Genomic DNA, 922,746 nt, shown 5'->3' on the forward strand with positions numbered 1-922,746 from the left:
CCGGCGATGTCCTACTCTCACATGGGGAGACCCCACACTACCATCGGCGCTGCTGCGTTTCACTTCTGAGTTCGGCATGGATTCAGGTGGGACCACAGCGCTAAGGTCGCCAAGCAAATTCGTTTATTTCAAGCAGCGCTTGAAATAGCAATCTGGGAAAGTTAACTGGTTCTCAAACTTACATTCAAGTGTTTGTGGAGTCCGATAAAACCCCTTGGGTGTTGTATGGTTAAGCCTCACGGGCAATTAGTACAGGTTAGCTCAACGCCTCACAGCGCTTACACACCCTGCCTATCTACGTCGTAGTCTCCAACAACCCTTTAGGATACTTAAAGTATCAGGGATGACTCATCTTGAGGCTCGCTTCCCGCTTAGATGCTTTCAGCGGTTATCGATTCCGAACTTAGCTACCGGGCAATGCGTCTGGCGACACAACCCGAACACCAGAGGTTCGTCCACTCCGGTCCTCTCGTACTAGGAGCAGCCCCTCTCAATCATCCAACGCCCACGGCAGATAGGGACCGAACTGTCTCACGACGTTCTAAACCCAGCTCGCGTACCACTTTAAATGGCGAACAGCCATACCCTTGGGACCGACTTCAGCCCCAGGATGTGATGAGCCGACATCGAGGTGCCAAACACCGCCGTCGATATGAACTCTTGGGCGGTATCAGCCTGTTATCCCCGGAGTACCTTTTATCCGTTGAGCGATGGCCCTTCCATACAGAACCACCGGATCACTATGACCTGCTTTCGCACCTGCTCGAACCGTCATTCTCGCAGTTAAGCGGGCTTATGCCATTGCACTAACCTCACGATGTCCGACCGTGATTAGCCCACCTTCGTGCTCCTCCGTTACTCTTTGGGAGGAGACCGCCCCAGTCAAACTACCCACCAGGCACTGTCCTCACCCCAGATGATGGGGCCAAGTTAGAACATCAACACTACAAGGGTGGTATTTCAAGGACGACTCCACGCAAACTGGCGTCTGCGTTTCAAAGTCTCCCACCTATCCTACACATGTAGGGTCAATGTTCAGTGCCAAGCTGTAGTAAAGGTTCACGGGGTCTTTCCGTCTAGCCGCGGGTACGCTGCATCTTCACAGCGATTTCAATTTCACTGAGTCTCGGGTGGAGACAGCGTGGCCATCATTACGCCATTCGTGCAGGTCGGAACTTACCCGACAAGGAATTTCGCTACCTTAGGACCGTTATAGTTACGGCCGCCGTTTACCGGGGCTTCGATCAAGAGCTTCGACTTACGTCTAACCCCATCAATTAACCTTCCGGCACCGGGCAGGCGTCACACCGTATACGTCATCTTTCGATTTTGCACAGTGCTGTGTTTTTAATAAACAGTTGCAGCCACCTGGTATCTGCGACTCTCGACAGCTCCATCCGCGAGGGACTTCACCGTTAAGAGCGTACCTTCTCCCGAAGTTACGGTACCATTTTGCCTAGTTCCTTCACCCGAGTTCTCTCAAGCGCCTTGGTATTCTCTACCCGACCACCTGTGTCGGTTTGGGGTACGATTTCTTACTATCTGAAGCTTAGAGGCTTTTCCCGGAAGCATGGCATCAATGACTTCGCTACCGTAGTAGCTCGACATCGTATCTCAGTGTTAATGATGAACCGGATTTGCCTAATTCATCCACCTACGTACTTGGACCTGGACAACCGTCGCCAGGCTCACCTAGCCTTCTCCGTCCCCCCATCGCAATAGTAAGAAGTACGGGAATATTAACCCGTTTCCCATCGACTACGCCTTTCGGCCTCGCCTTAGGGGTCGACTCACCCTGCCCCGATTAACGTTGGACAGGAACCCTTGGTCTTCCGGCGAGGGAGTTTTTCACTCCCTTTGTCGTTACTCATGTCAGCATTCGCACTTCTGATACCTCCAGCATGCTTTACAACACACCTTCAACGGCTTACAGAACGCTCCCCTACCCAATGTGCAAAGCACATTGCCGCAGCTTCGGTGTATAGCTTAGCCCCGTTAAATCTTCCGCGCAGGCCGACTCGACCAGTGAGCTATTACGCTTTCTTTAAATGATGGCTGCTTCTAAGCCAACATCCTGGCTGTCTGAGCCTTCCCACATCGTTTCCCACTTAGCTATAACTTTGGGACCTTAGCTGGCGGTCTGGGTTGTTTCCCTCTTCACGACGGACGTTAGCACCCGCCGTGTGTCTCCCGGATAGTACTTACTGGTATTCGGAGTTTGCAAAGGGTTGGTAAGTCGGGATGACCCCCTAGCCTTAACAGTGCTCTACCCCCAGTAGTATTCGTCCGAGGCGCTACCTAAATAGCTTTCGGGGAGAACCAGCTATCTCCGAGTTTGATTGGCCTTTCACCCCTAGCCACAAGTCATCCGCTAATTTTTCAACATTAGTCGGTTCGGTCCTCCAATTGATGTTACTCAATCTTCAACCTGCCCATGGCTAGATCACTCGGTTTCGGGTCTAATCCTAGCAACTATGACGCCCAGTTAAGACTCGGTTTCCCTACGGCTCCCCTAGATGGTTAACCTTGCTACTAAAATTAAGTCGCTGACCCATTATACAAAAGGTACGCAGTCACAGGACAAGCCTGCTCCTACTGCTTGTACGTACACGGTTTCAGGTTCTATTTCACTCCCCTCACAGGGGTACTTTTCGCCTTTCCCTCACGGTACTGGTTCACTATCGGTCAGTCAGGAGTATTTAGCCTTGGAGGATGGTCCCCCCATATTCAGACAGGATAACACGTGTCCCGTCCTACTCGATTTCACTGATAAAGCGCTGTTGGTTACGGGGCTATCACCCTTTATTGCCATGCTTTCCAACATGTTCACCTAACGCAAGATTAGCTTAAGGGCTAATCCGGTTTCGCTCGCCGCTACTGCCGGAATCTCGGTTGATTTCTCTTCCTCGGGGTACTTAGATGTTTCAGTTCCCCCGGTTCGCCTCACAATGCTATGAATTCACATTGAGATAACTGCTTATGCAGCTGGGTTTCCCCATTCGGAAATCGTAGACTCAAGTGGCTCTTACTGCCTCATCTACGCTTATCGCAAGTTAGTACGTCCTTCATCGCCTCTGACTGCCCAGGCATCCACCGTGTACGCTTAGTCACTTAACCATACAACCCCAAGAGGTTTCGTATGGCTCAACAACCAAGGTTTTTATGTTTTCGCCGGACTCTTACACAAGACACTTGAATGTGTTTGTTTTGAGAACTCGTTTTTATCTTTCGATAAAAACTTAAAATAAATCAATCATTCGATTGAATTTACTAGTCAGCTTTCCAGATTGTTAAAGAGCATTGTGTTTCTTTCGAACCACTTCTTAAAAACACTAATTAGTGTGCTTAAGAAGTGGTGGAGCTATGCGGGATCGAACCGCAGACCTCCTGCGTGCAAGGCAGGCGCTCTCCCAGCTGAGCTATAACCCCAAAGTGGCGTCCCGTAGGGGAGTCGAACCCCTGTTACCGCCGTGAAAGGGCGGTGTCCTAGGCCTCTAGACGAACGGGACACTATGTCTTTTACTATTAACCAAGCAATCTGTGTGGACACTACGCAAAGCGCAGTCTTTTTTGTAAGGAGGTGATCCAGCCCCAGGTTCCCCTAGGGCTACCTTGTTACGACTTCACCCCAGTCATGAACCACACCGTGGTAAACGCCCTCCCGAAGGTTAAGCTATCTACTTCTGGTGCAGCCCACTCCCATGGTGTGACGGGCGGTGTGTACAAGGCCCGGGAACGTATTCACCGTGGCATTCTGATCCACGATTACTAGCGATTCCGACTTCACGGAGTCGAGTTGCAGACTCCGATCCGGACTACGACATACTTTCTGGGATTCGCTCCACCTCGCGGTCTTGCTGCCCTCTGTATATGCCATTGTAGCACGTGTGTAGCCCTACTCGTAAGGGCCATGATGACTTGACGTCGTCCCCACCTTCCTCCGGTTTATCACCGGCAGTCTCCCTGGAGTTCCCACCCGAAGTGCTGGCAAACAAGGATAAGGGTTGCGCTCGTTGCGGGACTTAACCCAACATTTCACAACACGAGCTGACGACAGCCATGCAGCACCTGTCTCAGAGTTCCCGAAGGCACACTCGAATCTCTTCAAGTTTCTCTGGATGTCAAGAGTAGGTAAGGTTCTTCGCGTTGCATCGAATTAAACCACATGCTCCACCGCTTGTGCGGGCCCCCGTCAATTCATTTGAGTTTTAATCTTGCGACCGTACTCCCCAGGCGGTCTACTTAACGCGTTAGCTCCGAAAGCCACGGCTCAAGGCCACAACCTCCAAGTAGACATCGTTTACGGCGTGGACTACCAGGGTATCTAATCCTGTTTGCTCCCCACGCTTTCGCATCTGAGCGTCAGTCTTTGTCCAGGGGGCCGCCTTCGCCACTGGTATTCCTTCAGATCTCTACGCATTTCACCGCTACACCTGAAATTCTACCCCCCTCTACAAGACTCTAGCCTGCCAGTTTCAAATGCAATTCCGAGGTTAAGCCCCGGGCTTTCACATCTGACTTAACAGGCCGCCTGCATGCGCTTTACGCCCAGTAATTCCGATTAACGCTCGCACCCTCCGTATTACCGCGGCTGCTGGCACGGAGTTAGCCGGTGCTTCTTCTGTAGGTAACGTCAAATAATGCAGGTGTTAACTGCACTACCTTCCTCCCTACTGAAAGTGCTTTACAACCCGAAGGCCTTCTTCACACACGCGGCATGGCTGCATCAGGGTTTCCCCCATTGTGCAATATTCCCCACTGCTGCCTCCCGTAGGAGTCTGGACCGTGTCTCAGTTCCAGTGTGGCTGATCATCCTCTCAGACCAGCTAGGGATCGTTGCCTTGGTGAGCCATTACCTCACCAACAAGCTAATCCCACCTGGGCTAATCCTGACGCGAGAGGCCCGAAGGTCCCCCTCTTTGCTCCGAAGAGATTATGCGGTATTAGCTATCGTTTCCAATAGTTATCCCCCACATCAGGGCATATTCCCAGGCATTACTCACCCGTCCGCCGCTCGCCGCCCTTAACGTTCCCCGAAGGTTCAGTTAAGTCGCTGCCGCTCGACTTGCATGTGTTAGGCCTGCCGCCAGCGTTCAATCTGAGCCATGATCAAACTCTTCAATTAAAGTTTTGTTGTATCTAACGATACGGCTCAATGAATACTGTTAATTCATCATAAATGATGAATGAATTGACTGTGCTGATACCGAAGTATCAATTTGGTCACTCAGTTTCATTGATTAAATCTTTTAGACTAAATCATTTCACGAGTGCCCACACAGATTGCATGGTCAAATTGTTAAAGAACGTTGACTATTCAATGCCTTAGCGTTTTATGCTTCAGCAAGTCAGGTGGCGTATAATACGCTTTTCTGATATTCAGTCAAGATAAAATTTTCAACTTTTTCACCAAGTGATTAAAAAGTAAAAACCTTATATTGACGTCGCTCACATTCCAATCAGTGGGAGCGAAATAAAAGCCCGCTCAGCAAAGCGGGCTTTCAAAATGGGCGCTTGGCGATGTCCTACTCTCACATGGGGAGACCCCACACTACCATCGGCGCTGCTGCGTTTCACTTCTGAGTTCGGCATGGATTCAGGTGGGACCACAGCGCTAAGGTCGCCAAGCAAATTCTTTTTCGTTACGAGTGTCGAGATTTCTCGATACGAGACTCCTAACGTTACAATCTTAAAAACTGACTATCGCGATACTCGATCACTCGATTCTCGCGTCTCAAACTTACATTCAAGTGTTTGTGGAGTCCGATAAAACCCCTTGGGTGTTGTATGGTTAAGCCTCACGGGCAATTAGTACAGGTTAGCTCAACGCCTCACAGCGCTTACACACCCTGCCTATCTACGTCGTAGTCTCCAACAACCCTTTAGGATACTTAAAGTATCAGGGATGACTCATCTTGAGGCTCGCTTCCCGCTTAGATGCTTTCAGCGGTTATCGATTCCGAACTTAGCTACCGGGCAATGCGTCTGGCGACACAACCCGAACACCAGAGGTTCGTCCACTCCGGTCCTCTCGTACTAGGAGCAGCCCCTCTCAATCATCCAACGCCCACGGCAGATAGGGACCGAACTGTCTCACGACGTTCTAAACCCAGCTCGCGTACCACTTTAAATGGCGAACAGCCATACCCTTGGGACCGACTTCAGCCCCAGGATGTGATGAGCCGACATCGAGGTGCCAAACACCGCCGTCGATATGAACTCTTGGGCGGTATCAGCCTGTTATCCCCGGAGTACCTTTTATCCGTTGAGCGATGGCCCTTCCATACAGAACCACCGGATCACTATGACCTGCTTTCGCACCTGCTCGAACCGTCATTCTCGCAGTTAAGCGGGCTTATGCCATTGCACTAACCTCACGATGTCCGACCGTGATTAGCCCACCTTCGTGCTCCTCCGTTACTCTTTGGGAGGAGACCGCCCCAGTCAAACTACCCACCAGGCACTGTCCTCACCCCAGATGATGGGGCCAAGTTAGAACATCAACACTACAAGGGTGGTATTTCAAGGACGACTCCACGCAAACTGGCGTCTGCGTTTCAAAGTCTCCCACCTATCCTACACATGTAGGGTCAATGTTCAGTGCCAAGCTGTAGTAAAGGTTCACGGGGTCTTTCCGTCTAGCCGCGGGTACGCTGCATCTTCACAGCGATTTCAATTTCACTGAGTCTCGGGTGGAGACAGCGTGGCCATCATTACGCCATTCGTGCAGGTCGGAACTTACCCGACAAGGAATTTCGCTACCTTAGGACCGTTATAGTTACGGCCGCCGTTTACCGGGGCTTCGATCAAGAGCTTCGACTTACGTCTAACCCCATCAATTAACCTTCCGGCACCGGGCAGGCGTCACACCGTATACGTCATCTTTCGATTTTGCACAGTGCTGTGTTTTTAATAAACAGTTGCAGCCACCTGGTATCTGCGACTCTCGACAGCTCCATCCGCGAGGGACTTCACCGTTAAGAGCGTACCTTCTCCCGAAGTTACGGTACCATTTTGCCTAGTTCCTTCACCCGAGTTCTCTCAAGCGCCTTGGTATTCTCTACCCGACCACCTGTGTCGGTTTGGGGTACGATTTCTTACTATCTGAAGCTTAGAGGCTTTTCCCGGAAGCATGGCATCAATGACTTCGCTACCGTAGTAGCTCGACATCGTATCTCAGTGTTAATGATGAACCGGATTTGCCTAATTCATCCACCTACGTACTTGGACCTGGACAACCGTCGCCAGGCTCACCTAGCCTTCTCCGTCCCCCCATCGCAATAGTAAGAAGTACGGGAATATTAACCCGTTTCCCATCGACTACGCCTTTCGGCCTCGCCTTAGGGGTCGACTCACCCTGCCCCGATTAACGTTGGACAGGAACCCTTGGTCTTCCGGCGAGGGAGTTTTTCACTCCCTTTGTCGTTACTCATGTCAGCATTCGCACTTCTGATACCTCCAGCACACTTTACAATGCACCTTCAACGGCTTACAGAACGCTCCCCTACCCAATGTGCATAAGCACATTGCCGCAGCTTCGGTGTATAGCTTAGCCCCGTTAAATCTTCCGCGCAGGCCGACTCGACCAGTGAGCTATTACGCTTTCTTTAAATGATGGCTGCTTCTAAGCCAACATCCTGGCTGTCTGAGCCTTCCCACATCGTTTCCCACTTAGCTATAACTTTGGGACCTTAGCTGGCGGTCTGGGTTGTTTCCCTCTTCACGACGGACGTTAGCACCCGCCGTGTGTCTCCCGGATAGTACTTACTGGTATTCGGAGTTTGCAAAGGGTTGGTAAGTCGGGATGACCCCCTAGCCTTAACAGTGCTCTACCCCCAGTAGTATTCGTCCGAGGCGCTACCTAAATAGCTTTCGGGGAGAACCAGCTATCTCCGAGTTTGATTGGCCTTTCACCCCTAGCCACAAGTCATCCGCTAATTTTTCAACATTAGTCGGTTCGGTCCTCCAATTGATGTTACTCAATCTTCAACCTGCCCATGGCTAGATCACTCGGTTTCGGGTCTAATCCTAGCAACTATGACGCCCAGTTAAGACTCGGTTTCCCTACGGCTCCCCTAGATGGTTAACCTTGCTACTAAAATTAAGTCGCTGACCCATTATACAAAAGGTACGCAGTCACAGGACTAAGCCTGCTCCTACTGCTTGTACGTACACGGTTTCAGGTTCTATTTCACTCCCCTCACAGGGGTACTTTTCGCCTTTCCCTCACGGTACTGGTTCACTATCGGTCAGTCAGGAGTATTTAGCCTTGGAGGATGGTCCCCCCATATTCAGACAGGATAACACGTGTCCCGTCCTACTCGATTTCACTGATAATGCGCTGTTGGTTACGGGGCTATCACCCTTTATTGCCATGCTTTCCAGCATGTTCACCTAACGCAAGATTAGCTTAAGGGCTAATCCGGTTTCGCTCGCCGCTACTGCCGGAATCTCGGTTGATTTCTCTTCCTCGGGGTACTTAGATGTTTCAGTTCCCCCGGTTCGCCTCACAATGCTATGAATTCACATTGAGATAACTGCTTATGCAGCTGGGTTTCCCCATTCGGAAATCGTAGACTCAAGTGGCTCTTACTGCCTCATCTACGCTTATCGCAAGTTAGTACGTCCTTCATCGCCTCTGACTGCCCAGGCATCCACCGTGTACGCTTAGTCACTTAACCATACAACCCCAAGAGGTTTCGTATGGCTCAACAACCAAGGTTTTTATGTTTTCGCCGGACTCTTACACAAGACACTTGAATGTGTTTGTTTTGAGAACTCGTTTTTATCTTTCGATAAAAACTTAAAATAAATCAATCATTCGATTGAATTTACTAGTCAGCTTTCCAGATTGTTAAAGAGCATAACGCAAAAGCGTTAATCAATAACTTATGTTATTCATTAGCACTTTTGCTATTTCTAAAACCATTTCACCAAGCAATCTGTGTGGACACTACGCAAAGCGCAGTCTTTTTTGTAAGGAGGTGATCCAGCCCCAGGTTCCCCTAGGGCTACCTTGTTACGACTTCACCCCAGTCATGAACCACACCGTGGTAAACGCCCTCCCGAAGGTTAAGCTATCTACTTCTGGTGCAGCCCACTCCCATGGTGTGACGGGCGGTGTGTACAAGGCCCGGGAACGTATTCACCGTGGCATTCTGATCCACGATTACTAGCGATTCCGACTTCACGGAGTCGAGTTGCAGACTCCGATCCGGACTACGACATACTTTCTGGGATTCGCTCCACCTCGCGGTCTTGCTGCCCTCTGTATATGCCATTGTAGCACGTGTGTAGCCCTACTCGTAAGGGCCATGATGACTTGACGTCGTCCCCACCTTCCTCCGGTTTATCACCGGCAGTCTCCCTGGAGTTCCCACCCGAAGTGCTGGCAAACAAGGATAAGGGTTGCGCTCGTTGCGGGACTTAACCCAACATTTCACAACACGAGCTGACGACAGCCATGCAGCACCTGTCTCAGAGTTCCCGAAGGCACACTCGAATCTCTTCAAGCTTCTCTGGATGTCAAGAGTAGGTAAGGTTCTTCGCGTTGCATCGAATTAAACCACATGCTCCACCGCTTGTGCGGGCCCCCGTCAATTCATTTGAGTTTTAATCTTGCGACCGTACTCCCCAGGCGGTCTACTTAACGCGTTAGCTCCGAAAGCCACGGCTCAAGGCCACAACCTCCAAGTAGACATCGTTTACGGCGTGGACTACCAGGGTATCTAATCCTGTTTGCTCCCCACGCTTTCGCATCTGAGCGTCAGTCTTTGTCCAGGGGGCCGCCTTCGCCACTGGTATTCCTTCAGATCTCTACGCATTTCACCGCTACACCTGAAATTCTACCCCCCTCTACAAGACTCTAGCCTGCCAGTTTCAAATGCAATTCCGAGGTTAAGCCCCGGGCTTTCACATCTGACTTAACAGGCCGCCTGCATGCGCTTTACGCCCAGTAATTCCGATTAACGCTCGCACCCTCCGTATTACCGCGGCTGCTGGCACGGAGTTAGCCGGTGCTTCTTCTGTAGGTAACGTCAAATAATGCAGGTGTTAACTACACTACCTTCCTCCCTACTGAAAGTGCTTTACAACCCGAAGGCCTTCTTCACACACGCGGCATGGCTGCATCAGGGTTTCCCCCATTGTGCAATATTCCCCACTGCTGCCTCCCGTAGGAGTCTGGACCGTGTCTCAGTTCCAGTGTGGCTGATCATCCTCTCAGACCAGCTAGGGATCGTTGCCTTGGTGAGCCATTACCTCACCAACAAGCTAATCCCACCTGGGCTAATCCTGACGCGAGAGGCCCGAAGGTCCCCCTCTTTGCTCCGAAGAGATTATGCGGTATTAGCTATCGTTTCCAATAGTTATCCCCCACATCAGGGCATATTCCCAGGCATTACTCACCCGTCCGCCGCTCGCCGCCCTTAACGTTCCCCGAAGGTTCAGTTAAGTCGCTGCCGCTCGACTTGCATGTGTTAGGCCTGCCGCCAGCGTTCAATCTGAGCCATGATCAAACTCTTCAATTAAAGTTTTGTTGTATCTAATGATACGGCTCAATGAATACTGTTAATTCATCATAAATGATGAATGAATTGACTGTGCTGATACCGAAATATCACTTGGTCACTCAGTTTCATTGATTAAATCTTTTAGACTAAATCATTTCACGAGTGCCCACACAGATTGCATGGTCAAATTGTTAAAGAACAATATCTTCAATAACTTAGCACTAAACTCGATTACTAAAGAGGCTGCCAATTCTACGCAAATTAAATTAAGTGTCAACACTTATTTCAATTAACTTTTTGAACTAGCTCCAACGTTTCATTGCCACATCTTTCTAATGCCGGCTCCCCGTTGGTGAGGCGGCATTATAGAGAAATCGATCGTCAAAGCAAGCTTAAAAATTGATTTTTTCATGAAAAACAAAACGTTCGCTCAAGTTTCCATCCAAACGATGTTTTTATCCTTTTTTTGCAGCAATTTCACTCGCAAATTCACTGACTTTTTGCCAATTGGTGTATTCCACTTCTTTCGTCGTATCGGTTTCTCCTCCTGTAATCTTCATAATCAATTGAATCATTAGCCGATCAAACCAGCGATAACGAGGATAACGAAGAGCTCCAGCAAAAACCGCAATCTGTTCAGGCTGCCATGGTGACTTTTGCAGAAACTTACGAACATAAGCACTGCCTTGTGGTGTATCTTTGCCTTCTTTACGTGCGGTAAGATTCACACAGATAAAACTGGCGCCCGCTCTTTTTAATTCAACTTGGTTACGTTCAATAAATTGATACAGGAGTTTATTAAAGTGACCATAGCGAATGGAAGCACCGATAATGATCTGATCATACTCAGACCAATTAACATTAGGTTGAGCATGAAGATCTCGAACTTCGCACTGAAATCCATCCCCCAACTCTTTCTCTATATAATGAAGGATTTTTAACGTCTGACCTTCACGACTAGAATAAAGCATTAATAGCTTCTTCTTCATGATAACTCCTTAATTACGCCAGAATGTCGGGGTAAACAAAACCAACAGCGTAAAGACTTCCAAACGACCAAATAGCATCGCAACAACCAAAATCCATTTAGCAGGATCATTAATCTCGCCAAAATGAACTGCAACCTCTCCAAGCCCTGGTCCCAAATTATTTAATGTGGCGGCAACGGCTGAAAATGATGTCAGCTCATCAAGCCCAGTTGCGATTAATGCCAGCATACAGACGACAAAGACTAAAGCATAGGCAGAGAAGAATCCCCACACTGCATCAACGACCCGCTGCGGCAATGCTTTTTTACCTAATTTAATGGTGTATACCGCTCTTGGGTGAATCAAACGTTTTAGCTCTCGCACACCTTGCAAGGAAAGTAACAGCATTCGAATCACTTTCATTCCACCGCCAGTCGAACCGGCACAGCCGCCAATAAAAGAAGAGAACAGAAGCAGCACAGGTAAAAATAGAGGCCAATCAGCAAATCCAGTCGTCGTAAAGCCAGCCGTGGTCGAAATAGATACCGTTTGAAATAACGCCTGATCCATTGCCTGATAATAAGAGTCATACGAATGGTGATTAACTAAGATGGCAAAACAAATCACAAAGAGCATCAATTGAATAAATAGAAACGCTCTAAATTCAGGATCGCGCCAATACGTTCGTAATCTAATCCCGCCATTAGCAAAGGCTGCAAAGTGAAGCGAGAAATTACAGGCTGATATCAATAGAAAAACCACGGTAATCATATTAATTGTTGGGCTATTAAAGTAACCCATACTGGCATCGTGAGTAGAAAAACCGCCGATAGCTATGGTCGAAAAACTATGAGCAATTGCATCAAATGGGGTCATACCTGCGACCCAAAAGGCTAAGGCGCAACTCACGGTTAAAGCTAAATAAATAAACCAGAGTGTTTTCGCCGTTTCTGCTATTCGCGGCGTCATCTTGCTGTCTTTTACAGGCCCTGGAATTTCCGCTCGATATAACTGCATACCACCGATCCCTAGAACAGGAAGAACGGCAACAGCAAGAACGATGATTCCCATTCCACCAAACCATTGTAAAAACTGACGATAAAATAAAATCGCTTTAGGTAAAGTATCTAATCCAACGATGACCGTTGCCCCTGTTGTTGTTAGGGCAGAAAAGGATTCAAAAAAGGAGTCGGTAACCGAAAGATCGGGAGTATGAGAAAGAATAAAAGGCACCGCGCCGGCACTGCCAATAACCACCCAAAAAAGCACAACAATTAAAAAACCTTCACGCGCTTTTAATTCATGGCGATGACGTCGGTTAGGAAACCATAACGCCGCTCCACCAGCAAATAGTAAAAAGAAGGTCACGATAAAAGGAACACCAGCACCATCGCGATAAATTAAGGCGACTAACGCAGGAGCTAACATGGTGACACTAAAAAATGCGAGCAATAGCCCTACAATACGGATAATTGAACGAAATTGCATAGCCTAAAGGCTCTCATCCTAAGCAATAAGTAATAGATTAATCGGCGGTGACGGGTTGAATACGTCCACCACTGCGATTAACCAATTTAGCGCAAAAAGCTGAAACTTCTCGTTGATCAAGCTCTAAGGTCATAGAAACTTGGGTTTGATAATCAGCAGTTAACTGTACACCACCGTGCTCATTAAGTAGGGATTCGACCAAAGAAACTTGATTATAATCACAGCATAAGGTGACGATGGCCGTCATGACTTTCTCTTGCGTTATCAGTTGAGCAAGTGCTTGCTGAACACCACCACCATAAGCTTTGACTAGACCACCAGTACCTAATCGAATACCGCCATAATAACGAGTCACAACAGCTGTAATTTCACCGACATTAGAACCGGTAAGCTGAGCCAAGATAGGTTTCCCTGCTGTTCCCGATGGTTCTCCATCATCACTAAAGCCCCACTTCATCGAATCGGTTGGCCGGCCAGCAACAAAAGCCCAACAGTTATGACGAGCATCATGGTGCTTCTCTTTTATATGGTTAACAAAAGCTTTGGCAGCTTCAATATTTGGCGTATGGGCAAGATAGGTAATAAAGCGACTTTTTTTTATTTCTTCTTCAAATACAACCGCATCAGCTGGAACCCAATAAGGCTCAGAATTCATAACGTTGCTCACTAACTAAAACAAACTCTGGCTAGAGTACCATATTTTTAAACAACTCTTATCACCTCAATGAACCAGAAAAGTTAAACAAATGTTTAAAAATAGTATTGAAATAGTTTTATTTTGGGTCCAGACTAATTTTTAACCTAGGACAGGTCAAACCAGTTAATAAGATTCGATAAAAATCGAGCTTCATGGAGATAGAACATGATTTATCAAGGTGAAACCCTCTATGTGGACTACATTGAACCCGGTATTGCTGAACTGTGTTTACATGCTTCAGGCTCTATCAATAAATTCGATCTCGCCACATTAGAAAGCTTAAACCAAGCCCTCAACGCCCTATATCAACAACCCGATCTCAAAGGTCTTTTACTTACCTCAAGCAAAGACAGCTTTATTGTTGGGGCTGATATCACAGAATTTCTCGGCCTCTTTGCACAATCAGAACCAGAGCTGTTGCAATGGTTGAATTACGCTAACAGTATTTTTAATAAGCTTGAAGATATCCCTGTGCCTACTGTGTCTGCCATCTCCGGTTATGCATTAGGTGGTGGGTGTGAATGTGTTTTGGCTTGTGATTTTCGTATCGGCACCCCAACAACAAAAATCGGTCTACCTGAAACCAAATTGGGGATCATGCCAGGGTTTGGGGGAACCGTGCGTTTACCTCGCTTAATTGGTGCTGATAGCGCAATGGAAATCATCACCACAGGAAAAGAGCAAACAGCATCTCAAGCGCTAAAAATGGGCCTCCTTGATGCTATTGTGGATACAGAAAATCTCCATCAATCGGCGCTCAATTTACTGCACAATGCCATTGATACTACGATTAACTGGCAACCTCGCCGTAGTCAAAAACAGCAACCACTCGCGTTAAACCATACCGAAGCACTGATGAGCTTTACCACAGCAAAAGCCATGGTTGCCAAGCTAGCAGGCCCCCACTATCCCGCACCTATGATGGCAGTAAAAACCATTGAAAATGCGGCGCAACTCAGCCGAGCAGAAGCACTGCAGATTGAGAGCACAAACTTTGTAAAACTAGCGAAATCCAGTGAAGCTCAAGCATTAATTGGGCTCTTTTTAGGAGATCAAAAACTTAAAGCAGCAGCCAAAAAAGCCACTAAAGAAAGTAGCTTAATTGAACATAGCATGGTGCTAGGTGCAGGTATTATGGGAGGAGGTATTGCCTATCAGTCTGCGGTGAAGGGCATCCAAGTTACCATGAAAGATATTGCGCCAGCATCGCTAGATTTAGGGATGACAGAAGCCGCAAAATTACTCAATAAGCGCCTAGAGCGAGGCCGCATTGATGGGCTGAAGATGGCACAAATTCTAGGTCGTATTAACCCAACCTTATCTTATCCACAACAGGCACCTCAGATCATAGTTGAAGCGGTTGTTGAAAATCCCAAAATTAAAATGGCAGTATTACAGGAAGTTGAAGCAGCTACTCCCGCCACAACCGTACTGACATCTAATACTTCAACCATACCGATTGATCTGTTAGCGCAAGGATTAACTCGTCCAGAACAATTTTGTGGCATGCATTTCTTCAATCCAGTACATAAGATGCCTCTAGTTGAAATTATTCGTGGAAAGGTCACTTCAGAACAGACCATTCAGCAAGTGGTTAGCTATGCCAAACAGATGGGGAAAACGCCTGTTGTCGTCAATGATTGCCCTGGATTTTTCGTTAACCGCGTCCTGTTTCCTTACTTTGCCGCTTTTAGCCAATTGGTTAATGACGGCATTGATTTTCAGCGTATTGATAAAATTATGGAGCGCCAATTTGGTTGGCCTATGGGTCCGGCTTACTTATTAGATGTTGTCGGTATTGATACTGCCCATCATGCCCAAGCGGTAATGGCCGAAGGGTATCCAGATCGAATGGCTAAAGCACACAAAGATGCTATTGATGTGCTGTTTGAAAATAAACGTTTTGGACAAAAAAATGGTTCTGGATTCTATAACTATCAATTAGATAAAAAAGGAAAACCGAAGAAAATACCAGCACCCGAAGTCACTCATTTACTCAACTCTCTTTGCCAACAACCACTCGATCTTAGCGATCAGCAGATCATGGAACGTATGATGATCCCAATGATCAATGAAGTCGTTCTGTGTCTAGAGCAGCACATTATTGCCGATCCAGCCGATGGGGATATGGCGCTCATTTATGGTTTAGGATTTCCTCCATTTATTGGAGGGGTTTTCCGCTACCTCGATAACTTAGGCTTAGATAATTACTGGCACCTCACCAAGCAATATCAGCAACTGGGGGCTCTTTACTCAGTACCTAGCAGTTTGCAAGAGATGGCGAAAAAACAACAAACCTACTATCCAAAACCAAGCAGCACACTGAATTTACACACTCAAGGATGAGGGATTTATGATGAATAATGTCGTTATTGTCGATTGCATTCGAACTCCAATGGGTCGCTCGAAACAAGGCGCTTTTCGTCATGTCCGTGCCGAAGATCTCTCAGCCCATTTAATGTCTGGGTTATTAGAGCGTAATCCGCAACTGCAACCAGAACAGATCGAAGATATCTATTGGGGTTGCGTGCAACAGACGCTAGAACAAGGATTTAATATTGCCCGAAATGCAGCTCTACTCGCAGACCTCCCCCATACGGTTGGTGCAACCACAGTTAATCGCCTTTGTGGCTCTTCAATGCAAGCCTTACATGATGCTACTCGCTCGATTATGGTTGGTGATGGTGATATCTGTTTGGTTGGCGGCGTTGAACATATGGGTCATGTTCCAATGAATCATGGGGTCGATTTTCATCCTGGATTAAGTAAAACCGTAGCAAAAGCAGCTGGTATGATGGGATTAACAGCGGAAATGCTCGGTCGAATGTATGGAATAAGCCGGGAAATGCAAGACGCCTTTGCTGCGCGATCTCACCAAAGAGCTCATGCCGCCACGATTGAAGGTCGATTCTGTCATGAGATCTTGCCCACGTTAGGCCACGATAGCCAAGGTAATTTAATTAAACTAACTCAAGATGAGGTCATCCGCCCTGAAACCACAATCGAATCACTTTCAGCACTACGTCCTGTTTTTGATCCCGTTAATGGAACGGTAACGGCAGGCAGCTCATCGGCCCTATCCGATGGTGCCAGTGCGATGCTGATTATGAGCGAAGAAAAAGCAAACCAACTCGGCTTGTCGATTCGCGCTCGTATCAAATCGATGGCTATTGCAGGATGCGATCCTTCCATCATGGGATTTGGCCCTGTTCCAGCCAGTCAGAAAGCATTGCAACGAGCAGGATTAACCATGAAAGATATTGATATTGTTGAACTTAATGAAGCCTTCGCCGCTCAGTCTCTCCCTTGTGTTAAAGAGCTTGGTTTGCTGGATATGATGGACGAAAAGGTCAACCTAAATGGAGGAGCAATTGCTCTGGGTCATCCATTAGGGTGTTCAGGTACACGAATCTCAACAACGCTTATCAACTTAATGGAACAACAAGGCGCTCAATTTGGCTTAGCGACTATGTGTATCGGTCTTGGCCAAGGTATCGCAACAGTATTCGAACGAGTCTAAGCTCACAGGAAAACAAACGGTAATAACCATCTGCAAATAACCATGAGCCCATTAATCTTAAAATGGGCTCCCTCTTCTATACTACGCTTAATTTATGCACAAGAATCATAGAATAAATGAGTAAGTTTCATTTTCTTCATAGATTATTTGCGTCTACACTAGAGTCAATAACAGCCCCTTAACTGATTATGTGGAGCAAGTATGTTTAAGGCATTAGTACTCAATCAAGAAGACAAAAAAACCCTAGTTAGCATTGAACAACTCGATGAATCACAACTTCCTGAAGGTGATGTGCTGATCGACGTTGATTACTCATCCTTAAACTACAAAGATGGTTTAGCGATCACAGGCAAAGGCCGTATTGTTCGTCAATTCCCAATGGTTCCAGGCATCGATTTAGTCGGCACGGTTTCGCAATCAAATGACAACCGCTACCAAGCTGGTGATAAAGTGGTATTGACTGGTTGGGGTGTCGGTGAAGGTCACTGGGGCGGAATGGCAGAAAAGGCTCGTTTAAAAGCAGATTGGCTGGTTCCTATGCCACAAGCCTTTGATGGCAAGCAAGCGATGATGATCGGCACAGCAGGTGTCACTGCTATGTTGTGTGTACAAGCACTAGTCGATGCTGGTGTAAAACCACAAGATGGTGAAGTTCTCGTAACTGGCGCAAGTGGTGGCGTAGGCTCTGTTGCCGTTACTCTACTTTCTCAGTTAGGTTATCAAGTAGTGGCAGTAACAGGTCGTGTAGCTGAAAACGGCGAACTATTAAAACAACTTGGTGCAAGCCGCGTTATTGAACGCAGTGAATTCGCAGAGCCAGTACGTCCACTCGATAAACAACTATGGGCTGGTGCGATTGATACCGTTGGCAGCACTATGTTGGCTAAAGTATTATCACAAGTAAACTATGACGGCGCAGTAGCCATTTGTGGCCTAGCTGGCGGTTTCGATCTACCTACAACAGTGATGCCATTTATTCTACGTAACGTAAAACTTCTTGGCGTAGACTCTGTAATGTGTCCATTTGAGAAGCGTCAACAAGCGTGGCAACGTTTAGGTGAATTACTACCTGCAAGTTACTTTGAACAAGCTTGTCGAGAAGTAACCTTAGAACAAGTACCTGAATGTGCTGAAGCTATTACTAACGGACAAATCACAGGTCGAGTTGTTATTAAGCTCTAAGTAATCAAGCTATAACACCAATAACTGAGTGACTATCAAAAGCCAGTGGGAAATACTATTCTGCTGGCTTTTGTCTTTTCTATTTACTCCATTAACCCCATATCGTGAATGCGGGTATCAATCAGGCGACTGCACTCTTCTTTAATGAGATTACGCAGCCATAATTGTGAAGCTGAATGCTCGCAACGCGGATGCCAAATCAGTGAATAATCAAACGGCTTAAAATCAAAAGGGAGAGGTTTAATCACCAAGTTGTGCTTTTCCGCCACCAAATAAGCTAAATCTGCCGGAACGGTAATAATTAATGGCATACTTTCAACTATCGCTAACGCCGCTTCTAAATGATACGCCCGCAATACCATTTTACGCTCGGGATGTCCGCGTAATGCATCGTCTACCAGCGCTTTTACCCCATCACTAATCGCGATCATAGCATGGGGGAAAGTTAAGTAATCTGATAGCGTCAATGGTTTATCAGCTAACGGATGATGACGGCTAAGCAAACAGAAAACACTCACTAAGCCTAAGTGTTCTGAACTCAGAGGTTCAACGGAGCCAATTGGGCGACAAATAGCCATATCACAACCATCTGTTGTTAGCTGTTCTAATAGATGGTCATGTTGCAAAGGGGCAAACTCTAAAGAAATATTAGGCGCTTCTTGATAGATACGTGGTAAAGCAAAAGGCAAAATGGTCTGCATCGCATAATCTGTTGTAGCAATGGTAAAACGCTGATCGCACAATTCAGGTTGAAAGTCGTTTGGCGTTAATAAAATGCGTAAAGATTCTAAAGGGTCGTGCAATTGTTCATTAAGTTCAAGCGCCCGTTGGGTGGGAATTAGGTGCTGTCCTTGACGAGTAAAAAGAGGATCATTGAGTAAGTGGCGCAATCGACCCAATACTCGGCTCATTGCTGATTGACTTAGATTCAAGCGTACCGCCGCTTTGCTGACACTTGATTCTTCTAATAAGACTTTTAATGCCACCAATAGGTTTAAATCGCGGCGATATACTTCTTCTAATTCCATAGCAACGGCTCATAGGGTCGTGGTCTGAGCCTCTATTATGCGGAAATAATAAGAAAAACACGATATATTGATTATTGTATTACCACTCCTCTTCTTCCTCCTCAATATCGGAGTCTGCCAGTTCAAACCACAAACCAATAGCAGCAGCAATTAACCCGCCAAGCGCAAAAATATTAAGATCTTGTGGGCTACGAAGAACGATAGTACAAAAGGTGATCAGCCCTAACAGGCAATAAATGGTTAATCTATCTCGTTGAGTCAGCATCCTTGACCTCCTAGTCCGTTAGAAGAAAGGTTAACAACTTGTTAATTACGTTACGTGATTTTTCTCACTTTGCCAAGTGATATTGATTAATTCTTATCCATCAGTATTATTGATGCCCTTAGCTACAGAGGCACAAAATATTATGACTGCAACTTTTGATAACCCAAATCATTGCCTAGAAGCACAAGGATTACGCTGTCCGGAACCTGTGATGATGGTTCGTAAAACAGTAAGAAAAATGGCTGATGGCGAAACCCTATTAGTCTTAGCTGATGACCCATCAACCACTCGAGATATTCCGAGCTTTTGTCGTTTTATGGATCACACCTTAGTTGCGGCTGATACAGAAAATCTACCGTATCGCTACCTTATTCAAAAAGGGGTTAGCGCATAATAGCAAAAGGCAGCCTTAAGCTGCCTTTTTGTTATTCATCATAATGCTGCTGTTCAACTTTCCGTAATCGTTCAAGCTCATGGCGCAACTCACGCATCTCTTTTTTCATTGGAAGCACATACCGTACCCGCACCAAAGCATCAATGGATAAATAGGTTGTGACAATGGCTCCCACTACCATAGGTAGCCACATATCAGTCAGCACCATACCGAGGATATTTAACGCTAATGCGAAGTGAAACAACCAAAACTGACTCTGTGGAGATATTGCAAGAAAGCGGGTCATAAGGCCCTCCTAAGATTGCTTTACCAATGTCATCTTCACCATAGCATGCATGTTTTGATTGCTCCATTAACTGGTTCACATTTTATACTAAGGGATGCGGTTCCACGTGAAACAGCTACATCCCCAATGCAGCAGCGACCGCTAAAACAACAAAGAGGGCAGCAGTTACTTTACGAATCAATCCAAGTGGCATTTTATCCGCCGACAGCTTACCGATTAATACTACAGGTACATTAGCCAATAACATGCCAAGCGTTGTACCCAAAACCACCCACATCAAGGCATCATGATACTTTGCACCAAGCATGGTTGTTGCGACTTGAGTTTTATCGCCAATCTCAGCCACAAAAAAAGCAATAAAACTGGCAATAAATGGTCCTCGATTAGACAGAGTCTCTTCATCATCAAGTTTATCAGGCACCAAAATCCAGAGCGCCATAGCGATAAAACTTATCACTAGCACCCATTTTAAAATTTGAGGCGTTAAGTAATCGGCAACGACAACACCAAACCAGGCAGCTAAAGCATGATTTGCTACGGTTGCTGCAAAAATCGCTAAAATGATGGGAATAGGTTTGCGATAACGGCTAGCTAGCATTAAAGAGAGTAATTGGGTTTTATCACCAATTTCAGCTAAGGCAACCGTTGTTATAGATATTGCTAGTACACTCACGACAGGCTCTTTGGGGTGAGAATTATTATTAGAACCAATAGCAAAACTCGCACTCCCCACCCCGGTTTATGCGGTCTTACCTATGGTCTTGCCAAACCCAAAACAGTCACATTCACCATGAAGATTTTGCTTCAATTATGTTGATGAATGTCTACTCTAGTCTTATTGCAACACTAGATTAGAGGCTACTCCCCAAAGGAGCGTGCATGATATCAAAGCCAATAGTTGACTGTAAAGGTCATGTTTATGGCAAAAAAAAACCGCAGTCTTAACAACTGCGGTTTTTCTCACAATAAACTCGTCAATTAGCCAAGAGGACTCATTACGATCTGTACTCGACGGTTTTCCGCACGACCAGCAGCGGTGCTGTTTGTTGCGATAGGGCTTGCTTCGCCCATACCTTGAGAAACCACACGGTTTGCTGCAACACCTTGACGAATTAAGTAATTACCTACTTCTGCCGCACGTACTTGAGATAGACGTTGGTTGTAAGATGCAGCGCCTGTGCTATCGGTGAAACCGTATACGTTTAGCTGAGTCTTGTTATACTCTTTTGCAACAAGTGCAACATTGTGTAGCGCATTCATTGCACGCTGATTTAGTGTTGTTTGATCCACACCGAATGTAATTTCGTTTGGCATGTTTAACACAATGTTATTGCCATTACGTGTAACAGTAATACCTGAAGATGCTAATTGCTTGCGAAGTTTTGCCGCTTGCACATCCATGTAATAACCGATACCACCACCTAGAGCAGCACCTGATGCAGCACCAATCAATGCACCTTTACCACGATCGTGTTTGCTTGAAGAAGCGACACCAATTGCTGCACCTGCAAGAGCACCAATAATTGAGCCACTGGTTGCGTCAGCCGTTTGTGATTCACCCGTATATGGGTTTACTGTTGAACAACCAGTCATAGTCATCGCAGCAATAACTGAGATCACTGCAGCGCGCACCCACTTGTTCGATGCGTTAGATACATTGTTAGCCATGATTAATAGATTCCGTGTTTTCGACCCTCTCACTTTCGTGAGAAAACTGAGGTTAATAGCATAAACGCTACAATAAAACAGCGGGCAGTTTAATCAACAATCCATCAAATCACATCAAAATTTTGTCAAATATTCACCATTTCAATATCTATCAAAATAAATTGGTCAATATTTTTGTCAAAAGCGAGCTGGGATGAATAAAAAACATCCACGAACTCTACTCGCTGGTCGCCATGCAAGGTATACTGGATAGTTATTACTTTAATCCACTAATCTCGCGAAGCTGACAATGCATAAATACGACATTAAAACCTTTCAGGGCATGATCCTCGCGCTGCAGGATTACTGGGGCCAACAAGGTTGTACCATCGTACAACCATTAGATATGGAAGTCGGTGCAGGTACCTCTCACCCAATGACATGTCTACGAGCTCTAGGTCCAGAGCCTATTGCAACAGCGTACGTTCAACCATCTCGTCGTCCAACTGACGGCCGTTATGGTGAAAACCCAAACCGTCTTCAGCACTACTACCAATTTCAGGTAATGCTAAAGCCTTCTCCAGATAATATTCAAGAGCTATACCTTGGCTCTCTAGAAGCACTTGGTATCGATACTCAAATTCACGATATCCGCTTTGTTGAAGATAACTGGGAAAACCCAACACTTGGTGCTTGGGGTCTTGGCTGGGAAGTATGGCTAAACGGTATGGAAGTAACTCAGTTTACTTACTTCCAGCAGGTTGGTGGCCTAGAGTGTAAACCAGTAACTGGTGAGATCACTTACGGTATCGAACGTCTTGCAATGTACATTCAAGGTGTTGACTCAGTATACGACCTAGTATGGACAGATGGCCCACTAGGTAAAGTAACTTACGGTGATATCTTCCACCAAAACGAAGTTGAGCAATCGACTTACAACTTCGAACATGCCGATGTTGATTTCCTATTTACTTTCTTCGATCAAAACGAGAAAGAGTGTCAACAACTGCTTGAGTTGGAAACGCCACTACCACTTCCTGCTTACGAGCGCATCCTAAAAGCCGCTCACGCATTTAACCTATTAGATGCACGTAAAGCAATTTCGGTAACTGAGCGTCAACGCTACATTCTGCGTATCCGTAACCTAACTAAACAGGTTGCAGAAGCTTATTACGCATCACGTGAAGCTCTTGGCTTCCCTATGTGCAAAAAAGATAAGTAAGGGATAGTCATGACAGAACGTAATTTCCTAATTGAGCTAGGTACAGAAGAGCTACCACCAAAAGCACTTCGTACTCTGGCTGAAGCTTTTGCTGCTAACTTTGAGGCAGAACTAAAAGCTGCAGATCTAGCGCACAATGGCATTGAGTGGTTTGCGGCTCCTCGCCGTTTAGCACTTAAAGTTAATGCGCTGGCTGAAAACCAACCAGACAAAATTGTAGAAAAGCGTGGTCCGGCTATCGCTTCTGCTTTTGATGCTGACGGTAACCCAACAAAAGCAGCACAAGGCTGGGCTCGTGGTAATGGTATTACTGTAGAGCAAGCTGAACGTCTGGTAACAGACAAAGGCGAATGGCTACTGTTCAAGCAAGAAGTTAAAGGCCAAGAAGCAAAAGCGCTACTTCCTGAACTTGCTGCAAATGCACTAGCTAAGCTACCAATTCCAAAACCAATGCGTTGGGGCGATAAAGAAACACAATTTATTCGTCCAGTGAAAACTCTAACCATGCTGCTTGGTGATGAGCTTGTTGAAGGCACTATTCTTGGTGTGGATTCAGCTCGCACTATTCGTGGTCACCGTTTTATGGGTGAAAGCGAGTTCACTATCGATAATGCTGATCAGTACCCTGCAATTCTAGAAGAGCGCGGTAAAGTGATGGCTGATTACGAAGCTCGTAAAGCTATCATTGTTGCCGATGCACAAAAAGCGGCTCAAGAAGTAGGCGGTATCGCAGACCTTGATGATGAACTAGTAGAAGAAGTAACCTCTCTTGTTGAATGGCCTGTGGTTCTAACCGCTTCTTTTGAAGAGAAGTTCCTAGCTGTTCCTGCTGAAGCTCTGGTTTACACCATGAAAGGTGACCAGAAGTACTTCCCTGTTTATGATGCTGAAGGCAACCTGGTTCCTAAGTTTATCTTTGTATCAAACTTAATCTCGAAAGATCCAAGCCAAATCATCGCAGGTAACGAGAAAGTGGTTCGCCCACGTCTTGCTGATGCTGAGTTCTTCTTTAATACTGACCGCAAGCGTCCACTGATTGATCGTCTACCTCAACTAGAGACAGCAATCTTCCAGCAAAAGCTAGGTACTATTAAAGATAAAACAGATCGCATCACCGAACTTGCTGGCTTTATTGCAGCAAAAATCGACGCTGATGTTGATAACGCAAAACGTGCCGGTCTGCTATCTAAATGTGACCTAATGACATCAATGGTATTTGAATTTACCGATACTCAAGGTGTTATGGGTATGCACTATGCTCGCCACGATGGTGAAGCAGAAGAAGTGGCATTAGCTCTTAATGAACAATACATGCCTCGCTTTGCCGGTGATGAGTTACCAAGTACAGGTGTGTCTGCTGCAGTAGCAATGGCAGATAAGCTAGATACATTAGTAGGTATCTTCGGTATTGGTCAGGCACCAAAAGGCAGTGACCCATTTGCACTACGTCGTGCAGCACTAGGTGTATTGCGTATTATCGTTGAAAAAGGCTATAACCTAGATCTTGTTGAGCTTGTTGCAAAAGCACATGAGCTATACGGTGATAAGCTAAGCAACGATAATGTTGAGTTGGATGTTATCGAGTTTATGCTTGGTCGTTTCCGCGCTTGGTATCAAGATGAAGGCTTCAGCGTTGATGTTATTCAAGCAGTATTGGCTCTACATCCAACCAAGCCTGCTGACTTTGACCAACGAGTGAAAGCGGTATCTCACTTCCGTGAATTGGATGCAGCTGAATCACTAGCAGCAGCCAACAAGCGTGTAGGTAATATCTTAGCGAAATTTGACGGTGAGCTTCCTGCACAATGGGATAATGCTCTACTGGTTGAAGATGCAGAGAAAACACTTGCCGCTGATATTGCAGCAATGCAAGCAACTCTAGAGCCAGCTTTCGCTGCGGGTAACTACCAGCAAGCACTGACTGAACTAGCAAGCCTACGTGAACCTGTTGATGCGTTCTTTGATAACGTAATGGTTATGGCAGATGACGAGAAACTAAAAGTAAATCGTCTAACTATGCTTAATGCCCTTCGCAATATGTTCCTACAAGTTGCAGATATTTCTCTACTACAGAAATAATCTCAATTGATATAACAAAGCCCGCCACTGTGCGGGCTTTTTTTATCATCAAAATACTCTAATCTTTGATCATCACTGTTTCACGTGAAACAATGTTATTGATGTTTTTCTGCTCTCTTTTCACACTCGCCGCAATAAGGTATGTTGAGCAAACACAACATCATAAATCCCCCAGCACTAGATTGGATGGGTTATAAAACATTGAGGTTTGCAAAGACACATGGAGTTCTCAACCTTTGGCGACAAGTTCGCTCGCTATTCCAGTATTGCTCAGTTAATGGATGACTTAAATGATGGCCTACAAGACCCCAATGCCATCATGTTAGGCGGTGGTAACCCAGCTCAAATACCAACAATAAATACCTATTTCACTCAATTACTCAGTGAAATGGCCGCATCGGGTGAGTTAACACAAGCGATGAGCAATTACGATGGGCCGCAAGGAAAAAATCGATTTTTGATCGCACTGGCAGCTATGCTCAAGCAGCAGTATGGTTGGGAGATCAGTGAACGTAATATTGTACTAACTAATGGCAGTCAGAGTGCTTTTTTCAGCTTATTTAATTTATTAGCAGGAAAGTATCAAGATGGTAGCCATAAGAAGATTCTATTACCCCTATCTCCTGAATACATAGGCTATAGTGATGCGGGTGTTCATGATGATATGTTTATCTCTTATCGTCCTGAGATCACTTTGTTAGATAATGGGCTATTTAAGTATCATATCGACTTTTCAACCTTAACAATAACCCCCAATATCGGTGCTATTTGTGTCTCAAGGCCAACTAACCCAACAGGTAATGTGTTAACCGATGAAGAGATCGCAAAACTTGATACTCTTGCTCAACAACACCACATTCCCTTAATTATTGATAACGCTTACGGCATGCCCTTCCCTGACATCATTTTTGCTGATGTGACCCCCTTTTGGAACCCTAATACCATTTTGTGTATGAGCCTATCAAAATTAGGCTTGCCAGGCGTACGTTGTGGCATTGTGATAGCAAATGAAACTATCGTTCAAGCACTCGCGAATATGAATGGCGTACTCAACTTAGCCCCTGGCAGCGTGGGGCCTGCGGTGGCACACAAATTAATTGAACGCAATGAACTGCTATCGCTAAGTCATCAGGTCATAAAGCCTTTCTATCAACGTAAAGCAACGCAAGCCGTCAGTTGGTTACAGCAAGCCATTCCAGATCCCAGATTTCGAATCCATAAGCCTGAAGGTGCGATTTTCTTATGGTTATGGTTTGATGAGCTACCGATTACCACAACAGAACTGTATCGTCGTTTAAAACAAAGAGGCGTACTTATTGTTCCTGGAGAGTATTTTTTTATTGGTTTAGAAGACTCTTGGCAACACCAGCATCAGTGTCTGCGGATGAACTATGTCCAAGATGATGAAGTGATGAAAAAAGGTATTGATATCATTGCGCAGGAAGTTAAAAAAGCCTATTTAGAACAATAAAAAAACGCTGCCTTTTGGCAGCGTTTTTTATGATAAAAGCAAAAACTTATACGTCTAGATTTGCATTTAGAGCATTCGCTTCGATGAAGTTACGACGCGGTTCAACCTGATCGCCCATCAAAGTGGTAAACAACTCATCGGCAGCAACAGCATCGTTGATGGTCACGCGCATCATACGACGAGATTCAGGATCCATTGTTGTTTCCCACAGTTGATCTGGGTTCATCTCACCTAGACCTTTGTAGCGCTGTAGCGATAGACCACGACGAGACTCTTTATTTAACCACTCTAGAACTTCTTTAAAGCTTGCTACTGGTTGCTTGCGCTCGCCACGTTGAACGTAAGCCGAATCATCAAGTAGACCATTTAGCTCCTCAGAAAGATCAGCCAACTTGCTGTACTCTTTAGAGCAAATTAGCTCAAAGCTTAATGGATACTCATGATCAACACCGTGAGTACGTACCACAACCTTAGGTAAGAAGTGATTGTTCTCGCTATCAACAACAATATCAAATGTGTAGTGGCTTTCACCTGATTGTTTTGCGTTAAGCGCTTCAATCACTGGCGTAACCCAAGCTTCAACTTGTGCACGATCAGATAGCATCTCAGCCGTTAGACGAGGTTGATGGACAAGCTCATTAAGAAGTAGCGTTGGGTAACGACGACTCATTCGCTCAATCAACTTCATTGTGCTGTTGTACTGACCAACCAAATTCTCAAGAGCAAGGCCGGCCATTGCAGGTGCACCTTCAGTAGTGAACAGCGCAGCATTTTCTAACGCAAGCGAAGTCTGGAACTGCTGCATATCTTCATCATCTTTGATGTACTGCTCTTGTTTGCCTTTCTTCACTTTGTAAAGCGGTGGCTGAGCAATATAGATATGACCACGTTCAATCAATTCTGGCATTTGACGATAGAAGAAGGTCAACAGTAGCGTACGAATGTGCGAACCATCGACGTCGGCATCGGTCATGATAATGATGCTGTGATAACGTAATTTATCTGGGTTGTATTCATCGCGGCCGATACCACAACCCATCGCAGTGATCAGGGTTGCCACTTCTTGTGAAGATAGCATCTTATCAAAGCGTGCTTTTTCAACGTTTAGGATCTTACCTTTAAGTGGCAAGATAGCTTGGTTTTTACGGTTACGACCCTGCTTAGCACTACCGCCTGCAGAGTCACCCTCCACAATGTAAAGTTCAGACAAGGCAGGATCTTTTTCCTGACAGTCCGCAAGTTTACCAGGAAGACCCGCAAGATCTAATGCGCCTTTACGACGAGTCATCTCACGCGCTTTACGTGCAGCTTCACGAGCACGAGAAGCATCGATGATCTTCGTACAAACTGTTTTCGCATCACCTGGGTTTTCTAATAGGAATTCACCCAGCTTTTCGCCCATAGTCGATTCTACAGCCGACTTAACTTCACTTGAAACAAGCTTATCTTTGGTCTGGCTTGAGAATTTAGGGTCAGGCACTTTTACTGAAATAACAGCAGTTAGACCTTCACGCGCATCATCACCAGAAGTCGCCGCTTTCGCTTTCTTCGAATAACCTTCTTTTTCCATGTAGTTATTCAAAGTACGAGTCAGCGCACCACGGAAGCCGGCTAAGTGTGTACCACCATCGCGTTGAGGAATGTTGTTGGTGAAACAGTAGATGTTCTCTTGGAAGCCATCATTCCACTGCATTGCCACTTCAACCGTAATGCCATCTTCACGTTCAACATTGAAGTGGAATACTTTCTGGTGAATTGGTGTTTTATTGCGATTTAAGTGCTCAACGAACGCTTGAATACCACCTTCATACATAAAGTGGTCTTGTTTGCCTTCTTCACGCTCATCGTTAAGCTTGATAGAAACGCCTGAGTTTAGGAACGACAGTTCACGAAGACGTTTAGCTAAAATTTCGTATTGGAACGTCGTATTAGTAAAGGTTTCAGAGCTTGGCCAGAAACGAATGGTTGTACCTGTACGATCAGTATCACCAATCACTTCTAATGGTGCTTGAGGTACACCGTGGCGATAGATTTGACGGTGAATATGACCATGACGATAAATGGTCAATTCCACTTTTTCAGACAGTGCGTTCACAACGGACACACCTACACCGTGTAGACCACCCGAAACTTTATATGAGTTATCATCGAACTTACCACCAGCGTGCAGTACTGTCATAATAACTTCTGCAGCTGATACCCCTTCTTCTGGGTGAAGTTCGGTTGGAATACCACGGCCGTCATCGCTTACAGATACCGAACCATCTTCACAAATGGTAACAACGATATCTTCACAGTGACCAGCAAGAGCTTCATCGATTGAGTTATCGACAACCTCAAAAACCATGTGGTGCAAGCCAGTACCGTCATCAGTATCACCGATGTACATCCCTGGGCGCTTACGTACCGCATCGAGGCCTTTAAGCACCTTAATGCTTGATGAATCGTAATTGTTGGACATTGAGTTACTCTCGCTTAAATTATCCTGCGGTTATTTTACCGTGTTCTACTAAGAACATCTTACCTTTTTCATCCTGCATATCAGTTATTTGATCAGCACTGATCGCACTAATGAAAACTTGGGCGTGGGTCTCCTTTAATCGCTGCGCAAGCAACGCACGCCTGTGGCTATCCAGCTCGGAAGCAAAATCATCAATTAAATAAATACACTGTTTACCGGTCACTTCCGTCAAATGAAGCCCTTGCGCTAAACGAAGCGCACAAACCATTAACTTTAATTGCCCGCGAGACAACACATCTTCGACAGGCGTACCAGCAACTTTAATTCGTAAATCGGCTTTATGAGGACCACTTGCGGTATAACCGAGCTGACAATCGCGCTCAAAGTTACGACGCAATAACTCCCCATAAGGCGTCTCTTTTTCCCATCCCCGGTAGTATCCGAGTTGAATGTCAAATTCTGGCAAAAAGCCTAAACAAATTTCATTGGCTTTTTGTTTTACTGCGGCTAAGTAATCACTGCGCCACAGATCAATCTGCTCAGCCAATTGAGCCAATTCTTGATCCCAATATGAGAGTTCTCGATAACTGGTTGCGGTCTTAAGTAACGCATTACGTTGTTTGGTTAATCGTTTTAGTCGACTCCAAGCTTGAAAGAACTTAGGCTCAACATAAAACACGCCCCAATCAATAAATGCACGACGAAACTTAGGCCCACCAATGAGTAGATCGAAACCTTCAGGGGTAATTAGCTGTAAAGGAAGAATTTGGGCTAATTGAGCTAGCTTCTGATTCCCTTCGCCAGCAATTTTTACTTCCGTTGTACCATCTCGCTTTTTATTAATGCCAACCGGTTGAGGTAATTGCGTCCCTTCTCCTTGAACCCGACCATGAACAAAGAGTTCACTTTGCTCATGACGAATCACTCGACCCGTTAAATGGCTGCGAAAAGAGCGGCCATGACCTAAATAATGAACCGCTTCAAGCACACTAGTTTTGCCGCTGCCATTGGCCCCAATTAAGAAATTAAAACTGGGAGATAGTTCCAAATCGCAGTCAGCAATATTACGAAAATCTTTAACAATTAAACGTGTTAGTGCCATGAATTATAGTCTAATCGGCATGACCACATACATAGCGTCATCAACTGCATTATCTTCGAGCAACGCACTAGCATTCGCATCAGTTAAAGACATCTTGACCTGTTCACATTTCAACGTGTTAAGAACGTCTAGCACATAGCTAACGTTAAACCCAATTTCAATTGGCTCACCTTGATAGTCAACATCCAAAAATTCTTCAGCTTCTTCTTGCTCTGGGTTATTAGCGGTAATGCGCATTTCACCTGCAGCTAAATTCACTCGAACGCCACGGAATTTTTCATTAGATAAAATCGCCGCACGAGAAAACGCTTTGCGCAGTTCATCACAACTAGCCGTAACAAATTTGTTGCTATTTTGCGGTAAAACTCGGCGATAATCAGGGAAACGGCCATCAACAAGCTTAGAAGTAAAGACAAAGTTATTTACCGTTGCTCGCAGATTAGAACCGCCAATTTGAATCTGAACTGGTGCTTCTGGGTTATCAAGCAGACGCACCAACTCAAGCACCCCTTTACGAGGTAAAATAATCTGTTTTGATGGCACATCATACGCGGTATCGATGGCACACACAGCCATACGGTGACCATCGGTTGCCACTGTACGTAATAGTTTGCCATCGGTCTCAAACAACATACCGTTTAGGTAATAACGTACATCTTGATGAGCCATTGAAAACTGTGTGCTATCAATCAACTGGCGTAAACGGCTCTGTTCCAGCTCAAATTCAACTTCACTTTGCCAATCATCGATATTTGGAAAGTCACTTGCAGGCAGTGTTGCTAATGAGTAACGACTACGACCAGAGCGGATCAGTGCGCGATCGCCTTCTACGGATACAGAAATGGTTGCACTATCAGGCAGTCCTCGGCAAATATCTAAGAACTTACGCGATGGGACAGTAATAGCACCGGCTTCAAACTCCCCTTCAAGGGCAATTTTGGCAACCAGTTCTACTTCTAAATCGGTACCAGTTAAAGAGAGCAATCCCTCTTCAACTTGCAGCAAAATATTACCCAAAATCGGCAAGGATGGACGACCTAACGCACCAGATACTTGTTGTAAGGGCTTTAATAGTTGTTCACGGGCAAGAGTAAATTTCATATTAAGATGACAGTGTTCGAATTAGGTTAGAATAATCTTCTTTGATATCGTGGCTTTCTTCACGAAGCTGCTCAATCTTACGACAAGCATGCAATACCGTAGTATGGTCGCGACCACCAAAAGCATCACCAATCTCAGGTAAACTGTGGTTAGTTAACTCTTTGGCCAGAGCCATCGCCATTTGACGAGGGCGTGCCACGCTACGAGAGCGACGCTTAGATAACATATCGGCCATTTTGATCTTGTAGTATTCAGCAACCGTTTTTTGAATATTATCTATGGTAACGAGTTTCTCTTGTAATGCGAGCAAATCGCGTAAAGCTTCACGAACAAAATCAATGGTAATGGCACGTCCGGTGAAGTTTGCATTTGCAATCACTCGGTTTAACGCCCCTTCTAGTTCGCGAACATTAGAACGTAAGCGCTTAGCAATAAAAAACGCCACTTCATCAGCCAAACGAATATTATGATCTTCAGCTTTCTTCATTAAGATAGCAACACGCGTTTCAAGTTCTGGCGGCTCAATTGCCACCGTGAGTCCCCAACCAAAGCGTGATTTTAGACGATCCTCTACCCCGTTGATCTCTCGTGGGTAGCGATCCGAGGTCAAAATGATCTGCTGATTGCCTTCAAGTAGCGCATTAAACGTATGGAAAAACTCTTCTTGTGAACGCTCTTTATTGGCAAAAAATTGAATATCATCGATAAGCAACGCATCAACACTGCGATAGTAACGCTTAAATTCTTCGATTGCGTTATTTTGCAGAGCTTTCACCATATCTTGCACAAAACGTTCAGAGTGCATGTAAACCACTTTGGCATTGGGCTTACGATCAGCAATAGCATTACCCACAGCATGTAGTAAGTGCGTTTTACCTAAACCAGTACCACCATATAAAAATAATGGGTTATAAGCTGCGCCTGGATTATCTGCCACCTGACGACAAGCCGCTAAACCTAACTGGTTAGATTTACCTTCCACGAAATTATTAAAGTTGTGTTTTGGGTTTACATTCGAGCGACAGCCACCCGCTTGCTGTGCCGCTGGATGAGCAACAGCAGGTAGAATATCGGCCGGCATTACCGCAGCTTCAATCGGAGCTGGGGCCGGTGTCACGACAGGGGTCGGCGTAGGAGTCAGAATGGGAGCTGGCGCAGGCGTAATGCTTGGAGCTGAAATAGGCTTACTACCTACCTCAAAACGCAAGATCGGCACGTCCTGTCCACAAAACTCATTCAGTAGACGATTGATATTATTTAGGTACTTATCCCTAACCCAATCGAGAACAAAACGATTTGGCGCAAACAATGTCAGCGTATTATCGTTAAGTTCGGCTTGTAAGGGGCGAACCCACATGCTGAATTCTGTCGCAGGGAGTTCTTCCTGTAAGCGTTGAAGGCACTGCAACCAAAGCGAAGATGACAAGTTCGACTCCACACATTAAATAAACAAAACACAAAAAGGGATGTAATTTTATACCCCTTAGCCTCGGATCGCCAGTAAGAAGATCGCAGATCCAGTGAATAAGATCGGACTTATTCACATAGATCTCACATCTTTTTGTCCGATCCGGCCATTTTTACGCAACTTTACCCACACAGCTATACACATTTTCAAGATCCAAGCAAAAATATTATATAGCAATAAGATAACGATCTTATCCACTTACTATTTACCCCACCTTTGGATATTCCATCCACAACATAAAAATCACTTGTGAGTAAGTCACTGTTTTATCGTTTTAAGCTCAATAAGTATGAGTAATCGGTTATTTCAAATAACTTAAAGTTATTTAAAAAACCTTTATATAACCAAGTACGATGACAGCCATAGCACAACACAATAAAAATACAGGAAGTCAGTTTATGAAAATTAGCCAATCTCTGCGTTTTGCCGCGATAACTTTTGCCTTAATCGGATCGAGCAGCATTTTTGCCGCTACAGAGGTCAAAGTTGGTATGTCTGGACGCTATTTCCCATTCACTTTTGTTAAGCAAGACCAATTACAGGGCTTTGAAGTCGATTTATGGCAAGAAATAGGTAAACGTAACGATTATAAAGTCGACTTTGTTACTGCTAACTTTTCCGGTTTGTTTGGTTTATTAGAAACAGGGCGGATCGATACGATTTCAAATCAGATCACCATCACCCCCGAGCGCCAAAACAAATTTTTATTCTCACAACCTTATGTCATTGATGGTGCTCAACTCGTCGTGCGTAAAGGAAACAATGCCATTACCTCAACGTCCGATCTCAACGGCAAAACCGTAGGTGTAAATTTAGGCTCTAACTATGAGCAACTGCTACGCCAATTACCTAATGCCGACCAGATCAATATCAAAACTTACGACACTGGTATTGAGCACGACGTAGCTTTAGGCCGCACCGATGCTTTTGTGATGGATCGATTATCGTCATTAGAAGTCATTAAAAAGGTCAACCTTCCGCTACAACTGGCAGGACAACCTTTTGAACAAATAGAAAATGCTTGGCCATTTAGTCGAACCGAGAAAGGGAAAAAACTCCAACAAGAGGTTAACCAAGCTCTCGCCAACATGCGTAAAGACGGCACGTTACGTCAATTATCTGAAAAATGGTTTGCTAGTGACATCACTCAGTAAGTAGCCACTAACTTAATTAATCAAAGGAGATGGCGATGGGGTTTGATGTAAGTTATATGGTGTCGTTGTTGCCCATATTAGCCAAATACTTAACAACGACACTCTCAATGGCACTGTGGGGGATGATTTTTGCCTTATTCTTGGCCCTAGTGATTGCGTTGATTCGTATTAAACGTATATGGGGGCTCAACAGCTTAAGTCTACTCTATATTAGCTTCTTTCGTGGAACACCTTTGTTAGTACAACTGTTTTTGTTCTATTACGGCCTACCACAAGTTATTCCCGCTTTTGTAGGCCTTGATGGCTATAGCGCAGCGGTCATTGGTTTAAGTCTTCACTTTGCCGCTTATATGGCTGAAACCATTCGTGGGGCAATTTTAGGTATCGATAACAGTCAGTACGAAGCTAGCCTAGCAATAGGAATGAGTGAACAGCAAGCGATGCGACGCATAATTTTGCCGCAAGCCATGCGTATCGCCTTACCTTCTTTGATGAACTACTTTATCGATATGATTAAATCGACCTCATTGGCGTTTGCATTAGGGGTTCCAGAAATCATGGCAAAAGCACAAATGGAGGCTTCATCAAGCTTTAGATTCTTTGAGGCATTCCTTGCCGTCGCCTTAATATACTGGTTAATAGTGATAGTGCTTACTCGCTTACAAACTTTGGCTGAAACTCGTTTAAATAAGGCGTATACCCGATGATAACGATAAAAAATCTGACCAAACGCTTTGGTGAACAGACTCTATTTTCCGATCTGAATCTAACGATAAAACCTGGTGAAATTGTGGCGATTATCGGTCCATCTGGAACAGGAAAATCAACATTATTACGCACCATAAACAGCTTAGAACAAGCCGATGCGGGTTCGATTACCATTAATGATGTCTCTCTGCACTACCCTAAAACGAATGCACAACAGCGGCTAGCTTTGCGGCAACAAACTGGATTTGTGTTTCAAAATTACGCCCTTTTTCAGCATTTGACTGCCAAAGAGAACATTGCCGAAAGTTTAATTACTGTAAAAAAATGGTCAAAACAGCGCGCTTATAAAATTGCATTAAATATTTTGCAAGAAATTGGCTTAGCAGATAAAGCCGATTTTTACCCCATAGCACTCTCTGGAGGACAACAACAACGCATTGGGATCGGACGGGCTATGGCTCAACAAGCAGAGCTGCTTTTATTTGATGAACCGACCTCAGCACTGGATCCTCAATGGGTTGGAGAGGTATTACTACTTATAAAAAAAATAGCTAAAAAACAACAAACTATGATTATCGTCACCCATGAAATGCAATTTGCCCGTGAAGTTGCTGACCGAGTGATCTTTATGGCTGATGGTCAATTTGTTGAACAAGGAACACCGGATCAGATCTTTACTCAACCACACGATCTGCGATTAAAAAAATTCTTAAATCAAGTTGGGATCTAAAAAGGATCCTTGCACAAAAACAAACAAGACGTATAATTCAGCGCCCATACTCATATGGGTATAATGATTGACTCTTTGTTGGTCAGTGATTACAATTCCGCCTCTTTGTTAGAGGCTAATGGTTAAACTGACCAATAAAGCCGTAACAACTTAAAAACTGATCAGTTAATTTTAAGGTAACAAAATGAGCAAACGCACTTTTCAACCTTCAGTTCTAAAGCGTAAGCGTACTCACGGTTTCCGTGCACGTATGGCGACTAAGAACGGTCGTGCAGTTATCAACGCACGTCGCGCTAAAGGCCGTAAGCGTCTATCTAAGTAATCTTTGATTATTTTGGATAAGTTCGCATTCTCTCGGGAGTTACGTCTGTTAACTCCCGAACATTATCAAGCAGTCTTCCAGCAAGCTCATCGTGCTGGCTCTCCTCACTTAACTATTCTTGCCCGTAATAACTCTCTAGGTTATCCCCGTCTTGGTCTTGCCGTTCCTAAAAAGCAGATCAAAACAGCTGTAGCTCGTAATCGATTTAAACGTGTCGTTCGTGATAGCTTCCGTTTAAAGCAACATCAGCTACCTGCCAAAGATTTCGTTGTTATCGCAAGAAAGAGTGCTCAGGATTTAAGCAACGACGAGCTCAATAAGTTGTTAGATAAATTATGGCATCGCCTGTCTCGCCCTTCGCGTGGCTAGTCATTGGACTAGTCCGCTTTTACCAACTTGCGATCAGTCCATTGATTGGACCACGCTGTCGTTTTACCCCTACATGTTCACAATATGCGATAGAAGCCATAAAAACGCATGGAGCGATAAAAGGTTGTTGGTTAGCGGCGAAACGTCTATTAAGATGTCACCCTTTGAACTGCGGGGGTTATGACCCCGTTCCGCCAACCAAGCATAACGACAGAGATAAATAACGATGGACTCCCAACGCAATATTCTGTTAATTGCCCTACTGTTTGTTTCTTTTCTACTGTTTCAACAGTGGAACAGCGACAAAAACCCTCAGCCTCAAAGCCAGGGTGTAGCGCAACAAGTTAACAACAGCGGTGATGTGCCTTCACATTCTGCTGATGGTCAGCTAGTCACTGATCAAAGTAGCTCGCAAAACTTAATCACCATTAAAACCGATGTACTGGCGCTTACTGTCGATACGCTTGGTGGTGATGTAGTAGATGCAAAACTACTTAAATACAACAACACTCTAGGCTCAAAAGACCCATTTGTGCTATTAGAGAACAATCCTGAACACAGCTATGTGGCACAATCTGGCCTTATTGGTCAAAACGGTATTGATACTAATGCTGGCCGCGCTCAATTTACCGTTTCTGGTAAAGATTTCACTCTAGCTCCTGATCAAAAAGAACTTCGCGTTCCTATGACTTATGAGAAAGATGGAATTAAATACACTAAAACATTTGTTCTTAAGCCTAACAGCTACGCTGTAAATGTTGATTACACTATCGATAACCAAAGTGCAGCTCCAACATCAGTTCAAATGTACGCTCAGCTTCGCCACTCTCTAGTTGCAAGCAAAAGCAGCCTAACTATGCCAACATACCAAGGTGGTGCATACTCATCAGTTGATACTAACTACAAGAAGTACAGCTTTGATGATATGAAAGATAAGAACCTAAATGTTACTACACCAGATGGTTGGGTAGCGGTTCTTCAACACTACTTTGTATCAGCTTGGATCCCTCGTGACGGTAATGAAGCACTAAATAACCTGTACTCTCGTTCAAGCGACGGTAATGGTTATATCGGTGTTCGTATGCCAGCTGTGACCGTTGCACCAGGTGCGACTGACACATTAAAAGCAACATTATGGGTAGGTCCTAAGCTACAAAATGAAATGGCAGCAACTGCGAAAAACTTAAACCTAACTGTTGACTACGGTTGGTTATGGTTCATTGCAAGCCCACTTCATAAGCTTCTTTCATTTATCCACAGCATCGTGGGTAACTGGGGTGTAGCTATCATAGTATTGACCTTCATTGTTCGTGGTGCCATGTACCCACTAACAAAAGCACAATACACTTCTATGGCAAAAATGCGCATGCTACAGCCTAAGCTGCAAGCAATGCGTGAGCGTTTTGGTGATGACCGTCAACGCCTAAGCCAAGAGATGATGGAGCTATACCGTAAGGAAAAAGTAAACCCACTTGGTGGCTGTTTACCTATCCTGATTCAAATGCCAATTTTCATCGCGCTATACTGGGCTCTGATGGAATCGGTAGAACTACGTCATGCGCCATTCTTCGGCTGGATTCATGACCTATCAGCGCAAGACCCTTACTACATCTTGCCAATTCTGATGGGTATCACTATGTTCATGATTCAGAAGATGAGCCCATCGACTATTACGGACCCAATGCAGCAGAAGATCATGACATTTATGCCTGTTATGTTTACTTTCTTCTTCCTATGGTTCCCATCTGGTCTAGTTCTATACTGGCTAGTATCAAACATCGTAACGCTAATTCAGCAAACTCTGATTTATCGTTCACTAGAGAAGAAAGGCTTACACTCTAAGTCGTAACCTCAATTCTTATTAAAAAGGCGACCTTAAGGTCGCCTTTTTTATTGGTTAAAAAAGATTGATGGTGGATTATTAGGTGTTATCCGCTACTCTAGTTTACAATCACCGCCTTATTTTTAAGCTAAGTCACAAGTTATGAATCAACATACAGATACCATTGTCGCTCAAGCTACACCGCCAGGCCGTGGTGGCGTAGGTATTATTCGTGTCTCAGGCCCAAAAGCTAAAGAAGTGGCTTTAGCTGTTGCGGGTCGAGAACTCCGTCCTCGTTATGCCGAATATCTGCCTTTCAAGAATGAAGATGGCACCGCTCTTGATCAGGGCATCGCTTTATTCTTTAAAGGTCCAAATTCATTTACAGGCGAAGATGTTCTAGAACTGCAAGGCCATGGCGGCCCAGTTTTAATGGATATGTTGATTCGCCGTATTCTAACGCTTGATGGTATTCGTCCTGCTCGCCCAGGTGAATTCTCAGAACGCGCTTTTATGAATGACAAACTGGATCTTGCTCAAGCAGAAGCGATTGCCGACCTGATTGATGCCAGCTCTGAAGAAGCGGCTAAAAGTGCCTTCCAGTCGCTACAAGGCGCATTCTCAACTCGTGTTAATGAACTGGTTGAGTCTCTTATTTATCTACGTATGTACGTTGAAGCTGCCATTGATTTTCCTGAAGAAGAAATTGATTTTCTCTCTGACGGTAAAGTATCAGGCGATCTTAACCGCATCATTGACCGCCTAGAAGCCGTACGCAAAGAAGCCAACCAAGGCTCTATTATGCGTGAAGGCATGAAGGTTGTGATTGCTGGCCGTCCTAATGCCGGTAAATCAAGCCTACTGAATGCCCTCTCAGGAAAAGACAGCGCAATTGTTACCGATATTGCAGGTACAACTCGTGATGTACTGCGTGAACATATCCATATTGATGGTATGCCGCTACACATTATCGATACCGCAGGCCTACGCGAAGCATCCGATGAAGTAGAAAGAATTGGTATTGAACGAGCTTGGGATGAAATTTTACAAGCCGATCGCGTATTATTTATGGTCGATGGCACCACAACTGATGCGACAGATCCAAAAGAAATTTGGCCTGATTTTATTGAACGCCTACCCGAAAATATGGGCCTAACGGTGATCCGCAATAAGATCGAGCTTACTGGTGAACAAGCTGGGATCTGCCATGTTAATAACCCAACCTTGATCCGTTTATCTGCTTTAACCGGAGAAGGCGTTGATAGCTTACGTCAGCACCTAAAAGAGTGTATGGGCTTCTCTGGTACAACCGAAGGTGGTTTTATGGCTCGTCGTCGCCATTTAGACGCCTTAGAACGCGCAGCAGAACACCTAGAAATCGGTAAATCTCAGCTAGAAGGCTATATGGCTGGTGAAATTCTAGCGGAAGAACTTCGTCTTGCTCAGCAACATCTTAGTGAGATTACAGGGGAATTTACCTCAGACGATCTTCTTGGCCGGATCTTTACTTCATTCTGTATTGGTAAGTAAAGCGATCCCATTTTTGATTAAGATCCACACCTTAACGCAATAAGTTGTGGATCTTTTCTTCTCTCTTCTCCCCCAACCACCTCGGTTATCCCCTACTTTTTCTCTCTGTTTTATTTTCTATAAGCTTGTACAATCACTGCAACGTCATGAACGTATCATTGAGGATTGTATGACAGATATCACTTTTATCACCGGCAGTACTTTAGGCGGTGCAGAATATGTTGCAGAGCATCTGGCTGATTTATTAACAGAAGATGGTCACAACACAGAAATTGAAAATCAGGCCGATTTAAACACTCTAGCCACCAGCGGGTTGTGGATTATTGTGTGTTCAACTCATGGAGCAGGTGATTTTCCTGATAATTTTCAAAGTTTTGCATCTCAAATTATTGAACAAAAGCCCGATTGTTCAGAGCTCAAACTGGCTGTAGTTGGTTTAGGTGATAGTAGTTATGACACCTTCTGTGCGGCAGGAAAGAAAATAGAACAAATGCTGGTGGATCTAGGGGCAAAACTTATCGCTCCACGCCTTGATATTGATGTTTCAGCTCATCCAGTACCTGAAGAACCAGCAGAAATCTGGCTTGAGCAATGGAAAAATACGTTATAACGGTTAATAATTCATCAATTATTACTCAATTTTAAGCCGGATCTAAAACTTTTTTCTGTGGATAACTATAGATCTAAACAGTGATCAACCCTTAGTTATCCATTGTATAAATTTTAGATCCCCCATGCCCTGTGTATAAGTGCCTATTTAGATCCCAGCTAATCCCAAATAAGATCCAAGCTCCTCCACAGCAAATGATCCTCGATAAACTCATGATCATTAGGATCATTTATCACTTATCCACACGATCATGCGATCTTAATAGTAGATCTAACAAAAGATCTTCTTAAAAGATCTTTATATATATTTAAAGAAGACAAAACTCATGATCAAATGATCTTGATGAAAGATTCTCTCTTTTTAAGAAAAAGGATAGAATAACGTCCCTTTGCTCGTAGTTAACTCATTGGCTATTTAAAATACCTAAGGCAGTTCCATGTTTTACCAGGATAATTTTGATGTCATCGTTGTGGGTGGTGGTCACGCAGGTACTGAAGCTGCGCTCGCTGCTGCTCGAATGGGACAAAAAACCTTACTTTTGACGCATAATATTGACACATTGGGTCAAATGTCTTGTAACCCAGCTATCGGCGGGATCGGGAAAGGACACCTGGTTAAAGAAGTCGATGCACTTGGCGGCCTAATGGCGCGTGCCATCGATAAAGGCGGGATCCAATTTCGTACACTTAACTCTTCTAAAGGCCCTGCTGTTCGCGCAACTCGTGCTCAAGCTGACCGTGCACTTTACAAAGCGGCGGTTCGTGAAGCATTAGAGAATCAACCTAACTTGATGCTATTCCAACAAGCCGTTACTGATCTTATCGTTGAGCAAGATCGTGTTGTTGGTGCAGTAACTGAAATGGGTTTGAAATTCCGCGCTAAAGCTGTGGTATTGACCGTAGGTACTTTCCTTGGCGGCCGAATCCATATTGGCTTAGAGAACTACAATGGCGGTCGTGCAGGCGATCCACCATCCATAGCACTAGCTCATCGCTTACGTGAACTTCCATTTCGTGTAAGCCGCTTAAAAACGGGTACACCACCTCGAATTGATGCGCGTACTGTTGATTTTAGCGTGCTAGAAAAACAGTTTGGTGATAACCCAACTCCTGTATTTTCATTTATGGGTAAGCAATCGGATCATCCGCGTCAGATCCCTTGTTTTATCACTCATACCAATGAACGTACTCATGATGTAATTCGCAACAACCTAGATCGTAGCCCAATGTATGCGGGTGTAATCGAAGGTGTTGGTCCTCGATACTGTCCATCGATCGAAGACAAAGTAATGCGTTTTGCAGATAAAAACAGCCATCAAATCTTTATTGAGCCAGAAGGCTTAACAACACATGAACTGTATCCAAATGGTATCTCAACCAGTTTGCCATTTGATGTTCAGATGCAGATCGTGCGCTCAATGAAAGGTTTTGAAAACGCAGATATCGTTCGACCTGGCTATGCTATCGAGTACGATTTCTTTGATCCTCGCGATCTAAAACAAACTTTTGAAACCAAATTTATGGCAGGCTTGTTCTTTGCGGGTCAGATTAACGGTACAACTGGCTACGAAGAAGCAGCGGCACAAGGCCTATTAGCGGGTATGAACGCTGCGTTGTGCGCTCAAGGCAAAGATGGTTGGAGCCCTCGTCGTGATCAGGCATATATGGGTGTATTGATTGATGACCTATCAACAATTGGTACGAAAGAACCATACCGTATGTTTACCTCTCGCGCGGAATACCGTCTGCTACTTCGTGAAGATAATGCCGATTTACGTCTAACCGAAATGGGTCGTCAATTTGGTTTGGTTGATGATGAGCGTTGGGCTCGTTTCAATCAGAAGATCGAAAATATGGAACAAGAACGTCAACGTTTGAAAGATATTTGGATCAATCCAAATTCAGCACAAGTTGATGAACTTAATAAGATCCTAAAAACGCCTATCGTACGTGAAGCAAGTGGTGAGGATCTACTTCGTCGTCCAGAAGTGACTTATGACATGCTAACAGCGATTGAGACTTTTGGTCCGGCTCTTGAAGATACGCAAGCGAGTGAGCAAGTCGAAATCCAGGTTAAATACCAAGGTTATATCGATCGCCAAAAAGATGAAGTAGAAAAATCACTTCGCCATGAAAAAACCAAACTACCATTTGATTTAGACTATAGCGTTGTTAAAGGTCTATCAAACGAAGTGATTGCGAAGCTAAACGATGCAAAACCGGAAACGGTAGGTATGGCATCTCGTATTTCAGGTGTTACTCCTGCGGCTATCTCATTGCTGCTTGTGTACTTGAAAAAGCAAGGCTTGCTGAAAAAAGGCGAATAGGAGTTTGTTGTGAAACAACGTTTAGCCCAATTAATTTCTCAAACTGACCTACAGGTCACAGAACAGCAATTAGACCAGCTAGTAGGCTATGTTGAACTGCTGAACAAATGGAATAAAGCGTATAATCTGACTTCTGTGCGTGATCCAAATGAGATGTTAGTGAAACATATCATGGATAGTATTGTCGTAAGTGAATACCTAAAAGGTGACCACTATATTGATGTGGGTACCGGACCTGGTCTACCGGGCATTCCTCTGGCAATTATGTGTCCAGAGAAATCTTTTACTTTGCTCGATAGCTTAGGTAAACGAATTCGCTTTATTCGTCAGGTCATTTTTGAATTAAAAATTACCAATGTGACACCAGTACAGAGTCGTGTTGAAGAGTTCCAACCAGAAGAAGGGTTTGATGGTGTCTTGAGTCGAGCATTTGCATCGATGACGGATATGGTCACTTGGTGTCACCACCTACCTAAGGCGAATGGTAACTTTTTAGCACTTAAAGGACAGTTTAGTGAACAAGAAGTGGCAGAACTTCCTGACTGGTGCACGGTAAATGAGGTTAACTCTCTGCGTGTACCTGAATTGGAAGGTGAGCGTCACCTTGTGGTGCTAAGCGCAAAGGAATGATAATTGAGGTTTGTTCGTGGGAAGAATCATAGCAGTTGCCAACCAAAAAGGTGGCGTAGGTAAAACAACAACATGTGTGAATTTAGCAGCATCTCTTGCTGCCACTCAACGTAAAGTCTTGGTGATTGATCTTGATCCTCAAGGTAATGCAACGATGGCCAGTGGTGTTGATAAGTACCAAGTTGAAGCTACTGCGTATGATCTTCTGGTCGAACAGACCCCATTTGAACAAGTTGCGATCACTGAAACGACAGGCGGTTATCATTTGATAGCGGCCAATGGTGATGTGACCGCAGCTGAAATCAAATTGATGGAAGTTTTTGCGCGAGAAGTTCGTTTACGTAATGCGTTAGCGACAGTTCGCGATAACTATGATTTCATCTTTATTGATTGTCCGCCTGCACTAAACCTACTTACAATCAATGCGATGACAGCGGCAGATTCTGTTTTGGTCCCAATGCAGTGTGAGTATTTTGCACTGGAAGGATTAACAGCTCTGATGGATACAATTAGTAAGCTTACCGCAGTAGTCAATGCGGATCTAAAAATTGAAGGCTTACTTCGAACCATGTTCGACCCGCGTAATCGCCTTGCCAATGAAGTGTCTGATCAGTTGAAGAAGCACTTCGGTGATAAAGTTTATCGAACGGTCATTCCTCGCAATGTACGTTTAGCAGAGGCCCCAAGTCATGGCCGACCTGCAATGTATTACGATAAATATTCTAGTGGCGCTAAAGCTTATCTTGCCCTTGCTGGTGAGATGATCCGTCGAGAAGAGCAACAGTTATCTCAAGCTGAAACTGTCAACGCATAAAAATAGGAAATAAAACATGAGTAAGAGAGGCCTAGGAAAAGGTCTTGATGCGTTATTCGCAACGAGCTCTGTCGCGTTGGCTAAACAACAAGCTGCCAACCAAGCACAAACCCTTTCAAATGATGGCGCGCTACGAGAGCTCGCTGTCTCACAATTGCAGTCAGGCAAATATCAGCCGCGTAAAGATATGGCGGATGAGGCATTGGCTGAACTGACCGAATCTATTCGCACTCAAGGCATTATTCAGCCGATTATTGTTCGTGAACTGACAAACTCTCACTTTGAGATCATTGCTGGTGAGCGTCGTTGGCGCGCAGCTCGTCAAGCTGGGCTTAAGCAAGTGCCTTGTATAGTGAAATCAGTTGATGATCGCGCTACTATGGCTATTGCTCTTATTGAGAATATCCAACGTGAAGATCTCAATGTTATGGAAGAAGCTCAAGCATTAGAACGTTTACAAAGTGAGTTCTCACTGACTCACCAACAATTAGCGCAAGCTGTTGGTAAATCTCGTACTGCGGTATCCAATTTATTGCGTTTAAATCAATTGGCAACAGAGGTTAAACACCTTGTTGAAACCAAGCAGATTGAAATGGGTCATGCTCGAGCATTATTGGCTTTACCGACAGAGCAACAGTTAGCGATAGCGCAAATTGTTGTAAGTAAAGCGTTAACAGTTCGTGAAACAGAAGCTCTGGTTAAAAAGCAATTAGAGCCTCAAATTGAAGCTAAAAAAGTTACGAAAAATCCAGCCGTTGAGGCGATAGAAAATCGTCTATCAGAGCAGTTTGGAACACCTGTTGCCATCTCTAAACAAAAAAATGGCAAAGGAAAAATTGTAATTAGCTTTGATCAAGATCATGAACTTCAGCAGATTTTGGACAAGATTGGTCAATAATTTGAGTTTAAAGTGTGTAATTTTTGTTAAATGCATTAAATAACACGTGATCAAGTTATTGTGTTGTAAATTCTGCCGACTTTTTTTGCTGTGATGAGATTGCATTCACTCTTATCACTTGCGTATAATTTTCGCTGTTTTCCCCTCACAATCGTGTAGTGGAATGGACTCGAGGAACGAATACATGGTATCGGCGCTAGTTAGACCGGGACGCCAATTGGCAAAACGGTTGCTGTTACTACAATCTGGCGTCGTTTTGGCAACGGCAATACTGGCAGCATTTGCTGTTAATATTGACTGGGGAATCTCCGCATTTATCGGTGGTGGCATCTTTATTGTTGCCCAAGCTGTCTTTGCTTGTTGTGCTTTCATGTTCAGTGGTGCTCGCAAGGCACGTCTGGTCATGGCGTCATTCTATGGCGGTGAAGTACTCAAAATTCTCATCACAGTTATCCTCTTTGCTGTTGTTTACCTGTATACCGAGGTGGATTTACTTCCCCTCAAACTAACCTATTTGCTGGCTCTTGGTATTAATATCTTTGGGCCGGTTTTATTCATTAACAACAACAAATAGGATGAGTTATGGCTGCGCCAGGTGAAGCGCTAACGCCGTCAGGATACATTACCCACCACTTAACCAATTTAGCAGTGGGCAATGGTGGATTCTGGACGGTTCATTTAGATAGCTTGTTCTTCTCTGTGTTAACCGGTTTGGCTTTTTTATGGCTATTCCGCAAAGCAGCGAAGCAAGCAACATCAGGTGTGCCAAGTAAGCTACAGTGTTTTGTTGAGATTATGGTTGAGTTCGTTGATTCTAATGTCAAAGAGACTTTCCATGGTCGCAACCCACTAATAGCTCCTTTGGCGCTTACTATTTTCTGCTGGATTCTACTGATGAACATCATGGACTTAGTGCCAATCGATTTTCTTCCGTATGCAGCAAGTAGTCTTGGTATCCCTTATCTGAAGGTGGTTCCAAGTGCTGATGTCAACATCACCATGGCTATGGCGTTGGGTGTTTTTGCGTTAATGATCTACTACAGCATTAAGGTAAAAGGACTTGGCGGCTTTGCTAAAGAACTGGCTCTTCACCCGTTCAATCACCCGGTGATGATTCCGTTCAACCTACTTCTAGAAGTGGTATCGCTATTGGCTAAACCGCTTTCTCTTGGTATGCGTTTGTTCGGTAATATGTTTGCCGGTGAGGTGGTGTTTATTCTTATCGCGGCATTGATGCCGTGGTGGGCACAATGGCTAGGCTCGCTACCGTGGGCAATTTTCCACATCCTAGTCATTACAATTCAAGCGTTCGTGTTTATGATGTTGACTATTGTGTACCTATCTCAGGCGCATGAAGACAATCATTAACGATTGATATTTTTTTCTTTTTTTGTTTTTTTGGCACATTAGCCAACAACTCTAAACTGGAGATAGTGATGGAAACTTTATTAAGCTTTTCTGCAATTGCCGTGGGCATCATTGTAGGTCTTGCTGCACTTGGTACAGCAATCGGCTTCGCACTTCTTGGTGGTAAATTCCTTGAAGGTGCTGCACGTCAACCAGAAATGGCACCAATGCTTCAAGTTAAGATGTTCATCATCGCAGGTCTACTTGATGCGGTTCCAATGATCGGTATCGTAATCGCTCTACTATTCACATTCGCAAACCCATTTGTTGGTCAGCTAGCTGGCTAATAACGCATAGCAATAACTGTACTCGGTTATTGCTGTTAACGAATGGACCCGCAACCCTTTTTGAAGGAGATGCATTGTGAATATGAATGCAACTTTGCTGGGCCAGGCGATCGCTTTCTTCTTATTTGTGGTGTTCTGCATGAAATATGTATGGCCACCAATTATGCAAGCGATTGAAGAACGTCAGAAGAAAATTGCTGACGGTTTGGCAGCTGCTGATCGCGCTACCAAAGACCTAGACCTAGCTAAAGCAAATGCTTCTGATCAGCTAAAAGAAGCAAAACGCGCAGCGTCTGAAATCATCGAGCAAGCGAACAAACGCAAGTCTCAGATTCTAGATGAAGCGAAAGCTGAAGCTCTAACCGAGCGTGAGAAGATCATCGCGCAAGGTATGGCAGAAATCGAAGCGGAGCGTAATCGCGCTCGTGACGAGCTGAGAAAACAAGTTGCAACTCTAGCTGTGATTGGCGCTGAGAAGATCATTGAGCATTCTATCGATAAAGATGCTCAAGCAGAGATTCTAAGCAAAGTCACTGCAGAACTGTAATAGAAGGGGCAAGCTATGTCGGAATTAGCCACAATCGCACGCCCCTACGCAAAAGCCGCTTTTGATTTTGCTGTTGAGAAGAACACCCTAGCACCATGGGCAGAAATGCTACTGTTTGCTAGTGAGGTTGCTGAAAATGACACTATGCAAGATATCTTGGATAGTGGTTACGCAGCTGACAAACTGTCCGAAATTTTCGTGGCAGTTTGTGGTGAACAACTCGACGAACACGGCCAAAACCTATTAAAGGTAATGGCTGAGAATGGACGCTTAAAAGCGCTTCCTGATGTGTATCACGAATTCATGCTGTTGAAGAACGAGCTTGAAAAAACTGTTGAAGCCGTTGTGGTTTCAGCTATTGAGCTAAATGATGCTCAACGTGATGCCATTGAAGCGAAACTGAGTACGCGTCTAGAGCGTAAAGTTAAGCTGAGCTGCAGCGTAGATGAGACCCTAATTGCTGGGGTTGTAATTAGAGCTGGAGACCTGGTTATCGATAATTCAGTGCGTGGCAAACTTGCTCGCCTGAGCGATACATTGCTGTCTTGATTTGGGGAATTGGAGCATGCAACTTAATTCCACGGAAATTAGCGATCTGATCAAACAACGTATTGAATCTTTCAACGTAGTTAGTGAAGCGCGTAACGAAGGTACTATCGTCTCGGTAAGCGACGGTATCATTCGTATCCATGGCCTTGCAGACGTTATGCAAGGTGAAATGATTGAATTACCAAATGGCCGTTTTGCCCTTGCTCTTAACCTTGAGCGTGACTCAGTAGGTGCGGTAGTAATGGGTCCTTACCTTGACCTGCAAGAAGGTATGAAGGTAACGGGTACAGGTCGTATTCTTGAAGTACCTGTAGGTCCTGAACTGTTAGGTCGTGTGGTAAACACTCTAGGTGAGCCAATCGATGGTAAAGGTCCTATTAATGCAAAAACTTTCTCTCCGGTAGAAGTGATTGCACCAGGTGTTATCGATCGTAAATCTGTTGATCAGCCAGTACAGACTGGTTACAAGGCAGTGGACTCGATGATTCCAATCGGTCGTGGCCAGCGTGAGCTTATCATCGGTGACCGTCAGACTGGTAAAACGGCGATGGCTATTGATGCCATCATCAACCAGAAGAACTCTGGTATTTATTCGGTATATGTTGCTATCGGCCAGAAAGCATCCACTATTGCCAACGTAGTACGTAAGCTAGAAGAGCACGGCGCTCTTGATAATACGATTATTGTTGTTGCATCAGCATCAGAAGCTGCGGCACTTCAATATCTAGCTCCATACTCAGGTTGTGCGATGGGTGAATACTTCCGCGACCGTGGCGAAGACGCACTGATTGTTTATGATGATCTATCTAAGCAAGCGGTAGCTTACCGTCAAATCTCTCTACTACTTCGCCGTCCACCGGGCCGTGAAGCATTCCCTGGTGATGTTTTCTACCTTCACTCACGTCTTCTAGAGCGTGCTGCACGTGTAAACGAGCACTACGTTGAGAAATTCACTAATGGTGAAGTGACAGGTAAAACAGGTTCGTTAACTGCGCTTCCTATTATCGAAACGCAAGCGGGTGACGTATCAGCGTTCGTACCGACTAACGTAATCTCTATCACCGACGGTCAGATCTTCCTACAAACTGAGCTATTCAATGCTGGTATTCGTCCTGCGGTCGATCCTGGTATCTCTGTATCTCGTGTAGGTGGTGCTGCTCAAACTAAAGTTATCAAGAAGCTATCTGGTGGTATCCGTACTGCTCTGGCTCAGTATCGTGAACTTGCAGCGTTTGCTCAGTTCTCATCTGACCTAGATGATGCGACTAAGAAACAGCTAGACCACGGTCAGAAAGTAACTGAGTTAATGAAGCAGAAACAATACGCGCCAATGTCTGTATTTGAGCAAGCGATTGTTATCTTCTCTGCTGAAAAAGGCTATCTAAATGATGTTGAGCTAACCAAGCTTGCTGATTTTGAAGCTGCGTTACTTTCATACGCTAAAGGTCAATTTGCTGAGCTAGTAGCACAGATTGATGAAACGGGTGCTTGGAACGACGAAATCGAAGCGCAGTTCACGAAACTGCTGGAAGATTTCAAAGCGACCCAGACTTGGTAATTGGTAGGTGGTCGTACGCGATCACCTTCTAACGGAGAGTAACGATGGCCGGCGCAAAAGAGATTCGTAATAAGATCGGTAGTGTGAAAAACACACAGAAGATCACCAAAGCGATGGAGATGGTTGCTGCATCTAAAATGCGTAAAACGCAAGATGCAATGGAATCATCACGTCCATACGCCCAAACTATGCGCAAAGTGATCGGTCATATCGCCCTTGGTAGTCTTGAATATCAGCATCCTTATTTAGAGGAGCGTGAAGCCAAGCGCGTAGGTTACATCATTGTTTCAACAGACCGCGGTTTATGTGGTGGCTTGAACATTAACTTGTTCAAAAAAGCAATCACAGATATCCAGCAATGGAATCAGCAAGGTGCCGAAGTAGAGCTTGCTCTTATCGGTGCGAAAGCGACTGCGTTCTTTAACAGCTACGGCGGTAATGTATCAGCTCAAGTTTCTGGCTTGGGTGATGCGCCAACAGTGGATGAACTGATTGGTACCGTTGGCGTTATGCTGAAGAAATATGATGAAGGCCAATTGGATCGTCTGTATCTGGTTTACAACAAGTTTGTCAACACCATGGTGCAAGATCCAGTGATCGATCAATTGTTGCCTTTGCCTAAGTCACAAGATGAAGACATGCAACGCAACCATTCTTGGGACTACATTTATGAGCCAGAGCCTAAGCTACTGCTCGATACTCTATTGGTTCGCTATGCTGAATCACAAGTGTATCAAGGTGTAGTGGAAAACCTAGCTTGTGAGCAGGCAGCTCGAATGGTAGCAATGAAAGCGGCAACAGATAATGCAGGCAACTTAATTGATGACTTGCAGCTTGTGTATAACAAAGCTCGTCAAACAGCGATTACACAAGAGCTATCAGAAATTGTATCTGGTGCAGCAGCAGTTTAAGGCAAAGAATTAATAAGTTTAGAGGATTAACGATGGCTACAGGTAAGATCGTACAGATCATCGGTGCGGTAGTCGACGTAGAGTTTCCACAGGACTCTGTACCACAGGTATACGATGCCCTTCACGTTGATGCTAAAGAGCAAGGTACACTAGTACTTGAAGTTCAACAGCAGCTTGGTGGCGGCGTAGTTCGTGGTATCGCAATGGGTACTTCTGATGGTTTACGTCGTGGTTTGTCTGTTGAAAACACAGGCCGCCCAATTGAAGTGCCAGTAGGTACTGCAACCCTAGGTCGTATTATGAACGTTCTAGGTGATGCAATTGATGAGCGCGGTGATATCGGTGAAGAAGAGCGTTATGCAATTCACCGTGCAGCACCTAGCTATGAAGAGCAATCTAACACCACTGAAATGCTAGAAACTGGCGTTAAAGTTATCGACCTTATCTGTCCTTTCGCAAAAGGCGGTAAGATCGGTCTATTCGGTGGTGCGGGTGTTGGTAAGACCGTTAACATGATGGAACTTATCAACAACATCGCAATCCAGCACTCAGGTCTATCTGTATTTGCTGGTGTTGGTGAGCGTACTCGTGAAGGTAACGATTTCTACTTTGAAATGCAGGAAGCGGGCGTTGTTAACGTTGAAAATCCAGCTGAATCTAAAGTAGCAATGGTTTACGGCCAGATGAACGAGCCACCGGGCAACCGTCTACGTGTAGCACTAACTGGTCTAACGATGGCTGAGAAGTTCCGTGACGAAGGTCGTGACGTTCTACTGTTCATCGATAACATCTACCGTTATACCCTAGCAGGTACTGAGGTATCAGCACTTCTAGGTCGTATGCCTTCTGCGGTAGGTTACCAGCCAACTCTTGCAGAAGAGATGGGTGTACTTCAGGAGCGTATCACGTCAACGAAGAGTGGTTCTATCACATCAGTTCAGGCGGTATACGTACCAGCCGATGACTTGACTGACCCATCTCCAGCAACGACGTTTGCTCACTTAGATGCAACAGTTGTACTTTCTCGTCAAATTGCATCGCTAGGTCTATACCCTGCGATCGACCCACTAGATTCTACTTCTCGTATGCTAGACCCTCTAGTTGTAGGTCAAGAGCACTATGATATTGCTCGTGGCGTTCAGAGTATCCTACAGCGCTACAAAGAGCTGAAAGATATCATCGCAATCCTAGGTATGGATGAGCTATCTGAAGACGATAAACTGTCTGTATCTCGTGCGCGTAAGATTGAACGTTTCCTAACTCAGCCTTATCACGTAGCAGAAGTATTTACTGGTCAACCTGGTATCTACGTTCCTCTTAAAGATACGCTACGTAGCTTTAAGGGTCTTCTAGCTGGTGAATACGACGATATCCCAGAGCAGGCATTTATGTACTGTGGTGCGATTGAAGAAGTATTAGAAAAAGCGAAGACGCTATAAGCTAATTAGGAGGCGATATGGCAGCGATAACCTTTCATCTGGATGTAGTAAGCGCGGAGAAACGTCTGTTTTCTGGTCGTGTTGAAAATATTCAGGTGACCGGTAGCGAAGGTGAGCTTGGTATTCATGCCGGTCACACCCCGCTGCTGACCGCTCTTATCCCTGGTATGATCCGCATTATGAAACAACATGGCGAAGAAGAGGTAATTTACCTATCTGGCGGCATGTTAGAAGTACAACCAAGTACAGTAACTGTATTGGCTGATACGGCAATTCGTGGTGTTGATCTGGATGCGGCTAAAGCGGAAGAAGCGAAACGCCAAGCGATGGAGCATATCCATAATCCGCATGGTGATATCGACTATGCTCAAGCGGCGAGCGATTTAGCAAAAGCAATTGCTCAGCTTCGTGTCATTGAGTTGACTAAGCGCGCTCGCTAATTCAGCATCAAAGCAAAAAAGCGACCCTAGGGTCGCTTTTTTATTATCTGTGTACTATTCATAAACAAAATGTTTGTACTTTGTATGTTAAAAGACGGAAAAATTTCGGTTCGAAAGCTTAATTCCGATCTCCTTTCCCGTTACAATGCAGACTTAAATAAAATCTATGCATCAAGAGGGATACCCCATCATGAGCTTTAGCGCTGTGATTCTCGCTGCGGGAAAAGGCACCCGTATGTATTCCAATTTGCCAAAAGTACTGCATACTTTGGCTGGAAAACCTATGGTTAAGCATGTAATCGATACATGTAATGATACCGGAGCCGATAATATTCATTTGGTTTATGGCCACGGTGGCGATCAAATGAAACAAGTACTGAGCCAAGAGCAAGTAGAGTGGGTTCTACAAGCTGAACAACTTGGTACTGGTCATGCTGTTAACCAAGCGACACCTAATCTAGCTGACGATGAACAAGTTCTGATTTTGTACGGAGACGTTCCACTTATCAGTCAAACCACGCTAGAAAACCTTCTTGATGCTCAACCAGCTGGTGGTATCGCGCTACTGACCGTTGTTCTAGATGATCCAACTGGCTACGGTCGTATTGTGCGTCGTAATGGCCCTGTTGTTGCAATCGTTGAACAAAAAGATGCAACAGAAGAGCAAAAGCTAATTAAAGAAATCAACACGGGTGTGATGGTTGTTAGCGGTGGCGATCTGAAGCGTTGGTTATCAGCATTGAAAAACGATAACGCGCAAGGTGAGTACTACTTAACCGATATTATTGCAGCTGCACACGAAGAAGGTCGTGCTGTTGAAGCTGTACACCCTGAAAAAGCAATTGAAGTTGAAGGCGTAAACAACCGTATTCAATTGGCTCGTTTAGAGCGTGCTTTCCAGGCTATGCAAGCAGAGCGCCTATTAGAACAAGGCGTGATGTTGCGAGATCCTGCTCGTTTCGATCTGCGTGGTGACCTACAGTGCGGTACTGATGTTGAAATTGATGTTAATGTGATTATCGAAGGCTCTGTTTCTTTGGGTAATAACGTTGTTATTGGTGCTGGCTGTGTATTAAAAGACTGTGAGATTGACGATAACACCGAGATCCGTCCATACAGTGTTATTGAAGGCGCAACAGTAGGTGAAGATTGTTCTGTTGGCCCATTTACCCGTCTGCGCCCTGGTGCTGAACTGATGCGTGATGCCCACGTAGGTAACTTTGTTGAAATGAAACAAGCGCGTCTTGGTGAAGGTTCAAAAGCGGGTCACTTAACCTATTTAGGCGATGCAGAGATTGGTGCAAATGTTAACATCGGTGCAGGTACTATCACTTGTAACTACGATGGCGCTAATAAATTTAAGACTGAGATCGCAGATGATGTTTTTGTCGGCTCTGATACTCAGCTGATTGCTCCTGTGAAAGTTGGTAAAGGCGCAACGATTGGTGCTGGCTCTACCATTAATAAAGACGTTAATGATGGTGAGTTGGTGATCACCCGCGCTCCAATGCGAAATATTCAAGGCTGGAAGCGTCCAGTTAAGAAGTAATAAGTTTTTAACTGAAACTTTTATAAAAGGCAGGTATATCACCTGCCTTTTTTATTGATTACACTTAGACTAACAAGATAACGGCTTCTATCTTATGAGAATCTTATCTTTTTTTCGCAGATCTCTGGCTCTTAACATTGATCTATAAGTTTTACTCCTGCTAAAATAAGTTTCGAATCGAAACTTAAAGTTATCGAATCAGAATTATGTCAAAACGAAACACTCAGCAACGTCGTCACGCTATTGTGACTTTAGTGAATGAACAAGGCGAAGTCAGTGTCGACAAACTAGCCGAACAGTTTGCGACTTCTGAAGTCACTATTCGTAAAGATCTTGCGGCATTAGAAAATAATGGCTTATTGCTTCGTCGTTATGGTGGGGCCATTGCAATGCCCTCTGAGATTATGACTGATGATTCAGAAGATAAAGTTTCGGTTCAAAAGGTAGCTATCGCTCAAGAAGCAGAAAAACGCATTCGTGATCATAATCGTATTATCGTTGACAGTGGCAGTACAACCGCAGCCTTAATCAGTTTGCTGGGTCGAAAGCAAGGGTTGATCGTGATGACAAACTCATTACAGGTTGCCAATGCATTAAATGAGTTAGAAAACGAGCCTACGTTACTGATGACTGGTGGAACATGGGATCCGCATTCAGAGTCCTTTCAAGGCCAAGTGGCTGAGTCGGTACTGCGTTCTTACGATTTTGATCAGCTATTTATTGGTGCCGACGGTATTGATATTGCACGAGGAACGACAACCTTTAACGAGTTAATTGGGCTAAGCCGAGTTATGGCTGAAGTCTCTCGCGAGGTTGTGGTTATGGTGGAATCGAGCAAGATTGGACGAAAGATTCCGAATCTAGAGATTCCATGGAGCAACATCAATACGGTTATTACCGATAGTGGATTGAGTGATACGGCAAAACAACAAATTGAACAACATGGGGTGCAAGTGATTCGCGCCCCTGAATAGTAGTAACAGGAGTCGATATGTGTGGGATTGTTGGTGCAGTAGCACAGCGTGATGTGGCAGAAATCTTGGTAGAAGGTCTGCGTCGTTTAGAATACCGAGGTTATGATTCTGCTGGTATCGCTGTGATCGACAGTGAGCACCAGCTACATCGCGTTCGTCGACTAGGTAAAGTCCAAATGTTGGCAGATGCCTTAGAGCAACAGCCTCTTGCAGGCGGTACGGGTATTGCTCATACTCGTTGGGCAACCCATGGTGAGCCGTCAGAAGCAAATGCTCATCCCCACACTTCGGGCGATATCGCTCTTGTTCACAACGGCATTATAGAAAACCACGAAGCGTTGCGTAGTCTACTTCAGCAGCGTGGCTATGAATTTCAATCTCAAACGGATACTGAAGTTATTGCGCACCTTGTTCATTGGGAGCTTGCACAAAGTGACTCTATATTGGAAGCGGTACAGAAAACAGTAGCTCAACTTGAAGGCGCATACGGTACTGTGGTTATGGATCGCCGTGATAATGAGCGTGTGGTTGTCGCTCGTTCTGGTAGTCCATTGGTCATTGGTCTAGGTGTTGGTGAAAACTTTATTGCCTCTGATCAACTCGCCCTACTTAACGTTACTCGTCGGTTCATTTTCTTAGAAGAAGGTGATGTAGCCGAAATTACTCGTCGAGATATCGCTATTTTTGATGAGGCTGGCCAAGCGGTACAACGTGAAATCCATGAGTCCACTGTCGAGCATGATGCTGCAGATAAAGGTCAGTATCGCCATTACATGCAAAAAGAGATCTATGAACAGCCAAGTGCATTAATTAATACGATGGAAGGTCGTATTCGTAACAATAGCGTTGTGGTTGAAAGTATTGGCACTGGTGCTAAAGAGATTTTAAATAAAGTTGAGCATATCCAAATTGTGGCTTGTGGTACTTCTTACAATGCAGGCATGGTTGCTCGTTATTGGTTTGAAGCGATGACAGGCGTAAGCTGCGATGTTGAGATTGCTTCTGAGTTTCGTTACCGCAAATTTGTTACCCGCCCAAATAGTTTATTAATCACCTTATCTCAGTCAGGTGAAACTGCCGATACCCTAGCCGCCCTTCGTTTAGCCAAAGAGAAAGGCTATATGGCAGCAATGACTATTTGTAATGTGGCGGGTTCCTCGTTAGTTCGTGAATCCGATTTAGCCTTTATGACTCGAGCTGGGGCGGAAATTGGTGTTGCATCAACAAAAGCGTTCACCACACAGCTTATTGCCCTACTGATGCTGGTAACGGCATTGGGTAAAGAAAAAGGTGCGATTGATTCAGAGCTAGAAGCTAAAATTGTTCATGCGATGCAGCAACTACCAAGCTATATTGAAAAAGCACTCGCATTTGATAAGCCAATTGAAGCCTTAGCAGAAGATTTTGCCGATAAGCATCACGCACTATTTTTAGGCCGTGGTGAATTCTACCCAATTGCAGTAGAAGCCTCTTTAAAGCTGAAAGAGATCTCTTACATTCATGCAGAAGCGTATGCTGCAGGTGAACTAAAGCATGGCCCATTAGCGTTAATTGATGCTGATATGCCAGTCATTGTGGTTGCACCTACCAACGATTTACTTGAGAAACTTAAATCTAATATCGAGGAAGTTCGCGCACGCGGTGGTCTATTGTATGTTTTTGCTGACAACGAAGCAGGCTTTGAAGCGAGTGAAGGAATGAAGATCATCACCATGCCAAAAGTTGATGAGATTATCGCTCCTATTTTCTACACGATCCCAATGCAATTACTGTCGTATCATGTTGCTCTTATTAAGGGGACAGACGTTGATCAGCCTCGTAATTTAGCGAAAGCCGTTACGGTAGAGTAATTCCCAATTCGCTTATATTGAGATATTTATCATTATGGCAGATACTGTTTTTTTCAGTATCTGCCTTTTTTATGTCTAGATTTTTTTGCTCGCATTTTGCGGTGCAATTTTTAAATTACGACAGAATTCACAGTTATTTACGTCATATTTTTAGCTAACTAATTGAATGCGCTATTCTCATTGATTGGAACAATGTATGCATTGGTTGTCATGAAGAGATTATCTTAGGGAGTAGATGCTTCATGACTGATAACAAAGTAACGATAGCTTCAAGAATTAAGGAAGCTCGAGAGTGGAAAGGATTGACTCAAGTGTACATGGCGCAACGACTTGAAGTCGCAAGGCAAACCTACCTCGATTTAGAAACCGGAAAGACTGAGCCAAAGGTGCGTTTATTAGCAGAAATATCACACATTACTGAACGTCCATTGACATGGTTTGTGTATGGTGATGAAGGCACAGAAATGCTGGAAAGTGAATACCGTGAAGAACTGGATCGTTTATTACAGTATTTTAGTCGTTTGCCTCACTCTGCCCGTCATTTGATATTACAACAAAGTCTTCAATTAGCAGGGTTTATGGCAGAGTATACTCGAGCCTTAACTCATAAAAAATAAGAAAAAAAGTATGAGTCTTGATGCTGTGTAATTGATAGTTTTGCTTGTATATCTATGTAGGCATATTTTTTTTGTGTTTGCCTATGTTGGGTTACATGGAAAGCGGCATATCACATTTTAAGTTCGAATTCCGTGATCTTATTCTTATTAGCGTCATAATTTGTTTTTACGGCAACATCTTTGTCATAGTGACTCTCAACTATTACACCTTGTTTGCTGCCAATAACGATAAATGTTGATGGTAATTAGATGGATAATTCAAAATCACGTATAGCAGCTAAAATTCGCGAAGCCCGAGAGTGGAAAGAGATCACTCAAGTGGGTATGGCGAAAACCTTAGGTATTGCCCGTCAAACTTATTTAGATTTAGAGTCAGGAAAGACTGAACCACGTATTTCTACCTTAGTTGAAATTGCACAGCTAACAGGTCGACCTTTAACTTGGTTTGTGTTTGATGATGAAGAAAAGGTAATGGGTGATGAGCATAGCGAAATCCAAGAGTTATTAAATCTCTTTGGCCAAGTACCAAGTCAAGTTCGCTCTCAACTCATCAAGCATAACAAAGAGTTTATCTCTTGCTGGTTAGACTATATTACGGCTTTAAAGCGCCGTTAATGATGAATACATAAAAACAGCGACCATTGCGTCGCTGTTTTTTTATCGGTTGGATAATGACTCTGGGTTGTGAGATTAACGCTGAGCTAAGAAGAAACGGTAAGCAGGGTTGTCTGTTTCATCTTTCCAGTGATAACCTAATTCGCGTAAGTAACTGGTAAAAGAGAGTAAGTCTTTATCATCAAGCTCAAAACCACACAGCACTCGACCATAATCAGCACCGTGGTTGCGGTAGTTAAATAAGCTGATATTCCAGTGGGTGCCCAAGGTGTTAAGAAACTTAATCAGTGCGCCTGGATATTCTGGAAACTCAAAACTGTACAGACGCTCTTTTAATGCATTAGCGGGTTTGCCTCCAATCATATAACGAATATGAACTTTGGCCATTTCATCATCTGAGAGATCCACCACAGGATAACCGCCTTTACGCAGCTCTGTAATGATTGCATCCAACTCTTCCTGCCCTTGGAGCAAGCGAACCCCAACAAAAATATTTGCCAGTTGGTTATGGTTATAACGGTAGTTAAATTCAGTAACTGCCCGACCGCCTAATAGACGACAGAAATCAAGAAATGCTCCTGGTCGCTCAGGAATGGTTACCGCCAATAGCCCTTCTCGCTTTTCTCCTAATTCACAACGTTCGGATACATAGCGTAAACCATGGAAGTTAAGGTTTGCCCCTGACAGTACCGCGGCCAGTTGTTGTTGGGTTAATTGATATTGCTCAGCATATTTTTTTAAACCCGCTAACGATAACGCTCCCGAAGGCTCAGCAATAGCTCGGGTATCTTCAAAGATATCTTTAACCGCAGCACAGATTTCATCGCTACTGACGGTAATAACGCCATCAAGAAACTGCTGGCACAGTCTAAATGTTTCATCGCCAATGCGTTTAACAGCCACGCCATCAGCAAACATTCCGACTTGATCTAAAGTGACGGGCTCACCAGCATCTAGCGCCGCATTAAGACAGGCGGAATCTTCAGCTTCGACACCAATCACTTTGATTTCAGGCATCAGTTGCTTAACTAATACGGCAACGCCTGCTGCTAATCCGCCACCACCGACAGGCACAAAGATATAATCTAGGTGACCATTTTGCTGAATTAACTCTAATCCTATGGTGCCTTGTCCTGCAATGATTTGAGGGTGATCAAATGGAGGAATAAAGGTGTAACCGTGCTGTTGCGATAATTGTTGAGCGTGAGCTTTGGCTTCATCGAAATTGCTGCCATGCAATATGACATCCCCGCCAAAACCTCGTACCGCACTGACCTTGATATCGGGTGTGGTTAATGGCATTACGATGATGGCAGGAACACCCAGCTTTTGGGCCGATAGAGCCAAGCCTTGTGCATGGTTACCTGCCGATGCTGCGATCACTCCAGCTTGTTTTTGTTCATGGCTAAGTTGTGCCATCATATTGTAAGCGCCACGCAGTTTAAATGAGTGCACGGGTTGGCGGTCTTCGCGCTTAAGTCCAATATGATTACCCAGTCTGGTACTGAGTCGATCCATGGTTTGCAATGGGGTGACTTGAGCAACTTCATAAACGGGCGCTTTTAGGATCTGACGTAAATAGTCTGATCCTTGTAGTGGTGATGGGTTGGTCTCAATAACATCTGCTTGGCTCATGCTACTCTCCCAATTTTGATTTATCTCGCACTGCGCCTTTATCGGCACTGGTCGCTAGATTGGCGTAAGCTTTAAGAGCAAATGAGACTTGGCGTTGACGATCGATAGGTTTCCAACCGCGCTGTTCGGCTTGCTCGCGACGTTGAGCTAATTGCAAGGGATCAACATTTAACTCAATGGTGCGGTTGGGGATATCTATATTGATGTTATCGCCATTTTCAATGAGACCGATAGTGCCGCCATTTGCTGCTTCTGGGGAAACATGACCAATAGATAAACCGCTAGTACCACCGGAGAAACGCCCATCGGTGATCAGCGCACAAGATTTACCAAGGCCCATAGATTTTAAATAAGTGGTTGGGTAAAGCATCTCTTGCATACCCGGACCGCCTTTTGGGCCTTCATAGCGAATAACAACCACATCCCCTGCTTTGACTTCGCCTCCTAAAATGCCTTCCACCGCACTTTCTTGGCTTTCAAAGACGATGGCAGGTCCACTGAATGTTAAGCAAGACTCATCTACCCCCGCAGTTTTAACAATGCAGCCATCTAGAGCCATATTGCCAAACAGTACAGCTAGGCCGCCATCTTGACTGTAAGCATCTTGTTGGCGACGAATACAACCAAATTGACGGTCATCATCGACCTTATCCCAACGACAAGATTGTGAGAAAGCCTCTGTAGTGCGGATCCCTGCAGGACCTGCACGATAAAAGTCAATGATTGCCGGATCTTGAGTCTGTGTGATATCAAATTGGCGTAAGCTATCTGCTACGGTTTGGCCAAGCACATTAACGCATTGATTATTGAGCAACCCTGCTCTATCTAATTCCCCTAAAATGCCATAGACGCCACCTGCACGATGGACATCTTCCATATGGTATTGCTGGGTTGAGGGGGCGACTTTACAGAGATGAGGCACCTGACGGCTCATGCGGTCAATATCATTCATTGTAAAATCGACTTCACCTTCTTGCGCAGCTGCTAACAAATGTAACACTGTGTTGGTTGAGCCGCCCATGGCGATATCTAAGGCCATGGCATTTTCAAATGCGGCTTTATTGGCAATATTACGAGGAAGTGCTTGGGGATCATCTTGTTCGTAGTAGCGTTTTGTTAGTTCAACAATACGACGACCAGCGTTAAGAAAGAGTTGTTTGCGATCGCTGTGTGTTGCAAGGAGAGAGCCATTGCCTGGTTGGCTTAGTCCGAGAGCTTCTGTTAAGCAGTTCATGGAGTTAGCGGTAAACATACCAGAACATGATCCGCAGGTTGGGCAGGCGGATCGTTCGATCTGCTCACTTTGGGCATCAGATACATTAGGATCTGCACCTTGGATCATCGCATCAACCAGATCCAACTTGATAATTTGATCGGACAGTTGGGTTTTTCCAGCTTCCATCGGTCCACCAGAGACAAAAATAACGGGAATATTAAGGCGCAGCGAAGCCATAAGCATTCCCGGGGTGATTTTGTCACAGTTAGAGATACAAACCATGGCATCGGCACAGTGAGCATTAACCATATATTCAACAGAATCGGCAATTAGCTCTCTTGATGGCAAAGAATACAGCATACCACCATGACCCATTGCTATACCGTCATCAACTGCTATGGTATTGAACTCTTTTGCAATGCCTCCAGCTTGCTCAATCTCTTTTGCAACCAATTGGCCCAAATCTTTAAGGTGTACATGACCGGGTACAAACTGGGTAAATGAGTTCACAACGGCAATAATCGGCTTACCAAAATCTTCATCCTTCACCCCGGTTGCACGCCAAAGTGCACGGGCTCCAGCCATATTTCGGCCATGGGTTGTGGTGGCTGAGCGATATGTCGGCATAGGTTTCCATCCTTGTTACAACTGTCCTAAAGCTGAGGGGGATTGCCCTCAGCACATTAATTTCTAGCTTATGGGTGATAGCTCATAAGTTATAGCGTATTGGGTCTCTTACTGCTCGTTGACATAATCAAGCCAGCCCCACTTATCTTCTGTGGTGCCATTAAATAAGCCAAAAAACGCCTCTTGCATGACTTTAGTGACTGGTCCTCGTTTGCCAACGCCGACGGTGATTTGATCAACGCTGCGCACAGGCACAATTTCTGCCGCGGTTCCTGTCATAAAGACTTCATCAGCTAAATACAGCGCTTCACGAGCAATGTTTTCTTCCCTAACCTCATAGCCTAACTCTTTGGCTAAGGTCATGATGGTGTCGCGGGTAATACCGGGCAGAATTGAACCTGTTGCTGGTGGGGTTGAGATGATGCCATTGCGCACCACAAAGAGGTTTTCTCCCGCACCTTCAGAAATATAGCCTTCTACATTGAGCGCAATACCTTCAGCATAACCGTGACGACGAGCCTCACCACCCACCAATAATGATGAAAGATAGTTTCCTCCAGCCTTAGCTGCGGTTGGAATAGTGTTAGGTGCTGCACGGTGCCAACTGGAAATCATTGCATCGACGCCATTTTCTAGCGCTTCATCTCCAAGGTAAGCACCCCAAGGGAAGGCGGCAATGATCAGTTCCATCTCCGTATTTGGTGGAGGACAAACGCCAAGACCGACATTACCCACATAGGCGAGAGGACGTATGTAGGCCGATTCTAGCTTATTAGTGCGTAGGGTTGCTCGACAGTGTTCCATCAGCTCATCAACACTGTAGTTAATGGGAAAACGGTAGATTTTTGCTGAATTTTTCAGACGCTCCATGTGCTCTCTATGACGAAATACCGCCGGACCTTGCGGCGTGTTATAACAGCGGATCCCTTCAAAAACCGACGTACCGTAATGCATTGCATGGGTGAGGACGTGAACATTCGCATCTGCCCAAGCCACCATTTCACCATTAAACCAAATATAATCTGCGGTATTGGCCATCTGTATTTTCCTTCCTTAAAAATATAAGCATCCTGCAGTTTAGAGAGCAGGTTCATTTGTGGTGATTAGCGCACTTTCAACGTGGCGAATGTCCCATAATTTTTCAACTTGATGAATTAGCGTCGTAATCGGTCGAATACTGTCGACAATGATTTCAATGCTGGCGACCTTACTGGTTTGATTTTGAGTCGCCGTGACTTTTTTGATAATAAAACCGCGGTGACGAATTACTCTTAAAACACGCTCTAGTAATACGGGTTTATCGTCGGCAGTAATGGTTAATACATATCTATCCATGGTTAAGTATTCTCCAGCATATCTTGGTTAGCAGCGCCTGGTGGAACCAAGGGCCAAACATTGTCTTGTTCTGAGATGACTACTTCCAGCAAATAAGGTCCCTTGCTTTGTAGTAGAGTCTCTAATGCGCCCTCTATGTCTTCTTTACGGCTAATGGTTTGTCCATCAATGGCAAAGGCTTTCGCTAATGCGACGAAGTCAGGGTTATCATCTAAAATCGTTTCACTATAGCGGCCATCAAAGAACAGAGATTGCCACTGTCTAACCATGCCCAGACGTTGGTTATTTAATAGAATTATTTTTACTGGCAATTGCTTGCGTTTAATGGTGCCAAGCTCTTGTACGTTCATCATAAAAGAGCCATCACCTGTAATGAGAACCACATCATCATGCGGTCTTGCAACTTGGGCTCCAATGGCAGCAGGAAGTCCAAATCCCATGGTGCCAAGGCCTGCTGATGATAAAAAGTTTTCTGGTGATCTTGGTTGAATGTGTTGTGCTGCCCACATTTGGTGTTGGCCCACATCGGTTGCAATAACAGTATTCTCGGCCATCTTATCGGATAAGTTCTTAAGCAGAGCTGGGGCATAAATACGCTCACCAGGATGGTCATATCGCCATTTAAATTTAGTCCGTAATTGCTGGCAGTGCTCAAGCCATTCGGTAATATCTGAGCCCAGCTCTAATTGAGGGAGAACCGCTTGGATTTCACCTCGTAATGCAACATTAGCTTGGCGCAGTTTATTAATTTCTGCTGCATCAATATCAAGATGAATAACTTTGGCGTGAGGGGCAAATGTATCGAGCTTTCCTGTGACGCGATCATCGAAACGAGCCCCTACCACCAACAATAGGTCGCATTCTTGCACCACTAAGTTTGCAGCGCGTGTGCCGTGCATCCCAAGCATGCCTAAATAGTACGGATGATGACGCTCAATGGTGCCGAGTCCTTTTAAAGTACTCACAGCAGGCATTGGGTTATGCTGATGAAACTGACGAACCACTTGAGTGGCATGAGCTATTTGGACACCACCACCCACATAAAGAACGGGTCTTTGTGCCTGAGATAATAACTGCTGTGCTGCCACAATTTGTTCATTGGTCGCAATCGGTGGTGCTGGTGGCTGAAAATGATAGGTAGTGGGATCGGGCACTTCGGCCAGTTGTACATCTTTAGCGATATCAACCAATACTGGGCCCGGACGACCTGATGTTGCCACCACAAAGGCTTCAGCAAGAGTACTGGCAAGCTCATCAATATCAGTAACAAGATAGCTGTGTTTGCAGCAAGCTAAAGACATGCCGATCACATCCATTTCTTGAAAAGCATCAGTACCGATATGGGAGCTGGCAACTTGTCCGGTAATGGCAACCAGAGGTACGGAATCTAGAAAGGCATCTGCAAGACCTGTGACTAAGTTGGTCGCTCCCGGTCCTGAGGTTGCCATGCACACTGTGACATGTTGAGTTGATCTGGCCATGCCAATTGCAGCCATGGCAGCCCCTTGTTCATGGCGACACAGAATGTGCTCAACACCGCCATCATAGAGAGCATCATAGATTGGCATGATCGCCCCACCTGGATAGCCAAAAACGGTGGTGATTCCCTGTTGTTGTAGTGCCTTTACGACTAACTCGGCCCCTGTCATCGCTGCTCCTTATCCGTGAATATGCGACGTCACTCTGTCCATAGTGTTGAAAAAAAAGCCCCCGTAAGAGATCTTGCGGGGGCTTTGCGTTGTTGTGTTTGTTGCTATTTTACGCCTAGCATTCCCCGTCGCGGTGAAATAATCACCTCGATGACGACGTTAATGAGAATGAGTAGGTTTGATGTAAATAGCATTGACTGTCTGTCCAGTTTTTATTGTTTATTTGTTGTACTAACTAAGTGATATCACATCAATAAGCCGCCCGACAAGGAAAAAGTGTGATTTTTTTCATCTTTTTTCTCGTTATTTAAGAAAATTGCTAACAACTTACATAACTAATCTTAACGAGTGCGATTTTATTCTCTAACTTCTCAATAGGTTAGAAACTGAATTTGGAATTGAGTTAACAATGAATAGTTAATCGGCTCGAAGGTTTTCGTTATTTTTGTTAACTAATATGCAACTTTTAACGAAAAAAATGCAGAGCCTTGGCTTCATCCGCTGTAGTAGCGGTTTTGAGTCATAAAAGAGAACTGTGTATGTCATTGGCCATTGTGCATAGTCGGGCTTGCGTTGGGGTACAAGCTCCAGCAGTCACTGTTGAAGTTCATTTAAGTAATGGAATGCCCAGTTTTACTCTGGTGGGTTTACCTGAGACAACGGTAAAAGAGGCCAAAGATCGGGTTCGAAGTGCCATTTTTAATGCCAATTTTGAGTTTCCCTCTCGGCGAATTACCGTCAATTTAGCGCCCGCTGATTTGCCTAAAGAAGGGGGCCGATTTGACTTACCCATCGCGCTTGGAATTTTAGCGGCTTCAGGACAAATACCCGCAGAATCGCTGCATAAATATGAATTTTTAGGGGAGTTGGCCTTATCGGGGCAATTGCGTCCGGTAAAGGGGGCATTGCCTGCTGCTCTTGCTGCATTAAAGGCGAAAAGGTGCTTGATTGTTCCTGATCGTAATGGCGATCAAGTGGCATTAGTAGGCGAAAAACAACATAAGTCAGCGCCTGATTTGATCCAAGTTTGCGCTCACCTATTAGGACAGCAAAGTTTATCTTTACGCTTTCAAACAAAACCCGATGATGATTCGTTAGATCTGACTCAGGGGCGAGATATGCAAGATATTATTGGTCAGCAGCAAGGTAAGCGGGCATTGGAAATTGCAGCTGCTGGTGGCCATAATCTTCTATTTCTTGGGCCGCCAGGAACGGGAAAAACCATGTTAGCCTCTCGGTTATGTGATTTATTACCTCCCATGAGCCATGATGAGGCGTTAGAAACTGCAGCTGTTGCCTCGCTGACTCAGCAGAGCATTCATCAAGGCAATTGGTTACAACGACCGCTACGAGCACCTCATCATTCAAGTTCTATGGCTGCCTTAGTTGGAGGGGGTTCAATTCCAAGGCCTGGAGAGATCTCTTTGGCGCATAACGGCATTCTTTTTTTAGATGAAATGCCCGAATTTGAGCGTAAGGTTTTGGACTCATTACGAGAACCTTTAGAGTCGGGAGAGATTGTGATTTCTCGGGCAACCAGTAAAGCAACCTTTCCAGCAAATTTTCAATTGATTGGAGCGCTAAATCCGAGTCCAACAGGATTTTATGAAGGCGCACAAACTCGAACTAATCCTCAAGTTATTTTGCGCTATCTCAGTAAACTCTCTGGCCCGCTGCTTGATAGGTTTGATATGTCGATTGAGATCCCTGCTCTGCCGAAAGGTACTTTAGCTCAAGGTGGCGAGCGCGGTGAGAGCACTCCTGTGATTAAAGCGCGAGTTAATCAGGCGCGAACCTTAATGGATCTGCGAGCAGGAAAAGTGAATGCTCGACTCTCTACTCGGGAGTTAGATAAACATTGCGCTCTGGCTCGAGAAGATGCGGAGTTTCTTGAAAATGCACTGCATCAGTTGGGGCTATCGATTCGTGCGTACCACCGCATTATTAAGGTGGCACGAACCATTGCCGATTTAAGTAATTGTGAGCAGATAGAGCGAGCGCATTTAGCTGAAGCGTTAGGATATCGAGCAATGGATCGATTATTGAAGCAATTAACGGCTCAAGCGATATGATTTAGTTAGATAGCAAAAGGCCGCGAGAGAGTCGCGGCCTTGAACATTAGAGATGGGTATTACTTCTTCAGTAGGAAGTTCACCAAGTCAAAGTACTCTTGTGCTGAGGTGATTTTGCCCGCCTCAACCAGATACTTGTTGTTGACGATAACTGCAGGAACACCTGTTAAGCCGCTATCCTCAAAATCTTTATCAAAACGGCTAACCATAGAATTTACCGCAAAGCTGTTATAAGCACCGTCAAAGTCTGCTGGTTTTACCCCTTCATCAATGAAAATTTGGCGTACTTCAGCTTCATTACGAGGAGGCTTACGCATTTCATGAATACGATTAAATAGCACTGGAGTCAGTTTATCTTGTACATCCAATACTACTGCCGTTGCGTAGGCTTTACTCAATACTTTACCCATTGGACCGCCCATGAAAGAGACGTGCTCTTTTTGGAAGGTTGCGTTTTCAGGTAAAGTTTTTTTCAGCGCCTGCATCATAGGTTCAAAGCTATTACAGTGTGGGCAGTAAAATGAGAAGAACTCTGTCACCATAGGCGTTGTTGACTCTGGGCGATCCAATACCTTGTAGTAGTCGCCTTCAGTAAATTTTGCCGCATGAACAGACAGTGATAGCAGTGCCGCACTGGCTAATGTGAGTAGTTTTTTGATCATTGTAGCTCCCTGATAATCTTGTGTGCTAACTCAATAGCTGGTTTGGTATAGCACAACACTACACCTATGATTTTTTGTTTATCGCATTACCATTGTGGCATTAATTGTAGTGGTGCTTCATGTAATGCGGCAATTTGCTCTTTAAAGGCTAGGATTTGTCCTTCCCAATATTTTGCCTCAGCAAACCATGGGAATGCACGTGGAAACGCAGGATCTTGCCAACGTTTTGCTAACCAGGCCATATAATGTACCATTCTAAGACCGCGTAAAGGCTCGATAAGTTGCAACTGACATTGATCAAAGTCGGCAAATTCGCTGTAGGCTTCTAGCAAAGTATCGAGCTGAGCGATTTGATCTTGGCGTTCGCCATTTAATAGCATCCACAAATCTTGTACCGCCGGGCCATTACGAGCATCATCAAGATCGACAAACATTGGCCCATCTCGCCATAAAATATTGCCCGGGTGACAATCGCCATGTAGACGAATAGCTTGCCAATCAGTATGCCAAAATTGGCGAAGTTGAATGATTAATTGCTCAAGATCGGCAAAAAATACCGACTTTAAATAATCTGGAATAAAGTCACTTTGTTCTAATATGGCTTTTGGTTGCTCAACATATTCTGCAAAACTGAGGGTTGGTCGGGCCGAAAAGGTTTGTTGTTGACCGATCTGATGAATACGACCAAGAAAACGTCCTACCCACTCTAATTGATCAAAATTATCCACTTCAAACTGGCGACCGCCAACACTTGGAAATAACGCAAAACGGTACTGTTGCCACTGATGAAGGGTTGAGCCGTTGATATTGGTGGGCGCAACAACGGGAATTTCATGATCCGCTAACTGTTGGGTAAATTGGTGCTCTTCGAGAATTTGCTCTTGGCTCCAACGTTCTGGGCGGTAAAATTTGGCAACATAACGTGCACCATCTTCAGCTTTAAACTGGTACACCCGGTTTTCATAACTGTTTAGAGCCAATAAGCCAGATTCGGCATATACGCCAATGCTTTCTAATGCAGAGAGCAAATGATCGGGAGTGAGTTGAGCAAAACTAAAACGGTTTTCTGCTGACATTTTTTGATTCCTACCACCTATGTGGCTCAAGTGTAACGTAAGTTAGTTGAGTTTGGCGATAAATCGGCTTTCTACTGTGCTGGTTTGTTGATTTTCTGTCGCTATTTTAAAAGTAATAGGCCACAGCGACTGGGTTATCTGTTTGGGCTCAACGGTGAGAGTGATTGGAATATTGGCAATTTCTTGCGGTTGTAAAATGACAGTGCGCTTTCCCTGCCAAGCCAGCGGTGTTTGGCTATCGACCGTTAATTGATATTGGGCAATGTGCTGACTTTTGTTACTCACTTTTAAGGTATAGGTATTGGCAATTTGGCCGAGATTCGTTTCTCGAAAAAGCTGATTTCGGTCACGTAACACATCAAATTCCATTGGTTTAATGGTATTGAGCGAGAAAAGAAAAGCGACAGTCATAGCACAGAGAACACCACCATAAGCGAGCAGTTTTGGCCGCAAGATGTTGGATTTTTTCCCGGTAAGTTGATGTTCTGTGGTGTAGCTAATTAAGCGTTTGGGGTAACCCATTTTAGCCATGGTGTTATCACAAGCATCAATGCAGGCTCCGCAGTTTATACACTCGTATTGCAGGCCATCTCGGATATCAATGCCAGTTGGACAGACTTGAACGCAGAGGTTGCAATCAATGCAGTCCCCTAGTCCTAACTGTTTTGGATCTTGTTTGCGCGAACGAGGCCCGCGGGGTTCGGCTCTGTCATTGTGGTATGCAACGATATAGGTGTCTTTATCAAACATGGCCGATTGAAAACGAGCATAAGGACACATGTGAAGGCAGACTGTTGCACGTAACCAACCTGCGTTTAAGTAAGTACAAAGGGTAAAAAAAACGATCCAAAAAAGTGGCCCATTAGAAAGATTAAAGGTGATGCTTTGGCTAATAAGTTGGCGGACCGGGACAAAATAACCAACAAAGCTGACCGCAGTAAAAAACGCGATCAGTAACCAAATGCAGTGTTTAACCGTTTTTTTAAGCCAAAGGGATGAACTATAACGTTTGTTATCTTGAGCGCGGCGTTTATTTGCCGGACCTTCTAGTTTTTCTTCCCACCATTGAAATAGGGCGCTCCATACTGTCTGTGGGCAGAGGTAGCCACACCATACTCGACCCAGAAACGTGGTAATAAAAAACAGAGCAAAGGCCGCAATAATAAAAATAAGGGCCAAGATGGTGAAATCTTGCGGCCATAATGTGGTGCTAAAAAGGTGAAATTGTTGGTGCTCAATATCAAATAAAATGGCTTGTCGCTGCTGATAGTTAAGCCAAGGTAGGGCAATAAATAATAGCATCAGTACCCATGTGATTTTTTGCCTTAACTTTTGGTAGTAGCCTGTTATTGCGCGAACATAAATTTTGCTTGAGGCCATAACCTAAAATCCTTTTCTGGTAGACCAAATACACCAAATATCTGTAATCAAAATGTTACTGAATGATTATATTTTAGTTGGTGGCGAAAAGGGGGAGAAAAACGTGATTTTGTGAGAGTTGTGGGGATTTACTGAGAGGAAAAGAGAGCAGGCAATAGTGAGCGTTATCACCTGCTACCGATAGGATTTTACTTAATGATGCCGCGTGCGCGTAAGATTGCGGTTTTGAAATCGTCTTCACAATCTTTAGCAAGACCTGGGATCATGGCATCTTTTTCGCTGTTACGCATTTTTAGATGATAAATCAGTACATCATCAGTCAGATCTTCTAGCTTGCCCGTATACTGAGCTTCTTGAGCCAGTTTCAGTAAGAATTCAACCAGATTTAGATCAGGATCTTTTTGCCATTCAGGGTGTAATAGCTCAATCAATTCGTTTACGCGGTGAGTTTTCATGATGGACTCCACAATTTAGGCTGATGAATCGCGATAGGATTCTATTGTCATAGTTTTAGTGTGGGTAACTTATACTAAAGCGAGGAGAGAGACAAACAGCATTATGCAGAAATCAGAAAAAATTGAGCAGAGGTAAAACTGCTCAATTCTATGAATATGGGGTCAAGCGATTGATTTAAGCCGCTTTAGGATCTTCAGTTGTAGTATGTGTTTCTACTGTAGTCTCTTGGTTTGGCAAAGTATGAACTTGTGCTGTTTTTGTTTTCGCTTGGAATCGTGGTGCGTGGGATGTCGTACGAAAACGAGATGGACTACGAGGGGCAAAGCGAGCAAATGAAGCTGGGCGCATGGTAATTTACCTTTCATCACGCGCGTCCGTGCAAAAACAAGAGATCAGAATACACAAGGGACGATTCCATTTTGGTTCTATCCCTAACCAAAGAGTGGATTCTGATGTGGTTAACTTTTCGCCGCTAAGGATAACAACGGTTATACTAAAAGTCGAGCAAAAATTAACCGCTGTTTTATTGCTTGCGGAGAATGAACGAACAAATGGCGAAAAAGCCATGCGATTACCATGAATTTTAAGCTTTGGTGACAATTCATTGCTTGCTTTGTGGTGTAATATCACAACGATGTGAATTCAGCCCATAGCCATTGGAGACTCGTTATTCCGTATAATGGGCTTACTTAGAACTACAATTATAACTGTGCCTTGGGAGAGGAGCTATGGATCAACAACAGCGTATTATTGCGAATCGCAACTTATCTTATAAGCTGGCAGAAGCGATTGGTCGCCGAATTTTAGAAGGCGAAACCGCTCCGGGTGATATTTTACCTGGCGAAGTGGAGCTGGGTGAGATGTATGGTGTAAGCCGTACTGCGGTACGTGAAGCGATTAAAATGTTGGCGGCAAAAGGCTTAGTATTACCTCGCCCTCGTATCGGCACTCGTGTGATGCCAAAGAAAAACTGGAACTACCTGGATCAGGATTTGTTGGCGTGGCTAAGTTTCGATAAGCACTCTGAAATTATTGCTGAATTCCAAAAAGTGCGTCAAACGTTAGAACCACAAGCAGCGGCACTTGCCGCGATTAATGCCAGTGATGATGAGCGCCAAGAGTTACATCAATTGATGCTGGAGATGCACGCATTAGGCGATGATTTTAATCAAGAGCGTTGGATTGAAGTGGATACTCGTTTTCATCAGCTGATTTATTTTGCTTCTGGGAACCATTTTATCAGCCCGTTTGGTAACTTATTTAAAGCGGTATTTGAGAAGTATTTCCGAGTAGTGACTCGCGAGCAAATCTTAAAGTTAGAACTGCACCAACAAATTGTTGATGGCATCTTAGAGAAAGATTCAGACAAGGCTTATCAGGCATCCTTAGCATTAGTTAAATAAATTAAAACAAGCTGGTTCATTGAAAAAGCGGATAGTAACCTGTTGGTTATTATCCGCTTTTTTGTTTGTTACAAAAAATACGGAATTTCAGCTTACACGTGTAAGCTAACTTATGCCATACTGATGCCATCAGCGATATAACGTTATTTGTAGAAGGTTGCTAACATGGACAAAAAGCCCCAACTTGCGGCTGGATATTCGGTAAAAGAAGAAATTGCCAATAGTGTGAGTCATGGTTTAGGCATGATTTTTGGCATTGTTGGGTTAGTGTTGCTATTAGTGCAAGCCGTGAATGCAAAAGCAGATGCTCTTAGTATTGTCAGTTTGAGTATCTACGGTGGCAGTATGATTCTGCTTTATCTTGCTTCAACACTTTACCATGCCATTCCTTTTGAACGGGCTAAGCGAGCACTTAAGACTTTCGATCACTGCGCGATTTTTCTTTTGATTGCAGGAACCTATACCCCATTTTTATTGATTTCCCTACGTACACCATTAGCGATCACGTTAATGGTCATTATCTGGTTATTAGCTTTGATGGGGATAGCGGCCAAGATTGTATTTGTCTATCGCTTTAAAAAACTCTCCCTTATTACTTATCTGACAATGGGGTGGTTATCGTTAATTGCGATTTATCAGTTAGCTATGGCATTGTCGACGGGGGGATTAGTTCTACTGGCATTAGGGGGATTGATCTACTCAATTGGGGTGGTGTTTTATGTTAATAAACGAATTCCCTATAACCACGCAATTTGGCATCTATTTGTATTAGGCGGTTCAATTTGCCATTTTTGTGCCATCTATTTTTATGTTAAGCCCATATAATTAATAACAAAAAGGACGGTATCACCGTCCTTTTTGTTGTCTAAATCATTATTGATTTTTAACCGTTGCGATACGGCTACATACTGGGATGTTAGTTGCATCTAAACCAGGTGTAGTGTTATGGAAATCAAATTCCAACTCAACTTCTGGACGGAAGATTAGACAGTGAGTTGAACCACCAAAGTGGAACATACCTAACTCATCCCCTTTATTAATGTGCTGGCCTTCTAGTACGGTAATATCACAAGAAGAAACTTCTGCCATACCCACAGCAATAAAACACATTAAACCAATCTTTGGATTGTCTGATTCAATAAAGATTACGGCACGAGTGGCAACTGCAGTTAAAAAAGGCTGAGAGTTATTTGGTGCGCTGTCATCAGCACCTTCTGGATTACAGAAGCCTTGATAACGGTTACCTAAATAATAAGAGCCGTTTAGCATATAAGCTTTTTTCACCGTACCACTGACTGGACTATTCCAGCGGTGATAACTAAGAGCACTTAAAAAGGCTTGATAAATCGTACCGCCAACAAATTGCTCTGCAAGAGGATCAAAGCCCATCATATTCTCTAGAGAATAAGGTTGACCTTTTAGCCAAAACTGAGCGGACTTATCAACATTTTTGACAACTTGTAATGGTGCTGACTCACAGGCATTAGCAATAACATCATCCCCTTGCGCTACTGGACGAACACCCGGCTTGAAAGTACGAGTAAAGAAATCATCCCAAGAAGCAAAACCATAATAGGTATCGCTAGGATCGCAATTAAAGAAGTCTGCAAACTCTTGATTACGTTTTTCTGAATCTAGAGGGTCAGCTTGACATGCAACCTCGATAATCTTTCTTTTTGCATCTGCACTTAACCAACCCGCAACTTGAGGAACACGATCTGGGTAATCGTTGATCAATACAGAACGAGACTCAGGACTAGAAAGATACTGACTCCAGTAGCTAAGAATTTTCTTCAATTGTTGGTTAACTAATTCATTTGCAAAAAAGATATTACCGGCATCAGTTGCCATTGGCCAATCGAGCAAAGCGTTGATAGGAAAGCCAATTAAGCCATAAGGTTCTAGAGCCCCTTCTTTTGGATCAAAGTACTCAGTGTACTCTGGTGCTTGCGTCATAATTTGATTAAGCAAAACCAAAAACTCATTAAAGTCACTCACAGCCATACCATTTAGCGGTGTAAGATCTTTATGACTTTTTGCTTCGGTAAACATTTCTTGAGCAAGTGATGCTAAAACTGGGTTGGTTGCCACGAGTTGTTTAAATTCCGCAATCGGAGCAACAAGTTCAGCATTGAAATCGGTACGAGATTTAAGACTTTGGATCCAAGCCTGAGTATGAGCTCGGTTTTGTGGTAGCCAAGTATTAGTTCGATTGGCACTTGTCATGATCATAATCCTTCATTTATTAATTAAAACTGATACTAATTGAATCGTGTTTTATATCGTTGTAATTAGTAATAACACGCTTTATTCACACTGCCTACTCACGAAAAAAGTAAGCTGAATATGCAAATATCAACAATAGGCTAATAATAGTGGTGGGATTTATGGTGTAATTTTTGATGTGAATTGTGGTTTTTATTTTTAATAACAAGTAATTAAGTGGTTTTGCGTTTGTCGCTGGTTATAGTGTTAGTCTATTTTTAGGTTCTGTTATTCGTCAACTTTGTATCAATTTTTGCTAAGTTAATGATTGGTAAATATGCAGTTCAATTTTAATGAATTGCTATTGGTTAAATTTAATTTTCTTGTAAAAACATAACATTAGTTATTTTATCTACTACATGGTTTATATCGAGATTATGCTTATTTTAAACAAGTAATTAGGATTTTGTGCCTTTTTATCGATAAAAAAAGAGAGCTTAATCGCTCTCTTTGGATGGTTACTATTACTGTCTGTTTAGTCACGCCAAAAGGCTGGGGAGAACACCACTAATACGGTGAGGATCTCAAGACGGCCCATTAACATACCAAAGCTCAATACCCATTTGGCAGCATCCGGTAGGCCTGCAAAGTTACCTGTAGGGCCAATCACGGTACCCATACCAGGACCAACGTTAGCAACAGCGGTAACGGCACCGGTAATACTGGTGATCGGATCAAGACCCATTAAACCTAATACTGCGGCAACAAATACTATGGTTAAGATATAAGTAAGGGCAAATGCCACCACTGAGCTGACGACGCTTTCGGTAACAGGGCGTTGATTGTAGCGCTGAACAAAAACCCCTGATGGGTGGATTAACTGCATCATCTGTTTTTTCAGCAACGCAAAGGCGATTTGAAAACGGAAGATTTTCATACCCCCTGACGTTGATCCTGAACAAGCCCCGGCTAGCATAATAAAGCCGAAGATGATGCTTGGCAGTGGGCCCCAAGCGGTGAAATCATCCAAACCAAAACCTGTGGTCGTGACAACCGAAACAATATTAAAGGTTGAAACTCGAATCGCATCCAGTACCTGATAGTTCATTTTAACCACTAACCAAGCAGCAACAATGGCGCTTGATACTAGAACCAAAACGGTATAACCCTTAACCTGCGCATCACCAAACAGTAAACGAGCTTTCTTTTTCTTTAACGCTTGGACAAACAGTAAGAAAGGCAAGCCGCCGGCGAACATAAAGACGGTTGCAACCCAGTGGGCACTGTGAGAAAAGGCGTTCATTGATTTATCGGTTGTAGAATATCCACCAGTCGATAAAGTTGTGAAGGCGTGGTTAATAGCATCAAAGGTATTCATCCCTGCTAGGATAAAACCAATAATGCACAGCGCTGTTAGGGTCAAATAGACATTCACAATGTTTTTGGCCACGCTTTTGGTTCGAGGGGCACTTTTATCTGACCAATCAGATGATTCTGTTTGGAACAGACGCATACCACCTACGTTTAGCATTGGCAAAATGGCTACTGCCATAACGATAAAGCCAACACCACCAAGCCACTGCAGGGTTGAACGCCATAACAAAATGCTTGGCGCCATTCCATCAAGACCGCTTAATACGGTTGAACCTGTCGTTGTGATCCCCGACATGGTTTCAAAGTACGCATCGGTAAAGCTGATGTGATTTATAAAGACAAAAGGTAAAGCGGCAAAGGCGCTAGCGACTGTCCACACCAAGGTGGTAAGCAGAAACATATCGCGCACACTGAGCTTAAATTCTTTTGTTCGACCAAAGGTTAGACATAAAAATGCAACGGTGTGGGTAATAATCACCGCCGTGGCAAAATCGATAAACCCTTCGGTACCAGTAAAAAATGCCACTAATGTGGGCACGTACATAAATAGGGCTAGCTTAGATAAAACTAACCCCAGTACGAATAATATGGGACGAAAATTGACCATAATAAATTACAAGAAGAATGGACTTGGTTGGAATAGACGCTCAACGTCAGGGATGTATTTCTTATCAACTAAGAACATAACCACGTGATCATCTTGTTCGATAACCGTTCTGTCGTGGGCGATGAGCACTTCTTCGCCTCGAACAATGGCACCAATGGTGGTACCTGGCGGCAATTTAATATCACCTACCGCTCGACCAACAACTTTAGAGGTACTCGCATCACCATGGGCAATAGCCTCAATAGCTTCTGCAGCACCGCGACGAAGAGAAGAGACATTAACAATATCAGCCTTACGAACATGGGTTAGTAGTGCAGAGATGGTTGCTTGTTGTGGTGAGATTGCAATATCTATGGTGCCACCTTGTACTAAATCAACATAGGCTCCACGCTGGATAAGCACCATAACTTTCTTGGCACCCATACGTTTTGCAAGCATGGCTGACATGATATTGGCTTCATCATCGTTAGTAACGGCAATAAACACATCAATTTGTTCGATATGTTCTTCACTAAGCAGTTCTTGATCCGAGGCATCACCACAAAAGACGATGGTTTTTTGCAGTATTTCCGATAAATTTTCGGCGCGATCGGGATTACGCTCAATCAGTTTTACACTGTAGCTTTGCTCTAGACGACGAGCAAGGCCGGCACCAATATTACCACCACCAACAATCATAATGCGTTTGTATGGTTTCTCTAGTCGCTGCAATTCACTCATAACAGAACGAATGTGATTACTTGCTGCAACAAAAAAGACTTCATCATCGGCTTCGATAATGGTGGTACCTTGCGGGCGAATAGGGCGACCCTGACGGAAAATGGCAGCAACACGAGTATCAACATGAGGCATGTGTTCGCGTAGTGCAGAGAGGGCGTTACCAACTAATGGACCACCATAATAGGCTTTCACTGCAACTAGACCGACTTTATCTTCGGCAAAACCGACCACTTGTAATGCACCTGGGTATTCAATCAGGCGTTCAATATAGCCTGTGACTAACTCTTCTGGGGCGATCAGATGGTCAACAGGAACCGCGTCTGATTGGAACAGTTGCTCTTTTTCTTTGATGTATTCAGGAGAACGAATACGAGCAACTCGATTTGGGGTATTAAACAGGGAGAAAGCGATCTGACAGGCAATCATATTGGTTTCGTCTGAATTGGTGACGGCAACTAACATGTCGGCATCTTGTGCCCCTGCTTCGCGTAATGTTCTAGGATGACTTGCAAAGCCCTGCACTACACGTAAATCGAATTTATCTTGCAATTCACGCAGACGCTCTGGGTCTTTATCGACGATAGTTATGTCGTTGTTCTCACCGACAAGGTTTTCAGCGAGAGTCCCGCCAACCTGTCCAGCTCCGAGAATAATGATTTTCATAGCTTATGCCTGATTAATAGAGTCTCGATAGATTACTATGCTTAACATTAATAATCACCGTTTGCTGCTCGGTTTTTATACAGAGTGCCAGTTTTTCACAATCCTATTCTTGAGAGTGATATTAAGCAAACAGTAACGAAAAAGCGGAACTTGATAGGTAAGTTCCGCTTATATTAAGAGATAATTGGTTAGGCTTTCTGTAGTACCGCGTAATAGAAGCCATCCATATTTTCTTCACCAGGTAGGATCTGACGACCCGGATTGGTCGCTTCTGAACCAACAAGAGTGGCATCTGCTGTACGCGCTAAGAATGCAGAAACTTGATCACGGTTTTCTTGCGGTGTGATAGAGCAGGTTGCATACACCAAAGTACCACCGGATTTTAGTTGCAACCACATCGCATCAAAAATTTCAGCCTGAAGTTGAGCTAGTGCTGCAATGTCTTCGCCGCGACGAAGCCACTTAATATCTGGGTGGCGGCGGATTACGCCGGTTGCAGAACATGGAGCATCGAGAAGAATACGATCGAACTTATCACCATCCCACCATTTGTCTGGATAACGCGCATCGGCACACAGCACTTTTGCTTGTAAATTTAGACGTTGTAAGTTGTCATGAACTCGGGCTAGACGATGTTCATCACAATCGATAGCAACCACTTGAGCTGAAGGAACATGCTCTAAAATGTGAGCCGTTTTACCACCGGGTGCGGCACAACAATCTAAGATCAATTCGCCAGCTTGTGGTTGTAAGTACTCAATGGCTAATTGTGCTGCTGCATCTTGTACTGATACCCAACCTTGCTCAAATCCTGGCAGCTTATACACATCACAAGGGCTTAATAGGCGTAGCGCATCTCCCGCTTGTGGGTGCAGTTCCGTTGCGATACCTTCAGCATCAAGTAACTTACGATATTCATCGCGGTTATGGTGTTGGCGGTTTACTCGTAGCCACATCGGTGCTTTGGTATTGTTAGCCGCGCAGATGGCATCTACATCATTTGGGTAAGCTTGTTTTAGTAGTTTCAATAGCCAGCTTGGATGGCCATATTTGCCTGCATCGTGGCTTACCGCTTGGGCATCAAGCTCTTGCTGCTGACGCTGATAGTTACGCAAAATAGCGTTAACCAGCCCACGTAACTGAGGTTTTTTCAGGTTTTTGGTGGCATTTACCGTTTCGGCAACGGCTGCATGGGCTGGAATACGCATATAACCCAATTGATATAAACCGACCAAAATAAGGTGATGGAATACGCGTTGTTTGCCTTTTAGTGGCTTATCCATCAGTTTTTGGGTGATGGATTCTAAACGGGGTAACCAACGTAGGACGCCGTAGCAGATCTCTTGCAGTAACGCTTGATCGCGCTCTTTGATCTGTTGCTGGGCAGCCGGAAGTGCTGTAGAGAGTGATTGACCTTGATCGACCACTTGGTAAATGACTTGGGCTGCTGCCGCTCTTACATTCATACCTATACCTGTTATTGGTGCACCATCTCTGATGCGCTTTTTCTGTGATAAAGAAAAATAAAGTTAAAGCCCAACCAATGATGTTGGGCCTATTAATGTTTGCACTTATATCATAGTAACAAGAACAAACTTAAGCGGTTACAGTACGCTACCAACTTCAAACCACTCACGACGAGAGTTCAATAAGTCTTGTACTTGCATCGCTTTCTTACCTGGAGGTTGTAACTCTAGTAGGCGTAAGGCGCCATGGCCTGTTGCAACAACGATACCGTGCTTATCCGCACTTAAAATGGTGCCCGGCTGTTTACCGTGCTCTTCTGCAACCACTTCACTGCGCCATACTTTGATATTTTGTTCGCTTACTTCAAAGTAGCTCATTGGCCAAGGATTGAATGCTCGAACACAACGTTCAATGGCGACAGCATCCATAGTCCAATCAATTTTCGCTTCTTCTTTGCTTAGCTTTTTCGCGTAGTTTGCTTGTTCATCATCTTGTTTGGTGGCAACCGCTTTACCTGTCGCAATATCTGCTAGGCAGTCAACTAATGCTACAGGACCCAGTTCTGCCAGTTTTTCATACATGGTCGCACTAGTGTCGTTAGCTTCAATTGGTAACGTCGCAATTTGCAGCATATCACCGGTATCTAAACCTTCGTCCATCTGCATAATCGTTACGCCAGTCTCGCTATCGCCAGCCCAAATCGAACGTTGAATTGGTGCAGCACCACGCCAACGAGGCAGAATGGAGCCATGAACGTTAATACAACCCAGTTTCGGTGTATCTAACACTTCTTTTGGTAGTAATAGACCATAAGCAACCACAACCATCAGATCAGCATTTAAAGCTGCAAGCTCTTGTTGCGCTTCTTCATTGCGTAGAGACGCTGGCTGATAAACCGGAATATCGTGCTCAAGAGCAATGTGTTTTACTGGGCTTGCGGTCAATTTTTTACCACGGCCAGCTGGGCGATCGGGCTGAGTGTATACTGCAATAACTTCGTGTTCTGAAGATAACAACGCCGCCAAATGACGGGCGGCGAAGTCAGGAGTACCAGCAAATACAATACGTAATGGCTTGCTCAAGGTAACCTCTAATTAATGTTGTTTTTGGTTAGAACGTTGGAGCTTTTCTAACTTTTGTTTAATACGTTGACGTTTTAACGGCGATAGATAATCAACAAAAAGCTTACCATTTAGATGATCCAGTTCATGTTGGACACAAATAGCCAGTAATCCATCGGCTTCAAAACGGTAGCTTTGGCCGTCTCTATCCAGCGCTGTAACCGATACCTCGGCAGCTCGTGGAATATAAGCACGAGAGCCAGGGACCGATAAACATCCTTCTTCAATACCATCATCACCACTTGTGGCAGTAATTTCAGGATTGATTAAGACCATAGGTTGATCTCGGGTCGATGAGGTATCGATCACCACAATACGTCGGTGAATATTCACTTGAGTCGCAGCTAATCCCACGCCTTCTTCGTGATACATGGTCTCTAACATATCATCAACGATCTGTTGGATTTCAGCATCAACCTTGTCTACTGGTTGCGCGATTGTTCGCAAGCGATCGTCAGGAAACGTTAATACGGGTAATAAAGACATAGCGACTCAACTTATCAACTGGGTGATATCAGTAAATTCGATTGTCCTAATTCTAGTCATTTTAGGGTTTAAATAACAGTCTAGATAAAAAGGGTATCTTGAGGCCCAGTATTTTAGGGTGCGGTATTCATCGCTAACTTGATGCTGTTTTTTTGCAATAACCAAAATAAACAGTGATGTTTGCCGAAAAGGTTATGGATGTTATAGCGTGAGTAATAGACAGATCTTAATGTCAATGCGACCCTTTCTCTTTGGGGAAATCTTACGCGTAAACAAGGAAGTAATGGCATGAAGCGGTGGTTAGGGTTAGTGGGTTTAGCATTATGGGTACCGTTGGTTTGGGCTGACTACTTACCTATAGTGAGAAAAGATGCGCCACAAACTTATATCGTTAAAAAAGGTGATACGTTGTGGGATATTTCATCGTATTTTCTTGATAATCCTTGGTTATGGCCAAAGTTATGGCACGCCAATAGCTATATTAAAAATCCGCATTTAATTTATCCAGGTGACCGATTACGCTTACGTTGGGTGAAAGGCCAGCCCCAATTAGTTTTGGATAGGGGTAAAGCTCAAGTGAAATTGACGCCTAAAATGCGCATTGCAAGTTCACCCATTACCACCTTACATGACAGTTTAATGTTTCCTTATTTAGCTGAAGACAAGTTACTTTCTGCCCAAAGCTTAGAAAATGTAGCCCGAGTGATAGGGTCAAGTGATGGCCGCAGTTATATGGCTCCTGGTGATACGATTTGGGTTGATAGCATTCTTGATGGTGGCAGTGAATGGTGGATTTATCGCATTAATGAAACATTCTCTCGTGAAGGAGAAGGGACTAAACATCAAGTGATGGCTCTTCAAGAGGTAGCCAAAGCCCGTGTTAAAGCCATTGATAAAGAACGCAGTTTGCTAAGACTGACGCAATTACGACAAGAGATTCATCAAAATGATTTAGTGCTTCCTGCTCCAATTGATACTCGTAGTTTAAATATGTCTTTTGCTCCAACCGTGGCCCCAAGTCAGCTTCAAGCTCAGGTAGTTGGTTCTATTTCGGGTCAGCAATATATGGCGTCAAAACAAGTGATAATACTCGATCGTGGTCATCTAGATAACTTTGAGCCGGGGCAGGTGTTTAAATTGTATCGTGATGGGGCTGATATTTCTGGTCCAAAAGGGGAATACGCTTATCACGACAGTCGATTCTCCGGTGCTGAACAACAGTTGAAGCACATTGAGGTGGGTGAGGTTATGGTCTTACGTCCCTATGAGTATTTTAGTTTAGCTGTAGTAACAAAGAGTTTTGAACCATTTAAAGCAGGAGTTGTGGCATTACCGCCAACATATTAATAATGGACGATATCCATGCTTGGCTGAAATTGGTGGCTGTTCCTGGACTCGGTGGCCACCGTATCAGTCGTTTATTACAACACGCAATGCCAGAGCAAATTATGGCAATGGATGAGTCTGAACTGCGAAGTATCGGGTTGACGCTAAAGCAGGTTGCCGCCATTAAGCATCCCGACAATAAGAAAATAGATTTGGCGCTAAATTGGCAGCAGCGTCCCCATTGTCACATTATTCCTTTAGTTTCGCCCTTGTATCCACCTTTATTAAAGGAGATCAGCTCAGCACCTCCTTTGTTATTTGTTAAAGGTGATCCTTCTTTCTTAGCCCAGCCTCAAATTGCCATTATTGGTAGTCGCTCAGCCAGTATTGATGGTCGAGAAATTGCCGCTGACTTTGCTGCAAATATTGTGGCGCAAAATTATGTGGTAACCAGTGGCTTAGCCTTGGGCATCGATAGTCAAGCTCATCAAGGAGCCCTACGTCATGGCGGGGCAACCATTGCCGTTTTAGGTTCCGGGCTGGAGCAGATTTATCCCGCATGTCACAAATCGTTAGCTGCAAGTATTGTTGAGCAGGGCGCTCTTGTCTCTGAGTTTTGGCCGCAAGAAAAACCACGAGCCCAATTTTTTCCACGTAGAAATCGGATTATTAGCGGTTTATCTGTTGGAGTATTGGTTGTGGAAGCGGCTCAAAAAAGTGGATCATTAATTACGGCTAATTATGCTTTAGAGCAAGGCCGAGAGGTCTTTGCTATACCGGGTTCTATTTATAATCCCGCCAGCCGAGGTTGTAATGCATTGATAAAATCGGGTGCTAAACTTGTAGAAAGTGCTCAAGATATTTTCGAGGAGGTAGGCGCCCTAACAGAATGCGCAATTAATCACCAATTAAGCCAAGCTCTACCCGAGACAGAAAATGAACAATTGCCATTTCCTGAACTGTTGGCTACCGTAGGCAGCGAAGTGATACCAGTCGATGTCTTAGCTGAGCGCAGCCAAATGCCAGTTCATGATGTCATGACGCAATTATTAGAATTAGAATTGCTCGGATTGGTCACCGCATTACCCGGTGGTTATATCAGAACGAGGAGGGGCTAGCCATGATGGATATACTGATGTACTTGTTTGAAACCTACATTCAAAGCGATGCTGAACTCATGTTGGATCAAGATGAGTTATCGGAAGAGTTGGTGCGCGCAGGGTTTCATCAAGATGATATCTATAAGGCACTAAATTGGTTGGAAAACCTCGCAGCACTGCAAGAAGATAGCGATACACCATATGCCAATATGAGTGCGATCACTTCGATGCGTATTTATACGCCACAAGAGATGCAACGTCTTGATATCGCATGTCGTGGCTTTTTGACGTACCTTGAACAACTGAACGTGCTTAGTACTGAGACACGAGAAATGGTTGTTGATCGAGTAATGGAACTCGATACCAATGAGTTCACACTCGATGATCTGAAATGGATTATTTTAATGGTACTGTTCAACGCGCCAGATAATGAAAATGCATATACTCAGATGGAAGAGTTGCTATATGGCACTCAAGAAGGGTATCTCCATTAAGATAGCCAATAAAAGTGAACAGATCGGGTAATATCGGCCCGATTTTTCATTTTTTATTCTACCGCGATTTGCTACTGTAGCTTTATTGATCACTGCTGGTATTTCCTTCTATGTCGCACTCATCGTTATTTTCTAATCATGAACATGCCTTAACGCAAACTTGCCCTCAATGTGGTGAGCCATTGCAAATGCGCTTTGGTAAACATGGACCTTTTCTTGGTTGTAGCCATTATCCAGAGTGTGATTATATTCAACCGCTAAAGCAAAATGATGGCCACATAGTGAAATTACTGGGCGTTCCTTGTCCTAAGTGCCAACAAGAATTAGTGTTGCGCCAAGGTCGATTTGGAATGTTCATTGGCTGTTCCAGCTATCCTCAATGCGATTATATCTCTTCACCAGAAAAGCCAGCGGAAGAGACACATATCGCTTGCCCTGAATGTAAAACAGGTCATTTAGTCGAGCGTAAGTCCCGTTATGGCAAACTGTTTTACGCCTGCGATCAATATCCACGCTGTCGTTTTGCTGTGAACAATAAGCCTGTGATTGGAGAGTGCCAATCGTGCCATTATCCCTTATTAATAGAGAAAAAACTGGCCGCAGGTGTGAAGTTGCAGTGTGCTAACCGTCATTGCCAAGCCTATCAAGATAGTACCGATACTAAATAAACCTAAGGCGCTGATTGTGAGCGCCTTAGATGGATTGGTATTGTTTGATTCGAGAGTTAATAGGATATCAGTGCTCTCTCGGTAGGGCTGGAAATTGGGTCTCTGGTAGAATCGACCCTAAGTGCTGTAACGCCAGCTGCAGTTGTTCTGTGGTGGCTGCAGTCACATTAATATGCCCCATTTTTCGCCCAACTCTCGCTTCTTTACCATACCAATGTACGCTGCAATATGGCAGTTGGTAAATTTCGGTTGGCAAAGAATCAATGCCTAAAATGTTGATCATTGCGGTGGCGCATCGTGCAGCAGTATCACCACAAGGCAGGCCGCAAACTGCCCGGATATGATTTGCAAATTGGCAACATAAGGTACCTTGTTGGGTCCAATGGCCTGAGTTATGAACTCTAGGTGCAATCTCATTGACCAGCAGTTGATCATTGACATCAAACAGTTCAATCGCCAACACACCAACATAATCTAATTGTTCTGCAACTTGACTAAAAATACAGTTAGCCTGTTGTTGCAGCTTGTTATCTTCTATTAACGCCGTGGAAAGACTCAAAACGCCATTAGTGTGGATATTCTCGGTTAATGGGTAGGTGGTGATATTACCTTGCTTATCACGAACCCCGATTATGGAAACTTCGCGCTGAAATGGGATCCAAGCTTCTGCAATAATGGCTTGATTTGGTGTGGCTGCAATACACGCTGCCAGCTGAGGCCAAAGCGAGGCGACATCGTGTTGATCATGCAGACGCCACTGACCTTTTCCATCGTACCCTCCCAATGTACTTTTTAGTACCAAAGGTAGACCTATTGCAGTGATTGCTGAGATCAAATCGTCTTGATTATGGATGATGTGATAGGGTGCACTAGCTACTTGGGCATTATCGAGCAATGCTTTTTCTTTTGCGCGATCACCACCAATTTTTATGGTTTCTGGCGCGGGAAAGAGTTTGCCGCTTTGTTGGCATAAATCCAAAATATCGTGGGCAATATGTTCAAACTCTGCCGTGATTACATCGCTCTGTGCAATGGCTTGCTCAAGGCTATATGGATAAGTTTGCCCACTAATTGGATGGACTATGGTATTGGTCGTCACATCGAATGCCAGAACATTAATATTTAGTGGCGTTGCAGCGAGAGACATCATTCGAGCCAACTGGCCTGCACCTAAGATCAATACTTGCATAGTTACTCCAGACTAGGATCGGGTTGACTAAGAACAGTATCGGTTTGTTGTTGACGAAACGCTTCGATAGCAAGGCGAACTTCTTCATTAGATGTTGCAATGATCTGAGCGGCTAATAGTCCTGCATTTGCAGCTCCCGCTTCGCCAATAGCAAGAGTGCCAACAGCAATACCTTTTGGCATTTGAACAATAGAAAGAAGTGAATCAAGCCCCTTTAAGGCGCGAGATTGAACCGGAACACCCAGTACTGGCAATGAAGTATATGCAGCTGTCATCCCTGGCAAATGAGCGGCTCCGCCAGCACCAGCAATGATAACGGTGATACCTCTTTGCTGCGCGTTTTGAGCGTATTCAGCCAATAAGTGTGGAGTTCGATGAGCAGACACAACCTTGGTCTCGTATTCGACATTAAACCGCTCTAACATTTCAGCAGCATGTTGCATTGTTGGCCAGTCTGACTGTGAGCCCATGATGATCCCAACTTTCATTGTGTTCTCCTTGAAATAGGTATAAAGCGACCGATATCGGCATTATACGGTGCTTTTTCGCTAAGGAAAACGTTTGCGTCAGGGTTTTGCATCGAATTTAATTCCTGCATAGCTATGACAATAGGGACTGGGTAAGATAAGCACTTCAAACTGAAACTAAACAGATAACAGTAAAAAAGAGAAGAGGCCGTTGTGGATAATTTTGCTCAAGTCGTAGCCGCTCTCCAACAAGGAGAAGTGATTGGCTATCCAACAGAAGCGGTATTTGGGGTTGGTTGCGATCCTGATAGCGAACAAGCCGTACACAAACTTTTAGCATTAAAGCAGCGCCCAATAGAGAAGGGCTTAATTTTAATTGCTGCGGATTATGATCAGTTATTAGCTTATGTTGATGAAAGTCAGTTGACGACCAACCAACTTGAGCAGATAAAAAATAGCTGGCCAGGGCCTGTAACCTGGGTGATGCCAACGAAACCGTCGGTCCCTAAATTTTTAACTGGCCAATTTGAGACTATTGCCGTAAGGGTCAGTGATCACCCTTTAGTTCAACAACTGTGTCGTCAGTTTGGTAAACCAATAACTTCAACGAGCGCTAATTTAACAGGACAAGAACCTGGGCGTACCTATCAAGACGTTGAAGCGCAGTTGGGGCAGTATTTAGCGGCTATCTTACAAGGCGAAGTGGGTGGTCGTGATAATCCATCTGAAATCCGCGATGCACAAACGGGTAAAGTATTTCGACAAGGGTAATATATGGCCTTTATAGATAAAGAAGCGGTGAAAATCTTTTTGCTGCAGTTACAAGATCAAATTTGTCGCGCTCTTGAACAACAAGATGGTGTTGCACAGTTTGAGCAAGATGATTGGCAACGAGAACAAGGTGGTGGCGGTCGTACGCGAGTATTACGTCATGGTCAGGTATTTGAACAAGCCGGAGTGAATTTCTCTCATGTATTTGGCGTTGAAATGCCTGCATCGGCAACGGCTCATCGACCTGAATTAGCAGGGCGACGATTTGAAGCTATGGGGGTATCGTTAGTGATTCATCCTCATAATCCTTATGTACCAACGTCCCATGCTAATGTCCGTTTCTTTATCGCTGAAAAAGAGGGGGAAGCACCTGTTTGGTGGTTTGGTGGCGGCTTTGATTTAACGCCGTTTTACCCTTTTGCTGAAGATTGTCTTCATTGGCACCAAATAGCCCATCAGCTTTGCCAACCATTCGGTGACGCTGTGTATTCCCAACATAAGGCTTGGTGTGATCGTTACTTTTTCTTACCCCACCGCAACGAAACCCGTGGTATTGGTGGATTGTTCTTTGATGATTTAAATCAATGGGAGTTTGATAAGTGCTTTGCTTATATCCAAGCGGTAGGGCAAGGTTATTTAGATGCTTATCTACCGATTGTCGAAAAGCGAAAATCTCATTGCTTTGGCGAGCGTGAGCGTCAATTTCAACTGTATCGTCGCGGTCGCTATGTGGAATTTAATTTAGTATATGATCGCGGAACGCTCTTTGGTTTACAAAGTGGAGGCCGTACGGAGTCGATTCTTATGTCGATGCCACCATTAGCTCGGTGGGAATACGATTATCAGGTTGAACCCAATAGTGCAGAAGCTGAGCTTTATCAATATTATCTCAAACCTCGGAATTGGATTGAATAGGATTTCTTATGGATAAGTACGCAGTTTTTGGTCATCCCATTGCACAGAGTAAATCCCCTTATATTCATACTTTATTTGCCCGCCAAACAGGTCAGAAAATGAGTTATGAAGCGATATTAGCGCCCTTAGACGGATTTCAAACAGCATTAGACGATTTTCTGGCTGCCGGAGGTCGAGGCTGTAACATCACTGTTCCTTTTAAAGAGCAAGCTTATCGCGTCGCAACCCAACTGACAGAACGTGCACGTTTAGCAGGAGCGGTGAATACACTTAAATTATTAGATGATGGTGTATTACTGGGAGATAACACTGATGGTGAGGGGTTGGTACAGGACTTATTGGCTCATCAAGTAACGCTTGAAAATCAGCGAATTCTATTAATTGGGGCTGGAGGCGCTGCTCGCGGGGTTATTTTGCCGCTATTGGCACAAAATCCCCAACAATTGGTCATCGCCAATCGTACTTATGATAAAGCTCAAGCCTTAGCGGATACATTTGCCACTTTTGGTAATATTGCGGCAATGGACAATGAAACGTTAGCATTGCAAGATGGGTTTGACGTTGTGATAAATTCTACATCAGCCAGTTTGTCGGGCTCTGTGCCTGATGTGCCAACTTCTGTTATTACTCATCATTCGTGTTGTTACGATATGGTTTATGGTGCTCAACCAACAGCTTTTAATAACTGGACAAGTACGCTGGGTGCAAGCAAAAACCTAGATGGACTTGGTATGTTAGTTGGTCAAGCCGCTGAGAGCTTTATGCTGTGGCGTGGGTTACGACCTGGGGCGAAGCAAGTTCAACGAGAATTACGCCGCTCATTACAAGGTAAATAGTAGAAAATGAATCAAGATATTTTATTTGCAGATATTCAGCTATGGGACAGTGTGCGCCAAGCCGTTAATTTCCCAGCTCAGCAGGCCGGTGCTTTAATTACGTGCTGGGTATCTTTAGCTTGGCTACAACAACATTCTCCTAATCTAGAGTTAGCCAATAAAGAGATAATATTGGCTCGTTTTGCTGAACTGCGCTTTGATCTTGAAGAAATCGCAGAAGAGATGATTGAAGATGAACGTTTTGATGAGTGCGGCGATATCATTATTGGTTAAGTTGATATTCATCTTTTAAACGAACATAGTTGTTTGCCGAGAGAGTCAATGAGGATTTCTCGGCATCACTTAATTGTCTAACTTGTCTGATAGGATTGCCTAAGTAAAGATAACCCGACAGTAAATGTTTATTGGGCGGTATAACACTGCCTGCTCCAATAATGATCTCATCTTCAATGATTGCACCGTCTAAAATAATGGTGCCCATGCCGATTAATACTCGATTTCCTATTGTGCATCCATGCAACATGGCTTTGTGTCCAACCGTTACTTGTTCTCCTATTAATAGAGGAAAACCATTTGGGTATTGCGGTGATGGTCGACTGACATGTAAAACCGCCCCATCTTGAATATTGCTCTCTCGCCCTATCTTTATATAGTTCACATCTCCGCGAATAACGACTTGAGGCCAAATGCTACAATGTGGCGCCAGTTCAACTTGGCCAATAACGGTAGCTGATGGGTCGATATAGGTATTTTTACTGATCTTTGGCTGATAATTTTGGTATTGGCGAATGTCTGCTTGAGTTGTAAATGTCATTTTTGTTCCTAAATGAAATGGAAGTTATTAATTTTACGCTGTTCTTTACAACCAAACTGATCTTTTTGTGGTTTATTTGTTCGCTTGGCAAGAAAAGCTAAGTTTTTTGCAAAAATACCCTTGCCAATGTGATCGAAGTCTCTATAATGCGACCTCACTGACACGGACAACAGCGCAAGCGGTTACCGAAAGTCAGTATTGTTCTTTAACAATTTGACCATGCAATCTGTGTGGGCACTCGTGAAATGATTTAGTCTAAAAGATTTAATCAATGAAACTGAGTGACCAAGTGATACGTAAGTATCAGCACAGTCAATTCATTCATCATTTATGATGAATTAACAGTATTCATTGAGCCGTATCGTTAGATACAACAAAACTTTAATTGAAGAGTTTGATCATGGCTCAGATTGAACGCTGGCGGCAGGCCTAACACATGCAAGTCGAGCGGCAGCGACTTAACTGAACCTTCGGGGAACGTTAAGGGCGGCGAGCGGCGGACGGGTGAGTAATGCCTGGGAATATGCCCTGATGTGGGGGATAACTATTGGAAACGATAGCTAATACCGCATAATCTCTTCGGAGCAAAGAGGGGGACCTTCGGGCCTCTCGCGTCAGGATTAGCCCAGGTGGGATTAGCTTGTTGGTGAGGTAATGGCTCACCAAGGCTACGATCCCTAGCTGGTCTGAGAGGATGATCAGCCACACTGGAACTGAGACACGGTCCAGACTCCTACGGGAGGCAGCAGTGGGGAATATTGCACAATGGGGGAAACCCTGATGCAGCCATGCCGCGTGTGTGAAGAAGGCCTTCGGGTTGTAAAGCACTTTCAGTAGGGAGGAAGGTAGTGTAGTTAACACCTGCATTATTTGACGTTACCTACAGAAGAAGCACCGGCTAACTCCGTGCCAGCAGCCGCGGTAATACGGAGGGTGCGAGCGTTAATCGGAATTACTGGGCGTAAAGCGCATGCAGGCGGCCTGTTAAGTCAGATGTGAAAGCCCGGGGCTTAACCTCGGAATTGCATTTGAAACTGGCAGGCTAGAGTCTTGTAGAGGGGGGTAGAATTTCAGGTGTAGCGGTGAAATGCGTAGAGATCTGAAGGAATACCAGTGGCGAAGGCGGCCCCCTGGACAAAGACTGACGCTCAGATGCGAAAGCGTGGGGAGCAAACAGGATTAGATACCCTGGTAGTCCACGCCGTAAACGATGTCTACTTGGAGGTTGTGGCCTTGAGCCGTGGCTTTCGGAGCTAACGCGTTAAGTAGACCGCCTGGGGAGTACGGTCGCAAGATTAAAACTCAAATGAATTGACGGGGGCCCGCACAAGCGGTGGAGCATGTGGTTTAATTCGATGCAACGCGAAGAACCTTACCTACTCTTGACATCCAGAGAAACTTGAAGAGATTCGAGTGTGCCTTCGGGAACTCTGAGACAGGTGCTGCATGGCTGTCGTCAGCTCGTGTTGTGAAATGTTGGGTTAAGTCCCGCAACGAGCGCAACCCTTATCCTTGTTTGCCAGCACTTCGGGTGGGAACTCCAGGGAGACTGCCGGTGATAAACCGGAGGAAGGTGGGGACGACGTCAAGTCATCATGGCCCTTACGAGTAGGGCTACACACGTGCTACAATGGCATATACAGAGGGCAGCAAGACCGCGAGGTGGAGCGAATCCCAGAAAGTATGTCGTAGTCCGGATCGGAGTCTGCAACTCGACTCCGTGAAGTCGGAATCGCTAGTAATCGTGGATCAGAATGCCACGGTGAATACGTTCCCGGGCCTTGTACACACCGCCCGTCACACCATGGGAGTGGGCTGCACCAGAAGTAGATAGCTTAACCTTCGGGAGGGCGTTTACCACGGTGTGGTTCATGACTGGGGTGAAGTCGTAACAAGGTAGCCCTAGGGGAACCTGGGGCTGGATCACCTCCTTACAAAAAAGACTGCGCTTTACGCAGTGTCCACACAGATTGCTTGGTGAAATGGTTTTAGAAATAGCAAAAGTGCTAATGAATAACATAAGTTATTGATTAACGCTTTTGCGTTATGCTCTTTAACAATCTGGAAAGCTGACTAGTAAATTCAATCGAATGATTGATTTATTTTAAGTTTTTATCGAAAGATAAAAACGAGTTCTCAAAACAAACACATTCAAGTGTCTTGTGTAAGAGTCCGGCGAAAACATAAAAACCTTGGTTGTTGAGCCATACGAAACCTCTTGGGGTTGTATGGTTAAGTGACTAAGCGTACACGGTGGATGCCTGGGCAGTCAGAGGCGATGAAGGACGTACTAACTTGCGATAAGCGTAGATGAGGCAGTAAGAGCCACTTGAGTCTACGATTTCCGAATGGGGAAACCCAGCTGCATAAGCAGTTATCTCAATGTGAATTCATAGCATTGTGAGGCGAACCGGGGGAACTGAAACATCTAAGTACCCCGAGGAAGAGAAATCAACCGAGATTCCGGCAGTAGCGGCGAGCGAAACCGGATTAGCCCTTAAGCTAATCTTGCGTTAGGTGAACATGCTGGAAAGCATGGCAATAAAGGGTGATAGCCCCGTAACCAACAGCGCATTATCAGTGAAATCGAGTAGGACGGGACACGTGTTATCCTGTCTGAATATGGGGGGACCATCCTCCAAGGCTAAATACTCCTGACTGACCGATAGTGAACCAGTACCGTGAGGGAAAGGCGAAAAGTACCCCTGTGAGGGGAGTGAAATAGAACCTGAAACCGTGTACGTACAAGCAGTAGGAGCAGGCTTGTCCTGTGACTGCGTACCTTTTGTATAATGGGTCAGCGACTTAATTTTAGTAGCAAGGTTAACCATCTAGGGGAGCCGTAGGGAAACCGAGTCTTAACTGGGCGTCATAGTTGCTAGGATTAGACCCGAAACCGAGTGATCTAGCCATGGGCAGGTTGAAGATTGAGTAACATCAATTGGAGGACCGAACCGACTAATGTTGAAAAATTAGCGGATGACTTGTGGCTAGGGGTGAAAGGCCAATCAAACTCGGAGATAGCTGGTTCTCCCCGAAAGCTATTTAGGTAGCGCCTCGGACGAATACTACTGGGGGTAGAGCACTGTTAAGGCTAGGGGGTCATCCCGACTTACCAACCCTTTGCAAACTCCGAATACCAGTAAGTACTATCCGGGAGACACACGGCGGGTGCTAACGTCCGTCGTGAAGAGGGAAACAACCCAGACCGCCAGCTAAGGTCCCAAAGTTATAGCTAAGTGGGAAACGATGTGGGAAGGCTCAGACAGCCAGGATGTTGGCTTAGAAGCAGCCATCATTTAAAGAAAGCGTAATAGCTCACTGGTCGAGTCGGCCTGCGCGGAAGATTTAACGGGGCTAAGCTATACACCGAAGCTGCGGCAATGTGCTTATGCACATTGGGTAGGGGAGCGTTCTGTAAGCCGTTGAAGGTGCATTGTAAAGTGTGCTGGAGGTATCAGAAGTGCGAATGCTGACATGAGTAACGACAAAGGGAGTGAAAAACTCCCTCGCCGGAAGACCAAGGGTTCCTGTCCAACGTTAATCGGGGCAGGGTGAGTCGACCCCTAAGGCGAGGCCGAAAGGCGTAGTCGATGGGAAACGGGTTAATATTCCCGTACTTCTTACTATTGCGATGGGGGGACGGAGAAGGCTAGGTGAGCCTGGCGACGGTTGTCCAGGTCCAAGTACGTAGGTGGATGAATTAGGCAAATCCGGTTCATCATTAACACTGAGATACGATGTCGAGCTACTACGGTAGCGAAGTCATTGATGCCATGCTTCCGGGAAAAGCCTCTAAGCTTCAGATAGTAAGAAATCGTACCCCAAACCGACACAGGTGGTCGGGTAGAGAATACCAAGGCGCTTGAGAGAACTCGGGTGAAGGAACTAGGCAAAATGGTACCGTAACTTCGGGAGAAGGTACGCTCTTAACGGTGAAGTCCCTCGCGGATGGAGCTGTCGAGAGTCGCAGATACCAGGTGGCTGCAACTGTTTATTAAAAACACAGCACTGTGCAAAATCGAAAGATGACGTATACGGTGTGACGCCTGCCCGGTGCCGGAAGGTTAATTGATGGGGTTAGACGTAAGTCGAAGCTCTTGATCGAAGCCCCGGTAAACGGCGGCCGTAACTATAACGGTCCTAAGGTAGCGAAATTCCTTGTCGGGTAAGTTCCGACCTGCACGAATGGCGTAATGATGGCCACGCTGTCTCCACCCGAGACTCAGTGAAATTGAAATCGCTGTGAAGATGCAGCGTACCCGCGGCTAGACGGAAAGACCCCGTGAACCTTTACTACAGCTTGGCACTGAACATTGACCCTACATGTGTAGGATAGGTGGGAGACTTTGAAACGCAGACGCCAGTTTGCGTGGAGTCGTCCTTGAAATACCACCCTTGTAGTGTTGATGTTCTAACTTGGCCCCATCATCTGGGGTGAGGACAGTGCCTGGTGGGTAGTTTGACTGGGGCGGTCTCCTCCCAAAGAGTAACGGAGGAGCACGAAGGTGGGCTAATCACGGTCGGACATCGTGAGGTTAGTGCAATGGCATAAGCCCGCTTAACTGCGAGAATGACGGTTCGAGCAGGTGCGAAAGCAGGTCATAGTGATCCGGTGGTTCTGTATGGAAGGGCCATCGCTCAACGGATAAAAGGTACTCCGGGGATAACAGGCTGATACCGCCCAAGAGTTCATATCGACGGCGGTGTTTGGCACCTCGATGTCGGCTCATCACATCCTGGGGCTGAAGTCGGTCCCAAGGGTATGGCTGTTCGCCATTTAAAGTGGTACGCGAGCTGGGTTTAGAACGTCGTGAGACAGTTCGGTCCCTATCTGCCGTGGGCGTTGGATGATTGAGAGGGGCTGCTCCTAGTACGAGAGGACCGGAGTGGACGAACCTCTGGTGTTCGGGTTGTGTCGCCAGACGCATTGCCCGGTAGCTAAGTTCGGAATCGATAACCGCTGAAAGCATCTAAGCGGGAAGCGAGCCTCAAGATGAGTCATCCCTGATACTTTAAGTATCCTAAAGGGTTGTTGGAGACTACGACGTAGATAGGCAGGGTGTGTAAGCGCTGTGAGGCGTTGAGCTAACCTGTACTAATTGCCCGTGAGGCTTAACCATACAACACCCAAGGGGTTTTATCGGACTCCACAAACACTTGAATGTAAGTTTGAGACCGCGAGAATCGAGTTATCGAGTATCGCGATAGTCAGTTTTTAAGATTGTAACGTTAGGAGTCTCGTATCGAGAAATCTCGACACTCGTAACGAAAAAGAATTTGCTTGGCGACCTTAGCGATGTGGTCCCACCTGAATCCATGCCGAACTCAGAAGTGAAACGCAGCAGCGCCGATGGTAGTGTGGGGTCTCCCCATGTGAGAGTAGGACATCGCCAAGCGCCCATTTTGAAAGCCCGCTTTGCTGAGCGGGCTTTTATTTCGCTCCCACTGATTGGAATGTGAGCGACGTCAATATAAGGTTTTTACTTTTTAATCACTTGGTGAAAAAGTTGAAAATTTTATCTTGACTGAATATCAGAAAAGCGTATTATACGCCACCTGACTTGCTGAAGCATAAAACGCTAAGGCATTGAATAGTCAACGTTCTTTAACAATTTGACCATGCAATCTGTGTGGGCACTCGTGAAATGATTTAGTCTAAAAGATTTAATCAATGAAACTGAGTGACCAAATTGATACTTCGGTATCAGCACAGTCAATTCATTCATCATTTATGATGAATTAACAGTATTCATTGAGCCGTATCGTTAGATACAACAAAACTTTAATTGAAGAGTTTGATCATGGCTCAGATTGAACGCTGGCGGCAGGCCTAACACATGCAAGTCGAGCGGCAGCGACTTAACTGAACCTTCGGGGAACGTTAAGGGCGGCGAGCGGCGGACGGGTGAGTAATGCCTGGGAATATGCCCTGATGTGGGGGATAACTATTGGAAACGATAGCTAATACCGCATAATCTCTTCGGAGCAAAGAGGGGGACCTTCGGGCCTCTCGCGTCAGGATTAGCCCAGGTGGGATTAGCTTGTTGGTGAGGTAATGGCTCACCAAGGCAACGATCCCTAGCTGGTCTGAGAGGATGATCAGCCACACTGGAACTGAGACACGGTCCAGACTCCTACGGGAGGCAGCAGTGGGGAATATTGCACAATGGGGGAAACCCTGATGCAGCCATGCCGCGTGTGTGAAGAAGGCCTTCGGGTTGTAAAGCACTTTCAGTAGGGAGGAAGGTAGTGTAGTTAACACCTGCATTATTTGACGTTACCTACAGAAGAAGCACCGGCTAACTCCGTGCCAGCAGCCGCGGTAATACGGAGGGTGCGAGCGTTAATCGGAATTACTGGGCGTAAAGCGCATGCAGGCGGCCTGTTAAGTCAGATGTGAAAGCCCGGGGCTTAACCTCGGAATTGCATTTGAAACTGGCAGGCTAGAGTCTTGTAGAGGGGGGTAGAATTTCAGGTGTAGCGGTGAAATGCGTAGAGATCTGAAGGAATACCAGTGGCGAAGGCGGCCCCCTGGACAAAGACTGACGCTCAGATGCGAAAGCGTGGGGAGCAAACAGGATTAGATACCCTGGTAGTCCACGCCGTAAACGATGTCTACTTGGAGGTTGTGGCCTTGAGCCGTGGCTTTCGGAGCTAACGCGTTAAGTAGACCGCCTGGGGAGTACGGTCGCAAGATTAAAACTCAAATGAATTGACGGGGGCCCGCACAAGCGGTGGAGCATGTGGTTTAATTCGATGCAACGCGAAGAACCTTACCTACTCTTGACATCCAGAGAAGCTTGAAGAGATTCGAGTGTGCCTTCGGGAACTCTGAGACAGGTGCTGCATGGCTGTCGTCAGCTCGTGTTGTGAAATGTTGGGTTAAGTCCCGCAACGAGCGCAACCCTTATCCTTGTTTGCCAGCACTTCGGGTGGGAACTCCAGGGAGACTGCCGGTGATAAACCGGAGGAAGGTGGGGACGACGTCAAGTCATCATGGCCCTTACGAGTAGGGCTACACACGTGCTACAATGGCATATACAGAGGGCAGCAAGACCGCGAGGTGGAGCGAATCCCAGAAAGTATGTCGTAGTCCGGATCGGAGTCTGCAACTCGACTCCGTGAAGTCGGAATCGCTAGTAATCGTGGATCAGAATGCCACGGTGAATACGTTCCCGGGCCTTGTACACACCGCCCGTCACACCATGGGAGTGGGCTGCACCAGAAGTAGATAGCTTAACCTTCGGGAGGGCGTTTACCACGGTGTGGTTCATGACTGGGGTGAAGTCGTAACAAGGTAGCCCTAGGGGAACCTGGGGCTGGATCACCTCCTTACAAAAAAGACTGCGCTTTACGCAGTGTCCACACAGATTGCTTGGTTAATAGTAAAGAACGCAAAAAGACTTGGGTCTGTAGCTCAGGTGGTTAGAGCGCACCCCTGATAAGGGTGAGGTCGGTGGTTCGAGTCCACTCAGACCCACCACTTTCTCTCCCAGAGAAAGTGATGGTTAAGTCTTTTGTTTCGATGGGGTTATAGCTCAGCTGGGAGAGCGCCTGCCTTGCACGCAGGAGGTCTGCGGTTCGATCCCGCATAGCTCCACCACTTCTTAAACACACTACCGAGTGTCTTTAAGAAGTGGTTCGAAAGAAACACAATGCTCTTTAACAATCTGGAAAGCTGACTAGTAAATTCAATCGAATGATTGATTTATTTTAAGTTTTTATCGAAAGATAAAAACGAGTTCTCAAAACAAACACATTCAAGTGTCTTGTGTAAGAGTCCGGCGAAAACATAAAAACCTTGGTTGTTGAGCCATACGAAACCTCTTGGGGTTGTATGGTTAAGTGACTAAGCGTACACGGTGGATGCCTGGGCAGTCAGAGGCGATGAAGGACGTACTAACTTGCGATAAGCGTAGATGAGGCAGTAAGAGCCACTTGAGTCTACGATTTCCGAATGGGGAAACCCAACTGCATAAGCAGTTATCTCAATGTGAATTCATAGCATTGTGAGGCGAACCGGGGGAACTGAAACATCTAAGTACCCCGAGGAAGAGAAATCAACCGAGATTCCGGCAGTAGCGGCGAGCGAAACCGGATTAGCCCTTAAGCTAATCTTGCGTTAGGTGAACATGCTGGAAAGCATGGCAATAAAGGGTGATAGCCCCGTAACCAACAGCGCATTATCAGTGAAATCGAGTAGGACGGGACACGTGTTATCCTGTCTGAATATGGGGGGACCATCCTCCAAGGCTAAATACTCCTGACTGACCGATAGTGAACCAGTACCGTGAGGGAAAGGCGAAAAGTACCCCTGTGAGGGGAGTGAAATAGAACCTGAAACCGTGTACGTACAAGCAGTAGGAGCAGGCCTAGTCCTGTGACTGCGTACCTTTTGTATAATGGGTCAGCGACTTAATTTTAGTAGCAAGGTTAACCATCTAGGGGAGCCGTAGGGAAACCGAGTCTTAACTGGGCGTCATAGTTGCTAGGATTAGACCCGAAACCGAGTGATCTAGCCATGGGCAGGTTGAAGATTGAGTAACATCAATTGGAGGACCGAACCGACTAATGTTGAAAAATTAGCGGATGACTTGTGGCTAGGGGTGAAAGGCCAATCAAACTCGGAGATAGCTGGTTCTCCCCGAAAGCTATTTAGGTAGCGCCTCGGACGAATACTACTGGGGGTAGAGCACTGTTAAGGCTAGGGGGTCATCCCGACTTACCAACCCTTTGCAAACTCCGAATACCAGTAAGTACTATCCGGGAGACACACGGCGGGTGCTAACGTCCGTCGTGAAGAGGGAAACAACCCAGACCGCCAGCTAAGGTCCCAAAGTTATAGCTAAGTGGGAAACGATGTGGGAAGGCTCAGACAGCCAGGATGTTGGCTTAGAAGCAGCCATCATTTAAAGAAAGCGTAATAGCTCACTGGTCGAGTCGGCCTGCGCGGAAGATTTAACGGGGCTAAGCTATACACCGAAGCTGCGGCAATGTGCTTATGCACATTGGGTAGGGGAGCGTTCTGTAAGCCGTTGAAGGTGCATTGTAAAGTGTGCTGGAGGTATCAGAAGTGCGAATGCTGACATGAGTAACGACAAAGGGAGTGAAAAACTCCCTCGCCGGAAGACCAAGGGTTCCTGTCCAACGTTAATCGGGGCAGGGTGAGTCGACCCCTAAGGCGAGGCCGAAAGGCGTAGTCGATGGGAAACGGGTTAATATTCCCGTACTTCTTACTATTGCGATGGGGGGACGGAGAAGGCTAGGTGAGCCTGGCGACGGTTGTCCAGGTCCAAGTACGTAGGTGGATGAATTAGGCAAATCCGGTTCATCATTAACACTGAGATACGATGTCGAGCTACTACGGTAGCGAAGTCATTGATGCCATGCTTCCGGGAAAAGCCTCTAAGCTTCAGATAGTAAGAAATCGTACCCCAAACCGACACAGGTGGTCGGGTAGAGAATACCAAGGCGCTTGAGAGAACTCGGGTGAAGGAACTAGGCAAAATGGTACCGTAACTTCGGGAGAAGGTACGCTCTTAACGGTGAAGTCCCTCGCGGATGGAGCTGTCGAGAGTCGCAGATACCAGGTGGCTGCAACTGTTTATTAAAAACACAGCACTGTGCAAAATCGAAAGATGACGTATACGGTGTGACGCCTGCCCGGTGCCGGAAGGTTAATTGATGGGGTTAGACGTAAGTCGAAGCTCTTGATCGAAGCCCCGGTAAACGGCGGCCGTAACTATAACGGTCCTAAGGTAGCGAAATTCCTTGTCGGGTAAGTTCCGACCTGCACGAATGGCGTAATGATGGCCACGCTGTCTCCACCCGAGACTCAGTGAAATTGAAATCGCTGTGAAGATGCAGCGTACCCGCGGCTAGACGGAAAGACCCCGTGAACCTTTACTACAGCTTGGCACTGAACATTGACCCTACATGTGTAGGATAGGTGGGAGACTTTGAAACGCAGACGCCAGTTTGCGTGGAGTCGTCCTTGAAATACCACCCTTGTAGTGTTGATGTTCTAACTTGGCCCCATCATCTGGGGTGAGGACAGTGCCTGGTGGGTAGTTTGACTGGGGCGGTCTCCTCCCAAAGAGTAACGGAGGAGCACGAAGGTGGGCTAATCACGGTCGGACATCGTGAGGTTAGTGCAATGGCATAAGCCCGCTTAACTGCGAGAATGACGGTTCGAGCAGGTGCGAAAGCAGGTCATAGTGATCCGGTGGTTCTGTATGGAAGGGCCATCGCTCAACGGATAAAAGGTACTCCGGGGATAACAGGCTGATACCGCCCAAGAGTTCATATCGACGGCGGTGTTTGGCACCTCGATGTCGGCTCATCACATCCTGGGGCTGAAGTCGGTCCCAAGGGTATGGCTGTTCGCCATTTAAAGTGGTACGCGAGCTGGGTTTAGAACGTCGTGAGACAGTTCGGTCCCTATCTGCCGTGGGCGTTGGATGATTGAGAGGGGCTGCTCCTAGTACGAGAGGACCGGAGTGGACGAACCTCTGGTGTTCGGGTTGTGTCGCCAGACGCATTGCCCGGTAGCTAAGTTCGGAATCGATAACCGCTGAAAGCATCTAAGCGGGAAGCGAGCCTCAAGATGAGTCATCCCTGATACTTTAAGTATCCTAAAGGGTTGTTGGAGACTACGACGTAGATAGGCAGGGTGTGTAAGCGCTGTGAGGCGTTGAGCTAACCTGTACTAATTGCCCGTGAGGCTTAACCATACAACACCCAAGGGGTTTTATCGGACTCCACAAACACTTGAATGTAAGTTTGAGACGCGAGAATCGAGTTATCGAGTATCGCGATAGTCAGTTTTTAAGATTGTAACGTTAGGAGTCTCGTATCGAGAAATCTCGACACTCGTAACGAAAAAGAATTTGCTTGGCGACCTTAGCGCTGTGGTCCCACCTGAATCCATGCCGAACTCAGAAGTGAAACGCAGCAGCGCCGATGGTAGTGTGGGGTCTCCCCATGTGAGAGTAGGACATCGCCAAGCGCCCATTTTGAAAGCCCGCTTTGCTGAGCGGGCTTTTATTTCGCTCCAACTGATTGGAATGTGAGCGACGTCAATATAAGGTTTTTACTTTTTAACCACTTAGTGAAAAAGTTGAAAATTTTATCTTGACTGAATATCAGAAAAGCGTATTATACGCCACCTGACTTGCTGAAGCGCAAAACGCTAAGGCATTGAATAGTCAACGTTCTTTAACAATTTGACCATGCAATCTGTGTGGGCACTCGTGAAATGATTTAGTCTAAAAGATTTAATCAATGAAACTGAGTGACCAAGTGATACGTAAGTATCAGCACAGTCAATTCATTCATCATTTATGATGAATTAACAGTATTCATTGAGCCGTATCGTTAGATACAACAAAACTTTAATTGAAGAGTTTGATCATGGCTCAGATTGAACGCTGGCGGCAGGCCTAACACATGCAAGTCGAGCGGCAGCGACTTAACTGAACCTTCGGGGAACGTTAAGGGCGGCGAGCGGCGGACGGGTGAGTAATGCCTGGGAATATGCCCTGATGTGGGGGATAACTATTGGAAACGATAGCTAATACCGCATAATCTCTTCGGAGCAAAGAGGGGGACCTTCGGGCCTCTCGCGTCAGGATTAGCCCAGGTGGGATTAGCTTGTTGGTGAGGTAATGGCTCACCAAGGCTACGATCCCTAGCTGGTCTGAGAGGATGATCAGCCACACTGGAACTGAGACACGGTCCAGACTCCTACGGGAGGCAGCAGTGGGGAATATTGCACAATGGGGGAAACCCTGATGCAGCCATGCCGCGTGTGTGAAGAAGGCCTTCGGGTTGTAAAGCACTTTCAGTAGGGAGGAAGGTAGTGTAGTTAACACCTGCACTATTTGACGTTACCTACAGAAGAAGCACCGGCTAACTCCGTGCCAGCAGCCGCGGTAATACGGAGGGTGCGAGCGTTAATCGGAATTACTGGGCGTAAAGCGCATGCAGGCGGCCTGTTAAGTCAGATGTGAAAGCCCGGGGCTTAACCTCGGAATTGCATTTGAAACTGGCAGGCTAGAGTCTTGTAGAGGGGGGTAGAATTTCAGGTGTAGCGGTGAAATGCGTAGAGATCTGAAGGAATACCAGTGGCGAAGGCGGCCCCCTGGACAAAGACTGACGCTCAGATGCGAAAGCGTGGGGAGCAAACAGGATTAGATACCCTGGTAGTCCACGCCGTAAACGATGTCTACTTGGAGGTTGTGGCCTTGAGCCGTGGCTTTCGGAGCTAACGCGTTAAGTAGACCGCCTGGGGAGTACGGTCGCAAGATTAAAACTCAAATGAATTGACGGGGGCCCGCACAAGCGGTGGAGCATGTGGTTTAATTCGATGCAACGCGAAGAACCTTACCTACTCTTGACATCCAGAGAAGCTTGAAGAGATTCGAGTGTGCCTTCGGGAACTCTGAGACAGGTGCTGCATGGCTGTCGTCAGCTCGTGTTGTGAAATGTTGGGTTAAGTCCCGCAACGAGCGCAACCCTTATCCTTGTTTGCCAGCACTTCGGGTGGGAACTCCAGGGAGACTGCCGGTGATAAACCGGAGGAAGGTGGGGACGACGTCAAGTCATCATGGCCCTTACGAGTAGGGCTACACACGTGCTACAATGGCATATACAGAGGGCAGCAAGACCGCGAGGTGGAGCGAATCCCAGAAAGTATGTCGTAGTCCGGATCGGAGTCTGCAACTCGACTCCGTGAAGTCGGAATCGCTAGTAATCGTGGATCAGAATGCCACGGTGAATACGTTCCCGGGCCTTGTACACACCGCCCGTCACACCATGGGAGTGGGCTGCACCAGAAGTAGATAGCTTAACCTTCGGGAGGGCGTTTACCACGGTGTGGTTCATGACTGGGGTGAAGTCGTAACAAGGTAGCCCTAGGGGAACCTGGGGCTGGATCACCTCCTTACAAAAAAGACTGCGCTTTGCGTAGTGTCCACACAGATTGCTTGGTTGAAATGTAAAAGAGCCACTTAGTGTTGCCCAACAACATTAAGTACGAACAGTGTCCCGTTCGTCTAGAGGCCTAGGACACCGCCCTTTCACGGCGGTAACAGGGGTTCGACTCCCCTACGGGACGCCACGGGTCGTTAGCTCAGTTGGTAGAGCAGTTGACTTTTAATCAATTGGTCGCAGGTTCGAATCCTGCACGACCCACCATCTTCTCCTCGAAGATGTAAAACTTCGGAGGGCGATTAGCTCAGTTGGGAGAGCACCTCCCTTACAAGGAGGGGGTCACTGGTTCGAGCCCGGTATCGCCCACCACTCTTTAAGCACTCTTTTGAGAGTTTTTAAAAAGTGGTTCGAAAGAAACACAATGCTCTTTAACAATCTGGAAAGCTGACTAGTAAATTCAATCGAATGATTGATTTATTTTAAGTTTTTATCGAAAGATAAAAACGAGTTCTCAAAACAAACACATTCAAGTGTCTTGTGTAAGAGTCCGGCGAAACAACGTCTATCACAACTCAGATAGACAACCTTGGTTGTTTGAACATACGAAACCTCTTGGGGTTGTATGGTTAAGTGACTAAGCGTACACGGTGGATGCCTGGGCAGTCAGAGGCGATGAAGGACGTACTAACTTGCGATAAGCGTAGATGAGGCAGTAAGAGCCACTTGAGTCTACGATTTCCGAATGGGGAAACCCAGCTGCATAAGCAGTTATCTCAATGTGAATTCATAGCATTGTGAGGCGAACCGGGGGAACTGAAACATCTAAGTACCCCGAGGAAGAGAAATCAACCGAGATTCCGGCAGTAGCGGCGAGCGAAACCGGATTAGCCCTTAAGCTAATCTTGCGTTAGGTGAACATGCTGGAAAGCATGGCAATAAAGGGTGATAGCCCCGTAACCAACAGCGCTTTATCAGTGAAATCGAGTAGGACGGGACACGTGTTATCCTGTCTGAATATGGGGGGACCATCCTCCAAGGCTAAATACTCCTGACTGACCGATAGTGAACCAGTACCGTGAGGGAAAGGCGAAAAGTACCCCTGTGAGGGGAGTGAAATAGAACCTGAAACCGTGTACGTACAAGCAGTAGGAGCAGGCCTAGTCCTGTGACTGCGTACCTTTTGTATAATGGGTCAGCGACTTAATTTTAGTAGCAAGGTTAACCATCTAGGGGAGCCGTAGGGAAACCGAGTCTTAACTGGGCGTCATAGTTGCTAGGATTAGACCCGAAACCGAGTGATCTAGCCATGGGCAGGTTGAAGATTGAGTAACATCAATTGGAGGACCGAACCGACTAATGTTGAAAAATTAGCGGATGACTTGTGGCTAGGGGTGAAAGGCCAATCAAACTCGGAGATAGCTGGTTCTCCCCGAAAGCTATTTAGGTAGCGCCTCGGACGAATACTACTGGGGGTAGAGCACTGTTAAGGCTAGGGGGTCATCCCGACTTACCAACCCTTTGCAAACTCCGAATACCAGTAAGTACTATCCGGGAGACACACGGCGGGTGCTAACGTCCGTCGTGAAGAGGGAAACAACCCAGACCGCCAGCTAAGGTCCCAAAGTTATAGCTAAGTGGGAAACGATGTGGGAAGGCTCAGACAGCCAGGATGTTGGCTTAGAAGCAGCCATCATTTAAAGAAAGCGTAATAGCTCACTGGTCGAGTCGGCCTGCGCGGAAGATTTAACGGGGCTAAGCTATACACCGAAGCTGCGGCAATGTGCTTTGCACATTGGGTAGGGGAGCGTTCTGTAAGCCGTTGAAGGTGCATTGTAAAGTGTGCTGGAGGTATCAGAAGTGCGAATGCTGACATGAGTAACGACAAAGGGAGTGAAAAACTCCCTCGCCGGAAGACCAAGGGTTCCTGTCCAACGTTAATCGGGGCAGGGTGAGTCGACCCCTAAGGCGAGGCCGAAAGGCGTAGTCGATGGGAAACGGGTTAATATTCCCGTACTTCTTACTATTGCGATGGGGGGACGGAGAAGGCTAGGTGAGCCTGGCGACGGTTGTCCAGGTCCAAGTACGTAGGTGGATGAATTAGGCAAATCCGGTTCATCATTAACACTGAGATACGATGTCGAGCTACTACGGTAGCGAAGTCATTGATGCCATGCTTCCGGGAAAAGCCTCTAAGCTTCAGATAGTAAGAAATCGTACCCCAAACCGACACAGGTGGTCGGGTAGAGAATACCAAGGCGCTTGAGAGAACTCGGGTGAAGGAACTAGGCAAAATGGTACCGTAACTTCGGGAGAAGGTACGCTCTTAATGGTGAAGTCCCTCGCGGATGGAGCTGTCGAGAGTCGCAGATACCAGGTGGCTGCAACTGTTTATTAAAAACACAGCACTGTGCAAAATCGAAAGATGACGTATACGGTGTGACGCCTGCCCGGTGCCGGAAGGTTAATTGATGGGGTTAGACGTAAGTCGAAGCTCTTGATCGAAGCCCCGGTAAACGGCGGCCGTAACTATAACGGTCCTAAGGTAGCGAAATTCCTTGTCGGGTAAGTTCCGACCTGCACGAATGGCGTAATGATGGCCACGCTGTCTCCACCCGAGACTCAGTGAAATTGAAATCGCTGTGAAGATGCAGCGTACCCGCGGCTAGACGGAAAGACCCCGTGAACCTTTACTACAGCTTGGCACTGAACATTGACCCTACATGTGTAGGATAGGTGGGAGACTTTGAAACGCAGACGCCAGTTTGCGTGGAGTCGTCCTTGAAATACCACCCTTGTAGTGTTGATGTTCTAACTTGGCCCCATCATCTGGGGTGAGGACAGTGCCTGGTGGGTAGTTTGACTGGGGCGGTCTCCTCCCAAAGAGTAACGGAGGAGCACGAAGGTGGGCTAATCACGGTCGGACATCGTGAGGTTAGTGCAATGGCATAAGCCCGCTTAACTGCGAGAATGACGGTTCGAGCAGGTGCGAAAGCAGGTCATAGTGATCCGGTGGTTCTGTATGGAAGGGCCATCGCTCAACGGATAAAAGGTACTCCGGGGATAACAGGCTGATACCGCCCAAGAGTTCATATCGACGGCGGTGTTTGGCACCTCGATGTCGGCTCATCACATCCTGGGGCTGAAGTCGGTCCCAAGGGTATGGCTGTTCGCCATTTAAAGTGGTACGCGAGCTGGGTTTAGAACGTCGTGAGACAGTTCGGTCCCTATCTGCCGTGGGCGTTGGATGATTGAGAGGGGCTGCTCCTAGTACGAGAGGACCGGAGTGGACGAACCTCTGGTGTTCGGGTTGTGTCGCCAGACGCATTGCCCGGTAGCTAAGTTCGGAATCGATAACCGCTGAAAGCATCTAAGCGGGAAGCGAGCCTCAAGATGAGTCATCCCTGATACTTTAAGTATCCTAAAGGGTTGTTGGAGACTACGACGTAGATAGGCAGGGTGTGTAAGCGCTGTGAGGCGTTGAGCTAACCTGTACTAATTGCCCGTGAGGCTTAACCATACAACACCCAAGGGGTTTTATCGGACTCCACAAACACTTGAATGTAAGTTTGAGAACCAGTTAACTTTCCCAGATTGCTATTTCAAGCACTGCTTGAAATAAACGAATTTGCTTGGCGACCTTAGCGCTGTGGTCCCACCTGAATCCATGCCGAACTCAGAAGTGAAACGCAGTAGCGCCGATGGTAGTGTGGGGTCTCCCCATGTGAGAGTAGGACATCGCCAAGCGCCCATTTTGAAAGCCCGCTTTGCTGAGCGGGCTTTTATTTCGCTCCCACTGATTGGAATGTGAGCGACGTCAATATAAGGTTTTTACTTTTTAACCACTTAGTGAAAAAGTTGAAAATTTTATCTTGACTGAATATCAGAAAAGCGTATTATACGCCACCTGACTTGCTGAAGCACAAAACGCTAAGGCATTGAATAGTCAACGTTCTTTAACAATTTGACCATGCAATCTGTGTGGGCACTCGTGAAATGATTTAGTCTAAAAGATTTAATCAATGAAACTGAGTGACCAAGTGATACTTCGGTATCAGCACAGTCAATTCATTCATCATTTTATGATGAATTAACAGTATTCATTGAGCCGTATCGGTAGATACAACAAAACTTTAATTGAAGAGTTTGATCATGGCTCAGATTGAACGCTGGCGGCAGGCCTAACACATGCAAGTCGAGCGGCAGCGACTTAACTGAACCTTCGGGGAACGTTAAGGGCGGCGAGCGGCGGACGGGTGAGTAATGCCTGGGAATATGCCCTGATGTGGGGGATAACTATTGGAAACGATAGCTAATACCGCATAATCTCTTCGGAGCAAAGAGGGGGACCTTCGGGCCTCTCGCGTCAGGATTAGCCCAGGTGGGATTAGCTTGTTGGTGAGGTAATGGCTCACCAAGGCAACGATCCCTAGCTGGTCTGAGAGGATGATCAGCCACACTGGAACTGAGACACGGTCCAGACTCCTACGGGAGGCAGCAGTGGGGAATATTGCACAATGGGGGAAACCCTGATGCAGCCATGCCGCGTGTGTGAAGAAGGCCTTCGGGTTGTAAAGCACTTTCAGTAGGGAGGAAGGTAGTGTAGTTAACACCTGCACTATTTGACGTTACCTACAGAAGAAGCACCGGCTAACTCCGTGCCAGCAGCCGCGGTAATACGGAGGGTGCGAGCGTTAATCGGAATTACTGGGCGTAAAGCGCATGCAGGCGGCCTGTTAAGTCAGATGTGAAAGCCCGGGGCTTAACCTCGGAATTGCATTTGAAACTGGCAGGCTAGAGTCTTGTAGAGGGGGGTAGAATTTCAGGTGTAGCGGTGAAATGCGTAGAGATCTGAAGGAATACCAGTGGCGAAGGCGGCCCCCTGGACAAAGACTGACGCTCAGATGCGAAAGCGTGGGGAGCAAACAGGATTAGATACCCTGGTAGTCCACGCCGTAAACGATGTCTACTTGGAGGTTGTGGCCTTGAGCCGTGGCTTTCGGAGCTAACGCGTTAAGTAGACCGCCTGGGGAGTACGGTCGCAAGATTAAAACTCAAATGAATTGACGGGGGCCCGCACAAGCGGTGGAGCATGTGGTTTAATTCGATGCAACGCGAAGAACCTGACCTACTCTTGACATCCAGAGAAGCTTGAAGAGATTCGAGTGTGCCTTCGGGAACTCTGAGACAGGTGCTGCATGGCTGTCGTCAGCTCGTGTTGTGAAATGTTGGGTTAAGTCCCGCAACGAGCGCAACCCTTATCCTTGTTTGCCAGCACTTCGGGTGGGAACTCCAGGGAGACTGCCGGTGATAAACCGGAGGAAGGTGGGGACGACGTCAAGTCATCATGGCCCTTACGAGTAGGGCTACACACGTGCTACAATGGCATATACAGAGGGCAGCAAGACCGCGAGGTGGAGCGAATCCCAGAAAGTATGTCGTAGTCCGGATCGGAGTCTGCAACTCGACTCCGTGAAGTCGGAATCGCTAGTAATCGTGGATCAGAATGCCACGGTGAATACGTTCCCGGGCCTTGTACACACCGCCCGTCACACCATGGGAGTGGGCTGCACCAGAAGTAGATAGCTTAACCTTCGGGAGGGCGTTTACCACGGTGTGGTTCATGACTGGGGTGAAGTCGTAACAAGGTAGCCCTAGGGGAACCTGGGGCTGGATCACCTCCTTACAAAAAAGACTGCGTTTTACGCAGTGTCCACACAGATTGCTTGGTTGAAATGTAAAAGAGCCACTTAATGTTGCCCAACAACATTAAGTACGAACAGTGTCCCGTTCGTCTAGAGGCCTAGGACACCGCCCTTTCACGGCGGTAACAGGGGTTCGACTCCCCTACGGGACGCCACGGGTCGTTAGCTCAGTTGGTAGAGCAGTTGACTTTTAATCAATTGGTCGCAGGTTCGAATCCTGCACGACCCACCATCTTCTCCTCGAAGATGTAAAACTTCGGAGGGCGATTAGCTCAGTTGGGAGAGCACCTCCCTTACAAGGAGGGGGTCACTGGTTCGAGCCCGGTATCGCCCACCACTCTTTAAGCACTCTTTTGAGAGTTTTTAAAAAGTGGTTCGAAAGAAACACAATGCTCTTTAACAATCTGGAAAGCTGACTAGTAAATTCAATCGAATGATTGATTTATTTTAAGTTTTTATCGAAAGATAAAAACGAGTTCTCAAAACAAACACATTCAAGTGTCTTGTGTAAGAGTCCGGCGAAAACATAAAAACCTTGGTTGTTGAGCCATACGAAACCTCTTGGGGTTGTATGGTTAAGTGACTAAGCGTACACGGTGGATGCCTGGGCAGTCAGAGGCGATGAAGGACGTACTAACTTGCGATAAGCGTAGATGAGGCAGTAAGAGCCACTTGAGTCTACGATTTCCGAATGGGGAAACCCAGCTGCATAAGCAGTTATCTCAATGTGAATTCATAGCATTGTGAGGCGAACCGGGGGAACTGAAACATCTAAGTACCCCGAGGAAGAGAAATCAACCGAGATTCCGGCAGTAGCGGCGAGCGAAACCGGATTAGCCCTTAAGCTAATCTTGCGTTAGGTGAACATGCTGGAAAGCATGGCAATAAAGGGTGATAGCCCCGTAACCAACAGCGCATTATCAGTGAAATCGAGTAGGACGGGACACGTGTTATCCTGTCTGAATATGGGGGGACCATCCTCCAAGGCTAAATACTCCTGACTGACCGATAGTGAACCAGTACCGTGAGGGAAAGGCGAAAAGTACCCCTGTGAGGGGAGTGAAATAGAACCTGAAACCGTGTACGTACAAGCAGTAGGAGCAGGCCTAGTCCTGTGACTGCGTACCTTTTGTATAATGGGTCAGCGACTTAATTTTAGTAGCAAGGTTAACCATCTAGGGGAGCCGTAGGGAAACCGAGTCTTAACTGGGCGTCATAGTTGCTAGGATTAGACCCGAAACCGAGTGATCTAGCCATGGGCAGGTTGAAGATTGAGTAACATCAATTGGAGGACCGAACCGACTAATGTTGAAAAATTAGCGGATGACTTGTGGCTAGGGGTGAAAGGCCAATCAAACTCGGAGATAGCTGGTTCTCCCCGAAAGCTATTTAGGTAGCGCCTCGGACGAATACTACTGGGGGTAGAGCACTGTTAAGGCTAGGGGGTCATCCCGACTTACCAACCCTTTGCAAACTCCGAATACCAGTAAGTACTATCCGGGAGACACACGGCGGGTGCTAACGTCCGTCGTGAAGAGGGAAACAACCCAGACCGCCAGCTAAGGTCCCAAAGTTATAGCTAAGTGGGAAACGATGTGGGAAGGCTCAGACAGCCAGGATGTTGGCTTAGAAGCAGCCATCATTTAAAGAAAGCGTAATAGCTCACTGGTCGAGTCGGCCTGCGCGGAAGATTTAACGGGGCTAAGCTATACACCGAAGCTGCGGCAATGTGCTTTGCACATTGGGTAGGGGAGCGTTCTGTAAGCCGTTGAAGGTGCATTGTAAAGTGTGCTGGAGGTATCAGAAGTGCGAATGCTGACATGAGTAACGACAAAGGGAGTGAAAAACTCCCTCGCCGGAAGACCAAGGGTTCCTGTCCAACGTTAATCGGGGCAGGGTGAGTCGACCCCTAAGGCGAGGCCGAAAGGCGTAGTCGATGGGAAACGGGTTAATATTCCCGTACTTCTTACTATTGCGATGGGGGGACGGAGAAGGCTAGGTGAGCCTGGCGACGGTTGTCCAGGTCCAAGTACGTAGGTGGATGAATTAGGCAAATCCGGTTCATCATTAACACTGAGATACGATGTCGAGCTACTACGGTAGCGAAGTCATTGATGCCATGCTTCCGGGAAAAGCCTCTAAGCTTCAGATAGTAAGAAATCGTACCCCAAACCGACACAGGTGGTCGGGTAGAGAATACCAAGGCGCTTGAGAGAACTCGGGTGAAGGAACTAGGCAAAATGGTACCGTAACTTCGGGAGAAGGTACGCTCTTAATGGTGAAGTCCCTCGCGGATGGAGCTATCGAGAGTCGCAGATACCAGGTGGCTGCAACTGTTTATTAAAAACACAGCACTGTGCAAAATCGAAAGATGACGTATACGGTGTGACGCCTGCCCGGTGCCGGAAGGTTAATTGATGGGGTTAGACGTAAGTCGAAGCTCTTGATCGAAGCCCCGGTAAACGGCGGCCGTAACTATAACGGTCCTAAGGTAGCGAAATTCCTTGTCGGGTAAGTTCCGACCTGCACGAATGGCGTAATGATGGCCACGCTGTCTCCACCCGAGACTCAGTGAAATTGAAATCGCTGTGAAGATGCAGCGTACCCGCGGCTAGACGGAAAGACCCCGTGAACCTTTACTACAGCTTGGCACTGAACATTGACCCTACATGTGTAGGATAGGTGGGAGACTTTGAAACGCAGACGCCAGTTTGCGTGGAGTCGTCCTTGAAATACCACCCTTGTAGTGTTGATGTTCTAACTTGGCCCCATCATCTGGGGTGAGGACAGTGCCTGGTGGGTAGTTTGACTGGGGCGGTCTCCTCCCAAAGAGTAACGGAGGAGCACGAAGGTGGGCTAATCACGGTCGGACATCGTGAGGTTAGTGCAATGGCATAAGCCCGCTTAACTGCGAGAATGACGGTTCGAGCAGGTGCGAAAGCAGGTCATAGTGATCCGGTGGTTCTGTATGGAAGGGCCATCGCTCAACGGATAAAAGGTACTCCGGGGATAACAGGCTGATACCGCCCAAGAGTTCATATCGACGGCGGTGTTTGGCACCTCGATGTCGGCTCATCACATCCTGGGGCTGAAGTCGGTCCCAAGGGTATGGCTGTTCGCCATTTAAAGTGGTACGCGAGCTGGGTTTAGAACGTCGTGAGACAGTTCGGTCCCTATCTGCCGTGGGCGTTGGATGATTGAGAGGGGCTGCTCCTAGTACGAGAGGACCGGAGTGGACGAACCTCTGGTGTTCGGGTTGTGTCGCCAGACGCATTGCCCGGTAGCTAAGTTCGGAATCGATAACCGCTGAAAGCATCTAAGCGGGAAGCGAGCCTCAAGATGAGTCATCCCTGATACTTTAAGTATCCTAAAGGGTTGTTGGAGACTACGACGTAGATAGGCAGGGTGTGTAAGCGCTGTGAGGCGTTGAGCTAACCTGTACTAATTGCCCGTGAGGCTTAACCATACAACACCCAAGGGGTTTTATCGGACTCCACAAACACTTGAATGTAAGTTTGAGAACCAGTTAACTTTCCCAGATTGCTATTTCAAGCGCTGCTTGAAATAAACGAATTTGCTTGGCGACCTTAGCGCTGTGGTCCCACCTGAATCCATGCCGAACTCAGAAGTGAAACGCAGCAGCGCCGATGGTAGTGTGGGGTCTCCCCATGTGAGAGTAGGACATCGCCAAGCACCCAATTTAAACTATCGTACTGAACATACGGTAGTTTGAGTGGAGCGGTAGTTCAGTTGGTTAGAATACCGGCCTGTCACGCCGGGGGTCGCGGGTTCGAGTCCCGTCCGCTCCGCCACTTATTTAGAGAAAGCCTGATTCGAAAGAGTCAGGCTTTTTTTCGTTACATGCTTTATAAATAAAAGATAGATGGAAGTTGAGCGGTAGTTCAGTTGGTTTGCTTTTTGTTTAAGAACTGGGGCCAGCCTGTCACGCCGGGGGCGCGCTGATGTTCGGCATAGCAGTCCCGTCCGCTTCGTCACTTATTTAGAAAAGCCTGATTCAAAAGAGTCAGGCTTTTTTCGTTTACGGGGCTAAAAATACTAAGCGTCATTTTATGAGCTGTAATGCTGGATTATCTACTTCTGTCAGCCTTGTCTCATACTGAAAGCCTCAGTGGAAAGAACAAGATCTTGTGCCAAATTCAGCTTCCAAGTGCTAGATCTCTGCATAACGCTATACTTGCTTTACCCGTAATTTAAGTCATCTAGATTTCTATTAGAAGCTAGCCTATCGTATAAGGCTGATATTAAAAGTAGATAATTTGATATTTTATAGCCCACCTCTCCTAATATTATTCTGCTTATATTCTTCTTTATTAGCAAAACCTCTTAATTCTATCCACCTTGTCTGTTATTTAAGCTGTATTTGACTAACAATATAGTAAGATGTTTTAAATTTGTTAAAGTTTGATTTTTCTCATAGTGCAAGAATATGCAGGATCAAAAAAGTAGATTGTTGATAGAAATCACGGTATTTATAGTTAGATAAACTAAAAGTAAAATCTTTATCGCATTATTAGTTGTTTATTTATTCGGTGATAAATCATGCAAGTGAATAAAATTTGATTAAATATTCAATCTATATCTTGTTGTTTAAAGTTGTTAGTATTGATTTGTTGTAGTTTTGTAAAATATTGGCTTAATGATTAAGCGTATTCTGATTTAGAGCATTGTTCTAAATCTCATGGATGAAATATCACAGACATGGAATGGAACTGTTAGACAGTTGGAGTCTGAAATGGCGTTATTGGAAGTAAATAATCTACGGATAGAATATCCTTCTCGACATGGTGTGTTTGCTGCAGTGAAATCACTGTCATTTAGTATTGAACGTGGCGAAATTGTAGGTGTTGTTGGTGAGTCTGGTGCTGGTAAATCCACCGTGGGTAATGGTGTTATTGATCTGCTCAGTCCTCCTGGACATATTGCCAGTGGCGAAGTACTGCTAGATGGAGAAGTGATTTCTGGTTTGACTCCAGATCAGATGAGGAAGATCAGAGGAAATAAAGTGGGATTTATATTCCAAGATCCAATGACCTCGCTGAATCCGCTCTTCACGATTGAGCAGCAACTTACAGAAACTATCGTGACAAACTTAAAGCTTTCTAGTTCTCAAGCGTATCAACGAGCATTAGAACTATTACAGCAAGTAGGCATTAACGAGCCTGAAATTCGTATTAAGCAGTACCCACATCAATTTTCCGGTGGTATGCGTCAACGTGTGGTCATTGCCATTGCACTTGCTGGTGAGCCTGATCTGATTATTGCTGATGAACCAACCACTGCATTAGATGTATCTATTCAAGATCAAATCCTTAATCTTATCCGTAAGCTCTGCCTTGAAAAAAATGTTGGTTGCATGTTGGTGACTCATGATATGGGAGTCGTTGCCAATGTGACAGACAAGGTAGCGGTAATGTATCAAGGTGATTTGGTGGAGTTTGGCACGACAGATCAAGTTCTTCATCATCCAAATCATGCTTATACACGCAGTTTAATCTCAGCTGTACCTCGTTCCGATATCAAGTTAAAGCGTTTTCCTTTGGTGAGCTACATTGAGCAGGCAAAAGAGATGAAGCCGCTTGATATCAAAACACATTGGTTGGGCCAACGAGAGCCGCAGCGAGATTATCAAGGTGCGCTATTACAAGTGAATCAAGTTAATCTGCGTTTTATTACTAAGGATTCATTCTTTGCCAGTCGTCGTGAATATGTTCAAGCTTCAAATAATGTGAGTTTTGGTATTTATGAAGGCGAAACATTTGGCTTAGTAGGTGAATCTGGTTCTGGAAAATCGACGATAGCCAGAGTGATAGCAGGTCTCTATCCACCTAACTCTGGTCAAGTGGTCTTCGAAGGTATTGATCTCACCGCTTTGACATCGGAACGTCAACGCCAGCCTTTTCGTCGACAGATGCAAATGGTATTTCAAAACCCTTATACATCTATGAATCCTCGGATGAGAATCTTCGATATTATTGCTGAGCCTATTCGATTCCACCGACTGACAGAAAATGAAACGCAAACCCGAGCAGTTGTGAATGATTTACTTGATCATGTAGGTCTTGGCCGAGCTGCTGGGGTGAAATATCCTCATGAGTTTTCAGGGGGCCAGCGTCAACGTATTTCTATTGCTCGTGCTTTAGCAACCCGCCCTCGGCTTTTGATTTGTGATGAGCCAACTTCTGCATTGGATGTTTCCGTTCAAGCTCAAATCCTCAATCTGCTTAAAGATCTTCAAGATGAACTAGGTTTGACTATGTTGTTTATTAGTCATGATTTACCGGTTATTCGACAGATGTGCGATCGGGTAGGAGTCATGCAATATGGTCAGTTGCTTGAAGTTGCGGCGACTGAGAAATTGTTTACGGCTCCTGAGCATAGTTATAGTAAAAAGTTAATTTCTTTAATGCCTGAGTTTACTGGATTAAAAGAATCGCCACAGCCAGTAGTGGCTTTGGGATAATAGATAAAAGCACACAACATCAGGGATATGATCCCCATTTCGCGTAAAGGAGTTATGCAATGAAAACCTTAAAGAGTAAATTGGTTGTCGCATTGATGGCAGCTGGATTGAGTATGAGTGCGTTAGCCGCTGAAGTGAAAGTGGGATACGCCTCCGATCCTGTTTCTTTGGATCCTCATGAGCAATTATCAGGGGGAACGCTGCAGTTTTCCCACATGGCTTTTGATCCTTTAGTGCGTTTTACTCAGAAAATGGAATTTGAACCGCGCTTAGCTCAAAGTTGGCAGCGTATCGATGACCATACTTTCCGTTTTACCCTGCGCCAAGGCGTAAAATTCCATTCGGGTAATACTATGACGGCCGATGATGTGATTTGGACGTTCAATCGCCTGCAAGATTCTCCTGATTTTAAAGCTATCTTTGAACCATACTCAGAGATGAAGAAAGTGGATGATTATACGGTGGATTTGATTTCAAAAGACACCTATCCATTGGTGCTACAGACTGCTACTTATATCTTCCCGATGGATAGTAAATTCTACAGTGGTAAAACTGAAGATGGTAAGGACAAGGCAGAAGTGGTCAAGCATGGTAACTCGTTTGCCTCTACTCATGTTTCAGGTACCGGCCCATTTACCGTGACAGGGCGTGAGCAAGGGGTAAAACTGGAGTTTGCTCGTTTTGCTGACTACTGGGATAAAGACTCTAAAGGCAATGTTGAGAAAATTACAATTTTGCCAATCAAAGAAGATGCTACCCGAGTTGCGGCGTTATTATCGGGTGGTGTTGATATGATCCATCCTGTTGCTCCTAATGATCATAAGCGAATTAAAGAAGCCAGTGATATTGATTTAGTCACTTTGCCTGGCACTCGCATTATTTCTTTCCAAATGAATCAAAACAGTAATGAAGCATTAAAAGATCCTCGCGTTCGTCAGGCGATTGTACATGCCATTAATAACGAAGGTATTGTTAAGAAGATCATGAAAGGTTTTGCGACGGCTGCAAACCAACAAGGACCTGAAGGATATCAAGGTTATACCCCTGAGCTTGTTGGTCGTTATGATCTCAAAAAAGCCAAAGCATTAATGAAAGAAGCAGGGTACGAGAAAGGCTTTAACCTATCAATGATTGCGCCAAATAATCGTTATGTTAATGATGCCAAAGTTGCACAAGCTACAGCCGCGATGCTCTCAAAAATAGGGATTAAAGTTGATTTAAAAACTATGCCTAAAGCTCAGTATTGGCCTGAATTTGATAAGTGTGCTGCTGATATGCTGATGATTGGCTGGCACTCTGATACGGAAGATTCAGCTAACTTAACTGAGTTTCTTACTATGACTCGTAACACCGAAACCGGTAAGGGCCAGTATAACTGTGGTTTCTATTCCAACCCTGAAGTTGATCAGTTAGTGGAAGCCGCTAATAAAGAAACAGATATGGCAAAGCGAAAAGAGATGCTGCAGAAAGTGGAAACCTTACTGTATAAAGATGCCGCCTTTGTCCCTCTTCACTGGCAAAGCGAGGCTTGGGGCGCTCGCTCTAATGTCCATGCCGCTGAAATCGTTAACCCGATGGTAATGCCATATTTTGGTGATTTGGTGGTTGATAAGCAGTAATTAGCAGTAAACAGAGCCGATAGGAGTGTCGGCTCTGAGCTTATGAGGAACAAGGAATGTTTACTTTTTTGGTTAAACGCCTATTTCAGGCGCTGATAGTGATGTTTGTGATCAGCTTGGTGGCGTTTGCTATTCAAGATAATCTCGGTGATCCATTACGTGAATTGGTTGGACAGTCGGTATCTGAAGCTGAGCGGCAAGAGTTACGTAATGAATTGGGGTTAAATGATCCTTTTGTTACTAAATACGGTCGTTTTCTCACTAATGCAGTACAGGGCGATTTAGGAACTTCGTATACCTTTAAACGACCAGCAGCTGAAGTGATATTAGATAAGTTAGTGGCAACTCTTGAGCTTGTCTTTGGAGCAACGGTATTGATCGTTGTGATATCCATTCCGCTTGGAGTCTATTCGGCGATTCACCCTCATAGCACCGCAACGAAAGCCATAATGGCCTTTAGCAGTATTGGTATTTCCATCCCAGTATTTTTAACTGCAATCATGCTGATGTATGTTTTTTCCATAGAACTTGGTTGGCTGCCGTCCTTTGGTCGTGGCGAAACTACAAATGTTTTTGGGTGGGAATCGGGATATTTTACTTTAGATGGTTTAAAGCATTTAGTCTTACCTTGTGTTGCGCTAGCTTCCATTATGTTGCCACTTTTTATTCGTTTGGTTCGTTCCGAAATGCTCGAAGTTTTAAGCTCTGAGTATGTGAAGTTTGCCAAAGCAAAGGGGTTACCATTACAAGCGATTTACTATCAGCACGCATTAAAAAATACTATGTTACCAGTGCTTACTGTCGGTGGTGTTCAGATCGGTACCATGATTGCCTATACCATACTAACCGAGAGTGTCTTTCAGTGGCCGGGAACAGGGTTGCTGTTTTTGGATGCGATTAATCGAGTGGATACTCCTTTAATAACCGCTTATGTCATTTTTGTTGGTCTGATCTTTGTTGTAACCAATACTGTGGTTGATTTGCTCTATGGCTTAGTTAATCCAACAGTGAATTTAACGGGTAAAGGAGCATAATCATGAGTGAGCAAGTTATTACAACACCAAGTCGTTGGCAGCGTTTTAAACAATCCGATTTTTTATATTTCTTCCGTAAAGATAAAGTCGCAATGGTCAGTTTTGCGATCTTTATGGCTTTTGCCACTATGGCTGTCTTTGCTCCTTTTATTGCACCGACAAATCCTTATGACTTGTCATCAATCGATATTATGGATGCTGAATTGCCTCCGTCATGGATGGATGAGGGGGATGAGCGTTTTACTTTAGGTACTGATGATCAGGGACGTGATATTTTTTCTACCATCTTATATGGTTCTCGGTTATCACTCACTATTGGTTTGTTAGCTGTTGGATTGCAGTTAATTCTTGGGGTTATTATCGGTTTAAGTGCGGGATATTTCGGTGGTCGTATTGATAATTTTTTAATGCGCATCGCCGATGTTCAACTGTCATTTTCAACAATGATGGTGGCAATCATTATCTCTGCTATTTTTCGAACCGCATTAGGGTCTGAGTTGTATGCTCAATATGCTGTGGTGATGTTGGTTGTCATTATAGGTATTGCCGAATGGCCACAGTATGCCCGTACTATCCGAGCTTCCGTACTGGCGGAGAAGAAAAAAGAATATGTTGAAGCGGCAAAAGTTATGGGCTTTAGAGCTCCTCGTATTATGTTTCGTCATATTCTTCCTAACTGTTTATCGCCAATTTTAGTGATATCTACAGTACAGGTTGCTAATGCGATTATGTCAGAAGCCGCATTGTCTTTCTTGGGCTTAGGTTTACCTGTAGATCAACCGTCGCTAGGCTCTCTAATTAGCATTGGTTTTAACTATATTTTCTCGGGTGCTTGGTGGATCACCGCATTCCCTGGACTGGTATTGGTGGTGCTGGTATTGGTTATTAACTTATTAGGTGATTGGTTGCGAGATGTATTCAACCCTAAGATCTACAAGGGTTGATGAAGCCTGTGGAGACATAAAAAGAAAAGGCGATCTGATGATCGCCTTTTTGTTCACTCATTATTGTTGAGCGTTAACCCATTTTTTGATGATGGTTTCTGCTTGTTCTTTACTATCAACAAATAGATTAAATAGTTCAGTCTGACGAGCCAAATCTGAAACTAACATCAAACCATTCCCCTTAGTGACTGGCATTACTTTCATATCGCTATCACCTTCAGGGAAGTCTAAGAATAGGACATTGTGTTGACCAAATTCATTAAATTCTTTCAACTGCCAAGTGATCTCAAATGATTCACCATTTTCTGTAATGGTCACAGTTCCCACACCATTTTCGGCCAATGGAGAGAACTTCATTTCAGCCATCATTGGCTCTGGAGTATGAGATGTTGAATCATCACCTACGAAGAACCACGTTTTATTCTCAAACTGGTTTTTAGTTAGCAGCTCAGGTGTAAAGGTGTCGTCCAGCGTTTTAGGCGTCCAGAACAGTAAGTCATTACCATCACCTGATGCAACAGTTAAAGCTAGGTTTGGCGATGTGAAAATAAATTCATCGCCTTTTGAACCATCGGCTTCGATAAAGTGGTTACCATCTACTTTAAATGATTCTTTGCCTGATGAAGTTCCATCTTGCTCAAACCATTCGGAAGTACCGTCTTCTTTGTAGATTGCTTTTTGAATACCTTCATCATTCATATAGCCTTGGTTCATGCTGCCTAGGAACCAAGCATCTTTTGATGTTAAGTATGAATGTAAGTTATTAACTAATTCTTGCTCTTCAACGTTTCCAGCTTCGTCAATTACAACACGAACATCGTCTAATTCACTCAGCGTACCGTTGTTTTCATGCTTCTCTATTGTCTTTTGAGTCGCTGTCACCACTTTAGTAATTTGATCTTTATTTAGCTGAGTAAGGTTTTCTGGTAAAGCCGATGTGACTGAACGTGCGATAAGGTGGGCTTTGGTTGCTTCTTTATTTGTCGCTTTATCTGCAACGTAATCACCGCTGATAGTTTTGCTATCTAGGTTTAGTTGGCTGGCTAGTTCATCTAAAGAGATATTGTCATTGTGTGCCATTGTAGTAAATGGAGTAATAACATTTAGCTCTTTTGATGCTCCCATGGTGTAACTGTTAGCGACATAACCAATGCTATCACTGTCTTTAGTCTTTCCTGCAATAACCTTAGCAATAAGAGGGTAAGAAGCTAGCTCTTTTGATACGGTTAGTTGGCCTTTTTCATTAGTTAGGCCAATGCTTTCACCATTATCACACAGCTTATTGTTATTTTTATCTGCGCATACTTCTGCTTCTGTTAAATAACCATCAATAACAGTGATTGTTTTGGTTTTTGAATCTGTTGGTGGTGTTGATGTATCAGAATTGTTTGAATCACTACCACAACCAGAAAGAGTCAATGCAGCAAGAAGAGAGGTGGCGATAAGAGTTTTATTAAACTTCATGAGATCCCTATGAAATTAATGAGTTATGCAATATTTATAAGTTTTTTATGAATTTCATTATTTTTCGCAGAGCGAAAGTGTGCTCATATGCAATAAATACAATTTTGAAGCAAGATCACACTTTGTTTTTTATGAAGTTGATCGCATTATGCATTATTGTGTGTAGGTTTTTTTACTTATATTTCAATGGGTTGGCTAGTATTCTGGATGGTGTCGTAACTGCTTTAATATGCGGTATTAATGTATTTTTATTTAATAGATAAAAAAAAGCCGACCCATGATAGGTCGGCTGTAGATATTTGGAAGATTATCTAAGTCAAAGTTAGAAAATTAGATGTGCTACACCAGCAATAACAGGTAGGGTGACCAGTGTTCTTAGAATAAAGATCACAAACAGCTCCCAGATTTTTACTGGAACCTTACTACCAACTAATAGAGCACCAATTTCAGACATATAGATAAGCTGAGTGACTGACATTGCCGCAATGATAAAACGGGTCATCTCGCTCTCAATACCAGATGCTAAAATCGATGGTAGGAACATATCTGCAAAGCCAACCACGATAGTTTCTGAGGCAGCTGCAGCTTCTGGTACATGCAATAGCTCAAGAAACGGAATGAATGGTTGTCCTAATAGCTCAAAGACTGGCGTGTTTTCTGCGACCACAAGAGCAATTGTACCGATAGCCATAACAATTGGCAGCACACCAAATACCATATCTACCGCATTTTTTACGCCATCTAAAGCAACAGCACGTAAGCTTTTGACTTCCGCAGCTTTATTTAGAGCTTGTTCAAGACCGTAACTTACAACGTTGTGGCCTGCTGGAACGGCTTCAAAATCTTCTTTTTCTGTTGTGCCATCAATGTAGACATCTTTTTTCCATGACAATGGAGGCAAACGAGGAACAACAACGGCAGCGACAAAGCCAGCCAAACATACTGTTAAGTAGAAAGGAGCAAACATGTTTGCAAGGCCTACTTGAGTAATTACAACCAAGCTAAAAGTAATAGATACCGCTGAGAATGTTGTACCAATGATGGCTGCTTCTCGTTGAGTGTACATGCCTTTTTCATATTGTTTACTTGTTAGTAGTACGCCAACACTGCCGTCGCCTAGCCATGATGCAATACAGTTAACAGATGAGCGACCCGGTAAGCCGAAAACCGGACGCATGATGCGAGTAAACAAAGTGCCAAAGAACTCTAGCAGACCAAAATTAAGTAATAGTGGTAATAGTAAGCCAGCAAAAATAAAGACCGAAAATAGTACGGGAAGTAGATCGTTCAGTACGAGACCGCCCGTTGCTCCATCGCTGATCATCGCAGGACCAAAACCGAAGTAGGTCATAAGGACGAATGCACCACCTAAGAGCTGTACGATGAACCAAGCCATCGATGGATTAAATAAACCATTAAGGAAAGCGTTTCGAGTAATAAAAGAAGGCTTAATGGTTTTAGTTATGATCGACATAACCGCAGTAAAGCTGATCACAAAGGTGACAATATCAACCAGTGAGCCTTCAAACAGCTGTTGCACGGTTTTTGCTAGTACTGCAATTGGGATTGTGATGTTGCCGTCATAGCTGATTGGAGCCATGAATAAAAATACTCCAATTAACGATGGTAATAAAAACATCATCCAGTTGGATTTGGACTTGGCGGGTGGTTTAGCGACATGTTCTTGCATAATGAAACCTTTCTGATAGTAATTTTAATGTAAACAACGGCTTGCTATCTATTTTTGTTCTCTTAAATAGCTATTTACTGATCATCCCTAACCAGAAAAAATCAGATTACAATTTTTATATTGAGATTGGAATAGTCTGTAGTGAAAAAATAAATAATTATTCGATTATTGTTATTAATTATTCTTAAGTGGGTTTATGCAGAGCGTCACATCTTTGGCTATCTGATGGGCTAGAAAAGGATAGATAAGAATCAGCTGGGTAATGTTTATTATTGCGTTCTAGTAATAGTGTTTTCTTTTTTTGTGGGATTGTTGTGATATCGGAAAGGTTTATGATGTTTCTCGTCGAAGCAAACAACATAAATAAAGCAGACAGCCATAGTGCTGAATCGACAAATCCAATAACCGATTTCAAGGTCTTATTGCATTAATTACGGTGCGATAAGAACAACAAAAATTACATATAAATTAAGTGGAGCACGACTATGAGCAATGTATTTTACATGCCTCCTGTAACATTAATGGGCCCAAATGCAATTCAATCCCTAGGTGCTGAATTGGCTTCAAAAGAGCTTAAGAAAGCTTTGATTGTCACCGATAAAGTGCTAGTGGAAGTGGGCTTAGTAAACAAGTTAACTGAAGAGCTTGCTTCTCATCAGCTAGACTATGTTATTTATGATGGTGTTCAGCCAAACCCAACAGAAAAAAATATTGAAGATGGCTTAGAGTTGCTAGCTACAAGCCAATGTGATTTTGTAATTTCTTTTGGTGGTGGTTCTTCACACGATACGGCAAAAGGTATTGCATTAGTGGCGGCAAATGGTGGTCATATTCGAGACTACTCAAAAGGTGTTCATCTTTCTAAAAAGCCACAACTTCCATTAGTAACAGTAAATACAACCGCAGGTACTGCATCTGAAATGACGGTTTTTGCTATTATTACTAACCAAGAAGATGAAACTAAGTATCCTGTAGTTGATAAGCACTTTACCCCAATTATTGCGGTTAACGATTCTGAACTTATGGTTGCAATGCCTAAATTCTTGACCGCAGCAACGGGTATGGATGCATTAACGCACGCGATTGAAGCTTACGTTTCTACTGCTGCGACACCGATTACTGATGCCTCAGCAATTAAAGCAATTGAATTGATTGTTAATAATTTAGAAACGGCAGTTAATGATGGCCAGAACCGCACGGCTCGTGATGCAATGCAGTACGGCGAATATTTAGCGGGAATGGCGTTCTCAAATGCATCATTGGGTTATGTTCACTCAATGGCTCACCAACTTGGCGGTGTTTACGATCTTGCTCACGGCCTATGTAATGCGATTCTTCTTGCTGAAGTATCTCGTTTCAATGCGCAACAAGTTCCTGAACGTTTTGTTGATATTGCAAAAGCGATGGGGGTTGATGTTTCGGCAATGACTCAAGAACAAGCGGTTAATGCTGCTCTAGAAGCGATTGACGCGCTGTCTGAGAAGGTAGGAACTAAACAACGTTTAGGTGATTTGGGTGTTACTGAAGATAAGCTAGCATTTATGGCGCAAAACGCACTGAATGATGCTTGTTCTTTGACTAACCCTCGTAAAGCAAGCCTTGAAGAAATCATTGCGATCTTTAAAGCTCGTATGTAATTTGAGTTAAACAAGTAAAGCGACGGCTAATGTGGCTTCGCGACTTGGATATAAAATTCTCCCAATATTTAGTTTCTAAATATTGGGAGTTATATTAGGTAGCTTTATTTGATTTTGACTGCTTTACCCATCATTTCATCAGTAGCATTTTCAAGAAGCACTACATTTAAATTTTCAATATCTTGACCATTTTTTGCTTCAAGAGTCCACATTCCTCCTGTTGCTGGATCTACAATTAACCAGCCAACAAAACCACCAAGTACAATATTTCCTGCTATATACCATCCACTTGCTGATGAGACTAAAGGTATTACTTGTGTGTTGTATCCAGCAGCATCAATTTTAAGATTATAATCTGCACCATTAAAGAAACCATCAGATCGTTTTAGATTATAAAATAGAGAGCCTTTGGATTTAGCAATTAGAGTTCCATTCGATGATAAAAGACTTATAGTTGCATTTTCAGGTGTTGTTTTAACAGACATGTTCTGTGTTGAACCATTGATGATTGAACCACACCCACTCAATAATAGGCTAGAAACTGTAGCTAATACGATTGCTGTTTTTTTCATTGAAAATATATACGCAGTTAAATGATATTTGTGGCATATAATATTGGTGTTTTGTTATTTGTACAGTAGTTGAGTATGTGTCTTTGTTTTTTGGCGTTGAATGTTTTCGATATGGTTGCAAATTGTTCAAAATGTTATGTGTATTCAACTTGAACTGAATGGCTTTACTGTAAAAAAGGCCACCGAAGTGACCTTTTAAAATTAAAGAGCTAATGCTTTAGCGCATAGTAACAAATTCTTCAGAACCTGTTGGATGAATCGCAACAACACTATCAAAGTCTGCTTTTGTTGCGCCCATCTTCATCGCAACACCAAAGCCTTGGATCATTTCATCAACACCAAAACCGATGCCATGTAGACCCACAACTTTCTCATCTTCACCAGCACAAACTAGCTTCATACGACAAGGCTGACGATGCTGAGTAACGGCAGTGTACATTGCCGTAAAGCCGGACTTATACACTTTCACGTTCTCTGCACCATACTGAGCAATGGCTTCTGGCTCAGTTAGACCGATTGTACCAATTGGTGGATGACTAAATACCACGGTTGGTACTAGTGCATAATCCATTTTTGCATTTGGTTTGTTGTTAAATAGGCGCTCAGATAACTGGCGACCAGCTTTAACGGCAACAGGAGTTAGCTCAATACCACCTTCCATGATATCGCCTACACAGTAGATACCTTCGACGTTGGTTTGTTGGAATTCATCAACTTTGATAAAGCCACGATTGTTTGTTTCAACGCCCGCTGCTGCTAGATTGATAGCATCTGTAGTTGGCTCACGACCAATCGCCCAAATTAGGATATCAGTGTTGTGTGATTCACCGTTTTCAAAGTAAAGCGTTACCGTACCGTCTTCTTCTTTTACCACTTCTTTTGGTACAGAATGAGTGTGCAGTGTTGGACCTTCTGCTGCCATTACTTCTGTTAGTGTTTCAATGATCATTGGATCAAAGCTACGAAGTGGTGACTCTTTACGGACAAGTAGGTGAGTATCTGTGCCTAAGCCATTTAGTACACCTGCAATCTCAACGGCGATATAACCTGCACCTACAACTGCAGCACGTTTTGGTTGCTCTTTGAGTTCAAAGAAACCGTTAGAATCGATACCGTGAACAGCTCCAGGAATAGCCGGGATTGATGGACGACCACCAACGGCAATGAGAATATGATCGGCGGTGTAGTGTTCACCGTCAACTTCTACTGTTTTTGCATCAACAAACTGAGCAAAGCCGTTGATCACTTCGATTTTATTGTTGCCAAGTACCGTCTCATAAGAGGTGTGGATTCGGCTGATGTAAGCTTCGCGACTTTCAACTAGTTTGCCCCAGTTTAGGCCTTTCATCTCAACATCGAAGCCATAATCTTTTGCGTAAAGGTGCATTGCTTCAGCAATTTGAGCGCCATGCCACATCACTTTCTTTGGCACACAACCTACGTTTACACAGGTGCCACCTAATGCTTTTGCTTCAATTAACGCGACTTTTGCACCATACATTGCTGCTCGGTTCGCTGAAGCAATACCACCACTACCGCCACCGATACAGATGTAATCAAAATGCTTTGCCATGACCTTACTCCATCTCTCATGTCTTTTAATAGATTCTGTGACCTAGTGTAATAAAGAAACAGAGCGTTGACGAGCGGGATAAATCGATAAATTCGATGGAAATAATCGTAAATAAACACAAAAGGCGAGCATCAAGCCCGCCTTTTGTTCAAAACTATGTGGGGTATTGGGGTTATTCTGGAACGATCCACTCAACCAAATGGTGACCTGTTTCAGGCGCAATTGCTTGTTGTAACCAAGGTAGGATTGCTTGCATTTGGCTCTCTAATTTCCATGGTGGGTTGATCACAATCATCCCAGAAGCGGTCATACCTCGTTCATCACTATCAGGTGCTACACCTAATTCTATTTGCAAAATCTTACGGATGCCCAGCTTTTCTAAACCTTTGATCATTTTGGTGATGTTTTCACGATAAACCACAGGATACCAAATAGCATAAGTACCTGTTGCCCAACGTTGATAGCTGTCTTTGATTGCGTTAACCACATCCATGTATTCATGTTTTAGTTCGTAAGGTGGATCAATCAGCACCACACCACGACGCTCTTTGGGTGGCAAACTGGCTTTTAGACGAGCAAAACCATCTTCTTTGAACATTTTTACCTGACGGTCACCGCGAAATTCTTGCAGTAGCAAAGGAAAATCATTGGGATGCAATTCGGTTAATACCATGCGGTCTTGTTCACGAATTTGTGCGCGTGCCACTCGTGGTGAACCTGGGTAATAACGCAGTACATCGCCTTTGTTTAGTGCAGTAATAGCATCTAGATAACTTTGGATCTCAGTAGGTAGATCCTGTTGCTGCCAGATTTTAGCAATACCATCTTTGTATTCGCCCGTTTTTTCACTGCGCTCATCTTGTAGATCATAACGACCAACACCTGAGTGAGTATCGTGGTAGACGAACGGTTTATCTTTTTGTTTAAGCGCATCTAAGATCAGACTTTGTACGATGTGCTTGACGACGTCTGCGTGGTTGCCGGCGTGAAAACTGTGACGATAACTCAGCATGGGATTCGATACTCGTAGGTTGGTTAGCAATATTGCGAGGGCGGTATTATGGCGAATTATGGCTAAATATCCAGCACAGCACACAATCTTTTCCTGTTCATCTGATTATGGACGATTAAAATTGATGGTAGCTAAGGATTGAATTTTGTCTGATCAAGACTCATCTAATAAAGAATAGAATAAAAAAGGATACGCACATGTCTAACCCATTACTCTCTATGACGGATCTGCCTCCGTTTGCTCACATCTTGCCAGAACACGTAAAACCTGCAGTAGAACAAGCGATTGCTGATTGCCGCGCTCAGGTAGAACAAGTCTTAGCAAATCCTCAAGCGCCGAGCTGGGAGACAATTTGTGCCCCTTTAGCGGAAACTGATGATCGCCTTAGCCGTATTTGGTCGCCAATTGGTCATCTTAATGGGGTGAAAAACAGCCCTGAACTGCGTGAAGCTTACGAAAGCTGTTTGCCGCTATTATCCGATTACGGTACTTGGGTCGGTCAGCATAAAGGGCTTTATGAAGCGTATAAAGCCATCAAAGGTAGTGAAGAATTTGCCGAACTATCGCAAGCACAGCAAAAAACGATTACTGATGCACTAAAAGATTTTGAGCTATCGGGTATTGGTTTACCTGCGGCAGAGCAGAAGCGTTATGGTGAGATCAGCAAGCGTCTGTCTGAGCTATCTTCTAACTTTAGTAACAATGTGCTAGATGCCACTATGGGCTGGACTAAGCATATTGTGGATGTTAATGAACTGGCTGGTTTACCTGAATCTGCATTGCAAGCGGCACAAGCAGCAGCTCAAGCCAAAGAGTTAGATGGCTACCTACTTACCTTGGAAATGCCATCATATTTGCCAATGATGACTTACTGTGAAAATCGTACATTGCGCCAAGAAATGTACGAAGCATTTGTTACTCGTGCGTCTGATCGTGGTCCAAATGCAGGCAAATGGGATAACAGTGAAATCATTGCGGAGAAACTGAAATTAAGCCATGAGTTGGCGCGTCTCCTTGGTTTTAATAGCTACAGTGAAAAGTCGCTAGCGACAAAAATGGCGCAAACTCCCGAACAAGTTTTAAGCTTTTTAAATAATCTGGCTGAGCGAGCTAAACCACAAGGTGAGCGCGAAGTGGCTGAGTTACGTGAATACGCCATGACGGAATTTGGTGCTGCCGATTTAGAACCATGGGATTTCGCGTTTTATTCTGAGAAGTTAAAGCAACATCGCTACAGCATTTCAGATGAAGAGTTACGCCCATATTTCCCTGAACAAAAAGTGGTAGCTGGTCTGTTTGAAGTGCTAAATCGTCTATTTGGCATGGAAATCAAACCACGAGCAGGTGTTGAGGTGTGGGATGAGTCGGTAACGTTCTACGATATCTTTGATCTCAGTGGTACGCTACGCGGTAGTTTCTATCTTGATCTGTATGCCCGTGAGCATAAGCGTGGTGGTGCATGGATGGATGAGTGCATGGTACGCCGTACTCGTTTAGATGGTTCGCTACAAACGCCAGTGGCTTATCTCACCTGTAACTTTAATAAGCCAGTAGGTGATAAGCCGGCGCTCTTTACCCATGATGAGGTGGTAACACTATTCCACGAAACGGGCCACGGTATTCATCATATGCTAACTCAAATTGATGTTCCTGCTGTGTCGGGCATCAATGGTGTGCCATGGGATGCGGTTGAGCTACCAAGTCAGTTTTTAGAGAACTGGTGTTGGGAAGAAGAAGCGCTGGCATTTATCTCTGGTCATTATCAGACTGGCGAACCTCTACCAAAAGCAATGCTAGAGAAAATGTTGGCTGCGAAGAATTTCCAATCTGCGATGTTTATTTTGCGCCAGTTGGAGTTCGGCATGTTCGACTTCACGCTATACACTAACTACGATCCAGAGGTGGGCGCTAAGGTGCTTGATACGCTATTTGAAGTTAAAGAGCGTGTATCTGTAGTGCCAAGTCCTGAGTGGGGCCGTTTCCCTCATAGTTTCAGCCATATCTTTGCTGGTGGTTATAGCGCTGGTTACTACAGCTATTTATGGGCCGAATTGCTATCAGCAGATGCATTCTCTCGTTTTGAAGAGGAAGGGATCTTTAATACGCAAACGGGTAAAGATTTCTTAAACTGCATCTTAGAAAAAGGTGGCAGTGATGAGCCGATGACGTTGTTTAAACAGTTCCGTGGTCGTGAGCCACAAATTGATGCGTTACTTCGTCATAGTGGTATTACTGGCTAAAGAGTCTTTGTCTTTAAAGTGATACTAAAAACGGTCTCGATATGAGGCCGTTTTTTTATGGTTGGGTTTAGCTCTTATTTGGCTTGATGGGCGCGTAATGAGTGGCGCATATCTAAATGGGGAATATCATCTTCAAGATAGACCTCAGAGAACGGAGAAAAGCCATGCTGCTGATAGAAATCTTGCAGGTAATGTTGAGCTCCAATCTCAATCGAGTGTTGAGGCCACAGACGATAACAATGCTCAATAGCCTGCTGTATGAGTTGGTGTCCAAGTCCTTGCCCTCGAGCCGATTGAGCTAAAGCGACACGGCCAATACTGCTTCCTGAAAATGAGATGGTCGGTGCCAATAGACGGGCACAAGCAACCAGCTTTTGTTCTTGATAGCCTAATAAGTGATAGACATCCTCTAATGTATCTTTGCCATCTAGTTCTGGATAAGGGCAGGTTTGTTCAACGACAAAGACATCAACGCGGAGACGCAACAGCTCATACAGTTGGTGGGTAGTCAGTTGAGAAAACGGGAGAAGTTGCCATTGAGTCATTGCTATGCTTCCATCTGATTGAAAAAAACTACTCTATTCGGATTTATGGGGTACTGCATTAACTTATGTTAAGTCGGATCTGCTAAGAGGATTTCTTTAATCTGGCTTTGATGCGACTAAGACTTATCGGAGTGATGCCAAGGTAAGCGGCAATATGTTGATCCGTGAGTCGCGGTAGCAGATCGGGAAATTGTTGGCAAAACAGAAGATAGCGTTGCTCTGGGCTATAGAGCAGCATGAATCGTTCTTTATGCTCTTTGTGAATCAGTTGGTTTTCGAGCAGTTTTAGATAAATGGGGTGTCCTTGTTTGCGCCATATTTGTACAGCAGCAAGAGGGATTTCTACTACGATAATAGGTGTTAAGCTCTCAACCAAATAGGGTGAAGGATGCTGCAAAATGACACTTTCAAAGCCGATGATCCAATCGTGCTCCCAATAAAATTCTTTGCTAAATTCTTTTCCATCTGCAGTGAGATAACTGGCTCGGCATAATCCTTCTAAAAGAAAGTAGACCGACTGATTGTGCTCACCTTGATGAGTCAGAATATGGCGAGTTGGTAATTCGAGCAGTGAGGCACTGGCCAGTAAGTTATCGATTTCCGTACGAGTAAACTGGTGCTCGATTAAGTATTGACGAAATTTTGTATCCATAATTTTTATAAAAAAACGGCTCTATTGAAATAGAGCCGTTGTTATTTTATTGGTTCTCAACCGTTTCAATAGTCAATGGCCACCCCATATCTGTTTGACGAGTGGCTTCTTGTTGCAACTCCGCTTCAGTTAATGGATTTTGGGTAAGCCATGCTTTGGTTAAGGTCAATGTTAGTTTGTTATCTGTTGCGTTTATCTGAACATCGGCTTGGCAGCGTTGGTCGCGACGATGACATAAAATCACCGCGAGGCGCAGTAATCTCAATAGGCGCGTAGCACTTTGAGCAGATAAAGCATGCTGCTCTGGTAGGCTTGATAGCTGTTCACGGAAACGTCGCAGTAGCTCAGCAATTAAATGCTTTTGCGCTCGCGTAAAGCCCGGTAAATCCAGATGATTGATTAAGTATGCAGCATGTTCGCCACTTTTCTTAAATTCAATACTAATCCCGATTTCATGTAATTGGGCTGCGGCAAATAGCAGTGACTGGGCTTGTGGCTCAAACTGCCATTCTGCATCGCAATCTTGCAATAACGTCATTGCGGTTTTTGCGACTTCTTCTGCGTGTAAAGTATCAAGCTGAAAGCGTTCTTGAACACTGTGTAACGTGCGAGTACGGACATCATGATGGCGCATTTGGCTCATCATCTCATACACCATACCTTCGCGCAGTGCACCACCTGCTAAGGTCATTGAATCAATGTTGAGTGATTCAAATAGAGCGATCAAGATTGATAATCCGCTTGGAAAGACCAGAGCTCGCTCTAAAGTGAGGCCTTCAATATCGAGATCTTCTAGTCGTTCATACTGCATTGCTTGACGTTGTAGACGTTTCAATTTGGCTAAGGTGATAATTTCATCCATGCCTTGCGCTAACATGATTTCTTGTAGCGCTTGAACTGTTCCACTTGCACCCACACAGGTTTCCCAGCCCAATTGACGGTACTGTTCAACAATAGGGGCAATGGCCATTTTTGCCGCACTGATAGCTGCATTGAAGTTTTCAGCATTTAAGTGACGGTCTTTAAAATAGCTTTCAAGCCAAGTAACACAACCAATTTTGAGGCTGGTTAATGCGTTTGCCTCAAAACCTGTTCCGATAACAACTTCAGTACTCGCACCACCAATATCCACGACAAGACGTTTGTCGCTCCCCCCAGAAGTATGAGCAACTCCTTGGTAGATGATACGAGCTTCCTCTTTACCTGGGATCACCGCAATAGCGTATCCTAGGATATCTTTTGCTTTGGCAAGAAACTCATCGGCATTGACCGCTGTACGTAGCGCTGCTGTCCCTACAATGCGAACGTGTTCACTCGGAATATCCTGGAGACGTTCAGCAAAGAGGCTTAAGCAATCCCAGCCGCGTTGCATCGCTTCTAAGCTGAGTTCGTTGTTGCTGTTAAGACCCGCAGCGAGGCGAACCTTACGCTTAATTTTGGCCAAGGTTTGAACATGACCATCGACTTCACGAACTACCCACATGTGGAAGCTATTGGAGCCTAAATCAATGGCGGCGTATAACGGTGATGTTGAGCTTCTTTCCATAGACATAATTCTTTACTACTGTTGCTGCTGTTTTTTCTGAGCAGGACGGCGGCGATTACGCTGACGTGATTGACCTTGGCCCTGTTGATTACTACGACGACCGCCTTGTCGTGGAGTGCGAGTAATACGAATAGGTTCTGGCAGATCTTCAAGCAAAGCAGAAGCATCATACTTTGATAATGGAATTGCATGCTCAATATAGGTTTCGATACCAGGTAAATTGATTGCATACTCTTCACAAGCAAAGCTGATAGAGTGACCGCTTGCACCTGCACGACCAGTACGGCCAATACGGTGAACATAATCTTCACAGTCGTCAGGAAGATCATAGTTAAATACGTGCGTTACTTGAGGAATATGGAGGCCTCGAGCTGCGACGTCGGTTGCGACTAGGATATCAATATCACCTTGAGTGAATTGTTCCAAGATGCGAACACGTTTTTTCTGTGGTACATCACCAGTTAATAGACCAACACGGTGCCCATCTGCGGCTAAATGGCCCCAAACGTCTTCACAGCGGTGCTTTGTATTAGCAAAAATAATTGCGCGATCTGGCCATTCTTCTTCGATCAGCGTTTGCAATAAGCGCATCTTATCGTTGTTAGATGGGTAGAACAGCTCTTCTTTGATGCGGTGTCCGGTCTTTTGTTCAGGTTCAACCACAACGCTTTCTGGCGTGTTCATATGCTCAAATGCAAGCTCTTTTACGCGATAAGACAGCGTGGCAGAAAACAACATATTGCGACGTTGATCCGGTGCAGGCATACGACGGAATAAGAAGCGAATGTCTTTGATAAAACCTAAATCGAACATACGGTCAGCTTCATCAAGTACAACAGCTTGAATCGAACGTAAGTCGATCACTCGCTGCTTGTAGAAATCGATGATACGACCACAAGTACCGATAAGAATATCAACACCGTCTACCAGTTTCTTTTGCTGTTTCTCGTACGGTTCGCCACCGTAAGCAAGACCTGCCGTTAGGCCCGTACTTGCAATAAGAGGTGCGGCATCGTTATAAATCTGGATCGCCAATTCACGCGTTGGAGCAAGAATGATTGCTCGTGGCTGGTTTGGCTTTCGCTCTTCTGATGCTGGAGTCTCCAGTAAATGGTTAAAAGTCGCGGTCAAAAAGGCTAAAGTTTTGCCTGTACCCGTTTGGGCCTGTCCCGCAATATCATGGCCGGAGAGCACTACCGGCAATGCCAAAGCCTGAATCGGGGTACAATTATGGAACCCTTTTTCTTCTAGGCCTTTCAAAACCAAAGGATTTAACCCTAGGTCGGCAAATTTCTGCTCTGTGATATGAGTCGTCTTCATACATATAGAATATCAGCTTAGGGTTGCAATACGAAACGGATTCAATTCAAATAGGAGATCGATTTGCCGGTAAAATGAAATCGGCTGTGAAAATCAACCATTGGAGTGGAAGATGAGCGACAAGATTGTGCAGCTTACAGATGCAAGTTTCGACAGCGATGTAGTTAACGCTGCTGGCCCTGTATTAGTTGATTTCTGGGCAGAGTGGTGTGGTCCTTGTAAAATGATCGCGCCAATTCTTGATGAAATCGCTGAAGAGTATGAAGGCAAACTGACGATTGGTAAGTTAAATATCGATCAGAATGCTGGAACACCACCAAAATTTGGTATCCGTGGTATTCCAACACTACTGCTGTTTAAAGACGGCAGTGTTGCAGCAACAAAAGTGGGTGCGCTATCTAAGACCCAGCTTAAAGAGTTCCTAGACGCGAACCTATAAGCCGCTTTTTTTGCAATCTGCGCACAAATTCCCAGTTGTGCGCAGAGCATCTTCGGTCTATGCTAGACGGAGATGAGATTTAGTGCTAACTTATTGCACGTTATTTATACATACGAACACTTCTTGACCAGCTCCATTGGTCAACCGAATTCTCAGTTTTTTCAACTTAACTTACAGAACCCCTATTTTGACAGACAAGAAACCCACCACTATGAATCTTACAGAATTGAAGAAGCAACCTATTTCTAATTTGGTTGCACTTGGTGAAAGCTTAGGATTAGAAAACCTAGCGCGTTTGAGAAAACAAGACATCATCTTCTCTATCCTCAAACAGCATGCAAAAAGTGGTGAGGACATTTTTGGTGATGGTGTTCTAGAAATTCTTCAAGATGGCTTCGGCTTCCTCCGCTCTGCAGACAGTTCTTACCTTGCCGGTCCAGACGATATCTACGTCTCTCCAAGTCAAATCCGCCGCTTCAACCTTCGCACTGGTGACACAATTTCAGGCAAAATTCGCCCACCTAAAGATGGCGAACGTTACTTTGCACTACTGAAAGTCAACGAAGTTAACTACGATAAGCCGGATAACGCTCGCAACAAGATCTTGTTTGAGAACTTAACTCCACTACACGCAAATGAACGTATGCGTATGGAGCGCGGTAATGGCTCAACAGAAGACATCACAGCTCGTGTTCTTGATTTGGCTTCGCCAATCGGTAAAGGTCAGCGTGGCCTGATCGTTGCGCCACCGAAAGCCGGTAAGACCATGTTGCTACAGAACATCGCTCAAAGCATCGCACACAACCACCCAGAGTGTGAGTTGATGGTATTGCTTATCGACGAACGTCCAGAAGAAGTAACCGAAATGCAGCGTCTAGTAAAAGGCGAAGTAGTTGCTTCAACGTTTGATGAACCAGCATCTCGTCACGTACAAGTGGCAGAAATGGTTATTGAGAAAGCAAAACGTCTAGTAGAACACAAGAAAGATGTGGTTATCCTACTTGACTCCATCACTCGTCTTGCGCGTGCCTATAACACCGTAGTTCCATCATCAGGTAAAGTATTAACTGGTGGTGTGGACGCTAATGCCCTTCACCGTCCAAAGCGCTTCTTTGGTGCAGCTCGTAACGTAGAAGAAGGCGGTAGCTTAACAATCATCGCAACAGCACTGGTTGATACTGGTTCTAAGATGGATGAAGTAATTTACGAAGAATTTAAAGGTACAGGTAACATGGAACTGCACCTATCTCGTAAGATTGCTGAAAAACGTGTATTCCCAGCGATTGATTTCAACCGCTCTGGTACTCGTCGTGAAGAGCTACTGGCGAAAGCTGATGAGCTACAAAAGATGTGGATTCTGCGTAAGATCGTTCACCCAATGGGCGAGATCGACAGCATGGAATTCCTAATCGGTAAACTGGCTATGACCAAGACAAACGATGAATTCTTCGATGCAATGCGTCGTCAGTAATCGTTTATTTTAGCTGTTTACAGTGAAAAGCTCGGCCTTAAACGGTCGGGCTTTTTTATTGGCTAAAATCTGTCAAAATGCTGCTATCCCTTGATTTTATGCGGTTATTTATCGTGAAATAGCTGTGATTTAAAGGTGAGTATTACTCAACATCTCGCTATACTGAGCGCAACATATTGATCACTTGGTAAGCGACATGAAGTTTCAAGATTTACGTGATTTTATCGATTATCTCGAAGCACAAGGACAGTTAAAGCGCATCAGTCATCCGGTTGACCCTGATCAGGAGATAACGGAAATTTGCGACCGTACTTTACGAGCAAAAGGGCCAGCATTACTGTTTGAAAACCCGATTGGCTATGACATTCCTGTTCTGGCTAACTTATTTGGTACTCCTGAACGAGTGGCGATGGGAATGGGGCGAACCGATGTAAAAGAGTTGCGTCAAGTGGGAGAGTGGCTAGCTTATCTTAAAGAGCCTGAACCACCACAGGGCTTGCGTGATGCCTTTAATAAGTTGCCTGTGTTTAAGCAAGTGCTCAATATGCCGGTTAAGCGTCTACGTAAAGCGCCATGTCAGGAAGTGGTGTGGCAAGGGGATGAGGTTGATTTAGATAAAATCCCTGTTATGAGTTGCTGGCCTGATGATGTCGCCCCTTTGCTTACTTGGGGGCTTACTATTACGAAAGGACCGAATAAGAAACGTCAGAATCTAGGAATTTATCGCCAGCAAAAAATTGCGAAGAATAAAGTCATCATGCGTTGGCTCGCTCATCGCGGTGGTGCGCTAGATCTGCGTGATTGGATGGAAACCCACCCAGGCCAACCTTTCCCTATAACAGTGGCGTTTGGTGCTGATCCTGCTACGATTTTAGGTGCTGTAACACCAGTTCCAGATACTTTATCTGAGTACGCCTTTGCTGGATTACTACGTGGTCGCCGTACAGAAGTGGTGAAAAGTCTAAGTAATGATCTTGATATTCCAGCCAGTGCCGAAATTGTCATGGAAGGATATATCGATCCCAATGAGTTTGCTTTAGAGGGCCCTTATGGGGATCACACTGGTTACTACAATGAGACAGAGCAGCATCATGTCTTTACGATTACCCACCTTTCTATGAAACAAAAGCCTATTTATCATAGCACTTATACGGGACGTCCACCGGATGAGCCTGCGGTATTGGGTGTGGCATTAAATGAAGTGTTTGTGCCTATTTTGCAAAAGCAATTTCCTGAGATTGAAGATTTCTATTTACCGCCAGAAGGGTGTTCCTATCGTATGGCGGTGGTGACCATTAAAAAGCAATATCCCGGTCATGCGAAACGGATCATGATGGGGGTGTGGTCGTTCCTACGTCAGTTTATGTACACCAAGTACGTAGTAATTTGTGATCATGATGTCGATGCGCGAAGCTGGGATAGCGTCATACCTGCCATTACCGCAAATATGGATCCAGTTACGGATTCTTTATTTATTGATCATACTCCTATTGATTCATTAGATTTTGCCTCTCCTGTTGTTGGGCTTGGCTCTAAAATGGGTTTAGATGCGACACGTAAATGGCCAGCAGAATTAATTGGTAGAGCTCCCGATTATTCGGTAACTGAGGTTATCGATTTGGCTGCTAAAGAGGCTCAGCTGCGTGAGGCATATCCACAAATCATTGACTGTTATTTCCCGCCACAAGCAAAAGATTATAGTATGGCTTTAGTGAGTATTGATAAGCAGGCGGTGGGCGATGGTAAAGCGATGATTGAAGCGCTTTGGCATCAAATGAGCCAATTTACGACGCCTAAATTTGTCATCATTTGTGATGGTGATGTAAATGTCCGTGATTGGAATGATGTGATTTGGGCTATTACCACTCGCATGGATCCAACCCGTGATACGATTTCAGTTCCTACGGGGGATACATCTAGCAAAATGGGTCTTGATGCGACCAATAAATTGCCGGGTGAAACAGAACGAGAGTGGGGTACCCCCATAGTCAAAGATCGGAAAATCGTTGCCAAAATCGATGCGATATGGGAACAATTAGCCATTATTAAATAATAGGGTTGGAGTTTCTCTGGTTTGTCAAATAAGAGAGATTTCCAGCTAGAATCTATCTATGTATCAAGTTCACCTGTTGCCGTTAAATATAAAATTTGTGGTTGATGATAAGCAAACCCTATTGGAGGCAGCGCTCAACGCAGGTGTGGCTTTTCCTCATCGTTGTCAGGTTGGCGTATGTGCGATGTGTTTATGTCGTATGGTTGAAGGCGAAGTATTCTATCAGCTGGAGCCGATGTTAACTGAAGATGAGATCGAACAAGGTTGGATTGCGCCCTGTTCTGCCTATGCAAAAAGCGACTTGGTACTGGATTTACGAGGATAATAAATACATGAAATGCGAAGTAACGTCAGTTGAACCGGTGGCATGCCATACCTATAAAATTTTATTAAAACCTGAGCTTCCGGTTGAGTTTAAAGCTGGCCAGTATCTGCTTGCCGTGATGGGAGAAAAAGATAAGCGCCCATTTTCGATTGCCAGCAGTCCATGTCGCGATGGTGAATTAGAATTACATATTGGTGCTGCTGAACATAACGCTTACGCCTTAGAAGTGGTCGATGCGATGAAAGCGGCATTAGAGCAAGGGGAGGCTATTTCGATTGAAGCACCCCATGGTGAAGCGTGGTTACGTGCCGATAGCGATAAACCTTTACTGCTGGTTGCTGGTGGTACTGGATTTTCTTATGTACGCAGTATCTTAGATAACTGCCTAAGTCGTGGTTTTACTCAACCTATTTTTATCTACTGGGGCGGTCGTGACATTTGTCAGTTGTATGCTAATGATGAGTTACAAGCGCTTGCAAAACAGTATCCAAATGTCACCTATGTACCTGTGGTTGAAACGGCACCAAGCGATTGGCAAGGGAAGGTTGGTAATGTTTTAGATGCGGTAGAGCAAGATTTTGTTAGCCTTAGCGATTACGATATCTATATCTGTGGTCGTTTTGAAATGGCAGGTGCTGCTCGAGAGCGTTTCACCAATGGAAAAGGTGCGATCCGTGAGCGCATTTTTGCTGACGCCTTTTCGTTTATCTAGACGCTTTTTCTAACTATCTCACCTAAATTTTACCGCTTAACGATCATCGCCACCGATTAATGGTGGCGATGTGCTTTTCTCATTATGGTGTCAGGTTATAACTTCTCTGCGCCTTTAATCAGCTGATTGAGCGCTACTTTGCGTTTTACCCAAGTCTCGTTTAACCATAGCGACGCCATAATAATGATACCGCCCACGATTAAACGGGGGTAATCAACATCTCGATTCCAAATAACAATATTCACAATCAGACCTGCAGGGACCAAGGCGTTATTCATTATTGCCAGTGCCCCTGTATTTACCATGGTCGCGCCTTTGTTCCAAATAAAGTATCCCAATCCAGAAGCAACAGTACCTAGGTACACGAGGATCCCCCATTGTAAGTGAGATGTTGGCAACTTTGAGCTATCACCAAAGAGCAAATACATTGGTAGCGCCACGGCAATTGCGCCTAAATAGAACCAGCCAAATACTGTGTGTTGGGGTAAGTCTTGTGGCTCTTTTTCAATGATTTTTTTGTATCCCACTTGGCCTATTGCAAAGCAGAGATTCGCCCCTTGGACAATACAAAAGCCCAAGATAAAGTTTTGGTTGATGCCTTCAAATTTAATAATGGCAGCACCTAATACTGCAATGGCTGCGGTAAGAAGATACCAAGGTGAAAACTGGCGATTTAGAGCATCGTAGATCAGAGTGACATAGATTGGGGTAAAGATAGTAAACAGTAGAACTTCAGGCACCGATAAATAGAGAAATGACTGATAGTAAAAGCAATACATTAAACCGAGTTGGAAGGCACCAACGGCCATCAGTTTAAGTGCGAGAGAAGGATGAAGGTGCTTTGAGCGTAAAAAGGGAGCAAAGACCAAGGCTGCTAAAACGACTCGGGTTAAAACCGAAAACCAAGCATCGACTTGTCCTGCTAAATAAACGCCAATTAGGCTAAATGAAAAAGCCCACAACAGAGTAACTGCAGATAAATATCCCATAATGAGAATGATCTTTATTGGTTAGAAAAACTGCAGTGTAGCGAATATTAATGGAGAAACAAAAACGACCAGTACAAAGACTGATCGTTTAGCACTCATATCATGATGATGTTACTTAAGTGGAACCATTAATAGGTCGACCGGAGTGCGATTAAGCAGCTGCTTGGTTGAAGATAGGATCTTGCTCCAGAAGTCTTGGTGGTGACCGCAAACAACCAATTCAACATGCAGGTCTTTAATTGCGTTGCAAATTTCATCACTCAGATCACCACTGCCAACTAAAGTATGAGCAACAGGATATTCTGCTTTTTCAGCTAATACTTGTAGTTGTTGCTGAGCATCGTTTGCAGCACGATCTTGGGTATCACTAAGGTTAATATCAATCAAGCCAGTGTAAAGCTCAGCATAATTGACATCAATATGAATCAAAGACAGTTGAGCATCGAGTGCCTTGGCGAGATCTGCGGCTTTTTTCAATAAAACAAAGCTCTCTTCAGACAAATCCACTGCCACGAGAATGTGTTTGTAAGCCATAACCTGCGCTCCTTAATGGTGGTTTTTCTCTATCCTAGCACTAGACTTAAAGAAAAAATATGGAGCAGATCCCAACTTGTTCGCCTTTTGTGTGATTTATTATTTTACTAAATTGAAATTGATTTTTTATTGAGATTTTCGTTAGTTAGCTAAAATAATTAAAGAGATTGTCAAGATATCTAATGGAGAGTTGCAATCTCAAGTATGCACAGTAACAATGTCTTTATTACACTAAAATAGAAAGGAGTAATACGATGTTAGCTCAAGCAATGGTTGAGAAACTGAACGAACAAATTAACTTAGAGTTTTTCTCTTCCAACCTGTACCTACAAATGAGTGCTTGGTGTGAAGATAAAGGCTTTGAAGGTGCCGCAGCATTTTTACGCTCACACGCTGTAGAAGAGATGGAGCACATGCAACGTTTGTTCACTTATGTGAGTGAAACAGGTGCGTTACCTATTCTTGGCACAATTGCTGCACCAAAACATGAGTTTGCTTCTCTAGGTGATGTATTCCGTGAAACTTATGAACATGAGCAGTTAATCACTGAAAAGATTAATAAATTGGCGCATGTTGCTTTTACAACACAAGATTACTCCACCTTTAACTTCTTACAGTGGTATGTGGCAGAACAACACGAAGAAGAGAAACTGTTTAAAGGTATTTTAGATAAAATTGAGTTGGTTGGTGAAGATGGTAAGGCGCTATTTTTCATCGATAAAGATCTTGCTGAAATGGCAAAGTCTGGCTCAACTTCAGTAATGGACACTCAAGCGGGTTAAGGCTTATTTAGTATGGGCGTAGTCAGTTTCGCTACGCTCGATAGCTTTTCCCCGCTGGTGAAGGAATATTAGGGGGACCCTCTATGATAAGTGGTGATGCATTTTTGCTTGCTCTGTTTTTGGTTGCTGCTGTGAATACGGCTCGTTATGTCAGTACATTACGAACTTTATTAATGGTGATGCGCGAGTGTGACCCTCTTTTGTATCAACAGGTTGATGGTAGTGGCTTTTTTAAGTCACAAGGAAATGTAAGTAAGCAGATTCGACTGTTTCATTACATTCGTAGTCACCAGTATGAGAAGCACCACGATCCCGTATTTATGGCTAAATGCATTAAGGTTCGTCGCCTCTTTATCCTTGCCAGTTCCTTTATGTTACTGTTTTTTATCTCCATTTTTGTTGTCGCTTATCTGGGGATTTAATGACGTTCGACGAATAGTTATCTCAAGCTTTTCTACGGTTGGTATTTGGGCTTGAGATAGGTAAAATACTGCCTAAAGATGAAAGGATGCTAGTTTGTTAGCATCCTTTTTTATTGTCGATAGTCAATTAGAGCAAACAACAATGGCAAAAAAGTTTGATGTAGTGGTCATAGGTGCAGGTGCGGCAGGCTTAATGTGTGCGGCTGAAGCGGGTAAACGTGGTCGCTCAGTGCTGGTGGTTGATCATGGCAAGAAACCCGGTCGTAAGATTTTGATTTCGGGTGGTGGTCGCTGTAACTTCACTAACTATGATGTCAACGCTAACAACTATGTTTGCCGTAATCCTCACTTTGTTAAATCAGCTCTGTCGCAGTATACCAACTGGGACTTTATTGCCATGGTTGCCAAATACGATATTGCTTATGAAGAGCGAGATCATGGTCAGCTATTTTGTCTGGATTCAGCAAAAGATATCGTCAATATGTTGCTGGCTGAATGCGATCAACCAACAGTTTCACAACGTTACCAAGTTGATGTTCATAATATCGAACAGACAGATTCGGGTTTTCGTTTAATGCTAAATACCGAGTCAGTTGAGTGTGAATCTTTAGTGGTCGCAACCGGTGGTTTGTCGATGCCTAAACTGGGTGCAACGCCATTTGGTTATCAGATTGCTGAGCAGTTTGGTCTGAAAATGGTGCCAACGACCGCAGGTTTAGTGCCATTTACTCTGCATGTTGAAGACAAAGAGGCGTTTGCTGATCTCTCTGGTATTGCTATTCCTGCCGTGGTTGAAACGGAAAATGGGGTGAGTTTTAAAGAGAATTTACTGTTTACCCATCGTGGTTTATCTGGCCCTGTTATTCTCCAAGCCTCTTCTTACTGGTTACCAGGGCAAGCAGTGACTATCGATCTATTACCTGATGTTAGCTTAGATGAAACACTTAATGCGATGCGAGAAAAGCATCCGAATCAAAGCTTGAAAAACTCATTGGCTCGTTTGCTTCCTAAACGTTTGATTGAGGTTCTGATTGAACGAGGCGATCTAGTCGATAAGCCACTAAAACAGTTTAATCCAAAAGATATTAGCCAAATGCACCAGTATTTCCATCACTGGACGATTGCGCCTAATGGCACCGAAGGCTATCGAACTGCAGAGGTCACTCTTGGTGGCGTGGATACGGATGAGCTGTCATCAAAAACGTTAGAAGCGAAGAAGGTAAAAGGTCTGTTCTTTGCTGGTGAAGTGATGGATGTGAGCGGTTGGCTTGGTGGTTATAACTTCCAATGGGCTTGGAGTTCAGGTTTTGTGGTAGGGCAGAACGCATAATTTTGCTGTGAATGATGAAATTGCTCAAAGATATAACTTGAGTAATTTCATCTTATTAACATTTACTTTTACCATTTTGATTAATAAACCTTTACAGCAACACAAATTCCCTGAATAATGACCGTGCTCTGTTGTTCAGAGTTATTAATGAAACATCAAGTCAAAGTAAACCCTCAGTATATCTTCATTTTTGTTGCCATTCTTAGTGTTCCTTCGGTTTATCGTCACATTCAATAATTCAAGCTCAGTGCAAGTACGTCGTAAATTTTTTACGATAACATTATGAATTATATTTAAATAAGGGACAGATTATGTCTAAAGCAACTGGTATCGTTAAGTGGTTCAATGAAGAGAAAGGTTTTGGTTTTATTTCTCAAGACAATGGCGGCGCTGACGTATTCGTTCACTTCCGTGCAATCGCTTCTGAAGGCTTCAAAACTCTAGCTGAAGGTCAAAAAGTATCTTTTGACGTTGAGCAAGGCCAAAAAGGTCCTCAAGCTGCAAACGTTGTAGCTCTATAAGATTTTATTGGCGTAGATAATTCCTATCTACGCCGATTTCCCCTTTCTGTAATACTCGCACTATTTCTCATTAAAATCGCTACAAGTTCCTCGTAATTTCTATTCTTCCAACATCTGCTTTTTGTATTTGTCGTTATGTCCTAGTTTACTTTTTTCTTCTTATCGATTTTATAAAATGAGAAGTGATACTAGTAAGGAATGAAATGTCTCGTTCTGTAGGTCGTAAGCGCTTTTGGTTTCAGCAATGTCGTCAAACAAATAAAATATTAAGTAGCAAATAGGAATGATAAATAATGATTATAAATTTTGATTTATTAAAAGAAAAATGCAGTTGGCAGTCGGAAATTCATCAGTTAAATAGTGATATTTTACGTCGACATATATTACTAAATGGTAAGGTCGACGATTTAGATATGACATTCACTTTTTGTGAGCAAAGCGGAAGTGGTGAGGTTTTGAATAAAAAGAATGAGTTTATTGGTTCATTTTCGATTAAATCCGCCTAATTAATCTAGAATATTTAGTTTAGCTTAACCTTTCACTTCTACCTTTCAATAAATATATTCCACAAAAGCATATAAACCTCTTTTGTTCTCTCGTTTTTTATAAAATTACCGCTTAAGATATTATTATCATTCAAAGTGAGTTAACGATGTTATGAAACGACGATACGGTTTTACACTTATCGAGTTAGTTGTCGTTATTGTCATTGTTGGGATTTTAGCTGTCGTAGCGGCCCCAAAATTTTTGCAATTGAGTCACGATGCGAGAGATGCAGACCTTGAAGGTTTAGCTGCAAGCCTTCGCACCTCAACTGAAACTGTGTATGGCAAAGCTGCTATTGTTGGAAAAGAAACATTACCGAATGCAACCGTTGATGGAGTGGCAATCGCGAATGGATATCCAACAGCCAAAGGGATAACGACAACCTTACAAAATACCCATGATTGGCATATGGTGACCGTCACTCCCAGTGATTTGGGTAATTGGCTCGAATCTTCTATGCTGCGAAAAATTAAAACAGGCTTAACTTTTTTTACCTTAAAAGCGTATGGGGAAAAAGGACAGAGCCTTAAGCAGCAAGTAAAGGCTATTGATGCCGGACAGTGCTATGTTGTGTATATCGATGTTGCCCATAGTGATTCCTCAAAGACCGGCAATAAAACTAACAATCCAGGTTGGTTTTGGGGATTTGTATGCGGCAAGATATTAGCGCCATTTGGAATCGATAAATACGTGCCTTGGTGTCCGACCCATCAAAAAAGCGATGCGAATTCACACTTAAACAGTAATCCAACCCAACCCGCTATTGTTGTGGTTGATAGTGGTTGCTAAGTATAGATATGATGCGGTGGGCTGAGGTTCACCGCTCATTTTTTGCTGCTATTTGTTGCTAAGGTTTTACATTTCGGCTGATTGGATTTTGTAGTGAGATCAGCGTTTCAGTTGATTGAACTTCATCAATCGCTTGCAGTTTATTGATCAACACATGCTGTAACTCTTCAATTGAGCGGCACATAAGTTTTACAAAAATATTGTAAGCTCCGGTGGTGTAATAAGCCTCAACAACCTCATCTAATTGGTTTAATTTCTCCAGTGCTGAGTGATAATCTCGAGCCGCATACAGGTTAATACCAATAAAACAGCAGACGTCATAACCGAGTAATTTGGGATTTACTACCACCTCAGTGCCAGTAATGATACTGGCTGCTCGCATCTTTTCTACCCGAACGTGGACCGTTGCTGGGCTAACATTAAATCGCTTCGCCATTTCAGCATAAGGGGTTCTTGCATCACTCATTAACGCAGCAAGAATATCGCGATCCAGTTCATCAAGGCGGGGAGTTGGCGTCATGTTAAGTCCTTTTTATTTGGTTTATATCAACCATTATTCTGTCAATAATCCATTATATTTCGCTGTTAACAGTAGTAAACCAACGGTTAATAAAATTACAATACGGTTTCATTGGCGATGAAAGCCAGATTTAGCTTAGATTGGATGAATAAGGCGGGTAAGTGGTACTACGTTGGTTTTCTATTGCGCTTTTTTTGATCTCAACATCCGTGTTTGCCGATAGTGTAAAGACGCAAAATGTTTTGGTTATTCACTCGTATCATCAAGGTTTAGGTTGGACCGATGCGGTGCAATCCGGGCTTGAGGATATCACTGCAAATAAAAATATCGCACTTAATGTCAGTTATATGGACAGTAAGCGTTACCAGTCTAAAGCCTATTTACATGAATTGGTGGCTATCTATCGCATTAAGCTTCGTAGTGAAAAATACAGTGCCATTATTGTTACTGATGATCGGGCGCTATGGCTTATTGACCAATTGGGTAGTGAAATTGGTAATACACCCGTTATTATTGGCGGCATTAATAATTACTCGGCCAATAAACACCAATCGATTGCTAAAATCGCTGGATTTATCGAATTGCAAGATGCTGGCGATAATATTCAATTAGCACTTAATGTGAAGCCCAATCTTAAGCAAGTTTTCCTTATTGCCGATGATACCTTAACGGGTAAATCAATGTGGCAGTCTGCTCTTAATTATTTACGTCAGCATCCTAACCCAGATATTACTTTTACTCGTATGGGGCAGTACTCATTTAAAGAGATGTTCGATCAAGCCAAATGGCTTCCCCAAGATTCTGCTGTGATCTTTCTCAGTTACTTCATTGATGGCTTAGGAAACTACATGCCAAGTGATGAGTTTTTATCGCAGTTTACTGCAAATGCATCGGCTCCTGTGTTTGTTCCATACAGTTATATGCTCAATTATGGCGCTTTAGGTGGTGTGGTAACCAGTGGCTATAAATTAGGGCTAGGACTTGGCGAGTTATTAGAACAAGTATTGCAAGGAAAGGTCACCCATTACCCTTATATCCGTCCCAATAAAAACGAAGTGATGTTTAACTATCAAGCTTTGAGTCGTTGGGGGATCAGTATTGGTAATGAACAAGCTTTAGTCGTAAATCGTCCACTATCTTGGTTTGAACGTCACCATAAAGAGCTTAAAACATTGGGATTTGTGGTATTGGTGATGGGATCGGTGATTATTTTATTGAGCCTGATGATTCGTCATTTACGCCGCAGTGAACAACAATTACAGCGCAGCCAAGCTCTATTTGAAACGGTATTTGACCAGAGTTTTCAGTATATAGGGATATTGGACTTACATGGCCATTTAGTTTCAGCGAACTTAGCTTTGCAAGAGATGCTTGGTGATGATGGCGTGAAGTTTGATCGACCAATTTGGCGATGGTTGTGTTGGAACAGTGATACCGCAAGTCAACTCAATCAGGCTTTTTTAGCTGCAGATACTGAATTTTTACTGCGTTTTGAAGCAAAAGCACAGAGTCAAAACGACGGTATTCGGATTCTTGATATATCGCTGAAAGCCATGCCATACCAGGCGACAACAGAGCCTCAAATTCTGTTTGAAGCTCGGGATATGACCAGCCGTCGGCAGATGGAGCAGAAACTACGCGAACGTGAAGTGAGTTATCACTTACTGTATGAGCAGCAGCCTGTTATTTTGCTAACGATAGATAATAGCGCAAGAATTCAATCGGTTAATCAGTTTGCTGCAGATCTGCTTGGTTACCATAAACGAGATCTATTAGGGCATAAGATCACTGAATTTTATCTTGAAGGCATTTTACCTCCGCACCAAATTATTTCTCATTCAGGGATAGAGTCGCGCGAAGTATGGCGTCGTCAGGTGCAATATCGTCGAGCTGATGGTGAAACGGTGTGGGTGCGTGAAACGGTTCGTCAGGCTCAGGCTAAACATCAATTGTTGATTGTGGGGGAAGACATCACATCAACTCGCGAATTGGAACAGCGCTTAGCTTATCAAGCCAATCATGATTACTTAACTGGGTTGTACAACCGCAGCTATTTCGAATCGCAGTTGGAATTAGCACTTGATGAAGCTCAACAGCAAGATGTGCAACATGCGATGCTGTATATCGATCTGGATCAGTTTAAGGTTATTAATGATACCGCAGGCCATGAAGCTGGAGATGAGGCGCTTAAGCAGGTTGCATTAGGCCTACAAAACTTAGCAACGGAAAATACGATTCTGGCTCGTTTAGGTGGCGATGAATTTGCCGTTATTCTACGTCATTGTGATGAAGAGCAAGCGCTTGCTTTAGGACGGAAAATTCTACACTTACTCGATGATGCTGAGTTTCTATGGCAAAACACCCGTTTCAATTTTAGCTGCTCATTGGGTATTCGTTTAATTGATAAAACCGCAGGTTCTCCGCAGCAAATACATGCTCAGGCAGATACAGCGTGTTATGTGGCAAAAGATGAAGGGCGTAATCGTCTCCATCTCTATCGTCCCGATGATGAAGAGCTTAAGCGCCGCGAACATGAGATGCATTATGTGAATCGAATTCGTCGTGCACTTGCTGAGTGTCGCTTTGAATTGTATGCCCAGCAGATTGCGCCTATTGGCCGTAGCAGTAAACATCATCATTATGAAATCTTACTTAGAATGCGAGAGCAAGATGGTTCCATTGCCTCTCCTGGAGTCTTTATTCCTGCTGCTGAGCGTTACAATCTAGCTCATCTATTGGATCGTTATGTCATTCAACAGGTATTAAGTTGGTATCAACAACATCCTGAAGCGATAGAAAAATTGGGGCATTGTTCGATTAATTTATCTGGGCAATCAATTGGTAATCAAGAGTTTGTACAGTTCCTGTTACATAAAATTCGGCATAGTACGGTTCCTGCCAATAAAATTTGTTTAGAAATTACGGAAACCGCGGCCATTGGTAATATGACTCAAGCAATCTCTCTATTTACACAGTTAAAAGAGCTAGGATGTTTGATCTCTTTAGATGATTTTGGCTCGGGGTTATCGTCTTTTGGTTATTTAAAACGTATGCCTGTCGATGTGCTAAAAATTGATGGCATGTTTGTTCGAGATATAGATAAAGACGATATGGATTTCGCTATGGTTAAAGCGATCAATGAACTGGCTAAGAAAATGGGTAAACAGACAGTTGCAGAGTTTGTCGAAAACAAAGCCATTTTAGATAAGCTCGAAAGCTTAGGTGTTGATTATGCCCAGGGGTATTACTTTGGTCAGCCTAAGCCGTTAGCGGAGTTGGTCGACGATTTAAGCCAAGAACAATAACCAGTGATATAATCACTTTGAAATAATCATAATCACCGGAGAATACCGTGCACATCGCTTTAATATGTGAAGCACCAGAGCGACAATCAGAGCTCGATACCTTGGCACAACGTTGGGGTTTACACCATGATGACAGCAGTGAGTTTGCGTTAGTACTAACGGCAGAACAGCTGGAACTTCGTAAATTAGATGAGCCTAAATTGGGTGCGGTATTTGTCGATTTAGCTGGTGGTGCGGTAGCTCATCGTCGTAAGTTTGGTGGTGGTCGAGGCCAAGCAATTGCTAAAGCTGTTGGTTTGAAAAGTGGGGTTAACCCTATCGTATTAGACGGCACTGCAGGCTTGGGACGTGATGCGTTTGTGCTCGCATCGCTTGGTTGTACCGTATATATGGTTGAGCGTCATCCTGTGGTTGCGGCGCTGTTAGATGACGGTTTACAACGGGCGCAGAATGATAGCGAGATTGGCACTTGGGTTGGAGATCGAATGCACCTACTGCACGCCTCAAGTCACGACGCCTTATATCAATTGGCAGAGCAAGATGGCTTTGTTGCTCCTGATGTTGTTTATCTTGATCCTATGTTTCCTCATAAAAAGAAATCCGCATTGGTTAAAAAAGAGATGCGAGTTTTCCAAACATTAGTTGGTGCTGATTTAGATGCCGATGCTTTGTTTGCACCTGCAATGGCATTGGCAACAAAACGTGTTGTCGTTAAACGCCCTGATTACGCAGAATTCTTAGCTGGAGAGCAGCCATCAATGGCCATTGAAACTAAGAAAAATCGTTTCGATGTGTATGTTAAAGCAGGGATGAAAGCGTAATTAAATCGAGCAATAAATTTTCTGGTATTACGAATCATTATCGTTTAATGTGAGGGGAATATTTCCGTTGTCATTGAAGGAGTGCTATCAATGACTAAATCACTGTGTAAGTATCGTCGTGCTGAAATATCAGATCAGTTTGCATTGATCTCGCAGATTGTGAGTGAGCCTAATTATATTTGTAGTAGCTGTACACGCGTTGCCAGTGATAAAGCGTATTTGTGTAAGCCTAGTGCGCTTAATCAGCATAAAGTATTGCTCAATCCTGCACCTTTAGCTATTACGGGGCTAGCAACAGCAGAAGCTTTGATTGTTGATAATAATATTGAAGCTTTACCTCAACCCTCAGCAGTAGGGCAAGCTCGACTGGAAACACTGGCTGCAGCACAAGCGGAGCCGGAAATTGAGGTTCAGGAACAAGAATGTGTTGTAACAAAAGCGAAGAAATTGAAAAAGCTGGCGAAGAAGAAAGCAAAACTGCTGAAGAAAACCGCTAAGGCCGTTAAAAAATACGAGAAAGCTCTCGCTAAAGCGAAGTTAAGTATGGGTATTTAACTGTCCCGAATAAACAAAAAGGCCTCCCAGTGATGTGGAGGCCTTTTTATTAGTTTGATTCTTTGATCAGAACCGCGGTCATCAAGCAAGTAATTACAGAAATTACAATGCCCGATACGATTAACCAAGGAAGCATATCCATAGCCAATTATCCGTCTTGTGAGCAATGAGAAACCGTATTGAACAGGTTTTACAATTTGTTAGCAATGGGACAGATATAAGTTGAAATGGCTGTTAACAGTTAGAAACATCTTTGGTTATTTATTGCGATAATCATCTGAATTTGAGATAAAAAAAGCGCCCATCAGGGCGCTTTTAACTCATTTAAATCTTGGTGGTAAATGTTAAATTTTGGCTGGAAGTGCCAAATTTAATGCTTGGCGAGATGCCTGTGCTGCAGCTTGGCTATCATCAAGATTTTCTAATGCTTGTACTAGGTGTGCGTAATCAGAAACATCTGGACGCAACGCCACGGCTTGAGTGAAGTGCTCTTTTGCTTCTTGCCACTTACCATCAGCAGCGAACATTTGGCCTAATGCACTGTGAGTTGCTGCATTACGGCTATCATGGCGAAGTAAATCTTGCAGGCGAACAATTGCAGGATGGTTATCTGATAGCTTTAACTTAGGTACTAAGTTAATCAAAGTGTCATCAGATGTCTTCTTCAAGTATTCGCGAAGCACAGTGTAAGCATCGTTATCTGCATTGCAGTTAATCATTTGCTCAACAAAAGCGGCGACTAAAACGGATTGCTGTTTTAGCTTACGATTTAGGCCATTCCAGTGGCTCATCAAGCCATCGCTTCCAGACTGTTTTGCAATCTGTGCCATTAGGCCGCGCTGAGCATCAAGTTCAAGCTGGTTTTTGGTCTCTGTGGTGATAACGCCATCTTTTTCAAGTTGAGGCAGAATCTCAAGTAGCGCTTTCCAATCTTCTAGTTGGATATAGCACTCTTTAAGTAGGTTCAGCACAATCAGATTTCGACCATTATCACGCTTAATTTCTTGAAGAGTCGCTAGAGCTTGCTCATATTGTTGCTGGCGAATTTGCAGTTTCGCTCGAACTAAACCCACCGCTAGGTTTTGACCGTCACACTCAGCAGCGCGCTTTAGGTACTCATCACGTTGATCGGTATTACCCAGCTCTTGTGACGCTTCTGCTGCAGCTAAGTAGTTCAAAACAGGCGCATCACTGTTTTTTGCCGCTTTTGTTACTAATTTCTCTGCTTGCTTCCAATCACCTTCGATAACTTTTACTAAGCCATCTGCAGTAAGAGTTCGTGCTTTACGTGCTTTACGCTGGCTGAACCAACCACGAGTTGAGCTACCCATGGAAAATAGACCACGAAGGATAAATTCAACAACAAAGAATAGGGCAAGCAGAGCAACAATTAAGATAACCAGAGTGGTTAGGCTCATCTCAATGGTTTGCTCGGCAAATGAGATCAGTACATAACCTTGGCTACCTGCCAGGTCTGGGCCGACAACAATACCTGCAATTAAGGCTGCAATTAGGAGGAGCAGTTTTATCATGCTTGATTCTCCTGTGATACTACTTGAGGTGCACTCTGTGTTTCTGTTGCTTCAGTTTTAACTTCAGTCTCTACTTTAGCTTCAGTTTTTGGTGCTGCTTTTACTTCAGAAACTGCTGGTTTTACCGCTTCTGCTTTGCTCTCTTCAGTCGCTAGGCTCTTCACTTGGCTACGTAAGCGCTCACTAATGATGTTAGTTAAGATCGCTTGTGCTTTAAGCTGCTTAGGATATACCGCTTCAATATTTTGGTTCTCTAGCTGCTCAAGTGTTTTGACAAAGCTTTGTACCGCAGGTGATGACATGTCGTAGTACTGTTCAGCCCATTTTTGCGCTGTAATCAGTGACTGTTTGTACACTTCACCTTGTTCGCGGTAAACCGCACGAATGGCAGTTTCTAGCTTGTTCTTAATGTTCTCTTGTAGGTAGAAATCTTGTTGTGGCGATAGTAGTGGAACAACATTACCGTCACGCTTACGATAGGTAATGAAGTGATCGCTGAAGTTTTCTAGCGAAGTCATTAAGTTCGCTTTCCAGTCATTGACTGACTGAGAAACGGTTTGTGCTTTTTGCTCAAGTGCTTTTGGCATTAAAGCGTTAGCAAGAGGCAGGGAATCAACGTGTTGCTCAAGACTCGTTAAGCGTAATACCAAACCATCACGATCAACACGGGCTACTGCTTTAAGTGAGGTGATATCGTTGTTTAGTGCTAAACGTAGATCTTTAAGGCTCGGATCGTTTAGCTCTGCAATACGGTGATCTGCCGCTTCTAGTAGCACAGTTGCACTATTAACATCGTGCTCTAGCCACAATTTACGACCTGCCATTTTGGTTAGGTAATCGGCTTCAGCCAATAGCCAGTCGTTTGGACTGCGACCTTTCATTTCAGCCAGAGCCATCTGTAGGCTAGAAATGGATTTCTCTTGTTGGTTTAGCGCAACTTCAGTGCTTGTTAGAGTCGTATTTACTTTACTCAGAACACTTTGTTCGTTACTTGCTAGTGAATTTTTCAAGCCACTTAACTGATTTTGTAGCGCAGTAATTTGAGCTTCTTGAGCGAGGCTTTGCTGGTGGCCGTGATAATACAGGCCGCCACCTAGAGCAATGACAAGCGCGATAGCAATCAGACCGGTTTTGCTGCCACCACTTTTTTGTTGTGGTGCCGGTTTAGGTGCTTTTGGTGCAGTGTCCTTTGCAGCTTTCGTCGGTTGAGCTTTTGCACCGGATGGTGCTTGTTGCTTCTCTGCAGCGCTGTCATTGGTTATTTTTTTTTCAGTCATCCGATTATCCCATCGTGCTCATATTGCTTAGGAACGTGAAGAGTGCTTGATTTGAGGCACTACCCACGGTGGAAATATGTGTAAAACCAAGTTGTGAAGCTTGGTCGGCGATACGTTGGCTTGGTACGAAAAGATGGCAATTGAGAAACCAAGCGTGATTATGTTGCGGTACGAGTTGGTGGAGAAAAGCAAGTTGTTCACCGCTGGTAACCACCAATTTATCGACCTGTTGTTGCAGCCAAGAGTCTGCCAATGTTGTGCCATCTAATGGCAGCCAGCAACGCTGATAGGTTTCACAATAGTGAACTTCAGCATGGCGAGCGATTAGCTCTTGACGAATCAGCTCTCGACCGCCATTGCCGCGTAGAATCAGTACTCGACGATGGTGAATCTGTTGCAACTCTGGGAGTGCTAAGAGCCCTTCACTATCACAACGGTGTTGCGGCATTAAAACGCTTTGACCGGTAACTTTTGCTAAAGTTGCGGCGGTTTTATGACCAACGGCCATATAATGCACGTTTTTTGGCCAGCTCGCACCTTGTGACTGTAAATAATTGTGCGCTAATTTGACTGCATGATCACTGACTGCAATCAGAAAATCATCAGATTTTAGCCAATTTAGTTGAGAAATGAGTAGATCTACTTCATCTCCTGACGTAATAGCCAGTAATGGTTGATGAATTGCGGTTAAGCCCACCGCACAAAGCTGGTGAGCTAACTGTTCGCCATCAGGGCTAGGCCGAGTTACTAAAATGGTCATTAGTGTTCTTGATATAGGCGCTCAAGAATAGGTTTTGCGCCATCGGCTAGCAATTGTTCTGCTAGTTGAGTACCTAAAGCTTCTGCATCGTTGGCAGAACCGCTAATTTCACCACGGACAATTTGGCTACCATCAGGTTCACCAACAAGTGCTCGTAGCCAAATTTGATCGCCTTGCAACTCAGCATAGCTACCAATTGGCACCTGGCAGCCACCTTGAAGGCGGTTATTCATAGCACGCTCACATAACACTCGAGTCGCGGTTTCTTGGTGGTTTAGAGCCGCAAGTAGATCTCGAACGCGAGTATCATCTAAACGACACTCAATGCCGACTGCACCTTGGCCCACAGCGGGTAAGCTAGTTTCAGGTGCAATTGCTGCACGAATGCGGTCGTCCATTTTAAGACGCTTTAAACCCGCACACGCCAAAATAATTGCATCGTATTCGCCATCATCGAGTTTGCGGAGGCGAGTATTTACGTTACCACGCAGATCTTTAACAATCAGATCTGGACGTTGTGAGCGTAGTTGACATTGACGGCGAAGGCTTGAAGTACCAACAATTGATCCTTGAGGTAGCTCTTCTAGTGAGTTGTAGCGGTTGGAAACAAAGGCATCGCGAGGGTCTTCACGTTCACAAATAGTGACAAGCCCAAGACCTTGTGGAAACTCAACGGGAACATCTTTCATTGAGTGAACGGCGATATCGGCGCGGCCTTCTAGCATAGCCACTTCGAGTTCTTTTACAAACAGCCCTTTACCACCTACTTTTGCCAATGGCGTATCTAAAATAACATCACCTTTGGTGACCATAGGAACTAGCTCTACGACCAAGCCAGGATGCGCTTTTTCCAGTTCTGCTTTGACAAATTCTGCTTGCCACATTGCTAGTGGACTCTTACGAGTGGCAATGCGAATAGGGGTATGGGACATAGTAAAAGGACCTATTAACTGACAGTACTTAAATGAATGTAGACTAATCCTACCACTCATTGCCTATCTGGGTCATGAACTTGTTGTTGTCCTGTTATTTCCCTGATGTTCGTCGTATTATTATTGAGATTTTTGTGAATAACATCACAGTTGCTGCGAGCGATCAACGGCTTAGAGAATGGCTACTGTTGAGTTATCAGATTCATACTTATTTAATAGGGAAATTTTCAAAATCTGAAGATGGCTCATGAGTGCTGAAAAGCTGAGTCATATAGCGTCATTAACTTTACGGGTAATACAAAAACTGTTAAATTGATCACGTTTTTGCTCACGGGTAGCACACAGGCTGCCATATTAATGACAAGATTTGGGCCGCTTAACGCTGGCAGCTCTTGGAAGAGTAATTTGCATAATTATATCAAGACGTTAAAGAGTAGATTAGAGTCGTTTAATCAACTGCGTATTGAACGTGCACGCATTGCGATGGATGCGCAATCAGTACAGGTTTTTGACCTTCTACCAGTCTTACTTCATATCAATCATCCGGCTTTACCTGGATACCTCGACGATGAGGTACCGCAGGGGATTGCTGGTTTCTCACTTTCTCATACTCAACAGCAGTTTGTTGATGACTGTGGTTTGACTGCAGACAAAGCCGTCGCACCTCTTAACATTGCTGATGATCTTTGTCCGATTACTGGCTTATATGCGATGGGCAGTACTGCATCGATCGGTCAAAGCCTTACCAGCGATTTAGATATTTGGGTCTGCATTCGTGCCGATCTGTCATCTGAGTTGCGCCAAATCTTAGACAGTAAATGTTCCTTGGTTTCAGAGTGGGCAATGAGCCAAGGGGTTGAAGCGAACTTTTTCTTAATTGATGAAAATCGCTTCCGTCACAATTTCTCAGAAGAGATGACCGGAGAAAACTGTGGTTCTAGCCAGCACTTGTTGTTGTTGGATGAGTTCTACCGTTCAGCCGTTTGTTTGGCCGGTTTACCGTTGCTTTGGTTTATGGTGCCGCCTGAGATGGAAGAGTGTTACGACCAATATGTCGATTACCTTGAACAGCAAGGTCATATTTGTCGTAGTGAGTGGGTCGATTTTGGCGGGGTCAGTCGTATTCCTGCTGAAGAGTATTTTGGCTCAAGTCTGTGGCAACTTTATAAGAGTATCGATTCTCCTTATAAGTCGGTGTTAAAAGCGATTTTATTGGAAGCGTATTCTTGGGAGTATCCACACACTCAATTATTGAGCTTAGATGGTAAGCGTCGTTTCTTTGCCGAAGATCGTACTGAATACTGTATGGACGCGTACTATTTAATGCTAGAAAAAGTGACGCGTTATCTCGTGCGAATTGATGATCATCGTCGCTTGGATTTGGTTCGTCGCTGTTTTTATCTCAAAACACACGAGAAGCTAACTCGAACACCAGCATTGGGGTCAGTGGCTTGGCGTCGTCGTGTGCTGGAGCAACTAACCGAGCAGTGGCAGTGGACTCCAGCCGATCTGTGGGCGCTCGATAATCGCCGTAACTGGAAAGTAAATCAGGTTAAACAAGCTCATAACGAACTGCTTGATGCGTTAATGTTGAGCTACCGTAACCTGATTCGATTTGCGCGCCGCAATAATATTACATCGGCGATAAGCCCCGAAGATATCAGTATCTTAGCGCGTAAACTTTATGCGGCATTCGAGGTGCTACCGGGCAAAGTGACTCTGCTTAACCCTCAGATATCCCCCGATTTGCATGAGCAAGATCTGACATTAATTCAGGTACCTGCGGGCCGGACAAATACCGCAGGTTGGTATCTGTATAAGCAGCCATTAGAGCCGTATGCTATCTTGGGTCAGCCGGCTCTTGAGCATAACCGTTATCTCTCTAAGTTGGTGGCGTGGGCTTATTTTAATGGCTTATTAACTGAGTCGACATGTCTACATACTGTGGTTCGTGACAGTGATATGGACATTGATAAGCTGTATCAGTTGGTGAGTGATATTCGCAATACGTTCACCATACGTCGACCACAACCAAGCTTGCAGGCGCTATCGAGTCCGTGTGAAATTCGCCAGTTGGGTATCTTTATTAACTTAGAACAAGACCCAACCACTGAATTAAAAAATCGCTCATCGGTTCGTTTTGACTTTAAAAATACCGACATCTTTAGCTATGGCCCAGAGCAACACTGCTTAGTGGGGAGTGTGGATCTGGTCTATCGTAACTCATGGAATGAAGTTCGTACTTTGAACTTTAAAGGTGAGAGTGCGATGTTGGATGCACTGAAAACCATTTTGGGTAAGATGCACCAAGATGCCATACCGCCAGAGTTGGTTGATGTTTTTTGTTACAGCAAGCATATGCGTGGTTTGATTCGAAACTTAGTGTACCAGTTGGTGGCTGAGTGTATTGAAATGCGCTTAAAACCTGTAGAACAAGAGAAACGTCGCCGTTTTAAAGCCATTCGTATTGGCAACCAGATGTATGGTCTGTTTTTTGAACGTCGTGGCGTTTCGGTTCAGAAGCTGGAAAATTCCATCGACTTTTATCGCAGTATTTCTGCAAACAAGCTGATTGGTTCAGCAAATACTGTGGTGGAAATGGGAGAAGAGCCTCATCCACCTGAAATTGTTGATGCTTATGCCAGTGAAGGTCTAATTCAGTTCTTCTTTGAAGATTGTGATGATGGTTTCAATATCTATATTTTAGATGAAACCAACCGCATTGAAGTCTATCGTCAGTGTGGTGGTGACAAAGATGAATTGGTACATGGGGTAAACCGTTTTTATACTTCAGCACAAGACCGCTTTAGTTACAGCGCGAATTTCATCAACTTTAATTTGCCGCAGTTCTACGACATCGTCCATAACGAGAAAGGGGTACAAGTGTTACCTTATAAAAGTGGTCAGCAAATGCAGCGTCGCCCGCAAACGGGTAATAACAATACGCTGCCAAATATTGCTAATTATTCGCCTCGTTAATTTTGTAGCATAGATAAAAAAGCCTTCAATTTGTGAAGGCTTTTTTGATCGTGAGGCAAAAAGAGATTGGGATTTACCAATCAACCGATTCGCCAGCATGTAGTGAACATTCACGTTTGACTACATCGAAGAACTCATCACCACTGCGAGTGCAGCGCCATTGACCATCTTGGTATTGGAAGTGATAACCCCCTGATTTTGAAGCTAGCCACAGTTCGTGCAGCGGTTCTTGGCGGTTAATAACAATCTGACTGCGATTTTCAAACTCAAGAGTTAATACGTTACCTGTGATTTCAGGTTCAATATCTACCCCTGATTCTTCAACGCCTTCTTCAATTGCCATAAAGGCTTGTTCAGCCAATTGATGGTATTCTGTATCGTTCATCCCACGCTATCCTATTGCTTTTCCTGCTCTGAGTGAGATTATAAAGGGCATTGACAGGATAATCACGGCTTTATAAAAAATGCGTAAAGGTTTAGTAGCAATTTTCATCTTCACAATCTTGGCACTTACTGGGTGTGGTCAAAGTGGCGCGCTGTATATGCCAAAAGATCAACCGGACCAGTCTCAAGCTCAATAACGGTATTGAATAGGCTTATATTAACAGGGAAGAAACACATTGGATTATTTTAATTATCAGCAAGATGGCCAATTGTGGGCCGAGCAAGTTTCGGCACAATCATTGGCTGCGCAGTACGGTACCCCGCTTTATGTTTACTCTCGCGCAACGTTAGAGCGTCATTGGCAGGCGTTCGATCGTGCCGTTGCTTCTCACCCTCATTTAATCTGCTATGCGGTAAAAGCCAATTCAAATTTGGCGGTCTTAAATGTGTTGGCAAAACTGGGCTCGGGCTTTGATATCGTTTCGTTAGGGGAGCTTGAGCGTGTAATTGCCGCAGGTGGTGACCCAAGTAAAGTGGTGTTTTCTGGTGTGGGTAAAACGGTGGCAGAGATGACGCGCGCTTTATCTCTTGGGATAAAATGTTTCAATGTGGAATCTGAGCCAGAACTTGAACGATTAAATCAGGTGGCGGCAGAGTTAGGTGTGATTGCGCCTATTTCACTACGTATTAATCCAGATGTGGATGCGAAAACTCACCCTTATATTTCAACCGGCCTACGTGATAATAAATTTGGTATCACTTTTGAGCGAGCATTAGATGTATATCGCTTAGCCCACCGTTTGCCAAACCTTAATGTGGTGGGGATGGATTGTCATATTGGTTCGCAACTTACCGAAATTACCCCATTTATTGATGCTGTTGATCGCCTGCTAAGCTTAATAGATACGTTAGCCGACGAAGGTATTACTATCGCTCATCTTGATGTTGGTGGCGGACTTGGGGTGACTTATGATCAAGAACAACCTCCTGAGCCATCAGATTATGCTATCGCGTTATTGGAACGTTTAAACCAGTATCCAGAATTGGAGCTGATTTTTGAGCCTGGTCGTGCCATTGCCGCTAATGCCGGTATTTTGCTAACTCGGGTTGAGTATCTAAAACATACGGAATATAAAAACTTTGCCATTGTTGATGCTGCGATGAATGATCTGATTCGTCCGACACTTTATTCAGCTTGGCAGGCCATCATTCCTGTCTCTCCTCGTCAAGGTGAGATGCAGACTTACGATATTGTTGGACCAATTTGTGAGACGGGTGACTTTATCGGTCGAGATCGTCAACTTGCGCTAGAGCCCAATGATCTTTTAGCGGTGCGCTCAGCTGGAGCTTATGGCTTTGTTATGGCCTCAAACTACAATACTCGCGCCCGTGCCGCAGAAGTCATGGTCGATGGTGAGCAGAGCTATTTAGTCCGTCAACGTGAAACACTACAACAGTTGTGGCAGGGTGAAAGCCTGCTACCAGAATAAGGAATGTCATGCAGATTAATTTCTCCAAAATGCATGGACTAGGTAATGACTTTATGGTGGTCGATGCCGTCACCCAGAATGTGTTTTTTTCTCCTGATATGGTGCGGCGTTTAGCTGATCGCCATCGTGGCATCGGCTTTGACCAACTTTTGATTGTTGAGCCACCTTACGATCCGGAAACCGATTTTCATTATCGTATTTTTAACGCCGATGGCAGTGAAGTTGAGCAGTGTGGCAATGGTGCTCGCTGTTTTGCTCGTTTTGTTTCAATGAAAGGGTTAACCAATAAGTACCATATTTCAGTCAGTACTAAGGCTGGAAAGATGTTACTGAAATTGGAAAATGACGATCAGGTTACGGTCAATATGGGTGTGCCAATTTTTGATCCGGCTAAGATTCCATTTCGTGCTAACCAAGCCGAAAAAACTTATATTTTACGCGCTGGCGATCAAACCGTATTTTGTGGTGCTGCCAGTATGGGCAACCCTCATTGTGTGACTGTTGTCGATGATGTTCTTACCGCTGATGTCGAAACATTAGGTCCGCTGCTTGAGTCTCATGAGCGTTTTCCTGAACGGGTAAATGTGGGATTTATGCAGGTAATTTCTCGCAGTGAAGTAAAGTTGCGCGTCTATGAGCGTGGTGCTGGTGAAACCCAAGCGTGTGGCAGTGGTGCCTGTGCGGCAGTGGCAATCGGTCGTCAACAGGGCTTGCTTGATGAAGAAGTGACGGTTTCGCTACCAGGTGGTGATTTGCGTATTCGCTGGAACGGTAATGGCTCAAATCTCTTTATGACAGGACCTGTGGCTCATGTATTTGATGGGCAGGTGCTGCTATGAATGCTTCGTCATCACTGGCAGAGCAAGCAAGTTGTGATGAATTAAGTGCCGAGCAAGTCGCTTCTTATCTGCGTAAAGAGCCAGATTTCTTTGCTCGACACCCAGAGCTATTGTCCCAGATCCGAGTCCACCATGATGAGCGTGGCGCCATATCGTTGGTGGATATTCAGCTAGAAAAATTACGCGGCCAAGTGACACAACTGCAAGAGCAATTAGAGCAATTAACCGATCAAGCAAAACGAAATGATCAATTGTTTCAGCAGTTTTCTTCACTACAAGCCAAGTTGATGCAAGCTCGTTGTCTGCAGCAAGTGATGCCTTTAATGGAGCAATTTGCTCAGCAGTATCAATTGAATATCAGTATTCGGTTATTGGCGGAACCTGAAGCAGCAAAACCGCTACTGAAAGAGATTAATAGTGATGTAGCTTGGCTTTCGCGAGAGTCTTTTACTCAGTTTCAACGCTCATTTATGCCGCAGCAAAATATCTATCTTGGGCGACTTCGTCATGGGCAAGCCGCACTCTTTTTCAGTCAACCGCCAGATTTAGGCTCTTTTGCATTATTGCCATTAAAGCAGCATCAGACGCTTGGAGTTCTGGGTTTTTCCAGTACCGAAGGCGGCCATTTTCACCCTGCGATGGATACGCTCTTTTTACAACAATTAGCCATCGTGATGAGTTCGCAACTTGCATTATGGTTGGATGAGGCAGCACTGTGACGAACCCTGTTATACCAACATCATTAAGTCGACCTTTAGAACGCTTTTATGAATATTTGCGCAGTGAGCGTGAATTGAGTTTACACACTCAACAAAACTACAAACGTCAGCTTTCGACCATTGCTGAACAGTTGGTTGAGATGCAAGTGACTTCGTGGCAGCAATTGGATGCGGGTTGGGTGCGTCAGATCGCCAGTAAAGGCATGCGAAGTGGGTTAAAAGCCAGTAGCTTAGGCATGCGTCTTTCGGCTCTGCGTAGTTTTCTTGATTTCCTGGTGTTTCAAGGCGATTTAAAAGCTAACCCAGCGAAAGGGGTTTCAGCACCAAAGAAAGCTCGCCCATTACCGAAAAACCTCGATGTGGATGAGATGGATCAGCTGCTCAGTGTTGAGGGCGATGATCCTCTATCCATCCGAGATCGTGCGATGATGGAACTGATGTACGGTGCCGGCTTACGTTTATCTGAATTGGTCGGGTTGAATCTAAAAGATATCCAATTGACCAAAGGTGATTTACGGGTGATTGGTAAAGGGGATAAAGAGCGGATAGTTCCGTTTTCGGGCTTGGCAAAAGAGTGGGTTGGCAATTGGTTAAAGGTTCGAGCAACTTTAGCCCATAGTGATGAGCCGGCGTTATTTGTTTCCAAGCGTGGTATGCGAATTTCTAATCGTAATGTACAAAAACGAATGGAAGAGTGGGGACAAAAACAGGCCGTTTCAAGTCATATTAATCCCCATAAATTGCGTCACAGTTTTGCCACTCACATGTTGGAATCAAGTGGTGATCTACGTGCAGTACAAGAGTTACTTGGTCACGCTAATCTATCAACTACTCAGATCTATACTCACTTGGATTTCCAACATTTGGCCAAGGTTTATGATGAGGCTCATCCTCGCGCCAAACGTGGTCGCCGATAAAAATCGTGTTAATAAAATAGGAATAGCATGCAACAACTGCGATTAGATAATTCACTGAACGGGATTAAAGCGCTCAGCTTCGACTTAGACGATACACTTTATGATAATCGAGAAGTTATCGTTCGAGCAGAGCAAGCTATGCATCAATGGTTGGCTGAGTTTGATGAGCGTTTTCTGTTATTCCGTGATGGTTTCTGGCCTCAGTTAAAGCAACGTTTGGCTCTAGCCGATCCTTGGTTAAAGCACGATGTTACCTTATGGCGCTATCAGTCGATTAAAGTGGCATTAATGCAGTTAGGTTATCGAGAAGTGGCTGCGGCGTTGGCAGCTGATCGTGCAGTTGAACATGTCCTTGCCGTGCGCAACCAAGTTGATGTCCCACCTCTTACCCATCAAGTTCTCACTCAATTGAGCGCACACTTTCCGCTGGTAGCAATCACCAATGGTAATGTGGATATCGATAAAATTGGTTTAGGCGCGTATTTTCAGTACCGATTTTGTGCCGGTCCCGATGGGCTCGCAAAACCAGATTCCAACTTATTTGATAAAGCGGTACATGCGCTGCAAGTGGCACCAGAGCAAATTCTTCATGTTGGCGATCATCCAATCAGCGATGTTCAGGGCGCTCAACAAGCTGGATTTCAAACCTGTTGGTTTAATGACAAAGGACGTGATTTTAGGGCATTAAGCTCTGACATGAAGCCAGATATTGAGATCCACCAATTGGATGAGCTATTGCCTTTAGTGACGATGAGTTCGGTTATTGAAAGCATTAAGTGAGAAAGAGCCTGCGCCAAAAAAGAGGTTTGTTTAACGTTTATTATTGATTGTTTTATCACTTGCTGCTGATGTTTTTTAACTTATGTCTAGCCAAACCTAGAACATGAGTCGTAGTTTGCATTGTGATAAGCGGATAAAAAGATAACGGAGCATTCTTTTTTTCAGCTGTTATAATTGCAATCCTTGTATAAATAACCAGTAACTCACTATGGATATCTCCCTCCTGTTAGATGGGCTCAATGACAAACAAAGAGAAGCGGTAGCAGCACCGTTAGGTAATTACCTCGTTCTGGCAGGAGCCGGTAGTGGTAAAACACGCGTGCTTGTTCACCGTATCGCTTGGTTGATTGCCATTGAGCAAGCGTCGCCGTACTCAATTATGTCGGTGACATTTACCAATAAAGCGGCTGCTGAAATGCGTGGTCGTATTAATGAATTGATGGAAGGCTCAACTTCTGGAATGTGGAATGGCACGTTCCACGGTTTGTGCCACCGAATTCTTCGTGCCCATTATCTGGATGCTCGCTTACCTGAAGATTTCAATATCTTAGACTCTGACGATCAGCTTCGTCTGCTGCGCCGTTTGATCAAAGCGCAAAACCTAGATGAGAAGCAGTGGCCACCTCGTCAGGGTGCTTGGTATATCAATGGCAAAAAAGATGAAGGGTTGCGTCCTCATCAAATCGAAACCTTTAACGATCCGGTAGAGCAGACTTGGCAACGCATTTATGCCGCTTATCAAGAAGCGTGTGACCGTGCCGGCTTAGTCGATTTTGCTGAGTTGTTGCTGCGTGCGTTTGAATTGGTTCGAGATAATAAATTCATTCGAGAGCACTATCAGGCTCGCTTTAAGCATATTTTGGTCGATGAGTTCCAAGATACCAACAGCATTCAATTTGCGTGGCTACGTTTAATGGCAGGGCCAGATTGCCACGTGATGATTGTGGGCGATGATGACCAGTCTATCTATGGTTGGCGTGGTGCCAAAGTGGAGAATATCTCTCGTTTCTTACGTGAGTTTCATGACGCTAAGTCTATCTTCCTTGAGCAAAACTACCGTTCAACTGGCAATATTCTAAAAGCGGCTAACGAACTGATTGCCAATAACAATGAGCGCATGGGTAAAAACCTATGGACTGACGGTGCTGATGGCGATCGCATCTCCCTTTATTCTGCATTTAATGAACTGGATGAAGCGCGCTTTGCTGTTGGTAAGATCAAAGAGTGGCGCGATCAAGGTGGCACTCTTAATGAAGTGGCTTTCCTTTATCGTAGTAACGCCCAGTCGCGTGTGTTGGAAGAAGCGTTGATTCAAGCGGGTATGCCGTATCGAATCTACGGTGGCATGCGATTCTTTGAGCGTCAGGAAATTAAAGATGCATTGTCTTATCTGCGTCTGATCAGCAACCGTAATGACGATACGGCTTTTGAACGTGTAGTGAATACCCCAACGCGTGGTATTGGTGATCGCACGTTGGAAACCATTCGTTTAGCTGCTCGTGATCGCGGTATGACCATGTGGCAAGCGAGTATTGCTCTGTTAGATGATCAGGTATTGGCAGGTCGTGCAGCTAATGCTTTGCGCCGTTTTATCGAATTGGTAGATGCGTTAGAAGATGACACCGCCGAGCTTGCTTTGTATCAGCAAACCGATGATGTGATCCGTAATTCAGGACTTCGGGCGATGTACGAGCAAGAAAAGGGTGAGAAAGCCCAAGCGCGTATTGAAAACTTAGAAGAATTGGTCACCGCAACTCGTCAGTTTGAGATCCCAGAAGAAGCGCAAGAGATGACTCATCTGGCAGCGTTTTTATCTCATGCCGCTTTAGAGGCTGGTGAAGGTCAGGCTGACGATTTTGAAGATGCGGTGCAACTGATGACCATGCACAGCGCCAAAGGTCTGGAGTTTCCTCTGGTCTTTATGGTGGGCATGGAAGAGGGGATGTTCCCAAGTTCACGTACGACAGAAGAAGTGGGACGATTAGAAGAAGAGCGACGTTTGTGTTACGTGGGTATGACCCGTGCGATGCAAAAGCTCTACTTAACTCATGCAGAAATGCGTCGCTTGTATGGTAAAGATAATTTCCATAAGCCATCTCGTTTCCTAAAAGAGATCCCAGAACACTTTATTGATGAAGTTCGGATGAAGGCGCAAGTATCTCGCCCTGTGAGTACTGGCCGCTTTAGTCAAACCACAGTTAATGAAAACTTTAATCAAACGGGTTTTAGTTTAGGTCAGCGTGTGGAGCATCCAACCTTTGGTGAAGGCACTATTATCAATTACGAAGGTAGTGGTCCTCAAAGTCGAGTTCAAGTCGCCTTTAATGGTCAAGGGATTAAATGGTTGGTCACTCAATACGCTAAGCTAACCGCAATCTAATGTGACAGAAAAAGTAAAACGCCATCGATGAAAGATGGCGTTTTTTATTATTGTCCAATCACTTTACCTTCTCGGCGAGGGTCTGCGGCGCCAATAAGCTGAATTGAACCATCGGATTGGGGCTTAAGCGCAATCGCCTGAACGCCTGAATTCAGATCTTTTACTTGCACCTGATAGCCTAACTTTTTAAGTGGCTCTGCCCATTGTTCTGCCCCTGTGTTTTGTTCTAATTCATAAGGACCAAAACGGTTATTCATATTGGGTAAATCAATGGCTTGTTGCAGTGATAAATTCCAACTTAAATACCCCAATAGGGTTTTGCTGACATAACCAATGATCTGGCTACCACCTGGGGATCCTATTGCTAAATATGGTTGGCCTTGTTTTAGCACTATCGTGGGTGCCATGGAGGATCGTGGGCGTTTACCAGGCTCAACACGATTGGCAATTGGCACGCCGTCCACTTGGCTGCGAAAAGAGAAGTCAGTCAGTTCATTATTGAGTAAAAAGCCACGAACCATTAAGCGAGAACCAAAGCCATTTTCGATAGTGGATGTCATTGAGACCACATTCTTTTGTTTATCGACAATAACAAAGTGGGTGGTTGAGGGGAGTTCAATAGCTTGGTCATCGGCTTGCTTGAGAGCTTGAGGCCAACTTGGCAGTCCGGGCTCGACATGGGCTAAGGCTTTTTCACCCTTAAGCAGTTGCGCTCTTTTTTCTATATATTGCGGTGCTAATAAACCCTGTTTCGGCATAGGTACATAGTCGCTGTCTGCCATATAACGGCCTCTATCGGCGAAAGCCAAACGAGAAGCATCGGCCAATAACCGCCAGCTGGAGATATTATTAGGACCTAATTCTGCCATTGGGTAGTGGCTAAGCATCGCCATGATTTGCCCGACGGTTAAGGCTCCTGAGCTAGGTGGACCCATGCCGCAAATCTGATATTGATGATAAGGCGCGCAAATAGGCTGGCGTTGTTTGATCTGATAAGCCGCTAAATCCAACACACTGAGCACACCTGGATTGGTTGGAGCTTGACGCACGGTTGCCACAATATCTTTTGCTATGGCTCCTTGATAGAAGGCTTTAGCGCCATGTTCGGCAATTTGTTTGAGGGTGGCTGCGTAATCTGGATTAGTAAGGCGTTCCCCACTTTGGCGCGCTGTGCCATCAGGGTGGAAGAAATAGGCGCGGGTTGGGGCAAATTTGTTTAAGCTCTCTTGGCTTTGGGCTATCGCATTTGCCAGTCGAGGCGAAACAATAAAACCTTGTTGTGCCAGTTTTATCGCCGGTTGCACTACACTTTTCCACGGTAATTTGCCCAATTGTTGATGGGTTTGCCATAGCAGTTTTACCGTACCAGGCGTTGCAACAGAGCGACCTCCCACCACGGCATCAAAAAACGTCAGTGGTTGGCCTTTATCATCGAGAAAAAGTTGGGGGGTTGCAGCAAAAGGGGCGGTTTCTCGACCATCAAAGCTGGTGAGTTTTTGCTGTTCTTGATCCCAATATAGCAAAAAAGCACCACCACCAATGCCTGATGATTGAGGTTCTACTAAGCCTAAGACCAGCTGGATAGTAACCATGGCATCAATGGCATTCCCACCTTGCTGCAATATTTCAGCCCCAGCTTTACTGGCATAGCTATTGGCTGTGGCAACCATCCATTTTTGCGCGGTAATTTGCTGTTGTTGGGTTCGAACATCACCAAGTTCTGGGGCAATATGATCGCTGGTCTGACTGACTGTTGCGATTGTAGTATGACTCAGTAGCAGTCCAGAGAGAGCCAATAATAGTTTTTGCGCAAGTTTTGCCATCACTTCATCCTTGTTTAGATAGCTTTGTTGTGAGCAAGAATAGCAAGAACTTTCTCTTTGAGCTTGATTATTCATCAAATATTGGGATGGGGGTACGTATTTCCTACTCGATAGTTTTATGCCCTGTTTCATTAAGGGCTTGGTGGCTGAACCTAGCATCTTGAGGTGAGTTGGGTATAGAATGACGCCTTTGTCTTTTTCGTTATTGTCGTGCTGTTATGACCCAAACTTCTCTCTGCGATCATCCTACACTTGCTCAAGCACAAACTCTGCTTGAGGATGTATTTGGCTACCAGCAGTTTCGAGATGGGCAACAAGACATCATTACTACGGCCCTTAATCACAGTGATAGCTTGGTCATTATGCCAACTGGGGGCGGAAAATCGCTCTGCTATCAAATTCCTGCATTATTGCTCGATGGTCTTACTTTAGTTATTTCCCCTCTGATTTCTTTGATGAAAGATCAGGTTGATCAGCTGGTGGCGAACGGAATTCCAGCCGCTTGTATCCATTCAGCACTGACGCGAGATGAAATCGAAACAGTATTTTCGCAGCTGGAGAGTGGTGAGCTAAAACTGCTTTATGTCTCTCCTGAGCGCGTATTGATGCGTGATTTTATTGCTCGATTGCAGCAGGTAAAGTTGGCGCTATTAGCGGTGGATGAGGCACATTGTATTTCTCAGTGGGGGCACGATTTTCGCCCTGAATACGCAGAATTAGGTCAACTTAAACAGATGTTTGCTCCGTTGCCAGTCATGGCATTGACAGCAACGGCAGATGAAACGACTCGACAAGACATTATCTCTCGTTTGGCTCTTGAGCAGCCTTATATTCATTTAGGCAGTTTTGATCGCCCAAATATTCGCTATACCTTACTCGAAAAATACAAACCGCTATCGCAACTGTTGAGTTATCTCGCCAGTGTTCGCGGTCAATGCGGCATTATTTACTGTAATAGCCGTAAGCGGGTGGAACAGATCTGCGAAAAACTGTGTGAGAATGGCCTAAGAGCGGCGGCTTATCATGCGGGTATGAGCGTAAATGATCGCGCCTATGTGCAAGAAGCTTTTCAGCGAGATGACATTCATATTGTGGTGGCCACCGTGGCGTTTGGTATGGGGATCAACAAACCCAATGTCCGTTTTGTTATTCATCATGATATTCCCCGTAATATAGAATCATACTATCAAGAGACAGGGCGGGCGGGGCGAGATGGCCTGCCTGCTGAGGCGGTATTGCTCTATGATCCTGCAGATATGGCTTGGCTCAGGCGCTGTCTTGATGAAAAGCCTGATGGTGCAACGCGTGAGGTCGAAGAGCATAAACTCAATGCCATGCGGGATTTTGCCGAAGCTCAAACCTGTCGACGCCAAGTGTTGTTGCATTATTTTGGTCAACACAGTGAGAAACCTTGTGGTAACTGCGATATCTGTTTAGATCCTCCAAAACAATTTAACGCAACGGAAGTGGCTCAAAAAGCATTGTCGTGCGTGTATCGAGTGCAACAAAGTTTTGGGGTGAACCACATTATCGAAGTGCTACGAGGAATGCAAAACCACCGTATCCGCGACCACGGTCATGAGTTACTCTCCACTTACGGTATTGGTCGTGATTTTAGCCATGAGTATTGGCTCAGTGTGCTACGTCAATTAATCCATCGCGGTCTATTGGTGCAAAATATTCAACGTAACTCGACATTGCAGCTAACCGAGCAGTCACGCAGTGTTTTACGAGGAGAAGTTGAATTGATGTTAGCCGTGCCTCGATTAGATACCGCGGCACGAACAGCAAAACACGATAAGCTCGCTCAACGTCATTATGATAAGAAGTTGTTCGCCAAACTACGTAAATTGCGTAAAGCCATCGCTGATGATGAAAACCTTCCTCCTTATGTGGTCTTTAATGATGTTAGTTTGATGGAAATGGCTGAGCGGTTGCCGACATCTCACGGTGAGTTTTTAGCAATCAATGGCGTGGGGCAGCGTAAGTTAGAAAAGTACGGTCAAGTCTTCTTAGAATTGATTGAAGATCATCTTACGGCGGTAGAAGGGTTATTCTAACGTTCGATGGATAAAAAAAAGGCCGAACTTATCCAAGTCCGGCCAAAAATGCGTTAAAAAACATAAACAGGTTATGTTCTATTCGCTACAAAACAGCTTGCGTATTTGGTGAGAGTTTTCATCATCACCCACTGCTTCATCTAAACGTGACGGGACTCGACGCCTAGACATTGAAGCAGTGAGCGTATAAGACCACGTTTTTTAAAAGGTGACCATAGTCTACTTATGGTTTGAAACGCTAAGAAACACTTGGTTACAAGTCTTGTGCTATTGAGTCGATGAAAGGAGAAAACATGCTTAATTTTCGCCAAATCACAACCCTTAGTTATTCGCAAAAGTTACAGTTTATTATTCCCAATTTTGATTTTGATCGGTTTGCTGTATATGGCGAACAGATCGCTGCTTTGTTGGATTGCCGTATTCTTGAACGGGAAATCAATGCCGATTTGCAGATCTGGTTACTTGATTTTGAAGGGTGCCATTTATTGCTAAAAGGGGAGTATTACAGCCAAAGCATATGGTTAGAAGCGCTAGATGATTTGGGTGAAGAAAACTTAGTCTTTATCGCTCGTTTATTTCGTAGCAAGATTGATTAAAGAGCCAGCGAATAAGATCTAGCATCTTAAAGTCACTTGAGTATAATCCTTCCCTTCGTCGCTGCGCGGGGGTGAGATCCCGAGATAGGCAGTGAATTTAGTTTGGGTTCCCTCTCCCCCAATGACAAAAAGGTGTAGCATGACAGATCGCTATTCAACCGCCACATCCATTCCGAGCAACATTCAATCTTCTTTTTCTGCAGCACAAAAACAGAAGGCCTTAGGCTACTTGGTCCTGTTTCACCTATTGGTGATTGCATCGAGTAACTACTTAGTTCAATTGCCTTTTACTGTATTTGGTTTTCACACCACTTGGGGCGCTTTTACTTTTCCTTTTATCTTTTTAGCGACCGACTTAACGGTACGTATTTTAGGTGCACCTATGGCGCGTAAAACCGTATTGATGGTGATGATGCCCGCGTTGGTCATTTCCTATATTTTATCAGTGCTGTTTTTCCAAGGGGAGTACCAAGGCTTAGCGCATCTTGGTGAGTTTAATTTATTTGTTGCTCGTATCGCGATTGCGAGCTTTATGGCTTATCTTCTTGGCCAAATTCTGGATGTTTCGGTATTTAACCGTCTGCGTCAATTAAAGCAGTGGTGGATTGCACCAACCTGCTCAACTATTTTTGGTAATGCGATTGATACGCTAGCGTTTTTCTCTATCGCGTTTTATCAAAGTCCTGATGCGTTTATGGCTGCGAACTGGACCGAAATTGCTTTGGTCGATTACAGCTTTAAATTGATTATTAGCTTGGGTCTGTTTGTGCCAATGTATGGTGTGCTACTTAACTACTTAGTCCGTAAGTTAACAACCTTGCCAAGTTACAATAACTCACCGCAATCTCAATACAGTTAATTGATTGAATAAAGCCGACACACAATGTCGGCTTTATTTTTATTCGTTGTAAAAGGGCATTCATTACTTGTATCTATAGAGTTGAAGCATTATTTTGCTTTGTTCTCTTTAATCGTACAACTAAGTTCCAACACCACACTCAATTAAATGAAAATAATTCTCAACAAATGCTTGCATTGTAAATGAGAATTGTTATTATTAACCCGCACTCAGGGAGAAGGCGCTAAGTAAGGCTTTTTTCTTTGAAGGCACGACATTGCTCACATTGCTTCCAGTGTACTTCAGCGCGGTTTGTTATTGGTGTAGGGCTGATAACAAAGAACCAATTTTGCTGAGCGGCGTTTCCCAAAGTAACGCCGCTTTTTCTTTTCTAACTATCCGCAATTTTTTACTTTTCTCTTTACCTGACTCCAGCTTGATCTTTTACCTCACGATCACTTAATCCCCTTATTCCATAATTCTAAGATGCTGATTGAGATCTTCGCTACTGAGTAAAATTCAAATAAAACAATGCAGCGCAATAGCACGCTTTTAATCCGTTTAATTTAAGATCATCAAGGTGATTTTGTTGTGATAGATCCTGTTTGTCGATCACGCTGCAGTGGATAACTTTTGATAGCGCATCGTTAATTCACGCTAAATAATCACATTAAAGGCATTATTACTCTGTATTACGAGTGAGGTGATTGAAATAGCAGCAATTCATTTGGTTTTGGTTGTCTTTAACAACAAATTAGAGGGTTTTTGTGCAGGAAAATAAAGAGTTTTAATTATTTTTCCACAAGACTTGATCTTTTTTGGATCGAGGATCTCTAAATTTAACTATGGTTAAGTTATTGAAATATAATAGAGTGGTTAGAAAACATTGTTCGAAAGTGAAAAACGATCAAACGGTTAAAATTAAATACTAACAAAGTTATCCACAGATTTAAGGGTGATTTATAGAGGTGTCGGTGGGAAAACAGGTTATCCACTGCGGATGTGATATTTTCTATCGATTCGTGTTAAGGTGATCAACAAGCTTTTACAATGACGTCTATCTTTGAATTAATGTTAACGTTTTTCGGCTCAAAGTCGGTTAATATTGATGATAACAAGCTCTTAATCTGTTTCTCGATAATATAAGCATAATCCTATGGCGACGATTCCTGAAAATCCATTGATCCTTATCGATGGATCCTCTTATCTATACCGTGCGTACCATGCCGCACCTAATTTCACTAACTCAGAAGGTCAACCTACTGGCGCTGTATATGGTGTGATCAATATGCTTCGTAGCATGTTACGCCAGTTTTCAACCGAACATATTGCCGTTATCTTTGATGCCAAAGGTAAGACATTCCGCGATGAGATGTTTGCGGACTATAAAGCGAATCGTCCACCAATGCCTGACGATCTTCGTGGTCAGATCGAACCGTTACATGCAGTGATCAAAGCGATGGGCTTACCATTGATCTCTATCTCCGGTGTTGAAGCCGATGATGTGATTGGTACGTTAGCAACTCAAGCCTCTAAAGCAGGTATGCCGGTTCTGATCAGTACTGGCGATAAAGATATGGCGCAGTTGGTGGATGAAAATATCACTCTGATCAATACCATGACAGATGTTGTGATGGATCCTGCTGGAGTTGTTGAAAAGTTTGGTATTGGCCCTGAGCTTATTATCGATTACCTAGCCTTGATGGGTGATAAGGTCGATAACATTCCTGGTGTTCCGGGAGTTGGTGAAAAAACGGCAAAAGCACTGTTAACTGGTATTGGTGGTCTGGATGCTTTGTACGATCGTTTGGATGAGATCCCAGCTCTTGGTTTCCGCGGCTCAAAAACCATGCCAAAGAAACTGTTGGATAATAAAGAGGGGGCTTACCTTTCTTACCAATTAGCAACCATTAAACTGGATGTTGAACTTGATATTACTCCGCAAGAGCTAGTTAAAGCAGAACCTGATGTTGATGAGTTAACTCGTCTATTTGGTCAATTGCAGTTCCGTCGCTGGTTAGAAGAGATGCTAAGTGGTAGCGATGGTAAAATTGTTGCTGATGAGAAAGCTGCTCAAGCGGTTGCTTCTGAAAAAGTCGTTGCGCCTGTGATTGATCGCAGCGGTTATGAAGTGATTCTAGATCAGAGCCGTTTTGATGCATGGTTAGAGCAATTAAAATCAGCTGAAGCTTTTGCCTTTGATACTGAGACAGACAGCCTAGATTATATGGTTGCTAACTTGGTCGGTGTTTCATTTGCAGTGGAGGAGGGCAAAGCTGCTTATGTTCCAGTTGCTCATGATTATTTAGATGCGCCAGAGCAGTTAGATCGTGACTGGGTGTTGGCACAGCTTAAGCCATTACTGGAAGATCCTAATCAGGCGAAAATTGGCCAAAATCTAAAATACGATGCGAGTGTTATTGCTCGTTATGGTATTGAGATGCAAGGTATTAAATACGATACCATGTTGGAATCTTATGTGTATAACAGTGTGGTTGGTCGTCATGATATGGACAGCTTGGCACTGCGTTATTTAGAGCATAAGAATATCAGCTTTGAAGAAATTGCAGGTAAAGGCAAAGGACAGTTAACCTTCAATCAGATCGATCTTGAACAAGCCGGTCCTTATGCGGCAGAAGATGCTGATATTACGTTGCGTCTGCATAATGCGCTTTATCCAAAAGTTTCGGCGGATGAGAAATTACTGCATGTATTTAGCGATATTGAAATGCCGCTAGTACCAGTTTTATCACGTATGGAGCGCACTGGTGTTTTGATTGATAGCATGAAGTTAAGTGCTCAATCACAAGAGATTGCTCAGCGTTTGGATGAATTGGAAAAACGCGCTTTTGAAATTGCCGATCAAGAGTTTAATTTAAGCTCTCCTAAGCAGTTACAAGCGATTCTATTTGAAAAGATGGGTTTACCTGTTCTTAAAAAGACACCATCAGGCACACCATCAACTAATGAAGAAGTGCTGCAAGAGCTTGCTCTAGATTACCCACTACCAAAGCTTATTTTAGAGTACCGTGGTTTAGCTAAACTGAAATCGACTTACACCGATAAGTTACCAAAAATGGTTAACCCTGCAACAGGTCGAGTGCATACCTCTTACCACCAAGCGGTTACTGCGACAGGACGTTTATCTTCAAGCGATCCTAACTTGCAAAATATCCCTGTTCGTAATGACGAAGGACGTCGTATTCGCCAAGCCTTTATTGCGCCACAAGGTTATAAAGTATTAGCAATCGACTACTCTCAGATTGAACTGCGTATTATGGCCCACCTATCAGGTGATAAAGCCCTGTTGGATGCGTTCTGTCATGGTAAAGATATCCACGCGGCAACAGCTGCTGAGATTTTAGGCCTACCTTTAGAGCAAGTATCTAGTGAACAGCGCCGCCGAGCAAAAGCGATCAACTTTGGTTTGATCTATGGTATGAGTGCTTTCGGCTTAGCTAAACAGCTTGATATGGGTCGTGGTGAAGCGCAAGAGTATATGAATACTTACTTTGAGCGTTATCCAGGTGTGCTTGAATATATGGAAACTACTCGCACCGTTGCCAGTGAACAAGGTTATGTTGAAACCTTGTTTGGTCGCCGTCTATACCTACCTGATATTAAATCTCGTAACGGTTTGCGTCGTAAAGCTGCAGAACGTGCTGCGATCAATGCCCCAATGCAAGGTACTGCTGCCGATATTATCAAACGCGCAATGGTGCTTGTTGATGAGTGGATTGGTCAGCAAGAATCGGGTCGTGTTCGTCTATTAATGCAAGTGCATGACGAATTGGTATTTGAAGTACAAGAGTCAGAAATTGAATCTGTTGCCCAAGAGATTAAAACTCTTATGGAATCGGCCGCTCAATTGGATGTACCTTTGATTGCTGATATCGGCTATGGCGAGAACTGGGACCAAGCCCACTAAGCATTACCACTTCTAATCGTATAAAAAATAATAGCTAGCTGAATCAGTTAGCTATTTTTTTGTTAAAAATAACCGCTTACAAAATTACCATTTGTAAAATTTACTTACGAGAAAGTGAAAAAAAACTACAAATAGGGGTTCCAATATCTGAGCAATTGATATACAGTTAATGACGTAGGGTACAGAGGTAAGATGTTCTATCTTTCAGACCTTTTGTTTCACGTTATTGGATTTGGCTGATTCAGCCGCCCCAGTCTGGTTTTAGACTGGGGCGTTTTTTATTGGGCCTAATTCTACATTTCTCGTTATATTCCATACCCAATCTACTCTTCTGTCATAGTCGCAATTTCTTGCTATTTTTGCTTTTAATCGTTGAAATATTAGCCATTAATCGCTATTTATTATTGTTAATATTCATATTCTTTCGGTTCTTGTGTGATTTAGATCTGTTTTTGCTCGTTGTTTAGAGTAAATACTTTAAATTCTGAGCTGAGCCGTTATAATGAAACCAGCTTCTTGTTCATATTTGTTTTTGGTAGACGGTTTTTATTGCCGGCTAGCCAGCAAATCCATGAAATAGCCACTCTTAATTGTTGAGAGTGGCTTTTTTTTATCCATTCTCAATGCCTTTCTAAAAAGCCTTTACTCTTCCTTGTGTTAACAAAATGTTGTGTTGCTTTGTTACAGAAATAATATATTTAGCTAAATAAAGGTCGGTAGTTAATTAACCTAGAAAAAGAAGGGGATTAGGATGAGTGTACTGAAAAATAAGTATGAAAAGTGACCGAAGTGAGGGTAAATTGCTTGCTTTGATGGGGGAAATCATCGATCCTTTTTGGATAATAAGAAAACCTCCTATTTCTCTCCCCTTGCCCCACCTGCTGGTGGGGAATTTTTATTGGCTCCATCCATAGAGCCTCAGAATAAGATGCAGACTTAATTACTCTCCTGCATCATACTCTTCGCCAGCTTCCATTGCCGCTAGCATTCTTTGGCGCTCAAGCTCTGGGCCAAACCAAGCATCAAGCTTATGACGCACTTGATCAACTCCGATGCCTTTAAGTGAAGAGAAAGCTTCAACTTGTACATCGCCAGCCACGTCTGCTAGATCTTTACGAACTTTTAGTACTTGCGCCTTACGAGCACCGCTTTTTAATTTATCTGCTTTAGTTAATAGCACTAAAACAGGTAAGCCACTTTCAACACCCCAATAGATCATCTGTTGGTCGAGATCTTTTAGTGGGTGACGAATATCCATCAGTACAACTAAACCTGCAAGGCACTCACGCTTTTGAAGGTATTCACCTAGAGATTTCTGCCATTTGATTTTCATCTCTAGTGGTACTTGAGCAAAACCGTATCCAGGTAAGTCGATAAGGTTACAACCTGATTCCACTTCGAACATGTTGATTAGCTGAGTACGACCAGGTGTTTTTGAGGTACGAGCTAAGCTTTTTTGTTCTGTGATGCGGTTTAGTGCACTCGACTTGCCAGCGTTAGAACGACCAGCAAATGCGATTTCAACACCAGAGTCCTGTGGCAGGTGACGAATGTCTGGGGCACTAGTGATAAAATGAGTTTTGCGATAGTTGAGGGGTTGATTCACTGTTAACTCCGTCAAGTCTTTAAGTAGTCGACTGATTACTTTTTGTAAAAAGTGTGTAAAATATATGATAAATATGCTTAATCGCTGCTGGTATTGTATACCAAGTTGCTGAGCATTACTTGTGGTACGGAAGCCTCAATACACAAACGATCTTAAGCGCTGAGTTTTTAAGCTTCATTTATTAGTGTAATTCAAGACTTAAGTCGTTTGAGTAATAACAATAAATGGAATGTCATGAATAAATTAATAGTGATTTTAGGATTACTCGCCAGTCTCCCTACCTGGGCTCAAGGCGATGTCGCAGCCGGCAAAGCCAAGTCAGTCACCTGTGCCGCTTGTCATGGTGCTGATGGTAATGGCATATTGCCGCAATACCCTAAGCTTTCAGGTCAACACTCCCCTTACTTAGAAAAACAGCTTCACGATTTCAAACTAGCTATGAGCAGTGGTGGAGAACAAGGCCGAGTAGATGCTGTGATGGGAGGAATGGTTATGCCCCTCTCCGAGCAGGATATGGCTGATCTTGCCGCTTATTATGCTTCTCTCCCTATCTCTGATAATACCTCTGCCAAAGCATCCATTCCTATTGGTCAGCAGTTATATCGCTTTGGTGATTCTGAGCGTGGTATTCCCGCCTGTTCTGCTTGCCATGGTCCTCGTGGTGATGGCACTAGCTTATCGGGATTTCCTAAGATATCGGGTCAAAATGCAGAATACATCCAACTTCAGTTAGAAAAATTCCGTGATGGTCAGCGCGCAAATGATATGAATGCCATGATGCGCTCGGTTGCCAGTAAGCTTAATGACCAAGAAATTACGGCATTATCGCAGTATGTTGGTGGCTTGCATTAAGCATAATAAAAATTGCGGGTATAAAAAAGCAGCGTTTTTTACCGCATTTTTACACTTATTCTTGTCGGGAATATCAAATGGCTGATCAGCTTGTAAGAGATCTGCCATACATGCTGTGAATTTTAACTGAAAAAACACTGTTCAAAAGATAATTTATCTTTATAAAACAATTGCTTGTGTATTTAACATGGCATGGCAAGAAAAAATTTGTGACGTCTGTCAATGGAATAAGAATCCATTTCAAGTAAATTATGTTTTGTCGACAGGGAGTACGGCAACGGAATGGATAAAGCCAATGATTGGCTAAGCAGGAATGCTGAAGGAATTTGGAATTGCGCCATAGATGGCAGAGTATTGATGCTCGAAGGATACACAGGACGTCAACTAGGATGGTTGGTTAGTTCGCAAGAAGCGTAGGATTGTTAGGATAACGCTTAAGGACAAGTTAAATCACGAGTGAGTGGTTTATGTCGGTTACTTCTAGGATGAAGTGAACATAAGGATGGTGGAGTTAGCTATTAGGACGATAGCATAGCTTAAAGGAAAGCCAACTTAGGATGAGTTGTTTTGCTATGGAAAGTAGCATGGATTGTTAAAAATCATCAGGATGATGACGAACGAAAGCTTTTGGCATGGAAAGCCGCAATAATAAAGGGATATTTGTCAGACCGGGACGTTGTTATCTGGTTAGGATAGACTGGACTGAATATAGCCATATGGCACCGACATCAAGCGATAGGTAGAAATACCTGTCGCTTTTTCTTTATCTGGCGTTTTTAATTGCTAAATATACATCATTATTTATAGCTATTTGTTTGATTCAAAAAATAAAAATGTGGCTAACTGATCGCTTTGTCGCACTTTTTATTACTATCAGATCATTGATTAGATGGGTATAAAACTACATTCTATTTTGATTTGGGTATAGAATACTCCGCTCGATTTTAAACCAGTCCTGATACACCATGACGTTGGACTGCATTGGAGCTTACATTTATGCCTTCATGTCCGTTATGCCATTGTGCATCAAGCCATGACTTTTTCACTGACAAGTTACGTCAATATTTTCAATGTAATTCTTGTTCATTGGTTTTTGCCGATCCAGATGCTCACTTAGCACCTGAAGATGAAAAAGCTGTTTATGATCAGCATGAAAATAATCCTCAAGATATGGGATATCGCCGTTTTTTAGCTCGCTTAGCCGATCCTTTGGTTGAGCGAATTGGGGCTGCACCTTTGTCTGGATTGGATTTTGGTAGTGGACCAGGTCCCACCTTATCGGTGATGTTGACAGAGTTGGGTTATAATGTGGCGATATATGACCCATATTTTGCGCCCAATCGTGAAGCCCTTGAGCAACAATATGACTTTGTGACCTGTACTGAGGCCATAGAGCATTTTTATCAGCCTGCGAAGGAGTGGGGGCTATTACTTAGTCTAGTCAAACCAGGAGGATGGCTTGGCTTTATGACTAAGTTAGCAAGAGATGTTGATGCCTTTGCGCATTGGCACTATAAGAACGATCCAACCCACGTGAGCTTCTTTAGCCGTGAGACATTTAGCTTTTTAGCTGAACGTGACGGTTTAGAGGTGGAGTTTGTTGGGAATGATGTGATTTTGCTGAGGAAAACCCAGTAATGACTCGTAAGAAAAAAGGCCGTAAGCCGGGTTCTGAAGGACCTGCGGTATACCGTGAAAAAAGCGTTTCTCAACTAGAAAAAGAAGCAGTTGAGCGTAAAAAAGATCGCAAGCGTAAAGGCTTAAAAGCTGGTAGTCGCCACTCTTCAACAGTAGTGACAAAACAGAAATCTGGTAACAAGCCAAAAGATCCACGTCTTGGTAGCAAAAAGCCGATTCCATTGATTGTGGAAGCGCAAAAGCCAATGACGAAGAAAGAGCGTCGTCTATCTGCACAGCAAGAGCTAGAGATGCTAGAAAATGATCCACAATTGATCACTTTACTTGATCGTCTTGATGCCGGTGAGAAACTGGGTTCAGGCCTACAAAAACAAGTGGATCAAAAACTGGATCGTATCGAACAGCTGATGAAGCAACTGGGTCTACTTGATGAACCAGAAGAAGAGATGATGGACGATGAGTTACCAATGACTCGCGCTCATTCTGATGATGATCTGCTTGATCAGTTCGAAAAAATGGATTTTGACTCATTTGGTAAGGAGTAACCGTTGCAGAATACGATGCTTTGGTTTGGACTAGGTAGTGCGGTTGTTGCTGTATTAGCAGCGTATGCCGGTTACTTATTGTATAAGCTTTATCGTCAACATCAGCGCCATCAGGCGTTTTTAGAACGAACAAAAGCGTTACAAGCTGAAAAAATTGCCCAACGCAATGCAACTATTTTAGACAGTGTCTATATTATTGCAGAAGCTGGAGTCAATGATCAGTGTGATATGTCTGAGATTTCTATTCGCTTATTTAAGTTGATGGAAGCACTGCAGCACGATAAAGCGGTAGACTTTGCCGCTCAATATCCTGCTCTGCATGAGTTATATCAAGTAGTAAAAGATATGCCTCGCAGTGAAGTGCGCCGTAATATTGAAAAGCGTCAGCGTATGCGTCTCGACTTAGATCGAATGAAAGCAGAAGCTCGTTTGGTTGATGATATCAAGCAAGAGCTCAATTCTATTCTGGCGATGAAATCTTAAAGCCATAATGAAGGCATAAGCTTTTGCGCTTGTGTCGGTACGGTAAGTGTTATCCATCATGATACACTTACCGTCTCCTCGCCCTACAAAGTTGGAAGTTCAGTCATGCCAAACACGCAAATTATCTGGGATCAGGCCTTAATCGAAAAATATAACTACTCTGGCCCACGTTATACTTCATACCCAACCGCGTTAGAGTTTCACCAAGAATTTAGTGAAGCCGAATTTGAAACCGCGTGTCACCAGTATCCAGAACGTAAACTGTCGCTTTATGTTCATATCCCATTTTGCCATAAGCTCTGTTATTACTGCGGTTGTAATAAAGTTATCACTCGTCATCAAGAGAAAGCCGATGTTTACCTTGATGCATTAGCGCTTGAAATTGCTCAACGAGCAGCGTTATGTGGCCCTCGCCAAGTGAGTCAGTTGCACTGGGGCGGTGGTACGCCAACATTTTTAACCAAAGAACAAATTACCCGTTTGATGAATTTATTGCGTGAGCATTTTGATTTTGATGCTGACGCAGAAATTTCGATTGAGATAGACCCTCGTCGTATTGAACTGGATATGCTTGATCACTTACGTCAAGAAGGCTTCAACCGCATCAGTATTGGCGTGCAAGACTTTAATAAAGAAGTGCAGAAGGTGATCAACCGCGAACAGGATGAGAAGTTTATCTTTGATTTGGTTCAGCGAGCTAAAGAGCTAGGTTTCCGCTCAACTAACCTTGATCTTATCTATGGTCTACCACTGCAAAATCAACAAGCATTCAGTGATACATTGCATGAAGTGTTAAAGATGAAGCCTGGTCGTTTATCAGTATTTAACTATGCTCACATGCCACAGTTGTTTGCCGCCCAACGTAAGATTAAAGACGAATGGCTACCAGGACCAAAAGAGAAACTGGCTATGTTGCAGCAAAGCATTGCGACATTAACGGGGGCTGGTTATCAGTTTATTGGTATGGACCACTTTGCCTTGCCTGATGATGAACTTGCCGTGGCGCAACGTAATGGTATTTTGCACCGTAATTTCCAAGGTTATACCACTCAAGGTGATTGTGACTTACTGGGGCTTGGTGTGTCTGCGATCTCTATGATTGGTGACTGTTATGCGCAGAACCAAAAAGAGCTCAAAGCCTACTATGCAGATATTGAGCAACAACAGCACGCATTATGGAAAGGGGTACAATTGGACCAAGATGATTTGATCCGTCGTGAAGTGATCAAAGCATTAATTTGTAATTTCCAATTGAAAAAGCACGATATTGAAGCGATGTTCGATCTTAAATTTGATCAATATTTTGCTGAAGACCTACAACTACTTCAAACCTTTATCAATGACGATTTAGTTCGCGTTGATGATAAGATGATTTATGTTGAACCAAAAGGCCGCCTGCTTATTCGTAATATCTGTATGTGCTTTGATAAATATTTACGAGAGCGTGCACGCCAACAGCAGTTCTCTCGCGTTATTTAAGCCAATTAGCTAATGTGCCTGTTTTTTTACCAAAGCAGGCAACTTGCAGCACGAGTAATAATTCTGCCGTTGCAATCGCATCAATAACAGCGCCATGGGCCGGATACGCCGGTAAGCCATGGCGTTGTCGTATCTGGGCTAAACGGTAGTCATTAGCCTTAAGTTGTTGCCGATGAATCGACAGCGATTTTTCAATGGTTAAGGTATCTAACCAGATAATGGGTAATGGCGGCAGTTGGTATCGAGTTGCCAGATAGTGGTTGAGAAAGCGCTGTTCAATCATAGCGCCATGGGCCACCATGATTTTACCTTTCATCGCATTAAAGAGAGATGCCATGGCACAATCTAATTCGACACCATGAGCCAACTTCTCGGTGGTGATATGGTTGATAATAGCCGTTTCTGGCTTCACTTTTTGTTGGCTATCTTTAATCAGTAACTCAGTAGCTGTACTCAAATCGATTCGCTGTTGGCTGATAGTGACAAAACCAACAGATAAAATGTCGTCTTGTTCTGGGTCAAACCCTGTGGTCTCAAAGTCTAATACCAAATACTCCAACTGTGATAATAGGCTATCACTTTGAGGTAATGGGGTGCTTAACCAAGATGACAATGAGTTGGGTAGTGCTTGCTGAACATAACTGTCTCGTTGCTGTTGCAGCTTTTCTAACGGCGACCATCGTTTAAACAGTTGGCTGATGCTCATCGGCGTATGAACCGCATTTTGCAGATCTCTTGTAAGTTGGCCACGATACGAAATGCGTCTTTTAAGTGCTTACGTTCAAAACTGCCAAACTGATTGGGATCGATGTAGTTATCTGGAGTATTACCTTGTTTGAGTGCTTGCCACTGATGATGTTGGCGCAGCTGGAGCATAAAACGATAAGCGCCCAATAAATCATCTAAGGTATTTTTATTGATAATTGCGTGCTGGTGGGCATCGATAAAACGTTGTTCGGTGGTCATGGCATCACTTTGAGCGGCCAGTGCGTAAACTCGGGCTAAATCCACCATAATATTAATGGCGTATTTTTTAATATTCAGACTCTTACTGTTGCTACCGTTATGCTCAAGCACTAGGTTATTAAAGATCCCCAGTGGTGGTTTAACCGTTAGTGCATTTCGTACCAAAGATGAAAGAAATTGTGGATGTTCATCAATGTGGTTGTACAGTTCTTGGCGCAGTTGTTGAGCAAAATCGTCTTCGCCATAAACGGTACGAATTTCAAAAAATACACTGACATTAAGCAATTTATCGTACTCAGGGCTGGCAACCCATTTACGATAATATTCACGCCAAATTCGCATTGGTTGGCACCATTGTGGTTTGGCTGCCATAAAGCGCCCAGTACAAAGAGGATAACCACAAGCGGCCAGTCCATTACAGACGAACATGGCTAAATAGTTAAAGTAGGTTTTATCTTGAGGTTGGCTGTGATCAGAAAAAATAATGGCGCTGTCTTGATCTGAGAGTATATGTACTTCATTGCGCGCATGAGAACCAGCGACAACCCAGGCATAAGGACATGGCGGAGGGCCTAATTTCTGTTCAGCAAAGGTAATTAAGCGGCGGTTGATGGCATCCATAATCATCGCCATCACTTGACCAATCACTGCTGGTTGCACATGACCTTCCACCAAAGCTTCATAGATAGCCTGACGCTCGGCTGTTAACTGAGCCAGCGCTTCCACCGTTTGAGCGTGGTTGATTTTTTCGATTAAAAAGATGGCTTGAACCCGATGTTTACGCACCAGATCCGAGGTTGTTAATAGGCCAACGACTTGTTGATTATCAACCACGGGCAAACTGCGAATATTGTGCTCCATCATCAAGCCAACAGCTTTGAGCACCAAGTCCTGACTGCCAATAGTATAAGGGTGACGGGTCATGACTTGAGTAATTGGGGAATCAGTACTTACCCCATCAGCGATCACCCGTTTTGTCATATCGCGATCGGTGATAATACCGATAATTTGCTGGTTTTCGATGATGACAGCACAAGAGCTATGGTGTTGATAACGCATGATGCGAGCCACTTCTTTAATGCTCATCTTACTATCAACAATGGCGGGATGACGCTGGGCAACATCTGCCACGGTTTCCACAAATAGCCCTTTCTCAGCATCGGACCAGACAACATTCAAAGCCGATTCCAGACGAGTTTGGGCCGCGGTTGCAAAATGTTGAGCCTGCTCTGGATATTGCGTCAAGATCGAGTTGAGTTTGCTCACTGGGATGAGATACAGCAGGCAGGCGGTCAGTGTAATAGCTTGATAAGGTTCATGCTCTGCACTATCGGCTAAATGGGTAAAACCAAACAGATCTTCTTGCTCTAGTCGTGCTCGTAATGTGCCATTTAGGTGGCGTTGCTCAACCGTTCCTGAGCGGATTAGATAGAGATATTGTTCCTGATCTTTTTGATCAAATTGGATCTCGCTTTTGGCTGCAAGATAGCTAATTTGAATTGACTGGGCTACCTCAACTAAGGCGACTTTTGGCAATTTATCAAAAGGGTCGATATGAGAAATAAAATCAACAATATTCGGAACTAACGTCTCATCCATAGCTAAGATCTCAAGCACGAAAAGAGTCGATTATAACTTGGATAGAATTAAGATTTGGTGAAGTAGGGCGAGTATTGAATGAAAAGCAACACACTCTCGTTGACATAGGAGAGCGTGTTGGAACCGATCATAACGCGAATGGTTATTGACCTGTGAAGTTAACTGCTGCGATCAGAGCCAAAATACCTGCTGCAAATTGACCAGAGCCATTAGCGGCTAGTTCACTGACTGCGGGCATTGCGACACTGAAAGATAAAATCGTATCTAACATAACGAGGGCCACCAAAGTATTTGTGATGATAAAGAGTCGTTATCATCAAAAGGGAGCGAGCTTAGTTGGTAAGCTCAGCCAAAAAGTGGCGCTATTGTACTCAATAATACGCAGAAGAAAATTGCTCTTGATTAAAAAAACAACACAAACTGCGTATTGATTGAGATTGAGTTATGGTTAATTAGCTACGTTGTGCCGCTAATGTTTTAAGGGCTTGTTTTTCACTATCTGATAGGAAAGCAAGCTCTAGACCATTGATTTGGGCCTGACGAATTTGTGTTTCGGTTAAGCCCACTTTTGGTGCTGCAACTTCATATTCGTATGGTAGTTCAATGCCTTCAACCGCAGGGTCATCGGTGTTCAAACAGGCAAGAATACCGTGCTCAAGGAAAGCTTTAACTGGGTGTGTCTGGTAGCTAGCAACTGTACTGGTTTGAATATTTGAGGTTAAGCAAGATTCAATACCAATTTTGTTCTGTGCTAAGTAATCCATTAATTTAGGATCGTGGATTGCTTTAACTCCGTGACCGATACGAGTTGCGCCTAGCTCAGTAATTGCCTGCCACATGCTCTCAGGGCCTGCCGCTTCACCTGCGTGGATAGTAATGTTAAGACCTGCATTTCGCACTTGTTTAAAGTGTTCGATAAATTGAACCCCCGGTTGGCCTAGCTCATCGCCAGCAAGGTCGATAGCAACTAGCTTGTCTTTATGAGCCAGTAAGCCATCCAATTCTTGCTGACAAGCTTCAGTGCCAAAGGTACGACTCATAATACCGATCAGGTTGGCTTTTATACCAAAATCGCGACAACCGGCAGCAACGCCATCAGCAACCGCTTCTACTACGCCTGCAATGGGTAACTGATGTTTCATTGCCATGTAATAAGGAGAAAAACGCAACTCGGCATAATCAATTTGTGCACGTAGCGCATCTTCTACGTTTTCATAAGCAACACGACGGCACGCATCCAAATCACCTAATACGGCAACGCCCCAATCTAACTTAGCAAGAAAAGCCACTAGACTTGGCTCTGCTTCAACAATTTGTACATGTGGGCGTAGTGATTCCACGCTGTTTGCTGGTAGCTCAAGACCAAATTTTTGGCCTAGGTCTAAAATGGTTTCTACACGGATATTACCATCAAGATGACGGTGTAAATCAGTTAAAGGGAGGTGCTTAGTAATCATGGTTATTTTCATCCCAAGTTAAATCGGTATCCCCAGTATAGAAAATCTTGCCTTAAGAGACAGGTCCATATTGGGGATTAAATACATTAATTGCTCGGTATTGCTTCAGTGTTTACCTTAGCTGTTGCCGATTAACTATACATAATAGTGTATTGTCGATGTAACACGGGAATTAATTATGTGAGCTATGTTTTAATCTTTTATATTGAGTTCCTTAATTTTTCGCGTCAGGGTATTGCGGCCCCAACCGAGTAATTTCGCTGCATCTTGTTTATGACCACGGGTAAATTCTAATGCCGTTTCCAATAGTACTCGCTCAAAAATAGGTTGTGCTTCACTGAGTAAATTCTCTTGGCCGTGGCGTAAGGCGTCTTGTGCCCAAAGCTGTAGCCCTCGATGCCACTCATGTTGCTCATTCAGTGCGGCAGATGGTTTATCAATGTCTAATAGCTCTGGTGGTAAATCGGCTGGTAACACTTCATTACCACTGGCCATCACCGTTATCCAGCGACAGGTATTTTCTAATTGACGAACATTACCCGGCCAAGGCATTTGGGTCAGTAAATCTAGGGTATCTGGGTGCAGTGTTTTTAGCTCTACGCCAAGCTCTTTAGCTGCTCGTTGCAAGAAGTGACGAGTCAGTTGAGCGATATCTTGCCGACGATCTTTGAGCGCAGGGAGATGAATGCGAATAACATTGAGACGGTGGAAAAGGTCATCACGGAAATCACCATCTCTTACTAACACTTCTAAGTCTTGATGGGTTGCGGCAATGATGCGTACATCTACTTTAATTGGAGCGTGGCCACCAACACGATAAAATTGCCCGTCAGCTAACACGCGCAATAAACGAGTCTGGATATCCAGTGGCATATCCCCAATTTCATCTAAAAATAGAGTACCGCCATTGGCTTGTTCAAAGCGCCCCTGACGAACGCTGTTGGCTCCGGTAAACGCTCCTTTTTCATGACCAAACAGTTCTGACTCAATTAAGTCTTTTGGTATTGCGGCCATATTAAGGGCAACAAAGGGCTGTTCATTGCGAGGGCTGTGGCGATGTAGGGCGTGAGCAACCAGCTCTTTACCTGTGCCCGATTCGCCATTGATTAATACCGAAATGGATGAACGTGATAGGCGACCTATGGCTCGAAACACTTCCTGCATGGCTGGCGCTTCACCAATAATCTCAGGGGCGGTGTGTTCTTGTGTTTGTGGTTGTTTGGCTCGACGTTGTTCTTGGCTATGGGTTACTGCGCGATCAACCAAAGTGATGGCTTCATCAATATCAAAGGGTTTTGGTAGATATTCAAAAGCCCCTTCTTGGTAAGCATTAACGGCCGAATCGAGATCTGAATGGGCTGTCATAATGATAACAGGGAGGTCGGGGTAGTGTTGCTGCAACGATTTAAGTAGGGCAAAGCCGTCAATTCCCGGCATACGGATATCTGAGACTAATACATCGGGTAAGCTTCGCTCTAATGCCTGTAATACACTATCGCCATCAGCAAATGTCTCGCATGCCAGATCGGCCGCATTTAGGGTGCGTTCTAGTACCCAGCGAATGGAGCTGTCATCATCGACAACCCAAACCATTCCTTTACTCATAGTGGTGTCCTCGATGGTTATTTAATAGGTAAATACACAGTAAAAGCGGTGTGGCCAGGCCAACTGACCACCTCTATTTTTCCTTGGTGCTGATCGACCAGATTGCGGGCAATAGAAAGACCCAGTCCAGTACCGTCAGAGCGTCCGCTGACCATAGGGTAAAACAGAGTATCTTGGAGTTGATCAGGAATACCCGGTCCATTATCAATGAGATCGATTCGGGCTACTGTACGATGGTGTTGCCCTTTGATATTGACTTGATGCTCGGTGCGGGTTTTTAGCACAATTTTTGGCGCAGGGTTTTGGGATTGGGATGCCAGCGCTTGTAGGGCATTGCGCACGATATTAAGGAGAGCTTGTTCCAGCTGCTCACTGTCCATCTCAAAGTCGGGTAAGCTGGGATCATAATCCCGCTCAATGACGACTGATTCTCCCGCTTCGTACTGCAATAGCTGTCGTACTCGTTCTAGTACTGCATGGATATTTTGGCTATGACGTAGCCCAGGTTTTTGCGGCCCCAACAAACGATCGACTAAGTTACGTAGCCGGTCTGCTTGCTCGATAATCATCTGGGTATATTCTTGGTATTGATCCGATGGTAAGACTTTTTCTAGTAGTTGTGCCGCACCTCGCAAGCCCCCAAGTGGGTTTTTGATTTCGTGGGCTAATCCTCTAACCAGTTCTTTGGCCGCCTGCTGCTGAGCATATTGGCTAACTTCATGGCTGATACGACGTTGTTGATCGACGGCTCGTAGCTCTAATAAAACATAACGAGTACCGTTAGCCATAATAGGACTAGCATCAAGATCTAATGTCAGCGCCTTACCATCACAGAGCCCCCAAATAACTTCACTATCAGAAAAACTTTGCCCGTGTTCTAGTGCTTGAATTAAATGCTCACTATCTAACGAACAGTGTTGGCCCAATTCATTCAGTTTACTGCCAACCAGTTTTCGTTGGCTTAGAGAAAAGAGTTGCTCACTGGCAGGATTTACTTCACAGATAGTTAGGGTTTCATCAAGCAGTAATACGGCTGTCACTAAATTATCAATGATGGTTGTGGAATCAGGGGCTGTCACGGTTATCGTCCTTGTATGGGAAGCAAGCCAAGCTCATGCACCAAAATAGTGCAATTAAGTGTAGCCTGTTTATCGAAAATCGTGCAGTAAAATCTAATGATTACTCAGTTTTTGGCTTTACGGGTGGAAACTTGGGTTGTAAGGCCGATGCGCGGTGAAGATAAACAGTAATGTTCTCTGATGAAGCAATAACCTTGCCGTTTTTAATTAATTGAATTTGAATCTGATGAGTACCGCGATTGATATTTTCTAATTGCCAAGTCAGTGTTTGCTGCGGCGTTAAGTACGCTTTGCCATCTAGCAGCAATTGCGCTTGAGTTTGCGCTGTTAATGGGTGGTTTGCGACGGCTGTAACGCGAATATTACCTTCGTTGTTGCGTATGGTCTGATCATGAATGGGGCTGATAATTGAAACCGTTGCTGGTGGTAATAAAGGTTTACTTGACTGAGCCTCTGCTGATGCTTGAGTGGTGGTTTGCTTAACCTCTTGACTGGTTTTAACTTGAATAACATCCAGTTGATATTCTTGAGCGTTGGGATTAGTTGGGCGATCAGAAAAATGCACTACTCCGTGTTCATCTTCCCACGAGTAAATGGTGGCATTGACCGTATTGGTTACCATCAATAGTAATAATGTTGTGGTCCATGCCGTGCAGAGCTTTAGCATAATATCCCTTTATTTTTATTTGCTTATTTCGGGTATTTTTTCAGCTCTGGGTAAGACAACAAGATCAAAAAGACCTGCTTGTGAGGCAGGTCTAAATCTTTATGCGTAATGTAAGTCGGCTTAATTACACTGAGTAGTAAAGTTCAAACTCAAGTGGGTGAGTTGTCATATTCACTTTCTCTACATCTTGTGCTTTTAGCTTGATGTAAGAGTCGATAAAGTCATTAGAGAATACGCCGCCTGCCGTTAAGAACTCGCGGTCATCATCAAGATACTGGAGAGCATCTTTTAGTGATTCGGCAACAGTTGGGATTTCTGCTGCTTCTTCTGCTGGTAGGTCGTATAGATCTTTATCCATCGCTTCGCCAGGGTGGATCTTATTGATGATACCATCAAGACCTGCCATCAACATTGCTGCAAACGCAAGATATGGGTTTGCTGCAGGGTCTGGGAAGCGCACTTCGATACGACGTGCTTTTGGACTTGGTACGACTGGAATACGAATTGATGCACTACGGTTACGTGCCGAGTATGCCAACATTACTGGTGCTTCAAAACCAGGAACTAAACGCTTGTATGAGTTAGTTGCTGGGTTTGCGAATGCGTTGATAGCACGAGCATGTTTAATGATACCGCCGATGTAGTAAAGTGCCATTTCAGATAGGCCGCCGTACTTATCACCTGCAAATAGGTTAACGCCATCTTTTGCGAGAGACTGGTGTACGTGCATACCACTACCGTTATCGCCTACCAGAGGTTTTGGCATAAAGGTTGCGGTTTTACCAAAGGCGTGTGCAACGTTATGAACGACATACTTGTAGATCTGAATCTCATCGGCTTTTGTCGTTAGAGTGTTAAAGCGAGTTGCAATCTCGTTTTGACCTGCTGTTGCCACTTCATGGTGGTGAGCTTCGACAACAAGGCCCATCTCTTCCATGATAAGACACATTGCGCTACGAATATCTTGTGATGAGTCAACCGGTGCTACTGGGAAGTAACCGCCTTTAACACCTGGACGGTGACCTTTGTTACCGCCTTCGACATCGCTACCCGTATTCCAAGCGGCTTCAATGTCATCAATCTTAAAGAATGAACCTGACATGTCAGTGTGGAATTTCACGTCGTCAAATAGGAAGAATTCTGGTTCTGGGCCTACAAGGACTGTGTCTGCAATGCCAGTTGAACGCATGAAATCTTCTGCGCGCTTAGCAATTGAGCGAGGATCTCGGTCGTAACCTTGCATGGTTGCAGGCTCAAGAATGTCACAGCGGATATTTAATGTTGATTCTTCAGTAAATGGGTCTAATACTGCACTTGAAGCATCTGGCATCATCACCATGTCTGATTCATTGATACCTTTCCAACCTGCAACCGATGAGCCATCAAACATTTTGCCTTCTTCAAAGAAGTCAGCGTCAATTTGGTGTGCTGGAATACTGATGTGCTGCTCTTTACCTTTAGTATCGGTAAAGCGTAGGTCTACAAATTTAACTTCGTTCTCTTGGATCAGTGCTAATACGTTTTCTACTGACATTCTAACTAACCTCCGGTGTTAAAGACTGGGCATCGGCCTAACTAGGGCATGGAGCAATTCTGTTACTTTTTACATAGCGAGAACCGTGCCAATATTTTTAATCATTAAAAATCAAATTGTTATATAATTTTCTCTGATTAGGTCATCCTTTGTTGCACAAATTTGGGGATTTGATGCACTAATATGGTGCAACTATCGTCGTTGTCCCATTTGCTGAACCAAATTTGTGCTTCTACTATTCAATGATGGTCACTTATTGTCAATCTCTTGCTGGCTGAGCAAAGATTTTTCTCAAATTGACTAGAAAAAAAATAATTTAGGCAATTAACCATACTGCTCTGTGTTTTTGTTTTTATGTTTATGGTTTTAAAGGTTTTTATTTTTATTTTTGATGGTTTTTTTGATGGGAAAAGTAGTAAAAAACAGCAAAAATGTACGGTTGATAAGAAAATATCGAAAAAACCTGGTGATATAAATCACATATTTCGTGGGTTTTGGAGTAAAATCTGTTAGATTATGAGCCGTTTTTTTAACCAAGTAGCGCCATTAGGGTCGCTGCATGTTCTGAGTGAATGTGAAACCCATGTCTAATCCACAGATCGATAAATTAAGAAATATCGCAATTATTGCGCACGTTGACCACGGTAAAACAACGCTGGTTGACAAACTGCTTCAGCAGTCTGGCACGTTAGAGTCTCGCGGCGAAGCCGAAGAGCGCGTAATGGATTCTAACGACATCGAAAAAGAGCGTGGTATCACCATCCTTGCTAAGAACACAGCGATTAACTGGAATGATTACCGCATCAACATCGTAGATACCCCAGGACACGCCGATTTCGGTGGTGAAGTTGAGCGTATCATGTCAATGGTTGACTCTGTACTTCTTATCGTTGACGCAGTTGATGGTCCTATGCCTCAGACTCGTTTCGTAACGCAAAAAGCGTTTGCTCACGGTCTTAAGCCAATCCTTGTAATCAACAAGATTGACCGTCCAGGTGCACGTCCTGAGTGGGTAATGGATCAAGTATTTGACCTATTCGACAACCTAGGTGCAACTGACGAGCAGTTAGACTTCCAAGTTGTTTACGCTTCAGCTCTAAACGGTTGGGCAACAATGGAAGAAGGCGAAACTGGCGAGAACATGGAACCTCTATTCCAAGCTATCGTTGAGAACGTAGCAGCTCCTGACGTTGACGTTGACGGCGCACTGCAGATGCAGATCTCTCAGCTAGACTACAGCTCTTACGTAGGTGTTATCGGTGTTGGCCGTGTAACTCGTGGTTCTGTTGTTCCTAACCAGCAAGTATGTGTGGTTGGTGCAGACGGTACTAAGCGTAACGGTAAAGTAGGTACAGTACTAGGTTACCTAGGTCTTGAGCGTCACGACGTAGAAAAAGCAACTGCAGGTGACATCATCGCAATCACAGGTCTTGGTGAACTTAAGATCTCTGACACAATTTGTGATGTAAACACTCCAGAAGCACTTCCTGCTCTTTCTGTTGACGAACCAACAGTTACTATGACTTTCCAGGTAAACAATTCTCCGTTTGCTGGTAAAGAAGGTAAGTACGTAACTTCACGTAACATCCTTGAGCGTCTACAAAAAGAACTTGTACACAACGTTGCACTACGTGTAGAAGAAACTGAAGACCCAGATAAATTCCGTGTATCTGGTCGTGGTGAACTTCACCTATCTATCTTGATTGAAAACATGCGTCGTGAAGGCTACGAGCTAGCTGTATCTCGTCCAGAAGTTATCATCAAGCGTGATGAGAATGGTGATCTACAAGAACCGTTTGAAACTGTGACTATCGACGTGATGGAAGAGCATCAGGGCGGTATCATGGAAAACATCGGTCTACGTAAAGGTGAGCTAACTGATATGGCTCCAGATGGCAAAGGCCGTGTTCGCATGGACTTCATGATGCCTTCTCGTGGTCTGATCGGTTTCCAAACTGAGTTCATGACTCTAACTTCAGGTTCTGGTCTTCTTTACCATACATTTGACCACTACGGCCCACACAAAGGCGGTAACATCGGTCAGCGTAACAACGGTGTGTTAATCTCTAACGCAACAGGTAAAGCGCTAACTTACGCTCTATTTAACCTACAAGAGCGTGGTCGTCTATTTACAGAGCACGCAGACGAAGTTTACGAAGGTCAGATCATCGGTATTCACAACCGTTCTAACGACCTAACTGTTAACTGTCTAAAAGGTAAGCAGCTAACTAACGTTCGTGCATCTGGTACTGACGAAGCTCAGGTTCTTTCTCCAGCTATCAAGTACACTCTAGAGCAAGCTCTTGAGTTTATCGATGATGACGAGCTAGTAGAAATCACTCCTGAAAGCATCCGTATCCGTAAGAAACTTCTTACTGAAAACGATCGTAAGCGTGCAGGCCGTACTAAGTAATTATTACTATTTAACGCTTTAAAAAAGCCCCTGTAGCCAAAAGGTTACAGGGGCTTTTTGTTTGTATTGAGATGATTAATACTAAAGCCGGTTCTTTGAAATAACTCAATGTGAAGAGACTAGAATCAAAGTTTGATAATTATGGTAATAAAGTGGCGAAAAAATGGGAAAGATAGGGAAATGATATGACAGGCTGTGTGATCCTAACGGGAGGACCTGGATCGGGAAAAACGTCGGTTATTAATTGGCTTGCTCAACAAGGTTGGCTGACGTTTGAAGAGGCTTCGCGCCATTTAATTATTGAGCAAAGTCAGCATGATAACGGTATTTTACCTTGGACGGATTTGCCTCGTTTTGCTGATCTCTGCTTTGCTATGATGAGCGAGCAAAAGAGAGCGGCAACACAGCAACCCTGGGCATTTTGTGATCGAGCAATGGGGGATATCTGTGCGTATTTAGCTCTTGGTAACCAAGCGATCTCTGTAGAACTGAAACGTGCTTGCTCTGGATATTACCCTCAAGTTTTTATGTTTACGCCAAAGCAGGAAATTTATCAGCAAGACAGTGAACGTCCTCATACCTTTGCTGAAGCGATGGTTATTCATCAACAATTGGTGGCAACCTATCAGCAATTAGGCTATCAGGTGGTTGAGGTTCCTTGGGGAGAGATAAAAAAACGGGCCGAGTGGATACTGGCCCGTTTAGGATTGGAATCACTTAAGTGACTTACGCTTTTTTCAGATGAGAGATAAAGCGGTTAGATTCGGCAATTGCTGCGTTCATATCACGGATTGCCTGTTGAATCTCACGTTGTAGTGAATTGAATTCACCTTGTAGAGAACCAATAGCTGCAGCGTTGAGGTTATGTTTTAGGTATAGCGTATTGTCACGTAAGGTATCTAAAACTGGCTCCATTTTTTTCTCTGCTCGGTGCATAGAGGCAATCATTTTTTTGTATTGCGCTTTTGTTGCACTTAATTTTCGCTCACTGTCTCGGCGTAAAGTGGCACTTTTATAGAGTGATAATTCATCTTGCCATTCAGCAAACAGAGCTTCAGCAACATTCTCAATAGCATCGATACGGTCATTGACATTTTCTACCGCATCTTCGCTCGCTTGGTACTGATCATTGATGTTGTTATAAGCTGCTTCAAGCTCACCACCATCAAATTTGTGCAGTGCTTTTAATGCATCTAGCGCGCTGGTGAACTGCTTTTGTGCATCTTGCTGAGCTTCATTGGCGCTTTCTACTCGATCAACCATGATGTCACGTTTATGCACGCCGACTTGTTCCATCGCTGAATAATAAGCACTTTGACAACCGGTTGTGGCAAGGGTGCTGAAGGTTAAAAAGAGTGCGAGCAAATAACGCATTGATAACTCCTAACAAGACTGACTGATAAACTCTGTACTGTTATTCTTTTGCTGAATAATCACGACAGAGCAGTAAATATTTTTTATTACACTTATTATACTCAACTTATCTTGGTTTGCGTGCATCAAAGCGCAGTGTGACCATGATAATGCCAAGTTTTGACAAACAATTAAGAAAAAGTTTTCCGTTTATGGCTGACAACAAATCCAGTAACAAGTTGCATTTCACAACTCGAATATCCATGACTTTTGCCTATTTTCGCTACCTATTTCAGCGAATTAACCATGATCGCTTAACCGTAACCGCAGGTTCAATGGCTTATGTCACTCTCTTATCTTTAGTTCCCCTTATTACGGTTGTGCTATCGGCATTATCGAGTTTTCCCGTTTTTCAAGGCTTAGGAGAGGTGCTACAAAATTTTGTCATTGAGAATTTTGTTCCGGCAGCAGGAGAGGTGGTAAAGACCTATCTGAATCAGTTTGTTGCTAATGCCGGCAAAATGACCGCGGTAGGTATCGGAGCGCTGTTTGTGGTGGCAATGATGTTGATCTCATCAATTGATACCGCCTTGAACTATATTTGGCGAGTTAGCGAAAAACGTCGTCCTGTGATCTCGTTTTCTATCTATTGGATGGTGTTAACCTTAGGCCCGATATTAGTTGGCTCAAGTCTTGCTGTAAGCTCCTACTTGGGTTCTTTGAATATTATGGGCAGTGATGCCGTAAATGGCTTGTTGCAACAATCGCTGCGTTGGTTGCCAGTGATGATGTCGACCATGGCTTTTCTTGGCCTGTATCTCTTAGTTCCCAATACCAAAGTACGCTTTCATCATGCGGTGATTGGCGCTGGATGTGCCAGTTTACTGTTTGAATTAAGTAAGAAAGGGTTTGCGCTATACATCACTAATTTTCCGTCTTATCAGGTTATTTATGGCGCCTTGGCTGTGATTCCGATTTTATTTGTTTGGGTGTATCTATGCTGGTGTATTGTGTTACTAGGAGCGGAGATTACAGCCAGTCTTGGTGAGCGAAAGCATTGGGATTTTACGCAAGTTGAGGCACAATCAGAGCCTGACTCCATTATCGAAACGACCACAAAGGATAAATTATGATAGCGCTTATTCAACGAGTTACAGAAGCCAGTGTGACTGTCGATGGCCAAGTAACAGGCGCCATAGGTAAAGGGCTATTAGTCCTACTTGGGGTCGAAAAAGGGGACGATGAAGCCAAAGCTCAACGTTTACGAGATAAAGTTTTAGGCTACCGTGTCTTTGAGGACGAGCAAGGAAAAATGAACCTTAATGTGCAGCAAGCTGGTGGTAGTGTGTTGGTTGTGTCGCAGTTTACGTTAGCCGCAGACACCAAAAGTGGTATGCGCCCAAGCTTCTCATCTGGTGCAGCACCTGTTGATGCGGAACGTATGTATGAGTATTTTGTCCAATGTTGTAAGGATAAAGAAATTCAAACAGAAACAGGGATCTTTGCTGCAGATATGAAAGTGGCACTGGTTAACGATGGGCCGGTAACTTTCTGGTTGCAAGTCTAGTTCACATTTACTGCTAAAGGACGACGAGAGAGGGATTTCATGTTTCGTTTAGTCACGCCACAATCAGAGCAAGAACTTAAGCTATATTTTCATTTTCGTTGGCAAATGCTGCGCGAACCTTGGCAACTTCCTATCGGCTCAGAGCGCGATGCTTATGACGATTTAAGTTGTCACCGAATGATTTTAACTGATGCCGGAGAGGTTATTGCGATCGGTCGTTTGTATATGACCGCTGATAATGATGGCCAAATTCGCTATATGGCAGTCCGTCCTGATTTTCGCCATCGCGGTATGGGAGCTGTAATATTAATGGCTCTTGAGGGGTTAGCACGCCAAGAAGGAGCGAAACGATTGGTGTGTAATGCCCGTGAAGATGCCATTCCATTTTATGTTCGTAATGGTTTTGTTAGTCAAGGTGAGCTTAGTGATGAGCGTGGGCCTGTGCGCCACCAACAAATGCTTAAACAACTAGAAGCCTTGTCTGATGTCGTCCGTCATCCTGATTGGTGTCAAGAGCTCCAGCAATTGTGGCTTAACCAGATCCCCATAAGCGATAAAATGGGGATTCGCATTCATCAATATACTGGCTATCGATTTGAAGTTGGTGCCCTGTTTCATGCTAATTTAAACCCTAATGAATTTATGTTTGCAGGCAGTATTTTTACGATGGCGACATTGGCTGGATGGGGCTTCCTTTGGATGTTATTAAAGGAGCACAAATTTGCTGCCAACATTGTGTTAGTTGATAGTCATATCCGTTATCACAACCCGATTGCTGAACGTCCTCGAGCCATAACCTCGGTTGAGCAAGTTGAAGGTAATTTTGATCGCTTAGCTAAAGGACGTAAGACTAAAATTACCGTTGAGGTTACTGTATATGGGGGCGACACATTAGCTTCGACGTTTACTGGAACCTACTTATTGCTTCCAGTACAAGATGATGCTGTTGTTACTTGAGATTTATCCTGTCGCCAGTGACGATTCAGTTGCTGGCAATCTTGAATAAGGTTGAGCTGTAAGTCGGTTTCTCTTTGGGTGAAATCCCACTGTCCAGTAAGAGTCCCACTTAGGGATGGGTTTTGCCAGTGCCATGGAGAGACAGAGGCAATACCGCGATTTAATTGTAGCTGTAAAGGCGCAATATCAATGGCGTGCGGTTTTGTATCTTTGGTGATCTTAGCCATTGCTTTTGGCTGCCATTGAGCTTGTTGCCAGTCTTGAAAATATTGCTGAGCACCAGCGATAAACTGATTATCACGCCATTGGGTATAGATATGACCACTGAGACTGTAATCTAAGGCCGCTTTATCTGAGCTTAAACCGTGTAGTTGAATTTGATTATCCATTACTCCAGTTATAGGTAATGGTAGTTTCAGCCAAGCATGAAGTAAGCGGGTTGGTACAGAATCACCATTTATCGACAGCTGCCATGGCCGACCTGATTGGCTAAGTTCTATTTTTCCTGTGGCGCGTAATAAACCATCTTTAAACGGTAAAACTACCCGCTTAAGTTGCCAGTTCCCCTGATCACTGCTCATTTCCATAATAGGATCGTTGAGTATGATTTGATTTATACTGCTAAAACTGCTGCTAACTGCTAGCTCGCCCTGCCATAGTTGCCAAAAATCCTTATGGTGCCAAGTTAGTTTATCTCCGGTGATATCCAGCCCAGCCATTTGTATTAACCAATCAGGATCGGTACTCGTGAGTAGCAGGTTAGAGGTATCCAGATGTTGAATTTCGATCTGTTGCCATGGCAGGTTAAATTGTTGAAATTGAGTTAGCCAGCCATTCGGTAATATCCATTTTATACCATTGATAATGACTTTTTTAAGCGATAAGGTCGTTGGTGTGATAGTGCCATTTAAATTGATATAGCCAGATAAAAGCTGACTTGATAAGCCAGAGATAATGAGCTGATTGGGTTGCAACTGCATATCGAGGATTGGATTATCAAAGGTGATGTGTTGCCATTGAATATTGTTGGCGCTAAGGGATATTTGCCCCTGCTGTTGCCAGAGATTTTTGGGCCAAGTGATATTTTCCAACGAGAGGTTGACGCCATTTGCGGTCAGTTGTTTTAGTTCTACACTGCTCTCTAATAGGTCAAAACGCTCAATGTCTAATGTGTTGATATATGGCTTGAGGGTGTCATTGAGAGAGTGTAAGACCGAGTCTTGTTGTAGTTGTAACCCTTGTACCGTGAATTGAGCTAAGGTAAGGCGTTTTTCTTGTGGATGATAAATGGCCTGGCCACTGACTTGTGCATGTTGCCAAGTGAAAGAGAGACCATCAAAAAGCCATTTATCGGTCGTACTATGACGGCCATTTATAAGTAGCTGATTCAACTCTTGGTGGTGGTAATCAATGCGATCTGCACTGACAATAAATTCGCCCTGAAAGCTTTGCCACCACGGATATTGAGCAGATGAGTGCCAGTTATTGAGCTCAATCTTGCCATTTTCCATCACAAAGTTGGGGGTGAGCAGTGAAACGTCAGTTAAAGCTAGGCGCTTGGTGGCAAATGCAGGCAAAGTGAATTGACTTGGCTCTCTGTAGTGAATACCTGCGACTAGCACCGAATCAAACTGACGAGGGTGGGTAAGATTGGCCGACCACCATAGTTCAACGCGCTGAGCTATGGGTCTTGTTTGCTCTGAGCCTGACCATGAAGGGCCAATAAAGGTCATGTGCCAAGGCTGCTTAAGTGAGTAGCTGACTTGTTGAAATTGGATTGGATACGGTGAGTATGTGGCCAATCGATTGATAATCGGAGTCGCAAACTGGCTTTGCAGCAGAGCGAGAGTTACGGTAATAAGCAATAGTAACAAGATTATCAATGTGACAACCCATTTCGCTAATATACGCATAAACACTTCCTTATTGCTGCTGCTTTATCTGATTGTATTACACCTACTTTGATTATTCTCTCAACATTTAAGTAATGGATGAACAGAACACATAAATAGTTGAGCTGTTAGTCGTTTTAGACAATAAAAAAGCCTTCGCCACAAGACGAAGGCTTAATAGACTAGAGTGAACAATTAGTCGAGCTGAGGACCTGCTGCAACTAGATTTGCACCTTCAGTTGTATCTGTGTACTTATCAAAGTTATTAACAAAGCGCTCAGCTAAGTCTTTTGCTTTGCTTTCCCACTGTAGAGGGTCTGTATAAGTATCACGAGGGTCAAGAATGTTGCTATCAACACCTGGAAGCGCTGTTGGAACTTCTAGGTTGAAGATAGGGATATGCTTGGTTTGCGCTTTATCGATAGAGCCATCAAGGATTGCATCAATAATGCCGCGAGTATCTTGAATCGAAATACGTTTGCCCGTGCCATTCCAGCCCGTATTAACTAGATACGCTTCTGCACCTGCAGCTTCCATACGCTTAACTAAGACTTCTGCATACTTGGTTGGATGCAGAGTTAGGAACGCATTACCAAAACAAGCAGAGAATGTTGGCGTTGGTTCGGTAATACCACGTTCAGTACCTGCCAGTTTCGCGGTAAAGCCAGATAGGAAGTGATACTTGGTTTGTTCTGGAGTCAGTTTTGATACTGGAGGTAGAACACCGAATGCGTCAGCAGATAGGAAGATCACTTTATTAGCATGACCGCCTTTAGATACTGGCTTAACGATATTATCGATGTGGTAAATCGGGTAAGAAACACGAGTATTTTCTGTTTTCGAGCCGTCATTAAAGTCGATAGAGCCATCGCCACGTACGGTTACGTTTTCAAGTAGAGCGTCACGACGGATGGCATTGTAGATATCTGGCTCAGCTTCTTTTGATAGGTTAATTGTTTTAGCGTAACAACCGCCTTCAAAGTTGAACACGCCGTGGTCGTCCCAACCGTGTTCGTCATCACCGATTAGTGCTCGTTTTGGATCGGTTGAAAGTGTTGTTTTACCTGTGCCTGATAGGCCGAAGAAGACAGCCACATCGCCATTTTCGCCCATATTGGCAGAGCAGTGCATAGAAGCAATATCTCGTAGCGGTAGGAAGTAGTTCATCATGGCGAACATACCTTTCTTCATTTCACCGCCGTACCAAGTACCACCAATTAACTGCATCTTTTCGCTAAGATTAAACACGGTGAAGTTTTCAGAGTTCATACCGTGCTCTTCCCATTTAGGGTTGGTGCACTTAGAGCCGTTCATGATAACAAAATCTGGCTCAAAATCTTCAAGCTCAGCTTCGGTTGGACGGATGAACATGTTCTTCACAAAGTGAGCTTGCCATGCAACTTCAGTAATAACTCGAATGCATAAACGAGTATCTGGGTTTGCACCACAATAACCGTCAACTACAAATAGACGCTTACCAGATAACTGATCAGTAACAAGAGCTTTTAGATCATTCCAAGCTTCTTGGCCTAATGCTTTGTTATCGTTCGTACCTTGATCAGCCCACCACATCGTGTCGCGAGTGGTGTCATCTTTTACGATAAACTTATCTTTTGGCGAACGACCAGTAAAGATACCAGTATCTACTGCAACTGCCCCTAGCTCAGTTACGACACCTTTTTCATATCCTTCCAGACCTGGTTTGGTTTCTTCTTCGAACAACATTTCGTAAGAAGGGTTACGAACCACCTCTGTAACATTTTTGATACCGTATTGAGATAAATCCATATTTATTGCAACCTTTTTTTCGACGTCCATAGTAGTCATAGGTGCTCCTTGGGTAAGATGTTGTTTAACTGTTGACCATGCTAACAACCCTAACGAGGTAAATCAGGGAGCTTTATCAAAAAATAACCATTCAAATGTTAAGGTTAAGTAAAAGTCTTAATATTTGTTGGGGTGGTTAGTTTACACATATGTAAAACGATTGCGCTAGATCCAAAAATTAATATTTTGGTTAAAAGAAGTGCAGTGTTGGCAGCAATTTTGCGTCTAAATGGGGAGTTTTCGGGCTAGAAATAAAAAAATAGCCAGAACGAATCTGGCTATTTAAGCAATACATTAGGGTGCTTTTATCGTGAGACGAATTAATTAATGCACTTGTTCGTTATTGGTGTTTTGACCATTTTCAAATAGGTTCGCCACATCAATACTGTCAAAATCGTAGCTAGTACCACAGTAATCACAGTGTAGAGATACTTTACCTTCTTGAGCCACAATCGCATCTACTTCTGCACGATCAATAGAACGAATAGCTGATGCACTACGCTCACGAGAACAACCACAGAAGAAGCTTACTGGTTGTGGTTCAAACAATTTCACTTCTTCTTGGTGGTATAAACGGTATAGAACATCTTGTGCATCTAAACCGAACAGTTCTTCATCTTTAACTGTTTCGGTTAGCGCTTCTAGATGTTCAAAATCACCTTCATTACCTTGTTCATCCGGTAGGATCTGTAGCAACATACCAGCCGCTTTGGCTTGACCTTCAAATTCACCAGTACGTAACAGGATTCGAGTCTTTAACTGCTCTGAATTTTTAAAGTAGCTTTCTAAACATTCTGCAAGTGTATCGCCTTCAAGACCAACCACACCTTGGTAACGCTCACCCTTAGTTGGAGTGATAGTGATAACTAAATAGCCTTTACCCATTAGCTCATGGATATTGTTAGTTGCAGGAATTTCACCTTCAAAACGAGCAACACCACGTAATTTTTGATCGTGATCGCCGTTAATTACCGCAAGACTAACAGGACCATCACCTTGTAGCTGGACTGTGATAGAACCTTCAAACTTTAAGGTTGCAGTGAGTAGGCTAGTGGCAACCAATAGTTCACCTAATAGGTTTTGAATCGGTGCTGGATACTCTTTGCTAGCAATGATTTGTTGGTAAGTGTCGCCTAATTGAACCAGTTCTCCACGAACGGACACACCATCAAATAGGTAGCGGTAAAGATTATCAGTTGTCATTGTTTTTTCTCCGGCAAGGGATCTTAGTAACAGCGCTGTGCTCGATTATGTATTGTAGAGCAAATGGATGATAACACCTGCTTTTGCCGCTGAACTTTATAATCGATATCAACTCTAATAGCGCTAGTTATTAACGTTCTTAAATTTAATTATATCGCGACGTTGTTTTTTATCTGGTCGCTTTTCAGGACTTGGGCTTCCGAGAGCATTTAGTTTACGTAACTGAGCATTACGTTCTCGTTGCTCAATACTGCTGTCGGTTTCCTGATATAAAGTTTGTGCTTCAGGAGCGCCACGACGCGCCGCTGAAATTTTTTCTATGGTAACGGTTTTTTCATCGTTACCTTGGCGTAATTTAATTTCAGCTCCAACTTCAACGATCTTACTTGGCTTAGAGCGCTGACCATTGTATTGCACTTTACCGCCTTCAATCATTGAACGTGCGATAGAGCGTGTTTTATAGAAACGAGCCGCCCATAGCCATTTATCAAGACGGACGGCGTCCTCTACTGAGGGAGTTTGTCGACTCATAAGAATCCTTAATAACTCTATGGGATTATTGTCGTGTATGTATCAGTTTAAGCTTAATGCTTTCTGTCTCTCTACTAAATGGTGATCTTGCCCCTAAATTTCAATCGTAGATACGAGAAAAAGTTGGTTTTTATCATTTCATCGTAGAACAATGGACGAATTTAGCTTTTTTTCTAGACTTTTCTCGCTCAACCTAAATTATATGAGTTGTTATGCACCTTTCTGTTCATAACTCTAGGTGAATTAATGGTGATAAGCGTACAATAGCGTTTCATCGCAAAAATGGATCAAATCATGGTTGTTTTCAAACAGTTAAATCAATTTAAAATGCACTCTCCTATGCCTATAGCTAAAGTGGCACAAATAGTTACTTTGCTGTTGGTGATTTGGTTTGGTTGGATTTTGGGTCGATTACTCTGGACTGTTATCCAACCTACAGAAACTGTCACCTCTTGGCAGCCTAGTCAGACACAATCTGTTGGCCAACAGCAGAAATTCCCAGTTGCTGACCTAATTGCTATGAACTTATTTGGTCTTTACCAGCAATCAGCTCAACCTGTGGCAACACCAGTTAAGCAAGATGCACCTGAAACACGATTGAATTTAACCCTCAACGGTGTCGTTGCCAGTTCTAACCCAGAGAAAGCGTTAGCCATTATTACCAATCAAGGTAAGCAAAATACCTATGGCTTAAATGAAGCGATTAAAGGGACTCGGGCAACATTACAAGCTGTGTACTCTGATCGCGTTATTATTCGCAATAGCGGCAGCGATGAAACATTAATGCTTGATGGTGTTAAGTTCTCAAAAACATCAACAGCAACACAACCTACGGCTCCTGTAACTACTCAGTCATCAAGTTCATCTGGTGAGCTTGAAAAAATTAAAGCCGAAATAATGAAAAACCCACAGAACTTGTTCAGTTATATCCGCCTGTCACAGGTTAAAAATGATGGCAAGTTGATGGGATACCGAGTGAATCCAGGTAAGAATAAGATTCTGTTTGATGAGGTTGGTTTGGAGCCAAATGATCTTGCTGTCACTCTAAATGGCAATGATCTAACTGATCCTACGGTCATGACCAAGTTATGGTCGGAATTATCACAGGCATCAAGCTTTACACTAGGTGTTGAGCGTGATGGCCAACTACACGATATCTATATTGAGTTGCAATGATTGTAGCTTATGAGACATGCGAATACGCAGGAGTTTTTTGTGAGAAAGTTAGTGAGTAAGAGCGCAGTGTGGTTAGCCAGTAGCCTGCTCTGCAGCTCTGCACTGGCGAGTGAATATAGCGCTAGTTTTAAGAGTACCGATATTCAAGAATTTATTAATGTGGTTGGACGTAATTTACAAAAAACCATCATTGTTGATCCATCGGTACGTGGGCAAGTTAATGTCCGCAGTTACGATCTATTAAACGATAAACAGTATTACAGCTTTTTCCTTAATGTGCTGGAAGTGTACGGTTATGCTGTCGTAACAATGCCTGATGGTGTGCTTAAGGTCATTCGTAGTAAAGATGCGAAAACGTCAGCGATTCCAGTGGTTGGCTCAGACAGTAAAACCTACGGCGATGAAGTCGTTACTCGGGTTATTGCGGTAAAAAATGTCTCTGTACGTGAGCTTTCTCCGTTGCTACGTCAGCTCAATGATAATGCAGGTGCCGGTAACGTGGTTCACTATGATCCGGCTAATATCATTATGATTACGGGCCGAGCTGCGGTGGTAAATCGCTTAGCTGAAATCATTGAGCGTGTTGACCGTGCTGGTAATAAAGATGTCACTATTGTTTCTCTGAACAACGCCTCAGCCTCTGAAATGGTACGTATTGTTGAATCGTTAAATAAGAGTGCTGATAAGTCAGTACCTGAATTTTTGGTTCCTAAAGTGGTTGCTGATGATCGCACCAATTCAGTTTTAATTTCAGGTGATCCTAAAGTTCGAGCTCGCCTTAAGACCCTTATTCATCAGCTTGACCGTGAAATGGCCACTCGAGATGATAACCAAGTTATTTATCTTAAGTACGCTAAAGCCGAAGATCTGTTAGAAACCCTAACTGGCATTTCTGAGAATTTGCAGGCTAAAGAAGGTGGTCAGGCCAAGTCTGCTTCTAGCAGTAAAAATGAGGTGAGTATTAATGCTGATAAAGGCACGAACTCACTGGTTATCTCTGCGCCGCCAGATCTAATGCGTAAGTTAAAAGATATTATTAGTCAGCTCGATATTCGTCGTGCTCAGGTTCATATTGAAGCCATGATTGTGGAAGTTCAAGAAGGTGATGGCCTGAACTTTGGTGTGCAATGGGGCTCCGAAGATGGCGGTATTATTCAGTATGGTAACTCGCCTGTGGGTATCGGTAGCTACATGGTGGCGAAAAAAGAAGCCGAAGATCAGACCAAAGTTGAAACTCGCTATGACTCTGATGGTAAGCCATACACTTACGAAACTAAGGAATCAGGTGATTACTCATCGTTAGCAAAACTGCTTGGTGGGGTGAACGGTACTGCTGTTGCTATTGCCATGGGAGACTGGACTGCACTAGTAAATGCGGTGCGCACAAATCGTAATGCAAATGTACTTTCAACGCCGAGTATTACGGTACTTGATAACCAAGAAGCAGAGCTTTCTGTTGGTCAAGAGGTTCCTGTTCAAACGGGTTCAACGTCAAGTTCTAACAACGACAACCCATTTACAACGGTTGAGCGTAAAGATGTTGGTATTCAATTAACGGTAACGCCACAGATTAACGAAGGCGATTCTGTAAAACTGGATATTAAGCAGGTTGTTTCTCAAGTTGCAGATGCTCAAGGTGCAGTTGATATTCGTTTTGATAAGCGAGAGCTAAATACAGCAGTATTAGTAAAAGACGGCAGCATGATTGCGCTTGGAGGCATGATGCAGGAGAAGGCGTTAGAGTCTGAATCTAAAGTGCCAATTCTAGGTGATATTCCTGTTTTAGGTTCGCTATTCCGTTCAACCAACAATGAAACGGTTAAGACCAATCTACTTATCTTTATTAAGCCAACCATTATCCGTGATGGCATGACAGCTGACGGTATTACGCAACGTAAATACAACTACATTCGTGCCCAACAGTTATACGAAGCAGAGAAAGGCATGCGTCTACTGGATAAAGATAAGCCTGTATTACCAAGATATGGTGATGATATGGATCTGCCAGCAGAAGTTCGCGCCTTTGTTTCTCAATTGGAGCATAAATAATGGATTTGACACCTTCTGTCGATCATCCATTGCCGAGCCTAACCCGGTTACCTTTCTCGTTTGCTAAGCGTCATAAAGTGGTGCTTGAGTATAACGAGCAAGGGTTACACCTATTCTATAGCAGCCCATTATCGGCTGCTGTACTGGCTGAAATTCGTCGAGTCACAGAATCAAGTTTTATGGCGGTTGAACTCACCGCTGAAGACTTTGAGCAGAAGCTGACCGAAAGTTATCAGCGAGACTCATCAGAAGCTCGTCAGTTAATGGAAGATCTGGGTTCAGATTCCGATGACTTTTTCTCTCTGGCTGAAGAATTACCTGAAACAGAAGACTTGTTAGAGTCGGAAGATGATGCACCTATCATTAAACTGATTAATGCCATGTTAGCTGAAGCGATCAAAGAGTCGGCTTCGGATATCCACATTGAAACCTTTGAAAAAGTGCTGTCTATTCGTTTCCGCGTCGATGGTGTGTTACGTGAAGTGCTCCAGCCAAGCCGTAAATTAGCGCCGCTGTTAGTCTCTCGTATTAAGGTTATGGCAAAACTGGATATTGCTGAAAAACGTGTACCACAAGATGGTCGTATCTCCTTACGTATCGGTGGCCGTGCAGTGGATGTGCGTGTATCGACTATGCCATCTTCTCATGGCGAGCGCGTTGTACTGCGTTTGCTTGATAAAAATGCTACGCGATTGGATCTTCACAGTTTAGGTATGACTCCAAGTATTCATACCAATTTTAGTAAGATCATCCAACGACCTCACGGCATTATTCTGGTGACGGGCCCTACAGGTTCCGGTAAATCCACCACTTTGTATGCTGGTTTGCAGGAGCTTAATAGCCCAGATCGTAATATTTTGACCGTTGAAGATCCGATTGAATTTGATATTGATGGTATCGGTCAAACTCAAGTTAATAGCAAAGTGGATATGACCTTTGCTCGTGGCTTGCGTGCGATTCTTCGTCAAGACCCTGATGTGGTAATGATTGGTGAGATCCGTGATTTAGAAACGGCTGCGATTGCGGTTCAAGCTTCATTGACAGGTCACATGGTATTGTCAACGCTGCACACCAATACTGCAGTGGGTGCTATCACTCGTTTACGCGATATGGGTATTGAACCATTTTTGATTTCATCATCACTTTTAGGGGTATTGGCACAACGTCTGATTCGAACCTTATGTCAGCAGTGTCGAGAGCCTTATCTAGCCGATAATGAACAGAAAAAACTGTTTGGTCTCTCTGAGCAAGAAGAGTTAACACTGTATCGTCCGTGTGGTTGTGAGCACTGTAATGGCAAGGGATACCGTGGTCGTACTGGTATCCACGAGCTGTTATTGGTAGATGATAAAGTGCAAGAGTTGATTCATGCGGAAGCGGGTGAGCAAGCAATTGAACAATATATCCGCCATACCACACCAAGCATTCGAGCTGATGGTTTGAGTAAAGTGCGCGCTGGTATCACAACGTTAGAAGAAGTGATGCGAGTAACAAAGGAAGGGTAAATGGCGGCGTTTGAATATAAAGCACTCGACAGCAAAGGACGACAGAAGAAAGGGGTAATGGAAGGCGATACCGCTCGCCAAGTACGTCAATTATTGCGTGAAAAGGGGATGGTGCCGCTGGAAGTGACCCAAACCCAAGCGCAAAGTAAAAAGAGTTCGGGGCTCAGCTTTCATTTTCGTCGCGGTATCAGCACCAATGAATTGGCATTGATCACCCGTCAGATTGCAACGTTAGTACAAGCATCCATGCCACTTGAAGAGTGTTTAAAAGCCGTTGCCGAACAAAATGAAAAGCCAAGGCTAAAAAATATTTTGTTAGCGGTACGCTCTCGTGTGGTTGAAGGCTACACCTTAGCTGACAGCATGGCCGAATTCCCTCATATTTTTGACCAGCTGTTTCGCGCTATGGTGGCGGCTGGCGAAAAATCAGGCCATCTTGATGCGGTGTTAAATCGTTTGGCCGATTATGCGGAAAATCGCCAGCAAATGCGCAGTAAGTTACAGCAAGCGATGATTTATCCAACCATGCTGACGTTGATTGCCATTTCGGTCGTGTCATTTTTGCTTGCGACCGTGGTACCTAAAATTGTTGATCAATTTGTGCGTACTGGTCAGCCACTGCCAACGATTACTGAAGTTTTGTTAGCAGCCAGTAATTTTGTTCAGCATTGGGGACTTCTAGTACTGGTGGTGATTGCAGTTGTGGTCTTTGGGGTGAAGTATGCGCTAAAGAAGCCGAGCTTTCGCCTAAAGTGGGATCGTACTGTGTTGCACCTGCCTGTGATCGGTAAAGTGGCTCGCGGTTTAAGTACTTCCCGTTTTGCTCGAACGCTATCAATTTGTACTTCAAGTGCAATTCCACTGTTAGATGGTATGAAAGTAGCGTCTGATGTTATGACCAATACTTATGTTCATCAAAAAATTCTTGAGGCTTCCGACAAAGTTCGCGAAGGGGTAAGTTTACGTTTGTCTCTAGAGCAGAGTAAGCTTTTCCCGCCAATGATGCTGCATATGATCGCCAGTGGTGAACGCAGTGGCGAATTGGAGCAGATGTTAACTCGTGCTGCCGATAACCAAGACCGAGATTTTGAATCTTTGGTAAACATGGCGCTGGGTGTCTTTGAACCGCTATTGATTGTGGCAATGGCGGGTATCGTTATGTTTATTGTGATCGCAACCTTAATGCCAATCATTGAATTAAATAACATGGTTGGAATGTAACTGTATTTATGGAGAAAGCAGAAATGCAACAGAAACAACGTGGTTTTACCTTACTTGAAGTCATGGTCGTTATCGTGATTTTGGGTGTTCTAGCAAGCTTAGTTGTCCCTAACTTGCTTGGTAACAAAGAGAAAGCCGATCAGCAAAAAGTAGTAACAGATATTAGTGCGCTTGAGCAATCTCTGGATATGTATAAGTTGGATAACAGTGTCTACCCAACGACCGATCAGGGTTTAGAAGCTCTAGTATCAAAACCATCTTCTTCTCCTGAGCCTCGTAACTACCGAGAAGGTGGCTACATTAAGCGTTTACCGCAAGACCCTTGGGGTAATGACTACCAATACGTTGCCCCAGGTGAGCACGGTGCTGTTGATATCTTTAGCCTAGGTGCTGATGGTCAAGAAGGCGGTGAAGGTATCAATACTGATATCGGTAACTGGAACATGCTGGATTATAAAAAGTAAATTGTTATGAGTTTGAAGCGTGCAGCAGGCTTTACCCTGATTGAGATTATGCTGGTGATGGTGTTACTGGCATTAAGTTCGGTCGCCGTCATTATGACTATGCCTAAAAATCAGAATGATGAAGCTAAAAACGAGGCTGTACGCTTCTATCAACTCAGCCAATTACTGAGTGAAGATGCGATGTTGACTGGACGTGATTATGGCATTGATGTTTCAGCACATCGTTATCATTTTGTTGAGCTAACCCAAGATGGTTGGCAAGAAATAAAAGAAAAAACAAAATATTACAATCAAGTAGAAACGCCGAAAGCCATCACCTTAGTGTATGAAAAAGGGGGCGAATGGCAGAAAAAAGATCGGTTGTTTAAGCAAGATAAACTGTTTTCTCAAGAGGATCTATTTGAAAAAGATCCTGATGAGAAAAAGCGCAAGCCACCGCAAATAGTGGTGATGGCCAGTGGTGAAATCACCCCATTTACGGTGAGTTTTGAGACCAGTGGCGAGCATCAATATTGGCGTGTTGTCGCAACGGAAATTGGCGATGTGAAATTGCTAGAGCCAGGGCAAGAGCTAGAGATAAAAAAATGAGTCAGCAACGGGGATTTACGTTATTAGAAGTGCTGGTGGCATTGGCAATCTTTGCGGTTGCGGCTCTAAGTATTATGAAAGCGGTCAGTCAGCATTTAAATACGGTGAGCTATCTAGAAGAAAAGACGTTTGCATCAATGGTTGCTGATAATCAACTGGCGCAGTTGCAGTTAAGCGGTGAGATCCCAAGCAGTACTAAGCGAGGAAAATCCGAATTAGCCGGACGAGAGTGGTATTGGACCATTAAATCGACCAAAACTGCCGATGGTTATTTAAAAGCAGTGGATGTCTCCGTTGCAACCGACAAACAACAAAAATATTCCGTATTAACAGTTAGAACTTATGTCGCGAATAAATAACCTACATTCAGCTCGAAACAAGGGCTTTACCTTACTCGAAGTGTTAGTTGCCATTGGTGTTTTTGCCATGTTGAGTTTATCTGCGTATCAGGTGCTAAATGGCGTACAACGCAGCAATGTGCAATCACAAGAGCATAATCAGCGTATTAGTGAGATTCAGCGAGCGATGATTATTATGGGGAATGATTTTAGCCAAATTGTTGCCCGACAAACCCGTTCTAACGATGAAGAACCGAGTAAAAAATTGGTGGAATCGGGGGAGTATCTTCTTGATTCATCAAGCCAAGGTATTCTGTTTGTTCGCGATGGTTGGCAAAATCCAGAAGCGATGTTCCCTCGCGGCGATGTAACGAAAGTTGGTTATCGTATTGTGGATGATAACTTGGAGCGTGTTTGGTTTCGTTATCCAGATAATACCGCTGGCACTGAACCTCTAGTGAAAGTGATTTTACCCAATGTCACTGAGATGAAGTTGGAATTTTATACCGATAAACGTTGGATAAAAAATTGGGACAGTGAAGGTAAATTACCCGAAGGGATTAAAGTTACGTTAAAACTGAAAGACTTTGGTGATATAGACCGAGTGTTTGTGTTACCAAAAGCAGAGCTTGAGAATGAGCAGAATAAGGCGGAGTCCTAATGAAAAAGCAGCAAGGTGTTGCGCTCATTGTGGTACTGCTTCTTGTTGCCTTAATGAGTTTAATTGCTAGTCAAATGACCGAGCGGTTACAAAAGAATTTTTATCGAGTTGAAAGCCAAATTCTACATCAGCAAACCTATTGGTATGGTTTCGGTATTGAAGCATTGGCCAAAGTGGCAATTGAACAGAGTTTAAAAGACAGTGATACCGCAACGCTGAACCAGCCATGGGCAACCAAAGATCGGACTTATCCATTAGATAATGGCGATGTTACCGGCACCATTATCGATCGCCAAGCTTGCTTTAATTTAAATGCCTTAGCAAAAGTGAAATCTACGACCGACGGTAAGAAACCTTATTTGGTTGGAGTGCTACAAACCTTATTAGAAGACTCTGGGGTAGAGAGCTATGCGGCTGAAACTATTGCTGATTCGAGTTGGGAGTTTGTTGATAGTGATGATGCCGTTCAATCGGCTACTGGTGCTGAAGACAGCACTTATGCTGGGTTAAGCCCTGCTTATTTACCGCCCGACAGTTTGCTTGCTAATGTGACTGAGTTTCGTGCTGTAAATGGTGTGACAGCGAAGATTTATAATGAAGTTTCACCGCTTTTATGTGCGCTTCCCACCACTGAATTTAAACTTAACGTGAATACGCTAGATAAACGCGATGCACCTCTTCTTGCCGCGATGTTTGCACCAAATTTATCGGTGAGCGATGCTGAAAAACTTATTGCAGATCGCCCCTATAATGGTTGGGATAAAGTGGAAGATTTCCTTGCTGAATCGGTAATTAAATCGGTTAGCCAAGATACAGTTAAAAAGGCCAAAGCGCATTTAGATGTGACCAGCCATTATTTTCAGCTAGATGCTGAAATCAACGTTGATCGCATGCGTATGCGTTTGGTCAGCTTATTAAAACGAGATGATAAAAATAAGGTGACGGTTGTTCGTCGCCAATATGGAGGAATCCGTGAGCGAATTTCTGACGATAAGGCTGAGTAGCCAAAGTACCAGTCCGGTGCAATGGCTGGTCTGGTCGCCAACAGAACGGGAAGTGATCGCATCGGGTCAATTGCCAGACAGTTCACATTTAGGTGATCTCACGGAATATGCAGCACAACGCCCCGTGTATGTAGTTGTGCCGACCAGTGAAATGTTGCTTACTCAAGTAACAATTCCTGCGGGTAGTAGTCGTCAATTAAGTGCTGTTTTACCGTATTTACTTGAAGAAGAGTTGGCACAAGATGTTGAATCTTTACATGTTCAACTGTTAAAGCGCGATAACGATATTGCCAGTGTTGCTGTCGTCGAACATAGCAAAATGGCTTATTGGTTAGAGCAACTCAAACAACACCATATTGAAGTACGTAAGTTATTACCTGATAGTTTATGTTTGCCTCTATTTAATGATGGTTATAGTGCTGCACAGCTAGAACAACAGTGGTTAATTCGCCAATCAGAGACGTTGGGAATTAATGTTGAGATCAGCTGGTTAGATGCATGGCTAAGTGCACAAAAAGCGCCAATTGTTTTAACGAAAGATGAGCAAGATGAATCAACAGAAGAGAGTGCTGCTGAAGGTGAAGTTATTGCTACCACTGAAGCAATAGCAGCACAGGATGAAGATTTATCTCAGGTCATCATTCACCATTATACGCCAGCTCCTGAGGTACAGTTGGGTCGTTGGCGAGCTGAAACACCAGAGCTGGTGATGCAGTTGCTGGCTCAAGGTGCTGAGAGCTCAAAGCTTAATTTATTATCTGGCGCGTATAAGCCACAAGCAGCTTGGCGTAAGCACTTACTACCATGGCGAAAAGTGGCTATTGCAGCAGGTTTAGTCTTGACCGCATTGGTAGCTGAACATGTGATTGCGGTGAATCAGATGGAAAATCAAGCTCAAGCCTATCGTACTGAGAGTGAGCGCATTTTCCGTCAGGTGTTACCGCAATTTAAACGTATTCCATCGCAAAGTTATCTACGTAATCAGATGAAGCGTGCCGTTGCGAGTATGGGAGGCGAACAACGGCAAGGTTTGTTGACTTGGCTTCTTGAACTGCAACCTATGTTAAAACAAGTGCCACAGATGCAGTTCACCAATTTCAAATACGATCAAAAACGCGGTGAGCTGCGTATTCAGGCAAATTCAACCGATTTCCAACATTTTGAAAAATTGCGTACGTTATTAGCAAAAGATTTTACGGTTGAGCAAGGCCAATTAAGTAAAGAAGATGGCCGAGTAAATGGTGCCTTTGTACTAAGGAGACACGGATGAAAGCATGGTGGAAATCCTTAAGCCAACGTGAGCAGCGATTAGTGATGGGTGCCGGAGGTGCTTGTCTACTTGCTGTCTTATATTGGGGGATCTGGCAACCAATGACTCAGCGTGCCGAGATGGCTGAGCGAAACCTAAATTCTCAGCGTCAGCTATTGTCTTGGGTGCAAACAAAAGCCAATCAGATTGCAGCATATAAGCAAGCAGGTGGCGCGGTTGCCGTTAGTGACAAAGGTTTAAGCCAAGTTGTGAACGAAACGACATCACGCTATAAAATTGAGCTGATCCGTATGCAGCCTCGTGATAATGATAGTGCGCTACAAGTGTGGGTTAAACCATTACCGTTTAATGCTTTAGTAAACTGGCTTACTGTACTGCAAGAGCAATATGGTATTGATGTGCAGTTTATTGATGTTACGAAAGGTGAGCGAGATGGAACCGTTGAAGTGAACCGATTGCAATTAGGACGAAGTTAACGTGAAATTTAAATTAGCCCTAGGCGTATCATTTGGTGCTGTTTTTATTGCCAGTGCGATTGCTCATATTCCGGCAAGTTGGGTCTGGCAGCAAGCGCCTGCGGTACCAGGATTAACGGTAACGGGGATTTCAGGGACTGTATGGCAAGGCCGTGCCGATAAAGTCAGTTGGCAGCAGCAATCTTTTGGTCAGGTGTATTGGGACGTAAATGTACTCGATCTTTTAACTGCCAAAGTCAGTGCCGATGTTCGTTTCGGTCAAGGTAGTGATATGGCGCTGCGAGGCCGAGGTGAAGTGGGATATACGCTATCTGGTGGTCCTTATGCTAAACAGTTAATGGTCTCATTACCTGCACAACAAGCCTTAAATTACGCTAAGTTGCCTATTCCTTTAACCGCAACTGGGCATTTAGAGCTAGCATTACAAGAGTATCAATTTGCGGTACCTTACTGTAAAAGTTTAACTGGGACGCTGACTTGGAGTCAGCCTAAAGTCGGAACTCCAATGGGAGATCTGGCGTTAGGACAAGCTAAAGCGGATCTGCGTTGCGTTAAAGGTAATCTTCAAGCCAGCGTTAAACAGAGTTCTGCCGATGTAAGTAGTGAGTGGAGTGCCACTTTGGATCAACGCCAGAACTATCAAGTATCAGGTTGGTTTAAACCGGGAGCTAACTTCCCAACCGCATTAGGTTCTCAGCTGAAATGGCTTGGCAATCCCGATAGCAAAGGGCAGTATAGAATTAATCAGCAAGGTCGCTTATAACTAAGCTCTTTTGCTCGCAGTACATGAACACAGTAGAGAATGAGTATGGCAAAAAATACGAAACCAGAAATTCTATCAAGCCAAGTGGTAGCAAAATCTCGATTGTTTACCGTTGAGTCGCTGGATCTTAAATTCAGTAATGGTGAAGAGCGAACGTATGAGCGTATGCAGCCAAGTGGGCGCGAAGCTGTACTCATTGTTCCTGTGACAGCTCAAGGTGATCTACTGTTAATTCGTGAATATTCAGCGGGTACTGAGCGCTATGAATTAGGCTTTCCCAAAGGGTTGGTTGATTTAGAGGAAAGTGCTTTATCAGCGGCAAATCGTGAATTAAAAGAAGAGATCGGTTTTGGTGCTCATGTACTAACACCCTTAAAACAAGTTGTTCTAGCTCCTTCTTATTTTTCTAGCAAAATGACATTATTTGTTGCCGAAGATCTCTACCCTGAGCAATTGGTCGGAGATGAGCCTGAGCCATTGGAGATTGTTCGCTGGCCACTATCGCAAGCTGAAGAGTTAGTTCATCACGTTGATTTTGCTGAAGCTCGCAGCATTACCGCACTCTTTTTGGCTCTTCAATATTTAGCCGCAAAGGAGGAACAGTAATGATGACGACTTTATTACCACAAGTGATTGATATTGCTAAAGCGTCCGGTCAACTGATTGCTGATATTTATCAACAAGGTCAGTTTGAGCAGATGATAAAGCAGGATGATACACCCGTCACCAGTGCTGATTTAGCGGCCCATCAATTAGTGGTTGAACGCCTGCAAGCATTAACACCAGACATTCCGGTATTATCTGAAGAAGATACTAAAGTTCCTCTGAGTGTTCGTAGTCAATGGTCTCGCTATTGGCTAATAGACCCGCTTGATGGTACTCAAGAATTTATCGCAGGAAGTGGTGATTTTGCGACTATCATTGCATTGATTGAAAACCATCAACCCGTAATGGGAGTCGTATATGCTCCAATGTCACAAGTGACGTATTACGCTTCTCGTGGTCAAGGGGCATTTAAGCTATTACCGAGTGGTGAGCTTCAGCAAATACAGACTCGCAAATTGTCAGTAGATACTCATTCACTCTCTGTTGCGATCAGCCGTCGTCAGAAACAAGAAACGATTGTTGAACGATTAGGTGCTCGTTATCAATTGGAGTTATTGCCATTAGGGTCTGCATCATTAAAAGCATGTCTTGTTGCTGAAGGTAAGGCCGACTGTTATTTACGCTTAGGTCCTACTGGGGAATGGGATACGGCTGCGACACAATGTATTGTTGAAGAGGCGGGAGGATGTATAGTGAATACTCACATTGAACCGTTAACCTATAATTTGCGAGAGACACTAGAAAACCCCAACTTTATTACGCTTGGCGACACGCATTTGCCATGGTCTCAGATTCTTGTTCCTGATGATCGTATGCCTCAGTAACAAAAGCAGTAAACAATGAAGCCGATTAGCCTAAACCTAATCGGCTTTGTTTTTATTCTGTTTTGGCAATGATGAGGGCGATTATTAATGAACACCGCTAGAACAGACGATTTAAACCATTTAGCGCTGCTACGCGATATGCTTCTGCCATTGTTGGATAGTTAAATGTAGTATTGGCAAAATATTCAATCGTATTGCCTGCCCCTTTTTGTTCCATGATCGCTTGTCCGATATGAATGATCTCTGCTGCTCGTTCACCAAAGCAATGGATCCCGAGGATCGCTTTGGTTTCACGATGAAATAGGATCTTAAGACTTCCCACCTCAGTTCCGGCTATTTGAGCACGCGCTAAATGTTTAAATTGAGAACGACCCACTTCATATGGAATTTTCTCTGCGGTTAACTCTTGCTCTGTTTTTCCAACTGAGCTGATTTCTGGAATGGTATAAATTCCCGTTGGGATATCAGTGATCAGTTGGTTTTGAGCTTCACCTTTAGCAATAATTTGGGCCACAAAACGACCTTGATCATAAGCGGCACTGGCAAGGCTTGGATAACCAATCACATCGCCGACTGCGTAAATGTGGTCGGCTTCGGTTTGGTAGGTCTTATCGACATTCAATTGACCACGCGAATTGGCCTTGAGCCCTATTGCTTCAAGGTTAAGAGTATCGGTGTTCCCCGTTCGTCCATTAGCATAAAGGATACAGTCGGCTTGCATTTTCTTACCCGATTGCAAATGAACAATTACCCCATCGTTGTGCCCATCTATCGTTTCAAATACCTCCCCATTGCGGATCATCGCACCGTGATTGGTTAAGTGGTAGGAGAGCGAGTCGGAGACTTCATTGTCGAGAAATTCCAACAGACGATCACGAGTATTTATCAGATCGACTTTTACGCCAAGCCCTCGGAAGATTGAAGCATATTCACATCCGATAACTCCTGCGCCATAAATAATAATATGGCGAGGATCATGTTGGAGCTGCAAAATGGAATCACTGTCATAGATTCGAGGATGGCTAAAATCGACATGTTCTGGATGATAAGGACGAGAACCTGTTGCGATAACAAACTTTTGTGCTTGATAGCGTTCTATACGACCATCAGCTTGTGTCACCTGAACGGTATGACTATCGATAAATTGGGCTTGTCCGTAAATAAGATGACAATGGTTACGGTCATAGAATCCTTGGCGCATGCGAGTTTGTTTGCTGACCACTTCTGCGGCATGACCGAGTATTTGGCTAAAAGTACTGTGAAGAGTCATGTTGTTTTTACAATATAGCGGGTTATGGTTGAACTCGATAATACGACTGACCGCATGACGCAGCGATTTAGAAGGAATGGTTCCCCAGTGTGTACAGCCACCGCCAACACTGGATTCACGTTCAATGATGGCTACATTCAGTCCCGCTTTCGTTAAGCCCATAGCGGCACCTTCACCTCCAGGACCACTACCAATAACAATGACATCAAATTGATGATTAGGAGTTACTGCATTATCTATCATCGAACCATCCTTGGGTTTCTGTAGCATTATTGTTGCTGTAGTGTAACGTTTTATTTAGACTTAGCCTATTCTGCTTACTTGATAGTCAGCTTGAGATCACGTTGGCAGTAATAACAGAGTGAAATTGTTAAAATTCAATTATCTTCACAGTGTCTGACTTTGTGGATTGTTGATTCAATGTCATAATTTCATCCTTTGATTCAGTCTTTATCAGGATTACTATGATTCACTGTTAATGACTAGATTTTTAACTAGTGAATTAACACCATAGGTAATATTGGTACAGATCACAGAGATACAGAACATTCATGGGAATTAGGGCTCAACAAAAAGAAAAAACACGACGTGCATTGATCGATGCCGCTTTTGGTCAACTCAGTGCCGATCGTAGTTTCTCCAGTCTAAGTCTACGCGAAGTGGCTCGAGAGGCCGGTATTGCGCCTACCTCTTTTTATCGTCATTTTAAAGATATGGATGAGCTTGGCCTTACCATGGTTGATGAAGGTGGCTTAATTCTCCGTCAGTTAATGCGTCAAGCTCGTCAGCGAATTGCAACGGAAGGCAGTGTTATTCGAACCTCGGTAGAGACCTTTATGGAATTTATTGAGAGTAGTCCAAACGTCTTTCGCTTATTACTGCGAGAGCGCTCGGGTACATCTACCGCATTCCGTGCAGCGGTGGCGCGAGAGATCCAACATTTTGTTGCAGAACTGACGGAATACTTAGAGGCCAAAACCGGAGTAACTCACGAAGAGGCGTTTACTCAGGCTGAGGCATCAGTCACTTTGGTGTTTAGCTCAGGAGCTGAAGCACTGGATCTTGACAGTCACGCGCGTGCTGAGCATGCGGAGCGACTGATTATGCAATTACGTATGATTGCAAAGGGTGCCTATTGGTACCGCAAAGAGCGTGAGCGTCGTGAGCTCAGGCAGAAACTCTAACCCTCTAGTTGGTGATGATGGATATGGATAAGCAACAAATTAAAGCAGAGCGCAAAACACTGATTTTATCTTTGTTAGCGGGCTTATGTGGTAATGCGACATTGGCTGTTTTCTTTTCAAGCCATGTAGCTTTTTCGATTTTCCCAGTGATCGCATTTGGTATGGCAGTGTACTGTCTATACCAAGAGTATTTACGTAAGCCTATGGTAGAAGGCACACCCGCAGTTGCAACGGCGTGTTTCTTTATTGGTGCTTTTGGTTACTCAGGTTTCCAACGCGCAATGACGCCAGAGATGGGCTCTAACTTTATTTCACTAATGATTGCATTGGTATTGCTGTTCTGGGTGACCTACAAGCTAGGCATTATGGAAGGTAAAAAGGAAGAGATCCAAGAGCAAAAGTAATGATTTGTTCTTAACTAAAAAAGGCGCTCACTGAGCGCCTTTTTTGATCAATCTATTTCAGCTAACGTTTATTTACGCTCAAGAAATACGCCCGCTTCCATATGATGGGTATACGGGAACTGATCAAACAGTGCAAAGCGAGTAATACGGTGAGTTTCGCTTAAAATATCTAGGTTCTCTTTTAGTGTTTCTGGGTTACATGAGATGTACATAATACGCTCGTAACCTTGAACCATACGACAAGTCCCTTCATCCATACCAGATCGAGGTGGATCAACAAAGATCGTATTGCAGTTATAGCTCTGTAGATCGATGTTATTATCTTTTAAGCGGCGGAATTCGCGACGACCTTCCATCGCTTCAGTAAATTCTTCTGCTGACATACGGATGATCTGAACATTATTGATGTTATTCACCGCAATATTATATTGAGCAGATTCGACCGAAGGTTTTGCTAATTCTGTTGCTAATACGCGTTCAAAATTTTGTGCTAAGGCCAAAGAGAAGTTACCGTTACCACAGTAAAGCTCTAATAAGTCACCTTGGCTGTCACGAGTACAATCTACTGCCCACTCCAACATCTTTTGGGCTACAGTTCCATTTGGTTGAGTAAAGCTATTTTCAACCTGCTTATAGGTTAATGTGCGATCAAACACATTTAGCTTTTCAATCACAAACTCTTGGTCTAGTACTTTCTTTTGCTTACGAGCACGACCAATAATATTTAACTTGAAGCCTTCATCGTTTAGTTGCTGTTTAAGCGCTTTAGCTAGAGTTTCCCACTCTTCATCAAGCTGGCGGTGATACAGCATTGATACTAAGATTTCACCACTTAGGGTAGAAAGAAAATCCACTTGGAATAGCTTGTGGCGTAGTGAACGATGAGGTTTTACCGCTTCAATCAATAGAGGCATTAAGTCATTGATTAAACGACTTGCTGCAGGGAATTGGTCTACACGATATTTTTCGCGAGTCTGCTGATTAAACATGATGTAATACAGATCTTCGCCTTCATGCCAAACTCGAAACTCTGCACGCATACGGTAATGCTCAGCAGGGGAGGCATATACCTCTAGCTCTGGGGTGTCGAAATCCGCAAAGATGTTTTGAATACGTTGTGCTTTTTCGTCCAACTGGTGCTGGTAATCCGCAGTATTAAAAACGCTGGATGCCATAGTAAGTGCCTCTACTGCTCAAAATAAGAGCGCAAGATTTTATTGGATTGAACACTGATGTCCAGTGCTGTGGATGATAAAAGTGTAGTTTACCTCGATTATTTCTATGCAATAACAAACAAGACTAGACAGATTTTGCTTCACTCTCTAGGATGCCTGTTGCGCTGGTTAGCCTAATAGTTAGGTGAGGGAATATGGTGTAAATCCATAACTGACGCGCAGCGGTGATAGAGAACGAACGCAACAGGGACGCTGTTCCAGACACTGTTTTGCTCTAATTTATATTAGAAACAAGATGGGAAGTCGTTGCCTAGGTGGTGAATACCTTGCTCTTAAGTCCGAATACCAACCAGTGAATCACCCAACGCGACTTAAGGTAAACATAAATGAAAAAATCTTTTTTAGCAGTGTCAGTAGCGACGCTGTGCTCTTCCTTTGCACCGTTAGCTTTTGCTGCTGATGATGTCGATTCTAATGATGTTATGGTAGTAACGGCCAACCGCTTTGCTCAACCTTTAAAAACCGTTATTGCTCCTATCTCAGTTGTAACAAAAGAAGAAATTGATGCGATTCAGGCAAAATCAATGGCAGAAGTCCTGCGCTTGTTGCCTGGGGTTCAAGTGGTTTCTGGTGGCTTGGGGCAAAATACCGAAGTGTATGTTCGCGGTACTTCTAGTAAACACTTATTGGTGATGATCAATGGGGTTCGTATTGGTAGTGCAACATTAGGTAGTGCTGACTTTAGCCAGATCCCTCTTACCGGTATTGAACGTATTGAACTAATTCGTGGTTCTCGTGCAGCGCTATATGGTTCAGATGCGATTGGAGGAGTCTTAAATATCATTACCGCTTACCAACCAGGTGAGCAACAAGTACAGGCGACCGTGAGTGGCGGCAGTGAAGGTTATTATCAGGTTGGTGCTTCTGCTGCAGGACAAATCGGTACTGAAGGTTGGGGTAAGTTAGCTATTCGAACAGAAGGTAATGATGGCTTCTCTGCGCGTCAACTGCCTTATGAGCAAGATAAAGATGGCTTTACGAGTAAAAATGCTGTTGCTGAGCTAGGGCGTCATCTGGGTGATAATTGGAAAGTGAGCCTACAAGGCTATTTCCATAAAGGTAAAAACGAATACGATGATGCAGACTTTTTTGGCAATAACAAACCAAATCCGAGAGCGGAGAATGAGCTTTATAACATTGCAGGTAAAGCCAACTATTCGACAGAGCGTTACACGAGTGAACTAACCCTTGCTCAAAACCAAGATAAAGCGAAAAACTACAATGACATTGAAGTTGGAAGTGAGATTAAAACTACCCGTCTTCTAGCAAACTGGCAAAACCACTATCAAGTGAATGAGAATTGGCAAATTGGTGGTGGAACAGAATGGCACCGCGATAAAGTTTCGAACAGTACTCAGCAATACAGCAAAGATCAACGCGACAATACAGCTTTCTATTTAACGTCTATCTATAAATTACAAGATTGGCAGTTTGAAGGCAGTGCTCGTACTGATGATAACCAAAGCTATGGTCGGCATAATACTTGGCAGTTAGGGTCATCTTATCAAATCACACCAGAAGTAAAGTCTTACGCAAGTGTGGGTACCGCTTTTAAAGCACCGACATTTAATGATCTGTATTGGCCTGTTAGTGGTAACCCAGACCTGCAACCGGAAGAGTCTACTAATTATGAGTTAGGGTTAAGTGGTCATCATCAATTGTTAGATTGGAGTGTTACAGCTTACCGCAATGATATTGACCAATTGATAGCTTGGGCCCCTAATGCAACGGGTATGTGGATTCCACAAAATGTGGCCAAAGCTAAAATCAAAGGGGTTGAGCTTACAACTGGGTTTGCAACAGGCCCTATCTATCACGATATCAGTTATGATTATCTAGAGCCGGAAGACGCGGCAACAGGAAATCAATTAATCCGTCGCTCTAAACATAATGCTAAGTGGCGTATGAGCTATCTGCTTGATGATTGGCAGTTTGATGTGAATACTATTTATCATGGTAGCAGTTATGAAGATGCGACCAATAAGCAAAAAATGGATGCTTATACGCTGGTGGATCTAGCAGCAAGTTACTATATGACAGAGCACCTTACACTGCGTGGCCGTATTGGTAATCTGTTTGATGCAGATTATCAGACTCGTACGAGCTATAACACTCCAGAGCGTACTTATTACGCAACAGCAACGTATCAATTCTAATTACTTACCAGAGCCAGCCTTAACCACTGGCTCTGATCATTTTTATTATGATGAAAAAAATCAAAGTTATTATTAGTTGGTCTTCTGGGAAAGATTCTACCTTGATGCTATGTCGTTTATTAGAAGATCCTCGGTATGAAGTCGTTGGTCTCTATACGACTTATGTTGGTGAAGAAGTCCCGTTCCAAGCCACACCATTATCTGTAGTGGAAAAACAAGCTCAATTGTTGAATTTGCCTTTAGTCTTAATTGCCTTGCCTGAAATTTTCCCACCCAATGAAATTTACCAACAAAGTGTAGTGGATGGATTAAAACAGAGTCAGATTGATTTTGATGCGGTGGCGTTTGGCGATATGTTTTGTAATGGTATTGCAGATTATCGACGTAGTTACATTGAACCTGTTGGTTGGCTATGTGTTTTTCCTCTGTTGGGTGAAAGCAGTAGTAAATTGGCAGCAGAGATTGTATCAAGAGGGATAAAGACCCGATTGATTACTGTCGATACTAGCCAATTAGACAGCCAGTACTGTGGTCAGTGGTATAACGATGAGCTAGTTAAGTCACTTCCTGATAGTACCGATCCTTGTGGCGAGGATGGCGAATTTCATACCTTAGTGGTGGATGCGCCTTGTTTTGCTGAGCCACTACAACTTCATTGGCTCAATGTTGAACGACAACCTCGTTTTCATTATTTGCGCTACCAGTTGGTTAATAATCGGTAAAGCTTTACAAAGAGAGATTCGATTTTTTCTCTGCACGCAGTATGATGTGCACTCTTGATGTTTGTTGATATATGGTGTCGCGTGAAAAAGGTCGTAATTTTTGACTCTGGGGTTGGTGGGTTATCTGTCTATCAAGAGATCCGAGCGCGACTGCCTCAAGCGCAATATATCTATGCATTCGATAATGCGGCTTTTCCTTATGGAGAGCTACCACAACAAGTATTGATTGAGCGGGCTTGCCACATCATTACTAACTTGGTGGCCCGTCATCAAGCCGATCTGGTTGTTGTCGCTTGCAATACAGCAAGTACCATTGTCCTTCCTGCATTACGTCAGCAACTGACCATTCCTGTTGTTGGAGTAGTTCCAGCCATTAAACCTGCAGCTCAAGCTTCATTAAGTAAATCGATTGGTCTTTTAGCAACGCCTGCGACCGTAGAGCGACCTTATACTCATGATTTGGTCAAACAATTTGCTCAGGATTGCCAAGTTCTGATGTTAGGAACCACACGTCTGGTGGAGATGGCAGAAGAAAAATTGCAAGGTGAGGTGGTTTCGCTTAATGAATTGGCCCAAATTTTAGCACCATGGTTAGGTAAAGTAGATACCATAGTACTGGGCTGTACTCACTTTCCTCTTATGCGAGCTGAAATCCAGCAGGTATGTGGTGCAGGGGTAACAATTATTGATTCAGGCAAAGCGATAGCCAATCGAGTGGTATCGCTATTGCCTGAGAGTGCTACACAAGATGCAGCATTAGAAGAGATGGATAACTTGACTTACTGCAGTGCCAAACCGACTCGGTTAGATGCGCTGAATAAAAGTTTACAAGAAATGAAATTGGGTGCTATTCAGTGTCTGAATTATCCATATTTTTAGGTTCATTAGCTTCACGAACTTTCAAAGTACGTTGACCGTATTCCTTATTATTGAGTTTATCGACGGCAAGTTCAGCTTCTTGGCTTGCCATAACAACAAAACCGAACCCTCTACGTTTACCCGTTCTTTTATCCTTCATTAAACGAACCGCAAAGACTTCGCCGTATTCAGAGAAAAGCTCCTTAACATCACTTTCATTGGCTCGATAGGGTAGGTTACCGACATAAAGTGTTTTGCTCGCATTATTCAACGACGGTGCTGGTTGTACTTTACCCTCAAGCATAAAGAGAACCGTCAGACCTGAGATTATTGTCCCGATAGCAAACGCTAATGCTGCTGGTATGGCGATAGCATTAAAAATTAATGCGCCAACAACAGCAATAGCGATGATCGTTATGAGTATTTGATTTTTTAACTTCATAGAAAACTACATCGTCATATATTTATTAGAAAAGAATGCACTATTGGTTATTTTAACAACAGGGTCACAAGAATCTTACTTTTATTAAGATGTAATTGCTAGAAAAGGAGTGTGACCATACTCTAATGTTGTAAAAACACCCTTTATTCACACATTAGTTTAAATTATCAACAGACGGTAATTTTTTTCAAAAAAAGGCTTGTCAGATAAAACTTTCTCCCTATAATGCGACCTCACTGACACGGACAACGGCGCAAGCGGTTACCGAAAGTCAGTATTGTTCTTTAACAATTTGACCATGCAATCTGTGTGGGCACTCGTGAAATGATTTAGTCTAAAAGATTTAATCAATGAAACTGAGTGACCAAGTGATACGTAAGTATCAGCACAGTCAATTCATTCATCATTTATGATGAATTAACAGTATTCATTGAGCCGTATCGTTAGATACAACAAAACTTTAATTGAAGAGTTTGATCATGGCTCAGATTGAACGCTGGCGGCAGGCCTAACACATGCAAGTCGAGCGGCAGCGACTTAACTGAACCTTCGGGGAACGTTAAGGGCGGCGAGCGGCGGACGGGTGAGTAATGCCTGGGAATATGCCCTGATGTGGGGGATAACTATTGGAAACGATAGCTAATACCGCATAATCTCTTCGGAGCAAAGAGGGGGACCTTCGGGCCTCTCGCGTCAGGATTAGCCCAGGTGGGATTAGCTTGTTGGTGAGGTAATGGCTCACCAAGGCTACGATCCCTAGCTGGTCTGAGAGGATGATCAGCCACACTGGAACTGAGACACGGTCCAGACTCCTACGGGAGGCAGCAGTGGGGAATATTGCACAATGGGGAAACCCTGATGCAGCCATGCCGCGTGTGTGAAGAAGGCCTTCGGGTTGTAAAGCACTTTCAGTAGGGAGGAAGGTAGTGTAGTTAACACCTGCATTATTTGACGTTACCTACAGAAGAAGCACCGGCTAACTCCGTGCCAGCAGCCGCGGTAATACGGAGGGTGCGAGCGTTAATCGGAATTACTGGGCGTAAAGCGCATGCAGGCGGCCTGTTAAGTCAGATGTGAAAGCCCGGGGCTTAACCTCGGAATTGCATTTGAAACTGGCAGGCTAGAGTCTTGTAGAGGGGGGTAGAATTTCAGGTGTAGCGGTGAAATGCGTAGAGATCTGAAGGAATACCAGTGGCGAAGGCGGCCCCCTGGACAAAGACTGACGCTCAGATGCGAAAGCGTGGGGAGCAAACAGGATTAGATACCCTGGTAGTCCACGCCGTAAACGATGTCTACTTGGAGGTTGTGGCCTTGAGCCGTGGCTTTCGGAGCTAACGCGTTAAGTAGACCGCCTGGGGAGTACGGTCGCAAGATTAAAACTCAAATGAATTGACGGGGGCCCGCACAAGCGGTGGAGCATGTGGTTTAATTCGATGCAACGCGAAGAACCTTACCTACTCTTGACATCCAGAGAAACTTGAAGAGATTCGAGTGTGCCTTCGGGAGCTCTGAGACAGGTGCTGCATGGCTGTCGTCAGCTCGTGTTGTGAAATGTTGGGTTAAGTCCCGCAACGAGCGCAACCCTTATCCTTGTTTGCCAGCACTTCGGGTGGGAACTCCAGGGAGACTGCCGGTGATAAACCGGAGGAAGGTGGGGACGACGTCAAGTCATCATGGCCCTTACGAGTAGGGCTACACACGTGCTACAATGGCATATACAGAGGGCAGCAAGACCGCGAGGTGGAGCGAATCCCAGAAAGTATGTCGTAGTCCGGATCGGAGTCTGCAACTCGACTCCGTGAAGTCGGAATCGCTAGTAATCGTGGATCAGAATGCCACGGTGAATACGTTCCCGGGCCTTGTACACACCGCCCGTCACACCATGGGAGTGGGCTGCACCAGAAGTAGATAGCTTAACCTTCGGGAGGGCGTTTACCACGGTGTGGTTCATGACTGGGGTGAAGTCGTAACAAGGTAGCCCTAGGGGAACCTGGGGCTGGATCACCTCCTTACAAAAAAGACTGCGCTTTACGCAGTGTCCACACAGATTGCTTGGTTAATAGTAAAGAACGCAAAAAGACTTGGGTCTGTAGCTCAGGTGGTTAGAGCGCACCCCTGATAAGGGTGAGGTCGGTGGTTCGAGTCCACTCAGACCCACCACTTTCTCTCCCAGAGAAAGTGATGGTTAAGTCTTTTGTTTCGATGGGGTTATAGCTCAGCTGGGAGAGCGCCTGCCTTGCACGCAGGAGGTCTGCGGTTCGATCCCGCATAGCTCCACCACTTCTTAAACACACTACCGAGTGTCTTTAAGAAGTGGTTCGAAAGAAACACAATGCTCTTTAACAATCTGGAAAGCTGACTAGTAAATTCAATCGAATGATTGATTTATTTTAAGTTTTTATCGAAAGATAAAAACGAGTTCTCAAAACAAACACATTCAAGTGTCTTGTGTAAGAGTCCGGCGAAAACATAAAAACCTTGGTTGTTGAGCCATACGAAACCTCTTGGGGTTGTATGGTTAAGTGACTAAGCGTACACGGTGGATGCCTGGGCAGTCAGAGGCGATGAAGGACGTACTAACTTGCGATAAGCGTAGATGAGGCAGTAAGAGCCACTTGAGTCTACGATTTCCGAATGGGGAAACCCAACTGCATAAGCAGTTATCTCAATGTGAATTCATAGCATTGTGAGGCGAACCGGGGGAACTGAAACATCTAAGTACCCCGAGGAAGAGAAATCAACCGAGATTCCGGCAGTAGCGGCGAGCGAAACCGGATTAGCCCTTAAGCTAATCTTGCGTTAGGTGAACATGCTGGAAAGCATGGCAATAAAGGGTGATAGCCCCGTAACCAACAGCGCATTATCAGTGAAATCGAGTAGGACGGGACACGTGTTATCCTGTCTGAATATGGGGGGACCATCCTCCAAGGCTAAATACTCCTGACTGACCGATAGTGAACCAGTACCGTGAGGGAAAGGCGAAAAGTACCCCTGTGAGGGGAGTGAAATAGAACCTGAAACCGTGTACGTACAAGCAGTAGGAGCAGGCCTAGTCCTGTGACTGCGTACCTTTTGTATAATGGGTCAGCGACTTAATTTTAGTAGCAAGGTTAACCATCTAGGGGAGCCGTAGGGAAACCGAGTCTTAACTGGGCGTCATAGTTGCTAGGATTAGACCCGAAACCGAGTGATCTAGCCATGGGCAGGTTGAAGATTGAGTAACATCAATTGGAGGACCGAACCGACTAATGTTGAAAAATTAGCGGATGACTTGTGGCTAGGGGTGAAAGGCCAATCAAACTCGGAGATAGCTGGTTCTCCCCGAAAGCTATTTAGGTAGCGCCTCGGACGAATACTACTGGGGGTAGAGCACTGTTAAGGCTAGGGGGTCATCCCGACTTACCAACCCTTTGCAAACTCCGAATACCAGTAAGTACTATCCGGGAGACACACGGCGGGTGCTAACGTCCGTCGTGAAGAGGGAAACAACCCAGACCGCCAGCTAAGGTCCCAAAGTTATAGCTAAGTGGGAAACGATGTGGGAAGGCTCAGACAGCCAGGATGTTGGCTTAGAAGCAGCCATCATTTAAAGAAAGCGTAATAGCTCACTGGTCGAGTCGGCCTGCGCGGAAGATTTAACGGGGCTAAGCTATACACCGAAGCTGCGGCAATGTGCTTATGCACATTGGGTAGGGGAGCGTTCTGTAAGCCGTCGAAGGTGCATTGTAAAGTGTGCTGGAGGTATCAGAAGTGCGAATGCTGACATGAGTAACGACAAAGGGAGTGAAAAACTCCCTCGCCGGAAGACCAAGGGTTCCTGTCCAACGTTAATCGGGGCAGGGTGAGTCGACCCCTAAGGCGAGGCCGAAAGGCGTAGTCGATGGGAAACGGGTTAATATTCCCGTACTTCTTACTATTGCGATGGGGGGACGGAGAAGGCTAGGTGAGCCTGGCGACGGTTGTCCAGGTCCAAGTACGTAGGTGGATGAATTAGGCAAATCCGGTTCATCATTAACACTGAGATACGATGTCGAGCTACTACGGTAGCGAAGTCATTGATGCCATGCTTCCGGGAAAAGCCTCTAAGCTTCAGATAGTAAGAAATCGTACCCCAAACCGACACAGGTGGTCGGGTAGAGAATACCAAGGCGCTTGAGAGAACTCGGGTGAAGGAACTAGGCAAAATGGTACCGTAACTTCGGGAGAAGGTACGCTCTTAATGGTGAAGTCCCTCGCGGATGGAGCTATCGAGAGTCGCAGATACCAGGTGGCTGCAACTGTTTATTAAAAACACAGCACTGTGCAAAATCGAAAGATGACGTATACGGTGTGACGCCTGCCCGGTGCCGGAAGGTTAATTGATGGGGTTAGACGTAAGTCGAAGCTCTTGATCGAAGCCCCGGTAAACGGCGGCCGTAACTATAACGGTCCTAAGGTAGCGAAATTCCTTGTCGGGTAAGTTCCGACCTGCACGAATGGCGTAATGATGGCCACGCTGTCTCCACCCGAGACTCAGTGAAATTGAAATCGCTGTGAAGATGCAGCGTACCCGCGGCTAGACGGAAAGACCCCGTGAACCTTTACTACAGCTTGGCACTGAACATTGACCCTACATGTGTAGGATAGGTGGGAGACTTTGAAACGCAGACGCCAGTTTGCGTGGAGTCGTCCTTGAAATACCACCCTTGTAGTGTTGATGTTCTAACTTGGCCCCATCATCTGGGGTGAGGACAGTGCCTGGTGGGTAGTTGGACTGGGGCGGTCTCCTCCCAAAGAGTAACGGAGGAGCACGAAGGTGGGCTAATCACGGTCGGACATCGTGAGGTTAGTGCAATGGCATAAGCCCGCTTAACTGCGAGAATGACGGTTCGAGCAGGTGCGAAAGCAGGTCATAGTGATCCGGTGGTTCTGTATGGAAGGGCCATCGCTCAACGGATAAAAGGTACTCCGGGGATAACAGGCTGATACCGCCCAAGAGTTCATATCGACGGCGGTGTTTGGCACCTCGATGTCGGCTCATCACATCCTGGGGCTGAAGTCGGTCCCAAGGGTATGGCTGTTCGCCATTTAAAGTGGTACGCGAGCTGGGTTTAGAACGTCGTGAGACAGTTCGGTCCCTATCTGCCGTGGGCGTTGGATGATTGAGAGGGGCTGCTCCTAGTACGAGAGGACCGGAGTGGACGAACCTCTGGTGTTCGGGTTGTGTCGCCAGACGCATTGCCCGGTAGCTAAGTTCGGAATCGATAACCGCTGAAAGCATCTAAGCGGGAAGCGAGCCTCAAGATGAGTCATCCCTGATACTATAAGTATCCTAAAGGGTTGTTGGAGACTACGACGTAGATAGGCAGGGTGTGTAAGCGCTGTGAGGCGTTGAGCTAACCTGTACTAATTGCCCGTGAGGCTTAACCATACAACACCCAAGGGGTTTTATCGGACTCCACAAACACTTGAATGTAAGTTTGAGACCGCGAGAATCGAGTTATCGAGTATCGCGATAGTCAGTTTTTAAGATTGTAACGTTAGGAGTCTCGTATCGAGAAATCTCGACACTCGTAACGAAAAAGAATTTGCTTGGCGACCTTAGCGCTGTGGTCCCACCTGAATCCATGCCGAACTCAGAAGTGAAACGCAGCAGCGCCGATGGTAGTGTGGGGTCTCCCCATGTGAGAGTAGGACATCGCCAAGCGCCCATTTTGAAAGCCCGCTTTGCTGAGCGGGCTTTTATTTCGCTCCCACTGATTGGAATGTGAGCGACGTCAATATAAGGTTTTTATTTTTTAACCACTTGGTGAAAAAGTTGAAAATTTTATCTTGACTGAATATCAGAAAAGCGTATTATACGCCACCTGACTTGCTGAAGCACAAAACGCTAAGGCATTGAATAGTCAACGTTCTTTAACAATTTGACCATGCAATCTGTGTGGGCACTCGTGAAATGATTTAGTCTAAAAGATTTAATCAATGAAACTGAGTGACCAAGTGATACTTCGGTATCAGCACAGTCAATTCATTCATCATTTATGATGAATTAACAGTATTCATTGAGCCGTATCATTAGATACAACAAAACTTTAATTGAAGAGTTTGATCATGGCTCAGATTGAACGCTGGCGGCAGGCCTAACACATGCAAGTCGAGCGGCAGCGACTTAACTGAACCTTCGGGGAACGTTAAGGGCGGCGAGCGGCGGACGGGTGAGTAATGCCTGGGAATATGCCCTGATGTGGGGGATAACTATTGGAAACGATAGCTAATACCGCATAATCTCTTCGGAGCAAAGAGGGGGACCTTCGGGCCTCTCGCGTCAGGATTAGCCCAGGTGGGATTAGCTTGTTGGTGAGGTAATGGCTCACCAAGGCAACGATCCCTAGCTGGTCTGAGAGGATGATCAGCCACACTGGAACTGAGACACGGTCCAGACTCCTACGGGAGGCAGCAGTGGGGAATATTGCACAATGGGGGAAACCCTGATGCAGCCATGCCGCGTGTGTGAAGAAGGCCTTCGGGTTGTAAAGCACTTTCAGTAGGGAGGAAGGTAGTGTAGTTAACACCTGCACTATTTGACGTTACCTACAGAAGAAGCACCGGCTAACTCCGTGCCAGCAGCCGCGGTAATACGGAGGGTGCGAGCGTTAATCGGAATTACTGGGCGTAAAGCGCATGCAGGCGGCCTGTTAAGTCAGATGTGAAAGCCCGGGGCTTAACCTCGGAATTGCATTTGAAACTGGCAGGCTAGAGTCTTGTAGAGGGGGGTAGAATTTCAGGTGTAGCGGTGAAATGCGTAGAGATCTGAAGGAATACCAGTGGCGAAGGCGGCCCCCTGGACAAAGACTGACGCTCAGATGCGAAAGCGTGGGGAGCAAACAGGATTAGATACCCTGGTAGTCCACGCCGTAAACGATGTCTACTTGGAGGTTGTGGCCTTGAGCCGTGGCTTTCGGAGCTAACGCGTTAAGTAGACCGCCTGGGGAGTACGGTCGCAAGATTAAAACTCAAATGAATTGACGGGGGCCCGCACAAGCGGTGGAGCATGTGGTTTAATTCGATGCAACGCGAAGAACCTTACCTACTCTTGACATCCAGAGAAGCTTGAAGAGATTCGAGTGTGCCTTCGGGAACTCTGAGACAGGTGCTGCATGGCTGTCGTCAGCTCGTGTTGTGAAATGTTGGGTTAAGTCCCGCAACGAGCGCAACCCTTATCCTTGTTTGCCAGCACTTCGGGTGGGAACTCCAGGGAGACTGCCGGTGATAAACCGGAGGAAGGTGGGGACGACGTCAAGTCATCATGGCCCTTACGAGTAGGGCTACACACGTGCTACAATGGCATATACAGAGGGCAGCAAGACCGCGAGGTGGAGCGAATCCCAGAAAGTATGTCGTAGTCCGGATCGGAGTCTGCAACTCGACTCCGTGAAGTCGGAATCGCTAGTAATCGTGGATCAGAATGCCACGGTGAATACGTTCCCGGGCCTTGTACACACCGCCCGTCACACCATGGGAGTGGGCTGCACCAGAAGTAGATAGCTTAACCTTCGGGAGGGCGTTTACCACGGTGTGGTTCATGACTGGGGTGAAGTCGTAACAAGGTAGCCCTAGGGGAACCTGGGGCTGGATCACCTCCTTACAAAAAAGACTGCGCTTTGCGTAGTGTCCACACAGATTGCTTGGTTGAAATGTAAAAGAGCCACTTAATGTTGCCCAACAACATTAAGTACGAACAGTGTCCCGTTCGTCTAGAGGCCTAGGACACCGCCCTTTCACGGCGGTAACAGGGGTTCGACTCCCCTACGGGACGCCACGGGTCGTTAGCTCAGTTGGTAGAGCAGTTGACTTTTAATCAATTGGTCGCAGGTTCGAATCCTGCACGACCCACCATCTTCTCCTCGAAGATGTAAAACTTCGGAGGGCGATTAGCTCAGTTGGGAGAGCACCTCCCTTACAAGGAGGGGGTCACTGGTTCGAGCCCGGTATCGCCCACCACTCTTTAAGCACTCTTGCGAGAGTTTTTAAAAAGTGGTTCGAAAGAAACACAATGCTCTTTAACAATCTGGAAAGCTGACTAGTAAATTCAATCGAATGATTGATTTATTTTAAGTTTTTATCGAAAGATAAAAACGAGTTCTCAAAACAAACACATTCAAGTGTCTTGTGTAAGAGTCCGGCGAAACAACGTCTATCACAACTCAGATAGACAACCTTGGTTGTTTGAACATACGAAACCTCTTGGGGTTGTATGGTTAAGTGACTAAGCGTACACGGTGGATGCCTGGGCAGTCAGAGGCGATGAAGGACGTACTAACTTGCGATAAGCGTAGATGAGGCAGTAAGAGCCACTTGAGTCTACGATTTCCGAATGGGGAAACCCAGCTGCATAAGCAGTTATCTCAATGTGAATTCATAGCATTGTGAGGCGAACCGGGGGAACTGAAACATCTAAGTACCCCGAGGAAGAGAAATCAACCGAGATTCCGGCAGTAGCGGCGAGCGAAACCGGATTAGCCCTTAAGCTAATCTTGCGTTAGGTGGAACATGCTGGAAAGCATGGCAATAAAGGGTGATAGCCCCGTAACCAACAGCGCTTTATCAGTGAAATCGAGTAGGACGGGACACGTGTTATCCTGTCTGAATATGGGGGGACCATCCTCCAAGGCTAAATACTCCTGACTGACCGATAGTGAACCAGTACCGTGAGGGAAAGGCGAAAAGTACCCCTGTGAGGGGAGTGAAATAGAACCTGAAACCGTGTACGTACAAGCAGTAGGAGCAGGCTTGTCCTGTGACTGCGTACCTTTTGTATAATGGGTCAGCGACTTAATTTTAGTAGCAAGGTTAACCATCTAGGGGAGCCGTAGGGAAACCGAGTCTTAACTGGGCGTCATAGTTGCTAGGATTAGACCCGAAACCGAGTGATCTAGCCATGGGCAGGTTGAAGATTGAGTAACATCAATTGGAGGACCGAACCGACTAATGTTGAAAAATTAGCGGATGACTTGTGGCTAGGGGTGAAAGGCCAATCAAACTCGGAGATAGCTGGTTCTCCCCGAAAGCTATTTAGGTAGCGCCTCGGACGAATACTACTGGGGGTAGAGCACTGTTAAGGCTAGGGGGTCATCCCGACTTACCAACCCTTTGCAAACTCCGAATACCAGTAAGTACTATCCGGGAGACACACGGCGGGTGCTAACGTCCGTCGTGAAGAGGGAAACAACCCAGACCGCCAGCTAAGGTCCCAAAGTTATAGCTAAGTGGGAAACGATGTGGGAAGGCTCAGACAGCCAGGATGTTGGCTTAGAAGCAGCCATCATTTAAAGAAAGCGTAATAGCTCACTGGTCGAGTCGGCCTGCGCGGAAGATTTAACGGGGCTAAGCTATACACCGAAGCTGCGGCAATGTGCTTTGCACATTGGGTAGGGGAGCGTTCTGTAAGCCGTCGAAGGTGCATTGTAAAGTGTGCTGGAGGTATCAGAAGTGCGAATGCTGACATGAGTAACGACAAAGGGAGTGAAAAACTCCCTCGCCGGAAGACCAAGGGTTCCTGTCCAACGTTAATCGGGGCAGGGTGAGTCGACCCCTAAGGCGAGGCCGAAAGGCGTAGTCGATGGGAAACGGGTTAATATTCCCGTACTTCTTACTATTGCGATGGGGGGACGGAGAAGGCTAGGTGAGCCTGGCGACGGTTGTCCAGGTCCAAGTACGTAGGTGGATGAATTAGGCAAATCCGGTTCATCATTAACACTGAGATACGATGTCGAGCTACTACGGTAGCGAAGTCATTGATGCCATGCTTCCGGGAAAAGCCTCTAAGCTTCAGATAGTAAGAAATCGTACCCCAAACCGACACAGGTGGTCGGGTAGAGAATACCAAGGCGCTTGAGAGAACTCGGGTGAAGGAACTAGGCAAAATGGTACCGTAACTTCGGGAGAAGGTACGCTCTTAACGGTGAAGTCCCTCGCGGATGGAGCTGTCGAGAGTCGCAGATACCAGGTGGCTGCAACTGTTTATTAAAAACACAGCACTGTGCAAAATCGAAAGATGACGTATACGGTGTGACGCCTGCCCGGTGCCGGAAGGTTAATTGATGGGGTTAGACGTAAGTCGAAGCTCTTGATCGAAGCCCCGGTAAACGGCGGCCGTAACTATAACGGTCCTAAGGTAGCGAAATTCCTTGTCGGGTAAGTTCCGACCTGCACGAATGGCGTAATGATGGCCACGCTGTCTCCACCCGAGACTCAGTGAAATTGAAATCGCTGTGAAGATGCAGCGTACCCGCGGCTAGACGGAAAGACCCCGTGAACCTTTACTACAGCTTGGCACTGAACATTGACCCTACATGTGTAGGATAGGTGGGAGACTTTGAAACGCAGACGCCAGTTTGCGTGGAGTCGTCCTTGAAATACCACCCTTGTAGTGTTGATGTTCTAACTTGGCCCCATCATCTGGGGTGAGGACAGTGCCTGGTGGGTAGTTTGACTGGGGCGGTCTCCTCCCAAAGAGTAACGGAGGAGCACGAAGGTGGGCTAATCACGGTCGGACATCGTGAGGTTAGTGCAATGGCATAAGCCCGCTTAACTGCGAGAATGACGGTTCGAGCAGGTGCGAAAGCAGGTCATAGTGATCCGGTGGTTCTGTATGGAAGGGCCATCGCTCAACGGATAAAAGGTACTCCGGGGATAACAGGCTGATACCGCCCAAGAGTTCATATCGACGGCGGTGTTTGGCACCTCGATGTCGGCTCATCACATCCTGGGGCTGAAGTCGGTCCCAAGGGTATGGCTGTTCGCCATTTAAAGTGGTACGCGAGCTGGGTTTAGAACGTCGTGAGACAGTTCGGTCCCTATCTGCCGTGGGCGTTGGATGATTGAGAGGGGCTGCTCCTAGTACGAGAGGACCGGAGTGGACGAACCTCTGGTGTTCGGGTTGTGTCGCCAGACGCATTGCCCGGTAGCTAAGTTCGGAATCGATAACCGCTGAAAGCATCTAAGCGGGAAGCGAGCCTCAAGATGAGTCATCCCTGATACTTTAAGTATCCTAAAGGGTTGTTGGAGACTACGACGTAGATAGGCAGGGTGTGTAAGCGCTGTGAGGCGTTGAGCTAACCTGTACTAATTGCCCGTGAGGCTTAACCATACAACACCCAAGGGGTTTTATCGGACTCCACAAACACTTGAATGTAAGTTTGAGACCGCGAGAATCGAGTTATCGAGTATCGCGATAGTCAGTTTTTAAGATTGTAACGTTAGGAGTCTCGTATCGAGAAATCTCGACACTCGTAACGAAAAAGAATTTGCTTGGCGACCTTAGCGCTGTGGTCCCACCTGAATCCATGCCGAACTCAGAAGTGAAACGCAGCAGCGCCGATGGTAGTGTGGGGTCTCCCCATGTGAGAGTAGGACATCGCCAAGCGGCCATTTTGAAAGCCCGCTTTGCTGAGCGGGCTTTTATTTCGCTCCCGCTGATTGGAATGTGAGCGACGTCAATATAAGGTTTTTACTTTTTAACCACTTGGTGAAAAAGTTGAAAATTTTATCTTGACTGAATATCAGAAAAGCGTATTATACGCCACCTGACTTGCTGAAGCACAAAAGGCTAAGGCATTGAATAGTCAACGTTCTTTAACAATTTGACCATGCAATCTGTGTGGGCACTCGTAAAATGATTTAGTCTAAAAGATTTAATCAATGAAACTGAGTGACCAAGTGATACGTAAGTATCAGCACAGTCAATTCATTCATCATTTTATGATGAATTAACAGTATTCATTGAGCCGTATCGTTAGATACAACAAAACTTTAATTGAAGAGTTTGATCATGGCTCAGATTGAACGCTGGCGGCAGGCCTAACACATGCAAGTCGAGCGGCAGCGACTTAACTGAACCTTCGGGGAACGTTAAGGGCGGCGAGCGGCGGACGGGTGAGTAATGCCTGGGAATATGCCCTGATGTGGGGGATAACTATTGGAAACGATAGCTAATACCGCATAATCTCTTCGGAGCAAAGAGGGGGACCTTCGGGCCTCTCGCGTCAGGATTAGCCCAGGTGGGATTAGCTTGTTGGTGAGGTAATGGCTCACCAAGGCAACGATCCCTAGCTGGTCTGAGAGGATGATCAGCCACACTGGAACTGAGACACGGTCCAGACTCCTACGGGAGGCAGCAGTGGGGAATATTGCACAATGGGGGAAACCCTGATGCAGCCATGCCGCGTGTGTGAAGAAGGCCTTCGGGTTGTAAAGCACTTTCAGTAGGGAGGAAGGTAGTGTAGTTAACACCTGCACTATTTGACGTTACCTACAGAAGAAGCACCGGCTAACTCCGTGCCAGCAGCCGCGGTAATACGGAGGGTGCGAGCGTTAATCGGAATTACTGGGCGTAAAGCGCATGCAGGCGGCCTGTTAAGTCAGATGTGAAAGCCCGGGGCTTAACCTCGGAATTGCATTTGAAACTGGCAGGCTAGAGTCTTGTAGAGGGGGGTAGAATTTCAGGTGTAGCGGTGAAATGCGTAGAGATCTGAAGGAATACCAGTGGCGAAGGCGGCCCCCTGGACAAAGACTGACGCTCAGATGCGAAAGCGTGGGGAGCAAACAGGATTAGATACCCTGGTAGTCCACGCCGTAAACGATGTCTACTTGGAGGTTGTGGCCTTGAGCCGTGGCTTTCGGAGCTAACGCGTTAAGTAGACCGCCTGGGGAGTACGGTCGCAAGATTAAAACTCAAATGAATTGACGGGGGCCCGCACAAGCGGTGGAGCATGTGGTTTAATTCGATGCAACGCGAAGAACCTTACCTACTCTTGACATCCAGAGAAGCTTGAAGAGATTCGAGTGTGCCTTCGGGAACTCTGAGACAGGTGCTGCATGGCTGTCGTCAGCTCGTGTTGTGAAATGTTGGGTTAAGTCCCGCAACGAGCGCAACCCTTATCCTTGTTTGCCAGCACTTCGGGTGGGAACTCCAGGGAGACTGCCGGTGATAAACCGGAGGAAGGTGGGGACGACGTCAAGTCATCATGGCCCTTACGAGTAGGGCTACACACGTGCTACAATGGCATATACAGAGGGCAGCAAGACCGCGAGGTGGAGCGAATCCCAGAAAGTATGTCGTAGTCCGGATCGGAGTCTGCAACTCGACTCCGTGAAGTCGGAATCGCTAGTAATCGTGGATCAGAATGCCACGGTGAATACGTTCCCGGGCCTTGTACACACCGCCCGTCACACCATGGGAGTGGGCTGCACCAGAAGTAGATAGCTTAACCTTCGGGAGGGCGTTTACCACGGTGTGGTTCATGACTGGGGTGAAGTCGTAACAAGGTAGCCCTAGGGGAACCTGGGGCTGGATCACCTCCTTACAAAAAAGACTGCGCTTTGCGTAGTGTCCACACAGATTGCTTGGTTAATAGTAAAGAACGCAAAAAGACTTGGGTCTGTAGCTCAGGTGGTTAGAGCGCACCCCTGATAAGGGTGAGGTCGGTGGTTCGAGTCCACTCAGACCCACCACTTTCTCTCCCAGAGAAAGTGATGGTTAAGTCTTTTGTTTCGATGGGGTTATAGCTCAGCTGGGAGAGCGCCTGCCTTGCACGCAGGAGGTCTGCGGTTCGATCCCGCATAGCTCCACCACTTCTTAAACACACTACCGAGTGTCTTTAAGAAGTGGTTCGAAAGAAACACAATGCTCTTTAACAATCTGGAAAGCTGACTAGTAAATTCAATCGAATGATTGATTTATTTTAAGTTTTTATCGAAAGATAAAAACGAGTTCTCAAAACAAACACATTCAAGTGTCTTGTGTAAGAGTCCGGCGAAACAACGTCTATCACAACTCAGATAGACAACCTTGGTTGTTTGAACATACGAAACCTCTTGGGGTTGTATGGTTAAGTGACTAAGCGTACACGGTGGATGCCTGGGCAGTCAGAGGCGATGAAGGACGTACTAACTTGCGATAAGCGTAGATGAGGCAGTAAGAGCCACTTGAGTCTACGATTTCCGAATGGGGAAACCCAACTGCATAAGCAGTTATCTCAATGTGAATTCATAGCATTGTGAGGCGAACCGGGGGAACTGAAACATCTAAGTACCCCGAGGAAGAGAAATCAACCGAGATTCCGGCAGTAGCGGCGAGCGAAACCGGATTAGCCCTTAAGCTAATCTTGCGTTAGGTGAACATGCTGGAAAGCATGGCAATAAAGGGTGATAGCCCCGTAACCAACAGCGCTTTATCAGTGAAATCGAGTAGGACGGGACACGTGTTATCCTGTCTGAATATGGGGGGACCATCCTCCAAGGCTAAATACTCCTGACTGACCGATAGTGAACCAGTACCGTGAGGGAAAGGCGAAAAGTACCCCTGTGAGGGGAGTGAAATAGAACCTGAAACCGTGTACGTACAAGCAGTAGGAGCAGGCTTGTCCTGTGACTGCGTACCTTTTGTATAATGGGTCAGCGACTTAATTTTAGTAGCAAGGTTAACCATCTAGGGGAGCCGTAGGGAAACCGAGTCTTAACTGGGCGTCATAGTTGCTAGGATTAGACCCGAAACCGAGTGATCTAGCCATGGGCAGGTTGAAGATTGAGTAACATCAATTGGAGGACCGAACCGACTAATGTTGAAAAATTAGCGGATGACTTGTGGCTAGGGGTGAAAGGCCAATCAAACTCGGAGATAGCTGGTTCTCCCCGAAAGCTATTTAGGGTAGCGCCTCGGACGAATACTACTGGGGGTAGAGCACTGTTAAGGCTAGGGGGTCATCCCGACTTACCAACCCTTTGCAAACTCCGAATACCAGTAAGTACTATCCGGGAGACACACGGCGGGTGCTAACGTCCGTCGTGAAGAGGGAAACAACCCAGACCGCCAGCTAAGGTCCCAAAGTTATAGCTAAGTGGGAAACGATGTGGGAAGGCTCAGACAGCCAGGATGTTGGCTTAGAAGCAGCCATCATTTAAAGAAAGCGTAATAGCTCACTGGTCGAGTCGGCCTGCGCGGAAGATTTAACGGGGCTAAGCTATACACCGAAGCTGCGGCAATGTGCTTATGCACATTGGGTAGGGGAGCGTTCTGTAAGCCGTCGAAGGTGCATTGTAAAGTGTGCTGGAGGTATCAGAAGTGCGAATGCTGACATGAGTAACGACAAAGGGAGTGAAAAACTCCCTCGCCGGAAGACCAAGGGTTCCTGTCCAACGTTAATCGGGGCAGGGTGAGTCGACCCCTAAGGCGAGGCCGAAAGGCGTAGTCGATGGGAAACGGGTTAATATTCCCGTACTTCTTACTATTGCGATGGGGGGACGGAGAAGGCTAGGTGAGCCTGGCGACGGTTGTCCAGGTCCAAGTACGTAGGTGGATGAATTAGGCAAATCCGGTTCATCATTAACACTGAGATACGATGTCGAGCTACTACGGTAGCGAAGTCATTGATGCCATGCTTCCGGGAAAAGCCTCTAAGCTTCAGATAGTAAGAAATCGTACCCCAAACCGACACAGGTGGTCGGGTAGAGAATACCAAGGCGCTTGAGAGAACTCGGGTGAAGGAACTAGGCAAAATGGTACCGTAACTTCGGGAGAAGGTACGCTCTTAACGGTGAAGTCCCTCGCGGATGGAGCTGTCGAGAGTCGCAGATACCAGGTGGCTGCAACTGTTTATTAAAAACACAGCACTGTGCAAAATCGAAAGATGACGTATACGGTGTGACGCCTGCCCGGTGCCGGAAGGTTAATTGATGGGGTTAGACGTAAGTCGAAGCTCTTGATCGAAGCCCCGGTAAACGGCGGCCGTAACTATAACGGTCCTAAGGTAGCGAAATTCCTTGTCGGGTAAGTTCCGACCTGCACGAATGGCGTAATGATGGCCACGCTGTCTCCACCCGAGACTCAGTGAAATTGAAATCGCTGTGAAGATGCAGCGTACCCGCGGCTAGACGGAAAGACCCCGTGAACCTTTACTACAGCTTGGCACTGAACATTGACCCTACATGTGTAGGATAGGTGGGAGACTTTGAAACGCAGACGCCAGTTTGCGTGGAGTCGTCCTTGAAATACCACCCTTGTAGTGTTGATGTTCTAACTTGGCCCCATCATCTGGGGTGAGGACAGTGCCTGGTGGGTAGTTTGACTGGGGCGGTCTCCTCCCAAAGAGTAACGGAGGAGCACGAAGGTGGGCTAATCACGGTCGGACATCGTGAGGTTAGTGCAATGGCATAAGCCCGCTTAACTGCGAGAATGACGGTTCGAGCAGGTGCGAAAGCAGGTCATAGTGATCCGGTGGTTCTGTATGGAAGGGCCATCGCTCAACGGATAAAAGGTACTCCGGGGATAACAGGCTGATACCGCCCAAGAGTTCATATCGACGGCGGTGTTTGGCACCTCGATGTCGGCTCATCACATCCTGGGGCTGAAGTCGGTCCCAAGGGTATGGCTGTTCGCCATTTAAAGTGGTACGCGAGCTGGGTTTAGAACGTCGTGAGACAGTTCGGTCCCTATCTGCCGTGGGCGTTGGATGATTGAGAGGGGCTGCTCCTAGTACGAGAGGACCGGAGTGGACGAACCTCTGGTGTTCGGGTTGTGTCGCCAGACGCATTGCCCGGTAGCTAAGTTCGGAATCGATAACCGCTGAAAGCATCTAAGCGGGAAGCGAGCCTCAAGATGAGTCATCCCTGATACTTTAAGTATCCTAAAGGGTTGTTGGAGACTACGACGTAGATAGGCAGGGTGTGTAAGCGCTGTGAGGCGTTGAGCTAACCTGTACTAATTGCCCGTGAGGCTTAACCATACAACACCCAAGGGGTTTTATCGGACTCCACAAACACTTGAATGTAAGTTTGAGAACCAGTTAACTTTCCCAGATTGCTATTTCAAGCACTGCTTGAAATAAACGAATTTGCTTGGCGACCTTAGCGCTGTGGTCCCACCTGAATCCATGCCGAACTCAGAAGTGAAACGCAGCAGCGCCGATGGTAGTGTGGGGTCTCCCCATGTGAGAGTAGGACATCGCCAAGCGCCCAATTTAAACTATCGTACTGAACATACGGTAGTTTGAGTGGAGCGGTAGTTCAGTTGGTTAGAATACCGGCCTGTCACGCCGGGGGTCGCGGGTTCGAGTCCCGTCCGCTCCGCCACTTATTTAGAAAAGCCTGATTCAAAAGAGTCAGGCTTTTTTTCGTTATATGCTTTATAAATAAAATATAGATGGAAGTTGAGCGGTAGTTCAGTTGGTTTGCTTTTTGTTTAAGAGCAAGCCGGCCTGTCACGCCGGGGGGCGCGCTGATGTTCGGTATAGCAGTCCCGTCCGCTCCGCCACTTATTTAGAAAAAGCCTGACTCGAAAGAGTCAGGCTTTTTTTCGTTACATGCTTTATAAATAAAATATAGATGGAAGTTGAGCGGTAGTTCAGTTGGTTTGCTTTTTGTTTAAGAGCAAGCCGGCCTGTCACGCCGGGGGCGCGCTGATGTTCGGTATAGCAGTCCCGTCCGCTCTGCCACTTATTTAGAGAAAGCCTGATTCGAAAGAGTCAGGTTTTTTTCGTTTAGCTAAAACTAGTTATATTTATCTATCAATCCTTAATCTTGTTCCATTAAGTAACTGCTCTAACTTAAGCTTTTGTTTAAGAACAAAAAAAGCCCCTATAAAGGAGCTTTAGTAAGAATATCTATTAATCGCCTACTTATTTGTTAACAATGCTGAAAGCTCATCGATACTATGAACGCACTCTATACCAGCTTGTTGCATTTCTTTTATTGCAGAGTCTATTGTTTCTGCTGCAATGCCTCGGCAAGCACTTAAATTAACGATAACCCGAAAAGAATTGGTCTGTTGCAATTGAATGGCTGTGGTTTTAACACAATAATCGGTAGCTAAACCGCCAATTAGCAATGTATCCACCTTATGCTGCAGCAACCATTCAATTAGCCCTGTACTGAGTTCTTCAGCTAGATCATGATAACAAGCGCCATAAGGATGAAGGTCTGGCTCAATACCTTTCCAGATAACATGGTCATAATCAGTTACTTTAGGCAGACCTGGAATGACTTCAAAGCCTTGAGTTCCAGGTACGGCATGCGCAACCCAGGTTAAGTCTGCATTAGGGTGTGATAGAGGGTGCAACATCTCTTCATGTGTGTCGACAACCCAGAGCGCATTCTTAGGATGAGCATCTTTGGTTAAGACTCGATATTGAGCAAAGCTGGCCTGTAGGTTCAGAGTATCGGCAATAGTATCGCCTTCGTGTACTGGTAGCTCATTGGGACACAATGGGGTAAAAGTCTGTTGAGGGTCGACATCTATTGCCGCAATAATCATCACTATTTCCTTATAGGATCTGATTTAAAATGTGGTCAGCTTTCACTCTACGAATTCGTTTGATGAGCTTTTGAACTTGAAGTGGATAGCTATCAATCTTATCGATGCACTTATAACTGCCAATCAATTGAGTATGATTTAAGATGCAAGCAAGCTCTTGTTCTTTTTGTTCAAGTAATAGCTGATTTTTATCATGGATTAAGATGGCATTTTCTAGATCCAATTTCCATGCTCGAGGATTTAAATTATTTCCGGTAACCAGCATGTAGGTTTTATCTACCCAGATACCTTTTAGATGGAAGCTATTGTCAGCATGTTTCCAAAGGTGGATTGCCAGTTGACGACGAGCTATTGCCGCTTCATTCTGCTTGGCAAAATGGCGAAGGTTTACCTCATAAAGATAAGGTAGGCCTGCAATCGTTTTAAAAGGCTCTGATGGCGGAATATAAAAGTCATTTGCCGTCTTATCACCAACAACGATTGTTACCTTTACTCCACGGCGTAGAGCTCGTTTTACTTCTTTATTAATGCTTCGAGGGAAGTTGAAGTAAGGTGTACAAATAGTGAGTTCAGTTTTTGCGCTCGCAATTAATGTACAGATTTGTTGATTGAGGCGATTTTTCTTTTTGCCTAAACCAACAAGAGGAGTTAAGCCAACCTCATCATCTTGTATTCTGTCGCCATCGAATTGATAAGCTGCGCGCTGAAGGTTGATACGGAAATCGCGGATTGCACCTTTCAGTGATTTAGTATCTGGTCGATGTTCTTGGCTTAGACAGTTAACGGCATCACTATTTACTAAATTATCTAAGACAAAACTTGCCATTGTATCTGCTAACTTAGCATTGTGGATTACATGATAGCGGTCATAACGGTAACGCTCATGTTCTGCAAGATAGACATCATTAAGACTCGCACCGCTATAGATAACCTTGTCATCAATAATAAAGCCTTTAAGGTGTAGTACACCAAATACTTCACGGTTACGAACTGGTACACCCAGAATTTCAATGTTATGAGTGTACTTTTCTGAGAATTCTCGATAAAGAGCGGCATTACCATCAGACTTGGCCGCACCAATTAATCCTCGTTGTGCACGATGCCAATCAACCAGAACTTTAATATCAAGATCTGGATTTTGTTGTTTTGCTTCAAATAGAGCCGTCAGAATTTTTCGACCTGCATCATCATCTTGAAGATAAAGAGCAACTAAATAGATGCGATGTTTTGCCTGTGATATTTCTTGTAGCAGGCGCTCTCTAAAAGACGATGCATCAAATAGGGTTTCTAAATTTTCTGGCTTATGTGCAATACATGGCAAATGCTCAATGCGTTGCGTATTAGCAATAGCTGAATCCATTTATCGCCTCTTTGTTCGCGATCTAATCATTAGTAATTCAAAGTTAAGGGAGCAAGTATACCAGAAAAATAGCTCAGTCAATCTTTCTGGTGAGCTCAGCATGCTAGATCTGGGATTTAACTACCATTCTTATACAGCATAGGAACCAATTTTTTACCACTACTGTAACGCTCAAATCGTTGTTGCAAAGGATGAGGTAATTCACTGCTATCAATTGTGATAAACCCATTGCGTTGATAGAAACCTTCAAGTTCATAGAGAGCAAAGCAATAACAAGGATACAACTCTAACTGTTCAGAAAGATGGTATAAGAATTGGCTAGCAATATTTTTTCTTCGATGCTGGCTATGTACAACCATTCCGGTTAAGAGTTGTGATTCTTCGATCACTTTAAAACGAACCGCTGCGATTAAGGTGCCATTTTGTTCACCAACCCAGATAATTTCATCTCGTTTAGCTTTACCTGCGGGATAATGATCTTTGTATAATTTGTTCACAAGAGGAAAGCGTAATGTCTCTAGTTTGTGAAATTCTGGTGTATTCATAGGAAAAGCACTGCGTCATGACGTTGATTCGGTTAAAATATGCCGATTAGTATAAAGGTACGGTCTAAAAATCGCATGAATCAATTACACGATACTGGGCTAGCGCCTTATCACACTTTTGGAATTGACGCGCAAGCTTCTATGATTATCGAAGCAACTAGTGCTGAAGATTTTATTACATTGTGGCAAGACCCTGCATACAGTCAATCTCCTAAGCTTGTTGTCGGCCAAGGTAGTAACTTACTATTTTGTGAAGATTACCAAGGAATTGTGGTCTTAAATCGTCTTAAGGGCATTAATGTATCAGAGGATGCACAAGCTTATCATCTGCATGTTGCCGGTGGTGAAGACTGGCACCAATTAGTGAAGTGGACCGTAGAGAACAACATGCCAGGATTGGAGAATTTGGCATTGATCCCAGGTTGTGTCGGTTCATCGCCAATTCAAAATATCGGTGCTTACGGTAAAGAGTTAAAAGATCTGTGTGAGTATGTCGATGTTTTAAATGTACTGACAGGGAAGATTTCGCGTCTGAGCGCTGCTGAATGTTTATTTGGTTATCGTGATTCTATTTTTAAACATCAATTAAAAGATGATCACATCATTATCGCAGTTGGTTTAACGCTAAGCAAAGATTGGCAACCACAGATTGGTTACGGTCCATTAGCGCAGTTTGATCTTAAAACCGTAACGGCAAAAGAGATCTTTGACACCGTTTGTAATGTGCGTCTTGCTAAGCTGCCTAATCCTAAAGAACTGGGAAATGCGGGGAGCTTTTTCAAAAATCCTGTTATATCCAAACAGCAAGCTCAGCAGTTATTAGCAGAGCATTCTGATATGCCAAGTTATCCTGCTGGTGATGAAATCAAGTTAGCGGCAGGGTGGCTGATTGACCAATGTGGGCTGAAAGGTTTTACGATTGGTGGTGCTAAGGTTCATGAACAGCAAGCATTGGTACTCGTTAATACTGGTTCTGCTTCGGCGCAAGATGTCATGGCGTTGGCTCAACATGTTGTGAGTTGTGTTTATAAGCAGTTTGGTGTCGAGCTTGAGCATGAAGTTCGCTTTATGGCTAAATCTAGTGAAACCTGTTTAGCAAAGGCTCTGCAATGAAAGAGCATGCATCAAAGTTAAAGTTAATCAGTTTGCTGGCAGATGGTCAGTTCCATTCCGGTGAAGCTTTAGGGGAAGCTTTGGGCATTTCACGTGCCGCGATTAGCAAGCAGATTAAAGTGTTGCAAAGCTGGGGATTGGATATTTATCGGATTCAAGGGCGAGGTTATTGTTTAGCAAAATCGATAACACTATTAGATAAGGGGGATATTTTATCTCACTGTATCTGCTCTAACTTAGATGTGATTCCTGTCATTGATTCGACCAACCAATATTTATTAGACCGAGTAGGGCAATTACCATCGGGAGCCGTTTGTCTTGCTGAATACCAACAAGCAGGTAGGGGACGGCGTGGTCGTCAATGGCTATCTCCTTTTGGTAGCAATCTGTATATGTCGATGTATTGGCGTCTAGATGCTGGTGTGGCTGCTGCTATGGGACTTAGCTTAGTTGTTGGGGTTGCCATTGCAGAGACATTACAGTCGATGGGGGCTGAGCGCATTAAAGTTAAATGGCCAAATGATATTTACTGTGATGATAAAAAGGTTGCTGGCATCTTAGTTGAAATGGTTGGTCAAGCCGGTGATGCAGCCCACCTTATTATTGGTATGGGACTGAACATATCGATGCCAGAGCAGCAGCACATTGATCAAGCGTGGACAAACTTGACCGATTGCTGTGAGCAGACTATCGAGAGAAACCAACTTGCAGCGCGATTAATCACTCAATTAACAAAAACTTTGCAAGATTATGAACATTATGGCCTTGCTGGTTTTGTCGAACGTTGGAATAAGGTCGATAACTTTATCGATCGTCCAGTTAAACTGCTGTTAGGCGAGCAAGTTATTGAAGGTATTGCACGAGGAATTAATGATACTGGTGCTCTACTATTAGAAACTGAAGCTGGGATTACGCCTTATATTGGTGGTGAAATCAGCCTTAGAGGTTGTTAATGCAATTACTTATTGAAGCGGGCAATACTTATGTCAAAGTTGCCCAATTATTTAAAAATGGTCAGTTAGAATTATTAGGCAAATACTCTAGCCGTAAATTAGAAATGGTTTTAGAGCCTTTGCTTGATAAAAAAGAAATTCATCGCATCGTTTTTGCGAGTGTTGGGCCAGTTGAAATAGATAACTCTATTCAGCGAATTTCTCAACTTTCTAATATTCCAGTAATACAAGTAAAAACTCCAAGCCATGATTTTGGGGTGAAAAATGCCTATAGTGAGTATCAATATTTAGGTATCGATCGTTGGCTAACTTTGGTTGCAATTCATCAAAGCTATCAACAGCCAACTGTGATTGTTGATATCGGTACCGCACTGACGTTTGATGTATTAGCAGAAGACGGAACGCATTTGGGGGGATGGATCGCCCCAGGTTATCAACTAATGATGAAATCGGTATTAGAAAATACAACCAAGGTTTTTTCTGATCGTGACCATGTCGATTCCTTAGAGCTTGCAACTAATACTGCTGATGGTCTTAAGAATGGTTGCCGGGCCGCTTTACTTGGGCTTATTGAGTATGGCTTGAAACAGGCCCATGAGAATTTAGGGGTAGAGCCTCATGTTATTTTGTGTGGTGGCGGTGTGATTCATTTACCTAAAAAGTGGGCGCAACAGTACACACATCGTTCTGATTTGGTGTTAGAAGGCTTAGCCTTGTATGCAAAACATCGTTAGTGGCGAAAAAAGCAACATTTGAAGCTAAAATCAAAAAAAAAAGGTGCTGAGCTATTGCCAGAGATTTCAACCTTATCTAAAATGCGCAGCACTTAAGCCGACTTAGCTCAGTAGGTAGAGCAACTGACTTGTAATCAGTAGGTCACCAGTTCGATTCCGGTAGTCGGCACCAGTTTCAAAAAATTTTGGTGGGGTTCCCGAGTGGCCAAAGGGAGCAGACTGTAAATCTGCCGGCACTGCCTTCGAAGGTTCGAATCCTTCCCCCACCACCATTTTCAAGTGATTGATAGCTCTACGAGTGACGAATTTGCGGGCATCGTATAATGGCTATTACCTCAGCCTTCCAAGCTGATGATGCGGGTTCGATTCCCGCTGCCCGCTCCACACTTCGTGTGCTGATATAGCTCAGTCGGTAGAGCGCACCCTTGGTAAGGGTGAGGTCGGCAGTTCAAATCTGCCTATCAGCACCACTCCTCGACGCTTTCTCCCATTTGTTTATATAAAACTCTACAAACCCATGATCGGTTGTGGTCGTAATGCCACTAACTACCGTGCATTTGAGGGACTATCATGTCTAAAGAAAAATTTGAACGTACGAAACCGCACGTTAACGTTGGTACAATCGGCCACGTTGACCACGGTAAAACAACTCTAACTGCTGCAATCTGTACTGTACTTTCTAAAGTATACGGCGGTGCTGCTCGTGACTTCGCATCAATCGATAACGCTCCAGAAGAGCGTGAGCGCGGTATCACAATCTCTACTTCTCACGTAGAGTACGATACTCCAACTCGTCACTACGCACACGTTGACTGTCCTGGACACGCCGATTATGTTAAAAACATGATCACTGGTGCTGCTCAGATGGACGGTGGTATCCTAGTTGTTGCTGCAACTGATGGCCCTATGCCACAGACTCGTGAGCACATCCTACTTGGTCGTCAGGTTGGTATCCCTTACATCATCGTATTCATGAACAAGTGTGACATGGTTGATGATGAAGAACTACTTGAGCTAGTAGAAATGGAAGTTCGTGAACTTCTATCTGAGTACGACTTCCCAGGTGATGATTGCCCAGTAATCATGGGTTCTGCACTTGGCGCACTAAACGGCGAAGAGCAGTGGGAAGCAAAAGTTGTTGAACTAGCAGAAGCTCTAGACAACTACATCCCAGAGCCAGAGCGTGCTATCGATAAGCCGTTCATTCTTCCAATCGAAGACGTATTCTCAATCCAAGGCCGTGGTACTGTTGTAACTGGTCGTGTTGAGCAAGGTATCATCACTGTTGGTGACGAAGTAGAAATCGTTGGTATCAAACCAACTACTAAGACTACTTGTACTGGCGTTGAGATGTTCCGTAAGCTTCTAGACGAAGGCCGTGCTGGTGAGAACGTTGGTGTTCTTCTACGTGGTACTAAGCGTGACGAAGTTGAGCGTGGTCAAGTTCTAGCTAAGCCTGGTTCAATCACTCCACACACTACTTTCACTTCAGAAATCTATGTTCTTTCTAAAGATGAAGGCGGTCGTCACACTCCATTCTTCAAAGGTTACCGTCCACAGTTCTACTTCCGTACAACTGACGTAACTGGTACTATCGAGCTACCAGAAGGCGTTGAAATGGTAATGCCTGGTGATAACATCTCTATGACTGTTACTCTAATCGCTCCTATCGCGATGGATGAAGGTCTACGCTTCGCAATCCGTGAAGGTGGCCGTACAGTTGGTGCTGGTGTTGTTGCTACAATCATCGCTTAATTTGCGGTTTCCGAGCACAGTTCGTCGAATTAACGTTTGACGAGCATGCACAAAAAAGGGCATCATCTGATGCCCTTTTTCTGCGTTTCTGTTTTGAATAGTGTAAATAATGTTCAAAATAGCGTAGAGTTAACGATAGAGTGATGAAGTTTCAAGGATTTTGCGTCCCTTCGTCTTAGACCTCGCATCAGCGGGGTAATTTTCGTCTATATTAAGACTAGTTACAGGTTGGTTGTATGAACGCGAATGCCGAGAACGAAAACCAAGAAAGCCAAAGCAAAATGGATGGCCTTAAGTGGCTCGTCGTTTTTGCTTTGCTAGCCGCCGCAGTGGTTGGTAATTACCTGTACAGTGATGTTTCTGTTGTGCTTCGTGTATCTGGTATAGTTGCATTAGTTGCAATTGCTGGTATTACTGCTGCATTTACAGCAAAAGGTAAAGCCGCGATTACGTTTGCTCGTGAAGCGCGCATGGAAGTCCGCAAAGTGGTATGGCCTACTCGTCAGGAAGCTACGCAGACAACCTTTATCGTACTAGCAGTCACTGTAGTTATGGCGTTAGCCCTTTGGGGGATTGACGGCATTATGGTCCGTTTAGTGCGCCTAGTTACTGGCGTATGAGGTAAGTATTCATGAGCGAAGCTCCAAAAAAACGATGGTATGTAGTGCAGGCCTTTTCTGGTTTTGAAGGTCGAGTAGCACAATCACTACGTGAGCACATCAAAATGCATGGCATGGAAGAGTACTTTGAAGAAGTGCTTGTGCCTACAGAAGAAGTTGTGGAAGTTCGTGCTGGTCAGCGCCGCAAGAGCGAGCGTAAATTCTTCCCAGGTTACGTGCTTGTACAAATGGTGATGAATGATGAAACATGGCACCTAGTACGTAGTATCCCTCGTGTAATGGGGTTCATCGGCGGTACTTCAGATCGTCCAGCTCCGATTTCTGATAAAGAAGCGGATGCGATTCTGAACCGTCTACAGAAAGCTAGTGAATCACCAGTACATAAAACAGTATTTGAGCCAGGCGAAGTTGTTCGTGTTACTGATGGCCCATTTGCTGACTTCAACGGTGTGGTTGAGGAAGTGGATTACGATAAGAGCCGTGTTAAGGTTTCTGTCTCTATCTTCGGCCGTGCAACACCAGTTGAGCTTGAGTTTGGTCAAGTAGAAAAGAACTGATCAATAAATAAGCACACAGTCTTGTCAAGGGCGTAGAATTGATCTACAATTCTGCGCCCTTTCGTTAGACGGGGAGTCTATTTGTTTCTAAATAGACGCTTGAACCCAAAAATAGGTATATAGCAATGGCTAAAAAAGTAGAAGCTTACATCAAGCTGCAAGTTGCAGCTGGTATGGCAAACCCAAGTCCACCAGTTGGTCCAGCTCTTGGTCAACACGGTGTGAACATCATGGAATTCTGTAAAGCGTTCAACGCTAAGACTGACTCTCTAGAGAAAGGTCTTCCAACTCCAGTAGTTATTACAGTATACAGTGACCGTTCTTTCACTTTCATCACTAAGACTCCACCTGCTGCTGTTCTTCTTAAGAAAGCTGCTGGCGTTAAGTCTGGCTCTGGCCGTCCTAACACTGAGAAAGTTGGTACTGTAACTGAAGCTCAGATCCAAGAGATCGCTGAGACTAAAGCTGCAGACATGACTGGTGCTGACATTGAAGCTATGAAGCGTTCAATTGCTGGTACTGCTCGCTCAATGGGCCTAGTGGTAGAGGGTTAATAGAATGGCTAAACTGACTAAGCGCATGCGCGTGATCCGTGAGAAAGTTGATGTAACTCGTGAATACGATATCAACGAAGCTGTTGCTCTTCTAAAAGAACTAGCTACTGCTAAGTTCGTAGAAAGTGTTGACGTAGCTGTTAACCTTGGCATTGATGCACGTAAATCAGACCAAAACGTACGTGGTGCAACTGTACTACCAAACGGTACTGGTCGTGACATCCGTGTTGCTGTATTTACTCAAGGCGCTAACGCAGAAGCTGCGAAAGAAGCTGGCGCTGAGCTAGTAGGTATGGAAGATCTTGCTGAGCAAGTTAAGAAAGGCGAAATGAACTTCGACGTAGTTATCGCATCTCCAGATGCAATGCGCGTTGTAGGTCAGCTTGGTACTATTCTTGGTCCTCGCGGTCTTATGCCAAACCCTAAAGTTGGTACTGTAACTCCTAACGTTGCTGAAGCTGTTAAGAACGCTAAAGCAGGTCAGGTTCGTTACCGTAACGACAAGAACGGTATCATTCACACTACTATCGGTAAAGTGAGCTTTGATGCTGCTCAACTTAAAGAGAACCTAGAAGCACTTCTAGTTGCTCTTAAGCGTGCAAAACCATCTTCAGCTAAAGGTACTTTCATCAAGAAAGTAAGCATCTCTACTACTATGGGTGCTGGTGTAGCTGTTGATCAAAACACGCTAGAAACTAACGCAAACTAATTGCGGAAGCGTCAGATTACTGTATAATCTGGCGTTTCAGAATTCGTGGCTGAGGTCGTCTTTTCGACCTCCGTCAAAGACCGTAGGCGTTCATTAGAACTTAATATTACCTACGTAGACGGTGCCAGAACATGATTGATTTATATCTTTCAAGGATCTGCGCCGTACAAGCTCTTCTTATCTTATATAAGAAGTGGTGTAAATAAAACCAGGAGCAAATCCAATGGCATTAAATCTTCAAGACAAAAAAGCAATTGTTGCTGAAGTCAACGAAGCTGCCAATGGTGCCCTGTCTGCAGTTGTAGCTGACTCTCGCGGTGTTGCTGTAGGTGCGATGACTACTTTACGTAAACAAGCTCGTGAAAACGGCGTTTACCTAAAAGTTGTTCGTAACACCCTAGCACGTCGTGCTGTTGAAGGTACTGATTTCGAATGTCTACAAGACGTTTTCGTTGGTCCTTCACTAATCGGTTTCTCTAATGAGCACCCAGGTGCTGCAGCGCGTCTTTTCAAAGACTTCGCTAAAGAGAATAAAGATTTCGAGATCAAAGCTGCTGCATTCGAAGGCGCTATTGCTAACGTTGAAGTACTAGCAACTCTACCAACATACGACGAAGCTATCGCACGCCTAATGATGTGCATGAAAGAAGCGTCTGCTGGTAAACTTGTACGTACTATCGCTGCAGTACGTGATCAGAAAGAAGAAGCTGCTGCTTAATTGCAGAGTTTTATCTGATTACTATTTAAACTATTTGTTGACTTTTAAAGAGAATTGTTATGTCTATCACTAACGAGCAAATCCTAGACGCAGTTGCAGAAATGTCTGTAATGCAAGTTGTTGAACTAATCGAAGCTATGGAAGAGAAGTTCGGTGTTACTGCTGCAGCTGCAGTTGTAGCAGGCGGCGCAGCAGCAGAAGCTGCTGAAGAGCAAACTGAATTCGACGTAATCCTAACTGCTGCTGGCGCTAACAAAGTTGCTGTAATCAAAGCAGTACGTGGCGCAACTGGCCTAGGTCTTAAAGAAGCTAAAGCTGTAGTAGACGGCGCTCCAGCACCTCTAAAAGAAGGCGTTGAGAAAGCTGAAGCTGAAGCTCTTAAAGCTCAACTAGAAGAAGCTGGTGCTTCTGTTGAAATCAAATAATAACTATTTGATTTCATAGCCTTTTAAGGCTATTGGCTGGTGGCAAAAATGCCACCGGCCTTTTTGCGCTATAGGGTTGTGGTATTTTTCACCTTGTTTTGTACCCACAATCTACGCAAAAAATAGTTTGATACCTCAAGCTATTTCCTACCATAAACAATGATTAGTCACTGCCCAAAAGTTATAGTGGGTAGTTGGATCACTTATCAGCGATCTGAGGAACCTATGGTTTACTCTTATACCGAGAAAAAGCGTATCCGTAAGGATTTTGGTAAGCGTCCACAAGTTTTGGATGCACCATACTTGCTGTCGATCCAGCTTGATTCTTTCCAAAAATTCATCGAGCAGGATCCAGAAGGGCATTACGGTCTAGAAGCTGCTTTTCGCTCTGTTTTCCCTATCCAGAGCTACAATGGCAATTCCGAGCTGCAATACGTTAGCTATCGTCTCGGCGAGCCGGTCTTCGATGTGAAAGAATGTCAGATTCGTGGCGTTACTTACTCAGCTCCACTTCGTGTGAAGCTTCGTCTTGTTATGTATGATAAAGACGCGCCGGCTGGAACCGTAAAAGACATTAAAGAACAAGAAGTGTACATGGGTGAAATTCCACTCATGACTGATAACGGTACGTTCGTTATTAACGGAACCGAGAGGGTTATCGTATCCCAGTTGCACCGTAGCCCGGGTGTCTTCTTCGACAGCGATAAGGGTAAGACCCACTCCTCAGGTAAAGTGCTATATAACGCGCGCGTAATCCCATACCGTGGTTCATGGTTGGATTTCGAATTCGATCCTAAGGATAGTGTTTTTGTCCGTATCGACCGTCGTCGTAAGCTTCCTGCATCAATTATTCTACGTGCACTAGGTTACACTACAGATCAAATCCTTGACATGTTCTTCGAGAAAGTGAAGTTCGAAGTTCAAGGTAAATCTCTAGTGATGGAACTTGTTCCTGATCGCCTACGTGGTGAAACTGCAAGCTTTGATATCGAAGCTAACGGCACTGTATACGTAGAAAAAGGTCGTCGTATTACTGCTCGTCATATTCGTCAACTAGCGAAAGACGGCGTAGATCATATCGAAGTACCTGTTGAATACATCGTTGGCAAAGTTGCTGCTAAAGACTACGTTAACGAAGCAACTGGCGAACTGATTGCTGCTGCAAACCAAGAGCTAAGCCTAGAATCTCTAGCGCTATTGTCTCAGGCTGGCCACAAGTCTATTGAAGTTCTATTTACGAACGATCTAGACCACGGTCCATACATGTCTGATACGCTACGTATTGATAGCACAACAGACCGTCTAAGTGCGTTAGTAGAAATCTACCGCATGATGCGTCCTGGCGAGCCACCAACACGTGAAGCAGCAGAACAACTGTTTGAAAGCTTATTCTTCTCAGAAGAGCGTTACGATCTATCTGCTGTAGGTCGTATGAAGTTCAACAGTTCTCTACTTCGTGATGAGACTACAGGCCCAGGCACTCTAGACAACCAAGACATCATCGATGTGATGCGTAAGCTGATCGATATTCGTAACGGTAAAGGTGAAGTTGATGATATCGACCACCTTGGTAACCGTCGTATCCGTTCAGTTGGCGAAATGGCTGAGAACCAATTCCGCGTTGGTCTAGTTCGTGTTGAGCGTGCAGTTAAAGAGCGTCTAAGCCTTGGTGACCTTGATGCAATCATGCCTCAGGATCTTATCAACGCTAAGCCTATTTCTGCGGCAGTTAAAGAGTTCTTTGGCTCTTCTCAGCTGTCTCAGTTTATGGACCAGAACAACCCACTGTCAGAAGTTACTCACAAACGTCGTATCTCGGCGCTTGGTCCAGGTGGTCTGACTCGTGAGCGTGCTGGTTTCGAAGTTCGAGACGTTCACGCAACGCACTACGGTCGTCTATGTCCGATCGAAACGCCTGAAGGTCCAAACATCGGTTTGATCAACTCGCTATCTGTATTTGCGCGTTGTAACCCATACGGCTTCTTAGAAACTCCATACCGCAAAGTGGTAGATGGTAAAGTTTCTGAAGAGATCGAATACCTATCAGCAATTGAAGAAGGTCAATACGTTATTGCACAGGCAAACGCCGCGCTTAACGAAGATGGCTCTTTTGCTGATGAACTGATCACTGCTCGTCAGAAAGGTGATTCAGGTCTGCACCCACGTGACCATGTTCAGTACATGGACGTTGCAACTAACCAGGTTGTATCTGTGGCGGCATCTCTGATCCCATTCCTAGAACACAACGATGCTAACCGTGCCCTAATGGGTGCGAACATGCAACGTCAGGCAGTTCCAACTATCCGTGCTGATAAGCCGCTAGTAGGTACTGGTATTGAACGTCAAATCGGTGTTGATTCAGGTGTTACTGCCGTAGCTAAACGTGGTGGTCAAGTTCAGTTTGTAGATGCATCTCGTATCGTTATCAAAGTTAACGATGATGAGTTGATCCCTGGTGAAGCAGGTATCGATATCTACAACCTAACTAAATACACTCGTTCTAACCAGAACACATGTATTAACCAGCGTCCATGTGTAATGGTTGGTGAACCAGTTGCTCGTGGCGATGTGCTAGCTGATGGTCCATCAACAGACCTTGGTGAACTAGCGCTTGGTCAAAACATGCGTATCGCGTTCATGCCTTGGAACGGTTACAACTTCGAGGACTCCATCCTTGTTTCAGAGCGTGTTGTTCAGGAAGATCGCCTAACAACAATCCACATCCAAGAGCTTTCTTGTGTGGCGCGTGATACTAAGCTAGGTGCTGAAGAAATTACTGCCGATATCCCTAACGTGGGTGAAGCAGCACTTTCTAAGCTGGACGAATCAGGTATCGTTTACATTGGTGCTGAAGTTAAGGGTGGCGACATCCTAGTTGGTAAAGTGACACCTAAGGGTGAAACTCAGCTAACTCCTGAAGAGAAGCTACTACGTGCTATCTTCGGTGAAAAAGCGTCTGATGTTAAAGATTCATCTCTACGCGTTCCTGGTAGTGTGACTGGTACTGTTATCGACGTACAAGTATTCACTCGTGATGGCGTAGAAAAAGACAAGCGTGCTCTTGAAATCGAAGAGATGCAGCTAAAAGAAGCGAAGAAAGATCTTACAGAAGAATTCCAGATCCTTGAGGGTGGTCTTCTTGCTCGTGTTCGTACTCTTCTGCTTGCTTCTGGTTACAGTGAAGACAAAATTGCTTCAATGGACCGTGAGAAGCTATTTGCTCAGACTCTTGATGATGAAGCACTACAGAACCAGTTGGAACAGCTTGCAGAACAATATGATGAACTGAAAGCTGAGTTCGATAAGAAGTTTGAGACTAAGCGTCGTAAGATCACTCAAGGTGATGACCTAGCACCAGGCGTACTTAAGATTGTTAAAGTATACCTAGCTGTTAAGCGTCGTATTCAACCTGGTGATAAGATGGCGGGTCGTCACGGTAACAAGGGTGTTATCTCTAAGATCAACCCTGTTGAAGACATGCCGTACGATGAGAAAGGTCAAACTGTTGATATCGTACTGAACCCACTGGGCGTACCATCTCGTATGAACATCGGTCAGATCCTAGAGACTCACTTAGGTCTTGCGGCGAAAGGTATCGGTGACAAGATCAACGAGATGATGAAGCAGCAGCAGGAACTTCACAAGATTCGTGAATTCCTACAGCGTGTATACGATCTAGGCGATACTCGTCAGAAAGTAGACATTGCTCTGCTATCAGACGAAGAAGTGCTGACTCTTGCTCAGAACCTTCGTAAAGGTCTACCAATTGCAACACCTGTATTTGATGGTGCTCCAGAAGCGTCAATCAAAGAGTTGCTACAACTTGGTGATCTTCCATCGTCTGGTCAGCTTCAGTTGTTCGATGGCCGTACTGGTAATCCGTTTGAGCGTCCTGTAACTGTTGGTTACATGTACATGCTGAAACTGAACCACTTGGTTGACGATAAGATGCACGCCCGTTCTACCGGTTCTTACAGCCTTGTTACTCAGCAACCACTTGGTGGTAAAGCTCAGTTCGGTGGTCAGCGTTTCGGTGAGATGGAAGTGTGGGCGCTTGAAGCATATGGCGCAGCATATACTCTACAAGAGATGTTAACTGTTAAGTCGGATGACGTTAACGGCCGTACTAAGATGTATAAGAACATCGTTGACGGCGATCATCGTATGGAACCAGGTATGCCGGAATCATTCAACGTATTGTTGAAAGAAATCCGCTCGTTGGGTATTAACATCGAGCTGGAAGACGAATAAGTTAGACTAGTCATCTATACTTACTAGTTACTCCGGTATAAATATGAAGGCGCCAGATGACTGGCGCCTTTATGGGTCAACTCCTCACAGGAGCCGAATGTGAAAGACTTACTTAAGTTTCTGAAAGCACAACATAAGACCGAAGAATTTGATGCGATCAAAATCGGTCTAGCTTCACCTGACATGATCCGTTCATGGTCTTTTGGTGAAGTTAAAAAGCCAGAAACCATTAACTACCGTACCTTTAAGCCTGAGCGTGACGGTCTTTTCTGTGCACGTATCTTTGGCCCGGTTAAAGATTACGAGTGTCTTTGTGGCAAATACAAGCGCCTAAAGCACCGTGGTGTTATCTGTGAAAAATGTGGTGTTGAAGTTACTCAGACCAAAGTACGTCGTGAGCGTATGGGTCACATTGAGCTTGCTTCACCTGTTGCCCACATCTGGTTCCTAAAATCGCTACCATCTCGTATCGGTTTGCTAATGGACATGCCACTACGTGATATCGAGCGTGTACTTTACTTCGAATCTTACGTAGTAATCGAACCAGGTATGACCAACCTTGAGCGTAGCCAGCTGCTTTCTGAAGAGCAGTACCTAGATGCGCTTGAAGAGTGGGGCGACGAATTTGACGCTAAGATGGGTGCAGAAGCGGTTAAAGCACTATTGGCCAATATGGACCTTAATGCTGAAATCGAACTTATGCGCGAAGAGTTAGAAGAAACTAACTCTGAAACTAAGCGTAAGAAGCTAACTAAGCGTTTGAAGCTAGTTGAAGCATTTGTACAGTCAGGCAACAACCCTGAGTGGATGATCCTATCTGTACTGCCAGTTCTTCCACCGGATCTTCGTCCGTTGGTACCGCTAGATGGTGGCCGTTTCGCGACTTCAGATCTTAACGATCTATACCGTCGTGTAATCAACCGTAACAACCGTCTAAAGCGTCTGCTTGACTTAGCTGCTCCTGATATCATCGTACGTAACGAAAAGCGTATGCTGCAGGAGTCTGTAGATGCATTGCTTGATAACGGTCGTCGTGGTCGCGCAATCACAGGTTCTAACAAGCGTCCTCTGAAATCTTTGGCTGATATGATCAAAGGTAAGCAGGGTCGTTTCCGTCAGAACTTGCTTGGTAAGCGTGTAGACTACTCAGGTCGTTCTGTTATCACAGTAGGTCCATACCTGCGTCTGCATCAGTGTGGTCTTCCTAAGAAGATGGCACTTGAGCTATTTAAACCATTTATCTACGGTAAGCTAGAGACTCGTGGTCTTGCGACTACAATCAAAGCTGCTAAGAAGATGGTTGAGCGTGAAGAAGCAGTTGTTTGGGATATCCTAGACGAAGTAATTCGCGAACACCCAGTAATGCTAAACCGTGCGCCGACACTGCACCGTCTTGGTATTCAGGCATTTGAACCGATCCTAATCGAAGGTAAAGCGATTCAGCTTCACCCACTAGTGTGTGCGGCATACAACGCCGACTTCGATGGTGACCAGATGGCGGTTCACTTACCATTGACTCTAGAAGCACAGCTAGAAGCACGTGCTCTTATGATGTCGACTAACAACATCCTATCGCCTGCGTCAGGTGATCCGATCATCGTACCTTCTCAGGACGTTGTATTGGGTCTTTACTACATGACGCGTGACATGATCAACGCGAAGGGTGAAGGCATGTACCTAGCTGGTTCTGCTGAAGCTGAAAAAGCTTACCGTACTGGTTCTGCAGCTCTACACGCACGTGTAAAAGTTCGCATTACTGAGTACAAGAAGGACGAGCAAGGTAACCTAACTCCAGAAACTAAGCTAGTTGATACGACTGTTGGTCGTGCAATGCTATGGACTATCGTACCGAAAGGTCTGCCATACAGCCTAGTGAACACTGAAGCTTTAGGTAAGAAGCAAATTTCTAAACTGCTTAACACTTGTTACCGTGAATTGGGTATGAAAGAGACTGTAGTCTTTGCTGACCAAATCATGTACACAGGTTTTGCATATGCGGCACTTTCTGGTGTTTCTGTTGGTATCGACGATATGGTTGTACCAGAAGCGAAATACACTAAGATCGCAGAAGCAGAAGCAGAAGTTGCAGAGATCCAAGAGCAGTTCCAGTCTGGTCTTGTTACTGCTGGCGAACGTTACAACAAAGTTATCGATATCTGGGCAACAGCGAACGAACAAGTTGCTAAAGCTATGATGGATAACCTGTCTTTCGAAACTGTTATTAACCGTGACGGTGAAGAAGAACAGCAGAAGTCGTTCAACAGCGTATACATGATGGCCGACTCAGGTGCTCGTGGTTCTGCCGCTCAGATTCGTCAGCTTGCTGGTATGCGTGGTCTGATGGCTAAGCCGGATGGCTCAATCATCGAAACGCCGATCACTGCGAACTTCCGTGAAGGTCTAAACGTACTTCAGTACTTTATCTCTACTCACGGTGCTCGTAAGGGTCTTGCGGATACCGCACTTAAGACTGCGAACTCAGGTTACCTAACTCGTCGTCTAGTAGACGTAGCACAAGACGTTGTAATTACAGCGGATGACTGTGGTACTCACGGTGGTATCTCTATGATGCCTCTGATCGAAGGTGGTGATGTTAAAGAAGCACTACGTGACCGTGTTCTAGGTCGTGTGGTTGTTGAAGACGTTCTAAAACCAGGTACAGAAGAAGTTCTTATCCCTCGTAACACCCTAATCGATGAGAAGTGGTGTGACATTATCGATGCGAACTCTGTTGACCTAGTTAAAGTACGTTCTGTGGTTACCTGTGAGAACGACTTCGGTTGTTGTAAGCTATGTTACGGTCGTGACCTAGCTCGTGGTCACCTAGTGAACACTGGTGAAGCCGTTGGTGTTGTTGCAGCACAGTCAATCGGTGAACCGGGTACACAGCTTACCATGCGTACGTTCCACATCGGTGGTGCGGCATCGGCAGCTGCTGCTGAAAACAGCATCCAGGTTAAGAACAACGGTTCTGTGAAACTACAGAATGCTAAGTTCGTAATCAATGGTGAAGGTAAACTAGTTATTACTTCTCGTGCGTCTGAAATGACCATCATTGATGAGTTTGGTCGTACGAAAGAAAACTACAAACTACCATACGGTTCTCACCTAACTAAGAACGACGGTGATGAGGTTAAAGCTGGCGAAGTTATCGCTAACTGGGACCCACACACAATGCCAATCATCACTGAAGTGGCAGGTCGTATCCAGTTTGTTGACCTAATCGATGGTGTGACTGTATCTCGTCAAACTGATGAGCTAACTGGTCTATCTATGATTACCGTACTTGACGCTGCAGAGCGTACAGGTGCAGGTAAAGATATGCGTCCAACTGTTAAACTAGTTGATGAAAACGGTAACGATGTAATGATCTCTGGTACTGAAATTCCAGCTCAATACTTCCTACCTGGTAAAGCAATCATCCAACTAGATGACGGTGCTCTTGTGGGCATTGGTGATACGCTAGCTCGTATCCCTCAGGCATCTGGCGGTACTAAAGATATCACCGGTGGTCTACCACGAGTTGCTGACCTATTCGAAGCTCGTAAGCCTAAAGAACCAGCAATCCTTGCGGAAATTACTGGTACTGTTTCTTTCGGTAAAGAAACTAAAGGTAAGCGTCGTCTAATCCTGACTCCTGCAGAGGGTCAGCCATACGAAGAGATGATTCCTAAGTGGCGTCAGCTTAACGTATTCGAAGGCGATAAAGTTGAGAAAGGTGACGTAATCGCTGATGGTCCAGAGTCTCCACACGATATCCTACGACTACGTGGCGTGTTCGCAGTAGCAGAATACATCGTGAACGAGGTTCAGGAAGTTTACCGTCTTCAGGGCGTTAAGATTAACGATAAGCACATCGAAACGATCATTCGTCAGATGCTGCGTAAGGTAACAATCACAGCTCCTGGTGATTCTGAGTTCCTAGAAGGTGAGCAGGTAGAATACTCTCGTGTAACTATCGCGAACCGTCAGCTAGAAGCTGAAGGCAAAACTCCTGCAGCATATGCTCGTGACCTACTAGGTATCACTAAAGCATCGCTAGCAACAGAATCATTCATCTCTGCTGCGTCGTTCCAGGAAACGACTCGCGTACTAACAGAAGCTGCAGTTTCTGGTAAGCGTGATGATCTACGTGGTCTGAAAGAGAACGTTATTGTTGGTCGTCTGATCCCAGCTGGTACTGGTTTCGCACACCACCAACAACGTCAACGTAGCCGTGATGCTGAGTTCGAGCCAGTAGCACCTCAGATCGATGCTGAACAAGCATCACAAGATCTAGCTGCACTGCTTAACGCAGGTCTTAGCGACGAAGATTAATCTTGCCGCGACAAGATAAAATAAAAGGCACCCTCGGGTGCCTTTTTTATTGTCTATTTTTTATATTATCCATTTCGCAACGTTTAATGATGTTGCTAGACATATCTAAACCATCGAGCATTTAAGCTGGTGGCTAGGCGCCTGGTGGGTAAGATAGGCTGTCACTAATCAGTTCTATTAACCTATCTTCTAAGGCAAAGCGTACTTCTAATAACTCACCTAGATCGGAAATATGCTGATTGAAATTAGCCAGATTATCATCATCATTGATACCGACATAAGCCTCTGCAAAATTCAGCAATGGCTCTGTCGTCAGAGAAATTTTCTGATAGTGAGCTGAGATCTCTTCAGTAGGCGAATAGCCAGTTTGATGCCAGCGTTCCATCACCATATCGTATATTTTGAAGTGACCAGCGGAGATGTAGTCGATGAGCTGTTCACAAAAGAAGGTGAGTTGTTCTGGTGTAGGAAGATGATTTCGTGCAGATTGATTGGGTGGTAAACCTGCCAATTTGCAGTAATCAATTAGCAGTTGTTGGCGCATCATTAGCCATTGGTCGATGACATCATTATGACCGCCCCATTCTTTTTTGACCTGTTCGAATTTACTTAGCATGAGCGTTCCCTCATGATCTCATGTAAGGTAACCTAGTTACACATTACGACAACGATCGTTTCTCTAATCGAATATAGAGAGCCTTAAGGAATCATTTCCTTATATAAGGTTAGATTGCCAGTAAACGTATTTTCCTGCAAGGACGGATGTGACATTCATGTTAAAAAAGAGAGATACCGCATATTGGTGCCTAGTTGATGATCAGGGCATTTTATTGATAAATCATGATCTTCCTTGTCTAAGTGCCGAAGCGTTAGGGATAGATCCTAAAATTGCGCATCATATTGGTGAGTTTAATCATATCCCTGTTTATGCCATTTATGCCCCGCCTCAGCTTGAACTTGGTGAGTATCGATCCTTGCGTGACTTACTTTTTCTTCCTTCCCCTTTGTTCAATCTAGCTTCAAGAGCAATGGAGTTGGGATATATGCAAAAGAGTCAGCGTTTTTGTGCTCAATGTGGAGGGGCGTTAACATTTACTCCTGATGAAAATGCTATGCGGTGTCAACAGTGCGATATGGTTCATTATCCACGTTTATCGCCTTGTATTATTGTGGCAGTACGTAAAGACGAATCTATTCTATTGGCCCAGCACCCTCGTCATAAAAATGGAATGTACACGGTGATCGCCGGGTTTGTTGAAGCGGGTGAAACACTGGAGCAATGTGTGGCTCGGGAAGTATTTGAAGAGACCGGAATTGTTGTTGATAACATCCAGTATATAGGTAGTCAACCTTGGGCTTTTCCATCGAACTTAATGATGGCTTTTGTGGCGGATTATCAAAGTGGCGAGTTAAAGCCCGATTATGCCGAGCTAACAGATGCGATTTGGGCCCATTATCAACAACTCCCACCTGTTGCACCGAAAGGAACGATTGCCCGAGAACTGATTGAGCAGACATTATTGCAGATCAAACAGGGAAAAGATCAGCAGAATTGACGCTTTTTTGCTATAGTTTGCCCATTTCTTACCGAGTGATTATCCCTATTAGTCCATCGTTTTGCTAAATGGTGCTAATCGGTATAACGCGTTCGACAGGCAAGTTATTTTATGGTCTATTGTGGCCCCTTAGTGACCTTTTAGGCTAATCAGAATCGTTGGAGTCTCTAATGAGCGAATTAAAGAATGACCGCTATCTACGTGCGTTGTTAAAACAGCCGGTAGACTGCACACCCGTATGGATGATGCGTCAAGCAGGCCGTTACCTACCTGAATACCGAGCAACCCGTAGTGTTGCAGGTGACTTTATGTCGCTATGTAAAAATGCAGAGTTAGCCAGTGAGGTGACTTTGCAACCGTTGCGTCGTTTTGAGTTAGATGCAGCGATTTTGTTCTCTGATATTCTGACAATCCCTGATGCGATGGGTTTAGGCCTATACTTTGAAGCAGGTGAAGGTCCAAAATTTGAGCGTCCTATTACTTGTAAAGCCGACGTAGACAAGATTGGTCTTCCTGATCCTGAAGGCGAACTACAATACGTTATGAATGCTGTTCGTCAGATCCGTAAAGATTTGCAAGGCCAAGTGCCATTGATCGGCTTCTCGGGTAGTCCGTGGACATTGGCAACTTACATGGTTGAAGGTGGTAGCTCAAAGGCTTTCACTAAGATCAAAAAGATGATGTATGCCGAGCCTCAAACTCTACACCTATTGTTAGATAAACTAGCAGACAGTGTCATTGAATACTTAAATGCTCAGATTAAAGCTGGCGCACAAGCTGTTATGGTATTTGATACATGGGGTGGTGTATTGACGCCTCGCGACTATAACGAGTTTTCTTTACGCTACATGCATAAAATTGTGGATGGCCTAATTCGCGAAAACGAAGGTCGCCGTGTACCTGTGACGCTATTTACGAAAAATGGTGGCATGTGGCTTGAGCAGATCGCAGCAACCGGTTGTGATGGTGTTGGTTTAGACTGGACTATTGATATTGCAGAAGCAAAACGTCGCATTGGTGATAAAGTTGCTCTGCAAGGTAACATGGATCCATCAATGCTGTACGCTCAACCTGAACGTATTCGTCAAGAAGTGGCGACTATCCTAGAAGGATTTGGTGAAGGTGGTACAGGTCATGTGTTTAACCTTGGCCATGGTATTCACTTAGATGTTCCACCTGAAAATGCTGAAGTTTTTGTTAATGCGGTTCATGAGCTTTCTAAGCCATACCATAAATAAGCATTAACCAACCTAAATTATAGAGCCCATACCATATTGCCGTGGTGTGGGCTTTTTTTTATCTATTATTAATCAAAGACAAAAAGAAAAGAGCACCAAAGATCCTTATTTAGATCCTGTTTGTTATTAAAAATAGCGTAATTTAACAAGTCAGTATCCTTTGCTGAAGTCAATTTGATAATTGAGTGTCTGATTATTTAGCCATCTAATATAGTTTATTTTAAATATTTCAATAACTTGCTCAGGAAAGCTCTCGGCTGCAATGTGAGGGGTAATAGATATCTGAGGATGACCCCATAGTTTGGAGTTTTGCTCCAGCGGTTCGGTTTTAAATACATCTAAATAAGCATGGCGGATCTGATTGCGATCCAATGCTTGATAAAGATCGGCAATATTAACCGCATTACCACGTCCAACATTAAACAGTAGGGCTTGATGGCAGTGGCTAAACGTTTGGTGATTAAAAAGATCGGTGGTATCGCTGGTGGCAGGAACAACAGACACTATCACATCTGCTTGTTCTAACGCTTGCGAGAGTTGGGCGGTGGCATAAATACGATCAAACAGCTCACAGGGAGAGTTACCGTGACGATTAACCCCGATAACCTGACAGTGAAAAGCTTTTGCAACTTGGGCGAGGTGCTGGCCAATACTGCCTGTACCTATGATAACCAGCGTCTTACCTGCAATGGATTGATAAGGGAGGGGGCGCCATTGGTGTTGTTGCTGCTGTTTGCTATATAGAGGAAAGTGTCGACTATGACTAAGCCATTGACCAAAAACATATTCTGCAATTAGAGGGCCAAAACATCCTCGCACATTTGTTAGGTGATAATCTTGTCGTAATTGTGGTTTGGTTAAGGCATCAATGCCGGCAAATGTTGATTGTAACCATTTTAATTGCGGATAATCATCGAGATAAGCTGCGATCTCTGGTGGATCTGCTAGAATGATCGTCGCTTGCTTGGGATCATTGGTGATTTCAAGTAAGGGTAGAGGTGTCGCAGCTAAAAGACGTTCATAGGCTTGTTGTTGCCGTGAGACGATCGCTAGTTTGTGCATATGTATTCCCTTTATGATTTTATAAGCAGAGTCCTTGCTGATAACTATCGCAGATTATCCTATGTTAAAAAACCCAATCCAGCTTCGTCTTGAAAAACTTGAACCTTGGCAACATCTAACGTTTATGGCTTCTTTATGTGAGCGTATGTACCCAAACTACGCTTTCTTCTGTGCAGAAACTGATTTTGCTGATGCTCGTCAATATCGCTCAATCTTAGACAGCATTTGGGAGTTGTTAACGGTTAAGAGTGCCAAAATCAACTTTGAAAACCAGTTAGAGAAACTGGAAGAGCTAGTCCCTGTTGCTGATGATTTCGATCTATATGCGGTCAATCCTGCTATTGATGCGTGTATGGCACTTGCTGATCTACTGCACGCTTTACTTGATCGTGATCTGATGCTCGAAACGGTATTAAAAATTAGCTCGTTATCAGTAGATACTGTGGTTGATTTAGAACAAGCACGAGAAGGTATTGAAATTACCAATGACAACCAAAAACAGTGTGAAGCCGTTTGTGTTGAATGGGATATGCAGTGGGCGATTTTCCGTGCATTGAAAGAAGCTGAGAAGCGCGATATTGAATTGATCAAAGGTCTTCGTCGCGAACTTCGTGAAGACGCTGTCAGCAATATTGGCATTGCTTTATAACAGCTATTAATAGATCGCGCAGTGATTATATAGAAGAGGAGATAATGTTCTCCTCTTTTTTTGTCTCTTTTTTAAGCAGAAAATAGCTTTCATAAAGTAAGCTAGTGTGAAATATGAGCAATTGTTTTATTTGTGTTTGTTATTTGGTGAATTTGTTAAGTTTTAAATTCTGAATTTTAACTTGAAAACCAGTGAATCCAACTGGTTTTTAGCTTAATTGTAACCCATCTTACTTATTTTATTTTGTCGCTTGTGTTTGTATTTTGTCCCCTTTATAACTAAAAGGGTCGACAGGGAGTAATGAGCTTCTTGTCATTGTTTGTCAGCTAACGCAGTAGGAATCGCCATGAACTGTTTTTCAGTACACAGCTTAGATGCGCCGCATAGCCGTATGGTTATGGCTCAATCTCTCCTTCTGCTCTCTCTGAACCTTATTTAGAGCTGGCAGGCTATACCCTAATTTCTGTCAGCTTGAGAAGAAGCTGGCAGTGACCTAACACTCTCTTATTTCACTTAACGTTTCTTCCAAGCTGAAAGGCAAACTAAGAACAAAGGAAGACTATGTTAAGTGCTCGCAACATTGCCGCTTTAGGCTTTATGACTTTCGCCATGTATCTAGGTGCAGGCAATCTAATTTTCCCTCCTTTTTTAGGCTATCAAGCTGGTGATAATTTCATGAGCGGTATGATGGGATTCTTACTAACGGGTGTAGGCCTTCCTGCTTTAGCTCTTGTGATGGTAGCTCTAGTCAAAGGCTCCGATAATTTAACCGCGGCTCTACCTAAGCCATTAGCAACGGCTTTTTGGGTTATGGTGTTTATTGTTATTGGTCCTGCATTTGTGATTCCCCGTGCCATTACTGTGGCGTATCAGTTTAGCTTTGCTCCATTTTTAGGGGATAACAGTGCTCTGGTTCCATTCTCTATTGCGTTTTGTTTGATTGTCGTGCTGTTCTCTCTATTTCCTGGCAAGTTAGTGGATACCGTGGGTAAATGGTTAACTCCTGCACTACTGGCTATTTTGGCTGTGATGGCTGTCTTTGCGTTTCTATTTCCGATGGGCAAAGTAGAAATGGCTACCGGTCCTTATGTTAATGGCGCATTTGCAGAAGGGTTAACTCAGGGATATATGACCATGGATGCCTTAGGCTCGATTGGCTTTGGTTGGGTGATTTTCCGTGCCATTAAAAGTATGGGAGTTGATTGCCCACGAGCAACGGCTAAATACACCTTAATGGCTGCCGCTATGTACGCAGCAGCCATGGCCGCGGTTTATTTATCATTGGCTTATATTGGAACAAATAGCGCTAATTTAGGTGCTGAGTTTACCAATGGTGGCGAGATCTTAACGGCGTTTACCAATCTACACTTTGGCGCATTTGGCACCATGTTATTGGGTGTTGTGATGGTGCTAGCTTGTTTGACAACGGCCATTGGTGTGACGACAGCAGGTAGTGAGTTTTACAGTCGTACCTTTAGCAAAGTGACGTACAGTAAGAGTGTATGGGTTACTATGATTCTAGCGGGTATGATTGCAAATGTGGGATTAGAGCAGTTGTTAGCCATTACCTTGCCAGCCGTTGTTGCCCTACATCCGATTGCGATTGCATTACTATTAATTGCGCCTTTGCGTAAGCAGTTATCTTCAACTATGGTGCTGGTGGCCGTAGCAACTGCAGCCGGATTTGGTATTGTAGATGCTACTCATATTTTGGGAGCTATGCCTGAAGCTGTAACGGCTTGGTGTGAACACTATTTACCGCTTTATCATTATTATGCGAGTTGGGTGGTTCCAACGGTTGTAATAATTGGCTTAGGCTGGGGGATATCAGCCGTAAATGCCTCTCGTACTACGCCAGAGCAAGTGGTTTGTGATAATTCATAATGATGATTATTTACAGCTCTGGTATGAAAAATACAAGATGAGATGAAAAACAAAAAGGGCCGCGTTTATTGCGGCCCTTTTGCTTTAATGCAGATTTTTAATTAAGCATTATTCGCTGTCTTTATTTTCAATCACGCCATGAGTGCGTTTCCATTTTTCCCAACGTTGGAACGCGAGCTGTTGCATGTCGGTATTTTTATCAGCTTCATCGACAATCTCTTCGCCTACTAAGCTTTCAAAGATATCTTCTAAGGTCACTAAACCTTGTACGGTACCGTATTCATCTACGACAAGAGTTAATTGTGAGCGTTCTTTCATTAGGCGTTCAAACGCTTGTGGTACGCTAAAAGTATTCATCACAATAGGTAATGGACGCATCAAGGTGCCCAGCTCTTTTTGGCCACGGCCCGCTTGGCTTTCTGCAAACAACTCTAAACGGTGGACAAAACCGACGATGTTATCATTTTGCTCGCTATAAACTAATGGACGAGAAAATGGACTCTCTTTGTGCATTGAGAGAAATTCATTAATCGATTGTTCTGCATTTACACGAAAGAGGACCGGACGAGGGGTCATAATTTTCGTTACGCTTACATCTCTAAATTGGAGCAAGTTAGTCAAAATTTTTGATTCGCCTTCAGCCAATTCGCCATTTTCATGAGCCAATAGCGCCATAGCTGAAATTTCATCACGCAGTTTAGGCTGTTCATGACCGCGAGATAGGCGGCGAGTAATTTGCTCAGACATCCATACCAATGGGATCAGCATGATCACCATCCAGCGTAATAGTGTGGCACTCATTGGTGCTAATTGACGCCAGTAAGTTGCACCGATGGTTTTTGGCACAATCTCAGACAGCAATAAAATGGCGATAGTTAATACGCCCGAGAATACACCAAGCCACTCACTACCAAATACGATGGTAGCTTGAGCACCTGCCGTTGCCGCACCTATGGTATGAGCAATCGTATTTAGGGTTAAGATAGAGGCGAGGGGCCTATCAATATTGTCCTTTAACGCAGTCAATTTTTCTGCGGCAGGGTGGTTTTGCTGTCTCAGTGTTGCGATGTAACTGGGTGAAATACTCAGTAGAACGGCTTCTAAAACCGAACATACAAATGAAACACCAATGGCGGTAGTGATGTAAACAGTAAGCAGTATCATGGGGATCCAAGGGTCAATGACTATAGATATTCGGCTATATTAATCGGGCTTAGAGCAGATAAATACAACTATTTACTACTTATATTTAGTAACATTTTGTGAAGCTGCGCTCACTTTGTGGTTAAAGAGTCTACAGATGAGCTAAACAATGCTGACAAACCTTTGCCACATGGGCGTAATTTGAATTAGAGTTGTCCCGTCTTACGAAAAACCTTAGAAGGGAAACCTAATGAACAAGACCCAACTGATTGACCTGATTGCAGAGAAAGCTGACCTATCTAAAGCTCAAGCAAAAGCTGCACTAGAAGCAACTCTTGATGGCATCACTGATGCACTTAAAGAAGGTGACCAGGTTCAACTAATTGGCTTTGGTACTTTTAAAGTGAACCACCGTGCAGCGCGTACTGGCCGTAACCCACAAACTGGTGCGGAAATCCAAATCGCAGCAGCTAATGTTCCTGCATTCGTAGCTGGTAAAGCACTGAAAGATTCTGTGAAGTAATCTATAATCCGCCGGGTAATATTTTTTATTTCGGCGGTTTTTTATGACTAAGCGTATTGTTAGTTTTCTTCTTCCACTGCTGCTATCTGCATGTGCTGCAGGTGACAACGCCTCAAACCCAACCTTATCCCCCATTGCCCACCTAACGGGCGGCATTACTCAAAACCAAACCACAGCCTTGTATTGGTTGGATACCCAGCAAAATGCACCGCTAAAATTATTCGAACAAGTTAATACTCTACAAAATGGACATTATCAGTCTGAGTACCAGTGGCAAAATGGCGTCCTGCGTCAGATGAGCCGTACTGGGGTTCAGAGTTATGAAGAGCATATGGTGCCATTTAGCTTAACGGTTCGTTTTGATAGCAAAGGTAATGCCATTTACCAACGTTATCTAGTAAACGAAGTGACATTGCCGCTAGCAGAGCCTGAATTAGCCCAAATTAGCCGTTATGCTAATGAAGCGGTATCTGTTGTTAAAAAACAGCGTAAAGAGGGTGAGCGTTTGATTCAGGGCCATTGGCAAGGTCAGTCATTTATCTCATGTCAAACTGGTACCGCATTACCATTTCATTACCAAGGTAACAGTAAGGTCCAATTTACTGCACCTAAACAAGGTTATATGGCGCTACTGGGTAGTCAGTCAAAGCAAGGTGTGAAAGCCAAGCAGATTCTGTGGTCGGCGTCGATGAATCAAGATTGTGTGATGCCGCAGAATATGATCAGTAAAAGCTAGATAAACAGAATTTAGCTTCTGTTTTCTTGATCTTCAGAAGGTAAAAGAGACATAAAAAACGCGCGTTAGTAAAACCTAACACGCGTTTTTTCATTGATGTCTAAAAGCTAAAATAAAACGTTTTAAGCTTGCTCTCGATTGATAGCACGATAACCAATATCTTCGCGGTAAAACATGCCGTCCCAATCGATCTGTTGAGCCAATTGGTAAGCGCGCTGCTGAGCTTGTTGTACAGTATCACCCATAGCGGTTGCACATAGCACTCGTCCTCCATTGGTAACAACCTGTCCATCTAGCTCACATGTTCCCGCATGGAAGACTTTTTCCCCTGCGATTTCTTGCTGCGGTAAACCACAGATAACATCACCTTTGTGATAATGGCCAGGATAACCGCCAGCGGCAAGTACAATACCGATTGCTGCACGAGGATCCCACTGTGATTGGCAGTGATTTAATTTACCATCAATCGCAGCTTGGCACAGTTCGACTAAATCTGACTGCAAGCGCAACATAATTGGTTGAGTCTCAGGATCACCAAAGCGGCAGTTATATTCGATCACTTTTGGAGTGCCATCGCTCATGATCATAAGACCTGCGTATAAGAAGCCCGTATAAGGATTTCCTTCGGCAGCCATGCCTCGCACCGTTGGGTAGATCACTTCATCCATAACACGCTGGTGGATCTCATCGGTAACCACAGGGGCTGGGGAGTAAGCGCCCATTCCTCCGGTATTTGGACCTGTATCGCCGTTACCCACTCGTTTATGATCTTGACTGGTTGCCATTGGGAGAACGTGTTCACCATCAACCATCACGATAAAACTGGCTTCTTCACCATCAAGAAACTCTTCAATTACTACGCGATGACCCGCTTCACCAAAGGCGTTGCCTGCGAGCATATCACGTACTGCATCTTCAGCTTCTTGTAGCGTCATGGCAACAATCACCCCTTTACCTGCGGCTAAGCCATCAGCTTTCACGACAATTGGAGCACCTTGTTGGCGTAAATACGCTAATGCTGGCTCTATTTCAGTAAAGTTTTGGTATTGCGCAGTTGGGATCTGATGACGCGCTAAGAAGTCTTTGGTAAATGCTTTCGATCCTTCGAGTTGAGACGCTGCTTGGCTTGGGCCAAAAATAGCTAATCCAGCCGCCTGGAAGGCATCGACAACACCCAGCACTAAAGGCGCTTCTGGTCCGACAATAGTCAGCTCAATTTGCTGCTCTTGGGCAAAAGCGACTAACGCTGCGATATCTTCAACCGCAATAGCCACATTAGTTACCTTAGGTTCTAAAGCCGTACCAGCATTACCTGGTGCAACAAAGATCTGTGATACTTCTGGGTTTTGTGCCACTTTCCATGCTAAGGCGTGCTCACGGCCACCGTTACCAATGATCAATACTTGCATTGTTTTATCCTTCTAATCGGTTGTCGTTGCAGAGCGCTTAGTGGCGGAAATGACGCATTTTAGTGAAGATCATTGCCATGCCGTGTTCGTTGGCTGCATCAATAACTTCTTGGTCACGCATCGAACCGCCCGGTTGAATGACACACTTAATTCCCGCTTGTGCTGCGGCATCAATGCCATCTCTAAATGGGAAGAAAGCATCAGAAGCCATAACGCTCCCTGCCACTTCTAAGTTCTCATCAGCGGCTTTGATCCCTGCAATTTTTGCAGAGTACACACGGCTCATTTGTCCAGCACCAACCCCGATAGTCATATTTCCTTTGGCGTAAACAATGGCGTTAGATTTCACATATTTCGCTACTTTCCAGCAAAATAGGGCATCACGTAGTTCGTCTTCTGTTGGTTGACGTTCACTGACCACTGCCAAATCTTGTAAGCTCACCATGCCTTGGTCGCGCTCTTGCACCAGTAGGCCACCATTAACGCGTTTGCTGTCCCATTGGGTGGTTTTGTGCTCTTGTTGCCATAGACCTGATTCTAATAGGCGTACATTTTGTTTGGTTGCGACAATTTCAGCAGCTTGAGCCGAAACAGATGGCGCAATGATCACTTCAACAAATTGACGCTCAACAATTGCTTGGGCTGTGGCGGCATCAAGCTCACGGTTGAAGGCGATGATGCCACCAAATGCTGAGGTTGGATCAGTTTGATAAGCGCGGTTATAAGCATCAAGCAGATTGTCACCCAGAGCAACCCCACATGGATTGGCGTGTTTTACAATCACACAAGCGGGTTCAATAAACTCTTTTACACACTCAAGTGCGGCATCTGTATCAGCAATATTGTTGTAAGAAAGTGCCTTACCTTGTAGCTGATGCGCAGTTGCAACAGAAGTTTCTTGTGGTTGAGCTTCAACATAAAATGCTGCTGCTTGATGGCTGTTTTCGCCATAACGCATATCTTGTTTTTTTATAAACTGCTGATTGAAAGTGCGTGGGAAGATAGAGTCGGCTTGGTTCTCTTCGCTATCGCCATAAGCGGGTACTTGAGTACCGAAATAGTTGGCAATCATACCGTCGTAGGCTGCCGTGTGTTCAAATGCTGCAATCGCCAGATCAAAGCGGGTTGCTAAAGTCAGAGAACCTTGGTTTGCCGCCATTTCCGTTAATACGCGGTCATAGTCGCAAGCATTCACAATGATGGTAACATCGCGGTGATTTTTAGCGGCAGAGCGAACCATAGTCGGGCCGCCAATATCAATATTTTCAATCGCTTCAGCTAGGGTGCAATCTGGGTTAGCAACCGTTGCCGCAAAAGGATAAAGGTTAACGACGACCATATCTATTGGCGCAATATTATGCTCTGCCATGATGCTATCGTCTTGCTCGCGGCGACCTAAAATACCACCGTGAATTTTTGGGTGTAAGGTTTTAACACGACCATCCATCATTTCAGGAAAGCCTGTGTGATCGGAAACTTCGGTGACAGGGATCTGGTTATCGGCTAGCAGGCGAGCAGTGCCTCCCGTTGATAGAATATCAACACCTTGGCTAACTAAAGCTTGGGCGAATTCAACAATTCCTGTTTTATCTGATACGCTAATTAGTGCGCGGCGAATAGGTCGAGCGTTTTCCATTGCTACCATCTCTTTGATACACGGTGAATAGGATATTTCCCAACGCCAACTCAAGAGTTGTGGGTAAGCGTTGGGAAATAGCCCCGACAACCATTTTGTCGAGCCAAGAAAATAACGACCTGTTTGACGTGGCGTTATTTTACATGAATTCTCACGTTGCGCAAACGTTTGCTTTTTGATGTTGCTCACTGTATTTTGGCGAGCACTATGAGGATAGGTCGTGATGTATTTAATTGGTCAGTTGGCAAAACTGTGTAATGTCAGCAGTGATACTTTACGTTTTTATGAAAAGAATCATCTGATTGTGCCTGCAGGTCGCAGTGAAAGTGGCTATCGTCTTTATAGCGAAGATAATTTATCTCGAGTCCGCTTTATTTTACGAGCAAAAGCGATTGGACTGAGCTTAGATGAGATCCGTGAACTGCTTGATATTCGTCTGGAAGCATCGCAACACAGTTGTGCGGAAGTGAAAGCCATTACTCAAGCAAAACTGGCTGAGGTCGATGGCAAAATTGCTGAACTGCAACGTATCCGTGGAGCACTAAAAAAAATCAATGACGCCTGTTGTGGTCATATTGATGATGATGCCAGCCACTGCTCTATTCTTGAAGCGTTGACCGATGAACACGGAACACCTGAGGAAGTGGTCAAAGAAGAGAGTCGCTGTTGTGGTCGTCATCCTGAGAGTTGCGATAAATTAAAATCGTAAAGTGCGAACCTTGCTAAAGTTTTTGCGCAACAGGCAAAATATTACATTTACATTGTTTATCCTTGTGATAGCTTGAAGTCATCTCTTAATGATGCAGTAATTTGATAAGGACCATCATGATCAAGTTAAATGAATATTTTGAAGGCCAAGTGGTATCACTAGGTTTTGAATCGGCAGGGGATCACGCCAGTGTTGGTGTGATGCAGCCAGGTACTTATACGTTCGGAACCGCAGCGCCTGAGCGTATGACTGTGGTTAAAGGGGCTCTTACGGTAAAACTGCCGGGTCATGTTGATTGGGAAACCTATTACGCAGGTGATGACTTTGAAGTTCCGGGCGATTCATCGTTTGAGGTTCAGGTATCACAAGTCACTGCGTATCTGTGTGATTACCTATAAGTGTGACTTTGCGTTACGCACTGCAAGCTAATACTATATACGTTTAAAAGCAGTTTTTTATAACACGGCTTCTTATAATAACGGCCCCTTATAATAAAAGCTTCGTAATGAGATATAACGAAGCTTTTTTGTTATGTGTTGTTTTATCCCTAAGCCGATTCTCGAATGATCAATTGTGGCGGTAAAATCAGACGCTGGATTGGTGATTCAGGCTCCTTCATGCGAGCTAATAGCCGTTTTCCTGCTTGATGACCTATTTCTTTGGCTGAGGTCGCAATAAAGCTAAGAGCGGGTTCGGTAAGCTCTGCCTCTGGAACATCATCAAACCCTAATATTGCAACCTGCTGACCAATATATTGATCTCGACCGATATTTTTTCCAGCCCGTTTAATACCATAAATTGCACCAATGGCTGTGGCCGGACGATGACACAATAAGGCGGTAATTTTAGGATGCTGAGTTAATAGTCGTTCGATATTTTCCGCTGCCTGTTTTTGGCTTGAATTGCATTCAATGATCCATTCTGGTTTAAAAGGAAGACCATATTGCATCAGGGTAGAACAGTAGCCGCCAATTCGTTCTGCACGCGTTAATGAATCACTTTTTCCACCCACATATGCGATATGACGATGACCTTGCTCTATCAGATGTTTGGTGGCAAGTACTGCCGCAAAGTTATTATCGGGCCCAATATAATCGACCTCACTACTGACCGATGCTTTAGCAATACAAACCGTTGGCACACCCGCTTGTTTGGTCATAGTTAAGAGCTCAGAAGTAACCCCGCGTACTGGGCTAAATAAGATCCCAGCGACCCCTTGTTGCACCATAGATTGTACGCACTGCTTGAGTTTTTCCGGATCGTTATTACTTTGGGCTAAAAACAGCATCAAGCCGTGCTGTTCCAACTCTTGACTGATCCCAGCGGTTACCTCGGTATAAAATGGGTCGGTAATATCGCGCAAAATAAGGCCAATAAGGTTGGATTGATGCGATCGCAAGTTCGCTGCGGCTTTATTACAGACATAACCTAACTCATCAATGGCTTGGTGAACTTTGGCAATCGTCGCTTCTGATATGCGACCTTTATTTCCTAGCACCAAAGATACAGTTGAGACAGAGACTCCTGCATGGTGGGCGACATCGGTAATTTTGACTTTCTTAATGGTCATCTCTTCGTTCTTATTTTCGGTCATCGCAAGCTAATTGCACTATAACCCGTTCTTTTTTCTATTACTGCTAGCCAGACGCAATTCTTAGTAAAACGTTATACCCAAAATTGATTGTTTTAGCCGGATCACAATTTTATAAATCGGCAAATTGTTAGGATATTTCCGTGATCAGGACAGCGTTTACGGTTGATAAAACGTTTTATCATTCGGGCCATCAAGTATAGCACGCCAGCAGCATAATAATTTCAATTCACTCTGTTGGCGTTTTTTAAACTTAATTAGGTAAAACGTTTTATCTAATTTGAACCCTACCCAATATACGGTCCGGTTAGAGGTAACCATTATGTCTCAGACAGCAAAGAAAACGACAATCTGGGAGTTCTTCCAAAGCCTTGGTAAGACCTTCATGTTGCCTGTCGCTCTGCTCGCGTTTTCAGGTATTTTGCTTGGTATCGGTAGCTCGTTATCAAGTGGCGCAGTAAAAGAGAGTCTGCCATTTCTAGATAATACTATTTTGCAGCTGATCTTTATGTGGATGACCAAGATTGGTCTGGTTGCCTTTATCTATTTACCGGTCATGTTTGCCGTGGCTATTCCTCTTGGCTTAGCTCGTGAAGAAAAAGGAGTTGCAGCGTTTGCCGGTTTTGTGGGTTATGCAGCATTAAATCTGTCGGTGAACTTCTACCTAACTGTTGCTGGTGTGATTGGTAATAAAGAGCAAGAAGCGGCATACGGTGTGAAATCAGTACTGGGTATTGAGTCTATTGATACGGGTATTTTAGGTGCGGTGATTGTCGGTATTATTGTGGCAAAACTGCATGCTCGTTTTTATACCTTTAAAATGCCTGACGCATTGGCTTTCTTTGGTGGCGCTCGTTTTGTTCCAATTATTTCAGCGCTATCTTTAGGTCTTGTTGGTCTAGTTGTTCCTCTAATTTGGCCTTACTTTGCCGCTGGTATTGATGGTGTCGGTAGCCTAATTTCTCACGCAGGTCCATTCGGTCCATTCCTATTTGGTACGGGTGAGCGTCTATTATTGCCATTTGGTCTACACCATATTCTGGTTGCTCTAATTCGCTTTACAGAAGCCGGTGGTACTTTGGATGTGTGTGGTAACTCAGTAAGTGGCGCACTGAATATTTTCTATGCTGAGCTATCTTGTGGCACAACTAATGGTTTCTCTGGCTCTGCGACGGCTTTCCTATCACAAGGTAAGATGCCTGTTTTCTTAGGTGGTCTACCTGGTGCGGCTTTAGCAATGTACCACTGTGCGCGTAAAGAAAATCGCTCTAAAGTAAAAGCGTTATTGTTATCTGGTGTCGTGGCATGTGTTATCGGTGGTATCACAGAGCCTCTAGAGTTCCTATTCCTATTTGTTGCTCCTGCTCTGTATGTGGTGCACGCATTCCTAACTGGTCTTGGCTTTATGCTTATGGGTCTATTAGGTGTGACGATTGGTAATACCGATGGCAACATCATCGACTTCTTAATCTTTGGTGTGCTGCAAGGTACGGCGACGAAATGGTATTTAGTTCCAATGGTGGCGGCGGTATGGTTTGTGGTTTACTACAGTGTGTTCCGCTTTGCGATTACGCGCTTTAACCTAAAAACACCAGGTCGTGAGGCTGAAGTGAAAGATGAATTAACGTTTGCTGTTACTGGTGAGAAAAACTCAGGTTATAAAGGTGCAGCAATCTTAGCGGCTCTAGGTGGTGCTGAGAACATTCAATCTTTAGATAACTGTATTACCCGTCTGCGTTTGTCGGTGGCAGACATGTCTCTGGTTAATGATGCTGTGTTAAAAGCCAATGGTGCGATTGGGGTCGTGAAGCTTGATGAACATAATCTACAAGTGGTGATTGGTCCGCAAGTTCACATGGTTAAAAATGAAATTCAAAGCTTGATGCCAGCACAAGCGTAACAACTTAGCGGAGCCTTTGAGCTCCGCTTTCTTGTCTTTTAACGAGGTTTTTATGTTCGATTTCTCAACACCTGTTAATCGCTACGGCACGTATTGTACCCAATGGGATTACGTTCAAGATCGCTTTGGTCAGGCTGACTTATTGCCATTTACTATTTCTGATATGGACTTTGAGACAGCCCCTTGCATTCAGCAGGCATTAACTGAGCGCCTAGAGCATGGCGTGCTAGGGTACAGTCGTTGGAACCACGATGATTATAAACAGGCGGTGTGTGGTTGGTTTAAGCGACGTTATCAAGCTGAACTGCAGGCTGAGGATTTGGTGTATGGGCCTTCGGTGATCTATATCGTCTCTCAGCTCATCGCATTGTGGAGTGAGAAGGACGAAGGCATTTTAGTATTAACGCCTACTTATGATGCGTTTGGCAATATGATTGCTGCAAATCAGCGTCAGATGCTTACTTGTCCTTTACTTAAAACGGCACAAAGTTATGAAATTGACTGGGATGTGTTCCAGCAGCAGGCGCAGCGCTCAGAGTGTAAAGTTTTACTACTGTGCAGTCCGCATAACCCAACGGGGCGAGTCTGGCGTCGTGATGAACTAGAACGTATGGCTGAGATTTGTGCCCAGCACAAGGTGAAGGTGATCTCTGATGATATTCATATGGATATGGCGTTTGCATCTTATATTCCATGGTCGGAAGTCGCACAAGATAATCAATGGGCGATAGTTAGCTCTGGTTCGAAGTCATTTAATATTCCAGCCTTAACGGGTGCCTACGCGTTTATTGCTGATGCATCGACTCAGCAACGCTATCTAACCATCTTAAAAGCGGCACATGGATTATCATCACCAGCTATCTTAAGCGTTATCGCTCATATTAGTGCCTATAATCACGGAGGAGCGTGGCTTGATGAGTTAACAGCGTACTTGCAGGATAATTTACATTATGTCGCAAGTGAGCTTAACCGCGCGTTTCCGGCGATAAACTATCGTGTACCGGAAGGGACCTATCTGGCCTGGATCGATCTAAATCCATTACAGATTGATATGGATAGGCTTCAGCTGTGCCTTATCGAGAAACATAAAGTCGCGATCATGCGTGGCGATACTTATGGTGAGGAAGGCATCGGGTATTTACGCCTGAATGTCGGTTGTCCGCGCAGTAAGGTCGAAGCTGGGGTTAAGGCGTTAATTGCCGCGCTGCAAGAGCTTGTAGAGTAGTAGAAAGCGTATTGCTGATGGGTGATTCCTAATAATGAAAAAGGGCGCTAACTTAAGAAATTAGCGCCCTTTTTCTGTCTGAATTCATCGCAAAGCGATTAGTTCATACCGTATTTTTTTAGCTTCTTACGTAGCGTACCACGGTTGATACCCATCATAGTTGCTGCGCGAGTTTGGTTACCGCGAGTGTACTGCATGATAGTGTCTAGTAGTGGTTGCTCAACTTCTGCCAGCACTAGCTCGTACAGATCGTTGACTTCCTGACCGTTTAATTGAGCTAGGTAGTTTTTAAGAGACGCCTTTACAGAGTCACGTAGTGGCTTCTGTGTGATTTGGTCTTGTGAAGTTACAGTTGTTACTGTTAATGCTTCGGAAGTCAGATTTTGTTCGAACATATTCTGTAAGCTCTTCTAGTATTTATGCAACGTTTTCGAAGTAGCCTTGCAGCGCATCGATCTGCTCATTGGCATCTTCGATAGCGTTGAAGGTCTGGCGGAAATTTCCTGCTGGTGCATGCTCTTTTAAGTACCAAGACACGTGTTTACGTGCAATGCGCAACCCTAAGTACTCACCGTAAAAACGGTGGAGTTCACGAACATGTCCCAACATGATCTCGCTGACTTCATCAAATGATGGAGGAGCAAGATGCTCGCCAGTTGTTAAATAATGGTGGATTTCACGAAAAATCCATGGCTTTCCTTGTGCAGGTCGGCCAATCATCAGAGCATCGGCACCCGTATAATCGAGTACAAAGCGCGCTTTCTCAGGGCTATCGATATCACCGTTTGCGATAACCGGGATAGTGACGGCTTGTTTCACCGCTCTAATGTAGTCATATTCCGCTTCGCCTTTGTACATGCAAGCCTTAGTTCGACCATGAAGGGCGAGGGCTTGTATGCCGCATTGCTCGGCGAGTTTTGCTATATCGACACAGTTTCGATTCTCTGTATCCCAACCCGTACGTGTTTTCAACGTAACAGGCACATCAACCGCTCCAACCACCTCTTTTAGAATTTCTTCAATCAAGTGCGGGTATTGCAGCAGAGCAGAACCGGCTAATCGTTTGTTTACTTTCTTAGCTGGGCAACCCATGTTGATATCGATGATTTGCGCACCGTTCTCAACACTAAATTGTGCAGCTTCGGCCATCAACTTAGGATCAGAGCCTGCAATCTGAACCGAACGTATGCCGGATTCACCTTCGTGAACCATTCGATTCATTGATTTTGATGTTTTCCACAGATCCGGATTAGACGACATCATCTCGCTAACTGCCATGCCTGCACCATAGCGAAGGCATAACTCACGAAATGGCCGATCGGTCACGCCTGCCATAGGAGCAACTATCAGCTGGTTTTTTAGTTGATAAGGACCGATTTGCAAAATGTTCGTACCTAACTGTGTCAGTAAGGGCGCGCATTTTACGCATTTTTTCCCGTTCTGAAAAGGCCAATAATTGAGCATTCAGTTTTTCTTTTTTAAAACTGTATGATATTCAACCGATTGGCCGATTCTTATAACGAAAAAAAGTCAGGTAAAACAGACCCTAGAACGTCGAATTACGCTTTACGACCTGAAATGCGGCACCACTCTTCGCGTGCAACAACAGGTTCAAGAGTCAATTCGTCGCTGTAGTAAGTCGCAACATCTTCTGCTTGTGACTCTAAAACACCAGAGATCGCAAGCTCACCGCCATCTTTCACAAGGCTCTTAATTACCGGTGAAAGTTCACGTAAAGGACCGGCAAGAATGTTCGCCACAACTACATCTGCTTGGATGCCTTCTGGCTGATCTTGCGGTAGGTATAACTCTAGGTTATCAGCAACGCCATTGCGCTCTGCGTTGTCGCGAGAAGCTAAAATTGCTTGTGGATCGATGTCGATACCGATCACTTTTGCTGCGCCTAATTTTAGTGCTGCAATAGCAAGAATGCCTGAACCACAACCGAAGTCGATAACAGTTTTACCTGTTAAATCTTGGCCATCTAACCACTCAAGACACAGTGATGTTGTTGGGTGAGTACCAGTACCAAAAGCCAGACCTGGATCAAGCAGTACGTTTACCGCTTCAGGTTCTGGGGCTTCACGCCAGCTTGGGCAGATCCATAGACGGCGACCGAAACGCATTGGGTGGAAGTTATCCATCCATTCACGTTCCCAATCTTTATCTTCAAGTTGCTCGATTTTATAAGCAAAATCATCAGCCAATAGTGGGCTGTTTTTTAGCATGCTTTGCACGAAATCCATGTCGGCTTCAGCATCGTACAAACCGATCACATCGGTATCACCCCAAAGGCGGGTTTCACCTGGCAACGGCTCAAACACTGGCGTGTCTTGTGCATCAAGGAAAGTGACAGAAAGTGCGCCTGTCTCTTCCATTAACATATCGCCAATTGCTTCTGCATTTTCTGCAGTTGCGTTCAGTTTTAATTGAATCCAAGGCATGGTTAATTCGCTTATAGTTTCTGATCAACACAATAGGGGGCGGAGTCTAGCATATTTTTTCGCCAATCCCCATGGGAAATCCGGGTTGATCGAGGATGTTATGGACAAAAAAAAGATAGTACAAAGTGATGTACTATCTTTCGATTGCGCTAATTGTAGCGTATTTTGCCGCCGTTAGGCACTCACTTTAGACACTTTGTTGTGGCTGAGTGTGAGCAACGGGTTTTAATAGGCTGCCAGCAACAAAAGCGATAAAACCAAGTGCTAATGTTGGAACGATGGCATGAATGCCGCCCATATCGGGTTTGATAAACGACAGACTGATATAGGTCGTTAAACCAACAATCATTGAGGCGTAAGCACCGGTTGCTGAGGCTTTCTTCCAATAGAGACCTAAGACTAGAGGCCATAAGAAAACCGCTTGTAAACAGCCAAAAGCTAACAAGTTTAGCCAGATGATCATATCAGGTGGATTCATTGCTGCCACAAAGACTAAGCCAGAGAAAATGCCAGTAACCCATAATGACAGTTTCGGCAGTTTGGTTTGTGCTTCTTCCCCTTCAGCAATACTTGGGTTGATGTAGTTGATGTACAGATCTTTTAGTAAGGTTGCTGAAGCTTGGATCAACTGAGAGTCGATGGTCGACATAATGGCCGCCATTGGACCCGCTAAGAAAATACCAGCAACTAGCGGTGGAAGAACTGAGATCATCAAGGTTGGCATGATCTGATCTGGGCTAGCAACATCAGGGACAATGGCACGTCCCAATGCGCCCGCCAAGTGCATACCTAGCATTAAGAACGCAACCATGGCCGTACTGATCACCATACCTTTATGCAGCGATTTACTGTCTTTGTATGACATGCAACGAACAGCAGCATGGGGTAAACCTATTACACCAAAACAGACTAAGACCCAAAAACTTAACATGAAAGGTTCGGTTAAGAAGTGGTTTGGACCATAAGGGGTAATGAGTGCTGGATCGATATGATGCAGTTTAGTCATCAGCTCACCCATGCTACCACCGGCATGAACAATACCGATCAAGAGGGCGATGGTACCGATGATCATCATGATCCCTTGAATGGTATCGGTCATGACCACCGCACGAAATCCGCCAATGGTGGTGTAAAGTCCGACGGTAACGGCAAAGATCATCAAGCCTTCATTGTAAGAGAGGCCTGTAACCGTTTGTAGTAGACGCGCTCCCCCTACAAACTGCACCACCATAGTACCGAAGAACGCGAGCAATAGAGCGATCGAGGCCAGAATAACGACACCACGATTTTTATAGCGGGCATAAAGAATATCGTTAAGAGTCAGTGCGTTGTGTAGACGGGCTTCAATAGCGAACTTTTTGCCTAAAACCCCAAGAGTTAACCAAGCGGCAGGAAGCTGGATCATCGCAAGTAACACCCAACCTAGACCCATTTTATAAGCCGCACCAGGACCACCAATAAACGAGCTGGCACTGGCGTAGGTTGCCGCAAGCGTCATGGCAAGGACAAAACCTCCCATGCTGCGTCCACCGACGAGATACTCATTAAGAAAGCCACCTTTTCCGCGATGACGACGAGTCATAAAGGCAACGCCAAAAACCGCCGCTAAATACAGCACAAGTGGGATCAGAATTTGGCTATTCATGCTCTTGGCCCTTGGTTTGATTAGGATCGTTTGGTTGTGACTCAAGAGGTTCAATATCGAGACTGATATCTTGATAAATGAACTTCACCATTAAGCCACATAAGATGGTAAAAACAATTGGGCCGATAATACAGGCCAATAGGAACCAAAGCGGAAAGCCCCAGTATAGTTCAGGCATAGCTTTAGGTAGCGCTGTCGGTGCAAAGGCATAGGCCGAGACATACCACCAGATGAAATAAGCTAACGCTAGACCTATCGCCCATTTGGCTTCTCGATGAGCCTGACGATAGCGTGCTGAAAGCGTCTTCATGCTGCGTCTCCAGTATATTTACAAAGAACTAAGCGGCGACTATAGCAACTGAGCTATAGAGCCCCTCGGTGAAAAAGGTGGGCTATTGTGGCAAAACTTACTCTTGAGTGCCACTGAGGAAAATCAAGCATCCTGCAATCTTATGATTTACAGGCAACAAAAAAGGCCGCGTAATGCGACCTTTTATCAGCGCAAGCTTAAATTATGATAAGCCTAGCTTCTTCTCTAGATAGTGGATGTTTGCACCACCATGCTGGAAGTTTTCATCATTCATGATATCAAGCAATAACGGTACGTTAACGTGAATACCTTCAATGATCATCTCACTTAGTGCGTTCTTCATACGAGAGATAGCCACATCGCGGTTTTCTCCGTAAGTGATCAGTTTACCGATCATTGAATCGTAGTGAGGGGGTACAGTGTAGCCGGTGTAAATATGAGATTCCCAACGAACACCCATACCGCCTGGTGAATGGAAACGCTCGATCTTACCTGGTGATGGTAGGAAACGAACAGGATCTTCGGCGTTAATACGACATTCGATTGAATGGCCACGCAGTTTGATATCGTCTTGAGTGTATGACAGAGGTTGGCCTGCGGCGATGCGAAGCTGCTCTTTTACTAAGTCGATACCTGTCACCATTTCAGTGATAGTGTGCTCCACCTGAATACGGGTGTTCATCTCAATAAAGTAGAACTCGCCATTTTCATATAGGAACTCAAATGTACCCGCACCACGGTAACCAATTTCGATACATGCACGAGTACAACGCTCACCGATGTACTTACGCATTTCTTCAGTAATACCTGGAGCTGGCGCTTCTTCAACAACTTTCTGGTGGCGACGCTGCATTGAACAGTCACGCTCACCTAGGTGAATAGCATTACCTTGACCATCAGCAAGCACTTGAACTTCAATATGACGAGGGTTTTCTAGGTATTTCTCCATATAAACCATGTCATTGTTGAAACACGCTTTTGCTTCTGCACGAGTCATTGCAATTGCTTCAACGATCTCTTTTTCGTTGCGAACCACACGCATACCACGACCACCGCCGCCACCAGAGGCTTTGATGATCACAGGATAACCGATGCGTTTTGCAATCGCTTTGTTCTTGTCTTCGTCGTTACCCAGTGGGCCATCAGAACCTGGAACACAAGGAACACCGGCTTTTTTCATTGCGTTGATTGCGGAAACTTTGTCGCCCATAAGACGAATGGTTTCTGCTTTAGGACCAACAAAAATGAAACCTGAACGCTCTACTTGCTCGGCAAAATCGGCATTTTCAGAAAGGAAGCCATATCCAGGGTGAATCGCAACGGCACCAGTGATTTCAGCAGCACTGATAATACGAGGAATATTTAAGTAACTTTCTGTACCACGAGCAGGGCCGATACAAACAGATTCATCAGCTAGCAATACGTGCTTAAGATCACGGTCAGCAGTTGAGTGAACTGCTACGGTTTTGATACCAAGCTCTTTACAAGCTCGCAAAATACGAAGAGCAATCTCTCCTCGGTTTGCGATAACTACTTTATCTAACATAATCGACCTCTATTACTCGATAACAAATAGAGGCTGATCGAATTCAACTGCATCGCCGTCTTTCGCTAGAATTGCAACGATAGTACCTGCTTTATCCGATTGGATCTGGTTCATCATCTTCATTGCTTCAACGATACATAGAGTGTCACCTACGTTTACAGATTGGCCGATTTCAGCGAACTGAGCAGCTTCTGGGCTAGGTGAACGGTAGAAAGTACCTACCATAGGAGAAAGAACTTTGTGGCCTGTAACTTCAGGTGCTGCTGCAACAGGAGCTTCAGCAGGAGCGGCTTGTACTGGCGCTGCAACAGGAGCTGCAACAGGAGCTGCAGGTTGTGCTGGTGCGTAGTATTGCTGTGCAGGAACTACAGGAGCTGTGCTACGGCTGATGCGTACTGACTCTTCACCTTCTGAAATTTCAAGTTCTGCAATACCTGATTCTTCAACCAATTCAATTAGCTTCTTAATTTTACGAATGTCCATTATCTTTCTCTTTGTAATATTTTGTTCAGTTAGCTGTCTGATTGCAGGCGACGAACCGCAGCAGTCAGGGCGAATTCATAACCGTCTTTCCCCAATCCACAAATTACTCCAACCGCTTTATCGGAAAGGTAAGAGTGGTGACGAAATGGCTCCCGAGCGTGAACGTTAGACAGATGCACTTCAATAAATGGAATCGCCACACCAAGTAGGGCATCACGAATAGCAACGCTGGTATGGGTAAATGCGGCTGGATTGATGATGATAAAGTCTACCTTGCCGTAGGCTTGATGGATGGCATCAATAATCTCGTGCTCAGCATTGGATTGAATGTGCTCTAAAGTCACACCGAGTTCGGTTGATTTGGCAGTTAGAGCGGACACGATACTGTCTAAGCTATCATTACCATAGTGTCCTGGCTCTCGCAGACCCAATAGATTTAGATTTGGGCCATTGATCAATAAAATTCGTTTAACGGTCGACATCTTGACGTAATTTCACTCTTTTTAGGCGATTTAGTTAAGTAAGTTGCAAATCTCTGCAACTGGGCTTCCTTGTGTCCGTTTTATACGCTGCCAAATTAAGTTTGTTTAGCGATTATAGAGATTTCACCGCAAATCGCAGCAAAATACTGGTCTAATCACCACTTTTTTCTGCTAACACGTGTACGCTGTATTAGTTTGGAGGTGTTGAGTTAGACGCCGTTTAACATAACAAGTTCATTTCGATAAGCCTAGGAAATCCCAATGTTTTTCATTTTTTGTGATGCTTTGTCATACAAGGATCAAAAATACTGAAAAAGCATGAAATAAAAATGAGAAATCAGCAGCAGAAAATGTACTGAATCCATAATAAAGCAGTGAAAAATTCACCAACTGAAAGCAATTTCTTGCCTGAGCGCAGTGATACCGACCTAGAATTGAATGAAAAAAGAGCCCAATAGAGAAGTTGGGCTCAACTGGATAGGTGGAGAGTATTGCGGTGGTAATGGCTATAAGACCTGCTGTTTTTCTGCGATCAGTTTTTCAACCACACTAGGGTCGGCGAGGGTTGAGGTATCACCTAAGTTACTGGTATCTCCGGTGGCAATTTTACGAAGAATACGACGCATAATTTTGCCCGAGCGCGTTTTGGGTAAGGCATCTGTCCAGTGAAGAAAGTCTGGTGTTGCGATAGGCCCAATCTCTTTTCGTACCCAATCTTTGACTTCTTTATGCAGCTGAGCGCTAGGTATTTCGCCGTCATTTAGCGTGATGTAGGCATAAATAGCTTGGCCTTTTATTTCATGTGGAACCCCAACAACGGCAGCTTCTGCAATTTTATTAAAGGCAACCAGAGCCGATTCAATTTCAGCGGTTCCCATCCGATGACCTGAAATATTCAATACATCATCTACTCGACCTGTTATCCAATAGTAATCATCTTCATCACGACGAGCGCCGTCGCCAGTAAAATACATGCCAGCAAAGGTAGAGAAATAGGTTTGTTCAAAGCGCTCGTGGTCACCCCAGAGAGTCCGCATTTGCCCTGGCCATGAATCGAGCATAACTAAGTTACCCTCGGTTGCTCCTGGCAAAATATTACCAAGATTATCGACTAAGGCTGGTTGTACGCCAAAGAAAGGTCGTGTTGCCGAGCCCGGTTTTAGATCGGTTGCTCCCGGTAGTGGGGTAATTAAGATGCCGCCCGTTTCGGTTTGCCACCAAGTATCAACAATAGGGCAACGGCTGTCTCCGATTGTGCGGTGATACCATTCCCATGCTTCTGGATTAATCGGTTCACCAACTGAGCCCATAATACGCAGTGAGTGGCGTGAAGTATCAACGATGGCTTCATCCCCTTTTGCCATTAAGGCTCGAATTGCAGTTGGTGCGGTATAGAGGATATTTACTTGATGTTTGTCGACGACTTGGCTCATTCGATTTGTGGCTGGATAATTAGGGACACCTTCAAATAATAAGGTTGTTGCTCCGTTGGCAAGAGGGCCATAAACTAGATAACTGTGCCCGGTTATCCAACCCACATCAGCAGTACACCAATAGATGTCGCCTTCTTGATAGTCAAAGACATACTTAAAGGTAAGTGCGGCATAAACCAAATAACCTCCCGTAGTATGAAGCACTCCTTTCGGTTTTCCGGTTGAGCCTGAAGTATAGAGAATAAACAGTGGGTCTTCGGCATTCATCGCTTCTGGTTCACAGTGGGTTGAAGCAACTGCAGTGATGTCATCCCACCATACATCACGCTCACTAAACCACTCAACAGGGCTGCCGGTGCGTTTTAATACCACAACTTTTTCCACTGAAGTGACCTCAGGATGCAGTAAAGCTTGATCGACATTCTGTTTAAGAGGTACAGCACGCCCTCCTCGGACGCCCTCATCTGCGGTGATCACAACTTTTGCATTGGAGTCGATTATTCGTCCCGCAAGAGCTTCAGGAGAGAAGCCACCAAATACAATGGTGTGGACAGCACCTATGCGAGTACAGGCCAACATCGCGACTGCGGCTTCTGCGACCATCGGCATGTATAAGCACACAACATCCCCTTTGCGTACGCCTTGGCTTTTTAGGGCATTGGCAAATTGACAGACTTGCTGGTGGAGTTCGTTGTAGGTGATATGAGCGTGATCGTTGGGATCATCACCTTCCCAAATGATTGCAACCTGATCCCCTTTGGTTGGTAGGTGGCGGTCAATACAGTTTGCAGAGACATTAAGTTCTCCATCTTCAAACCATTTAATGCTGACATGGCCCGGATCGTAAGAGGTATTTTTCACTTTGCTATAAGGGGTTATCCAATCCAGTATTTTGCCTTGTTCGCGCCAAAAGCCTTCAGGGTTGATGATCGATTGTTGGTACAGCTCGCGGTATTGCTCATCGTTAATGTGGGCTTGATTAGCTAGTTGAGCATTAACGGGGAAAATATGTGCTTCACTCATTCGGTTCTCCTTGAGTTGACTCGCGATGTCCATTTACAGAATTAGTCGATTAGAGATCTCACTTGTTAATAATTTGTGATAGAAGAAGGTGTTTTACAATTAGACTTTAGGCGCATAGGGTAAGATTGGGTGCTACCTAATCGCATTGCAGAGGTATTACATTAACTTTTGTGCTCTAGATAAGTGATTTTGATGTGGCATTTAGTATGAATAGGAATGCTATTTTTGCGTTTGATAGCACAAAAGAGAGGGCGTGATTTAGGCATAATATGTGCTCTTTATCACGTTCTTTAATTTTCAGGATGATTCATGTTTCGTAGCAGCCCATTTAGTTGGACTTCTCAATATTTGGTTGGTTTTTTCTTCTCCTACGGGGTCTATTTACCTTTTTGGGCATTATGGTTTGCTCACATTGGGGTTGATGCCGCAGATATCGGTGTTTTATTAGGTTTAGGTTTTGCGGTTCGTTGTGCTGCCAACCTTGTCTTGACGCCTCGCATTCATAAAGTGAGCCACCTAATTCCAGCATTACGCGGCTTTAGCTTATTGGGGCTTATCTCCTGCATTGTTTATATTTACTGCGGTGGAAGTTTGTGGGCACTTACATTGGTTACTACCTTCTTTAACCTTGCCGCTGGCCCTGTTGTTCCTATCTCCGATGCTCTTGCCAATCACTATGCTAAAGATGGTCATCTTGACTATGGACGTACACGTTTATGGGGCTCGATTGCTTTTATTGCGGGCTCTACTGTCGTGGGTTTAATGGCTGACCGTTATGGTGCTGATGTAATTCCTTGGGTCGCAGCCGCTGGTTTGGCATTTGCTTTACTTCGTACCATGCATCTACCTGCCATTGTCCCTGTTGATGATCAAGAACAAGATCAGGTACGCCCGGCTGTTTTGAGTTTATTAAAAGATCCAACGGTACTGCGCTTTTTGCTGATCAATGCCCTAATTCAAGGTAGCCATGCTGCTTATTACGGCTTTAGCTCTATTTATTGGAAGGAAGTGGCGGGCTTTAATGAAGCGACCATTGGTTACCTTTGGAGTTTCAGTGTGGTCGCAGAAGTCGCTATCTTTGCCGTTAGTAAGCACTTATTTTCTGGTTGGACAATTACCAACATGTTCCGTCTCGCTGCTGTTGGTGTACTGATTCGCTGGGGGGTAACCGCATCGAGTACCGACCTTTGGGTAATGTTTGCGGTGCAGTCGTTACACGCCATTACGTTTGCTACCGCGCATTTGGCTGCAATTCGCTATATTCAACATGCACCAAGCAATCAGATGGTGGCATTACAGGCGTTGTATAATGCAATTCCATTAGGGGCTGTTATGGCAGTTCTGACCACATTGAGTGGATGGATTTATGGTATTTGGAGCGCAGATGTTTTCTGGGTAATGGCGGTAATGGCGCTGCCTGTCTTCTTTATGAAAATGGAACCTAAGCGTCACACTAATTATGCCGAGCAAGCAAAAGCTTCTGCCTAATTGAATGTAACAAACGAATAAAAATAAATAGCGGCTCACGAAAGCCGCTATTTTTTCATCTGTACGATTGAGACTTAACTGGTTTCTCCGTAGGCTTTAACAAAAAAGCAACACGCTTAGTTTGTTAAAGGAAGGAAGCATGAGCCAAGGATGGGTCGTCACTTTAATTTCGTTGGGTTATTTGATCGTCTTATTTGGTATTGCTTGGTATGGCGATAAAAAACGGCTGTGGTTAGCACGCTGGCGACCTTGGATTTATAGCCTCTCTATTGCGGTTTATTGTACCTCGTGGACTTTCTACGGCACGGTTGGGCAAGCCAGTGATGATACCTGGTCTTTTGTTCCAATATATCTTGCACCGATTCTGGTTTTTGTCTTTGCATGGCGAGTACTAGCGCGGATTATCTTAATTGCTAAGCGCGAGCATATTACTTCCATTGCCGACTTTATTGCCGCTCGTTATGGTAAATCTCAAGCCTTAGCGGTCGCAGTAACCTTAATTGCACTGTTGGGCATTTTGCCTTATATCGCGCTGCAATTGCGAGGTATAGCCCTTGGGGTTGAACAAATTGCTCCTCAGTTATCTCAGACGTTAGTTCAAGAGTGGGGGCGTGTTGATTTTATGTTCATGCTTACCTTGCTGCTTGCTCTGTTTACGATTGTTTTTGGCTCGCGACATATCGATACAACAGAGCATCACCGTGGTTTAATGTTAGCGGTAGCCTTTGAGTCACTATTAAAGTTAGTGGCCTTTTTGTTGCTAGCTGGGTTTGCTGTGTTCTGGCTGATTCAACCGCCAGTCAGTTCAACCATATTTTCAATATCATCATTTAGTTGGCAGACTCCTAATTGGCCAACCTTCGCCATTCATACTCTGTTGGCGATGACGGCAATTATCTGTTTGCCGCGTCAGTTTCATACCATAGTGGTGGAAAATCAGCAGCCTAAAGATCTGCATTTAGCACGTAAGGTATTTCCTCTTTATCTACTATTAATGGGATTGGGTGTTTTACCTATAGCCATTTTAGGTCAGCAACTCTTACCTACGGTTTCAGCCGATACTTTAGTCATTAATTTACCGCTTTATTTGCAACATAACTGGTTGGCTATTTTAACTTTTTTAGGGGGGACATCTGCCGCTGCTGGAATGGTGATTGTTTCAACCATTGCCCTTGCCATTATGTTATCGAACGACTTGGTTTTGCCATTATTGCTGCGTCGTTTACCGATCCCGCAACGCAGTTTTAAAGCCTTTTCTCAAGTGCTGTTAAAAATTCGTCGGCTATTAATTGGCTTGGTTCTATTGGCAGCATGGGGCGTTGCTCTAGCTTTAGAATCTATCTCTTCGTTGGCAACCATTGGTCTATTAGCTTTTGCGGCGACGGCACAATTTGCTCCTGCATTAATTGGCGGTATTTATTGGCGTAAAGGCAATCGTAACGGGGTGTTTTGTGGTTTAGCCGTGGGGATTACGCTCTGGTTATTAACCTTAATGCAGCAAGCTGATCTACTGGCGGGCAGTGGTGAAACAAATGTGGTGTTATGGCTTTTAACCCCTCCGCCAACTCTACTGGCGGCTGAGGTGTCGATAACCGATTGGGGGATGTTTCTCAGTTTGTTAGCCAATTTGCTGTGTTATGTTGTGGTGTCATTACTATCGCGAGCCAGCTTAACAGAACGATTGCAGGCCGCCTCCTTTGTTGGAGTTCCAGTACCAGAGCAAGATAGTGGTCGTTTATATCAAACTCGCGTTACTGTCGCTGAATTAGAAATGCTGGTGGCCCGTTTTGTTGGTCGAAAACGGACTCGCCAGGCTTTTGCGCAATACAGTCAACAACATCAGCCCTTAGTCTCTTCCCAGCTGGCTTCAGCCAATTTAATTCGTCATACCGAACGGATGCTAGCTGGAGTGTTTGGAACCTCGACGGCACGTTTAGTATTAAGCTCGGCTCTAGAGGGGCGAAATATGCAGTTAGAAGAGGTGGCAACCATTGTTGATGAGGCTTCTGAACTGTTTGATTTTAGTCGTGGCTTATTACAAGGTGCGATTGAACATATTAGCCAAGGCATTGCTGTTGTTGATAAAAAACTGTATTTGGTTGCGTGGAATCAGCGTTATTTGGAGTTGTTTCACTTCCCCGCAGGTTTAATTCAAGTTGGGCGACCGATAGAAGATGTTATTCGGCATAATGCGCAAATGGGTTTGTGTGGTCCGGGAGATCCTGAATGGCATGTGGCAAAACGAGTGGAACATTTAAAACGAGGTACCGCCCATACCTCATCTCGCATTCGTCCTGATGGGCAAGTAATCGAGGTTCAAGGAAATCCGATGCCAGGTGGTGGCTTTGTGATGAGTTTTACCGATATTACGGCTTTTCGCCAAGCGGAAGCAGCATTACAAGAAGCGAATGAAAATCTTGAAGCGCGTGTTCAACAACGGACCCAGCAGTTAGAACAATTAAATCGTCGCCTAGTGGTTGCGACTCAGCAAGCAGAGCGACAAGCACATTCAAAAAGCCGTTTTTTGGCCGCAGTGAGTCATGATCTTATGCAGCCCTTAAATGCAGCTAAATTATTTTCATCTTCTCTGGCTGAGGTGGCTCAAGAGCCTGAAAGTCAGCAACTGGCGCGCCATATTGAAAGCTCATTAGAAGCGGCTGAGGATCTTATTTCAGATCTGTTGGATATTTCACGATTAGAAGCGGGTAAGCTCAATACTCAAGTACATGCTTTTGCATTAAGTGATGTGTTAAATACATTAAATGCCGAGTTTAGCGCTTTAGCTCAGCAGCAAGGAACTCAGTTTTCATTGATCAATACGCAAGCTGTGATCTATTCCGATCCTAAGTTATTACGTCGTGCATTACAGAATTTCTTAACAAATGCATTGCGTTATAACCCAGGAGGAAAAGTGTTGCTTGGCGTTCGCCGTAAAATGGATGATTTATTGATTGAAGTTTGGGATAACGGGCCAGGTATTGAAGCGAGTAAACAAGCACAAATATTTGATGAGTTTACCCGTTTTGATCAAGATATTAAGGGACAAGGACTGGGGCTAGGATTAGCAATAGCAAAAGGTATTGCTCGGGTGCTAAATCATCCACTCGATCTGCGTTCTTGGCCCGGCAAAGGAACGGTTTTCTCATTACAGGTATCGCGAGCTACCGTAGCGCAAGCTAAACCTATCGCTTGCACTATCTCTCAAGAAATGAGCCACTCTTTACAAGGGGTGCGAGTATTATGTGTTGATAATGAAGCCCCTATTTTAGAGGCGATGAAAGGCGTGTTGAGTCGTTGGCAGTGTGATGTTCGATTAGCTCCCGATTTATTTTCGGCACTGCAGCATATTACGCCACAGTGGCAGCCTCAGGTGATCCTGACTGACTTTCATTTAGATCGAGGGCAAACGGGACTGGAAGTATTGCAGCAGTGTCGTTTACGTCTGGGACAAGAGTTTGCTGGAGTAGTGATCAGCGCAGATCGGACAACGGCAATCCAAGAACGGGTTAAGACCCAAGGGTTTGCCTATTTATCCAAACCAGTTAAGCCATTAAAATTGCGTGCATTATTGAACCAAATTACTCAGCAGCAAAAGAAACCGAGGCTATCAGAGCCCGTCTAATTTAATGGCGCTAAGCTAATTACCTTAGCGCCACATTGCGGTATGGGTATTTTAACCCATTACTCGTTAATGATCGTGGGCTTCTCCGGCCCCTTGAGGATAGCGAATAGACTCCACCATTTCTTGAACATCATTAGGTACTTCTGCCGTAAATTTATTGACCACAATTGCAACTACAAAGTTTAAACACATACCCAGGGTACCAATGCCTTCTGGGCTGATCCCAAACCACCAATTTTCAGGGGTATTTGCTGCTGGATTGATGAATTTAAAATAGATGATGTAAGCCGTCGTAAAGGCGATACCAGCAATCATGCCTGAGATTGCTCCTTCTTTATTCATACGCTTATAAAAGATCCCTAAGATAATGGCAGGGAAGAACGAACTGGCGGCTAAGCCAAATGAAAAGGCAACAACTTGCGCCACAAAGCCTGGCGGGTTAATACCCAGATAACCGGCACCAACTATTGCGACAATGGCCCCAAGCCGAGCCGCTAGGAGTTCTTGTTTGTCGGTCATATTAGGCTTGAAGCCTTTTTTCAGTAGGTCGTGGGAGATAGAGGTTGAAATAACTAACAGAAGTCCTGCTGCTGTTGATAGTGCGGCTGCTAACCCGCCCGCTGCCAGCAGTGCAACGACCCAATTGGGTAATTTGGCCAGCTCTGGACTTGCGAGCACAATAATATCGCGGTTGATGGTCATCTCATTACGATCATCGCCAGAGTAGAACATCTTGCCATCACCGTTTTTATCTTGCCATGAGACCAGCCCTGTCTTTTCCCAATTAGTGACCCAACTTGGCGCTTGTTCAGCACTGATTCCTTTCATCTCTGGACCGTTAATGGTGTCGATCAAATTGATTCTGGCAAAAGCGGCAACAGCAGGCGCTGTGGTGTATAAAATAGCAATAAAAATTAGAGCCCATCCGGCAGATATTCGAGCATCTTTAACTTTAGGGACGGTAAAAAAGCGAATAATAACGTGAGGTAGTCCCGCTGTTCCCACCATTAAGGCGGCACAAATAAAGAAGACATCAACCATACTTTTGGAGCCATCGGTATAGGCGGTAAACCCAAGCTCTTGAGTGATGCCATCGAGTTTTTCTAAGAGATAAGTTTCACTGCCATTAATCGTTGAACCAAAACCAATCTGTGGGATAGGAGAGCCTGTGATCATCAAAGAGGTAAAGATCGCAGGAACCATAAAAGCAAAAATTAAAACACAATATTGAGCTACCTGAGTATAAGTGATCCCTTTCATGCCCCCCATAACGGCATAGAAAAAGACGATCCCCATTCCGATCATGATGCCCATATTAATATCAACTTCGAGGAAGCGTGCAAAGACGACGCCAACCCCTCGCATCTGTCCTGCAACATAAGTAAAAGAGACAAAGATAGCGCAAAAGACAGCAACCATACGGGCTGTTTTTGAGTAATAACGATCTCCGATAAAATCGGGGACTGTAAACTTACCAAATTTACGTAGATAGGGGGCAAGGCACAGGGCTAATAAGACATATCCTCCCGTCCACCCCATAAGATACACACCGCCATCATAACCAACAAAAGAGATAATTCCGGCCATGGAGATAAAGGATGCGGCAGACATCCAATCTGCAGCGGTTGCCATCCCATTTGCTACAGGGTGAACGCCACCACCTGCCACGTAAAATTCACTGGTAGATCCTGCTCGTGACCAAATCGCAATACCGATATAGACAGCAAATGTAATTCCAACAATGATAAATGTCCAAGTTTGAATATCCATGTTCTCACCTTAGTCTTCTTGTACTTTGTATTTACGATCAAGGGCGTTCATGCGAAGCACGTAGACGAAAATTAAAATGACAAAAGCATAGATAGCACCTTGTTGAGCAAACCAAAACCCCAGTTTAAATCCGCCAATCTGAATGGTATTTAGTGCATCAACAAATAAAATTCCGGCGCCATAAGAGACTAAAAACCAGATAGCGAGTAAGCTGCACATAGTGGTGAGGTTTTCCTTCCAGTAGGCCTCGGCATGATGTTTAGATTCAAATGCCATGGTTATCTCCTTGTCTGTTCTTATTGGTTTGTTAATGAAATGTTTCAATAAACCATAACAGTGGAATCAACAATGCGCCGTGCAACTTTAGTCGAGCAAAAGATAAAAAATAGCGATAAAAATGCCAGCGATCTCCGTGATTCGCTGGCATAAAAAAGAGGAATATTAGCCAAAAGTCTAACCGGCTAGATAAAAGTCTCGGATCCCGATTAATAAGTTATTTAGGGCAACAGCGGCCAAAATAAGTCCCATCACTCGGCTGATAATTGCAGCCCCCACATCCCCGATATAGCGTTGGATTTTACTCGCTCCTAGTAGCAGGATAAGAGTGATGACTAACACACTTAACATAACGGAGGTTGTGATAACTTGGTCGATAAATGAATAGCGGTTGTTATCGGTTAGCATCACAACTGCCATCATGGCCCCAGGGGATGCAATAGAAGGTACAGCAAGTGGGTAAACCGCTAATGCACCAAGTTCTGAATGTTGTAATTCTTGTTCGCTAAGTTTGCACTCTTGCTCAACTTTGCTCTCACCAAAGATCATTGTTAGAGCAAATAAGAGTAGTACTAATCCGCCAGCCGCTTGAAAAGCAGGAAGTGGGATCTGCATAGCCTCTAATAATATTTGGCCAACAATAACAAAAAAGAGCAATATTCCGGTAGCAATAAGTATGGCTTTGATAGCGACCAAACGACGTTGATGTGGGGATAGGTGGTGGGTTTGGGATAGATAAACTGGGATCGAACCAATAGGATCAATCACAGCCCATATTAAAACAAACTGAGTAAGCAAAACGCTGAGCATAGTATATCCCCTATATTGTTTAGGCCAGATATCATTGTAGCGAATAACTGCTTAATTATTATCCTAAATTTTAATGTTTCTGTAAGGTTTTTTTACAAAACAATATTTTGAAGCAAGATAACCGCTTGAGTTCGGTTAGTGACACTTAATTTGCGAAATATGGCGGTCATATGGGCCTTGATTGTGGCTTCAGAGACATCAAGCTCATAGGCAATTTGCTTATTGAGCAATCCATCTGCCAGCATTTTTAGTACCTTGAGCTGCTGTGGTGTTAATGTCGCTATTTTTTCTACTAGTTCATCGGTTTCATCAAGAGTATCTACATCGGTTGGGAAGTAATTGTCGCCTGCTAATACTTGGTTGAGTGCTCCATGTAAGGCTTTCATATCACTGGATTTAGGAATAAAACCAAAGGCGCCGTGACGATAGACTTGTTTTATGATTGCAGGCTCTTCACTGGCTGAGACCACAACGATAGGCAGATCTGGATAACTCTGTCTTAGTTCTATCAGTCCTGACATCCCATTTGCGCCAGGCATTTTAAGATCAAGTAAGAGTAAATCGACATCAAGATGGTGTTTTTCAAGTAGGCTTTGCAGTGAGGATAAAGAGTCAGCTTCTAATAAAGTGACTCCGCCAATAGCAAGATGGACCGATTGAAACAGAGCGCTGCGAAACAGTGGGTGATCATCGGCAATGATTATTGTGTATTGAGCATCCATACTCGTTCACCTTCATCCATGAGTTTGATTTTACACGCCAGTTTGTATCTGTCGGCGATATGAGTACTACGCTAGCATTGGCATTTACTGCAAATCAATTTCTATTGCGCTAACTAAGAGCTGGATCATTGTTCCGTTAGCCCTTTACGCATGAAATCAATAAAACAACTGACATGGGCTGGCGTATATTCTAATCGTTGATACAACATATAGATCGGTCTAGACGGTGAGTACCAATCGGTCATTAACGTCTTGAGTGCTCCTCGTTGTAATGCATCTGCCACGACATAATTGGGTAGACATGCAATTCCCAATCCTGCAATCGCGGCTTGTTTAACGCTATTAAGATCGGCAATAGCTAAGCGTACAGGAGAGTTCACCCACAATGTGTCAGGATGTCGCTGAATATCATCATGACGCAAGGCCCACTCAAATTCAGGAACAGTTGCTAAACGCTCATGTTGATAAAGATCGTTAGGGTGCAGTGGCGTATCATGTTTGGCTAAATAGCAGGGTGAGGCCACTAAAATTCGTTGCGACTGACCAATTGTTGCGGCAGCGAAACTGGAATCGGGTTGATGGCCAACACGAAAAACCACATCGTATTGTTCTGGGCTGTAATCGTGGTGTTGATTAGAGAGATGGTTTAATGAGAGTGTGACTTCAGGATACAAACTGAGAAACTCATTAAATAGCGGCATCAGTTTGTAAGTGAGTAAACCAACAGGTGCTGAAATTCGTAGTGCTCCACGAGGTTCTGAATGTGAAATATCATCTAACTCTAAGGTAGCAATTTCGAGTTCTTTAATTAAGGGCTCGCATCGTTCAACGTAATTTTGACCAAGAGGCGTAAGGGCAACATTACGACTATCTCGCAATACTAATTGACTGCCAAGTGTATCTTCTAAGCGTTGTAAACGACGGCTTAAGGTTGTTGGTGGGATATCTAACGCCTGAGCTGCACTGCGAAAACTACCGTGTTTTGCAATGGCAATTAAGGTTCTTAGATCATCAAGCTTCATCCCATTTTTGCATCGCTGCATAACGATTTTACCTCTATAACCTAAGTAGTTATGGGACTACTATAGAGCTACAGGCTTTCCTGTCTTAAGCCTAATTTGTAGCAAAAACTGAGACATACTCGGATGGTTGTTTTGGGAATAACCGCCATTCGAACCAAGAACAATAACGTATGGGAATCCGTTATTGTTCGATGTCTTTGCCCACGGATGGGTAAAGATGTATTCTTTTCTTTTATATCATTTCTTGTCACATTTCTGTGAGAAATTCATTTTAATCTCTTGTGTTAAGCGCATTTTAAAGCATTCTGCTCGAACCTCGAACCTCGAACCTCGAACCTCGAACCTCGAACCTCGAACCTCGAACCTCGAACCTCGAACCTCGAACCTCGAACCTCGAACCTCGAACCTCGAACCTCGAACCTCGAACCTCGAACCTCAGATATAAAAAAGGCCACCCGAAGGCAGCCTTTTCCAATCAACTGAATGATTACAGTAGCATACCGCCAACAACAAAGCCTAGTGCAACAGACGTTGTAATTGTTACCACACCAGGAACAAAGAATGGGTGGTTAAATACTAGGTTACCGATACGAGTTGAGCCAGTGTCATCCATTTCAACCGCAGCTAGTAGCGTTGGGTAAGTAGGAAGAACGAATAGCGCACTTACTGCTGCAAATGATGCAATTGCAGTTACTGGAGATACGCCAATCGCTAGCGCCGCAGGCATAAGAGCCGTTGTTGTTGCACCTTGAGAGTAAAGCAGCATAGATGCAAAGAACAGTACAAGAGCTAGCATCCATGGGTAGTCGCTTAGTAGTGCGCCTGCTACTTCTTTGATGCCATCAACGTGTGCGTTAACGAAAGTAGAACCTAACCATGCCACACCAAGTACACAGATACATGCTGTCATACCAGAACGGAACGTTGGTGCTTGAGCGATAAGAGATGCGTCAATCTTAGTTGTAAGAACAATCGCAGCAGCAGCGGTTAGCATTACTGTCATGATTGCTTCGTTACGACCTAGAGTTGGGTTTTCAATTAGACCTACAGAGTGAGAGATTGCCGCTGCATAACAAACAACAAAAACAATCGCGGCAATAAAGATGTAAGTTGCGCGTTTTGCTTCTGGTTTGATTTCACGACGAGTCTTGTTCTCTAGGCTAATTAGGCCTTTTGCTAGACGCTCTTGATAAACAGGATCGTCTTTTAGGTCACAACCCATGAAGTTTGCTACAAATGCACCAACCATACATGCAACAAAAGTTGTTGGAATACAGATAGCAAGTAGCGTGATGTAACTAACACCTAGTGGCTCAAGGATACCAGAGAAGAACACAACTGCCGCTGAAATTGGAGATGCTGTGATTGCGATTTGAGAAGCAACAACGGCGATAGATAGTGGGCGAGAAGGACGGATACCTTGACCTTTAGCAACTTCTGCAATTACTGGAAGAGTAGAGAATGCAGTGTGGCCAGTACCAGCCATTAGTGTCATTAGGTAAGTTACGATCGGTGCGTAGAAAGTAATACGCTTTGGATTCTTACGCAGAAAATCTTCTGCAAGTTGAACTAGCCAGTCCATACCACCGGCAACTTGCATTGCGGCAATCGCGGTAATTACTGACATGATAATAAGGATAACGTCTACTGGAATGAAAGATTGGCTGGTTGGAACACCGAGGATAAGGGAAAGTACGATTACACCTGCACCACCGGCAAAGCCGATACCAATACCGCCGATTCGAGCGCCTAAGAAGATAAACGCGAGAACGACAAACAGTTCTACACCGATCATAATTAAATGGTCCTGTCTTAAAAGTAAAAAAACGAGTTTTATGGGAATTTGTAGCTAAAAAAAGCGGATTCTCATCCTGAAAATCCGCCTTATTATATCTTTAAACTCAATTAGTTGTAACGTTTAGCTTTGTACTCTGGGTGCATTAGGTTTTGCACAGAGAAGATATCGTCTAGTTGTTCTTCAGTTAGAAGACCACGCTCTAGAACTACTTCACGTACGCTCTTACCTGTTTCTGCACAGATCTTACCAACGATATCGCCTTCATGGTGACCAATGAATGGGTTTAGGTAAGTTACGATACCGATTGAGTTGAATACGAATGCTTCACAAGTTTCTTTGTTCACTGTGATGCCGTCGATACACTTGTCACGTAGGTTGATACAAGCGTTCTTCAATAGGCTGATAGATTCAAATACAGCTTGACCGATAACAGGTTCCATTACGTTTAGCTGAAGCTGACCTGCTTCTGCTGCAAATGTTACTGTAGTGTCGTTACCGATAACCTTAAAGCAAACTTGGTTAACCACTTCTGGGATTACTGGGTTAACTTTTGCTGGCATGATAGATGAACCAGCTTGCATTTCAGGTAGGTTGATTTCGTTAAGACCAGCACGAGGACCTGAAGATAGTAGACGAAGGTCGTTACAGATCTTAGATAGTTTCACAGCAGTACGCTTAAGTGCACCGTGAACCATTACGTAAGCACCACAGTCAGAAGTTGCTTCGATTAGGTCTTCTGCAGGAGTACATGGTAGACCTGTGATTTCAGCAAGACGCTTAACTGCAAGCTCTTGGTAACCTGTTGCTGCGTTTAGACCAGTACCGATAGCTGTTGCACCTAGGTTAACTTCAAGAAGAAGCTCTGCAGTGTGCTTAAGGTTTTTGATCTCTTCTTTTAGTAGAACACCAAATGCGTGGAATTCTTGACCTACAGTCATAGGTACTGCGTCTTGAAGCTGAGTACGACCCATCTTAAGAACGTTAGCAAACTCAACACCTTTTGCATCAAATGCATCTTTTAGGTAGCTGATTGCTTCAACCATGTCGATGATGCTGTTGTATACAGCAACACGGAAACCAGTTGGGTATGCACAGTTAGTAGACTGAGACTTGTTTACGTGATCGTTAGGGTTAACGATGCTGTATTCGCCTTTTTCTTTGCCCATTAATTCTAGAGCAAGGTTAGCAACAACTTCGTTAGTGTTCATGTTTACAGATGTACCAGCACCACCTTGGAATACGTCAGATGGGAACTGATCCATGCACTTACCAGTTTCTAGGATTAGGTCACATGCTTTGATGATGTAATCACCAACTTCTGAAGGGATAGCGCCTAGTTCTTTGTTTGCCATTGCAGCAGCTTTCTTAGTGAAAACCATACCACGAACAAATTCAGGAACATCTGAGATAGTGGTGCTAGAAATGTTGAAGTTTTCAACAGCACGAAGGGTGTGGATACCCCAGTATGCGTCGGCAGGAACGTGACGTTCGCCAAGTAGATCTTCTTCGATACGAGTTGCAACGTTCATTGTTGCTTCATTTTTTTCAAGATCAATCATCTGAGACATATGTTTAGCCTTTTGGGAATCTGCTAATAAATAAAATTCAATTAAGAGCCACTTTTAGAGCGCGAATCCATTCCGCAAAATTGGCTAGATGATCGTACCTGACATCTTTACTTGGCCCTGATAATACTCTCCTTTAGTGGTAAAAACATAACCCAGATCACTTTTTTGACCGACATGAAAATCTTTGCATTAAAATGAGATCATGCTCACAAATCCTGTTAACATCGAATATGTATTTGGGTTGAAAAATGACAAGAAGTGACAAAATGTGAAAAAGTTGTTTTCGTCCTCTTTTGACAAATCAAAATGCGAAAGAATGGGTGAGGCTTGAAGTATTTGCTAACCAATAAATCGAGTTGTCACACAGACACCGGCTAGGAGTAATGCCATAATAGAGAGTGTGGATTACTTACTGTTATTGGTAGTGTAGACGTGTGGCTGCCAGTAAATGATTGAGGTTATTTGTGTTTCCAATTCTATTGTTACTGTTTATTTTTGTGCCCATTATTGAAATTGCCCTCTTTATTCAAGTAGGGGGATTTCTTGGGTTATGGCCAACCATTGCTTTAGTATTAATCACCGCTATTGTTGGTGCATCGTTAGTGAGAAGCCAAGGACTAGCAACATTAACATCGGTACAAAATCGCTTACAGCAAGGGGAGTTACCAGCACAACAGATAGTGGAAGGAGTCATGCTAGCTGTTGCTGGGGTATTGCTGTTAACCCCTGGTTTTATGACAGATTGCATGGGAATGACCATTTTGTTACCAGCACCTCGGGCATGGTTAGCAAAGCAGTTAATGCAACGAGTCAAAGTACAAGGTATGGGCCAGTCGTCAGGGTTTAGCGGGAGCTTTGGTAGTGGTTTTCAGCAAGGACCTTTTGATTCAGATTTTGGTTCGCACGCTGATCAAGGTGATACCTTCGATGGCGAATATGAACGTAAAGATGATAATAAGTCATCAGACAATAATCACAGATTACGATGACTGAATCCGCATAGTAAAAATGCAAATCGATGAATATAAAAAAGGCAGCTTAGGCTGCCTTTTTTGTTAATGCTGTTAATATTTTATTTGGTCTAAAAATGCTTATAAATTGACTGTTTTAGTGAATTCTATGCATCATTTACTAAGGTGGTTTGTCGTAATCGCTGAGCATAAACAAAAGCCAAAATACCGCAAATAATATTGGCGATTGTGATACCAATAAACAGGCCTTCAGTCCCATCAAAGTAACAACCTAACCAAGCTAAAGGCAATAAAAAGCCAAACAAGCGCAGTAGATTCCAGATAAGAGCATGAGTGGTTTTATGTAAGGCATTTAGCGCACTGATCAAAAGCATACATACTGCTTGTAATCCATAGCTCACCGGCACAACCAACAGATAATGCCACAGCTGATCGCGTACGGCGTTGTCTTGGCTAAACAGCGATGACAGTGGCCAACTTAAAGGCACCATGGCAATAAAGACAAGCATTTGAAATACGATGGCAAACTTCATCGCTGTAAATAGGGCTGCAAAGGCTCGTTTGGGGTTATCTGCTCCTAAGTTTTGCGCCATAAATGGCATTAGCACAGAACCTAGGGACATCATGACAATAACCAGTAAGGATTCAATACGCATTGCTGCACCATAAGCTGCGACAGAAATAGTACCTTGTGTTGCAAGAAGAGCCATCAATAGTGCACCAGAGATTGGATTTAACGCATTTGATAGGGCTGCGGGGGTCCCGACATGCAAAATTTGTTTCCAATCGGCACTAAGCCATTTGCGATCTGGGCGCGTGAGCAGTTTTTCTCTCTTATTTAGCAGATACAGTGAAAGAGCTAAAGCCACAGCCCAACTGATCCCGCTAGAGATTGCCGCACCTTTTACACCTAGCTCAGGAAATGGGCCGTAACCAAAAATTAACAAAGGATCTAAGATCCCGTTGATCAAGCCAGCGAGCATCATGATCTTAGCTGGACTTTTTGCATCTCCTGTTGCGCGTATCGCACTGTTTCCTGCCATAGGAATGACAAGTAGGGGAATAGCCAGATACCACACACTCATATATTGATGAATAATGGGTAATAAAGAAGGTTCTGCACCAAGCAAAGTAAAGAGCGGATCGATCGTAAAGAAACCGATCATGGCGGCAATACTCATTAATACCAAAGCAAGCAGTAAACCGTGAGTGGTAAAACGGGCTGCACTTTGACTGTCACCTCGGCCTAATAATCGCCCTAAGCTGGTAGAGATACCAACGCTAACACCCATCGTGATGCTATTAAGCGCAAAAGTGATAGGAAAGGTAAAGCTCACTGCGGCCAAAGCTTGAGTGCCTAGCAGTGAAACAAAGAAAGTATCGACGAGATTAAATAGTAAAATTGCGACCATTCCAAAGATCATTGGAATAGTTAGTCGTCGTAAAACATCGGGAATAGGCTCAGATAATAAACCGTGTTTATCTAAGCGGGGTTCTGTTGCCATAGTCGTCTCATGTATGAAATGCCTGTCCACCCTAAAGCAAAGAGTGTGATCGAGCAAAAGTTCTGGCACAAATAGCGAAAAAAATCTTGGGCTAGGACTTGGGATCTAAAAAAACGACCCAACATGTCTAAATAACAGAAAAATCAGCACCAGTAATACGTTATTGGGACTGATACTTTCATTTTTATGGATATTACCAAAATCAGGAGAGACGACCGATGAATATTCGTCCTTTACATGACCGAGTTATCGTTGAACGCAAAGAAGTTGAATCGAAGTCAGCTGGTGGCATCGTTTTAACTGGTTCGGCTGCAGAAAAATCTACCCGAGGCACTGTGCTTGCGGTAGGTAATGGCCGTATTTTAGAAAATGGCTCAGTTCAACCACTGGACGTTAAAGTTGGCGATACTGTTATCTTTGCAGAAGGTTACAACACTAAGACTGAAAAGATTGACGGTAAAGAAGTTCTCATCATGTCTGAAAACGACATTATGGCAATTGTTGAATAATCCGATCACTTCAAATTAATAATTAAGAAAGGAAGACGAACATGGCAGCTAAAGACGTAAAATTTGGTAACGATGCACGTATCAAAATGCTAGAAGGTGTAAACGTTCTAGCAGACGCTGTAAAAGTAACATTAGGCCCTAAAGGTCGTAACGTTGTATTGGATAAATCATTTGGTGCACCAACTATCACTAAAGATGGTGTATCTGTTGCGCGTGAAATTGAATTGGAAGACAAATTCCAAAACATGGGCGCACAAATGGTTAAAGAAGTCGCATCTCAAGCAAACGATGCTGCAGGTGACGGTACTACAACGGCTACAGTACTTGCTCAAGCAATTATCACTGAAGGTCTAAAAGCGGTTGCTGCGGGTATGAACCCAATGGATCTTAAGCGTGGTATCGACAAAGCAGTAGTTGCTGCTGTTGAAGAGCTAAAAGCACTATCTGTTCCTTGTGCTGACACTAAAGCGATTGCTCAGGTAGGTACTATCTCTGCAAACTCTGATGCAACTGTGGGTAACCTAATTGCAGAAGCTATGGATAAAGTTGGTCGTGATGGTGTTATCACGGTTGAAGAAGGCCAAGCGCTACAGGATGAGTTAGATGTAGTTGAAGGTATGCAGTTCGATCGCGGTTACCTATCTCCATACTTCATCAACAACCAAGAAGCAGGTGCGGTGGAGCTAGAAAGCCCATTTATCCTTCTTGTTGATAAGAAAATCTCTAACATCCGTGAACTATTACCAGCACTAGAAGGCGTTGCAAAAGCATCTCGTCCTCTACTGATCATCGCTGAAGATGTTGAAGGTGAAGCGCTAGCGACACTTGTTGTGAACAACATGCGCGGCATTGTTAAAGTTGCTGCTGTTAAAGCACCTGGTTTTGGTGATCGTCGTAAAGCAATGCTACAAGATATCGCGGTTCTAACTGCAGGTACTGTGATTTCTGAAGAAGTAGGCCTAGAGCTTGAGAAGGTTCAACTAGAAGATCTTGGTCAAGCTAAGCGTGTAACTATTACTAAAGAAAACACTACAATCATCGACGGCTTCGGCGAAGAAGAGATGATTGCAGGTCGTGTTGCTCAAATTCGTCAACAAATCGAAGATGCAACATCAGACTACGACAAAGAAAAACTTCAAGAGCGTGTTGCTAAACTTGCGGGCGGTGTTGCCGTGATTAAAGTTGGTGCCGCAACTGAAGTTGAAATGAAAGAGAAGAAAGACCGCGTTGAAGATGCTCTTCATGCAACTCGTGCTGCAGTTGAAGAAGGTGTTGTTGCCGGTGGTGGTGTTGCTCTTATCCGTGCTGCATCTAAACTAACTGAGCTTACTGGTGATAACGAAGAACAAAACGTAGGTATTCGTGTTGCTCTTCGCGCAATGGAAGCTCCAATCCGTCAAATCACTAAGAATGCGGGCGACGAAGAATCTGTTGTTGCTAACAATGTGAAAGGCGGCGAAGGTAACTACGGTTACAACGCGGCAACGGGTGAATACGGCGATATGATTGACATGGGTATCCTAGACCCAACAAAAGTAACGCGTAGCGCACTTCAGTTCGCAGCTTCTGTAGCAGGTCTTATGATCACAACAGAAGCTATGGTTACAGACCTACCACAGAAAGATGCTGGTGTACCTGATATGGGTGGCATGGGCGGAATGGGTGGTATGGGCGGCATGATGTAATCATTCCTCCTTAACCTATTCTCTAAGCCGAAGTGGGGCAACCTGCTTCGGCTTTTTTGTGTACTGATTTTTTTGTTTCCTCTTCTTATCGTTTTTTCCCCTCATTTTCTTTTGCTCGCAATCCTAAATCCTTAATTATTGGTATGTAAGGCTCACTCGGATAAAACCTCAAAAAGCTGCACACATTTAAGTCGTTGTTTATAAATGATTTATTTTGAGATTTTCATATGAATGGCTTATTCGAAATTATGTTCAGCTTAATTGTGATCTTTTGTGTAAAAGCTGCACATATTGAGATGTAGTTTACTTGGATAAAAGCTCAAAAAGCTGTACATAAATAAGTGTAAATAAAACAATGACTTATATTGTCGTGATGGGTGTGTGATGTGAAGCTTGGTTTTGTACAGCTTAAAGGTGTGTTTTTCTTATCTATCTGTACATTGTTGTGTTAAAGCTTGTCATGAGAAAGGCTAGAAAAGCTGTACATAATAAAGTTATTATATATCAATGACTTAAGCTACTGTTTGTTCTACTTATTAAAAACCTCGGATATGTACACCAATAAGCTGTATTTTTGAAGATGTGCTGATCGCACGAGGGGGTGGGTTAATTCTATGGTTTTATCTCTTTATTAAATCGGATCTGAGTTAAAGCTAACTTATTTAATTAATTCGAATGATCACCAAATTATAATGAAATCATAAAAATGGTGTCTTTCAATATAATAAATAAAAGTTCATGTAAATTTAAAATAATAGCTAATATATGTCATTAATTATAAATACTTATATTTAGTGTGATTGCTTAAATTTATTCTTTTATATTACTGTTCTGGTTTTTTGTTTAAATATCAATTTTAGCTGTACGTGATGATTGTCGATGATTGCTGAGATTATTCCAATTGCAATTGAATCGTATCGCTGTAATTGATTCTCTGGGCTAGGAAGATTTGTGACACGTGCCTGAACAAGTGTTTGTCATCGATACCAGACTATTTAGATGGGGTTGAGGTGGGTGAGAGATCGCAATTGAGGGGAAATCCAATCCATTATATAGAAGCTGGCTGAGGAAAAAGCTCGAAAAGCTGCACATCGATAAAATTATATATTTTTCAATTACTTATGATTAGATACAAGTAGGTGGAGTTATCCAATTGATTCTGTACAGCTTATTGGTGTACAAATGCTGTTTATGTGTATTAGTAGCATTAAGCTTGGTTGATAAAAACCTTGATAAGCTGTACGAATTATATCTTTTAAATATCAATAACTTATATTGTTGTTTTTTTGTTTTGTATTAACCTTAAATTATGTACAGCTAACAGCTGTTTTTCTTTTCATTAGCTGAACATGTAAGTGATTAGTTTATCTGGTAAATAGCCTAAAAAGCTGAACATAAATTAATTGTTTAAAATCAATTGGTTAGCTCCATTGTTTTCTGTTTTGATTATAATCTTTATTTTGTACACCTTTTTGGTGTTTTTCTGTTTAAGTGGTGTTCGTTTTTGATAGGGATAAAAAAAGCAGCTATTACTAGCTGCTTTGATTTGGCTAAAGACAATGATTGCCTTTGTTAAGAGAAACTTTTATTGATGCTGAAGATGGCGACGGCTCTTGCCTACATTTTTCTCAATGTATTCAATGATCATTCCAGCAATATCTTTACCTGTCGCACCTTCGATGCCTTCAAGGCCTGGTGATGAGTTAACTTCCATAACCAATGGGCCTCGGTTTGAGCGTAGTAAGTCGACACCTGCAACGCTTAATCCCATTGCTTTAGCTGCTGCTACAGCAGTTTTACGCTCTTCTGGGGTAATGCGAATTAAAGAGGCGCTACCACCACGGTGCAGGTTTGAACGGAATTCACCTTCGGCACCTTGACGTTTCATTGAGGCAATGACTTTATCACCAATAACAAAGCAACGGATATCTGCACCGCCTGCTTCTTCAATATACTCTTGCACCATGATATTGGCTTTTAAACCCATAAAAGCTTCAATTACGCTTTCTGCCGCTTTTTGTGTTTCAGCTAATACCACACCAATGCCTTGAGTACCTTCTAGCAACTTAATAACTAGAGGTGCGCCACCCACCATTTTGATGAGGTCTGGTACATCACTTGGTTTACTCGCAAAGCCTGTTACTGGCATACCGACGCCTTTACGACTTAGTAGTTGTAAAGAACGTAACTTATCGCGAGATCGGGTAATGGCGATGGATTGGTTTACCGAAAATACATCCATCATTTCAAATTGTCGTAATACCGAGCAACCATAGAAGGTGATATCGGCACCAATGCGTGGGATCACAGCATCAAAACCTGTTAAATCATTACCTTCAAAATGAATCGATGGTTTAACAGAGTTGATATTCATATAACAACGTAGCGCGTTAATGATCACCGCTTCGTGGCCTCGTTGTTCACAAGCTTCACGTAAACGGCGAGTTGAATATAGGTCTTGGTTTTGGGACAAAATGCCAATTTTCATTACGTTACTCGCAGTAAGTAGTGGAATAAAAGTAGTGATAAAGAAGTTTGGCGTACTTCTTTCATCGCGAATTAGATACGACTAAATGGATGGCGACTATGCGCTTTAATGAGCAAAAAATCGAGAGCTTAAGCCATGATCTTTTTTTATCGTAACCAGTAAATTTTATTATAATTCCTATAGTGTTACTTTTGCGTAGGGTTTGCTGTGTTACTTTTAATTGTAGTTTAACAGTAAAAAAGCTTAATAAGCTGTACGCTTTAATTTTTTCATTTTAATTCAATGTGTTAGGTTTTATTTTAAATGGGTTGTCATGTCACAATTGGTTTGTGTGCAGTAAAAAGGTGTGATTTGTCTATTTTGGTGTGCGGTTGATATAAAAAAGCCATGTAATCCTATAAATTACATGGCCTTAGTTAATTAATGCTTTGGTGTGTCTTACTCTAAATGCAGATCTAGGGGCGTTTTGCTACTGCGTCCACCGATTTCTCGGGTTAATTGAGGAACCAGATATCCTGAGACATTTTCCATCAGTCCAGCCATCAAAGTTTTGGCTTGAATATCATCGACAAAGAAATGTGCCGCGCCTTGCACTTTATCCAACACATGAAGGTAGTAAGGTAAGATTCCAGCATCAAACAGGCGGTTACTTAAGTTGATAAGCGCTTGAACGGAATCATTAACCCCTTTTAGTAATACACCTTGGTTTAGCAGGGTAACATTCGCATGTTTTAGGTCCTGCATTGCTAGAGTTAATTCAGCATTGATTTCGTTACTGTGGTTGATATGAGTAACTAAAATCACTTGTAAGCGGCTACTGGCAAAACGCTGGCACAAATCGGGGGTTACACGACTAGGCAGCACAACAGGCAGTCTAGAGTGGATTCTAAGGCGCTTTATATGGGGAATCTGTTCAATACCGTCCATAAGCCAAGCTAACTCATGATCTTTCGCCATCAGAGGATCTCCGCCTGACAAAATCACCTCATCCAGTTCAGGGTGGTTAGCAATATAATCGAGGCTTTGTTGCCAAACACTTTTACTGCCTTTGTTATCTTGATAGGGGAAGTGGCGTCGGAAGCAGTAACGACAGTTTATGGCACAACCACCTTTGACTATCATTAATACTCGGTTTTTATACTTATGCAGTAGGCCGGGAATATCGTTATCTTGTTCTTCTAAAGGATCGGTAGAATAACCCGCATGGACTTCAAACTCTTGCTCTAGAGGGAGTACTTGGCGCAACAATGGATCGTATGGGTTGCCAACTTCCATTCTTTCGACAAAACTCATAGGAACACGAAGGGCGAAAAGCTTACGCGCAGCCAATCCTTTTTCCCATGGAGTTGGGTCTATTTTAAGCAAATTAAGCAGTTTTAGCGGATCCGATATCGCATTACCTAAATCATTAAGCCAGTTTTGCTCAACAGATGGCGCGTTTCGGGTTATTATATGTGACATTTACTACAACTCGAAGATGTTAAGAGGACTAAAATGGCGTCTTTCAGCACCAATGAATTCCGCGGCGGAATGAAAATTATGCTTGATAATGAACCATGTGTCATTATCGAAAACGAATTTGTTAAACCTGGTAAAGGTCAAGCATTCAACCGTGTGAAAATCCGTAAACTACTTTCTGGTAAAGTTTTAGAGAAGACTTTCAAATCTGGTGAGTCAGTTGAAGCTGCGGACGTAGTAGACGTAGAGCTAGATTACCTATACACAGATGGTGAATTCTACCACTTCATGAACAATGAAACATTTGAGCAAATTGCAGCAGACGTTAAAGCTGTTGGTGATAACGCTAAATGGTTGGTAGAGAACAACACTTGTACTCTAACTCTTTGGAACGGTAACCCAATTGCAGTGACTCCTCAGAACTTTGTTGAGCTAGAAGTAACTGAAACAGATCCAGGTCTGAAGGGTGATACTCAGGGTACTGGTGGTAAGCCTGCTACTCTAAGCACTGGCGCTGTGGTTCGTGTACCACTATTTATTCAGATTGGCGAAGTAATCAAAGTTGATACTCGTAGCGCTGAATACGTGAGCCGTGTGAAGTAATTTACCGTATCGCATAAAAAAGGTCGCTTAGCGGCCTTTTTTTATGTCTGTTATTTGGGGTTGAAGCAAAGAAAAGACATAAAAAAAGCACCCAATTGGGTGCTTTTTCTTATCTTCATCTTGGATGATTAGATCATAAAGACAAAGATGATAGACAGTGCAGTTACCAAGAATGCTGTCGCATAACAAGCAACTTTACCTACCGTACCTGTATGGAACTTAAGGTCGTGCATACCGTGGTGTAGACGGTGCATTGCATGCCACATTGGTAGTGATAGGGTAGCAATAACAAATAGTGCACCGATAAAGCTTGTTGCAAAGCTGCTTACTCGCTCGTAGCTCATTGCTTCTGGGTCAATCATGCCTAGTGGAACCATGATACCAAGAACAAGAACTGTGACTGGAGTAATCATTGCAAACCAAGTACCGCCAGCACCAAACAGACTCCACCATACTGGCTCATCAGAACGTTTTGGATGTAGATTTACCACGATACTCTCCTTAAACTAGCGCTAGAACAACGACTGAAATCACTGCAACTACAGCCCATTGAGCCAAGATGATGATTTTCTTATCCACTTTCTTGCCCTTAATTTGGATAGGCATTACTTGTGGCATCATGTTGAAGTAAGTGAACGCATGGAACAAGCTACCAGCAAGCGCTAGGATGTTCAAAAGGATCACAATTGGGTTTGCCATGAAGTCTAGCCAGCTCTGCCATGCTTCCGGACCTTTCACTAAGCTACCTAAACCAAAAGTTAGACAGATAGTGAAGAAAATTAGGGGTAGTATTGTTGCTTCACGAATCATGTAGAAGCGGTAAAAAGAACTGTCTTTCCACCAAGTGCGCTTCATTTCGCGAACGTAAGGTTTACGATTGCTCATCCTTATGCCTCCTGAGGTTTTAGCATGGCAATAACGAAATCTTTAGAAGATTCAACTTTGCCTTGGTTTACCGCTGCTGCTGGATCTACGTGTTTTGGACATACTTCTGAACAGTAACCAACAAAAGTACAGCCCCAAGCGCCGTTTTCACCATTAATCAGTTCCATACGCTCTTGTGAACCATTGTCACGGCTATCTAGGTTGTAGCGGTGAGCAAGAGTTAGCGCAGCTGGACCAATAAACTCAGGGTTTAAACCAAACTGAGGACATGCCGCGTAGCAAAGACCACAGTTGATACAACCTGCAAATTGCTTATATTTTGCCATTTGCTCAGGAGTCTGTAGGTTTGGACCATCTTCAGGAGTACGACCGTTACCAATGATGTATGGCTTAATTGCTTCTAGACGCTCAATAAATGGAGTCATATCAACGATTAAGTCTTTCTCAATAGCAAAGTTCGCTAATGGTTCAATCTTAAGACCTTCAGGGTATTCACGTAAGAATGTCTTACATGCAAGCTTAGGTACATTGTTTACCATCATGCCGCAAGAACCACAGATCGCCATACGGCAAGACCAGCGGTAAGCTAGATCTTTGTCTAGGTTATCTTTGATGTAACCTAGTGCATCTAGCACAGACATAGTTTCGTTAAACGGTACTTCGAATGTTTCTAAATACGGTTCTGCATCGTGCTCTGGGTCATAACGCAGAATGTCTACTTTTTGAATGCGATTGTCTGCCATTATGCCTGCTCCTTCTCTTGCTGCTCTGCTGCTTCTTTGGCTGCTGCTTCTTCAGCTGCTGCACCGTATAGACGTGCTTTTGGCTGAGATTTAGTGATTGTCACATCGCTGTATTCAATGCGAGGTGCTTCATCACCATTGTAATAAGCTAGAGTATGCTTTAAGAAGTTCTGATCATCACGCTCAGTACAACCTTCGTCTAGACGTTGGTGCGCACCACGAGACTCACGACGTAGAATCGCTGAGTGAACCATAGCTTGTGCTACTTCTAGACCGTAACCAACCTCGATTGCGTAAAGTAGGTCAGTGTTAAATACTTTACCTTTGTCTTTGATGCTAATGTGCTTATAACGCTCACGTAGCTCAGCTAGCTTATCGATAGTCGCTTGCATTAGATCTTCTTGACGGTAGATACCACAACCAGCTTCCATGGTGTGACCCATTTCAGTACGGATATCTGCCCAGTTCTCGTTACCTTCTTGGTTCATTAGAACATCAATACGGTCTTGAACTGCTTGAATTTGTTCTGCGATTGCCGCGTCGTTCCAGCCTTTGAACTCAGAAGCACGCTCTGCAGCACCTTCACCAGCTAGGCGACCGAATACTACAAGCTCTGCTAGTGAGTTTGAACCTAGACGGTTAGCACCGTGAAGACCAACAGATGAACATTCACCAACAGCGAACAGACCCTTAATACGAGTTTCGTTATGGTTGTTTGTTTCGATACCACCCATGGTGTAGTGCACGGTTGGACGAATTGGAATTGGCTCTTTTGCTGGATCTACGTTTACGTATGCTTTTGCTAGCTCACAGATAAATGGTAGACGCTCGTGCAAGTACTCTTCACCTAGGTGACGAAGATCTAGGTGTACTACATCACCAAGAGGGTGCTTGATAGTGTTACCTTTTTGCTGCTCATGCCAGAATGCTTGTGAAACTTTGTCACGAGGACCTAGTTCCATGTACTTGTTCTTTGGCTCGCCAACTGGTGTTTCAGGACCCATGCCGTAATCTTGTAGGTAACGGTAACCATTTTTGTTTACGATGATACCGCCTTCACCACGACAACCTTCAGTCATCAGGATACCTGTACCTGGAAGACCTGTTGGGTGGTATTGAACGAATTCCATATCACGTAGTGGTACACCGTGACGGTAAGCCATAGCCATACCATCGCCAGTAACGATACCGCCGTTAGTGTTACAGTTGTACACTCGGCCAGCGCCACCCGTTGCAAGAATAACGGATTTAGCTTTAATACAGATCAGTTCGCCTTCAGACATGTGGATTGCCACAAGACCTTGAACTTGACCTTCATCTACAAGTAGATCAACAACAAAGTACTCATCAAAACGATTGATTTGAGTGTACTTGATTGAAGTTTGGAATAGAGTGTGAAGCATGTGGAAGCCAGTCTTATCGGCTGCAAACCAAGTACGCTCTACTTTCATACCACCGAAACGACGAACGTTCACTTCACCGTTTTCTTTACGGCTCCATGGACAACCCCATTGCTCTAGCTGGGTCATTTCGCGAGTGGCATTTTCAACGAAGTATTCAACAACGTCTTGCTCACATAGCCAGTCACCACCGCCAACGGTATCGTTGAAGTGGTTGTCTAAGCTGTCTTCATCTTTAATTACTGCAGCTGAACCACCTTCTGCCGCTACAGTGTGAGAACGCATTGGATACACTTTTGAGATCAGTGCGATTTCTAGATCTGGGTTTGCTTCTGCAGCAGCGATCGCAGCACGTAGGCCTGCACCACCTGCGCCGATTACAGCGATATCTGTGGTAATAGTCTTCACAGCTATCCTCCGAAGGTAAGACGATAAAAATTGTTAACAAAAGTGCATCAAGAGCACTTTCCTTGAAATCCTGACGATATTTTATGAAACAAACGAGCAAGAAAATTTGATTTAGACGCAGCTTTCTAACTTAAATAATCCAAAAGTGTAAGTTGATTACAAAAAATGTGATTATAGTCACAACTTGTAATGTTTTATTAATGTTGGGTAATGTTTTAAAAGTGTGATTTTTGTATGTAATACGTTTTTTGTGTGTTTTGTTTTGATTTATTTTTTTTATTTATTTTCAATATTTATGAAAGCGTTTGCCGAGAACAGTCAAGTTAAAAGTTAAAAATGTAAAATTAATGATCTTTTTTGTTTGTCTGTTCGTTTTTTAAAGGTTTTTTAGTTGTATGGTCTGACCTCGGCAATCTATTCTTTTATTTTAATAACCATTCACATTTATGATGAGTTATGGCTGTAATTGGAAAATTACCCGGCTTTTAACTGAGTTTTTACTGTGGGTTTGCTAAAATTTCGCCCTTAATTGATATGAATGTGAGTATTTGACTATGCAGATGACTTGGCAACCGACCGCTGATGTTGCGATGCTAAAACAACGAGCGAAATTAATTGCAGCAATTCGCCAGTTTTTCTACCAACGAGATGTGCTCGAAGTGGATACGCCTGCGATGAGTCAGGCTACCGTGACAGATATTCATCTTCATACCTTTAAAACGGAATTTGTTGGGCCAGGATTTGCGGATGGACAAATTCTGTATTTAATGACAAGCCCAGAATTTCATATGAAGCGATTGCTCTCGGCGGGAAGTGGGGCGATTTACCAGATCTGTAAGTCATTTCGAAATGAAGAATCGGGTCGCTATCATAACCCTGAATTTACCATGCTAGAGTGGTATCGCCCTGGTTTTGATCATCATCAGTTGATGGATGAAATGGATGAGTTGCTGCAATTAATTCTAGGGTGTCAGCAAGCTGAACGGATGAGTTATCAGCAAGCATTTCTTAATGTGCTTGGTGTCTGCCCATTAGAAGGTTCTATGCTTGAGTTAAAACAAGCTGCTGCGAAATTAGGTTTGTCTGATATCGCAGAGCCTGAAGAGGATCGTGATACTTTATTACAACTGTTATTTAGTATTGGGATTGAGGGAAAAATTGGTCAGGAGGTTCCTGCATTTGTCTATGATTTTCCGGCATCACAAGCAGCTTTAGCTCAGATCAATCCAACCGATAATCGTGTTGCAGAGCGATTTGAGGTCTATTTTAAAGGCATCGAACTTGCGAATGGTTTCCATGAACTGGCTAATGGTGATGAGCAGTTGATTCGTTTTGAAGCTGATAATCACAAACGTATCGAGATGGGACTTGAGCCGCAACCTATCGATATGAATTTGGTCAATGCGCTTCGTGCAGGCTTCCCTGATTGTGCTGGTGTCGCGTTGGGTATCGACCGCTTGATCATGCTTGCTCTTGGCCTTAAACATATTGATCAAGTAACAGCATTTCCCGTTGATATTGCTTAATTTTTTATAATGAGCAAGAAAAGGCGCAGTAAACAGAGGTCTACTGCGCTTTTTTAGTCTCTTCTATTTGAAGAATGCACCCAATTTAGGGGGAAGGTGCTGTAATCAGAGAGCAAATAGTAAGCTTTAGTTAGGATTCCAAGATTGACTATTTTTACCACCATCAGAGTTATTGCTGACAGTTTCTTGCTGTCTGATGAGAATACGATGCTTACGAGTTAAATGCAAACGATTCTCAATTAATAAAATAAAATGGTGAGAATTTTGTCACGCTTTAGATTTTTACTCATCTAATATTACACGGGCATTGAGTGGTTGGGTTGGGCGGTTGTTATTACCCATAACGGCATGCAGCATCTCTGTTTGTTCTTTCGAACTGGTTTGATGTTCTTGCATAACATACCAACGGACGCCTTCAGTACATGGTGGTGTCGTTAGTGAACCATTAAATTGATAATACTCTCGATCGCGTGGTAGTAATGCTCCTGGTGTTAGGTCTTGTTTGATCTCTATGGTTTGCCCCTTTTCTGGAATCTCATTGAGCAGTGCGTCCAGATCGCTATTGGCTCGAGGACCAATTTCAAACATCACAGAGATAACAGCAAGCTTTCCTTTATCATCAGCATTTACAAAATGCGCTTCGAGTGGGTACTGTTTTCCATCAATGAGGTTTTCAGATGGGGTATGAAAGTGAAACTGCTTTAAGTGGTAAGTATCACCATTGATGATCACATCATTTTTACCGCTAACCAAGGCTTCGATAGTGTGGCCATTGTTCACTAATTGAGTCACTTTTCCTTGGTAGTCTATACGCAATGGCAGCAAGTTAGCTTGAGTTGCCTTGGTGATATTGATTGGCGACTGGTTTACCCCAGTTGCACATAGTGGCGCAACCTCTCCCCAATGTTCTGGACCGTTAGCTTCACCATAACCCCAACCTTCGGCTTGTACTTGGCCTGCAAATAAAAGAGCTAAAGATAAACAAGTTGCGGATGCTGTTATTTTTTTCATGTTTTTTCCTTAATATACCTAGCGTATCTAGTGTAGCGCATAACTGAAAATCAAACAGATGAGACCAGTGAATCTTGAGTGTTTTTAATTAACTCTAGTGATATTGCTTCTATCTTGAAACAAAAAGCCAGACTCAATAGTCTGGCTTTTGGATTAAGAGTACTAATAACAGTATTAGACTTTAAAACGAGAGACGTCAGTGCGCATTGCTGCCGCCGCTTCACTCATATTGTTGGCGCTTTCTGTTGCTTCCTCTGTCTGCACTGCTAAATGCTCTGCAACGTCACGAATTGCCTGTGTATTACGGCTAATATCTTCACTGACCGCTCGTTGTTCTTCCGCAGCGCTGGCAATATGGGTCGCCATATCCGAAATTTCAGTAATAGCAATGGTAATTTGATTAAGACTTTCACTGGCCGCTTCTGCAAATCCAACACTTTGATCGGCAAGACCTGTACTTGCTTCCATGGTCTCAACAGCTTGGCGTGTGTTTTGTTGCAAGGTATCGATCATCGTACGGATCTCTTCAGTGGAATCGTGAGTACGTTGACTTAGAACTCGCACCTCATCGGCCACAACAGCAAAGCCGCGACCTTGTTCTCCTGCTCGTGCTGCTTCAATTGCCGCATTTAAAGCCAGTAGATTGGTTTGTTCAGCAATGCCTTGAATCGTTGATAGGATCTGATTGATATTTTGGGCGTTACTTTCCAGCTCATGAATCACTGCCGCTGCATCTTGCACTTGATTGGCTAAAGAGGTAATGGCTTGACGGTTTTCACCAATAACTTGCTGACCTTCTTCACAGGCGGTGGTTGATGCTTGAGCTGCTGATGCGGTCATCTCGGCATGACTTGCAACTTCCGCTGAGGTTGCTGACATCTCATGGATCGCTGTTGCTATCTGGTTTACATCATTTTGCTGGCTAGCTACTTTTTGGTTGGCTTGTTGCGTTTGTTGAGCTGAAAGATCGGCATTTTCTTTCAAGCTTAAAGAATGCTTGGCGATGCCTTGGATCATATCTTGAAGCTGGGCAAGAAACTGATTCATGTAGGTTGCCAGTTCACCAATTTCATCCATACGCTGAACATCAATACGTTGGGTAAGATCGCCATTACCTTGTGACAGTTGTTGTACCGAAACGGATAAATCTTTTAGAGGACGCAGTAGGTTATTAATCACTAAGGTCGCAATAACTGCAATGATAATGTAGAGGATAATCGAGGCGATAATCACAAAGGTCGCTTGTTCACCAATGGATGCGTACGCTAATGTTTTATCTTCGACGACGACCAGTTTCCAATCGGTTCCAGCAATCGGGCTAACAGCGATCAGTTTTTCTTGACCGTTAGTTAAGGTAATCGTACCGATGCTTTGCTGTTGTTCGAGACTATTAAGCAGTTGAGGTGTTAACTCGTCATCTAACTGAGTCGCTGGTTTCTGGCTTAGTGCTTCATCTTTGTAGGCGACAATTTTGTTATTACCATCAAGTAATAAAGCATAGCCATCATTATCGAGCTTGAGGTTAAGAACCTGCTGAATAATATGTGTGACGGTAAGATCGGCGGCTAAGACCCCTTGTTTTTTCCCCTTAAACGACTTAGCTAAGCTCACCACTAGGCTGCCATCAAAGTCTTGATAGGGTTCAGTGATCGTAAGCTGATTGGTCTTCATTGCGTTTTGATACCATGGGCGGGTTCTTGGGTCATATCCAGCTGGCCAATCTTCGGTTTTGTCACCATAGGCTATGGTGCCGTCACTAAATCCACCATAAACCGATAAAAAATGTCCCGCATGTTTGGTGAGGAGTAACTCTCTATCAACATTATCTTGATTTGCAATCAGAGGCTCATTCGCTAGCATCATATCACTGCGAGTTTTTAACCAATCGCCGATATAGTTACTGGTCGCATGGCCAATTGCCGTCATTTGGTTCGTGACTTCTTGCGTGGTTTCATTGCGAAGCTGAGTGATGGAAAGCGTGGCTTGCACTGCACTTACAGTTGCGATGATGACACCAATCGCAATCTGGATTTTTAGTTTTATGGTGTATCTCATAGGTTTCTCGATATTAAGCCAAGTGGAATTCTTTTATAAAAATAAATCTTATAAGGAATAAACAATCTGTTGATGTTTTCGGCTTAAATGGAAAATACCTAAGGAAATAATGACTGAACGAGTTTATTCATTTGATGAAGTGTGATCTAAATCGGCTTAGGCATATTGGGGATGGTTAGACCTAAGCCGAATATTATCAATTCAAAATAAGAAGGGCGAGATAGACAATGGTTAAACCTACAAGTCCGACAATAATGCCTGCTTTTGCCATATCCTTAGTTTCAATTAATCCAGTCGAATAAGCTAAAGAGTTAGGAGGCGTTGAAACAGGAAGAATCATGCCAAGTGAAGCTGAGAAAGCAACAACAATCAAGACACCTTGTAATCCCCCCATGCTAGATAGGCTTTCCATCGAGGTTGTCACCGCTGCGGCAATAGGCATTAATAAGTTGGCTGTTGCGGTATTCGACATAAAGTTTGCCATCAGCCAGCAGATCAGCGATAAGCTTAAGACCACCGCAAATGGAGTTAGGGTGTTGTAATCAATGGCATGGGCAAGTTCTTTAGCGAGCCCTGTTTTATCAAGGCCTAAACCGATAGCAATACCTCCGGCAACCAACCACAACACATCCCAGTTAATCAGTTTGAGCTCTTCTTTGCCCATGATGCCTGTTAAGGTAAAAATAGCTAAAGGAATAATTGCCACAACATACGAATTCATGCCGTGTAGAGCGGTGGTCATCCAAAGTAGTATGGTTAAGGCAAAAGTGGCATAAACAACAATTGCTTGCCAGCTAGTTTGAAATTGGCCATTAAGTTGCAATGTCATGGTTGGTTGGGATGATGGAAACAGCTTTTGCAGTAACCACCAAGCAAAAGCAAGTTGGACTATGACAAAAGGCAGGCCCATCATCATCCAATCAAGGAAGCTTATAGTATTTTCTCCGGTTAAGTACTGCAAAGCGATGGCATTAGGTGGTGTACCTATTGGTGTTGCAATACCCCCTGTATTGGCTGCAATTGGGATACACAAAACTAATGCTTTGATACCAATATCGCCTTTAGGGACAGATGCAATAATAGGGGCAAGTAGAGCAAGCATCATCACGGTTGTCGCTGTGTTAGACATAAACATAGAAAAAACAGCTGTGATTAGCATCAGGCCTAACATAATAAAACGAGGTTGCTGGCCAAACGGTTTGAGTAAAACACGAGCCAGATTATTATCGAGTTCATATTTTGAAGCAGCAATCGCTAGCGCAAATCCCCCCATAAAAAGAATAATAATGGGTGAAGAGAAAGCGCCGAAAATATCGGTGTAAGCAAGCATATCCCCCATCTCATGCCCTGTTGGAGGTTGGCGAAACCAATGTAACCCTTTATCTGAAATCATGATAAGTTCCAGAGCAATGATCAAAATGGATGTCGCGAATACAGGAACGGGTTCTAATACCCAAAGTAATGCTGCTAATAGAAATATAGCAAGAAGACGGTGCTGAATTAAGGTAAGGTTTTCAAGTGGAATGTTATCGATCGGCATCATAAGTACCAGCAATGGGATACCAAAAGCGATCAGTAATTTGATCAGTCGTGCAACGGGGAATCTTTTCATAGAACTGGCCTGATTAATAGAATAACTATGACCAGAATACTCATTTTTTGATTGTTTTTTCGCCGAGTTATATCAATTTTTCTAAATAAAAAAGGAGCTCAAATGGCTCCTTTTGTTAGAAAATGTTATCTCTGTCGCGGCTTATTGCTCTGACTCAGATTGTTGGTTGATTTCTGCATAAGGTTGACCCATACGAGTTACAGTGCCTGATTGAAGGCTTTCAACAAAATGCACGGCATCCTTACTGAATAAATTGATAACCGTTGAACCTAATTTGAATCGACCCATTTCTTGGCCTTTTTTCAAAACAACAGAAGTTTCACCTGTTGGCGCATAATCCCAACGTCGAATACTTGGTCCTGTTGGTGGGGTTACCGTTCCAGCCCATACTGTTTCGATACTGCCTACGATAGTTGCACCAACAAGAATTTGTACCATAGGACCAAAGTCGGTATCAAAAACACAAACTACGCGCTCGTTGCGAGCAAATAAGTTCGGGACATTTTCAGCTGTTAGTGGATTAACCGAAAACAAATCACCTGGAATATAGATCATTTGGCGTAAAGTACCGTCACATGGCATGTGTACTCGGTGATAATCACTTGGTGATAAATAGAGTGTTGCGAAACTGCCATCGGTAAAGCGTTCTGCTAATTCGTTATCACCACCAACCAGTTCACGAGTATCAAAGTAGTGACCTTTCGCCTGAAATAGACGACCTTCTTTGATTGGACCTAGTTGGCTGACACATGCATCGGCAGGGAAACAGATAATGTTGGCATCATCATTTATTGGACGAACACCGTCTTTAAGTTCACGCACAAAGAAATCATTGAATGTAGCATAAGCCGCTGGATCAGGGTTACGCGCTTCAGCCATCTCAATTTTGTATTGCTTAATAAACCAACGGATTACAGCGGTTGTTAGTTTGCCACCTTTCCAGCTTGCTAATTTGCCAGCAAGGCGAGTTAAAGCATGTTTCGGCGCACAGTATTGTAGGCCAATTTTAATGTTATCAAGCACGGTATGAATTCCAGAAATTCTTAATATATCAATGTGATAGTTATTCTTTCGTTACATTTGTGAATAACTATAACCGTTTATGATACCTAAATATGGCATTAATACCAATCAATCATACAGCGGGGTAGGTGGAGTGTGAGGGAATTAGGTAAACTCTGAGTGACTATACTCAGAGTTTACAGGTAATATTTGACTTACTCAGCACTCTTATTACGAGAGAACTGACGATTAGCCACGTTTTCAGACATGCTCTCGATAATACGATGGTAGCTATCAAAACGTTCTTGGTTAATATGACCATCTTCTACTGCTTCTCGAAGAATGCAGCCTGGATCATCTTTGTGCTTACAATCTCGGAACTTACAGCCGCCTAGGTAGTTACGAAATTCCACAAAGGCTTTGGTTACTTGTTCTGGCTCAAGATGCCACAAACCAAATTCACGTACCCCTGGTGAGTCGATCAGATCACCGCCATCTTCAAAGTGGTAAAGGCGAGCTGCTGTGGTGGTATGTTGGCCTAATCCTGAGTTTTCAGAAACATCGCCCACTTCCGCATCAACTTCTGGCATTAAGGTATTAACCATGCTGGATTTACCTACACCTGATTGGCCTGCAAAAATGGTCGTATGATTTTTTAAATCTTGCTTTAATTCATCCATGCCTTCACCTGTTTCGGTGCTGACATAACGAATGTTATAGCCAATATCTTGGTATAACGACAGAGTCTCTTCGACCTGTTGACGCTGTTCTTTATCGAGCAGGTCGATTTTGTTGAGCACAATGAGTGGTTCAATTTCAACGGTTTCTGCTGCAATTAGGTAACGGTCGATAATATTTAGAGAGAGCTCTGGCAAGATAGCCGAGACAATTACGATAAGATCCACATTTGCGGCAACCGCTTTTACGCCATCATAGTAATCAGGACGGGTTAATACGGATTGACGCTCATGCACCGCTTCAACAACACCTGCGATACCCTGTAATGCTTCAACGCCTGGACGCCAGACTACGCGATCTCCAGAGACGAGGCTGCGAATGCTACGACGAAGGTTACAACGGTGCACTTTGTGGGTCTCTAGATCTTCGATATCAGCATGTTGGCCGAAACGAGTGATCACCAGACCTTCACGAGGACTTTCGAGTAAGGCTTCATCCCATTGGACGGTATCACGCTCTTTGTTCAAGCGCTTATTTTGGTTCGAGCGTACACGACGGCTCTGACTTTGGGTTAATTTTTTCTTTTTTGCCACAAGAATATCGTTCAGTTTGGGTTGGCTTTCGGTATTATCATACATGGTTTAGTCACAAAATAGGCAATATCTCATGACAATCAATGAGCAGAATCTAATTTGGATCGATTTAGAAATGACTGGATTGGATCCAGAAACCCATAAAATCATAGAAATAGCGACCATTGTGACAGATGCACAATTAAATATTTTAGCTGAAGGTCCTGTGCTAGCAATCCATCAGCCAGAAGAAGAATTGGCGAAGATGGATGACTGGTGCACAACAACACACACTAATAGTGGTTTAGTTGAGCGAATTCGTCAAAGTAAGATTACAGAGCAAGAAGCTGTTCGACAAACGATCGAATTTCTGGAAAAGTGGGTACCTAAAGGCGCATCGCCAATTTGCGGAAATAGCATAGGACAAGATCGTCGTTTTCTGTATAAGCATATGCCAGAGCTTGAAGCCTACTTCCATTATCGCTATTTGGATGTGAGCACAATTAAAGAATTGGCTCGACGTTGGCAGCCTGAAGTATTAAATGGCTTTAGTAAGAAAGGTAGCCATTTAGCATTAGATGATATTCGCGATTCTATTGCTGAATTAAAGTACTATCGAGAGAATATTTTTACAATATGATGATTTAATGGGCGTTTGTTTGTATTTGTCATATTTTTTTCTTGAAAGTATATTGCATCCTGAAAATTTAGTCGTATAATGCGCAGCCTCGAAAGGGGATAACGAGTTTATTTCCTTTCGGTGAAAATCGGACGCGGGGTGGAGCAGCTTGGTAGCTCGTCGGGCTCATAACCCGAAGGTCGTTGGTTCAAATCCGGCCCCCGCAACCAATGCGACACTAGCTCAGTTGGTAGAGCGCAACCTTGCCAAGGTTGAGGTCACGAGTTCGAACCTCGTGTGTCGCTCCACTTCTCTTTTGAAGTGCGATAAAGTTCTCACGGTACTTAACGGTGACTTAGTATGGACGCGGGATGGAGCAGCTTGGTAGCTCGTCGGGCTCATAACCCGAAGGTCGTTGGTTCAAATCCGGCTCCCGCAACCAATGCGACACTAGCTCAGTTGGTAGAGCGCAACCTTGCCAAGGTTGAGGTCACGAGTTCGAACCTCGTGTGTCGCTCCAAATTTAAGTTGTCATCGAACTTTATCGGTGAAAAAATCGGACGCGGGGTGGAGCAGCTTGGTAGCTCGTCGGGCTCATAACCCGAAGGTCGTTGGTTCAAATCCGGCCCCCGCAACCACTTGCGACACTAGCTCAGTTGGTAGAGCGCAACCTTGCCAAGGTTGAGGTCACGAGTTCGAACCTCGTGTGTCGCTCCAATTTAAGTTGTCATCGAACTTTATCGGTGAAAAAATCGGACGCGGGGTGGAGCAGCTTGGTAGCTCGTCGGGCTCATAACCCGAAGGTCGTTGGTTCAAATCCGGCCCCCGCAACCACTTGCGACACTAGCTCAGTTGGTAGAGCGCAACCTTGCCAAGGTTGAGGTCACGAGTTCGAACCTCGTGTGTCGCTCCAAATTTAAGTTGTCATCGAACTTTATCGGTGAAAAAATCGGACGCGGGGTGGAGCAGCTTGGTAGCTCGTCGGGCTCATAACCCGAAGGTCGTTGGTTCAAATCCGGCCCCCGCAACCACTTGCGACACTAGCTCAGTTGGTAGAGCGCAACCTTGCCAAGGTTGAGGTCACGAGTTCGAACCTCGTGTGTCGCTCCAATTTAAGTTGTCATCGAACTTTATCGGTGAAAAAATCGGACGCGGGGTGGAGCAGCTTGGTAGCTCGTCGGGCTCATAACCCGAAGGTCGTTGGTTCAAATCCGGCCCCCGCAACCACTTGCGACACTAGCTCAGTTGGTAGAGCGCAACCTTGCCAAGGTTGAGGTCACGAGTTCGAACCTCGTGTGTCGCTCCAAATTAAAGGTTCTCATTGTACCTAACAGTGAAATTGCGACACTAGCTCAGTTGGTAGAGCGCAACCTTGCCAAGGTTGAGGTCACGAGTTCGAACCTCGTGTGTCGCTCCAAATTAAAGGTTCTCATTGTACCTAACAGTGAAATTGCGACACTAGCTCAGTTGGTAGAGCGCAACCTTGCCAAGGTTGAGGTCACGAGTTCGAACCTCGTGTGTCGCTCCAAATTAAAAGGTTCTCATTGTACCTAACAGTGAAATTGCGACACTAGCTCAGTTGGTAGAGCGCAACCTTGCCAAGGTTGAGGTCACGAGTTCGAACCTCGTGTGTCGCTCCAAATTAAAAGGTTCTCATTGTACCTAACAGTGAAATTGCGACACTAGCTCAGTTGGTAGAGCGCAACCTTGCCAAGGTTGAGGTCACGAGTTCGAACCTCGTGTGTCGCTCCAAATTAAAAGGTTCTCATTGTACCTAACAGTGAAATTGCGACACTAGCTCAGTTGGTAGAGCGCAACCTTGCCAAGGTTGAGGTCACGAGTTCGAACCTCGTGTGTCGCTCCAAATTAAAGGTTCTCATTGTACCTAACAGTGAAATTGCGACACTAGCTCAGTTGGTAGAGCGCAACCTTGCCAAGGTTGAGGTCACGAGTTCGAACCTCGTGTGTCGCTCCAAATTTAAGTTATCATCGAACTTATCGGTGAACGTATACTGTGAAGTATTCGTCTCATGTAGTATTCCTAAGGTTCTCGTATGACCGGTTCGCTTAGTGTATTACCTCAAGTGCGCTTGCAATAAGCAAGGCCCATATTAGAAGCCAATCGCTTCAGCTATCCTTAATAACTTGATCAAGCAGCCTTTATCGGTTGTTTTTTGCGTCTTGTTTTTTAGGTATTGATACTAGGACAGGCTGTTAAGTATTGAGTGGATTGGCTATCCATACGCTCTTTTCCCAATGTAGTCATAGTTATTTAGCCCTTAATAAAGGTTGCTAAATGGATTTAACTATTTCTTTATTTTAGACCAGGAAAACCTGTTAATAAGTTAGGTATAACATTGCCTTATTAGCAGAAGATAAAAAAAATCATAGATGGTTTAACAGCTTTATCCACATTAGTAATATTGTGGGTAACTCAGTTGATTAGATGTGGCGCCTAGGTGTGCATAAATTTTTTTAGTCCGAAGTCTGAATGTTTTTCCTTATTTTATCCAAAGAATTATTCACAGGATAAGTGTATGTAAAATATGGTAAATATTGTAGTTTGCTATAAGTTATATACAGCTTGATCAATATATTTTGCTTTGGGATAACCCTCTGTATCTTTTTATTCACACCCTGTGTTTAAAGTTTTGATCCTTCCCTCAAAATTCCTGCTATAAGAACTTTTTCCACACTATTAACTGCATTATTTGTCCCCATTTACTTATCCACATATCAAGTCATCAACAGCATTCTTCTACTGGTGCTTAGTCTCTGTGGCGGCTGTTCTCTGATTTTGGTTTAACCCCTCAATGCTATATAGAGCAATAGAGGCTTAATTAATCTTGGCAAAGTGGATTAGTCTCTCTTCCCCTCCTTTCTTGATGTGATCATTACTGTTGAGTAATAGTGTTTTAAAACTTGGCTAGATTGTTTATTAGAAAGAAGTGGTTAAACTTATCGGTAAAGTCGAAATGCGTTTACTAGGAGATCATGATGACAAATCATCACCACAATCATTGCTGCGGTCACCATGGCCACGATAACCACGACCATAACTGCTCAGTGTCCTTGCAGTTAGGGCAAGTTGTGGAGCAACATCCATTCCAGTTTGGTGATGGTGCTATGATAGAACTATGTCGTCGTGATTTAGGTAATGAGATTTTTATTGGCCTTGGGGGATTAACCCGTGCTGAGATTGAAACTCTAACTACCGCACCGGTTGAACTAGGCTTATTGGCAACAGAAGCTGGCGGATGCCTTATTGTGGTTAAAATTGGTGATATTGCATTAGATGTTCAGTTTAATGCTGCTGCTATTCCTGATGAGCACTATCAAGCAGAGATCAACTCACAAGTAACCTTGTTGGCTCTTGATACTCGCACTAAGGAGCTTAAGGTAAAACGTGATATTGAGTTAACCAATGAGTTAGTGGCTCAATTAACTCGTCTTACCGCTCGTCAACGAACTGAAGAGGCCAATCAGATTAATGCAGAAAATGCCCACTTACTTAATACGCTGACACCAGAGCAATTAGCAGAAAAGATAACTTTGGTTGAGTTAGCTAACCACAAATAAATATATATTCTACTTCTAAAGGCTTACGCATCCCGTGGTAAGCCTTTTTCTATAATCCGAACTAAACGCTGCGCTTTATTGGAAATCACCGTTATTGAGTTTTCATCCCTTCTCTTTTTTTGTTGCTCAATGGCCCAATTAAGATGAATGTCCAAGCTCTCATCAAGGCCAAGGCATTCTTCTAAGGCAATTAATATGGCTTCTTGATAAGGGGCATTACCCATTGCAATACTAATATTACGTAGCCATTGGATATGACCAATACGACGAATTGCTGAACCTTCTGTGTTTTTTAGGAAGGTTTTTTCATCCCAGCTAAATAAGGTGAGTAAATCTTGCTGAGCTAAAGTTGGTCGACAGTGATAGTCAGTTTCTTCTGTGATTTCACCATGACGACTGTGAGGGCAAACCAGTTGACAATCATCACAGCCGTATATGCGATTACCTATTAAAGGACGAAACTCTTCAGGGATCACGCCACTGTATTCAATCGTTAAGTACGAAATACAGCGGCGGGCATCGATTACCCCTTCGTCAACAATGGCTCCGGTAGGGCAGCTGGTTATGCAGGCTACGCATTTACCACATTGATTTTCTATAGCCTCATCCACAGGTAGTGGTAAATCGATAAGAAGCTCTCCAAGGAAGAACCAAGAGCCAGCATCTTGATTTAAGATTAGTGAGTGCTTTCCTGTCCAGCCTAATCCAGCCTTTTGCGCGAGAGGGCGCTCCAAGATCGGTGCTGAATCTACAAAAGGACGATAGCCAAATGGACCGACAACAGCCTCAATTTTTTGTCCGAGTTGCTTTAATCGATTTCTGACTAATTTATGGTAATCACGACCAAGGGCATAACGGCTAATATAACCTTTTTCAGGTGCTTTTAATGTTTGAGCAAATCCTGCTTCTGGCGGTAAATAATTCATGCGAACACTGATGACTCGCACTGTTCCTGGATGGAGTTCATCAGGTCTTGCTCGCATCATGCCATGTCGTGCCATCCAGTCCATATCGCCGTGATAACCCGCATCAAGCCACCGCTGTAATTGTGCTTCATGTTGAGATAGATCCACATCGCAAATACCGACTTGTTGGAATCCTAATTCTTTACCCCATTGTTTGATATCGAGGCTGAGTTGGTTGAGATCTATAGTCATAACAGAATCACAGGTTACAGAGAAAGGGGCGAAGTTTATCACAAAATAGATAGAGTCTGGATATGACAGATTGAACCAAAAAATTTAGTCAGAGTGCTTTATTAAGCTATTTTCCCTTGTTTTTATTATTGATTTCTTCTGGCAACTTAAGTCGTAATTTATCTAAAATATGAAATAGTGAACTGACAAAGTTTTGTCATTAATGGTACAAACCTCTGGAATAATAGGGGTAATTTCTGCCAATTTAGGTGGTAATTCTAATTTGGAATCTATCGGTGTTTTCGTATTTTGTGGTGGTATTGTTTGACGGATTTTGTATAAACATTCACCTCATTAAAAAAATCATCGTATAATCAACAATTGCTGTTCAATTTGATGGTTTGACAGCTGAAATATGATGAATGAGTGATTTTAATTAACTCAAGTACAATACGAATAGAATAGTACGGTAACCATGAAAACATTTGAACGAATTCTTGCAGATGAACAATCGACTGTTGAGTTAGGTCTGCAACTAGCAACTGCCTGCTCACAGCAAACTACCATTTATCTTCATGGTGATCTTGGCGCCGGTAAAACCACTTTTAGTCGAGGCTTTATTCGTTCTCTCGGACATCAAGGTAATGTAAAAAGTCCAACATATACCTTGGTTGAACCGTATGATCTTGCGCCTTGGCAGGTATACCATTTTGATCTATACCGTCTTGCCGATCCTGAAGAATTAGAATTTATGGGTATTCGTGATTATTTTTCTAATGATGCGATCTGTTTGGTTGAATGGCCTGAAAAAGGTACGGGTTTATTACCACAACCTGATCTGGAATTAGAAATGTTGTATCACGGTGAGCAACGTAAAGTGATCATAACCGCTCAGTCTGAATATGGTGAGCAGTTACTATCACGCTTGGAGAAGTGTTAACTAGGATGGCGTTACGGAGTTATTTAAACCTACTGATCGTTGGGGCGAGTTTAGTCAGTTCGAGTGTTTGGGCAAACGAGCTCAAAGGAGTGCGTGTATGGCCTGCTCCAGATGAAACTCGAGTTGTATTAGATATGCAAGATAAGCCTGTCTATTCAACATTTACTCTAACTAAACCTGATCGTCTGGTCGTCGATTTAAAGAAGACGAGTAAAGATACTAAACTTCCTGTGGTGGTAAAAAACAGTGAGATTTTAAGCCAGATCCGCAGTAGTAATGCGCCTAAAAAAGGCGATTTTCGTTTGGTATTTGAAATTAAAGACGATGTTAAGCCAAATATTTTTGCGCTAGCTCCGACCCCTGGTGGTCGTTATGGGCATCGCTTAGTGCTTGATCTGCCACACCCTGGTGGTGAATCAAATTTGGTAGTGGATAAGTCAAAATCAACACCAGCAACTTCTCAAGCTACGGCTCATATGCCAAAAAGTATGGGAAAAATCGTGATTGCCATTGATGCCGGTCACGGTGGTGAAGATCCAGGTTCGATTGGTCCACATCGTAAGTATGAAAAAAATGTCACCCTTGCGATTGCTAAAAAGCTGGCTACTAAGCTGAATTCAACATCTGGTATGGAAGCGGTAATGACTCGCCGTGGAGATTATTATGTTGGGTTAAGTAAGCGCTCTGAAATTGCACGTAAGAATAAAGCACTATTGTTAGTGTCTATTCACGCCGATGCATTTACAAATCCAAGACCGCGTGGAGCATCGGTTTGGGTTCTTAACAACCGTCGAGCAAACACTGAAATTGGTCGTTGGTTGGAGCAGAGTGAAAAGCAATCTGAGCTGTTAGGTGGCGGTGATGTTTTATCGGGTAACTCTCAAGATAAATACTTAAGCCGTGCGGTATTAGACCTACAATTTAGCCACTCGCAAAAAGAGGGGTATGACGTTGCAGAGAGCGTATTACATCAATTGCGTCGAGTCACTCGTTTACATAAGAGCCAACCTCAGCATGCGAGCCTTGCAGTATTGAAATCTCCTGATATTCCATCACTGTTGGTGGAAACTGGATTTATTTCAAATCCAACTGAAGAGCGCTTGCTAACTTCACCTGCACACCAAGCCAAAATTGCTGATGCGGTTTATCGCGGTATTGTTGATTACTTTAAAGCTAACCCACCACAAGGAACAATGTTCGCTTCTCGTGGCTCAACGGTTAAGCATAAAGTAACGTCAGGACAAACATTAAGTGGTATTGCGAACCGTTATGGTGTGTCGATGGCAACGATTCGCTCAGCTAATAATCTGAAATCAAATTCAGTCAATATTGGTCAAGTGTTAGTGATTCCAAGGGGAGGAAACGTTGTAAGTACTTCCTCTCAAAAATCAGTAGCGACTAAAACTGCTGCCATTTCATCGTCATCGACATCAACGAAAGTGATTTATCATACGGTAAAACGCGGTGAATACTTAGGTCAGTTAGCAGAAAAATACGGCACAACGATGAGCCGTATTCGTTCGCTCAATAAACTTAAGTCCGATAATGTTATGTTGGGGCAAAAACTGAAAATTGAGGTTAAAGCACCGAAACAGATCACTCATAAAGTGCAACGTGGTGAATTTTTAAGTAAAATTGCTTCTAAGTACGGGGTCAGTATTGCTAGTATCCGTAATGCGAACAAATTACGATCTGATAAACTAGCTGTAGGTCAGACACTCATTATACCAAGAAGTTAATTATGCCCATTCAAATTTTACCTGCGCGTCTTGCTAACCAAATTGCTGCAGGTGAAGTGGTAGAACGACCAGCTTCTGTTGTTAAGGAGCTGGTTGAGAACAGTCTTGATGCCGGCGCTACCCGAATTGATATTGATATTGATAAAGGTGGCAGCCGGACTATTCGTATTCGCGATAATGGCAAAGGTATTCCTAAAGATGAATTAGGGCTTGCTCTTAGTCGTCATGCAACGTCCAAAATTTCCTCTCTTGATGATCTCGAAGCCATTATGAGCTTAGGCTTTCGTGGTGAGGCTCTAGCCAGTATCAGCTCTGTGGCTCGTCTAACTTTAACCTCCCGTACTGCTGAACAAGAAGAGGCCTGGTCTGCTTATGCTGAAGGGCGAGATATGGCGGTACAACTTAAACCAGCAGCTCATCCTGTTGGTACTACGGTTGAAGTGCTAGATCTATTTTTTAATACTCCTGCTCGCCGAAAGTTTCTTCGAGCAGAAAAAACTGAATTTGCCCATATTGATGAGCTCATTAAACGAATCGCTCTAAGCCGATTCGATGTGAATATTACTTTGCGTCATAACGGTAAGGTTATTCGTCAATATCGAGCAGCACAAACTCAAGCGCAAAAGGAACGTCGGCTAGCAACCGCTTGTGGCCAAGGTTTTTTACAACATGCTTTAGTAGTTGAACTCACCCATGGCGATTTGAAATTATCTGGTTGGATTTGTAGCTCATCAGGTGCGCGCAGCCAAAACGATATTCAATATTGCTATGTAAACGGCCGAATGATGAAAGATAAACTTATCAATCATGCGATTCGCCAAGCTTATGAGAGCAGTTTAGCGCCAGAGCAGTATGCAGCTTATGTTTTATTTATCGATCTCAATCCTCACGATGTTGATGTAAACGTTCATCCAGCAAAACATGAAGTGCGTTTTCATCAAGCTCGTCTTGTTCATGACTTTATCTATCAGGGTATTCAAAGTGCCTTGCAGCAAAGTGATGATTTTATCGAGATACAGTCACCTCAGCGTCTAAGTGCAAAAGCTAATATTGATAGTGAATACTCACATCATGCTGTGCCAGAAGCAACCTATCAAGCGATAGAGCAAACGCCTGATTATCCAAATAAACAACCGGCTAAACAGTGGCGAGAGCAGACGCATTACGAGACAGGTTCAACTAAAACAGCTCGTGAAATATCTAATCACTCCCAGCCATCAAGTGACTATCGCTCAGAGAAGCAAGGTGCCATCACAAATACACCTTCGCGCCAATACGGAACGACAAACTATCGAGCTGAAGGTGGTCCGAGTCCTGCTGAAGTGGCGGCATATCAACGTTTAATTCAAACACCAGACGCGGTTGAAGAGCGAGCATTAGATACGACATTTAATGACGCTCATGTGAATTCACCAACAGTAACAGAATCGAATGTGTGGCAAGAGTATACCCCAAGTATGCCCGAGCCAATTCGTCGGCATTCAAGTGTAAATTCTGAGGTTGAAGGGCTAGGTAAGGCATTGGTTATTGTCGAAAAACAGTATCTAGTTGTCAGCCGAAATCAAAATCTTGCTCTATTATCATTAGAGGTGGCTCAAAATTTAAGAATCCAAGGACAACTGAAGTTAGCGCAGAGCGAAGGGTTGAAACCGCAGCCACTATTAATACCGCACTCAATCCCTGTTAGCCCTGAGTTGTTAGAATCGGCTCAGCAGCATCAAGCGTTATTACAGAAGTTAGGAATTCAATTAAAAGCAAAAGGAAAGCAATCTCTTATTATCATGTCAGTTTGTATGCCTTTGCGGCAGCAAAACTTACAACAATTGATCCCAAATTTGTTAACCTACTTAGGATCCATTGCTGAAGATCCAACTCAGCAGGGATGGGATAAGTTATTAGATTGGTTTGCGCAACAATGTGTGGTTGCTCAAGAGCAATATTCACTGTCGCAAGCTATTCAATTAGTGACTGAACTAGAGCAGCTTTGGGGAGCCCAATTAACCGACCATTATGATCGATTATTGCGTTCCGTTGATCTGCATACAGCCATAGAAGCATTTAAGTAGAATATGAGTAAGCCATTACCACAGGCCATTTTTTTAATGGGGCCAACAGCATCAGGCAAAACAGATTTAGCAATCCGTTTGCGCCAAGAGTTACCTGTAGAGTTGATTAGTGTCGACTCTGCCCTTATCTATAAGGGAATGGATATCGGAACGGCAAAGCCCGATGCTCATGAGCTGGCCCTTGCGCCTCATCGACTTATTGATATTCGTGATCCAGCGCAAAGTTATTCAGCTGCAGACTTTCGTGCTGATGCACTTAAAGAAATGGCTGATATAGTTGCAGCAGGGCGCATACCTTTATTGGTGGGCGGAACCATGCTGTATTACAAAGCCTTGTTAGAAGGTCTTTCTCCGTTGCCGGCGGCAGATCCTGAGATCCGTGCTGGTATTGAACAAGAAGCAAAAGAGAAAGGCTGGCAAGCTTTGCATGAGGAATTAGTGCGAATCGACCCAGTATCAGGGGCTAGGATTCATCCTAATGATCCACAACGATTGTCTCGTGCATTGGAAGTTTTCCGTATTTCCGGCAAAACTTTAACTGAGTTAACGAAAACTCAAGGTGATGCTTTACCATATAAAGTTCACCAATTTGCAATCGCTCCCAAGGATAGGACTGTTCTGCATCAACGAATTGAGCTGCGTTTTGAGAAAATGATGGCAGCTGGCTTTGAACAAGAGGTTAAAGCGCTTTATGAGCGTGGTGATCTTCATCCTGATCTGCCATCAATCCGTTGTGTAGGTTATCGTCAGATGTGGGATTATTTGGACGGTCATTGCGATCAAGATGAAGCGGTCTTCCGTGGTATCTGCGCGACCCGTCAATTAGCGAAGCGTCAAATCACCTGGCTAAGAAGTTGGAAAGATTTGACGTGGTTGGATAGCGGGGATGTGGATACATCGTTACAAACCGTCACAAACTCAGTAAGATATGATGGTTAATAAAGGTGTATACTCAGAACTGTTTTGCGTATTTTAGTTTTTGTTCGTTGCTAACTACAACTACAAACCAATAAGGAAAAGAAATAATGGCTAAGGGGCAATCTCTGCAAGACCCGTTTTTAAATGCGCTGCGTCGTGAAAGAATTCCGGTGTCTATTTATCTGGTTAACGGTATCAAACTACAAGGCCAAATCGAATCGTTTGATCAGTTTGTGATCCTACTTAAAAACACTGTAAACCAGATGGTTTATAAACACGCAATTTCAACAGTTGTACCTGCTCGTCCGGTGAATCATCACCACGCAGCAACAGGCACAGCTGAGCGTCCTCAAGAAAAAATTGAAGAGTAATATTCTTCAATTAAGGAGTTGATAGCTTGTTTGACCGTTATGAAGCCGGTGAGCAGGCCGTACTTGTTCATGTCAACTTCACGCAAGAAGGGGAATGGGAAGACTTACGTGAATTTGAAATGTTGGTCTCTTCGGCGGGAGTCAATTCGCTACGTGTAGTAACAGGTAGTCGAAAAACTCCCCACCCTAAATATTATGTGGGGGAAGGTAAGGCTTTAGAAATTGCAGATGCAGTTCGCGCTGTTGATGCTGATATTGTGATTTTTAATCACGCCTTATCTCCTGCACAAGAACGTAACCTTGAGCAATTGTGCCAATGTCGAGTGGTTGACCGTACCGGGTTGATTCTTGATATTTTTGCCCAGCGAGCACGTACCCATGAAGGTAAGTTGCAAGTTGAATTAGCTCAGTTACGTCATCTGTCTACTCGATTAATTCGTGGCTGGACTCACCTTGAGCGTCAAAAAGGTGGTATCGGTCTGCGAGGTCCAGGTGAAACCCAGCTGGAAACCGATAGACGTTTATTGCGTGAGCGTATTAAAGCCATCTTACGTCGTTTAGACAAAGTGGCAAAACAGCGAGAGCAGGGCCGACGTGCGAGAAATCGAGCTGAAATCCCAACAATCTCATTAGTTGGTTACACCAACGCGGGTAAGTCTACGTTGTTTAACCGTATTACTGATGCTGGCGTTTACGCTGCCGATCAGTTATTCGCAACTCTAGATCCTACCTTGCGTAAAGTTGAAGTCGCAGATGTCGGTACGGCAATATTAGCTGACACTGTAGGTTTTATTCGTCATTTACCCCATGATTTGGTCGCGGCTTTTAAAGCAACACTAAAAGAGACTCAAGAAGCAGATTTATTGCTTCATGTTGTAGATGCTAGTGATGATCGCTTCCGTGAAAATATTGATGCTGTTGAAAGTGTCTTAGAAGAAATTGAAGCTCACGAAGTCCCATCATTATTGGTGATGAATAAAATCGATAATCTAGAAGGTGCCAAACCGCGTATTGAGCGTGATGACGATGGCGTTCCACGTCGAGTTTGGGTTTCTGCTATGGAAGGTATCGGGTTAGACCTGTTGTTCCAGGCATTAACTGAGCGTCTTTCTGGGACCATGGTAAAACATACACTACGTTTACCACCTGAGTTGATCGGGCGTTATCGTAGTAAGTTTTATCAATTAGGTTGTATCTTGCGAGAAGAATATGAGTCGGACGGCTGTTTGACCATAGATATCCGCATACAGTTGGCCGATTGGTCACGGTTACAAAAAAGAGAAAGTACTTCGTTAGATGACTTTATCGTTGCTTAATGGATTGCTAAAGTAATAAAACTGTCGTCATATCATACTGATGGAGTTCTATAATGGCGTGGAATGAGCCTGGCAATAACGGCGACCGCGACAATGATCCTTGGGGAAATAACAATAAAAATCGTGGTGGTCGCGATCAAGGACCACCAGATTTAGATGAAGTTTTCTCAAAGCTCAGTCGTAAGGTTGGCGGAATTTTAGGGAATAACAAAGGGTCTTCTTCTGGCGGCGGAGCCGTTGGTTTAGGGGCCGTTGCAGTATTAGCTGCTGCAGTTTGGGGTTTCTCCGGTTTTTATACCATCGGGGAAGCGGAACAAGGTGTGGTATTACGATTTGGTAAGTTTGACCAAATTGTAAAACCAGGTTTGAACTGGAAACCAACTTTTATTGATGAAGTGATTCCAGTAAACGTACAAGCGATTCGTTCGCTACGTGCATCAGGCCTAATGCTCACTAAAGACGAAAACGTACTGAAAGTTGAAATGGATGTTCAGTATCGTGTCGATGATGCTGAAAAGTATTTATTTAGTGTAACTAATGCCGATGATAGCTTACGTCAAGCAACTGATTCTGCACTACGTGCTGTTATTGGTGACTCAACAATGGATGAGGCACTAACAACTGGCCGTCAGGCAATTCGTGCTGATACCCAAGAGGCGATTGATAAGATCATTGCTAAATATAATATGGGTATCCGTGTTGTTGATGTGAACTTCCAGTCTGCTCGTCCACCGGAAGCGGTAAAAGATGCATTTGATGATGCGATTGCTGCCCGTGAGGATGAGGAGCGTTATGTACGTGAAGCCGAAGCTTACAGCAATGATATCTTGCCAAAAGCAATTGGTCGTGCAGAGCGTATTAAGAACGAAGCCGAAGGTTATTCTGAGCGTGTTGTTAATGGTGCGCTAGGTGACGTAGCTCAGTTTGATAAGCTATTACCTGAATACCTAAAAGCGAAAGAAGTGACACGTGAGCGTTTGTATCTCGATACAATGGAACGTGTGTACAGCAATACAAGTAAAGTGTTAATTGACACTAAATCAAATGGTAACTTGCTGTATTTACCACTTGATAAAATGATCAATCAAGCACCTAAAGCGAAGGCTCCTGAAACTGACAGTCAAAGTTTCAGTGGCATCGAGTTAGAGAAAGTTGAACCACAAACTCCAGTGACTCCTGTACCTCGTACAGAAACTGGTCGTCAGGGGAGATATTAATTATGCGTAAGTTAATGATCCCAGTTGTGGTGATTTTTATTGCTCTATTGCTGATGTCAGTCTTCGTTGTTAAGGAAGGCGAGCGTGGTATCGTGGTTCGTTTCGGTCGAATTATCAAAGATAACAATACTGAAGTGGCTCAGGTCTACGCGCCAGGTTTGCATTTTAAAGTGCCTGTGTTTGATCGTGTTCATATGTTAGATGCACGTATTCAAACCATGGACGATCAAGCAGACCGTTTCCTTACTGCAGAGAAAAAAGACGTTATTATTGATACTTATGTTAAGTGGCGTATCCAAAACTTTGGTCAGTACTACTTAGCAACGGGTGGCGGTAATATTTCAACGGCTGAAGCGCTACTAAAGCGTAAAGTGGTTGATAGTCTTCGCGCAGAAATCGGTGCTAAAGAGATCAAGCAAATTGTCTCTGGTAAAGACAGTGCGCAGCCAAAAGCTGCGAAAACTGATGATGCTAACGATCAACAGACTCAAATTGCTGAAGAGATTGTTAAAGGTCTACTGCCTGAAAATGATGTTAAAGAAGTAGAAGGTCAGCGTGATCAAATCATGGCCGATGTACTAAGTGAAACTCGTGATAGTGCGAAAGATCTTGGTATTGAAGTGGTGGATTTCCGTATTAAGAAAATCAACCTACCAGATGAAATCAGCGAATCTATCTACCGTCGTATGCGAGCAGAACGTGAGTCGGTTGCGCGTAGTTACCGTTCTCAAGGTCGTCAGCGTGCAGAAGAGCTACGTGCTCGTGCTGAACTAAAAGTAGCGACTATCTTAGCTGAAGCAAACCGTAAAGCTCAGGTTTTACGCGGTGATGCAGATGCTCAAGCAGCCGATACTTATGCTGAAGCGTATACGAAGAACCCTGAATTCTTTAGTTTCTGGCGTTCATTAAAGGCTTATGAGAAGAGCTTCAATTCGAAGAATGACGTACTGGTTATCGACCCTGATACCGAGTTCTTCCGTTACATGAACCAAGCAAATCCAAAAGCGAATTAAGTAAAGGCTTGGCTCTGATAACGAGCACTTTATAATAGGAAGACAAGGTCTTGTGGCCTTGTCTTTTTTTTATCTGAGTAAAAAATTATGGCAAATTCAATTTGGTTGGCTATCGGGCTAGTCTTAGTCTTTGAAGGTTTGGGGCCACTGCTTGCTCCTCGTGGCTGGCGTGACATGGTTGGCCAATTAAGTCAGCAAAGTGATAACACATTACGCCGTATTGGTGGCTGTTTGGTGGTTGCTGGTGTAGTGATAGCCTATATGATGTATTCCTCACTCTAGTATTTTGTAATTTGCGCATTGGATTTGGCCGTTTTGGTCTAAATGGTCAAAAAATGACTGCAAGGCGTGAATTAAGGTGCTAGAATTCTTTTTTAACTACTGATAGACGAAGAAAGATGGCAAACAATGTAGTCGTTTTAGGCACCCAATGGGGTGACGAGGGTAAAGGTAAGATCGTAGATCTACTAACAGAAGATGCAAAGTATGTGGTTCGCTACCAAGGCGGTCACAACGCAGGTCATACTCTAGTGATCGACGGTGAGAAAACTGTTCTTCACCTAATCCCATCAGGTATCCTACGTGACAACGTTAAATGCATCATCGGTAACGGTGTTGTACTTTCTCCAGATGCACTAATGAAAGAAATGGGCCCGCTAGAAGAGCGTGGTATTCCAGTTCGTGAGCGTCTATTCCTGTCAGAAGCTTGTCCACTAATTCTTCCTTACCACATTGCGCTAGACCAAGCTCGTGAAATTGCTCGCGGTAAAAAAGCTATCGGTACAACTGGCCGTGGTATCGGTCCTGCTTACGAAGATAAAGTTGCACGTCGCGGTCTTCGTGTTGGCGATCTATTCAATAAAGAAGCATTTGCTGAGAAGCTAAAAGAAGTTATGGCTTACCACAACTTCCAGCTTGAGCATTACTACAATGCTGAGCCTGTAAGCTACGAAGAAGTGCTAGAAGGTGTGATGGCACAAGCTGACATCCTAACTTCAATGGTTATTGACGTAACTAAAGAGCTTGATGACGCTCGTCTACGTGGCGACAAGATCATGTTCGAAGGTGCGCAAGGTACTCTACTTGATATCGACCACGGTACTTACCCGTACGTAACTTCTTCTAACACTACAGCTGGTGGTGTTGCTGCAGGTTCTGGTTTCGGTCCTCGTCACCTTGGTTATATCCTAGGTATTGCGAAAGCTTACTGTACTCGCGTTGGTGCAGGTCCTTTCCCAACTGAACTATACGATGGTCTAGAAAAGCAAGATCCTATCGGTAAACACCTAGGTACTGTTGGCCATGAGTTTGGTGCAACAACAGGTCGTCTACGTCGTACAGGTTGGTTCGATGCTGTGGCTATGCGTCGTGCAGTACAAATCAACTCTATCTCTGGTTTCTGTCTAACTAAGCTAGACGTACTAGATGGTCTAGAAGAACTTAAGATCTGTACTGGTTACAAGACTAAGACTGGTGAGATCCTAGAAGTATCTCCAATGGCTGCAGACGAGTACGAAGATCTAGAGCTAATCTACGAAACAATGCCTGGTTGGAGCGAGAAGACTTTCGGTGTTAAATCACTAGAAGAGCTTCCTCAAACAGCACTAGATTACATTGCACGTATCGAAGAGCTAACAGGCGTTCCTGTAGATATCATCTCAACAGGTCCTGACCGTAACGAAACTATCATCAAAGTTCACCCATACGGCGAATAATTGATCTAGTTCGTAGCTGAAACATGCTTAAATCGAAAGCCAGCCTTAGTGCTGGCTTTTTGTTATCTAAAATATATAAACCGTTGCAATTTAAGATGTGATCTTGAGGCAGAAAATTGACAGAACCAAGGTCTAAAGTTCGGCGGTTATTGGTCGATACTTAATTATCGCAATAATAATGAGAGCTAATAATGAAGCCTGCCGTAAAGTTATGGCTGTTAAGTGCCGCTATCATACCTATTTGGGGCTGGTCTCAAGGGGTAGGCGATGCTGTGCCTGTTTATTCAGACTCTCAATTGATCCATCTTTTTGATACCAATCGTCATTTAGCACAGGTAAAAGCTGATGATTGTCAATTAGTCCAAGATATTATAGCTAGAGCAAGACGTGTTCAGTCTCCCGCTTACCAGTTTCTTTACGGTGATATGTTAGCTTGGGGAGTCTGTGTGCCCAAAGATGCGGAAACTGGGCTCTACTATATGAAGAAAGCGGCAAATCAGGGCTTACCCGCAGCACTTGAGCAATTAGGTCGTTATTACGCAGCAGGTACTTTGGTTCAACAAGACAGAGATCGAGCGATCTTGTATCTTCGTGAAGCGGCTGCAATGGGAAATATTGCAGCAAGAATTCAGCTAGCCGAACTGTTGCTTAAAGATTATGGCAGCCCATTGGATTATGAAGACGCATATCGGTGGCTCTATTTCAGCGTGACCGACAACCGAAATCAACATCAGCGTATTACTCAGCTACGCCGTCGACTAGAGCATCAAATGCCCGCTAATATTATCGCCAGAGCCAAGCGAGAAGAGCTGCTTTGGTAGATCAAAAAAACCTCCGTAAATGGAGGTTTTCTCTTTTAGGCTATTGGCAACAATGCAAGGTGATTAAATCACTTTATGAGGACCAAAGCATTCATAATGTAGACGGTCTTGCTCGACACCCATCGCCATAAGTTGTTTGGCAACGTGTTGCATGAATCCAACTGGGCCACAGAAATAAAACTGCATATCTTTATCTTTAGTCAATTCTGCTGCTAATAGAGTCAGATCCATCAAGCCCGCATAATCGTAATCTTCACTTAATACATCATCGGCTTGTGGCTCTTGATACCAAGTAGTTGGCTTAATTTGAGCATTTTTTAGTGCCAATTGCTTGATGTGATCTTTAAAGGCGTGATGACGACCATTGTGCGCAGCGTGGAGCCAATAAACGGAGTGATCGTGTTGCTGTAGGGTTTCTAGCATTGCAAGTGTTGGCGTTAAACCGACACCGGCAGAAATAAGAGTCACAGGAGTGGTTGGGTTCTCTTCCAAGAAAAAGTCACCCGCAGGTGCAGCCAATAGCACTTTATCTCCTTCAACTAAGCTATCATGAAGATAACTTGATACTAAACCACCATCTTCACGCTTAACCGAGATTCGGTATGTATTTGGCTGGGGGGCGCTTGATAAGCTGTATTGACGAATTTCTTGGAACTCGAACTGCTCAGGCTTTAAGTAAACACCTAAATATTGACCTGGTTTAAATGCTGCAACCGGCTGGCCATCCGTTGGTTTAAATGTGAAGCTCGTAATGACATCACTTTCTTGGCGCTTTTCAACGAGTTCAAATTCGCGAGTACCGCGCCAGCCACCTTGCTTTGCTTCATTTTCTTGGTAAATATCTTCTTCACGAGTAATAAAAATATTAGCTAATACGCCATAAGCTTCAGCCCAAGCGTCTAAAACTTCCTGCCCAGGGGATAGCAATTCATCAATAGTAGCCAATAAATGATGACCAACAATTTGATATTGCTCTGCTGTTATCATAAAACTGGTGTGTTTATGAGCAATTTTTTCAACTGCAGGTAATAGAGCTTCAAGATTTTCAATGTTAGTCGCATAGGCACAAATTGCATTAAATAATGCTTCTCGTTGTGCACCATTTCGTTGGTGACTTAAATTGAAAATATCTTTAAGTTCAGGGTTATGCTGAAACATACGCTGATAAAAATGGGCAGTTAAGGCAGGACCTGTCTCTGCAATTACCGGCGTTGTTGCTTTAACAATATCGATAGTTTGTTGGCTAATCATTACTTCTTTCTCTAACTTGTATTTATAATGTATGTTATATGTTGTATCTGATAGGTATCTTTTAGTCAAGAACAAGATTAAAATATTGCAAAGGAGGAGTTATTTGTGCAGTTAACAAGTTTTACCGATTATGGCCTAAGAGCCTTGATATATCTGGCAACTTTACCTCAAGGTGAGTTGACCAGTATTACTAAAGTAACCGAAACCTATAATGTTTCACGAAATCATATGGTCAAAATTATTAATAAACTTGGCCAATTAGGATACGTTGAAACTGTTCGAGGTAAAAATGGCGGAATTCGCTTAGGTATGGCTGCTGAAAGCATTGTACTGGGTGATGTTGTTCGTGCCATTGAACCGCTGCAAATTGTTAATTGTAGCGATGAGTTTTGTCATATTACGCCAGCATGTCGTTTGAAGAATGTGCTAGCGGACGCGCGCGCAGTATTTTTGGCTGAGTTGGATAAACATACGTTGGCCTCATTAGTTGATGATAATCCACCACTGCGCATTTTATTGAATCATATTGACTAACAGTCTGTTTTTACTGAACTTATAACTTCTCAGTAAATAATATTTAGTGGAGCTTGTCACGATAGTGAACTGGCTCCCATCTTTCACCTATCGGCGCAATATACTTAAGGTATGTTAGGGCCAACAGGATCAACATATGTCTACAGGTACAACCGATTTACCGGTCGACCCATTTCGCGATCGCGAAGCAACTAACTATGAAAATCCGATTCCAAGTCGCGAGATGCTACTTGAAGTGATTCGAGGCTTTGATACGCCAATCAGTCGTGATCAGTTGTTTGCGGAATTGAAATTGGAAGGGGATGACCAATACGAAGGATTACGCCGTCGCTTACGTGCGATGGAGCGTGATGGTCAATTAATTTTTACTCGTCGTCAGTGTTATGCACTGCCTGAACGTCTGGATCTGATCAAAGGTTACGTCATGGGTCACCGTGATGGTTTTGGCTTTGTTCGTCCAGAAGGCAACATGTCAAAAGACGACGATTTACTACTGCCTGTTCATCAGATGCGCGGTGTGATCCACGGTGATTACATTTTAGCTCAAGTGGCAGGTGTCGATAAACGTGGTCGCAAAGAAGGTCGCGTAGTTCGAGTATTAAAACCAACAACGGCTCAAATTGTTGGTCGCTTCTTTATTGAAGATGGCATGGGTTATGTGGTGCCAGATGATTCACGTATTGCGCAAGATATCGTGATTCCACAAGCCGATCGCTTAGGTGCCCGTATGGGTAATGTGGTGGTGGTTGAAATCACCCAACGAGCGACTCGTCAGTACAACGCTGTGGGTAAAGTGGTGGAAGTCCTTGGTGAAAATATGGCACCAGGTATGGAAATTGAAATCGCATTACGCACCCATGATATTCCTCATGAATGGCCAGCTGATGTTGAAAAACAGATCAAAGACTTAACCGAAGAAGTGCCAGAAGAGGCGAAGCAAGGTCGAGTTGATTTGCGTCAGTTGCCATTGGTTACCATTGATGGTGAAGATGCGCGCGACTTTGACGATGCTGTCTTTTGTGAGAAGAAAAAATCAGGCGGCTGGCGTCTTTGGGTTGCCATTGCAGATGTGAGCTACTACGTTCGCCACGATTCTGCTTTAGATAAAGAAGCGGTTAAACGTGGTAACTCGGTTTACTTCCCATCGCAAGTTATTCCGATGCTACCTGAAGTGCTATCAAATGGTCTGTGTTCACTTAACCCACAAGTGGATCGCTTGTGTATGGTGTGCGAGATGACCATTTCCGATACGGGTAAATTGTCCGGTTATAAGCACTACGAAGCGGTAATGAATTCGCATGCCCGTTTAACGTACACCAAAGTAAGCAAAATGCTTGAAGGTGATGAAGAGTTGCGTGAGCGTTATGCGCCACTAGTTCCTCATCTTGAAGAGCTTTATAGCATGTATAAAGTGCTAAAAGAGGCTCGTGAAGCACGTGGCGCAATTGAATTTGAAACGGTAGAAACGCAGTTCATTTTCAATGCGGATCGTAAAATTGATCGTATTGTGCCTGCAGTGCGTAATGATGCGCATAAGATCATCGAAGAATGTATGATCTTAGCCAATATAGCATCGGCTCGTTTTGTTGAAAAAGCCAAAGAGCCTGCTCTGTATCGTGTGCACGATGTTCCAGGTGAAGAGCGCTTAACAGGATTTCGAGACTTTTTAGGTGAGCTAGGTCTTCAGCTTGATGGTGGTTTTGAGCCAGCACCTGCTGATTACGCGAAATTGGCACACCAAATCGAAGGCCGTGAAGATAAAGAATTGATTCAAACCATGCTGCTACGCTCAATGAAGCAAGCGGTTTATCAAGCCGATAATATTGGTCACTTTGGTTTGGCTCTTAAGCAGTATGCTCACTTTACTTCACCAATCCGTCGTTATCCCGATTTAACCTTGCACCGTGCAATTAAATATCTAATCGCTAAGCAGGAAGGTCGTAATCAAGATCGTTGGACACCAACAGGCGGCTATCACTACTCATTTGATGATATCGATGTGTTAGGTGAGCAGTGCTCTATGACTGAGCGCCGCGCTGATGATGCGACCCGCGATGTTGCCGATTGGTTGAAATGTGAATACATGCAAGACCACCTAGGCGATGAGTTCGATGGTGTGATTGCCAACGTGACAGGCTTTGGTTTCTTTGTTCGTCTTAACGAGCTAAATATTGATGGTTTGGTGCATGTTAGTAATTTAGCGAATGATTACTATCAATATGACCCGATTGGCCAACGCTTAATTGGTGAAAGTTCAGGTCAAATCTACCGCTTAGGTGACTCTGTCAAAGTAAAAGTGGCTGCAATTAATCTAAATGATCGTCAAATTGACTTTGATTTGGTTGGCAGTAAACGTAAAGTACGCGGCGAAGGCAAAACGGCGAAAAACCGTGATAAGAAACAGCGCATGCGTAAAGCTGAAGGCCTAAAACGTCAAAGTTTGAAGGTTTATCGTGTTGAGGATGGGGCGGCAGTCGTAGATCCTGCTAAGCAAGAACAACAGCAAGCAGAGAAAAAGAAAGATCGCAGTTCAACTCGCCAGAAGCTAAAACAAGGTGCTATTCCAAAATTTGAGGATGATAAAGCACCAAAAGGTCGCGGCAAAGGCGGCAAGAAGAAAGCATCAACCGATACCAAGGCTAAAGCAAAGCCATCGACGGCAGCACGTAAAAAGAAAAAGCAGCGTGCTGGTAAAGCGGAACGAGCAGCAAAGAAGAAATAATCCATGAGTAATGAAATGATTTTCGGCATTCACGCCGTTAAAGCAGTATTAGCATCAGATCCTTCCCGTTTTATCGAAGTATTTGTGCTAAAAGGTCGTCAAGATGAGCGTCTACTGCCAATTCTAAACGAACTTCAAATGCTGGGTGTAACTATGCAGCAAGCGGGTCGTAAGGCATTGGATGACAAAGTTCGTGGGGCAAACCATCAAGGTATTGTCGCTCGCGTTCGTCCTGGTAAGCAGTTCAATGAAAACGACTTAGATGCAATTTTAGCGGGTAAAGAAAATCCATTATTGCTGATTCTTGATGGTGTAACCGATCCTCATAACTTAGGTGCTTGTCTACGAAATGCAGATGCAGCCGGTGCGGTAGCGATTATTGTGCCAAAAGACCGCTCTGCTCAGTTAACAGCTACAGCCAGTAAAGTTGCTTGTGGTGCCGCAGAAGTGGTGCCTTTGGTTCGAGTGACAAACCTTGCTCGTACTATGCGTTATCTGCAAGAAGAGAAAAATATCTGGATTGTGGGCACCGCAGGTGAAGCGACTCACGATATTTACCAGACTAAGTTAACCGGCCCGCTTGCGATTGTAATGGGAGCAGAAGGTGAAGGTATGCGTCGTCTAACTCGTGAAACGTGCGATGATCTTATTAAGATCCCAATGGCCGGTTCTGTATCGAGTTTGAACGTATCTGTTGCTAGCGGTATCTGTCTGTTTGAGGCAGTACGTCAGCGTATCGAGCGCTAATCTTAGAAACATTCTTTGTTTAACTCTACGATAGAAAAGCCTAAGGAGGTAATGCTCTTTAGGCTTTTTGTTTTTGTCTCGCCAACAAGAAAATTTGCTTGCTAAGATTGTCCAATCTCTGTACTATCCTGCCTCTAAATTCTCGGTTCTTTTTTTCGTTCCTTGCTTCCCCAGGATAACCGAGCCGACAAGGGAAGCTGAATAATCCGTAAGGAGCAACCAATGCGTCATTACGAAATCGTATTCATGGTGCACCCTGATCAAAGCGAGCAAGTTGCTGGCATGATCGAGCGTTACACTGCTGCTATCAAAGATTCTGGTGGTCAGATTCACCGTCTAGAAGATTGGGGTCGTCGTCAAATGGCTTACCCAATCAACAAACTGCACAAAGCACACTACGTTCTAATGAACGTTGAAGCTGAGCAGGCTGTTATTGACGAGCTTGAGTCAAACTTCCGCTTCAACGACGCAGTGATCCGTAACATGATCATGCGTACTAAAGGCGCTATCACTGAGCCATCTCCAATGATGAAGGCTAAAGAAGAGCGTTTCACTAAGCGTGAAGAGCGTGCAGAAGCACAATCTGAAGGCGAAGCAGCTGCTGAGTAATTTGTAAATGACCAATCGTCTGGAGTTAGTTGGTACTATTGCCAAACAACCCAAGCGAAGCCAATCTCCTGCGGGAATACCTCATTGTCACTTTGTGCTTGAGCATCGCTCGATACAACAGGAAGCCGGCTTACCACGCCAAGTATATTGTTATATTAACGTGGTAGTCAGCGGCAAAGGTCAACAAGTACTCACTCAAGATTTAGCTATCGGTAGTCATATTAAGGTAGGAGGTTTTATCTCTTATCAAACCGGCCGTAATGGCATTGGTAAATTAGTATTACATGCCGATCACATTGACATAATTTAGATCAGGAGATAGCCCATGGCTCGTTTCTTCCGTCGTCGTAAATTCTGCCGTTTCACTGCAGAAGGCGTACAAGAGATTGACTACAAAGACGTAGCAACTCTAAAAAACTACATCACTGAAGCTGGTAAAATCGTTCCTAGCCGTATCACTGGTACTCGCGCTAAATACCAGCGTCAGCTAGCTCGCGCTATCAAGCGTTCTCGTTACCTAGCACTTCTACCATACACTGACAAGCATCAGTAATCGGTAGTAGTTTTTAGACTTTTATAGAGGACAAGATAATGCAAGTTATTCTACTTGATAAAATCGCTAACCTAGGTGGCCTTGGCGACCAAGTTAACGTAAAAGCTGGCTACGCTCGTAACTTCCTTATCCCACAAGCTAAGGCAGTAATGGCAACTAAAGCTAACGTTGAAATGTTTGAAGCACGTCGTGCAGAGCTAGAAGCTAAAGTTGCTGAGCAACAAGCTGCTGCTCAAGCTCGCGCTGAAGCACTAAACGCACTAGAAGCTGTAGTTATCGCTTCTAAAGCTGGTGACGAAGGTAAACTATTCGGTTCTATCGGTACTCGTGACATCGCTGACGCTGTAACTGCAGCTGGCGTTGCACTAGTTAAGAGCGAAGTACGTCTACCTGAAGGTGCACTACGCACTACTGGCGAATTCGAAGTTAGCATCCAGCTAAACTCTGATGTATTCGCAACTGTTAAACTAAACGTTGTTGCTGCAGAGTAATCGCTTTTAGCTTTAATAGAAAAACCAGCCTCCGGGCTGGTTTTTTTGTTTGGGCGTATTATTTCTCGACCTCTCGATTTCTCGATCTTACATCTTAAACAACATATTAATCATAGTTGTTGAGTCACGCTTCTCTAGCCCATCGGGCACCCAGCTATACAGTTTCTGCGTATTGGAAATCTTAATCGCAATGCGCTCGGTCACTGAGCTGGTCATATTCAGTTCACTCTCTATCGTACTGTTACTGTTACCTGCCACACCCGTTAAGCTTGCTGAGAACTCAACTGTTTTCGATGGTTTCCAAGTCATGGTGGTATAGCCACGTAAAATAGGCTCATCGACCAAGTTTCGCTTGATGATATCACCCGAGCCAATCTCATCTAAATTAGGCTCTTGGTGGCGATAACCGGGACCTGCTTCTGCCCGCATCTGAAAATCTTGTAAACGAAATAAACGGTAACCTAAACCACTTGAGAAGGTAAAGTCGGCATAATAAGGGCCATAACGGTCATCGATGTAATTGGCGTTACCAAAAACATAGGTTCGGTCATCGATGATCATGTTTGACTGAACTTCAATCGAACCTTTACGTTTATCTTCTTCACCGTCTTTTTCTGCCAATAAGAATTTAAATTCAGCCGTATTATAAAAGCGCTGTTTGGTGTAGATAAATTTAAGGCGGGTATTCATCGATTGTGAATCTGAGTTACCAGAGAGCGATTGATAACCCAGTTCCAACTCCGTGGTGAGAGGTGATGGCACTGACTCTTCATTCGTTTCATCGGGTGTTTGGGTTGTTTCAGCGTAGGCAGCGGTATTTGCCAATAACAGTAACATCAGTAAATAGCGGGCCAAAACAACCTCTCAACAGTATAGGGTGAATATTTTTAGGAAGGAGGAGTATACCTGAGCTCTTTCCTACCTTCGAATGATACTCGATTATAACGTTCACTTATGCAGCAAAGAATGTGCAGTGTATCGGGATTTTGTCAGCATTTAGTTAGGAATCACTATTTCTTCCTCCATTGCCTCACAAAAGGAGTCATAATTAAAATGCTAACGAAGAAAACTAATGGTCTCGGATTGGATAGGGTATACTAACCAGCTTCACTTTCGGTAACGCACAGCAATTCTTATGGCAGAAACTAGTAAATCGTACAAAGTAAAAGATAAACAGATGGATGCAATCAAAATGCCTCCACACTCCCTAGAAGCTGAGCAATCAGTACTAGGTGGCTTAATGTTGGATAACGAGAAGTGGGACACCGTTGCTGAAAAAGTAGTGGCGAAAGATTTCTACAGTCGTCCCCATCGCCTTATCTTTGAATCTGCCGCCGCGATACTTGATGGTGGTCAGCCACTGGATTTAATTACGCTTTCTGAACAGTTAGAACAGAATGATAAATTAGAAGATGTGGGTGGTTTTGCCTATCTGGCTGAGCTTGCTAAAAACACCCCATCAGCGGCGAACATTTCAGCGTATGCCGATATTGTTCGTGAGCGTGCCATTATTCGAGACATGATTGGTGTGGCAAATGAAATTGCTGATGCCGGTTACGATCCTCAAGGTCGCACTACCGACGACCTATTGGATATGGCTGAGAGTAAAGTATTTGCCATTGGTGAACAGCGAACTAACGATAAAGAAGGGCCGCAGAATGTCGACTCTATCTTGGAAAAAACGTTAGAAAGAATCGAACTGCTGTACCAATCACCACAAGACGGTGTGACTGGGGTATCGACTGGATTTAGCGATCTAAATAAGAAAACCGCAGGTATGCAGCCGTCTGACTTGATTATCGTTGCTGCCCGTCCATCTATGGGTAAAACCACGTTTGCGATGAACTTATGTGAGAACGCAGCAATGGATCAAGATAAGCCCGTTCTTATCTTCTCGCTTGAGATGCCATCAGAACAGATCATGATGCGTATGTTAGCGTCGTTATCTCGAGTTGACCAAACCAAGATCCGTACGGGTCAGTTAGATGATGAAGATTGGGCTCGAATTTCATCGACCATGGGCTTATTGATGCAAAAGAAAAATATTTTCATCGATGATAGCTCAGGCTTAACACCGACCGAAGTGCGTTCACGTGCTCGTCGAATTGCCCGTGACCACGGCGGTATCAGCCTTATCATGGTCGACTACTTACAGTTAATGCGCGTACCGGGAATGCAAGATAACCGTACCTTAGAGATTGCGGAGATTTCGCGCTCGTTAAAAGCATTAGCGAAAGAATTGAACGTGCCTGTTGTGGCGCTGTCTCAGCTTAACCGTTCCTTGGAACAACGAGCGGATAAACGACCAGTAAACTCAGATTTGCGTGAATCCGGTGCGATCGAGCAGGATGCCGACTTGATCATGTTTATCTATCGAGATGAAGTTTATCACGAAGACAGTGCGCTAAAAGGCATTGCTGAAATCATCATTGGTAAGCAACGTAACGGTCCTATCGGTACGGTTCGTCTGACTTTCCAAGGCCAGTTCTCGCGCTTTGATAATTACGCGGGTCCGGCATTTGATGAAGAATAAAATAATTCCACAAACTAGGATTTTGAATGAAAGCTGCGACCGCTCATATTGATACAGAAGCATTGACGCACAATTTGCGCCAGCTGAGAACTCAAGCACCCAACAGTAAGATTTTGGCCGTTGTAAAAGCCAACGCTTATGGCCATGGTTTATTGCATGTGGCAAAGAGCTTGCCAACGGTTGATGCATACGGTGCTGCACGTATTGAAGAAGCATTGACGCTGCGTGCTGGTGGAATTGTTAAACCGATTTTATTACTAGAAGGCTTCTATTCTCCTTCTGATTTACCTGTCTTAGTAACCAATAATATTCATACAGTCGTGCACTCTATCGAGCAATTAGAGGCTCTAGAGCAGGCAGAACTTGATGGCCCGGTTGTTGTTTGGCTAAAAATTGATACTGGTATGCACCGTCTTGGTGTTCGCCCTGAGCAGATTGATGAGTTTATTACTCGTCTTCATGCGTGCCATAACGTAGCGAAACCACTGCGCTACATCAGCCATTTTGGTTGTGCAGACGATCTACAAAGCGATGTGACCAATCAGCAACTTGAGACTTTCTTAGCATTAACGGAAGGTTGTACTGGGGAGCGCTCTTTGGCCGCTTCTGCCGGCGTGTTAGCATGGCCAGACAGTCACTTAGAGTGGATTCGTCCTGGTATTGTTATGTACGGAATTTCTCCGTTTGCTGAACCTGAAATGTCGGCATCGGCTTATAACTTAAAGCCTGTGATGACCCTGACATCAAGCTTGATTGCCGTACGCGATGTGAAAAAAGGCGAGCAAGTGGGCTATGGTGGTAACTGGACCAGCGAACGTGACACAAAAGTTGGCGTTATTGCGATTGGTTACGGTGATGGCTATCCTCGTTCTGCGCCCAATGGCACTCCGGTATTAGTGAATGGCCGCATTGTGCCAATGGCCGGTCGTGTCTCAATGGATATGCTTACTGTCGATCTTGGCCCTGATGCTCAAGATAAAGTTGGCGATGAAGCCATTTTATGGGGTAACGGATTACCAGCTGAAGTGGTTGCTGAGCACATAGGTACGATTGCTTATGAGTTAGTAACTAAATTGACTTCGCGCGTTGCCATGACCTACACCTAACAACAGATAATCTGGATGAGGTTGATGACATCACATATATCTAAGGCCGTGGCAGTTGCTACGGCTTTCTTTTGCTTTCCAACTGTGGGGGCCGCAAGCGGTGACGACAATCAGGAAGATAAGAACTCTTCTTGGTATCACGATGCCGCTGCCGTCCCTTTTGCTTTTTCAACCGACAGTATGGGCCTTTCTATTGGCTTGGCGGGGGTTGTAAAAGGGGCGGGTCAACCACAGGCTTCATTGCTTGGTGCCGGGCTTGTAACCAACAAAGGCACATGGATGACCTATTTGGGGGCCTATAATTTTGCGCCATCTGAGCAAGGACGTTGGCTATTGGGAACTGAGCTTTATAGCGCAAACTATCAAGATTTTGATTACTTTCTTGGTGCGGGTGCTGGAAATGATTCCAGTGCTGATGATGCCGTTATCGCCGATGCCAATGAAGCTTGGTATCAATTGAGTGCTCGTTATATTTTGCCATGGGGCAGTGCTAAGCAAGAGCCGATCAAGTCAGCACTTATTCCTGCTCGTAAAATTACAGGTCATGCGCCTTGGAACAGTGGTGTTTCATCCATTGAATTTCGTCCTTTTTATCAATCACGTCAGTTTGAGCATTCTCCATCGCTGCCAACAACTCAGTTTTCAACCGCAGATAGTGTGTGGGGACTAGAAACTCGTTTAGATTGGGATAATCAAAACAATACTCGAAACCCAACCGAAGGCAGCCATACCCAAGTTAAGTTAACCTATGATCCAGGGGCATCGGAGCGACCAAGTTGGTGGAAATGGGAAATCAATCAAAGTTGGTTTTGGAATTTGGGCCAATGGGGGGATTTATTTGATCAACAAGTGATTGCTTTTAACGTCTATACCGCAGATACCCCAAGTTGGAATAATCGCGAGAGCGTTTCTGGTCAAGAGCAATATCAGCGCCCCCCTGAGTTTGCTGCAGTACGTTTAGGTGGTTTATATCGTTTACGCAGTTATCAAGGTGGACGATTTGCTGGGCGTTCAGCGCTAAGTTATAGCTTGGAGTACCGAGTAATGCCAGAGTGGCAGCCTTTAGGTGGTTGGCCTGTTTTTGATTGGTATGATGTACCGTGGTGGCAGTGGGTTGCTTTTGTTGATGCAGGACGCGTTGCCGACAGTTATTCGCTTTCTACTTTACACCAAGACATGAAATGGAGCGCAGGTGGCGCAATGCGATTCCAAGTTGAAGGGGTTGTTGTTCGTGCTGAAATGGCATGGGGCCAAGAAGAGAGCACGTTCCGAGTGATGGTGAATCAGCCGTTTTAATATCTGATTATCATGACCAGAACAGCATAACGAAATAAAAATCAGACGGATGCCATCAGTTCTTGGCATCCGTTTTTATTTGGATAGTTATGAATGGTTACTCACCTTGTAAAGTCACCATTAAATGGCGGCGGCCACCATAATCACGGTGCTCTCCTAAGTAAATACCTTGCCATGTTCCTAATGCTAATCGGCCATTTTTAATCGGGATCATCACACTACTACCTAATAATGACGCTTTGATATGAGCGGGCATATCATCATCACCTTCATAGGTATGGCGATAGTAAGGCGCACGTTCAGGAACCAGTTTATTGATATGAGCTTCAAGATCGCTACGAACGGTAGGATCGGCATTCTCATTAATGGTTAAGCTGGCTGAAGTATGCAAAATAAAGATATGGCATAACCCTACTGTATATTGTGCCAGTTCAGGCAGTTGTTGTTCTATTTCGTCGCTGATCAGATGAAATCCCCGTAATTTCGCTGTCAGTTCAATCTGTTTCTGTTGCCACATCTGTATATCCTCAGGGGATCTATCCCTATTCCAAATGACTATTTATCGGTATTATCAATCTTGTTTTTCATGATTTTACGCAATGACTAGGCTTATCATATCTCGTCATACTCAGTCATTAGATGTAAAATTAGCGCATAAACCTAAATTTGGGTGCAAGAATTCCAATCGGGGGTTCGTTTAGCAATAGGATTGCTCAGCGAATGAAACACAAGAAAACTAGGAACGTCACCATGTTAAAGAACATCAATCCAACGCAAACTCAAGCGTGGAAAGAGTTAACAGCACATTTTGAAGAAGTTCAAGATCAACAACTGACTGATCTTTTTGCCCAAGATAGCGAGCGCTTTGCTAAGTTCTCTGCAACATTCGGTTCTGAGATTCTTCTTGATTACTCAAAAAACCTAATCACTCAAGAGACACTAGATAAGTTATTTGCTCTAGCAAAAGAGACCGATCTAGCTTCTGCGATTACTGCTATGTTTAGCGGTGAGAAGATTAACCAAACTGAAGATCGCGCAGTACTGCACGTAGCACTTCGTAACCGTAGCAATACACCTATCATCCTAGATGGTGAAGATGTAATGCCTGCTGTTAACGCTGTTCTAGAAAAAATGAAGAGCTTCACTAACCGTATTGTAAGCGGTGAGTGGAAAGGCTACACAGGTAAAGAGATCACAGATATCGTAAATATCGGTATTGGTGGCTCAGACCTAGGTCCATACATGGTGACTGAAGCACTTAAGCCATACAAAACTCGTTTGAACATGCACTTTGTATCAAACGTTGATGGTACGCATGTTGCTGAAACGCTAAAAGGTTTAAACCCTGAAACCACGCTATTTTTGATTGCGTCTAAAACTTTCACGACGCAAGAAACCATGACTAACGCACTAACTGCGCGTGATTGGTTCCTAGCAACAGCTCAAGATTTTGCGCACGTAGCAAAACACTTCGCAGCGCTATCAACTAACGCTCCTGCAGTTTCTGAGTTCGGTATCGATACAGACAACATGTTCGAGTTCTGGGACTGGGTTGGCGGTCGTTACTCTCTATGGTCTGCAATCGGTCTATCTATCTCTCTATCTATTGGCTTTGACAACTTTGTTGCATTGCTTGAAGGTGGCCATGAGATGGATAAGCACTTTGCATCAACGCCACTTGAGCAAAACCTACCTGTTATTCTTGCGCTAATCGGTATTTGGTACAACAACTTCCACGGTGCAGAAACCGAAGCTATCTTGCCATACGATCAGTACATGCACCGTTTCCCTGCTTACTTCCAGCAAGGCAACATGGAATCAAACGGTAAGTATGTTGACCGTGGCGGTAACCCAGTAGATTACCAAACAGGTCCTATCATTTGGGGTGAGCCAGGAACAAACGGTCAGCACGCGTTCTACCAGCTTATTCACCAAGGTACTAAGCTAATTCCATGTGACTTCATTGCACCAGCAATTAGCCACAATCCAATTGGCGATCACCATCCTAAGCTAATGGCTAACTTCTTCGCTCAAACAGAAGCGCTTGCATTTGGTAAAACTAAAGAGCAAGTAGAAGCTGAATTTGTTGCAGCAGGTAAGAGCCTGGATGAAGTGAAAGATCTTGTACCATTTAAGGTATTTGAAGGTAACCGTCCAACAAACTCTATCTTAGTTAAAGAGATCACACCTAAGACTTTAGGTTCTTTGATTGCCCTATACGAGCACAAGATCTTCACTCAAGGTGTTATCTGGAATATCCTAAGCTTTGACCAGTGGGGTGTAGAGCTAGGTAAACAACTAGCAAACAAGATCCTTCCAGAGCTAAACAGTGCAGATGCAGTAGCTTCTCACGATAGCTCAACTAACGGTCTTATCAATGCGTTTAAACAATGGCGCAGCTAAGCGTTATTGCATAAATAGCAGATAGCTTAAACAAAAAACGCCGCACTCGATGCGGCGTTTTCGTATAACAATGGAGCGGTTACCTGTTTTACAGTGCAACAACTTCACTTGCTTGTGGACCTTTCTGGCCATCAGTGACGATGAATTCCACGCTTTGACCTTCACGCAGGGTACGACGGCCTTGAGATTGGATCGCACTGTAATGTACGAACACATCTTTGCCATCAACACCAGAGATAAAACCAAATCCTTTTTCATCGTTGAACCACTTAACGGTTCCAGTCAGTTTACTCATTTACGATATTTCCTTTGAATGAGATTGCTTGTAACGTGCTGTTGCCAGCCTCTTGCTGTTTTTGAGTATCGGCTAATTAGGTAACCAGATGCTTATCAAACATAATAAAGTCTAGCCGCTATTTTTTAAGCTGAATAGTTTTTTGTGATGATTTTATGAGCTTGGTAGAGGTTGGGAATGCAATTGGTGGAGAGAGTCACAAAGGTAAGATTCACAAGGAAAAAAGAGAAAATGCTGGCTTATTTCGACCGATAAGCCAGACATGATAATTAATCAAAACAGATCTCAATAAATGCGCGTCCATAGTCAGACTCAAACGGCATAATGATCACCGCACCTTCGCATTTGTGAGTAATGGTATGGCCGCGACCCGATACAACAGCTGGTGTTGCCATATCAAAATCGTAACCTTTGTCGGCTAAAATACGCTTGGCACCACCGGTAACCATATTGGTAATTTCGCCTACCATATCTGTGATTTCTTCATTAATTCCCACCGGACGTTCGCCGACCATGCGGTGCATAATTTCTAGCGCGAGTTTCTCATCGAAGGTGATCGACATCGACCCTTTAGTTTGGGGGCCAATCATTCCGATAAGACCAGACACATCACCACGGGCAATTTCGTCTTTCTTTAATCGCGGTTTTTGCGGGCTAAGCTCCATAGTGGTCATAGTCTGTACCACGTTGAGTAAGGAGGCGAGAAATGGGTTTACAAATTCTGCTTTCATAAAGATGTTCTTTCCTTAATGTCACTAAGGCTATTGTTTTGAGCTCAAGCAGTCGCGACAAACGCCATGGCTTTCTACCACATGGTGGTCAACCTTGAAGCCGTATTTTTCTGTTTTTTGGCGCAATAGTTTGGCTAAATCATCGTCATGGCACTCTTCCACATAACCGCATTCATCGCAAATCAGCAATTGTGAGCAGTGATCGGCATGACCTAGCACGCAACAGGCAATGTAACTGTTGGTGGATTCGACTTTGTGAATAAACCCTTGAGCCATCAAAAAATCCAGTGCGCGATACACTGTTGGTGGCTTAGCCTGAGGTTCACTCACTTTTAGCAGATCCAGCAGTTCATAGGCAGTAATTGAGCTATGGTGCTCAATAATCAAAGCCAATACCTTTAGGCGTTGCGGTGTTAAACGCACACCTCGTTGATCACATAGCTGTTGTGCTTTTTCCAGCAGCTGTGTTTGATTTGCCATAAGACCTCAAAAAATAACGATAAGCAACTTAGTGTACCATAGCCGAGGCTTAAAGGTATTCGTTTGCGAGGAGATATAAACTGAGCAAGAGCAAATTTGAAGCATAGAGTTTCGATCTGTATAATCCCGCTCCCTATTCTTGTAACCTTGCAAGCTTTTGAGTCTGAGTTAAGACCAACGACCTCTCGATTACAAAGAAACACCATTTATCTAGCTTCGCCATAGTGGGTTATATAGCTAAGGCGCTGAAATTTAGTGAGATTTTAACTATGTATCCATCAGCTCGATTCTCTGTCGCTCCCATGCTTGATTGGATCCACACTCCAGTAATTATCTAGGCTGAGAGTGCGATCCGTACTGAGATACGTACCTTAGCCGTTACATTCTTTGTCCCGACCAAACTACTTCTCCAATGATTTCGAAATCGAATGAGCTGATTTCTCCTCGACTCAATGACCAAGGTTCGTATGCGTCATTGTCGCTAATTACTTTTAGTCCCTCCTTTGAAAATTGCAGTCTCTTAACCATCAATTGACCGTCATATCTAAAGACATAAATTCCATCACCACCAATTTGATCAACGCTATGAACCATGACAAGAGCACCATTTTTTAGCGTTGGGTACATGCTGTCACCTTTGACTGGCATTAGAAAAATATTCTTTGGATTAACTCCAATTTCATTATGAATAAATGATTCTCTGAATATGAGGTCTGTTGATTTCTCTTCATTTACTACTAATGCGCCATAGCCTGCACTTACTTCAACTTCGTAGTAATCAATATTGATATAGCCCTTTGGCGTAGGTAATGCGCCAGTTTCGTATATATTTTGAGCTTTTAAGAAAATATCGTCAGGAATTTTTTTTCGTAATCGCCATGTCTGAATTGTTGATGGTGAAACACTTAGAATTTTTGCTAACTCTGTGTTTTTTGTAGTTTTAGTTAACTTCTTTAATTCGACAATTTGGCTGTCGACATCCATATTTTCATATTTCATATGTGTCTCACCGTGTTGCAATGCTATTGCAAAGATTGTTTTGTTGCTCTAATATGTTTCAAAAGTAATTTGAATACATTTGAATAACTATAAGTTGCTCAGAATCGCACAGGTGAAATATGAATACAACGTTTGCATTACTTGCCCGTTTTGAAAGTCCTACTGTTGAATTAAAGCAAGTAAGCCAAGAATTTTTTGGTATCACTCCTCGAACCGCTGAAATGCGAGCAAAGGTTAATGATTTCCCTGTTCCTACTTTCAAGCTCCGTGACTCAGAACGTAGTCCTACTTTAATGATGATTAAGGATCTCGCTGCTTACATTGATAAGCGCTATCAAAGTGCAAGAGCGGATTGGGAGCATATCCATGAATAAGTTTGAAGGTATAGCCATGTTAAAGCAGCAATTTAAACAGCTAAAGATTACTACTCCACCATTGAAAAAGGTGAAGAGATATAAGCTAAAAGGCTGTGAAGATTATCGCTATAGCAGAGGTTATCAAGTGGCAGCAAAGAGAGCCTTGGCAAGCCGAGTGGACTTACTTAAATGAGTCGAAATAAAGAATATGAAGTTCGACAAAAAGCTAAGGGTTTAAAGAAAGTAACGGTTTGGATACCGCAAGAGCGTGAGTCCGAATTTAAATTGTTAGCCGAAAAATGTTGTTCACATCGTCATTTATCTTTCAATTCGTTGCGTGATGTAGTCAGCGGAAAGTATGTAAGTTTAGAGCGTTTATAAGGTGCGTCACTGGTGACAAATAATGATTTGCTTTATGTAGCTGCAGCCGTTCAGCCACATTTTAAAACCATAAAAAATGACCTTGATTATGCCAGTCCTAAGACTGGTTTTTTTGCATCCAATAAAAATGATGCTGACTTTGCTAAACGCTCAAACTGGAAAATTGAAAAGTTAACTCAAGCACGACTTGAACAAGAACGCCAAATCCGCGCGGAACGCGCCCGTGAAACGGCAACGCAAGGCGTTGAGACAATAGGCTTGTCAAAGGCTGCAAAAGTCGGACACAGAAATAAAAGGGATTCAATTAGCCACAAGGCGCGACTTCTGCAACGTTCTACAAGCCGCAATGGTGAACAACTAAGTAGCGAGTCGTATTTCAACCATAACGGCTTATATGAGCTTACAGAAAAGCAAAAAGAGACCAATAAAACACGTATTCGATTAATGCACCGTGAGTGGGCAGGCCAATATCGTATTTTGCAAACAACCCAAGGGGCTTTGGGGAAAAATGAATTAGATGTGAATTCTGGTGACCGCTTTAGTGAGAAATTAACAAAAAGAGCTGTGACCAAAATTTTTGAATCTGGTGCATATGTTGCCACTTGTCACGGTGGTTTTACTACGTTCGTGACGCTCACATTCACCAAAAAGCAGAGAAATGCTCTATTTGGTTCGATGGTAGAAAGTGATGATGTACCAGCACATACACCAATTAGCATTGAACGCAATATGTCAAAGGTCATTGTTTCTGATATTGCAGGGGCTTATTGCCCTATTGATACAACAGCCGATGACCCACATAAGACCATTCCACTTATTGAGCTGGGTGGTGAATGGCAAATTGATGTCCACAATAAAAATGGCGAAATAGCAGGGGCTTATTGCCCTATTTGGTCAAAGCCTGAAAAGGAATTTACTATCACCAAAGATGCTGAAACAAGTATCGGTAATGAGGTTTCTCGCTTTGTTAATGGTGCGAAAAAGATGTTTGTTCGTGGCTGGAAAGGGATAGATAAAAACGAGCAACCTTTTGAAGTAGCGCCAAACGATGATGATTTCTTTTATATGTGGGTGGCTGAATGTCCACCTAATGACGAGGGTGAACCAAATCCGCATGTGCATTTACTCATGAAATGGAAAGTAGAGCCCGATTATTTTCAAGCCTGGGCAAAACGTCTTGAGGGTATCTGGGGTAATGGCCTTGCTCATATTGAAAGAATCAAACAACCAAAGGCAGCCAGTTCTTATTTGTTAAAGGCGGTTGGTTATGCGGCTAAAGGTGAAAACGGTGACCAAGGGCTAATTAAGGGCAATCGCTATGGTATTGCTAAATGTGCTCGCGCTCCTGCATGGGAATGTATCGCTTCATTTGAAGCTGGGAACATGGCAGGGATTATCAAAGAGTGTGCCTATAAGTTGGAGCAGTGGAAAAAACCATTACAACGCTACCAGCGCAAGCTAAACAAAGAGAGAGATAGTTTAGTTAAGGCTAAAAGACTAGCTAAAGATGGTCACATTAAAAGTGATATAACAAAAATCACCAATAAACTAAACCGTATTGAAAATGCTATTCGTAGGAATACAGAGCAAATGCGCTCGCGTGGTGTTCATGCCTCTACAAAAAACCAATTCTGCTTATCTTTTGACGGTGAAAACGCCCATGAAAAAGCATGGGATTTTCTTTTGTGGTCAGCGGGTGCGCGTGGCTGGTCGATGATACCCGTAGATGGCGAAACCGACTACACACACAATATTAATTTTGAAAGTGTTTATTACAGTGCTGTTGAACATTATCAAAGTTCACATCATCGTTTTTTAGACCGTCAATGTTACTGGCGGTCAGTTCTTAGCGATAGCGTTACTCATAAGCAATCTATCAGTGATGAGGTGGAGCAATACATTACTGAAAAGGCCGTTTGTGATTACTACGATTATCGTACTTTGGAGAGAAATAACCATGCAATCAACTAAAGAGCAATTGGAAAATATGTCACGTAGACGAGCATTGCTTTGTGAATCTCTATCTAAGAGACGTATCGAGCTGTCAAAAAGCTTTATGACTCGCGGCATAGCAGAGGAACTTGAGCCAGTTGAAAAACTAATGCTGCAATTCTCAAAAGAATTAGATTTGTTAGGGGAAATTATAGGGGGTAACAATGCCAATTAAGCGCGGTTATATGGTGTGTCGTTGCTGTGGTGAAGTGGCAACAGTTTATGAGGCCGAGGGCAAACGAACTGGTGAGCTATATGTAGTTTGTCCAGAATGCGGGACTGACCAATCAAATAAGCCAACTAGACAGAAATTTATTCGTGAGCATATGGCAGAAACAAGAGAAGAGTTAGAACAAAAATCAATGATCTCTGATGTTGTGGAACCTGTATCAAATATGCCATCGGATACAGTATCAAATAATGATGATGGTGAAGAAAATAGCGGTTTCGGTTGGGGAAAGTTGCTAGGTGTGGTCGGTGTTGTAGGTCTTTGTTTCTTAGGGGTTAAACGATGAGTGATACAGTATTAAATGATGAACAATTAGCAGTTAGTAAGATGCTTGAAGCGTCTGACCGTTTAGAAGAGTCAGAAACGTTTAACGCTGATGCAGTATTAGATGATGTTTCTGATACGGTATCCAGTGAAAAACAAGAGCAGTACGAAAAGATAGAGCAACAGGCTATAGCTCAAATGTCAGGGTATGGTCTGTTAATGGTGCAGCAGTTAGTTAGATGGAAAACCAAAAACCCTAATATAGCAATTCGCCCCGAACTACAGGAACAATTTGCAACGGTGCTACCAGATGCCCTTGCTGAGTGGGGTATTAAAGCGCCTGATTTCTTAGATAAATATGCCGCGACAATGGCTCTTGGTATGACGGTTATTCAGATTACAACCGATATGGGGGCGCAACATATGCAGTATAAACAGAGCTTAATAGGATGTGATGATGGCGAAGAAACCGCAGCTTAGATTTCCCAATCCAAGAAACCCAAATAATGCGCTATCAAATAAGCATTGTTTTTATGTTGCAACCAGTGAGGGCGGGAAAACATCGGCAGTGAAAAAGATGCCTAAGGACCCAAGGTTAAAGGCTAATGAGCAATATGTGTTTTTTGACCCGTATGGTGATTATCAAGGGGTATTTAAGGGCAAGGCAGTACAGCACTACAGTAATGCGTCTGAATTTTATCTGGCTTTATGCAAGGCTAGAAATAGTAAAAAGGCGTTTCGAATAGCGTATCAGCCTATGTTTACCACCGCATACGAGATGGATAGATTTTGCGGTATCGTTTGGTCATTAGGGGATGGCAGTCAACCGATGCACGTAATCATTGAAGAGGTTGCACAATTCGTTAATTCCAGCGGTTCGGCTACAGGGTATCTTAATAACTTGATTAGCGTGGGGCGTAAATTTGGCCTTATGTTGAGCTTTCTCTTTCAGCGTGGGCAAGCGGTTCCAAAAACTCTTATCGGTAACTGTGCTTATAAATGGATAGGAATGCAGGAACGGCAGAAAGATGCATATTACTTGTCAGAGGAAACAGGTATACCAGTTGAAGAGATACTATCGCTCACAAAACTACACTATGTTTTTAAGTCTCCAGGTTCGCGGGATAACTACGAAAAAGGCGTTATTCGATACAAAAAAATGTGATAACCGTCCAAAAATTGAGCGTTTGATACCTTAAGGTATCAGGCGCTTTTTTTTATTGACTCGATACAGTATCACTTGGGTATGTTGTCAGCCTCGAAACAACATACTAAGAGGTATCAAAATGCCAACTAAGGCTAATGGTAAAGTAATTTTTTGGTCTGTAGCTGCTACGTTACTGACAATGTGGGCAATTCATAAAGTGGATATGTTCGAAGGCGTTCGTTCTGAAATTGGCCTAGACGACTAAGGGAGTTATATCAATGAATCGTAATTCTCGTGTTGAAAAAATGAGCTCATTTTCTGGTGTGGGTTGGAATCAAACCGCTACTTTGGTTATCCCTACAGGCCGCGTGTATGAGTCAATTATCTTAAAGACCAATCTAACCGCTGAGCAGTTGAAAGTTGCGCGTTTAACACTAAATAGCGAACAAATTTACGTGCCAACAGGTAAAGACCTTGTGGCCATGCAAAAGATTCTAGGTCAAAAAACAAAAGAAGGTTTTTTCCTGATTCCATTTGCTGATACGACAATGCGTGAGCAGGGTGGCATTACATGCACATCATTAGTCACTGAGCCAAACGATGCTATTACGCTGGAATTAGATTTAGGTGCTAAGGGTTCTCATGAAGTACCAACTATCGAAGTGTGGGCGGTAGTTTCTGATGTTGTATCACCTCGCGTGATTGTTCCTCGCTGGCAGTATCAATCAATGCAGGCGGGTGCTATTGGCACTAATACATTTGATAATCTAACTTGGGCTCCGTTGCGATTTGTTCGCCGCATGCTCTTTAAATCAGATGCAATTACAGAATTAAAAATTAAACGTGATTACGTGGAAGTGTTTAAGTCTGATTTAGAAGTGAATAACTTCATGCTTGAACAGAACAATATGGATCTTTTCCCGCCTACAGATAGTTTTCTATTTGACCCGTTAGCGCGTGGCATTGTGAAAGATTACGTGTTCCCTACAGCACATCAAAATCAACTCAAGTTTGATGTTGAGTGTAAAAAACAAGTGGCCAGTATTCCGATTCTCGTTCAAACGTTTGAAATTGTACGCCCTGAGTATTTTAAAAAAGCTAAATAACTAAGGTGGTGTTATGTCATGGTTTGGTGATGCGTGGGATTCGGTCACCGATACCGTTGGTGATATTGTCGGAGGGGTAACCGATACTATTACAAGTATTGTTGATAGTGGTAAAGAGATTGCCGATTCTATTGGTGGTGCTGCTGACTCTACAGCTAATGCGGGTGAGTCGGTACAGCATGCCGCTGATAAGTGGGGAAATGCTCAAACATCTATCAACAAAGCTAAGGGGGGCGGTTCTTCTGCTGTCTTGTTCGGTGTTGGTGGTGTGCTGGCTATATTGTTGTTAGTTGCATGTACTACTTCAAGTGCGGGTAAAAAATAGATGCCTTATTTGATTGTTGGTGGTTTAGCAATGCTTTTGTATGGCTCTAAAAAAGTTGTCGATAGTGTTGGTGATACAGCTAAAAAAAGTGAGGGCGCACTAGATAGATTATTGGCAATTACAGTAGTTGGTGGCGTTGCCTATGTAGCATATAAGGGGATGAAATAATGGGTAATCCTTTTAGTGTTACGACTGGCGGTAGTTTTTCGGATGGGTTCGCGTCGGCTGTTGGTGATGAATATAGTTCGCCAACTAGTAGCGGATTTGATTTTGATTTGGGGCTTGGTGATATGTTTCCAAAGATACCGGGCGTATCAACCGGAGGCGGTTCGCTTGATTTGGGTGGCGGTGGTCCGTCATCCAACCATAGTACGACCAATAACCAAAATGGTTTTAGTGGTGGTACGTTAAATATGGGTTCGTCTTTTGGGATTCCTACTTGGGCGATTCTTGTAGCTGGCTGCGTAGCCGCTTATTTGGTGTTAAAGAAATGACAATATCAAGCCACTTTACTCGTGAAAAATGGCCAAGAGTAGCGCATTTACTTAAGCCTGTTTTAGGTAATTACTTTGAACAAGCAAAGGTTAATGTTGAGACAGGAAAAGAGCATTTATTTTCTATAGATAATTATTCCGTATGTCTTTTACGAGCAGAGGGGCTTGAGCTTGTTGTTGTTGGTTTTGTGGGTGTTCATCAATTGTCGAAGTGTGCGCCAGTGATAGCTGAACTTGCGCGGGAAATGGGAGCGAAGTCAATACGCTTGCACACAAAGAGAAAGGGGGAGTGCCTATTTTTAAGGCGAGTGGGGTTGCCGTTCTTTGTTGATGAAAAACGGCAAGATGAATACGTCTTGAGGATGTTTATAGATGGGTGGCGATAGCAGTAGCAGCAGTAGTTCTACTAACGTCACCACTAATACTAGCGGTCAAAATGGTATTAGTGGCGATAATACTGGGGCTGCAATAAGTGGGGTTAATAATTCCACGATTTCTGTTTCAACTACTGACCACGGCTCAATAGAAATGGCGGGGGATGTGCTCAATCAAGCGCTTGAAGAAATAGGAAAGGTTTCAGATAGTGCAATAGATGGGGTGAATGATGCCAATGAGCGGTCAGTTGAAGCAATAAAGGATGTTAATGATAAATCATTAAGTTTTGCATCGGATACACTTGATAGAACGTTAGACACGGTTAATAGTTCAATTTCAGTTACTAAAGACCTTGCCATGCAAACGTCATCTAACTCACGTTATCAAATGCAATACGCTAAAGACATGCTAAGTGATTTTATATCAAGTAGTGAAAACTTAATGACTAATGGACAATCACAGCAAACTAATTCAAATACAAAAATAATCCAAATGCTACTTTTAGTTTCAGGTGTGGTAATGGGAATTTATTTTTATCGGAAGCGTTAACAATGAGACGAACAATTGTCATCGAGTCGGGTGGTGATTATTACTTTAATATTAGCTCTACAAATGAATTTCTAATTATTCGTGAGAGTGATGGCAATGTAATATTTTCCTGCGATGGATTTACACCGCTTGAGTTATCTCGCGGTGATAATGTCGATGTAAAAAAATATAGCCTTGCTCGAACTCGTTTACATAACCCAAATGAGTTTGATATTGCAGTAGAGTATCAACTATCTGATACATATATTGTTGTGCCACCAAAAATCATTGGTATTGATGGTAGTGTAAATATAAGTTCAATTAGTGATGCCATATCAATTCAAAAAATAATTGAACAAGTAACGGTAAAGACAATTGAAAATATTGTAACGGTTAAAGGTGATGTTAACGTAAGTAATAAACTTAACGTTGATGTTAATAATACTGTTTCTGTGTCTGGTACTGTTGATATTGGTAGTGTGGTTGATGTTGACATTAAGAATAAACAAATTGAAGCTCAAATCATTAATACTAATCCGCTAATGGTTGAAAACAATGTAAGTGGTAATGTTAGTTCTACTAAGTTGTTAGAAAGTCATACTTTTAATAATGAAAAAGTAACTTATATGAAATTAATTGCCAATACTGGAAATAAAAACCCAATTAATTTCTTAGGTGTTGATATTCTGGCGGGGACTGAGTTTGTATTAGATGCTTCTTTTGTTTGCTCGGAAACTATTACTATTGTTAGTGGGGATTCAGCAATATTGATTAAGGTGGGTTAATTTGAATATTAATAATGTCACTCTTAATGGTATTCCGTTAGATGAAAAAAAAGATGTAGTTATAACGGGACAAGAAACATTACTAGATAAAGACTCACAAAAAACAATTGCTCAAGCAATAAAAGAGCTATCGGATGAAATTCAAGTCATTATTAATGGTGGCGGTTCTGGTGGTTCTGGTGGTTCTGGCGGTAACTCTGAAACAATTAAACTTGAGTTAGTATCTAGCAATATACAGTTATTTGATTATGACACAGGAAAACAACTATCAAGTAGCAATAGTAAATGGTTTGCCCTTGGTGGCTGCTGTGTTGAAAGATACGGTAACTTATGCTGTTTATCGCTTGCCGTTGGGTTTAAAGGCTCTGAAGCTGATTTAGTAAAAGAGCAATGGGGTATCTTTGATAAGCTAGTTATTAGAGCTAACGATATACCTGACCCATTAATGCTAATTACTGGATATGGTCAAAGTGCTTTCGCTCCATTATGGGTAGATTTAGTTAATGGTAACGGAAAAATACAGGCTGGAACGGCGGCGCTAGTTCGAGTTAATGAGTTTGGGGGAATGCCTAATGATTATTCTCTTGAGCTAAGGTTTGATGTGTCTCCAGTTGTAAATGCTCCTGATACGTCTGGTATTTTAAATAATTTATTTATGCAGTTCTGGTATTTCTCTGATGAGAAAACAAAGAGTAAGAGTCATGAATAAAATATTAGTCATTACGGGCTCTGTGGTTTTTCTTGTTGCGGGTGTGGGGGTAACTTACATGTCAACATCATCAAAGGCGCGGGGTATTAGAAATAATAATCCGCTTAATATCGAATACAATAAAAATAATGATTGGGTGGGGCAAACTGGCAGTGATGGCCGCTTTGCTAGATTTAATAAGCCTGTTTATGGTATTCGTGCTGCTGCGAAATTAATTGCTAATTATTACAATAAGTATGGGTTGCGTTCTGTGTATTCTATTGTTAATCGTTGGGCTCCTAGCCATGAAAACGATACAAATAATTACGCAAATTTTGTGGCTAAAAAAATAGGTGTTGGAGTTAATGAAACAATAACACTAAACAAATTGCCTCAACTTATAGCGGCAATGATAAAAATGGAAAACGGGGTGCAACCGTATTCTATGTCTTTAATTAATAAAGCTGTTTCACTGGCTGGAGTTTAAAAAATGAAAGGTAATACAAGTTCTTATATCGCAATGTTCGTGGTTGGTACTCTGTCAACTGTGGCGGGTGCATGGGTTATGTCTAAAATGAGTCAAAACACAAATAAAACCGCTTAATGAATGCGTGAATTATTTAATGCTGTAGCCTTATATTTTGCGAGCATATTCGAATCTAAACAAAAATTAAATGAGATAAAAATAAAGGAACTATCAAAGCAAGATGACTTAAGTTTTTTAAATCGTGGACTAAAAGACGATTTATTAGTAATTGCTTTTTACTTTCCAGTTCTAATGTTATTTATACCTCAATTTCACAATCAAGCTGTGGAGGGGTTTAAATCACTACAGGTAATACCACAATATTATTATTATGGTTTAGTGTTGATTTTGGTTGATACGTTTGGATTTAGGGTGATGCTGCGGAAATATGTAGAAAGGAAATTTAAATAGTGTCACCAACTGAGTTAGGTATTATCAAGTATGCTTTGGAGTTAGGTCTAACACCTGAGTTTGCTTTGATGTCATTTCTAGCATTTCAAATGTATAAGCTAAACAAAAAACAAGTCGAATCTCTTCAGATGATGCGTGAACATTTTGCCAGAATGATTGCTGAGCATGATAAGCGTATTGCTGTAATTGAGGCTAAAAATTAAGGGGGAATAATGGCTAAAGTTGGGTTGAAGTCTAATGGCCGATTGAAGAAAGGCTATAAATTCGCGAAAGGTGGTCGAGTCGTAAAAGTGTCTACTACAAAACGCAGAAAACGCAAATAACCATTAGAAGAACTAATTAAAAAGCCCTCAGAAATGAGAGCTTTTTGTATATAAGTTTTTGTAAAATAATGGTGTTTTTGTATGGTGGCATTGGTTTTGAAGAAATGAAATATTAAATGGCCTCAAAGTTAACGGACGGTTGAGGAAAGGTTATAAATTTAAAAAAGGGGGGAAAGTCGTTCGAGTCAAAAAATGATATTTGTAAAAAAATGCTCATAGATTAATAATTATAACATAGCGTAATCATATCTATATGGTTCAAGTAATGAGCGACTCAGATTCTAAAAGAAATCACGATATTGGTAATATAATTATGGTTGGGGTAACTATAGCTATAATTTGCGGAATATCACTATATACAATAAATTTTATTTATGGATTATCTATATTTGATCTGTTATTGCTGACATTAAAAATTCCTATTTGGGGAGTTTTGCTTTTTATTTCCTCTGTTATCTTATTGATTATGATTACTTTTTTTTGCAATAAGGATAAGGGGCATAATATCACAGGTATCGGGAGAGGATATTATTTTGGAGTTAATTGGGAATGGAGTTATTTGTATTATGAGAATCGATATATTCCATATATGTTTAAGCCAATTTGTCCGAAATGTCAGTGTGAAATGTCTAAGGTCACTTCATTAGGTGGTGGAGATTTGCAATTTAAATGCAGTTCTTGTGATGGTATAAATTCTAATGTTATACATTTAAATCGTAATGACCTTGATGATTTTATGGGAACAATAGTTAGTCCATCAGATAAAAAAGAAGCTCGCTAACATATTAGCGAGCTTCTTCATTATGATTTATTATGTAGATTATAGGGGTAAAGCTGAGTATACACTTGCCATAACACATTCAAACTTCTATGGCCTGTTACCTGTGCAACTTCCTCTATAGAGTACCCTTTCTCAAATAATCGGCTTGCTCCTTCACGACGAAGATCGTGATAGCGTAAGTCGGTTATTCCTAAACTGTTCCTTACTCTTTGAAATCCAGCACTCACACTACGCGAGTTATAAGGGAAAATGAGAGAGCTTTCTTTTGGTTGCCTCATAACAATATCAAAAGATTCACCAAGTAAAGGAACTACCATGTGATTACCTGTTTTCTTTCTGGGATCTTTACGGTCACGAACTAGAACAGTTTTATGCTCGATGTTGAGATCATCCCATTGTAGTTTGCAAACTTCTCCAATACGCATACAGGTGAGAATACTAAAGTCTAGAATATCGAGAAAAGGTATTCGGATTTGTCCATTAGGCCGATAGTTTTGCCTTTCTTTTAGGCCCTCTTTTAGTTTCTCTAGTTCGTCATTTGTCGGTCTGCGAGTTCTTTTTTGGCTCTTACCTATTAACTTCATATCAATCAAGACTGGTATCGTCTCTTCAAAAATCTCTGTGTTAGCAGTGATATTGAAAACAGGTTTTGCTTTTTTCATTACAGAACGTAGATAAGCAACATCATGGTAAATAGTGACAGGTTGTGTGCCTGTAGCTTTACGATTTCTACAATGTTGAATGATGTCACTTGATTTCAGGTGATTGCAGTCAATCAAAGAAATGTCGCAGTCTCTTAGCATACGAATGACATATTGCTTAGTTCTTCCAGTGTTATCCCATAAGTCTCTATCATTCATATACATATCAAGAAGTTTATATATAGGAACTGACTTCACAGGAGCTTTGGGGTTTTCTAGTTCATTTACACGTTTTAATGCAAAGGTTCGTGCAAACTCTTTTTTTCTGAATGTTTTTGACTCTCTGTGTATAATTCCAGAATTGTTTTTAACGATAATGTCGACAGTAAAGCGAAGTTCTCCGCTTTTTAGTTGGCGTTTTCTAATGCTGAATGATGCCATTTGTCCTACCCAAAAATACGTACTTGATGCGTACGGACAAGAGAATTGAGGCGTAATTCTACATAAGTACTGTATAAATATACAGTATCGAGATTTTAAGTAAGTTATGAATAATACTGATAAAATTCAAAAATATGCCGCTAATCGCTTTTCCGTAGCACCTATGCTTGATTGGACCGACCGTCATTGCCGTTACTTTCACCGTTTAATGAGTGAGCATGCTCTGTTGTACACTGAGATGGTGACAACTGGCGCGATTATTCACGGTAAAGGCGATTTCTTAGCGTATAACGAAGAAGAGCATCCATTAGCGCTACAGTTAGGTGGTTCAAACCCAGCTGATCTTGCTCGTTGTGCGAAGTTAGCGCAAGAGCGTGGTTATGATGAGATTAACTTAAATGTAGGTTGTCCTTCAGATCGTGTTCAAAACGGTATGTTTGGCGCATGTTTGATGGGCGAAGCTGAGTTGGTGGCACACTGTGTTGCCGCTATGCGTGAAGTGGTGGATATTCCTGTAACCGTCAAAACGCGTATTGGTATTGATGAGCAAGATTCTTATGAGTTTTTGACTGATTTTATCGGAACCGTAGCGGAAAAAGGCGGCTGTGATAACTTTACTATTCACGCTCGTAAAGCTTGGCTAAAAGGTCTAAGTCCAAAAGAGAACCGTGAAATTCCACCTCTAGACTATCCTCGTGTGTACCAGTTAAAACGAGATTTTCCAGAACTGACCATGGGCATTAATGGTGGCATTAAAACCTTTGAAGAGATGGAAGAGCACCTGCAACATATGGATGGTGTGATGGTAGGCCGTGAAGCGTACCAAAGCCCATACCTTATGGCAGAAGTTGATCAGCGTTTATTTGGCAGCACAAAACCTGTGATGAAACGTCGTGAAGTAGTTGAAGCGATGTACCCATACATTGAACAGCAATTGGCACAAGGTTCTTACTTAGGTCATATCACTCGTCATATGCTAGGTCTGTTCCAAAATATGCCTGGTGCACGTCAATGGCGTCGTCATATTAGTGAAAATGCTCATAAACCAGGTTCTGGCATTGAAGTACTACAACAAGCTCTGGCTAAAATTCCTGCTCATTTAGATGTGTAGCTCGTCAAAAAAGCCAATAGTTAGCTAATTAGACCAGTATTTGAGATAAGGCTGCTTACAGTAATGTGAGTGGCCTTTTTATTTACCTGAAATATAAGAGAATTTTAAATTCTTTAACTTGGCTCGGTTTGTGCAATATCGAACAATAACAAAGTCTTTAAAGCCGCTGTCTTTGTCTGATAGCTTGCGATAAAGTGAATAAATAACAACAAGAAAAAGAGCGATTAACGCTGACGATTTAGAGGATAAGGTTATGTTTGAACTGTTATTTTTATTAGCATTTACTGCGGTGTTAGTATTCACAGGTATTAGTGTGATCGGTATTTTGGTGGCGGTAGCGGCAGGTTTTGCTCTGATGATGGTAGCGGGAATGCTGGGGTTAGTGATTAAGTTGCTACCTTGGATTATTGTGATTGCCATTGGTGTCTATTTCTACCGAGAGCACAAAGAAAAGCAGGCTCGTCGTGATAACGATTACCGCCGCCGTTACTAGTTGTAGGTCAGAAAGGTGTCATAGTTGGGTATAATTATGTAAATCTGACAAGAGAATTGAGCGCTATTTTTTTGCATCTGGTATATTCTTGCGGTGTCGAAAACAAATAAACCAAGAGCGGAGACTCTAATAATGAAAAAATTAGCGCTATCAGCTGCAGTGCTAGCCGCAACGTTTGCAGCGATTCCTGCACAAGCAGATACTCTTCTAGGTGTTAAAGTTGGTGCTGATGCATGGTTCGCTGACTCTAAAGTTGCTGGTCACACGGACGATTCTACATCAGGTTCTTACTACGTTTCTCTTGAGCACTTTATTCCCCTAGTGCCAAATGTTGAGATCCGTTACAACAACATTGATGCTAACAACGCAAAATTTGATCAAACTGATTTCACTGCTTACTACGAGATCCTAGATAACGATCTAGTAGCATTGGATCTTGGTCTAACTATGACTAAGTTCAGCTCTGCACAAGTACTGGGTGGTCGTAACTTTGATGAGTGGCAACCAAGCCTATACGGTAATGCAGAAATCGGTATTCCAATGACTCCTCTTGCTGCATTTACTAAGCTAAACTACGGTAGCTACGATGGTACTCAAACATTTGATGGCCAAGCTGGTGTGAAATTCACACTACCTCTAGTCGTTGCCGATCTTAACCTTCGTGGCGGTTATCGCATGATGGATTACGATTTTGATAAAGCGAACCACGACGTGAAACTAGACGGTTGGTTCCTAGGCGCTGAAGTTGATTTCTAAGCCATAGAAATTATTGAATAATAAAAAAGCCACGATCTTTTCGTGGCTTTTTTGTTGCCTATTTTCTGCATTCTGTACCATTTTTATAAAAAGTAACTTGGTATAGTTCTCTGTAGTCGCGCCAGCGTCGCCTATACAGATAATGATATCAATACCACGTATTTGCCTATGGTGGTCATATGCGTGGAATGGACAGGGAGATAGGCTTATGACATTAACTGAATTACAGCGTTTATATGCACAACGCGATTTGGTTGAAGCGGTCATTGAACCTTCGATTCACGATGGTTGGATTGTGGAGTTTCGCCATCGCCGTGGAGGCTTAGTTCCGCTTACCGACAGTGGTGGTAGTGAGCAATGCTACAGTGATATTGATAGCGCTACAGAGCAGGCTTTTGAGGTAGGGTTTCATCAAGTTCGTATTGCTGATGAGTTCTAACTAATCACTTTATATATTATCCATTTTTTACTGCGCTAGAGCGATTAGGTGTCGTATCTGGCGTGGTTTATTTCTGAGCATAACCTTACAAACGGTTATAAAACATTCTTATCTATTCTTTCTTGTTATTTATAGAAGTGGCTAATCTAACCCTAAGCAATGTAGAGGGATCGAGTAGTCATGATATCAAAGGAAGCTGCAAATCCATTGACGGCATTAAGTCCGCTCAATGATCAACAACTAGCAACGTTGGCCCAAACCGCCGCCGAATTATCGCCCCAGCAACTGGCTTGGATCAGCGGTTATTTTTGGGGCTTAAGTCAAACACCCACAGCTGCTGCCGTAGCGCAAGCCACTGGGGATGTTTCGCTTAATGCCCATAGTAACCCCGCCCCTAAAGTAACCCTAATTTATGCCTCTCAAACGGGTAATGCTAAAGGCGTTGCGCAGGAAGTAGCGACATTCTTAAATCAAAATAACATTGAAAACCAGGTGGTTGCGGCAGGAGATTACAAAGGGAAAAATCTTGCTAAAGAAACTTATGTTGTGCTGGTGGCGTCGACGCATGGGGAAGGTGAAGCACCAGATGATGCGGTCGAACTGTATGAGTTTATGCAATCGAAAAAAGCTCCCAAACTGGAACAGCTCAATTATGCGGTGATTGGGTTGGGTGATTCGAGTTACGAATTTTTCTGTCAGACGGGTAAAGATTTTGATGCTTTCTTTAAGCGATTAGGGGCGAAGGCGTTTGTGCCAAGAATTGATTGTGATGTCGATTACAGTGCAGATATCAGTACTTGGCAAGGACAAGCGTTAGAGCAGATTCAACAAGCTCTAACGACATCAGCTCAAGTGGTTCCGTTACCTATTAGTCATAGCAGTACTCAGGCTATTAACTACAGCAAACAAAATCCGTTCACAGCTTCTTTAAGCGTGCAGCAAAAGATTACGGGGCGCAACTCCAGTAAAGATGTCCGCCATATTGAAATTGATCTTGAAGGGTCTGGATTACGTTATGAGCCAGGGGATAGTTTGGGTATCTGGTATCAAAATGATCCTGAGTTGGTCTCGCAACTATTGAGCACGTTAGGTTTAGATGGGGAAACGTTAGTCGACGTTGATGGCGAGACATTATCGCTTGCGACAGCTTTGCAGCATCATTATGAGATCACCGCAGCTAATCCTTTATTTGTCACAAAATACGCTGAGTTATCTCAAAGTAAACGGCTACTTAAATTAATCACCAATAAAGATAAATTGCGCCAATACGCGGCAGAAACTCAGATTGTTGATGTGATAGCAGGAAAAAAAGCTCAATTGACCGCCACTGAATTATTAAGTCTCTTACGTCGTTTAACCCCAAGGCTTTATTCCATTGCATCCAGTATGAGTGAAGTTGGTGAAGAAGTGCATCTCACTGTAGGGGTTGTGCAATACCAGCAGAAAGATCAAATCCGTTTGGGCGGTGCATCGGGCTTTTTAGCACAACGTTTAGCGGAAGATGATGCGGTAAAGGTTTTTGTTGAAACCAATAACCATTTCAAATTACCAGAAAATGACAGTACCCCCATTATTATGGTTGGGCCGGGAACGGGAATCGCACCATTTCGCAGCTTTCTACAAGAACGTGATAATCGTGAAGCCTCGGGTAAAAACTGGCTACTATTTGGCGATCGCAGTTTTACGGAAGATTTTCTCTACCAGGTGGAATGGCAAAAGTATTTGAAATCGGGCCTGTTGACTCAACTTGATGTGGCGTTTAGTCGAGATCAAGTCGAGAAAGTGTATGTCCAACATCGGCTATTAGAGCATGGCAAACAGGTGTGGCAATGGTTAGAAGACGGCGCTTATTTTTATGTCTGTGGTGATGCAAGTCAAATGGCAAAAGATGTTCATCAAGCTCTGCTGACTCTCGTACAGCAACACGGTAATAAAAATGCAGAACAAGCCGAACAGTACTTGGCAGAACTAAGAAAAGCAAAGCGTTATCAAAAGGATGTGTACTAATGAGTGAGCAAAAACTATCAGACAATGAGCGTCTAAAACGAGAAAGTAATCATCTACGTGGCACCATAGAGCAAGACCTAAACGATGCTATTACTGGGGGATTTACCAGTGATAACTTTCAGCTCATTCGTTTTCATGGCATGTATCAACAAGATGATCGAGATATCCGTTCTGAACGAGCAAAACAGAAACTCGAACCGCTCCACAATGTGATGTTACGAGCCAGAATGCCAGGTGGTGTGATAACTCCTAAGCAGTGGCTGGCTATTGATAAGTTTGCAACCGAGCACAGTTTATATGGCAGTATTCGCCTGACAACACGACAGACTTTTCAGTTTCATGGTGTCCTTAAACCCAATATCAAATTGATGCATCAGACGTTAAATCAGATCGGGATTGATTCGATTGCTACCGCAGGAGATGTAAACCGTAATGTGTTGTGTACCAGTAACCCGATTGAGTCTAAGTTGCATCAACAAGCTTATGAATGGGCAGCAAAAATTAGTGAGCATTTATTACCGAAAACTCGCGCCTATGCTGAGATTTGGCTCGATGGTGAAAAGCTAGAAACCACAGACAAAGAGCCGATTTTAGGTAGCACCTATTTGCCTCGTAAGTTTAAGACGACTGTGGTGATCCCGCCGCAAAATGATGTTGATGTGCATGCCAACGATCTCAATTTTGTTGCCATTGCTCAAGAAGGGGAGTTGGTTGGTTTTAATGTTCTGGTCGGTGGTGGGCTAGCAATGACTCATGGTGATAAGAGTACCTATCCACGCCGTGCCGATGATTTTGGTTTTATTGCTCTAGAGCACACCCTTGCAGTTGCTGAGGCTGTAGTGACGACTCAGCGCGATTGGGGAAATCGTTCTAACCGTAAAAATGCCAAAACCAAATACACCTTAGATCGGGTAGGTGTTGATGTCTTTAAGGCTGAGGTAGAAAAACGTGCAGGTGTGAGCTTTGCTCCAAGTCGCCCTTATGAATTTACCGAGCGAGGCGATCGCATTGGTTGGGTACAAGGTATTGATGGTTATGAGCATCTAACTTTGTTTATTGAAAATGGACGACTATTGGATTTCCCGGATAAACCGCTTAAAACCGGGGTCGCTGAAATTGCCAAGATCCACCAAGGTGATTTTCGTATGACAGCAAACCAAAACTTAATCGTGGCAAAAGTCCCTTTAAGCGAGAAAGTTCGGATCGAAAAGATCGCTCGTGATCACGGCCTGATCAGTGGTGGAGTGAGTGAACAACGCAAAAATTCGATGGCCTGTGTCTCGTTACCTACTTGTCCTCTAGCCATGGCAGAAGCAGAGCGTTTTCTTCCCTCTTTTGTCACTGATGTTGAGCAAATTCTACAGCGTCATGGTTTACCTACCGATGACAACATTATTCTTCGAGTTACGGGCTGTCCAAATGGTTGTGGTCGAGCGATGTTGGCAGAGATTGGGTTAGTCGGCAAAGCGCCTGGACGTTACAACTTACATCTTGGTGGAAATCGCAGTGGAACCCGAGTGCCTAAAATGTACCGAGAAAACATTACTGTTGCTGAGATCTTAACGGAGATTGATCAACTGGTTAGCCGTTGGGCTAAAGAACGTGAAGCTCAAGAAGGGTTTGGGGATTTTACGATTCGAGCTGGAATTATCGCTCCTGTTGAAGTGTCAAAGAGGGACTTTTATGCCTAAACACCATTATGATCTTTTAGCATTACTGGCTCAACCTAAGGTCAGTCAAATCTTAGCTCTGGCGGAAATTAATGCTGAGCTTGAAACCTTTACTGCGCAGCAGAGGGTTGAATGGGCATTAGAGCATTTGACAGGAGAGTTTGCTTTAGCTTCAAGTTTTGGCATTCAATCTGCTGTTATGTTGCATTTGGTCACGCAAATCAAACCAGATATTCCGGTTATCTTGACCGATACTGGGTATTTATTTCCTGAAACCTACCAGTTTATTGATAAGCTAACTCAGCAACTTAATTTAAACTTACAGGTTTATCGCGCTCCATTAAGTCCGGCGTGGCAAGAAGCTAAATATGGTCAACTTTGGCTGCAAGGTATTGATGGCATTAAACGTTATAACCAGCTCAATAAAGTCGAGCCGATGCGCCGAGCTTTAGATGAGCTGAAAGTGGGGACTTGGTTTTCTGGATTACGTCGTCAACAATCGAGTACTCGCGCCTCTTTACCCGTATTAGCTATTCAAAATGGAGTCTTTAAATTTTTACCTGTGATTGATTGGAGTGATGAGGATATCGCCCATTATATTGAAGCTCATCAACTCTCTTATCATCCTTTAAAAGAACAGGGATATCGCTCCATTGGTGATGTTCATACCAGTGAAAAGTGGCAACCTGGTATGAAAGAAGAAGAAACGCGTTTTTTTGGTTTAAAGCGCGAGTGTGGCTTACATGAAGATCAAGAAGCAGATGGTTCTGGTATTTAACCATTATAACTGAGTGATTTTTGGTATTTTCATCGAGTTTTTCTCTTCAATTAGAAAACCCAATTGACAATTTATAAAACACTGCTCAATAATGCTTTTCAGATATTTTTTGTTGGTGATTTAAGGGGATAGCTTTATGTCAAATGGACAAAATAATGCCAAGATCATTTATATCCTATATTTGGTAGGTCTTGTGATCGGGGTGACCGGTATTGTTGGTGTGATTATGGCGTATGTAAATAAAGGCGATGCACCGCAATGGCTTCAAGATCACTTCCGCTTCCAAATTCGTACTTTCTGGATCGGTCTGTTATTGCTGTTTGTTGGCGGTATTTTAAGTTCGGTCTTTGTTGGTTTCTTTATCGTTATTTTTGCTTATGTTTGGTACATCGTTCGCTGTGTCAAAGGCATGAAGTCACTATCGCAAGGTCAAGCCCCTGCCAATGTTGAAACTTGGTTATTCTAAGCTGTAATTTGGCTTGCTTATCATACAAAAAAGGACTCTAGCGAGTCCTTTTTTCGTTTGGGCTTTTAGCTAAAGCCCTTCGTTCTTAATCTGTTTTGTATCTACTAATACAAGGTGAAGCTATGATTAGTAGGAACTCAATGATTAATGGGAACTAAATCAGTTCGTTGGTGCCCATACATTGGCAAGGGTCGTTAGCAAGTTTTGATTTGCGCCTTGCTGTTTTAAAAATTGCATAATAACAGGAGCAAACTCATCAGCAGTTTTGCTATCAATACCTAAGATACTAAATACTTTATTGAGTGTGCTAGGATCGTCAAGTAGACCACTTAATCCAGCAGGGATCGCATCAGCAAGAGCTTTACTACCTGGAATTAGGTTTTGCAGTTCTTTGGCTTGATCGCCTTGCAGTTCACTTGAAGCAAACGCTAATAGTGCACTCGCACCGCCAGCCGCTTGTTGTGGTGATACACCAAGTTTGCTTGTTAATAGCTGAGTTAGTGGATTGTTTGCAATTGCAGAGGTTGTTTGTTGCACATCCGAGCCGCCGAAGATATCTGATAGGCTAAATGCATAGCTCATAGTGCTGGTGGTTAGCATACCGATTACAGCTAACGCAGTTAAAGTATGGCGCTTGTTCATGACAATTTCTCCTTATTAGTATGGTGTACATCCTAGAGCAGAAATCGAAATTGGGCACTACTTTATATGCTAAAAGGGTATTTTTGAAATTATTTGTTATTTTTTGAACAAAAAACGGCGCAAGAAGCGCCGTTTTATGACAATGTGACAGTATTGAGTTGGGATTAACTTATAGGATGTCTAGAAGTTCAACTTCAAATACTAGTGCCGCGTATGGAGGGATAGCAGCACCCGCACCACGCTCACCGTATGCTAGGTTTTGTGGGATGTATAGTTTCCACTTAGAACCTACAGGCATTAGCTGAAGAGCTTCAACCCAACCAGCGATAACGCCAGTTACAGGGAATTCAGCTGGTTGACCACGAGATACAGAGCTGTCGAATACAGTACCGTCAGTTAGAGTACCATGGTAGTGAACACGTACAGTCTTGTCTGAAGTTGGGATTTCGCCGTTACCTTCAACAAGTACTTCGTACTGAAGACCTGAATCAGTTACAGTTACTTCTTCACGTAGCGCGTTATCAGCAAGGAATGCTTCGCCTTCAGCCGCAGCAGCTTTTGCTTGAGCTTGACGAATTTCTTCAGCACGCATGTGAAGTTCACGAAGTGCATCATTGATTTCGTCAACTTCGATTTCTGGCATTTCGCCAGTTAGAGATGCAGCAATACCTTTTGCGATAGCTGCAACGTTTAGGCCTTCAAGACCGCTGTGTGCAAGTTGTTGGCCCATTTGTAGACCGATACCGTAACTTGCTTTTGTTTCAACTGTATCCAGTTTTACATCGAACATGATGATCATCTCTTTGGTCGAGTGAATTAAGGGTGCAGGATAACAGGTTATTCCTATTGCGGTAAACTGTTGTCAGTCTGATTCGGCTATTGCGTGATCGGAATTGCTATGGAGTGGATATTATGGGACAGGCTAATCGCCGTTTAAGTAGAAAAAATAGAACCAAACGAGATACCAAAGATATGAACGCGCTAAAACAACGCCTATTAGATGGCATTGCTCCCTTAACTGTCGGATGGCAAAAATTACCAACATTTCATCGTCGAGCCGTAACGGTAGTTGGGGTATTAATGATAGGTGCTTTTTTCTTACCAACCAGTAATGACCTCCAATCAGATCTTAATGATGGCAGTAGTGACGGTCGCCGTGAGATCAGTTTAGATTTAGGCGGTGTGGTTACCCAGCCTGAAACATCAACAACCTCTTCAACCTCTGATGGTGATAAGCAAGGTACGATTAAACTGGATATTTCTGCGACCACCAACCGTGCTCAAGATGACAAAACTCCAGATGATAAAGCTTCGGGTGCAGCTAAAGCGGTCAAAGATCCTAATCAACCACATCCAACCGGCGGTATGGTTGATAATGGTCCTCGCCCAGAGTTAAAACCTTATCCATCGAAAATCTATCCATTGGATGGCTCTGCACCTTATATGGAAAAAGTGAAAAATGCCGCAGCTCAAGAAGCTAAAATTCAAGCGTCTGCTGGGCCTTGGCGTTCGTATACTGTGCAGTCTGGTGAAACGCTGGCGAATATTTTCCGTAAGCTATCACTCAATGATCGTGATGCTTTCTTAATGGCTAAAGTCGAGGGTAGTGATAAACCTATTAGTCGTATTCATCGTGGACAGGTTCTGCGTTTTCGTACCAATAGCAGTGGTGAAGTTACAGATCTGCAAATTACCGATGATGGTCGTACAGTTAGCTTTGCTCTACAACCAACGGGCAGTTATCGCCGTCAGTAATCGTATTTCTAATACATATAAAAATGCCGCAACGTTATTTGTTGCGGCATTTTTTATTTTTTGTCGTTAATTGCGAGTAATAAAAGAGATTTATTTCTTCGCTGATAGATCTAGATTATAAACGGCAAAGCCCACTTTATCGGTACCAACTTGTTTCATTGGGTACTGACCTTTTTCTTTAATAAACTCAGCCGCTTTTTCTGTTGGTGAGGTTTCAAAAGTAATGGTAACTGGTTTCTCGCTCTTAATTGGCGTGAAGTGCCAGTTATTGTCAGCACTTGGTACAACTTGACCTTTCTCTTTGCTCACACGGCTGATGTACTCGGCAAGTACGGTGCGGTTTTCATCAGGAGCGGCAAAAGCAATATGCTTCTCACCTGTACCGGCAAACTTACCGCTGTATGCGCGATAGTTGTTGGTCGCAATAATAAAGGCTTGTTTTGGATCAACCGCTTTACCATTGAACTCAAGATCTTTGATACGGTGCGAGTCTGGATTGATCAACTTACATTCACCGTCGTAACGAGCTGGCTGGGTTAGATCAATGTTGTAAGTTACGCCATCAATTACGTCAAAGTTATAAGTACGGAAACCTTCCCAGTTGATCAGACCTTGAGGCTCTGTTTTATTTGGATCGATTTGATTGAACTGACCTGCTGAGCACTCTAACCACTCTTTCACATCTTGGCCACTCACTTTAAGAGCAACGAGAGTGTTAGGGTATAAGTATAAGTCTGCCGCGTTACGGAAAGTCAGCTCACCTTGTTCTACTTCGGTAAAGTTTGTTGGATCGTTACCACGGCCGCCTGCTTTAAATGGTGCTGCTGCAGAAAGAACTGGGATATCCGCTAGATCTGGGTCACCTTGAATAAAGCGTTCAACATAATCTTTTTGTGCTAGGTTAACGATCTGTACAGTAGGATCGTCTTGAACTAACGCAAGGAAGCTGTACATCTCATCGCTTGCTTTACCGAGTGGCTGATTTACAAAATCACGAGTGGCATTGTGATCGACTTTAACTGCGGCAACCAGTTTCGGATCGGCATCGACAATAGGCTTGTTCTTGGCCATATCAAAAATTGGACGAGCTTCAGTTTGAGCATCAATAACTTTCCAGCTATCACCTTGTTTATCTAATACTAGATCCATTACACCTACGTGATCGCCCCAGCGACCTGGCATAACGGCAGGAATACCGTTGATTGTTCCTTTCTTAATATCAGCACCAGGCAGTTTGGCAAAATCTTTACCTGGGAAAACTGCGTGAGAGTGACCAAATGCAATGGCATTAATGCCTTTTACTTGAGTTAAGTAATACACTGAGTTTTCAGCCATAACCTTGTAAGGATCGGCAGATACACCTGAGTGTGGAATTGCAATAATGATATCGGCACCTTCCGCCTTCATTTGCGGAATAAATTTCTCCGCAGTTTGCTTGATATCTTTAGCTTCTACCTTACCTTCTAAGTTCTTTTTATCCCAAACCATGATTTGAGGTGGAACAAAGCCGATATAACCCACTTTAATTTGGTGTGCTTTACCATCGGTATCGGTGAACGTATGTGTTTTGATAAGGTATGGAGTAAATAGGTTCTTACCAGTTTTTAAGTCGTATACATTGGCGTTAACGTATGGGAAGGTTGCCCCTTCAAGACTGGTTTTTAGAAAATCGAGACCATAGTTAAATTCGTGGTTACCAATATTACCCACTTCGTAATCCAGTTGGTTCATCACCTTATATACGGGATGAACTTCGCCTTTCTTAATGCCTTTTGCTGCCATGTAGTCACCCATTGGACTACCTTGTAGCAAGTCACCATTATCTACCAAGATAGCATTTGGCACTTCATCTCGCGCCTTTTCTACCAAAGTTGCAGTACGAACCAAACCGGTTTTTTCCGTTGGTTTATCTTTGTAGTAGTCGTAATCCATTACGTTGGTATGGATATCTGTCGTTTCCAGAATACGTAGTTTAATCGTTTCTGCAGTAGCCGGACCTGCAATCGCAAGTAGGCCACCAAGTACCGCAATAGAAAGTGGCTTGGCAGATAGTTTCATTGTTTGCTCCAAAAACATAGACATAGAAAAGCGTGGCAAAAGTAGCAAATTTTTGCCGCAAGAAATGTGAACTGATCGTTTAATTGTGCTTAAGCTCTCGAAATTATCGCTATCTGTGACTTAAGTAGGTTTAAAAAGCAGCAAAGGAGAGCCAAACGATTGCCATATTCATTTCGCTTCTTAATAAGAATTGGCTATAAGTTAATCTTTTTTCATTAGATAAACAGGAAATTATTGGCTTCCTTCCTGTATTTTTCTCTCAGAGTTACAAATTCGTTCCTTTTCTTCTGATGTTTTATTCCAGCCAAACTTTTTGGAATAAAAAAGATAATTTTAGAATTTCCGGCAATAACTATCCCTTCTTATAGTGGTTAACAGTTCAGGAAGATAGGAAACGGTTATGGAATACCTCCCCATTTTTGCCGATATCAATCGACGTCCATGCTTAGTTGTAGGTGGTGGTGAGGTTGCTTGGCGTAAGACACAAATGTTACTGAAGGCTGGTGCGAATGTGCATCTAGTAGCAAAGAGTGTTAGTCCCGAAATACAAGCCGCAATTACCAATCAACAAGTGGTACTACTGGCTGATTCATTTGCCCCTGAGTTGTTGAATGGCATGTTTTTAGCGATTGCAGCAACAGATTCTAAAGCGATAAATGCGTTGGTTTATCAAGCGGCTAATCAACGTCAGATTTTGGTTAATGTGGTTGATGATACACAACGTTGCAGCTTTATTGTTCCTTCTATTATTGATCGCTCGCCTATTGTGATTGCTATCTCATCGGCAGGAAAGGCGCCAGTATTGGCTCGATTGGTACGAGAAAAATTAGAAGCGTTATTGCCGCAGCATCTTGGCAAAATGGCTCAGGTAGCAGGGGAGTTTCGCGCTCAACTAAAGCAAGTATTACCTTCTTTTTCTGCGCGTCGACATTTTTGGGAGCAAGCCTTTCGTGGTCGTTTTGCTCAACTGATTGCCAGTAATAATATCGAGCAAGCTAAGGCAGAGCTCATCACGCTTTCTCATCAATCAAATCCAGTAGGTCATGTTTCTCTGGTTGGGGCCGGTCCTGGCGATCCCGAACTTTTGACCCTAAAGGCACTACAACAGATGCAACAAGCGGATGTGGTGCTCTATGACCAACTTGTTTCGTCTCAAATTTTAGAATTAGTTCGCCGTGATGCTCAGCTTGTCTCTGTCGGCAAAAAAGCGGGGTGTCATAGTGTTCCTCAAGAACAAACCAACCAATTGTTAGTGGAGTTTGCATTACAGGGTAAAAAAGTAGTGCGTTTAAAAGGAGGCGATCCCTTTATTTTTGGCCGCGGAGGAGAAGAGCTGGAAGTCTTGGTGGAACATGGAATTGAGTTTGATGTGGTTCCGGGTATTACTGCGGCAGCTGGGGCAACCAGTTATGCCGGTATTCCGTTGACTCATCGTGATTATGCTCAAAGTGCAATGTTTATTACCGGCCATTTAAAACAAGAACAAGATGATCTGGATTGGAGCACGCTTGCTCGAGGACGACAAACGTTAGTGATTTATATGGGACTACTTAAGTCATCTTATATTCAACAACAGCTCTTAGCTTATGGGCGACCTAGTCATACCCCTATCGCGATTATTGAACGAGGAACCCAAGCTGAACAAAAAGTGCTGGTAGGGCAATTATCGCAGTTATCAGAATTGGCAAAGCAGGCTCAGTCGCCATCTTTGATTGTGATTGGTGAAGTTGTTGCTCTTCAGTCGAAATTGCAATGGTTTAATCAAACACAATCACAGCCATCACCTGCAGCTGTTGTGAACTTGGTATAAATGGAGACAGTCATGGATTTAGCACGTTTAACCCACCTCAAACAGTTAGAAGCAGAAAGTATTCACATTATTCGTGAAGTCGCCGCTGAGTTTGATAATCCGGTAATGATGTACTCAATTGGTAAAGATTCATCGGTCATGCTGCATTTGGCTCGCAAAGCCTTTTATCCAGGAAAGATCCCATTTCCACTGCTTCATGTCGATACTGATTGGAAGTTTCGCGAGATGATCGAATTTCGAGATCGTACGGCAAAGAAATACGGTTTTGAGTTATTAGTACATAAAAATCCAGAAGGGTTAGCGATGGGGGTGGGGCCGTTTACACATGGTTCATCTAAACATACTGACATTATGAAAACCCAAGCACTAAAGCAGGCATTAAATCAGTATGGTTTTGATGCTGCATTTGGTGGTGCTCGTCGTGATGAAGAGAAATCTCGGGCTAAAGAGCGGGTTTATTCTTTCCGTGATGAAAATCATACCTGGGATCCCAAAAATCAGCGCCCTGAGTTATGGCGCACTTATAACGGTCAAATTAATAAAGGTGAGAGCATTCGAGTATTCCCCCTTTCCAATTGGACTGAGCTGGATATTTGGCAATATATCTATCTTGAAAATATTGAAATTGTTCCATTGTATTTGGCCGATAAGCGCCCTGTGGTTGAGCGAGATGGCATGTTAATTATGGTCGATGATGAGCGAATGCCACTTACTGATAGCGATAAAGTGGAGCAGAAGAGTGTCCGTTTTAGAACGCTTGGCTGTTATCCCTTAACTGGAGCCATTGAATCAACGGCAACCACATTACCTGAAATAATTGAAGAGATGCTGGTGGCGACATCCAGTGAGCGCCAAGGTCGAGCCATTGATCATGACCAATCGGGCTCAATGGAGCTAAAAAAACGTCAGGGATATTTCTAAGGAGAGAGCAGATGAACCACGCAATTCAACAACAGGTTGCCGAGCTTGGCATTGAAGCTTATCTCGACCAACATCAAAATAAATCATTATTACGCTTTTTAACTTGTGGCTCGGTTGATGATGGTAAAAGTACTCTGATTGGGCGTTTACTGCATGATTCCCAGCAAATCTATGAAGATCAATTAGCGGCGATTCATGCTGACAGCCAAAAAGTTGGAACAACTGGAGAAAAACCTGATTTGGCTTTGTTGGTAGATGGACTGCAAGCTGAGCGTGAGCAAGGGATCACTATCGACGTTGCTTACCGCTATTTTTCTACTCAAAAGCGTAAATTTATTATTGCCGATACACCAGGACATGAGCAGTATACGCGAAATATGGCGACAGGCGCGTCAACTTGTGATGTTGCGGTTATTTTGATTGATGCTCGTAAAGGAATTCTCGATCAGACCCGTCGTCACTCTTATATCGCATCTTTGCTTGGGATCCGTCATTTTATTGTAGCGATCAATAAAATGGATTTGATCGACTTTGATCCCACGGTGTTTGCTCAGATCTCACAACAGTATTTAGAGTTTGCCCAACAATTGGATCCCAATATTGAGATAACGTTTATTCCATTATCTGCTCTTGAGGGGGATAACGTTGTTGAATTAAGTGCAAAGACACCTTGGTATCAAGGGAACTCATTATTGGCAGTTTTAGAGCAAGTTGAAGTTAACCACTCATTAGCACAACAAGTGATGCGCTTTCCTGTGCAGTATGTTAATCGTCCTCATCTTGATTTTCGTGGTTTTGCGGGCACATTGGCCTCAGGTACGTTAACTGTAGGAGATAAGGTTAAGGTACTTCCGTCAGAAAAAGAATCTTATATCGAACGTATCGTGACGTTTGATGGCGATCTACCGCAAGCCGTAGCAGGGCAAGCGATTACAGTGACTTTAACCGATGAAATTGATATCAGTCGAGGTGATACGCTCGTTGCAGCCTCAGAGTCTGTAACCTTAGCAAATCAAGTATTGGCTGATATTGTCTGGATGGCTGAGTCGCCGTTAACCGTTGGCCGTGAATATGATATTAAAATTGCAGGTAATAAAACCCAAGGCCAAGTCATTGGATTTGAACATCAGATTGATATTAATAAGTTAACTCAATTTAGCACGGAGCAACTTCCCCTCAATGGTATTGCACTCGCAAAAGTGAAATTCAATAAAACCTTAGCTATTGACAGTTACCAAGCGTGTAAAGATACCGGTGGCTTTATTATTATCGATCGCTTAACCAATGTTACTGTTGGCGCTGGCATGGTTCGTCAGCCGTTAGAAAATAATCAAACCCAAGCTAATTTCTCTCAATTTGAATTGGAGTTAAACGCGCTTATTCGTAAGCATTTTCCGCACTGGAACAGCTCTGATATCAGTAAATTGTTAGGGTAGCGGCTGATGAGTTGGGAGCAAGGAGCGGTATTATCCATGTTGTTAGTTTTGGTCATTGCTTTAGTGGTGACCAAGATTAAGCCTACGTGGTTATTTGCGGGCATTGCATTTATCGCTTACCAAAGTAATTTACTGTTATTGCCTGAGCTTGCCGGTAATTTTACTAATAGCTCTCTGCTGACCTTAGTTTTATTGATTCTAATTTCAATTGCGCTAGAGAAAACGCGCTTGATCAGTTGGGTTGGATTACAAATTTCTCAAGGATCCCATTCTAAAGTTGTTACTAAACTTGGCCTTTCAACTGCGATCTTATCGTCTTTAACCAATAATACAGCAGTGGTGGTTTCTCTAATCGGTGCGGTTAAACGAAACCAACGTCATGCTCCCTCCAAGCTCTTATTGCCATTGTCGTATGCGGCTATTTTAGGCGGGACTTTAACGCTAATCGGCACATCAACAAATCTGATTGTAAATAGTTTTGTAGAAAATGCAGGATTGCCCAGTTTAGACTTTTTCGCCCCATCTGGAATTGGCTTAGCAGTGCTGGTGGTCGGGTTGTTTGTTTTGATCCCCCTAAGTTATAGCCTGCCTACTTACGATGATGATCATGATGATTCATTACCTTATTTTCTTGAAGCAACAGTAGCGTCACACTCGCAGTTGATTGGTAAAAGTGTCACAGATAATGGTTTGCGTGCATTGCGTCGATTGTTTCTTGCCGAGATCATTCGAGAGGGGAGAACCATTGCTCCTGTGTGTCCTGATACTGAATTGGTTGCCAATGATCGTTTACTTTTTTGTGGTGATATTGACAGTGTTACTACCTTACAAGAGATCCATGGTTTAGAGCTTTTTGGACAGCATCATCTTAATGGGCAATCAATGTTAGAGATGGTGGTGAGTCATTCTGGCCATTTATGTGGTAAGACGTTAAAACAGACTGATTTTCGAGAGCGTTTTGATGGTGTTGTTGTTGCAATTCGTCGTGGTCATGAACGCTTAGCTGGCGGGCTTGGCAATATTCGCCTGGAAGCTGGGGATACGCTTGTGATTGTGCCGGGGAAGACCTTCTTTACTAATAGAGCCCAACTTTCACGTGAGTTTGTTCTGTTTAATGGTCTTGATTCCAGTGCCCGTTTTGATCAAAGAAAGAGTGCGCTAGTTCTGGTTAGCTTTATATCGGTGATTGCACTAGCACTTTTAAATTGGGTTCCTCTGCTAAAAGGATTGGCTATCCTTTTAGTAGGATTACTCGCTTTTGGCATGATCTCACTGGCTGAAATCCGCCGTCGTTTTCCTATCGATATTATTGTTATTATCGGTTCAGCCTTATCTCTTGCTCAGTTAATGTTAAGTACGGGTCTTTCGCAACGGCTGGGTGATGCTTTAATAACGGCATTTAACGGTTTTGGCGTCTATGGTGGATTGATCGCAGTCTATCTATTGACTTTAGTTCTTACTGAGCTGATTACCAATAATGCGGCAGCTGCTCTCGCTTTTCCCATCGGTTATAGTCTGGCCTTAGGATATGGTGTGGATCCTATGCCTTTTATTATGGCCGTTCTTTTTGGCGCTAGTGCCAGTTTCATTTCACCCTATGGTTATCAAACTAATTTATTGGTCTATAGCGTCGGAAATTATCAGCTACGCGATTTTATTAAATTGGGATTGCCGCTCTCTTTAGTTTATTCCAGCACTGTACTTGTGCTTATTCCTCTATTTTTTCCATTTTCTGCCTCTTAATAAGGAGTGTTGCAATGACTTCAGTTTTAGTCAAAGACAATGTGATTTGGCATCAGCATTCAGTCAATAAACAGATACGAGGAGAGCTGAAACAACAGCGCCCCTGCATTCTCTGGTTTACCGGTTTAAGTGGTGCGGGTAAATCGACGATAGCTGGTGCATTAGAAAAGGAATTGGTTCAGCGTGGCTACCATACTTATCTGCTTGATGGTGATAATGTTCGTCATGGGTTATGCCGGGATTTGGGCTTTTCTATTGAAGACAGAAGGGAAAATATTCGTCGTATAGGAGAGGTTGCAGCATTAATGGCTGATGCTGGACTGATTGTACTCAGTGCATTTATTTCGCCAGAACGGAGAGAACGTCAGTTAGTTCGTGATCTAGTGGCAGATGGTGAGTTTATTGAAGTGTTTGTCGATACCTCATTAGTTGAATGTGAGCGGCGTGATCCTAAGGGGCTATATAAAAAAGCCAGAGCAGGTGAAATTAAGCAATTTACGGGCATTGACTCTATTTATGAGAAACCGCTTGAGCCTGAGATCCATTTGGTTTCTGGTAGCGATAACCACATAGAAGATTTAGTATCGAAGTGTGTTGATGAGCTGTACGCTCGCCATATTATTAGCAAATAGTTCACAGGAGGTTTCTATTGGCTATTTCACTCGATACGCTTCTTGCCATTGCAACTGATGCCGGCAATATCATCTTGCAACATTATCATGGCCAACTTTCGGTAGAGACAAAAGCTGACAATAGTCCTGTCACATCTGCTGATTTAGCTGCTAATGAAATAATTGTTAGTCGATTACGTCAACTTACCCCCAATATTCCTATCCTATCTGAAGAGTTAATTCACCAAGATTGGTCTGTTCGTCAACAGTGGCAGCAATTTTGGCTAGTTGATCCACTTGATGGTACGAAAGAGTTTATTCGTAAGAATGGCGAGTTCACCGTTAATATTGCATTAGTTGAGCAAGGTAAACCTATTCTTAGTGTTGTTCATGCCCCGGCATTGCAAAAAAGTTGGATTGCAGATGGATCGCAGGCATGGCTTATTACATCAGCAACAAAAGAAGTATTAAAGGTTCGTCCAGCAACGGTACCAACGGTTGTAGGAAGTCGTTCTCATCCATCTTCTGAATTGCAAGCGTATCTTACCCAGTTAGGTGAGCATAAGTTTATTGAAGTCGGTTCTTCATTAAAGTTCTGCTTAATTGCTGAAGGACGAGCTCATGTTTATCCTCGTCTAGGACCGACAATGATGTGGGATACCGCTGCAGGACAGTGCGTTCTTACAAGTGCTGGTGGTTCGGTTCAACTATTAGATGGTCAAACGTTGTCATATCATCGGCCAGAGTTATTGAATCCCTATTTTATTGCTCGAAATTAAGTAATTTATATGATTAAAGGTCAAAAGTTTATATTTTGGCCTTTTTATTTAAACAGGATGCTAACAGGGTGTTTTTATTGTTTTTTTGATGTTTTACTAGTTGGTGCTGCAGTTTAAGTGGTTAAAAATCAATATTTTAATTCTGTTTTTCAGTTCTGTGGATAACTTGTGCTTAAGTGGTGTGTAAGATGTTTGTTGGTCGTTTAGGGGGTAAAGTACGATCTTTTTTTGATCATTTCATAATTTTTTCTTCTTCTATATAGATAAAGCAATAAAGTAAAAGTTAACTTATAAGGAACCAGACAAATAAAGGGCTGGCAGAAATTAATTTTAAAAAATGTGTTGACTTGAAAATTTATCACTGTATTATGCACCACATCGAGACGGGACAGCGGTTCCAAATCGATATTGTTCTTTAACAATTTGACCATGCAATCTGTGTGGGCACTCGTAAAATGATTTAGTCTAAAAGATTTAATCAATGAAACTGAGTGACCAAGTGATTCGCTTCTTCATATAAAGAAGAGTATCAGCACAGTCAATTCATTCATCATTTATGATGAATTAACAGTATTCATTGAGCCGTATCATTAGATACAACAAAACTTTAATTGAAGAGTTTGATCATGGCTCAGATTGAACGCTGGCGGCAGGCCTAACACATGCAAGTCGAGCGGCAGCGACTTAACTGAACCTTCGGGGAACGTTAAGGGCGGCGAGCGGCGGACGGGTGAGTAATGCCTGGGAATATGCCCTGATGTGGGGGATAACTATTGGAAACGATAGCTAATACCGCATAATCTCTTCGGAGCAAAGAGGGGGACCTTCGGGCCTCTCGCGTCAGGATTAGCCCAGGTGGGATTAGCTTGTTGGTGAGGTAATGGCTCACCAAGGCGACGATCCCTAGCTGGTCTGAGAGGATGATCAGCCACACTGGAACTGAGACACGGTCCAGACTCCTACGGGAGGCAGCAGTGGGGAATATTGCACAATGGGGGAAACCCTGATGCAGCCATGCCGCGTGTGTGAAGAAGGCCTTCGGGTTGTAAAGCACTTTCAGTAGGGAGGAAGGTAGTGTAGTTAACACCTGCATTATTTGACGTTACCTACAGAAGAAGCACCGGCTAACTCCGTGCCAGCAGCCGCGGTAATACGGAGGGTGCGAGCGTTAATCGGAATTACTGGGCGTAAAGCGCATGCAGGCGGCCTGTTAAGTCAGATGTGAAAGCCCGGGGCTTAACCTCGGAATTGCATTTGAAACTGGCAGGCTAGAGTCTTGTAGAGGGGGGTAGAATTTCAGGTGTAGCGGTGAAATGCGTAGAGATCTGAAGGAATACCAGTGGCGAAGGCGGCCCCCTGGACAAAGACTGACGCTCAGATGCGAAAGCGTGGGGAGCAAACAGGATTAGATACCCTGGTAGTCCACGCCGTAAACGATGTCTACTTGGAGGTTGTGGCCTTGAGCCGTGGCTTTCGGAGCTAACGCGTTAAGTAGACCGCCTGGGGAGTACGGTCGCAAGATTAAAACTCAAATGAATTGACGGGGGCCCGCACAAGCGGTGGAGCATGTGGTTTAATTCGATGCAACGCGAAGAACCTTACCTACTCTTGACATCCAGAGAAGCTTGAAGAGATTCGAGTGTGCCTTCGGGAACTCTGAGACAGGTGCTGCATGGCTGTCGTCAGCTCGTGTTGTGAAATGTTGGGTTAAGTCCCGCAACGAGCGCAACCCTTATCCTTGTTTGCCAGCACTTCGGGTGGGAACTCCAGGGAGACTGCCGGTGATAAACCGGAGGAAGGTGGGGACGACGTCAAGTCATCATGGCCCTTACGAGTAGGGCTACACACGTGCTACAATGGCATATACAGAGGGCAGCAAGACCGCGAGGTGGAGCGAATCCCAGAAAGTATGTCGTAGTCCGGATCGGAGTCTGCAACTCGACTCCGTGAAGTCGGAATCGCTAGTAATCGTGGATCAGAATGCCACGGTGAATACGTTCCCGGGCCTTGTACACACCGCCCGTCACACCATGGGAGTGGGCTGCACCAGAAGTAGATAGCTTAACCTTCGGGAGGGCGTTTACCACGGTGTGGTTCATGACTGGGGTGAAGTCGTAACAAGGTAGCCCTAGGGGAACCTGGGGCTGGATCACCTCCTTACAAAAAAGACTGCGCTTTACGCAGTGTCCACACAGATTGCTTGGTGAAATGGTTTTAGAAATAGCAAAAGTGCTAATGAATAACATAAGTTATTGATTAACGCTTTTGCGTTATGCTCTTTAACAATCTGGAAAGCTGACTAGTAAATTCAATCGAATGATTGATTTATTGTAAGTTTTTATCGAAAGATAAAAACGAGTTCTCAAAACAAACACATTCAAGTGTCTTGTGTAAGAGTCCGGCGAAAACATAAAAACCTTGGTTGTTGAGCCATACGAAACCTCTTGGGGTTGTATGGTTAAGTGACTAAGCGTACACGGTGGATGCCTGGGCAGTCAGAGGCGATGAAGGACGTACTAACTTGCGATAAGCGTAGATGAGGCAGTAAGAGCCACTTGAGTCTACGATTTCCGAATGGGGAAACCCAGCTGCATAAGCAGTTATCTCAATGTGAATTCATAGCATTGTGAGGCGAACCGGGGGAACTGAAACATCTAAGTACCCCGAGGAAGAGAAATCAACCGAGATTCCGGCAGTAGCGGCGAGCGAAACCGGATTAGCCCTTAAGCTAATCTTGCGTTAGGTGAACATGCTGGAAAGCATGGCAATAAAGGGTGATAGCCCCGTAACCAACAGCGCATTTTCAGTGAAATCGAGTAGGACGGGACACGTGTTATCCTGTCTGAATATGGGGGGACCATCCTCCAAGGCTAAATACTCCTGACTGACCGATAGTGAACCAGTACCGTGAGGGAAAGGCGAAAAGTACCCCTGTGAGGGGAGTGAAATAGAACCTGAAACCGTGTACGTACAAGCAGTAGGAGCAGGCTTGTCCTGTGACTGCGTACCTTTTGTATAATGGGTCAGCGACTTAATTTTAGTAGCAAGGTTAACCATCTAGGGGAGCCGTAGGGAAACCGAGTCTTAACTGGGCGTCATAGTTGCTAGGATTAGACCCGAAACCGAGTGATCTAGCCATGGGCAGGTTGAAGATTGAGTAACATCAATTGGAGGACCGAACCGACTAATGTTGAAAAATTAGCGGATGACTTGTGGCTAGGGGTGAAAGGCCAATCAAACTCGGAGATAGCTGGTTCTCCCCGAAAGCTATTTAGGTAGCGCCTCGGACGAATACTACTGGGGGTAGAGCACTGTTAAGGCTAGGGGGTCATCCCGACTTACCAACCCTTTGCAAACTCCGAATACCAGTAAGTACTATCCGGGAGACACACGGCGGGTGCTAACGTCCGTCGTGAAGAGGGAAACAACCCAGACCGCCAGCTAAGGTCCCAAAGTTATAGCTAAGTGGGAAACGATGTGGGAAGGCTCAGACAGCCAGGATGTTGGCTTAGAAGCAGCCATCATTTAAAGAAAGCGTAATAGCTCACTGGTCGAGTCGGCCTGCGCGGAAGATTTAACGGGGCTAAGCTATACACCGAAGCTGCGGCAATGTGCTTATGCACATTGGGTAGGGGAGCGTTCTGTAAGCCGTTGAAGGTGCATTGTAAAGTGTGCTGGAGGTATCAGAAGTGCGAATGCTGACATGAGTAACGACAAAGGGAGTGAAAAACTCCCTCGCCGGAAGACCAAGGGTTCCTGTCCAACGTTAATCGGGGCAGGGTGAGTCGACCCCTAAGGCGAGGCCGAAAGGCGTAGTCGATGGGAAACGGGTTAATATTCCCGTACTTCTTACTATTGCGATGGGGGGACGGAGAAGGCTAGGTGAGCCTGGCGACGGTTGTCCAGGTCCAAGTACGTAGGTGGATGAATTAGGCAAATCCGGTTCATCATTAACACTGAGGTACGATGTCGAGCTACTACGGTAGCGAAGTCATTGATGCCATGCTTCCGGGAAAAGCCTCTAAGCTTCAGATAGTAAGAAATCGTACCCCAAACCGACACAGGTGGTCGGGTAGAGAATACCAAGGCGCTTGAGAGAACTCGGGTGAAGGAACTAGGCAAAATGGTACCGTAACTTCGGGAGAAGGTACGCTCTTAATGGTGAAGTCCCTCGCGGATGGAGCTGTCGAGAGTCGCAGATACCAGGTGGCTGCAACTGTTTATTAAAAACACAGCACTGTGCAAAATCGAAAGATGACGTATACGGTGTGACGCCTGCCCGGTGCCGGAAGGTTAATTGATGGGGTTAGACGTAAGTCGAAGCTCTTGATCGAAGCCCCGGTAAACGGCGGCCGTAACTATAACGGTCCTAAGGTAGCGAAATTCCTTGTCGGGTAAGTTCCGACCTGCACGAATGGCGTAATGATGGCCACGCTGTCTCCACCCGAGACTCAGTGAAATTGAAATCGCTGTGAAGATGCAGCGTACCCGCGGCTAGACGGAAAGACCCCGTGAACCTTTACTACAGCTTGGCACTGAACATTGACCCTACATGTGTAGGATAGGTGGGAGACTTTGAAACGCAGACGCCAGTTTGCGTGGAGTCGTCCTTGAAATACCACCCTTGTAGTGTTGATGTTCTAACTTGGCCCCATCATCTGGGGTGAGGACAGTGCCTGGTGGGTAGTTTGACTGGGGCGGTCTCCTCCCAAAGAGTAACGGAGGAGCACGAAGGTGGGCTAATCACGGTCGGACATCGTGAGGTTAGTGCAATGGCATAAGCCCGCTTAACTGCGAGAATGACGGTTCGAGCAGGTGCGAAAGCAGGTCATAGTGATCCGGTGGTTCTGTATGGAAGGGCCATCGCTCAACGGATAAAAGGTACTCCGGGGATAACAGGCTGATACCGCCCAAGAGTTCATATCGACGGCGGTGTTTGGCACCTCGATGTCGGCTCATCACATCCTGGGGCTGAAGTCGGTCCCAAGGGTATGGCTGTTCGCCATTTAAAGTGGTACGCGAGCTGGGTTTAGAACGTCGTGAGACAGTTCGGTCCCTATCTGCCGTGGGCGTTGGATGATTGAGAGGGGCTGCTCCTAGTACGAGAGGACCGGAGTGGACGAACCTCTGGTGTTCGGGTTGTGTCGCCAGACGCATTGCCCGGTAGCTAAGTTCGGAATCGATAACCGCTGAAAGCATCTAAGCGGGAAGCGAGCCTCAAGATGAGTCATCCCTGATACTTTAAGTATCCTAAAGGGTTGTTGGAGACTACGACGTAGATAGGCAGGGTGTGTAAGCGCTGTGAGGCGTTGAGCTAACCTGTACTAATTGCCCGTGAGGCTTAACCATACAACACCCAAGGGGTTTTATCGGACTCCACAAACACTTGAATGTAAGTTTGAGACGCGAGAATCGAGTGATCGAGTATCGCGATAGTCAGTTTTTAAGATTGTAACGTTAGGAGTCTCGTATCGAGAAATCTCGACACTCGTAACGAAAAAGAATTTGCTTGGCGACCTTAGCGCTGTGGTCCCACCTGAATCCATGCCGAACTCAGAAGTGAAACGCAGCAGCGCCGATGGTAGTGTGGGGTCTCCCCATGTGAGAGTAGGACATCGCCAAGCGCCCATTTTGAAAGCCCGCTTTGCTGAGCGGGCTTTTATTTCGCTCCCACTGATTGGAATGTGAGCGACGTCAATATAAGGTTTTTACTTTTTAATCACTTGGTGAAAAAGTTGAAAATTTTATCTTGACTGAATATCAGAAAAGCGTATTATACGTCACCTGACTTGCTGAAGCATAAAACGCTAAGGCATTGAATAGTCAACGTTCTTTAACAATTTGACCATGCAATCTGTGTGGGCACTCGTGAAATGATTTAGTCTAAAAGATTTAATCAATGAAACTGAGTGACCAAATTGATACTTCGGTATCAGCACAGTCAATTCATTCATCATTTATGATGAATTAACAGTATTCATTGAGCCGTATCGTTAGATACAACAAAACTTTAATTGAAGAGTTTGATCATGGCTCAGATTGAACGCTGGCGGCAGGCCTAACACATGCAAGTCGAGCGGCAGCGACTTAACTGAACCTTCGGGGAACGTTAAGGGCGGCGAGCGGCGGACGGGTGAGTAATGCCTGGGAATATGCCCTGATGTGGGGGATAACTATTGGAAACGATAGCTAATACCGCATAATCTCTTCGGAGCAAAGAGGGGGACCTTCGGGCCTCTCGCGTCAGGATTAGCCCAGGTGGGATTAGCTTGTTGGTGAGGTAATGGCTCACCAAGGCTACGATCCCTAGCTGGTCTGAGAGGATGATCAGCCACACTGGAACTGAGACACGGTCCAGACTCCTACGGGAGGCAGCAGTGGGGAATATTGCACAATGGGGGAAACCCTGATGCAGCCATGCCGCGTGTGTGAAGAAGGCCTTCGGGTTGTAAAGCACTTTCAGTAGGGAGGAAGGTAGTGCAGTTAACACCTGCATTATTTGACGTTACCTACAGAAGAAGCACCGGCTAACTCCGTGCCAGCAGCCGCGGTAATACGGAGGGTGCGAGCGTTAATCGGAATTACTGGGCGTAAAGCGCATGCAGGCGGCCTGTTAAGTCAGATGTGAAAGCCCGGGGCTTAACCTCGGAATTGCATTTGAAACTGGCAGGCTAGAGTCTTGTAGAGGGGGTAGAATTTCAGGTGTAGCGGTGAAATGCGTAGAGATCTGAAGGAATACCAGTGGCGAAGGCGGCCCCCTGGACAAAGACTGACGCTCAGATGCGAAAGCGTGGGGAGCAAACAGGATTAGATACCCTGGTAGTCCACGCCGTAAACGATGTCTACTTGGAGGTTGTGGCCTTGAGCCGTGGCTTTCGGAGCTAACGCGTTAAGTAGGCCGACTGGGGAGTACGGTCGCAAGATTAAAACTCAAATGAATTGACGGGGGCCCGCACAAGCGGTGGAGCATGTGGTTTAATTCGATGCAACGCGAAGAACCTTACCTACTCTTGACATCCAGAGAAGCTTGAAGAGATTCGAGTGTGCCTTCGGGAACTCTGAGACAGGTGCTGCATGGCTGTCGTCAGCTCGTGTTGTGAAATGTTGGGTTAAGTCCCGCAACGAGCGCAACCCTTATCCTTGTTTGCCAGCACTTCGGGTGGGAACTCCAGGGAGACTGCCGGTGATAAACCGGAGGAAGGTGGGGACGACGTCAAGTCATCATGGCCCTTACGAGTAGGGCTACACACGTGCTACAATGGCATATACAGAGGGCAGCAAGACCGCGAGGTGGAGCGAATCCCAGAAAGTATGTCGTAGTCCGGATCGGAGTCTGCAACTCGACTCCGTGAAGTCGGAATCGCTAGTAATCGTGGATCAGAATGCCACGGTGAATACGTTCCCGGGCCTTGTACACACCGCCCGTCACACCATGGGAGTGGGCTGCACCAGAAGTAGATAGCTTAACCTTCGGGAGGGCGTTTACCACGGTGTGGTTCATGACTGGGGTGAAGTCGTAACAAGGTAGCCCTAGGGGAACCTGGGGCTGGATCACCTCCTTACAAAAAAGACTGCGCTTTGCGTAGTGTCCACACAGATTGCTTGGTGAAATGGTTTTAGAAATAGCAAAAGTGCTAATGAATAACATAAGTTATTGATTAACGCTTTTGCGTTATGCTCTTTAACAATCTGGAAAGCTGACTAGTAAATTCAATCGAATGATTGATTTATTTTAAGTTTTTATCGAAAGATAAAAACGAGTTCTCAAAACAAACACATTCAAGTGTCTTGTGTAAGAGTCCGGCGAAAACATAAAAACCTTGGTTGTTGAGCCATACGAAACCTCTTGGGGTTGTATGGTTAAGTGACTAAGCGTACACGGTGGATGCCTGGGCAGTCAGAGGCGATGAAGGACGTACTAACTTGCGATAAGCGTAGATGAGGCAGTAAGAGCCACTTGAGTCTACGATTTCCGAATGGGGAAACCCAGCTGCATAAGCAGTTATCTCAATGTGAATTCATAGCATTGTGAGGCGAACCGGGGGAACTGAAACATCTAAGTACCCCGAGGAAGAGAAATCAACCGAGATTCCGGCAGTAGCGGCGAGCGAAACCGGATTAGCCCTTAAGCTAATCTTGCGTTAGGTGAACATGCTGGAAAGCATGGCAATAAAGGGTGATAGCCCCGTAACCAACAACGCTTTATCAGTGAAATCGAGTAGGACGGGACACGTGTTATCCTGTCTGAATATGGGGGGACCATCCTCCAAGGCTAAATACTCCTGACTGACCGATAGTGAACCAGTACCGTGAGGGAAAGGCGAAAAGTACCCCTGTGAGGGGAGTGAAATAGAACCTGAAACCGTGTACGTACAAGCAGTAGGAGCAGGCTTGTCCTGTGACTGCGTACCTTTTGTATAATGGGTCAGCGACTTAATTTTAGTAGCAAGGTTAACCATCTAGGGGAGCCGTAGGGAAACCGAGTCTTAACTGGGCGTCATAGTTGCTAGGATTAGACCCGAAACCGAGTGATCTAGCCATGGGCAGGTTGAAGATTGAGTAACATCAATTGGAGGACCGAACCGACTAATGTTGAAAAATTAGCGGATGACTTGTGGCTAGGGGTGAAAGGCCAATCAAACTCGGAGATAGCTGGTTCTCCCCGAAAGCTATTTAGGTAGCGCCTCGGACGAATACTACTGGGGGTAGAGCACTGTTAAGGCTAGGGGGTCATCCCGACTTACCAACCCTTTGCAAACTCCGAATACCAGTAAGTACTATCCGGGAGACACACGGCGGGTGCTAACGTCCGTCGTGAAGAGGGAAACAACCCAGACCGCCAGCTAAGGTCCCAAAGTTATAGCTAAGTGGGAAACGATGTGGGAAGGCTCAGACAGCCAGGATGTTGGCTTAGAAGCAGCCATCATTTAAAGAAAGCGTAATAGCTCACTGGTCGAGTCGGCCTGCGCGGAAGATTTAACGGGGCTAAGCTATACACCGAAGCTGCGGCAATGTGCTACGCACATTGGGTAGGGGAGCGTTCTGTAAGCCGTCGAAGGTGCATTGTAAAGTGTGCTGGAGGTATCAGAAGTGCGAATGCTGACATGAGTAACGACAAAGGGAGTGAAAAACTCCCTCGCCGGAAGACCAAGGGTTCCTGTCCAACGTTAATCGGGGCAGGGTGAGTCGACCCCTAAGGCGAGGCCGAAAGGCGTAGTCGATGGGAAACGGGTTAATATTCCCGTACTTCTTACTATTGCGATGGGGGGACGGAGAAGGCTAGGTGAGCCTGGCGACGGTTGTCCAGGTCCAAGTACGTAGGTGGATGAATTAGGCAAATCCGGTTCATCATTAACACTGAGATACGATGTCGAGCTACTACGGTAGCGAAGTCATTGATGCCATGCTTCCGGGAAAAGCCTCTAAGCTTCAGATAGTAAGAAATCGTACCCCAAACCGACACAGGTGGTCGGGTAGAGAATACCAAGGCGCTTGAGAGAACTCGGGTGAAGGAACTAGGCAAAATGGTACCGTAACTTCGGGAGAAGGTACGCTCTTAACGGTGAAGTCCCTCGCGGATGGAGCTGTCGAGAGTCGCAGATACCAGGTGGCTGCAACTGTTTATTAAAAACACAGCACTGTGCAAAATCGAAAGATGACGTATACGGTGTGACGCCTGCCCGGTGCCGGAAGGTTAATTGATGGGGTTAGACGTAAGTCGAAGCTCTTGATCGAAGCCCCGGTAAACGGCGGCCGTAACTATAACGGTCCTAAGGTAGCGAAATTCCTTGTCGGGTAAGTTCCGACCTGCACGAATGGCGTAATGATGGCCACGCTGTCTCCACCCGAGACTCAGTGAAATTGAAATCGCTGTGAAGATGCAGCGTACCCGCGGCTAGACGGAAAGACCCCGTGAACCTTTACTACAGCTTGGCACTGAACATTGACCCTACATGTGTAGGATAGGTGGGAGACTTTGAAACGCAGACGCCAGTTTGCGTGGAGTCGTCCTTGAAATACCACCCTTGTAGTGTTGATGTTCTAACTTGGCCCCATCATCTGGGGTGAGGACAGTGCCTGGTGGGTAGTTTGACTGGGGCGGTCTCCTCCCAAAGAGTAACGGAGGAGCACGAAGGTGGGCTAATCACGGTCGGACATCGTGAGGTTAGTGCAATGGCATAAGCCCGCTTAACTGCGAGAATGACGGTTCGAGCAGGTGCGAAAGCAGGTCATAGTGATCCGGTGGTTCTGTATGGAAGGGCCATCGCTCAACGGATAAAAGGTACTCCGGGGATAACAGGCTGATACCGCCCAAGAGTTCATATCGACGGCGGTGTTTGGCACCTCGATGTCGGCTCATCACATCCTGGGGCTGAAGTCGGTCCCAAGGGTATGGCTGTTCGCCATTTAAAGTGGTACGCGAGCTGGGTTTAGAACGTCGTGAGACAGTTCGGTCCCTATCTGCCGTGGGCGTTGGATGATTGAGAGGGGCTGCTCCTAGTACGAGAGGACCGGAGTGGACGAACCTCTGGTGTTCGGGTTGTGTCGCCAGACGCATTGCCCGGTAGCTAAGTTCGGAATCGATAACCGCTGAAAGCATCTAAGCGGGAAGCGAGCCTCAAGATGAGTCATCCCTGATACTTTAAGTATCCTAAAGGGTTGTTGGAGACTACGACGTAGATAGGCAGGGTGTGTAAGCGCTGTGAGGCGTTGAGCTAACCTGTACTAATTGCCCGTGAGGCTTAACCATACAACACCCAAGGGGTTTTATCGGACTCCACAAACACTTGAATGTAAGTTTGAGACCGCGAGAATCGAGTTATCGAGTATCGCGATAGTCAGTTTTTAAGATTGTAACGTTAGGAGTCTCGTATCGAGAAATCTCGACACTCGTAACGAAAAAGAATTTGCTTGGCGACCTTAGCGCTGTGGTCCCACCTGAATCCATGCCGAACTCAGAAGTGAAACGCAGCAGCGCCGATGGTAGTGTGGGGTCTCCCCATGTGAGAGTAGGACATCGCCAAGCGCCCATTTTGAAAGCCCGCTTTGCTGAGCGGGCTTTTATTTCGCTCCCACTGATTGGAATGTGAGCGACGTCAATATAAGGTTTTTACTTTTTAACCACTTAGTGAAAAAGTTGAAAATTTTATCTTGACTGAATATCAGAAAAGCGTATTATACGCCACCTGACTTGCTGAAGCGCAAAGCGCCAAGGCATTGAATAGTCAACGTTCTTTAACAATTTGACCATGCAATCTGTGTGGGCACTCGTGAAATGATTTAGTCTAAAAGATTTAATCAATGAAACTGAGTGACCAAGTGATACGTAAGTATCAGCACAGTCAATTCATTCATCATTTATGATGAATTAACAGTATTCATTGAGCCGTATCGTTAGATACAACAAAACTTTAATTGAAGAGTTTGATCATGGCTCAGATTGAACGCTGGCGGCAGGCCTAACACATGCAAGTCGAGCGGCAGCGACTTAACTGAACCTTCGGGGAACGTTAAGGGCGGCGAGCGGCGGACGGGTGAGTAATGCCTGGGAATATGCCCTGATGTGGGGGATAACTATTGGAAACGATAGCTAATACCGCATAATCTCTTCGGAGCAAAGAGGGGGACCTTCGGGCCTCTCGCGTCAGGATTAGCCCAGGTGGGATTAGCTTGTTGGTGAGGTAATGGCTCACCAAGGCTACGATCCCTAGCTGGTCTGAGAGGATGATCAGCCACACTGGAACTGAGACACGGTCCAGACTCCTACGGGAGGCAGCAGTGGGGAATATTGCACAATGGGGGAAACCCTGATGCAGCCATGCCGCGTGTGTGAAGAAGGCCTTCGGGTTGTAAAGCACTTTCAGTAGGGAGGAAGGTAGTGTAGTTAACACCTGCACTATTTGACGTTACCTACAGAAGAAGCACCGGCTAACTCCGTGCCAGCAGCCGCGGTAATACGGAGGGTGCGAGCGTTAATCGGAATTACTGGGCGTAAAGCGCATGCAGGCGGCCTGTTAAGTCAGATGTGAAAGCCCGGGGCTTAACCTCGGAATTGCATTTGAAACTGGCAGGCTAGAGTCTTGTAGAGGGGGGTAGAATTTCAGGTGTAGCGGTGAAATGCGTAGAGATCTGAAGGAATACCAGTGGCGAAGGCGGCCCCCTGGACAAAGACTGACGCTCAGATGCGAAAGCGTGGGGAGCAAACAGGATTAGATACCCTGGTAGTCCACGCCGTAAACGATGTCTACTTGGAGGTTGTGGCCTTGAGCCGTGGCTTTCGGAGCTAACGCGTTAAGTAGACCGCCTGGGGAGTACGGTCGCAAGATTAAAACTCAAATGAATTGACGGGGGCCCGCACAAGCGGTGGAGCATGTGGTTTAATTCGATGCAACGCGAAGAACCTTACCTACTCTTGACATCCAGAGAAGCTTGAAGAGATTCGAGTGTGCCTTCGGGAACTCTGAGACAGGTGCTGCATGGCTGTCGTCAGCTCGTGTTGTGAAATGTTGGGTTAAGTCCCGCAACGAGCGCAACCCTTATCCTTGTTTGCCAGCACTTCGGGTGGGAACTCCAGGGAGACTGCCGGTGATAAACCGGAGGAAGGTGGGGACGACGTCAAGTCATCATGGCCCTTACGAGTAGGGCTACACACGTGCTACAATGGCATATACAGAGGGCAGCAAGACCGCGAGGTGGAGCGAATCCCAGAAAGTATGTCGTAGTCCGGATCGGAGTCTGCAACTCGACTCCGTGAAGTCGGAATCGCTAGTAATCGTGGATCAGAATGCCACGGTGAATACGTTCCCGGGCCTTGTACACACCGCCCGTCACACCATGGGAGTGGGCTGCACCAGAAGTAGATAGCTTAACCTTCGGGAGGGCGTTTACCACGGTGTGGTTCATGACTGGGGTGAAGTCGTAACAAGGTAGCCCTAGGGGAACCTGGGGCTGGATCACCTCCTTACAAAAAAGACTGCGTTTTACGCAGTGTCCACACAGATTGCTTGGTTAATAGTAAAGAACGCAAAAAGACTTGGGTCTGTAGCTCAGGTGGTTAGAGCGCACCCCTGATAAGGGTGAGGTCGGTGGTTCGAGTCCACTCAGACCCACCACTTTCTCTCCCAGAGAAAGTGATGGTTAAGTCTTTTGTTTCGATGGGGTTATAGCTCAGCTGGGAGAGCGCCTGCCTTGCACGCAGGAGGTCTGCGGTTCGATCCCGCATAGCTCCACCACTTCTTAAACACACTATCGAGTGTCTTTAAGAAGTGGTTCGAAAGAAACACAATGCTCTTTAACAATCTGGAAAGCTGACTAGTAAATTCAATCGAATGATTGATTTATTGTAAGTTTTTATCGAAAGATAAAAACGAGTTCTCAAAACAAACACATTCAAGTGTCTTGTGTAAGAGTCCGGCGAAAACATAAAAACCTTGGTTGTTGAGCCATACGAAACCTCTTGGGGTTGTATGGTTAAGTGACTAAGCGTACACGGTGGATGCCTGGGCAGTCAGAGGCGATGAAGGACGTACTAACTTGCGATAAGCGTAGATGAGGCAGTAAGAGCCACTTGAGTCTACGATTTCCGAATGGGGAAACCCAGCTGCATAAGCAGTTATCTCAATGTGAATTCATAGCATTGTGAGGCGAACCGGGGGAACTGAAACATCTAAGTACCCCGAGGAAGAGAAATCAACCGAGATTCCGGCAGTAGCGGCGAGCGAAACCGGATTAGCCCTTAAGCTAATCTTGCGTTAGGTGAACATGCTGGAAAGCATGGCAATAAAGGGTGATAGCCCCGTAACCAACAACGCTTTATCAGTGAAATCGAGTAGGACGGGACACGTGTTATCCTGTCTGAATATGGGGGGACCATCCTCCAAGGCTAAATACTCCTGACTGACCGATAGTGAACCAGTACCGTGAGGGAAAGGCGAAAAGTACCCCTGTGAGGGGAGTGAAATAGAACCTGAAACCGTGTACGTACAAGCAGTAGGAGCAGGCTTGTCCTGTGACTGCGTACCTTTTGTATAATGGGTCAGCGACTTAATTTTAGTAGCAAGGTTAACCATCTAGGGGAGCCGTAGGGAAACCGAGTCTTAACTGGGCGTCATAGTTGCTAGGATTAGACCCGAAACCGAGTGATCTAGCCATGGGCAGGTTGAAGATTGAGTAACATCAATTGGAGGACCGAACCGACTAATGTTGAAAAATTAGCGGATGACTTGTGGCTAGGGGTGAAAGGCCAATCAAACTCGGAGATAGCTGGTTCTCCCCGAAAGCTATTTAGGTAGCGCCTCGGACGAATACTACTGGGGGTAGAGCACTGTTAAGGCTAGGGGGTCATCCCGACTTACCAACCCTTTGCAAACTCCGAATACCAGTAAGTACTATCCGGGAGACACACGGCGGGTGCTAACGTCCGTCGTGAAGAGGGAAACAACCCAGACCGCCAGCTAAGGTCCCAAAGTTATAGCTAAGTGGGAAACGATGTGGGAAGGCTCAGACAGCCAGGATGTTGGCTTAGAAGCAGCCATCATTTAAAGAAAGCGTAATAGCTCACTGGTCGAGTCGGCCTGCGCGGAAGATTTAACGGGGCTAAGCTATACACCGAAGCTGCGGCAATGTGCTACGCACATTGGGTAGGGGAGCGTTCTGTAAGCCGTCGAAGGTGCATTGTAAAGTGTGCTGGAGGTATCAGAAGTGCGAATGCTGACATGAGTAACGACAAAGGGAGTGAAAAACTCCCTCGCCGGAAGACCAAGGGTTCCTGTCCAACGTTAATCGGGGCAGGGTGAGTCGACCCCTAAGGCGAGGCCGAAAGGCGTAGTCGATGGGAAACGGGTTAATATTCCCGTACTTCTTACTATTGCGATGGGGGGACGGAGAAGGCTAGGTGAGCCTGGCGACGGTTGTCCAGGTCCAAGTACGTAGGTGGATGAATTAGGCAAATCCGGTTCATCATTAACACTGAGATACGATGTCGAGCTACTATGGTAGCGAAGTCATTGATGCCATGCTTCCGGGAAAAGCCTCTAAGCTTCAGATAGTAAGAAATCGTACCCCAAACCGACACAGGTGGTCGGGTAGAGAATACCAAGGCGCTTGAGAGAACTCGGGTGAAGGAACTAGGCAAAATGGTACCGTAACTTCGGGAGAAGGTACGCTCTTAACGGTGAAGTCCCTCGCGGATGGAGCTGTCGAGAGTCGCAGATACCAGGTGGCTGCAACTGTTTATTAAAAACACAGCACTGTGCAAAATCGAAAGATGACGTATACGGTGTGACGCCTGCCCGGTGCCGGAAGGTTAATTGATGGGGTTAGACGTAAGTCGAAGCTCTTGATCGAAGCCCCGGTAAACGGCGGCCGTAACTATAACGGTCCTAAGGTAGCGAAATTCCTTGTCGGGTAAGTTCCGACCTGCACGAATGGCGTAATGATGGCCACGCTGTCTCCACCCGAGACTCAGTGAAATTGAAATCGCTGTGAAGATGCAGCGTACCCGCGGCTAGACGGAAAGACCCCGTGAACCTTTACTACAGCTTGGCACTGAACATTGACCCTACATGTGTAGGATAGGTGGGAGACTTTGAAACGCAGACGCCAGTTTGCGTGGAGTCGTCCTTGAAATACCACCCTTGTAGTGTTGATGTTCTAACTTGGCCCCATCATCTGGGGTGAGGACAGTGCCTGGTGGGTAGTTTGACTGGGGCGGTCTCCTCCCAAAGAGTAACGGAGGAGCACGAAGGTGGGCTAATCACGGTCGGACATCGTGAGGTTAGTGCAATGGCATAAGCCCGCTTAACTGCGAGAATGACGGTTCGAGCAGGTGCGAAAGCAGGTCATAGTGATCCGGTGGTTCTGTATGGAAGGGCCATCGCTCAACGGATAAAAGGTACTCCGGGGATAACAGGCTGATACCGCCCAAGAGTTCATATCGACGGCGGTGTTTGGCACCTCGATGTCGGCTCATCACATCCTGGGGCTGAAGTCGGTCCCAAGGGTATGGCTGTTCGCCATTTAAAGTGGTACGCGAGCTGGGTTTAGAACGTCGTGAGACAGTTCGGTCCCTATCTGCCGTGGGCGTTGGATGATTGAGAGGGGCTGCTCCTAGTACGAGAGGACCGGAGTGGACGAACCTCTGGTGTTCGGGTTGTGTCGCCAGACGCATTGCCCGGTAGCTAAGTTCGGAATCGATAACCGCTGAAAGCATCTAAGCGGGAAGCGAGCCTCAAGATGAGTCATCCCTGATACTTTAAGTATCCTAAAGGGTTGTTGGAGACTACGACGTAGATAGGCAGGGTGTGTAAGCGCTGTGAGGCGTTGAGCTAACCTGTACTAATTGCCCGTGAGGCTTAACCATACAACACCCAAGGGGTTTTATCGGACTCCACAAACACTTGAATGTAAGTTTGAGACGCGAGAATCGAGTGATCGAGTATCGCGATAGTCAGTTTTTAAGATTGTAACGTTAGGAGTCTCGTATCGAGAAATCTCGACACTCGTAACGAAAAAGAATTTGCTTGGCGACCTTAGCGCTGTGGTCCCACCTGAATCCATGCCGAACTCAGAAGTGAAACGCAGCATCGCCGATGGTAGTGTGGGGTCTCCCCATGTGAGAGTAGGACATCGCCAAGCGCCCATTTTGAAAGCCCGCTTTGCTGAGCGGGCTTTTATTTCGCTCCCACTGATTGGAATGTGAGCGACGTCAATATAAGGTTTTTACTTTTTAATCACTTGGTGAAAAAGTTGAAAATTTTATCTTGACTGAATATCAGAAAAGCGTATTATACGCCACCTGACTTGCTGAAGCATAAAACGCTAAGGCATTGAATAGTCAACGTTCTTTAACAATTTGACCATGCAATCTGTGTGGGCACTCGTGAAATGATTTAGTCTAAAAGATTTAATCAATGAAACTGAGTGACCAAATTGATACTTCGGTATCAGCACAGTCAATTCATTCATCATTTATGATGAATTAACAGTATTCATTGAGCCGTATCGTTAGATACAACAAAACTTTAATTGAAGAGTTTGATCATGGCTCAGATTGAACGCTGGCGGCAGGCCTAACACATGCAAGTCGAGCGGCAGCGACTTAACTGAACCTTCGGGGAACGTTAAGGGCGGCGAGCGGCGGACGGGTGAGTAATGCCTGGGAATATGCCCTGATGTGGGGGATAACTATTGGAAACGATAGCTAATACCGCATAATCTCTTCGGAGCAAAGAGGGGGACCTTCGGGCCTCTCGCGTCAGGATTAGCCCAGGTGGGATTAGCTTGTTGGTGAGGTAATGGCTCACCAAGGCTACGATCCCTAGCTGGTCTGAGAGGATGATCAGCCACACTGGAACTGAGACACGGTCCAGACTCCTACGGGAGGCAGCAGTGGGGAATATTGCACAATGGGGGAAACCCTGATGCAGCCATGCCGCGTGTGTGAAGAAGGCCTTCGGGTTGTAAAGCACTTTCAGTAGGGAGGAAGGTAGTGCAGTTAACACCTGCATTATTTGACGTTACCTACAGAAGAAGCACCGGCTAACTCCGTGCCAGCAGCCGCGGTAATACGGAGGGTGCGAGCGTTAATCGGAATTACTGGGCGTAAAGCGCATGCAGGCGGCCTGTTAAGTCAGATGTGAAAGCCCGGGGCTTAACCTCGGAATTGCATTTGAAACTGGCAGGCTAGAGTCTTGTAGAGGGGGTAGAATTTCAGGTGTAGCGGTGAAATGCGTAGAGATCTGAAGGAATACCAGTGGCGAAGGCGGCCCCCTGGACAAAGACTGACGCTCAGATGCGAAAGCGTGGGGAGCAAACAGGATTAGATACCCTGGTAGTCCACGCCGTAAACGATGTCTACTTGGAGGTTGTGGCCTTGAGCCGTGGCTTTCGGAGCTAACGCGTTAAGTAGACCGCCTGGGGAGTACGGTCGCAAGATTAAAACTCAAATGAATTGACGGGGGCCCGCACAAGCGGTGGAGCATGTGGTTTAATTCGATGCAACGCGAAGAACCTTACCTACTCTTGACATCCAGAGAAGCTTGAAGAGATTCGAGTGTGCCTTCGGGAACTCTGAGACAGGTGCTGCATGGCTGTCGTCAGCTCGGTGTTGTGAAATGTTGGGTTAAGTCCCGCAACGAGCGCAACCCTTATCCTTGTTTGCCAGCACTTCGGGTGGGAACTCCAGGGAGACTGCCGGTGATAAACCGGAGGAAGGTGGGGACGACGTCAAGTCATCATGGCCCTTACGAGTAGGGCTACACACGTGCTACAATGGCATATACAGAGGGCAGCAAGACCGCGAGGTGGAGCGAATCCCAGAAAGTATGTCGTAGTCCGGATCGGAGTCTGCAACTCGACTCCGTGAAGTCGGAATCGCTAGTAATCGTGGATCAGAATGCCACGGTGAATACGTTCCCGGGCCTTGTACACACCGCCCGTCACACCATGGGAGTGGGCTGCACCAGAAGTAGATAGCTTAACCTTCGGGAGGGCGTTTACCACGGTGTGGTTCATGACTGGGGTGAAGTCGTAACAAGGTAGCCCTAGGGGAACCTGGGGCTGGATCACCTCCTTACAAAAAAGACTGCGTTTTACGCAGTGTCCACACAGATTGCTTGGTTAATAGTAAAGAACGCAAAAAGACTTGGGTCTGTAGCTCAGGTGGTTAGAGCGCACCCCTGATAAGGGTGAGGTCGGTGGTTCGAGTCCACTCAGACCCACCACTTTCTCTCCCAGAGAAAGTGATGGTTAAGTCTTTTGTTTCGATGGGGTTATAGCTCAGCTGGGAGAGCGCCTGCCTTGCACGCAGGAGGTCTGCGGTTCGATCCCGCATAGCTCCACCACTTCTTAAACACACTATCGAGTGTCTTTAAGAAGTGGTTCGAAAGAAACACAATGCTCTTTAACAATCTGGAAAGCTGACTAGTAAATTCAATCGAATGATTGATTTATTTTAAGTTTTTATCGAAAGATAAAAACGAGTTCTCAAAACAAACACATTCAAGTGTCTTGTGTAAGAGTCCGGCGAAAACATAAAAACCTTGGTTGTTGAGCCATACGAAACCTCTTGGGGTTGTATGGTTAAGTGACTAAGCGTACACGGTGGATGCCTGGGCAGTCAGAGGCGATGAAGGACGTACTAACTTGCGATAAGCGTAGATGAGGCAGTAAGAGCCACTTGAGTCTACGATTTCCGAATGGGGAAACCCAACTGCATAAGCAGTTATCTCAATGTGAATTCATAGCATTGTGAGGCGAACCGGGGGAACTGAAACATCTAAGTACCCCGAGGAAGAGAAATTAACCGAGATTCCGGCAGTAGCGGCGAGCGAAACCGGATTAGCCCTTAAGCTAATCTTGCGTTAGGTGAACATGCTGGAAAGCATGGCAATAAAGGGTGATAGCCCCGTAACCAACAGCGCATTATCAGTGAAATCGAGTAGGACGGGACACGTGTTATCCTGTCTGAATATGGGGGGACCATCCTCCAAGGCTAAATACTCCTGACTGACCGATAGTGAACCAGTACCGTGAGGGAAAGGCGAAAAGTACCCCTGTGAGGGGAGTGAAATAGAACCTGAAACCGTGTACGTACAAGCAGTAGGAGCAGGCCTAGTCCTGTGACTGCGTACCTTTTGTATAATGGGTCAGCGACTTAATTTTAGTAGCAAGGTTAACCATCTAGGGGAGCCGTAGGGAAACCGAGTCTTAACTGGGCGTCATAGTTGCTAGGATTAGACCCGAAACCGAGTGATCTAGCCATGGGCAGGTTGAAGATTGAGTAACATCAATTGGAGGACCGAACCGACTAATGTTGAAAAATTAGCGGATGACTTGTGGCTAGGGGTGAAAGGCCAATCAAACTCGGAGATAGCTGGTTCTCCCCGAAAGCTATTTAGGTAGCGCCTCGGACGAATACTACTGGGGGTAGAGCACTGTTAAGGCTAGGGGGTCATCCCGACTTACCAACCCTTTGCAAACTCCGAATACCAGTAAGTACTATCCGGGAGACACACGGCGGGTGCTAACGTCCGTCGTGAAGAGGGAAACAACCCAGACCGCCAGCTAAGGTCCCAAAGTTATAGCTAAGTGGGAAACGATGTGGGAAGGCTCAGACAGCCAGGATGTTGGCTTAGAAGCAGCCATCATTTAAAGAAAGCGTAATAGCTCACTGGTCGAGTCGGCCTGCGCGGAAGATTTAACGGGGCTAAGCTATACACCGAAGCTGCGGCAATGTGCTTTGCACATTGGGTAGGGGAGCGTTCTGTAAGCCGTTGAAGGTGTGTTGTAAAGCATGCTGGAGGTATCAGAAGTGCGAATGCTGACATGAGTAACGACAAAGGGAGTGAAAAACTCCCTCGCCGGAAGACCAAGGGTTCCTGTCCAACGTTAATCGGGGCAGGGTGAGTCGACCCCTAAGGCGAGGCCGAAAGGCGTAGTCGATGGGAAACGGGTTAATATTCCCGTACTTCTTACTATTGCGATGGGGGGACGGAGAAGGCTAGGTGAGCCTGGCGACGGTTGTCCAGGTCCAAGTACGTAGGTGGATGAATTAGGCAAATCCGGTTCATCATTAACACTGAGATACGATGTCGAGCTACTACGGTAGCGAAGTCATTGATGCCATGCTTCCGGGAAAAGCCTCTAAGCTTCAGATAGTAAGAAATCGTACCCCAAACCGACACAGGTGGTCGGGTAGAGAATACCAAGGCGCTTGAGAGAACTCGGGTGAAGGAACTAGGCAAAATGGTACCGTAACTTCGGGAGAAGGTACGCTCTTAATGGTGAAGTCCCTCGCGGATGGAGCTGTCGAGAGTCGCAGATACCAGGTGGCTGCAACTGTTTATTAAAAACACAGCACTGTGCAAAATCGAAAGATGACGTATACGGTGTGACGCCTGCCCGGTGCCGGAAGGTTAATTGATGGGGTTAGACGTAAGTCGAAGCTCTTGATCGAAGCCCCGGTAAACGGCGGCCGTAACTATAACGGTCCTAAGGTAGCGAAATTCCTTGTCGGGTAAGTTCCGACCTGCACGAATGGCGTAATGATGGCCACGCTGTCTCCACCCGAGACTCAGTGAAATTGAAATCGCTGTGAAGATGCAGCGTACCCGCGGCTAGACGGAAAGACCCCGTGAACCTTTACTACAGCTTGGCACTGAACATTGACCCTACATGTGTAGGATAGGTGGGAGACTTTGAAACGCAGACGCCAGTTTGCGTGGAGTCGTCCTTGAAATACCACCCTTGTAGTGTTGATGTTCTAACTTGGCCCCATCATCTGGGGTGAGGACAGTGCCTGGTGGGTAGTTTGACTGGGGCGGTCTCCTCCCAAAGAGTAACGGAGGAGCACGAAGGTGGGCTAATCACGGTCGGACATCGTGAGGTTAGTGCAATGGCATAAGCCCGCTTAACTGCGAGAATGACGGTTCGAGCAGGTGCGAAAGCAGGTCATAGTGATCCGGTGGTTCTGTATGGAAGGGCCATCGCTCAACGGATAAAAGGTACTCCGGGGATAACAGGCTGATACCGCCCAAGAGTTCATATCGACGGCGGTGTTTGGCACCTCGATGTCGGCTCATCACATCCTGGGGCTGAAGTCGGTCCCAAGGGTATGGCTGTTCGCCATTTAAAGTGGTACGCGAGCTGGGTTTAGAACGTCGTGAGACAGTTCGGTCCCTATCTGCCGTGGGCGTTGGATGATTGAGAGGGGCTGCTCCTAGTACGAGAGGACCGGAGTGGACGAACCTCTGGTGTTCGGGTTGTGTCGCCAGACGCATTGCCCGGTAGCTAAGTTCGGAATCGATAACCGCTGAAAGCATCTAAGCGGGAAGCGAGCCTCAAGATGAGTCATCCCTGATACTATAAGTATCCTAAAGGGTTGTTGGAGACTACGACGTAGATAGGCAGGGTGTGTAAGCGCTGTGAGGCGTTGAGCTAACCTGTACTAATTGCCCGTGAGGCTTAACCATACAACACCCAAGGGGTTTTATCGGACTCCACAAACACTTGAATGTAAGTTTGAGACCGCGAGAATCGAGTTATCGAGTATCGCGATAGTCAGTTTTTAAGATTGTAACGTTAGGAGTCTCGTATCGAGAAATCTCGACACTCGTAACGAAAAAGAATTTGCTTGGCGACCTTAGCGCTGTGGTCCCACCTGAATCCATGCCGAACTCAGAAGTGAAACGCAGCAGCGCCGATGGTAGTGTGGGGTCTCCCCATGTGAGAGTAGGACATCGCCAAGCGCCAAATTTAAACTATCGTACTGAACATACGGTAGTTTGAGTGGAGCGGTAGTTCAGTTGGTTAGAATACCGGCCTGTCACGCCGGGGGTCGCGGGTTCGAGTCCCGTCCGCTCCGCCACTTATTTAGAAAAGCCTGATTCGAAAGAGTCAGGCTTTTTTCGTTACATGCTTTATAAATAAAAGATAGATGGAAGTTGAGCGGTAGTTCAGTTGGTTTGCTTTTTGTTTAAGAGCAAGCCAGCCTGTCACGCAGGGGGGCGTGCTGATGTTCGGTATAGCAGTCCCGTCCGCTCCGCCACTTATTTAGGAAAAGCCTGATTCGAAAGAGTCAGGCTTTTTTTCGTTATATACTTTAGAAATAAAAGATAGATGGAAGTTGAGCGGTAGTTCAGTTGGTTTGCTTTTTGTTTAAGAGCAAGTTGGCCTGTCACGCCGAGGGGCGCGCTGATGTTCGGTATAGCAGTCCCGTCCGCTCCGCCACTTATTTAGAAAAGCCTGATTCAAAAGAATCAGGCTTTTTTCGTTACATGCTTGAGAAATAAAAATAGATAAAAGCTGACCAGTAGAACAGTTGGTTTGCTTTTTGTTTAAGAGCAAGCCGGCCTGTCACGTCGGGGGGCGCGCTGATGTTCGGTATAGCAGTCCCGTCCGCTCCGCCATTTGTTTAGAGAAAGCCCGAGTCCAAAGACTTGGGCTTTTCTACATTTGAGTAAAGTTTGTGTTTTATCTTATTCGTTTTCATACATAGCTAAGTCGGGTAATAAGTACCTGATTAAGATATGTTTACCTAGATGATTGTTATATGTGCTTATCGGATTCGATTTGAAAGTGTCGGCTTAAAGTATCAATAATATTTTTGCGGTAGCCTGAATTATCATGGTCTCCTAAAAGGTGTTCGAGCTCTTGTCCGATAATACTAAGTCGATAATAACTGAATGTACTTTTTGTTTTTAGACTCAATAATTGATAAGTATGCTGACCTTTCGATAATGTTAATGCACTATTTTTAGCAATGGCTTTAGTTGATAGTTCTGTTTTAAGTAATAACCCAGCTTCCATCAAAATCATTAACATAGATACTGTAAGTGTGTTGGGCAACAAATCAATTTCTAGATACTGGTTTGAAAAAAGTCTTTTGTTAGTGATTACTACTTGGCTTAACAGTTTACTGTTGTTGTCTTGCTTTCCTAGTTGCCAGCATATGTTGAGGGTTTTTTTAAATATAGCAAGCTCATAGTGAGTTAATTGCGCCAAGGTTTGTAATGCTTTTAGACTGATGGTATGAGGATTCAGAGTTTCTTGGATTAAAGCTTTTGCCCATACTTTTTGCATTTGCGGGCTATAAATATCTTGTGCTAGCTGTAAGTAATGATGCCACCAATCGATATCAAGTTCCCGTGAGTTTTCTTCACCGGCATAGCTGTGAGCAAGCTTTATTATTTGCTCTAAGTTATTTTGTTTACTTTGCGCTAGGTATCGTTCTCGATGCTCTAAACGTTCAATTAAAGACAGCTCAGAACTATTGATTAATTCAGCTATATAGTTTTGTTTCGCTAGGCGCTCGATACGTTGTTTACTTGAAATGAGAGACGAGGAAGTTCGAGCAAATGGTAAGTTATCCATATTTTAATTACTGTCAGCTTAGAGTAATGAACCGTTTGGGATCTTAATCTTTTGGCTAAAAAATCATAGAGGCAGCCAGATGATTTGGCTACCTCTGAGATCTTGGTTACAGATTTGCTTTAGTTAGCTCAATTACTTTAGTGACTTGTTGTGGTGATAATTTACCTTCTTGAGCAAATAATACTTTACCGGCTTTATCGATAACAATAATGGCTGAATTATCTTTTTCTAATTGCCAGCTTTGTTGTACTTTTCCTTTAGCATCTAGCACGAGAGATGACCAGGGGAATTCTTTTTTGCTATCTTCTGCTGATGATTTGACTAAGCTTCCCGTGCCCCAAATGGAATCATCTTGGTTAATAATGGTGATAGTTTGATACTTATCTGCTGGGAATTTAGCTTGGGTAATTGCACTGACTACAGAGGCATTCATCTCTTTAGCTGAGCTTCTTCCTGCAATAGCTTGAATAATGTGAACCTTTCCTGCAAGTTTTTGTGTGCTCCATGACTGATAATAAATATCGTCTTTTTTATTTAGGACGATTTCACCTTTATCTTGCACTTTTACTTGTGGAAGTGATTCACCCAATTTTAAATTGTGAGCACTTACAGAGCTTGAGAGTAAAGTTAAAAATAAAAGGGCTAGGGGCTTCTTGTTCATCATATTAATTTCCATATGTTTTTATATATCCAGTTGTTAAAAAATCACTGGGAGATAAATCGCTGTTATCTATAATTGCTTTTTGTTGACACTTTGACCAATTAATATTGATATAGTTTCGCAAATGAATAGTTAACATCTTAAGAATACTTGATTTTTTAGATTTAGAGAAAGTTGACTGGCAAGAAATTTGCTAGTTCTTTGATGAAGAGTCGAAACCAAGTCGCTCGTTGATTGTCTTAACCTTACATCAAGTCTGGAGGCAATAATGTTACGAATTTTTAAGCAATATAGGCCGATTCAAGTTGCTCGTCATGTGAAAAAATATTTCAGAGGTCGAGTTTTTATTTGGGGCGTAGGAGCTTTTGAATTTGATAAGGGGCGCTTACTTCCAGCGGAACACCATAATATACAGGCGCTAAATACGCTTTCTGAAGTGAACCGTCATATTGATGCGTTAGCTGTTGATTTGGCTCTTGTATAATTAAACGATCTTCTAGAGACTGCTCTCATTTATTTATTGTAGTTTCTCCCTATCTCTATAGTTGTTCTAATCTATATCTTTGTGGGTATGTATTATTTTGATAAATGTTGAATATGTGTGTTAGTGAGAGCTTGGTAGGCATATTCAAATTTTTTCAGCGCCAACTTATTGGCAGCGTAGTTGTACTTTGTCAAAATGCACAAGATCCTAAATAAAAATCCACCATTCCATAATAAGAAGCTCATTGGACATGAAAAAGTTTTTCAAGCCGCTTAGCTTGACTGCATTTGCTTTAGCTTTTTCTACCGCTGCTCATGCCTCTTCATCTTTGAAGATCAAAGGCCTAGACGGTAAGTTAGAAAGTAATGTTGAAGCATATCTGTCAGGTATTCCAAAGGAAGATTATAGTGCCACCTTACGTTTTCAAGAGCAGGTTGAAGATGAAGTAAAGCAAGCTCTTCAAGCTCTGGGTTATTACCAACCATCTATTGATTATCGAGCAAAGCCTGATGGTGATGAAATTGATATTACCATTACGGTTGATGCCGGAACTGCGACTCATATTGCGAAAAGTGATATTGAAATTACAGGTGCAGCAGCAAATGACCCTGACTTTCTTGCTTTGATCAGAAATAGTGGCCTAAGTATTGGCGATCAACTCAATCATGGCAATTACGAAGCATTTAAATCATCTCTATCAAGTTTAGCGTTGAAAAAAGGCTACTTTGATGCCGAGATGACGAAAAGTGTTATGGAAGTTGCTCCAAGTCGAGCAGAAGCTTTTATCATCATTCACTTTGATTCTGGTAAGCGTTACAACTTTGGTCAAACTCTTTTCCAAGGCAGCCAGATTGATCAAGATCGTTTAGATTCATTAATTCCATATCAAGAGAATGAGCCTTATCTTGCCTCTAAGTTAGGGTTGTTTAATGAACGACTATCTAGTGTAGGGTGGTTTTCATCGATCTTTGTTGGTGGTGATGTTAATGAGCGTAAAGGTGATGAAATCCCAATTCATGTAGCTCTGTCTCCTGCTGTTCGTAATAAGGTTGAAGTTGGTATGGGTTACTCTACCGATGTGGGATACAACTTTAAGCTGAACTGGAAAAAACCGTGGATCAACAGTAAAGGTCATAGCCTTACTGTTAAAAGTGAGTTCTCGAAAGTACAGCCTAAAATTGAGGCGGCTTATAAGATCCCGCTTGATGATGTTCTAAATAATTATTATCAAGTGATTGGTGGTATTCGTTATGTTGATAACCATGATACTCGTAGTACAGAGTACAGTGCTGGTTTAGAGCGTCATTGGAAACTAGAGTCTGGCTGGAAACGTGTCGCTTCTTTACGTTGGTTGTATGAAGACTATAAGCAAGGTGAATTTGAAAGTGGCGTTGCTCATATGCTTATTCCTGGTCTGACTTATTCAAGAACTCGAACTCGTGGTGGTGCGATGCCAACGTGGGGTGATCGTCAAATGTTCTCAGTTGAAGTGACCGATCCGGCACTGGGTTCTGATCATCGTCTCGCTCGTTTGCGTGGTCAAACAGCATGGATTCGCTCTCTTAGTGAGAATCAACGAGGCTTATTCCGGTTAGATGCTGGAGCGGTCTTTACTGATCATTTAGCAACCGTACCACCATCTATGCGCTTCTTTGCCGGTGGTGATAACAGTATTCGTGGTTACGGTTATGAATCAGTGGGTCCTCGCGACTCTGCGGGTAAGTTGCTTGGTGGCAAGTACATGGCAACATCATCACTTGAATATCAATACCGTGTCTATGGCGATTGGTGGGGAGCTATTTTCTACGACTATGGTTCGGCATGGAATGATAGACCTGATTGGGTGAGCGGTGCTGGTGTTGGCGTTCGTTGGGCATCTCCTGTTGGTCCTGTCACCCTTGATTTTGCCTGGGGTCTAGATAAAGAAAAAGATAAGTTCCAGCTCCACTTCTCATTAGGTCCTGAATTATGATCTGGGTAAAACGTATATCTCTTGCTGTGCTGGCAATATTGCTGGTTTTAGTAATAACGCTAGCAACCTTGCTGTTTACTCCTGCAGGGGTAAAAGTTGCGCTATGGGGGGCTCAAAAGGCACTGCCTGCGCTAAAGATTGAAAGTAGTGATGGCGGCTTCTTTGATGGCTTGATCTTGAATAATGTTCAATACGATGATGGGAACATGTCGTTATTGGCCAAAAAGATCTCATTGAATTTAGACGATGGCTGCCTGTTAACTCCCGAAATTTGTATTAAAGAGCTCGGAGTTGATGGGGTAACTTTTGCGATGCCTGAGTTACCTCCACCATCGACTGAACCTGAGCAACCTTCAGAGCCAGTCACTGAAATATCAATGCCTTTACCGATTCATATTGAAAATGTCCATCTTAATGACATTAAACTTGATATTTTGGGTAATAAGGTTGGATGGAAAAGTTTCACAACAGCAGCTGAATTGGCTGGTAGCAAGGTGACACTTAAACCAACAGATTGGCAAGATGTTGATTTAACACTAGCGCCAGCTAAGCCTCAAACAAAAAGTTCATCTAAAGCAAAGAGCAGTGCTCCAACTAAAGCTGAACCGATTGTATTGCCAGATGTTGTGTTGCCGATGTCGTTTGATGTTGAGCGATTTACCATTAAAAACTTTGAGCTACATGGTGAAACACCGCAGAAAGTGAGCTTGCTTGAACTGATAGCAAAAGCTGAAAAAAGTAATATTAATATCAGTAAACTGGAGTTAATTGCACCCCAAGCAAGTGTGAATGCAAATGCGGATGTGACATTAACAGGTGATTATCCCCTTGAGTTAGATGCCAATGCTAAAGTTGCCATGCAACCGCTCCAGGGGCATAAACTGAGCGTAAAAGCATCGGGTTCATTAGCGAAATTATCACTTGATGCCAATTTGAAAGGTAAGCTCGATGCGTTAGTGAAAGGTCAATTATCACCGTTGGATCCTAACTTACCGTTTGATGTCAAAGTATCGAGTAATCACATTCAGTGGCCTATTGATACGAAAGCAGAGTACAACGTTAATAAAACCAACATTAAGGCGAAAGGCAGCTTAAAAGGGTTCAGTTTCAGTGCCAAAACAGATGTTAATGGTACGACTATTCCTACGGTTAATGTGGACCTAAATGGTAAAGGCGATCTTAATCAGGTTGATTTAAGTGCTTTGACGATTAAAACGCTTGGTGGTGTTGTTTCTGGTAATGCGAAAGCCAGCTGGAAAAATACGGTAAAATGGCAAGGTGCAATCGCTCTTGACAGTATTCAACCAGGCAAACAGTGGCCAGAAGCTGATGGTAATATCAGTGGTAAGTTAGAGACATCTGGTGGGCTTACTGCTAAAGGTGGATGGTTTGCTAAATTACCACTATTAGATATTCACGGTAACATCATGAAACAACCGTTTACCTTAGCGGGCTCTGCAAATGCAGAAGATCTGTCAGGTAAAGGTGATCTTAATGTTGTTACTGATGGCTTAACCTTGAAACACGGTATTAATGGATTAACAGCAAAAGGCAGTTTAGGTAAAGACTGGAACATGATCGCACAAGTGAATGCGCCTGATCTTTCCCGTTCTCTTGCTGGATTACGTGGCCGAGTGATGGGTGATGTTAAGCTAACTGGCAAGATGGCAGAACCCAATGTGGTGATCGACCTAGAGGGTAATGGTTTAGGTTGGCAGAAGATGGCAAGCCTACAATCTTTTGCAATTAAAGGTCAGATTAAACCGATGCCTGAATTACAAGGTGATTTAAGCATTACTGCAGCAAATGGCAAATATGACACTATGTCGTTAAAAGACCTTAAGGTGCTATTTAATGGCAGTGAGAAGCAGCATACTCTAACGCTTAACCTTGATGCTGAGCCAGTAAGTGCCAACCTCGCTCTTGAAGGTCAATTAAATCGTGAGACAGGATGGCAGGGGATGCTATCTAAAGGCAATATCAAAACCCCTGTTGGTAATTGGGTACTCAATCATCCAACGCGTTTAGGTTATAACTTAAAAACAGCGATGGCGAATGTTGAAGCCCATTGTTGGCAACAAGGTCAAGCTAGTATTTGCCTAACTCAAAACCTAACCGCAGGTAAATCGGGTAAAGCAGATTTAGCAATTAAGAACATTAACTTTGAGATGTTGAAGCCATATCTTCCTGATGGTATCGAATTGAAAGGTGGTGTTGGAGCAACGGCATCGGCTTCTTGGGCTCCAAACCAAGCACCTGTGGTCAATGCTCAAGTGCTTTTACCTGAAGGTTCTGTTAATCAACGTTTTTCACCTGATGAGCGCCCATTAACCTTTGCTTGGGATAAAGTGACGCTTAATGCTGATATGAAAAATGATGTCTTAAATGCGAATTGGTTATTTGCAATAAAAGACAATGGTGATTTAAGTGGTCAAGCTCGTATTACTAATCTGCAAGGTAATCAGCAGATCAATGCACAAGTAAAACTCGATCGCTTTATGCTGGCCTTCTTAGAGCCTGTGATTAAGGACTATCATAAGTTTAATGGGGCAGTAAATGCTGATTTACGAGTGACGGGCCCTATTTTACACCCTGCAGTGAATGGTCAATTGAGCGTTGATAAATTACAAGCGACTGGACGTAAAGTTCCGCTTGATATTAAAGACGCTGAAATTACGATTGATTTTAATGGTTACAATGCCCAGCTCTCTGGTGATATTTTCACTCCAGACGGTAAGTTGTTATTGCGTGGTATGGGTGACTGGCAAAACATGGCAGCTTGGAAATCTGAGCTTCATGTAAAAGGTAGTGAACTTCAAGTGAGCGTACCTCCTATGGTTTCGTTGAAAGTCTCTCCTGAATTGAGTATTACCGCGAATCCTAAAGGCGCCGATATTACCGGCAATGTGGAAATTCCTTGGGGTCGTATTCGAGTCAATCAATTGCCTAAGTCTGCGGTATCTGTTTCTAAAGATCAGGTGTTATTAAATAACGATCTGAAACCGGTGAAAGAGCAAGTATCTACACCATTTGATATTCGTACCAATGTGATGGTGAAGATTGGCGATGATATGAAGCTTAAAGCCTTTGGTTTAAATGCAGGTCTTACGGGTGATCTAAATGTTCGCCAAGAAGGTAAAGGGCCGATGATTTACGGTGAGATCAATATCACTGATGGTTCGTTCTATCGTGCTCTTGGTCAAGAACTGCAAATCCGTAAAGGTCAGATTATCTTTAACGGACCCGCTGATCAGCCATATCTTGCTTTTGAAGCGATTCGAGATCCTGACAATATTGAAGATGATGTGATTGCTGGTGTGCGTGTAACTGGTTCAGCAGATGCACCTAAGGTTGAGATTTTCTCAGATCCTGCGATGCCACAGCAAAATGCTTTATCGTACATCTTAACTGGTCGTAATTTAGATAGCGAAGATGCTGATAACGGTAATGCGATGACAACTGCGCTGATCGGTATGGGCCTTGCTCAAAGTGGCCAGTTAGTTGGTGACATTGGCGAAGCTGTTGGGGTAAAAGACCTTAGTTTATCAACGGCAGGTTCTGGCGACGATTCTCAGGTTCAAATCAGTGGTTATATCGCACCTGGTTTACAGGTTAAATATGGTGTTGGTATCTTTAACTCAATCGGTGAATTTACCGTGCGCTATCGTCTAATGAAGGACCTTTATGTTGAGGCCGTTTCTGGGCTTGATAGTGCAGTAGATTTACTGTACCAATTTGAATTTAACTAAGCTGAACTAAGCAGTAAAAAGAGCGTGTGGTGAAAAGCCAGACGCTCTTTTTTTATTTATTGAAACTAATTTTAACCTAATTTAAATCGCTTACGGTTTTGCTTGTAACAGTTGCTGATAGCTCATGCCATTAAAGGTGTTTGGATAACCTAAGGCATTAAGTTGTTGTTCGGCAATACGAGCTCGTTGGCCAGAACGGCAATAGAGTAGAATTGGACGATCTTTTTCTTTCACTTGAGCTTCAAGTTGAGCAATTTGATCAAAAGGAATATTCATAGCTGAAGGTAAATGCCCTTGCTTAAATTCAGCCGGAGAGCGCACATCAACAATGACTGCATTGGGTGTTTGCTCTAATTGCCAAAACTCAGCAGGGGTAACCTCTTTTGCGGATAAATTCTGGCTACTAAATAAGCCACAGAAAAGGATTCCCATTGTTTTTAAGTGGAAACTCGAGGTAATAGTTCTACGCATCATTTTTTCTCAGCGCGCTGAAAAGAGGTTTCAATTTCAGCTTTAGCGGCAGCGGCATCAGCCCAACCATCGACCTTAACCCACTTCCCAACTTCAAGCTCTTTGTAGCGTTCAAAAAACTGAGTAATTTGTGCTTTTAGTAGGGCTGGCAAGTCATCAATATCTTGAATGTGCTCATACTCTTTACTGACTTTATGATGAGGAACGGCAATGACTTTGGCATCTTCACCGGATTCATCTGTCATTTTAAGAACACCGACTGGGCGGCATCGTATTACAGATCCAGGTTGAAGTGGATATGGGGTTGGGACTAATACATCAACCGGATCGCCATCTAAAGATAAAGTATGATTGATATAGCCGTAATTACATGGATAAAACATCGGAGCAGACATAAATCGGTCAACAAATAGCGCTCCGCTGTCTTTATCGACTTCATACTTGATAGGATCGGCATTAGCTGGGATTTCAATAATGACGTAAATATCATCTGGCAGTGATAGTCCAGCTGGGACGTGGTTCAAACTCATTGGCTTTCCTTACTGTGAGTTAAAAAATTGTTACTACGAATTATAAACACAGTTGAACAAAATATCAGCACTCTTAACGGAGATACCCAAGTCACTCCAAACTTGGTTTGAAATTTCTTGGGTATCAATATGCGTGACTTTTTGTTTTATTCGCAATAGCGTTCTAGATAGTCTTCCACCTGTTTAACCATATTTTTAGAGCCAACAAAAAATGGTACACGTTGGTGAAGTTCTTGTGGTTTCAGATCTAATATACGATTGATACCATCTGATGCACATCCCCCCGCTTGTTCAACAATAAATGCCATCGGATTGCACTCATACAGTAATCGCAATTTGCCGTTAGGATGAGTCAAGGTGCTTGGGTAGAGATAAATCCCCCCTTTTAATAGGTTGCGATGAAAGTCTGCGACGAGAGAGCCGATATAGCGAGAGGTATAAGGGCGATTATGTTCGGGTTTATTCTCTTGGCAGAACTTAATGTACTGTTTAATGCCTTGCGGAAAACGGATGTAGTTACCTTCGTTAATGGAGTAAATGGTGCCATCAACTGGAATTTGCATATTTTCATGAGAGAGACAAAATACGCCCAAAGATGGGTCATAGGTAAAACCATGAACACCATTTCCTGTGGTATAGACCAACATAGTGGAAGAACCGTAGATGACATATCCTGCCGCAACTTGTTGATGACCTGGCTGAAGGAAGTCTTCTTGGGTTGGTGGGGTGCCAATAGGAGAGACTCGGCGGTAAATAGAGAAGATGGTGCCAACAGAGACATTAACATCAATATTAGATGAGCCATCTAACGGATCCATCAATACCACGTATTTCGCATTACGATTAAGCTCTTTGTTAAACGCAACTGCTTCATCTTCTTCTTCACTTGCAACACCACACACTTGATCTCGTGCTTCTAGTGCCGCTTTAAATTTGTCATTGGCATAGACATCGAGTTTTTGTTGCTGCTCTCCTTGTATATTTTCAGCACCCACGGCTCCTGTGATATCAACAAGACCGGCTTTATTGATTTCGCGGTTAACGATCTTTGCTGCTAGTTTAATTGAGCCTAGTAAGGAGGAGAGTTCACCGCTGGCGTGGGGAAAATCATTTTGTTTTTCAACAATGAATTCGCCAAGCGTTCGAATGTCAGACATAGATAATCCTTGCATCCTATTGTCATTAAGGGAGAAATCTCAGGTACAATAAGGATAGACTTTATTTTGATACACTGAGTTTTCACAGTTTGATGTTCTCGTATTTCCAGCCATGCTTTTACTGCATTATTGTTATCCGCTGGAGATATAACAAATTGTATGAAAAGATCTTTTTTATGGTAACGAAGTAACGCAAAAGCGTGAAAAATGCCAAGATTTGTGAGGGAGATAGCAGATATGCATATCCATATTTTAGGTATTTGCGGTACGTTTATGGGTGGCGCTGCCATTCTTGCTCGTCAACTCGGCCATAAGGTAACGGGCTGTGATGCGAATGTGTATCCACCGATGAGTACTTTATTGGAATCGCAAGGGATTGAGATTATTCAAGGCTACGATCCTAGTCAACTGGATCCAGCCCCCGATCTTGTTGTGATTGGTAATGCGATGAGCCGTGGCAACCCATGTGTTGAATACGTCCTAAATCATAATCTTCGCTACACTTCTGGCCCGCAGTGGCTACAAGAGTTTTTATTGCATGACCGCTGGGTGATGGCTGTTTCGGGTACGCACGGTAAAACAACAACAGCAAGTATGCTCGCGTGGATCTTAGAAGATTGTGGCTATAACCCAGGCTTTTTAGTCGGTGGCGTATTGGGGAACTTTGGTGTTTCGGCGCGTTTAGGCGAGAGTATGTTTTTTGTGGTCGAAGCGGATGAGTATGACAGTGCTTTCTTTGATAAGCGTTCTAAGTTTGTTCATTACCATCCTCGAACTCTGATCATGAATAACCTTGAGTTTGATCATGCTGATATTTTTGATGATCTCAAATCGATTCAGCGCCAATTTCACCATCTGGTACGAACGGTTCCGGGTAATGGCCGTATCCTTGCTCCTCATGGCGTTACCGCAATAGATGAAACGCTTGAAATGGGATGTTGGAGTGAGCTGGAATACATAGGTGGTGATGGCCATTGGCAGGCTGAAAAGCTTATGGCTGATGGCAGTCAATTTTCTGTTTTGCTTGATGGGGAAAAGGTTGGCGTAGTGAATTGGCCTTTGGTTGGCGATCACAATGTCAATAATGCTTTAATGGCGATAGCTGCTGCTCGACATGTTGGTGTGACCCCAGATCTTGCATGTGAAGCTTTGGGTAATTTTATTAACACTAAACGCCGCTTGGAATTAAAAGGCGAAGTGAATGGAGTGAAGGTCTATGACGATTTCGCCCATCATCCAACCGCTATTGAGTTAACGTTAGGTGGCCTTCGAGCTAAAGTAGGAGATGATGCTCGCATTCTGGCTGTGCTTGAGCCTCGTTCTAACACCATGAAGTTGGGTGTTCATAAAGATGATCTTGCACCATCGCTGCAGGCAGCAGATGAAGTCTTTTTGTTCCAGCCAAATAATATTCCATGGTCGGTTAGCGATATTGCTAATCAGTGTTCACAGCCTGCTTTTACAAATGATGATCTTGATGGTTTAGTGGCGGAGATCTGTGCTCATGCGAAAGAGGGCGATACTATCTTAGTAATGAGTAATGGCGGATTTGGTGGTATTCACGATAAGTTATTGGCTAAACTAGGACAATAGTCACGAAGCTAAGGATAAACCATGAGAGATAAGCGCATTACTTTAGCCTGGACCGGAGCCTCTGGTGCTCCTTATGGTCTACGGTTATTGCAATCACTGTTGGCCGCTGAGTTTGAAGTCTATTTATTGATCTCATCGGCTGCTCGCGTTGTGCTGGCAACCGAACATGGTTTAAAGCTGTCTGCCAATCCTGAAATTGCGAAATCTCAATTAGTGGAGCATCTCGCTTGTGAGGCTCATTTTCTTCATGTATGTGGTAAAGACGATTGGTTCTCGCCGGTCGCTTCCGGATCTGCCGCTCCCAAACAGATGGTAGTATGTCCATGTTCTGCTGGGAGTGTGGCTGCAATAGCTCATGGCATGTCTGACAATTTGTTAGAGCGTGCTGCGGATGTAGTACTAAAAGAGCGCGGGCAATTACTGCTGGTGGTACGAGAGACTCCATTTTCAACCTTACATCTTGAAAATATGCTTAAACTATCGCAAATGGGCGTCACAATAATGCCCGCCGCACCGGGGTTTTACCATCAGCCACAATCGATTGAGGATTTAATTGATTTTATAGTGGCAAGAATTCTCGATCACTTACAGATTGAGCAAAAGTTAGTACCTCGCTGGGGATATGATAATCGTCAATCCTAGTCTCTCATCCTAATAAAAAATGGCCTGTTATATTATCGATAACGGGCCATTTTTATATCAGTTAACAAATACTCTTACCCATATTATGGTGCTTTAAATAGTAAGAGCTCGACGTCGATGATTCCAAGCCAATAAACTTAGAATAAAGAGCACCGGAATAAATACCCACTCTTTCATTGGCCTTGGATTTGGTACACTTATCGATTGAATTTGCCAATCAAAATCAATTCCTACCGCTTCGGCCGGACTTGCAAAGTCGACCATATCAACCCAGATGGTGTTCTCTTCTTGGCGCAGATTTAATCCGGTCGATTGAATTCGTTGTTGCGCTGTTTCTGCTTTATCATCAAAGGGTAATAAGACATGTTTACTGACTTCTTTTCCTTCGAGATTGATACCTGTGACTTGCAGTTCTATTGGTGAGCCTATCGGTAGATTTGCAACGACTTGCTCAATATTTTTCCCGGGTAAAATGTGTTTTGCTGGATAGATTTGATCCCACCAAAATCCAGGCCTAAAAAGTGAAAAAGTAATCACCAGTAGGGCGATAACTTCCCACCATTTTGTTTTCGTTAACCACCACCCTTGAGTGGCGACTGAGAACGTGAGCATGGCTAAGATTGCAGAAATAACGGTAAGTAAAAGATGCCACCAAGAATCGATATTGAGCAATAACAGCTGAGTATTAAAGATAAACATAAATGGCAAAATCGCAGTACGGATATCATAGGTAAAGCCTTGGATACCGGTTTTTATTGGGTCTGATTTGGCAATTGCTGCTGCGGCAAAGGCGGCCAAACCAACCGGAGGGGTATCATCGGCTAAAATACCAAAATAGAACACAAACAGGTGCACTGCGATCAACGGAATGATCAAACCGTGTTGTGCTCCTAGGGTTACGATCACGGGAGCCATTAATGTTGAAACGACAATATAGTTAGCTGTTGTTGGCAGTCCCATACCTAAAATTAAACTGATCACCGCGGTAAATATCAACATTAATAAGATATTGCCACCAGAGATAAACTCAACAAAATCAGTCATAACTAGACCAATTCCCGTTAATGTCACTACGCCAACAATGATTCCTGCCGCCGCTGTGGCTACACCTATCCCTATCATATTGCGAGCCCCTGATATCAGGCTAGCAATGAGATCTTGGCTTCCTTGTGCGAATGCTTGAGAAAGAGTTTGTTCTTGAGTAAAGAGTGCCAATAGTGGTCTTTGCGTTAGTAAAATAAAGATCATAAAGACGGTTGCCCAAAACGCAGATAAGCCCGGAGAGAAGCGTTCAACCGTGAGACACCAAACTAAAACAACAATAGGCAATAAAAAGTAAAGCCCGGATTTTAGTGTTGGTAAAGGATCGGGGACATAGGTCAGCTCTTGGTTGGGATCTTCTAATAAATGATCTTGATAGCGGGCGGCCAGTTTGACGAGCAGCACATAAGCAATGAGTAAGGCGACGGTAATCATCGGGCTTGCTAAGACGCCAAATACTGTTTTTGTCCAGCCAATACCGTAGTAGACCGCGGCACTTAGTATGAGAAAGAGTAAAATAGTGAAAATAAAAGAGAGTAGCTTTTGAGCCATACTGGGCTGATGCTTGCGAGGTAACCCTGACATATTGGCTTTACAGGCTTCTAAGTGGACGATGTACAGCAGTGCGATATAGGAAATAGCAGCAGGTAAGATCGCCGCTTTAATCACTTCGACATAAGAAATACCAACATATTCCACCATTAAAAAAGCGGCTGCTCCCATAATAGGGGGAGTCAATTGACCGTTGGTTGAGGCTGCAACTTCGACAGCTCCTGCTTTGGTACCTGGAAAACCGACTCGTTTCATCAAGGGGATAGTAAAGGTTCCCGTTGTAACCACATTGGCAATCGATGAGCCAGAAACTAACCCTGAGAGGCCGGATGCGACAACAGCAGCCTTGGCGGGGCCCCCTTTCATATGCCCTAAGAGAGAGAACGCAAGTTTAATAAAATAGGCTCCAGCTCCCGCTTTTTCTAACATAGCTCCGAATAACACAAACAAGAAAACAAATGAGGTTGAGACTCCTAATGCGACGCCATAGACCCCTTCAGTGGTGAGCCAAAGGTGAGACATGGCTTTGTTTAAGCTTGCCCCTTTATGTGCAATGACATCGGGCATGTGAGGACCGGCAAAGGTATAAGTTAAAAAAATGGCTGCAACGACCATTAAAGGCGGGCCTAAAGCACGACGAGTGGCTTCAAGTAATAGGATCATCCCAGTGCAAGCGATATAGATATCAGGTGTTGTTGGCGCTCCAGATCGTTCTGCTAATTGTTGATAGAAAATAAATAGGTAGCATGCAGAAAAACTTCCTGCAAAAGCAAATAGCCAGTCGAGTAGTGGGATTTGATCTCGCGCTGAGTGCTTAAATGCAGGATAAGCCGTAAAGGCTAAGAACATGGCAAAGCTTAGATGGATTGCTCGGGCTTGAGTTTCATTAAAAATGCCGACATTAAAAATAAAGGGAAGAGGTGAGGCATACCAAAGTTGAAATAGAGACCAGCAAAGAGCAATAGAAAGTAATATTTTTCCCGCTAACCCAGATGGGGTACGGGCTCCAGTATCGGACTGAGCGACTAGGTCTTCAACATGTTGTGCTGTATGATTTTTCTCTGTCTTCATCAAAACATCCTTGTGATGGCAGCAGAAAGTAAGCCAATATCCTATGGCTTATAACAAGATCTACGAGATAAAAAGTAAGCGCACACTTTTAAGTATGCGCTTGGGCTTATTATTCTTTAGGAAGTAGTCCCGCTTCTTTGTAATAGCGAATTGCGCCTGGGTGTAGTGGAATAGAGATACCGTTTTTTACCATATCTTGAGGTTTTAAATGGGCAAAGGCTGGATGGAGTCGTTTGAATGTATCAAAATTTTCAAATACGGCTTTGGTTAAAGCATAAACTGCATCATCAGAGACGTCGGTGCTGGTCACAAGCGTTGCAGCCACACCAAAGCTTTCTACATCATCATTACCTTGGTACATATCGCCCGGAACTTCCGTTGCCGTATAATATGGATTATCAGCAATGATCTTTTCGATCGCCTCACCGGTAACTGGGATCAATTTTGCATTACACGATGTAGTGGCTTCTTTAATCGAACCATTTGGGTGACCAACCATGTAAATAAAGGCATCAATTTTATTGTCGCACAGGGCTTGCGAACGCTCAGAACCTTTTAGCTCAGAAGCTAATTTAAAATCCTTTTCAGTCCAGCCTAGGGCATCCATAACAACACCCATAGTGGCGCGATCTCCTGAGCCTGGATTACCTATATTGACCCGTTTCCCTTTAAGATCTGCAAGGGTTTTAATGCCAGAATCAGCACGAGCGATAATGTTAAAGGGTTCGGTATGGATGGAGAAAACTGCACGAAGTTTTGGATATGGGCCTTGTTCTTTAAACTTACTGCTACCGTTATAGCCATGATATTGCCAATCCGACTGAACCACTCCAAAGTCTAACTCACCACTGCGTAGAGTATTGATGTTATAGATAGATCCCCCCGTTGATTCAACAGAACAACGGATATTGTGATCTTTTCGATCTTTATTAACGAGTTTGCAGATTGCACCGCCTGTTGGGTAATAGACACCCGTTACTGAACCGGTACCTATGGTAATAAACTCTTGTGCACTGGCTTGACCGGCCAATAACAGGGTTGCAGCAATCGCGCTACTGGAGATAAGTGTTTTTAATGCCATTGTTGTCCCTTCCTATTATGGTTCGTTTCCATGTGAAATAGCGTATGAGATCGCAATTGATCTTATGGACAGAATAATAGCAAAAAAACCTTAAAAGTTAAAAAAAGGTTAATAAATTGAAAATAAGGAAGGGAGTAAAAGGAAGGGTAAAGGAGGAGTGGTTTCCTCCTCTACAAAGCAGTTAGTGTGCGTATTCAAATAGCTCACAAACAGAATCGTACAGTTCTTCTGTTGTTGTTGAATTTGTTGGAGTAATGAAAATCGTATCATCACCAGCAACAACACCAAGAATACCTTCCGCTTTGCCTAATGAGTCAAGCAAACGAGCGATAACTTGAGCCGCACCAGGACCGGTATGAATAACAACTAAAGCTGAGTTGTAGCCCACTTCCATCACAAGCTCTTTTAGCGGGCTTGTTGTTGTTGGAACACCAAGCTCAATAGGAAGGCAGTACACCATTTCCATTTTAGCGTTGCGTGTACGTACCGCACCAAACTTAGTTAGCATGCGCGATACTTTAGACTGGTTAATATTGTCAAATCCTTGAGCTTTTAACGCGTCGACAATTTCGCCCTGAGAGCTGAATTTTTCTTCTTTTAGAATAGCTTTAAAAGCACGAACTAGGCGTTCTTGTTTATCTGAATTTCGCATAAGTAATTCTTATATATCAGGATGAGATACCGTATTTTTGCATAGACTTCTAGCTGCAAGCAAACGAAGTTCATGCAAATTGGTATGTCTATCACCCTTATGATTAGGATTAGATACTAGGTGGTATAGACCAAAAGAGTGAAATAGTATAGTAAAATTTATGCAAAATATGCTTTCTAGCTATACCAAAACCATATAGGAAGTAGTGCTATTAAGTTGTTTATTTTCGCATTTTTATTCGGATTATGCGTGACTTCGCAAAGCTGATCGCTATAGATTGTATTTATTTAAGCCTTGCTATACCGTTTTTGTCAGTTGTTATATTTGATTTTTAGGTCTGAAAAAATACTTCTATCGGAAAGGAGAACGAATATGAAAGTGGCTGTTATTGGTGCTGCTGGTGGTATTGGACAAGCACTAGCTCTACTACTAAAAAATCGCCTACCAGCAGGTTCTGATCTTGCTTTATATGATATTGCACCAGTAACGCCTGGTGTGGCAGCAGATCTAAGCCATATCCCTACGCCAGTATCCATTAAAGGTTATGCTGGTGAGGATCCAACACCTGCATTAGAAGGTGCTGATGTGGTTCTTATTTCTGCAGGTGTTGCCCGTAAGCCGGGGATGGATCGTTCGGATCTATTTAATGTTAACGCAGGTATTGTTAAATCACTGGCTGAGAAAATTGCTGTGGTTTGTCCAAATGCTTGTGTTGGTATTATCACAAACCCTGTTAATACGACAGTTGCTATTGCTGCAGAAGTATTAAAGAAAGCAGGTGTGTACGATAAGCGTAAATTATTTGGTATTACAACACTGGATGTGATTCGTTCTGAAACGTTTGTTGCTGAACTAAAAGGTAAAGCACCATGTGATATCCGTGTACCTGTAATTGGTGGTCACTCTGGTGTAACTATTTTGCCTTTATTATCGCAAGTTGAAGGTGTTGAGTTTACTGAAGAAGAAGTGCAAGCACTGACACCTCGTATTCAAAATGCAGGCACCGAAGTTGTTGAAGCTAAAGCGGGCGGTGGTTCTGCAACGCTTTCTATGGGTCAAGCGGCTTGCCGTTTTGGTCTTGCTTTAGTGCGTGCTCTGCAAGGAGAGCAAGGTGTGGTTGAGTGTGCTTATGTTGAAGGCAATGGTGAGCATGCACGTTTCTTCGCACAACCAGTTCTACTTGGTAAAGACGGTATTGAAGAGGTGATGGACTACGGCACTTTAAGCGCGTTTGAACAACAAGCGCTAGAGAGCATGTTAGACACATTGCGTGGTGATATTGCTATTGGCGAAGAGTTCGCTGCGAAATAATTAACGCGCGATCCCATATACAGAAAGCCCCAACGAGAATGTCGTGGGGCTTTTTTCGTTAAGGGTATTACGTTGGTGGCAAAAGAGGATCTTAATAGTATTGATCGCATCCAGTATGTAATTGAGGTTGATCGTGTAAATCATCACAAGATAATTGAAAGGTTTGTTGATCATTGGGATTTTCAATGATCACTGAGTCAGAGAGATGATCAATAGCGACAACTTTGCCGATACCATGGGGAAACTCGATCCACATGCCGATCTTAATTTGATGAATATCCATTGTGGCCTCCTTTCTTTGAGTATAGAAGAGGATGCTTTGAGATAAAATAAAAGCCGATAGGTACCCATACCCATCGGCTTTACTGTATTGATTTATGTGATTACTTATTGCGCTGCACAGAAAGATGGGCTAGTGCGATAAGCGCTTGTTTGTGTGCGGACTCAGGTAAGATATCTAAAGCTGCGATTGCTTTATCAGCTTCTTGTTCAGCACGCTGTTGAGTATATTCTAGTGCTCCTGTTTCACGCATGCAGGCCAAGATCTCATCCAGTTTATCCATTCCGTTAGCTTGTTCGATGGCTTCTCGAATCATAGCGGCTTGTTGTGGATTACCGTGGCGCATAGCGTAAAGGAGAGGAAGAGTGGGTTTGCCTTCAGCCAGGTCATCACCAACATTCTTACCCATTTCTTTACCATTGGCGACGTAATCTAAAACATCATCGATCAACTGGAAGGCGGTACCTAAGTAACGACCATAGTCTTGAAATGCAGTTTCAACGTCAGGTGAAGCTTTTGCAATAATCGCTGCGACTTGTGTAGCTGCTTCAAATAGGCGAGCTGTTTTGGAGTAAATAACTTCCATATAGCTCTCTTCCGTCGTATCAGGATCGTTACAGTTCATTAATTGCTGTACTTCACCTTCGGCGATCACATTGGTAGCCGCACTCATGATATCGAGGATCTTCAAGGATCTTAGGCTCGTCATCATTTGGAAAGAGCGGGTATAAATGTAGTCACCGACAAGCACACTGGCGGCATTACCAAAAGCAGCATTGGCCGTTGCTTTTCCACGACGCATATCTGATTCATCGACAACATCATCGTGCAGCAAAGTTGCAGTATGAATAAACTCGATAAATGCTGCTGCTGTAGTGTGATCTTCACCTTGATAATCGAGTGCACGAGCAGCTAAAACTGCAAGCATTGGACGTAGGCGTTTACCTCCGCCACTTACAATGTAAAAACCGAGTTGGTTAATTAGGGCAACATCTGAGTTAAGTTGCGCTTGTATCTTTGCGTCTACAGCCGCCATGTCGTTGGCAGTGAGCGCTTGGATCGCTTTAAAATCCATTATACATCCAGCAAATTTGTTGGCCGCGATAGGCGGAAAGTTTTTTAATTAAGTTAGCTGATATTACACCAAAATGGACAAATTCTCATAACCCCTAGTTATTGTATTTTTAACTCTTTTTTCCGTGGGCGACTTTTCACCAATTTTCTTTACTGAATCTCTTGCCAGAAAGACGATTTTCACGTAACATCCGCACCCTATTGATGACAAGATTAAGCGCATACCCATTGCCCAAAAATTAAGTGGCGAATGGCCTATGCGGAAAAGCGGAGTAAGACATGTACGCTGTTTTCCAAAGTGGTGGTAAACAACACCGTGTTAGCGAAGGTCAAACCCTTCGTCTAGAAAAACTAGAAGCAGAAACTGGTTCAACTGTAGAATTCGATTCAGTTCTTCTAGTAGCTAACGGTGAAGAAGTAACAGTGGGTGCACCATTTGTTGCTGGCGGTAAAGTAACTGCTGAAGTTGTAACGCACGGTCGTGGCGATAAAGTTAAAATCGTTAAGTTCCGTCGTCGTAAGCATTCTCGTAAGCAAATGGGCCACCGTCAGTGGTTCACTGAAGTCAAAATTACTGGCATCAGCGCTTAATAATAGGAGAGTTTAAAGATGGCACACAAAAAAGCTGGCGGTTCTACACGTAACGGTCGTGATTCAGAAAGCAAACGTCTAGGTGTTAAGCGTTTCGGTGGCGAATCTGTTCTTGCAGGTAACATCATCGTTCGTCAACGTGGTACTAAATTCCACGCTGGCACAAACGTTGGCCTAGGTAAAGACCACACTCTATTCGCTCTATCTGACGGTAAAGTGAAGTTTGAAGTTAAAGGTCCTAAAAACCGTAAATTCGTATCAATCGAAGCTGAGTAATATCAGTCTCGACACGAGTTCTAAAGCCCTGCCATTTGGCGGGGCTTTTTATATTTGGAGGGTTTATGTCGGGTCCCGTTATTGGAGCATTATTAGCGTTAACAACAGCAGTGTTTTGGGGCGCATTGCCCATAGCGATGAAGCAAGCTGTTGAAGTTATGACACCGTTTACTATTGTCTGGTATCGCTTTATAACCGCGTTTATTGGCTTAGGTATTTGGTTATTATGGCGCAAGCAGTTACCCGCAAAATCATCCCTAAACTTCCCTCGTTTTGGTTTCCTTTTATTAGCCAGTTTAGGGTTGGCAGGCAACTTTGTTTTATTCAACAGTGCCTTACAATATCTGAGTCCTCCGGTTGTTCAGGTCATTATTCAGCTTGCTCCAGTGATACTATTATTAAGTAGTGTGTGGCTGTTTAAAGAAACTTTAGGTCGTCATCAAATCATTGGTGTGATCTGCTTATTTTCAGGCTTATTGTTATTTTTCAATGAGCGATTAGTTGAGCTATTTACCAGCTTATCAGGCTATACTCTTGGCGTGATACTGGCAGTGACAGCAGCTTTGGTATGGGTTGTATATGGCCTAACCCAGAAGCGCTTGTTACGAGATTTTAGCTCAGCGCAGATACTATTTATGGTATATGGCATTTGTGCGTTATTATTAACGCCCTTTGCTGAGCCAAAGCAGTTATTGCTGATGGACTCACGACAACTGGGCATGTTGATGTTCTGTTGTATTAATACGCTGGTTGGCTATGGTGCTTTTGCCGAAGCGCTAGCACGTTGGCAAGCAGCTCAGGTAAGTGCAGTGATTACACTTGCCCCTCTATTTACGATATTATTTGTAGACCTTGCTAGTTTGGTATGGCCAAAATTTGTTGCGCCAGTTGCTCTAAATAGCTGGGGTTATTTAGGTGCTATGGTTGTCGTCAGTGGTGCTATGTTCTGCGCTATTGGTCATAAGCTTATTCGACAGCAGAGATAGCAAAGGTCGATTACAATGGTTAATACGGTAGGATCTTTGAGGATCTAAGATCTTACTCGTACAGTAAACGCCCAAGTGCGGAGAATAAGATGAAATTTGTAGATGAAGCGGTAATTCGAGTTGACGCTGGTGACGGCGGTAACGGTGTAGTGAGTTTCCGTCGTGAAAAATATGTGCCAAAAGGTGGCCCTGATGGTGGCGATGGCGGTGACGGCGGTGACGTATATCTTGTTGCTGATGAGAACTTAAATACTTTGATCGATTACCGTTTCCAGCGTTTCTATGCTGCTGAGCGTGGTGAAAACGGCCGTGGCGGTAACTGTACTGGTAAGCGTGGTGAAGACATCATTCTATCAGTTCCTGTTGGTACTCGTGCGGTAGACGAAGAGACGGGTGAGGTGATCGCTGATCTTACTGAGCATGGTATGAAACTTATGGTTGCTAAGGGTGGTTTCCACGGTCTTGGTAATACTCGTTTTAAATCATCAGTAAACCGTGCTCCTCGTCAAAAGACTATGGGTACAAAGGGTGAGATTCGTCATCTTCGCCTTGAGCTTCTACTGCTTGCTGATGTGGGTATGCTTGGTTTACCAAACGCTGGTAAGTCTACGTTTATTCGCGCAGTATCGGCAGCGAAGCCTAAAGTTGCAGACTATCCATTTACCACATTAGTTCCAAGTTTAGGTGTGGTTCGTGCAGGCGCTGATCGTAGCTTCGTGGTTGCAGATATTCCAGGATTGATCGAAGGTGCCGCAGATGGTGCTGGCCTTGGTATTCGTTTCTTGAAGCACCTTGAGCGTTGTCGTGTATTACTACACATGATTGACCTGCTACCTGCTGACGGTTCTGATCCTGTGGAAAATACTTTCACAATCATCAATGAACTTGAGCAATACAGTGAAAAACTAACAGGTAAGCCTCGTTGGTTAGTATTTAACAAAGTTGATCTAATGCCTGAAGATGAAGCAAATGAAAAGATCCAAGAGATCTTAGATGCTTTGGCATGGGAAGATAAATACTACCGAATTTCAGCGCTTAACCGTTTAGGTACTCAAGAGCTGTGTTATGACTTAATGGAGTTCATTGAGCAACTTCCTCGTGAAATTGAGATCGAAGAAGAGAAGCAAGAGAAAGTCGAGTTCAAGTGGGATGATTACCATGCAGAACAAGTTAAGCGTCACCAGAAAGATGACGATGATGACGACGACGATTGGGAAGATTGGAATGAAGATGATTACGATGTTGAAATCATCTACAAGCCATAATCCAATATAAATTATGAAAACCGCTCCTTGTGAGCGGTTTTTTTGTGTCTAATCAAGCAGAATGTTGAAAAATTATTCGATAATATTTGCGCGTGCTCACATCATGATTAAGGTAATGTGAGTTTTATAATGATTTGGAACAAAAGGAGATTGCCCCAACTATGCCTGATCATGAGGGATGTTTGTCTGAGCCTGAGCAGCGAGAAATATCGCATCTTGCCGTTACTGCCGGACAAAAATTGCTGCAACACGGCGCGGAAAGTACTTTGATTGCCGATGTCACAAGACGGATAGGGTTGGCTCTAGGAGTCGATACCGTTGAGGTCTCGTTATCAGCCAGCTCCATGGTGATCACAACGCGCTATCAAGGACGCTGTATTACCACAACGAGACGTTGCCAAGATGGTGGCATAAATATGCAGGTTGTTACCGAAATTCAGCGGATCTGTATTCTGGCTGAGCGGGGACTGATTAGTGTTAAAGAAGTTCATCACCGTTTAGAGAATCTTAAAGCAACACGTTATAACCGCTATTTAGTGGTGTTTATGATCGGCCTTTCTTGCGCTTCATTTAGTCGTTTAGCAGGGGGCGATTGGCCTGTTTTTTGGTTAACGTTTTTCGCTTCAAGTATTGGAATGTTTGTTCGTCAAGAGATAGCACATTGCCAATTTAACCCTCTTATTAACTTTGGTATTACCGCTTTTGTCACCACGCTAATCTCAGGCTTTGGTCAGGTTTACCAAGTGGGGGATACGCCTTTTATTGCGATGGCATCATCAGTCTTAATGTTAGTACCTGGCTTTCCTTTGATTAATTCAATCGCTGATATGGTGAAAGGTTATGTCAATATGGGAATTGCTCGTTGGGCAATGGCGACGTTATTAACCTTATCCACTTGTATGGGAATCGTTGCTGCTATGAATGTACTCGATGTATGGGGATGGTTATGAGTGATATGCTGACACTATTGCTGGCGCTTGCCAATGATATGTTCTTTGCCATGATCCCGGCGGTTGGTTTTGCGTTGGTTTTTAATGTTCCTCCCAAAGCACTGAAATATTGTGCCATTGGTGGAGCTTTAGGGCATGGTTGTCGTTTTCTACTGATGCACTGGGGTGTTCCTATTGAGTGGGCAACGTTAGCAGCTGCAACCTTAGTTGGTATGATTGGCGTACATTGGTCTCATCGTTTTTTAGCTCACCCAAAAGTATTCACCGTTGCTGCGATGATCCCTATGGTTCCTGGTGTTTTTGCATTTAAAGCTATGATTGCTGTTGTTGAAATAAACCATAGAGGCTTCTCGCTTGAGTTATGGGGATTGATGGTTGAAAATGTATTAAAAGCCATCTTTATCATTGCGGCGTTAGCAATCGGTCTTGCGATGCCAGGGCTGTTATTTTACCGTCGTCGTCCAGTGGTATAACTCAAAAGTCATCATGAGAAAATATATGAAAATCAGTATGATTGCCGCCATGGCAAAAGACCGAGTGATCGGAAAAGATAATGCAATGCCTTGGCATCTTCCAGCTGACTTTGCGTGGTTTAAACAATCGACATTAGGTAAGCCGATCGTGATGGGACGAAAAACCTATCAATCTATTGGTCGTCCATTACCTGGGCGCTTAAACATTGTGATCAGTCGAGATCCTCAACTAATGATTGAGGGGGTAACGGTTGTTAACTCTCTTGAACAAGCGAAAATGGTTGCTGGAGAGGTAGAAGAGCTAATGATCATTGGTGGTGGATCGATTTATGAGCATTACTTGGCGCAGGCCGATTGCCTATATTTAACTTTTATTGAAGCTCAGCTTGAGGGTGATACTCGTTTCCCTGATTGGGGCGAAGGGTGGCTCAAAACCTATAGTGAACATTATACCGCTGATGAGAATAATGCTTATGATATGGAGTTTGTTATTTTACAGCGCTCTTAACTGTTTCTTGTACCGCTATTTTCTTAAATAAATATAGGCTTTACTTCTCTTACTAAGAAAAGTGAAGCCTATATTTCTATAACGATTATTATCGCAAAACAGCTAATTAGTGGCTGTAGATAGGGCAAGGAGTCGAGAAAAAAGCTTTGTCTTCCCAGCGCATCATAGTAAGACTATTACCCCATACACACCCAGTATCAAGCCCAATACAATGTTCATCTTGATGCCCCATCAGTGCAGCCCAGTGACCAAATAGAATGGTTTTCTCAATTGGCGTTAAGCGAGGAATGTCAAACCAAGGTTTAAGCTCGGTAACGGATTGAGAGTCAGGGCCTTCCTTACAAGCCATATCTAAGCGACCATCGGGGTAGCAAAAACGCATTCGAGTAAAGTTATTGATGGTAAAACGCAGCTGCTCTAGCTCAGTTAAATTATCTTGCCATAAGTTAGGACCGTCGCCATACATATTGGTCAATAGCCATAAATAACGATCTGATTGTAGAACCGATTCTACATGACGGGCTTGAGTACGAGCTTGCTCTAGCGACCACTGTGGTGTAATTCCAGCATGAACCATAACAAAATTATGCTGAGGATGTTCAGCTAAAATAGGCTGCATGCGAAGCCAGTTAAGCAGTTCTTCGCCATCTGATGCGGTAAAAATGTCGTGAATTTTATCTTTGGGTTTTGCTTTTGCTATTCCATTTGCAACCGCCAGAAGATGGAGGTCATGGTTACCTAAAACGATGGTTGCTGCGTTGCCAAGTGCTTTAACAAAACGTAATGTTTGTAATGATTTTGGCCCGCGAGCGACCAGATCTCCTGCTAACCATAGCTCATCTGTATTTGCATCAAACTGAACTTGCAGCAGCAGTTTTTCTAAATCATCAAAACAACCCTGGATATCTCCAACGATATAAGTTGCCATTAAACACTCACTTATCTGATTGTGCCTCTGAAGGTGTGGGGCAAAGAGGTGGATACGATGTTTATTTGATAAAAAAATCCCCTTTGCTCAAAAAGCGAAAGGGGATGATATTAGCTCAGTTGCAATTACTCGGCTTGGTAATTTGCATCAAGCCAGTTAGCAAGCGCCACAAATTTTTCGACTGAAATATTTTCGGGACGATCGCTTGGGTTAACCCCTAATGCTTCGATCTGCTCTGCGGTCATAAGAGCTTTAAAGCAGTTACGAACGGTTTTACGACGCTGGTTAAAGCCTTCACGACAGACACGATCCAACCATTTTAGGTTGGTACATGGGAAAGGCAGTGTCTCATACGGTGTTAGACGTACAACGGCAGAATCTACTTTAGGTGCTGGTACGAAAGATTCAGGTGGAACTTCCAGTACTGGCATGACTTTACAGTAGTATTGTGCCATTACCGTTAAACGACCATATGCTTTGCAACCTGGACCTGCCGCTAGACGGTTTACCACTTCTTTTTGCAGCATAAAGTGCATATCCTGAACATCTTTATGATAAGTGAACAGGTGGAACATCAGTGGGGTTGAAATGTTGTACGGCAGGTTACCAAATATGCGTAGCTTAGCATCTTCACGAATCAGCTTTGTGAAGTCAAAGCGCATTGCATCGCCTTCATTGATGGTAAGCTTTGGACCCAGATCTGGATGATTGCGTAGACGCTCTGCAAGATCTCGGTCTAGTTCGATAACATTAAAGTGATCAACTAGTTTACCTACTTCTTCGGTGATCGCGCCAAGGCCTGGACCGATTTCAACTAGGTTTTGACCTGATCTTGGATTAATCGCCGATACGATACCGTCGATAATAAAAGGGTCGGTTAAGAAGTTCTGACCAAAGCGCTTACGGGCGCGGTGGCCTAAATGGACATCGTTGCTCATGCTTGTTTTTCTACCAGTTCTACGGCATGAGTAAGCGCCGTCCAAAGGCTGCCTATCTCTGCCTGTCCAGTACCTGCGAGTTCCAGTGCGGTACCATGATCTACTGAGGTTCGAATGAAGGGTAGTCCTAACGTGATGTTAACGGACTTACCAAAGCCCTTAAATTTGAGCACTGGTAACCCTTGGTCGTGATACATAGCTAATACTGTATCTGCCTCAGCCAAATATTTAGGTTGGAAAATTGTATCAGCAGGTAAAGGCCCTACTAAATGGATATTTTCCTCGCGAAGTCGATTGAGCGTTGGAGTAATCACATCGATTTCTTCATGGCCTAAACAACCGTCTTCGCCTGCATGCGGATTGAGTCCACATACATAGATTTTGGGAGCAGTAAGACCAAATTTTGTAACAAGATCTTGATGCAATATACGAATAACTTGCTCGAGTCGCTGTGGTGTAATGGCTTTTGCAACACAAGAAAGAGGTATGTGAGTTGTCACTAACGCAACTCGTAACCCTTCGGTTGCTAACATCATAACAACTTGCGCTGTATTAGATTGCTCTGCAAAAAATTCAGTATGTCCGCTAAATGCAACACCGGCTCGGTTAATAACACCTTTATGTACCGGTCCTGTCACGATTGCCGAAAACTCACCACTTAAGCAGCCCTGGGCCGCCCTGGCTAGTGTGTTCAGTACATAGTGACCATTGGCTTCATTTAACTGGCCTGCACAGACAGCCTCTTGTGTATCTATTTGAGCGACGACAAGTGTCCCTGCTCGATGAGGTTCTGCTGGTCGGGTTTGATCATAGCGGATGATCTCAACTTGAATTCCCAATTGAACCGCACGTTCTACCATAACCTGCGCGTCAGCACAAATAACAAGTTGGTGCGGCCAGTTGTGTTGGCTTAGAGCCAGAACTAAATCTGGCCCAATCCCTGCCGGTTCTCCAGGGGTTATCGCAATGCGTTTAACCTTATCCATTATTTCCTGTATTTGTTAAATTATCGATATAAGCACTAGCTCGCAGCTCTTGCAGCCAAGTTTGTGCTTCTTCGTTAAACTTACGGTTGAAGAGAATGCGATAAGCTCGATTTTTCAATGCTGCATCGGTACGGTCAACATTGCGGCGACCTTCTACTTCAACAATGTGCCAGCCGTGTACCGTTTTAAATGGTTGACTGATTGTATCTACTGGTAAAGTTTCTACTTTATCTTTAAATGCTGGAACATATAAATCTGGTGTCTGCCAACCTAATTCACCACCATTAGCAGCAGAGCCTGGGTCTTGGCTGATCGCTTTTGCCGCTTGAGCAAACGTCTCTTTACCTGACAAAATCTTTTGACGAACTTGCTCTAACTCTTGTTTTGCACCGGCATCACTTAGAATCACAGATGGCTTAAGCAAAATGTGGCGAGCTTTCACTTCCATAACAGAAACGGTTTGTAGGCCTTTCACATCGTTAATTTTTAAGATGTGGTAACCAACACCGCTACGGAATGGACCAATAATTGCGCCTTTACCATTGTTTTTGATTTGATCGGCAAAGATAGTTGGCATTTCTTCTTTACTCATCCAACCCCATTCACCACCTTTTAGGGCTTTAGGACCTTTAGAGTAGGTGTAAGCCAATTTGGCAAAATCAGCACCATCATTAAGATCTTTTACTAATTTATCCGCTTCTTCTTTAGCGGCATCACGCTCTGCTTTGGAAGCATTTTCATCAACACGGATTTGAATTTGGCTGATGTTGTATTCAGTATTTTGCTGAGTCTGCTGGCCAAGTTGCTGAGCCAGATTTTCAACTTCCTGCGGTAAGATATTGATACGACGACGAACAATTGCGGTACGTGCTTCGCTTGCCATTAGATCTCGTCGAATTTGATCACGAAAATCAGCAAATGAAATACCATATTGAGCTAATTGCTGGCGTAGCTGATCGATCGACATATTGCGTTCTTTGGCAATTTGGCCAATCGCTTGCTCTAGTTGGCTATCGTCAATACGAATACCCATCTGCTTTGCCTGCTGAACCTGTAGCGTCTCCATGATCAACTGATCCATAACCTGTTGGCGCAGAATATTTTCTGGTGGTAATGGTTGATCGTGACCGGCTGCATTTAGATGTACCGTTTTTAGCATGTTGCTTACGTCACTTTGTAAAATCACACTGTCATTTACGGTAGTAACAATTTTATTCAGCTCTTGTGGCGCAGCAAATGAGCTTGCTGAGGCACCCATAATGGCTAAAGCTAATAGGGAAGACTTCCACTTTTTCATGTCAATTCCATCAAAATGAGAATAGCGGTCATCACAACCGCTATTTAAATATTAATTATTTAGTGAGAACGAGTTACCGTAAGACAGTGCATTACCATCATCGGTCGAGCCAAAAGGTTTAACGCCTTGTAAGCCCAGCAAGCTGAAGGAAATGCTGACGTTACTATCGTATTCGGTAAAGTCATTACCTAACGAATTCTTCGCGTAACGGTTATAGTTCAATCCAATCATCCAACATGCAGAGCGATAGGTTACACCCACTTGGCTTTCTATCATCTTATTGACATTAAGATCTTGGAAATAATCCGCCTTAACGTAAATATTGTCGTAAAGTGGGAAGCCAGTCGATAAACCAATCTGTGAAATACCGTCATTATCTTTATTTGGGTTCTTCACATATTTATCAAGATATGTATTTGAAACATAACGGTAGTTAGGCTGGATATACATACCATTAGCTCGATATTCAATAGCACCACTAGCCATTTGGATATCATTATCACTGGCATCGTATTGCATTGAGCTCTTCAAGAATAAACTGTCTGCAAGGTTAAACTCAGTTTCTAATGCTGTTGCAGAGTAACTCTGCGCATCCTGATTACCTTCTGCTGTCGGTTTATTGATATAGAAGATTTGACCTAATGATAGAGTAAATCGTTCCTTATAATTACTGTCAAAATAGCGAGTCGAAGCACCAACAGTGACTTGGTTTGCTGGAGCTATGTAGTCAATACCGCTGTAGGTACGGTCACTAAACAAACCATAATAGTCTTGTTGTAAACGCGTGGAGTCGTAGCCACCGCCACTGTAGTCAAATGGGTTGTAGATATCTTTTTGGTCGACATCTTTGATGTATAAGTACTGAATTTGTGGCTCTAAACTCTGAACGTAATCTTCTCCTAGGATGGAGGTGTTGCGTTCAAAATATAGCCCGCTATGGATACGAAATTCAGGAATAGTACGGTCGACAGATTCTTTTAAGTCATTTAGACCTGAGTTACGAGCATCTTGGTTATAATGGGTATACATCAGTTTAGCTTCTGATGTTACTGTCCACCAAGGCGTTGCATAAGGCAGAACAAGGCTCGGCGCAATATAAAAACGATCGGCAGTCGGTTTGGCTTTAGAGTCGTTATCAAAGCGGCTCACGCTAGAATTAACTTTAAACTCTAAGTTGTATGGCAGATCTTGTTGGTAATAATTGAGATCGAACTGAGGCATCAATCGGTATTGATTGCCTTGACCATCAGCGGTTAACGGCTGGAAGTCTCGTACTCGTAAGGTGGAATCCCAATTGGTATCACGATAAGAGATATCGGCTGTTTGCAACAGGTTGTTATCTTCTCGGTTACCGATATCAGAATCAAGATCAGAGAAATATTGGAAGTCACTGGCTTTACTGTAATCAATATCAAACAACCAATGCTGATTGTAGATACCTTTATGTTCCCAGTTAAATGCCCAGCGAGCACCTTTATCTTTATACAGTTTATCGCTGTTAAGATATTCGCCTTTTAAGCTACCTTGCCCTAGTTCGGTTAGATAGCGGAATTGAGAATCAAGTTGTAGCCCTCGATTACTCATATATTTAGGTGTTAAGGTCAGGTCGTAGTTAGGTGCAATATTCCAGTAGAATGGCGTTTCTAGCTCAAAACCATCACGAGAACCGTAGCCAATTGATGGGTATAAGAAACCAGTTAAACGCTGATCAGTAACGGGTACACGTAAATACGGTAAATAAAAGACCGGTACATCGAGTACTTCAAATCGAGCATTGTAAAGATCGGCAAATGGCGATTCGCCATCACGTTCTAAAGATGAAGCAGAAAAACGCCAGCTTTTATCTTTGGCTGGGCAGGTGGTATAGGTACCATCTTTCATCTTATAGAACTGGGTGCCATCTACATTGGTCTTGATGATCTGTGTCGCATCGCCACGACCTGGTTGGCAGGTCATATTATAGATGGCATCATCCATTTCTGAATTTTGGGTATCAAGATTACTGGTGATACGTTTAGCATCAACCTCGATACCACCATCATGGAGATACACATCACCTGTTGCTGTCACAACATTTTCAGGTTGCTTTAATGAGGCCTGATCCGCAACAATTGTGCGAGTGCCTTGCTTAACAATGACATCACCCTTATAGGTGATCTTTTTCTCATTAATGGCTTCGGCACTATCAGCTGTGATTTTAACTGGTAGGTTATTGGTGTCTTCTTGGCGATCTTGCGGCGCAATACAAACTCCGCGAACCACTTTTGGTTCATCAGCCTGAGCGACAGTATGTTCATCTTTTACTTTGTCACTTGGCGCTGAGAGTTCATTCGCCATTGCTGGTCCGTATAGGGCCAGACTGATCATGGTGGCAAGCAAGCTGCGGGAGGTTAATGACATTAATTAAACATTCCTGTATCAGAGTCGTTGCGCGTAAAATTGGTGGCGCTTTTTACAAGCATTCCCGATAAATGACAGCTATCATAAAGCAAATTCAACTCGACGGCATCCTTTCTCGCCAAAGAGTCGGGTAAACATTGAATAAATTTAGCAAATTACCAGAGAGTATAGAATGCAAACAGCAGGTATTTGGGGAAAAATCATCGGCGCATTGCTCGGTTTGGCCGTATTTAAACTCCCTGGACTTTTTATTGGCCTTTTTATTGGTCATCAATTTGATAAAGCCTACGCCCGTCAGATGGGGAGTTTCGCTGGGTTTGGTGATCGTATGTCAAATGCGGATCGACAGGCCGCTTTTTTTGATGCGTGCTTCTCAGTTATGGGACACTTGGCAAAATCTAAAGGCCGAGTGACTGAACAAGAGATTCGGGTGGCTAGTGCTATTATGGATCGTATGGGACTACAAGGTGAAGCTCGCCGCCGTGCCCAAGATGCTTTTCGCCAAGGTAAAAATGAGCAATTTCCACTGGAAGAAACACTATTAAAAGTACGCCAAGCGCGACGTGCGGATCTTTCCCGCTTTTTCCTTGAACTACAAATTGCTGCAGCTTTTGCTGATGGTTCGATTCACCCGAATGAGCGTCAAATGCTGCATGTTATTGCGCGTCACTTGGGCTTTTCTGAAGCGCAGCTAGAGCAAACATTGCGTATGCAAGAAGCGGCATTTCGTTTTCAACAAGGTGGCTTTAACCAGCAGTATCAAAATGCTGGTGGCTTTCAACAAGCCCCAACTCGCGATCAACTAGCCGATGCATACAATGTATTGGGTGTTGATGAAAGTGCATCTGCACAAGAGGTGAAGCGAGCTTATCGTAAACTGATGAGTGAGCACCATCCCGATAAACTGGCAGCAAAAGGTTTACCTCCTGAGATGATGGAGATCGCTAAGCAAAAAGCACAAGAGTTGCAAGCGGCTTATGATTTAATCCGTAAAGAGAAAGGCTTTAAATAAAGCATCTTAAAATAAAAGCGAGTCAGATTTTGGTCGACTAAGACTGAATATCTGGCTCGCTTTTTTATGTGCAGATTAATCTAAAGTGCGCGTTGGTGCATCAGGATAAAAGTCGCATGGTGCAAAGATATGCATTGGCTCTTCTGTATAAGGGTGAGCAAAGGTCAGTTCTGCCGCATGTAACTGCAGACGAGGTGCCATTTCACGAGCTTCATCGTGAGCGTAGAAACGGTCGCCTAAAATCGGATGTCCAATCGCCATCATGTGTACACGCAGTTGATGGGAGCGACCTGTCACTGGGAGTAAACGTACTAAAGTGGCATTTTCTTCATAGCGCACCACTTCATAATGAGTCAGTGATGGCTTCCCTTCTTCGTAACACACCTTTTGTTTTGGGCGATTTGGCCAGTCACAAATTAAAGGTAAGTCTACCGAACCTTGTTGTTGTTCTAGATGACCCCAAACCCGAGCATAGTAAACCTTATGAGTTTGACGCTCTCGAAACTGGGCTTTGAGATGACGCTCAGCGTTTTTATTAATCGCCAGCACAATCAATCCCGAGGTGGTCATATCTAGGCGATGCACAATCTGTGATTTTGGATGATCACGTAATACGCGTGAGTAGATGCTGTCATAGTGAGCCGGATCGCGGCCAGGGACAGAGAGAAGGCCTGACGGTTTATTTACCGCAATAATATCGCGATCTAGATGAAGGACATCTAACCAAGGATCTTGAGGCGGATTGTAATCCAACAAAGGTAACGGTTTCATGGCTGACTCGAAGTGAATACGGTAAATCATAAAGGTTGGGGATCCTAATACGAATTATCGTGAATACCAAGAGTAATTGAAATCCAACCCAAGAAAACCTGCACCTTGGTTGGAGATAGCGAAAAAAAAGCCGCTAGTAAAATAGCGGCTTGATATACATATTTTATTCTCAAGTTAAGAGCTTATCTTGCTTGAGCTAATACGCTCAGATCAGTTATGACTAACGACGATTAAGCGCAGAGAATCTAACTGGATTTGCGCTTTACCGATGTAATTTGTTAGCTCTTGAATCTGCGTTTGTAGCAGTTCTAACTCGTCATCACGAATATTTGGGTTAACGGCTTTTAGCACTTGCAGGCGATTAAACTCCGCTTGTAGTGTTGCTTCCATTTCCGCTTGTGCTTGCTGGCGAACTTGGTCTAGCTCAGTTTCAATTGCACGTTCAGCATGCTCAATTAGTACGTGAATGTCTTTTTGTACTGAATTAACCAGTTTGCTACCTAGATGGCGGTTAACTGGGCTTAGTTGGCGGTTAAAGCTTTCAAACTCAACATTAGCTGCAAGGTTGTTGCCTTTACTATCAAGTAAGATACGAATTGGTGTTTTTGGTAAGAAGCGACCAATACCTGACTGCTTTGGTGCTTGGGCATCTACCACATAAACCAATTCAAGCAGAAGGGTACCAACTGGCAATGCTTTGTTCTTCAGTAAAGAAACCGCAGTTGTACCCACACCCTCTGTTAATAGTAGATCGATACCACCTTGGATCATTGGGTGCTCCCAACTGATAAAGTGCATATCTTCACGAGAAAGTGCCGTGTCACGATCAAAGGTGATCGTACAACCGTCGTATGGAAGGCCAGGGTAGCTCGATACCATCATGTGCTCAGACGGAGTAACCACAATAGCATTTTCACCACGATCGTCTTGGTTTAAACCTATGGTGTCAAATAGACCAAGCGCAAAGGTAACTAGGTTGGTATCGCCATCTTTTGCTGAAATCTCATCAACTAAAGCGTGTGCTGCTTCACCGCCATTAGAATGCATTTCCAATAAACGGTCACGGCCTTGCTCCAGCTTAGCTTTTAGCTCATTGTGCATAGCGGCACTGCTGGTGATCAGATTTTCAAGTTCTGCTTCATCGTGCTTTTCACTTGCAAGAAGCGCCAGTAAAGCATCTTGATGAGCATCATATACCGCACGACCAGTTGGGCAAGTCTCTTCAAAAGCATTAAGACCTTCGTTATACCAACGAGCCAGAAGCGCTTGAGAGGTGCCCTCTAGATGTGGAACATGAATTTCAATATCGCGTTTTTGGCCAATACGATCAAGACGACCAATACGCTGTTCCAGCAAGTCAGGGTTATTAGGTAGATCGAACATCACCAATTGATTAGAGAACTGGAAGTTACGACCTTCAGAACCGATCTCTGAACACAATAGTACCTGAGCACCTTCTTCATCTTGTGCAAAGTAAGCCGCTGCTTTATCACGCTCAATGATCGACATCCCTTCATGGAACACAGATGCTCGAATACCTTCACGTTCGCGCAGGGCTTGCTCTAGTGTCAGTGCTGTTTGAGCTCGAGAACAGATCACTAAAACTTTTTCACCACGGTTAGCTTTTAAGTGCTCAATTAACCAAGTTACACGAGGATCAAAGTTCCACCATGTGGCTGTATCACCTTCAAATTCTTGATAGATATCTTCAGGGTACAGGAGTTTCATCACTTTTTGCTCAGGGCTCATACGACCGCCCATCATGCTTGCAACACGCATTGCCGTTTGGTATTGAGTCGGCATAGCAAGCGGATACATGTTTAAGTGACGCTGTGGGAAACCTTTGATGGCTGCACGAGTGTTACGAAATAGAACACGACCTGTACCATGACGGTCCATTAAGTTGGCAATTAACTCATTACGGGCAGCAATTGCTTCACCATTATCTAAGCTAGATGATTCGATAAACGCTAGGGTTGGCGCGATATCTTGCTCAGGTAGAAGTTGTGCTAAGGTTTCTTTCTCTTGCTCAGTTAATGTTTCACCTGATAGCAAGCGAGAAACCGCATCAGCAACGGGTTCATATTTACGTTCTTCTTCGACAAACTCTTGGTAGTCATAGAAGCGATCTGGATCGAGTAGACGCAAACGGGCAAAGTGACTTTCGCGGCCAAGTTGTTCAGGTGTTGCTGTTAGCAGAAGCACACTTGGGGTTTTTTCTGCAATTTCTTCAACCACTTGATATTGGCGACTCGGCTTGTCTTCACTCCATTCTAGGTGATGAGCTTCATCGACAACTAAGAGATCCCAATCGGCTTCAAGAGCTTGTTCAAAACGGCGACGACTCTTACGTAAGAAGTCTAATGAACAAAGCACATATTGCGCGGTATCAAATGGGTTAGCTGCATCAGCATAGGCTTCAACACAGCGCTCTTCATCAAAAATAGAGAAGTGCAGATTAAAACGGCGCATCATCTCAACCAGCCATTGATGCTGAAGAGTTTCTGGTACCAAAATTAAGATACGTTCGGCACGACCAGATAACACTTGCTGGTGGATGATCATACCCGCTTCAATGGTTTTACCTAGACCTACTTCATCGGCAAGTAAAACGCGAGGGGCATAACGACGACCGACTTCATGAGCAATATAGAGCTGATGAGGGATCAAACCTGCACGCATACCGCATAGACCACGTAATGGGCTCTTATGCTGTTCGTACTGGTTTTTCAATGCTCGATAACGCAGAGCGAAACGATCCATACGATCGATTTGGCCTGCAAAAAGCTTATCTTGAGGCTTGTTGAAGCGAATTTGATGATTCAAGAATAGTTCACGTAACGCAACATCTTCTTCTTGAGTATCAGTACGGGTTCCGACGTAAGTTAATACGCCTTTCTCTTCAACGATGTTTTCGACTTTGAGGGTCCAGCCTTCATGGCTTTCAACCACATCACCAACATTAAACATTACACGGGTAACAGGAGCATCATTGCGTGCATACAGACGGTTCTCTTCAGAGGCAGAAAACATCAAAGTCACGGTACGCGCATCCAGCGCCACAACGGTACCCAGACCTAAATCACTCTCAGTATCACTGATCCAACGTTGACCCAAAGCAAATGGCATAGTGGTAAAAACCTTCTAATTGTTTGATATCAAGGAAATTGTTTGGTGTAGCATTCCAATATTTATGGTCTACACTGAAAAGTAAGTGTAAGCCAAAATTGAGAATTTGGTATGCCACGAAAAAGGGAAGTTATGTTACTGCATGATGGACTCAAGATCACGATGTAAGTCAGCTTTTTTAGTGATATCGCCAAGCATCTTGGCCTCTTAGAAGAATCTGCCCTTTGTCATACCCGCGTCATATTACAACGGCATTAATAATTAAGGAGTTCAATCAAAAAGGAACAACAATTGCAGGACATAAATTGAGTTCTGCAGCTATCAAGGAGGCTATATGGATGGCAGCACAAGGAAACTCTTTGTTTTAGATACCAATATACTGTTACATGAACCTCTCGCTATTTACTCATTTCAAGAACACGATGTGATTGTTCCGATGACAGTGCTTGAAGAGCTCGATCGGATTAAAGATTCTAAACGCGATGTCTCTCGTGATGCTCGAGTGGCTATTCGAGCTTTAGAAGATATCTTTCATGATGCAACCCCTGAACAAATCTCTGCGGGTGTTCCGCTGCAATCTCAGAACGAGACTGGTGGCACTATTGCTATTTTTGCTGACTATGAAGTCAAAGAAACGGTACATGCTTTTAGTGACAAGATGGGGGATAACCGTATCTTAAATAGCGTGTTATTTTTGCAGCAGAAGTTTGCCCCTCGTGATGTGGTATTGGTGACTAAAGACATCAATATGCGGTTGCGAGCCAAAGGAGCGGGGGTCTATTTTGTTGATGATTACCGAACCGATCAGCTCATTGACGATGTCGCTTTATTAAGTAAAGGCTTTTATCGCTTTGACGGTTCTTTTTGGGCGGGTGTTGCGCAATGTGATTCTGAAAAGCGTGGTATGAGTACCTGTCACACTTTACCTAAACATTTGTTTGAAAATCCCTATCCAAACCAATACCTCATTGATGAGTCGCAAGATTTTGCTGCTCGAATCCAAGAGATTGATGCTGAAACTATTACGGTAAAAGATCTAGGGTTTGAACGTTTGATGCATCGACAAGCGTGGGGTATTTCACCTAAAAATATCTATCAGGCGATGGCGCTTGATGCCATGTTAGATCCTAAGATTGATCTGGTAATACTCACAGGACCTGCTGGGTGTGGTAAAACCATTTTGGCCATGGCGGCGGCTCTTGAGCAAGTTATTGAAAAAGGGATGTACGATAAGATACTGGTGACACGAAATACCCCTGAAATTGCCGAATCAATTGGTTTTTTGCCCGGCAGTGAAGAAGAGAAAATGTTGCCATGGCTTGGTGCGGTAACCGATACTTTGGAAGCTTTGCATAAGCATGATGTATGTACCGATGGCTCAATGAAATACATTGTTGATAAAGCCAATATTCAATTTAAATCAATTAACTTTATGCGTGGGCGCTCCATTCAAAATGCATTTGTGTTGTTAGATGAGTGCCAGAATTTAACCGCTTCCCAAATTAAAACCATTATTACTCGCTGCGGCGAGGGAACCAAAATTGTCTGCTCGGGTAACCTTGCGCAAATTGACTCCAATTACCTCTCACCAGTTACTTCTGGCTTAACCTATATTGTTGAGCGTTTTAAGAATTTTGAAGGAAGTGCCAATATTTACCTCAATGGCGTTGTGCGTAGTCGCTTGGCCGAATTTGCTGAAGAAAACCTGTAGTATTTATTGTTCGTTATGATAAAGAGGGGCTTTGAGTGCCCCTCTATTTTTTTGTTTTTACTATAAGATGAAGAATATGGCACCGGACATTAATCAAGCCCGAGGTAGCGCTGTAGTTCAGGATGAGCGGGGGCGTGAAAAAGCGCTTGAGTTGAACCAAATTCCACTACTTCACCTCCTGAGACAAAAGCACATTTATCACTGATTAGTAATGCATCATCTGGATTGTGGGTGATCATTAACACCGTAATATGCTGCTCTTTAGCGAGCTGTTTCACTTGATTGAGCATCTCTTGGCGCAATATCGGATCTAAAGCCGAAAAGGGTTCATCAAGTAACAATAAAGGACGTTGTCGAGCTAAGCATCGAGCTAAGGCTACTCGCTGTTTTTGGCCGCCTGAAAGTGATGGCGGGAGTCGGTCCAAGAAAGAGTCAAGGCCTACTTGAGCGGCCACTTGAGTAATAGTATCTCGCTGGGCATCAGAGAGGTGCAACTTACCATTAAGACCTAATCCGATATTGGCAAATACGGTTAAATGTGGAAACAAATTGTGTTCTTGAAACAAAATGGAAAGTGGTCGTTGGGCTGGTTTAAGTTGATTGAGCACTTGTCCATTAAACATTATCTGGCCGCTTTGTGGAATTAAAAAACCACTGATTAGGGCCATAAGAGTACTTTTACCTGCACCACTGGGGCCCAAAATAGCCACAATCTCACCATCTTGAGCCTGTAGATTGAACATCATCGTTTCACCGTTTTCGTAATGATAACGAACTTGCTCTAATTTAAGCATGAGATGATCCTTTGGTTGATCCTACCTTATGAGAGGCGGTTGTTGTGGTGTTTATGGCGTTATGATTGGGTTTTAATATGCCTTCGATGATGCTAAAAACCCCAAAGCTTAATAGCAAAAGAATAAGTGCCGCGACACTGGCTGCTGCCATCTGGTAACTGCCCATGAGCTGGAATAAGTACAAGGGCAGTGTTTGAAAATCTTGACTGCCAAATAGAGAAATAGCGCCAAGATCGCCCAAAGATAGCACAAAGCTAATTGCGACCGCTTGGGCTATTGGATAACGAAGTAATCGCCATTCAACCCAGTAGAGACGCGAGAGGCCACTCATATTTAAACTGCAACATAATTGATTATATTGTTGGGCAACATGCAGCATTGGTTGGCTTAACGTCTTGATAATATAGGGTAGAGCCATCAAAGCATTGACCAAGGTGACAACCCAAAATGCGGCGCCATAGGCATCGGTATAGTTACGCAATAATAAGAAAATACCCGTACTAAGTACTAATCCCGGAGTGAGTAAGATAATGGTTCCAAGCATTTCAATTGTATTGGCAGACCATAAACGGGAGCTAAGACGCCAGTAACGGCTCGTTAGGATAATGGCAACAGCGAATACGAAAGCGATCACACTGGCACAACTGGCAATGGTTAAAGAATTTTTGATTGCCTGCCAAAGTTCGGCTTGTTGCAGTAAGTGCCAAAACTCGTGATTAAGCCCTGCCACAATGACGGCAACAAAAGGTGGTATCACCAGCAGTAAAGAGGCGCCAATCCACAATCCATCCCACCATTTTGCCAAGGTGCCATTTTCAAATTGAGGCTGTACTTTATTTTGGCCACTTTCAATTGCAATCGGCTGGCTAAAATAATGACTCAGAAGTACTAAACCAGAGCAAAGAACAATTTGCCATAGTGCTAAAATTGCACCGGTAGCTAAATCAAAGTCATAACGAAGCGCTTGATAGATAGCCAGCTCAATCGTGGTTGCTTTAGGACCGCCTCCCAGAGACATGATAACGGCAAAGCTGGTAAAGCAAAGCATAAAGACTAAACCTACAACATGGGGAAGTTGCTGTTTTAGTCGAGGCCAAGCAACAAAACGAAATTTGCTCCACCCTGTAATACCAAGATGGGCTGCAAGCTGGTGGTGCTCAATTGGAATACTTTCTAAACTCTGTAATAACAAGCGTACAGATAGGGGCAAATTTAGAAATACATGGGCCAGTAAGATCCCTCTCAAACCATAAATATTAGGAGCAGGCACTCCAAAGTGTTGCATCCATTGAGATATGATCCCCCCTTTACCATATATCGCAAGTAGACCAAATACGGCAATCAATACTGGCAATACCAAAGTCATCGCGAACAGTTTTAGCACTAAGGCTCGCCCGATAAATTGGCGACGAGAAAAAGCATACGCAATCGCAATAGCTGGGATCACACTGAGTAATGTTGAGTACAGAGCTTGTTTAAAGCTAAAGGCAGTAACATGACGTAAATAAGGATCGGTCCAAATAACCGTAATAGAGAGATCTTTAGCTTGTGAGATGAGAGCGAATAAGGCCCCCATTACAACGGCCATAATAAGCCCAGAGCTGATAACTCCGGGCCAAGTTGTAGAAGAAAAACGCGAACTATTCAATTGAAAAACCAATTATTGGGTTAGTGCTTGCTGCCATTCACGAATCCAACTGCGACGCTCTTGAGCTATCTTTTCTGGGCTGAATTCCAGTGCTTTGGTTGGAATGGTTAATTGATCAAATCCCTTTGGTAGTGGCTCTGAAATCACAGGGTACATCCAGTTTCCCGTTGCCATTAAAGATTGAAAAGGCTTAGTTAAGATAAACTGCATAAATTCATCGGCCAACTTAGGATGAGTGCTGTTTTTTAATTTAGCGGCGACCTCGACCTGCATATAGTGGCCTTCTTTAAAGTCTGCGGCTCGGTATTGCTGCTTGTTTTCTTCAATAATATGGTAGGCCGGAGAGGTGGTATAAGAGAGCACCATATCCGCTTCACCTTGCAAAAACATATTATAAGCTTCCGACCAACCTTTAGTCACAGTAACCGTATGCTTTGCAAGAGCTTGCCATGCTTGAGGTGCTTTATCGCCATAGACAGATTTGATCCACAGCATTAAGCCTTGCCCTGGTGTTGAGGTGCGAGGATCTTGGTAGATCACACTGATAGATTGATCATGAATCAATTGATCTAAGCTGCTTGGTACTTGTTTTAGCTTATTACTGTTATAGACAAAGGCAAAATAACCGTAATCGTAAGGAACAAAAATAGGGTCATGCCAGCCATTAGGGATATTAACTTTGCTAGTATCTACGCCACTTGGTGCTAAAAGACCGGTTTTTTTTGCTTCTTCAATTAGGTTGTTATCTAAACCCAATAAGACATCAGCCTTGGTTCGGCTACCTTCTAAGCGCACGCGATTTAAGATGGATACACCGTCATCTAAAGCAACGAAATTAAGATTACAGCCACACTCTTGTTCAAAAGCGCGTTTGACCTTAGGCCCTGGCCCCCAGTCAGCGGCAAATGAGCTGTAAGTGTAGACGGTTAATGTGGGTTTATCCTGAGCCATTACCGATGCCGATAATAACGTCAGTCCCAATAGAGGGAGTATTTTTTTCACTATGCGCTCCTGTGTCAGGCATCCTGCAGTGACAGTAAAAATGAGAGCGGCACAGGTTGGGAAGCTAGCTTAAGCATGATAAGAGTAATACTTAACTAGAGGGGCTTCTCAATTCCTACGCCAGCATGATCTGGTTCAGGTTCGATGGGTTCTGATTACTCAATCTCAGCCAAAGGCACCCCATGAGAACGGCCATATTGTAAAACGGTGGTTTGTGACAGGCTAGTGATTTTATCTAAGCTTTAGATTTGCTAGCGCTTTAATTCATTTAATTGCCAGTTATAGTCAAAACGCACCTTATCTAAACTCACAGGCTGTTTGCGATAATGGTTAATATGAGCATTGAGCTCAGATTGCGAGCCAAAATCACTGCTGTACCAATCATAAATAGATGAGAGTTGAATTTGGTTGTTGTTAGCATTAATGACATCGACACCTTTGGTGCTATTAATAAACCGAGTTGCTGCTTGATCCAGTAGGGTTTGACTGTTGCTTGCTGTAAGTGCAGTTGGCATTAAATCAGGGCAGCCTAAACTGGCACAATTGACAACATAATGAATGCGTTTATCTTGCCAGATAGGGCGCAAAATTCGATGTTCGATATCATTTAACGTCAATGACTTACCATTTATGGTTAACAATTTTTCATCCCATGGACCAAAACTAAATAGCCCACCTAATTTGGTAATAGAAGCTATCGGATAGTTTTGTAAGATGAGATCAACCGTTGCCGCATTATAGAGATTAACCCAGTAGGCAAATTGTTCGTTACGGTTTAGTTTCCGAGGATCGATTGCTGTTAATCCTTGAATATATTGTTGCAGTTGTTGGCGGCTTTGTTGCGTGACAAGACGGTAATTAAAATAGGTTTGATGAGGTGTTACTGTTACATATCGTGTTAGCAATTGTTGCCAGGCTTGATGGTCTATAGTCTGCTGGCTAGTGGCATTATTGGTTTGCCAGTATGGCCACAATTGCGCTTTAGGTGCAGCCCAAATCCCAGAACTGAAACAGGCGCTGATAAGGGTAAATATAATAAGCCAAGATCGCATAGTAAACTCCAATAAACCGTTATTTTAGTATACGACCTTAGCTTGAATAAGATCCTTTCAGTTAAACCAAAAATGATGGAATCTGTTGCTCAAATTCACTAATTTTCGCTTCATGCTGTAAGGTAAGTCCAATATTGTCTAAGCCGTTAAGTAAGCAGTAACGACGAAACTCATCAATCTCAAAAGGATAGGTTTGGCCGTTGGCACTGACTTGTTGATTTTGTAAATCGACGGTAATGGTAGCGCCTTCATTGTGATGTACAAAATTAAAGAGTTCATCGACTTGTTGCTCTGTCAAACGTACAGGAACCATTTGATTATTAATGGTATTACCGTAAAAAATATCAGCAAAGCTTGGCGCTATAATCACTTTAATACCATAATCATCCAGAGCCCAAGGTGCATGTTCACGAGAGGATCCACAACCAAAGTTTTCTCGTGCTAATAAAATGCTTGCACCTTGATAGCGCGGAAAATTCAGGACAAAGTCGGGGTTGGGTACTTGACCATCATCATCCAAAAAACGCCAGTCATGAAAGAGATGCTGTCCAAATCCAGTCCGGGTTACTTTTTGTAAAAACTGTTTTGGAATGATGGCATCGGTATCGACATTGGCCGCATCTAAAGCAACGACGATACCTGTATGTTGTTGAAATCCAGCCATTAGCAAACTCCTTCTGTTGGTTGGGCCTCAAGGGTACGAATATCGACAAAATGCCCGGTACAGGCTGCTGCTGCGGCCATTGCAGGGCTAACTAAGTGAGTTCTACCTTCTCGGCCTTGGCGACCTTCAAAATTACGGTTACTGGTTGAGGCACAGCGCTCTTTTGGGCCTAAACGGTCGTTATTCATCGCTAAACACATAGAGCAACCCGGTAAGCGCCACTCAAACCCGGCACTGATTAAGATTTTATCTAAGCCTTCTTGCTCTGCTTGTGCTTTAACTTGTTCAGAACCTGGTACAACGAGAGCTTGAACATGGGAGGCAACATGACGGCCTTTAGCAATAGCGGCGGCTGCTCGAATATCTTCAATCCGTGAGTTTGTACAAGAACCAATAAATACTTTATCAATTGTGATATCGCTAAGGGCTTGGCCAGGCGTAAGTCCCATATAATTAAGCGCTTTAATCGCCGATGCTTGCTCAATGGGATCGCTAATTAATGCGGGATCAGGAATTGGCTCATCAATAGCAATGACTTGACCTGGGTTAGTTCCCCATGTCACTTGCGGTTTAATATCGGCACCGTTTAGTGTCACAACCGCATCAAATTGGGCATCTGGATCACTGGTTAAGGTTGACCAATAGCGAATAGCTTGCTCTAGCTGTTCATCTTTTGGCGCAAATTTGCGGTCTTTAATATAAGCAAAAGTGGTCTCATCGGGAGCAATTAATCCTGCTTTTGCACCCAATTCAATTGCCATATTACACACAGTCATGCGTCCTTCCATTGAAAGGTCGGTAATGGCTTCGCCACAAAACTCCACCACATAACCGGTTCCGCCTGCCGCTGTGGTTTTGCCGATGATCGCTAGCACAATATCTTTTGCTGTGACACCTGGAGCGACTTTACCTATGACCTCAATTTTCATGGTCTTAGCTTTTGCTTGCTTTAGCGTTTGAGTGGCAAGGACATGCTCAACTTCTGAGGTACCAATACCAAAGGCGAGTGCGCCAAATGCACCATGGGTTGCTGTATGTGAGTCCCCACATACTATGGTCATTCCTGGGAGAGTAATGCCCAATTCAGGCCCCATAACATGGACGATACCCTGATATTTATGATTAATATCATATAGGGTCACCCCAAATTCAGCACAATTTTTTGCCAGTGTTTCCATTTGAATTCGAGCCATCTCTCCTGAGGCTTGAATATCTTTAGTTTGAGTTGAAACGTTATGATCCATTGTGGCGAACGTTTTATTTACTTGGCGTACTGAACGTCCTTTAGCGCGTAGGCCATCAAATGCTTGTGGTGAAGTAACTTCATGGACCAAATGACGGTCGATATACAGAATGGGAGTTTCACCTGCTGCTGCAACTGCCACATGGGAATCATAAATCTTGTCATATAAGGTTTTAGACATGCTCACTTCCTTATTTTTGTCTGCCTGTAATTTTTATGATTGAGCACTAACATAATGAGCAATTCGGTCGCCCATTTCGCTGGTGGATAATGCGCCCTGTTCACGTGCAAGATCGGCGGTAACTTCGCCCGCTTCCAAAGCCTGAGCAACAGCACATTCAATGGCGCGAGCCGCTTCTTCTTCACCTAAGCTGTAGCGAAGCATCAAGGCAGCAGAGAGAATTTGAGCCACTGGGTTAGCAATGTTTTTTCCTGCAATATCGGGTGCAGATCCACCTGCAGGTTCATACAGTCCAAACTGCTTTTGGTTTAAACTGGCCGATGGCAGCATGCCCATTGAGCCTGTGATCATGGCGCACTCATCCGATAAAATATCGCCAAAGATGTTTGAGCACAGCATGACATCAAATTGGGCCGGATTTTTGATCAGCTGCATGGTCGCATTATCAATATACATATGGCTTAGTTCGATATGGGGATAGTCTTTGTGTACTTCTTCTACAACTTGTCGCCATAGAATCGAGCTTTGCAGCACATTGGCTTTATCAATTGAGCAGACCTTTTGTTGTCTTAAGTTCGCCGATTCAAAGGCAATACGAGCAATTCGTTCTATTTCATAACGGTGGTAGATTTCGGTATCAAATGCTTTTTCCATCGCGCCTTCACCTTCTCGACCTTTTGGTTGACCAAAATAAATACCACCTGTCAGTTCTCGTACCACCACAATGTCAAAGCCTTGAGCTGATATATCGGCTCTTAAAGGTGATAAAGCCTCAAGACCTGAATGAATTTGGGCTGGGCGAAGATTACAAAACAGCTCAAAGTGTTTGCGCAAAGGAAGTAGGGCGCCACGCTCAGGTTGTTCATTAGGAGGAAGGTGTTCCCATTTCGGACCGCCTACGGAGCCAAATAAAATGGCGTCTGCGTTTTGGCATCCTGTAAGAGTACTTTCTGGAAGTGGGGTACCGTGATGATCAATGGCAACCCCTCCCACATCATATTGCTCACAACTTAGGGTAAAACCAAATCGTTGTTGTATCGCAGCTAAGACTTTTAGCGCTTGTTCCATCACTTCAGGACCAATGCCATCACCGGGCAGGACTGCGATTCGATATTGTGGTGCCATAATTTTCTCTCCTTAAAAATATTTGGCTTATGCGTGAGCGCTGCGCTTAATTTCTGCGATTTGGTTGGCGCGATGAATACTATTGATTACGTGCAGTAGCGCTTGACCTGAGGCTTCAACAATGTCGGTAGCAAGGCCGGTACCGTGATATTTTCGACCTTGATAGTTCGCAATGATATCGGCTTGTCCGAGGCCATCTTCGCCTTCCCCTTTGGCGGTAAGATCAAATTTATCCAGTACAATCTCATAACCTGTTAAGCGATAAATACATTGATAAAGAGCATCGACCGGTCCATTCCCCACGGCTGCTTCACATTTTTCTGTTTCGCCACATTGCAGTTTGATGCTTGTGGTCGCCATAACACTACCAGACTGAACACTGAGATAATTTAGTTTGTAGTAATCGTCTTCTTCACGCACATTTGCAAAGTGAACTAGAGCTTCTAAGTCATAATCGAAGACTTGCCCTTTGCGATCGGCTAGCTTTAGAAAGTCTTGGTATAAGGTATCTAGATTGTATTCTTGTTCGCTGTAGCCCAGTTGATCCATATGACTTTTAACCGCAGCTCGCCCTGAACGGCTGGTTAGATTTAGGCTTTGATTTTTAAGTCCTATCGATTCAGGGGTCATGATCTCATAGGTGTTTTTATTTTTTAGCATGCCATCTTGATGAATCCCAGATGAGTGACTAAAAGCATTAGTACCAACAATAGCTTTATTGGCTTGAACCGGCATATTACACAGCTGGCTCACCATTTTACTGGTGCGATAGATCTCTTCATGGTTAATCTGGGTCTGAACGCCAAGTAGATCGGAGCGAGTTTTAATGATCATGGCTATTTCTTCGAGTGAGCAGTTACCCGCACGCTCTCCAATACCATTAATTGTACACTCCACCTGTCGCGCCCCTGCTTGTACAGCCGCCATTGAGTTTGCAACCGACATGCCTAAATCATCATGACAGTGAACGGAAATAATCGCTTTATCGATATTAGGGACTCGGTTAAATAGATGTTCAATGATGGAACCAAATTCACTAGGTAGGGTGTAACCAACGGTATCTGGAATATTAATGGTGCGAGCTCCCGCGCAAATTGCAGCTTCGACCATTTTGCATAGATTATCAATTGGGGTTCTACCTGCATCTTCACAAGAAAACTCCACATCATCGGTATAGTTACGGGCTCGTTTTACTGCCGCAACACCCATTTCAATCACGTCATCATAACTACGGCGTAGCTTATCTTGAACATGGATGGTTGATGTTGAGATAAAGGTGTGGATTCGAAAGGCTTCAGCCACTTTTAGTGATTCCGCCGCTACATCAATATCTTTAGCGACTGCTCGTGATAATGCACAAATACGGCTTTGTTTTATGTTTTCGGCAATGGTTCTAACTGAATCAAAATCGCCAGGAGAAGACACCGGAAATCCAGCTTCAATGACATCCACTCCAAGACGCTCAAGAGCAAAAGCTATTTGTAGTTTTTCTTTGACAGTAAGACTGGCTGATAGAGCCTGCTCGCCATCTCTTAGAGTGGTATCAAAGATTATGACTTGATCATTCATAGTTACATCCTTTTGCTACAAAAAGCCGCATTCCTTGCGCAGAGATAGATATAAAAAACCCGCGCTTCGGTGCACGGGTTGAAAGTTTTGGTTAAGGCTTTCTTCTGCTCATAAGCTACCCGCGCAATGGTAATGCGATGAGGAGGAGGCTTAAGAGGAGAGTGAAAACTGTTTTCATTTAACCTAACCGTAAAAATTGATTTACTTAGTAGTACAAATGAATATCAAATGCTCAAGTGTTGCGTCAAGTGTTTATTTTTTGAGTGCTGTTTTGAAGTTAGCTAAGCTACAGGAGTAAGAGCTGTAAATTAAAATTATAATGGTTTTTTAAACTATTTATAACATTTTGGTTTTATCAAATATCCTCTAAGAATGAGATAAAGTACGATCTTATATTGAACGGTTTTTTCTTTTATTCTCTGCAATTTCATCCCTTGCTGTTTATTGCTTATTTAGCATTAGAATTTAAAAATCATTTAGCAGGCTAATTATATTTAAATGATGAATTTGATGTGGTTGAGCATCTATTTTAAATAATAAAATAGAGATAAAAGTGACAAATATCTGACGAATTTCTGAATATTTACCTTATTTTCAGATCTTTTTTGTTTTTTTATATGTTGATTAAAATATTGAAAATAGTGATTAATTTCGTTGAAAAGTCCTTATGATTTTTTCTTGGTTATGAATTCGTATTTGGGTCTATTGGTTTCATCAATCTCTATCTGCATACTGATATGGCTCGCAAGGGGATTGCGACGTAAATCATTTGAATTGAAATAAATATTATACATTTTCATGCCCAAGGATGAGGCACTTAACAGTAGAACAGGTAGAGGCCAAATATGACACGTAGAAGTTCAGCTATTCATCCAATCGATAGTTTTAAGATGGAATCGAGTTTACGTAGTGTTGATCTGAATTTGTTAACAGTATTCGATGCCGTTATGCAAGAGCAGAACATTACTCGAGCAGCTCATAACTTGGGTATGTCTCAGCCTGCGGTAAGTAATGCTGTGGCTCGTCTGAAAGTGATGTTTAACGATGAACTTTTTATTCGTCATGGTCGTGGTATTCAGCCGACACAACGCGCTAAACAACTATTTGGTCCGATGCGCCAAGCTCTACAATTAGTAAAAAATGAGCTGCCATCATCAATTTTTGCACCAGAAACATCGTCTCGTACTTTTAAATTAGCGATCGGTAGTCCATCGGATATGCGTTTTGCGCCACGTATTCTTCGTAATATTGCCCAATTAGCACCTAATGTAACGTTACAATTGGATGCTGAGTTGTGTGATGGTCTGAATCAGAAAATGCATTATCAAGAAGTGGATTTTGTGATCGATTATGCTCGCTTTGAAGAACCTGGCTTTTGCAGTACAGAACTGTTTCGCGATGAGTTAGTTGTTGTCGCTGCTAAACACCACCCTCGTATTGGTGCGCAGATCTCAGAATCTGAATTTGTTTCTGAAGCGCATGCAGTTTTGAAATCCCTACCTAATAGCGGTAATTTTGCAGATCATATTTACAATGCACAAGTTGGCATTGTTGAAGCGTACCAAGGCGCAAGTTTGAGTAATATCTTATATGTTGTTGCTCAATCTGAATTGATTACGGTTGCACCGCGTTGGTTAGTTGAAACGACAGCAAGCAATTTGGGCCTAAAAGTATTACCGCTTCCGTTTGCTAATAATATTGCTTGTGGCTATTTAAGTTGGCACGAGTCTTCGCAAAAAGATAAAGGTCACCTTTGGATGCGTGATCAGTTACTGCAAATTTGTGGTGATAATCGTCTATAAGATGATTCTAGAATTTTATTCTAAGCCGGCATTTTGTCGGCTTTTTAGTGTCTAATTACAGTAAATGGTTGCATATTAGTGTGATTGTACCGAGTCTCTGTCTATTTTGTTATTTAACAGATGAGATTGGAGCTTGATTTTTTGACCAAACAGCGTTGCTATAGTGTGCAATCAGTTGAATTAAGGTGCATAAGCAAGTTTCTTACAGTTGTTTACACTTATATAAGAATAGTTAATTACTCGTATTAAGCTTGTACAGTCAAAACGTTAGAGTGGGATCATACTTACAATACCATGATTTTATCATGGATTATGGTTGGCTTTTTTAATGCTCGACTGTAGACTGCACTTCCATAATAAGCTTACAGGTGTAAGCTCAAATAATTAGAGTTACTATGGCACAACACGAATTTCATATTGTTCATCGCATTCGTACTCAAATCGAGCGTCTAAGTGATCGTGTTGCTCTACGTCATCAAGTTGATGGGGAGTGGCAAGATACAACTTGGCAGTCATTTGGTGAGCAAATTCATCAGTTAGCATTGGCAATGCTAACCAAAGGCTTAAATATTCAAGATAAAGTGGCAATCTTTTCCAACAATATGCCTCGTTGGACAATCGCCGATTTTGCGACTTTATATAACCGCTGTGTTACGGTTCCTATCTATCCAACCAATACGGCTCAACAATCGGCTTATATCTTAAATGACTCGGATGCTCGTATTTTATTTGTAGGTGAACAACCTCAGATGAATGCTGCAATGGAGCTGATTGAGCAATGCCCTCAACTGGAATATGTTGTTGCGATGAGTGACGACATTGAGCTGCCAGAGCATGAGAAGGTTTTCTCTTTTGCAGATTTTGTCGCACAGCGAGATGATGCAGTTGAAGCTGAGCTACAAAATCGTCTATCTGCTCTTGCGATGGATGACCTACTGACCCTGATTTATACCTCTGGTACAACAGGTACGCCAAAAGGGGTTATGTTAGATTACGCGAATATTGCTTCTCAGATTGAGGCTCATGATCAGCGTTTAGCATTAGATGAAGGGGATTCATCCCTGTGTTTCTTACCACTTTCTCATGTGTTTGAGCGCGCATGGACTTTTTATGTGTTCCATCGCGGAGTAGTTAACTGCTACCTTTCTGATACCAATAAAGTTCGTGAAGCTTTGGTTGAGGTAAAACCAAACTATATGTCGGCGGTTCCTCGTGTTTACGAGAAAATTTATTCTGCCGTACATGACAAAGTTTCTAAAGCACCATTTCACCGTAAGTTAATCTTTACTTGGGCTGTGAATATGGGCGCTCGAATGGCGGTTGCTCGTCAAAATTGTACTGAGCCATCATGGTTACTGCGTAAGAGCCATGCGTTAGCTGATAAAATGGTGTTGTCTAAATTACGTGAAGTATTAGGTGGCAATATTAAATTTATGCCAGCAGGCGGTGCTAAGCTTGACGCTACTATCGGCCGTTTCTTCCACGCAATTGGTATCAATGTCAAATTAGGTTATGGCATGACAGAAACGACGGCGACGGTATCGTGTTGGGATGATAAGTGTTTCAATCCTGATTCGATCGGTATGCCAATGCCGGGTGCTGAAGTGAAGATTGGTGATGACAATGAGATTTTAGTTCGTGGTCCAATGGTGATGCGCGGCTATTATAAAATGCCTGAAGAGACCGCGAATAACTTCACTGAAGATGGCTTCTTAAAAACTGGCGATGCGGGTCATTTTGATGAACAAGGTAATTTGTTTATTACTGATCGTATCAAAGAGTTGATGAAAACATCTGGTGGTAAATATATCGCACCACAGGTTATTGAAGGGGCGATTGGTAAAGATCACTTTATTGAGCAAATTGCAGTTGTTGCCGATACTCGCAAGTTTGTATCCGCTCTGATTGTGCCATGCTTTGAAACATTAGAAGAACACGCACGCGAGCTAAACATTAAATATCAAGACCGTTTAGAGTTGGTGAAAAATAGCCAAATCGTGGAATTGATTGAAAAGCGAGTAGCTGATCTACAAAAAGATTTAGCGCGTTTTGAACAAGTGAAGAAATTTACCTTGTTACCAAAAGCGTTCTCTATGGATCATGGTGAGCTAACTCCAACGCAAAAACTGCGTCGTAAAGTAATTCAAGATCGCTACCATCAAGAAATTGAGCGTATGTACGAAGAGAGTCACAAAAAAGCCTCTCACGATTAATACTCCAAAGGGATCTCATCGAGATCCCTTTAGTTTTTTATACCCTCCGATCTGTATCCATTAGCCGATCTTCTCGTTATATCTGCAATATCCCCACATTTTTTATCTGTATATTGTTTAACCAAAGAATATTTGTGTTAACTCATGTTACGCTATGGATCTTTTAGTTGAAAAAACGTTAAAGTTTCCAAAGGCCATTAGTTCAGTTATGACTGCAACTAATGAACATAGCATTTATCTTTAGGCTAAAAATAAGCCCTAACTATGTTATCGACCTGTATAGCTTTGTTCTTTGAGTTTAACTCTCCTGTTTGGATGGCGAACCACCGACAGCCTTCGACGCTATATAGCTAGATATCATTCTATTCGGAGGCAAAATATGGAAATGTTGTCCGGTGCCGATATGGTTGTGCGTTCAATGATCGACCAAGGAGTGAAACACATCTTCGGCTACCCAGGTGGTTCAGTGCTTGATATTTACGATGCGCTACATGAAAAAAGCGATATTGAGCATGTCTTGGTCCGTCATGAACAAGCCGCTGTTCATATGGCAGATGGCTACGCACGAGCAACTGGAGAGGTTGGCGTTGTGCTTGTGACATCAGGACCTGGGGCTACCAATGCCATCACAGGGATTGCAACGGCTTATATGGATTCGATCCCGATGGTTGTGCTCTCAGGTCAGGTAATGAGTAGCTTGATTGGCAATGATGCTTTTCAAGAGTGTGATATGGTGGGAATTTCTCGACCTGTTGTTAAACACAGCTTTTTAGTTACCAAGCCTGAAGATATTCCGACCATAATCAAAAAGGCATTTTATCTTGCGGCAACGGGACGCCCTGGGCCTGTTGTGGTTGATATTCCGAAAGATATGCTCAATCCACAAGAGCGTTATCCTTATCATTATCCTGAAACTATTGCACTGCGCTCGTATAATCCAACAACTAATGGCCATAAAGGGCAAATTAAGCGAGGACTTAAAGCCTTGCTTGCCGCTAAACGTCCGGCTCTTTATGTTGGTGGCGGGGCCATTATGTCGGGTTGTTCTGCGCAATTATTGGAACTGGCAGAGAGGCTCAATCTTCCCGTTGTTAGTACGTTAATGGGACTTGGAGCATTTCCTGGCGATCATCCAAACAGTGTCGGAATGCTTGGTATGCATGGTACCTATGAAGCCAATATGACCATGCACAACTCAGATTTAATTTTTGGTGTTGGGGTTCGCTTTGATGATCGAACCACAAATAATCTCGCTAAATACTGTCCTAATGCCACGATCCTTCATATTGATATTGACCCATCTTCAATTTCCAAAACGGTTAATGCTGATATTCCGATCGTAGGTTCGGCTGATGTAGTTTTAGGACTGATGCTAAAACTGCTCAATGAACAGCAAGAAACAAATGATGGAGCAGAATTGGATCGTTGGTGGCACGACATTCAAGGTTGGCGAGATCGTCAATGTTTGCAGTATGAGACTAATAATGATCGTATTAAGCCACAGCAAGTTATTGAATCGTTATATCAACTAACTCAAGGTAATGCTTATGTTGCCTCCGATGTTGGTCAGCATCAGATGTTTGCCGCACTTTATTATCCCTTTGCAAAACCACGTCGTTGGATTAACTCTGGTGGGCTTGGCACCATGGGCTTTGGTTTACCAGCCGCTATGGGGGTTAAGTTTGCTTTACCCGAGGAAGAGGTGATCTGCGTAACGGGTGATGGCAGTATACAGATGAATATTCAAGAGCTATCAACGGCGCTGCAATACGATATACCCGTTAAGATTGTTAACCTAAACAATCGGTTCTTAGGCATGGTAAAACAGTGGCAAGATATGATTTATCAAGGTCGACATTCACACTCTTATATGGACTCTGTTCCTGACTTTGCCGCTATCGCTGAAGCTTATGGTCACGTTGGCGTGCGTATTACTGATCCTAAGACGCTAGATAGTCAGCTAAAAGAGGCGTTAGCGCTAAAAGATAAATTAGTGTTCATTGATATTAGCGTCGATGAAACTGAACATGTCTATCCGATGTTGGTGCGTGGTGGGGCTATGAATGAAATGTGGCTGAGTAAAACGGAGAAAACCGATGCGTAGAGTAATATCAGTTTTATTAGAAAACCAACCGGGAGCGTTATCTCGAGTGGTTGGCCTGTTTTCTCAGCGTGGTTATAACATTGAATCGTTAACTGTAGCGCCAACAGATGATCCAACGCTATCTCGATTGAATATCACAACTCATGTGAAAGACGAATCGGCCTATGAGCAAATAGAGAAACAACTGCATAAGTTAATTGATACGCTGAAGGTGTGTAATATTTGCGAATCTGACTATATTGAGCGGGAGATCATTCTTGTTAAAGTGAAAGCAAGTGGTTTTGCTCGTGCTGAAGTAAAACGTACCGCAGATATTTTTCGGGGGCAGATAGTGGATGTGACTAGCTCTATCTATACGATTCAATTAACAGGGTCAGGGGATAAGCTTGACGCTTTCATTGCCGCTCTTGGTGAAGCTACGGATATTATAGAAGTGGCTCGCAGTGGTGTTGTGGGTATTGCTCGGGGGGAGCGTGCGTTAAGAGCTTAATCATATACGCTAGATTTTAAACAATGAGCTAGGCTAAATAAGAGGGTGCATAAACTCTTACTATGGATAGAACCGAACAATAGGGATGCAATAGTAACCCAGTCACTAGGTGATACGAATGAAGTCTTTTCTCGTACGTCTAACGACAGGAAGTCTGGTGATATTAGGATTTAAAGTCAGCGCCTTGTATTTTTTACTGGTCGTACTGCTACTTAATACTCATCATAAAGAACTATTTGGATGGTAATATCATAGGTTAATCACCTGATTGATATAATAAAAAAGCTCAATCATTGATCGAGCTTTTTTTATTCACTTTACTATTATCAATCGAGATTACAAGAAAGGCTTGATTGTCTCTATCGCTCGTTGAAAGTGCTTATTAAGCAGACGTAGAGCTTCCTCGGTATTTCGACTCAACACGGCTTTCATCATTGCTTCGTGCTCACCATTATCTTGGTAACGGTGTTCATAGCCACGAGCTCGGCTTAGCCAAATATGACGGTAGCGCTCAATTTGTTCGTATACTTCACGATAAAGAGCCATCATGACCGGAGAGTTACTGCCAGCCATTAAAGCCAGATGGAAATCACTGTGGCGTTGATCCCATTCATTATAATCAATATCGGCTGCCGCTGGATTTACACGGCTTAGTTTATGGTATGTGGTGAGAATATTGAGCTCCCAGCTCTCATCTCCATTTGCAATAGATCGAGTTAATAGTTCACGAGATAGAAGAAGATTGGTATTAAAGAGATCTTCCAGTTCTGCAATAGATACCGGAGCAACCCAACAGCCTTTTTGTGGCGCAAACTTAACATATTTCCGCCACGATAATTGTACTAAGGCTTCACGAATGGGTGAGGCTCCAACGTTATAACGTTCTTTTAAATCTGCAACGACAAGCTTTTGTCCTGGTGCTAATTCTCCAAGCAGAATATCTTGTCGTATCACCTCCATCACTTGGTTGGTCAAAGTCGGACTAGACACAAATTTCCTCTTACATGATGATCATTGTTGTATATTTTATGTTGTCGCTATTGATGATTATGTGTTCTATCCATAAGGGGTTAACTGCAACAGTGTTCTTGTTTAGGTAAAAAAACACACTATAGAGTTGTGCCTATATAGGGTAAGTTTTAATCGGCATAATTATATGATTTATTGTGCATCTATGCGATATATGGAATAGAAAATAAGCGTTAAAACTTAGTGTTTGTTACTGATAGGATTGTCAAATAGTGGGCGTTTTATAGAACATAAAAGGTTTTATGAGAGTAGAAATAAAAAAGGAGCACAATGTGCTCCTTTTTTCATACTATACATGTACCAAATTATAGTACGTGTACAGATGCAGTATTTGTAGTGCCTGATGGTACTAGAGCACCAGAAACCATAACTACGATATCGCCTTTAGCACCAAGACCAGTTTCTAGAGCAAGTTCTTTACCACGTGCGTAGAAAGTATCTGTGCTTTCGATTGAATCAACGATAACTGGAGTCACGCCTTTGCTTAGACATAGCTGAGCTGCTGTCTTAGTGTTAGTTGTGATCGCTAGGATACGTGCAGTTGGGAAGTACTTACGGATAGAACGAGCTGATTTACCCGCTTCAGTAGCAACAACGATTAAAGGAGCTGCTAGTTTTTCTGCTGTATCAACTGCGCCTTTACATACTGCTTCAGTAATGCGTAGACGAGGGCTATCTAGGCGAGAACCTAGTTCAGCTTTAAGTGCTTTATCTGTACGAGAACAGATTTGCGCCATGATAGATACTGCTTCGATTGGGTACTTACCTTTTGCAGTTTCACCAGAAAGCATTACTGCGTCAGTACCATCCATGATTGCGTTTGCAACGTCACCCGCTTCTGCGCGAGTTGGACGTGGGTTCTTAATCATAGAATCAAGCATTTGAGTTGCAGTGATAACTACTTTACGAGCGCGGTTACACTTCTCAATCATCATCTTCTGAGCGAAGATAACTTCTTCTACTGGGATTTCAACACCTAGGTCACCACGAGCAACCATGATACCGTCAGATAGCTCTAGAATTTCGTCGAAGTTATCAACGCCTTCTTGGTTTTCAATCTTAGAGATGATCTGGATGTTTTCGCCGCCATTTGCGTTTAGAAGCTCACGGATTTCGCGAACGTCGTCTGCTTTACGGATGAATGATGCTGCAACGAAATCAACGCCTTGCTCACAACCAAACTTAAGGTCTGCTTTATCTTTTTCAGCAAGAGCTGGTAGGTTTACAGATACGCCTGGTAGGTTAACACCTTTGTTTTCACCTAGGTCACCGTTGTTAAGTACAGTACACTTAACTTCAGTTTCAGTTGTTTCGATAACTTCCATTTCAATTAGGCCGTCATCAACTAGGATAGTGTTACCTTTGTTTAGGTCTTTAGCAAAACCTGGGTAAGTTACTGCTACACGATCTTTGTTACCAACAACTGAAGTGTCAGTAGTGAAAGTGAACTCTTGACCTGCAACTAGAGCAACGTCTTCACCGTTTTCTAGTTTGATAGTACGAATTTCAGGACCTTTAGTGTCTAGAAGAATCGCAAGTTGTTTACCTGTGTTTTTCATCACTTCACGAAGGTTGCTGATACGACGACCATGCTCTTCGAAATCACCGTGAGAAAAGTTTAGGCGCATTACGTTCATACCAGCGTCAGCTAGTTTAGTAAGCACTTCTACAGATTCAGTTTTAGGTCCAATCGTACATACGATCTTGGTCTTTTTCATTGAGGATTCTCTCCAGACGAACTTTTTACCCAAGGGAAATTTAACCCCAGTGTTATACAGTAAAAATGTGAACCAATGATGTTGAAACTTACCAATAAAGTGAGATTCTGATCATAATTTCACAAAATTTATGTATTACTGAGTGTAATAATACCAATCCAATCGCAAAAACATTGCTTTAGCAAAACGTGTTCTCGCTTTGATAAAGCTCATGAATCTAATTTATAACCGAGTTGTTATTGTTTTGTGACAAGAGCCACTGTGTCAGCTATTCATTACTCACTTTTTACGGTGCTGGATTATAGCAGACTTCATTTCGCTAAGCACTATGTGATGTTGATCAAATTTTTAAGCTGAAAATGTGACGTAAAGATGGGAATTATGTAGCAAAACCAAAAGAAAGTTTTGTTTTTCATCAATAGATTGGCAAATATCTCAGTTTTTTATTAGTTCGTTGGAATAAATGATGAAATTTATGGCGGGCTAGAATGCAAAAAGGCTACCCGAAGGTAGCCTTTTCTAAATTCTGGTGGCCCCTCCCAGACTTGAACTGGGGACCAAGCGATTATGAGTCGCCTGCTCTAACCACTGAGCTAAGGGGCCAATATGCGCAAATTATAGGGGATGAGTTTGGCCTTGTCTAGCGCTTAACTCATTTATTTTGTTCGCTTTTTACTCACTTAATTAAAATTGTAGGCTAGGACGCAGAATGACAATTTTTACCAGACAATAAAAAAGCGGGCACAAAGCCCGCTTTTTTCGCATCAACTTACAACGATTACTCGTCTAGGAAGCTGCGTAATACGTCTGAACGACTTGGATGACGTAGCTTACGTAGTGCTTTCGCTTCGATTTGACGAATACGCTCACGTGTTACGTCAAACTGCTTACCAACCTCTTCAAGAGTGTGGTCGGTATTCATATCGATACCAAAGCGCATGCGAAGAACTTTTGCTTCACGAGGTGTTAGGCCTGCTAATACTTCGTTGGTTGCTGCGCGCAAGTTCGTTTGCGTTGCTGCATCCATAGGTAATTGAAGCGTTGTATCTTCAATAAAGTCACCTAGATGTGAATCTTCATCATCACCAATTGGTGTCTCCATTGAGATTGGTTCTTTTGCAATCTTAAGGACTTTACGAATCTTATCTTCAGGCATCTGCATACGTTCTGCCAATTCTTCAGGTAGAGGTTCACGACCCATTTCCTGTAGCATTTGACGAGAAATACGATTTAGCTTGTTGATTGTCTCGATCATATGAACCGGGATACGAATAGTACGTGCCTGGTCTGCAATAGAACGAGTAATCGCCTGACGAATCCACCATGTTGCGTAAGTTGAGAACTTATAACCACGACGGTATTCGAACTTATCTACCGCTTTCATCAAACCGATGTTACCTTCCTGGATCAGATCCAAGAACTGTAGACCACGGTTGGTGTATTTCTTAGCAATAGAGATTACAAGACGTAAGTTTGCTTCAACCATCTCTTTCTTCGCACGGCGAGCTTTTGCTTCACCGATAGACATACGACGGCTGATGTCTTTAATACGCTCAATAGAAAGACCAGTTTCTTCTTCTAGTAGGCGTAACTTAGTAGAACAACGACGAAGTTCTTCTTCATAAGTTTTTAAGCGCTCAGCGTAAGGTTTGCCTGAGTTAAGAGCTTCATCGATCCACTCTGAGCTAGCTTCGTTGCCTGCAAAGAGGTTGATAAAGGTTTTCTTAGGCATTTTAGAGTTATCAACACACATGCGCATAACAAGGCGTTCATTAGTACGAACCTTGTCCATTGAATCGCGTAGTGAGCCAATTAACTTATCAAACTGCTTTGGCACTAAGCGGAACTGCTTGAAGATCTCAGAAAGTTCATCAACAGCAAGTTCTGCAGTAGGGTGATTACGGCCATGCGTATCAATAGCTAATGCCATTTTTTCGTATGACTGACGTAGCTCAGTGAATTTCTCACGTGCAACTTCAGGATCGATGTTGTTGTCATCGCTGTCGTCGCTGCTGTCACCATCTTCGTCTTCATCTTCGTCTTCATCAAGATCACGATCTTCATCTTCAAGATCAGATTCACTTAATTCTGAACCGATATGTGTTGCCGTTGGTGCTGCTGTTTCCTCTTCATTAGGATCAACAAAACCAGAAATAATGTCGGTTAGACGTAGCTCATCTGCTTCAACTTTATCGAACATGTCAAGAAGTTGAGAGATAGCTTTTGGATATTCAGCAACAGAACATTGAACTTGGTTAATACCATCTTCAATGCGTTTTGCGATATCAATTTCACCTTCACGAGTAAGTAGCTCAACAGTACCCATCTCACGCATATACATACGTACAGGGTCTGTTGTACGGCCGATCTCGCTTTCTACGCTTGATAATGCTTGCGCCGCAGCTTCAATGGCGTCTTCATCGGCATTATCTTCTGTCATCATCAGTTCATCGGCATCAGGGGCTGTTTCTACAACCTTGATACCCATGTCGTTGATCATCTGAATAATGTCTTCAACCTGATCGGAATCGACGATGTCTTCCGGTAGGTGGTCATTTACTTCGGCGTAGGTCAGATAGCCTTGTTCTTTGCCTTTAGCGACAAGTAACTTTAGCTGTGACTGCGGATTTTGCTCCATAGACGATATCCAACTTCGGGTCTGAGTGATAATTTAGTATGCAGAGATGCAAACCGTTAATTATAACAAATTTCTTAATTGTTGACTACTTATTAGGCAGGACGATCCAACAGTAATGACTGTAATTCCTGCTTCTCTTCGACTGATAAGCCGACGGTGCTTGATTTAGCCTGCAACTTTTCGATTTGTTGTTGGACGCACTGGCCGATAACATTGTCCATTGCGTCTAAAAATACATCTAGAGTACTGTCTTCGTCTTTAGATAGGGGTAATTCCCATGAGGCTAACCGGGCTAGTAATGCCTCATTTTTACTACCTCGCCATGACTCTAGTAACTGGCCTGTAGTGATATTGGGGTTAGTGCGACATTTTTCAACTATTGTTAGCAATAAATTTAGTCCAGCAACCTCAATTCCTTCAAATGCTTGAGTGTCAAATTCGAGCTGATTAACAAAAATTGGGTTTTGAATCAGCAAAGCAACTACATCCCGCATTGGTGTTCGTTTTAGGTTTTGTTGTACCAAACGCGGTTTTTCTTGCTGTGGACGCTTAATTTCAAGACGAATTTGATCCGGTGGTAATCCCAAGCTATAGCCCAGTTTATTGATCAAGTATTCACGAAGTGCTTCTCCAGCCACTTTTTCAATTAAGGGCTTGGCTAACGTCATCAGTTTACTGCGACCTTCTTTCGTTTCCATGTTTGCTTGCTCGGTTAAGCTATTGAACATGAAATCAATTAGAGACATAGCAGAAGAGACTTGATGCTCAAATTCTTCTTTACCGTATTGGCGAATATAGGTATCTGGGTCTTCACCATCGGGTAAAAACATAAACTTCAGTTCGCGTCCATCAAGTAAATAAGGCAGAGCTTGTTCCATTGCGCGCCAAGCTGCTTCTCGTCCGGCTCGGTCGCCATCATAGCAGCAGACAACTGTACTGGTTTGGCGAAATAAAGTTTGAATATGTTCGCTTGTCGTCGAGGTACCTAGAGACGCGACAGCATAGTCCACCCCAAATTGTGCGAGTGCTACCACATCCATATAACCTTCAACAACCAAAATACGTTCTGGTTCTCGATGGGTTTCTAAGACTTGATGTAAGCCATAGAGCTCTCGACCTTTATGGAAGATAGGAGTTTCTGGTGAGTTAAGGTATTTTGGCGTGCCATCACCCAATACTCGACCACCAAAACCGATAACTCGACCGCGACGATCTAAAATGGGGAACATGACACGACCACGGAAACGGTCATAGCGACGACCATTATCGTTTTCGATCAGCATACCCATATCAACAAGCGCTTGTTGGCTAGCTTCATCTCGACCATAGCGGTTACGAACTAAGTCCCATTGATCGGGGACATAGCCGATTGCGAATTTTTTAACAATCTCGCCTGATAAGCCTCGACCTTTTAAATAATCGATCGCAAGTTGGCCTTCATCGGTACGCAGTTGAGATTGGTAAAATTGAGCAATATGCGCCATGACATCATAAAGATTACGCTTTTCTGCTGCTCGAGGTCCTGAAGGCGCTGAGCCATTGTCATTTTCTCGCGGTACTTCAATACCAAGTTGTGAGGCCAATTCTTCAATCGCTTCTACAAATTCTAAGCGATCAAATTCCATGACAAAATCAAGGACATTGCCGTGTGCGCCACAACCGAAGCAGTGATAGAACTGTTTTTCTTGGCTAACAGAGAAAGAGGGCGTTTTTTCATTATGGAAAGGGCAACAAGCACCGAAGTTTTTGCCTTTTTTCTTCAGTTTTACCCGAGAATCGATCACATCAACGATATCGTATCGGGAGATAAGATCATCAATAAATGAACGAGGGATTCTACCTGCCATAATAATTCGAACGTAACCTAAATTGGGGTGTAAGGAAATAAGTCTTTTATATACAAAGGCTTATGTTTTTGGTTTTAAGATAAGTAAATACAAACAAGCCGCGTACTCCATAAGGATAACGCGGCTTGTTGCAGAACAGAGCTTAGATTAGCCTAGTTTAGTTTTCACTAACTGACTAACTTTACCCATATCGGCACGACCCTGAATTTGCGGTTTCAGTACGCCCATAACCTTGCCCATGTCTTGCATACCTGCAGCACCTGTTGCAGCAATAGCTTCATCCAACAGAGCGGCAACTTCGTCATCGCTTAGTGGTTGAGGCATAAACTCTTCAAGTACTGAGATCTCAGCAAGTTCAACATCTGCAAGATCTTGACGACCCGCAGCTTCGTATTGAGCTACAGAGTCACGACGTTGCTTAACCATTTTCGTTAATACTGCAACGATGTCGTCGTCGGCAAGAGTGATCTTTTCGTCGACTTCACGTTGTTTGATTGCAGCAAGAGCTAAACGGATAGCACCAAGACGAGCTTTGTCTCTCGCCTTCATCGCCGCCTTTTGTTCGTCTTTAAGACGTTCAATCAGAGTCATAACGCAATCCTTCTAGTAAAAATCCGAAGATTAGTACAGACGAACGCGACGCGCGTTTTCGCGAGCCAATTTCTTCAGGTGACGCTTAACTGCCGCTGCTTTAGCACGCTTACGTACAGTTGTTGGCTTTTCGAAGTGTTCACGACGACGTACTTCAGAAAGGATACCTGCTTTTTCGCAAGAGCGCTTGAAACGACGTAGTGCTACGTCAAACGGTTCGTTTTCACGTACTTTGATTACTGGCATGTAATACTCACCTCAGAGTGATTCGGTTTGTACTGACGTTCAAAGAGTGTCAGTTGATTAAAAATGGTGCGAAATTCTAATCTGATCTAGGGGCATTTGTAAAGCATTCTACGTCGTTGAACTGGTTAATTTCTGTTTAGAACGGTAACATGTGCAGTAATTGATGAAATTTATTCTCAATGAAGATGTCAGTAGTCGTTGAAATACTGTGATATTCTTCATTTTTGCCCCTTTATGGTATAGAGGTTATTTATGCGTATCTTGGGCATCGAAACCTCCTGTGATGAGACAGGTATTGCGATTTTCGATGATGAAAAAGGCCTATTGGCACATGAACTTTACAGCCAAGTAAAATTACACGCAGATTACGGCGGCGTTGTTCCAGAATTGGCATCACGTGATCACGTTAAAAAAACCATTCCATTGGTGAAAGCTGCTTTGAAGTCTGCAGGATTAACGCCAGCAGATCTTGATGGGGTTGCTTACACTGCAGGTCCAGGTCTTGTAGGGGCATTATTAGTCGGTGCAACAATTGGCCGTAGCCTAGCGTATGCATGGGATCTTCCTGCGGTGGCTGTTCATCATATGGAAGGCCATTTATTGGCTCCGATGCTAGAAGAGAACGCACCTGAGTTTCCTTTTGTGGCATTGTTGGTTTCTGGCGGCCATACCATGATGGTCGAAGTGAAAGGCATCGGTGAATACCAAATCTTGGGTGAGTCTATTGATGACGCAGCTGGTGAAGCATTTGATAAGACTGCGAAGCTAATGGGATTAGATTACCCAGGAGGCCCTCTGCTGTCGAAAATGGCAGAAAATGGTACTCCGGGTCGTTTTACCTTCCCTCGTCCCATGACGGACCGTCCAGGGCTTGATTTTAGCTTCTCTGGTCTGAAAACATTCGCGGCAAACACTATTCGTAGCAATGGTGATGATGAGCAAACTCGCGCTGATATCGCGTTTGCTTTCCAAGAAGCGGTAGTGGATACCCTAGCAATTAAATGTAAGCGAGCACTTAAGCAAACAGGCTTGAAGCGTTTAGTTATTGCCGGCGGCGTGAGTGCGAATAAATATCTGCGTCAAGAGCTCGAAAAATTGATGAAAGGTATGAAAGGGGAAGTATTCTACCCGCGTACTGAATTTTGTACAGATAACGGCGCAATGATTGCTTATGCTGGTATGCAGCGACTCAAGAATAAAGAGTTGATGGATCTGGGCGTGAAAGCTTTCCCTCGTTGGCCAATTGATCAGCTAAAACCAATTGATAAGTAATGGTTTTTGTCTGAAATAAAAAAAAGCGATCGGATGATCGCTTTTTTTATATCTACCATTTGGTTAGGTTTAGAGTTTATGAGGCATTTTGCTTGTTTTTGCGGCGAAATTTATCCCATATTTTGCTTTCTTGCCCATCGATAAGACGGCGGATATTATCGTGGTGACGAAAGATAATTAAGCAAGAAAGCATCGCTACTGGCATGGTATATTCTGGTTTTACCCACCAAGTAAATAGTGGTGCGATAAGGGCTGTAATGAGAGAGCCTAATGACGAATAGCCTGTGATAATGACAACTACGAGCCAAGTTGCGATCAACATTCCCGATAAATCCCAGCCGATAGGTGCCAATGCTCCAAGTGCTGTCGCAACCCCTTTTCCTCCTCTAAAATGAAAGAAAATAGGGTATATATGGCCTAAACAAGCTGAAATGGCGATAATTCCCAGTAAAAACGGATTCAAACCGAGGAAATAGCTTAGCCAAACCGGGATCATGCCTTTTAAAATGTCGCACACTAACACAAGGCTCGCGGCAGTTTTACCACCCAGTCTTAATACGTTAGTTGCCCCCGGATTTCCTGAACCACAATCTCTTGGATCGGGGAGTCTGTAAAGACGACAAATTAATACCGCGCTGGAGATCGAGCCCAGTAGATAAGCTGCAATGATGATGACGAGAGCTAATGGTGTCATGCAGTTCCTAGAATTATCCCAATCATTCGGTGAGGAATATTTGTCTCCCCACTGTAATATGAAACGTGATGTAAGTTTGTTATCTTGAGCACTAAATTAGTAGAAAACTAATGTCGGCTTATGTCGTTTAGAAAGGGCTGTGTTATAGTCCAAATCTTATTTAACTTAGTGCTTATTCCACTTATAACACGTTAAAGTAAAATAAGCGAAAACAACCTGATAATACGCACTTTTGCTCAAATTAGGTATCCGACCTCTCACAAAATTAGCGATTGAAAATGGATCTTGTATTTATCGAACAACTTGAAGTTATTGCCTCTATCGGTGTTTATGACTGGGAACAAGAAATAAAACAAAAACTTGTGCTGGATTTAGAAATGGCACACGACAATCGACCTGCTGCATTACAAGATGATGTTATGTTAGCCCTCGATTATGCTGCGGTAAGTCAAGCTGTGACCGATTTTGTAAGTTCACAGCCATTTTTATTAGTTGAACGAGTAGCTGAAGAAGTGGCTGATCTTATTATGACTCAGTTTCAAGTTCCTTGGCTTCGAATTCGAGTAGCAAAACCGGGCGCAGTCGCTAATGCTCGAAGTGTTGGTGTTGTGATTGAACGAGGCTGTAAGTGAACACCTGTTACATCAGCATCGGTAGTAACATTGAGCCCGAATATCACCTAATAATGGCACTCAAGGAGCTTAGGTTGCTATCTCACGGTCAACTGCGAGTATCTCGTATATTCCAAGCTGAACCTGTGGGATTTGATGGTGACAGTTTTTATAACTGTGTGGTTGAAATAAAAACGTCATCTTCTGTTGATATTCTACAAAGTTCACTTAAAGCGCTGGAGATCAAATACGGTCGTCCGATTGATGCAAAAAAGAATCAAGATCGCACCTTAGATCTGGATATTTTGCTATTTGGCAATGAGATTCGAGAACGAGATCCTCAATTGCCGCGTGATGATCTGTATAAGTTTGCCTTTGTATTGTGGCCAATGTACGAATTGGCCCCAAAACTTGTGGTGCCAAATGATGGGCGCTCTATTGCTGAACTTTATCGCGAGATCCAATTTCAACAACAATTACAGCCAATTACATTGGCCACCGATAGTTATTAAGGACAATAAATGAGTCACTTTGAAGCTTTTATGCTGGCCCTTATTCAAGGGTTAACTGAGTTTCTTCCTATTTCGAGCTCTGCTCACTTAATTTTGCCATCCGAAGTCTTGGGCTGGCCTGATCAAGGTTTGGCGTTTGATGTTGCAGTACATGTTGGTACTTTAGCCGCTGTGATTCTGTATTTTAGAAAAGAAGTGGTGAGTCTTCTTTCCGCTTGGTTAAACTCTATTTTTAAACAGCAGCATAATAAAGAATCCAAACTGGCATGGATGATTGTGATTGCAACGATCCCCGCCTGTATCTTTGGTCTGTTTATGAAAGATATTATTGAGCTGTATTTACGTTCGGCTTGGGTTATCGCTTGTACTACGATTATTTTTGGTCTGTTGTTATGGTGGGTAGATAAACACTCAGCGTTAAACAAAGATGAATACAGTGCTGGTTGGAAGCAATCTCTGTTTATTGGTTTATCTCAAGCAATGGCGATGATTCCAGGTACTTCTCGCTCTGGTGCTACAATGACTGCTGCATTGTACTTAGGTTTTACACGTGAAGCCGCCGCTCGTTTTTCATTCTTAATGTCGATTCCAATTATTTTACTGGCTGGCGGTTATCTGGGGCTTAAACTGGTAACCAGTGGTCAACCTGTTGATTTAGGCGCATTAGGAATTGGTATTTCAGTTTCTTTTGTTAGTGCTTATGCATGTATTCATGTCTTCTTGAAGCTGGTTACTCGCCTTGGTATGACACCATTTGTAATTTATCGCTTATTACTCGGTATTGGCTTGATTGCCTTTTTGCTATCTAAGTAAGCTATCAGAGCCCAAGTTTATTGCTTGGGCTCTGTTGTTTCAGGCTTAGTTTGAGCGCAATGTCGTTAATGTCAGTGCAACGGCATCAATTCGTCTTAGTGCCAGTTGCTCTTTTATCTCTATGCCCTTATAGCCCTCTGCCACGATAGGCTTTACTTCCACACCTTGAGCTGCCAAAAATGCCTGCTCTAAGATATCAGCCTGTAAGTAAGCATCCTTCTCATGTCCTGTTCGGCCTCGCGCATCGGCTCTACAACAGGTCGCTAGCTGAGAAATTCTTTCAGGTTTACGCCAAGCATCAACTTGATCAAAGATTTTAACAAAAGTACTCGCTTTCATTTCAAAGGCGTGATGTACCTTTGTATGTTGTGCGCAAACCATCAAGGCGCAATCACGGTAATCATTGGGAACTCGCAATCGCTGACAAAGTGCCTTTATAGGTTTGAGACCATCGAGACAGTGGGTTTTATGATGAGGTAAATCCTCGACTGGAGATAGTGCTTTTCCTAAGTCGTGAAGTTGTGCTGCAAAACGAATGGCTTTATCTTGGCTTAGCTGTGCCGCTTGCTTCGCAACTAAGAGAGTGTGAATGCCACAGTCAATTTCTGGATGCCATTTTTCTGGTTGTGGAATACCAAAGAGGGCATCAATTTCAGGCATCACTACTTGTAATGCACCACACTGTCTTAATACCGTTAGAAATATTTCTGGATTTTGGCTACTTAATGATTTTTCCCACTCTTTCCAAACCCGCTCTGGCGTTAGCGCTGCAAGCTCTCCTGATATCACCATCTCCTGCATCAGTGCCATTGTTTCCGCGGCAACGGTAAACCCCATATGAGCAAAGCGAGCGGCAAAACGAGCAACGCGTAAAACTCTTAAGGGATCTTCAACAAAAGCGGGAGAAACATGGCGAAGAATACGATGTTCAAGATCCTGTTGACCACCATAAGGATCAATAAGAGTGCCATCTTTCGCTTGTGCAATAGCATTAATGGTGAGATCGCGGCGAATCAAGTCTTGCTCTAGAGTAATATCTGGTGTGAAATCACAAATAAATCCAGTGTAACCTCGGCCTGACTTGCGTTCTGTTCTTGCCAATGCATGCTCTTGCTTGGTTTTTGGGTGCAAGAAAACAGGAAAATCAGTACCGACTTGCTCAAACCCTTGAGCAAGCATCTGTTCTGGTGTAGAACCAACAACCACCCAGTCTTTATCTACAATTGGTAATTGAAGCAGTGCATCTCGAACAGCACCTCCGACTAAATAAACTTGCACCCAAAGCTCCTAATATTGCGGTTAAGATAACATTGTGACAGTAAGCATCACCGATAATCATGACTTCAGTATACAATAATCGGTTCAACTCTGGATGATAAACCAACCGATATCATCGGCTATAACATTTGATACATGGTTATTTCATAAATAGTGATGAACCAGTTGTTAGAGTTACAGTCCAATTTTTCATTCTACTAAGAGACGAGATATTTCATGTACAAGGATTTCTTCGGGATCTCTGAAGCGCCTTTTTCTATCGTGCCCAGTGCGCGTTTTCTATTTTTAAGCGAGCGCCATCGAGAAGCTTTAACCCATATGCTATTTGGTGTCACTGATGGCGGTGGTTTTGGGCTATTAACCGGAGAAGTCGGAACCGGAAAAACAACCGTCCTTCGAGCGATGATTGCCCGATTATCACAAGAGACCCAAGTTGCAGTGATATTAAATCCGGCGCTATCGGCTCATGAGCTGTTGGCGGCTATTTGTGATGAATTTGCGTTAAGTTATACCGATAGTGCGAGTTTAAAGCAGCTATCAGACTTGTTGCATCAGCATTTGTTAGCTAACCATAGTGAAGGTAAACAAACACTATTGTTAGTTGATGAAGCGCAACATTTGATGCCGGAAGTACTTGAACAATTACGTTTACTTACTAATTTAGAAACCGATAGTCGCAAGTTGTTAAAAGTGGTGTTGATTGGTCAGCCGGAACTGCAACAGTTATTGCAACAAGAACGTTTACGACAATTAGCTCAACGTATTACTTCTCGTTACCATTTATTGCCTTTAACAGTTGAGGAAGTGGGGGAATACATTCGTTATCGTCTGCGCGCAGTTGGGTGTCATTATGATGTTTTTGACGATGGTGTGATTCGATATATAGCAAAAGAAACCCAATGTATTCCCCGCCTAATTAATCTAATTTGTGATAAGTCGATGCAATTGGCTCATCATCAAGGGGTTCATCAGGTTACTAAAGCGATAGCAGAGCAAGCGTGTGAAGATGTTTTAAGTTGGCAAGTTCCTATCAATCGAGGTCAGATAGAATCCTCGAAACAAACCTCTAATTGGTCACGGTGGCTTCTACTGTCGCTATTAGGTGGTGGATTGGCTGCGGGAGCATGGTTTGCTACAGAGCATTTGTCGTTGCCATTAGGGGGGCAAACAGCGACAACAGCAGCAAAAGTGGTAATAACGGATACTCAATTAGGGCCCATGGCAAAAGAGAGTGCGCAAGAAATTTCGAGTGAACAACGCTTAGATACGGCTATAAAAGCGAGTTACCAACAACGTCAAGCGATGCAGACCTTATATCAGTTATGGGGTTTTGATACCGCTTTAAATCAGGCTACGTGCGCGACAAGTAGCCGAGTACACTTAACTTGTTATTCAGGTAAAGGCTCTCTGACATCACTTGCTATGATCAATCGTCCAGTGATCGTAAAGTTGCAAGATGCTCATCATCATGATTTTTACGCTGTGCTATATGCGGTGACTCATAATCAAGTGCAGTTATTATTGGGTCATGAACGTATTGCGGTTACCCCATCTTGGTTTGAGCAACGTTGGGATGGTAACTATCAGTTGCTATGGCGCCCTCCATTCGGTGATGATGCCAGCATTCGATATGGCCAGCAGGGCCCTCGTGTTGCTTGGTTAAACCAACAGCTCAATACTTTTTTAGGTGAACCTCAAACGAACCAAAATTATTTTGATCAAGGGTTAGTGGATAAACTGCGTCGATTCCAACGTTCACAATCGCTCAATGCTGATGGTATAGCGGGTAAACAAACTTTAATGGTCCTTGATTCAGCATTAAGCCTGCCTGGTCCAACATTACAACCTGAAGGTGTGTGATTATGTCTAATATTCTTACTGCCATTAAAGCGTCGGAAAAAGAACGACAAAACCATGCCAATGCCTCTGTTAGTCCAATTATTCATCCGATGAAGACGATTAAAGAGCAACACAAAGCGAAAAACTCTTGGTTGGTTCCTCTGCTTATTGCTGTTGTGCCCGCGGCGTGTGTTGTCGGGTACAAGTTGTATGCCCTGCAAAGTCATACAGTGACGGCTTCGGTATCACCAGCATCTTCGAGTACCTCTCATGAGGAGATATCAACACTTTCAGAAGTGGCTGTGGTTACAAAGCCTAAAAACGCGCCTGTAAGAGTCAATAAGGATATCGAATTTCTATCTTATCCAGTTTTGACAACTGAACCGTTACCGCAAGGTAATAGTGATTACTATGCACCTCCAGCGGAAGTCTCCGCGCCAGCAGAGCCTGCGATGTATGCGGGTAATTATGGTGAAAGTGCTACGACAGATTATGACTCTCACTTATCAGAGCCTGTTAAAACAGCGCCACAAGATCCATATCAGTTAGATAATTTGGATTTTTCTGGGGTTGATCCTAAATTAGCACAGCAGTTGAAATCGGCTATTGCTGCTACAGATGGCCAGACTTTTAGTGATAAAGAGCTTGATAGAACTGGGGATGAACAAGTCAAGATCGCCAAGCATAAGGCTATTCCTATTGCTGATTTGCCCGTTACTGTTCAAAACAAACTCCCTTCAATGAATTTTCAGCAGCATATTTATTCTTCTAAGCCACAAAATCGCTGGGTCAAAGTTAATGGCCAAGAGCGGCATGAAGGGGATACGATCGCATCGGGTGTTGTGTTGAAGAAGATTGAGCAACGAGATGTTATCTTAGGTTTTGATGGTTATGATATTGCAATGCCTTCGTTATCAGAATGGTAGTGATAACACTTGAATTGAAGTAAAGAAAAGCTCATTTTGGTAACAAACAAAAAAGGCCGCAGTTCAGATTGCGGCCTTTCAATTTATTTAATGTTTGTCTATTGGTTTATGCCCAGCCGTTATGGCGCTTACGGCGGCGTGGGATAATATGAGGTAACACTAAACCAAGTAGTAAACCAACGCCTGCAACCATACCGCCATACATGAACCAACGCATTAGTAGGTCATCTTTTTGCGTATCAATTTTAGCTCGTAGTTCGCGGATTTCTGTTTGTGCTGTCGACAGTTGCTCATTGAGTTTACTGTTGCGATCTTCAAGCTCTGTGATCTGTTGGTTACGTTGATCTAACGTAGTTTTCATTCCAGCATTACGGCTATCGTTTGAAGTGATAGATTCTGCCAGTTTTGTTTTAACTTCTGCTAACTCTTGCTCAAGAGCTGGAACGCGCTCTTTTAAGCCCATTTGAGTTGAGATAAAGTCGCTGTTTACCCAACCTGTACGGCCTTTGTCATCTTTAACACGGCTAAAGCCTGAGCTCTTATTGGTATCGAGTAATACCACTTTTGAACCTGCATCAATACTGCCCATGATACGGTATTGATTACTTGGGCCTGTATGCATATAAGTAAACAGGTTATCTGAGATATAACGGGTCGCTTCTGCTTGGGCTGATGTGGTAGCAACAGCGCAAACAAATAGCAGTAAACTAATTAGATGCTTCACAATCTGAATCCTTGAGGGGGAGCCTTCATTCTGGGGTGACATACTAAGAAGTTTGCGGGGCAGGTGCAAGTTAGGGATTGGTAAAACTGGTCAAAGAATCGCAAAAAAAAAGGGAGGCAAAGCCTCCCTTCAACAAAATCTTTCGCTATTAGCCGAATACAGCTCGCATAACGTAGTAGAACACAACAGCAAGCAGAGCGCCTGCAGGCAGTGTTACAACCCATGATGCAACGATATTACGCACAACACCAAGGTTAAGTGCTGCAATACCACGAGCAAAGCCTACACCTAATACTGCGCCAACAAGTGTTTGCGTAGTTGAAATAGGTAGACCTGTACCGGATGCAAGAACAACAGTAGACGCAGTTGCTAGCTGAGCTGCAAAACCACGACTAGGTGTTAGTTCGGTAATGCCAGTACCTACGGTAGCCATTACTTTGTGACCTAGAGTTGCTAGACCCACAACGATACCAATGCCGCCTAGAGGAAGAATCCACCATGCAATTTCAGCTTTATCAGCAATTTGGCCGCCATGTTGAACCGTTGATACGATTGCAGACAGAGGGCCGATCGCATTTGCAACATCGTTAGAACCATGAGCAAATGCCATTGCACACGCTGTTACTACCATCAATACGCTAAATACACTTTCTACGCCAGCGTAGCCGTTAGAGCTTACTACGTTGTCGTTGTCTTTATATTTACGTTGAATGTAGAAGTAACCGAATACCATAACAAGCAGAGAAACGACTAGCGATGCTACCCAAGCTTCACCATTTGTTAGATGAAGACCTACGTGTTTCAGACCTTTCTTGATTGTTACCAGCGCAATGACCATCGCAGTGATAAACATATAAACAGGAACGAAACGCTTCGCATTGACTAGAGGCTTGTCAGTATCAAAAATCAGGCGTTGTGCACTGATAAAAATGAAATAGGCAAAAATACCTGCAATCAGTGGGGTGATTAACCAGCTACCCACGATACCTTGGATTGAGTGCCAATCCACTGCATCGGTACCTACAGACACACAAGCGAAACCGATGATTGCACCGATAATTGAGTGAGTAGTAGATACAGGCCAGCCCATATAAGAAGCAACCAACAGCCATGTACCTGCTGCAAGAAGAGCAGACATCATACCGTAAACAAGTATTTCTGGTTGGTGAGCATAGAGAGAAGTTTCGATCACACCCTTACGGATAGTATCGGTAACTTCACCACCTGCGAGGTAAGCACCTGCAAACTCAAAAATCATTGCAATGATGATAGCTTGCTTAACGGTAAGTGCTTTCGAACCTACAGAAGTACCCATAGCATTAGCAACGTCATTCGCGCCAATACCGATTGCCATTAAAAGACCAAAGATAGCCGCCACTCCGATAATCAGAGAGCCGTAGTTAGCCAGGATTTCCATTGTAAAACCTTGTTTTTGTTAAATTCTCGCTATTAAGAACGCGATAGCATGATTTCTAGTCGTGAGCCGACACGTTGTGCCTGATCAGCGATACCGCCAACCCACTCGAGAATTTTGTATAGGAACATGACATCCACCGGGCTGTGTTGGTCTTCGATGGACATAAGTTGTTGACGCAATTTAATCTGCATAGAATCGGTATCGTCTTCGATAACATCTAGCTGATTAATCATTTCAGCAACAAGCGTCACTTCCCTACCTTTGAATCCCGTTTCAAGCAGTTCGTCTAGCTCGTTAATAACACGACGAGCCTGATCCGCAGCGTCTAAACAACGGCGAACATAAGCAAGAAAGTCAGGATACATTATTTCAGGGATTTGTAGCTTACGGCCTAAGACTCGACCAGCGATATCTTTAGACAGGTTAGCTAACTTATCCTGTTGAGTTAACAGACCTAACATGTCAGTACGATCTACTGGCATAAATAGGCCACGAGGAAGTTTCAGACGGATCTCACGCTTCAACACATCCGCATCTTTTTCAAGCTGCGAGATTTGTTCACGTAAGGTCGTTGCCTGATCCCATTCTCCTGCATGACATGCTTCAAAGAATGGTACTAGCAAATCACAACATTCATTGACGCGAGTCACGTGACGTTGCAGTGGTTTTATCGGGGACTTTGCAAATAACCCCATAATTGTATTTACTGGCATAGCCGATCAACCTAAAGAGAGCCCAACAAGGCTATTTCTTGAGCGATGGTCATTGAGGCGCGCATGTTAACGTATATATGAGTATAGTGGAACTAATTTCGATCAAGGTTTTGTCGATATTTCGGGCTTGCCCTATGAAGAAATAGCAAATATCCTTGGTTTGCCACTGTTTATAGGTATAACTATGGAAACCGAGATAGAACTGAAGTTTTTTGTTTTTCCGGAGTTTTCAACTCAGCTATTAACCAAAATTTCTGAGATGAAAATTCTGCAACAAAGTAGCCGCTTATTAGGTAACGTTTACTTTGATACCCCTGATCAGCAATTGCGCCAACACGATATTGGTTTGCGCGTTCGTCGTTTTGATGATGTGTTTGTTCAGACGTTAAAAACTGCAGGAAGGGTTGTCGCAGGACTTCATCAACGTCCTGAGTACAATGTCGAAATTACAGGTCAAGAGCCTGATTTATCCCTTCATCCTCAAGATGCTTGGCCTGAAGGATTAGATATAGCGGCACTACAGCAGCAATTATGCCCTCTGTTCTCTACCGACTTTGAACGTCAGCAATGGCTTGTTGCTATGGCTGATGGTAGTCAAATTGAGGTAGCTTTTGACCAAGGACAAGTGAGTGCTAATGGCAAAAGTGAGCCAATTTGTGAAGTTGAACTTGAACTAAAATCGGGACAAACCGACGCCTTATTTACCTTAGCTCGTGAATTGTGTGCTCAAGGTGGAATGCGTTTAGGCAATTTAAGTAAAGCGGCTCGTGGTTATCGTTTAGCGACCGACTATACTGGCGATGAAGTTAAAGCCTTGGGTTTGGTTCCAGCTTCTAACAATGAGTCAGTAGAACAGGTTTTTGTTCGTTCTCTTGAACATGCATTAGAGCATTGGCTTTACCACGAACAAATCTATGTTGAGCGCCAAGAGCAGGCCGCATTAATTCAGATTACGCAAGCTATCAGTTTGTTACGCCAAATTTTAGTGGTGTTTGGTAGCATGATCCCTCGTCGGGCAAGTGCCTTGCTACGTCAAGAATTGCAGTGGCTGGAAGGGGAGTTAGACTGGGTTGAAGAAGCCGAAAATATTCAAGACTTGCTCTCTGAACGAGGCTACCAGTTAAAGAAACTTAATGCTCGCAAGCAGATAATGCAATTACTGGAAGCTCGTTACGATGAACTGCCTGAACGTGATGATATGTTACGTTTACTGCAATCTGGACGTTACTGTGGTCTATTATTGAATTTAAGTAGCTGGATCTTAAGCCACGCTTGGCAGCCATTTTTAGATGATAAATCGCGGGAAAAATTAGCAAGTTCAGCTAAAGTGTTCTCCGATGGTTTCTTAACTCGCTCATGGCAAGAGTTACAAGATGTTTTTCCCTTAGAACGTCAATTATCTCGTTTAGACTATCTGGATCAGCAACCAAGGCTATTACGCAATCTAATGAGTGGGGTTTGTTTTGCTAACTTGTATGATGAAGAGCGTCGAAACAACTTCCGTCTACCTTGGTTAGATTTATTGCAAGGTGTTGAAGACCTTCGTGAGCTAGAGCCTATTCGTCAGATTTGTCCTCAGTTTAGTGATGACGATCTGCAACAGATTGAAAAATGGTTAGAGCGCAAAGATGAGTCGTTATTACACGCCATGGATCAGACCCGCCAGATGGGTATTGAGTTAACACCATACTGGCCGTAAATTCTGCTTGAAAGTGCCTCAGAGATTATCTGGGGCATTTTTTTTATCACTTTCTTCTCGCTCGGCCATACGTTTTTCAATTCGTTCCAGTCGTTGTAATAGCGCTTGTTGATTAGCCAGCATTTGGCGCCATTCTTGTCGATGCTCTTTTTCTTGTTGCTCTTTTTGATGCTGCGGGTCGGTAATAATGGAGCTAACTAAACCCGAAATCATACCAAATACACCCACACCACAAACAATCACCATAGTACCCAATACTTTACCCAACGTAGTTACTGGGTAGTGATCACCATAACCGACGGTCGAAATAGTCACAATTACCCACCATAAGGCGTCACTAGCAGAATGAATATTGGCATTCGGGTCTTTCGCTTCAATCAATAAGATGAAAGATGAGCCTATCGTAATAAGTACCGTTAACAGTAAGCAGATGGTGGCAATGGTGGCTTCACGGCGATTTTCTTGTAACTGCTGCATAATATGTTTACTGGAGCGAAGTAGACGCACCACACGAAACACTTGAACTAAACGAGCAAAACGAAAGGGTTCAATAACGGGAATACTCGCCATAAAATCGGGCCAGTGCCGTTTTAGATAATTCGTCTTCTCTTTACTGCGAATAAAGTCAGTTAACAATTGGCACCAAAACAGCAGACAAATGAAAGTATCAACGCCTAAAAAAATCAGGTAAACCGAGTCTTGTTTGGGAATAAACAACATACTGGTGACCAGAGCTAATGAGATCAAAGACAGAACAAAGGCCATCAAGCTCATGGGATGAAGATCATGTTGATGCTGTGGTCGGTATTTCATTGCAGGCCTTTCTTACTGAGCGTGTGAGTCGGTCGTTACAATGACTACTATGCCATATTTATTTATCTGGCACTAAGTCACCGTTAACACTGTTATCTCTTTGCGTGTAAATACTGGTTGAGTGTTTTTTTTATTGCTAAGGTAGTGAGACTTATTTTGCGCTCAAGGATTGGTAACATGGCATCGGTCTCTATCCCTTCAATGACTTATCTTGAACAGGCTTGTGATAAAGCTTGGCAAACAATGGCTCAATCTCACCCTGAAGCTCTACAGTTATGGTCTGAAATAGAACAGGAGCAACTACAAACGGTCGTGGGTTTAAGTGACTTCATTTTTCAATCCTTACGCCGTAATGAAGGGTTATTAAATTGGGTTCATCAGCACAAAGATGACCAGAGCCGTAGTCAAGAGTATCGTTCTCAGTTACAGCAACAACTGGCCCAAGCGCATAATGAGAATGATGTGATGAGAATTTTACGTCAGTTTCGTCGCCAAGAGATGGTGTGGATTGCTTGGCGTGATTTTACTCAGCAGACTCCTTTAGATGAGTGCCTTTCCCATTTATCTTTACTTGCCGAAGCCATGATTATGGAAGCATATCAATGGTTATATCAGCAATGTTGCCAAGAGTGGGGAACTCCCGTTAATGAACATGGTGAACCACAACCTATGCTGATCCTTGGTATGGGAAAATTGGGTGGCGGTGAGCTTAATTTCTCCTCTGATATTGATCTAATCTTCACTTATCCTGAAAACGGGGAAACTCAAGGTGCTCGCCGAAGTATTGCTAATGCCCAGTTTTTTACTCGATTAGGCCAACGTCTGATTAAAGCGTTAGATCAGGTGACATTTGATGGTTTCTGTTACCGAGTTGATATGCGGTTGCGCCCTTTTGGTGAGAGTGGCCCTTTGGTAATGAGTTATGCCGCTTTAGAAGATTATTACCAAGAGCAAGGGCGAGATTGGGAGCGCTATGCCATGATCAAAGCGCGAGTTATGGGTAAAGAGCGTTTTGAACAGTACCAAACGTTACGGCAAATGCTGCGTCCTTTTGTGTTTCGTCGCTATATCGATTTTAGTGCGGTGCAATCTTTACGCCGAATGAAAGCAATGATTGGTAGTGAGGTTCGACGCCGAGGGTTGACCAACAATATTAAGTTAGGTGCAGGGGGGATTCGAGAAGTTGAGTTTATCGCCCAATCTTTCCAACTTATTCGAGGTGGACGAGAACCGAGTTTACGTGGTCGAGGCTTATTAGAAACACTTGCTGCGATTGAAGAACTTCATCTATTAGATAGTGAGGATTCACTTACCTTAAAAAATGGCTATGTTTTTTTACGTCGACTCGAAAATTTATTACAAGCAATTGATGATAAACAGACGCAAACCTTGCCAGATAAGCCGCTAGATCAAGAGCGATTGGCGTATGCGATGGGATATGAGTCATGGTCATTGTTGCAACAGGCTATCAGCGAACACATGGCTCGTATTCATCAAATCTTTGGTTTGCTCATTGGTGGTGAAGACGAACAAGAAACCGTAGATTGTGCTAGTGAATACCAAGAACTGTGGGCGATGGTGAAAAAGGAAGATGTTGTTCGAACCATCTTAACAGAACTTGAGGCTCCTGAGGTCGATTCCCAAACATCGATTTTATCGTCAATGAAGCAAGAGCTCTCTAAACGAACCTTAGGCCCAAGAGGTCGAGAGGTACTGGCTAAGCTGATGCCCATGGTACTTAGCCATATTGTTACTCGACCTGATGCGGCGTCCGTATTATCTCGTATTACTAAGCTTATTGTTCGCATCGCAACACGCACGACTTATCTCGAACTATTAAGTGAGCATCATGGCGCACTAGAGCAGCTGGTTCGCTTATGTTCTGCGAGTCCAATGGTGGCAGAACAGTTAGCTCAATATCCGATTTTGCTAGATGAATTACTCGATCCACAACATCTGTATCATCCCACCCCAATTGATGGATACCAAGATGAATTACGTGAGTATCTCGCCCGTATTCCAGAAGAGGATATGGAGCAGCAGATGGAAGCCATTCGTCAATTTAAGCAGACGCAGCTATTAAGGATTGCAGCGGCTGATATCGCCGGAGCACTGCCAGTTATGAAGGTTAGTGATCATCTGACGTATTTAGCTCAAGCGATTATTGGTGCTGTAGTTAATCAAGCTTGGTTCCAGATGAAAGAAAAGTATGGGGAGCCAACCCATTTACTGGAGCGTGAAGGGCGAGGATTTGCGGTGGTAGCTTACGGTAAACTTGGCGGTATTGAGCTCGGTTATGGTTCGGATCTGGATCTTGTTTTTCTCCATGACTGTCCAAGTAATGTATACACCAATGGCAAGAAAGAGATCGATGGCCGTCAATTTTATCTTCGATTAGCGCAACGTATTATTCATCTGTTTTCAACTCGTACCGCATCTGGCGTGTTGTATGAGGTCGATATGAGACTGCGACCATCAGGGGCTTCTGGGTTATTGGTTAGTACCATTGATGCTTTTGCGCAATACCAGCAGCAGGAGGCGTGGACCTGGGAACATCAAGCATTAGTGCGAGCTCGAATGGTCTATGGCGACCCAGCGTTGCAGCAAGAATTTACGGCGATTCGCCAGCAGGTTTTAGCTCAAGAGCGAGACAAAGTAACCCTTCGTCACCAAGTGGTAGAAATGCGGTTGAAGATGCGAGCTCATTTAGGCCATAAACAACCGGGTAAATTTGGTTTAAAGCAAGATATCGGTGGCATTACGGATATCGAGTTTTTAGCTCAATATTTGGTATTAGCGTATGCCAGTGAATATAAAGCGATTACGCGATGGTCTGATAATGTTCGTATTTTCGACATATTGAGTCAATGTGATGTGATCTCTTATCCTCAAGGACAACAACTGACTCAAGCTTATTGTGAAATGCGAGATGCTATTCATCGCCTGAGTTTGCAAGAGCAATCGGCTTATTGTGAGCCAACATTATTTGCCGAGCAGCGCCAATGGGTTGAGCAAGCTTGGTCGCAATGGCTTGGTATTGAAACTGATACTAACTCTGTGGTTTTTAAGTAAAGTAAAAAGCGAAATTAACAGACGGTTAGTGAAAGAAAAAAAGGCTTTATGTTAGTATTTAGCTGTAATCATCATTGTGGAGAAAACCATGAAATTGACGCTTCCTAATTACGAACAAGCTAATGTAGTAGTATTAGGCGATATTATGCTTGATCGTTATTGGTATGGACCTACGGGGCGTATTTCACCTGAAGCACCGGTCCCTATTGTAAAAGTGGACCAAATTGAAGATCGTCCTGGCGGTGCCGCTAACGTTGCGATGAATATTGCTGCTTTAGGTGGTCAGGTTAATCTGATCGGTTTTACTGGTGCTGATGAGTCTGCACAGTTTTTAACGCAGAAACTGGCTTCTCTTAACGTTGAATGTCAGTTTGCAGAAGTTGATTCTCACCCAACGATTACTAAGTTGCGAGTTATGAGTCGAGGCCAACAATTACTGCGTTTAGATTTTGAAGAGAGCTTTCACGGTGTTGAGCCGACAGCGTTGTTAACCCATTTAGATCATGCGTTAGCGCAAGGAGTGAAAACGGTTATTTTCTCTGATTATGCAAAAGGTGCACTAGAGCATGTTCAGACTATGATTCAACGCGCTCGCCAGGCTGGTGTTGCAGTGTTGGTAGATCCTAAGGGGACGGATTTTGAACGCTATCGTGGTGCGACACTATTAACACCAAATTTATCTGAATTTGAAGCGGTAGTGGGGAAAACACACAGTGATGATGAGTTGGTCACAAAAGGTCTTGAGTTGATTGAACGATTTGATCTAGAAGCTCTGTTAGTGACTCGTTCTGAACATGGCATGACACTATTGCAAAAGGGCCAAGAGCCACTACACATGCCGACACAAGCTCAAGAAGTTTATGATGTGACAGGCGCTGGTGATACCGTTATTTCTGTGCTGGCAGCCTCTCTATCAGCGGGTAAATCGTTGGCTGATTCGTGTAAATTAGCCAATGCTGCTGCTGGTGTTGTTGTTGGTAAACTTGGTACATCAACGTTATCTACTATTGAGTTAACCAATGCTATTCACGGCAGCCAAGACAGCGGCTTTGGTGTAGTAACAGAAAGCCAATTAAAAGTGGCTGTTGCTGCGGCTCGCGCTCGTGGTGAAAAAGTAGTGATGACCAATGGTTGCTTTGATATTTTGCACGCAGGCCATGTTGCTTACTTGAATGAAGCGGCAAAACTGGGTGATCGCTTAATCGTTGCGGTAAATTCAGATGCGTCAGTACAAGCTTTAAAAGGCCCTGGGCGTCCTGTGAATCCAGAAGATCGTCGTATGGCAGTACTCGCAGGTCTGGGGGCTGTTGATTGGGTTGTTCCTTTTAGTGAAGAGACTCCTCAGCGATTAATCAGTGAAGTTCTTCCAACGTTACTGGTTAAAGGTGGCGACTATAAGCCAGAAGAAATAGCAGGCGGAAAAGAAGTGATTGCCGCTGGTGGCGAAGTGAAAGTCTTGAACTTTGAAGATGGTTGTTCAACCACGGAAATCATTAATGCCATTCGCGGTGGTCGAGGTTAAGCTATAACAGCTTAAGTTGCGATAAAGCATACTGATATGGAATACAAAAATGCCACTTTAATAAAAGTGGCATTTTTATTTCTAGTGTACTAATCAGTGGCTAAGTTAAACGATATTATTTTTTCGCTACCGCTTTTAAGCCTTGGTTAATATCTAGGATATCTTGCTCGCTTAGTGTACCAACAGCTTGTTTTAGCTGAAGTTGGCTCAGAATATAGTTATAACGAGCATCGGCTAATTGGCTGTTAGCATTGTACAAACTCTGGGTTGAGTTCAGTACGTCAACAATGGTACGAGTACCAACATCAAAGCCCGCTTCTGTTGCTTCTAATGCTGATTTTGCCGACACCACAGATTGTTGGTAAGCACGCAAGGAAGCAATTGATGAGTTGATGTTGTTGTAATAAGCACGAACATCTTTCACTACGCTACGGTATTGCTGCTCTAGTTGCTCGCTGGCAGAAACATAAGCAAACTGTGCTTGTTTTACTTCAGATGTTGTACGGCCACCGGTATAAACAGGTAGATTCATTGTCACACCTGCAGTTAGAGAGCCGTCGTCGTTACCCATTCGTGTTTGATCGTAATTATAGCCAGTATCAAACGATAGGGTTGGTAGATGACCTGATTCTGCTAGTGAAATCTTATTGCGAGCCACATCTTGAGCAATGCGGTAAGTTAGCAAGGTCAAGTTTTCTGTTTCAGCGCCTTTCACCAAGTCATTCACTGGCTTACCAGGATTACTTGCTGAGAACGACTTAGTATCAAGAATATCAAGGTTCTTATGTGCTTGGCCTGTGATCTCACGAAGCTCTTCGTAACTGTTTGTTAGCGCATTCTCTTTCAAGATCTCACTTGCTAATACGCTGTCGTATTGAGCTTGAGCGTCGTATACGTCAGTAATCGCAGATAGACCAACATCAAAACGCTGTTTCATCTGCTCAAGTTGACGACCTACAGCTGCTTTTTCAGCTCGTACAAATGTCAGATCATCTTGTGCTTTAAGAACATCAAAGTACGCTTTTGATACTCGCATAATCAGAGCTTGTTGTGCTGCAGCGTAAGCCGCATCACTTTGACGAGCCTGTTGTTCTGAAATGTCTAGATTCACCCAGCTAGAACGGTTATAGATAGATTGACTTAGCTGTAAGCCGGTATTGAAACCGTGGTTATCTACCGCTGGAGTATCGGCATCCATAAAGTTACCTTTATAGCCTGCAGATAAATTGATTTGTGGTAGAAGTGAACTGCGAGCTGAATTGATCGCTTCAAAAGCAGCATCTTTATCGGCTGCCGCTTTCAGTAGTTGCGGATCATTTTGTTTCGCTTGTTGATAAATTTCGGCTAGGTTATCAGCCAATGCTGACTGGCTTAAACCGCCAAACGCAACGCTAATAAAAAGCGGAAGCAATTTTTTCATGGATGCCTTTCCTGGTCCTGCTGATAAACAAAAAATCGTGGGCAAGATACCAGTGTACACAACAAAACCTTGCTGGAAACTGATCCTTACCTTTATTTACGTTAATTATAACGAATAATATTAAGTGCTATCTTATCCTAAAATAGGTTTTTCAACGATGTTTTATTCAGCGTTACTCTATTTTAATTCTTTACGCTTAAAAAAAAGACTTAAAAATATACGTAATAATTATTAAAAAAGTTGAATTTGATCATTGCTGAGCGTCCTAATGAATGAAATGATAGTACGAATATAGATTTATTGAAGAACAATGTTGGTGATTTTTACGCGCCATTTTCAATAAAGACAGCGAGTTAAGGATGATAGCAATGTGCGACTCAATGAAAAAACAATCTGATGTTCATCTTTTTGGCCATAATGATGTAGAGGTATTAAATTCTGATACGCTCTATCAAGGCTTTTTTAAAATGGTGAAGTATCGTTTTCGTCATCGCTTATTTGCTGGTGGTTGGAGCCAACCTATCGAGCGTGAAATGTTTGAGCGAGGCCATGCAGCAGCACTGCTTCCTTATGATCCAAAAACCGATCAAGTGGTTTTGATTGAACAGTTTCGTGTAGGAGCCATGGCTGCTGGGTGTCAACCATGGCAACTAGAGATAGTGGCAGGTATTATCGAGCCTAATGAGAGTCCTGAAGATGTCGTTGTCCGAGAAGCGGTGGAAGAAGCTGGTATTGATGTTAGCGACTTAAGAAAAGTCACTCGTTACTTATCAAGCTCTGGCGGTTGTTCTGAAATGTTGGATATTTTTGTAGGTACGGTGGACAGCCAAACAGCAAATGGTCTTCATGGATTAGAAGAAGAAGGTGAAGATATCCGAGTGCATGTTGTGAGCCGAAATCAAGCCTATCAATGGGTAGAGTCGGGTAAAATTGAGAATGCCGCATCCATTATTGCGTTACAATGGCTACAGCTGAATTATCAGCAATTACAGTTATTGAAATAAAAGAAGACAGAAGGTCAAAGGGGACCGATTGAAAACAAAATATACGGTAGATTTAGCTCAATTAATGCGGCTTTATGAAACCAATTATGCGAAGTTGCTGCCATTATTACCGAAAAATGATGCGGTAGGTGATGAAACCGTATATATGGTACAAGAGCATGAATACCGCTTGAAAATTCTAGAATCGACTCGATATACCACGCTAATCACGTTAGAAAGGGTTGATGAGGGAGCTCTAATAGCAGATTATTTGATTACCCAGATGGTGATCAGGCTCTATCATGATGCTCGAGTCGCAGAAGTGTGTTCAGCACAGCAGATTTCCCGTTTCAAGCCAAGGTATGATTACCCCAATTTACGCATGTTACAACAAGATGAAAAACATCAAGTAAATCGTTTCTTGCATGATTGGTTAAGCCTCTGCTTAAGATTTGGCCTAAGAAAACAATCGGTATATTGAATTTATAATTTTAAGAAAACAGGGTTTTAGACGTTTTGTTGACCTATTCGCTACCACCTAGACAATCAGATAGTGTGGTTCTTCTTCAAATTACAGATACGCATCTTTTTGCTAACGATGCGGGGAGTCTGCTAGGCGTTGCAACCAAGGACAGTTTTCATGCCGTCTTGGCGGCAATTGATCATCAAGCACGCCCGTTTGATGCTATTATTGCAACGGGAGATATCTCCCAAGATCACAGCACAGAATCTTATCAGCATTTTGCCCAAGGCATCGCACGCTGGCAGCAACCTTGTTTTTGGTTGCCTGGGAATCACGATTATCAACCAAGCATGAAAGCGGTACTGCCTTCTCCTCAAATTAAACCTTGTGAACAGGTCTTATTAGGTGAACATTGGCAAATGATTCTACTTGATAGTCAGGTGCCAGGTGTGCCTCATGGTGAGTTGCGAGCTGAGCAATTGGATATGTTAGACAGAGCATTAGCCGCTCACTCCGAACGCCATGCTTTAGTGTTGTTGCATCATCATCCTTTAGCTGCTGGTAGCGCATGGCTTGATCAACATCAATTGCATAATGCAGATGATTTTTGGCAAGTATTAGCGCGTTATCCGACCAAAGTTAAATCGGTGCTGTGTGGCCATATTCATCAAGAGTTGGATTGCATGAGACAAGGTGTACGAGTACTAGCTACGCCATCAACCTGTATTCAATTTCTACCAGACTCTGATGATTTTGCACTAGATTCAAAAGCACCGGGTTGGCGATATCTTGAGTTAACCCCTCAAGGTGATGTCCATACGCAAATCCATCGTTTGGCGAATGATCAATTTGCGCCAGACCTTAATTCGGCAGGGTATTAATGAAACCACTACTTCTTTATATTCATGGCTTTAACAGCTCTCCCAAATCGATGAAAGCTGAGATCATGGCAAATTATTGTTGTGAATGTCGACCGGATATCAAAGTTGTAGTACCGCGACTGCCTAGTTATCCGCAACAGGCTGCTGAATATATTGATGAACTAGTGCAGACTTATTTACCTGATTATAAGTTAGGCTTAGTTGGAAGTTCATTAGGCGGCTATATTGCAACTTGGTTGTCTCAGCGTTATCAGCTGCCTGCTGTTGTGGTGAATCCTGCCGTAAAACCTTATGAGCTGTTAGTCGATTATTTAGGACCACAGCAAAACCCCTATACTCAAGAGCAGTACGTTCTTGCTCCTCACCATATGGATGAACTTAAAGCGATGGATGTGGATAATATTGTACATCCAGAACTTATTTGGTTACTTCAGCAAGAAGGTGATGAAGTTCTTGATTATCGTCAAGCGGTAGAAAAATATACGTTGTGCCGCCAACTGGTTGAAAAACAGGGTGATCACAGCTTTGTTCAATTTGAACGATTCCCTGCAGAGATAATCCAATTTTTAGGTTTATAGTAACTCGGATACAATAGCGCCTATCTAGGTGCGCGATTTGCTAAATAACTTGTCTTGTACTTAATGTTATCGCATGCGGTAACTGCAGATTAAACTCACAAAACGTGATTACGAATATGACCCTAGCTTGACAATACTGTTAGGGTTACTGACTATTGTTGCCAAAAATTTCTTGAAATTTCCGTGATATGACAGATCAAAGTTATAACGCTGGTGCCATTGAAGTTCTTAATGGATTAGAGCCAGTTCGTCGTCGTCCAGGTATGTATACCGACACGACCCGTCCCAACCATTTGGGTCAAGAAGTTATCGATAACAGTGTCGATGAGGCATTGGCAGGTCACGCTCGCAAAGTCGAAGTGATCCTTCATGCTGATCAGTCGCTTGAAGTTGTTGATGATGGCCGAGGAATGCCAGTTGATATTCACCCTGAAGAAGGGGTCTCTGGTGTTGAACTTATCTTATGTAAGCTCCATGCCGGTGGTAAATTCTCTGGCAAAAACTACCAATTTTCAGGTGGTTTACACGGGGTAGGTATTTCGGTCGTAAACGCCTTATCTAACCGTGTAGAAGTGACCGTAAAACGCGATGGGCAGATATACCAGATTGCCTTTGAACACGGTAATAAGGTGTCTGAACTTGAAGTTATTGGCACTTGTGGTCGTCGCGCAAAAGGAACCCGTGTTCACTTTTGGCCTGACGCAAAATATTTTGATAGCGCAAAATTTTCTGTCTCACGTCTGCGTAATAACTTAAAAGCCAAAGCCGTTCTTTGTCCTGGGCTTGAAATTGTCTTTACTGACAAAGTTAATGGTGAGAACTACCGCTGGTGCTACGAAGATGGCTTAAAAGACTATCTGGCAGAAGGTGTTAAAGGGTTTACTTTATTACCAGAAGAACCATTTACCGGATCATTTAGTGGTCAAACAGAAGCTGCTGATTGGGCGCTTTTATGGCTACCAGAAGGTGGTGAGCTGATCACGGAAAGCTATGTTAACTTGATCCCAACTGCACAAGGCGGTACCCATGTTAATGGTCTGCGCCAAGGTCTACTAGATGCCATGCGTGAATTCTGTGAGTTCCGCAACCTATTACCTCGCGGAGTAAAGTTAACCGCAGATGATATCTGGGATCGCTGTGCATACGTGCTATCAGTTAAGATGCAAGATCCGCAATTTGCAGGCCAAACCAAAGAACGCCTTTCTTCTCGTCAGTGTGCAGCGTTTGTTTCTGGTGTAGTAAAAGATGCCTTTAGCTTATGGTTAAATGAGCGCCCACAGTTAGCTGAGCAGTTGGCGGAAGTGTGTATTGCTAATGCACATCGACGTATGCGTGCCAGCAAAAAAGTGGTACGTAAAAAAATCACTTCAGGTCCAGCTCTTCCGGGTAAATTAGCAGACTGTTCGCAACAGGATTTGAATCGTACTGAATTGTTCTTAGTTGAGGGTGATTCGGCAGGTGGTTCGGCAAAACAAGCACGCGATCGTATGTATCAAGCCATTATGCCGTTGCGAGGTAAGATCCTAAATACTTGGGAAGTCTCTGCCGATCAGGTCTTAGCATCACAAGAAGTGCATGATATTTCTGTGGCTCTGGGTATTGATCCTGACAGCGATGATCTAAGTGGATTACGTTACGGTAAGATTTGTGTACTTGCCGATGCGGACTCCGATGGTTTACATATCGCAACCTTATTGTGTGCTCTATTTATGAAGCACTTCAAAGCGTTAGTTCGCGCAGGTCACGTATTTATTGCTATGCCACCTCTGTATCGTATCGATCTAGGTAAAGAAGTGCATTACGCCCTAGATGAAGCAGAAAAAAATGTCATTTTAGAGCGCTTAAGTGGTAAGCGAGGCAAAGTTAATGTGCAGCGATTTAAAGGTTTGGGTGAAATGAACCCACTGCAGCTGCGTGAAACGACTATGGATCCAAATACTCGTCGCCTGGTACAGCTAACCATTGATGATGATGAGCAAACCAATGAAATGATGGACATGCTGCTAGGTAAAAAGCGAGCAGAAGACCGTCGTCACTGGTTACAAGAAAAAGGCGATATGGCTGAGATGTAATATCTCAAGCTTTTACTTTGAAGTGTGATTGTGCACTTACGTAGAACCAATTAACTGGATTATCGACGATGACCGATATGACAATGGATGGCGTTGAACAGTTGCCTTTGCGCAAATTCACTGAAGACGCATACCTAAACTATTCAATGTACGTAATTATGGACCGTGCGTTGCCATTTATTGGCGATGGTCTAAAACCCGTACAACGCCGTATTGTATATGCCATGTCTGAACTTGGCTTAAGTGCAACGGCAAAATATAAAAAATCTGCTCGTACCGTAGGTGATGTATTAGGTAAATACCACCCTCATGGTGACTCTGCTTGTTACGAAGCAATGGTACTAATGGCCCAGCCTTTCTCTTACCGTTATCCTTTGGTTGATGGTCAAGGTAACTGGGGTGCACCCGATGATCCTAAATCATTTGCTGCGATGCGTTATACCGAATCTCGTCTGTCCCGTTTTTCAGAAGTACTGTTATCTGAATTGGGGCAAGGTACAGTAGATTGGCAACCTAACTTCGATGGCACCATGAAAGAGCCAAAGATGTTACCTGCACGCCTTCCGCATATTTTGCTTAATGGTGTAACGGGTATTGCCGTAGGTATGGCGACTGATATTCCACCTCATAATGCTCGTGAAGTAGCAGCTGCTGCAGTTCATATGATTGACAATCCTAAGGCGGATCTTGATGCGCTAATGGAATTTGTTAAAGGGCCTGATTATCCAACGGAAGCTGAGATCATCACGCCTAAAGCGGAACTGAAGAAAGTGTACCGCACCGGTCGTGGTAGTATTAAGATGCGTGCGGTTTGGCATAAGGAAAATGGCGATATCGTTATTACCTCATTGCCACATCAGGTATCTGGGGCAAAATTGCTTGAGCAGATCGCAACTCAAATGCGAGCTAAGAAACTGCCAATGGTTGAAGATCTTCGTGACGAATCTGATCATGAAAATCCAACTCGAATCGTTGTAGTTCCACGTTCTAATCGCATTGATTGTGAGCAGCTGATGAATCACCTGTTTGCTTCAACCGATTTAGAAAAGAGCTTTCGCGTTAACTTAAATATGCTAGGTCTTGATGGCCGTCCTCAAGTTAAAGGGTTAGTTAGTATTATTTCTGAGTGGCTAGAATACCGCCGTATTACAGTACGTCGTCGTCTTCAGCACCGCTTAGATAAAGTGACCGCTCGTTTACATATCTTAGAAGGTTTGCTTGCGGCATATTTAAATATTGATGAAGTGATTGAGATCATTCGTAGTGAAGATGATCCAAAAGCTGAATTAATGAGCCGTTTTGATCTTACTGCAATTCAAGCTGATGCGATTTTAGAGATTAAATTACGCCAGTTAGCTAAATTAGAAGAGATTAAGATCCGCGGTGAGCAAGATGAACTATCAAAAGAGAAAGAACATCTTGAGAAGCTACTTGGTTCTGAGCGTCGCCTTAATACTTTAATTAAGAAAGAGTTATTAGCTGATGCTGAAACTTATGGTGACGATCGTCGTTCGCCAATGGTTGAACGTGCAGAAGCAAAAGCACTAACTGAACGAGACTTGATCCCAAGTGAACCGATTACGGTTGTATTGTCGGAAAAAGGCTGGATTCGTCATGCTAAAGGTCATGAGGTAGATCCAAGTACCCTAAGTTATAAATCAGGTGATAGCTATTTAGCTCATGCTCGCGGTAAGAGTAATCAGCCTGCTATTTTCTTAGGTTCTGATGGTCGAAGCTACGCTTTAGAGTCTCACTCTTTACCTTCAGCTCGTAGTCAAGGTGAGCCGATTACTGGTCGTTTGAACCTAACTCCTGGTTCAAATATGCGTCAGGTGATGATGGCGGAAGATGAGCAATTGTGGTTGATGGCATCGGATGCAGGTTACGGATTTATCTGTAAGAGCAGTGACATGGTATCGAAGAATAAGAGCGGTAAAGCGCTACTTACGTTACCAGAAAACGCACAAGTGATGGCACCGCAAGAGATCCGAGATATCGAACACGATCAGATCTTAGCAATCACGAATGAAGGCCGTATGTTGTTATTCCCAATTAAAGATTTACCGCAGTTAGGTAAAGGTAAGGGTAATAAGATCATCAATATTCCGGCTGCCCGTTCGAAATCGCGTGAAGAGTTCTTATCGTATTTACAAGTATTGCATGATGGCGCTCAAGTAACACTGCATGCAGGTAAACGTAAGCTCTCCTTAAAGCCAAGTGATCTTGATAACTTCCGTGGTGAACGTGGTCGTCGAGGCAGTATCTTACCTCGTGGATTACAGCGAGTGACTCACATTGAGTTTACTTCGCCAGAAACACCTGAAGAAGAATAATTTGCTGCAATTTTATTGAATTCTAAAGCCCTCACTGTGAGGGCTTTGTTGTTTTTAGACTAAGTTATTGAGATAAACCAGATGAAAAGAGTGTAATTTTTCATCTTCTGGGTATACTAGCGAACGCTTGTACGCTGAGGAGATACAGAATGATTTTTTTGTTACGCATTATTGCTGTGGCAATTTTCGCTATCGTGACTTTCGTTTTTGGTTGTGGCTACTGTTTATTAAGCCCGCGAAATCCTAAGCACGTTTATACCTTTGGTCGCATTTTCAGTAAAATGTCGCGTGTTTTAGGTATTAAACTCGAATTTCGTTATGCCGATGGCGCTGATAAAGTCGGTCCTGCTGTGTATATCGCCAACCACCAAAACAACTATGATTTATTTACTGTATCTGGTGCGATCATGCCACGTACCGTAACGGTTGGTAAAAAAAGCTTAGTTTGGATGCCTTTATTTGGTCAGTTGTACTGGATCACGGGCAATATCTTGATCGACCGCGCAAACCGTAGCAAAGCGGTTGGAACCATTGGTCAGGTTGTTGAGAAAATTAAGCAAAACAAAGTATCGGTGTGGATGTTCCCTGAAGGAACTCGTTCTCGTGGCCGTGGATTATTACCTTTTAAAACTGGTGCATTTCATGCTGCAATTGGCGCTAATGTTCCTGTTGTACCAATCGTATGTAGCTCGACAGAACATGTGAAGCTAAATCGTTGGGATAATGGTGTGGTAATTGTTGAAGTGATGCCTGCGGTATCGACTGATGGTTTAAGCAAAGAAGATGTGCGTAAACTATCTGATGAGTGCCGTACCATGATGGAACAGAAATTGAATGAACTAAATGCAGAAGCAAAGGCTCGTAGCCACTAATTATTAATTCGCATCATTCAGAACTATATTTAATAAAGGACATAAGTATTGCTATGTCCTTTTTGTTATTTTGACTCATGATAATAAAAGATCAGGCGATGACAGAAGAACAAGTTGTACTCGTTGATGAGCAGGGACAATATCAAGGATTAAAAGAGAAGATGCAGGCTCACTTGGATGGTGACTTGCATTTGGCATTTTCGGTGTTGTTGTATCGAGATACTGAGTTAGGTCGAGAGTATTTATTGCAACAACGAGAAATGAATAAATATCACAGTGGTGGGTTATGGACCAATACCTGCTGTTCACATCCTAGATTGAATGAAACAATTGAACAGGCTGGTATTCGCCGCTTACAAGAAGAGATGGGAATTGTTGCCGATTTTGAGCTAACCGATATAGGTCATTTTTGTTATCGCGCTCAACTTGATAATGAACTTGTTGAGCATGAACTAGACCATATTTTGGTCGCATCAACCCCAAATGTTGTGGTAAATCCTAACCCGCAAGAGGTTATGGCTTATCGCTGGTGGTCTGAGGCAGAAATTGAACAGGGAATGTCTCTACCAACGCCACTATTTACCGCTTGGTTTAGTGATGTTTTTACTGCGGTTAAACAATATCGATAAGTTAGCTTCAATAGAATAAAAAAACGCCAAAACTTGATGTTATTGGCGTTTTTTTTGTTATCTCTGACGTAAATTATTTACGAACAGCGATTGCTTCAATTTCAATTTTAACATCTTTAGGTAGACGAGCTACTTCCACACAAGAGCGTGCTGGATATGGGGCATTGTGCTCATCAAAGAAGTTACCGTACACTTCATTAACAGCTGCAAAATCATTAAGATCTTTAACAAAGACTGTCATTTTTACGATATCAGAAACTTGAAGACCTGAAGCCTCTACAACGGCTTTAACGTTGTCTAGAGATTGACGAGCTTGTTCTGCAATTGCTTCTGGAACTTCACCTGTTGCTGGGTTTACTGGGATTTGGCCTGAAGTCAGAACCATGTTACCAAGATCAACACCTTGTACATAAGGACCGATAGCAGCAGGTGCGTTATCTGTATGTAGAACTTTAGTCATTACAAAACCTTTTTGTTTGGATCGTAAAAATAAATAATGAGATTAACTCTCAGATGGCTAGTTTGCAGTGCAAAATACATAAGGTCAAAGACTTTGATGTTAACTGACCAAGCTTATAGCGAAACGACGATCAGTTTAGGTAACCCAATCTTGTTTTAACGACCTTTTCGCACTCTTCGATGCGGTTAATATCTCTTGGGGCAATCATCACCGTATCATTACCACCAACGGTTCCAAGAATATCGGCGTGGGGTTGAATATCAATAAGGCGAGCAATTAATTGAGCACTACCTGGATGGGTTTTTACCACCACCACCAATTGGTTATGGGTGATAAACTCGATTTGAGAGGCGATAGAAGAACCTACTTGGACTTGTTCTTTTTCTACCGTTAGGCAATAGACTTTTTTGCCATAGGCATTAGGGACCTTCGCCACCCCAAGGCGCGATAACAGACGAGATACAGTTGATTGACTGACATCCTTAAAATTTAGCTCAATCAATTTTTGGCGAATATCATCTTGGGTAACAAAACTTTGTTGTTGTAGTAAACGCTTACAAGCGGTGGCGATATTGTCATCAATGACGTAATCTTGTGCGCCGTGGGTATCGTATCCGTTCACGGGCAGCTCCTTATTATAGGTTTATTGGAATTTTATAATCACATGCCAAGAATGGACTAAACTTCTTCACCGTTAGGGAAAAAGCCGTTTTATCCATGATTATTATTGTTGTAAGAAATGCATGATCTTTCATAAGAATAATAACAATAACTACACGATGGTTGTTTGACCAATGTCACCAAATAATAAACTGCTGTTTTCGCTATATTATTGTTAGTTATCCTAAATGAGATGAATTTTTAGCGTTAAACGAAAGTGAAGATAGATGATTCTCTTGATTAGAAAGGTGCTGATCTGAGTGAATAAAATGCAAAAAAGCCTGCAAGTTTGACCGAGCAGGCTTGAAATTTTATGGGGTTAATTTGCTTAGTTACACTCAGTGACGATTTCGCGTGAGAATACTTTTTCGCAATAGCGGCATTTTAGCTGAACATCATCATTCTTCTTTAATACCTTAAAGCTGCTGTCGACCGGCTCACCGTGAGAGATACAGTTGCTGTTTGGGCATTTGAAGATTGCGTGAATTTGCTCAGGTAAAGACAGTGCCAGTTTCTTTACAACTTCGTAATTTTCAATTTGGTTTACCGTTGCTTTTGGTGCATACAGAGCAAGTTGGTTTGCTTGCTCTTCTGTGATGTAGATATTTTCAATCTTAATCAGATCTTTTGCGCCTAACGCAGATGATGGCAAATTTAAGCCAACAGTAATGCGTTGGTTGGCTTTATGCATACCAAATAGTTTTAATACTTTGATGCCGATATTTGCAGGGATATGGTCAATAACGGAACCATTTTTAATCGCTTCTACCTGTAGTTTATTTTCTTTAACCATGATTCTTATCTCCCTGCGTTTAAAGTTGTTCGTTCAAAACCAGTGCCAATAGAGCTTGGCGAGCGTACACACCGTTTTCTGCTTGTTGGAAATAGTAAGCATGTGGTGTTTTATCGACATCTGTTGTGATTTCATCAATACGAGGTAATGGGTGCATTACTTTCATATTTGGGCGTGCTTCTTCTAACATTTTAGCGTTAAGGACAAAAGCTGATTTAATGTGGGCATATTCTGATTCATCAAAGCGTTCTTTTTGCACGCGAGTCATGTACAGAATGTCCAGCTCTGGCAGTACTTCTTCAATGTTTGAATGTAAGCTGTAAGTAATACCTGCATCATCTAATTCTTCACAAATGTATTCAGGCATAGCCAATACTTCAGGAGCGATAAAGTAAAAGCGAACATTATTAAATTTCGACAGTGCTTGAGTCAGTGAGTGAACAGTACGACCGTATTTTAAGTCACCAACAAAAGCGATACTGATATCATCAAGACGGCCTTGAGTCTCTTGAATGGTAAAGAGATCCAGTAGGGTTTGTGTTGGGTGTTGGTTTGCGCCATCACCACCATTGATGATTGGAACGCCGTTGGAGAATTCAGAGGCTAGACGAGCGGCACCTTCTTGAGGGTGGCGCATAACAAAAGCATCAACGTATGAAGAGATAACCTGTACTGAGTCAGCTAAGGTTTCTCCTTTTTTAGCCAGTGATGTATTGCCGCCATTATCAAAACCGATAACGGTACCGCCTAGACGTTGTACTGCCGTTTCAAAGGATAGGCGAGTACGAGTAGATGGTTCAAAAAAGCAGCTAGCAACAACCTTGTTTTTTAGCAGTTCTGGATTGGGCTCTGCTTTTAGTTTGCCTGCAGTCTCAACAACAAGTTCAAGCTCATCTCGAGTAAACTCTGGGATTGAAATAATGTGCTTTTGAAACAGCGAATTCGCCATGGCTTCTCTTCCCTTATGATCACTATGTTGACTATTGATTGCCTAAAGCGATATTGGTGTGCTTCAGACAAAAAAAAGCCCCCTTATTAAAGGAGGCTTTTTTTACGAATAATAGGAAAAACAAAAAATGCAATCGCCGCAAACTTTTGGCGATTTGGTGTTGAGCTGTAATAAGCTAACTGGCGCATTTTTTCTCTCTCTCTAGACAAATTGCGAAGGATTATACCCCCATTTTTTGTTAGCGCAAGCGTTTGCGTAAACTATTCATAAAATGGAATATTATGCAATTTTCTATGCATTCTAACTAAAGAGGTTTTTGGTGTTATATGTTTGATTTTATAATGTAATTATGGATTTGGTTAGATTTTTGAATGCGTGGAGTATGCATGATGAATTTCAATGTAATCCGTTACAAATGCACAAGGATAACCCTAATAGAACATAAAAAATGCCGACCTTTGCGGCCGGCATTAAGTAGTTGAGCTTTAAAAACTCAAGAGAGTAATTATTGACCCAGTGTTGCTACCATAACAGCTTTGATGGTGTGCATACGGTTTTCTGCTTCATCAAATACGATAGAGTAGTCAGACTCGATCACTTCATCTGTAACTTCTACACCTTTTGCTAGTACTGGGTATTCTTTCGCTAGCTCTTTACCTACAGTAGTGTCTTCACCGTGGAATGCAGGTAGACAGTGCATGAATTTAACATGTGGGTTACCTGTTGCTTTGATAACATCCATGTTGACTTGGTAAGGAAGCATTAGGTTGATGCGCTCTGCCCAAGCTTCTTTTGCTTCGCCCATAGATACCCATACGTCAGTGTATAGGAAATCACAACCTTGAACGCCTTCTTGAACGTCTTCAGTCATTGTGATTTTAGCACCTGTTTCAGCTGCGATAGCGCGGCATTGAGCAACAAGCTGCTCTTCAGGCCAGAAAGCTTTAGGTGCAACTAGGCGAATGTCCATGCCCATCTTCGCAGCACCAACCATTAGAGAGTTACCCATGTTGTTGCGTGCATCGCCTAGGTAAGCGAAAGTGATTTCGTGTAGTTGTTTACCACGAGCATGCTCTTGCATAGTTAGGAAGTCAGCAAGAATTTGTGTTGGGTGGAATTCGTCAGTTAGGCCGTTCCATACAGGAACACCAGCGTATTTGCCTAGCTCTTCAACGATATCCTGACCAAAGCCGCGGTATTCGATACCATCGTACATACGTCCTAGTACACGAGCAGTATCTTTCATTGATTCTTTGTGGCCGATTTGAGAGCCAGATGGGCCTAAGTAAGAAACTTGAGCACCTTGGTCAAATGCAGCAACTTCGAATGCACAACGAGTACGAGTTGAAGTTTTTTCAAAAATTAGAGCAATATTTTTACCGGTTAAACGTGGCTGTTCATAACCGTTATACTTCGCCTTTTTCAATTCAGCTGATAGTTCTAATAGGTGCTGAATTTCGCGAGGAGTGAAGTCTAATAGTTTTAGGAAGTTGCGGTTGCGAAGATTAAAAGCCATGTTGTAATTCCTTCTATAATCGGTATCTCTCAAGTTAGGTAAAAGTGTTTATTTGTTTAACTTATAACCCAACTGATTATCTATTGTTATATCACTATTGTATTTTTTGTGAATAATTATTCTATTATTCAGCAATAATATTTGTACCGCGTTCCCCTTTCAGAATGCGCAAGCCGTCTGCTAGAGAGCCAATACCTACCAATTTTCCACCTTGTTTAATGAACTCACAGGATGCTTCAATCTTTGGACCCATAGAGCCTGCATCAAAGGTGTATTGGCTTAGTTCAGACGGTGTTGTGCTGCTTAGCGCTTTTTGAGTTGGTTTACCCCAGTCTAAGTACACAGCATCGGCATCGGTTAAAATCAGTAGCGCATCCGCTTCAAGTTGTTTTGCTAAGAAGGCTGCTGACATATCTTTATCAATAACGGCTTCAACCCCAACTAGTTGACCATTTTCATGTTTTACTGGGATACCACCACCGCCAGTACAAATCACTAAGTGATCGTTCTCGATAAGTGTATTGATCGCATCTTTTTCAATGATGCCTGTTGGTAATGGGCTTGGTACTACTCGACGGAAGTACTGGCCATCTGGCTTAACTGTCCAATGGTATTTTTCTGCCATTTCACGAGCTTCAGCTTCATCATAAACAGGGCCAATAGGCTTAGTTGGGTCGGCAAATGCTGGATCATTAGGATCCACACTCATTTGAGTTAGCATGCAAGAAACATTTTGTTCTGGAAGTAAGTTCTTCAGTTCTTGCATTAGCATGTAACCGATCATGCCTTGAGTTTCGCTACCCAATACATCTAATGGGTATGGCGCTACTTTTTTAAATTCCAGTCCTTGTAGGGCTAATAAACCAACTTGTGGGCCATTACCGTGAACAAGAACTACATTGTATTCTTCTGCAATCTGCGCAATGGTTTTTGCCGCAGTTGCAATATTTTGACGTTGAATTTCAGCTTCTAGTGGTTCACCGCGGCGCAGTAGAGCGTTACCGCCAAGTGCAACAACAACAGTTTGCTTTGCCATAGTACTATCTCTCTTGGTTTCTAGATTCTGGCCAGCAGCGACTGGCCAGAATAGGTTGTGGTTGTTCGACGGGATTAGATACCGTCACGCTCAATTGGGCAGCTCATGCAGCGAGCACCGCCACGACCACGACCAAGTTGGTCACCAGGGATTGGTAGTACAGTGATACCGGCTTTGTCGTATTTCTCGTTAGTGTAAGTGTTGCACTCATAACCAACGACAACACCTGGTTTCACAGTTAGAACGTTGTTTGCGTCATTCCACTGCTCACGCTCAGCTTCGAAGCTATCACCACCTGTAGTGATAAGGTTCAATTGACCTACACCTAGTGCTTTTTCGATAGCAGTTACAAAGTAATCTTCTTCTGTGGCTTTCACAGTGCCTGACTCATCGCCAGTTAGGCTCCAGCATTTAACATCTTTACGTACCACTTCTGGGTATACAGAGAAGGTATCTTCACGCATGTGAGTCATAACCGTATCTAAGTGCATGCAAGAGCGGTGTTTTGGTAGCTCCATTGCAATAACTTGTTTTGCTTGACCATGCTTGAATAGGCTTGATGCAAGTTGCTCAACACCTTGTGGCGTTGTACGCTCAGACATACCGATAAGAACCGCACCTTTACCAATAACAAGAACGTCACCGCCCTCGATGGTTGAGTTGTCGTAGATCTTCTCTTCATCACCGAAGTATTTAATGAAGTCTTGACCTGCGAAGGTAGGGTGCCAGCGGTAGATAGCGCGAAGGTGATTTGTTTCACGCTGACGAGCAGGTTTTGCCATTGGGTTGATAGATACACCACCGTAAACCCAGCAAGAAGTGTCACGTGTAAATAGGTGGTTTGGTAGTGGTTCAATGATAAAGTCGTATGGTGCGTGAAGACCTTGCATCATTGATGAAGACTTAAATGGTAGTTCTGCGTAGCTTAAGCCACCAAGAAGGATTGCAGCTAGTTCATCGTTTGGCATATCCGCTAGGAAACAACGAATATCATTTGCGAATGTTGGACCAAAACGATTCACTGAAATTTGCGAAGTTAATAGCCATTCTTTGGCTTCTGGTACCGCAAGTGTTTCTGCTAGTAGGTTATGAAGAAGCATTACTTCAACGCCTTGCTCTTCAAGTACTTTTGCGAAGACATCATGTTCTTCACCAGCACGCTCAACAGCGAGTACATCATCAAACAATAATTCGTGACAGTTTGATGGTGTTAAAAGGCTAAGAGCGCGCTCTGGACGATGAACAAGAACTCGGCGTAATTGACCGATTTCAGAACCTACATAGAACTTACTCATGATCGTATCTCTCTATATTTATTTGCCAGCATCATGCCAGCTTATTTAATTATATATTTAATAGTGTTGCTTAATTAAGATTTGTAATCTCGTCTTTCTGTAATTGATTTTACTTATTCGAGAATATTAGTCTTGGATCTTTGTCACAATTTAAACCCCTATTTAATATCCTAAGTTATTGCATTATTTAACAATTTCAGTATTTCGTTATTCAATTTCATCGCTGGGATTTTATGTGTTTTTATTGGGTTTATAATGAGTTTTTGGTTTTTAACTTGTTGATTTTTAATGACTTAGTTTGAGTGGTGGGAATATTATTCAAGGTGCAATTTGTGGCATATATGATGAAAAAATAAAGTTATGCAGTTTTTATGGGTGACTATATGGATTTAGATAAGAATTCGCGGAATATTTCTTATTATTTTTTTAATTAAATTATCTTTTTTGTTTTTTGTAGTTTTAATACAAATTGATTTTCATCTTTTTATTTTAAATTTTTAGTGGATTTATCGTGCTAGAAATAATTATTTTCATAAGTGATATCTGATAAGAAATATATTTATATTCACTTGGTAATATAAATATCAATATTTCTTTAGGTTATGAGATATAAATAGATAATCTAAGAAGCAGAAGCAGAAGCAGAAGCAGAAGCAGAAGCAGAAGCAGAAGCAGAAGCAGAAGCAGAAGCAGAAGCAGAAGCAGAAGCAGAAGCAGAAGCAGAAGCAGAAGCAGAAGCAGAAGCAGAAGCAGAAGCAGAAGCAGAAGCCAAAAAAAGCCGCTGACAGGCAGCGGCTTAGTGATAGTGCGTTTGGCAGATTAAGACATCATAGCGCCAATACTTAGCATAACCATAATAAGAACAGTCAAGATACCCAATAGAGGCATCACCCACTTAACCCAACGAACGTAAGGTACACGAGCAATCGCTAGACCACCCATAACAACAGCAGAAGTTGGGGTCATCATATTAACGATACCTGAAGCTGACTGATAAGCAGTTACGACCAGGTCACGACTTACACCGGCAAAGTCGGCAAGAGGAGCCATAATTGGCATGGTTAATACTGCTAAACCAGATGATGATGGTACTAAGAAAGATAGTAGGACTTCTAACCAGTACATAACGTTGATAAATACAATTGAAGATAGACCTGAAACAATATGTTCAGCCGAGTTCAAAATGGTATCTGTAATCATACCGCGGTCCATGATCACAACGATACCACGGGCAATACCGATAATCAGTGCAACCCCTAATAGATCACGGGCACCATCAATAAAGCTGGTTGTAAAATCTTCTTCACTCATTCGTGCAATCAAACCAATAAGGATTGCAGATCCTAGGAACATAGCTGAAATTTGAGCCATCCACCAACCTAGAACTGACACGCCGTAGATCATGATGCCAAAAGACAGAGCAAAGATAGTTAAAATGATTTTACGTGTAGTAGTAAACTCTAATAGTTCACCAGTTTGGTTGCCAAGGAAGTGAGCTTTGTTCTCTTCATACTTATCAAATACGATAGATTTTGTGTGATCGCTACGAACCATCTTAGCGTATCGCATTACATAGCCCACACAGATCACCCAGCCAATCACTAAAATAGCAACGCGAAGTGCAATACCATCAGTAAATGGAATACCAGCAGCGTTAGCCGCAATTACAGTAGCAAATGGGTTGATGGTTGAACCGAGAGTACCAATACCTGCACCAAGTAGAACCGTTGCTGCTGCCACAACAGGGTCAAAACGAGCAGCCATCATCACAGGTACGAGTAAGGTATAAAATGGAAGTGATTCTTCAGCCATACCGTAAATGGTACCGCCTGCTGCAAACAAGGCCATTAGAATTGGAATCATCAATTCCTCTTTACCTTGTAACCTTGCAGTAACACGTTCGATACCAGCATCGATAGCACCTGTTTTAGTTACAAGTCCTAAGAAGCCACCAATGATTAAGATAAACAGTGAAACGTCAATGGCAGCCGCTTCGTAGCTATCGTGGTCATAAAAGCCGTCAATTGGTGCAAGCAGTACATCAACAACGCCTTGAGGGTTACTCTCTACAGCATGGTATGTACCTGTAACTGGCACTTCTTTACCTAACTCTTCGTTCATTACGCGGTTGTACTGACCAGCAGGTACGATCCAAGTGAGTAGGGCTACAACAGCAATTAAAGCAAATAAAATGGTGTAGGCGGATGGGAATTTAAAGTTAGCAAAAAAGCCGCCTTTTTCTTCCTTTTTATCCTTAGGTGCGGTTTCGGTGGTCATATTCATCTCCTTGTGCCATGCAAATCCAGAATGCAAGGCATAATCCAGCATGCCAATTGATTGTTATCGGCAGATATATCAGTTAAACCAGAGGCTTAACAAATTATTTTTGAAATGAGGTAGGTTATTGCTGAGTTAGCATAACAATCGACGATGTATTGGGATGCCGCCTACTCGTTGGTGAGGATGATGTAAGATCATGTTCGTATCTCTCTATAATTTGTAATGATATAAGTCAGTGCTTTATCTTTATTTTTTAAATGTTTCGCCCTGATTTTAGATTGAATTGGGAGACATTAACTACCGCAGTGTTCACACTTTTTAGGGATAAAATTTGGCTTTAAAACGATATTGATATTTCTATAAGGGTATTTGGTTAAAAAAATTGGGTGAATATGCTAATTGAATAAAAATAATTGAGAGCCAAACTATGCAGCATAAAAATATATTAAGAGTAGAAACCTCAGTAGAACCATAGCAAACCTAGTTAGAGTGGTTGCTAGTTATGCGAAAATAGATAGAGAATTGTCGTATTCTCACTAAGGTCAAATGCATACGCTGGAATTTTATGCACTTTTTGTTTGGCTACTGATGAGTAGAAAAACTTATTGGTTGTTTGACATGCATCAAAATAAATTTCGAACTGCATCCAACAGTGGTAATTGTGTGCAATCCATGCGATATTTGCCGCCAGATTTATTCCATTGGTGGAGTTAGCCCCATGACTTATGCTGAACTGATTGAAGAGCAAAAATTAGAAACCCGCGAAATTATTGAAGCACTATTAGAAGATGGTAGTGAGCCTGATGCGCTATACACTATTGAGCATCACTTCTCTGCAGATACGTTTGAAGCTTTAGAAGCAGCAGCGGTAGAAGCATTTAAGTTAGGTTATGAAGTGATGGAAGCAGAAGAGCTTGAATTAGACCCTGAAGATGGCGGTGGCAAAGTAGTATGCTTTGATGCCGTAATGGAGTCGGCTCTAAAGGCAGAACTGATTGATGAGCAAGCTGAAAAACTGATTCAGTTAGCTGAAAAACACAACATTGATTATGACGGTTGGGGCACATACTTTGAGTCGGATGAAGACGACGACGAAGAAGAGTATGATGACGAAGATTAATTCGTACTAGCTCGATCCGAGAAGCCAGCATAATGCTGGCTTTTTTTATCGACTGGAGCTTTGGTTGGTTAAATATCGCCAAAGATCACGGCAGATTCGTGCCAACTTAGTAAAGTGGCATATCAATATGCTCAAGCAACTTCACATACAGGGTTTAGGGCGCTGCCTCTGATTTAGTTTAAAGAAAGTCATAGCGTGTAATAGCGCGCTTTTTCTAAGTTGTTTGACGTATATTCATCTATTTCCTATTGATGATTATGAAGTAGAAATACTGAATACTATTTTCTGTTTGGAGTGAGTGATGACAATCTCTCTCAATGGTCAGTGGATTCTGACTTGCGTGCAGCGTGCTGCAATTCAAGATATTACAGTTGAATTACCGGGTGATGTGCATTCTGCATTACTTGAAGCGGGAGAGATCCCAGATCCTCATTGGGCAACTAATGAAGATAAAGTTCAGTGGATTCGTGAATGTGATTGGTTAGTCAGTCGTTCATTTCAGTTAACGGAAGAGCAGTTAACATGCCAAGCGATGGATCTGGTTCTTCACGATCTTGAGTCTATTGTTGAAATTCGAGTTAACGGCCATACCGTAGCGGATTTCAATAATATGTTTATCCGCCATAAGGTTGAAATTCTGCCGTGCTTAAAGGTTGGATTAAACCACATTGAAATGGTGTTACGCCACCAAGACCCCACTCAAGTTGCACTCGATAAATTGGCCTTCAATATGCCAATTAATGAGCAGGGTACTGCACAGATAGATTTAAATGCATTACGTCAAAGCTCTTGTTTATCAAGTTCATTTTGGGGGGTGAATATTCCTGTTATCGGTGTCTTTGATGACATTGAACTGCAACCACTACAGCAGATTCGAGTGAGTCACATTAGCACTAAACAGAATTGGCAAGAGAGCGGTTGTGAGTTAGCCGTCACCTTACATTATGAAGCCGTAACAAGCCGTGGTTTAGCGATTGCAGAAGTAACCTTTGATGATCAAACCTTCCATTTAACTCTAGACCGTGATGCTGAACAAGCGAGCGTTCTATTTCGTATTGATAACCCTCGTTTGTGGTGGCCAGCAGGTTATGGGCAACCTCGTTTATATGATCTCCGTGTTGAAGTAGATGGCCAACTGATTGAACAAAAAATTGGTTTACGTAAGCTAGAAGTCGTGACTGAACCTAATGAGCAAGGCCATAATTTCAGCGTTAAAGTGAATGATGAGCTCATTAAAGTACGAGGTACAAACTGGTTACCGCTTGATGCTTTACCTGGGCGTATGACCGCTGAGCGCTACCAAAAATTGCTGGCCGATGCTGCAGAAGCGAATATGAATATGGTTCGCGTTTGGGGTGGTGGTCGTTATGAGAAAGAGATTTTCTACCGTCAGTGTGATGCTTTAGGTCTGTTAGTTTGGCAAGACGTTATGTTTAGTGATGCTTTTATGCTGCCAACACCAGATGTAATGACGGAAGTAAAAGAAGAGTTATTATGGCAAGCTCGTCGGCTTAAAAATCATTCATGTATTGCACTATGGGGCGGTGATAACCCTATTGTTGACGGTATTTATCAGCAATTACCAAACCGACAAGAACGAGATAAATATCTGTCAAATTATGATCGTTTAATGCGTAATATTCGTCAGGTATTAGAACAAGAAGATCCTAAGCGCCTATTTTGGGTCTCTGCTTCTTATTATGATGACAGTGAACACTGTAGACCATGGCAAGATCTTGATTCTGGCGATTGCCATTACTGGGATATCTGGCATCAAGGTTTGGATTATGTTCATAGCCGCAAGCATATCCCGAACTTCTGTAGTGAGTTTGGTTTCCAATCTTGGCCATCTCTGCCAACAGTTCGAACTATCGCACCAGAAAAGCATTGGAATATCTCGTCACCAAGTATGGAGCAGCATCAACGTAATGGTAAAGGTAATGCCACCATCGTAGATATGTTCACCCGTAATTACCGTTTTCCAGATGGTTTTGCCAATATGTTGTATTTATCTCAAGTACAACAAGCAATAGTCACCAAAACAGCAGTAGAAGCGTGGCGTTTACAAGAGAAAAATACAGGTATGCTATTGTGGCAACTTAACGATTTTTCGCCGCAAAGTTCATGTTCTTCGGTTGAATATAATGGACGTTGGAAGCCATTGCACTACCATGCAAAACGATTTTTTGCCCCATTAACGGCAACCTTTATGGCCGATAATGACGGTGTAAAACTGTATCTACTTAACGATAGTCGTCGTGGAGAGGTACTAAAAGGTGAGGTCGTTTGGCAAAGTTGGGAGGGTGAAATCCTGTTTAGAGATCCAATTAACCAATATTTGGAACCGGGCAAGTGCTTATCGGTTTGGGAGTGGTTAACAGAAGATCTAGCAGGGCGAGAAGAAGAGGGATTCTTCCATGTTCACTTGCGTCAGGGGGCTAATATTATTGAAAATACTTGGTTCCCTAAACGGTTGAAACATTGTGAACTTGCCGATCCTGATCTGCGTTATGAGGTCGCCGAAATTGATAACCAACTGTATGTCATGATAACAAGCAGTAAACCAGCCTTTTTTGTTCATTTAGAATACCAAGGGGCCGGGCATTTCTCTGATTCCAGTTTTACCTTAGTGCCTGAGCACCAACGCCAGATTAAATACACAGGCCCTGCAACATTAGAAGAATTGACCGCAGGACTAACGGTATATCACCTACGCAATAGTTATTAAGTAGCTAAAAGATTTGCTAGATAAAACAAAGCCCCAACGAGTGCAAGTTCGTTGGGGCTTTATTGTATTTCAAGTTTAGAAAAGAAGAGACAGCCTAGGATTGAGAGAGGGGAAGGCTGCCTCCTCGTTATAGGGCGGGATAAATGATTCATCAGGAGCAGGAGTAAGGAAGATGAACCACTATCCCATTTTTCACGTTATTGTTGTTGTATCGTTATGAGTGCTGACACACCATGGCATCGAGTAAAGTGTGATTATGTTCTTTCTTTTGCCATACTTTTTCATGGAAGTAGTAAGCGACAGTATTAATGGCAGGTTCTATCATCGCCATCACACTACCAATTAAAACGTCTCCAGTTAAAAGATAAGCCACACCAAAGGCGACGCTGAAGTGAACAATCGCAAAGCTAACTGTTTTTTTACTTGGAGCACTAAAGGCCGACTGTTTCAGATGTTTTAGTTGCCACACTTTTTCATGGAAGTAGAAAGCAACGGTATTGACCATGGGCTCAATCATGGCAATCAAACTACCTAAAATAATATCTCCCGTTAAGATATAAGCGACGCTAAATGCGACAGTAAAATGTATTGCTGCAAAGCTGATTGTCTTTTTCATTATTTATCCCTCTCTCTTGATGATTGAAGTATGGCCAATATTAAGAAATAAAGATATTTGATTTTTTTAATTCTATTGATAGGTGTTAGCTATGAAATAAGATGGAAAGAGAAAGGTCTTGATCGAGTTATAGGTTTATTAAGATATAAAAAAACCGACAGCCTAAGCCATCGGTTTTTGTTTTAGAAATCATCGGGCCGATTATAGCGCTGCGATAGTTTCTTTTTGTTCAGCAAGTTTTGCTAGTGCTTCTTGGTAACCCGTTAGCTTCTCACGCTCTTTAGCGATAACCGCTTCTGGAGCTTTAGCAACGAAACCTTCGTTACCTAGCTTACCTTCGATACGCTTGATTTCACCTTCAGTCTTCGCAATTTCTTTTGCTAGACGAGCAAGTTCTGCATCTTTATCGATAAGACCTGCCATTGGGATCATTAGCTCTGATTTACCCACAAGAGCTGTCGCACATGCTGGAGTTTCTGCACCTGCTTCTAGTACGTTTAGTGACTCAAGTTTTGCAAGAGACATTAGAACGGTACGGTTTGCTTCAAGGCGTGCTGCGTCTTGAGCATCAGTTGCTTTTAGCATTACATCTAATGGTTTGCTTGGCGCAATATCGTATTCCGCACGTAGGTTACGGATACTTGTGATAAAGCCTTTCACCCATTCGATATCAGCTAGAGCTTTAGCATCGAAATTATTTTCATCGTACTGAGGCAATGCTTGTAGCATGATAGTATCGCCTTCAACACCGTCTACTAGTGGCTTCACACTCTGCCAGATAGTTTCAGTGATGTAAGGTAGTACTGGGTGTGCAAGACGAAGAGTCTTCTCAAGTACAGTGATTAAGGTACGGCGAGTAGCACGTTGTTGCGCTTCAGAGCCTTTCCATAGAACTGGTTTAGTTAGCTCTAGGTACCAGTCACAGAATTGGTTCCAGATGAATTCGTATAGCGTGTTTGCTGCCATATCTAGACGGAAGTTGTCGATATGAGCATTAAACTCTTTCGCAGCTAGTTCAAACTGAGATTCGATCCACTTGTCTGCAAGAGAGTATTCAAGCTCGCTACCTGCAGCAAAACCACAATCCTGCTCTTCTGTGTTCATCAATACGTAACGACTTGCGTTCCATAGTTTGTTACAGAAGTTACGGTAACCCTCAAGACGCTTCATATCCCAGTTGATATCACGACCAGTTGAAGCCATTGCCGCTAGAGTGAAGCGTAATGCATCAGTACCGTATGGTTCGATACCATTTTCAAATGTCTTACGAGTGTTTTTCTCGATCTTCGCCGCAAGCTGTGGCTGCATCATGTTACCAGTACGCTTAGCAACAAGAGATTCAAGATCAATACCGTCGATCATGTCGATAGGGTCAAGTACGTTACCCTTAGACTTAGACATTTTATCGCCGTTTTCATCACGGATAAGACCCGTAACGTAAACCGTTTTAAATGGAACTTGTGCTTTACCGTCTTCATCTTTACAGAAGTGCATGGTCATCATGATCATACGAGCAACCCAGAAGAAGATGATATCAAAACCTGTTACCAACACATCTGATGGGTGGAAGGTCTTAAGATCAATGGTATTTTCTGGCCAGCCTTGAGTACCGAAAGTCCATAACGCAGAAGAGAACCAAGTATCAAGTACATCGTCGTCTTGGCGAAGTACAACCACAGGTGCAAGATTGTTATTCTCGCGAACTTCTTCTTCTGTACGACCTACGTATACATTGCCGTCGTTGTCGTACCATGCAGGGATACGGTGGCCCCACCATAGCTGGCGAGAGATACACCAGTCTTGAATGTCACGCATCCAAGAGAAGTACATGTTTTCGTACTGCTTAGGTACAAACTTGATATCGCCATTTTCTACCGCTTCTACAGCAGGTTTTGCTAGCGGTGCTGCACGTACATACCATTGGTCAGTTAGCATTGGTTCGATAACCACGCCACCACGGTCGCCATATGGTACTTGTAGGTCGTGATCTTTGATCTCTTCTAGTAGGCCTAGTTCATCAAATTCTGCCACGATAGCTTTACGAGCTGCAAAACGCTCCATGCCATGGTATTTCGCTGGCAGTTCAGTGCTGTATGCGTCGCTTGGTTCACCATTAGTGTTGAACACTTCAGCGGCATCACGAATATCAGCATTGAACGTTAGGATATTGATCATAGGCAAGCTATGACGTTTACCTACTTCGTAGTCGTTAAAGTCGTGAGCAGGTGTGATTTTCACACAACCAGTGCCTTTTTCCATGTCTGCGTGTTCATCACCAACAATTGGAATACGACGGCCTACGATAGGTAGAATGATGTCTTTACCGATCAGATCTTTGTAACGAGGATCTTCTGGGTTAACGGCAACACCTGTATCACCCAGCATGGTTTCTGGACGAGTCGTTGCAACAACAATATAGTCTTTGCCATCTGCTGTTTTCACGCCATCAGCAAGAGGATAGCGGAAGTGCCACATATGGCCTTTTGTATCTTTGTTTTCAACTTCTAGGTCTGAGATCGCAGTGTGTAGTTTTGGATCCCAGTTTACTAGACGCTTACCGCGGTAAATTAAGTCTTCTTCGTATAGACGAACAAACACTTCTTGTACTGCGTTAGACAGACCTGCGTCCATAGTGAAACGTTCGCGGTCCCAGTCAACTGATGCACCTAGGCGACGAAGCTGTTTAGTGATCGTGCCACCAGATTCGCCTTTCCATTCCCAGATTTTATCAATGAAAGCGTCACGGCCGTAGTCATGCTTTGTTTTGCCTTCTTCAGCTGCAATCTTACGCTCCACAACCATTTGGGTCGCGATACCTGCGTGGTCGGTACCGACTTGCCATAGGGTGTTTTTGCCTTTCATACGCTCGCAACGGATCAAGGTGTCCATGATAGTATCTTGGAACGCGTGACCCATGTGTAGGCTACCTGTGACGTTTGGTGGCGGGATCATAATGCTGTAAGCATCTTTAGATGTGTCACCATGAGGCTTGAAATAACCAGCCTCTTCCCAGCGCTGATACAGCGCTTGTTCGATTGATTGTGGATTATATGTCTTTTCCATAGCGCTCTTAGAAGGATCTATGTGGAATTTAGGGCGTATCAACAGCATTGGCTGTTGTTAACTGAATGCCAGCAAGGCGATAAATCTTGTAGCGTTCACGTGCCAATTGCTTAAGTTTTTCATCGCAAGGGACAAAGTCTACCACTTGTACAAAGGTTACGGCAAAATTTGGTGCATTTTTTGCCAAATTTATTAGCACATTTCGTCGACCACTATGCCGTAATTGTCCCCAACCTATCTCTACTGGAGCTCCTCCTCGAGGGCCTTCTCCTAATAGATTATGAGGAACAAAATTATCAGGCTCTTGTTGCCACAAATATTCATCTATTTGTTCAGCCTGACTTTTATCTTCAGCTAATAGATAAACTCGATAACCTTGGCGATAACTCATCACTGCTTGCTGACAAGCAAAATGAAGCTGAAATAAAGAGTCTTCAGCCTGATTCTGTTCATCAATAATATAAAATGTAGCATGAGTCATAACATTGCTCTCAAACAATTGTACTTAAAACAAAGGGACCACAAGGCCCCTTTGGTGATGCACTACAATCTTATCGATTTGCTAAGGTGTAGTTTTGATATTGATTATTCAACCAACTCTTGGCCTGCACGGTTTAGAAGGAATTGAACAAGTAAAGGTACAGGACGACCTGTAGCCCCTTTATTTGCTCCGCCTTGCCATGCTGTACCGGCAATATCTAGGTGAGCCCAGTTGTATTTCTTAGTAAAGCGAGATAGGAAGCAACCTGCGGTAATAGTACCAGCGCCAGGTGAGCCAATATTTGCCATATCAGCAAATGGGCTTGCGATTTGCTCTTGATATTCTTCTGCTAGCGGTAGACGCCATGCGCGATCGCCAGCTTGCTCTGAGGCATTAATCAACTCGTGAGCCAGAGGATTATGGTTACCCATTAGACCACTGATATGATGACCAAGAGCCACCACGCAAGCGCCTGTTAGGGTCGCAACGTCAACGACGCACTCTGGCTCAAAACGCTCAACATAAGTTAAGGCATCACAAAGTACTAAGCGACCTTCAGCATCGGTATTGAGTACTTCAACGGTCTGACCTGACATCGTTGTTAAGATATCACCTGGACGGTATGCACCACCACCTGGCATATTTTCACAACCAGCAAGGACACCAACAACATTAATTGGTAGGTTAAGCTTAGCAAGGGCTTTCATGGCACCAAAGACAGTTGCCGCACCACACATGTCGTACTTCATCTCATCCATTTGTGCACTTGGCTTGATTGAGATACCACCTGAGTCAAAAGTGAGACCTTTACCTACTAAAACAATTGGTTTTGCTTCTGGATCAGGGTTGCCTTTGTACTCGATGATTGACATCATAGCTTCGTTTTTCGACCCTTGGCCAACAGCAAGATAAGAAGTCATACCGAGGGTTTGCATCTCTTGCTCACCGATAATTTTTGCTGTTACGGTGTCAAAATCATCAGCTAAACGGCGAGCTTGAGAGGCAAGATAAGCAGGATTAGCAACATTAGGTGGCATATTGCCAAGGTCTTTCGCGGCTTTTACGCCTGATGAAATAGAAAGACCATGGTTGATAGCGCGTTCACCTAGAGACAGTTCGCGGCGAGTTGGTACGTTAAAGACTAACTTGCGAAGAGGGCGACGTGTTTCTGGTTTATTGCTTTTAAATTGGTTGAATGTGTACAGGCTGTCTTTCGTGGTTTCGACTGCTTGACGAACTTTCCAGTATGTATCACGACCTTTAACGTGTAGCTCAGTTAAAAAGCATACCGCTTCCATTGAGCCAGTTTCGTTAAGGGTGCTGATGGTTTTCTTGATGATTTGTTTGTATTGGCGTTCATCAAGCTCACGTTCTTTACCACAACCAACTAAAAGCACGCGCTCTGATAAAATATTTGGTACATGGTGAAGTAGTAGCATCTGGCCTGGTTTGCCTTCCAGATCTCCACGGCGCAATAGTGAACTGATATAACCATCACTGATTTTATCAAGTTGTTCTGCGATTGGAGATAGGCGGCGTGGTTCAAAGACACCGACTACGATACAGGCACTGCGCTGTTTCTCGGGGCTACCACTTTTAACACTGAACTCCATGCGTACTCCTAACATCCTATAAAGACAATTAAAGCTAAATGATGGATAATACCGCACTTACTTGCTGAACCGGTGATTCGGTATAGGATTAAAGTGCAGGCTTCTATTTAGCCGAAAGATTAAAAAATAACTGATTAACCGAAAAACTATAGTGATTCTGGCAAAAAAACAAGTTTTCTATGGGTATATAAAGCGTGATTATTGTTAGGTATTTGACACGTGAGACATTAAAAAGCCAATTTGCGGTTCTTTTCGTCCTTTTTCTTGTCTTCATCAGTCAGAAATTTATTCGCATCCTAGCCGATGCGACCGATGGCTCAATCCCCAGTGATTTGATTACAACACTAATGGGGCTTTATATGCCGTCTATGGCACTACTAATGTTGCCATTAAGTCTGTATATCGGAATTTTGCTCACTTTTGGTCGTTTATATGCGGAAAGTGAGATTACGGTAATGAATGCCACAGGTATGGGAAATAAATTTCTATTACGAGCGGCACTGAGTTTAGCCTTAATTACCGGAGCCTTAGCAACTTTTAACGCTCTTTGGTTATCGCCTTGGGCGGCAGAAAAAGAAGCGCAAGTGATGGAGTCGGTGAAAGCAGATTCCGGCTTAGATCTGTTGGTTAAAGGTCAATTCCAAGCGGCACCGAATGGTCAAGGTGTTGTCTTTGTGAATGATATTACCGATAAAGGTAAAACACTTAAGCATGTATTCGTTGCTCAGCTAAAGGGTAAAGATAGTATTCGCCCAAGTGTGCTGGTGGCCGATCATGGTTATGTCAGCGAACACAAAGATGGTCGTCAAATTTTGGATCTTAAAGATGGTACTCGCTATGAAGGGATACCTACGCGTCTTGATTACTCCATTACTGACTTTGAAGGCTATCAAGCCGTTATTGGCCAGCGAAAAGTAAAAGAAGAGCGTCGCGATTGGGATGCAATGCCAACACTTGAGCTGATGCAGCGTGCAGAGCCTGAAGCTCAAGCTGAGTTTCAATGGCGTATGTCTCTGATTCTTTGTATACCTTTACTAACTATGGTCGTGGTTCCACTTTCTGCAGTGAATCCTCGTCAAGGTCGGTTTGCGAAATTGATTCCAGCAGTATTGATTTATTTAGCCTATTTCCTTGCTATTAGCGCAGGTAAATCGGCTTTAGAAGATGGCACATTACCTCCAATGATCGGGTTATGGTCGATTAACTTAGTGATATTGTTTGTTGGCGTAGCGCTTAACTGTTGGGATACGCTTCCTGTGCGTAAATTAAGAGATAAAGTACGGAGACGTGGTTAATGTTTAAGATTTTAGACTGGTACATTGGTCGAACTATTATCGGAACCACAGCATTAACTCTGTCTACCTTGGTTGGACTTTCTGCCATCATTAAATACGTTGAGCAGTTACGAAAAGTTGGACAAGGGACTTATGATTTATGGAATGCGCTTATCTTCGTTCTGTTAAGTGTTCCGCGTGATATCGAAATGTTCTTTCCAATGGCAGTATTACTTGGTGCTCTGATTGGCTTAGGTATGCTGGCATCAAGCTCTGAACTTGTTGTTATGCAAGCGGCGGGCTTCTCTAAATTAGATATTGGCTTATCAACATTGAAAACGGCAGTGCCATTAATGCTGATGGTGATGTTATTAGGCCAATGGGGTGCGCCTCAAGCACAAAAAGCGGCTCGTGATTTGCGTACATTCTGGACCTCTGGCGGCAACATGTTATCGGTTCAAAGTGGCGTGTGGGCAAAAGATGGTAACGATTTTATTTATATCGCCCGAGTTCATGAGCAGAAAGAATTGGATGGGATCAATATTTGGGAATTTAACGGTAAAGACAAGTTAACTCAAAGTGTCTTTGCTGAAAAAGCGCAATATAACGCTGAAAAAGGCTGGTCACTAAAAGATGTTACCGTGACAGATTTTGCTCCCATTGAGATCAAAGAAACTAAATATCCAACACTGGATTGGCAGACTACGCTTACACCCGATAAGTTAGCGATCGTGACAGTAAAACCAGAAGAGCTTTCTTTATCTGGGGTATACAATTACGTTCAGTATTTAAAAGAGTCTAAGCAAGATGCATCACGTTATGAGTTAGCGTTTTGGCGTAAAGCGTTACAACCTGTATCTATCGCGGTAATGATGCTATTGGCTCTATCATTTGTTTTTGGTCCACTACGAAGTGTAACCATGGGTGCGAGGGTACTATCGGGCGTTATCTTTGGTTTTGCGTTTTATATTTCAAACGAAGTCTTTGGACCAATGAGTCAGGTATATCGATTACCACCGGTAATAGGGGCGTTGGCACCAAGTATGGTGTTTTTAGCTATTACGATTTATCTGCTAAAACGTAAACTATAAGAGATAAACAAAAAAGGAGCCCAATGGTTGGCTCCTTTTTATTTGCCTAAATAAGTTAGATTAGCAAAATTAGTGAGTGACGATCATTTCACATTCAGCCATGAGATCCTGAAATGACTGTTTCTCTTTACTAAATGGTGCTAGTAAATTACCAAGGCCGAATGCAGAGGTGCCCATACGAATACAAGCCTGCGCAACACGAATATTGGAACCATCTTTATTTTGTAACTTCAACTTCCACGCTTTCATTCCGAGTGTTTGCCCACCACGTACCCAAAAATAGCCATAGAAGCCAATAATGACAATGGCTAAATAACTTGTATAAAGAGCGCCAGCTGTTGGATGAGTGCCTAAGTAACTACTTACATCAGGGTATGTTCCCATATCCAATATATTAAGGTGTAATAAAAGGGCGACAACAGCCATAGCGATACCGCCAGCAAGCATAAGAAGAGCGGCAACAATTAACGTGTCATAAAGCCACGCGCCTAAACGACGAAATAAGCTTGGATACTGAGTTGAAGTTATATTCGATGCTGCGGTGTGGTGTTTTTTCTTCATGGCGCTCTCTGTCTATTGCGTTAATTTGCGTGCCGAATATAGCAAGGATGATCTATGGGATGAATGGGTAATAGTACTGAGTGTGATAGGAGTAGAAGAAATCCATAGTAGGAAAGTGTGATAAGGTTGGTGCACAGCAAAATAGGGTATTTCATAGACCCCCAGACTTTTTTACTGCTAGTTATTGCATCGAAGTTTGTCTTTTTGTTTCATCTTGATTGAATAATCAGCAAACAGGTGATCTTTAAAAGAAAATTTGTTTTTTCTTCTTGCGCCAACATCACTTCTGCGTATAATGAACCACATCAGCCCGGGTGGCGAAATTGGTAGACGCAGCGGATTCAAAATCCGCCGGTGAATAACTGTGCCGGTTCAAGTCCGGCCCCGGGCACCAGTTTCTAAGACAGAGCCTCGACACATGTCGGGGCTTTGTTGTTTCTAACATCCCAAAAATTCTTAAGTTCGCTTTTCGCCTTGTCATCAATCAATGGAAAGCGGGTTTAAGTCCCCAATCTATATCCATCTTTATTTCATTTGCACACATTACTTCTTTTATATAGCTACCGAAATTGGGGTTAACATAAAGAAGAAATTTAAGTTCACTACTATCACCCCTAGCCTCATCTCTCATAACTAATGTGATCATATGCAATGAAACTAAATAGGGGATGTAGCTTATACTCTCACCACCCATTGCTTTTTATATCATTTCAATTTTAAGAATATCTATTTGTATCGACCTTATGTGTGTTTTCTGTTTTGTATAATTGAGCAGAGTTAATAGATAAGGTGTTCAGAACTTATAAAAAACTCTGTGGGTGAGTCTGTCTCTCTTATAATAAAGACTAATGATGTGAGGTTATTTTGATCTTTTCTTTGGTTTTGGTTGTTTATTTAATCTATTGAATTATTTTTAGTGTTTTTTTCTAAGAAAAGGCTTGTCAGATAAAACTTTCTCCCTATAATGCGACCTCACTGACACGGACAACGGCGCAGGCGGTTACCGAAAGTCAGTATTGTTCTTTAACAATTTGACCATGCAATCTGTGTGGGCACTCGTGAAATGATTTAGTCTAAAAGATTTAATCAATGAAACTGAGTGACCAAGTGATACGTAAGTATCAGCACAGTCAATTCATTCATCATTTATGATGAATTAACAGTATTCATTGAGCCGTATCGTTAGATACAACAAAACTTTAATTGAAGAGTTTGATCATGGCTCAGATTGAACGCTGGCGGCAGGCCTAACACATGCAAGTCGAGCGGCAGCGACTTAACTGAACCTTCGGGGAACGTTAAGGGCGGCGAGCGGCGGACGGGTGAGTAATGCCTGGGAATATGCCCTGATGTGGGGGATAACTATTGGAAACGATAGCTAATACCGCATAATCTCTTCGGAGCAAAGAGGGGGACCTTCGGGCCTCTCGCGTCAGGATTAGCCCAGGTGGGATTAGCTTGTTGGTGAGGTAATGGCTCACCAAGGCTACGATCCCTAGCTGGTCTGAGAGGATGATCAGCCACACTGGAACTGAGACACGGTCCAGACTCCTACGGGAGGCAGCAGTGGGGAATATTGCACAATGGGGGAAACCCTGATGCAGCCATGCCGCGTGTGTGAAGAAGGCCTTCGGGTTGTAAAGCACTTTCAGTAGGGAGGAAGGTAGTGTAGTTAACACCTGCATTATTTGACGTTACCTACAGAAGAAGCACCGGCTAACTCCGTGCCAGCAGCCGCGGTAATACGGAGGGTGCGAGCGTTAATCGGAATTACTGGGCGTAAAGCGCATGCAGGCGGCCTGTTAAGTTAGATGTGAAAGCCCGGGGCTTAACCTCGGAATTGCATTTGAAACTGGCAGGCTAGAGTCTTGTAGAGGGGGGTAGAATTTCAGGTGTAGCGGTGAAATGCGTAGAGATCTGAAGGAATACCAGTGGCGAAGGCGGCCCCCTGGACAAAGACTGACGCTCAGATGCGAAAGCGTGGGGAGCAAACAGGATTAGATACCCTGGTAGTCCACGCCGTAAACGATGTCTACTTGGAGGTTGTGGCCTTGAGCCGTGGCTTTCGGAGCTAACGCGTTAAGTAGACCGCCTGGGGAGTACGGTCGCAAGATTAAAACTCAAATGAATTGACGGGGGCCCGCACAAGCGGTGGAGCATGTGGTTTAATTCGATGCAACGCGAAGAACCTTACCTACTCTTGACATCCAGAGAAGCTTGAAGAGATTCGAGTGTGCCTTCGGGAACTCTGAGACAGGTGCTGCATGGCTGTCGTCAGCTCGTGTTGTGAAATGTTGGGTTAAGTCCCGCAACGAGCGCAACCCTTATCCTTGTTTGCCAGCACTTCGGGTGGGAACTCCAGGGAGACTGCCGGTGATAAACCGGAGGAAGGTGGGGACGACGTCAAGTCATCATGGCCCTTACGAGTAGGGCTACACACGTGCTACAATGGCATATACAGAGGGCAGCAAGACCGCGAGGTGGAGCGAATCCCAGAAAGTATGTCGTAGTCCGGATCGGAGTCTGCAACTCGACTCCGTGAAGTCGGAATCGCTAGTAATCGTGGATCAGAATGCCACGGTGAATACGTTCCCGGGCCTTGTACACACCGCCCGTCACACCATGGGAGTGGGCTGCACCAGAAGTAGATAGCTTAACCTTCGGGAGGGCGTTTACCACGGTGTGGTTCATGACTGGGGTGAAGTCGTAACAAGGTAGCCCTAGGGGAACCTGGGGCTGGATCACCTCCTTACAAAAAAAGACTGCGCTTTGCGTAGTGTCCACACAGATTGCTTGGTGAAATGGTTTTAGAAATAGCAAAAGTGCTAATGAATAACATAAGTTATTGATTAACGCTTTTGCGTTATGCTCTTTAACAATCTGGAAAGCTGACTAGTAAATTCAATCGAATGATTGATTTATTTTAAGTTTTTATCGAAAGATAAAAACGAGTTCTCAAAACAAACACATTCAAGTGTCTTGTGTAAGAGTCCGGCGAAAACATAAAAACCTTGGTTGTTGAGCCATACGAAACCTCTTGGGGTTGTATGGTTAAGTGACTAAGCGTACACGGTGGATGCCTGGGCAGTCAGAGGCGATGAAGGACGTACTAACTTGCGATAAGCGTAGATGAGGCAGTAAGAGCCACTTGAGTCTACGATTTCCGAATGGGGAAACCCAGCTGCATAAGCAGTTATCTCAATGTGAATTCATAGCATTGTGAGGCGAACCGGGGGAACTGAAACATCTAAGTACCCCGAGGAAGAGAAATCAACCGAGATTCCGGCAGTAGCGGCGAGCGAAACCGGATTAGCCCTTAAGCTAATCTTGCGTTAGGTGAACATGCTGGAAAGCATGGCAATAAAGGGTGATAGCCCCGTAACCAACAGCGCATTTTCAGTGAAATCGAGTAGGACGGGACACGTGTTATCCTGTCTGAATATGGGGGGACCATCCTCCAAGGCTAAATACTCCTGACTGACCGATAGTGAACCAGTACCGTGAGGGAAAGGCGAAAAGTACCCCTGTGAGGGGAGTGAAATAGAACCTGAAACCGTGTACGTACAAGCAGTAGGAGCAGGCTTGTCCTGTGACTGCGTACCTTTTGTATAATGGGTCAGCGACTTAATTTTAGTAGCAAGGTTAACCATCTAGGGGAGCCGTAGGGAAACCGAGTCTTAACTGGGCGTCATAGTTGCTAGGATTAGACCCGAAACCGAGTGATCTAGCCATGGGCAGGTTGAAGATTGAGTAACATCAATTGGAGGACCGAACCGACTAATGTTGAAAAATTAGCGGATGACTTGTGGCTAGGGGTGAAAGGCCAATCAAACTCGGAGATAGCTGGTTCTCCCCGAAAGCTATTTAGGTAGCGCCTCGGACGAATACTACTGGGGGTAGAGCACTGTTAAGGCTAGGGGGTCATCCCGACTTACCAACCCTTTGCAAACTCCGAATACCAGTAAGTACTATCCGGGAGACACACGGCGGGTGCTAACGTCCGTCGTGAAGAGGGAAACAACCCAGACCGCCAGCTAAGGTCCCAAAGTTATAGCTAAGTGGGAAACGATGTGGGAAGGCTCAGACAGCCAGGATGTTGGCTTAGAAGCAGCCATCATTTAAAGAAAGCGTAATAGCTCACTGGTCGAGTCGGCCTGCGCGGAAGATTTAACGGGGCTAAGCTATACACCGAAGCTGCGGCAATGTGCTTATGCACATTGGGTAGGGGAGCGTTCTGTAAGCCGTCGAAGGTGCATTGTAAAGTGTGCTGGAGGTATCAGAAGTGCGAATGCTGACATGAGTAACGACAAAGGGAGTGAAAAACTCCCTCGCCGGAAGACCAAGGGTTCCTGTCCAACGTTAATCGGGGCAGGGTGAGTCGACCCCTAAGGCGAGGCCGAAAGGCGTAGTCGATGGGAAACGGGTTAATATTCCCGTACTTCTTACTATTGCGATGGGGGGACGGAGAAGGCTAGGTGAGCCTGGCGACGGTTGTCCAGGTCCAAGTACGTAGGTGGATGAATTAGGCAAATCCGGTTCATCATTAACACTGAGATACGATGTCGAGCTACTACGGTAGCGAAGTCATTGATGCCATGCTTCCGGGAAAAGCCTCTAAGCTTCAGATAGTAAGAAATCGTACCCCAAACCGACACAGGTGGTCGGGTAGAGAATACCAAGGCGCTTGAGAGAACTCGGGTGAAGGAACTAGGCAAAATGGTACCGTAACTTCGGGAGAAGGTACGCTCTTAACGGTGAAGTCCCTCGCGGATGGAGCTGTCGAGAGTCGCAGATACCAGGTGGCTGCAACTGTTTATTAAAAACACAGCACTGTGCAAAATCGAAAGATGACGTATACGGTGTGACGCCTGCCCGGTGCCGGAAGGTTAATTGATGGGGTTAGACGTAAGTCGAAGCTCTTGATCGAAGCCCCGGTAAACGGCGGCCGTAACTATAACGGTCCTAAGGTAGCGAAATTCCTTGTCGGGTAAGTTCCGACCTGCACGAATGGCGTAATGATGGCCACGCTGTCTCCACCCGAGCCTCAGTGAAATTGAAATCGCTGTGAAGATGCAGCGTACCCGCGGCTAGACGGAAAGACCCCGTGAACCTTTACTACAGCTTGGCACTGAACATTGACCCTACATGTGTAGGATAGGTGGGAGACTTTGAAACGCAGACGCCAGTTTGCGTGGAGTCGTCCTTGAAATACCACCCTTGTAGTGTTGATGTTCTAACTTGGCCCCATCATCTGGGGTGAGGACAGTGCCTGGTGGGTAGTTTGACTGGGGCGGTCTCCTCCCAAAGAGTAACGGAGGAGCACGAAGGTGGGCTAATCACGGTCGGACATCGTGAGGTTAGTGCAATGGCATAAGCCCGCTTAACTGCGAGAATGACGGTTCGAGCAGGTGCGAAAGCAGGTCATAGTGATCCGGTGGTTCTGTATGGAAGGGCCATCGCTCAACGGATAAAAGGTACTCCGGGGATAACAGGCTGATACCGCCCAAGAGTTCATATCGACGGCGGTGTTTGGCACCTCGATGTCGGCTCATCACATCCTGGGGCTGAAGTCGGTCCCAAGGGTATGGCTGTTCGCCATTTAAAGTGGTACGCGAGCTGGGTTTAGAACGTCGTGAGACAGTTCGGTCCCTATCTGCCGTGGGCGTTGGATGATTGAGAGGGGCTGCTCCTAGTACGAGAGGACCGGAGTGGACGAACCTCTGGTGTTCGGGTTGTGTCGCCAGACGCATTGCCCGGTAGCTAAGTTCGGAATCGATAACCGCTGAAAGCATCTAAGCGGGAAGCGAGCCTCAAGATGAGTCATCCCTGATACTATAAGTATCCTAAAGGGTTGTTGGAGACTACGACGTAGATAGGCAGGGTGTGTAAGCGCTGTGAGGCGTTGAGCTAACCTGTACTAATTGCCCGTGAGGCTTAACCATACAACACCCAAGGGGTTTTATCGGACTCCACAAACACTTGAATGTAAGTTTGAGACCGCGAGAATCGAGTTATCGAGTATCGCGATAGTCAGTTTTTAAGATTGTAACGTTAGGAGTCTCGTATCGAGAAATCTCGACACTCGTAACGAAAAAGAATTTGCTTGGCGACCTTAGCGCTGTGGTCCCACCTGAATCCATGCCGAACTCAGAAGTGAAACGCAGCAGCGCCGATGGTAGTGTGGGGTCTCCCCATGTGAGAGTAGGACATCGCCAAGCGCCCATTTCTTGTTTTTAGATTTTTAAAAAATCTAAAGGCAAAAATAATTATCGTACTGAACATACGGTAGTTTGAGTGGAGCGGTAGTTCAGTTGGTTAGAATACCGGCCTGTCACGCCGGGGGTCGCGGGTTCGAGTCCCGTCCGCTCCGCCACTTATTTAGAAAAAGCCTGATTCGAAAGAGTCAGGCTTTTTTTCGTTATATGCTTTATAAATAAAAGATAGATGGAAGTTGAGCGGTAGTTCAGTTGGTTTGCTTTTTGTTTAAGAGCAAGCCGGCCTATCACGCCGGGGGGCGCGCTGATTTTCGGTATAGCAGTCCCGTCCGCTCCGCCACTTATTTAGAAAAAGCCTGATTCGAAAGAGTCAGGCGTTTTTTCGTTATATGCTTTATAAATAAAAGATAGATGGAAGTTGAGCGGTAGTTCAGTTGGTTTGCTTTTTGTTTAAGAGCAAGCCGGCCTGTCACACCGGGGATCGCGTTGATGTTCGGTATAGCAGTCCCGTCCGCTCCGCCACTTATTTAGAAAAGCCTGATTCGAAAGAGTCAGGCTTTTTTTTCATCTATATAAATTCCCTCTTTTTGTTTCTTACCGTTTACCCTCGGTATAATCCCGTTTGCCATAGCTGATGTTGAGTCTGCTCCGATTTATCTTTTCTATACACATGATACTTTGATGCTAAATAAGTCATCATTACTGAAAATAGACTGTAAGCCACTAAAAAAGTGATAGGAGAGTGGATGATGTCAGCACTGAAAACCCAAATAACACCAGCAATTGTAATGACAAGCTTCGTTATAAGAGCACAAACGAGATAAGTCATAACATAGTGAGGCTGTAAAATGGCTTGGTAAGCGATGAAATAGCCGACTCCAACTGCAATAATTGCTAAGCTAAAACCAACAATAAACGAGTGAGTATGTTCGGTAAAAAGAACGGCAGAGAGTAAGATAACGCCAAGTAAAATAACTTTTTTCATAGCTAACTCCTTAGTGATATCCATTCTGTTTTCTATTGCTGCAAGCCAACAGCGCTAGATAACAGAACCAATATGATGACTGCTTAACTATTGTGCATTTATTGAACAATGAAGAGTGTGATCGATATGCAGTTTTAGTGATAAAAATGAGTGAGAAAATAAGGAAAGGGGAAAAGAAAAAAGGTAGCTAATCTCACTTAACTACCTTGAACGCAAAGACATATAGTCTGCGCAATGTAACAGCTATGCGGCATGTTACGATAGGACTCAACAATGAATATCGGGGTAAAACAAATTACACATGAAGGAAAGATTTCAGTTGCAGTAGTACCGCTTCTGCTTGATCTTTATCTTCCATTTCAACAAATAAGCGAAGTAGAGGCTCTGTACCAGAGAATCGAGCTAAAGCCCAACCGCCATTTTTAAAGTAAACTTTCGCGCCATCGGCATAGCTGACTTTTTCTACTTCATAGGCAAATTCAGGTAGAGCTTTTTCAACATAAATCTTGTTGTATAGACGCTCACGATCAGAGGCTTTAAAAGTACAATCGCCTTCTGCGGTATAGGCATAGCCGTATTTGCCATAGATTTCATCAAGTAATTCAGAAAGCTTTTTGCCAGTAACGCTGATCATTTCAACCAGTAAGCTTGATGCAAATACGCCATCTTTTCCTTTAATATGACCGCGAATCGTTAAGCCACCAGAGCTTTCTCCACCAATCAGTGAATTATCTGCTTCCATCTGTGCACTAATATGTTTAAAGCCAACAGGTACTTCAAAACATTTTTCACCATAAGCGGCGGCAACTTTATCAAGTAGGTGAGTGGTTGCAATATTACGAACTACAGAGCCTTGCCAGCCTTTATATTCTAATAAGTAGTAATAAAGTAGCAGTAGAACTTCATTTGGATGAATGAAATTTCCTTTTTCATCGATGATCCCTAGACGATCCGCATCGCCATCTGTACCGATACCGATATCATAGCCTTCATGGGCAACAAGGTGCTTCAAACGATATAGAGTTGCAGCACTTGGTGAAGGCATCAGACCACCAAAGGATGGGTTTTGACCATCATTAATAACATCAACATCACAACGGCCTGAGATTAAAACTGTCTGCAGCGCATTTTTAGCAACACCAAACATCGGGTCGATCAGTACGCGTAAGTTCGCTTTTTTGATCGCTTCAATATCGATAAAATCAATGATGCTATCAACAAATTCGTTCATTGGATTGATGATTTCAATCAGCTGATCGTGTTCTGCTTGTTCAAAATCAACGTATTGGATCTGATCTGACTGAAGTGTTGCAATTTGTTGTTCAATCTTTTGAGTTATGATCTCGTCTGCATCTCGGCCTCCTTCAATAAAGACCTTAATCCCGTTGTAATCTGCTGGGTTATGAGATGCCGTGATACAAGCTGAATAGGTTGCGCCAATTTGACGTGATTTAAACATGACAATAGGGGTTGGGACATACTTATTGATAAAGCTGACTTTAATCCCATTACCAGCTAAAACTTCAGCGAACCATTTTGCCGCTTTATCGGATAAAAAGCGGCGATCAAAGCCAATGACAAAACCGTTATCTGTTACTGCTTCTGCTGTCATGATGTTAGCTAGAGCTTGAGCCACCAAGCGAACATTATCTTTGGTAAATTCATCACCAATAATTGCACGCCAGCCACCTGTTCCGAACTGAATCATAGAGGAACTCCTATTTCTCTCGATTTAAATAGGGGGACAAATCATCCCCCAAAATAGTAATTAGCCCATTACCACAACAACAGTATTAACAGAACCTTCTGCTTGAGCTGGAATCGCTCCAGAGATAACTTCGCCATTTAGAGTAATAGACTTAACGCCTTTACTTACATGCTCTGGGTTTTCTACTGTGATGTTATAAGTTGCACCACGCCATTGACGTGTAACCTCAAAACCTGGCCAATCCGTTGGAATACAAGGGTTGATTGTTAGACCATCAAAGCCAGTTTGCACCCCTAACATAAAGTTTGTTACTGCAAAATAAGCCCAACCAGATGTTCCGGTTAACCATGGGTGATTAGCACGACCGTGATCTTGGTGGTCTCGACCCATAATAAATTGAACATAAGAGTAAGGTTCAGCAATGCGTTTTTCGATGATGTCATTTTGATTAAATGGGTTTAAGGCATCATAGAACTTCATTGCACGATCGCCACGCCCCAGTTTTGCTTCTGCCACCCATGCCCAAGGGTTTGGGTGAGAGAAGATCGCCCCGTTCTCTTTCACGCCTTGATAAACGCGAGTTACGAAGCCGATATCATCGTTTGGAGTAGCAAAGGATGGTGCATTAAGATGTAGGCCGTATTCAGAGAATAGGTTCTCATCAACCGCATCCATGGCTTTTTCACCACGCTCTTGGCTTGCCATACCAGATAGAACAGCAAGCGTGTTAGATTCTAGATGGATACGACCTTCAGTTTGTTGCGCTGTACCGATCTTATCGCCATTTTTAGTGAGACCACGGATATACCAACCGCCCTCGTCGTCCCACAGATGAGTTTCACACGCTTCACGAACATTCGCTGCCATTTCGGTATATTTCGCGACATCTTCACTCTTACCTTGGTATTTCGCAAGGTTGATAAACTCTTGTAGAGCCCAGAAATGTAGGAAAGAAACCATGGCCGATTCGCCGCCGCCAAGGTTCAAGCAGTCGTTCCAGTCTGCGCGCAGACCTTTACAAATACCTGTTTGACCGACGTACTCTGCGGAGAAATCTAGAGCTGCTTTCATGTGCTCATACACAGTCGCATCACCACCATCTGCGTATGGGATCACTTGATCTAGGAAAGCTTCTTCACCGGTTTCTTGAACATAACGGCAGATCGTTGGGACGAGCCACAGATGATCGTCTGAACAGGTATCTTCAATTCCGTGGATCTTATCGGCATCGCTAGGAGTTGGTACAACTGTTGGTGACTTAGATGGTTTTACATCTGCTTTTTCTGGATCGAACCAATCAGGATCAAACAGGTGGAGACCATAACCGGCTTTGACTTGGCCACGAAGAAGATCGACTAAGCGTTTACGTGTCATCGCTGGGTTTGCATGCGGGACAGAAATCGCATCTTGGGCTGTATCTCGATAACCAAGGCCGGTACGTCCACCGACTTCAATAAAGGAGGCAAAGCGTGACCAAACCACACAGGTTTCTGCTTGATATAAAGTCCATGCATTGATCATGGTATCTAAGCCTTCGTTTGGTGATTTCACCTGGAATTTTTCACAACGGGTGTCCCAGTGCTGTTTGATATCAGCAAATGCTGCGTCAACATTAGCAAAGTTTTGGTATTTTTCACGAAGTGGGCGAGCATCGTGCTTGCCGACACCTAATACCAAGTTAAAGCGAACTTCTTGTCCCGGTTCGATGGTAAATTGTTTATGCAGTGAACCACAGTGGTTATAACAGGTTTGTACATGGTTAGAACAACGGCCTTTTTCTACGGCAATTGGGTTTGCTTCATCACGGTATGCGCCTAAGAATGTGTCACGCTGACCGTCATAGCTATCTGGATCAAAGCTGGATGTTAAGAAATAGAACCCATCTTTTTCTGATGTGTTGTAGTACAGATCATAAAGAAGTACGCCATCTTTATAGGATGTACCCGCAGAATAAAGGCTCATCTGATGGTTTTGGTTATCAGATTGAATATGGCTAAATGAGAACTCAACAAAAGAGAAGGCGCTGATAGTACGAGGCGTATCTCCGGTATTTTTGATCACAACATCCCAAATTTGTGCATCATCACCTTTAGGTACAAACAAGGTTTTCGTTGCGGTAATATCATTATATTCACACTTAAATTTAGAATAAGAGAGGCCATGGCGAACTTCATAGCTGGCTTGATCTAAACTTTTTGCAACTGGCTGCCAAGAGATTGACCAGTAATCACCTGTTTCATCATCACGTAAATAGACATAGTGTCCTGGGCGGTCAAATGTCGCGTTAGGGCGGAATTTAGTGACACGATTGTACTCTGGAGACTGATAGAAAGAGTAACCGCCAGCGTTTTGGGAAATGACTGTGCAGAACTTTTCTGTACCTAGATAGTTAGTCCATGGCGCTGGGACATCAGGGCGTGTAATCACATACTCTCTGTTGTCGTTGTCAAAATAACCGTATTTCATTGTATCTAATCCTTTTAATGTTTCACTTGTGGTTATTCACAGCGGCGGTAGTTGATGCCCGCCTTGTCTAGGTAGTTGAGTTGACCTTTTAAGCGCGCTTTAAAGTCTTCCCAGTGACGATTTTTTTGCGCTGTCCATGCCACTTCAGCAACGGCTAATAAGCGCGGATAAATCATGTAATCAAAACGGCTTTGATTGTTAATTAGTTCACACCAAAGGGCCGTTTGAATTCCTAAAATCTGTTTTCTTGTTGGATCATCTTCCGCGATCTCAGCAAGAGGTTGATAGCTATACACTTTATCTAAGGTCACTTTTCCTGCCCAATCGACACCGGCTTCATCAGCAGAAAATCCTTGGGCTAAATCTAAGTATGTGTATTGCGCTGGTTGCATCACAACCGGGTAGCCTTGTTTGATACAGGCCAGTCCCGCTTCTTCACTTAACCAAGAAAAAATCACGGTCTCTTTACTGACTTTTTCGCCGTGGGTTGCCTCTTCCCATCCCATCATTTGTTTATCTTGATGAGAGAGTACCTCTTGCGCAAAACGTAATAGATGCCCTTGAAGCTCTTTAGGATCTTGGTAACCGTGTTTTACCATTAACTCTTGGCAGCCAGGACTTTGAGTCCATACGCCATTTGGTACTTCATCTGCACCAATATGAACAAAAGGTGCAGGGAATAGCTCACAGATCTCTTCAAGTACCGTTTTTATGAAGGTGTAAGTTCCTTCAATAGCAGGTGAGAGCACGTTATCTGGGTAGCCTTGGATACTGCGATATTGCGATCTGTCTTGAGGATCGATGAGAAGATGTGGCAAAGAGCGAATCGCTGCGCGGCAATGTCCCGGGATATCAATTTCAGGGATCACCATAATTGCACGGTCAGCAGCATAAGCGATGATTTCACGCACTTCTTCTTTACTATAAAAACCACCGTAGCGCTTATCTATCGTTGTAAATTGCGGGGCGATACACTCATTTGGTCCACGCCATGCACCAATTCGAGTCAATTCTGGGAAAGCGTCAATTTCGATACGCCAGCCTTCATCATCGGTTAAGTGCCAATGGAAGGTATTAAATTTATAGCGAGCTAAGTGATCAAGTAGCGTTTTAATGCGAGATAGCGGATGAAAATGGCGACCACAATCAAGCATCATGCCTCGATAATGGTAAATAGGATGATCCTCGATCTCTACCATAGGGATCGTATAAGCGGCATCTGCGTTATGACTTGGTTCTGTTGGCAATAGCTGCAGTAAGCTTGCTGTTGCGTGAACAAACCCTGCTTTATCACTGGCTTGAAGCCAAATATGATCCGATTCGACTAATAACCGATATTGGCTAGGAGCGAGTTCATCATGTAGCTGATAATGAATATTTCCGTTAGCTAATGTGATGAGTTCCTGTTGAGTATGACGTTGGTACTCATGTTGTAACCAGCGGATAGCACCTTCTGCTGGTGCGGGTAGTTTTGTGCTTATTGAGGTGAATTGATCTACGATAAATACGCCGCCCAGTTCAATCAGATGGTGAGGTTTTGGCACTATAGAAATGGTTCCAGCTTGTTCCGGTAACGGCGTTGTATAGCGCTCTACTGCGGCTTGACCTAAATCTATAGTCGTAACTTCGACTGGACGTGGAACAATCGTATCACCGTCAGAAATACAAGAAATAAAGGCTTCTGGAATACCATCATCATGTAGCGTAAATGGGGCTGTTCCCATTACAAACTCACAATAAAAATGGCCATTAGCAGGAATCGGGGTTTCTGTATTCGGCGTTAAAATAACATAGCTACCTAATTGCTCAATGGAAGCATTAACCAAGGTTTCTGGCTTGATCATTCGGCTGATAAAGAAATGCAGTGACCAACCTTGTAGCGCTTCATCGGTTAAATTATGAAGTGTTAGAGCAAAGCGAGATTGGCTCTCTTGTATTTTTAGAACGGTAAAATCGAGGCGATAACTCATCTTACAGATCCTCCAAAGCGTAGAGGTTGTGATTTCCTTGAGCCATAGCAATTGCGCCATCCATAGCATCGCCTTGTGGTTTGGCAATGTGTTGCTGCATTGGAGGAACTAACCAAGGTTGAATGCGTTCGGCAATGCTGCCCATTAAACAGATTTTATTGGCACCTTTGTTAATCAGAGCTTGCATCCACATTTCAATATCTGCCGCAGTTTGGTTTAATAAACTGATCCCTAAGCTGTCGCCTTGGTTAGCATAAGCGAAAATTTGTGGTGAAAACTGGCCATAATCACAAGGGCGAGCGGTTTTTGACCAACTGACAATGGCATCAATATCCTGGTCAAAATGCGCTAATATTTCTTTGGCTAATGGCGTTTGTGCCACTATGCCATCAACACTTAACAGAACTTGTTGAATCAAGCGAAGACCCATGATTGCTCCTCCGCCTTGATCGGATATCGGAAATTCACGGCCACCGACGACAATTTGTTGTCCCTGATGTAAGAAAATGCCGCAAGAGCCCGTTCCTGCAATTAAAATTGCGCCATCTTTGCCAGCCCAAGCACCAAGGCATGCACCATACGCATCGGTATTTAACGTTATTGCTGCATAAGGGTGTGGCTGGGACATAAAGTGGTACCAAGCCTCTTTTTGCTCTGCACCTGCAAGTGCTAAGCCAACCGACATAAAGGCAAAATCGCTATCGGAAAGTTGCGCAAGGCTTGCTGCTGTAGCGATAGCATCTTGAATCGATTTCATTGCTACATCTGCGCCTAATAAAATATTGGCACTGCCTGTTTTGGCTTCGCCAAGTACGTTGCCATCACGGTCTACGATACGGGCTCGACATGAGGTGCCACCGCCATCAATGCCAACAAAATAACGAATATCAGTCATGGTGGCGCTCCTTATATTGTGCGGTAATTGCCAGTAAATACCAGGCACCATGAGGGATCCACTGCTCACCCCAACGCCAGTTTTGTAACATATCGTCTTTTTGCTGAGCTGGTTTAAAGGCAATATCTTGCTCGTTATCAAAACCTGAAGTAATACCATTACAGACTCCACCTGGGGCGTTAGCAAAGCCTAACTCTGGTAGATAATCTGGGTTATTACGACCATGACCATCGAGCATACACATGTCATAAGGATTCAGGCCGATAACCCAATCAAGTAATTGATGAGCATAACGCTTTAGTGGCTGAGTTAAGGTGTCGTTTGGTAAATGTGCTGTAGCAAAATAAGCTAGAGTGGCAAGTGAACCTAAGCGAGCATTTTCACCTTGCCACCAATATCCAGTTTCGTTGTTGTGAGGCATAAAGAATGCGCTCTGCTTTTGGCCATCAATCGCTTTAATATATTGGCGCGGATAGCCAAAAGGATTGCTCACTTCTTGACTGATCGTCAGCTCAAACTGTAGTGCTTGTTTGATCACTTGTTCTGCGGCTAAACGTTCTTGGTCTTGAGGTTCAATGGCAACATATTGCAATAAAGCAATAGCAGGTAATCCAGCTTCTGCTGCATGGTAATAAGGTCGAGAACCATCAGAATTTGCAGCCCAAAAATGCTGTTGCTGCTCATCACTACATTGACGACTCATAACGCGCAGAGCCCAAGTACGAGCTTCTTGAATATAGCGAATATTTTGTGTGGTTTTATACAATTCCACTGCAGCCATCAGGGCGCAATATTCATCGATCAGATTTTCGTGGCCATCATTTAAGTAATTGAGGTTGTACTCTTTAAGATGCCAGTATCCACGCTCCGCACAAGCAAGATACTCTTGATGATTTGTTTGTCCTAAATAAGGGGATTCTTGAACTGAAGCCAATTGGTGAATACGAGCCGCAGAGGCTAGGGCCGCGATGGCTATGCCTCCACCTTGACGGAATGCAGCTTGGAAATCTGCGGATTTATCCCCTTGTTGAGTTGCAAAAGCACAAATATCACGGCGAGCAGGGTCTTTACTCCACTGATCAAAAACCGTCATATAAAAGTAACCATCAGGGTGCTGCATACGAACTAAAAAATCGGCGCCATATAACGCTTCTTCTAGTAAACGAACTCGCGTAAATTTTGCTACATCTGCTTCATCTTCCAGTAATTGATAAGCTTTAAGCATGTTCCACACCACCATAGGGGTTTGCTGTGGATTTAAATAATTACCGTAAGATAGGTGACTAAGATATTTACTAATATCACCAGAGGCATCGTACCAGCCCCCATGTACATCAACGCGCTCATCAGTACCAAGCAGAGGGATAGTTTTATCTGCTTGTTGATAAATTCCGGTACAACGCTGTGATTTAAAATAATGGATTACATCGCTAAAGGTTTGCTCAAATAGCAGACCTTCAGCAATGGTAAAACAGGACGATAAAACGCCTTGATAACGAATGGCGTATTGGCCTACTTGTTGGCAAGCAGAAAAATCCACTTGATAGGTTAAGCCGATATGCCATTGTGCTATCGGTGTATTTGCCTTAATAGGAAGTGTCATCACGGTTTGACCACTAGGGTAACTTACCAATTCTGCACTCCCAGGTGTGACTAGTGGTTCTGGGGTAAGAATAATGGCTTGTTTACTACCTAAGCGCTCATAGCCGAGATGGTTGGTTAATAACTGCATACTTCCTCCAAGGGTTGCAAATCAGAGACACTCATCGGGGCAAGTGTCTCTGATAACTACTGCAACATGTGTTAAGCGATAAAACGATAATTCTTATTAATTTTCAAATAGGTAACAGCGAACAAAGTGGTTCTCTGACAACTTAGTTACACTAGGTAGTTGCTCGCGACATTTGGCTGTTGCATGAGTACAGCGACCAGCAAATGGGCAACCAACACTCTCTGGAGTCCAGAGCGGAATCTCACCTTTATTCCCTTTTAGTTTTTCATGGATCGATTTTTTCGGATCTGGTACAGCTGAAACTAACAGTTGGGTATAAGGGTGCTGAGGATTGTGAATAATGTCTTCAGTATCTCCCCATTCCACCATATGACCGACATACATCACGGCAAGGTCTTCTGCGATATAACGGGCAGTTGCAATATCGTGAGTGATATAAAGTAGAGCCATTTCACGCTCAAACTTCATCTCTTCCATCAGATTCAATACACCGGCGCGAATGGAAACATCCAACATAGAGGTAGGCTCATCGGCCAATACTACTTCAGCACCAACGGCAATATTACGAGCAAGGTTGACGCGTTGACGCTGACCGCCAGATAGCTGATGAGGGAACTTAGCTGCCGTCTCTTTTGGTGGAATTAAGCCAACTTGCTCTAGCAGATCGTAAACACGTTCTTCGAGCTCTTTTTTATTGCCCGGAGTGACTTTCTTGTGAATCAATAGCGGGCGCGCAATGTGATGGAAAATCGTATGGGTTGGGTTCAGAGAACCAAATGGGTCTTGCCATACCATCTGAATACCTTCACGATATTTCATCATGTCATCGCGCTTGACGATTTCAGCTATATCACGACCGTAATACTCAATATGGCCTGCGGTTGGCGCATACATTTTGGCAATCATCTTTGCGGTTGTTGATTTACCAGAACCTGATTCACCTACCACTGATAAGCCGCGGCTTTTGTACATTTTAAATGACACGTCGTTGATTGCGCGCATCATAGATTTTTTCAAAGAGTTACTATTTACTGGGAAGTCTTTAACCAGATTCTTCCCTTCTAAAATTGGATTACCGATAGGTGCTGGGGTACTCATAACGCCTCCTAAATGTCCTTATAAATTAACTGCGTTTGGTAAATAGGTGGCAGTTTGAAAAACGACCTGGTTCTATCTGACAAAGCTGAGTCGGTTGTTTAAAGCAAGCATCAACCGCCTTTGAGCAGCGAGCTTGGAAACGACAGCCTTGTGGTATTTCTAATAGATTCAATGGGTTGCCTGGAATTCCTGTTAGGCGAGTTTTTGGACCTGTTAATGGTGGGAATGAACTTCCCAAACCTTCGGTATAAGGGTGATACGGGTTTTCTAGAATTTGTTTTGATGGTGCAACTTCAATGAGTTCACCTGAGTACATAATGCCGATGCGGTCAGAAAACTCGACCATCAATGACAGATCATGAGTAATAAAGAGAATAGAGAAACCAAATTCTTCTTTAAGCGCATAGATCTTTTGCAAAATTTCACGCTGTACCACCACATCGAGCGCGGTAGTTGGCTCATCCATAATGATCATCTTAGGATTGAGAGCCAGTGCGATGGCAATAACTAAACGTTGACGCATACCACCAGAGAACTGGTGAGGGAAATCACGCAGACGGTTAGGGTGAATATCAACAATTTCTAATAGACCTTCAGCGCGACGAATGGCTTGTTGGCGAGTCATATTGGTATGACGCATGATCACATCACAAAATTGCTCTTCCATCGTCAATACTGGGTTTAAGGCGTTCATGGCGCTTTGGAATACCATGGAGATTTCGCTCCAACGGAAAGCTGCCATCTGCATGTCACTGTATTTTAAAATATCGCCATGACCGTCAAAGATAACCTCTCCGCCTGTGATAAATGCTGGTGGCTTATGAAGACGCATCAGTGAGAAAGCAACCGTTGATTTACCACAACCAGATTCACCGGCTAGACCAAAAATTTCACCTTTACCAATATCAAAGCTTACGTTGTTTACGGCACGAACATCGCCAGCATCAGTAATATAGTCAACACATAGGTTTCGAATTGAAATTTGTGGGTTACTCATTATTTCTCTCCCATTTCAAGGGCTGGCTGAGGAGCTTCCACAGCTTTATTTTCTTGTTTGTTCTGGTTTGCCATGTTCTTCCAGCGGCGCATGCCTTTGTGAGAACGAAGCTGAGGGTTAGCGATTTCATCAACTGCGAAGTTAAGCATTGCTAAACCAATTGCGACAAAGGTTAGCGCTAAACATGGAGCCAACACTTCCCACCATGCACCCACAAGCATTGAAGATGAGGTTTGAACGTTGTAAAGCATAATGCCCCAGCTCACGGTATTTGGGTCACCTAAGCCTAAGAAGGATAAGGTTGCTTCTGTCATAATTGCGAGCATGACTGAGCCAATGAAGCTTGCGCCAACAATTGAGATTAGGTTAGGCAAAATCTCGACTAAGATGATGCGCCAAGAGGATTCACCAAGAACTTCTGCGGCTTTGACAAACTCTTTTTCTCGCAAAGATAGGGTTTGAGCTCGAACCACACGAGCTCCCCATGCCCAGGAGGTGACGGCAATAACCAGGGCTATGGTCATTGGGCCAGCCTGACCGATAAAGGCTGCAATAACAAAGAGTAAGGGAAGCTGAGGCATAACCAGCATGATATTCATCGCGGCGGTAAGAACATCATCAATACGTCCACCAAAGTAACCTGCTGATACACCAATAATGGTTGCTAGGAAACACACCATGATGCCTGCACCAAAACCTACTGCGAGTGAGGTACGCGTTCCGTAGACCAGTTGCGACCAGATATCACGCCCCATACGAGAAGTACCCAGTACGTGATCTGCTTTTTTCGATAACAGCAAAGTACGCTTACTGGTGGCTAAGTTTTCTGCTACCCAGCCATCAGGATTGTTTTGTGCCGCTTTTACTACAAACGCAGGGTATTCATGCGGATTACCTGTGCGTTTATCCGGAGCATAAGAGGTAATTAATGGTGCAAAGATAGCGCCGAAAATAAAGACAGTCAGTATACCTAGGCCAAAAAGTGCTTTTGGGTTACCAGTGAGCAGTTTAAATAGAGCTTTCATAATTATTTGCCTCCCTTACGTAGGCGAGGGTCAAGAATAACGATAAGAATGTCGGCTAAGAAGTTAAAGAACAGCATAAACAGAGTCATGATAATTAACTGTCCTTGCAGTACTTGATAATCACGGCCATGAATTGCGTTAAGCAAGGTAGTGCCAAGACCTGGATAGTTAAAGATGATTTCTACAATTAACTGACCACCGATAGCCATACCTAGCGCCATAGAAAGAGCGGTCACACTTGGTAGCATGGCGTTACGTGCCGCGTAGTTAAATACCACTCGGTTTTCGCTTAAGCCCTTACCTTTTGCCATCGTGATGTAATCTTCACTTAGAAGGTTGATCATGTTGTTACGCATGTTGATCAAGAACCCGCCAATCTGAATGATGGTGGCACAAAATAGTGGTAACGCTGCGTGGTAGAGTACATTTTGATAGAAGGCCCAGCTTGTCCAATCAGGAAGTGTTCCTGGGGTGTAAGCGTAACCTGTTGGGAACCAACGTAAACCGATAGCAAAAGTAAAGAGTACTAACATTGCTACAACGACAGGTGGCACAGCCTGAATCACTAGCATCCCTGGTGAGATAAAAGAGTCATAGCGGCTACCACGTTTCCATGCAGCAAAGATACCCAGAACAGAGCCGATACAAAATGAGAGGATTACTGCAGAACCAGCTAGAAATAGAGACCAGCCAATTGCACCACCTAACAGATCATTTACAGTTTGTGGGTAGAATTTAATGGATGTACCTAAGTTCCATGTCAGTACACCTTGAATGTAAGTCCAGTATTGCTCGTACCAAGGACCATCAACAAAGCCTAGTAGCTTTTTCATAGCCTCAATACGTTCTGGTGTTACCTGAACCGTTGCGTTAGCAAACATCATGGTCACTGGGTCACCAGGCATTGCACGCGGAATAATAAAATTAAGTGTTGCCGCAAATAAAAGGGCGACAAAATAAAACGATAAACGACGAAGAAAGAATCCCATAACTCACACCTTACACATCCAGCTTGTCCTTCCTGAGCTGAATTCAGGACGTAAAACCCCCTGACGCAAGGCGCCATACCTTTAACTGAGGAAAAGGATTTGGGGGAGAGGCGGTGTACCGAAGTACACCGCAATTTAAGTAGAAATTATGCTTTTGGTTTTAGGTCAAGAACTTGAAGAAGACGCTCAGGAACACCAGCCCAAACCATTGGACGGCCCTTAGGATTCTTCTCATTCCACCAACCAGTGAAGCGAGTTTCGTTGTACTGGAACATATCTGCACCAGACATTACAGGAACAGTCACTTGATTCTCAGCAATGATCTTTTGAATCTTGTGAGCAATCTGGATTTGTTCTTGCTTATCTGCAGTCTTATAGAAGCTGTTTAGTAGGCTATCTAGCTCAGCGTTCTTGAAGTAGTGCATTGCGAAACGTGGCATACCTTCACCTTGTTGTAGGCGAGAGTTATATGCGCTGTCCCAGTATAGGTGAGGATCTGCACCGTGGAAGTAGTTAGTGTATGCAACGTCATAAGTGCCTTTTAGCATTGCTTCGTTGTATACCGCAAAGTCAGGAGTACGAGCTTTTGCGTTAATACCCACTTCTTGTAGTTGCTCAACCGCTAGTTGTACTGTGTTGTTAAAGTCAGTCCAACCGTTTGGAGATTGAACTTCAAGCTCGATCTTCTTACCTGTTGGTGATTCAACAAAACCGTCGCCATCAAGGTCTTTAAAGCCTGCTTTCGCTAGCAGATCTTTAGAACCTTTCACGCTATAAGTGTTGAAAGCTTTGTACTTATCGTGAGTTGGTTTATCAGACCAGAACTCAAACACTTTACCAAGACCTGATGCGTAGTCGTTTGGCGTACCATTACCATAGAACGCGATGTCGATAATAGTTTGACGGTCGATAGCCATTGAGAATGCACGGCGGAAATCTACATTGTTGATAGCTTCTTTGTTACCGTCTTTTGGCGACTTAAAGTTCAACATGAAAGATTGTGTGCCTGACGCTGGGTACCAGTACTTATGATTAGGGTTAGCTGCTGCATAAGTGCTGTCGATATCAGGAACGAAAGATGACGTCCAATCTAGCTCAGAGTTAATGATCTTACCAAGTAGCTGATCGTTGTTTGCGATTTGAGGTACGCGTAAACAGTCAACTTCTAGGTTGGCATTATCCCAGTAGTTAGGGTTACGACATTGAACATATAGCTGAGGAGTAAAGGTCTCAATTACGGTAAATGGACCAGTACCAACAGGGTTTTCGTTAGTAAAGCTTGTAGGATCTTTAACTTTGCTCCATACATGCTTAGCTACAACAGGAACAAATGAGATCTCATACGGTACGTTTGAGTTTGCTTCTGTTAAATCAAAAATAACTTTGTTGCCGTCTTTCTTAACGCCTTTAACCCACTTGTTGATACCACGCTGATCAAGTTCAGGCTTGCTCTTTAGTAGTTCAAAAGAGTATACAACGTCGTCAGCTGTGAAAGGTTTACCGTCAGACCATTTTACGCCGTCACGAATTTCAAAAGTGACTTTCATTAGGTCGTCAGACATAAAGTAGTTTTTAGCCAGACGCATTACCGGCTCGTTACCTTTCATTTGGTTAAAGATAACTAGCGGCTCATAAATGAAATCCGTTGTTGTACGAAGGTTTGTTGCAAGGTATGGGTTAAAGTTACGTACCATTGTAGGGTAAAAATCAGGTACGATTGTTAGCTGACTTTTTTCTGCAGCAGAAACTGTTGGTGCGGTAAATGCTGTAGCTGCAGCAACCACTGCAAGCGCTAACTTAGTTTTCTTAATATTGGCAAGCATAGCTGTTCCTTACTCTTTGCTCTTGTTTCACTATAAATGAAATAAATGAGCTCCATTCTTGGAGCGCTTGACGCTACTTTAATGCTACCGAGTAAAGCGTAACAATAAATGGCCTTGTAGCCTTCAAGTGACCTAAGGATTGGTTTATTTACGCAGATCGTCAATTGGCATTCCCGTTAAAAACGTTAAAACTAACTACAAAGCTGGTAAAAACGTTAAAAACAGGCAAATGAACGATCGTGACCCATACCTCACTTGGGCTTGATGTCACTTTGTAAACCCTGATCTTTTTATGTTTGCAGTACTTTGTTCTATTTTAACTATTTGATTTTAAGTTATTTTTGTTTGGTTTTTTACGGTTGTGATGTAACGCATGGTTTTTATGTCCCTTAATTCCGTGTGGAAAATTTTATCCTCGAATTTGTTGTGATTGGCTTCGCATAACCTAAAACATTTTTATAAATTCACCGTGAAATGCTCTTTTTTTCTCGCAATTGTTTCCTTTTTGCACAGTGCTGAGGCCTGTTATTTTATTAAATCCTATTCTATCGAGAGCTAATTTCACGGTTAAAAATATAGAGAGCTGTTCCCTTAAATACGTGGGTGTTCTGCCTATTACTTTGAGGGTGAAGGGAGATAAAAAAACGCTCTAGAGAGAATCCTAGAGCGTCTGTTTGGAGCGATATTAAATCGCTGTGGTTTAACTTGCTCGTAATAAGTTCTGCAATTTATCTCGCATCTGGCTCAGCTGTTGATGTTGGATATTTTGAGCACTGCCTTTATCAAGAACATAGTCTATGGTGCTAATAACCGTGCGCCAACGCGGCGTTTTAGGAAGAGTCTCAACATGGAGATATTTATCTAAGGTGCGAGTTTGTAGCGTACTGCGATCGAGATAAACACGCCATAATCCACTCTCTTCGGCTAAATCAAACTTGGTTTTTTTCGTATCTTGCTCCCAAACCTCAAGCGTTGTACGCATGGCATCAACCAGCAATTCGCGCAAAATATCTTGTTTATTAGGGGCATCATTACCCAATTTGTCTGCCAGTCTGGTGAATTCTCCACCTAGCTCACGCAATTGTTGTAAGTTGTCTTTGTCACCATCAAAAGCATAGCTCGATAAAACATCAATAGCTTCTTCAAGCATTTGTACTCGTTGCTGTGGCGATGGCCCGCTATTGCCGAAGATAAACATCTGCTTAAGTCCAGACTCTTCTGGCAAATTGAGGATATCGGTAGCAAGGTTTTGTTGTTGTTCGCCAATTTTGAAACACAGTGAACCACTGTAATGATGATTATTTTGTAACTCATCAGGTAGGTGGGTTAGCAGTAGTTCATCGATGGAGTGGCGCTCCAATTGCTCTGGGGTGCGTTTAAATAACTTAGCCGCAGCGTTATTGGCATAACGAATTCGCCCACTATTTTGAATACATAAAATGGCTTCGGTGGTGGATTCTAATAGGCCAAGTAATCGAGTTTGGGTCTCAAGTAAACTTAACTCAACTTGCTTACGTTGTTGAATTTCTTGAGCTAATTGACGATTTTTTTCTCGCTCAAATTCAGTTTTTCCCGCTTGAAGATGGGCTTTTATACGTGCGGTAAGCTCTTCTTTATTAAAAGGTTTTGTTAGGTAATCATTGGCGCCGCATTCAAAACCTTTAACGCGATCTTTCACTTGCCCCAAGGCAGATAGCATCATGATCGGTAGTTCTAATGGGGTGTATTGTTGGCGCAATTGGCTACAAACCTCATAACCACTCATTTCTGGCATCATAATATCGAGCAAAATCAGTGCGGGTTTGTGGCTTTGTACTAACTCAAGGGCTTGTTTTCCGCTTTCTGCAGTGAGAACTCGATACCCTTCAAGTCTTAGGAAGTTATTGAGTATCTGAAGATTAACGGGTTCATCATCAACCACGAGTAGTAGTTCACCATTTAAGTTTTCAGGTAAATTTGCCATTTCAAGCGGAGTGGCATCACACAATGGAGCTTGGAAGTGATGAATTTTACCGTGATCATGGCTTTGGCGAATTTGTTCGTCGGAGGCGATGTTTAGGGTGAAACTAAAAGTGGTTCCCACCATTGGCTGACTGCTGACGTACAGGCGACCACCCATTAACTCCAGTAATTGACGGCTAATGGTTAAACCAAGGCCCGCCCCTTGACGATAGTTAGCATGATTGGTGTTGGCTTGTACCAGTGGTTCAAAGATGTGTTCAAGTTGTTCTGCTGGAATTCCTTGTCCTGTATCAACCACTTGAATGCGAACTTGGTTTTCCAATACTGTTGCAGAAAGCACAATCTTACCTTCAGAGGTATATTTGATTGCATTACCAACCAAGTTATACAGCACTTGCTCTAGGCGTTGTTCATCGGCTTGAACTAAAGGTAAATCAGCGGGTATTTGGTTAATGATTCGAACCGGTTTGGTTCCCAATAAATGGCCAGATAATTCAAGGACTAACCGAACAGCGCTGGCAAGATCGACCGCATGTTTATCAATATCGAGATCGCCATAACGCATTTTGTGATAATCGAGTAGATCATCAACTAAGTTCGTTAGACGCTGACCACTGTTGATCAACATTTCCAATTGACGGCGTTGGGCTCCTTGCATTGGCCCATTTGCTCCAGCAAGTAAGGATTCGGCTATCCCAATCATCCCGTGAAGAGGGGTGCGCAACTCATGTGAAGTCGTCGCTAAGAACTCATCTTTTAGTTTGTCGGCGGTTTGCAGATCATCATTTTGTTGTTTGATTACGTGAATGTTTTTTTCAAGTTCTTGATTTTGCTTGCTGATCAAACTCATCTTTTCCCGAATAGAACATTGCATTCGAGCAAAGCTAGTGGCAAGACGACCAATTTCATCTTTACGTTCTGTTCCTTCGATTTTTTGTTCTAGATCGCCTGCTGAGACTCGCTCAGATGCCCAAGTTAAGCGTAATAGGGGAGCCGTTATTGAGTTTGATAACCAAAGAGCGGCTAAAATCACTAATACAATGGCAGTAAGCATGGCTGCAAAAAAGATTTTTTCGAGTTGATGAATACGAGCAAATGCTTCCTTTTCGGGTAATTCAACTACCAATGCCCAGGTGTGGTTAAAGATTTTAATCGGAGTAAAGGCACTGAGTACGGCAATATTATTGTAGTTAAGCAAACTGCCTACCCCAGTTTTACCAGCAAGTGCTTGGTTGATGGCTGGGCTGATCAATTGTTGTGGCAAATCTCCACTATTGGGTAAGCGCATGTGATGATCTTGGCCTACTAATAGAGTTTGCACCGTTTGCCCATTTTGCGGTTTATCGGCCAGTAAGGTTGTGATTTTATTGATATCGAGCTGGAAAAATACGTAGCTGTGTAAATACCCTTGCTGAATGATTGGGGCGGCAAACCAGGCTTGTTCTGACTGATTATTGCCTCCTAGGTTAAAATCGGCAAAAGCAACGGGTACGACTTCTTGGTCTTGTTTTAGCTGTTGAGCTTGAGTGCTAATGGCTTGGAAAGTTGGTTGTAACCCTTTTAAGGCCCCCTTGCCTGAAGCAAGATTTAAAGCAAAGTACTGTGGTTTTTTCGCGGAATAGACCACATTACCTTTTAAATCAACCAATAAGATATCACTAAAATCTGAGCGCTTAAGATATTCATCAAATGCCCAGTTATAACGCTTATACATTAAACGATAGCGCTCATGGCCGACATAACTGGCACTGTTGGTGGTACTTTTTTGCCCTTTTGCCGTGAGAATCTCTTTAAAATACTGGTCTCGCGTCAGGCCATTTAACAGGTTATTGATATTACCTAATTGATGGTAAGCCCCTACTAACCCATAGAAGCGGCCACCACTGGCATTAGCAAGCTCTGATCGAGCAAAACTTTGCACCTCAGACTCTTTAGCCGCAAAAAATTGGTTTAGTTGTTTTTTCTTATTCTCAAGAAGAGACGCCAAATGCGATGTGCTTTGCTCTGCCAAATCCTTGGAGTGTGAGTTGAGGAAATACAGTGCGGAGAGAGTTAATGGCGTAATACTAAGAACAAGAAAAGCCAGCATTAATGTATGCTGAAGACGTTTAAATCGTTGTTTTGTTTGCATTCCTGTGCCTGAAACTGAATTTGATTAAACGTAAATGGCGGCAAAATTACTTATGCCGGGTTCATCATGCAGCTGGTTATCTAAGATATGTTAAAGCTGAACGTAAATTAACGTTTTTAACAACGATAGAATATGAGCTGAACTTTATATGAATAGTGTTACGAGGAATACTACCAGAATCAAGGTTGGATCCGATGAAGCGCGTGTGATAGCACAAAATTAACGAAATTGACGGGGAAAGGGTTGGCAAAATTGACGTATATTTAGACGAGAGCAGAACTTCTCTGCTCTCGAAATACATTTAGCGTAAGAATTAACGTACCGCTTTGTAAATATTAAATTTATTGGTGCTTGCTGTAACCTCACATTGACCTAAGCTTTGTTCAATCAATGGTGGGTATTGTAAAAAGCTGTTGGCAACAATCACTAACTGCCCATTTTCTGCTAAGTACTCAGGAGCTTGAGCAATGAAGTTTTCTGTTGCTGCGTAAAATGTTTTTAAACCAGCATGAAATGGCGGATTACTGATCAAAAACTGATAAGGGCCCGTTAAGGTTTTATATACGTCTGTTGCCGTAAATGAACCAGTTAAGTTATTGACTTTAAATGTTTCTTTAGCTGATTCGATTGCAAGAGCGCTGATATCACACAGTTCAACATCGATCTCTGGGTACTTGGCTTTCATTACCGCACCAATAACGCCAGCACCACAACCAAAGTCTAATACTTTGCCATGCAGTTGCGGTAAGTTGTTAAGCAGTAGCTCAGAACCTTTATCAAATTCACCATGACTAAAGACACCTGGTAGTGAACGAACCGTTAGTTCTACCCCTGCAATGGAGATTGGGTAACTGCGGAACCATTCGGCAACAACGAAAGGTTTGCCTTTTTGGTCACATTTACCCCAGTAGAAACTGCAACGACGAGCAGAATCATATTTGGTGATTGGACCATATTGAGCAAACATCTTTTCTGCGCTACGCACGCCACAGCGATTTTCACCGACGATACAAAATTCTGTATCAATGCCAAATTTGTCAATTAACATAGTCAGTAGGTAGTCAGCTTCAGCTTTTGCCTTCGGCCAGTAGACTAACACCATGTCAATATCGAGATCAGCTGTCAGTTCAGCACCAAAGTAACTACTCACTTTTTGATAGCGTTGCATTTCGCTGTAGTAGCCATAGTTGGTCGTAAAAATAGCGACAGATTGCGCCACGCCAACTAATTCAGCTGGGTAACTATCGTTGAGTTCACCAACAACCAGAACTTTGCGATCTTCAAAGAAGGCAGTTTGACGAGCAACGACTTGACTCGCAGCAGAGTAAGACATGAGATGACCTCTAAATAAAACAGCGAAAATGTGGTCGCGAATTGTTCCACAAATTCCGCATAATGAAAAGCGAGCTATCGGTTTAGACTCAGATCAAAACAGCCAGAGTTGTGACACTCTGGCTGTTTGGTTTAGATATCTAGGTCTGAAAGATACTCTAGTTATCAAAGGGGATCATGAAAATATCCCTCAATATGTTTTAGCTGCGATCTTGATGCTCAAGGAAGTCTTTGAACTCAATTTCATACAGTTTAAATAGCACTAAAGTCACACCAAAGATGATTGGACCGTAAATTAGGCCGATTAAACCAAATAGCTGTAGACCACCAAGAATTGAGAAGAAGATCAGCAAGGTATTCATATTTGAATCACCACCTTGCATCAGTAGCGGGCGCAATACGTTATCGATTGAACCAACCACAATAATTCCCCAACCAGTTAGGAATAGAGCCCATTCCCATTGACCTAGTAGCAGTAAATACAAGGTTGCAGGAACCCAGATAAGTGCCGTACCAACAACAGGAATGAAAGAGGCAAAGGCCATCATTGAGCCCCAGAACAGGCCTGGGAAGCCACACAACCACATAGCAAAACCGCCAGCGACACCTTGCGCTAATGCGGTCATAAATGAACCGAGAACCGCTGATTTTGCAACAGTTTGAACTTCGCTAAAAAGTGCATCTTCTTGGCTGCGAGATAGAGGCAGTACATTACGCACAGTCGCAACCATTTTGTCGTGGTCACGCAGTAGGAAGAACAGAACAAACAACATTAAAATGAAGCTCATCAAGAAGTTGGTTACATCACCTAATAGTTTGGTACTCACATTCAGCAGTGTTGAACCGAGTTGAGAGGCGATAGATGCAATCTTCTGTAGCACTTCTTGTGGATCAATACTCTTAAATGGCGAATATTTATCGATAAGGGCGAAAGACTTTTGTACATATGGATGAGCAAATAGCTCTTTGGCACCACCGTCAGTCAACCAAGTGTAGCTCTCTTTAGAGAAAGTCGTACCCTGATGAACAATAGATGAGAACACCACTAGCATCGGGATCATGATGATAAAGGTGAGCAGAGTACATGAGAGCAAGGAGGCAATATTTGGGCTGCCTGGCATCTTGCCTCGGATTTTCTCATGCATTGGGTGGCACAGTAATGAAATAATAACGGCCATAATAATTGGGCCTAAGTACGGCTCGATAATGCGATAACTGGCATAACCGGCGATAACTAAGGCAACAACCAACATCCAATGACGCGATTCTACTTTAAATGGTTGAGACACTATTGGTATCCTTAACAAAAGAATCGCCACCATAAATGAGTGACGAGACATAATAAATCTACAAAACGTTGTGCATTATAATAGCATTGATTGGTTTAAGTAGAACAAAAGTGAGCATGTCTCCCCATAAATCAGCGCAATTCAGCGACTGAGGACGCATAAAAAGGAGATAAACATGGGTTGTTGTGACTGTGGATGTGATAGTAAGAAAAAGCGTAAGGTGCCTTGGGCCTTGGTTATCTTAGGGGCTTTAGCTCTGCTAGCTATCTACTTTTGGCAGTGAGTTTGTATTTCTAACTTGCTGATAAATAAAAAATCCCTCTGTACTAGAGGGATTTATATTCATTGATAATGACAACAACTGTTAGATGGGATTAAGCCATTTTCGCCAGTTCAGCAAAGCTTAGTTCAGCCGCTTCTAGTGTTGCATCAATTTCACGAGAGTTGTGTGCTAGTGATGTAAAACTGGCTTCAAATGCTGATGGTGCTAGGTAAACACCTTTATCTAACATTAGGTGGAAGAAGTGTTTAAAGCGCTCAACATCACACTTAGCGACTTCTTCATAACAAGTCACTTGCTCTTGATCGGTAAAGAAGAAACCAAACATACCGCCAACTTGGTGAACCAATAGTGGAATACCGTGTTTATCAGCTGCTGCTTTAAAGCCTTCAGCTAGACGTTTAGTGGTGTTTGCTAGACGCGCTTCATTACCTTCTTCAGTTAGTACGGTTAGACACGCATGACCTGCTGCCATTGCGACTGGGTTACCGGATAAAGTACCTGCTTGATATACTGGACCGGTTGGAGCAATGTATTCCATCACTTCACGGCGACCACCAAATGCGCCAACTGGCATACCGCCGCCGATCACTTTACCAAGAGTCGTTAGATCTGGCTTGATATTGTAATGACCTTGCGCGCCACCTGTTGCAACACGGAAACCTGTCATCACTTCATCAAAAATAAGCAGTGCGCCAAACTCATCACAGATCTCACGTAGACCTTCAAGGAAGCCTGCAACTGGAGGAATACAGTTCATGTTACCTGCCACTGGCTCAACGATGATACAAGCGATTTGATCTGGGTGAGAGGCAAACGCTTCACGAACTGATTCTAGATTGTTGTAAGTACAAGTTAGAGTGTGCTTAGCAAAGTCTTCAGGTACACCTGGTGAGCTTGGTTGACCTAGTGTTAATGCGCCTGACCCTGCTTTTACTAATAGGCAGTCGGCGTGACCATGGTAACAGCCCTCAAACTTGATGATTTTGTCACGACCTGTAAAGCCACGAGCAAGACGAATCGCACTCATGGTCGCTTCAGTACCAGAGCTTACCATACGTACCATTTCCATCGACGGCACAAGACGAGAAACCATTTCTGCCATGGTGATTTCCATCTCGGTAGGGGCACCAAAGCTTAAGCCATTACGAGCAGCTTCAATAACAGCGTCGCGAATTGCAGTGTGGTTGTGACCTAAGATCATTGGACCCCAAGAGCCAACATAGTCGATATACGCTTTACCATCAGCATCGAAAATGTACGCGCCATCTGCACGCTCAATAAATAGTGGAGTACCGCCAACACCTGCAAAAGCTCGTACAGGAGAGTTTACGCCGCCAGGGATAGTGCGCTGCGCTTTAGCAAATAAATCTGATGATTTGCTCATTGTGCTGTCCTATTGTTGGAAACGGGCGTGGTTATTATTAGCCCATCAAATTGTTCTGTCTAAGCACGACACCTTAAGTGAATCACTTAGTTAGGTTGCGCTCGATTAAGTGCAATATTGGGGTTTATTGTACCTAAATATTGCACAAATTTGCGACTTTAAATTGTGTTAGCCCTAAACCTGAGATGATGTGATCAAATTGTGTTTATTTTGCCAAATAAGTCACAGATGAAATGCTATTTTCCATCATTGATTGTGTAAAAAAAACACATAGTCAACTATCCTAATAAAGACAATTTTTTGTCACTTCCTATCTGTTTTTTTCGCATATGCGTGACCTTTTCAAAGTACGGTTTAATAATGTCTGATTCTACGCAAGGTATTACTCCGGAGCGTCTTCAACCTAGTGGTTTAGTACGGCGCTTTCTCAATCGTGATAAAACACCGGTATCGGTGCTATTACTTTCAGCTCTTGTGGGGCTACTCGCTGGTTTAATCGGCACTTTATTTGAGATGGGGGTTACCTGGGTTTCAGAGCAGAGAACCGAATGGTTACGTCATGAAATCAGCAGTGCATTACCGCTTTGGCTCAGTGCTTTTATTGTTAGTGCGGTTTTGGCTGTGATTGGTTACTACCTTGTGATCCGATTTGCTCCTGAAGCGGGCGGTTCTGGTATTCCTGAAATTGAAGGTGCAATGGATGAACTCCGCCCAGTACGCTGGTGGCGAGTCATTCCGGTTAAATTCTTTGGCGGCTTAGGTGCGCTCGGATCGGGTATGGTTCTAGGTCGTGAAGGTCCAACCGTGCAAATGGGTGGTAATATTGGCCGTATGGTGTCAGATATTTTCCGCCTTAAAGATAAAGAAGGTCGTCACGCATTATTAGCTGCCGGTGCCGCGGGTGGTTTGGCCGCTGCATTTAATGCTCCAATGGCTGGTATTATGTTTGTCGTTGAGGAAATGCGTCCTCAATTTCGCTACAGCTTAATCTCGGTTAAGTGTGTGATGATTTCGGCTATTATGGCAGACATCGTATTTCGTGCGATTAAAGGTCAGTCTGCTGTTATTACCATGCCGCAATATGATGCACCAACCATTCATGCGCTGTGGCTATTCTTAGTATTAGGGCTAGTTTTTGGTGTATTTGGGGTTATTTTTAATCGCCTGATCACTTTAGCTCAAGATATGTTTGCTCATCTGCACCACAACAATTTCCCGCGCTTTTTATTAACGGGTGCAATGCTTGGTGGTTCATTTGGTTTACTGCTTCTTTATCTACCAGAACTGACTGGCGGTGGTATCAGTATCATTCCTAATGCAACCAATGGTGATTATGGTATCGGTATGTTGCTGATGCTATTTTTAGCCCGTATGGTGACCACATTATTGTGTTTCGGCTCTGGCGCTCCTGGTGGTATTTTTGCCCCTATGCTGGCCTTGGGAACCTTGTTCGGTACATTTTTCGGTACGATTGCACAAAGCTACTATCCAGAGTTGGGTTTAAACCCAGGTATGTTTGCTATTGCTGGTATGGGGGCTTTATTTGCTGCAACCGTTCGTGCTCCAATTACCGGCATTTTGCTTGTGATTGAGATGACTCATAACTATGATCTGATTTTACCATTGATCATTACCTCACTTGGTGCGACTCTAGTTGCCCAGATGTTAGGTGGTCAGCCAATTTATTCTCAATTGCTCCATCGCACCATTAAGAAAGAAAAATTACGCCAAGATCCAGCATCTGATACGGTCAATACTTGAACACTGTAGTCAGGTATTAGATAATCGGCAGTAATTACCAAGTGTTTGAGAGGTTACAATAATGAGCGAAGCAGCTTTGCCGCTAAATTTTTCTGATGCTGCTGCGAGTCGTGTGAAAACGCTTATCGCTGAAGAAGAGAACCCAGATCTAAAACTACGTGTCTATATTACAGGCGGTGGTTGTAGTGGTTTCCAGTACGGTTTTACTTTTGATGAGAAAGTAAATGAAGGCGACATGGTTATTGAAAACTGTGGTGTAACCTTGGTTGTCGATCCAATGAGTCTACAGTACTTAATTGGCGGAACCGTTGATTACACTGATGGTTTAGAAGGCTCTCGTTTCTTCGTGAATAACCCGAATGCAACGACAACTTGTGGCTGTGGCGCATCATTTAGCGTATAAAATAACGTTAATATTGGGTGTTATAACCGAATAAAAAAATGCCGCTAGGGTAACTCTTAGCGGCATTTTTCTTATCTATTTCATTGTGTTGGCTTTATTGCGCTGGATTAGTTATAAGCATATAAAGTTTTAAGTAAGCTTATTTGCTCCATGCGTTTGTTCGCCATCTGCTTAAATTCGGCTTTTTTCTTACCGTGTAATGCCTCTGCTTGCGGTAATTGTACGGTTCTTGGGTTTTTGTGTACCCCGTTTACTAAAAATTCATAGTGAAGGTGAGGACCTGTTACTCGTCCTGTCCCACCTAATGTACCAACCACTTGACCTTGTTTAACACGTTGTCCTTTCTTAACACTGCGTTTTGTCATATGCAGATACTTAGTCACATATTTGGAGCTGTGACGGACAAAAACATAGTTACCGTTAAAGCGGTTGTAGCTTGATTCCATCACGATACCATCGCCGGCTGACCAGATCGGAGTACCAATAGGGGCAACATAATCGGTGCCGCGATGTGCTTTTACTTTGCCTGTCACCGGGTGAAGTCGGCGTGGATTAAAATTTGAACTTACATAGCGAAAGTTTATTGGTGAGCGTAAGAAGGCTTTTCGCATCGCTTCGCCATCTTGACTGTAATAACTGCCGTCTTTGCTTCGCACCGCAGTAAATGTTTGACCCATATTAGTAAAAGTGGCCGCTAAAATATTTCCGCGATCAATTCTTTCACCATCAACAAAATGCTCTTCATAGAGAACGGCAAACTTATCTCCAGCTCGAATATCTAAGGCAAAGTCGATGTCCCAGCCAAAGATTCCAGCAATTTCCATAATCTGATTTGCGGTAAGCCCAGCTTTGTCGGCCGCACTCCAAAAGCTTGAGCTAATGGTTGCTTGAGCAAAATTGGTGTGGGTATCAACGGCCTTTTGCTCTATTCTTGATTCGAACTGACCATCATCTTGTTTCTCAACCACTAACGTTTTAATTGGACTCTGTTTTAAGGTTATATGAGTCAATTGACCGCTGGGTTCAAAACCAAATTCTAGGGTATCGCCTGGGGTAAGTTCAGTTAATTGTTTTGCCCCTTTATCACCTTGTAATAATCGATGTAATTCTTGGCTTGATAGTCCCATCTTATCAAAAGCAATAGCCAGCGTTTCCCCGCGACGAATGGTGTGGTATCGCCAGTCGAGTTGATTTTTTAAATTTGTCGTCGGTCTATCGTCATTATCGGTGATGGCAATATAGAGCGGGTAATGTTGCCCAACTTTATACTTAGCTTCTTTATTGGTTTTAGCAGAATGAGATTCGGTTGAGGGGGTAGGCCATAAGCCAACGATCACCATTCCGATAGCAACGGTGGCGATTAAAATTTTGTGCATCCTTGGCAGACGAGCAACAGTTGTTCCTAACATGCGTGTCTTTTTATCATCAGAATAGAAAAAATAAACTCTCTTGAGTCTAACTGGTTTCAAAATACATCGCTATTCAAGTAAGATGGTATCTTATTACTTTTTGCCAATTTTGTGGGAGCGAACAAGAATGGCCACTATTGAACAAGCACTAGCGGAAATTAAACGCGGTGTTGATGAGCTGATTCCTGAAGAAGAGCTGATTGCTAAATTAAAAGAAAACCGTCCTCTACGAATCAAATTAGGTGCCGATCCTACAGCACCAGATATTCATTTAGGCCATACTGTAATTCTAAATAAACTACGCACATTCCAAGAACTAGGTCATGAAGTAACATTCTTGATTGGTGATTTCACTGGTATGGTTGGCGATCCAACGGGTAAAAATGTTACTCGTCCACCGCTAACTCGTGAACAAGTGCTGGCAAACGCAGAAACTTATAAAGAGCAGGTATTTAAGATCCTAGATCCTGCAAAAACTAAGATTGAGTTCAACTCTTCTTGGCTATCTGAGTTAGGTGCAGAAGGTATGATCCGCCTTGCATCTAACCAAACCGTAGCACGTATGCTTGAGCGTGATGACTTTAAAAAGCGTTATGGCGAAAACCGTCCTATCGCAATTCACGAGTTCATGTACCCACTACTACAAGGTTATGACTCAGTAGCAATGAAAACTGACGTTGAACTAGGTGGTACAGACCAGAAGTTTAACCTACTAATGGGCCGTGAAATGCAAAAATCATACGGTCAGAAGCCTCAGGTTATTCTTACTATGCCTCTACTTGTTGGTTTAGACGGCGTGAAGAAGATGTCTAAATCGGCTCATAACTACATCGGTGTTGCTGATGCGCCAAGCGAAATGTTTGGTAAGATCATGTCTATCTCTGATGATCTAATGTGGAGCTACTTCGAACTACTGTCTTTCCGTCCTCTAGAAGAGCTAGCACAGTTTAAGCAAGATGTTGCTAATGGTAAGAACCCTCGTGATGTGAAGTTCCTATTAGCAAAAGAGATCATTGCTCGTTTCCACTCTGAAGCCGATGCTGACGCAGCAGAGCAAGAATTCATCAGCCGTTTCCAAAAAGGTAATATGCCGGAAGAGATGCCTGAGTTTGAGTTTGAAGCAGGTATGCCAATTGCTAACTTGCTAAAAGATGCAGAGCTTGTGAACTCAACGTCTGATGCGATGCGTATGATCCGTCAAGGTGCAGTGAAGATCGATGGCGAAAAAGTCGAAGATACTAAGCTAACACCTGCGGCAGGTACAGCAGTATACCAAGTTGGTAAACGTAAATTTGCGCGTGTAACACTAAAATAATCCGTGTTGCTAACACAATGAAAAAAAGGGTGCTGTGATGGCACTCTTTTTTTTTATCCGCTAGTATCTAGCCATGACCTCTTATTTATCGTTATAAAGCATGTCTATTGAGCACATTATTACTGAACTAACGCCTTTACTACAGCAATATGGTTATTTTGTTTTAGCTTTGGCGGTAGCAATTGAAGGGATGGGGATCCCAGCGCCAGGGCAATCATTATTGATTGTGGCGAGTTTATTAGCAGCCAGTGGCAAGATGTCTCTTCCTATGGTGTTACTGGTTGGCTGGATGAGTAGCTTTATTGGTAATACTTTAGGTTATGTGATTGGTCGTCAGTTTGGCCATATCTTGGTTCATAAACAATGGATCAAGCCAAATACCCTAGAGAAGCTTCATCAGTTTATTGATAAGTACGGTGTATTAGGGTTATTGATCAGTCGATTTGTCGAGGGGATAAAGCAGTTTATGTGTTCAGGCTGCGGTATTGCCCAAATGCCAGCTCGATTGTTCTTTTTAGGTAACTTTATTGCTGTAACCGTGTGGGTATTAGTCTTTGGCGTTGCACCTGCGTATTTGCGCGATGAAATAGGGCCTATTTTGGCGTTTTATCACAAGTATCAAACACAATGCTGGGTTGCAGTTGCTGCTATTTTGGTGAGTATTTTTACTTTGATTGTACTTTATCGACGCCGTAGCATGAAATAATCGAGCTGATATACATTGATACTGATAACGAAAACGCTGGAGCCAACACCAAAGATTTATTGTGTCGGCCCAGCGTTTTGTCTTTAGCTACTGCGCAAAGCAAAAGCGGGTAGTGATAGATGCCAACGAATTGCCGCAAGTCGAATTGTTAACGTGGTGATGATTCCAGCAAATGCTGCAACATCAGCATGAACACCTAAGCTTAAGGCTGAAGTATGAATAATACCGCCTAGAATACACGCAGTCGCATACACTTCAGTACGCAGCACCATTGGTACTTCTCGAGCGAGAACATCACGAATAACTCCGCCACCACAGCCTGTAATCACACCCATAATCACCGCAACCATTGGGGATGCACCAAAACGTAGCGACTTTTCAACGCCGATAGCAACAAAGACTGCTAAGCCAATGGCATCTGCCACCGGTAAAAAGTACCATGGCATTTTTTTCGGCTGTTGTACTGCCCACATGGAAACAATACAGGTAATAAAAATTACCCATAAATAGTTGGTATCGTGAATCCAAAATACTGGCGTTGCTCCCAAAGCCATATCACGAATGGTACCGCCCCCAATAGCAGTTACACTAGCAAGTACAACCACACCGAAGGGATCCATTCGTAAACGCCCTGCCAGTAATACGCCCGATATAGCAAAAATAGCTGTGCCAAACATATCGAGGATATAGATAAGCATGTTTGTACCTACGAGGTTAAATTTAGTAAAAAAAGCGTGACGATTTTACGAGTTAATTTTTTGAGTACAACCGAGAATGATTGCTTTGTGAGGCTTTTCACACAGGTTTTACTATTTTATTGGTGTGAGGAATTTCTTACCTGATCCAAGTAATCGCACACTTGTTGGACTGCCAGCAATGTGCGTGGCGTTGGCCTATTTAACCAATCACTGTTTAAACGATAGATAGCATGATGATCAACCGCTGGGATTTTTCCTTGCCATTGCTGCCAACGCCCAAGGTCGGTATTGGAGTGGCTGGTGCCAAAAATTACTTGAGGTTGGCGCACAACAACTTGTTCTGTATTTACTTGTGGGTAGGGTACGGCACTATCGGCAAAAATATTTTTCCCGCCACATAAAGCAAAGACCTGATTTGGCCAACCGCCTTTTGCTACCGTCATCAGTGGTTGGTCACTGAGCTGATAGAAGTAACTGACACTTTTTTCGTTATGATATTTTTTTCTCAGTAACTCCAACTGATTTTGGAAAGCGGTAGCGCTAAGATCTGCTTGAGATGGGTTATCAGCATATTGGCCTAATAGACGAATATTATTTGCAATATCTTCTAATTTAACCGGATTTGAGTAAAAGATTGGAATGCCAAGTTGCGCCAATTTTTCCATTTCTCGCGGTGGATTTCCCCCTTTCCAAGCTAGAACCAGATCCGGCTTGAGCGCTAAGATGCGTTCTAGTTTGATCCCTTTATAATTGGCAACATGTTCGAGTTTTTGTGCACGAGCTGGATAATCACTGTATTCACTAACTGCAACGAGTTTATCACCAAGGCCTGCAGCAAAGGCTAACTCAGTAGTATGGGGCGATAGACTAATAATGCGCTGAACGGATGAATTTGCCCAACAAGAGATAGAGCTAAAAAGCAATAACAGGGTGATACCAAAACGGCGCACTTAACCCCCTAAATGAAAAATAATTAAAGTGATACTGAGTAATAGCAGCCAAACCAGTAGGCGTTGGCGTAATAACAACAGTAATTGTTCTAGATGGAAACCAGCAGGAGCAATACGGCCACCAATTCGAGGGCGTTCACGTTTTTTATCGTGATACAGAGCTGGTCCCCCGAGGGCAATACTGAGTTTGTGTCCAGAGGCAATCAGAAGCCATCCTGGACCGGGAGAGAGCCAGTTTTCCCCTTGTTGCTGCAACCCTTGAAGTGCCTGTTTGCCGTTATTGCCAAAGCAAAGTAGCAGCGAGAAGATTCGCATCGGAACAATATCCAGTAACGCGGTTATCTTACTGGCTGTTTGACCAAAAAATTGAAATTGACTTCGAGTTGGTGACCATGCTCGGGCAAGCCCCGAAGCGAGGCGATATAAGAGGGCACCGAGCCCGCCGCCAATGCAGTACCAAAAGAGCACTGTCACCACATTACGCCCATACCCCACTAATAAGGTTTCAGCTCCTGCTTTGCCTAGTCCTAACAGAGATAGCGGTGCAACATTGCGATGAACCCAAGGGGCAAGTAAGTGTTGGCACAGTGGTTTGTTTTCTTGCTGATAAGCTTGAGTAAACCGTTGACCAAATTCATCAATACTACGCCAATCAAGAGCCAGCCACAGTAAGGTCAGTTGAAAGACACTGTCGAGTTGAACTAACTGATATAAGGCAATAAAAAATATTAAGGCCAACCCCCACAACGTGAACCATGCTAAAGAGCCTGCGAGTGTTTGTTGCTTTGGGCTGTCGTTGGAATGATTGACTTTTTCGGCGATCATAACGGCTAGGCGCTGCCAGATCGTAAGAGGATGTATTGCTGTTGGGATGGGGAGAACCCAATGTAATAGCAATGCTCCCCACATAATCAGTAGGGAGCTATTGTTGATGGCTAAATCAAACCAAGATGAGGTCATTATTGATTTAGTAGCTCAACCATTTTTGCCACCATTACCGATGAGCTTTGTGCAGCCAGCGGTAAGAACTCATCAAAGCTCATTGGCGATTCTTTATCTGCCACATCAGAAATTGCACGTACAACAACAAATGGCAGTTTGAACTGGTGACAAACCTGAGCAATAGCCGCCGCTTCCATTTCCACCGCAACTACAGTAGGGAAATGAGTGCGGATAAAGTTTTGCTTCTCTTCTGTGCAGACAAAAGCATCACCTGTACAGATAAGGCCGCGAACCGCATGAGTATCAGTCATGGTTGCTAGTGCTTGTTCTGCCACTTCCATTAGATTGCTATCGGAGATAAACGCCGCTGGTTGTTGAGCCATTTGACCCATCTCATAACCAAATGCTGTCACATCAGCATCGTGGTAACGAACTTCAGTTGAAATAACCACATCACCCACGTTTAGGCTTGAATCAAAACCGCCAGCAGAACCTGTGTTAATCACAACATCTGGTTGGAATACTTCAAGAAGAATCGTAGTGCCTACTGCCGCTGCAACTTTACCGATGCCTGATTGAAGAAGGGCGATCTCTGCGCCATTTAGACGACCTGTGTAGATAGTACAGCCCGCTTTATTGTGAGTTTGGCAATCTGTTAGTTGATCTTTTAGGATCGCAACTTCTTGCTCCATTGCACCGATAATACCGATTTTCATGGTGATTTCTCTTTGTTGTTCAATTAAGCCCAAAGGCATTTGGCATTATTTTACCCATGATATTAACGATAACCAAGCTATTAACGACCAACCAAGTTATACCAAGGATTTTTATCTGTGATTTATTCAGTTCAGATCCAAATAGTCCAAAATACCCAGAGCCGCTTTTCGTCCCTCATCAATGGCGGTAACTACCAGATCTGAGCCTCGCACAGCGTCACCACCTGCAAACAATTTCGGATTGGTTGTCTGGTAAGCAAAATCACCGTCAGCTGGGGCAATAATGCGGCCTTGAGAATCTTTTTCTACTGCAAAATTGTCTAACCAAGGTGTGGCATGAGGCTGAAAACCAAAAGCCATAATGACAGCATCGGCGGGAAGTTGTTGCTCACTGCCAGCAATGATTTCTGGTCGGCGGCGTCCTGCACTATCGGGTTGGCCCAGTTGGGTACTAACGACCGTGACGGCTGAAACCTGACCTTGGCTATTGGTTTCAATGGCGATAGGTTGCAGGTTGAAAAGAAAGCGGACACCTTCTTCTTTGGCATTTTGTACTTCGCGCTTTGAGCCGGGCATATTGGCTTCATCACGACGATAAGCGCACACTACATCATGAGCATTTTGGCGAATAGCCGTACGAACACAATCCATCGCGGTATCGCCACCACCTAGAACAACAACACGTTTACCCTGCATCGATAGCTTGGCGTGTTGACGAGTGCCAGGTTGGAGCAAGTGCTCGGTATTGGCAATTAAATAAGGTAAAGCATCCAATACGCCATCAGCATCTTCGTTAGTAAGATTTGCGCGGATATTTTTATAAGTACCAATGGCTAAAAATACGGCATCAAACTGCGTCATAAGGTGTGAGAATTCGATATCGCGGCCAATTTCAGTATTGAGTTCAAACTGAACGCCCATCTCACTAAACAGTTGGCGGCGGTGAATCATGATCTCTTTTTCGAGTTTAAATGCAGGGATACCAAAGGTTAGTAAGCCACCGATCTCACTGTATTTATCAAACACAACTGGCTTCACTCCGTTTCGTACCAGAATATCAGCACAAGCGAGACCTGCGGGACCGGCACCTATGATGGCAACCTTTTTATCACTCCATTCAACATGACTTAAATCGGGTTTCCAACCGAGCTCAAACGCTTTATCTGTGATGTATTTTTCAATATTACCGATAGTCACGGCCCCAAAATCGTCATTTAAGGTACAAGCACTTTCACACAACCTATCTTGGGGGCAAACTCGGCCACAAACCTCTGGCAAGCTATTGGTTTGATGAGATAACTCGGCAGCTTCAATGATTTTTCCTTCGTTGGCCAGTTTTAGCCATTGGGGAATGTAGTTGTGAACTGGGCATTTCCATTCACAATAGGGATTACCACAGTCTAAGCAACGATCTGCTTGAGCTTTGGCTTGCAGTTGCGTAAAGGGTTCATAAATTTCAACAAACTCAATTTTACGGATCTTCAGTGGCTTTTTGGTTGGATCGATACGTGCCACATCAACAAATTGATAGATATTCTGACTCATAACGACTCCTTCTATTGAGCTTGAATGCGCAGTTCAGCGGAAGAACGACTCTGATGCCCCAGCAAAGTGGAAACATCAGCCGATTTGGGTTTGGCTAAATAAAAACGCTCTATCCAATTGTCAAACTGGCTTAAAATCTGCTGAGCTCGCTCAGATCCCGTTTGTTGGTAATGTTTGTCGATCAGACCACGAAGGTGCTCTTGATGAATCGGCAACTGACTGAGCTCTATAATCTCAATCAGTTCAGAATTCACTCGACCACCAAAGTCGCCTTTTTCATCAAGAATATATGCAAAACCACCGGTCATACCGGCACCAAAGTTAACCCCGGTTGAGCCTAAAATTGCAATAATGCCGCCAGTCATATACTCGCAAGCGTTATCTCCAGCGCCTTCTATTACTGCAATGGCACCTGAATTTCTGACGGCAAAGCGTTCACCTGCACATCCGGCTGCAAATAGCTCTCCTCCTGTTGCACCATAAAGACAGGTATTGCCGATTATGGTTGCTTGGTGGGAGGCAAAAGCCGACCCTTGTGGTGGGGCAATAACAATGCGTCCTCCTGCCATACCTTTACCCACATAGTCGTTAGCATCTCCGATCAAATTGAGTGTTAAGCCTCCGGCATTCCAAACTCCGAAAGATTGTCCTGCACTTCCAGTAAAATTCAGAGTAATAGGGGATGTTGCCACGCCGCCATTACCATAACGTTTAGCGATTTCGCCAGAGAGACGAGCCCCCACTGCGCGATCTGTATTTTGAATAGCAAAGTGCAGTTGTAAGCTCTGTTTTTGTTCTACTGCACAAATGGTCTGTTCAACAATGTGCTGGTTTAATTTGCCTTGATCAAATGGCTGGTTCTCTTCACTACAATAGGGTGTTTTGCCATCTTGAATAGGTGCACTGATAAGCAAAGCGGAGAGATCGAGCTGACTTTGTTTATGGGTAGTCCCTGGTAAACATGTGAGCAGATCGGTTCGCCCAATAAGGTCGGTCAGCTTAGTTACCCCCAGTTGAGCTAGTAACTCACGCACTTCATGACCTAAACCAATAAAGTAATTCATCACTTGTTCTGGCAGACCTTTAAAGTACTTTTGTCGTAAGTGTTCATCTTGGGTTGCGACACCTGTTGCGCAGTTATTGAGGTGACAAATACGCAAATATTTACACCCCAGTGCCACCATTGGCGCAGTGCCAAAACCAAAGCTTTCGGCCCCTAAAATCGCAGCCTTAATCACATCGAGTCCGGTTTTAAGACCGCCATCAACTTGCACTCGTACTTTGTGGCGTAAGCCATTACTTACCAAGGCCTGTTGAGTTTCAACCAGACCTAACTCCCAAGGGCTACCTGCATATTTCACTGAAGTTAGAGGGCTTGCTCCTGTACCGCCGTCATAGCCTGAAATGGTGATCAAATCAGCATAAGCTTTGGCAACTCCTGTGGCGATAGTGCCAACTCCAGGTTCGGAGACCAATTTGACCGAAACCAGAGCCGCGGGATTGACCTGTTTTAAGTCAAAAATCAGTTGGGCCAAATCCTCAATTGAATAGATATCGTGATGAGGTGGTGGTGAGATTAAGGTGACACCAGGTACAGCATGGCGCAATTTGGCAATTTCTGTCGTGACTTTATGGCCTGGAAGTTGGCCGCCTTCTCCGGGTTTTGCCCCTTGTGCGACTTTAATTTGAATCACATCGGCATTGACCAAATAGTGTGGAGTAACCCCAAAGCGACCAGAAGCGACTTGTTTAATACGTGAGTTGCGCTCTGAGTGAAAACGACTTGGGTCTTCGCCGCCTTCACCTGAGTTAGAAAAACCTCCTAAGCGGTTCATGGCAATGGCAAGAGCTTGATGGGCTTCTGGACTGAGCGCACCAATAGACATTGCAGCAGAATCAAAGCGGGGATAGAGTGCATCCAACGGCTCTACTTGAGCTAAATCTATCGGGGTTGTGTTTTCGGTTAAGGTGAATAAATCTCGAAGGGTAGCAATGGGGCGCTGATTAACAGCCTGACTGTAAGCTTGATAGTCGCAATATTGACCAGACTTCACCGCCTGTTGCAGTAAGGTCACCACATCTGGGTTATAGGCATGAAATTCACCATCAAAAACGTATTTTAATAAGCCACCATGATTGAGCGGTTGACGTTTTAGCCATGCGCGACGATTTAAGTTATACAAGTCTTGTTCAAAGTCACTAAACTGAGCGCCTTGAATTCGACTGACCACACCGTTAAAGCAGAGTTTTATAATGTTTTGGTGTAATCCCACTGCCTCAAAAAGATGAGCGCAACGATAAGATGAGATGGTAGATATCCCCATCTTTGACATAATTTTAAATAGCCCCTTGTTGATGCTGTTACGATAATTAAGCATCACTTGGCGATAGGATTTGGTAATGGTGTTGTTATCGATTAAAGCTGCCAGTGACTCGTAGGCTAAATAGGGATAGACAGCCGTGGCACCAAAGCCAAGCAGTACTGCAAACTGGTGGGGATCGCGCGCGGTTGCTGTTTCAACAATGATATTGGCATCGCAACGTAAATGAGTATCCACTAAACGCTGTTGAATAGCGCCTACAGCCATTGCAGCAGGAATTGGATAGCAGTGCGGTTGAATATTACGGTCCGATAAAATCAACAGCACGCTACCTTGCTGTATTGCGTTTTGTGCTTGATCGCAGCAATGGATGATCGCTTGTTCTAGACTCTGTTTGGTTGGATCAAAATTAAGTTCTATTTGACTATGACCATAATGACTTGGAGCGAGCTGTTTGAGTTGTTCAAAGTCAGAAAAGAGCAGTACCGGGGATTGAAAACTGACTCGGGCTGCATGGCCATCGGTTTCACAAAAGACATTCATCTCCCGCCCGATGCTGGTGGCCAGAGACATAACATGGTTTTCTCGCAGTGGATCAATGGGCGGATTGGTCACTTGAGCAAACATTTGTCTGAAGTAATCGGTGATCGGTCGTTGTTGAGAAGAGAGAACAGCCATGGGAGTATCATCACCCATAGAGCCAGTTGCTTCTTGCCCATTTTCTCCCATAACTCGTAATACTTGTTCCAGCTCTTCACGGCTGATATTAAATAGCTTCTGATAAGTCTTAAGTTGTTCGTTATTGAGTGCGCGACTGCCTACTTGCTCATCATCCAGTTGTTCAAAGGGGATAAGGTGTTGAACGTGTTGTTCCATCCAGTGTTGGTAGGGGTGGCGATTCATCAGCTCATTGTCAATATCTGCCGAATGCCAAATTTGACCAAACTTGGTATCAATCACTAATAACTCACCAGGTCCAACCCGGCCTTTTTGTTTTACTTCATCGGCGGCGTAATCCCAAATTCCCACTTCAGAGGCTAAAGTGATCAGATTATCTTTGGTGATCACATAGCGAGCAGGACGTAAACCGTTACGATCTAAGTTACAAGCAGCATAGCGACCATCAGACATTACAATCCCTGCTGGCCCATCCCAAGGTTCCATATGCTTGGAGTTAAAATCGTAAAAGGCGCGCAGTTTGGGATCCATATCGGGATGGTTTTGCCACGCTGGTGGAACTAACATGCGCATTGCACGAAACAGATCCATACCGCCGGCTAAAAATAGCTCTAACATGTTATCGAGACTGGACGAATCTGAACCGGTTTCATTGACAAAAGGGGCGGCACTTTGTAGATCGGGCAGTAAAGGGGAGGCAAATTTGTATCCGCGCGCTCGGGCCCATTGACGGTTGCCCGCAATGGTATTGATTTCACCATTATGAGCTAAATAACGAAATGGTTGAGCCAGTGGCCAGCGAGGTTGGGTATTGGTTGAAAAACGCTGATGAAACAAGCAAATTGCCGACTCTAAGCGAATATCTCCCAGATCTCGGTAAAATCGTGGCAGATCAGCGGGCATACATAGCCCTTTATACACCACAACTTGAGTCGATAAACTGCAGATATAAAACTCGGAATCATCGACTAACTGCTGTTCGATACGACGTTTGGCTATATACAATCGGCGATCCACATCTCGTGGTTTCCAGCCCGCTGGTGCATTTACAAAGATTTGTTCAATTGTCGGGAGTGAGTCTTGAGCGATTGGGCCGAGAACGGTGGGATCAATCGGGACCTTACGCCAGCCAACAATAGATAAGGTCTCTTTTTTAAGTTCGGCTTCAATGATCTGTTTAGCTTGATTGGCTCGGGGTGGATCTTGGTTAAAAAAGATCATACCCACGGCATACTCTCGGGCCAGATGCCATTGTAACTCTTCGGCGATATGACGGTAGAAGCTATCGGGCTTTTTCATCAATAGACCACAACCATCACCGGTTTTGCCATCGGCTGCAATGCCGCCTCTGTGAGTCATACGATCAAGGGCGGTAATGGCGGTGCGAACTAACTTGTGACTTGGCTCGCCTTGAGTATGAGCGATAAGACCAAAACCACAATTATCTTTTTCTAACGAAGAGTCATACAACATAAAACACTCCCTGTTGACTGAGTCATTTTGCTTCCTGCAATAATTCACGTTAATCAGCTTTTACAAAAAGATCAAATATTGCTAACAAAATTTAGCGCAGTCACACAGAGTTTTATGCTAGTTCGGGCAATTAAGTTGTCAGATCTCACTGAGATAAAACGGAAAAAGCCAGCACGTTAGAGTGCTGGCTTAAGTTTAAGGAAGGAATGTATAAAACGATGAGTTAAGAGAGCATCAACGAGTCTGCTTTTGCCTCTAGTTGACTGTTGCCCATAAGATAATTATCAATGGCTCGCGCGCACTCTCGACCTTCATTGATACAACGAACAACCAGCGATTGCCCTGTACGCATATCACCTGCAGCAAAGATCCCAGCTTGGTTTGTGGCATAGCCTGTGGTAGCAACATTACCACGATCATCTAAGGTGATATCTAGCTGTGCCAGTACTCCAGTTGGTTCTGGATGGAGAAAGCCCATTGCTAGAAAGGCGAGATCGCATGGGATAATACGCTCAGATCCTGGAACTTCAGTAAAGCTTGGACGTTCTCCCTCTTTAGCTTCATCCCAAGTGATATCAGCAATACGTAAGGCTTTAACATTGCCGTTATCATCACCGATAAATGCTTTTGTTAGGATATTCCAGAACCGATCGCATCCTTCTTCATGTGAGGTTGAAGTTTTCATGATCATTGGATAAGACGGCCAAGGTTGGTTACTTGGTCGTGTTTCTGGTGGTACAGGTAGGATTTCAAGTTGAGTGATGCTGCTTGCACCATGACGATTAGAGGTACCCACACAATCGGAGCCTGTATCTCCGCCACCAATTACCACCACATGTTTATCTTTTGCATGGATCTCGGTCGCCTTTAGATCCATGTTATTGGCTCGGCGATTATTTTGCGCTAAGAACTCCATTGCAAAGTGGACCCCTGTCAGCTCTCGACCAGGAATTGGGAGATTGCGAGGTACAGTTGAGCCGCCGGTAAGTAGCACAACATCAAAGTCTTGGCGCAGTTGTAGCGCGTTGATATCGACACCAACATGGGCGTTGACGACAAACTCAATGCCAGCTTTGGCCATAAGATCAATCTTACGATCTATGATGTTCATACCCAATTTAAAGTCGGGAATACCAAAGCGAAGCAGTCCTCCTACTTTTTCATCACGCTCAAATACCGTTACTGTGTGACCTGCGCTATTGAGCTGCTCTGCCGCTGCCAGTCCAGCGGGGCCAGAGCCGATAATTGCCACCGTTTTTCCCGTTCTTGCTCGGGGTGTTTTCGGTTTGGCATAACCCTCTTTATAAGCACGTTCAACAATATTTTTCTCAATATTACAGATAGTAATAGGATCTTGGTTGATCCCAAGTACACACCCACTTTCACAAGGTGCTGGACAGACACGACCTGTAAATTCAGGGAAATTATTGGTTGAACTTAATATGTGCCACGCCTCTTCCCAGCTATCGCGATAAACCGCATCATTAAATTCTGGAATGATGTTGCCGATTGGACAGGCGTTGTGGCAAAACGGTACGCCACAATCCATACAACGTGAGGCTTGTTGATTAATTTTGTCACCAAATTCGTTATCAAGTACAAACTCCTTGTTATCTTGAATACGAACACTTGGATCGACTTTCTTTGGCAACTCGCGGCCAAACTCTAAAAATCCTGTAGGCTTACCCATCAATGGCCTCCAACTCTTCCTTGTTTTCAGCTTCTGCTTTACGTTTCTCTAATACGGCCTTGTAATCTCGCGGCATCACTTTAACGATCTGCTGTAGATTGTGATCGAAGTTTGATAAGAAGAGCTCGGCAACTGAACTTCCTGTGTATGCGACATGTTTTGTTAACATATCCAGTAATAGAGCTTTATCTTCATCATCAAGTGGATCGAGATCGACAAGTTCTGCGTTGAGCTTACTATCAAAATCACCGTACTGATCCCAAACATACGCAACACCACCGCTCATACCTGCGGCAAAGTTACGACCTGTTTGACCTAAAATAAGAGCGATGCCTCCTGTCATATACTCACAGCCGTGATCGCCAATACCTTCAACCACTACTTTTGCACCTGAGTTACGAACACAGAAACGCTCACCGGCCATACCACGAATATAAGATTCTCCTGAAGTTGCGCCGTAGAAACAGACGTTACCAACGACAATATTATCTTCAGCAATAATGGATGACTGCTGGTTTGGATAGAGAACTAATGTTCCCCCTGATAAACCTTTACCCCAGTAATCATTGGCATCACCTTCAACGGTAAACTTAACTCCTTTGGCCAGGAATGCTCCAAAGCTTTGGCCTGCTGAACCATTAAATTTAACGTTTAGTGGCTGTGGTAGTCCCTGATCTTTATAGATTTTAGAGATCTCATTTGACAGCATGGTGCCAGTACTGCGATCGGTATTGATAATCGCTAATTCAGCTTCGACTGCTTTGCCTTCATACAGCGCAGGAGCTGCCAGTTCAATTAACTGTCTATCTAGAACATGTTCTAAGTTATGTTGCTGCTGCTTTTGGTTGTAGATACCGTCATCAGCACGTGCTGCTTCATTAAATAGAATTGGGCTTAAATCTAGATTTTGATACTTCCAATGGTCGATATTGTGGCGAACTTTCAGCTTATTAACTTGACCTACCATCTCATCAATAGTGCTAAAGCCGAGCTCTGCCATAATTTCACGTAGACCTTGTGCCATATATTGGAAGAAGGTCACCACATCTTCTACACGACCATCAAAGCGCTCACGTAAGGTTTTATTTTGCGTTGCGATACCAACCGGACATGTATTCTTATGACACTTACGCATCATGATACAGCCTTCAACCACAAGCGCTGCAGTCGCTACGCCCCATTCTTCTGCGCCAAGTAGAGTTGCAATGGCCAAATCACGAGGTGTTTTCATCTGCCCATCGGCCTGTACAACAATACGATTACGGAGACCGTTTTTCAGTAGTGTTTGGTGGGTTTCGGCAAGGCCCAGTTCCCATGGCAAACCAGTATGACGAATGGATGAGATAGGAGAGGCGCCTGTGCCACCGTCAAATCCAGCAATCAGCACGACATCGGCTTTGGCTTTAGCCACACCAGAGGCAATGGTTCCGACACCCGCTTCCGAGACCAATTTTACGTTTACCCGGCTACGACGGTTGGCGTTTTTGAGGTCATAAATGAGCTGTGCCAAATCTTCGATTGAGTAAATGTCATGGTGTGGCGGTGGTGAAATAAGGCCAACCCCTGGTGTTGAATGGCGAGTCGCTCCAATCCAATCATCAACTTTATCCCCAGGCAGCTGACCGCCTTCACCAGGTTTCGCTCCTTGCGCCATTTTAATCTGTAGTTCATCGGCATTGGTGAGGTAGTAAGAAGTTACACCAAAACGACCTGACGCTACCTGTTTGATAGCAGAGCGTTCCCAATCGCCATTTTCATTTGGCTCAAAACGGATTGGGTCTTCACCACCTTCACCGGAGTTTGATTTTGCTCCAATTCGGTTCATTGCCACGGCAAGGGTTGAGTGGGCCTCATATGAGATTGAACCGAAACTCATAGCACCTGTTGCAAAGCGTTTTAGGATACTTTCGATTGGCTCAACGTTTTCAATCGCAATAGCACCTGCCGGATTTTTAATAAAATCGAGCTGGCTTCGAAGTGTAACTGCGTTATCCCCTTGGGCATCAACCGCATTGGCGTATTGCTTAAATTGTTGATAGTCCTTGTTGCGGGTGGATTGCTGCAGTAATGAAATAGTTTCTGGGTTAAACAGATGTTTTTCACCACGCTGTTTCCACTGATACACCCCACCGACATCAAGCATTTGGATTGGAATTTCACGGGTAGGGTAGCCGACACGATGGCGTACTACCACTTCTCGTGCAATGTCATCTAGGGTTAGACCTTCGATACGAGAAACCGTACCAGTAAAGTATTTATCAACCACAGCTTTGCTGATCCCTAATGCTTCAAAAATTTGAGCACCGTGGTATGACTGAAGAGTGGAAATCCCCATTTTAGAGAAGATTTTTAATAGGCCGCCATTCACGCCTTTACGGTAGTTATTAAATAACTCTTCTGTGGTTTTTTCACGATCTAGCTTACCTTTGCGTTGCAGATCAACAATGGTTTCAGTCACCAAATAAGGGTTGATGGCACTAGCACCATAACCGACAAGCGTTGCAAAATGGTGGGTTTCACGGGCATCACCAGTTTCGACAACAATGTCACATTTTGCTCGAAGACCTTTACGGATCAAGTGGTGATGTACAGCACCTACTGCTAGCATGGCCGGAATTGCCGCATGGTTTGAGTTGACCGCACGGTCCGTTAAGATGATGATCGAATAACCGTCAATCACTGCATCTTCTGAATATTGGCAAATACGTTTTAGTGCGCGCTCAAGTTTGCCGGGTTCGCCGCTAGCGCGAAATACAATATCTAATGTTTTGGCTTGGAGGTGCTCGTTATCAATTGCGCGCAATTTTTCTAGCTCAGCATTTGAGAGTACCGGACTTTCAAGCTCAACCTTGCGACAGTGCTGAGGGGTTTCAATCAGTAAGTTTTGATCTTTACCAATATAGGTATTAAGCGACATCACCATACGCTCACGAATCGGATCGATTGGTGGGTTAGTCACCTGAGCAAAGAGCTGCTTAAAATAGTTGGCAAGATGCTGTGATTGATGAGATAGAACGGCTACTGGCCAATCTGCTCCCATCGAACCTAAAGGCTCATAACCTGTGCTGGCAAGAGGTACAATAATTTCATCGACTTCTTCGCTGCTCACACCAAAGGCTTGCTGATGATGCAGCAGACGTTCTGGGGTTGGCTGGTGATGCATGTTATCGGCATCAGGCAGTTTCTTTAGACTAAGAAGATTGTTCTTCACCCATTCTTGATAAGGTTGAGCTTGAGCTATGCTATCTTTAACTTCTTCATCAGAAATAATACGACCTTGTTCTAGATCGGCAACAAAGATACGACCGGGTTGGAGGCGTCCTCTAAATTGAATATTTTCAGGTTCAATTTCAACAACACCAGATTCTGACGCCATAATTAAGAAGTCATCTTTTGTTACTGTATAACGTGACGGACGAAGACCATTTCGATCCAGTGTTGCCCCCACTTGTACCCCATCGGTAAAGCACACTGATGCCGGACCGTCCCACGGCTCCATAACGTTGGCATGATATTGATAGAACGCGCGGCGCTTAGGATCCATCTCTTTGTTTTCTTGCCAAGCTTCAGGGATCAGCATCATAAGAGCATGTGGCAAAGTACGCCCTGATAACACTAATAGTTCTAGCGCCATATCAAAATTAGAGGAATCTGAACTGCCTTCTTGGCAAATAGGCAGTAGCATACTTATTTCTTGTGGGCTAAATAGCTCAGATTCTAAAATAGCTTCACGGGCTTTCATCCAGTTTAGGTTACCGCGAACCGTATTAATTTCACCATTGTGGGCAATATAACGGAACGGCTGAGCTAAACGCCATTTTGGAAATGTGTTAGTAGAAAAGCGCGAATGAACCAGAGCGAGAGCCGTCACCATAGCTGGATTTTGCAAATCTAAAAAGTATTGTGGTACCTGCTCTGTAGTTAACTGGCCTTTGTATACAAGCGTTTTATAAGACATGGAGTTGATGTAAAAATCGTCTCCAATATTCGAAACACTCTCAAGGCAGACTCGAACGGTATAGTTACGCAGCACATACAGTTTACGTTCTAATACTTCAGATTTTAGGTTGGCACCGCCAGTAATAAAGACATGTTCAAACTGAGGCTCAGTACTTAATGGATCCTCTCCAATCATGGAATTATCAACAGGAAGCACTCGGTAACCGATAATTTCAAGGTCGAGTCGTTTGGCATTACGCTCTAAGATATCTCGGCATTGTTGGCGTTTGTGTTCATCTTTAGGAAATAGAACAACACCCACACCATATTGGTCAAAAGAGGGCAGTTTAATCCCTTGCTTTACCGACTCTTCTAATAAAAATTCATGAGGTTTTTGCAGTAAAATACCCGCACCATCACCACTGCAGGGATCGCACCCTTGACCACCGCGATGCTCCATTCGAGCAAGCATATCAAGAGCTTGAGTGACTATTTGATGAGATTTTCGGTTTTTCAGATGGGCGACGAAGCCGATACCACAAGCATCATGTTCCATTTCAGGCACGTACATGCCCTGAGTACTACGCTCTTGATCCGTCATAGATACATCCTTCCAGTTATCGCAAGCCTTATCCTATGGCTTGATTTTCCCTAATCTTATTGTGGTCTTATGTAAGACGATGTGGACATCATGTCCCGTGGTTACATAAGCGTGTTTGCTGTGGGAGAAAATAAAGTTCTATAGCAAACGATATGTTGGGTGTGTGCGATGAAATACGCAAAAACACTGCTTACACCCGAGTTAAGTGATAGATATCACTATTAAACGCCCAATTTATGTCAAAAATGTTGCTTATATTTTGCGCGCAAGTGTAACTATCCTACAGTTTTGATACATTAATTACCAATAGAAATTAACATGATTTGTTGGGAATGCCAGCACTTTGGGTTGCTTTTCAACGAATAATGCCAGAGCGACCCTCTCTCTTTTTACTATCTTCTTGTTTTTATTGATATGGGAAAAAAGAATTCTCAATAACTGCGAGTTTTTAAAATGTTAAAGTTATTTATGTTGTTGTTTTTTAATTACTAAGTCGAATCATGTTATTTTTTAACCGAAATTATCAGGTAAATTCGGCGTTTTCTTGTTTTCACACAAAGAACCACGGTTAAAGTGTGCTAATTTGTGCGGTTCATTAGAGCTCTAGCTCTGTTCTTATTTTTGCTATTTATCAGGTAACACCATGCAATTGCACGAGCGAGTTAATACTTTTGGTCAGGATTTACAGCGTCGCTATGGCGAAAAGGTTCATAAGCTGACTCTACATGGCGGTTTTAGTTGCCCAAACCGTGATGGCACAATTGGACGTGGTGGTTGTACATTTTGTAATGTAGCTTCTTTTGCAGATGAAAAAGCGCAATTTTTACCGATTCATGAGCAGTTGACTCAACGTGCCGGTGAGGTAAATAGGGCCAAGAAATATTTAGCGTATTTTCAGGCATACACCAGCACTTACGCTGAAGTACAAACATTGAAAAAAATGTATGAAGAAGCCCTGCAAGCAGCTGATATTGTCGGTTTATGTGTTGGAACTCGTCCTGATTGCGTACCTGATGCTGTTCTCGATTTACTTGCGGGGTATCGCGAGCAAGGCTATGAAATTTGGTTAGAATTGGGGCTACAAACGGCCAATGATAAAACCTTAAAACGTATCAACCGGGGTCATGACTTTGCCTGTTATGCCGAGATCACGCGTCGTGCCCGTGCATTAGGAATTAAAGTCTGTACTCATTTAATCGTGGGTTTACCGGGTGATACAAAGCAAGATAATTTAGAAACGATTAAGCGCGTGGTAGAAGTGGGCGTGGATGGGATTAAATTGCATCCGCTCCATTTGGTCGAAGGCAGTAAGCTTGGGCAAGCTTGGAAAGTAGGCCGAATTGAAGAAGTTAGTCTTGAGCAATACAGCGATATCGCCTCGGAAATGATCCGTTTAACGCCACCGGATGTGGTTTATCACCGTGTATCGGCTAGTGCTCGAAAACCGACTCTATTAGCGCCTTCTTGGTGTGAAACTCGTTGGTTAGTGATGACTGAGATTTGGCGAAACTTAGAACAGTTTGGTGCTCAAGGTAGTGGGGTTGGCGCTCCTTTTGTCTACCAAAAGCCATAGTAATGTATAGGTGTTTGCGCATTTTATAAAATATTAAGTGAGATTGTTTAAATCTCCTTTGGTATAGAGGCCGTTATTGTATAATGGCCTCTAAATTAAGGAAGTTGGTAGCGCAATTGTGCTTTTTCACGATGGTTTAGGAATTGGCTAATTTGAATTTTTTGGTTTAAATAATCACAGTAGGCGTAGTTTTGGGGCGATATTTACTTCTTTTAACAGCACTGGTCAGTCTCGTTCTTGCCACTATGAGCTTTCTTTTAACCGATGAAACCATGGCTGAGTTTGCGACTTTAATTGTTGTTTTCTGTATTGTTTTCGGTGGGGTATTTGTCCTGCTATTGATCTATAGTATTGACTCTCTCTCTCTTGAAAAAACCCATCAAATATTGGCCAAAATGCCATTCCCTGTCGCTTTAGTACGACTAAAAGATGGCCAATTACTCTATTGCAATAAAGCGTGCCGGGAATTACTAAGCATTCGAAAAATTGGCGACTCTTATCTCTATCCTGAATATATATCTTCTGCGACCGTATGTGATTTTCTACAAACTTTTCACGGGCAAAACTCATTTCAACAATGGTCTGAAAGTGTGCCAATGCCTGGTAATAAGTCATTATCGCTTGATATTACGGGTAAACGAATTCGTTATCATTGGTATCCAACCTGGATGCTTTTTATTTCCAAAACACCACAAAATAATAGTTCCGAAAATCAGTTAGCCCAAGAGCAATTGATGTTTCAAAGTGTGTTGAACTCTCTTTCTGAGTTGGTCTATTTCCAAGACCCTCAAGGTCGAATTATGGGCTCAAATAAGGCCTTTGATCGCTTCTGGCAAGGAAGAATTGAAGAGGGGGTCTTAGACTATCAGCAAGATCATGAGCATAGTCTGGGAACCAATTCGATCCATTGGTGGACTACAAACCCTGAAGGTTCCAGTCGTTTACTTGAAACTAACCAAACTTCTCTGATTAATGCTAAAGGAGATGTGATGGGGACGCTTAATATTAGTCATGACGTAACTGAGTGGCATGAAATGCAAGAGAGTTTACGAACTGAAATTGAGCGCCGGGAAGAGACGGAACAAACCTTAGCCCAACAAAATAATTTATTAGATACCATTATTAACTCCAGTACCGATCCGATTGGTTTAGTTAATCAGTATTGGGTTTATATCGGTTGTAATGAGTTATTTGCCCAGTCGCTCGGTTACACCAAAGAAACCTTGTTGGGTAAAAGTGCTGAAGAGGTTATTTCCTCCGATAAATGGGAGATGTTCCGCCAAAGTGATCGCGAAGTGATGGAGTTAGGCCGCTCGACAAAAACCGAAGATTGCGTATTAAAAAATGATGGCACATTAGTCTGGTATGAAGTGCAGAAGTCTCCTTTTATTGATCCTACCGATGGTGCTCGTGGCATGTTGATTATTGCCCGTGATGTCACTGAACGAAAAAAAGCGGAGCAACAGTTGGCCGATGCGATCATGGAACTTCAGGCATTAAGCTTTATTGATGGCCTAACACGTATCGCAAACCGCCGTAGCTTTGATGATAGCTTGCATCGTATGTGGCACAGTCATATTCGTTTGCAACAACCCTTAACGTTAATTTTCTGTGATATTGATTATTTCAAAGCATTTAATGACAGCTATGGACATCAAATCGGAGATACTGTGTTAAGAGAAGTGGCTACTGTCTTAAGCTCGGTTATTCAGCGTGAAACGGACGAAGTGGCTCGTTATGGTGGGGAAGAGTTTGCGATTTTATTACCGACTACCGATAGCAAGGGCGGCGAATATGTGGCGAAGAAATTGCAAAAGGCATTAGCACTACGTGCCAAAGAAGCGCCTTTTTGTGACATTCCAACTACGTTAACCTTAAGTATCGGTATTACAACGGTTATTCCTCAACCTAATGAGGGATTCCAACACTTCTTAGAGCAGGCCGATAAAGCACTATATCAAGCAAAGGCCGCAGGGCGTAATTGTTATCGACATTTCCAGTAAGTACCGTATTGAAAAGCTCAGGTTGATTCCTGAGCTTTTTTTTGACTTTTTTAACTGAAACAATCATTTCCTAAGGTTTCAGTATATTATGGTGTTATTGGAAAAAGTTCTCTCTGACTGTTAAGTAATGGTATTCATTGATGAAGCAAATCAAAGTATTAGCCCAGTTTTATGTCGACTTGCTGGTTAAATTAGGGATAGTAAGATTCAGTTTATTGTTAGCGTTAGGTTTGGTTGCGCTGGCTATTTTAGTACAAGTGGGTGTGACTTTAGTCCTACATGGCGAGGTGCGAGATGTTGATATTGCCCGCTCGGTTGCCTTTGGTTTATTAATCACCCCTTGGGCAGTCTATTTTCTTTCTGTGGTCGTTGAGCAACTAGAAGATTCGCGCCAGAGGTTATCTAAGCTCGTCACTAAACTGGAAGAGATGCGTTCGCGAGATATGCAGTTAAATAAACAACTGCAAGAGAACATTACCAAACTTAATCAAGAAATCGATGAACGCCAAAAAGCGGAAGAAGCTCGTGAATTGGCGATGGAAGACTTAGAAAATGAAGTTTACCATCGTGAAAAGGCACAATTAGAACTGGCAGAACAGAGTGCGTTGCTGCGCTCGTTTTTGGATGCTTCACCTGATTTGATTTATTACCGAAATGAGAAAAATCAGTTTTCTGGCTGTAATCGGGCAATGTCTGAATTGGTCGGTAAAAGTGAAAAAGAGCTGGTTGGTCTTACTCCTTGGGATGTCTATAATCCTGAGTTGGCGACCAAAATAGCCAAAACTGATCAGCGAGTATTTGATGAAGATGTCTCTCTAACTTACGAGCAATGGTTGGAGTATCCAGATGGACGAAAGGCGGTATTTGAACTGCGTAAGGTTCCTTTTTATAGTCGCAGTGGTCGTCGTTTAGGTCTGATGGGCTTTGGTCGTGATATCACCGAACGTAAACGTTATGAAGAGGCCCAAGAGAAAGCCAGTCGAGATAAGACCTCATTTATTTCTACTATAAGCCATGAATTGCGAACCCCATTAAATGGTATTGTTGGCTTAAGTCGAATGTTGCTTGAAAGCGAGTTAACTGAAGATCAGCGTAATTACCTCCGCACTATTCATATCAGTGCGATAACGTTAGGGAACATTTTTAACGATATTATTGATCTGGATAAGTCTGATCGCCGCCGATTAGAATTATTACCCAAGCCTCTAGATTTGCCTGAGTTTATTACTGAAATTGGTAATATCTCAGCATTAATGGCCGAGCAAAAAGGGTTGCGGTTCGACTTAGAGCAATTGACGCAACTGCCGAAAATGATTGAGGTAGATGGCACGCGTTTACGTCAAGTACTGTGGAATTTAATGGGTAATGCCACCAAATTCACTAAACAGGGAGGCGTTATCTTATCGGTCAGCTGTGAGGTTGAAGCCGATCAAGCTCATATCCAATTTGAAGTGGAAGACAGTGGTATTGGTATTCCTGCCGGGGAGCTGGATAATATTTTTGCGATGTATTATCAGGTTCAACAGGGAGATGATAATTTACATGCGGTTGGAACGGGTATTGGTTTGGCCGTTTCGCGTCAGTTAGTGCAATTGATGAATGGTGATATTACAGTGAGCTCTGAAGAGGGAGAAGGCAGTACTTTTACCGTTAATATTACTGTTCCAATCTTAGCTTGTAATACGGTTTCTGCTGAAGAAGATGAAGAGCTACCCTCTGTGCCACAATTGGGTTTGAATATTTTCATGGTAGAAGATATAGAGCTTAATGTGACGGTGGCAAAATCGCTACTTGAAAGTTTAGGCCACCATGTAACCGTTGCTATGCGTGGTGATGAAGCTCTTGAGATGTTTGATCCTGAAGAGTACGACTTAGTATTATTGGATATTCAGCTACCTGATATGACGGGGTTTGAAATTGCTCAAACACTGCGTGAGCGGTATCAGCACCTGCCAGCTTTAGTTGCGTTAACTGCGAATGTCATCAAAGATAAGAGTGAGTATTTAGAGCAAGGAATGGATGAAGCTTTAAGTAAGCCACTGAGTGTTAAAGCCATTACTGAGGTGATTCAACGTTTGGTCTTAACCTGTTCGTTAGATGATGAACAAGAAGAAGCGTTACCATTTAGTGCTAATTCTCAGGATCAGATGTATGAACAATTACTGGATTTAGAGATGCTGAGCTCTTATGTTGAGATTGTAGGGCCAAAACCAGTATTAGACAGTATTGCGATGTTTGAAGAGATGATGCCGGGATATTTGGAAATATTGGATTCGAATATGATGGCAAAAGATCAAGACGGCATAAAATTTGAGGCCCATAAGATCAAAGGGGCGGCAGGCTCTATTGGTTTAAAACACATTCAACAAGTTGCCCAGATGGCGCAATCTCCTGAATTGCCAACTTGGTGGGAAAATATAAATGACTGGGTTGATGAGATTAAATATGGTTACCAAGATGATTTAAAAGTATTAAAAGCTTGGTTAGCTCAGTACGAAAAACAATAATTTATTTGATAATTCCGCGACAAAAAAGGCTTCCATCCGGAAGCCTTTTTACTTTGTAGCATCAAGAATAATCAAAGATTAATCTTGTTCTAAGTCGCCGCAGAAACGGTAACCTTCACCGTGAATCGTGGCAATGATTTCTGGCGTATCAGAAATAGATTCAAAGTGCTTACGAATACGACGAATGGTTACGTCAACAGTACGATCGTGTGGTTTAAGCTCACGACCTGTCATCTTCTTCAGAAGATCTGCACGCGTTTGGATCTTGCCTGGGTTTTCACAGAAGTGCAGTAGAGCACGGAACTCTGAACGAGGCAGTTTAAATTGATCACCGCTTGGGCTAACAAGTGAACGGCTGTTGATTTCTAAAGACCAGCCGTTAAAGCTGTAACGCTCAACAAGCTTTTTGTCTTCAACCGGCATACCTTGATTCATTGCACGGCTTAATAGGTTACGCGCACGAATAGTCAGTTCACGAGGGTTAAATGGTTTAGTGATATAGTCATCTGCGCCAATTTCTAGGCCTAGAATCTTATCAACTTCGTTATCACGGCCTGTTAGGAACATCAGTGCCATGTCACCTTGCTCACGCAGTTCACGAGCAAGTAGTAGGCCATTTTTACCTGGTAGGTTGATATCCATAATCACTAAATGAACAGGGTGCTCTGAAAGCATCTGGTGCATTTCATTGCCGTCGTTCGCTTCAAATACAGTGTATCCTTCTGCTTCGAAGATACTCTTTAGTGTATTACGTGTTACGTGCTCGTCTTCTACAATTAGAATATGAGGGGTTTGCATGTGGCTGTACCTAAGTTTAAAAACTGAATCTGGTGTTAATACACAGAATAGTTAAATTCTATGAAAAAAATTTACATACAGGCAAAGTATTTAAAAAGAAAACTTGCTTGATGTGCAATTATTCGCCTGTTTTGGTACGCCATCCGTTTCTAGAGTTACAAGATAGAATCCTAGAATGCCCGAGAAAAATGGGGCTACTGGCTACAATTTCCCTTAGATGGCGTCGATTGTATTCACTTAACAGCTCGATAACAATATAACTGTTTTAATTCGAGGCTGGTTTTTAGGCATTTCTTGATTTATATCAAACAGGATGAAGAATATTCATCTCTCTCCATAGCCTTTAACATTCGCTACAAAATATGCTGCAAAATCCAATCCGTAAAGCTTCTTGGTGTAAAAAAGTATGGAATTGGAGCTGCGATCAAATCATTTATTGCAATATTGTCTCGCGATGATTTTACATTTTTTTAGCAAGAAATGCTTTTTTGATAAATAAGAACATAGATAACTACGAGAAATGTGCATATTTTCAACATTTGGCCATAATTAGAAAGATATTACGGCAAAAATTTTCCGTAAAAAGAGATGAAATTGTTGCAGTTACAGCAAGCTAGTCATAGAGCGTAATCGAAATTTGATAACAGAATGGGAGAAGTAATTATGGACAACGATCTCTTACCTGATTTATGTGATGCGTATGAAGATAAAATTTTGTGGCTTCCTGTGACTTGGCAAGATTATGGTGGAAAATCGGTATTTTCTGGACAGATCGTAACGTTACGTTGCTTTGAGGATAACAGTTTAGTTCGAGATATTTTATCGCGGCCGGGTAAAGGGAAGGTTTTAGTGATTGATGGACACGGTTCTGTTAATCGAGCCCTACTTGGTGATCAACTGGCACGATTAGCGGTGCAAAATGAGTGGCAAGGCATTGTTGTTTATGGTGCGGTTCGTGATGTGGTGACTTTATCTGGTTTAAACCTAGGGGTAAAAGCTCTTGGTGTTTGTCCCCTAAAAACGTTAAAGCGTCAAAGTGGTGAAGAAAATGTGATGCTCTCTTTTGCCGATTGTCGTATCTTTCCAGGTGATCACTTATATGCGGATCAAAATGGAATCATTGTTACGCCTCACCCTTTACCTAATATTGTTGAGTAATGATTCGCACTCAAAAGCGAAAGCCTAATCCCAGTGCCACTACCTGTTCAATATCTTGATAATCAACCGTTGCATTTAAGTTAAGCTGCTCTGTAAGTTGATATTGGCTCGATAGTTCCATGCCTAATTGAGTCTGTTGCTCTGTCGAGGTCGATGTTAATGCACTATTAATACTGATTCGCGGGGATAGATGATATTTAATTCCAGAGAGTAGGCCGTGGGATGCCTGCTGTTGTTTGGATGATGATGTGAGTCGAGAGCTCAGATAGAGTTGGATATTTGCTCCTAGATGGTATTGATAACCGCTTTCTATTTGCCACACATCGAACTGTTTAGCCCCGCCAGATTGGGAGGATAAATACCAACCATGAGTTGATTGATGCACTCCTGTATCGTAATCAATAAATTCATCAAATTCAGCAGCATTCAAGGATGGCGCAAATAATAAGAGCGAAAGGAGCAATATTCCATAGCGCATTGTCAGTACCATCCTTGTTTCATATTTCAGTCTTTTTTCATACTAGAATAATTTTGAGAGAAACGGCAATTCTAACTATGAGAATAATGACTAAATTGTGCTTTTTGTGATTAAGTTAACTTCGGTAAAAGCTTATGGTGATTCTGATATGGATACACATCTTCAAGTTTTCCTTGTTTAATATTTTGTTGAAGTTGCTGCCAAAAACTGGCTTCAAAGAGATCGCCATGCAAAAGCTCAAACAGTTTTCTTACTTGCGGGTTAGGAACCAGAAAAGTTGGAAATTCTTCGGGAAAAACATCATTAGGTCCAACGCTATACCAAGGCTCAGCCGCTAATTCATCTTCTGGGTATCGAGGCGGTGGAATACGACGGAAATTAACGTCGGTCATATAACTGATTTCATCATAATCATAGAACACAACGCGCTTATGACGTGTAACACCAAAGTTTTTAAATAGCATATCGCCAGGGAAAATATTGGCTGCGGCAAGCTGCTTAATCGCCGTTCCATATTCATTAATCGCGTGGTAGATATCGACCTCTGTTGCCGTTTCAATATAAAGATTAAGTGGCACCATACGCCTTTCCATATATAGGTGATCAATAAGAATTTCATCATCGCAAATATGGACAATACTTGGGGCGACCTCTTGTAACTCTTCTAATAATTCATCACTGAATCGATGTTTAGGAAAGCTGAAATTTCGATATTCTTGGGTATCTGCCATTCTCCCCACTCGATCATGCTCTTTAACCAGTAAATATTTCTCTTTTACTGTGTTATGACGAATATCTTTTTGTGGGGCAAAGGTGTCTTTAATAATTTTAAAAACAAAATCATAAGATGGCAGAGTAAAGACTGACATCACCATGCCTTTTACCCCAGGCGCAAGAATAAATTGATCATTAGATTGGGCTAAATGATGAATGAAATCGCGATAGAGTTCAGTTTTCGCGTGTTTTTGGCAGCCAATGGCGGTGTAGAGCTCTGCTAGGGTTTTATTGGGCATTAACTGCGCTAAGAACCGGACTAAAGCAGCTGGGGCTGGGGCGTAAACCATAAAATAGGAACGAGCAAAACCGAAAATAATACTGACATCATTAACATCACAAATACAGGCATCAATATAGAGCGATTGGCCGTGATGATTGAGGATTGGCAAAACAATAGGAGAGGTCATATGGTCTGAAAATTGCAGCTGACCAACCAGATAGGCGGCTTTGTTGCGGTAAAACGGTTCACGAATTAATTCTATGTGACTTAACAAGGCTAATCTCTCACCAAACTCTTGTTGTAAATGCTCGATTAAAAGCGTGATATCGTTGGTTTGATCTCGCCATGATAAGGTAAAGGGGGTGTCATTTAATAAACGTTGTAATAACTGTTCTAACGAGTCTTGATAATGATAAATCCGAGTTAAATTAGTTGGATAAATAGGAATGCGTTGCTGTTGGGAGCTATCGACGAACAGTTTATCGGGAGCGATATGTTTATGTTGAAAAATACGACAATAGACCGAGTTAAAAAAACTTTCTGCAATATCGTATCTTGGGTAATCGATCAGTAAGTCTTCGTAAGCCGCTTTGACTTGAGTAATAAAATTTTGATTATTATAACGCTCGCCAACCATAGCTTGTATCTGATGGGTAACCAGCCCAACATGATGATCGTAAAAATGGATTCGAGCTTTTAATGCGTGATGAACATCAGGCCACAGTTGCTGCTCAAATCGAGCTTGAGCGCCAGCAGTCACATCGAGAAAGCGACCGTACATGGCATCAAAACCTTGCAATATGGTTTGTGCGGCGAGTAAATCCATTTTAGCTGCCATGACGCTCTCCTGATTCTTGTCCATTTTTAGTGTAGTTAGAGTTTTATTTACTCAACATACCAACTACGAGATTACTCGATTATTTTTGCATCAAAGTCAAAACAATGTTGACTCAAGCGAATTAATTCGGTAAACGTAAAAAGAATAAATCAATTTGGTTAAGAAAAACTAACATGTTTAACGTATTCAGCACAATCACAATCATGATTACCACTAACACAATGGGTGTCGGTGCGGGCTGATTTACGCAGAATTTAACATCAAGCCCGCAACTCTTAACCGAGGCGCGGGCTTTTTTGTAAATGGACTTCACTTAAGACATCTCACCATGAGTTGTTAAGAAATAGATTACAGACAGGGAGTAAGTTGATGCGAGTATTGAAGTTTGGTGGATCATCGTTAGCTGATGCAGAGCGGTTTTTACGTGCTGCGGATATTATTGCCAGTAATGCTCAGCAAGAGGATGTCGCGGTAGTGTTATCGGCTCCTGGGAAGGTCACCAATAAACTGGTCGAAATTATTGATAATACGGTTGAGTCAGGGGATGCATCTGAGCAGATCGAACAGTTAATTGCTACGTTTGAACAATTGTTTATTGGCTTAAAAGAGTTGGTACCAGAACTTGATATTGCTTTGCTTCGTGCCAAATTGGCCAGTTCTTTAACTCAGCTAAAGCAATATGTTCACGGTATGCAATTACTGGGTCTTTGTCCGGATAATGTGTATGCCAAAGTGATCAGCAAGGGAGAGCGGCTCTCCATTGTAACTATGCAGGCGGTGTTAGAAACAAAAGGTCAGCCAGCAGCACTTATCGATCCTGTTGAATATCTTAAAGCCAGTGATGATTATTTAGAGGCCAGTGTTGATATTGAAGCGTCAACTCAAAGTTTTACCAAACAGCCTCTAGCCGCCGGTGTTGTACATATCATGCCAGGATTTACAGCCGGTAACAGTAAAGGTGAGTTAGTTACGCTTGGTCGTAATGGTTCGGATTATTCCGCTGCGGTTTTGGCTGCCTGCTTACGTGCCGATTGCTGTGAAATTTGGACGGATGTCGATGGGGTTTATAGCTGTGATCCTCGTTTAGTTCCTGATGCTCGCTTATTGAACTCTTTAAGTTATCAAGAGGCAATGGAACTCTCTTATTTTGGCGCATCAGTTCTGCATCCAAAAACCATTGCTCCAATTGCTCAATTTCATATCCCTTGTCTGATTAAAAACAGTTTCCGTCCTCAAGCTCCCGGTACTTTGATCGGTCAAGATAATGGTGAAGATAATTTAGCGGTTAAAGGTATCACGACGTTAAAAGATCTTACTATGGTCAATGTTTCCGGACCTGGAATGAAAGGTATGGTAGGAATGGCGGCCCGTGTTTTTGGCACCATGTCGGCTGCGGGTATTTCTATTGTACTGATCACCCAATCTTCATCGGAATATAGCATCAGCTTTTGCATTGAAACCGAGGATAAACGGGCAGCACAACAAGCACTTCGTAGTGGGTTTGAATTAGAACTTAAAGAAGGGCTACTAGAGCCTGTCGAGTTTATTGATGATCTTGCCATTGTTACGCTAGTTGGAGACGGTATGCGAACTTCTCGTGGTGTGGCATCTCGCTTTTTTACTGCGCTAGCTGAAGTGGAAGTCAATATTGTTGCCATTGCTCAAGGCTCTTCAGAACGAGCGATCTCTGCCGTTGTGCCGCAAGATAAAGTCTCTGAATCGGTGAAAGCGTGTCATGAGAATTTATTTAATAGTCAGCACTATTTGGATGTTTTTGTTATTGGTGTTGGTGGTGTTGGTGGTGAGCTGGTTGATCAAATCGCGCGCCAACAAACCAAATTGGCCGACAGTGGAATCGTGATTCGAGTCTGTGGTTTAGCCAATAGCAAAGGCTTATTGCTCAACAGTCGTGGTGTGGATTTACAGGATTGGCGAGATCAATTAGGCGCGGTTGCTGAGCCATTGAGCTTAAGTCGTATGACGCAGCTGGTGAAAAGAAATCATATTATCAACCCAGTTATTATCGATTGTACTTCTGATCAGGGTATTGCCGATCAGTATGTTGATTTCTTAGCTGCCGGTTTCCACGTAATTACGCCAAATAAAAAAGCCAATACCGCAAGCATGGCTTATTACCATCAATTGCGTCAGGCTGCGCGAGCAACTCGTCGTAAATTTATGTATGAAACAACAGTTGGAGCTGGTCTTCCTGTTATTGAAAACCTACAAAATCTGATTGCAGCTGGTGATGAACTAGAGCGTTTTAATGGCATTTTATCGGGTTCTCTCTCTTATATCTTCGGTAAGCTTGATGAAGGCATGAGCTTTAGTGAAGCGACAACCGTTGCTCGAAACAATGGTTTTACAGAGCCAGATCCTAGAGATGATCTTTCTGGGATGGATGTTGCTCGTAAATTATTGATTCTTGCCCGTGAAGCTGGCTTAGATTTAGAGCTCACTGATGTGGTTGTTGAGCAAGCGCTGCCGCCAGGATTTGATGATTCAGGCTCTGTTGATGAGTTCATGGCTCGGTTGCCGCAAGCCGATGATTACTTTAAACAGCTCTCTTTAGAAGCGGCAAAAGAAGATAAAGTTCTGCGTTATGTAGGGGAAATTGATAATGGTCACTGCAAAGTAAGAATCGCAGCAGTCGACCCAAATGATCCTATGTTCAAGATTAAAGATGGTGAAAATGCTCTGGCGTTCTATAGTCGTTATTATCAGCCAATTCCGCTGGTATTACGTGGTTATGGTGCAGGTACTGAAGTTACAGCGGCTGGGGTTTTTGCTGATTTGATGCGTACATTAGGCTGGAAGTTAGGAGTGTAACATGAGTGTCGTGGTTTATGCTCCTGCATCTATCGGTAATGTGAGTGTTGGGTTCGATGTACTTGGGGCTGCTGTTTCTCCCATTGATGGCACTCTATTGGGTGATAGAGTGGCTGTAACTGAGGGGGAACAGCCATTTGCATTGCATTGTGTTGGGCGCTTTGTTGATAAATTACCGCAGCAAGCAACGGATAATATTGTTTATCGCTGTTGGCAAGTGTTTGCTCGTGAACTGGATAAACGAAATCTAGTTTTACTTCCCGTAACTGTGACACTTGAGAAAAATATGCCAATTGGTTCAGGGTTGGGATCCAGTGCTTGCTCTATTGTGGCTGCATTGGATGCGTTAAATCAGTTCCATGGTAACCCGCTCGATCAAGAAGCGTTGTTGGCGTTAATGGGGGAGATGGAAGGGGAGATATCAGGCAGTCTGCACTATGATAATGTGGCTCCCTGTTATCTTGGCGGTCTGCAATTTATGGTAGAGAACCAAGATATTATAAGTCAGAGCATTCCCTGTTTTGAACACTGGTATTGGGTTATGGCCTATCCTGGTATTACGGTTTCAACGGCAGAAGCGCGAGCTATTTTACCAGCACAATATCGGCGCCAAGATGTGATTGCTCATGGTAGACACTTAGCTGGTTTTATCCATGGTTGTTATTCGGAACAAGCGAAATTAGCAGCCAGTATGATCAAAGATGTGGTTGCAGAACCTTATCGAGAGCGTTTGCTCCCTGGGTTTAGTCAAGCACGGGAATACGCTTTGAGTGCCGGAGCGCTTGCTTGTGGTATATCTGGGTCTGGTCCCACACTGTTTAGCATTTGTGACGATATTGAGGTTGCTCAACGAGTTGCTAAGTGGTTACAAGAACATTATGTGCAAAATGAACAAGGATTTGTCCATGTTTGTCGGCTTGATAAGCAAGGCTCAAAAATGACAGGAAGTGATTTATAAATGAAATTAGTGAATTTAAAAGAACCCCAGCAACAGGTTTCTTTCTCGTATGCAGTACAAAATGGTCTTGGTCGACAGCAGGGGCTTTTCTTTCCAGATACATTGCCGATTTTTGATGATATTGACGCATTACTTGAACTCGATTTTGTCACTCGCAGTAGTAAGATTTTATCTGCCTTTATTGGAGATGAATTATCTTCGCAGCAGGTAAGTCAATTGGTTGATGCCGCTTTTCAATTCTCAGCTCCAATTACTAAGGTCAGTGACAATACCTATGCCCTAGAGCTCTTTCATGGTCCAACCTTAGCGTTTAAAGATTTTGGCGGTCGTTTTATGGCGCAGTCTTTGGCTGCTGTGACGGGGGATGATGGCAAGATTACTATTTTAACTGCCACTTCTGGGGATACTGGTGCGGCTGTTGCTCATGCATTTTATGGTATGGACAACATCCAAGTAGTGATTTTGTATCCGAAAGGCAAAATCAGTCCATTACAAGAAAAGCTATTTTGTACGCTAGGTAAAAACATTACAACGGTGGCGGTAGATGGCACTTTTGATGATTGCCAAGCCTTAGTGAAACAAGCATTTGATGATCCAACTCTGCGAGCCGATATCGGGCTTAACTCTGCTAATTCCATTAATATTAGCCGATTATTGGCTCAGGTCTGTTATTACTTTGAAGCGGTCGCACAATTGCCTCTAACTGAGCGCCAAGAGCTGGTGATTTCAGTACCAAGTGGTAATTTTGGTAATCTGACAGCTGGATTATTAGCTAAAGCTATAGGGCTTCCAGTTAAACGCTTTATTGCTGCCACTAACGTCAATGATACGGTCCCCCGTTATTTGCAAACTGGGATTTGGCAGCCTAAAGCAACCATACCAACGATTGCTAATGCAATGGATGTGAGTCAGCCAAATAACTGGCCACGGATTGAAGCGTTATGCCAGCAGCAAGGTTGGGGATTGGAAACCTTAGGTTATGGTGCGGTTACTGATCAGCAAAGTGCGGAAACCTTGCATCAATTACAGCAATTAGGGTATCTGTGTGAACCTCATGGGGCGATTGCATATCGAGTGTTAAATGAGCAGTTGCAGCCAGGAGAAACAGGGCTCTTTTTATGTACGGCACATCCAGCTAAGTTTAAAGAAGTTGTTGATGATATCCTAGCGATAGACATACCACTACCTGAACCACTAGCAAAACATAATGCATTACCTTTGCTCTCTCTTGAGCGTGATAATGATTTTGCTGACATTGTGGCAATTTTATATTCCGTCCAGCCTGAGAAAAAAGAGTAGGGTAGATGTAAAATTCAAGTGTAGAGAGGTCGATTTGGCTTCTCTATTTTTGATTAATACTTTTTTATCAATGGTATAAAAAAGACATAAAAAAACGGCACCTAATGAAAGGTGCCGTTTCTATTTATATTAGCGCAATCTTAGTAATGCGCTTTCAACTAACAAATATTATAGGCTGTTAGTGAAAGTACGAGAGATAACGTCGCGCTGCTGTTCTGGAGTTAGAGAGTTAAAGCGTACAGCATAACCAGATACACGGATAGTTAGCTGTGGGTATAGTTCAGGGTGCTTAACTGCTTCTTCTAGAGTTTCGCGCTTAAGAACGTTTACGTTTAGGTGCTGACCGCCTTCAATCTTAGCTGGAGCTTCGATTGCTAGTTCGCGGTACTCGATCTCACCTAGGTCTGCTGCAGGTACTACTTGATCTGCTTCGAAACCAGCAGCTGCTACTACACAACGCGCTTCATTTGTTTCGCTATCTAGGATCCAGATAGTATTTAGTAGTGCTTCGTTAGCTGCTTTAGTAATTTGAATACCAGTGATCATGACTTTTTCTCCACAGGGATGTTGTTAATTTTTTCAATTTTTGTCTTGAGCTACGTATTATATAACCGCAAGCGTGGTTTCACGTATTGATGTAGATCAATTTACCACAAAAAACATTAAAATCAATAGGGCTATTTCTTTGCGCCAAATCAAATTAAGTGCATTTTTACTAGCCTTCAATGAATGTTATATTCTTTAAAAAATAATTTATAAGTATAAATGTAGTAAGTTTACTACATTTTATGGGGGCAAAATGGGGCGTATTACGGAGAAAGAGGGACTTATTTCGTGATTATGTTGTAATTCTTGTTATAAAAAAACATGTCTAAAAATGTGATTCTTGTCACATATAAAAAGAGGTGAAAATGAAATTAATTGGAGCTCATGTTTCTGCCGTTGGTGGTGTCTATAATGCACCGCTTAATGCACATAATATAGGTGCTAATGCTTTTGCGCTATTTACGAAAAATCAACGTCAGTGGATTGCTAAACCCTTAGAGCAATCTGCAATAACGGCATTTAAAGCGCGCTGTCAGCAATACGGATTCCATCCTGAGGCAATCTTACCTCACGATTCTTACTTGATTAATTTGGGTTCCCCTGATGCAGAGAAACTTGAAAAGTCACGTAATGCTTTTATTGATGAGATGGATCGTTGCCAACAATTAGGGCTACATCTATTGAATTTTCATCCAGGTAGCCATTTAAAGAAAATTTCAGAGAGTGACTGTCTTGCTTTGATCGCAGAATCAATCAATATGGCGCATCAAGCAGTACCAAATGTGGTAGCTGTGATTGAAAATACAGCAGGGCAAGGTTCGAACTTGGGCTGGCGTTTTGAGCACTTAGCAGAGATTATTGCGCAAGTTGAAGATAAAACCCGAGTTGGCGTATGTATTGATACTTGCCACACTTTTGCCGCTGGATACGATTTACGTACCGAGCAAGCCACAGAACAGACCTTTGCTGAATTTGACCAAATTGTTGGTATGCCCTATTTACGAGGTATGCATTTAAATGACTCGAAAGGAAAGTTAGGTAGCCATTTAGATCGTCACAACAGTTTAGGATCGGGTGAAATTGGCTGGGATTGCTTCCGTTATTTAATGCAAGATCCGCGTTTTGATAATATTCCTTTGGTCCTTGAAACAATTGATCCCGATATTTGGCAGCAAGAAATTGCTAAGTTACGTAGCTTTTGTAACTGATCTAAGCACGGTAGAATAGGGCGATAAACAGACTTAATTGATGGAGATAGCTCGGTGCAATCTTGGCAAAATTTTTTACAACAGCAGCAACAACAAGAATATTTTGAGCAGATCCAAAACTATGTTGCTAATGCACGTCAGCAAGGCAAAGTGGTGTATCCGCCAGAAGATGATGTTTTTAGTGCCTTCACCGCCACTCCTTTAGATCAGGTTAAAGTTGTTATTTTAGGCCAAGACCCTTATCACGGCCCAGACCAAGCCCATGGCCTAAGTTTTTCTGTCAAACCTGGAGTAAAAACGCCACCATCTTTAGCGAATATGTATAAAGAGCTAGCAACGGATATTGATGGTTTTACTATTCCTGATCATGGTTATTTACAATCCTGGGCTGAACAAGGGGTATTGTTACTTAATACAGTACTAACGGTTGAGCAAGGTAACGCTCACTCCCATGCTAAGATCGGCTGGGAGACGTTTACTGATAAAGTGATTGAACATATCGATCAAGAATGTGAAGGCGTTATCTTCTTGCTATGGGGCGCGCACGCACAGAAAAAAGGTAAGAAGATCAATACTCAGAAACACCATGTCTTGAAATCAGCTCACCCATCTCCACTTTCTGCTTATCGTGGTTTCTTTGGTTGTCAGCATTTTTCGCAAACCAATACATTACTGCAAGCGATGAATAAAACTCCGATTACGTGGCAAGTTTAGTCTTTTATCGTGATTTGTGTGGATAAAATATAATCAGGATCATGCCATGACAGGCGACTTTTAGCTATATTCTATGGGTTCAGGAAGAACTCAAGGGCAAGGAGTCGCTATGTTAGATAGAATTCATATAGAGCACGGAAATATCAACCTGTTACTAGAGATATTATTGCAAAAAGCACGTTTGGTTGAGGATGGGGGGAAAATTGATTATCACCTTATTCAAGATATTATCCATTATTTGCAATACCAAGCCGATCGTTATCATCATCCAAAAGAAGATATTCTTTATCATTACTACCTTGCTCATTATGGTGAAAATCAGTCGATTAAAAACTTAGAGCAAGAACATATAGAATTGACCCAACTTACTGCTGAGTTTGCTGATATTGTGGATATGATTCTGCTTGATTCGGTTATTCCACAAGAAATTTTTTTGCAGAAATTACATAATTTTGCCATGCGTCAAAAAGCACATTTACAGTTAGAAGAGCGAGAAATTTTTCCTCTGCTACGTCGTGATTTTTCACCGTATGACTGGCGCTGCGTGAGTGAGCAGTATCAAGATGATATCGATGATCCACTGTTTGGGCGTAAAGTTGCCGATCGCTATCGTAATTTACATAATTACATCGATATTTGATGGTAGAAAACGAAAGATACGCCTTCGATGCTGCTTTGAAGGCGTGTCTTAAATTGTTGCGAGGTTAATAATCCAAATCATCAAGAGAGTAATCGTGGAGCAGATCCATCTCTTGTAGCTCTTTTCTCAATCTTTGACGATCTTTCAAGGCTTCTATTTCACGCCACTTACGCTTTTCTGGCTTACTGCGCGAACGACGTGGAGCAGGTTCAAAATCCATATAATCATCAAATGCATAGCTATCCATATAGCACCTCTATCCTACAACAGGGTGAGTCTTTCACCACCGCAATTAAATATCATATAACTGAGCAAAATAGAATCGATGTGTTTCATCTTTGTTATGAACAAATTAAGCTTTTTTGACTTTGCTCTCACTTCAATGGGAGGCTGTTCACTTTAGCTGCAATTTATTGGTTGATATTTGATGCATATGAAAAAATTATTGCGATTAACAAAGGAAATATCTAGAGATTAAAACAATGTTTTAAACATGATGTGCGGTAAATTAGGCATTTACATATTTAGCTTATAGATTAGAACTAATTGCTTGTTTTCAAAAATAAACCAATCTTCCTTATGATGGCGTAAACGGTTGCAATTAAGAGGGGCAGTATTATCGTTGCTGTATTATTCATACCATTTTATTGCTGTCTGGTTCATCTGTTTGCATATTGATTTTTGTTGGTAAAATCAGCATGATCAGCGTCCATCTGCAGTTCTAACTTCCAATGAATTGCAAATATTGGCTGAAATAATTGGGGTTATTTCACCAAATTCTAATAACAACAAAAGCGGAGTGATAACGGCCACTTTGAGTTGTTGCAACAACATGTAGTCATTTGCTATTCACTGCTTGTAGTTGGGTTTTTTATTCAATCCACTTCTATAATCATGACATAACAGTAACAAGCAGCGTATGACATTAATTTGCCATTAAGGCTCAGTTTTGCGTTTTATCCGATGCGACTTGTACGTATTGGAGGAGCGCTTTTTGAATGTATAAGGGGTGTTTGTGACAAGCCAGATTAATTTTTTAAACGATCTGCTATGGGGCTCTGTACTCATCTACATCCTAATTGGTGTGGGAATCTATTTTACTTATCGTCTTGGTTTTATTCAGTTTCGTCACTTTGGACATATGTTCCAAGTTATGAAAAATAGCCGCAAGTCGGATCCATCTGGTATCTCCTCTTTTCAAGCACTTTGTACCAGTTTGGCCGCTCGTGTTGGCACCGGAAATATGGCCGGAGTTGCAGTTGCTTTGACGTTAGGTGGTCCTGGTGCGGTATTTTGGATGTGGTTAATTGCGATGCTAGGTATGGCAACAGCCTTTGCTGAAAGTACACTAGCTCAGTTATATAAAACCCGTGATGATGATGGTAACTACCGTGGTGGTCCTGCCTACTATATGGAAAAAGGCTTAGGGATGCGCTGGATGGGAATTGTGTTCTCCATCTTCTTGATTATTGCTTTCGGCCTAGTTTTTAACTCTGTTCAAGCCAACTCTATTACTCAAGCGATGCACGTTGCCTTTGGTTGGAATCCTCTGTATGTCGGGTTAGTTCTGGTTGTAATGACAGGTGTTATTATCTTTGGTGGTTTGCGAGCGATTGCACGTACAGCCGAGATTTTAGTCCCTGCGATGGCTCTGTGTTATCTTGCCATCGCCCTATTTATCATGTTTGCCAATATCGAAAAATTACCCGATGTTATTATGATGATCATCAGTAATGCTTTTGGTTTTGGTGAAGCGGCATCGGGTGCTCTTGGCTATACTATCGCACAAGGTATGATCAATGGACTTAAACGCGGCCTGTTTTCTAATGAGGCAGGTATGGGTTCTGCGCCTAATGCTGCTGCATCGGCAACGCCATATCCACCACATCCAGCCTCTCAAGGCTATGTGCAGATGTTAGGTGTTTTTATGGATACTATTGTTATCTGTTCGGCAACGGTTGCGATTATTTTAATGTCTGGCGAATATGTCCCTCATGGTGACGTCACAGGTATTCAATTGACTCAGCAAGCTCTGAGTTCTCAGGTGGGCGATTGGGGAGCAATATTTATTGCTGTTGCGATATTCTTCTTTGCCTTTACTTCGCTAGTTGCTAACTATTCTTATGCAGAAACTAATCTGATTTTCTTAGAGCATAACCATAAGATGGGTCTGAACATTTTCCGTGTTGTGGTGTTAGGTATGGTGATGTTTGGTGCATTAGCTGATCTACCAACGGTCTGGGCAATGGCTGATGTGTCGATGGGTATGATGGCTTTGATCAACTTAGTTGCCATTGTGCTGTTATCTGGCACTGTAGTGAAATTAGCAAAAGACTACAATCACCAACTGGCTCAAGGGAAAGTCCCTACGTTTGATAGTAATGACTATCCTGAGTTACATGCCCAACTAGAAGAAGGTATTTGGGATCAGAGTAAATCTTAATCCTTGATGTTGTTATCTTTTACCTATTAGAACAATACTTAAAGCCATGCAGCAGTGCGTGGCTTTTTTTGTTTAACCTGATAGTCTTATATCCAAGTGGATCCAAAAGACCAATTCTAATAATAAATAACCAAGATTGGTGTAACTGTCAGAATTCAAGGGATAAAAAATATGTTAATTGTTGTTTCTCCAGCAAAGACACTCGACTATGAATCACCATTGGTGACCGAACAATATACGTTGCCTGAGCTAACAGAGCACTCTCAGCAGTTAATTGAGGTATGTCGTGAGTTAACGCCGATGGATATTGCGCGTTTGATGAAAGTGAGCGATAAGATTGCAGGACTTAATGTTGCTCGTTTTGCTGAGTGGGTCCCTACATTTACGCCTGAAAATGCCCGACCTGCAATGTTTGCCTTTAAAGGTGATGTGTATACAGGTCTTGCTGCTGAAACGATGACTGCTAAGCAGATAGCGTATGCTCAGCAACATTTTCGTATGTTATCGGGCCTGTATGGCTTATTGCGTCCATTGGATTTAATGCAACCTTACCGTTTAGAGATGGGAACTAAGCTTGAAAACCCGCGCGGAGCAAACCTATATCAATTTTGGGGTAACATTATTACAGATAAGGTTAATCTGGCACTGGCAGAGCAAGGCGACGATATTTTAGTAAACTTAGCCTCTAATGAGTACTTTAAATCGGTTAAGCCTAAGCAGGTAAAAGGAACCATTATTACCCCAGTCTTTAAAGACGCTAAAAAAGGGCAATATAAGGTGATCAGCTTTTATGCCAAAAAAGCTCGTGGTTTAATGGCGCGTTATATTATTGATAACCAAATAGATTCAATTGAAAAACTGAAAGAGTTTGATGCCGCAGGATATTACTTTGTCGCAGCAGAATCGACCGCAACAGAGTTGGTATTTAAACGCGAAGAGCAATAAAAAATACTCAGGATTTAGTTGAGTAAGCATAGATAAAAAAAGCGGGAATATTGATATTCCCGCTTTTTGGTTATTTGATTACTTAAGAAATAAAATCTAAATTACGCTGTTTTAGGCGCTGTTTTAGGCGCTGTTTTAGGCGCTGTTTTAGGCGCTGTTTTTTTAGCTGCCTTTTTCGCAACTTTTTTCGCTTTTGCCTTTTTCTTTTTCGCTAGTTCAGCTTTGGCTTTTTTATCTAGATTTTTCGGTTTTTTCTTCTTAACCGTTGCTGCTTTCTTCGTTGCAGGACGTAGACCTTCAACAAAGCGCTCTGGAACATCTTCTTTAATGTAACGACAAACACGTTCCATCATTGCTTGATCATGAGCTTCAACAAGCGAGATCGCACTACCTTTTTTACCAGCACGTGCAGTACGGCCAATACGGTGTAGATACACATCTGCAGTACGTGGCATGTCAAAGTTAATTACATGGCTAACATCAGGTAAATCGATACCACGAGCGGCAACGTCAGTTGCGATCATTACGTTAATCACACCTTCGCGGAAACGGCGAATAGTGTTACTACGTGCAGCCTGTGCCATTTCACCTTGGATCCAGCAACACTTGATCTGACGAGTCTCTAATTGACCACGCAGTTCAGCAAGACGCTCACGGGTTTTCACAAAGATAATGGTACGTTCAGCATCGTTACGAAGTAGGTGCTCAAGAATTGCTAACTTGTGCTCCATGTTGTCACAACGGTGATAAACCTGATGGATTTTCTTACGCTCACGACGTGATGGCTCTGCGTTTACTTCTAGCGGCTCATTTAAGATGTGCTGCGAGAATTCACGAACACCTTTACCTTCTAATGTTGCAGAGAACAATAGGCTCTGTTGACGCCAGCGACACTCTTTATTAATGCGCTCAACAATCTTACCAAAGCCCATATCTAGCATACGGTCAGCTTCATCTAGGATCAGACATTCGATAGCACGACAATCAAAGCGTTCTGCTTCAATGTATTCCATCAAACGGCCTGGAGTTGCAACCACGATATCTTGGGTTTTACCTAGCAGTTCTGCGTGTTCATCGTAAGAGATACCACCTGTAATCGTAAAGATCTTCAGATCGGTGTATTTCGCTAGTGCACGAGCATGATCTGCAACCTGAATCGCAAGCTCACGTGTTGGGGTTAAGACTAAAACACGAGCAGGACCTGGCTTACGGCGCGGAAAGTCCATTAGGTGTTGAATCATAGGAAGAAGAAACGCAGCGGTCTTTCCGGTTCCTGTTGGTGCAGACGCCATGACATCTTTACCGTCAAGGGCGTGAGGGATAGCCTGTGCCTGTACCACGGTTGGGCGGCTGTAACCGATCTCTTCAATCGCGCGTAGCAGTTCGCTATCTAACTCTAATTCGGAAAAGTCTCTCACCAGTTATGTCTCCTAAGACTTTAAAAACAGTATGATCTTTGACTCATTAAGGATAGCCAAAGTTTAAGGGGCGGCATTATATACCCAAATTGAGGCAAGTTGCAGCCCAGCTTTAAGATAAAAGCATATTACATATTCAGGTAGAAAGATTGTGTCAAAGCAATAAATTCCGCGGAATAGCCATTTCCATCGTGAATACAAAGTGTTGTCTCTTCACAATTTCGGTTTTCACTGGCGGTAAATGCCATTAATAAACGAAAGATTGGTTTTTGAGCTGTAGATTGCACCCGACACAGTCGACAACAAGATAAGCCATAATCGGTCGCAGCTTTAATCAGTTGTTCGCCTTCGTAAGTGGGCAAAATTAGGCTTGCTTGACCGTTATCAGCCAGTAAATGCTTAAGTGCGTGGAGTAACGCACTATGGCTTAATGTGTCGGTATGACGAGCTTGTGCCCGTTGCCCTTGCTGAGCTTGTTGACCAAAATTGAAATAAGGTGGATTACAGACAATAGAACCAAATGTTTGCTTAGAAATAGTTGGAAACCAATGAATTAAGTTGGCTTCAATACACGAAAGGCGTGCTGACCAAGGTGAGTGACCAAAGTTATCCTTAGCCACCAGAGCTGCAGTTGGATTCAACTCTATTGCAGTAATGGAAGCGTCACAGGTTCGCTGTGCTGCCATTAATGCCAGTAGACCACTCCCTGTTCCAATATCTAAGATTGGCTGCGTTTGATCGAGTTTGGCCCAGGCTCCTAACAAAATGCCATCGGTGCTAACGGGCATACCACATCCACCATGGTTTACATGAAATTGTTTAAGAGTAAATCCGCTGCTCATTGTGCTGTCTCATCACGTTATTTTTGTCAAAACCACAATATCCATATGGATTTTGCGTCAGAAAGGGAACAAATACTTTAGCTTGTGTTGTTTAAAAAATGTTAAATAGATATTAATTCTGTTTGTTATATTTCTGAAAACCCATGTAATCCAGACTATAGCTCTGAAATGATTTTCTGATTTGGAGGTTAATTCTAGTTTTTTAATCTTTACACTTTAGATTATGGTGTTTTTCACTACCCTGTTGCTTATCGAACTCTTTTTAGTCATTATGCTGAGAGATGTGTCACAGCCAGTAATATCTAAATTGTGACATAGACTAAATAATTACAAAACAGACACAACAACATTAATGATTAAGAGTGGAAGGTGCAGTTTGAAAAGATCACTCAAAGCAACGGACATCTTTGCGTTAGGCTTTATGACTTTCGCATTCTTTTTAGGCGCAGGTAATATCATTTTTCCACCGCTAGCTGGATTGCAAGCGGGTGAACATATGGGATCTGCAATGTTTGGCTTCTTAGTAACAGCGGTCGGTTTACCTCTAATTGGTATTATTGCTGTTGCGCTTGCTGGTGGTGGATGGAAAGGGTTAACTCGCGATCTTCCTCCATTTGTTGCAACCCTGATGGCAGTGCTGATCTTCATTATTATCGGTCCCGCTTTTGCAGCGCCGCGTACAGGTCTTGTAGCATATGAGATGGCAGTAAAACCGTTTCTAGGTGCCGATGCTGGCCAAACAAGTTTGACAGTTTTCTCGGTTATTTTCTTTGCTGTCGCACTGTTTTTTGCGTGGTCGCGAGGCAAACTGATCGACATGATCGGTAAGTTTTTAACGCCAGCATTATTTGCGGTACTAGCCATTCTTGCGATTGCGGTTTTTGTTAACCCTCAAGGTGCTATTGAAGCAGCTCAAGCAGATTATGTGACTCAGCCATTTACTAAAGGTTTCCTTGAAGGTTATAACACCATGGATACTTTTGCCGCGCTGATGTTTGGTATGCTGATTGTCGATGTGATCCGCAGTAAAGGTATTACTGATGAGAAAGAGACTTGTACTTATCTTATCTATGCCGGTTTGATTGCTGCCGCTGGTTTAGCATTTGTTTATGTTTCTCTATTCTACCTTGGTGCAACCAGCTCGACTGTTGCAGGTGGTGCAGCAAATGGTGGTGAAATTCTAACTGCGTATGTTCAAGCACTATTTGGTTCAACAGGACAAATTATTCTGTCTGCCATTGTGCTACTAGCTTGTTTGACTACAGCTATCGGTCTAATTAGTGCATGTTCGGATTACTTCAGCTCATTAACTAAGCTTTCTTATGAGAAGTGGGCAGTCATTTTAGCGGTAATCTGTGCTGTTGTTGCCAATGTTGGTCTAAATCAGCTGATTACATTATCAATTCCAGTACTGTTTGCTCTATATCCGGTGGCTATTGCATTAGTTGCATTAACTTTTGTCCGTCGCTGGTTACCAAATCCTGCACTGGCTTATCGTGTAGTACTTGCAGTTTCTCTACTGTTTAGCTTAATCGATGTGGCTAAGTACCTTGGTTTTGATATGTCGGCACTAAATGTTCTACCTCTATATGACTATGGTATGGCATGGGTTCTACCAACCTTTATCGCCTTAGTCGTGACTCGTTTTATCGGTGGTAACGGTGCTGAGCATCAAACTCGAACGGTATAGTAAAAAGTCATAAACACAATAAAAACGGGATGCAGTTAGGCATCCCGTTTTTTGTTCTGGATTCTTAATCAGTGTTAGCTTAGAGCTTCTGCATACTCAGTCATAATTTGGCCGCACCAAGTTGTGATACGCTCATCGCTAAGTTCATATTGACTGTCTTCATCAAGAGCTAGCCCTACAAAGAACTCTCCATCGTCCGTCAATGCTTTAGAAGCGGTAAACTGGTAGTTCTCGTCATTAGGCCAATAACCGATGACATTAACCCCGGTTGGTAATAGCTTATCATGCAGCATTCCCATCGCATCAAGATACCACTCGGTATAACCTTCTTGATCACCTAGGCCAAACAGTGCAATGGTTTTGCCGTTAAGGTCTAAACCATCTAATTGTCGCCATACCGCTTCCCAGTCTTCTTGTAGTTCACCAAAATCCCAGGTTGAAATACCTAAGATCAACAGATCAAATGAGTTCATCTCACTAATAGGTGTCTCTTTGATATTAAAGACGGAGACAAGATCGTGGCCAAGACAGTCACGAATTTTTTCTGCTGCCATTTCGGTGTAGCAGGTTGTTGAGCCATAAAATAAGCCGATTTTCATACTGAGATCCTATGGACATGCTGATCGATTGGTCTGATACCAATTCCATTATTATTCACCGATCTTTGCTTGTTGTGATCGCATTGGCAAGTTACTTTTGCGATTAAATCGACTACTATAGGAAAAATACTGTGTTTATATCCATGTGTTTGGGTTTGATATAAGAGGTTTCTGTGGAAAACGACGACGTTGTTATTGAGCGTTTTTTAGATGCAATGTGGATGGAGCGAGGGCTATCTGAGAATACACTTGCCTCTTATCGTAATGATTTAACCAAGCTAATGATGTGGATGAAAGAGCATAAGTTGGTATTAGAGTCGATATCGGCTGACGATTTACAACGTTACCAACAGTGGCTATTTGACCAAGATTATAAACAAACATCTCGTGCTCGAATGGTGTCAGCTATCCGTCGTGTATTCCAATATCTTCACCGCGAAAAAATACGTGTCGATGATCCTAGTGCGATGTTAATTAGCCCGAAATTACCTAAGCGTTTACCAAAAGATATCAGTGAAGCTCAGGTCGATGCGTTATTAGATGCGCCAAATGTCGATGATCCTATTGAGTTACGAGATAAAGCCATGTTGGAATTGTTGTACGCAACGGGTCTTCGTGTTACCGAGTTAGTTAGCCTAACGATGGAAAATATCAGTTTGCGTCAAGGTGTGGTTCGTGTTGTCGGTAAAGGCGATAAAGAACGTTTAGTACCGATGGGAGAAAACGCCGTAGATTGGATTGAACAGTTTCTTGCTCAAGGACGTCCTATGTTGTTGGGGGAGAAAAGTTCAGATGTGGTTTTCCCAAGTAAACGAGCCCAACAAATGACACGGCAGACATTTTGGCACCGTATTAAACATTATGCGGTACTAGCAGGAATTGACGCTGATACATTGTCACCACACGTAATGCGTCATGCTTTTGCAACGCATTTGCTCAATTATGGTGCTGATCTGCGAGTGGTACAGATGTTGCTTGGTCATAGTGATTTATCTACAACTCAAATTTATACTCATGTTGCAACGGAGCGCTTGAAGCAATTGCATGAACAGCATCACCCGCGTGGTTGATAAATTGAAGATGCTATTGTGATGATAGTATTGGCGAAATGAATAACGATCGATTATTCTCCAGTTTCGCAAAATGAGTTTGAAATTATCACGGCTTTCTGTGGTCTTAATTGAAATTTTTGCACTTTAGTGCGGTCTTATTGACCACTGTTTATTTAAAAAGGATGTATTGCATGCACATTATCGGCCGAACCCTACTGGCAACTGTTATCGCAGCGACTGCATTTTCTGCTTCTGCTGCGCCAAATAAAGCGGCAATTACTAAAAAGTTGAGCGCGATTGGTTTAGTGCCAACAGAAATTACGGCCTCTCAGGTAGCAGGCCTAAATGAGGTTGTCACTGAGCGTGGTATTGTTTACACCTCAGATGACGGTAATTATTTCATTGTTGGTCATCTTTATGACAACCAAGCTGCTCAACCTGTTAATGTGACAGAGCAGAAAATGGCTAAGATCAATAAAGATAAGCTACAAGGAATGGAAGATGAGATGATCATCTATCCTGCTAAGAATCAAAAGCATGTCATTACAGTTTTCACTGATACAACTTGTGGTTACTGCCGTAAACTGCACAATGAAATGCAAGCGTATAACGACAAAGGCATTACGGTTCGTTATCTAGCATTCCCTCGTGGCGGTGAGCAGTCAGGCAACTTTATGCAAATGGCTCAGATTTGGGGTGCAAAAGATCGAGCAAAAGCGATGGATGATGCAAAAAATGGCTCATTTGATCCAAAAGGCATTACTCCACGTACCGATCTGATTAAAAAGCATTATGAGCTAGGTGTGGCTATGGGTGTGAATGGTACACCTGCAATTGTACTAGAAGATGGCACTATGATTCCTGGTTACCAGCCAGCGGCATCACTAAGCCAGATGCTGGATGCACAACAGAGCAAAAAGTAATTTGCAGTAATATTGATGGAAGCCCAGCAGCTTAACTGTTGGGCTTTTTTATTACTGGTAGACCAAGTAAGATGGCGAGATAAAGATTAAAAAGAAGTTTGCTCATGATTGAAATAAAACGCCGACCAGAAGCGGATATTTCTGGCTTTTCCGATGCTATTCCAGCCCGATTAAAACGTATTTATGCTAGCCGTGGGATTACCCATGATGGTGAGTTAGAGCGTGGAGCTAAAGGCTTGTTGAGCTATAACCAACTCTATGGAATGGCTCAAGCGGTGGATTTATTAGAGCAAGCTTTACGTAATAATCAACGTATTATTGTCGTGGGCGATTTTGACGCAGATGGGGCAACCAGTTCTGCGTTGTCAGTGCTCGCCTTTAAGATGCTTGGCTGTCAAAACGTGGATTACTTGGTACCAAACCGTTTTGATGATGGGTATGGATTAAGTCCTGAAGTGGTGGATCAAGCGCTGGCGAAAGGCGTTGAAGTGATCATGACAGTCGATAATGGTGTGTCTTCACTGTCTGGAGTTGCTTATGCAAAAGAGAAAGGCTTAACGGTCGTTGTGACCGATCACCACCTGCCTGGCGATATACTGCCTAACGCTGATGCGATTGTTAACCCTAACTTAAATGAGTGCGGTTTTCCTTCGAAAGCATTGTGCGGGGTGGGGGTTGCGTTTTATCTGATGTTGGCTCTTCGAGCTCAGTTACGAGCAACCGATTGGTTTACGCAACAAAATATTCCTGAGCCAAACTTAGCTGAATTACTCGATTTAGTTGCATTGGGCACCGTTGCCGATGTGGTTGCACTAGATGGTAATAACCGTATTTTAGTCCATCAAGGCCTACAACGTATTCGTGCGGGTCGTTGTCGCCCGGGTATTCAAGCTTTAATTGAAGTTGCTAATCGCGATCCGCAAAAGATAGTGACCAGCGATCTTGGTTTTGCTCTAGGTCCTCGAATTAATGCCGCAGGTCGTCTTGATGATATGGCTTTTGGTGTTGAGCTACTCTTATGTGACAACATTCAATCTGCTCGTCGTATGGCTACCGAACTTGATGGGTTAAATCAAACCCGTAAAGAGATTGAACAAGGCATGAAAGAGGAAGCGCTAGCCATTTGTGAGCGACTAAAATTTAGTGCCAACGATATGCCTTATGGCTTAGTGCTGTTTCAAAAAGATTGGCACCAAGGGGTGATAGGCATTTTAGCATCGCGGATTAAAGAAAAATTTCATCGTCCAGTGATCTGTTTTGCCGATGCGGGGAATGAGCAAATTAAAGGTTCATGCCGTTCCATTCCAGGGTTACATATGCGTGATGTGTTGGATCTTATTGATACACAAAACCCAGGCATGATCGCTAAGTTTGGTGGACATGCAATGGCAGCGGGTTTAACCATAGATACTAAGCAATTGGATGCCTTTAGTCGCGCCTTTGATCAAGCGGTGCGTAATGAATTGGGCGAAGATGAGCTAAAAGGTGTATTGCTAACCGACGGTGAATTGGAAGCCAATGAATTTAATTTAGATACTGCAGAAATGTTACGTGCGGGTGGGCCGTGGGGACAGCAATTTCCTGAACCGACATTTGATGGAACGTTTCGATTGCTTCATCAAAAATTAGTTGGCGGTAAGCATCTTAAAATGATGGTTGAGCCGCTACATGGAGGTAGTGTTATTGATGCGATCGCTTTTAACGTAGATCTTAAACGCTGGCCCGATGCTTCAGTTCAGCAAGTTGAGTTAGTTTATCGACTCGATATTAATGAATTTCGCGGTAATCGCAGTGTGCAATTAATGATTGAGCATTTAGCGGCAAAATAAGACTTCATCTCTTAATCTCGACTTAGAGTGGCGAAAAAAGCCTGAATTATCGCCACTCTCGTAATAATTTTCCGATTCCTATCTCTCCCCCCTGTATATTCTATCTACAATTCGATAGAATCCTGCGGTTATGTCCATTTCGACGATGATGAGTGGCAATGTTCGAGATTAATCCTATTAAAAACCGTCTAGCGGACGTATCAGCACGTACTGATGTCCTTAGGGGGTATCTTTGACTATGATGCTAAGAAAGAGCGTCTAGAAGAAGTCAATGCAGAATTAGAGCAACCTGATGTATGGAATGAGCCTGAACGTGCACAAGCGTTAGGTAAAGAGCGTGCATCACTTGAAGCGGTTGTTGAAACCATCGATCAACTAGATCAAGGCGTTGATGACGTTGAAGGTCTACTTGAGCTTGCAGTAGAAGCAGAAGACCAAGAAACGTTTGACGAAATTGAACCAGAGCTAGCTGAGCTTGAAGCGAAACTGGCTAAGCTTGAATTCCGTCGTATGTTCTCTGGCGATCATGATGGTTCCGATTGTTACCTAGACCTACAAGCAGGCTCTGGCGGTACTGAAGCGCAAGACTGGACATCTATGATGTTACGTATGTACTTGCGTTGGGCCGATGCTAAGGGCTTTAAGACTGAAGTTATTGAAGTGTCTGAAGGTGACGTCGCAGGTCTAAAATCTGCAACAATTCGTATCAGTGGCGAGTACGCTTATGGTTGGTTACGTACAGAAACAGGTGTTCACCGTTTAGTTCGTAAATCCCCATTTGATTCAGGTGGCCGTCGTCATACCTCGTTTGCATCTGCCTTCGTATATCCAGAAGTGGATGACAATATTGATATCGATATCAATCCATCTGATCTACGTATTGACGTATACCGCGCCTCTGGTGCTGGTGGTCAGCACGTAAACACCACCGAATCTGCGGTACGTATTACTCACGTACCAACTAATACCGTGGTGCAGTGTCAGAATGACCGTTCGCAGCATAAAAACAAAGATCAAGCAATGAAGCAGTTAAAAGCGAAGCTGTTTGAACTTGAAATGCAAAAGCAAAATGCTGAAAAACAAGCGAACGAAGACTCTAAGTCTGATATCGGTTGGGGTAGTCAAATCCGTTCTTATGTTCTGGATGACTCTCGAATTAAAGATTTACGTACTGGGGTGGAAAATCGTAACACCCAAGCAGTACTAGACGGCGATTTAGACCGTTTCATTGAAGCCAGCCTGAAATCAGGTCTCTAACCCGATTTGCGGTTAAAAATTAAGGGTAACCTATGACTGATCAAGTACAAGATGAGAATAAGCTAATTGCTGAACGTCGTGCGAAGCTAGATATGATTCGCAAAGATTGCAAAGCAAATGGCCACCCGAACGATTTCCGTCGCGATAGCCTAGCGGCAGACCTGCAGGCTAAATTCGGCGAAATGACTAAAGAAGAGCTAGAAGAAGCTAAGCAAGTAGTTGCTATCGCTGGTCGTATTATGGCTAAGCGAGGTCCATTCCTAGCGATTCAAGATGTAACGGGTCGTATTCAAGCTTACGCATCTAAAGATGTACAAAAAGAGCTGAAAGACAAATATTCAGGTCTAGATATCGGTGACATCATCGGTATTAAAGGTGAGCTTCACAAATCAGGTAAAGGCGATCTATATGTAAATATGGATCAGTACGAGCTGCTAACTAAAGCACTTCGTCCACTACCAGAGAAGTTCCACGGTCTAACTGACCAAGAAATGCGTTACCGTCAGCGTTACGTTGACCTAATCGTAAATGACGATTCTCGCAAAGCGTTTAAGATCCGCTCTCAAGTGGTATCGGCAATCCGTAACTTCATGGTAACTAAAGGCTTCATGGAAGTGGAAACTCCTATGATGCACGTGATCCCAGGTGGTGCAACGGCTCGTCCATTTATCACTCACCACAACGCGTTAGACATCGATATGTACCTACGTGTTGCACCAGAGCTTTACCTTAAGCGTCTAGTGGTTGGTGGTTTTGAGCGCGTATTCGAAATCAACCGTAACTTCCGTAACGAAGGTCTATCTCCTCGTCATAACCCAGAATTCACTATGATGGAATTCTATATGGCGTACGCTGATTACCGTGATCTGATGGATCTAACTGAAGAGATGCTAAGCAGCATTGCTATCGAAGTTCTAGGTTCATCTAAGATGCCTTACGGTGATTTTGAAGTGGAATTTGCAGGCCCTTACACTCGTATGAGCATGCTAGACGCTATCAAACACTACAACCCAGATCACGCAGAAATCCAAGCGCTAACTTATGAAGGCGTAGCGGATCGTGAACTTATGGTTAAGATTGCAAAATCTGTACACGTTGATGTGGAAGATTTCTGGACTTGTGGTCAGCTTCTTGAAGAGATCTTTGGTGAAACTGCAGAACCTCAACTAATGCAACCTACGTTCATTACTGAGTACCCAGCAGACATTTCTCCTCTTGCTCGTCGTAACGATGAAAACCCATTCATTACAGACCGTTTTGAATTCTTCATCGGTGGTCGTGAAGTGGCAAATGGTTTCTCTGAGCTTAATGATGCTCAAGACCAAGACCAGCGCTTTAAAGCTCAGGTTGATGCAAAAGATGCCGGCGATGACGAAGCAATGTACTACGATGCTGACTACATCACAGCACTTGAGCACGGCTTACCACCAACAGCAGGTCAAGGTATCGGTATCGACCGTCTAGTTATGCTATTTACTAATACGCATACTATTCGTGACGTTATTTTGTTCCCTGCAATGCGCCCTCAAGCATAATTTCGCTGAATGTAAATCTAAGCCACCGTTTTTGTCGGTGGCTTTTTTTTATTAATTACAATATAAATAAAGGTAAAAATAAAAATATAATAAGCATTCTAAAGGCATCATACTTGCGTACACTATTTAATATTGAGCCAACTGCAGGCAATCTTTTTATCTTTGGTTCTATAGATTCAGCCTGTCAACAGGCGCTAAGTAACAGCGATTGGCATTGCCATTTTTGTCAAGATATGAGAATGGCTGAATCTTTACTGCTTGAACTTGGCCCATGTATTGGATTAGTTGATTTAAGCCAGCATTATTTTAGTCTGCACAGTTTAGCCAATCTTCTACACCGACATAAACAAGTTCGCTGGATCGCTTTAATCGATGAAAAGCAATTAAGTAATGAAGCTGTATGCCAATTTATTGTAAGCTTTTGTTTTGATTATTTTTCTTTACCTATTCCTATACCTCAGTTACTCACAACTATTGGCCATCAATGCGGGATGTTAGCGCTTGAGCGTCATGTTTGGCCAGAACTACGCCAGTTAGGACAGGTTGGCCTTCAAGGTCAAAGTTTAGTGATGCGTAAACTGCAGAATCAGGTAACTCGTACCGCAATATCAGATCTTCCTGTCTTAATCCAAGGTGAGATTGGCACTGGAAAAGAGTTGGTAGCACAAGCGATTCATCGAGGTTCGATTCGATCTAAATCACCGTTTATTCGAGTTGATTGTCGAGAGTTGCTACCAAATTGGAATATCCAAACCTCGCAAGGGATTAAAAATTGTCTTAAATTAGCGCACGGCGGTGTGTTATTTCTAGACGATATAGCTTGTCTATCACAAGAGCGCCAAATTGAATTACTGCAAATTTTAGAGTTTGGTTATTACCCAGATAGCAAAGGTGAACGTGTTTATACTTCATTACGTGTGATCGCCTCAACAGCTTTATCAAATCAAGAATTACTATCTGCAGGTCAGTTAATCAATGAGCTTTATTACCGCTTAAATATTATGTCGATCTCTGTACCACCATTAAGAGAGCGAGGAGAAGACATTGTAGGGCTAGCAGAGCTCTTATTGCTGCAATATTCTCGACAGTACAATGGCGTTGCGAAATACTTTACTGAAGATGCTTTAAGTGCCATGAGACAATATCAGTGGCCTGGAAATGTGCGTGAGCTAGTTAGTAAATTAAAACGTGTTGCTTTACTTGCAGATCATCAATGCGTTGGTTCTGATCTACTTGAATTGCCAATAAATCAAGAAGATAGTAATAGTCTAAAGCAAGCGCGTGCAGATTCCGAGAAAGCTGCGGTCGTGAAGGTACTTGAAAATAACAAGAATAAAATTACGGCATCGGCTAAAGAATTAGGTGTTTCTCGGGCAACAATGTATCGCTTACTCAAAAAATACGATCTTCATCCGAACAAAAGATAAATCAGTCAAGCCCGTATCTTATTGCTATTAAGCGGTAAAATACGGGCTAAATATGTTTAGTTAGTCATTAAGCAATATGAGCTTTATTTATGGTGGCTGAACTTGGAATAGGGAACCACAAGTCATAAGCCCAGTTATACGCATAAGTATAGAAGAAATAGAAGATCACTAATCCCAAATCCATGATCAAAGCTTGCCACAATGTGATGTCCAAAAACCACGCCATAACTGGTAATGTTAACCATAACAAGCTGATTTCAAAGCATACAGCATGAATAACTCTGTGCTTAAATGTTTTTTCTAATCTGCCAGTGAAGCGTAGCATACCTTTATCAAACAGAATGTTATAAACAAAGTTCCAGCCTGTTGTGAACAGAGAGAAACCAAGGCCTAAAATTCCAATCTTATGTACTTCCATGCTACTAAATAGACTAAAGCCAAGCATGATCAGTGTAAGAGCTATTACTTCAAAACCAATGGCATGACGAATTCGATCCAATGTAGTACGCATTTTTAACCCTTATTTGTCTATTGTTGACGTTCTGATGGTTATTTTAGGTATAAAATAGATAATACAAAGTTAGTTACTATCGGTTTTATGGATATTTCAGATGCAGTTTTCTATTGAGCAATTGGAGGCTTTTGTCGCCGCCGCTGAAACGGGCTCTTTCTCAGCCGGAGCTCGAAAATTAAATAAAGCGCAATCTGTGATCAGTACAGCGATAGCCAATTTGGAATTGGATCTTAATGTGACTTTGTTTGATCGTACTACGCGAAAGCCACAACTTACCGAGCATGGGCGTACACTGTTGGTAAAAGCTAAGCGGATCCTATCCCAATGCCAACAGTTAGTTGCCAATGCAGATGAATTACAGCAAGGGGTTGAATCAAAGCTAACTATTGCGTTGCAGTCGATGACAATGAGTCAACCGCTAACCCAAGCTTTAGCCAAATTTGAGCAAGACTACCCATTTGTTGAGATTGAAATTTTAAATGCAACTGAAGATGAAATTGTCTCTTTACTCAATTCAGGCCGGGCGCAAATAGGGGCTCTACTTCAACTTGATACGCTACCTCAGGAAATTGAAGCGTACGGTATTGGTAGCTTGGCTATGGTCTGTATTGTGGCTCCTTCTCACCCATTAGCTCGCAAGTCACAAATTGATTGGCCCGACCTTATTACCCATCGCCAAATTGTCCTATCTGGTCGTCATCATCAACATAAGCGTTGGCAAGTTTCTGATTCAATATGGAGTACGGAAAGTGCCATTAGCGCAGTGAACTTAGTGATGGGAGGGATTGGCTGGACTGTGGTGCCTTTAGATATGGTGAAAGATTTAATTACCGCAAATGTGCTAACACGCCTTCCATTGAGTTTTGAAGGGCAAACTTGGCATCAAGGTGTTGATATTGTTTGGACTCGTTTACATCCAGCAGGTCCAGCTGCACGTCAATTGCGGTTATATTTAACCGAGGCTAGGCTGAGTTAACAGATAAAGTAACGTTCTAAAATAGCGGCGGTAAAATTGGTTTTTAAGTAGAAACCTCGAGGCAGTGTTTTGATTGGCTGACCATTAGCACCATAGGCTTCAGTTAATGCTTTGCTATTGGCTGCTTTAGGACGTAATTGTAGAACTTCTCCGTGGCGTGCGGTGATCTGCTCTACTTGCCCTAAGACAATCATATCCATTAACTCTTCCCAATCTTGCTGTAATTGCGCTTCTTCTTGTGCTGATGGACTCCAAATCAAAGGAGAACCAACATGCCTATCTGCTAGGGGTAAATCGCGTTCACCTTCAACGGGTATCCACAATACACGCGCTAATTTGTGCCGAATATGGCTTTGCTGCCAACTGAGCCCTTGAACACCAATTAACGGCGCAACACAAACAAAAGTGGTTTCTAGTGGTTTGCCACTATAGCCAATCGGGATGGTTTTTAGCTCAATGCCAAGTTCGGCAAAATCAGGGACGGGTTTACTGCCAGCACTGGCCCCTAAGTGCCATTCGAGCAGTTGACCCACCCAGCCTTTATCTCGACGAAGATCAGGAGGGACAGCGATTCCTGCTTGATGTGCTAATTCTCCCAGGGTCAGACCTGCCAACTCTTGGGCTCGTTGTAATAGTTCATTTTCAGATAAAGGGGTGGGGCGCATGATAAAAATCTATGTAGCAAATAAGACCATAATGGTAACACGAATAGGATACTGACAAATAATGGCACGATATATTGAAATTGTTGACTTAGGATCCCAAGAAAAAGATATCCACAGGCAAAAATAAAAATTATCATCAAAAAACAGATACTGGCTGTTTGAACAGTGGTTTGAGTGGTTATTGAGCGCGTCACTGTGTTTTTTTTATTCAAAAGTTTAGTGGTATTGTGGATAAAGATAAAGTTGGTCGATCTTTGACCGATCCGTTTTTTGTTCGTTAGGATCTTTTATAATCAAACTGAGTTATATGATTGTTTTTGTTATAAGGCTATGTTTTTAAAGTTTATTATTAAATATTCTCGTGTTTTTTATTCATGATTCTTGAATGGTGATGTCGTTAATTTGGGCTTGAAATTGAGTTTCTACACAAATCTATCCACAGAAAGAGTGAATAAATGTGGGATAGGTCTCATTTGGATGTTCATAAAGTTATATGAAGTGTGAAGTTATCCAGAAAGTGCGGGGAATGTAGGAAAAAAGAGTTATTAATTAGAATGTTTGTTTACCCTTACCCACATTATGTGAAAAAATCGAGGTAATAGATATTTATAATTGAGGTCGTCCAGTGATTGATGGCGATGGATACCGTCCTAATGTAGGAATTGTTATCTGCAATAGCCGCGGCCAAGTATTCTGGGCTCGACGATATGGACAACACTCTTGGCAGTTTCCACAAGGTGGCATAGACGATGGTGAAACACCAGAACAAGCTATGTATCGCGAACTGTATGAGGAAGTAGGACTAACGAAAAAGGACGTAAGAATTGTAGCATCTAGCCGCCATTGGCTACGTTATAAATTACCAAAGCGTCTAGTTCGTTGGGACTCAAAACCTGTTTGTATCGGGCAAAAGCAGAAGTGGTTTTTGCTGAGCTTGGAATGTGATGAGTCCAAGGTCAATATGCAGCGAGGAAACACACCAGAATTTGATGGTTGGCGTTGGGTCAGCTATTGGTATCCGGTGCGTCAGGTGGTGTCATTTAAGCGTGATGTTTATCGTCGTGCATTAAAGGAATTTGCAGCTCTTGCGATGCCTTTTCAAGAGCGAAAAGAACGTAAGTTTAAACGCAAAAACCGCCGCAACTAAATTTGGAAGAGGCAATAGCGATAGAAGGAATTAATTTGGCATGCTGGCGCAGTTACGCGAAATTGTTGAAAAAGTAGTCAGTGCATCTAATCTTATTGATGCACTTGATCAATTGGTCATTCAAACGTGTCTTGCGCTCGATGCAGAGTGTTGCTCTATCTATATTGCCGATCATGGCCGCCGAGAATATACCTTAATGGCGACCAAAGGCCTTCATAAGCAAAGTGCCCATGTTGCACTAAAATTTGATGAGGGCTTAGTTGGGCTTGTTGGTCGTAAAGCTGAGCCTGTTAATGTTGCAGATGCTCATAATCATCCTGAATTTAAACACCTACCTGATATTGGCGAAGAGAGGTTTGCTTCTTTCTTTGGTACGCCAATTATTCACCAACGCCAAGTTCTTGGAGTTTTGGTGATTCAACAACGCTGTTGTCGAGTTTTTGATGAGAGCGAAGAATCTTTTATGGTCACCTTGGCCGCTCAAATTGCCACTATTCTTGCCCATGCGAAAGCGCAAGGTATGTGGCCACGTCAACGTCAGGGCATGCACTATACTGGTGTTGTTGCTTCAACTGGGATTGCCGTTGCAAAAGCGTGGTGGGATGACACGCAACCTCAGTTGGAGTCGGTACAGCCAGCTTTTGCCGCAGATATTACTCAAGAGCAAGAGCGACTCTCGATTGCAATCGATAAAGCCAGTGCTGAGTTTCGTCGCCTGCGTAAACGTTTTGATAATGAGCTACAAAAAGAGACGCTAGCCATTTTTGATCTGTTCAGTCATCTACTCAATGATCCTATGTTGAGAAAAGATCTGTTTGCCAAGATCAACGCAGGTGATTTAGCTGAATGGGCTGTGCGTCAAGTCGTTGAAGATTATTCGGCTCGTTTTGCTCAAATGAGAGATGAGTACCTAAAAGAGCGAGCCCAAGATTTACGTGAATTGGGGCAGCGCCTGCTCTATTTTCTCTCCCATGATGAAGTGGTCGAGCAAAAATGGGATGAGCCGATTGTCTTGTTAACGCGAGAGCTAACCGCTGCCATGTTAGCAAGTATTCCTACCGATAAATTAGCCGCTGTTGTTGCTCAAGAGGGGGCTGCTAACTCTCATGCGGCTATCTTATCGCGTACTCTTGGTGTCCCTGCGATCATGGGGGTTGATTTTGTTCCTGAATCAGCACACAACAAGCGAGTTATTGTTGATGGTTATCGGGGCGAATTTACCGTACAGCCTAATCGTTTAGTGCTAAAAGAGTATCGTCGCCTCCTTAAAGAAGAACAAGAACTGACGCAAATTGTTTCTGAAGAGTTGGCTCGACCGGCAATAACATCAGATGGATGTAAGGTTCAAACGTACTTGAATACGGGGTTAAACTCTGAAACTTGCCAAAATTTAAAAGCTGGCATCGATGGGGTTGGGCTTTATCGAACCGAAGTTCCTTTTTTATTACAGCACAGCTTTCCCTCTGAAGATGAACAACGCAGCCAATATCATACGATGTTGACAACCTATGCTCCTATGCCTGTTGTGATGCGAACGCTCGATATCGGGGGAGATAAACCATTACCTTATTTGCCAATAGAAGAAGATAATCCTTTTCTTGGTTGGCGAGGCATTCGTTTTACTCTCGATCACCCTGAAATTTTTACGATTCAAGTTCGAGCTATGTTGCAAGCAAGTATTGGGCTGAATAACTTAGATATTTTACTTCCGATGATCTCTAGCGTTGGCGAAATTGAAGAAGCCAAAGAGTTAATCGATAAAGCTTATCAAGATGTGTTGCTGCAAGCTCAAGGTCGGGGATTGTCATTATCTTATCCTCGTATCGGCATTATGATCGAAGTGCCGTCTATGCTGTATCAGCTAGATGCACTACAAGGACGAGTCGATTTTATCTCGGTTGGAAGTAACGATTTAACTCAGTATTTGTTAGCGGTTGATCGAAATAATGCTCGGGTGGCAAGTGTATACGACCCACTTCATCCTGCGGTATTGCACGCGCTTCATCATATTGTACAAAGCAGTAATCGATTAAAGATTCCGGTGAGTTTGTGCGGTGAGCTTGCCGGAGACCCTCTAGGTGCCGTTTTACTTGTTGGAATGGGGTATCGCTCATTGAGTATGAATACCCGCAGTATGGCAAAAATAAAATATATGCTGAAACATTTAACGATTGCGGATATGGAAAGTTTAGCGCAGTCTGTCCTTTCTGTTTATTTTGCCCAAGATGTGCGAGCCCAAACGGTTCAATTTTTAGAACATCATGGCTTGGGTGGATTAGTACGCGCAGGGAAGTTTTAATTTTTTATTAGGTCACACTATGTTGGAAAATGCGCTTTGGCTCTTTGGTATGTGTCTATTAGTAGGCAGTTCTGTTGGTTTTTTAGCTGGTTTACTGGGGATTGGAGGGGGACTAGTTGTTGTTCCTGCTTTGGTTTGGTTACTGCCTCAGGCTGGAATTAGCAGTAATTTAGTGATGCATATTGCTTTAGGGACCTCGCTTGCCAGTATTGTGTTAACCTCTGGCGCGTCGGCCCGTAACCACATTCGCCTAGGCAACGTGGATTATTCTGTTGTGAAAGCGTTGGCTCCAGGGGTGGTTTTAGGGGGATTTGGCGGCAGTTTTATCGCTGAAATTGTTCCAACTGAACTATTACCTAAAATATTTGCCACAATAGTACTTACTTTAGCAATCCAAATGCTGCTATCGATGCGATTAGGTCGCAAAGAGCAACGTTTACCTTCAACCGCTGCCTGTGCAAGTTGTGGCGCTGTGATTGGTGTTATCTCTAGCTTAGCGGGCATAGGAGGTGGATCACTGACAGTACCATATTTAAGCTGGCACGGTGTTGAAATGCGAAAAGCGATTGGCTGCGCCTCTTTTGCCGGAGCAATGATTGCTATTGCTGGCATGATTGGATTTATTACCGCAGGTGTTGGAAGCGAATCTTTACCGCCATACAGCTTAGGTTATGTCTATTTACCTGCATTATTAGGTATAGTAACAACATCTGTGATAACAACACGTTATGGTGCAGCTTTAGTCAGCCGATTGCCCACTGTAACACTGAAGAAAATTTTTGCCGTATTTCTCCTATTTATTAGTGTGAAAATGTTTTTGGGATAAAAAAGATAATCATTGGGTTATTTTCTAGATAAAGAGATAAGTAAATGCAGGGGTATTTAACCTTTCCACAAATTGATCCCGTGTTGGTTCAAATAGGTCCATTAGCTATTCGCTGGTATGGTTTGATGTATTTGATCGGTTTTGCCTTTGCCATGTGGCTTGCAAATCGTCGAGCAGATCAACCAGGAAGTGGCTGGACAAAAGATCAAGTTAGCGACCTATTATTTGCAGGTTTTCTTGGGGTCGTAATTGGTGGTCGAATTGGCTATGTGCTGTTCTACAACTTTGATCTTTTCCTCGCAAATCCTCTCTATCTATTTAAGGTCTGGACCGGTGGTATGTCGTTCCACGGCGGCTTGTTAGGTGTGATCACTGCGATGTTCTGGTATGGACATAAAAATGGCCGTACTTTCTTCTCTATTGCCGACTTTATTGCACCATTGGTACCATTTGGTTTAGGCATGGGACGTTTAGGTAACTTCATTAATGGCGAATTATGGGGCCGTGTGACAGATGTTCCTTGGGCGATGATCTTCCCAACTGGCGGTCCACTTCCTCGCCATCCATCACAGCTTTATGAGTTTTTATTAGAAGGTGTGGTGTTATTTATCATCCTGAACCTATTTATCCGTAAACCTCGCCCAACAGGTGCGGTATCTGGCTTGTTCTTACTTTGCTATGGTTCATTCCGTTTCTTTGTTGAGTTCTTCCGTCAACCTGATGCTCAACTGGGTTTCTTTGATGGTTGGTTAACCATGGGGCAGATCTTATCAACCCCAATGATTCTGCTAGGTGCTGCGATCCTTATCTGGGCTTATAAAAAGAAACCAGAAAGCTCAGCTGCATAAATAGCAATATAAAATAAGTGATCGCTTAATTTTAAAAGCTGTCGTTAGTGAATTGACCTCCAATAATTGGCCCCAATTATTGGGGGTCTTTTTATTTTGACCTATCACGAAAAATTAGAGTTAAATCTGGTAGAATTTGCGGCTAGGTAGAGGGGGATGGATCTCCCTTGAAATATATTGAGACAGACGAGTAGTACGATGAAGCAGTATTTAGATTTATGCCAGCGCATTGTTGATGACGGTGTATGGGTTGAAAATGAGCGTACGGGTAAGCGTTGCCTAACCGTAATCAGTGCTGATTTAACTTATGATGTGGCAAACAACCAGTTTCCTTTGATCACTACTCGTAAGAGTTTTTGGAAAGCCGCTATTGCCGAGCTATTAGGCTATATTCGTGGTTATGATAATGCCGCAGATTTTCGTGCTTTGGGCACAAAAACCTGGGATATGAATGCCAATGATAACCAAGCATGGCTCAATAATCCTCATCGAAAAGGTGATGATGACATGGGGCGTGTTTACGGAGTTCAGGGGCGTAGTTGGCGCAAACCTGATGGTTCAACATTAGATCAACTGCGCAAAATTGTTGATGATTTATCTCGCGGTATTGATGATCGTGGTGAAATTCTCACTTTTTATAACCCAGGTGAGTTTGACATGGGGTGTTTGCGTCCATGTATGCACACCCATACGTTCTCATTACTTGGTGATACCCTGTATTTAACCAGTTATCAGCGGTCTTGCGATGTGCCATTAGGATTAAATTTCAATCAAATTCAAGTATTTACTTTGCTTGCTTTGATGGCTCAAATTACAGGTAAGAAACCGGGTCAGGCTTATCATAAGATCATTAATGCTCATATTTATGAAGATCAGCTTGAGCTAATGCGAGATGTACAACTTAAGCGTGAGCCGTTCCCGTCACCACAACTTAAGATTAACCCAAATATCAAATCGTTAGAAGATTTGGAAACTTGGGTAACAATGGATGATTTTGAAGTGATTGGTTATGAGCATCATGAACCAATTAAGTATCCATTCTCGGTTTAATTCAGTTTAATCACGTTACTTAAGCGAACGTTAAAACAATAAAGGGAGTGTTGTGGCACTCTCTTTTTTTATTGTCTAAATGATGATTGGATTGAATGTGTAGAGATAAAAAAAGCGCCTCACAGAGATTCTGTGAGGCGCTTTTTGTTAAGAGGTATAGTGTTGCCTTATGCTGTGAAGGCTAGGATTGAACCTGGGATAGCGATAAATACTAGGCCTAGGTAACCGGCAACAGCTGCTTTATTTTTTGTTGCTAGTTCGCTTAGGAACTCAGCACATTTTAATGGAATCTCACGTAAGAATGGGATACCAAAGATAACCACTGTTGCCAACACGTTGAATGCAAGGTGTACCAGAGCAATCTGAAGAGCAAATACTGCATTTGGACCAGATACTGCTGTTGCTGCCAGTAAAGCTGTAATACATGTGCCGATGTTAGCGCCTAGAGTAAATGGGTATACATCGCGAACTTTCAGTACGCCAGTACCTACAAGTGGAACCATTAAGCTTGTTGTAGTCGATGAAGACTGAACAAGAATAGTCACAACAGTACCTGATGCAATACCGTGAAGAGGACCACGACCGATTGCATGTTGTAGCATTTCTTTTGCGCGACCAACCATTAGGCTGCGCATTAATTTACCCATCGCAGTGATAGATAAGAAAATTAAGCTAATACCGATAACGATAAGCAGTGCGCCACCGATGTTATTACCAAAGGTTTCTAGTGGTGTTTTAACAAGATCAATCGCTGGTTGAGTTAGTGGTTTCATGAAGTCAAAGCCCTTCATGCTCATGTTACCCGTACCTAGGAACGGTGAAACTAACCAAGATGAAATCTTATCAAGCAGACCAAACATCATCTCAAGCGGTAGGAAAATCGCTACAGCAAGTAGATTAAAGAAGTCATGAACCGTTGCACTTGCAAACGCACGACGGAACTCTTCTTTACAACGCATGTGACCAAGGCTAACTAGCGTATTGGTGACAGTTGTACCGATGTTTGCGCCCATTACCATTGGAATAGCTGTTTCTACAGGTAAACCACCTGCCACTAAACCAACAATAATTGAAGTAACAGTACTTGAAGACTGAATAAGAGCTGTAGCAACCAGGCCGATCATCAGACCCGCAACTGGATGGGATGCAAATTCAAATAGTGTTTTAGCTTGTTCGCCAACAGACCATTTAAAGCCGCTGCTGACCATAGATACAGCAACAAGTAAAACATAAAGCATGAACGCTAGATTTGCCCAGCGGACCCAACGCATAGAGCTGTTTGATTTCGCAGCAGTAGTGGCTTGGGTAGTCATAATCATTTCTCCATGACAGGAATATGTCGTTTTGGTTTCAGTATGTTGAAATCTGAGGGCGATAGTAGAGTGGTTATATTTCAGAAATATTACAGTGACTGTCATAAAGTAAATTACTGCTTATTTTGTGAACGCAACCGATAAAATATGTCGATAGATTTCGCGTTCTTATTTTTCATAACTAACTGTAAATAAATATGTATTTTTGAAATTTTAAGGTTTGTAATAAAAAGCAACTAAGAGCAAAAAAATTTTATTTATTTGCTCATTTTTCGTTTGCTAAGCTTATTTGATAGGGAATATATGACAATTTTGTCTTGGTTGAGATCACTGAAAAGAACGAATAAAACTTGTTTATAGCTCTAATTATTCGGTTTTACCGAGGTTTAGTTTCTAAACAAACGATTTTTCAGTTCTTTACTGTGATGAGTAAACTGAATTTACAAATTGTTAGTCTTTTTTGCTTGTTGTTAAGGAGTAACGGTCGATGACCGACGCTATTCGTAAGTTTCTTAAGTTAGAATCCGCTGGTGGTATTGTGCTGATTATCGCAGCAGCTGTCGCGATGTTTATTGCTAACTCACCTCTGGGCTCTGTATACAGTGGTGTTCTACACTCTTACGTCGCTGGTTTATCTGTTGAGCATTGGATTAATGACGGTTTAATGGCCATCTTCTTCTTGCTTATCGGTTTGGAAGTGAAACGTGAGTTGATTGAAGGTGCGCTAAATACAAAAGAAAAAGCCATTTTCCCAGCGATTGCAGCTTTAGGTGGCATGATTGCTCCGGCATTAGTATATGTTGCCTTTAATTTTTCTGATCCTGTGGCACTTAAAGGTTGGGCTATTCCTGCGGCAACAGATATTGCATTTGCGTTGGGTGTGATGGCGCTATTGGGTAATCGTGTTCCAGTTAGCCTTAAAGTATTTTTACTCGCACTGGCAATTATCGATGACTTAGGCGTTATTGTTATTATCGCTCTATTTTATAGCTCTGATTTATCAACTCTAGCTCTTGCCGTTGCTTTTGCATCTACTGCTGCGCTGTTTATCATGAATGCGAAGAATGTTACCAAGTTAACGCCATATTTAGTTGTTGGTGCCATTTTGTGGTTCAGCGTGTTGCAATCGGGCGTTCATGCAACCTTAGCGGGTGTAGTACTTGGTTTTGCGATTCCATTAAGTGGTAAAGATGGTGACCATTCTGATAACCATTCGCCGCTTAAGCATCTAGAACATGCATTGCATCCATACGTTGCATTCCTAATTTTACCGCTGTTTGCTTTTGCAAATGCTGGTATTTCATTAGAAGGCGTTTCATTTGCAAGCCTAACGTCTATGTTGCCACTAGGTATTGCCGCTGGTCTATTTATTGGTAAACCTCTGGGTATCTTTACTGCAAGTTATATTGCTGTGAAGACGGGTTTAGCAAAACTACCTGATGATATTGGTATGAAAGAGATTTTTGCAGTATCGGTGCTATGTGGTATCGGTTTCACAATGTCTATCTTTATCTCATCATTGGCGTTTGTTGGTGAATCTGGTGATTTCTCTACTTACTCTCGCCTAGGTATCTTACTTGGCTCAACATTTGCAGCTCTAATAGGTTATGGTTTATTAAATCGAGCTTTGCCAAAGACACTGTCAAAAGCGGAGGCATAATAATATGAAAGGGATTCTTTTTGCTCTTGTCATGATATCCCCAGCGGTATTTGCTGCGGGTGATTACAATAACTGTGCTAACAATAGCCAAACGGAAGTATGCCAAGCTTATCTTGCTGGGCTCAACCAAGGGAAGGAAACGGTTAATTCAGTAGCGATGACTGAGTCAGAAAGAACCTTTCGTACTCGTGCACTTGAACAGCGCGTTGGCGAGCGATACCGCAAAACAATAGAAAGTAATAAAAAATAATACGTTACTAAATTCTATCTTTGCTCGATATTTGATTGAATACCCTAGGCGCTATGCGTAAGCTAATGTGCCTAGGGTTTTCTTTTATCAGGCAAAAATCATGTCGCATCTCAACTACAATCATCTTTATTACTTCTGGATGGTATGCAAACAAGGATCAGTGACCAAAGCTGCAGATGCACTATTCCTTGCCCCTCAGACGGTAACAGGCCAAATCCGTGCCTTAGAAGAGCGTTTAAAAGGCAAACTAACCAAACGTGTTGGACGTAACATTGAGCCAACGGAGCTTGGACAGTTGGTTTTTAAATACGCAGATCGTATGTTTGATTTAAGCTATGAAATGCTTGATATCGTCAATTACACCCAACGAGAAAATCAGTTATTAGAAGTTGGGGTCGCCGATGCATTATCTAAGCGATTGGTGAGTAAAATTCTACTGGTTGGTATGCCAGAAGATGAAAAAATTCATCTACGCTGTTATGAATCTACTCATGAAATGCTTTTAGAGCGCCTCTCTCAGCACAAACTGGACATGATCTTATCAGATTGTCCTGTTGATTCGACGCAAAGCCCAGGCCTTTACAGTAAAAAACTGGGGGAATCTAGCATGAGCTTTTTTTGTCAAACGCCTGAGCATCCAGTTGATTTCCCTGCCTGTATTGAAGACTATAAGTTACTGGTTCCAGGCCCTCGTACTGCGATGGGACGCAAATTACATCAATGGTTTGAGCAGCAAGGCTTAACGCCAAATATTCTTGGTGAGTTTGATGATGCCGCCTTAATGAAAGCTTTTGGTGCTTACCATCGTTCTATGTTTGTTGCGCCTTCGATTTATGCAGAAGAGCTAGAAGAATCGAATAAATTTTGTGAATTGAAACGTGTGCGTGAGATAAAAGAAGAGTACTACGTAATTTTTGCCGAACGTATGATTATGCACCCAGCAGTAAAAACTATCTGTGAAACCGATTTTGGTTATCTATTCCGCTAATTGGGGCTACTTTACTGTTAGCTGAGATTAAGTTTTTGCTAGGAATTAGCTTAAATTTTGACTATATTAGATATGACTAATGTAGGGCGGAGTTAATATGGATCTACAGCAGATGGAGCAAAATGCAGCACAAGCGGTCACTTTGCTTAAAGCGATGGCGAATGAACGTCGCTTATTTATTCTCTGTTATTTGCTTGATGGTGAGATGTCTGTCGGCATCATGAGTGAGAAGTTAGGGTTAAGTCAATCCGCTTTATCACAGCATTTGGCATGGCTACGACGTGATGGTTTAGTCGATACCCGTAAAGAAGCACAAACCGTTTATTACTTTTTAAGTAGCCCTGAAGTCAAACAGATGATCACTTTGCTTCATTCCATGTATTGTGGGCAGGAGTAATAGGCGAGCTATATTACAGATTCAGCGGTAAATTTTAGATATAAAAAAACCGGCAAAAGCCGGTTTTTTTGATCGCGTTCTTTAATTTAACAATTAAAGAGCTTTGATCTTAGCAGCTAGACGAGCTTTGTGACGTGCAGCTTTGTTCTTATGGATTAGGCCTTTAGTAGCCATACGGTCCATAACAGGTTGCATTTCAACGAAAGCTTGAGTAGCAGCTTCTTTGTTACCAGCTTCGATAGCAGCAACAACTTTTTTGAAGAAAGTGCGCATCATAGAACGACGGCTAGCATTGTGCTTGCGACGTTTTTCTGAAGTTAGTGCACGTTTCTTAGCAGACTTGATATTTGCCAAGGGTGTAACTCCCAAATCTTGGTACGGTGACAATTTAAGGCCGAGGACTATGCCTGTAAAACCTATTAATGTCAATAAAATTTGTGCAAATAACCGCCGAACCAAACTTGTTGGCACTCGCGGATTAACACGGTTAATATGGCGGCAGATTTTACCAGTAATTGAACCGAGAAGTCACCATTCTCTGGCATTTTTTTATGAGGTTTTTTTGTGAGTAAGCGTCTTTTACGCTCTGGCATGATAGTTAGCGCCATGACACTCGTCTCTCGCGTCCTTGGTTTGGTCCGAGATGTTGTGGTTGCTAACCTTATGGGAGCAGGGGCTGCGGCAGATGTTTTTTTCTTTGCCAATAAGATCCCCAACTTTTTACGCCGCCTGTTTGCTGAAGGTGCATTTTCTCAAGCATTTGTTCCTGTATTAACGGAATATCATGCAAGCGGCGATATGGATAAAACGCGCCAGTTGATTGCAAAAGCATCGGGCACCTTAGGGGCGATAGTAACGTTAGTGACAATTGTTGGGGTGTTGGGCTCTGGTGTGGTCACCGCTCTGTTTGGTTTTGGATGGTTTTTAGATTGGCTTCATGGCGGCCCAGCAGCAGAAAAGTTTGAGTTAGCGAGTCTACTGCTTAAAATTACCTTCCCGTACTTATGGTTTATCACCTTTGTTGCTTTATCTGGTGCTATTTTAAATACCTTAGGTAAATTTGCGATATCGTCATTCACCCCGGTATTTCTTAATATAGCCATTATCTCTTGTGCGGCTTTTCTTTCGCCAAAACTGGCACAACCTGAAATTGGTTTAGCGGTGGGGGTCTTTTTAGGTGGCATGATCCAATTTGCTTTTCAATTGCCATTTCTCTATCGCGAAGGTTTTTTAGTTCGTCCTCAATGGGGATGGAACGATCCTGGTGTGGTAAAAATCCGTAAACTGATGTTACCGGCTTTGTTTGGCGTCTCTGTTAGTCAAATCAACCTACTGCTTGATACCTTCATTGCCAGTTTCTTAATGACAGGCTCTATTAGTTGGCTTTACTACTCAGATCGTCTGCTTGAGTTTCCTTTAGGGATGTTCGGTATCGCTATTGCCACTGTTATTCTACCTGCGTTATCACGTAAACATGTTGAGCAATCGGGTAATCAATTTGCTGAAACCATGGATTGGGGGGTACGAATGGTGCTTCTCCTTGGTATTCCAGCCATGCTTGGTATGATTGTGCTAGCAAAACCTATGTTGATGGTGCTGTTCATGCGTGGTGAGTTCAACGTGTACGATGTGAACCAAACCGCAATGTCACTTTGGGCGATGTCGGCTGGCTTATTAAACTTTATGTTGATTAAGGTTCTCGCCCCTGGATATTACGCCCGTCAAGACACTAAAACCCCCGTTAAAATTGGTATTATCGCTATGGTGAGTAATATGGTCTTTAACGCCATGTTTGCGCCATTTTTCGGTTATGTTGGTTTGGCGATTGCAACGGCACTGTCTGCACTGGTTAACGCTTCTTTGTTGTACCGAGGCTTGCATAAAGGTAATGTTTACCGAGTATCACGTAAAACCCTCTGGTTCGTAGCTCGTTTGGTTGTTGCAGGTGGTATTATGGTAGGTACTTTGCTGTATATCATGCCGCCAATGGCACAGTGGGTTGATTGGTCAACTGCACATCGAGCACTCTGGTTGGCTAGCCTAATTGGTTTAGGTGGCGTAGTTTATGTTCTCATTGCTCTTATTTTAGGAGTAAGATTTCATCATCTACGTACAGATAGCTGATAGCGACGAGTATTTAGTATATAATTCGTCGGTTTTTAGTCTGTTGACTAAGTTTTTATCCGAAGACAAATAAAATTGCGCATGGAATTAATCCGAGGTATTTACAATATCCGCCCGCGGCATCACGGTTGTGTGCTGACGATTGGTAACTTTGATGGTGTCCATTTGGGCCATCAGGCGGTACTTAAACAGCTGATAGTGAAAGCTCATGAAATGTCATTGCCTGCAACGGTGATGTGCTTTGAACCGCAGCCGCTAGAAATGTTTGCACCCTCGCGAGCTCCTGCTCGGCTAACGCGTTTTCGTGACAAGTACTTACAGCTAAAAAATGTCGGTGTCGAGCGTTTGCTGTGCGTCAATTTTAATGCACATTTTGCTAATTTAACGGCAGAAGAGTTTGTTCGCCGCTTGTTGGTTGAACAATTGGGTGTTAAGTTTCTGGTTGTCGGCGATGATTTCCGCTTCGGCAAAGATCGCGTTGGTAATTTTGATATGCTGGTTGCGGCCGGTAAGCATTATGGCTTTGAGGTAGTCAGTACCCAAAGTTTCTGTGTTTCTAAGCAGCGAGTTAGCAGTACAGCAATACGTCAAGCTCTAGCCAGTGATAATCTGGTGGATGCTGAAACAATGTTAGGCCGTCCATATAGCATTAATGGGCGTGTCTCTCATGGTCGAAAACTGGGTCGAACCATTGGTTTTCCTACTGCGAATGTGCCACTAAAGCGACGTGTGTCTCCTGTTTCTGGGGTGTACGCCGTGGAGGTGTATGGCGTAGGTGAAAAGCCAATTCCAGGTGTGGCTAATATCGGTCATCGACCAACGGTTAAAGGTGTACGTCAACAGCTTGAGGTACATTTATTCGATTTTCACTCTGACTTATATGGGCGTCAGATTGAAGTCGTGCTTCGTCATAAATTACGTGATGAGCAGAAATTCGAATCATTTGATGCGTTAAAAGCACAAATCGAACACGATGCTCAGTCAGCTCGATTATGGCTGGCTGAGGTTAATAATGTCCAACTTCGCCCAAGTAACGGAATCTAGAATCAATGAGCGACTATAAAGATACCCTGAACCTGCCTGAAACAGGGTTTCCGATGCGAGGCAACCTAGCTCAGCGTGAGCCTGCAATGCTAAAGCGTTGGTACGATGAAGATCTTTACGGTGAAATTCGTAAAGCTAAGAAAGGTAAAAAGTCTTTCGTACTGCACGATGGCCCTCCATATGCCAATGGTGATATTCACATTGGTCACGCCCTAAACAAGATTCTTAAAGATATTATTATTAAGTCAAAGACTCTTTCTGGCTTTGATGCGCCATACGTACCTGGTTGGGATTGCCACGGTCTACCAATTGAATTAATGGTAGAAAAGAAAGTTGGTAAACCAGGTCAAAAAGTGACTGCAGCTGAGTTCCGCGAAAAATGTCGTGAGTACGCTGCAGGTCAGGTTGAAGGTCAAAAAGAGAGCTTCATCCGTCTTGGTGTATTGGGTGAGTGGGACAAACCATACCGCACAATGGACTTCAATACAGAAGCCAATATTATTCGTGCGCTAGGTAAGATTGCAGATAACGATCACCTACTAAAAGGTTTCAAACCTGTTCACTGGTGTACCGACTGTGGTTCTGCACTGGCTGAAGCAGAAGTGGAATACCAAGATAAAGTATCTCTATCTATCGATGTTAAATTTAAAGCGGTAGATGAAGCTGCAGTGCTTGCAAAGTTCGGCTGTGATGCAGATAAAGGTCAAGGCGATGTGTCTATCGTTATCTGGACAACAACTCCTTGGACTATGCCAGCTAACCGCGCAGTAGCGATCAGTGCAGATCTTGAGTATGCACTAGTACAGACTCCTGCAACTGAAGCACACCCAGCGCCACAACGTCTAATCATGGCTGCAGAGCTTGTGAAAGAAGTGATGGCTCGCGTTGGTTTTGAAGAATCTGAAATCCTTGGCTTCTGTAAAGGTGAAGAGTTAGAACTGCTTCGCTTTAATCACCCATTCTATAGCTTTGATGTGCCAGTTATTCTTGGCGAGCACGTTACAACTGAATCGGGTACAGGTTGTGTACATACTGCACCTGGCCATGGTCAAGAAGACTTCGTGGTTGGTCAAAAGTACAATCTTGAAATTGCAAACCCAGTTGGCAGCAATGGTGTTTACCTACCTGATACTGAGATCTTTGCCGGTCAACACGTATTAAAAGCAAACGAAGCTGTTGTTGAAGTGCTACGTGAGCATGGTTCACTATTGAACTTCTCAAAAATCACTCACAGCTACCCACATTGCTGGCGTCATAAGACTCCAATTATCTTCCGTGCAACACCACAGTGGTTCATTTCTATGGACAAAGCTGGTCTTCGTGCAAAAGCATTGGAAGAGATCAAAGGTGTTCAGTGGATGCCTGAGTGGGGTCAAAGCCGTATTGAAGGTATGGTGGAAGGCCGTCCTGAATGGTGTATCTCTCGTCAGCGTACTTGGGGTGTGCCAATTGCACTGTTTATCCATAAAGAAACACAAGAACTACACCCACAAACATCTGAGCTAATTGAAAAAGTAGCCCAGCTGGTTGAACAAAAAGGTATTCAAGCTTGGTGGGATCTTGAGTTAACTGACGTAATGAGCGCAGAAGATGCAGCAAATTACGAAAAAGTACTTGATACTCTTGATGTATGGTTTGACTCAGGCGTGACTCACTTTGCTGTGGTTGATAACCGCCCTGAGTTTAATGGTCATTCACCAGATCTTTACCTAGAAGGTTCGGATCAGCACCGTGGTTGGTTCCAGTCTTCATTGATATCTTCTGTGGCAATGAAAGATAAAGCACCGTACAAACAAGTGCTAACTCACGGCTTCGTTGTTGATGGTCAAGGCCGTAAGATGTCTAAATCTATCGGTAACGTAGTTGCGCCAAAAGATGTAACTAATAAGCTGGGTGCAGATATCCTGCGTCTATGGGTTGCATCAACTGACTATACTGGTGAAGTTGCGGTTTCTGATGAAATCCTAAAACGTTCTGCTGATGCTTACCGTCGTATCCGTAACACAGCACGTTTCTTCCTAGCAAACCTACATGGCTTTAACCCAGAGACTGATTGCGTTGCACCTGAAGATATGGTTGCACTTGATCGCTGGGCGGTAGGTCGTGCAATGGCGGCGCAAGAAGAGATCGTTAAAGCTTATGAAGAGTACAACCTACACGCAGTAACTCAGCGTTTAATGCAGTTCTGTTCTGTAGAGATGGGCTCATTCTACCTAGACGTAATCAAAGACCGTCAATACACAGCAAAACAAGGTGGCCATGCTCAGCGTAGCTGTCAAACGGCTCTATACTACATTCTTGAAGCGCTTGTGCGTTGGATGGCTCCTATCATGTCATTCACAGCAGATGAGATTTGGAATGAAATGCCAGGTCAACGCGACAAGTTTGTCTTCACTGGTGAGTGGTTCGAAGGTCTATTTGGTCTTGCTGAAGGCGAAGAGCTAAATAACGAGTTCTGGGCTGAAATCCAGAAAGTTCGTGGTTCAGTGAATAAGCTACTAGAAGCGGCTCGTAACGAAAAAGTTATTGGTGGTTCTCTACAAGCAGAAGTAACACTGGCTGCAAATGCTGATTTAGCCGCTAAGCTAAACAAGCTAGAAGATGAACTACGTTTCGTATTACTAACATCTAAAGCACAAGTTGTGGTTGCAGATAGTAAACCAGCTGACGCACAAGAGACTGATATCGACGGTCTGTATGTGTCAGTTAAAGCTTCAGAAGCTGAGAAGTGTGAGCGTTGTTGGCACCATGTTGCTGATGTTGGCACTATCGCAGGTCACGAAGAAGTTTGTGGTCGCTGTGTGAGCAACATCGACGGTGAAGGCGAAGAGCGTAAGTTTGCCTAATGACGATGCCTTCGCTTAAACAATCTGGAATTCGCTGGCTATGGCTAGCGATTCTAGTGTTCATTATTGATATCGGCAGTAAGCTGGTTGTGATGAATACTATGGACTACGGTTGGCCAAATCGTATTGAAGTGCTGCCTTTCTTTAATCTGCTTTATGTGCACAACTATGGTGCAGCATTTAGTTTTTTAAGTGATGCGGGCGGTTGGCAACGCTGGTTGTTTACGGCGATTGCATTAGGAGTATGCGGTCTATTATTGTTTTGGATGAGACGAACTCCGGCTTCAAATAAGATAGCCAACAGTGCTTATGCTTTAATTATTGGCGGGGCGCTCGGAAATTTATTTGATCGTATGTACCATGGTTTCGTCGTTGATTTCCTCGATGTTTACTGGGGGAATTATCACTGGCCAGCCTTTAATATTGCAGACTCGGCTATCTGTTTAGGTGCCGCTCTGATCATTATTGATGGCTTTGTTAATGATAAAAAATCATCGTAATCAGAATCAATAATAAATACTCTGATAAAAACCTTAAGCGCTGTCCGTTGATACGGATGGCGCTTTATTGTTTAATGACAACAATAAAAGATAGAGATAGGGAATATCATGCCGGAAATAACAGGGAACAGTGAAGTCTTGATCCACTTTACCATTGAATTAGAAGATGGTTCATTAGCAGAATCAACTTATGCATTGGGCAAACCGGCAAAATTTCGTTTAGGGGATGGCAGTTTAACGCCAAACTTTGAACAGTGCTTATTAGGGTTACACGTTGGTGATAAAGAGAAATTTATCTTAGCGCCAGAAGATGCTTTTGGGCTGCCAAATCCTAATAATATCCATCAAATTAATATCAATAAGTTTTCAGCAGAAGCACCCGCAGAGGTAGGTACTATCATTGCATTTTCTGGCTCGGATGGGCAGGAGATTCCAGGTGTGGTTATCGCCGTTGAAAATGAGATGGTGACGATTGATTTTAATCATCCACTGTCGGGCCAAACCATTACCTTTACGGTAGAGGTTATGGCGATTGAAAGATAAAGAGCAAGTCAAAATGAAAATCTTACTCGCAAATCCTCGTGGTTTTTGTGCTGGCGTTGATCGCGCTATTAGTATTGTTGAACGTGCACTAGAAATGTATCAACCACCGATTTATGTTCGTCATGAAGTGGTTCATAACCGTTTTGTGGTAGAAGGACTAAAACAGCGTGGAGCTATTTTTGTGGAAGAGTTATCAGAAGTTCCTGATGACAATATTGTGATCTTTTCCGCTCATGGAGTATCACAAGCTGTTCGCAATGAAGCCAAAGCGCGTCAATTGACCGTATTTGATGCTACATGTCCACTCGTTACTAAAGTTCATATGGAAGTAGCACGAGCAAGCCGTAAGCAGATGGAAGTGGTATTGATAGGTCATGCAGGTCACCCTGAAGTTGAAGGCACAATGGGCCAATACTCAAGTGATGAAGGCGGCATGTACTTGGTAGAAAACCCTGATGATGTGCAGGCTTTACGTGACAAGGTAAAAGATCCAAGCAATTTACATTTTGTTAGCCAAACAACGTTATCGGTAGATGAAACGTCTGATGTGATCAATGCTCTGCGTCAGGTTTTTCCTGCTATTCAGGGGCCGCGTAAAGATGATATTTGCTATGCAACGCAAAATCGTCAAGATGCCGTACGTGAAATGGCAAAAAATGTCGATGTTATGATTGTCGTTGGCTCAAAAAATTCATCTAACTCAAATCGTTTACGAGAATTGGCTGAGAAACTGGGGACTCCTGGGTATTTGACCGATTGTGCTGATGATATTGATCCTAATTGGTTGAATGATGTGCAAACAGTCGGAGTGACTGCGGGCGCTTCTGCTCCTGAAGAGTTAGTGAATCAAATTATTGCTCGTATTAAAGCGTTGGGTGATGCCGAAGTTGAAGAGTTGACTGGGCGCGAAGAAAATATGTTCTTTGAAGTACCTCGTGAGCTACAAGTTAAAAATATTTAACCGAAAAAGCCTCAGTATTGTCTGGGGCTTTTTATCATTTGTCATGTGATGGATATGACGATAAAGGAGACGATTATGGTGCGCATTGCGATTGCAGGTGCTGGTGGCCGAATGGGACGCCAACTAATTAAAGCGACTACTTTGGTAGACAGTGCGACATTAGGTGTTGCCGTTGAGCGTACTGGTTCTACTTTAGTCGGTGTTGATGCAGGTGAGTTAGCGGGGGTTGGCTTACTTAATATTCAAGTGATTGATGATCTTGCTGCACAGATGGATCAATTTGATGTCTTGATCGACTTTACTGCACCAAGTGCAACTTTAGCAAATCTTGAACTTTGTAAAGCGCATCAAAAAGCGATTGTGATTGGCACTACCGGATTTACAGAGCAAGAGCGTGCAAGCATTGATCAAGCAGCTCAAAGCATTCCTGTTGTGATGGCCCCTAATTACAGTGTTGGGGTTAACCTTATGTTTAAGCTGTTAGAACAAGCAGCTAAAGTGATGGGTGATTACTGCGATATTGAAATTATTGAAGCTCACCATCGCCATAAAGTCGATGCTCCATCGGGTACTGCAATTGGTATGGGGGAAGCGATTGCAGGGGCAATGGATAAAAAGCTCAGTGATGTTGCTGTGTATGCCCGTGAAGGTATTACAGGTGAACGTAAGCAGTCAGAAATCGGTTTTGCGACGATTCGTGCGGGAGACATTGTTGGTGAGCATACGGCTATGTTTGCTGATATTGGTGAGCGTATTGAGATTACGCACAAAGCAAGCGATCGTATGACCTTTGCTAATGGTGCAGTACGTGCTGCTATTTGGTTAGTTGAGCAAAAAACAGGCTTTTATACCATGCAAGATGTATTAGGTCTGAACAAATAATAAGCATTGCATTGGTGATAAAAAGAGCGGTTAGTCATAAGCTGACCGCTCTTTTTTTATATCCATACATAATGATTTATGAATCTATCATGCATAAAAAGACAAAATAAAATCAGATAAAGTAAACTAGATTGCTTGATAGGTATTCTAACTTGTTTGGTTGTTTTAATTCGTATTTTGTTTTGTTTTTTCTCTGTAATGACCAAAAATGCATTAAAACTTAATGTATTTTATCGTTTGCGTCTTGTTTTTGTTTGATGTTGTCTTTTTGTAAATAAGGCAAACGATTAAATTTTGATAAATTGACAGTGAATTCTATTTATTGCCAACTTAAGTTATGTTTTTCATGCTTTGACTATGTTTATCGTGTGTTAGTTGTGTTTCTAAAATTTATTTATTGGGGTTTGTTGACAGATTGATAATCGATCTCTAGAATGCGCGCAATTTGTCAAAAATCAGCTTGACTTGGCTTTTGACTTTGTATGGAATGGGTAATTGCAAGTTTATCTGTTTTTAGTGCATTTTTATTTACTTGGAGGTTGTCTTGAGCAAATCAGCGCTGTTAGTCCTGGAAGATGGAACAGTGTTCCACGGCATGTCCATTGGGGCAGATGGTTCGGCTGTTGGAGAAGTTGTTTTTAATACCTCGATGACGGGGTATCAGGAAATTCTCACTGACCCTTCTTATTCTCAACAGATCGTTACCCTTACTTATCCTCATATTGGCAATACCGGAACTAATTCCGAAGACGAAGAATCCACATCAATCCATGCGCAAGGCTTGGTAATTCGCGACCTTCCCCTCATTGCTTCTAATTTCCGAAATCAACTTTCCCTTTCTGATTACCTTAAATCCCAAAATATTGTCGGCATCGCTGAAATCGATACGCGAAAGCTTACTCGTATTTTGCGAGAAAAAGGGGCTCAGAATGGTTGTATCGTTGCAGGTAATAGCTTAGATGAGGCGTTCGCACTGGCTCAAGCTCAAGGATTCCCAGGCTTAAGTGGTATGGACTTAGCAAAAGAAGTGACCACGCCAGAAACCTATAGTTGGAAGCAAGGTTCTTGGACACTAGAAAATGGCCTGCCACAAGATCTTGATGACAGTGAATTACCATATCATGTCGTTGCTTATGACTTTGGTGCTAAGCGTAATATCTTACGCATGCTGGTTGACCGAGGTTGTCGTTTAACTGTGGTTCCTGCTCAAACTTCAGCAGAAGAGGTTTTAGCTCTAAATCCTGATGGTGTTTTCTTATCAAATGGTCCGGGTGATCCAGCTCCTTGTGATTACGCCATTGCGGCAACAAAAGTCTTTTTAGACAAGAATCTGCCTGTATTTGGCATCTGTTTGGGCCACCAGATCCTTGCATTAGCCAGCGGTGCTAAAACAGTAAAAATGAAGTTTGGCCACCATGGTGCAAACCATCCAGTAAAAGATCTGGACCGAGATGTTGTGATGATTACTAGCCAGAACCACGGTTTTGCAGTTGATGAAGCAACATTACCTGAAACTCTTCGAGCAACCCATAAATCCCTGTTTGATGGCTCTCTACAAGGTATCCATCGTACCGATAAGCCTGCATTTAGTTTCCAAGGGCACCCAGAAGCAAGCCCAGGTCCTCATGATGCAGCACCTCTATTTGATCATTTTATCGAATTAATTAAGAAGCACACAGCCTAAGCCGGGAGTTATAAAAATGCCAAAACGTACTGACATTAAAAGTGTTCTAATTTTAGGCGCGGGCCCAATTGTTATCGGCCAGGCGTGTGAGTTTGACTATTCTGGTGCTCAAGCATGTAAAGCACTACGTGAAGAGGGATATCGCGTTATTCTTGTTAACTCGAATCCTGCGACCATTATGACCGATCCTAATATGGCTGATGCAACATATATCGAGCCAATTCATTGGGAAGTGGTACGTAAGATCATTGAAAAAGAACGCCCAGATGCAGTACTACCAACCATGGGGGGACAGACCGCACTAAACTGTGCCCTTGATTTGGAGCGCCACGGTGTCTTGGCTGAGTTTGGCGTCGAAATGATTGGCGCAACGGCAGATGCGATTGATAAAGCAGAAGATCGTTCTCGTTTCGATGCGGCAATGAAATCGATTGGACTTGAGTGTCCTCGTGCCGATACGGCAAAAACGATGGAAGAAGCTTACCGTGTTCTAGATATGGTTGGCTTCCCTTGTATTATCCGTCCATCTTTTACTATGGGTGGTACGGGTGGCGGTATTGCTTATAACAAAGAAGAATTTGAAGAGATTTGTCGTCGTGGTTTAGATCTGTCGCCAACTAATGAGCTATTGATTGATGAATCTCTGATCGGTTGGAAAGAATATGAGATGGAAGTGGTTCGTGATAAGAACGACAACTGTATCATTGTTTGTGCCATCGAAAACTTTGACCCAATGGGTATCCACACCGGTGACTCAATTACTGTTGCACCTGCACAAACTCTAACGGATAAAGAATACCAGTTAATGCGCAATGCTTCTTTAGCCGTTCTGCGTGAAATTGGTGTTGAGACTGGCGGTTCTAACGTTCAGTTTGGTATTAATCCAAAAGATGGTCGTATGGTCATCATCGAAATGAACCCGCGTGTATCTCGTTCATCGGCTCTAGCTTCTAAAGCAACGGGTTTCCCTATTGCTAAAGTGGCGGCAAAACTGGCTATTGGTTACACCCTAGATGAGTTAATGAATGATATTACAGGTGGGGCAACACCAGCATCATTTGAACCAACCATCGATTATGTTGTAACGAAGATCCCTCGCTTTAACTTTGAAAAATTTGCAGGTGCGAATGATCGTTTGACCACGCAAATGAAGTCAGTTGGTGAGGTGATGGCTATCGGTCGTAACCAACAAGAATCTCTGCAAAAAGCTCTGCGTGGTTTGGAAGTTGGTGCCGCTGGTTTTGATGAAATGGTTGACCTTGATGCACCTGATGCACTAACTAAGATTCGCCATGAGTTAAAAGATGCGGGTGCCGAGCGTATTTGGTATATCGCTGATGCGTTCCGTGCTGGTATGTCGGTTGACGGTGTCTTTAACCTAACCAATATTGACCGTTGGTTCCTTGTTCAAATCGAAGAAATTGTTCGTCTTGAAGAGCAAGTAAAAGCAGCAGGTTTTGCCGGCCTTAATGCTGATGTGTTGCGTAAACTAAAGCGTAAAGGTTTTGCTGATGCTCGTTTGGCTAAACTCCTGGGTGTGGCAGAAAGCGAAATTCGCAAACTGCGTGACCAATATAATATCCATCCGGTTTATAAGCGTGTAGATACTTGTGCTGCCGAGTTCTCATCAGATACGGCTTATATGTACTCATCTTATGATGAAGAGTGTGAAGCTAACCCAACAGATCGTGAAAAGATTATGGTTCTTGGCGGTGGTCCAAACCGTATCGGTCAAGGTATCGAATTTGACTACTGCTGTGTTCATGCTTCTCTTGCGCTACGTGAAGATGGTTATGAAACCATTATGGTGAACTGTAACCCAGAGACAGTTTCTACCGACTATGACACCTCAGATCGCCTATACTTCGAACCAGTAACACTCGAAGATGTACTAGCGATTGCTCGTGTTGAAAAACCAAAAGGTGTGATTGTTCAATATGGTGGACAAACTCCGCTGAAATTGGCTCGCGCTCTAGAAGCCGCTGGTGTGCCAATTATTGGTACTAGCCCTGATGCGATTGACCGCGCTGAAGACCGTGAGCGTTTCCAGCAAGCTGTTGAGCGTTTAGGTCTACTACAACCAGAAAATGCAACCGTAACAACTATTGATCAAGCGATTGAAAAGTCACGCGAAATTGGCTATCCGCTTGTGGTTCGTCCATCTTATGTTCTTGGTGGTCGTGCGATGGAAATTGTTTACGATGAAACGGATCTGCGTCGTTACTTTAACGAGGCTGTGAGTGTTTCTAATGAATCACCTGTACTACTGGATCGCTTCTTAGATGATGCAACAGAAGTGGATGTGGATGCGATTTGTGACGGCGAGCGTGTGGTGATTGGCGGTATCATGGAGCACATCGAACAAGCTGGTGTTCACTCTGGTGACTCTGCATGTTCTCTACCTGCTTATACGCTAAGCCAAGAAATTCAAGACGTAATGCGCGATCAGGTTGAGAAGCTGGCTTTTGAATTAGGTGTGCGTGGTTTGATGAATACGCAGTTTGCTGTTAAGAACAACCAAGTATACTTAATTGAAGTAAACCCTCGAGCAGCACGTACAGTTCCATTTGTATCAAAAGCAACGGGTGCACCTTTAGCCAAAATTGCTGCACGAGTGATGGCAGGTCAATCTCTAGAGAGCCAAGGCTTTACTAAAGAGATTATTCCTCCTTATTACTCTGTGAAAGAAGTGGTATTGCCATTTAATAAGTTCCCAGGCGTGGATCCACTACTTGGTCCTGAAATGCGCTCTACTGGTGAGGTAATGGGTATTGGTAATACGTTTGCTGAGGCATTTGCAAAAGCAGAACTTGGTTGTGGTAAAGAGTATCCAGAAGGTGGACGTGCCTTACTATCGGTTCGTGAAGGTGATAAGCAGCGTGTAGTTGATTTGGCATCAAAACTGATTAAGTTAGGCTATCAGTTGGATGCAACTCATGGCACCGCAGTTATCTTAGGTGAAGCTGGTATTAATCCTCGTCTGGTTAACAAAGTACATGAAGGTCGTCCTCATATTCTTGACCGTATTAAGAACAATGAGTACACCTACATTATTAATACGGCAGAAGGTCGCCAAGCGATTGAAGATTCTAAAGTTCTTCGTCGTGGAGCACTCGCTGAGAAAGTGAACTATACCACAACATTGAATGCGGCTTTTGCTGCATGTATGGCTCACACCGCAGATGACCGTAATACTGTGACTTCTGTACAAGAGTTGCACGCGCGCATTAATAACGCTTAATCGTCGCTAATTATCTAGAGCCCATCTTGATTATTAATACCGAGATGGGCTTTTTTGTTTTAACACAAATGGTTAGGTTTAATGGTTATTACAAAGTAATCGACTGACGTAATTTGGTTACAAAAGATCTAATATTGATCGATTGAAGGTCTTGCACCTTTGTTTAGATTGCGTACAATGGCGCACGTCGCAGTAAGCGATATATTCTTTGGAGAGTTAAATGAACGATACCGACCATCCCCCGAGTATGAAGGTGGAAAATCAGCTTTAGTTTTTGGTATCGGTGTATCTCCATTTCCGAGCCAATCACAGGCTTGGAATTATGTCTTCCAGTATTCTCTTTCTTTTCTAAACCTTAATAGTTAGGTTTAGTGACATATTCCTTCGATTTTTCCTATCACATTCGTTAAAACAATAACGTCATTGAATGGCTCATTCGCTGTATCTGTATCAAGGTGAATGATAAGCCTATATCAATGGATATGATGACGTGATTGCTTTATTTGGTGGTCGTTACCCTCGTACCTATGTTCGCGCATAGGAAACAGCTAATCGGGAGATTTGCCATGGCGGTAATGAACTATGCAGCATTTTCAGCAGCACAACAGTTAGATCATAAAGATGCAGTTGCAGTACGAAATGCATTTTTAAAATATTCACTACAAGAGCAGGCCGAGTTATTGGTGAAAATGCCAATTTCTGAGGCACTTGCTATGTTACATGAGTGTCCGTTACGACATGTACAGCTTTTATTAGATCGTCTGGATGAGATGAATGAAGAGCTACGCATGCGTCAACTTGCCAATGGTTTAGGTTTGATCTGTTCTGAAGCAGAGCCTGCTGGTAACTATTTGCAAAACAGTGTCTTTAGCCATGTTAGAGAGCGTATTGGCTGGATTGTCGGTCTTGCCCTTTTAGGTATTGTATCGGGCTTAATTATCTCACACTACGAAGATACATTGAGTCAATTGGTATTACTGGCTATTTACATGCCTGTGATTGCGGCTGCTGGTGGTAATACCGGCTCTCAAGCTGCGACACTGGTTGTCCGTGCTCTTGCCATGGATGAGATAAAATGCCGAGATTGGGTCGCAGTCTTGTGGAAAGAGTTTCGTATTGCCGCAGTTATTGCCGTTGCATTGGCGTTAGTTATTGTTGCTCGTGTGATGTTCTTTAGCGGTCATCAAGTACTTCCTGCTGGATTAACTTTATTTGATGTCGCAGGTGCAATCGGTGTGGCATTGGCAATTCAAGTTACGCTTTCCACCAGTGTCGGTGGGGTATTACCGATTATTGCTCGCGCTTGTAACTTAGACCCTGCAGTACTTGTTAGCCCTGTATTGGCTTCTATGGTGGATATTTCAGGTATGATTATCTACTTCACTACAGTTAATAAGATGCTGGGGCTAGGCGGCTAATAATCGCGTTAGGTTCGAATTAAATACTAAAAAAACGGCTAAGAGAGGTTCTTAGCCGTTTTTTATTATGGTGTTAGTTGACCATAATTATTGCTATTAGCACTTAATACTGTTGATAAAGTGACTGGTATAGCTTCTGTTCAAATTGACTGATAGGTGGTAGTCCTTTGGTTTTAGTGATTGGATGATAATCTGTAACCAATTGAACAAACAGTAATGGCTTACCACTTTTTGTTTTTATCATTCCAGCAAGGTTATAAGTCGCAAAGAGTGAACCACTTTTTGCTATCACTTTTCCTTTCAGTTCACCTGTTCTCATACTTTTACGATAACGCAAAGTACCGCTTTCGCCTGCAACAGGGAAATCATTGAATAATTTAAGATTCTTATGCTTATAGATGTAAGTGATCACTTGCATTAAGTCATTTGCACTTAGGCGGTTATTACGAGATAAGCCCGAACCATCAACCATGATTGTGTCACTTAAATCAATATTGGCTTTGGTTTTTAGAATTTCTTTGATTGCAGCTACACCATTATTGTAACTGCCTGGCTGTTGATAATATTTAGCGCCGATAGTCTTAGCGATATTGTCTGCAAATAAGTTATCAGAGCGTTTTAGCATAATATCTAGCAGCTCGCTCATAGGTTTTGAACTATTACGGGCAATACGCTGACCTTTAATCGTGTCATTTCGATAAATTTGTCCTTTAAAGCTAATACCTGCTCGTTTTAATTCTTGGCGCAGTACTGCCATGGTGTATTTAGTGGTGTTTTGGACTGCAAATTTAAGTGGCATTGGCTCTTTATAAGCAAGTGAACAACCACTTACTTGATAGCTGTTATTAGGATTTGAAATTAAATCTAACTGACAAAATTGTGCTTTTTTCTGGCTCGGTGTAACAATAGTCGCAGTACTTGTCACTTGAATAGGCTGGTGGCTAGGTACATTTACCCGCGCTTTATTACCAATTCCTTTATTAGTATAGAGTGCGCCTTGTACACAGTTGTGCTCAAGAGTAATACTGCTCGATGGGGCGCTGTAGCAAGAACCTAAAATATCCCACGGCCAGCCGATACCGCGCTCATATCCAGTGAAATGACCGCCATTAAGATAAATATTGCCTTGAATGCTCTTATAGCCTTTAGCTTTTATTTGGCTTAATAATTCCCGGAGATCGGTGCGAGAAAAAGTAGGGTCTCCACTAAAGTTAAAAATAATATCTTTGCCTTTAGTTTCCACATCGGTATAGAAACGAAAATTATCACCAAGATACAGTTTTGCCGCTAGTGCAGTAATGGTTTTTTGGGTGCTGGCTGGGGCTTGTAGATTATCAGTTCGTTGTTGATAAATGATTTTACCCGTTGCTGGATCTTTAATGAGTAGGGCTAAATCATGACCTTGAGGTAATTTCGCGATTGCCGCTTGCGGATTAAAGGCGGCAAGAGTAGGTAGGCTAGTTGCCAAGAGAGATACGCAAAGCAGTTGTTTGAACATAATAATAGATAATGATTAATTTATTGTGGTTTTAATCATATCGTGTTCATTACAAATAGCAAAAAGGCGACCTAAAAAGATCGCCTTTAGTCTCGATTAACTAATTAAATTAGAAATCGTAACGAGCACCTAGAACGAATTGATCGTCAGCTGCTTGTTTAACTTCATCCATCTTAGCAACATCGTTCTTATCAAGTAGGTTAACTTTGTAACCTGCGTAAGTGCGGAAGTTTGGAGTGAAGAAGTATGAACCATCAAATGCTAGAGAGTTAGTCATCTTAGCATTTGAATCCATGTTTTCCATGTAGTTGTAAGTAGAACGTAGAACTAGCTTGTTGATAGTGTAAGCTGTTGCAAGTTCGTAACCTTGGTACTCATTAGAGTGTTTAGCATCATTGTAACCGTATTGGTAACCGATGTTACGAGCGTTCTGGTATAGACCTGCTACGTAGAAATCGCCAGATGTGTAAGATACAGATGCAAAACCCTGCTTAGCTGTTAGGTTTTTCTCTTGTTGTTTCTGCTCACCGTAACCAAGACCAAATGCTAGGCCGTTGTTGAAGTTGTAAACAGAACCTACAGAGAAACCAGAGTTATCTGAGCTATCTACTGGAGCTGAGAAATCAGTACCGTCAGCATCGAATACGTAGTTAGCACGTACAGTTAGACCACCAAACTGACCTAGGTATGCAAGGCTATCGTCTGGACGGTCAGCAGCATTGATTTTGCCACCCGCTTCGTTACCGAAGTATTCCATGATATCGGTAAAGTCAGTGATCATACCTAGAGAACCGTCTGTTTTACCGTAAACTAGTTGACCGTAAGTTTTGCTACCGATACCAGCGTAGATGTAACGGTTTTCGTCATCGCCTTTGTTTGATTTGAATTCACGTTCAAAGAAACCAAGGCCGTATAGGTCATCATTAATTTGGGTTTGACCTGCGATGTTCACACGAACACGAGAATCATCGTTAAAGTTGTCGTGACCTACAACGCCGTTACCACGAGCTTCAATACGACCACCGATATTAAGAGTTGATGCGTCGTCAGAGTAAACTTGTGCCGCAGATACTGCGCCAGAAAATGCTGCTGCTGCTACTGCTAAAGCAAGAATGTTCTTGTTCATTGCCGAATCCTTTTTTGGTATTTTTTATAACTTGCGCTCTGAGGTGGCGCTGAGTTCTGAGCTACTTTTTACGTGTCCATGGCACAAAGTGTTAGTAAAAAAAACTGAAAAATACCCTAATGGTATGTGAATTTGCTTATTTTTGTTTTTAAATTGCTTTTTTATCAGATGGTTAGGTGTGTTTTAATTAGTTCCATAAAACTTATTTTTTTTACTAATATTTAGAAAAAAAGTCATTAATTTTAGATTTAATTTTGAGTTTTATGCATAAGGTTTTGTGAAGTAACGCACGTTGTTACGGCTGTTTTTTATCAATTAAGACAAATTCCGTATTACACAAATGACTAACTTTCTATTTATTGTTGTTGATATCTTTTGACTCTCCCTGAGATTTTATGAGTTGAATTTTATTGAAACCAACCAAATAAGGACCTGTATCCGATTTTTTAGATGCGAGGATTTTTGCAACATTTGCTTTTGTCTGATGACCTGAGACGGATCTTTGTTTAGAATAATGTCATATTTCAAATTCAAGTTGTGTGCTTGAATGTCTCTTGGATGTTAGTTTGATCTTTGATCAGGCTAACTTTTTTATTACCTGAATTTGGCGTGCGCTAACAGGTTGTTGAGGTTTATATTTATGGATAAGGTTCCAATGACGGTACGTGGCGAGCAGAAGCTACGTCAAGAACTAGAAGTTCTAATGAAGCGTCGTCCTTTGATTTCTCAAGCCATTGCAGAAGCTCGTGAATTGGGCGACCTAAAAGAAAATGCTGAATATCATGCTGCACGTGAAGAGCAAGGTATTTGTGAAGCTCAGATCCGCGATATCGAATACAAGCTATCTGTTGCACAAGTTATTGATGTTACTAAGATGCCAAACAGTGGCAAAGTTATCTTTGGTACAACAGTAACTTTGTTAAATCTAGATACTGATGAAGAAACCACTTACCGCATCGTTGGTGATGATGAAGCTGATTTTAAACAAAATCTAATTTCAGTAAATTCACCAATCGCTCGTGGTCTAATTGGTAAAATGGAAGGCGATGAAGTACAAATCGCAACTCCTGGTGGTACCAAAGAATTTGAGATTGTTGAAGTACAGTACATTTAATCATCACTTAGTGTTATATCACTAAGAAAAGTTTGTATTTCGATTCGCTCTCACCTTAGATATAGGTATGGGCAAGAAAAAGGCCGCTATTGCGGCCTTTTTAACGATATAAACTGTTTGTCAGTTCGCATATTACTTGCGTGGAAGTTCGATTTTACGATCTTCACTTTGGCGATACAGAACTAGCGTCTTACCGATCACTTGAACTTTTTCTGCTTTAGTTTCGCGAATGATTGCATCAACGATCAGTAGCTTGGTCTCACGCTCTTCTGAAGCAACCTTAACTTTGATCAGTTCATGGTGATCTAGGGCAATTTCAATTTCAGCTAAAACGGCTTCAGTTAGGCCGTTTGCACCCATAAGAACAACTGGTTTTAGATTGTGAGCAAGACCTTTTAGATATTGCTTCTGTTTGGTGCTTAGATTCATGATGACTCTATTTTTTTAGTTACTAGGGTTGAAAATGAGACATTCTACCGCCATCTAAGCTAGAAGACTAATTTGTTTAGTGCCTGTTGATAAGAAAATTGCAGCTTGTTTTTGTTGCATAGCACATTTTCAGGTTTCTTATTGCAGATTTTGATGCGATAAACCCAAGGTAAGACGTATACTTAGCAGATACGATGACTTATTAGGTAAGGCATGAGTAAGAAAAAACATTCGGGCAGTTCGGGCCGTTGGCTAAAAGAACATTTTGATGACAAATACGTTCTTGAAGCGCAAAAAAAAGGTTACCGATCACGAGCACTTTTTAAGATTGAAGAAATTCAACAAAAAGATAAATTATTAAAACCGGGCATGACTGTGGTCGACTTAGGTGCTGCACCTGGTGGTTGGTCACAATATGCGGCAGGAGTTGTAGGTGATGAAGGACAGGTCATCGCATGTGATATTCTGCCAATGGATCCTCTTCCAGGCGTAAGCTTCTTACAAGGGGATTTTCGTGAAGAAGCGGTATTAGATGCACTGCTTGAACGTATTCAACCAGATATGGTGGATGTCGTACTATCAGATATGGCACCTAATATGAGCGGTAATCTTGCATCTGACCAACCAAGAGCTATGTATCTTGTTGAATTAGCATTAGATATGTGTCGACAAGTGCTTGCGCCGAACGGTAGCTTTGCGGTAAAAGTATTCCAAGGGGAAGGCTTTGACCAATATTTAGCTGATGTTCGAAGCATGTTTAAAGTGGTCAAAATTCGTAAACCAGACTCATCACGTGATCGCTCACGTGAAGTTTATATTGTGGCTACAGGATATAAACTGTAGTACTCTACATTCATCTTTTAGTTATCGCGAGGTTAACACCTTGAGTGACATGGCAAAAAACTTGATCTTATGGTTGGTTATCGCTGTTGTTCTAATGTCTGTATTCCAGAGTTTTGGACCAGGTGATAAGACTAGCCATCAAATCGACTATACGACATTTGTCCGTGAAATCGGTCAGGATCAGATAAAGGAAGTACGATTCAATGATCGTGAGATCACCGTATACAAACGCGATAATGCGCGATATGTAACTTATCTGCCTGTTGTTAATGACCCTAAACTTCTTGACGATCTAATCAACGCAAACGTAAAAGTTTACGGTACCCCACCTGAAGAGCCAAGCTTACTTGCTTCTATCTTCATTTCGTGGTTCCCAATGCTGTTGTTGATTGGTGTTTGGATCTTCTTTATGCGCCAAATGCAGGGCGGTGGTGGCAAAGGTGCCATGTCGTTCGGTAAGTCTAAAGCTCGTATGATGAGTGAAGACCAAATCAAAACAACCTTTGCTGATGTGGCAGGTTGTGATGAAGCAAAAGAAGATGTGAAAGAGCTTGTTGATTACCTTCGTGATCCAAGTCGCTTCCAAAAGCTAGGTGGTAAGATCCCAACTGGTGTTCTTATGGTTGGTCCTCCTGGTACAGGTAAAACGCTATTAGCGAAAGCAATCGCGGGTGAAGCTAAAGTTCCATTCTTCACAATCTCCGGTTCTGACTTTGTTGAAATGTTCGTGGGTGTGGGTGCGTCCCGTGTTCGTGATATGTTTGAACAAGCTAAAAAAGCTGCGCCTTGTATCATCTTTATTGATGAAATCGATGCAGTTGGCCGTCAGCGTGGTGCTGGTGTTGGTGGTGGTCACGATGAGCGTGAACAAACACTAAACCAGATGCTAGTTGAAATGGATGGTTTTGAAGGTAACGAAGGTATTATCGTTATCGCTGCAACAAACCGTCCAGACGTTCTTGACCCAGCACTTCTTCGTCCTGGTCGTTTTGACCGTCAAGTTGTGGTTGGTCTACCAGACGTTCGTGGTCGTGAGCAAATTTTGAAAGTTCACATGCGTAAAGTACCGCTAGATAATGATGTTAACCCATCACTAATTGCTCGTGGTACTCCAGGCTTCTCTGGTGCAGATTTAGCTAACTTAGTTAACGAAGCAGCACTATTTGCAGCCCGTGGTAATAAGCGCACTGTATCAATGGTTGAATTTGAGCTAGCTAAAGATAAAATCATGATGGGCGCAGAGCGTAAGTCTATGGTGATGTCTGAAGCTCAAAAAGAGTCTACGGCTTACCATGAGGCAGGTCACGCTATTATTGGACGCTTAGTACCGGATCACGATCCTGTGTACAAGGTATCCATTATTCCACGTGGTCGTGCTTTAGGTGTGACAATGTACTTACCTGAGCAAGACCGTGTGAGTCACTCTCGTGAATACTTAGAGTCAATGATCTCAAGTCTTTACGGTGGCCGTCTTGCAGAAGAACTTATCTACGGTGTAGAAAAAGTATCTACTGGTGCATCAAACGATATCGAACGTGCAACTGATATTGCGCGTAAGATGGTGACTCAGTGGGGCTTCTCTGACAAACTTGGTCCTCTTCTTTATGCTGAAGACGAAGGCGAAGTATTCTTAGGTCGCTCTGTGACTAAGAGTAAGCACATGTCAGATGACACTGCGAAGTTAATCGATGATGAAGTTCGTAAGCTGATTGATCGTAACTATGCTCGAGCTCGTCAGATTCTAGTCGACAATATGGATATCATGCATGCAATGAAAGATGCACTGATGAAGTATGAGACTATCGATGCCGACCAAATTAATGACTTGATGGAACGTAAAGCAGAAATTCGTGCACCAAAAGGATGGGCGGATGAAGGCGATACGATGAAACAAGAGTCAGTATCAGAAGAGACAACAGTTGCACCTGAAGCACCTGTTAATGATGATGTTAATGACGCATCAGAAAGCGATACTGATACTAAGCCTCAAGCATAATTAGTAGCTGTAAATAAAACCCCGGCTTAGGTCGGGGTTTTTTTTATAACCAAAAAATGAGATTTGATAATGATCTTACAAAGCCGAAGTAAAATCCTAGAGCTAACATCTCCGCAGGTAATGGGGATCTTAAACGTTACTCCAGATTCATTTTCCGATGGTGGGCGTTTTAATCGTTTAGATGCTGCGTTATTTCATGCAGAAGAAATGATTGACGCTGGAGCAACATTTATCGATATAGGTGGTGAGTCGACACGCCCAGGTGCTGCAGATGTTAGCATTGATGAAGAGTTAGCTCGAGTTGTTCCTGTTATTGAAGCAATTTCTAATCGATTTGATTGCTGGATTTCAATTGATACCAGCAAAGCTCAGGTTATGACAGAAGCGGTAAAAGCGGGTGCTGATCTTATTAATGATATACGCGCATTACAAGAACCTGGCGCATTAGAAGCTGCTGCTAAAAGCGAAGTACCAATTTGCTTGATGCATATGCAAGGACAACCACGTACAATGCAGACTGCGCCGCAATATGATGATTTGTTGGTTGATATAGAACAGTTTTTGTTAGAGCGAATCAATGCTTGTGAAGGGGTTGGAATATCTAAGCAAAAATTGATTCTCGACCCAGGTTTTGGCTTTGGTAAAACCATCAAACACAATTATCAGTTATTGGAAAATTTAGAAAAGTTTCATCGTTTTGGACTACCAATTCTCGCAGGAATGTCTCGTAAGTCTATGATCTATAAGTTATTTGAAAATAAAAGACCTGAAGATTGCCTTGCCGGTAGTCTTGCTTGCGCGACGATTGCAGCTATGAAAGGGGCGCAAATTATTCGCGTTCATGACGTAAAAGAGACGGTTGAAGCAGTTAGAATTTGCTACGAAACCGTATCTTCAGGTTACTAATGCCAAGAAGAACAAGGCATTACATAATAAAATTTCTAGGAGTGAAACATGCAAGAACGTAAATACTTTGGTACAGATGGTGTGCGCGGATTAGTTGGTGAAGGTCCGATTACCCCTGAATTTGTTTTGAAGCTAGGTTGGGCTGCTGGCCGCGTTCTGTCTCAACAGGGAACAAAAAAAGTTCTAATTGGTAAAGATACTCGTATTTCTGGCTATATGCTTGAATCTGCTCTTGAAGCAGGTCTTGCTGCTGCAGGTCTTCAAGCCGCATTTACCGGTCCAATGCCAACCCCTGCTATTGCATATCTTACTCGTACCTTCCGTGCTGAAGCGGGCATCGTAATTTCAGCATCTCATAACCCATACTATGATAACGGTATTAAATTTTTCTCATCGGAAGGTACTAAGCTACCTGATGAAGTTGAATTAGCAATTGAAGCAGAACTTGATAAACCACTTACTTGTGTGGAATCAGCACTATTGGGTAAAGCGTACCGTATTAACGATGCAGCGGGTCGTTATATTGAATTTTGTAAAGGTACTTTCCCTTCTCAACATAACTTGTCTGGCTATAAGATTGTTGTAGATTGTGCTCATGGTGCGACATATCACATTGCGCCAAATGTATTCCGTGAGTTAGGTGCCGATGTCATTACGATTGGTTGTGAGCCAAACGGTACAAATATCAATGATAAAGTAGGCGCCACTGATATTGCGGCACTTCAAGCTAAAGTGTTGGAAGAAAAAGCGGACTTTGGTATTGCTCTTGATGGTGACGGTGACCGTGTGATCATGGTCGATGAGGCGGGCAATAAAGTTGATGGTGACCAAATTGCGTATATTATTGCTCGCGATGCACTACGTCGTGGCGAACTAAAAGGTGGTGTTGTTGGTACTCTTATGACCAACATGGGTATGGAAGTTGCGCTGAAAAACCTAGGAATTCCATTTGTGCGAGCTAAAGTAGGTGACCGCTATGTAATGGAAGAGCTACTTAACCATAATTGGTTGATTGGTGCGGAAAACTCAGGTCACGTTATTCTTTTAGATAAAGTAACAACCGGTGACGGTATTGTTGCTGGCCTACAAATTATGGCTGCAATGGTTTCGAGTAAAATGACGTTAAAAGAACTGAGTGAAGGCATGAAAATGTTCCCTCAAGTTCTGGAAAATGTGCGTTTTAAAGGTGAAGGTAATCCACTGGAATCTGAAGCCGTTATCGCAGCAACTAAAGTGGTTGAAGAGAAGCTTGGTGAAACAGGACGTGTCCTACTCCGCAAATCTGGTACAGAACCCTTGATTCGCGTTATGGTTGAAGGCGAAGATGGCGATGCTGTGGCACAGTACGCACTAGATATTGCACAAGCAGTAAAAGATAACTGCTAAACTAATATTTGGCCGTGATCGAGTGTCACGGCCATTTTTGCTTATCATTCTACTGTTACTATAGATTGGCATCATATACCCAAGCGTCTTCTTTATTTTAAGAAGGGGGTTGGGTATAAAAATGAGAAACGGGATTAAACCCTAAATTACGCATTAAGCTCTGCTTAAAACTTGTCCAAGTAGATGGTAATTAGGGTTTTTTAATAAAATATTGCTTGTCAGTTTTGCTCGCATTGGTTAGTATCTTCTGCGCTCCTTAAGAGAGGAGGCGCTGGTACCGCTGTTGCGAAGCTGGCATAACAATTTAACCATAGGTGGAAATATGTACGAAATTCTACTTGTGATTTATCTTGTCGCCGCGCTTGGTGTAATTGGCCTAGTTTTGGTTCAGCAAGGTAAAGGCGCAGATATGGGAGCCTCATTCGGGGCTGGAGCATCAGGTACACTGTTTGGCTCTAGCGGCTCTGGAAACTTTCTAACTCGAATGACTGCACTGTTTGCAACGATTTTCTTTATTATCAGTCTTGTTCTTGGCAACATGAGTTCAAAACATACTGAAGAGAAAAATAGTTGGGAGAACTTAAGCGCTCCAGCAACAACTCAACAAGTGCAAGAAAAAACAACTGAAAGTGCTCCTGCTACAACTAGCAGTGAAAACACTAAGTAAGTTAAGAATTTAGCCGAGATGGTGAAATTGGTAGACACGCTAGCATGAGGTGCTAGTGCCGTAAGGTGTAGGGGTTCAAGTCCCCTTCTCGGCACCATTGATTCAGTGTTACTTGCGAAAGTAACCTCTAGTCAGTATAATCGACTAGAATTACGGACGCGGGGTGGAGCAGCTTGGTAGCTCGTCGGGCTCATAACCCGAAGGTCGTTGGTTCAAATCCGGCCCCCGCAACCACTTTTAAAAGCATGTTAGTCTCTAGCATGCTTTTGTCATAACAGAAGCTATACTTTTGTTGTGATAAACAGGGTCCAGTGATATTAAGCCCCGTAATTCGGGGTTTTTTATTATCTGAAATATGACCATTCAGGTGTTAACTGGGCTTTAGTGCCCTTTTTTTGTTTCCGGGGGGTTGTTTTGACAGCTTTAGAAACCCAACTGACTGAAATGCTTGAACCATCAGTAGCAGCACTTGGCTATGAGCTGGTTGGTTTAGAGTTCATTCGTGCTGGAGAGCACTCCACACTTCGAATCTTCATTGATAAAGAAAATGGTATCAATGTAGAAGATTGCGCAGAAGTAAGCCGCCAAGTGAGTGCAGTAATGGATGTTGAAGATCCAATTACTGTGGCATACAACTTAGAAGTCTCTTCCCCTGGATTGGAAAGGCCACTATTTAAGGCAGCGCACTATGAGCAATTTATTGGCCACGAAGTTAGCCTAGTACTAAAAATGGCGATGGGTAATCGTCGTAAATGGAAAGGTGACATCGTTGCTGTTGATGGTGAACTAGTCACTCTAAACGTGGATGGCAATGAAGAATGTTTTGCACTAAGCAACATTTCAAAAGCTAACCTAGTTCCTAAATTCTAAACGCTAACTTGAGGCATTAGAAATGAACAAAGAAATCTTGGCTGTCGTTGAAGCGGTATCCAATGAAAAAGCTGTTCCTCGTGAGCGTATCTTTGAAGCTTTAGAGATCGCACTAGCAACAGCAACTAAGAAGAAATACGAAGCAGAAATCGATGTACGTGTTACTATCGATCGTAAGACTGGTGAGTTTGAAACATTCCGTCGCTGGAAAGCGGTTGAAGAAGTAACTCAACCAACTCTAGAGATCACTCTAGAAGCGGCTCAGTTTGAAGATGAAACAGTTGAACTTGGCGATTTCGTTGAAGATGAAATCCAATCAGTAACGTTTGACCGTATTACGACTCAAACTGCTAAGCAAGTTATCGTTCAAAAAGTTCGTGAAGCAGAGCGCGCACAAATTGTGGCTCAGTTTGTTGATAACGAAGGTGATTTAATCACTGGTGTTGTTAAGAAAGTAAACCGTGATGCTGTGATTGTTGACCTTGGTAACAATGCAGAAGCGGTAATTGGTCGTGACGATCAGCTACCACGCGAAAACTTCCGTCCAGGTGACCGTGTTCGTGGTCTCCTGTACAAAGTAGCGCCAGAAGCTCGTGGCTTCCAGTTATTCATGACTCGTTCTAAGCCTGCAATGTTGTCTGAACTATTCCGCATTGAAGTGCCAGAAATTGGTGAAGAGCTAATTGAACTAATGGGCGCAGCTCGCGATCCTGGTTCACGCGCTAAAATTGCTGTTAAAACTAACGACAAGCGTATCGACCCAGTTGGTGCTTGTGTTGGTATGCGTGGTGCTCGTGTTCAAGCTGTTTCTGGTGAACTTGGTGGTGAACGTATTGATATCGTACTTTGGGACGAAAACCCAGCTCAGTACGTAATCAATGCAATGGCACCAGCTGAAGTTAGCTCTATCATCGTTGATGAAGATTCTCATACTATGGATATCGCAGTAGAGAAAGCTAACCTAGCACAAGCAATTGGCCGTAATGGTCAAAACGTACGCCTAGCTTCTCAGCTAACTGGCTGGGAACTGAATGTAATGACAGTAGAAGATCTTCAGAAGAAACATCAAGAAGAAGCTCAAGAATCTATTGATACATTTACTAAATACCTTGATATTGATGAAGATTTTGCATCAGTATTAGTAACTGAAGGTTTCACAACTCTAGAAGAAATCGCTTACGTTCCTGTAAATGAGCTTCTAGAAGTTGAAGGTCTTAATGAAGAGACCATCGACGAACTACGTAACCGCGCTAAAGAAGCTTTGACAACGATTGCTCTTGCAAAAGAAGAATCATTGGACGCAGAACCTGCTGAAGATCTTCTTGCTCTTGAAGGTTTAGAGCGTGAGCTAGCATTCAAGTTAGCTGCTAAAGGTATTCTTACGCTAGAAGATCTGGCAGATCAGGGAACTGATGATTTGATCGATATCGAAGGCGTGGACGAAGCAAAAGCGGGTGAGCTAATCATGGCTGCGCGTAACATTTGCTGGTTCGGCGACGAAGCGTAAGAACAAAAAAAATAGCAAGGAGGAGCGCTATGTCAGAGGTTACAGTTAAAACATTAGCGGATGAAATTGGTACGCCGATTGACCGTTTACTTCAACAGCTTTCTGATGCAGGTATTGCAAAAAAAGCTGATGATAATGTAAGCCAGACCGAAAAACAGACACTACTGAGTCACCTGCAAAAAGAGCATGGTGGAAATGTTAGTGCTGATGGAGCTCCAACTCGCCTTACTCTCCAACGCAAGACAAGAAGTACATTAAGTGTTTCTGGCTCTGGTGGTAAGAACAAAAGTGTTCAAGTAGAGGTGCGCAAAAAGCGCACCTATGTTAAACGTTCAGCGCTTGAAGAAGAGCAGCGTGCAGCAGAAGAAGCTGCAAAAAATGCTGCAAACGAAGCCGCTCAACGTGAAGCAGAAGCCATTGCTCAGCGTGATGCAGAGGAGGCGGCCAAACGTGAAGCCCAAGAACAGGCGAATCGTGCGGCTGAAGAGAAGCGTTTAGCAGAAGAACAAGCCAAACGCGAAGCTGAGGAAAAAGCAAAGCGTGACGCGGATGATGCTCAACGCCTTGCTGAAGAACAAGCTAAGCGTGAAGCTGAGGAACAAGCTAAACGTACCGAAGAGGAAAAGCGTAAAGCCGAAGAAAAGGCTAAGCGCGCCGTCGCTGATGAACAGGCTAAGAAAGAAGCTGAGGCGCTACAACGTCGCCGGGAAGAGGAAGCCAAGCGTAAAGCCGAAGAAGAGAGTCAGCGTCAGCTAGAAGAGGCACGCAAGATGGCAGAACAAAATGAGAAAAACTGGGCTGAAAAGAATACTTCTGGCCTAGAAATGGAAAAATCTGATTACCACACGACAACTTCAACTTACGCACGTGCTGCGGAAGATGAGCAAGACCGTCGTGAAGAAGGTAACCGTCGTAAGAAGAAAAAACCTTCTGCGAAACAACAGCAACAGCAAGAAGATCGTAACGGTGGTAACAACCGTCGCGGCGGCCGTAACCAACGTGGTGGTCGTGGTAAAGGCCAAGTGGCTAAACCAACTTCAATGCAGCATGGTTTTGATAAAACAGCTGTTGTTGCAAAACAAGATGTTGTTATCGGCGAAACAATCGTTGTATCTGAACTTGCTAACAAGATGTCTGTAAAAGGCGTTGAAGTTATCAAAGTGATGATGAAGATGGGCGCAATGGCGACTATCAACCAAGTGATCGACCAAGAAACTGCAGCACTTGTTGCAGAAGAAATGGGTCACAAGGTTATTCTTCGTAAAGAAAATGAGCTAGAAGAAGCAGTACTATCTGATCGTAACGCAGATGATCTTGCTAAAGTTTCTCGTGCTCCTGTTGTTACTATCATGGGTCACGTTGACCATGGTAAAACATCGACTCTTGACTACATCCGTAAGGCTCACGTTGCTGCTGGCGAAGCGGGCGGTATCACACAGCACATCGGTGCATACCACGTTCAAACTGACAACGGTATGATCACTTTCCTTGATACTCCTGGACACGCAGCATTTACTGCAATGCGTGCTCGTGGTGCTCAAGCGACAGATATCGTTGTTCTTGTTGTTGCTGCAGACGATGGCGTTATGCCACAGACAATCGAAGCAATCCAGCACGCTAAAGCGGCAGGTGTACCTCTGATTGTTGCAGTGAACAAGATCGATAAAGAAGGTGCTAACCCAGATAACGTTAAGAATGAGCTAGCTCAATATGACGTTATTCCTGAAGAGTGGGGCGGTGAGAATATCTTCGTTCATATCTCTGCTAAGCAAGGTACTAATATCGATGGTCTTCTTGAAGCAATCCTTCTTCAAGCTGAAGTTCTAGAACTAACAGCAGTAGAAGATGGCATGGCAAAAGGTGTTGTTGTTGAATCACGTCTAGATAAAGGTCGTGGTCCTGTTGCAACCGTACTTGTTCAAGAAGGTACTCTACATAAAGGCGATATCGTTCTTTGTGGTCTTGAGTATGGTCGTGTTCGTGCAATGCGTGATGAGCTAGGTAAAGAAATTGAATCAGCAGGTCCATCTATTCCTGTTGAAATCCTAGGTCTATCTGGCGTTCCAGCATCTGGTGATGAAGCAACAGTTGTACGTGATGAGCGTAAAGCTCGTGAAGTTGCACTATACCGTCAAGGTAAGTTCCGTGATGTTAAACTAGCTCGTCAACAGAAAGCGAAACTAGAGAACATGTTCTCTAACATGGCTGCTGGTGAAGTTGCTGAACTTAACGTAGTTCTAAAAGCTGACGTACAGGGCTCTGTAGAAGCAATTGCAGACTCACTACGTAAGCTATCAACTGACGAAGTTAAAGTGAACATCGTAGGTTCTGGTGTTGGTGGTATTACAGAAACTGATGCAGTACTTGCAGCAGCGTCTAACGCTATCATCCTTGGTTTCAACGTTCGTGCTGATGCATCTGCTCGTAAGACAGTCGAAGCTGAAAACCTAGACCTTCGTTACTACTCAATCATTTACCAGCTAATTGACGAAGTTAAAGCGGCAATGGGCGGTATGCTTTCTCCTGAATTCAAGCAAGAGATCATTGGTCTTGCTGAAGTTCGTGATGTATTTAAGTCACCTAAACTTGGCGCAATCGCAGGTTGTATGGTTACTGAAGGTACTATCAAGCGTAGCAACCCTATTCGCGTTCTACGTGATAACGTGGTTATCTACGAAGGTGAACTTGAGTCGCTACGTCGCTTTAAAGATGACGTTAACGAAGTTAAGAACGGCTACGAGTGTGGTATCGGCGTTAAGAACTACAATGACGTTCGCGTTGGTGACCAGATCGAAGTTTATGAAATCGTAGAAATTCAACGTACTCTTGACTAATTTTTAAAGTTCAAAGTAGTTAAGAATTTAACGATTATTATGTTATGGGGAGCTTTGGCTCCCCATTCTTTCAAGAGCAGATATCTTAGAGAGAGCAAATTATGGCAAAAGAATTTAGCCGTACACAGCGCGTTGCTCAGCAGCTACAAAAAGAGCTAGCAGTGATTTTGCAACGTGAACTAAAAGAGCCTCGTCTAGCAATGACGACAATCTCAAGCGTTGAAGTATCACGTGACATGGGTTACGCAAAAGTTTATGTCACTTTTTTCGCAATTGGTGATCAAAGTGAAGAAGAGAGCTTAGCGATTCTTCGTGAAAAAGCGCCGTATATCCGTTCACTATTGGGTAAACAGATTCGCTTACGTGTGACTCCTGAACTGACATTTATTTTTGATCAATCACTAACTGAAGGTATGCGTATCTCTAACCTAGTTAGTAAAGTGGTTCGTGACGATGAAGTTCGTCATGTGGCAGATGATGATCAAAAACAAGACGAGGAATAAGCATGGCACGTCGTCGTAAGGGCCGTCCAATTGATGGTGTGATTTTGGTTGATAAACCAACTGGGATCAGTTCAAACGATACATTACAAAAAGTAAAACGTATCTTCTTTGCGCAAAAAGCCGGACATACTGGAGCACTCGATCCTTTGGCGACGGGCATGTTGCCTATCTGTTTTGGTGAAGCGACCAAGTTTTCTCAGTTTCTATTAGATTCTGATAAGCGCTATCGTGTTATTGCGAAATTGGGTGAGCGTACTGATACATCTGATTCTGATGGACAAGTGGTAGAGACTCGGGATGTAAAAGTAGATCGAGGCCAACTTGAACGTTGTATTGCAAAATTCCGCGGTACAACAGATCAGATCCCATCAATGTACTCAGCATTAAAATACAAGGGCCGTAAACTTTATGAGTATGCTCGTGAAGGCGTTGAGGTTCCTCGTGAATCTCGCAAAATTACGGTTTACTCTGTAGATTTACTGCGTTTTGATAGCAATGAAGTTGAAATGGAACTTCATGTATCAAAAGGTACATACATCCGTACAATCGTTGATGATCTGGGTGAAATGCTAGGTTGTGGTGCCCATGTGATCATGCTACGCCGTATTGGTGTTTCGCATTATCCGGTTGATCGTATGGTAACTATTGAGCAACTTGCTCTGTTAGCTGAACAAGCAAAAGAAAAGGGTATTGATCCTCATACTGTGCTTGATACCTTGCTATTACCAACAGATACTGCCGTACAAGATCTTCCTGAAGTGAATATCTTACCTGCTCAAGCTGTTTATGCTTTACATGGTAATCCGGTTCGAGCTGCTCGTATCCCTGAAGAAGGTACACTAGTTCGTATTACCGTTGGTGAGAAACGCGATTTTATTGGTGTGGGTACCATTGAAAAAGGGATGCTAGCACCAAAGCGTGTTATTGCCGAACAGCAAGCAGAAGCGTAATCTCGAATCTTGAAATATTTCTTGTAGTCCCTGATAACGCCACGTATAATCCGCGGCTCGGGTGTCGGCTGAATCAGAGATTGGCTGACACAAATTAAAAAACTATTTTGTATTAGGAATGAGTTATGTCTCTGAATGCAGAAACTAAAGCAGCAATCGTTGCTGAATACGCGCAAGGTCAAAACGACACTGGTTCTCCTGAAGTTCAGGTTGCACTGCTAACAGCACAAATCAACCACCTTCAAGGTCACTTTGCTAACCACAAACACGACCACCACAGCCGTCGCGGTCTTCTACGCATGGTTTCTCGTCGTCGTAAACTTCTAGATTACCTAAAAGGTAAGAACCTAGATCGTTACCAAGACCTAATCAAGCGTCTAGGCCTACGTCGCTAAGATAGCTTTTAGAAAGGAGCCTTTTGGCTCCTTTCTTTTTATTTGGCGTCCATATATCTTTGCTGTATTTGTTGAGTGATCCCATTCTCGATGAGAGAAACTTGCAGCAGTGTACAGTGAGCGTATGATAGACGCGGATAAATCTTCTTTATGCTCTATTTTGTGAGTCAATTTCGTCGACCATGAGGTCGCGGCTAATAAAAGTGCTCAAAATATCTTTACTGAGTCTTTTTATTAGTCGCGGCACATAAAATAACGCTAAAGAAGGGTTCATAAATAACGCATTTTTGAGGTCAGTTAGATATACTTAACTGGCACAAAAGGCGGAAATTATTTGTAAGGAAATTCAAGTGAATCCTATTGTAAAAACGTTCCAGTACGGTAACCACACTGTTACCCTTGAAACTGGTGTTATGGCGCGTCAAGCGACTGCTGCTGTAATGGCAAGCATGGACGATACTTCTGTATTCGTTTCTGTTGTTGGTAAAAAAGAAGCAGTAGAAGGTCAAGACTTCTTCCCGCTAACTGTTAACTACCAAGAGCGTACATACGCTGCAGGTAAAATCCCTGGTGGTTTCTTCAAGCGTGAAGGTCGTCCATCTGAAGGCGAAACACTAACAGCTCGTCTGATTGACCGTCCAATCCGTCCACTTTTCCCTGATGCATTCAAGAACGAAGTTCAAGTAATTGCAACAGTTGTTTCTGTAAACCCAAATGTTAGCCCAGACATCATCACAATGATCGGTACTTCTGCGGCTCTTGCTATTTCTGGTATTCCATTTAATGGTCCTATCGGTGCAGCACGTGTTGGTTTTATTAACGATCAGTTCGTTCTAAACCCAAGCAATGTAGAACTAGAAGAAAGCCGTCTAGATCTTGTTGTTGCTGGTACTAAAGACGCAGTATTGATGGTTGAGTCAGAAGCTGACCGTCTATCTGAAGAGCAAATGCTACAAGCTGTTGTATTTGGTCATGACCAACAACAAACAGTGATCAATGCTATCAACGAGTTCGCAGCAGAAGTTGCAACTCCAGCTTGGGATTGGGTTGCTCCTGAAGAGAACACAGTACTTAAGAATAAGATTGCTGAACTAGCAGAAGCTAAGCTAGTTGAAGCTTACCAAATCACTGAAAAGATGGCTCGTTACGATCGCATTCATGAGATTGCTGATGAAGTAAACGAAGTGCTACTTGCTGAAGACCTAGAAGTGAACACTAAAGAAGTTCACACTATCTTCCACGATCTAGAGAAGACAGTTGTACGTCGCAGCATCATCGCGGGTAACCCACGTATTGATGGCCGTGAAGTTGATATGGTTCGTGCACTTGATGTACGCACTGGTGTTCTTCCTCGTACTCACGGTTCATCACTATTTACTCGTGGTGAAACTCAGGCGCTTGTTACAGCAACGCTTGGTACTCAACGTGATGCTCAGATCATCGATGAGCTAACTGGTGAGAAGAAAGATTACTTCCTACTACACTACAACTTCCCTCCATACTGTGTGGGTGAAACTGGTTTTGTAGGTTCTCCTAAGCGTCGTGAAATTGGTCACGGTCGTCTAGCGAAGCGTGGTATTGCTGCTGTAATGCCATCAATCGATGAGTTCCCATACACTGTACGTGTAGTATCAGAAATCACAGAATCTAACGGTTCTTCTTCAATGGCTTCTGTATGTGGTACTTCTCTAGCACTTATGGACGCTGGTGTGCCAATTAAGTCATCTGTTGCTGGTATCGCAATGGGTCTTGTGAAAGAAGGCGATGATTTCGTTGTTCTTTCAGACATCCTTGGTGATGAAGACCACCTAGGTGATATGGACTTTAAAGTAGCAGGTACTGATGACGGTATCACTGCGCTTCAGATGGATATCAAAATTGAAGGTATCACTAAAGAGATCATGCAAATTGCATTGAACCAAGCAAAAGGTGCGCGTATGCACATCCTTAGCGTAATGGACAACGCAATTAACGCTCCTCGTGATGATATCTCTGAGTTTGCACCTCGCATTCACACTATGAAGATCAACCCAGAGAAGATCAAAGATGTGATTGGTAAAGGTGGTGCTGTAATCCGTGCTCTAACTGAAGAGACTGGCACAACTATCGAAATCGAAGATGACGGTACTGTGAAGATTGCAGCAACTGATGGTCTTCAAGCGAAAGAAGCAATTCGTCGTATTGAAGAGATCACAGCAGATGTTGAAGTTGGCCGTATCTACACAGGTAAAGTAACTCGTATCGTTGATTTCGGTGCATTTGTATCTGTAATTGGTGCTAAAGAAGGTCTAGTTCACATCTCTCAAATCTCTCAAGAGCGCGTAGAGAAAGTATCTGATTACCTAAAAGAAGGTCAGGAAGTTCCAGTTAAGGTTCTTGAAATTGACCGTCAAGGCCGTATCCGTCTAAGCATGAAAGAAGCTGTGCAACCTGCAGAGCAACCAGCTCAAGACGAGCAGCCAAAAGACTAATCTTACCGATTTAGTTAAATAAAATTAAAAGGGGCTCTAGTAGCCCCTTTTTTGATATCAGGGTATGATACTTGAGCATGTCTATTGTTGAACGAGGGAGAGGGACTTTGCTAAAGAAGATGAAATTTGCCGTGGTAAGTGTGGTCCTTGCTTTGTCTGGTTGCGCTGGCACCTCGCAAGTTCATTGGAATATTCCACCGATGGCTGTGCCCTTCCAAGCGACAATGCAACAGCAGATCCAACTTGCCCGTATAGAACAGCTACTTGGCCAAAAAGAGTTAACTGATAAGCAAGTTGCTCAACTGTATCTTCAACGTGGGTTGGTTTATGACAGTTTAGGTATTAAAGATCTGGCTCGAATGGACTTTGCCCAGTCACTTTCAATTAATCCTAAGCAAGCTGATGTGTACAATATTCTTGGGGTTTATCTTACTCAAGTGGGTTTATTTGATGCCGCTTATGAAGCATTTGATTCCACATTAGATTTAGAACCCTCACACCCTTATGCGCAGCGTAATTTAGGTATCGCTCTTTATTATGGCGAGCGATTAGAGTTAGCTCATCAAGAGTTGTATCAACATTATTTACAAGATAAAAATGATCCATATCGCGCTATTTGGCTCTATCTTGTAGATGTAAAAACTCAGCCGCAACAAGCCGCACGTCAGTTGCAATATCAATATAATGTCAGTAATAAAAAAGATTGGGGCTGGAATATTGCTCAATTGCTGATTGGTAAAATCAGTGAAGGGCAGTTTATCGCAGATATCGCTGAACAAAGCCAAGATAATCAACAGTTAGCTGAGCGTTTAACTGAAGGCTATTTTTATTTGGCGAAGCAGTATCAGTTGCAAGGGGATGAAGATGCCGCTGCTAATTTGTTTAAGTTAGCTTTAGCTGGAAATGTCTACGAATATGTTGAGCACCGCTATGCATTACTGGAGTTGGCATTAATGGCTGATGAAGAACAGCAACAAGCTCAAGCGCTACAAACGACCAATGGCAATGGTATTGAAAGCAATAACGAATAGCATAAAAGCTAAAACTGCTCGTACAGCAACAGCTATCTAGATAGATAAAAACCGCACTAAGCTAATCACTTGTGCGGTTTTATTGTATCAATAGACGGTAAATACAGACGAGTGTTACGACTGAATATTTAAGCCTGCTAAATTGTGCCAGTAGCCGTTACATTGGTGACCATCGGCAAGAGTATGGCGATTTTGTCCTTGTTCATTTTGACGGAACTCATCAACCAAACCTAAGGTATCGACGCCTAATGGGCTAAGACGTACCACATCGACTAATTCTTGCATCCCTTGCAGATCATTAATTAAGTTATAGCAGTAGCCGGATTGTGTTTGAATGCCGTTTAATGTGAAGACTTTCTGTGACTCTTGGCTCTTTACTGTAATACCGGTAGGGTACTTGATACAGCAGGTTTCACAATCGTCTTTTGCACGATCTTCAGCGCGGGCGGTAAAGCAACGGGCGGAATAAGCTAGTGGTAAATAGCCATAGCTAAAGACTTCGGTTTCAAATTGTCCGCGAATCCCCAATTGCTCACATTCAGCTAAAGTGTTTTGTAACCAATCACGAGATAACTCAACAGGCATACACCAACGTGTCATCCCTTTTTTAAGGAACAGGTTAAGTGTTTGGGCGTTGTAACAGTTAACCGCAGGACCGACAACAAACGGGACTTGATGCTCATGAGCCAATTGAATCGCAGATACATCGTTAGCCTCAATAATAAAATCGCCGTTATCAATGTATTTTTTCATTACATTGACTTCACTTGGCGCTTCAAGCAAAGCCATAGTAGAGAGCACCACTTGCTTACCGTTATCGGCTAACGATTTTGCAATCTCAAACCAGTCTGCTGCTTTCATTTCACGACGTTTAGAACAAACAGTTTCACCAAGATAAATAATATCAACATTGGCACTTTGTGCTTGCTGATAGAAAGCTTCTACGTCTGTTTTTGGCCAAAAATAAAGAATAGGGCCTAATGCATATTTCATTGTGCTTCCTTAATTATTGCCATTTACGGTGATATGCACCAAGCGTAGTTTGGCTGCCTTCTGAGACATTACCTAGACACTGATTCCAAGCCGGATCAACGCTGTAACCTTCAGGATTTGCTAAATAGCGATCAATGGCTGCACGCCAAGTACGAGTCACTTGCTCTACATAAGCAGGACTACGTTGACGACCTTCGATTTTCACCGAGGCAATATTGGCTTTAAAGAGCTCAGGTAAGATCTCTAAAGTGTTAAGGCTGGTCGGTTCTTCTAGTGCGTGATAGCGTTTATCGTTGCCATCGAGATTAACGTCAAAGCGGCCTTTACATAGCGTCGGGTAACCTGCGTTTTCCCCTGCGCTATAGCGGTCAATTAGCACTTCATTTAAGCGAGATTCAAGACCTTGGTTGGTTTCTTGCCAGCGAACATATTTAGCTGGAGAACAAGCTCCGACAGTATTAGGCGATTCACCTGTCATGTACGAAGAGAGATAGCAACGACCTTCCGACATAATGCATAAGCTACCAAATGCGAACACTTCGAGTTCAACATCGGTATTGCGCGCTAATTGTTTAACTTGATGAATCGATAGTACGCGAGGCAGTACCACCCGCTTTACATTAAAGTTCTGCTTATAAAAATCGATGGCTGCGGTATTGGTTGCTGATGCTTGAACCGACAGATGCAGTTCAAGATCCGGATAGCGTGTTGCAGCGTATTCAAGGACAGCAATATCAGCCACAATCAGCGCATCAACGCCCATAGCTGCCGCATTATCGACCGCTTTTGTCCAGCGAGAGAAACCGTCTGGGTGAGCAAAGGTATTTAGGGCAACATGCAGCTTTCGGTTATGATCTCGAATGTATTCAACTGCTTTATCTAATTTTCGTCCCGTGAAATTTAGACCTGCAAAATGGCGGGCATTGGTGTCATCTTTGAAACCGATATAAACCGCATCTGCACCATTATCAACTGCCGTTTTTAAGGCTGGAAGGTTACCAGCGGGGCAAAGTAGCTCCATATTATATTTATCATCCAGTCTTTTCTACGCACCTAATTGAAGGTGCATAGTAATCAATCATGGCGTCAATATAGGTGGCTTTTCCTGCTACAGTTTTGATGTCAGGCAGGTTTTTGTTGATTTAGAACAATTTTTTACAAAGTTTATACTCTGTTCGCAATTTTATTCACTTCTGTGTTTATTTTGCAAAAGTACGCCCTCAAGCTCTTGTTTAGGTTGTGGTCGATAGAAGTGAAACCCTTGAATATAATCACAATTTAAGTTCGATAGTAAGATTGCTTGTTCTCTTGTCTCAACGCCTTCTGCCACTAAACTCATGTTTAATGCCTTACCTAAATTGATGATATTTTCAATTAAGGTGACTTGCTTTGGCACTTCATCAATATCTTTAATAAAAGCGCGATCGATTTTAAGTTCATCGAGAGGGAAACGCGCTAAATATGATAGTGAAGAGTAACCTGTGCCAAAATCATCAATAGAAAGAGCAAAACCGAGTTGTTTGATGGCTTTAAGCATCGAAATAGTATGTTCGCTGTCACTCATAACTGCACTTTCAGTCAGTTCAAATGTAATATCATCAGGATTAATGCCTGTTTGAAACTTAAGTTGTTTCATAAAGGCGATAAGACTTGGGTTGCCAAACTGTTGAGGAGATAAGTTGATAGCGACTCTGCCTGGCATAAGGCCTCGGTCTTTCCATTTCTTAACAGTGGAAAAAACTTCGCGCATAACGACACGACCTAATTGTTCAATAAGTCCTGATTCTTCTGCAACGGGGATAAACTGAGCCGGGCTAATATAACCTTCTACGGGGTGTTTCCATCGCACCAATGCTTCTGCACCGTTAATTGCAAAGTCTCGTGCATTTACCTTTGGCTGATACCAAACTTCGAGCCCTTGATTCTGTAGTGCTTTTTGCAGCTCAATTTCAAGCCAAAGTCGCATACGGGCTTCTTTGTTCATGGCGTCATCGAACTTAATAAAACGGTTACGGCCACGATGTTTGGCTTCATACATCGCGGTATCGGCGTTTTGTAATAAGATTCTGGCATCGTTACCATCACCAGGGTATTGCACTAAACCGATTGAGCAGGCTAAATGTTTTCGAAAATGGTGTAGGTCAAAAGGTTGGTTGATTTGATTGATCACATTTTGACAAAGTTGCTCACCACTAAACTCTGAATCTGCTTGAGGCAATAGAACACAAAACTCATCTCCCCCTAAGTGACCAATAATAGCGTGTTTAGGTAGTAGGTGACTAAGGCGATTACCAATCTCCTGGAGAACACGATCTCCAATATTATGGCCTAGAGAATCATTGATATTTTTGAAGTTATCAATATCAAGGTAGAGCATTAGCAGCGGAATTTGCTGCTGAATATGTTGCTCTAGCTGACGAGTAAAGCCGTGTCGATTGTATAACCCAGTTAAAGGATCGGTGTGGATCAGTTGTTCTATATGCTCTTGTTGTTCTGGTTGAGTGTCAGGCTTTTCCAGTTTCAGTAAATAAGCAGGGGCTCCAACAAGAGTAATGGGGGTGGAGCTGGCTAAAATAGGTTGCTCTATCGCACTGTTTTTACTAGGGAAGAGTGTTTTTTTCCAGATGATTTGCTGCAGATGATAGGGCGTATTGGTGTCATCACATAATAATTGATCTAGCGGTTTTCCGACAATTTCATGAGGTTTACTAAAGCCAAGTAGCTGGGCACATGCAGTATTGGCTTTAGTAATCATCATATCGGAAATAATACAGAGACCATCATCCACCAATTCATTGATTTTATTAAATAGAGACTCTTGCTCATCTAAACTATTGACTAAAAGCTGTCTCTCAGATGTGTCATGCGAATAAACAGCAACGTAAGAGATCGCATCGTTATTATTTTTGAGTGGGAAAAGGGTAAATTGAACACTGGTCTCATGATGACTATCTTCTAATAGCACTTCTGTTTCAATCAATTCGCCTTGGAATGCACGCTGATAATAAGGTTCGAGAGAGCGGTAATATGAGGCTCCGAGCACCTCACTATCGTTACGCCCAACCAGATCATTTCGTTCTAGACCGCTTAGATTACAATAACCTTGATTAACAATGACATATCTATGCTGAGAATCAATAATAGCAAATAGGTAGGGGCTGTGATCGGTAAGTAGAGGAACCCAATATTGTAATTGTTCTGTTGGCATCGTTTTCAATCATTTCCCTATATAAAGTAGCTGTTCACATCACCGCTATACTTTTTACTACATTATGTGTCTGATGAAAATCGATAAACTTTAGCGACTATAGTGTCGTTTTTTGATTCAAGGCATAAAACAAAACCGCTACTCTGCCATACAATCAATCATTCATTGCGATGTTATTACAGGAACAAATTAACGTGATTGCTCAACTTCGAAAACATATGGTGCAATATGGCCCTTCATTGCTTCGTATCCCTGCAAAATTAACCCCATTTTCGATTCAGAAAAAAGTGATGTTAGAAGCACTTGGGATGGTATTTAAAGAAGCTTTGGAAGATGGTGATTTTGAGTTTCTTGAAGATCGCTGGTTAAAAGTTGAAGTTCGCGATTTAGGCTTGCAGTGGTTTATCAGTTACCAAAATGAGCAGCTAGTAGTCTCAGAGCAAGTTGAGCAAGAAGATGTTAGCTTCAGTGGCGAATGTAATGATTTAGTTTTGATTGCTGCTCGTAAAGAAGATCCTGATACGCTATTCTTCCAGCGTCGCCTTCGTATTGAAGGGGATACTGAGCTAGGTCTTGAAGTAAAAAATCTTATGGACAGCATTGATTTAGAATCTCTACCTGCTCCAGTTCAATTTGTCTTACAGCAGTCGGCTGACTTTATCTATAAAGGGATGCATCAGGCCGATGATGCCAAAGAGGTTGTAAATGCTCATTAGATCGGAAGCTCCTGCGGATATTTTGCCGATTGACGCGTTATTAAAGCGTGCTTTCCCAACAGATGCAGAAGCAAACTTAGTTATGGCGCTGCGTGAAAATGGCCGCCGTACTTTATCTCTCGTTGCTTGTACTGATGAAGGAGAGGTTATTGGGCATCTATTTATGAGCCCTGTAATTGTGGCTGGAGAGGATCTTAACTGGCAAGGTTTGGCTCCACTTGCGGTTGACCCCCAGTATCAAAAGCAAGGTATTGGTCTGGCTTTAATTGAAGAAGCAAAAAGTGTTTTAGCTGATTTTTATTATCCAGTTATGGTGGTCTTGGGCGATCCTAATTACTACGGTAAAGCGGGTTTTACTCCTGCCAATGCTCATCAATTACATTGTCAGTGGGAAGTCCCTGCTGATGCTTTCCAAGTGTATGCGATTGATGACGATGCCTTAAATAACCACACCGGTTTGGTTGAGTATAGCGTAGAGTTTTCAGAGCTCGCTTAATATCATTAAAACCGATGCTTGATGAGCCACTCTGTAATGGGGTGGCTTTTTTAGTAGCTAAATCTTGCAATATGCTTTAAGCGACAAATAATGAGAAGTAAGATATGTGGAATTGATATGGAACAGCGTGCAAATACGTGGTAAATTATTTGTATTACAAATGCTTTATGAAGGAATATGGCAATGATCCCACGTAGTGTTACTTCTCCTAAAAAATTCATTATTGGTCAAAATCTACTTTCTCAACTTCCAGATTATGTGAAAGATTTTGGTGATTCCGCTTTTTTAATCTGTGATGAATTCATTTTAGATCGCGTTAATCAAGAAGCGATTCCAGCACTACAAGACGCGGGATTAAAAGGCGCGAGCGAAAAATTCCAATACGAATGTACTGATGAAGAAATTGGTCGTTTGGATCATATGGCTCGTGAGTTAGGTGCCAATGTGATTGTTGGTATTGGTGGTGGTAAAACACTTGATGTTGCTAAAGCCGTTGCTCATTTTTCTCATAAACCCGTTATTATTTTCCCAACTATTGCTTCTACTGACGCGCCATGTACTGCGCTATCTGTGGTTTATAATACCGATGGTTCTTTTAATCGTTATTTGTTCCTACCACAAAACCCAGATGCCGTGATTGCCGATACTGCTATTATTAGTGCGGCACCTGCTCGTTTCTTTGCCGCAGGTATTGGTGATGCTCTTGCCACCTTTTTTGAAGCGCGTGCATGTTGTTATGCAGATGGCTTAAACTTAGTTCAGAAAAAAGTCTCTCGTACCGGTCTTGGTCTTGCGATGATGTGCTATGACCTTATTTTAGAAAACGTTGAGATGGCGATGGATGCTGTACGTAATCATGTTGTCACCCCTGCTCTAGAAGAGTTGATTGAAGCAACAATTTACCTAAGTGGTGTTGGTGCAGAATCTGGCGGTCTTGCGGCAGCACACGCAATCAGCAATGGTATGTCGGCGTTGCCTGCTCTTCACCATATTCAACATGGCGAAAAGGTTGCGTTCGGTTTATTGGTTCAGCTTGTGTTAGAAAAAGCAGATACCGAAGAAATTGAAAATGTCATTTATGTCATGAAAACCGCAGGTCTACCGCTAACTTTGGCTGATTTTGGGGTTACTGAGTTTGTTGAAGCTGATTGGCGTCAAGTTGCTGAGATCGCATGTGAACCTGGCGATACTATGTGCAACATGCCAGTTAAAGTAAATCCTCAGAAAGTGTATCAAGCAATTGTAGCCGCTGATGCATTAGCTCAACGTTACCACGACTAATCGCACTATTTGATTTAAAATATTAAGAAAATGCTGATCTTTGGATCAGCATTTTTGTTGGTTGTCATTTCACTCTTTGATAGGATCTAGCGTTATTGTCGTGACATCATAGAGAGTCAAAAATGAAACAACGCGATATTCAGGTATTGCAAGAGATGGGGTTAACGGTATGGCAAATTCGCAATACCGAGCTCTTTCCTAATTTAGAGGTGCCAACCATCACGCTACCTGAGCAGTGTAAACTTCTTTTTGTATCTAACGATGAGCTGAGTGAGCATGATGCTTGGTTGTTCGGCAAGATTTTAAAGAGTATGAAATTAGCACCAGAGCAAGCACTGATGTTGCCATTAGATGCTTTAGATCAAATCGGTGAACACCATTTAACTTGGTGTTGGTTTGCTGGTTGTACTGGTGCTCATCCTGATGGTTGTCAGGTATTAAACTCTGTCTCTCTTCACCTTATGCATAACGACCCAAGTTCGAAAAAAGCGTTATGGCAGCAAATATGTTCTTATGACTCATAAAATTATTCCGTTACAAGCTCAGCATCTGGATGATGTTTGGCGTATTGAGCAGGCCGCTCACGCATTTCCATGGGCTGAATCGATTGTTCGCAAAGAGCCCAATAAAATTGCCGCAAACTACGCTTTGCTGGTGGGTGATAAATTAGTTGGGTACTGTTTTGGTCAATTAGTCGCAGGTGAAGGTACCTTGTTAAATATTGCCATTGATCCAAACGAACAACGTAAGGGTTATGGCCGTATTTTGCTTGAAGGATTTATTGAACAGCTAGAAGCTAAGCAAGCAGAAGAGATTTGGCTTGAAGTTCGTGAAAGTAATGTCAGTGCTTATAAACTGTATGAAGATGTAGGTTTTAATGAAATTAATCGTCGTGTTGGCTATTATCCAAGCCAAGATGGTCGAGAAGATGCTTTGATCATGACATATATGTTTATGTGATTTTCAAACATCACGTTACAACTCATTTAAATATTGTAGAACGAAACAATAAAAAACCGCCCAGAAGTCGGGCGGTTTATCATATCTTATCGAACGTTAGTTATGATTAGTGCTCACGAGTTGCACGGAAATCAACTTCAGGGAAACGCTCTTTCGCTAGGTTTAGGTTAACCATAGTTGGGGCGATATAAGTTAAGTTATCACCACCATCTAGTGCTAGGTTAGATTGGTTCTTACGTTTGAAATCTTCAAATTTCTTCGCATCATCACACTCAACCCAACGAGCAGTTGCCACGTTAACGCCTTCATAGATAGCTTCTACGTTGTATTCAGCTTTTAGACGCGCCACAACTACATCAAACTGAAGCACACCAACAGCACCTACAATTAGGTCGTTATTTTGTAGCGGACGGAATACCTGTACCGCACCTTCTTCAGATAGCTGAACCAGACCTTTTAGTAACTGCTTTTGCTTTAGTGGATCTCGTAGGCGAATACGGCGGAACAATTCAGGAGCGAAGTTAGGAATACCTGAGAATTTCAGTGCTTCGCCTTGAGTGAATGTATCACCGATTTGAATCGTACCGTGGTTGTGAAGACCAATGATGTCACCGGCAAAAGCTTGTTCGGCACGAGCACGGTCACCTGCCATAAAGGTTACCGCATCAGAAATACTGACTGTTTTACCCGTACGAACGTGGTTCATTTTCATACCTTGGGTATAAGTACCCGATACGATACGAACAAAAGCAATACGGTCGCGGTGTTTAGGATCCATGTTTGCCTGAATCTTAAATACAAAACCAGAGAATTTTTCTTCTTCTGCGGTCACTTCGCGCTCATTTGCTTGACGAGGGCGTGGCTGTGGAGCCCATGCAGTTAAGCCATCAAGCATATGGTCAACACCAAAGTTACCCAGTGCAGTACCAAAGTAAACCGGCGTTAGTTCACCAGCAAGGAATAGCTCTTGATCGAACTCTGGACATGCACCAATGACAAGCTCAAGTTCTTCACGAAGTTGTTCTGCAAGATCGCTACCAACTTGTTCATCAAGCTCAGGGTTATCTAAGCCTTTGACGGTACGAAGTTCTTGGATTGTGTGGCCTTGGCCTGTGCTGTACAGAATCGTTTCATCGCGGTGGATGTGGTAAACACCTTTGAACTCTTTACCACAGCCAATTGGCCAAGTAATTGGAGCACAAGAGATATTTAGCTCATTTTCTACTTCATCAAGCAGTTCCATTGGATCACGAATGTCACGGTCCAATTTGTTCATGAAAGTAACAATTGGCGTATCGCGTAGACGAGTAACTTCCATTAGCTTACGAGTACGATCCTCAACACCTTTTGCGGCGTCGATAACCATCAAACAGGAGTCAACAGCAGTAAGCGTACGGTAAGTATCTTCTGAGAAGTCTTCGTGTCCCGGAGTATCAAGTAGGTTTACTAGGCAGTCATTGTAAGGGAACTGCATCACAGAGGTTGTTACTGAGATACCACGTTCTTTTTCCATCTCCATCCAGTCTGATTTCGCATGCTGGTTGGAGCCACGACCTTTAACCGTACCGGCTTTTTGGATCGCGTTTCCGAATAATAGAACTTTTTCGGTAATGGTGGTTTTACCCGCATCCGGGTGAGAGATGATCGCAAAGGTACGGCGCTTAGCCACTTCGCTTTGATAACTGTTCGACATTAGCGTGATCTTTTCTGCAAAAAGTACGAATTGCTGCCGTTGCATGAAAGCTTCAAAACCGCAGCAAAGTAAAGAGTAAAGTTACTTTCTATTGTCGCTGATTTTGCGGTGAGACTCAATCTAGAGTAGGAATATTTCATGATTCCTATTTTTAGCGAGTAAAAGTTACTACTAATGCGAGTGAGTTCAAATATTTTATATTGCTTTATAACCAATTGGATTATAAGTGATTTTGCTGTGTTAAAAATTTGACGCTCAATTGAAATAGAAGATATTATTTGCAATTAAATGCATCGGGTTGCAATCGGATTGCTTCAGTGATGTGACAGATTGAGTTTTCAAGGATGAGTATTGCTATGAAATCGTTTGTTGTAACAACGACAGGTAAAGTTCAAAACGTTAAAGGCCACGTTGAAGCAACGGTCGGTGATCAAAGGGTAGTCTTAGTTACTGGCCAAGAACTGCCTGCGGGATCCCAAGTTTTTGTTTCTGCTCCAAATAGTATTACGCTTGTATCACCAGATGGCGAATACTGGAATAGTTCTGAGTCTTTAGAACAACAAACAACAGACGTTCATAATGAAATAGCAAGTATTCATCAGGCCATTCTCTCTGGTGAAGATCCTTCGACTGTTACAGAAGCTCCTGCTGCTGGAAATATAGTAAATGGTGGTGGGTTTGGTTTTGTTGAGGTTGTTCGTCAAGGTCGAGAATCTTTAGCTCAAACTCATTATGATACAGAACTGTCTCAAAGTAATACGTTTGATGTTTTTCCTTCCTTTGAATCAACACCTATAGCTACTGAGCCTAGTGCTCCAACCCCTCCTGATAATAAGCCTCCTGTTATTGTCGATATTAATGGTCAACCTATTGGTGATGACCTAAGTGTAGAGGTTGCTGAAGATTCCTCAATCAATGGCCAATTAACCGCGACAGATGCTGATGGTGATGATTTAACGTTTGAGCTTGTAGATGGCTCCGAACCTACTAATGGTAGCGTAACCGTGAACCCAGATGGTTCATGGGAGTACGTACCCAATACCGACTTTAATGGTGAAGACAGCTTCACGGTTGTGGTCGATGACGGCAACGGCGGCACCGATACTATTACGGTAACTGTTAATGTCACTCCTGTTAACGATGCCCCAGTAGGTGAAGATGTCACTACTGAAACTCAAGAAGAGACTGCAGTAACCGGTCTGCTAACGGCGACTGATGTTGATGGTGATAACCTGACCTTCAAGCCAGGCTCAGATCCTACCAATGGTAGCGTAACCGTGAAACCAGATGGCTCATGGGAGTATGTACCCAATACCGACTTTAATGGTGAAGACAGCTTCACGGTTGTGGTCGATGATGGCAACGGCGGCACCGATACCATTACGGTCACGGTTAATGTCACCCCTGTTAATGATGCTCCAGTGGGTGAGAATGTTAGTGCGGAAACTCAAGAAGAGACGGCAGTAACCGGTCAGCTAACCGCGAGCGATGTTGATGGTGATAACCTCACCTTCAAGCCGGGCTCCAATCCAGAAAATGGTCAAGTGACAGTCAATGCTGACGGCTCATGGGAGTACGTACCCAATCCCGACTTTAATGGTGAAGACAGCTTCACGGTTGTGGTCGATGATGGTAATGGCGGCACCGATACCATTACGGTCACGGTTAATGTGACTCCTGTTAACGATGCGCCAGAGGGTGAGAATGTTAGTGCGGAAACTCAAGAAGAGACTGCGGTAACTGGACAGCTAACGGCGACCGATGTTGATGGTGATAATCTGACCTTCAAGCCAGGTTCAGATCCTACCAATGGTCAAGTTACTGTGAACCCAGATGGTTCATGGGAGTATGTGCCCAATACCGATTTTAATGGTGAAGATAGCTTCACGGTTGTGGTCGATGATGGCAACGGCGGCACCGATACTATTACGGTAACCGTTAATGTCACTCCTGCTAACGATGCGCCAGTGGGTGAAGATGTTAGTGCGGAAACTCAAGAAGAGACGGCAGTAACCGGTCAGCTAACGGCGACTGATGTTGATGGTGATAACCTCACCTTTAAACCGGGCACCAATCCAGAAAATGGCCAAGTAACAGTTAATGCTGACGGCTCATGGGAGTACGTACCCAATCCCGACTTTAATGGTGAAGACAGCTTTACGGTTGTGGTCGATGACGGCAACGGCGGCACCGATACTATTACGGTAACTGTTAATGTCACTCCTGCTAACGATGCGCCAGAGGGTGAGGATGTTAGTGTTGAAACTCAAGAAGAGACTGCAGTCACCGGTCAGCTAACCGCGACCGATGTTGATGGTGATAACCTCACCTTCAAACCGGGCACCAATCCAGAAAACGGCAGTGTAACCGTGAACCCAGATGGTTCATGGGAGTACGTACCCAATCCCGATTTTAATGGTGAAGACAGCTTCACGGTTGTGGTCGATGATGGTAACGGCGGCAGCGATACCATTACCGTAACCGTTAATGTCACTCCTGTTAACGATGCGCCAATAGGTGAAGATGTTACTGCTGAAACTCAAGAAGAGACTGCAGTCACCGGTCAGCTAACGGCGACTGATGTTGATGGCGATAACCTGACCTTCAAGCCAGGCTCAGATCCTACCAATGGTCAAGTTACCGTGAACCCAGATGGTTCATGGGAGTATGTGCCAAATTCTGACTTTAATGGTGAAGACAGCTTCACGGTTGTGGTCGATGACGGCAACGGCGGCACCGATACTATTACGGTAACTGTTAATGTCACTCCTGCTAACGATGCGCCAGAGGGTGAGGATGTTAGTGTTGAAACTCAAGAAGAGACTGCAGTCACCGGTCAGCTAACCGCGACCGATGTTGACGGTGATAACCTGACCTTTAAGCCGGGTTCAGATCCTACCAATGGTAGCGTAACCGTGAACCCAGATGGCTCATGGGAGTACGTACCCAATACCGACTTTAATGGTGAAGACAGCTTCACGGTTGTGGTCGATGATGGCAACGGCGGCACCGATACCATTACGGTCACGGTTAATGTCACCCCTGTTAATGATGCTCCAGTGGGTGAGAATGTTAGTGCGGAAACTCAAGAAGAGACGGCAGTAACCGGTCAGCTAACCGCGACCGATGTTGACGGTGATAACCTCACCTTCAAGCCGGGCTCCAATCCAGAAAATGGTCAAGTGACAGTCAATGCTGACGGCTCATGGGAGTATGTGCCCAATCCCGACTTTAATGGTGAAGACAGCTTCACGGTTGTGGTCGATGACGGCAACGGCGGCACCGATACTATTACGGTAACTGTTAATGTCACTCCTGCTAACGATGCGCCAGAGGGTGAGGATGTTAGTGTTGAAACTCAAGAAGAGACTGCAGTCACCGGTCAGCTAACCGCGACCGATGTTGACGGTGATAACCTGACCTTTAAGCCGGGTTCAGATCCTACCAATGGTAGCGTAACCGTGAACCCAGATGGCTCATGGGAGTACGTACCCAATACCGACTTTAATGGTGAAGACAGCTTCACGGTTGTGGTCGATGATGGCAACGGCGGCACCGATACCATTACGGTCACGGTTAATGTCACCCCTGTTAATGATGCTCCAGTGGGTGAGAATGTTAGTGCGGAAACTCAAGAAGAGACGGCAGTAACCGGTCAGCTAACCGCGAGCGATGTTGATGGTGATAACCTCACCTTCAAGCCGGGCTCCAATCCAGAAAACGGCAGTGTAACCGTGAACCCAGATGGTTCATGGGAGTACGTACCCAATACCGATTTTAATGGTGAAGACAGCTTCACGGTTGTGGTCGATGATGGCAATGGAGGTACTGATACCATTACGGTAACCGTTAATGTCACTCCTGTTAACGATGCGCCAGAGGGGGAGGATGTTAGTGTTGAAACTCCAGAAGAGACGGCAGTTACTGGTCAGCTAACCGCGACTGATGTTGACGGTGATAATCTCACCTTTAAATCGGGTACCAATCCAGAAAACGGCAGTGTAACCGTGAACCCAGATGGTTCATGGGAGTATGTGCCCAATACCGACTTTAATGGTGAAGATAGCTTCACGGTCGTGGTCGATGATGGCAATGGAGGCACTGATACCATTACGGTAACTGTTAATGTCACCCCTGTTAATGATGCTCCAGTAGGTGAAGATGTCACTACTGAAACTCAAGAAGAGACTGCAGTCACCGGTCAGCTAACGGCGACCGATGTTGATGGCGATAACCTGACCTTCAAGCCGGGTTCAGATCCTACCAATGGTAGCGTAACCGTGAACCCAGATGGCTCATGGGAGTATGTACCTAATCCCGATTTTAATGGTGAAGACAGCTTCACGGTTGTGGTCGATGATGGTAACGGCGGCAGCGATACCATTACCGTAACCGTTAATGTGACCCCTGTTAACGATGCGCCAGAGGGTGAGGATGTTAGTGCGGAAACTCAAGAAGAGACGGCAGTAACCGGTCAGCTAACCGCGACTGATGCTGATGGCGATAACTTAACGTTCAAACCGGATACCAATCCAGAAAATGGTCAAGTGACAGTCAATGCTGACGGTTCATGGGAGTACGTACCCAATACCGATTTTAATGGTGAAGATAGCTTCACGGTCGTGGTCGATGATGGTAACGGAGGTACTGATACCATTACGGTAACCGTTAATGTCACTCCTGCTAACGATGCGCCAGTAGGTGAAGATGTCACTGCTGAAACTCAAGAAGAGACTGCAGTAACCGGTCAGCTAACGGCGACTGATGTTGATGGTGATAACCTGACCTTCAAGCCAGGTTCAGATCCTACCAATGGTCAAGTTACCGTGAACCCAGATGGTTCATGGGAGTATGTGCCCAATCCCGACTTTAATGGTGAAGACAGCTTCACGGTTGTGGTCGATGACGGCAACGGCGGCACCGATACTATTACGGTAACTGTTAATGTCACTCCTGTTAACGATGCCCCAGTAGGTGAAGATGTCACTACTGAAACTCAAGAAGAGACTGCGGTAACCGGTCAGCTAACGGCGACTGATGTTGATGGTGATAACCTGACCTTCAAGCCAGGTTCAGATCCTACCAATGGTAGCGTAACCGTGAACCCAGATGGTTCATGGGAGTATGTGCCCAATACCGATTTTAATGGTGAAGACAGCTTCACGGTTGTGGTCGATGATGGCAATGGAGGTACTGATACCATTACGGTAACGGTTAATGTCACTCCTGTTAACGATGCGCCAATAGGTGAAGATGTTACTGCTGAAACTCAAGAAGAGACTGCAGTAACCGGTCAGCTAACCGCGATCGATGTTGATGGTGATAACCTCACCTTCAAGCCGGGCTCCAATCCAGAAAATGGCCAAGTAACAGTCAATGCTGACGGCTCATGGGAGTACGTACCCAATACCGATTTTAATGGTGAAGACAGCTTCACGGTTGTGGTCGATGATGGCAATGGAGGTACTGATACCATTACGGTAACGGTTAATGTCACTCCTGTTAACGATGCGCCAATAGGTGAAGATGTTAGTGTTGAAACTCAAGAAGAGACTGCAGTAACCGGTCAGCTAACCGCGATCGATGTTGATGGTGATAACCTCACCTTCAAGCCGGGCTCCAATCCAGAAAATGGCCAAGTAACAGTCAATGCTGACGGCTCATGGGAGTACGTACCCAATCCCAACTTTAATGGTGAAGACTGCTTTACGGTTGTGGTCGATGATGGCAATGGAGGTACTGATACCATTACGGTAACCGTTAATGTCACTCCTGTTAACGATGCGCCAGAGGGTGAGGATGTTAGTGTTGAAACTCAAGAAGAGACTGCAGTCACCGGTCAGCTAACCGCGACCGATGCTGATGGCGATAACTTAACGTTCAAACCGGGCACCAATCCAGAAAATGGTCAAGTGACAGTCAATGCTGACGGTTCATGGGAGTACGTACCCAATACAGACTTTAATGGTGAAGATAGCTTCACGGTCGTGGTCGATGATGGCAATGGAGGCACTGATACCATTACGGTAACGGTTAATGTCACTCCTGTGAATGATGCACCAGTGGGTGAGGATGTTAGTGCTGAAACTCCAGAAGAGACGGCAGTAACCGGTCAGCTAACGGCGACTGATGTTGATGGTGATAACCTGACCTTCAAGCCAGGTTCAGATCCTACCAATGGTAGCGTAACCGTGAACCCAGATGGTTCATGGGAGTACGTACCCAATACCGACTTTAATGGTGAAGATAGCTTCACGGTCGTAGTCGATGATGGTAATGGCGGCACTGATACTATTACGGTAATTGTTAATGTCACTCCTGCTAACGATGCGCCAGTGGGTGAGGATGTTAGTGCTGAAACTCAAGAAGAGACTGCAGTCACCGGCCAGCTAACGGCGACCGATGTTGATGGCGATAATCTGACCTTCAAGCCAGGCACCAATCCAGAAAATGGCCAAGTAACAGTTAATGCTGACGGCTCATGGGAGTATGTACCTAATCCCGATTTTAATGGTGAAGACAGCTTCACGGTTGTGGTCGATGATGGCAACGGCGGCACCGATACCATTACGGTAACCGTTAATGTCACTCCTGCTAACGATGCGCCAGTGGGTGAAGATGTTAGTGCGGAAACTCAAGAAGAGACGGCAGTCACCGGTCAGCTAACGGCGACTGATGTTGATGGCGATAACTTAACGTTCAAACCGGGCACCAATCCAGAAAACGGTAGCGTAACCGTGAACCCAGATGGTTCATGGGAGTACGTACCCAATACCGATTTTAATGGTGAAGACAGCTTCACGGTTGTGGTCGATGATGGCAATGGAGGTACTGATACCATTACGGTAACCGTTAATGTGACCCCTGTTAACGATGCGCCAATAGGTGAAGATGTTAGTGTTGAAACTCAAGAAGAGACTGCGGTAACTGGACAGCTAACGGCGACTGATGCTGATGGCGATAACTTAACGTTCAAACCGGGCACCAATCCAGAAAACGGCAGTGTAACCGTGAACCCAGATGGTTCATGGGAGTATGTGCCCAATACCGACTTTAATGGTGAAGATAGCTTCACGGTCGTAGTCGATGATGGTAATGGCGGCACTGATACTATTACGGTAACTGTTAATGTCACTCCTGCTAACGATGCGCCAGTGGGTGAGGATGTTAGTGCTGAAACTCAAGAAGAGACTGCGGTAACTGGACAGCTAACGGCGACCGATGTTGATGGCGATAATCTGACCTTCAAGCCAGGCACCAATCCAGAAAATGGCCAAGTAACAGTTAATGCTGACGGCTCATGGGAGTATGTGCCTAATACCGACTTTAATGGTGAAGACAGCTTCACTGTCCTGGTCGATGATGGTAACGGTGGCACCGATACTATTACGGTAACCGTTAATGTCACTCCTGTTAACGATGAGGCGGTCATCGGCGGCGACGATCATCAATCGTTAATCGAAACCAACGAAGTCCTAACCACAGGCGGCACCCTAACCGCGACGGATGTTGATAACCCAGACAACAGCTTTAAGCCGCAAGAAGGCGTATCGGGTCAATACGGTCAGTTTACGATCAATAGCCAAGGTGAGTGGACCTTTGTCTCCAACGGCGCTCTGGATGAATTGGCCGAAGGGGAAGTGGTCACCGACCACTTTGTGGTGGAGTCCATCGATGGCACCCAGCATACCATCACCGTTGAGATTATTGGTACAAACGAAGGACCACAAGCTCATGATGATCGAGTGACAACGAAGGAAGATAACGCGATAGCGTTAGATCTCTTGAGCAACGATAGCGATGTGGATGGCACCGTACAGATCACTCAGATTGCTGGGGTGGAATTAACCGGTGGGGAGCAAGAGATAACGGTTGAAAACGGCCAAATCCGAGTGGCAGCCGATGGCACCTTAACCTTTGTTCCAAACGCCAACTACAGTGGCGATGTGAGCTTTGATTATCAAATTACCGATAACCATGGTGCGACGTCGGAGGCGACCGTCACGATTAAAGTGATGCCAGATAATGATGCACCAGAATTTGATCAAGACACTTATCAGTTTAATTATGATGAAAATAGTACAGAAGGAACGGTTATTGGCAAAGTAACCGCCACTGATATCGATAGTAGTGCTCTCAATTATGAGATCTCACAAGGTAATGATAATGGCTGGTTCCAAATTAATGATAAAGGCGAAATAACCTTAACTGAAAAAGGGTTACTTGCCGCCGCAAACGATTATGAATTAGGTGACAACGAGCATCAATTACAAATTACAGTGTCAGATGGCGGAAAACAAACGACTGTCGATGTTGTTTTAAATGAGCAAAATGTGAATGAAGCGCCAATTGGACAAAATATAGAGATCACTACCAATGAAGATACTGCCGCAATTTTAAGCTGGGAGTTATTTAATGCTCAAGACATTGATACTCCAGACAGTGAACTCAGCATTAATATCACCAAGTTACCAGCTAATGGTGTGGTACAAATTCAAGTTAATGGACAATGGCAAAATATTACGACTTCAACATTATTAACAAAGGCTATGTTTGATAATGGAGATGTTCGCTTTGTTCCTGAATTCAATCATTCATCTGGTCTGGAGGGGAGTGAAGATACTGGTAATAACGGCAGTATTTATGCGGAGTTTGATTTTGTTATCTCAGATGGTGAATTGCAAAGTCCTGAATACTCAACGGTGATTAATGTTAATGCTGTAGCCGATAACGTTGATGTCGAATTTATTATTGGCCAGGGTGTTTATCATAATGGCTCTATTTATCAAGATGGAAAAGACTTCATTAGTTGGGAAGATACGTTAATCAATGTGGGGGATAAAGCTCATTCCTTAACCGAAAATACTGATAGTTATCAGGTCACAGATAAAACAGCAATTAAAGGTAACGGTGGTAATGATGTTATCTCAGGGCATTTCAGTACAGAAGATCTCATTTTAATTGGTGATGATGGCATTCTTGGCAATAACGATGTGGATGTGAATCTTGATGGCTCACCTGTTAATCCAGCCAATACGGTTAATGACACTCTATATGGTGGCTTTGGTAATGATATTTTAATCGGGGAACAAGGTAATGATTCTCTATATGGTAATGAAGGCATTGATACTGCAGTATTTGCAGGGAATTTTAATGATTACCATATTAGCAATCCAACAGTGAGCCCAGGTGGCAGTATCTTTATTCAAGTTACGGATAAAGATTACTCTTTGAAATCACCATTTGCAGGAGAGGGGCAGGATGCGCTTTATGACATCGAGCGTCTTCAGTTTGCTGATGGTACCTATTACTGGGATCAAGAAGACGGGCAGTGGGTTAAAGAACAGCCAACAATGACCTATCCTTTGGATATTAATGTCACTCTGACCGACTTAGATGGCAGTGAATCAATAACTGAAATCCGATTAGCTGGATTAGTTGAAGGGGCAGTACTTTACGCGAGTGATGGTAAAACGGTATTAGGTGTTGCTGATGCAGAAGGAAGTATTACGTTAACCGGATTGTGGAGTAGTTCAGATTCATCAGTCTCACTCTCTGATCTTAAGTTGGTTGTTGATACTGAGCTTGCTGATCAAATTAAGCCAACAATCACTGTGGTTAATCAGGAAAATAGTAATTTAGATCAAAATATTACTCATGCTGACAGTATTTCAATGAATGGCCGCTCACGTTCATTCTTTTCTGTTGAACAACAAGACGATGACTCATCAATGGAGAGAACTGAGCATTTAGTGAGTGAGTCAGAAGATGAACATCCGTTATTAGGTTTGATGCAAAATCAAGATGACTATCAATCTTCTTTATTACAAGAGGATATATCGTTAGATAGTGTTGGAGTTTTGACTGAACAACCAGAAATATTATCTGATTTTGATATTGTGAACGATAAATTGGATCTATCACTCCTATTATCTCATGCCACAACAGAGACGATTGATGAGTATATTTCGTTTTCACAAAGAGATGATAACAGTGTGATTACTATTAATGATCAGGCTGAAGAGACTGAGATTATTTTAGAAAATATCACACTAGATGAACTTAGCGATAATTTAGGCATTATCACAAATGGTTTACTAACGTATCAGGAAGATGAGTTGATATTTAATGATTTGGCTTCTAATAGCTCTCAAGAATTGACCGTGATTCCAAATCCAGTAATTGATGACAACTTATAAATATTAAAATGAGGGTGGGTACTCTGCTCTCTATTTTTGTTTTTATTGCTAGAGATAATTAAGTGGTATTTGTAGTAGAACAACAGAAAAAGCAAGAGCAATGGACAATTCCTACATCTGAAAAAACTACTGAAGATCCTTTGTTAGATTGTTTGGTTTTATTATCCGAACACTATGGCAATCCATGTTCAGGTGAAGCACTTCTTGTCGGTTTGCCCTTAAATAATGCACAGTTAACGCCAGAGCTATTTTCTCAAGCGGCGAGTCGTATTGGTCTAGTAGCCAAGCTATTACGTAAGCCATTAGAGACATTATCGCCGTTGGTTTTACCTTGTATTTTGTTATTAAACAATAAGAAAGCTTGCATATTGCGCGAAATTATACCAAGTCAAGATAAAGTTATTATTCAATTACCTGAAAATGGTGGGGAATCTGAGATAGTTATTTCAGAACTTAATAATATTTATACGGGGTATGCTTTTTTAGTTAAACAACAATATCGTGGTGACAAAAGTATAGATGTTAATTTTATTGAGCAAAAAGGACATTGGCTTTGGTCCTTAGTTAAAGATGCTTCTCCTATTTATCGTGATGCTCTATTAGCTTCAATTTTAATTAATATATTTGTTTTAGTATCACCGCTATTTATGATGAATGTTTATGACAAAATATTACCAAATTTAGCGTTTGAATCGCTGTGGGTATTAGCGAGCGGTGTTGTATTAGTTTTTACATTTGATTTTATTCTCCGCCATATGCGTAGTTATTTAATCGATTTAGCGGGAAAGAAAATTGATATTATTGTCTCATCACAATTATTTGCGAAGGTATTAGGGATTCCGTTGGCAAAAAAAGGCCTATCTGTTGGAGCTACCGCTAAACAGATCGGTGAGTTTGATAGTATTCGAGATATGTTAACCTCTGTCACCTTAACGACTCTGGTTGATTTACCATTTGCCGCATTATTTCTTGTCATTATCTATTTGGTTGCTGGAGACTTAGCCCTAATTCCGCTCTGTGCCGGGATTTTGATTATTGGTTATAGCTTATGGGTTCAGCCTAAGTTGAAGTTTGCAGTTACTGAAGCTAACAAATATTCCACAATTAAACACGCGCATTTGATTGAGAGTTTAACTGCAGCGGAAGCCATCAAATCTAACGTTGCAGAAGGAATTATGCAGCGATCATGGCAGCAGATGAATGCTCATACTGCAGATTGGCAGTTAAAACTTAAAAAATTGTCTAACTCAGTTGCTTTCTTTGCGACGTATATTACGCAATTAACAACGGTTGGCGTGGTAATTCTTGGTGTATATCGACTTTCAACTTTGGATATCTCTATGGGGGGAATTATCGCCGCGGTGATGTTATCTGGGCGAGTTGTATCACCAATGGCGCAGTTAGCTAATCTATTAACTCGCTCAAATCAAACGGCTAATGCACTCACTCAACTGGATCTTTTAATGGAACAAGATGATGAGTTTACAGGCAAAACTCATTTGATTAGTCGTCACCGATTAAAAGGGGCCATTCAAGCCGAGAACCTTCAATTTATTTATCCGCAGCAAAAACGCAGTACGCTCTACCCATGTAATTTTAATATTAAGCCTGGTGAGAAAATTGCCATTCTTGGTAAAAATGGATCGGGTAAAACCTCTCTTGCAAAACTGTTAGCCGGATTATATCAACCAAGTGATGGTCAATTGCGGTTTGATGGGATCAACGAGAGTCAAATTCATCCTGCGGATCTACGAAAAAATATAGGCTACATGCCTCAAGATATCACACTTATTCATGGCACCATTCGTGACAATATTATGTTCGGACATCGTCAGGTTACGGAACATCAACTATTGCGAGCGGTGCAGCTTTCCGGGGTCGCTCAATTTTGCACTGAAGACAGTGAAGGGTTGGATAAACAGGTTGGTGAAGGTGGTTTATCGTTATCTAGAGGTCAGCGTCAATCAGTAGCTCTTGCTCGTGCTATTTTGGCCGATCCACCCATTTTATTAATGGATGAGCCAACCGCCAGTATGGATGCCATTACTGAACAACAATTTATTCAGTCGATCCAGCGTATTTTACCCAATAAAACCTTAGTGATGATCACGCATAAAATGTCTCTATTGACGTTAGTTGATCGGGTTATGGTTCTGGATAAAGGGCAAATCATTCTTGATGGTGAAAAAGCACCCGTTCTAGAAAAATTACGCCGTGGCTTAGTTGGAGGTGAGCAATGAAACAGTCAAGCTCCCTCGATGAATTGGATATGACTGATGACCTATATAAGGCGATGTTGCTTGATTCCCCTAAGCAGCATCGTTGGGTCATTCGGTTATTTTTTATTATGGTGATCTGTTTTATCTCTTGGGCTGCTTGGGCGCAATTGGATCAAGTCACTCGTGGTGAAGGCAAAGTCATTCCTTCTTCTCAAGTGCAAATGATTCAGAGTTTAGACGGCGGTATTTTACAAGAGTTGTTTGTAACAGAAGGTATGCAAGTTACAAAAGGACAGCCTTTAGCTCGGATTGATGATACTCGCTTTCGGTCTGATCTTGCGCAGCAAGTGGAAGAGGAAGAGAGCTTGCAAGCGAATATATTTCGTTTAAAGCAAGAGATTCAAAGTATTGAAATTGCGGATGCGAATAAAGGGTGGAAGGAACAAGTTAGAGTGAATAAAGCGCCGCTCGATTTTCCTAAGGCGTTAGTTGCAAATGAACCCGAACTCATTAAACAACAGACGGCAGAATATCATGGTCGTTTAGATGAACTGAATAACCAAATTGCCATCTTAGCTCGACAAATTGTCCAGAAACAGCAAGAAAGTCATGGATTGGTTTCTCAAATAAAAACCTTAAAGAGTAGCTTACATTTGATTAATAAAGAGTTAGTCATGACCCGGCCATTAGCTCGAAAAGGCATTGTATCTGAAGTGGATTTATTACAGCTTCAGCGACAAGTTAATGAAACTAAAGGTGAATTGTCAGCCTTATATTTACAGCAACCTAAAGTAAAAGCGGCACTTGATGAAGCAATTTTAAAACGAAGAGAAGCAGTTTTAACTTATAACAAAGAAGCTCGGGCTCAATTAAATGAACTTAGTGCTCGTCTTTCTCGTTTAACTGAGGCTCAAGTTGGAGCTCAAGACAAAGTTGACAAAGCCATTATTACATCCCCTGTGAATGGCACGATTAAGATGATTAATATCATGACTCTTGGGGGCGTTGTTCAACCTGGCAAAGACATTATGGAAATTGTGCCAAGTGAAGATCAACTGCTTATTGAGGTAAAGATTGCGCCAAAAGATATCGCATTTTTACACCCAGGGTTACCCGCAGTAGTGAAAGTGACCGCTTATGATTTTACTCGCTATGGTGGACTAGATGGCACAGTAGTAACCATTAGTGCTGATACTACACAAGATAAAGACGATAACAGTTTTTACCTTATTAAAGTTAGGACAAAAGAATCAAGTTTAGCCCGGTCCGACGGCACATTGATGCCGATTATTCCCGGAATGTTAACCAGCGTGGATGTAATAACAGGAAAACGAAGTGTTCTTGATTACATTCTAAACCCAATCTTAAGAGCCAAAGAGATGGCTTTGCGTGAGCATTAATTTAAAAGAATATGGAGATCATTTCATGACAAATGGAGTTCATGATTTAGCTATTAAAAAACATAAATTAGGACGAATGACGGCTAAACAACTATTGGCTTTAGCGGTGAGTTCTGCATTATTTGCTCCTGTTGTTAATAGCCAAACATTGGAACAAACCGTTGCGTATACCATTGAAACAAGCCCTGTGATTACACAATCATTTAATCAATTTAAGGCCCGAGAAGAGCAGGTTAATCAGGCGATGGCTGGTTATTTACCGACTTTAGATCTTACGGCAGGTTATGGTTTAGAAAAAAATGAAACCCCAGTGAGTAAAGCCGCTAAAAAGGGAGATATTGAATTAGATCGTAGTGAGCTAGGTTTAAGTCTGCGTCAAAATTTATTTAACGGCTTTTTTACTACCCATGATGTTGATCGTTTAGATCATGAAACGAGTGCTGCGCAATGGCAGTTATTTGCAACCGCTGAAGATATGGCATTGCAGGTTGCTAAAGTTTATCTAAATTATTTAGAAGCAAGTCAAATTGTGGTGCTGGCACAGGAAAATGTGAATAAGCACCAAACCTTATATGGCCAAATTGAAGAGAAAACTCGTTCTGGGTTGGGTTCAACGGCGGATTTATCGCAAAGTAAAGGCCGTCTAGCGCGAGCAAAATCTAATTTAGTTGCCGCTCAAAATAATTTGGCAGATGCAAAAAGTGAGTATGCCAAAATCACTAATCAAGCTCCGATCAATATGACCAAGCCTGCTGCTGATCGGGCTGTGTTACCACAAACATTAGAGCAAGCACTCACTTTAGCTAAGGATAATCATCCAGTGCTACAAGCCGCTTACAGTGATATTCAAGCGGCAGAGTCTGAGAAAGACGCGACACAAGCGAACTATTACCCTGACATCGATTTGGAACTTAGTGGATTATGGTCAAATGAATCTTATGATCGTAGCAGCCCTAATGATGGTGATAGCCAAGAGCTAAAAGCAGGTATTCAAATGCGCTATAACCTCTTTAATGGTGGTAAGGATACAGCTAGAGAGCGAGAGGCGGCTTATAAGATTGGTGAAGCAAAAGGAATTCAACAAAATACCTATCGTAGTATTGTTGATGGTACGACATTAGCGTGGAATGCATACCAGTATTTAGGTGAGCAAAAAACATTTATTCAAGAACATGTTGCCGCTTCAAAAGAGACACAATCATCTTATGCTCAGCAATTTAAATTAGGTCAACGTTCATTACTGGATTTATTGGATTCGGAAAATGAATTATTTGAAGCAAAAAAGGATTATCTTGGCGCAGAATTTGATGAATTGTTAGCTCAATATCGATTACTTAATGCGACTGGACAGCTGTTGTCTTCGCTGCAAATTACCACACCAGAGACTTGGTATGGTGAACAAGAATATATAAGCGGTGTTCAAGGTCAGTAAATAATTGAGCAGGGGATCAAACGGTTTCCTGCTATTTTTTTATATTAGGTAAGGTATGAGCTTATACAAACAGTGCTCCTTAATGTTGTTAGGGCTGTTAGTTTTTGTTTTTAGCATTGCTGGTTATTTTCAATTAAAAGAAGTGAAAGAACTGGTCAATAACCAATTACAGGCCGAGTTGGTTAATACAATTCATAATATTTCTATTGCAACAGTAACACCGCTTGAGATGGGGGATAATCAATCTATTGAGCAGATTATTACTCCGCAACAGCCTCGCAATTTAGCTGAGATTCATTTAACGAGTTTGGTTGATGGGCAGGTTTATCAGTGGCAAAAGGTGATAGAAGAATCAACATCTGTCCCTTCATGGTTCACACAATGGATTGCATGGTCGAACTTAGAACAGCAGCGTACGATAAAAGCAGGTTGGTTAGAATTGGCTTCTTTGACTGTGAGCATTAATCCATCATGGGCTTATTTACAGCTGTGGTACTACTTTTTAGCGATTGCTTGCACGTTTATTTCCGTTGTTATTGCGGCATTACTGATAATGAGTTGGGGATGGCAGCGATTAATGTCTCGGCTTGATGTATTAACGCAGCATACTCAGCAAGTGGCAAAACATGAAAAGTCTCACGTATCTGTTGAGCGAGCTCTTCCTGAACTTGATGGGATTACCCAAGCTATCAATTTAATGGCTAAACAACTCAATAACTATATTCAACTGTCTAACCAGGAAATACAGTCACTGCGATTACAAAAACAGATCGATAAACGTTCTGGGCTGGCAAATGCTGAGTATTTTTATGATCGTATGAACTCTTGGCTCGATGAACCTGTTGCTGGTGCTTTAGCGATCATTGATTGTTCGTGGCTAGAGCAAATTCATGAACAGTATGGCAGTGGTGTTTATCAAGATAGTTTACGTTTACTTGCCCAAAGTCTGCAAAAGCGATGCTTAAAAAGTACTGTTCTTGCACAACTCAATCGTTCTCAATTAGCCATTATTTTAACGGAACATACGGTTAAAGAGCAGCAGCAAGAGATCCAATATATTGTTCAAGATATTCAAAATGAGATAGAACAATCTGAGATAAGCAATGGTGAGTTTTTTATTGGTGTAAGTTCAAAGACTGATGCTAGTACTAAAAATAGCTTATATCAGGAAACACTCTCAGCTCTTAATTATGCGCAAGAGCACCATCAAAAAGTACACTGGGCAGATAATACAGTCACCCATTATCATGGTTTAGCCGTTTTAAATTGGGCTACATCGATAGAACAAGCAATCACTGATCGTGCACTGGTTTTTAAGTCTCAACCTATTCAAAATATGGCGACAACAGCCACGGTACAAAATGAAGTCTTTTGCCAATTACTGCTGGGAGATGAACGAGTGATGGCTAAGACGTTTATGCCTTATGTGGAAGAGTATGGTTTGGGAGAGCGACTTGACCAATGTATTTTACAGATGATTGAGCAAGCTTCGTTATTGGCGCATAGTGGGTCGACGATAGCGATAAACTTAACGGTAAATAGTATTAGAAGTTCATCATTTCAAAGCTGGCTAGCACATTTTTTAAATGAAAGTGCCATGAGTGACAAATTGTCGTTCGAAGTTCCTGAGTCGGCTATTGAGGAAGATTTATCAGCATGTCTATCTTTAGCACTGTTATTTAATCAAAAAGATATTTCATGGGGAATCGACCATTATGGGCGTCAGTTAACCAGTGTGGATTATCTTCTATCATTACGACCTAAATACGTAAAACTAGACCAATCTTTTGCTGGTGTTTCGACAGAATCAGGTAAATATGAATTAGGACGAGCGTTAGCAAGTATTGCGGCTGGATTGGATATTAAAGTGATCGCTACAGGTATTCAATATAGTGAGCAACTTGCATTACTCGAGGGGCTGCCTATTTGGGGATATCAGGGCTTTATCGCTCCACCTGTGGAATTAAACTTAGCCTAACTCCATGGCGTAATGGGAAATACCTTTGCACCGTTCGTGATCTTAGTAACAAGAATTTTTATTCACACTTACTTAAGTTGAGACTTTGTATTATACGCCTTAGTTAAGAGATTAATTGCGTAATTAAGGCGTATAAGCATGGACATTCAACAATATAAACGGATCTTCTCGGCAATTGGTGACCCCTATCCCCTTGGGGCCACAATTAAAGCCAAAGGGGTCAACTTTAGCTTGTATTCTAGAGATGCGACAAAAGTTGAGTTGCATCTGTTTGAAAGTGCGGATGCGCCGACTCCCTTTAAGTCATTTACGTTAGATCCTATCTACCACAAGCGAGGACATTATTGGTTCACGTTTGTCGCTAATATTACCCATGGGCAAATTTATGCCTTTACTGTCGATGGTCCGTGGCAACCTGAAATAGGATTGCGATTTAATAAAAACAAGGTACTACTGGATCCCTACAGCCATGCTATTTGTATGAATCATGACTACTCCCGTGAGCGAGCTAGAGATTTTGATTCTAATATGGATTGTTGTATGAAAAGCATTGTGGTTGACCATAGCCACTTTGATTGGCAAAACACCGATTCTCCGCGCCACTCGCTAACCGATACTATCATTTATGAGATGCATGTCGGTGGTTTTACTCAGCACCCATCTTCTAATGTTACACCAAGCCATCGTGGTACTTTTGCTGGCATTATCGATAAGATTTCCTATCTTAAACAGCTCGGCATTACCGCAGTTGAGCTGATGCCGATCCAACATTTTGATCTACATGATGCTCCCGCGGGCAGAGAAAATTATTGGGGATACAGTCCGATTAATTTCTTTGCTTTGCATAGCCCATACAGTTCGAGCAAAGAGCCATTAGCGGCGATCAATGAATTTAAAACCTTAGTCCGAGAGCTGCATAAAGCGGGAATTGAGGTTATTTTAGATGTGGTGTTTAACCACACCGCCGAAGGGGATGAAAACGGCCCAACCTTTTGTTTTAAAGGACTGCAAAATGATGGCTATTACCTCCTTGATCCGAAAACACATCAATATGCGAACTACAGCGGTTGTGGCAATACCTGTAATGCAAACTACAGCGTTCAGCGACGTATGATTATTGATGCGCTACATTACTGGGTTAAAGAGATGCATGTTGATGGTTTCCGCTTTGATCTGGCGTCAGTGTTAGCTCGTGATAGCGATGGTAAACCGATGAAAGAGCCGCCATTGTTGTGGTCAATTGATTCTGATCCTGTGTTAAGTGGCACTAAGATCATTGCCGAAGCGTGGGATGCAGCAGGGCTTTATCAAGTCGGTTCATTTATTGGCGATCGCTGGAATGAGTGGAACGGTAAGTTTAGAGATGATGTTCGTGCATTTTGGCGTGGTGATCGCAATACCGTTAGCCGTTTTTCTTCTCGTATTTTAGGCTCTCCTGATATTTATAGCTCTCAGCATCATACGCCACATCGTTCGGTGAATTTTATCTGTGCCCACGATGGGTTTACCTTAAATGATTTGGTCAGTTATCAAGATAAGCACAATTGGGATAACGGCGAGCATAATCGGGATGGTGATAACCATAATATTTCGTGTAATTATGGTATCGAAGGTCCAACGGATGTTGCCGAAATTGAAGCGATTCGTCACCGGCAATGCAAAAATTTCCTAACGACACTCTATCTCTCTCTTGGTACGCCAATGCTTTGTATGGGGGATGAGGTACGACGGACGCAGCAGGGCAATAATAATGCGTACTGTCAGAATAACGAGCTCAGCTGGTTTGATTGGCAGTTGGTTGAGAAAAATGCTGACTTATTACGCTTTGTGCAGTTACTGGCGCAAATTCGACGGGCAGAGCCAACGATAGAGTGGAATATGCATCGCTCATTAGAAGAAGTGCTCGGTAATGTTGGGATTGAGTGGCATGGTGTGAAGCCAAATCAACCTGATTGGTCTGAGCGATCTCATTCGGTTGCATTAACAGTTCATCATCCACTGACACAAGATGAGCTTTATGTTATCTGTAATGCGTATTGGGACCCGTTAAACTTTACTTTACCAAAACGAGACCACAGTGATTGGTATGTTTTGGTTAATACAGGCCTGGTGCCGCCTAATGATATTTATAGAATGGAAAAAGCGCCTAAATATCAAGATGATAATATTATTGCGAGTGGGCGTTCTATGATTGTTATGGTGGCAAAAAAACAGTAAAAAAAGCGCGATCGCACTGCCGCACAATTTCAACAGAATATGGAAACAACAGCGGCGGAAAAGTGCGATTGAACGCACTAAATTGATCGGTTTTACTATGCTAATTGACAGTCATTGCCATTTTGATTTTGAGCCCTTTATTCAAGCGCCCAATTCATATTTAGAACAAGCCAAACAAGCGGGGGTTGGCGCTATCGTCATTCCCTCTGTTGGTTTGAATAATTGGTCGTTAGTGGCCAAACTTTGTAGTGAATATCCTGAACTCTATTACGGTTTGGGACTGCATCCCTTTTTTAATCACCAACATGATCTTGCTGCATTAGAGTTACTAAAAGCGCACATCGAAACCGATATTAATATTGGGCGAAAGTGTGTTGCTATTGGTGAATGCGGACTGGATTTTGCAATCGAGGGAGGACAAACCCTCGCCGTCAAACAGCAACAAATTGCCTTGCTTGAAGGTCAATTACAGCTTGCTAATGAGTTTAATCTTCCTGTTATCCTCCATTGTAGAAAGGCATTTCCTGAGTTAATTCAATTAATTAAATTTAACAGGCCAAAAGCGGGAGGTGTGTTCCATGCTTTTAGTGGTAGTGTGCAGCAAGCGCAACAGATTATCGAGCTAGGTATCAAAATTGGTGTTGGCGGAACAATTACTTACCCTCGGGCGAAGAAAACGCGCCATACTATTTCTCAACTACCGCTTCATGTTTTAATGCTTGAGACCGATGCGCCAGATATGCCTGTTTGTGGTTATCAAGGTGAGCCGAACCGTCCTGACCGATTGGTTGATATCGTCGATGTATTAACGGCATTGAGAGGAGAATCCCGAGCAGAAATTGAACAGATAACAAGCTTAACCTCAACTGAACTTTTTAAGCTTAAGCTGTGATATTACTTCCACTATTAAAACGTTTGCGTAAAACGATTGCGTAACTTGTACTGTGCTTTGTGATCGCCCTCACAAGTATGATTAAACTTACATCACCTTTCCTTGCAAACTGTGAAGCTCGCATTATTTTATCCGGCGTTGCATGAGTATAATGCGCCGAACTCATTTGATGAGTCACATTGTCGAGACGCCAAACTTAACTAAAGGGAAGCCATAAACTATGAGCCTGTTTATGAGCCTGGTTGGGATGGTTGTACTGCTAGCAATCGCAGTACTTCTATCTGATAACCGTAAAGCTATTAATCTACGTACTGTTGGTGGTGCTTTTGCCATCCAATTCTTATTAGGTGCATTCGTTCTTTATGTACCTGTTGGTCGTGACGTTCTATACGGTATGTCACAAGGTGTTGCTAACGTTATTGCTTACGGTAACGACGGTATCAACTTCCTATTTGGTGGCCTAACTTCAGACAAAATGTTTGAAGTGTTCGGTGGTGGCGGTTTCGTCTTCGCCCTACGAGTACTACCAGTAATCGTATTCTTCTCTGCACTTATTAGCGTACTTTACTACCTAGGTGTTATGCAGATCGTTATCAATGTTCTTGGTGGTGGTCTACGTAAAGTTCTTGGTACTTCTCACGCTGAATCTATGTCTGCAACAGCGAACATCTTCGTTGGTCAAACAGAAGCACCTCTAGTTGTGCGTCCGTTCGTACCTAAAATGACTCAATCTGAGCTGTTTGCAGTAATGTGTGGTGGTTTGGCTTCTGTTGCTGGTGGTGTACTAGCAGGTTACGCATCTATGGGTGTACCTCTAGAATACTTAATCGCAGCATCATTCATGGCAGCACCTGGTGGTCTTCTATTTGCGAAAATCATCAAGCCTGAAACTGAGCAGCCTGTTGAGCAACTAGCTGGTGATGACGAAAATGCAGACGAAAAACCTGCTAACGTAATCGACGCAGCGGCAGCGGGTGCATCATCTGGTATGCAACTTGCTCTAAACGTTGGTGCAATGCTTCTTGCATTCATCGGTCTAATTGCACTAATCAACGGCCTACTAGGTGGTGTCGGTGGTTGGTTCGGTATGCCACATCTAACACTAGAACTTATCCTAGGTTATGTGTTCTCACCACTAGCATTCCTAATCGGTGTTCCTTGGAACGAATCGCTAGTAGCAGGTTCTTTCATCGGTCAGAAACTGGTTGTGAACGAATTTGTAGCATACCTAAACTTTGCTCCTTACCTTAAAGATGTTGCTGATGGCGGCATGGTTGTTGCTCAAACTGGCGCAGCAATGGGTGAGAAGACTAAAGCTATCGTATCTTTCGCACTATGTGGTTTCGCAAACCTATCTTCGGTTGCAATCCTACTAGGTGGTCTAGGTGGTCTAGCTCCAACTCGTCGCGCAGAAATCGCACGCTTTGGTATGAAGGCTGTCGCAGCAGGTACGCTATCTAACCTAATGTCTGCAACAATCGCAGGTCTGTTTGTTAGCCTATCTATGTAAGCTTTAGCAATATAACAATTGCAATAAACGCCACGGGGTAAAAGCCGTGGCGTTTTTTTTGCTACTTACCACTCGATCAACAGATTCCGTAAACATACCCTTAATTGTTTCCCATCAGATTGCATAAAATCGATTGCGTTCCAATTTCTGACAATATGATCTGCTAGGATTAGTCGGGTCAACGAAGCGATAAATTCGGTCTACACTCATTGATAACAGAGCCGACAAAGAGAGCATGTTATGTATGAAGTGATGGTAGCTACCGTGGCCGGATTTGCCGTTGGAATTTTCTTTTCAGCCCTTAAATTACCTATACCAGCACCGCCTGTACTATCGGGGGTAATGGGAATAGTTGGGGTTTATTTAGGTGGCATTTGTTGGGGTTGGGTTGCTGAGCGATTTTTCTCATAATTTGATGAAAAAACGCAAGATTTCTCCGGTAATTCTTTATCGCTGTTGAGAAACACATTGTCCACCCCAGGAAACACAACTTTAATGGAGGCTTGCTACCGACCTTGGTATGATGAGCTTCCACCAAAAAGTAACGATTACTTGAGCTGGCAATAATGCGAGTTCGATTGGTGACAAGGTGAAAAGCCTTGCGCGGTGCTAAGGATAGCAGTTCGATAACAATCGAAGTCTTCAGGGAACAAGTCCGCTCATAAATGCTAGATTTAGCATTGACTGTTCATTGTCTGCAGACGCGCATAGTAGAAAAGCGAACGTCGAGCAAATAGAGCAGGAATCTATAGCTTGTTAGAAATTAACTGGACTGGAGATAGTCATGAGCGATTTAAAAGCTGCTGCACTACGTGCACTTAAATTAATGGATCTTACTACACTGAACGATGACGACACTGACGCAAAAGTTATCGAGCTTTGTAAGAATGCCAAAACTGCAGTAGGTAACACAGCAGCAGTATGTATCTACCCTCGTTTTATTCCAGTTGCTAAGAAGCAGCTACGTGAGCAAGGTACACCTGAAGTCCGTATTGCGACAGTAACTAACTTCCCGCACGGTAATGACGATATCGAAATTGCTGTTGCTGAAACTAAAGCAGCCGTAGCTTACGGTGCAGATGAAGTAGACGTAGTATTCCCATACCGTGCTCTAATGGCTAGTAACGAAGAAGTAGGCTTTGAGCTTGTTAAGCAGTGTAAAGCAGCATGTGGCGATAATGTTCAACTTAAAGTGATCATCGAGACAGGCGAGCTAAAAACTGAAGAGCTAATTAAGAAAGCTTCTGAAATCTCAATCAAAGCAGGCGCTGATTTTATCAAAACCTCAACGGGTAAAGTGGCTGAAAACGCAACACCTGAATACGCAGAAATCATGCTAAACGTGATTAAAGCTATGGGTGTTGAGAAAACAGTTGGTTTTAAACCTGCTGGTGGTGTTCGCACTGCAGAAGATGCACAAATCTACCTAGACATGGCAGATCGTATCTTCGGTTCTGATTGGGCTGATAACAAGCACTACCGTTTTGGTGCATCAAGCCTACTTGCAAACCTACTTCACACTCTAGGTGAAGGTGAGAAGGCAGCAGAAGGCGGTTACTAATCGCTGTCTGCGACTTGTCGCAAGGTTACGATGGTCTGTGATGTGCAGGCCATCGGCTCCAACTCTTCGTTTCATAATTATTCAATAAACTGGTTTTGAATGGCGCGAATAATACGTGTCTTCCTTTTCTGCACCTGAAATTCGTTATTTTGCAGTATTGGTGATGAAAAAAACGTCAGAAGTCACCACCCAGATGAATAATTATTTCTATCTTTACCCTCAAGATAGAGCACCAATAACGGCAAATAACGGGATTTTATTATGTACTTACCACAAGAAATCATTCGTAAAAAACGTGACAACATCGAACTAACAAAAGAAGAGATCAATTTCTTCATTCAAGGTGTTGCAAAAGATACGGTATCAGAAGGTCAAATCGCAGCATTTGCAATGGCTATCTACTTTAATGATATGACCATGGCTGAGCGTGTTGCGCTAACTTGTGCAATGCGTGACTCTGGTATGGTTATCGATTGGAGCCACATGAATTTCGATGGCCCAATTGTTGATAAACACTCAACAGGTGGTGTCGGTGACGTAACCTCTCTAATGCTTGGCCCTATGGTGGCAGCATGCGGCGGTTATGTTCCAATGATTTCAGGTCGTGGCCTAGGTCACACTGGTGGTACATTAGATAAACTAGAATCAATTCCTGGTTACAACATTACCCCGACCAACGAAGTGTTTGGTCAGGTAACAAAAGATGCGGGTGTGGCGATTATCGGTCAAACAGGTGATTTAGCGCCAGCCGACAAACGTGTTTACGCAACTCGTGATGTAACCGCGACCGTTGATAATATCTCACTTATCACAGCATCGATTTTGTCGAAGAAACTGGCTGCGGGTCTTGATGCCCTAGTAATGGATGTCAAAGTGGGTTCTGGTGCGTTTATGCCTACGTACGAAAAATCAGAAGAACTAGCAAAATCTATCGTAGCTGTAGCTAATGGCGCTGGTACTCGCACCACAGCACTATTGACTGATATGAACCAAGTATTGGCATCAACAGCAGGTAACGCATTAGAAGTACGTGAAGCGGTTCAGTTCTTAACTGGAGAATACCGTAACCCTCGTTTGTATGAAGTAACGATGGCGCTATGTGCTGAAATGTTAGTGATAAGTGGTTTAGCGCAAGATTTAGCTGAAGCTCGTACTAAGCTACAAGCTGTACTGGACAACGGTAAAGCAGCCGAATGTTTTGGTAAAATGGTCGCAGGCCTAGGTGGTCCATTAGATTTTGTTGAAAACTATAACAACTACCTAGATACTGCAGAAATTATTAAACCAGTATTTGCAGAGAAAACTGGTTTTGCGAGTGCGATGGATACTCGTGGTTTAGGCATGGCTGTAGTTGGCATGGGCGGTGGTCGTCGCATTGCGGCAGATACCATTGATTATGCTGTAGGCCTTGCTGATATGATTCGTCTTGGTGATGAAGTTTACGCAGATACGCCTCTTGCTATGGTACATGCTCGCACTGAAGCTCAGTGGGAAGAAGCAGCAAAAGCCGTTCGCGCTAACATCACTATTGCTGATGAAAAACCACAAGCAACACCGGAAGTATACGCTCGCATTCGCCCTGAAGATGTTTAATGGAGTGATTATGAAACGTTCAATTATTCTTGTTCTCGATTCATTTGGTATCGGTGCAACAGAAGATGCAGCAACATTTGGCGATGTCGGTGCTAACACCCTTGGCCACATTGCACAAGCTTGTGCTCGCGGTGAAGCTGACAATGGCGAACGTAGTGGTCCGTTGCATCTTCCTAATTTGAATAAACTGGGTTTAGGTAAAGCGTGTGAAGAGTCATCTGGTTACTTTCCTGAAGGCCTAGATCCAAATGCTGAGATTGTGGGTGCATACGGCCACGCACAAGAAATTTCTTCTGGTAAAGATACTCCATCTGGCCACTGGGAAATTGCAGGTGTGCCGGTATTGTTTGAGTGGGGCTACTTTAAAGAGCACAACAACAGCTTCCCTCAAGAGCTACTTGATCGCATCGTTGAGCGTGCCAATCTTCCAGGTTACCTAGGTAACTGCCACGCATCTGGTACTCAAGTACTGGATGATCTTGGTGAAGAGCACATGGCAACAGGTAAACCAATTTTCTACACATCAGCTGACTCAGTATTCCAAATCGCTTGTCACGAAGAGACTTACGGTTTAGATAACCTAATGACATTGTGTCAGATCGTTCGTGAAGAGCTTGAAGATTACAATATTGGCCGTGTTATCGCGCGTCCATTTATCGGTGCGGGTAAAGGTCAATTTGAACGTACTGGTAACCGTCGTGACCTATCTATTGAGCCACCATCAGCAACCGTATTACAAAAATTGGTTGATGAAAAACAAGGTGAAGTGGTTTCTATCGGTAAGATCTCTGATATCTACGCAGGTTGCGGTATCACTAAGAAAGTGAAAGCTACAGGTATTCCTGCTTTGTTTGAAGCAACACTTGAGCAGATCAAACAAGCAGGTGATAACACCATCGTATTTACAAACTTTGTTGATTTTGACTCAGCATACGGTCACCGCCGTAATGTGGCAGGTTATGCTGCTGCGCTTGAGTATTTCGACAAGCGTTTACCTGAGATCCTAGAACTGCTTCAAGATGATGATGTTCTATTGATTACAGCAGACCACGGTTGCGATCCAACATGGCCTGGTACTGATCATACTCGTGAGCACATTCCAGTTCTTGTTTATGGTCCACAAATTAAAGCGGGCTCTCTAGGTCGCCGTGCAACATTTGCCGATATTGGTCAATCATTGGCACAGTACTTTGGCACTAGCGACATGGAATTCGGTAAATCGTTTCTTTAATTGATTGATTTTTTCAGTCGATAGGTTAATGATGCATTGTGTGGTGGTTATCACTGAAATAGATAACTACCACAGTAAATTAACGCCATTATTTACAACAAATTGCGAATAAGATTCGTAACTAATCAGGAAAAGGACACAACTATGGCTACTCCACATATTAATGCAGAAATGGGTGATTTCGCAGACGTAGTTCTGATGCCAGGTGACCCTCTACGCGCTAAGTACATCGCAGAAACTTTCCTAGAAGATATCAAAGAAGTATGTAACGTACGTAATATGTATGGCTATACTGGTACTTACAAAGGTCGTCGTATCTCTGTAATGGGCCACGGTATGGGTATCCCATCATGTTCTATCTACGCAACAGAGCTAGTAAAAGACTTTGGTGTTAAGAAGATCATCCGTGTGGGTAGTTGTGGCGCGGTTCGTGACGACGTAAATCTACGTGATGTTGTGATCGGTATGGGTGCATCAACAGACTCTAAAGTAAACCGTATGCGTTTCGGTGGTCATGACTTTGCAGCACTTGCAGATTACGGCATGGTACAAAATGCAGTTGAAGCGGCAAAAGCGAAAGGCATTAAAGTTCGCGTAGGTAACCTATTCTCAGCAGATCTATTCTACAACCCAGATTTCGATTTCTTCAAAACTATGGACAAATACGGCATCCTAGGTGTGGAGATGGAAGCTGCTGGTATCTACGGTCTAGCAGCAGAGTTTGGTGCTAAAGCGCTAACTATCTGTACTGTATCGGATCACATCCTAAAAGGCGAAGCAACTACGTCTGAAGAGCGTCAGCTAACATTTAACGAAATGATGGAAATCGCTCTAGAATCTGTACTTATCGGTGATAAAGAAGAAGCATAATCGCTGATTCATTTACGCCTAAGTAAAAGGGCTTGCTCTGGTTATTGAGCAAGCCCTTTTTTGATATCTATTGATTGTTGGTCTTTGATATATGTCTTTCGTGTGAGGTAAAACGAGAGCGTGGTTTACTCTTTACTGTTTGCCGTCATCAAAAATGGAAAGTGCCAGATATCTTTACGACGGCCAAAAGTAAACGCCAGTAAGAATCCTAAGCCAATGGCAAAGATCACTAAGCCGCGAATGATCGTTGTCATATATTCAATTTGACTGCTTGCATGAGCCAATAGCTTATCGTGCTCTAAGGTGATGCGTAAAAAACCCACCATATGCTGATCTGAGAAAATAGGCTCCACAATCTGCTGACGGCCAATGCTTGCCACCGCTAAAGGAGTTGAAAGGCCAGTGACCTGTTCAAGGGGCATAGAGCCTTCTGTTTTTGCCAAGGTTTGACCTTCTAAGTTATAAACACTGGCATCTAAAATGAGCGGTTCTTTAGAAAGTTGTTGCACCAAATCTTGTAATTTATCTTGGTCATTATCCAAAATATCGGGAGCTGCCGTTTCTGCCGCTTGACGAACTAAAATACGAGAAAGCGCCTGCGTCTGTTCGCCAAGCATCTCATAATTATCTTGGGTAAGGCGCGCGCCATATTCCAACATGCCAATCACACCGATTAAGCTAAACAGCAAGACGCCGAGTTGCTTAAACCGTGGCCAGCGAGATTTGTTCAGTTTCCACATAAGCAGTGTTATTCGCTATTTGTTTTAATTGCGGCTCATTCTACATGATTTTTTGGCTCAAGGAGCAGTTGAGTAAAAAATCAGCACAAATTGAGCTTAAATTCCCCTTTCTTCTTGCACTTTTGTTAACAGCTCTTTAACGTAGAGAAAGGACATATAGCTCATTCGATATCAATGGATAAGGAAACCCATGGAATTATCGCTACCTCCTTTGAAAATAAAAAAACATGCGGCTTTATACCGTCGCTTTCCTGAATTACAACAAGCCTCGTTACGTGATAAACAGCAAGGACAATGGATCTTATTTGGCCAAGATCTCTCATCATTGCGTATTGCTCTTATTGAAGAATGGGCTCAACAAAGATTGCAGTTGGTCGCCGCTTGGCAGGTCGGGGATTACGATGTTCTGTTGATCAAAAATGATCTTAGCGATCCAATCAAAGCTGCTGTTTATCGTGCTGAGTGTGATTTTGCGTTAACCAAAGATCTTCCTGAGCTAAATAAACCGGGTTTGGTGGTGATGGATATGGATTCCACCGCCATTGAAATGGAATGTATTGATGAGATTGCGAAATTAGTAGGCACAGGAGAGTTGGTTTCCGCCATTACCGAACAAGCGATGCAAGGGGAGTTAGACTTTGAGCAGAGCTTGCGCCAACGGGTAGCAACATTGGCAGGTGCTGATGAAGCTATTTTAGCGCAAGTGCTAGAGCAATTACCTTTGATGCCCGAACTGATTAAACTGGTACGAACGCTACAAGCTTTTGGTTGGAAAGTCGCAATTGCCTCAGGTGGTTTTACCTACTTTGCAGATCAACTTAAAGCGATGCTGGATTTAGATGGTGTCTATGCTAATCAGCTAGCAATTCAAGACGGTAAACTAACCGGGGAAGTAGTAGGAAGTGTGGTTGATGCCAATGCCAAAGCGTATTACTTACATCAATTAAGTGAGCAGTTTGAGATTGAACCTCATAATACGGTCGCAATTGGTGATGGTGCAAATGACTTGGCGATGATGAAAGCCGCAGGCCTTGGTATTGCATTTCATGCCAAGCCTAAAGTTCAGCAGCAGGCGCAAACCGCCATTAATTATGGTTCATTAGGTGCTGTGTTGTGTATTTTATCTGCTAGCTTGGTTCCACATCATTTATCGTGGAAAAACCAACCTGTAATTTCAGGATAATTGGCCAAATGATTGGTTGCGCTGTTATTAAGTTCTGATAATAAATATTGTTCCACACACCATAACCAAGTCAGTCTATCCATTGATCTTTAAGCCCTTCGTTATTATTGAAGTTTGCTGGATATAACTTGGTTATGATGGCAACTATTTAGAGTGGAAACCATTTAGAGTTTAGCAATAGGCAAAATCTAGCTAATGGCTAAACGAACCAGTACTTCATCAGTAATATCAAAAATCTCTCCGCATCCGACTAACGCTGAGAATTCGTTTTCCAGTCCTCGGGCTCGGTGTAGGGTGAGTCTGGCCAGTTCACTCAGCTTTTGTTGAGTTAATAATGTCATCGAATCAAAGATAGGGGCAGCAGTGATGCGTAGCACTTTTATTTCCCCATGGCTACGTGCATGTTCAATAAAAGCAATTCTGGCTTGAGTGGATTCAAACTCTTGTAATAACCATGATGCGACACATTGCGTTTTCTCTTGTTGATGAACCAAATGCAGATAAAGCTCATGGCTGTATGGTTTTGTGACAGTAACAGGGCGCATAGTCTTTGCTAGCAAAGTTTGTACTCGACCCTTAAAGATAGGGGCAAGAGAAAATCCATTCGATTGCTGAGTATGAGCAAATTGATGAAATAACTTAGCTAAACTTGGCAGAGGAATATTACAACCAATACTGGTCACTGTTAGTTTATGTTCCAGCTTTTCAACAAAGTACGGCACGCTGTCTAATCGAGTGAGAAGCAGTTGATGCATAGCTTGTAATAGAACATGTTGAGGTCGATCTTCTTCACAAATAGCCAAGTGTTTTGCATTATGCTTAACGATATTTTTTAAGCAGCTTTCCCCTTTGATATTACAGGCAATATCCAGTAATTGAGCTTGTAGATTGGTACCTTCTGCATTGATTCGTACTATGCGATACCTAAGATCCGATAGTGGTAATTGCTTATTTTTTTGCTGTAACTGAGGAAAGCTAATTGCTATTTCATCATCTCGTTTGGCAACCAAAGGTGAGGCTAATTGGATATTTAATCCCTTGGTTGAAAAATCAACTGTACAACCTGAAAAAGAACCGGTTTCATGCGATATCGTTAGCTCAGTTTGATAAGTAAAGCGCTCTTCGCTACGTTGAGGACGAGGATCAAACAAGATGGCCGATGCTTGGCAAATAGGATCTCTTTGATGGCGAAACGGCTGTAAAATTTTTGCTGAGGCATTGGGCTTTAAGGTTAAACGATAATCCTGTTGAGCATGAGTATCGGTGAGATCTTGCAACAGCGCAATGTGAGTGAAATTTTGATATTCCTGAGTCTGATCGGGCGCCAGCTCATTAAGTTGAGCAAGATCTTCTCCCTGCAATGGGGAAAGCGTCAGTTGCCAGACTCGCCAGCTATCTCTTGCTGCACCTAAATGCCAAAACAGACGGCGCTGTTCTAGACTCATTTCTGGCAAGCACGCTGAGTAGAAATAGCTTTTACCTTCATGCTGGTGGCAAAAGCTATAAATTAACGTTCTACTGTGTGATAACCCGTGCTTGGTCAACATGGCCATCCGCTGTGGATTTAGTAGGTGATTGATATTCGGCAGATTACGTTCATCATGCCAGTAGTGCCAAAGGTGACGGTTGTGCTCTGTTAGTAGGGCATAGCTCAACTGCTGCTGACTAAAAAATAAAGGCAGGCCTGTTGAGTGTTTTAAGTAGCAATGCTCATACCCCTTGGTTCGAGCTCGAATGAACTTATCTTGATGATCATCTCGTGAATGAGCCGCCACTTGTTTAATTTTTAGGATCGCTTCTTTTAGGGCTAAATTATCTTGAGTCGTGGCTAGGCGTAACCATTTGCTGCTTTGATTCTCGGCAATATCATCAATAGCAAGAACTCGGTAATACATACTCTGATTGAGTCGATCGTCATTTAATTTCTCTGCCAATATCGGAAAGGTAAGGGCAATGACCTCTCCTAATTGATAATGAAACGCCGCAGGAACTTTAATTTTTGCTCCAGAAAATGATAAATCATAACTATTACCATGAATGGTCTGTTGTTTATCGGTTACTAGCGTTACTTGAGTTGAGATCTGGACACGGTGTTCTTCACGGCTTAAATAGTGACCAAAACGGATCATATTAACCGCAAAAGGGTCGAGTAGTTGAGTGGGTTCTTGTGGCGGTTTAGTTTCGGTTTGTTGTTTGTGTAAAACCCGAAAACTGTTACGGCTGTGAATAATCTCTTGGTAAAGGCCATAACATAAAACCCCACCATAGTGCTGAATACGCTGATGATAAATATTCAACGCCACATCATCGAGCCAGTGCTGACGCTCATTAAGGTGATAAGGGCGACATTCCCCTTTCACTCTACCGCGCAAATCAATCTCTTTATTAATGGGCATCATAAGTTGGCGCAGTTCAATTTTTAACTGCAGCTTTTGAGGGCCACTAAAATCTTGAGTGAGCATTTCGAACATAGGTTCAAAGTCACCATCGTGGTAGAGTGAAACTAATTGTTCGAGAAGACCTTTATCGTGCACTGGCTGCATGGTAATTTCTATATCCAAAATATCTATCGGTAATATCGACCGAAGACGTCAAAACTTAAGGCTTTGATCGTCAAAAAATCAACTAAGGTAGAGAATGGCAAAAGCAGCAAAACGAGCTTATGTATGTAGCGATTGTGGTGCAGATTTCCCGCGTTGGCAGGGCCAGTGTAGTGCCTGTGCCGCTTGGAATACCATTACTGAGTTTACAATCCCGAAAACAAAATCAGCAATAGGCGCAGCAGGCAGTGTTAGCGGAGGTTACGCGGGTGCACCAAGTAAAGTTCAAAAGCTGTCTGATGTTGAGAGTAAAGATGTACCACGTTTTAGCTCCGGTATCAGTGAGCTAGACCGAGTTCTTGGTGGCGGTGTGGTGCCGGGTTCGGTATTGCTGCTTTGTGGTGACCCTGGTGCTGGTAAATCTACCCTGTTATTGCAAAGTATTGGCGCTGTGGCTGCTCATAAGTCGGCTTTGTATGTTTCGGGTGAGGAATCGATCCATCAGATTTCACAGCGTGCGAAACGCTTAGGTACGCCAAACCTTGATCGCATTAATGTGGTTGCCGAAACATCGGTTGAGCAGGTCATTAATCTGATAGAGCAGCAAAAAGCAGACTTTGTGATTATCGACTCAATTCAGACCATGACGGTGGCACATAACGATTCTGCTGCAGGTAGCCCAAGCCAAGTTAAAGAGTCTGCAGCGGCGCTCACCCGTTATGCGAAAACTCATGAAGTGACATTTTTGATCATCGGTCACATCAATAAAGATTCTAATGTGGCTGGCCCTATGCAGCTTATTCACATTGTTGATGGCTTGTTTGCGCTCTCATCTACAGCTGATGAAAAGTTCCGAGTCTTACGTACGTCGAAAAACCGTTTTGGCTCCGATAGTGAGTCGTGCTTCTTTGCGATGACCGAGCAAGGCATGAAGCAGGTTAAGAATCCATCAGCGATCTTCTTAAGTCGTTCTAATAAGAATCATCCGGGCTCGACATGCACCACATTATGGGAAGGTACGCGTCCTTTGCTGGTGGAAATTCAGGCTCTATGTAATCAATCTGTGACGGAAAATCCTCGTCGTTTGACCGTAGGTTATGACTCTAATCGCTTGGCAATGTCGACTGCGGTACTCGCTCGTCATGGTGGAGTGCGTTTATCGGATATGGATATTTTCGTCAACTGTGTGGGTGGTATTCGTATTGAAGAGACATCGGCGGATTTAGCGGTATTGTTATCGATTTTCTCTAGCTTTAAAAACGCTCCGATCCCTCAAGATGTGATTGTATTTGGTGAGATCGGCCTAAATGGTGATATTCGCCCGGCTGCAAATGGTTTAGAACGTATTCGAGAGGCAGCAAAACAAGGCTTTACTCGCGCTGTGGTGCCAAAAGCCAATGCCAGTCGCCAGATCCCGGGGATTGAAATTATTCCGGTAGAAGATCTACAAGAAGCGCTCGAAGCCTTTGAGCGTGTTGCCAAATAAATACTTGTCAACTAGCCATTAAAAAGAGCTCATATTCTCTACATCACCGTTAATTAGGGTAATAGTAGAAGATGAGCTCTTATTTTTTAGTCGCTATTTGAGTCTGCTATCCGCTTATTTGGTTTGACTCTTATTATCATCTTGCTCGGATGTTTTATGGGTCACTTGAGCCGTTGTTAGACCTTTTGTACTGTCATCATGGGTGAGTTGTACCTGCATTCCCACCATGCCATTGATCATATTGAGCAAAGAAGCCCACTGCACACTTTTTTCTTTTGCAAACAGCGAGTCGAAGTTTTCAGGCGTCCATTTAACAAAGGCTTTAGGGTTGAGTGGTCGACCTAAAAAGCGGATTTCATAATGCAAATGAGGTCCCGTTGACAGTCCAGTATTACCTGTCCAACCTATGAGATCCCCTTTGCGAACAAATTGCCCACGCTTTACATTAAACTTACTTAAATGTGAGTAAGTGGAGATAAAGCCCATCGCATGGTTTAGTTGTAAATGGTTACCATAGCCTGAATTGCTAGAACGGGCTTGTTCTATAACCGCATCGGCAGGAGCATAGATCGGTGTGCCAATTTTGGCTGCGAAATCAAGCCCATTATGACTGCGACGTTTTTTCGTAATAGGGTGAACACGAGTACCAAAGCCTGAGGTGAGCTGAATATGCTCGGGAGTTGGCATTCCATTTGGGATCAGACGAAACAAGGTGGCACGTACAGCAGAATCTATCGCTGCGGAATCAATACGTTGCTCTAGCGTATATGGGTTTTCGCCATCCGTTTGTAACCCCAGCACAGTTTCCATATCGTCTAAGCGTTGATTTAAATGTTCAAGCGACTCGTTTTTACTTTCAAGCTCAGCATTAAGTTTTTGATTCATCTCGCTCTCTTCATTTAAAGAGGCGGCCAATTCCTGTGCTTGGCGATTTAATAAATCTAACTGCTGATTATTTTCATAGGCGTCTTGATAAAGCGTAAAAGCGCCGTAGCAAAGTAGAGCAAACAACGCACCACAAAACCCCGCACCAGCCATAATCAACGGCTTGTTATCGCGTGGCTTTTCTTGTTTTAGCTTGCGTATTGGCGCTTTGTTGTTAACGGATTTATTCGCTTTACTCATACCACTTCAGCTCAATTTTCGGTTTATTAGCATCATAGATCAAATATGGATGCAGTATTTCTCATAAATGAAAAGAGGTGGAATTTTAAGCGAAAATATGCCTTTTGACTATGTTTTACCGTGAAAATTAGTGTAAACACTCGTAACTGGCTGTTTAAAAAGGTGAAGAATAGAGAAGGGCGTTAAGAGTAATTGGTGTAAAAAAGGGCAGCGATTGCCACCCTTAGATAAGTTATAACAAAATATCGTGATTACTTAGCGATACGCTTGTACTTGATACGGTGTGGTTCTGCCGCATCTGAGCCTAGCGTTTTCTTCAACCAATCAGTGTATTCAGTGAAGTTACCCTCAAAGAAGTTCACTTGACCTTCGTCACGGTAGTCTAGAATGTGCGTTGCGATACGGTCTAGGAACCAACGGTCGTGCGAGATAACCATGGCACAACCTGGGAACTCTAACAGTGCTTCTTCTAGTGCACGTAGTGTTTCAACATCAAGGTCGTTGGTTGGTTCGTCGAGTAGCAATACGTTGCCGCCCGCTTTTAGTAGTTTCGCTAGGTGAACACGGTTACGCTCACCACCTGATAGGTCGCCAATGCGTTTTTGGTGATCGCTACCTTTGAAGTTAAAGCGAGATACGTAAGCACGAGCTGGGATCTCAAAGCTGTTGATCTTAATGATATCAGCGCCTTCAGAGATCTCCTGGTAAACCGTGTTGTTGTCGTTCATGCTGTCACGGAACTGATCAACTGACGCTAGGCTTACTGTTTCACCTAATTCAATAGTACCTGAATCTGGTTGCTCCTTGCCGCTTAGCATCTTAAATAGCGTTGACTTACCTGCACCGTTGGCACCGATAATACCCACGATAGCACCCTTAGGCATGCTAAATGATAGATCGTCGATAAGAACGCGATCACCAAATGATTTGGTTAGGTTCTTCACTTCGATAACTTTATCACCTAGGCGCTCACCTGGCGGAATGAACAGTTCGTTTGTTTCATTACGTTTCTGGTGATCGTTGCTTTGTAGCTCTTCAAAACGGGCCATACGCGCTTTAGATTTCGCCTGACGACCTTTAGGGTTTTGACGAACCCACTCAAGTTCTTTCTCGATGGTCTTTTGTAGAGCACGCTCTTGAGACGCTTCTTGTTTTAGACGCGCATCTTTTTGCTCTAGCCAAGATGAGTAGTTACCTTGCCATGGAATACCTTCACCACGGTCAAGTTCTAGGATCCAGCCTGCAGCGTTATCTAGGAAGTAACGGTCGTGGGTAATTGCCACAACAGTACCTGAATACTCAACAAGGAAGTGCTCAAGCCATGCAACAGATTCAGCATCCAAGTGGTTAGTCGGTTCGTCAAGTAGCAGCATATCTGGCTTGTCGAGTAGTAGACGACAGATAGCAACACGACGGCGCTCACCACCAGAAAGATGCTTGATTTTTGCATCCCACTCAGGAAGGCGAAGGGCATCTGCCGCGCGCTCTAGTTGCATGCCTAGGTTGTGGCCGTCTTTAGTTTCGATTAGCGCTTCTAGATCGCCTTGCTCTTTAGCTAGGGCGTCAAAGTCTGCATCTGGTTCTGCGTAAGCAGCATAAACTTGATCTAGACGAATCAGAGCTTCTTTAACATCTGATACCGATTCTTCTACAACTTCACGAACGGTTTTTTCTTCGTCTAATACAGGCTCCTGCGGTAGGTAACCGATTTTTAGACCTGGTTGTGGGCGAGCTTCACCTTCGATATCAGTATCGATACCCGCCATAATGCGTAGCAGGGTAGATTTACCTGCACCGTTGAGACCTAGGACACCGATTTTAGCGCCTGGGAAAAAGCTCAACGAAATATCTTTTAGAATTTGACGCTTTGGTGGCACAATTTTGCCAACTCGCGACATGGTATAGACGTATTCAGCCATATCCGTTGTTATCTCTGATCTTTAAATGAAAGAAACTATTTTACCTGTTATAGACACAAGTTTAACAGTGATGTTGATAATTATTATACTCAAGTCTCTCTAAGGAGCGAGGATCAACCTCTTGAAGTTGATTAGAATATAAAAAATTAGTGAATTTAGTGCTCGATTTTTAGTCTAAACTTGCTGGTATCATAAATTGGCTAGGTCTACCGCGGTATTTCACTGCTTTTGGTAGCCGTTATTACACCGAAACGGAGCTTTTTCGTGCCTTCTATTTCTTCTGTAAAAAAAATCTTTGTGGCCGTGGTTTTTGCGCTAGGATGCAGCAATACCGCTACTGCCGCCTCATTAGAACAACAACGAGCTTGGTATGATCAAGCCCAAAAAGCGTTAGATAACAAAGATATTTCAACATTTAAGTCATTACGCTCTAAATTAAACAGTTATCCACTTACACCTTATCTCGATTATCGTGAGTTTAATGCTCAACTGAGTGACAAAACCCTACCGCAAGTACAAAGCTTTTTAAAAGAGTACAGTACCTTACCGTTTAGCACCCGAGTAAAAAATCGTTACTTAACTAACTTAGCAGCAGACGATCAATGGCGTTCGTATCTGGCAGTTCAACCAACAGAGCCAAGCAGTAAGTGGCAGCAATGTAATTATGTCTTAGCCCAAAGCCAAACCGGTAAAGCAACGCAAGCTTGGAAAACGACCCGTGAAATTTGGTTAACAGGTAAATCATTACCAAATAGCTGTGATGATTTATTAGAGGCTTGGGCTGCATCTGGTAATCGTACAAATGCATTGATTTTACAACGTATGCAGTTGGTACTTGCTCGTGGTGATAAGGGCTTGTTGACGCATTTAGATAAACAGCTCTCTGGTTCAGCGAAAGCGACGGGCGATAAGATGCTAACTTTGGTGAGTAGCCCTAATAAAGTTGGAGCGCTCGCTAAAAGCAGTGCGGTAACAGCAACAAACCAAGAGATGATTGCTTCGGCTTATCAGTTACTTGCGCGTAAAGATCCTAAAGAAGCCGTTGCACAATACAACCAAGTGGTGTCAGGACAGAAATACTCTGCGGCGAAAAAACAAGAACTGGCCGATTATGTCGCTTCACGTTTGATGTCGACACAAGATCCGCAATTGGCTTCTTGGCGCGATAGCAAACTTAAGAGCAGTGACAATGAGTCTGTTTTAGCTCGTCGTATTCAAAGTTCAATTAGAGAGGCAAATTGGTCTGATGCTCGCAGTTGGATCAATCGGTTACCGACAGAAGCTAAACAGAGCACACGCTGGACCTTCTGGCATGCTTATGTGCTAGCAAAAGCGGGTAAAACTAAAGATGCCAATAAGATTTATCAATCCTTACTTGGTCAACGTGATTTTTACAGTGCAGCAGCTGCGACAATCTTAAAACAGCCGATAACGTATCCTAAGAAAACCGCTGCACCAAACGATGCCTTATTAAAACCGTATCATAAGACATTAGTACGTATTCGTGAGCTGGTGGCACGAGATAAAGTGGTTGCTGCCAATAGCGAATGGGCGTTTTTATTACGTCGAGTTGATGAGCCAACCAAGAAAGCTTTGGCAGTATATGCTGAGCAGCACAAAATGCATCACTTAGCGGTTCAAGCTACGATTTCAGCCAAAATGTGGGATCACATTAGTTTGCGTTTCCCTATTGCCCATAAGTGGTGGTATCAGTTCTTTGGTGAAAAGCGCGGTATTCCAATGACGACCCTGATGGCTCTATCTCGTCAAGAAAGTGCGTTTAATACTCATGCTCAATCGTATGTAGGCGCCCGTGGTTTAATGCAGCTAATGCCGGCAACCGCAAAAGAAACGGCGCAAAAATTGGGACGCAGTTATAGCGGCGTGAATTCATTGTATGACCCGGGTACTAACATTCGTTTGGGCAGTGGATACTTGAAGATGGCGTTGGATCGTTTTGATAATAATCGTATCTATGCTTTTGCTGGTTATAACGCAGGTCCAGGACGGGTGAATCAATGGCGTAAAGTCACTGATGGTAAGCTTGATGCCTTTGCCTTTATTGAACAGATCCCATTTAATGAAACCCGTAATTATGTCCAAAATATCTTAATGTTTGATATTTTCTACGGTGATCAATTGGGGCAGAAAACCTCACTATTGCGTCCTAATGAGTTGAAAGCGCGTTACTAATCGCATTGTACAACGTCATTAACGGTATAAGCCTTAATCGAGCAGTTCATTATTATGCTTGGTTAAGGCTTTGTTTCTTGGTAGATAGACGAGTTACAGGTAAACTTCCGATATCGAAACACGCTAATTGAGGCTCCCATGTCAACAACACCAGAAACGCCAGATTTTACCCAGTGGCAACAGGTTATTGATTTACTTCGCCAAGCAGCAACAGAACAAAAAGAAGATGCACTGTTGCAATTGCTACTGACTCCAGATGAGCGCGATGCATTATTAGCGCGAGTAAATATCGTTCATGAGTTACTTAATGGTCAGCGTAGTCAACGTAAAATCAGCGAGCTATTAGGTGTTGGAGTAGCAACCATTACTCGTGGTTCTAATGAACTAAAACACCAAGATGAAGCAACTAAAACTTGGATTGGTGAACAGCTTAAACAGATGGCTGATAAGCAGTAAAAAACCAGTAAAAAAGGGTATAGATCAAGAGGAAAGAGTCGGCAGAGAGCTTGATAATAGAATTTATTGATACAAGCTATTGCCGAAACCTCGAAACCTCGAAACCTCGAAACCTCGAAACCTCGAAATCTCGAAATCTCGAAACCTCTTAAAACCATTCCTCATTCACAAACGGAATTAACGCCAAAATTAGCGCCTGATGATAGACCGAACTGCGGGTTAGCAAATGATTGGTTAACATTCCGATTGCTCCCCCTTTTTGCTTCACATTGTGGGCTTGAAACATCTCATCCATAACATCACCCAGTTCGCGCCCTTGAGCCAATTGCGTTAATGCAGCAGGAGGAAGAGGCAGAGAGGCTGAACGTGCTTTACCGATTTTGCCCCGATGCTCAATGACCATCCATGCAAACGTTAGATCGCCATCTAGGCCTGCTTCTAAACCAACCACGTAATCTGCATCTAGTTCTTGTGCTCGTGCATTACGAACACGATTTTGAGCCCCCAATAAGGTTTCTTCTGCCGTCATGGGTTGATCGCGTACTTCGCTCTCCACAGAAACGCCAATAAATTCAAATGTTTGTTTCGGAAAAACGGCAGAGAAAGCACTTGAGACCGCCGATATTTTTGCGGGATTGGTGGAGGCAACAATAACCTTTTGCATGATGGTCCTTAAATAAATCTGATGATAATCGTTCTATAGGATGAACGATTATCTGTGTAAGTCGCAGTGTACGAAATAGCATTAAGGATATCAAAGTGCTGGTGGCTAAAAATTAAAAATCTCGGTGGGAAAGATCCATACAAAAACAGGCCATACATTGCTGCATGGCCTGTTTTTTGAACTGTGAGCGAATCGTTAAAGAATCGATGCTACCATTAACGGTCGTAAGCCCAGTCAGATTGAATGATGTAGCCGTGAACTTCAAATTCACCGTTATTCACAAACAGGTTAGGGAAGTCTGGTTGTGATGTTGAGAATACCACGCCATCAGCTAGCTGAGTCATATGGTAGAAATCTGGCTCACTACCACGAACTGATGCAAATACTGGCTGCTTTGGACGGTATTGTGCTGTTTTAGTTGCCAGAGCATAGCTACCAACAGGTGCGCACTGAGCAATGTTTTCGTTATCAACAAGAAGGCCTAGGCACTCTTCACGGTCAAGATGTTGAGGAATTGCACGTTTGCTAACTACATCAACTGTGTCACCGCTTGCGTAAGATGTAAAATCTTTACGGTGAATAACAGGAATGTAAGTACAAGTAGAACCTGTTGCTGATTCGTTAGTAATGGTTGTTGTAGCCTGAGTCCCCGTATCTACTTGGCCTGTTAGGATATAGCCGATAGAGGTGTTTAGAGTCGTTGCAATAGTCTCTAATTCACGAACTTCAATACCATACTTACCTGATAGTTTACGGCTCATTGTACCTTGCTGTAGACCCAACGCTTCGCCTAGTTGCTTCTGGCTGATACCTTGGATTTTTGCTAGACGTTTAATTCGCTCTAAATATTCCATAAAAATGCTTCTCGCTCACAATTTAAATTCTAATAATGGTGCATTCGCACAAGTCATAATTCATTGTAGCCATTTCCAAACCAAAGCCATTAACTAGGTATAAAAAGTGCGATTGATTTCGTTAAAGGAATATACCTAAAAAGCAATATGGGTAAAAAAAGGAACAAAATTTAAGAATCGAAATAAGCTATAGCAATTTTTCAGCGTACACGTGTTCTCTAAACATAAATGGTAAACATATTAGAATGTGCCACATTGAGCGTCAAACAAATGACATTCTTGGTGTTTTGTGCTGATTATCTAATTATCTTAGAGCTATCTGTTGGTTAAATTGATGTTGCGTATTGGTTATTATGTTTGATTTTGATTTATCTAACAATTCTATGATTAGTTCAATATTTAAGCAAAAAGGGTTAAGTTTGTATTATTTGCATGGTGAATGTAATTTATAGGCTTGATTGGGATATTCATATTAGAAGTAAAAAGTGCTAATAAAGGGCAAAAATATGCGTATTGAGCATTCCTGTTAAAGTTAGAGTTTTATTTGGTTTTTTATGCTGTATATCTGCTATTTTACTAGTTCAAATAATAAGAATTAGTAATAAAAGAAGGACAAAGGAAAGTTATGTTTACCAAACTCAAAGCATCATTAGGTATTGGTGGCGCTAAAGTCGATACCATTGTTGATAATTCGGTCCTCTACCAAGGAGAAACACTGCGTGGCACCATTCATATTCACGGTGGTGAGGTGACTCAGCAAGTGGATGCCATTCATTTGAATCTAAATACCGAAATTAAAGTTGAAACAGAACAAAATTCGCACTACGAAGTATTAACTTTAGGCTCACTACAACTGACCGATAGTTTTGAAATCGAAGCTCATCAGCAGTTAGAAATTCCTTTTACCTTAGCCCTTCATGATGAAACGCCAATAACGGCATTGAATGCTATTCATAATCAGAGTCATGTTTGGATTGAAACAACTCTTGATTTGAACTTTGCTATTGATCCTCAAGATCGTGACTATTTGGAAATTAAACCTCTACCTGTGGTTGAGAAGATTCTCCAAACTATCGAAAATCGCGGTTATACCTTAGTAAAAGCAGATGTAGAAAAAGGCCAATTGCGTGGTAATGGCTTTTTATCTCAATCGGGTTGTTACCAAGAAATTGAGTTTCGCAATGACAGCATGTTTTCAGATAAAGAACTGGAATTGTCGTTTGTATTAGAGGGCAGTTTAGTGTATTGCTTGGTTGAAGTTGACGCAGGCCGTGGCGATCACTATTTCTCATTTTCACTGCCACTTATGGCGACCGATAATGAAATTGAAGGTGTGCTAGCTGGCGTGGTTTAGGGGGGATTCCCCTCTAAAAGCTAGAGGGGAAAATCATCTTACTTATAGCAGGTAATGCAAGCACCACCACCTTCAATATCATCGTAGATCTCATCCATACTTAATGTATCGATAAGTTGTTCTTCATCTACCATAGAGTGCATGCCGAGGCGGCGGTTACGTTCTCTTAATTTTTTCTTTTCAAATCGCTTAAGTGCTTTTTCATGATTTTCTTTGATCTGGGCTATACGAGCAGGATCTTCAAGTGTTGTTAATGGCTCATTAGGTCCCATCCAATAGAAAGTTTCACCGTTATCACTAGTTTCAGCTTGCTTCTCAAATGCTTTAGCTTCTTCAAATGCGTCAGGGTAACGCTCCATTAAGCGTACCCATTCAATTTTTCTCTGAAAGAAACAGAATGTACAACCAGAGCGGGATCGCCACTCATAATATTTGGGCAAGCCAATTCCTGCACTTTCTAAAATAGCAAGAACACCAGCCTTCTTGATGCCATCATCAGCAAAGGGCATCTTAATTGTTAGATTTTGTTGGGACTCGTTGGGTTTATAACCATCTCGCCAAGGTTCATCAGCTCTAATACCGACATAAGAAATAACTTCATAACCATCATCAAGATATTTCTTTATCCAGCGCTCAAATGGTTCCAGTTTCATTCGAATTGTACACCAGCGCTGACGTCCTGACGGTAGGAAATTATTATGTTCTTTCAGAAGCTTATCAAAAACTTTCACATCGTTATTAACGACTCGCTCAGTATGGTTAATACGTAGAACATTTTTACCTAGAAGACTTTCTAGTTCTTCAATAAACTCATAGACTTCTGGGAGCTCATAACCTGTATCGGTAAAAAAATAGTCAATATCGATTTCAGGGTATTCTCTCGCCATATAAATTGCGAGTGCCGCACTGTCTTTTCCTCCTGAGAGGCCTAGAACATGTTTGACTTTTTTGTTTATGCTCATGACTAATGCCTATGTCTTAACGCTGTGCCACTAATGCTTCTTTGAGCAACTGATGCAGAACATCAATTCTTTCAAACTCAGAAAGAGCCGTTAGTTCCAATTGAATAGCATTCTTTGTTTCTAGGGTAATAGGGTTGTTTGTTAATTTAATTTCTTTCGTATAGTTAACTAGTCCATTTTGCTCTTCTAAAACAAGAGAAATATTTTTAGTCTCAATTTCGTTTTGTGTTGTTGATGACGATTTTGTTTGGCTCGCTTTCACTATGCGTAAAAAGTCTTGAGCATAATCACTAATTTTTTGTTCTGCAGTGAGTAAATTAGGTTCATTCCAATTTTGAATTCCGCGGCCAACAACAACAGCAATAAGAGATTCTAACCATTTAAGACCAAATTCTTGACTCTTACCTAGTTCTCGAGCAAACGATTTTAATCGTAAATCACCTGATTTTTCTTCTACAACTTGGCACATTTTGATTAATTTATCCCCCGTTTCTGGGAATAATTGCTTAATCCTCCAGTTCATGTGGCTAAGCATTTTTTCATGTGCTCCTTTTAAAATGGTCACACATTTTTCAATTTCATCAACACGCTCAATAAATGTCATAGTACCTTCTGGATCAATGACTCGAACGATTTTATTGATAAGTAGTTCATGAGGATCATTTGCGTATAAAAAGGCTTCACGTAAACGTAATACTTTTGTATTCATTACGCCATCATCATGAACTAGATTGCTTGCATTTTTAACCCAATGGGATAAACCATGCATTGTTGTTACAAATGGAGTGGCTACTGATAATAAATTAGTAGTAACTGAGCGTGTTGTGAGTGTAGCTGCATAAGATGCAAGTAATTGCAGCCATTCTTTATCTTTGTCTTCTAATCTTATGAATTTAACTGCAAGTTCTTTTGGTGATTTCTGCAGCTTATGAACGTAATCTATATCAGGTTCTGAAATGAATTCAAAATCACCTGACATGGCTTTTTCATAAAAGGCAATATCTTGTCCAAGTGTTTGTAAGTAGGCAAATACTAGGATAGGAAATACACCACTGCTTAAACCATAAGGAGCCCCTGACCACATGGATTCAATATCACCGAGATTGATTTTGCTACCCGCATTATCACTTAAATAGTTAGTGGTTGTTTCAAATAATCCTTTGAGCTTAGATGGCATATTCTCCGTAGACCATCCCCATTCACCATCTTTTTCAATATGTAGATTGGTACTTTTTAAACAGCTTATATACATTGACATTTCAGGTGGAAAACCAGTAATACCTAAGTTCTTTTCATCACTATAGTCAAGCATCGCTTCTAGTAATTTTTTACGAGCTGATACGGCTGTCCCAGAGAGCTTATTGCGGTTTACTAGTTCATTTAAGATACTTGGACTTTTAAAATAAATGTCATCAGCTAAATCACTTGCGATTTCACTAAGAGGCAATAGTTTTTTCTTCGTGCCCCTAGTAAACCAGAATGAATGGGTAAACCCTTCATCAATTGCAGCCCAAAGCATTTTATTTGCATCAGAAAGACGACTTTCATATTCCTTTTGGGCTACTTTGTCGTGGACTAACACTGCCCCTACATCGTTGTCTGCTTTTAATAGCTCTAAGGCATAAATTTCTTTTGCATACGTTTGGATTTCAGATGCATTAAATGCATTTGCTAATGCTATAGTTGAGTTCTCTTTAGTAAATATATTTAATTTATCATCCTCAACAGGAGACATTAATAATATAAAATTAGCAAACTCGCCTTTTTGTTGGGATTTAATTTTACCTAGATCAATGCTGTCTAAGTTTTGAAGTAATAACTGCTCTGCCCAACGTAAACTACCGAATGTATGATAATGGCCTTTTGCAATGATTTGTTTTGAGAATTTAATATTTTCTATTGCTTCGTTGCTATTAGCTAGTTGTTCTATTTTATCGTCAAGTAATGCGGGAATATCTAAATCACTACCTTCAAAAATGACCCATGATGATTGGTATTTACGATAAATAATAGCAGAAACATCTTGTAATATAGAAAGATGCCCTTTTAACTCTAAAGTGTCGTTAATCCCAGATGCAGCTTGTAGCGTTAATTCTGTCGGGTACAATTTAGCAGGTTTACCAAATAGAGAAATTAATGCAATTGATTTTAAAATATTTAGTGTTGTCTCTGGTACATCAATACGATTGATAACTTCAGAAGCTTCAGCCCAGCTTCGCCCGTCAGGAGAGCCTAATATGGCATGTTCTAAGTTTGTTTCTAAATAATCCCAGAGATGATGTAAACTATAGCGGTCACAACAATCGCTATGGTTTTTCAAAAACATTTGGAAGCTACACTGCTCGTGGGAATTTAAAAAACCAAATGTACTACGTTCGTTTTGACTGAAGCGACGTTTAGATATAGGTCCGAGAATAAGCGCAACTAATGGATGTAATGGTGCTGCATTGTGTAAACGTGATGATAATTGCTCTATGCGATTTTTATTGTTATCTAAAGATGTGAGTGCATTTAATGTCATATCGACATAGGCAGTAGTATCTTTACTTGCTGTTCTTGAAGGAACGATCGACTGAGCAATTAATGCTACCGTTTCATCAGTAGAAACGTTATATGGGATGTCAGCATAACGCCCTTGAATTTTGCCCCATTCTTCCTGTAGTTTTGTTCCGCGATCTTTTGCATATTCGCTAAATGCTTGGTGCAGTAAACCAAGGAAAATAATCGGTGTTTTAACGCGCCCTAAGACTTCAGCTAAATCTTGGAATAAGTGTAACTCGCCTTTATTTTTATTAATGTATTCAAGTGTTTTGCCCATTTCATCGGCAATAATTAATACGCCGTCTACGAACGGCTTTACTTCTATAAATAATTCTTCCCAATAGGAAATAAGATCTGCTTCATTTTTTGGGGTTATCTTTTGATATTTACTGATTAGACTTGCTGTATTAGGATGCTCTTTTAGTGCGTTGAGAGTAGCGTTCCAGAAAACATCAACAGGAGTATTAACACCGCCAACTGAACGAATTTGTAGCCATCCTTTATGATAAGGAACACTCTTATTTAGCAGTTTTTGAGTTTGACTATTAATTGTTTGACAAGCTGCATTATAAATAGCTTTGTCGGCATTTAGCAAACCTGTAAGTAATAAAGCTATAGTTGATTTACCTGAGCCATAAGGTCCTGTTAGTGTATAGGCACTTTGATTTGTTTGCCCAAATTGACGTAATAAGGTTTCTAATGCTGTTTGTGCAGTACCGTGATATACAAGACCTGAGAAAAACTCTACTGATAAGTCGCTATCAATACGTGTTGAGCGTTGATGTCTAACTGCAATTGAATATTGTTCTGCTAAAGTCATAATTATCTCTGGTAGTAACTATCTAAGTATGCACTTGGTTCTACTTTATGTAGATCTTTAAAATGGTGTTGGACTTGTTTTAAGCCTTGAGTATCTGTCCATGCGATTTTACCTTGAGTTAGGATTTCTACTTCATCTAACTTTTCACTAAGTCCAAAACTTGTGAGTCTGAAAATTTTTCCAGGAGAGCCAATCCCATTTAATAAGGTATCGAATGAGATTGTACTTTCATCGCTTATTTGTTGACCGATACTATTTTTTTGTTTCTTCTGAATATAATCAATTAGTGCATAAGTGAATATTTCAATTGGAAGAGATTTTCGGTCTGATAACTCAGCTAAGTAATGTTTTGAGTCAATCTGAACTAGTAAGCCTAATTCTGTAAAAGGTGATGTAAAACTATCTTCATTAATTTTATTATTTGAAGTATATTTTGTTGCATACATTTGAAAGAAACAATCAATATCTTTTTTCAACGTTGCTTCAGTTAATTCTTTATCGTGATGTATTAACGATAAATTTATATCTTTAGCTAATTGCAGTTTATCGCTGCGAATACCATTAAAGTAATTAAAAAACCAACGAGCTGTGTTGAGTTCAGCATTCTCTGTTGGGATATTTTGCATTAACCAATGTAGCAACCAAATGCTTCCTACTTTGTCCAGGTATTCGTCATAGGCATTGTGTCCATCTTTGTTGACAAAAAGACGCTTTGCTAAACTAGTTAATTCATAAGTTTGAGTTTTTTTATCTGTGCAGCTAACTAAGTTTAATATACGAATCCAATGACGGATAGAAAGGACCATATTTTTCCCCATACCCATCGAAATCATTTGTTCTTCAATTGTTTCTTTATCAGAAATTGAGTTGTTTTTTATAACTTCTTGTATAATCTTGTAAATCCAACCGTATCTGACCGGAAATGTTTGATGCCCTGAAAATTTTAGGGTGCTAGATTCGATAGTCAATGTACTTACCTTAGTTGTTTGGAGATTTTATCCAAACGCGATTCTAGCAAAGAGAGTTGTTGTAGAATAGGATAAAAAGATATTTATGTAGTGTCTGTTTTTTTGTGTGATTGATCATATTATTTACAGTGTATATGTTGTATAAAGAAGGATTTGTTTATGCCTACTTTGAAAGACATTAGAGATTATTTTTTATGCAAAAGTCGTTAGATATATTTAAAGCTGAACCGCAGTCAGTTTTTGATGTTATATGTGACAAAAAGAATACTGGTTTTTATATGCCAGCATATCAAAGACCGTATTCATGGGAAGAAAAGCATATTCAAGATTTGTTTGCAGATTGTGAAAATGTGTTTAGAAATCTATTAGAGTCATCAGACGCTATTATCTTTTTAGGTTCATTACTAACTGTCGATGATAGTGCCGCTTCAACAATTTTCCCTTTAGCTAAACGACATACTCCGACACATATTAAACTTGTAATTGATGGTCAACAGCGTCTTTCGACACTTGTTTTAATTATGTTATGTTTGAATGAGCGGCTAAATACATTACTGCCTAAACTTAAAAAAGCTATTGATAAAGAAGCAGATGCTAATTTAGCCGATTCATTAGAAGATTTAAGAGAAATTGTGTCTCAGCTTATACAGGATACTTCAAATTTTGTTGTTGAAACGCAAGCTGAGCATGATTTATATAAATACTTACCTAAAGTGATTCGTTCTCAGGTTGATTGCTGGGGTAAAGACGACAAAAAAGCAAATTATACAAGCCCACTTTCTGAAGCTTTACTTCATTATCAGAGGCATACCATTGATTGTAAGGATAAAAATTCATTTAAGGCAATGAGTTTAGATAATCTGTCAAAGCGTATTGTCGATAATATTAAAATAATTCGGAAACAGTTAGATGATGTTCAAGTTGGCTTTAAAGCTAATAAAGATGAGACATTTTTGACTGTTGAAAATCTAGTTGATAAAGAAACGCTTGATGTTTGCTTAGATTTTCCTATTGATAATTCATTGTTAATCGCTTCTGATAAAAATACGGATGTTAAATCTATAATATTTATTACAGCGTTTGCAAAATTTTTGTTGCACCGTGTTTGCTTGACATATGTTGAAGTTAATAATGAATCTTATGCTTTTGATATGTTTGAAGCGTTAAATACTACTGGTGAGCCACTTACTGCAATTGAAACATTTGTACCTAAAGTAATTGAACATATCGGTTATAAAAGAAAGCACGGAGATGATGACGATGCAGATAATGCACTAAAAACATTAAATGGAATTACTGAAAGGTTTGAAGTTATAACGAAAACTAAAGATAAAAATGATAAAGCTAAAGCTTTAATTTTAGCATTTGTTCGTGCGTATCAAGGTAAAGTGAAAATAACTACTTTACGTGATCAGCGTGATGCGATGATAAAGAGCTATGACAGTTGTTTATATATTGATAAAGATGATTATTTAAACCACCTTAAAGCAACAAGTGATTTTTTATTCGATTATTGGCAAGCAAAAACACCTGATCTTACCAATTTTATTGGTAACCATGAATTAGAACAGGCTAATATTTGTCTAAGATATTTAACAGACTTGAAACATGATATAGCTTCGAGTTTATTAGTTCAGTTTATTTTACAAGATAAAAAATATAATACATTGGAAACTTCTGACTCAAATTTTGTTAAGGCCTTAAAAGCAATTACAGCTTTTAGTGTTTTATGGCGTACGATGAGTGGTGGAGCTGATGGTATTGATAATGTGTATAAAAAATTACATGAAAAAGGTTTTAAGATTGGAGATAGTGAATTTCCTCCTTATCAGCTTCAAAATAATACTTCGTTAAGTCAGGAAAAATTTGATATTGAGTTGGTGAAATCTTACTTTATATCGGAGTTAGAAAGTAAAATTATCACAAAAGATTCACCAGAAAGTACCATTGAAGCTAAATGGTTAGATATTTGTTCAAAACAGCCAATACTAACTAAGACTAAAAATATTAAGCTATTGGTATTATCTGCATTTCATAATTTAGAATTAAATTCTGAAGGCTTTGTTCGCTCTGATGAAAAACGTAATGATTTTTATACAACATCAATGTGGGATTTGTTGTCAAATAATGAACGAATTTCTAAGGTTTATGCTTCTGGTTTGTCAGATATAAATTCATTTGCAGATCAAAAAATCATTCAGCCAGAAATTTTCAATAAACTTGGCAATGTTCTTGTTGATGCTAGATGTAATATTACTAATAACAAAAATCAAAGTTGGCATAGTTTGAGACAAAAAATGCTTGAAGCTCAAAATAATGAATCGATAGATAATATTGATAAGTTGTTGAACTCAGAAAGCATGGTTTCGAATGAAACAAAAAGAAATGCCACAGTATTAATGTTTGAGCGTAAATATGCTGAGATTACTTATTTTGATGAATGGACAGAGCAAGCTATTAATGAAAGAACAAAACTTTTATTGAGTAATGCTTGGGAAAATTTAATTGATTGGCTTAAATAGGATAGGTAAGCTGTCATGCTGTTTTCTAGCCTAGATTTAAAAACAAAATATGATACAGATGAAGATAATATATTAGAGAGCTTTTATATTCCTTTGTTAACAAAGGCAAATCGATATGACCGTGCAGTTGGGTATTTTTCATCTCATGTTCTTGAATCGATGGCAATTGGGTTAGAATATTTTATTCGTTCAAATGGGAAAATGCGCCTTATCATTGGTGATCCTCTTACTGATGATGAGTATGAAGCGGTCTTGAATGGAACTAATAATAGAATAGCCATCTGTGCCCAAGAATTAAGTGAAATATTATTAGAATCTGAAAGTAAAAATTTAAAAATACTTAGTTATTTGATAGCAAATGCACAATTAGAAATAAAGTTTGCTTTTACTTCTAAAGGTATGTTTCATAAAAAAGTTGGAATTTTTTATAGTGAATCAGAGCAGGTTGTTTTTAGTGGCTCTGCAAATGAAACCATTGCAGGGTTATCTAAATATAATTCAGAAGAAATAAGTGCTTTTTTTAGTTGGAAACTTTCATTTGAAGATTATGGTCAACCTGAAATTGCTCATTTTGAAAGCCTTTGGGCTAATCAAAGAACACGAACAAAGGTGGTTGAATTAAGTTCTGATTTTTATAAAAAAATCAGAACTAGTGTCGATAAAGAAAAAGTATACAAAGAGATTTTTAATGAATCAGAACCTAATAAAAATAATGATCTAGGTGGTGATGTACCTAATAAGCCGAAATTATTTTTTAAATATAGTATTGAAAAATCAAATCAAGGCTTGATTGTAATATCACCTAGTCAAAAAATACCCGCTATACCTTTATATGTAAAAGGAAAACCGTTTCAGCTTTTTCCTCATCAAATTGAATCTATAAATAACTGGAAAAATGCTGGATACCGTGGTCTTTTCAAATTGGCAACAGGTGCGGGTAAAACGTTCACTTCTATTTGTGCAATGGTGAAGCTTTATGAATCACGTTTAAAGTATAATCAACAAACATTCGTCGTTATATCTGTTCCTTATATTGAGCTTGCTAATCAGTGGTTAAAAGAACTAGAGTTATTTAATATCAGTGCTATTCCTTGTTATGACGGCATAGATAAATGGCTCACAATTTTAGATAAAAAAATATTACGTTTTAAATCAGGTGAATTGAAATTTTCTTGTATTGTTGTTGTTAACAAGACATTGGTATCGGATGTTTTTCAATACAAGATATCGAAAATATCATGTGATGATATGCTATTTATTGGTGATGAATGTCATCATTTAGGTAGCGAAAATCTGTATAATTGTATTCCTCGGTGTAAGCACAGAATCGGTTTATCTGCTACGCCATTTAGAAGTGAAGAAGATGAAATAGAAGGTAATCCTTTTCCAGATCTTGCGAGGGAAAACTTGATTGCATATTTTGGTGGTATTATAAGCGAATATTCATTATCTGATGCTATTAACGATGGCGTTTTAACTCCATATATTTATGATTTAGTGCCTGTCTATCTAACTGAAGAAGAGCAAGAGATATATGAAGAATATTCCTTTAGCATTCAACGTTTAATTTTAAAGGCAAAAAACATCTCTTTAAGTAGTGAAGAGCGACAGTTACTTACTACTTTATGTGGAAAACGCTCTCGTTTATTAGCCACTTGTTGTGGGAAATTACCTGCTTTAATTACTTATTTGGAAAACCATAAAAACTTATCTCTTGCACATTCACTTATTTATGTTGGAGAAGGAAAAGCTCTAGATGAAGAAAGCCGTTATGTTTTTAAAGTAACAAATGCTTTACATGAATATGGCCTTCGTGTTTCAAAGTTTACATCTGATGAAACTAGTTATGAGCGAAAAAACATCATGAATAATTTTAAAAATAAAGATATTGATGCACTTATAGCAATGAAGGTTCTGGATGAAGGTATTGATGTTCCGGTTTGTAAATCAGCCTTCATTTTAGCTAGTACACGAAATCCTCGACAATATGTGCAAAGACGAGGCAGGGTTCTGAGAAAAGCAGAAGGAAAAGAGTCTGCATTAATTGTAGATTTTGTTGTATTGCCTTATCAGAACATTACAAACAACTTTAGTCAAAACTTACGTAATGCAGAGTTGAATCGAATTAAAGATTTTATGTTAACTGCATTAAATGCAGATGAGATTGAAAACAAGATTATAAATCTAGGGGTATTGTGATGAGCCTGGCAGCTTTTAAAGCTCTTTTAAAGCAGATAGATATTGAGACTGAGGAAGCTCATAATAACTATTCTGAACGTTCAGCTGTACACTGTGCAGCATTACAGATAATGCAGTTTGAAAAAGATCTGTATTATGGTGAAGCTGTTAACGGTAAACACTTGAAAAAAATTCAATCGATTATTGAAATCCATCTTGAAGATATTATAAATGAAACTACTAAAAATAAAAATTAACAACTTCCGTCAGTTTTATGGTTCGCAAGAGATTGAATTTGCTACTGATAAAAATAAAAATGTTACTCTTATTCATGGTGAGAATAATGGTGGTAAGACAGCATTATTGAATGCTTTACGTTGGTGTTTATACGAAAAAACTACTGACAATTTATTAGATTCTAAAAATTTGATGAATAAACATGCTGTTGCTAATAAAGAGAGTTTGTTTAGTGTTGAAATTCAATTAATTCATAATAATAAAATTTATGAAGTAAAAAGAATTAAATCTAATACAGCTGGTTCTAAATCTGTTCTTAAGCTATATGAAATTGTTGATGGTTGTTATTCAGAAAAATCTGAAAGTCATCCTATGACTCTAATTAATACCTTCTTACCTGAAGAAATGTCGGAGTATTTCTTTTATCAAGGTGAAGGTACAGGAACATTGAGTAGTCAAAATGATTTCTCTCATATCAAAGCTGCAATACATAAGGTATTAGGATTAACAATTGCAGAGCAAACGATTAAACATTTAAATACTATTCGTTTGGGTTACCAAAAAGAATTAAGTCAATTCGATACTACTGATGAGTTGTCAAAAGTTATTAAGGAAAAAGAGTCTTTAACAATAACTATTGAACAAAATAAAATTCAACTTGAACAGAAACATATTGAGTTAAATGAAGCGCATAAGAAGTATGAAGAACAATTAAAAAAACTAGTTAAATTTGATAAGACAGATATTGAAGAAAAGATTAAATTAAGAGCAGAAAAAGCAAAAATGCTTAGTGATTTACAAAGGAATCATGATAGCGCTATTTTAGAAAAGGCAAAAAAACTACAGGTTTTATCAAATCTGCTTTTAGTAAATCACTTGCAAATGTTGATTTATCGCAAATTAACATAGATGAATTGAATCAAACTAATAGATACTCAGTAGATAAGCAATTGATTCAGGAAATTCTAGTTAGAAACGAATGTTTATGTGGTTTACATTTAGAAAAAGGTAGTCATGCATCACTACTTATTGAAGAGTTATCTAAATTTGCTGTTGATCCGTATTTAAAGAGACGTTGGCAAAAAGCTCTTGATTTACAGACTGAACTTAAAAAAATCTGTTCGCCTAAACATCAAATGAGCGATATCCTTTCTAAAATTGATGATTATCAAGATAGAATTTTAGATATTTCAAAACAAATTCAAGAATTATCGTATGAGATTAAAGACTCTGATATTACTGATATAAAACAAATAGAGGTAGAAAAAGATCTGGCTCATAGTAAATATCAACAGTTAGAGCGTGAAATACCGATATTAGAAGGTAAAATCAAAAGGACATCATGTGAACTTGATGAGTGCGAAAGAAGAATTTTGCGCCTTTCATCTTGTATGCCAATGGCTGAGAGAATTAATAAATTAATAAGTGCAACAGATCAAATTATTCAATTGTACAGTGAAGCTATAGCTACCTCGAAAAAAGATGTTGATACTATTTTACTTAAAAAAATGCAGGATTTTTTTAATAGAGTTGCCTTTAATGGTTATACCGTACAGAAAGAGATGAACAATGATACTAAACGAAATAGTAACTTAGGTCACTTCACTTGGACGATAATCGATAGAAGTGGAAAAAAAGTTGCAGTAGGTAATGGATATCAAGCAATGTTATCAATTTCATTTATCATTGCATTAATAGAATTTTCTAAAGATAGAAGCAACAACAAAAGCCATTTACTGACTCCTGGAACTATAGCTCCATTTATTGCAGATTCAATTTTAGCGTTTATTGGCCCTGATAATGGTCGTGAACTCGTTCGCTACATTTCAGAATCGGTAGAACAGTCAATTTTTATGTTTTCTCAAGCTCAATGGACTGAAACTCATACAGATAAAGGGATCAGAGATAAAATTGGTAAAGAATACAATTTAGTTCAGCATACAGTTCTATCGGAAGATGAATTTAAAGGGCAGTACCCTACCCAACTATCTGTGCAAGGTGAAAAATTTCCTGTGGTTAGATTTGGAAGTGAGTTTGATAAAGTGACGATTGAGGAGATTTCTATAAATGGATAATTATAGTGAGTGGCGCAAACTATCTGTTTGCAGAAATACTGAATATGAATCACTTGTTGAAAAGCTTTGTTCGACAAAAAATTCATCATCTGATGAAACAGTATTTAGTACAATTAAAGATTTCATGGTGTTTGCTGCATTGGTAGGTTTTCAATTGGATCTATACCGTCCATTAGAATCAAATATGAATAAGATTTCTATAATTTTAGAAACGTATGCGTCTACTAATCATGATTCATATATTTACTTGATGGCTTTATCTAAAAAGCCATCGCTAGATACTCTAAAGGATGAGAACCTTCGTGAAGCAATAAGTATTTTCGAAGCTTATTGTAATGGAGGATTAGAATATATTGGTAGATGGATCTTTTCTAATGTGGGTAAAGATATCGGCTCTGATATTTTGTTTAATCAAACTTTAGAATATCTAATTGACAATGAATAATTATTACGACTATGCAGCATCAACACCTGTGTCTCAATATGTTCTTGATGCAATGAGTCCTTGGCAAAGTGAAAATTTTGCTAATCCATCGGCAGCTCATATTCAGGGACAAAAAGCAGCTAAAGCTATAGAAGAAGCTAGAATGATCATTGCTGATAAAATTGGAGCGATGCCTAGTGAGATTATTTTCACTAGCGGTGCAAGTGAAGCTAATAATATGGCTTTAAAAGGAGTCGCGTTTCAATTTTTAGATGATAAGTGTCACATAATTACTTCTTCTATTGAGCATAAATGTATTCTAAATACTTGCAGTTTTCTCGAGAAAATAGGTTTTGAAGTTACTTATATTTCACCAAATAAGTATGGTGAAATATCTCCTGATAAAGTTAAAAAAGCTGTACGAAAAAATACAAAGCTTATATCGATTCATCATGTTAATAATGAGTTAGGATCTATTCAGCCAATAGCCGACATTGGTTCAGTTGCTTATGAATATGGTATTCTTTTTCACTCGGATGCTGCACAAAGTTTTTGCAAGTTAGATATTGATGTAGATGATATGGATATTGATATGCTTTCTTTGTCAGGACATAAAATTTATGGACCTAAAGGAATTGGGGCGCTCTATATTCGTAATGCTCGTAACGCTAGTATTGCGCCTTTGATTCATGGTGGAGGGCAAGAACTTGGTATTCGTGGAGGAACTCAGCCAACACCATTAATTGTAGGGTTGGGTGCAGCGGTTGAAAACTATCCCCAAAAGAAAAATATCAAGCATAGTAAATTTGAAAAAATCATAAGTGATTATAAATTTATTCGAAATGGTGGTGGAGACGTGATATCAACAACATGGAATATTACCTTTGTTGATGATAAAGAGGTTAGACGTTTTACTGATGATTATCCTTGGTTGATATCTCAAGGTTCTGCATGTAATTCAATATCTAATATGCCATCTCATGTTTTAACTGCAATTGGTTTATCAAAAGAAGAAGCTCGCCGGACTTATCGTATTAGCTTTCCTCCTTATACCTTATAACTGTTTTTCTATTTAATAGCCTCATATATATGATGAGGCTATAATGAGCATTTCTTAATTTTCCATACTATTAATTTTAAAATTTCTTATTTGTTTATTTGATTTTTGAAGTTGAAGCTCGAAAATTATGCGAGATAATAAGATATCATTCTTGAAATCAAACCCCATCAACTTCCCTAATCGCTTATCAAAACTCAGCTGTTTTTTGTAGTTCTCGTGCCTGTCTGACATGTAAAGATGTTTATTCAGCAATGGCGGTCGCTTGTTCTCATCTACATAGTCAAAGAAATCGATATCTTGCTCAGCCATTTTTATTTTGATTCTTTCTACTAGGAAAGGGACTGACTTCTCAAAGTTGTCATAAGCCGTAAGGGTTAACTTTCCAGAGGTAATATGAATCTTGATAAGGTCGATTTCATCATTAAGCTCACCGTACATTTGCAGGCCTGCACCAACATAGACTCGCAGTAGTATTGGCAATTCATCCATAAAATCTTTATGAAAAATAAGAGAGTGATCTTTATTAAGAAGGCTTGCTGGCATCGTTTGATGTGCTTTTTCACATTGTTGATTAATAAGGTTAGTATCAGCAATAGCAAACAGTAATTCAGTTGCAAGGTTGAGCGCTGTTTTATAGTCACCAAATAGAGCTTTGATATCTCGTTTAAGTGACTCAGGTTGTTGAGTATATGGCTTGCGTTTTTCAAATAACCCCATGGCAAAATACAGTAAAAGATCTTCTTTACGGCTATGCTCTGCTTGTTCAAATTCTTTATGATCAAACAGCTCTAACAGTAGGTTAAACACTTTTTTAGGAGCACCTATTAGCGTTTTGACTTTATCTGTATCTGCAAATTCATCACTAGCTGGAATTCGTCCAAGCTCTAAACAGGTTAGCCAAAATTGGTTAAAGAGCTCTTGATGTTGGGTGATGATAAGTTTGGCTTTGTCTTTAGTATCAACAGGTGCAGGCGAGGTAAGTTGTTGCCATTTATGATGTCGACGATAGCGATTTTGCAAGTATTGCTGTTCGGCTAGTTTGTTCTTGAAGATATAAAAAATACCAGGGGCAACAGTGATCACATCTTCTTGTAGTGAGTGCTCCAAATATGCTTTGATCTCAGATTGAGCGTAATACTTTTGAAAGGTGTTGCGAGTGGTAATAACTCCATCTTTGTACGGAGTAAATTGTGCAATATAGTTATCGTTAGCCAACATGACCGAGACAACAAGCAGTTGGTTACTTAACTCCCATGCGCTAAGCAAAGCCTCTAAGCGCTCATCTTTATCTTCAATAACGTTGAGGACAAAACCAAGGTTAACGATGTCTGAGTTAACTTTGTCGTTATCTGGCTGAAAATTAGGATCCCAGCCTAAAGCATCAATACCGTGTGCTTCTAATTCACGTAAGTCATCGCCTTGACCACAACCGTAGTCAAAAACTGTATATTCGCCCGATAAGTAACCATTCTTTGCCAAGTTTTTCATTGGAGAAGAGAGTTCATGCCGAATCAATGCTGTTTTATGGCGATCAATTTTGTTGTCGGTATTGGGTGCTAAGGCCGTTACAGACTGACGAAATAATCGACCATCAATAAGTTCGTAACCGTGACGTTCGATAAGATTAAGCCACGATTGTTGAAATCCGATGATACGAGTATTGTCATAAAGACCTGCGTTTTCTCCTTCTGCGGTGAGATCACAAAAATGCTGATAATGTGGATTATCCGTCGTTATCATGGTCTCTTTTCGATGCAAAATAGGTGGGTTTTCTGATTTACAGTAATCGGTACGTTTGTGGGTTAGTTTAACAAGATCAACGATGACACTTTGCTTAAGTGGCGGATAAGATTCGCTATAGAAGGTAGGATAACTAAGAAAAGATAACCGGAACTCTTTTTTGTATAACTTAACCAGATCCCATTGCTCATCTTCAAGTTTAATAGCTTTTGCAACAGCCGGTATAAATTGCTTCAGATTATCGGGTAAGGAAGAAAAAGCATCTTTATGTAAGTAGATAGCATCCGGCAGTTTTTTACCTACTTTGATTTTGGCAACTGAGCTTTTAAATAGGTCTTGGTTCATTGGTCATCCTAACGCTTCGTTTTTATTTATTATATGAGCTTGAAGAGAGACCCAAAAGAGAAAGAACTAAAATAACGAGTACGCAGTATCCATCTGTGTACCGAAAATCTTTTATTGAATTAAGCTAGTGTTACATTGAATGTTACATCAATTTCCTACTGAAAAAGGAACTGAACCCGCGTCCGCTTATGTTAATTTTCCTGATGATTCTGGTTTGATATAGCTAAATCTTCTTAACTATTTTCTGAGTATTCTCAAAAATTGAGCTCACGATATGCTCAGGAAAGCCTTTAGGCAATGTAGCACTTACCTGTAACATCGCCTTCGGTAAGGCATCTTTCATTTCATCAATTATCTCTTGCATCGTGTCTTGATTAAAGTTTACATCTTTAGCTGTATCCAAAAAGTGACGAGGCAGGATTTTACTGATTTCATACTTCTTGCCCTTTGTTGCTTTCAATCCCATCGCCAGCTTAAGCTTTCTGATATTGAGCCCTTTTCCTCCCAATAGAGGGTAGGCTGACAAAATATCGTAGAATGGAGTGAGTCTGTAGCTACCTCCTTTATCAATATAGATAGAAAAGTTTTTAGCATGTCCATCTGTAGCGCCAATGAGCCATTGAAATACTTGGAACCTCATGAAGTTATACCGATCTTCTAGAGCATTACTTGACCCCATTAATAACTCCATGATCTGAGCTATGCCAGGGCCACCTTGAGATTCGTACTTAACGGATGATGGCATACCAAATACTTGGCAGATATCTTCCTGAGGTAAGCGTAGCAAGCCTGCTCTGTCTTTTGTCCAGCGCCTATCAAAGCGTTCTACAGCTAAAGCTTTAATGTTGTCTGTTTGGATTATATTGACGTTGGGAACTGCGAACCCCAGAGCTCTAGCTAGCTCAATACAAAGGTACTCGTTTTCTACGCTATCTTTGAGATCTAGGGTCGCGTTGGCTTGTTGTATTTCGCCTATTGGCAGTTTGATGATGTGAGTGGTGGGGGGGTTTCCTTTCGGTATACACCATTGCTCATCAACAAATAGGAGAGCCGTTTTCTCTTGAGCACCTGCCACGGAGATTCTAAAGTCTTCTTCTTCTTCGAGCATTCCGAGCGGAATATCAGACTTGTATGCAGAAAGAACAGTTTCTAGTTTTTTGTTATCAAGGACTTCGTAGCTAAGTGGCTCTTTTTTATAGGGGCGGTCTGGAGGAAGTAAAGCAATTGCACCAACACTGTCTTTTCCTATTTCTTTTAGGAGATCAAATGGTTGTTTGGATGACGCCTTGTACCTTGCAACTATTCTATCTCTGACTTGAGGGCTGTCTGGCAAGAGATTGTCAAAATAGTTTATAACTGCATCGGAAGTGATAGCTGGTAATTGAAGTTTTAAAGACAATGATAGTGGTCGAGTTACCGCATTGGTTAACCAGTTTTTATCATATTGAAAAGTGTGAGCACCATTCTTATGTTTCTCTAGAGTACCAACAAGTTCACCATTCATGTATGCGATTAGCTTCTGCATTACCAGCTCTCATCATCATTTTCATTTAACGAAGCTACCTGTGATTTCTCTTGGATACTCAATGTTAGATCCATTGCCTGGACAAGCTTAAAGAAGGTAGAAAGTGTTGTTTTGTTAGGGTTGTTTTCGAAGTTCGAGATTGTAGCTTGCTTGATGCCGACTTTTTTGGCTAGTTCTGACTGTGTCCATCCATTCTTCTGACGTATCAGTAGCATCATATCTGCTAATTGTTTTGGACTATATATCATTTGTTCCAGTTCTCTATAGAATTAAGGTGCACCTTCAAGATATTTAATTATCCCTTAGTGAGGATAGGTAAAAGTATATCCCCACAAGAGGATAAAGTCTATATTATCCCCACTAAGGGATGAAAAAGGGTTTATCCCTTACTGAGGATATGAGAGGTCTGCGCAAGAAGCTGAGGAGTAGTGGTATCTAGTGAAATACCAACAGATGTAGATGCTAATGGAAACGATAGATACAAAAAGGCCGCAAGTCCTATTGAACTTGCGGCCTTCCCAAACGTTTGGTGGAGCTGGCGGGAGTTGAACCCGCGTCCAAAACCAGTCTAACTAATGGCGCTACATGCTTAGTCAGTCTTTAATCTCGTCAGTACACTGCGGACAGACACGCCATGCAAAGACATACCAGAATTCTATTTCGCGGTTCATCTCTCTAGTCAAAGATTCCCTCGCTATCTTGTTTGGGTTTGACTGCTATTGATTCCCCGTCTTACAAGCTGAAGCTAGGGATAGCAGGCTCTGAGCAGGTTATTAAGCTGCTAGTGCGTAGTTTTCGTCGTTTGCGACTATTTTTTTGCGGCTTTTTTACGAGGCCAACCGCACCTCGGCATGCTCCACGAGCCGTCGTGATCCTGTCGAATCCTAAATCAGCCCCTGAATATGTTTTCGATGGTAGCAGATAATTCGGTAGCGTCAACAACTTAATGCTACGCCACCTCCTGTTTGGATGATTATCCACCACTTAATTTTCGAAAATAGACGTTAATTAACGCGAACTTAACGTAGGCTACCTTTCATGATACGAGCCTTATCACGCTGCCAGTCACGCGCTTTAGTATCGGCACGCTTATCATGAAGTTTTTTACCACGAGCAGTACCGATTTTCACTTTAACAAATGAGGCTTTCCAGTACATATTCAGCGCTACAATTGTTTCACCATCACGGTTTACTGCGCCTGTTAGCTTGTCGATTTCACGGCGGTTTAACAGCAGTTTACGGATACGTGTAGGATCGGCAACTACGTGCGTTGATGCAGCTTGCAGTGGGGTGATGGTTAGGCCAGAAATAAACACTTCACCGTTACGCAGATAAACGTAACTCTCTGTCATGTTTACTTTACCGTCACGAATCGCTTTTACTTCCCAACCTTGAAGTGAAATACCCGCTTCGTATTCGTCAGTAATCGCAAATTCAAAACGAGCCGATTTATTTTTAGCGATGGTATTACTACCTGGCTTTTTATTTGGTTTTTTAGCCATGTTGACCTCTTAAGTCTCTGTTGCAGTCCCAAAACATCGATGTGTTTGGTCGAATTCAATCAGCACGCATTATTGTGCTTTATTTTCGCTGATTGCCAGATAATGGTATCATTGCTCTATCACATATCCTAGTGCTTGATTTACCAGCGTTAAGTTCTTGATAGGTGAGAAAGATTTCTATAAAGGAGAAGCTATGCCGCAAATTAGTCGCTCTGCACTGGTTCCTTTTAGTGCTCAGCAAATGTTTGAACTGGTAAATGATGTTGCCTCGTATCCTGCGTTTTTACCTGGGTGTGCAGGAACCAAGATCATTGAAAGCTCTGAGCAATATATGATGGCTGCGGTAGATGTATCTAAAGCAGGCATTAGGAAGACGTTTGTCACTCGAAACCAGTTGGTTGAGGCAAGAGCTATCGAGATGCAGCTGGTTGATGGCCCCTTTAAAAAGTTAGTTGGTGGCTGGACGTTTACCGAGCTGGATGCTTCTGCATGTAAGGTGGAACTGAATCTCGATTTTGAGTTTGCCAATGGTTTGATGGACGCCGCATTTGGTAAAGTTTTCCGCGATTTAACCAATAATATGATGGGTGCGTTTACCTCTCGCGCAAAAGAAATTTATGGCTTCTGAAGAAAGATTAATTCATGTTGAGGTGGTGTATGCGCTACCTCAAGAGCAAAAAGTACTGAAATTGGCGGTCCAACCGAATACCCCAGTTCAGGAGATTATCGAGCAATCGGGTATTTTAACTCAGTACCCAGATATCGATTTGAAAAAGAATAAAGTAGGTGTTTATAGCCGTAATGTGCGGTTAGATTCTACGGTTTATGATGGCGATCGAATTGAGATTTACCGTCCCATCACAGCAGATCCTCGTGAAATCCGCCGTAAGCGTTTAGAGCAAGCAAAAGCTTAGTTTGAGCTCGTGGTCGATTTCAATAAAAAAGCTCGCCTAATGTTATGTTAGGCGAGCTTTTTGTTGTTTGGCTATTGAGCTTAGTTAACTCGAACCAAATTTTATTTAGTTCATTGGTGTCGTGAAGTTAGGACCTTGTTTAAAGTCTCCCGACATGCTGACTAAGCGACCCTGATCATCAAAGTTTAGGAATAGATTTTTTTGTTCAGGTTTTTCGTGGCCCGGTTTGACGTAGAAAATGTAGTTCCATGTCTTTGGATAGCTAGGATCAACTAGCATTGGGGTTCCAAGTACATATTGAACTTGTTCTTGCGTCATACCCATACGAAGAGCATCAACGTTTTTCTGTTCTACGTAGTTACCCTGATCAATAGTAATTTGGTAAACCAAACGGTTTAGGACTGAACAGCCACTTAGTACGCTTAACGCTAAGGTTAACGCGACAACGTTTTTCCAATTCATAGCATCCTGGCTTTTTAGTTTTAACTGCTGCGATGATAAACAAGGTAAAGGCAGAAGTAAAAAGCGGTGAATAAAAAAGTGTTTGAAGTTTGATATTCGACCAATCACAAGGTGAATAGTTGCATCAAAGGCTAAGTTTATTTGACTTCGCCGCAAAGGGATAGGAAAACTTCTTCACCTCACGACCACTTTTCCGAATTTTGAGCGTGATTGTGAGGGAAGAAGTAAAAATTATTGTCTAGCTAAGTAGTTACATTAAGCGGCAACCAGCAGCTCTTTGGCATTGGCTAAGGTGCGTTCAGTAATTTCACTGCCACCTAATAGACGCGCCAGTTCTGCAACACGCTCATCAACGGTTAATGGACGCATGTTTGTCTCTGTTTGACCTTCAGAGCTTTTCTTTGCAACAAACATCTGCTGATGGCCACAGCCGGCAACTTGCGGTAAGTGCGTAACACACATAACTTGTGTTGATTCACCTAGTTTGCGTAGCATTTTGCCCACGATGGCCGCTGTTGGGCCACTGATACCCACATCAACTTCATCGAAAATAAGGCTTGGTGTTTCCACTTTTTGTGCGGTAATCACCTGAATGGCAAGCGAGATACGGGACAGTTCACCACCCGATGCTACTTTACCTAATGGTTGTAAGGGTTGCCCTGGGTTTGTTGAAACCAAAAAGGTAATATTATCAAACCCTAATGGACTTAACATGCGTTCTGGATCGGCTTGGATATCAATACAGAATTGACCGTTTTCCATACTCAGTTGGTGCATGCTTTCTGATATCTTACAACTTAGCTCTTTCGCATAGCGTTCACGACTCTTACTGAGTTTTTCTGCTGCGGCTAAACATTCTTGACGCAATAATTCTACGTTTTGCGCCATTTCATCTAAACGTTCGTCACTGCAATCGAGATTTTCTAGCTCTTTAAGAAGATCTTGATGTTTCTGGTACAACTCATTTGGCATCACGTAGTGTTTGCGCGCTAATGACATGATCTTAGCTAGACGCTCTTCTAAATAGATTAGGCGGTGCGGATCCATATCTAAGTTATCAAGATAGCAGCGTAGCTCTTGGCTCGCTTCTTGAACTTGAATGATGGCATCTTCCAGCATTTGAGGGATCGCACTTAAACTGCTATCAAATTCACCTAGATTGCACACTTGCTGACTGGCCATTTGCAGCATTTGTAGCGCATTACCGTCATCATTGTCATAAAGCATAGATAGAGCAGTTTGACTCGATACTGCAAGCTCTCCGCTGTTTGATAAGCGTTTGTGCTCTTCTTCGATCTCATCAAATTCATCTTCACCTAAACTCAGCTCGTCTAACTCTTTGACTTGATACTGGATCAACTGCTTTTGAGCTTCGTTTTCTTCACGGCTCTGAGTTAGACGCTTTAATTCGTTATGAGCTTGACGCCAACGTTGATACGCTTCACGAGTGTGTTCCATTAATAGATGATGACCTGCATATTGATCAAGCATCTGTTGTTGGTATTCAGGGCGCATTAGTTGCTGATGGGCATGCTGGCCGTGAATATTAATAAGCAGTTGCCCGAGCGATTTTTGCATCGAGACAGGAACAGGGCTGCCATTGATAAAACCGCGAGAACGACCTTCTTTGGTGATCACTCGGCGCAAGATACACTCTTCGCCATCAATAAGCTCATTATCTTCTAACCAGCGACGAGCAGACTGATTATTATTTAATGAGAATGTCGCAGAGATATCGGCTTTATCTTCATTAGGACGAACCATAGAGGCTTCAGCACGGTCGCCTAAACATAAACCGAGTGCATCGATAGCGATCGATTTACCTGCACCTGTTTCACCGGTAATGGTGGTCATTCCTGATTTCAGTTCAAATTCGAGGGTTTTGACAATAGCGAAGTTTGAGATTGTCATGTGCGAGAGCATTTGTGTTCACCTGTTTAAATCAACACCTGTTTTTCCATACAGTATATACTGTAATTATACCCAGTAAAGTCCTGTTCTCTATTTTTAGTGATATTTTTTGATTTTGAATAAGTTTCTGATATCAAGACAAAAAAATGACATAAAAAAAGCCAACACATTGGTTGGCTTTTCATCTGGCTGTTAGCTATTTAATCAAAATAACTTGCTAGACCATCCTAATTTACTGCGCAGAACATTGTAATAGCTGTAGCTTTTTGGATGAATGAGCTGCAACTGTTCTGGGCTTTGGTAGATATGAATCTCATCACCTGGGCTAACTGGAAGAGATACCTGACCATCACAACTGACTTCTAATGTGCTGCCATTTTCAGGTGAAACCATCAATTTAATACGATGATTACCATCGACAACAATTGGTCGGCACGAAAGGGTATGAGGGAACATCGGCACTAAGGTAATCGCATTGAGGCTCGGTGATAAAATTGGCCCACCACCAGATAGCGAATAAGCCGTTGATCCCGTTGGGGTTGCGATAATTAAGCCATCTGAACGCTGAGAAAACGCAAATCGCTCATCGATGTAAACCTCAAACTCAATCATGTGCGCAATTTTATCTGGGTGCAGAACCGCTTCATTTAGCGCGGCATTGCGACTTTTAATTTGGCCGTGGCGATGAACTTCAGCCTCCAGTAAGAAGCGATGTTCAGTAACAAATTCACCGGCTAATACTGCGCCCAATTGTTGTTGGAATTCATCAGGGTCGAGATCGGTTAAAAATCCCAAATTGCCACGATTAACACCAATGACCGAGATATCAAAGCGCGATAACACTCTAGCAGCCCCTAGCATATTGCCATCACCACCAATAACGATCGCTAGATTAGCCAGATCGCCGATGGTGAGCAGATCGCAAAAGCAATCGGCCGGAATGTCTAAATCACCGGTTAACCTCTGATCGACCAACACATTGTAACCTTGCTCGGTGAGCCAGCTATAGAGGTTAAGATGAGTTTGTAATGCCTCTGGATTGCGAGGCTTGCCAATAAGGGCGATGGTGTCAAAAATACGCTTCATGTCATTGATCCGACAGACGAAAGTAACGCCAGTATAGCGCTACAACTGAAAACTTGTCCTATTTTGTGTTTTATATCTTCAAGTAACTTAAGAATATAAGGTTGAATCATAAAAGATCGTCCCCATAATATGGCACAAGACTGTAATTTTTGTGATGCTTTTTTCTGGGCACCACTCACAGTAAACGAACTTAATTTATCTTGGCGGAGAAGCGTAAGCATGAATAACGAAGAGAAAAAAGTACAGGACGAGCAGCTACAACAAGACAATGTTGAGACTGTGGAAACTGAATCTGCTGAGCAAGAAGCTGTAGAAATGACTGCAGAAGAATTATATGAAGCACGTATTGCAGAGCTAGAAGCGGCACTACTTGCATCAGAAGCAAAAGCAAATGAAGCAAAAGACTCAGCACTACGTGCAATGGCTGAAGGTGAAAACGTTCGTCGCCGTGCAGAACAAGAAATTGATAAAGCACGTAAGTTTGCATTGAACAAGTTTTCTGAAGAGCTACTGCCTGTTATCGATAACCTAGAGCGTGCTATCGAAATGGCAGATAAGTCAGATGAAGCGATTAAGCCAATGCTAGAAGGTGTTGAACTAACACTGAAAACAATGACAGACACAGTGGCTAAGTTTGGTCTAACTCAGATCAACCCAATGGGTGAAGCATTCAATCCTGAGTTCCACCAAGCGATGTCTATCCAAGAAAGTGCAGACCATGCGCCTAACTCTGTTATGTTTGTTATGCAGAAAGGCTACGAGCTAAACGGTCGTGTGATTCGTCCAGCTATGGTTATGGTATCAAAAGCGCCTGCAGGTAATATTGATACTCAAGCTTAAGTGTTATTCATTTAAGTGACTAAAAAAGCCCGCTTCGGTGGGTTTTTTTAATTATTTTGAAATTTTTTTTGAATTCTCCCTTGAAAAGCAATTTGCCGACCTTATTTAGTAGTCATACGACATTAAATGATTGTCAGGGGAAGTTCCCCTCAACGCTGCTTTTCATAATATGGTGAGAAGCACGCTAGAAACTAACGAATTCGGAGAGAGCCTGATGGGTAAAATCATTGGTATTGACTTGGGTACAACTAACTCTTGTGTAGCAGTACTTGATGGTGACAAACCACGTGTAATTGAAAATGCTGAAGGCGAGCGCACAACAGCATCTGTAATCGCTTACGCTCAAGATGGTGAGATTCTAGTAGGTCAGCCTGCTAAGCGTCAGGCGGTAACAAACCCTGAAAACACACTGTTCGCGATTAAACGTCTAATCGGTCGTCGTTTTGAAGACGAAGAAGTACAGCGTGATATTTCAATCATGCCTTACAAAATTGTTAAGGCTGACAACGGCGATGCATGGGTAGAAGCGAAAGGTCAGAAAATGGCTGCTCCTCAGGTATCTGCTGAAGTTCTTAAGAAAATGAAGAAAACTGCAGAAGATTTCCTTGGTGAGGAAGTAACTGGTGCAGTTATCACAGTTCCTGCATACTTCAACGATGCTCAGCGTCAAGCAACTAAAGATGCTGGCCGTATCGCAGGTCTAGATGTTAAACGTATCATCAACGAACCAACAGCAGCAGCACTTGCTTACGGTCTTGATAAGAAAGGCGGCGACCGCACTATCGCAGTTTACGACCTTGGTGGTGGTACATTCGATATCTCAATCATCGAAATTGATGAAGTTGAAGGCGAGAAAACTTTCGAAGTTCTAGCAACTAACGGTGATACTCACTTAGGTGGTGAAGATTTCGATACTCGTATGATCAACTACTTAGTAGACGAGTTTAAGAAAGAGCAAGGTATCGACCTTAAGAACGATCCGCTAGCAATGCAGCGTCTAAAAGAAGCAGCCGAAAAAGCGAAGATCGAGCTATCTTCTGCACAGCAAACTGATGTAAACCTACCATACATCACAGCTGATGCGACTGGTCCTAAGCACATGAACATCAAAGTGACTCGTGCAAAACTTGAGTCTCTAGTTGAAGATCTAGTGCAACGTTCTCTTGAGCCGCTAAAAGTTGCTCTAGCTGATGCTGACCTATCTGTAGGTGATATCAATGATGTTATCCTAGTTGGTGGCCAGACTCGTATGCCTCTAGTTCAAGCTAAAGTTGCTGAATTCTTTGGTAAAGAAGCTCGTAAAGACGTTAACCCAGATGAAGCAGTTGCTGTTGGTGCTGCGATTCAGGGTGGTGTTCTTGCTGGTGACGTGAAAGACGTTCTACTTCTAGACGTTACTCCACTATCTCTTGGTATCGAAACCATGGGTGGCGTAATGACTAAGCTAATCGAGAAGAACACAACTATCCCAACTAAGGCTAGTCAAGTATTCTCAACTGCAGAAGACAACCAAAACGCGGTAACTATCCACGTACTACAGGGTGAGCGTAAGCAAGCAGGCTACAACAAGTCTCTTGGTCAGTTCAACCTAGAAGGTATCCAAGCTGCACCTCGCGGTATGCCTCAAATCGAAGTAACTTTCGACCTTGATGCAGATGGTATCCTAAACGTTTCTGCAAAAGACAAGAACACAGGTAAAGAGCAGAAGATCACTATCCAAGCGTCTGGTGGTCTAAGCGACGAAGAAATCGAGAAAATGGTTCAGGAAGCGGAAGCAAACAAAGAAGCGGACAAGAAGTTCGAAGATCTTGTAGCGGCTCGCAACCAAGCTGACCAACTAGTTCACGGTACTCGTAAGCAAATCGAAGAAGCAGGTGATGCTCTTCCTGCTGATGAGAAAGCGAAAATCGAAGCTGCTGTTTCTGAACTAGAAGAAGCGCGTAAAGGCGAAGATAAAGAAGCGATTGATGCGAAAGTTCAAGCACTGATCGCAGCGTCTCAAAAACTAATGGAAATCGCTCAGCAGCAAGCTCAAGCACAGCAAGCTGGCGCAGGCGAGCAACAAGCTCAACAGCAAGACGATAACGTTGTTGATGCTGAGTTTGAAGAAGTTAAAGACGACAAAAAATAAGATTTGTAATTAATAATTAATTCATAGTCTTATGGCGATACGGGCGTTGGGGTTTACTCTTACGCCCGTATCTATATAACAGGTGACCTAAAAATTATGTCTAAACGTGATTTGTATGAAGTGCTTGGTGTTGCGCGTGATGCCAGCGAGCGTGATATTAAGAAAGCGTATAAACGTCTAGCAATGAAGTTTCACCCTGACCGTAATCAGGGTGACGAGCAAGCTGCTGAGAAGTTCAAAGAAGTTAAAAGCGCTTATGAAATTCTAACCGATAGCCAAAAACGTGCTGCTTATGATCAATACGGCCATGCTGCTTTTGAACAAGGTGGTATGGGTGGCGGTGGCTTCGGTGGCGGCGGTGCTGACTTCAGTGATATCTTCGGTGATGTATTCGGCGATATCTTTGGTGGTGGCGGTCGTCGTCAACAGCAACGTGCTCAACGTGGTGCAGATCTGCGTTATAACCTAGAACTGAGCTTGGAAGAAGCCGTTCGTGGTTGTTCAAAAGAAATCAAAGTTCCTACTTTAGTTGCGTGTGATACTTGTCATGGCTCAGGTGCTAAAGAGGGCTCTACAGCGTCAACGTGTTCAACTTGTCATGGTGTTGGCCAAGTTCAGATGCGTCAAGGCTTCTTTGCTGTTCAACAAACCTGTCCTCACTGTCATGGCCGCGGTAAGATCATCACCGATCCTTGCGGTAAGTGTCATGGCGAAGGCCGAGTTGAAGAGACAAAGACCTTATCAGTTAAAATTCCTGCAGGTGTGGATACCGGTGATCGCATTCGTCTTGCTGGCGAAGGTGAAGCTGGAGAAATGGGCGCACCAGCAGGTGATCTATATGTACAGGTTCATGTATTACCTCACCATATTTTCGAACGTGATGGCAGCAACTTATACTGCGAAGTACCAGTAAGCTTTACAATGGCTGCTCTGGGTGGTGAAGTTGAAGTTCCAACGCTAGATGGTCGTGTTAATCTAAAAGTACCTTCTGAAACGCAAACTGGCCGTATGTTCCGTATGCGTGGTAAAGGCGTGAAGTCTGTTCGCGGCGGTGCTATGGGCGATCTTATCTGTAAACTGGTTGTTGAAACGCCTGTAAACTTAAGCTCTCGTCAGAAAGAATTACTGAAAGAGTTAGAAGAAACATTTGATGGTAAAGCGGCAAGTAAGCACAAGCCAAAATCAGAAGGTTTCTTTAACGGTGTGAAGAAGTTCTTTGATGATCTAACGAACTAATCACTGCGTTTAGACGTTATTTTTTAAAGCCGATGCTTGTTGAGAGCATCGGCTTTTTTTTCAATAGAATTTATTATTTCAACAATATGCTTAAGTAACGTCAAGGTGTCGGCTTTAGGGAAACGATTGGAAGTCTTTCTCAACTTGTTCTTATTGTTGAAGTTACCTGGAGACAAATAGGCAACGATTGAAAATTTAGAGCTACTAGATGATTTTGAACAGATATTTATGACTGATATTTTATTTGTGCTAACAATGATAGTTGTTTGTATATAAATTCATGAATGCTTCGATCTTTATTTATTCGGATATTGAATATGATAGCTGTTTGATAATTACTGATCGATTTATTATTAGTTTTAAAGGCTTAATTTGTTCTTAAATTATTATTTAAAATCAATAGCATGAAGTAAAAGTAAATCTATGAAATGCATATCGTGACAAAAAATTGACAGTGTGGTGTGATGTTTTCATTATAATCATCAATATTAGTGGCTTTGTTATGCTATATGGTCGTAGGTCAAACGCTGTTTATCAGAGAGGGTGTCAGACAATAATTATGCTTCGGTTTAAGAGCGATAAAATTCACTTGTTATTATTAAGTTGTCTTAGTGCGACTTACGCAATCAATGCAAGTGCAAACATTACTTTTCAAGAATCTAAGCATATAGATCCCTTGTTAGGGCTTGAGTTTTCCTCATCAGTATCGAGTGATTATGGCTATGATGACAATGTATTTAATCAAAACAGTGATCATATTGTTGGTTCAAATTACTATGCGATTAAGCCTGCGTTCTCTATAACAGGTCATCGTTACACTAAGGATTTTTGGCTTGATTATACTGGAGACTATCGTAAATATACGAATGATGTGACTAGTTATCAAGGAAGTAGCGACCAGAGCTATAGCGACCATAACTTTAACGGTCTCTTTAAATGGGAGCTGGGTTTGCGTCATCATCTAGAATTAACAGCAAACTATGGCTTAGGGCATGAAGCTTTAGGTACAGGGGTAACCGATGGTTTCTCTTTTAAAGATCAAGCCCCTTTGGATAGCGTTGCATCTTTTGATTATTTTCAAATAACAAAGCCTATTGAAAAAACAAACCGTAAATTTGGTTTTAAATATACCTATGGGGCTAAGGGTGCTAGAGGTAATATTGATTTCGAAATGTCTCAAAATCGTTTACGTTACGATGTTTTAGATAGCTATAACAATATATTTTCAGAGTATTTGAGAGATGAAAATGTAACAGAGACTGATGCTTCTATTACATTTAGACATCAATACAGTCTCCGAACGCGTTTTGATTATATATTAATGTATAAAAAAGATGATTATAGGAATGACCTTAGGGATACTGAAGAATATATCGGTGCCTTTTCTTTTATTAATCAATTTACTGGTAAATCAAGAATCTCTGCAACAATATTGACTGTTAATAAAAAAATGGCAGAGCTAGACTTTTCATCTTTTAATTGGAATGTGATTTACAGATATCAACCCGTTGAGCATTCAGCTATTTTTATTAAAAGTCTCAGCGAAGTTAAAGATCCAGATAATACAGGAGACTTTGTTCAGTCTTATGAGAATAGCATAACGTGGCAGCATCAATTTTTGCATAACATTACAAGTGAATTATCTTATCTAAGCGTAAATGACAAGTATCATATTCGAGATAGAGATGATAGACATGATTATGTTGATCTAAATATAAAATATTTATTCAGACCTAAGGTTGAATTTACTTTTGCTTATAGATATGCATTATTTGATTCAACATTAAATACAGACCCGTTATATATTGACAATGGTTCTATACCGCTGCTGTATGAAAGAGATTTGGGTTATGAAAAAAATCAATTTAGCTTATCCATTAAAGTGGCGATTTAATATGAATAGAATAGTAGCAATTCTTTGGGCAATTTTAATCAGTTTATTTGTTAGTAACGTATCTGCTGAACCAAAACCAGTTGATGGATCTTATGTGCTAGGAGCTGGAGATCAGATTGAAATTCTAGTCTTTAATGAGCCTAATTTATCCATAAAACTAATGATTAATAATAGTGGAATAATTTCATATCCTCTTATCGGGCAGTTGCAGCTTGCTGGAAAAACACCGGAACAAGTTGCTAATGACATCCAAAACAAACTAAAAGATGGTTATCTTAAAAATCCTATGGTTACCGTTCGAATGCTTAGCTTCCGTGATTTCTATGTCTCTGGTGAAGTAAAGACTCCTGGCGGATATGAATATCGACCTGGATTGACTTTAGAGCAGGCGATTGCTATCGCAGGTGGATTTACAGATAGGGCAGATCGAGATGATGTTGCAATTCGTAGAACCAATGGACAGCTAATCGAAGATGCACTGTCAACACAAACAGTATTTCCTGGTGATACGATCATTATTGATCAAAGCTTTTTCTAATTTAGGGTGATTTAAATGTCTTCATTATTTGTAGAAAATGGCAGTAAGCTAGAAAGCACAATCGATTTCTCTCGCTTATTGAAATCTACTAAAAAAAATTGGTGGAAGATTGTTCTCTTCACTGCTGCAATGACTGGTGCGTCAATTCCTCTAATTATGAATATCTCACCTAAATATGAATCATATGCAACTGTTCTATTAAAGGCTGAGCTTACTAATCCAACCACATTTACTAAAGTTACTGATTTTGATTCAACTCGTAAAGAATATTATGAGACACAATATCAGTTAATGAAATCTCATCGAGTTCTAGATCAGGTAGTTAATAATTTACAGCTTTATAAATTATCGGAATTTGTCGGGAATGACTCTATTGAAGATGATACTCTTGAAAAACAAAAAGCTCGCAGTTTACAGTATTTAGCTAAGTATTTATCAATAGCTCCAATACGGAAAACACAATTGGTTTCCGTAGGATTTGAGTCATTAAATCCAAAGTTATCTGCTGATGTTGCTAATGAAGTTGTTGATGTATTTACGAAGTACTCTATTAATGACAATCATGAGGCGAGTTCTAGTGCTGCAGTGCTGCTTGCTGAACAAGTTTCAGATCTTGATAATCAACTAAAAGCTAAAGAAGCAAAGCTTAATGAATTCCTTAAGCAAGAAGGCTTAATTACTTTTAGAGGGGTAGATGGTTTTCAAACAGAACAATTATCATTATTGTCTGATAATTTGGCTACAGCTACAGCTCAACGAGTTAATATTGAAGCTTTATACCATACAGTGATGGATAATAAAAAAAGAGGTCTGTCTGGATTAGTTGGTATTCCTGATATCTCTCGCCATCCTCAAATGGAAACTTTGCGTCAGATGATTATTGAGCAGAAGTCACTGCTTTCTGATTTAGAAGATCGTTATGGGCCAAAATATGTAAAAGTTATTCAGGCTCGCTCGCAGTTAAATACATTACAAAATCAAGCTAATAAAGTTGTTGGTGAAATAACCGCAGGCATAAAAGAGCAATATCAAGCGGCTGTTATTAGAGAAAATAAACTACAATCGGAAGTTAATAAACAAGCTAATGCATTTCAATTGTTAGGCGAGAAAAAAACTCGATATGATAATATGATGGATGATATAAATCAGACTCGTACATTATATAATCAGTTATTGAAACGACAAAATGAAACTCAGGTGAGCAGTCAGTTTTCTGAGCCATCTGCAAAGCTTATTGATCCAGCTACCGTACCAACCAAACCATCTAAACCGAATAAGAAATTATTAATTGTTTTGGTGGCTATTATGTCGTTCTTATTATCAACGATATTTATTCTTGTTATGGCAGCATTAAATAACAAAGTAATGACGTTAAGTGAGATAAAACGACGTTTGGGCTTGGAAGCTTTAGGTGAAATCCGTTGTTATAAAGATCAATTCTTACCTAATGGAATACTTGAAAATAGTAATGATTTTAAAACATTAGATGAAGCTTCATTTGGTATCCGTAGTAAGTTATTGTTAAATAATTCTACTGACAGAGTATTTGGTATTACATCAGCAACTAGTCATGAAGGAAAGTCTGTTGTTGCTACACTAATAGCTAAAGCTCTAATGGTTGATCTTAAAGTATTATTGATTGATATGGATCTTCGTTCATCAACCTTAACAAAATCACTAGGCTATACTGATGATAAAGGTCTAATTGATGTTTTGTATGGTCGTGAATCAATCAATACAGTAATAAAAAAACGAGCTAATATTGATATATTAACAGTTGGCTCTGATTTATCCCGATCTCCATTAGTAACGTTAACAGATAAGCGACTTACAAGTATCATTGATGAGGTAAAACTACAATATGATTACGTTATCATTGATACGCCATCGACGCTAAATTCTCAGGACGCAGTCTTAATTGGCCAATTTGTAGATAAAATGATTTTTGTTACCCAATCTAATTTTAATAGTGCAAATGTTTGTGTTTCTGCTATTAATGAGTTGATTAATAATAATATTTTAATGGCAGGATGTGTTCTTAATAAAGTTAAAGAAAATCAATTAGAATCAAATGAGAACATAAATGACAATAAAATAAAGGATATAATCCTATGAGTTTAATTAAAGGGGCATCAACAATCGGTGGTGCGTCAGTAATATCTCAGTTGATAGGTGCCGTTACCATCTTATTTATGTCATATCGATTTGGTATGCCAGCAGTTGGTAACTATGCTCTTACTTATAGTATTGTATTGATTGGAGCTCAGATTGCACTTTATGGTTCTCATATTCTTATACCGAAAGTAGATCAATTTGATATTGGTAAAACTGTCGTTTTTTGCATGATTCAGTCATGGGGGATCAGTGCAGTATATATCTATGTAATTAGTTACTTTTTTGACTTGCCGCTTTTTGTACTCTACGTATTAACGGCTAGTTATTCTATGATGATTATTTCTGAGTATATATTCTTAAGGAATAAAATATTTCATAAATTAGCTATTCAGCGGATATCTGTTACTTCAATAGTCTTTTTATCATTACTGATTTCTTGGAAAATTGAGTACTTTTATTATATATGGGCATCGGTTCATTTAGGCTTAATTTGTTATTGGCTTTATGTATCATTAGATAAAAATGATTTTTCATTAAATGACTTTTTTCCTAGTACGCAATTTAGGTTTTTAGTCACTCATTGGAATCATTTGTCTCGAGTCGGAACAGCTGAAGTAGTTGCGAATGCCAGCCTACAATTACCTACGGTATTAATTAACTATTGGTTTAGTCCATTAGTGGCAGGATATTTTGCTGTTGTAAACCGTTTTTGTTTATCACCTGTGCTGATATTAGGGCAATCTGTTCGTAACTATACTTTTTCTAAGTGGTCTGAAGATTTCCGTAACAAGACATTCAATTTTAGTGAATTCAAGCAAGTAAGGCTATTTTTGATCGCAATTGCAATCATTACTGTAGCTGGTATTTATTTTGTTTATCCTTGGTTAACAGAGCATGTTCTTGGAGAGCAATGGGTACAATCAGTCGAGACATCACGTTTAATGCTACCTTATGTTTTTGCTATGTTAGCATTTGTTCCTATGACGGTGATTGAGTTGATTTTTGGTACGCCAAATTACTTTTTAAGAATTCAGTGTGAGCAATTAGCAATAGTGATACTTGCTTTTATTGTTATACCATTTGTGTATAAAAGCTATGTTGTATCATTATTAGCATTCACAATGTTAACTGCTATTCGTTATTTCATGATTTATATAAATATTAATAAGCATGCAATAAGTCTACGAGATGAAGGCATTTAATAAATGAATACTGGACTATTCTTTCAAATATATGTGTTTATAACACTTGTTTTCAGTGGTACTGCTCAATATTTCACTGGTGTTGACGCATTTCTATGGCTTCCGTTTTTGATGACTATGCTAATGGTAGCTTTAGTACCATTACAGACTCGATATAACTTTGAGCCTTTAGATCAAGTTGAAGTTATCGTCTTAGTTTTATTCATAGGTTTTATCATCTTAGCCGTAACGAGCTCTTTAATCCAAGAGGGGGTTAAAACAACCATAATTGGTATAAAGAATGGTTTAGGTATTTTTCTATTATTACCTTGTTTATTACTTGGATTTTGTCGTGAGTCTCAGTTACATCGTATTTGTAAGATGATGTATTGGATTTTTTATGCACAGATACCTCTAGTCATTTATCAGGTACTTATTGTAGTACCTGCTCGTGCTGCATCAATGGGTGAAATGGACTCTTGGGATTCTGTTGTTGGTAGTTTTGGCGGTAGCATGGTTGGTGGGGGAAATGGTGCTGCTATGGGTCTATTTACCTTGCTTATCATGATGATGAAACTATCTGAGTATAAGCATGGTGTTGCTAAGCTATCATCATTATTGCTCCATTTCGCTATTGGATTTGGTATATGTATTGTTGCAGAGATTAAATTTGTAACCTTGCTTGCACCTTTCTTTTTATTATATGTGTATGTAAAGCCAAGCTATATAAAAGAAATTAAAGCTATTGATTTTAAGGCGATTTTATTATCAATGCTAGGTATAGTGTTATTGCTTATGTTGGTAATTACTATATTGTCACTGAGTTTTTCCGGTGGAGCTCAATCCCAATCAAAGGGTATTATCGATATTTTCCTTGAAAACATAGGGTATATTTTTGATCCCAATATTATTATTGATGGAATTGATGGAAGTTTAGATGAACTAGGACGTGTAACAGCTCTTGCTTTTTGGTTTCAGCATTCAGATATCCATGGCTTCGGGAATCAACTTTTTGGCTATGGATTAAATAGTTCTAATGCCGGGGGATCAAATCCGGGCTATATAGCTATGTTATTCGAGTTAAGTCTTGGCTCTACAGCATTAGCTATTTTTCTATGGGAAATCGGTCTAATTGGTACAGTAGTTCTGTTATCGATTATTATGATTATTATTATAAAATCGAATCCTATACCTACATTTTCTAAACATAACTTGTCAACAGCGGATATAGAGCTTTTATCATATCAACCAGCATTTATTGCTTTTATAATATCTGGTTTAATAACATTACCATATTCGCCTCTGTTGGCTCTTATACCTGTATTTCAATTTCAGTTTTTCTTTGTATTAGGTGCGATGCTAATTATCAGGAAAATAACGTTAATAAAAAGTGAGGTTTATCATGCTGAATAAATTAAAAGCAGAACTTGCTATTAATTCTGGACTTACTGCAAAGTTATTTATACTTAACTTTCGATTAGCTTCACTATTTTATTCAAAAGGATTCGTAGGTAAAATATTTGTAGTGAATATTTTAATTTTAAAACTATTTAAATTCTTCTGTGGTCTTGATATTCCAGCTAGAACTAAAATTGGATTTGGGTTGGTTTTATATCACCCTCAGAATATTGTTATTAATTCAGACTCTATTATCGGGGATAACGCTATTATTAAGCATAATGTTACCATTGGAAGTAAATATGATATTAAAAATGAATGTTATAAATCTCCAGTCATTGGTAATAATGTTGAATTAAGTCCCGGAGTTATTGTTATTGGTGATATAACTATAGATGACAACGCAGTAATAGGGGCAGGGGCTGTTGTAGTTAAGGATATAGCTGAAAATTCAGTTGCAGTAGGAAATCCTGCGAAAGTAATTAGAATCAATAATTGTTCTTACCAATAATTAGCATTTGAAATTGGTATTGTCATTAATTATATAATTTAAAAGTTGGTAGTTCATGAAAGTCTTATTTGTTAATAAATTCTTCTTCCCGCATGGTGGTGCAGAAACTGTATTTTTCCAAGAGCGAGAAATGGTACAAGAAGCAGGGTTCCAAGTCATTGATTTTTCGATGAAGCATGAGAAAAATATTCCATCAGAACAATCTGAGTATTTTGTTGAAAATGTTGATTATCATGGCAAGCACTCTATTTTTGATAGCTTAAAAGTCGCTATTAATTTTGTACATAATAAAGATGCTTGTGAACAATTTGAGAAACTTATTAAAGCAGAAAAGCCTGATATTGTGCACTTTCATAATATCTATCATCAAATTACCCCATCGGTAATCAAAGTTGCTCAAAAGCATGGCTGTAAAACGGTATTAACTGCTCATGACTATAAATCTGTATGCCCTAATTACAGCATGTTAGCAGCAGGTGAGAGTATTGATTTAGATTGGATTTCTGGTAGTAATATTAATCTATTTAAATATCAATGGCAGGATGGTTCTTGGCCTCGCAGTATTCTTCTTTCTCTTGAAGCTTTGTATCATCGAGTGATGAAAAGCTATGAAGCTCTAGATGCGTTTATCGCGCCATGTGATTTTATGAAATCGATGATCTTGCGCCAAATTCCATCTGCGAATGTGGAAGTGATTGTTAATGGTATTGATGCTTCGGCTACTGAAGTTGGAGAAGATGGTGGATACTTCTTATTCTGTGGGCGTTTAACTCAGGAAAAAGGCGTTGTAACTTTAGCTGAAGCCCATAAAAAGCTAACAGGTGATACCCCTCTTAAGGTATTAGGTACTGGGCCGATGTTTGATTATCTTAAAGACAATTTTGATAATGTAGAATTATTAGGTTTTCAGACTGGTGAAACTTTAACTAATATTATCAAGAATGCTAAAGCAGTTATTGTTCCTTCTGAATGGAATGAAAATTGTTCAATGTCAGTTCTAGAAGCTATGAGCTATGGTAAACCAGTTATCGGAGCCAATATCGGTGGTATTCCAGAACAGATCCTTGATGGTGAAACGGGTTATCTGTTTAAATCGGGCGATGCTAATGATTTAGCAAGTAAAATGCAGGCTCTTGCTGATAATAGTGAACTGGTTACCGATATGGGACTTAAAGCTCGCTCTCGTCTTCTAGAAAAATATTCTTTAGATGTGCATAAACGTGAATTGATAAAGTTATATCAGTCTCTACTTTCTAAATAATTTTGATAATCATATGTACCTGCAAATGCGTAGGTACTTTATTCTGACGAGAAGAGCTTGTGAATAAATCTATTTTGGTCCTAGGCACCCGAGGTATTCCCAATGTACAAGGTGGGGTTGAATCTCATTGCCAATCGTTATATCCACTCTTAGTTGAGAAATACAACTTGGATATTACTGTTACAGCACGAAAACCCTATGTGCCATATTCTGAAAGTGAGTATTTAGGTGTAAAACTTAAGGCTTTACCTTCGGTTACGAATAAATCATTAGAGGCACCGTTACATTCGTTGTTAGCGGCCTTGTATGCTATTAAAGAAAAAGCCGATATTGTTCATATCCATGCCATTGGCCCGGGTCTAGTTACGCCATTATTAAGATTGTTTGGCAAAAAAGTTGTTTTTACTCATCATAGTCAGAATTATGATCATCAAAAGTGGGGTAAATTAGCTAAGTTTGTTTTACGACTTGGCGAAAGATGTGCTGTTAAATATGCATCTGAAGTTATTGTTATTTCAGACTTTATGCAAAATTTAATGGAAGAAAAGTACGGTCGTAAAGATACACATTTAATCTTTAATGGTGTGCATAAGCCACAGCTTCCTGAGCAGCATAAAATCAATGAGTATTTATCAAAATTTGATCTAGAATCTCGTGATTATGTTGTTGCGGTCGGTCGGTTCTCTCAAGAAAAAGGTCTAGATGTTTTATTGGATGCCTACAAGAAAAGTGGGATTAATAAAAAGCTGGTTCTAGTTGGAGATTGTGATCATCCAACTGAGTATAGTGATGACCTGAAAAAAGTAGCAAAGGAGACTTCTGGCGTTGTTCTAACTGGATTTTTATCTGGTGAAGAACTGCATAGTATTTTCTCTCAGGCAGATACTTTCGTATTACCATCTTTCAGTGAAGGTTTGCCTATTGCCCTGTTAGAAGCCATGTCATTTTCTCTACCTGTTATAGTTAGTGATATCCCCGCTAATAAAGCAGTTCATCTGCCTAATGATCGCTATTTTTCCTGTGGAAATAGTGATGATTTAGCAAAAAAACTGATAGAGTCTGTTGGTCAACCTTTAATATCGTATGATGATTATTTACAAAAATATGACTGGGATCTAATTGCTGAGCAGACTTATAATGTTTTTCAACAGGCCGAGCATGATAAATAAGTACTGGTGAATAGCATGAGTTCTAACAGTAAAATAAGTCACAACCAACAAGGTATTGTTGAACGAGTTCTTTATCATATACCAAATGAAATTTTGGATTCGTTTGATGATACTCAGCGTAATGCAATTGAGGATGCTATTATAGCAAGTAGCCGAACTAGCGAGCATTACATTGACTTTAGGCCTACTTTTGGTCTTGGGAGGTGGCGGTATTATGCTGTTTTTTTGCTTGGGAAAAATCGTCGGATCGAGCAACGACGTGAGAAATCTATAACTACGATTATTAAAGTTATTTCTCTTGTCGTTATACTCGTTTTTCTATTTATGTCTGCTGTATTAACATTGTATTTAATTAAGTCAGCATTAGGTATTGATATTTTTAAAAATTTCTCATTTGGTATTTGGGATTATTTTAAAGCTAATTTCTTACAATAAAATAAAGGCATGCTTACTCACATGCCTTTTTTCTATTTAATATTAAACTCTTGTAATTGATACCATCGGTTTTTATTTTTATTTTCAATAGCTAAACCAATGACAGCTTCGTGTGTTCCTGGTTTAACAAGCCCAACCTCTAATAGGTACTTTCCAGTTTTTATTGTCTTTGGTAATGTAAATGTATTTTTTTGAGTATAAATCGGCGCTGTATCATTTAATTTTTCTGAAGGAAGCCAGTTTGTAACATCATTCTTAGTATCATAATAAGTAATGACTTCACCTTTGCTATTCACAATACGCCAAGTGATAGGGTAGTTGTTATAACTTGGAGCAACACCGACATTTTTCCACTGCGATGAAATTGTAATCGGTGTGTTCTTCTGGAAATCACTGGTTATTTTAATATGTTCTAATACAAATCTATATCCGATTTTAGTCAAAAATTGATTAAGTATCTTTTGATATTTTTTAGGAATAGGATCAGATTTTAGATTCATTAATGATACATGTAATGAAAGTGCTTTATCAAAAGTCTGTTTAACCTTCTTTTCCGTATAGATATTTGGTTGGTTTCCCCACTCTTTCATGGTGTCACAAACTTCAAAGTCTACAGGTGCTTTTTTCCAGCGGGTTAAAAAATAAGGATCAGTTTCATTATTACCATTCCTTTTATTTTTTAAAATATGGTTAAATGTCTCTGGGTAAGCTTGCTGCATATGATTCCAACCTTGACTCCAATCGCCAAAGCAATCTGCTCTCCAACCTAAACCATTTCTTGTTGCATAACCTGTAAAACTATCATTAGTCGTTCCTAAATCTATGGTAAGTGATTTATTAGGGAATGCTTGCTTCATCATTTGGATATATGGTATTAAGTCTTTGTTTGTATATCCTAAATCTTTTAATGTAGATTTTGAATTATCATAAAATGTTCCTAAATGCCACTCACCCCAAGTACCAATAAGTCCAACATCTAGTCGTAGAATGTTAGCGTTATTATTGTAACGATTCCCCATGGCTGTAATGAAATTTTGTAATGACTTTTTAAATTTAGGATCGGTATAATTTACAACGAAACTATTATCGTTTTGACAACCATTTTTAGATTTGGGGTCGATTTGTTGCTTGAGCCAGCAAGGAATACCAAGAATTTTTTTCCCAGCTCTAGGTGAATCTTCATAGTAAGTTTCGTTAAGACCAGCCAGCGTCATGAAGCGGATAACTATCTTCTTATTCAATTTTTTGGCTTCATTTATAGTATCGTCAATCAACTTAAAATTATATTTCCCTTTTTCTGGCTCTAATTCCTCCCAATACCAACGGTAATATACAACTGAAGTTTCAGGGTAACTCGGTATGTTCCAGTCTTTATTATGTCTTATATTAATTGTTTGATGATCTGTAATTCCGATATCAGGATTTGTAATTATCTCATAACTCTCTTTTGGACTGTGTTCGATAGACATTCCATGTGATGTTATTGGAACTAATAAGCTTATAAGAGAAATCGGGATGAAATTTTTATTTAATATTGACATATAAAATCACTTTATCAGTTAACGTAGTAAATCTTAAAACTAACTATCATTATGTATGTGAATAACGTTTATTGCTTTTAGATATAGTATAACCATTTCAATTATACGATTGTTTTTTGAACGTAAATTTTCAAATGATAAATTATTTGCAGTAGTTATGATTATCTGCTTACTATATTTAATAGTGATTTTATAAGATGATAAAACACAACAACATGAAGGAATAAGGTTCAATGACTTTACTCAGTAGATTTACCGATCAGGATTTTTGGCGTATTGGCTTGATTAATGAACATCCACTAGATGTTATCGAAAAAGGCCTTAGTGCATGTAATATTCAGTGGTTTAATTTTACTGATAAAGATTTTGAAGCAGATCCATTTGTTTTTGTGTTTGAAAATAAATCTTATATTGCTTATGAAATCTTTGATTATTCTCACGGAAATGGAAAAATTGAGTGTGTTGATTTTGAGGGAAATCGATACAACTTCTTTGAAGATATCAGCAATATCGTTGGACATAAATCATTTCCTTTCGTCTTTGAAGATGACCATGAGCTATATTGTATTGTTGAAACATCTGATCTCAATGAGATCACTTTGTACAAGTTTGATGGTGTGAAATTTATTAAACAAAAAACGCTATTAAGTGGTTCAAAGTTTATCGATACTTGTATTAAGCGAATTGATGATACATTTTATCTGTTTACATCAACATCAGATAATGCGTTCCAGCAGCAGTTGTATGTATCAGATTCTCTGCTCGGCGACTATACACTGCATCCAAGTTCCCCAATAGCAAATAATAAAGCATTTGGTCGTAATGGCGGACCTATTATTGAGCGTAATGGACAGTATTACCGAGTTTGTCAAAATTGTGAGATTACGTACGGTGGTAGTTTGAAGATTATGAGAATCACAGACATATCAACAACAAGCTATCAAGAAGAGTTTTACAAAGATGTGATGCCTGTAGAACCTTACAGCGATGGCATTCATACCTTGTCATACTGGGGAAATATGACGGTAATTGACTCGAAGAATATTTTAACCAAGTACAGTAATATTTATAGAAAAATAAAATATTTAGCTATGGTTAAGTTAAAAATCGAAAAACCTTTTTTTTAGGTTGATATTTTCAGTTTGGAGCAATATATAGAAGGGAACTGACTCATTTGGTTCCCTTTAATCAATGGTTGCCTGTTAATTAAGGTTTCTATTTAAAGTTATAATTGAATATCCCCGTAATTATTGAAGAAGCTTGATATTTGAAAAATCAGGATCATGTTACTTGTTATTGAAAATCATACTGACTCCTTAGCTGAAATTAAAACTCGAACTATTGATATGATAGATAGTTTTACATTACCGGAATGATGGGTCAGTAGTTATCCAAGAACTATGAAGAAAAGGTAAATTATCTTAATTCACATACAGTAAGCGTAGTGTCGGCTAAGCAGAGAACATCTCGTTAGTGGTTAAATAGATTTAATTATTACCAGCATCCTTCAATATCCTTTCCACCTTTGGTAGCTATGCCAACTCCAGCTGCGTTAAGCGTTAATATACCGCATTTATCATCGGTTTGACCCATGATGGCTTGTGGAGTCGCAATCAGTTTATAATAGTTCATCCCAGTTCCTGTTACATCTACAGAAATATGATAACGTGCGGTATCTGTTTCACAAAAAGCACAAGAATTAGCCGTGATGATAGAATAATTGTAAGAGCCTGTTTGAGTATAGTTATCTTCTAATGTTAGTTGTACTTTTATTAGATCTGCTATCACTTGGCTTCGGTGCCCTTTAAGTACATGAACTTGATAAGAGGGGTATGCAATAGCAGCGATGATACCGAGAATAGCTACAGTAATTATTATATCGATCAGTGTCACGCCTTTTTGATGTTTCATGAATTTTAACCTCACAATTATTCGAGTTAACTCGATATCCTTCTCAATTTATGCCTCTACATTCTGCGGGGGTGATAACATGTGAATCAAGTTGAACTTACTCTATCGGCATGTTTATAAAAGGAATTGAGGTATGACTCGCGAAATGCTATGTCGATTACATTTACGATGCGACATTTATCGGAAAGCTGGCGGATTTACACTACTGGAAATGCTGATCACTATTACGTTAATGGTGATAATCATTGCGGTTGCGACTCCATCATTCAGTTCATATATTGACAGTAATAAAGTAAAGCAATTAGCAACAGAAATGGAATGGGTATTAGTGCTGGCAAAATCAGAAGCAGTGATGCGTAATACCAAACTCAAAGTGCATTTTGTACGAGATGATACCAATGAAACGGTTTATCAAACGGATGGGGCCTGGGTACTTGCCGTGACCGATGAAGCGGCGATAGTGAATAGTATTGCTTCGGCAAAATCTGCGGCTATTGCTTTAGTTGATGGTAAAGATTTCAAATATGTTGCGATTAAATCGAGCAGCACATTTGTTGAACAAACGATTGATCCCGTCCGGGCCACGACCAACAAATTAGGCAATTTTTCTTTTTATAAAGAGTCAGGTAAAGATTTGAAAGTGATTATGAGTCAACGGACAGGACGTATCCGCACGTGTGGCATCAGTGGGGATTATTATAATTATGAAAGATGTAGCTAAGCATTTTACGCGTCAACAAGGTGCTTCATTGGTTGAACTCTTAATTGCTTCCAGTTTGGGTTTAGTGGTACTAGCGAGTGTAACAAGTGTGTTCATTACGGGGCAGAACTTGGCATCAGAGCGCATGAAGCAATTGATGCTAGCACAAGATGTGAATGATGCGATTCGTTTGATTAAATCTGATGTTCAACGTGCCGGTTATAATGCCGAAGGAACAGGTTCATTAATACTATCTGGCGCTGTCTCAACGTTGAATGTACCTGCTTCAAATGACGCCATCAGCTATATTTATGAAGATGAAAATAGCGAGTGGCGAATAGTGAAATTTCGCTTAAGTGCTTCTCAGCCTCAGACCCTTCAAATGTGTGTGGACACCGTTTCAAAAGGATTGACGATGATGCCTGCTGATGCGACATGTGGAAGCGGAACAGTTTCAACATTATTGGATACCTCCCACTTTACGCTCTCTAACTTTACAGTGACACCAACAGTATTGGTGACATCTAGTGCCAATTCGACATTATTGAATATCACTCTGAGTGCGTCTTTGAATCAAAGCCAATATTCAAAGACCGTTTCGGCGACCCTGAAAGCGAGGAATTGGAACTAATGAACAGTCAAAAAGGAATGGCGACATTATTAGTCACAGTGATGCTGGTGGTGGTGTCATTGTTGTTTTCTCTTGCGTCATATAAAAATGTTTTTTATCAGATTAAGCGTACCCAGAATGAGGTTGAAGAGCGCCAATTACATTGGCGTGCTGAAGGCGGTTTAGAATGTGCGATAGCGCTGAATAACCATACACCGCGTTTAGGGGTAACAGGACAACCTTATGATATGTGTGACAGCAATGATTTAACCTTAACGGCTACGTTGCTTACAGGTACTCAGTATCTGATCACATCAACGTTTCAGAAGAATAGAGGCCAAGCCACACTGTATAAAAAGATTAAAACCAACTCTCGTACTACAGGAGCGATACAGGCAATTTCTGATTTGAAATTAGTGGGTTCATATACCATTAAACCGGATGTGGACGGGCCATTGCCTGATGGTAAATTTAAGTGTGTTTCTGTGCGTTATGGCGCAAACTTTTTTGCTAGGGGCTCGATTAAGGTGAATGATCCTGAAACAAATGGGCCATACTCTGGTTTTTCTGGGCAATGTGGAGTGGATTATGCCACGGATACGTACGCTGCTCTTTATACGTGGGATGCTGATATTAACGCACAAGATACGCCGCCAGCTGCTAATGGTTCACTTGAATTAGATTTTGTTAAAGATCTTAACATGAACCCATTTGAAAGCTTTTTTTATAAATCTCGAGATGAAATTGCAGAAGTAAAAAGTGAGTTTACCGTGATTACGGGGTCGGTTGAGGCGGCAGATGAGGTAAATTCAGCAGGGGGAATAGTCACAGCCAAACGGTGTGACAGCAAAATTAAACAAGCTTTTGAAGGAACAGCAGATTCGCCGCCAACAGATAAAGTGTGGGTTGAAGGCAATTGTGATTTAGTGAATGGTGCGGGTTTAAATGGTCTATCTTCTGAGCCGAAAATTCTGGTTGTTGAAAATGGCGTAATGTCAGTGAATGGGGCTGCAGTATTTGATGGTGTCATTTACCATTTATTCAATTTAGGAATCGATCCTACCGCTGATATGACAGCTGCATGGACGGGAGTCACCAGTAATGTGGGTATGCTGCCTGCTGATATGGTGAAAGGCGTCTATTTCCAAAACGGTTCATTTCGACCAAGTGGCGGGTTAGTTTTAGATACTCGAGGCGGGTTATCAATTCTTAATTCTGGATTTGATTTGACATTTGTGGGGGGGCTGAACCCAAATATTCCGCCCAAAAATGTCTATTGGGTTGAGGGATCATGGAATGACATCTAATCATAGAGGCTTTAGTTTACTGGAAGTGCTGATTGCTATGATTGTGTTGGCGATTGGCTTGGTCGGTCTCATGAAACTACAAATTCATATGGAAGTAAAAGCTGAAAACGCATTAAAAACGTTAGATGCACTTCATATAGCAGAAGCTCAAATGGAGTATTACCAAACACGGGTTAGCAATGTTAGTGGAGCAACTGGCCTAATTTCATTTAGTGAATTAGCAGAAGATGATCCTGTAACATCTAAATTAAAGCATTGCCTATCACCAGAATTAACGGTGGGGACAGTTTTTGAGTTAGATTGTAAAGTAGTTAATGCAAGTGCGGGATTGAGTGCTCTATCTTCTGCATTGAAAACAATAGAAGTAAAAGTGAGTTGGTCTGACCGTCATGGAGTCTCTCAAGCAGTAAGTCTTAAGACTGCATTATCCAAATACAGTGAGTTTGATTAAATTAAAGGCAGTGATTTGCTGTGCTAATTGGCAAAAATCACAAAAATGAATAATAAAACCTCGTTCATTTAAAATTATCAAAAAAACTATTGTCAGAGACGAAAATCTACCTATAATGCATCCCTGTTGTCACGACAAAGCACTGAATTAAGAGCGGTTGTGATGATATTGTTCTTTAACAATTTGACCATGCAATCTGTGTGGGCACTCGTGAAATGATTTAGTCTAAAAGATTTAATCAATGAAACTGAGTGACCAATTTGATTCGCTTCTTTATATAAAGAAGGGTATCAGCACAGTCAATTCATTCATCATTTATGATGAATTAACAGTATTCATTGAGCCGTATCGGTAGATACAACAAAACTTTAATTGAAGAGTTTGATCATGGCTCAGATTGAACGCTGGCGGCAGGCCTAACACATGCAAGTCGAGCGGCAGCGACTTAACTGAACCTTCGGGGAACGTTAAGGGCGGCGAGCGGCGGACGGGTGAGTAATGCCTGGGAATATGCCCTGATGTGGGGGATAACTATTGGAAACGATAGCTAATACCGCATAATCTCTTCGGAGCAAAGAGGGGGACCTTCGGGCCTCTCGCGTCAGGATTAGCCCAGGTGGGATTAGCTTGTTGGTGAGGTAATGGCTCACCAAGGCGACGATCCCTAGCTGGTCTGAGAGGATGATCAGCCACACTGGAACTGAGACACGGTCCAGACTCCTACGGGAGGCAGCAGTGGGGAATATTGCACAATGGGGGAAACCCTGATGCAGCCATGCCGCGTGTGTGAAGAAGGCCTTCGGGTTGTAAAGCACTTTCAGTAGGGAGGAAGGTAGTGTAGTTAACACCTGCATTATTTGACGTTACCTACAGAAGAAGCACCGGCTAACTCCGTGCCAGCAGCCGCGGTAATACGGAGGGTGCGAGCGTTAATCGGAATTACTGGGCGTAAAGCGCATGCAGGCGGCCTGTTAAGTCAGATGTGAAAGCCCGGGGCTTAACCTCGGAATTGCATTTGAAACTGGCAGGCTAGAGTCTTGTAGAGGGGGGTAGAATTTCAGGTGTAGCGGTGAAATGCGTAGAGATCTGAAGGAATACCAGTGGCGAAGGCGGCCCCCTGGACAAAGACTGACGCTCAGATGCGAAAGCGTGGGGAGCAAACAGGATTAGATACCCTGGTAGTCCACGCCGTAAACGATGTCTACTTGGAGGTTGTGGCCTTGAGCCGTGGCTTTCGGAGCTAACGCGTTAAGTAGACCGCCTGGGGAGTACGGTCGCAAGATTAAAACTCAAATGAATTGACGGGGGCCCGCACAAGCGGTGGAGCATGTGGTTTAATTCGATGCAACGCGAAGAACCTTACCTACTCTTGACATCCAGAGAAGCTTGAAGAGATTCGAGTGTGCCTTCGGGAACTCTGAGACAGGTGCTGCATGGCTGTCGTCAGCTCGTGTTGTGAAATGTTGGGTTAAGTCCCGCAACGAGCGCAACCCTTATCCTTGTTTGCCAGCACTTCGGGTGGGAACTCCAGGGAGACTGCCGGTGATAAACCGGAGGAAGGTGGGGACGACGTCAAGTCATCATGGCCCTTACGAGTAGGGCTACACACGTGCTACAATGGCATATACAGAGGGCAGCAAGACCGCGAGGTGGAGCGAATCCCAGAAAGTATGTCGTAGTCCGGATCGGAGTCTGCAACTCGACTCCGTGAAGTCGGAATCGCTAGTAATCGTGGATCAGAATGCCACGGTGAATACGTTCCCGGGCCTTGTACACACCGCCCGTCACACCATGGGAGTGGGCTGCACCAGAAGTAGATAGCTTAACCTTCGGGAGGGCGTTTACCACGGTGTGGTTCATGACTGGGGTGAAGTCGTAACAAGGTAGCCCTAGGGGAACCTGGGGCTGGATCACCTCCTTACAAAAAAGACTGCGTTTTACGCAGTGTCCACACAGATTGCTTGGTTAAAATGTAGAGAGCCACTTAATGTTGCCCAATAACATTAAGTACGAACACTGTCCCGTTCGTCTAGAGGCCTAGGACACCGCCCTTTCACGGCGGTAACAGGGGTTCGACTCCCCTACGGGACGCCACGGGTCGTTAGCTCAGTTGGTAGAGCAGTTGACTTTTAATCAATTGGTCGCAGGTTCGAATCCTGCACGACCCACCATCTTCTCCTCGAAGATGTAAAACTTCGGAGGGCGATTAGCTCAGTTGGGAGAGCACCTCCCTTACAAGGAGGGGGTCACTGGTTCGAGCCCGGTATCGCCCACCATTCTTTCTTAGGATAAGAAAGACCCAATTTGGGGCTATAGCTCAGCTGGGAGAGCGCTTCGCTGGCAGCGAAGAGGTCAGCGGTTCGATCCCGCTTAGCTCCACCACTCTCTAATAATTTTCTGCACGGATTCGCAGATTCAATGAAGGTTATACTTCGTTGAATCGCTTTGTCGACTCTGAGAGTTATTAAAAAGTGGTTTTAAACTCTATTTTTAGAGAAAAACACAATGCTCTTTAACAATCTGGAAAGCTGACTAGTAAATTCAATCGAATGATTGATTTATTTTAAGTTTTTATCGAAAGATAAAAACGAGTTCTCAAAACAAACACATTCAAGTGTCTTGTATTTTTTGTCTTCACTTTTTAAAAGTGAAAGCAAATAGTGAGTCCGGCGAAAACATAAAAACCTTGGTTGTTGAGCCATACGAAACCTCTTGGGGTTGTATGGTTAAGTGACTAAGCGTACACGGTGGATGCCTGGGCAGTCAGAGGCGATGAAGGACGTACTAACTTGCGATAAGCGTAGATGAGGCAGTAAGAGCCACTTGAGTCTACGATTTCCGAATGGGGAAACCCAACTGTATAAGCAGTTATCTCAATGTGAATTCATAGCATTGTGAAGCGAACCGGGGGAACTGAAACATCTAAGTACCCCGAGGAAGAGAAATCAACCGAGATTCCGGCAGTAGCGGCGAGCGAAACCGGATTAGCCCTTAAGCTAATCTTGCGTTAGGTGAACATGCTGGAAAGCATGGCAATAAAGGGTGATAGCCCCGTAACCAACAGCGCATTATCAGTGAAATCGAGTAGGACGGGACACGTGTTATCCTGTCTGAATATGGGGGGACCATCCTCCAAGGCTAAATACTCCTGACTGACCGATAGTGTACCAGTACCGTGAGGGAAAGGCGAAAAGTACCCCTGTGAGGGGAGTGAAATAGAACCTGAAACCGTGTACGTACAAGCAGTAGGAGCAGGCTTGTCCTGTGACTGCGTACCTTTTGTATAATGGGTCAGCGACTTAATTTTAGTAGCAAGGTTAACCATCTAGGGGAGCCGTAGGGAAACCGAGTCTTAACTGGGCGTCATAGTTGCTAGGATTAGACCCGAAACCGAGTGATCTAGCCATGGGCAGGTTGAAGATTGAGTAACATCAATTGGAGGACCGAACCGACTAATGTTGAAAAATTAGCGGATGACTTGTGGCTAGGGGTGAAAGGCCAATCAAACTCGGAGATAGCTGGTTCTCCCCGAAAGCTATTTAGGTAGCGCCTCGGACGAATACTACTGGGGGTAGAGCACTGTTAAGGCTAGGGGGTCATCCCGACTTACCAACCCTTTGCAAACTCCGAATACCAGTAAGTACTATCCGGGAGACACACGGCGGGTGCTAACGTCCGTCGTGAAGAGGGAAACAACCCAGACCGCCAGCTAAGGTCCCAAAGTTATAGCTAAGTGGGAAACGATGTGGGAAGGCTCAGACAGCCAGGATGTTGGCTTAGAAGCAGCCATCATTTAAAGAAAGCGTAATAGCTCACTGGTCGAGTCGGCCTGCGCGGAAGATTTAACGGGGCTAAGCTATACACCGAAGCTGCGGCAATGTGCTTATGCACATTGGGTAGGGGAGCGTTCTGTAAGCCGTCGAAGGTGCATTGTAAAGTGTGCTGGAGGTATCAGAAGTGCGAATGCTGACATGAGTAACGACAAAGGGAGTGAAAAACTCCCTCGCCGGAAGACCAAGGGTTCCTGTCCAACGTTAATCGGGGCAGGGTGAGTCGACCCCTAAGGCGAGGCCGAAAGGCGTAGTCGATGGGAAACGGGTTAATATTCCCGTACTTCTTACTATTGCGATGGGGGGACGGAGAAGGCTAGGTGAGCCTGGCGACGGTTGTCCAGGTCCAAGTACGTAGGTGGATGAATTAGGCAAATCCGGTTCATCATTAACACTGAGATACGATGTCGAGCTACTACGGTAGCGAAGTCATTGATGCCATGCTTCCGGGAAAAGCCTCTAAGCTTCAGATAGTAAGAAATCGTACCCCAAACCGACACAGGTGGTCGGGTAGAGAATACCAAGGCGCTTGAGAGAACTCGGGTGAAGGAACTAGGCAAAATGGTACCGTAACTTCGGGAGAAGGTACGCTCTTAACGGTGAAGTCCCTCGCGGATGGAGATGTCGAGAGTCGCAGATACCAGGTGGCTGCAACTGTTTATTAAAAACACAGCACTGTGCAAAATCGAAAGATGACGTATACGGTGTGACGCCTGCCCGGTGCCGGAAGGTTAATTGATGGGGTTAGACGTAAGTCGAAGCTCTTGATCGAAGCCCCGGTAAACGGCGGCCGTAACTATAACGGTCCTAAGGTAGCGAAATTCCTTGTCGGGTAAGTTCCGACCTGCACGAATGGCGTAATGATGGCCACGCTGTCTCCACCCGAGACTCAGTGAAATTGAAATCGCTGTGAAGATGCAGCGTACCCGCGGCTAGACGGAAAGACCCCGTGAACCTTTACTACAGCTTGGCACTGAACATTGACCCTACATGTGTAGGATAGGTGGGAGACTTTGAAACGCAGACGCCAGTTTGCGTGGAGTCGTCCTTGAAATACCACCCTTGTAGTGTTGATGTTCTAACTTGGCCCCATCATCTGGGGTGAGGACAGTGCCTGGTGGGTAGTTTGACTGGGGCGGTCTCCTCCCAAAGAGTAACGGAGGAGCACGAAGGTGGGCTAATCACGGTCGGACATCGTGAGGTTAGTGCAATGGCATAAGCCCGCTTAACTGCGAGAATGACGGTTCGAGCAGGTGCGAAAGCAGGTCATAGTGATCCGGTGGTTCTGTATGGAAGGGCCATCGCTCAACGGATAAAAGGTACTCCGGGGATAACAGGCTGATACCGCCCAAGAGTTCATATCGACGGCGGTGTTTGGCACCTCGATGTCGGCTCATCACATCCTGGGGCTGAAGTCGGTCCCAAGGGTATGGCTGTTCGCCATTTAAAGTGGTACGCGAGCTGGGTTTAGAACGTCGTGAGACAGTTCGGTCCCTATCTGCCGTGGGCGTTGGATGATTGAGAGGGGCTGCTCCTAGTACGAGAGGACCGGAGTGGACGAACCTCTGGTGTTCGGGTTGTGTCGCCAGACGCATTGCCCGGTAGCTAAGTTCGGAATCGATAACCGCTGAAAGCATCTAAGCGGGAAGCGAGCCTCAAGATGAGTCATCCCTGATACTATAAGTATCCTAAAGGGTTGTTGGAGACTACGACGTAGATAGGCAGGGTGTGTAAGCGCTGTGAGGCGTTGAGCTAACCTGTACTAATTGCCCGTGAGGCTTAACCATACAACACCCAAGGGGTTTTATCGGACTCCACAAACACTTGAATGTAAGTTTGAGACCGCGAGAATCGAGTTATCGAGTATCGCGATAGTCAGTTTTTAAGATTGTAACGTTAGGAGTCTCGTATCGAGAAATCTCGACACTCGTAACGAAAAAGAATTTGCTTGGCGACCTTAGCGCTGTGGTACCACCTGAATCCATGCCGAACTCAGAAGTGAAACGCAGCAGCGCCGATGGTAGTGTGGGGTCTCCCCATGTGAGAGTAGGACATCGCCAAGCTTTAATTAAAGTCTGCCGCTGAGCGGTAGAAAATTAAACAGAGCGATAATAGTAAGACTTTGTTTAGTTAAAGAATTTTTCTAGCGACCATAGCACAATGGTACCACCTGAACCCATGCCGAACTCAGAAGTGAAACGTTGTTGCGCCGATGGTAGTGTGGGGTCTCCCCATGTGAGAGTAGGACATTGCTAGATTCTTATTGCGATAAGCTGAATAGACACGCTGCGGAGCGGTAGTTCAGTTGGTTAGAATACCGGCCTGTCACGCCGGGGGTCGCGGGTTCGAGTCCCGTCCGCTCCGCCACTTATTTAAGAAAAGGCCTGATTCGAAAGAGTCAGGCTTTTTTGCTATATGTCGAATCTAAAAACTTCCATTTTTCCAATCTCATTAAACTATTTTACGTCTGATCTTTATCACAAAACCTATTATTAGTCTGATTTAGCCAACTAAATGGCTTAAATAGTCACCTGATTTTCTGTCTTCAAGCGTATGGTGAAAAAGTAACCTATGAAAATATTTCAGGTGTTATAAAGGAGATATGTGATGTTATTTAACCCTCAAAAACATAACTTTCACTATAAAGATCAAGAAACTCAGCAATTAATGCAGAAAGTTATCGATTTCTTTGAAGCTAAAGGACTGAAAAGTATAAAAAAAGATTGGCATGATAAAGTTTGGAATTATGAATTTGTCGATTTTATGAAAGAGAATCAGGTGCTTGCAACGCTAATGACACCTGAAGGATATGGTGATCCATCGGCTCGATGGGATACTTACCGTAATACTAAGTTTGCTGAAATTATTGGTTTTTATGGCATAACTTACTGGTACACCTTTCAAGTATCTATGCTTGGTGTAGCGCCTGTTTGGCTTGGAAGTAATGAGGAACTGAAGCATAAAGCCGCTCAGCTATTACAAGAGGGGCATGTTTGCGCTTTTGGTTTATCGGAAAAAGAACATGGCGCTGATATTTACTCTTCAGAAATGAAATTGGTTGATAAAGGTAATGGATATTTCGAGGGGAGTGGTAGCAAATATTATATCGGAAATGGTAATGAGGCCGGTTTAGTCTCTACCTTTGGTAAGGTTGAAAATAGTGATGATTATGTATTTTTTGTCGTTGACTCTAAGCACCCTCAATACACCTGTGTGAAGAATACAGTCAATGAGCAAATCCATGTGTCAGAATATACGATTAATCACTATCCGATCACTGCTGAGGATATATCTGAGCGAGGACAAAAAGCTTGGGATGATATGCTAAACACAATCAATATTTGTAAATTCAATTTAGGGTTTGCTTCTATTGGTTTATGCGAGCATGCTTTTTATGAAGCAATTAACCATGCTGCTCATCGTAATATTTACGGCAAATATGTTACCGACTTCCCTCATATTCAACGTCTATTTGCGGATGCTTATGCTCGGTTATGTGCTATGAAGCTTTTTTCTGAACGAGCTTGTGATTATATGCGTTCAGCCTCTCAAGATGATCGCCGTTACTTACTGTTTAATCCAATGGTTAAAATGAAAGTAACTTCTCAGGGGGAGGAAGTGATTAACCACTTGTGGGATGTTATAGCAGCAAAAGGATTTGAACAAGAGCCATTTTTTGAAACTGCAGCACATGAGATCCGTATGCTTCCTAAGCTAGAAGGAACTGTGCACGTGAATATGGCGCTTGTTGTGAAGTTTATGCAGAACTATCTGTTTAATCCCAAAGATTACCCTGTTATCCCTCATCGAGATGATGTTGCAAATGATGATTTTCTTTTTAATCAAGGTCCAACTCGAGGGCTAGGAAAGATTCAATTTCATGATTATCAGCAAACTTACGATGCTGTTAAATTAGAGAATGTTGAGATCTTTAAACAGCAAATCGCGGCCTTCAAAGATTATTTATTACACCATTCGCCAAGTCAGGATCAGGCTAGAGATGTTGATTATATCTTGGCGATGGGAGAGTGCTTTACTCTGATTGTTTATGGACACTTAATCTTAGAACGTGCTCAGCACCTTGATACTGAAGATATATTGATCAATGAAATCTTTGATGTTTTAGTTCGAGATATGTCCCATTATGCATTAACGCTCGCAAATAAGCCGTCATCGACCTCAGGTCAATATAGTGCTTTGCGTTTAATGCAGCATAAACCTCATCACGATCAGGAACGTTTTAAAGCATTATGGCAGTCTATTTATAGCTTATCTGGAAGTTATACTGCTCTCGATTAATCTTGTTTCAAGAGCTAAATCTTTCATTATATATGGTTAGACTTAGCTCTTGAGTTCCAATGCTCCAAAAGCTGTACAAACTATTAATTTCTTATTATTCAATATGTTATTTTTGTTATTTAGTAAGGTCTACTGTGTTGCAATATCATGGTTATCTTTTTGCTGTTAAATTCAAGAAAAGCTGTACAAGTGCTTGGTTGAATCTGTTATCTGGCTCTGATTACAATCGTGATATGATTACATTAGTACTGATTTCATTAAGGATATATTGATGAGCACAGCTCCAACTGATCATGTCGATAGTGACTTACTTACCGAAATAGCCATTGCTTATTATCAAGATGGTGCTACTCAAGAAGAGATTTCACAAAAGTTTGGTATGTCACGAGCCAAAGTTGGTCGTTTGCTACGTCGTGCCCGTGAAGAAGGCGTAGTTGAGATTACAGTGAAATACCATCCAGTCTTTAGTGAAAAGCTTGAGCAGCAACTGATTGAGCGCTTTAATCTTAAGCGAGCTTTAATTGCTTTAGATCAGCCAGATGATGAAACTCAACGTCAACAAGTGGCCAGTTTGGTTTCAAGCTATTTGTCTTCAGTACTGACCGATGACATGGTAGTAACGGTTGGGCAAGGTCGAAATGTTGCAGCCATCGCCGGACATGTAGGCGTGGTACCTCATCGTAATTGTCGTTTTGTTTGTGGTATTGGTGGTACCCATCGCTCAGGAAATGCAATCAATGCTGACCATATTTGCCGTCAGTTAGCGAAAAAATACGATGGCATTAGTGAAACTCTGTATGCTCCGGCCTATGTTGAAGACATCACAGTAAAAGAAGCCTTCATGAAAAATGGTACGGTAAAAGAGACATTGGATAGAGCTCGCCGTGCTGATGTTGCGTTAGTGGGGGTGGGCGATATGAATGAAAATAGTCATATGGTGAAGTTGGGCTGGTTTTCCCCGCAAGAGATTGTCGAAGCTCGAATTCGTAAAGGCGTAGTTGGTGATATTGCAGGATATGACTTTTTTGATAGCCAAGGTCATAAAGCCGATACCATGATGAGTGATCGTGTGATCGGTTTGAGTATGGAAGAGTTGCGTCATATTCCAACAGTTGTCGTTATTGCCGCGGAAAACAGTAAAGCATTGGCGCTGCTTGGTGCTCTGCGTTCAGGGGTTGTTGACGTGTTGGCAACCAATGTAAGTAATGCGTTGACGATTCTCAATTTAGATCAACAAATGAAATAGTGCTCTTTTTAAGCATCTACTATTAATATGCAATCGTAATTGGCTTAATTATACTTTTACGGTTGCATCATATCGGTTATACCAATAAAATACATCACACAAATTGAGGAAGAACGGCGTATCCGGTGATGCGTCCGGATTTCAAATCCGGGTAGGGCTGCCAGCAGTCCTGGGTAGGTTCGACTCCTATGTTCTTCCGCCACTTTTTGTCTTTATCTTTTTATTATCACTTCCCTGTGAATCTTCATCGCTGAGTCTTGTATATTTAATCTTTTAGCAATTCGCTATCACGTAACTGACGATAATTAAATTTGCGTTTGGTAAAGCCAATACGATCAAAATATTCCAAGATTTGAATGGCGACTTTACGGCCCAGTCGCGTTAGGGTTCGAAATTCTGCAGTTTCAACTTTTCCGTGTTGAGTAATATGCTCTCGTGTTAAATCAGCCATAGTATGTAACTGTTGATAAGTGCAGTAACGGTCTTTAACAATTGCAGATAAATAACCCAGTTGTGCCAATTTATAACTTAACTGACGAATGTTCTCTTCTGCCAAATCAAACTCTGTCGCTAGGTCCCGAACCCAATGAGGATTTAAATCTTGGTTCATTCGAGCTTCAATAGCTAACCACAGTTGTTGCTCTTGTTCTGTTAAGGTCAGCTGATGATTTGCAAGGTGCAACCAGCCTCGTGTATTACTGATTTCTCCGTTTAATAGCAGCTGAGCCAAAACCTGCTCAAAGATGTCTTGAGGTTGATTTAATGCACTCATTCGATATAAGCGAGCTTTACCTACCCCAATCTCATCACAAGATTTTTGATGAAACCGTTCTAGCTGAGTCACGATTTGTTGTTGTAACTGGCATTGGTAATTTGCACTGAATAAATATGGCCCAGCTTGTTGAATCGTTTCATCTTGAGGCAATAATTGAGTTAATTGCTCTGAATGAATTTGATGTTGCCAAGCGAATGTTCTGGTATCGACCGGATGATGGTGTAATAGATGTTTTAGTATCGCTGCAGGTTGTTGTAATGTGCTGCGCTTTTGTAGATAAGCAATGCGCTCAGGCTTGCGTTTACCACGGTTAGGTGGCGCAAGATCAATAGCAACTGCTGAGGCTAGGTTATGTTTTTGCGCAGGATCGCGAAGCAGTAATTTATCTTGTTCACACAGGGCCAAAGGTTGCTCAAATTGCAGTTCAGCCAATACCGTTTCACCTGCTATAGCGCTCTCTTGTTCTAATAGTGCTACTTTCGCCATAGTGTGGCTCGCAGCATGAAAACATTGTACGCTTTGCCAGTGCTTGATTGGTTGATGAACTTGAATCGTTGCGGTAATGCGCTTGACTGTCTGTTCAGGTTTTATCGCAACGAGCCAATCACCTCGTGAAACTTGGTTTTTATCGATATTACCACTGATATTAAGGGCAATACGTTGGTCGGCTTGTGCTGTTAGTGCTTCCTGACCTTGAGCATGCAGACCTCGCACTTTAATCGGTTCACTTTCAACACCACCATGATGAGGATTATGGGTGACATAATAAAGGGTATCTCCCACCTTAACCTGGCCATTAAGTGCTGTTCCTGTAACGACTAACCCCACCCCTTTTACTGAAAAAGCACGGTCGATGGCTAAACGAAAGCCTTTACCAACGACCTGCTTTTGTTGCTCAGTATTGGCCATGGCCACTAGATGCTGTTTCAGATCATCGATGCCTTCACCTGTGATAGCAGAACAGGTGAAGGTGTGCCATTGGGTGATATTTTGCATCGCTAATGCATTTTCCACTTGATTAATACGAAGCTGTAAAGTGGTTGGATCGACTAAGTCTGATTTGGTAATGACAACCGTTAAACTGTCCATGTTTAATAGTCGCAAAATGGTCAAATGTTCATAACTTTGCGCCATTAAACCTTCATCGGCCGCTACAATAAATAGAGCGTGATGAGCAGTACCGACACCAGCCAGCATATTCGATAGAAATTTTTCATGACCTGGAACATCGATAAAACCTAATGTTTGCCGATGATTATTTTGATCTTGATAAGGCATAAAAGCGTAGCCTAGATCAATGGTTAGACCGCGTTTTTGCTCTTCTGGTAATCGATCAGTATTAGTGCCCGTTAATGCATGCAGTAGATGAGTTTTGCCATGATCAACATGACCTGCGGTAACGATAATCATGCCATGACCTCTGAAGTAGATGAGAGTTGATTAAGTTGGGTAATAAAGTCGTTAATATCAACCAAGCCCCTCATACAGAGCCACAGTTTATTATGATGAACTCGACCAATAATAGGGATCTCACCACTTCGTAATAGATCATCTAGATCATTTAAGGATCGCGAGCTGGTGTGATTTGCTTGAAAACTGATTGCGATTGATTCCAATTGTTCAGTAGGTAACGAGCCACTGCCAATTTGGCCATAGCTTGGCTCAATAGTAACCGTAAAATCCTTACCAACCAGTTGATGACAATAAGGTAATAGTTGCTGAGCTTGTTCACTTAGTTGATCTAAGGTACGGGTTAGGCGCAGTAAAGTAGGTAATTCACACGGAAGTTGCTCTGGATGACGATAAAGATTAAGTGTTGCTTCTAACGCGGCCAAAGTCATCTTATCGCAACGAAGAGCTCGTTTGAGAGGATGATGTTGCAATTGTTCGATCAGATCTTTTCGGCCCGCAATGATCCCAGCCTGTGGACCTCCTAATAATTTATCACCAGAAAAACTGACCAAATCGATACCATCATGCAACATTTGTTGAGGCATCGGCTCTGTAGGTAAACCGTAAGCGCTAAGATCAATTAACGATCCGCTGCCCAGATCGCTAATGACGGGCAATTGATGTTGGTGGGCTAATTGGCATAAATCGGCTTCCGCAACCGAGCTGGTAAATCCTTGAATCAAATAGTTACTGGTATGTACTTTCATCAAAGCCGCAGTGTGTTCACTGATAGCTTGTTGGTAATCTCGCAGATGTGTGCGGTTAGTTGCGCCCACTTCTACCAGTTGGCATCCCGCTTGACGCATAACATCAGGGATGCGAAATGAACCCCCAATTTCAACCAATTCACCTCGGGAGACAATCACTTCTTTACCCGCCGCAGTACCTGCTAGCATCAATAAAACTGCCGCTGCATTGTTATTGACTAAACAGGCATCTTCGCAACCAATAAGCTGCTGTAGTTGTTCACTGATAGCGTGATCTCGATGACCTCGTTGACCATTTTGTAGTGAATACTCAAGTGTCGACGGATAGCGCATAACTTGAGTGACGGCTTTGATGGCTGCTTCGGCTTGTAGAGCTCGGCCTAAATTGGTGTGTAAAATGGTGCCAGTTAAGTTAAAGACACGTTGTAGCCCTTGCTGATGTTTAGGTGCAAGAGCGTGAGTTAAATGCTGTGAAAAACGATCTAAGATTAAGGCTTTAGATACCAAAGGTTCAGAGCTTGCCAGCCAACTGGGTAACTGCTGTTGAGTTCGGATTGTCTCTCTCGCCTCTTGTTGTAATTGACGTACCATAGCGGTGAGGTGAACTTTTCCATACTGAGCAATAAGGGCTTGCTGCAATGGGTGATGAATTATTTGGTCTACACTCGGTAGATGAGCAAATAAAGCACGTGCAGTCATAGTGTTCTCATTTGTTGTTTAGCTGGCAAAATCGTTTGAATATGGTGACTTAAATAAGAAGCTTCTATCGGTATTATTACTGCATTAATGGCAATAAATACGGGTTAAAACCGCTACGAAGTAGGCCATCTTCTGCTAGTTTTTGATCCAACACTAAGGTCGCTAAATCATCTGCGATAGGTTCAACTTTAAAGTCTTTTTCAATGAAAAGTATTTTTAGGTAACTATTACAATGACTGCAGGTTTCAGCTCGAACTGCATCTTCTAGTGTGGCACTTTTTAATTGAATATCTTCACCATCATCACACTGGGTACACTCAGCTCGTAAACGGTGCCATTGCGCTTCACATTGGCTGCAATGTAGGTAACGTACACCACGATCTTTGACTAGACTAGCAACAGGAGCCGCGCCACACAGTGGGCAATTATGTTGTTTTTTATCCAACTCTGGCTGCCATTCCAAGCGTAATGCCGCGACATACAGACTGACAAAAGTATTTAATACCGCAAATAATAAGATGGCTTGTTCTGACGGTACTGAGTCGAATTGGTTTTGCTGTAGCTGAGAAAAATATTGCTCTAATGTGGTGTTATCAAGTGTTTTAACTTCATTTAAAACCGCCAGCATATCCTCAGATACGACCGGGATAAGAGCGTCTAGCATTGTATTTAACATCTTGGTTAATAGTGGCATCCAAGTGTTATCAAATGTTAGTGGCCACAGTGGCGTTTGTTGGGCTGCAAAAGTTTGGATTTGAGATTCAAACTGCTCTGCAAGGTTAGCTTGTTGTTGGGCAATTTGGCCAACCAGTAGTAAATAATCACCCATGAATGAGTCTTGAGCTAATTGACGTAAGCGCTGCGCTCGAGCCGTAAAAATTGTCGTAGGTTGGCCGATAATCAAAGGGGTAAAGCCATCAGAGTTTTGCTTGATAATCATGTCTTTTTCGAGAATTTTTACGCTCATATTTTTATTCCAAATAAACAAAAAGACCAATTGCGGTTTGGTGATGTTCAAATCGCAATTGGTTAAATAAGAACAAAGCTACAGACATGTAATCTGCAGCTTTGTTATGTGTTTCAGCTTAATCACTGCCAATCTAACAAGGTAAATTGGCATGATGCTGAATTAGTGTTTCTTACCCGCTTCAAGTTCACGGAACCAGCGAGGGTGGTGCTTCTTCGCCCATGCTAGAGAGACTTTGCCTTCTAACATGCCATCGATAGAACCTTGTACCCAGTACGCCATGTATGCGTGAATGATCAGGCTTAGGCAGAACACAAAGGCTGCGATTGAGTGAACAATCAGCGCAATACGAACAGTATCAATGCTAAAGTCAGCAGAGAAATATGCACGCCAAGCAACAATGCCTGAAACCAGTAACAACACGCCACACGCTAGAAATTGACGTAAAATCATTTTCTGACCAGCGTTGTAATGGCCTGCTGGTGGTACTTTGTCTTCGTTTTCTGTCAATACATCTTTAACGCTTAACATCCATTGCATGTCGCCTTTTTCAAAGCGGTTGTACTTCCAATAGCGAGCGGCTAAGAAGAACAGACCAACCGTCATGATGATGGCACCAAATGGATGCAAAATACGCGCAAGCTGCGGTGTACCGTACACATAACTTAGAAAGTGTAGAGGGGCGAACATAAAAGACAGACCCGATAACAAGGTTAAAATACCTGTTATTGCAACTGTCCAGTGCACAACTCGGTTTAAAGGTTTATGACGTAAAACTGTTTGATTCAAACTCATTTTTCATCTCCTTTTTGGTTGCGCTCTTCTTCCTCTTTCACTCGGCTACGACCTACGGTAACACGGTGAATAGCTGCAAGTGCTAACGTACCTACGATGCCCGCTGCGGCTAGTGGCTTAAAGTCATCTTTCCACAGTTTTACCGTTTCACTGATCTTAGGATCTTTTGGTAAATCGTAACGCTCAGGCTCTGTAACATCATGCAAGATGTAAATCACGTGAGTACCGTTAACACCGTCTGGGTTATAGATACCTGCTTTGCTGTGACCTTTTGCTTTAAGGGCTGCAACACGCTCATTGGCATACTCAAGGATCTCTTCACGAGAGCCAAAACGTAGTGCACCTGTTGGGCATGTTTTCACACAAGATGGCACTTGACCTGCTTGTAGGCGATCCAAACACAAGGTGCACTTGTATACGCGGTTATCAACTGGGTTCATACGAGGGATATCGAATGGACAACCCGCGATACAGTAACCACAGCCAACACATTTTTCAGAGTCAAAGTCCACCACGCCGTTTTCGTACTGCACGATAGCGCCAGGCTCAGGACAAGCTTTTAAGCAACCAGGATCTGAACAGTGCATACAACTGTGTTTGCTGAACAACCATTTGAACTTGTTATCTTCTTCAATTTCTTTGAAGTGGATTGTGGTCCAAACTTCAGCGGTTGTGTTTGGTGGATTTTGGTAAGAACCTTCGAATGTTCCTACTTTGCCACGCAAGTTGTTCCACTCACCACATGCGTCCATACAGCCTTTACAACCTGTACAGCATGTCACATCGATAAGTTTTGTGATCTCAATCTGACGCTCACGACCATGAGGTGCTGGTGTGATTGATGAGGTCGCAGAACTACGGATGATATTTTGCGATTCCATACCCATACGTTACTTCACCTTTTCCACATTAACTAAGAACGCTTTGTATTCAGGTGTTTGTGAGTTTGCATCACCAACACATGGAGACAGCGTATTTGCCAAATAACCTGGCTTAGTGTCGCCTTCGTAACCCCAGTGAATAGGAATACCCACTGTGTGTACGATTTGACCGTTAACATGGAGCGGAGTAATACGTTTTGAGACATACGCTTTCGCTTCAATAAAGCCACGCTTAGATGTCACACGAATCATATCCGCGTTGTTAATGCCTTTCTCTTTAGCCAATCCTTCACCAATTTCTACAAACTGTTCAGGTTGCAGTACGGCGTTGTATTGTGAGTGGCTAGTCCAAGTATGGAAGTGCTCAGTTAGACGGTAAGTAGTTGCCACAAATGGGAAATCTACTTTTGTACCTAGTTGAGCTGCATCATCTTTGAACAGGCGAGCCGCTGGGTTTGAAACCACATTTTTATGCAGTGGGTTCGTACCAATTGGTGTCTCAAACGGTTCATAATGCTCAGGGAATGGACCTTCTGCCATCTTATCTAGAGCAAACAGACGACCCACACCTTCAGGCTGCATAATAAATGGACCTGCATTGCTTGATGGTGGTAGCTTCGCATTAAAGTCAGGCACATCTGGACCGATCCATTTGCTGCCATTCCACTCAACCAAAGTACGGCTCTTATCCCATGGTGTACCATCTGGACGAGTTGATGCGCGGTTATAGAGAACACGACGGTTCAAAGGCCATGCCCATGCCCAGTTTGGTGCTAGACCAAGACCCGATGGATCGTGGTTATCACGACGTGATGTTTGACAACCTGCTTCTGTCCAACTACCTGTGTATAGCCAGCAACCAGATGTTGTTGAACCATCGGCTTTTAGTTGAGCAAAGCTAGATAGCTGATTACCGTTAGCGTCTTTACCGTTTAGCTCTTTTGCCAATTCACGAACATTTGGCTCAGATGGAATTGCATAGCTCCAATCTAGAGACAAAATAGGATCGGCGTAAGTACCACCTTCTTTTTGATACATTTCACGCATCTTCAAGAAGATACCCGCTAGGATCTCAGCATCACCTTTTGCTTCTCCTGGCATATCACCAGCTTTCCAGTGCCACTGTAGCCAACGAGCCGAACTTACGATGGTGCCATCTTCTTCAGCGAAACAAGCACAAGGTAGACGGAATACTTCTGTTTGGATATTCGCAGTATCTACTTCGTTAACATTTGGTTTGTTCTGCCAGAAAGTTGAAGTTTCAGTCACCAGTGGATCGATAGTGATTAGGTACTTCAAGTTAGACAGAGCATCCAATGTCTTTTGCTTATTAGACATAGAAGCAACAGGGTTAAAGCCTTGGCAGATATAGCCATTTACTTTGCCTTTGTACATCATGTCAAAGTAGCGCAGCATGTCGTACATCTGATCCCATTTTGGCATCATGTCGTAGCCAAAGTTATTTTCTGCAGTTGCGTTTTTACCGTAGAAAGACTTCAGTAGTGATGTAAAGAATGCTGGGTAGTGCTGCCAGTAGTTAGTCTGTCCTGGTTCTAAAGCTGTTGGTGTGTGGTGCTTCAAGTGAGTCTGGAAGTCCACATCTTTATCTGAAGGCAGCTTTAGATAACCCGGTAGGCTTTGAGCCAATAGACCTAGGTCAGTAATACCTTGAATGTTTGAGTGACCACGTAGGGCGTTAACACCGCCGCCAGCCATACCCATGTTGCCTAGCAGTAACTGGATCATCGCCATACAACGAATGTTTTCTGCACCTTTAGAGTGTTGAGTCCAACCGGTGGCGTACAGAATAGTTGCAGTGCGGTTGTCAGCAGCAGTACTTGCTAGTGCTTTACAAACCATGTTGTATTGCTCAACAGGTGTACCTGTGATGTTGCTAACAACTTCTGGTGTATAACGAGAAACGTGATCTTTTAATAGATTCCAAACACAACGAGGGTGAGTTAGCGTTTCATCTTTAAGCGCATAACCTTGGTCGTCTAGTTTGTAGAACCAGCTGCTACGATCGTACTTGCGCTCTTTTGCATCATAGCCAGAGAACAGACCATCGTGGAATTCATAATCATCACGAACGATAAAGCTGGCATTAGTGTAAGCCTTAACATATTCGTGGTTCACTTGACCAGTTTCCATCATGTAGCGAATTGCACCTAGAAGGAAGGCAATATCGGCACCTGAACGGATAGGAACATAGTGATCAGCAACAGCAGCGGTACGAGTGAAACGTGGGTCCACTACGATAAGTTCTGCGTTGTTGTGTTTTTGAGCTTCTACAACCCAACGGAAGCCTACAGGGTGAGCTTCTGCTGCGTTACCGCCCATAACTAAAATAACGTTAGCGTTTTTGATATCGACCCAGTTGTTGGTCATCGCGCCGCGGCCAAATGTTGGAGCAAGACTTGCTACCGTAGGGCCGTGTCAAATACGCGCTTGAGTGTCAACTGGAACCATACCTAAACCGCGAGCAAACTTCTGAGTTAACCAACCGTTTTCGTTGCTCTCGGCAGAAGCACATAGCATACCGGTTGATAGCCAACGGTTTACAGTTGTGCCTTGGTCATTTTTCTCGATGAAGTTTGCATCACGGTCAGCTTTCATTAGCTTAGCAATGCGAGTGAAGGCTTCATCCCAAGAAATACGCTGCCATTTGTCAGAACCTGGTGCGCGGTATTCTGGGAATTTAAGACGCTGTTCGCTGTTAACGAAACCAGAAAGGCCTGCACCTTTTGGACATAATGCGCCACGGCTTACTGGGTGATCAGGATCGCCTTCAACATGGAAGATTTTTTGTTTGATATTACCGTTAGCTGCGCCTGTGCTGTATAGCAAAGTACCGCAACCTACCGAACAGTAAGAACATGTATTACGTGTCTCTTTGGCAGCAGTTAATTTAAACTCCCGCGCTTCAGCCCACGCTTTTTTTGAAATTGTGGCAAGAGAGGTAATTGTTGAAGCAACAACAGTACCTGCACACAATTTAAATAATTGGCGTCTACTAATATTCAAAGTCGAATACCTAAATATTAAAAAAAGAATTGTATAACAAAAAAACGAGTGGTTATTATAAAAACAAATTCACTATCGTCAAATCTGCAGAAATATAAAACCCTATGACAAGTTGCCCAATTGATACTGAATATTTCAAGCATGCTGAATATTCGACTCATGAAATAATCAAATATGAGAATGGAATAAAAACAGAATGTGAAGATTATATTGCTGAAGAGGTTCCTGTTGCGCTTATTTATAATGGGATATCTCATGTTGTAATGATGACAACCCCTTCTAATTTAGAGAGTTTTGCTATTGGTTTTTCGTTATCTGAGCGGATTATTTCAGATATTAAAGAAATTAAATATATTGATATAAAAAGTAATTATCAAGGAATTGAAGTTCATATTGAATTGCAAATGCGTCCCTTTATGCTGCTAAAAGAACAGCGTCGCCAATTAGTTGGTAGAACGGGGTGTGGCTTATGTGGTATTGAGCATTTAAAGCAAGCAATGAAACCGGTATCGCCAGTAAATAATGACGAGGTAATACATTTATCTGTTTTAAATCAGTGTCTTGATAAGTTATATCAACAACAGGAATTAGCTGGAACAACAGGGTGTACACATGCCGCTGTGTGGGTTGATTCATGTGGTAATTTAGCCGCTATTTATGAAGATGTCGGCCGTCATGTAGCGATGGATAAATTAATTGGTGCCCGTGCAAAATCTTCATTATTGACTCATGGCGCTGTATTAATAACAAGTCGAGCAAGTTATGAAATAGTACAAAAGGCGACATCGGTTGGTATAGAAATATTAATGGCGGTCTCAGCACCAACTGCACTAGCGATCAAATTAGCAGAAGATTCGGGATTAACTTTAGTCGGCTTTTGTCGAAAGGGTAGAGCAACTATTTATACTCATCCACACCGAGTAATAACGGATAATAATATTAGATCACTTTAAATACCCTAAAATCACCTAATGAATATGCAAAGAATATTATTGGTTTTGATTTTATAAGATTAGGTTAATTTATACTTAAATATAAAGTTTGAATTAATTAACAATATTCTCTTAGGGATAATAATGACTGAAATAAACCTTAGATCCTCTAAAAGGAGTTAACTTAATATAATGCAATTGAGAGTCATTCCAATATATTAATACTATATAACGTAGCTTAATGATATCAATTATCAATTGGACTAAATAAATGGCGAATTTAAACTAAAAACGAAAATTATTATTTCATTTTTAAATAAGCTATTATTGAGCAGATAACGAAATTTTAAGCAATTAGGAATGATATTGTGTTACGGAAAATCATTATTATGGGCTGCTTAGCTGGAATGTGTGCCAGCGTATCAGCATCGCCATGGGAGAAATTTAAAACTCCGACGCAAGGAGAAGCTCAATCAATAGGCTCTTACGCAAATGGATGTCTTGCTGGTGGTGAGGCGCTACCTCTTGAAGGTGAAGGATATCAGGTGATTCGTTCTAATCGTCATCGCTATTATGGTAATCCAGAGCTTATTGAATTTTTACAGCAACTGACTCACGCATCAAATCAATTAAAAATAGGTAATGTTTTAATTGGTGATATCGCAATGGCAAGAGGTGGACGCTTCTCTTCAGGTCATGCTAGCCATCAAACTGGATTGGATGCTGATATTTGGCTCAAGATAACCGATAAACCATTAGCTAAAAATCAGCTGCAAACCGTCTCTGCGCTACCAATGGTCAACCTTGAGCAATATAAGATAAACAAAGATAACTGGACTGAAAAGCAAGCCCAACTGATCCAACTGGCTGCTAGTGATGAACGAGTGGCGCGTATTTTTGTGCACCCTGTGATTAAAGAGACTTTGTGTAAAGAAGAGTGGAAAGATCGTTCATGGCTGCGCAAAGTCCGTCCTTGGTGGGGGCACTACTATCATTTTCATGTCCGTTTGAATTGCCCTGAAGGTAGTCAATATTGTCAGGCTCAAACACCGCCTCCACCAGGAGACGGCTGTGGGGCCGAGTTAGCTTCATGGCGACCAAAGCCAGTTGATAAGACTAAACCTACTGTAAAACCTAAGCCAAAACCAAAGCCAGTTATGCCAGCACAGTGTAAGGCATTGCTAAAAGGTTAGTTGTCTTACAATAGTGAATATTCTTATGAGTATTAAATAGATAAAAAAACGCCAGCATTGTGAGCTGGCGTTTTTGTATTGGAATGGTAAACCTTATACCAGACCTTGAAGTGTCACGAATTTTTCCAGTAACTCTTCTTCTGTCTCAGTATGGTTTGGATCGGTAATAATGCAGTTTGTAATAGGGCACACCGACTGACATGTCGGCTTGTCATAGTGACCTTTACATTCTGTGCAGCGATCTGGATTAATCTCATAGATCTCTGCACCCATAGTGATAGCTTCGTTCGGACATTCCGGATCGCACATATCACAGTTAATGCATTTATCGGTGATCAGTAGTGCCATAGCGATTATTGACCGTCTTTAGGTGCGTGTGGGTTACGAGTGTTCTCACCTGAGTTTAGATTACGCATCAATAGACCGTAGCTTAGATCCATATCTTCTGGTACTGGGATAAACACAAAGTGACCGTTACCTTTTGCATCATCAACTGCTTCAGACTTACGGTTTTCCATACGCTCAAGTGTGAAGATCACATTACCTTTCGGTGTCATCACTTCTAGGCTGTCACCAACAACAAACTTATTCTTCACTTCAACTTCAGCAAGATCACCACGACGCTTACCAGTGAATTCACCAACAAACTGCTGAGTATCAGAAATTGAATAGCCGTACTCGTAGTTTTGGTACGCATCGTGTGTATGACGACGTAGGAAACCTTCCGTATAACCACGGTGAGCTAGGCTTTCTAGTGTTGTCATTAGCGTTGGATCAAATGGCTTACCAGCAACGGCATCATCAATAGCTTGGCGGTAAACTTGTGCTGTACGAGCACAGTAGTAGAAAGATTTAGTACGGCCTTCGATCTTCAGTGAGTGCACACCCATTTTAGTTAGGCGCTCAACGTGTTGAATCGCACGAAGATCTTTTGAGTTCATGATGTATGTACCGTGCTCATCTTCAAATGCCGCCATTTTTTCTTCAGGGCGGTGAGATTCGCTTAGTAGCACCACTTCATCGGTTGGTTTGCCAAGACCGATAGTGTTATCTGGGCGCTCAATTTGAACAGTCTCTTGAACTTCAACAATTTGGCCAGCATCGTTTTCAGTTGCTTTTTCGGTTTTGTATTCCCAACGACATGCGTTAGTGCATGTACCTTGGTTCGGGTCACGTTTGTTAATGTAACCAGATAGTAGGCAACGACCAGAGTAAGCCATGCAAAGAGCACCGTGAACGAATACTTCCAGTTCCATTTTAGGGCACTGCTCGCGGATCTCTTCAATTTCTTCTAGAGACAGTTCACGCGATAGGATCACACGCTCAACGCCTTGTGTTTCCCAGAACTTCACCGTTGCCCAGTTCACAGCGTTTGCTTGAACAGATAGGTGAATTGTCATCTCAGGGAACGCTTCACGAACCATCATGATAAGACCAGGATCTGACATAATTAGAGCGTCAGGGCCCATATCTACGATAGGTTTAAGATCGCGAATAAAGGTTTTTAGCTTTGAGTTGTGTGGTTGAATGTTACATACCACGTAAAACTTTTTGCCAAGGGCGTGAGCTTCATCGATACCAATTTTTAGGTTCTCGTGGTTAAACTCGTTATTACGTACACGAAGGCTGTAACGTGGTTGGCCTGCATAAACGGCATCTGCGCCATAAGCGAACGCATAACGCATGTTTTTAAGGCTACCTGCAGGGGAAAGTAATTCTGGTGTAAACATAGCTCTATTGTCTCTTTCTGATTCCAGATCAGTTCGTATCACCTAATGATACGAAGGGGAGGCGAGATTCTACGTTTTTCGAGGCGGTTGCGCTACTTTTCTCACGGGATTTTTTTGTTTAAGAACGTTCAATCACTAAGCAGAGCTAACTTAGCCCTGCTTAGTGAGATTTTAATTACTGAGTAAGGTAACGGCTTCTTTGGTTAATTTTGTTATTTCTTCCCATTGGCCTTGCGCAATAAGATCCTTTGGTAACATCCATGAGCCACCGATCGTTGCAACCGATTTAACCGTCTTATATTCAATAACATTGGCCGTATTAATCCCACCTGTTGGGCAAAATGTGACCTGAGGCAATGGCGCTGAGATGGCTTTTAATGTTTGAGCGCCGCCGTATGCTTCTGCAGGAAAAAACTTAAGGTGGTCATAGCCTAGCTCCAGTGCTTGCATAATTTCAGATGGTGTCGCGACCCCAGGAATAAGAGGTACAGTCCCTTGTTGTGCGTGCAAAAGTAAAGTGGGTGACATTCCTGGTGAGATAGCAAACTTAGCGCCTGCTTGTACTGCGGCATCATATTGTGCGCAAGTTAAGACAGTGCCTGCTCCAACTAAGGCTTGGGGGAGCTCATTAGCAATTAATGTCATCGCTTCAAGAGCAACAGGGGTACGTAAGGTGATCTCAAAAATAGATATACCACCTTCCATAAGTGCTTTTGCCATGGGGATTGCATCTTCGAGCCGTTCTATAACCATAACGGGGATGATCGGTGAAATGGCAAAAACGTCTTGTGGTGCGATTGTCCAATTATTATTCATATCGCGCTCCCTATCTGATTGGGTTAATCTGGCTTCCGTGTCGATATGTGAGGGAGTATACCAAGTGTGCTTTTCTCTTGGACACTATAGGGATAATTTTTATGTGATAAACATCATATACTGGTTCTTGGAATTATATTCGGTAACGTAGTGATAAGTTTTTTATGGAGAATGACAAGATGACAACAACGTGTGCGTGGGCGCTGTCCGATCCTCTTTTGCAGCAATATCATGATACTGAGTGGGGGCGTATGCAAAAAGACGATAACGCTCTTGCTGAATGTTTCATTTTAGAGAGTATGCAAAGTGGATTGAGTTGGTTAACGGTACTGCGTAAACGTCCGGCTTATCGCGCAGCTTTTCTCGATTTTGATTTAGCAAAAATAGAAACCGAATTGTTACCTTTAGAGCGAGAACCGTTAGTTGAGCATATTTGCCAACAGTTTGATGTGATTAAACATAAAGGTAAAATTGCCGCTGCATTGAATAATCTGGCATTGCTGATTGAAGTACGAAAACAGACACCATTAGCCGATTTCTTTTGGCAGTTTGTTGATAATCAATCCATCGTGAATCAATGGCAGACCATGACACAAATACCCGCGCAAACTGAGCAATCTGTCATGATGAGTAAACAGCTTAAAAAGCAAGGCTTTAAATTTATTGGTCCAGTAACTTGTTACTCTTTCATGCAAGCTGTTGGTATGGTCAATGACCATTTAGTTGATTGTGATTGTTATCAAGATCATGATTAAAGTGCGCGCTCTAAATCCAACAACTGCTCTTTAATTGATATTCCACCATCATAGCCTGTCATCGAGCCGTTCTTACCAATTACTCGGTGGCAGGGAACAATAATTGCTACGGGATTATGACGATTTGCCATACCAACGGCTTGGCACGCTTTCGGTTTACCCAGTGCTTTAGCGATATCTTGATAACAGCAGGTTTTACCATAAGGAATTGTTAATAGTTGCTGCCAAACTGATTGTTGAAATGGTGTGCCTGATAAATCTAAAGGGGTTGAAAAAGTGGTAATGGTACCTGCAAGATAATCGGTAATTTCTTGGCAGGCTTGCACTAAAATAGGATGTGTCTCAATTCGAGTTCCTTTATCTTTCGCTTGAATTTCTTGTCCTTCAATCCAGAGGTGCGTCAGACCGTTATCGCTGGCACATAATGTTAATGTCCCAAGCTCAGTATCTAGCTGAGTGTAATAGCGCTGCATAGTTTTACTTATTCCTTAACCACCAAAAAGAAGTAATAGGATACGTGAAAAATAGGCGTTTTACAGTGAGGTGTTTGCCAATTAAAGCGGGAATTGAAGTTATTTGCTTGTTTTTACAAAGTCCATATTTGCAAAGTAATTTTGAATGATAAAAGCGCTCTAATGCTTTAAGAGGGGCGTACTATGCTTATATCGTATTCATTATATAAATTACAATGACAAAGGTGCACTTATGGAAAGTGGAGATGGCAACATCATTTTTCATACCATATCCGTTTTTTTCAATATGGTATGGCAAGTCTATTGGCCATTAGCGTTTGGTCTAATTCTTTCTTCTTTTATCCGTCATTTACTACCCGTTGAAACGGTTGCAAAAAACTTAGGCAAAACCACCGCGAAAAGTCTTTCGTTAACAACTGTACTTGGTATGGTCTCTTCTTCTTGCTCTTATGCAGCAGCATCTCTTTCGCATACCTTACTTAGTAAAAAATCAACAGTCGCTAACGCAATGGCATTTTTAGTTTCAAGTACAAACTTAATTGTCGAAATGTTCATTGTGTTAGTTGCATTATTGGGCTGGACTTTCTTTTGGGGTGAAATTCTTGGTGGATTAATCTTAATTGTTAGTGCGGCATTTTTGTTTGAACGATTTTATCCTAAAGATGTTGAACAAGAACTTCGAGCTAAATTGGCACAAGAGCAAGAAGCTTCAGCTGGTGGCCACAGTGATTGTGGTATGGATATGTCTTCAATGAAACATGATCACCATGATATGAGCACCATGAACATGAAAGGCGAGCACGAAGACTGTGGCATGGATATGTCTTCGATGAAACACGAACGTCATGATATGGGTGCCATGAACATGAAAGGTGAGCATGAAGACTGCGGCATGGATATGTCTTCAATGAAGCACGAACATCATGATATGGGTGCCATGAACATGAAAGGTGATCATGAAGACTGTGGCATGGATATGTCTTCGATGAAGCACAAACATCATGATATGGGTGCCATGAAACCGACTGAACCTCAATCACCTATGATGGAAAAAATCACTAAGTCAGCAGGTTTCTTCCAGATGGATTTAGCCATGATTGGCAAAGAGATCCTGATAGGTGTGGTTGTTTCTTCTATTTTGATTGCTGTTGTACCACTTGAAGGCTGGCGTACGCTGTTTATCAGTAATGATACTGCGCTACCTATGTGGCTTCATTCATTCCTTGATGTAGTGATTGGTATTTTTGTTGCTATGATCGCTTATGTTTGTTCGGTGGGTAATCTATTACTTGCAGCTGCGCTTTGGCATGGTGGTATCTCATTTGGTGGTGTGATCGGTTTTATCTTATCGGATGTTTTGACTATTCCAATGATAAAGGTATATCAGAAATATTACGGCAAACGTCCTGCTAAATGGATGGTTGGTTTGTTATTTATTGCTATCTTATTTACTGGCCTTTGTGTGGATGCCATCTTCCACGGTTTTGATATTAATGTGACAACAGAAGGTTTAAGAGCTATTAATCAAGACGGTTTTGGATTAAATTTAACTACCATTTTGAACTGTGTTTTTATTCCTTTGTCTATCTGGTATTACCGCTTAGGTAAAAAAGCAAATGCTGGAATGGGAATGAATATGTAATTCCTATTAGTTTGTTGAAAATAATAACAAAAATCGAGGTAACTATGTCTGTGTTTACAAACAAGGTCGCACTGGTGTTAGCGGGTGCTCAAGGTATAGGTAAAGCGTGTAGCCTACTTTTGGCTGAGCAAGGAGCGACAGTTTATGTTGCTGATTGGGCAGTAGAAGAGGCGCAAGCAACGGCGGATGAAATTAAAGCGAAAGGCGGTAATGCTGAAGGTCGATTCTTTAACGCTTTTGACAATGATTCCTATGCACCACTTATTGATTCTATCTTAGAAAAAGAAGGTAAAATTGATGTGTTGGTCAACAACTTTGGTGGTGTTGATCTACGAGTTGATCGCGATCTTGCCCACACAGACGTAGCTGACTGGGAAAAAAATATTCTAGCTAATATCAATAGCGTTTTCATTCCATCAAAAGCCGTGATTCCTGCGATGGTGAAAAATGGCGGTGGTAGCATTGTTAATATTTCATCTCTCTCTTCATTAAGTGCAGAAATGTCGAGTATTTCTTACGGTACAGCTAAAAATGCTATTAACCATATGACTCGCCAAATTGCGATTCAATACGCTAGCTACGGTATTCGTTGTAATGCTGTACTACCAGGTATGATTGCAACTGATGCTGTGAAGAAGAATTTAAATCAAGAATTTATTGATAACTTCTTATCGACTCAGCCAATTAAGCGTATGGGTGAGCCTGAAGATATCGCTAATGCAGTAGGCTTTTTAGCCAGTGATTTGGCAGGCTTTATTACGGGTGTTTGCTTACCAGTAACTGGTGGTATGAATATTGCGACTGCTCGTTATTTCTTTGATGCAGATAAGGTACAGTTTTAAAACTAAGACGTATTCCTAGCTCTGGTTCCTTGACAGTTATTGAGATCGACTCCTACAGTTAATTAGGTAAATGTATTGTTTTTAATAAATATTTAGAATGTTTTATTGGAGCAAGACAATGAAGTTTACTTTTATACTGTTGTTATTAATCCCAATATCAAGCTATGCCATGTTGGCTAAAGATCGGGATCAGAGTTATGGCAGCTTTTACAGTGAGCAGTTACGAATTGAGGCTATAACTCCTGTGCAGCGTGAACCTGAGTCATATCCTCGCCATGATCGAGATGAGTCTCCTGGTATGATACATGCAGAACAGCGTCGAATTGAGGCTTTACCGGTTAATAATTATAAACCACAGCCTATTGAGTTATTTGACCGAGATGAAAAGACCAGCACTCGTTATGCTACGGAATTGCGTCTTAAAAGTTTTGAATAAAAAAAGCGATCTTCGGATCGCTTTTTATTTGTTCTTTATCGAGAAATCGAATTAACCTTTATTTTCTAGGCCGCCCACTTCTTCGAATAGATTTGGTAGGAAAGCCGAGAACTCGCCACCCATCAGTGATAAATCTGCATCAATGCGTTGTGCGATATCTTCACGATCAATGTCTTCGTTCTGATCTTTTAGTTCATCGGAGAACTTCAGACGTTTTACGGTTAAATCATCAGCAAGAACAAAGTCGATACGATCTTGCCAATTCATCGCCAGTTTAGTTACAACCTTGTTCGCTTCAATGTGAGCAAGAATTTCGTCACAGTTTAGATCTTGTTGTTTACAACGGATAACACCGCCATCTTCTTCAACGGCTTTAAATTCAGCCTCTTCACCCATAGTGAAACCATGTGGTGCTTGGTTGCTTCGAACCCATTCAGTCATGGTTAGCGCCAGTGGTTTTTCTGCCACAACAGGCACTACAGGTAGACTACCGATGGACTTACGTAACAGTGCTAGCATGTCTTCTGCTTTTTTGAAGCTACCAGCGTCAACGATGATGAAACCCAGCTTTGGCATAATCAGAGCGTAAGTTTGCGATTTACGGCTAAATGCACGAGGCAGTAAATCCATTACGATTTCATCTTTTAGAGTATCTTTCTCAGTCTTTTTCAGCTTACGACCAAGATCTTTTTCCTGCATTTCAATCTTGTTGTTTAGTGACTCTTTGATCACCGATGCTGGCAGCATTTTTTCTTCTTTGCGCGCACAGATCAAAATGTTGTCACCAGAAACATGGGTAAACATGTCGCCGTGTTTGCCTAACGCATGTGCCCAGCCAAACTTTTGAATGTCTTGGCTACCACAAGGCGTAAAACGAAATTCTTCCAGCTGCTTTTCCAGTTGGTCTGCATTTAAATCAATTTCACGGGTAAAGCGGTAAGTCAGTAAATTCTTAAACCACATCATGGCAGTCACACTTCCTAGGGTTAAACAGTTGGGGCGCACATCTTAACCCAACCATGAAAAATTACTAAGGACGGATTTAAAATTAACATTAAGAGTGAGTGATCATAGGGGATCATCGTGAAATGGTATAAAAAGAAAAAAGCCGCTAAGGATTGAAGTGACCTCATCGAGTGGACATTTCAATTAAGCGGCTTTATCTCTGATAACAATGACGTGTTTTTTAGTCCATTGTCGTCCAAAGATTTTTAATGGATTAGCTTGTAAGGCTCTTATTTAGCAGGAGCAAAGTCTTCTGAAGCTTGGCGATGCGCCGTGTAGATAGCTTCACCATCACTTTCAGCATCGAAGATAACAGTAACATCTGGTGAGAACAGAATAACATCGCCGACTTCTGCAACGTATTTGTTGCCATCTGTATCACGCATTACAATCTTACCTTTGGTTACGACCTTGTACTCTACTGAATCATAAAAGTATTCAAACTCTACCCCAGGAGACATAGTGAAGTGACCAATTGTTAATGGCGCACTATTATTGGTAACAGCAACTTCAGCCATATCACTTTTTAAGCCTTCAACTTCGAGTAGTTTGCTTAGGTCATTTAGTTTAAAAGAGCCAGCTTTAATTAGTGTGATGCCTGATTTTTCCGTTAATGTAGTCATTGGATTTATCCTTATTTTCTTATAATAAAAAGGCCGACAGCTGCGCATCAGCCGTGTTGCAAGGTGTAGTGATTACATGCGTGCTTTGAAGATTTAGGGTTAGCTCGTTTTAAGTAATGTGCTTCGATGGAGATATATTAATTTTCTCATAAATAAAAACAATATCGTGTTTTTGCAATTAATTATTACTGATTGGTAATAGTAAATAGTGGCAGTATGATAGATTAGTACCTGATGTATTTGGCTTTATCATCCTAGTACACGTAAATAGAACTATTATTGAATACACATTCAAAAGATCGCTTTACTGCGATCTTTTTCATTTCTCCACCAATACAACCATTCCACCTTTCAAGCTAACCCTCTGACTTATGTATCAAAAATAAATTCTCATACTAGCCGTATTCGCTGTGAAATAGCGGATGTGGTTTGGGGTTTCTCACGGTACAATCGGTAGATTATTTCTGGCTAGGTTGCGCATTATATTATGAAAATTATCCATACCTCCGACTGGCACTTAGGGCATCAACTCCATGGCTATAACCGTGAATATGAACATCAAGCGTTCTTAGATTGGTTAGCCGACGAACTTGAAACTCAGCAAGCAGATGCTTTGTTAGTGGCAGGGGATATTTTTGATACCGCCAATCCGCCAGCTAGCAGTTGGCGCATGCTTTATCGCTTCCTTGCCAAAATTTCTAAAACGCTACCGAATTTAGATGTAGTGATGATAGGGGGGAACCACGACTCGCCAAGTAAGCTGGATGCGCCTCATGAACTATTAAAAGCGTTTGATCTGCATATGGTAGGCGGTATCCATCGTTTAGAAGATGGCTCGCTAGATGTTGAACGGATGCTGGTGCCTATTACCAATAAAGAACAACAAATTGCCGCTTATGTATTGGCTGTACCGTTTTTACGTAGCGCTGATTTACGTACTGATAACCTAGACGAAAACGACGACCGCTTAATTAAAGGTGTCGAAGTACTGTACGATGAAATGACCCAAGCTGCCCGAAAATTGCTTACGCCAGAACAAGCAATGATCGGTATGGGACACGCTTATATGGCATCAGGACAATTATCTGAAATGTCAGAACGTCGCGTATTAGGGGGTAACCAACATGCGCTACCTGCCTCAATTTTTGCTGATGATATGAGTTATGTCGCGCTTGGGCATTTGCACTTAGCACAAAAAGTCGCGAAGAAAGAGCATGTGCGTTACAGCGGCTCGCCAATTCCGTTATCAATGTCAGAGCGTAATTATAAGCACCAAATTCTAGCGGTAGAATTAGACGGTAATGAGGTTACAGCGATTGATGAAATTAACATTCCTCGCAGTGTCGATATGCTTAAAGTGCCAGCCAAACCAGCCCCTCTTGATGAAGTATTAGCTGCATTAAAAGCCTTACCTGATGATGAGCTGCCACGAGAGCAACAACCATTTTTAGAAGTGCATGTACTGCTCGATAAGCCTCAAGCTTTATTGCGAGAAAAAGTGCTGCAAGCGTTAGAGGGGAAAGCGGTACGTCTTGCCAAAATCACCCCTCATTATAATCAACGCGAGCAGCAAGACAGTTTGCAGCATCGCCGTTTATCCGATGTATCACCGCAACAGGTGTTTGCCCTTAGTTGGAATAAAAAATTCGATGGTGAGCCAACAGAAGCTATGGTTGAAGCTTTTGAAACCCTATTAACGCAAGTTGAAGAACAAGACGAAGAGAGATAATAACAATGAAAATCCTTGCGCTTCGCGGCGAAAATTTAGCGAGTTTACAAAGCCAATTTGAGATTGATTTTGCTGGTGGTCGCTTAGGTGATGCTGGCTTATTTGCAATAACAGGTAAAACAGGTGCGGGTAAATCGACGTTACTTGATGCAATCTGTTTGGCGTTATTTGACCGTATTCCTCGTTTGCAATCTAACAAAAAGAACGATGCAGAGATTGGCCGCGATGATGACGATAATCGCATTAAAGCCAATGATGTGCGCAGTATTTTGTCTCGGGGTAAAGGTGAAGGGTTTGCGGAAGTAGATTTTGTTGCTAACGATGGCTCTTATTGGCGCGCGCACTGGCATGTTCGTCGTGCTCGCGGTCGAGTTGAAGGCAAAATTCAAGCGGCGGAACAATGGTTAGAAAACATTGAAACTGGGCAACGTTTTGCGGGCAAAAAGCAAGAGTTGCAAGCGGAAATTGAAAACCTGATTGGCTTGAGCTTCGATCAGTTTCGTCGTGCAGTCATGTTGCCTCAAGGTGAGTTTGCTGCCTTCCTTAAAGCTGGAGCTGACGAGCGTGCTGCACTATTAGAGCGTATGACAGGCGGTGAAATTTACGGGCGTTTATCCATTGCGGCCCATGAACGCGCTAAAGACGAAAAACTCAAGTTAACTCAGCTTCAAGGTAAGTTGGGTGATATTGCCTTACTAACCGACGAAGAGCGCGAAGCGTTAAATGCGCAATTAGCGACAGCCCGTGAGCAAGTTAGTCATCAGCAACAAAAGCTTGAGCTCCTTAAACAGCACCAAGAGGTATTAGTCAACGCAGAAAAACTGAATCATCGTGTCAGTGAAAGTGAGCTGCAGTTAGAGCAAGCCAAGCAAGCGCAACAATTGGCTGAGCCACGTTATCGTCAACTAAATCAGTATGAACAAGCATTACCTGCACGTGGTGATTTTACCCTATTATCGCAAGCTCAACAACAAGTAATTAAGTGGCAACAGGTACTGCAATCGACAACGGCTGAATTAACAGCAAAACAGCAGCAACAAGAGCAATGGCAAATTAAGGTAGAGCAAAGCCAGCAGCAATTGAAACAAAAGCAGCAGGCATTTAGTGAACTTGAACCCAAATTAAAACAAGCAGCCAGTATTGAACAAAAGCGTGATGGTCTGCAGCAACAAAGCTTAGAACTACAACAGCAATTAGCTAGCCTAAACAAAGAGCTTACTGCACAGCGCGATCAACTGGTAAACCACCAACAACAGCAGCAAACAGCCCAATCACAGCAGCAACAAGTAACTACAGCACTGACGCAAGCTCAAGGTGTAAAAGCTTTAGCAGAGCAGCAGAATGCAATTAAAGATAACATCAGTCAGTATCAACAAGCACAAAACCAGATTAACCAGTTGCAAGAAGATATCAGGCAGCGCGAAACAACTCTGGCAACAGTGACTGAGCAACTGAGCCAACTGGATAAGCAGCTTGCGGTATTGGCTCAGAAAAAGCAGCAATTAACAGAGCAAATAACTAAGCATGATTTGACTGCACTAGAGCAATTACAAGATCAAGAACGCCAACATTATGCGGCATATCAGCAATTAGGTGGTAAGTTAAAAGAGAGCTTATTTGGCCTTGATAAATGGCATGGCTTATTGCAACAGCGTGATAAATTTCAGCTGCAGCAACAGGGTTTGGTCAATAGCATTGCCAGTAGTGAACAACGTTTAGCGATATTGGTTCCTGAGTTATTAAAGCTCGATGCACAGCTTAAAGAAGTTGAATTTCAGCTAAACCAAAGCCGTGCGGTTATGAGCTTAACGGACTATCGAGAGCAGCTTGTAGAAGGGGAACCTTGTCCATTATGTGGGGCAGCAGAGCATCCTTATCAGCAGCATAATCCGCAAGTTGACAGCATTATTAACCAGCAACAACTGCGATTACAGCAATTAGCGCAACAACGGCAAGACGCTCATACCGAGCAGCATCAGTTAACTCAATCAATTGCCCAAGATAAGCAACGTCAAATCGAACTTGAGCAGGAGATTTTAGAGTTAAATAACACCATTCAAGGATTAGTGGATCAGCAGCAAAGCCACTGGACTGAGTTAATGGTCGTGGATTTAGATGCCATCACTTTAGCGGAAATTGTTCTAGCGACCGATAGCGATTTAGCTCAACTTTCTCACTATCAAGCAAATTGGTCGCAAGCTTTAGATGATGCCCAAGCTCAAATGCAGCAGATTAAAGCGCAGGGTGAGCAGCGTAAAGTTCTCATTGAAGAGGTGAAAAAACAGCAGCATCACTTGCAGCAGTTAACAGAGCAAGAAGCTGAGCAGAAAGAGCACGGCTATCTGTTAACCCAGCAGCAAACTCAAGCGCAAGAACAGTTGAATGCCTTTATCGCCCAAGTAAATAACGTGCAAAACGTGGTAGCGGAACGACAGCAAGCGTTAATGGCTATCTATGGCAATGACACCTGGTTAAATACATTAGCGCAACAAGGAACAGCAGGCTTTATTGCTGATTTAGAACAGCAAATTCAGCAGTATCAAACTAATGTTGAACAACAGCTGCGACTTGAAAAACAATTGACTGAGCTTGCGCCAGTGCTTGCAACTTTAACTAATAGCGTGCAAAACGGTGAGCAGCAAATCAATGAGGTTACCGCGAAAGTAACTCGTCTTGTTAAGGAGCAGCAGGCTTGTTGGCAGCAACGTATTGAACTGATTGGTGAACAACCATTAGATACGATTGAACGCTCAGCCAAAGCCGATATTGATACACAGCAGCAACAATGCCAACAACGACAAACGCAATTAAATCAACTAGCAGAAGTGATTGCCGCCGAGCTGACGAAACAGCAGAACGCAACCCAACAGTTAGCTGAATCAGAACTCACACAACAAAAGCTGAGCCAAGTATGGCAAACGTGGTTAGAGAAATTGGCATTAACCGAAGCTGAATTAACCGAGCTGCTAAGCAAAGACGATACTTGGTTACAGCAAGAGCGCAGTGAACTCAAACAGCTAGAGCAAGCCGTGTCTCAAGGTGAAACCATAGTTAAAGAAAGGCAGCAAGCCCAATTGGATTATCAGCCAACGATTGATCTGGCAACGCAGTGGTTTAATGAACATAACATCGGTGATGATACTTCAGCGCAGCAGCAATTATTCACCCAGTGGCAGACAGAGAAAGCGCAACTTGATGATCAGGTATTCCAATTACGTCAGCGTTTAGAGCAGGGTGTTCAAGCGGAAAAACAAGCCGGAGACCTTCGCACTGCTTTAGCGACCCAACAGACTCAAACTGAGTTATGGATGGAAATGAGCGACTTAATTGGTTCTGCAACGGGTAATAAATTCCGTACATTAGCTCAAGGATTAACCCTGCAACAGTTGGTGATTAATGCCAATGAGCACTTGTATGAACTTGCGCCTCGTTATGCATTACAACCTGTACCGGGCAGCCCATTAGCCTTGCAGGTGATCGACCATGATATGGGGGATGAAGTGCGCAGTGTGGAATCGCTATCTGGTGGTGAAAGTTTCTTAGTATCACTGTCGTTGGCTTTAGCGTTAGCCTCACTGGCGGCTGATACCCGCCAATTAGGATCACTCTTTATTGATGAAGGTTTTGGTACGCTTGACCCGGATAGTTTAGAGATGGCTTTGGCTTGTTTGGATGCGTTACAAGCTGATGGTCGTCAAATTGGGGTAATCTCTCACGTTGGTACGCTGGTGGAACGCATAGGGGTGCAGGTTGCCGTGGAAGCACAAGGTGGTGGCCGCAGTCGTATTGAAATAAAGGGCTAATGAAAGGGATCTTTATCACATACGTTTTATCATGTAGTTATGGTAAATGTGGCTCATAAATTACAGCGGGTTGGTGAATTATTTTGTCACTAGCCCGTTTTCTTTATTGATTCGCCAATGAAAGGTGATCGAGTCAATATATTTATCGTAATAGGCAATAAGATAGCTAGTGAACAGTGAGTTTTTTATCGCACTTAGTCACAAAAGTGTCATAATTACCCCACATAATGACGCTCGACAGAGACAGAAACGACTAGGTATATTTGATTATGGTAAGACGGATTCTTGTAGTAGAAGACGAAGCACCGATTCGTGAGATGTTGTGTTTTGTGCTAGAGCAAAAAGGCTATCAACCGATTGAAGCTGAAGATTACGACAGTGCTCTAGAAAAAATATGCGAACCTTATCCTGAGCTGATTCTAATGGATTGGATGTTACCTGGTGGCTCGGGCATTAATTTAATTAAACATCTTAAACGTGATGAGTTAACTCGTCAGATCCCGGTTGTTATGTTGACCGCTCGTGGGGAAGAAGAAGATAAAGTTCGTGGCCTTGAAGTTGGGGCTGATGACTACATTACAAAACCTTTTTCTCCTAAAGAATTAATGGCTCGTTTAAAAGCGGTGATGCGTCGAGTTTCGCCTACTGCATTAGACGATACTATTGATGTGCAAGGCTTGAAATTAGATCCTGTTTCTCATCGTGTGACATCCAATGATGAACCGTTAGATATGGGGCCTACTGAGTTTAAGATGCTGCATTTCTTTATGACGCATCAAGAGCGTGTTTACAGTCGAGAGCAGTTACTCAATAACATTTGGGGAACGAACGTTTATGTTGAAGATCGCACTGTTGATGTTCATATTCGACGTTTACGTAAAGCCCTTGAAGCCAGTGGTCATGAAAAATTAATTCAGACGGTTCGTGGCGCAGGTTATCGTTTTTCAACTCGCACTTAATGCATCATTAAAGAACGAACGACATAAAGCTGCAAGCTCAGGTTTGCAGCTTTGCTGTATCAAAAAAGTGGTATAAAAAGTAGCAACGAAGCAGAACGTTGTTACGGGAGTGGAACATGGTCGAAAGACTGTCATGGAAAAAACTGGTGTGGGAACTGGTTCTGTTTTATTTGCCATGGATCGTACTGGGTATGATCTTTGGTTATTTACCGTGGTTTTTACTGATCGCCACTTGGATTCAACTTATTTGGCACTTTCATAATCAATTAAAAATGTCTAATTGGTTGTGGAATGAGCGCAGCCTAACCCCTCCAACCAGTACAGGCAGTTGGGAACCACTGTTTAATGGTATTTATCGTTTGCAGCAGCGTAACCGCCGTCGTCGTCGTGAGTTGGCCACATTGATTCGCCGTTTCCGTAATGGTGCCGAATCTCTACCCGATGCGGTTGTAGTGTTTCGCAGTGAAGGTAATATCGTTTGGTGTAACAAATTAGCGCAAAACTTATTAGGTTTTCGTTGGCCCGATGATGCAGGTCAACCGATCAACAATTTGCTACGCAGCCCCGACTTTGGCCGTTATTTGGCCCATCAGCAGTTTGAACATCCTATTGAAATCACATCCCCAATGAACTACGACCGTACGTTGGAACTGCGTATTGTACGCTATACGGAAGGCGAATATTTGATGGTGGTTCGTGACGTTTCTCAACTCAAACAACTTGAAGGCATGCGTCGTAACTTCTTTGCCAATGTTTCTCATGAATTGCGTACTCCGATGACGGTTCTGCAAGGATATCTAGAGATGTCGAGCGATCCTGATATGTTAGTTGGGCCGATGTGGACACGAGCTCATGGTGTCATGACCGAGCAGTTATCACGGATGAATGCATTAGTGGAGCAGCTACTTACTCTATCTAAAATTGAAGCGGCACCAACGATTGATTTGGAAGAAGTGGTTGATGTGCCAAAGATGCTGGATCTATTAGAGAAAGAAGCACAATCACTTAGTGGCGATAAAAATCAACAGATTCATTTTGAGATTGATCGATCTTTGAAAGTCCATGGCGATGAAGATCAGTTGCGCAGTGCAATTTCGAACCTTGTGTACAATGCGGTAAAACACACTCCTGAAAATGCCGCGATTACGGTGCGTTGGTATAACACCAAAACTGGCGCTAAATTAGAAGTGACTGACAGTGGTGAAGGGATCGCCCCACAGCATATTCATCGTTTAACTGAGCGTTTCTATCGTGTTGATAAAGCGCGATCTCGTGAAACGGGGGGGAGTGGACTGGGCTTAGCCATTGTTAAACACGCCTTAAGTCACCACGATACACACTTAGATATTGCAAGTGAAGTTGGCGTAGGGAGTACATTCTCTTTTGTGCTGCCAAACCGTTTAGTTGCACAAGCTGAGGTTGCGTAATGAAAAGGGGCTGGCGGTTCAGTCAAATCGTGGTAATCGGTACCTTGGGGTATTGCTCGGCAGCTTTTACCCAAAATTTGACGACTTCTCCGCTTGATGTTCAAAGCGCTCAATTAGGCAGTTATAGCAGTGAGAATCGAACAGATAACCAACCAAGCTCGACTAATGAAGCTTTGACGTTACTGTTGCCTCACTATCATCGAGTCAGTGGTATTTCGGGCAATTTGTCATCGTCGGGCTCAGATACTTTGGCAAATCTAATGACCTATTGGGCTGAAGAGTTTAAGCGCCGCTATCCGAACGTTCATATTCAAATTCAAACGGCGGGGTCATCAACGGCACCGACGGCACTAACGGAAGCAACAGCTCAGCTTGGGCCGATGAGTCGTCAGATGAAAACCAAAGAGATTGAAGCATTTGAGCACGAATATGGCTACCCACCCACTGAAATCCGAGTTGCCATTGATGCATTAGCCGTGTTTGTACATGAGGATAATCCATTAAAAGGGCTAAACTTTAAACAGCTCGATGCGATCTACTCTCGAACGTATCAGTGTGGTGCTGTAGAACCTATTACACGTTGGGGGCAACTGGGCCTAACGGGGAGTTGGCAACATCGCCCAATTCAGCTATTTGGCAGAAACTCAGTATCAGGAACTTACGGTTATTTTAAAAAACGTGCGTTATGTCGAGGAGATTTTCGCAGTAACGTCAATGAGCAACCTGGTTCTGCATCGGTTGCACAATCGGTATCTACCTCTCTTAACGGAATTGGTTATTCGGGAATTGGTTACAAAACAACGGGTATTCGTGCTATTCCCATCGCCCGAGAAGGCAACGAATATGTAGAAGCGACCATTGATAACTCAGTATCAGGTCGCTATCCCCTTGCTCGTTACTTGTATGTTTACGTCAATAAGAAACCAAACAAGCCATTAGCGCCTATTGTACAAGAGTTCTTTCGTTTTGTTCTCTCACAAGATGGCCAGCAGATAGTGCAAAAAGATGGCTATGTTCCAGTGCCGCAATCCGTTGTGGAACAAGACCTGATTAAGTTAGGTCTTGGCCATAACTCAGCTGCCAATTAACTTTGTGCCAGTAGGCTTGCTCACGGACTAAGTCGGCTTCTAGCAGTTGATTTTCTTTAAGCCATTCAGAAGGCAAAGTTAGATGCCAATGTTGCTGGTTGGCTTTGAGGTGGATAGTTGGATGAGGTAATCCACGTCGCTGACCATTAAAGATCACAGCAAGGCGCAAAGCTCGGATCATTGGATAAATTTGTTTGCGGCTATACAGTGAGAGCTCGGCCATCTCGGTCAGTTTAAGGCTTTTTCGTTGAAAACGGGCTAACGTGGCAAGTAAGGTTTGTTGCTCAAGGTTAAAGCCTGGCATGGTGGAATAACGCAATAAGTAGCTAGAATGGCGATGAAAACCAGGATAGCTAATGCTTAACCCGACTTCATGAAGTAATGCAGCCCAATTGAGTAGTGACGTTAGCTCACTGTTGTTATCTTCTGATGGTGTTAACTGACGATATAAATACAGCGCCGTCTCTTTTACTCGAGTCGCCTGGTGGACATCAACATGATATTGCTTCGCTAAGGCTTTTGCCGTTCGTGTGCGAATATCTTGTTGGCGAAAGCGAGATTCCATTTCATAGAGTAATCCTTCCCGCAATGCGCCATTGGAAAAAGATAGTGTGGCAATATTCAATTCTTGAAAAATGGCCGAGAGGATAGCAACACCTGCTGCGAAAACCGGTTGGCGATCAGCACTTAATCCAGGTAAATCCAATTGGGTTATTTTTTTACACTTTATCATCTGCTCAATAAGCTGAGTCAGTTTCGCTAAAGTAATGTCACCTTCATTGAGCGCTGGGTTTTGGGCTTCTAATACTTCACGTATTGCTTTGATAGTACCTGATGAACCCAGAGCAAATTGCCATCCTAAGGCTTTGTATTGTTCGGCGATACTTTCTAGTTTTTGCTTGGCAGCTAACTGAGCTTGATGGAAGTTGCGTTTATTTAGTTTTCCATCAGCAAAGAAACGTTGGCTATAGCTGACGCACCCCATATGTTTGCTATAGAGCAGCTGTGGTGTAAATCCAGAGCCAATAATTAGCTCAGTACTGCCACCGCCAATATCAATGACTAGCTTTTGTGCCATCGATTCGTGAGTATGAGCCACGCCAAGGTAAATTAATCGAGCTTCTTCTGTTCCTGGAATTATCTCAATAGGATAAGGTAAATAATGCTCGGCACGTTTTAGAAAAATATGGGCATTTTTAGCCTGGCGCAAAGTATAGGTTGCTGCGATTCTGACATCGGCTTGAGGAAAATCTTGTAACCGTTCGGCAAACATGGCTAAGCACTGAAGCCCTTGTTGTATAACCGTTTGGTTGAGGTTGTTATGACTATCTAAGCCAGAAGCTAAACGAACCCGTTGTTTATGTCGACTGATAATTTGTAAGCTATTACCGATAATACGAGCAACAACCATGTGAAAACTGTTTGAACCCAGATCGATGGCAGCAATCTCGCGAGGTGCTTTGTATTCACTGTTCATGCTGTCTCCCCAAGAGCTTTTCTTGTCGTTTTAGATAGCGGTAAATTGCCAGTTGTGACCGAACTTTTTTGCCCGTTGTTACTCGCTGGCGATATTGATTAGACTGCTTTGCATCGATAACTCGTGCTTTTACGGAATCTTGCAGATGCAGTGCCATTATATCAATAATAGTTTGTTTAAGTTGCGGATCATAAATAGGACATCCGACTTCGATTCGACGATCTACATTTCGAGTCATCCAGTCTGCCGATGAGATATACACATCAGGTTGTCCTTGATTATGAAAAATCATCACTCGAGAATGTTCGAGAAAGCGATCAACAATACTGATAACGCGAATATTTTTACTCAAACTATCATCTTCGGTTTGTAAGCTGCACATACCTCGAATAATCAAGGTAATTTCCACCCCATCTTGGCTGGCTTGATACAGCTTTTCGATTAAGCCTTCATCCGTTAGGTTATTCAGTTTTAATACAATTTTTCCGATATATCCTTGCTTAACGGCTTTTCGCTCTTGTTTGATCAGATGATAGAGCTTTTGTCGCATATTTCGTGGGGAGACAAGCAGATGTTCAAACTGACAATCATAGTAAGGATTAGCAATATAGCGAAAGACATCTCGAACTTCTTTTGTTAACTTTTTATCTGCTGTTAATAGAGAAAAATCAGTGTAAACCTGAGCACTGTCTTCGTTAAAATTTCCGGTCCCAATATGAGCATAACGAGCCCATTTCCCATGTTCTGAGCGTGTAATTAAGCACAGTTTTGAGTGTATTTTTAATCCCGGAACCCCAAATAAAACGCGAACCCCTGCTTGTTGTAATTGTTTGGCCCAAGATAAATTGGCTTCTTCATCAAATCGAGCTTGTAACTCCACGATAACCGTAACTTGTTTGCCGTTTTTGGCTGCTTGAATCAGAGATCGAACAATACGAGATTGTGAGGCTAAACGGTAAATATTGATTTTGATGCTATGAACTAAGGGATCAAAGGCCGCTAAACGGATTAACTCAGTCAGTGGCAGAAAATCGTGATAAGGATAATAAAGTAAGACATCGTGAGCCGATATGGCTAAAAATGGATTGGAATTTTTAGCAAGCTGAGTACTTATTAATGGTGGCAGTTTGGGATGTACAAGATGATCATTGCCAATAGATGGAAACTGCATAAGCCATTTATCGTTATGAAAATTATTCGTAGGCTGAAGGCTTAAAGGATCATCAATATTGAGCAGTTGACATAAATACTGTAACAGAGCGTCTGGCATATTGTCTTGATAGACTAAACGAACCGTTGGTGCGGATAATCGTTGGGTTAAACTTAGCGAAAGTTTGTCTAACACTGATTGTTCTTCATCTAAGCTCCAATCTAATTGGCTATCACGGGTAATGGTAATGGCGTAGCAGTGAAGCTGACGATAGGAAAACAGCGGTTGAAACAGTTTTGTCAGATAAAATCGAATTACTTCATCTAAAAAAACCAGATGGTGATGGGTAGCGTGGTGAGTCGGTATTTTAATAAAAACATCCAGTTGAGTTGGGATATCAACCAAGGCATAAATTTGGTTATCTTCTTGCTCGATAATCACAGCCAAATAACTACCATGATTATGAAACTGACTATGGACGCTAAGCAACTGAGGTGTGAGATGAGGCAATATATTCTGGCTAAAATATTGCTGGAGCCATGCTTGCTGATATCCCGCTAAGGACTCAATACCGTTGAGATGAATGTGTTGCTTTTGTAGTGCATGAATAATGTGATCATAGGCCGCAGTAAAGCGTTCATTTTGTTGGTCTATTTTCTGTTGCAGTCGTGCCAAAAGCAGTTGAGCATTATCACCTTTATTTCGTTCTGACTCGATAAGGATATGACGTTTAATTTCAGCAATGCGAACTTTGTAAAACTCATCTAGGTTATTGGCATAAATCCCCAGAAAACGCGCTCGTTCAATAAGAGGCACGCTACTATCTTCAGCCTCTTGTAAAACGCGATGATTAAAGCTCAGCCAACTGAGTTCTTTGTTAATAAAACGCATATCCATATAGTGAGTATTATTCGACAATTAAATGTTTCTATCATAGAAAAAATAGAAACAAAAAGGTATTTATAATCGAATTAAACAGTTGCTATTTCATCTGCTGTTAACAAATCCATGGTGAGATCATCAGAAAGTTGTTCAAGGTGCGCTTGTACATCACCTATTGTTAAGGCGTTTGGCAACTCTAACTCAAAATTCGCGGAGAAAATGGGATAACCCCAGTTGGGTGCGCTTTGGGTTTGAGAGGTCAGTTTAATGATATTAATGCCTAATTGGGTTAGATGTGCTGTCACTTCTTTAATAATACCGGGACGGTCATTGCCTGTAACTTGAAGTAAATAGTTGTCAAAGCTAACAGTTTTTTGGCTTTGGGCTTCAACAATATGGATCTGGAGTTCATCTATTTGCGATAATGCTTGGCTAAGTTGCATTATGTGGTGGGGTTCTATTTCAAGTTGAATAATCCCCGCAAATTGTCCGGACAGTTGGCTTAGTGAGCTTTGTAGCCAGTTGCCATGATTTTGGTAAACGGTATCGGATAAACGCTCGACTAAGCCGGTACGATCTTGGCCGATAATGGTCACGAGTAATTGGGTCATAATACATTCCTTGTCAATGAATTAACGAGTGTGAAATTAAGTGTATTGATGGGCTATTGAATAAGCATAGTTCGAATTAAAAAACAGGGTAAAACGAAATGATGACAGTGGAATAAACTTGTCACAAAAGTGTCATAATACCGTTCTACTATTGCTAACCGTATAAATCGATTCGAGGTAATAATGGCTAATGCCGATTCTTTATTTGCCAGTGACCGACTTCGCCGAATTAAAGATTCTTGGGCGCGAGTGGGGGTAACTGCAGGCGGTATTTCTGTACTTATTACTTTGGTTTTGATCTTCTTTTATTTGCTCTATGTTATTGGCCCTATTTTTTCTTCGGTCACCGTTAAACCTTCACAGCAATTTTCTCTGCCACTACAAGGGCACACCGCAGCTCTTGGTACGGATGATAATAATCAATTAGCGTATCGATTTTCATTTGAAGGAACGGTCGATTTTGTTCGTTTATTTCAGGCTGAAAAAACGCTAACCGAGCAAGATAGCTCAGCTTCTCAACAAAGCCATTTAGTAACAACAAAGTCAGTCATCACTAACCCAACAGCCTTTGCTGCAAGCTTGCCGCGGGATCAGTTGTTTGTTTACGGTACTGAGCAAGGGCAAGCTATGGTGGTCAAACCGGATTTTGTCACGCATTTTGCCGATGGTCATAAAACCGTTGTACCAGAGTTGCTCTATCCGGCTGGCAAGCAAGCACTACAGTTAGCACCAGAGGGAGAGCCTTTGGTGAAATTGGCGATTTCAGGACGAGAAGGTGATGCTGCTTTAGTGGGTAAGACTCAGTCGGGCCAGTTTTATGCCATGGTTTTTTGGACTCACGGGCTCGATAGCAGTCAACATCAATGGCAGTATAATCGTTACCCAATTATTGGATTGCCTGCCAATGTAACTGATTTTGATGTGACGCCCGATGGTAAGACCTTATATGCCCTTAGTGGTAAAGAACTCTATGTCGTTAAGCTAACTAAGCAGCAGGCCATGATTCGTCAAGTGGTCAGTGTTTCTGATGATAAGACTATCCCGGTTGGTATGTACTTACTTTCTGGTGCGCAATCATTGTTATTGGTAGACAGTGATAATACCGTTAATCAGTGGTTTGAAGTGGTGAAAGATGGCAAGCGAACTCTTGTTCATGCCCGAGAGTTTGAATTTTCTGCCAGCCCAATTTATAAGTTGATCCCTGAGTATTTTCGTAAGGGGTTTTACGCCATTCAGCAAGATGGGACTGTCTCAGCATATTTTACCTCTGAACATAACATTATTTATCAGCAAAAACTGTTTACAGCCTTACCCGATTTTGTCGCTATTTCTCCCCGAGCCAATTTGCTCTTAACACTAAATGGCGAACAGTGGAAAAGTTATAGTGTTGATAATTTACATCCAGAGATTGGCTTATCGTCATTATGGCAAAAAGTGTGGTATGAGGGGTACAGTGAGCCTGATTATGTCTGGCAGTCGACCTCAGCTAGTAATGAATTTGAGCCAAAACTCAGCTTAGTGCCAATCGTTTTTGGTACCTTTAAAGCGGCAATTTATGCGCTATTTTTTGCTATACCTTTAGCATTGGGTGGGGCAATTTATACCGCGTATTTTATGTCCAGTAAGATGCGTCGTGTTGTAAAACCAACCATTGAACTGATGGAAGCATTGCCGACGGTGATCCTGGGTTTTCTTGCTGGTATTTGGTTGGCTCCGATCGTGGAAAAACATCTACCAGGCATTGTAATGATCTTGGTTTTGTTTCCTCTTACCATGTTATTGGTGGGGCTATTGTGGTCTATTTTACCGGGTCGCTGGCGTCATAAAATTCCTAATGGGATGCACATTGCTTTATTGATGCCAGTTATTGCTCTGCTTACTTATGGCTGTTTTGCAATAAGCCCTTGGATTGAGCAGTGGCTGTTTCACGGTGATGTCAGAAGTTATGTCACCAATGAATTAGGGATTGGTTATGATCAGCGCAATGCACTTGTCGTAGGTATTGCGATGGGCTTTGCGGTTATTCCGACCATATTTTCTATTGCTGAGGATGCGATTTTTTCTGTCCCTAAACATTTAACTAATGGTTCTCTTGCTCTTGGTGCAACCCATTGGCAGACCTTAACCAAAGTGGTTCTTTTAACTGCTAGTCCAGGTATTTTCTCTGCGGTTATGATGGGATTAGGACGTGCGGTGGGAGAGACCATGATAGTCTTAATGGCGACGGGGAACACGCCTGTGATGGACTGGAATATTTTGCAAGGGATGCGAACATTAGCCGCGACTATTGCGATTGAGATGCCAGAATCGGAAGTGGGGAGTTCTCATTATCGCGTGCTATTTTTAGCGGCATTTGTCTTGTTTGTTGCCACATTTGTTTTTAATACCATTGCTGAGCTAGTACGTCAGAGATTAAGAGAAAAATACCGTTCTTTATAGTCTCTGGCAGAAGGAAAAGAAAAAGAATAATGATTAAATGGTTTAAATCCGGTGCTCCTTGGATTTGGCTCACAGCAGGCTCGGTCAGTGTGAGTTTGCTTGCCGTATTAGGATTGCTACTTTTGATAGGCTGGAAAGGTCTGAGTTACTTCTGGCCAGATTCAGTCTATCGATTTGATATTACATCGAATGGAAAAACACATTCATTATTAGGTGAGATTTACGATCAGCAAATGATCTCTAGGCAACAATTACTGGAAGCTGGGGTTCAACTGGATCCTGCAAACTTAGATGATATAACACGCTATGTGATTAAAGTAGGCAACCGAGAGCAAAATGGTTCAGACTTTGTCACTGTTCTGAGTACTCATATTGTTCAGCAACAACTAGCCGATAATGTGGTTGTGGTCGATCGTGATAAAAATGGCAAATTCTACGGTTATCCGGTGGCGATTTATGAAGGTAAGGTTGAACTGCCTTTTCATGATTATCTCCAGTTAAAAGAGAAAACTTTACAGCTTCGTCACGATCTTGAGCAATTGCAGCAAGTTGAGATTGCAAGCGTCAATTGGCAATTGGAACAGCTACGTATTCAACATCGAAAAGCGGAGCTAAAAGGACAAGCTGAGCCGGACAAAATACAGCAGTATGAGCGTCAACGTCGTCAGTTAGAGTTGGAATATAAGCAGATGGAAGGTCATCTGTTTTCATTACAAAATCAACTTGCTGATAGTGGGATCATTGTTCGCAATAGTCAGGGAAAGCAAGTCAAACTGCCAATGGATCAAGTGTTGGATGTCTGGCAGCCAAATAACCTGACATTAATCGAAAAAATAGCTCATTGGGGTCATCAAGTCGGAAAGTTTCTCAGTGAAGAACCGCGAGAGGCTAATACTGAGGGGGGTGTCTTTCCAGCCATTTTCGGTACGGTTTTTATGGTGCTGCTGATGAGTATTATAGTGACCCCCCTTGGTGTAATGGCGGCTGTTTATCTGCATGAGTACGCTAAGAAGAATGCATTTACTAAAGTGATTCGAATTGCCGTTATTAATTTAGCTGGCGTACCTTCTATTGTGTATGGGGTATTTGGTCTTGGCTTCTTTGTTTACATGGTGGGCGGAACTATCGATGACTTGTTCTTTTCTGCCCAGCTGCCAACGCCGACATTTGGTACACCAGGTGTTTTGTGGTCGGCATTAACCTTAGCCATTTTGACATTACCTGTGGTGATCGTTTCAACCGAAGAAGGATTGGCCCGCATTCCTAATTCAGTACGCAATGGCTCATTGGCATTAGGGGCAACGCAGTCTGAAACGTTATGGCGTATAGTGTTACCTATGGCAAGTCCTGCAATTATGACTGGGTTAATTTTGGCGGTCGCACGAGCTGCTGGTGAAGTAGCGCCATTAATGCTGGTAGGGGTTGTAAAAATGGCTCCGACGTTACCTGTTGATTTACATTTTCCTTATGTTCACTTAGATCGTAAGTTTATGCATCTGGGCTATCATATTTATGATGTTGCTTTTCAAAGCCCAAATGTAGAAGCGGCAAGACCTTTAGTTTACGCGACATCATTTTTATTAGTGACTGTGATTATCAGTTTGAATTTAACTGCCATTGGCATTCGTAACTATTTGCGAGAAAAATACCGCACTTTGGAACAGTAGCGAGCAATGTTAAGGACCCGTATTTTATGTTAACCATAGATCCGACATTAGGGTTATATCAATCATTAGATTTAACCTCGTTACCCGAAGAGCAAACCGCGCTTTCCATAGAAGGGTTAAACTTATTTTATGGTAAATCTCAAGCGCTATTTGATATCAATATGCGTATAGCGAAAGGCCAAGTGACGGCTTTTATCGGGCCTTCTGGCTGTGGTAAATCGACCTTATTAAGCTGCATTAACCGGATGAACGATCTGGTTGAAGAGTGTCATATTGATGGCAAGATCGTATTAAATGGTCAAAATATCTATGATAAAAAGGTTGACGTTGCCGCGTTACGACGTCGAGTTGGAATGGTCTTTCAGCGTCCGAATCCTTTCCCTAAGTCTATTTATGAAAATGTGGTTTATGGGTTACGACTACAAGGTGTAAAGGATAGACGAGTGCTTGATGATGCGGTCGAAAGTTCTTTGCGTGGTGCGGCGTTATGGGATGAAGTTAAAGATCGACTACATGAAAATGCTTTCGGTCTCTCTGGTGGTCAGCAGCAGCGCTTGGTCATTGCTCGTGCCATAGCAATAGAGCCTGAAGTGCTATTGTTAGATGAGCCAACATCTGCGTTGGACCCTATCTCAACATTGACGATTGAAGAGCTGATTAATGAGCTGAAAACCAAATATACCGTTATTATTGTGACTCATAATATGCAGCAGGCCGCTCGAGTATCGGATCAAACTGCCTTTATGCATATGGGTGAATTGGTAGAATACGCCAGCACTAATGATATTTTTACCACCCCAAGAGAAAAACGCACAGAAGACTACATTACAGGTCGTTACGGTTAAGGAGTTATTATACCGTGCTAAGCAATATCAGTTTAGGTCGTCATATATCAGGACAGTTTAACCATGAGTTAGAGAGTATTCGAACTCATGTATTGGCGATGGGTGGCCTAGTCGAACAGCAGCTTGCCGATGCATTAAAAGCACTACATAAGCAAGATGCTGATTTGGCCAAACGGGTTATTATTGAAGATCATAAAGTAAACTCGATGGAAGTTGCCATTGATGAAGCCTGTACTCGGATCATTGCAAAGCGACAACCAACCGCGAGTGATTTACGCTTGGTTATTGCTATTATAAAAACAATTACTGATCTTGAGCGTATTGGCGATGTGGCAGAAAGTATTGCTAAAGTCGCATTAGAGAGCTTTAGTAATAAGCAATATAACCTATTGGTTTCTTTAGAATCTCTTGGCCAGCATACGGTTCGAATGCTGCATGAGGTGTTAGATGCGTTTGCTCGTATGGATGTTAAAGCCGCAATAGAAGTGTACCAAGAAGATGATCGAATTGATCAAGAGTATGAGTCGATAGTCAGACAGCTAATGGCCCATATGATGGAAGATCCAAGCTCCATTCCTAATGTAATGAAAGTGATGTGGGCGGCACGTTCTATTGAGCGAGTGGGTGATCGCTGTCAAAACATTTGTGAGTACATTATCTACTTTGTGAAGGGTAAAGACGTTCGCCATACCAAACCAGATGATTTTGGTACTATGCTCGATTAATCGATACAAGAAACAAGAAGGTCGCCAACATTGTAAATGTGGCGACCTTTTTTTATCTATTATTCGTGGATAATTGGAGTACTAACATGAAGTACTCGATTGAGAGAAGTTGTTTCAGGTGCTAATTCAAAGTTCCAGTTACCACTATCTGGTGTGTAATAGCCGCCTTGAACAACAAACTCAACGCGATTTGAGGTTTTATGCCAAATACGAACAAGACCCTGAACATTACTGGTATTCATGATGCTATGAGCAATAGGATCTGCACAGCCAGGTAAAAATGCGCCTTCATTTAAGGTCATAGTAAAGACAACACCTGATCCATCAAGGAAGTCTGTTGCTTTCACTGATGCTACTGTTAACGCCGCTGTTTTATTTGCATCTGGATGCGGTGTGTCAGGAGGCGCAATATCTTGAAATACTGGCAAAGTAATAGAAAGGCTATGAGGGGCGGATAAAACGTTTTGATCTATGCTAAGAGTCATAAAATTAATGACCCTTAAATCATGGTTCCCTGATATCCGATAACTGATTGTATTATTGCTGACCCTGTAAGGACGAACTACATTGGGGGTTGATACTGTTGTCGCATTACGAATCGCATTTACATCTGTAGTGTTAAGTTCTGCACCATTAATCTCTACATGCAGAGTAAAGCCATAAAGTAAATATGAGTACGGAATGGTATCTAAATTAGTGGAGAGCGTAGGCATATTTGCAGCTATTTGACGCTCTTTAGTATCAGATGGATAGTAAAACTCGTGTGCCAATACGTTTGAAGCTAAGCTACAAACCATGAGAGCAATAAGACAATATAGTTTTTTCATTATTTCTAACCTGCTAACGTTGTTTATTGTAGTTTGTGTATGCAATTGCATGCACTTATAGGTTAGATGTAAAAATAAAAAGAAGTGTGATGTAGATTGTAAATACGATCAAAAAAGCCCTTCTAAAGGTAAACGAAGGGCGAGAGTAACCAAATGGTCAAAATGGAGTTGATATAATATTCATGATAATTTTGTTATTATCGTTAAATTTCAATCGGTTAAAGTTATTTTAGTTAAAGCTGTATTGTAAACCGACACCGCCTGCAACTTCTGATGACGAATATTTACCGCTCGTTTCGTAATGGAAGGTTCCTGATACACTTAAGTTTTCATTGATCCCATAAGCACCACCAAGGGCTAAAGCTTCTTTTGAGCCTGCAAATCCTACACCTGCACCGACTGCAAATTGACCGTTGGTAACGTATGGACGAGCATTAGTTACTGCGTGTAAACCTGCTCTTACCCCATCCATTTGCTCATCTAATTCACTGAACTTACGTTGTGTTTCTTCGGCAAAAGATTGGAAAGATTTTTCTAAGTTATCAATGCGCACAGTATCATTTGATTTTGGTGTCACGCCAAAATCAGGGTCAACAACAATAGGTTGCTCTGGTGTTGCTGGAACTTCAATTGGGTTCTCAGGAGCAGCTTCTATTGGATTAGATGGTTTCGTATTTTCAATTGGATTTTCTGGCGCAGCCTCAATAGGTTGAGATGGTTTTTCATTCTCAATCGGGTGTGTTGGCTTTGGTGGTTCAATCGGATTACTAGGTGCTGCCTCAATAGGTTGTGTTGGTCTTACATTTTCAATTGGATGTGTTGGTTTTGGCGGCTCAATCGGGTTACTTGGCGTTGCCTCAATAGGCTGGGTTGGCTTTACATGCTCAATTGGTTGACTTGGTGTAGCGGCAATCGCCATTGAAGACATCATCATAGAAAGAGATAGGGCAATAGTCGTTTTTTTCATTTGGAACTCTCGTCATAATTAATTGATAAATCACTAAATGAGCGTCCTGCTCTTGTTATTGTCTTATCCGTTTCGACGAGAGGAATAATAAAAATATTTAATTAATTCATCTAATTACAACTCTTTATATCAATATTGAATCAAATTTATTAATAAGAGGGATGGATTAAAGATAATAAAGGATGTTTATGAGGTGTTGAGAAATGAATGAAAAGGAGAATTCAGGTTTGAGTTCTATACATAAGTAACTTGGATATAAGGCTATATACCCAAGTTACTCGATACTTTAATTAAAACAACTGCTTGGCAACCGCTGCAATTTTATTAGCGTCTGTTACTGGGATCGCGAAATCGTCAATATCAGCATTACCCATATAGGCTTGATTGGAGTAGTTTTTCATAAGACTTGGTCGGGTCGTTTTACCCGATAAATGAATTTCTCTAACTCCGGTATCTGAAATAATCTGCCCAACATTGTCTGCAGTCACACCAGCTCCCGCCATAATAGACAGCCGCTCACTACAATATGTCACCATTTCTTTTAGCATCTCTCTACCATCATAAGCGTTGGCTTTAAGGCCTGAAGTAAGAACTCGCTCACAACCTAGAGACATCAAAATATCAAGAGTTGCCATAGGGTCGATACATTGATCGATGGCGCGATGGAACGTGACACCCATGCCTTGTGCTTGATGGATTAATGCTTTTAATTGGTCTTTATCGACCTGTCCTTGATCGGTAAGAACACCAAGTACAACACCGGATAAGCTTGCTTGCTTTGCTGCATGTACATCAGCCAACATAATTTCCATATCTTGATCGGTAAACAGGAAATCCCCTTGGCGAGGCCGAATCATGGCATAGACTGGAACTTGGGCATATTTGGCTGCAGCTTGCATAAAACCAAAGTTTGGCGTTAATCCACCTAAAGCGAGAGATGAGCACAGTTCAATGCGGGTTGCACCACCTTGTTGAGCTAGATGAAGAGATTCAATATTGTCGATACAAACTTCAAGTTGGAAAGTCATTATTTAATACAAAATAGCGAGAAAGGGGGTCTCAGTGTAGAGGAATTGGTAAAAAGAGACGAACAGTTAGATAAGAGAATGAGAGCTTGAGATGATTTTTATTACAACTGATAAGAATAAAGAGTAGGGTAATAAAATTTGGATAAAAAAGGGCCCGGTGTATCCGGGCCTCATAATTTTTTATTTTAAGCTAACTTTGGCTTTACGCATATGCGTTCGTTAGTTTAAGTGCCGTTGAGCTTGGCACTATAGGCAATTACTTACCTAGATCTTCTGTGTGCTCAGATAGGTAAGCGGCAACACCTTTTGGAGATGCATCCATACCAGCTTTACCTTCTTCCCATTGTGCTGGGCATACTTCACCGTGCTTCTGGTGGAAGTTTAGTGCGTCAACCATACGTAGCATTTCATCAATGTTACGGCCTAGAGGTAGGTCGTTTACTACTTGGTGGCGAACCATGCCATCTTCGTCGATTAGGAAAGAACCACGGAAAGCAACGCCAGCTTCTGGGTGCTCTACGTCGTATGCTTTACAGATTTCGTGCTTCACATCAGCAACTAGCGGGTATTTAACTTGACCGATACCGCCGTTTTCAACAGCAGTGTTACGCCATGCGTTGTGAGAGAACTGAGAGTCGATTGAAACACCAATTACTTCTACGCCTTTAGCTTGAAAATCTTCAAAACGCTTGTCAAAAGCGATTAGCTCAGAAGGACATACGAAAGTGAAGTCTAGTGGATAGAAGAAAACTACCGCTTTTTTACCTTTAGTGAATTCTGCAAAGTTGAAGTTATCAACGATTTCGCCGTTACCTAGAACAGCTGCAGCAGTAAAATCTGGTGCTTGACGACCTACTAGTACCATTTTGGTGCTCCTAAAATTCTGGTTTGTTACCAATTTTTGAATTGGCTCCTTACTCGTGCGAGACAAACTATAGCGAAACTGGTAGATTGGAAAAAGCGGAATAAATAGATTGAAGTAATCGAAAATAACGATGAATAAATTTCCATCACTTAAACAGCTGCATTATTTAGTCACTTTATCTGAAACGCGTCACTTCGGTGAGGCGGCAAAGAAGTGTTTCGTGAGCCAATCAACTTTGAGCTCAGGAATTCAAAATTTAGAAGAATTACTCGACTGCCAACTTATTGAGCGAGATAACAAGTCGTTGGTATTTACAGCAACTGGCGATCAAGTGGTGACTCGAGCGCGTGAATTACTAGCTCGAGCTCAGGACTTGGTTGAGCTATCAAGCTGTCGTGGCGATGCGATGGAAGGCCAACTTCGTATTGGATGTATTCCAACCATTGCTCCATTTTTATTGTGTGATTTAGTGCAAGAAGTGAATCGACTTCACCCTAACTTGCATCTATTGTTGCGTGAAGATACCACAACAAACCTTTTGGCGGCACTACGAAGTGGTGAAATGGATGTCTTAATTTTAGCTCTACCTGTTGAGATTAATGGCATGCATAGCAAGGTTGTGGGTCGTGATGCTTTTAAAATGGTAATTAGCAAACAGCAAGCCAATAGTGTAACGGTTCCATTACGTTATGCGGATTTACCTGATGAATCAGTATTTCTTCTAGAGAAAGAGCACTGTCTGACTGATCACGCGGTATCGGCATGTAAGTTAACAACCAAGGAGAAGATCAACCCCTTTACTGCAACCAGTTTGCATACCTTAGTTCAAATGGTTGCAAATGGTTTAGGTACGACCTTTATTCCACAAATGGCAATTGAACACGGGATCCTAGATAACCAAAATCTGGTTGTATTAGAGCCGCCAGGTCAGGAAGCGTATCGTGAGATTGGTTTAGTTTGGCGACCAACCTCTAGCCGAACTCATGTCTTTAATCAGCTGGCTGAAATTGTGTCAGATCTTCTTTGATACGACACTTAAGGTAATATTTAATAAACGAAGGGGGCTTTATGTCCTCTTTTTTTATTCCTGCCATGTGAATCTTTACCGATAATCTGAAATTTAGTGCTAATTGCTAATATTTTTTATTATTTAAGAATTATCTGTATGCTCTTAATGATGTTTCTCTTTGCGGGGAAAACGATAAAAATCCCTCTTTTGTAGATAAATTATGTTTCGCTTTGCAAACTAATTCATATCAATTTACTTCTCTTGAATCGATTATTGTTTGAATCTGATCTCTCTTTCATTTTAATTCTTTGTTTATTAGAAAATTTCTTATAGAAAGTTAAGTCACTATTTGTTTAAAACGTATTTCTTCTATTTACGGCTAAGATAATTTCTGTAATTTAATTACGTAACATCTTACACATAATGGGTATTACAGGTATTTGAAGCAATTCTCTATATTTCGTTTTAATTTAGTGTTTTAAGTTATTGCTCTAGTTTCTATACTCTATTGATTATTAAAGATTAATTTACTTTTGATCTATTTTTCATACTTTGGTCTAGTTGCTTTTCTGATTTTGTTTCGGCAGTGTTTATAAAGTGTTAATAATTTTTTTGATCTTATTTTCATTACCTGCTACCACTAGAAGTGGTTATTAACTTACAAATGAGGGGCGCTATGACAATGCCAATGAATCATCAAATGAAATTGTCATTACAGGTGGCGATAACCGAAGCACAACAAGAGATTCTCACAACAGAAGCGCTGTCTTTTCTTGAGCAGTTAACGGATCGCTTTGCTGCTCAGGTCTCTGATCTGCTCCAAGCTCGTGAGCAGCGCCAAGCTCTGATTGATAATGGTCAATTACCCGATTTTTTACCTGAAACACAATCTATCCGTGATAGTGAGTGGCAGATCCAATCGATTCCCAAAGATCTTCAAGATCGTCGTGTGGAAATCACAGGGCCTGTAGAACGGAAAATGGTGATTAATGCTCTTAACGCCAACGTGAAAGTTTTTATGGCTGATTTTGAAGACTCTTTTTCTCCCGTTTGGGATGAAGTGATCCAAGGTCAACGTAATTTACGTGATGCTATATTGGGGTCGATAAGTTATACCAACCCGACAACCGGTAAACACTATCAACTCAGAGATGACCCCGCAGTGCTTATTTGTCGCGTTCGTGGTCTGCATTTACCTGAGAAGCATATCTATTTTAATGGGATGCCAATACCGGGTGCTTTGCTCGATTTTGCCTTGTATTTTTATCACAACCATCGAGCTTTACTAGAAAAAGGCAGTGGGCCTTATTTTTATCTGCCTAAATTGCAGTCCCATCAAGAAGCGGCGTGGTGGAGCCAAGTCTTTAGCTTTACCGAAGACCTGTTTGAGTTACCTCGTGGCACTATTAAAGCGACAGTATTGATTGAAACGCTGCCTGCTGTATTTGAAATGGATGAAATTCTTTATGCGCTAAAAGAGCACATTGTTGGCCTTAATTGTGGTCGTTGGGATTACATCTTTAGCTATATTAAGACCTTAAAAAACTATCCTGATCGTGTATTGCCAGACCGTCAGGTGGTGACAATGGAGAAACCGTTCCTTAATGCTTATTCCCGACTGTTAGTTAAAACATGCCATCGCCGTGGTGCATTTGCGATGGGAGGAATGGCTGCCTTTATTCCCGATAAAGATCCTGAACGCAATGCGTGGGTACTCAATAAAATCCAAACAGATAAATCATTAGAAGCCCATAACGGTCATGATGGTACGTGGGTAGCGCATCCAGGCTTGGCTGATACTGCACGAGCGGTGTTTGATCAAGTTCTTGGCTCTCGCTCCAACCAATTGGATGTGACCCGTAGTGATGATGCTCCTATTACGGCAAGCGAGTTGCTGGCACCTTGTGAGGGCGATCGTACAGAAGAGGGAATGCGACACAATATTCGGGTTGCTGTGCAATACATCGAAGCGTGGATTTCCGGCAATGGTTGTGTACCTATCTATGGCTTGATGGAAGATGCGGCAACAGCAGAGATTTCTCGCGCTTCTATCTGGCAGTGGATCAAACACGGTAAAGCACTTTCTAACGGTCAAGTGGTCACTAAAGCCTTATTTGAGCAAATGCTTGCCGAAGAAATGGCTGTCTTGGAGCAGGAATTAGGTAGCCGTATTTTTGAGCTGGGAAATTATCAGCAAGCGGCGAAATTTATGAATGAAATAACAACCAGTGATGAGCTAGAAACCTTTTTAACTCTACCTGGGTATCAGTATTTAGATTAATGAAATAAAAGTGAATTAGATGAAATTGAAATAGAGATGCGAGTGATCGCGGTTAGCATGAGGGATGAGACATGACACTAACACGCCAACAGTTAATTGAAGCAATTGAAAAAGATTGGGCTGAAAATCCACGCTGGAAAAATGTAAAGCGTACTTATTCGGCTGAAGATGTGGTCAATTTACGAGGTTCAGTACTGCCTGAGCATACCATTGCTCAACGCGGAGCCGATAAGCTATGGGATTTAATCAATGGCAGTGCAAAAAAAGGGTATGTGAACTGTTTAGGTGCTCTAACGGGTGGACAAGCGGTGCAGCAAGCCAAAGCGGGTATTGAGGCGATCTATTTATCAGGTTGGCAGGTAGCTGCTGATAATAACAGTGCATCGGCCATGTATCCTGACCAATCTCTCTATCCTGTTGATTCGGTCCCCGCTGTGGTTAAGCGAATCAATAATTCATTTCGTCGTGCAGATCAGATTCAGTGGGCTAACGGTGTAACGCCAGAAGAGGGTGTTGATTATTTCTTACCGATAGTGGCCGATGCTGAAGCCGGATTTGGTGGAGTGTTAAATGCCTACGAACTAATGCGACATATGATAGAAGCAGGGGCAGCAGGGGTTCATTTTGAAGATCAGCTCGCTTCGGTGAAAAAATGTGGTCATATGGGAGGGAAGGTTTTAGTTCCAACCCAAGAAGCGGTGCAAAAATTGGTTGCTGCACGTTTAGCGGCCGACGTCGCGGGAACCACAACTTTGGTTATTGCGCGAACCGATGCGAATGCGGCAGATTTGTTAACATCCGATTGCGATCCTTATGACAAAGATTTTATTGTAGGTGAGCGTAGTTCAGAAGGCTTTTATCGTGTTCGTGCTGGTATTGATCAAGCCATTGCACGCGGTCTGGCTTATGCTCCGTATGCTGATATGGTGTGGTGTGAAACCGCGACGCCGTGTTTAGAAGAAGCGCGTAAATTTGCTGAGGCGATTCATGCGCAATATCCCGATCAGATTTTGGCTTATAACTGTTCTCCATCGTTTAACTGGGAGAAAAACCTTGATGAAAAAACCATTGCCGAGTTCCAACAAGCTCTCTCGGATATGGGGTACAAATACCAGTTTATTACCTTAGCGGGTATTCATAATATGTGGTTTAACATGTTTGAATTGGCCCATGCGTACGCACAAGGTGAAGGTATGCGTCATTATGTTGAAATGGTGCAGCGTCGCGAATTTGAATCGGCAGATAAAGGCTACACGTTTGTTGCTCATCAGCAAGAAGTGGGAACGGGCTATTTCGATAAGATGACCAATATTATTCAAGGTGGCAATTCTTCGGTAACGGCATTAACCGGATCAACAGAAGAAGATCAGTTTAAATAATCATAAAGAGCGTTAGATGCTAGGTACAAAAATAGCCGTGATAAACATTGCGGCTATTTTTTCTATAAGTGATATGAGAGTCTTTTAATCAATAAAATCATGATCTAAGACCGCATCATCATCTTGTTCAATAGGGTCAATTTCTTCTTGTAATTCGAGCAAGTTAATCGCAATAGAAACAAAGTCACTATCAGTAATAATGCCAATTAATTGTTTGCCTTTAAGTATCGGCAAGCAACCTATCTTATGTTTTTGCATATAGATAGCCGCTTCTTTTAATCCTGCATGAACATCAACACTGCGCAATGATGGGTTCATACAATCACCAATTAACGTATCAAGTGCGCTTTTGGTCTGTGTCAGTGCGGCTGATTCAAGGCTTGACTCTTGTGCAGCCAAAATATCTCGCTGTGAGATAAGGCCGACTAATTCACCTTGATGATTGGTAATAGGGACATGACGAATACCACAGAGCTGCATCAAGTCCTTTGCATCATCTAAGGTGTGATCTGGTGAGAGAGTATGAGGATTAGGTGTCATCATATCGGCAACAGTAAACATAACAACCTCCTTGGGCTTTTTGCATCCTTTCTGTGCTTCTTTTGACTGTACTCAATAAATATTGTTTCGCCTATGACGAGTATCAAACTTTATCAATGTTGTTATTTTGTGTTTATTTTGTTTTTTGTTGGTAACTATTTGTCTACGATTAATAAGACGGTGTACTGACAAGGATGTTCATCATGAAAAGATTCAATTACTCTTTTATTAGTCAAACTCTGTTCCAGTTTGCTCTATTCGGGTTGATATTTTTCTCTTCTACGGTGTTTGCTCTAGTTACACCTAAAATTGTTGGTGGTAGTTCGGGAGCATCACTGCCATGGCAAGCTTATTTAAAGATAAATTCCCAAGGACAAACCTACACGTGTGGTGCGGTTGTTATTGGTTCTCATACCATTTTAACCGCAGCACATTGCTTAGAATTTAACGATAAGATAGTCACTCCAAATCAAGTCTCAGTTTGGACTGGAATTACTCAGACATCACAAGCAAGCTATAGCTCATCTTTACCCGTTAAGCGCGTTAACCTTCACCCTTTGTTTGATAGCGATACTTTTATTAATGATATTGCGGTCATTTCTTTAGTTGATGCGGTAACATCAAATGCCATTCCAATAACACTGACACAGCCTGAAAAGCAGCAAGAGATGGATACTCAATTTGCTTTAACTTGGGTTACTAATGGTAGTCGCAAGGGAAATCTTCTGGTTTCTGGTTGGGGAAGTACCGATCCAACATTGAATGACACATCTGGCTCTTCCCAATTGCTGGCTACGGTGCTTTCTGGTGTTCCTGATTCCATTTGTCGCAGCTTGTGGGGGGGCTTTATTTCACTTGAAGAAAGCACACAATTTTTATGTGCAGCTGCCACCGCACCATGGAAAGATCAAGACAGTTGTTTAGGAGACTCAGGAGGCCCTCTCATTTGGCAAGATCCGCAACACAGTCGTGACAGTGATTATGGCTTACGTTTAGCGGGAATTGTCAGTTTTGGTGATGGCTGCGATGGTAAGCGCCCTGGAGGTTATACTGAGGTGTCACACTACTATTCTTGGATTGCCTCTCATATGGATGAGGAACTCCAACTAAGTAATCAAGCGGTGTTTACTGAAAATCCCTTTACTCGTTATGACGAAGATGGCGATTTGCTCGATGAGTTTCAAGGTGCTTTAGATGATGCCCAAGATGGACTGCAACAATTAGAGGATAATATTGATAAATATACTGGTGGTGGTTCACTTTCTTGGTTATCTCTTCTTGGCATAATGTTTTTAGCGTGGCGGAGACGATGATTACCGTAATGTAAGTCTTCGCTTATTATTTGCCCTTGATATTGCCTAAAGGTCGCATATACTACCTGCCTGCTGCAAATTAGGGTTAATTATGATGCAAGTTTCTGATTTTGATTTTGACTTACCGGATGAGCTAATTGCTCGTTATCCTCAGCCTGAGCGTACTTCTAGCCGTTTACTGCAACTTGATGGTAACAGTGGTGATATTGCGCATAAGACATTTAAAGATGTGTTAGATCTGGTTAATCCAGGCGATTTGATGATCTTTAATAACACACGAGTAATTCCTGCGCGTATGTTTGGTCGTAAGGCATCAGGCGGTAAGTTAGAGGTACTTGTTGAGCGTATGTTAGATGAGAAGTCGATTCTCGCTCATGTTCGTGCATCAAAATCACCAAAGCCGGGTACTGAGTTACTGCTGGGCGAAAATGATGAGTATTCAGCAGAAATGGTTGCTCGTCACGACGCATTGTTTGAAATCCGTTTTAACAGTGATAAAACCGTATTAGAAATTTTGGATGAAGTAGGTCACATGCCTCTTCCTCCTTATATTGATCGTCCTGATGAAGATGCGGATAAAGAACGTTACCAGACGGTTTATAATGCCAAACCTGGTGCAGTAGCCGCTCCAACAGCCGGTCTTCACTTTGATGATGCACTACTTGCAGCATTAAAAGAGAAAGGCGTTAACTTTGCATTTGTGACTTTGCATGTTGGTGCAGGTACATTCCAACCTGTACGTGTTGATAATATCGATGATCACCACATGCACTCTGAATATGTGGAAGTTCCAGAAGAGGTTGTGACTGCAATCAATGAGACCAAAGCAAATGGTGGTCGCGTTGTGGCAGTGGGTACAACATCGGTTCGTTCACTTGAAAGTGCCGCACAAGATGCAGTAAAAAATGGGACCGAATTAAAACCATTTTTTGGCGATACTGAGATCTTTATCTTCCCAGGTTACCAGTTCCAATTAGTGGATGTTCTTATTACTAACTTCCACTTACCAGAATCAACCTTGATCATGCTAGTAAGTGCATTTGCCGGTTACGAGCATACAATGAATGCTTATAAAGATGCGGTTGCAAACCAATTCCGCTTCTTTAGTTATGGTGATTCTATGTTTGTGACTCGTAAGACTCTGTAATACTTTACTTATCGTTGCTTACATAAAAAATGTAATAAAGTTTCTCTAAGTGATATTTCTAAGCTAAAACTCGCTAATATATGTTGGCTTAGTTGCAATCACTCAGTGAGAATTAAGGCTGCTTTTGTTAAAATGGCAGCCTTTGTTGTCTATATGCGGTTAAAAGCGCAATAGACATAGAATACCGCAGCTTGTTTTGGGTTTTATCTCAAACAAGTTTTGCGAAACCTCTCGAGCTCAAGCTGGTGGGGTAGGGTCCCGTAATGGGAATAACGTCAGATTGTTTCTCTGGCTTTTGGAGGCCTTTGTGAAATTAAAATTTGAATTAGACAAAAAGCAGGGTAATGCTCGTCGCGGTCGTTTGATCTTTGAACGCGGCACAGTAGAAACCCCAGCTTTCATGCCTGTAGGTACTTACGGTACTGTTAAGGGCATGACTCCTGAAGAAGTAAAAGATACTGGAGCTCAGATTCTACTTGGTAACACTTTCCACCTATGGTTACGCCCTGGTCAAGAAGTGATGAAATTACACGGTGATCTGCACGACTTTATGCAATGGCAAGGTCCTATCCTTACCGATTCAGGCGGCTTCCAAGTATTTAGCTTAGGCGATATTCGTAAGATCACTGAAGAAGGTGTGCATTTCCGTAACCCTGTAAACGGTGACAAGATTTTCATGGACGCAGAAAAGTCGATGGAAATCCAGAAAGACCTAGGTTCTGATATCGTAATGATCTTCGACGAGTGTACGCCATATCCTGCGACACACGACGAAGCGAAAAAGTCGATGGAAATGTCTCTTCGTTGGGCTCAACGTAGCCGTAACCACTTTGATAAGCTAGATAACCAAAACTCACTGTTTGGTATCGTACAAGGTGGTGTTTACGAAGATCTACGTGACGTTTCTGTTGAAGGCCTAACTAAGATTGGTTTTGATGGTTACGCAGTGGGTGGTCTGGCGGTTGGTGAACCAAAAGAAGATATGCACCGCGTACTAGAGCATACTTGTCCACAGCTTCCAGAAGATAAGCCTCGCTACCTAATGGGTGTGGGCAAGCCAGAAGACTTGGTTGAAGGTGTTCGTCGCGGTATCGATATGTTCGACTGTGTAATGCCGACTCGTAACGCACGTAATGGTCACCTATTTGTGACTGGTGGTGTTGTTAAGATTCGTAACGCGTCACATAAAACAGATACAACACCTTTAGATCCGCAGTGTGACTGTTACACTTGCCGTAACTATTCTAAAGCGTATCTACACCACCTAGATAAGTGTAATGAAATTTTAGGTGCACGCTTGAATACTATCCATAACCTTCGCTACTACCAGCGCTTGATGGCAAGTATCCGTAAGGCGATTGAAGAAGATCGTTTCGATGCATTTGTAGAAGAATTCTACGCGCGTCGTAACCGAGAAGTACCACCTTTACAAAAAGGTTAATTGTTAAACGAGGACGTTATTAAATGAGTCTTTTTATCTCTAATGCTTACGCAGCAGCTGAAGGCGCAGCACCTCAAGGTAGTAGCATGCAGCTATTTATCATGCTTGGTCTGTTCGCTGTTATTTTCTATTTCATGATTTATCGTCCACAGGCTAAGCGTGTGAAAGAGCACAAAAACCTGATGGCATCCATGGGTAAAGGTGACGAAGTTCTAACTAATGGTGGCCTACTAGGTCGAATCACTAAAGTGTCTGCAGAAAGCGATTACATCGTGATTGCACTTAACGATTCTACTGAAGTAACTATCAAGAAAGACTTCGTAACTGCAGTGCTACCAAAAGGCACTATGAAGTCTCTATAAGACTTCAAAAATAAACACTTATTCGCTTTGAAGGATCATAGCAGTGCTTAACCGTTATCCCCTGTGGAAGAACCTGTTGGTCGTGTTCTCACTGATCATCGGTTTGCTTTATGCACTTCCCAATGTATACGGTGAAGATCCAGCGATACAAATCACCGGGGCGCGTGGCGCCTCGGTTGATATGGCCGCTTTGGATACTATCACCGCCGATTTGAAAAAAAATCACATCTCTTATAAATCTGTTGCTTTAGAAAAAGGCACAGTTCTCGTCCGATTCAATGACACTGATACTCAGATCAGCGCTCGCGATCTCCTAAACCAAGACCTTGGTGAACAATATGTTGTTGCTTTAAACCTAGCACCAGCTACACCTAAGTGGCTTGAAGATATTGGCGCAAACCCAATGAAATTGGGTCTGGATCTTCGTGGTGGTGTTCACTTCTTAATGGAAGTGGATATGGACGCGGCGATGGAAAAGCTTCTTGGTCAACAAGAAGATACGTTCCGTACTGAATTACGCGAAGCGAAAATTCGTTATCGAGCCATCGACAAAACCAAAGATTCTGTTGTTGTACGTCTTCGTGATGCAGAGCAAGTAGAACAAGCCAAAAATGCACTTGAAAAGCTGCATCCTGACATGGTGTTTGTCGAAAACGATAGCAAAGGACGTTACCTTCTTACCGCCACTTTTACTGAAGCCCGTTTGCAGGAAATTCGTAATTACGCAGTTGATCAAAACATCACTATCTTACGTAACCGTGTCAATGAGTTAGGTGTGGCAGAGCCTCTAGTTCAACGCCAAGGTGCTAACCGTATCGTGGTTGAATTACCAGGTGTACAAGATACAGCTCGTGCTAAAGAAATCTTGGGTGCAACAGCGACGCTTGAATTCCGTGAAGTTGATAGCTCAGCCGATCTTGGTGCGGCAGCGGCTGGTCGAGTTCCTGCGGGTAGTGAAGTGAAATTTACCCGTGATGAGCGTCCAGTTGTGTTGAAGAAGCGCGTTATCCTATCGGGTTCACACATTACTGATGCAAGTTCTAGTGCCGATGAATATGGTCGTCCTCAGGTTAACATCTCTCTAGATGGCGAAGGCGGCAGCAAAATGACAGCGTTCTCGCGTAATAATGTTGGCAAACTAATGGCAACGGTATTTACCGAGTACAAAGACAGCGGCAAGCGTTCACCTGATGGTAAAGTTGTGTTGGAAAAACACGAAGAAGTGATCAACCAAGCAACGATTCAGACTGCTTTAGGTCGTAACTTCCGTATTACAGGTATCGATACTCAAGCTGAAGCGCATAACCTATCTTTACTATTGCGTGCCGGTGCTTTGATTGCGCCAATCTCAATAGTTGAAGAGCGTACCATTGGTCCATCTATGGGTCAGCAGAACATCGATATGGGTGTTCAAGCGTGTATTTGGGGTATGGTTGCCGTAATGATCTTTACACTTGTGTACTACAAGGCGTTTGGTCTGATCGCTAACCTTGCATTGGCTATGAACTTGGTTCTGATCATTGGCATTATGTCGATGATTCCAGGTGCAACCATGACCCTCCCAGGTATCGCAGGTATTGTATTAACCGTAGGTATGGCGGTGGATGCTAACGTTCTTATCTTTGAGCGTATTCGTGAAGAATTGCGAGAAGGGCGAAGTCCACAACAAGCTATCCAGCAAGGTTATGCGAACGCTTTCAGTACGATTGCCGATGCCAATATCACCACCTTAATTACAGCAATTATTCTCTTTGCGGTAGGTACAGGTGCGATTAAAGGTTTTGCGGTAACACTATCTATCGGTATCTTAACATCGATGTTTACTGCAATCGTATGTACCCGTGCTGTTGTTAACTGGCTCTATGGCGGTAAGCGCATAGATAAGTTGTCGATCTAAGGAGACGCTGAAAATGAGACAATTATTGAATGCGGACAAAGTGATCGACTTTATGCGCTGGTCGAAACTGGCTTTTGCTTTTTCGATCTTAATGGTATCCCTATCTATCGCGACAGTGGCAACCAAAGGGTTAAATTGGGGTCTAGACTTCACTGGCGGTACGCTGATTGAAGTTAGCTTTGAGAACCCAGCTAACTTAGGTCAAATACGTGAAGCGTTAGAGAAAGCGGATTTTGGTGATGCGGTAGTCCAAAACTTTGGTACTGCTCGTGACGTGATGGTACGCCTACAGCCTCGTGATGGGGTGAAAGGTGAAGTGCTTGGTGGGCAGATTATTTCGGCCTTAAAAGAGGGCACTGGGCAAAACGTTGAGATGCGTCGTATTGAGTTTGTTGGTCCTAACGTGGGCGATGAACTGGCAGAAGCGGGTGGCTTAGCTATCTTGATCTCTCTGCTTTGTATCTTGATGTATGTATCACTTCGTTTCGAATGGCGTTTAGCTGCTGGTGCGGTAATGTCATTGGCTCACGATGTTATCATCACGGTTGGTATTTTCTCTTTCTTACAAGTAGAAGTCGATCTTACCATTGTTGCGGCACTGTTGACGGTTGTTGGTTACTCACTTAACGATACCATTGTTGTATTTGACCGTATCCGTGAAAACTTCCGTAAGATGCGTAAAGGTAGTGCAAGTGACATCATCAATAGCTCTATTTCGCAAACATTAAGTCGTACCTTAATTACATCGGGTACAACGTTATTTGTGGTTATTGCCTTGTTCCTAAAAGGCGGAACCATGATTCACGGTTTTGCAATGGCGCTTCTGATTGGTATTACGGTCGGTACTTACTCTTCTATCTATGTGGCTTCTGCATTAGCGCTGAAACTGGGTATTACCCGTGAGCACTTAATGCCGCCTCAAGTTGAGAAAGAAGGTGAAGAATTTGACGCAATGCCATAATCGCATTGATTGATGATTCTATAAGAAAACGGAGCGATTGCAGCTCCGTTAAGCTCAAAAGGATCGGTTAAATGATCCTATAGATGCGTAAAAATCCAAGTGTATTTAATGCACTTGGATTTTTTTATGGGCGTTTTTTAAGCTCTAACATCATGATTTACTTCCCATCGAACTTATTGATGAAGCTTATTTTCTCACTGAGTACAAACGGCCTACCCATGTTATTTGTCTTTTTAAGGCTGTGGCGCTTTCTTTTTCGAATGTGTTTCAATCTATTGGGGCTGCGTTGTTGGTTCAAGATGATTTGATTAGTCGCTCTATTCAAATCATAACGTGATTCGAATAGGTGTTTTTATCTAATCGTATTGTCGTAAGAAGATTTTTTATGCACACCAAGCTCGGAATTCGATTTAACTACATCACAACAGCTTGATTTTGCTGGCTGAAAAATTATCTATTAGTGATGTTGTTATGGTAAGCAGAAATAACTATTTCATCATTATGACCTAATCGGCCTGTTTCGGACGCTTTCTTATTTTTCTTGATTTACGATCTGTTCGCGCTTCATCAAGGGTTCTAAAAATTGATGCCTGCTCTCGTTCTGTGAAGCTCTCTTTTTTCTTTTCTAACATCACAACTTCTCCACTTTAGATACAAAAACGCCCCAAAGGTAATGAATACCATTTGGGGCGTTCTTTTAACTAAATAAAAACTTACTTAGTTAGTGCTTCGCTACCGTTTTCACGGATTTTAGCTAAGATAGACTTAACTACGCGAGCGTTACCAGCAACAAGGTTACCTGAAGTTAGGTAGTTAGTGTTGCCTGTAAAGTCAGTACAGATAGCACCAGCTTCACGAGCGATTAGTTCACCTGCAGTGATTTCCCAAGGCTTAAGACCTAGTTTAACAACAGCGTCAACGCGAGCTGCTGCTAGGTAACATAGGTCAAGAGCGCTACAACCAGATTGACGCATATCGTCACACTCTACAAATAGAGCGCCCTGGATTTTTTGGAAGCTTTCAGCGTGCTGTTTAGCTGCGAAAGGAAGACCTGTAGCAACAACAGTTTCAGCTAGGTTACGAGGTTCAGTTGCACGAATACGTTGGCTGTTGATTTGAGCACCAGCGCCACGAGTTGCCGTGAATAGCTCGTTACGAGAAGGATCGTATACTGCAGCAATTTCAGTACGACCACGCATGCGTAGTGCAACAGAAATTGCATAGTGAGGGTAACCACGAGAGAAGTTACGAGTGCCATCTATTGGGTCAATGATCCACTGACAATCTTTATCTCGGCCTTCTTTAACAACACCAGATTCTGCACTTGTGATGCAGTGGTCTGGGTAAGACTTAAGGATTGTCTCGATGATGATAGCTTCCGCTTCAAGATCGATATTAGTAACAACGTCATTGCCTTTTTTTGCAACAGTGATTGCTTGAGTTTTTTCTAAAGATTTAATGACATGGTCACCAGCCTTTCGTGCAGCACGAATGGCAATATTAAGCATAGGATGCATAGGATCTTCCCAACAGATGTTAAAGAACTAAAAAGCGGCGGCGAGTATATCAGAGATCACAAAAAAGGGAAGTGGTGATTTTTTAATCTTGTTAAAAAAATAGCGGTAGAAAAAGATAATGAGAATGATTTCATATTGTTATTTTGATAAATAAACTAGCAATCAATAGGTTGTGACTATTAGACATATAAAAGATATGTTTTCTCCTTTTTTGCTTAGGCTGTGGTAGAATTGTCGAGTTTGAAAAATAGTCGGAAAATTGCTTCGTCATGTTAGAAAATATTCGTATTGTCCTGATCGGAACCTCCCATTCAGGAAATATAGGTTCTGCTGCTCGCGCTATGAAAGTAATGGGCTTAACCAATTTAGTCTTGGTTGATCCTGCTTGTGAAATTGATGAACAAGCGATGGCTTTAGCCGCTGGCGCATCAGATATCGTAGAAAATGCAACAATAGTTAAGACTCTCGATGAAGCAATTGGTGATTGTGGTCTTGTGATTGGCTCCAGTGCCCGTTCTCGCACACTAGAATGGCCACAATTGGATCCCCGTGAATCTGGGATCAAAACCGTTAATGAGTCGGCATCTCATCCAGTGGCAATCTTGTTTGGTCGTGAGCGTACTGGCCTAACTAATGATGAATTACAGAAGTGCCACTGCCATGTTTATATTCCTGCCAACCCAGAATATAGCTCGCTTAATCTAGCGATGGCGGTACAAACCATCAGTTATGAAATTCGTATGGCACATTTAGATGCGATTAAGTATCAAGGCGATGCGAAGGTAGAAGAGTACCCACGCGCAAAAGAGCTGGAATTATTCTATCAACACCTTGAAAAGATTTTGGTGAAGACCCAGTTTATAAATGTTAAGCAACCTGCAATGGTGATGGCGAAATTACGTCGTTTATTTACGCGTGCTCGCCCTGAATTACAAGAGCTTAATATTCTACGTGGTGTGTTGTCATCGGTTGAAAAGTCTCTGCCAAAGAGTGAAAAATAACCTTTTTTTGTTCATGGTTAAAAGTCTGACTAAATTACTCAACTATTTACTTGACCGATTTAGTCAGGCATGCGACACTCGCCTTATATTCACACAAGGGTAGTAGTGTTATGAGACTGACTTCTAAAGGAAGATATGCTGTAACGGCTATGTTGGATGTAGCGTTACATTCACAAGATGGGCCGGTACCTTTAGCCGATATTTCTGAGCGCCAAGGTATCTCACTATCTTACCTTGAACAATTATTTTCTCGCTTACGTAAAGCCGGTCTTGTTGCTAGTGTTCGTGGTCCTGGTGGCGGTTATCGCTTAGGGGACGATGCTAATAAGATCGCAGTAGGCATGGTTATCGCGGCTGTTGATGAATCTGTTGACGCAACTAAGTGTCAAGGAAAGGGGGACTGTCAGGGTGGAGTGCGTTGCTTAACTCATACGCTTTGGCGTGATCTCAGTTCCCGTATTAGCGGCTTTTTGAACAACATCACCTTAGGTGAGTTGATGGAAGACAATGATGTGCAAGCCATTTCAGATCGTCAAGATCAAGAGCTTATTGCTCTAGGCCAGAAAACATCGTTTGGACATAAAAAAATGCACGACAGCGCCACAACAATAGGTGTCGATGTCCGCTCCTAGAGACGAGACGTTCGTGTTTTCGGAGAAGAAGATGAAACTGCCAATTTATTTTGATTATTCAGCTACTTGCCCTGTAGATCCTCGCGTTGCAGAAAAAATGATGCAGTGCCTGACTATGGACGGCACTTTTGGTAACCCAGCGTCACGTTCGCACCGTTATGGTTGGCAGGCAGAAGAAGCGGTAGATAATGCACGTGAGCAAATCGCCGAGCTTCTTAACGCTGATCCTCGTGAGATCGTATTTACATCTGGTGCTACTGAATCAGATAACCTTGCAATTAAAGGTGCTGCTCACTTCTATAATAAGAAAGGTAAGCACATTATTACTTGTAAGACCGAGCACAAAGCGGTTCTTGACCCATGTCGTCAACTAGAGCGTGAAGGTTATGAAGTTACTTACCTTGCGCCAGAAGCTAATGGCCTTATTGATATGGCTAAGCTTCGTGATGCTATGCGTGAAGACACAGTTTTAGTTTCTATTATGCACGTCAACAATGAAATCGGTGTTATTCAAGATATTGATGCAATCGGTGAAATGTGTCGTGAAAATAAAACCATTTTCCACGTAGATGCTGCACAGTCAGCGGGCAAGCTACCAATCGATGTTCAGAAAACAAAAGTAGATCTTATCTCTCTTTCTGCACATAAAATGTATGGCCCTAAAGGTATTGGTGCGCTGTATGTTCGCCGTAAGCCTCGTATTCGTCTAGAAGCACAAATGCACGGCGGTGGTCATGAGCGTGGTTTCCGTTCAGGTACTCTACCAACTCACCAAATCGTGGGTATGGGTGAAGCGGCTCATATTGCTAAGCAGCAGATGGAACAAGATTACCAACACGCAGTAACACTACGTAACCGTTTCCTAGAAGCGTTGGGCGATATTGAAGCAATGACCATTAATGGTGATTTAGAACATCGTCTACCAAATAACCTAAACATCAGCTTTGCATATGTTGAAGGTGAATCGCTTCTGATGGCACTAAAAGATCTTGCGGTATCTTCAGGTTCTGCATGTACCTCAGCAAGTCTTGAGCCATCTTATGTACTACGTGCTTTAGGTTTGAACGATGAGCTAGCACATAGCTCAATTCGTTTCTCTTTTGGTCGCTTCACAACAGAAGAAGAAGTAGACTATGCCGCTGCACAAATTAAAGGTGCAGTAGAGAAACTTCGTAGCATGTCTCCACTATGGGATATGTTTAAAGAAGGTATCGACCTAAACACAGTTGAGTGGGCTCACCACTAATCTTTAGCGGTTATTAAATATTTCGAGGAAATTCATCATGGCATATAGTGAAAAAGTAATCGATCATTATGAGAATCCGCGTAACGTGGGCTCATTTGATAAAGGCGACAAGAACGTTGGTAGTGGCATGGTTGGCGCTCCAGCATGTGGTGACGTAATGCAACTTCAGATCCGTGTATCTGATGGCGGCATTATCGAAGACGCAAAATTTAAAACATATGGTTGCGGTTCTGCCATTGCATCAAGCTCTCTAATCACTGAGTGGGTTAAAGGTAAAACGCTTGACGAAGCAGCATCTATTAAAAACGCAGCTATTGCAGAAGAGCTAGAATTACCACCAGTGAAAGTTCACTGTTCTATCCTAGCTGAAGATGCAATCAAAGCAGCAATCAGCGACTACAAGAAGAAACACGAACAAGATTAATACCTGAGAGGGGTTGTATGGCCATTACTATCACTGAAGCGGCAGCAAGTCGCGTTTCTACATTCCTGGCAAATCGCGGCAAGGGCATTGGCCTTCGTTTAGGCGTGCGCACTTCAGGATGTTCGGGAATGGCTTACGTCCTTGAGTTCGTTGATGAACTTGAAGAAGGTGATGAGATGTTTGAAGAGAAAGGCGTGAAGATTATCGTAGATGCTAAGAGCATGCTTTATCTTGACGGCACTGAGCTTGATTTTGCCAAAGAAGGGCTAAATGAAGGCTTTAAGTTCAACAACCCGAACGTATCAAGCGAATGTGGTTGTGGTGAAAGCTTCAACGTCTAATCGTCTATGTAGTTTAATTAAACCTGACTGCTATCTTGGTTGTCAGGTTTAGTTTTTAAAGATATCTGATGCGATATGAATCATTTCGAACTATTTGGACTTCCTTTCCTATTTGCTTTAGATAACCAAGAGTTATCAACGCAATTTAGAGAATTACAGCGTCATTTCCACCCTGATAATTTTGCTATGGCTTCTGAGCGCGATCGTATGATGGCGATGCAGAAAGCAGCACAAATTAATGATGCCTTCCAGACGCTAAAAAATCCGATTTCTCGTGCAGAATATATGCTTTCTGAACGTGATGAAGACATTCGTGGCGAACAAAAAACGCTACAAGATATGGACTTCTTGATGCAGCAAATGGAGCTTCGCGAAGCGTTAGAAGCTATTGCTGAACAAGATGAACCAGAATCTGCTCTTGCTGATTTTGACCAGCAAGTATCATCTATGTACCGATCTTATCTACAACAGTTAGAGCAACTGTTAAATCAAGAACAATGGCCACTTGCGGCAGATTGTGTACGTAAATTGAAGTTTATAGCTAAGCTTCGTGATGAAGTTGAGCAGTTAGAAGATAAACTATTTGGTTAACGCTAAGTATAAATAATACTAAGTCTACTGATATTGTTTGATGATTGAGAGATAGACTTGGTATAACCCAATGACAATCGCGATCTAGATACGGAGCGTTATTGTCATTGGCTATATAACCTATAGGAATGATAATGGCACTGTTACAGATTGCTGAACCCGGTTTAAGTGCTGCACCCCATCAACATAAATTGGCGGTGGGTATTGACTTGGGCACCACAAACTCTCTTGTTGCTGCTGTTCGCAGTGGTGTACCAGAAGCGCTTAGTGATGAGCAAGGCCGCACTATTTTGCCTTCAGTTGTACATTTTGGCTTAGAAGATACGCTAGTTGGCCATGAAGCTCGTGCAATAGCCCAACAAGATCCAACGAATACTATTGTCTCAGTAAAACGTCTGATGGGGCGCTCTCTTGCTGATATTGAGCAGCGTTATCCTCAACTTCCTTATGAGTTTGAAGCCTCTGAAAATGGTTTGCCTTTACTGAAAACGTGTGTAGGTAAAATCAACCCAATCCAAGTTTCCGCTGAAATTTTAAAATCCTTGGCTGATCGTGCAACCAAAACTTTAGGTGGCGATCTTGAAGGTGTGGTTATTACTGTTCCGGCATATTTCGATGATGCTCAGCGAGCAGGTACCAAAGACGCAGCTAAGTTAGCCAACCTTAATGTATTACGACTGCTTAATGAACCTACAGCGGCAGCTATTGCTTATGGTCTAGATTCAGGACAAGAAGGGGTTATCGCGGTTTACGATTTAGGCGGTGGTACCTTTGATATTTCTATTTTGCGCCTATCAAAAGGTGTATTTGAAGTATTAGCAACTGGCGGTGATTCGGCGCTTGGTGGTGATGACTTTGATCATCTTGTTGCCGAGTGGATTTTGTCACAAGCTGGCATTGAGCAAGCTCTTACTGCATCAGAGCGCCGTGCTCTACAAGATATTGCTCAAGCGGCAAAAGAAGCGCTTACTGATACTGACTCAACCGATGTGACTTTCTTAGGTTGGCAAGGTCAGTTAACTCGTGAACAATTTGATGAGCTTGCTCGCCCGCTGGTTAAGAAGACGCTAATGTCTTGCCGTCGCGCACTAAAAGATGCTGATATTAGCTCTGAAGATGTGCTTGAAACCGTGATGGTTGGTGGTTCTACCCGTGTGCCGCTTGTGCGTGAAATGGTGGGTGACTATTTTGGCAGAACACCGCTAACCTCGATTGACCCTGATAAAGTGGTCGCCATAGGTGCTGCGATTCAAGCTGATATTTTAGCGGGCAATAAGCCTGATTCTGAAATGCTATTATTGGATGTGATTCCGCTTTCTCTTGGTATTGAAACCATGGGTGGCTTGGTTGAGAAAATCATTCCGCGTAATACCACAATCCCTGTTGCTCGTGCGCAAGAATTTACGACGTTTAAAGATGGTCAAACTGCGATGTCCGTTCACGTAGTACAGGGTGAGCGTGAAATGGTATCTGATTGTCGTTCTCTTGCTCGCTTTACGCTACGTGGAATCCCTGCAATGGCAGCTGGTGCGGCGCATATTCGAGTTACTTATCAAGTTGACGCTGATGGTCTGTTGTCTGTAACCGCAATGGAGAAAAGCAGCGGCGTACAGTCTACGATTCAGGTTAAGCCATCTTACGGTCTAACTGATGATGAGATCGCAACCATGATCAGCGACTCAATGACTTACGCACAAGATGACAAAGATGCTCGTGCATTGGCTGAACAACGTGTTGAAGCTGATCGCGTGCTAGAAGGTTTAATTGCTGCTCTAGCGGCTGATGGTGAAACGTTACTGAGTAAAGAAGAGCGTGACGCCCTAGAAGCGGTAATGATGGAATTGGTTCAGTTACGTCAGGGTGAAGATGCCCGCGCAATTGAAGCCGGTATTAAGAAAACAGATAAAGCTAGCCAAGACTTTGCTGCTCGACGTATGGATCAATCCATTCGCCGTGCGCTTGCTGGCCAGTCAATTGATGAGGTTTAAGCATGCCTAAGATTGTTGTACTGCCAAATGAAGATCTATGTCCTGAAGGTGCAGTATTAGAAGCCAATGTTGGCGAATCAGTACTGGATGTAGCACTGCGTAATGGTATTGAAATTGAGCATGCTTGTGAGAAGTCGTGTGCGTGTACAACCTGTCATGTAATTATTCGTGAAGGCTTTGACTCTTTAGAAGAGAGTGACGAGCTAGAAGATGACATGTTAGATAAAGCATGGGGTCTTGAGCCAGAATCTCGTCTAGGTTGCCAAGCTTTGGTTGCCGACGAAGATTTGGTGGTAGAAATTCCACGCTATACAGTGAACCTTGCTAAAGAGAATCACTAACTAAAAGAGACCGTCCATTGTGACGGTCTTTTTGTATCTAAGTAGGAGAAAAAGATATGAGCTTGAATTGGACGGATTCGCGTGATTTAGCTATTGAACTATGTGATTTACATCCTGATGTTGATCCAATGACAGTACGATTTACCCAACTACGTGAGTGGATTATGGAGTTAGATGGCTTTGAAGATGAGCCTAGCCATTGTAGCGAGAGAGTACTGGAAGCTGTTCAAATGTGCTGGATCGAAGAAGCTGATTAATTTTTCTGTGGTGAGCTTGCCTTTTATGGGGGAGCTCATCATTTATTAAATGCAATAGAGTGGCCGCTTTTGGGATAACGCTTGCTACTAACTGATGACTTTCCCCTCAAACTATTCTTTTTTCACCTCTATTTAGGCTTTTTTTGTTGTATTTTTGCCGTTAAACCCCCATAACATTAAACAATACGATAACAGTCTTGTGATGTTATCTTTTGCTGAACGTTTATGCACCTGTCTGTATTTTGTATTCTTTCGTGCATACGATGTCTTTACTCAAGGAGTGGTACATGTCTACCAATATGCTTGTTTTTCTCTCTCAACAACCTGCTGATGATAAGTGGGGCAACAATGCCTTAGTGAGCTTTGATGCTAATGGTGCTGTTATTCATCTAACGGGCTCCGATCCATTACTCACGATTCAGCGTGCCGCACGTAAGTTAGATAGCCAAGGTATGAAGCAACTTGAGCTGGCAGGTGATGGCTGGGAACTTGAGCGTATTTGGGCATTTTTACTGGGTCAACGTAGTTCGAAAACGGTTGAAACAGCAACATGGCCTACGTTATCTGAAGCAGAAGAAAAAGAACTGGCTGCACGTTTACAAACGACTAACTGGGTAAGAGGAATCATCAATCAACCAGCTGATGAGGTTCGTCCATCACAACTTACTGCTCGCGCTGCTGAGTTTATTAAATCGTTAGCGCCTGAACATGTTACTTATAAGATTGTTAAAGGTAACGATCTGCGTGATGAAGGTTGGAATGGTACCTATACAGTTGGTCGTGGTTCGGATCACCGTCCTGCGATGTTACGCCTAGACTACAACCCGACCGGAAACCCTGATGCTCCCGTTTTTGCTTGTTTAGTGGGTAAGGGCATCACATTTGATTCTGGTGGTTATAGCATTAAACCATCAGCAGGCATGGCTGCAATGAAAGCGGATATGGGTGGTGCTGCGCTGGTAACGGGTGGCTTAGCAATGGCAATTGCCCGTGGTTTGAATAAACGAATCAAATTGGTACTGTGCTGCGCAGAAAACATGATTTCAGGTCGTGCTGCAAAATTGGGCGATGTGATCACCTATAAAAATGGTAAGACAGTTGAGATTTTAAATACCGATGCAGAAGGTCGTTTGGTTCTTGCCGATGGTCTGATTTACGCGAGCTCTCAAAATCCAGAATTGATTATTGATTGTGCGACCTTAACGGGAGCGGCGAAAATGGCCGTAGGTAATGACTACCACTCGCTACTGACCTTTGATAATTCGCTAGCACAAAAAGCATTATCAGCAGCACAAGCCGAAGGTGAAGGTATGTGGCCTCTACCTCTTGCAGAAATCCACCGTGGTATGTTGCCATCTAACTTTGCTGATCTAGCCAATATCTCATCGGGTGACTTTATGCCAGGCGCAAGTACAGCAGCGGCATTTTTATCTTATTTTGTTGAAGATTATCACCAAGGCTGGATGCATATTGATGCTAGTGCCACTTACCGTAAAGGTGCTAATGATATGTGGGGCGCAGGAGCAACAGGTGTTGGTGTGCGCACTTTAGCTAATATTTTAACGCAAGAATAATGATTGATTTAACGCCTTAGCTCATTGAGTTGAGGCGTTTTTATTTGGAACAAAAACCATGTTAAAAGTGTTGTTATGCGCTGAAGCTTCTGCTGAGCTTTGGGGTGAGAATGCATTAATCAGTTACCAGTCTGATGCTGCAACTATCCATTATGCGGGGGATTATCCTTTACGCCGAATTCAACAGGCGGCACGACGATTGCAATCCCAAGGTGTACAGAATATTCAGCTAGAAGGCGATAATTGGAGTTACGAGCGCCAATGGGCCTTTTACTGTGGTTATACCTCACCAAAGGCATCAGGTATTTTGCAATGGGCAAGCATTGATGAAGATGAACTAGAGTTGCTTAATGCTCGTCGACACTGCGCAGATTGGTTGCGCAAAGTTGTCAATGCAACACCTGATGAAATGTATCCAGAGCAATTAGCCGATGAGGTCACGCAATTTTTAACGGGGATTGCCGGCGATAAAATATCGAGTCAGAAGATTGTTGGTGATGAACTACTGAACCAAGGTTGGGTTGGCATTCATAGCGTAGGTCGAGCCAGCCAAAGACCTCCTGTAATGTTAACCATCGACTATAACCCAACGGGTGATAATAATGCGCCTGTTTCTGCTTGTTTAGTGGGTAAGGGGATTACGTTTGACTCTGGCGGTTACAGCTTAAAGTCCAGCATTGGTATGTTGGCAATGAAAAGTGATATGGGTGGAGCGGCAACGGTTGCTGCGGCTTTAGGTTATGCCATTGAGCAAGGGCTGCGTCAACGTGTTCAACTGATCTTATGTTGTGCCGAAAACCTTGTTGCGGGCAATGCCTATAAGCTTGGTGATGTGTTGCACTATAAAAATGGTGTAAGTGTTGAAGTTGTCAATACAGACGCTGAAGGTCGCTTGGTTCTGGCTGATGGTCTTATTGCTGCGAGTAAAACCCAAGCGCCACTGATTATTGATGCTGCGACATTAACCGGGGCTGCGGTAATGGCTCTGGGCGAAGATTACAACGCCATTTTCAGTTTAGATAAATCTTTATTGTTACATGCTCAAGGTTTATCAGAGTTAGTAAATGAGCCTGCATGGCCTCTTCCTTTAGAGCCTTGGCATCAGAATCACTGCCCATCCGATTATGCCGATACTGCTAACAGCAGAGCACAACCGGGCGGTGGTATGGGAGGAGCATCTAATGCGGCGGCATTCCTCTCTCGCTTTGTGGATACCGATCAGAGTCGTTGGATTCACTTCGATTTGTCGGCAGCCTTTAAAGAAGGAAGTGATGCTCGTTGGGGAGCGGGAGCAACTGGACTTGGTGTTGCGAACATTGCTGCACTACTATTTTAAGTAGTTGCCCATATTAAGGAAATCGTTTGGAAGAAGTGGGAGTGTAGCTGCCACTTCTTATTTGGGGAAATAGAGTACTTACGACAAAAGGAAGAATAATAATGACTATAGAAAGAACATTTTCAATCGTTAAGCCAGATGCAGTAAAGCGTAATCTAATTGGTGCGATTTATCATCGTATGGAAAGTGCAGGCTTTAAAATTGTTGCCGCTAAAATGATCCATATGACATCAGAGCAAGCCCAAGGCTTTTATGCAGAGCACGAAGGTAAGCCATTTTTTGATGAATTAGTGGCTTATATGACTTCTGGTCCTGTAATGGTGCAAGTACTAGAAGGTGAAAATGCGGTGGTACGTTACCGCGAGCTTATGGGTAAAACCAATCCAGAAGAGGCCGCTTGTGGCACCCTTCGTGCCGATTTTGCTTTAAGCTTACGCCATAACTCAGTTCATGGTGCCGATAGCCCAGAATCAGCGGCTCGTGAAATTGCTTACTTCTTTGCTGACGACGAGATCCTATCTCGTTAATGTTCTGATATATAAAAGTAAATCACTGAATTAATAAATAACCCCATTAATAACAGTGGTTTATGCTAGGCAATCTAATACATTAAAACGGAAGTGAGGCTCATTTCCGTTTTTTCTATTTTATCCAGCCAAATCTTTTCATATTTTCTATTCTGCCCCTTTATCCCCAGGAGGCTAGGGCATAACAAGTGGAAACTGCCTGCCAAAGCCTGTACAATTTCGCGCCTTAAACCAAACTTACCATAACGATGGTTTTTGCATATAGCCAATCTCAATGATTGATTGGTATCAAAGGTCCTGTCGCATAAGTATTTTTTGTGAAACCGCATACGCTTATGCCTAAGGCACAGATTTCGTCATGTATTTCAAGAGGCATTAACTAATGACAGCTGTTAAAGTGAATCTACTGGATTTTGATCGCAAAGGGATGCGTAAATTCTTTGCTGAGGAATTAGAGGAAAAAGCATTTCGAGCCGATCAGATCATGAAGTGGATCTATCATTTCGGCTGTGATGACTTTGATCAGATGACCAATATCAACAAGAAGCTTCGTGAAAAGCTAAAAGTGATTGCGGAAATCAAAGCTCCTACCGTATCTGCGGCTCAGTATTCAAAAGATGGCACCATTAAATGGGCGATGCGTGTAGGCGATCAAGATGTTGAAACGGTTTATATCCCAGATGATGACCGTGCAACATTATGTGTCTCATCACAAGTAGGTTGTGCTCTAGAATGTAAATTCTGTTCAACCGCTCAACAGGGCTTTAACCGAAATCTTCGTGTATCTGAAATTATTGGTCAGGTATGGCGTGCAGCTAAAGAGATTGGTGTTCAAAAAGAAACAGGCCGTCGTCCTATTACTAACGTGGTAATGATGGGTATGGGTGAGCCTCTTCTTAACATGAAGAACTTACTACCAGCTCTTGAAATTATGTTAGATGATTTGGGTTTTGGTCTGTCTAAACGTCGTGTAACCGTATCAACTTCTGGTGTGGTATCAGGTCTTGAGCAGATGATCGGTAATATTGATGTTGCATTGGCGATTTCTCTGCACGCGCCGACTGATGAGCTTCGTTCTCAGATCATGCCAATCAATAATCGTTGGAATATTGAAGAATTTTTAGACGCAGTTCGCCGTTATGTAAATTCAACTAACGCTAACCGTGGTCGAGTGACTGTAGAATATGTATTGTTAGACCATATTAACGATGATATGGAACATGCGCGTCAGCTTGCGAAAGTTCTTAAAGATACTCCAGCAAAAATTAACCTGATCCCATTCAATCCATATCCAGGTTCACCTTACAATAAACCAAGTAATTCTCGTATTGATCGTTTCATGAAAACACTGATGGAATACGATATTACGGTTACCGTTCGTAAAACACGCGGTGATGATATTGATGCTGCATGTGGCCAGCTTGTTGGCGATGTGATTGACCGCACGAAACGAACTCAAGCAAAGCAGCAAGGTGAACAAATCCCGGTGAAAGCTATCTAAATCAGGGATCTACCATTTAACTGCGAAACAAGGACGAAGGAGCGGAGCATCTTATGGTACGATGGACTATGTACCCATTGCTATGTGGTTTATTAATGGGTTGTGTCACGGTTAATGAAAACGGTGGCACGACACAAGAGTTCAATAGCACCGAGGCTGCAGAAGCTCGTATTACCTTAGGCTTAGGGTATTTACAAGCGGGTCAATGGCAACGGGCTAAAGAAAATTTAGACTTAGCTTTGAAGTATGCTCCAAAATATTATCGAGCCCAAAATGCGATGGCGTTTTACTATCAAAAAGTTGATGAAAATGCCAAAGCCGAGGCTATGTACAAAAAAGCTTTACAAGATTCTCCAAAAAATGGCGATGTTTTAAATAACTATGGTGTATTCTTGTGTAGTGAAGCTCGTTACGATGAAGCGATAAACGCTTTTGAACAAGCCATTAAGCAACCGTATTATTATCTGACTTCGGCCAGTTACGAAAATGCAGGATTGTGTAGTGTCAAGAAAGGGGACTTAAAGCAAGCTCGTTTCTTCTTTGAAAAATCATTAACACACGATCCAAATCGTCCGAAGTCGATGTTGCAGCTGGCGCAGCTTGATATAGATGCTCATCATCTGTCTGATGCTCGCGTTCAGCTATTTAAGTTTAATAAGAGATATGGGTATCAGCCAGATAGCCTGTGGTTATTGATTCAGCTAGAAAGAAAAGCTGGAAAGACAACGCAAGTTGCTAAATATGCAGGTTTATTGAAAAAAGAATTCCCTGATTCTCAGCAATATCAGAATTATCTAGCCAATGAATAGAGAACAGAACGAAGAACGACAAGCTGAAATAGCTCAGACTCCGGGCGAGATGTTACGTGCTGCACGTGAACAACTTGGTTATTCACAAAAGGATATTGCCAACCGTTTGCGTCTACGTCTTTCTGTTATCAACGACATTGAAGACAACCGTTTTGAGCAGGCGCAGTTAGCAACATTTACCCGTGGTTATGTGCGCTCTTATGCCAAATATGTTGGCGTTGATGAGAAAAGCATCTTAGCGCTGCTTGATCAATATGGTCATGCTCAGCCGCAAGAGCAAGAAATGCAAAGTTTTTCCCGCCGTACAAAACGTGAAGCTCATGATAGTCGTATTATGGGCTTAACTTGGATCTTAGCTGCCGTCTTTTTAGGACTTACTGCTGTGTGGTGGTGGCAGAGCTTGCAGGTTCAACCATCTACCCATAAAGAATCGACTGTTAAAGCAGAAGTGAGCGCACCTGCTAATGAGCAAGACAGCAGTTATGTGTCAACATTAGAAGAAAATGGGGCGGCAACGGTTACTAAAGCTGATACCTCACCATCTTCAGCCGCTGTTGCACAGCCTGAATCTGCTAATACTTCATCCCAATCCAATACATCAGCTTCATCTGAGACCTCTGCGTCATCAGAGTCTGCTACAAGCAATCAAAGCGTAGCTAATCAAGCAGATACTTCTGTAACAGAGGCGAAACCTGTTGATGTTCAAACACCAGCGGCAGAAGAGACCGTTGCTGTTGTGCCAGATCTTCAATTGACCTTCTCTGGTGATTGTTGGATTGATATCAAAGATGCTAATGGTAAGCGTCTTGAAACTGGAATTAAAAAAGCGGGTGATAAACTTGATCTTGATGGGAAAGCGCCATTTAAGATTGTACTGGGAGCACCTGGTGTTGTGAAAATGAATTACCAAGGGCAACCAGTTGATTTGTCAAAATACCCGGCGGGTCGCGTAGCCCGATTTAAGCTGCCGCAGTAATAGAGTAAGAGCAATGCATAACGAATCTCCAATTAAACGTCGCCAGTCTTCCCGTATTTATGTTGGTAATGTACCAATCGGTGATGGCGCTCCGATTGCTGTGCAGTCGATGACTAACACTCGTACCACCGACGTTGAAGCGACAGTGGCTCAAATTAAAGCTCTTGAGCGCGTCGGTGCTGACATTGTTCGTGTTTCTGTACCAACTATGGATGCTGCAGAAGCTTTCAAATTGATTAAGCAACAGGTGAATGTACCTTTGGTTGCTGATATTCATTTTGACTATCGTATTGCACTGAAAGTGGCTGAATACGGTGTTGACTGTCTGCGAATTAACCCAGGTAATATTGGTCGTGAAGATCGTATTCGTGCAGTAGTTGATTGTGCACGAGATTATAATATTCCGATTCGTATCGGTGTTAACGGCGGTTCTTTAGAAAAAGACATTCAAGAGAAATACCGTGAACCAACACCAGATGCATTAGTAGAATCAGCAATGCGTCATGTGGATATTCTTGACCGTTTAAACTTTGATCAATTCAAAGTGAGTGTTAAGGCCTCTGATGTCTTCTTAGCGGTTGATTCATACCGTAAGCTAGCACAACAGATCAAACAACCTTTGCATTTAGGTATCACAGAAGCAGGTGGTGCTCGTGCCGGTTCAGTTAAATCGGCTGTAGGCTTGGGTATGCTGTTATCAGAAGGTATTGGCGATACCCTGCGTATTTCTCTTGCCGCAGATCCAGTTGAAGAGATCAAAGTTGGTTTTGATATTCTTAAATCACTACGTATTCGCTCTCGTGGTATCAACTTTATCGCTTGTCCAACGTGTTCACGCCAAGAGTTTGATGTTATTGGTACAGTGAATCAGTTAGAGCAGCGTTTAGAAGACTTAATCACACCGATGGATGTCTCTATCATCGGTTGTGTGGTTAACGGTCCTGGCGAAGCTGAAGTATCTCATCTTGGTATTGCTGGTGGTAATCGTAAGAGTGCGTTCTATGAAGACGGTGTTCGTCAGAAAGAACGTTTTGATAACGATAATATTATCGATCAGCTAGAAGCTAAGATCCGAGCAAAAGCGTCAATGCTTGATATGAATAATCGCATTGATGTAAAAGAATTAGAAAAATAAGCGTTAATCGTGTTCGATTAGTTTCGGACACGATTCACTATTTTCTTTAGACGTTATATATTCGATCCCATTTCCTATCGGTTAACGAGAATTAAAGTGGCGAAACAAATCCAAGCAATTCGAGGCATGAACGATTGCCTTCCAACACAGTCTCCTCTTTGGCAAAAAGTAGAAGGCACGGTTAAACAAGTGATCAGCTCATACGGCTACAATGAAGTACGTATGCCTATCGTTGAATCAACGCATTTGTTTAAACGCGCTATTGGTGAAGTGACTGATGTTGTTGAAAAAGAAATGTACACTTTTGAAGACCGCAATGGCGATAGCCTAACACTGCGTCCTGAAGGTACTGCGGGTTGTGTCCGTTCTGGTATTCAAAACGGTTTACTGTACAACCAAGAACAACGTCTATGGTACATTGGTCCAATGTTCCGTCATGAGCGTCCACAAAAAGGTCGTTACCGTCAATTCCATCAGTTTGGTGTTGAAGTATTTGGTCTAAATGGTCCAGATATTGATGCTGAACTTATCATGATGACAGCTCGTCTATGGCGTGAGTTAGGTATTCATGAGCACGTTACTCTAGAGCTAAACTCAATTGGTTCTTTAGAAGCTCGTGCCGAGTACCGCACTGCGTTAATTGCGTTCCTTGAGCAGCATATGGAAGTGTTGGATGAAGATGCAAAACGTCGCATGTACACCAACCCATTACGCGTATTGGATACCAAGAATCCAGAAATCCAAAATATTCTAGGTGATGCACCTAAGCTTTCTGAGTATTTAGACCAAGATTCTCGTGAGCATTTTGCTGGATTATGTGAACTATTAGACGCTGCTGGCATCAAATATCAAGTAAATGAACGTCTTGTACGTGGTTTAGATTATTATAACCGTACAGTTTTTGAATGGGTTACTGATAGCCTAGGTGCACAAGGTACTGTATGTGGCGGTGGTCGCTACGATGGTCTTGTGGAGCAGTTAGGTGGCAAAGTGACTCCTGCTGTGGGTTTCGCAATGGGTCTAGAGCGTCTAGTTCTGTTGATGGAAACCTTAGAACAAACAGAAGTACGTCGTTCTGTTGATGTTTATATGGTAACTGCGGGTGAAGGTACCCTTGCAGCTGGCATGAAGCTTGCTGAAGTTTTACGTTCACAGATCCCAGATCTTCGCGTTATGACACACTTTGGTGGTGGTAACTTTAAGAAGCAATTTAAACGTGCAGATAACGTAGGTGCAGTTGTTGCTCTGGTTCTTGGCGAAAACGAAATTGCTGAGAATACAGTAGTAGTAAAAGATCTACGTGGTGGTGAGCAGATCACCATGAACCAGGATGACGTAGCAGCGAAGCTCGCAGAATTGATTTAAGAGAGGACAGGAAGTGAACGACTACGCCACAGAAGAACAACAGGTTGAAGCGATAAAATCGTGGTGGACAGACAATGGCAAAGCCGTCGTTATCGGTGCTGTTATTGGCTTAGGTGGTCTTTGGGGCTGGCGTTATTACCAGGGAGAAGTCCAAGCTGGTAAAGAACAAGCTTCTAATTCATACACCCAAGTAATGGCGATGCTTGAAAGTGGTAAGAGTGATGCAATTGCAGATACTCAAGCTTTTATTCAGGCGCATAAAGATAGCCATTACTCAGTGCTAGCAGCGCTACAATTAGCAAAAGCACAAATTGAAGCAAAAGATCTTAATGGTGCAGCAGAGCAACTAAAATGGGTTGCCGCGAATTCTACAGATCAAGCAATTTTGCCTTTAGCTAAGACTCGTCTAGCGCGTGTTTACTTGCAACAAGATAAATACGATGAAGCATTAGCTGAGCTTAAGACTGTTAAAATGGCAAGTTGGAAGGCAAAAGTAGATGAGCTACGTGGTGACGTATTACTGAAAAAAGGTGATACAGATGCGGCACGTGATGCTTACATTGAAGCTCAAGAAGCAGGCGCCAACTCTCCAGTATTACAGATCAAGCTTGATAATCTGGCTCAATAAGGCGAAGGATAATGCAGAAAGTATTTAAGCGAGCATTAACAGTTGCATTGGCAATTGGCGTGTTAGCTGGCTGTGCTAGTGAAGAAGATTCTATCCATATGGCTCCGTTGCCAGTGGTGAAAAATACGTTCACTCCAGAAACTCTATGGTCTGACAGTGTTGGCGATGGCGTTGCAGGATATTTCTCTCGTTTAACGCCTGCGATTGGTGATGGCAAAATTTTTGTTGCAGATCGTGATGGATTGGTTGAAGCACTTGACCCAAGTAACGGTAAAGTTCTTTGGAAGCAAGATTTCGAAGGCGATACTAGTGCTAAGCTATCTGGTGGCATTGTTTATAGCAGTGGTGTGATCTATATCGGTTCAGAAAATGCTGATGTACTTGCAATCAATGCTGAAAACGGTGATGAAATTTGGCGCGCTAAGGTTCAAGGTGAAGTGCTTTCTAAGCCTTTAGTTGATGAAGGTCTTGTTGTTGTAAACACCAGCAATGGTTTTTTACAGGCGCTCGATGTATCAACGGGTGAGTCAAAGTGGCAGATCAGCAGCGAAGTTCCAACCTTAACGCTACGTGGTGACAGTTCACCAGTTGCGATTGCTGGTGGTGTATTCTGGGGACAAGCAAACGGACGTTTAGCTGGTGCTCTGATGCACAATGGTCAATTGTTATGGCAACAAGCGATCGCGGCACCAAAAGGCGCGACTGAAATTGATCGTCTAGTTGACGTTGATGCGACACCTGTTATTGCAGGCGATCGTCTCTATGCTATTGGCTACAACGGTTCTCTTGTTTCGATTGAACTGCGCACTGGTCAAATTGCTTGGAAACGTAATTATTCATCGGCAACTAACTTTATTGTCGATGCAAATACGTTATACCTAGTGACTGAGAAAGATCACATTGTGGCCGTTGATGCTCGCAGTGGTACCGAAATTTGGCAGAACAAAGATCTAGAATACCGTCAGTTGACTGCTCCAGCGGCAATTGATGGTTACTTGGTTGTTGGCGATGCTGAAGGTTATCTACACTGGCTAGATCAATCGACTGGTGATTTTGTTTCTCAAGAGTCGATTGGTGGTGGCGGTATGTCAGTTCCACCTGTTGCGCTTGATGATGATGCCTTTATCGTTTCAACTCGTGATGGCAAAATCAAGAAAATGCAAATATCGCAATAACACGGTATAATGCAGCAAGACTAAGTTTAATCGGCTCCAACTGTGATTACGGTTGGGGCCGTTGTTATTATATCCACCCCTGATATTATTGTCGGCTGACAGCAATCAAATTGTGTTGCTAGAGACAAAAATAGCAGGGGATATTTGAAGGTATACCACTGTTATTATCAATATACAGAATTGGTATAGAACTCTGAAAAGTAAGAGGTAGTTATGATTCCTGTTGTTGCCCTTGTCGGGCGCCCTAACGTGGGTAAATCGACGCTTTTTAACCGTCTTACCCGTACAAGGGATGCGCTGGTTGCAGATTTTCCTGGCCTAACAAGGGATCGTAAGTACGGCCGAGCTGAAATTAACGAACACGAATTTATCGTTATCGATACCGGTGGTATCGACGGTACAGAAGAAGGTGTTGAAACCAAAATGGCTGAACAATCGCTTATGGCGATTGAAGAAGCTGATGTGGTGCTATTTCTAGTTGACGGTCGTGCTGGTCTAACTGCAGCAGATGAAGCTATTGCAAAGCACTTGCGCAGTCGTAATAAGCCAACATTTTTGGTTGTAAACAAAATTGATGGTATCGATGCTGATAGTGCTTGTGCTGATTTCTGGAAGCTAGGTGCTGATGAGATGCACCAAATTGCAGCATCACAAAACCGTGGTGTAACAGCGCTAATGGAGCGTGCTCTAGAGCCGTTCTTTGAAAATATTTCTGGTTCTGATGAAGAGCTTGAGTCAGATGAAATCAGTATTGAAGATCTTAACTCTGTTGCAGAGATCGAAAATGCGAATTTATCTGAGCAAGATGCAGAAGCTGCGTATAAGCGTCTACAAGAGCAGCCTATCAAGCTGGCAATTATCGGTCGTCCAAACGTTGGTAAATCAACACTAACAAACCGTATCTTAGGTGAAGAACGTGTGGTTGTGTACGATATGCCAGGTACAACTCGTGACTCTATTTACATTCCGATGGAGCGTGATGGTCAAGAGTATGTATTGATCGATACAGCGGGTATCCGTCGTCGTAAGAATATGCACGAAGCGGTTGAGAAGTTTTCGGTAATTCAGACGCTAAAAGCGGTTGAAGATGCGAACGTTGTTCTTCTTATCATTGATGCGCGTGAGAACATTTCAGATCAAGATTTGAGCCTATTGGGCTTTGCTCTTAATGCGGGTCGTTCGCTGGTTATTGCGGTGAACAAGTGGGACGGTCTAGACAATGATGTGAAAGAGCGTGTTAAAACTGAGCTTGATCGTCGTTTAGGCTTTGTTGATTTTGCGCGTATCCACTTTATCTCAGCACTGCACGGTACTGGTGTTGGTCACTTGTATGAATCTGTTGTTGAAGCATATCAGTCAGCAACAAAACGTATCAGCACTTCAATGTTGACGCGTATTATGCAAATGGCACAAGATGATCACCAGCCACCAATGATCCGTGGTCGTCGTGTGAAGCTAAAATACGCTCACGCAGGTGGTTACAACCCACCAATTATCGTTGTGCACGGTAACTTGGTTAATGAACTACCAGGCTCTTACAAGCGCTATCTAATGAACTACTACCGTAAATCATTAGAGATGATGGGTACGCCAATTCGTATTCAATTCCAGAATAGCGAAAACCCATTTGAGACTAAGAAAGAGAAATTAACGATTTCTCAGCAACGTCAGCGTAAGCGCCTTGCAAGTATGATCAAAGATCGTAATAAGTAATTTATCGCTTATAGATATAAAGCCCAGCCAAGTGTTGGGCTTTTTATTAGGAAAATTTTATGACAACGGCAACTAAAATTTTATTTACCTCTAATATTTGGCAGTGCACTGCTAAAGTACAATTGTGTGTGGCTCATTCAGAAGGGACATGGATCGTTACTGATACCACACCATTTCATCCTGTCAGTCATATTTGGCCAGATCACCCTGCCGATCGTGGTTTTATTACCGTAGCGAATCAAGATTATGCTGTTATAAATTGCTTGGTTGGTGCGGTTGAACTAGCTTCCCAAACTTTATATGTGGCTGATGCAATTCCAGTTCGTCGTGATACTGAAGGCTGGGTATTTGTGGTAGTTCACCATCTAGCACAGGATTTAATGCTGGAAATAGGCCAAGAAGTCGAATTATCAGTAGATAAAGCGTACCAGCAGGCGTTAGGGCGTGGTCATAGTGGTGGGCATCTATCATCTCTTGCTTTAAACAAAGTCTTACATCATGACTTTTGGCGTAAAGATGCGTCACGAAAAGATGAATTAGGACATTATGATTTTCACAGTTACGCTCAAGAGAAAAGCGAAGTGAGTGAAGATTGCAGTCGAGATACGTATCGTTTAGGAAAGACTTTGCGTAAACGCGGACTAAATTCGGCTGATATGTTAGAACAACTCAATGATATTGCAGATAAAATAAATCAGCAATTAACTCAATGGTTAGAACTTGAATCTGCAATTACTATGCGTTGCGAAGGACAAGCGTTAACCGATTCGCGTTATTGGTGCTGCGATCTTAATGAAGGGAATGTTATTGAGATCCCATGCGGTGGTACTCATAGTCAATCTTTAGCCGAATACAATCAGTTGTGGGTTGAGTTTGAATATGTGAATGATCAACAAATTGTCATGTATACCAGAGCAATAAAAAGACAATAATTTGTTGTTAAATCATAAAGATAAGCCGAAATAGCTCAGAGTGACTTGTTTCGGCTTTTTTATTGGATTTTATAACCGATCCAATTTTATATATATTGGATCCTTGGTTTTACATGTAATATTTAAGAATAAAATATCGTTTAAAATCCAAAAACAGAATATGTAACTTATGCTTTCGGGAAGTGTATTGATAAATGTTCTTTTGATATGAGATCGCTGATCAAGACTCTTTTTGTCTAAGATCTGCTTTGTTATAAAAGATCCTTGGTTCTCTGATTCTTATCCATAAAGGCTATTGTTTTCTTTTGTTCTGGTTTGCAGCGATCTTCACGACAGAGATCAAAAGAGTACATTTTGAAAAATAATTTTGATTGCCAGCCAGATACAAATCAAAGCATTATGAGAGCCTATTATCTTTATACCCAGTAATCTCTAAATTCTAAATTTTGAAATTACATCGGGATGGACGACAGAAGGATATGTGAGTGTCTGAGAATCTATGCCCAAGCTGTACCAGTGAATTAGTCTGGAAAGAGAATGGTTATTTCTGTGATTTTTGCCAGCAGAAGATCAATAAACATGCCTTATGCCCAGATTGTGGTAAAGAGCTAGAAAAACTACAGGCCTGCGGTTCTGCCAGCTACTTTTGTAATCACTGTAATGAGTTAAAATCAAAATCACGGGTCAGTTTTGTCTTCACCCCAGTAGATGAAAATGCTTAAGGTGTAGGGCGGTTAATAAAGTCCATATGCCAGAGATAAAAAATGCCGCGACTAGAAAACTAGAGCGGCATTTATTTTTGTTAATTTAATTTTATGCTAATCACTACTTAACAATAGCTATTCAACGATTGAACGAATTTCACCTTGAGCAACTTTGGTGACTAATCGATCTCCTGCTGAGACTTGATCTGAACTTCTAATAACCGAGCCATCTTCTTTTTGGGTGATAGAATAACCACGCGCAATAGTCGCCAGTGGGCTTACTGCCTCCAGTTTTTCTGCCATCATGGCCAATTGATGACGAGCTGTTAACTGCGAGCGATCCATAGCATCAGTAAGGCGGCGCTCACTTTGCGCTAAATGATGACTAAGTTGTTTGATTGTTTGACTTGGTGAATAGAGCGATAACTTGTAATTAATACGTTCTACACGTTGATCTGCCTGAGTTAACTTTCGTTGCATCGCTTGATGTAAGTGGCCAGTTAACTCATCCAGATGTTGTTGCTGCTGATTAAGTCGCATCTGTGGATGTTGACGTTCTAATCGGTGCTGTAATCGCTGAGTTTGTTGTTGCTGTTTAGCAATATAATAGCGAATAGCATGATTTAGCTGCTGTTTCTTTTGTGTAATGGCTTGAGTTTGATGAGTCATATCGCGACTGATCAGCTCTGCTGCAGCTGATGGCGTTGGAGCACGAACATCGGCAACAAAATCGGCAATGGTGACATCAACTTCATGACCAACTGCACTGACGATAGGGATTTCACTGGCAACAATAGTACGCGCCACAATTTCTTCATTAAACGCCCATAGATCTTCAAGAGATCCACCGCCACGACCCACTATTAGCACATCACACTCTTTGCGGCTGTTAGCTCGACCAATGGCTTGAGCAATCGAAATCGCAGAACCTTCGCCTTGCACCATGGTTGGATAGATCACAATCGGTAAACCAGGATCGCGTCGGCGTAACACATTTAGAATATCAAATAATGCAGCACCTGTTTTTGAGGTAATGATCCCCACTCGTTTTGGTTGCTCTGGCAACGGTTTTTTAATACTTTGGGCAAACAGACCTTCTGCGGCCAAAGACATTTTAAGTTGTTCAAACTGTTGCTGGAGTCGACCATCGCCTTCTGGCTGCATGCTTTCGATTATAAGCTGATAGTCACCGCGAGGCTCATAGAGGGATAAACGTGCTTTAACGAGCACCTGAGTACCATTGCTGGGTTTAAATAGCACTCGGCGATTATTGCCTTTAAACATAGCGCATTTCACCTGAGCACGAGCATCTTTTAAGGTGAAATACCAGTGGCCAGAAACCGGCATGGAGAAATTAGAGAGCTCACCGACTAACCAAACAATACCCATTTCATTTTCGAGTAGTACGCGAACTTGGGCATTTAGAGTGGATACGGTGAAAATTCGATTATTGCTTTGGGTCGGTTGGGCGAACATTGTCACGATGAAAAACACCTTTACCAAAGAAGAGTGGGAAGGGCTGCGATGAAAGACGAGTATAATTCAATCAATGAACGAAATTTGGGCGCAACAAAGGAAAAGGGGGATCAATTGGACAGATCTTACCCAAAGTGTTTTGCCCGCAGCACCTGAAACTTAACCGAAATATATTACGTATCAATCGAAAAATGTCAAATATTTTTTATTAAAAATTCAAAAAAAACACTAGCCAAACGTTTGCACCGTGCGTATAATCCGTCCGCAATATTTTAATCTTCTTTATAAAACCCTTTAATTGGTGTGAGATATTGCAATGTTACGAATCAAACAAGAAGCTTTGACTTTTGATGATGTTTTGCTGGTTCCAGCTCATTCTACAGTCCTACCGAACACTGCCGATCTGCGCACCCATTTGACTAAAGAGATCACTCTGAATATTCCAATGCTGTCTGCATCTATGGATACAGTGACTGAAGGTCGTTTGGCTATCGCTCTTGCGCAAGAGGGTGGCATCGGTTTTATCCATAAGAATATGTCTATCGAACAACAAGCGGCACAAGTTCGCATGGTTAAAAAGTTCGAAGCAGGTGTTGTTTCTGAACCTGTAACTGTTAAGCCTGATAACACCATTGCAGATGTAAAACGTCTGACAGAAGAAAATGGCTTTGCAGGTTACCCTGTTGTTACTGATAACAATGAGCTTATCGGTATTATTACAGGTCGTGATGTACGCTTTGTAACTGACCTTTCCCTTAAAGTTGTGGAAGTGATGACACCAAAAGAAAAGCTTGCATCAGCGAAAGAAGGCGCTTCTCGTGAAGAAGTTGAAGCTATCATGCAAAAGCACCGTGTTGAAAAAGTGCTATTGGTTGATGATAGCTTCCGTCTTAAAGGCATGATCACTGCAAAAGATTTCCAGAAAGCAGAACGTAAACCAAATGCATGTAAAGATGAGCGTGGCCGTCTACGTGTTGGTGCTGCTGTAGGTGCTGGTGCTGGTAATGAAGAGCGTGTTCAAGCTCTAGTTGAAGCTGGCGTTGATGTGCTACTTATTGACTCTTCACATGGTCATTCTGAAGGTGTTTTACAACGCATCCGTGAAACACACAAACAATTCCCTAATCTACCAATCGTTGGCGGTAATGTTGCAACTGCTGAAGGTGCTCGTGCACTTATTGAAGCGGGTGTAAGTGCGGTTAAAGTGGGTATTGGCCCTGGCTCTATCTGTACAACTCGTATCGTAACTGGTGTTGGTGTTCCTCAAATTACAGCGATTTCTGAAGCGGCTTCAGTTGCGGATCAATATGGCATTCCTGTTATTGCTGATGGTGGTATCCGTTACTCTGGTGACCTATGTAAAGCGATTGCAGCTGGCGCTTCTTGCGTAATGGTTGGTTCAATGTTCGCGGGTACTGAAGAAGCTCCGGGTGAAGTGGAGCTATACCAAGGTCGTGCTTATAAGTCATACCGTGGCATGGGTTCTCTTGGTGCGATGTCAAAAGGTTCATCTGACCGTTACTTCCAATCTGATAACGCTGCTGACAAGTTAGTACCAGAAGGTATTGAAGGTCGCGTTGCTTATAAAGGTCACTTAAAAGAGATCGTTCATCAACAGATGGGTGGTCTACGTTCAAGCATGGGTCTAACTGGCTCTGCAACAATTGAAGACCTTCGTACTAAAGCTGAGTTTGTTCGTATCTCTGGCGCTGGTATGAAAGAGTCTCATGTGCATGATGTGACTATTACTAAAGAAGCACCAAACTACCGCCTAGGTTAATTTGTAACAAACTATTCCTAGCTAGCGAAAACGTTTGCCTAATTAAAAAGCTTATATAAGATCGGGGCACTTTGATGCCCCCTATTTTCAATAAATTTCTGAGACTGCTCGATAATGACCACTACCACAAATATTCATGATCAACGCATCCTTATTTTAGATTTTGGTTCACAGTACACTCAATTGATTGCTCGTCGTATTCGTGAAATCGGTGTTTACTGTGAGCTTTGGAGCTGGGACGTTGATGAGGCTGATATTCGTGACTTTAATCCAAACGGTATCATTCTATCTGGCGGTCCTGAGAGTGTGACCGAAGCCGGTTCACCTCGTGCTCCTCAGTATGTGTTTGAAGCTGGTGTGCCAGTATTTGGTGTATGTTACGGCATGCAGACAATGGCAGAGCAGCTAGGCGGTAAAGTTGCGGGTTCTTCTGAGCGTGAATTTGGTTATGCTCAGGTTAAAATTGTAGAACCAACAGATCTATTTAAAAACATTGAAGATGCAATTGCAGAAGATGGCACTCCATTACTTGATGTATGGATGAGTCACGGTGACAAAGTTGTTGAAATTCCTGCTGACTTTACCAAAGTTGCTGAAACTTCAACGTGTCCATACGCTGCAATGGCTAATGATGAAAAACGTTTTTACGGCGTACAGTTCCACCCAGAAGTTACGCACACTCGTCAAGGTATGCGTATCATTGAAAACTTCGTTCTTAATGTATGTGGCTGTGAAAAGCTATGGACATCAGCCAACATCATCGAAGATGCTATCGCTCGTATTAAAGAGCAAGTGGGTGATGACGAAGTGATCCTTGGCCTATCTGGTGGTGTGGATTCATCAGTAGTTGCAATGCTGGTTCACCGTGCAATTGGTGATAAGTTAACTTGTGTATTTGTTGATAACGGCCTGCTTCGTCTAAATGAAGGCGAGCAAGTTATGGACATGTTCGGTGATCATTTTGGTCTAAACATTGTTCACGTTAAAGCTGAAAACCGTTTCCTTGAAGCACTTGCTGGTGTGGATGAGCCAGAAGCAAAACGTAAAATTATTGGCCGTGTATTTGTTGAAGTATTCGATGAAGAGTCGAAGAAACTGCAAAATGCAAAATGGTTAGCACAAGGCACTATCTACCCTGATGTAATTGAATCTGCAGCATCAAAAACAGGTAAAGCACACGTTATTAAATCACACCATAACGTGGGTGGTTTGCCTGACGATATGCAAATGGGCTTGGTTGAGCCACTAAAAGAGCTATTTAAAGACGAAGTTCGCAAGATTGGTCTTGAGCTTGGTCTGCCTTATAACATGCTATACCGCCACCCATTCCCAGGTCCTGGTCTAGGTGTTCGTGTACTTGGTGAAGTGAAGAAAGAGTACTGTGATCTACTGCGTCGTGCCGATGCTATCTTCATTGAAGAGCTTCACAATGCAGATCTTTACAACAAAGTATCACAAGCCTTTACCGTATTCTTACCAGTTCGTTCTGTTGGTGTAATGGGCGATGGTCGTAAATATGATTGGGTTGTTTCTCTACGTGCTGTTGAAACTATCGACTTTATGACAGCGCACTGGGCTCACCTACCATATGATTTCCTAGGTAAGGTGTCGAACCGCATTATTAACGAAGTCGATGGTATCTCTCGTGTGGTTTACGATGTATCAGGTAAGCCACCTGCAACCATCGAGTGGGAATAAGATTCTAAAAATTCGTAGTTAAAAAATAAGATCAAAGGCCTTTGGGGAAACTCAGAGGCTTTTTTTTGGTTCTTTCTTTTGCTTATAGGTATCAGACTTAAATAGTATCAAACGAAAATCATCTAAAACCCTTCATGTTTGAACACCGCAACTATTGTGTAGGTTAGGGGAATATCACCACTCTTGTAATTTCTTAAATATCTGCTTGTCCACGCTACATGTGTCTTTGTTGTTAATAAAAAATGGAATTTATGTTTACCATTTACACTTGTTTACAAAATACCCTTATACAAAATAGCTATTAGCTAGGTCGATCGTGCTTTTTTATTTGTCATTATGGTTACAATCCGGTGACGGTTTGTTGCATTTGTAACGACTGCTATAACATCGGCGAAAATACTTAAAAGCGACAGAAATAGTCGTAAACAGACGCTAGCACCATACAACATCAATTATAGCCATGGAGTTCCCATGAGTAATCAAGCAGTAAAACAGGCACCAGAAGCGCCATCAAGTGCGATGGATAAGTTTCTAAACGGCATTGAGCGTGTCGGTAACAAAATTCCAGATCCAGCTCTTCTATTCTTTTGGGGATTGGTCCTAGTTTGGGTTCTTTCCGCAGTTCTATCACAATTTGACTTTGGTCTGGTTCACCCAGTGACTCAGCAATCAGTAGAGATTAAAAACCTACTGACTGGCGAGTCTATGGCAAGTTTCCTTGCAAATATGGTGAAGAATTTCACTGGCTTTGCACCGTTAGGTATCGTATTAGTTGCGATGCTAGGTGTTGGTGTGGCTGAAGCATCTGGCTTTATTAATACAGGCCTTAAGAAGATGCTGAATGTAACACCAGTTAAATTCTTAACGCCGATGCTGATTTTAGTGGCAATTGTGTCACACACAGCAGCCGATGCTGGTTACGTACTGGTTATTCCTCTTGGTGGTATTATTTTCCATGCGGCAGGTCGTCACCCTCTAGCGGGTATCGCTGCGGCATTTGCTGGTGTTTCTGGTGGTTTCTCTGCAAACTTTATTCCATCAGGTATCGACCCATTACTGGCAGGTTTTACGCAAGAAGCCGCTCGTATTATGGATCCTGATTACATCGTGAACCCGCTAGCGAACATTATTTTCACTGGTCTATCATCATTCGTTATTGTTGCGATTGGTTGGTATATTACAGATAAAATCATCGAACCTCGTTTAGCGAAAACAGCGATTGATGATGACGCTGAAGAAGCTCCTGATATGGGTTCATTTACAGAACTTGAGTCGAAGGCATTCTCTCGCGCTGGTTGGGCTATGGTTGCTGGTATTGCTTTACTTGTTGCCGTGCTTATTCCTGAAACATCACCGCTTCGTTCTCCATCGGGTGAGATTGCGGCATTTAATGCACCAGTGATGCAGTCGATTGTACCGTTGATTTTCATCCTATTTGTGATTCCAGGTATCATCTACGGTAAAGTAGCAGGCACTTTTAAAGAGAGCCAAGATGTTATTAAAGCGATGTCAACCACAATGGCTGGTATGGCGGGCTTTATGGTAATGGTATTCTTTATTGCTCAGTTCCTAGTGGCATTTACTCAATCAAACATTGGTACGCTGTTGGCTCTTTCTGGTGCTAAATTGTTGCAAGAGATGAATCTACCAGGTCAAATCACTATTATCGGTATGATTCTTCTAACCGCATCAGTAAACCTATTAGTAGGTTCTGCATCTGCGAAATGGGCATTGATTGGTCCTATTATGGTGCCAATGTTAATGGCGGTAGGTATTTCTCCTGAATTAACTCAGGCGGCATACCGTGTTGGTGATTCAGTATCTAATATCATTTCTCCGATGATGGTGTTCTTCCCGCTTGTTGTGGTTTACATGCAGCGTTATGTGAAGAGCTCTGGTATCGGTACATTGGCTTCAATGATGATGCCATATTCTATCGCGATGCTTGTTGGCTGGACTATCTTCCTATTGGTTTACTGGGCAATTGGTATCCCTCTAGGTGTTCAGGCGCCATACACTTACACTATTCAGTAAATCGCTAAGATTGTTTGATGAAATGAAAAAAGCCTCGATAGTAATATATCGAGGCTTTATTTTTGGCGACGAACCATGAACATGTTATGAAGTAATCATAGTGTAACGGGTTAATTTATTTGCCCAATAATAGGCAAACTAAGGTTAACCAAAGTGCTTCATGTGGAAGCGTAGATGATCTTCAATAAAGCTCGCCATAAAGTAATAACTGTGGTCATAACCATCTTGCATACGAAGCTCTAATGGATAGTCATTTGCTTCTGCTGCTGCTACAAGGCTTTCTGGACGGAGTTGGCCATCAATATAAAAGTTATCTTGAGTACCTTGGTCTACTAAGGTTGGTAGCTTTTTCTCTGCCAGGCGCATTAACTCGCTTGAGTCATAGTTTTTCCATTCTTTTGGATTATCACCAAGGTATCCATTAAATGCTTTTTGTCCCCACGGGCAGTTGATTGGATTGGCAATCGGACTAAAAGCAGACACTGAGCTAAAACGTTCTGGATTGCGCAGTGAGATCATTAGAGCTCCGTGACCACCCATAGAGTGACCTGAAATAGCTCGTTGCTCAGTAACTGGGAAATTGGCTTCAATAATCGCTGGCAGTTCATTTACCACATAATCATACATGCGGTAATGACGATCCCATGGCGCTTGGGTGGCATTAACATAAAAGCCCGCACCTAAACCAAAATCGTATGCACCATTTTCATCATCAGGTACGTTTTCGCCGCGAGGGCTAGTGTCTGGAGCTACAATGGCAATACCCAGTTCGGCTGCAATTCGTTGAGCCCCTGCTTTTTGCATGAAGTTTTCATCTGTACAGGTTAAACCTGAAAGCCAGTAAAGAACGGGAACTTTTTTACCTGTTGCTGTTTGTGGCGGTAAAAAAATAGCAAAGCGCATGTCGCAGCTTAATACTTCTGAATGGTGAGTGTATTGTTTGTGCCAGCCACCTGCACTTTTATTACAGCTGATATTTTCTAATGTCATTGGCTTGATTCGTCTTATTGGTAAAAGAGCGCTGCCCAAGTTGAGCAGCGCTAAAATTAAGAGTAGTAGTGTAGTAGGGAGTAACTCTTAATTATTTATTGTAGTGAATTACCGTACGGATACTTTCACCTTTGTGCATTAATTCAAATGCTTCGTTGATGTCTTCTAGCGCCATTGTGTGAGTGATGAACTCTTGTAGACCAAACTCACCAGCCATGTAACGCTCAACAATTTCAGGAAGCTCAGAGCGACCTTTAACACCACCGAATGCACTACCACGCCATACACGACCAGTAACAAGCTGGAATGGACGAGTAGAGATCTCTTGACCTGCGCCTGCTACACCGATGATGATTGACTCACCCCAACCTTTGTGACAACACTCAAGTGCAGAACGCATTACGTTTACGTTACCGATACACTCAAATGAGTAGTCAACGCCGCCATCAGTCATTTCAACAATGACTTCTTGAATTGGCTTATCGTAGTTAGCTGGGTTGATACAATCGGTTGCACCTAGTTGAGTTGCTAGTTCGAATTTAGTTTCGTTTAGGTCAACACCGATGATACGGCTAGCACCAGCCATGCGAGCACCAATGATTGCAGATAGACCGATACCACCTAAACCAAAGATTGCTACTGTGCTACCTTCTTCAACTTTTGCTGTGTTAAGTACAGCTCCCATACCTGTTGTTACGCCACAACCTAGAAGACATACTTCTTCAAGAGGCGCTTCTTTATTTACTTTCGCTAGAGAAATTTCTGGAAGTACAGTGTACTCAGAGAAAGTAGAACAACCCATGTAGTGGTAGATTGGTTGACCGTCTTTGTAGAAACGAGTTGTACCATCTGGCATTAGACCTTTACCTTGAGTTTCACGAACTGCTTGGCATAGGTTTGTTTTACCTGATTTACAGAATTTACACTCGCCACATTCTGCAGTGTAAAGAGGGATAACATGGTCACCAACAGCAACACTTGTTACGCCTTCACCAACCATTTCAACAATACCGCCACCTTCGTGACCAAGAATAGATGGGAAGATACCTTCAGGATCGTCACCAGATAGAGTGAATGCATCAGTGTGACATACGCCTGTTGCGATAATGCGTACAAGAACTTCGCCTTTACGAGGAAGCATTACATCAACTTCTTCGATTGATAGAGGTTGATTTGGACCCCAAGCAACAGCTGCTTTTGATTTAATAAACTTGTCAGTCATTGATTTACTCTCTTTATTTATGTATTGGGTACGAGACCGATAACTTATAATTACGTAATGCTTGTTACGTATAGACTGTAGATGAATTCTTTACTAATGCATAAGAAAGTTGTTTTCTTATTGCGTTTCGATGGGATGCATTATATTTGTTTCTTGATAAATGATAATTGGGTTAAACTGCAAATAACTTTTACCTTGATGTAATAATGGAGCAAAGTGACGATGTTTTTGTGGGAAGGGGTGACAGAATTTGTTGCCGTATCTGAAACAGAAAGCTTTACCGCTGCGGCAAAAAAGATTGGGATATCAACGGCGCAAGTGAGCCGACAAATTAGTGCTCTGGAAAATAGACTTAATACCAAACTATTTTACCGTACAACGCGTAAGGTATCTCTAACCGAAGAGGGCAGTATTTATTATCGTCACTGTCGTCAGGTGATGGATGGGCTTGAAGAAGCTGAACGCGCTATCACCAGTCTACGAGGGGTTCCTCAAGGACTTATAAAAATGACCGCACCTGTGACTTATGGTGAAAAATATATCGTCCCTTTGGTGAATGACTTTATGTTGCAGTATCCAGAGATTGAAGTGACGATGGATTTAACCAACCGTCAGATGGATCTGGTTGAAGGCGCGTTTGATTTAGCGATTCGTCTAGGTAAGTTGGGCAATTCATCTATGATGGCAAAACGCCTTACAACTCGTACTATGTATCTGTGTGCATCACCAGCTTACTTAGAAAAATACGGTATGCCACATACGCTATCTGAACTACGCCACCATAATTGCTTAATTGGTAACCATGATTACTGGCGATTCCAAGAAAAAGGTAAAGAAAAGAGCATTCGTATTGCGGGTTCGTTATCTTGTAATAGTGGTTATGGGCTACGAGATGCGGTGATTAAAGGTATTGGCATTGCACAGTTACCGGAATATTACGTGGATGAAGATTTAGCGAACGGTTCTATTGTCCCTATTTTGGAGAAATTCCAAGAGCCAGATGAGGGGATTTGGGCTTTGTATCCTCATAACCGCCATTTGTCTCCTAAAGTACGTTTGCTGGTGGATTTTTTAGCCGAAGAGTTACCAAAAAAACGAGTAGATGCTTAATAGCTAAAGCTCAAGATTTTAACGATAGATAATCAATGACTGTAGAATATAGCGAACAAGATAAAATTTTTATGCATCGCGCCATTGAATTGGCTGCAAATGCAGAAGCTGAAGGCGAAGTGCCCGTTGGTGCTGTAGTGGTATACCAAGGTCGAGTTGTTGGGGAAGGGTGGAACCGCTCGATAGGGCAACACGACGCCACCGCCCACGCTGAAATCATGGCGTTGCGACAAGCGGGACAAGTTCTACAAAACTATCGTCTACTTGATACCACTTTATATGTCACATTAGAGCCGTGTCCTATGTGTGCTGGTGCTATGGTGCATTCTCGTGTGGGGAAGGTGGTTTATGGTGCGCCTGATCTTAAAACTGGTGCTGCTGGTAGTACGATGAATCTGTTGAGTTATGCTGGAGTGAATCACCACGTTCAGTTTGATGCTGGCTTATTAGAAGATGAGTGCCGTGCTCAATTACAAGCATTTTTTAAGCGTCGTCGAGCCGAAAAGAAAGCGCTCAAACAAGCAGAAAAAGAAAAACAGCAGAGATAAGATTGAATCGGTATTGTTTATATGAAAAAGCTCGGTATTGTCCGAGCTTTGTTTTTTGCGTTTTAGCTTTTGATTAGCAACATTCAGCTGTAGCACTCATGACATAACTGCGCTGACGCCAGAGCGTTTTTTTACGTAGATTACTGCTTAGACGTTTACGTCGGGTCGAAGAGGCTTGTAGCATTTTTTTAAATTTTGATTGAGTGCGTTTACTTTTCATCCTTTATCCCTCTTGCTGGCAAAAGGCGACATTAGCGATATAAGATCAGCATAATGTGTGCCAGACATAAAATACCTAACAAATAAGGCTGGTCTCTTGGCTAAAAGAGCCATCTATTTGCTTGGTATGAGTACTGAAACGAAATCAAATAGAATACCTATAAATGAATAGGTACTAAAAAAGGTGTATTGAATATCCATATAATCAATACAAACCCTGCGATTGATTATGCTGGTAATTAAATGAAAGAAGCTATATCTATTTGCAAAATGAGATGAAAAAGAAGATCTGGCTCTCATTGGATTAAGAGCCAGAATAACTTATTGATTATTTAGACGCTGCAACTTTGGCTGGTTGAGGCTTGGCTGCTGCGCTAATTGTTTGTGGTGTGATTGTTTGTAGCCCATCAACAATTTCAACCCCGTCACCTTGGTGTTCTCGGCTGTGAGCTTGTTCGTAACCAACGATGCTTTGGTAATAACGGCGGATATTCTCAACATAATTTAAGGCTTCATCACCGCGAGCATAGCCATATCGAGTTTGAGTATAGTATTGGCGTTGGCGCAACATCGGTAAACGTTGTTTGACATCTGTCCATGTGTCTGGATTACCGCCTTGCGCCTTGGTTAAACGGCGTGCATCCATTAAGTGACCAAACCCAATATTATAAGAGGCAAGAGCAAACCAGACCTTTTCATGGGATTCAATACTATCGGGTACGCGAGCTATCATGCGGCGAAGATACTCAGTACCCCCTCGAATACTCTGTTTCGGATCTAATCGATTCGCCACATCTACTGCTTTGGCTGTTGGAGTTGTGAGCATCATCATGCCACGGACACCCGTTGGTGATGTAGCTTCTGGGTTCCAGTGCGATTCTTGATAAGAGAGCGCGGCAATTAAACGCCAGTCAAATTCCCCAGCATATTGCTTAAATAGCGGTTTCCATTTCGGTAATTTTCCTTCAACGGCACGTAAAAATGCGCGGGTATCTACGTAATCAAATTGATCAACGTGACCGAAATACTTCTCTTCTAACTGCGCTAATTCACCGTTTTGTTTTATTTCACCAAAAAACTCAATAATGAGCGCATATAAGTTGTCATTGCTGCTGTTTTTTACAAACCAACTGATCGGCTCTTCATCGGTTAATTCCATGGCAATAGCGATATCTGGATGAATACGTTGGATCAGCGCCACATCAACTGAGTCTGCGACAGTAAAGTCGAGCTTTCCACTGGCGACATCACGCATAAGTTCATCGTCATCGGTTTCTGAGACTGCTTGCCATTTTAGGTCTGGGTATTTTTGCTGTAATTGCTTTAACTGTAATTCGTGGCTAGAGCCTTTCACTACGGTTAATGTCCCTTTATTTTTGGCCAGATCTGAAGGCGTTCTTGGACGCCATGTTCCTTTTTTATACACCACCAGTTGGCTGGCATAGTAATAGGCTGGGGTGGCTCGAAAATCTTGTAGGCGATTGGGTGTAATCGTTAGGCCTGCGGCGAGAATATCAACATTACCCCGATCTAATGCTGGGAAAAGGCTAGAGAGAGAAAACATAGGCTGCATTTCTAGCTTTACACCCAGCTTTTTAGCAAACAGTTGAGCCAGTTCGTAATCCAGACCGGTAGGCCCTTCATTACCAATATAATACGACAGCTGATTGTTCAAGGTACCCACACGCAGTACGCCCGTTTCTCTGATGCGATCTAAAGCATTGTGTGGCTCACTTTGCCACTGACAGCCGCTGATCAGAAAAAGTGTAATAAGGCTAACAAAGTACTGCCTGATTTTTTTGGGTAACGTATAGGTACTCAACAATCTGTGCTCTCGGTTAAAATTCAGGGCTCTTTATATCAAAGCTAACGGTTGGCGGAAAGTTAAAGAATGTCGTTCTCTAATTAATTTCACTGTTATTTGCCTTTAATTCAATAAAATTGCAGCAGAAGAACCGCCTAGAAGCGATAAAAAACATGGGATTTTAGCGCTCAATACAGTTTTTTATCATAGATCGAAAAAAAATCACGCAAACGGTTGCGTCAAGAGTTACGTCACAAAAAAATTTCCCTTATACTATGCGCAGCTCCTCATCGGTTAGGGGGAGTTAAGTGATGACAATTGAGGTGGCATTGACGTAACTCTAAGCAATAAGCGGTAGGATTAGGTCAATATCACCTTCACTTAACTGTTATCGAGAGACGTACGCACATGGAAATTTTGCGTGGTTCACCCGCACTGTCTGAGTTTCGCGCCGCTAAGTTATTAGAGCGTTGTCGTGAGTTATCTTTACCTGTGACCGGTATTTATGCCGAGTTTGTTCATTTTGCCGATTTAACGGCTCCTTTAACTGAAGATGAATCGCAAAAGTTAGCACAATTGCTCACTTATGGGCCTACGATTGCAGAACATCAGCCAACAGGATCACTCCTATTAGTCACGCCTCGTCCTGGCACTATCTCTCCGTGGTCTTCAAAAGCGACCGATATTGCCCATAACTGTGGTTTAGCTCAGATTAAGCGTTTAGAACGTGGTACTGTGTATTATGTTGAAAGTACGACAGTTCTAACAGATGAACAGCAAAAAGCACTGAATTCACTGCTTCATGACCGCATGATGGAAGTGGTATTCACGGAGCTTAATCAGGCCGCTATCTTATTTACTCAAGCACAACCAGCTCCTGTGGAGGCCATTGATATTTTATCAGGCGGTCGTCTTGCACTTGAAAAAGCAAACGTTTCCCTTGGCTTGGCGCTGGCTGATGATGAAATTGATTACTTAGTGGAAAGCTTTACCAAACTTGGCCGTAACCCAAATGATATCGAATTGATGATGTTTGCTCAGGCGAACTCAGAGCATTGTCGTCACAAAATCTTTAATGCAGATTGGATCATTGATGGCGTCGAACAGCCAAAGTCGCTGTTTAAAATGATCAAAAATACCTTTGAAACCACGCCTGAGCACGTACTGTCTGCTTATAAAGATAATGCCGCAGTGATGACTGGTTCAAAAGTCGGACGCTTTTTCCCAGATCCTGAGACCCGTCAGTATCAATACCACCAAGAAGACGCACATATCTTGATGAAGGTTGAAACCCATAACCACCCAACAGCTATTTCGCCATGGCCTGGTGCTTCTACAGGGTCTGGTGGTGAAATTCGAGATGAAGGCGCGACTGGTATTGGTGGTAAGCCAAAAGCAGGTTTGGTTGGATTTACTGTATCTAACCTACGAATTCCAGGATTTGAACAGCCTTGGGAGAGTGATTTTGGTAAACCAAGTCGAATCGTTAGTGCTCTAGATATTATGCTAGAAGGCCCATTAGGTGGTGCGGCGTTTAACAATGAATTTGGTCGTCCAAACTTATTGGGTTACTTCCGTACGTATGAAGAAAAAGTAACCTCTCATGCGGGTGAGGAAGTTCGCGGTTACCATAAACCGATTATGATTGCTGGTGGCCTTGGTAATATCCGCGATCAACATGTTCAGAAAAAAGAGATCCCTGTTGGCGCTAAGTTAATTGTACTTGGTGGGCCGGCGATGAATATCGGTTTAGGCGGTGGCGCTGCTTCATCAATGGCATCTGGCCAGTCAGCAGAAGATCTGGATTTTGCTTCAGTTCAACGTGAAAACCCAGAAATGGAGCGTCGTTGCCAAGAAGTGATTGATCGCTGTTGGCAGTTAGGTGAGCAAAACCCTATTGCCTTTATTCATGATGTAGGTGCAGGCGGTATTTCTAATGCTTTACCTGAATTAGTTGATGATGGTGAACGTGGCGGTAAGTTCGATCTTCGTAGTGTACCTAATGATGAGCCAGGAATGAGCCCATTAGAAATTTGGTGTAACGAATCACAAGAGCGTTATGTGTTAGCAGTAGCTCCAGAGCAGATGCCTGTTTTTGAAGCGATTTGTCATCGTGAACGAGCTCCTTTTGCTGTCGTTGGTGAAGCTACAGAAGAGCGTCATTTAAGCCTTGAAGATAGCCATTTTGACAATATGCCAATCGATATGCCAATGGATATCCTACTAGGTAAACCACCAAAGATGCAGCGTGATGTGGTTTCTAAAAAAGTAGAAAGCCCAGCTCTTGAGCGTCATGGAATTGAACTTAATGATGCTATCGACCGCGTATTACGTCTGCCAGCCGTTGCGGAAAAAACCTTCTTAATTACGATTGGCGATCGCTCCGTAACGGGTCTAGTTGCACGCGATCAGATGGTTGGGCCTTGGCAGATCCCAGTGGCAAACTGCGCAGTAACTGCGGCAAGTTATGATACTTATCATGGTGAAGCGATGTCGATGGGTGAGCGTACCCCAGTAGCATTGCTAGATTTTGCCGCTTCTGCTCGTTTAGCTGTTGGTGAGGCTCTAACTAACATCGCCGCAACCGATATTGGTGATATTAAGCACATTAAATTGTCGGCTAACTGGATGTCTCCAGCGGGTCACCCAGGTGAAGATGCTGGCCTTTATGAAGCAGTTAAAGCTGTGGGTGAAGAGTTGTGTCCTGCATTGGGTCTAACCATTCCAGTGGGTAAAGATTCCATGTCGATGAAGACGCAATGGCAAGACGATGCTCAAGATAAAACGGTTACATCACCGCTGTCTTTGATTATTACCGCTTTTGCTCGTGTTGAAGATGTGCGTCATACCGTGACACCTCAACTTCGCACTGATCACGGTGATTCATCACTTATTTTAATCGACCTAGGTTGTGGTCAAAACCGCTTAGGTGCAACGGCACTAGCTCAAGTTTACAAACAGTTAGGTGATAAACCTGCCGATGTTGATTCTCCTCAACTGCTAAAAGCTTTCTTCAATGCTATTCAGCAATTAGTGCAGCAGCAAAATCTACTGGCTTATCATGATAAAGGTGATGGTGGTTTGCTGGTTACCTTGGCTGAAATGGCTTTTGCTGGTCATTGTGGTATTAAAGCAGATATCAGTACTCTTGGTGACGATGCTCTGGCCGCTCTCTTTAATGAAGAGTTGGGAGCCGTTATTCAAGTGGCAAACCCAGAATTAGATACAGTGTTATCGACACTGGCGGCATTTGGCTTAGATTCTTGCTCTCACGTAATTGGTTCTGTTGAAGTCTCTAATCGTTTTGAAATTTATGCAAACGGTCAAATTGTCGTTGATCGTGAACGTAACCAGCTGCGTACGATTTGGGCTGAAATGACGCATAAGATGCAAGCTCTACGTGATAACTCAAGTTGTGCTGATCAAGAATTTGCTGCTAAACACAACGAGCAAGATCCTGGGCTAAATACCCATCTCACTTTCGATATTAATGAGAATGTCGCTGCACCATTTAATGCTCCGAATATTAATCTTGGTGCAAAACCTAAAATGGCTATCTTACGTGAGCAGGGTGTGAACTCGCATGTCGAAATGGCAGCGGCTTTTGATCGCGCTGGATTTAACGCTGTTGATATCCATATGAGTGATATCTTAACCGGACAAGCGGTGCTCGATGAGTATCAAGGGCTGGTTGCTTGTGGTGGTTTCTCATACGGTGACGTATTGGGTGCTGGTGAAGGTTGGGCTAAATCTATTCTGTTTAATGAGCAGGCAAGAGATCAGTTTGAACGCTTCTTCCATCGTCAAGATACTCTATCGCTTGGGGTATGTAATGGCTGTCAGATGCTATCAAACTTAAAAGAGTTGATCCCAGGTGCTCAGTTATGGCCTCGTTTTGTACGCAACCAGTCTGAACGTTTTGAAGCGCGTTTTAGTTTGGTGGAGATCCAGCCATCAGATTCGGCTTTCTTCAGTGGCATGGCGGGCTCTAGGATGCCAATTGCCGTTTCTCATGGTGAAGGTCGCGTAGAAGTGCGAGATGATGCGCATCTTATGGCGTTAGAACAATCGGGTACTGTGGCAGTACGTTATGTTGATAACCTTGGTAATCCAACCCAAGCTTATCCTAATAACCCAAATGGTTCGCCAAACGCGATTACCGGTCTTACAACTCAAGATGGTCGTGTCACCATTATGATGCCGCATCCTGAGCGTGTATTTAGAACCGTGGCTAATTCTTGGCACCCTGATGACTGGAGCGAAAACAGTCCTTGGATGCGTATGTTCCGTAATGCTCGGGTTCATATCGGCTAATCGACAATAGGTGCCACTAACGGTTAACCTTGTTAGTCAAATTAGAGCAACATAATTAGAAAACGCTCAGTGATATCAGCACTGGGCGTTTTTTTAATTAAAGTTAATATTAATCATGACTAAATTCACTGGCTGTTCAGGCTTACCGGTTAATATGTTGCTCACTGTGTTGGATTAATAATCTATTTTGTGAGCTAATTTCGATTTTTTGCTCACTTAGTTTCGAATATTGCTAAAAATAGTTAGTGGAATATTTATTAAATTATCTTAATTAGTATAATCGCGCAGTGATATGCGCTCGTTCGCACTTACTGTTGTTCAAGGATTGATTTTTTTATGGGACAGGATTCTCCCGCTGGCAGGCGAAAAGCCATGGCCGCGCGAGTTTTAGCCGTTTTGGTTATACTCTGCTTAATTCGCAATATTGATAGTTTTGCCATTATCTTCAAATATAACCAAGTTGGCATCGTACCGAGCATTATTGGTATCTTGGTTCTTCTTTCTGGTGTTGGTGCCAGTATTGGGCTGTTACGAGGAAAAATGTGGGGCTTTATGCCGTTGTATTTTTTTCTACCAGCATCCACGCTTTTTCTTGGTATGAGTATTTTACCCGTACTGCCAAGTCTCTTTCCTATCTCTATCCGCAGCTTTGTTGTACTGGGGCTAAACAGTGTTGTTTTAATTTATTCTGTTTTTCTTTTGCTCAGAATGATGGAACCTAATGTTTTAATAGACCATGAAAACTCTTAATTTCTATTACGGTATTTATGGTATATTGTTGACTATGAATCAGCCGCTTAGCAAAGGATTACCGAGATGAAGAAAATTGAAGCCATAATCAAACCATTTAAACTAGACGATGTGCGTGAAGCTCTTGCCGATGTCGGTATTACGGGCATGACGGTCACTGAAGTAAAAGGGTTTGGTCGTCAAAAAGGGCATACAGAGCTTTATCGCGGTGCTGAATATATGGTTGATTTTTTACCTAAAGTGAAGCTAGAAATTGTTGTTGCTGATGAAGTTGCTGAGCAATGTATCGATACAATTGTTGAAACCGCACAAACCGGCAAGATTGGCGATGGCAAAATCTTTATGTTTGATGTTGAGCGAGTGGTTCGTATCCGTACCGGTGAAGAAGACGAAGACGCCATTTAGTACTTTTTTCAGTTAATCACTCTTACATTTACGTTGGTTTTTGCACAATAAGCCATAGTAAGCAATTAACATGATTTATATAACAAAGGCCTGGTTGTATTAATCAGGCCTTTGTGTTTCTAACTGTTCAGATTAGTTGGTATGTTTGTATTTTGTGGCTAATAAATGCGCTGTGCCAAGTCATTATGAAAAAGTTTCATGATTAAATTGAATACAAACCAAAAGAAAATTCATTTTAGGACTATCTGATTTAGATCAATTTATTGTAGACTACAGACAATGTTAATGAATTAGACGAAAACGTTTGCGTCCGCGTGGATACTAGCGTTTACAGTTTTTCATTTTTACCTAAAAATAGGGTTTATACCTTAATCTGAGTCAGGAGATACAGATGCTTAAACGCGATATGAATATTGCCGATTATGACGCGGAACTTTATGCAGCCATTCAGGAAGAAACTGCACGTCAAGAAGAGCACATCGAGTTGATTGCTTCTGAAAACTACACTAGCCCACGAGTAATGGAAGCACAGGGTTCTCAGCTAACCAATAAGTACGCTGAAGGTTATCCTGGTAAGCGTTACTACGGTGGTTGTGAGTATGTTGATAAAGCAGAACAACTTGCCATTGATCGTGCATGCCAGCTATTTGGTGCAGAATACGCGAACGTTCAGCCTCACTCGGGTTCCCAAGCAAATAACGCAGTTTATATGGCTCTGTTAAATGCCGGTGATACAGTTTTAGGTATGAGCTTGGCTCACGGTGGTCACTTAACACACGGCTCTCCTGTAAACTTTTCAGGTAAATTGTATAACATCATTCCTTACGGTATCGATGAAAATGGTCAGATCGATTATGACGAAGTTGAAGCGTTAGCGCTTGAACATAATCCTAAGATGATCATCGGTGGTTTCTCTGCATATTCTCAAATTGTTGATTGGGAACGCATGCGCAAGATTGCCGATAAAGTGGGTGCGTACTTCTTTGTTGACATGGCTCACGTTGCCGGTCTTGTTGCGGCTGGTGTTTATCCAACTCCGGTACCTCATGCTCACGTTGTTACCACCACAACTCACAAAACATTAGCAGGTCCTCGTGGCGGCTTGATCTTATCTAATGCTGGTGAAGATATTTATAAAAAGCTAAATTCAGCAGTATTCCCTGGTGGTCAGGGTGGCCCATTAATGCATGTTATTGCGGCAAAAGCGGTTGCCTTTAAAGAAGCGATGGAGCCAGAATTTACTGAATATCAAGCTCGTGTTGTTGAAAATGCGAAAGTGATGGTGGGTGAGTTCTTAGAGCGTGGTTATAAGATTGTTTCTGGTAGTACTGAAAACCACCTATTCCTAGTAGATCTAATTGATAAAGGTATCACAGGTAAAGAAGCTGATGCGGCATTAGGTGCGGCTAATATTACTGTGAACAAAAACAGCGTACCAAATGATCCTCGCAGCCCATTTGTGACTTCTGGTATTCGTGTTGGCACACCATCGATTACTCGTCGTGGTTTTACAGCAGAAGATGCAAAGCAATTGGCCGGTTGGATGTGTGATGTATTAGATAACATCGATAATCCTCAAGTGATAGCTGATACTAAAGCTAAAGTACTAGAGATTTGCAAACGCCTACCTGTATACGCGTAATTTCTATTCTTTATCCATATTAATTGAAAGGACTTGCCTTATGGTGAGTCCTTTTTTAATGCCATTAAGAAAGATTTTACTTTGAATGAGTCATTTTCTAATAAAATCTAAACGGAAAGTGCAGAAAAAATCACCGAATACTCTCATTATTAGATTGAAATGGGTTACACTGAGCGAATGATAATAAGGAGGCAAGATGCATTGTCCTTTTTGTGGTGCAAACGACACCAAAGTAATTGATTCTCGATTGGTTGCTGACGGTCATCAAGTTCGCCGTCGTCGCCAATGTTTAGCATGCAACGAACGTTACACAACATTTGAAACTGCTGAATTAGTGATGCCACGCGTTATTAAAAGCAATGGTAACCGTGAACCTTTTAATGAAGATAAGTTATCTGGTGGTATTCAGCGGGCATTAGAAAAACGCCCAGTTAGTACAGACGATATCGAGCGTGCAACCAATAACATCAAATCCAAACTTCGCGCAACCGGGGAGCGTGAGGTGACATCGGAGATGATCGGTAACTTAGTGATGGAAGCATTAAAAGAGCTTGATAAAGTGGCTTATATTCGTTTTGCTTCTGTGTACCGTAGTTTTGAAGATATTCGTGAATTTGGCGAAGAGATCGCTAAGTTAGAGAAATAATCACGATTAGGCCGTAGTTATGTTTTCAGCGTTTGATCATAAGATGATGTCTCGGGCAATAGCCTTAGCCAAAAAAGGGCGATTTACGACGGCTCCCAATCCTAATGTTGGTTGCGTAATCGTAAACAATGGCCAGATTGTGGGTGAGGGTTTTCATTATCGAGCAGGTCTACCTCATGCTGAAGTTTTTGCCTTACGTGCGGCAGGTGATAAAGCGCGTGGAGCAACAGCTTATGTGACTCTTGAGCCTTGTTCTCATTATGGTCGAACACCACCATGTGCTCTGGCATTAATTGAAGCTGGGATCTCTCGTGTGGTTTGCGCCATGGTTGATCCCAATCCAAAAGTGGCAGGTAATGGGATTACTTTATTGCAAAATGCTGGGGTGACCGTTGAAGTTGGATTGTTAGAGCAAGATGCTAAAGCCTTAAATCTTGGGTTTATTAAAGCGATGCAAACCGGGATGCCCTATGTTCAGCTTAAAATGGCATCTAGCCTTGATGGACGAACGGCTTTGGCTAATGGTGAGAGTAAGTGGATTACAGGACCACAAGCTCGTGCCGATGTTCAGCAATTTCGAGCTCAAGCAGGCGCTATTTTATCAACCAGTGCGACCGTTATTGCTGATGACCCTTCAATGAATATTCGTTGGCAAGAGCTGCCTTTTTATATCCAACAACAGTATCCCCAATCCGAGTTACGCCTTCCCATTCGTGTGATTATTGATAGTCAAAATCGCTTATCACCAGATTATCAATTATTTCATCTTCCAGGTAAGACCCTACTTGCTCGTTGTGAACAAGGTGATGAAGTATGGCCCGATTCCGTAACGCAGCTCATTATTTCACGTACGTCAGATTCTTCTCAATTAGATTTACATGAGTTGCTACAACAACTGGTGAAGCTCGGTATTTATCATATTTGGGTTGAAGCTGGAGCCGGACTTGCTGGCGCTCTGGTACAAAATCAGCTCGTTGATAGCTTTATCTTATATCAAGCTCCTAAATTGATGGGAGCTGAGGCGCGTGGCGTGATGAATTTGCCTCAATTAACGGCAATGGATCAGGTCCCGAATGTCAGCATCTCTGATCTAAGAATGGTTGGTACTGATATTCGAATTACCGCAGATATTCATTCATCTTACGCGCCTAATTAAATCATCAAGGAACAACACATATGTTTACTGGCATTATTGAAGCTGTCGGTACGATTACCGCCCTGACCCCTAAAGGGGCTGATATCTCCGTTACAGTAGATTCAGGTAAATTAGATTTATCCGATGTAAAACTCGGTGACAGTATCGCGACAAATGGTGTGTGTCTGACGGTAGTGCAATTAACAGGCAAGGGATATGTCGCCGATTTATCCCTTGAAACGTTAAAAAGAACCGCATTTGCCAATTACAAAGCAGGGCAAGCCGTAAACTTAGAAAAAGCCATGTTGCCAACAACACGTTTTGGTGGGCATATGGTTTCTGGTCATGTTGATGCCGTTGCTGAAGTAATTGAACGCACTCATACCGGTCGTGCCATCGAATTTTGGATTAAAGCGCCAAGTCATTTAGCGCAATACATTGCTGAAAAAGGCTCGATTGCCATTGATGGTATTAGCTTAACGGTGAATGCGATTCGTGGTGATGAATTTAAATTGACCATTGTTCCTCATACTGCGGCTGAAACGACGATGGAATCGTTTAAAGTTGGACGTCAGATCAATATTGAGGTTGATGTTATAGCCCGTTATTTAGAACGTTTGATGCTTGGACCAAAGGCGGCAGAAAAAGAGCCAAGTGTCACTATGGATCTTCTAGCTCGCAGTGGTTTTTTAGGATAATCAGAACAGATTGGTATAGGTGAGAATATGGCTTTAAGTAGCGCACAAGAGATTATTGAAGATATTCGCCAAGGCAAAATGGTGATTTTAATGGATGATGAGGATCGTGAAAATGAAGGCGACCTTATTATTGCGGCAGAAAAAATCACTCCAGATGCGATCAACTTTATGGCAACTCATGGTCGTGGCTTGATCTGTCTAACCCTAAGCAAAGCGCGTTGTCAGAAGCTGAATTTACCTTTGATGGTCAAGGATAATACTGAGCAGTTTGGTACGCCATTTACCATTTCTATTGAGGCTGCTGAAGGGGTTACCACGGGTATTTCAGCTGCCGATCGTGCGACAACCGTACAAGCAGCAGTAGCCGCAGATGCGACCTCCGCTGATATCGTTATGCCTGGTCATATTTTCCCTCTGATGGCGCAAGAAGGTGGTGTATTAACTCGTGCAGGACATACTGAAGCTGGTTGTGATGTGGCTCGTTTAGCCGGACTTGAACCATCAAGTGTGATTGTTGAGATCTTAAATGAAGATGGCACAATGGCGCGCCGACCTCAGCTTGAAGTTTTTGCCGAAAAGCATGGTTTAAAGTTGGGTACAATTGCTGATCTGATTGAGTACCGCAATAATAACGAAACCACTATTGAACGTATTGCTGAGTGCCAGTTACCGACAGAATTTGGCGAATTTAAGATGGTGACTTACCGCGATAAAATCGATAACGCAATTCATTACGCGCTATCTAAAGGTGAGATCCATCAATCTGAACCTACGTTGGTTCGCGTTCATGCTCAAGATACTTTTAAAGATATTCTGCACAGTGGCGCAACTCAGTGGACGTTACCTTCTGCAATGGCTCGTATTGCCGCAGAAAATGGTGTCTTGGTGATCTTAAGTAAGCAAGAGAGCCAAGAATCTATCGTTGCTAAGGTGAAAAGTTTAGCTGCAGAAGCTGCTGGCCAACCTATGGTGAAATTTAACCCTAAAGCGCAATCTCGCCAAGTGGGTGTGGGGTCGCAGATTCTTGCTGATTTAGGCGTGGGTAAAATGCGTCTATTATCTTCAAGTAATCAGCGTTATCATTCACTATCAGGCTTTGGTCTAGAAGTTAGCGAATATATTTGCGAATAACTTTTAAACAATTGTTGGAGCGCAAGAGTTGAGTATTCACTCTGAAAGCATAGAAAAATTGAAAGTGTTTCTTTGCTCTTGCCGCTTTTTTACTATAAATCGTAACAATTCCGGTGAAACCTTGGCTTTGCCTAGCAGTTTTCAGTAAAAGTGTGATAGACTCCCGCGGTTTCTCATTCCGGAAAAAACACATAGTCACAGGAAGGCCCATGAAGGTAATTGAAGGCGCCATCGCGGCACCAAATGCAAAAGTTGCTATCGTAATTTCACGCTTCAATAGCTTTATTAACGAAAGCCTACTTTCAGGTGCACTAGATGCGCTGAAACGTCAAGGTCAGGTTAGCGATGACAATATCACTGTTGTTCGTTGCCCAGGTGCTTATGAACTACCATTAGTTGCACAACAAGTAGCGAAAAGTGATCGTTATGACGCTATCGTTGCTCTAGGTTCTGTAATCCGTGGTGGTACACCTCATTTTGATTATGTTGCCGGTGAGTGTAACAAAGGTCTAGCTCAAGTAGCTCTTGAGTACAATACACCTGTTGCTTTTGGTGTGTTGACTGTAGACTCTATCGAACAAGCCATTGAGCGTGCCGGTACCAAGGCTGGTAATAAAGGGGCAGAGGCTGCACTAAGCGCGCTCGAAATGGTGAATGTCCTGTCCCAAATTGAATCCTAATGGGGGTTAGTGTGAAACCAGCCGCGCGTCGTAATGCACGTCAGTTTGCTGTACAAGCAATTTATTCTTGGCAAATTACTCAAGGTGATATTGCTGATATCGAACAACATTTCCTTTCTGGCGATAAGTTCGAAGAAGAAGAACACCAAGCAGAAGCGCCTGTTCTTGCAGCGCCTCATACTGATGTTAACTACTTCCGTGATCTATTCACTGGTGTAGTACTAAACCATCAGGACCTAGATAGCAAAATGCGTCCATACTTGTCTCGTCCGCTTCAGGATCTAGACCAGATGGAACTTGCGCTTCTTCGTCTAGCAATGTACGAAATGGTTAAACGTGAAGACGTACCATTCAAAGTTGTTATCAACGAAGCAATCGAACTAGCTAAGCTATTCGGTGCTGAAGATAGCCACAAATTCGTTAATGGTGTTCTAGATAAAGCAGCACCATCACTTCGTAAAGATAAGTAATTTATCTGCGTACAGATTCGAATAATAAAAAGGCCAGCTTTGCTGGCCTTTTTTCTAGCTGTTTGAGAGACAAGGACCAGAATAATGGCTCGTAATGAATTTGAATTGATAACACGCTACTTTGAAAATCAGGCGGTAAATCGTAAAGATGTTACCCTTTCTATCGGCGATGATTGTGCTTTATTAGAAGTACCTGCTGGTTGCCATTTGGCGGTTAGTACCGATAGCCTTGTTGCGGGAACACATTTTTTAGCTGATGCCGATCCCGCTCTTGTGGCTCACAAAGCTCTCGCGTCCAACATTAGTGATTTAGCTGCAATGGGGGCGACTCCGGCGTGGGTCTCTCTGGCTTTAACAATGCCAGAGCCTGATGAAACTTGGTTAAGTGAGTTTTGTTGCGGCTTTTTTGCTTTAGCTGAATATTACAATATTGAGTTGATTGGTGGAGATACCACCAAAGGGCCGCTAAGTTTAACGTTAACGGTGCAGGGTTTTATTCCTCATGGTCAAGCACTTACTCGCCGAGGAGCGAAAGCTGGCGACTGGATTTATGTCACGGGTAACTTAGGAGACAGTGCGGCAGGCTTAGCCGTTATTTTAGGGCAAGAAAACGGTTTATCTTCTTCTCTTGCTGAAACATTAGTTCAGCGTCACTATATATCACAACCAAGAGTTTTAGCAGGCCAAGCGCTACGAGGCATTGCATCGGCGGCGTTAGATATCTCTGATGGACTCATTGCCGATTTAGGACATATTTTAAAGCAATCACAAGTTGGCGCTGAAATTGATGTGACAAAACTGCCCCTCTCTCCTGAATTACTGCAGTTTGCTGGACACAATGTAGAGCAAGCACAAAAGCTTGCACTGACCAGTGGTGAAGAGTATGAATTATGTTTTACTGTTCCTGAACATAATCGTGGCGCTTTAGATACAGCTCTGGCCCATGCAGGAGTAAAAGTAACTTGTATTGGACAATTAGTTCCAGCCCTAGGGGTTACACTAAAAAATTCTGATGTCGAACTTGATTGGCAGCTAACTGGGTGGGATCATTTTGCCCATCAAAATAATTGATATACGTTTTAGTAGAAAGATAAAAGGAAGAAAGCAGTGAGCAATCCCAAAGATTTAATTAAGCTGAGTAATCCTTGGCACTTATTAGCGACTGGATTTGGTAGTGGTTTAGCTCCGATTGTACCAGGTACGGTTGGTACGCTCGCTGCAATCCCCCTTTACTGGGTTTTAGCTCAGTTACCTTTTTTACTTTATCTATTGGCTATTGTGATTGCCGCGATTGTTGGTGTCACCATCTGCCAAAAAACTTCTGACGATATGAAAGTGCACGATCACGGCAGTATTGTTTGGGATGAGTTTGTCGGTTTTTGGATTACGATGGCCATTGCTCCAACCATTAGCTGGCAATGGATCTTAGCTGGATTTATTCTCTTTCGCTTTTTTGACATGTTAAAACCGTGGCCGATTAGTTGGCTCGATAAGCATGTAAGTGGGGGTTTTGGCATTATGATTGATGATATCGTTGCTGGTTTTATGGCAATGATCAGCCTATGGTTTGTTGGCTATTGGTTAGGTTTGTAATCTTTCACCAGAATCAAGAAATGAAAAAGAGCCTTGAAGTTGAAGTGACCCCCAATAGTTGGACTCCAATTATTGGGGGTCTTTTTATGTCCAAATATAGCCGAGTATTTAAGTGCTCTTAGAGCTAACTATCTGCTTTTTTTAGTAACCAAGCAGAAAGTTTTTGACTGAATGATGAGTTACCACTTAAAAGACGGCAAAGAACATAAGAAAATGCGAATGTTGGGAAAAACAGAACCGCGAGTACTTTGTATAAATTAGTTTGGCCTATTTCTAATTGTTCAAGGGTGACGATACAAAAGAACATCGCTGGGATACCAAAGTAACCCACTAATAGTAAAATTAATAGGGAATCGCTCATCATGATTGCCATCTGAATTAAACACGAACGTACTCTATCGCACTTTTTTACTCAGTGTTTTTCCGCTATAAAAAATTGAGGGTATGGGCTCAATTTAGTTTTATTCATACTAGTCTTAACAAAGGAGTTAGTAGTTAAGGACAGTAATGAAAAAGCTCATACTAGGGATAGGATTGCTTGTTGCAAGTTGTGTGGTTGCAAAGCCAACCCCCTCAACGCTAACAGCTTGGGTACTGACCGGAAGTTGGCAACATCCCGATAGTCAACATAGTCCCTTTACGACAATAGATAGCGTGAGAAAATGGGAAGCGACACAAACTGATATGGTATTTGGTAGTTTACAAGATTTGACTGCTAACAAAAATACGGTTGCTATTGGTTATATGTATGCCCATAAATTTGATTGTCGCCCAGATGAACAACTAGGATGGATTGCCGCTCGGGCTTATCAACAAGACATTCCCCTAGAAACCGCTTTTTTACATTATCAGCAAGACACAATTGTTGCTCTCCCTGACTTAAGTTCAGGGCTTCATTATCTGTTACAAGGTGAACCACTTCTTTCTCTGTATGTTCATCAACAAAATTACGCAACTGCTCGTTTACCGCTGCAAATACAAGCCGATGATCAACTGATCACTCATTTTGCTTATCCGATAACCTCACTCTTAGTTACTGCATCTAAACCGCCTCGCATTAGTATTCCAATTTTAGATGAGGACAGTGCGATAAAAGAGTGGCGAGAAATAACCATACAATGGCAACAAACTGATCAAGGATGGTTGGCACAGCTTAGTCGACCTTTTTCATTGTTGAATAATCGACCTATTTATCGGGGACGTTCTCTTAATACGGGTGATAAAAGCTTACAAGCGGGTTTTCGCCCTTGGAGCTTACAACTTACGTGGTCTGAGCCAACTCAAGTTGAACGTATTGCAACTGAACCATGGTTAGAACTTGATAGTTATGATGAGCAAACTGTGATGGTTTTTCCTGGTTGGGATCAAGCCAATGATCGTGATAATGATGGTTATATCGATAGCAAAGAGTGGCAACAGCGAGCAAATAAAAAAGCCAGTGCTCGATTTCCTCATCAGGCACGTTTGATCCCCACCGGCAAAATGTGGAGTGGTAGCTGCTGGTATCGAACCAATTTTTCCGATGCTAAGTTTAATCAGATCCATGCTAGTTGGTATCAGTTTGATTGGCAGCGACAAGGTTTAAGTGGGGCGTATAACGATGATATGGCAAAACTGCTTGGCAAGAATCAGTTTACGCTATTTCAAGGCGGTCTAATCCGCGAAATGGCTCCTCTCATTGCAGGAGAACTGGATGCTGAGCAGAAATATGGTCAGCAATTAGCGCAATTTTTCACTGAGATAAAACATCAAACCAAAACCCAGTATTTAGCGGCTAATATTTCTGAGTTAAATCTATGGCAATACCAAGCTTGGCCGCAAGAGTTAAAGCAAGTCGTGAATGTTTGGTTACGAGAGCACTATCTATATCCGACGATAGGGTTAGCTCAATTGCAACATTATTGGGAGCATTTTGCGTTAGTGGCTCAGGGAAATATCAGCTTAGTTATGAGTTCGACTAAGACGGGTTTAAGTCAACAGCACCCATCACAACGGCAGGCTTGGCAACAAGATATCACCACAGGCCTTGCGCTCTATTATTTGTTCAATGTTCCACAACAGACCTATTACCACAGTTGGAATCAAACCTTTGTTTATGGCAGTGGCAATACGAAATTTAATCCACAAAGTCCAGTTAGTTCAACGTGGTATCAATCGGGTGTCCCTAAAAATTGGGCTTATTATCCGCAACATATGTTAGCGGTTGATATTGGTGAGCCTACGTTGCCTCCAGATGGCTATCGGTTAGTGAAATGGGTTTCAGAAAAAGCGAAAGCTAACAGTCAAGATACTCAACTAGGTACGATTTCAATTTATCCCTCACATTGGTTTTGGTTGAAACGTGATGGCTGGTGGGATGATATACCCAAAGAAGGCGTGATTGCGCGTCAATATAGCAAAGGATTGGTTTTATATCGCGCGAGTCGAGAGGCTAAGCAGTCTAGTTTTTACCAAGTAGAACCAATAAATATAGAACTGCCAGAGCTATATCAACGGATTAATTTTGATGGGACCTTGTCGCCAGCAAGCCAACAAATTTCAATCAAAGGTTATGAAGGGATTGTGCTTAAACGTTATGACGGTACAGAGCCTTAAATGGAAGGTTGCCGTTTGTTTCTGCAAGGAGATAGTAAAAAAGAAAGTAGAGGTAAAAAAAGGCTTACCCCAAATGAAGTAAGCCTTAATGACAGGGTAAATATCAGTGGTAATTATTTTGCTAGATATTCACGGATCTGTTTCTCAATACCAGGACCATCAATTTCCAGCATTTGATGCAGCTCGGCTTGAGTACCTTGTTCAATAAATCGATCTGGCAAACCGATATTGAGTACTGGCTTAATCTGCTTTTGCTGCATTAGAAATTCAATCACGCCTGCACCAGCACCACCGGCAATGGCATTTTCCTCAACAGTAACAAGGACGTCATGAGTCGCGGCAAGTTCGAGGATTAACGCTTCATCTAATGGTTTTACAAAGCGCATATCAGCAACAGTCGCATTTAGGTTTTCAGCGGCCTCTAAAGCATACTCAAGCATAGTACCAAAGTTTAAAATTGCGACTTTTTCACCTTGGCGGCGCACAATACCTTTACCGATTTCAAGTTCAGTCATCTCTTGCTGAACATCAACGCCCATACCACTACCACGTGGATAGCGAACAGCAGATGGTCCTTGATGTTTATGACCAGTATAGAGCATTTGACGACACTCATTTTCATCACTTGGTGTCATGATGACCATATTAGGAATGCAGCGCATAAAGCTTAGATCGAACGCACCTTGGTGAGTCTGACCGTCGGCACCGACTAGTCCACCACGATCAATCGCGAACATGACCGGAAGATCCATAATGGCAACATCATGAATTAATTGATCATAACCACGCTGCAAGAAGGTTGAATAGATGGCAACGATCGGGTGGTAACCACCAATAGCCATACCTGTAGCTAGAGTGACGGCATGCTGCTCGGCGATAGCAACATCAAAATACTGTTCTGGATACTCTTTGGAAAAACGAACCATACCAGAGCCTTCACGCATGGCAGGAGTGATGGCCATCAGCTTGTCATCTTGTGCTGCCATATCGCATAACCAATCACCAAAAATATTGGAAAAGGTTGGTTTTGCATTTTTTGCTTTCGGTAGCGGTTTTTCTGATAGATCAAACTTAGGTACAGCATGATAATTAATCGGATCGGCCTCTGCTGGTGCATAGCCTTTCCCTTTCTTGGTCATAATATGTAAGAACTGAGGACCTTTAAGATTTTTCATATTCTTAATGGTTTTAACTAGCTCATGAATATCGTGACCATCGATAGGGCCGATGTAATTAAAGCCCATTTCTTCAAATAAAGTCCCAGGTGCTACCATACCTTTGATATGTTCTTCGGCACGTTTAACCATTTCTTTGATTGGTGGCGCACCTGCGAGTACTTTCTTGCCACCTTCGCGAATAGAAGTGTAGAAATTACCAGACAGTAAACGGGCTAGGTGATTATTTAGAGCTCCGACATTTTCTGAAATCGACATCTCATTATCATTCAAGATAACAAGCATATCTGAATGAATATCGCCAGCGTGGTTCATTGCTTCGAAAGCCATACCCGCAGTAATTGCACCATCACCAATGACGCTAACTACCTTACGACCAAGCCCTTCTTTTTCGGCGGCAATAGCCATACCAAGAGCGGCGCTAATCGAGGTTGAAGAGTGACCAACAGACAAGACGTCATACTCGCTCTCTTCTCGCCATGGGAACGGGTGAACCCCTCCTTTTTGGCGAATGGTATTCATGCGTTCGCGACGACCCGTTAGAATTTTATGTGGGTACGCTTGATGGCCTACGTCCCAAATTAGATGATCAAATGGGGTGTTGTAGACGTAATGCAGAGCAACAGTAAGTTCTACCACCCCTAAGCCAGAAGCAAAATGTCCACTGGTTTGACTAACAGATTTCAGTAAGTAAGTGCGTAATTCGTCACAGACTTGCGGAAGACTGTCGATGGGTAATAGTCGTAGTTCATCTGGCGTATCTGCTAAGGCCAAATGGGGGTATTTCGAGATGTCTAAAGTCATAACTGTTCGGCGCTTGTACTTATTTTAGTTCTTACGTTCGATAAGATAACGAGCAAAAACTTCTAACTGAGTTGTGTCATAAGGAATGGCTTCAAGTGCTTGTACGGCTTCTTGATAGAGTTGCTGCGCTTTTTGTTGCGCTCCCTCTAGACCAAGTAAAGCAGGATAAGTGCTTTTATCAAGAGCAATATCTGAACCTTGTGGTTTGCCTAGCGTTTCAGTGTCACTAATAACATCTAGGATATCGTCTTGAACTTGGAATGCTAACCCAATTGCCTCTGCATATGTGTTAAGTTGAGGTAATATCTCCAAACCTTTTTCGCCTGCGGCAAGAGCCCCTAGACGGACAGCACAGCGAATGAGTGCTCCAGTTTTATGCTTATGTATCTGTTCTAACTGGGTTAATCCCAGATGTTTTCCTTCACCATCAAGATCTAGGGCTTGTCCCATACACATACCGGCAGCCCCGGATGCTTGTGCGAGCTCTTTTATCATCTTGATGCGTTGTGATTCGCCATCAATACTTAATGTACCTTCAGCGAGAATTTCAAATGCCAAGGTTTGTAAAGCATCGCCAGCAAGAACGGCGGTCGCTTCATCAAAAGCAATATGGCAAGTTGGTTGTCCTCGACGTAACTCATCATCGTCCATCGCAGGCAGATCATCATGAATGAGAGAATAGGCATGAATGCATTCAATAGCTGCGGCTGGAGTATCAAGGTTTTCCTCATTGACTCCGAGCATATTACCTGTGACATAAGTCAAAAATGGACGAACTCGTTTACCACCAAGAAGCGCACCGTATTTCATCGCTTTAAGTAGTGTTTGGTTAGCAAAAGGTTGAGCATCTAACCAATGGGTTAGTTGCTGATTATTTCGCTCTTGATAATGCTGTAATAATTGCAGAAGAGAAGAATTAGTCATCATTTACATCAAATTCGGTCAAAGGAGCTTCATCGTCTGCTTGTAGCAAGATTTCGACACGTTGTTCGGCTTGAGTGAGTTTCTGTTGGCTGCTACGAGCAAGGGCAATACCTCGTTCGAATTTTTTTAATGCGTCTTCTAGAGCAATATTGCCTGACTCTAACTCATTTACAATTAAGTCTAGTTCGTCAAGCGCCTCTTCAAAGGCCATATTTTCTGGTTTTTTAGCTGCCATATTGATGCTCACTATTTTCTAAGTGCACGAAAAATAACGTAGAGACTGATTAGCGTCAAATTATCTCACAGTATTGTGCTTCATATATAGGAATTTTCATATTTTGCCACAAGAAAGCTAAATGAAATGAGAAAAGTGCCGATACTCCTACAGAGATAAAATTTTTGACGCGCAATTGCTGTTTTTTTATCCCAATGGATATGAAATTGCGTACACAGATAGGGTTTTGAGGTGGATTTGTGGATTTAGCTACCCTTATAGGCATGCTAGGTGCATTTGCTTTTATTGTAATGGCGATGCTGCTTGGTGGCAGTCTAGGTATGTTTTTTGATATGCCGTCAGTCCTTATTGTGTTTGGCGGTACAACATTTGTTGTGCTCATGAAATACAGTATTGGTCAGTTTCTTGGAGCTGCAAAAATTGCCGCTAAAGCCTTCATGTACAAAACGGATAATCCAGAAGAGCTAATCGCTAACATTGTAGAAATGGCCGATGCTGCTCGTAAAGGCGGCTTTTTAGCGCTAGAAGAGATGGAGATTGAGAATCCTTTTTTGCGCAAGGGCATTGATTTATTAGTTGATGGACACGACGCCGAGGTAGTTCGAGCGACATTACAAAAAGACATCTCGCTTACTCATGAGCGTCATGAGCAGGGGATTGGTATTTTCACATCATTTGCTGATGTGGGTCCTGCGATGGGGATGATTGGTACCTTAATCGGCTTAGTTGCGATGCTGTCGAATATGGATGATCCTAAATCGATTGGTCCTGCTATGGCTGTTGCCTTATTAACCACGCTCTATGGTTCAATCCTTGCCAACATGGTTGCACTCCCTATCGCTGATAAACTCTCACTTCGTAAAGATCAAGAAAGGCTTAACCGCCGATTGATTTTAGATGGTGTTTTAGCCATTCAGGATGGTCAAAACCCACGAGTGATTGATGGGTATTTGAAAAACTACCTGCATGAGAAAAAACGCGTTACGGCAATGGATCTATAAGGTCAGTTCATGGAAATTGAAAGCAGCAAAAAACAGAGTGGGGCGCCAGCTTGGATGGCTACATTTGCCGATCTTGCGACCTTGTTAATGTGCTTTTTTGTCTTACTTCTTTCGTTTTCTGAAATGGATGTAATGAAGTTTAAACAGATTGCCGGCTCAATGAAAAACGCCTTTGGTGTACAAAATCTATTGGATATTAAGGATATTCCTAAGGGTACTAGTGTGATCGCGCAAGAGTTTAGACCAGGTCGACCTGAGCCTACGCCAATTGAAGTAATTATGCAGCAGACCATTGATATGACCCAAAGAACATTGGACTTTCATGAAGGTGAGTCCGATAAAGCTGGTGGTACCGAACGCTCTGCTGGCACTCTCACTGGTGGGCAAGCTGATAAGAAAAATAAAACTCAGCAACAAGATCAAGACCAAAATGCCTCGGACTCTCTTAAGCAACTAGAAAAAGTGCTCAATAAGGCGATAGAGCGAGAAATTGAAGAGGGTAATGTTGAGATCGAAAACTTTGGCCAACAATTGGTTATTCGAATCAAAGAGCAAGGCGCATTTCCTGAAGGTTCGGCGTTTCTTCAACCTAAGTTTCGTCCGCTTGTACGCCAAGTTGCCAGTTTGGTAAAAGATGTACCTGGTATTGTTCGAATTAGTGGTCATACGGATGATCGCCCTGTTGAATCCGAGTTATATCGTTCTAATTGGGATATTTCGGCCCAGCGTGCGGTGTCAGTTGCGCAAGAAATGGCAAAAGTCACTGGTTTTGATCAGCATCGGATGCGAGTGGTGGGATTGGCTGATACTGCACCTATTGCCAGCAATGATACGGCTGAAGGGCGCAAGCGTAATCGTCGAGTTGAGATTTCTATTATGCAAGGTAAGCCTTATTATTCCGATCCCATTAGTGTTGACTCGGTTCCACCCATGACAGCTGAGCACACTCAATAGATATTCACGGCAACGAAAAATATCATCTATAGTAAATTGAGATGGTATCAACCGTGTTAATTATGAAACAAACGGTTATCGGGTTAATGCGGTTTCTATGAGCTGAACCATGCTGTATAATCCACGGTTTTGATTCCGTTTAGTACTTTAAGCTCAGTGAAGCGAAGCGTGTTATGAAATTTATTGTTAAGCCCCATCCAGAGATCTTTGTTAAAAGCGATTCAGTACGTAAGCGCTTTATTAAAATTTTAGAATCTAATCTTCGTATTATTCTAAAACGTCAATCTGACACTGTATCGATTTACAACCGTCGTTTTCACCTAGAAGTGACTGAACCTGATACGGCAAAGCGCGAAGCTATTGTTGCAACGCTAACCCAGACACCAGGTATTCATCATGTACTTGAAGTTCAGCAAACGGAATTTAAAGATCTTCATGATATTTATGAGCAAACTTTTGCTCTAGTTGCGCCAAACCTTGAAGGTAAAACATTCTGCGTTCGTGCTAAACGTACTGGTCAGCATGACTTTACCTCTATTGAGTTAGAGCGTTACGTTGGTGGCGGTTTAAATCAGAATATTGAAACTGCACGCGTTAAGCTTAAAAACCCAGATGTAACTGTTAATATCGAAGTTGAGCGTGAGAACCTAAACTTAGTGCTTGAGCGTCATGAAGGCCTTGGTGGTTTCCCTCTAGGTACTCAAGAAGATGTACTAAGCCTTATTTCAGGCGGTTTCGACTCAGGTGTTTCTAGCTACCTACATATTAAGCGTGGCTCAAAGGTTCACTACTGTTTCTTTAATCTAGGTGGTCCTGCGCACGAAATCGGCGTAAAACAAGTTTCTCATTTCCTTTGGAACAAATACGGTTCCTCTGCCAAAGTGAAATTTATCGCAGTAGATTTTGAGCCTGTTGTTGCAGAGATCCTTGAAAAAGTAGATGACGGCCAAATGGGTGTGGTGCTTAAGCGCATGTTTATGCGTGCAGCAGGTCAGGTCGCTGAGCATTTTGGTATTCAAGCCCTAGTTACTGGTGAGGCGTTAGGTCAGGTATCGAGTCAAACTCTGACTAACCTACGTCATATCGATGGTGTTACAGATACATTGATTCTGCGTCCTCTGATTAACTGGGATAAAGAAGATATTATCAATATGGCTCGTCACATTGGTACGGAAGATTTTGCCAAAACCATGCCTGAATTCTGTGGTGTGATCTCGAAAAAGCCGACGGTTAAAGCGGTAAAAGAGAAATTGGAAACAGAAGAAGCGAAGTTTGATTTCTCTATTCTTGACCGTGTAGTGAAAGAGGCGCGTGTAATGGATATTCGCGACATCGAGAAACAGAGCCAAGAGCAAGCTCCAGAAGTTGAATTAGTATCAGAAATCGCAGGCGGTGCTGTGGTTCTTGATATTCGTAGCCCTGATGAAGAAGATGAAAGCCCATTAGAAATCGATGGTGTTGAAGTTAAACATCTTCCATTCTACAAGTTGGCGACTCAGTTTGGCGATTTACCACAAGATAAGACTTACCTACTGTACTGTGCACGTGGCGTGATGAGCCGACTACAAGCGTTATACTTAAAAGAAAACGGTTTTGATAACGTTAAAGTATATCGTCCGTAAAATAAGTCCGGCAGATAGCTAGATTTAGCAGAATAATAAAAGGCGAGAGCAGTGATTGTTTCTCGCCTTTTTCATTTTCGCTATTTCGTTATCTCTAGATACAATTTTGTACAGTTAACTTGGTTGTATCGTTAACTTGGTTATATGGTTAACTTATTATGAGTTATGGCCAGATGGTAAAACATCGTAGTGCATGTTTGGCCACACAACCATAGGGCCTGCAACCTCTGCAGCTTTTGCCTTTCCTGCCAGTTGGACAATAATTTCTAACGCAAACTCTTGTGAAGTCCCCGGACCTTGGCTAGTCAGTAGATTATGATTTTTGTCGTAAACCACACGTTTAGTACGCAGTTGTGCGGCAGGAATTGCATCATGAAAAGCTGGATGGCAGGTCATTATCGCCTTTGGCATCATATTATGGTGAACCAGTACAAGAGCGGGAGCTGCACAAATAGCCGCAATAAGTTTACCATCATAATGGTGCTGCTCTACGAATGCCGTTACTAAATCACTATCTCGGAAGCATTCAGAGCCCCCTAATCCGCCGGGTAAAACCACACAATCAAAGGGTTGATCTGCAATATCAATTAATGGCACATCAGCAACTAATTTTATGCCACGAGATCCTTCTACGATCAAAGCGCCATCACCCGCTGCACTTGCGGTAGTCACAGTAAATCCTGCGCGACGCAAAATATTGATGCTATTTACCGCTTCCATCTCTTCTGTTCCCGGTGCGATAAGAACGACAACATGAGGCGTTGAGTTAGTCATGATAGTGGTGCTCCAATTGTTTTATCTGCTGCCAAAGCTTCTCATTATAAGGAGAGGCAATGTGATGACGGCGTGCTGTTTCTATGAGATATCCCGTAATATAGTCGATTTCAGTGGTTCGGTGGTGAAAAACATCTCGGTTCATGGATGAGTAATTCGCTTGTGTTGCTAAAATCACCTGATTAACTCGAGTTAGCAGCTCTTCTGTTGTGATGGGCTCGACCTCTTGACTCATCACCTGTGCAACCTCATGGCAAATTGCTGTGATTTGTTGCTGATGTTCAGCTGAGTCTAATTGACCATTAGTACATTGATAAATCGCAGTTAGAGGGTTAATAGCACAATTGATGGCAAGCTTTAGCCATAAAGGTTCAAGAATATTTGGATGATAATGGCAAGGTGGCAAAACGTGATGAAATTGCTGTGCCCAATCGGCTACTTGTTGTTGCTCGCCTTGCAAAAGCCCTAACCATGTTTGACCAATACCAGTATGAGTTACAATATCATGTTGCTTAAAAGCCGCTTGAGCTGTGGTGGCGTAAGCGATGGTGTGATGGGGAAACAGTTGGGTTATGGAGTGCTGAGTCCCCATGCCATTGTGCATAATAACAACCAGGCTAGTTGGTTTGATATCTTGATAAATAGGGCGTAGTGCATCAATAACTTGAAATGCTTTGACCGTCACTAAAACAAGATCGCTTTGACGGAGCCATTCTTGGTTATTAGCCGGAAGCTGTAGAGGTTGTGATGACTTGGATGCATCATGAGGCTTAAAGGCCAGTGAGTAGTGTGGTTCATCGGTTCGAGTCCACATTTGCACTGAGTGGTGCTGGCTTAGTTGATGTCCCCACAGTGAGCCAATAGCTCCAGCGCCAACAATGGTGATTTTCACTATTTCGATCCTTTTCTGATGCACGATTAAATAGAAACTATATCCAGATAACTTCATAGCTTGAAGTCGTTTAGGAATATATGATTGCATGAGAAAAACAGAACTTCTAGATAAACAAAAGGCGCTCAATGAGCGCCTTAGTAGCATGTTGCTTTCGACAATTAGAACTTGTAAGTAATATCGAAGTAGTGAGCAACGCCTGTAGATTCGAATGCATCAGTATCTTTGATACCGTATACATTGTAGTAAGCTTTTAGGCCGTAACCTACAGCAAAACGCTCAGAGTGCCAGTAAAGGCCGTTAAACATTGCGCCACCGTTACTTGCTGAAGAGTACTTATCTTTCATACCAAATTGGTAATCGATGTAGCCTTGGTAAGATAGGAATGTACCGTTAGCAAATGTGTAGAAAGGTTTAAACCAGTTAGTTGAGATCTGGTAACCGTTCCAGTCTTTGATATTTGCATCATATAGACCGTATAGGTTTAGGCCAATTTTACCTAACCATGGTACATTTACATCAGAACCAAGACCGATGAAGTAGTTATTAACACCACCATTATTGCCACCCCAGTTCATCAAAGTTGCGATATAAAGTTCTTGAACTGGACCGAAAGAAAGGTCTTTACCTGTCATGCCATCTAGAGAGAAGCGAGGTGCAAACTTCATGAACATTTTGTCGTCTGAACCTGACTTATCTTGGCTGTCAGAATTTGTTAGGTTGAACACATCAACATAGCCGTAAAGGTCGATAACACCCGAGCGACCGCCGAATTCCATTTCTAAGTAATCGTGACCAGAATGTGCATCTTTCGCACGAGGAAGTTCGCCAAGAGCATACATCAGGTTGAAGTTCATCCACTTGTAGTCATTCTTGTGGATATCGTCAGAATAGTCTGCTGCATTAACTACAGATGGTAGGGCTGTTGCTGCTAAAACGCTCAGTGCTACTAGTGATTTACGCATGGTTGTGTTCTCGCTAATTGTGTCGAATTATCGGGTCTATCGCTGGCCTCCCGATTTGTGGAGTGAATTCTAGTGCTTTATGTCACTCTTGGGAATGTAACGTTTGCGCAAACCTTTGCAAAATGTGAAGTTGATCTAATGTAATCGATTTCATTTGGTCATTAAATGTGATCTAAAGTGTTATTTTTTGTACTTTGTGAACGATTTTTCTGAACTTAATTAGAAATTGTTAGTCGCGTGAGAGGAAAAATACGTTTTTTTAGCAATAAAAGTCATAAAAAAAGAGGAGGGTTATTTCTGTTCAACAGATTTCCTCCTCTTCGATTATCAACCAATAAGACTGGGTTATTCTTAATCTGAATGAGTCATGGGTTGGTGATAGTTTTTATTAGACAACACTTTGATCAATGCTAAGACGGGAATACCTATTAGAGCTGTGGTTAAGAAGAAAATATTGTAGCCAAAATGGTCGACATAGATGCCAGAAAAGCCTGCTATAAACTTCGGAAATAGCATCATGATTGAGCTAAACAGTGCATACTGAGTTGCAGAGAAGGCAACATTGGTTAAGCTCGACATAAAAGTAACAAAAGCGGCTGTTGCAATACCTGCACCTAAATTATCGGCTGAAATAACCAAAGTTAGCATTTCAAGGTTGTTACCCATGTAGGTAAAGACCATAAACAGTAGGTTAGTAATGGCTGATAAAAGGGCGCCTAAAGCAAGAATGCGGAGTGTGCCAAATTTACTGACTAAAATACCCCCGAGCCCTGCGCCAACTAAAGTCATAATGACCCCAAACACTTTTGATACCGAGGCTACTTCTGTTTTAGTAAAGCCCATATCTACATAGAAAGCGTTCGACATCACCCCCATAACCACATCCGATATTCGATAACAGCTGATAAGCAATAAAATGGTAATTGCACTGGTACCATAACGACTGAAGAAATCTTTAAACGGCATAACAGCTGCGGTGTAGAACCAAGCACCTAATTTTGCCGTTTTATGGCTATATCCGCGTTGTTTTAACGTGATAAAACATTCATCTTCAATTTTTGCAATGGCTTGAGTATCCAGAGTCGGCTCGTGAATACAAAGAGTTGTAATGATCCCGACCAACATGAAACCCGCCATGATGAAATAGGCGATTTGCCAGCCATGGGCGTTGTAACCGCTATCGCTACCAAACCAAGCCGCAAAAGCAAGCGCACCAGCTCCCGCCATAATCATAGCAAGACGATAACCAGTCATATAGGTAGCAGCAAGAGCCGCTTGAAGACGCTCTGTTGCCAATTCAATACGGTAGGCATCAATAACGATATCTTGGGAGGCAGAAGCAAAGGCAACAATGACGGCAAAAATGGCCAATTGCGCCAAATCTGTTTGTGGATTACTCAATGCCATACCGCAAAGTGAGAGCATAATAAGTAGTTGACTAAATAGCATCCAGCCACGGCGGCGACCGAGCAAATGACAAAATAATGGTACTGGGAAGCGGTCTATAAGCGGTGACCAGATCCATTTAAAGCCGTAAGCTAGAGCAACCCAACTAAAGAAACCGATACTCGTTCGACTGACATCAGCTTCGCGCAGCCAAAAGGATAAGGTCCCAAAAACTAATAGGATAGGGAGTCCCGATGAGAATCCCAATGCCAACATAATTAACGCTTTGGGATTGAGATAAACACGCCAACCTTGGTCTTTATTTATCTGTGATATTTGATCCATACATTCCCCGTGCAGCAAATGGTGCTGCAAAGATTTGGTTGTGGTTTGACTATAAGTACATAGACAAAGATTATAAAAAAAGATTCTTAGAGTTGTGCTAATCCATTGTCAAACTGTGTAGCGATTAAGGTCTGATGGCAGGAAGCTTAGTGACGTAATCTTCTAAGCCTAATAGATAATGGGCGTAGTGTTTGACTTGATGTTGGGTAAATTTATGTCCTAACAACTGGTAGTCTTCAGATCTTTCTAATGTATACATTAAATTCCAATAGGCCGATTCATAATCACTATTGGGTTCATTTGATAGCACATTAAGTTGCCACCAATCTTGTAATTGCTCAGTACAAATATTTTCTAAAGCTTGATAATCAATTTTACCTTGAATAACACCTAAAGCGGTTAGTGCTAAGGCTGGTGCATGATCTGAGACAAAATGGTCGATATCTGTATCTGCTGATTGATTGGATGAAATGAGTTTCAACATAAGCACCACCTCTTGTGAAATAACTAAGGTGGTGCTATTTCACTTATTGAATAACTTTCATTGCTTTAATAACTATAGGCTGTTGCGGGACATCTTTCATACCCATAGTTGGAATAGTTGTGGTCGGGATCTCAGCCATTTTTTTCACAACAGAGAAACCATCAACAACCTTACCAAATACAGCGTAGCCCGGATTATTGGCCGATGCATTCAAGAAATCATTGTTTGCATAGTTGATATAAAATTGGCGAGTCGCTGAATTTGGATTTGAAGTACGCGCCATAGCAACAGTTGCGGTGTCATTTTTTAAGCCGTTTGTTGCTTCATTAATAATGGCGGCATAGCTTGGTCTTTGCTTCATATTTTCATCAAATCCGCCACCTTGAGCCATAAAGCCTGGGATTACGCGATGAAAAATAGTACCTACATAACTGCCGTCTTTGACATATTTGAGGAAGTTAGCACTTGAGATAGGCGCTTTTTGCTCATTTAATTCAATGGTGAAGCTACCTAAGTTAGTGGTTACAAGCACTTTAGTTGCCGCACTAACAGGCAGTGCGATCATTAAACACAATGCAATGAAAAAACGTTTCATTATAAATTCTCCTTGAGATATTGATTTAGTTCAGCGTCCGTGGCGATATCGTGTAAAACAGAGCTGATCAGTTTGTCCATACTCTGCTGCATATCTTCTAAGCTGGCTTCTAATGGCGCTTCTTTACTCGCTTTACCTGAGTATTGTTTTACAAATTTGCCGTGGCTAGTTGTGACCGTTAGTGAAAGTTGCAGTGCGGTGTTCATTTGATATTTAACCAAACTTTGGTCAACGTTCACTTGTGCCGTTTGAATGGCTATGGTCATTTTATTTGAGCTCTGGCTTACCAGTTTAACCCCTTGCGATTGCAGTTGTTGACTCAAAGCTCGATGGAATACTTCCGTTAATGGCTGACGGCTTTGATAAGCATCAACATTTTTACGGCCAGAATCTACAATAGCAATGTACTTCAATTGACGAAGATCATTCACTTGCAGTTGCATTGGCTCTGACACATGCAATGACTGATGAGTCAGGGTTAATGTTGGCGTTAATGGAATGGTGGGCAGAGCAGTAGGTTGGCTCGCACACGCAGATAACAGCAAGGTTGCTAATGCAAGAAAGCTTATTTTTATTGTACTCATAAGGGTGAGGACTCCAGTTAAATTGGATTACTTTTCTGCTTGATAAATCACAAATTTCTTATTTTGAGCAATCACGGAAACTTTGCCAAAGACACGCTTTAATTTATCGTAGTAAGGAAGTTGACGATTACCAATAACAATCATCTGTCCCTTATATCGAAGAACTTTATGTCCGTCACAGAACATCTGCCATGCGATGTGGTCAGTAATCGCATTCTGCTGATGGAATGGAGGATTACAAAGTACCAAATCTGCACTATCAAAAGGAAAATCATCTAAGCAGTTACCGACCTTAACCGTTAATTGCTCAGGATTGGTCAGGTTATGATCTGCGTTTTCGCGGCAAGAGGCGCCGGCCATAAAACTTTCATCAACACAAATGACCTTTGCTTGTGGATTTAATTGCGCTGCTTTAATACCAATTACGCCATTACCACAACCTAAATCAATAATATCTTTATACTTTTCATTTTGTGGAATGTGATCCAGTAAGAATCGACCTCCGATATCTAAGCTCTCACCTGAAAAGACATTGGCATGATTGCTGATGGTCAATTGATGCTCCGGCACTGTCCAGGTTACAGGTTCAGGCAAAGCTTGAATTAGTGCTTTATTGACTTGGGTAAAAATAAGACGTGATTTTTTGACCGCTAAAGACGTTTTTGTTTCACCGAGGTATTTTTCAAACATCTTCAGTGTTGAAGTGTGAATATCTTTCGCTTTACCTGCCGTAATCACTTGGCAATCTTGTGGTAGTGCCTGACATAGTTGCTGTAATTGCCAACGAAGTAAACGCGTACTTTTTGGTAATTTTACTAAAACTAATTGTGGGTTGTGAGGCAGTTTATCTAAGCAAGAGAGTAGGGTTACTGGTGGCAGAGTATTTGCTGCGAGATTCTCTAAATGGCCTTGTTTAGCTACAAAAGAGTCCGTCATACTAATAACTGGAGCTTTATCAGCAAACCAACAGCTAAGTGCACCGAAACTGTCATTGAGTATTAGTATCGGACGTTCGGGGTCTAGAATTAGATCCTGAGTATGATTTATTAGATACTCATCTGCGGCATCCCATGCTTGCAGAGTTTCGTTTTTACGAGCAGGATAGCGACCCAATAATAAGGTACGATCGTGCAAAGAGAGCTCAAGTTTCATTCGCAATAGCTTTTAGGTATGTTAACAATCTGCTGCGTATTTTCGCAGAACATGCAGCTTGTGCAAAGTAAAGTCTCACCATAACAAAAACTATCAGCAAAAAGAGAAGTAAAATGATTAAAACTCAGATTGAAAATAAACTGCAGCAAGCATTTTCTCCCACCCATTTAGAGGTTATTAATGAGAGTTACATGCATCATGTTCCTGAGGGTTCCGAGAGCCATTTTAAGGTTGTTGTTGTCAGTGCATTATTTGAAGAGCAAAGACTGCTTGGTCGTCATCGTGCAATAAATAGTATTTTAGCTGATGAACTGGCTAATCATATTCATGCATTGGCGATTCATACTTATACGCCTGATGAGTGGTTACAGCAGCAAGAAGCTCCTCTGTCACCAAATTGCCGAGGCGGGTTTCACTTAGGGTAGATAAGACGACGCATTTATCGTTAGATTTATTCAAAATCGTGATTTTTTTCTAAAAGCTGTGCAGGTCATGGCTTTTTTTATCTGGATTCCTTGGCAAGCTTCATTCTCTTTTCTACCTAATACATATATCATTGGTTAATTAATGCACAGTTGAGATTTCAGCATAAATAGACAAAGTCGCAATTGTGAATTGTTATTAACAATAAGAGACAAAATAAAAACAATTAATACGATGTGGTTATTATTCACTTGTTGTAAATGTTTATTGCTTTGGTTGTTTTTGTTAATAGCTTGATTTAAGTGAAATGAAATTATTAAAACGAAATATTTTCACATTTGTGCGTTATGTCAAATTTATGGCTAAAGATTTCCCTTGTGTTTAAATGTTCGCTAGTTTTCGACTCGATTAAGACCGATTGGCATAGAAAAAACCTGTCATTTAGTGCTAGAATCGCGGGCTCAAAAATTACTTACACACTCTAAATGTGATTGTTAAGTTAATAGGATGTTGCGTTGTTGACGATGAAGTAGTCAACTTCGGACCAAGGAAAGTCGTGTCTTAATTGCGCAATAGAAAATTCTTTTTCCCGTTAATGTAGTGCAAGTGCGTATGATTACAATAAAAAAGGGTCTGGACCTTCCTATTTCAGGAGCTCCTACCCAGGCGATTAGCGATGGCCATGCCATCAACAAAGTCGCCTTGCTTGGCGAAGAATACGTGGGTATGCGTCCGACGATGCACGCTCGTGTAGGGGATGTTGTAAAAAAAGGTCAGGTTCTTTTTGAAGATAAGAAGAATCCGGGCGTGAAATTTACAGCTCCAGCTGCTGGCAAGGTTGCAGAAATCAATCGTGGTGCAAAGCGCGTGCTTCAATCTGTTGTGATTGAAGTAGAAGGCGATGAGCAAATCACGTTCAACCGTTATGAAGCGGATCAACTAGCTCAACTTGATCGTTCTGCGATTGTTGATCAACTAGTAGAGTCTGGTCTATGGACTGCGCTTCGTACTCGTCCTTTCAGCAAGGTTCCAGCAATTGATTCAGAAACAAAGGCTATCTTTGTTACTGCAATGGATACTAATCCTCTAGCTGCTAACCCTGAAATGATTATCCAAGAGCAAGCGGATGCGTTTGTTGCTGGTTTGACTGTTCTATCTCGTCTAACTAGCGATAAAGTTCATGTTTGTAAATCAGGTGCAAGCCTTCCTCGTTGTACTCAAGCTAACGTTGAAGAGCATGTTTTTGCGGGTCCACACCCAGCAGGTCTACCTGGTACTCACATTCACACGCTATTTGGTGCAGACGTAAACAACATTGCTTGGCATATCAATTATCAAGACGTGATTGCATTCGGTAAGCTTTTCCTAACTGGTGAGCTATTTACTGATCGCGTTGTTGCTATTGCAGGCCCTGCAGTAAACAAGCCACGTTTAGTACGTACTCAGATTGGTGCTTCAATTGAGCAACTAACTGATTCTGAACTAATGCCTGGTGAATTGCGTGTTCTATCTGGCTCTGTACTAAATGGTGTGAAGGCAGAAGGTCCACATGCATTCTTAGGTCGTTACCACCTACAGGTTTCGGCTCTTCGTGAAGGTTATGAGAAAGAGTTTTTAGGCTGGATTGTTCCAGGTAAAAATAAGTTCTCTGTAACTCGCACATTCTTAAGCCAATTCTTCAAAGGTCAGTTGTTCAATATGACAACGACTACGAATGGTAGTGAGCGTGCTATGGTGCCAATCGGTAACTACGAAAAAGTAATGCCATTGGATATCGAGCCAACGTTACTGCTTCGTGACCTATGTGCTGGCGACAGTGATAGTGCACAATTACTAGGCGCACTAGAGTTAGACGAAGAAGATCTAGCACTATGTACGTTTGTTTGCCCAGGTAAGTATGAGTTTGGTCCACTGCTACGTAACTGCTTGGACAAAATCGAGAAGGAAGGGTAATTCATGGGTTTCAAGAATTTCCTAGAAAGCATTGAACACCACTTTGAACCAGGTGGTAAGCATGAGCGTTGGTTTGCTCTATATGAAGCATTCGCAACTCTTATGTACACTCCAGGTACAGTGACGCGTTCAAGTGCTCACGTTCGTGATAGCATCGATCTGAAGCGTATCATGATCATGGTTTGGTTTGCGGTATTCCCGGCGATGTTCTGGGGTATGTACAACGTAGGTGATCAAGCGATCACTGCACTAAACCACATGTATGCTGGTGATAAACTAGCAGCGATTATTGCAGGCGACTGGCATTACTGGTTTACCCAGATGCTAGGTGGCACTATGTCAGTTGATGCTGGCTGGGGTAGCAAAATGCTACTTGGTGCAACATACTTCCTACCTATCTACGCAGTAGTATTTGCTGTTGGTGGCTTCTGGGAAGTGCTGTTCTGTATGGTTCGTAAGCACGAAGTTAACGAAGGTTTCTTTGTAACTTCTATCCTGTTTGCATTGATCGTTCCACCTACACTTCCTCTATGGCAAGCAGCACTAGGTATCACATTTGGTGTTGTTGTAGCGAAAGAGATCTTTGGTGGTACAGGTCGTAACTTCCTTAACCCTGCTCTTGCAGGTCGTGCGTTCCTATTCTTCGCATACCCAGCTCAGATCTCTGGTGATCTAGTATGGACTGCGGCAGATGGTTTCTCTGGCGCGACTCCGCTAAGTCAATGGGCTCAAGGTGGTCAAGCTGGCGTTGTTAATACAGTAACTGGTCACACAATCTCTTGGATGGACGCATTTGTTGGTCATATCCCAGGTTCTATCGGTGAAGTATCGACTCTGTTCATTCTTATCGGTGGCGCAATGATTGTAGCTATGGGCATTGCTTCATGGCGCATCATCGCAGGTACAATGATCGGTATGATCGTAACTGCGACACTGTTCAACATCATCGGTTCTGATACTAACCCTATGTTCAGCATGCCTTGGCACTGGCACCTAGTTCTAGGTGGTTTTGCATTCGGTATGATGTTCATGGCAACTGACCCAGTATCTGCAGCATTTACTAATAAAGGTAAATGGTGGTACGGCGCACTTATCGGTGCAATGGCTGTGATGGTACGTGTTGTGAACCCTGCATACCCAGAAGGTATGATGCTAGCAATTCTATTTGCTAACCTGTTCGCACCGCTATTTGACAACCTAGTTGTTCAACGCAACATCAAACGGAGACTAGCTCGTCATGGCAAGTAATAAGGATAGCTTCTCTAGAACGCTGATTTTTGTTGTCGCATTGAGCCTTGTGTGTTCAATCGTAGTATCAACAGCAGCGGTATCACTACGTTCTAAGCAGCAAGACAACGCAGTTCTGGATGTTCAACGTAACATTCTATCTGTTGCTGGTCTGCTAAAAGACAACACCAATGTTAAAGAAACTTACAACGAGTTTATCGTTCCTAAGCTTGTTAACATCAAAACTGGTGAGTTCGTAGCTAAATCTGAAGAAGGCCAAACAGCAGATCAGTACAATCAACGTGCAGCTGCTAAAGATCCTAAGCAATCTATCAAGCTTTCTCCAGAACAAGACTTTGCTAAAATCATTCGTCGTGCAGACATCGCTAAGGTTTACCTAGTGAAAGATGCAGCAGGTAAAATTACTAAAGTGATTCTTCCTGTACACGGTAATGGTCTATGGTCAATGATGTACGCGTTTGTTGCTGTTGCAACTGACGGTAACACTATTGACGGCATCACTTACTACGACCAAGCGGAAACTCCGGGACTTGGTGGTGAGGTTGAGAACTTCAAATGGCGTTCTCAGTTCGTTGGTAAGAAACTGTACGATATGAATTTCAAACCTGCGATTCGTATTGTTAAAGGTGGCGCTCAGCCAGGAAGCGAGCACGATGTTGACGGTCTTTCTGGTGCAACACTAACAAGTAATGGTGTACAGCATACCTTCGACTTCTGGCTAGGCTCTCAAGGCTTTGGTCCGTTCCTAGCTAAGGTTCGTAACGGGGAATTGAACAATGGCTGATACTAAAGAAATGAAAAAGATCCTATTTGGACCTTTTATCGCCAATAACCCAATTGCATTACAGATCCTTGGTGTTTGTTCTGCGCTTGCGGTAACGACGAAACTAGAAACAGCGGTTGTTATGACGCTAGCAGTAACTGCGGTAACTGCATTTTCTAACTTATTCGTATCTCTAGTTCGTAACCAGATTCCTAACAGTGTGCGTATCATTGCTCAGATGGCGATCATCGCATCTCTAGTAATCGTGGTTGACCAGGTACTAAAAGCATATCTGTACGATATCTCTAAGCAGCTATCTGTATTCGTAGGCTTGATCATTACAAACTGTATTGTAATGGGTCGTGCTGAAGCATACGCAATGAAATCTGCACCACTACCATCATTCATCGATGGTATCGGTAATGGTCTTGGTTACGGTTTTGTACTTATCACAGTAGCATTCTTCCGTGAACTACTAGGTTCAGGTAAGCTATTCGGTGTTCAGGTTCTACCACTTGTTTCTGATGGTGGTTGGTACCAGCCAAACGGTATGATGCTGTTGGCTCCGTCTGCTTTCTTCCTAATCGGTTTCATGATCTGGATTATCCGTACTTTCCGTCCAGAACAAGTAGAAGCGAAGGAGTAAGGGGAACATGGAACACTATATTAGTCTATTAGTTCGTTCGATCTTCATCGAGAACATGGCACTTTCTTTCTTCCTAGGTATGTGTACATTCCTGGCGGTATCTAAGAAAGTAAAAACATCTTTTGGTCTTGGTATTGCAGTAACTGTAGTACTGACTATCGCTGTACCTGTGAACAACCTTGTTTACACTTACTTGCTAAAAGATGGCGCATTAGTTCAAGGTGTTGATCTAAGCTTCCTGAACTTCATCACCTTTATCGGTGTAATTGCTGCACTAGTTCAGATCCTAGAAATGGTTCTTGACCGTTTCTTCCCACCACTATACAACGCGCTAGGTATTTTCCTTCCGCTAATCACAGTTAACTGTGCGATCTTTGGTGGTGTATCTTTCATGGTTCAGCGTGACTACAACTTTACAGAATCTATCGTATACGGTTTAGGTTCTGGTATCGGTTGGATGTTGGCAATCGTTGCTCTTGCGGGTATCCGTGAGAAGATGAAGTACTCAGACGTGCCTCCAGGTCTTCGTGGTCTAGGTATTACCTTTATCACTGTAGGTCTAATGGCGTTAGGCTTTATGTCTTTCTCTGGCGTACAGCTGTAATCAGGATAAGTAAGGAATAGTCAATGGATATTATTATTGGCGTAGTTATGTTTACCTTGATTATCCTGGCTCTAGTTTTAGTGATTCTATTCGCTAAATCTAAGCTAGTACCATCAGGTGACATTACTATCTCTGTAAATGGCGACCCAGAAAAAGCGATTAAAACCGCTGCGGGTGGCAAACTGCTTGGCGCACTAGCGGCAAACGGTATTTTCGTATCATCAGCTTGTGGTGGTGGTGGTTCATGTGGTCAGTGCCGCGTGAAAGTAAAAGCAGGTGGTGGTGATATTCTACCTACTGAGCTTGACCACATCACAAAAGGTGAAGCACGTGAAGGTGAGCGTCTAGCTTGTCAGGTAAACGTGAAATCAGATATGGACATCGAACTTCCAGAAGAGATCTTCGGTGTTAAGAAGTGGGAATGTACGGTTATTTCTAACGATAACCAAGCAACCTTCATCAAAGAGCTTAAGCTTCAGATTCCAGATGGTGAATCAGTACCATTCCGTGCTGGTGGTTACATTCAGATCGAAGCTCCTGCTCACCATGTTAAGTACTCTGAGTTCGATGTACCTGAAGAGTACCGTGAAGACTGGGATAAGTTTAACTTGTTCCGCTACGAGTCAATCGTGAATGAGCCTATCATTCGTGCATACTCAATGGCGAACTACCCAGAAGAGCACGGTATCATCATGCTTAACGTACGTATCGCAACTCCGCCACCTAACAATCCAGACGTACCACCGGGTCAAATGTCATCATTCATTTGGTCGCTTAAAGAAGGTGATAAGTGTGTGATTTCAGGTCCATTCGGTGAGTTCTTCGCGAAAGAAACTGACAACGAAATGGTATTTATTGGTGGTGGTGCTGGTATGGCACCAATGCGTTCACATATCTTTGACCAGCTTAAGCGTCTGCATACTAAGCGTAAGATGTCTTACTGGTACGGTGCACGTTCTAAGCGTGAAATGTTCTACGTAGATGATTTCGATCAGCTAGCAGCTGAGAATGATAACTTTGTATGGCATTGTGCACTGTCTGATCCATTACCAGAAGATAACTGGGATGGTTACACTGGCTTTATTCACAACGTTCTTTATGAGAACTACTTACGTGATCACGAAGCTCCAGAAGACTGTGAATACTACATGTGTGGTCCACCAATGATGAACGCTGCTGTTATCGGCATGCTAAAAGATCTTGGTGTTGAAGACGAAAACATTCTTCTTGATGATTTCGGTGGCTAATAAGCCTATAACGCACTAATGAAATGGCTGACCATGAGAGTGGTCAGCCTTTTTTCGTCATGGCGTTATAAAGACCTTTAAAACAGTAAGTCTTTATGTGAAATGATGAGCAACTAAATCATCTTTCATTATGGTTATTATTAAATATCTATTTATATATCTATATATACATAGTGTAAGCAGGCACTTACTAATCATAATTAAAATGATTTAGAAGTTAGGAGTCATAATGAAACAACTCTGGATTCGATTGACCGCTATTTTGGCTGTCAGTCTATTTTTAACGGCGTGTGGGGATCAGCGCGAGCAAGTGCATTTAGATGGCACGACAATGGGAACCTATTACTCGATTAAGTATATTTCTCAACCCGATTTACCAACACCAGCAACCATTAAGGCTGAAATTGATCGTAAACTTGAGTTAGTCAATGATCAGATGTCGACATATCGCCCTAGTTCCGAACTGAGTCGATTTAATCAGCATCAAAGCAGTGAGCCATTCCCAGTTTCAGCAGCAACAGCAAAAGTCATTCGTGAAGCTCTGCGTATTTCTCAGCTGTCTAATGGTGCCTATGATGTCACGGTTGGACCTTTGGTTAATTTGTGGAGTTTCGGTCCTGAAGCGCGTCCAGAGAAAACTCCAACTGAACAAGAGCTAGCTTCTCGTCAAGCAGAAGTGGGTTACCATCACCTATCGGTTACTGGCGATAATAAGCTGATTAAAGATATTCCTGGCCTTTATGTGGATCTTTCATCGATTGCAAAAGGATATGGTGTTGATGTTATCGCAGAATATCTAGCAAGTTTAAATATTAAAGACTATATGGTTGATGTCGGTGGTGAGATCCGAGTTAAAGGGGCAAACGTAAATAATGTCCCTTGGCGTATTGCGATTGAAAAACCGATTAGCAATGAACGTGCGGTTCAGGATATTATCCAAGTTGGTGATAACGGCATTGCAACATCAGGTGACTACCGTAATTACTTTGAACAAAATGGGGTTCGTTATTCTCATTTAATCAATCCTCGTACTGGTAAACCTATTGCGAACCATGTGGTTTCTGTTACTGTGATCAGCCCAAACAGCATGACGGCAGACGCTTATGCTACGACATTCTCTGTTATGGGTGAGCATGAATCAATTGCATTAGCAAACAAAGAACAACTTCCTGTAATGCTTATTGTGAAAACTAAAGATGGCTTTAAAGAATACGCTTCTGATACGTTTGCACAGTACGTCGTTAAGAAAAATTAGTAGATAGAGGTAGTCATGGCTGTATATCTTACAACATTTGCTGTTTTCCTATTGGTTATTGTTGCAATGGCCGTAGGATACATCTTCCAACGTAAAACCGTAAGCGGTAGCTGTGGTGGCTTAGGTTCAGTGGGCATCGATAAAGAGTGTGATTGTCCTGAACCGTGTGATGCACGCAAAAAACGTGAAGCTCGTGCCGCACGTCAGGCTGAGTGGAAGAAGAATCAGATTATTTAAATGATTTAAGTTTCTAGAAGCTAGAGCTTAGAAAAATTTAGGATAGGGTTTAGGAGTGAAAAGCTTGATATATCGTTAGGCTTAGTCAACACATTCTTAGACCCTAGACCCTAGACCCTAGACCCTAGACCCTAGACCTTTTTCCCCATTTCCCGCTATAATAGTGCTGTATGAATAAACAGTGCTTTCTATGTCTCTAATTTCTCCTCAAACAGAACCCGTTCGTAAAATCATCCATGTTGATATGGATTGCTTTTATGCAGCTGTAGAAATGAGAGATAACCCTGAATTGCAACAAGTACCGTTGGCGATTGGCGGACGCTCAGAGCGTGGCGTCGTCAGTACTTGTAATTACATTGCCCGGCAATACGGTATCCACTCTGCTATGCCAACCGGAAAAGCATTAAAACTGTGTCCTCATCTGACTTTGGTTAGAGGGCGGATGGAGGTTTATAAGCAAGTCTCGCAGCAGATTCGCGAGATCTTTCACCGCTATACCGATAAAATTGAACCCTTATCACTTGATGAAGCCTATTTAGATGTCACTGAATGTGAGATGTTTCGCGGCTCTGCAACCTTGATAGCGCAAGATATTCGTCAAACGATTGAACGTGAGTTACAACTTACCGCATCAGCCGGAATTGCCCCGATCAAGTTTGTTGCCAAAATTGCTTCTGATATGAATAAGCCTAATGGACAATATGTGGTAACTCCTGAGCAAATACTGCCTTTTGTGACAGAGCTTAAGTTAGAAAAGATCCCAGGAGTGGGAAAGGTAACGTTACAAAAACTGCATGATAAAGGTTTGTATCTTGGCAAAGATGTTCAAAATTACGATCGTACACTGTTAATGCAGCAATTTGGTAAGTTTGGTCAATCACTATGGAATCGTGCCCATGGTATTGATCCAAGAGAAGTGGTCGTTGAGCGTAAAGCAAAGTCGGTAGGTGTTGAACGTACTTTTGCTCATAATATCTCAACCTATGATGAGTGTTGGCAAGTTGTAGAAAAGCTCTATCCTGAATTAGAGCAGCGATTACAACGGGTACGACCTGAGCTTAATATTGCCAAACAAGGTGTTAAGGTAAAGTTTGCTGATTTCCAACAGACTACGGTTGAGCATTCATTCCCTAAATTAACAAAAGAGCAATTTGCTGGATTGTTGCAAGAGGCGATGACACGTCAACAGGGGCGAGAAATTCGTTTAATTGGTTTGAGTGTTGGGCTTGAACAAGGGCTAAAGGCGCAGCAACTTGCTTGGGATTTTTAGTTTATTGTTGCTTTATATATAAAAAAACGAGCACCTTTACGATGCTCGTTTTTCTTTAACCAGAAACTCAGTGTTTAACTGGGATGTTTTTCAAGATCGCTACCATTTGATCCCAGAATAGGGCAACAGTCTCGATATTAACTTTTTCATCTGGTGAGTGTGGGAACTTAATTGTTGGACCAAAAGATAGCATATCCATAGTTGGGTATGGTTTCTTAAATAGACCACATTCAAGGCCAGCATGAATCACCATGATATTTGGTGTACGGCCATACATATTGTTATAAGTATCGCGGAATAGATGCATGATTTCAGAGTCTGCATCAGGCTTCCAACCTGGGTAAGCACCTGCAAACTCACAGCTTGCACCTGCCAGTTCGGCAACAGCTTTAAGCATACCTTCAACGTTGCTACGGCCCGAATCAATAAGTGAACGAATCAAACAAAGAATAGTAACTTTGTTCTCTTCCGTTGTGATAACACCTACGTTTAGAGAGGTTTCAACAACACCTTGAATATCATCACTCATACGGATCACGCCGTTAGGGCATGCATTTAGTACAGCAACTAGGCGGTTTTGATCAGCAAGAGCCATAATTTGGGCTGGTTGCTCTTGAGTTTCAATAAATAGGTTAATGTCAGTTTCAACATGACCTAACTCAGCATTTAGCAGATCTTGATAATGACTAAATAGTTCATTTAGTTTATCTAAATTAGCAGCTGGTAGTGCTACAACGGCATTTGCTTCACGAGGAATAGCGTTACGAAGACTACCGCCAGTGATGCTTTCTAAGCGCAAACCTAATTCTTGAGCGTGACCAAATAAGAAGCGACCAAGCAATTTGTTTGCATTACCACGACCAGTATGGATATCACAACCTGAGTGACCACCTTTCAGGCCTTTGATAACAAGTTTTGCACCAACAAGCTCTGATGGTGTTGCTTCACGAGCAATTTCTACTGTGATCGCACCGTCTACACCGCCAGCACAGCCCATGTAAACTTCACCTTCTTGCTCGGAGTCAGTATTAAGAAGAATATCACCTTCTAACCAGCCAGCTTCAAGACCGAAAGCACCTGTCATTCCTGCTTCTTCATCAATAGTTAGCAGAACTTCTAGAGGACCATGCTCAATATCTTTTGCAGCCAGAACTGCAAGACATGTTGCCATACCAATACCGTTATCAGCACCTAAAGTAGTACCTTTAGCAGTAACCCATTCGCCATCTACATATGGTTGGATAGGATCAACTAAGAAGTCGTGAGCCGTGTCTTCATTTTTCTGAGGAACCATATCGATGTGAGCTTGTAGAACCACACCTTTACGATCTTCCATTCCTGGCGTTGCTGGCTTTTTAATGATTACGTTACCAACATTATCGCGACGAACATCAAGGCCTTCTTGTTGAGCAAAGCTAACGATGTATTGTGCTAATTGCTCTTCATACTTTGATGGGTGAGGAATAGAACAAATTTTATCGAAAAATTGCCATAACGCTTTTGGTGAAAGTTGACTGATTTCAGACACAGCAGTCTCCCTTTATAGAATCTTGGGCTGAGGTTTTACCTAAAGAACAGTCTAATGCTGCTTTAGATAACCGAAATGATAGTGATATTAACTATCATGAATGGACTCAGCATACCACTGTGTCTTTGGCCGTGATAGTGAAAAATTCTTTACTTGAAAGGGAATGTGAGCTCTCCATCACTCTGATTGTCATAACGCTATACGATTTTGTAGAAACTTGACTGTTTTTTAACTGGCGTATTGAGCAAAAAGAAGAAATGACTTTGAATAATTGGTTGGTTGAATAAAAGCAGCTCGTTATCGGTGTAATAAAATTACCGTATAATGTCAGAATAAAGTGTTTTTTGTGAAAAGTGTGACGAGCTTAAAGAAAATGCTTGTAATTAAATTACTATATGGTTATGATTTCAGCATCTTCAAAGAAAACGAAGTAAATACACTAAACGCTCAGGATGAGCCCGAGAATATCGCCTCCAAGGAACCGAGATTAAGTGGGACCAATGATGGTCTAAATTGCTCCAAGGACTTGAGCCATGCATGACGCATGTTTTTGGATTACTTATGATTAAGGTGATAACAATGAAACTATTTTCTTCTATTGCGCATTTTTGGAATAACCGTTCTATCTATACTGGTAACTTCACTTACCCAAGTTCTTTCGGTTATAAATAATTGAATTTGTGCTGTTGTATTTTCTAATACAGCAACACCGAACATTATGTTCACCCCCCCTAAAATTAAGAATTCTTAAATAGCCAAATGTGGTTATTTGCAACAATTCTGCCGCCACTCCAGTTTGGGGTGGCGTTTTTTTATGCTTGTAAAAGCAAACTTGCTTAAGAATAGCATTCTTCATTTTTTGGTTGTTGAAAAAATAATCACACCTATTTTATTTATCTTATTGCTTTTAAAGGTCTTTTTATCTTGAAATTTTTGTTGAACATAAATAGAACTCTAATCTATTAGTTTTTTGGCAATTGTCAGGGTAAATAGTGGAAATCCATCACTTCTGCGACTATAATCCCACCCCAAAAATAGGCTGCGCAAACGTTTTCTATTTTTATTTTACTTTTATGCATAAATCTCCAAGGAACCGAGTTGCATGTTCGAAAAACTGTTTAAGTTAAAGGAAAACGGTACGAATGTTCGTACTGAGGTGCTAGCTGGGGTAACAACGTTCCTCACCATGGCTTATATTATTTTTGTGAACCCAACAATGCTGGCCAATACCGGTATGGATAAGGGCGCAGTGTTTGTTGCGACCTGTCTTGCTGCCATGATTGGCTGTTTTGTGATGGGCTTTATTGCAAATTATCCGGTGGCTCAAGCGCCAGGTATGGGTCTTAATGCCTTTTTCACTTACAGCGTTGTACTTGGTATGGGCTATACTTGGCAAGTTGCATTAGCTGCGGTTTTCTTATCTGGCTTATGTTTTATCGCCCTGAGTTTGCTTAAAGTTCGTGAATGGATAATTAATGCCATCCCTCATTCTTTGCGGATCGGGATATCGGCAGGTATAGGTTTATTCCTTGCTTTTATTGCCCTGCAAAGTTCGGGTATCGTTGTTGATAATCCTGCAACGTTAGTGAGTGCAGGCGATCTAACCAGTTTCCCAGCTGTTATGGCAGCTTTAGGTTTTTTCTTAACGATCGCTTTGGTTCATCGTGGTTATAAAGCTGCAGTATTAATCGCTATTTTGGTTGTTACTGGCATTAGCATTATTTTTGGTGAAGTGACCTATAACGGTGTTGTTTCTATGCCACCAAGTCTTGCACCAACCTTTATGCAGTTAGATTTTTCAGGCGCAATGGAAGTGGGCCTGATTTCTGTTGTATTTGCTTTCTTATTTGTTGATTTGTTTGATACTGCAGGCACATTAGTTGGTGTAGCAACAAAAGCAAATCTGATGGATAAAGATGGCAAACTGCCACGTTTAAGTCGTGCATTATTAGCTGATAGTACAGCAACATCGATTGGTGCGTTATTAGGTACATCCAATACCACCTCTTTTGTTGAAAGTGTGTCGGGTGTAGCAGTTGGAGGACGTACAGGTCTTACTGCTGTCACAGTCGGTGTATTATTCCTGTTGGCTTTATTTTTTGCGCCACTTGCCGGGATGGTTCCTGCTTATGCAACCGCTGGTGCATTATTCTATGTGGCAATTTTAATGATGTCTGGGTTGGTGAGCGTAGATTGGCGTGATCTTACCGAGGCAGCACCTGTTGTTGTAGTGTGTTTATTAATGCCTTTAACCTACTCAATTGCAGAAGGTATTGGTCTTGGTTTTATTACTTACGCTGCAGTAAAAGTGATGAGCGGGAAAGGGCGTGATATCAATGTCAGTGTTTGGGTCATTGCAGGTCTGTTCTTAGCTAAAATCATTTTTCTATAAGTTTCAGTTTGGCTAGATAGTTTCTGTTTAGCCTCTATATTTTTACAGTTTTATCAGAACAGAGGTTCTTTGGATTATGACTCAGAAGTTCGTCATCACTTGGGATAACATGCAGATGTACACTCGCCAGTTAGCAGAGAAATTGCTACCTGCCGATCAGTGGAAAGGTATTATTGCAGTAAGCCGTGGCGGTTTAGTACCTGCAGCGATTTTGGCTCGTGAGTTAGGCCTTCGTCATGTCGATACCGTGTGTATTTCTAGCTACGACCATGATCACCAACGTGATATGCGTGTTCTTAAGCAAGCTGATGGTGATGGTGAAGGTTTCATTATCATTGATGACTTGGTTGATACTGGCGGTACTGCTGAGAAAATCCGCGAAATGTACCCTCGTGGTAAGTTTGTAACTGTATGTGCAAAACCTGCAGGTAAGCACCTTGTCGATGATTTTGTTGTTGATATTCCGCAAGATACTTGGATTGAACAACCTTGGGATATGGCAGTAACATTTGTTGATCCTATCGCTAAACGTTAAGATCATCGATAAGAAGTAGTTTACTAAATCCAGTAAACTAAGATTGACTAAAAGGCGCTCTATTTTGAGCGTCTTTTTTTATGATTTAACAGCAAACCCATACTAGCCTTGTTATAGTATCTGTAATTCAAATTATCATATGTAATAACTAATGAAACAGTATGTTACTGTTTGTCTGTATTACATTGAGATACTTTTTTCTTGGCGACTGTAACTAAGTTGCAGTGTGATGCCCTTGAACGGCTAGGGAAGTTATTATGGCTGAATCTTCAAAGACCAATCTGTCTGAAAAACTATTTGCACCAAGAGCTAATATTAAAGAAACATCAAATTTAGTGAAAATTGCTCATAGTGATACAGCGGTGCATAACGCAATTGATGGCGATAGTGAAACGGGATGGTATCGAGTTTTGCGTCGTCCACAATGGATCTGGCAAGGGGTTGACCCTATTGTGCTTGAAGAAGTCTTGGCTCGTATCGCTTCAACAGAGGCTCCTCGTACCGATGATGCACTTCTTGATACCGTGATTGGTTATCGCCCTGGTAACTGGAACTATGAGTGGTCGCAAATAGCAGGGCGCTATCACAAGCAAGCTCGTTACCAAGCATCACAAGGTAATAAAGAAACTGCTGCTGAACTGATGTTTAAATCCAGTATCCATTACAGCATTGCAGCTTATCCTCATATCAAAGGGGACGAATTAGCGGCTCAAGCAGAATTACACGCCAATCAAAGTTATAAAGAAGCGATTGAGTTACGTCCTCATGATATGCGCACAATAGATGTAAAATATGAGGGTAAAACGTTCCAAGCGTTTATTCACCTCCCTCGGACCGATAAGCTGCTTCCGACCGTTATTGTGAGCGGTGGCTTAGATACTATGCAGTGCGATCTATGGCGTTTATACACGGATTATTTAGGTCCTGCTGGTTTTGCTATGGTCACTCTTGATATGCCATCGGTGGGTTACAGTGCCCGTTGGAGTTTGACTGAAGATACCAGCCGATTGCACCAAGCCTTACTACAGCAACTGCGTGATGTCCCTTGGGTAGATCATCATAAAGTGGCGATGTTAGGTCTACGCTTTGGTGGTAATGCAGCTATTCGATTGGGATTTCTTGAGTCAGCTCGATTGAAAACCTGCATTAGTTTAGGCGGTATTATTCATAGCTTCTTTACTCAACCTAAGATGCTTGATCAAATTCCACGTATGTATTTGGATGTTTTAGCATCTCGTTTGGGCAAAAATGGGGTATCAAAAACCGCGTTATTATCTCATTTACCTGCTTGGTCATTAAAAAATCAAGGTATTGTTGGTCGACGCCCAGTAGGTATTCCTATGCTTGGTTTGAGTTTAAAAAATGACCCTGTTTGTCCTGAATCGGATAATCAGCTGATTGCGATGTCGAGTTATCGTGGTAAAGCGGTGACCTTACCAGAGAAGCCGCTTCATGATGGTTATCATCGTGCCATGACTATGGTGGTTGAGTGGTTAAACGAAAAAGTATTAGCAGATTAATAGCAACTTGCTGAAATTTAAAGCGTTAACTTGTGATGGTTAGCGCTTTTTTTTACTTTATACTGGCTTTACTTTTGTTTATCCAAAGAGACTTGTCCATAATTATTAGATAGTTAGCTAATGGATGATTAGCTGTATAATCAAACTATGGATGGGTAGACTATGACAACAGCAACATTTCCCCCTTATGGCCGATTAGTCACAAAATTAACCGCTATCGGTCCATATTTACGTCAAGAACAGACCAGTACAGAGCTGTTTTTCTTTGACTGTTTAGCCAGTTGTATTAATGCCAATAAAGACCCTGAGAAGCGAGAGTTTTGGGGCTGGTGGATGGAATTAACACCAACTGAGCGTGGTTTTAGTTATCGCTATTTTTTTGGCCGCTATGATGTTAATGGTGACTGGAGTGAAGATAAGTTACCAGCAAAACATAAAGATGCGGTTATGGAAACATTAAACGATTTCTATCCGAAGCTATGTCAGTTTGTGATTGATGAAAGCGAGTTAGAGTTAACACCAAGCAAAGACTTATCTGAACCTCAATTAGAGCGCTAAAATCACTTCTTTTTTTCGCTACGATAAAATATTTTTCCAATAGAGAGTGTCCATTTTTTCTATCTAAATAGATGAGATGGGCACTTTTTTGTTCTAAAAACCATCAACAGCTGTTTTAAGTATGAATTCACGCTGTTCAATTCGCTTTTTTCTTGTGCTTTTTGCGTGGTATTGATAAAAGGAAGGTACTCTTATTATTCATCCTATTTTTAAAACCAATGGCAGAATCTAAAACACTTACAGCGAATACAAAAAACGGTGCTGATGTTAAGCACACCGTGGTTGTTAAGCTAGGTACCAGTGTTCTAACTGGTGGTACTCTAAAGCTAAACCGTGCCCACATGGTTGAGCTAGTGCGTCAATGTGCAATGCTTCGTCACGAAGGTCACAAAGTTATTGTGGTAACTTCAGGTGCAATTGCAGCAGGCCGTGAACATTTAGGTTACCCCGAACTGCCCAAAACCATGGCAAGTAAGCAGTTACTAGCAGCTGTTGGTCAAAGTTGTTTGATCCAAGAGTGGCAGAGCTTATTTGGCATTTACGGTTTTAATATTGGTCAAATGTTGTTAACTCGTGCTGATTTAAACGATCGTGAGCGTTTTTTAAATGCGCGCGATATGTTAGTTGCGCTTCTTGATAATGGCATTATCCCTGTTGTAAATGAAAATGACGCAGTAGCAACGACTGAAATTAAAGTTGGTGATAATGATAACTTATCTGCATTAGTCGGTATTTTAGCCGGAGCTGATAAACTCTTATTATTGACCGATCAACCTGGCTTATTTACGGCAGACCCTCGCAGTAACCCTGATGCTGAGCTTATTCGTGAAGTTCATACTATTGATGAGACACTACGTAACATTGCTGGTGGCAGTGTCGGTGGCCTTGGTACTGGTGGTATGGCTACAAAACTTCAAGCAGCAGATGTTGCTCGTCGTGCAGGAATTGAAGTGGTTATTGCAGCGGGAAGCCGACCTGATGTAATCATTGATTTAGCTCGTGGCGAATCCGTTGGTACTCGTTTCTTACCTCTTGAGTGTCCACTTGAGAGTCGTAAACGCTGGATTTTAGCAGGTCCTCCTCCAGCGGGTGACATCATGATTGACGATGGTGCGGTTGTTGCTGTTCAAGAACGTGGTAGTAGCCTATTACCAAAAGGGATCACTGGCGTTAAAGGTGAGTTTGAACGAGGTGAAGTTGTCCGTATCTTCAATAAAGATGGCGTATTACTGGCTCGTGGTATCAGTCGTTATTCCAGTACTGACATGTTAAAAATTGCCGGAAAACACAGTCATGATATCCATCAAATTCTTGGTTATGAATATGGTCATGTTGCGATTCATCGTGACGATTTGGTTGTGATCTAAGCATAATTAATCAATATATTGCATATCTTTTCTGTGGTGAATAACCGACAATGGCAGAAGAGATAACAAGAATACAGCAGGGGAAGTTGGACGTGAATTTAGAATTAATGGGTCAAGCTGCACAACAAGCGGCTTTTGAACTGGCAACCGTTGCCACAGCACAGAAAAATCAAGCACTAGCGATTATTGCAGACGAGTTGGAAGCACAAGAAGCAACCATTTTAGCTGCAAATGAAAAAGACATTACAGCTGCGCGTGAATCTGGCATGAGCGATGCACTTATCGATCGTCTTTTACTCACGAAAGATCGTTTGGTCGGTATTGCTAATGATGTTCGTAATGTCATTAAACTAAACGATCCCGTTGGCTCTGAAATTGATTGCCGAGTACTGGAAAATGGTATGCGTTTGAGCCGTCGTCGTGTACCACTTGGCGTTATTGGTGTTATTTATGAGGCGCGACCAAATGTAACCATCGATATTGCGGCCTTATGTCTAAAAACAGGTAATGCAAGTATTTTGCGTGGTGGTCGTGAAACATTCTATTCGAATATGGAACTGGTTAAAGTCATTCAATCTGCATTAGATAAAGCAGGACTTCCAGCGGCTTCGGTTCAATATATTGAACAACCTGACCGTGAATATGTGTCTCAGTTACTGCGCTTAGATCAATACGTCGATATGATTATTCCTCGCGGTGGTGCAGGCTTACATAAAATGTGTAAGGAAAACAGTACCATTCCTGTGATTATTGGTGGATTTGGTATTAGCCATATGTTTGTTGATGCCAGTGCAGATCTTACTCGCTCACTGGATGTGGTTGCAAATGCTAAAGTGCAACGTCCGTCTGCATGTAATGCATTGGATACACTACTTGTACATGAGAAAATTGCGGAAGCTTTCTTACCTCGTTTGGTTGAGCGTATGAATGCTGGCAAAGTGACCTTAGTTGCCGATGAAGCGGCATTTGCACTATTGGAGGGTAAAGCCTCATCACTACGCTTAGTTCAAGACGGTGATTTTGATACTGAATGGCTCAGCTATACACTTGGTATCAAGGTGGTAGCTGATGTTAATGAAGCTATTCTGCATATGCGCGAACATAATGCGAGCCACTCAGATTCGATTCTAACAAATGATTTGATGGCTGCTGAACGTTTCGTTAATGCGGCAGGCTCTGCAGCGGTATATGTCAATGCATCAACTCGTTTTACAGATGGTGCACAATTTGGCTTAGGTGCTGAAGTTGCGGTATCTACTCAGAAGTTGCACGCTCGCGGGCCAATGGGCTTAGAAGAGTTAACCAGTTATAAATGGGTGGGCGTTGCGGACTATTTAAGTCGAGCTTAATCTGTCTCTATTGAAAAACGGCTGAAGTGTGATGCTTCAGCCGTTTTTTTATTTTGGATCTTGTTCTGAATTCGCGCGTTCTTTTTCTTGCTCTGCTTTTAATGCGGCTTCACGCTGCTGTTTTTCTCGGAGATAGTCAATTTTCTCTTTCTGACCAAACTTCATATGGGCGGTGTATTTTAGAGCCGCAATATTGCTGGCAATCACTGCTACGATAATTAACGATATTACCCACGGATTAAAGAGCCACTCCATTTGCACCTCTATCTAGTTAGCTTCATCATTTGTTTATCAGCATAGCAATAAGCCTTTATTTTCGCGAGAATAATTCAGGTTAAGCTAATGTTTTTTCAAGCACTTTTTGATACATGTCAGTAAGCAGTTCAAGGTCTTCTATTTTGACACATTCGTTAACTTTATGAATTGTCGCATTAACTGGCCCCAGTTCGATCACTTGAGCTCCTGTACGTGCGATAAATCGACCATCTGAAGTGCCACCACTGGTTGAAAGCTCGGGGGTGATATGAGCGACTTCTTCAATCGCGGCCACCACAGCATCAACGAGTGTTCCTTTTTCGGTTAAGAATGGATGACCGCTTAAAGTCCAGTTTAAGTGATAGTCGAGCTGATGTTGATCTAAAATCTCATGAACTTGAGCTTTGATCGCTTCATCGGTTAATTCGGTACTAAAACGGAAGTTAAATTGAACCTGACACTCTCCAGGAACGACATTTGATGCTCCTGTACCTGAGTTGATATTGGGGATCTGAAAGCTGGTCGGCGGAAAATAGTCATTGCCGTTATCCCATGTTTTTGCCGCTAATTCAGCCAGTGCAGGCAGAGCTCGATGAACGGGATTATCTGCAAGATGAGGGTAGGCAACATGGCCTTGGATCCCTTTTACGGTTAGATCGCCGGTAATGGATCCACGACGTCCATTTTTGACCACATCACCCACAACAAGCGTTGAGGATGGTTCGCCAACAATGCAGAGATCAATTTTTTCATTACGTGCTTCGAGCGTATCAACCACACGTGTTGTCCCGTTAATAAATGGCCCTTCTTCATCGGAAGTGATAAGAAGACCGATAGATCCTTGATGATCCGGGTTTTCTGCAATAAAACGTTCAATAGCGACAATCATGCAGGCTAAGGAACCTTTCATATCGGCAGCTCCTCGCCCATATAGCATGCCATCTTTAATGGTGGGCTCAAAAGGAGGAGTATGCCATTGCTCTATTGGGCCTGATGGGACTACATCGGTATGGCCAGCAAAAACAAACAGAGGAGCTTGAGTGCCTCGGCGAGCCCATAAGTTAGTGGTATCGTCAAATACCATGGTTTCAATACAAAAACCAAGTTGGCGTAAACGTTCTATCATTACATCTTGGCAACCTGCATCTTCAGGAGTGACGGAGCGGCGGCTGAGCAAATCCTTAGCCAGCGAAATAACAGGACTATCTGACATCCTTGAATCCTTATTGTTGAGTAAAAATAGCTTGGTATTGTTCAGGTTTAAAGCCCAAATGATAAGCGTGATTATGCAGTAATACCGGACGCTTAATGATGGCTGGATTAGCTAACATGATCTCAATCGCAGAGGCTTGGTCTAGCCCTGCTTTTTGCTCATCAGTCAATTGACGATAAGTGGTACCACGTTTATTGATTAAGCTCTCCCAGCCTAATGCGGCAATAAAAGTCTCCAACATCTCTTTATTGATGCCATCAATGCGATAATCGTGGAATGTATAAGGGATATTCTCGGCGTCTAACCATTTCTTCATTTTTTTGATGGTATCGCAGTTTTTAATGCCGTAAGCGATAGTTGGTTCTGTCATGCTGAGTCTTCCTCTGTATTGTTCTACTCTAATGGAAGGTATGAATTCAATTCGAATGCGTTACCTTGTAAGCCATTGAGGTATTTATTTGAGTTAATAGAGAAACTCTACCTGCGTTAGTAGGACTCTGTCTAGTTTCGATTCTGTGCCAGCGAGTTTTAAGTAAGAAAATTACAAAAGTTAACGCATTCAAATTTATTTGAAATAAAAAATGAGATCAGGATCGAGAAATTAAACTGTGGTCGTTATTAAACCGTGTGCCTAATTGATCAAACGCAACATGATTTGCGTGGAACAGAGAATAATAGACCTCAGTATAGTATGGAGGTCTCAATGGAATTGAATCCTGTTTTTGCGCGTCGTTTATATTTAGCGCTATTGGTCGAGCATTTGGAACGCCCTAATGTTCCTCGTTTAATTGAACAAACGGGTTGGCCGCGTCGTACCATTCAAGATGTACTGAAAGCGCTACCTGGTTTAGGAATTGAGCTCACATTCATTCAAGATGGTCGTCGCCATAATGATGGTTATTATAAGTTGAGTGATTGGGGACCATTTGATGTTTCTTGGGTCGAAAGTCGTGAAAAGGATCTGATTATAGCCTTGAATTGATGCAGTGAGATTAGACCAATCTCAATAAGAGCAAACCGCTGCCAATACTAGGAATGACAGCGGTTTTTTTTGTGTTTTATCGTTACTGACCTAGTGATTCTAGATACAAAACAGTGGCTGCGGTTCTTGATTTCACTTGCAGTTTTTTCAGCAAGCTTTTCATATGAACTTTCACGGTTGATTCTGAGATAAACAGCGTGTCGGCAATTTGTTTATTGCGGTGACCTTTCGCCACTTCTTGTAAAATTTGCAGTTCACGATCGGTCAGTGTGCTCAGTAGTGAGTCTTGTGTTAAGTCATCACTTAAATACTCTTTTACAATAGAACTGTATGCTTCTCCTCCTGCAAGAGCTTGGTGAAGAAGAGCGATCAGTTCATCGGGTTCGGTATCTTTTAGTAAATAGCCATCAGCTCCAGCGGCAACAAGGGCTTTAATATCAGCTCTACTGTCTGAAACGGTTAAGACAACAATGGTGGAGCTGATCCCTTCATTGCGCATGGCTGTTAGGGTATCTAAACCTGACATCCCTTTCATATTAAGATCGAGCAGAATCAGATCTGGATTAGTCTCCAATGCTAAAGCAACCGCATCGACTCCGTTACTGGCTTCTCCGATCACATTGAACTCAGGCTCAAAACTAAGTAACTGATTGATACCTCTACGCATAAGTGGGTGATCATCCACAATGATAATTTGCCAATTACTCATTTTGGTCTTCCTTTGGTAATAAAAATGTTAGCTCAATTTCGCAGCCTTTTTGCGGTTGAGTATGGATCTCTAACTGCCCATGTAACCGAGCTGCCCGCTCATTCATAATGGCTAAACCGTAGTGGTTAAGCTTTGGATTTCTAGGATCAAAACCATCACCATCATCTTTAATTGAAATGGCAATTTTGTCGTCTTGTTGTAAACATCGAATTAAGATCTCATCCGCATTGGCATGTTTGATAGCATTAAGTAGTGCTTCTCGTATGACTTGCAAAAGATGAATTTGATGATGGGCTTGTAAATGCAGTGATGAGAGTTGATTATCGACCACAATCACGGCATTGGTTTGCTCTTCTAATGGTTCAATCATGGTTGTTAAAGCTTGGGCAAAATCTGCTTCTGCAACGGTTAATCGGAATGTGCTTAATAGCTCTCTAAGTTGAGTGTATGCTCCTGACAATCCCTGTTCAATATCAGCGAGAACTTCTTTTGCTTGCTGAGAATTATCTTTATTTATCTGCCTTTTAAGTAATGTTAGCTGTATTTTAAGATAAGAGAGCGATTGCGCTAAAGAGTCATGAAGTTCTCTAGCAATGGTTGCGCGCTCTTCCATAATTAGTAGTTGCTCGGTCTGTTTTTGAGCTCGGTTATAGTAAATACCACGAGCAAGAATTCGCGCAATATTATCGATCAGTGCTTGATCGGGGCATGGCAGTGAATATTGCCACCATAATTGTCCTAATACTTCGCCATCAATAGCCAAATCTTGATAGTGCCAAGAGCGGTGAATATCGACAACTCCGGAGTCGATCTCATATTGATGACCATTACTTTCACTAATACTGAGCTTTACTGCGGTTAGACCTTCTAATGCTACTAATGTATTGAGCATGGAATGAAAATTTTCTTCGCTGAGTCTACTTACAGATAGTTCTTGAGAGCATTGATATAGAATTTGTAATGAATCATTAGCATGCCGTAATCGATGGGTTTTCTCATTCACCTTTTGCTCTAACCCGTGATAGAGCTTACCCAGTTCAGATGCCATCGTATTAAAAGTATTGGTAAGAAGGCCTAACTCGTTGTTATTGGTTATTGCTAAATGAAGATCAAATTCACCTTGTTTTATTCGTTTACTGGCACTAACAAGACGGTTTAGCGGTGTAACAACTTGGCGCTGAGTAAAATGAATCACAAAAAGGGCAACACAAAGAATAAGGGTTAATCCCATCCCTCCTAATACCGCAAGCATACGCAGTTTTGTGATAGAAAATTCTTGTAGTTCAAACACAAACTTATCAATACGAGTCACAAAGTCAGCAACATTTGTCAGGTACTTCTGCTGTTTTGCTAAGGAATCTGGTTTGAGCTCATGCCATCTGTCTATCAAGCTATAGTAATGCAACTTGATCCGCCTTGGCACTATTAGAGAGTCGAGCTCAGCCATCGGTTCGGAAAATAGCGAATTTTCAAATTGAGTGATATGGCGAGGAAGTTGTTCTGAATGCGTCTGAATGTCATAAGCCAAACGATAACTTTGCATGCGCAGCGAACCAGATACGTTCACTGCCTCTGCATCATTTAAACTGGATGCTAAAGTTAATAAAGCAAAACTGGTTGTGATGACCGATAACAGCAAAATACAGAGCATAGCTCGAGCTATTGTAGTGGTTACTGGTTTAAATGGTCTGCTCGGCACGTTATTTCAGTCCTATCTTTATTTGGCTGCAACAAAAGGGTGAGGGGCGCAAATATTGAGCGCTTTCTTAGTAAGATTTGTTGATCTATCGCAATTCTACCCCGTAATTACCTCTTAGGGGGTATTTAAGCATTTATTTCAATAATTAGACTACTCATAACAAAAAATGAAGTTTTATGAATAGCTCTGTGACGTTTTTTGAGGAGTTTTTTGTGACTTCCTTATAAAGCCTACTACCATTTGTTCATATCTATTCATAAAAATATTGAGTGATGTTTGATAAATCAAGACGAAATTTATTTTCACGGCGACAAGTTAGAGAGTGGACAAGGCTTCCGTGGAGTATTGCTGAAGATGAATTTGTTGATCGCTGTACACGCTGTAAAAAATGCATAACAGCTTGTGAAACACAGATTATCGCAGTCGGGGATGGAGGGTTCCCCGAAGTGAATTTTCAGCAGGGAGAAGGTGAATGCACATTTTGTTATCAATGTGCAGATGCTTGCCCTGAATCGCTTTTTTTAGAGCAGAAACAATCACCATGGCGTAACAGAATTGACATTCAGACCAATTGTATCGCTCTCCATAATGTTGAATGCAGAAGCTGTGGTGATATGTGTGAGACTCAGGCAATTTCATTTCAACTTCAAGTTGGGAGCTGTGCGGTTCCTCAACTTGATACTGATAAATGTACTGGGTGTGGGGCGTGTTTATCAACTTGTCCCGTTAGTGCCATTACATTAACAGCCCATCAATCGAAGGAGTAAGCATGGCTGTACAAGAAGTTCATATTTCCAGTTTAGTCGTGCATGTTAATCCGGAATATTTGCCACAAGTTAAAGAGCAAATCTTACAGCTGCCAAATACTGAAATATATGGCGACAGTGTAGAAGGAAAGGTCGTGGTAGTCCTTGAAACAGAGAATCAAGGCTATGTGACTGACACAATCGATAAAATTAATAATTTAGACCACGTGTTAGCAACGTTTTTGGTGTATCACCAAATTGAGCACTTTGAGACGCAATCTGAGGACAACGCATGAAGATGACAAGACGAGCATTTGTGAAAGCGAATGCTGCAGCTTCCGCAGCTGCTGTGGCGGGGATCTCTCTGCCAACATCTGCAACGAACTTAATCGTAAGTTCAGATGAAACCAAAATTAAATGGGATAAAGCGCCTTGTCGTTTTTGTGGTACAGGTTGTTCTGTTCTTGTTGGCACCCAAAATGGCCGTGTTGTAGCAACTCAAGGCGACCCTGAAGCTCCAGTGAACAAAGGCTTAAACTGTATTAAAGGCTACTTCTTATCAAAAATCATGTATGGCAACGATCGCTTACAAACGCCGATGCTACGTATGAAAAATGGTCAATACGACAAAGAAGGTGAGTTTACAGCAGTTTCTTGGGATCACGCATTTGATGTAATGGCTGAGAAGTGGAAGCAAGCACTACAAAAACAAGGCCCATCAGGTGTTGGTATGTTTGGCTCGGGCCAATGGACGGTAATGGAAGGTTATGCTGCATCTAAAATGATGAAAGCAGGTTTCCGCTCTAACAACATCGACCCTAATGCTCGTCACTGTATGGCATCAGCGGTTGTTGGCTTTATGCGTACCTTTGGTATCGATGAACCTATGGGGTGTTATGACGACTTTGAACATGCCGACGCATTTGTGCTTTGGGGTTCAAACATGGCTGAAATGCACCCTGTTCTATGGACTCGCATTACCGATCGCCGTTTGAGTAATCCACATGTTAAGGTCAATGTGCTGTCTACGTATTATCATCGCTCATTTGAGTTAGCAGATAATAGCATGATCTTCGAGCCGCAAACCGACCTTGCAATTGCTAACTACATTGCTAATTACATTATTCAAAATGATGCAGTAAATTGGGACTTTGTTAATAAGCATACCCACTTTAAGCGCGCACAAACGGATATCGGTTACGGTTTACGTGATGATAATCCACTACAGAAAAAAGCTAAAAATCCAAACTCGGGTGAAATGTTTGCCATGACGTTTGATGAGTATAAAGCCTCTGTTGCTGAATACACATTGGAAAAAGCGTCGGAAATGTCGGGTGTTGAGCCTGAAAAGCTCCTGACGATGGCAAAAATGTATGCAGATCCAAAAACGAAAGTGATGTCACTTTGGACCATGGGGGTTAACCAGCACACTCGTGGCGTTTGGATGCAGAGCCTGATTTATAACCTTCACCTATTAACGGGTAAAATTGCTCAACCAGGTAATAGCCCATTCTCATTAACAGGTCAGCCGTCTGCGTGTGGTACTGCTCGCGAAGTGGGAACATTTGCCCACCGCTTACCTGCTGATATGGTGGTTGCAAATCCAAAGCATCGCGCGATTGCTGAGAAAATTTGGAAATTGCCAGAAGGTACTATTCCACCAAAACCTGGTTACCACGCTGTATTGCAAGATCGCATGCTAAAAGATGGCAAGCTGAACGCATACTGGGTGATGTGTAATAACAATATGCAGGCGGGTCCAAATATTAATGAAGAACGTCTACCAGGTTACCGCAACCCTGATAACTTTATTGTCTGTTCAGATCCGTATCCAACGGTAACGGCACAAGCGGCAGACCTTATTTTGCCAACTGCGATGTGGGTTGAGAAAGAAGGCGCATACGGTAACGCAGAACGTCGTACTCAGGTTTGGTATCAGCAAGTTAAAGCGCCAGCAGAAGCTAAATCCGATCTATGGCAGATCATGGAATTTTCTAAGCGCTTTAAAGTTGAAGAAGTATGGGGTGATGACCTTATCGCTCAGATGCCTGAATACCGTGGTAAGACTATGTATGAGGTCTTATTTAAAAATGGTCAAGTGGATAAGTTCCCACTAGCTGAAGCTCAAGAGCTTAATGATGACGCTCAAGCCCAAGGTTTCTATGTACAAAAAGGCTTATTTGAAGAGTATGCATCATTTGGTCGTGGACATGGTCACGATTTAGCCCCGTATGATACATATCATCATGTTCGAGGTTTACGTTGGCCTGTTGTCAATGGCAAAGAGACTAAGTGGCGTTTTGCTGAAGGTTCGGATCCTTATGTACCAGAAGGTAGTGAGTTTTACTTCTATGGTAAGCCAGATGGTAAAGCCAATATCATTTTTGCACCATTTGAATCAGCACCTGAAACACCAGATAAAGAGTACGACATGTGGTTGTGTACCGGCCGAGTACTTGAACATTGGCATACAGGAACAATGACTCGTCGAGTTCCTGAATTGTATAAAGCGGTGCCTGATGCGGTTTGCTTTATTCATCCAGATGATGCAAAAAATCGTGGTTTACGTCGTGGTGATGAAGTGATTGTTGCTTCTCGTCGTGGTGAGATTAATTGTCGAGTAGAAACTCGTGGTCGTAACCGTCCTCCCGTTGGATTGGTCTTCATTCCATTCTTTGATGCTCGAATTTTAGTGAACAAGTTGATTCTTGATGCGACCGATCCGCTCTCCAAGCAGACGGACTTCAAGAAGTGCCCAGTTCAAATTCGTAAAGCATAAGGGATTAAAAGCGGCGTTGCGGCGTCGCATTTAACAGAATTAGGAATTAGCCAACTAAGGCGGAGAGAATCATGAAACGATTATTAATGGCCATCGTTGCTTCTGGATTACTGCTGGCAGGAGCCGTTCAAAGTGCAGAAGAGCCAACCAATCCAACTGAGCAAGCGGTAGCAAAATTAGAGAAACATTATGCAGGTGGTGTTGGAGGACTTGCTTCACTTCGCGGTGATACTGAATTAAGTGTATCTCGACCTGCAGATCCTATGAAGCACGTGCCAAAGCAGCAACCGTTAATTGATAGTGATTATGTGTATCAACCACCATTGATTCCACACACAATTCGTAATTATGAAGTCGATTTAAATGCCAATAAATGCTTAGCGTGCCACAGTTGGAAAAATGCTAAAGAGATGGGGGCGACCAAAATTAGTGTGACTCACTACGTGTCACCTCGCCAAGGTCAAGTCTTGTCTGATGTGTCTCCAAGTCGTTATTTCTGTCAGCAGTGTCACGTACCACAAGTTGATGCGAAACCACTTGTTGGTAATCAGTTTAAGCGTGTTGAAGCACTGCAAGAATCTCATTAAACAAGGGGCTGGCAATGAAATTATTGAAGACATTTTGGCGGCGTTTAAAGTCACCAAGTAAAGTCGCTGTTGGCATCGTACTGTTTATGGGATTTATGGGCGGTTTGCTATTTTGGGGCGCTTTCAATACGGGTATGGAAGTGACAAATACCGAGGAATTTTGCTCTGGTTGCCATGCTCCTATAGTTAAAGAGATTAAATCAACTATTCACTATTCTAACCGCTCTGGTGTGCGTGCGATTTGTTCTGACTGTCATGTACCACATAATTGGACCGATAAGATAGTACGTAAGGTTCAGGCATCAAAAGAAATTGTGGCTCATATGATGGGGACAATCGATACGGATGAGAAATTCCAGGCTCGACGGGCACATTTAGCGGAACGTGAATGGAAACGAATGAAAGACAATAATTCGCAAGAGTGTCGTAATTGTCATGAATTTAATTATATGGATTTCTCTGAGCAAGCACCTCGTAGTGCTAATCTGCATTCAACAGCCTTAGCTTCTGGTGACAAGACTTGTGTTGATTGCCATAAGGGTATTGCTCATAAATTACCTGATATGAAAAATGTTGAAGGCTGGCAATAACAGGAGAATAAGGTATGAGTACACTTGAATCTGTGATTTGGCATATCTTAGGCTACGCAGCAATGCCAGTTATTATTTTATCCGGTTTTGCTGCTGTTGCTGCTATTTGCATTTGGTTACTTTCTTTAAGTAAAGACAAGCAGATAGATTAATCGCCAAAAATCAATAAAGCCGTCTCCTTGTGAGGCGGTTTTTTTATAGCTGTATATGCCAGTTCGGTTTATGCTCTGGGTCTGATTTTCGGTAAAATAATGCGATAGCCACCATTACACCCCAAGCGAGGTAAAGAGGAAGCCACTGAACAATAAAGAAAACAGCATCAATATTGTGGTGAGTGAGCCAGATCTCTCCTAATTGAATCGCTACCATTGCAGCAAATCCTACCAAGCTAAAAATAGTAAACGACTTTCTATCCATTATTCTTACCATCATAAAAGTTATGTCTATTATCTTACATGAAAGTGAGAATTATTATCAATTGGTTGTGGCGATTTATTCTATCGAGCTAAACTATCATTGGTATGTGTCAGTCACTTGGGTATATATAGTCTTGCTTCAGTAGTTTTTGTTCTAAAAGTTCGATTCGATTACGGTTGACGTTAAAATCGAAATAGCCCACTCGTGATGCTGAACGTACATCAAGATGATCATTTTTTTGTTGGATCTCTAAATCATCGATAAAACCAAAAAACTGGCTAGAACAGGTTATATGCAGATAATTTGGGGTCTCTTTAATGAGCTTACTGCCAGGTAAAGTTAATGCGATTGCTTTAATTGATTGCCAATTAGATAGTCCCTGATCGGTTAATAACAAAGGAGTTACATGGTGCTCTGGGCGCTTATCGATACTTGATACACAGTTAGGCTTATCATTACATGGATAATTAATCTGATCGCTATAGAGATGATTATCAGGTTCTGCACATCCAGAAAGAGATAAGAGAGCCATTGTGCTAATAATCCATGTTTTCATGATTGTTCCTTTTTAGTTATGTAGAAACAGATAAGAGATAAAGCCCAGCCAAGATACCACTAATAGTCCCCATGGAACCCAAGATTGACGGTATTCAATCTGATATTCAATAACAGTATCAACATCCTCTGTTTGATTTTTCTCTTTTTGCTGTTTTTTCCTTAATTTATCTCGCTCACGTGATTTCGCTTTTTGCTGCTTTTTATACAGCTCGATACCACTTTGGATCCCTTGAGCAATGAGTTTAGTTTGTTCTTTAGTTTGGCCCGGCTTTTGAGTCCCTTTGGCAATACGCATTGCTTCAGCTTGGGTTTCGGGTGAAACGTTCTGTTGTCTTTTCCCTTTCATATCAATTCACTATGTTAGAAATATGGCTACCAATCTACTATAGATGAGATGAAGTGTAAAAATCTCAATTATTTAGAGAAAAGCGCGTTATGTAAGAATATTTCATCATATTACTACATGTGTAAATTGGCATATTATGCAGGCTTATAACCAGTATAATTGTTCTAATTTATTGATTTTAAATGTATATTTTATTTGTTTTATGCGGCTTATGTTTATTTAATAGATAATGTGATCCGGTTAATAAAAACGCTGTTTTTGTGTTTTTTAGATCAAAAATCGTGATCCAGACAGCAAGTTATAAACCCAAATAGTGCGGTAAAGCACATTATTTACACCTTCCTAATGGCGAACGATGAATAATCGATTAGAGTTCAATTAGGCCATACGGCTACAACATATTATTAAGAAAACTTGAATTTAAAATTATTGCCACCATAGCTTGGGATAGAACAAAACTTTTGAGGGAATAGTTTGCTTTATCCAATTGATGCTTACGATAAGCATGGAGGGTTAAAACCTTCGACAATGTTATGGCTGTCACTCGCATTTAGTGCAAAAGCGTGGATCGTTTTCATAATGGCAGGAGTCAGTCGCAATCAAGGCGCACAACTGCTGGAATTGATTTATCCCGTTCGAGAAACACTTTATGTTGGGTTGGCGTTTGGTCTTCCAGCCATTGGTTTGATGTGGTTGTCGGGTCAGCGGCATAAAAATAATAAATTAGTAAATTATTTGTGGCGGCATGGTAGGACTATCTTGCTAGCAACGTATCTAACAGACGTTATACTGCAACTGTATCATCTTGTTTTAACGCAAGGTTCATTTAGCTGGCTCGTTGGGATCAATCTATTATTGACCCTATGGCTACTCTTATACCTTTATCGTAGTTCAAGAGTTAAGAATACATTTGCAGACAAGCCTATCGAGAGGTAAAGCAAATGAATGATTGGGGAAAAGGACTCGTACTATTTAGTGCATTTCTAAGTCCATTAGCGATGGCTGACTGGCTGCTAGATGTGCATTTTGAGATGACAACAAGCGATCATAAAAAACAAACCGTAAATACATCGTTGTCACTGCTTCCTGGAGAAGAAACGGTCATTTTTGATAGTATCACCAATGAGTATCGTGACGTTGTGGGCAGCGCTGAGCTACTAGAAGTGTCTGCTGATGAAGTTAAGATTGCGTTTAAAATACGTGAGCGTCTCGATGATGGTGGCTGGCGTACAATTATTTCCCCAACCATATCGACAGGTTTAAATGGACCGACTTCTTTTGAAAGTATCGATGATGCTTTACATGAGCAAGTTAAACTTCAAGTAGAAGTGATGACAGCCTAACAAATAATCTTCCCTATCTATTCATTAAAGCGCCCCTAAATTGGGGCGTTTTTCATTTTAGGTCAAAGAAATCACGAATTCTTTATAAGATACGGCATTTGACAGGTTTTTTACTTGCAACTTAAGACAGGTAATTGATAATCAACCAGTAATTAATCCCTTACTTTTAATCGTAATATATCCAAGTAATGTTAAAGTGCTCGATTCATTCATCTTGCTAATGAAGTCTGCATTTTGAACTTGTTTGGGTATATACCCAAGTAACCTCAATATGCGAGGTTCAGCGAGAATAATTTGGTTTACAGGCAAGGCAATGATTTGAAGATCTAGTGGCTCTAAATTAAAAATCGTTAACGCAGTATGTGAAGCAAATTAACTCGCCCTTTGGGAGCGTGTCACAGACACAATTTCATCGCCAAACAATTTGGAAATAGCGAGCTATTACACTGCATTGTTTGTCTTGAACTTGAATCAGTGACAGCGCTCTGAATCCTACATCTTGAAGTCACTTGGGTATATACAGTAATAATTTGGATAATTGAGTTAGTTTATCTAAGACTGGTTTTTATCTAGGTTACTATCCTATTTTAACGATAACTCAGGAGAATTTTATGGCCATTTCTCAACCAGCCATTGTGCCAGATCGTGGTTGTTTCGCACTTTACATTGTGATGAATGTAACTGGCGATCGAGCTAAAGTACTTAGCCAGTGTCAAGCTATTCACCCTCTACTTGCTCAGTTAAATCAAGAGCAGCAAGATGCAAACATTCATGCAAGTGTAGCTTTTGGCAAAACATTTTGGCAGTCATTAGAGCAAAATTGTCCTCCTGAATTGACTGAGTTTCGCCAGTTTGGTCAAGGTGAAGTAACGGCTCCTGCAACCGGCGGTGACATCTTGCTTCATATCCATTCTAATCGCCATGATCTAAACTTCTATGCATGTCGTAAGTTTCTTGAGTTGATTGCAGAAGATGTTGAAGTTCTTGATGAAACATATGGCTTCCAGTATCTAGATCATCGTGATATGACCGATTTTGTCGATGGTACAGAAAACCCTCAAACTCAAGAAGATCGCCAAAACGTTGCTATTATTCCAGAAGGTGAGTTTGCTGGTGGCAGTTATGTGATGGTTCAGCGTTTCGTCCATAACCTTCCTGCTTGGCATCGTCTTAGCGTTAAAGCACAAGAAAAGGTGATTGGTCGTACTAAACCTGATTCGGTTGAGCTAGATGATGTTCCTGCTGCATCTCACGTAGGACGCGTTGATATTAAAGAAGAGGGGAAAGGCCTGAAGATTTTACGCCACAGTTTACCATTTGGTATAGCAAGTGGTGAGCATGGCTTACTGTTTATTGCTTATTGTCAGCGTCAATATCACTTTGATGCCATGCTTGAGAATATGTATGGTGAGCGTGATGGTAAAACAGACCAGATGTTACGCTTCTCTCAGGCAGTAACTGGCGCTTATTTCTTTGCTCCATCAGTTGAGATGTTAAACGCATTATAAGTAGGAGCCATTTGCGGTAGTGAGAAAACGAGTATTAGCATTGACTGTACTCGTTTTTTATTACCTAAATTTTGGCTCTATAAACAAAAAGCGCCACCCGAAGGTAGCGCTTTGTAAGAGGTAATAAAATTATTACTTCTTGATGCGTAGAACTGGAGTTTCACCAACAGTTACTGCGCCAGATAGCTTGTTAAGCTCTTTGATCTCATCCATGTTAGAGATAACAACTGGAGTCAAAGTAGACTTAGCTTTTTCTTCTAGAAGAGCTAGATCGAACTCGATGATAGTATCGCCAACTTTAACAGTTTGGCCTTCTTCAGCGATTCGAGTGAAGCCTTCACCTTTAAGCTCAACTGTATCGATACCGAAGTGAACGAAAAGCTCGATGCCGTCTTCAGACTCAATAGAGAAAGCGTGGTTAGTTTCGAAGATCTTACCGATTGTACCGTTAACAGGTGCTACCATTTTGTTGCCAGATGGCTTGATAGCAATACCGTCACCAACAATCTTCTCAGCGAAAACTACATCTGGCACGTCTTCGATATTAACGATTTCACCAGATAAAGGTGCGATGATTTCGATTGCACCAGCTTCGCTGCTGTCGTCAGAAACTAGCTTCTTCAATTTGTCAAACAGACCCATATCGTTGCTCCTAAGCGTTGTTATTGTATCTGCAGCTATATTAGCAGATGGTCTTTTCTGCGATAAATTTTTCTACGTGGGCTTCAATTTCAGCCGCTGTTGGCATTGCAAGAGCTTGTTCAGCCATCGCTTTAACATCAGCAAAGTTAGCGTTACGGATAACTTTCTTAATGCGTGGGATAGAGATAGCACTCATACTGAACTCGTCCAGACCCATACCTAATAGAAGTAGAGTTGCACGCTCGTCACCAGCAAGCTCACCACACATACCAGTCCACTTACCTTCTTTGTGAGAAGCATCGATTACTTGCTTGATCACAGTAAGAACTGCAGGTGATAGTGGGTTATATAGATGAGAGATTAGCTCATTACCACGGTCAACTGCTAGAGTATACTGGGTTAAGTCGTTGGTACCAATACTAAAGAATGAAACTTCTTTTGCTAAGTGGTGTGCAATTGCAGCTGCAGCAGGAGTTTCAACCATAACACCGATCTCGATGTTTTCGTCAAAAGCGTGACCTTCTGCACGAAGTTCTGCTTTGTATTCTTCAATTGCAGCTTTAAGTTCACGGATTTCTTCAACAGAAATAATCATTGGGAACATAACGCGTAGTTTACCGTGTGCTGATGCACGTAGGATACCACGTAGCTGGTCACGAAGGATTTCACGACGGTCTAGGCTAATACGAACTGCACGCCAGCCAAGGAATGGGTTCATTTCCTTTGGTAGGTCCATGTATGGCAGATCTTTATCACCACCGATATCCATTGTACGGATGATCACTGGCTCGCCGTGCATTGCTTCTGCAACTTCTTTATAAGCTTGGTATTGCTCTTCTTCAGTAGGAAGTGCATCGCGATCCATGAATAGGAATTCAGTACGGTAAAGACCAACACCTTCACCACCGTTACGGTTAACGCCGTCACAGTCTTTTACTGTACCGATGTTACCGCAAACTTCCACTTGCTTACCGTCTAGAGTAATTGCAGGAAGATCTTTTAGCTTCGCTAATTCTTCTTGCTCTGCACGGTGTGCTTCACGGATTGCTTTAAATTTGTTTAGCTCTTCTTCAGATGGATTGATCACGATCTGATTGTTGATAGCATCAAGAACTAGCATATCGCCATTCTTAACACGAGCTGTAATGTCGTTCGTACCTACGATTGCAGGAATTTCTAGAGAACGAGCCATGATAGAGGTGTGTGATGTACGACCACCAATATCAGTAATGAAACCTAGTACGTATTCTAGGTTGATCTGAGCTGTCTCTGATGGAGTCAGATCGTTTGCAACAAGAATAACTTCTTCGTTGATTGCACTTAGGTTTACAACATTGATACCTAGAGCATTTTTAACGAAACGGCTACCGATATCGCGGATATCTGATGCACGTTCTTTTAAGTATTCGTCATCTAGTGATTCTAGCGTAGTTGCTTGCTCTTCAATGATAGAGTAGATAGCTAGATCAGCAGATGCTTTGTTATCTTTAATGAAGGCTATGATTTCTTCTTCAAGCTCTTCATCTTCAAGCAGCATGATGTGACCTTCAAAGATCGCTTCTTTCTCTTCACCGAAAGTGATACGTGCTTTTTCTTTGATTACTTCTAGCTGGTCTGCAGATTTTTTTCGAGCGTCGAAGAAACGTTGAATTTCGTTATCGATCTGGTCAGCAGAAATCGGATTTTTATTGAGAACGATCTCTTCTTCTTGCAGTAGTAGTGCTTTACCAAAAGCAATACCCGGAGATGCCAGGATACCTGAAATCATAGCCTTACCTTAAATTAACTAAAAACTGGAAAACAAAGTCAGTGAGAATCTTTAATTAGATTTCACGGAACATTGCGATTTCTGCGCCTTCGTGCAGTTCAGTTAGAGTAACTAGCTTCTCAACAGCTTCTTGAGCTTGTGCGCCTTCAGCAGCGATAGTAATTACAGCACCTTTAACTAGGCCTAGAGTTTGTAGTTTGAATAGGCTCTTAGCACTTGCACTCTTGCCGTTTGAAGTCACAGTGATGTCTGCGTCAAATGCTTTTGCATCTTTAACGAACTGTGCAGCTGGACGAGTGTGTAGGCCGTTTGGTGCAGTGATTTCTACTTGCTTCTGATACATATTTCACCCCGATATATAGTATTTATTTAATCATTTTGTAACTGAACTTAAGCATAACTCATTTAGTTTAGTTTGCTCAAATTGGTATCTAAACTACCTAACAGTTCGGCACGTTGACCTTAATCCATATCAAGTTTTTCTGACTTTTTTATTTTGGACTAAGTTTCGCATCCAGTGTCGTTTTTTTGACCCTTTATTTTGATGCGAAAAATAAAGTGCGTCGGTTTTATATTAAAGCTCAACGTAAATTGCAATAAAAAAGCCCCCAAAAGGGACTTTTTTAAACGTTAATTAACATAGCAGATATTAAAATGTGATCACTGTCTTGTTTCTTTTTCTGTGAAGACACCTGCAAACAAGGCTGTCGATAAGTAACGCTCACCTGAACTTGGGAGGATGACAACGATGTTTTTGTCTGCGTATTCTGGGCGGGAAGCTAAATTATTTGCAGCAACCACAGCAGCACCTGATGAAATTCCCGCCAATATTCCTTCTTCTGCCATTAAACGTTGTGCCATTTCTATAGCATCATCGGATGAAACGCGTTCTACTTCATCAATTAAATCTAAATCTAAGTTACCAGGAATAAAGCCCGCTCCAATACCTTGAATCTTATGTGGCGCAGGTTGTACTGTGTCGCCATTAAGAGTTTGAGTGATAACTGGCGATTCAGCAGGTTCCACGGCAACGGTTGTAATGGCTTTACCTTTTTGTTGTTTAATGTAGCGGCTAACACCAGTAAGGGTACCCCCCGTTCCAACTCCTGAGACGAAGACATCAATATCACCACCGGTGGCATCCCAAATTTCAGGGCCTGTGGTTTTTTCATGGATTTCTGGGTTGGCGGGATTATTGAATTGTTGAAGTAGTAGGTATTTGTTTGGATTTGATGCAACAATTTCTTCTGCTTTGTCGATTGCTCCTTTCATACCCTTGGCTGCTTCGGTTAACTCTAGGTTTGCTCCTAACGCTTTAAGTAACTTACGACGCTCAAGACTCATACTTTCTGGCATAGTAAGAGTGAGCTTGTAACCACGAGCGGCAGCAACAAAGGCAAGAGCGATACCAGTATTACCACTGGTTGGCTCAACCAATTCAACCCCTTCTTTTAATAAGCCTTTACGTTCAGCATCCCAAATCATGTTAGCGCCAATACGACATTTTACGCTAAAGCTTGGATTGCGTGCTTCTATCTTAGCCAATACTTTGCCATTACTGACTCGATTTAAACGCACAAGTGGGGTGTTGCCGATGGTTAACGAGTTATCTTCATAAATCTTGCTCATATGGTCATTCCCTCGATAAAGACTATAAATAATACTAAGTAGATTAAGCATATACTTGTTATAGCCAATGCAAAGGAATTTATCGTTATATCTTATTGTTATAAGGATTGGATAAAAGATAATTGTCTGAGAAGACGAGAAGACGAGAAGACGAGAAGACGAGAAGACGAGAAGACGAGAAGACGAGAAGACGAGAAGACGAGAAGACGAGAAGACGAGAAGACGAGAAGACGAGAAGACGAGAAGACGAGAAGACGAGAAGACGAGAAGACGAGAAGACGAAAGGGGCTCGATTGTCTGTGCTTTACGCTAAATCGAGATCGAACCCCTGACCATTAGTATCTTCTATATTGATCGCGATAATTATCTACCCACATTGCCGTTGCTCCACAAACTGCAATTGGCATAACAAATAGGTTGATAATTGGTGTCATAGTAAACAGCATGATAAGAGCGCCAAAACTTATGCTTTGACCGCGCTTTTGTTTTAGAGCATCACGCATATCGATAAAAGGTACTTTGTGGTTATCAAATGGGTAGTCAGCATATTGGATTGTCATCATCCAAGCGCTAAATAAAAACCATAAGATGGGACCTACCGTTTGACCAATTGCTGGGATCCACATCAAGATCAAAAGACCCAATGCTTTTGGTAAATAATACTTAAGTTTGATCCATTCACGACCCATGATACGAGGAAGATCTTTAATTACTTCGCTAAAGCCTGCATCGGGTGCTGGTTGTCCGGTTAATTTGGCTTCTAGATATTCTGCCAATAAGCCATTAAATGGAGCGGCTATCCAGTTTGCTATGGTACTAAAAAAGTATGAGCAGATAACTAATGTTGCTAGCGCCATCAATGGCCATAACACATAAGATAACCAGTCGAGCCAACTTGGTAAGTAACTTAGCCAGTGGTGAATCCACTCTCCAAGGTTGCTAAATACATATCCAAATGCACTACCAAATAGCAGGATATTGATAAGCAGTGGAATAATAACAAAACGGCGAGTTCCTGGTTGAGTTACTAAGGATAATCCCCGCATAAAGTAGCCTGCGCCACTTGTTGTATTTTTTATTGGCTGTGTTGACATACCTTTCTCCTTTATGAACCTCATCAAATGTGTGATCTTGATTGAGGATTTTTTGCATGTTAACGGTGACAGTGGGATGGAATCAAATAGAAAAAAGGGTGTCTTACTAAGATAATTGAATTTGAATTCAAAATCTTGATGAAAAAAACAGCAAAAAGTCAGCTAATTGAAATATCTTCACCGAATATAGATATTCATCTTCTCATTGTGAATTGAGATTTGGTACATTAAACAGTTAGACAATATCGGCAGTACGTTTTTGCTTGCCGAGAGGATTTTTTACTATCATTAACCCCGTCAGGGATAACGAGTTAATTTAGAGTATTCGGTATGCAGGAATTGCGTCTAGTTCTTATAATTTTCGGTGCGCTAATTATTGCAGCACTTCTTCTACATGGGCTTTGGACCAGCAAAAAAGAAAAGCCCGCTAAATTTGGTGAAAAGCCTCAGAGCAAGCTAAATGAGTCTGTTGTTGAGCCTAAAGTTGAAACACCTAAAGTGGTTCAAGAGAGTGTAGAAACGCCAGTAGTCAAAGAATCAAAAACGAAAAAGGCTGAGCGTAAAGAACCAGAATTACATTTTGGTGCAAAGCCTGAAGCTGATCCTTTGTTAGGGGATATTGCGCCTATTTCAGCTGATGATGATTTGCCTAAAATGAGTGCGGTTGATGAGCCTAAAGCGAAAGCGGCCGTACAACCTCAAGCTATTGTTGAGCCTGTAGCACAAACGGTTGTTTCTGAGCCTGCACAAGCACAAGCACAAGCACAAGCACAAGCACAAGCACAAGCAGTAGAGCCAACTATTGAAGCTCCAGTTTCAGTGCCAGAGCCTACAATAACCGCAGAGCCAGTTGTTCATACTCCAGTTGCTGAGCCTATTGCAGCAGAGATGATTACGCCAGTTGTTGAGACTGCGGTAACTCCAGTGATTGAAACGCCAGTAACGGCTACTGAACCACAAGTTGAGCCTCGCCATGAAGAATTGGTAGAAGAGGTGGTTGCGCAAGCTGAAATTTCACAACCTGTACCTGAAGTTAAGCAATCAGAAGTGAAGGTTGAACCAGAATTTGTTGAGCCAGAGCCTTATGAAATTATTGAGCCTGTTATTGCTGAGCCAGAACCCGAGCCTGCACCTTTAGAGCCGAGTTATATTTCTCTATGCGTTCATGCCCGTAATGGTGGTGTGTTAATGGGCCGTCAGTTATTTACTGCTTTGGAGAATCATGGTCTGATTTTTGGTGAGAACTCTGTTTATCACCGCCATCTAGATCGTGCTGGTACTCAGCCTGTTATTTTTTCTGTAACGAACTTAGTAGCACCTGGTAATTTCCCTGATATCAATGATGCACATTTTGAAACGCCAGGAATTGGTTTCTTCCTAATGTTGCCATGTCCAGGCCGTGCCGATGATAACTTCAATACGATGTTACAAACGGCTCAGCGTATTGCTGACGATTTAAATGCAGATGTTTTGGACCATGAGCGCAATATGATTACACCGTATCGTATTACAGCGTATCGAGATAAGGCCAAACTTTACGCAAATGCAAAGTAACATAGAAATTGCTCTAAGCAGGCTCTCACTTGAGGGCCTGTTTTTTTATTAATGTAGTAAAATCTAACGAATACCATATTTGCACATACTTCTATGTACGTTAACGTTACTTGGGTATATGCAGAGATAAAATATATTTAGGTAAGTAAGACAATGAGTAACGAACTTCATCAAGAACTATTATCGCTACGCGAACAGTTAGATTATCACGGTTATCGCTACTATGTAGAAGATAATCCAGAAGTCCCTGATGCTGAATATGATCGCTTAATGCAACGATTACTGACTATCGAATCTGAGCATCCTGAGTGGGTGACAATAGACTCTCCTAGTCAGCGTGTTGGTGGTGTTCCTCTCGATGGCTTTACTCAAGTTAAGCATGAATTACCTATGCTATCGCTTGATAATGCATTTAATGATGATGAGCTACGAGCATTTCAAAAACGTATTCAAGATCGTCTAAACGATGCCTCTGCGATCCAATACTGCTGTGAGCCTAAATTGGATGGTTTGGCTGTTAGCTTATTGTATGAAAATGGTGTTCTTGTTCAGGCCGCAACCCGAGGTGATGGTACAACAGGTGAAAACATTACGAATAATGTGCGTACCATTCGCTGCATTCCATTAAAACTGCAAGGTAATGATTGGCCAACTCGAATTGAGGTTCGAGGTGAAGTCTTTATGCCAAAAAAAGGGTTTGAGCAACTTAATCAACGAGCTCTAAAAAAGGGTGAGAAAACATTTGCTAACCCGCGCAATGCAGCAGCAGGTAGTCTACGCCAGCTTGATTCTAAAGTAACGGCAACTCGTCCATTAAGCTTTTATGCCTATGCGGTTGGTATAGTCGAAGGTCGTGAGTTAGAAGGCTCGCAATATGACCGTTTATGCCAATTAAAATCGTGGGGCTTTCCTATGAGCCCTGAAATTCGTCGAGTTGATAGTATTGAAGAGGTTATCGGCTATCATCAGATGATTGGTGAGAAACGTGAGTCGTTAGAATACGATATTGATGGTGTCGTAATTAAAGTGGATAAGGTTGATACTCAGTTACAACTTGGTTTTGTTGCACGAGCACCTCGTTGGGCGATTGCGTACAAATTCCCAGCTCAAGAAGAGATGACGCTACTGAATAATGTAGAGTTTCAAGTTGGCCGAACAGGAGCGATTACCCCTGTTGCGAAGCTTGAACCTGTCTTTGTTGGTGGGGTAACGGTTAGTAATGCAACACTTCATAACGCTGATGAGATTGCTCGTCTTGGTGTGATGGTGGGCGATACAGTGATTATTCGCCGAGCAGGTGATGTGATCCCTCAAATTGTCTCTGTGGTTGAGTCTCGCCGTCCAGCTGATGCAAGCCCAGTAATCTTCCCAACTGAGTGTCCAGTATGTCAGTCTAAAGTCGAGCGAATTGAAGGTGAAGCGGTTGCGCGTTGTACTGGAGGTTTATTCTGCCAAGCTCAACGTAAAGAAGCTTTAAAGCACTTTGTGTCTCGTAAAGCTCTTGATGTTGATGGTTGTGGCGAAAAGGTGATTGAACAATTGGTTGATCGCGAGATGGTAACAACGCCTGCTGATTTGTTCCGTTTAAGTGCTGGTGTAGTTACGGCTTTAGATCGAATGGGACCAAAGTCGGCGCAGAAACTGGTTGATGCCTTTGGAAATGCTAAAGAAACGACATTGCCCCGTTTTATTTATTCACTAGGTATTCGAGAAGTCGGAGAAGCGACTGCTGCAAACCTAGCTCATTACTTTGAGACGCTAGAAGCGTTAATGACTGCGAGTAAAGAGCAATTAATTGAAGTTCCGGATGTGGGTGAAATAGTCGCAGCTCATATCTTTAATTTCTTCCGCGAAGAACATAACCTTGCTGTGGTTAATGATTTACGTGAAGTTGGTATTCATTGGCCAGATCTTGAAAAAGTGGCTGATGATGTTGAGCTGCCTTTTGAAGGTAAAACGGTTGTCTTAACAGGTTCGTTATCACAGCTGTCGCGTACAGAAGCGAAAGAAGCACTTCAAAAGCTAGGAGCTAAAGTAACGGGGAGTGTTTCGAAAAAGACAGATCTTGTTGTTGCTGGTGAGGCGGCAGGTTCAAAGCTGACGAAAGCTCAAGAGCTGGGTATTGAAGTTTGGGATGAACAACAATTGATCGACTTTATGCAACGTTAATTTTCTGACGAAAAACAGCGATTGAAAATGAAACCCTCGTTTCTGATAGAAGCGTGGGTTTTTTATTATTTAGAGTTACTTCAAATATTAGGTTTATTACTTTTATTCTGCTCATTATTAAAACGCGCTTATAACTTTATTTTTTATTTTCAAAAAGAATAAAATTATCTGGATTTTCATGCCTAAAACTAATGACTTTGATTCATAGATTAAAATGTTAATAGTGCAATTTTGCTAATTTATAAATTTGCACTACGTCACAGTATTTGTGGTTGTTGGTATAACTAATTGATTTGTAGTGATTTTATTGTTTTTGGTTTTATTTTTGAACTGGATCACTATTAATAAGGGAACTTTGCACTGCGTCATATTTTTAACACAAGAAATTAAGTTCTGATTGATGTTTTGCGCTGCAAAAGTAGTCTTAGTAATCGAAGAGAGACAAAGGTTCATTGTAAGAACCAAGAATATATGGTTTAGCGGATTTTTAATCGGCTGACATATGGGAGAGTTACTTGCTACCTCGGCGGCCAACCATTTCAGGTAGCAAGTAAACAGCTAATATCTTTTAGGAGTTATTCCATGGAAGCTAAGTTTTTCAAAGTATCTGCACTAACAGCAGCAATGGTAGGCGCATTCGTAGCAATGCCAGTAATGGCGACAGAAGACAGTGCTGCAGGCCCTGCTTATGTTGAAGCAGTTAATGAGTTCATTGAGGGCTCAACACTAGCAGGTGTTGCCGTTGTTGATACTCGTTCTCGTACTCGTACTTCTGGTAAACCAGGTGGTCAAGATGGTGATCGTTGGAGCCGTCTAAACTACTCATCTTACAACCTAATTCTAGATTTCACTTCTGGTTACCACGATGGTTGGTTAGGTGCTGATCTTGGTGGTTATTTCTCTGGTGACCTTTACAATGACAGTGCTGTAAATGGCGGTACAGGCGAATACCTATGTAACGAAATTTCTACCTGTAACAACCTTGACTGGGGCGCAGGTGATGGCCAACAATTCAAAGTAACACGTGCTGCGCTTAAGTTTAAAGCTGGCGAAGCTGTTGACGGTCGCTTCGGTTTCACTCAAGCAAATGGTAACGGCGTAATTGGTAACGTATGGTCATTTGTTCCTGGTACTTACCGTGGTGCTGAGCTAAACGCTAATTTAGATCGTTTCAAGCTTACATACTTTATTGCTGACCAATTTACAGCACCTTGGCTTCTAAGTGAAAATGACTATGCTCCTGCACTTTGGGCTGACACTTCTTGGAGTATGGTCCACTCTCTAGGTTTCTCTGGTAATGTTTCTGACCAACTATTCATTCAATTGGGTCTAGGTCAAGCAACAGATGTTCGTTATGCAAATAGCATCGATTGGGGTGCTGGTGTAGTGAATTCTTACCACGGTGAAACTGACACAACTGGTTACAAAGCTTACGCGAAGTATACTTTCAACGAGAACATGTCATTGGCTTATGACTTCTACGGCGTAAACGATGATGTTCAGTATGATGGTCTAGGTTTTACAACAGGTCTATCTTTCAATGCTAAGTTTGGCCAGTTCTCTTGGATGTCTGATCTTCAGTACGCATCAAGTAAAAACGACCGTGATGTTAACCCTCGTATGATTTACACCTACGGTATGACTAACGGTACTTACTCACTATGGTGGGATGCATTATCTGACTGGAACAAGTCTGGTGAGGTTGCATGGTACAACCGTATTTCTTACGACCAAGGTAATGGTTGGAACTACTACCTAGGCTTCGGTTACGGTACTGGCTCTAAGTCTGCTGCTGAAGGCGCGAAGGGTGATTGGGATTACGAAAGTGAGTACGCATTTAACGCAACAATTGCATACTCTCTACAGTCTGGCGCACTTAAAGGTACAACTCTTCGCCTACACGGTACAGTGCTAGAGCGTGATGAGTACGCAGGTGCAGCAAGTGCTGATGAAACAGATCTACGTTTCCAAGTTGTTATTCCTTACACATTCTAATTTGAATTGTTAGGTGACACAGTTTTAAAAGACTCGCTATATGCGAGTCTTTTTTATTGGTAAAAATAAATGTGACTAACTTGAGAGGTGAAGTATCTTGTCTATACTTTTTTGTGATGTTAATCACAAAACAAAGGTGCTTTATGAAAAAGCTAGTTTTTGCTATATGTCTAGGGATGGCTGTTTTCTCAAGCTCATCCGTTTTTGCTCATGGTGGCAATAGTGGAGCGGGTGGTGGTTTTGGCCAAACTATCTGTACTTTGCCTGACGGCAGTTATGGCTTTATGCCGTGGTTTGCGTGCAAATGGAAAGGTGGAGAGTCTCTCGACTTCTAATGCCTCTCTTCTATTATTCTATGTATTGTTCGTTAAGAGAAAGGATGCTCTTACGTTTTAATTCAACTTTTCACTAGCGCTAAGTTGATGAGGATTATTGTAGATTTACCTCACAGTGCTAAAATAGCGTCATTAGTCTTTTCGCAGCATAGATAAGCTGCATAATCCTTCTTTATTAAGGTAAGTCAAATGACGGTTAAAACTCGCTTTGCACCAAGCCCAACTGGCTTTTTGCACGTAGGTGGTGCACGTACAGCTCTATATTCTTGGCTATACGCAAAACACAACAATGGTGAATTCGTTCTACGTATCGAAGATACTGACCTAGAGCGTTCTACTCAAGAAGCGATTGATGCCATTATGGAAGGTATGGAATGGCTTGAGTTGAACTGGGACGAGGGCCCATACTATCAAACTAAGCGTTTTGATCGTTATAACGCAGTTGTTGATCAACTACTTGCTGAAGACAAAGCATATAAGTGTTACTGCCCTAAAGAGCTTCTTGACGAAATCCGTGAAGAGCAGATGGCAGCTGGTGTAAAACCTCGTTACGATGCTAACCATCCAAAAGTAATTGCGGCAAATGCAGCAGCAACAGAAGATTCTCCATTCTGTATCCGTTTCCGTAACCCAAAAGAAGGTACGGTTGTATTTGATGACAAGATCCGTGGTCGTATTGAAATCGCAAACAGCGAGCTAGATGATCTGATCATTCGTCGTACAGATGGTAGCCCAACATATAACTTCTGTGTTGTTATCGATGACTGGGATATGGGTATTACTCAAGTTGTTCGCGGTGAAGACCATATCAACAACACTCCACGTCAAATCAATATCTATAAAGCTCTAGGTGCACCAGTACCTGAGTTTGCTCACTGTGCAATGATTCTTGGTGATGATGGTGCAAAACTGTCTAAGCGTCATGGTGCGGTAAGCGTAATGCAATACCGTGATGAAGGTTACCTACCTCAAGCACTACTAAACTACTTAGTACGTCTAGGTTGGTCTCACGGTGACCAAGAGATCTTCTCAATGCAAGAGATGATCGATCTATTTAGTCTAGAGTCTGTAAGTAAGTCAGCATCTGCATTTAACACAGATAAACTACTATGGTTGAACAACCACTACATTAAAACAGCAGAACCTGAATACGTAGCTAAATACCTTCAGTGGCACCTAGATCAAAAAGAGATCTCTCTTGAAAATGGTCCAGCAATTACTGACGTGATTAAGCTTGTGGGTGAGCGTTGTAATACTTTGGTTGAGTTAGCAGAGCAGTCTCGCTACTTCTACCAAGATTTTGATGCTTTCGAAGAAGGTGCAGCGAAGAAACACCTTCGTCCAGTAGCAAAAGAAGCATTAGAGCTCGCTCTTGCAAAAGTTGAAGCACTAACTGAGTGGACAACTGAAAATCTACATGCAGTGATCGCTCAAGTGTGTGAAGAGCTTGAACTAGGCATGGGTAAAGTAGGTATGCCTCTACGTGTAGCAGTAACTGGTCAAGGTCAATCTCCATCTGTTGATGCTGTAATGCAATTAATCGGTAAAGACCGTGTCGTTGCTCGTATTAAGATGGCTCTTGAGTTCATTGCAGCTCGCGAAGCAAACGCTTAATTTCTATCGAATAACTCGATAATAAAAACGAAGGTATCTCGGTATCTTCGTTTTTTTATCGCTGTAATTTGATGTACTTAACAGTTTATTGCTTATTTAGACTCTCTGTTAATGTACTCTATTGACATGAAATCATTAGGTTTTTATTATTCAGCTCATCAAGGGGCTATAGCTCAGCTGGGAGAGCGCTTCGCTGGCAGCGAAGAGGTCATCGGTTCGATCCCGTTTAGCTCCACCAAATTTAAAACCTCGCTATTAAGATTTGTATAGAGATCTTTATCGCGGGGTTTTTCTTTTTATCTCTTAATGAAAATAAAAACGGCCACCTCATGGCAGCCGTAATCATCATCGCACAGTTAACTAATATTTAATTAGAAACGAGCGTTAATGATAGGGAATACAGGTAGGTTCTTGCTTACGAAAGTACCTGACTTATCATAGTTGAT

At 43.0% G+C, this 922,746-nt stretch carries 723 protein-coding genes, 58 tRNA genes, 46 rRNA genes, 1 other RNA gene and 3 riboswitches (1 of these 831 only partly in view); of the genes, 536 read left to right on the forward strand and 292 right to left on the reverse strand.

Annotated elements, in window-relative coordinates; all coding sequences use genetic code 11:
- The 11 genes from rrf (WAX86_RS00005) to WAX86_RS00055 all read right to left on the reverse strand — a co-directional run bounded on the left by rrf (WAX86_RS00005) (position 1) and on the right by WAX86_RS00055 (position 13,622).
- A 5S ribosomal RNA gene (gene rrf, locus WAX86_RS00005) occupies positions 1-114 on the reverse strand.
- Positions 115-225: 111 nt separating this feature from the next.
- Positions 226-3,117: ribosomal RNA gene (locus WAX86_RS00010) — 23S ribosomal RNA — on the reverse strand.
- Positions 3,118-3,353: 236 nt separating this feature from the next.
- Positions 3,354-3,429 (reverse strand) — tRNA-Ala (locus WAX86_RS00015).
- A 4-nt stretch (positions 3,430-3,433) separates the two neighbouring features.
- Positions 3,434-3,509 (reverse strand) — tRNA-Glu (locus WAX86_RS00020).
- 64 nt (positions 3,510-3,573) lie between these two features.
- Positions 3,574-5,125 (reverse strand): 16S ribosomal RNA (locus tag WAX86_RS00025).
- A gap of 387 nt (positions 5,126-5,512) precedes the next feature.
- A 5S ribosomal RNA gene (gene rrf, locus WAX86_RS00030) occupies positions 5,513-5,628 on the reverse strand.
- 159 nt (positions 5,629-5,787) lie between these two features.
- A 23S ribosomal RNA gene (locus WAX86_RS00035) occupies positions 5,788-8,681 on the reverse strand.
- A 296-nt stretch (positions 8,682-8,977) separates the two neighbouring features.
- Positions 8,978-10,529, reverse strand: a 16S ribosomal RNA gene (locus tag WAX86_RS00040).
- Positions 10,530-10,966: 437 nt separating this feature from the next.
- A complete protein-coding gene (hemG, locus tag WAX86_RS00045; protein ID WP_065170981.1) occupies positions 10,967-11,500 on the reverse strand; it encodes a menaquinone-dependent protoporphyrinogen IX dehydrogenase in 534 nt (177 codons plus the stop codon).
- Positions 11,501-11,509: 9 nt separating this feature from the next.
- Positions 11,510-12,967, reverse strand: coding sequence for a TrkH family potassium uptake protein (locus tag WAX86_RS00050; RefSeq protein ID WP_068968461.1), 1,458 nt, complete (start codon positions 12,965-12,967; stop codon positions 11,510-11,512).
- 37 nt (positions 12,968-13,004) lie between these two features.
- Positions 13,005-13,622 (reverse strand): YigZ family protein, encoded by a 618-nt coding sequence (locus WAX86_RS00055; RefSeq protein WP_086367708.1) that lies wholly within the window; start codon positions 13,620-13,622, stop codon positions 13,005-13,007.
- Between the two features lie 207 nt (positions 13,623-13,829).
- Between WAX86_RS00055 and fadB the strand changes: the two genes are divergently transcribed.
- The 3 genes from fadB to WAX86_RS00070 all read left to right on the forward strand — a co-directional run bounded on the left by fadB (position 13,830) and on the right by WAX86_RS00070 (position 18,366).
- Positions 13,830-16,010 (forward strand): fatty acid oxidation complex subunit alpha FadB, encoded by a 2,181-nt coding sequence (gene fadB, locus WAX86_RS00060; RefSeq protein ID WP_341488968.1) that lies wholly within the window; start codon positions 13,830-13,832, stop codon positions 16,008-16,010.
- A gap of 10 nt (positions 16,011-16,020) precedes the next feature.
- Positions 16,021-17,184, forward strand: coding sequence for an acetyl-CoA C-acyltransferase FadA (gene fadA, locus WAX86_RS00065; RefSeq protein ID WP_036765207.1), 1,164 nt, complete (start codon positions 16,021-16,023; stop codon positions 17,182-17,184).
- 201 nt (positions 17,185-17,385) lie between these two features.
- Positions 17,386-18,366 carry an MDR family oxidoreductase gene (locus WAX86_RS00070; RefSeq protein ID WP_065170984.1) on the forward strand — a complete coding sequence of 327 codons (981 nt, stop codon included), beginning with the start codon at positions 17,386-17,388 and terminating at the stop codon, positions 18,364-18,366.
- Positions 18,367-18,449: 83 nt separating this feature from the next.
- Here WAX86_RS00070 and WAX86_RS00075 read toward each other — a convergent pair whose 3' ends face one another.
- Both WAX86_RS00075 and WAX86_RS00080 read right to left on the reverse strand, forming a co-directional pair.
- Entirely contained in the window at positions 18,450-19,394 is a 945-nt protein-coding gene (locus WAX86_RS00075; protein ID WP_005302308.1) for a LysR family transcriptional regulator, read from the reverse strand.
- Between the two features lie 79 nt (positions 19,395-19,473).
- Positions 19,474-19,659 carry a hypothetical protein gene (locus WAX86_RS00080; protein ID WP_065170985.1) on the reverse strand — a complete coding sequence of 62 codons (186 nt, stop codon included), beginning with the start codon at positions 19,657-19,659 and terminating at the stop codon, positions 19,474-19,476.
- Between the two features lie 142 nt (positions 19,660-19,801).
- Between WAX86_RS00080 and tusA the strand changes: the two genes are divergently transcribed.
- Positions 19,802-20,053, forward strand: coding sequence for a sulfurtransferase TusA (tusA, locus tag WAX86_RS00085; protein ID WP_036765206.1), 252 nt, complete (start codon positions 19,802-19,804; stop codon positions 20,051-20,053).
- Between the two features lie 31 nt (positions 20,054-20,084).
- Here tusA and WAX86_RS00090 read toward each other — a convergent pair whose 3' ends face one another.
- The 3 genes from WAX86_RS00090 to WAX86_RS00100 form a co-directional block, all read right to left on the reverse strand.
- Positions 20,085-20,339 carry a hypothetical protein gene (locus WAX86_RS00090; protein ID WP_036764623.1) on the reverse strand — a complete coding sequence of 85 codons (255 nt, stop codon included), beginning with the start codon at positions 20,337-20,339 and terminating at the stop codon, positions 20,085-20,087.
- A gap of 115 nt (positions 20,340-20,454) precedes the next feature.
- Complete coding sequence (locus WAX86_RS00095; RefSeq protein ID WP_341488969.1) at positions 20,455-21,012, reverse strand: TMEM165/GDT1 family protein; 558 nt, start codon at positions 21,010-21,012, stop codon at positions 20,455-20,457.
- Between the two features lie 26 nt (positions 21,013-21,038).
- Positions 21,039-21,211, reverse strand: a riboswitch (yybP-ykoY riboswitch).
- 106 nt (positions 21,212-21,317) lie between these two features.
- A complete protein-coding gene (locus WAX86_RS00100; protein ID WP_005302299.1) occupies positions 21,318-22,007 on the reverse strand; it encodes an OmpA family lipoprotein in 690 nt (229 codons plus the stop codon).
- Between the two features lie 289 nt (positions 22,008-22,296).
- On the opposite strand from WAX86_RS00100, the gene glyQ reads away from it, so the two are divergent.
- The 3 genes from glyQ to WAX86_RS00115 all read left to right on the forward strand — a co-directional run bounded on the left by glyQ (position 22,297) and on the right by WAX86_RS00115 (position 26,758).
- Entirely contained in the window at positions 22,297-23,208 is a 912-nt protein-coding gene (gene glyQ / locus WAX86_RS00105; RefSeq protein WP_036764621.1) for a glycine--tRNA ligase subunit alpha, read from the forward strand.
- Between the two features lie 9 nt (positions 23,209-23,217).
- Positions 23,218-25,287, forward strand: coding sequence for a glycine--tRNA ligase subunit beta (gene glyS, locus WAX86_RS00110; RefSeq protein WP_237033251.1), 2,070 nt, complete (start codon positions 23,218-23,220; stop codon positions 25,285-25,287).
- A gap of 220 nt (positions 25,288-25,507) precedes the next feature.
- Positions 25,508-26,758 carry a valine--pyruvate transaminase gene (locus WAX86_RS00115; protein WP_341488970.1) on the forward strand — a complete coding sequence of 417 codons (1,251 nt, stop codon included), beginning with the start codon at positions 25,508-25,510 and terminating at the stop codon, positions 26,756-26,758.
- A 46-nt stretch (positions 26,759-26,804) separates the two neighbouring features.
- On the opposite strand, the gene gyrB is transcribed toward WAX86_RS00115, so the two are convergent.
- The 4 genes from gyrB to dnaA are packed head-to-tail and all read right to left on the reverse strand — an operon-like array spanning position 26,805 to position 32,848.
- Positions 26,805-29,219, reverse strand: coding sequence for a DNA topoisomerase (ATP-hydrolyzing) subunit B (gene gyrB, locus WAX86_RS00120; RefSeq protein WP_068968456.1), 2,415 nt, complete (start codon positions 29,217-29,219; stop codon positions 26,805-26,807).
- A 19-nt stretch (positions 29,220-29,238) separates the two neighbouring features.
- Positions 29,239-30,321 (reverse strand): DNA replication/repair protein RecF, encoded by a 1,083-nt coding sequence (gene recF / locus WAX86_RS00125; protein ID WP_005302284.1) that lies wholly within the window; start codon positions 30,319-30,321, stop codon positions 29,239-29,241.
- A 3-nt stretch (positions 30,322-30,324) separates the two neighbouring features.
- The gene (dnaN, locus tag WAX86_RS00130; protein WP_044180347.1) at positions 30,325-31,422 is read right to left on the reverse strand and encodes a DNA polymerase III subunit beta; all 1,098 of its coding nucleotides are present in this window, start codon (positions 31,420-31,422) and stop codon (positions 30,325-30,327) included.
- A 1-nt stretch (position 31,423) separates the two neighbouring features.
- Positions 31,424-32,848 carry a chromosomal replication initiator protein DnaA gene (dnaA, locus tag WAX86_RS00135; protein WP_044180348.1) on the reverse strand — a complete coding sequence of 475 codons (1,425 nt, stop codon included), beginning with the start codon at positions 32,846-32,848 and terminating at the stop codon, positions 31,424-31,426.
- A 440-nt stretch (positions 32,849-33,288) separates the two neighbouring features.
- Between dnaA and WAX86_RS00140 the strand changes: the two genes are divergently transcribed.
- The 27 genes from WAX86_RS00140 (at position 33,289) to WAX86_RS00270 (ending at position 57,546) form a co-directional block, all read left to right on the forward strand.
- Positions 33,289-34,044 carry an amino acid ABC transporter substrate-binding protein gene (locus tag WAX86_RS00140; protein WP_065170988.1) on the forward strand — a complete coding sequence of 252 codons (756 nt, stop codon included), beginning with the start codon at positions 33,289-33,291 and terminating at the stop codon, positions 34,042-34,044.
- A 35-nt stretch (positions 34,045-34,079) separates the two neighbouring features.
- Positions 34,080-34,751: an amino acid ABC transporter permease gene (locus WAX86_RS00145; protein WP_005302273.1), complete on the forward strand. Its 672-nt coding sequence runs from the start codon at positions 34,080-34,082 to the stop codon at positions 34,749-34,751.
- On the forward strand, positions 34,748-35,482 hold the full coding sequence (locus WAX86_RS00150; RefSeq protein WP_341488971.1) for an amino acid ABC transporter ATP-binding protein: 735 nt from the start codon (positions 34,748-34,750) through the stop codon (positions 35,480-35,482). Before WAX86_RS00145 ends, WAX86_RS00150 begins: the two co-directional genes overlap by 4 nt.
- A gap of 184 nt (positions 35,483-35,666) precedes the next feature.
- A complete protein-coding gene (rpmH, locus tag WAX86_RS00155; RefSeq protein ID WP_005302269.1) occupies positions 35,667-35,804 on the forward strand; it encodes a 50S ribosomal protein L34 in 138 nt (45 codons plus the stop codon).
- 3 nt (positions 35,805-35,807) lie between these two features.
- Positions 35,808-36,173: a ribonuclease P protein component gene (rnpA, locus tag WAX86_RS00160; RefSeq protein WP_370466046.1), complete on the forward strand. Its 366-nt coding sequence runs from the start codon at positions 35,808-35,810 to the stop codon at positions 36,171-36,173.
- On the forward strand, positions 36,140-36,397 hold the full coding sequence (yidD, locus tag WAX86_RS00165) for a membrane protein insertion efficiency factor YidD (protein ID WP_075985224.1): 258 nt from the start codon (positions 36,140-36,142) through the stop codon (positions 36,395-36,397). The genes rnpA and yidD overlap by 34 nt, the downstream gene beginning before the upstream one ends.
- Before the next feature lie 2 nt (positions 36,398-36,399).
- Complete coding sequence (gene yidC / locus WAX86_RS00170) at positions 36,400-38,022, forward strand: membrane protein insertase YidC (protein WP_272469113.1); 1,623 nt, start codon at positions 36,400-36,402, stop codon at positions 38,020-38,022.
- Between the two features lie 135 nt (positions 38,023-38,157).
- Positions 38,158-39,525, forward strand: a complete 1,368-nt coding sequence (gene mnmE / locus WAX86_RS00175) for a tRNA uridine-5-carboxymethylaminomethyl(34) synthesis GTPase MnmE (protein WP_005302263.1) — start codon at positions 38,158-38,160, stop codon at positions 39,523-39,525.
- A 169-nt stretch (positions 39,526-39,694) separates the two neighbouring features.
- Positions 39,695-40,135, forward strand: coding sequence for an FMN-binding protein MioC (mioC, locus tag WAX86_RS00180; protein ID WP_065170992.1), 441 nt, complete (start codon positions 39,695-39,697; stop codon positions 40,133-40,135).
- Between the two features lie 436 nt (positions 40,136-40,571).
- Positions 40,572-42,461 (forward strand): tRNA uridine-5-carboxymethylaminomethyl(34) synthesis enzyme MnmG, encoded by a 1,890-nt coding sequence (gene mnmG / locus WAX86_RS00185; protein WP_005302259.1) that lies wholly within the window; start codon positions 40,572-40,574, stop codon positions 42,459-42,461.
- A 9-nt stretch (positions 42,462-42,470) separates the two neighbouring features.
- On the forward strand, positions 42,471-43,091 hold the full coding sequence (rsmG, locus tag WAX86_RS00190; RefSeq protein WP_065170994.1) for a 16S rRNA (guanine(527)-N(7))-methyltransferase RsmG: 621 nt from the start codon (positions 42,471-42,473) through the stop codon (positions 43,089-43,091).
- 16 nt (positions 43,092-43,107) lie between these two features.
- Positions 43,108-43,905 carry a ParA family protein gene (locus tag WAX86_RS00195; protein WP_005302255.1) on the forward strand — a complete coding sequence of 266 codons (798 nt, stop codon included), beginning with the start codon at positions 43,108-43,110 and terminating at the stop codon, positions 43,903-43,905.
- Positions 43,906-43,921: 16 nt separating this feature from the next.
- Positions 43,922-44,803 carry a ParB/RepB/Spo0J family partition protein gene (locus WAX86_RS00200; protein ID WP_341488972.1) on the forward strand — a complete coding sequence of 294 codons (882 nt, stop codon included), beginning with the start codon at positions 43,922-43,924 and terminating at the stop codon, positions 44,801-44,803.
- A 184-nt stretch (positions 44,804-44,987) separates the two neighbouring features.
- Entirely contained in the window at positions 44,988-45,377 is a 390-nt protein-coding gene (locus WAX86_RS00205) for a F0F1 ATP synthase subunit I (protein WP_065170996.1), read from the forward strand.
- A gap of 8 nt (positions 45,378-45,385) precedes the next feature.
- On the forward strand, positions 45,386-46,171 hold the full coding sequence (gene atpB / locus WAX86_RS00210) for a F0F1 ATP synthase subunit A (RefSeq protein ID WP_005302250.1): 786 nt from the start codon (positions 45,386-45,388) through the stop codon (positions 46,169-46,171).
- 68 nt (positions 46,172-46,239) lie between these two features.
- Complete coding sequence (gene atpE, locus WAX86_RS00215; RefSeq protein ID WP_005302247.1) at positions 46,240-46,497, forward strand: F0F1 ATP synthase subunit C; 258 nt, start codon at positions 46,240-46,242, stop codon at positions 46,495-46,497.
- 76 nt (positions 46,498-46,573) lie between these two features.
- On the forward strand, positions 46,574-47,044 hold the full coding sequence (atpF, locus tag WAX86_RS00220; protein WP_036764613.1) for a F0F1 ATP synthase subunit B: 471 nt from the start codon (positions 46,574-46,576) through the stop codon (positions 47,042-47,044).
- A gap of 15 nt (positions 47,045-47,059) precedes the next feature.
- On the forward strand, positions 47,060-47,593 hold the full coding sequence (gene atpH / locus WAX86_RS00225; protein WP_005302239.1) for a F0F1 ATP synthase subunit delta: 534 nt from the start codon (positions 47,060-47,062) through the stop codon (positions 47,591-47,593).
- A 16-nt stretch (positions 47,594-47,609) separates the two neighbouring features.
- Complete coding sequence (gene atpA / locus WAX86_RS00230; RefSeq protein WP_065170997.1) at positions 47,610-49,151, forward strand: F0F1 ATP synthase subunit alpha; 1,542 nt, start codon at positions 47,610-47,612, stop codon at positions 49,149-49,151.
- Between the two features lie 44 nt (positions 49,152-49,195).
- Positions 49,196-50,062, forward strand: coding sequence for a F0F1 ATP synthase subunit gamma (gene atpG, locus WAX86_RS00235; RefSeq protein WP_005302231.1), 867 nt, complete (start codon positions 49,196-49,198; stop codon positions 50,060-50,062).
- 32 nt (positions 50,063-50,094) lie between these two features.
- Positions 50,095-51,501, forward strand: a complete 1,407-nt coding sequence (atpD, locus tag WAX86_RS00240; protein ID WP_005302228.1) for a F0F1 ATP synthase subunit beta — start codon at positions 50,095-50,097, stop codon at positions 51,499-51,501.
- Positions 51,502-51,518: 17 nt separating this feature from the next.
- Positions 51,519-51,941 (forward strand): F0F1 ATP synthase subunit epsilon, encoded by a 423-nt coding sequence (locus WAX86_RS00245; protein WP_044180370.1) that lies wholly within the window; start codon positions 51,519-51,521, stop codon positions 51,939-51,941.
- 190 nt (positions 51,942-52,131) lie between these two features.
- Positions 52,132-53,490 carry a bifunctional UDP-N-acetylglucosamine diphosphorylase/glucosamine-1-phosphate N-acetyltransferase GlmU gene (gene glmU, locus WAX86_RS00250; RefSeq protein ID WP_036764612.1) on the forward strand — a complete coding sequence of 453 codons (1,359 nt, stop codon included), beginning with the start codon at positions 52,132-52,134 and terminating at the stop codon, positions 53,488-53,490.
- Between the two features lie 206 nt (positions 53,491-53,696).
- Positions 53,697-54,464 (forward strand): DeoR/GlpR family DNA-binding transcription regulator, encoded by a 768-nt coding sequence (locus WAX86_RS00255; RefSeq protein WP_005302220.1) that lies wholly within the window; start codon positions 53,697-53,699, stop codon positions 54,462-54,464.
- A 17-nt stretch (positions 54,465-54,481) separates the two neighbouring features.
- Positions 54,482-56,314 (forward strand): glutamine--fructose-6-phosphate transaminase (isomerizing), encoded by a 1,833-nt coding sequence (gene glmS / locus WAX86_RS00260; RefSeq protein WP_341488973.1) that lies wholly within the window; start codon positions 54,482-54,484, stop codon positions 56,312-56,314.
- A 242-nt stretch (positions 56,315-56,556) separates the two neighbouring features.
- A complete protein-coding gene (locus WAX86_RS00265; RefSeq protein WP_036764611.1) occupies positions 56,557-56,931 on the forward strand; it encodes a helix-turn-helix transcriptional regulator in 375 nt (124 codons plus the stop codon).
- A 249-nt stretch (positions 56,932-57,180) separates the two neighbouring features.
- Complete coding sequence (locus WAX86_RS00270) at positions 57,181-57,546, forward strand: helix-turn-helix transcriptional regulator (RefSeq protein ID WP_036764610.1); 366 nt, start codon at positions 57,181-57,183, stop codon at positions 57,544-57,546.
- 75 nt (positions 57,547-57,621) lie between these two features.
- Here the strand turns inward: WAX86_RS00270 and ilvA are convergent, their stop codons facing one another.
- From ilvA to ilvG, 5 genes are all read right to left on the reverse strand, one after another.
- Complete coding sequence (gene ilvA / locus WAX86_RS00275; RefSeq protein ID WP_341488974.1) at positions 57,622-59,181, reverse strand: threonine ammonia-lyase, biosynthetic; 1,560 nt, start codon at positions 59,179-59,181, stop codon at positions 57,622-57,624.
- A gap of 1 nt (position 59,182) precedes the next feature.
- Positions 59,183-61,024 carry a dihydroxy-acid dehydratase gene (ilvD, locus tag WAX86_RS00280; protein ID WP_068968449.1) on the reverse strand — a complete coding sequence of 614 codons (1,842 nt, stop codon included), beginning with the start codon at positions 61,022-61,024 and terminating at the stop codon, positions 59,183-59,185.
- A 108-nt stretch (positions 61,025-61,132) separates the two neighbouring features.
- Positions 61,133-62,062, reverse strand: a complete 930-nt coding sequence (locus WAX86_RS00285) for a branched-chain amino acid transaminase (protein ID WP_065171002.1) — start codon at positions 62,060-62,062, stop codon at positions 61,133-61,135.
- Between the two features lie 39 nt (positions 62,063-62,101).
- A complete protein-coding gene (gene ilvM, locus WAX86_RS00290) occupies positions 62,102-62,359 on the reverse strand; it encodes an acetolactate synthase 2 small subunit (protein WP_036764608.1) in 258 nt (85 codons plus the stop codon).
- 2 nt (positions 62,360-62,361) lie between these two features.
- A complete protein-coding gene (gene ilvG / locus WAX86_RS00295) occupies positions 62,362-64,008 on the reverse strand; it encodes an acetolactate synthase 2 catalytic subunit (RefSeq protein ID WP_341488975.1) in 1,647 nt (548 codons plus the stop codon).
- 539 nt (positions 64,009-64,547) lie between these two features.
- On the opposite strand from ilvG, the gene WAX86_RS00300 reads away from it, so the two are divergent.
- Positions 64,548-66,080 (forward strand): YifB family Mg chelatase-like AAA ATPase, encoded by a 1,533-nt coding sequence (locus WAX86_RS00300; protein ID WP_106223518.1) that lies wholly within the window; start codon positions 64,548-64,550, stop codon positions 66,078-66,080.
- Positions 66,081-66,139: 59 nt separating this feature from the next.
- Here WAX86_RS00300 and WAX86_RS00305 read toward each other — a convergent pair whose 3' ends face one another.
- The 5 genes from WAX86_RS00305 to WAX86_RS00325 all read right to left on the reverse strand — a co-directional run bounded on the left by WAX86_RS00305 (position 66,140) and on the right by WAX86_RS00325 (position 70,002).
- Entirely contained in the window at positions 66,140-66,739 is a 600-nt protein-coding gene (locus WAX86_RS00305; RefSeq protein ID WP_370469096.1) for a thiol:disulfide interchange protein DsbA/DsbL, read from the reverse strand.
- Positions 66,740-66,828: 89 nt separating this feature from the next.
- Complete coding sequence (locus WAX86_RS00310) at positions 66,829-67,818, reverse strand: serine/threonine protein kinase (RefSeq protein ID WP_341488976.1); 990 nt, start codon at positions 67,816-67,818, stop codon at positions 66,829-66,831.
- Positions 67,819-67,860: 42 nt separating this feature from the next.
- Positions 67,861-69,198, reverse strand: a complete 1,338-nt coding sequence (ccoG, locus tag WAX86_RS00315; RefSeq protein WP_138242679.1) for a cytochrome c oxidase accessory protein CcoG — start codon at positions 69,196-69,198, stop codon at positions 67,861-67,863.
- A gap of 188 nt (positions 69,199-69,386) precedes the next feature.
- Positions 69,387-69,653: a YihD family protein gene (locus WAX86_RS00320; protein ID WP_005302176.1), complete on the reverse strand. Its 267-nt coding sequence runs from the start codon at positions 69,651-69,653 to the stop codon at positions 69,387-69,389.
- Between the two features lie 175 nt (positions 69,654-69,828).
- A complete protein-coding gene (locus WAX86_RS00325; protein WP_005302173.1) occupies positions 69,829-70,002 on the reverse strand; it encodes a hypothetical protein in 174 nt (57 codons plus the stop codon).
- Positions 70,003-70,382: 380 nt separating this feature from the next.
- On the opposite strand from WAX86_RS00325, the gene WAX86_RS00330 reads away from it, so the two are divergent.
- Together WAX86_RS00330 and WAX86_RS00335 are read left to right on the forward strand one after the other, a co-directional pair.
- A complete protein-coding gene (locus WAX86_RS00330) occupies positions 70,383-71,057 on the forward strand; it encodes a FadR/GntR family transcriptional regulator (protein WP_065171008.1) in 675 nt (224 codons plus the stop codon).
- Positions 71,058-71,222: 165 nt separating this feature from the next.
- Positions 71,223-71,882 (forward strand): hemolysin III family protein, encoded by a 660-nt coding sequence (locus WAX86_RS00335; protein WP_065171009.1) that lies wholly within the window; start codon positions 71,223-71,225, stop codon positions 71,880-71,882.
- Between the two features lie 48 nt (positions 71,883-71,930).
- Here WAX86_RS00335 and WAX86_RS00340 read toward each other — a convergent pair whose 3' ends face one another.
- From WAX86_RS00340 to def, 6 genes are all read right to left on the reverse strand, one after another.
- Positions 71,931-73,283 (reverse strand): phosphatidylserine decarboxylase family protein, encoded by a 1,353-nt coding sequence (locus tag WAX86_RS00340; RefSeq protein ID WP_109375370.1) that lies wholly within the window; start codon positions 73,281-73,283, stop codon positions 71,931-71,933.
- Positions 73,284-73,797: 514 nt separating this feature from the next.
- The gene (locus WAX86_RS00345) at positions 73,798-75,243 is read right to left on the reverse strand and encodes a TrkH family potassium uptake protein (RefSeq protein ID WP_005302162.1); all 1,446 of its coding nucleotides are present in this window, start codon (positions 75,241-75,243) and stop codon (positions 73,798-73,800) included.
- Positions 75,244-75,249: 6 nt separating this feature from the next.
- Positions 75,250-76,626 (reverse strand): Trk system potassium transporter TrkA, encoded by a 1,377-nt coding sequence (gene trkA / locus WAX86_RS00350; RefSeq protein WP_005302158.1) that lies wholly within the window; start codon positions 76,624-76,626, stop codon positions 75,250-75,252.
- A 188-nt stretch (positions 76,627-76,814) separates the two neighbouring features.
- On the reverse strand, positions 76,815-78,092 hold the full coding sequence (gene rsmB, locus WAX86_RS00355; protein WP_065171011.1) for a 16S rRNA (cytosine(967)-C(5))-methyltransferase RsmB: 1,278 nt from the start codon (positions 78,090-78,092) through the stop codon (positions 76,815-76,817).
- Between the two features lie 138 nt (positions 78,093-78,230).
- A complete protein-coding gene (gene fmt / locus WAX86_RS00360; protein ID WP_068945796.1) occupies positions 78,231-79,175 on the reverse strand; it encodes a methionyl-tRNA formyltransferase in 945 nt (314 codons plus the stop codon).
- A gap of 12 nt (positions 79,176-79,187) precedes the next feature.
- Positions 79,188-79,700 (reverse strand): peptide deformylase, encoded by a 513-nt coding sequence (gene def, locus WAX86_RS00365; protein ID WP_068945797.1) that lies wholly within the window; start codon positions 79,698-79,700, stop codon positions 79,188-79,190.
- A gap of 288 nt (positions 79,701-79,988) precedes the next feature.
- On the opposite strand from def, the gene WAX86_RS00370 reads away from it, so the two are divergent.
- From WAX86_RS00370 to WAX86_RS00385, 4 genes are all read left to right on the forward strand, one after another.
- Positions 79,989-81,047 carry a LysM peptidoglycan-binding domain-containing protein gene (locus WAX86_RS00370; protein ID WP_109375368.1) on the forward strand — a complete coding sequence of 353 codons (1,059 nt, stop codon included), beginning with the start codon at positions 79,989-79,991 and terminating at the stop codon, positions 81,045-81,047.
- A 2-nt stretch (positions 81,048-81,049) separates the two neighbouring features.
- A complete protein-coding gene (gene dprA / locus WAX86_RS00375; protein WP_106142309.1) occupies positions 81,050-82,144 on the forward strand; it encodes a DNA-processing protein DprA in 1,095 nt (364 codons plus the stop codon).
- Between the two features lie 2 nt (positions 82,145-82,146).
- Positions 82,147-82,620: a DUF494 family protein gene (locus tag WAX86_RS00380; protein WP_036764597.1), complete on the forward strand. Its 474-nt coding sequence runs from the start codon at positions 82,147-82,149 to the stop codon at positions 82,618-82,620.
- A gap of 110 nt (positions 82,621-82,730) precedes the next feature.
- A complete protein-coding gene (locus WAX86_RS00385) occupies positions 82,731-83,288 on the forward strand; it encodes a topoisomerase DNA-binding C4 zinc finger domain-containing protein (RefSeq protein WP_005302142.1) in 558 nt (185 codons plus the stop codon).
- 67 nt (positions 83,289-83,355) lie between these two features.
- Here WAX86_RS00385 and WAX86_RS00390 read toward each other — a convergent pair whose 3' ends face one another.
- The gene (locus WAX86_RS00390) at positions 83,356-84,477 is read right to left on the reverse strand and encodes a 5-(carboxyamino)imidazole ribonucleotide synthase (protein ID WP_068945801.1); all 1,122 of its coding nucleotides are present in this window, start codon (positions 84,475-84,477) and stop codon (positions 83,356-83,358) included.
- A gap of 2 nt (positions 84,478-84,479) precedes the next feature.
- On the reverse strand, positions 84,480-84,965 hold the full coding sequence (purE, locus tag WAX86_RS00395; protein WP_138241220.1) for a 5-(carboxyamino)imidazole ribonucleotide mutase: 486 nt from the start codon (positions 84,963-84,965) through the stop codon (positions 84,480-84,482).
- A 192-nt stretch (positions 84,966-85,157) separates the two neighbouring features.
- Between purE and WAX86_RS00400 the strand changes: the two genes are divergently transcribed.
- The 4 genes from WAX86_RS00400 to WAX86_RS00415 are packed head-to-tail and all read left to right on the forward strand — an operon-like array spanning position 85,158 to position 87,739.
- Positions 85,158-85,715, forward strand: a complete 558-nt coding sequence (locus WAX86_RS00400) for an L-threonylcarbamoyladenylate synthase (RefSeq protein ID WP_044178827.1) — start codon at positions 85,158-85,160, stop codon at positions 85,713-85,715.
- A gap of 3 nt (positions 85,716-85,718) precedes the next feature.
- Positions 85,719-86,630, forward strand: coding sequence for an oxygen-dependent coproporphyrinogen oxidase (gene hemF, locus WAX86_RS00405; protein ID WP_341488977.1), 912 nt, complete (start codon positions 85,719-85,721; stop codon positions 86,628-86,630).
- An 8-nt stretch (positions 86,631-86,638) separates the two neighbouring features.
- On the forward strand, positions 86,639-87,466 hold the full coding sequence (gene aroE / locus WAX86_RS00410; protein WP_341488978.1) for a shikimate dehydrogenase: 828 nt from the start codon (positions 86,639-86,641) through the stop codon (positions 87,464-87,466).
- A gap of 6 nt (positions 87,467-87,472) precedes the next feature.
- Positions 87,473-87,739: a DUF1488 domain-containing protein gene (locus WAX86_RS00415; protein ID WP_044178838.1), complete on the forward strand. Its 267-nt coding sequence runs from the start codon at positions 87,473-87,475 to the stop codon at positions 87,737-87,739.
- Here WAX86_RS00415 and WAX86_RS00420 read toward each other — a convergent pair.
- Positions 87,729-88,280 carry a gamma carbonic anhydrase family protein gene (locus WAX86_RS00420; RefSeq protein WP_237034948.1) on the reverse strand — a complete coding sequence of 184 codons (552 nt, stop codon included), beginning with the start codon at positions 88,278-88,280 and terminating at the stop codon, positions 87,729-87,731. The genes WAX86_RS00415 and WAX86_RS00420 overlap by 11 nt on opposite strands.
- Positions 88,281-88,662: 382 nt before the next feature.
- On the opposite strand from WAX86_RS00420, the gene WAX86_RS00425 reads away from it, so the two are divergent.
- The 25 genes from WAX86_RS00425 to WAX86_RS00545 all read left to right on the forward strand — a co-directional run bounded on the left by WAX86_RS00425 (position 88,663) and on the right by WAX86_RS00545 (position 116,996).
- Positions 88,663-90,214, forward strand: a 16S ribosomal RNA gene (locus WAX86_RS00425).
- A 296-nt stretch (positions 90,215-90,510) separates the two neighbouring features.
- Positions 90,511-93,403 (forward strand): 23S ribosomal RNA (locus WAX86_RS00430).
- A gap of 160 nt (positions 93,404-93,563) precedes the next feature.
- Positions 93,564-93,679, forward strand: a 5S ribosomal RNA gene (rrf, locus tag WAX86_RS00435).
- Between the two features lie 387 nt (positions 93,680-94,066).
- Positions 94,067-95,618 (forward strand): 16S ribosomal RNA (locus WAX86_RS00440).
- Positions 95,619-95,689: 71 nt separating this feature from the next.
- A tRNA-Ile gene (locus WAX86_RS00445) sits at positions 95,690-95,766 on the forward strand.
- 44 nt (positions 95,767-95,810) lie between these two features.
- Positions 95,811-95,886 (forward strand) — tRNA-Ala (locus WAX86_RS00450).
- Positions 95,887-96,122: 236 nt separating this feature from the next.
- Positions 96,123-99,016 (forward strand): 23S ribosomal RNA (locus WAX86_RS00455).
- Between the two features lie 159 nt (positions 99,017-99,175).
- Positions 99,176-99,291: ribosomal RNA gene (gene rrf / locus WAX86_RS00460) — 5S ribosomal RNA — on the forward strand.
- Between the two features lie 386 nt (positions 99,292-99,677).
- A 16S ribosomal RNA gene (locus tag WAX86_RS00465) occupies positions 99,678-101,229 on the forward strand.
- Positions 101,230-101,327: 98 nt separating this feature from the next.
- A tRNA-Glu gene (locus WAX86_RS00470) sits at positions 101,328-101,403 on the forward strand.
- Position 101,404: 1 nt separating this feature from the next.
- Positions 101,405-101,480 (forward strand) — tRNA-Lys (locus WAX86_RS00475).
- Positions 101,481-101,509: 29 nt separating this feature from the next.
- Positions 101,510-101,585 (forward strand) — tRNA-Val (locus WAX86_RS00480).
- Between the two features lie 255 nt (positions 101,586-101,840).
- A 23S ribosomal RNA gene (locus WAX86_RS00485) occupies positions 101,841-104,733 on the forward strand.
- Positions 104,734-104,844: 111 nt separating this feature from the next.
- Positions 104,845-104,960, forward strand: a 5S ribosomal RNA gene (gene rrf / locus WAX86_RS00490).
- Positions 104,961-105,347: 387 nt separating this feature from the next.
- Positions 105,348-106,899 (forward strand): 16S ribosomal RNA (locus tag WAX86_RS00495).
- A gap of 98 nt (positions 106,900-106,997) precedes the next feature.
- Positions 106,998-107,073 (forward strand) — tRNA-Glu (locus WAX86_RS00500).
- Position 107,074: 1 nt separating this feature from the next.
- A tRNA-Lys gene (locus WAX86_RS00505) sits at positions 107,075-107,150 on the forward strand.
- Between the two features lie 29 nt (positions 107,151-107,179).
- Positions 107,180-107,255 (forward strand) — tRNA-Val (locus WAX86_RS00510).
- Between the two features lie 236 nt (positions 107,256-107,491).
- Positions 107,492-110,384, forward strand: a 23S ribosomal RNA gene (locus WAX86_RS00515).
- A gap of 111 nt (positions 110,385-110,495) precedes the next feature.
- A 5S ribosomal RNA gene (gene rrf / locus WAX86_RS00520) occupies positions 110,496-110,611 on the forward strand.
- Positions 110,612-110,653: 42 nt separating this feature from the next.
- A tRNA-Asp gene (locus tag WAX86_RS00525) sits at positions 110,654-110,730 on the forward strand.
- 941 nt (positions 110,731-111,671) lie between these two features.
- Positions 111,672-113,399: an ABC transporter ATP-binding protein gene (locus WAX86_RS00530; protein ID WP_341489362.1), complete on the forward strand. Its 1,728-nt coding sequence runs from the start codon at positions 111,672-111,674 to the stop codon at positions 113,397-113,399.
- A gap of 59 nt (positions 113,400-113,458) precedes the next feature.
- The gene (locus WAX86_RS00535) at positions 113,459-115,018 is read left to right on the forward strand and encodes an ABC transporter substrate-binding protein (protein ID WP_065170754.1); all 1,560 of its coding nucleotides are present in this window, start codon (positions 113,459-113,461) and stop codon (positions 115,016-115,018) included.
- A 56-nt stretch (positions 115,019-115,074) separates the two neighbouring features.
- Positions 115,075-116,052, forward strand: a complete 978-nt coding sequence (locus tag WAX86_RS00540; RefSeq protein WP_005302113.1) for an ABC transporter permease — start codon at positions 115,075-115,077, stop codon at positions 116,050-116,052.
- Positions 116,053-116,054: 2 nt separating this feature from the next.
- Entirely contained in the window at positions 116,055-116,996 is a 942-nt protein-coding gene (locus tag WAX86_RS00545) for an ABC transporter permease (protein WP_005302110.1), read from the forward strand.
- A gap of 60 nt (positions 116,997-117,056) precedes the next feature.
- Here the strand turns inward: WAX86_RS00545 and WAX86_RS00550 are convergent, their stop codons facing one another.
- Both WAX86_RS00550 and WAX86_RS00555 read right to left on the reverse strand, forming a co-directional pair.
- On the reverse strand, positions 117,057-118,460 hold the full coding sequence (locus WAX86_RS00550) for a hypothetical protein (RefSeq protein WP_151182476.1): 1,404 nt from the start codon (positions 118,458-118,460) through the stop codon (positions 117,057-117,059).
- A gap of 322 nt (positions 118,461-118,782) precedes the next feature.
- Positions 118,783-120,150, reverse strand: a complete 1,368-nt coding sequence (locus WAX86_RS00555) for a YjiH family protein (RefSeq protein WP_065170751.1) — start codon at positions 120,148-120,150, stop codon at positions 118,783-118,785.
- Between the two features lie 485 nt (positions 120,151-120,635).
- On the opposite strand from WAX86_RS00555, the gene WAX86_RS00560 reads away from it, so the two are divergent.
- Complete coding sequence (locus WAX86_RS00560; protein ID WP_341488979.1) at positions 120,636-121,787, forward strand: iron-containing alcohol dehydrogenase; 1,152 nt, start codon at positions 120,636-120,638, stop codon at positions 121,785-121,787.
- A 104-nt stretch (positions 121,788-121,891) separates the two neighbouring features.
- Here WAX86_RS00560 and WAX86_RS00565 read toward each other — a convergent pair whose 3' ends face one another.
- The 3 genes from WAX86_RS00565 to WAX86_RS00575 form a co-directional block, all read right to left on the reverse strand.
- The gene (locus WAX86_RS00565) at positions 121,892-122,359 is read right to left on the reverse strand and encodes a hypothetical protein (protein ID WP_136039731.1); all 468 of its coding nucleotides are present in this window, start codon (positions 122,357-122,359) and stop codon (positions 121,892-121,894) included.
- Between the two features lie 217 nt (positions 122,360-122,576).
- Complete coding sequence (gene gorA, locus WAX86_RS00570) at positions 122,577-123,932, reverse strand: glutathione-disulfide reductase (protein WP_341488980.1); 1,356 nt, start codon at positions 123,930-123,932, stop codon at positions 122,577-122,579.
- 172 nt (positions 123,933-124,104) lie between these two features.
- Positions 124,105-124,944, reverse strand: a complete 840-nt coding sequence (locus WAX86_RS00575; RefSeq protein ID WP_065170748.1) for a 23S rRNA (adenine(2030)-N(6))-methyltransferase RlmJ — start codon at positions 124,942-124,944, stop codon at positions 124,105-124,107.
- A gap of 197 nt (positions 124,945-125,141) precedes the next feature.
- Between WAX86_RS00575 and prlC the strand changes: the two genes are divergently transcribed.
- On the forward strand, positions 125,142-127,184 hold the full coding sequence (gene prlC / locus WAX86_RS00580) for an oligopeptidase A (RefSeq protein WP_106141476.1): 2,043 nt from the start codon (positions 125,142-125,144) through the stop codon (positions 127,182-127,184).
- A 74-nt stretch (positions 127,185-127,258) separates the two neighbouring features.
- Here prlC and WAX86_RS00585 read toward each other — a convergent pair whose 3' ends face one another.
- The 4 genes from WAX86_RS00585 to rhlB form a co-directional block, all read right to left on the reverse strand.
- A complete protein-coding gene (locus tag WAX86_RS00585) occupies positions 127,259-127,729 on the reverse strand; it encodes a GNAT family N-acetyltransferase (RefSeq protein ID WP_086367746.1) in 471 nt (156 codons plus the stop codon).
- 82 nt (positions 127,730-127,811) lie between these two features.
- Positions 127,812-128,381 carry a Crp/Fnr family transcriptional regulator gene (locus WAX86_RS00590; RefSeq protein WP_154139732.1) on the reverse strand — a complete coding sequence of 190 codons (570 nt, stop codon included), beginning with the start codon at positions 128,379-128,381 and terminating at the stop codon, positions 127,812-127,814.
- A gap of 46 nt (positions 128,382-128,427) precedes the next feature.
- Positions 128,428-129,927 (reverse strand): guanosine-5'-triphosphate,3'-diphosphate diphosphatase, encoded by a 1,500-nt coding sequence (gene gppA, locus WAX86_RS00595; RefSeq protein WP_065170744.1) that lies wholly within the window; start codon positions 129,925-129,927, stop codon positions 128,428-128,430.
- 15 nt (positions 129,928-129,942) lie between these two features.
- The gene (rhlB, locus tag WAX86_RS00600; protein ID WP_065170743.1) at positions 129,943-131,247 is read right to left on the reverse strand and encodes an ATP-dependent RNA helicase RhlB; all 1,305 of its coding nucleotides are present in this window, start codon (positions 131,245-131,247) and stop codon (positions 129,943-129,945) included.
- Positions 131,248-131,359: 112 nt separating this feature from the next.
- Here rhlB and trxA point away from each other — a divergent pair, with 112 nt between their 5' ends.
- The 5 genes from trxA (at position 131,360) to fre (ending at position 136,247) form a co-directional block, all read left to right on the forward strand.
- Positions 131,360-131,686 (forward strand): thioredoxin TrxA, encoded by a 327-nt coding sequence (trxA, locus tag WAX86_RS00605; RefSeq protein WP_005302085.1) that lies wholly within the window; start codon positions 131,360-131,362, stop codon positions 131,684-131,686.
- 211 nt (positions 131,687-131,897) lie between these two features.
- Complete coding sequence (gene rho / locus WAX86_RS00610; RefSeq protein ID WP_044178906.1) at positions 131,898-133,157, forward strand: transcription termination factor Rho; 1,260 nt, start codon at positions 131,898-131,900, stop codon at positions 133,155-133,157.
- Positions 133,158-133,353: 196 nt separating this feature from the next.
- Positions 133,354-135,210 carry a 4-hydroxy-3-polyprenylbenzoate decarboxylase gene (gene ubiD / locus WAX86_RS00615; RefSeq protein WP_341488981.1) on the forward strand — a complete coding sequence of 619 codons (1,857 nt, stop codon included), beginning with the start codon at positions 133,354-133,356 and terminating at the stop codon, positions 135,208-135,210.
- A gap of 58 nt (positions 135,211-135,268) precedes the next feature.
- The gene (locus WAX86_RS00620; protein WP_036764586.1) at positions 135,269-135,535 is read left to right on the forward strand and encodes a 2Fe-2S iron-sulfur cluster binding domain-containing protein; all 267 of its coding nucleotides are present in this window, start codon (positions 135,269-135,271) and stop codon (positions 135,533-135,535) included.
- A gap of 7 nt (positions 135,536-135,542) precedes the next feature.
- Positions 135,543-136,247, forward strand: a complete 705-nt coding sequence (gene fre / locus WAX86_RS00625) for an NAD(P)H-flavin reductase (RefSeq protein WP_044178915.1) — start codon at positions 135,543-135,545, stop codon at positions 136,245-136,247.
- A 95-nt stretch (positions 136,248-136,342) separates the two neighbouring features.
- On the opposite strand, the gene WAX86_RS00630 is transcribed toward fre, so the two are convergent.
- Both WAX86_RS00630 and WAX86_RS00635 read right to left on the reverse strand, forming a co-directional pair.
- Positions 136,343-137,236 carry a carboxylate/amino acid/amine transporter gene (locus tag WAX86_RS00630; protein WP_341488982.1) on the reverse strand — a complete coding sequence of 298 codons (894 nt, stop codon included), beginning with the start codon at positions 137,234-137,236 and terminating at the stop codon, positions 136,343-136,345.
- A 111-nt stretch (positions 137,237-137,347) separates the two neighbouring features.
- Positions 137,348-137,770 (reverse strand): universal stress protein, encoded by a 423-nt coding sequence (locus tag WAX86_RS00635; RefSeq protein WP_044178921.1) that lies wholly within the window; start codon positions 137,768-137,770, stop codon positions 137,348-137,350.
- A gap of 254 nt (positions 137,771-138,024) precedes the next feature.
- On the opposite strand from WAX86_RS00635, the gene ftnA reads away from it, so the two are divergent.
- From ftnA to WAX86_RS00665, 6 genes are all read left to right on the forward strand, one after another.
- Entirely contained in the window at positions 138,025-138,552 is a 528-nt protein-coding gene (gene ftnA / locus WAX86_RS00640; protein WP_005302067.1) for a non-heme ferritin, read from the forward strand.
- Between the two features lie 83 nt (positions 138,553-138,635).
- Positions 138,636-138,974, forward strand: a complete 339-nt coding sequence (gene uspB, locus WAX86_RS00645; protein WP_036764584.1) for a universal stress protein UspB — start codon at positions 138,636-138,638, stop codon at positions 138,972-138,974.
- Positions 138,975-139,116: 142 nt separating this feature from the next.
- A complete protein-coding gene (locus WAX86_RS00650; RefSeq protein WP_065170760.1) occupies positions 139,117-140,304 on the forward strand; it encodes an NAD(P)/FAD-dependent oxidoreductase in 1,188 nt (395 codons plus the stop codon).
- Positions 140,305-140,615: 311 nt separating this feature from the next.
- Positions 140,616-140,825, forward strand: coding sequence for a cold-shock protein (locus WAX86_RS00655; RefSeq protein WP_005302062.1), 210 nt, complete (start codon positions 140,616-140,618; stop codon positions 140,823-140,825).
- Positions 140,826-141,118: 293 nt separating this feature from the next.
- Positions 141,119-141,331 carry a hypothetical protein gene (locus tag WAX86_RS00660; RefSeq protein ID WP_065170733.1) on the forward strand — a complete coding sequence of 71 codons (213 nt, stop codon included), beginning with the start codon at positions 141,119-141,121 and terminating at the stop codon, positions 141,329-141,331.
- Between the two features lie 151 nt (positions 141,332-141,482).
- Entirely contained in the window at positions 141,483-142,160 is a 678-nt protein-coding gene (locus tag WAX86_RS00665; RefSeq protein ID WP_044178942.1) for a prepilin-type N-terminal cleavage/methylation domain-containing protein, read from the forward strand.
- Between the two features lie 58 nt (positions 142,161-142,218).
- Here the strand turns inward: WAX86_RS00665 and asnC are convergent, their stop codons facing one another.
- A complete protein-coding gene (gene asnC / locus WAX86_RS00670; RefSeq protein ID WP_044178945.1) occupies positions 142,219-142,680 on the reverse strand; it encodes a transcriptional regulator AsnC in 462 nt (153 codons plus the stop codon).
- A 161-nt stretch (positions 142,681-142,841) separates the two neighbouring features.
- On the opposite strand from asnC, the gene WAX86_RS00675 reads away from it, so the two are divergent.
- The 3 genes from WAX86_RS00675 (at position 142,842) to WAX86_RS00685 (ending at position 147,361) form a co-directional block, all read left to right on the forward strand.
- Positions 142,842-145,985 carry an EAL domain-containing protein gene (locus tag WAX86_RS00675; RefSeq protein ID WP_341488983.1) on the forward strand — a complete coding sequence of 1,048 codons (3,144 nt, stop codon included), beginning with the start codon at positions 142,842-142,844 and terminating at the stop codon, positions 145,983-145,985.
- A gap of 47 nt (positions 145,986-146,032) precedes the next feature.
- The gene (locus WAX86_RS00680) at positions 146,033-146,806 is read left to right on the forward strand and encodes a class I SAM-dependent methyltransferase (RefSeq protein WP_044178947.1); all 774 of its coding nucleotides are present in this window, start codon (positions 146,033-146,035) and stop codon (positions 146,804-146,806) included.
- 90 nt (positions 146,807-146,896) lie between these two features.
- Positions 146,897-147,361 carry a hypothetical protein gene (locus WAX86_RS00685; protein WP_065170731.1) on the forward strand — a complete coding sequence of 155 codons (465 nt, stop codon included), beginning with the start codon at positions 146,897-146,899 and terminating at the stop codon, positions 147,359-147,361.
- Between the two features lie 344 nt (positions 147,362-147,705).
- On the opposite strand, the gene WAX86_RS00690 is transcribed toward WAX86_RS00685, so the two are convergent.
- From WAX86_RS00690 to hemC, 4 genes are read right to left on the reverse strand one after another with little or no spacing between them, the layout of a single operon-like run.
- Positions 147,706-148,893, reverse strand: a complete 1,188-nt coding sequence (locus WAX86_RS00690; protein WP_065170730.1) for a heme biosynthesis protein HemY — start codon at positions 148,891-148,893, stop codon at positions 147,706-147,708.
- On the reverse strand, positions 148,890-150,170 hold the full coding sequence (hemX, locus tag WAX86_RS00695; RefSeq protein ID WP_044178955.1) for a uroporphyrinogen-III C-methyltransferase: 1,281 nt from the start codon (positions 150,168-150,170) through the stop codon (positions 148,890-148,892). The genes WAX86_RS00690 and hemX overlap by 4 nt, the downstream gene beginning before the upstream one ends.
- Before the next feature lie 4 nt (positions 150,171-150,174).
- Positions 150,175-150,930, reverse strand: coding sequence for a uroporphyrinogen-III synthase (locus tag WAX86_RS00700; protein WP_065170729.1), 756 nt, complete (start codon positions 150,928-150,930; stop codon positions 150,175-150,177).
- Positions 150,930-151,862, reverse strand: a complete 933-nt coding sequence (gene hemC / locus WAX86_RS00705) for a hydroxymethylbilane synthase (RefSeq protein WP_036764578.1) — start codon at positions 151,860-151,862, stop codon at positions 150,930-150,932. The genes WAX86_RS00700 and hemC overlap by 1 nt, the downstream gene beginning before the upstream one ends.
- Positions 151,863-152,219: 357 nt before the next feature.
- On the opposite strand from hemC, the gene WAX86_RS00710 reads away from it, so the two are divergent.
- A complete protein-coding gene (locus tag WAX86_RS00710; RefSeq protein ID WP_065170728.1) occupies positions 152,220-154,841 on the forward strand; it encodes a class I adenylate cyclase in 2,622 nt (873 codons plus the stop codon).
- Between the two features lie 73 nt (positions 154,842-154,914).
- On the opposite strand, the gene cyaY is transcribed toward WAX86_RS00710, so the two are convergent.
- Positions 154,915-155,226, reverse strand: coding sequence for an iron donor protein CyaY (cyaY, locus tag WAX86_RS00715; RefSeq protein ID WP_005302033.1), 312 nt, complete (start codon positions 155,224-155,226; stop codon positions 154,915-154,917).
- Between the two features lie 79 nt (positions 155,227-155,305).
- Here cyaY and WAX86_RS00720 point away from each other — a divergent pair, with 79 nt between their 5' ends.
- The 7 genes from WAX86_RS00720 (at position 155,306) to uvrD (ending at position 162,350) form a co-directional block, all read left to right on the forward strand.
- The gene (locus WAX86_RS00720) at positions 155,306-155,422 is read left to right on the forward strand and encodes a lipoprotein (RefSeq protein ID WP_005302030.1); all 117 of its coding nucleotides are present in this window, start codon (positions 155,306-155,308) and stop codon (positions 155,420-155,422) included.
- A gap of 39 nt (positions 155,423-155,461) precedes the next feature.
- The gene (lysA, locus tag WAX86_RS00725) at positions 155,462-156,715 is read left to right on the forward strand and encodes a diaminopimelate decarboxylase (RefSeq protein WP_065170727.1); all 1,254 of its coding nucleotides are present in this window, start codon (positions 155,462-155,464) and stop codon (positions 156,713-156,715) included.
- Positions 156,716-156,723: 8 nt separating this feature from the next.
- On the forward strand, positions 156,724-157,554 hold the full coding sequence (gene dapF / locus WAX86_RS00730) for a diaminopimelate epimerase (protein ID WP_005302025.1): 831 nt from the start codon (positions 156,724-156,726) through the stop codon (positions 157,552-157,554).
- On the forward strand, positions 157,551-158,273 hold the full coding sequence (locus tag WAX86_RS00735) for a DUF484 family protein (protein WP_106339966.1): 723 nt from the start codon (positions 157,551-157,553) through the stop codon (positions 158,271-158,273). The genes dapF and WAX86_RS00735 overlap by 4 nt, the downstream gene beginning before the upstream one ends.
- Positions 158,270-159,190 (forward strand): tyrosine recombinase XerC, encoded by a 921-nt coding sequence (gene xerC / locus WAX86_RS00740; RefSeq protein WP_005302019.1) that lies wholly within the window; start codon positions 158,270-158,272, stop codon positions 159,188-159,190. The genes WAX86_RS00735 and xerC overlap by 4 nt, the downstream gene beginning before the upstream one ends.
- Before the next feature lie 36 nt (positions 159,191-159,226).
- A complete protein-coding gene (locus tag WAX86_RS00745; RefSeq protein WP_376788111.1) occupies positions 159,227-159,970 on the forward strand; it encodes an HAD-IA family hydrolase in 744 nt (247 codons plus the stop codon).
- A 208-nt stretch (positions 159,971-160,178) separates the two neighbouring features.
- The gene (gene uvrD, locus WAX86_RS00750) at positions 160,179-162,350 is read left to right on the forward strand and encodes a DNA helicase II (RefSeq protein ID WP_069530719.1); all 2,172 of its coding nucleotides are present in this window, start codon (positions 160,179-160,181) and stop codon (positions 162,348-162,350) included.
- A 47-nt stretch (positions 162,351-162,397) separates the two neighbouring features.
- On the opposite strand, the gene ggt is transcribed toward uvrD, so the two are convergent.
- Complete coding sequence (ggt, locus tag WAX86_RS00755) at positions 162,398-164,173, reverse strand: gamma-glutamyltransferase (RefSeq protein ID WP_237033223.1); 1,776 nt, start codon at positions 164,171-164,173, stop codon at positions 162,398-162,400.
- 218 nt (positions 164,174-164,391) lie between these two features.
- Between ggt and recQ the strand changes: the two genes are divergently transcribed.
- The 4 genes from recQ to polA all read left to right on the forward strand — a co-directional run bounded on the left by recQ (position 164,392) and on the right by polA (position 171,595).
- Positions 164,392-166,233, forward strand: coding sequence for an ATP-dependent DNA helicase RecQ (gene recQ, locus WAX86_RS00760; RefSeq protein ID WP_237029588.1), 1,842 nt, complete (start codon positions 164,392-164,394; stop codon positions 166,231-166,233).
- A gap of 293 nt (positions 166,234-166,526) precedes the next feature.
- Entirely contained in the window at positions 166,527-166,829 is a 303-nt protein-coding gene (locus tag WAX86_RS00765) for a DUF3630 family protein (RefSeq protein ID WP_044178985.1), read from the forward strand.
- A 139-nt stretch (positions 166,830-166,968) separates the two neighbouring features.
- A complete protein-coding gene (locus WAX86_RS00770) occupies positions 166,969-167,688 on the forward strand; it encodes a 7-cyano-7-deazaguanine/7-aminomethyl-7-deazaguanine transporter (protein ID WP_005302004.1) in 720 nt (239 codons plus the stop codon).
- A gap of 1,135 nt (positions 167,689-168,823) precedes the next feature.
- Complete coding sequence (polA, locus tag WAX86_RS00775) at positions 168,824-171,595, forward strand: DNA polymerase I (RefSeq protein ID WP_138241383.1); 2,772 nt, start codon at positions 168,824-168,826, stop codon at positions 171,593-171,595.
- A gap of 940 nt (positions 171,596-172,535) precedes the next feature.
- Here the strand turns inward: polA and yihA are convergent.
- Positions 172,536-173,201, reverse strand: coding sequence for a ribosome biogenesis GTP-binding protein YihA/YsxC (gene yihA / locus WAX86_RS00780; RefSeq protein ID WP_005301998.1), 666 nt, complete (start codon positions 173,199-173,201; stop codon positions 172,536-172,538).
- Between the two features lie 234 nt (positions 173,202-173,435).
- Here yihA and WAX86_RS00785 point away from each other — a divergent pair, with 234 nt between their 5' ends.
- The 5 genes from WAX86_RS00785 to hemN all read left to right on the forward strand — a co-directional run bounded on the left by WAX86_RS00785 (position 173,436) and on the right by hemN (position 178,198).
- On the forward strand, positions 173,436-174,053 hold the full coding sequence (locus WAX86_RS00785; protein ID WP_341488985.1) for a c-type cytochrome: 618 nt from the start codon (positions 173,436-173,438) through the stop codon (positions 174,051-174,053).
- Positions 174,054-175,049: 996 nt separating this feature from the next.
- Positions 175,050-175,691, forward strand: coding sequence for a class I SAM-dependent methyltransferase (locus WAX86_RS00790; RefSeq protein WP_341488986.1), 642 nt, complete (start codon positions 175,050-175,052; stop codon positions 175,689-175,691).
- A complete protein-coding gene (gene yihI / locus WAX86_RS00795; protein ID WP_005301989.1) occupies positions 175,691-176,236 on the forward strand; it encodes a Der GTPase-activating protein YihI in 546 nt (181 codons plus the stop codon). Before WAX86_RS00790 ends, yihI begins: the two co-directional genes overlap by 1 nt.
- 3 nt (positions 176,237-176,239) lie before the next feature.
- Positions 176,240-176,719, forward strand: coding sequence for a DUF2489 domain-containing protein (locus WAX86_RS00800; RefSeq protein ID WP_341488987.1), 480 nt, complete (start codon positions 176,240-176,242; stop codon positions 176,717-176,719).
- A gap of 105 nt (positions 176,720-176,824) precedes the next feature.
- Positions 176,825-178,198, forward strand: coding sequence for an oxygen-independent coproporphyrinogen III oxidase (gene hemN / locus WAX86_RS00805; RefSeq protein WP_044179011.1), 1,374 nt, complete (start codon positions 176,825-176,827; stop codon positions 178,196-178,198).
- Here hemN and WAX86_RS00810 read toward each other — a convergent pair.
- From WAX86_RS00810 to glnA, 8 genes are all read right to left on the reverse strand, one after another.
- On the reverse strand, positions 178,191-178,904 hold the full coding sequence (locus tag WAX86_RS00810; RefSeq protein ID WP_341488988.1) for an exonuclease domain-containing protein: 714 nt from the start codon (positions 178,902-178,904) through the stop codon (positions 178,191-178,193). The two genes, hemN and WAX86_RS00810, sit on opposite strands and share 8 nt — an antisense overlap.
- Entirely contained in the window at positions 178,901-180,763 is a 1,863-nt protein-coding gene (locus WAX86_RS00815; protein ID WP_237033221.1) for a DUF294 nucleotidyltransferase-like domain-containing protein, read from the reverse strand. The genes WAX86_RS00810 and WAX86_RS00815 overlap by 4 nt, the downstream gene beginning before the upstream one ends.
- Positions 180,764-180,905: 142 nt before the next feature.
- A complete protein-coding gene (locus tag WAX86_RS00820; protein WP_005301973.1) occupies positions 180,906-181,034 on the reverse strand; it encodes a hypothetical protein in 129 nt (42 codons plus the stop codon).
- A 181-nt stretch (positions 181,035-181,215) separates the two neighbouring features.
- Complete coding sequence (add, locus tag WAX86_RS00825; protein ID WP_151171346.1) at positions 181,216-182,220, reverse strand: adenosine deaminase; 1,005 nt, start codon at positions 182,218-182,220, stop codon at positions 181,216-181,218.
- A 192-nt stretch (positions 182,221-182,412) separates the two neighbouring features.
- Positions 182,413-183,825 carry a nitrogen regulation protein NR(I) gene (glnG, locus tag WAX86_RS00830; protein WP_341488989.1) on the reverse strand — a complete coding sequence of 471 codons (1,413 nt, stop codon included), beginning with the start codon at positions 183,823-183,825 and terminating at the stop codon, positions 182,413-182,415.
- Between the two features lie 17 nt (positions 183,826-183,842).
- Positions 183,843-184,904: a nitrogen regulation protein NR(II) gene (gene glnL / locus WAX86_RS00835; protein WP_115426043.1), complete on the reverse strand. Its 1,062-nt coding sequence runs from the start codon at positions 184,902-184,904 to the stop codon at positions 183,843-183,845.
- 100 nt (positions 184,905-185,004) lie between these two features.
- Positions 185,005-185,571, reverse strand: coding sequence for a DUF4124 domain-containing protein (locus WAX86_RS00840; protein WP_341488990.1), 567 nt, complete (start codon positions 185,569-185,571; stop codon positions 185,005-185,007).
- 124 nt (positions 185,572-185,695) lie between these two features.
- Positions 185,696-187,105 (reverse strand): glutamate--ammonia ligase, encoded by a 1,410-nt coding sequence (gene glnA, locus WAX86_RS00845; RefSeq protein WP_005301960.1) that lies wholly within the window; start codon positions 187,103-187,105, stop codon positions 185,696-185,698.
- A gap of 583 nt (positions 187,106-187,688) precedes the next feature.
- Between glnA and typA the strand changes: the two genes are divergently transcribed.
- Together typA and WAX86_RS00855 are read left to right on the forward strand one after the other, a co-directional pair.
- Complete coding sequence (typA, locus tag WAX86_RS00850) at positions 187,689-189,518, forward strand: translational GTPase TypA (RefSeq protein WP_005301957.1); 1,830 nt, start codon at positions 187,689-187,691, stop codon at positions 189,516-189,518.
- Positions 189,519-189,703: 185 nt separating this feature from the next.
- On the forward strand, positions 189,704-190,243 hold the full coding sequence (locus WAX86_RS00855; protein WP_341488991.1) for an AAA family ATPase: 540 nt from the start codon (positions 189,704-189,706) through the stop codon (positions 190,241-190,243).
- A 1-nt stretch (position 190,244) separates the two neighbouring features.
- Here the strand turns inward: WAX86_RS00855 and WAX86_RS00860 are convergent, their stop codons facing one another.
- Positions 190,245-190,892: a DUF2959 domain-containing protein gene (locus WAX86_RS00860; RefSeq protein WP_005301955.1), complete on the reverse strand. Its 648-nt coding sequence runs from the start codon at positions 190,890-190,892 to the stop codon at positions 190,245-190,247.
- A 191-nt stretch (positions 190,893-191,083) separates the two neighbouring features.
- Here WAX86_RS00860 and WAX86_RS00865 point away from each other — a divergent pair, with 191 nt between their 5' ends.
- From WAX86_RS00865 to WAX86_RS00875, 3 genes are read left to right on the forward strand one after another with little or no spacing between them, the layout of a single operon-like run.
- The gene (locus WAX86_RS00865; RefSeq protein WP_050787774.1) at positions 191,084-192,004 is read left to right on the forward strand and encodes a virulence factor BrkB family protein; all 921 of its coding nucleotides are present in this window, start codon (positions 191,084-191,086) and stop codon (positions 192,002-192,004) included.
- Positions 192,001-192,438 carry a D-aminoacyl-tRNA deacylase gene (dtd, locus tag WAX86_RS00870; protein ID WP_341488992.1) on the forward strand — a complete coding sequence of 146 codons (438 nt, stop codon included), beginning with the start codon at positions 192,001-192,003 and terminating at the stop codon, positions 192,436-192,438. Before WAX86_RS00865 ends, dtd begins: the two co-directional genes overlap by 4 nt.
- 39 nt (positions 192,439-192,477) lie before the next feature.
- Complete coding sequence (locus tag WAX86_RS00875; RefSeq protein ID WP_341488993.1) at positions 192,478-193,395, forward strand: bifunctional GNAT family N-acetyltransferase/hotdog fold thioesterase; 918 nt, start codon at positions 192,478-192,480, stop codon at positions 193,393-193,395.
- Here the strand turns inward: WAX86_RS00875 and WAX86_RS00880 are convergent.
- The 4 genes from WAX86_RS00880 to hslR all read right to left on the reverse strand — a co-directional run bounded on the left by WAX86_RS00880 (position 193,353) and on the right by hslR (position 198,848).
- Entirely contained in the window at positions 193,353-195,308 is a 1,956-nt protein-coding gene (locus WAX86_RS00880) for an AsmA family protein (RefSeq protein ID WP_341488994.1), read from the reverse strand. The two genes, WAX86_RS00875 and WAX86_RS00880, sit on opposite strands and share 43 nt — an antisense overlap.
- Before the next feature lie 174 nt (positions 195,309-195,482).
- Entirely contained in the window at positions 195,483-197,114 is a 1,632-nt protein-coding gene (pckA, locus tag WAX86_RS00885) for a phosphoenolpyruvate carboxykinase (ATP) (RefSeq protein WP_065170709.1), read from the reverse strand.
- A gap of 324 nt (positions 197,115-197,438) precedes the next feature.
- Positions 197,439-198,317: an Hsp33 family molecular chaperone HslO gene (gene hslO, locus WAX86_RS00890; RefSeq protein WP_341488995.1), complete on the reverse strand. Its 879-nt coding sequence runs from the start codon at positions 198,315-198,317 to the stop codon at positions 197,439-197,441.
- A 123-nt stretch (positions 198,318-198,440) separates the two neighbouring features.
- The gene (gene hslR / locus WAX86_RS00895; RefSeq protein ID WP_005301936.1) at positions 198,441-198,848 is read right to left on the reverse strand and encodes a ribosome-associated heat shock protein Hsp15; all 408 of its coding nucleotides are present in this window, start codon (positions 198,846-198,848) and stop codon (positions 198,441-198,443) included.
- Between the two features lie 294 nt (positions 198,849-199,142).
- Here hslR and gspC point away from each other — a divergent pair, with 294 nt between their 5' ends.
- The 14 genes from gspC to cysQ (WAX86_RS00965) are packed head-to-tail and all read left to right on the forward strand — an operon-like array spanning position 199,143 to position 211,793.
- Positions 199,143-200,024: a type II secretion system protein GspC gene (gene gspC / locus WAX86_RS00900; protein WP_341488996.1), complete on the forward strand. Its 882-nt coding sequence runs from the start codon at positions 199,143-199,145 to the stop codon at positions 200,022-200,024.
- 39 nt (positions 200,025-200,063) lie between these two features.
- Positions 200,064-202,073, forward strand: coding sequence for a type II secretion system secretin GspD (gene gspD / locus WAX86_RS00905; protein WP_036764566.1), 2,010 nt, complete (start codon positions 200,064-200,066; stop codon positions 202,071-202,073).
- On the forward strand, positions 202,073-203,578 hold the full coding sequence (gene gspE, locus WAX86_RS00910) for a type II secretion system ATPase GspE (RefSeq protein WP_005301927.1): 1,506 nt from the start codon (positions 202,073-202,075) through the stop codon (positions 203,576-203,578). The genes gspD and gspE overlap by 1 nt, the downstream gene beginning before the upstream one ends.
- Positions 203,579-204,799 (forward strand): type II secretion system inner membrane protein GspF, encoded by a 1,221-nt coding sequence (gene gspF / locus WAX86_RS00915; RefSeq protein ID WP_068945638.1) that lies wholly within the window; start codon positions 203,579-203,581, stop codon positions 204,797-204,799.
- A 23-nt stretch (positions 204,800-204,822) separates the two neighbouring features.
- Complete coding sequence (gene gspG, locus WAX86_RS00920) at positions 204,823-205,263, forward strand: type II secretion system major pseudopilin GspG (protein ID WP_036764563.1); 441 nt, start codon at positions 204,823-204,825, stop codon at positions 205,261-205,263.
- Positions 205,264-205,269: 6 nt separating this feature from the next.
- Positions 205,270-205,851 (forward strand): type II secretion system minor pseudopilin GspH, encoded by a 582-nt coding sequence (gene gspH / locus WAX86_RS00925; protein WP_005301914.1) that lies wholly within the window; start codon positions 205,270-205,272, stop codon positions 205,849-205,851.
- The gene (gene gspI, locus WAX86_RS00930; RefSeq protein ID WP_036764561.1) at positions 205,848-206,210 is read left to right on the forward strand and encodes a type II secretion system minor pseudopilin GspI; all 363 of its coding nucleotides are present in this window, start codon (positions 205,848-205,850) and stop codon (positions 206,208-206,210) included. The genes gspH and gspI overlap by 4 nt, the downstream gene beginning before the upstream one ends.
- Positions 206,194-206,850 carry a type II secretion system minor pseudopilin GspJ gene (gspJ, locus tag WAX86_RS00935; RefSeq protein ID WP_068968271.1) on the forward strand — a complete coding sequence of 219 codons (657 nt, stop codon included), beginning with the start codon at positions 206,194-206,196 and terminating at the stop codon, positions 206,848-206,850. The genes gspI and gspJ overlap by 17 nt, the downstream gene beginning before the upstream one ends.
- Complete coding sequence (gene gspK, locus WAX86_RS00940) at positions 206,850-207,854, forward strand: type II secretion system minor pseudopilin GspK (RefSeq protein WP_068968272.1); 1,005 nt, start codon at positions 206,850-206,852, stop codon at positions 207,852-207,854. Before gspJ ends, gspK begins: the two co-directional genes overlap by 1 nt.
- On the forward strand, positions 207,823-209,124 hold the full coding sequence (gene gspL / locus WAX86_RS00945; protein WP_341488997.1) for a type II secretion system protein GspL: 1,302 nt from the start codon (positions 207,823-207,825) through the stop codon (positions 209,122-209,124). The genes gspK and gspL overlap by 32 nt, the downstream gene beginning before the upstream one ends.
- The gene (locus WAX86_RS00950; protein WP_036764559.1) at positions 209,121-209,600 is read left to right on the forward strand and encodes a type II secretion system protein M; all 480 of its coding nucleotides are present in this window, start codon (positions 209,121-209,123) and stop codon (positions 209,598-209,600) included. The genes gspL and WAX86_RS00950 overlap by 4 nt, the downstream gene beginning before the upstream one ends.
- 1 nt (position 209,601) lies before the next feature.
- Positions 209,602-210,363, forward strand: coding sequence for a type II secretion system protein N (locus WAX86_RS00955; protein ID WP_341488998.1), 762 nt, complete (start codon positions 209,602-209,604; stop codon positions 210,361-210,363).
- 45 nt (positions 210,364-210,408) lie between these two features.
- Complete coding sequence (nudE, locus tag WAX86_RS00960) at positions 210,409-210,969, forward strand: ADP compounds hydrolase NudE (protein WP_138241397.1); 561 nt, start codon at positions 210,409-210,411, stop codon at positions 210,967-210,969.
- Positions 210,969-211,793, forward strand: a complete 825-nt coding sequence (cysQ, locus tag WAX86_RS00965; RefSeq protein ID WP_341488999.1) for a 3'(2'),5'-bisphosphate nucleotidase CysQ — start codon at positions 210,969-210,971, stop codon at positions 211,791-211,793. The genes nudE and cysQ (WAX86_RS00965) overlap by 1 nt, the downstream gene beginning before the upstream one ends.
- A gap of 97 nt (positions 211,794-211,890) precedes the next feature.
- On the opposite strand, the gene sthA is transcribed toward cysQ (WAX86_RS00965), so the two are convergent.
- Positions 211,891-213,306: a Si-specific NAD(P)(+) transhydrogenase gene (gene sthA / locus WAX86_RS00970; RefSeq protein WP_341489000.1), complete on the reverse strand. Its 1,416-nt coding sequence runs from the start codon at positions 213,304-213,306 to the stop codon at positions 211,891-211,893.
- A gap of 308 nt (positions 213,307-213,614) precedes the next feature.
- Here sthA and fabR point away from each other — a divergent pair, with 308 nt between their 5' ends.
- Both fabR and WAX86_RS00980 read left to right on the forward strand, forming a co-directional pair.
- Positions 213,615-214,247, forward strand: coding sequence for an HTH-type transcriptional repressor FabR (gene fabR / locus WAX86_RS00975; RefSeq protein WP_005301890.1), 633 nt, complete (start codon positions 213,615-213,617; stop codon positions 214,245-214,247).
- Between the two features lie 23 nt (positions 214,248-214,270).
- On the forward strand, positions 214,271-214,651 hold the full coding sequence (locus WAX86_RS00980; RefSeq protein WP_036765178.1) for a YijD family membrane protein: 381 nt from the start codon (positions 214,271-214,273) through the stop codon (positions 214,649-214,651).
- 68 nt (positions 214,652-214,719) lie between these two features.
- Here the strand turns inward: WAX86_RS00980 and trmA are convergent, their stop codons facing one another.
- On the reverse strand, positions 214,720-215,826 hold the full coding sequence (gene trmA / locus WAX86_RS00985) for a tRNA (uridine(54)-C5)-methyltransferase TrmA (RefSeq protein WP_237034916.1): 1,107 nt from the start codon (positions 215,824-215,826) through the stop codon (positions 214,720-214,722).
- A 148-nt stretch (positions 215,827-215,974) separates the two neighbouring features.
- Positions 215,975-216,195: riboswitch (cobalamin riboswitch) on the forward strand.
- Positions 216,196-216,212: 17 nt separating this feature from the next.
- On the opposite strand from trmA, the gene WAX86_RS00990 reads away from it, so the two are divergent.
- From WAX86_RS00990 to murI, 3 genes are read left to right on the forward strand one after another with little or no spacing between them, the layout of a single operon-like run.
- A complete protein-coding gene (locus WAX86_RS00990) occupies positions 216,213-218,042 on the forward strand; it encodes a TonB-dependent receptor domain-containing protein (protein ID WP_138241399.1) in 1,830 nt (609 codons plus the stop codon).
- Between the two features lie 50 nt (positions 218,043-218,092).
- The gene (locus tag WAX86_RS00995) at positions 218,093-218,764 is read left to right on the forward strand and encodes an ATPase (protein WP_341489363.1); all 672 of its coding nucleotides are present in this window, start codon (positions 218,093-218,095) and stop codon (positions 218,762-218,764) included.
- 57 nt (positions 218,765-218,821) lie between these two features.
- Positions 218,822-219,643 carry a glutamate racemase gene (gene murI, locus WAX86_RS01000; RefSeq protein WP_044179096.1) on the forward strand — a complete coding sequence of 274 codons (822 nt, stop codon included), beginning with the start codon at positions 218,822-218,824 and terminating at the stop codon, positions 219,641-219,643.
- On the opposite strand, the gene WAX86_RS01005 is transcribed toward murI, so the two are convergent.
- Positions 219,612-220,064, reverse strand: a complete 453-nt coding sequence (locus WAX86_RS01005; RefSeq protein ID WP_044179099.1) for an RNA-binding protein — start codon at positions 220,062-220,064, stop codon at positions 219,612-219,614. The two genes, murI and WAX86_RS01005, sit on opposite strands and share 32 nt — an antisense overlap.
- A 461-nt stretch (positions 220,065-220,525) precedes the next feature.
- Between WAX86_RS01005 and WAX86_RS01010 the strand changes: the two genes are divergently transcribed.
- The 17 genes from WAX86_RS01010 to WAX86_RS01090 all read left to right on the forward strand — a co-directional run bounded on the left by WAX86_RS01010 (position 220,526) and on the right by WAX86_RS01090 (position 237,170).
- A 16S ribosomal RNA gene (locus WAX86_RS01010) occupies positions 220,526-222,076 on the forward strand.
- A 71-nt stretch (positions 222,077-222,147) separates the two neighbouring features.
- A tRNA-Ile gene (locus WAX86_RS01015) sits at positions 222,148-222,224 on the forward strand.
- A 44-nt stretch (positions 222,225-222,268) separates the two neighbouring features.
- Positions 222,269-222,344, forward strand: a tRNA-Ala gene (locus WAX86_RS01020).
- 236 nt (positions 222,345-222,580) lie between these two features.
- A 23S ribosomal RNA gene (locus WAX86_RS01025) occupies positions 222,581-225,474 on the forward strand.
- Positions 225,475-225,634: 160 nt separating this feature from the next.
- Positions 225,635-225,750 (forward strand): 5S ribosomal RNA (gene rrf, locus WAX86_RS01030).
- 386 nt (positions 225,751-226,136) lie between these two features.
- A 16S ribosomal RNA gene (locus WAX86_RS01035) occupies positions 226,137-227,688 on the forward strand.
- Between the two features lie 98 nt (positions 227,689-227,786).
- Positions 227,787-227,862, forward strand: a tRNA-Glu gene (locus WAX86_RS01040).
- A 1-nt stretch (position 227,863) separates the two neighbouring features.
- Positions 227,864-227,939, forward strand: a tRNA-Lys gene (locus WAX86_RS01045).
- Between the two features lie 29 nt (positions 227,940-227,968).
- Positions 227,969-228,044: transfer RNA gene (locus WAX86_RS01050), tRNA-Val, on the forward strand.
- Positions 228,045-228,299: 255 nt separating this feature from the next.
- Positions 228,300-231,192, forward strand: a 23S ribosomal RNA gene (locus WAX86_RS01055).
- A gap of 160 nt (positions 231,193-231,352) precedes the next feature.
- Positions 231,353-231,468, forward strand: a 5S ribosomal RNA gene (gene rrf / locus WAX86_RS01060).
- A gap of 387 nt (positions 231,469-231,855) precedes the next feature.
- Positions 231,856-233,407 (forward strand): 16S ribosomal RNA (locus WAX86_RS01065).
- Positions 233,408-233,478: 71 nt separating this feature from the next.
- Positions 233,479-233,555: transfer RNA gene (locus tag WAX86_RS01070), tRNA-Ile, on the forward strand.
- A gap of 44 nt (positions 233,556-233,599) precedes the next feature.
- Positions 233,600-233,675: transfer RNA gene (locus tag WAX86_RS01075), tRNA-Ala, on the forward strand.
- A gap of 255 nt (positions 233,676-233,930) precedes the next feature.
- Positions 233,931-236,824, forward strand: a 23S ribosomal RNA gene (locus tag WAX86_RS01080).
- A 111-nt stretch (positions 236,825-236,935) separates the two neighbouring features.
- A 5S ribosomal RNA gene (gene rrf / locus WAX86_RS01085) occupies positions 236,936-237,051 on the forward strand.
- Positions 237,052-237,093: 42 nt separating this feature from the next.
- Positions 237,094-237,170, forward strand: a tRNA-Asp gene (locus tag WAX86_RS01090).
- 541 nt (positions 237,171-237,711) lie between these two features.
- On the opposite strand, the gene WAX86_RS01095 is transcribed toward WAX86_RS01090, so the two are convergent.
- From WAX86_RS01095 to WAX86_RS01105, 3 genes are all read right to left on the reverse strand, one after another.
- Positions 237,712-238,350 (reverse strand): isochorismatase family protein, encoded by a 639-nt coding sequence (locus WAX86_RS01095; RefSeq protein ID WP_081283030.1) that lies wholly within the window; start codon positions 238,348-238,350, stop codon positions 237,712-237,714.
- A 10-nt stretch (positions 238,351-238,360) separates the two neighbouring features.
- Positions 238,361-239,710, reverse strand: a complete 1,350-nt coding sequence (gene pssA, locus WAX86_RS01100; protein ID WP_005301868.1) for a CDP-diacylglycerol--serine O-phosphatidyltransferase — start codon at positions 239,708-239,710, stop codon at positions 238,361-238,363.
- A gap of 116 nt (positions 239,711-239,826) precedes the next feature.
- The gene (locus WAX86_RS01105; RefSeq protein ID WP_036764550.1) at positions 239,827-240,255 is read right to left on the reverse strand and encodes a GNAT family N-acetyltransferase; all 429 of its coding nucleotides are present in this window, start codon (positions 240,253-240,255) and stop codon (positions 239,827-239,829) included.
- 75 nt (positions 240,256-240,330) lie between these two features.
- On the opposite strand from WAX86_RS01105, the gene murB reads away from it, so the two are divergent.
- The 16 genes from murB (at position 240,331) to rpoC (ending at position 256,961) form a co-directional block, all read left to right on the forward strand.
- On the forward strand, positions 240,331-241,368 hold the full coding sequence (gene murB, locus WAX86_RS01110; RefSeq protein ID WP_239974638.1) for a UDP-N-acetylmuramate dehydrogenase: 1,038 nt from the start codon (positions 240,331-240,333) through the stop codon (positions 241,366-241,368).
- Positions 241,365-242,321 (forward strand): bifunctional biotin--[acetyl-CoA-carboxylase] ligase/biotin operon repressor BirA, encoded by a 957-nt coding sequence (gene birA, locus WAX86_RS01115; RefSeq protein WP_238071483.1) that lies wholly within the window; start codon positions 241,365-241,367, stop codon positions 242,319-242,321. The genes murB and birA overlap by 4 nt, the downstream gene beginning before the upstream one ends.
- Positions 242,321-243,055, forward strand: coding sequence for a type III pantothenate kinase (locus WAX86_RS01120; protein WP_044179117.1), 735 nt, complete (start codon positions 242,321-242,323; stop codon positions 243,053-243,055). The genes birA and WAX86_RS01120 overlap by 1 nt, the downstream gene beginning before the upstream one ends.
- Positions 243,056-243,151: 96 nt before the next feature.
- Positions 243,152-243,227, forward strand: a tRNA-Thr gene (locus WAX86_RS01125).
- A 15-nt stretch (positions 243,228-243,242) separates the two neighbouring features.
- Positions 243,243-243,327: transfer RNA gene (locus WAX86_RS01130), tRNA-Tyr, on the forward strand.
- 37 nt (positions 243,328-243,364) lie between these two features.
- Positions 243,365-243,439, forward strand: a tRNA-Gly gene (locus tag WAX86_RS01135).
- Positions 243,440-243,449: 10 nt separating this feature from the next.
- Positions 243,450-243,525 (forward strand) — tRNA-Thr (locus tag WAX86_RS01140).
- A 100-nt stretch (positions 243,526-243,625) separates the two neighbouring features.
- A complete protein-coding gene (gene tuf, locus WAX86_RS01145) occupies positions 243,626-244,810 on the forward strand; it encodes an elongation factor Tu (RefSeq protein WP_069107610.1) in 1,185 nt (394 codons plus the stop codon).
- A gap of 236 nt (positions 244,811-245,046) precedes the next feature.
- Positions 245,047-245,430: a preprotein translocase subunit SecE gene (gene secE, locus WAX86_RS01150; protein WP_005301853.1), complete on the forward strand. Its 384-nt coding sequence runs from the start codon at positions 245,047-245,049 to the stop codon at positions 245,428-245,430.
- 11 nt (positions 245,431-245,441) lie between these two features.
- A complete protein-coding gene (gene nusG, locus WAX86_RS01155) occupies positions 245,442-245,987 on the forward strand; it encodes a transcription termination/antitermination protein NusG (RefSeq protein WP_036764546.1) in 546 nt (181 codons plus the stop codon).
- A gap of 125 nt (positions 245,988-246,112) precedes the next feature.
- A complete protein-coding gene (gene rplK, locus WAX86_RS01160) occupies positions 246,113-246,541 on the forward strand; it encodes a 50S ribosomal protein L11 (RefSeq protein ID WP_005301848.1) in 429 nt (142 codons plus the stop codon).
- Between the two features lie 4 nt (positions 246,542-246,545).
- Positions 246,546-247,250: a 50S ribosomal protein L1 gene (gene rplA, locus WAX86_RS01165; RefSeq protein ID WP_044179122.1), complete on the forward strand. Its 705-nt coding sequence runs from the start codon at positions 246,546-246,548 to the stop codon at positions 247,248-247,250.
- A 223-nt stretch (positions 247,251-247,473) separates the two neighbouring features.
- Positions 247,474-247,968 (forward strand): 50S ribosomal protein L10, encoded by a 495-nt coding sequence (gene rplJ / locus WAX86_RS01170; protein WP_005301842.1) that lies wholly within the window; start codon positions 247,474-247,476, stop codon positions 247,966-247,968.
- A 59-nt stretch (positions 247,969-248,027) separates the two neighbouring features.
- Positions 248,028-248,393: a 50S ribosomal protein L7/L12 gene (rplL, locus tag WAX86_RS01175; protein ID WP_044179125.1), complete on the forward strand. Its 366-nt coding sequence runs from the start codon at positions 248,028-248,030 to the stop codon at positions 248,391-248,393.
- A gap of 225 nt (positions 248,394-248,618) precedes the next feature.
- A complete protein-coding gene (gene rpoB / locus WAX86_RS01180; protein WP_005301835.1) occupies positions 248,619-252,644 on the forward strand; it encodes a DNA-directed RNA polymerase subunit beta in 4,026 nt (1,341 codons plus the stop codon).
- Positions 252,645-252,743: 99 nt separating this feature from the next.
- The gene (rpoC, locus tag WAX86_RS01185; RefSeq protein WP_065172500.1) at positions 252,744-256,961 is read left to right on the forward strand and encodes a DNA-directed RNA polymerase subunit beta'; all 4,218 of its coding nucleotides are present in this window, start codon (positions 252,744-252,746) and stop codon (positions 256,959-256,961) included.
- A gap of 133 nt (positions 256,962-257,094) precedes the next feature.
- On the opposite strand, the gene rsd is transcribed toward rpoC, so the two are convergent.
- Complete coding sequence (gene rsd / locus WAX86_RS01190) at positions 257,095-257,577, reverse strand: sigma D regulator (protein WP_341489001.1); 483 nt, start codon at positions 257,575-257,577, stop codon at positions 257,095-257,097.
- A gap of 157 nt (positions 257,578-257,734) precedes the next feature.
- Here rsd and nudC point away from each other — a divergent pair, with 157 nt between their 5' ends.
- Positions 257,735-258,517, forward strand: coding sequence for an NAD(+) diphosphatase (nudC, locus tag WAX86_RS01195; protein WP_158135575.1), 783 nt, complete (start codon positions 257,735-257,737; stop codon positions 258,515-258,517).
- 170 nt (positions 258,518-258,687) lie between these two features.
- Positions 258,688-259,755, forward strand: a complete 1,068-nt coding sequence (gene hemE, locus WAX86_RS01200; RefSeq protein ID WP_065172503.1) for a uroporphyrinogen decarboxylase — start codon at positions 258,688-258,690, stop codon at positions 259,753-259,755.
- A gap of 150 nt (positions 259,756-259,905) precedes the next feature.
- On the opposite strand, the gene WAX86_RS01205 is transcribed toward hemE, so the two are convergent.
- The gene (locus tag WAX86_RS01205) at positions 259,906-260,817 is read right to left on the reverse strand and encodes a D-2-hydroxyacid dehydrogenase (RefSeq protein WP_341489002.1); all 912 of its coding nucleotides are present in this window, start codon (positions 260,815-260,817) and stop codon (positions 259,906-259,908) included.
- A gap of 61 nt (positions 260,818-260,878) precedes the next feature.
- Between WAX86_RS01205 and WAX86_RS01210 the strand changes: the two genes are divergently transcribed.
- Complete coding sequence (locus WAX86_RS01210; protein WP_237031191.1) at positions 260,879-261,466, forward strand: YjaG family protein; 588 nt, start codon at positions 260,879-260,881, stop codon at positions 261,464-261,466.
- 561 nt (positions 261,467-262,027) lie between these two features.
- The gene (gene brnQ / locus WAX86_RS01215) at positions 262,028-263,350 is read left to right on the forward strand and encodes a branched-chain amino acid transport system II carrier protein (protein WP_176283775.1); all 1,323 of its coding nucleotides are present in this window, start codon (positions 262,028-262,030) and stop codon (positions 263,348-263,350) included.
- A gap of 108 nt (positions 263,351-263,458) precedes the next feature.
- Here the strand turns inward: brnQ (WAX86_RS01215) and WAX86_RS01220 are convergent, their stop codons facing one another.
- On the reverse strand, positions 263,459-264,514 hold the full coding sequence (locus tag WAX86_RS01220) for a CNNM domain-containing protein (protein WP_005301815.1): 1,056 nt from the start codon (positions 264,512-264,514) through the stop codon (positions 263,459-263,461).
- Between the two features lie 229 nt (positions 264,515-264,743).
- On the opposite strand from WAX86_RS01220, the gene hupA reads away from it, so the two are divergent.
- Positions 264,744-265,016: a nucleoid-associated protein HU-alpha gene (hupA, locus tag WAX86_RS01225; RefSeq protein WP_005301812.1), complete on the forward strand. Its 273-nt coding sequence runs from the start codon at positions 264,744-264,746 to the stop codon at positions 265,014-265,016.
- A 43-nt stretch (positions 265,017-265,059) separates the two neighbouring features.
- Positions 265,060-265,752, forward strand: coding sequence for a DUF1481 domain-containing protein (locus tag WAX86_RS01230; protein WP_065172507.1), 693 nt, complete (start codon positions 265,060-265,062; stop codon positions 265,750-265,752).
- 122 nt (positions 265,753-265,874) lie between these two features.
- Here WAX86_RS01230 and purD read toward each other — a convergent pair whose 3' ends face one another.
- Together purD and purH are read right to left on the reverse strand one after the other, a co-directional pair.
- Positions 265,875-267,161: a phosphoribosylamine--glycine ligase gene (purD, locus tag WAX86_RS01235; RefSeq protein WP_182079604.1), complete on the reverse strand. Its 1,287-nt coding sequence runs from the start codon at positions 267,159-267,161 to the stop codon at positions 265,875-265,877.
- Positions 267,162-267,198: 37 nt separating this feature from the next.
- The gene (gene purH, locus WAX86_RS01240) at positions 267,199-268,797 is read right to left on the reverse strand and encodes a bifunctional phosphoribosylaminoimidazolecarboxamide formyltransferase/IMP cyclohydrolase (RefSeq protein WP_341489003.1); all 1,599 of its coding nucleotides are present in this window, start codon (positions 268,795-268,797) and stop codon (positions 267,199-267,201) included.
- Between the two features lie 223 nt (positions 268,798-269,020).
- Between purH and zntR the strand changes: the two genes are divergently transcribed.
- Both zntR and WAX86_RS01250 read left to right on the forward strand, forming a co-directional pair.
- On the forward strand, positions 269,021-269,506 hold the full coding sequence (gene zntR, locus WAX86_RS01245; RefSeq protein WP_036764534.1) for a Zn(2+)-responsive transcriptional regulator: 486 nt from the start codon (positions 269,021-269,023) through the stop codon (positions 269,504-269,506).
- Between the two features lie 116 nt (positions 269,507-269,622).
- Complete coding sequence (locus WAX86_RS01250; RefSeq protein WP_005301802.1) at positions 269,623-269,904, forward strand: pyrimidine/purine nucleoside phosphorylase; 282 nt, start codon at positions 269,623-269,625, stop codon at positions 269,902-269,904.
- A 149-nt stretch (positions 269,905-270,053) separates the two neighbouring features.
- Here WAX86_RS01250 and malI read toward each other — a convergent pair whose 3' ends face one another.
- Positions 270,054-271,076, reverse strand: a complete 1,023-nt coding sequence (gene malI, locus WAX86_RS01255; protein WP_065172584.1) for a Mal regulon transcriptional regulator MalI — start codon at positions 271,074-271,076, stop codon at positions 270,054-270,056.
- Positions 271,077-271,419: 343 nt separating this feature from the next.
- Between malI and malX the strand changes: the two genes are divergently transcribed.
- Both malX and WAX86_RS01265 read left to right on the forward strand, forming a co-directional pair.
- On the forward strand, positions 271,420-272,997 hold the full coding sequence (gene malX / locus WAX86_RS01260; RefSeq protein WP_068946039.1) for a maltose/glucose-specific PTS transporter subunit IIBC: 1,578 nt from the start codon (positions 271,420-271,422) through the stop codon (positions 272,995-272,997).
- A gap of 52 nt (positions 272,998-273,049) precedes the next feature.
- Positions 273,050-274,222: a MalY/PatB family protein gene (locus WAX86_RS01265; protein ID WP_341489004.1), complete on the forward strand. Its 1,173-nt coding sequence runs from the start codon at positions 273,050-273,052 to the stop codon at positions 274,220-274,222.
- A gap of 98 nt (positions 274,223-274,320) precedes the next feature.
- Here the strand turns inward: WAX86_RS01265 and fis are convergent, their stop codons facing one another.
- The 9 genes from fis to acs form a co-directional block, all read right to left on the reverse strand.
- The gene (gene fis / locus WAX86_RS01270) at positions 274,321-274,617 is read right to left on the reverse strand and encodes a DNA-binding transcriptional regulator Fis (protein ID WP_002542007.1); all 297 of its coding nucleotides are present in this window, start codon (positions 274,615-274,617) and stop codon (positions 274,321-274,323) included.
- Positions 274,618-274,639: 22 nt separating this feature from the next.
- Positions 274,640-275,605 carry a tRNA dihydrouridine synthase DusB gene (gene dusB / locus WAX86_RS01275; protein ID WP_036765173.1) on the reverse strand — a complete coding sequence of 322 codons (966 nt, stop codon included), beginning with the start codon at positions 275,603-275,605 and terminating at the stop codon, positions 274,640-274,642.
- Between the two features lie 176 nt (positions 275,606-275,781).
- Positions 275,782-276,666: a 50S ribosomal protein L11 methyltransferase gene (gene prmA, locus WAX86_RS01280; RefSeq protein WP_005301762.1), complete on the reverse strand. Its 885-nt coding sequence runs from the start codon at positions 276,664-276,666 to the stop codon at positions 275,782-275,784.
- A gap of 187 nt (positions 276,667-276,853) precedes the next feature.
- Positions 276,854-278,311, reverse strand: a complete 1,458-nt coding sequence (panF, locus tag WAX86_RS01285; RefSeq protein ID WP_341489005.1) for a sodium/pantothenate symporter — start codon at positions 278,309-278,311, stop codon at positions 276,854-276,856.
- Positions 278,304-278,621, reverse strand: coding sequence for a YhdT family protein (locus WAX86_RS01290; protein ID WP_036764527.1), 318 nt, complete (start codon positions 278,619-278,621; stop codon positions 278,304-278,306). Before WAX86_RS01290 ends, panF begins: the two co-directional genes overlap by 8 nt.
- A 202-nt stretch (positions 278,622-278,823) precedes the next feature.
- The gene (gene accC, locus WAX86_RS01295) at positions 278,824-280,167 is read right to left on the reverse strand and encodes an acetyl-CoA carboxylase biotin carboxylase subunit (RefSeq protein ID WP_005301757.1); all 1,344 of its coding nucleotides are present in this window, start codon (positions 280,165-280,167) and stop codon (positions 278,824-278,826) included.
- A 12-nt stretch (positions 280,168-280,179) separates the two neighbouring features.
- The gene (gene accB / locus WAX86_RS01300) at positions 280,180-280,650 is read right to left on the reverse strand and encodes an acetyl-CoA carboxylase biotin carboxyl carrier protein (RefSeq protein ID WP_086366245.1); all 471 of its coding nucleotides are present in this window, start codon (positions 280,648-280,650) and stop codon (positions 280,180-280,182) included.
- Between the two features lie 29 nt (positions 280,651-280,679).
- The gene (gene aroQ, locus WAX86_RS01305) at positions 280,680-281,132 is read right to left on the reverse strand and encodes a type II 3-dehydroquinate dehydratase (protein WP_036764525.1); all 453 of its coding nucleotides are present in this window, start codon (positions 281,130-281,132) and stop codon (positions 280,680-280,682) included.
- 506 nt (positions 281,133-281,638) lie between these two features.
- Entirely contained in the window at positions 281,639-283,588 is a 1,950-nt protein-coding gene (acs, locus tag WAX86_RS01310) for an acetate--CoA ligase (RefSeq protein ID WP_148109535.1), read from the reverse strand.
- A 309-nt stretch (positions 283,589-283,897) separates the two neighbouring features.
- Here acs and WAX86_RS01315 point away from each other — a divergent pair, with 309 nt between their 5' ends.
- Entirely contained in the window at positions 283,898-285,076 is a 1,179-nt protein-coding gene (locus WAX86_RS01315) for a 3-phenylpropionate MFS transporter (protein ID WP_005301746.1), read from the forward strand.
- Between the two features lie 139 nt (positions 285,077-285,215).
- The gene (locus WAX86_RS01320; RefSeq protein ID WP_341489006.1) at positions 285,216-288,698 is read left to right on the forward strand and encodes a hybrid sensor histidine kinase/response regulator; all 3,483 of its coding nucleotides are present in this window, start codon (positions 285,216-285,218) and stop codon (positions 288,696-288,698) included.
- A gap of 66 nt (positions 288,699-288,764) precedes the next feature.
- Here the strand turns inward: WAX86_RS01320 and WAX86_RS01325 are convergent, their stop codons facing one another.
- The 7 genes from WAX86_RS01325 to aspA form a co-directional block, all read right to left on the reverse strand.
- Positions 288,765-290,468, reverse strand: coding sequence for a sodium:solute symporter family protein (locus WAX86_RS01325; protein ID WP_341489007.1), 1,704 nt, complete (start codon positions 290,466-290,468; stop codon positions 288,765-288,767).
- Between the two features lie 9 nt (positions 290,469-290,477).
- Complete coding sequence (locus WAX86_RS01330) at positions 290,478-290,744, reverse strand: DUF4212 domain-containing protein (RefSeq protein ID WP_065172526.1); 267 nt, start codon at positions 290,742-290,744, stop codon at positions 290,478-290,480.
- A gap of 177 nt (positions 290,745-290,921) precedes the next feature.
- Complete coding sequence (locus WAX86_RS01335; protein ID WP_044179216.1) at positions 290,922-291,554, reverse strand: MarC family protein; 633 nt, start codon at positions 291,552-291,554, stop codon at positions 290,922-290,924.
- Between the two features lie 92 nt (positions 291,555-291,646).
- Positions 291,647-292,276: a response regulator transcription factor gene (locus tag WAX86_RS01340; protein WP_065172527.1), complete on the reverse strand. Its 630-nt coding sequence runs from the start codon at positions 292,274-292,276 to the stop codon at positions 291,647-291,649.
- Between the two features lie 125 nt (positions 292,277-292,401).
- Positions 292,402-293,319 (reverse strand): LysR family transcriptional regulator, encoded by a 918-nt coding sequence (locus WAX86_RS01345; protein WP_065172528.1) that lies wholly within the window; start codon positions 293,317-293,319, stop codon positions 292,402-292,404.
- 466 nt (positions 293,320-293,785) lie between these two features.
- Positions 293,786-295,093 (reverse strand): anaerobic C4-dicarboxylate transporter, encoded by a 1,308-nt coding sequence (locus tag WAX86_RS01350; RefSeq protein WP_065172529.1) that lies wholly within the window; start codon positions 295,091-295,093, stop codon positions 293,786-293,788.
- A 110-nt stretch (positions 295,094-295,203) separates the two neighbouring features.
- The gene (aspA, locus tag WAX86_RS01355) at positions 295,204-296,664 is read right to left on the reverse strand and encodes an aspartate ammonia-lyase (RefSeq protein ID WP_005301728.1); all 1,461 of its coding nucleotides are present in this window, start codon (positions 296,662-296,664) and stop codon (positions 295,204-295,206) included.
- Positions 296,665-297,128: 464 nt separating this feature from the next.
- Between aspA and WAX86_RS01360 the strand changes: the two genes are divergently transcribed.
- The gene (locus tag WAX86_RS01360; protein WP_036764520.1) at positions 297,129-297,653 is read left to right on the forward strand and encodes an FxsA family protein; all 525 of its coding nucleotides are present in this window, start codon (positions 297,129-297,131) and stop codon (positions 297,651-297,653) included.
- 128 nt (positions 297,654-297,781) lie between these two features.
- Here the strand turns inward: WAX86_RS01360 and WAX86_RS01365 are convergent, their stop codons facing one another.
- Complete coding sequence (locus WAX86_RS01365) at positions 297,782-299,140, reverse strand: MATE family efflux transporter (protein ID WP_138240817.1); 1,359 nt, start codon at positions 299,138-299,140, stop codon at positions 297,782-297,784.
- 218 nt (positions 299,141-299,358) lie between these two features.
- On the opposite strand from WAX86_RS01365, the gene WAX86_RS01370 reads away from it, so the two are divergent.
- Complete coding sequence (locus WAX86_RS01370) at positions 299,359-299,649, forward strand: co-chaperone GroES (RefSeq protein ID WP_005301722.1); 291 nt, start codon at positions 299,359-299,361, stop codon at positions 299,647-299,649.
- Between the two features lie 41 nt (positions 299,650-299,690).
- The gene (gene groL / locus WAX86_RS01375; protein ID WP_005301718.1) at positions 299,691-301,334 is read left to right on the forward strand and encodes a chaperonin GroEL; all 1,644 of its coding nucleotides are present in this window, start codon (positions 299,691-299,693) and stop codon (positions 301,332-301,334) included.
- A gap of 1,585 nt (positions 301,335-302,919) precedes the next feature.
- Here groL and rimK read toward each other — a convergent pair.
- Together rimK and epmB are read right to left on the reverse strand one after the other, a co-directional pair.
- Positions 302,920-303,822, reverse strand: a complete 903-nt coding sequence (gene rimK, locus WAX86_RS01380; protein WP_036764517.1) for a 30S ribosomal protein S6--L-glutamate ligase — start codon at positions 303,820-303,822, stop codon at positions 302,920-302,922.
- Between the two features lie 438 nt (positions 303,823-304,260).
- Entirely contained in the window at positions 304,261-305,283 is a 1,023-nt protein-coding gene (epmB, locus tag WAX86_RS01385) for an EF-P beta-lysylation protein EpmB (RefSeq protein ID WP_044179251.1), read from the reverse strand.
- A 33-nt stretch (positions 305,284-305,316) separates the two neighbouring features.
- Between epmB and efp the strand changes: the two genes are divergently transcribed.
- A complete protein-coding gene (gene efp, locus WAX86_RS01390) occupies positions 305,317-305,883 on the forward strand; it encodes an elongation factor P (protein ID WP_036764516.1) in 567 nt (188 codons plus the stop codon).
- A gap of 128 nt (positions 305,884-306,011) precedes the next feature.
- On the opposite strand, the gene frdD is transcribed toward efp, so the two are convergent.
- The 4 genes from frdD to frdA are packed head-to-tail and all read right to left on the reverse strand — an operon-like array spanning position 306,012 to position 309,319.
- Entirely contained in the window at positions 306,012-306,374 is a 363-nt protein-coding gene (gene frdD / locus WAX86_RS01395; protein ID WP_044179253.1) for a fumarate reductase subunit FrdD, read from the reverse strand.
- A 10-nt stretch (positions 306,375-306,384) separates the two neighbouring features.
- Complete coding sequence (gene frdC, locus WAX86_RS01400) at positions 306,385-306,768, reverse strand: fumarate reductase subunit FrdC (protein ID WP_005301692.1); 384 nt, start codon at positions 306,766-306,768, stop codon at positions 306,385-306,387.
- Positions 306,769-306,770: 2 nt separating this feature from the next.
- Entirely contained in the window at positions 306,771-307,511 is a 741-nt protein-coding gene (locus tag WAX86_RS01405) for a succinate dehydrogenase/fumarate reductase iron-sulfur subunit (protein ID WP_005301689.1), read from the reverse strand.
- Positions 307,511-309,319: a fumarate reductase (quinol) flavoprotein subunit gene (frdA, locus tag WAX86_RS01410; RefSeq protein ID WP_065172532.1), complete on the reverse strand. Its 1,809-nt coding sequence runs from the start codon at positions 309,317-309,319 to the stop codon at positions 307,511-307,513. The genes WAX86_RS01405 and frdA overlap by 1 nt, the downstream gene beginning before the upstream one ends.
- 554 nt (positions 309,320-309,873) lie before the next feature.
- Between frdA and epmA the strand changes: the two genes are divergently transcribed.
- Positions 309,874-310,845, forward strand: a complete 972-nt coding sequence (gene epmA, locus WAX86_RS01415) for an elongation factor P--(R)-beta-lysine ligase (RefSeq protein WP_086957484.1) — start codon at positions 309,874-309,876, stop codon at positions 310,843-310,845.
- Between the two features lie 282 nt (positions 310,846-311,127).
- Here epmA and WAX86_RS01420 read toward each other — a convergent pair whose 3' ends face one another.
- The 5 genes from WAX86_RS01420 to rsgA form a co-directional block, all read right to left on the reverse strand.
- The gene (locus tag WAX86_RS01420) at positions 311,128-311,856 is read right to left on the reverse strand and encodes a carbonic anhydrase (protein ID WP_005301680.1); all 729 of its coding nucleotides are present in this window, start codon (positions 311,854-311,856) and stop codon (positions 311,128-311,130) included.
- 174 nt (positions 311,857-312,030) lie between these two features.
- Positions 312,031-313,911, reverse strand: a complete 1,881-nt coding sequence (locus tag WAX86_RS01425) for a methyl-accepting chemotaxis protein (protein ID WP_068968488.1) — start codon at positions 313,909-313,911, stop codon at positions 312,031-312,033.
- 196 nt (positions 313,912-314,107) lie between these two features.
- On the reverse strand, positions 314,108-315,523 hold the full coding sequence (locus WAX86_RS01430) for a DASS family sodium-coupled anion symporter (protein ID WP_065172535.1): 1,416 nt from the start codon (positions 315,521-315,523) through the stop codon (positions 314,108-314,110).
- A 141-nt stretch (positions 315,524-315,664) separates the two neighbouring features.
- Positions 315,665-316,546, reverse strand: coding sequence for an archaetidylserine decarboxylase (asd, locus tag WAX86_RS01435; RefSeq protein WP_106141374.1), 882 nt, complete (start codon positions 316,544-316,546; stop codon positions 315,665-315,667).
- Positions 316,547-316,740: 194 nt separating this feature from the next.
- Positions 316,741-317,796 (reverse strand): small ribosomal subunit biogenesis GTPase RsgA, encoded by a 1,056-nt coding sequence (rsgA, locus tag WAX86_RS01440; protein WP_065172585.1) that lies wholly within the window; start codon positions 317,794-317,796, stop codon positions 316,741-316,743.
- 73 nt (positions 317,797-317,869) lie between these two features.
- On the opposite strand from rsgA, the gene orn reads away from it, so the two are divergent.
- The 20 genes from orn (at position 317,870) to WAX86_RS01540 (ending at position 321,973) form a co-directional block, all read left to right on the forward strand.
- Positions 317,870-318,415, forward strand: coding sequence for an oligoribonuclease (gene orn / locus WAX86_RS01445; protein WP_036764515.1), 546 nt, complete (start codon positions 317,870-317,872; stop codon positions 318,413-318,415).
- A 132-nt stretch (positions 318,416-318,547) separates the two neighbouring features.
- Positions 318,548-318,624, forward strand: a tRNA-Met gene (locus WAX86_RS01450).
- A gap of 2 nt (positions 318,625-318,626) precedes the next feature.
- A tRNA-Gly gene (locus tag WAX86_RS01455) sits at positions 318,627-318,702 on the forward strand.
- A gap of 57 nt (positions 318,703-318,759) precedes the next feature.
- A tRNA-Met gene (locus WAX86_RS01460) sits at positions 318,760-318,836 on the forward strand.
- A gap of 2 nt (positions 318,837-318,838) precedes the next feature.
- Positions 318,839-318,914: transfer RNA gene (locus WAX86_RS01465), tRNA-Gly, on the forward strand.
- A gap of 41 nt (positions 318,915-318,955) precedes the next feature.
- Positions 318,956-319,032, forward strand: a tRNA-Met gene (locus tag WAX86_RS01470).
- 3 nt (positions 319,033-319,035) lie between these two features.
- Positions 319,036-319,111 (forward strand) — tRNA-Gly (locus WAX86_RS01475).
- Positions 319,112-319,151: 40 nt separating this feature from the next.
- Positions 319,152-319,228: transfer RNA gene (locus tag WAX86_RS01480), tRNA-Met, on the forward strand.
- A gap of 3 nt (positions 319,229-319,231) precedes the next feature.
- Positions 319,232-319,307, forward strand: a tRNA-Gly gene (locus WAX86_RS01485).
- 41 nt (positions 319,308-319,348) lie between these two features.
- Positions 319,349-319,425 (forward strand) — tRNA-Met (locus tag WAX86_RS01490).
- A 3-nt stretch (positions 319,426-319,428) separates the two neighbouring features.
- Positions 319,429-319,504: transfer RNA gene (locus WAX86_RS01495), tRNA-Gly, on the forward strand.
- A 40-nt stretch (positions 319,505-319,544) separates the two neighbouring features.
- Positions 319,545-319,621, forward strand: a tRNA-Met gene (locus WAX86_RS01500).
- Positions 319,622-319,624: 3 nt separating this feature from the next.
- Positions 319,625-319,700: transfer RNA gene (locus tag WAX86_RS01505), tRNA-Gly, on the forward strand.
- A gap of 35 nt (positions 319,701-319,735) precedes the next feature.
- Positions 319,736-319,811: transfer RNA gene (locus WAX86_RS01510), tRNA-Gly, on the forward strand.
- Positions 319,812-319,846: 35 nt separating this feature from the next.
- Positions 319,847-319,922: transfer RNA gene (locus WAX86_RS01515), tRNA-Gly, on the forward strand.
- Between the two features lie 36 nt (positions 319,923-319,958).
- Positions 319,959-320,034 (forward strand) — tRNA-Gly (locus WAX86_RS01520).
- 36 nt (positions 320,035-320,070) lie between these two features.
- Positions 320,071-320,146: transfer RNA gene (locus WAX86_RS01525), tRNA-Gly, on the forward strand.
- Between the two features lie 36 nt (positions 320,147-320,182).
- Positions 320,183-320,258 (forward strand) — tRNA-Gly (locus WAX86_RS01530).
- 35 nt (positions 320,259-320,293) lie between these two features.
- Positions 320,294-320,369 (forward strand) — tRNA-Gly (locus WAX86_RS01535).
- Between the two features lie 1,019 nt (positions 320,370-321,388).
- Positions 321,389-321,973, forward strand: coding sequence for a hypothetical protein (locus WAX86_RS01540; protein ID WP_341489008.1), 585 nt, complete (start codon positions 321,389-321,391; stop codon positions 321,971-321,973).
- Between the two features lie 23 nt (positions 321,974-321,996).
- Here the strand turns inward: WAX86_RS01540 and queG are convergent, their stop codons facing one another.
- Complete coding sequence (gene queG / locus WAX86_RS01545) at positions 321,997-323,130, reverse strand: tRNA epoxyqueuosine(34) reductase QueG (protein ID WP_341489009.1); 1,134 nt, start codon at positions 323,128-323,130, stop codon at positions 321,997-321,999.
- 454 nt (positions 323,131-323,584) lie between these two features.
- Here queG and tsaE point away from each other — a divergent pair, with 454 nt between their 5' ends.
- From tsaE to WAX86_RS01600, 11 genes are all read left to right on the forward strand, one after another.
- The gene (gene tsaE, locus WAX86_RS01550; protein WP_036764512.1) at positions 323,585-324,049 is read left to right on the forward strand and encodes a tRNA (adenosine(37)-N6)-threonylcarbamoyltransferase complex ATPase subunit type 1 TsaE; all 465 of its coding nucleotides are present in this window, start codon (positions 323,585-323,587) and stop codon (positions 324,047-324,049) included.
- A 5-nt stretch (positions 324,050-324,054) separates the two neighbouring features.
- Positions 324,055-325,788: an N-acetylmuramoyl-L-alanine amidase gene (locus WAX86_RS01555; RefSeq protein WP_341489010.1), complete on the forward strand. Its 1,734-nt coding sequence runs from the start codon at positions 324,055-324,057 to the stop codon at positions 325,786-325,788.
- A 2-nt stretch (positions 325,789-325,790) separates the two neighbouring features.
- Positions 325,791-327,854: a DNA mismatch repair endonuclease MutL gene (gene mutL / locus WAX86_RS01560; protein WP_341489011.1), complete on the forward strand. Its 2,064-nt coding sequence runs from the start codon at positions 325,791-325,793 to the stop codon at positions 327,852-327,854.
- Positions 327,855-327,857: 3 nt separating this feature from the next.
- The gene (gene miaA / locus WAX86_RS01565; protein ID WP_005301655.1) at positions 327,858-328,793 is read left to right on the forward strand and encodes a tRNA (adenosine(37)-N6)-dimethylallyltransferase MiaA; all 936 of its coding nucleotides are present in this window, start codon (positions 327,858-327,860) and stop codon (positions 328,791-328,793) included.
- Between the two features lie 86 nt (positions 328,794-328,879).
- Positions 328,880-329,143: an RNA chaperone Hfq gene (hfq, locus tag WAX86_RS01570; protein WP_036764510.1), complete on the forward strand. Its 264-nt coding sequence runs from the start codon at positions 328,880-328,882 to the stop codon at positions 329,141-329,143.
- A 26-nt stretch (positions 329,144-329,169) separates the two neighbouring features.
- Positions 329,170-330,459, forward strand: coding sequence for a ribosome rescue GTPase HflX (gene hflX / locus WAX86_RS01575; protein WP_005301649.1), 1,290 nt, complete (start codon positions 329,170-329,172; stop codon positions 330,457-330,459).
- Positions 330,460-330,512: 53 nt separating this feature from the next.
- A complete protein-coding gene (gene hflK / locus WAX86_RS01580) occupies positions 330,513-331,676 on the forward strand; it encodes an FtsH protease activity modulator HflK (protein WP_065172540.1) in 1,164 nt (387 codons plus the stop codon).
- 2 nt (positions 331,677-331,678) lie between these two features.
- Complete coding sequence (gene hflC, locus WAX86_RS01585) at positions 331,679-332,689, forward strand: protease modulator HflC (RefSeq protein ID WP_005301641.1); 1,011 nt, start codon at positions 331,679-331,681, stop codon at positions 332,687-332,689.
- 87 nt (positions 332,690-332,776) lie between these two features.
- Positions 332,777-332,971, forward strand: coding sequence for a DUF2065 domain-containing protein (locus WAX86_RS01590; protein ID WP_167543631.1), 195 nt, complete (start codon positions 332,777-332,779; stop codon positions 332,969-332,971).
- Positions 332,972-333,087: 116 nt separating this feature from the next.
- Positions 333,088-334,404: an adenylosuccinate synthase gene (locus WAX86_RS01595; protein ID WP_044179278.1), complete on the forward strand. Its 1,317-nt coding sequence runs from the start codon at positions 333,088-333,090 to the stop codon at positions 334,402-334,404.
- A gap of 191 nt (positions 334,405-334,595) precedes the next feature.
- Positions 334,596-335,225 carry a tetratricopeptide repeat protein gene (locus tag WAX86_RS01600; protein ID WP_044179280.1) on the forward strand — a complete coding sequence of 210 codons (630 nt, stop codon included), beginning with the start codon at positions 334,596-334,598 and terminating at the stop codon, positions 335,223-335,225.
- Between the two features lie 63 nt (positions 335,226-335,288).
- On the opposite strand, the gene hmpA is transcribed toward WAX86_RS01600, so the two are convergent.
- A complete protein-coding gene (gene hmpA, locus WAX86_RS01605; RefSeq protein WP_044179356.1) occupies positions 335,289-336,476 on the reverse strand; it encodes an NO-inducible flavohemoprotein in 1,188 nt (395 codons plus the stop codon).
- Between the two features lie 105 nt (positions 336,477-336,581).
- Between hmpA and nsrR the strand changes: the two genes are divergently transcribed.
- From nsrR to rplI, 7 genes are all read left to right on the forward strand, one after another.
- A complete protein-coding gene (gene nsrR, locus WAX86_RS01610; RefSeq protein ID WP_036764504.1) occupies positions 336,582-337,010 on the forward strand; it encodes a nitric oxide-sensing transcriptional repressor NsrR in 429 nt (142 codons plus the stop codon).
- A 136-nt stretch (positions 337,011-337,146) separates the two neighbouring features.
- Positions 337,147-339,732 carry a ribonuclease R gene (gene rnr / locus WAX86_RS01615; protein ID WP_341489012.1) on the forward strand — a complete coding sequence of 862 codons (2,586 nt, stop codon included), beginning with the start codon at positions 337,147-337,149 and terminating at the stop codon, positions 339,730-339,732.
- A 3-nt stretch (positions 339,733-339,735) separates the two neighbouring features.
- Complete coding sequence (gene rlmB / locus WAX86_RS01620) at positions 339,736-340,479, forward strand: 23S rRNA (guanosine(2251)-2'-O)-methyltransferase RlmB (RefSeq protein ID WP_065172542.1); 744 nt, start codon at positions 339,736-339,738, stop codon at positions 340,477-340,479.
- Between the two features lie 222 nt (positions 340,480-340,701).
- A complete protein-coding gene (gene rpsF, locus WAX86_RS01625) occupies positions 340,702-341,088 on the forward strand; it encodes a 30S ribosomal protein S6 (protein ID WP_005301625.1) in 387 nt (128 codons plus the stop codon).
- A gap of 7 nt (positions 341,089-341,095) precedes the next feature.
- A complete protein-coding gene (priB, locus tag WAX86_RS01630) occupies positions 341,096-341,398 on the forward strand; it encodes a primosomal replication protein N (RefSeq protein ID WP_036764502.1) in 303 nt (100 codons plus the stop codon).
- Positions 341,399-341,413: 15 nt separating this feature from the next.
- Positions 341,414-341,641: a 30S ribosomal protein S18 gene (gene rpsR / locus WAX86_RS01635; protein WP_002539422.1), complete on the forward strand. Its 228-nt coding sequence runs from the start codon at positions 341,414-341,416 to the stop codon at positions 341,639-341,641.
- Positions 341,642-341,679: 38 nt separating this feature from the next.
- Entirely contained in the window at positions 341,680-342,132 is a 453-nt protein-coding gene (rplI, locus tag WAX86_RS01640; protein WP_005301592.1) for a 50S ribosomal protein L9, read from the forward strand.
- 87 nt (positions 342,133-342,219) lie between these two features.
- Here rplI and WAX86_RS01645 read toward each other — a convergent pair whose 3' ends face one another.
- Positions 342,220-342,987: a YdiY family protein gene (locus WAX86_RS01645; RefSeq protein WP_065172543.1), complete on the reverse strand. Its 768-nt coding sequence runs from the start codon at positions 342,985-342,987 to the stop codon at positions 342,220-342,222.
- 280 nt (positions 342,988-343,267) lie between these two features.
- On the opposite strand from WAX86_RS01645, the gene WAX86_RS01650 reads away from it, so the two are divergent.
- From WAX86_RS01650 to WAX86_RS01660, 3 genes are read left to right on the forward strand one after another with little or no spacing between them, the layout of a single operon-like run.
- Entirely contained in the window at positions 343,268-344,665 is a 1,398-nt protein-coding gene (locus WAX86_RS01650) for a replicative DNA helicase (protein WP_036764498.1), read from the forward strand.
- A 26-nt stretch (positions 344,666-344,691) separates the two neighbouring features.
- Positions 344,692-345,771 (forward strand): alanine racemase, encoded by a 1,080-nt coding sequence (alr, locus tag WAX86_RS01655; protein WP_065172544.1) that lies wholly within the window; start codon positions 344,692-344,694, stop codon positions 345,769-345,771.
- Positions 345,772-345,786: 15 nt separating this feature from the next.
- A complete protein-coding gene (locus tag WAX86_RS01660; protein WP_138222224.1) occupies positions 345,787-347,067 on the forward strand; it encodes a BamA/TamA family outer membrane protein in 1,281 nt (426 codons plus the stop codon).
- 97 nt (positions 347,068-347,164) lie between these two features.
- Here the strand turns inward: WAX86_RS01660 and WAX86_RS01665 are convergent, their stop codons facing one another.
- Positions 347,165-347,584 carry a secondary thiamine-phosphate synthase enzyme YjbQ gene (locus WAX86_RS01665; protein WP_341489013.1) on the reverse strand — a complete coding sequence of 140 codons (420 nt, stop codon included), beginning with the start codon at positions 347,582-347,584 and terminating at the stop codon, positions 347,165-347,167.
- Between the two features lie 233 nt (positions 347,585-347,817).
- Here WAX86_RS01665 and pgi point away from each other — a divergent pair, with 233 nt between their 5' ends.
- Positions 347,818-349,470 carry a glucose-6-phosphate isomerase gene (gene pgi, locus WAX86_RS01670; RefSeq protein ID WP_341489014.1) on the forward strand — a complete coding sequence of 551 codons (1,653 nt, stop codon included), beginning with the start codon at positions 347,818-347,820 and terminating at the stop codon, positions 349,468-349,470.
- Positions 349,471-349,558: 88 nt separating this feature from the next.
- Here pgi and WAX86_RS01675 read toward each other — a convergent pair whose 3' ends face one another.
- The 4 genes from WAX86_RS01675 to WAX86_RS01690 all read right to left on the reverse strand — a co-directional run bounded on the left by WAX86_RS01675 (position 349,559) and on the right by WAX86_RS01690 (position 351,975).
- Entirely contained in the window at positions 349,559-349,765 is a 207-nt protein-coding gene (locus tag WAX86_RS01675; protein WP_005301575.1) for a cold-shock protein, read from the reverse strand.
- 269 nt (positions 349,766-350,034) lie between these two features.
- Complete coding sequence (locus WAX86_RS01680; RefSeq protein WP_036764492.1) at positions 350,035-350,496, reverse strand: chemotaxis protein CheX; 462 nt, start codon at positions 350,494-350,496, stop codon at positions 350,035-350,037.
- A gap of 30 nt (positions 350,497-350,526) precedes the next feature.
- Positions 350,527-350,976: a zinc uptake transcriptional repressor Zur gene (zur, locus tag WAX86_RS01685; RefSeq protein ID WP_036764490.1), complete on the reverse strand. Its 450-nt coding sequence runs from the start codon at positions 350,974-350,976 to the stop codon at positions 350,527-350,529.
- A gap of 378 nt (positions 350,977-351,354) precedes the next feature.
- Positions 351,355-351,975, reverse strand: a complete 621-nt coding sequence (locus WAX86_RS01690) for a S24 family peptidase (RefSeq protein WP_106141427.1) — start codon at positions 351,973-351,975, stop codon at positions 351,355-351,357.
- 119 nt (positions 351,976-352,094) lie between these two features.
- On the opposite strand from WAX86_RS01690, the gene WAX86_RS01695 reads away from it, so the two are divergent.
- From WAX86_RS01695 to WAX86_RS01790, 19 genes are all read left to right on the forward strand, one after another.
- Positions 352,095-352,349: a pyocin activator PrtN family protein gene (locus tag WAX86_RS01695; RefSeq protein ID WP_106141426.1), complete on the forward strand. Its 255-nt coding sequence runs from the start codon at positions 352,095-352,097 to the stop codon at positions 352,347-352,349.
- Entirely contained in the window at positions 352,342-352,524 is a 183-nt protein-coding gene (locus tag WAX86_RS01700) for a hypothetical protein (RefSeq protein ID WP_065172558.1), read from the forward strand. Before WAX86_RS01695 ends, WAX86_RS01700 begins: the two co-directional genes overlap by 8 nt.
- 200 nt (positions 352,525-352,724) lie before the next feature.
- Positions 352,725-354,683 (forward strand): hypothetical protein, encoded by a 1,959-nt coding sequence (locus WAX86_RS01710; protein WP_341489015.1) that lies wholly within the window; start codon positions 352,725-352,727, stop codon positions 354,681-354,683.
- A complete protein-coding gene (locus tag WAX86_RS01715; RefSeq protein ID WP_106141423.1) occupies positions 354,670-354,879 on the forward strand; it encodes a hypothetical protein in 210 nt (69 codons plus the stop codon). The genes WAX86_RS01710 and WAX86_RS01715 overlap by 14 nt, the downstream gene beginning before the upstream one ends.
- The gene (locus tag WAX86_RS01720; RefSeq protein WP_106141422.1) at positions 354,869-355,219 is read left to right on the forward strand and encodes a hypothetical protein; all 351 of its coding nucleotides are present in this window, start codon (positions 354,869-354,871) and stop codon (positions 355,217-355,219) included. Before WAX86_RS01715 ends, WAX86_RS01720 begins: the two co-directional genes overlap by 11 nt.
- A complete protein-coding gene (locus WAX86_RS01725) occupies positions 355,216-355,677 on the forward strand; it encodes a hypothetical protein (RefSeq protein ID WP_106141421.1) in 462 nt (153 codons plus the stop codon). The genes WAX86_RS01720 and WAX86_RS01725 overlap by 4 nt, the downstream gene beginning before the upstream one ends.
- Positions 355,652-356,362, forward strand: coding sequence for a type IV secretory system conjugative DNA transfer family protein (locus WAX86_RS01730; protein ID WP_340642119.1), 711 nt, complete (start codon positions 355,652-355,654; stop codon positions 356,360-356,362). Before WAX86_RS01725 ends, WAX86_RS01730 begins: the two co-directional genes overlap by 26 nt.
- 121 nt (positions 356,363-356,483) lie before the next feature.
- Positions 356,484-356,609 (forward strand): hypothetical protein, encoded by a 126-nt coding sequence (locus tag WAX86_RS01735; RefSeq protein ID WP_256254919.1) that lies wholly within the window; start codon positions 356,484-356,486, stop codon positions 356,607-356,609.
- 13 nt (positions 356,610-356,622) lie between these two features.
- Entirely contained in the window at positions 356,623-357,450 is an 828-nt protein-coding gene (locus tag WAX86_RS01740; protein ID WP_106141419.1) for a major capsid protein P2, read from the forward strand.
- Between the two features lie 13 nt (positions 357,451-357,463).
- Positions 357,464-357,775, forward strand: coding sequence for a hypothetical protein (locus tag WAX86_RS01745; RefSeq protein ID WP_106141418.1), 312 nt, complete (start codon positions 357,464-357,466; stop codon positions 357,773-357,775).
- Entirely contained in the window at positions 357,776-357,943 is a 168-nt protein-coding gene (locus WAX86_RS01750; RefSeq protein ID WP_168443825.1) for a hypothetical protein, read from the forward strand.
- Positions 357,943-358,269, forward strand: a complete 327-nt coding sequence (locus WAX86_RS01755) for a hypothetical protein (protein WP_237042494.1) — start codon at positions 357,943-357,945, stop codon at positions 358,267-358,269. Before WAX86_RS01750 ends, WAX86_RS01755 begins: the two co-directional genes overlap by 1 nt.
- Positions 358,266-358,655, forward strand: coding sequence for a hypothetical protein (locus WAX86_RS01760; protein ID WP_106141417.1), 390 nt, complete (start codon positions 358,266-358,268; stop codon positions 358,653-358,655). Before WAX86_RS01755 ends, WAX86_RS01760 begins: the two co-directional genes overlap by 4 nt.
- Positions 358,642-359,193, forward strand: a complete 552-nt coding sequence (locus WAX86_RS01765) for a hypothetical protein (protein ID WP_106141416.1) — start codon at positions 358,642-358,644, stop codon at positions 359,191-359,193. Before WAX86_RS01760 ends, WAX86_RS01765 begins: the two co-directional genes overlap by 14 nt.
- Before the next feature lie 2 nt (positions 359,194-359,195).
- Entirely contained in the window at positions 359,196-359,957 is a 762-nt protein-coding gene (locus tag WAX86_RS01770) for a hypothetical protein (RefSeq protein ID WP_341489016.1), read from the forward strand.
- A gap of 1 nt (position 359,958) precedes the next feature.
- Positions 359,959-360,666, forward strand: a complete 708-nt coding sequence (locus WAX86_RS01775) for a hypothetical protein (RefSeq protein WP_341489017.1) — start codon at positions 359,959-359,961, stop codon at positions 360,664-360,666.
- On the forward strand, positions 360,659-361,132 hold the full coding sequence (locus WAX86_RS01780) for a structural protein P5 (RefSeq protein WP_258175977.1): 474 nt from the start codon (positions 360,659-360,661) through the stop codon (positions 361,130-361,132). Before WAX86_RS01775 ends, WAX86_RS01780 begins: the two co-directional genes overlap by 8 nt.
- Before the next feature lie 449 nt (positions 361,133-361,581).
- Positions 361,582-361,785: a hypothetical protein gene (locus WAX86_RS01785; protein ID WP_106141412.1), complete on the forward strand. Its 204-nt coding sequence runs from the start codon at positions 361,582-361,584 to the stop codon at positions 361,783-361,785.
- 385 nt (positions 361,786-362,170) lie between these two features.
- A complete protein-coding gene (locus tag WAX86_RS01790; RefSeq protein WP_341489018.1) occupies positions 362,171-362,686 on the forward strand; it encodes a hypothetical protein in 516 nt (171 codons plus the stop codon).
- Positions 362,687-362,706: 20 nt separating this feature from the next.
- On the opposite strand, the gene WAX86_RS01795 is transcribed toward WAX86_RS01790, so the two are convergent.
- Positions 362,707-363,768, reverse strand: coding sequence for a site-specific integrase (locus WAX86_RS01795; protein WP_068968507.1), 1,062 nt, complete (start codon positions 363,766-363,768; stop codon positions 362,707-362,709).
- A 106-nt stretch (positions 363,769-363,874) separates the two neighbouring features.
- Here WAX86_RS01795 and dusA point away from each other — a divergent pair, with 106 nt between their 5' ends.
- The 8 genes from dusA to WAX86_RS01835 all read left to right on the forward strand — a co-directional run bounded on the left by dusA (position 363,875) and on the right by WAX86_RS01835 (position 371,488).
- Positions 363,875-364,879 carry a tRNA dihydrouridine(20/20a) synthase DusA gene (dusA, locus tag WAX86_RS01800; protein ID WP_065172575.1) on the forward strand — a complete coding sequence of 335 codons (1,005 nt, stop codon included), beginning with the start codon at positions 363,875-363,877 and terminating at the stop codon, positions 364,877-364,879.
- A gap of 253 nt (positions 364,880-365,132) precedes the next feature.
- Complete coding sequence (pspG, locus tag WAX86_RS01805) at positions 365,133-365,372, forward strand: envelope stress response protein PspG (protein WP_005301565.1); 240 nt, start codon at positions 365,133-365,135, stop codon at positions 365,370-365,372.
- Between the two features lie 132 nt (positions 365,373-365,504).
- The gene (locus tag WAX86_RS01810) at positions 365,505-366,128 is read left to right on the forward strand and encodes a TIGR04219 family outer membrane beta-barrel protein (protein ID WP_044179308.1); all 624 of its coding nucleotides are present in this window, start codon (positions 365,505-365,507) and stop codon (positions 366,126-366,128) included.
- A gap of 208 nt (positions 366,129-366,336) precedes the next feature.
- Positions 366,337-366,567: a hypothetical protein gene (locus WAX86_RS01815; RefSeq protein WP_036764485.1), complete on the forward strand. Its 231-nt coding sequence runs from the start codon at positions 366,337-366,339 to the stop codon at positions 366,565-366,567.
- A gap of 180 nt (positions 366,568-366,747) precedes the next feature.
- A complete protein-coding gene (locus tag WAX86_RS01820) occupies positions 366,748-368,574 on the forward strand; it encodes an assimilatory sulfite reductase (NADPH) flavoprotein subunit (protein ID WP_341489019.1) in 1,827 nt (608 codons plus the stop codon).
- Positions 368,574-370,265, forward strand: a complete 1,692-nt coding sequence (gene cysI, locus WAX86_RS01825; RefSeq protein WP_341489020.1) for an assimilatory sulfite reductase (NADPH) hemoprotein subunit — start codon at positions 368,574-368,576, stop codon at positions 370,263-370,265. The genes WAX86_RS01820 and cysI overlap by 1 nt, the downstream gene beginning before the upstream one ends.
- Positions 370,258-371,022 carry a phosphoadenylyl-sulfate reductase gene (locus tag WAX86_RS01830; RefSeq protein WP_044179313.1) on the forward strand — a complete coding sequence of 255 codons (765 nt, stop codon included), beginning with the start codon at positions 370,258-370,260 and terminating at the stop codon, positions 371,020-371,022. The genes cysI and WAX86_RS01830 overlap by 8 nt, the downstream gene beginning before the upstream one ends.
- A gap of 136 nt (positions 371,023-371,158) precedes the next feature.
- Entirely contained in the window at positions 371,159-371,488 is a 330-nt protein-coding gene (locus WAX86_RS01835) for a hypothetical protein (RefSeq protein WP_036764483.1), read from the forward strand.
- A gap of 159 nt (positions 371,489-371,647) precedes the next feature.
- Here WAX86_RS01835 and WAX86_RS01840 read toward each other — a convergent pair whose 3' ends face one another.
- Together WAX86_RS01840 and WAX86_RS01845 are read right to left on the reverse strand one after the other, a co-directional pair.
- Positions 371,648-372,130 (reverse strand): DUF2780 domain-containing protein, encoded by a 483-nt coding sequence (locus WAX86_RS01840; RefSeq protein ID WP_068968515.1) that lies wholly within the window; start codon positions 372,128-372,130, stop codon positions 371,648-371,650.
- A gap of 169 nt (positions 372,131-372,299) precedes the next feature.
- Positions 372,300-372,920: an FKBP-type peptidyl-prolyl cis-trans isomerase gene (locus WAX86_RS01845; RefSeq protein WP_005301550.1), complete on the reverse strand. Its 621-nt coding sequence runs from the start codon at positions 372,918-372,920 to the stop codon at positions 372,300-372,302.
- A 122-nt stretch (positions 372,921-373,042) separates the two neighbouring features.
- On the opposite strand from WAX86_RS01845, the gene WAX86_RS01850 reads away from it, so the two are divergent.
- On the forward strand, positions 373,043-373,885 hold the full coding sequence (locus WAX86_RS01850; RefSeq protein ID WP_069107618.1) for a LysM-like peptidoglycan-binding domain-containing protein: 843 nt from the start codon (positions 373,043-373,045) through the stop codon (positions 373,883-373,885).
- A gap of 90 nt (positions 373,886-373,975) precedes the next feature.
- On the opposite strand, the gene WAX86_RS01855 is transcribed toward WAX86_RS01850, so the two are convergent.
- Positions 373,976-375,943: a bifunctional 2',3'-cyclic-nucleotide 2'-phosphodiesterase/3'-nucleotidase gene (locus WAX86_RS01855; RefSeq protein WP_341489021.1), complete on the reverse strand. Its 1,968-nt coding sequence runs from the start codon at positions 375,941-375,943 to the stop codon at positions 373,976-373,978.
- 400 nt (positions 375,944-376,343) lie between these two features.
- Here WAX86_RS01855 and cysG point away from each other — a divergent pair, with 400 nt between their 5' ends.
- From cysG to WAX86_RS01970, 23 genes are all read left to right on the forward strand, one after another.
- On the forward strand, positions 376,344-377,753 hold the full coding sequence (gene cysG / locus WAX86_RS01860; RefSeq protein ID WP_341489022.1) for a siroheme synthase CysG: 1,410 nt from the start codon (positions 376,344-376,346) through the stop codon (positions 377,751-377,753).
- Between the two features lie 12 nt (positions 377,754-377,765).
- Positions 377,766-378,674 carry a sulfate adenylyltransferase subunit CysD gene (gene cysD / locus WAX86_RS01865; RefSeq protein ID WP_036764481.1) on the forward strand — a complete coding sequence of 303 codons (909 nt, stop codon included), beginning with the start codon at positions 377,766-377,768 and terminating at the stop codon, positions 378,672-378,674.
- Between the two features lie 11 nt (positions 378,675-378,685).
- On the forward strand, positions 378,686-380,110 hold the full coding sequence (gene cysN, locus WAX86_RS01870; protein ID WP_341489023.1) for a sulfate adenylyltransferase subunit CysN: 1,425 nt from the start codon (positions 378,686-378,688) through the stop codon (positions 380,108-380,110).
- Positions 380,111-380,116: 6 nt separating this feature from the next.
- Positions 380,117-381,853, forward strand: a complete 1,737-nt coding sequence (locus tag WAX86_RS01875; protein WP_341489024.1) for an SLC13 family permease — start codon at positions 380,117-380,119, stop codon at positions 381,851-381,853.
- Between the two features lie 14 nt (positions 381,854-381,867).
- Complete coding sequence (gene cysC / locus WAX86_RS01880) at positions 381,868-382,485, forward strand: adenylyl-sulfate kinase (RefSeq protein ID WP_068968521.1); 618 nt, start codon at positions 381,868-381,870, stop codon at positions 382,483-382,485.
- 17 nt (positions 382,486-382,502) lie between these two features.
- Positions 382,503-383,243 carry a 3'(2'),5'-bisphosphate nucleotidase CysQ gene (gene cysQ, locus WAX86_RS01885; RefSeq protein ID WP_005301513.1) on the forward strand — a complete coding sequence of 247 codons (741 nt, stop codon included), beginning with the start codon at positions 382,503-382,505 and terminating at the stop codon, positions 383,241-383,243.
- 608 nt (positions 383,244-383,851) lie between these two features.
- Positions 383,852-385,403 (forward strand): 16S ribosomal RNA (locus WAX86_RS01890).
- Positions 385,404-385,699: 296 nt separating this feature from the next.
- Positions 385,700-388,592, forward strand: a 23S ribosomal RNA gene (locus tag WAX86_RS01895).
- Positions 388,593-388,751: 159 nt separating this feature from the next.
- A 5S ribosomal RNA gene (gene rrf / locus WAX86_RS01900) occupies positions 388,752-388,867 on the forward strand.
- A 387-nt stretch (positions 388,868-389,254) separates the two neighbouring features.
- Positions 389,255-390,805 (forward strand): 16S ribosomal RNA (locus tag WAX86_RS01905).
- A gap of 296 nt (positions 390,806-391,101) precedes the next feature.
- Positions 391,102-393,993: ribosomal RNA gene (locus WAX86_RS01910) — 23S ribosomal RNA — on the forward strand.
- 160 nt (positions 393,994-394,153) lie between these two features.
- Positions 394,154-394,269: ribosomal RNA gene (gene rrf, locus WAX86_RS01915) — 5S ribosomal RNA — on the forward strand.
- A 386-nt stretch (positions 394,270-394,655) separates the two neighbouring features.
- Positions 394,656-396,207 (forward strand): 16S ribosomal RNA (locus WAX86_RS01920).
- A gap of 71 nt (positions 396,208-396,278) precedes the next feature.
- Positions 396,279-396,355, forward strand: a tRNA-Ile gene (locus WAX86_RS01925).
- A gap of 44 nt (positions 396,356-396,399) precedes the next feature.
- Positions 396,400-396,475, forward strand: a tRNA-Ala gene (locus WAX86_RS01930).
- A gap of 236 nt (positions 396,476-396,711) precedes the next feature.
- A 23S ribosomal RNA gene (locus tag WAX86_RS01935) occupies positions 396,712-399,603 on the forward strand.
- A gap of 159 nt (positions 399,604-399,762) precedes the next feature.
- Positions 399,763-399,878 (forward strand): 5S ribosomal RNA (gene rrf, locus WAX86_RS01940).
- 387 nt (positions 399,879-400,265) lie between these two features.
- Positions 400,266-401,817: ribosomal RNA gene (locus tag WAX86_RS01945) — 16S ribosomal RNA — on the forward strand.
- Between the two features lie 71 nt (positions 401,818-401,888).
- Positions 401,889-401,965, forward strand: a tRNA-Ile gene (locus WAX86_RS01950).
- A 44-nt stretch (positions 401,966-402,009) separates the two neighbouring features.
- A tRNA-Ala gene (locus tag WAX86_RS01955) sits at positions 402,010-402,085 on the forward strand.
- Between the two features lie 236 nt (positions 402,086-402,321).
- Positions 402,322-405,214: ribosomal RNA gene (locus WAX86_RS01960) — 23S ribosomal RNA — on the forward strand.
- Positions 405,215-405,374: 160 nt separating this feature from the next.
- A 5S ribosomal RNA gene (gene rrf / locus WAX86_RS01965) occupies positions 405,375-405,490 on the forward strand.
- 42 nt (positions 405,491-405,532) lie between these two features.
- Positions 405,533-405,609, forward strand: a tRNA-Asp gene (locus WAX86_RS01970).
- 680 nt (positions 405,610-406,289) lie between these two features.
- Here the strand turns inward: WAX86_RS01970 and WAX86_RS01975 are convergent.
- Both WAX86_RS01975 and WAX86_RS01980 read right to left on the reverse strand, forming a co-directional pair.
- Positions 406,290-407,114, reverse strand: a complete 825-nt coding sequence (locus WAX86_RS01975) for a TIGR03899 family protein (RefSeq protein ID WP_341489025.1) — start codon at positions 407,112-407,114, stop codon at positions 406,290-406,292.
- A gap of 106 nt (positions 407,115-407,220) precedes the next feature.
- Positions 407,221-407,775 (reverse strand): YtfJ family protein, encoded by a 555-nt coding sequence (locus WAX86_RS01980; RefSeq protein WP_188008348.1) that lies wholly within the window; start codon positions 407,773-407,775, stop codon positions 407,221-407,223.
- A gap of 268 nt (positions 407,776-408,043) precedes the next feature.
- Between WAX86_RS01980 and WAX86_RS01985 the strand changes: the two genes are divergently transcribed.
- The 3 genes from WAX86_RS01985 to WAX86_RS01995 all read left to right on the forward strand — a co-directional run bounded on the left by WAX86_RS01985 (position 408,044) and on the right by WAX86_RS01995 (position 413,980).
- Positions 408,044-408,259: a DUF1107 domain-containing protein gene (locus WAX86_RS01985; RefSeq protein WP_036764477.1), complete on the forward strand. Its 216-nt coding sequence runs from the start codon at positions 408,044-408,046 to the stop codon at positions 408,257-408,259.
- 250 nt (positions 408,260-408,509) lie between these two features.
- Complete coding sequence (locus tag WAX86_RS01990) at positions 408,510-410,231, forward strand: autotransporter assembly complex family protein (RefSeq protein ID WP_341489026.1); 1,722 nt, start codon at positions 408,510-408,512, stop codon at positions 410,229-410,231.
- Positions 410,228-413,980: a translocation/assembly module TamB domain-containing protein gene (locus WAX86_RS01995; protein WP_341489027.1), complete on the forward strand. Its 3,753-nt coding sequence runs from the start codon at positions 410,228-410,230 to the stop codon at positions 413,978-413,980. The genes WAX86_RS01990 and WAX86_RS01995 overlap by 4 nt, the downstream gene beginning before the upstream one ends.
- A gap of 90 nt (positions 413,981-414,070) precedes the next feature.
- Here WAX86_RS01995 and WAX86_RS02000 read toward each other — a convergent pair whose 3' ends face one another.
- The 3 genes from WAX86_RS02000 to fbp all read right to left on the reverse strand — a co-directional run bounded on the left by WAX86_RS02000 (position 414,071) and on the right by fbp (position 416,138).
- A complete protein-coding gene (locus WAX86_RS02000) occupies positions 414,071-414,454 on the reverse strand; it encodes a rhodanese-like domain-containing protein (protein ID WP_237031164.1) in 384 nt (127 codons plus the stop codon).
- On the reverse strand, positions 414,451-414,981 hold the full coding sequence (gene ppa, locus WAX86_RS02005) for an inorganic diphosphatase (RefSeq protein WP_065170810.1): 531 nt from the start codon (positions 414,979-414,981) through the stop codon (positions 414,451-414,453). Before ppa ends, WAX86_RS02000 begins: the two co-directional genes overlap by 4 nt.
- 146 nt (positions 414,982-415,127) lie before the next feature.
- On the reverse strand, positions 415,128-416,138 hold the full coding sequence (gene fbp, locus WAX86_RS02010; protein ID WP_044176934.1) for a class 1 fructose-bisphosphatase: 1,011 nt from the start codon (positions 416,136-416,138) through the stop codon (positions 415,128-415,130).
- A gap of 237 nt (positions 416,139-416,375) precedes the next feature.
- On the opposite strand from fbp, the gene mpl reads away from it, so the two are divergent.
- Both mpl and WAX86_RS02020 read left to right on the forward strand, forming a co-directional pair.
- Positions 416,376-417,731 carry a UDP-N-acetylmuramate:L-alanyl-gamma-D-glutamyl-meso-diaminopimelate ligase gene (gene mpl, locus WAX86_RS02015; RefSeq protein ID WP_069530618.1) on the forward strand — a complete coding sequence of 452 codons (1,356 nt, stop codon included), beginning with the start codon at positions 416,376-416,378 and terminating at the stop codon, positions 417,729-417,731.
- Between the two features lie 21 nt (positions 417,732-417,752).
- Complete coding sequence (locus WAX86_RS02020) at positions 417,753-418,373, forward strand: flavin prenyltransferase UbiX (protein WP_341489028.1); 621 nt, start codon at positions 417,753-417,755, stop codon at positions 418,371-418,373.
- A 93-nt stretch (positions 418,374-418,466) separates the two neighbouring features.
- Here the strand turns inward: WAX86_RS02020 and WAX86_RS02025 are convergent, their stop codons facing one another.
- From WAX86_RS02025 to argR, 3 genes are all read right to left on the reverse strand, one after another.
- Positions 418,467-421,037, reverse strand: coding sequence for a TRAP transporter permease (locus WAX86_RS02025; RefSeq protein ID WP_341489029.1), 2,571 nt, complete (start codon positions 421,035-421,037; stop codon positions 418,467-418,469).
- A 109-nt stretch (positions 421,038-421,146) separates the two neighbouring features.
- Positions 421,147-422,118: a TAXI family TRAP transporter solute-binding subunit gene (locus tag WAX86_RS02030; RefSeq protein ID WP_068945567.1), complete on the reverse strand. Its 972-nt coding sequence runs from the start codon at positions 422,116-422,118 to the stop codon at positions 421,147-421,149.
- Positions 422,119-422,299: 181 nt separating this feature from the next.
- The gene (argR, locus tag WAX86_RS02035; protein WP_005301489.1) at positions 422,300-422,770 is read right to left on the reverse strand and encodes a transcriptional regulator ArgR; all 471 of its coding nucleotides are present in this window, start codon (positions 422,768-422,770) and stop codon (positions 422,300-422,302) included.
- Positions 422,771-423,142: 372 nt separating this feature from the next.
- Between argR and mdh the strand changes: the two genes are divergently transcribed.
- Positions 423,143-424,081 carry a malate dehydrogenase gene (mdh, locus tag WAX86_RS02040; protein ID WP_065170806.1) on the forward strand — a complete coding sequence of 313 codons (939 nt, stop codon included), beginning with the start codon at positions 423,143-423,145 and terminating at the stop codon, positions 424,079-424,081.
- A gap of 91 nt (positions 424,082-424,172) precedes the next feature.
- Here mdh and WAX86_RS02045 read toward each other — a convergent pair whose 3' ends face one another.
- Both WAX86_RS02045 and ispB read right to left on the reverse strand, forming a co-directional pair.
- On the reverse strand, positions 424,173-424,364 hold the full coding sequence (locus WAX86_RS02045; protein ID WP_068968212.1) for a hypothetical protein: 192 nt from the start codon (positions 424,362-424,364) through the stop codon (positions 424,173-424,175).
- Between the two features lie 100 nt (positions 424,365-424,464).
- Positions 424,465-425,436: an octaprenyl diphosphate synthase gene (gene ispB, locus WAX86_RS02050; RefSeq protein WP_341489030.1), complete on the reverse strand. Its 972-nt coding sequence runs from the start codon at positions 425,434-425,436 to the stop codon at positions 424,465-424,467.
- A 278-nt stretch (positions 425,437-425,714) separates the two neighbouring features.
- Here ispB and rplU point away from each other — a divergent pair, with 278 nt between their 5' ends.
- From rplU to folA, 7 genes are all read left to right on the forward strand, one after another.
- Positions 425,715-426,026, forward strand: a complete 312-nt coding sequence (gene rplU, locus WAX86_RS02055) for a 50S ribosomal protein L21 (protein WP_005301462.1) — start codon at positions 425,715-425,717, stop codon at positions 426,024-426,026.
- A gap of 18 nt (positions 426,027-426,044) precedes the next feature.
- Complete coding sequence (gene rpmA / locus WAX86_RS02060) at positions 426,045-426,302, forward strand: 50S ribosomal protein L27 (protein ID WP_005301460.1); 258 nt, start codon at positions 426,045-426,047, stop codon at positions 426,300-426,302.
- A gap of 65 nt (positions 426,303-426,367) precedes the next feature.
- Positions 426,368-427,288: a DMT family transporter gene (locus WAX86_RS02065; protein WP_341489031.1), complete on the forward strand. Its 921-nt coding sequence runs from the start codon at positions 426,368-426,370 to the stop codon at positions 427,286-427,288.
- A gap of 89 nt (positions 427,289-427,377) precedes the next feature.
- Positions 427,378-428,553: an Obg family GTPase CgtA gene (gene cgtA / locus WAX86_RS02070; protein ID WP_005301454.1), complete on the forward strand. Its 1,176-nt coding sequence runs from the start codon at positions 427,378-427,380 to the stop codon at positions 428,551-428,553.
- Between the two features lie 161 nt (positions 428,554-428,714).
- Positions 428,715-429,503: a threonine/serine exporter family protein gene (locus WAX86_RS02075; RefSeq protein WP_341489032.1), complete on the forward strand. Its 789-nt coding sequence runs from the start codon at positions 428,715-428,717 to the stop codon at positions 429,501-429,503.
- Positions 429,500-429,976 (forward strand): threonine/serine exporter family protein, encoded by a 477-nt coding sequence (locus WAX86_RS02080; RefSeq protein ID WP_044176911.1) that lies wholly within the window; start codon positions 429,500-429,502, stop codon positions 429,974-429,976. The genes WAX86_RS02075 and WAX86_RS02080 overlap by 4 nt, the downstream gene beginning before the upstream one ends.
- A gap of 25 nt (positions 429,977-430,001) precedes the next feature.
- Positions 430,002-430,484, forward strand: coding sequence for a type 3 dihydrofolate reductase (gene folA / locus WAX86_RS02085; protein ID WP_341489033.1), 483 nt, complete (start codon positions 430,002-430,004; stop codon positions 430,482-430,484).
- A gap of 106 nt (positions 430,485-430,590) precedes the next feature.
- Here the strand turns inward: folA and WAX86_RS02090 are convergent, their stop codons facing one another.
- From WAX86_RS02090 to lptD, 5 genes are all read right to left on the reverse strand, one after another.
- Entirely contained in the window at positions 430,591-431,412 is an 822-nt protein-coding gene (locus tag WAX86_RS02090) for a symmetrical bis(5'-nucleosyl)-tetraphosphatase (RefSeq protein ID WP_341489034.1), read from the reverse strand.
- Positions 431,413-431,537: 125 nt separating this feature from the next.
- Positions 431,538-432,350 carry a 16S rRNA (adenine(1518)-N(6)/adenine(1519)-N(6))-dimethyltransferase RsmA gene (rsmA, locus tag WAX86_RS02095; RefSeq protein ID WP_005301446.1) on the reverse strand — a complete coding sequence of 271 codons (813 nt, stop codon included), beginning with the start codon at positions 432,348-432,350 and terminating at the stop codon, positions 431,538-431,540.
- Positions 432,347-433,336: a 4-hydroxythreonine-4-phosphate dehydrogenase PdxA gene (pdxA, locus tag WAX86_RS02100; RefSeq protein WP_065170801.1), complete on the reverse strand. Its 990-nt coding sequence runs from the start codon at positions 433,334-433,336 to the stop codon at positions 432,347-432,349. Before pdxA ends, rsmA begins: the two co-directional genes overlap by 4 nt.
- On the reverse strand, positions 433,329-434,633 hold the full coding sequence (gene surA, locus WAX86_RS02105) for a peptidylprolyl isomerase SurA (RefSeq protein ID WP_106141561.1): 1,305 nt from the start codon (positions 434,631-434,633) through the stop codon (positions 433,329-433,331). The genes pdxA and surA overlap by 8 nt, the downstream gene beginning before the upstream one ends.
- Positions 434,634-434,684: 51 nt before the next feature.
- The gene (gene lptD, locus WAX86_RS02110) at positions 434,685-437,033 is read right to left on the reverse strand and encodes an LPS assembly protein LptD (protein WP_341489035.1); all 2,349 of its coding nucleotides are present in this window, start codon (positions 437,031-437,033) and stop codon (positions 434,685-434,687) included.
- 172 nt (positions 437,034-437,205) lie between these two features.
- On the opposite strand from lptD, the gene djlA reads away from it, so the two are divergent.
- Positions 437,206-438,045 carry a co-chaperone DjlA gene (djlA, locus tag WAX86_RS02115; protein WP_065170798.1) on the forward strand — a complete coding sequence of 280 codons (840 nt, stop codon included), beginning with the start codon at positions 437,206-437,208 and terminating at the stop codon, positions 438,043-438,045.
- Positions 438,046-438,120: 75 nt separating this feature from the next.
- Here the strand turns inward: djlA and rluA are convergent, their stop codons facing one another.
- Complete coding sequence (rluA, locus tag WAX86_RS02120) at positions 438,121-438,816, reverse strand: bifunctional tRNA pseudouridine(32) synthase/23S rRNA pseudouridine(746) synthase RluA (RefSeq protein WP_075985122.1); 696 nt, start codon at positions 438,814-438,816, stop codon at positions 438,121-438,123.
- 210 nt (positions 438,817-439,026) lie between these two features.
- Entirely contained in the window at positions 439,027-441,945 is a 2,919-nt protein-coding gene (gene rapA, locus WAX86_RS02125; RefSeq protein WP_005301439.1) for an RNA polymerase-associated protein RapA, read from the reverse strand.
- Positions 441,946-442,279: 334 nt separating this feature from the next.
- Between rapA and WAX86_RS02130 the strand changes: the two genes are divergently transcribed.
- Entirely contained in the window at positions 442,280-443,656 is a 1,377-nt protein-coding gene (locus WAX86_RS02130; protein ID WP_341489036.1) for a PhoH family protein, read from the forward strand.
- 89 nt (positions 443,657-443,745) lie between these two features.
- On the opposite strand, the gene thiQ is transcribed toward WAX86_RS02130, so the two are convergent.
- From thiQ to leuA, 8 genes are all read right to left on the reverse strand, one after another.
- Positions 443,746-444,450 carry a thiamine ABC transporter ATP-binding protein gene (thiQ, locus tag WAX86_RS02135; RefSeq protein ID WP_341489037.1) on the reverse strand — a complete coding sequence of 235 codons (705 nt, stop codon included), beginning with the start codon at positions 444,448-444,450 and terminating at the stop codon, positions 443,746-443,748.
- Positions 444,443-446,098 carry a thiamine/thiamine pyrophosphate ABC transporter permease gene (gene thiP, locus WAX86_RS02140; protein WP_376788106.1) on the reverse strand — a complete coding sequence of 552 codons (1,656 nt, stop codon included), beginning with the start codon at positions 446,096-446,098 and terminating at the stop codon, positions 444,443-444,445. Before thiP ends, thiQ begins: the two co-directional genes overlap by 8 nt.
- A 12-nt stretch (positions 446,099-446,110) precedes the next feature.
- Positions 446,111-447,100, reverse strand: coding sequence for a thiamine ABC transporter substrate binding subunit (thiB, locus tag WAX86_RS02145; RefSeq protein WP_005301435.1), 990 nt, complete (start codon positions 447,098-447,100; stop codon positions 446,111-446,113).
- Between the two features lie 94 nt (positions 447,101-447,194).
- Positions 447,195-447,293: riboswitch (TPP riboswitch) on the reverse strand.
- A 58-nt stretch (positions 447,294-447,351) separates the two neighbouring features.
- A complete protein-coding gene (locus WAX86_RS02150; RefSeq protein ID WP_237029533.1) occupies positions 447,352-448,152 on the reverse strand; it encodes a DUF547 domain-containing protein in 801 nt (266 codons plus the stop codon).
- A gap of 61 nt (positions 448,153-448,213) precedes the next feature.
- Positions 448,214-448,816, reverse strand: a complete 603-nt coding sequence (gene leuD, locus WAX86_RS02155) for a 3-isopropylmalate dehydratase small subunit (RefSeq protein WP_005301433.1) — start codon at positions 448,814-448,816, stop codon at positions 448,214-448,216.
- Entirely contained in the window at positions 448,816-450,240 is a 1,425-nt protein-coding gene (gene leuC, locus WAX86_RS02160; RefSeq protein ID WP_341489038.1) for a 3-isopropylmalate dehydratase large subunit, read from the reverse strand. The genes leuD and leuC overlap by 1 nt, the downstream gene beginning before the upstream one ends.
- Before the next feature lie 33 nt (positions 450,241-450,273).
- Positions 450,274-451,365, reverse strand: coding sequence for a 3-isopropylmalate dehydrogenase (gene leuB, locus WAX86_RS02165; RefSeq protein WP_115426341.1), 1,092 nt, complete (start codon positions 451,363-451,365; stop codon positions 450,274-450,276).
- Positions 451,366-451,392: 27 nt separating this feature from the next.
- On the reverse strand, positions 451,393-452,934 hold the full coding sequence (leuA, locus tag WAX86_RS02170) for a 2-isopropylmalate synthase (protein ID WP_005301429.1): 1,542 nt from the start codon (positions 452,932-452,934) through the stop codon (positions 451,393-451,395).
- Between the two features lie 845 nt (positions 452,935-453,779).
- Here leuA and leuO point away from each other — a divergent pair.
- From leuO to WAX86_RS02195, 5 genes are all read left to right on the forward strand, one after another.
- On the forward strand, positions 453,780-454,736 hold the full coding sequence (gene leuO, locus WAX86_RS02175) for a transcriptional regulator LeuO (RefSeq protein WP_086957521.1): 957 nt from the start codon (positions 453,780-453,782) through the stop codon (positions 454,734-454,736).
- A gap of 395 nt (positions 454,737-455,131) precedes the next feature.
- Positions 455,132-456,949, forward strand: coding sequence for a long-chain fatty acid--CoA ligase (locus tag WAX86_RS02180; RefSeq protein ID WP_138241578.1), 1,818 nt, complete (start codon positions 455,132-455,134; stop codon positions 456,947-456,949).
- A 379-nt stretch (positions 456,950-457,328) separates the two neighbouring features.
- The gene (locus WAX86_RS02185) at positions 457,329-459,053 is read left to right on the forward strand and encodes an acetolactate synthase 3 large subunit (RefSeq protein ID WP_107200471.1); all 1,725 of its coding nucleotides are present in this window, start codon (positions 457,329-457,331) and stop codon (positions 459,051-459,053) included.
- Positions 459,046-459,543: an acetolactate synthase small subunit gene (gene ilvN, locus WAX86_RS02190; RefSeq protein WP_036764453.1), complete on the forward strand. Its 498-nt coding sequence runs from the start codon at positions 459,046-459,048 to the stop codon at positions 459,541-459,543. Before WAX86_RS02185 ends, ilvN begins: the two co-directional genes overlap by 8 nt.
- A 118-nt stretch (positions 459,544-459,661) precedes the next feature.
- Positions 459,662-459,790 (forward strand): hypothetical protein, encoded by a 129-nt coding sequence (locus WAX86_RS02195; protein WP_106141552.1) that lies wholly within the window; start codon positions 459,662-459,664, stop codon positions 459,788-459,790.
- Between the two features lie 89 nt (positions 459,791-459,879).
- On the opposite strand, the gene WAX86_RS02200 is transcribed toward WAX86_RS02195, so the two are convergent.
- From WAX86_RS02200 to rpsU, 7 genes are all read right to left on the reverse strand, one after another.
- Entirely contained in the window at positions 459,880-460,533 is a 654-nt protein-coding gene (locus WAX86_RS02200) for a GntR family transcriptional regulator (protein WP_065170788.1), read from the reverse strand.
- Positions 460,534-460,877: 344 nt separating this feature from the next.
- Entirely contained in the window at positions 460,878-462,290 is a 1,413-nt protein-coding gene (pykF, locus tag WAX86_RS02205; protein ID WP_005301418.1) for a pyruvate kinase PykF, read from the reverse strand.
- 527 nt (positions 462,291-462,817) lie between these two features.
- Positions 462,818-462,893: transfer RNA gene (locus tag WAX86_RS02210), tRNA-Ile, on the reverse strand.
- A gap of 175 nt (positions 462,894-463,068) precedes the next feature.
- On the reverse strand, positions 463,069-464,928 hold the full coding sequence (gene rpoD, locus WAX86_RS02215) for an RNA polymerase sigma factor RpoD (protein WP_065170787.1): 1,860 nt from the start codon (positions 464,926-464,928) through the stop codon (positions 463,069-463,071).
- A gap of 92 nt (positions 464,929-465,020) precedes the next feature.
- Positions 465,021-466,775, reverse strand: coding sequence for a DNA primase (gene dnaG, locus WAX86_RS02220; protein ID WP_065170786.1), 1,755 nt, complete (start codon positions 466,773-466,775; stop codon positions 465,021-465,023).
- 147 nt (positions 466,776-466,922) lie between these two features.
- On the reverse strand, positions 466,923-467,366 hold the full coding sequence (locus WAX86_RS02225; protein WP_044176836.1) for a GatB/YqeY domain-containing protein: 444 nt from the start codon (positions 467,364-467,366) through the stop codon (positions 466,923-466,925).
- A gap of 30 nt (positions 467,367-467,396) precedes the next feature.
- Positions 467,397-467,612, reverse strand: coding sequence for a 30S ribosomal protein S21 (rpsU, locus tag WAX86_RS02230; protein WP_005301411.1), 216 nt, complete (start codon positions 467,610-467,612; stop codon positions 467,397-467,399).
- Positions 467,613-467,864: 252 nt separating this feature from the next.
- Here rpsU and tsaD point away from each other — a divergent pair, with 252 nt between their 5' ends.
- Complete coding sequence (gene tsaD, locus WAX86_RS02235; protein ID WP_005301409.1) at positions 467,865-468,884, forward strand: tRNA (adenosine(37)-N6)-threonylcarbamoyltransferase complex transferase subunit TsaD; 1,020 nt, start codon at positions 467,865-467,867, stop codon at positions 468,882-468,884.
- Positions 468,885-468,960: 76 nt separating this feature from the next.
- On the opposite strand, the gene plsY is transcribed toward tsaD, so the two are convergent.
- Entirely contained in the window at positions 468,961-469,578 is a 618-nt protein-coding gene (gene plsY, locus WAX86_RS02240; protein ID WP_341489039.1) for a glycerol-3-phosphate 1-O-acyltransferase PlsY, read from the reverse strand.
- A 272-nt stretch (positions 469,579-469,850) separates the two neighbouring features.
- On the opposite strand from plsY, the gene folB reads away from it, so the two are divergent.
- Genes folB through WAX86_RS02255 form a run of 3 tightly spaced genes read left to right on the forward strand, consistent with a single transcriptional unit; the run spans position 469,851 to position 471,514 of the window.
- Entirely contained in the window at positions 469,851-470,210 is a 360-nt protein-coding gene (gene folB, locus WAX86_RS02245; protein ID WP_171027388.1) for a dihydroneopterin aldolase, read from the forward strand.
- Positions 470,207-470,701, forward strand: a complete 495-nt coding sequence (gene folK, locus WAX86_RS02250) for a 2-amino-4-hydroxy-6-hydroxymethyldihydropteridine diphosphokinase (protein WP_044176828.1) — start codon at positions 470,207-470,209, stop codon at positions 470,699-470,701. The genes folB and folK overlap by 4 nt, the downstream gene beginning before the upstream one ends.
- Positions 470,702-470,710: 9 nt before the next feature.
- Positions 470,711-471,514, forward strand: coding sequence for an undecaprenyl-diphosphate phosphatase (locus WAX86_RS02255; protein WP_065170783.1), 804 nt, complete (start codon positions 470,711-470,713; stop codon positions 471,512-471,514).
- A gap of 45 nt (positions 471,515-471,559) precedes the next feature.
- Here WAX86_RS02255 and WAX86_RS02260 read toward each other — a convergent pair whose 3' ends face one another.
- Positions 471,560-472,792 carry a multifunctional CCA addition/repair protein gene (locus WAX86_RS02260; protein ID WP_341489040.1) on the reverse strand — a complete coding sequence of 411 codons (1,233 nt, stop codon included), beginning with the start codon at positions 472,790-472,792 and terminating at the stop codon, positions 471,560-471,562.
- A gap of 216 nt (positions 472,793-473,008) precedes the next feature.
- Here WAX86_RS02260 and WAX86_RS02265 point away from each other — a divergent pair, with 216 nt between their 5' ends.
- Positions 473,009-474,652 carry an AAA family ATPase gene (locus WAX86_RS02265; RefSeq protein ID WP_341489041.1) on the forward strand — a complete coding sequence of 548 codons (1,644 nt, stop codon included), beginning with the start codon at positions 473,009-473,011 and terminating at the stop codon, positions 474,650-474,652.
- Positions 474,653-474,654: 2 nt separating this feature from the next.
- The gene (locus WAX86_RS02270; RefSeq protein WP_341489042.1) at positions 474,655-475,557 is read left to right on the forward strand and encodes a general secretion pathway protein GspB; all 903 of its coding nucleotides are present in this window, start codon (positions 474,655-474,657) and stop codon (positions 475,555-475,557) included.
- A gap of 106 nt (positions 475,558-475,663) precedes the next feature.
- On the opposite strand, the gene WAX86_RS02275 is transcribed toward WAX86_RS02270, so the two are convergent.
- The 3 genes from WAX86_RS02275 to WAX86_RS02285 all read right to left on the reverse strand — a co-directional run bounded on the left by WAX86_RS02275 (position 475,664) and on the right by WAX86_RS02285 (position 478,411).
- Positions 475,664-476,281: a TIGR04211 family SH3 domain-containing protein gene (locus WAX86_RS02275; protein ID WP_044176816.1), complete on the reverse strand. Its 618-nt coding sequence runs from the start codon at positions 476,279-476,281 to the stop codon at positions 475,664-475,666.
- Between the two features lie 148 nt (positions 476,282-476,429).
- A complete protein-coding gene (locus tag WAX86_RS02280; RefSeq protein ID WP_005301394.1) occupies positions 476,430-477,698 on the reverse strand; it encodes an inorganic phosphate transporter in 1,269 nt (422 codons plus the stop codon).
- A gap of 32 nt (positions 477,699-477,730) precedes the next feature.
- Entirely contained in the window at positions 477,731-478,411 is a 681-nt protein-coding gene (locus WAX86_RS02285) for a TIGR00153 family protein (RefSeq protein ID WP_036764444.1), read from the reverse strand.
- A 184-nt stretch (positions 478,412-478,595) separates the two neighbouring features.
- Here WAX86_RS02285 and WAX86_RS02290 point away from each other — a divergent pair, with 184 nt between their 5' ends.
- On the forward strand, positions 478,596-480,110 hold the full coding sequence (locus WAX86_RS02290; RefSeq protein ID WP_068968229.1) for an inorganic triphosphatase: 1,515 nt from the start codon (positions 478,596-478,598) through the stop codon (positions 480,108-480,110).
- An 18-nt stretch (positions 480,111-480,128) separates the two neighbouring features.
- On the opposite strand, the gene WAX86_RS02295 is transcribed toward WAX86_RS02290, so the two are convergent.
- Positions 480,129-480,923: an ion transporter gene (locus WAX86_RS02295; protein WP_238071216.1), complete on the reverse strand. Its 795-nt coding sequence runs from the start codon at positions 480,921-480,923 to the stop codon at positions 480,129-480,131.
- A 177-nt stretch (positions 480,924-481,100) separates the two neighbouring features.
- On the opposite strand from WAX86_RS02295, the gene glnE reads away from it, so the two are divergent.
- Both glnE and hldE read left to right on the forward strand, forming a co-directional pair.
- The gene (glnE, locus tag WAX86_RS02300; RefSeq protein WP_376788107.1) at positions 481,101-483,995 is read left to right on the forward strand and encodes a bifunctional [glutamate--ammonia ligase]-adenylyl-L-tyrosine phosphorylase/[glutamate--ammonia-ligase] adenylyltransferase; all 2,895 of its coding nucleotides are present in this window, start codon (positions 481,101-481,103) and stop codon (positions 483,993-483,995) included.
- Between the two features lie 88 nt (positions 483,996-484,083).
- Complete coding sequence (gene hldE, locus WAX86_RS02305; RefSeq protein WP_068968231.1) at positions 484,084-485,517, forward strand: bifunctional D-glycero-beta-D-manno-heptose-7-phosphate kinase/D-glycero-beta-D-manno-heptose 1-phosphate adenylyltransferase HldE; 1,434 nt, start codon at positions 484,084-484,086, stop codon at positions 485,515-485,517.
- 115 nt (positions 485,518-485,632) lie between these two features.
- Here the strand turns inward: hldE and tolC are convergent, their stop codons facing one another.
- Entirely contained in the window at positions 485,633-486,937 is a 1,305-nt protein-coding gene (tolC, locus tag WAX86_RS02310; RefSeq protein ID WP_176283971.1) for an outer membrane channel protein TolC, read from the reverse strand.
- Positions 486,938-487,317: 380 nt separating this feature from the next.
- Here tolC and nudF point away from each other — a divergent pair, with 380 nt between their 5' ends.
- From nudF to idi, 8 genes are all read left to right on the forward strand, one after another.
- Positions 487,318-487,941 (forward strand): ADP-ribose diphosphatase, encoded by a 624-nt coding sequence (gene nudF / locus WAX86_RS02315; RefSeq protein WP_371332469.1) that lies wholly within the window; start codon positions 487,318-487,320, stop codon positions 487,939-487,941.
- Between the two features lie 28 nt (positions 487,942-487,969).
- Positions 487,970-488,401 (forward strand): DUF1249 family protein, encoded by a 432-nt coding sequence (locus WAX86_RS02320; protein ID WP_075985113.1) that lies wholly within the window; start codon positions 487,970-487,972, stop codon positions 488,399-488,401.
- Between the two features lie 35 nt (positions 488,402-488,436).
- Complete coding sequence (gene cpdA, locus WAX86_RS02325; RefSeq protein ID WP_044176800.1) at positions 488,437-489,264, forward strand: 3',5'-cyclic-AMP phosphodiesterase; 828 nt, start codon at positions 488,437-488,439, stop codon at positions 489,262-489,264.
- Positions 489,264-489,842, forward strand: coding sequence for an esterase YqiA (yqiA, locus tag WAX86_RS02330; protein ID WP_065170774.1), 579 nt, complete (start codon positions 489,264-489,266; stop codon positions 489,840-489,842). The genes cpdA and yqiA overlap by 1 nt, the downstream gene beginning before the upstream one ends.
- A 188-nt stretch (positions 489,843-490,030) precedes the next feature.
- Positions 490,031-491,914: a DNA topoisomerase IV subunit B gene (gene parE, locus WAX86_RS02335; protein WP_005301384.1), complete on the forward strand. Its 1,884-nt coding sequence runs from the start codon at positions 490,031-490,033 to the stop codon at positions 491,912-491,914.
- Between the two features lie 68 nt (positions 491,915-491,982).
- A complete protein-coding gene (gene parC / locus WAX86_RS02340; protein WP_044176794.1) occupies positions 491,983-494,247 on the forward strand; it encodes a DNA topoisomerase IV subunit A in 2,265 nt (754 codons plus the stop codon).
- Positions 494,248-494,396: 149 nt separating this feature from the next.
- The gene (locus tag WAX86_RS02345) at positions 494,397-495,119 is read left to right on the forward strand and encodes a 1-acylglycerol-3-phosphate O-acyltransferase (RefSeq protein WP_005301382.1); all 723 of its coding nucleotides are present in this window, start codon (positions 494,397-494,399) and stop codon (positions 495,117-495,119) included.
- A 98-nt stretch (positions 495,120-495,217) separates the two neighbouring features.
- The gene (gene idi, locus WAX86_RS02350) at positions 495,218-495,748 is read left to right on the forward strand and encodes an isopentenyl-diphosphate Delta-isomerase (RefSeq protein ID WP_036764441.1); all 531 of its coding nucleotides are present in this window, start codon (positions 495,218-495,220) and stop codon (positions 495,746-495,748) included.
- A 73-nt stretch (positions 495,749-495,821) separates the two neighbouring features.
- On the opposite strand, the gene WAX86_RS02355 is transcribed toward idi, so the two are convergent.
- The 9 genes from WAX86_RS02355 to WAX86_RS02395 all read right to left on the reverse strand — a co-directional run bounded on the left by WAX86_RS02355 (position 495,822) and on the right by WAX86_RS02395 (position 504,734).
- On the reverse strand, positions 495,822-496,208 hold the full coding sequence (locus WAX86_RS02355; protein WP_005301381.1) for a RidA family protein: 387 nt from the start codon (positions 496,206-496,208) through the stop codon (positions 495,822-495,824).
- A 130-nt stretch (positions 496,209-496,338) separates the two neighbouring features.
- Positions 496,339-496,830, reverse strand: coding sequence for an arginine repressor (locus WAX86_RS02360; protein WP_036764439.1), 492 nt, complete (start codon positions 496,828-496,830; stop codon positions 496,339-496,341).
- Positions 496,831-497,196: 366 nt separating this feature from the next.
- A complete protein-coding gene (pyrI, locus tag WAX86_RS02365) occupies positions 497,197-497,661 on the reverse strand; it encodes an aspartate carbamoyltransferase regulatory subunit (protein WP_005301380.1) in 465 nt (154 codons plus the stop codon).
- Between the two features lie 19 nt (positions 497,662-497,680).
- Positions 497,681-498,610 carry an aspartate carbamoyltransferase gene (gene pyrB / locus WAX86_RS02370; protein WP_044176789.1) on the reverse strand — a complete coding sequence of 310 codons (930 nt, stop codon included), beginning with the start codon at positions 498,608-498,610 and terminating at the stop codon, positions 497,681-497,683.
- A gap of 505 nt (positions 498,611-499,115) precedes the next feature.
- The gene (locus WAX86_RS02375; RefSeq protein WP_005301373.1) at positions 499,116-500,126 is read right to left on the reverse strand and encodes an ornithine carbamoyltransferase; all 1,011 of its coding nucleotides are present in this window, start codon (positions 500,124-500,126) and stop codon (positions 499,116-499,118) included.
- Positions 500,127-500,250: 124 nt separating this feature from the next.
- Positions 500,251-501,162: a carbamate kinase gene (gene arcC / locus WAX86_RS02380; protein ID WP_005301372.1), complete on the reverse strand. Its 912-nt coding sequence runs from the start codon at positions 501,160-501,162 to the stop codon at positions 500,251-500,253.
- Positions 501,163-501,236: 74 nt separating this feature from the next.
- The gene (arcA, locus tag WAX86_RS02385; protein WP_005301370.1) at positions 501,237-502,457 is read right to left on the reverse strand and encodes an arginine deiminase; all 1,221 of its coding nucleotides are present in this window, start codon (positions 502,455-502,457) and stop codon (positions 501,237-501,239) included.
- A 622-nt stretch (positions 502,458-503,079) separates the two neighbouring features.
- Complete coding sequence (locus tag WAX86_RS02390) at positions 503,080-503,229, reverse strand: hypothetical protein (RefSeq protein ID WP_154139780.1); 150 nt, start codon at positions 503,227-503,229, stop codon at positions 503,080-503,082.
- 47 nt (positions 503,230-503,276) lie between these two features.
- The gene (locus WAX86_RS02395; RefSeq protein ID WP_005301368.1) at positions 503,277-504,734 is read right to left on the reverse strand and encodes a YfcC family protein; all 1,458 of its coding nucleotides are present in this window, start codon (positions 504,732-504,734) and stop codon (positions 503,277-503,279) included.
- Between the two features lie 721 nt (positions 504,735-505,455).
- Between WAX86_RS02395 and rraB the strand changes: the two genes are divergently transcribed.
- Positions 505,456-505,857, forward strand: a complete 402-nt coding sequence (gene rraB, locus WAX86_RS02400; protein WP_005301366.1) for a ribonuclease E inhibitor RraB — start codon at positions 505,456-505,458, stop codon at positions 505,855-505,857.
- Between the two features lie 301 nt (positions 505,858-506,158).
- On the forward strand, positions 506,159-508,585 hold the full coding sequence (locus WAX86_RS02405) for a glycoside hydrolase family 2 protein (protein WP_341489043.1): 2,427 nt from the start codon (positions 506,159-506,161) through the stop codon (positions 508,583-508,585).
- Between the two features lie 214 nt (positions 508,586-508,799).
- Here WAX86_RS02405 and WAX86_RS02410 read toward each other — a convergent pair whose 3' ends face one another.
- The 4 genes from WAX86_RS02410 to pepA all read right to left on the reverse strand — a co-directional run bounded on the left by WAX86_RS02410 (position 508,800) and on the right by pepA (position 514,358).
- Positions 508,800-509,201 carry a DUF2061 domain-containing protein gene (locus WAX86_RS02410; RefSeq protein WP_065170771.1) on the reverse strand — a complete coding sequence of 134 codons (402 nt, stop codon included), beginning with the start codon at positions 509,199-509,201 and terminating at the stop codon, positions 508,800-508,802.
- A gap of 201 nt (positions 509,202-509,402) precedes the next feature.
- Positions 509,403-512,264, reverse strand: coding sequence for a valine--tRNA ligase (locus WAX86_RS02415; RefSeq protein WP_115426333.1), 2,862 nt, complete (start codon positions 512,262-512,264; stop codon positions 509,403-509,405).
- A 28-nt stretch (positions 512,265-512,292) separates the two neighbouring features.
- Positions 512,293-512,745, reverse strand: coding sequence for a DNA polymerase III subunit chi (locus WAX86_RS02420; RefSeq protein ID WP_044176774.1), 453 nt, complete (start codon positions 512,743-512,745; stop codon positions 512,293-512,295).
- 104 nt (positions 512,746-512,849) lie between these two features.
- Complete coding sequence (gene pepA / locus WAX86_RS02425) at positions 512,850-514,358, reverse strand: leucyl aminopeptidase (protein WP_341489044.1); 1,509 nt, start codon at positions 514,356-514,358, stop codon at positions 512,850-512,852.
- A gap of 194 nt (positions 514,359-514,552) precedes the next feature.
- Here pepA and lptF point away from each other — a divergent pair, with 194 nt between their 5' ends.
- Together lptF and lptG are read left to right on the forward strand one after the other, a co-directional pair.
- Positions 514,553-515,653, forward strand: a complete 1,101-nt coding sequence (lptF, locus tag WAX86_RS02430; protein ID WP_065170769.1) for an LPS export ABC transporter permease LptF — start codon at positions 514,553-514,555, stop codon at positions 515,651-515,653.
- Entirely contained in the window at positions 515,653-516,723 is a 1,071-nt protein-coding gene (gene lptG, locus WAX86_RS02435) for an LPS export ABC transporter permease LptG (protein WP_065170768.1), read from the forward strand. Before lptF ends, lptG begins: the two co-directional genes overlap by 1 nt.
- A 69-nt stretch (positions 516,724-516,792) precedes the next feature.
- On the opposite strand, the gene WAX86_RS02440 is transcribed toward lptG, so the two are convergent.
- Positions 516,793-517,284 (reverse strand): RDD family protein, encoded by a 492-nt coding sequence (locus WAX86_RS02440; protein WP_044176768.1) that lies wholly within the window; start codon positions 517,282-517,284, stop codon positions 516,793-516,795.
- A gap of 308 nt (positions 517,285-517,592) precedes the next feature.
- Between WAX86_RS02440 and WAX86_RS02445 the strand changes: the two genes are divergently transcribed.
- From WAX86_RS02445 to WAX86_RS02465, 5 genes are all read left to right on the forward strand, one after another.
- Positions 517,593-517,678, forward strand: a tRNA-Leu gene (locus WAX86_RS02445).
- An 806-nt stretch (positions 517,679-518,484) separates the two neighbouring features.
- A 16S ribosomal RNA gene (locus tag WAX86_RS02450) occupies positions 518,485-520,036 on the forward strand.
- Positions 520,037-520,333: 297 nt separating this feature from the next.
- Positions 520,334-523,226: ribosomal RNA gene (locus WAX86_RS02455) — 23S ribosomal RNA — on the forward strand.
- A gap of 160 nt (positions 523,227-523,386) precedes the next feature.
- Positions 523,387-523,502, forward strand: a 5S ribosomal RNA gene (rrf, locus tag WAX86_RS02460).
- Between the two features lie 78 nt (positions 523,503-523,580).
- Positions 523,581-523,657: transfer RNA gene (locus tag WAX86_RS02465), tRNA-Asp, on the forward strand.
- A gap of 443 nt (positions 523,658-524,100) precedes the next feature.
- Here WAX86_RS02465 and WAX86_RS02470 read toward each other — a convergent pair.
- The 15 genes from WAX86_RS02470 to hemL form a co-directional block, all read right to left on the reverse strand.
- Positions 524,101-524,484: a hypothetical protein gene (locus WAX86_RS02470; protein ID WP_341489045.1), complete on the reverse strand. Its 384-nt coding sequence runs from the start codon at positions 524,482-524,484 to the stop codon at positions 524,101-524,103.
- Positions 524,485-524,779: 295 nt separating this feature from the next.
- Positions 524,780-526,192, reverse strand: coding sequence for a phosphoglucomutase/phosphomannomutase family protein (locus WAX86_RS02475; protein ID WP_068969477.1), 1,413 nt, complete (start codon positions 526,190-526,192; stop codon positions 524,780-524,782).
- Positions 526,193-526,252: 60 nt separating this feature from the next.
- Entirely contained in the window at positions 526,253-528,658 is a 2,406-nt protein-coding gene (locus WAX86_RS02480) for a GH36-type glycosyl hydrolase domain-containing protein (protein ID WP_341489046.1), read from the reverse strand.
- 32 nt (positions 528,659-528,690) lie between these two features.
- Positions 528,691-530,628, reverse strand: a complete 1,938-nt coding sequence (locus tag WAX86_RS02485; protein ID WP_341489047.1) for a beta-N-acetylhexosaminidase — start codon at positions 530,626-530,628, stop codon at positions 528,691-528,693.
- 1 nt (position 530,629) lies between these two features.
- Positions 530,630-531,523: an N-acetylglucosamine kinase gene (locus WAX86_RS02490; RefSeq protein WP_341489048.1), complete on the reverse strand. Its 894-nt coding sequence runs from the start codon at positions 531,521-531,523 to the stop codon at positions 530,630-530,632.
- Positions 531,516-533,255 carry a glycoside hydrolase family 9 protein gene (locus tag WAX86_RS02495; protein ID WP_341489049.1) on the reverse strand — a complete coding sequence of 580 codons (1,740 nt, stop codon included), beginning with the start codon at positions 533,253-533,255 and terminating at the stop codon, positions 531,516-531,518. The genes WAX86_RS02490 and WAX86_RS02495 overlap by 8 nt, the downstream gene beginning before the upstream one ends.
- Positions 533,256-533,351: 96 nt before the next feature.
- Positions 533,352-534,353: an ABC transporter ATP-binding protein gene (locus WAX86_RS02500; RefSeq protein WP_005301321.1), complete on the reverse strand. Its 1,002-nt coding sequence runs from the start codon at positions 534,351-534,353 to the stop codon at positions 533,352-533,354.
- Between the two features lie 25 nt (positions 534,354-534,378).
- Entirely contained in the window at positions 534,379-535,350 is a 972-nt protein-coding gene (locus tag WAX86_RS02505) for an ABC transporter ATP-binding protein (RefSeq protein ID WP_044176766.1), read from the reverse strand.
- Positions 535,350-536,375, reverse strand: coding sequence for an ABC transporter permease (locus WAX86_RS02510; protein WP_005301317.1), 1,026 nt, complete (start codon positions 536,373-536,375; stop codon positions 535,350-535,352). The genes WAX86_RS02505 and WAX86_RS02510 overlap by 1 nt, the downstream gene beginning before the upstream one ends.
- 2 nt (positions 536,376-536,377) lie before the next feature.
- Positions 536,378-537,364 (reverse strand): ABC transporter permease, encoded by a 987-nt coding sequence (locus WAX86_RS02515; RefSeq protein ID WP_065172285.1) that lies wholly within the window; start codon positions 537,362-537,364, stop codon positions 536,378-536,380.
- Positions 537,365-537,510: 146 nt separating this feature from the next.
- Positions 537,511-539,187: an ABC transporter substrate-binding protein gene (locus WAX86_RS02520; protein ID WP_341489050.1), complete on the reverse strand. Its 1,677-nt coding sequence runs from the start codon at positions 539,185-539,187 to the stop codon at positions 537,511-537,513.
- Between the two features lie 700 nt (positions 539,188-539,887).
- Positions 539,888-543,280, reverse strand: a complete 3,393-nt coding sequence (locus WAX86_RS02525) for a response regulator (RefSeq protein WP_341489051.1) — start codon at positions 543,278-543,280, stop codon at positions 539,888-539,890.
- A gap of 313 nt (positions 543,281-543,593) precedes the next feature.
- On the reverse strand, positions 543,594-544,613 hold the full coding sequence (gene rsmC / locus WAX86_RS02530) for a 16S rRNA (guanine(1207)-N(2))-methyltransferase RsmC (protein ID WP_176284957.1): 1,020 nt from the start codon (positions 544,611-544,613) through the stop codon (positions 543,594-543,596).
- Between the two features lie 199 nt (positions 544,614-544,812).
- Positions 544,813-545,901 carry an AI-2E family transporter gene (locus WAX86_RS02535; protein WP_005301309.1) on the reverse strand — a complete coding sequence of 363 codons (1,089 nt, stop codon included), beginning with the start codon at positions 545,899-545,901 and terminating at the stop codon, positions 544,813-544,815.
- A gap of 374 nt (positions 545,902-546,275) precedes the next feature.
- Positions 546,276-547,568, reverse strand: coding sequence for a glutamate-1-semialdehyde 2,1-aminomutase (gene hemL / locus WAX86_RS02540; protein WP_005301305.1), 1,293 nt, complete (start codon positions 547,566-547,568; stop codon positions 546,276-546,278).
- A gap of 360 nt (positions 547,569-547,928) precedes the next feature.
- On the opposite strand from hemL, the gene clcA reads away from it, so the two are divergent.
- Together clcA and erpA are read left to right on the forward strand one after the other, a co-directional pair.
- The gene (gene clcA, locus WAX86_RS02545) at positions 547,929-549,329 is read left to right on the forward strand and encodes a H(+)/Cl(-) exchange transporter ClcA (protein ID WP_005301302.1); all 1,401 of its coding nucleotides are present in this window, start codon (positions 547,929-547,931) and stop codon (positions 549,327-549,329) included.
- A 61-nt stretch (positions 549,330-549,390) separates the two neighbouring features.
- Positions 549,391-549,732 (forward strand): iron-sulfur cluster insertion protein ErpA, encoded by a 342-nt coding sequence (erpA, locus tag WAX86_RS02550; RefSeq protein ID WP_005301299.1) that lies wholly within the window; start codon positions 549,391-549,393, stop codon positions 549,730-549,732.
- 107 nt (positions 549,733-549,839) lie between these two features.
- Here the strand turns inward: erpA and WAX86_RS02555 are convergent, their stop codons facing one another.
- Positions 549,840-551,141: a peptidoglycan DD-metalloendopeptidase family protein gene (locus WAX86_RS02555; RefSeq protein WP_068946922.1), complete on the reverse strand. Its 1,302-nt coding sequence runs from the start codon at positions 551,139-551,141 to the stop codon at positions 549,840-549,842.
- Positions 551,142-551,268: 127 nt separating this feature from the next.
- Between WAX86_RS02555 and tyrS the strand changes: the two genes are divergently transcribed.
- Together tyrS and WAX86_RS02565 are read left to right on the forward strand one after the other, a co-directional pair.
- Positions 551,269-552,456 carry a tyrosine--tRNA ligase gene (gene tyrS / locus WAX86_RS02560; RefSeq protein WP_005301293.1) on the forward strand — a complete coding sequence of 396 codons (1,188 nt, stop codon included), beginning with the start codon at positions 551,269-551,271 and terminating at the stop codon, positions 552,454-552,456.
- A 100-nt stretch (positions 552,457-552,556) separates the two neighbouring features.
- A complete protein-coding gene (locus WAX86_RS02565) occupies positions 552,557-553,162 on the forward strand; it encodes a DedA family protein (RefSeq protein ID WP_341489052.1) in 606 nt (201 codons plus the stop codon).
- A gap of 83 nt (positions 553,163-553,245) precedes the next feature.
- Here the strand turns inward: WAX86_RS02565 and WAX86_RS02570 are convergent, their stop codons facing one another.
- From WAX86_RS02570 to gltB (WAX86_RS02605), 8 genes are all read right to left on the reverse strand, one after another.
- Complete coding sequence (locus tag WAX86_RS02570) at positions 553,246-553,860, reverse strand: TRIC cation channel family protein (protein ID WP_005301289.1); 615 nt, start codon at positions 553,858-553,860, stop codon at positions 553,246-553,248.
- 116 nt (positions 553,861-553,976) lie between these two features.
- Positions 553,977-554,810 carry a vitamin B12 ABC transporter substrate-binding protein BtuF gene (gene btuF / locus WAX86_RS02575; RefSeq protein ID WP_068946925.1) on the reverse strand — a complete coding sequence of 278 codons (834 nt, stop codon included), beginning with the start codon at positions 554,808-554,810 and terminating at the stop codon, positions 553,977-553,979.
- Complete coding sequence (locus tag WAX86_RS02580) at positions 554,811-555,770, reverse strand: cobalamin biosynthesis family protein (protein WP_005301285.1); 960 nt, start codon at positions 555,768-555,770, stop codon at positions 554,811-554,813.
- Positions 555,770-556,468: a 5'-methylthioadenosine/S-adenosylhomocysteine nucleosidase gene (mtnN, locus tag WAX86_RS02585; protein ID WP_005301283.1), complete on the reverse strand. Its 699-nt coding sequence runs from the start codon at positions 556,466-556,468 to the stop codon at positions 555,770-555,772. The genes WAX86_RS02580 and mtnN overlap by 1 nt, the downstream gene beginning before the upstream one ends.
- Positions 556,469-556,594: 126 nt before the next feature.
- A complete protein-coding gene (locus WAX86_RS02590) occupies positions 556,595-558,013 on the reverse strand; it encodes an FAD-dependent oxidoreductase (RefSeq protein ID WP_341489053.1) in 1,419 nt (472 codons plus the stop codon).
- A gap of 11 nt (positions 558,014-558,024) precedes the next feature.
- On the reverse strand, positions 558,025-562,485 hold the full coding sequence (gene gltB, locus WAX86_RS02595) for a glutamate synthase large subunit (protein ID WP_341489054.1): 4,461 nt from the start codon (positions 562,483-562,485) through the stop codon (positions 558,025-558,027).
- Positions 562,486-562,708: 223 nt separating this feature from the next.
- On the reverse strand, positions 562,709-564,175 hold the full coding sequence (locus WAX86_RS02600) for a glutamate synthase subunit beta (RefSeq protein ID WP_341489055.1): 1,467 nt from the start codon (positions 564,173-564,175) through the stop codon (positions 562,709-562,711).
- Complete coding sequence (gltB, locus tag WAX86_RS02605; RefSeq protein WP_237029508.1) at positions 564,168-568,715, reverse strand: glutamate synthase large subunit; 4,548 nt, start codon at positions 568,713-568,715, stop codon at positions 564,168-564,170. The genes WAX86_RS02600 and gltB (WAX86_RS02605) overlap by 8 nt, the downstream gene beginning before the upstream one ends.
- Positions 568,716-569,358: 643 nt before the next feature.
- On the opposite strand from gltB (WAX86_RS02605), the gene WAX86_RS02610 reads away from it, so the two are divergent.
- From WAX86_RS02610 to arcB, 3 genes are all read left to right on the forward strand, one after another.
- Positions 569,359-570,288 (forward strand): TIGR01212 family radical SAM protein, encoded by a 930-nt coding sequence (locus tag WAX86_RS02610; protein ID WP_341489056.1) that lies wholly within the window; start codon positions 569,359-569,361, stop codon positions 570,286-570,288.
- A 191-nt stretch (positions 570,289-570,479) separates the two neighbouring features.
- Complete coding sequence (locus WAX86_RS02615; protein ID WP_341489057.1) at positions 570,480-572,291, forward strand: diguanylate cyclase domain-containing protein; 1,812 nt, start codon at positions 570,480-570,482, stop codon at positions 572,289-572,291.
- Positions 572,292-572,431: 140 nt separating this feature from the next.
- Positions 572,432-574,798 carry an aerobic respiration two-component sensor histidine kinase ArcB gene (gene arcB / locus WAX86_RS02620; protein ID WP_005301271.1) on the forward strand — a complete coding sequence of 789 codons (2,367 nt, stop codon included), beginning with the start codon at positions 572,432-572,434 and terminating at the stop codon, positions 574,796-574,798.
- Positions 574,799-574,876: 78 nt separating this feature from the next.
- Here the strand turns inward: arcB and arcA (WAX86_RS02625) are convergent, their stop codons facing one another.
- A complete protein-coding gene (arcA, locus tag WAX86_RS02625; RefSeq protein WP_005301270.1) occupies positions 574,877-575,596 on the reverse strand; it encodes a two-component system response regulator ArcA in 720 nt (239 codons plus the stop codon).
- Positions 575,597-576,259: 663 nt separating this feature from the next.
- Between arcA (WAX86_RS02625) and WAX86_RS02630 the strand changes: the two genes are divergently transcribed.
- Complete coding sequence (locus WAX86_RS02630; RefSeq protein WP_341489058.1) at positions 576,260-576,754, forward strand: putative 4-hydroxy-4-methyl-2-oxoglutarate aldolase; 495 nt, start codon at positions 576,260-576,262, stop codon at positions 576,752-576,754.
- Positions 576,755-576,764: 10 nt separating this feature from the next.
- Here the strand turns inward: WAX86_RS02630 and WAX86_RS02635 are convergent, their stop codons facing one another.
- Together WAX86_RS02635 and aceK are read right to left on the reverse strand one after the other, a co-directional pair.
- The gene (locus WAX86_RS02635) at positions 576,765-577,232 is read right to left on the reverse strand and encodes a hypothetical protein (RefSeq protein ID WP_341489059.1); all 468 of its coding nucleotides are present in this window, start codon (positions 577,230-577,232) and stop codon (positions 576,765-576,767) included.
- Positions 577,233-577,342: 110 nt separating this feature from the next.
- Positions 577,343-579,067, reverse strand: coding sequence for a bifunctional isocitrate dehydrogenase kinase/phosphatase (aceK, locus tag WAX86_RS02640; protein ID WP_341489060.1), 1,725 nt, complete (start codon positions 579,065-579,067; stop codon positions 577,343-577,345).
- Between the two features lie 369 nt (positions 579,068-579,436).
- Between aceK and thrA the strand changes: the two genes are divergently transcribed.
- From thrA to thrC, 3 genes are read left to right on the forward strand one after another with little or no spacing between them, the layout of a single operon-like run.
- Entirely contained in the window at positions 579,437-581,896 is a 2,460-nt protein-coding gene (gene thrA, locus WAX86_RS02645; RefSeq protein ID WP_341489061.1) for a bifunctional aspartate kinase/homoserine dehydrogenase I, read from the forward strand.
- A 1-nt stretch (position 581,897) separates the two neighbouring features.
- The gene (gene thrB, locus WAX86_RS02650) at positions 581,898-582,854 is read left to right on the forward strand and encodes a homoserine kinase (protein ID WP_341489062.1); all 957 of its coding nucleotides are present in this window, start codon (positions 581,898-581,900) and stop codon (positions 582,852-582,854) included.
- Positions 582,855-584,153, forward strand: coding sequence for a threonine synthase (gene thrC / locus WAX86_RS02655; protein WP_341489063.1), 1,299 nt, complete (start codon positions 582,855-582,857; stop codon positions 584,151-584,153).
- Between the two features lie 168 nt (positions 584,154-584,321).
- Here thrC and grcA read toward each other — a convergent pair whose 3' ends face one another.
- Positions 584,322-584,699, reverse strand: a complete 378-nt coding sequence (gene grcA / locus WAX86_RS02660; protein WP_065172268.1) for an autonomous glycyl radical cofactor GrcA — start codon at positions 584,697-584,699, stop codon at positions 584,322-584,324.
- A 365-nt stretch (positions 584,700-585,064) separates the two neighbouring features.
- On the opposite strand from grcA, the gene nfo reads away from it, so the two are divergent.
- The 3 genes from nfo to WAX86_RS02675 all read left to right on the forward strand — a co-directional run bounded on the left by nfo (position 585,065) and on the right by WAX86_RS02675 (position 587,261).
- Positions 585,065-585,907, forward strand: coding sequence for a deoxyribonuclease IV (gene nfo / locus WAX86_RS02665; RefSeq protein ID WP_341489064.1), 843 nt, complete (start codon positions 585,065-585,067; stop codon positions 585,905-585,907).
- 54 nt (positions 585,908-585,961) lie between these two features.
- Complete coding sequence (gene ung, locus WAX86_RS02670; protein WP_158135677.1) at positions 585,962-586,621, forward strand: uracil-DNA glycosylase; 660 nt, start codon at positions 585,962-585,964, stop codon at positions 586,619-586,621.
- A gap of 109 nt (positions 586,622-586,730) precedes the next feature.
- The gene (locus tag WAX86_RS02675; protein ID WP_005301261.1) at positions 586,731-587,261 is read left to right on the forward strand and encodes a hemerythrin domain-containing protein; all 531 of its coding nucleotides are present in this window, start codon (positions 586,731-586,733) and stop codon (positions 587,259-587,261) included.
- A 64-nt stretch (positions 587,262-587,325) separates the two neighbouring features.
- Here the strand turns inward: WAX86_RS02675 and WAX86_RS02680 are convergent, their stop codons facing one another.
- A complete protein-coding gene (locus tag WAX86_RS02680) occupies positions 587,326-587,508 on the reverse strand; it encodes a DUF3545 family protein (protein ID WP_005301258.1) in 183 nt (60 codons plus the stop codon).
- A 768-nt stretch (positions 587,509-588,276) separates the two neighbouring features.
- Here WAX86_RS02680 and WAX86_RS02685 point away from each other — a divergent pair.
- On the forward strand, positions 588,277-589,704 hold the full coding sequence (locus tag WAX86_RS02685) for a sodium:alanine symporter family protein (RefSeq protein WP_005301256.1): 1,428 nt from the start codon (positions 588,277-588,279) through the stop codon (positions 589,702-589,704).
- Positions 589,705-589,875: 171 nt separating this feature from the next.
- Positions 589,876-590,649, forward strand: coding sequence for a peroxide stress protein YaaA (yaaA, locus tag WAX86_RS02690; RefSeq protein ID WP_341489065.1), 774 nt, complete (start codon positions 589,876-589,878; stop codon positions 590,647-590,649).
- A gap of 101 nt (positions 590,650-590,750) precedes the next feature.
- On the opposite strand, the gene srmB is transcribed toward yaaA, so the two are convergent.
- The gene (gene srmB / locus WAX86_RS02695) at positions 590,751-592,067 is read right to left on the reverse strand and encodes an ATP-dependent RNA helicase SrmB (RefSeq protein WP_106341121.1); all 1,317 of its coding nucleotides are present in this window, start codon (positions 592,065-592,067) and stop codon (positions 590,751-590,753) included.
- A 128-nt stretch (positions 592,068-592,195) separates the two neighbouring features.
- Entirely contained in the window at positions 592,196-592,909 is a 714-nt protein-coding gene (locus WAX86_RS02700; RefSeq protein WP_341489066.1) for a methyltransferase, read from the reverse strand.
- A 376-nt stretch (positions 592,910-593,285) separates the two neighbouring features.
- Between WAX86_RS02700 and brnQ (WAX86_RS02705) the strand changes: the two genes are divergently transcribed.
- Positions 593,286-594,599: a branched-chain amino acid transport system II carrier protein gene (gene brnQ / locus WAX86_RS02705; protein WP_036764412.1), complete on the forward strand. Its 1,314-nt coding sequence runs from the start codon at positions 593,286-593,288 to the stop codon at positions 594,597-594,599.
- A gap of 74 nt (positions 594,600-594,673) precedes the next feature.
- Here brnQ (WAX86_RS02705) and fldB read toward each other — a convergent pair whose 3' ends face one another.
- Entirely contained in the window at positions 594,674-595,198 is a 525-nt protein-coding gene (gene fldB / locus WAX86_RS02710; RefSeq protein ID WP_341489067.1) for a flavodoxin FldB, read from the reverse strand.
- 173 nt (positions 595,199-595,371) lie between these two features.
- On the opposite strand from fldB, the gene xerD reads away from it, so the two are divergent.
- The 6 genes from xerD (at position 595,372) to WAX86_RS02740 (ending at position 603,221) form a co-directional block, all read left to right on the forward strand.
- On the forward strand, positions 595,372-596,268 hold the full coding sequence (gene xerD, locus WAX86_RS02715; RefSeq protein WP_005301242.1) for a site-specific tyrosine recombinase XerD: 897 nt from the start codon (positions 595,372-595,374) through the stop codon (positions 596,266-596,268).
- A 173-nt stretch (positions 596,269-596,441) separates the two neighbouring features.
- Entirely contained in the window at positions 596,442-597,173 is a 732-nt protein-coding gene (dsbC, locus tag WAX86_RS02720; RefSeq protein ID WP_005301241.1) for a bifunctional protein-disulfide isomerase/oxidoreductase DsbC, read from the forward strand.
- 104 nt (positions 597,174-597,277) lie between these two features.
- Positions 597,278-599,002 (forward strand): single-stranded-DNA-specific exonuclease RecJ, encoded by a 1,725-nt coding sequence (gene recJ / locus WAX86_RS02725; RefSeq protein WP_086957575.1) that lies wholly within the window; start codon positions 597,278-597,280, stop codon positions 599,000-599,002.
- 158 nt (positions 599,003-599,160) lie between these two features.
- Positions 599,161-600,259, forward strand: a protein-coding gene (gene prfB / locus WAX86_RS02730; RefSeq protein ID WP_107200432.1) for a peptide chain release factor 2 whose coding sequence is annotated in 2 segments (ribosomal slippage) — positions 599,161-599,235 and positions 599,237-600,259 — 1,098 coding nt in all. Because the reading frame shifts where the segments join, the coding sequence is not laid out codon by codon here.
- Positions 600,260-600,291: 32 nt separating this feature from the next.
- The gene (lysS, locus tag WAX86_RS02735) at positions 600,292-601,794 is read left to right on the forward strand and encodes a lysine--tRNA ligase (protein WP_068969501.1); all 1,503 of its coding nucleotides are present in this window, start codon (positions 600,292-600,294) and stop codon (positions 601,792-601,794) included.
- Between the two features lie 113 nt (positions 601,795-601,907).
- The gene (locus WAX86_RS02740) at positions 601,908-603,221 is read left to right on the forward strand and encodes a sigma-54 dependent transcriptional regulator (RefSeq protein ID WP_065172258.1); all 1,314 of its coding nucleotides are present in this window, start codon (positions 601,908-601,910) and stop codon (positions 603,219-603,221) included.
- A gap of 67 nt (positions 603,222-603,288) precedes the next feature.
- Here WAX86_RS02740 and WAX86_RS02745 read toward each other — a convergent pair whose 3' ends face one another.
- Positions 603,289-603,732, reverse strand: a complete 444-nt coding sequence (locus WAX86_RS02745) for a PACE efflux transporter (RefSeq protein ID WP_341489068.1) — start codon at positions 603,730-603,732, stop codon at positions 603,289-603,291.
- Positions 603,733-603,832: 100 nt separating this feature from the next.
- Here WAX86_RS02745 and WAX86_RS02750 point away from each other — a divergent pair, with 100 nt between their 5' ends.
- Positions 603,833-604,711, forward strand: a complete 879-nt coding sequence (locus tag WAX86_RS02750; RefSeq protein WP_138240440.1) for a LysR family transcriptional regulator — start codon at positions 603,833-603,835, stop codon at positions 604,709-604,711.
- Here the strand turns inward: WAX86_RS02750 and mutH are convergent.
- Positions 604,708-605,376, reverse strand: a complete 669-nt coding sequence (gene mutH, locus WAX86_RS02755) for a DNA mismatch repair endonuclease MutH (RefSeq protein WP_341489069.1) — start codon at positions 605,374-605,376, stop codon at positions 604,708-604,710. The two genes, WAX86_RS02750 and mutH, sit on opposite strands and share 4 nt — an antisense overlap.
- Before the next feature lie 625 nt (positions 605,377-606,001).
- Between mutH and rppH the strand changes: the two genes are divergently transcribed.
- From rppH to WAX86_RS02780, 5 genes are all read left to right on the forward strand, one after another.
- The gene (rppH, locus tag WAX86_RS02760; protein ID WP_036764409.1) at positions 606,002-606,523 is read left to right on the forward strand and encodes an RNA pyrophosphohydrolase; all 522 of its coding nucleotides are present in this window, start codon (positions 606,002-606,004) and stop codon (positions 606,521-606,523) included.
- A 40-nt stretch (positions 606,524-606,563) separates the two neighbouring features.
- Entirely contained in the window at positions 606,564-608,822 is a 2,259-nt protein-coding gene (gene ptsP, locus WAX86_RS02765) for a phosphoenolpyruvate--protein phosphotransferase (RefSeq protein ID WP_237034781.1), read from the forward strand.
- 19 nt (positions 608,823-608,841) lie between these two features.
- Positions 608,842-609,648, forward strand: coding sequence for a sulfite exporter TauE/SafE family protein (locus tag WAX86_RS02770; protein WP_044176650.1), 807 nt, complete (start codon positions 608,842-608,844; stop codon positions 609,646-609,648).
- 44 nt (positions 609,649-609,692) lie between these two features.
- The gene (gene lgt, locus WAX86_RS02775) at positions 609,693-610,496 is read left to right on the forward strand and encodes a prolipoprotein diacylglyceryl transferase (RefSeq protein WP_005301219.1); all 804 of its coding nucleotides are present in this window, start codon (positions 609,693-609,695) and stop codon (positions 610,494-610,496) included.
- Positions 610,497-610,694: 198 nt separating this feature from the next.
- A complete protein-coding gene (locus tag WAX86_RS02780) occupies positions 610,695-611,546 on the forward strand; it encodes a thymidylate synthase (protein WP_065172255.1) in 852 nt (283 codons plus the stop codon).
- Positions 611,547-611,713: 167 nt separating this feature from the next.
- Here WAX86_RS02780 and WAX86_RS02785 read toward each other — a convergent pair whose 3' ends face one another.
- Positions 611,714-612,859, reverse strand: a complete 1,146-nt coding sequence (locus WAX86_RS02785; RefSeq protein WP_065172254.1) for a Na/Pi symporter — start codon at positions 612,857-612,859, stop codon at positions 611,714-611,716.
- Between the two features lie 487 nt (positions 612,860-613,346).
- Here WAX86_RS02785 and nhaA point away from each other — a divergent pair, with 487 nt between their 5' ends.
- The 4 genes from nhaA to WAX86_RS02805 all read left to right on the forward strand — a co-directional run bounded on the left by nhaA (position 613,347) and on the right by WAX86_RS02805 (position 616,154).
- Positions 613,347-614,519, forward strand: coding sequence for a Na+/H+ antiporter NhaA (gene nhaA / locus WAX86_RS02790; RefSeq protein ID WP_065172253.1), 1,173 nt, complete (start codon positions 613,347-613,349; stop codon positions 614,517-614,519).
- A gap of 4 nt (positions 614,520-614,523) precedes the next feature.
- Positions 614,524-614,769 (forward strand): hypothetical protein, encoded by a 246-nt coding sequence (locus tag WAX86_RS02795; RefSeq protein WP_068946952.1) that lies wholly within the window; start codon positions 614,524-614,526, stop codon positions 614,767-614,769.
- A gap of 100 nt (positions 614,770-614,869) precedes the next feature.
- A complete protein-coding gene (gene nhaR / locus WAX86_RS02800; protein WP_005301200.1) occupies positions 614,870-615,757 on the forward strand; it encodes a transcriptional activator NhaR in 888 nt (295 codons plus the stop codon).
- A gap of 97 nt (positions 615,758-615,854) precedes the next feature.
- Positions 615,855-616,154, forward strand: a complete 300-nt coding sequence (locus tag WAX86_RS02805; protein WP_044176638.1) for a metalloregulator ArsR/SmtB family transcription factor — start codon at positions 615,855-615,857, stop codon at positions 616,152-616,154.
- 93 nt (positions 616,155-616,247) lie between these two features.
- Here the strand turns inward: WAX86_RS02805 and rpsT are convergent, their stop codons facing one another.
- On the reverse strand, positions 616,248-616,508 hold the full coding sequence (rpsT, locus tag WAX86_RS02810; protein WP_005301197.1) for a 30S ribosomal protein S20: 261 nt from the start codon (positions 616,506-616,508) through the stop codon (positions 616,248-616,250).
- A 210-nt stretch (positions 616,509-616,718) separates the two neighbouring features.
- On the opposite strand from rpsT, the gene murJ reads away from it, so the two are divergent.
- The 10 genes from murJ to WAX86_RS02860 all read left to right on the forward strand — a co-directional run bounded on the left by murJ (position 616,719) and on the right by WAX86_RS02860 (position 631,397).
- A complete protein-coding gene (murJ, locus tag WAX86_RS02815) occupies positions 616,719-618,278 on the forward strand; it encodes a murein biosynthesis integral membrane protein MurJ (protein ID WP_081283048.1) in 1,560 nt (519 codons plus the stop codon).
- A gap of 81 nt (positions 618,279-618,359) precedes the next feature.
- Entirely contained in the window at positions 618,360-619,322 is a 963-nt protein-coding gene (gene ribF, locus WAX86_RS02820; protein WP_341489070.1) for a bifunctional riboflavin kinase/FAD synthetase, read from the forward strand.
- Between the two features lie 5 nt (positions 619,323-619,327).
- The gene (gene ileS / locus WAX86_RS02825; RefSeq protein WP_036764404.1) at positions 619,328-622,168 is read left to right on the forward strand and encodes an isoleucine--tRNA ligase; all 2,841 of its coding nucleotides are present in this window, start codon (positions 619,328-619,330) and stop codon (positions 622,166-622,168) included.
- Between the two features lie 5 nt (positions 622,169-622,173).
- Positions 622,174-622,668, forward strand: coding sequence for a signal peptidase II (lspA, locus tag WAX86_RS02830; RefSeq protein ID WP_371332608.1), 495 nt, complete (start codon positions 622,174-622,176; stop codon positions 622,666-622,668).
- A gap of 108 nt (positions 622,669-622,776) precedes the next feature.
- Complete coding sequence (gene fkpB, locus WAX86_RS02835) at positions 622,777-623,211, forward strand: FKBP-type peptidyl-prolyl cis-trans isomerase (RefSeq protein WP_068946955.1); 435 nt, start codon at positions 622,777-622,779, stop codon at positions 623,209-623,211.
- 13 nt (positions 623,212-623,224) lie between these two features.
- Positions 623,225-624,172 (forward strand): 4-hydroxy-3-methylbut-2-enyl diphosphate reductase, encoded by a 948-nt coding sequence (gene ispH, locus WAX86_RS02840; RefSeq protein ID WP_065172293.1) that lies wholly within the window; start codon positions 623,225-623,227, stop codon positions 624,170-624,172.
- Between the two features lie 75 nt (positions 624,173-624,247).
- Positions 624,248-625,054, forward strand: coding sequence for a 4-hydroxy-tetrahydrodipicolinate reductase (gene dapB, locus WAX86_RS02845; protein ID WP_065172250.1), 807 nt, complete (start codon positions 624,248-624,250; stop codon positions 625,052-625,054).
- Between the two features lie 544 nt (positions 625,055-625,598).
- Positions 625,599-626,738 (forward strand): glutamine-hydrolyzing carbamoyl-phosphate synthase small subunit, encoded by a 1,140-nt coding sequence (carA, locus tag WAX86_RS02850; protein ID WP_068946957.1) that lies wholly within the window; start codon positions 625,599-625,601, stop codon positions 626,736-626,738.
- Positions 626,739-626,754: 16 nt separating this feature from the next.
- The gene (carB, locus tag WAX86_RS02855; RefSeq protein WP_148109473.1) at positions 626,755-629,979 is read left to right on the forward strand and encodes a carbamoyl-phosphate synthase large subunit; all 3,225 of its coding nucleotides are present in this window, start codon (positions 626,755-626,757) and stop codon (positions 629,977-629,979) included.
- A 566-nt stretch (positions 629,980-630,545) separates the two neighbouring features.
- A complete protein-coding gene (locus WAX86_RS02860; RefSeq protein WP_065172247.1) occupies positions 630,546-631,397 on the forward strand; it encodes a magnesium transporter in 852 nt (283 codons plus the stop codon).
- Between the two features lie 103 nt (positions 631,398-631,500).
- Here WAX86_RS02860 and dacB read toward each other — a convergent pair whose 3' ends face one another.
- Both dacB and WAX86_RS02870 read right to left on the reverse strand, forming a co-directional pair.
- Positions 631,501-632,895 (reverse strand): serine-type D-Ala-D-Ala carboxypeptidase, encoded by a 1,395-nt coding sequence (gene dacB, locus WAX86_RS02865; RefSeq protein WP_065172246.1) that lies wholly within the window; start codon positions 632,893-632,895, stop codon positions 631,501-631,503.
- Between the two features lie 109 nt (positions 632,896-633,004).
- A complete protein-coding gene (locus tag WAX86_RS02870; RefSeq protein ID WP_065172245.1) occupies positions 633,005-634,021 on the reverse strand; it encodes a porin in 1,017 nt (338 codons plus the stop codon).
- A gap of 640 nt (positions 634,022-634,661) precedes the next feature.
- On the opposite strand from WAX86_RS02870, the gene greA reads away from it, so the two are divergent.
- Positions 634,662-635,135, forward strand: coding sequence for a transcription elongation factor GreA (greA, locus tag WAX86_RS02875; protein WP_005301167.1), 474 nt, complete (start codon positions 634,662-634,664; stop codon positions 635,133-635,135).
- A gap of 132 nt (positions 635,136-635,267) precedes the next feature.
- On the opposite strand, the gene yhbY is transcribed toward greA, so the two are convergent.
- On the reverse strand, positions 635,268-635,564 hold the full coding sequence (yhbY, locus tag WAX86_RS02880; RefSeq protein WP_005301165.1) for a ribosome assembly RNA-binding protein YhbY: 297 nt from the start codon (positions 635,562-635,564) through the stop codon (positions 635,268-635,270).
- A gap of 213 nt (positions 635,565-635,777) precedes the next feature.
- Between yhbY and rlmE the strand changes: the two genes are divergently transcribed.
- The 15 genes from rlmE to nlpI all read left to right on the forward strand — a co-directional run bounded on the left by rlmE (position 635,778) and on the right by nlpI (position 651,923).
- Positions 635,778-636,407 carry a 23S rRNA (uridine(2552)-2'-O)-methyltransferase RlmE gene (gene rlmE / locus WAX86_RS02885; protein ID WP_044176614.1) on the forward strand — a complete coding sequence of 210 codons (630 nt, stop codon included), beginning with the start codon at positions 635,778-635,780 and terminating at the stop codon, positions 636,405-636,407.
- Between the two features lie 40 nt (positions 636,408-636,447).
- Entirely contained in the window at positions 636,448-638,403 is a 1,956-nt protein-coding gene (ftsH, locus tag WAX86_RS02890) for an ATP-dependent zinc metalloprotease FtsH (RefSeq protein WP_197573446.1), read from the forward strand.
- 69 nt (positions 638,404-638,472) lie between these two features.
- Positions 638,473-639,309: a dihydropteroate synthase gene (gene folP, locus WAX86_RS02895; RefSeq protein ID WP_044176610.1), complete on the forward strand. Its 837-nt coding sequence runs from the start codon at positions 638,473-638,475 to the stop codon at positions 639,307-639,309.
- 48 nt (positions 639,310-639,357) lie between these two features.
- Positions 639,358-640,695, forward strand: coding sequence for a phosphoglucosamine mutase (glmM, locus tag WAX86_RS02900; RefSeq protein ID WP_065172242.1), 1,338 nt, complete (start codon positions 639,358-639,360; stop codon positions 640,693-640,695).
- A gap of 322 nt (positions 640,696-641,017) precedes the next feature.
- Complete coding sequence (secG, locus tag WAX86_RS02905) at positions 641,018-641,362, forward strand: preprotein translocase subunit SecG (protein ID WP_044176605.1); 345 nt, start codon at positions 641,018-641,020, stop codon at positions 641,360-641,362.
- A 12-nt stretch (positions 641,363-641,374) separates the two neighbouring features.
- Positions 641,375-641,459: transfer RNA gene (locus WAX86_RS02910), tRNA-Leu, on the forward strand.
- 60 nt (positions 641,460-641,519) lie between these two features.
- Positions 641,520-641,596 (forward strand) — tRNA-Met (locus tag WAX86_RS02915).
- Positions 641,597-641,776: 180 nt separating this feature from the next.
- Complete coding sequence (gene rimP / locus WAX86_RS02920; RefSeq protein ID WP_005301149.1) at positions 641,777-642,232, forward strand: ribosome maturation factor RimP; 456 nt, start codon at positions 641,777-641,779, stop codon at positions 642,230-642,232.
- Between the two features lie 22 nt (positions 642,233-642,254).
- Positions 642,255-643,739: a transcription termination factor NusA gene (gene nusA, locus WAX86_RS02925; protein WP_044176603.1), complete on the forward strand. Its 1,485-nt coding sequence runs from the start codon at positions 642,255-642,257 to the stop codon at positions 643,737-643,739.
- A gap of 29 nt (positions 643,740-643,768) precedes the next feature.
- On the forward strand, positions 643,769-646,573 hold the full coding sequence (gene infB, locus WAX86_RS02930; RefSeq protein ID WP_264954488.1) for a translation initiation factor IF-2: 2,805 nt from the start codon (positions 643,769-643,771) through the stop codon (positions 646,571-646,573).
- Between the two features lie 101 nt (positions 646,574-646,674).
- The gene (gene rbfA, locus WAX86_RS02935) at positions 646,675-647,076 is read left to right on the forward strand and encodes a 30S ribosome-binding factor RbfA (protein ID WP_005301142.1); all 402 of its coding nucleotides are present in this window, start codon (positions 646,675-646,677) and stop codon (positions 647,074-647,076) included.
- 2 nt (positions 647,077-647,078) lie between these two features.
- Entirely contained in the window at positions 647,079-648,026 is a 948-nt protein-coding gene (gene truB, locus WAX86_RS02940) for a tRNA pseudouridine(55) synthase TruB (RefSeq protein ID WP_176284754.1), read from the forward strand.
- Between the two features lie 125 nt (positions 648,027-648,151).
- Positions 648,152-648,421 (forward strand): 30S ribosomal protein S15, encoded by a 270-nt coding sequence (gene rpsO / locus WAX86_RS02945; protein ID WP_005301136.1) that lies wholly within the window; start codon positions 648,152-648,154, stop codon positions 648,419-648,421.
- A gap of 350 nt (positions 648,422-648,771) precedes the next feature.
- The gene (gene pnp, locus WAX86_RS02950; RefSeq protein ID WP_376788108.1) at positions 648,772-650,892 is read left to right on the forward strand and encodes a polyribonucleotide nucleotidyltransferase; all 2,121 of its coding nucleotides are present in this window, start codon (positions 648,772-648,774) and stop codon (positions 650,890-650,892) included.
- 77 nt (positions 650,893-650,969) lie between these two features.
- Positions 650,970-651,923, forward strand: a complete 954-nt coding sequence (gene nlpI, locus WAX86_RS02955; RefSeq protein ID WP_138222923.1) for a lipoprotein NlpI — start codon at positions 650,970-650,972, stop codon at positions 651,921-651,923.
- Between the two features lie 114 nt (positions 651,924-652,037).
- On the opposite strand, the gene WAX86_RS02960 is transcribed toward nlpI, so the two are convergent.
- The 3 genes from WAX86_RS02960 to WAX86_RS02970 all read right to left on the reverse strand — a co-directional run bounded on the left by WAX86_RS02960 (position 652,038) and on the right by WAX86_RS02970 (position 656,124).
- The gene (locus WAX86_RS02960; protein ID WP_068969515.1) at positions 652,038-652,916 is read right to left on the reverse strand and encodes a U32 family peptidase; all 879 of its coding nucleotides are present in this window, start codon (positions 652,914-652,916) and stop codon (positions 652,038-652,040) included.
- Positions 652,917-652,929: 13 nt separating this feature from the next.
- Positions 652,930-653,937 carry a peptidase U32 family protein gene (locus tag WAX86_RS02965; protein WP_341489071.1) on the reverse strand — a complete coding sequence of 336 codons (1,008 nt, stop codon included), beginning with the start codon at positions 653,935-653,937 and terminating at the stop codon, positions 652,930-652,932.
- Between the two features lie 162 nt (positions 653,938-654,099).
- Positions 654,100-656,124 (reverse strand): EAL domain-containing protein, encoded by a 2,025-nt coding sequence (locus WAX86_RS02970; protein ID WP_341489072.1) that lies wholly within the window; start codon positions 656,122-656,124, stop codon positions 654,100-654,102.
- Between the two features lie 194 nt (positions 656,125-656,318).
- On the opposite strand from WAX86_RS02970, the gene WAX86_RS02975 reads away from it, so the two are divergent.
- The 5 genes from WAX86_RS02975 to rimI all read left to right on the forward strand — a co-directional run bounded on the left by WAX86_RS02975 (position 656,319) and on the right by rimI (position 659,577).
- A complete protein-coding gene (locus tag WAX86_RS02975; RefSeq protein ID WP_036764391.1) occupies positions 656,319-656,840 on the forward strand; it encodes an SCP2 domain-containing protein in 522 nt (173 codons plus the stop codon).
- Complete coding sequence (locus tag WAX86_RS02980) at positions 656,830-657,336, forward strand: N-acetyltransferase (RefSeq protein ID WP_341489073.1); 507 nt, start codon at positions 656,830-656,832, stop codon at positions 657,334-657,336. Before WAX86_RS02975 ends, WAX86_RS02980 begins: the two co-directional genes overlap by 11 nt.
- A gap of 183 nt (positions 657,337-657,519) precedes the next feature.
- Positions 657,520-658,617: a glycerol dehydrogenase gene (locus tag WAX86_RS02985; protein ID WP_005301112.1), complete on the forward strand. Its 1,098-nt coding sequence runs from the start codon at positions 657,520-657,522 to the stop codon at positions 658,615-658,617.
- Between the two features lie 122 nt (positions 658,618-658,739).
- Complete coding sequence (locus WAX86_RS02990) at positions 658,740-659,141, forward strand: DNA polymerase III subunit psi (protein ID WP_065172237.1); 402 nt, start codon at positions 658,740-658,742, stop codon at positions 659,139-659,141.
- Positions 659,131-659,577: a ribosomal protein S18-alanine N-acetyltransferase gene (gene rimI / locus WAX86_RS02995; RefSeq protein ID WP_341489074.1), complete on the forward strand. Its 447-nt coding sequence runs from the start codon at positions 659,131-659,133 to the stop codon at positions 659,575-659,577. The genes WAX86_RS02990 and rimI overlap by 11 nt, the downstream gene beginning before the upstream one ends.
- 106 nt (positions 659,578-659,683) lie before the next feature.
- On the opposite strand, the gene prfC is transcribed toward rimI, so the two are convergent.
- On the reverse strand, positions 659,684-661,270 hold the full coding sequence (prfC, locus tag WAX86_RS03000; RefSeq protein ID WP_252690139.1) for a peptide chain release factor 3: 1,587 nt from the start codon (positions 661,268-661,270) through the stop codon (positions 659,684-659,686).
- Between the two features lie 356 nt (positions 661,271-661,626).
- Here prfC and WAX86_RS03005 point away from each other — a divergent pair, with 356 nt between their 5' ends.
- The 13 genes from WAX86_RS03005 (at position 661,627) to deoD (ending at position 688,372) form a co-directional block, all read left to right on the forward strand.
- Positions 661,627-671,469 (forward strand): Ig-like domain-containing protein, encoded by a 9,843-nt coding sequence (locus WAX86_RS03005; protein WP_341489075.1) that lies wholly within the window; start codon positions 661,627-661,629, stop codon positions 671,467-671,469.
- Positions 671,470-671,531: 62 nt separating this feature from the next.
- Positions 671,532-673,709, forward strand: coding sequence for a type I secretion system permease/ATPase (locus tag WAX86_RS03010; RefSeq protein ID WP_341489076.1), 2,178 nt, complete (start codon positions 671,532-671,534; stop codon positions 673,707-673,709).
- On the forward strand, positions 673,706-675,088 hold the full coding sequence (locus tag WAX86_RS03015) for an HlyD family type I secretion periplasmic adaptor subunit (RefSeq protein ID WP_069530887.1): 1,383 nt from the start codon (positions 673,706-673,708) through the stop codon (positions 675,086-675,088). The genes WAX86_RS03010 and WAX86_RS03015 overlap by 4 nt, the downstream gene beginning before the upstream one ends.
- A 25-nt stretch (positions 675,089-675,113) precedes the next feature.
- A complete protein-coding gene (locus tag WAX86_RS03020; protein ID WP_341489077.1) occupies positions 675,114-676,520 on the forward strand; it encodes a TolC family outer membrane protein in 1,407 nt (468 codons plus the stop codon).
- Positions 676,521-676,575: 55 nt separating this feature from the next.
- Positions 676,576-678,498 carry an EAL domain-containing protein gene (locus WAX86_RS03025; RefSeq protein WP_341489078.1) on the forward strand — a complete coding sequence of 641 codons (1,923 nt, stop codon included), beginning with the start codon at positions 676,576-676,578 and terminating at the stop codon, positions 678,496-678,498.
- A gap of 138 nt (positions 678,499-678,636) precedes the next feature.
- Positions 678,637-680,715: a glycogen debranching protein GlgX gene (gene glgX / locus WAX86_RS03030; RefSeq protein WP_341489079.1), complete on the forward strand. Its 2,079-nt coding sequence runs from the start codon at positions 678,637-678,639 to the stop codon at positions 680,713-680,715.
- A 97-nt stretch (positions 680,716-680,812) separates the two neighbouring features.
- Positions 680,813-681,607 carry a TatD family hydrolase gene (locus tag WAX86_RS03035; RefSeq protein WP_341489080.1) on the forward strand — a complete coding sequence of 265 codons (795 nt, stop codon included), beginning with the start codon at positions 680,813-680,815 and terminating at the stop codon, positions 681,605-681,607.
- 220 nt (positions 681,608-681,827) lie between these two features.
- Positions 681,828-683,117 carry a NupC/NupG family nucleoside CNT transporter gene (locus WAX86_RS03040; RefSeq protein WP_065172233.1) on the forward strand — a complete coding sequence of 430 codons (1,290 nt, stop codon included), beginning with the start codon at positions 681,828-681,830 and terminating at the stop codon, positions 683,115-683,117.
- Between the two features lie 240 nt (positions 683,118-683,357).
- Entirely contained in the window at positions 683,358-683,528 is a 171-nt protein-coding gene (locus tag WAX86_RS03045; RefSeq protein WP_264954482.1) for a XapX domain-containing protein, read from the forward strand.
- Positions 683,529-683,901: 373 nt separating this feature from the next.
- The gene (gene deoC / locus WAX86_RS03050; RefSeq protein ID WP_341489081.1) at positions 683,902-684,678 is read left to right on the forward strand and encodes a deoxyribose-phosphate aldolase; all 777 of its coding nucleotides are present in this window, start codon (positions 683,902-683,904) and stop codon (positions 684,676-684,678) included.
- A gap of 261 nt (positions 684,679-684,939) precedes the next feature.
- On the forward strand, positions 684,940-686,271 hold the full coding sequence (gene deoA / locus WAX86_RS03055) for a thymidine phosphorylase (protein ID WP_264954481.1): 1,332 nt from the start codon (positions 684,940-684,942) through the stop codon (positions 686,269-686,271).
- Between the two features lie 10 nt (positions 686,272-686,281).
- Positions 686,282-687,502, forward strand: a complete 1,221-nt coding sequence (deoB, locus tag WAX86_RS03060; protein WP_065172232.1) for a phosphopentomutase — start codon at positions 686,282-686,284, stop codon at positions 687,500-687,502.
- A 144-nt stretch (positions 687,503-687,646) separates the two neighbouring features.
- Positions 687,647-688,372: a purine-nucleoside phosphorylase gene (deoD, locus tag WAX86_RS03065; RefSeq protein WP_005301070.1), complete on the forward strand. Its 726-nt coding sequence runs from the start codon at positions 687,647-687,649 to the stop codon at positions 688,370-688,372.
- 125 nt (positions 688,373-688,497) lie between these two features.
- On the opposite strand, the gene WAX86_RS03070 is transcribed toward deoD, so the two are convergent.
- A complete protein-coding gene (locus WAX86_RS03070; RefSeq protein ID WP_005301066.1) occupies positions 688,498-689,112 on the reverse strand; it encodes a YtjB family periplasmic protein in 615 nt (204 codons plus the stop codon).
- 190 nt (positions 689,113-689,302) lie between these two features.
- Between WAX86_RS03070 and serB the strand changes: the two genes are divergently transcribed.
- Entirely contained in the window at positions 689,303-690,295 is a 993-nt protein-coding gene (gene serB / locus WAX86_RS03075) for a phosphoserine phosphatase (protein ID WP_341489082.1), read from the forward strand.
- 188 nt (positions 690,296-690,483) lie between these two features.
- Here serB and WAX86_RS03080 read toward each other — a convergent pair whose 3' ends face one another.
- Positions 690,484-692,838 (reverse strand): PilZ domain-containing protein, encoded by a 2,355-nt coding sequence (locus tag WAX86_RS03080; RefSeq protein ID WP_341489083.1) that lies wholly within the window; start codon positions 692,836-692,838, stop codon positions 690,484-690,486.
- Positions 692,839-692,932: 94 nt separating this feature from the next.
- Between WAX86_RS03080 and radA the strand changes: the two genes are divergently transcribed.
- Positions 692,933-694,321 carry a DNA repair protein RadA gene (radA, locus tag WAX86_RS03085; protein WP_341489084.1) on the forward strand — a complete coding sequence of 463 codons (1,389 nt, stop codon included), beginning with the start codon at positions 692,933-692,935 and terminating at the stop codon, positions 694,319-694,321.
- 114 nt (positions 694,322-694,435) lie between these two features.
- Here radA and WAX86_RS03090 read toward each other — a convergent pair whose 3' ends face one another.
- Together WAX86_RS03090 and ettA are read right to left on the reverse strand one after the other, a co-directional pair.
- Complete coding sequence (locus WAX86_RS03090) at positions 694,436-695,446, reverse strand: M23 family metallopeptidase (RefSeq protein ID WP_069530879.1); 1,011 nt, start codon at positions 695,444-695,446, stop codon at positions 694,436-694,438.
- A 251-nt stretch (positions 695,447-695,697) separates the two neighbouring features.
- Positions 695,698-697,365, reverse strand: a complete 1,668-nt coding sequence (gene ettA / locus WAX86_RS03095) for an energy-dependent translational throttle protein EttA (protein ID WP_341489085.1) — start codon at positions 697,363-697,365, stop codon at positions 695,698-695,700.
- A 264-nt stretch (positions 697,366-697,629) separates the two neighbouring features.
- On the opposite strand from ettA, the gene sltY reads away from it, so the two are divergent.
- Complete coding sequence (sltY, locus tag WAX86_RS03100; protein WP_106260902.1) at positions 697,630-699,558, forward strand: murein transglycosylase; 1,929 nt, start codon at positions 697,630-697,632, stop codon at positions 699,556-699,558.
- 138 nt (positions 699,559-699,696) lie between these two features.
- The gene (gene trpR / locus WAX86_RS03105; protein ID WP_068946978.1) at positions 699,697-700,014 is read left to right on the forward strand and encodes a trp operon repressor; all 318 of its coding nucleotides are present in this window, start codon (positions 699,697-699,699) and stop codon (positions 700,012-700,014) included.
- A 148-nt stretch (positions 700,015-700,162) separates the two neighbouring features.
- Here the strand turns inward: trpR and yjjX are convergent, their stop codons facing one another.
- Both yjjX and WAX86_RS03115 read right to left on the reverse strand, forming a co-directional pair.
- Positions 700,163-700,678 (reverse strand): inosine/xanthosine triphosphatase, encoded by a 516-nt coding sequence (gene yjjX / locus WAX86_RS03110; RefSeq protein ID WP_237042450.1) that lies wholly within the window; start codon positions 700,676-700,678, stop codon positions 700,163-700,165.
- 215 nt (positions 700,679-700,893) lie between these two features.
- Entirely contained in the window at positions 700,894-701,532 is a 639-nt protein-coding gene (locus WAX86_RS03115; protein ID WP_005301036.1) for a helix-turn-helix domain-containing protein, read from the reverse strand.
- 625 nt (positions 701,533-702,157) lie between these two features.
- Here WAX86_RS03115 and WAX86_RS03120 point away from each other — a divergent pair.
- The gene (locus WAX86_RS03120; RefSeq protein ID WP_341489086.1) at positions 702,158-702,886 is read left to right on the forward strand and encodes a sporulation protein; all 729 of its coding nucleotides are present in this window, start codon (positions 702,158-702,160) and stop codon (positions 702,884-702,886) included.
- A 38-nt stretch (positions 702,887-702,924) separates the two neighbouring features.
- Here the strand turns inward: WAX86_RS03120 and WAX86_RS03125 are convergent, their stop codons facing one another.
- Genes WAX86_RS03125 through WAX86_RS03135 form a run of 3 tightly spaced genes read right to left on the reverse strand, consistent with a single transcriptional unit; the run spans position 702,925 to position 708,177 of the window.
- A complete protein-coding gene (locus WAX86_RS03125; RefSeq protein ID WP_341489087.1) occupies positions 702,925-703,848 on the reverse strand; it encodes a phosphoadenosine phosphosulfate reductase family protein in 924 nt (307 codons plus the stop codon).
- Positions 703,849-703,864: 16 nt separating this feature from the next.
- Complete coding sequence (locus WAX86_RS03130) at positions 703,865-707,209, reverse strand: hypothetical protein (RefSeq protein WP_341489088.1); 3,345 nt, start codon at positions 707,207-707,209, stop codon at positions 703,865-703,867.
- 2 nt (positions 707,210-707,211) lie between these two features.
- The gene (locus WAX86_RS03135) at positions 707,212-708,177 is read right to left on the reverse strand and encodes a DUF4007 family protein (RefSeq protein ID WP_341489089.1); all 966 of its coding nucleotides are present in this window, start codon (positions 708,175-708,177) and stop codon (positions 707,212-707,214) included.
- Between the two features lie 194 nt (positions 708,178-708,371).
- Between WAX86_RS03135 and WAX86_RS03140 the strand changes: the two genes are divergently transcribed.
- From WAX86_RS03140 to WAX86_RS03170, 7 genes are read left to right on the forward strand one after another with little or no spacing between them, the layout of a single operon-like run.
- Entirely contained in the window at positions 708,372-710,699 is a 2,328-nt protein-coding gene (locus WAX86_RS03140; protein ID WP_341489090.1) for a DUF262 domain-containing protein, read from the forward strand.
- A 15-nt stretch (positions 710,700-710,714) separates the two neighbouring features.
- Positions 710,715-712,898 (forward strand): DEAD/DEAH box helicase family protein, encoded by a 2,184-nt coding sequence (locus WAX86_RS03145; protein ID WP_341489091.1) that lies wholly within the window; start codon positions 710,715-710,717, stop codon positions 712,896-712,898.
- Positions 712,898-713,134, forward strand: coding sequence for a CxC ATPase DNA modification system associated small protein (locus WAX86_RS03150; protein ID WP_065172220.1), 237 nt, complete (start codon positions 712,898-712,900; stop codon positions 713,132-713,134). Before WAX86_RS03145 ends, WAX86_RS03150 begins: the two co-directional genes overlap by 1 nt.
- Positions 713,109-714,023, forward strand: coding sequence for an AAA family ATPase (locus WAX86_RS03155; protein WP_341489092.1), 915 nt, complete (start codon positions 713,109-713,111; stop codon positions 714,021-714,023). Before WAX86_RS03150 ends, WAX86_RS03155 begins: the two co-directional genes overlap by 26 nt.
- 41 nt (positions 714,024-714,064) lie before the next feature.
- Positions 714,065-715,189: a hypothetical protein gene (locus WAX86_RS03160; RefSeq protein WP_341489093.1), complete on the forward strand. Its 1,125-nt coding sequence runs from the start codon at positions 714,065-714,067 to the stop codon at positions 715,187-715,189.
- Entirely contained in the window at positions 715,182-715,634 is a 453-nt protein-coding gene (locus tag WAX86_RS03165; protein ID WP_065172219.1) for a hypothetical protein, read from the forward strand. Before WAX86_RS03160 ends, WAX86_RS03165 begins: the two co-directional genes overlap by 8 nt.
- A complete protein-coding gene (locus WAX86_RS03170; RefSeq protein ID WP_341489366.1) occupies positions 715,627-716,673 on the forward strand; it encodes a cysteine desulfurase family protein in 1,047 nt (348 codons plus the stop codon). The genes WAX86_RS03165 and WAX86_RS03170 overlap by 8 nt, the downstream gene beginning before the upstream one ends.
- Before the next feature lie 54 nt (positions 716,674-716,727).
- On the opposite strand, the gene WAX86_RS03175 is transcribed toward WAX86_RS03170, so the two are convergent.
- From WAX86_RS03175 to smpB, 5 genes are all read right to left on the reverse strand, one after another.
- Positions 716,728-718,758, reverse strand: coding sequence for a DNA phosphorothioation-associated putative methyltransferase (locus tag WAX86_RS03175; RefSeq protein WP_341489094.1), 2,031 nt, complete (start codon positions 718,756-718,758; stop codon positions 716,728-716,730).
- Positions 718,759-718,981: 223 nt separating this feature from the next.
- Positions 718,982-720,283 carry a type II toxin-antitoxin system HipA family toxin gene (locus WAX86_RS03180; RefSeq protein WP_341489095.1) on the reverse strand — a complete coding sequence of 434 codons (1,302 nt, stop codon included), beginning with the start codon at positions 720,281-720,283 and terminating at the stop codon, positions 718,982-718,984.
- Positions 720,283-720,531, reverse strand: a complete 249-nt coding sequence (gene hipB, locus WAX86_RS03185; RefSeq protein ID WP_036764367.1) for a type II toxin-antitoxin system antitoxin HipB — start codon at positions 720,529-720,531, stop codon at positions 720,283-720,285. The genes WAX86_RS03180 and hipB overlap by 1 nt, the downstream gene beginning before the upstream one ends.
- Positions 720,532-720,810: 279 nt before the next feature.
- Positions 720,811-721,180: a transfer-messenger RNA gene (ssrA, locus tag WAX86_RS03190) on the reverse strand.
- A gap of 122 nt (positions 721,181-721,302) precedes the next feature.
- Entirely contained in the window at positions 721,303-721,785 is a 483-nt protein-coding gene (smpB, locus tag WAX86_RS03195; protein ID WP_005300982.1) for an SsrA-binding protein SmpB, read from the reverse strand.
- Between the two features lie 193 nt (positions 721,786-721,978).
- On the opposite strand from smpB, the gene WAX86_RS03200 reads away from it, so the two are divergent.
- On the forward strand, positions 721,979-722,413 hold the full coding sequence (locus tag WAX86_RS03200) for an SRPBCC family protein (RefSeq protein WP_036764355.1): 435 nt from the start codon (positions 721,979-721,981) through the stop codon (positions 722,411-722,413).
- Positions 722,403-722,699, forward strand: coding sequence for an RnfH family protein (locus WAX86_RS03205; RefSeq protein WP_036764354.1), 297 nt, complete (start codon positions 722,403-722,405; stop codon positions 722,697-722,699). The genes WAX86_RS03200 and WAX86_RS03205 overlap by 11 nt, the downstream gene beginning before the upstream one ends.
- Before the next feature lie 105 nt (positions 722,700-722,804).
- Here the strand turns inward: WAX86_RS03205 and bamE are convergent, their stop codons facing one another.
- The 3 genes from bamE to nadK all read right to left on the reverse strand — a co-directional run bounded on the left by bamE (position 722,805) and on the right by nadK (position 726,158).
- The gene (gene bamE, locus WAX86_RS03210) at positions 722,805-723,161 is read right to left on the reverse strand and encodes an outer membrane protein assembly factor BamE (protein ID WP_036765125.1); all 357 of its coding nucleotides are present in this window, start codon (positions 723,159-723,161) and stop codon (positions 722,805-722,807) included.
- Between the two features lie 255 nt (positions 723,162-723,416).
- A complete protein-coding gene (gene recN, locus WAX86_RS03215) occupies positions 723,417-725,084 on the reverse strand; it encodes a DNA repair protein RecN (protein WP_005300970.1) in 1,668 nt (555 codons plus the stop codon).
- A 192-nt stretch (positions 725,085-725,276) separates the two neighbouring features.
- Positions 725,277-726,158, reverse strand: a complete 882-nt coding sequence (gene nadK, locus WAX86_RS03220) for an NAD(+) kinase (protein WP_005300967.1) — start codon at positions 726,156-726,158, stop codon at positions 725,277-725,279.
- A gap of 219 nt (positions 726,159-726,377) precedes the next feature.
- Here nadK and grpE point away from each other — a divergent pair, with 219 nt between their 5' ends.
- From grpE to WAX86_RS03280, 12 genes are all read left to right on the forward strand, one after another.
- Positions 726,378-726,998: a nucleotide exchange factor GrpE gene (gene grpE / locus WAX86_RS03225; protein ID WP_005300962.1), complete on the forward strand. Its 621-nt coding sequence runs from the start codon at positions 726,378-726,380 to the stop codon at positions 726,996-726,998.
- A 214-nt stretch (positions 726,999-727,212) separates the two neighbouring features.
- Positions 727,213-729,129: a molecular chaperone DnaK gene (gene dnaK / locus WAX86_RS03230; RefSeq protein WP_005300958.1), complete on the forward strand. Its 1,917-nt coding sequence runs from the start codon at positions 727,213-727,215 to the stop codon at positions 729,127-729,129.
- A gap of 96 nt (positions 729,130-729,225) precedes the next feature.
- Positions 729,226-730,365: a molecular chaperone DnaJ gene (gene dnaJ / locus WAX86_RS03235; RefSeq protein WP_065172203.1), complete on the forward strand. Its 1,140-nt coding sequence runs from the start codon at positions 729,226-729,228 to the stop codon at positions 730,363-730,365.
- A gap of 559 nt (positions 730,366-730,924) precedes the next feature.
- The gene (locus WAX86_RS03240) at positions 730,925-732,259 is read left to right on the forward strand and encodes a hypothetical protein (protein WP_341489096.1); all 1,335 of its coding nucleotides are present in this window, start codon (positions 730,925-730,927) and stop codon (positions 732,257-732,259) included.
- Positions 732,216-732,797 carry a polysaccharide biosynthesis/export family protein gene (locus WAX86_RS03245; RefSeq protein WP_225314582.1) on the forward strand — a complete coding sequence of 194 codons (582 nt, stop codon included), beginning with the start codon at positions 732,216-732,218 and terminating at the stop codon, positions 732,795-732,797. Before WAX86_RS03240 ends, WAX86_RS03245 begins: the two co-directional genes overlap by 44 nt.
- Before the next feature lie 15 nt (positions 732,798-732,812).
- The gene (locus WAX86_RS03250; RefSeq protein ID WP_341489097.1) at positions 732,813-734,912 is read left to right on the forward strand and encodes a polysaccharide biosynthesis tyrosine autokinase; all 2,100 of its coding nucleotides are present in this window, start codon (positions 732,813-732,815) and stop codon (positions 734,910-734,912) included.
- Complete coding sequence (locus WAX86_RS03255) at positions 734,909-736,114, forward strand: capsular biosynthesis protein (protein WP_341489098.1); 1,206 nt, start codon at positions 734,909-734,911, stop codon at positions 736,112-736,114. The genes WAX86_RS03250 and WAX86_RS03255 overlap by 4 nt, the downstream gene beginning before the upstream one ends.
- Before the next feature lie 3 nt (positions 736,115-736,117).
- Positions 736,118-737,506: a capsular biosynthesis protein gene (locus tag WAX86_RS03260; protein ID WP_341489099.1), complete on the forward strand. Its 1,389-nt coding sequence runs from the start codon at positions 736,118-736,120 to the stop codon at positions 737,504-737,506.
- The gene (locus tag WAX86_RS03265; RefSeq protein ID WP_341489100.1) at positions 737,496-738,002 is read left to right on the forward strand and encodes a hypothetical protein; all 507 of its coding nucleotides are present in this window, start codon (positions 737,496-737,498) and stop codon (positions 738,000-738,002) included. The genes WAX86_RS03260 and WAX86_RS03265 overlap by 11 nt, the downstream gene beginning before the upstream one ends.
- Positions 738,003-738,057: 55 nt before the next feature.
- The gene (locus tag WAX86_RS03270) at positions 738,058-739,263 is read left to right on the forward strand and encodes a glycosyltransferase family 4 protein (RefSeq protein WP_341489101.1); all 1,206 of its coding nucleotides are present in this window, start codon (positions 738,058-738,060) and stop codon (positions 739,261-739,263) included.
- A gap of 59 nt (positions 739,264-739,322) precedes the next feature.
- The gene (locus tag WAX86_RS03275) at positions 739,323-740,432 is read left to right on the forward strand and encodes a glycosyltransferase family 4 protein (protein WP_107183705.1); all 1,110 of its coding nucleotides are present in this window, start codon (positions 739,323-739,325) and stop codon (positions 740,430-740,432) included.
- 15 nt (positions 740,433-740,447) lie between these two features.
- The gene (locus WAX86_RS03280) at positions 740,448-740,867 is read left to right on the forward strand and encodes a hypothetical protein (protein WP_036764348.1); all 420 of its coding nucleotides are present in this window, start codon (positions 740,448-740,450) and stop codon (positions 740,865-740,867) included.
- 32 nt (positions 740,868-740,899) lie between these two features.
- Here WAX86_RS03280 and WAX86_RS03285 read toward each other — a convergent pair whose 3' ends face one another.
- Positions 740,900-742,408, reverse strand: a complete 1,509-nt coding sequence (locus tag WAX86_RS03285; protein ID WP_109375251.1) for a DUF4832 domain-containing protein — start codon at positions 742,406-742,408, stop codon at positions 740,900-740,902.
- A 233-nt stretch (positions 742,409-742,641) separates the two neighbouring features.
- Between WAX86_RS03285 and WAX86_RS03290 the strand changes: the two genes are divergently transcribed.
- A complete protein-coding gene (locus tag WAX86_RS03290; RefSeq protein ID WP_005300928.1) occupies positions 742,642-743,535 on the forward strand; it encodes a hypothetical protein in 894 nt (297 codons plus the stop codon).
- 367 nt (positions 743,536-743,902) lie between these two features.
- Here the strand turns inward: WAX86_RS03290 and WAX86_RS03295 are convergent, their stop codons facing one another.
- Positions 743,903-744,319: a type IV pilin protein gene (locus WAX86_RS03295; protein WP_341489102.1), complete on the reverse strand. Its 417-nt coding sequence runs from the start codon at positions 744,317-744,319 to the stop codon at positions 743,903-743,905.
- Positions 744,320-744,452: 133 nt separating this feature from the next.
- On the opposite strand from WAX86_RS03295, the gene WAX86_RS03300 reads away from it, so the two are divergent.
- From WAX86_RS03300 to WAX86_RS03375, 16 genes are all read left to right on the forward strand, one after another.
- Complete coding sequence (locus WAX86_RS03300; RefSeq protein WP_069530847.1) at positions 744,453-745,040, forward strand: Tfp pilus assembly protein FimT/FimU; 588 nt, start codon at positions 744,453-744,455, stop codon at positions 745,038-745,040.
- On the forward strand, positions 745,024-745,650 hold the full coding sequence (locus tag WAX86_RS03305) for a PilW family protein (protein ID WP_069530846.1): 627 nt from the start codon (positions 745,024-745,026) through the stop codon (positions 745,648-745,650). Before WAX86_RS03300 ends, WAX86_RS03305 begins: the two co-directional genes overlap by 17 nt.
- Positions 745,650-746,936 (forward strand): hypothetical protein, encoded by a 1,287-nt coding sequence (locus WAX86_RS03310; RefSeq protein ID WP_341489103.1) that lies wholly within the window; start codon positions 745,650-745,652, stop codon positions 746,934-746,936. The genes WAX86_RS03305 and WAX86_RS03310 overlap by 1 nt, the downstream gene beginning before the upstream one ends.
- A complete protein-coding gene (locus WAX86_RS03315) occupies positions 746,926-747,387 on the forward strand; it encodes a prepilin-type N-terminal cleavage/methylation domain-containing protein (protein ID WP_341489104.1) in 462 nt (153 codons plus the stop codon). The genes WAX86_RS03310 and WAX86_RS03315 overlap by 11 nt, the downstream gene beginning before the upstream one ends.
- Before the next feature lie 369 nt (positions 747,388-747,756).
- Positions 747,757-749,308 (forward strand): 16S ribosomal RNA (locus WAX86_RS03320).
- 97 nt (positions 749,309-749,405) lie between these two features.
- Positions 749,406-749,481, forward strand: a tRNA-Glu gene (locus tag WAX86_RS03325).
- A 1-nt stretch (position 749,482) separates the two neighbouring features.
- Positions 749,483-749,558 (forward strand) — tRNA-Lys (locus tag WAX86_RS03330).
- Between the two features lie 29 nt (positions 749,559-749,587).
- Positions 749,588-749,663, forward strand: a tRNA-Val gene (locus tag WAX86_RS03335).
- Between the two features lie 30 nt (positions 749,664-749,693).
- Positions 749,694-749,769 (forward strand) — tRNA-Ala (locus tag WAX86_RS03340).
- 342 nt (positions 749,770-750,111) lie between these two features.
- Positions 750,112-753,004, forward strand: a 23S ribosomal RNA gene (locus tag WAX86_RS03345).
- Positions 753,005-753,164: 160 nt separating this feature from the next.
- Positions 753,165-753,280 (forward strand): 5S ribosomal RNA (gene rrf / locus WAX86_RS03350).
- A 79-nt stretch (positions 753,281-753,359) separates the two neighbouring features.
- A 5S ribosomal RNA gene (gene rrf / locus WAX86_RS03355) occupies positions 753,360-753,475 on the forward strand.
- A 32-nt stretch (positions 753,476-753,507) separates the two neighbouring features.
- A tRNA-Asp gene (locus WAX86_RS03360) sits at positions 753,508-753,584 on the forward strand.
- A 240-nt stretch (positions 753,585-753,824) separates the two neighbouring features.
- Positions 753,825-755,516 (forward strand): acyl-CoA dehydrogenase family protein, encoded by a 1,692-nt coding sequence (locus WAX86_RS03365; RefSeq protein ID WP_341489105.1) that lies wholly within the window; start codon positions 753,825-753,827, stop codon positions 755,514-755,516.
- A gap of 271 nt (positions 755,517-755,787) precedes the next feature.
- Complete coding sequence (locus WAX86_RS03370; RefSeq protein WP_005300913.1) at positions 755,788-756,762, forward strand: sugar-binding transcriptional regulator; 975 nt, start codon at positions 755,788-755,790, stop codon at positions 756,760-756,762.
- Between the two features lie 107 nt (positions 756,763-756,869).
- A tRNA-Sec gene (locus WAX86_RS03375) sits at positions 756,870-756,964 on the forward strand.
- Between the two features lie 63 nt (positions 756,965-757,027).
- Here WAX86_RS03375 and selB read toward each other — a convergent pair.
- From selB to fdnG, 6 genes are all read right to left on the reverse strand, one after another.
- A complete protein-coding gene (selB, locus tag WAX86_RS03380) occupies positions 757,028-758,947 on the reverse strand; it encodes a selenocysteine-specific translation elongation factor (RefSeq protein WP_341489106.1) in 1,920 nt (639 codons plus the stop codon).
- Positions 758,944-760,395 (reverse strand): L-seryl-tRNA(Sec) selenium transferase, encoded by a 1,452-nt coding sequence (selA, locus tag WAX86_RS03385; RefSeq protein ID WP_106142123.1) that lies wholly within the window; start codon positions 760,393-760,395, stop codon positions 758,944-758,946. Before selA ends, selB begins: the two co-directional genes overlap by 4 nt.
- Positions 760,396-760,471: 76 nt before the next feature.
- Positions 760,472-761,362, reverse strand: coding sequence for a formate dehydrogenase accessory protein FdhE (gene fdhE, locus WAX86_RS03390; protein WP_005300907.1), 891 nt, complete (start codon positions 761,360-761,362; stop codon positions 760,472-760,474).
- A gap of 162 nt (positions 761,363-761,524) precedes the next feature.
- Complete coding sequence (locus WAX86_RS03395) at positions 761,525-762,157, reverse strand: formate dehydrogenase subunit gamma (RefSeq protein ID WP_044176491.1); 633 nt, start codon at positions 762,155-762,157, stop codon at positions 761,525-761,527.
- A complete protein-coding gene (gene fdxH, locus WAX86_RS03400) occupies positions 762,154-763,044 on the reverse strand; it encodes a formate dehydrogenase subunit beta (protein WP_138222822.1) in 891 nt (296 codons plus the stop codon). Before fdxH ends, WAX86_RS03395 begins: the two co-directional genes overlap by 4 nt.
- 3 nt (positions 763,045-763,047) lie before the next feature.
- The gene (fdnG, locus tag WAX86_RS03405) at positions 763,048-766,062 is read right to left on the reverse strand and encodes a formate dehydrogenase-N subunit alpha (protein WP_284647716.1); all 3,015 of its coding nucleotides are present in this window, start codon (positions 766,060-766,062) and stop codon (positions 763,048-763,050) included.
- A gap of 104 nt (positions 766,063-766,166) precedes the next feature.
- On the opposite strand from fdnG, the gene fdhD reads away from it, so the two are divergent.
- Together fdhD and mepA are read left to right on the forward strand one after the other, a co-directional pair.
- Positions 766,167-767,015: a formate dehydrogenase accessory sulfurtransferase FdhD gene (gene fdhD / locus WAX86_RS03410; protein ID WP_005300899.1), complete on the forward strand. Its 849-nt coding sequence runs from the start codon at positions 766,167-766,169 to the stop codon at positions 767,013-767,015.
- 368 nt (positions 767,016-767,383) lie between these two features.
- Positions 767,384-768,187, forward strand: coding sequence for a penicillin-insensitive murein endopeptidase (mepA, locus tag WAX86_RS03415; protein WP_068946242.1), 804 nt, complete (start codon positions 767,384-767,386; stop codon positions 768,185-768,187).
- Between the two features lie 93 nt (positions 768,188-768,280).
- Here the strand turns inward: mepA and WAX86_RS03420 are convergent, their stop codons facing one another.
- From WAX86_RS03420 to WAX86_RS03430, 3 genes are all read right to left on the reverse strand, one after another.
- Complete coding sequence (locus WAX86_RS03420; protein ID WP_036764336.1) at positions 768,281-768,535, reverse strand: YfhL family 4Fe-4S dicluster ferredoxin; 255 nt, start codon at positions 768,533-768,535, stop codon at positions 768,281-768,283.
- Between the two features lie 5 nt (positions 768,536-768,540).
- Positions 768,541-769,917: a tRNA 5-hydroxyuridine modification protein YegQ gene (gene yegQ, locus WAX86_RS03425; protein ID WP_341489107.1), complete on the reverse strand. Its 1,377-nt coding sequence runs from the start codon at positions 769,915-769,917 to the stop codon at positions 768,541-768,543.
- Between the two features lie 171 nt (positions 769,918-770,088).
- Positions 770,089-770,733, reverse strand: coding sequence for a bifunctional 4-hydroxy-2-oxoglutarate aldolase/2-dehydro-3-deoxy-phosphogluconate aldolase (locus WAX86_RS03430; RefSeq protein WP_044176484.1), 645 nt, complete (start codon positions 770,731-770,733; stop codon positions 770,089-770,091).
- Between the two features lie 164 nt (positions 770,734-770,897).
- Between WAX86_RS03430 and WAX86_RS03435 the strand changes: the two genes are divergently transcribed.
- Positions 770,898-771,488 (forward strand): DNA-3-methyladenine glycosylase I, encoded by a 591-nt coding sequence (locus WAX86_RS03435; protein ID WP_065170038.1) that lies wholly within the window; start codon positions 770,898-770,900, stop codon positions 771,486-771,488.
- Here the strand turns inward: WAX86_RS03435 and WAX86_RS03440 are convergent.
- Positions 771,485-771,961, reverse strand: a complete 477-nt coding sequence (locus tag WAX86_RS03440) for a methylated-DNA--[protein]-cysteine S-methyltransferase (protein ID WP_065170039.1) — start codon at positions 771,959-771,961, stop codon at positions 771,485-771,487. The genes WAX86_RS03435 and WAX86_RS03440 overlap by 4 nt on opposite strands.
- 232 nt (positions 771,962-772,193) lie before the next feature.
- Here WAX86_RS03440 and WAX86_RS03445 point away from each other — a divergent pair, with 232 nt between their 5' ends.
- The 3 genes from WAX86_RS03445 (at position 772,194) to WAX86_RS03455 (ending at position 774,881) form a co-directional block, all read left to right on the forward strand.
- On the forward strand, positions 772,194-773,603 hold the full coding sequence (locus tag WAX86_RS03445) for a permease (RefSeq protein WP_341489108.1): 1,410 nt from the start codon (positions 772,194-772,196) through the stop codon (positions 773,601-773,603).
- 44 nt (positions 773,604-773,647) lie between these two features.
- Positions 773,648-774,445 (forward strand): SDR family NAD(P)-dependent oxidoreductase, encoded by a 798-nt coding sequence (locus WAX86_RS03450; RefSeq protein ID WP_005300880.1) that lies wholly within the window; start codon positions 773,648-773,650, stop codon positions 774,443-774,445.
- 118 nt (positions 774,446-774,563) lie between these two features.
- The gene (locus WAX86_RS03455) at positions 774,564-774,881 is read left to right on the forward strand and encodes a hypothetical protein (protein ID WP_065170042.1); all 318 of its coding nucleotides are present in this window, start codon (positions 774,564-774,566) and stop codon (positions 774,879-774,881) included.
- A gap of 51 nt (positions 774,882-774,932) precedes the next feature.
- Here the strand turns inward: WAX86_RS03455 and rdgC are convergent, their stop codons facing one another.
- Complete coding sequence (gene rdgC / locus WAX86_RS03460; RefSeq protein ID WP_171027800.1) at positions 774,933-775,844, reverse strand: recombination-associated protein RdgC; 912 nt, start codon at positions 775,842-775,844, stop codon at positions 774,933-774,935.
- 272 nt (positions 775,845-776,116) lie between these two features.
- Positions 776,117-776,509 carry a hypothetical protein gene (locus WAX86_RS03465; protein WP_237029454.1) on the reverse strand — a complete coding sequence of 131 codons (393 nt, stop codon included), beginning with the start codon at positions 776,507-776,509 and terminating at the stop codon, positions 776,117-776,119.
- Between the two features lie 487 nt (positions 776,510-776,996).
- Here WAX86_RS03465 and WAX86_RS03470 point away from each other — a divergent pair, with 487 nt between their 5' ends.
- The 5 genes from WAX86_RS03470 (at position 776,997) to WAX86_RS03490 (ending at position 785,515) form a co-directional block, all read left to right on the forward strand.
- Positions 776,997-778,238 (forward strand): exonuclease SbcCD subunit D C-terminal domain-containing protein, encoded by a 1,242-nt coding sequence (locus tag WAX86_RS03470; protein WP_341489109.1) that lies wholly within the window; start codon positions 776,997-776,999, stop codon positions 778,236-778,238.
- A gap of 5 nt (positions 778,239-778,243) precedes the next feature.
- Positions 778,244-782,041, forward strand: coding sequence for an SbcC/MukB-like Walker B domain-containing protein (locus tag WAX86_RS03475; protein ID WP_341489110.1), 3,798 nt, complete (start codon positions 778,244-778,246; stop codon positions 782,039-782,041).
- Positions 782,042-782,310: 269 nt separating this feature from the next.
- Entirely contained in the window at positions 782,311-783,000 is a 690-nt protein-coding gene (gene phoB / locus WAX86_RS03480; protein WP_005300864.1) for a phosphate regulon transcriptional regulator PhoB, read from the forward strand.
- 116 nt (positions 783,001-783,116) lie between these two features.
- The gene (phoR, locus tag WAX86_RS03485; RefSeq protein ID WP_005300860.1) at positions 783,117-784,427 is read left to right on the forward strand and encodes a phosphate regulon sensor histidine kinase PhoR; all 1,311 of its coding nucleotides are present in this window, start codon (positions 783,117-783,119) and stop codon (positions 784,425-784,427) included.
- The gene (locus tag WAX86_RS03490) at positions 784,427-785,515 is read left to right on the forward strand and encodes a PstS family phosphate ABC transporter substrate-binding protein (RefSeq protein ID WP_138241894.1); all 1,089 of its coding nucleotides are present in this window, start codon (positions 784,427-784,429) and stop codon (positions 785,513-785,515) included. The genes phoR and WAX86_RS03490 overlap by 1 nt, the downstream gene beginning before the upstream one ends.
- Here WAX86_RS03490 and ppx read toward each other — a convergent pair.
- From ppx to WAX86_RS03505, 3 genes are all read right to left on the reverse strand, one after another.
- A complete protein-coding gene (gene ppx / locus WAX86_RS03495; RefSeq protein ID WP_341489111.1) occupies positions 785,478-786,992 on the reverse strand; it encodes an exopolyphosphatase in 1,515 nt (504 codons plus the stop codon). The genes WAX86_RS03490 and ppx overlap by 38 nt on opposite strands.
- Positions 786,982-789,039 (reverse strand): polyphosphate kinase 1, encoded by a 2,058-nt coding sequence (gene ppk1, locus WAX86_RS03500; RefSeq protein ID WP_376788112.1) that lies wholly within the window; start codon positions 789,037-789,039, stop codon positions 786,982-786,984. The genes ppx and ppk1 overlap by 11 nt, the downstream gene beginning before the upstream one ends.
- Positions 789,040-789,113: 74 nt before the next feature.
- Entirely contained in the window at positions 789,114-789,635 is a 522-nt protein-coding gene (locus tag WAX86_RS03505) for a glycine cleavage system protein R (RefSeq protein ID WP_036764327.1), read from the reverse strand.
- 183 nt (positions 789,636-789,818) lie between these two features.
- Here WAX86_RS03505 and WAX86_RS03510 point away from each other — a divergent pair, with 183 nt between their 5' ends.
- The 4 genes from WAX86_RS03510 to phoU are packed head-to-tail and all read left to right on the forward strand — an operon-like array spanning position 789,819 to position 795,311.
- Positions 789,819-792,074 (forward strand): ABC transporter permease subunit, encoded by a 2,256-nt coding sequence (locus WAX86_RS03510; RefSeq protein WP_341489113.1) that lies wholly within the window; start codon positions 789,819-789,821, stop codon positions 792,072-792,074.
- Between the two features lie 29 nt (positions 792,075-792,103).
- Complete coding sequence (gene pstA, locus WAX86_RS03515; RefSeq protein WP_341489114.1) at positions 792,104-793,741, forward strand: phosphate ABC transporter permease PstA; 1,638 nt, start codon at positions 792,104-792,106, stop codon at positions 793,739-793,741.
- 26 nt (positions 793,742-793,767) lie between these two features.
- On the forward strand, positions 793,768-794,586 hold the full coding sequence (gene pstB / locus WAX86_RS03520; RefSeq protein ID WP_106340114.1) for a phosphate ABC transporter ATP-binding protein PstB: 819 nt from the start codon (positions 793,768-793,770) through the stop codon (positions 794,584-794,586).
- 14 nt (positions 794,587-794,600) lie between these two features.
- Positions 794,601-795,311 carry a phosphate signaling complex protein PhoU gene (gene phoU, locus WAX86_RS03525; RefSeq protein ID WP_005300841.1) on the forward strand — a complete coding sequence of 237 codons (711 nt, stop codon included), beginning with the start codon at positions 794,601-794,603 and terminating at the stop codon, positions 795,309-795,311.
- A gap of 59 nt (positions 795,312-795,370) precedes the next feature.
- Here phoU and WAX86_RS03530 read toward each other — a convergent pair whose 3' ends face one another.
- The 4 genes from WAX86_RS03530 to WAX86_RS03545 all read right to left on the reverse strand — a co-directional run bounded on the left by WAX86_RS03530 (position 795,371) and on the right by WAX86_RS03545 (position 798,998).
- Positions 795,371-796,138 (reverse strand): hypothetical protein, encoded by a 768-nt coding sequence (locus WAX86_RS03530; protein ID WP_044176451.1) that lies wholly within the window; start codon positions 796,136-796,138, stop codon positions 795,371-795,373.
- Positions 796,139-796,367: 229 nt separating this feature from the next.
- Positions 796,368-797,105, reverse strand: a complete 738-nt coding sequence (locus WAX86_RS03535) for a YadA C-terminal domain-containing protein (RefSeq protein ID WP_239970499.1) — start codon at positions 797,103-797,105, stop codon at positions 796,368-796,370.
- A gap of 290 nt (positions 797,106-797,395) precedes the next feature.
- Positions 797,396-798,133 carry a copper homeostasis protein CutC gene (locus WAX86_RS03540; protein WP_341489115.1) on the reverse strand — a complete coding sequence of 246 codons (738 nt, stop codon included), beginning with the start codon at positions 798,131-798,133 and terminating at the stop codon, positions 797,396-797,398.
- A 256-nt stretch (positions 798,134-798,389) separates the two neighbouring features.
- The gene (locus WAX86_RS03545; RefSeq protein WP_005300830.1) at positions 798,390-798,998 is read right to left on the reverse strand and encodes a peroxiredoxin C; all 609 of its coding nucleotides are present in this window, start codon (positions 798,996-798,998) and stop codon (positions 798,390-798,392) included.
- Between the two features lie 130 nt (positions 798,999-799,128).
- On the opposite strand from WAX86_RS03545, the gene WAX86_RS03550 reads away from it, so the two are divergent.
- From WAX86_RS03550 to aceA, 3 genes are all read left to right on the forward strand, one after another.
- Positions 799,129-800,025, forward strand: a complete 897-nt coding sequence (locus WAX86_RS03550; RefSeq protein WP_065170055.1) for a hydrogen peroxide-inducible genes activator — start codon at positions 799,129-799,131, stop codon at positions 800,023-800,025.
- 670 nt (positions 800,026-800,695) lie between these two features.
- Positions 800,696-802,288, forward strand: a complete 1,593-nt coding sequence (aceB, locus tag WAX86_RS03555; protein ID WP_376788113.1) for a malate synthase A — start codon at positions 800,696-800,698, stop codon at positions 802,286-802,288.
- A 71-nt stretch (positions 802,289-802,359) separates the two neighbouring features.
- The gene (gene aceA / locus WAX86_RS03560) at positions 802,360-803,667 is read left to right on the forward strand and encodes an isocitrate lyase (protein ID WP_044176442.1); all 1,308 of its coding nucleotides are present in this window, start codon (positions 802,360-802,362) and stop codon (positions 803,665-803,667) included.
- A gap of 84 nt (positions 803,668-803,751) precedes the next feature.
- On the opposite strand, the gene WAX86_RS03565 is transcribed toward aceA, so the two are convergent.
- Positions 803,752-804,228, reverse strand: a complete 477-nt coding sequence (locus WAX86_RS03565; RefSeq protein WP_069530955.1) for a CBS domain-containing protein — start codon at positions 804,226-804,228, stop codon at positions 803,752-803,754.
- Between the two features lie 182 nt (positions 804,229-804,410).
- Here WAX86_RS03565 and WAX86_RS03570 point away from each other — a divergent pair, with 182 nt between their 5' ends.
- From WAX86_RS03570 to secF, 6 genes are all read left to right on the forward strand, one after another.
- Positions 804,411-805,520 carry a trypsin-like serine protease gene (locus tag WAX86_RS03570; protein WP_341489116.1) on the forward strand — a complete coding sequence of 370 codons (1,110 nt, stop codon included), beginning with the start codon at positions 804,411-804,413 and terminating at the stop codon, positions 805,518-805,520.
- Positions 805,521-805,614: 94 nt separating this feature from the next.
- On the forward strand, positions 805,615-806,667 hold the full coding sequence (queA, locus tag WAX86_RS03575) for a tRNA preQ1(34) S-adenosylmethionine ribosyltransferase-isomerase QueA (RefSeq protein ID WP_036764323.1): 1,053 nt from the start codon (positions 805,615-805,617) through the stop codon (positions 806,665-806,667).
- Between the two features lie 307 nt (positions 806,668-806,974).
- Positions 806,975-808,108, forward strand: coding sequence for a tRNA guanosine(34) transglycosylase Tgt (tgt, locus tag WAX86_RS03580; protein WP_005300811.1), 1,134 nt, complete (start codon positions 806,975-806,977; stop codon positions 808,106-808,108).
- A 23-nt stretch (positions 808,109-808,131) separates the two neighbouring features.
- Entirely contained in the window at positions 808,132-808,470 is a 339-nt protein-coding gene (gene yajC / locus WAX86_RS03585; RefSeq protein ID WP_005300808.1) for a preprotein translocase subunit YajC, read from the forward strand.
- Positions 808,471-808,513: 43 nt separating this feature from the next.
- A complete protein-coding gene (gene secD / locus WAX86_RS03590; protein ID WP_036764322.1) occupies positions 808,514-810,367 on the forward strand; it encodes a protein translocase subunit SecD in 1,854 nt (617 codons plus the stop codon).
- A gap of 13 nt (positions 810,368-810,380) precedes the next feature.
- Entirely contained in the window at positions 810,381-811,328 is a 948-nt protein-coding gene (secF, locus tag WAX86_RS03595) for a protein translocase subunit SecF (protein WP_044176433.1), read from the forward strand.
- 506 nt (positions 811,329-811,834) lie between these two features.
- Here the strand turns inward: secF and WAX86_RS03600 are convergent.
- Entirely contained in the window at positions 811,835-811,960 is a 126-nt protein-coding gene (locus tag WAX86_RS03600) for a hypothetical protein (protein WP_341489117.1), read from the reverse strand.
- 81 nt (positions 811,961-812,041) lie between these two features.
- Positions 812,042-812,845 carry an inositol-1-monophosphatase gene (gene suhB / locus WAX86_RS03605; RefSeq protein WP_065170061.1) on the reverse strand — a complete coding sequence of 268 codons (804 nt, stop codon included), beginning with the start codon at positions 812,843-812,845 and terminating at the stop codon, positions 812,042-812,044.
- 269 nt (positions 812,846-813,114) lie between these two features.
- Between suhB and trmJ the strand changes: the two genes are divergently transcribed.
- The 22 genes from trmJ to WAX86_RS03715 all read left to right on the forward strand — a co-directional run bounded on the left by trmJ (position 813,115) and on the right by WAX86_RS03715 (position 834,059).
- Positions 813,115-813,846, forward strand: a complete 732-nt coding sequence (gene trmJ / locus WAX86_RS03610) for a tRNA (cytosine(32)/uridine(32)-2'-O)-methyltransferase TrmJ (RefSeq protein ID WP_065170062.1) — start codon at positions 813,115-813,117, stop codon at positions 813,844-813,846.
- 110 nt (positions 813,847-813,956) lie between these two features.
- Complete coding sequence (gene iscR / locus WAX86_RS03615; RefSeq protein ID WP_065170063.1) at positions 813,957-814,478, forward strand: Fe-S cluster assembly transcriptional regulator IscR; 522 nt, start codon at positions 813,957-813,959, stop codon at positions 814,476-814,478.
- A gap of 31 nt (positions 814,479-814,509) precedes the next feature.
- Positions 814,510-815,724: an IscS subfamily cysteine desulfurase gene (locus WAX86_RS03620; RefSeq protein WP_065170064.1), complete on the forward strand. Its 1,215-nt coding sequence runs from the start codon at positions 814,510-814,512 to the stop codon at positions 815,722-815,724.
- A gap of 37 nt (positions 815,725-815,761) precedes the next feature.
- Positions 815,762-816,148, forward strand: a complete 387-nt coding sequence (gene iscU, locus WAX86_RS03625; protein ID WP_005300790.1) for a Fe-S cluster assembly scaffold IscU — start codon at positions 815,762-815,764, stop codon at positions 816,146-816,148.
- Positions 816,149-816,165: 17 nt separating this feature from the next.
- Positions 816,166-816,489, forward strand: coding sequence for an iron-sulfur cluster assembly protein IscA (gene iscA / locus WAX86_RS03630; protein ID WP_036764320.1), 324 nt, complete (start codon positions 816,166-816,168; stop codon positions 816,487-816,489).
- 75 nt (positions 816,490-816,564) lie between these two features.
- Complete coding sequence (hscB, locus tag WAX86_RS03635) at positions 816,565-817,080, forward strand: co-chaperone HscB (RefSeq protein WP_044176421.1); 516 nt, start codon at positions 816,565-816,567, stop codon at positions 817,078-817,080.
- A gap of 134 nt (positions 817,081-817,214) precedes the next feature.
- Entirely contained in the window at positions 817,215-819,068 is a 1,854-nt protein-coding gene (hscA, locus tag WAX86_RS03640; protein ID WP_138222453.1) for a Fe-S protein assembly chaperone HscA, read from the forward strand.
- 2 nt (positions 819,069-819,070) lie between these two features.
- Positions 819,071-819,409 (forward strand): ISC system 2Fe-2S type ferredoxin, encoded by a 339-nt coding sequence (gene fdx / locus WAX86_RS03645; RefSeq protein WP_044176417.1) that lies wholly within the window; start codon positions 819,071-819,073, stop codon positions 819,407-819,409.
- Positions 819,410-819,471: 62 nt separating this feature from the next.
- Positions 819,472-819,666 carry a Fe-S cluster assembly protein IscX gene (gene iscX / locus WAX86_RS03650; protein ID WP_341489367.1) on the forward strand — a complete coding sequence of 65 codons (195 nt, stop codon included), beginning with the start codon at positions 819,472-819,474 and terminating at the stop codon, positions 819,664-819,666.
- A gap of 287 nt (positions 819,667-819,953) precedes the next feature.
- A complete protein-coding gene (gene pepB / locus WAX86_RS03655; protein WP_068946898.1) occupies positions 819,954-821,240 on the forward strand; it encodes an aminopeptidase PepB in 1,287 nt (428 codons plus the stop codon).
- Between the two features lie 58 nt (positions 821,241-821,298).
- Entirely contained in the window at positions 821,299-822,576 is a 1,278-nt protein-coding gene (pepB, locus tag WAX86_RS03660) for an aminopeptidase PepB (protein WP_341489118.1), read from the forward strand.
- 101 nt (positions 822,577-822,677) lie between these two features.
- The gene (gene ndk, locus WAX86_RS03665; protein WP_068967867.1) at positions 822,678-823,103 is read left to right on the forward strand and encodes a nucleoside-diphosphate kinase; all 426 of its coding nucleotides are present in this window, start codon (positions 822,678-822,680) and stop codon (positions 823,101-823,103) included.
- Between the two features lie 382 nt (positions 823,104-823,485).
- On the forward strand, positions 823,486-824,604 hold the full coding sequence (locus WAX86_RS03670) for a bifunctional tRNA (adenosine(37)-C2)-methyltransferase TrmG/ribosomal RNA large subunit methyltransferase RlmN (protein WP_065170068.1): 1,119 nt from the start codon (positions 823,486-823,488) through the stop codon (positions 824,602-824,604).
- Between the two features lie 53 nt (positions 824,605-824,657).
- Positions 824,658-825,413 (forward strand): type IV pilus biogenesis/stability protein PilW, encoded by a 756-nt coding sequence (gene pilW / locus WAX86_RS03675; RefSeq protein ID WP_005300745.1) that lies wholly within the window; start codon positions 824,658-824,660, stop codon positions 825,411-825,413.
- Entirely contained in the window at positions 825,406-826,389 is a 984-nt protein-coding gene (rodZ, locus tag WAX86_RS03680; RefSeq protein WP_065170070.1) for a cytoskeleton protein RodZ, read from the forward strand. The genes pilW and rodZ overlap by 8 nt, the downstream gene beginning before the upstream one ends.
- A 13-nt stretch (positions 826,390-826,402) precedes the next feature.
- The gene (gene ispG, locus WAX86_RS03685; protein WP_044176405.1) at positions 826,403-827,524 is read left to right on the forward strand and encodes a flavodoxin-dependent (E)-4-hydroxy-3-methylbut-2-enyl-diphosphate synthase; all 1,122 of its coding nucleotides are present in this window, start codon (positions 826,403-826,405) and stop codon (positions 827,522-827,524) included.
- A 96-nt stretch (positions 827,525-827,620) separates the two neighbouring features.
- Entirely contained in the window at positions 827,621-828,889 is a 1,269-nt protein-coding gene (gene hisS, locus WAX86_RS03690; protein WP_005300737.1) for a histidine--tRNA ligase, read from the forward strand.
- Between the two features lie 13 nt (positions 828,890-828,902).
- Positions 828,903-829,517 carry a YfgM family protein gene (locus WAX86_RS03695; RefSeq protein ID WP_036764310.1) on the forward strand — a complete coding sequence of 205 codons (615 nt, stop codon included), beginning with the start codon at positions 828,903-828,905 and terminating at the stop codon, positions 829,515-829,517.
- A gap of 11 nt (positions 829,518-829,528) precedes the next feature.
- Positions 829,529-830,692, forward strand: a complete 1,164-nt coding sequence (gene bamB, locus WAX86_RS03700) for an outer membrane protein assembly factor BamB (RefSeq protein WP_044176399.1) — start codon at positions 829,529-829,531, stop codon at positions 830,690-830,692.
- Between the two features lie 213 nt (positions 830,693-830,905).
- Positions 830,906-832,405, forward strand: a complete 1,500-nt coding sequence (gene der, locus WAX86_RS03705; protein ID WP_005300728.1) for a ribosome biogenesis GTPase Der — start codon at positions 830,906-830,908, stop codon at positions 832,403-832,405.
- Between the two features lie 59 nt (positions 832,406-832,464).
- Complete coding sequence (locus WAX86_RS03710; RefSeq protein ID WP_239983320.1) at positions 832,465-833,337, forward strand: alanyl-tRNA editing protein; 873 nt, start codon at positions 832,465-832,467, stop codon at positions 833,335-833,337.
- 485 nt (positions 833,338-833,822) lie between these two features.
- Positions 833,823-834,059 (forward strand): zinc ribbon domain-containing protein, encoded by a 237-nt coding sequence (locus WAX86_RS03715; RefSeq protein ID WP_341489119.1) that lies wholly within the window; start codon positions 833,823-833,825, stop codon positions 834,057-834,059.
- A gap of 117 nt (positions 834,060-834,176) precedes the next feature.
- On the opposite strand, the gene xseA is transcribed toward WAX86_RS03715, so the two are convergent.
- Positions 834,177-835,517, reverse strand: a complete 1,341-nt coding sequence (gene xseA, locus WAX86_RS03720; protein ID WP_217906872.1) for an exodeoxyribonuclease VII large subunit — start codon at positions 835,515-835,517, stop codon at positions 834,177-834,179.
- Between the two features lie 316 nt (positions 835,518-835,833).
- Here xseA and guaB point away from each other — a divergent pair, with 316 nt between their 5' ends.
- From guaB to WAX86_RS03735, 3 genes are all read left to right on the forward strand, one after another.
- Complete coding sequence (guaB, locus tag WAX86_RS03725; protein ID WP_044176390.1) at positions 835,834-837,297, forward strand: IMP dehydrogenase; 1,464 nt, start codon at positions 835,834-835,836, stop codon at positions 837,295-837,297.
- 114 nt (positions 837,298-837,411) lie between these two features.
- On the forward strand, positions 837,412-838,995 hold the full coding sequence (gene guaA, locus WAX86_RS03730) for a glutamine-hydrolyzing GMP synthase (protein ID WP_036764303.1): 1,584 nt from the start codon (positions 837,412-837,414) through the stop codon (positions 838,993-838,995).
- Between the two features lie 471 nt (positions 838,996-839,466).
- Positions 839,467-841,029: an AbgT family transporter gene (locus WAX86_RS03735; protein WP_068946895.1), complete on the forward strand. Its 1,563-nt coding sequence runs from the start codon at positions 839,467-839,469 to the stop codon at positions 841,027-841,029.
- Positions 841,030-841,173: 144 nt separating this feature from the next.
- Here the strand turns inward: WAX86_RS03735 and fghA are convergent, their stop codons facing one another.
- Together fghA and WAX86_RS03745 are read right to left on the reverse strand one after the other, a co-directional pair.
- Complete coding sequence (gene fghA, locus WAX86_RS03740) at positions 841,174-842,019, reverse strand: S-formylglutathione hydrolase (protein ID WP_068946894.1); 846 nt, start codon at positions 842,017-842,019, stop codon at positions 841,174-841,176.
- A 91-nt stretch (positions 842,020-842,110) separates the two neighbouring features.
- Positions 842,111-843,241, reverse strand: a complete 1,131-nt coding sequence (locus tag WAX86_RS03745) for an S-(hydroxymethyl)glutathione dehydrogenase/class III alcohol dehydrogenase (RefSeq protein WP_005300708.1) — start codon at positions 843,239-843,241, stop codon at positions 842,111-842,113.
- A 222-nt stretch (positions 843,242-843,463) separates the two neighbouring features.
- Between WAX86_RS03745 and WAX86_RS03750 the strand changes: the two genes are divergently transcribed.
- Complete coding sequence (locus WAX86_RS03750) at positions 843,464-844,351, forward strand: LysR substrate-binding domain-containing protein (RefSeq protein WP_065170076.1); 888 nt, start codon at positions 843,464-843,466, stop codon at positions 844,349-844,351.
- A gap of 35 nt (positions 844,352-844,386) precedes the next feature.
- On the forward strand, positions 844,387-844,899 hold the full coding sequence (gene tadA / locus WAX86_RS03755) for a tRNA adenosine(34) deaminase TadA (RefSeq protein WP_036764301.1): 513 nt from the start codon (positions 844,387-844,389) through the stop codon (positions 844,897-844,899).
- A 73-nt stretch (positions 844,900-844,972) separates the two neighbouring features.
- Here the strand turns inward: tadA and WAX86_RS03760 are convergent, their stop codons facing one another.
- Together WAX86_RS03760 and mltF are read right to left on the reverse strand one after the other, a co-directional pair.
- The gene (locus tag WAX86_RS03760) at positions 844,973-845,119 is read right to left on the reverse strand and encodes a hypothetical protein (RefSeq protein WP_153274596.1); all 147 of its coding nucleotides are present in this window, start codon (positions 845,117-845,119) and stop codon (positions 844,973-844,975) included.
- A gap of 327 nt (positions 845,120-845,446) precedes the next feature.
- Positions 845,447-846,943: a membrane-bound lytic murein transglycosylase MltF gene (gene mltF, locus WAX86_RS03765; RefSeq protein ID WP_138240891.1), complete on the reverse strand. Its 1,497-nt coding sequence runs from the start codon at positions 846,941-846,943 to the stop codon at positions 845,447-845,449.
- A gap of 387 nt (positions 846,944-847,330) precedes the next feature.
- On the opposite strand from mltF, the gene purL reads away from it, so the two are divergent.
- The 12 genes from purL to pgpA all read left to right on the forward strand — a co-directional run bounded on the left by purL (position 847,331) and on the right by pgpA (position 860,386).
- Positions 847,331-851,236, forward strand: coding sequence for a phosphoribosylformylglycinamidine synthase (purL, locus tag WAX86_RS03770; RefSeq protein WP_341489120.1), 3,906 nt, complete (start codon positions 847,331-847,333; stop codon positions 851,234-851,236).
- Positions 851,237-851,608: 372 nt separating this feature from the next.
- Complete coding sequence (locus tag WAX86_RS03775; RefSeq protein WP_227000293.1) at positions 851,609-851,986, forward strand: hypothetical protein; 378 nt, start codon at positions 851,609-851,611, stop codon at positions 851,984-851,986.
- A gap of 66 nt (positions 851,987-852,052) precedes the next feature.
- Complete coding sequence (gene glnB, locus WAX86_RS03780) at positions 852,053-852,391, forward strand: nitrogen regulatory protein P-II (RefSeq protein WP_005300696.1); 339 nt, start codon at positions 852,053-852,055, stop codon at positions 852,389-852,391.
- Between the two features lie 391 nt (positions 852,392-852,782).
- Positions 852,783-854,033, forward strand: a complete 1,251-nt coding sequence (glyA, locus tag WAX86_RS03785; protein ID WP_005300693.1) for a serine hydroxymethyltransferase — start codon at positions 852,783-852,785, stop codon at positions 854,031-854,033.
- Positions 854,034-854,229: 196 nt separating this feature from the next.
- Complete coding sequence (nrdR, locus tag WAX86_RS03790) at positions 854,230-854,679, forward strand: transcriptional regulator NrdR (RefSeq protein WP_005300690.1); 450 nt, start codon at positions 854,230-854,232, stop codon at positions 854,677-854,679.
- 19 nt (positions 854,680-854,698) lie between these two features.
- The gene (gene ribD / locus WAX86_RS03795) at positions 854,699-855,835 is read left to right on the forward strand and encodes a bifunctional diaminohydroxyphosphoribosylaminopyrimidine deaminase/5-amino-6-(5-phosphoribosylamino)uracil reductase RibD (RefSeq protein WP_341489121.1); all 1,137 of its coding nucleotides are present in this window, start codon (positions 854,699-854,701) and stop codon (positions 855,833-855,835) included.
- 20 nt (positions 855,836-855,855) lie between these two features.
- Positions 855,856-856,512, forward strand: a complete 657-nt coding sequence (locus WAX86_RS03800; protein ID WP_005300686.1) for a riboflavin synthase — start codon at positions 855,856-855,858, stop codon at positions 856,510-856,512.
- A 27-nt stretch (positions 856,513-856,539) separates the two neighbouring features.
- Positions 856,540-857,643 (forward strand): bifunctional 3,4-dihydroxy-2-butanone-4-phosphate synthase/GTP cyclohydrolase II, encoded by a 1,104-nt coding sequence (gene ribBA / locus WAX86_RS03805; RefSeq protein ID WP_065170079.1) that lies wholly within the window; start codon positions 856,540-856,542, stop codon positions 857,641-857,643.
- Between the two features lie 209 nt (positions 857,644-857,852).
- Positions 857,853-858,323: a 6,7-dimethyl-8-ribityllumazine synthase gene (ribE, locus tag WAX86_RS03810; RefSeq protein WP_005300681.1), complete on the forward strand. Its 471-nt coding sequence runs from the start codon at positions 857,853-857,855 to the stop codon at positions 858,321-858,323.
- Positions 858,323-858,793 carry a transcription antitermination factor NusB gene (gene nusB, locus WAX86_RS03815; protein WP_065170081.1) on the forward strand — a complete coding sequence of 157 codons (471 nt, stop codon included), beginning with the start codon at positions 858,323-858,325 and terminating at the stop codon, positions 858,791-858,793. Before ribE ends, nusB begins: the two co-directional genes overlap by 1 nt.
- Positions 858,794-858,877: 84 nt before the next feature.
- On the forward strand, positions 858,878-859,864 hold the full coding sequence (gene thiL, locus WAX86_RS03820) for a thiamine-phosphate kinase (protein ID WP_341489122.1): 987 nt from the start codon (positions 858,878-858,880) through the stop codon (positions 859,862-859,864).
- Positions 859,865-859,900: 36 nt separating this feature from the next.
- Complete coding sequence (pgpA, locus tag WAX86_RS03825; RefSeq protein ID WP_065170083.1) at positions 859,901-860,386, forward strand: phosphatidylglycerophosphatase A; 486 nt, start codon at positions 859,901-859,903, stop codon at positions 860,384-860,386.
- A gap of 124 nt (positions 860,387-860,510) precedes the next feature.
- On the opposite strand, the gene WAX86_RS03830 is transcribed toward pgpA, so the two are convergent.
- Complete coding sequence (locus tag WAX86_RS03830) at positions 860,511-860,750, reverse strand: hypothetical protein (protein ID WP_138240897.1); 240 nt, start codon at positions 860,748-860,750, stop codon at positions 860,511-860,513.
- Between the two features lie 143 nt (positions 860,751-860,893).
- Between WAX86_RS03830 and WAX86_RS03835 the strand changes: the two genes are divergently transcribed.
- Positions 860,894-862,981: a hypothetical protein gene (locus WAX86_RS03835; protein ID WP_341489123.1), complete on the forward strand. Its 2,088-nt coding sequence runs from the start codon at positions 860,894-860,896 to the stop codon at positions 862,979-862,981.
- A 113-nt stretch (positions 862,982-863,094) separates the two neighbouring features.
- Here the strand turns inward: WAX86_RS03835 and dxs are convergent, their stop codons facing one another.
- From dxs to xseB, 3 genes are read right to left on the reverse strand one after another with little or no spacing between them, the layout of a single operon-like run.
- The gene (gene dxs, locus WAX86_RS03840) at positions 863,095-864,960 is read right to left on the reverse strand and encodes a 1-deoxy-D-xylulose-5-phosphate synthase (RefSeq protein WP_036764291.1); all 1,866 of its coding nucleotides are present in this window, start codon (positions 864,958-864,960) and stop codon (positions 863,095-863,097) included.
- Between the two features lie 24 nt (positions 864,961-864,984).
- Positions 864,985-865,884: a (2E,6E)-farnesyl diphosphate synthase gene (gene ispA / locus WAX86_RS03845; protein ID WP_341489368.1), complete on the reverse strand. Its 900-nt coding sequence runs from the start codon at positions 865,882-865,884 to the stop codon at positions 864,985-864,987.
- A complete protein-coding gene (xseB, locus tag WAX86_RS03850; protein ID WP_005300667.1) occupies positions 865,877-866,119 on the reverse strand; it encodes an exodeoxyribonuclease VII small subunit in 243 nt (80 codons plus the stop codon). The genes ispA and xseB overlap by 8 nt, the downstream gene beginning before the upstream one ends.
- A gap of 239 nt (positions 866,120-866,358) precedes the next feature.
- Between xseB and pomA the strand changes: the two genes are divergently transcribed.
- From pomA to thiI, 3 genes are all read left to right on the forward strand, one after another.
- On the forward strand, positions 866,359-867,120 hold the full coding sequence (gene pomA, locus WAX86_RS03855) for a flagellar motor protein PomA (protein WP_341489124.1): 762 nt from the start codon (positions 866,359-866,361) through the stop codon (positions 867,118-867,120).
- 9 nt (positions 867,121-867,129) lie between these two features.
- Complete coding sequence (locus WAX86_RS03860) at positions 867,130-868,074, forward strand: flagellar motor protein MotB (protein ID WP_264954439.1); 945 nt, start codon at positions 867,130-867,132, stop codon at positions 868,072-868,074.
- A 173-nt stretch (positions 868,075-868,247) separates the two neighbouring features.
- Positions 868,248-869,696, forward strand: coding sequence for a tRNA uracil 4-sulfurtransferase ThiI (gene thiI, locus WAX86_RS03865; RefSeq protein ID WP_069530969.1), 1,449 nt, complete (start codon positions 868,248-868,250; stop codon positions 869,694-869,696).
- A 156-nt stretch (positions 869,697-869,852) separates the two neighbouring features.
- Here thiI and WAX86_RS03870 read toward each other — a convergent pair whose 3' ends face one another.
- From WAX86_RS03870 to WAX86_RS03905, 8 genes are all read right to left on the reverse strand, one after another.
- On the reverse strand, positions 869,853-870,470 hold the full coding sequence (locus WAX86_RS03870; protein WP_065170089.1) for a DJ-1 family glyoxalase III: 618 nt from the start codon (positions 870,468-870,470) through the stop codon (positions 869,853-869,855).
- A complete protein-coding gene (panE, locus tag WAX86_RS03875; protein WP_341489125.1) occupies positions 870,463-871,362 on the reverse strand; it encodes a 2-dehydropantoate 2-reductase in 900 nt (299 codons plus the stop codon). Before panE ends, WAX86_RS03870 begins: the two co-directional genes overlap by 8 nt.
- Positions 871,363-871,523: 161 nt before the next feature.
- On the reverse strand, positions 871,524-872,327 hold the full coding sequence (locus tag WAX86_RS03880; protein ID WP_005300650.1) for an outer membrane protein OmpK: 804 nt from the start codon (positions 872,325-872,327) through the stop codon (positions 871,524-871,526).
- 351 nt (positions 872,328-872,678) lie between these two features.
- Entirely contained in the window at positions 872,679-874,058 is a 1,380-nt protein-coding gene (locus WAX86_RS03885; protein ID WP_238070383.1) for an AmpG family muropeptide MFS transporter, read from the reverse strand.
- Positions 874,059-874,182: 124 nt separating this feature from the next.
- Positions 874,183-874,542, reverse strand: a complete 360-nt coding sequence (locus tag WAX86_RS03890; RefSeq protein ID WP_036764288.1) for a hypothetical protein — start codon at positions 874,540-874,542, stop codon at positions 874,183-874,185.
- 43 nt (positions 874,543-874,585) lie between these two features.
- Positions 874,586-875,137 (reverse strand): peptidylprolyl isomerase, encoded by a 552-nt coding sequence (locus WAX86_RS03895; protein WP_065170094.1) that lies wholly within the window; start codon positions 875,135-875,137, stop codon positions 874,586-874,588.
- Complete coding sequence (locus tag WAX86_RS03900; RefSeq protein WP_341489126.1) at positions 875,137-875,721, reverse strand: YajG family lipoprotein; 585 nt, start codon at positions 875,719-875,721, stop codon at positions 875,137-875,139. The genes WAX86_RS03895 and WAX86_RS03900 overlap by 1 nt, the downstream gene beginning before the upstream one ends.
- A 27-nt stretch (positions 875,722-875,748) precedes the next feature.
- On the reverse strand, positions 875,749-876,873 hold the full coding sequence (locus WAX86_RS03905; protein WP_065170095.1) for a methyltransferase: 1,125 nt from the start codon (positions 876,871-876,873) through the stop codon (positions 875,749-875,751).
- A 113-nt stretch (positions 876,874-876,986) separates the two neighbouring features.
- Between WAX86_RS03905 and bolA the strand changes: the two genes are divergently transcribed.
- The 10 genes from bolA (at position 876,987) to dinB (ending at position 886,519) form a co-directional block, all read left to right on the forward strand.
- A complete protein-coding gene (bolA, locus tag WAX86_RS03910; protein ID WP_341489127.1) occupies positions 876,987-877,298 on the forward strand; it encodes a transcriptional regulator BolA in 312 nt (103 codons plus the stop codon).
- 610 nt (positions 877,299-877,908) lie between these two features.
- A complete protein-coding gene (locus tag WAX86_RS03915) occupies positions 877,909-879,249 on the forward strand; it encodes a Na(+)-translocating NADH-quinone reductase subunit A (protein WP_069530975.1) in 1,341 nt (446 codons plus the stop codon).
- Between the two features lie 3 nt (positions 879,250-879,252).
- Positions 879,253-880,497, forward strand: coding sequence for an NADH:ubiquinone reductase (Na(+)-transporting) subunit B (locus WAX86_RS03920; protein ID WP_005300633.1), 1,245 nt, complete (start codon positions 879,253-879,255; stop codon positions 880,495-880,497).
- On the forward strand, positions 880,487-881,281 hold the full coding sequence (locus WAX86_RS03925; RefSeq protein WP_036764282.1) for a Na(+)-translocating NADH-quinone reductase subunit C: 795 nt from the start codon (positions 880,487-880,489) through the stop codon (positions 881,279-881,281). The genes WAX86_RS03920 and WAX86_RS03925 overlap by 11 nt, the downstream gene beginning before the upstream one ends.
- The gene (locus WAX86_RS03930) at positions 881,274-881,906 is read left to right on the forward strand and encodes an NADH:ubiquinone reductase (Na(+)-transporting) subunit D (RefSeq protein ID WP_005300626.1); all 633 of its coding nucleotides are present in this window, start codon (positions 881,274-881,276) and stop codon (positions 881,904-881,906) included. Before WAX86_RS03925 ends, WAX86_RS03930 begins: the two co-directional genes overlap by 8 nt.
- Positions 881,907-881,913: 7 nt before the next feature.
- Positions 881,914-882,510 (forward strand): NADH:ubiquinone reductase (Na(+)-transporting) subunit E, encoded by a 597-nt coding sequence (gene nqrE / locus WAX86_RS03935; protein WP_005300623.1) that lies wholly within the window; start codon positions 881,914-881,916, stop codon positions 882,508-882,510.
- A gap of 23 nt (positions 882,511-882,533) precedes the next feature.
- Positions 882,534-883,757 (forward strand): NADH:ubiquinone reductase (Na(+)-transporting) subunit F, encoded by a 1,224-nt coding sequence (gene nqrF / locus WAX86_RS03940; protein WP_065170098.1) that lies wholly within the window; start codon positions 882,534-882,536, stop codon positions 883,755-883,757.
- A 229-nt stretch (positions 883,758-883,986) separates the two neighbouring features.
- On the forward strand, positions 883,987-885,012 hold the full coding sequence (locus WAX86_RS03945) for an FAD:protein FMN transferase (RefSeq protein WP_341489128.1): 1,026 nt from the start codon (positions 883,987-883,989) through the stop codon (positions 885,010-885,012).
- Between the two features lie 15 nt (positions 885,013-885,027).
- Entirely contained in the window at positions 885,028-885,249 is a 222-nt protein-coding gene (gene nqrM / locus WAX86_RS03950) for a (Na+)-NQR maturation NqrM (protein ID WP_005300614.1), read from the forward strand.
- Positions 885,250-885,439: 190 nt separating this feature from the next.
- Positions 885,440-886,519, forward strand: coding sequence for a DNA polymerase IV (gene dinB, locus WAX86_RS03955; RefSeq protein WP_065170099.1), 1,080 nt, complete (start codon positions 885,440-885,442; stop codon positions 886,517-886,519).
- 67 nt (positions 886,520-886,586) lie between these two features.
- Here dinB and WAX86_RS03960 read toward each other — a convergent pair whose 3' ends face one another.
- Positions 886,587-888,047, reverse strand: coding sequence for an aminoacyl-histidine dipeptidase (locus WAX86_RS03960; RefSeq protein WP_065170100.1), 1,461 nt, complete (start codon positions 888,045-888,047; stop codon positions 886,587-886,589).
- Between the two features lie 1,102 nt (positions 888,048-889,149).
- Here WAX86_RS03960 and WAX86_RS03965 point away from each other — a divergent pair.
- The 6 genes from WAX86_RS03965 (at position 889,150) to WAX86_RS03990 (ending at position 895,768) form a co-directional block, all read left to right on the forward strand.
- Positions 889,150-890,439, forward strand: coding sequence for an NCS2 family permease (locus tag WAX86_RS03965; RefSeq protein WP_065170103.1), 1,290 nt, complete (start codon positions 889,150-889,152; stop codon positions 890,437-890,439).
- Between the two features lie 76 nt (positions 890,440-890,515).
- The gene (gpt, locus tag WAX86_RS03970; protein ID WP_005300602.1) at positions 890,516-890,974 is read left to right on the forward strand and encodes a xanthine phosphoribosyltransferase; all 459 of its coding nucleotides are present in this window, start codon (positions 890,516-890,518) and stop codon (positions 890,972-890,974) included.
- Positions 890,975-891,231: 257 nt separating this feature from the next.
- Positions 891,232-892,494 carry an esterase FrsA gene (frsA, locus tag WAX86_RS03975; protein ID WP_065170104.1) on the forward strand — a complete coding sequence of 421 codons (1,263 nt, stop codon included), beginning with the start codon at positions 891,232-891,234 and terminating at the stop codon, positions 892,492-892,494.
- A 162-nt stretch (positions 892,495-892,656) separates the two neighbouring features.
- Entirely contained in the window at positions 892,657-893,052 is a 396-nt protein-coding gene (gene crl, locus WAX86_RS03980; protein ID WP_341489129.1) for a sigma factor-binding protein Crl, read from the forward strand.
- A gap of 218 nt (positions 893,053-893,270) precedes the next feature.
- Entirely contained in the window at positions 893,271-894,419 is a 1,149-nt protein-coding gene (gene proB / locus WAX86_RS03985) for a glutamate 5-kinase (RefSeq protein ID WP_005300596.1), read from the forward strand.
- Positions 894,420-894,469: 50 nt separating this feature from the next.
- A complete protein-coding gene (locus WAX86_RS03990; RefSeq protein ID WP_341489130.1) occupies positions 894,470-895,768 on the forward strand; it encodes a glutamate-5-semialdehyde dehydrogenase in 1,299 nt (432 codons plus the stop codon).
- A 48-nt stretch (positions 895,769-895,816) separates the two neighbouring features.
- Here WAX86_RS03990 and WAX86_RS03995 read toward each other — a convergent pair whose 3' ends face one another.
- From WAX86_RS03995 to WAX86_RS04005, 3 genes are all read right to left on the reverse strand, one after another.
- Positions 895,817-896,023, reverse strand: a complete 207-nt coding sequence (locus WAX86_RS03995; RefSeq protein ID WP_036764277.1) for a DUF2897 family protein — start codon at positions 896,021-896,023, stop codon at positions 895,817-895,819.
- Positions 896,024-896,102: 79 nt separating this feature from the next.
- Positions 896,103-897,236 carry a succinyl-diaminopimelate desuccinylase gene (gene dapE, locus WAX86_RS04000; protein ID WP_341489131.1) on the reverse strand — a complete coding sequence of 378 codons (1,134 nt, stop codon included), beginning with the start codon at positions 897,234-897,236 and terminating at the stop codon, positions 896,103-896,105.
- 10 nt (positions 897,237-897,246) lie between these two features.
- Positions 897,247-897,606, reverse strand: a complete 360-nt coding sequence (locus WAX86_RS04005; protein WP_341489132.1) for an ArsC family reductase — start codon at positions 897,604-897,606, stop codon at positions 897,247-897,249.
- 333 nt (positions 897,607-897,939) lie between these two features.
- Here WAX86_RS04005 and WAX86_RS04010 point away from each other — a divergent pair, with 333 nt between their 5' ends.
- Positions 897,940-898,218: a helix-turn-helix domain-containing protein gene (locus WAX86_RS04010; protein WP_036764275.1), complete on the forward strand. Its 279-nt coding sequence runs from the start codon at positions 897,940-897,942 to the stop codon at positions 898,216-898,218.
- Between the two features lie 82 nt (positions 898,219-898,300).
- Here WAX86_RS04010 and WAX86_RS04015 read toward each other — a convergent pair whose 3' ends face one another.
- Positions 898,301-898,927 carry a response regulator gene (locus WAX86_RS04015; protein WP_065170107.1) on the reverse strand — a complete coding sequence of 209 codons (627 nt, stop codon included), beginning with the start codon at positions 898,925-898,927 and terminating at the stop codon, positions 898,301-898,303.
- Complete coding sequence (gene narQ, locus WAX86_RS04020) at positions 898,920-900,566, reverse strand: nitrate/nitrite two-component system sensor histidine kinase NarQ (RefSeq protein WP_341489369.1); 1,647 nt, start codon at positions 900,564-900,566, stop codon at positions 898,920-898,922. Before narQ ends, WAX86_RS04015 begins: the two co-directional genes overlap by 8 nt.
- Between narQ and WAX86_RS04025 the strand changes: the two genes are divergently transcribed.
- From WAX86_RS04025 to WAX86_RS04055, 7 genes are all read left to right on the forward strand, one after another.
- On the forward strand, positions 900,469-900,669 hold the full coding sequence (locus WAX86_RS04025) for a hypothetical protein (RefSeq protein WP_224756767.1): 201 nt from the start codon (positions 900,469-900,471) through the stop codon (positions 900,667-900,669). The genes narQ and WAX86_RS04025 overlap by 98 nt on opposite strands.
- 229 nt (positions 900,670-900,898) lie before the next feature.
- Positions 900,899-901,393 carry a ferredoxin-type protein NapF gene (gene napF / locus WAX86_RS04030; protein ID WP_341489133.1) on the forward strand — a complete coding sequence of 165 codons (495 nt, stop codon included), beginning with the start codon at positions 900,899-900,901 and terminating at the stop codon, positions 901,391-901,393.
- 2 nt (positions 901,394-901,395) lie between these two features.
- Entirely contained in the window at positions 901,396-901,668 is a 273-nt protein-coding gene (locus WAX86_RS04035) for a chaperone NapD (RefSeq protein ID WP_036764272.1), read from the forward strand.
- On the forward strand, positions 901,665-904,151 hold the full coding sequence (gene napA, locus WAX86_RS04040; RefSeq protein WP_341489134.1) for a periplasmic nitrate reductase subunit alpha: 2,487 nt from the start codon (positions 901,665-901,667) through the stop codon (positions 904,149-904,151). The genes WAX86_RS04035 and napA overlap by 4 nt, the downstream gene beginning before the upstream one ends.
- A 71-nt stretch (positions 904,152-904,222) precedes the next feature.
- Positions 904,223-904,738 carry a nitrate reductase cytochrome c-type subunit gene (locus tag WAX86_RS04045; protein WP_044176319.1) on the forward strand — a complete coding sequence of 172 codons (516 nt, stop codon included), beginning with the start codon at positions 904,223-904,225 and terminating at the stop codon, positions 904,736-904,738.
- Between the two features lie 14 nt (positions 904,739-904,752).
- Positions 904,753-905,328 carry a NapC/NirT family cytochrome c gene (locus WAX86_RS04050; RefSeq protein WP_138240793.1) on the forward strand — a complete coding sequence of 192 codons (576 nt, stop codon included), beginning with the start codon at positions 904,753-904,755 and terminating at the stop codon, positions 905,326-905,328.
- Between the two features lie 14 nt (positions 905,329-905,342).
- A complete protein-coding gene (locus WAX86_RS04055) occupies positions 905,343-905,480 on the forward strand; it encodes a TIGR02808 family protein (RefSeq protein ID WP_065170113.1) in 138 nt (45 codons plus the stop codon).
- A 43-nt stretch (positions 905,481-905,523) separates the two neighbouring features.
- On the opposite strand, the gene WAX86_RS04060 is transcribed toward WAX86_RS04055, so the two are convergent.
- The 3 genes from WAX86_RS04060 to WAX86_RS04070 all read right to left on the reverse strand — a co-directional run bounded on the left by WAX86_RS04060 (position 905,524) and on the right by WAX86_RS04070 (position 906,649).
- On the reverse strand, positions 905,524-905,745 hold the full coding sequence (locus WAX86_RS04060; protein ID WP_138240794.1) for a hypothetical protein: 222 nt from the start codon (positions 905,743-905,745) through the stop codon (positions 905,524-905,526).
- Positions 905,746-905,854: 109 nt separating this feature from the next.
- Positions 905,855-906,301 carry a DUF1499 domain-containing protein gene (locus WAX86_RS04065; RefSeq protein WP_341489135.1) on the reverse strand — a complete coding sequence of 149 codons (447 nt, stop codon included), beginning with the start codon at positions 906,299-906,301 and terminating at the stop codon, positions 905,855-905,857.
- Between the two features lie 12 nt (positions 906,302-906,313).
- Positions 906,314-906,649, reverse strand: coding sequence for a DUF2956 domain-containing protein (locus WAX86_RS04070; RefSeq protein ID WP_138240795.1), 336 nt, complete (start codon positions 906,647-906,649; stop codon positions 906,314-906,316).
- A 474-nt stretch (positions 906,650-907,123) separates the two neighbouring features.
- Between WAX86_RS04070 and WAX86_RS04075 the strand changes: the two genes are divergently transcribed.
- The 3 genes from WAX86_RS04075 to WAX86_RS04085 all read left to right on the forward strand — a co-directional run bounded on the left by WAX86_RS04075 (position 907,124) and on the right by WAX86_RS04085 (position 909,500).
- Positions 907,124-907,585: a DUF2919 domain-containing protein gene (locus WAX86_RS04075; RefSeq protein ID WP_065170116.1), complete on the forward strand. Its 462-nt coding sequence runs from the start codon at positions 907,124-907,126 to the stop codon at positions 907,583-907,585.
- Between the two features lie 5 nt (positions 907,586-907,590).
- Entirely contained in the window at positions 907,591-907,992 is a 402-nt protein-coding gene (locus tag WAX86_RS04080; protein ID WP_044176306.1) for a hypothetical protein, read from the forward strand.
- 611 nt (positions 907,993-908,603) lie between these two features.
- Complete coding sequence (locus tag WAX86_RS04085) at positions 908,604-909,500, forward strand: Dyp-type peroxidase (RefSeq protein ID WP_138240796.1); 897 nt, start codon at positions 908,604-908,606, stop codon at positions 909,498-909,500.
- Between the two features lie 132 nt (positions 909,501-909,632).
- On the opposite strand, the gene crr is transcribed toward WAX86_RS04085, so the two are convergent.
- The 5 genes from crr to cysZ all read right to left on the reverse strand — a co-directional run bounded on the left by crr (position 909,633) and on the right by cysZ (position 914,633).
- Entirely contained in the window at positions 909,633-910,142 is a 510-nt protein-coding gene (gene crr, locus WAX86_RS04090; RefSeq protein ID WP_005300563.1) for a PTS glucose transporter subunit IIA, read from the reverse strand.
- Between the two features lie 40 nt (positions 910,143-910,182).
- Positions 910,183-911,910 carry a phosphoenolpyruvate-protein phosphotransferase PtsI gene (ptsI, locus tag WAX86_RS04095; RefSeq protein WP_065170118.1) on the reverse strand — a complete coding sequence of 576 codons (1,728 nt, stop codon included), beginning with the start codon at positions 911,908-911,910 and terminating at the stop codon, positions 910,183-910,185.
- A 55-nt stretch (positions 911,911-911,965) separates the two neighbouring features.
- Positions 911,966-912,253: an HPr family phosphocarrier protein gene (locus tag WAX86_RS04100; protein ID WP_005300557.1), complete on the reverse strand. Its 288-nt coding sequence runs from the start codon at positions 912,251-912,253 to the stop codon at positions 911,966-911,968.
- 317 nt (positions 912,254-912,570) lie between these two features.
- Positions 912,571-913,539, reverse strand: coding sequence for a cysteine synthase A (cysK, locus tag WAX86_RS04105; protein ID WP_065170119.1), 969 nt, complete (start codon positions 913,537-913,539; stop codon positions 912,571-912,573).
- Positions 913,540-913,874: 335 nt separating this feature from the next.
- A complete protein-coding gene (gene cysZ, locus WAX86_RS04110) occupies positions 913,875-914,633 on the reverse strand; it encodes a sulfate transporter CysZ (RefSeq protein WP_341489136.1) in 759 nt (252 codons plus the stop codon).
- 330 nt (positions 914,634-914,963) lie between these two features.
- Between cysZ and zipA the strand changes: the two genes are divergently transcribed.
- The 6 genes from zipA to WAX86_RS04140 all read left to right on the forward strand — a co-directional run bounded on the left by zipA (position 914,964) and on the right by WAX86_RS04140 (position 922,538).
- Positions 914,964-916,187, forward strand: coding sequence for a cell division protein ZipA (gene zipA / locus WAX86_RS04115; protein WP_341489137.1), 1,224 nt, complete (start codon positions 914,964-914,966; stop codon positions 916,185-916,187).
- A 153-nt stretch (positions 916,188-916,340) separates the two neighbouring features.
- Positions 916,341-918,356: an NAD-dependent DNA ligase LigA gene (gene ligA, locus WAX86_RS04120; RefSeq protein ID WP_341489138.1), complete on the forward strand. Its 2,016-nt coding sequence runs from the start codon at positions 916,341-916,343 to the stop codon at positions 918,354-918,356.
- Between the two features lie 582 nt (positions 918,357-918,938).
- Positions 918,939-920,351, forward strand: coding sequence for a porin (locus WAX86_RS04125; RefSeq protein ID WP_341489139.1), 1,413 nt, complete (start codon positions 918,939-918,941; stop codon positions 920,349-920,351).
- 143 nt (positions 920,352-920,494) lie between these two features.
- Complete coding sequence (locus WAX86_RS04130) at positions 920,495-920,686, forward strand: hypothetical protein (RefSeq protein ID WP_044176288.1); 192 nt, start codon at positions 920,495-920,497, stop codon at positions 920,684-920,686.
- Between the two features lie 189 nt (positions 920,687-920,875).
- The gene (gltX, locus tag WAX86_RS04135) at positions 920,876-922,300 is read left to right on the forward strand and encodes a glutamate--tRNA ligase (RefSeq protein ID WP_065170124.1); all 1,425 of its coding nucleotides are present in this window, start codon (positions 920,876-920,878) and stop codon (positions 922,298-922,300) included.
- Positions 922,301-922,462: 162 nt separating this feature from the next.
- Positions 922,463-922,538 (forward strand) — tRNA-Ala (locus WAX86_RS04140).
- Between the two features lie 133 nt (positions 922,539-922,671).
- Here WAX86_RS04140 and WAX86_RS04145 read toward each other — a convergent pair.
- Positions 922,672-922,746, reverse strand: the 3' end of a protein-coding gene (locus tag WAX86_RS04145) for an LA_2272 family surface repeat-containing protein (protein ID WP_065170125.1). It continues 462 nt past the right edge of the window; only the last 75 of its 537 coding nucleotides appear in the window; its start codon lies off the right edge, out of view — the gene reads right to left on this strand; it ends in the stop codon at positions 922,672-922,674.

This window comes from Photobacterium damselae subsp. damselae, assembly GCF_038086725.1.
In the GTDB taxonomy this organism is placed as follows: Bacteria; Pseudomonadota; Gammaproteobacteria; order Enterobacterales; family Vibrionaceae; genus Photobacterium; species Photobacterium damselae.

Coding starts and splice junctions, on each gene's coding strand:
- WAX86_RS03880 (WP_005300650.1), bottom strand. CDS start 872,327: ATGCGTAAATCACTAGTAGCACTGAGCGTTTTAGCAGCAACAGCCCTA.
- nhaA (WP_065172253.1), top strand. CDS start 613,347: ATGACCGACGCTATTCGTAAGTTTCTTAAGTTAGAATCCGCTGGTGGT.
- WAX86_RS02020 (WP_341489028.1), top strand. CDS start 417,753: ATGAGAGATAAGCGCATTACTTTAGCCTGGACCGGAGCCTCTGGTGCT.
- der (WP_005300728.1), top strand. CDS start 830,906: ATGATTCCTGTTGTTGCCCTTGTCGGGCGCCCTAACGTGGGTAAATCG.
- folA (WP_341489033.1), top strand. CDS start 430,002: ATGAAAATCAGTATGATTGCCGCCATGGCAAAAGACCGAGTGATCGGA.
- hipB (WP_036764367.1), bottom strand. CDS start 720,531: ATGATATATAGTCCAAAACAATTAGCAGATATGATGCTACTGATACGT.
- WAX86_RS03290 (WP_005300928.1), top strand. CDS start 742,642: ATGACTTTACTCAGTAGATTTACCGATCAGGATTTTTGGCGTATTGGC.
- WAX86_RS00345 (WP_005302162.1), bottom strand. CDS start 75,243: ATGGTCAATTTTCGTCCCATATTATTCGTACTGGGGTTAGTTTTATCT.
- accB (WP_086366245.1), bottom strand. CDS start 280,650: ATGGACATTCGTAAAATTAAGAAGCTAATTGAATTGGTTGAAGAATCA.
- WAX86_RS00575 (WP_065170748.1), bottom strand. CDS start 124,944: ATGCTGAGTTATCGTCACAGTTTTCACGCCGGCAACCACGCAGACGTC.
- truB (WP_176284754.1), top strand. CDS start 647,079: ATGGCACGTCGTCGTAAGGGCCGTCCAATTGATGGTGTGATTTTGGTT.
- dnaN (WP_044180347.1), bottom strand. CDS start 31,422: ATGAAATTTACTCTTGCCCGTGAACAACTATTAAAGCCCTTACAACAA.
- WAX86_RS00590 (WP_154139732.1), bottom strand. CDS start 128,381: ATGGATACAAAATTTCGTCAATACTTAATCGAGCACCAGTTTACTCGT.
- atpH (WP_005302239.1), top strand. CDS start 47,060: ATGTCGGAATTAGCCACAATCGCACGCCCCTACGCAAAAGCCGCTTTT.
- WAX86_RS01815 (WP_036764485.1), top strand. CDS start 366,337: ATGACATTAACTGAATTACAGCGTTTATATGCACAACGCGATTTGGTT.
- tsaE (WP_036764512.1), top strand. CDS start 323,585: ATGAAAACATTTGAACGAATTCTTGCAGATGAACAATCGACTGTTGAG.
- WAX86_RS00840 (WP_341488990.1), bottom strand. CDS start 185,571: ATGCTAAAGCTCTGCACGGCATGGACCACAACATTATTACTATTGATG.
- tadA (WP_036764301.1), top strand. CDS start 844,387: ATGACTGTAGAATATAGCGAACAAGATAAAATTTTTATGCATCGCGCC.
- gspH (WP_005301914.1), top strand. CDS start 205,270: ATGAGTTTGAAGCGTGCAGCAGGCTTTACCCTGATTGAGATTATGCTG.
- bamE (WP_036765125.1), bottom strand. CDS start 723,161: ATGAATTGGAAAAACGTTGTCGCGTTAACCTTAGCGTTAAGCGTACTA.
- rpoB (WP_005301835.1), top strand. CDS start 248,619: ATGGTTTACTCTTATACCGAGAAAAAGCGTATCCGTAAGGATTTTGGT.
- WAX86_RS03420 (WP_036764336.1), bottom strand. CDS start 768,535: ATGGCACTACTGATCACCGATAAATGCATTAACTGTGATATGTGCGAT.
- WAX86_RS00710 (WP_065170728.1), top strand. CDS start 152,220: ATGACAAGATTTGGGCCGCTTAACGCTGGCAGCTCTTGGAAGAGTAAT.
- WAX86_RS00300 (WP_106223518.1), top strand. CDS start 64,548: ATGTCATTGGCCATTGTGCATAGTCGGGCTTGCGTTGGGGTACAAGCT.
- secF (WP_044176433.1), top strand. CDS start 810,381: ATGAGACAATTATTGAATGCGGACAAAGTGATCGACTTTATGCGCTGG.
- WAX86_RS03280 (WP_036764348.1), top strand. CDS start 740,448: ATGAGTTCTAACAGTAAAATAAGTCACAACCAACAAGGTATTGTTGAA.
- leuA (WP_005301429.1), bottom strand. CDS start 452,934: ATGAATGATCAAGTCATAATCTTTGATACCACTCTAAGAGATGGCGAG.
- WAX86_RS00655 (WP_005302062.1), top strand. CDS start 140,616: ATGTCTAAAGCAACTGGTATCGTTAAGTGGTTCAATGAAGAGAAAGGT.
- WAX86_RS03835 (WP_341489123.1), top strand. CDS start 860,894: ATGAAAAAGCTCATACTAGGGATAGGATTGCTTGTTGCAAGTTGTGTG.
- arcA (WP_005301370.1), bottom strand. CDS start 502,457: ATGAGTAAGTTCTATGTAGGTTCTGAAATCGGTCAATTACGCCGAGTT.
- ptsI (WP_065170118.1), bottom strand. CDS start 911,910: ATGATTTCAGGTATCCTGGCATCTCCGGGTATTGCTTTTGGTAAAGCA.
- deoD (WP_005301070.1), top strand. CDS start 687,647: ATGGCTACTCCACATATTAATGCAGAAATGGGTGATTTCGCAGACGTA.
- WAX86_RS00990 (WP_138241399.1), top strand. CDS start 216,213: ATGAAAAAATCTTTTTTAGCAGTGTCAGTAGCGACGCTGTGCTCTTCC.
- ggt (WP_237033223.1), bottom strand. CDS start 164,173: ATGGCAAAACTTGCGCAAAAACTATTATTGGCTCTCTCTGGACTGCTA.
- WAX86_RS02860 (WP_065172247.1), top strand. CDS start 630,546: ATGGCGGTAATGAACTATGCAGCATTTTCAGCAGCACAACAGTTAGAT.
- WAX86_RS02395 (WP_005301368.1), bottom strand. CDS start 504,734: ATGACCACCGAAACCGCACCTAAGGATAAAAAGGAAGAAAAAGGCGGC.
- WAX86_RS02675 (WP_005301261.1), top strand. CDS start 586,731: ATGTTAGATAGAATTCATATAGAGCACGGAAATATCAACCTGTTACTA.
- WAX86_RS01425 (WP_068968488.1), bottom strand. CDS start 313,911: ATGAGATACACCATAAAACTAAAAATCCAGATTGCGATTGGTGTCATC.
- thrC (WP_341489063.1), top strand. CDS start 582,855: ATGAAATTAGTGAATTTAAAAGAACCCCAGCAACAGGTTTCTTTCTCG.
- WAX86_RS03020 (WP_341489077.1), top strand. CDS start 675,114: ATGACAAATGGAGTTCATGATTTAGCTATTAAAAAACATAAATTAGGA.
- WAX86_RS02290 (WP_068968229.1), top strand. CDS start 478,596: ATGGAAACCGAGATAGAACTGAAGTTTTTTGTTTTTCCGGAGTTTTCA.
- WAX86_RS03120 (WP_341489086.1), top strand. CDS start 702,158: ATGTTTACCAAACTCAAAGCATCATTAGGTATTGGTGGCGCTAAAGTC.
- fadA (WP_036765207.1), top strand. CDS start 16,021: ATGAATAATGTCGTTATTGTCGATTGCATTCGAACTCCAATGGGTCGC.
- WAX86_RS00265 (WP_036764611.1), top strand. CDS start 56,557: ATGACTGATAACAAAGTAACGATAGCTTCAAGAATTAAGGAAGCTCGA.
- WAX86_RS00100 (WP_005302299.1), bottom strand. CDS start 22,007: ATGGCTAACAATGTATCTAACGCATCGAACAAGTGGGTGCGCGCTGCA.
- thrB (WP_341489062.1), top strand. CDS start 581,898: ATGAGTGTCGTGGTTTATGCTCCTGCATCTATCGGTAATGTGAGTGTT.
- WAX86_RS03900 (WP_341489126.1), bottom strand. CDS start 875,721: ATGAGTACAATAAAAATAAGCTTTCTTGCATTAGCAACCTTGCTGTTA.
- WAX86_RS02870 (WP_065172245.1), bottom strand. CDS start 634,021: ATGAACAAGAACATTCTTGCTTTAGCAGTAGCAGCAGCAGCATTTTCT.
- gltB (WP_341489054.1), bottom strand. CDS start 562,485: ATGTTGTATGACTCTTCGTTAGAAAAAGATAATTGTGGTTTTGGTCTT.
- aceA (WP_044176442.1), top strand. CDS start 802,360: ATGACACTAACACGCCAACAGTTAATTGAAGCAATTGAAAAAGATTGG.
- nudE (WP_138241397.1), top strand. CDS start 210,409: ATGGCAAAAAATACGAAACCAGAAATTCTATCAAGCCAAGTGGTAGCA.
- gspK (WP_068968272.1), top strand. CDS start 206,850: ATGAAAAAGCAGCAAGGTGTTGCGCTCATTGTGGTACTGCTTCTTGTT.
- WAX86_RS03140 (WP_341489090.1), top strand. CDS start 708,372: ATGCAAAAGTCGTTAGATATATTTAAAGCTGAACCGCAGTCAGTTTTT.
- WAX86_RS00380 (WP_036764597.1), top strand. CDS start 82,147: ATGATGGATATACTGATGTACTTGTTTGAAACCTACATTCAAAGCGAT.
- gspG (WP_036764563.1), top strand. CDS start 204,823: ATGCAACAGAAACAACGTGGTTTTACCTTACTTGAAGTCATGGTCGTT.
- zipA (WP_341489137.1), top strand. CDS start 914,964: ATGCAGGAATTGCGTCTAGTTCTTATAATTTTCGGTGCGCTAATTATT.
- WAX86_RS02475 (WP_068969477.1), bottom strand. CDS start 526,192: ATGATTCAGTTCGGAACAGGTGGCTGGCGTGCAATTATTGGTGATGAA.
- aspA (WP_005301728.1), bottom strand. CDS start 296,664: ATGTCTCAGATGATTGATCTTGAAAAAAATGAAGCAACAATGAACGTT.
- WAX86_RS00340 (WP_109375370.1), bottom strand. CDS start 73,283: ATGACAAGTGCCAATCGAACTAATACTTGGCTACCACAAAACCGAGCT.
- WAX86_RS03040 (WP_065172233.1), top strand. CDS start 681,828: ATGAGCCTGTTTATGAGCCTGGTTGGGATGGTTGTACTGCTAGCAATC.
- secE (WP_005301853.1), top strand. CDS start 245,047: ATGAACGCGAATGCCGAGAACGAAAACCAAGAAAGCCAAAGCAAAATG.
- add (WP_151171346.1), bottom strand. CDS start 182,220: ATGATTACTAAGCACCTCCCTTTAACTGATTTACACCGTCATCTTGAT.
- WAX86_RS01715 (WP_106141423.1), top strand. CDS start 354,670: ATGCAATCAACTAAAGAGCAATTGGAAAATATGTCACGTAGACGAGCA.
- WAX86_RS02295 (WP_238071216.1), bottom strand. CDS start 480,923: ATGAAATACCGACCACAGCATCAACATGATCTTCATCCCATGAGCTTG.
- orn (WP_036764515.1), top strand. CDS start 317,870: ATGACAATCAATGAGCAGAATCTAATTTGGATCGATTTAGAAATGACT.
- WAX86_RS03045 (WP_264954482.1), top strand. CDS start 683,358: ATGTATGAAGTGATGGTAGCTACCGTGGCCGGATTTGCCGTTGGAATT.
- yidD (WP_075985224.1), top strand. CDS start 36,140: ATGGCATCGCCTGTCTCGCCCTTCGCGTGGCTAGTCATTGGACTAGTC.
- gpt (WP_005300602.1), top strand. CDS start 890,516: ATGACTCAGAAGTTCGTCATCACTTGGGATAACATGCAGATGTACACT.
- deoC (WP_341489081.1), top strand. CDS start 683,902: ATGAGCGATTTAAAAGCTGCTGCACTACGTGCACTTAAATTAATGGAT.
- leuD (WP_005301433.1), bottom strand. CDS start 448,816: ATGGCTGGATTTCAACAACATACAGGTATCGTCGTTGCTTTAGATGCG.
- erpA (WP_005301299.1), top strand. CDS start 549,391: ATGAGCGAAGCAGCTTTGCCGCTAAATTTTTCTGATGCTGCTGCGAGT.
- WAX86_RS03860 (WP_264954439.1), top strand. CDS start 867,130: ATGGAAATTGAAAGCAGCAAAAAACAGAGTGGGGCGCCAGCTTGGATG.
- mtnN (WP_005301283.1), bottom strand. CDS start 556,468: ATGAAAATCGGTATTATCGGTGCAATGGAGCAAGAAGTTGCGATCCTA.
- hemX (WP_044178955.1), bottom strand. CDS start 150,170: ATGACTGAAAAAAAAATAACCAATGACAGCGCTGCAGAGAAGCAACAA.
- hupA (WP_005301812.1), top strand. CDS start 264,744: ATGAACAAGACCCAACTGATTGACCTGATTGCAGAGAAAGCTGACCTA.
- WAX86_RS02805 (WP_044176638.1), top strand. CDS start 615,855: ATGGATCTACAGCAGATGGAGCAAAATGCAGCACAAGCGGTCACTTTG.
- pssA (WP_005301868.1), bottom strand. CDS start 239,710: ATGGATTCAGCTATTGCTAATACGCAACGCATTGAGCATTTGCCATGT.
- smpB (WP_005300982.1), bottom strand. CDS start 721,785: ATGGCTAAAAAACCAAATAAAAAGCCAGGTAGTAATACCATCGCTAAA.
- nfo (WP_341489064.1), top strand. CDS start 585,065: ATGAAATTAATTGGAGCTCATGTTTCTGCCGTTGGTGGTGTCTATAAT.
- atpE (WP_005302247.1), top strand. CDS start 46,240: ATGGAAACTTTATTAAGCTTTTCTGCAATTGCCGTGGGCATCATTGTA.
- WAX86_RS02770 (WP_044176650.1), top strand. CDS start 608,842: ATGTTGGAAAATGCGCTTTGGCTCTTTGGTATGTGTCTATTAGTAGGC.
- dinB (WP_065170099.1), top strand. CDS start 885,440: ATGTCTCTAATTTCTCCTCAAACAGAACCCGTTCGTAAAATCATCCAT.
- prlC (WP_106141476.1), top strand. CDS start 125,142: ATGTCTAACCCATTACTCTCTATGACGGATCTGCCTCCGTTTGCTCAC.
- WAX86_RS03300 (WP_069530847.1), top strand. CDS start 744,453: ATGACTCGCGAAATGCTATGTCGATTACATTTACGATGCGACATTTAT.
- WAX86_RS00660 (WP_065170733.1), top strand. CDS start 141,119: ATGATTATAAATTTTGATTTATTAAAAGAAAAATGCAGTTGGCAGTCG.
- cgtA (WP_005301454.1), top strand. CDS start 427,378: ATGAAATTTGTAGATGAAGCGGTAATTCGAGTTGACGCTGGTGACGGC.
- acs (WP_148109535.1), bottom strand. CDS start 283,588: ATGAGTGAAGCACATATTTTCCCCGTTAATGCTCAACTAGCTAATCAA.
- WAX86_RS03125 (WP_341489087.1), bottom strand. CDS start 703,848: ATGAGCATAAACAAAAAAGTCAAACATGTTCTAGGCCTCTCAGGAGGA.
- WAX86_RS01250 (WP_005301802.1), top strand. CDS start 269,623: ATGATCAAGTTAAATGAATATTTTGAAGGCCAAGTGGTATCACTAGGT.
- WAX86_RS00790 (WP_341488986.1), top strand. CDS start 175,050: ATGCCTTCATGTCCGTTATGCCATTGTGCATCAAGCCATGACTTTTTC.
- WAX86_RS02265 (WP_341489041.1), top strand. CDS start 473,009: ATGTACAAGGATTTCTTCGGGATCTCTGAAGCGCCTTTTTCTATCGTG.
- yegQ (WP_341489107.1), bottom strand. CDS start 769,917: ATGTTTACACCAGAATTACTTTCCCCTGCAGGTAGCCTTAAAAACATG.
- cyaY (WP_005302033.1), bottom strand. CDS start 155,226: ATGAACGATACAGAATACCATCAATTGGCTGAACAAGCCTTTATGGCA.
- WAX86_RS01205 (WP_341489002.1), bottom strand. CDS start 260,817: ATGCACAAACTAGCGATCGTCTCACGGCAACAACAAGCCTATGAACGT.
- WAX86_RS02490 (WP_341489048.1), bottom strand. CDS start 531,523: ATGACTGATATTCGTTATTTTGTTGGCATTGATGGCGGTGGCACCTCA.
- WAX86_RS00865 (WP_050787774.1), top strand. CDS start 191,084: ATGGCTGACAACAAATCCAGTAACAAGTTGCATTTCACAACTCGAATA.
- WAX86_RS02470 (WP_341489045.1), bottom strand. CDS start 524,484: ATGAAAAAAGTTATTTTACTTGGCGTTATCTTACTCTCTGCCGTTCTT.
- grpE (WP_005300962.1), top strand. CDS start 726,378: ATGAATAACGAAGAGAAAAAAGTACAGGACGAGCAGCTACAACAAGAC.
- rodZ (WP_065170070.1), top strand. CDS start 825,406: ATGAATAGAGAACAGAACGAAGAACGACAAGCTGAAATAGCTCAGACT.
- WAX86_RS03470 (WP_341489109.1), top strand. CDS start 776,997: ATGAAAATTATCCATACCTCCGACTGGCACTTAGGGCATCAACTCCAT.
- WAX86_RS00855 (WP_341488991.1), top strand. CDS start 189,704: ATGACAGGCTGTGTGATCCTAACGGGAGGACCTGGATCGGGAAAAACG.
- serB (WP_341489082.1), top strand. CDS start 689,303: ATGGAATTATCGCTACCTCCTTTGAAAATAAAAAAACATGCGGCTTTA.
- lgt (WP_005301219.1), top strand. CDS start 609,693: ATGCAGGGGTATTTAACCTTTCCACAAATTGATCCCGTGTTGGTTCAA.
- WAX86_RS01370 (WP_005301722.1), top strand. CDS start 299,359: ATGAATATTCGTCCTTTACATGACCGAGTTATCGTTGAACGCAAAGAA.
- murB (WP_239974638.1), top strand. CDS start 240,331: ATGAATCAATTACACGATACTGGGCTAGCGCCTTATCACACTTTTGGA.
- uspB (WP_036764584.1), top strand. CDS start 138,636: ATGATAAGTGGTGATGCATTTTTGCTTGCTCTGTTTTTGGTTGCTGCT.
- selB (WP_341489106.1), bottom strand. CDS start 758,947: ATGATTATCGTTACCGCAGGTCATGTTGATCATGGCAAAACTCATCTA.
- WAX86_RS01740 (WP_106141419.1), top strand. CDS start 356,623: ATGAATCGTAATTCTCGTGTTGAAAAAATGAGCTCATTTTCTGGTGTG.
- yidC (WP_272469113.1), top strand. CDS start 36,400: ATGGACTCCCAACGCAATATTCTGTTAATTGCCCTACTGTTTGTTTCT.
- WAX86_RS03115 (WP_005301036.1), bottom strand. CDS start 701,532: ATGGAATATTTAGAGCGAATTAAACGTCTAGCAAAAATCCAAGGTATC.
- WAX86_RS03620 (WP_065170064.1), top strand. CDS start 814,510: ATGAAACTGCCAATTTATTTTGATTATTCAGCTACTTGCCCTGTAGAT.
- WAX86_RS02440 (WP_044176768.1), bottom strand. CDS start 517,284: ATGAAGAAAAAACACCACACCGCAGCATCGAATATAACTTCAACTCAG.
- WAX86_RS03305 (WP_069530846.1), top strand. CDS start 745,024: ATGAAAGATGTAGCTAAGCATTTTACGCGTCAACAAGGTGCTTCATTG.
- WAX86_RS01290 (WP_036764527.1), bottom strand. CDS start 278,621: ATGAAGACGCTTTCAGCACGCTATCGTCAGGCTCATCGAGAAGCCAAA.
- trpR (WP_068946978.1), top strand. CDS start 699,697: ATGTCAACAACACCAGAAACGCCAGATTTTACCCAGTGGCAACAGGTT.
- ppx (WP_341489111.1), bottom strand. CDS start 786,992: ATGAACAGTGAATACAAAGCACCTCGCGAGATTGCTGCCATCGATCTG.
- fdhD (WP_005300899.1), top strand. CDS start 766,167: ATGACAAGTTGCCCAATTGATACTGAATATTTCAAGCATGCTGAATAT.
- WAX86_RS03440 (WP_065170039.1), bottom strand. CDS start 771,961: ATGCAGCGCTATTACACTCAGCTAGATACTGAGCTTGGGACATTAACA.
- WAX86_RS03150 (WP_065172220.1), top strand. CDS start 712,898: ATGAGCCTGGCAGCTTTTAAAGCTCTTTTAAAGCAGATAGATATTGAG.
- WAX86_RS03885 (WP_238070383.1), bottom strand. CDS start 874,058: ATGGATCAAATATCACAGATAAATAAAGACCAAGGTTGGCGTGTTTAT.
- yhbY (WP_005301165.1), bottom strand. CDS start 635,564: ATGAATCTAAGCACCAAACAGAAGCAATATCTAAAAGGTCTTGCTCAC.
- groL (WP_005301718.1), top strand. CDS start 299,691: ATGGCAGCTAAAGACGTAAAATTTGGTAACGATGCACGTATCAAAATG.
- WAX86_RS00585 (WP_086367746.1), bottom strand. CDS start 127,729: ATGACTCAATGGCAACTTCTCCCGTTTTCTCAACTGACTACCCACCAA.
- WAX86_RS01665 (WP_341489013.1), bottom strand. CDS start 347,584: ATGTGGCAACAGAAACAGATTGAACTGACAGCGAAATTACGGGGATTT.
- gorA (WP_341488980.1), bottom strand. CDS start 123,932: ATGGCAAAGCATTTTGATTACATCTGTATCGGTGGCGGTAGTGGTGGT.
- glnE (WP_376788107.1), top strand. CDS start 481,101: ATGGCATCGGTCTCTATCCCTTCAATGACTTATCTTGAACAGGCTTGT.
- def (WP_068945797.1), bottom strand. CDS start 79,700: ATGTCTTTATTACCCGTATTAACGTTTCCTGACGATCGCTTGCGAACA.
- WAX86_RS03205 (WP_036764354.1), top strand. CDS start 722,403: ATGGCTTCTGAAGAAAGATTAATTCATGTTGAGGTGGTGTATGCGCTA.
- WAX86_RS00420 (WP_237034948.1), bottom strand. CDS start 88,280: ATGACATTTACAACTCAAGCAGACATTCGCCAATACCAAAATTATCAG.
- yaaA (WP_341489065.1), top strand. CDS start 589,876: ATGTTAATTGTTGTTTCTCCAGCAAAGACACTCGACTATGAATCACCA.
- WAX86_RS00875 (WP_341488993.1), top strand. CDS start 192,478: ATGTTTCGTTTAGTCACGCCACAATCAGAGCAAGAACTTAAGCTATAT.
- hslR (WP_005301936.1), bottom strand. CDS start 198,848: ATGAGTCGACAAACTCCCTCAGTAGAGGACGCCGTCCGTCTTGATAAA.
- WAX86_RS01975 (WP_341489025.1), bottom strand. CDS start 407,114: ATGGATAACTTACCATTTGCTCGAACTTCCTCGTCTCTCATTTCAAGT.
- WAX86_RS03005 (WP_341489075.1), top strand. CDS start 661,627: ATGAAATCGTTTGTTGTAACAACGACAGGTAAAGTTCAAAACGTTAAA.
- xseA (WP_217906872.1), bottom strand. CDS start 835,517: ATGTTCGCCCAACCGACCCAAAGCAATAATCGAATTTTCACCGTATCC.
- WAX86_RS04070 (WP_138240795.1), bottom strand. CDS start 906,649: ATGAAAGGGAAAAGACAACAGAACGTTTCACCCGAAACCCAAGCTGAA.
- dnaK (WP_005300958.1), top strand. CDS start 727,213: ATGGGTAAAATCATTGGTATTGACTTGGGTACAACTAACTCTTGTGTA.
- cysN (WP_341489023.1), top strand. CDS start 378,686: ATGAACCACGCAATTCAACAACAGGTTGCCGAGCTTGGCATTGAAGCT.
- WAX86_RS02590 (WP_341489053.1), bottom strand. CDS start 558,013: ATGAGTCAGAATATCTATCAATTTGTTGATGTGGCACGTATCGATCCA.
- WAX86_RS02195 (WP_106141552.1), top strand. CDS start 459,662: ATGAAGTCTTTTCTCGTACGTCTAACGACAGGAAGTCTGGTGATATTA.
- WAX86_RS00880 (WP_341488994.1), bottom strand. CDS start 195,308: ATGCGTATATTAGCGAAATGGGTTGTCACATTGATAATCTTGTTACTA.
- WAX86_RS01680 (WP_036764492.1), bottom strand. CDS start 350,496: ATGAAAGCAGAATTTGTAAACCCATTTCTCGCCTCCTTACTCAACGTG.
- glnB (WP_005300696.1), top strand. CDS start 852,053: ATGAAGAAAATTGAAGCCATAATCAAACCATTTAAACTAGACGATGTG.
- fis (WP_002542007.1), bottom strand. CDS start 274,617: ATGTTCGAACAAAATCTGACTTCCGAAGCATTAACAGTAACAACTGTA.
- accC (WP_005301757.1), bottom strand. CDS start 280,167: ATGTTAGATAAAGTAGTTATCGCAAACCGAGGAGAGATTGCTCTTCGT.
- mpl (WP_069530618.1), top strand. CDS start 416,376: ATGCATATCCATATTTTAGGTATTTGCGGTACGTTTATGGGTGGCGCT.
- yjjX (WP_237042450.1), bottom strand. CDS start 700,678: ATGCAAAAGGTTATTGTTGCCTCCACCAATCCCGCAAAAATATCGGCG.
- WAX86_RS00325 (WP_005302173.1), bottom strand. CDS start 70,002: ATGCGCCCAGCTTCATTTGCTCGCTTTGCCCCTCGTAGTCCATCTCGT.
- gyrB (WP_068968456.1), bottom strand. CDS start 29,219: ATGTCCAACAATTACGATTCATCAAGCATTAAGGTGCTTAAAGGCCTC.
- WAX86_RS03255 (WP_341489098.1), top strand. CDS start 734,909: ATGAGTTTAATTAAAGGGGCATCAACAATCGGTGGTGCGTCAGTAATA.
- WAX86_RS00140 (WP_065170988.1), top strand. CDS start 33,289: ATGAAAATTAGCCAATCTCTGCGTTTTGCCGCGATAACTTTTGCCTTA.
- dapF (WP_005302025.1), top strand. CDS start 156,724: ATGCAGATTAATTTCTCCAAAATGCATGGACTAGGTAATGACTTTATG.
- selA (WP_106142123.1), bottom strand. CDS start 760,395: ATGACTGCACGTGCTTTATTTGCTCATCTACCGAGTGTAGACCAAATA.
- dapE (WP_341489131.1), bottom strand. CDS start 897,236: ATGTCAGATAGTCCTGTTATTTCGCTGGCTAAGGATTTGCTCAGCCGC.
- napF (WP_341489133.1), top strand. CDS start 900,899: ATGTTTGATAAATCAAGACGAAATTTATTTTCACGGCGACAAGTTAGA.
- WAX86_RS00560 (WP_341488979.1), top strand. CDS start 120,636: ATGAGCAATGTATTTTACATGCCTCCTGTAACATTAATGGGCCCAAAT.
- trmJ (WP_065170062.1), top strand. CDS start 813,115: ATGTTAGAAAATATTCGTATTGTCCTGATCGGAACCTCCCATTCAGGA.
- fre (WP_044178915.1), top strand. CDS start 135,543: ATGAAATGCGAAGTAACGTCAGTTGAACCGGTGGCATGCCATACCTAT.
- WAX86_RS03905 (WP_065170095.1), bottom strand. CDS start 876,873: ATGAAACTTGAGCTCTCTTTGCACGATCGTACCTTATTATTGGGTCGC.
- WAX86_RS03895 (WP_065170094.1), bottom strand. CDS start 875,137: ATGAAACGTTTTTTCATTGCATTGTGTTTAATGATCGCACTGCCTGTT.
- WAX86_RS00765 (WP_044178985.1), top strand. CDS start 166,527: ATGCTTAATTTTCGCCAAATCACAACCCTTAGTTATTCGCAAAAGTTA.
- priB (WP_036764502.1), top strand. CDS start 341,096: ATGACCAATCGTCTGGAGTTAGTTGGTACTATTGCCAAACAACCCAAG.
- WAX86_RS01690 (WP_106141427.1), bottom strand. CDS start 351,975: ATGAAATATGAAAATATGGATGTCGACAGCCAAATTGTCGAATTAAAG.
- WAX86_RS01985 (WP_036764477.1), top strand. CDS start 408,044: ATGTTACGAATTTTTAAGCAATATAGGCCGATTCAAGTTGCTCGTCAT.
- atpG (WP_005302231.1), top strand. CDS start 49,196: ATGGCCGGCGCAAAAGAGATTCGTAATAAGATCGGTAGTGTGAAAAAC.
- WAX86_RS03870 (WP_065170089.1), bottom strand. CDS start 870,470: ATGACTAACTCAACGCCTCATGTTGTCGTTCTTATCGCACCGGGAACA.
- WAX86_RS00700 (WP_065170729.1), bottom strand. CDS start 150,930: ATGACCATTTTAGTAACTCGGCCTAGCCCTGATGGCGAACAGTTAGCT.
- thiL (WP_341489122.1), top strand. CDS start 858,878: ATGGCTCGTAATGAATTTGAATTGATAACACGCTACTTTGAAAATCAG.
- gspI (WP_036764561.1), top strand. CDS start 205,848: ATGAGTCAGCAACGGGGATTTACGTTATTAGAAGTGCTGGTGGCATTG.
- WAX86_RS03920 (WP_005300633.1), top strand. CDS start 879,253: ATGGGTTTCAAGAATTTCCTAGAAAGCATTGAACACCACTTTGAACCA.
- xseB (WP_005300667.1), bottom strand. CDS start 866,119: ATGGCAGCTAAAAAACCAGAAAATATGGCCTTTGAAGAGGCGCTTGAC.
- WAX86_RS03455 (WP_065170042.1), top strand. CDS start 774,564: ATGAAGTTTACTTTTATACTGTTGTTATTAATCCCAATATCAAGCTAT.
- ndk (WP_068967867.1), top strand. CDS start 822,678: ATGACTATAGAAAGAACATTTTCAATCGTTAAGCCAGATGCAGTAAAG.
- sthA (WP_341489000.1), bottom strand. CDS start 213,306: ATGATAGATAATGCAGTAACTCCTAATCATCAATTTGATGTCATTGTT.
- yajC (WP_005300808.1), top strand. CDS start 808,132: ATGAGTCTTTTTATCTCTAATGCTTACGCAGCAGCTGAAGGCGCAGCA.
- tuf (WP_069107610.1), top strand. CDS start 243,626: ATGTCTAAAGAAAAATTTGAACGTACGAAACCGCACGTTAACGTTGGT.
- gspJ (WP_068968271.1), top strand. CDS start 206,194: ATGTCGCGAATAAATAACCTACATTCAGCTCGAAACAAGGGCTTTACC.
- pstB (WP_106340114.1), top strand. CDS start 793,768: ATGTTAACCATAGATCCGACATTAGGGTTATATCAATCATTAGATTTA.
- WAX86_RS01595 (WP_044179278.1), top strand. CDS start 333,088: ATGGCAAACAATGTAGTCGTTTTAGGCACCCAATGGGGTGACGAGGGT.
- fadB (WP_341488968.1), top strand. CDS start 13,830: ATGATTTATCAAGGTGAAACCCTCTATGTGGACTACATTGAACCCGGT.
- yihI (WP_005301989.1), top strand. CDS start 175,691: ATGACTCGTAAGAAAAAAGGCCGTAAGCCGGGTTCTGAAGGACCTGCG.
- crr (WP_005300563.1), bottom strand. CDS start 910,142: ATGGGTCTGTTTGACAAATTGAAGAAGCTAGTTTCTGACGACAGCAGC.
- WAX86_RS02745 (WP_341489068.1), bottom strand. CDS start 603,732: ATGCGTACTACATTGGATCGAATTCGTCATGCCATTGGTTTTGAAGTA.
- WAX86_RS03180 (WP_341489095.1), bottom strand. CDS start 720,283: ATGCAGAAGCTAATCGCATACATGAATGGTGAACTTGTTGGTACTCTA.
- pspG (WP_005301565.1), top strand. CDS start 365,133: ATGTTTGAACTGTTATTTTTATTAGCATTTACTGCGGTGTTAGTATTC.
- WAX86_RS02525 (WP_341489051.1), bottom strand. CDS start 543,280: ATGCAAACAAAACAACGATTTAAACGTCTTCAGCATACATTAATGCTG.
- WAX86_RS03540 (WP_341489115.1), bottom strand. CDS start 798,133: ATGACTTTCCAACTTGAAGTTTGTATCGACAATATTGAATCTCTTCAT.
- nudC (WP_158135575.1), top strand. CDS start 257,735: ATGTTAAAAAAGAGAGATACCGCATATTGGTGCCTAGTTGATGATCAG.
- WAX86_RS01675 (WP_005301575.1), bottom strand. CDS start 349,765: ATGAGTAAACTGACTGGAACCGTTAAGTGGTTCAACGATGAAAAAGGA.
- WAX86_RS01810 (WP_044179308.1), top strand. CDS start 365,505: ATGAAAAAATTAGCGCTATCAGCTGCAGTGCTAGCCGCAACGTTTGCA.
- WAX86_RS00255 (WP_005302220.1), top strand. CDS start 53,697: ATGTCAAAACGAAACACTCAGCAACGTCGTCACGCTATTGTGACTTTA.
- WAX86_RS00995 (WP_341489363.1), top strand. CDS start 218,093: ATGAAAAAAATCAAAGTTATTATTAGTTGGTCTTCTGGGAAAGATTCT.
- WAX86_RS01745 (WP_106141418.1), top strand. CDS start 357,464: ATGTCATGGTTTGGTGATGCGTGGGATTCGGTCACCGATACCGTTGGT.
- mutL (WP_341489011.1), top strand. CDS start 325,791: ATGCCCATTCAAATTTTACCTGCGCGTCTTGCTAACCAAATTGCTGCA.
- napA (WP_341489134.1), top strand. CDS start 901,665: ATGAAGATGACAAGACGAGCATTTGTGAAAGCGAATGCTGCAGCTTCC.
- phoB (WP_005300864.1), top strand. CDS start 782,311: ATGGTAAGACGGATTCTTGTAGTAGAAGACGAAGCACCGATTCGTGAG.
- mnmE (WP_005302263.1), top strand. CDS start 38,158: ATGAATCAACATACAGATACCATTGTCGCTCAAGCTACACCGCCAGGC.
- deoA (WP_264954481.1), top strand. CDS start 684,940: ATGTACTTACCACAAGAAATCATTCGTAAAAAACGTGACAACATCGAA.
- cysQ (WP_341488999.1), top strand. CDS start 210,969: ATGATGACGACTTTATTACCACAAGTGATTGATATTGCTAAAGCGTCC.
- WAX86_RS02570 (WP_005301289.1), bottom strand. CDS start 553,860: ATGCTTATCTATATCCTCGATATGTTTGGCACAGCTATTTTTGCTATA.
- carB (WP_148109473.1), top strand. CDS start 626,755: ATGCCAAAACGTACTGACATTAAAAGTGTTCTAATTTTAGGCGCGGGC.
- WAX86_RS03200 (WP_036764355.1), top strand. CDS start 721,979: ATGCCGCAAATTAGTCGCTCTGCACTGGTTCCTTTTAGTGCTCAGCAA.
- WAX86_RS03450 (WP_005300880.1), top strand. CDS start 773,648: ATGTCTGTGTTTACAAACAAGGTCGCACTGGTGTTAGCGGGTGCTCAA.
- gppA (WP_065170744.1), bottom strand. CDS start 129,927: ATGGAAAGAAGCTCAACATCACCGTTATACGCCGCCATTGATTTAGGC.
- WAX86_RS03530 (WP_044176451.1), bottom strand. CDS start 796,138: ATGAAAAAACTATATTGTCTTATTGCTCTCATGGTTTGTAGCTTAGCT.
- WAX86_RS03550 (WP_065170055.1), top strand. CDS start 799,129: ATGAATAAATTTCCATCACTTAAACAGCTGCATTATTTAGTCACTTTA.
- WAX86_RS01795 (WP_068968507.1), bottom strand. CDS start 363,768: ATGGCATCATTCAGCATTAGAAAACGCCAACTAAAAAGCGGAGAACTT.
- WAX86_RS00650 (WP_065170760.1), top strand. CDS start 139,117: ATGGCAAAAAAGTTTGATGTAGTGGTCATAGGTGCAGGTGCGGCAGGC.
- WAX86_RS01820 (WP_341489019.1), top strand. CDS start 366,748: ATGATATCAAAGGAAGCTGCAAATCCATTGACGGCATTAAGTCCGCTC.
- WAX86_RS00320 (WP_005302176.1), bottom strand. CDS start 69,653: ATGAAAACTCACCGCGTAAACGAATTGATTGAGCTATTACACCCTGAA.
- mnmG (WP_005302259.1), top strand. CDS start 40,572: ATGTTTTACCAGGATAATTTTGATGTCATCGTTGTGGGTGGTGGTCAC.
- fdx (WP_044176417.1), top strand. CDS start 819,071: ATGCCTAAGATTGTTGTACTGCCAAATGAAGATCTATGTCCTGAAGGT.
- dtd (WP_341488992.1), top strand. CDS start 192,001: ATGATAGCGCTTATTCAACGAGTTACAGAAGCCAGTGTGACTGTCGAT.
- plsY (WP_341489039.1), bottom strand. CDS start 469,578: ATGACACCATTAGCTCTCGTCATCATCATTGCAGCTTATCTACTGGGC.
- polA (WP_138241383.1), top strand. CDS start 168,824: ATGGCGACGATTCCTGAAAATCCATTGATCCTTATCGATGGATCCTCT.
- recQ (WP_237029588.1), top strand. CDS start 164,392: ATGACCCAAACTTCTCTCTGCGATCATCCTACACTTGCTCAAGCACAA.
- hemG (WP_065170981.1), bottom strand. CDS start 11,500: ATGAAGAAGAAGCTATTAATGCTTTATTCTAGTCGTGAAGGTCAGACG.
- WAX86_RS03240 (WP_341489096.1), top strand. CDS start 730,925: ATGCTTCGGTTTAAGAGCGATAAAATTCACTTGTTATTATTAAGTTGT.
- hemE (WP_065172503.1), top strand. CDS start 258,688: ATGAGCGAATTAAAGAATGACCGCTATCTACGTGCGTTGTTAAAACAG.
- WAX86_RS00720 (WP_005302030.1), top strand. CDS start 155,306: ATGCGTAAAGGTTTAGTAGCAATTTTCATCTTCACAATCTTGGCACTT.
- rplK (WP_005301848.1), top strand. CDS start 246,113: ATGGCTAAAAAAGTAGAAGCTTACATCAAGCTGCAAGTTGCAGCTGGT.
- WAX86_RS01835 (WP_036764483.1), top strand. CDS start 371,159: ATGTCAAATGGACAAAATAATGCCAAGATCATTTATATCCTATATTTG.
- WAX86_RS03965 (WP_065170103.1), top strand. CDS start 889,150: ATGTTCGAAAAACTGTTTAAGTTAAAGGAAAACGGTACGAATGTTCGT.
- djlA (WP_065170798.1), top strand. CDS start 437,206: ATGCAAACAGCAGGTATTTGGGGAAAAATCATCGGCGCATTGCTCGGT.
- WAX86_RS03750 (WP_065170076.1), top strand. CDS start 843,464: ATGTTTTTGTGGGAAGGGGTGACAGAATTTGTTGCCGTATCTGAAACA.
- WAX86_RS00370 (WP_109375368.1), top strand. CDS start 79,989: ATGAAGCGGTGGTTAGGGTTAGTGGGTTTAGCATTATGGGTACCGTTG.
- WAX86_RS03015 (WP_069530887.1), top strand. CDS start 673,706: ATGAAACAGTCAAGCTCCCTCGATGAATTGGATATGACTGATGACCTA.
- WAX86_RS00860 (WP_005301955.1), bottom strand. CDS start 190,892: ATGCGTTATTTGCTCGCACTCTTTTTAACCTTCAGCACCCTTGCCACA.
- fldB (WP_341489067.1), bottom strand. CDS start 595,198: ATGAAAATCGGCTTATTTTATGGCTCAACAACCTGCTACACCGAAATG.
- WAX86_RS02285 (WP_036764444.1), bottom strand. CDS start 478,411: ATGCCAGTAAATACAATTATGGGGTTATTTGCAAAGTCCCCGATAAAA.
- parE (WP_005301384.1), top strand. CDS start 490,031: ATGACAGATCAAAGTTATAACGCTGGTGCCATTGAAGTTCTTAATGGA.
- WAX86_RS03285 (WP_109375251.1), bottom strand. CDS start 742,408: ATGTCAATATTAAATAAAAATTTCATCCCGATTTCTCTTATAAGCTTA.
- WAX86_RS03545 (WP_005300830.1), bottom strand. CDS start 798,998: ATGGTACTAGTAGGTCGTCAAGCACCAGATTTTACTGCTGCAGCTGTT.
- WAX86_RS02000 (WP_237031164.1), bottom strand. CDS start 414,454: ATGATGCGTAGAACTATTACCTCGAGTTTCCACTTAAAAACAATGGGA.
- WAX86_RS01700 (WP_065172558.1), top strand. CDS start 352,342: ATGAATAAGTTTGAAGGTATAGCCATGTTAAAGCAGCAATTTAAACAG.
- rbfA (WP_005301142.1), top strand. CDS start 646,675: ATGGCAAAAGAATTTAGCCGTACACAGCGCGTTGCTCAGCAGCTACAA.
- WAX86_RS02065 (WP_341489031.1), top strand. CDS start 426,368: ATGTCGGGTCCCGTTATTGGAGCATTATTAGCGTTAACAACAGCAGTG.
- WAX86_RS03890 (WP_036764288.1), bottom strand. CDS start 874,542: ATGTTGAAACTCATTTCATCCAATCAATCAGCAGATACAGATATCGAC.
- WAX86_RS03295 (WP_341489102.1), bottom strand. CDS start 744,319: ATGAAACATCAAAAAGGCGTGACACTGATCGATATAATAATTACTGTA.
- uvrD (WP_069530719.1), top strand. CDS start 160,179: ATGGATATCTCCCTCCTGTTAGATGGGCTCAATGACAAACAAAGAGAA.
- secG (WP_044176605.1), top strand. CDS start 641,018: ATGTACGAAATTCTACTTGTGATTTATCTTGTCGCCGCGCTTGGTGTA.
- frdC (WP_005301692.1), bottom strand. CDS start 306,768: ATGAGCAATCGTAAACCTTACGTTCGCGAAATGAAGCGCACTTGGTGG.
- WAX86_RS03170 (WP_341489366.1), top strand. CDS start 715,627: ATGAATAATTATTACGACTATGCAGCATCAACACCTGTGTCTCAATAT.
- leuC (WP_341489038.1), bottom strand. CDS start 450,240: ATGTCTAAAACCTTATATGACAAGATTTATGATTCCCATGTGGCAGTT.
- WAX86_RS02025 (WP_341489029.1), bottom strand. CDS start 421,037: ATGAAGACAGAGAAAAATCATACAGCACAACATGTTGAAGACCTAGTC.
- WAX86_RS02985 (WP_005301112.1), top strand. CDS start 657,520: ATGATCCCACGTAGTGTTACTTCTCCTAAAAAATTCATTATTGGTCAA.
- birA (WP_238071483.1), top strand. CDS start 241,365: ATGAAAGAGCATGCATCAAAGTTAAAGTTAATCAGTTTGCTGGCAGAT.
- grcA (WP_065172268.1), bottom strand. CDS start 584,699: ATGATCACTGGTATTCAAATTACTAAAGCAGCTAACGAAGCACTACTA.
- epmA (WP_086957484.1), top strand. CDS start 309,874: ATGCAGATGACTTGGCAACCGACCGCTGATGTTGCGATGCTAAAACAA.
- proB (WP_005300596.1), top strand. CDS start 893,271: ATGGCAGAATCTAAAACACTTACAGCGAATACAAAAAACGGTGCTGAT.
- nusB (WP_065170081.1), top strand. CDS start 858,323: ATGGGGGTTAGTGTGAAACCAGCCGCGCGTCGTAATGCACGTCAGTTT.
- cysG (WP_341489022.1), top strand. CDS start 376,344: ATGGAATACCTCCCCATTTTTGCCGATATCAATCGACGTCCATGCTTA.
- arcA (WP_005301270.1), bottom strand. CDS start 575,596: ATGCAAACCCCTCATATTCTAATTGTAGAAGACGAGCACGTAACACGT.
- WAX86_RS00200 (WP_341488972.1), top strand. CDS start 43,922: ATGAGTAAGAGAGGCCTAGGAAAAGGTCTTGATGCGTTATTCGCAACG.
- WAX86_RS01350 (WP_065172529.1), bottom strand. CDS start 295,093: ATGATCGGTGTAGAACTGTTTGTCGTTCTCGCGTTTATCTTCTTAGGC.
- pilW (WP_005300745.1), top strand. CDS start 824,658: ATGGTACGATGGACTATGTACCCATTGCTATGTGGTTTATTAATGGGT.
- gspF (WP_068945638.1), top strand. CDS start 203,579: ATGGCGGCGTTTGAATATAAAGCACTCGACAGCAAAGGACGACAGAAG.
- WAX86_RS03830 (WP_138240897.1), bottom strand. CDS start 860,750: ATGATGAGCGATTCCCTATTAATTTTACTATTAGTGGGTTACTTTGGT.
- WAX86_RS00685 (WP_065170731.1), top strand. CDS start 146,897: ATGACTAAATCACTGTGTAAGTATCGTCGTGCTGAAATATCAGATCAG.
- WAX86_RS00815 (WP_237033221.1), bottom strand. CDS start 180,763: ATGGATGAGACGTTAGTTCCGAATATTGTTGATTTTATTTCTCATATC.
- ettA (WP_341489085.1), bottom strand. CDS start 697,365: ATGGCTGAATACGTCTATACCATGTCGCGAGTTGGCAAAATTGTGCCA.
- WAX86_RS03165 (WP_065172219.1), top strand. CDS start 715,182: ATGGATAATTATAGTGAGTGGCGCAAACTATCTGTTTGCAGAAATACT.
- WAX86_RS00330 (WP_065171008.1), top strand. CDS start 70,383: ATGGATCAACAACAGCGTATTATTGCGAATCGCAACTTATCTTATAAG.
- arcB (WP_005301271.1), top strand. CDS start 572,432: ATGAAGCAAATCAAAGTATTAGCCCAGTTTTATGTCGACTTGCTGGTT.
- trmA (WP_237034916.1), bottom strand. CDS start 215,826: ATGGCATCCAGCGTTTTTAATACTGCGGATTACCAGCACCAGTTGGAC.
- murI (WP_044179096.1), top strand. CDS start 218,822: ATGTTTGTTGATATATGGTGTCGCGTGAAAAAGGTCGTAATTTTTGAC.
- WAX86_RS03915 (WP_069530975.1), top strand. CDS start 877,909: ATGATTACAATAAAAAAGGGTCTGGACCTTCCTATTTCAGGAGCTCCT.
- ilvA (WP_341488974.1), bottom strand. CDS start 59,181: ATGAGCCAAGCAGATGTTATTGAGACCAACCCATCACCACTACAAGGA.
- mutH (WP_341489069.1), bottom strand. CDS start 605,376: ATGCGCCCCACCCCTTTATCTGAAAATGAACTATTACAACGAGCCCAA.
- mepA (WP_068946242.1), top strand. CDS start 767,384: ATGGGCTGCTTAGCTGGAATGTGTGCCAGCGTATCAGCATCGCCATGG.
- WAX86_RS03775 (WP_227000293.1), top strand. CDS start 851,609: ATGGCCGCGCGAGTTTTAGCCGTTTTGGTTATACTCTGCTTAATTCGC.
- WAX86_RS01875 (WP_341489024.1), top strand. CDS start 380,117: ATGAGTTGGGAGCAAGGAGCGGTATTATCCATGTTGTTAGTTTTGGTC.
- WAX86_RS03475 (WP_341489110.1), top strand. CDS start 778,244: ATGAAAATCCTTGCGCTTCGCGGCGAAAATTTAGCGAGTTTACAAAGC.
- WAX86_RS00550 (WP_151182476.1), bottom strand. CDS start 118,460: ATGAAGTTTAATAAAACTCTTATCGCCACCTCTCTTCTTGCTGCATTG.
- WAX86_RS01345 (WP_065172528.1), bottom strand. CDS start 293,319: ATGCAGCGATGCAAAAATGGGATGAAGCTTGATGATCTAAGAACCTTA.
- ileS (WP_036764404.1), top strand. CDS start 619,328: ATGAGCGACTATAAAGATACCCTGAACCTGCCTGAAACAGGGTTTCCG.
- crl (WP_341489129.1), top strand. CDS start 892,657: ATGACAACAGCAACATTTCCCCCTTATGGCCGATTAGTCACAAAATTA.
- folP (WP_044176610.1), top strand. CDS start 638,473: ATGATCTTACAAAGCCGAAGTAAAATCCTAGAGCTAACATCTCCGCAG.
- WAX86_RS02785 (WP_065172254.1), bottom strand. CDS start 612,859: ATGACTACCCAAGCCACTACTGCTGCGAAATCAAACAGCTCTATGCGT.
- cysK (WP_065170119.1), bottom strand. CDS start 913,539: ATGAGCAAGATTTATGAAGATAACTCGTTAACCATCGGCAACACCCCA.
- WAX86_RS03670 (WP_065170068.1), top strand. CDS start 823,486: ATGACAGCTGTTAAAGTGAATCTACTGGATTTTGATCGCAAAGGGATG.
- WAX86_RS01335 (WP_044179216.1), bottom strand. CDS start 291,554: ATGCTCAGCGTTTTGCTTACTCAGTTTGTTTTAATATGGGCTGTGATT.
- WAX86_RS03930 (WP_005300626.1), top strand. CDS start 881,274: ATGGCTGATACTAAAGAAATGAAAAAGATCCTATTTGGACCTTTTATC.
- ilvM (WP_036764608.1), bottom strand. CDS start 62,359: ATGGATAGATATGTATTAACCATTACTGCCGACGATAAACCCGTATTA.
- WAX86_RS00665 (WP_044178942.1), top strand. CDS start 141,483: ATGAAACGACGATACGGTTTTACACTTATCGAGTTAGTTGTCGTTATT.
- ilvG (WP_341488975.1), bottom strand. CDS start 64,008: ATGACAGGGGCCGAGTTAGTCGTAAAGGCACTACAACAACAGGGAATC.
- WAX86_RS03090 (WP_069530879.1), bottom strand. CDS start 695,446: ATGAGTAAAGCGAATAAATCCGTTAACAACAAAGCGCCAATACGCAAG.
- WAX86_RS01365 (WP_138240817.1), bottom strand. CDS start 299,140: ATGGCAACAGAACCCCGCTTAGATAAACACGGTTTATTATCTGAGCCT.
- rapA (WP_005301439.1), bottom strand. CDS start 441,945: ATGCCATTTGCTTTGGGTCAACGTTGGATCAGTGATACTGAGAGTGAT.
- epmB (WP_044179251.1), bottom strand. CDS start 305,283: ATGTCACATATAATAACCCGAAACGCGCCATCTGTTGAGCAAAACTGG.
- mdh (WP_065170806.1), top strand. CDS start 423,143: ATGAAAGTGGCTGTTATTGGTGCTGCTGGTGGTATTGGACAAGCACTA.
- dnaJ (WP_065172203.1), top strand. CDS start 729,226: ATGTCTAAACGTGATTTGTATGAAGTGCTTGGTGTTGCGCGTGATGCC.
- pyrI (WP_005301380.1), bottom strand. CDS start 497,661: ATGGTTAAAGAAAATAAACTACAGGTAGAAGCGATTAAAAATGGTTCC.
- WAX86_RS01980 (WP_188008348.1), bottom strand. CDS start 407,775: ATGAACAAGAAGCCCCTAGCCCTTTTATTTTTAACTTTACTCTCAAGC.
- rplA (WP_044179122.1), top strand. CDS start 246,546: ATGGCTAAACTGACTAAGCGCATGCGCGTGATCCGTGAGAAAGTTGAT.
- ispB (WP_341489030.1), bottom strand. CDS start 425,436: ATGGATTTTAAAGCGATCCAAGCGCTCACTGCCAACGACATGGCGGCT.
- asnC (WP_044178945.1), bottom strand. CDS start 142,680: ATGACGCCAACTCCCCGCCTTGATGAACTGGATCGCGATATTCTTGCT.
- nqrF (WP_065170098.1), top strand. CDS start 882,534: ATGGATATTATTATTGGCGTAGTTATGTTTACCTTGATTATCCTGGCT.
- nusG (WP_036764546.1), top strand. CDS start 245,442: ATGAGCGAAGCTCCAAAAAAACGATGGTATGTAGTGCAGGCCTTTTCT.
- ppa (WP_065170810.1), bottom strand. CDS start 414,981: ATGAGTTTGAACCACGTCCCAGCTGGACTATCACTGCCAGATGATATT.
- efp (WP_036764516.1), top strand. CDS start 305,317: ATGGCGTCTTTCAGCACCAATGAATTCCGCGGCGGAATGAAAATTATG.
- fkpB (WP_068946955.1), top strand. CDS start 622,777: ATGCCGGAAATAACAGGGAACAGTGAAGTCTTGATCCACTTTACCATT.
- WAX86_RS00335 (WP_065171009.1), top strand. CDS start 71,223: ATGGACAAAAAGCCCCAACTTGCGGCTGGATATTCGGTAAAAGAAGAA.
- iscU (WP_005300790.1), top strand. CDS start 815,762: ATGGCATATAGTGAAAAAGTAATCGATCATTATGAGAATCCGCGTAAC.
- dprA (WP_106142309.1), top strand. CDS start 81,050: ATGGACGATATCCATGCTTGGCTGAAATTGGTGGCTGTTCCTGGACTC.
- nqrE (WP_005300623.1), top strand. CDS start 881,914: ATGGAACACTATATTAGTCTATTAGTTCGTTCGATCTTCATCGAGAAC.
- fbp (WP_044176934.1), bottom strand. CDS start 416,138: ATGTCTGACATTCGAACGCTTGGCGAATTCATTGTTGAAAAACAAAAT.
- hflK (WP_065172540.1), top strand. CDS start 330,513: ATGGCGTGGAATGAGCCTGGCAATAACGGCGACCGCGACAATGATCCT.
- WAX86_RS02580 (WP_005301285.1), bottom strand. CDS start 555,770: ATGACCTCATCTTGGTTTGATTTAGCCATCAACAATAGCTCCCTACTG.
- WAX86_RS01760 (WP_106141417.1), top strand. CDS start 358,266: ATGACAATATCAAGCCACTTTACTCGTGAAAAATGGCCAAGAGTAGCG.
- WAX86_RS00565 (WP_136039731.1), bottom strand. CDS start 122,359: ATGAAAAAAACAGCAATCGTATTAGCTACAGTTTCTAGCCTATTATTG.
- ftnA (WP_005302067.1), top strand. CDS start 138,025: ATGTTAGCTCAAGCAATGGTTGAGAAACTGAACGAACAAATTAACTTA.
- pykF (WP_005301418.1), bottom strand. CDS start 462,290: ATGAAAAAGACCAAGATCGTATGTACGATTGGACCTAAAACTGAATCT.
- cysC (WP_068968521.1), top strand. CDS start 381,868: ATGACTTCAGTTTTAGTCAAAGACAATGTGATTTGGCATCAGCATTCA.
- WAX86_RS01845 (WP_005301550.1), bottom strand. CDS start 372,920: ATGTTCGATGTAAAACTGGATACAGTTGAAACAAAAGCAAGTTACGGT.
- mioC (WP_065170992.1), top strand. CDS start 39,695: ATGACAGATATCACTTTTATCACCGGCAGTACTTTAGGCGGTGCAGAA.
- ribBA (WP_065170079.1), top strand. CDS start 856,540: ATGGCTTTAAGTAGCGCACAAGAGATTATTGAAGATATTCGCCAAGGC.
- WAX86_RS01405 (WP_005301689.1), bottom strand. CDS start 307,511: ATGGCAGACAATCGCATTCAAAAAGTAGACATTCTGCGTTATGACCCA.
- WAX86_RS01590 (WP_167543631.1), top strand. CDS start 332,777: ATGGCAAATTCAATTTGGTTGGCTATCGGGCTAGTCTTAGTCTTTGAA.
- pyrB (WP_044176789.1), bottom strand. CDS start 498,610: ATGGCGAATTCGCTGTTTCAAAAGCACATTATTTCAATCCCAGAGTTT.
- WAX86_RS00980 (WP_036765178.1), top strand. CDS start 214,271: ATGGATAAGCAACAAATTAAAGCAGAGCGCAAAACACTGATTTTATCT.
- WAX86_RS01780 (WP_258175977.1), top strand. CDS start 360,659: ATGAATAAAATATTAGTCATTACGGGCTCTGTGGTTTTTCTTGTTGCG.
- WAX86_RS00205 (WP_065170996.1), top strand. CDS start 44,988: ATGGTATCGGCGCTAGTTAGACCGGGACGCCAATTGGCAAAACGGTTG.
- WAX86_RS02505 (WP_044176766.1), bottom strand. CDS start 535,350: ATGAGTAACCCACAAATTTCAATTCGAAACCTATGTGTTGACTATATT.
- ribD (WP_341489121.1), top strand. CDS start 854,699: ATGTTTTCAGCGTTTGATCATAAGATGATGTCTCGGGCAATAGCCTTA.
- idi (WP_036764441.1), top strand. CDS start 495,218: ATGACAGAAGAACAAGTTGTACTCGTTGATGAGCAGGGACAATATCAA.
- WAX86_RS03155 (WP_341489092.1), top strand. CDS start 713,109: ATGAAACTACTAAAAATAAAAATTAACAACTTCCGTCAGTTTTATGGT.
- WAX86_RS02565 (WP_341489052.1), top strand. CDS start 552,557: ATGTCTATTGAGCACATTATTACTGAACTAACGCCTTTACTACAGCAA.
- WAX86_RS00770 (WP_005302004.1), top strand. CDS start 166,969: ATGACAGATCGCTATTCAACCGCCACATCCATTCCGAGCAACATTCAA.
- WAX86_RS01420 (WP_005301680.1), bottom strand. CDS start 311,856: ATGAAAAAAATAACAGCATCCGCAACTTGTTTATCTTTAGCTCTTTTA.
- WAX86_RS00545 (WP_005302110.1), top strand. CDS start 116,055: ATGAGTGAGCAAGTTATTACAACACCAAGTCGTTGGCAGCGTTTTAAA.
- ubiD (WP_341488981.1), top strand. CDS start 133,354: ATGAAGTTTCAAGATTTACGTGATTTTATCGATTATCTCGAAGCACAA.
- WAX86_RS03070 (WP_005301066.1), bottom strand. CDS start 689,112: ATGTGGAAACTGAACAAATCTCGCTGGCCACGGTTTAAGCAACTCGGC.
- WAX86_RS04130 (WP_044176288.1), top strand. CDS start 920,495: ATGAAAAAGCTAGTTTTTGCTATATGTCTAGGGATGGCTGTTTTCTCA.
- nrdR (WP_005300690.1), top strand. CDS start 854,230: ATGCATTGTCCTTTTTGTGGTGCAAACGACACCAAAGTAATTGATTCT.
- phoR (WP_005300860.1), top strand. CDS start 783,117: ATGGTCGAAAGACTGTCATGGAAAAAACTGGTGTGGGAACTGGTTCTG.
- WAX86_RS02510 (WP_005301317.1), bottom strand. CDS start 536,375: ATGAAAGCTCTATTTAAACTGCTCACTGGTAACCCAAAAGCACTTTTT.
- WAX86_RS02780 (WP_065172255.1), top strand. CDS start 610,695: ATGAAGCAGTATTTAGATTTATGCCAGCGCATTGTTGATGACGGTGTA.
- WAX86_RS03505 (WP_036764327.1), bottom strand. CDS start 789,635: ATGACCCAATTACTCGTGACCATTATCGGCCAAGATCGTACCGGCTTA.
- WAX86_RS00810 (WP_341488988.1), bottom strand. CDS start 178,904: ATGAGCATCAGCCAACTGTTTAAACGATGGTCGCCGTTAGAAAAGCTG.
- WAX86_RS01720 (WP_106141422.1), top strand. CDS start 354,869: ATGCCAATTAAGCGCGGTTATATGGTGTGTCGTTGCTGTGGTGAAGTG.
- dnaG (WP_065170786.1), bottom strand. CDS start 466,775: ATGGCAGGTAGAATCCCTCGTTCATTTATTGATGATCTTATCTCCCGA.
- nadK (WP_005300967.1), bottom strand. CDS start 726,158: ATGAAGCGTATTTTTGACACCATCGCCCTTATTGGCAAGCCTCGCAAT.
- rpmA (WP_005301460.1), top strand. CDS start 426,045: ATGGCACACAAAAAAGCTGGCGGTTCTACACGTAACGGTCGTGATTCA.
- rpsR (WP_002539422.1), top strand. CDS start 341,414: ATGGCTCGTTTCTTCCGTCGTCGTAAATTCTGCCGTTTCACTGCAGAA.
- WAX86_RS04060 (WP_138240794.1), bottom strand. CDS start 905,745: ATGGATAGAAAGTCGTTTACTATTTTTAGCTTGGTAGGATTTGCTGCA.
- WAX86_RS03510 (WP_341489113.1), top strand. CDS start 789,819: ATGGCTAATGCCGATTCTTTATTTGCCAGTGACCGACTTCGCCGAATT.
- WAX86_RS02345 (WP_005301382.1), top strand. CDS start 494,397: ATGATTTTTTTGTTACGCATTATTGCTGTGGCAATTTTCGCTATCGTG.
- ilvN (WP_036764453.1), top strand. CDS start 459,046: ATGCGTAGAGTAATATCAGTTTTATTAGAAAACCAACCGGGAGCGTTA.
- glmU (WP_036764612.1), top strand. CDS start 52,132: ATGAGCTTTAGCGCTGTGATTCTCGCTGCGGGAAAAGGCACCCGTATG.
- WAX86_RS01230 (WP_065172507.1), top strand. CDS start 265,060: ATGACTAAGCGTATTGTTAGTTTTCTTCTTCCACTGCTGCTATCTGCA.
- miaA (WP_005301655.1), top strand. CDS start 327,858: ATGAGTAAGCCATTACCACAGGCCATTTTTTTAATGGGGCCAACAGCA.
- WAX86_RS03310 (WP_341489103.1), top strand. CDS start 745,650: ATGAACAGTCAAAAAGGAATGGCGACATTATTAGTCACAGTGATGCTG.
- WAX86_RS03315 (WP_341489104.1), top strand. CDS start 746,926: ATGACATCTAATCATAGAGGCTTTAGTTTACTGGAAGTGCTGATTGCT.
- fdxH (WP_138222822.1), bottom strand. CDS start 763,044: ATGGGTATGGAATCGCAAAATATCATCCGTAGTTCTGCGACCTCATCA.
- WAX86_RS02255 (WP_065170783.1), top strand. CDS start 470,711: ATGAGTCACTTTGAAGCTTTTATGCTGGCCCTTATTCAAGGGTTAACT.
- WAX86_RS02700 (WP_341489066.1), bottom strand. CDS start 592,909: ATGAGCAGCGGATTTACTCTTAAACAATTTCATGTAAACCATGGTGGA.
- WAX86_RS03250 (WP_341489097.1), top strand. CDS start 732,813: ATGTCTTCATTATTTGTAGAAAATGGCAGTAAGCTAGAAAGCACAATC.
- WAX86_RS01770 (WP_341489016.1), top strand. CDS start 359,196: ATGAGACGAACAATTGTCATCGAGTCGGGTGGTGATTATTACTTTAAT.
- WAX86_RS01105 (WP_036764550.1), bottom strand. CDS start 240,255: ATGAATACACCAGAATTTCACAAACTAGAGACATTACGCTTTCCTCTT.
- WAX86_RS03800 (WP_005300686.1), top strand. CDS start 855,856: ATGTTTACTGGCATTATTGAAGCTGTCGGTACGATTACCGCCCTGACC.
- WAX86_RS01725 (WP_106141421.1), top strand. CDS start 355,216: ATGAGTGATACAGTATTAAATGATGAACAATTAGCAGTTAGTAAGATG.
- WAX86_RS01830 (WP_044179313.1), top strand. CDS start 370,258: ATGCCTAAACACCATTATGATCTTTTAGCATTACTGGCTCAACCTAAG.
- WAX86_RS03490 (WP_138241894.1), top strand. CDS start 784,427: ATGAAAAGGGGCTGGCGGTTCAGTCAAATCGTGGTAATCGGTACCTTG.
- WAX86_RS04065 (WP_341489135.1), bottom strand. CDS start 906,301: ATGAAAACATGGATTATTAGCACAATGGCTCTCTTATCTCTTTCTGGA.
- WAX86_RS03445 (WP_341489108.1), top strand. CDS start 772,194: ATGGAAAGTGGAGATGGCAACATCATTTTTCATACCATATCCGTTTTT.
- alr (WP_065172544.1), top strand. CDS start 344,692: ATGAAAGCTGCGACCGCTCATATTGATACAGAAGCATTGACGCACAAT.
- rraB (WP_005301366.1), top strand. CDS start 505,456: ATGACTTATGCTGAACTGATTGAAGAGCAAAAATTAGAAACCCGCGAA.
- WAX86_RS00950 (WP_036764559.1), top strand. CDS start 209,121: ATGAAAGCATGGTGGAAATCCTTAAGCCAACGTGAGCAGCGATTAGTG.
- queA (WP_036764323.1), top strand. CDS start 805,615: ATGCAAGTTTCTGATTTTGATTTTGACTTACCGGATGAGCTAATTGCT.
- hflC (WP_005301641.1), top strand. CDS start 331,679: ATGCGTAAGTTAATGATCCCAGTTGTGGTGATTTTTATTGCTCTATTG.
- tyrS (WP_005301293.1), top strand. CDS start 551,269: ATGGCCACTATTGAACAAGCACTAGCGGAAATTAAACGCGGTGTTGAT.
- WAX86_RS03710 (WP_239983320.1), top strand. CDS start 832,465: ATGACAACGGCAACTAAAATTTTATTTACCTCTAATATTTGGCAGTGC.
- WAX86_RS02635 (WP_341489059.1), bottom strand. CDS start 577,232: ATGCGCTATGGAATATTGCTCCTTTCGCTCTTATTATTTGCGCCATCC.
- guaA (WP_036764303.1), top strand. CDS start 837,412: ATGACCACTACCACAAATATTCATGATCAACGCATCCTTATTTTAGAT.
- WAX86_RS02185 (WP_107200471.1), top strand. CDS start 457,329: ATGGAAATGTTGTCCGGTGCCGATATGGTTGTGCGTTCAATGATCGAC.
- WAX86_RS01855 (WP_341489021.1), bottom strand. CDS start 375,943: ATGAAACTATCTGCCAAGCCACTTTCTATTGCGGTACTTGGTGGCCTA.
- WAX86_RS02150 (WP_237029533.1), bottom strand. CDS start 448,152: ATGCGATCTTGGCTTATTATATTTACCCTTATCAGCGCCTGTTTCAGT.
- rhlB (WP_065170743.1), bottom strand. CDS start 131,247: ATGAAGACGACTCATATCACAGAGCAGAAATTTGCCGACCTAGGGTTA.
- WAX86_RS00735 (WP_106339966.1), top strand. CDS start 157,551: ATGAATGCTTCGTCATCACTGGCAGAGCAAGCAAGTTGTGATGAATTA.
- WAX86_RS03130 (WP_341489088.1), bottom strand. CDS start 707,209: ATGACTTTAGCAGAACAATATTCAATTGCAGTTAGACATCAACGCTCA.
- rnr (WP_341489012.1), top strand. CDS start 337,147: ATGTCTACAGGTACAACCGATTTACCGGTCGACCCATTTCGCGATCGC.
- ccoG (WP_138242679.1), bottom strand. CDS start 69,198: ATGGCCTCAAGCAAAATTTATGTTCGCGCAATAACAGGCTACTACCAA.
- WAX86_RS02600 (WP_341489055.1), bottom strand. CDS start 564,175: ATGGGTAAGCCTACAGGATTTTTAGAGTTTGGCCGCGAGTTGCCAAAG.
- WAX86_RS00630 (WP_341488982.1), bottom strand. CDS start 137,236: ATGGGATATTTATCTGCAGTTACTCTGTTGTGGGCTTTTTCATTTAGC.
- WAX86_RS00270 (WP_036764610.1), top strand. CDS start 57,181: ATGGATAATTCAAAATCACGTATAGCAGCTAAAATTCGCGAAGCCCGA.
- WAX86_RS00070 (WP_065170984.1), top strand. CDS start 17,386: ATGTTTAAGGCATTAGTACTCAATCAAGAAGACAAAAAAACCCTAGTT.
- aroE (WP_341488978.1), top strand. CDS start 86,639: ATGGATAAGTACGCAGTTTTTGGTCATCCCATTGCACAGAGTAAATCC.
- WAX86_RS02630 (WP_341489058.1), top strand. CDS start 576,260: ATGGACAACGATCTCTTACCTGATTTATGTGATGCGTATGAAGATAAA.
- clcA (WP_005301302.1), top strand. CDS start 547,929: ATGTCTGATTCTACGCAAGGTATTACTCCGGAGCGTCTTCAACCTAGT.
- WAX86_RS02075 (WP_341489032.1), top strand. CDS start 428,715: ATGCCTGATCATGAGGGATGTTTGTCTGAGCCTGAGCAGCGAGAAATA.
- WAX86_RS02555 (WP_068946922.1), bottom strand. CDS start 551,141: ATGTTAGGAACAACTGTTGCTCGTCTGCCAAGGATGCACAAAATTTTA.
- dusA (WP_065172575.1), top strand. CDS start 363,875: ATGAATAATACTGATAAAATTCAAAAATATGCCGCTAATCGCTTTTCC.
- WAX86_RS00310 (WP_341488976.1), bottom strand. CDS start 67,818: ATGTCAGCAGAAAACCGTTTTAGTTTTGCTCAACTCACTCCCGATCAT.
- iscA (WP_036764320.1), top strand. CDS start 816,166: ATGGCCATTACTATCACTGAAGCGGCAGCAAGTCGCGTTTCTACATTC.
- WAX86_RS02610 (WP_341489056.1), top strand. CDS start 569,359: ATGCAATTGCACGAGCGAGTTAATACTTTTGGTCAGGATTTACAGCGT.
- WAX86_RS03430 (WP_044176484.1), bottom strand. CDS start 770,733: ATGAATAATAATTGGACAATCGCACCACAAGACGTTTTTGCCATTTCA.
- WAX86_RS01660 (WP_138222224.1), top strand. CDS start 345,787: ATGAGGTTGATGACATCACATATATCTAAGGCCGTGGCAGTTGCTACG.
- ilvD (WP_068968449.1), bottom strand. CDS start 61,024: ATGCCGACATATCGCTCAGCCACCACAACCCATGGCCGAAATATGGCT.
- thiQ (WP_341489037.1), bottom strand. CDS start 444,450: ATGCTTAAATTAGAGCAAGTTCGTTATCATTACGAAAACGGTGAAACG.
- rpmH (WP_005302269.1), top strand. CDS start 35,667: ATGAGCAAACGCACTTTTCAACCTTCAGTTCTAAAGCGTAAGCGTACT.
- purD (WP_182079604.1), bottom strand. CDS start 267,161: ATGCAAGTATTGATCATTGGTAACGGTGGCCGTGAGCACGCCTTAGCA.
- pdxA (WP_065170801.1), bottom strand. CDS start 433,336: ATGGATAAGGTTAAACGCATTGCGATAACCCCTGGAGAACCGGCAGGG.
- WAX86_RS03270 (WP_341489101.1), top strand. CDS start 738,058: ATGAAAGTCTTATTTGTTAATAAATTCTTCTTCCCGCATGGTGGTGCA.
- tsaD (WP_005301409.1), top strand. CDS start 467,865: ATGCGTATCTTGGGCATCGAAACCTCCTGTGATGAGACAGGTATTGCG.
- WAX86_RS02795 (WP_068946952.1), top strand. CDS start 614,524: ATGAAAGGGATTCTTTTTGCTCTTGTCATGATATCCCCAGCGGTATTT.
- WAX86_RS04085 (WP_138240796.1), top strand. CDS start 908,604: ATGGCCATTTCTCAACCAGCCATTGTGCCAGATCGTGGTTGTTTCGCA.
- WAX86_RS01330 (WP_065172526.1), bottom strand. CDS start 290,744: ATGGCATTTGAATCTAAACATCATGCCGAGGCCTACTGGAAGGAAAAC.
- tolC (WP_176283971.1), bottom strand. CDS start 486,937: ATGAAAAAATTGCTTCCGCTTTTTATTAGCGTTGCGTTTGGCGGTTTA.
- rplJ (WP_005301842.1), top strand. CDS start 247,474: ATGGCATTAAATCTTCAAGACAAAAAAGCAATTGTTGCTGAAGTCAAC.
- lptG (WP_065170768.1), top strand. CDS start 515,653: ATGTTTAAGATTTTAGACTGGTACATTGGTCGAACTATTATCGGAACC.
- WAX86_RS02680 (WP_005301258.1), bottom strand. CDS start 587,508: ATGGATAGCTATGCATTTGATGATTATATGGATTTTGAACCTGCTCCA.
- atpA (WP_065170997.1), top strand. CDS start 47,610: ATGCAACTTAATTCCACGGAAATTAGCGATCTGATCAAACAACGTATT.
- WAX86_RS03080 (WP_341489083.1), bottom strand. CDS start 692,838: ATGCAGCCAGTGCACGATAAAGGTCTTCTCGAACAATTAGTTTCACTC.
- hscB (WP_044176421.1), top strand. CDS start 816,565: ATGAATCATTTCGAACTATTTGGACTTCCTTTCCTATTTGCTTTAGAT.
- WAX86_RS02130 (WP_341489036.1), top strand. CDS start 442,280: ATGGATGGCAGCACAAGGAAACTCTTTGTTTTAGATACCAATATACTG.
- trxA (WP_005302085.1), top strand. CDS start 131,360: ATGAGCGACAAGATTGTGCAGCTTACAGATGCAAGTTTCGACAGCGAT.
- bolA (WP_341489127.1), top strand. CDS start 876,987: ATGATTAAAACTCAGATTGAAAATAAACTGCAGCAAGCATTTTCTCCC.
- WAX86_RS02970 (WP_341489072.1), bottom strand. CDS start 656,124: ATGCCAACAGAACAATTACAATATTGGGTTCCTCTACTTACCGATCAC.
- WAX86_RS01735 (WP_256254919.1), top strand. CDS start 356,484: ATGCCAACTAAGGCTAATGGTAAAGTAATTTTTTGGTCTGTAGCTGCT.
- glyS (WP_237033251.1), top strand. CDS start 23,218: ATGACAGAACGTAATTTCCTAATTGAGCTAGGTACAGAAGAGCTACCA.
- rpoD (WP_065170787.1), bottom strand. CDS start 464,928: ATGGAGCAAAATCCGCAGTCACAGCTAAAGTTACTTGTCGCTAAAGGC.
- WAX86_RS01325 (WP_341489007.1), bottom strand. CDS start 290,468: ATGGATATTCAAACTTGGACATTTATCATTGTTGGAATTACATTTGCT.
- prfC (WP_252690139.1), bottom strand. CDS start 661,270: ATGTCGAACAGTTATCAAAGCGAAGTGGCTAAGCGCCGTACCTTTGCG.
- WAX86_RS01995 (WP_341489027.1), top strand. CDS start 410,228: ATGATCTGGGTAAAACGTATATCTCTTGCTGTGCTGGCAATATTGCTG.
- ispG (WP_044176405.1), top strand. CDS start 826,403: ATGCATAACGAATCTCCAATTAAACGTCGCCAGTCTTCCCGTATTTAT.
- WAX86_RS02980 (WP_341489073.1), top strand. CDS start 656,830: ATGCTCATTAGATCGGAAGCTCCTGCGGATATTTTGCCGATTGACGCG.
- WAX86_RS02270 (WP_341489042.1), top strand. CDS start 474,655: ATGTCTAATATTCTTACTGCCATTAAAGCGTCGGAAAAAGAACGACAA.
- WAX86_RS02495 (WP_341489049.1), bottom strand. CDS start 533,255: ATGCAGTTATTAACCAACCATCTCGGCTATGAGCGCTTAGGTAGTAAA.
- WAX86_RS02405 (WP_341489043.1), top strand. CDS start 506,159: ATGACAATCTCTCTCAATGGTCAGTGGATTCTGACTTGCGTGCAGCGT.
- WAX86_RS03370 (WP_005300913.1), top strand. CDS start 755,788: ATGAGCACAGCTCCAACTGATCATGTCGATAGTGACTTACTTACCGAA.
- WAX86_RS04045 (WP_044176319.1), top strand. CDS start 904,223: ATGAAACGATTATTAATGGCCATCGTTGCTTCTGGATTACTGCTGGCA.
- WAX86_RS03990 (WP_341489130.1), top strand. CDS start 894,470: ATGGCAGAAGAGATAACAAGAATACAGCAGGGGAAGTTGGACGTGAAT.
- WAX86_RS00415 (WP_044178838.1), top strand. CDS start 87,473: ATGAATCAAGATATTTTATTTGCAGATATTCAGCTATGGGACAGTGTG.
- rsmA (WP_005301446.1), bottom strand. CDS start 432,350: ATGAGCAACGATGTCCATTTAGGCCACCGCGCCCGTAAGCGCTTTGGT.
- thrA (WP_341489061.1), top strand. CDS start 579,437: ATGCGAGTATTGAAGTTTGGTGGATCATCGTTAGCTGATGCAGAGCGG.
- WAX86_RS03260 (WP_341489099.1), top strand. CDS start 736,118: ATGAATACTGGACTATTCTTTCAAATATATGTGTTTATAACACTTGTT.
- hfq (WP_036764510.1), top strand. CDS start 328,880: ATGGCTAAGGGGCAATCTCTGCAAGACCCGTTTTTAAATGCGCTGCGT.
- ispH (WP_065172293.1), top strand. CDS start 623,225: ATGAAAATCTTACTCGCAAATCCTCGTGGTTTTTGTGCTGGCGTTGAT.
- rsmB (WP_065171011.1), bottom strand. CDS start 78,092: ATGAATGTAAGAGCGGCAGCAGCCCAAGTCATTTACCAAGTGGTCGAT.
- WAX86_RS03995 (WP_036764277.1), bottom strand. CDS start 896,023: ATGGAGTGGCTCTTTAATCCGTGGGTAATATCGTTAATTATCGTAGCA.
- WAX86_RS03025 (WP_341489078.1), top strand. CDS start 676,576: ATGAGCTTATACAAACAGTGCTCCTTAATGTTGTTAGGGCTGTTAGTT.
- WAX86_RS00090 (WP_036764623.1), bottom strand. CDS start 20,339: ATGACCCGCTTTCTTGCAATATCTCCACAGAGTCAGTTTTGGTTGTTT.
- greA (WP_005301167.1), top strand. CDS start 634,662: ATGGATAAGGTTCCAATGACGGTACGTGGCGAGCAGAAGCTACGTCAA.
- WAX86_RS01695 (WP_106141426.1), top strand. CDS start 352,095: ATGAATACAACGTTTGCATTACTTGCCCGTTTTGAAAGTCCTACTGTT.
- WAX86_RS02500 (WP_005301321.1), bottom strand. CDS start 534,353: ATGAGTACCCCAGCACCTATCGGTAATCCAATTTTAGAAGGGAAGAAT.
- fdhE (WP_005300907.1), bottom strand. CDS start 761,362: ATGAGCGTAAAAATTCTCGAAAAAGACATGATTATCAAGCAAAACTCT.
- hmpA (WP_044179356.1), bottom strand. CDS start 336,476: ATGATTAGCCAACAAACTATCGATATTGTTAAAGCAACAACGCCGGTA.
- pepB (WP_068946898.1), top strand. CDS start 819,954: ATGTCTACCAATATGCTTGTTTTTCTCTCTCAACAACCTGCTGATGAT.
- pckA (WP_065170709.1), bottom strand. CDS start 197,114: ATGACTACTATGGACGTCGAAAAAAAGGTTGCAATAAATATGGATTTA.
- deoB (WP_065172232.1), top strand. CDS start 686,282: ATGAAACGTTCAATTATTCTTGTTCTCGATTCATTTGGTATCGGTGCA.
- glgX (WP_341489079.1), top strand. CDS start 678,637: ATGGACATTCAACAATATAAACGGATCTTCTCGGCAATTGGTGACCCC.
- WAX86_RS00245 (WP_044180370.1), top strand. CDS start 51,519: ATGGCAGCGATAACCTTTCATCTGGATGTAGTAAGCGCGGAGAAACGT.
- nlpI (WP_138222923.1), top strand. CDS start 650,970: ATGTCTATTGTTGAACGAGGGAGAGGGACTTTGCTAAAGAAGATGAAA.
- WAX86_RS03395 (WP_044176491.1), bottom strand. CDS start 762,157: ATGAGTTTGAATCAAACAGTTTTACGTCATAAACCTTTAAACCGAGTT.
- WAX86_RS04080 (WP_044176306.1), top strand. CDS start 907,591: ATGAATGATTGGGGAAAAGGACTCGTACTATTTAGTGCATTTCTAAGT.
- WAX86_RS02090 (WP_341489034.1), bottom strand. CDS start 431,412: ATGGCAACTTATATCGTTGGAGATATCCAGGGTTGTTTTGATGATTTA.
- fghA (WP_068946894.1), bottom strand. CDS start 842,019: ATGACATTAGAAAATATCAGCTGTAATAAAAGTGCAGGTGGCTGGCAC.
- WAX86_RS03245 (WP_225314582.1), top strand. CDS start 732,216: ATGAAAAAAATCAATTTAGCTTATCCATTAAAGTGGCGATTTAATATG.
- gspC (WP_341488996.1), top strand. CDS start 199,143: ATGGTTGTTTTCAAACAGTTAAATCAATTTAAAATGCACTCTCCTATG.
- WAX86_RS03265 (WP_341489100.1), top strand. CDS start 737,496: ATGCTGAATAAATTAAAAGCAGAACTTGCTATTAATTCTGGACTTACT.
- yqiA (WP_065170774.1), top strand. CDS start 489,264: ATGAAACCACTACTTCTTTATATTCATGGCTTTAACAGCTCTCCCAAA.
- leuB (WP_115426341.1), bottom strand. CDS start 451,365: ATGGCACCACAATATCGAATCGCAGTCCTGCCCGGTGATGGCATTGGT.
- WAX86_RS01600 (WP_044179280.1), top strand. CDS start 334,596: ATGAAGCCTGCCGTAAAGTTATGGCTGTTAAGTGCCGCTATCATACCT.
- recN (WP_005300970.1), bottom strand. CDS start 725,084: ATGCTCTCGCACATGACAATCTCAAACTTCGCTATTGTCAAAACCCTC.
- WAX86_RS01755 (WP_237042494.1), top strand. CDS start 357,943: ATGGGTAATCCTTTTAGTGTTACGACTGGCGGTAGTTTTTCGGATGGG.
- pepB (WP_341489118.1), top strand. CDS start 821,299: ATGTTAAAAGTGTTGTTATGCGCTGAAGCTTCTGCTGAGCTTTGGGGT.
- WAX86_RS02225 (WP_044176836.1), bottom strand. CDS start 467,366: ATGACTCTGATTGAACGTCTTAAAGACGAACAAAAGGCGGCGATGAAG.
- rpsO (WP_005301136.1), top strand. CDS start 648,152: ATGTCTCTGAATGCAGAAACTAAAGCAGCAATCGTTGCTGAATACGCG.
- WAX86_RS02480 (WP_341489046.1), bottom strand. CDS start 528,658: ATGAAATACGGTTATTTTGACAACGACAACAGAGAGTATGTGATTACA.
- WAX86_RS03035 (WP_341489080.1), top strand. CDS start 680,813: ATGCTAATTGACAGTCATTGCCATTTTGATTTTGAGCCCTTTATTCAA.
- WAX86_RS04010 (WP_036764275.1), top strand. CDS start 897,940: ATGGAATTGAATCCTGTTTTTGCGCGTCGTTTATATTTAGCGCTATTG.
- WAX86_RS00075 (WP_005302308.1), bottom strand. CDS start 19,394: ATGGAATTAGAAGAAGTATATCGCCGCGATTTAAACCTATTGGTGGCA.
- rimI (WP_341489074.1), top strand. CDS start 659,131: ATGACTCATAAAATTATTCCGTTACAAGCTCAGCATCTGGATGATGTT.
- WAX86_RS01220 (WP_005301815.1), bottom strand. CDS start 264,514: ATGATACTGCTTACTGTTTACATCACTACCGCCATTGGTGTTTCATTT.
- ribF (WP_341489070.1), top strand. CDS start 618,360: ATGGAATTAATCCGAGGTATTTACAATATCCGCCCGCGGCATCACGGT.
- atpB (WP_005302250.1), top strand. CDS start 45,386: ATGGCTGCGCCAGGTGAAGCGCTAACGCCGTCAGGATACATTACCCAC.
- WAX86_RS02080 (WP_044176911.1), top strand. CDS start 429,500: ATGAGTGATATGCTGACACTATTGCTGGCGCTTGCCAATGATATGTTC.
- WAX86_RS00145 (WP_005302273.1), top strand. CDS start 34,080: ATGGGGTTTGATGTAAGTTATATGGTGTCGTTGTTGCCCATATTAGCC.
- WAX86_RS01790 (WP_341489018.1), top strand. CDS start 362,171: ATGAGCGACTCAGATTCTAAAAGAAATCACGATATTGGTAATATAATT.
- nusA (WP_044176603.1), top strand. CDS start 642,255: ATGAACAAAGAAATCTTGGCTGTCGTTGAAGCGGTATCCAATGAAAAA.
- WAX86_RS01265 (WP_341489004.1), top strand. CDS start 273,050: ATGTTCGATTTCTCAACACCTGTTAATCGCTACGGCACGTATTGTACC.
- glyQ (WP_036764621.1), top strand. CDS start 22,297: ATGCATAAATACGACATTAAAACCTTTCAGGGCATGATCCTCGCGCTG.
- rplU (WP_005301462.1), top strand. CDS start 425,715: ATGTACGCTGTTTTCCAAAGTGGTGGTAAACAACACCGTGTTAGCGAA.
- prmA (WP_005301762.1), bottom strand. CDS start 276,666: ATGCCTTGGATTCAATTAAAACTGAACGCAACTGCAGAAAATGCAGAA.
- hemN (WP_044179011.1), top strand. CDS start 176,825: ATGCCAAACACGCAAATTATCTGGGATCAGGCCTTAATCGAAAAATAT.
- nudF (WP_371332469.1), top strand. CDS start 487,318: ATGAAAAAACAATCTGATGTTCATCTTTTTGGCCATAATGATGTAGAG.
- WAX86_RS02180 (WP_138241578.1), top strand. CDS start 455,132: ATGGCACAACACGAATTTCATATTGTTCATCGCATTCGTACTCAAATC.
- hldE (WP_068968231.1), top strand. CDS start 484,084: ATGAAATTGACGCTTCCTAATTACGAACAAGCTAATGTAGTAGTATTA.
- WAX86_RS01555 (WP_341489010.1), top strand. CDS start 324,055: ATGGCGTTACGGAGTTATTTAAACCTACTGATCGTTGGGGCGAGTTTA.
- WAX86_RS04025 (WP_224756767.1), top strand. CDS start 900,469: ATGCGCAGCGAACCAGATACGTTCACTGCCTCTGCATCATTTAAACTG.
- WAX86_RS02030 (WP_068945567.1), bottom strand. CDS start 422,118: ATGGCATTAAAAACACTTATCTCCAGTAGCGCGATTGCTGCAACCCTG.
- WAX86_RS02355 (WP_005301381.1), bottom strand. CDS start 496,208: ATGACTAAAGTTCTACATACAGATAACGCACCTGCTGCTATCGGTCCT.
- thiI (WP_069530969.1), top strand. CDS start 868,248: ATGAAATTTATTGTTAAGCCCCATCCAGAGATCTTTGTTAAAAGCGAT.
- WAX86_RS02965 (WP_341489071.1), bottom strand. CDS start 653,937: ATGGAGCTACTTTGCCCCGCTGGTAACCTTCCAGCCTTAAAAACGGCA.
- lspA (WP_371332608.1), top strand. CDS start 622,174: ATGCCTTCGCTTAAACAATCTGGAATTCGCTGGCTATGGCTAGCGATT.
- WAX86_RS00620 (WP_036764586.1), top strand. CDS start 135,269: ATGTATCAAGTTCACCTGTTGCCGTTAAATATAAAATTTGTGGTTGAT.
- WAX86_RS03175 (WP_341489094.1), bottom strand. CDS start 718,758: ATGAACCAAGACCTATTTAAAAGCTCAGTTGCCAAAATCAAAGTAGGT.
- WAX86_RS02990 (WP_065172237.1), top strand. CDS start 658,740: ATGAAACAACGCGATATTCAGGTATTGCAAGAGATGGGGTTAACGGTA.
- pepA (WP_341489044.1), bottom strand. CDS start 514,358: ATGGAGTTCAGTGTTAAAAGTGGTAGCCCCGAGAAACAGCGCAGTGCC.
- recF (WP_005302284.1), bottom strand. CDS start 30,321: ATGGCACTAACACGTTTAATTGTTAAAGATTTTCGTAATATTGCTGAC.
- WAX86_RS03735 (WP_068946895.1), top strand. CDS start 839,467: ATGAGTAATCAAGCAGTAAAACAGGCACCAGAAGCGCCATCAAGTGCG.
- WAX86_RS00285 (WP_065171002.1), bottom strand. CDS start 62,062: ATGGCCAATACCGCAGATTATATTTGGTTTAATGGTGAAATGGTGGCT.
- dacB (WP_065172246.1), bottom strand. CDS start 632,895: ATGTTCAAACAACTGCTTTGCGTATCTCTCTTGGCAACTAGCCTACCT.
- infB (WP_264954488.1), top strand. CDS start 643,769: ATGTCAGAGGTTACAGTTAAAACATTAGCGGATGAAATTGGTACGCCG.
- iscR (WP_065170063.1), top strand. CDS start 813,957: ATGAGACTGACTTCTAAAGGAAGATATGCTGTAACGGCTATGTTGGAT.
- queG (WP_341489009.1), bottom strand. CDS start 323,130: ATGACTATAGATCTCAACCAACTCAGCCTCGATATCAAACAATGGGGT.
- WAX86_RS00540 (WP_005302113.1), top strand. CDS start 115,075: ATGTTTACTTTTTTGGTTAAACGCCTATTTCAGGCGCTGATAGTGATG.
- fabR (WP_005301890.1), top strand. CDS start 213,615: ATGGGAATTAGGGCTCAACAAAAAGAAAAAACACGACGTGCATTGATC.
- WAX86_RS02520 (WP_341489050.1), bottom strand. CDS start 539,187: ATGCTTGCCAATATTAAGAAAACTAAGTTAGCGCTTGCAGTGGTTGCT.
- argR (WP_005301489.1), bottom strand. CDS start 422,770: ATGCGAAATTCAGATAAACAAGAACGCCTAGTTCGTGCTTTTAAAGCT.
- gspE (WP_005301927.1), top strand. CDS start 202,073: ATGGATTTGACACCTTCTGTCGATCATCCATTGCCGAGCCTAACCCGG.
- glyA (WP_005300693.1), top strand. CDS start 852,783: ATGCTTAAACGCGATATGAATATTGCCGATTATGACGCGGAACTTTAT.
- lysS (WP_068969501.1), top strand. CDS start 600,292: ATGACTGATCAAGTACAAGATGAGAATAAGCTAATTGCTGAACGTCGT.
- ppk1 (WP_376788112.1), bottom strand. CDS start 789,039: ATGGATATGCGTTTTATTAACAAAGAACTCAGTTGGCTGAGCTTTAAT.
- WAX86_RS01990 (WP_341489026.1), top strand. CDS start 408,510: ATGAAAAAGTTTTTCAAGCCGCTTAGCTTGACTGCATTTGCTTTAGCT.
- aroQ (WP_036764525.1), bottom strand. CDS start 281,132: ATGTCGACCGTTAAACGAATTTTATTGATCAATGGCCCAAATCTAAAT.
- hscA (WP_138222453.1), top strand. CDS start 817,215: ATGGCACTGTTACAGATTGCTGAACCCGGTTTAAGTGCTGCACCCCAT.
- WAX86_RS03570 (WP_341489116.1), top strand. CDS start 804,411: ATGAAAAGATTCAATTACTCTTTTATTAGTCAAACTCTGTTCCAGTTT.
- WAX86_RS00530 (WP_341489362.1), top strand. CDS start 111,672: ATGGCGTTATTGGAAGTAAATAATCTACGGATAGAATATCCTTCTCGA.
- rdgC (WP_171027800.1), bottom strand. CDS start 775,844: ATGTGGTTTAAGAATTTACTGACTTACCGCTTTACCCGTGAAATTGAT.
- ligA (WP_341489138.1), top strand. CDS start 916,341: ATGAGTAACGAACTTCATCAAGAACTATTATCGCTACGCGAACAGTTA.
- leuO (WP_086957521.1), top strand. CDS start 453,780: ATGACACGTAGAAGTTCAGCTATTCATCCAATCGATAGTTTTAAGATG.
- ispA (WP_341489368.1), bottom strand. CDS start 865,884: ATGACTAATTCTTCTCTTCTGCAATTATTACAGCATTATCAAGAGCGA.
- purL (WP_341489120.1), top strand. CDS start 847,331: ATGGAAATTTTGCGTGGTTCACCCGCACTGTCTGAGTTTCGCGCCGCT.
- WAX86_RS01210 (WP_237031191.1), top strand. CDS start 260,879: ATGTTAAAAAACCCAATCCAGCTTCGTCTTGAAAAACTTGAACCTTGG.
- WAX86_RS00785 (WP_341488985.1), top strand. CDS start 173,436: ATGAATAAATTAATAGTGATTTTAGGATTACTCGCCAGTCTCCCTACC.
- WAX86_RS01340 (WP_065172527.1), bottom strand. CDS start 292,276: ATGGATGCTCAATACACAATAATCATTGCCGATGATCACCCACTGTTT.
- glmM (WP_065172242.1), top strand. CDS start 639,358: ATGCAAGAACGTAAATACTTTGGTACAGATGGTGTGCGCGGATTAGTT.
- WAX86_RS02280 (WP_005301394.1), bottom strand. CDS start 477,698: ATGGAAATCCTGGCTAACTACGGCTCTCTGATTATCGGAGTGGCGGCT.
- WAX86_RS02420 (WP_044176774.1), bottom strand. CDS start 512,745: ATGACTCATGCTACATTTTATATTATTGATGAACAGAATCAGGCTGAA.
- nqrM (WP_005300614.1), top strand. CDS start 885,028: ATGGCTGTATATCTTACAACATTTGCTGTTTTCCTATTGGTTATTGTT.
- WAX86_RS02375 (WP_005301373.1), bottom strand. CDS start 500,126: ATGGCTTTTAATCTTCGCAACCGCAACTTCCTAAAACTATTAGACTTC.
- cysZ (WP_341489136.1), bottom strand. CDS start 914,633: ATGTCAACACAGCCAATAAAAAATACAACAAGTGGCGCAGGCTACTTT.
- WAX86_RS01750 (WP_168443825.1), top strand. CDS start 357,776: ATGCCTTATTTGATTGTTGGTGGTTTAGCAATGCTTTTGTATGGCTCT.
- radA (WP_341489084.1), top strand. CDS start 692,933: ATGGCAAAAGCAGCAAAACGAGCTTATGTATGTAGCGATTGTGGTGCA.
- hemC (WP_036764578.1), bottom strand. CDS start 151,862: ATGTCCCATACCCCTATTCGCATTGCCACTCGTAAGAGTCCACTAGCA.
- WAX86_RS01095 (WP_081283030.1), bottom strand. CDS start 238,350: ATGATTATTGCGGCAATAGATGTCGACCCTCAACAGACTTTTACCCCA.
- hemF (WP_341488977.1), top strand. CDS start 85,719: ATGGCCTTTATAGATAAAGAAGCGGTGAAAATCTTTTTGCTGCAGTTA.
- dapB (WP_065172250.1), top strand. CDS start 624,248: ATGGTGCGCATTGCGATTGCAGGTGCTGGTGGCCGAATGGGACGCCAA.
- aceK (WP_341489060.1), bottom strand. CDS start 579,067: ATGGCAGCTAAAATGGATTTACTCGCCGCACAAACCATATTGCAAGGT.
- WAX86_RS03365 (WP_341489105.1), top strand. CDS start 753,825: ATGTTATTTAACCCTCAAAAACATAACTTTCACTATAAAGATCAAGAA.
- rsmC (WP_176284957.1), bottom strand. CDS start 544,613: ATGTCTTACTCTGCTGCGAGTCAAGTCGTTGCTCGTCAAACTGCCTTC.
- rluA (WP_075985122.1), bottom strand. CDS start 438,816: ATGAAACCGTTACCTTTGTTGGATTACAATCCGCCTCAAGATCCTTGG.
- WAX86_RS00690 (WP_065170730.1), bottom strand. CDS start 148,893: ATGATAAAACTGCTCCTCCTAATTGCAGCCTTAATTGCAGGTATTGTT.
- surA (WP_106141561.1), bottom strand. CDS start 434,633: ATGAAAAAGTGGAAGTCTTCCCTATTAGCTTTAGCCATTATGGGTGCC.
- WAX86_RS01120 (WP_044179117.1), top strand. CDS start 242,321: ATGCAATTACTTATTGAAGCGGGCAATACTTATGTCAAAGTTGCCCAA.
- WAX86_RS01730 (WP_340642119.1), top strand. CDS start 355,652: ATGATGGCGAAGAAACCGCAGCTTAGATTTCCCAATCCAAGAAACCCA.
- rpsF (WP_005301625.1), top strand. CDS start 340,702: ATGCGTCATTACGAAATCGTATTCATGGTGCACCCTGATCAAAGCGAG.
- glnA (WP_005301960.1), bottom strand. CDS start 187,105: ATGTCAGTAGAAAACGTATTAGCACTGATCCAAGAGAACGAAGTTAAA.
- ptsP (WP_237034781.1), top strand. CDS start 606,564: ATGCTGGCGCAGTTACGCGAAATTGTTGAAAAAGTAGTCAGTGCATCT.
- WAX86_RS03435 (WP_065170038.1), top strand. CDS start 770,898: ATGGAGAATGACAAGATGACAACAACGTGTGCGTGGGCGCTGTCCGAT.
- malI (WP_065172584.1), bottom strand. CDS start 271,076: ATGACCATTAAGAAAGTCAAAATTACCGATGTCGCCCACCATGCAGGA.
- suhB (WP_065170061.1), bottom strand. CDS start 812,845: ATGCATCCTATGCTTAATATTGCCATTCGTGCTGCACGAAAGGCTGGT.
- WAX86_RS04050 (WP_138240793.1), top strand. CDS start 904,753: ATGAAATTATTGAAGACATTTTGGCGGCGTTTAAAGTCACCAAGTAAA.
- WAX86_RS01005 (WP_044179099.1), bottom strand. CDS start 220,064: ATGAAGTTAAAAAATCAAATACTCATAACGATCATCGCTATTGCTGTT.
- hemL (WP_005301305.1), bottom strand. CDS start 547,568: ATGAGCAAATCATCAGATTTATTTGCTAAAGCGCAGCGCACTATCCCT.
- aceB (WP_376788113.1), top strand. CDS start 800,696: ATGAATCATCAAATGAAATTGTCATTACAGGTGGCGATAACCGAAGCA.
- dxs (WP_036764291.1), bottom strand. CDS start 864,960: ATGACTTTAGACATCTCGAAATACCCCCATTTGGCCTTAGCAGATACG.
- WAX86_RS00385 (WP_005302142.1), top strand. CDS start 82,731: ATGTCGCACTCATCGTTATTTTCTAATCATGAACATGCCTTAACGCAA.
- WAX86_RS03745 (WP_005300708.1), bottom strand. CDS start 843,241: ATGACTGACAAGTTTATTAAATCAAAAGCAGCTGTTGCTTGGGGTCCA.
- WAX86_RS04125 (WP_341489139.1), top strand. CDS start 918,939: ATGGAAGCTAAGTTTTTCAAAGTATCTGCACTAACAGCAGCAATGGTA.
- WAX86_RS02415 (WP_115426333.1), bottom strand. CDS start 512,264: ATGGAAAAGACATATAATCCACAATCAATCGAACAAGCGCTGTATCAG.
- ribE (WP_005300681.1), top strand. CDS start 857,853: ATGAAGGTAATTGAAGGCGCCATCGCGGCACCAAATGCAAAAGTTGCT.
- rho (WP_044178906.1), top strand. CDS start 131,898: ATGAATCTTACAGAATTGAAGAAGCAACCTATTTCTAATTTGGTTGCA.
- WAX86_RS04035 (WP_036764272.1), top strand. CDS start 901,396: ATGGCTGTACAAGAAGTTCATATTTCCAGTTTAGTCGTGCATGTTAAT.
- WAX86_RS02410 (WP_065170771.1), bottom strand. CDS start 509,201: ATGAAAAAGACAATCAGCTTTGCAGCAATACATTTTACTGTCGCATTT.
- arcC (WP_005301372.1), bottom strand. CDS start 501,162: ATGGCAAAGCAAACTGTTGTTGTTGCACTTGGCGGTAACGCTCTACTG.
- WAX86_RS03465 (WP_237029454.1), bottom strand. CDS start 776,509: ATGACTACATTAACGGAAAAATCAGGCATCACACTAATTAAAGCTGGC.
- malX (WP_068946039.1), top strand. CDS start 271,420: ATGTCTCAGACAGCAAAGAAAACGACAATCTGGGAGTTCTTCCAAAGC.
- nhaR (WP_005301200.1), top strand. CDS start 614,870: ATGTCGCATCTCAACTACAATCATCTTTATTACTTCTGGATGGTATGC.
- WAX86_RS00820 (WP_005301973.1), bottom strand. CDS start 181,034: ATGTTAGATACGATTTTATCTTTCAGTGTCGCAATGCCCGCAGTCAGT.
- rsd (WP_341489001.1), bottom strand. CDS start 257,577: ATGCTAAGTAAATTCGAACAGGTCAAAAAAGAATGGGGCGGTCATAAT.
- rpsU (WP_005301411.1), bottom strand. CDS start 467,612: ATGCCAGTAATCAAAGTACGTGAAAACGAACCGTTTGACGTAGCACTA.
- purH (WP_341489003.1), bottom strand. CDS start 268,797: ATGGAAAACGCTCGACCTATTCGCCGCGCACTAATTAGCGTATCAGAT.
- pstA (WP_341489114.1), top strand. CDS start 792,104: ATGATTAAATGGTTTAAATCCGGTGCTCCTTGGATTTGGCTCACAGCA.
- guaB (WP_044176390.1), top strand. CDS start 835,834: ATGTTACGAATCAAACAAGAAGCTTTGACTTTTGATGATGTTTTGCTG.
- WAX86_RS01650 (WP_036764498.1), top strand. CDS start 343,268: ATGGCAGAAACTAGTAAATCGTACAAAGTAAAAGATAAACAGATGGAT.
- pgi (WP_341489014.1), top strand. CDS start 347,818: ATGTTAAAGAACATCAATCCAACGCAAACTCAAGCGTGGAAAGAGTTA.
- WAX86_RS01540 (WP_341489008.1), top strand. CDS start 321,389: ATGATGACAAATCATCACCACAATCATTGCTGCGGTCACCATGGCCAC.
- hslO (WP_341488995.1), bottom strand. CDS start 198,317: ATGACAACTGATAATCTTTACCGCTACCTATTTGATGGTGTGTCCGTT.
- WAX86_RS02045 (WP_068968212.1), bottom strand. CDS start 424,364: ATGGATATTCATCAAATTAAGATCGGCATGTGGATCGAGTTTCCCCAT.
- WAX86_RS03145 (WP_341489091.1), top strand. CDS start 710,715: ATGCTGTTTTCTAGCCTAGATTTAAAAACAAAATATGATACAGATGAA.
- WAX86_RS02485 (WP_341489047.1), bottom strand. CDS start 530,628: ATGAGTTATCGCCTCGATTTTACCGTTCTAAAAATACAAGAGAGCCAA.
- WAX86_RS03760 (WP_153274596.1), bottom strand. CDS start 845,119: ATGAAAAGTAAACGCACTCAATCAAAATTTAAAAAAATGCTACAAGCC.
- brnQ (WP_176283775.1), top strand. CDS start 262,028: ATGTTAAGTGCTCGCAACATTGCCGCTTTAGGCTTTATGACTTTCGCC.
- rimK (WP_036764517.1), bottom strand. CDS start 303,822: ATGAAAATTGGCATTTTGTCCCAAAACCAAGACCTATATTCAACTCGC.
- zur (WP_036764490.1), bottom strand. CDS start 350,976: ATGGCAAATCAAACACAGCTGCTGGAAAAAGCACAACAGCTATGTGAT.
- WAX86_RS01840 (WP_068968515.1), bottom strand. CDS start 372,130: ATGAACAAGCGCCATACTTTAACTGCGTTAGCTGTAATCGGTATGCTA.
- WAX86_RS04015 (WP_065170107.1), bottom strand. CDS start 898,927: ATGAGTAATTGGCAAATTATCATTGTGGATGATCACCCACTTATGCGT.
- gltB (WP_237029508.1), bottom strand. CDS start 568,715: ATGACGGATCAAGAGCGTAGTACTCAGGGCATGTACGTGCCTGAAATG.
- WAX86_RS03565 (WP_069530955.1), bottom strand. CDS start 804,228: ATGTTTACTGTTGCCGATATGATGACACCTAATCCTCATACTCTCTCA.
- WAX86_RS00115 (WP_341488970.1), top strand. CDS start 25,508: ATGGAGTTCTCAACCTTTGGCGACAAGTTCGCTCGCTATTCCAGTATT.
- WAX86_RS03535 (WP_239970499.1), bottom strand. CDS start 797,105: ATGAAAAAAACGACTATTGCCCTATCTCTTTCTATGATGATGTCTTCA.
- purE (WP_138241220.1), bottom strand. CDS start 84,965: ATGAAAGTTGGGATCATCATGGGCTCACAGTCAGACTGGCCAACAATG.
- WAX86_RS00390 (WP_068945801.1), bottom strand. CDS start 84,477: ATGCAAGTATTGATCTTAGGTGCAGGCCAGTTGGCTCGAATGATGTCT.
- typA (WP_005301957.1), top strand. CDS start 187,689: ATGTCTAATCCACAGATCGATAAATTAAGAAATATCGCAATTATTGCG.
- WAX86_RS03925 (WP_036764282.1), top strand. CDS start 880,487: ATGGCAAGTAATAAGGATAGCTTCTCTAGAACGCTGATTTTTGTTGTC.
- gltX (WP_065170124.1), top strand. CDS start 920,876: ATGACGGTTAAAACTCGCTTTGCACCAAGCCCAACTGGCTTTTTGCAC.
- WAX86_RS03600 (WP_341489117.1), bottom strand. CDS start 811,960: ATGTTAGAAAAGAAAAAAGAGAGCTTCACAGAACGAGAGCAGGCATCA.
- WAX86_RS00635 (WP_044178921.1), bottom strand. CDS start 137,770: ATGGCTTACAAACACATTCTCGTGGCAGTGGATTTGTCTGAAGAGAGC.
- WAX86_RS00050 (WP_068968461.1), bottom strand. CDS start 12,967: ATGCAATTTCGTTCAATTATCCGTATTGTAGGGCTATTGCTCGCATTT.
- bamB (WP_044176399.1), top strand. CDS start 829,529: ATGCAGAAAGTATTTAAGCGAGCATTAACAGTTGCATTGGCAATTGGC.
- WAX86_RS00080 (WP_065170985.1), bottom strand. CDS start 19,659: ATGCTGACTCAACGAGATAGATTAACCATTTATTGCCTGTTAGGGCTG.
- rlmE (WP_044176614.1), top strand. CDS start 635,778: ATGAGTAAGAAAAAACATTCGGGCAGTTCGGGCCGTTGGCTAAAAGAA.
- WAX86_RS01315 (WP_005301746.1), top strand. CDS start 283,898: ATGTTTCGTAGCAGCCCATTTAGTTGGACTTCTCAATATTTGGTTGGT.
- cysD (WP_036764481.1), top strand. CDS start 377,766: ATGGATTTAGCACGTTTAACCCACCTCAAACAGTTAGAAGCAGAAAGT.
- glmS (WP_341488973.1), top strand. CDS start 54,482: ATGTGTGGGATTGTTGGTGCAGTAGCACAGCGTGATGTGGCAGAAATC.
- WAX86_RS00150 (WP_341488971.1), top strand. CDS start 34,748: ATGATAACGATAAAAAATCTGACCAAACGCTTTGGTGAACAGACTCTA.
- cysI (WP_341489020.1), top strand. CDS start 368,574: ATGAGTGAGCAAAAACTATCAGACAATGAGCGTCTAAAACGAGAAAGT.
- atpD (WP_005302228.1), top strand. CDS start 50,095: ATGGCTACAGGTAAGATCGTACAGATCATCGGTGCGGTAGTCGACGTA.
- WAX86_RS04005 (WP_341489132.1), bottom strand. CDS start 897,606: ATGACAGAACCAACTATCGCTTACGGCATTAAAAACTGCGATACCATC.
- WAX86_RS01850 (WP_069107618.1), top strand. CDS start 373,043: ATGGGACAGGCTAATCGCCGTTTAAGTAGAAAAAATAGAACCAAACGA.
- WAX86_RS02515 (WP_065172285.1), bottom strand. CDS start 537,364: ATGGGATTCTTTCTTCGTCGTTTATCGTTTTATTTTGTCGCCCTTTTA.
- WAX86_RS02960 (WP_068969515.1), bottom strand. CDS start 652,916: ATGAAATATGCATTAGGCCCTATTCTTTATTTTTGGCCAAAAACAGAC.
- WAX86_RS01430 (WP_065172535.1), bottom strand. CDS start 315,523: ATGAAAAGATTCCCCGTTGCACGACTGATCAAATTACTGATCGCTTTT.
- WAX86_RS00535 (WP_065170754.1), top strand. CDS start 113,459: ATGAAAACCTTAAAGAGTAAATTGGTTGTCGCATTGATGGCAGCTGGA.
- recJ (WP_086957575.1), top strand. CDS start 597,278: ATGATTGAAATAAAACGCCGACCAGAAGCGGATATTTCTGGCTTTTCC.
- WAX86_RS02750 (WP_138240440.1), top strand. CDS start 603,833: ATGCAGTTTTCTATTGAGCAATTGGAGGCTTTTGTCGCCGCCGCTGAA.
- lptD (WP_341489035.1), bottom strand. CDS start 437,033: ATGTCATTAACCTCCCGCAGCTTGCTTGCCACCATGATCAGTCTGGCC.
- rplL (WP_044179125.1), top strand. CDS start 248,028: ATGTCTATCACTAACGAGCAAATCCTAGACGCAGTTGCAGAAATGTCT.
- zntR (WP_036764534.1), top strand. CDS start 269,021: ATGTATTTAATTGGTCAGTTGGCAAAACTGTGTAATGTCAGCAGTGAT.
- panF (WP_341489005.1), bottom strand. CDS start 278,311: ATGAATAGCCAAATTCTGATCCCACTTGTGCTGTATTTAGCGGCGGTT.
- tusA (WP_036765206.1), top strand. CDS start 19,802: ATGACTGCAACTTTTGATAACCCAAATCATTGCCTAGAAGCACAAGGA.
- rlmB (WP_065172542.1), top strand. CDS start 339,736: ATGAGTAATGAAATGATTTTCGGCATTCACGCCGTTAAAGCAGTATTA.
- dsbC (WP_005301241.1), top strand. CDS start 596,442: ATGCACATTATCGGCCGAACCCTACTGGCAACTGTTATCGCAGCGACT.
- WAX86_RS04055 (WP_065170113.1), top strand. CDS start 905,343: ATGAGTACACTTGAATCTGTGATTTGGCATATCTTAGGCTACGCAGCA.
- WAX86_RS00055 (WP_086367708.1), bottom strand. CDS start 13,622: ATGAATTCTGAGCCTTATTGGGTTCCAGCTGATGCGGTTGTATTTGAA.
- glnG (WP_341488989.1), bottom strand. CDS start 183,825: ATGAGTAAAGGAATGGTTTGGGTTGTCGATGATGACAGCTCCATTCGC.
- rplI (WP_005301592.1), top strand. CDS start 341,680: ATGCAAGTTATTCTACTTGATAAAATCGCTAACCTAGGTGGCCTTGGC.
- WAX86_RS00555 (WP_065170751.1), bottom strand. CDS start 120,150: ATGCAAGAACATGTCGCTAAACCACCCGCCAAGTCCAAATCCAACTGG.
- WAX86_RS01320 (WP_341489006.1), top strand. CDS start 285,216: ATGAGCCAAGGATGGGTCGTCACTTTAATTTCGTTGGGTTATTTGATC.
- frsA (WP_065170104.1), top strand. CDS start 891,232: ATGGCTGAATCTTCAAAGACCAATCTGTCTGAAAAACTATTTGCACCA.
- WAX86_RS01765 (WP_106141416.1), top strand. CDS start 358,642: ATGGGTGGCGATAGCAGTAGCAGCAGTAGTTCTACTAACGTCACCACT.
- WAX86_RS03945 (WP_341489128.1), top strand. CDS start 883,987: ATGAAACAACTCTGGATTCGATTGACCGCTATTTTGGCTGTCAGTCTA.
- parC (WP_044176794.1), top strand. CDS start 491,983: ATGACCGATATGACAATGGATGGCGTTGAACAGTTGCCTTTGCGCAAA.
- WAX86_RS04100 (WP_005300557.1), bottom strand. CDS start 912,253: ATGTATCAGAAGCAAGTAGAAATCACTGCACCAAACGGCCTACACACT.
- trkA (WP_005302158.1), bottom strand. CDS start 76,626: ATGAAAATCATTATTCTCGGAGCTGGACAGGTTGGCGGGACTCTCGCT.